The sequence below is a fragment of the Streptomyces sp. MNU89 genome, from assembly GCF_020982505.1.
Classification (GTDB): domain Bacteria; phylum Actinomycetota; class Actinomycetes; order Streptomycetales; family Streptomycetaceae; genus Streptomyces; species Streptomyces xinghaiensis.
In genome coordinates this window covers 1,946,119-2,868,864 of the sequence record NZ_JAJKLL010000001.1, presented here as the reverse complement: position 1 = coordinate 2,868,864, position 922,746 = coordinate 1,946,119, and the positions used below count along the sequence as shown (strand labels likewise).

Annotated in this window: 740 protein-coding genes, 10 tRNA genes, 3 rRNA genes, 41 pseudogenes and 3 riboswitches (1 of these 797 only partly in view); of the genes and pseudogenes, 488 read left to right on the top strand and 306 right to left on the bottom strand. The window is 72.5% G+C overall.

Features of this window, described 5'->3' with window-relative positions:
- Positions 1–42 precede the first annotated feature (42 nt).
- The 5 genes from E4N63_RS12235 to E4N63_RS12215 form a co-directional block, all read right to left on the bottom strand.
- On the bottom strand, positions 43–816 hold the full coding sequence (locus E4N63_RS12235; RefSeq protein WP_230240640.1) for a succinate dehydrogenase iron-sulfur subunit: 774 nt from the start codon (positions 814–816) through the stop codon (positions 43–45).
- Positions 816–2,570 (bottom strand): succinate dehydrogenase flavoprotein subunit, encoded by a 1,755-nt coding sequence (sdhA, locus tag E4N63_RS12230; protein WP_019710418.1) that lies wholly within the window; start codon positions 2,568–2,570, stop codon positions 816–818. The genes E4N63_RS12235 and sdhA overlap by 1 nt, the downstream gene beginning before the upstream one ends.
- 19 nt (positions 2,571–2,589) lie before the next feature.
- Entirely contained in the window at positions 2,590–3,066 is a 477-nt protein-coding gene (locus E4N63_RS12225) for a succinate dehydrogenase hydrophobic membrane anchor subunit (protein WP_125624869.1), read from the bottom strand.
- Between the two features lie 5 nt (positions 3,067–3,071).
- Positions 3,072–3,452, bottom strand: a complete 381-nt coding sequence (gene sdhC, locus E4N63_RS12220; RefSeq protein WP_043465513.1) for a succinate dehydrogenase, cytochrome b556 subunit — start codon at positions 3,450–3,452, stop codon at positions 3,072–3,074.
- A gap of 199 nt (positions 3,453–3,651) precedes the next feature.
- Positions 3,652–4,365 carry a 2-oxo-4-hydroxy-4-carboxy-5-ureidoimidazoline decarboxylase gene (locus E4N63_RS12215; RefSeq protein WP_230240639.1) on the bottom strand — a complete coding sequence of 238 codons (714 nt, stop codon included), beginning with the start codon at positions 4,363–4,365 and terminating at the stop codon, positions 3,652–3,654.
- Positions 4,366–4,606: 241 nt separating this feature from the next.
- Between E4N63_RS12215 and E4N63_RS12210 the strand changes: the two genes are divergently transcribed.
- Positions 4,607–6,241: a glycoside hydrolase family 20 protein gene (locus tag E4N63_RS12210; RefSeq protein WP_230242453.1), complete on the top strand. Its 1,635-nt coding sequence runs from the start codon at positions 4,607–4,609 to the stop codon at positions 6,239–6,241.
- A 160-nt stretch (positions 6,242–6,401) separates the two neighbouring features.
- On the opposite strand, the gene E4N63_RS12205 is transcribed toward E4N63_RS12210, so the two are convergent.
- The gene (locus tag E4N63_RS12205; RefSeq protein WP_230240638.1) at positions 6,402–7,061 is read right to left on the bottom strand and encodes an HhH-GPD-type base excision DNA repair protein; all 660 of its coding nucleotides are present in this window, start codon (positions 7,059–7,061) and stop codon (positions 6,402–6,404) included.
- Positions 7,062–7,488: 427 nt separating this feature from the next.
- On the opposite strand from E4N63_RS12205, the gene E4N63_RS12200 reads away from it, so the two are divergent.
- The 4 genes from E4N63_RS12200 (at position 7,489) to E4N63_RS12185 (ending at position 11,252) form a co-directional block, all read left to right on the top strand.
- Positions 7,489–8,004 carry a hypothetical protein gene (locus tag E4N63_RS12200; protein ID WP_125624873.1) on the top strand — a complete coding sequence of 172 codons (516 nt, stop codon included), beginning with the start codon at positions 7,489–7,491 and terminating at the stop codon, positions 8,002–8,004.
- Between the two features lie 95 nt (positions 8,005–8,099).
- Entirely contained in the window at positions 8,100–8,738 is a 639-nt protein-coding gene (locus tag E4N63_RS12195) for an RNA polymerase sigma factor (RefSeq protein ID WP_125624875.1), read from the top strand.
- Entirely contained in the window at positions 8,735–10,072 is a 1,338-nt protein-coding gene (locus E4N63_RS12190) for a hypothetical protein (protein ID WP_230240637.1), read from the top strand. Before E4N63_RS12195 ends, E4N63_RS12190 begins: the two co-directional genes overlap by 4 nt.
- 484 nt (positions 10,073–10,556) lie before the next feature.
- Positions 10,557–11,252, top strand: coding sequence for an RNA polymerase sigma factor (locus E4N63_RS12185; protein ID WP_230240636.1), 696 nt, complete (start codon positions 10,557–10,559; stop codon positions 11,250–11,252).
- Between the two features lie 1,168 nt (positions 11,253–12,420).
- Here the strand turns inward: E4N63_RS12185 and E4N63_RS12180 are convergent.
- Positions 12,421–12,660 (bottom strand): hypothetical protein, encoded by a 240-nt coding sequence (locus tag E4N63_RS12180; protein ID WP_230240635.1) that lies wholly within the window; start codon positions 12,658–12,660, stop codon positions 12,421–12,423.
- Between the two features lie 968 nt (positions 12,661–13,628).
- Here E4N63_RS12180 and E4N63_RS12175 point away from each other — a divergent pair.
- The gene (locus E4N63_RS12175; protein ID WP_125626904.1) at positions 13,629–15,227 is read left to right on the top strand and encodes a methylmalonyl-CoA mutase; all 1,599 of its coding nucleotides are present in this window, start codon (positions 13,629–13,631) and stop codon (positions 15,225–15,227) included.
- Positions 15,228–15,446: 219 nt separating this feature from the next.
- Positions 15,447–16,202 carry a leucine efflux protein LeuE gene (leuE, locus tag E4N63_RS12170; RefSeq protein WP_230240634.1) on the top strand — a complete coding sequence of 252 codons (756 nt, stop codon included), beginning with the start codon at positions 15,447–15,449 and terminating at the stop codon, positions 16,200–16,202.
- Positions 16,203–16,283: 81 nt separating this feature from the next.
- Here the strand turns inward: leuE and E4N63_RS12165 are convergent, their stop codons facing one another.
- Complete coding sequence (locus E4N63_RS12165; RefSeq protein ID WP_125626902.1) at positions 16,284–16,988, bottom strand: FadR/GntR family transcriptional regulator; 705 nt, start codon at positions 16,986–16,988, stop codon at positions 16,284–16,286.
- A 370-nt stretch (positions 16,989–17,358) separates the two neighbouring features.
- On the opposite strand from E4N63_RS12165, the gene E4N63_RS12160 reads away from it, so the two are divergent.
- Both E4N63_RS12160 and E4N63_RS12155 read left to right on the top strand, forming a co-directional pair.
- A complete protein-coding gene (locus E4N63_RS12160) occupies positions 17,359–19,368 on the top strand; it encodes a gluconate:H+ symporter (RefSeq protein WP_230240633.1) in 2,010 nt (669 codons plus the stop codon).
- Positions 19,369–19,553: 185 nt separating this feature from the next.
- Positions 19,554–20,237 carry a GNAT family N-acetyltransferase gene (locus tag E4N63_RS12155; protein WP_230240632.1) on the top strand — a complete coding sequence of 228 codons (684 nt, stop codon included), beginning with the start codon at positions 19,554–19,556 and terminating at the stop codon, positions 20,235–20,237.
- 235 nt (positions 20,238–20,472) lie between these two features.
- On the opposite strand, the gene map is transcribed toward E4N63_RS12155, so the two are convergent.
- Positions 20,473–21,240 carry a type I methionyl aminopeptidase gene (gene map, locus E4N63_RS12150; RefSeq protein WP_230242452.1) on the bottom strand — a complete coding sequence of 256 codons (768 nt, stop codon included), beginning with the start codon at positions 21,238–21,240 and terminating at the stop codon, positions 20,473–20,475.
- 128 nt (positions 21,241–21,368) lie between these two features.
- Here map and E4N63_RS12145 point away from each other — a divergent pair, with 128 nt between their 5' ends.
- The 3 genes from E4N63_RS12145 to E4N63_RS12135 all read left to right on the top strand — a co-directional run bounded on the left by E4N63_RS12145 (position 21,369) and on the right by E4N63_RS12135 (position 24,331).
- Positions 21,369–21,647, top strand: a complete 279-nt coding sequence (locus tag E4N63_RS12145) for a helix-turn-helix domain-containing protein (RefSeq protein WP_125625768.1) — start codon at positions 21,369–21,371, stop codon at positions 21,645–21,647.
- A gap of 101 nt (positions 21,648–21,748) precedes the next feature.
- Positions 21,749–21,997, top strand: a complete 249-nt coding sequence (locus tag E4N63_RS12140; RefSeq protein WP_308188682.1) for a glutaredoxin domain-containing protein — start codon at positions 21,749–21,751, stop codon at positions 21,995–21,997.
- Positions 21,998–22,957: 960 nt separating this feature from the next.
- The gene (locus E4N63_RS12135; RefSeq protein WP_230240631.1) at positions 22,958–24,331 is read left to right on the top strand and encodes an HNH endonuclease signature motif containing protein; all 1,374 of its coding nucleotides are present in this window, start codon (positions 22,958–22,960) and stop codon (positions 24,329–24,331) included.
- Positions 24,332–25,624: 1,293 nt separating this feature from the next.
- Here the strand turns inward: E4N63_RS12135 and E4N63_RS12130 are convergent.
- From E4N63_RS12130 to E4N63_RS12120, 3 genes are read right to left on the bottom strand one after another with little or no spacing between them, the layout of a single operon-like run.
- Positions 25,625–26,887, bottom strand: coding sequence for an acyltransferase family protein (locus tag E4N63_RS12130; RefSeq protein WP_374112746.1), 1,263 nt, complete (start codon positions 26,885–26,887; stop codon positions 25,625–25,627).
- A 10-nt stretch (positions 26,888–26,897) separates the two neighbouring features.
- Positions 26,898–28,430, bottom strand: a complete 1,533-nt coding sequence (locus tag E4N63_RS12125; RefSeq protein ID WP_230240630.1) for an alpha-2,8-polysialyltransferase family protein — start codon at positions 28,428–28,430, stop codon at positions 26,898–26,900.
- Positions 28,430–29,413: a glycosyltransferase family 2 protein gene (locus tag E4N63_RS12120; protein WP_230240629.1), complete on the bottom strand. Its 984-nt coding sequence runs from the start codon at positions 29,411–29,413 to the stop codon at positions 28,430–28,432. Before E4N63_RS12120 ends, E4N63_RS12125 begins: the two co-directional genes overlap by 1 nt.
- Positions 29,414–29,600: 187 nt before the next feature.
- Between E4N63_RS12120 and E4N63_RS12115 the strand changes: the two genes are divergently transcribed.
- The 12 genes from E4N63_RS12115 (at position 29,601) to E4N63_RS12060 (ending at position 44,501) form a co-directional block, all read left to right on the top strand.
- The gene (locus E4N63_RS12115) at positions 29,601–30,992 is read left to right on the top strand and encodes a DUF6716 putative glycosyltransferase (RefSeq protein WP_125626427.1); all 1,392 of its coding nucleotides are present in this window, start codon (positions 29,601–29,603) and stop codon (positions 30,990–30,992) included.
- 146 nt (positions 30,993–31,138) lie between these two features.
- Positions 31,139–32,446: an acylneuraminate cytidylyltransferase gene (locus tag E4N63_RS12110; protein WP_125626426.1), complete on the top strand. Its 1,308-nt coding sequence runs from the start codon at positions 31,139–31,141 to the stop codon at positions 32,444–32,446.
- Between the two features lie 274 nt (positions 32,447–32,720).
- Positions 32,721–33,647 carry an N-acetylneuraminate synthase family protein gene (locus E4N63_RS12105; protein ID WP_125624485.1) on the top strand — a complete coding sequence of 309 codons (927 nt, stop codon included), beginning with the start codon at positions 32,721–32,723 and terminating at the stop codon, positions 33,645–33,647.
- Positions 33,648–33,873: 226 nt separating this feature from the next.
- Positions 33,874–34,896, top strand: coding sequence for a hypothetical protein (locus E4N63_RS12100; protein ID WP_185831242.1), 1,023 nt, complete (start codon positions 33,874–33,876; stop codon positions 34,894–34,896).
- 362 nt (positions 34,897–35,258) lie between these two features.
- Complete coding sequence (locus E4N63_RS12095) at positions 35,259–36,491, top strand: amidohydrolase (protein ID WP_125624498.1); 1,233 nt, start codon at positions 35,259–35,261, stop codon at positions 36,489–36,491.
- Positions 36,492–36,673: 182 nt separating this feature from the next.
- Entirely contained in the window at positions 36,674–37,708 is a 1,035-nt protein-coding gene (locus tag E4N63_RS12090; RefSeq protein WP_230240628.1) for a BMP family protein, read from the top strand.
- 87 nt (positions 37,709–37,795) lie between these two features.
- Complete coding sequence (locus tag E4N63_RS12085) at positions 37,796–39,523, top strand: ABC transporter ATP-binding protein (protein WP_125624487.1); 1,728 nt, start codon at positions 37,796–37,798, stop codon at positions 39,521–39,523.
- Complete coding sequence (locus tag E4N63_RS12080; RefSeq protein ID WP_230240627.1) at positions 39,520–40,698, top strand: ABC transporter permease; 1,179 nt, start codon at positions 39,520–39,522, stop codon at positions 40,696–40,698. Before E4N63_RS12085 ends, E4N63_RS12080 begins: the two co-directional genes overlap by 4 nt.
- Complete coding sequence (locus E4N63_RS12075) at positions 40,695–41,996, top strand: ABC transporter permease (RefSeq protein ID WP_125624489.1); 1,302 nt, start codon at positions 40,695–40,697, stop codon at positions 41,994–41,996. Before E4N63_RS12080 ends, E4N63_RS12075 begins: the two co-directional genes overlap by 4 nt.
- On the top strand, positions 41,997–42,485 hold the full coding sequence (locus E4N63_RS12070) for a cytidine deaminase (RefSeq protein WP_228429919.1): 489 nt from the start codon (positions 41,997–41,999) through the stop codon (positions 42,483–42,485). It abuts the gene before it with no gap.
- Between the two features lie 8 nt (positions 42,486–42,493).
- The gene (locus E4N63_RS12065; protein WP_125624500.1) at positions 42,494–43,780 is read left to right on the top strand and encodes a thymidine phosphorylase; all 1,287 of its coding nucleotides are present in this window, start codon (positions 42,494–42,496) and stop codon (positions 43,778–43,780) included.
- A 130-nt stretch (positions 43,781–43,910) separates the two neighbouring features.
- Complete coding sequence (locus E4N63_RS12060; protein ID WP_125624490.1) at positions 43,911–44,501, top strand: Uma2 family endonuclease; 591 nt, start codon at positions 43,911–43,913, stop codon at positions 44,499–44,501.
- Positions 44,502–44,585: 84 nt separating this feature from the next.
- Here the strand turns inward: E4N63_RS12060 and E4N63_RS12055 are convergent, their stop codons facing one another.
- Positions 44,586–45,950 (bottom strand): MFS transporter, encoded by a 1,365-nt coding sequence (locus E4N63_RS12055; protein ID WP_230240626.1) that lies wholly within the window; start codon positions 45,948–45,950, stop codon positions 44,586–44,588.
- A gap of 120 nt (positions 45,951–46,070) precedes the next feature.
- Between E4N63_RS12055 and E4N63_RS12050 the strand changes: the two genes are divergently transcribed.
- Entirely contained in the window at positions 46,071–47,033 is a 963-nt protein-coding gene (locus tag E4N63_RS12050; protein WP_125624492.1) for a LysR family transcriptional regulator, read from the top strand.
- 127 nt (positions 47,034–47,160) lie between these two features.
- Here E4N63_RS12050 and E4N63_RS12045 read toward each other — a convergent pair.
- A pseudogene (locus E4N63_RS12045) lies at positions 47,161–47,919 on the bottom strand (prolyl oligopeptidase family serine peptidase); the annotation flags it as partial.
- Between the two features lie 145 nt (positions 47,920–48,064).
- Here E4N63_RS12045 and E4N63_RS12040 point away from each other — a divergent pair.
- Positions 48,065–49,219: an adenosine deaminase gene (locus E4N63_RS12040; RefSeq protein WP_019710386.1), complete on the top strand. Its 1,155-nt coding sequence runs from the start codon at positions 48,065–48,067 to the stop codon at positions 49,217–49,219.
- Positions 49,220–49,440: 221 nt separating this feature from the next.
- The gene (locus E4N63_RS12035; RefSeq protein ID WP_125624494.1) at positions 49,441–50,163 is read left to right on the top strand and encodes a hypothetical protein; all 723 of its coding nucleotides are present in this window, start codon (positions 49,441–49,443) and stop codon (positions 50,161–50,163) included.
- 226 nt (positions 50,164–50,389) lie between these two features.
- On the opposite strand, the gene E4N63_RS12030 is transcribed toward E4N63_RS12035, so the two are convergent.
- The 5 genes from E4N63_RS12030 to afsQ1 form a co-directional block, all read right to left on the bottom strand.
- On the bottom strand, positions 50,390–50,593 hold the full coding sequence (locus tag E4N63_RS12030; RefSeq protein WP_230240625.1) for a PspC domain-containing protein: 204 nt from the start codon (positions 50,591–50,593) through the stop codon (positions 50,390–50,392).
- On the bottom strand, positions 50,590–51,255 hold the full coding sequence (locus E4N63_RS12025) for a VanZ family protein (protein ID WP_125624496.1): 666 nt from the start codon (positions 51,253–51,255) through the stop codon (positions 50,590–50,592). Before E4N63_RS12025 ends, E4N63_RS12030 begins: the two co-directional genes overlap by 4 nt.
- Positions 51,256–51,480: 225 nt before the next feature.
- Positions 51,481–52,140: a hypothetical protein gene (locus tag E4N63_RS12020; protein ID WP_230240624.1), complete on the bottom strand. Its 660-nt coding sequence runs from the start codon at positions 52,138–52,140 to the stop codon at positions 51,481–51,483.
- Positions 52,137–53,759, bottom strand: a complete 1,623-nt coding sequence (locus E4N63_RS12015; RefSeq protein ID WP_374112868.1) for an ATP-binding protein — start codon at positions 53,757–53,759, stop codon at positions 52,137–52,139. The genes E4N63_RS12020 and E4N63_RS12015 overlap by 4 nt, the downstream gene beginning before the upstream one ends.
- Positions 53,657–54,334: a two-component system response regulator AfsQ1 gene (gene afsQ1 / locus E4N63_RS12010; protein WP_176743657.1), complete on the bottom strand. Its 678-nt coding sequence runs from the start codon at positions 54,332–54,334 to the stop codon at positions 53,657–53,659. The genes E4N63_RS12015 and afsQ1 overlap by 103 nt, the downstream gene beginning before the upstream one ends.
- 209 nt (positions 54,335–54,543) lie before the next feature.
- Here afsQ1 and E4N63_RS12005 point away from each other — a divergent pair, with 209 nt between their 5' ends.
- Complete coding sequence (locus tag E4N63_RS12005) at positions 54,544–55,329, top strand: SigE family RNA polymerase sigma factor (RefSeq protein ID WP_230240622.1); 786 nt, start codon at positions 54,544–54,546, stop codon at positions 55,327–55,329.
- 207 nt (positions 55,330–55,536) lie between these two features.
- Here the strand turns inward: E4N63_RS12005 and E4N63_RS12000 are convergent, their stop codons facing one another.
- From E4N63_RS12000 to deoC, 4 genes are all read right to left on the bottom strand, one after another.
- Entirely contained in the window at positions 55,537–56,265 is a 729-nt protein-coding gene (locus tag E4N63_RS12000) for an ATP-binding protein (protein WP_230240621.1), read from the bottom strand.
- A gap of 296 nt (positions 56,266–56,561) precedes the next feature.
- On the bottom strand, positions 56,562–57,467 hold the full coding sequence (locus tag E4N63_RS11995) for an aldehyde dehydrogenase family protein (RefSeq protein WP_125625770.1): 906 nt from the start codon (positions 57,465–57,467) through the stop codon (positions 56,562–56,564).
- Positions 57,460–58,977, bottom strand: coding sequence for an aldehyde dehydrogenase family protein (locus E4N63_RS11990; protein WP_230240620.1), 1,518 nt, complete (start codon positions 58,975–58,977; stop codon positions 57,460–57,462). The genes E4N63_RS11995 and E4N63_RS11990 overlap by 8 nt, the downstream gene beginning before the upstream one ends.
- Before the next feature lie 5 nt (positions 58,978–58,982).
- Entirely contained in the window at positions 58,983–59,993 is a 1,011-nt protein-coding gene (gene deoC, locus E4N63_RS11985; protein WP_185831324.1) for a deoxyribose-phosphate aldolase, read from the bottom strand.
- Positions 59,994–60,116: 123 nt separating this feature from the next.
- On the opposite strand from deoC, the gene E4N63_RS11980 reads away from it, so the two are divergent.
- The gene (locus E4N63_RS11980) at positions 60,117–60,788 is read left to right on the top strand and encodes a PH domain-containing protein (protein ID WP_230240619.1); all 672 of its coding nucleotides are present in this window, start codon (positions 60,117–60,119) and stop codon (positions 60,786–60,788) included.
- A 125-nt stretch (positions 60,789–60,913) separates the two neighbouring features.
- On the opposite strand, the gene E4N63_RS11975 is transcribed toward E4N63_RS11980, so the two are convergent.
- From E4N63_RS11975 to E4N63_RS11965, 3 genes are all read right to left on the bottom strand, one after another.
- The gene (locus E4N63_RS11975) at positions 60,914–62,620 is read right to left on the bottom strand and encodes a phospho-sugar mutase (RefSeq protein WP_125625776.1); all 1,707 of its coding nucleotides are present in this window, start codon (positions 62,618–62,620) and stop codon (positions 60,914–60,916) included.
- A 480-nt stretch (positions 62,621–63,100) separates the two neighbouring features.
- Positions 63,101–63,919, bottom strand: a complete 819-nt coding sequence (locus tag E4N63_RS11970; RefSeq protein WP_125625773.1) for a purine-nucleoside phosphorylase — start codon at positions 63,917–63,919, stop codon at positions 63,101–63,103.
- 181 nt (positions 63,920–64,100) lie between these two features.
- The gene (locus tag E4N63_RS11965) at positions 64,101–64,538 is read right to left on the bottom strand and encodes a gamma-glutamylcyclotransferase (protein WP_039822657.1); all 438 of its coding nucleotides are present in this window, start codon (positions 64,536–64,538) and stop codon (positions 64,101–64,103) included.
- A 111-nt stretch (positions 64,539–64,649) separates the two neighbouring features.
- Here E4N63_RS11965 and E4N63_RS11960 point away from each other — a divergent pair, with 111 nt between their 5' ends.
- Positions 64,650–66,098: an NAD(P)H-quinone dehydrogenase gene (locus E4N63_RS11960; RefSeq protein WP_228429928.1), complete on the top strand. Its 1,449-nt coding sequence runs from the start codon at positions 64,650–64,652 to the stop codon at positions 66,096–66,098.
- Positions 66,099–66,329: 231 nt separating this feature from the next.
- Positions 66,330–67,286, top strand: a complete 957-nt coding sequence (locus E4N63_RS11955; RefSeq protein WP_230240618.1) for a DeoR/GlpR family DNA-binding transcription regulator — start codon at positions 66,330–66,332, stop codon at positions 67,284–67,286.
- A 93-nt stretch (positions 67,287–67,379) separates the two neighbouring features.
- Here the strand turns inward: E4N63_RS11955 and E4N63_RS11950 are convergent, their stop codons facing one another.
- Complete coding sequence (locus E4N63_RS11950) at positions 67,380–67,967, bottom strand: TetR/AcrR family transcriptional regulator (protein WP_230240617.1); 588 nt, start codon at positions 67,965–67,967, stop codon at positions 67,380–67,382.
- A gap of 249 nt (positions 67,968–68,216) precedes the next feature.
- Positions 68,217–69,980 carry a biotin carboxylase N-terminal domain-containing protein gene (locus E4N63_RS11945; protein ID WP_125623591.1) on the bottom strand — a complete coding sequence of 588 codons (1,764 nt, stop codon included), beginning with the start codon at positions 69,978–69,980 and terminating at the stop codon, positions 68,217–68,219.
- 385 nt (positions 69,981–70,365) lie between these two features.
- On the opposite strand from E4N63_RS11945, the gene E4N63_RS11940 reads away from it, so the two are divergent.
- Positions 70,366–70,878: a hypothetical protein gene (locus E4N63_RS11940; RefSeq protein WP_185831179.1), complete on the top strand. Its 513-nt coding sequence runs from the start codon at positions 70,366–70,368 to the stop codon at positions 70,876–70,878.
- 112 nt (positions 70,879–70,990) lie between these two features.
- Here E4N63_RS11940 and E4N63_RS11935 read toward each other — a convergent pair whose 3' ends face one another.
- The 4 genes from E4N63_RS11935 to E4N63_RS11925 form a co-directional block, all read right to left on the bottom strand.
- The gene (locus E4N63_RS11935) at positions 70,991–71,632 is read right to left on the bottom strand and encodes a nucleoside triphosphate pyrophosphatase (protein ID WP_125623592.1); all 642 of its coding nucleotides are present in this window, start codon (positions 71,630–71,632) and stop codon (positions 70,991–70,993) included.
- 89 nt (positions 71,633–71,721) lie between these two features.
- Positions 71,722–71,856 carry a morphogenic membrane protein MmpB gene (mmpB, locus tag E4N63_RS30575; RefSeq protein WP_267134219.1) on the bottom strand — a complete coding sequence of 45 codons (135 nt, stop codon included), beginning with the start codon at positions 71,854–71,856 and terminating at the stop codon, positions 71,722–71,724.
- A gap of 107 nt (positions 71,857–71,963) precedes the next feature.
- On the bottom strand, positions 71,964–72,170 hold the full coding sequence (locus E4N63_RS11930; protein WP_043465570.1) for an acyl-CoA carboxylase subunit epsilon: 207 nt from the start codon (positions 72,168–72,170) through the stop codon (positions 71,964–71,966).
- Between the two features lie 94 nt (positions 72,171–72,264).
- The gene (locus E4N63_RS11925) at positions 72,265–73,854 is read right to left on the bottom strand and encodes an acyl-CoA carboxylase subunit beta (protein WP_230240616.1); all 1,590 of its coding nucleotides are present in this window, start codon (positions 73,852–73,854) and stop codon (positions 72,265–72,267) included.
- Between the two features lie 272 nt (positions 73,855–74,126).
- Here E4N63_RS11925 and E4N63_RS11920 point away from each other — a divergent pair, with 272 nt between their 5' ends.
- Positions 74,127–75,008 carry a biotin--[acetyl-CoA-carboxylase] ligase gene (locus E4N63_RS11920; RefSeq protein WP_125623594.1) on the top strand — a complete coding sequence of 294 codons (882 nt, stop codon included), beginning with the start codon at positions 74,127–74,129 and terminating at the stop codon, positions 75,006–75,008.
- A gap of 437 nt (positions 75,009–75,445) precedes the next feature.
- Positions 75,446–76,528, top strand: coding sequence for an adenylate/guanylate cyclase domain-containing protein (locus E4N63_RS11915; RefSeq protein ID WP_228430244.1), 1,083 nt, complete (start codon positions 75,446–75,448; stop codon positions 76,526–76,528).
- Between the two features lie 309 nt (positions 76,529–76,837).
- On the opposite strand, the gene E4N63_RS11910 is transcribed toward E4N63_RS11915, so the two are convergent.
- Both E4N63_RS11910 and E4N63_RS11905 read right to left on the bottom strand, forming a co-directional pair.
- Positions 76,838–77,941 carry a sensor domain-containing diguanylate cyclase gene (locus tag E4N63_RS11910; RefSeq protein ID WP_125623617.1) on the bottom strand — a complete coding sequence of 368 codons (1,104 nt, stop codon included), beginning with the start codon at positions 77,939–77,941 and terminating at the stop codon, positions 76,838–76,840.
- Between the two features lie 313 nt (positions 77,942–78,254).
- Positions 78,255–79,064 carry an enoyl-CoA hydratase/isomerase family protein gene (locus E4N63_RS11905; protein ID WP_230240615.1) on the bottom strand — a complete coding sequence of 270 codons (810 nt, stop codon included), beginning with the start codon at positions 79,062–79,064 and terminating at the stop codon, positions 78,255–78,257.
- Between the two features lie 154 nt (positions 79,065–79,218).
- Here E4N63_RS11905 and hutH point away from each other — a divergent pair, with 154 nt between their 5' ends.
- A complete protein-coding gene (gene hutH / locus E4N63_RS11900; protein WP_230242446.1) occupies positions 79,219–80,775 on the top strand; it encodes a histidine ammonia-lyase in 1,557 nt (518 codons plus the stop codon).
- 267 nt (positions 80,776–81,042) lie between these two features.
- Here hutH and E4N63_RS11895 read toward each other — a convergent pair whose 3' ends face one another.
- Complete coding sequence (locus E4N63_RS11895; protein WP_185831180.1) at positions 81,043–81,384, bottom strand: hypothetical protein; 342 nt, start codon at positions 81,382–81,384, stop codon at positions 81,043–81,045.
- A gap of 467 nt (positions 81,385–81,851) precedes the next feature.
- Between E4N63_RS11895 and E4N63_RS11890 the strand changes: the two genes are divergently transcribed.
- The 3 genes from E4N63_RS11890 to E4N63_RS11880 all read left to right on the top strand — a co-directional run bounded on the left by E4N63_RS11890 (position 81,852) and on the right by E4N63_RS11880 (position 85,686).
- Complete coding sequence (locus E4N63_RS11890; protein WP_125623597.1) at positions 81,852–83,132, top strand: Ig-like domain-containing protein; 1,281 nt, start codon at positions 81,852–81,854, stop codon at positions 83,130–83,132.
- 199 nt (positions 83,133–83,331) lie between these two features.
- Complete coding sequence (locus E4N63_RS11885) at positions 83,332–84,792, top strand: ABC transporter permease (protein WP_230240614.1); 1,461 nt, start codon at positions 83,332–83,334, stop codon at positions 84,790–84,792.
- Between the two features lie 204 nt (positions 84,793–84,996).
- Positions 84,997–85,686, top strand: a complete 690-nt coding sequence (locus E4N63_RS11880; protein ID WP_125623599.1) for an ABC transporter ATP-binding protein — start codon at positions 84,997–84,999, stop codon at positions 85,684–85,686.
- A 153-nt stretch (positions 85,687–85,839) separates the two neighbouring features.
- Here the strand turns inward: E4N63_RS11880 and E4N63_RS11875 are convergent, their stop codons facing one another.
- Together E4N63_RS11875 and E4N63_RS11870 are read right to left on the bottom strand one after the other, a co-directional pair.
- Positions 85,840–86,232 carry a hypothetical protein gene (locus E4N63_RS11875; RefSeq protein ID WP_125623600.1) on the bottom strand — a complete coding sequence of 131 codons (393 nt, stop codon included), beginning with the start codon at positions 86,230–86,232 and terminating at the stop codon, positions 85,840–85,842.
- A 149-nt stretch (positions 86,233–86,381) separates the two neighbouring features.
- Positions 86,382–87,284 (bottom strand): hypothetical protein, encoded by a 903-nt coding sequence (locus E4N63_RS11870; RefSeq protein WP_230240613.1) that lies wholly within the window; start codon positions 87,282–87,284, stop codon positions 86,382–86,384.
- Between the two features lie 298 nt (positions 87,285–87,582).
- On the opposite strand from E4N63_RS11870, the gene E4N63_RS11865 reads away from it, so the two are divergent.
- Together E4N63_RS11865 and E4N63_RS11860 are read left to right on the top strand one after the other, a co-directional pair.
- Complete coding sequence (locus tag E4N63_RS11865) at positions 87,583–88,080, top strand: nuclear transport factor 2 family protein (RefSeq protein ID WP_374112867.1); 498 nt, start codon at positions 87,583–87,585, stop codon at positions 88,078–88,080.
- 89 nt (positions 88,081–88,169) lie between these two features.
- Entirely contained in the window at positions 88,170–88,508 is a 339-nt protein-coding gene (locus E4N63_RS11860) for a DUF1330 domain-containing protein (RefSeq protein WP_125623602.1), read from the top strand.
- Between the two features lie 610 nt (positions 88,509–89,118).
- Here the strand turns inward: E4N63_RS11860 and E4N63_RS11855 are convergent.
- Entirely contained in the window at positions 89,119–89,358 is a 240-nt protein-coding gene (locus tag E4N63_RS11855; protein ID WP_230240611.1) for a hypothetical protein, read from the bottom strand.
- A gap of 799 nt (positions 89,359–90,157) precedes the next feature.
- Here E4N63_RS11855 and E4N63_RS11850 point away from each other — a divergent pair.
- The 4 genes and pseudogenes from E4N63_RS11850 (at position 90,158) to E4N63_RS11835 (ending at position 92,513) form a co-directional block, all read left to right on the top strand.
- The gene (locus E4N63_RS11850) at positions 90,158–90,622 is read left to right on the top strand and encodes a hypothetical protein (RefSeq protein WP_268271335.1); all 465 of its coding nucleotides are present in this window, start codon (positions 90,158–90,160) and stop codon (positions 90,620–90,622) included.
- Positions 90,619–91,396: pseudogene (locus E4N63_RS11845) on the top strand (transcriptional regulator). The gene E4N63_RS11850 and the pseudogene E4N63_RS11845 overlap by 4 nt, the downstream one beginning before the upstream one ends.
- A gap of 37 nt (positions 91,397–91,433) precedes the next feature.
- Entirely contained in the window at positions 91,434–91,871 is a 438-nt protein-coding gene (locus E4N63_RS11840; protein WP_105165663.1) for a roadblock/LC7 domain-containing protein, read from the top strand.
- Positions 91,872–92,138: 267 nt separating this feature from the next.
- Positions 92,139–92,513, top strand: a complete 375-nt coding sequence (locus E4N63_RS11835; RefSeq protein WP_125623606.1) for a hypothetical protein — start codon at positions 92,139–92,141, stop codon at positions 92,511–92,513.
- A 331-nt stretch (positions 92,514–92,844) separates the two neighbouring features.
- Here the strand turns inward: E4N63_RS11835 and E4N63_RS11830 are convergent, their stop codons facing one another.
- On the bottom strand, positions 92,845–93,132 hold the full coding sequence (locus tag E4N63_RS11830; RefSeq protein WP_043465383.1) for a hypothetical protein: 288 nt from the start codon (positions 93,130–93,132) through the stop codon (positions 92,845–92,847).
- 393 nt (positions 93,133–93,525) lie between these two features.
- Here E4N63_RS11830 and E4N63_RS11825 point away from each other — a divergent pair, with 393 nt between their 5' ends.
- From E4N63_RS11825 to E4N63_RS11815, 3 genes are all read left to right on the top strand, one after another.
- Positions 93,526–94,191: a lytic polysaccharide monooxygenase gene (locus E4N63_RS11825; protein WP_230240609.1), complete on the top strand. Its 666-nt coding sequence runs from the start codon at positions 93,526–93,528 to the stop codon at positions 94,189–94,191.
- A gap of 199 nt (positions 94,192–94,390) precedes the next feature.
- Complete coding sequence (locus tag E4N63_RS11820; protein ID WP_125623609.1) at positions 94,391–95,005, top strand: dihydrofolate reductase family protein; 615 nt, start codon at positions 94,391–94,393, stop codon at positions 95,003–95,005.
- 466 nt (positions 95,006–95,471) lie between these two features.
- A complete protein-coding gene (locus E4N63_RS11815) occupies positions 95,472–96,917 on the top strand; it encodes a recombinase family protein (RefSeq protein WP_230240608.1) in 1,446 nt (481 codons plus the stop codon).
- Positions 96,918–97,054: 137 nt separating this feature from the next.
- On the opposite strand, the gene E4N63_RS11810 is transcribed toward E4N63_RS11815, so the two are convergent.
- From E4N63_RS11810 to E4N63_RS11795, 4 genes are all read right to left on the bottom strand, one after another.
- Positions 97,055–98,434 carry a replication initiator gene (locus tag E4N63_RS11810; RefSeq protein ID WP_230240607.1) on the bottom strand — a complete coding sequence of 460 codons (1,380 nt, stop codon included), beginning with the start codon at positions 98,432–98,434 and terminating at the stop codon, positions 97,055–97,057.
- A gap of 319 nt (positions 98,435–98,753) precedes the next feature.
- Complete coding sequence (locus E4N63_RS11805) at positions 98,754–98,945, bottom strand: hypothetical protein (RefSeq protein ID WP_230242721.1); 192 nt, start codon at positions 98,943–98,945, stop codon at positions 98,754–98,756.
- Positions 98,942–100,246, bottom strand: coding sequence for an FtsK/SpoIIIE domain-containing protein (locus E4N63_RS11800; RefSeq protein ID WP_230240606.1), 1,305 nt, complete (start codon positions 100,244–100,246; stop codon positions 98,942–98,944). The genes E4N63_RS11805 and E4N63_RS11800 overlap by 4 nt, the downstream gene beginning before the upstream one ends.
- The gene (locus tag E4N63_RS11795) at positions 100,246–100,587 is read right to left on the bottom strand and encodes a hypothetical protein (RefSeq protein WP_230240605.1); all 342 of its coding nucleotides are present in this window, start codon (positions 100,585–100,587) and stop codon (positions 100,246–100,248) included. Before E4N63_RS11795 ends, E4N63_RS11800 begins: the two co-directional genes overlap by 1 nt.
- 169 nt (positions 100,588–100,756) lie before the next feature.
- Here E4N63_RS11795 and E4N63_RS11790 point away from each other — a divergent pair, with 169 nt between their 5' ends.
- The 4 genes from E4N63_RS11790 (at position 100,757) to E4N63_RS11775 (ending at position 105,049) form a co-directional block, all read left to right on the top strand.
- On the top strand, positions 100,757–101,530 hold the full coding sequence (locus E4N63_RS11790) for a GntR family transcriptional regulator (RefSeq protein WP_230240604.1): 774 nt from the start codon (positions 100,757–100,759) through the stop codon (positions 101,528–101,530).
- A 430-nt stretch (positions 101,531–101,960) separates the two neighbouring features.
- Positions 101,961–103,322 carry a hypothetical protein gene (locus E4N63_RS11785; protein WP_230240603.1) on the top strand — a complete coding sequence of 454 codons (1,362 nt, stop codon included), beginning with the start codon at positions 101,961–101,963 and terminating at the stop codon, positions 103,320–103,322.
- Positions 103,319–104,197 carry a DNA adenine methylase gene (locus tag E4N63_RS11780; protein ID WP_230240602.1) on the top strand — a complete coding sequence of 293 codons (879 nt, stop codon included), beginning with the start codon at positions 103,319–103,321 and terminating at the stop codon, positions 104,195–104,197. The genes E4N63_RS11785 and E4N63_RS11780 overlap by 4 nt, the downstream gene beginning before the upstream one ends.
- Before the next feature lie 9 nt (positions 104,198–104,206).
- Positions 104,207–105,049, top strand: a complete 843-nt coding sequence (locus E4N63_RS11775; protein ID WP_230240601.1) for a hypothetical protein — start codon at positions 104,207–104,209, stop codon at positions 105,047–105,049.
- Positions 105,050–105,701: 652 nt separating this feature from the next.
- Here E4N63_RS11775 and E4N63_RS11770 read toward each other — a convergent pair.
- The 3 genes from E4N63_RS11770 to E4N63_RS11760 all read right to left on the bottom strand — a co-directional run bounded on the left by E4N63_RS11770 (position 105,702) and on the right by E4N63_RS11760 (position 106,719).
- Positions 105,702–105,980: a hypothetical protein gene (locus E4N63_RS11770; RefSeq protein WP_230240600.1), complete on the bottom strand. Its 279-nt coding sequence runs from the start codon at positions 105,978–105,980 to the stop codon at positions 105,702–105,704.
- 272 nt (positions 105,981–106,252) lie between these two features.
- The gene (locus E4N63_RS11765) at positions 106,253–106,498 is read right to left on the bottom strand and encodes a hypothetical protein (RefSeq protein WP_230240599.1); all 246 of its coding nucleotides are present in this window, start codon (positions 106,496–106,498) and stop codon (positions 106,253–106,255) included.
- Positions 106,495–106,719, bottom strand: a complete 225-nt coding sequence (locus tag E4N63_RS11760; protein WP_230240598.1) for a hypothetical protein — start codon at positions 106,717–106,719, stop codon at positions 106,495–106,497. The genes E4N63_RS11765 and E4N63_RS11760 overlap by 4 nt, the downstream gene beginning before the upstream one ends.
- Before the next feature lie 118 nt (positions 106,720–106,837).
- Between E4N63_RS11760 and E4N63_RS11755 the strand changes: the two genes are divergently transcribed.
- Together E4N63_RS11755 and E4N63_RS11750 are read left to right on the top strand one after the other, a co-directional pair.
- On the top strand, positions 106,838–107,581 hold the full coding sequence (locus tag E4N63_RS11755) for a helix-turn-helix domain-containing protein (RefSeq protein ID WP_230240597.1): 744 nt from the start codon (positions 106,838–106,840) through the stop codon (positions 107,579–107,581).
- A gap of 3 nt (positions 107,582–107,584) precedes the next feature.
- Positions 107,585–108,055, top strand: coding sequence for an NUDIX domain-containing protein (locus tag E4N63_RS11750; RefSeq protein WP_230242444.1), 471 nt, complete (start codon positions 107,585–107,587; stop codon positions 108,053–108,055).
- A 35-nt stretch (positions 108,056–108,090) separates the two neighbouring features.
- Here the strand turns inward: E4N63_RS11750 and E4N63_RS11745 are convergent, their stop codons facing one another.
- The 3 genes from E4N63_RS11745 to E4N63_RS11735 form a co-directional block, all read right to left on the bottom strand.
- On the bottom strand, positions 108,091–108,504 hold the full coding sequence (locus tag E4N63_RS11745; RefSeq protein ID WP_230240596.1) for a hypothetical protein: 414 nt from the start codon (positions 108,502–108,504) through the stop codon (positions 108,091–108,093).
- 118 nt (positions 108,505–108,622) lie between these two features.
- Positions 108,623–109,321 (bottom strand): peptide-methionine (S)-S-oxide reductase MsrA, encoded by a 699-nt coding sequence (msrA, locus tag E4N63_RS11740; RefSeq protein WP_230240595.1) that lies wholly within the window; start codon positions 109,319–109,321, stop codon positions 108,623–108,625.
- 309 nt (positions 109,322–109,630) lie between these two features.
- Entirely contained in the window at positions 109,631–110,737 is a 1,107-nt protein-coding gene (locus tag E4N63_RS11735; protein WP_230242443.1) for a hypothetical protein, read from the bottom strand.
- A gap of 162 nt (positions 110,738–110,899) precedes the next feature.
- Here E4N63_RS11735 and E4N63_RS11730 point away from each other — a divergent pair, with 162 nt between their 5' ends.
- Positions 110,900–112,063, top strand: coding sequence for a cystathionine gamma-synthase (locus E4N63_RS11730; RefSeq protein WP_230240594.1), 1,164 nt, complete (start codon positions 110,900–110,902; stop codon positions 112,061–112,063).
- A gap of 73 nt (positions 112,064–112,136) precedes the next feature.
- Here the strand turns inward: E4N63_RS11730 and E4N63_RS11725 are convergent, their stop codons facing one another.
- The 3 genes from E4N63_RS11725 to E4N63_RS11715 all read right to left on the bottom strand — a co-directional run bounded on the left by E4N63_RS11725 (position 112,137) and on the right by E4N63_RS11715 (position 113,707).
- A complete protein-coding gene (locus E4N63_RS11725; RefSeq protein ID WP_230240593.1) occupies positions 112,137–112,403 on the bottom strand; it encodes a hypothetical protein in 267 nt (88 codons plus the stop codon).
- Complete coding sequence (locus tag E4N63_RS11720; protein WP_230240592.1) at positions 112,400–113,041, bottom strand: sigma factor-like helix-turn-helix DNA-binding protein; 642 nt, start codon at positions 113,039–113,041, stop codon at positions 112,400–112,402. Before E4N63_RS11720 ends, E4N63_RS11725 begins: the two co-directional genes overlap by 4 nt.
- A 144-nt stretch (positions 113,042–113,185) precedes the next feature.
- A complete protein-coding gene (locus E4N63_RS11715; RefSeq protein ID WP_125623613.1) occupies positions 113,186–113,707 on the bottom strand; it encodes a MarR family winged helix-turn-helix transcriptional regulator in 522 nt (173 codons plus the stop codon).
- Positions 113,708–113,860: 153 nt separating this feature from the next.
- On the opposite strand from E4N63_RS11715, the gene ilvA reads away from it, so the two are divergent.
- From ilvA to E4N63_RS11700, 3 genes are all read left to right on the top strand, one after another.
- Positions 113,861–115,111: a threonine ammonia-lyase gene (ilvA, locus tag E4N63_RS11710; RefSeq protein ID WP_228429937.1), complete on the top strand. Its 1,251-nt coding sequence runs from the start codon at positions 113,861–113,863 to the stop codon at positions 115,109–115,111.
- A 303-nt stretch (positions 115,112–115,414) separates the two neighbouring features.
- On the top strand, positions 115,415–116,398 hold the full coding sequence (locus E4N63_RS11705) for an ATP-binding cassette domain-containing protein (protein WP_125626441.1): 984 nt from the start codon (positions 115,415–115,417) through the stop codon (positions 116,396–116,398).
- Complete coding sequence (locus tag E4N63_RS11700) at positions 116,395–117,255, top strand: ABC transporter permease (RefSeq protein WP_227958305.1); 861 nt, start codon at positions 116,395–116,397, stop codon at positions 117,253–117,255. Before E4N63_RS11705 ends, E4N63_RS11700 begins: the two co-directional genes overlap by 4 nt.
- Before the next feature lie 84 nt (positions 117,256–117,339).
- On the opposite strand, the gene greA is transcribed toward E4N63_RS11700, so the two are convergent.
- The gene (gene greA, locus E4N63_RS11695) at positions 117,340–117,840 is read right to left on the bottom strand and encodes a transcription elongation factor GreA (RefSeq protein ID WP_019710334.1); all 501 of its coding nucleotides are present in this window, start codon (positions 117,838–117,840) and stop codon (positions 117,340–117,342) included.
- Positions 117,841–117,983: 143 nt separating this feature from the next.
- Positions 117,984–118,394 (bottom strand): DUF4307 domain-containing protein, encoded by a 411-nt coding sequence (locus tag E4N63_RS11690; RefSeq protein ID WP_230240591.1) that lies wholly within the window; start codon positions 118,392–118,394, stop codon positions 117,984–117,986.
- Positions 118,395–118,510: 116 nt separating this feature from the next.
- On the opposite strand from E4N63_RS11690, the gene mca reads away from it, so the two are divergent.
- The 3 genes from mca to E4N63_RS11675 all read left to right on the top strand — a co-directional run bounded on the left by mca (position 118,511) and on the right by E4N63_RS11675 (position 122,192).
- A complete protein-coding gene (gene mca / locus E4N63_RS11685) occupies positions 118,511–119,383 on the top strand; it encodes a mycothiol conjugate amidase Mca (protein WP_043465358.1) in 873 nt (290 codons plus the stop codon).
- A gap of 4 nt (positions 119,384–119,387) precedes the next feature.
- The gene (locus tag E4N63_RS11680) at positions 119,388–119,732 is read left to right on the top strand and encodes a hypothetical protein (protein WP_125626437.1); all 345 of its coding nucleotides are present in this window, start codon (positions 119,388–119,390) and stop codon (positions 119,730–119,732) included.
- A gap of 348 nt (positions 119,733–120,080) precedes the next feature.
- Positions 120,081–122,192: a thioredoxin domain-containing protein gene (locus E4N63_RS11675; RefSeq protein WP_230240590.1), complete on the top strand. Its 2,112-nt coding sequence runs from the start codon at positions 120,081–120,083 to the stop codon at positions 122,190–122,192.
- A gap of 298 nt (positions 122,193–122,490) precedes the next feature.
- Here the strand turns inward: E4N63_RS11675 and E4N63_RS11670 are convergent, their stop codons facing one another.
- Positions 122,491–123,213, bottom strand: coding sequence for a hemolysin III family protein (locus E4N63_RS11670; protein ID WP_125626258.1), 723 nt, complete (start codon positions 123,211–123,213; stop codon positions 122,491–122,493).
- A gap of 328 nt (positions 123,214–123,541) precedes the next feature.
- On the opposite strand from E4N63_RS11670, the gene E4N63_RS11665 reads away from it, so the two are divergent.
- Positions 123,542–125,347 carry a phosphoenolpyruvate carboxykinase (GTP) gene (locus tag E4N63_RS11665; RefSeq protein ID WP_125626259.1) on the top strand — a complete coding sequence of 602 codons (1,806 nt, stop codon included), beginning with the start codon at positions 123,542–123,544 and terminating at the stop codon, positions 125,345–125,347.
- 148 nt (positions 125,348–125,495) lie between these two features.
- Here the strand turns inward: E4N63_RS11665 and E4N63_RS11660 are convergent, their stop codons facing one another.
- From E4N63_RS11660 to E4N63_RS11640, 5 genes are all read right to left on the bottom strand, one after another.
- Positions 125,496–125,933, bottom strand: a complete 438-nt coding sequence (locus tag E4N63_RS11660) for a hypothetical protein (RefSeq protein ID WP_230240589.1) — start codon at positions 125,931–125,933, stop codon at positions 125,496–125,498.
- A 156-nt stretch (positions 125,934–126,089) separates the two neighbouring features.
- Positions 126,090–127,301, bottom strand: coding sequence for a pyridoxal phosphate-dependent aminotransferase (locus E4N63_RS11655; RefSeq protein WP_125626256.1), 1,212 nt, complete (start codon positions 127,299–127,301; stop codon positions 126,090–126,092).
- 454 nt (positions 127,302–127,755) lie between these two features.
- Positions 127,756–129,051: an alanine racemase gene (locus tag E4N63_RS11650; RefSeq protein WP_230240588.1), complete on the bottom strand. Its 1,296-nt coding sequence runs from the start codon at positions 129,049–129,051 to the stop codon at positions 127,756–127,758.
- 171 nt (positions 129,052–129,222) lie between these two features.
- Entirely contained in the window at positions 129,223–130,575 is a 1,353-nt protein-coding gene (locus E4N63_RS11645; RefSeq protein WP_125626254.1) for a M14 family metallopeptidase, read from the bottom strand.
- A gap of 159 nt (positions 130,576–130,734) precedes the next feature.
- Positions 130,735–132,000, bottom strand: a complete 1,266-nt coding sequence (locus E4N63_RS11640; RefSeq protein ID WP_230240587.1) for an APC family permease — start codon at positions 131,998–132,000, stop codon at positions 130,735–130,737.
- A gap of 279 nt (positions 132,001–132,279) precedes the next feature.
- On the opposite strand from E4N63_RS11640, the gene E4N63_RS11635 reads away from it, so the two are divergent.
- The 16 genes and pseudogenes from E4N63_RS11635 to E4N63_RS11560 all read left to right on the top strand — a co-directional run bounded on the left by E4N63_RS11635 (position 132,280) and on the right by E4N63_RS11560 (position 147,363).
- Positions 132,280–133,695 (top strand): Nramp family divalent metal transporter, encoded by a 1,416-nt coding sequence (locus E4N63_RS11635; protein ID WP_230240586.1) that lies wholly within the window; start codon positions 132,280–132,282, stop codon positions 133,693–133,695.
- A 219-nt stretch (positions 133,696–133,914) separates the two neighbouring features.
- A complete protein-coding gene (locus E4N63_RS11630) occupies positions 133,915–134,763 on the top strand; it encodes a hypothetical protein (RefSeq protein WP_125627041.1) in 849 nt (282 codons plus the stop codon).
- A gap of 86 nt (positions 134,764–134,849) precedes the next feature.
- Positions 134,850–135,560, top strand: a complete 711-nt coding sequence (cpaB, locus tag E4N63_RS11625) for a Flp pilus assembly protein CpaB (protein WP_230240585.1) — start codon at positions 134,850–134,852, stop codon at positions 135,558–135,560.
- Positions 135,561–135,567: 7 nt separating this feature from the next.
- Positions 135,568–136,812, top strand: a complete 1,245-nt coding sequence (locus E4N63_RS11620; protein WP_230240584.1) for an AAA family ATPase — start codon at positions 135,568–135,570, stop codon at positions 136,810–136,812.
- A 70-nt stretch (positions 136,813–136,882) separates the two neighbouring features.
- A complete protein-coding gene (locus tag E4N63_RS11615; RefSeq protein ID WP_230240583.1) occupies positions 136,883–137,218 on the top strand; it encodes a TadE/TadG family type IV pilus assembly protein in 336 nt (111 codons plus the stop codon).
- Positions 137,215–137,664 (top strand): TadE/TadG family type IV pilus assembly protein, encoded by a 450-nt coding sequence (locus tag E4N63_RS11610; RefSeq protein WP_230240582.1) that lies wholly within the window; start codon positions 137,215–137,217, stop codon positions 137,662–137,664. Before E4N63_RS11615 ends, E4N63_RS11610 begins: the two co-directional genes overlap by 4 nt.
- A 96-nt stretch (positions 137,665–137,760) precedes the next feature.
- Positions 137,761–139,098 carry a CpaF family protein gene (locus E4N63_RS11605; protein WP_125626414.1) on the top strand — a complete coding sequence of 446 codons (1,338 nt, stop codon included), beginning with the start codon at positions 137,761–137,763 and terminating at the stop codon, positions 139,096–139,098.
- Positions 139,099–139,103: 5 nt separating this feature from the next.
- Positions 139,104–140,054, top strand: a complete 951-nt coding sequence (locus tag E4N63_RS11600) for a type II secretion system F family protein (RefSeq protein ID WP_125626413.1) — start codon at positions 139,104–139,106, stop codon at positions 140,052–140,054.
- A gap of 73 nt (positions 140,055–140,127) precedes the next feature.
- Positions 140,128–141,015 (top strand): DUF5936 domain-containing protein, encoded by an 888-nt coding sequence (locus E4N63_RS11595; RefSeq protein ID WP_125626412.1) that lies wholly within the window; start codon positions 140,128–140,130, stop codon positions 141,013–141,015.
- Positions 141,016–141,085: 70 nt separating this feature from the next.
- Positions 141,086–142,737: pseudogene (locus E4N63_RS11590) on the top strand (sensor histidine kinase); the annotation flags it as partial.
- Between the two features lie 151 nt (positions 142,738–142,888).
- Positions 142,889–143,896, top strand: coding sequence for a response regulator transcription factor (locus tag E4N63_RS11585; protein WP_230240581.1), 1,008 nt, complete (start codon positions 142,889–142,891; stop codon positions 143,894–143,896).
- A 212-nt stretch (positions 143,897–144,108) separates the two neighbouring features.
- Positions 144,109–144,363: a hypothetical protein gene (locus tag E4N63_RS11580; protein ID WP_125626410.1), complete on the top strand. Its 255-nt coding sequence runs from the start codon at positions 144,109–144,111 to the stop codon at positions 144,361–144,363.
- The gene (locus E4N63_RS11575) at positions 144,360–144,959 is read left to right on the top strand and encodes a pilus assembly protein TadG-related protein (protein ID WP_125626409.1); all 600 of its coding nucleotides are present in this window, start codon (positions 144,360–144,362) and stop codon (positions 144,957–144,959) included. The genes E4N63_RS11580 and E4N63_RS11575 overlap by 4 nt, the downstream gene beginning before the upstream one ends.
- A gap of 32 nt (positions 144,960–144,991) precedes the next feature.
- Positions 144,992–145,588 carry a hypothetical protein gene (locus E4N63_RS11570; RefSeq protein ID WP_228429949.1) on the top strand — a complete coding sequence of 199 codons (597 nt, stop codon included), beginning with the start codon at positions 144,992–144,994 and terminating at the stop codon, positions 145,586–145,588.
- A gap of 7 nt (positions 145,589–145,595) precedes the next feature.
- Positions 145,596–146,267, top strand: coding sequence for an OmpA family protein (locus tag E4N63_RS11565; RefSeq protein WP_374112742.1), 672 nt, complete (start codon positions 145,596–145,598; stop codon positions 146,265–146,267).
- A gap of 241 nt (positions 146,268–146,508) precedes the next feature.
- A complete protein-coding gene (locus tag E4N63_RS11560; protein ID WP_230240580.1) occupies positions 146,509–147,363 on the top strand; it encodes an SDR family oxidoreductase in 855 nt (284 codons plus the stop codon).
- A gap of 110 nt (positions 147,364–147,473) precedes the next feature.
- Here E4N63_RS11560 and E4N63_RS31480 read toward each other — a convergent pair whose 3' ends face one another.
- The gene (locus E4N63_RS31480) at positions 147,474–147,938 is read right to left on the bottom strand and encodes a DUF192 domain-containing protein (RefSeq protein ID WP_374112741.1); all 465 of its coding nucleotides are present in this window, start codon (positions 147,936–147,938) and stop codon (positions 147,474–147,476) included.
- 323 nt (positions 147,939–148,261) lie between these two features.
- Between E4N63_RS31480 and E4N63_RS11550 the strand changes: the two are divergent.
- Positions 148,262–149,124, top strand: a pseudogene (locus tag E4N63_RS11550) (prepilin peptidase).
- A gap of 438 nt (positions 149,125–149,562) precedes the next feature.
- Positions 149,563–150,339 carry a hypothetical protein gene (locus E4N63_RS11545; protein ID WP_125623972.1) on the top strand — a complete coding sequence of 259 codons (777 nt, stop codon included), beginning with the start codon at positions 149,563–149,565 and terminating at the stop codon, positions 150,337–150,339.
- Positions 150,340–150,466: 127 nt separating this feature from the next.
- On the opposite strand, the gene mgrA is transcribed toward E4N63_RS11545, so the two are convergent.
- The gene (gene mgrA, locus E4N63_RS11540; protein ID WP_228429955.1) at positions 150,467–151,513 is read right to left on the bottom strand and encodes an L-glyceraldehyde 3-phosphate reductase; all 1,047 of its coding nucleotides are present in this window, start codon (positions 151,511–151,513) and stop codon (positions 150,467–150,469) included.
- Positions 151,514–151,686: 173 nt separating this feature from the next.
- On the opposite strand from mgrA, the gene E4N63_RS11535 reads away from it, so the two are divergent.
- The 4 genes from E4N63_RS11535 to E4N63_RS11520 all read left to right on the top strand — a co-directional run bounded on the left by E4N63_RS11535 (position 151,687) and on the right by E4N63_RS11520 (position 157,243).
- Entirely contained in the window at positions 151,687–152,442 is a 756-nt protein-coding gene (locus tag E4N63_RS11535; protein WP_228429957.1) for an isoprenyl transferase, read from the top strand.
- Between the two features lie 717 nt (positions 152,443–153,159).
- Positions 153,160–154,497 (top strand): PhoH family protein, encoded by a 1,338-nt coding sequence (locus E4N63_RS11530; RefSeq protein ID WP_125623970.1) that lies wholly within the window; start codon positions 153,160–153,162, stop codon positions 154,495–154,497.
- Between the two features lie 468 nt (positions 154,498–154,965).
- Positions 154,966–155,673 (top strand): transglycosylase SLT domain-containing protein, encoded by a 708-nt coding sequence (locus E4N63_RS11525; RefSeq protein WP_125623969.1) that lies wholly within the window; start codon positions 154,966–154,968, stop codon positions 155,671–155,673.
- Between the two features lie 133 nt (positions 155,674–155,806).
- Positions 155,807–157,243: an AI-2E family transporter gene (locus tag E4N63_RS11520; protein ID WP_230240579.1), complete on the top strand. Its 1,437-nt coding sequence runs from the start codon at positions 155,807–155,809 to the stop codon at positions 157,241–157,243.
- 131 nt (positions 157,244–157,374) lie between these two features.
- Here the strand turns inward: E4N63_RS11520 and E4N63_RS11515 are convergent, their stop codons facing one another.
- Both E4N63_RS11515 and E4N63_RS11510 read right to left on the bottom strand, forming a co-directional pair.
- Positions 157,375–157,911, bottom strand: coding sequence for an alkyl hydroperoxide reductase (locus E4N63_RS11515; RefSeq protein WP_019710289.1), 537 nt, complete (start codon positions 157,909–157,911; stop codon positions 157,375–157,377).
- 6 nt (positions 157,912–157,917) lie between these two features.
- Complete coding sequence (locus E4N63_RS11510; protein WP_019710288.1) at positions 157,918–158,472, bottom strand: peroxiredoxin; 555 nt, start codon at positions 158,470–158,472, stop codon at positions 157,918–157,920.
- A gap of 150 nt (positions 158,473–158,622) precedes the next feature.
- Between E4N63_RS11510 and E4N63_RS11505 the strand changes: the two genes are divergently transcribed.
- A complete protein-coding gene (locus tag E4N63_RS11505; RefSeq protein WP_230240578.1) occupies positions 158,623–159,609 on the top strand; it encodes a hydrogen peroxide-inducible genes activator in 987 nt (328 codons plus the stop codon).
- 177 nt (positions 159,610–159,786) lie between these two features.
- On the opposite strand, the gene E4N63_RS11500 is transcribed toward E4N63_RS11505, so the two are convergent.
- The 4 genes from E4N63_RS11500 to E4N63_RS11485 all read right to left on the bottom strand — a co-directional run bounded on the left by E4N63_RS11500 (position 159,787) and on the right by E4N63_RS11485 (position 164,184).
- On the bottom strand, positions 159,787–162,210 hold the full coding sequence (locus E4N63_RS11500; protein WP_230240577.1) for an FtsX-like permease family protein: 2,424 nt from the start codon (positions 162,208–162,210) through the stop codon (positions 159,787–159,789).
- The gene (locus E4N63_RS11495) at positions 162,207–162,941 is read right to left on the bottom strand and encodes an ABC transporter ATP-binding protein (RefSeq protein ID WP_230240576.1); all 735 of its coding nucleotides are present in this window, start codon (positions 162,939–162,941) and stop codon (positions 162,207–162,209) included. The genes E4N63_RS11500 and E4N63_RS11495 overlap by 4 nt, the downstream gene beginning before the upstream one ends.
- Positions 162,938–163,462: a PadR family transcriptional regulator gene (locus E4N63_RS11490; RefSeq protein ID WP_125623965.1), complete on the bottom strand. Its 525-nt coding sequence runs from the start codon at positions 163,460–163,462 to the stop codon at positions 162,938–162,940. Before E4N63_RS11490 ends, E4N63_RS11495 begins: the two co-directional genes overlap by 4 nt.
- Positions 163,463–163,584: 122 nt before the next feature.
- On the bottom strand, positions 163,585–164,184 hold the full coding sequence (locus E4N63_RS11485; protein WP_125623964.1) for a Uma2 family endonuclease: 600 nt from the start codon (positions 164,182–164,184) through the stop codon (positions 163,585–163,587).
- 170 nt (positions 164,185–164,354) lie between these two features.
- Here E4N63_RS11485 and E4N63_RS11480 point away from each other — a divergent pair, with 170 nt between their 5' ends.
- The gene (locus tag E4N63_RS11480) at positions 164,355–164,555 is read left to right on the top strand and encodes a hypothetical protein (protein WP_030544906.1); all 201 of its coding nucleotides are present in this window, start codon (positions 164,355–164,357) and stop codon (positions 164,553–164,555) included.
- A gap of 33 nt (positions 164,556–164,588) precedes the next feature.
- Here E4N63_RS11480 and E4N63_RS11475 read toward each other — a convergent pair whose 3' ends face one another.
- Together E4N63_RS11475 and E4N63_RS11470 are read right to left on the bottom strand one after the other, a co-directional pair.
- Positions 164,589–164,804, bottom strand: a complete 216-nt coding sequence (locus E4N63_RS11475) for a DUF397 domain-containing protein (RefSeq protein WP_125623963.1) — start codon at positions 164,802–164,804, stop codon at positions 164,589–164,591.
- On the bottom strand, positions 164,801–164,971 hold the full coding sequence (locus tag E4N63_RS11470) for a Scr1 family TA system antitoxin-like transcriptional regulator (RefSeq protein ID WP_185831203.1): 171 nt from the start codon (positions 164,969–164,971) through the stop codon (positions 164,801–164,803). The genes E4N63_RS11475 and E4N63_RS11470 overlap by 4 nt, the downstream gene beginning before the upstream one ends.
- Before the next feature lie 118 nt (positions 164,972–165,089).
- Between E4N63_RS11470 and E4N63_RS11465 the strand changes: the two genes are divergently transcribed.
- The 3 genes from E4N63_RS11465 to E4N63_RS11455 all read left to right on the top strand — a co-directional run bounded on the left by E4N63_RS11465 (position 165,090) and on the right by E4N63_RS11455 (position 167,699).
- Complete coding sequence (locus tag E4N63_RS11465; RefSeq protein ID WP_230242718.1) at positions 165,090–165,506, top strand: hypothetical protein; 417 nt, start codon at positions 165,090–165,092, stop codon at positions 165,504–165,506.
- Positions 165,507–165,618: 112 nt separating this feature from the next.
- Positions 165,619–166,878 carry an AAA family ATPase gene (locus E4N63_RS11460; RefSeq protein ID WP_230240575.1) on the top strand — a complete coding sequence of 420 codons (1,260 nt, stop codon included), beginning with the start codon at positions 165,619–165,621 and terminating at the stop codon, positions 166,876–166,878.
- Positions 166,875–167,699 carry an HNH endonuclease gene (locus tag E4N63_RS11455; protein ID WP_230240574.1) on the top strand — a complete coding sequence of 275 codons (825 nt, stop codon included), beginning with the start codon at positions 166,875–166,877 and terminating at the stop codon, positions 167,697–167,699. The genes E4N63_RS11460 and E4N63_RS11455 overlap by 4 nt, the downstream gene beginning before the upstream one ends.
- Positions 167,700–167,712: 13 nt before the next feature.
- On the opposite strand, the gene E4N63_RS11450 is transcribed toward E4N63_RS11455, so the two are convergent.
- Together E4N63_RS11450 and E4N63_RS11445 are read right to left on the bottom strand one after the other, a co-directional pair.
- A complete protein-coding gene (locus tag E4N63_RS11450; protein ID WP_125623960.1) occupies positions 167,713–167,937 on the bottom strand; it encodes a hypothetical protein in 225 nt (74 codons plus the stop codon).
- A 251-nt stretch (positions 167,938–168,188) separates the two neighbouring features.
- Positions 168,189–169,091 carry an SPFH domain-containing protein gene (locus E4N63_RS11445; protein ID WP_230242441.1) on the bottom strand — a complete coding sequence of 301 codons (903 nt, stop codon included), beginning with the start codon at positions 169,089–169,091 and terminating at the stop codon, positions 168,189–168,191.
- 335 nt (positions 169,092–169,426) lie between these two features.
- Here E4N63_RS11445 and E4N63_RS11440 point away from each other — a divergent pair, with 335 nt between their 5' ends.
- A complete protein-coding gene (locus tag E4N63_RS11440; RefSeq protein WP_125623958.1) occupies positions 169,427–171,661 on the top strand; it encodes a transglycosylase domain-containing protein in 2,235 nt (744 codons plus the stop codon).
- Positions 171,662–171,759: 98 nt separating this feature from the next.
- Positions 171,760–172,347 carry an SRPBCC family protein gene (locus E4N63_RS11435; RefSeq protein WP_308188681.1) on the top strand — a complete coding sequence of 196 codons (588 nt, stop codon included), beginning with the start codon at positions 171,760–171,762 and terminating at the stop codon, positions 172,345–172,347.
- Here the strand turns inward: E4N63_RS11435 and E4N63_RS11430 are convergent.
- From E4N63_RS11430 to E4N63_RS11415, 4 genes are all read right to left on the bottom strand, one after another.
- Positions 172,344–174,863 (bottom strand): SpoIIE family protein phosphatase, encoded by a 2,520-nt coding sequence (locus E4N63_RS11430; protein WP_230240573.1) that lies wholly within the window; start codon positions 174,861–174,863, stop codon positions 172,344–172,346. The genes E4N63_RS11435 and E4N63_RS11430 overlap by 4 nt on opposite strands.
- Positions 174,864–174,909: 46 nt before the next feature.
- Positions 174,910–175,617 carry a bifunctional 2-polyprenyl-6-hydroxyphenol methylase/3-demethylubiquinol 3-O-methyltransferase UbiG gene (locus E4N63_RS11425; protein WP_230240572.1) on the bottom strand — a complete coding sequence of 236 codons (708 nt, stop codon included), beginning with the start codon at positions 175,615–175,617 and terminating at the stop codon, positions 174,910–174,912.
- Positions 175,618–175,840: 223 nt separating this feature from the next.
- Positions 175,841–177,199: an aspartate ammonia-lyase gene (locus E4N63_RS11420; protein WP_230242440.1), complete on the bottom strand. Its 1,359-nt coding sequence runs from the start codon at positions 177,197–177,199 to the stop codon at positions 175,841–175,843.
- A 313-nt stretch (positions 177,200–177,512) separates the two neighbouring features.
- On the bottom strand, positions 177,513–179,186 hold the full coding sequence (locus tag E4N63_RS11415; RefSeq protein WP_125623953.1) for a fumarate hydratase: 1,674 nt from the start codon (positions 179,184–179,186) through the stop codon (positions 177,513–177,515).
- A 515-nt stretch (positions 179,187–179,701) separates the two neighbouring features.
- Between E4N63_RS11415 and E4N63_RS11410 the strand changes: the two genes are divergently transcribed.
- Both E4N63_RS11410 and E4N63_RS11405 read left to right on the top strand, forming a co-directional pair.
- Positions 179,702–180,409, top strand: a complete 708-nt coding sequence (locus tag E4N63_RS11410; protein ID WP_374112866.1) for a DUF1707 domain-containing protein — start codon at positions 179,702–179,704, stop codon at positions 180,407–180,409.
- A 156-nt stretch (positions 180,410–180,565) separates the two neighbouring features.
- Entirely contained in the window at positions 180,566–180,940 is a 375-nt protein-coding gene (locus E4N63_RS11405) for a WhiB family transcriptional regulator (protein ID WP_043473664.1), read from the top strand.
- A gap of 123 nt (positions 180,941–181,063) precedes the next feature.
- Here E4N63_RS11405 and glpX read toward each other — a convergent pair whose 3' ends face one another.
- On the bottom strand, positions 181,064–182,098 hold the full coding sequence (gene glpX / locus E4N63_RS11400; protein ID WP_125622096.1) for a class II fructose-bisphosphatase: 1,035 nt from the start codon (positions 182,096–182,098) through the stop codon (positions 181,064–181,066).
- A 206-nt stretch (positions 182,099–182,304) separates the two neighbouring features.
- On the opposite strand from glpX, the gene E4N63_RS11395 reads away from it, so the two are divergent.
- Positions 182,305–182,829, top strand: a complete 525-nt coding sequence (locus E4N63_RS11395) for a DUF4245 domain-containing protein (protein WP_230240571.1) — start codon at positions 182,305–182,307, stop codon at positions 182,827–182,829.
- 72 nt (positions 182,830–182,901) lie between these two features.
- On the opposite strand, the gene E4N63_RS11390 is transcribed toward E4N63_RS11395, so the two are convergent.
- The 3 genes from E4N63_RS11390 to xseA form a co-directional block, all read right to left on the bottom strand.
- On the bottom strand, positions 182,902–183,498 hold the full coding sequence (locus E4N63_RS11390) for a malonic semialdehyde reductase (RefSeq protein ID WP_230240570.1): 597 nt from the start codon (positions 183,496–183,498) through the stop codon (positions 182,902–182,904).
- Positions 183,499–183,685: 187 nt separating this feature from the next.
- On the bottom strand, positions 183,686–183,958 hold the full coding sequence (locus E4N63_RS11385; RefSeq protein ID WP_230240569.1) for an exodeoxyribonuclease VII small subunit: 273 nt from the start codon (positions 183,956–183,958) through the stop codon (positions 183,686–183,688).
- Between the two features lie 110 nt (positions 183,959–184,068).
- A complete protein-coding gene (gene xseA, locus E4N63_RS11380; RefSeq protein ID WP_125622102.1) occupies positions 184,069–185,361 on the bottom strand; it encodes an exodeoxyribonuclease VII large subunit in 1,293 nt (430 codons plus the stop codon).
- 95 nt (positions 185,362–185,456) lie between these two features.
- Here xseA and E4N63_RS11375 point away from each other — a divergent pair, with 95 nt between their 5' ends.
- Together E4N63_RS11375 and ppgK are read left to right on the top strand one after the other, a co-directional pair.
- Positions 185,457–186,518 carry a 4-hydroxy-3-methylbut-2-enyl diphosphate reductase gene (locus E4N63_RS11375; RefSeq protein WP_125622104.1) on the top strand — a complete coding sequence of 354 codons (1,062 nt, stop codon included), beginning with the start codon at positions 185,457–185,459 and terminating at the stop codon, positions 186,516–186,518.
- 151 nt (positions 186,519–186,669) lie between these two features.
- On the top strand, positions 186,670–187,473 hold the full coding sequence (gene ppgK / locus E4N63_RS11370) for a polyphosphate--glucose phosphotransferase (RefSeq protein ID WP_230240568.1): 804 nt from the start codon (positions 186,670–186,672) through the stop codon (positions 187,471–187,473).
- Between the two features lie 137 nt (positions 187,474–187,610).
- On the opposite strand, the gene E4N63_RS11365 is transcribed toward ppgK, so the two are convergent.
- Positions 187,611–188,387 (bottom strand): DUF6542 domain-containing protein, encoded by a 777-nt coding sequence (locus E4N63_RS11365; protein WP_230240567.1) that lies wholly within the window; start codon positions 188,385–188,387, stop codon positions 187,611–187,613.
- A 188-nt stretch (positions 188,388–188,575) separates the two neighbouring features.
- Between E4N63_RS11365 and ychF the strand changes: the two genes are divergently transcribed.
- The gene (gene ychF, locus E4N63_RS11360) at positions 188,576–189,664 is read left to right on the top strand and encodes a redox-regulated ATPase YchF (protein WP_230240566.1); all 1,089 of its coding nucleotides are present in this window, start codon (positions 188,576–188,578) and stop codon (positions 189,662–189,664) included.
- A 193-nt stretch (positions 189,665–189,857) separates the two neighbouring features.
- On the opposite strand, the pseudogene E4N63_RS11355 reads toward ychF, so the two are convergent.
- The 3 genes and pseudogenes from E4N63_RS11355 to E4N63_RS11345 all read right to left on the bottom strand — a co-directional run.
- Positions 189,858–190,126 (bottom strand): annotated as a pseudogene (locus E4N63_RS11355) (type II toxin-antitoxin system RelE/ParE family toxin).
- A complete protein-coding gene (locus tag E4N63_RS11350) occupies positions 190,119–190,382 on the bottom strand; it encodes a type II toxin-antitoxin system Phd/YefM family antitoxin (protein WP_125622110.1) in 264 nt (87 codons plus the stop codon). The pseudogene E4N63_RS11355 and the gene E4N63_RS11350 overlap by 8 nt, the downstream one beginning before the upstream one ends.
- A 416-nt stretch (positions 190,383–190,798) precedes the next feature.
- Positions 190,799–190,981, bottom strand: a pseudogene (locus E4N63_RS11345) (DUF397 domain-containing protein); the annotation flags it as partial.
- 380 nt (positions 190,982–191,361) lie between these two features.
- On the opposite strand from E4N63_RS11345, the gene E4N63_RS11340 reads away from it, so the two are divergent.
- The 15 genes and pseudogenes from E4N63_RS11340 to E4N63_RS11270 all read left to right on the top strand — a co-directional run bounded on the left by E4N63_RS11340 (position 191,362) and on the right by E4N63_RS11270 (position 206,343).
- Complete coding sequence (locus E4N63_RS11340) at positions 191,362–192,408, top strand: lytic transglycosylase domain-containing protein (protein WP_230240565.1); 1,047 nt, start codon at positions 191,362–191,364, stop codon at positions 192,406–192,408.
- Positions 192,409–192,549: 141 nt separating this feature from the next.
- Positions 192,550–193,785 (top strand): RNA polymerase sigma factor, encoded by a 1,236-nt coding sequence (locus E4N63_RS11335; protein ID WP_230240564.1) that lies wholly within the window; start codon positions 192,550–192,552, stop codon positions 193,783–193,785.
- An 86-nt stretch (positions 193,786–193,871) separates the two neighbouring features.
- The gene (locus E4N63_RS11330) at positions 193,872–194,855 is read left to right on the top strand and encodes an ABC transporter ATP-binding protein (RefSeq protein ID WP_308188680.1); all 984 of its coding nucleotides are present in this window, start codon (positions 193,872–193,874) and stop codon (positions 194,853–194,855) included.
- Positions 194,856–194,862: 7 nt separating this feature from the next.
- A complete protein-coding gene (locus E4N63_RS11325; protein ID WP_125622120.1) occupies positions 194,863–195,633 on the top strand; it encodes an ABC transporter permease in 771 nt (256 codons plus the stop codon).
- Positions 195,634–195,689: 56 nt separating this feature from the next.
- Positions 195,690–196,454 carry an ABC transporter permease gene (locus tag E4N63_RS11320; protein WP_125622222.1) on the top strand — a complete coding sequence of 255 codons (765 nt, stop codon included), beginning with the start codon at positions 195,690–195,692 and terminating at the stop codon, positions 196,452–196,454.
- A gap of 7 nt (positions 196,455–196,461) precedes the next feature.
- Positions 196,462–197,738, top strand: a pseudogene (locus E4N63_RS11315) (MCE family protein).
- Positions 197,735–198,772 carry an MCE family protein gene (locus tag E4N63_RS11310; protein ID WP_230240563.1) on the top strand — a complete coding sequence of 346 codons (1,038 nt, stop codon included), beginning with the start codon at positions 197,735–197,737 and terminating at the stop codon, positions 198,770–198,772. The pseudogene E4N63_RS11315 and the gene E4N63_RS11310 overlap by 4 nt, the downstream one beginning before the upstream one ends.
- Complete coding sequence (locus E4N63_RS11305) at positions 198,769–199,752, top strand: MCE family protein (protein ID WP_230240562.1); 984 nt, start codon at positions 198,769–198,771, stop codon at positions 199,750–199,752. The genes E4N63_RS11310 and E4N63_RS11305 overlap by 4 nt, the downstream gene beginning before the upstream one ends.
- Entirely contained in the window at positions 199,749–200,891 is a 1,143-nt protein-coding gene (locus E4N63_RS11300; RefSeq protein WP_125622128.1) for an MCE family protein, read from the top strand. The genes E4N63_RS11305 and E4N63_RS11300 overlap by 4 nt, the downstream gene beginning before the upstream one ends.
- On the top strand, positions 200,888–202,201 hold the full coding sequence (locus E4N63_RS11295; protein WP_230240561.1) for an MCE family protein: 1,314 nt from the start codon (positions 200,888–200,890) through the stop codon (positions 202,199–202,201). The genes E4N63_RS11300 and E4N63_RS11295 overlap by 4 nt, the downstream gene beginning before the upstream one ends.
- Entirely contained in the window at positions 202,198–203,463 is a 1,266-nt protein-coding gene (locus tag E4N63_RS11290) for an MCE family protein (RefSeq protein WP_230240560.1), read from the top strand. Before E4N63_RS11295 ends, E4N63_RS11290 begins: the two co-directional genes overlap by 4 nt.
- Positions 203,460–203,975 (top strand): hypothetical protein, encoded by a 516-nt coding sequence (locus E4N63_RS11285; protein ID WP_228429966.1) that lies wholly within the window; start codon positions 203,460–203,462, stop codon positions 203,973–203,975. The genes E4N63_RS11290 and E4N63_RS11285 overlap by 4 nt, the downstream gene beginning before the upstream one ends.
- 47 nt (positions 203,976–204,022) lie before the next feature.
- A complete protein-coding gene (locus E4N63_RS11280; RefSeq protein WP_230240559.1) occupies positions 204,023–204,730 on the top strand; it encodes a hypothetical protein in 708 nt (235 codons plus the stop codon).
- Between the two features lie 347 nt (positions 204,731–205,077).
- On the top strand, positions 205,078–206,016 hold the full coding sequence (locus E4N63_RS11275; protein ID WP_230240558.1) for a serine protease: 939 nt from the start codon (positions 205,078–205,080) through the stop codon (positions 206,014–206,016).
- A 96-nt stretch (positions 206,017–206,112) separates the two neighbouring features.
- A complete protein-coding gene (locus tag E4N63_RS11270) occupies positions 206,113–206,343 on the top strand; it encodes a hypothetical protein (protein WP_125622136.1) in 231 nt (76 codons plus the stop codon).
- Positions 206,344–206,384: 41 nt separating this feature from the next.
- Here E4N63_RS11270 and E4N63_RS11265 read toward each other — a convergent pair whose 3' ends face one another.
- From E4N63_RS11265 to E4N63_RS11220, 10 genes are all read right to left on the bottom strand, one after another.
- Positions 206,385–207,764, bottom strand: coding sequence for an aspartate aminotransferase family protein (locus tag E4N63_RS11265; RefSeq protein WP_125622138.1), 1,380 nt, complete (start codon positions 207,762–207,764; stop codon positions 206,385–206,387).
- On the bottom strand, positions 207,749–208,228 hold the full coding sequence (locus tag E4N63_RS11260) for an Lrp/AsnC family transcriptional regulator (RefSeq protein ID WP_230240557.1): 480 nt from the start codon (positions 208,226–208,228) through the stop codon (positions 207,749–207,751). Before E4N63_RS11260 ends, E4N63_RS11265 begins: the two co-directional genes overlap by 16 nt.
- A 183-nt stretch (positions 208,229–208,411) precedes the next feature.
- On the bottom strand, positions 208,412–209,839 hold the full coding sequence (locus E4N63_RS11255) for an FAD-binding oxidoreductase (protein WP_230240556.1): 1,428 nt from the start codon (positions 209,837–209,839) through the stop codon (positions 208,412–208,414).
- On the bottom strand, positions 209,836–210,657 hold the full coding sequence (locus E4N63_RS11250) for an ABC transporter permease (protein ID WP_125622142.1): 822 nt from the start codon (positions 210,655–210,657) through the stop codon (positions 209,836–209,838). Before E4N63_RS11250 ends, E4N63_RS11255 begins: the two co-directional genes overlap by 4 nt.
- A complete protein-coding gene (locus E4N63_RS11245) occupies positions 210,657–211,595 on the bottom strand; it encodes an ABC transporter permease (RefSeq protein ID WP_230240555.1) in 939 nt (312 codons plus the stop codon). The genes E4N63_RS11250 and E4N63_RS11245 overlap by 1 nt, the downstream gene beginning before the upstream one ends.
- Positions 211,592–212,728: an ABC transporter ATP-binding protein gene (locus E4N63_RS11240; RefSeq protein WP_230240554.1), complete on the bottom strand. Its 1,137-nt coding sequence runs from the start codon at positions 212,726–212,728 to the stop codon at positions 211,592–211,594. Before E4N63_RS11240 ends, E4N63_RS11245 begins: the two co-directional genes overlap by 4 nt.
- A 21-nt stretch (positions 212,729–212,749) precedes the next feature.
- Positions 212,750–213,970 (bottom strand): spermidine/putrescine ABC transporter substrate-binding protein, encoded by a 1,221-nt coding sequence (locus E4N63_RS11235; RefSeq protein WP_185831080.1) that lies wholly within the window; start codon positions 213,968–213,970, stop codon positions 212,750–212,752.
- A gap of 67 nt (positions 213,971–214,037) precedes the next feature.
- Entirely contained in the window at positions 214,038–215,594 is a 1,557-nt protein-coding gene (locus E4N63_RS11230) for a gamma-aminobutyraldehyde dehydrogenase (RefSeq protein WP_230240553.1), read from the bottom strand.
- Between the two features lie 167 nt (positions 215,595–215,761).
- Complete coding sequence (locus tag E4N63_RS11225; protein WP_230240552.1) at positions 215,762–217,111, bottom strand: aspartate aminotransferase family protein; 1,350 nt, start codon at positions 217,109–217,111, stop codon at positions 215,762–215,764.
- A gap of 26 nt (positions 217,112–217,137) precedes the next feature.
- Positions 217,138–218,640: a CoA-acylating methylmalonate-semialdehyde dehydrogenase gene (locus E4N63_RS11220; RefSeq protein WP_125622152.1), complete on the bottom strand. Its 1,503-nt coding sequence runs from the start codon at positions 218,638–218,640 to the stop codon at positions 217,138–217,140.
- A gap of 118 nt (positions 218,641–218,758) precedes the next feature.
- On the opposite strand from E4N63_RS11220, the gene E4N63_RS11215 reads away from it, so the two are divergent.
- From E4N63_RS11215 to E4N63_RS11205, 3 genes are all read left to right on the top strand, one after another.
- Entirely contained in the window at positions 218,759–220,342 is a 1,584-nt protein-coding gene (locus tag E4N63_RS11215) for a PucR family transcriptional regulator (protein ID WP_230240551.1), read from the top strand.
- Positions 220,343–220,466: 124 nt separating this feature from the next.
- On the top strand, positions 220,467–220,868 hold the full coding sequence (locus tag E4N63_RS11210) for a BlaI/MecI/CopY family transcriptional regulator (protein WP_230240550.1): 402 nt from the start codon (positions 220,467–220,469) through the stop codon (positions 220,866–220,868).
- On the top strand, positions 220,868–221,797 hold the full coding sequence (locus E4N63_RS11205) for a M56 family metallopeptidase (protein WP_230240549.1): 930 nt from the start codon (positions 220,868–220,870) through the stop codon (positions 221,795–221,797). The genes E4N63_RS11210 and E4N63_RS11205 overlap by 1 nt, the downstream gene beginning before the upstream one ends.
- A 37-nt stretch (positions 221,798–221,834) precedes the next feature.
- On the opposite strand, the gene E4N63_RS11200 is transcribed toward E4N63_RS11205, so the two are convergent.
- The 3 genes from E4N63_RS11200 to E4N63_RS11190 form a co-directional block, all read right to left on the bottom strand.
- Positions 221,835–222,290: a tellurite resistance TerB family protein gene (locus E4N63_RS11200; RefSeq protein ID WP_019710236.1), complete on the bottom strand. Its 456-nt coding sequence runs from the start codon at positions 222,288–222,290 to the stop codon at positions 221,835–221,837.
- 150 nt (positions 222,291–222,440) lie between these two features.
- The gene (locus tag E4N63_RS11195; protein WP_230240548.1) at positions 222,441–223,457 is read right to left on the bottom strand and encodes a sporulation protein; all 1,017 of its coding nucleotides are present in this window, start codon (positions 223,455–223,457) and stop codon (positions 222,441–222,443) included.
- A 64-nt stretch (positions 223,458–223,521) separates the two neighbouring features.
- The gene (locus E4N63_RS11190) at positions 223,522–223,743 is read right to left on the bottom strand and encodes a hypothetical protein (protein ID WP_019710234.1); all 222 of its coding nucleotides are present in this window, start codon (positions 223,741–223,743) and stop codon (positions 223,522–223,524) included.
- Between the two features lie 316 nt (positions 223,744–224,059).
- On the opposite strand from E4N63_RS11190, the gene E4N63_RS11185 reads away from it, so the two are divergent.
- The 7 genes and pseudogenes from E4N63_RS11185 (at position 224,060) to E4N63_RS11155 (ending at position 231,706) form a co-directional block, all read left to right on the top strand.
- Positions 224,060–224,323: a twin-arginine translocase TatA/TatE family subunit gene (locus E4N63_RS11185; protein WP_230240547.1), complete on the top strand. Its 264-nt coding sequence runs from the start codon at positions 224,060–224,062 to the stop codon at positions 224,321–224,323.
- Positions 224,324–224,633: 310 nt separating this feature from the next.
- Positions 224,634–226,184, top strand: coding sequence for a S8 family peptidase (locus E4N63_RS11180; protein WP_230240546.1), 1,551 nt, complete (start codon positions 224,634–224,636; stop codon positions 226,182–226,184).
- 298 nt (positions 226,185–226,482) lie between these two features.
- Positions 226,483–227,235, top strand: coding sequence for a GntR family transcriptional regulator (locus tag E4N63_RS11175; RefSeq protein WP_125622168.1), 753 nt, complete (start codon positions 226,483–226,485; stop codon positions 227,233–227,235).
- 294 nt (positions 227,236–227,529) lie between these two features.
- A complete protein-coding gene (locus E4N63_RS11170) occupies positions 227,530–227,706 on the top strand; it encodes an SPOR domain-containing protein (protein ID WP_125622170.1) in 177 nt (58 codons plus the stop codon).
- A 150-nt stretch (positions 227,707–227,856) separates the two neighbouring features.
- Positions 227,857–228,270 (top strand): annotated as a pseudogene (locus tag E4N63_RS11165) ((deoxy)nucleoside triphosphate pyrophosphohydrolase); the annotation flags it as partial.
- Between the two features lie 225 nt (positions 228,271–228,495).
- Positions 228,496–228,924 (top strand): ATP-binding protein, encoded by a 429-nt coding sequence (locus E4N63_RS11160; RefSeq protein ID WP_230242437.1) that lies wholly within the window; start codon positions 228,496–228,498, stop codon positions 228,922–228,924.
- Positions 228,925–229,063: 139 nt separating this feature from the next.
- The gene (locus tag E4N63_RS11155; protein ID WP_228429975.1) at positions 229,064–231,706 is read left to right on the top strand and encodes a SpoIIE family protein phosphatase; all 2,643 of its coding nucleotides are present in this window, start codon (positions 229,064–229,066) and stop codon (positions 231,704–231,706) included.
- Positions 231,707–231,736: 30 nt separating this feature from the next.
- Here E4N63_RS11155 and E4N63_RS11150 read toward each other — a convergent pair whose 3' ends face one another.
- The 4 genes from E4N63_RS11150 to E4N63_RS11135 all read right to left on the bottom strand — a co-directional run bounded on the left by E4N63_RS11150 (position 231,737) and on the right by E4N63_RS11135 (position 235,924).
- Complete coding sequence (locus tag E4N63_RS11150; RefSeq protein ID WP_230240545.1) at positions 231,737–232,504, bottom strand: succinate dehydrogenase/fumarate reductase iron-sulfur subunit; 768 nt, start codon at positions 232,502–232,504, stop codon at positions 231,737–231,739.
- Entirely contained in the window at positions 232,501–234,468 is a 1,968-nt protein-coding gene (locus tag E4N63_RS11145; RefSeq protein WP_230240544.1) for a fumarate reductase/succinate dehydrogenase flavoprotein subunit, read from the bottom strand. The genes E4N63_RS11150 and E4N63_RS11145 overlap by 4 nt, the downstream gene beginning before the upstream one ends.
- An 82-nt stretch (positions 234,469–234,550) precedes the next feature.
- Positions 234,551–235,423, bottom strand: coding sequence for a hypothetical protein (locus E4N63_RS11140; RefSeq protein ID WP_265584830.1), 873 nt, complete (start codon positions 235,421–235,423; stop codon positions 234,551–234,553).
- Between the two features lie 210 nt (positions 235,424–235,633).
- Positions 235,634–235,924 carry a hypothetical protein gene (locus tag E4N63_RS11135; protein WP_125622180.1) on the bottom strand — a complete coding sequence of 97 codons (291 nt, stop codon included), beginning with the start codon at positions 235,922–235,924 and terminating at the stop codon, positions 235,634–235,636.
- A 453-nt stretch (positions 235,925–236,377) separates the two neighbouring features.
- Between E4N63_RS11135 and E4N63_RS11130 the strand changes: the two genes are divergently transcribed.
- From E4N63_RS11130 to E4N63_RS11100, 8 genes are all read left to right on the top strand, one after another.
- Entirely contained in the window at positions 236,378–238,129 is a 1,752-nt protein-coding gene (locus tag E4N63_RS11130) for an ABC transporter substrate-binding protein (RefSeq protein ID WP_308188679.1), read from the top strand.
- Complete coding sequence (locus tag E4N63_RS31040; RefSeq protein WP_308188678.1) at positions 238,090–238,380, top strand: hypothetical protein; 291 nt, start codon at positions 238,090–238,092, stop codon at positions 238,378–238,380. The genes E4N63_RS11130 and E4N63_RS31040 overlap by 40 nt, the downstream gene beginning before the upstream one ends.
- A gap of 156 nt (positions 238,381–238,536) precedes the next feature.
- Entirely contained in the window at positions 238,537–240,408 is a 1,872-nt protein-coding gene (typA, locus tag E4N63_RS11125; RefSeq protein ID WP_125622184.1) for a translational GTPase TypA, read from the top strand.
- Between the two features lie 541 nt (positions 240,409–240,949).
- Entirely contained in the window at positions 240,950–242,566 is a 1,617-nt protein-coding gene (locus E4N63_RS11120; RefSeq protein ID WP_125622186.1) for an ABC transporter substrate-binding protein, read from the top strand.
- A gap of 135 nt (positions 242,567–242,701) precedes the next feature.
- Positions 242,702–243,631, top strand: coding sequence for an ABC transporter permease (locus tag E4N63_RS11115; protein WP_043465856.1), 930 nt, complete (start codon positions 242,702–242,704; stop codon positions 243,629–243,631).
- A complete protein-coding gene (locus tag E4N63_RS11110) occupies positions 243,624–244,589 on the top strand; it encodes an ABC transporter permease (RefSeq protein WP_125622188.1) in 966 nt (321 codons plus the stop codon). Before E4N63_RS11115 ends, E4N63_RS11110 begins: the two co-directional genes overlap by 8 nt.
- A gap of 11 nt (positions 244,590–244,600) precedes the next feature.
- On the top strand, positions 244,601–245,656 hold the full coding sequence (locus tag E4N63_RS11105; protein ID WP_125622190.1) for an ABC transporter ATP-binding protein: 1,056 nt from the start codon (positions 244,601–244,603) through the stop codon (positions 245,654–245,656).
- On the top strand, positions 245,649–246,845 hold the full coding sequence (locus E4N63_RS11100; protein WP_125622192.1) for an ABC transporter ATP-binding protein: 1,197 nt from the start codon (positions 245,649–245,651) through the stop codon (positions 246,843–246,845). The genes E4N63_RS11105 and E4N63_RS11100 overlap by 8 nt, the downstream gene beginning before the upstream one ends.
- 154 nt (positions 246,846–246,999) lie before the next feature.
- Here E4N63_RS11100 and E4N63_RS11095 read toward each other — a convergent pair whose 3' ends face one another.
- Positions 247,000–247,371 (bottom strand): hypothetical protein, encoded by a 372-nt coding sequence (locus E4N63_RS11095; RefSeq protein WP_230240543.1) that lies wholly within the window; start codon positions 247,369–247,371, stop codon positions 247,000–247,002.
- The gene (locus tag E4N63_RS11090) at positions 247,368–247,631 is read right to left on the bottom strand and encodes a hypothetical protein (RefSeq protein WP_125622195.1); all 264 of its coding nucleotides are present in this window, start codon (positions 247,629–247,631) and stop codon (positions 247,368–247,370) included. Before E4N63_RS11090 ends, E4N63_RS11095 begins: the two co-directional genes overlap by 4 nt.
- 180 nt (positions 247,632–247,811) lie before the next feature.
- Between E4N63_RS11090 and E4N63_RS11085 the strand changes: the two genes are divergently transcribed.
- The 5 genes from E4N63_RS11085 (at position 247,812) to E4N63_RS11065 (ending at position 253,720) form a co-directional block, all read left to right on the top strand.
- Positions 247,812–249,446: an ABC transporter substrate-binding protein gene (locus tag E4N63_RS11085; protein ID WP_125622197.1), complete on the top strand. Its 1,635-nt coding sequence runs from the start codon at positions 247,812–247,814 to the stop codon at positions 249,444–249,446.
- Positions 249,447–249,569: 123 nt separating this feature from the next.
- Complete coding sequence (locus tag E4N63_RS11080) at positions 249,570–250,493, top strand: ABC transporter permease (RefSeq protein ID WP_125622199.1); 924 nt, start codon at positions 249,570–249,572, stop codon at positions 250,491–250,493.
- The gene (locus tag E4N63_RS11075) at positions 250,486–251,463 is read left to right on the top strand and encodes an ABC transporter permease (protein WP_230240542.1); all 978 of its coding nucleotides are present in this window, start codon (positions 250,486–250,488) and stop codon (positions 251,461–251,463) included. Before E4N63_RS11080 ends, E4N63_RS11075 begins: the two co-directional genes overlap by 8 nt.
- 12 nt (positions 251,464–251,475) lie before the next feature.
- Entirely contained in the window at positions 251,476–252,561 is a 1,086-nt protein-coding gene (locus E4N63_RS11070) for an ABC transporter ATP-binding protein (RefSeq protein ID WP_230240541.1), read from the top strand.
- Positions 252,545–253,720 carry an ABC transporter ATP-binding protein gene (locus E4N63_RS11065; RefSeq protein WP_125622204.1) on the top strand — a complete coding sequence of 392 codons (1,176 nt, stop codon included), beginning with the start codon at positions 252,545–252,547 and terminating at the stop codon, positions 253,718–253,720. Before E4N63_RS11070 ends, E4N63_RS11065 begins: the two co-directional genes overlap by 17 nt.
- 48 nt (positions 253,721–253,768) lie before the next feature.
- Here E4N63_RS11065 and E4N63_RS11060 read toward each other — a convergent pair whose 3' ends face one another.
- The 6 genes from E4N63_RS11060 to E4N63_RS11035 form a co-directional block, all read right to left on the bottom strand.
- Positions 253,769–254,944 (bottom strand): ABC transporter ATP-binding protein, encoded by a 1,176-nt coding sequence (locus tag E4N63_RS11060; protein ID WP_230240540.1) that lies wholly within the window; start codon positions 254,942–254,944, stop codon positions 253,769–253,771.
- Positions 254,941–256,083 (bottom strand): ABC transporter ATP-binding protein, encoded by a 1,143-nt coding sequence (locus E4N63_RS11055; protein ID WP_125622207.1) that lies wholly within the window; start codon positions 256,081–256,083, stop codon positions 254,941–254,943. Before E4N63_RS11055 ends, E4N63_RS11060 begins: the two co-directional genes overlap by 4 nt.
- Before the next feature lie 9 nt (positions 256,084–256,092).
- Positions 256,093–257,070 (bottom strand): ABC transporter permease, encoded by a 978-nt coding sequence (locus E4N63_RS11050; RefSeq protein WP_230240539.1) that lies wholly within the window; start codon positions 257,068–257,070, stop codon positions 256,093–256,095.
- A gap of 196 nt (positions 257,071–257,266) precedes the next feature.
- Positions 257,267–259,063 (bottom strand): ABC transporter substrate-binding protein, encoded by a 1,797-nt coding sequence (locus E4N63_RS11045; protein WP_125622211.1) that lies wholly within the window; start codon positions 259,061–259,063, stop codon positions 257,267–257,269.
- Between the two features lie 72 nt (positions 259,064–259,135).
- Positions 259,136–260,146, bottom strand: a complete 1,011-nt coding sequence (locus E4N63_RS11040) for an ABC transporter permease (RefSeq protein ID WP_125622212.1) — start codon at positions 260,144–260,146, stop codon at positions 259,136–259,138.
- Positions 260,147–260,495: 349 nt separating this feature from the next.
- Positions 260,496–262,619, bottom strand: coding sequence for a prolyl oligopeptidase family serine peptidase (locus E4N63_RS11035; RefSeq protein ID WP_125622214.1), 2,124 nt, complete (start codon positions 262,617–262,619; stop codon positions 260,496–260,498).
- 288 nt (positions 262,620–262,907) lie between these two features.
- On the opposite strand from E4N63_RS11035, the gene E4N63_RS11030 reads away from it, so the two are divergent.
- The 4 genes from E4N63_RS11030 (at position 262,908) to E4N63_RS11015 (ending at position 266,700) form a co-directional block, all read left to right on the top strand.
- Positions 262,908–263,102: a hypothetical protein gene (locus E4N63_RS11030; RefSeq protein WP_019710204.1), complete on the top strand. Its 195-nt coding sequence runs from the start codon at positions 262,908–262,910 to the stop codon at positions 263,100–263,102.
- Positions 263,103–263,138: 36 nt separating this feature from the next.
- On the top strand, positions 263,139–264,104 hold the full coding sequence (gene mshB, locus E4N63_RS11025) for an N-acetyl-1-D-myo-inositol-2-amino-2-deoxy-alpha-D-glucopyranoside deacetylase (protein ID WP_230240538.1): 966 nt from the start codon (positions 263,139–263,141) through the stop codon (positions 264,102–264,104).
- Positions 264,101–264,469: a DUF6113 family protein gene (locus tag E4N63_RS11020; protein ID WP_125622218.1), complete on the top strand. Its 369-nt coding sequence runs from the start codon at positions 264,101–264,103 to the stop codon at positions 264,467–264,469. Before mshB ends, E4N63_RS11020 begins: the two co-directional genes overlap by 4 nt.
- Positions 264,470–265,848: 1,379 nt before the next feature.
- Complete coding sequence (locus E4N63_RS11015) at positions 265,849–266,700, top strand: hypothetical protein (RefSeq protein WP_230240537.1); 852 nt, start codon at positions 265,849–265,851, stop codon at positions 266,698–266,700.
- Positions 266,701–266,791: 91 nt separating this feature from the next.
- Here E4N63_RS11015 and E4N63_RS11010 read toward each other — a convergent pair whose 3' ends face one another.
- Together E4N63_RS11010 and E4N63_RS11005 are read right to left on the bottom strand one after the other, a co-directional pair.
- Positions 266,792–267,685, bottom strand: a complete 894-nt coding sequence (locus E4N63_RS11010) for a transglutaminase-like domain-containing protein (RefSeq protein WP_230240536.1) — start codon at positions 267,683–267,685, stop codon at positions 266,792–266,794.
- Between the two features lie 16 nt (positions 267,686–267,701).
- Positions 267,702–268,784, bottom strand: coding sequence for a GNAT family N-acetyltransferase (locus E4N63_RS11005; RefSeq protein ID WP_230240535.1), 1,083 nt, complete (start codon positions 268,782–268,784; stop codon positions 267,702–267,704).
- Positions 268,785–268,923: 139 nt separating this feature from the next.
- Between E4N63_RS11005 and fdxA the strand changes: the two genes are divergently transcribed.
- Together fdxA and dapC are read left to right on the top strand one after the other, a co-directional pair.
- Entirely contained in the window at positions 268,924–269,244 is a 321-nt protein-coding gene (gene fdxA, locus E4N63_RS11000) for a ferredoxin (RefSeq protein ID WP_019710198.1), read from the top strand.
- A 139-nt stretch (positions 269,245–269,383) separates the two neighbouring features.
- Complete coding sequence (gene dapC / locus E4N63_RS10995) at positions 269,384–270,481, top strand: succinyldiaminopimelate transaminase (protein ID WP_230240534.1); 1,098 nt, start codon at positions 269,384–269,386, stop codon at positions 270,479–270,481.
- Between the two features lie 234 nt (positions 270,482–270,715).
- Here dapC and E4N63_RS31035 read toward each other — a convergent pair whose 3' ends face one another.
- Both E4N63_RS31035 and E4N63_RS10985 read right to left on the bottom strand, forming a co-directional pair.
- A complete protein-coding gene (locus E4N63_RS31035; RefSeq protein ID WP_308188677.1) occupies positions 270,716–271,273 on the bottom strand; it encodes an ATP-binding protein in 558 nt (185 codons plus the stop codon).
- A gap of 318 nt (positions 271,274–271,591) precedes the next feature.
- The gene (locus tag E4N63_RS10985; protein ID WP_230240533.1) at positions 271,592–272,530 is read right to left on the bottom strand and encodes a hypothetical protein; all 939 of its coding nucleotides are present in this window, start codon (positions 272,528–272,530) and stop codon (positions 271,592–271,594) included.
- A gap of 105 nt (positions 272,531–272,635) precedes the next feature.
- Here E4N63_RS10985 and dapE point away from each other — a divergent pair, with 105 nt between their 5' ends.
- Positions 272,636–273,715 carry a succinyl-diaminopimelate desuccinylase gene (dapE, locus tag E4N63_RS10980; RefSeq protein ID WP_125625494.1) on the top strand — a complete coding sequence of 360 codons (1,080 nt, stop codon included), beginning with the start codon at positions 272,636–272,638 and terminating at the stop codon, positions 273,713–273,715.
- 97 nt (positions 273,716–273,812) lie between these two features.
- Positions 273,813–274,577 (top strand): TIGR00730 family Rossman fold protein, encoded by a 765-nt coding sequence (locus E4N63_RS10975; RefSeq protein ID WP_230240532.1) that lies wholly within the window; start codon positions 273,813–273,815, stop codon positions 274,575–274,577.
- A 91-nt stretch (positions 274,578–274,668) separates the two neighbouring features.
- Here E4N63_RS10975 and folP read toward each other — a convergent pair whose 3' ends face one another.
- Complete coding sequence (gene folP / locus E4N63_RS10970; RefSeq protein ID WP_230242436.1) at positions 274,669–275,529, bottom strand: dihydropteroate synthase; 861 nt, start codon at positions 275,527–275,529, stop codon at positions 274,669–274,671.
- A gap of 416 nt (positions 275,530–275,945) precedes the next feature.
- Between folP and E4N63_RS10965 the strand changes: the two genes are divergently transcribed.
- Together E4N63_RS10965 and E4N63_RS10960 are read left to right on the top strand one after the other, a co-directional pair.
- Positions 275,946–276,470 (top strand): DivIVA domain-containing protein, encoded by a 525-nt coding sequence (locus E4N63_RS10965; RefSeq protein WP_230240531.1) that lies wholly within the window; start codon positions 275,946–275,948, stop codon positions 276,468–276,470.
- The gene (locus E4N63_RS10960) at positions 276,467–277,078 is read left to right on the top strand and encodes a DNA-3-methyladenine glycosylase I (RefSeq protein ID WP_308188676.1); all 612 of its coding nucleotides are present in this window, start codon (positions 276,467–276,469) and stop codon (positions 277,076–277,078) included. Before E4N63_RS10965 ends, E4N63_RS10960 begins: the two co-directional genes overlap by 4 nt.
- 93 nt (positions 277,079–277,171) lie before the next feature.
- Here the strand turns inward: E4N63_RS10960 and E4N63_RS10955 are convergent, their stop codons facing one another.
- Complete coding sequence (locus E4N63_RS10955) at positions 277,172–277,972, bottom strand: enoyl-CoA hydratase-related protein (protein ID WP_125625497.1); 801 nt, start codon at positions 277,970–277,972, stop codon at positions 277,172–277,174.
- A 323-nt stretch (positions 277,973–278,295) separates the two neighbouring features.
- Between E4N63_RS10955 and E4N63_RS10950 the strand changes: the two genes are divergently transcribed.
- Positions 278,296–278,463 carry a DUF3117 domain-containing protein gene (locus tag E4N63_RS10950; RefSeq protein WP_003966491.1) on the top strand — a complete coding sequence of 56 codons (168 nt, stop codon included), beginning with the start codon at positions 278,296–278,298 and terminating at the stop codon, positions 278,461–278,463.
- Positions 278,464–278,584: 121 nt separating this feature from the next.
- On the opposite strand, the gene E4N63_RS10945 is transcribed toward E4N63_RS10950, so the two are convergent.
- On the bottom strand, positions 278,585–279,253 hold the full coding sequence (locus E4N63_RS10945) for an O-methyltransferase (protein WP_230240530.1): 669 nt from the start codon (positions 279,251–279,253) through the stop codon (positions 278,585–278,587).
- A 140-nt stretch (positions 279,254–279,393) separates the two neighbouring features.
- Here E4N63_RS10945 and sigE point away from each other — a divergent pair, with 140 nt between their 5' ends.
- From sigE to E4N63_RS10920, 5 genes are all read left to right on the top strand, one after another.
- Entirely contained in the window at positions 279,394–280,188 is a 795-nt protein-coding gene (sigE, locus tag E4N63_RS10940; protein ID WP_125625498.1) for an RNA polymerase sigma factor SigE, read from the top strand.
- Positions 280,185–281,021 carry an anti-sigma factor gene (locus E4N63_RS10935; RefSeq protein ID WP_230240529.1) on the top strand — a complete coding sequence of 279 codons (837 nt, stop codon included), beginning with the start codon at positions 280,185–280,187 and terminating at the stop codon, positions 281,019–281,021. Before sigE ends, E4N63_RS10935 begins: the two co-directional genes overlap by 4 nt.
- A gap of 1,191 nt (positions 281,022–282,212) precedes the next feature.
- Positions 282,213–283,274, top strand: a complete 1,062-nt coding sequence (locus E4N63_RS31475; protein ID WP_374112738.1) for a S1C family serine protease — start codon at positions 282,213–282,215, stop codon at positions 283,272–283,274.
- Between the two features lie 214 nt (positions 283,275–283,488).
- Positions 283,489–283,974, top strand: a complete 486-nt coding sequence (locus E4N63_RS10925) for a sec-independent translocase (protein ID WP_125626093.1) — start codon at positions 283,489–283,491, stop codon at positions 283,972–283,974.
- A 117-nt stretch (positions 283,975–284,091) separates the two neighbouring features.
- On the top strand, positions 284,092–284,778 hold the full coding sequence (locus tag E4N63_RS10920; RefSeq protein ID WP_230240528.1) for a hypothetical protein: 687 nt from the start codon (positions 284,092–284,094) through the stop codon (positions 284,776–284,778).
- A gap of 112 nt (positions 284,779–284,890) precedes the next feature.
- Here E4N63_RS10920 and E4N63_RS10915 read toward each other — a convergent pair whose 3' ends face one another.
- From E4N63_RS10915 to E4N63_RS10905, 3 genes are all read right to left on the bottom strand, one after another.
- Positions 284,891–286,051: an Mrp/NBP35 family ATP-binding protein gene (locus E4N63_RS10915; RefSeq protein ID WP_125626091.1), complete on the bottom strand. Its 1,161-nt coding sequence runs from the start codon at positions 286,049–286,051 to the stop codon at positions 284,891–284,893.
- 161 nt (positions 286,052–286,212) lie between these two features.
- Positions 286,213–286,716: a DUF1003 domain-containing protein gene (locus E4N63_RS10910; protein WP_019710184.1), complete on the bottom strand. Its 504-nt coding sequence runs from the start codon at positions 286,714–286,716 to the stop codon at positions 286,213–286,215.
- The gene (locus E4N63_RS10905) at positions 286,713–287,999 is read right to left on the bottom strand and encodes a magnesium transporter MgtE N-terminal domain-containing protein (RefSeq protein ID WP_125626090.1); all 1,287 of its coding nucleotides are present in this window, start codon (positions 287,997–287,999) and stop codon (positions 286,713–286,715) included. Before E4N63_RS10905 ends, E4N63_RS10910 begins: the two co-directional genes overlap by 4 nt.
- A gap of 169 nt (positions 288,000–288,168) precedes the next feature.
- Here E4N63_RS10905 and E4N63_RS10900 point away from each other — a divergent pair, with 169 nt between their 5' ends.
- Entirely contained in the window at positions 288,169–288,936 is a 768-nt protein-coding gene (locus E4N63_RS10900) for a hypothetical protein (protein ID WP_125626089.1), read from the top strand.
- Between the two features lie 63 nt (positions 288,937–288,999).
- Here E4N63_RS10900 and E4N63_RS10895 read toward each other — a convergent pair whose 3' ends face one another.
- Together E4N63_RS10895 and E4N63_RS10890 are read right to left on the bottom strand one after the other, a co-directional pair.
- Positions 289,000–289,551: a hypothetical protein gene (locus tag E4N63_RS10895; RefSeq protein ID WP_125626088.1), complete on the bottom strand. Its 552-nt coding sequence runs from the start codon at positions 289,549–289,551 to the stop codon at positions 289,000–289,002.
- A gap of 31 nt (positions 289,552–289,582) precedes the next feature.
- Positions 289,583–290,719: a magnesium and cobalt transport protein CorA gene (locus tag E4N63_RS10890; protein WP_125626087.1), complete on the bottom strand. Its 1,137-nt coding sequence runs from the start codon at positions 290,717–290,719 to the stop codon at positions 289,583–289,585.
- A 548-nt stretch (positions 290,720–291,267) separates the two neighbouring features.
- Between E4N63_RS10890 and E4N63_RS10885 the strand changes: the two genes are divergently transcribed.
- The 4 genes from E4N63_RS10885 to E4N63_RS10870 all read left to right on the top strand — a co-directional run bounded on the left by E4N63_RS10885 (position 291,268) and on the right by E4N63_RS10870 (position 294,392).
- Positions 291,268–291,855, top strand: a complete 588-nt coding sequence (locus E4N63_RS10885; protein WP_125626086.1) for a suppressor of fused domain protein — start codon at positions 291,268–291,270, stop codon at positions 291,853–291,855.
- A 133-nt stretch (positions 291,856–291,988) separates the two neighbouring features.
- A complete protein-coding gene (locus tag E4N63_RS10880) occupies positions 291,989–292,627 on the top strand; it encodes a DUF6758 family protein (protein WP_125626085.1) in 639 nt (212 codons plus the stop codon).
- Positions 292,628–292,811: 184 nt separating this feature from the next.
- Complete coding sequence (locus E4N63_RS10875; protein ID WP_125626514.1) at positions 292,812–293,672, top strand: PHP domain-containing protein; 861 nt, start codon at positions 292,812–292,814, stop codon at positions 293,670–293,672.
- Positions 293,673–293,786: 114 nt separating this feature from the next.
- Positions 293,787–294,392 (top strand): MarC family protein, encoded by a 606-nt coding sequence (locus tag E4N63_RS10870; protein ID WP_043470097.1) that lies wholly within the window; start codon positions 293,787–293,789, stop codon positions 294,390–294,392.
- Between the two features lie 115 nt (positions 294,393–294,507).
- On the opposite strand, the gene E4N63_RS10865 is transcribed toward E4N63_RS10870, so the two are convergent.
- Positions 294,508–294,660, bottom strand: coding sequence for a hypothetical protein (locus E4N63_RS10865; RefSeq protein ID WP_019710175.1), 153 nt, complete (start codon positions 294,658–294,660; stop codon positions 294,508–294,510).
- A gap of 342 nt (positions 294,661–295,002) precedes the next feature.
- On the opposite strand from E4N63_RS10865, the gene E4N63_RS10860 reads away from it, so the two are divergent.
- Positions 295,003–295,989 (top strand): NYN domain-containing protein, encoded by a 987-nt coding sequence (locus E4N63_RS10860; protein WP_125626515.1) that lies wholly within the window; start codon positions 295,003–295,005, stop codon positions 295,987–295,989.
- A gap of 21 nt (positions 295,990–296,010) precedes the next feature.
- Here the strand turns inward: E4N63_RS10860 and E4N63_RS10855 are convergent, their stop codons facing one another.
- The gene (locus tag E4N63_RS10855; RefSeq protein WP_230240527.1) at positions 296,011–296,964 is read right to left on the bottom strand and encodes an alpha/beta fold hydrolase; all 954 of its coding nucleotides are present in this window, start codon (positions 296,962–296,964) and stop codon (positions 296,011–296,013) included.
- A 122-nt stretch (positions 296,965–297,086) separates the two neighbouring features.
- Positions 297,087–298,706 carry a DEAD/DEAH box helicase gene (locus tag E4N63_RS10850; RefSeq protein WP_228429980.1) on the bottom strand — a complete coding sequence of 540 codons (1,620 nt, stop codon included), beginning with the start codon at positions 298,704–298,706 and terminating at the stop codon, positions 297,087–297,089.
- 528 nt (positions 298,707–299,234) lie between these two features.
- On the opposite strand from E4N63_RS10850, the gene E4N63_RS10845 reads away from it, so the two are divergent.
- On the top strand, positions 299,235–299,993 hold the full coding sequence (locus E4N63_RS10845; protein ID WP_125626518.1) for a ferritin-like fold-containing protein: 759 nt from the start codon (positions 299,235–299,237) through the stop codon (positions 299,991–299,993).
- A 56-nt stretch (positions 299,994–300,049) separates the two neighbouring features.
- Here the strand turns inward: E4N63_RS10845 and E4N63_RS10840 are convergent, their stop codons facing one another.
- From E4N63_RS10840 to E4N63_RS10825, 4 genes are all read right to left on the bottom strand, one after another.
- Positions 300,050–300,316 carry a hypothetical protein gene (locus E4N63_RS10840; RefSeq protein ID WP_019710172.1) on the bottom strand — a complete coding sequence of 89 codons (267 nt, stop codon included), beginning with the start codon at positions 300,314–300,316 and terminating at the stop codon, positions 300,050–300,052.
- Positions 300,317–300,526: 210 nt separating this feature from the next.
- Positions 300,527–300,754: a DUF3107 domain-containing protein gene (locus tag E4N63_RS10835; RefSeq protein WP_019710171.1), complete on the bottom strand. Its 228-nt coding sequence runs from the start codon at positions 300,752–300,754 to the stop codon at positions 300,527–300,529.
- Positions 300,755–300,908: 154 nt separating this feature from the next.
- Positions 300,909–301,550, bottom strand: a complete 642-nt coding sequence (locus E4N63_RS10830) for a TetR/AcrR family transcriptional regulator (RefSeq protein ID WP_125627101.1) — start codon at positions 301,548–301,550, stop codon at positions 300,909–300,911.
- Positions 301,551–301,749: 199 nt separating this feature from the next.
- On the bottom strand, positions 301,750–301,974 hold the full coding sequence (locus tag E4N63_RS10825) for a hypothetical protein (protein ID WP_125626975.1): 225 nt from the start codon (positions 301,972–301,974) through the stop codon (positions 301,750–301,752).
- Between the two features lie 155 nt (positions 301,975–302,129).
- On the opposite strand from E4N63_RS10825, the gene E4N63_RS10820 reads away from it, so the two are divergent.
- From E4N63_RS10820 to moeZ, 5 genes are all read left to right on the top strand, one after another.
- Positions 302,130–303,101, top strand: coding sequence for an alpha/beta fold hydrolase (locus E4N63_RS10820; protein ID WP_125626974.1), 972 nt, complete (start codon positions 302,130–302,132; stop codon positions 303,099–303,101).
- A 245-nt stretch (positions 303,102–303,346) separates the two neighbouring features.
- Positions 303,347–304,657 carry a DUF3152 domain-containing protein gene (locus E4N63_RS10815; RefSeq protein ID WP_230240526.1) on the top strand — a complete coding sequence of 437 codons (1,311 nt, stop codon included), beginning with the start codon at positions 303,347–303,349 and terminating at the stop codon, positions 304,655–304,657.
- A gap of 873 nt (positions 304,658–305,530) precedes the next feature.
- Positions 305,531–306,478 carry an NAD(P)-dependent oxidoreductase gene (locus E4N63_RS10810; protein WP_230240525.1) on the top strand — a complete coding sequence of 316 codons (948 nt, stop codon included), beginning with the start codon at positions 305,531–305,533 and terminating at the stop codon, positions 306,476–306,478.
- The gene (locus E4N63_RS10805) at positions 306,466–307,227 is read left to right on the top strand and encodes a spherulation-specific family 4 protein (RefSeq protein WP_230240524.1); all 762 of its coding nucleotides are present in this window, start codon (positions 306,466–306,468) and stop codon (positions 307,225–307,227) included. Before E4N63_RS10810 ends, E4N63_RS10805 begins: the two co-directional genes overlap by 13 nt.
- Positions 307,228–307,289: 62 nt before the next feature.
- On the top strand, positions 307,290–308,468 hold the full coding sequence (gene moeZ, locus E4N63_RS10800) for an adenylyltransferase/sulfurtransferase MoeZ (protein WP_043470069.1): 1,179 nt from the start codon (positions 307,290–307,292) through the stop codon (positions 308,466–308,468).
- Positions 308,469–308,597: 129 nt separating this feature from the next.
- Here the strand turns inward: moeZ and E4N63_RS10795 are convergent, their stop codons facing one another.
- The 5 genes from E4N63_RS10795 to E4N63_RS10775 all read right to left on the bottom strand — a co-directional run bounded on the left by E4N63_RS10795 (position 308,598) and on the right by E4N63_RS10775 (position 316,631).
- Positions 308,598–310,205 carry an alpha/beta hydrolase gene (locus E4N63_RS10795; protein WP_230240523.1) on the bottom strand — a complete coding sequence of 536 codons (1,608 nt, stop codon included), beginning with the start codon at positions 310,203–310,205 and terminating at the stop codon, positions 308,598–308,600.
- A gap of 87 nt (positions 310,206–310,292) precedes the next feature.
- A complete protein-coding gene (locus E4N63_RS10790; RefSeq protein WP_230240522.1) occupies positions 310,293–312,296 on the bottom strand; it encodes an ABC transporter permease in 2,004 nt (667 codons plus the stop codon).
- A 158-nt stretch (positions 312,297–312,454) separates the two neighbouring features.
- Complete coding sequence (gene modA, locus E4N63_RS10785; protein ID WP_125623943.1) at positions 312,455–313,261, bottom strand: molybdate ABC transporter substrate-binding protein; 807 nt, start codon at positions 313,259–313,261, stop codon at positions 312,455–312,457.
- A 17-nt stretch (positions 313,262–313,278) separates the two neighbouring features.
- Positions 313,279–313,680 carry a molybdopterin-binding protein gene (locus E4N63_RS10780; RefSeq protein WP_019710160.1) on the bottom strand — a complete coding sequence of 134 codons (402 nt, stop codon included), beginning with the start codon at positions 313,678–313,680 and terminating at the stop codon, positions 313,279–313,281.
- 164 nt (positions 313,681–313,844) lie between these two features.
- Positions 313,845–316,631 (bottom strand): lysylphosphatidylglycerol synthase transmembrane domain-containing protein, encoded by a 2,787-nt coding sequence (locus E4N63_RS10775; protein ID WP_230240521.1) that lies wholly within the window; start codon positions 316,629–316,631, stop codon positions 313,845–313,847.
- Between the two features lie 156 nt (positions 316,632–316,787).
- Between E4N63_RS10775 and E4N63_RS10770 the strand changes: the two genes are divergently transcribed.
- The 4 genes and pseudogenes from E4N63_RS10770 to nudC all read left to right on the top strand — a co-directional run bounded on the left by E4N63_RS10770 (position 316,788) and on the right by nudC (position 326,874).
- Positions 316,788–317,252, top strand: a complete 465-nt coding sequence (locus E4N63_RS10770) for an MGMT family protein (protein WP_125623945.1) — start codon at positions 316,788–316,790, stop codon at positions 317,250–317,252.
- 210 nt (positions 317,253–317,462) lie between these two features.
- The gene (locus E4N63_RS10765; protein WP_230240520.1) at positions 317,463–320,936 is read left to right on the top strand and encodes an ATP-dependent DNA helicase; all 3,474 of its coding nucleotides are present in this window, start codon (positions 317,463–317,465) and stop codon (positions 320,934–320,936) included.
- Positions 320,937–321,124: 188 nt separating this feature from the next.
- Positions 321,125–325,404 (top strand): annotated as a pseudogene (locus tag E4N63_RS10760) (UvrD-helicase domain-containing protein).
- A gap of 585 nt (positions 325,405–325,989) precedes the next feature.
- The gene (nudC, locus tag E4N63_RS10755; protein WP_230242434.1) at positions 325,990–326,874 is read left to right on the top strand and encodes an NAD(+) diphosphatase; all 885 of its coding nucleotides are present in this window, start codon (positions 325,990–325,992) and stop codon (positions 326,872–326,874) included.
- Positions 326,875–326,967: 93 nt separating this feature from the next.
- Here nudC and E4N63_RS10750 read toward each other — a convergent pair whose 3' ends face one another.
- Positions 326,968–327,219 carry a mycoredoxin gene (locus E4N63_RS10750; RefSeq protein ID WP_019710156.1) on the bottom strand — a complete coding sequence of 84 codons (252 nt, stop codon included), beginning with the start codon at positions 327,217–327,219 and terminating at the stop codon, positions 326,968–326,970.
- A 432-nt stretch (positions 327,220–327,651) separates the two neighbouring features.
- Between E4N63_RS10750 and E4N63_RS10745 the strand changes: the two genes are divergently transcribed.
- The 4 genes from E4N63_RS10745 to E4N63_RS10730 all read left to right on the top strand — a co-directional run bounded on the left by E4N63_RS10745 (position 327,652) and on the right by E4N63_RS10730 (position 331,121).
- Positions 327,652–329,811, top strand: coding sequence for an ATP-dependent DNA helicase UvrD2 (locus tag E4N63_RS10745; RefSeq protein ID WP_185831201.1), 2,160 nt, complete (start codon positions 327,652–327,654; stop codon positions 329,809–329,811).
- 163 nt (positions 329,812–329,974) lie between these two features.
- Complete coding sequence (locus tag E4N63_RS10740) at positions 329,975–330,298, top strand: hypothetical protein (protein WP_019710153.1); 324 nt, start codon at positions 329,975–329,977, stop codon at positions 330,296–330,298.
- A gap of 209 nt (positions 330,299–330,507) precedes the next feature.
- Positions 330,508–330,798 carry a WhiB family transcriptional regulator gene (locus E4N63_RS10735; protein ID WP_019710152.1) on the top strand — a complete coding sequence of 97 codons (291 nt, stop codon included), beginning with the start codon at positions 330,508–330,510 and terminating at the stop codon, positions 330,796–330,798.
- Positions 330,795–331,121 carry a hypothetical protein gene (locus E4N63_RS10730; RefSeq protein ID WP_019710151.1) on the top strand — a complete coding sequence of 109 codons (327 nt, stop codon included), beginning with the start codon at positions 330,795–330,797 and terminating at the stop codon, positions 331,119–331,121. Before E4N63_RS10735 ends, E4N63_RS10730 begins: the two co-directional genes overlap by 4 nt.
- A gap of 336 nt (positions 331,122–331,457) precedes the next feature.
- On the opposite strand, the pseudogene E4N63_RS10725 reads toward E4N63_RS10730, so the two are convergent.
- Both E4N63_RS10725 and E4N63_RS10720 read right to left on the bottom strand, forming a co-directional pair.
- A pseudogene (locus E4N63_RS10725) lies at positions 331,458–332,828 on the bottom strand (ABC1 kinase family protein); the annotation flags it as partial.
- The gene (locus E4N63_RS10720; RefSeq protein WP_230240519.1) at positions 332,821–334,059 is read right to left on the bottom strand and encodes a ThiF family adenylyltransferase; all 1,239 of its coding nucleotides are present in this window, start codon (positions 334,057–334,059) and stop codon (positions 332,821–332,823) included. The pseudogene E4N63_RS10725 and the gene E4N63_RS10720, both read right to left, overlap by 8 nt.
- A 194-nt stretch (positions 334,060–334,253) precedes the next feature.
- Between E4N63_RS10720 and E4N63_RS10715 the strand changes: the two genes are divergently transcribed.
- The 4 genes from E4N63_RS10715 to E4N63_RS10700 all read left to right on the top strand — a co-directional run bounded on the left by E4N63_RS10715 (position 334,254) and on the right by E4N63_RS10700 (position 338,185).
- Entirely contained in the window at positions 334,254–334,859 is a 606-nt protein-coding gene (locus E4N63_RS10715; RefSeq protein ID WP_230240518.1) for a M48 family metallopeptidase, read from the top strand.
- A gap of 125 nt (positions 334,860–334,984) precedes the next feature.
- On the top strand, positions 334,985–336,712 hold the full coding sequence (locus E4N63_RS10710; protein ID WP_230240517.1) for a TerD family protein: 1,728 nt from the start codon (positions 334,985–334,987) through the stop codon (positions 336,710–336,712).
- Positions 336,713–336,723: 11 nt separating this feature from the next.
- Positions 336,724–337,407 carry an AIM24 family protein gene (locus tag E4N63_RS10705; RefSeq protein ID WP_230240516.1) on the top strand — a complete coding sequence of 228 codons (684 nt, stop codon included), beginning with the start codon at positions 336,724–336,726 and terminating at the stop codon, positions 337,405–337,407.
- Positions 337,408–337,423: 16 nt separating this feature from the next.
- Complete coding sequence (locus E4N63_RS10700; RefSeq protein ID WP_125623266.1) at positions 337,424–338,185, top strand: AIM24 family protein; 762 nt, start codon at positions 337,424–337,426, stop codon at positions 338,183–338,185.
- Positions 338,186–338,287: 102 nt separating this feature from the next.
- Here E4N63_RS10700 and E4N63_RS10695 read toward each other — a convergent pair whose 3' ends face one another.
- Positions 338,288–338,866, bottom strand: a complete 579-nt coding sequence (locus E4N63_RS10695; RefSeq protein WP_125623265.1) for an NUDIX hydrolase — start codon at positions 338,864–338,866, stop codon at positions 338,288–338,290.
- Positions 338,863–340,341, bottom strand: coding sequence for a zinc-dependent metalloprotease (locus tag E4N63_RS10690; protein WP_125623264.1), 1,479 nt, complete (start codon positions 340,339–340,341; stop codon positions 338,863–338,865). Before E4N63_RS10690 ends, E4N63_RS10695 begins: the two co-directional genes overlap by 4 nt.
- Positions 340,342–340,537: 196 nt before the next feature.
- Between E4N63_RS10690 and E4N63_RS10685 the strand changes: the two genes are divergently transcribed.
- From E4N63_RS10685 to E4N63_RS10670, 4 genes are all read left to right on the top strand, one after another.
- Positions 340,538–341,647 (top strand): SDR family oxidoreductase, encoded by a 1,110-nt coding sequence (locus tag E4N63_RS10685; protein WP_125623263.1) that lies wholly within the window; start codon positions 340,538–340,540, stop codon positions 341,645–341,647.
- A gap of 58 nt (positions 341,648–341,705) precedes the next feature.
- The gene (locus E4N63_RS10680; protein WP_125623262.1) at positions 341,706–342,173 is read left to right on the top strand and encodes a molybdenum cofactor biosynthesis protein MoaE; all 468 of its coding nucleotides are present in this window, start codon (positions 341,706–341,708) and stop codon (positions 342,171–342,173) included.
- A 241-nt stretch (positions 342,174–342,414) separates the two neighbouring features.
- Complete coding sequence (locus E4N63_RS10675) at positions 342,415–342,624, top strand: hypothetical protein (protein WP_185831158.1); 210 nt, start codon at positions 342,415–342,417, stop codon at positions 342,622–342,624.
- A 141-nt stretch (positions 342,625–342,765) separates the two neighbouring features.
- On the top strand, positions 342,766–343,854 hold the full coding sequence (locus E4N63_RS10670; RefSeq protein ID WP_125623260.1) for a PDZ domain-containing protein: 1,089 nt from the start codon (positions 342,766–342,768) through the stop codon (positions 343,852–343,854).
- A 195-nt stretch (positions 343,855–344,049) separates the two neighbouring features.
- On the opposite strand, the gene E4N63_RS10665 is transcribed toward E4N63_RS10670, so the two are convergent.
- Positions 344,050–344,640, bottom strand: a complete 591-nt coding sequence (locus E4N63_RS10665) for a PPA1309 family protein (protein ID WP_125623259.1) — start codon at positions 344,638–344,640, stop codon at positions 344,050–344,052.
- Positions 344,641–344,822: 182 nt separating this feature from the next.
- On the opposite strand from E4N63_RS10665, the gene E4N63_RS10660 reads away from it, so the two are divergent.
- The 4 genes from E4N63_RS10660 to E4N63_RS10645 all read left to right on the top strand — a co-directional run bounded on the left by E4N63_RS10660 (position 344,823) and on the right by E4N63_RS10645 (position 350,145).
- On the top strand, positions 344,823–347,699 hold the full coding sequence (locus E4N63_RS10660) for a UPF0182 family protein (protein WP_228429987.1): 2,877 nt from the start codon (positions 344,823–344,825) through the stop codon (positions 347,697–347,699).
- Positions 347,700–347,741: 42 nt separating this feature from the next.
- Positions 347,742–347,815, top strand: a tRNA-Met gene (locus E4N63_RS10655).
- Positions 347,816–347,981: 166 nt separating this feature from the next.
- Positions 347,982–349,949, top strand: coding sequence for a tetratricopeptide repeat protein (locus E4N63_RS10650; RefSeq protein ID WP_125623258.1), 1,968 nt, complete (start codon positions 347,982–347,984; stop codon positions 349,947–349,949).
- 122 nt (positions 349,950–350,071) lie between these two features.
- A tRNA-Met gene (locus E4N63_RS10645) sits at positions 350,072–350,145 on the top strand.
- Positions 350,146–350,323: 178 nt separating this feature from the next.
- On the opposite strand, the gene E4N63_RS10640 is transcribed toward E4N63_RS10645, so the two are convergent.
- Positions 350,324–350,743, bottom strand: coding sequence for a Fur family transcriptional regulator (locus E4N63_RS10640; RefSeq protein ID WP_039822397.1), 420 nt, complete (start codon positions 350,741–350,743; stop codon positions 350,324–350,326).
- A 180-nt stretch (positions 350,744–350,923) separates the two neighbouring features.
- Here E4N63_RS10640 and E4N63_RS10635 point away from each other — a divergent pair, with 180 nt between their 5' ends.
- Entirely contained in the window at positions 350,924–352,390 is a 1,467-nt protein-coding gene (locus tag E4N63_RS10635) for a catalase (protein WP_125623257.1), read from the top strand.
- A 146-nt stretch (positions 352,391–352,536) separates the two neighbouring features.
- Here the strand turns inward: E4N63_RS10635 and E4N63_RS10630 are convergent, their stop codons facing one another.
- The gene (locus tag E4N63_RS10630; RefSeq protein ID WP_043459413.1) at positions 352,537–352,938 is read right to left on the bottom strand and encodes a cyclic nucleotide-binding/CBS domain-containing protein; all 402 of its coding nucleotides are present in this window, start codon (positions 352,936–352,938) and stop codon (positions 352,537–352,539) included.
- A 204-nt stretch (positions 352,939–353,142) separates the two neighbouring features.
- The gene (hisN, locus tag E4N63_RS10625) at positions 353,143–353,940 is read right to left on the bottom strand and encodes a histidinol-phosphatase (protein ID WP_019706343.1); all 798 of its coding nucleotides are present in this window, start codon (positions 353,938–353,940) and stop codon (positions 353,143–353,145) included.
- 165 nt (positions 353,941–354,105) lie between these two features.
- On the opposite strand from hisN, the gene E4N63_RS10620 reads away from it, so the two are divergent.
- Positions 354,106–354,723: a TetR/AcrR family transcriptional regulator gene (locus E4N63_RS10620; RefSeq protein WP_230240515.1), complete on the top strand. Its 618-nt coding sequence runs from the start codon at positions 354,106–354,108 to the stop codon at positions 354,721–354,723.
- 173 nt (positions 354,724–354,896) lie between these two features.
- On the opposite strand, the gene rsgA is transcribed toward E4N63_RS10620, so the two are convergent.
- The 3 genes from rsgA to E4N63_RS10605 all read right to left on the bottom strand — a co-directional run bounded on the left by rsgA (position 354,897) and on the right by E4N63_RS10605 (position 358,271).
- On the bottom strand, positions 354,897–355,925 hold the full coding sequence (rsgA, locus tag E4N63_RS10615; protein ID WP_230240514.1) for a ribosome small subunit-dependent GTPase A: 1,029 nt from the start codon (positions 355,923–355,925) through the stop codon (positions 354,897–354,899).
- Positions 355,926–355,938: 13 nt separating this feature from the next.
- Positions 355,939–357,297, bottom strand: coding sequence for a 3-phosphoshikimate 1-carboxyvinyltransferase (aroA, locus tag E4N63_RS10610; RefSeq protein ID WP_230240513.1), 1,359 nt, complete (start codon positions 357,295–357,297; stop codon positions 355,939–355,941).
- Positions 357,298–357,512: 215 nt separating this feature from the next.
- Positions 357,513–358,271 (bottom strand): M50 family metallopeptidase, encoded by a 759-nt coding sequence (locus E4N63_RS10605; RefSeq protein WP_230242433.1) that lies wholly within the window; start codon positions 358,269–358,271, stop codon positions 357,513–357,515.
- Positions 358,272–358,332: 61 nt separating this feature from the next.
- Between E4N63_RS10605 and E4N63_RS10600 the strand changes: the two genes are divergently transcribed.
- The 9 genes from E4N63_RS10600 (at position 358,333) to E4N63_RS10560 (ending at position 367,285) form a co-directional block, all read left to right on the top strand.
- Complete coding sequence (locus E4N63_RS10600) at positions 358,333–359,151, top strand: SOS response-associated peptidase (protein ID WP_125623254.1); 819 nt, start codon at positions 358,333–358,335, stop codon at positions 359,149–359,151.
- A gap of 33 nt (positions 359,152–359,184) precedes the next feature.
- Positions 359,185–359,904, top strand: a complete 720-nt coding sequence (locus E4N63_RS10595) for an alpha/beta family hydrolase (RefSeq protein ID WP_230240512.1) — start codon at positions 359,185–359,187, stop codon at positions 359,902–359,904.
- A gap of 311 nt (positions 359,905–360,215) precedes the next feature.
- A complete protein-coding gene (locus E4N63_RS10590) occupies positions 360,216–360,899 on the top strand; it encodes a sigma-70 family RNA polymerase sigma factor (RefSeq protein WP_019710128.1) in 684 nt (227 codons plus the stop codon).
- The gene (gene rsrA / locus E4N63_RS10585) at positions 360,896–361,279 is read left to right on the top strand and encodes a mycothiol system anti-sigma-R factor (RefSeq protein WP_125623252.1); all 384 of its coding nucleotides are present in this window, start codon (positions 360,896–360,898) and stop codon (positions 361,277–361,279) included. Before E4N63_RS10590 ends, rsrA begins: the two co-directional genes overlap by 4 nt.
- A 150-nt stretch (positions 361,280–361,429) precedes the next feature.
- Positions 361,430–362,911, top strand: coding sequence for an HD-GYP domain-containing protein (locus E4N63_RS10580; protein ID WP_230240511.1), 1,482 nt, complete (start codon positions 361,430–361,432; stop codon positions 362,909–362,911).
- On the top strand, positions 362,908–364,239 hold the full coding sequence (locus E4N63_RS10575) for an HD domain-containing protein (RefSeq protein ID WP_230240510.1): 1,332 nt from the start codon (positions 362,908–362,910) through the stop codon (positions 364,237–364,239). The genes E4N63_RS10580 and E4N63_RS10575 overlap by 4 nt, the downstream gene beginning before the upstream one ends.
- A 346-nt stretch (positions 364,240–364,585) precedes the next feature.
- Entirely contained in the window at positions 364,586–365,575 is a 990-nt protein-coding gene (locus E4N63_RS10570) for a hypothetical protein (protein WP_125623250.1), read from the top strand.
- 73 nt (positions 365,576–365,648) lie between these two features.
- Complete coding sequence (gene def / locus E4N63_RS10565; RefSeq protein ID WP_125623249.1) at positions 365,649–366,329, top strand: peptide deformylase; 681 nt, start codon at positions 365,649–365,651, stop codon at positions 366,327–366,329.
- 218 nt (positions 366,330–366,547) lie between these two features.
- A complete protein-coding gene (locus E4N63_RS10560) occupies positions 366,548–367,285 on the top strand; it encodes a D-Ala-D-Ala carboxypeptidase family metallohydrolase (RefSeq protein WP_125623248.1) in 738 nt (245 codons plus the stop codon).
- A gap of 192 nt (positions 367,286–367,477) precedes the next feature.
- On the opposite strand, the gene E4N63_RS10555 is transcribed toward E4N63_RS10560, so the two are convergent.
- From E4N63_RS10555 to E4N63_RS10525, 7 genes are all read right to left on the bottom strand, one after another.
- Positions 367,478–369,664, bottom strand: coding sequence for a M48 family metalloprotease (locus E4N63_RS10555; RefSeq protein WP_230240509.1), 2,187 nt, complete (start codon positions 369,662–369,664; stop codon positions 367,478–367,480).
- Positions 369,665–369,765: 101 nt separating this feature from the next.
- On the bottom strand, positions 369,766–370,230 hold the full coding sequence (locus E4N63_RS10550) for a hypothetical protein (protein WP_230240508.1): 465 nt from the start codon (positions 370,228–370,230) through the stop codon (positions 369,766–369,768).
- 682 nt (positions 370,231–370,912) lie between these two features.
- The gene (locus tag E4N63_RS10545) at positions 370,913–371,869 is read right to left on the bottom strand and encodes a ribonucleotide-diphosphate reductase subunit beta (protein WP_230242432.1); all 957 of its coding nucleotides are present in this window, start codon (positions 371,867–371,869) and stop codon (positions 370,913–370,915) included.
- Positions 371,870–371,985: 116 nt separating this feature from the next.
- The gene (locus E4N63_RS10540) at positions 371,986–374,475 is read right to left on the bottom strand and encodes a ribonucleoside-diphosphate reductase subunit alpha (RefSeq protein ID WP_230240507.1); all 2,490 of its coding nucleotides are present in this window, start codon (positions 374,473–374,475) and stop codon (positions 371,986–371,988) included.
- 144 nt (positions 374,476–374,619) lie between these two features.
- Positions 374,620–374,752: riboswitch (cobalamin riboswitch) on the bottom strand.
- 282 nt (positions 374,753–375,034) lie between these two features.
- Entirely contained in the window at positions 375,035–375,235 is a 201-nt protein-coding gene (locus tag E4N63_RS10535) for a YbdD/YjiX family protein (protein ID WP_230240506.1), read from the bottom strand.
- Entirely contained in the window at positions 375,232–377,439 is a 2,208-nt protein-coding gene (locus E4N63_RS10530; RefSeq protein ID WP_308188675.1) for a carbon starvation CstA family protein, read from the bottom strand. Before E4N63_RS10530 ends, E4N63_RS10535 begins: the two co-directional genes overlap by 4 nt.
- Before the next feature lie 230 nt (positions 377,440–377,669).
- Positions 377,670–378,440 (bottom strand): GntR family transcriptional regulator, encoded by a 771-nt coding sequence (locus E4N63_RS10525; protein WP_125623267.1) that lies wholly within the window; start codon positions 378,438–378,440, stop codon positions 377,670–377,672.
- A gap of 320 nt (positions 378,441–378,760) precedes the next feature.
- On the opposite strand from E4N63_RS10525, the gene E4N63_RS10520 reads away from it, so the two are divergent.
- Both E4N63_RS10520 and E4N63_RS10515 read left to right on the top strand, forming a co-directional pair.
- Positions 378,761–379,831, top strand: a complete 1,071-nt coding sequence (locus E4N63_RS10520; RefSeq protein WP_125623245.1) for an SIS domain-containing protein — start codon at positions 378,761–378,763, stop codon at positions 379,829–379,831.
- Positions 379,832–380,191: 360 nt separating this feature from the next.
- Positions 380,192–381,715 carry a PAS domain-containing sensor histidine kinase gene (locus E4N63_RS10515; RefSeq protein ID WP_125622969.1) on the top strand — a complete coding sequence of 508 codons (1,524 nt, stop codon included), beginning with the start codon at positions 380,192–380,194 and terminating at the stop codon, positions 381,713–381,715.
- A 205-nt stretch (positions 381,716–381,920) separates the two neighbouring features.
- On the opposite strand, the gene E4N63_RS10510 is transcribed toward E4N63_RS10515, so the two are convergent.
- Both E4N63_RS10510 and E4N63_RS10505 read right to left on the bottom strand, forming a co-directional pair.
- Positions 381,921–382,178 carry a WhiB family transcriptional regulator gene (locus tag E4N63_RS10510; RefSeq protein ID WP_003983230.1) on the bottom strand — a complete coding sequence of 86 codons (258 nt, stop codon included), beginning with the start codon at positions 382,176–382,178 and terminating at the stop codon, positions 381,921–381,923.
- Positions 382,179–382,498: 320 nt separating this feature from the next.
- Positions 382,499–383,467, bottom strand: a complete 969-nt coding sequence (locus tag E4N63_RS10505) for a diacylglycerol kinase family protein (protein ID WP_125622966.1) — start codon at positions 383,465–383,467, stop codon at positions 382,499–382,501.
- A gap of 90 nt (positions 383,468–383,557) precedes the next feature.
- On the opposite strand from E4N63_RS10505, the gene E4N63_RS10500 reads away from it, so the two are divergent.
- Positions 383,558–383,998 (top strand): hypothetical protein, encoded by a 441-nt coding sequence (locus tag E4N63_RS10500; protein ID WP_125622965.1) that lies wholly within the window; start codon positions 383,558–383,560, stop codon positions 383,996–383,998.
- Positions 383,999–384,091: 93 nt separating this feature from the next.
- On the opposite strand, the gene E4N63_RS10495 is transcribed toward E4N63_RS10500, so the two are convergent.
- The 6 genes from E4N63_RS10495 to E4N63_RS10470 all read right to left on the bottom strand — a co-directional run bounded on the left by E4N63_RS10495 (position 384,092) and on the right by E4N63_RS10470 (position 388,699).
- A complete protein-coding gene (locus tag E4N63_RS10495; protein ID WP_267134227.1) occupies positions 384,092–384,955 on the bottom strand; it encodes an RNA polymerase sigma factor SigF in 864 nt (287 codons plus the stop codon).
- 98 nt (positions 384,956–385,053) lie between these two features.
- Positions 385,054–385,467, bottom strand: a complete 414-nt coding sequence (locus E4N63_RS10490; RefSeq protein ID WP_019710113.1) for an anti-sigma regulatory factor — start codon at positions 385,465–385,467, stop codon at positions 385,054–385,056.
- A 310-nt stretch (positions 385,468–385,777) separates the two neighbouring features.
- The gene (locus E4N63_RS10485; protein WP_230240505.1) at positions 385,778–386,719 is read right to left on the bottom strand and encodes a 1-aminocyclopropane-1-carboxylate deaminase/D-cysteine desulfhydrase; all 942 of its coding nucleotides are present in this window, start codon (positions 386,717–386,719) and stop codon (positions 385,778–385,780) included.
- Between the two features lie 156 nt (positions 386,720–386,875).
- The gene (locus E4N63_RS10480) at positions 386,876–387,109 is read right to left on the bottom strand and encodes a hypothetical protein (RefSeq protein WP_019710111.1); all 234 of its coding nucleotides are present in this window, start codon (positions 387,107–387,109) and stop codon (positions 386,876–386,878) included.
- 157 nt (positions 387,110–387,266) lie between these two features.
- The gene (locus E4N63_RS10475; protein ID WP_125622963.1) at positions 387,267–388,205 is read right to left on the bottom strand and encodes a beta-ketoacyl-ACP synthase III; all 939 of its coding nucleotides are present in this window, start codon (positions 388,203–388,205) and stop codon (positions 387,267–387,269) included.
- Between the two features lie 155 nt (positions 388,206–388,360).
- Positions 388,361–388,699 (bottom strand): STAS domain-containing protein, encoded by a 339-nt coding sequence (locus tag E4N63_RS10470; RefSeq protein WP_125622962.1) that lies wholly within the window; start codon positions 388,697–388,699, stop codon positions 388,361–388,363.
- 400 nt (positions 388,700–389,099) lie between these two features.
- Here E4N63_RS10470 and E4N63_RS10465 point away from each other — a divergent pair, with 400 nt between their 5' ends.
- Positions 389,100–389,738, top strand: coding sequence for an N-acetyltransferase (locus E4N63_RS10465; RefSeq protein WP_039822369.1), 639 nt, complete (start codon positions 389,100–389,102; stop codon positions 389,736–389,738).
- Between the two features lie 121 nt (positions 389,739–389,859).
- Here E4N63_RS10465 and sodN read toward each other — a convergent pair whose 3' ends face one another.
- Entirely contained in the window at positions 389,860–390,255 is a 396-nt protein-coding gene (gene sodN / locus E4N63_RS10460; RefSeq protein WP_030545080.1) for a superoxide dismutase, Ni, read from the bottom strand.
- Between the two features lie 141 nt (positions 390,256–390,396).
- Here sodN and sodX point away from each other — a divergent pair, with 141 nt between their 5' ends.
- Complete coding sequence (sodX, locus tag E4N63_RS10455) at positions 390,397–390,915, top strand: nickel-type superoxide dismutase maturation protease (protein WP_268270993.1); 519 nt, start codon at positions 390,397–390,399, stop codon at positions 390,913–390,915.
- On the opposite strand, the gene E4N63_RS10450 is transcribed toward sodX, so the two are convergent.
- The 4 genes from E4N63_RS10450 to E4N63_RS10435 all read right to left on the bottom strand — a co-directional run bounded on the left by E4N63_RS10450 (position 390,798) and on the right by E4N63_RS10435 (position 394,448).
- A complete protein-coding gene (locus tag E4N63_RS10450) occupies positions 390,798–391,448 on the bottom strand; it encodes a CGNR zinc finger domain-containing protein (RefSeq protein WP_230240504.1) in 651 nt (216 codons plus the stop codon). The two genes, sodX and E4N63_RS10450, sit on opposite strands and share 118 nt — an antisense overlap.
- A 227-nt stretch (positions 391,449–391,675) precedes the next feature.
- Positions 391,676–392,455, bottom strand: coding sequence for an amino acid ABC transporter ATP-binding protein (locus E4N63_RS10445; protein ID WP_019710105.1), 780 nt, complete (start codon positions 392,453–392,455; stop codon positions 391,676–391,678).
- The gene (locus tag E4N63_RS10440) at positions 392,452–393,450 is read right to left on the bottom strand and encodes an amino acid ABC transporter permease (protein WP_374112734.1); all 999 of its coding nucleotides are present in this window, start codon (positions 393,448–393,450) and stop codon (positions 392,452–392,454) included. Before E4N63_RS10440 ends, E4N63_RS10445 begins: the two co-directional genes overlap by 4 nt.
- Before the next feature lie 41 nt (positions 393,451–393,491).
- Entirely contained in the window at positions 393,492–394,448 is a 957-nt protein-coding gene (locus E4N63_RS10435) for an ABC transporter substrate-binding protein (RefSeq protein WP_125622959.1), read from the bottom strand.
- A 523-nt stretch (positions 394,449–394,971) separates the two neighbouring features.
- On the opposite strand from E4N63_RS10435, the gene E4N63_RS10430 reads away from it, so the two are divergent.
- Both E4N63_RS10430 and E4N63_RS10425 read left to right on the top strand, forming a co-directional pair.
- Positions 394,972–396,177, top strand: a complete 1,206-nt coding sequence (locus E4N63_RS10430) for an NADP-dependent malic enzyme (RefSeq protein WP_125622958.1) — start codon at positions 394,972–394,974, stop codon at positions 396,175–396,177.
- Between the two features lie 388 nt (positions 396,178–396,565).
- Positions 396,566–397,528 (top strand): zinc-binding dehydrogenase, encoded by a 963-nt coding sequence (locus tag E4N63_RS10425; protein WP_230240503.1) that lies wholly within the window; start codon positions 396,566–396,568, stop codon positions 397,526–397,528.
- Positions 397,529–397,660: 132 nt separating this feature from the next.
- Here the strand turns inward: E4N63_RS10425 and E4N63_RS10420 are convergent, their stop codons facing one another.
- The 7 genes from E4N63_RS10420 to E4N63_RS10390 form a co-directional block, all read right to left on the bottom strand.
- A complete protein-coding gene (locus E4N63_RS10420; RefSeq protein WP_230240502.1) occupies positions 397,661–398,749 on the bottom strand; it encodes a PadR family transcriptional regulator in 1,089 nt (362 codons plus the stop codon).
- A gap of 1 nt (position 398,750) precedes the next feature.
- A complete protein-coding gene (locus E4N63_RS10415; RefSeq protein ID WP_230240501.1) occupies positions 398,751–399,749 on the bottom strand; it encodes a DUF4097 family beta strand repeat-containing protein in 999 nt (332 codons plus the stop codon).
- A 167-nt stretch (positions 399,750–399,916) separates the two neighbouring features.
- Positions 399,917–400,096, bottom strand: coding sequence for a DUF6104 family protein (locus tag E4N63_RS10410; protein WP_019710098.1), 180 nt, complete (start codon positions 400,094–400,096; stop codon positions 399,917–399,919).
- Positions 400,097–400,301: 205 nt separating this feature from the next.
- Positions 400,302–404,111 (bottom strand): multifunctional oxoglutarate decarboxylase/oxoglutarate dehydrogenase thiamine pyrophosphate-binding subunit/dihydrolipoyllysine-residue succinyltransferase subunit, encoded by a 3,810-nt coding sequence (locus E4N63_RS10405; protein ID WP_230240500.1) that lies wholly within the window; start codon positions 404,109–404,111, stop codon positions 400,302–400,304.
- A 296-nt stretch (positions 404,112–404,407) separates the two neighbouring features.
- Complete coding sequence (locus E4N63_RS10400) at positions 404,408–405,529, bottom strand: ATP-binding protein (RefSeq protein WP_228430254.1); 1,122 nt, start codon at positions 405,527–405,529, stop codon at positions 404,408–404,410.
- Positions 405,529–406,278 carry a response regulator transcription factor gene (locus tag E4N63_RS10395; protein ID WP_043459499.1) on the bottom strand — a complete coding sequence of 250 codons (750 nt, stop codon included), beginning with the start codon at positions 406,276–406,278 and terminating at the stop codon, positions 405,529–405,531. The genes E4N63_RS10400 and E4N63_RS10395 overlap by 1 nt, the downstream gene beginning before the upstream one ends.
- Before the next feature lie 92 nt (positions 406,279–406,370).
- Positions 406,371–407,066 (bottom strand): spermidine synthase, encoded by a 696-nt coding sequence (locus E4N63_RS10390; protein ID WP_125622952.1) that lies wholly within the window; start codon positions 407,064–407,066, stop codon positions 406,371–406,373.
- 390 nt (positions 407,067–407,456) lie between these two features.
- Between E4N63_RS10390 and E4N63_RS10385 the strand changes: the two genes are divergently transcribed.
- The 6 genes and pseudogenes from E4N63_RS10385 (at position 407,457) to E4N63_RS10360 (ending at position 414,969) form a co-directional block, all read left to right on the top strand.
- The gene (locus E4N63_RS10385) at positions 407,457–407,930 is read left to right on the top strand and encodes an ATP-binding protein (RefSeq protein WP_125622951.1); all 474 of its coding nucleotides are present in this window, start codon (positions 407,457–407,459) and stop codon (positions 407,928–407,930) included.
- Positions 407,931–407,999: 69 nt separating this feature from the next.
- The gene (locus E4N63_RS10380) at positions 408,000–408,425 is read left to right on the top strand and encodes a helix-turn-helix transcriptional regulator (RefSeq protein ID WP_043459504.1); all 426 of its coding nucleotides are present in this window, start codon (positions 408,000–408,002) and stop codon (positions 408,423–408,425) included.
- A 77-nt stretch (positions 408,426–408,502) separates the two neighbouring features.
- Positions 408,503–408,842 (top strand): annotated as a pseudogene (locus E4N63_RS10375) (VOC family protein).
- Positions 408,843–408,891: 49 nt separating this feature from the next.
- Positions 408,892–411,294 (top strand): excinuclease ABC subunit UvrA, encoded by a 2,403-nt coding sequence (locus tag E4N63_RS10370; RefSeq protein WP_230240499.1) that lies wholly within the window; start codon positions 408,892–408,894, stop codon positions 411,292–411,294.
- A gap of 245 nt (positions 411,295–411,539) precedes the next feature.
- Complete coding sequence (gene lon / locus E4N63_RS10365; RefSeq protein ID WP_230240498.1) at positions 411,540–414,002, top strand: endopeptidase La; 2,463 nt, start codon at positions 411,540–411,542, stop codon at positions 414,000–414,002.
- Positions 414,003–414,447: 445 nt separating this feature from the next.
- Positions 414,448–414,969: a MarR family winged helix-turn-helix transcriptional regulator gene (locus tag E4N63_RS10360; RefSeq protein WP_125622947.1), complete on the top strand. Its 522-nt coding sequence runs from the start codon at positions 414,448–414,450 to the stop codon at positions 414,967–414,969.
- Positions 414,970–415,060: 91 nt separating this feature from the next.
- Here the strand turns inward: E4N63_RS10360 and E4N63_RS10355 are convergent, their stop codons facing one another.
- Complete coding sequence (locus E4N63_RS10355) at positions 415,061–416,026, bottom strand: hypothetical protein (RefSeq protein ID WP_230240497.1); 966 nt, start codon at positions 416,024–416,026, stop codon at positions 415,061–415,063.
- A 425-nt stretch (positions 416,027–416,451) separates the two neighbouring features.
- Between E4N63_RS10355 and E4N63_RS10350 the strand changes: the two genes are divergently transcribed.
- The 6 genes from E4N63_RS10350 to E4N63_RS10325 all read left to right on the top strand — a co-directional run bounded on the left by E4N63_RS10350 (position 416,452) and on the right by E4N63_RS10325 (position 422,827).
- A complete protein-coding gene (locus tag E4N63_RS10350) occupies positions 416,452–418,938 on the top strand; it encodes a nitrate- and nitrite sensing domain-containing protein (protein WP_230240496.1) in 2,487 nt (828 codons plus the stop codon).
- 645 nt (positions 418,939–419,583) lie between these two features.
- Entirely contained in the window at positions 419,584–419,781 is a 198-nt protein-coding gene (locus E4N63_RS10345; RefSeq protein ID WP_230240495.1) for a hypothetical protein, read from the top strand.
- On the top strand, positions 419,778–420,338 hold the full coding sequence (locus E4N63_RS10340) for a roadblock/LC7 domain-containing protein (RefSeq protein ID WP_230240494.1): 561 nt from the start codon (positions 419,778–419,780) through the stop codon (positions 420,336–420,338). Before E4N63_RS10345 ends, E4N63_RS10340 begins: the two co-directional genes overlap by 4 nt.
- Positions 420,335–420,751, top strand: a complete 417-nt coding sequence (locus tag E4N63_RS10335) for a DUF742 domain-containing protein (RefSeq protein WP_125622944.1) — start codon at positions 420,335–420,337, stop codon at positions 420,749–420,751. Before E4N63_RS10340 ends, E4N63_RS10335 begins: the two co-directional genes overlap by 4 nt.
- Positions 420,752–420,755: 4 nt before the next feature.
- The gene (locus E4N63_RS10330; protein ID WP_125622943.1) at positions 420,756–421,382 is read left to right on the top strand and encodes an ATP/GTP-binding protein; all 627 of its coding nucleotides are present in this window, start codon (positions 420,756–420,758) and stop codon (positions 421,380–421,382) included.
- A 206-nt stretch (positions 421,383–421,588) separates the two neighbouring features.
- Positions 421,589–422,827 carry a styrene monooxygenase/indole monooxygenase family protein gene (locus E4N63_RS10325; protein ID WP_230240493.1) on the top strand — a complete coding sequence of 413 codons (1,239 nt, stop codon included), beginning with the start codon at positions 421,589–421,591 and terminating at the stop codon, positions 422,825–422,827.
- A gap of 154 nt (positions 422,828–422,981) precedes the next feature.
- Here E4N63_RS10325 and E4N63_RS10320 read toward each other — a convergent pair whose 3' ends face one another.
- The 3 genes and pseudogenes from E4N63_RS10320 to E4N63_RS10310 form a co-directional block, all read right to left on the bottom strand.
- Entirely contained in the window at positions 422,982–423,257 is a 276-nt protein-coding gene (locus E4N63_RS10320) for a hypothetical protein (protein ID WP_230240492.1), read from the bottom strand.
- 140 nt (positions 423,258–423,397) lie between these two features.
- Positions 423,398–424,156 (bottom strand): annotated as a pseudogene (locus E4N63_RS10315) (TetR/AcrR family transcriptional regulator); the annotation flags it as partial.
- Positions 424,157–424,290: 134 nt separating this feature from the next.
- Entirely contained in the window at positions 424,291–425,220 is a 930-nt protein-coding gene (locus tag E4N63_RS10310; protein WP_230240491.1) for a diiron oxygenase, read from the bottom strand.
- Between the two features lie 186 nt (positions 425,221–425,406).
- Between E4N63_RS10310 and E4N63_RS10305 the strand changes: the two genes are divergently transcribed.
- Together E4N63_RS10305 and E4N63_RS10300 are read left to right on the top strand one after the other, a co-directional pair.
- Entirely contained in the window at positions 425,407–426,519 is a 1,113-nt protein-coding gene (locus tag E4N63_RS10305) for a ferritin-like domain-containing protein (RefSeq protein ID WP_230242428.1), read from the top strand.
- A gap of 173 nt (positions 426,520–426,692) precedes the next feature.
- Positions 426,693–427,619 (top strand): ADP-ribosylglycohydrolase family protein, encoded by a 927-nt coding sequence (locus tag E4N63_RS10300; RefSeq protein ID WP_230240490.1) that lies wholly within the window; start codon positions 426,693–426,695, stop codon positions 427,617–427,619.
- A gap of 114 nt (positions 427,620–427,733) precedes the next feature.
- On the opposite strand, the gene E4N63_RS10295 is transcribed toward E4N63_RS10300, so the two are convergent.
- The 4 genes and pseudogenes from E4N63_RS10295 to E4N63_RS10280 form a co-directional block, all read right to left on the bottom strand.
- The gene (locus E4N63_RS10295; RefSeq protein WP_125622937.1) at positions 427,734–428,285 is read right to left on the bottom strand and encodes a DUF3291 domain-containing protein; all 552 of its coding nucleotides are present in this window, start codon (positions 428,283–428,285) and stop codon (positions 427,734–427,736) included.
- 250 nt (positions 428,286–428,535) lie between these two features.
- Positions 428,536–429,993 (bottom strand): penicillin-binding protein 2, encoded by a 1,458-nt coding sequence (locus tag E4N63_RS10290; protein WP_230240489.1) that lies wholly within the window; start codon positions 429,991–429,993, stop codon positions 428,536–428,538.
- Positions 429,990–431,467: pseudogene (locus E4N63_RS10285) on the bottom strand (FtsW/RodA/SpoVE family cell cycle protein). The gene E4N63_RS10290 and the pseudogene E4N63_RS10285 overlap by 4 nt, the downstream one beginning before the upstream one ends.
- Before the next feature lie 235 nt (positions 431,468–431,702).
- The gene (locus E4N63_RS10280; protein WP_125627120.1) at positions 431,703–432,062 is read right to left on the bottom strand and encodes an SH3 domain-containing protein; all 360 of its coding nucleotides are present in this window, start codon (positions 432,060–432,062) and stop codon (positions 431,703–431,705) included.
- A 701-nt stretch (positions 432,063–432,763) separates the two neighbouring features.
- Between E4N63_RS10280 and E4N63_RS10275 the strand changes: the two genes are divergently transcribed.
- From E4N63_RS10275 to E4N63_RS10255, 5 genes and pseudogenes are all read left to right on the top strand, one after another.
- On the top strand, positions 432,764–434,137 hold the full coding sequence (locus E4N63_RS10275; protein WP_374112733.1) for an endo-1,4-beta-xylanase: 1,374 nt from the start codon (positions 432,764–432,766) through the stop codon (positions 434,135–434,137).
- A 565-nt stretch (positions 434,138–434,702) separates the two neighbouring features.
- Positions 434,703–435,740, top strand: a pseudogene (locus E4N63_RS10270) (endo-1,4-beta-xylanase); the annotation flags it as partial.
- A 264-nt stretch (positions 435,741–436,004) separates the two neighbouring features.
- On the top strand, positions 436,005–437,033 hold the full coding sequence (locus E4N63_RS10265; RefSeq protein ID WP_230240488.1) for a DUF5954 family protein: 1,029 nt from the start codon (positions 436,005–436,007) through the stop codon (positions 437,031–437,033).
- 481 nt (positions 437,034–437,514) lie between these two features.
- On the top strand, positions 437,515–438,174 hold the full coding sequence (locus tag E4N63_RS10260) for a hypothetical protein (RefSeq protein ID WP_230240487.1): 660 nt from the start codon (positions 437,515–437,517) through the stop codon (positions 438,172–438,174).
- An 87-nt stretch (positions 438,175–438,261) separates the two neighbouring features.
- Positions 438,262–440,448 carry a type I restriction-modification system subunit M/S gene (locus E4N63_RS10255; RefSeq protein ID WP_230240486.1) on the top strand — a complete coding sequence of 729 codons (2,187 nt, stop codon included), beginning with the start codon at positions 438,262–438,264 and terminating at the stop codon, positions 440,446–440,448.
- A 254-nt stretch (positions 440,449–440,702) separates the two neighbouring features.
- Here the strand turns inward: E4N63_RS10255 and E4N63_RS10250 are convergent.
- A pseudogene (locus E4N63_RS10250) lies at positions 440,703–440,966 on the bottom strand (DUF5753 domain-containing protein); the annotation flags it as partial.
- Positions 440,967–441,316: 350 nt separating this feature from the next.
- On the opposite strand from E4N63_RS10250, the gene E4N63_RS10245 reads away from it, so the two are divergent.
- Together E4N63_RS10245 and E4N63_RS10240 are read left to right on the top strand one after the other, a co-directional pair.
- Entirely contained in the window at positions 441,317–442,033 is a 717-nt protein-coding gene (locus E4N63_RS10245) for a spermidine synthase (RefSeq protein ID WP_230240485.1), read from the top strand.
- A 249-nt stretch (positions 442,034–442,282) separates the two neighbouring features.
- Positions 442,283–444,465, top strand: a pseudogene (locus E4N63_RS10240) (TerD family protein).
- A gap of 133 nt (positions 444,466–444,598) precedes the next feature.
- On the opposite strand, the gene E4N63_RS10235 reads toward E4N63_RS10240, so the two are convergent.
- A complete protein-coding gene (locus E4N63_RS10235; protein WP_230240484.1) occupies positions 444,599–445,066 on the bottom strand; it encodes a hypothetical protein in 468 nt (155 codons plus the stop codon).
- 206 nt (positions 445,067–445,272) lie between these two features.
- Entirely contained in the window at positions 445,273–446,085 is an 813-nt protein-coding gene (gene gntA, locus E4N63_RS10230) for a guanitoxin biosynthesis heme-dependent pre-guanitoxin N-hydroxylase GntA (protein ID WP_230240483.1), read from the bottom strand.
- 503 nt (positions 446,086–446,588) lie between these two features.
- Between gntA and E4N63_RS10225 the strand changes: the two genes are divergently transcribed.
- The 7 genes and pseudogenes from E4N63_RS10225 to E4N63_RS10195 all read left to right on the top strand — a co-directional run.
- Entirely contained in the window at positions 446,589–447,590 is a 1,002-nt protein-coding gene (locus E4N63_RS10225) for a DMT family transporter (RefSeq protein ID WP_125624431.1), read from the top strand.
- Between the two features lie 66 nt (positions 447,591–447,656).
- The gene (locus E4N63_RS10220) at positions 447,657–448,631 is read left to right on the top strand and encodes an oxaloacetate decarboxylase (protein WP_230240482.1); all 975 of its coding nucleotides are present in this window, start codon (positions 447,657–447,659) and stop codon (positions 448,629–448,631) included.
- 29 nt (positions 448,632–448,660) lie between these two features.
- A pseudogene (locus E4N63_RS10215) lies at positions 448,661–449,050 on the top strand (LysR family transcriptional regulator); the annotation flags it as partial.
- Positions 449,051–449,294: 244 nt separating this feature from the next.
- Positions 449,295–450,122: an NmrA family NAD(P)-binding protein gene (locus tag E4N63_RS10210; RefSeq protein ID WP_230242426.1), complete on the top strand. Its 828-nt coding sequence runs from the start codon at positions 449,295–449,297 to the stop codon at positions 450,120–450,122.
- A 98-nt stretch (positions 450,123–450,220) separates the two neighbouring features.
- Positions 450,221–451,213 (top strand): AraC family transcriptional regulator, encoded by a 993-nt coding sequence (locus tag E4N63_RS10205; RefSeq protein ID WP_230240481.1) that lies wholly within the window; start codon positions 450,221–450,223, stop codon positions 451,211–451,213.
- A 480-nt stretch (positions 451,214–451,693) separates the two neighbouring features.
- Positions 451,694–453,010 (top strand): L-seryl-tRNA(Sec) selenium transferase, encoded by a 1,317-nt coding sequence (gene selA, locus E4N63_RS10200; RefSeq protein WP_230242425.1) that lies wholly within the window; start codon positions 451,694–451,696, stop codon positions 453,008–453,010.
- Positions 453,011–453,019: 9 nt separating this feature from the next.
- Positions 453,020–454,750, top strand: a pseudogene (locus E4N63_RS10195) (GTP-binding protein); the annotation flags it as partial.
- Between the two features lie 89 nt (positions 454,751–454,839).
- Here E4N63_RS10195 and E4N63_RS10190 read toward each other — a convergent pair.
- Positions 454,840–454,932: transfer RNA gene (locus E4N63_RS10190), tRNA-Sec, on the bottom strand.
- A gap of 127 nt (positions 454,933–455,059) precedes the next feature.
- Here E4N63_RS10190 and selD point away from each other — a divergent pair.
- Positions 455,060–456,085, top strand: a complete 1,026-nt coding sequence (selD, locus tag E4N63_RS10185) for a selenide, water dikinase SelD (protein ID WP_230240480.1) — start codon at positions 455,060–455,062, stop codon at positions 456,083–456,085.
- A 72-nt stretch (positions 456,086–456,157) separates the two neighbouring features.
- On the opposite strand, the gene fdh is transcribed toward selD, so the two are convergent.
- Together fdh and E4N63_RS10175 are read right to left on the bottom strand one after the other, a co-directional pair.
- The gene (fdh, locus tag E4N63_RS10180; RefSeq protein WP_230240479.1) at positions 456,158–459,430 is read right to left on the bottom strand and encodes a formate dehydrogenase; all 3,273 of its coding nucleotides are present in this window, start codon (positions 459,428–459,430) and stop codon (positions 456,158–456,160) included.
- A gap of 219 nt (positions 459,431–459,649) precedes the next feature.
- Positions 459,650–460,726 (bottom strand): AI-2E family transporter, encoded by a 1,077-nt coding sequence (locus E4N63_RS10175; protein ID WP_230240478.1) that lies wholly within the window; start codon positions 460,724–460,726, stop codon positions 459,650–459,652.
- Positions 460,727–461,160: 434 nt separating this feature from the next.
- On the opposite strand from E4N63_RS10175, the pseudogene E4N63_RS10170 reads away from it, so the two are divergent.
- Positions 461,161–462,350 (top strand): annotated as a pseudogene (locus E4N63_RS10170) (enolase C-terminal domain-like protein).
- A 340-nt stretch (positions 462,351–462,690) separates the two neighbouring features.
- Here the strand turns inward: E4N63_RS10170 and E4N63_RS10165 are convergent.
- Positions 462,691–463,122 carry a PRC-barrel domain-containing protein gene (locus E4N63_RS10165; protein WP_125624441.1) on the bottom strand — a complete coding sequence of 144 codons (432 nt, stop codon included), beginning with the start codon at positions 463,120–463,122 and terminating at the stop codon, positions 462,691–462,693.
- Positions 463,123–463,347: 225 nt separating this feature from the next.
- On the opposite strand from E4N63_RS10165, the gene E4N63_RS10160 reads away from it, so the two are divergent.
- A complete protein-coding gene (locus tag E4N63_RS10160) occupies positions 463,348–463,785 on the top strand; it encodes a hypothetical protein (protein ID WP_230240477.1) in 438 nt (145 codons plus the stop codon).
- A 15-nt stretch (positions 463,786–463,800) separates the two neighbouring features.
- On the opposite strand, the gene E4N63_RS10155 is transcribed toward E4N63_RS10160, so the two are convergent.
- Complete coding sequence (locus E4N63_RS10155) at positions 463,801–464,877, bottom strand: AI-2E family transporter (RefSeq protein ID WP_230240476.1); 1,077 nt, start codon at positions 464,875–464,877, stop codon at positions 463,801–463,803.
- Between the two features lie 341 nt (positions 464,878–465,218).
- On the opposite strand from E4N63_RS10155, the gene E4N63_RS10150 reads away from it, so the two are divergent.
- The 7 genes and pseudogenes from E4N63_RS10150 (at position 465,219) to E4N63_RS10125 (ending at position 473,250) form a co-directional block, all read left to right on the top strand.
- Positions 465,219–465,617, top strand: a complete 399-nt coding sequence (locus E4N63_RS10150) for a DUF6507 family protein (RefSeq protein WP_125624444.1) — start codon at positions 465,219–465,221, stop codon at positions 465,615–465,617.
- Positions 465,614–468,313: a hypothetical protein gene (locus tag E4N63_RS10145; protein ID WP_230240475.1), complete on the top strand. Its 2,700-nt coding sequence runs from the start codon at positions 465,614–465,616 to the stop codon at positions 468,311–468,313. Before E4N63_RS10150 ends, E4N63_RS10145 begins: the two co-directional genes overlap by 4 nt.
- A complete protein-coding gene (locus E4N63_RS10140; RefSeq protein ID WP_125624446.1) occupies positions 468,310–469,173 on the top strand; it encodes an immunity 49 family protein in 864 nt (287 codons plus the stop codon). Before E4N63_RS10145 ends, E4N63_RS10140 begins: the two co-directional genes overlap by 4 nt.
- Positions 469,085–470,520 (top strand): annotated as a pseudogene (locus E4N63_RS10135) (DUF6177 family protein); the annotation flags it as partial. The gene E4N63_RS10140 and the pseudogene E4N63_RS10135, both read left to right, overlap by 89 nt.
- Before the next feature lie 115 nt (positions 470,521–470,635).
- Positions 470,636–470,773 (top strand): annotated as a pseudogene (locus E4N63_RS30565) (DUF6177 family protein); the annotation flags it as partial.
- Between the two features lie 273 nt (positions 470,774–471,046).
- Complete coding sequence (locus tag E4N63_RS10130; protein ID WP_230240473.1) at positions 471,047–472,903, top strand: DUF262 domain-containing protein; 1,857 nt, start codon at positions 471,047–471,049, stop codon at positions 472,901–472,903.
- Positions 472,900–473,250 carry a hypothetical protein gene (locus E4N63_RS10125; protein WP_230240472.1) on the top strand — a complete coding sequence of 117 codons (351 nt, stop codon included), beginning with the start codon at positions 472,900–472,902 and terminating at the stop codon, positions 473,248–473,250. Before E4N63_RS10130 ends, E4N63_RS10125 begins: the two co-directional genes overlap by 4 nt.
- 194 nt (positions 473,251–473,444) lie before the next feature.
- Here E4N63_RS10125 and E4N63_RS10120 read toward each other — a convergent pair whose 3' ends face one another.
- Both E4N63_RS10120 and E4N63_RS10115 read right to left on the bottom strand, forming a co-directional pair.
- The gene (locus tag E4N63_RS10120; protein ID WP_125626932.1) at positions 473,445–473,636 is read right to left on the bottom strand and encodes a hypothetical protein; all 192 of its coding nucleotides are present in this window, start codon (positions 473,634–473,636) and stop codon (positions 473,445–473,447) included.
- A gap of 11 nt (positions 473,637–473,647) precedes the next feature.
- Positions 473,648–474,499, bottom strand: a complete 852-nt coding sequence (locus tag E4N63_RS10115; RefSeq protein ID WP_230242424.1) for a helix-turn-helix transcriptional regulator — start codon at positions 474,497–474,499, stop codon at positions 473,648–473,650.
- A 340-nt stretch (positions 474,500–474,839) separates the two neighbouring features.
- Here E4N63_RS10115 and E4N63_RS31470 point away from each other — a divergent pair, with 340 nt between their 5' ends.
- Positions 474,840–475,163, top strand: coding sequence for an ATP-binding protein (locus E4N63_RS31470; protein WP_125624643.1), 324 nt, complete (start codon positions 474,840–474,842; stop codon positions 475,161–475,163).
- A 133-nt stretch (positions 475,164–475,296) separates the two neighbouring features.
- Here E4N63_RS31470 and E4N63_RS10105 read toward each other — a convergent pair whose 3' ends face one another.
- On the bottom strand, positions 475,297–475,524 hold the full coding sequence (locus tag E4N63_RS10105; RefSeq protein WP_230240470.1) for a hypothetical protein: 228 nt from the start codon (positions 475,522–475,524) through the stop codon (positions 475,297–475,299).
- A 199-nt stretch (positions 475,525–475,723) separates the two neighbouring features.
- Between E4N63_RS10105 and E4N63_RS10100 the strand changes: the two genes are divergently transcribed.
- Positions 475,724–475,864, top strand: coding sequence for a hypothetical protein (locus E4N63_RS10100; RefSeq protein WP_230240469.1), 141 nt, complete (start codon positions 475,724–475,726; stop codon positions 475,862–475,864).
- A 52-nt stretch (positions 475,865–475,916) separates the two neighbouring features.
- Here the strand turns inward: E4N63_RS10100 and E4N63_RS10095 are convergent, their stop codons facing one another.
- The 5 genes from E4N63_RS10095 to queC all read right to left on the bottom strand — a co-directional run bounded on the left by E4N63_RS10095 (position 475,917) and on the right by queC (position 479,305).
- Positions 475,917–476,432 (bottom strand): VUT family protein, encoded by a 516-nt coding sequence (locus E4N63_RS10095; RefSeq protein ID WP_230240468.1) that lies wholly within the window; start codon positions 476,430–476,432, stop codon positions 475,917–475,919.
- A gap of 405 nt (positions 476,433–476,837) precedes the next feature.
- Complete coding sequence (locus tag E4N63_RS10090; RefSeq protein WP_230240467.1) at positions 476,838–477,611, bottom strand: GTP cyclohydrolase I FolE2; 774 nt, start codon at positions 477,609–477,611, stop codon at positions 476,838–476,840.
- 4 nt (positions 477,612–477,615) lie between these two features.
- Positions 477,616–477,972 carry a 6-carboxytetrahydropterin synthase QueD gene (queD, locus tag E4N63_RS10085; protein WP_230240466.1) on the bottom strand — a complete coding sequence of 119 codons (357 nt, stop codon included), beginning with the start codon at positions 477,970–477,972 and terminating at the stop codon, positions 477,616–477,618.
- Positions 477,972–478,607, bottom strand: a complete 636-nt coding sequence (queE, locus tag E4N63_RS10080; RefSeq protein ID WP_230240465.1) for a 7-carboxy-7-deazaguanine synthase — start codon at positions 478,605–478,607, stop codon at positions 477,972–477,974. The genes queD and queE overlap by 1 nt, the downstream gene beginning before the upstream one ends.
- Before the next feature lie 2 nt (positions 478,608–478,609).
- Complete coding sequence (queC, locus tag E4N63_RS10075; RefSeq protein ID WP_230240464.1) at positions 478,610–479,305, bottom strand: 7-cyano-7-deazaguanine synthase QueC; 696 nt, start codon at positions 479,303–479,305, stop codon at positions 478,610–478,612.
- Positions 479,306–479,760: 455 nt separating this feature from the next.
- Here queC and E4N63_RS10070 point away from each other — a divergent pair, with 455 nt between their 5' ends.
- From E4N63_RS10070 to E4N63_RS10010, 13 genes are all read left to right on the top strand, one after another.
- Positions 479,761–480,324 (top strand): hypothetical protein, encoded by a 564-nt coding sequence (locus tag E4N63_RS10070; RefSeq protein WP_230240463.1) that lies wholly within the window; start codon positions 479,761–479,763, stop codon positions 480,322–480,324.
- Positions 480,321–481,454, top strand: a complete 1,134-nt coding sequence (gene dbpB, locus E4N63_RS10065; protein ID WP_230240462.1) for a DGQHR domain-containing protein DpdB — start codon at positions 480,321–480,323, stop codon at positions 481,452–481,454. The genes E4N63_RS10070 and dbpB (E4N63_RS10065) overlap by 4 nt, the downstream gene beginning before the upstream one ends.
- Entirely contained in the window at positions 481,451–482,671 is a 1,221-nt protein-coding gene (gene dpdA, locus E4N63_RS10060; RefSeq protein WP_230240461.1) for a tRNA-guanine transglycosylase DpdA, read from the top strand. The genes dbpB (E4N63_RS10065) and dpdA overlap by 4 nt, the downstream gene beginning before the upstream one ends.
- Positions 482,672–482,707: 36 nt before the next feature.
- Positions 482,708–483,811, top strand: coding sequence for a DGQHR domain-containing protein DpdB (gene dbpB, locus E4N63_RS10055; RefSeq protein WP_230240460.1), 1,104 nt, complete (start codon positions 482,708–482,710; stop codon positions 483,809–483,811).
- 779 nt (positions 483,812–484,590) lie between these two features.
- Positions 484,591–487,899, top strand: coding sequence for a protein DpdE (gene dpdE, locus E4N63_RS10050; RefSeq protein ID WP_268270992.1), 3,309 nt, complete (start codon positions 484,591–484,593; stop codon positions 487,897–487,899).
- On the top strand, positions 487,892–490,486 hold the full coding sequence (gene dpdF, locus E4N63_RS10045) for a protein DpdF (RefSeq protein WP_230240458.1): 2,595 nt from the start codon (positions 487,892–487,894) through the stop codon (positions 490,484–490,486). Before dpdE ends, dpdF begins: the two co-directional genes overlap by 8 nt.
- 38 nt (positions 490,487–490,524) lie before the next feature.
- Complete coding sequence (dpdG, locus tag E4N63_RS10040) at positions 490,525–491,376, top strand: protein DpdG (RefSeq protein WP_230240457.1); 852 nt, start codon at positions 490,525–490,527, stop codon at positions 491,374–491,376.
- Positions 491,369–494,389 carry a protein DpdH gene (gene dpdH, locus E4N63_RS10035; protein ID WP_230240456.1) on the top strand — a complete coding sequence of 1,007 codons (3,021 nt, stop codon included), beginning with the start codon at positions 491,369–491,371 and terminating at the stop codon, positions 494,387–494,389. Before dpdG ends, dpdH begins: the two co-directional genes overlap by 8 nt.
- Entirely contained in the window at positions 494,386–495,072 is a 687-nt protein-coding gene (locus tag E4N63_RS10030; RefSeq protein ID WP_230240455.1) for a hypothetical protein, read from the top strand. The genes dpdH and E4N63_RS10030 overlap by 4 nt, the downstream gene beginning before the upstream one ends.
- Positions 495,069–499,577 (top strand): protein DpdJ, encoded by a 4,509-nt coding sequence (dpdJ, locus tag E4N63_RS10025; RefSeq protein ID WP_230240454.1) that lies wholly within the window; start codon positions 495,069–495,071, stop codon positions 499,575–499,577. Before E4N63_RS10030 ends, dpdJ begins: the two co-directional genes overlap by 4 nt.
- On the top strand, positions 499,538–500,095 hold the full coding sequence (gene dpdK / locus E4N63_RS10020; RefSeq protein ID WP_308188673.1) for a phospholipase D-like domain-containing protein DpdK: 558 nt from the start codon (positions 499,538–499,540) through the stop codon (positions 500,093–500,095). Before dpdJ ends, dpdK begins: the two co-directional genes overlap by 40 nt.
- Positions 500,092–502,176, top strand: coding sequence for a protein DpdD (gene dpdD, locus E4N63_RS10015; protein WP_230240452.1), 2,085 nt, complete (start codon positions 500,092–500,094; stop codon positions 502,174–502,176). Before dpdK ends, dpdD begins: the two co-directional genes overlap by 4 nt.
- Positions 502,177–502,411: 235 nt before the next feature.
- On the top strand, positions 502,412–502,621 hold the full coding sequence (locus E4N63_RS10010) for a hypothetical protein (RefSeq protein WP_374112731.1): 210 nt from the start codon (positions 502,412–502,414) through the stop codon (positions 502,619–502,621).
- A gap of 509 nt (positions 502,622–503,130) precedes the next feature.
- Here the strand turns inward: E4N63_RS10010 and E4N63_RS10005 are convergent.
- Positions 503,131–503,202 (bottom strand) — tRNA-Arg (locus E4N63_RS10005).
- A gap of 533 nt (positions 503,203–503,735) precedes the next feature.
- On the opposite strand from E4N63_RS10005, the gene E4N63_RS10000 reads away from it, so the two are divergent.
- From E4N63_RS10000 to E4N63_RS09885, 24 genes and pseudogenes are all read left to right on the top strand, one after another.
- The gene (locus E4N63_RS10000; protein ID WP_230242421.1) at positions 503,736–504,242 is read left to right on the top strand and encodes a PleD family two-component system response regulator; all 507 of its coding nucleotides are present in this window, start codon (positions 503,736–503,738) and stop codon (positions 504,240–504,242) included.
- A 127-nt stretch (positions 504,243–504,369) separates the two neighbouring features.
- Positions 504,370–505,531 (top strand): annotated as a pseudogene (gene nrtL / locus E4N63_RS09995) (ArgS-related anticodon-binding protein NrtL).
- A 468-nt stretch (positions 505,532–505,999) separates the two neighbouring features.
- The gene (lysA, locus tag E4N63_RS09990; RefSeq protein ID WP_125625958.1) at positions 506,000–507,391 is read left to right on the top strand and encodes a diaminopimelate decarboxylase; all 1,392 of its coding nucleotides are present in this window, start codon (positions 506,000–506,002) and stop codon (positions 507,389–507,391) included.
- Between the two features lie 477 nt (positions 507,392–507,868).
- Positions 507,869–509,161, top strand: coding sequence for a homoserine dehydrogenase (locus tag E4N63_RS09985; protein ID WP_230240451.1), 1,293 nt, complete (start codon positions 507,869–507,871; stop codon positions 509,159–509,161).
- Between the two features lie 10 nt (positions 509,162–509,171).
- Entirely contained in the window at positions 509,172–510,263 is a 1,092-nt protein-coding gene (gene thrC, locus E4N63_RS09980) for a threonine synthase (RefSeq protein ID WP_125625959.1), read from the top strand.
- 553 nt (positions 510,264–510,816) lie between these two features.
- Entirely contained in the window at positions 510,817–511,773 is a 957-nt protein-coding gene (thrB, locus tag E4N63_RS09975; RefSeq protein WP_125625960.1) for a homoserine kinase, read from the top strand.
- Positions 511,774–512,126: 353 nt separating this feature from the next.
- Complete coding sequence (gene rho, locus E4N63_RS09970; RefSeq protein ID WP_230240450.1) at positions 512,127–514,208, top strand: transcription termination factor Rho; 2,082 nt, start codon at positions 512,127–512,129, stop codon at positions 514,206–514,208.
- A gap of 184 nt (positions 514,209–514,392) precedes the next feature.
- Positions 514,393–515,505 carry an LCP family protein gene (locus E4N63_RS09965; protein ID WP_230240449.1) on the top strand — a complete coding sequence of 371 codons (1,113 nt, stop codon included), beginning with the start codon at positions 514,393–514,395 and terminating at the stop codon, positions 515,503–515,505.
- A gap of 211 nt (positions 515,506–515,716) precedes the next feature.
- On the top strand, positions 515,717–515,941 hold the full coding sequence (gene rpmE, locus E4N63_RS09960; RefSeq protein ID WP_019710018.1) for a 50S ribosomal protein L31: 225 nt from the start codon (positions 515,717–515,719) through the stop codon (positions 515,939–515,941).
- A gap of 149 nt (positions 515,942–516,090) precedes the next feature.
- On the top strand, positions 516,091–517,170 hold the full coding sequence (gene prfA, locus E4N63_RS09955) for a peptide chain release factor 1 (RefSeq protein WP_230240448.1): 1,080 nt from the start codon (positions 516,091–516,093) through the stop codon (positions 517,168–517,170).
- A 139-nt stretch (positions 517,171–517,309) separates the two neighbouring features.
- Positions 517,310–518,149, top strand: a complete 840-nt coding sequence (gene prmC, locus E4N63_RS09950; protein WP_078648934.1) for a peptide chain release factor N(5)-glutamine methyltransferase — start codon at positions 517,310–517,312, stop codon at positions 518,147–518,149.
- A gap of 103 nt (positions 518,150–518,252) precedes the next feature.
- Positions 518,253–518,900 carry an L-threonylcarbamoyladenylate synthase gene (locus tag E4N63_RS09945; protein WP_019710015.1) on the top strand — a complete coding sequence of 216 codons (648 nt, stop codon included), beginning with the start codon at positions 518,253–518,255 and terminating at the stop codon, positions 518,898–518,900.
- A gap of 119 nt (positions 518,901–519,019) precedes the next feature.
- A complete protein-coding gene (locus E4N63_RS09940; protein ID WP_095757982.1) occupies positions 519,020–519,610 on the top strand; it encodes a protein-tyrosine-phosphatase in 591 nt (196 codons plus the stop codon).
- Positions 519,611–519,999: 389 nt separating this feature from the next.
- Positions 520,000–521,352: an MraY family glycosyltransferase gene (locus E4N63_RS09935; protein ID WP_230240447.1), complete on the top strand. Its 1,353-nt coding sequence runs from the start codon at positions 520,000–520,002 to the stop codon at positions 521,350–521,352.
- A 326-nt stretch (positions 521,353–521,678) separates the two neighbouring features.
- Positions 521,679–522,116 carry a hypothetical protein gene (locus E4N63_RS09930; protein WP_230240446.1) on the top strand — a complete coding sequence of 146 codons (438 nt, stop codon included), beginning with the start codon at positions 521,679–521,681 and terminating at the stop codon, positions 522,114–522,116.
- Between the two features lie 264 nt (positions 522,117–522,380).
- Positions 522,381–523,202, top strand: a complete 822-nt coding sequence (atpB, locus tag E4N63_RS09925) for a F0F1 ATP synthase subunit A (RefSeq protein ID WP_230240445.1) — start codon at positions 522,381–522,383, stop codon at positions 523,200–523,202.
- Positions 523,203–523,277: 75 nt separating this feature from the next.
- Entirely contained in the window at positions 523,278–523,514 is a 237-nt protein-coding gene (locus tag E4N63_RS09920) for an ATP synthase subunit C (RefSeq protein ID WP_019710010.1), read from the top strand.
- A 41-nt stretch (positions 523,515–523,555) separates the two neighbouring features.
- Entirely contained in the window at positions 523,556–524,113 is a 558-nt protein-coding gene (locus E4N63_RS09915) for a F0F1 ATP synthase subunit B (RefSeq protein ID WP_230240444.1), read from the top strand.
- Positions 524,110–524,925: a F0F1 ATP synthase subunit delta gene (locus E4N63_RS09910; protein ID WP_227958025.1), complete on the top strand. Its 816-nt coding sequence runs from the start codon at positions 524,110–524,112 to the stop codon at positions 524,923–524,925. Before E4N63_RS09915 ends, E4N63_RS09910 begins: the two co-directional genes overlap by 4 nt.
- 120 nt (positions 524,926–525,045) lie before the next feature.
- On the top strand, positions 525,046–526,617 hold the full coding sequence (gene atpA, locus E4N63_RS09905) for a F0F1 ATP synthase subunit alpha (protein WP_125625517.1): 1,572 nt from the start codon (positions 525,046–525,048) through the stop codon (positions 526,615–526,617).
- Between the two features lie 2 nt (positions 526,618–526,619).
- Entirely contained in the window at positions 526,620–527,537 is a 918-nt protein-coding gene (locus E4N63_RS09900) for a F0F1 ATP synthase subunit gamma (protein WP_230240443.1), read from the top strand.
- Between the two features lie 5 nt (positions 527,538–527,542).
- A complete protein-coding gene (atpD, locus tag E4N63_RS09895; protein WP_125625519.1) occupies positions 527,543–528,997 on the top strand; it encodes a F0F1 ATP synthase subunit beta in 1,455 nt (484 codons plus the stop codon).
- A 132-nt stretch (positions 528,998–529,129) separates the two neighbouring features.
- The gene (locus E4N63_RS09890; RefSeq protein WP_019710004.1) at positions 529,130–529,507 is read left to right on the top strand and encodes a F0F1 ATP synthase subunit epsilon; all 378 of its coding nucleotides are present in this window, start codon (positions 529,130–529,132) and stop codon (positions 529,505–529,507) included.
- A 125-nt stretch (positions 529,508–529,632) separates the two neighbouring features.
- Positions 529,633–530,082, top strand: a complete 450-nt coding sequence (locus tag E4N63_RS09885; RefSeq protein ID WP_125625520.1) for a DUF2550 domain-containing protein — start codon at positions 529,633–529,635, stop codon at positions 530,080–530,082.
- A gap of 131 nt (positions 530,083–530,213) precedes the next feature.
- Here the strand turns inward: E4N63_RS09885 and E4N63_RS09880 are convergent, their stop codons facing one another.
- The 4 genes from E4N63_RS09880 to E4N63_RS31030 all read right to left on the bottom strand — a co-directional run bounded on the left by E4N63_RS09880 (position 530,214) and on the right by E4N63_RS31030 (position 534,470).
- Positions 530,214–531,638 carry a glycoside hydrolase family 18 protein gene (locus E4N63_RS09880; protein WP_230240442.1) on the bottom strand — a complete coding sequence of 475 codons (1,425 nt, stop codon included), beginning with the start codon at positions 531,636–531,638 and terminating at the stop codon, positions 530,214–530,216.
- A gap of 80 nt (positions 531,639–531,718) precedes the next feature.
- The gene (locus E4N63_RS09875) at positions 531,719–532,396 is read right to left on the bottom strand and encodes a response regulator transcription factor (RefSeq protein WP_125627068.1); all 678 of its coding nucleotides are present in this window, start codon (positions 532,394–532,396) and stop codon (positions 531,719–531,721) included.
- Positions 532,393–533,634: a sensor histidine kinase gene (locus tag E4N63_RS09870; protein WP_230240441.1), complete on the bottom strand. Its 1,242-nt coding sequence runs from the start codon at positions 533,632–533,634 to the stop codon at positions 532,393–532,395. Before E4N63_RS09870 ends, E4N63_RS09875 begins: the two co-directional genes overlap by 4 nt.
- A gap of 83 nt (positions 533,635–533,717) precedes the next feature.
- On the bottom strand, positions 533,718–534,470 hold the full coding sequence (locus E4N63_RS31030) for a response regulator transcription factor (RefSeq protein WP_230240440.1): 753 nt from the start codon (positions 534,468–534,470) through the stop codon (positions 533,718–533,720).
- Between the two features lie 274 nt (positions 534,471–534,744).
- On the opposite strand from E4N63_RS31030, the gene E4N63_RS09860 reads away from it, so the two are divergent.
- Positions 534,745–535,359 carry a 4'-phosphopantetheinyl transferase superfamily protein gene (locus E4N63_RS09860; protein ID WP_125621967.1) on the top strand — a complete coding sequence of 205 codons (615 nt, stop codon included), beginning with the start codon at positions 534,745–534,747 and terminating at the stop codon, positions 535,357–535,359.
- Here E4N63_RS09860 and E4N63_RS09855 read toward each other — a convergent pair.
- Positions 535,349–536,722 (bottom strand): helix-turn-helix domain-containing protein, encoded by a 1,374-nt coding sequence (locus tag E4N63_RS09855; protein ID WP_228430259.1) that lies wholly within the window; start codon positions 536,720–536,722, stop codon positions 535,349–535,351. The genes E4N63_RS09860 and E4N63_RS09855 overlap by 11 nt on opposite strands.
- A gap of 35 nt (positions 536,723–536,757) precedes the next feature.
- Here E4N63_RS09855 and E4N63_RS09850 point away from each other — a divergent pair, with 35 nt between their 5' ends.
- The 4 genes from E4N63_RS09850 to E4N63_RS09835 all read left to right on the top strand — a co-directional run bounded on the left by E4N63_RS09850 (position 536,758) and on the right by E4N63_RS09835 (position 542,081).
- Positions 536,758–537,984, top strand: a complete 1,227-nt coding sequence (locus tag E4N63_RS09850) for an MFS transporter (protein WP_230240438.1) — start codon at positions 536,758–536,760, stop codon at positions 537,982–537,984.
- 116 nt (positions 537,985–538,100) lie between these two features.
- The gene (locus E4N63_RS09845; RefSeq protein WP_125621973.1) at positions 538,101–539,342 is read left to right on the top strand and encodes an aldehyde dehydrogenase family protein; all 1,242 of its coding nucleotides are present in this window, start codon (positions 538,101–538,103) and stop codon (positions 539,340–539,342) included.
- On the top strand, positions 539,339–541,057 hold the full coding sequence (locus E4N63_RS31025; protein ID WP_230240437.1) for a thiamine pyrophosphate-binding protein: 1,719 nt from the start codon (positions 539,339–539,341) through the stop codon (positions 541,055–541,057). Before E4N63_RS09845 ends, E4N63_RS31025 begins: the two co-directional genes overlap by 4 nt.
- A 121-nt stretch (positions 541,058–541,178) precedes the next feature.
- A complete protein-coding gene (locus E4N63_RS09835) occupies positions 541,179–542,081 on the top strand; it encodes an ACP S-malonyltransferase (RefSeq protein WP_230240436.1) in 903 nt (300 codons plus the stop codon).
- 408 nt (positions 542,082–542,489) lie between these two features.
- Here E4N63_RS09835 and E4N63_RS09830 read toward each other — a convergent pair whose 3' ends face one another.
- The gene (locus E4N63_RS09830; protein ID WP_227958015.1) at positions 542,490–542,732 is read right to left on the bottom strand and encodes an acyl carrier protein; all 243 of its coding nucleotides are present in this window, start codon (positions 542,730–542,732) and stop codon (positions 542,490–542,492) included.
- 119 nt (positions 542,733–542,851) lie between these two features.
- The gene (locus tag E4N63_RS09825) at positions 542,852–543,829 is read right to left on the bottom strand and encodes a ribonucleotide-diphosphate reductase subunit beta (RefSeq protein ID WP_125626308.1); all 978 of its coding nucleotides are present in this window, start codon (positions 543,827–543,829) and stop codon (positions 542,852–542,854) included.
- Positions 543,830–544,007: 178 nt separating this feature from the next.
- Here E4N63_RS09825 and fabF point away from each other — a divergent pair, with 178 nt between their 5' ends.
- The 7 genes from fabF to fabI all read left to right on the top strand — a co-directional run bounded on the left by fabF (position 544,008) and on the right by fabI (position 550,491).
- On the top strand, positions 544,008–545,366 hold the full coding sequence (gene fabF / locus E4N63_RS09820) for a beta-ketoacyl-ACP synthase II (RefSeq protein WP_230240435.1): 1,359 nt from the start codon (positions 544,008–544,010) through the stop codon (positions 545,364–545,366).
- Positions 545,363–546,172 (top strand): GNAT family N-acetyltransferase, encoded by an 810-nt coding sequence (locus E4N63_RS09815; protein ID WP_230240434.1) that lies wholly within the window; start codon positions 545,363–545,365, stop codon positions 546,170–546,172. The genes fabF and E4N63_RS09815 overlap by 4 nt, the downstream gene beginning before the upstream one ends.
- A complete protein-coding gene (lanKC, locus tag E4N63_RS09810) occupies positions 546,169–548,838 on the top strand; it encodes a class III lanthionine synthetase LanKC (RefSeq protein ID WP_125626310.1) in 2,670 nt (889 codons plus the stop codon). Before E4N63_RS09815 ends, lanKC begins: the two co-directional genes overlap by 4 nt.
- Positions 548,839–548,885: 47 nt before the next feature.
- The gene (locus tag E4N63_RS31465) at positions 548,886–548,972 is read left to right on the top strand and encodes a class III lanthipeptide (protein WP_227962682.1); all 87 of its coding nucleotides are present in this window, start codon (positions 548,886–548,888) and stop codon (positions 548,970–548,972) included.
- Between the two features lie 129 nt (positions 548,973–549,101).
- Complete coding sequence (locus E4N63_RS31460) at positions 549,102–549,188, top strand: class III lanthipeptide (protein WP_192883666.1); 87 nt, start codon at positions 549,102–549,104, stop codon at positions 549,186–549,188.
- 110 nt (positions 549,189–549,298) lie between these two features.
- Positions 549,299–549,403, top strand: coding sequence for a class III lanthipeptide (locus E4N63_RS09805; protein WP_192883569.1), 105 nt, complete (start codon positions 549,299–549,301; stop codon positions 549,401–549,403).
- A 317-nt stretch (positions 549,404–549,720) separates the two neighbouring features.
- Positions 549,721–550,491: an enoyl-ACP reductase FabI gene (gene fabI, locus E4N63_RS09800; RefSeq protein WP_125626311.1), complete on the top strand. Its 771-nt coding sequence runs from the start codon at positions 549,721–549,723 to the stop codon at positions 550,489–550,491.
- A 67-nt stretch (positions 550,492–550,558) separates the two neighbouring features.
- Here fabI and fabG read toward each other — a convergent pair whose 3' ends face one another.
- Positions 550,559–551,266 carry a 3-oxoacyl-ACP reductase FabG gene (gene fabG, locus E4N63_RS09795; RefSeq protein ID WP_125626312.1) on the bottom strand — a complete coding sequence of 236 codons (708 nt, stop codon included), beginning with the start codon at positions 551,264–551,266 and terminating at the stop codon, positions 550,559–550,561.
- 86 nt (positions 551,267–551,352) lie between these two features.
- On the opposite strand from fabG, the gene E4N63_RS09790 reads away from it, so the two are divergent.
- A complete protein-coding gene (locus E4N63_RS09790) occupies positions 551,353–551,679 on the top strand; it encodes an AMP-binding protein (RefSeq protein ID WP_230240433.1) in 327 nt (108 codons plus the stop codon).
- Complete coding sequence (locus E4N63_RS09785) at positions 551,625–552,800, top strand: class I adenylate-forming enzyme family protein (RefSeq protein WP_230240432.1); 1,176 nt, start codon at positions 551,625–551,627, stop codon at positions 552,798–552,800. The genes E4N63_RS09790 and E4N63_RS09785 overlap by 55 nt, the downstream gene beginning before the upstream one ends.
- Before the next feature lie 52 nt (positions 552,801–552,852).
- On the opposite strand, the gene E4N63_RS31020 is transcribed toward E4N63_RS09785, so the two are convergent.
- The 4 genes from E4N63_RS31020 to E4N63_RS09765 form a co-directional block, all read right to left on the bottom strand.
- Positions 552,853–554,496 carry a beta-ketoacyl synthase N-terminal-like domain-containing protein gene (locus tag E4N63_RS31020; RefSeq protein WP_230240431.1) on the bottom strand — a complete coding sequence of 548 codons (1,644 nt, stop codon included), beginning with the start codon at positions 554,494–554,496 and terminating at the stop codon, positions 552,853–552,855.
- 179 nt (positions 554,497–554,675) lie between these two features.
- Complete coding sequence (locus tag E4N63_RS09775; RefSeq protein ID WP_230240430.1) at positions 554,676–555,425, bottom strand: response regulator transcription factor; 750 nt, start codon at positions 555,423–555,425, stop codon at positions 554,676–554,678.
- 92 nt (positions 555,426–555,517) lie between these two features.
- Positions 555,518–555,721: a DUF5708 family protein gene (locus E4N63_RS09770; RefSeq protein WP_039818877.1), complete on the bottom strand. Its 204-nt coding sequence runs from the start codon at positions 555,719–555,721 to the stop codon at positions 555,518–555,520.
- 279 nt (positions 555,722–556,000) lie between these two features.
- On the bottom strand, positions 556,001–556,573 hold the full coding sequence (locus tag E4N63_RS09765; RefSeq protein ID WP_230240429.1) for a cob(I)yrinic acid a,c-diamide adenosyltransferase: 573 nt from the start codon (positions 556,571–556,573) through the stop codon (positions 556,001–556,003).
- Positions 556,574–556,824: 251 nt separating this feature from the next.
- Here E4N63_RS09765 and E4N63_RS09760 point away from each other — a divergent pair, with 251 nt between their 5' ends.
- From E4N63_RS09760 to E4N63_RS09750, 3 genes are all read left to right on the top strand, one after another.
- Positions 556,825–557,004: a hypothetical protein gene (locus E4N63_RS09760; RefSeq protein WP_230240428.1), complete on the top strand. Its 180-nt coding sequence runs from the start codon at positions 556,825–556,827 to the stop codon at positions 557,002–557,004.
- Positions 557,005–557,195: 191 nt separating this feature from the next.
- The gene (locus E4N63_RS09755) at positions 557,196–557,519 is read left to right on the top strand and encodes an STAS domain-containing protein (RefSeq protein ID WP_019709988.1); all 324 of its coding nucleotides are present in this window, start codon (positions 557,196–557,198) and stop codon (positions 557,517–557,519) included.
- A gap of 722 nt (positions 557,520–558,241) precedes the next feature.
- Positions 558,242–560,614, top strand: coding sequence for an ATP-binding protein (locus E4N63_RS09750; RefSeq protein ID WP_308188672.1), 2,373 nt, complete (start codon positions 558,242–558,244; stop codon positions 560,612–560,614).
- 168 nt (positions 560,615–560,782) lie between these two features.
- Here E4N63_RS09750 and nucS read toward each other — a convergent pair whose 3' ends face one another.
- Positions 560,783–561,445: an endonuclease NucS gene (gene nucS, locus E4N63_RS09745; RefSeq protein ID WP_043459648.1), complete on the bottom strand. Its 663-nt coding sequence runs from the start codon at positions 561,443–561,445 to the stop codon at positions 560,783–560,785.
- Between the two features lie 205 nt (positions 561,446–561,650).
- On the opposite strand from nucS, the gene E4N63_RS09740 reads away from it, so the two are divergent.
- Entirely contained in the window at positions 561,651–562,043 is a 393-nt protein-coding gene (locus tag E4N63_RS09740) for an SCO5389 family protein (protein WP_125625891.1), read from the top strand.
- 89 nt (positions 562,044–562,132) lie between these two features.
- Here E4N63_RS09740 and E4N63_RS09735 read toward each other — a convergent pair whose 3' ends face one another.
- Positions 562,133–563,161 carry an LLM class flavin-dependent oxidoreductase gene (locus tag E4N63_RS09735; protein ID WP_230240427.1) on the bottom strand — a complete coding sequence of 343 codons (1,029 nt, stop codon included), beginning with the start codon at positions 563,159–563,161 and terminating at the stop codon, positions 562,133–562,135.
- 244 nt (positions 563,162–563,405) lie between these two features.
- Here E4N63_RS09735 and E4N63_RS09730 point away from each other — a divergent pair, with 244 nt between their 5' ends.
- A complete protein-coding gene (locus E4N63_RS09730; RefSeq protein WP_125625889.1) occupies positions 563,406–563,753 on the top strand; it encodes an ATP/GTP-binding protein in 348 nt (115 codons plus the stop codon).
- Positions 563,754–563,780: 27 nt separating this feature from the next.
- Here the strand turns inward: E4N63_RS09730 and E4N63_RS09725 are convergent, their stop codons facing one another.
- From E4N63_RS09725 to mce, 5 genes are all read right to left on the bottom strand, one after another.
- Entirely contained in the window at positions 563,781–564,581 is an 801-nt protein-coding gene (locus E4N63_RS09725; protein WP_267134314.1) for an ABC transporter permease subunit, read from the bottom strand.
- 488 nt (positions 564,582–565,069) lie between these two features.
- The gene (locus E4N63_RS09720; RefSeq protein WP_230240426.1) at positions 565,070–566,311 is read right to left on the bottom strand and encodes an ABC transporter ATP-binding protein; all 1,242 of its coding nucleotides are present in this window, start codon (positions 566,309–566,311) and stop codon (positions 565,070–565,072) included.
- A 314-nt stretch (positions 566,312–566,625) separates the two neighbouring features.
- Positions 566,626–567,555, bottom strand: coding sequence for a cellulose-binding protein (locus E4N63_RS09715; RefSeq protein ID WP_125625674.1), 930 nt, complete (start codon positions 567,553–567,555; stop codon positions 566,626–566,628).
- A 124-nt stretch (positions 567,556–567,679) separates the two neighbouring features.
- The gene (gene scy, locus E4N63_RS09710; protein WP_308188779.1) at positions 567,680–571,297 is read right to left on the bottom strand and encodes a polarized growth protein Scy; all 3,618 of its coding nucleotides are present in this window, start codon (positions 571,295–571,297) and stop codon (positions 567,680–567,682) included.
- A gap of 274 nt (positions 571,298–571,571) precedes the next feature.
- Positions 571,572–572,024, bottom strand: a complete 453-nt coding sequence (gene mce, locus E4N63_RS09705; RefSeq protein ID WP_230240425.1) for a methylmalonyl-CoA epimerase — start codon at positions 572,022–572,024, stop codon at positions 571,572–571,574.
- Positions 572,025–572,222: 198 nt separating this feature from the next.
- Between mce and E4N63_RS09700 the strand changes: the two genes are divergently transcribed.
- Both E4N63_RS09700 and meaB read left to right on the top strand, forming a co-directional pair.
- Positions 572,223–573,398: an acetyl-CoA C-acetyltransferase gene (locus E4N63_RS09700; protein ID WP_043459663.1), complete on the top strand. Its 1,176-nt coding sequence runs from the start codon at positions 572,223–572,225 to the stop codon at positions 573,396–573,398.
- A 62-nt stretch (positions 573,399–573,460) separates the two neighbouring features.
- Positions 573,461–574,417, top strand: coding sequence for a methylmalonyl Co-A mutase-associated GTPase MeaB (gene meaB, locus E4N63_RS09695; protein ID WP_019706344.1), 957 nt, complete (start codon positions 573,461–573,463; stop codon positions 574,415–574,417).
- 322 nt (positions 574,418–574,739) lie between these two features.
- Here the strand turns inward: meaB and E4N63_RS09690 are convergent, their stop codons facing one another.
- The gene (locus E4N63_RS09690; RefSeq protein ID WP_230240424.1) at positions 574,740–575,567 is read right to left on the bottom strand and encodes a PepSY domain-containing protein; all 828 of its coding nucleotides are present in this window, start codon (positions 575,565–575,567) and stop codon (positions 574,740–574,742) included.
- Positions 575,568–575,673: 106 nt separating this feature from the next.
- Here E4N63_RS09690 and E4N63_RS09685 point away from each other — a divergent pair, with 106 nt between their 5' ends.
- Entirely contained in the window at positions 575,674–576,333 is a 660-nt protein-coding gene (locus E4N63_RS09685) for a response regulator transcription factor (RefSeq protein WP_125625677.1), read from the top strand.
- The gene (locus E4N63_RS09680) at positions 576,333–577,793 is read left to right on the top strand and encodes a cell wall metabolism sensor histidine kinase WalK (RefSeq protein WP_125625678.1); all 1,461 of its coding nucleotides are present in this window, start codon (positions 576,333–576,335) and stop codon (positions 577,791–577,793) included. The genes E4N63_RS09685 and E4N63_RS09680 overlap by 1 nt, the downstream gene beginning before the upstream one ends.
- 10 nt (positions 577,794–577,803) lie before the next feature.
- Here E4N63_RS09680 and E4N63_RS09675 read toward each other — a convergent pair whose 3' ends face one another.
- The 4 genes from E4N63_RS09675 to E4N63_RS09660 form a co-directional block, all read right to left on the bottom strand.
- A complete protein-coding gene (locus E4N63_RS09675; protein WP_043459671.1) occupies positions 577,804–578,277 on the bottom strand; it encodes a MarR family winged helix-turn-helix transcriptional regulator in 474 nt (157 codons plus the stop codon).
- Positions 578,278–578,411: 134 nt separating this feature from the next.
- Positions 578,412–579,197: an AIM24 family protein gene (locus tag E4N63_RS09670; RefSeq protein WP_125625679.1), complete on the bottom strand. Its 786-nt coding sequence runs from the start codon at positions 579,195–579,197 to the stop codon at positions 578,412–578,414.
- Positions 579,194–579,844 (bottom strand): AIM24 family protein, encoded by a 651-nt coding sequence (locus tag E4N63_RS09665; protein WP_125625680.1) that lies wholly within the window; start codon positions 579,842–579,844, stop codon positions 579,194–579,196. The genes E4N63_RS09670 and E4N63_RS09665 overlap by 4 nt, the downstream gene beginning before the upstream one ends.
- The gene (locus E4N63_RS09660; protein WP_125625681.1) at positions 579,844–580,482 is read right to left on the bottom strand and encodes an AIM24 family protein; all 639 of its coding nucleotides are present in this window, start codon (positions 580,480–580,482) and stop codon (positions 579,844–579,846) included. Before E4N63_RS09660 ends, E4N63_RS09665 begins: the two co-directional genes overlap by 1 nt.
- A 254-nt stretch (positions 580,483–580,736) precedes the next feature.
- On the opposite strand from E4N63_RS09660, the gene E4N63_RS09655 reads away from it, so the two are divergent.
- Positions 580,737–581,081 carry a DUF3817 domain-containing protein gene (locus E4N63_RS09655; RefSeq protein ID WP_125625946.1) on the top strand — a complete coding sequence of 115 codons (345 nt, stop codon included), beginning with the start codon at positions 580,737–580,739 and terminating at the stop codon, positions 581,079–581,081.
- A 46-nt stretch (positions 581,082–581,127) separates the two neighbouring features.
- On the opposite strand, the pseudogene E4N63_RS09650 reads toward E4N63_RS09655, so the two are convergent.
- Positions 581,128–582,179 (bottom strand): annotated as a pseudogene (locus E4N63_RS09650) (helix-turn-helix domain-containing protein).
- A 164-nt stretch (positions 582,180–582,343) separates the two neighbouring features.
- On the opposite strand from E4N63_RS09650, the gene E4N63_RS09645 reads away from it, so the two are divergent.
- From E4N63_RS09645 to E4N63_RS09615, 7 genes are all read left to right on the top strand, one after another.
- Positions 582,344–582,853 (top strand): MarR family winged helix-turn-helix transcriptional regulator, encoded by a 510-nt coding sequence (locus tag E4N63_RS09645; protein WP_043459688.1) that lies wholly within the window; start codon positions 582,344–582,346, stop codon positions 582,851–582,853.
- A 78-nt stretch (positions 582,854–582,931) separates the two neighbouring features.
- Complete coding sequence (locus E4N63_RS09640) at positions 582,932–583,264, top strand: DUF3817 domain-containing protein (RefSeq protein ID WP_043459691.1); 333 nt, start codon at positions 582,932–582,934, stop codon at positions 583,262–583,264.
- Between the two features lie 85 nt (positions 583,265–583,349).
- Positions 583,350–585,050, top strand: coding sequence for a methylmalonyl-CoA mutase (locus E4N63_RS09635; protein WP_125625944.1), 1,701 nt, complete (start codon positions 583,350–583,352; stop codon positions 585,048–585,050).
- Positions 585,051–585,258: 208 nt separating this feature from the next.
- Positions 585,259–586,230 (top strand): tetratricopeptide repeat protein, encoded by a 972-nt coding sequence (locus tag E4N63_RS09630; protein WP_230240423.1) that lies wholly within the window; start codon positions 585,259–585,261, stop codon positions 586,228–586,230.
- A 756-nt stretch (positions 586,231–586,986) separates the two neighbouring features.
- The gene (locus tag E4N63_RS09625) at positions 586,987–587,622 is read left to right on the top strand and encodes a DUF6230 family protein (RefSeq protein ID WP_043459700.1); all 636 of its coding nucleotides are present in this window, start codon (positions 586,987–586,989) and stop codon (positions 587,620–587,622) included.
- Between the two features lie 88 nt (positions 587,623–587,710).
- A complete protein-coding gene (locus E4N63_RS09620; protein WP_019709967.1) occupies positions 587,711–588,232 on the top strand; it encodes a DUF6114 domain-containing protein in 522 nt (173 codons plus the stop codon).
- Positions 588,233–588,305: 73 nt separating this feature from the next.
- Positions 588,306–589,544, top strand: a complete 1,239-nt coding sequence (locus E4N63_RS09615; RefSeq protein ID WP_230240422.1) for a hydrogenase expression protein HypF — start codon at positions 588,306–588,308, stop codon at positions 589,542–589,544.
- Between the two features lie 152 nt (positions 589,545–589,696).
- Here E4N63_RS09615 and pyk read toward each other — a convergent pair whose 3' ends face one another.
- From pyk to pta, 3 genes and pseudogenes are all read right to left on the bottom strand, one after another.
- On the bottom strand, positions 589,697–591,121 hold the full coding sequence (pyk, locus tag E4N63_RS09610) for a pyruvate kinase (protein WP_125625940.1): 1,425 nt from the start codon (positions 591,119–591,121) through the stop codon (positions 589,697–589,699).
- 108 nt (positions 591,122–591,229) lie between these two features.
- Positions 591,230–592,414, bottom strand: a complete 1,185-nt coding sequence (locus E4N63_RS09605; RefSeq protein ID WP_308188778.1) for an acetate kinase — start codon at positions 592,412–592,414, stop codon at positions 591,230–591,232.
- Between the two features lie 346 nt (positions 592,415–592,760).
- Positions 592,761–594,851, bottom strand: a pseudogene (gene pta, locus E4N63_RS09600) (phosphate acetyltransferase); the annotation flags it as partial.
- Between the two features lie 332 nt (positions 594,852–595,183).
- Between pta and E4N63_RS09595 the strand changes: the two are divergent.
- Positions 595,184–596,209, top strand: a complete 1,026-nt coding sequence (locus E4N63_RS09595) for an ATP-dependent 6-phosphofructokinase (protein WP_230240420.1) — start codon at positions 595,184–595,186, stop codon at positions 596,207–596,209.
- Between the two features lie 204 nt (positions 596,210–596,413).
- Positions 596,414–597,133, top strand: a complete 720-nt coding sequence (locus E4N63_RS09590; protein WP_228430040.1) for a DUF4142 domain-containing protein — start codon at positions 596,414–596,416, stop codon at positions 597,131–597,133.
- A gap of 152 nt (positions 597,134–597,285) precedes the next feature.
- Here E4N63_RS09590 and E4N63_RS09585 read toward each other — a convergent pair whose 3' ends face one another.
- Together E4N63_RS09585 and E4N63_RS09580 are read right to left on the bottom strand one after the other, a co-directional pair.
- The gene (locus E4N63_RS09585; protein ID WP_125624510.1) at positions 597,286–597,975 is read right to left on the bottom strand and encodes a response regulator; all 690 of its coding nucleotides are present in this window, start codon (positions 597,973–597,975) and stop codon (positions 597,286–597,288) included.
- Positions 597,972–599,648: a sensor histidine kinase gene (locus tag E4N63_RS09580; protein ID WP_230240419.1), complete on the bottom strand. Its 1,677-nt coding sequence runs from the start codon at positions 599,646–599,648 to the stop codon at positions 597,972–597,974. Before E4N63_RS09580 ends, E4N63_RS09585 begins: the two co-directional genes overlap by 4 nt.
- Positions 599,649–599,921: 273 nt before the next feature.
- On the opposite strand from E4N63_RS09580, the gene E4N63_RS09575 reads away from it, so the two are divergent.
- Complete coding sequence (locus E4N63_RS09575) at positions 599,922–601,349, top strand: cation:dicarboxylate symporter family transporter (protein ID WP_230240418.1); 1,428 nt, start codon at positions 599,922–599,924, stop codon at positions 601,347–601,349.
- Between the two features lie 241 nt (positions 601,350–601,590).
- Here the strand turns inward: E4N63_RS09575 and glgB are convergent, their stop codons facing one another.
- The 6 genes and pseudogenes from glgB to tnpA all read right to left on the bottom strand — a co-directional run bounded on the left by glgB (position 601,591) and on the right by tnpA (position 612,125).
- A complete protein-coding gene (glgB, locus tag E4N63_RS09570) occupies positions 601,591–604,056 on the bottom strand; it encodes a 1,4-alpha-glucan branching enzyme (RefSeq protein ID WP_230240417.1) in 2,466 nt (821 codons plus the stop codon).
- Entirely contained in the window at positions 604,053–605,729 is a 1,677-nt protein-coding gene (locus E4N63_RS09565; RefSeq protein ID WP_228430043.1) for a maltokinase, read from the bottom strand. The genes glgB and E4N63_RS09565 overlap by 4 nt, the downstream gene beginning before the upstream one ends.
- A 242-nt stretch (positions 605,730–605,971) precedes the next feature.
- Positions 605,972–607,774, bottom strand: coding sequence for a maltose alpha-D-glucosyltransferase (treS, locus tag E4N63_RS09560; protein ID WP_228430045.1), 1,803 nt, complete (start codon positions 607,772–607,774; stop codon positions 605,972–605,974).
- The gene (locus E4N63_RS09555) at positions 607,771–609,768 is read right to left on the bottom strand and encodes an alpha-1,4-glucan--maltose-1-phosphate maltosyltransferase (RefSeq protein WP_230240416.1); all 1,998 of its coding nucleotides are present in this window, start codon (positions 609,766–609,768) and stop codon (positions 607,771–607,773) included. Before E4N63_RS09555 ends, treS begins: the two co-directional genes overlap by 4 nt.
- A 439-nt stretch (positions 609,769–610,207) precedes the next feature.
- Positions 610,208–611,479, bottom strand: coding sequence for a S8 family peptidase (locus tag E4N63_RS09550; RefSeq protein WP_230240415.1), 1,272 nt, complete (start codon positions 611,477–611,479; stop codon positions 610,208–610,210).
- 203 nt (positions 611,480–611,682) lie between these two features.
- Positions 611,683–612,125: pseudogene (gene tnpA / locus E4N63_RS09545) on the bottom strand (IS200/IS605 family transposase).
- Between the two features lie 27 nt (positions 612,126–612,152).
- On the opposite strand from tnpA, the gene E4N63_RS09540 reads away from it, so the two are divergent.
- On the top strand, positions 612,153–613,424 hold the full coding sequence (locus E4N63_RS09540) for a transposase (RefSeq protein ID WP_230240414.1): 1,272 nt from the start codon (positions 612,153–612,155) through the stop codon (positions 613,422–613,424).
- On the opposite strand, the gene E4N63_RS09535 is transcribed toward E4N63_RS09540, so the two are convergent.
- Positions 613,411–615,306 (bottom strand): rhamnogalacturonan lyase, encoded by a 1,896-nt coding sequence (locus tag E4N63_RS09535; protein ID WP_308188671.1) that lies wholly within the window; start codon positions 615,304–615,306, stop codon positions 613,411–613,413. The two genes, E4N63_RS09540 and E4N63_RS09535, sit on opposite strands and share 14 nt — an antisense overlap.
- A 158-nt stretch (positions 615,307–615,464) precedes the next feature.
- Here E4N63_RS09535 and glgP point away from each other — a divergent pair, with 158 nt between their 5' ends.
- Positions 615,465–618,062 carry an alpha-glucan family phosphorylase gene (gene glgP, locus E4N63_RS09530; protein ID WP_230240413.1) on the top strand — a complete coding sequence of 866 codons (2,598 nt, stop codon included), beginning with the start codon at positions 615,465–615,467 and terminating at the stop codon, positions 618,060–618,062.
- Positions 618,063–618,371: 309 nt separating this feature from the next.
- Here glgP and E4N63_RS09525 read toward each other — a convergent pair.
- From E4N63_RS09525 to glgX, 4 genes and pseudogenes are all read right to left on the bottom strand, one after another.
- A pseudogene (locus E4N63_RS09525) lies at positions 618,372–620,305 on the bottom strand (M4 family metallopeptidase).
- 528 nt (positions 620,306–620,833) lie between these two features.
- A pseudogene (locus tag E4N63_RS09520) lies at positions 620,834–622,638 on the bottom strand (ABC transporter ATP-binding protein); the annotation flags it as partial.
- Between the two features lie 166 nt (positions 622,639–622,804).
- Positions 622,805–624,765 (bottom strand): annotated as a pseudogene (locus E4N63_RS09515) (ABC transporter ATP-binding protein).
- Between the two features lie 291 nt (positions 624,766–625,056).
- Positions 625,057–627,369: a glycogen debranching protein GlgX gene (glgX, locus tag E4N63_RS09510; protein WP_374112865.1), complete on the bottom strand. Its 2,313-nt coding sequence runs from the start codon at positions 627,367–627,369 to the stop codon at positions 625,057–625,059.
- 395 nt (positions 627,370–627,764) lie between these two features.
- Here glgX and E4N63_RS09505 point away from each other — a divergent pair, with 395 nt between their 5' ends.
- The 3 genes from E4N63_RS09505 (at position 627,765) to E4N63_RS09495 (ending at position 630,537) form a co-directional block, all read left to right on the top strand.
- Positions 627,765–628,961: an Ig-like domain-containing protein gene (locus E4N63_RS09505; protein ID WP_228430053.1), complete on the top strand. Its 1,197-nt coding sequence runs from the start codon at positions 627,765–627,767 to the stop codon at positions 628,959–628,961.
- 126 nt (positions 628,962–629,087) lie between these two features.
- A complete protein-coding gene (locus E4N63_RS09500; RefSeq protein ID WP_039822203.1) occupies positions 629,088–629,855 on the top strand; it encodes an enoyl-CoA hydratase/isomerase family protein in 768 nt (255 codons plus the stop codon).
- Between the two features lie 172 nt (positions 629,856–630,027).
- Positions 630,028–630,537, top strand: coding sequence for an ATP-binding protein (locus E4N63_RS09495; RefSeq protein WP_125626544.1), 510 nt, complete (start codon positions 630,028–630,030; stop codon positions 630,535–630,537).
- A gap of 458 nt (positions 630,538–630,995) precedes the next feature.
- On the opposite strand, the gene E4N63_RS09490 is transcribed toward E4N63_RS09495, so the two are convergent.
- Positions 630,996–631,307 (bottom strand): hypothetical protein, encoded by a 312-nt coding sequence (locus E4N63_RS09490; protein ID WP_019709942.1) that lies wholly within the window; start codon positions 631,305–631,307, stop codon positions 630,996–630,998.
- 437 nt (positions 631,308–631,744) lie between these two features.
- Between E4N63_RS09490 and E4N63_RS09485 the strand changes: the two genes are divergently transcribed.
- Both E4N63_RS09485 and E4N63_RS09480 read left to right on the top strand, forming a co-directional pair.
- Positions 631,745–631,948: a cold-shock protein gene (locus E4N63_RS09485; RefSeq protein ID WP_006604579.1), complete on the top strand. Its 204-nt coding sequence runs from the start codon at positions 631,745–631,747 to the stop codon at positions 631,946–631,948.
- A gap of 490 nt (positions 631,949–632,438) precedes the next feature.
- Positions 632,439–633,980, top strand: a complete 1,542-nt coding sequence (locus tag E4N63_RS09480; protein ID WP_230240411.1) for a DEAD/DEAH box helicase — start codon at positions 632,439–632,441, stop codon at positions 633,978–633,980.
- A 302-nt stretch (positions 633,981–634,282) separates the two neighbouring features.
- Here E4N63_RS09480 and E4N63_RS09475 read toward each other — a convergent pair whose 3' ends face one another.
- Positions 634,283–634,645: a hypothetical protein gene (locus E4N63_RS09475; protein ID WP_230240410.1), complete on the bottom strand. Its 363-nt coding sequence runs from the start codon at positions 634,643–634,645 to the stop codon at positions 634,283–634,285.
- Between the two features lie 661 nt (positions 634,646–635,306).
- On the opposite strand from E4N63_RS09475, the gene E4N63_RS09470 reads away from it, so the two are divergent.
- Positions 635,307–635,924: a LysE family translocator gene (locus E4N63_RS09470; protein ID WP_125624321.1), complete on the top strand. Its 618-nt coding sequence runs from the start codon at positions 635,307–635,309 to the stop codon at positions 635,922–635,924.
- Between the two features lie 25 nt (positions 635,925–635,949).
- Here E4N63_RS09470 and E4N63_RS09465 read toward each other — a convergent pair whose 3' ends face one another.
- From E4N63_RS09465 to gcvT, 5 genes are all read right to left on the bottom strand, one after another.
- On the bottom strand, positions 635,950–637,608 hold the full coding sequence (locus tag E4N63_RS09465; RefSeq protein ID WP_230240409.1) for an MFS transporter: 1,659 nt from the start codon (positions 637,606–637,608) through the stop codon (positions 635,950–635,952).
- Between the two features lie 205 nt (positions 637,609–637,813).
- Positions 637,814–639,196 carry an L-serine ammonia-lyase gene (locus E4N63_RS09460; protein ID WP_125624323.1) on the bottom strand — a complete coding sequence of 461 codons (1,383 nt, stop codon included), beginning with the start codon at positions 639,194–639,196 and terminating at the stop codon, positions 637,814–637,816.
- 233 nt (positions 639,197–639,429) lie between these two features.
- Entirely contained in the window at positions 639,430–640,692 is a 1,263-nt protein-coding gene (gene glyA, locus E4N63_RS09455) for a serine hydroxymethyltransferase (protein ID WP_125624324.1), read from the bottom strand.
- A gap of 32 nt (positions 640,693–640,724) precedes the next feature.
- Complete coding sequence (gene gcvH, locus E4N63_RS09450; RefSeq protein ID WP_019709932.1) at positions 640,725–641,108, bottom strand: glycine cleavage system protein GcvH; 384 nt, start codon at positions 641,106–641,108, stop codon at positions 640,725–640,727.
- An 89-nt stretch (positions 641,109–641,197) separates the two neighbouring features.
- Positions 641,198–642,328, bottom strand: coding sequence for a glycine cleavage system aminomethyltransferase GcvT (gene gcvT / locus E4N63_RS09445; RefSeq protein WP_230240408.1), 1,131 nt, complete (start codon positions 642,326–642,328; stop codon positions 641,198–641,200).
- A gap of 168 nt (positions 642,329–642,496) precedes the next feature.
- A riboswitch (glycine riboswitch) is annotated at positions 642,497–642,599 on the bottom strand.
- 224 nt (positions 642,600–642,823) lie between these two features.
- On the opposite strand from gcvT, the gene E4N63_RS09440 reads away from it, so the two are divergent.
- The 11 genes from E4N63_RS09440 to E4N63_RS09390 all read left to right on the top strand — a co-directional run bounded on the left by E4N63_RS09440 (position 642,824) and on the right by E4N63_RS09390 (position 654,978).
- Complete coding sequence (locus E4N63_RS09440) at positions 642,824–643,552, top strand: ATP-binding protein (protein WP_125624326.1); 729 nt, start codon at positions 642,824–642,826, stop codon at positions 643,550–643,552.
- 334 nt (positions 643,553–643,886) lie between these two features.
- Complete coding sequence (locus tag E4N63_RS09435; RefSeq protein WP_228430261.1) at positions 643,887–644,648, top strand: enhanced serine sensitivity protein SseB; 762 nt, start codon at positions 643,887–643,889, stop codon at positions 644,646–644,648.
- Between the two features lie 177 nt (positions 644,649–644,825).
- The gene (locus tag E4N63_RS09430) at positions 644,826–645,647 is read left to right on the top strand and encodes an enhanced serine sensitivity protein SseB C-terminal domain-containing protein (protein ID WP_019709929.1); all 822 of its coding nucleotides are present in this window, start codon (positions 644,826–644,828) and stop codon (positions 645,645–645,647) included.
- Between the two features lie 227 nt (positions 645,648–645,874).
- Positions 645,875–647,542, top strand: coding sequence for an ABC transporter substrate-binding protein (locus E4N63_RS09425; protein WP_125624327.1), 1,668 nt, complete (start codon positions 645,875–645,877; stop codon positions 647,540–647,542).
- Between the two features lie 92 nt (positions 647,543–647,634).
- Positions 647,635–648,639 (top strand): ABC transporter permease, encoded by a 1,005-nt coding sequence (locus E4N63_RS09420; protein ID WP_019709927.1) that lies wholly within the window; start codon positions 647,635–647,637, stop codon positions 648,637–648,639.
- A complete protein-coding gene (locus tag E4N63_RS09415) occupies positions 648,639–649,592 on the top strand; it encodes an ABC transporter permease (RefSeq protein ID WP_125624328.1) in 954 nt (317 codons plus the stop codon). Before E4N63_RS09420 ends, E4N63_RS09415 begins: the two co-directional genes overlap by 1 nt.
- A gap of 4 nt (positions 649,593–649,596) precedes the next feature.
- On the top strand, positions 649,597–650,763 hold the full coding sequence (locus E4N63_RS09410) for an ABC transporter ATP-binding protein (protein WP_230240407.1): 1,167 nt from the start codon (positions 649,597–649,599) through the stop codon (positions 650,761–650,763).
- Positions 650,760–651,854, top strand: coding sequence for an ABC transporter ATP-binding protein (locus E4N63_RS09405; protein WP_125624330.1), 1,095 nt, complete (start codon positions 650,760–650,762; stop codon positions 651,852–651,854). Before E4N63_RS09410 ends, E4N63_RS09405 begins: the two co-directional genes overlap by 4 nt.
- Before the next feature lie 115 nt (positions 651,855–651,969).
- Positions 651,970–652,629, top strand: a complete 660-nt coding sequence (locus E4N63_RS09400) for a trimeric intracellular cation channel family protein (RefSeq protein WP_019709923.1) — start codon at positions 651,970–651,972, stop codon at positions 652,627–652,629.
- A gap of 189 nt (positions 652,630–652,818) precedes the next feature.
- Positions 652,819–653,664, top strand: coding sequence for a thioesterase family protein (locus E4N63_RS09395; protein ID WP_125624331.1), 846 nt, complete (start codon positions 652,819–652,821; stop codon positions 653,662–653,664).
- 144 nt (positions 653,665–653,808) lie between these two features.
- Positions 653,809–654,978: a cysteine desulfurase family protein gene (locus E4N63_RS09390; protein ID WP_125624332.1), complete on the top strand. Its 1,170-nt coding sequence runs from the start codon at positions 653,809–653,811 to the stop codon at positions 654,976–654,978.
- 169 nt (positions 654,979–655,147) lie between these two features.
- Here E4N63_RS09390 and E4N63_RS09385 read toward each other — a convergent pair whose 3' ends face one another.
- A complete protein-coding gene (locus tag E4N63_RS09385) occupies positions 655,148–656,050 on the bottom strand; it encodes an alpha/beta fold hydrolase (RefSeq protein ID WP_230240406.1) in 903 nt (300 codons plus the stop codon).
- A 108-nt stretch (positions 656,051–656,158) separates the two neighbouring features.
- Between E4N63_RS09385 and E4N63_RS09380 the strand changes: the two genes are divergently transcribed.
- Both E4N63_RS09380 and E4N63_RS09375 read left to right on the top strand, forming a co-directional pair.
- Entirely contained in the window at positions 656,159–656,665 is a 507-nt protein-coding gene (locus tag E4N63_RS09380; RefSeq protein WP_125624334.1) for a CGNR zinc finger domain-containing protein, read from the top strand.
- 371 nt (positions 656,666–657,036) lie between these two features.
- Positions 657,037–659,331, top strand: a complete 2,295-nt coding sequence (locus E4N63_RS09375) for an excinuclease ABC subunit UvrA (RefSeq protein ID WP_230240405.1) — start codon at positions 657,037–657,039, stop codon at positions 659,329–659,331.
- A 168-nt stretch (positions 659,332–659,499) separates the two neighbouring features.
- Here the strand turns inward: E4N63_RS09375 and E4N63_RS09370 are convergent.
- Both E4N63_RS09370 and E4N63_RS09365 read right to left on the bottom strand, forming a co-directional pair.
- A pseudogene (locus E4N63_RS09370) lies at positions 659,500–661,039 on the bottom strand (cryptochrome/photolyase family protein).
- A 220-nt stretch (positions 661,040–661,259) separates the two neighbouring features.
- Complete coding sequence (locus tag E4N63_RS09365; RefSeq protein ID WP_230240404.1) at positions 661,260–662,024, bottom strand: N-acetylmuramoyl-L-alanine amidase; 765 nt, start codon at positions 662,022–662,024, stop codon at positions 661,260–661,262.
- A gap of 298 nt (positions 662,025–662,322) precedes the next feature.
- Between E4N63_RS09365 and mnmA the strand changes: the two genes are divergently transcribed.
- Both mnmA and E4N63_RS09355 read left to right on the top strand, forming a co-directional pair.
- A complete protein-coding gene (gene mnmA / locus E4N63_RS09360) occupies positions 662,323–663,495 on the top strand; it encodes a tRNA 2-thiouridine(34) synthase MnmA (protein WP_230240403.1) in 1,173 nt (390 codons plus the stop codon).
- A gap of 15 nt (positions 663,496–663,510) precedes the next feature.
- Positions 663,511–663,747, top strand: coding sequence for a hypothetical protein (locus tag E4N63_RS09355; protein WP_230240402.1), 237 nt, complete (start codon positions 663,511–663,513; stop codon positions 663,745–663,747).
- Between the two features lie 71 nt (positions 663,748–663,818).
- Here the strand turns inward: E4N63_RS09355 and E4N63_RS09350 are convergent, their stop codons facing one another.
- The 3 genes from E4N63_RS09350 to E4N63_RS09340 all read right to left on the bottom strand — a co-directional run bounded on the left by E4N63_RS09350 (position 663,819) and on the right by E4N63_RS09340 (position 665,190).
- On the bottom strand, positions 663,819–664,028 hold the full coding sequence (locus E4N63_RS09350; RefSeq protein WP_230240401.1) for a DUF397 domain-containing protein: 210 nt from the start codon (positions 664,026–664,028) through the stop codon (positions 663,819–663,821).
- Positions 664,029–664,120: 92 nt separating this feature from the next.
- Positions 664,121–664,321 carry a DUF397 domain-containing protein gene (locus tag E4N63_RS09345; RefSeq protein ID WP_230240400.1) on the bottom strand — a complete coding sequence of 67 codons (201 nt, stop codon included), beginning with the start codon at positions 664,319–664,321 and terminating at the stop codon, positions 664,121–664,123.
- Between the two features lie 17 nt (positions 664,322–664,338).
- On the bottom strand, positions 664,339–665,190 hold the full coding sequence (locus E4N63_RS09340; protein WP_230240399.1) for a helix-turn-helix transcriptional regulator: 852 nt from the start codon (positions 665,188–665,190) through the stop codon (positions 664,339–664,341).
- A 409-nt stretch (positions 665,191–665,599) separates the two neighbouring features.
- On the opposite strand from E4N63_RS09340, the gene E4N63_RS09335 reads away from it, so the two are divergent.
- The 5 genes from E4N63_RS09335 (at position 665,600) to E4N63_RS09315 (ending at position 673,338) form a co-directional block, all read left to right on the top strand.
- A complete protein-coding gene (locus E4N63_RS09335) occupies positions 665,600–666,061 on the top strand; it encodes an ATP-binding protein (RefSeq protein ID WP_227957938.1) in 462 nt (153 codons plus the stop codon).
- Positions 666,062–666,107: 46 nt separating this feature from the next.
- On the top strand, positions 666,108–669,665 hold the full coding sequence (locus E4N63_RS09330; RefSeq protein ID WP_230240398.1) for a polymorphic toxin-type HINT domain-containing protein: 3,558 nt from the start codon (positions 666,108–666,110) through the stop codon (positions 669,663–669,665).
- A gap of 167 nt (positions 669,666–669,832) precedes the next feature.
- A complete protein-coding gene (locus tag E4N63_RS09325; RefSeq protein ID WP_230240397.1) occupies positions 669,833–670,264 on the top strand; it encodes a hypothetical protein in 432 nt (143 codons plus the stop codon).
- Between the two features lie 801 nt (positions 670,265–671,065).
- Entirely contained in the window at positions 671,066–671,323 is a 258-nt protein-coding gene (locus E4N63_RS09320; protein WP_230240396.1) for a hypothetical protein, read from the top strand.
- Between the two features lie 1,712 nt (positions 671,324–673,035).
- The gene (locus E4N63_RS09315; RefSeq protein ID WP_230240395.1) at positions 673,036–673,338 is read left to right on the top strand and encodes a hypothetical protein; all 303 of its coding nucleotides are present in this window, start codon (positions 673,036–673,038) and stop codon (positions 673,336–673,338) included.
- A 25-nt stretch (positions 673,339–673,363) separates the two neighbouring features.
- On the opposite strand, the gene E4N63_RS09310 is transcribed toward E4N63_RS09315, so the two are convergent.
- Positions 673,364–673,726, bottom strand: a complete 363-nt coding sequence (locus E4N63_RS09310) for a DUF427 domain-containing protein (protein ID WP_230240394.1) — start codon at positions 673,724–673,726, stop codon at positions 673,364–673,366.
- A gap of 195 nt (positions 673,727–673,921) precedes the next feature.
- Between E4N63_RS09310 and E4N63_RS09305 the strand changes: the two genes are divergently transcribed.
- The 12 genes and pseudogenes from E4N63_RS09305 (at position 673,922) to E4N63_RS30540 (ending at position 690,953) form a co-directional block, all read left to right on the top strand.
- On the top strand, positions 673,922–674,611 hold the full coding sequence (locus E4N63_RS09305) for an SDR family oxidoreductase (protein WP_230240393.1): 690 nt from the start codon (positions 673,922–673,924) through the stop codon (positions 674,609–674,611).
- Positions 674,612–674,787: 176 nt separating this feature from the next.
- On the top strand, positions 674,788–675,801 hold the full coding sequence (locus E4N63_RS09300; protein WP_308188669.1) for a methionine synthase: 1,014 nt from the start codon (positions 674,788–674,790) through the stop codon (positions 675,799–675,801).
- Positions 675,802–675,956: 155 nt separating this feature from the next.
- Positions 675,957–678,164 (top strand): NAD-dependent DNA ligase LigA, encoded by a 2,208-nt coding sequence (gene ligA / locus E4N63_RS09295; RefSeq protein ID WP_374112727.1) that lies wholly within the window; start codon positions 675,957–675,959, stop codon positions 678,162–678,164.
- 255 nt (positions 678,165–678,419) lie between these two features.
- Positions 678,420–680,462 (top strand): annotated as a pseudogene (locus E4N63_RS09290) (putative bifunctional diguanylate cyclase/phosphodiesterase); the annotation flags it as partial.
- Between the two features lie 503 nt (positions 680,463–680,965).
- Positions 680,966–681,262 carry an Asp-tRNA(Asn)/Glu-tRNA(Gln) amidotransferase subunit GatC gene (gene gatC, locus E4N63_RS09285; RefSeq protein ID WP_019709903.1) on the top strand — a complete coding sequence of 99 codons (297 nt, stop codon included), beginning with the start codon at positions 680,966–680,968 and terminating at the stop codon, positions 681,260–681,262.
- 2 nt (positions 681,263–681,264) lie between these two features.
- Positions 681,265–682,758: an Asp-tRNA(Asn)/Glu-tRNA(Gln) amidotransferase subunit GatA gene (gene gatA / locus E4N63_RS09280; RefSeq protein ID WP_230240391.1), complete on the top strand. Its 1,494-nt coding sequence runs from the start codon at positions 681,265–681,267 to the stop codon at positions 682,756–682,758.
- Positions 682,755–682,994 carry a hypothetical protein gene (locus tag E4N63_RS09275; RefSeq protein WP_125626507.1) on the top strand — a complete coding sequence of 80 codons (240 nt, stop codon included), beginning with the start codon at positions 682,755–682,757 and terminating at the stop codon, positions 682,992–682,994. Before gatA ends, E4N63_RS09275 begins: the two co-directional genes overlap by 4 nt.
- 13 nt (positions 682,995–683,007) lie before the next feature.
- Positions 683,008–684,516, top strand: coding sequence for an Asp-tRNA(Asn)/Glu-tRNA(Gln) amidotransferase subunit GatB (gatB, locus tag E4N63_RS09270; RefSeq protein ID WP_230240390.1), 1,509 nt, complete (start codon positions 683,008–683,010; stop codon positions 684,514–684,516).
- A 359-nt stretch (positions 684,517–684,875) separates the two neighbouring features.
- Entirely contained in the window at positions 684,876–687,338 is a 2,463-nt protein-coding gene (locus tag E4N63_RS09265; protein WP_125626505.1) for an MMPL family transporter, read from the top strand.
- Between the two features lie 151 nt (positions 687,339–687,489).
- Positions 687,490–687,717 carry a hypothetical protein gene (locus E4N63_RS09260; protein ID WP_125626504.1) on the top strand — a complete coding sequence of 76 codons (228 nt, stop codon included), beginning with the start codon at positions 687,490–687,492 and terminating at the stop codon, positions 687,715–687,717.
- A gap of 31 nt (positions 687,718–687,748) precedes the next feature.
- A pseudogene (locus E4N63_RS31455) lies at positions 687,749–688,039 on the top strand (ATP-binding protein); the annotation flags it as partial.
- A gap of 109 nt (positions 688,040–688,148) precedes the next feature.
- Positions 688,149–690,953: a LuxR C-terminal-related transcriptional regulator gene (locus tag E4N63_RS30540; RefSeq protein WP_374112726.1), complete on the top strand. Its 2,805-nt coding sequence runs from the start codon at positions 688,149–688,151 to the stop codon at positions 690,951–690,953.
- Between the two features lie 106 nt (positions 690,954–691,059).
- Here the strand turns inward: E4N63_RS30540 and E4N63_RS09245 are convergent, their stop codons facing one another.
- The 3 genes from E4N63_RS09245 to E4N63_RS09235 form a co-directional block, all read right to left on the bottom strand.
- Positions 691,060–691,233 (bottom strand): DUF6191 domain-containing protein, encoded by a 174-nt coding sequence (locus E4N63_RS09245; RefSeq protein WP_019706272.1) that lies wholly within the window; start codon positions 691,231–691,233, stop codon positions 691,060–691,062.
- Positions 691,234–691,470: 237 nt separating this feature from the next.
- Entirely contained in the window at positions 691,471–692,610 is a 1,140-nt protein-coding gene (locus E4N63_RS09240; protein ID WP_230240389.1) for a sorbosone dehydrogenase family protein, read from the bottom strand.
- 193 nt (positions 692,611–692,803) lie between these two features.
- Positions 692,804–693,913: an aldo/keto reductase gene (locus E4N63_RS09235; protein WP_230242413.1), complete on the bottom strand. Its 1,110-nt coding sequence runs from the start codon at positions 693,911–693,913 to the stop codon at positions 692,804–692,806.
- 142 nt (positions 693,914–694,055) lie between these two features.
- On the opposite strand from E4N63_RS09235, the gene E4N63_RS09230 reads away from it, so the two are divergent.
- The 6 genes from E4N63_RS09230 (at position 694,056) to serA (ending at position 703,991) form a co-directional block, all read left to right on the top strand.
- Complete coding sequence (locus E4N63_RS09230) at positions 694,056–694,991, top strand: 2-hydroxyacid dehydrogenase (RefSeq protein WP_230240388.1); 936 nt, start codon at positions 694,056–694,058, stop codon at positions 694,989–694,991.
- 329 nt (positions 694,992–695,320) lie between these two features.
- The gene (locus tag E4N63_RS09225; protein WP_374112864.1) at positions 695,321–698,311 is read left to right on the top strand and encodes an EAL domain-containing protein; all 2,991 of its coding nucleotides are present in this window, start codon (positions 695,321–695,323) and stop codon (positions 698,309–698,311) included.
- 196 nt (positions 698,312–698,507) lie between these two features.
- Positions 698,508–700,376: an acetolactate synthase large subunit gene (locus tag E4N63_RS09220; protein WP_125625201.1), complete on the top strand. Its 1,869-nt coding sequence runs from the start codon at positions 698,508–698,510 to the stop codon at positions 700,374–700,376.
- 43 nt (positions 700,377–700,419) lie between these two features.
- Positions 700,420–700,944 (top strand): acetolactate synthase small subunit, encoded by a 525-nt coding sequence (gene ilvN, locus E4N63_RS09215; protein ID WP_019709893.1) that lies wholly within the window; start codon positions 700,420–700,422, stop codon positions 700,942–700,944.
- Between the two features lie 98 nt (positions 700,945–701,042).
- On the top strand, positions 701,043–702,041 hold the full coding sequence (ilvC, locus tag E4N63_RS09210) for a ketol-acid reductoisomerase (protein ID WP_019709892.1): 999 nt from the start codon (positions 701,043–701,045) through the stop codon (positions 702,039–702,041).
- A gap of 357 nt (positions 702,042–702,398) precedes the next feature.
- A complete protein-coding gene (serA, locus tag E4N63_RS09205; protein WP_125625199.1) occupies positions 702,399–703,991 on the top strand; it encodes a phosphoglycerate dehydrogenase in 1,593 nt (530 codons plus the stop codon).
- A 136-nt stretch (positions 703,992–704,127) separates the two neighbouring features.
- Here serA and E4N63_RS09200 read toward each other — a convergent pair whose 3' ends face one another.
- A complete protein-coding gene (locus E4N63_RS09200) occupies positions 704,128–705,369 on the bottom strand; it encodes a CdaR family transcriptional regulator (RefSeq protein ID WP_125625197.1) in 1,242 nt (413 codons plus the stop codon).
- Positions 705,370–705,542: 173 nt separating this feature from the next.
- Here E4N63_RS09200 and E4N63_RS09195 point away from each other — a divergent pair, with 173 nt between their 5' ends.
- The 7 genes from E4N63_RS09195 to cimA all read left to right on the top strand — a co-directional run bounded on the left by E4N63_RS09195 (position 705,543) and on the right by cimA (position 717,252).
- Positions 705,543–706,469 (top strand): proline dehydrogenase family protein, encoded by a 927-nt coding sequence (locus E4N63_RS09195; protein ID WP_125625633.1) that lies wholly within the window; start codon positions 705,543–705,545, stop codon positions 706,467–706,469.
- A gap of 96 nt (positions 706,470–706,565) precedes the next feature.
- Entirely contained in the window at positions 706,566–708,197 is a 1,632-nt protein-coding gene (gene pruA / locus E4N63_RS09190; RefSeq protein ID WP_230240387.1) for an L-glutamate gamma-semialdehyde dehydrogenase, read from the top strand.
- 363 nt (positions 708,198–708,560) lie between these two features.
- A complete protein-coding gene (locus tag E4N63_RS09185) occupies positions 708,561–712,181 on the top strand; it encodes a phosphodiester glycosidase family protein (protein WP_230240386.1) in 3,621 nt (1,206 codons plus the stop codon).
- A 318-nt stretch (positions 712,182–712,499) separates the two neighbouring features.
- On the top strand, positions 712,500–712,640 hold the full coding sequence (locus tag E4N63_RS09180; protein WP_019709886.1) for a hypothetical protein: 141 nt from the start codon (positions 712,500–712,502) through the stop codon (positions 712,638–712,640).
- A gap of 110 nt (positions 712,641–712,750) precedes the next feature.
- A complete protein-coding gene (locus tag E4N63_RS09175) occupies positions 712,751–713,794 on the top strand; it encodes a 3-isopropylmalate dehydrogenase (RefSeq protein ID WP_230240385.1) in 1,044 nt (347 codons plus the stop codon).
- 341 nt (positions 713,795–714,135) lie between these two features.
- Positions 714,136–715,236, top strand: a complete 1,101-nt coding sequence (locus tag E4N63_RS09170) for a branched-chain amino acid aminotransferase (RefSeq protein WP_125625630.1) — start codon at positions 714,136–714,138, stop codon at positions 715,234–715,236.
- A gap of 396 nt (positions 715,237–715,632) precedes the next feature.
- Complete coding sequence (gene cimA / locus E4N63_RS09165; protein ID WP_043473535.1) at positions 715,633–717,252, top strand: citramalate synthase; 1,620 nt, start codon at positions 715,633–715,635, stop codon at positions 717,250–717,252.
- 100 nt (positions 717,253–717,352) lie between these two features.
- Here cimA and E4N63_RS09160 read toward each other — a convergent pair whose 3' ends face one another.
- Entirely contained in the window at positions 717,353–718,000 is a 648-nt protein-coding gene (locus E4N63_RS09160) for a YceI family protein (protein WP_230240384.1), read from the bottom strand.
- Positions 718,001–718,271: 271 nt separating this feature from the next.
- Here E4N63_RS09160 and E4N63_RS09155 point away from each other — a divergent pair, with 271 nt between their 5' ends.
- Together E4N63_RS09155 and E4N63_RS09150 are read left to right on the top strand one after the other, a co-directional pair.
- Positions 718,272–719,855, top strand: a complete 1,584-nt coding sequence (locus E4N63_RS09155; RefSeq protein WP_125625629.1) for an acyl-CoA carboxylase subunit beta — start codon at positions 718,272–718,274, stop codon at positions 719,853–719,855.
- 11 nt (positions 719,856–719,866) lie between these two features.
- Positions 719,867–720,079 (top strand): acyl-CoA carboxylase epsilon subunit, encoded by a 213-nt coding sequence (locus E4N63_RS09150; RefSeq protein ID WP_230240383.1) that lies wholly within the window; start codon positions 719,867–719,869, stop codon positions 720,077–720,079.
- A 237-nt stretch (positions 720,080–720,316) separates the two neighbouring features.
- Here E4N63_RS09150 and E4N63_RS09145 read toward each other — a convergent pair whose 3' ends face one another.
- The 8 genes from E4N63_RS09145 to E4N63_RS09110 all read right to left on the bottom strand — a co-directional run bounded on the left by E4N63_RS09145 (position 720,317) and on the right by E4N63_RS09110 (position 730,555).
- Positions 720,317–720,895: an ATP/GTP-binding protein gene (locus tag E4N63_RS09145; RefSeq protein WP_078650299.1), complete on the bottom strand. Its 579-nt coding sequence runs from the start codon at positions 720,893–720,895 to the stop codon at positions 720,317–720,319.
- Entirely contained in the window at positions 720,876–721,427 is a 552-nt protein-coding gene (locus E4N63_RS09140) for a DUF742 domain-containing protein (protein WP_230240382.1), read from the bottom strand. The genes E4N63_RS09145 and E4N63_RS09140 overlap by 20 nt, the downstream gene beginning before the upstream one ends.
- 104 nt (positions 721,428–721,531) lie before the next feature.
- On the bottom strand, positions 721,532–721,945 hold the full coding sequence (locus E4N63_RS09135; protein ID WP_019709877.1) for a roadblock/LC7 domain-containing protein: 414 nt from the start codon (positions 721,943–721,945) through the stop codon (positions 721,532–721,534).
- 10 nt (positions 721,946–721,955) lie between these two features.
- On the bottom strand, positions 721,956–725,090 hold the full coding sequence (locus E4N63_RS09130) for a nitrate- and nitrite sensing domain-containing protein (RefSeq protein WP_125626956.1): 3,135 nt from the start codon (positions 725,088–725,090) through the stop codon (positions 721,956–721,958).
- A 349-nt stretch (positions 725,091–725,439) separates the two neighbouring features.
- The gene (locus E4N63_RS09125) at positions 725,440–726,018 is read right to left on the bottom strand and encodes an ATP/GTP-binding protein (protein ID WP_063831840.1); all 579 of its coding nucleotides are present in this window, start codon (positions 726,016–726,018) and stop codon (positions 725,440–725,442) included.
- Positions 725,999–726,409, bottom strand: a complete 411-nt coding sequence (locus E4N63_RS09120) for a DUF742 domain-containing protein (protein WP_019706270.1) — start codon at positions 726,407–726,409, stop codon at positions 725,999–726,001. Before E4N63_RS09120 ends, E4N63_RS09125 begins: the two co-directional genes overlap by 20 nt.
- A gap of 109 nt (positions 726,410–726,518) precedes the next feature.
- Entirely contained in the window at positions 726,519–726,932 is a 414-nt protein-coding gene (locus E4N63_RS09115) for a roadblock/LC7 domain-containing protein (protein ID WP_019709877.1), read from the bottom strand.
- 5 nt (positions 726,933–726,937) lie between these two features.
- Positions 726,938–730,555 carry a nitrate- and nitrite sensing domain-containing protein gene (locus E4N63_RS09110; RefSeq protein WP_374112725.1) on the bottom strand — a complete coding sequence of 1,206 codons (3,618 nt, stop codon included), beginning with the start codon at positions 730,553–730,555 and terminating at the stop codon, positions 726,938–726,940.
- A gap of 571 nt (positions 730,556–731,126) precedes the next feature.
- Between E4N63_RS09110 and E4N63_RS09105 the strand changes: the two genes are divergently transcribed.
- The 8 genes from E4N63_RS09105 to E4N63_RS09070 all read left to right on the top strand — a co-directional run bounded on the left by E4N63_RS09105 (position 731,127) and on the right by E4N63_RS09070 (position 734,521).
- Positions 731,127–731,315: a hypothetical protein gene (locus tag E4N63_RS09105; RefSeq protein WP_125624757.1), complete on the top strand. Its 189-nt coding sequence runs from the start codon at positions 731,127–731,129 to the stop codon at positions 731,313–731,315.
- A gap of 123 nt (positions 731,316–731,438) precedes the next feature.
- Positions 731,439–732,221, top strand: coding sequence for a fumarylacetoacetate hydrolase family protein (locus tag E4N63_RS09100; protein WP_125624758.1), 783 nt, complete (start codon positions 731,439–731,441; stop codon positions 732,219–732,221).
- Entirely contained in the window at positions 732,214–733,707 is a 1,494-nt protein-coding gene (gltX, locus tag E4N63_RS09095; RefSeq protein ID WP_125624759.1) for a glutamate--tRNA ligase, read from the top strand. The genes E4N63_RS09100 and gltX overlap by 8 nt, the downstream gene beginning before the upstream one ends.
- A gap of 244 nt (positions 733,708–733,951) precedes the next feature.
- A tRNA-Gln gene (locus E4N63_RS09090) sits at positions 733,952–734,023 on the top strand.
- A 68-nt stretch (positions 734,024–734,091) separates the two neighbouring features.
- Positions 734,092–734,164, top strand: a tRNA-Glu gene (locus E4N63_RS09085).
- A 63-nt stretch (positions 734,165–734,227) separates the two neighbouring features.
- A tRNA-Glu gene (locus tag E4N63_RS09080) sits at positions 734,228–734,300 on the top strand.
- Positions 734,301–734,313: 13 nt separating this feature from the next.
- Positions 734,314–734,385 (top strand) — tRNA-Gln (locus tag E4N63_RS09075).
- 63 nt (positions 734,386–734,448) lie between these two features.
- Positions 734,449–734,521 (top strand) — tRNA-Glu (locus E4N63_RS09070).
- Between the two features lie 159 nt (positions 734,522–734,680).
- Here E4N63_RS09070 and ndgR read toward each other — a convergent pair.
- Complete coding sequence (ndgR, locus tag E4N63_RS09065; protein WP_019709872.1) at positions 734,681–735,409, bottom strand: IclR family transcriptional regulator NdgR; 729 nt, start codon at positions 735,407–735,409, stop codon at positions 734,681–734,683.
- Between the two features lie 231 nt (positions 735,410–735,640).
- Here ndgR and leuC point away from each other — a divergent pair, with 231 nt between their 5' ends.
- From leuC to E4N63_RS09045, 4 genes are all read left to right on the top strand, one after another.
- Entirely contained in the window at positions 735,641–737,065 is a 1,425-nt protein-coding gene (leuC, locus tag E4N63_RS09060) for a 3-isopropylmalate dehydratase large subunit (RefSeq protein ID WP_125624760.1), read from the top strand.
- A 6-nt stretch (positions 737,066–737,071) separates the two neighbouring features.
- Complete coding sequence (gene leuD, locus E4N63_RS09055; RefSeq protein ID WP_125624761.1) at positions 737,072–737,680, top strand: 3-isopropylmalate dehydratase small subunit; 609 nt, start codon at positions 737,072–737,074, stop codon at positions 737,678–737,680.
- Between the two features lie 159 nt (positions 737,681–737,839).
- Entirely contained in the window at positions 737,840–738,073 is a 234-nt protein-coding gene (locus tag E4N63_RS09050; RefSeq protein ID WP_043469900.1) for a hypothetical protein, read from the top strand.
- 126 nt (positions 738,074–738,199) lie between these two features.
- Positions 738,200–738,847, top strand: coding sequence for an HU family DNA-binding protein (locus tag E4N63_RS09045; RefSeq protein ID WP_125624762.1), 648 nt, complete (start codon positions 738,200–738,202; stop codon positions 738,845–738,847).
- A 137-nt stretch (positions 738,848–738,984) separates the two neighbouring features.
- Here E4N63_RS09045 and E4N63_RS09040 read toward each other — a convergent pair whose 3' ends face one another.
- Positions 738,985–739,227, bottom strand: a complete 243-nt coding sequence (locus E4N63_RS09040; protein ID WP_043469894.1) for a hypothetical protein — start codon at positions 739,225–739,227, stop codon at positions 738,985–738,987.
- A gap of 25 nt (positions 739,228–739,252) precedes the next feature.
- On the bottom strand, positions 739,253–739,888 hold the full coding sequence (gene cofC, locus E4N63_RS09035; protein ID WP_125624764.1) for a 2-phospho-L-lactate guanylyltransferase: 636 nt from the start codon (positions 739,886–739,888) through the stop codon (positions 739,253–739,255).
- 171 nt (positions 739,889–740,059) lie between these two features.
- On the opposite strand from cofC, the gene E4N63_RS09030 reads away from it, so the two are divergent.
- From E4N63_RS09030 to E4N63_RS09020, 3 genes are all read left to right on the top strand, one after another.
- Positions 740,060–740,824, top strand: coding sequence for a 1-acyl-sn-glycerol-3-phosphate acyltransferase (locus E4N63_RS09030; protein ID WP_230240381.1), 765 nt, complete (start codon positions 740,060–740,062; stop codon positions 740,822–740,824).
- The gene (locus E4N63_RS09025) at positions 740,821–741,822 is read left to right on the top strand and encodes an NAD(P)H-dependent glycerol-3-phosphate dehydrogenase (RefSeq protein ID WP_125624766.1); all 1,002 of its coding nucleotides are present in this window, start codon (positions 740,821–740,823) and stop codon (positions 741,820–741,822) included. Before E4N63_RS09030 ends, E4N63_RS09025 begins: the two co-directional genes overlap by 4 nt.
- A gap of 149 nt (positions 741,823–741,971) precedes the next feature.
- Complete coding sequence (locus tag E4N63_RS09020; RefSeq protein WP_230240380.1) at positions 741,972–743,171, top strand: D-alanine--D-alanine ligase family protein; 1,200 nt, start codon at positions 741,972–741,974, stop codon at positions 743,169–743,171.
- A gap of 203 nt (positions 743,172–743,374) precedes the next feature.
- On the opposite strand, the gene E4N63_RS09015 is transcribed toward E4N63_RS09020, so the two are convergent.
- Both E4N63_RS09015 and E4N63_RS09010 read right to left on the bottom strand, forming a co-directional pair.
- Entirely contained in the window at positions 743,375–743,887 is a 513-nt protein-coding gene (locus E4N63_RS09015) for a DUF3515 domain-containing protein (protein WP_125624768.1), read from the bottom strand.
- A gap of 18 nt (positions 743,888–743,905) precedes the next feature.
- Positions 743,906–744,139, bottom strand: a complete 234-nt coding sequence (locus E4N63_RS09010; protein WP_019709861.1) for an Lrp/AsnC family transcriptional regulator — start codon at positions 744,137–744,139, stop codon at positions 743,906–743,908.
- 217 nt (positions 744,140–744,356) lie between these two features.
- Here E4N63_RS09010 and E4N63_RS09005 point away from each other — a divergent pair, with 217 nt between their 5' ends.
- Positions 744,357–745,325 (top strand): thiamine-phosphate kinase, encoded by a 969-nt coding sequence (locus E4N63_RS09005; RefSeq protein ID WP_019709860.1) that lies wholly within the window; start codon positions 744,357–744,359, stop codon positions 745,323–745,325.
- Positions 745,326–745,342: 17 nt separating this feature from the next.
- Positions 745,343–746,155: a bifunctional hydroxymethylpyrimidine kinase/phosphomethylpyrimidine kinase gene (gene thiD / locus E4N63_RS09000; protein WP_125624769.1), complete on the top strand. Its 813-nt coding sequence runs from the start codon at positions 745,343–745,345 to the stop codon at positions 746,153–746,155.
- A 158-nt stretch (positions 746,156–746,313) separates the two neighbouring features.
- Here thiD and rpmB read toward each other — a convergent pair whose 3' ends face one another.
- Positions 746,314–746,499 (bottom strand): 50S ribosomal protein L28, encoded by a 186-nt coding sequence (gene rpmB / locus E4N63_RS08995; protein ID WP_009714771.1) that lies wholly within the window; start codon positions 746,497–746,499, stop codon positions 746,314–746,316.
- Between the two features lie 263 nt (positions 746,500–746,762).
- On the opposite strand from rpmB, the pseudogene E4N63_RS08990 reads away from it, so the two are divergent.
- The 10 genes and pseudogenes from E4N63_RS08990 (at position 746,763) to mutM (ending at position 756,881) form a co-directional block, all read left to right on the top strand.
- Positions 746,763–748,548: pseudogene (locus tag E4N63_RS08990) on the top strand (DAK2 domain-containing protein).
- An 83-nt stretch (positions 748,549–748,631) separates the two neighbouring features.
- Positions 748,632–750,843, top strand: a pseudogene (recG, locus tag E4N63_RS08985) (ATP-dependent DNA helicase RecG).
- 150 nt (positions 750,844–750,993) lie between these two features.
- Positions 750,994–751,533, top strand: coding sequence for a hypothetical protein (locus tag E4N63_RS08980; RefSeq protein ID WP_125626643.1), 540 nt, complete (start codon positions 750,994–750,996; stop codon positions 751,531–751,533).
- Positions 751,428–752,228, top strand: coding sequence for a 16S rRNA (guanine(966)-N(2))-methyltransferase RsmD (gene rsmD / locus E4N63_RS08975; RefSeq protein WP_308188777.1), 801 nt, complete (start codon positions 751,428–751,430; stop codon positions 752,226–752,228). The genes E4N63_RS08980 and rsmD overlap by 106 nt, the downstream gene beginning before the upstream one ends.
- Entirely contained in the window at positions 752,225–752,734 is a 510-nt protein-coding gene (gene coaD, locus E4N63_RS08970) for a pantetheine-phosphate adenylyltransferase (RefSeq protein WP_039822114.1), read from the top strand. The genes rsmD and coaD overlap by 4 nt, the downstream gene beginning before the upstream one ends.
- Positions 752,735–752,830: 96 nt before the next feature.
- Positions 752,831–753,904: an ATP synthase F0 subunit B gene (locus E4N63_RS08965; RefSeq protein ID WP_125626645.1), complete on the top strand. Its 1,074-nt coding sequence runs from the start codon at positions 752,831–752,833 to the stop codon at positions 753,902–753,904.
- 148 nt (positions 753,905–754,052) lie between these two features.
- Complete coding sequence (locus E4N63_RS08960; protein ID WP_039822113.1) at positions 754,053–754,682, top strand: DUF177 domain-containing protein; 630 nt, start codon at positions 754,053–754,055, stop codon at positions 754,680–754,682.
- A 2-nt stretch (positions 754,683–754,684) separates the two neighbouring features.
- Complete coding sequence (gene rpmF / locus E4N63_RS08955) at positions 754,685–754,858, top strand: 50S ribosomal protein L32 (protein ID WP_039822111.1); 174 nt, start codon at positions 754,685–754,687, stop codon at positions 754,856–754,858.
- A gap of 19 nt (positions 754,859–754,877) precedes the next feature.
- Complete coding sequence (gene rnc, locus E4N63_RS08950) at positions 754,878–755,768, top strand: ribonuclease III (protein WP_043469872.1); 891 nt, start codon at positions 754,878–754,880, stop codon at positions 755,766–755,768.
- A gap of 201 nt (positions 755,769–755,969) precedes the next feature.
- Positions 755,970–756,881 (top strand): bifunctional DNA-formamidopyrimidine glycosylase/DNA-(apurinic or apyrimidinic site) lyase, encoded by a 912-nt coding sequence (gene mutM, locus E4N63_RS08945; RefSeq protein ID WP_125622898.1) that lies wholly within the window; start codon positions 755,970–755,972, stop codon positions 756,879–756,881.
- Here mutM and E4N63_RS08940 read toward each other — a convergent pair.
- A complete protein-coding gene (locus E4N63_RS08940; protein ID WP_230240378.1) occupies positions 756,878–757,234 on the bottom strand; it encodes a CAP domain-containing protein in 357 nt (118 codons plus the stop codon). The two genes, mutM and E4N63_RS08940, sit on opposite strands and share 4 nt — an antisense overlap.
- A gap of 651 nt (positions 757,235–757,885) precedes the next feature.
- Between E4N63_RS08940 and E4N63_RS08935 the strand changes: the two genes are divergently transcribed.
- From E4N63_RS08935 to ftsY, 5 genes are all read left to right on the top strand, one after another.
- Positions 757,886–758,167, top strand: a complete 282-nt coding sequence (locus E4N63_RS08935) for an acylphosphatase (RefSeq protein ID WP_043469863.1) — start codon at positions 757,886–757,888, stop codon at positions 758,165–758,167.
- Positions 758,168–758,533: 366 nt separating this feature from the next.
- The gene (locus tag E4N63_RS08930; RefSeq protein WP_019709848.1) at positions 758,534–758,740 is read left to right on the top strand and encodes a hypothetical protein; all 207 of its coding nucleotides are present in this window, start codon (positions 758,534–758,536) and stop codon (positions 758,738–758,740) included.
- 214 nt (positions 758,741–758,954) lie between these two features.
- A complete protein-coding gene (smc, locus tag E4N63_RS08925) occupies positions 758,955–762,530 on the top strand; it encodes a chromosome segregation protein SMC (RefSeq protein WP_230240377.1) in 3,576 nt (1,191 codons plus the stop codon).
- A 227-nt stretch (positions 762,531–762,757) separates the two neighbouring features.
- The gene (locus E4N63_RS08920; protein ID WP_230240376.1) at positions 762,758–764,176 is read left to right on the top strand and encodes a sugar porter family MFS transporter; all 1,419 of its coding nucleotides are present in this window, start codon (positions 762,758–762,760) and stop codon (positions 764,174–764,176) included.
- 141 nt (positions 764,177–764,317) lie between these two features.
- Positions 764,318–765,526: a signal recognition particle-docking protein FtsY gene (ftsY, locus tag E4N63_RS08915; protein ID WP_125622894.1), complete on the top strand. Its 1,209-nt coding sequence runs from the start codon at positions 764,318–764,320 to the stop codon at positions 765,524–765,526.
- Between the two features lie 165 nt (positions 765,527–765,691).
- Here the strand turns inward: ftsY and E4N63_RS08910 are convergent, their stop codons facing one another.
- Complete coding sequence (locus E4N63_RS08910) at positions 765,692–766,366, bottom strand: bifunctional DNA primase/polymerase (protein ID WP_230240375.1); 675 nt, start codon at positions 766,364–766,366, stop codon at positions 765,692–765,694.
- Between the two features lie 580 nt (positions 766,367–766,946).
- Here E4N63_RS08910 and E4N63_RS08905 point away from each other — a divergent pair.
- From E4N63_RS08905 to ffh, 5 genes and pseudogenes are all read left to right on the top strand, one after another.
- Positions 766,947–768,434, top strand: coding sequence for a hypothetical protein (locus tag E4N63_RS08905; RefSeq protein WP_125622892.1), 1,488 nt, complete (start codon positions 766,947–766,949; stop codon positions 768,432–768,434).
- Positions 768,435–768,687: 253 nt separating this feature from the next.
- Positions 768,688–769,974 (top strand): ammonium transporter, encoded by a 1,287-nt coding sequence (locus E4N63_RS08900; RefSeq protein ID WP_230240374.1) that lies wholly within the window; start codon positions 768,688–768,690, stop codon positions 769,972–769,974.
- Complete coding sequence (locus E4N63_RS08895; RefSeq protein ID WP_043469845.1) at positions 769,971–770,309, top strand: P-II family nitrogen regulator; 339 nt, start codon at positions 769,971–769,973, stop codon at positions 770,307–770,309. The genes E4N63_RS08900 and E4N63_RS08895 overlap by 4 nt, the downstream gene beginning before the upstream one ends.
- Before the next feature lie 101 nt (positions 770,310–770,410).
- Positions 770,411–772,988, top strand: a pseudogene (locus E4N63_RS08890) ([protein-PII] uridylyltransferase).
- An 83-nt stretch (positions 772,989–773,071) separates the two neighbouring features.
- Positions 773,072–774,622, top strand: coding sequence for a signal recognition particle protein (gene ffh, locus E4N63_RS08885; protein WP_125622890.1), 1,551 nt, complete (start codon positions 773,072–773,074; stop codon positions 774,620–774,622).
- 50 nt (positions 774,623–774,672) lie between these two features.
- Here ffh and E4N63_RS08880 read toward each other — a convergent pair whose 3' ends face one another.
- A complete protein-coding gene (locus E4N63_RS08880) occupies positions 774,673–775,533 on the bottom strand; it encodes an SAM-dependent methyltransferase (RefSeq protein WP_043469840.1) in 861 nt (286 codons plus the stop codon).
- Between the two features lie 701 nt (positions 775,534–776,234).
- Between E4N63_RS08880 and E4N63_RS08875 the strand changes: the two are divergent.
- The 17 genes and pseudogenes from E4N63_RS08875 to E4N63_RS08795 all read left to right on the top strand — a co-directional run.
- Positions 776,235–776,822: pseudogene (locus E4N63_RS08875) on the top strand (hypothetical protein); the annotation flags it as partial.
- A gap of 240 nt (positions 776,823–777,062) precedes the next feature.
- Positions 777,063–777,512 (top strand): 30S ribosomal protein S16, encoded by a 450-nt coding sequence (gene rpsP, locus E4N63_RS08870; RefSeq protein ID WP_043469837.1) that lies wholly within the window; start codon positions 777,063–777,065, stop codon positions 777,510–777,512.
- A 2-nt stretch (positions 777,513–777,514) separates the two neighbouring features.
- The gene (locus E4N63_RS08865; RefSeq protein ID WP_030544502.1) at positions 777,515–777,754 is read left to right on the top strand and encodes an RNA-binding protein; all 240 of its coding nucleotides are present in this window, start codon (positions 777,515–777,517) and stop codon (positions 777,752–777,754) included.
- 194 nt (positions 777,755–777,948) lie between these two features.
- Entirely contained in the window at positions 777,949–778,524 is a 576-nt protein-coding gene (rimM, locus tag E4N63_RS08860; RefSeq protein WP_125622888.1) for a ribosome maturation factor RimM, read from the top strand.
- Positions 778,521–779,336, top strand: a complete 816-nt coding sequence (gene trmD, locus E4N63_RS08855) for a tRNA (guanosine(37)-N1)-methyltransferase TrmD (RefSeq protein WP_230240373.1) — start codon at positions 778,521–778,523, stop codon at positions 779,334–779,336. The genes rimM and trmD overlap by 4 nt, the downstream gene beginning before the upstream one ends.
- A 148-nt stretch (positions 779,337–779,484) precedes the next feature.
- Entirely contained in the window at positions 779,485–779,829 is a 345-nt protein-coding gene (gene rplS, locus E4N63_RS08850) for a 50S ribosomal protein L19 (RefSeq protein WP_019709833.1), read from the top strand.
- A 48-nt stretch (positions 779,830–779,877) separates the two neighbouring features.
- A complete protein-coding gene (lepB, locus tag E4N63_RS08845; RefSeq protein ID WP_125622886.1) occupies positions 779,878–780,675 on the top strand; it encodes a signal peptidase I in 798 nt (265 codons plus the stop codon).
- On the top strand, positions 780,668–781,768 hold the full coding sequence (gene lepB, locus E4N63_RS08840) for a signal peptidase I (RefSeq protein WP_125622885.1): 1,101 nt from the start codon (positions 780,668–780,670) through the stop codon (positions 781,766–781,768). Before lepB (E4N63_RS08845) ends, lepB (E4N63_RS08840) begins: the two co-directional genes overlap by 8 nt.
- Positions 781,683–782,636: a signal peptidase I gene (gene lepB, locus E4N63_RS08835; protein ID WP_125622899.1), complete on the top strand. Its 954-nt coding sequence runs from the start codon at positions 781,683–781,685 to the stop codon at positions 782,634–782,636. The genes lepB (E4N63_RS08840) and lepB (E4N63_RS08835) overlap by 86 nt, the downstream gene beginning before the upstream one ends.
- A 58-nt stretch (positions 782,637–782,694) precedes the next feature.
- Positions 782,695–783,432, top strand: a complete 738-nt coding sequence (gene lepB / locus E4N63_RS08830; RefSeq protein ID WP_125622884.1) for a signal peptidase I — start codon at positions 782,695–782,697, stop codon at positions 783,430–783,432.
- Positions 783,425–783,913 carry an NUDIX hydrolase gene (locus E4N63_RS08825; RefSeq protein ID WP_019709828.1) on the top strand — a complete coding sequence of 163 codons (489 nt, stop codon included), beginning with the start codon at positions 783,425–783,427 and terminating at the stop codon, positions 783,911–783,913. The genes lepB (E4N63_RS08830) and E4N63_RS08825 overlap by 8 nt, the downstream gene beginning before the upstream one ends.
- A 39-nt stretch (positions 783,914–783,952) precedes the next feature.
- Positions 783,953–784,276: a DUF2469 domain-containing protein gene (locus E4N63_RS08820; RefSeq protein WP_019709827.1), complete on the top strand. Its 324-nt coding sequence runs from the start codon at positions 783,953–783,955 to the stop codon at positions 784,274–784,276.
- Between the two features lie 247 nt (positions 784,277–784,523).
- A complete protein-coding gene (locus E4N63_RS08815) occupies positions 784,524–784,892 on the top strand; it encodes a YraN family protein (protein ID WP_019709826.1) in 369 nt (122 codons plus the stop codon).
- Positions 784,892–786,512, top strand: a pseudogene (locus E4N63_RS08810) (YifB family Mg chelatase-like AAA ATPase). Before E4N63_RS08815 ends, E4N63_RS08810 begins: the two are co-directional and overlap by 1 nt.
- A complete protein-coding gene (gene dprA / locus E4N63_RS08805) occupies positions 786,509–787,663 on the top strand; it encodes a DNA-processing protein DprA (RefSeq protein WP_125622882.1) in 1,155 nt (384 codons plus the stop codon). The pseudogene E4N63_RS08810 and the gene dprA overlap by 4 nt, the downstream one beginning before the upstream one ends.
- Positions 787,664–787,914: 251 nt before the next feature.
- A complete protein-coding gene (gene whiG, locus E4N63_RS08800) occupies positions 787,915–788,751 on the top strand; it encodes an RNA polymerase sigma factor WhiG (RefSeq protein ID WP_125622881.1) in 837 nt (278 codons plus the stop codon).
- A gap of 112 nt (positions 788,752–788,863) precedes the next feature.
- Positions 788,864–789,406, top strand: coding sequence for a TetR/AcrR family transcriptional regulator (locus E4N63_RS08795; RefSeq protein ID WP_095757970.1), 543 nt, complete (start codon positions 788,864–788,866; stop codon positions 789,404–789,406).
- A gap of 101 nt (positions 789,407–789,507) precedes the next feature.
- Here the strand turns inward: E4N63_RS08795 and E4N63_RS08790 are convergent, their stop codons facing one another.
- The gene (locus E4N63_RS08790) at positions 789,508–790,281 is read right to left on the bottom strand and encodes a M23 family metallopeptidase (RefSeq protein ID WP_228430089.1); all 774 of its coding nucleotides are present in this window, start codon (positions 790,279–790,281) and stop codon (positions 789,508–789,510) included.
- Between the two features lie 432 nt (positions 790,282–790,713).
- Between E4N63_RS08790 and rpsB the strand changes: the two genes are divergently transcribed.
- The 9 genes from rpsB to E4N63_RS08745 all read left to right on the top strand — a co-directional run bounded on the left by rpsB (position 790,714) and on the right by E4N63_RS08745 (position 800,648).
- A complete protein-coding gene (gene rpsB / locus E4N63_RS08785; protein ID WP_125622879.1) occupies positions 790,714–791,655 on the top strand; it encodes a 30S ribosomal protein S2 in 942 nt (313 codons plus the stop codon).
- A 95-nt stretch (positions 791,656–791,750) separates the two neighbouring features.
- The gene (gene tsf / locus E4N63_RS08780) at positions 791,751–792,587 is read left to right on the top strand and encodes a translation elongation factor Ts (RefSeq protein ID WP_125622878.1); all 837 of its coding nucleotides are present in this window, start codon (positions 791,751–791,753) and stop codon (positions 792,585–792,587) included.
- A gap of 165 nt (positions 792,588–792,752) precedes the next feature.
- Positions 792,753–793,520: a UMP kinase gene (gene pyrH, locus E4N63_RS08775; protein WP_019709819.1), complete on the top strand. Its 768-nt coding sequence runs from the start codon at positions 792,753–792,755 to the stop codon at positions 793,518–793,520.
- Between the two features lie 115 nt (positions 793,521–793,635).
- Positions 793,636–794,193 carry a ribosome recycling factor gene (gene frr, locus E4N63_RS08770; protein WP_019709818.1) on the top strand — a complete coding sequence of 186 codons (558 nt, stop codon included), beginning with the start codon at positions 793,636–793,638 and terminating at the stop codon, positions 794,191–794,193.
- Positions 794,193–795,272 (top strand): phosphatidate cytidylyltransferase, encoded by a 1,080-nt coding sequence (locus E4N63_RS08765; protein ID WP_230240372.1) that lies wholly within the window; start codon positions 794,193–794,195, stop codon positions 795,270–795,272. Before frr ends, E4N63_RS08765 begins: the two co-directional genes overlap by 1 nt.
- A gap of 144 nt (positions 795,273–795,416) precedes the next feature.
- Positions 795,417–796,523 carry a 23S rRNA (adenine(2503)-C(2))-methyltransferase RlmN gene (rlmN, locus tag E4N63_RS08760; RefSeq protein WP_125622876.1) on the top strand — a complete coding sequence of 369 codons (1,107 nt, stop codon included), beginning with the start codon at positions 795,417–795,419 and terminating at the stop codon, positions 796,521–796,523.
- Positions 796,524–796,541: 18 nt separating this feature from the next.
- A riboswitch (TPP riboswitch) is annotated at positions 796,542–796,646 on the top strand.
- Between the two features lie 40 nt (positions 796,647–796,686).
- Positions 796,687–797,781, top strand: a complete 1,095-nt coding sequence (locus tag E4N63_RS08755) for a thiamine ABC transporter substrate binding subunit (RefSeq protein ID WP_230240371.1) — start codon at positions 796,687–796,689, stop codon at positions 797,779–797,781.
- A gap of 137 nt (positions 797,782–797,918) precedes the next feature.
- A complete protein-coding gene (locus E4N63_RS08750; protein WP_125622875.1) occupies positions 797,919–799,532 on the top strand; it encodes an iron ABC transporter permease in 1,614 nt (537 codons plus the stop codon).
- Between the two features lie 108 nt (positions 799,533–799,640).
- On the top strand, positions 799,641–800,648 hold the full coding sequence (locus E4N63_RS08745; RefSeq protein ID WP_308188668.1) for an ABC transporter ATP-binding protein: 1,008 nt from the start codon (positions 799,641–799,643) through the stop codon (positions 800,646–800,648).
- Between the two features lie 11 nt (positions 800,649–800,659).
- On the opposite strand, the gene E4N63_RS08740 is transcribed toward E4N63_RS08745, so the two are convergent.
- The gene (locus E4N63_RS08740; protein ID WP_125622873.1) at positions 800,660–801,877 is read right to left on the bottom strand and encodes a hypothetical protein; all 1,218 of its coding nucleotides are present in this window, start codon (positions 801,875–801,877) and stop codon (positions 800,660–800,662) included.
- Positions 801,859–802,626, bottom strand: coding sequence for an ABC transporter ATP-binding protein (locus E4N63_RS08735; RefSeq protein ID WP_230240370.1), 768 nt, complete (start codon positions 802,624–802,626; stop codon positions 801,859–801,861). The genes E4N63_RS08740 and E4N63_RS08735 overlap by 19 nt, the downstream gene beginning before the upstream one ends.
- A gap of 303 nt (positions 802,627–802,929) precedes the next feature.
- On the opposite strand from E4N63_RS08735, the gene E4N63_RS08730 reads away from it, so the two are divergent.
- Together E4N63_RS08730 and E4N63_RS08725 are read left to right on the top strand one after the other, a co-directional pair.
- Positions 802,930–804,369 (top strand): gamma-aminobutyraldehyde dehydrogenase, encoded by a 1,440-nt coding sequence (locus E4N63_RS08730; protein WP_125622871.1) that lies wholly within the window; start codon positions 802,930–802,932, stop codon positions 804,367–804,369.
- Positions 804,370–804,567: 198 nt separating this feature from the next.
- Complete coding sequence (locus E4N63_RS08725; protein WP_230240369.1) at positions 804,568–805,335, top strand: cyclopropane-fatty-acyl-phospholipid synthase family protein; 768 nt, start codon at positions 804,568–804,570, stop codon at positions 805,333–805,335.
- Positions 805,336–805,695: 360 nt separating this feature from the next.
- On the opposite strand, the gene E4N63_RS08720 is transcribed toward E4N63_RS08725, so the two are convergent.
- Positions 805,696–806,721 carry an adenosine deaminase gene (locus E4N63_RS08720; protein WP_125622869.1) on the bottom strand — a complete coding sequence of 342 codons (1,026 nt, stop codon included), beginning with the start codon at positions 806,719–806,721 and terminating at the stop codon, positions 805,696–805,698.
- A gap of 305 nt (positions 806,722–807,026) precedes the next feature.
- On the opposite strand from E4N63_RS08720, the gene E4N63_RS08715 reads away from it, so the two are divergent.
- Positions 807,027–807,488 (top strand): hypothetical protein, encoded by a 462-nt coding sequence (locus E4N63_RS08715; protein WP_125622868.1) that lies wholly within the window; start codon positions 807,027–807,029, stop codon positions 807,486–807,488.
- Here the strand turns inward: E4N63_RS08715 and E4N63_RS08710 are convergent.
- Together E4N63_RS08710 and gabT are read right to left on the bottom strand one after the other, a co-directional pair.
- Positions 807,415–808,158 (bottom strand): phosphatase PAP2 family protein, encoded by a 744-nt coding sequence (locus E4N63_RS08710; protein WP_230240368.1) that lies wholly within the window; start codon positions 808,156–808,158, stop codon positions 807,415–807,417. The two genes, E4N63_RS08715 and E4N63_RS08710, sit on opposite strands and share 74 nt — an antisense overlap.
- A gap of 421 nt (positions 808,159–808,579) precedes the next feature.
- On the bottom strand, positions 808,580–809,929 hold the full coding sequence (gabT, locus tag E4N63_RS08705) for a 4-aminobutyrate--2-oxoglutarate transaminase (RefSeq protein ID WP_230240367.1): 1,350 nt from the start codon (positions 809,927–809,929) through the stop codon (positions 808,580–808,582).
- Positions 809,930–811,201: 1,272 nt separating this feature from the next.
- Here gabT and E4N63_RS08700 point away from each other — a divergent pair.
- The 3 genes from E4N63_RS08700 (at position 811,202) to E4N63_RS08690 (ending at position 816,166) form a co-directional block, all read left to right on the top strand.
- Positions 811,202–812,683, top strand: coding sequence for an ATP-binding protein (locus tag E4N63_RS08700; protein ID WP_374112721.1), 1,482 nt, complete (start codon positions 811,202–811,204; stop codon positions 812,681–812,683).
- A 105-nt stretch (positions 812,684–812,788) separates the two neighbouring features.
- The gene (locus E4N63_RS08695; RefSeq protein WP_125624313.1) at positions 812,789–814,435 is read left to right on the top strand and encodes a PucR family transcriptional regulator; all 1,647 of its coding nucleotides are present in this window, start codon (positions 812,789–812,791) and stop codon (positions 814,433–814,435) included.
- A gap of 285 nt (positions 814,436–814,720) precedes the next feature.
- Positions 814,721–816,166 (top strand): aldehyde dehydrogenase family protein, encoded by a 1,446-nt coding sequence (locus E4N63_RS08690; protein WP_230240366.1) that lies wholly within the window; start codon positions 814,721–814,723, stop codon positions 816,164–816,166.
- 151 nt (positions 816,167–816,317) lie between these two features.
- Here E4N63_RS08690 and E4N63_RS08685 read toward each other — a convergent pair whose 3' ends face one another.
- Positions 816,318–819,293 (bottom strand): glycoside hydrolase family 3 C-terminal domain-containing protein, encoded by a 2,976-nt coding sequence (locus E4N63_RS08685; RefSeq protein WP_230240365.1) that lies wholly within the window; start codon positions 819,291–819,293, stop codon positions 816,318–816,320.
- A gap of 330 nt (positions 819,294–819,623) precedes the next feature.
- Between E4N63_RS08685 and E4N63_RS08680 the strand changes: the two genes are divergently transcribed.
- The 5 genes and pseudogenes from E4N63_RS08680 (at position 819,624) to E4N63_RS31445 (ending at position 826,277) form a co-directional block, all read left to right on the top strand.
- Positions 819,624–821,318: an extracellular solute-binding protein gene (locus E4N63_RS08680; RefSeq protein WP_125624311.1), complete on the top strand. Its 1,695-nt coding sequence runs from the start codon at positions 819,624–819,626 to the stop codon at positions 821,316–821,318.
- A complete protein-coding gene (locus tag E4N63_RS08675; RefSeq protein WP_308188667.1) occupies positions 821,315–822,328 on the top strand; it encodes an ABC transporter permease subunit in 1,014 nt (337 codons plus the stop codon). The genes E4N63_RS08680 and E4N63_RS08675 overlap by 4 nt, the downstream gene beginning before the upstream one ends.
- Positions 822,325–823,293, top strand: a complete 969-nt coding sequence (locus E4N63_RS08670) for a carbohydrate ABC transporter permease (RefSeq protein WP_374112720.1) — start codon at positions 822,325–822,327, stop codon at positions 823,291–823,293. The genes E4N63_RS08675 and E4N63_RS08670 overlap by 4 nt, the downstream gene beginning before the upstream one ends.
- A 69-nt stretch (positions 823,294–823,362) precedes the next feature.
- A pseudogene (locus E4N63_RS31450) lies at positions 823,363–824,534 on the top strand (beta-galactosidase); the annotation flags it as partial.
- A complete protein-coding gene (locus E4N63_RS31445; protein ID WP_374112863.1) occupies positions 824,523–826,277 on the top strand; it encodes a beta-galactosidase trimerization domain-containing protein in 1,755 nt (584 codons plus the stop codon). The pseudogene E4N63_RS31450 and the gene E4N63_RS31445, both read left to right, overlap by 12 nt.
- A gap of 101 nt (positions 826,278–826,378) precedes the next feature.
- On the opposite strand, the gene E4N63_RS08655 is transcribed toward E4N63_RS31445, so the two are convergent.
- The gene (locus tag E4N63_RS08655; RefSeq protein WP_230240364.1) at positions 826,379–827,593 is read right to left on the bottom strand and encodes a CdaR family transcriptional regulator; all 1,215 of its coding nucleotides are present in this window, start codon (positions 827,591–827,593) and stop codon (positions 826,379–826,381) included.
- Between the two features lie 151 nt (positions 827,594–827,744).
- On the opposite strand from E4N63_RS08655, the gene E4N63_RS08650 reads away from it, so the two are divergent.
- On the top strand, positions 827,745–829,232 hold the full coding sequence (locus E4N63_RS08650; RefSeq protein WP_230240363.1) for a long-chain fatty acid--CoA ligase: 1,488 nt from the start codon (positions 827,745–827,747) through the stop codon (positions 829,230–829,232).
- 163 nt (positions 829,233–829,395) lie between these two features.
- Here the strand turns inward: E4N63_RS08650 and E4N63_RS08645 are convergent, their stop codons facing one another.
- The gene (locus E4N63_RS08645; RefSeq protein WP_230240362.1) at positions 829,396–831,444 is read right to left on the bottom strand and encodes a TIM-barrel domain-containing protein; all 2,049 of its coding nucleotides are present in this window, start codon (positions 831,442–831,444) and stop codon (positions 829,396–829,398) included.
- A 329-nt stretch (positions 831,445–831,773) separates the two neighbouring features.
- A pseudogene (locus E4N63_RS08640) lies at positions 831,774–832,781 on the bottom strand (LacI family DNA-binding transcriptional regulator); the annotation flags it as partial.
- Positions 832,782–833,193: 412 nt separating this feature from the next.
- Here E4N63_RS08640 and E4N63_RS08635 point away from each other — a divergent pair.
- Positions 833,194–835,131, top strand: a complete 1,938-nt coding sequence (locus E4N63_RS08635) for an acyl-CoA dehydrogenase family protein (protein ID WP_230240361.1) — start codon at positions 833,194–833,196, stop codon at positions 835,129–835,131.
- Positions 835,132–835,153: 22 nt separating this feature from the next.
- On the opposite strand, the gene E4N63_RS08630 is transcribed toward E4N63_RS08635, so the two are convergent.
- Genes E4N63_RS08630 through E4N63_RS08615 form a run of 4 tightly spaced genes read right to left on the bottom strand, consistent with a single transcriptional unit; the run spans position 835,154 to position 839,025 of the window.
- Complete coding sequence (locus E4N63_RS08630) at positions 835,154–835,786, bottom strand: ATP/GTP-binding protein (RefSeq protein WP_125624231.1); 633 nt, start codon at positions 835,784–835,786, stop codon at positions 835,154–835,156.
- Positions 835,767–836,147 (bottom strand): DUF742 domain-containing protein, encoded by a 381-nt coding sequence (locus E4N63_RS08625; protein WP_374112719.1) that lies wholly within the window; start codon positions 836,145–836,147, stop codon positions 835,767–835,769. Before E4N63_RS08625 ends, E4N63_RS08630 begins: the two co-directional genes overlap by 20 nt.
- Entirely contained in the window at positions 836,144–836,578 is a 435-nt protein-coding gene (locus E4N63_RS08620; RefSeq protein WP_125624229.1) for a roadblock/LC7 domain-containing protein, read from the bottom strand. Before E4N63_RS08620 ends, E4N63_RS08625 begins: the two co-directional genes overlap by 4 nt.
- A complete protein-coding gene (locus tag E4N63_RS08615; RefSeq protein ID WP_230240360.1) occupies positions 836,575–839,025 on the bottom strand; it encodes a nitrate- and nitrite sensing domain-containing protein in 2,451 nt (816 codons plus the stop codon). The genes E4N63_RS08620 and E4N63_RS08615 overlap by 4 nt, the downstream gene beginning before the upstream one ends.
- Before the next feature lie 420 nt (positions 839,026–839,445).
- On the opposite strand from E4N63_RS08615, the gene dxr reads away from it, so the two are divergent.
- The 6 genes from dxr to E4N63_RS08585 all read left to right on the top strand — a co-directional run bounded on the left by dxr (position 839,446) and on the right by E4N63_RS08585 (position 846,912).
- The gene (gene dxr, locus E4N63_RS08610) at positions 839,446–840,699 is read left to right on the top strand and encodes a 1-deoxy-D-xylulose-5-phosphate reductoisomerase (RefSeq protein ID WP_230240359.1); all 1,254 of its coding nucleotides are present in this window, start codon (positions 839,446–839,448) and stop codon (positions 840,697–840,699) included.
- On the top strand, positions 840,696–841,997 hold the full coding sequence (locus E4N63_RS08605) for an RIP metalloprotease (RefSeq protein ID WP_125624226.1): 1,302 nt from the start codon (positions 840,696–840,698) through the stop codon (positions 841,995–841,997). The genes dxr and E4N63_RS08605 overlap by 4 nt, the downstream gene beginning before the upstream one ends.
- A 172-nt stretch (positions 841,998–842,169) precedes the next feature.
- Positions 842,170–843,327 carry a flavodoxin-dependent (E)-4-hydroxy-3-methylbut-2-enyl-diphosphate synthase gene (gene ispG / locus E4N63_RS08600; RefSeq protein WP_095756787.1) on the top strand — a complete coding sequence of 386 codons (1,158 nt, stop codon included), beginning with the start codon at positions 842,170–842,172 and terminating at the stop codon, positions 843,325–843,327.
- Positions 843,328–843,740: 413 nt separating this feature from the next.
- A complete protein-coding gene (locus E4N63_RS08595) occupies positions 843,741–844,586 on the top strand; it encodes a GNAT family N-acetyltransferase (RefSeq protein WP_125624225.1) in 846 nt (281 codons plus the stop codon).
- Positions 844,587–844,600: 14 nt separating this feature from the next.
- Complete coding sequence (locus E4N63_RS08590; RefSeq protein WP_125624224.1) at positions 844,601–845,134, top strand: GNAT family N-acetyltransferase; 534 nt, start codon at positions 844,601–844,603, stop codon at positions 845,132–845,134.
- 83 nt (positions 845,135–845,217) lie between these two features.
- Positions 845,218–846,912, top strand: a complete 1,695-nt coding sequence (locus E4N63_RS08585; protein WP_125624223.1) for a proline--tRNA ligase — start codon at positions 845,218–845,220, stop codon at positions 846,910–846,912.
- Between the two features lie 78 nt (positions 846,913–846,990).
- Here E4N63_RS08585 and E4N63_RS08580 read toward each other — a convergent pair whose 3' ends face one another.
- Together E4N63_RS08580 and E4N63_RS08575 are read right to left on the bottom strand one after the other, a co-directional pair.
- Positions 846,991–847,929 (bottom strand): aminoglycoside phosphotransferase family protein, encoded by a 939-nt coding sequence (locus E4N63_RS08580; protein ID WP_230240358.1) that lies wholly within the window; start codon positions 847,927–847,929, stop codon positions 846,991–846,993.
- A gap of 82 nt (positions 847,930–848,011) precedes the next feature.
- The gene (locus E4N63_RS08575; protein ID WP_374112862.1) at positions 848,012–848,569 is read right to left on the bottom strand and encodes a ferritin-like domain-containing protein; all 558 of its coding nucleotides are present in this window, start codon (positions 848,567–848,569) and stop codon (positions 848,012–848,014) included.
- A gap of 963 nt (positions 848,570–849,532) precedes the next feature.
- On the opposite strand from E4N63_RS08575, the gene rimP reads away from it, so the two are divergent.
- The 8 genes and pseudogenes from rimP (at position 849,533) to E4N63_RS08530 (ending at position 858,278) form a co-directional block, all read left to right on the top strand.
- On the top strand, positions 849,533–850,060 hold the full coding sequence (gene rimP / locus E4N63_RS08565) for a ribosome maturation factor RimP (protein WP_230240357.1): 528 nt from the start codon (positions 849,533–849,535) through the stop codon (positions 850,058–850,060).
- A 2-nt stretch (positions 850,061–850,062) separates the two neighbouring features.
- On the top strand, positions 850,063–851,058 hold the full coding sequence (gene nusA, locus E4N63_RS08560) for a transcription termination factor NusA (RefSeq protein WP_125624220.1): 996 nt from the start codon (positions 850,063–850,065) through the stop codon (positions 851,056–851,058).
- Positions 851,059–851,212: 154 nt separating this feature from the next.
- Positions 851,213–851,509, top strand: coding sequence for a YlxR family protein (locus tag E4N63_RS08555; RefSeq protein WP_125624219.1), 297 nt, complete (start codon positions 851,213–851,215; stop codon positions 851,507–851,509).
- Positions 851,510–851,670: 161 nt separating this feature from the next.
- Positions 851,671–854,713, top strand: a pseudogene (gene infB, locus E4N63_RS08550) (translation initiation factor IF-2).
- 154 nt (positions 854,714–854,867) lie between these two features.
- On the top strand, positions 854,868–855,164 hold the full coding sequence (locus E4N63_RS08545; RefSeq protein ID WP_125624217.1) for a DUF503 domain-containing protein: 297 nt from the start codon (positions 854,868–854,870) through the stop codon (positions 855,162–855,164).
- Positions 855,165–855,242: 78 nt separating this feature from the next.
- Positions 855,243–855,749, top strand: a complete 507-nt coding sequence (gene rbfA / locus E4N63_RS08540) for a 30S ribosome-binding factor RbfA (RefSeq protein WP_095756782.1) — start codon at positions 855,243–855,245, stop codon at positions 855,747–855,749.
- Positions 855,746–856,744 (top strand): tRNA pseudouridine(55) synthase TruB, encoded by a 999-nt coding sequence (gene truB / locus E4N63_RS08535; protein ID WP_125624216.1) that lies wholly within the window; start codon positions 855,746–855,748, stop codon positions 856,742–856,744. The genes rbfA and truB overlap by 4 nt, the downstream gene beginning before the upstream one ends.
- Before the next feature lie 541 nt (positions 856,745–857,285).
- Complete coding sequence (locus E4N63_RS08530) at positions 857,286–858,278, top strand: bifunctional riboflavin kinase/FAD synthetase (protein ID WP_230240356.1); 993 nt, start codon at positions 857,286–857,288, stop codon at positions 858,276–858,278.
- Positions 858,279–858,570: 292 nt separating this feature from the next.
- On the opposite strand, the gene E4N63_RS30535 is transcribed toward E4N63_RS08530, so the two are convergent.
- The 3 genes and pseudogenes from E4N63_RS30535 to E4N63_RS31015 form a co-directional block, all read right to left on the bottom strand.
- Entirely contained in the window at positions 858,571–859,776 is a 1,206-nt protein-coding gene (locus E4N63_RS30535) for a MinD/ParA family protein (protein ID WP_374112717.1), read from the bottom strand.
- A 699-nt stretch (positions 859,777–860,475) separates the two neighbouring features.
- Positions 860,476–860,877, bottom strand: a complete 402-nt coding sequence (locus E4N63_RS30530) for a hypothetical protein (protein WP_268271660.1) — start codon at positions 860,875–860,877, stop codon at positions 860,476–860,478.
- A 320-nt stretch (positions 860,878–861,197) separates the two neighbouring features.
- A pseudogene (locus E4N63_RS31015) lies at positions 861,198–861,278 on the bottom strand (SCO5717 family growth-regulating ATPase); the annotation flags it as partial.
- Positions 861,279–862,400: 1,122 nt separating this feature from the next.
- On the opposite strand from E4N63_RS31015, the gene E4N63_RS08520 reads away from it, so the two are divergent.
- Complete coding sequence (locus tag E4N63_RS08520; protein WP_230240355.1) at positions 862,401–862,808, top strand: PQQ-like beta-propeller repeat protein; 408 nt, start codon at positions 862,401–862,403, stop codon at positions 862,806–862,808.
- Positions 862,809–863,072: 264 nt separating this feature from the next.
- Positions 863,073–864,659: a PQQ-binding-like beta-propeller repeat protein gene (locus E4N63_RS08515; RefSeq protein ID WP_230240354.1), complete on the top strand. Its 1,587-nt coding sequence runs from the start codon at positions 863,073–863,075 to the stop codon at positions 864,657–864,659.
- A 139-nt stretch (positions 864,660–864,798) separates the two neighbouring features.
- On the opposite strand, the gene E4N63_RS08510 is transcribed toward E4N63_RS08515, so the two are convergent.
- Positions 864,799–865,518: a hypothetical protein gene (locus E4N63_RS08510; RefSeq protein ID WP_125623805.1), complete on the bottom strand. Its 720-nt coding sequence runs from the start codon at positions 865,516–865,518 to the stop codon at positions 864,799–864,801.
- Positions 865,518–866,843, bottom strand: coding sequence for a type VII secretion protein EccE (gene eccE, locus E4N63_RS08505; RefSeq protein WP_230240353.1), 1,326 nt, complete (start codon positions 866,841–866,843; stop codon positions 865,518–865,520). Before eccE ends, E4N63_RS08510 begins: the two co-directional genes overlap by 1 nt.
- A gap of 174 nt (positions 866,844–867,017) precedes the next feature.
- Here eccE and eccB point away from each other — a divergent pair, with 174 nt between their 5' ends.
- The 3 genes from eccB to E4N63_RS08490 all read left to right on the top strand — a co-directional run bounded on the left by eccB (position 867,018) and on the right by E4N63_RS08490 (position 870,538).
- Positions 867,018–868,547 (top strand): type VII secretion protein EccB, encoded by a 1,530-nt coding sequence (gene eccB / locus E4N63_RS08500; RefSeq protein WP_230240352.1) that lies wholly within the window; start codon positions 867,018–867,020, stop codon positions 868,545–868,547.
- A gap of 14 nt (positions 868,548–868,561) precedes the next feature.
- The gene (gene mycP / locus E4N63_RS08495) at positions 868,562–869,833 is read left to right on the top strand and encodes a type VII secretion-associated serine protease mycosin (protein WP_125623803.1); all 1,272 of its coding nucleotides are present in this window, start codon (positions 868,562–868,564) and stop codon (positions 869,831–869,833) included.
- A 270-nt stretch (positions 869,834–870,103) separates the two neighbouring features.
- On the top strand, positions 870,104–870,538 hold the full coding sequence (locus tag E4N63_RS08490) for a hypothetical protein (protein ID WP_125623802.1): 435 nt from the start codon (positions 870,104–870,106) through the stop codon (positions 870,536–870,538).
- Positions 870,539–872,227: 1,689 nt separating this feature from the next.
- On the opposite strand, the gene E4N63_RS08485 is transcribed toward E4N63_RS08490, so the two are convergent.
- Positions 872,228–872,395, bottom strand: a complete 168-nt coding sequence (locus tag E4N63_RS08485; protein WP_230240351.1) for a hypothetical protein — start codon at positions 872,393–872,395, stop codon at positions 872,228–872,230.
- A gap of 89 nt (positions 872,396–872,484) precedes the next feature.
- Between E4N63_RS08485 and E4N63_RS08480 the strand changes: the two genes are divergently transcribed.
- From E4N63_RS08480 to E4N63_RS08470, 3 genes are all read left to right on the top strand, one after another.
- Positions 872,485–873,699, top strand: a complete 1,215-nt coding sequence (locus E4N63_RS08480; RefSeq protein ID WP_308188666.1) for a S8 family serine peptidase — start codon at positions 872,485–872,487, stop codon at positions 873,697–873,699.
- 99 nt (positions 873,700–873,798) lie between these two features.
- A complete protein-coding gene (locus tag E4N63_RS08475) occupies positions 873,799–874,161 on the top strand; it encodes a WXG100 family type VII secretion target (RefSeq protein ID WP_019709771.1) in 363 nt (120 codons plus the stop codon).
- Between the two features lie 64 nt (positions 874,162–874,225).
- Positions 874,226–874,525, top strand: coding sequence for a WXG100 family type VII secretion target (locus E4N63_RS08470; protein WP_125623799.1), 300 nt, complete (start codon positions 874,226–874,228; stop codon positions 874,523–874,525).
- A 138-nt stretch (positions 874,526–874,663) separates the two neighbouring features.
- Here the strand turns inward: E4N63_RS08470 and E4N63_RS08465 are convergent, their stop codons facing one another.
- From E4N63_RS08465 to eccCa, 6 genes are all read right to left on the bottom strand, one after another.
- Complete coding sequence (locus E4N63_RS08465; protein ID WP_230240349.1) at positions 874,664–875,242, bottom strand: hypothetical protein; 579 nt, start codon at positions 875,240–875,242, stop codon at positions 874,664–874,666.
- Positions 875,243–875,324: 82 nt separating this feature from the next.
- On the bottom strand, positions 875,325–875,891 hold the full coding sequence (locus tag E4N63_RS08460) for a hypothetical protein (protein ID WP_230240348.1): 567 nt from the start codon (positions 875,889–875,891) through the stop codon (positions 875,325–875,327).
- Positions 875,892–875,934: 43 nt separating this feature from the next.
- On the bottom strand, positions 875,935–878,193 hold the full coding sequence (locus tag E4N63_RS08455) for a DUF6571 family protein (protein ID WP_230240347.1): 2,259 nt from the start codon (positions 878,191–878,193) through the stop codon (positions 875,935–875,937).
- A 12-nt stretch (positions 878,194–878,205) separates the two neighbouring features.
- Complete coding sequence (locus E4N63_RS08450) at positions 878,206–878,697, bottom strand: hypothetical protein (protein WP_230240346.1); 492 nt, start codon at positions 878,695–878,697, stop codon at positions 878,206–878,208.
- A gap of 83 nt (positions 878,698–878,780) precedes the next feature.
- Positions 878,781–879,362, bottom strand: a complete 582-nt coding sequence (locus tag E4N63_RS08445) for a hypothetical protein (protein ID WP_125623795.1) — start codon at positions 879,360–879,362, stop codon at positions 878,781–878,783.
- On the bottom strand, positions 879,362–883,333 hold the full coding sequence (gene eccCa, locus E4N63_RS08440) for a type VII secretion protein EccCa (RefSeq protein ID WP_230240345.1): 3,972 nt from the start codon (positions 883,331–883,333) through the stop codon (positions 879,362–879,364). Before eccCa ends, E4N63_RS08445 begins: the two co-directional genes overlap by 1 nt.
- A 247-nt stretch (positions 883,334–883,580) precedes the next feature.
- Between eccCa and eccD the strand changes: the two genes are divergently transcribed.
- The 6 genes from eccD (at position 883,581) to E4N63_RS08410 (ending at position 890,846) form a co-directional block, all read left to right on the top strand.
- The gene (eccD, locus tag E4N63_RS08435; RefSeq protein ID WP_230240344.1) at positions 883,581–885,080 is read left to right on the top strand and encodes a type VII secretion integral membrane protein EccD; all 1,500 of its coding nucleotides are present in this window, start codon (positions 883,581–883,583) and stop codon (positions 885,078–885,080) included.
- 165 nt (positions 885,081–885,245) lie between these two features.
- Complete coding sequence (rpsO, locus tag E4N63_RS08430) at positions 885,246–885,533, top strand: 30S ribosomal protein S15 (protein WP_019709763.1); 288 nt, start codon at positions 885,246–885,248, stop codon at positions 885,531–885,533.
- A gap of 353 nt (positions 885,534–885,886) precedes the next feature.
- Positions 885,887–888,127, top strand: coding sequence for a polyribonucleotide nucleotidyltransferase (locus E4N63_RS08425; RefSeq protein ID WP_125623792.1), 2,241 nt, complete (start codon positions 885,887–885,889; stop codon positions 888,125–888,127).
- A 5-nt stretch (positions 888,128–888,132) separates the two neighbouring features.
- Positions 888,133–889,518, top strand: a complete 1,386-nt coding sequence (locus E4N63_RS08420) for a pitrilysin family protein (RefSeq protein WP_125623807.1) — start codon at positions 888,133–888,135, stop codon at positions 889,516–889,518.
- Between the two features lie 114 nt (positions 889,519–889,632).
- Positions 889,633–890,388, top strand: a complete 756-nt coding sequence (dapB, locus tag E4N63_RS08415; protein ID WP_125623791.1) for a 4-hydroxy-tetrahydrodipicolinate reductase — start codon at positions 889,633–889,635, stop codon at positions 890,386–890,388.
- Positions 890,389–890,393: 5 nt separating this feature from the next.
- Positions 890,394–890,846: a tetratricopeptide repeat protein gene (locus tag E4N63_RS08410; RefSeq protein WP_125623790.1), complete on the top strand. Its 453-nt coding sequence runs from the start codon at positions 890,394–890,396 to the stop codon at positions 890,844–890,846.
- Positions 890,847–890,975: 129 nt separating this feature from the next.
- On the opposite strand, the gene E4N63_RS08405 is transcribed toward E4N63_RS08410, so the two are convergent.
- Entirely contained in the window at positions 890,976–891,524 is a 549-nt protein-coding gene (locus E4N63_RS08405) for a hypothetical protein (RefSeq protein WP_125623789.1), read from the bottom strand.
- A gap of 185 nt (positions 891,525–891,709) precedes the next feature.
- Here E4N63_RS08405 and thyX point away from each other — a divergent pair, with 185 nt between their 5' ends.
- From thyX to E4N63_RS08365, 8 genes are all read left to right on the top strand, one after another.
- On the top strand, positions 891,710–892,450 hold the full coding sequence (gene thyX / locus E4N63_RS08400) for an FAD-dependent thymidylate synthase (RefSeq protein ID WP_125623788.1): 741 nt from the start codon (positions 891,710–891,712) through the stop codon (positions 892,448–892,450).
- 176 nt (positions 892,451–892,626) lie between these two features.
- The gene (gene dapA / locus E4N63_RS08395) at positions 892,627–893,526 is read left to right on the top strand and encodes a 4-hydroxy-tetrahydrodipicolinate synthase (RefSeq protein WP_125623787.1); all 900 of its coding nucleotides are present in this window, start codon (positions 892,627–892,629) and stop codon (positions 893,524–893,526) included.
- 165 nt (positions 893,527–893,691) lie between these two features.
- On the top strand, positions 893,692–895,377 hold the full coding sequence (locus tag E4N63_RS08390; RefSeq protein ID WP_125623786.1) for a ribonuclease J: 1,686 nt from the start codon (positions 893,692–893,694) through the stop codon (positions 895,375–895,377).
- A 522-nt stretch (positions 895,378–895,899) separates the two neighbouring features.
- Positions 895,900–897,426: ribosomal RNA gene (locus E4N63_RS08385) — 16S ribosomal RNA — on the top strand.
- A gap of 320 nt (positions 897,427–897,746) precedes the next feature.
- Positions 897,747–900,872, top strand: a 23S ribosomal RNA gene (locus tag E4N63_RS08380).
- A 75-nt stretch (positions 900,873–900,947) separates the two neighbouring features.
- Positions 900,948–901,064, top strand: a 5S ribosomal RNA gene (gene rrf, locus E4N63_RS08375).
- The 16S, 23S and 5S rRNA genes sit together here, the layout of an rRNA operon.
- 58 nt (positions 901,065–901,122) lie before the next feature.
- Positions 901,123–901,911: a DegT/DnrJ/EryC1/StrS family aminotransferase gene (locus tag E4N63_RS08370; RefSeq protein WP_267134355.1), complete on the top strand. Its 789-nt coding sequence runs from the start codon at positions 901,123–901,125 to the stop codon at positions 901,909–901,911.
- Between the two features lie 16 nt (positions 901,912–901,927).
- Positions 901,928–902,000, top strand: a tRNA-Thr gene (locus E4N63_RS08365).
- A gap of 50 nt (positions 902,001–902,050) precedes the next feature.
- Here the strand turns inward: E4N63_RS08365 and E4N63_RS08360 are convergent.
- Positions 902,051–904,683: pseudogene (locus E4N63_RS08360) on the bottom strand (SpoIIE family protein phosphatase).
- 426 nt (positions 904,684–905,109) lie between these two features.
- Here E4N63_RS08360 and E4N63_RS08355 point away from each other — a divergent pair.
- The 10 genes from E4N63_RS08355 (at position 905,110) to E4N63_RS08310 (ending at position 919,906) form a co-directional block, all read left to right on the top strand.
- The gene (locus tag E4N63_RS08355; RefSeq protein ID WP_230240343.1) at positions 905,110–910,635 is read left to right on the top strand and encodes a HAMP domain-containing protein; all 5,526 of its coding nucleotides are present in this window, start codon (positions 905,110–905,112) and stop codon (positions 910,633–910,635) included.
- A gap of 237 nt (positions 910,636–910,872) precedes the next feature.
- The gene (locus tag E4N63_RS08350) at positions 910,873–911,547 is read left to right on the top strand and encodes a two-component system response regulator (protein WP_019709751.1); all 675 of its coding nucleotides are present in this window, start codon (positions 910,873–910,875) and stop codon (positions 911,545–911,547) included.
- A 103-nt stretch (positions 911,548–911,650) separates the two neighbouring features.
- Positions 911,651–914,404, top strand: a complete 2,754-nt coding sequence (locus tag E4N63_RS08345; RefSeq protein WP_230240342.1) for a DNA translocase FtsK — start codon at positions 911,651–911,653, stop codon at positions 914,402–914,404.
- Positions 914,405–914,596: 192 nt separating this feature from the next.
- Positions 914,597–915,391 (top strand): helix-turn-helix domain-containing protein, encoded by a 795-nt coding sequence (locus E4N63_RS08340; RefSeq protein WP_125623540.1) that lies wholly within the window; start codon positions 914,597–914,599, stop codon positions 915,389–915,391.
- A gap of 100 nt (positions 915,392–915,491) precedes the next feature.
- Positions 915,492–917,015 carry a 30S ribosomal protein S12 methylthiotransferase RimO gene (gene rimO, locus E4N63_RS08335; protein WP_125623539.1) on the top strand — a complete coding sequence of 508 codons (1,524 nt, stop codon included), beginning with the start codon at positions 915,492–915,494 and terminating at the stop codon, positions 917,013–917,015.
- A complete protein-coding gene (pgsA, locus tag E4N63_RS08330) occupies positions 917,012–917,710 on the top strand; it encodes a CDP-diacylglycerol--glycerol-3-phosphate 3-phosphatidyltransferase (protein ID WP_230240341.1) in 699 nt (232 codons plus the stop codon). Before rimO ends, pgsA begins: the two co-directional genes overlap by 4 nt.
- A gap of 32 nt (positions 917,711–917,742) precedes the next feature.
- A complete protein-coding gene (locus E4N63_RS08325; RefSeq protein ID WP_230242406.1) occupies positions 917,743–918,222 on the top strand; it encodes a CinA family protein in 480 nt (159 codons plus the stop codon).
- Between the two features lie 109 nt (positions 918,223–918,331).
- Complete coding sequence (locus tag E4N63_RS08320) at positions 918,332–918,712, top strand: helix-turn-helix domain-containing protein (RefSeq protein WP_019709745.1); 381 nt, start codon at positions 918,332–918,334, stop codon at positions 918,710–918,712.
- Positions 918,713–918,912: 200 nt separating this feature from the next.
- Positions 918,913–919,401: a Dps family protein gene (locus E4N63_RS08315; RefSeq protein ID WP_019709744.1), complete on the top strand. Its 489-nt coding sequence runs from the start codon at positions 918,913–918,915 to the stop codon at positions 919,399–919,401.
- A gap of 79 nt (positions 919,402–919,480) precedes the next feature.
- Complete coding sequence (locus E4N63_RS08310; protein ID WP_374112714.1) at positions 919,481–919,906, top strand: hypothetical protein; 426 nt, start codon at positions 919,481–919,483, stop codon at positions 919,904–919,906.
- Here the strand turns inward: E4N63_RS08310 and E4N63_RS08305 are convergent.
- Together E4N63_RS08305 and E4N63_RS08300 are read right to left on the bottom strand one after the other, a co-directional pair.
- On the bottom strand, positions 919,867–920,661 hold the full coding sequence (locus E4N63_RS08305) for an Fpg/Nei family DNA glycosylase (RefSeq protein ID WP_125623536.1): 795 nt from the start codon (positions 920,659–920,661) through the stop codon (positions 919,867–919,869). The genes E4N63_RS08310 and E4N63_RS08305 overlap by 40 nt on opposite strands.
- Positions 920,662–920,725: 64 nt before the next feature.
- A protein-coding gene (locus E4N63_RS08300) for a DEAD/DEAH box helicase (RefSeq protein WP_230240340.1) crosses the window boundary here: on the bottom strand, positions 920,726–922,746 show its 3' end. It continues 2,716 nt past the right edge of the window; the window shows 2,021 of its 4,737 coding nt (coding positions 2,717–4,737); its start codon lies off the right edge, out of view — the gene reads right to left on this strand; the stop codon is at positions 920,726–920,728.

Sequence of the window (922,746 nt, the reverse complement as noted above, 5' to 3'; positions counted from 1 at the left end):
CGTTCACCACGGGGCCGCCCGGAAACGGGCGGCCCGGCCGGCTCAGAAGCGGCGCGTGATCAGTGCCCGCTTGACCTCCTGGATGGCCTTGGTGATCTCGATGCCGCGCGGGCACGCCTCGGTGCAGTTGAAGGTGGTGCGGCAGCGCCAGACGCCCTCCTTGGAGTTGAGGATCTCCAGCCGCTGCTCACCGCCCTCGTCGCGCGAGTCGAAGATGAAGCGGTGCGCGCCCACGATCGCCTGCGGGCCGAAGTACTGCCCGTCGTTCCAGAACACCGGGCAGGACGACGTGCACGCGGCGCACAGGATGCACTTGGTGGTGTCGTCGAACCGCTCGCGGTCCTCGGCGCTCTGCAGCCGCTCGCGCGTCGGCTCGTTCCCCTCGGTGACGAGGAACGGCATGATGTCGCGGTACGCCTGGAAGAAGGGCTCCATGTCGACCACGAGGTCCTTGAGGACCGCCAGGCCCTTGATGGGCTCGACCGTGATCGGCTTCTCCGGGTTCATGTCCTTGATCAGCGTCTTGCACGCCAGCCGGTTGCGGCCGTTGATGCGCATCGCGTCCGAGCCGCAGATGCCGTGCGCGCAGGAGCGCCGGAAGGTCAGCGTCCCGTCGAGCTCCCACTTGATCTTGTGGAGGGCGTCGAGCACCCGCTCCTTCGGGTCGATCTCGAACCGGAAGTCCTCCCAGCTCGCGTCGGCCGACACCTCCGGGTTGAACCGGCGGATCCGGAAGGTGACCGTGATCAGGTCCGCGGCCGTGGCGGAAGCCGGCGTGTCCTGGGGCTCGTGCTTGTCGAGCGTTGCGGTGCTCATCAGTACTTACGCTCCATCGGCTGGTAGCGGGTCGTCACGACCGGCTTGTAGTCGAGCCGGATCGACTCGGTGCCGTCCTCGCCCACCTCGCGGTACGCCATGGTGTGCCGCATGAAGTTGACGTCGTCGCGGTTGGGGAAGTCCTCGCGGTAGTGACCGCCGCGGGACTCCTTGCGGGCCAGCGCGGACACGGCCGTCACCTCGGCCAGATCGAGCAGGTTGCCCAGCTCCAGGGCCTCCAGCAGGTCGGTGTTGAACCGCTTGCCCTTGTCCTGCACGGACACGTTGAGGTAGCGCTCGCGCAGCGCGCCGATCTCCTCGACCGCCGTCTTCAGCGTCTGCTCGGTGCGGAACACCATGACGTTGGTGTCCATGGTCTCCTGCAGCGCCTTGCGGATCTCGGTGACCCGCTCGGTGCCGGTGGCGCTCCGCATCCGCTCCACCTGGCCCACGACCTGGGCGGCCGGGTCCTCCGGCAGCTCGACGTAGTCGTGCTCCGCGGCGTACTCGGCGGCGGCGATGCCGGCCCGGCGCCCGAAGACGTTGATGTCGAGCAGCGAGTTGGTGCCCAGCCGGTTGGCGCCGTGCACGGAGACGCAGGCGACCTCGCCGGCCGCGTACAGACCCGGCACGACGGTGGTGTTGTCCGCCAGCACCTCGCCCTGGACGTTGGTCGGGATGCCGCCCATCGCGTAGTGCGCGGTCGGCTGGATCGGGATCGGGTCCGTGTAGGGCTCGATCCCGAGGTACGTCCGCGCGAACTCGGTGATGTCGGGCAGCTTGGCGTCCAGCTGCTCCGGCGGCAGGTGCGTCAGGTCCAGGTAGACGTGGTCGCCCTCGGGGCCGCAGCCGCGTCCCTCGCGGATCTCGGTGTAGATCGAACGGGAGACGACGTCGCGCGAGGCGAGGTCCTTCATGACGGGCGCGTACTTCTCCATGAAGCGCTCGCCGTCCTTGTTGCGGAGGATGCCGCCCTCGCCGCGCGCGCCCTCGGTGAGCAGGATGCCCATCCGCCAGATGCCCGTCGGGTGGAACTGGAAGAACTCCATGTCCTCCAGCGGCAGACCGCGGCGGAACGCGGCGGCCTGGCCGTCACCGGTCAGGGTGTGGGCGTTGGAGGTCACCTTGAAGAACTTGCCGGTGCCGCCGGAGGCGAAGATCACGGCCTTCGCCCGGAAGACGTGGATCTCGCCGGTGGCCAGCTCGTACGCGACGACGCCCGCGGTGCGCTTGACCCCGTCCGTCTCGTTGAGGAGGAGGTCCAGGACGTAGAACTCGTTGTAGAACTCCACGCCCTCCTTGACGCAGTTCTGGTACAGCGTCTGGAGGATCATGTGGCCGGTGCGGTCCGCGGCGTAGCAGGACCGGCGGACCGGCGCCTCGCCGTGGTTGCGGCTGTGGCCGCCGAAGCGGCGCTGGTCGATGGTGCCGCCCGGCGTGCGGTTGAACGGCAGGCCCATCTTCTCCAGGTCGAGGACGGCGTCGATGGCCTCCTTCGCCAGGATCTCGGCGGCGTCCTGGTCGACCAGGTAGTCACCGCCCTTGATCGTGTCGAAGGTGTGCCACTCCCAGTTGTCCTCCTCGACGTTCGCGAGGGCGGCGGCCATGCCGCCCTGGGCGGCGCCGGTGTGGGAGCGCGTCGGGTACAGCTTCGTCAGGACCGCGGTCCGGCTGCGCTTGGTCGACTCGATGGCCGCGCGCATGCCCGCGCCACCGGCGCCGACGATGACGGTGTCGTACTTGTGGATCTTCATGGTCTCGTCAGCCCCGGCTCTAGCGGATGTTCGGGTCGAAGGTGAAGATCACCAGCGTGCCCAGCAGAACGGTGAACACCGTGGCGGTCCACAGCAGCATCTTCAGCCAGAAGCGCGTGGTGTCCCGCTCGGCGTAGTCGTTGATGATCGTCCGCAGGCCGTTGGCGCCGTGCAGCATGGCGAGCCACAGCATGGTCAGATCCCAGATCTGCCAGAACGGCGAAGCCCAGCGGCCGGCGACGAAGGCGAAGTTGATCTTCTGCACACCGCCGTCCAGCACCAGCTGGAGCACGAGGTGGCCGACGACGAGGACGGTCAGCACGATGCCGGACAGCCGCATGAACAGCCAGCCGTGCATCTCGAAGTTGGTCCGGGACGCCCGCGGGGTCTTCTTGGTGCGGGCCCGCGGCGGCTCGATGACCGGAGCGGGGTTCTCGGGGCTGTAGCCGGCACTGCTGCCGGTCAGTTCGACGGACGAGCTCTCAGTGGTTGCCATGGTGCTCAGCTCCCGAAGACTTCGCTCGCGGCGTGGCCGAGGACGGGGTACAGGGCCCCGGCCATCAGCACGATCCAGATGGCCATGACCGTCCAGAGCAGCTGCCTCTGGTACTTGGTGCCCTTGGACCAGAAGTCCACCGCGACGACCCGCAGGCCGTTCAGCGCGTGGAAGAGGATGGCGGCGACGAGGCCGTACTCCATCAGGGCGACGAGGGGAGTCTTGTAGGTCGCGACCACGTCGTCGTACGCCTCGGGGGAGACGCGGACGAGGGACGTGTCGAGCACATGGACGAACAGGAAGAAGAAGATGAGGACACCGGTGACTCGATGAGCCACCCAGCTCCACATGCCTTCCCGGCCGCGGTAAAGCGTTCCAGCCGGCACGGACTTACCCTCCGGAAGCGGGACTGGGGCCTGCCGGCTCGGATGTCGGTATGGCCCGGCCGGGTACGGTCCACCGGCCCCGGCCATCGTAGCCACGCCGGAGCTGATCACTCCCACGGGGGGCCTCAGGTGTGATCAAACAGGCACGTACGGGCTACCGGAAGCCAGGAACCCGGCCGGAGACCCCGGGGCGAGCCGTTCAGGCCATGAGCCGGGCGAGCCTGCCGCGGCCCAGCCGGCGCATCTCCTCCGCCACCACGACCCGCTCCTGCTCCGGCTCGTGGCCGAGCCGGGTGCGGAGGCCGGCCAGCACATGGTCCAGCGACTCCGCCGGGTCCACGCCGTCCAGGCAGATCACGAAGGCGTGGCCGAAGCGGCTCTCGTACGCGGCGTGGGCGGCGCGCAGCGCGGTGTGCGCCGCCAGGACGCCCGGCCGCCGGGCCGGGACGGCGTCCGGCTGCCCGCTGCCGCAGCAGGAGTCGCGCGGGCCCGCCAGGGCGGGCTGCCGCTCCTCGCCCGAGCGGGCGCGCGGCAGCGGGAGCCCCGGCAGCCCGGGCGCGGACTCCCGGGCCAGGGCCTCGGCGAGGTCGGCGGGGGAGAGGTCGTAGCTCGCCTCGTCGGCGGCCGCCAGCAGCGCGCCGACATCCGGGTACGGCCGGTGGCCGGTGAGCCTGCGGGCCCAGCGGCGGCTGCCGCAGCAGGCGAGCAGCGCGTGTTCCGCGGCGTCGGGTGGCTGGGCGTTGAAGTGGTCGAGGCCGGAGACGGTGGACTCCTCTGGGAGCCCCCTGGCAGGGCCGGGGGAGGTGAGGTGAGGTGAGGTGCGAGAGATGACGCGGTGCGCGCACCCGCGCGGTGGGCCCGGGCGGCACGATGGGGCGAGGGGGTAACCGTAGCGGGCGGTGATGGCCGCCATGCCACAGATGCGCGAATTTCACCCACCGGGGGAGGTTTTTTGACGTGGCGTTGATGACGGCTCCGCGCCGCCGGTCCCACCGACCGCGGCCACCCGGTCCGACCTGGGCTTTTGTCGGGCCGACCGGTCGGTCCGACGGGAGAGGCGCCCGCCCGGTCCGGGCCGCCCGCGCGTGTGACGGACGGGAAAGCCCGTGCGGGGCCTTACCTTCGCGGGTGAACGAGGAGGTTTTCCCTTGCCCATGCTCTCCGCGCCGAAGGCGACCCGGCGGCCGCTCCCCGCGCCGGGAATCCGCCGGCGGCTGCCCGCCTGGACCGCCGTGACGGTCGCGGCGGTCCTGCTGGCCGGATGTTCGGACGGACCGGCCGACGGAACCGGTACCGACGAGAGGTCACCGGCGGCCACCGCCACCCGCTCCTATCCGCCGTCGTCCCCGCCCGTGACCATCCCCGCCGTACGGAAGTTCGAGAGCGGCCGGGGGCCCGGCTGGCGGCCCGGCTCCGGCAGCCGTGTCGTCGCCGACCCGGACGGTCCGCTGGCCGACGAGGCCCGGACGGTCGCCGCGGAGCTGGACCTGCCCCGTCACGACGGCCCGGCCCGGCGCGGCGACCTCGAACTGGCCATCACCCGGGAGCAGAAAGGCGGGGCCGAGGCGTACCGGCTCACCACCCGCGACGGCCGCGTCCGGATCACCGGCTCCACCGACGCGGGCGTCTTCTACGGCACCCGCACCGTTCTGCAGGTCCTGCGCACCGAGGGCACCGTCCCCGAGGGCACCGTCGACGACCGCCCCGACCGCGCCCAGCGCGGACTGATGCTCGACATCGCGCGCAAGCACTTCACCCCGGAGTGGATCGAGGCCCGCATCCGGGAGATCGCCGACCTCAAGTTCAACCAGCTCGGTCTGCACTTCTCCGACGACCAGGGCTTCCGCATCGAGAGCGACTCGCACCCCGAGATCGTCTCCGAGCAGCACCTCACCAAAAAGCAGCTGCGGCGGATCCTCGACCTCGCGAAGCGGCTGCACGTCACCGTCATCCCCGAGATCGACTCGCCCGGCCACCTCGGCGCCGTCCTCCGCGCGCATCCGGACCTGCAACTCCGCAACGCGCAGGGCGTACCGGTCCGGGGCGCCATCGACATCACCAAGCCGCGGTCGGCCGAGCTCGTCGACGACCTGCTGCGCGAGTACTCCGGCGTCTTCCCCGGCCGGTACTTCCACCTCGGCGCCGACGAGTACCGCGCGCTGATGGCCGAGAACCCCGAGGCCGCCTACCCGGGCCTCGCCGCGCAGGCCCGCCGCGACTACGGCTCGGCCGGGCGCGTCCAGGACCTGGCGACGGCCTGGCTCAACAACCGCGCCGAGACGGTGCGGAAGGCGGGCAAGCGGCCCAAGGCGTGGAACGACGGCTTCTTCAGCGGCGGATCCGTACGGCCCGACGAGGACATCGAGGTCGAGTACTGGACCGGCAAGGAGATCGGCGCCCGGCCGCCGGCGGAGTACCTCCGCGAGGGCCGCAAGCTGGTCAACCTCAACGACGAGTATCTGTACTACGTGCTCGGCGAGCCCAACCAGTTCACCTATCCCACCGGTGAGCGGATCTACAAGAGCTGGACCCCCGCCGTGCTGCGCGGCACCGAGCCGGTGCCGGCCGCGCTGTCCGGCCCGGACCGGGTGCTCGGCGGCCGGCTCGCCGTCTGGTGCGATCTGGCCGGCGCCCAGACGGAGGCCCAGGTGGCCACCGGGATCCGGATGCCGCTGCGGGCGGTCGCGCAGAAGCTGTGGGACCCGCGGAAGCCGTCGGCGAGCTGGACGGAGTTCCGTAAGCTCGCCGACCGCCTGGAGGCGGAGCGGGAGGAGAGGCCGGGCGGCTGACGGGGCCGGGTCGCAGCGGCCGGGCGGCGGACGCGGTCCGGGGGCCTGCCGGGCTGAGATGGGCGCGGCCCGGGCGGCGGACGGGGTCCGGGCGCCCGCCGAGCCGAGGTGAGTGCGGGCCGGGCGCCCGCCGGAACGGGTTGCCCGGGCCGGCGCGGCCTCAGGGCTGCCGGGGGCGCCTGACCGTCCGGTCCGGCGTGCCGGGCCCGGTGCCGCCGGTGCCGGCGGCCTTCGCCGACTTGGCGGCCTTCGCGGCGCGCTTGGTCTCCTGTTTGAAGGCCCGGACCTCGGCCAGTGACCCGGGTCCGGTGACGTCCGCGGCCGACCGGCGGGCGCCCTCCTCGCCGTACGGGCCCGCCGCCTCCCGCCAGCCCTCCGGCCGCACCCCGTACCGCTTGCCGAGCAGCGCGACGAAGATCTGGGACTTCTGCCTGCCGTACCCGGGCAGCTCCTCCAGCCGCCGGAGCAGCTCGGCCCCGCTCCCGGCTCCGCGCCACACCGCCGCCGCGTCCCCGTCGTAGTGCTCGACCAGATGGCGGCACAGCTCCTGCACGCGCTTGGCCATCGAACCGGGGTAGCGGTGCACCGCCGGCTTCTCCGAGAGCAGCGCCGCGAAGGACTCCGGGTCGCGGGCGGCGATCTCGTGCGCGTCCAGGTCGTCGCCCCCCATGCGCCGCGCGATCGTGTACGGGCCGGTGAACGCCCACTCCATCGGGACCTGCTGGTCGAGCAGCGTGCCGACCAGCACGGCCAGCGGGCTGCGGGCGAGCAGGGCGTCGGCCTCCGGCTGCTGGGCGATGCGCAGGGTGATGTCGTCCATCCGGTCATCGTCCGGCCGCGGGCCGCCGGCCGCCCGCCGACACGCCCGCCCGGCGGCCCGAGCGGCACGGGACCGGGGGCGGTCCGGGCTCCCCGGGCGCGGCGGAGTGGGAACGCCGGTCCGCCCCCTCCCCTGTGAGGGGCGGACCGGCGTGCGCGGTGCCGGAGAGTGAGCCCCGGTTCCGCAAACCGTCACGGCGTCCGCACGCCCCGCCGGGCGGAACCCCGCCCGGCTGCCCGGTGGCCGCGGCCGGCGCCGCCGCCGGCGGCGCCGTGCGGCATCACACCCGAATCACCGGCGCCGTCCTACCCGTTCAGCGCTGCGTGTCCGCGGAACGTCACAGCGTCCGCACCCGGGGGCCGGTGTGACGTTTGCCACTCCGTTTGCGCTGGTGCCGGTGGACGGGCCGCCACGGAGGGAGATCACGATGGGTTTCTGGGGTTACTTAGTCGTCGGCAGGAGCGACCGCGAACTGGCGGAGTGCTCCACGCTCGCGCCCGGCCGGGAACGGCTGGAACTGGCCGAAACCTTCGCCGACGGCTGGCAGTTGTGGCAGCACCCGAGCGAGCCGGGGCTGGGCGACCTCGACGACGTGGCCGGCGCCCTGGCGAGGGAGACCGGCGCTCCGACCCTGCTGGCGTACGTCATGGACGGCGACTGCGCCGTTCTGGAGGGCGCCGGTCCGGTCCGCGGCTCCTGGACGGCCTGCCTGGGACGGACCGCGCTGGCCCGGCACGTCGGCGAGAACGAGATCGTGCTGGACGACGTCTTCCCCTCCCCGGCGGGCGCCGCCGCCCGTGCCGCGGGGTGGGCCGCGGCGGCCGGGCGTACGGTGGACTCCCGGCGCCTGGCCGATGTCCTCAGCGCGGAACCGGACCCGGATGTCGAGAAGCTCTTCCACGAAGTCCTGGAAAAGCTCGGCATCCAGGCCGCCGGGGCGTGAGGATGTCACCTCCGGGTGAATCAGCAGTCCGGCCCGCGTGACCAGAGGGCGGGCCAGTGCCCGGATGCGTGACAGCGGCGGACGAAGAGGACAGCGTGGGCAAGCGTGGGGAGCGCCGACGTACGCAGCAGGGTGACGACGGAGGGCTCGGGGAAGCCGTCGAACGCGCCCAGAACGGCGATGAGGAGGCATTCACCCTGCTCTACCGGCTGGTTCAGCCGAGGCTGCTCGGCTATGTACGGGGCCTGGTCGGCGACGACGCCGAGGACGTGACCGCCGAGGCGTGGCTGGAGATCGCCCGGGACCTCGGCCGGTTCCGCGGCAACGGCGACGGTTTCCGGGGCTGGACGGCGACCATCGCCCGGCACCGCGCCCTGGACCATCTGCGCCGGCAGCGCAGCCGTCCGCGCACCGCCCTGCTGGAGCAGGACGTGCTGGAGCTGCCGGGCCGTCAGGACACCGAACGGGAGGCGCTGGAGACCCTGTCGACCGAGGAGGCCCTGGCGATGGTCGCCGAACTGCCGCGGGACCAGGCCGAGGCGGTGCTGCTCCGGGTGGTCGTCGGCCTCGACGGCCCGGCGACCGCCCGTGTGCTGGGCAAACGCAGCGGCGCGGTCCGCACCGCCTCGTACCGGGGGCTCAAGAGACTGGCCGGGCAACTCGCGGACCGGGCGTCGGCGGGGGGCCGGTCCGTGACGACTCCCGCCTCCCGGACGCTTGGGGAAGTGGAATGAGCGGGCACCGACACCCCGACGGGAGCAGCGTGAACCGGAAGAAGGCGGAGCGTTTGCTGAACCGTGAGCCCTCGGGTGTCGCGGGAGGCGCCGCCGGCTCCGACCTCGACCGGCTGCTGGCGGCGGCGGCCCGTCCCGCCGCGGGCGATCCGGAACGCGCCCGGATCCACGAGGAAGCCGCCCTGGCGGCCTTCCGCGCCGCCCGCGTCCCGGGGACAGCCGGTACGGAGCCGCGCCCGCAGGACGACTGGCGGCCGGGGCGGCAGCGCGGACTGGCCGGCCTGTGGGCGCGGCACCGCCCGGCGAAGGCGGTGGTCGGCGGCGTCGTGGCCGGGCTCATGCTCGGCGGCGTGGCGGTGGCCGCCGGCACCGGAGTCCTCCCGGTGCCGTTCGTCTCCGGGGACGAGCCCGGCGGCTCCCGGCCCGGAGGAGACGGTACGGAGAGCCCGGGGCAGCCGGGACCGGGCGGGCCGGACGGCTCCCGACCCGACGGCCGGGACCGCCACGACGACGGCGCCGCGGAGAAGGACGCAAAGGCCCTGCGGAAGCTGTGCCGGACATACGACAAGGCGAAGGGCGGCGGCAGCGGCAAGGGCACCGGTGAACAGCTGAGCCCGGAGGCCCGGGAACGGCTCGCCGCGGCGGCGGGCGGCGAGAACCGGGTGGGCGACTACTGCGACTGGCTCACCGGCCCCGGTGCCACCGGCGGTGCGGAGAACGGAACGGCCGGTGACAGCGCCGGGAACGGCAACGCGAACAGCGGCGGCAACAACGCCAACAGTGGCGGCACCGGCAATGCCAACAGTGGCGGCACCGGACACGCCAACAGCGGGGGGAACAACGCGAACAGCGGCGGCAACAACGCGAACAGTGGTGGCAACGATGCCAACAGCGGCGGCACCGGCAATGCCAACAGCGGCGGCAGCGAGAACGCGGGAAGCAACGCCAACAGTGGCGGCAGCGCCAACGACACCACGAGCGGCACCTCCCGCGGCAACGCGGTCGGGGGCTCCAACGGCAACGCGAACAGCGGCGGGAACGGCAACGGGAACGGAGGCGGGAACGCCAACGGAGGCGCGAACGCGAACGGAGGCGCGAACGCCAACGGAGGCGCGAACGCCCGCGAGCGCGGCAATGCCGGTGGTGCCCAAGGGGCCGGCGGTGACGGGGACCTCCTCCGGGCCGGCAACGCCGACAGGTCCGGTACCGCCGCCGAAGCCCGCGAGAGAAGGGCCGGCCGGCGGACGGGCCCTCCCCGCCGCCGCCGGGACCGGGGCGGCCCGGGAGAGCCCGGGGACGGCGGCGCCCCCGCACGCGGTGGCGGTGATGCGTGAGCGGCAGGCCCGCAGCCACCGCCCGTCGCGGGACGAGGCGCGGGACGCGACCCGGCAGGGACCGCGGCACCCCGGAAAGCGGCACCGCGGAAAAGCGGCATCCCGGAAAAGAGGACGACCGGGGTCGCCACCCCCCACAGGAGAGACCCCGGCCGTCGTTCTGGAGGACCCGTCGGGGTCCGTACTCCCTTCAGCGCCGGCCGAGCGATTTGTGTCACAGTGCCGTCCGGCCCGGCCCGCCCGGCCCACCGCCGGGCCGGCCGCCCGCGGCCCGTGGCGTGATCCCGTCCATGGAACCCGGCCGTGGACTGGAACGCGCAACTACCCGTAGCGTTCGTGGGAGTGGCACTCGCCGGGGCACTTCCGCGACATGACCTGCGGCCCGGAGAGGCCGTACCGCCACCGGAACGTCCGGCGGGTTCACGGAGCCGTGTCTCCGGGACCTGATGTCGGAAGTCCGGAAATAGTCAGGCAGGATGAAAGCGTGCTGGGGGACGACGCGGAGCTGACCGCCGCAGTGCACGCGGCACAGGACGGAAGCGAGACCGCCTTCCGTGCTGTCTACCGCGCCGTGCACCCGCGGTTGCTGGGCTATGTCCGGACACTGGTCGGCGAGCCCGACTCGGAGGACGTGACATCCGAGGCCTGGCTGCAGATAGCCCGGGACCTGGGCCGGTTCAGCGGCGACGCGGACCGCTTCCGGGGCTGGGCCGCGCGCATCGCGCGCAACCGGGCGCTCGACCACATCCGGATGCGCGGCCGGCGCCCCGCCGTCAGCGGCGACGAGACCGAACTGGCGGACCGAGCGGCCGACGCCGACACCGCCTCCGAGGCACTGGAAGCCCTCGGCACCGGCCGCACGCTCCGGCTCATCGCCCAGCTCCCGCAGGACCAGGCCGAGGCCGTGGTGCTGCGGGTCGTCGTGGGGCTGGACGCGAAAAGCGCGGCCCATGTGCTGGGCAAGCGCGCCGGCGCGGTGCGCACGGCCGCCCACCGGGGCCTGCGGCGGCTCGCCGAACTCCTCGACGAGACGGCGGCCGCCGACGGCGTCCCGGCCGTCGGCGAGCGTCCCGCACACCAGGGCGGACTGGACGGCGTGCCTCCGCAGCGCGGCCCGAGAAGTGATACGGCGGCGGCCGGTGTGACGGAAACGTATGTGCGGACGCAGAAGGACATGTGATGGCCGACAACCGCTACAGCTGGCTCGACGAGGACGCCGCGGAGCGGTTGCTGCGCGGCGAGCCCCTCGACGTGCCGGGCGCCGGAGCCGGTGACGGCCCGGCGCGGGAGCGGGCCCGAAGACTCTCGGCCGCCCTCCAGTGCGTGGCGGACCCGGCCCGGCTGCCGGCCGGCACGGATGACGAAGGCGCGTTCCTCTCGGAGGCCGTCGTCCTGGCCGCCTTCCGCGAAACGGCCCCCGGCGCGCAGGCGCACGGCGCGGGACCCGGCACCCGGGGCCGCTCCCTGTTCCGTCTGCCCCGCACCACCGCCGGGGGCGGCCGTCGGACGTCCCTGGGGCGGCCGCTGCGCGCGGGCATCGCCGCGGCGCTGGCGGGCTGCGCCCTGGGAGGGGTCGCGGTCGCCGCCGGCACGGGGGTGCTCCCGACACCGTTCAACCACTCCGTCGAGCCGGGGCCGACCGGCAGCGCTCCCGGCACCGGCAGCGACCCCTCCACCCCCGGGCACGGTGCGGGCGGTACGGACGGCGAGTCGCCGGGCGACGGCCACGAACCCAACGAGCACGGCGAGAAGAGCCCCGGCACCGGGGGCCACGGCGGCACGAAGGGCCTGGGCGGCGAACAACAGGACCGGCCCGGCGACGGCGAGGACGGCACGCTGGACGGTATACCCGGTCACCCCGGCTTCGGCGACGAGAGAACCCGCGGGGCCGCGATCGTGCTCTGCCGGAAGTACACGGCGGACACACTCGACGGGAAGACCCGCGAACGGCTCGAAGCCGCCGCGGGCGGACCCGCGGCGGCGGGCGACTACTGCGCGCGGCTGCTGAACACCACGGACGACAACGATGCCGGGGGCTCCCGCGAGGGCTCCGGCTCGGACACGCGCTCCGGCAAGGGGACGGATCCCGGGGGCTCGGGCGCGGTGCCGGGCTCCGGCTCCCCGGCCGACCCGTACACCGGTGCCGGCCCCGGCACCGGAAACCCGTCGAGCCCCGGCAGCGGCCACGACGGCGGAGAGAGGGCCGGTGACCGCGGGGACACCGCGGACCGGCCCCGGACCCTGCGTGACAGGTCCCGCGCCGGACGCGAGGACCGTCCGGCTCGCGATGACCGCTCCGGCCGTGATGGCCGCAGCCGTGGGGGCCACCGGGACAGCCGGTCGAGCGGTCAGGGGAACAAGCAGGCGAACAGCCCGGCCGGCGGTACGGCGAGCAGCCAGTCGAACGGGCAGGGCAGCACGCGGGGAATCACGCAGTCGAACAGCCAGGAGAGCGGCCAGGGGAACGGCCGGGCGAACAGCCGCTCTGCGAACGGCCGTTCGGGCGGGTCGGCGACGGAGCGGGACGCCGCCCCGGCCGGCTCCGCGTCGCACGCTTCACCGTCCGGCAGGCCGGAAGGCGCCCCCACGGCAGCGGCTTCCCCGACGCCGGCTAGACACCGGACGCGGATCGGCACCGGGCGCGGCCCCGCCCCCGGTCCCCGGAGGCCCGCCGCCCCGCCGCCTCTGGCTCCGTCCCCTTCACCGTCACCCCGGCTTCCGCCGGTCCCCTGCGCCGGCCGTCCGCGGCCTCGGCCCGGCAGACCTCGCCCGTCATCGGGCCGCTGCCGGGCGGACCTGGCCGGACGGCGCCCCGACTACCGCAGGGCGACAGGGCGGCAGGGCGACAGGGCGGCGACGCGGGCGGGGACGCGGGCGGGGACGCGACGGCGTGCGGGCGACCGACTGCGCCGCGGCGAGTACGGGGCCGAGGCGACGGGCCGTGGAGAGGTTGTCCCAGGAGACCGTGGAGACCGGTGGTCCCGGGAGCCCGCGGAGAAGAGAGGGGCCGGGGAGAAGAGAGGGCGCGGGCAGGGCCGGGGGAACGTGCCCCGCCCGCGCCATGCACGGAGCCTCAGGTACGGGGGGAACCCGGGCTCACGTGCCGCCGATGACCAGTCGGCTCACTTCTAACTGCGCCCCCCGGTCGAAAAACGTCACACCTGACGCCGAAAAAATGTGCCCATCCCGCTGGGTCCACGGATCGCGGCACGACAACCCGGCCCGAAGCAGTACGAACGCACCGGCTCGGACGGGTACGAAGGCGCGCCGGGCCACCGCGGGACGGCAGGCAAGCGAGGGCCCCGTGGCTGCCGTCGGTCCGGTCTTGCCCGGTGGTGGCCGGAACCCTCCCGCGGTGGTCCGGCCCGTCCGTGGCCCTTCGCTCCGCCTGCGTCGCCGCACGGATGAGCCCATGCTGGTCTCTGTGAGCAAGGTCCCAGCGTGCGGGCCTCCACGGCACGTGCGCCGCGCCGCTACAGTCCGTGGCGGACCCAACCGACTACCGGTGAGTACCGGGCGGCGGCACCCCACCCGCTCTACAGGAGGCAAGGCGAACATGGCGCGCGAGTCCGGCAAGAAGCGAATGACCGAGTCCGGGCTGCCCATCGAGCCGGTCTACGGGCCGGACTCGCTCAAGGACTGGGACGCGGACGAGCGGCTCGGCGAGCCCGGCTCGTACCCCTTCACCCGCGGTGTCTACCCCACGATGTACACCGGGCGCCCCTGGACGATGCGCCAGTACGCGGGCTTCGGCACCGCCGTCGAGTCCAACGCCCGTTACAAGCAGCTGATCGCCAACGGCACCATGGGCCTGTCGGTCGCCTTCGACCTGCCGACCCAGATGGGCCACGACAGCGACGCCCCCATCGCGAGCGGTGAGGTCGGCAAGGTCGGTGTCGCCATCGACTCGATCGAGGACATGCGGATCCTGTTCGGCGGCATCCCGCTGGACAAGGTGTCCACGTCCATGACGATCAACGCCCCCGGCGCGCTGCTGCTCCTGCTCTACCAGCTCGTCGGCGAGGAGCAGGGCGTCCCGGCGGACAAGCTCACGGGCACCATCCAGAACGACGTGCTCAAGGAGTACATCGCCCGCGGCACCTACATCTTCCCGCCCAAGCCCTCCCTGCGGCTGATCGCGGACATCTTCAAGTACTGCAGGGCCGAGATCCCGAAGTGGAACACCATCTCGATCTCCGGCTACCACATGGCCGAGGCCGGTGCCTCGCCCGCGCAGGAGATCGCGTTCACCCTGGCCGACGGCATCGAGTACGTCCGCACGGCCGTGGCGGCCGGTATGGACGTGGACGACTTCGCGCCCCGGCTGTCGTTCTTCTTCGTCGCCCGGACGACCATCCTGGAGGAGGTCGCCAAGTTCCGCGCCGCGCGCCGGATCTGGGCGCGGGTGATGAAGGAGGAGTTCGGCGCCAAGAACCCCAAGTCGCTGATGCTGCGCTTCCACACCCAGACCGCCGGGGTACAGCTCACCGCGCAGCAGCCCGAGGTGAACCTGGTCCGCGTCGCCGTGCAGGGCCTGGGCGCCGTCCTCGGCGGCACCCAGTCGCTGCACACCAACTCCTTCGACGAGGCCATCGCCCTGCCGACCGACAAGTCGGCGCGGCTGGCGCTCCGCACCCAGCAGGTTCTGGCCTACGAGACGGATGTGACGTACACCGTCGACCCGTTCGCCGGCAGCTACGTGGTGGAGTCGATGACCGACGAGGTCGAGGCCGCGGCCCTGGAGCTGATGCGGAAGGTCGAGGACATGGGCGGCGCGGTCAACGCCATCGAGCGCGGCTTCCAGAAGAGCGAGATCGAGCGCAGCGCGTACCGCATCGCGCAGGAGACGGACAGCGGCGAACGGGTCGTCGTCGGCGTCAACCGCTTCCAGCTCGACGAGGAGGAGCCGTACGAGCCGCTCCGTGTGGACCCGGCCATCGAGGCGCAGCAGGCCGAGCGGCTCGCCAAGCTCCGGGCGGAGCGCGACCAGGACGCGGTGGACGCGGCGCTGGCCGAGATGCGGGCCGCGGCCGAGGGCACCGACAACGTCCTCTACCCGATGAAGAAGGCGCTGGCGGCAAAGGCCACGGTCGGCGAGGTCTGCAACACGCTGCGGGAGGTCTGGGGGGCGTACGTCCCCACGGACGCGTTCTGATCCCGCTGCGACACGAATCGACACGACATGACGCGGCCGGGGCCGTCCCGCCGGGCGAGGGGGACGGTCCCGGCCGGGTCATGTCCCGGTTGCGTGACTGCCCGGCTCCGGGGTCGGGGCGGGGCCGGGGCCCGGGCGTTCGGCGGGCCGCCCTGCGGTGGCATCCGGCACCCGGGATCCGCCTGACGCGCAACCGTCTTTGTGTGCGAAACTCCGCTCATGCTGGGAGTCACCGATCTTCCGACGTATCTGGTCGGACTTGCCCTGATCATCCTGCTGCCGGGGCCCAACAGCCTGTACGTGCTATCGGTCGCCGCACGCCGCGGGGTGCGGCGCGGTTATGCGGCGGCGGGCGGGGTCTTCTGCGGGGACGCGGTGCTCATGCTGCTGTCCGCCGCCGGTGTCGCCTCGCTGCTCCAGGCCAACGCCCTGCTCTACAGCATCGTGAAGTACGCGGGCGCCGGCTATCTGACGTGGCTGGCGGTCGGCATGCTGCGCGCCGCCGCCGGGATGTGGCGGAAGCGGCAGCGACGGGAAGGGGATGCTCCGGGGAGCACGGCGGGCGCCTCGACCGGCACCGCGACCGGTGCTGCCGGTATCGCCACCGCAGGCACCGGCACTGGCACTGGCACTGGCGACGGCACTGTGACCGGCACCGCCGCCCCGGCCGAGCGGCCCTTCCGCCGGGCGCTGGTGATCAGTCTCCTCAACCCGAAGGCGATCCTGTTCTTCGTCTCCTTCTTCGTGCAGTTCGTGGACCCGGGCTATGCCCATCCCGCGCTGTCGTTCCTGCTGCTCGGCACCTTCTGCACCCTCTTCAGCTTCCTGTACCTCACCACCCTGATCCTGGGCGGCAGCCGGATCGCCGAGCGGTTCCGCAGCCGCAGCCGGCTCTCCGCCGGTGTCACCTCGGCCGCGGGCGCGCTCTTCCTGGGCTTCGCGGTGAAGCTGTCCCTCAGCAGCGCCGCGGGCTGACGCGGCCCCGGGTTCGGGCCCGAGGCCGGGATCGGACTCGGGATCGGACTCGGACTCGGACTCGGACTCGGGCGGCGTGAACTACGGCGCCAGCACGTCCAGTTCGGCCATGGCGCCGACCGTGATCTCCCGGGTCAGCCGTTCCGCGCGTTCCTCGTCCCGGGCCCGTACCGCCTCCGCGACCTGGACGTGCAGGGTGACGGCGGCCGGGTCGGGGTCGCTGAACATCACCCGGTGCTGGGTGCGGCCGGTCAGCACCTCGGCCACGACGTCGCCCAGCTTGGCGAACATCTCATTGCCCGAGGCCCGCAGCACGACGCGGTGGAACGCCACGTCGTGCACCAGATAGGACTCCAGCTGCCCGCCGCGCGAGGTCGCCACCATGCCCAGCGCGTGCCCGGTGAGCTCCGCGCACTGCTCGGCCGTCGCCAGCCGGGCGGCCAGTCCGGCGGCGACGGGTTCGACCGCCGAGCGCAGCACGGTCAGCGAACGGAGCTGCCGCGGCCGGTCGGTGCCCGCCAGCCGCCAGCGGATCACCTGGGGATCGAAGACGTTCCACTCCTCTGTGGGCCGCACGGTGACCCCCACCCGGCGCCGGGACTCCACCAGCCGCATCGACTCCAGTACGCGCACCGCCTCCCGGACGACGGTCCGCGAAACGTCGAAGCGCTGTTCGAGCTGGTCCGTGCGCAGCACCGTGCCCGGCGGGTACTCACCCGACGCGATCGCGGGGCCGAGCGTCGCCAGCAGCTTCGCGTGCAGTCCCCGCTCCTTGCCGCTGGTCATGCGTCTGCGTCTCCCCGTGTCCGGATCACTCCACCGAGTGGAAGCAAGCCTACGGCTCGGTTGGCGCTCTCAAGTTAAGTATGTCTTTTAGATGACGAACTCTTGAATACGTCATACATATGAGCTTGAGTGTGCTGCGGCGCCGGACGGCGGAAGCGGTCCGCGGACCTCTCCCCGGCACCGGACCGCGGCTGCCCGGCAGTACTGCGGCACCGTGCCGCCGGGCAGGGATGGCGGACAGGCGCGATCCGGTGACGGCCGGCGGCGCCGGCCGCAGCGCCGGGACGGCCGGCGAGACGGCCGGTACCGGTGTCCGTCACCGATCGTCACCGACCGCCACCGACCAACCGGCAGAGACAGCGAGGTAGTGATGCCCACCCCCCACGTCGTGGTCGTCATGGGTGTGTCCGGCACGGGCAAGACGACCGTCGGCCGGCTCCTGGCGGACGAGCTCGGCGTCCCGTACGCCGAGGCGGACGACTTCCACCCCCCGGCCAACATCGAGAAGATGAGCGCCGGCATCCCGCTCGACGACCGGGACCGCGAACCCTGGCTCGACGCCATCGGGACCTGGGCGCACGGCCGTACCGGCAAGGGCGGGGTCGTCAGCTGCTCCGCCCTCAAACGGGCCTACCGCGACCGGCTGCGCGCCGCCGCGCCCGGACTCTTCTTCCTCCATCTCGCGGGCGACCGCGACCTGATCGCGCAGCGGCTCGAACAGCGCCGGGGCCACTTCATGCCCGGGGCCCTGCTGGACTCCCAGTTCGCCACGCTCGAACCGCTGCGGGAGGACGAGCAGGGCGTCACGGTGTCCGTCACCGCGGAGCCGGAGGAGATCACCGCCCGCGCGGCCGCGGCCCTCCGCGCCCTGCCCGCACCACCCGTTCCCCCGCCCTCCCCACAGAGACACCGGAGAATCCAATGGAGCGTTCTCATGGAAGCGATTGACCCGGCCTACGGCACGGCCACCCTGCTGCTCATAGCGGCGGGAGCCGTCGCCCTGCTGCTGTTCCTGATCATGAAGGTGAAGCTGCACGCCTTCGTGGCGCTCGTCCTGGTGAGCGTTCTGACGGCCCTGGTCGTCGGTTTCCCGCTCGTAGACATCCCCGCCGCCATGATGTTCGGCTTCTCCAGCACGCTGGGTTCGGTGGCCCTGCTCGTCGCCTTCGGCGTGATGCTGGGACGGCTGATGGAGGTCACCGGCGGAGCACAGGTGCTCGCCGACACCCTGATCGGCCGGTTCGGGGAGAAACGGGCCCCGCTCGCCCTCGGCGTCGCCGCCCTGCTGTTCGGGTTCCCGATCTTCTTCGACGCCGGTCTGGTCGTCTTCCTGCCGATCATCCTCACCGTGGCCCGGCGCTTCGGCGGCTCCCTGCTGCTGTACGCGCTCCCCGCCGCGGGTGCCTTCGCGGCCATGCACGCGATCGTCCCGCCGCACCCGGGCCCCGTCGCCGCGGCCGAGGCGCTCGGCGGCAGCGTCGGCGTCATCCTGCTCGTCGGCATCCCGGTCGCCGTGGCGTCCTGGTACGTGGGTGTCCTGCTGGTCTCCCGCTATCTCGGGGCGCGCATCGACGTCTCCGTGCCCGTCGCGCTGTTCGGTGAGGTCAACGACGGGCGCGGGCAGGGAGCGGGCGACGGCGAGAAGGAGACCGGAGACGGCACCGGCTCCGATGCGGCGGCGCGGATGGACCGGAAGCCGCCGTCCTTCCGCACCGTCCTGCTGCTTCTGCTGGTGCCGCTCGTCCTGATCTCCTTCGACACCGTCCTCGACACCCTCACCGTGACCGGAGTTCTGGAGGAGGGCGAGAGCTGGGCCGCGTTCCTCAGCCTCCTCGGGCACACCCCGGTGGCCCTGCTGATCACCGTGCTCGTCGCGATCGCCGTCCTCGGCCGGCCTCGGGCCCGGATGACAGAGGTCACCAAGATCCTCGACGACGCCCTGGGGCCGATCTGCTCCATCATCCTGATCACCGGAGCCGGCGGCATGTTCGGTGGCGTCCTGCGGCTCAGCGGCATAGGTGACGCGCTGAGCGGCTCCCTCGCCGATCTCGGTATCTCGCTGATCGTCCAGGCGTTCGTCATCGCCACCCTGCTGCGCGTGGCGCAGGGCTCGGCGACGGTCGCCCTGACCACCACCGCCGGTCTCATCGCCGGCGCGGTCGCCGAAGCCGATCTCGGGGACTTCCGGACCGCGCTCATAGTCATCGCCATCGCGGCGGGGGCGACGGTGCTGTCGCATGTGAACGACTCCGGCTTCTGGCTGGTCAGCCGCTTCTTCGGGATGGACGAGAAGACGACGCTGAAGACCTGGACGGTGATGGAGACCACGCTCGGCCTCTCGGCCTTCGTGATCGCGCTGGGCTTCTGGATGGTCGTCTGACGGGAGTTCCCGTCAGTCAGTCCTGTCTGTCCGGCCCGGCGAGCCTGGCCCCGCCGGTCCCGGCGAGCCCGGTGGCTCGGCCGGGGCCGGCGGGCTCCGGCGCCCGGCCCAGTCCCCGGCCCGGCCCTGCCCGGCCCGGCCGTAATGCCTTCGACGGGCCCGTGTGCGTCCGGCAGGATTCCGTCATGGAAACGCGCGACTCGCACTACTGGCCGCTCTACGGACTGCGCATCACCACCCCGCGCCTTGAACTGCGCGTCCCGGACATCGCGTTGCTGGACGCGCTGGCCGCCGTAGCGGCGGACGGGGTGCACGACCCGGCGGAGATGCCGTTCTCCTTCCCGTGGACGGACGGAACCCCCGAGGAGCGCGGCCGCTCCACCTTCCAGCACGTGCTGCGCACCGTGGCGGAGTGGAGCCCCGACAAGTGGACGCTGAGTCTCGCGGTGCTCTGTGACGGCCGAGTCGTCGGCCGGCAGGACATGGTGACCAGCGACTTCGCCGTGACGCGCGAGGGCGAGACCGGCTCCTGGCTCGGTATGGCCCACCAGGGCAAGGGCATCGGCACCGAGATGCGTGCCGCTGTGCTGCACCTGGCTTTCGAGGGGCTGGGTGCCCGAGCCATGACCACGGGAGCCATGACGGACAACCCGCGGTCGATCGCCGTCTCCCGGAAGTGCGGCTACCGCCCGGACGGCGAGACGGTGCTGGCGGTACGGGGGGAGGCCCGGACCCTGCGCCGAATGCGTCTGGACCGCGCCGGCTGGGAGGCCCGCCGCACCGTTCCGGTGGAGGTCCACGGCCTGGAACCGTGCCGTGAACTCCTCGGCCTGCCCCGGGAGTCCGCCCCCTTCAGCGGGACGGGATGAAGGGCCGCGGCCCGCGCCGCCGAAGCGGTCGTGAAGGTCGGGGACCGCGCCGCCCTGCGTAGCGCCTCCTCCCCGGCACAGCTCCTGTGCGGACCCGACCTTCGGCCGACCCGGGAGGAGAGCAGCCCCGCGGCCGAACAGGCCACCGGGGCGCCCGACGGTATGGCGCGCGGCGCGCGGCGCCGTGGTGTGCCGAGGGGGTGCGCGGAAGGCCGAGGGCGGAGCCGGGTCGGCGTCAGGGCACGGTCAGGACGCGGGGGCCGTCCTCCGTGATCGCGACGGTGTGCTCGACATGGGCCGCCCGGCTGCCGTCCGTGGTGGACAGCGTCCAGCCGTCCGGTTCGGTCCGGTAGTCGTCGCCCCCGCCCGCCATGAACATCGGCTCCAGGGCCAGCACCAGGCCGTGGCGCAGCGGGAAACCCCGTCCGGGACGGCCGCGGTTGGGGACGTGCGGGTCCTCGTGCATGCGCCGGCCGATGCCGTGTCCGCCGAAGTCCCGGGGCATACCGCAGCGGGCCGCCAGCGCGACGGACTGGATGGCGTGCGAGATGTCGCCGATCCGCTGGCCGGGGACCGCGGCGGCGATCCCCGCGGCGAGCGCTTCCTCGGCGGCCCGGATCAGCTCCAGATCGGCCGGCCGGGGCGCGCCGACGGTGAAGCTGATGGCGGCATCCCCCGTCCAGCCGTCCAGCTCCGCGCCGCAGTCGACACTCACCAGATCACCGTCCCGGAGCCGGTCATCGGTTGGGATTCCGTGGACGACGGCGTCGTTGACGGAGGTGCAGATCACCGCCGGAAACGGGGTGGGCGCGAAGGACGGCCGGTAGCCGAGGAAGGGTGAGCGGGCCCCGGCTTCGGACAGCACGGCGCGGGCCGCCTCGTCGAGTTCGCGCAGTGACACCCCCACGCCCGCCGCTTCCCGGGCGGCGGCGAGCGCGTGGGCCACGACGCGCCCGGCCTCCCGCATCGCTTCCAGCGCCGTATCGGTCTTGATCTCCACCATGTCCTGCGACACTCCGTCTCCACGCCGTCGGCACCGGTCGTACGGCCGAGCGCACCCGTAAGGGTGTGCGCGGCATGGCACGACACGGCGCCGTCGTCCAATTCTTATACCGGTATTAGTATCACGGCATGGTGAGAACTCCTCTGAGTCCGTGGGAATGGCAGCGCGGTGAACGGTTCGGCGCGTTGCTGCGCCGGGCCCGTGGCGACCGCAGCATGGTGGAGGTCGCCGCGGCGGCCGGAGTCTCGGCGGAGACGCTGCGCAAGATCGAGACCGGCCGGGCCCCGACGCCCGCCTTCTTCACGGTGGCGGCACTGGCCGGAGTGCTGGGACTGTCCCTTGACGAGTTGGCCGCGTCCTGCGCGGAGGACGCGGGCAGTGAGCAGGAACGGGCGTTGTCCGCATGAGGCGGCAGGGTGAAAGTGAGGGTGAGGGCGTGGATCAGGGAGCGGGCGAGGGAGTGGGCGAGGGTGTGGATCAGGGAGTGGGCGAGAGAGCGGGCTAGGGCGTGGTCGTCTACTGGCGGCCGGGCTGCCCGTACTGCATGAAGCTGCGCTTGCGCCTGCGCTTCGCGCGGCTCCGGTACACCGAGGTGAACATCTGGCGGGACGAGGAAGCCGCGGCCTTCGTCCGCTCGGTGGCGAACGGGAACGAAACCGTGCCAACGGTGACCGTGGCAGGCCATCCACTGATCAACCCGTCGAAGCGGCAGTTGATGCAGACCGTCGAGACGTACGCCCCGCACTTGCTGGCGTAGACGGGCCCGACCGGCGGGCTCGCGGCTGACGCGCCCGCCGGTGCGAGGTGGGCGCGCGGTTGGCGCGAGGTCGGTCCGAGGCCGGTGCGCGGTTGGCACACGGCCGGTCGGTGGATCGGCGGGTCGGCGGGTCGGCGGCGGGTCCGTCGGTTCGTGGCGCGGGCCGGGAACGGCCGGGCCTTCGACGCGGTTGGGGGCGGTCGGCGGTCGGCGGTCGGCGGTCGGCGGTCGGCGGGTCGGCGGGTCGGACGAGTGGCGGGTCGGCGAGTGGCGGGTCGCGGGCGCGGCCGAGGGTGAGCTGCGGCCCGGTGGCGGGCTGGGGTTACGGCGCCGGGTGGGCGGCGCGGTGGTGGTGGCGGGTGCGTCGCGGGCGGCGGGTGTCGTTTTGGTGGGTGTTACGGCATCCGTGCTGGGGTGGGCCGGTGGTCGGTCGTCTATCCGGTGCCGTGCGCGCCCGGGGTCGTTGGGAAAAGCGGTGGCGTGGCTGGTGCCGGTGGGTGGTTGAGGGGGCACACGCGTGCCTGAGCTTCTCGGCTTTCCCGTTCGTCGTGGCGGGCTGTCGGTGGTGGCGGTGGTGTCCGGCTGTCGTGGCTGCTGCGGGGTGTCGGCTGCCGCTGGGGTCGGGGTCTGGGCGGTGGCTCTTCCGGGTGGGCAAGCTATGGCCGGGGGCGGTCGCTCACGGTGATGACACCCGGCTGAGGAGGCGCCGCCCGGGCGCGCGTGCCCTGTCCCTCGGCTCTGCCGCTGCCGTGGCGGGCCCTCGGTCGTGGTGGCGGTCGTGGGTGGCGTTGCTGGTGTTTGGTGTGGGCCATGGGTGGAGTTCCCGGGTCCGCTTTCGATCACTCGTTCGGGTGGTTCCATGCTCTGGACCTGGATTCATCACCGTCCGTGACGGAAAATGGGGGGTATGAACTCGCTTCGTGAGGGCGGGAGTTCACGCGTGTGATCCGGACGGGGGACATGATGCAGGCCACGCTGCTCGACCACGACGACACGGCCGCGACCGGGGACACCGTCGGGGTGCCGGAACAGCCGGTGACGGCGGATGAGTGGGCCGCGCATCTGGCGTCGGCCACCCCGGGGCCGCAGACGGCGGCGATGCTCGGTCTGCTGGAGCGCGAGCAGCTCTCCACCACTGGGCGGATCGATGCCCTGAAGGCCTGGGAGCGGCATGTGGCGTGGATCCAGGCCCAGCAGGTTGGTCTGCTGGCCGATATCGAGGCCGATGCGCTGGACGCGACGCCGAATGAGATCGGCTGGGTGGACTATGACTGGAACTTCGCCTGTGAGGATGTGGCCTGTGCGTTGAAGCTGTCGGGGAACACGGCCGCGGACCGCCTGGCGGTCGCCACGGCCCTGGAGGGGCGCTTCCCCACCACCGTCAGCCTGTTGGAGCGCGGGGAGATCTGCTATCTGCAGGCGAAGGCGGTGGCCGAGGTGACTGGCACCCTCGACCCCGAGGCCGCCGCGAGGGTGGAGGCGATGGTCGCGCCCAAGATGCCCACCCAGTCCGTCGGCCAGACCCGGCGCGCGCTGAACCGTGCGGTGCTGAAGGCTGATCCGCAGGGGGCCGAGCGGCGGCATCGCCGGCGGCGGGAGGACCGGACGATCTGGCACCGGGCCGCCGAGGACGGTATGGCCACCTGGACCGCGTTCCTCCCCGCCCCGCAGGCCGCGCAGCTGGACGCGGCCGTCGACGCGCATGCTGCCACGTTCACCGAGGACGGGCGCACCCTGAATCAGAAGCGGGTGGATGCCCTGTATGACCTGGTCGTCAACCGCCCCACCGGGACGGACACCCCCGCCGGAGGCACAACCCCGGGCGGCCGCTCGGCGGCGATGGTGCAGGTGACGGTCTCCCTCGACACGTTGATCGGGGTGGATGAGGAGCCCGGACAGCTCAAGGGCTACGGCCCGGTCAGCGCCACCGCGGCGCGGGAGGTGGCTTTCGCTCCGGGCACGATCTGGCGCCGTCTGATCACCCACCCGAAGACCGGCCTGCTGGTCAAGACCGACCCGACCACCTACCACCCCACCGCCGAAACCGAACGCCACGTCATCGCCCGCGATATGACCTGCACCTTCCCCTCCTGCCAGATGCCCGCCCACCGCTGCGACCTCGACCACATCCAGCCCTTCGACCACGAGAATCCAACGGCGGGCGGGGCGACGGAGCCGGGCAATCTGATGCCGCTGTGCCGACGCCACCACCTGTTGAAACACCGCACCCGCTGGCAGGCCGAACGCAACCCGGACACCGGCGAAGTCACTTGGACCGCGCCGACGGGCCACACCTACACCAACCCACCCCACACCCCCACCCACATCACGTAGCCCCCGCCCCCGGCAGCTACCGGCGCCAGCCCCTCCGCCGCCACGCGGAGGGGCCCACACTCCTGCCCTAAACCCGAACCCACCCCGGGTAACCATCGGGCGGGCAATACCTAACAGCGGCCACACGCACACCTCGGCGTCCATGCGCACCGGCGACGGCAGGCACCTCGGCATCCACGGGTACGAGTTGCTCCCAGCCCTCACCGACCGGCTACCGGCTACCGGCAAGGGGAGAGAACCGAGCCCGCCACGCCGTCACCCGCCACGACCGTCACCACCGACAGCCCGCCACGACGAACGGGAAAGCCGAAGAACTCAGGCGCGCGTGTGCCCCCTCAACCACCCACCGGCACCAGCCACGCCATCGCTTTTCAAGACGACCCCGGGCGCGCACGGCACCGGATAGACGACCGACCACCGGCCCACCCCCAGCACGGATGCCGTAACCCCCACCAGAACAACACCCGCCGGCCCGCGACGCACCGGTCACTACCATCGCGCCGCCCACCCGGCGCCGTAAGCCCAACCTGCACGGCACCGGACAGCCCGCGACGCATCCGACGCCACCGCACTGTCCCCTTCCGACGCCACCGCACTGTCCCCGTCCGGCGCCCCGACCGTGACCGGTCTCCGGATCGTTAGCCGGATCGGTCCCTGAGAGGGGTGGCCTTGCCGGGCAATCTCCGTGACCTTGCCTCCAGCCCGTGACCGGCACCCGGCAGGGCCCGGCAGGACTCGGTCCCTGACCGGCAGTTGCTGACCGGCAGTCGACACCGGGCAACCGGCGAATCGCCTGTGCGGCCGCTCGCTCTCCCGGATCCCCGGTGCCGCCCCGCACCGGGACTGCCGCCCCGCACCGGGACTGCCGGCCGTGCCGCCCCTGCCCCCGCGTCGGCCATAAACGCGACCAAGTGAGAACGGCAAACCCAAGGTCTGTTGGCCCGTCAGCCACCACCGACGCCGCCGACAGCCACGGCTGGGCCGATTGACCCCCATCGAGTTCGAGACCACCATGAACCCCGCCACGACCCTCGCGGCATAAACCCCACTGTCACCAAACCGTGCAGCAGACCCCATCGCTCGTCGCCCGTCGGCCTTCGCCCGTCGGCCTTCGCCCCTCGGTTGATGGCCCCAGTGCCCCAGTGCCTCACGGCCCGTTCGTCCTGTAGGCCCATCGCCCTCGCGATGGCAGGTGCCCCGCGCGGCTGCTCTCCGGCTCGCAGCCGTCCGGACCGTCTCGCGTCTCCCGTCGCCGCCCCTGGCCTGTGGCTTCCTGCGGCCGTACCGGTGCCCCTACCCGTGGCGCGTGTCCGCCAGCATCCGCCGCATCCACGGCGTCAACGGCCGTTCCACCCAGCGGTGCAGCAGCCACGCCAGCATCAGCATCCCGGTGAGCGTTCCGGCGAACGTCACGGCTGACGGCACCCCCCACGTCCGGTGCAGCAACTGGACCGTGACCCAGCCCAGGTGTTCGTGCACCAGATAGAACGGATAGGTCAGCGCGCCCGCGACGGTGAGCCATCTCCAGTTCGCCCAGCGGAGGTGTCCCAGCGCGACGAGACCGACCGCCACGAAGCCGGCCGTGACGATCAGGATGACGACCAGCGACGACCGGTACGAGAAGGCCGGCACGTCCGCGGGGTGCCAGAGGTTGTCCACGGCGTACTTCTGGCCGATCAGCCAGCTGATGCCCACGACACCCCAGGCGACCGCGTCGTGCCGGTCCCGGTACAGCAGGAACAGCCCGATGCCGCCGATGAAGAAGGCGGAGTGCTCCGGCATCAGGACGACGGCCGGCAGCGGTTCCCCGCTCGCCTCGGCCATCGCCGCCGCCAGCGTCCAGGCGGCGCAGAACACCAGGACGCGCCCTCTCGTCGCGCCGGGCACCACCACGAACAGCGCGAAGAGGACGTAGAACCGCAGCTCCACCCAGAGAGTCCAGTCCACGCCCAGGACCCGTTCGGCACCCACCGACTCCTGCAGCATCGTCATGTTGACCAGTGCGTCACTGGGCGGGACGGCGTCGTACGCCACCCATGGCAGCGCGAAGACCAGGGTGACGAGCACGACCGCCACCCAGTAGGCCGGGTAGAGCCGGGCGACGCGGGAGGCGAAGAAGGAGCGCAGCGGGCGCCCCCAGCCGCTCATGCAGATCACGAAGCCGCTGATGACGAAGAAGATCTGCACGCCCAGACTGCCGTACGCGAAGCCCTGTGAGGCGGTGGGGAACTGGTCGGCGGGTGAGGTGCCCCAGGCCCTGCCGATGTCGCCGTCCCGTCCGCCGTAGTGGTAGCAGGCGACCATCAGGGCGGCGACGAGCCGCAGTCCGTCCAGGGCGCGCAGCCGGGGCTGCGGCCGTCCGCGCGCGCCGGCCCCGCTGCCCTCCAGCCCCGCGCCGGGCAGCGCGGCCTCACGGGAGGAGGCGTCCGGGGTGCCCGGCCGGGCCGACGTGCTCGGGGCGTCGGATCTGCCCGGTGCACTCGGCGCCGCCGCCGCGGATGATGCCGCGGTCAGCGGCGGCGCCGCCCGCACAGTGTCGCTGCCGGCGCCCGTCACGGGAACCCCGTCATCGGGCTCCGCCCCGCTTGCTGGCGATCCGGCGCTGCACCGTTCGCGCTCGCCGGACGGCTCGCCGGACCGCCGGGTTGCGCGGCAGGAAGGCGAGCTGTGACGGGACCGCGCCGGGCAGTCCGAGCGAGGTCAGGCGGCGGCGCTTGAAGTAGCGCCAGGTGTAACCGTCCAGGTGGTCGCGGAGATAGCGTTCCGCCGCCGGCCTCAGCCCGGGATGGAGCTGTGCCTGCATGGCGTAGCCGACGGCCGTCACCAGATCGGTCAGTTGTTCACCCGAGCGCAGCAGCGCGGGCGTGGTGGCACCGCGGAGTACGGCGCTGTCGGCATCCAGGTCGGGCAGCAGGGCGTCGACGATGGTGACGGGCACCCGGTTGCTGTTCTGGTACGGGCTGAGCCGCTCCAGCAGCAGTTCCGTCCCCGTACGGGCGACCGGCAGCCGGTAGAAGGCGGCGGCCGTCAGCAGCGCGGTGGAGAAGCAGCCGACGACGAGCGCGGGCCGCATGCGCTCGTAGAGCACCTCGGCGAGCACCGGGGTGTCCAGGACGGTGAGTTCGAGGCCGAGTTCACCGGCTTCCTTCTCCAGCATCCGCGACCAGCGCGCGGGCGCGGTGGGGTGCGGTTTGAAGACGACGTGGTGGTGGCCGAGCGCGGCCACCCCCCGCAGCATCCGCACATGGAGCCGTTCCTCTTCCTCGGCGGTGAGGATGCCGAGCGCGGAGAGGTACTGCCCCAGCAGCAGGGCCGGCGCGTCGGCCGCCCCGGCCCTCCCGCCGGAAGCGTTACCGGAGGAGGCCGCACCGGTGGAGGCGCGGGAGGCGCTTACGCCCAGTACGTCGTCGTCCACGGCGGCGGTCACCTCGGCGAGTACGGAGGTGAAGGCCGCGGTGGGGATGATCCGCTGTTCGACGCCGAACTCGGTGAGCAGCAGCGGTCGCAGGCCCGGCACCAGGTCCAGGTGGAGCAGCCGGCGGATGCGGGTGCCGACGAGCGCGTCGATCTTGTTGCGGGTGGGTCCGTAGCTCATCAGCCCGTCGGCGTACACGTCGACGGCGGCGTCGGGGAACAGTTGTGCCAGCGCCAGCGCGGGGTTCACCTGGATCGACTCGACCACGACCTCCACGTCGTCGTCGCCCAGCTCCCACAGCAGCCGCAGCTGCCGCTCCCACAGCGGTACGTCGTCGGGGCGCGGGGCCCAGCCACTGGGGTGGTAGGGGCTGATGGTGTCGTTCCAGGACAGCACCCGGTCGAAGCGGGACCGCAGGGGGCGGAAGCCGGGCATGGTGTCGAGCGGGGGCGCGGTCTCCGGTGTGGCGGCGTTGTTGCTGACGAGCAGCAGCCGGCGGCCGCTCGGCCGGAAGCAGCCCGCGTCGAGCGCGGCGGCGAGTGTCGCGGCGCCGTAGAGGGTGGAGGCGACGAAGATCTGCGTGCGGCCGCGGCCGGCTCCCGGTCCGGGACCGGCGTCGGCGCCACCCGGGGTCTCGACGCGGTTGGTGTCGCGCTCGGTGTCGCGGTCGGCTGGGCCGGGCATCAGGCCGCCACCTCCGGGCTGGAGAGGGCGGCCCGCCGGCGCAGCCGCCGGAGCCGCGAGCCGCGCCGCAGGTCCATCGAGTCGAGGGCGTCCTTGAGGACGTCCTGCGGCATGCGCCGCAGGGCTGCGGCGCTCATCGAGCGCAACTTACGTGCCACGGCCGGTTCAAACCTCTCCATGTTGCCGAGATGGTGGGCGATGATCGCGCAGTACGTCCGTACCGCCTTGGGGAGCAGCCGGTCGGCGTCCGGGTCCCGTGAGGTCTCCTCGACGACCTGGTCCAGCGCACGAATGAAGTCGAGCTGCCGTACGTCCCCGATCTGGGTCAGGGACGAGGCGACGCCGCGCCGGTAGAAGACGCCGTGCAGGCCGACGACCGCGAAGGACTCCGCCTCCCGGTGCAGCCGCCAGATCCACGGCCGGTCCTCGGCGGTGCGCAGACCGTCCAGGAAGCGCAGTACGCCGTTGTCCGCGAGCCGCCGGTGGTAGATGCCCGCCCACGCGTAGGCGTAGTCCACGGAGGTGGAGCGCTCCGGGGGCAGGATCGCGTCGCGCGGGTTCATGACGACCTGGCGCGGACCGTGCGGTACCCGGCGGAGCGAGCGGCTCCGGCCGGTGTTCTCCACGTGGTCGGTGCGGACGAAGTCGCAGCCGAGGTCCTCGATGGCGGCGACGAGTTCGCCGTAGTGGCCGGGGGCGAGCCAGTCGTCGCCGTCGAGAAAGGTCAGGTACTCGCCGCGGGCCGCGTCGATGCCGGTGTTGCGTGCGGTCGCGAGCCCGCTGTTCTTCTCGTGCCGGAGCACCACGGCGCCCGGGAGTTCACGCTCGGCGCGGGCCAGGATTTCCGGTGTTCCATCCGTCGAGCAGTCGTCGACGAGGATGAATTCGAAATCCTGCCGTGCGTTGGCGTGCAGACTTCTGAGCGCGTCGGGTGCGAACGTCTGGACGTTGTAAAAGGGCACGATGACGGAGAGCTTGACCACTCGGGCGACGTTAGGCGGAGGCCGGTCATTCGTCTTGTCCAGGAGTGGGAATTCTGGTGAACGAAGCATGGCGGAACGGTTAACTCGACTTATGCGCAGGCCAATTCGCCTTCCGGCGACTTCTTGTTAACCCTTTGTTGAGATGGCGTTGGGCCGGGAAACGAAAAGGCTTCCTAGCGTTTTCGATGTGCCAGCCAGTACCAGTCATCGTCCGCGGGTCGCCGTACTCGCCGATTCCGATACGCGATGGAAATGGGGCGCGCTCACCGCGCACCGCATCGCGCCGGAACACCGGCTCGACGGTTTTCTCCTGCGCGGACGAGCCACGCCGACCGCCCGTCAGCTCGACGAGGTGGGAGTCCGCGCGGACTCCCTCCGCGAGGTGACCACCGCCGGGTTCCTCCGCGCGGTCACCCGTGAGCCGTACGACGTGGTCGTCCTGGCGTGCGTCGGCGGCGCCGTCCAGGCGATGCTGCACGGTCTGGCCCGTGCCACGGCCGGCGGTGCGGCGGACGGTGGTGGGACGGACGGCTGTGCGGCGGACGGCGGCGCCACGGGGGAGCCGCCCCGCAGGCGCCCCGTCGTGGTCACCGGCTATGTGGGTGTCGTCTACGAGAAGCTGGCCGACGGCCTGCTGCTGCGCCACGGCGCCGATGTGGTCCTCGCCAACTCCCGGCACGACGCGGAACGTTTCCGCGCCGTCTACGCCGGTGTGCGCGCCGGTACGCGGAGCGTCGTCGAGGCGGCCCTCCCGTTCCTCGGCGGCGAGCCCTACCGGGAGCCGGCCGCGGGGGAGCGTCCCCACACCGTGTGCTTCGCCGTCCAGCCCTCCGTACCGGACAACCGCGCGGGCCGCGACTACCTGCTGCGCCGGGCCGCCGGGCACGCGCGGCTGCACCCGGACCGCGAGGTGCTGATCAAGCTGCGCAGCAAGCCCGGCGAGCACACCACGCACATCGAGGAACTGCCGTACCAGAAGCTGGTGGCCAGGCTGCCGGGCGGCCTGCCCGCCAACTGCCGCCTGGTCTACGGGCACATGGGCGAGGTGCTGGACCGCACGGACCTGCTGGTCACGGTCAGCTCCACCGCCGCCCTGGAGTCCCTGCACCGGGGGATCCCGACGGCCGTCCTCACCGATCTCGGCATCCGCGAGGCGCTCGGCAACCACCACTTCCTGGGCTCCGGCTGCCTGGCCTCCTGGGACGAACTCGACGCCGGGCACCGGCCGGAGCCGGACCGCTCCTGGCTCGCGCGGCAGGGGGTGGCCGCCGACGGCCACTACGAACACGCCTTCGACGCCGCCCGTGAGCGGATCGCCGAGCTGCTGGCCGGGCCCGCCCTGCCGCCCATCGCGCCGTACTACACCACTTTCACCGCACCCGGATACCTGCCCGGCATCCTCGCGCGCTACGGCCTGGACGTCCGCGGCGAGCCGACCGGCTCCGGCGCCGGCGAGGACACGGCCGCCCGCGGGGTCCGGCACGTCGTCCGGGGTGCCGTACGGGATGCGGCGCGCGGCGCCTACCGCCACGGAGTGCAGCGCGTGGCGCCTGTCATCCGACGGCTGGGGGAGCTGTGAGCGGCCGCCGGGACGCGGCCGCCGGCCCGACCCCGTCCACGCCGTCCGAGCCCGCACCCCCACCCGTATCCGCTCCCGGGGAACGGCGGCAGCCGCCGCACCGGAGCGGGCAGACCGGGGCCCCAGGGCCCTCCGAAGGAGCCACCATGCCGCAGGCCGGAACAGAGGCCGCGGGCCGGTCCGCGAGCCGCCCCGGGAAGGACCAGCGGTCCGTACTGGCCGTCATCCCCGCACGGGGCGGGTCGAAGGGCGTGCCCGCCAAGAACCTCGCACCGGTCGGGGGCGTGCCGCTGGTCGTGCGCGCCGTCCGGGAGTGCCTGGCGAGCCGGCTCGTCACGGACGTCGTCGTCTCCACCGACGACGACGCCATCGCCGCGGCGGCACTCGGCGCCGGGGCCGAGGTGGTGCGCCGCCCGGCCGGCATAGCGGGGGACACCGCCACCAGCGAGGCCGCCGTGCTGCACGCCATGGACGCCCACGAGGCCCGGCACGGTGGCAGCACGGACGTCGTCCTGCTGGTGCAGTGCACCAGCCCGTTCCTGCTCCGCTCGGACATCGACGGGGTGGCCGCGGCGGTGGCCGAGGACGGCGCCGACAGCGCGCTGACCGTCGCGCCGTTCCACGGCTTCGTCTGGCGCGAGACGGGAAGTGCCGCGAGCGATGGGGGAGTTGACGGCGCCGGCGGCACGGCCGGTGTCGACGGCGTGGGCGTCAACCACGACAAGGCGTACCGCCCGCGCCGCCAGGACCGCCCCCAGGACTTCCTGGAGACCGGTGCCGCGTACGCCATGGACGCCGCGGGCTTCCGCGAGGCGGGCCACCGCTTCTTCGGCCGTACCGTGCCCGTGCGCACCGACCCGGCCCGGGTCCTGGAGATCGACGACCCGCACGACCTGGCCCGCGCCCGCGCTCTCGCGCCGCTGCTGGACGCCCCCTCGGGCTCCGGCGGGGACGCGGCGACCCGGCCCCGGGCGCTCCCCACCCGCGACGACGTCGACGCGGTGGTACTCGACTTCGACGGCACCCAGACCGACGACAGGGTGTACGTCGACTCCGACGGACGGGAGATGGTCGCCGTGCACCGCGGCGACGGCCTCGGCATCGCAGCGCTCCGCCGCGCCGGCGGACTGAAGGTGCTGATCCTGTCCACGGAGCAGAACCCGGTCGTCGCCGCCCGGGCCCGCAAGCTCCGGGTTCCCGTGCTCCACGGCATCGACCGGAAGGACCTCGCGCTCAAGCAGTGGTGCGAGGAGGAGGGCATCGCGCCCGAACGCGTGCTCTACGTCGGCAACGACGTGAACGACCTGCCCTGCTTCGGCCTCGTCGGCTGGCCCGTGGCCGTCGCCGACGCCCACGACATCGTCCGCGGCGCCGCCCGCGCGGTGACGACCACCCGCGGCGGCGACGGCGCGATCCGCGAGATCGCCGGATGGGTCCTCGGCCCCTCGCTCTGACCGCACACGACACCGGCTCCCGACGCCCGCCCCCGACCACCGCCCGCACCGACCGCCCCGGAGCCCCGCACCGGCCACCCGCTCCACCCCGCCCCACCCGCACAGCCCCACCACCCGAACCGACCCGACAGCACGTCCCCGCAGACCCGATCCGACCCGGTCCGACCGGCCCGGACGGTCGCCCGCCCGGGGCCCGCACCCCGGAACTCCCAACGTTCCGGAGCACCCCGAAACGCCGCGAACCCCGCGAACCCCGAAAAAGAGGATCTTCCTGATGAGCACCACGTCCCGTCTTCGCACCCTCGGTGACCGTCTCGCCGGACCGGGCCAGCCCGTGTACATCACCGGCGAGATCGGCATCAACCACAACGGTGACCTGGACAACGCCTTCGCGCTGATCGACGCCGCCGCCGACGCCGGCTGCGACGCCGTCAAGTTCCAGAAGCGGACCCCCGAGGTCTGCACCCCGCGCGACCAGTGGGAGATCGAGCGCGACACCCCCTGGGGCCGCATGACGTACATCGACTACCGGCACCGCGTCGAGTTCGACGAGGACGGCTACCGGCAGATCGACGAGCACTGCAAGAAGCGCGGCATCGCCTGGTTCGCCTCCCCGTGGGACGAGGAGTCCGTCGCCTTCCTGGAGAAGTTCGACGTCCCCTGCTACAAGGTGGCCTCCGCCTCGCTGACCGACGACGACCTGCTGCGCGCCATGCGTGCCACCGGCCGCACCGTCATCCTCTCGACGGGCATGTCCACCCCGAAGCAGATCCGGCACGCGGTGGAGGTGCTCGGCAGCGACAACATCCTGCTCTGCCACGCCACCAGCACCTACCCGGCGAAGGCCGAGGAGCTCAACCTGCGCGTGATCAACACGCTGCAGGCCGAGTACCCGAACGTGCCGATCGGCTACTCCGGCCACGAGACCGGTCTGCAGACCACCCTCGCCGCCGTCGCCCTCGGCGCCGCCTTCGTCGAGCGCCACATCACCCTCGACCGCGCCATGTGGGGCTCCGACCAGGCCGCTTCCGTCGAGCCGCAGGGCCTGCAGCGCCTGGTCCGCGACATCCGCGTCGTGGAGGAGGCGCTCGGTGACGGCGTCAAGAAGGTCTACGAGAGCGAGCTCGGCCCCATGAAGAAGCTGCGCCGGGTCGCCGGGGTCGTCGCCGAGGGCGCCGACCGCGAGCCCGCGACGGTCTGAGACCGGGAGGTCAGCCGCGGTGAGCAGATCCCGTACGGACGGGGGGACGGACGGGGCGGCGGACGGCGTGACGGGCGGCGGCAGCGGCGCCCGTGACGGCCGGCCGGACCCGGCGGCGGAGCGCCCCCGCGCGCTCCGCCGCCGGGCCGCCCGGCGCGCCGCCACGGAGCCGGACGGGCCCGGCAGCGGGGACACGCTCGCCTTCGTCGAAAGCCCCGTCCAGCTCCTGAACGTCCTGGAGTGGCTGCACGCGTACCTCGGCCGGGGCGCCGGGGGGCCGGCCGGGGTCACCGTCGTGGTGCTGTCCAACAACGACCCCATGACCCGCGGTCAGCTGCGGCGGATGGCCGAACTCGCCCGCGAGGAAGGGGTGGGCGTGCGCTGGGAGGACGCGCGCGGCGGCGCGTCGGCCCCCCTGCGCACCGTGGGGTCGCTCTCCGGCGCTCTCCGGCGCGCACGCCGGGTCGTCATCGGCGATCCGTTCTCGCGCTATGTGCAACTGCTGCTGACGCTCACCGGCGCGCCGGAGATCGTCGTCGTGGACGACGGCACGGCCACCATGGAGTTCGTCGCCCAACTGGCCCGCGGGGAACGCCTGGTGCGCTGGCACCGCAGCGGCAGGGGCGGCATCGGGGGGATGCGCGACGCCGTGTACGCGCCCGTCTCGGCCGCCGCCCGCCGGCGGCTCACCCCGCGCGCCGGGCGGTCCGTCGAGGTGTTCAGCTCGATGCCCGTCGAGGTGCCGGACGGCATCACCCTCGGCACCAACGACTTCGCCTGGACGCGCCACCGCTTCGGGCCGCCCGCGCTCACCCGGGGCGCCGACCTGGTCGGCACGAACCTCGCCGAGACCGGTGTGGTCGACACGGAGCACTACATCCGCGCCGTCACCGCCCTGGCCCGCGAGCACGGCGCCACCCGGTACTTCGCCCACCGCAGGGAGAGCACGGAGAAACTCCACCGGCTGGCGGACGAGGCGGGGCTGGAGATCGTCCGGCCCGAGCTGCCGCTGGAGCTGATCGCGCGCCGGGGCCCCATCGGGCGCAGCGTCGTCAGCTTTCCCTCCACGGTGCTGCACACGCTGCCGCTCGCGCTCGCGGGCACGGGGGTGCGGGTGTCGGCCTGTGACATCGACCCCGGGTGGCTGACGGAAAGCGCCTCGCCCCGGGCGGAGGGGTTTCTCGCGGTGGTCACGGGGACGGCCCGCGATGTGCACCGGCTGAGCTCGGCTCCGTCAGGGGGGCAGTGAGCTGGGGCGGCGGGAACGGTGCCCGGTCACCCGGCCGGCTCCCCTCCGGCCACCGGCTCACCCGTGCGGTCTCACATGCCGGGCAGCGGCCGCAGACGGCTATCAAAGCTGGCTACCCCCCAGATGCTGCGGTTATGCGGCGCGGACCCGTTTTTTCTTCCCCTGACGGGTTGAACTTTTACTGATCGACAGGCGACGGCAGGTCCAACGGCCGTACCCTGCACAGGGTGAACCATGTGATGTCCCCCGAGCCCGACGCCGAGCTGTCCGCGGACGACACCGCGGAACCCCACGCTCGGGGATCCGCAACGGCACCCACCGCGGCGGCCGTGTCCGCCCGGATCGCCGCCGCCGGCCCCCGGATGCCCGGCACGCTGCCCGACGCCCTCTTCGCCGAGCTCGTCGCGTTCCGCCGGGATCTCCACATGCACCCGGAGCTGGGCAACCAGGAGTTCCGCACCACGGCCGCGGTCAAGGCGAGGCTGGAGCACGCGGGCCTCGCCCCGAGGGTGCTCCCGGCCGGCACCGGGCTCGTCTGCGACATCGGCTCCGCACCGGCCCCGGGCGGAGACGCCACAGCCACAGCCACGGGCACGGACCCGGCCCCGCGCACGGACCGTCCCGTCCTGGCGCTGCGCGCGGACCTCGACGCGCTGCCGATCCCGGACACCAAGACGGTCTCGTACCGTTCGACGATCCCGCACCGGGCCCACGCCTGCGGCCACGACGTGCACACCACGGTCGTCCTCGGCGCCGGGCTGGTCCTCGCCGCGCTGGCCCGCGAGGGCCGGCTGCCGCACCCGGTGCGGCTGATCTTCCAGCCCGCCGAGGAGGTGCTGCCCGGCGGCGCACCCGACGCCATCGAGGCGGGTGTCCTGGACGGGGTCGGCCGCATCCTGGCCGTGCACTGCGACCCCCGGGTGGACGCGGGCCGGATCGGCCTGCGCACCGGTCCGATCACCTCGGCCTGCGACCGGCTGGAGGTCTCCCTCGACGGCCCGGGCGGGCACACGGCACGTCCGCATCTCACCACCGATCTGGTGACGGCCGCCGCGAAGGTGGCCACCGAGGTGCCCGCTCTCCTCGCCCGCCGGGTCGACACCCGCTCCGGGCTCGTCGTGACCTGGGGCCGGCTGGAGACGGGGCACGCCTGCAACGTCATCCCGCAGCACGCCGAGCTGTCCGGCACGGTCCGCTGCCTGGACCTGCCGGCCTGGCGGGCGGCGCCCGACCTGGTGCACGCCGCGATCGACGAGATCGCCACCCTCGGCGGGGCCAAGTCGGAGATCAACTACGTCCGCGGGGTGCCGCCGGTGGTCAACGAGCACGGCGCCACCGAACTGCTGGCCGACGCGATGACCGCGCGCCGCGGGGCGGACGCCGTCGAGGACACCGAGCAGAGCCTGGGCGGCGAGGACTTCTCCTGGTATCTGGAGCGGGTCCCGGGCGCCATGGCCCGGCTGGGCGTGCGGCGGCCCGGGGACACCTCGCGCCGCGATCTGCACTGCGGCGACTTCGACGTCGACGAGAGCGCGATCCGGATCGGCGTCGAGCTGTTCACCGCCGCTGCGCTGCTGGACGGGCACCGTCCGTAAGAACGCAACACGCCGTCCACATACTGGTCGACACCACTTCGCGTCGATCCGATAACGGCTGCGGAAGAGGCGATTTCCCGGCATCTACGCGCGTTACGATGCGAAAAAGCCAGCGCCGTTGCCAGGCGCTCGTCCTACACAGCGCCGCCCAACGGCAGCGCTCGTCCTAAGGGGAAGTCCTCGTGCGCCGGGTAACCAAGATCGCTGCCGCGGGTATGGCCTCCGCGGCTCTCATGTTCACCACCGCCGCCTGCGGTGAGTCCTCGACGGAGTCGGGCGGCAAGGAGAAGGGCGTCGGCCTCGCCTTCGACGTGGGCGGCCGTGACGACCACTCGTTCAACGAGTCGGCGGCCCGCGGTGTCGACAAGGCCAAGGACGAGCTGGGCGTCGACGCCAAGCTGATGACGGCCAAGAACAACGAGACCGAGGCCGACCGCGAGCAGCGGCTGTCCTCCCTCGCGGAGGCCGGCTACAACCCGGTCATAGGCGTCGGCTTCAACTACGGCAAGTCGATCGAGAAGGTCGCCAAGCAGTTCCCGGACACCACCTTCGGCGTCGTCGACTCCGTGTCCGAGGGCAAGAACGTCGACAGCATGGTCTTCTCCGAGCACGAGGGCTCCTACCTCGCCGGAGTGGCGGCCGCGCTCAAGTCCAAGACCGGCAAGGTCGGCTTCATCGGCGGCGTGAACAACGCGCTCATCCAGAAGTTCGAGGCCGGCTTCGTCCAGGGCGCGCAGGACACCAAGAAGGACATCGAGGTCTTCCCGGAGTACCTCTACCCGAACAACGACAAGGGCTTCAACGACCCGGCCGCCGCCAAGGCGAAGGCCAAGGGCATGCTCGACCGCGGCATCGACGTGATCTACACCGCGGCCGGCCAGTCCGGCGCCGGCTCGATCGAGGCCATCGCGGGCAAGGAGGGCACCTGGGCGATCGGCGTCGACTCCGACCAGTACCAGCAGCCGGGTCTGGCGAAGTACAAGGACTCGATCCTGACCTCCGTGGTCAAGAACGTCGACGTGGCGGTCTTCGACCTCATCAAGAGCGTCGAGGACGGCAAGCCGCTGACCGGCGTCAACGCCTACACCCTGAAGGAGGACGGCGTCAGCCTCGCCACCTCCGGCGGCTTCATCGACGACATCCAGCCGAAGATCGACGCCGCCAAGGAGAAGATCGTCAGCGGCGAGGTCAAGGTCGACGAGCAGCCGAAGCGCTGACACCGGCTTCCGTCGCGGGACCCCCGGGCCCGGGGAAGGTCCGACCTTCTCCGGGCCCGTGTACGGACGGGATGCTACGCGCGTAGCATGGTGGGGCGGGGTAGCTTCGCTACTGTCCCCCCGAACGCTTGTGTCCCTCCCCCCTCGCCCGGCCGGTCCCGGCCGGCGCCCCCGTCCCGCTCCCTTCTCCGAGGAGAGTGCGCCATCAAAGCGTCCAGCAGCAGTTCACGGGCGGACAGCGCCCCCGCGGTCGAACTGCACGGCATCACCAAGCGATTCCCCGGCGTCGTCGCCAACCACGACGTCGACATCACCGTCCGCCGCGGCACCGTCCACGCGCTCGTCGGCGAGAACGGCGCCGGCAAGTCCACCCTGATGAAGATCCTCTACGGCATGCAGAAGCCGGACGAGGGGACCATCTCCGTCGACGGCGAGCAGGTGTCCTTCCACAGCCCCGGCGACGCCATCGCCCGCGGCATCGGCATGGTGCACCAGCACTTCATGCTGGCCGACAACCTCACGGTCCTGGAGAACGTCGTCCTCGGCGCCGAGAGGCTGCACGGCATCGCCGGCCGGGCCCGCGCCCGGATCATGGAGATCTCCGACGCGTATGGCCTGGGCGCCCGCCCGGACGTCCTCGTCGAGGACCTCGGGGTCGCCGACCGCCAGCGCGTGGAGATCCTCAAGGTCCTCTACCGCGGCGCCCGCACGCTCATCCTCGACGAGCCGACGGCCGTCCTCGTGCCGCAGGAGGTCGACGCGCTGTTCGACAACCTCCGCGAGCTCAAGGCCGAGGGCCTGACCGTCATCTTCATCTCCCACAAGCTGGGCGAGGTGCTGTCCGTCGCCGACGACATCACCGTCATCCGGCGCGGCACCACCGTCGCCTCGGTCAAGCCGGCGGACGTGACGCGGAAGCAGCTCGCCGAACTGATGGTCGGCAGTGAACTCCCCTCGCCGGAGACGCGCGAGTCCACGGTCACCGACGTGCCGATGCTGACGGTCGACTCCCTCAGCCTGTCGGCCACCGACCCCGACGGCGTGGTGCGGGCCGTGCTCGACGACGTCTCCTTCGCCATCCACCGGGGCGAGGTCCTGGGCATCGCCGGAGTGGAGGGCAACGGCCAGGCCGAACTGGTCCAGGCGATCATGGGCATGCGGATACCCGACGGCGGCAGCGTCGTGCTGGACGGTGAGGACGTCACCCACGCCCCCACCCGCAAGCGCCGCGAGGGCGGCATCGGCTACATCCCCGAGGACCGCCAGCGGCACGGCCTGCTGCTGGAGGCCCCGCTCTGGGAGAACCGCATCCTCGGGCACGTGACCGAACGCCCCAACAGCAAGGGCGGCCTGCTCGACATCAAGGCCGCCCGTGCCGACACCCAGCGGATCGTCCGGGAGTACGACGTCCGCACGCCCGGCATCGACGTCACCGCGGCCAGCCTCTCCGGCGGCAACCAGCAGAAGCTGATCGTCGGCCGCGAGATGAGCCACGACCCCAAGCTGCTGATCGCCGCGCACCCCACCCGGGGCGTGGACGTCGGCGCCCAGGCGCAGATCTGGGACGCGATCCGGGCCGCGCGCCGCGAGGGCCTGGCCGTGCTGCTGGTCTCGGCCGACCTCGACGAGCTGATCGGCCTCTCCGACACCCTGCGGGTGATGTTCCGCGGCCGCCTGGTCGCCGACGCCGACCCCGCGACCATCACCCCCGAGGAGTTGGGCTCGGCCATGACCGGCGCCGCCAGCGGCACCCTGCAGCCGTCCGCCGACCGCGACGGCGAACCGCACGAGACCCGTGGGGAGGACGAGGCATGAGCACCACCACCCCCGCCCCGCAGGGGACCGGAGGGGCCGAAGCCCCGGCGGTCCGGTCCCGGGCCGCCATCGACTGGCACCGGGTGGGCCTCGGCGTCGCCGCCCCGCTGCTCGCCATCGTCGCGGCCCTGGCCATCACCTCACTGATCTTCCTGACGACCGGTGACAACCCGTTCCGGGCCTTCTCGATCATGGTCGAGTACGGCTCCAAGAGCGACAGCCAGATCGTCATCGTCAACAAGGCGATCCCGTACTTCCTGTCCGCGCTGGCCGTCGCCATCGGCTTCCGGATGAACCTCTTCAACATCGGTGTGGACGGCCAGTACCGCATCGCCGCCTTCTTCGCCGCCGTCGTCGGCGGGGCGCTGGCGCTGCCGGGCATCGTCCAGATCCCGGTGATCATGATCGTCGCGATGATGGTCGGCGCCCTCTGGTCCGGTATCGCCGGCCTGCTGAAGACCACCCGCGGCGTCAGCGAGGTCATCAGCACCATCATGCTGAACGCCATCGCCGGCGCGATCATCGGCTACTTCCTCCAGGACGGCCGGCTCGCGGTCCGCGACGGCAACATCATCCACACCGAACCGATCCCCGAGTCCGCGCACTTCTTCGAGATCCCGACCGGGCAGGCCCCGGTCAACGGCTTCATCGTCGTCGCGGTGATCGTCGGAATTCTGTACTGGTTCCTGCTGAACCGCACCCGGTTCGGCTTCGACCTGCGCACCGTGGGACGCTCCGAATCGGCCGCGCAGGCCGGCGGCGTCAGCGTCGGCCGCATGGTCGTCACCAGCATGCTCCTCTCCGGCCTCGTGGCCGGCCTGGTCGGCATGCCGACCCTGTTGGGCGAGTCGTACAACTTCGGCACCGACTTCCCCAACGGCATCGGTTTCACCGGCATCGCCATCGCCCTGCTCGGCCGGAACCACCCGGTGGGCATCGCGCTCGGCGCGCTGCTCTGGGGGTTCCTGGAGCGCACCGGCGGCCGGCTCGAATTCGAGGGCTACGCCCAGGAGATCGTCGGCGTGATGCAGGGCGTGATCGTCCTCTGCGTCGTCATCGCCTATGAAGTCGTCCGCCGCTACGGCCTGCGGACCCAGCAGCGCAAGGTCGGCGAACGCCTCGCCGCCGAGGCCCGGGACAACGGGAAGTCCGAGAAGGCGGAGGTGTCCGCGTGAGCACGAACCTCACAGCCGCGGTCGCGAAGGGACTGGGCGGCAGAAACGGCAAGCAGGACGGCAAGCGGGAGCGCCGCAGGCTGTCGTATCCGGTGGTCCTGCTGATCATCGCCGGTGTGCTGCTGCTCCTCTCCGTCCTGCGTGCCTGGACCGGCGCGGGCGACCTCACCTCCTCAGGCCAGTACGGGGGCGCGCTGATCGCCGCCGTGCCGATCGGCCTCGCCGGACTCGGCGGCCTCTGGGCCGAGCGCGCGGGCGTCATCAACATCGGCCTCGAGGGCATGATGATGCTCGGCACCTTCTGCGCCGGCTGGGCCGGGTACCAGTACGGGCCGTGGGCCGCCGCGCTGGCGGGTGTCATCGGCGGTCTCCTCGGCGGACTGATCCACGCCATCGCCACCGTCTCCTTCGGCGTGGACCACATCATCTCCGGTGTGGCGATCAACATCCTGGCGCTGGGCGTCACCCAGTACCTCGCCAAGCTGCTGTTCGGCGCGGAGGGCTCCGCGGCGGCCGCCGCGGGCGGCAACGACAAGCAGTCGCCGCCGATGGACGACATGTCGACGTTCTCCGTCCCGCTGCTCTCCGACGGGCTGGGCACGCTGGAGAAGAAGGACTGGTTCCTGCTCTCCGACGCCGCGGGCATCCTCCGCGGCCTGACCACGAACGTCTCCTGGCTGACGCTGGTCGCCGCGGGTCTCTTCGTCGGCACCTTCTTCGTCCTGTGGCGCTCCTCCTTCGGTCTGCGGCTGCGCTCCTGCGGTGAGAACCCGACCGCCGCCGAGTCGCTCGGCGTCAACGTCTACACGTACAAGTACGCGGCGCTGCTGGTCTCCGGCGGGCTCGCGGGCCTGGGCGGGGCGTTCATGGCCATCGGCGTGCACTTCTACTCCGACGGCCAGACCGGCGGGCGCGGCTACATCGGCCTCGCCACGATGATCTTCGGCAACTGGCGGCCGGGCGGTGTCGCGATGGGCGCGGGCCTCTTCGGCTTCATGGACAGCCTCCAGCTGCGCGGCGGCGGCGACACCGTCCACGCGCTGCTGCTGCTGGCCGTGGTGCTGCTGGTCGCCGTCACCCTGTGGAAGCTGCGGGCCACCAGCCGCCGCACCGCCGCGATCAGCGCGGTCTTCGCAGTGCTGCTCGTGCTCTGGTACGCCTTCACCGAGACGGTGCCGCGTGAGTTCGTCGAAGCCACCCCGTACGTCGCCACGCTGCTGGTGCTCGCACTGGCGGCCCAGCGGCTGCGGCCCCCCAAGGCCATCGGCCGTACCTACCAGAAGGGCCAGGGCAAGTAAGTGACCGCTGTCCCCGTCCGGGAAACCGACTGGGAAGCCCTGCGGGGCGCGGCCCGGGACGTCATGTCCCGGGCCTACGCCCCCTACTCCGGCTTCCCCGTGGGTGCCGCCGCCCTCGCGGCCGACGGCCGCACCGTGACCGGCTGCAATGTGGAGAACGCCGCCTACGGGGTGGCGCTCTGCGCCGAGTGCGGCCTGATCTCGGACCTCGTCGCGGGCGGCGGCGGCCGGCTCACCGCCTTCACCTGCTGCGGCCGGGACGGCGAACGGCTGATGCCCTGCGGCCGCTGCCGCCAGCTGCTGTGGGAGCACGGCGGCCCGGACCTGCTCGTGGACACCCCGTCCGGCATCCGCCCGATGAGCGAGGTGCTGCCCGACGCCTTCGGCGCGGACGACCTCGGCCGCCACGGCCGCCCCGTCGGTCCGGGCGGCTCCGGCGGTCCCGGCCGCCCGGGAAACGGCGATCACCAGGAAGAAGAAGCGAACTGATGGAACCCATGGACGCCGTCTCCGTCATCCGGACCAAGCGTGACAAGGGCCGGCTGACCGACGCCCAGATCGACTGGGTCATCGACGCCTACACCCGCGGGGAGGTCGCGGACGAGCAGATGTCCGCGCTCGCCATGGCGATCCTGCTCAACGGCATGGATCGCGCGGAGACCGCCCGCTGGACCGCCGCCATGATCGCCTCCGGTGAGCGGATGGACTTCTCCGCGCTGTCCAGCCCCACCGCGGACAAGCACTCCACCGGCGGCGTGGGCGACAAGATCACCCTGCCGCTGGCGCCGCTGGTCGCCGCCTGCGGCGCCGCCGTGCCGCAGCTCTCCGGCCGCGGCCTCGGCCACACCGGCGGCACCCTCGACAAGCTGGAGTCGGTACCCGGCTGGCGGGCGTCGCTGTCCAACGCCGAGATGATGGCCGTGCTGCGGGACGCCGGCGCCGTCATCTGCGCGGCGGGCGACGGACTCGCCCCGGCCGACAAGAAGCTGTACGCCCTGCGCGACGTCACCGGCACCGTCGAGGCGATACCGCTGATCGCCGCCTCGATCATGTCCAAGAAGATCGCCGAGGGCACGGGCTCCCTGGTGCTGGACGTGAAGGTGGGCTCCGGCGCCTTCATGAAGAACCTCGCCGACGCCCGCGAACTGGCCGCCACCATGGTCGGCCTCGGCACCGACCACGGCGTGCGGACCACCGCCCTGCTCACCGGCATGGCCACCCCGCTCGGCCTCACCGCGGGCAACGCCCTCGAGGTCCGGGAATCGGTGGAGGTGCTGGCGGGCGGCGGCCCGGCGGACGTGGTCGAGCTGACCCTGGCGCTGGCCCGCGAGATGCTCGACGCGGCCGGCCTGCCGGACGCCGACCCGGCGAAGGCGCTGGCCGACGGCTCCGCCATGGACCACTGGCGCCGCATGATCACCGCCCAGGGCGGCGACCCGGACGCGCCGCTGCCGGTCTCCCGCGAGCAGCACGTCGTGACCGCCCCCGCCTCGGGCGTGCTCACCGTCCTCGACGCCTACGCGGTCGGCGTGGCCGCCTGGCGTCTCGGCGCGGGCCGGGCCCGCAAGGAGGACCCGGTGCAGGCCGCCGCGGGCATCGAGATGCACGCCAAGCCGGGTGCGGAGGTCACCGCGGGGCAGCCGCTGCTGACCCTGCACACCGACACCCCGGAGCGCTTCGGCTACGCCCTGGAGGCCCTCGACGGCGCCGCGGAGATCGCGCCCCCCGGCACGCCGTACGAGCCGTCGCCGATCGTGCTGGAGCGCATCGCCCCGGACGCCTGAGGCGGCCCCAAGACCGCCCGTACAGGGGCTGGGCCCCACCCCGCCCCGTACGGGTGAAAGGGACCGGTGGACCCGCACCGGTCCCTTTCGGCATGCTGGGACCGGTGACGCACCGAATGAGGAGACCGCCGTGAGCGCACTCACCGTCGACCACCAGTCCGGCAACGGCTACGAGTGGGACGACCTCGTCCGCTTCTGGAAGGAGACGGACGCCCCCGAGGGCTGCAGGGTGGAGATCATCGAGGGGATCATCACCGTGTCACCGCCGCCTGCCAACGACCACAACAACATCGCTGACGACATCCAGCGCCTGCTGTACACCGTGATTCCCCGGGAGTGGGGGATCTACCAAACCCAGGGTGTCTCCGTACCGGGCCGCAAAGGGCTCTTCATCCCGGATCTCGCGGTGATCCCAAAGGAGGCGCTCGACGCACCCGGCTACGAGATTCCGGCCGGGCATGCCCGGTTGATCGTGGAGATCACCTCGGAGAGCAACGCACGCACCGACCGGCTCAGCAAGCCGAGAGCCTATGCCTCGGCCGGCGTTCCGCTGTATCTGCTCGTGGACGCCTGGGCGCCGGGTGGGCCGACCGTGACCCTCTACGGGGAGCCGGTCGGTGATGTGTACCGGCTCCTCCAGGCGGGCAAGTTCGGTGACGGCATCCATGTGCCGGCGCCCTTCGATCTCGTGATCGACACGGGCGTGTTCCCGGTCGCCTGAGACCGTCAACCGACCCGAGCTGTGTGCCGGGGCCTTTCTCCTCTCTGCGCGGGGAGAAAGAGCCCCGGACACCTCCTTATGAGGTCAGGACCGCGCGTACACCGCCGGATGCGCCGCCCGGCAGCGCCGCTCCGCCAGGGCCCTGCGAGTGGCGTACACCGTGATGCCCGCCGCCGCGACCACCGCCACCAGCCCGAGAGCCACCGTGCCCGGCCAGCCCGCCGCGTGGTACGCCAGGGCGCCCACCGCGCCGCCCGCGCTGGAGCCCACGTAGTACGCCGCCTGGTACAGCGCCGACGCCTGCGCCCGGCCCGTGCGCGCCGACCGGCTGACGGAGGACGAGGCCACCGCGTGGCCCGCGAAGAAGCCCGCCGTGACGAGCACCAGCCCGGCGAGGACCGCCGCGATCGCGTCGGCCAGGCTGACCAGGAGCCCCGCCGCCGTCGTCACCACCGCCGCGTAGAGCGCGCCGCGCCGCCCCAGCCGGGCGACGAGCCGGCCCGCGGTGGCGGACGCCGCCGTCCCCACCAGGTAGATGAGGAAGACCGAACCGGCGATGCCCTGGGGCAGTCCGAACGGCTCGTCGGCCAGCCGGTAGCCGATCACCGTGTAGACCGCGCCGAAGACGGTCATGAAGAGCGCGCCGATCGCGTACAGCCGGCGCAGCAGCGGATCCGAGAGGTGCCCGCCGACGGTCCGCAGCAGGGCCCGCGGGCCGGCCTTGACCGGGGTGAAGTGCGCGGCCCGGGGCACCAGCAGCCGGAAGACGGCCGTGCAGACCACCGCGAGCAGGGCGATCGCGCCCAGGGCCGCCCGCCAGCCCCACAGCTGGGCGACCCAGCCGGTCACGATCCGGCCGGACATGCCGCCGATGCTGTTGCCCGCCACGAACAGCCCGACCGCCCCGACCAGCGCCTTCGCCCGCACCTCCTCGGCCAGGAAGGCCATCGCGGAGGCGGGCACCCCGGCGAGCGCCACACCCTGGACCGTGCGCAGCGCCACGAGCGTGCCGAGGTCCGGGGCGAAGGGGACCGCCAGCGCGATGAGCGCGGCCGCCGTCAGCGAGCCGGTCATCAGAGCCCGCCGCCCGAAGCGCTCGGAGAGCGCGCTCAGCGGCAGCACCGCCAGCGCCAGTCCGAGGGTGGCGCCGGAGACGGTCCAGCTCGCCGCGTCGGGCGTGACCCGCAGATCGGCCGAGATCGCGGGGAGCAGCGCCTGGGTGGAGTAGAGCAGGGCGAAGGTCGCGACACCGGCGGCGAAGAGGGCGAGGCTGAGCCGCCGGTAACCGGGGCCGCCGGGGTGGAGACCGGTGGCGTCGGCACCGGAGTCGGCACCGGCACCGGCACCGGCGGCGGCGCGGGGCGCGGAAGGGCCGGGAGCGGAGGGGGACGTCGGGTCGGCGGCGCCCGCGCGGATCACGGCGGACGCCCCGGTATCGGCGGGAGACATACCGGAACCGTAGGCACGCGCGGTTTAATGCGTCCAATGCACGGATTCCGGGAAAACGATGCACTGCTGCATGAGGAGAGCTGAGAGGCGCGCGTGTCACCGAACAGGAACGAAAAAGACATGCCGGTGACCACCGGAGGCAGCCCCGCGCCGGACACCGCGGCCGCCGGGCTGGAGGCCGGCTCCTGGCCGGCGCTGCTCGCCCCGCGCCTGGCGCAGTTCGCGGGCGTCGCCCGGTACGAGCACGTCACGCGGGCGGCGGAGGAGCTGGCCGTACCGCAGTCCACCCTGAGCCGGGCCATGGTCCGGCTGGAACAGGACCTCGGGGTCGCGCTCTTCGCCCGGCACGGCCGGACCGTGTCGCTCACCCCCGCGGGCCGGACCTTCCTCCGTTCCGTCGAACGGGCCCTCGCCGAGGTCGGGCGTGCCGCCGAGTCCGTGCGGGCCGACGCCGATCCGGCCGCGGGCAAGGTCGCCTTCGGCTTCCTTCACACACTCGGCCCGGAGACCGTGCCGGGGCTGATCCGGGCCTTCCGCGCCGACCACCCCCGGGTCCGCTTCCAGCTCGTCCAGAACTACGGGGAGGCGATGCTCGAACGGCTCCGCACGGGCGAGCTCGACCTGTGCCTCACGGCGCCGGTCCCGGACGCCCCGGACCTGGTGGCCCGGAGGCTGGACGAGCAGCGGCTGCGGCTGGTCGTCCCGGACCACCACCGGCTGGCCGGGCGCAAGCGCGTGCGGCTCGCGGAGGCGGCCGAGGAGGTCTTCGTCACGCTCGAACCCGGGTACGGGCTGCGCCTCATCACCGACGCGCTGTGCGCGGAGGCGGGCTTCAAACCGCGGGTGGCGTTCGAGGGGGAGGAGGCGGAGACCCTGCGGGGGCTGGTGGCCGCCGGCCTCGGTGTGGCGCTGCTGCCGCCACCGGCGGTACCGCGACCGGGGGTGGCCGAACTGACGGTCACGGCGCCGCGCGCGGTACGGGAGATCGGCGTGGCCTGGCTGGACGGCCATCCGGACACACCCCCGGTGGCGGCCTTCAAGCGCTTCCTCCTCTCCCGCCGCGGCCGTCTGCTGCCCCGCTGAGCCGGGGGCAGGGGCAGGGGCACGGGCGGGGCGGGGACGGCTCGCGCGGATGGCCCGCCCCGGGCGGAGGGCCCCACCCGGCCGGAGCGGCTTCACCCCGCCGGAGGCGCCCCGTCCGGGCCCCGGGCACCGCAGCCCCGAATCCCGCCGCGAGCGGCATCCGCAGCCCCAGCGGCGGCGGGGCCGCCAGCGCGTCCTCCAGCGGGCGGGAGAACCCGCGCTCGAAGAGCGACCCCAGCACGAAGTCCGCGGCCAGCGCCCGGACTTCGGCGCGGTGCTGCTGGAGCCGGTGCCCGTCCGAGTGGACCTCGAAGCGGCAGACGTCGCGGTTGGCCTTCTTCACGCGCTGCGCGTAGCGGTAGGACTGCTCGGGGTCGGTCCGCTCGTCGTTCGTGCCGTGCACCAGCAGCACCCGGCGTCCCGCCAGCTGCTTCACGGGGTCGGGGTCGGGCGCGTCCTTGCCCTCGGCCGGCAGCCACGGGGCCAGCGCCAGGACGCAGCCGACCCCCGGCCGGCCGGCGGCGAGCAGTGCGGCCCGGGCGCCCATGCCCGTCCCGGCCAGGCAGACGGGTATGTCGCCGTAGCGCCGCACGACCTCGTCGACGGCCCACGCGGCGTCCTCCGCCGGATGGGCCGCGGAACCGTTCCAGCCCCGGCAGCGGTAGCGGACGGAGTGGACGACCAGCCCGTCGTCGTGCCCGGCGCGGGCGAGGTGGCGGGCGAGCGGCAGCACGGCCGCCGCCGTCAGCGGGGACTGCCGTTCCGTGCCCGCCGGCGGGCCGTCCGCCAGCAGCACGACGGCTCCGCTCACCGCCGTTCTCCGCCCGGTCGCCCCCACCGCCCGTCCCAACCGGGCACCCCGTGCCGGCACTGCTTGCTGAGCCATGACAGAACCTTGGCAGAAGACGGGGTGTACTCCACCGCACGAAGAGGTCACCGTTCTGCATCCATCACCGCGCCCACCGGCTGCTTCCCGGCGGGCCGCGGCGGGACGGCAGCGGATCTACGCGCGTAGGAGTTAGAGTACGGAGATGACGGAGACGACGAACCAGACCCGAGGCAGGACCCCCGGCGCGGACCAGATCCGCCGCGCCCCGAAGGTGCTGCTCCACGACCACCTCGACGGAGGCCTCCGCCCCGCCACCGTCGTCGAACTCGCCCGCGAACAGGGGTACGAGGGCCTGCCGGAGACCGAGCCCGCCGCGCTCGGCCGATGGTTCCGCGAGGCCGCGGACTCCGGCTCGCTGGAGCGCTACCTGGAGACCTTCGCCCACACCTGCGCTGTCATGCAGACCCGGGAGGCGCTGTTCCGCGTGGCCGCGGAGTGCGCCGAGGACCTCGCCGCCGACGGCGTCGTCTACGCCGAGGTCCGGTACGCGCCCGAGCAGCACCTGACCGGCGGGCTCGGCCTGGAGGAGGTCGTCGAGGCCGTCAACGAGGGCTTCCGGGAGGGAGAGCGCCGGGCCCGGGAGAACGGGCACCGTATCCGCGTCGGCGCCCTGCTGACCGCCATGCGGCACGCCGCCCGCTCGCTGGAGATCGCCGAACTCGCCAACCGCTACCGCGACCTGGGCGTCGTCGGCTTCGACATCGCGGGCGCCGAGGCCGGCTTCCCGCCCACCCGCCACCTCGACGCCTTCGAGTACCTCAAGCGGGAGAACAACCACTTCACCATCCACGCGGGCGAGGCGTTCGGCCTGCCGTCCATCTGGCAGGCACTCCAGTGGTGCGGTGCCGACCGGCTCGGCCACGGCGTCCGCATCATCGACGACATCCAGGTCGCCGGGGACGGCACGGCGAAGCTCGGGCGGCTCGCGGCCTACGTCCGTGACAAGCGCGTCCCGCTGGAGCTGTGCCCGACCTCCAACCTCCAGACGGGCGCCGCGGAGTCGTACCGCGAACACCCCATCGGCGTGCTGCGGGAGCTGGGTTTCCGCGCCACGGTCAACACCGACAACCGGCTTATGAGCGGGACGAGCATGAGCACCGAGTTCGAGCGGCTGGTGGAGGCGTTCGGCTACACCCTCGACGACATGCAGTGGTTCACGGTGAACGCCATGAAGTCCGCCTTCATCCCGTTCGACGAACGGCTCGCCATGATCAATGACGTGATCAAGCCCGGCTACGCCGAGCTGAAGTCCGAATGGCTCTTCCGCGAGACGGGCGGCGGCGCCGCGCAGGGCTGAGGGGGCGCGCGGGCCGCACGGCCGGGACGGGACGGCTCGCGGCGGCCCGCCCCGCCGGGCGGAGGACATGCGGGGGCCGCGGGGGCGACGCGCCCGGCCGTTGATTGCGGTCATCCCTGCGGGTGGCTACCTTGCGCATGCATTCGGTAGCGGAGCGTACACACAGGTTTCCGTGTGTACGCCGATTCGCTCCACCTCCCCCCAGCAGAGGATGTATGTCGATGAAGCAGGTAACCTCCCGGATCTTCCGGGCCGCCGTGCTCGGTGTCGGCTTCGCCGTCGCCGGTGCCGGCGTCGCCGTGGCCACGCCGGTCGACTCCATGGCGCCCACCACCCGCCAGGCCCCGCAGCAGAGCACCGGCCTGATGGCGGACGAGACCACCGGAGCCGAGCGCACCGCGAGCGGCCGTGACCAGAGCCGGGCCGGCAGCGGCCAGGAGTGCGGCGGATGCCACCACGACAAGGGCAAGCACCACAAGGGCAAGCACCACAAGGGGAAGCATCACAAGGGGAAGCACCACAAGGGGCACAAGGGCCACCACAAGGGGAAGCACCACCACGGCCACAAGGGTGAGCACCACCAGGGCAAGCACCACCACGGCCACAAGGGCGAGCACCACAACGCCCGTCACCACGACCAGCACCAGGGCGGCCACCACGGCTCCCCCTACGCGGACCAGGGTCGTGACCAGCGGGCCGCCGAGAGCCGTGACACCGCGCACCGCGCCGGTCACAGCGACTCGGGCTCGGCTCCCCGGATGAACGCGCCCATGAGCCCGGCCCAGGGTCAGGCCGCGCCCATGAGCCCGGCCCAGGGTCAGGCCGCGCCGGCCCGTTCCGCTCAGGGTCAGGCCGGCTCGCCCCGCACCCTGCCCGCGCAGGACAGCCGGACCCAGGGCATGGGCGGCATGCTGGGCCGGCTGTTCGGAGGCCTGTCGCTCTGACCCCGCCGGGCCGCCCGCCCGGAACCGGGCGGTCGCGGGGCAGCAGGGCGGCGGAACGGCCGCAGAACGGCGAGGAGGGGGCGCGCACCCGGTTCACGGGTACGCGCCCCCTCCTCTCGTGTGTGCCGGGGGCCGGTGCCGGTGCCGTGCCGGACGGGCCGTGTACCGCGAGCCCTTTCCGGTGCGCCCGGCGGGGCGTGCGGCCGGAACCGGCCCGCCGGGTGGGTCACCAGGTCTGCTGCGCGGGGCTCTTCTCGGACGGCAGAAGTGCCCACAGCGCCAGGTAGAGCAGGAACTGCGGGCCGGGCAGCAGGCACGAGGCCAGGAAGATCACCCGCATGGTGGTCGGGGTGGTGCCGAAGCGCCGCGCCAGCGCTGCACACACCCCACCGATCATGCGGTCGTCGCGGGGGCGGACAAGGGCGCTCATGGGGACTCCTTCGTGAGCCGTCGAGTGTGTTGTGCGATGTCTCGACCGTATGCCCATGAAGGGGATGAAACATCCGTCCAGGGGACCGCACCGACCCGGGGAATCCTCAGGGGCGGCCCCTGAGGCGGCTCCTCCGCGGGGAGACCGCCGGGGCGTCCCGGGGAGGCGGGCACGGCCGGCGACGCCCGGCCGGCCCGCTCGCACAGCCGCCGCAGCCACCCCCGGAGCGCCGGTACCAGGGCCAGATGGGCCAGGGCGATGCCCAGCGTGTGCAGGACCAGGGAGTCCACGTCCAGCGTGCGGCCCGAGAGATTGGTCTGGAGCAGCGCCAGACCGAGCGACACCATGACGCCGGTGAAGACGGTGCGGGTGAGCGAGGACAGCAGCGGCACCTCCAGCCGTCCGGCCGCCCAGGGCAGCAGGACGCCCAGCGGTGCCAGCAGCAGCAGGGCGCCGCCGAGGTGCTGGACGGCGGGCCAGAGCCCGAGCGCCAGTTCGGCGCGGACCGTGGCCAGCGGCTGCAGATGGGCGGCGGTCACCCAGGGCAGCGCCGGCGGGCGCAGCGCGGTCCATGCCACGTACAGCAGGTGGGCGAACAGGAGGACGAGTCCCGTCGCGCGGAAGCGGAAGGCGGCACGGGCGCCGCAGCCATGGCGCTGCACGCCGGGGAGGACGCGGCGCCGGGTCCGCGCGGTTCCGGCGGCCGGACGGGGCCGTTCTGTTGCCCCGGTCACACCGCGTCACGCCGCCCGGCGCGGAGGTCCGGCCCCGCGCCGGCCCGCGGCCGCCGGTCCCGGTGCTGCTTCCGGTCCGCGTCCGGTGCGCGTCCGGCCCTTCCGACTGCCGCTCCGGCCGCCGGTGCCGGCGCCGGTCCGGCCGGCCCTCGGTCAGTCCAGCGGTACGCCCGTCGTCTGCGCGGCCTCCGGCCGGGCGCGCAGCTCCTCCGTGCACGGGTAGCGCTTCAGCGGATCGCCGTCCGGTCCGCCGAGGACGACGGACTCGTCGCCCGCGACGGCCGCGGAGCCCGCGAAGGTGCAGACGAGCTGGGCGAGCGCGTACGCCGGGAGCTCCTCCGGGATGCGGCTGAGCCGGAGCGCGTTGCCGGGGTCTCCCTCGCGGGGGGCCGCGACCTCCAGCCCGTCGGGCACCTCGCTGGAGAACCCGCCCTCGTCCTCGGCCCGGGAGGGCGGGGTCTGGAGCTCCGCGAGCAGGTCCCGCGCCCTGCGCAGCCGGTCCTCGTCCGTCCGGCCGTCCGTGTACCGCACGGCGCGCTGCACCCGCATGATCTGGGCGCTGCACACCAGATAGACGTCGGCCGGGGCCTCCTTGCCGGAGTCCGGTACGGGCGTGGGGTCGCCGGAGACCTGACAGGACACCCGGGACGGGGCGGGGCCCGCGTCCACCGGCACGGAGGTGCCGCGGATGCCGCAGCCCGCGCCGCCCGCGAGGGCGAGGGCGGCCAGGGCGGCGGCCGGCAGGCCGCGGCGCAGGCGGCGGGGACCGGCGGCCGGTGCGGGTGCCGGTGTCGGGGTGGCGGCGGGTATCACGCGGTGTCCTGTCCCTGCTCGTCCGTTCCGGGGCCGGCGGCGTCGGCGTCCATCGGCAGGCGCAGCCGGAACACGGCGCCGCCGTCGGGGTGGTTGGCGACGGCGATGTCGCCGCCGTGGATGTGCGCGTTCTCCAGGGCGATGGAGAGGCCCAGTCCGCTGCCCTCGCTGCGCGGCCGGGACGCGCTCGCCTTGTAGAAGCGGTCGAAGACATGCGGCAGGACGTCCTCGGGGATGCCCGGCCCGTGGTCCCGCACCTCCACGGTCAGCCAGGAGTCCTCGGGCCGGACGGTGACCCGTACCGGCGACCCGCCGTGCTTGAGCGCGTTGCCGATGAGGTTGGCCAGGATGACGTCGAGCCGGCGCGGGTCGAGGCGGGCCACGATGCCGCGTTCGGCGTCGAGTTCGACCGCGTCGAGCCAGGCCCGGGCGTCGATGCAGGCGGTGACCATGTCGGCCACGTCCACGTCGTCGAGCACCAGCCGGGCCGTGCCCGCGTCGAAGCGGGTGACCTCCATCAGGCTCTCCACGAGGTCGCCGAGGCGCCGGGTCTCGTCCACCACCAGCCGCACCGCGGGGGCGATCATCGGGTCGAGGTTGTCGGTCTCGTCCTCCAGCACCTCTGTGACGGCGGTGATGGCGGTCAGCGGGGTGCGCAGTTCGTGCGACATGTCGGCGACGAAGCGGCGGCTCGCGGCCTCCCGCGCGCTCAGCTCCTCGACCCGTTGCTCCAGGGAGGCGGCGGCCCCGTTGAAGGTCCGGGAGAGATCGGCCAGTTCGTCCGTGCCGGAGACCTGCAGCCGGGTGTCGAGCTTGCCCTCGCCGAGCTGCCGCGCCGCGTCCCCCAGCCGCTGCACGGGCCGCAGCACGGTGCTGGCCGCGGCCTGGGCGAGCAGCGCCGAGCCGATCAGCGCCAGCGCCGTGGCGATGCCCAGCGACCAGGCCAGCGAGTTGAGGTCGTCCCGCTCGGTGGTGAGCGACTTCAGCATGTAGCCGGTGGGCCCGCCGCCGATCACCTTCGCCCCGCCGACCAGATACGGGTCGCCGTCGAGGGTGATCCGCTGCCAGTACAGGTGGTAGGGCAGCCCGTCGCCCACATCGGCCGGGCGCTCCTCGTTGACCGCCGTCCGCAGCGGCTCCGGTACCGCCTTCAGCGTGAAACCGCCCGCCCGGGAGACCGCGGCGCAGGGCTTGTCGTCCCGGTCCCGGTCGACGAGGACGACCTCGTACCGCTGGGTGCTGTCGGCCATGCGCTCGGCGGCGTCCCGCAGCTGGTCGCACTGCGGGCGCATGGGCAGCGAGCCGGTGTTGTCGGCGAGCGACTGGCGGAAGTCGTTGAGGGCGGCGTTCTGGGTGCGGGTGAGCACGGCGTCCCGGTTGAGCCAGTACGCGATGCCGGAGGCGGACACGGCGGCGGTCAGCGCGACCAGCGCGAAGACGAACACGAGACGCAGCCGCAGGCTCGTCAGCCGGAACAGGCCGGAAGCCCAGCCGCGCACCCGCCCGGAGGGCTCGGTCACTGCGGGCTGTCCAGCCGGTAGCCCACGCCCCGCACGGTACGGATCAGGGTCGGCGAGGACGGCACGTCCTCCACCTTGGCGCGCAGCCGCTGCACACAGGCGTCCACCAGGCGTGAGTCGCCCAGGTAGTCGTGCTCCCACACCAGCCGCAGCAGCTGCTGCCGGGAGAGCGCCTGGCCGGGCCGGCGGCTCAGCTCCAGCAGCAGTCTCAGCTCGGTCGGGGTGAGCTGCAGATCCTCGCCGTTCTTGGTGACCGTCATCGCCGAGCGGTCGATGACCAGGCTGCCGAAGGTCGCCGCGTCGTTGTTCTCCCGCTCCCCGCGCCGCAGCACGGCACGGATCCGGGCGTCGAGGACCCGGGGCTGGATGGGCTTGACGACGTAGTCGTCCGCCCCGGACTCCAGCCCCACCACCACGTCGATGTCATCACTGCGCGCGGTCAGCAGGATGATCGGGAGCTGGTCGGTGCGGCGGATGCGGCGGCAGACCTCGAAGCCGTCGATCCCCGGCAGCATCACGTCCAGCACAATCAGATCCGGCCGCTGCTCGCGCAGCAGTTTCAGGCCGTCCTCGCCCGTCGCCGCGGCCACCACACGGTGACCCTGGCGCGACAGGGAGAGTTCGAGGGCCGTACGGATGGCGTCATCGTCCTCGATCAGCAACAGATATGGCACGTTGGTCATTCTGTCCCACGGAGGGCCGATAGTTCGAGGGGCGAAGGATCCGGGCTTTGGTTACTGCCCCGGGAGCTCCTGTGACACGGCTGTGACAGGCGACGGACAGGGCGATGAAACTGGGCCTGCAATCTGGTGTGCACCGGGCGGGGGAGAACGGCCCGGACAGCCAACGGACGTCAGCAGGCTCCACCGACGGGGGGCGCGGGATGAACACACTGCACGCCGGATCCACCAGCGCAGTTGTCACGCGCCTGCACGCCGCCGGCCGGGCCTTCGGACGCGACCGGGCGGAGTCCGGGGTGGAGAAGTCCGGTGCCGTGAGCGGGCGGGGGTGCGCTCGCGGCACCGGGCGTCAGAGCCGGCAGCAGACGTATCTGCCGGTGGTCGACGCGGTGACGGCCGGCAAGGGGGGCGGCTCCTCCTGCGGGAGCGCCGCGTACGGGGAGGTCCGGGGGGAACGCAACACCCTGCCGGAGGCGGAGTTCACCGCCTACGTCCGGGAGCGCCGCGCCTCCCTGTACGCGACGGCCTACCACCTGACCGGTGACCGGTACGAGGCGGAGGACCTGCTGCAGAGCGCGCTGTTCTCCACCTACCGCGCCTGGGAGCGGATCAGCGACAAGGCCGCCGTCGGCGGGTATCTGCGGCGCACCATGACCAATCTGCACATCAGCGCCTGGCGCCGGCGCAAGCTGAACGAGTACCCGACCGAGGAACTGCCGGAGACGGCGGGCGACCACGACGCGATGCGCGGCACCGAGCTGCGCGCCGTGCTGTGGCAGGCGCTGGCCCGGCTGCCCGAGCTGCAGCGCACCATGCTGGTGCTGCGCTACTACGAGGGCCGCACCGATCCGGAGATCGCGGACATCCTCGACATCAGCGTCGGCACGGTCAAGAGCAGCATCTGGCGCTCGCTGCGCCGGCTGCGCGACGACGAGGCGCTCAGCTTCGGCCGGGACCGGGAGGAGTCCTTCGGCGAACTGGTCGCCTGAGACCCGGGGCGGCGGGGAGCCGCCCGGGGACGGGGAGCGGGGCACGGGGATACGGGGAACAACGGGGGCCTGCCCCTCGGGGACGGGCAGGGCAACGGGGTCACCGCTCGGGGAGTGGTGGAAGAGGCGGGACCGAGCGGCCGGGGGGTCTGTTCGGTCCCGCTTCGTCATGTCCGGGGGAGGACCGGGCCGTTATCGGCCCCGCCCTCACCTCCCGGGGCTCGCCGGGCTCGCGGAACGGGCCGGGGCCGGGCGCGGGGCGGGAACGGCCGCGGTCGTGGCCACGGTCGTGGTAGCGGCGGCGGAGGCCCGCCCGGCCGCCGGACGGTGGCGGGCCGCGGCCGTCCCGATCCGGGCGAGCGCCTCGTCCCGGCCGCAGGGATGGGCGCCGAGCGCCGACTGGCGGGCCACGATGCCGCGTTCGGACCGCATCAGCCGCCAGCCGCGCCGCAGCAGGACGGTGGCGGACTTGCGGCCCTCCCGCAGATCGCGCAGCAGCCGCCGCCGGAAGGTGGTGGACGGGCGGCCGCGCAGGCACAGGGCGTCCGCCAGCAGCCCTTCCGCGCGGCAGCGTTCGATGATGTCGGCGGCGAAGATGCCCTCCGCCACGAACAGGGGCGCGTCACCGAGGCCGAGCGTGACCTCGCCGGTCCGCGAGCTCGTCGCGATGTCGTACACCGGGACGGCCGCCCGGCCCGTGCGGCACAGCGCCCCCACCGCGGCCACCGCCCCGTCCGCGTCCCAGGAGAGCGGGGAGTCCCAGTCCGTGCCGCTGCCGTCCGGGAGCCGGGGCAGGGCGGGGTCGCCGGTCTCGCGGTAGAAGTCGTCGAGATTCAGGACGGGCAGGCCGGTGCGGGCGGCGAGGGAGGACTTGCCGGAACCGGAGGGCCCAGTCAGGAGGACGACACGGGCGCGGGGGTGCGGTTGGCGGTTCACGGAACGCCATTCTCGCGCATGGCACGGCGTACGCGGCAGGGGGACGGGGCCGCGGACTTTCCGTCGCCCGGGGGTCACCTGACGTGTCCGGAAGCCCGGAAGCGGAACGGTGGCGGGGAGTGCCCGCGCGGTACGGCGGCCGGCTCGGGGAGGACGCCCGCGCGGTACGGCGGCCCTCGCGCGGCGGGCCCCGGCCGAACCGGGACAGCGGTTCGGCCGGGGCCCGCCGGGATGCGCGGGGGCACCCGGGTGCCGGGGCACGGGGACCCGGGGCCCCGGGCCCGGGGCCGCCCGGGTCAGATGCCCATCGGGTGCCAGACCGTCTTCGTCTCCAGGAAGGCCAGCAGCCGCTCCGTGCCCGGGTCGGCGGCCCAGTCCATCCCGGCCGGCGGGCGGAGCACCCGCTTGAGGTTGTCGGCCGCGGCCGTCTCCAGCTCCTTCGCCAGGGCGGCGTCCGCCCCGGCCAGGTCGATCGCGTTGACGTCCTGGTGGGCGGCGAGGGGCGCGGCGATCTCCGCGGTGCGGCCGGAGAGGATGTTGACGACCCCGCCCGGCAGATCGGAGGTGGCCAGCACCTCGCCCAGCGAGAGCGCCGGGAGCGGAGCCCTCTCGGACGCCACGACCACGGCCGTGTTGCCGGTGACGATCACCGGGGCGATCACCGACACCAGTCCGAGGAAGGACGAGGTGTCCGGCGCGAGCACCGCCACGACCCCGGTCGGCCCCGGGGTGGAGAGGTTGAAGTACGGGCCCGCCACCGGGTTGGCCGCGCCGGCGATCTGGGCGACCTTGTCGGACCAGCCCGCGTACCAGACCCAGCGGTCGACCGCCGCGTCCACCCGTGCCGCCGCCTTCGCCTTCGACAGGCCCTCCGCGGCGGCCACTTCGGCGGTGAACTGCTCGCGCCGGCCCTCCAGCATCTCGGCGACGCGGTAGAGGATCTGGCCCCGGTTGTAGGCCGTGGCGCCGGACCAGCCGGGGAACGCCTTGCGGGCGGCGACGACCGCGTCCCGCGCGTCCTTGCGGGAGGACAGCGGCGCGTTCGCCAGCCAGTTGCCCTTGCTGTCGGCCACCTCGTACACCCGTCCGCTCTCGGAGCGGGGGAACTTCCCCCCGACGAACAGCTTGTAGGTCTTGAGGACGCTCAGCCGCGCGGCGGCGCCCCTGCCGGTGTTCCCGGAAACGTCGGTCGCATCAGACATCGAGATAGGCCTCCAGGCCGTGACGTCCGCCCTCGCGGCCGTAGCCGGACTCCTTGTAGCCGCCGAACGGCGAGGCGGGGTCGAACTTGTTGAACGTGTTGGCCCAGACGACGCCTGCGCGGAGCTTCTCGGCCGTCCACAGGATGCGCGAGCCCTTCTCCGTCCAGATGCCGGCGGAGAGCCCGTACGGCGTGTTGTTGGCCTTCTCCACGGCCTCCGCGGGGGTGCGGAAGGTCAGCACCGACAGCACCGGGCCGAAGATCTCCTCGCGGGCGATGCGGTGCGCCTGGGTGACGCCGGTGAAGAGGGTCGGCGCGAACCAGTAGCCGGAGGGGGGCAGTTCGCAGGACGGGGACCAGCGCTCGGCGCCCTCCCGCTCGCCCGCGTCGGCCAGCTCCCGGATGCGGGCCAGCTGCTCGGGGGAGTTGATGGCGCCGACGTCGGTGTTCTTGTCCAGCGGGTCGCCGACCCGCAGGGTGGCCATCCGCCGCTTGAGGGCGTCCAGCACCTCCTCCGCCACCGACTCCTGCACCAGCAGCCGGGAACCCGCGCAGCAGACATGGCCCTGGTTGAAGAAGATGCCGTTCACGATGCCCTCGACGGCCTGGTCGACGGGCGCGTCGTCGTAGACGATGTTGGCGGCCTTGCCGCCCAGCTCCAGGGTGAGCTTCTTGTCCGTCCCGGCGACCGTGCGGGCGATGGCCTTGCCGACCCCGGTGGAGCCGGTGAAGGCCACCTTGCGGATGTCCGGGTGGGCCACCAGAGCGGCACCGGCCGCGCCGTCGCCCGTGACGATGTTGACGACGCCCCGCGGCAGTCCGGCCTGCCGGCAGATGTCCGCGAAGAACAGCGCGGACAGCGGGGTGGTCTCGGCGGGCTTGAGGACGACCGTGTTGCCGGTGGCCAGCGCCGGGGCGATCTTCCACGCCAGCATCAGCAGCGGGAAGTTCCACGGGATGACCTGCCCGGCCACGCCCAGCGGCTTCGGGTCGGCGCCGTAGCCGGCGTACGCCAGCTTGTCGGCCCAGCCCGCGTAGTAGAAGAAGTGCGCGGCGGCCAGCGGCAGGTCGGTGTCGCGCGACTCGCGGATCGGCTTGCCGTTGTCGAGGGACTCCAGCACGGCCAGTTCGCGCGAGCGCTCCTGGATGATCCGGGCGATCCGGAACAGGTACTTGGCCCGCTCCGCGCCGGGCAGCGCCGACCAGGGCCCGAAGGCCCGGTGGGCGGCGGCCACCGCCGCGTCCACGTCCTCCGGGCCGCCCAGGGCGACCTCGGAGAGCACCTCCTCGGTGGCGGGCGAGACGGTCGTGAAGACCTTGCCGCCGGCCGCCTCGCGGAACTCGCCGTCGATGAAGTGGCCGTACGACGGCGCGATGGCGACGACCGAGCGCGACTCGGGCGCCGGCGCGTAGGCGAACGCGCTCCGGGGCGCCTGCTGTGCCGGCTGCTTGTCCACGGGCTGGGTGTCCTCGGGGTGCTGGGGGGTGTCCTGGGTCTGGGGATCCGTCATGGGGCTCAGTCCACCGTCACGTAGTCGGGACCGGAGTAGCGCCCGGTGCTCAGCTTCTGGCGCTGCATCAGCAGATCGTTGAGAAGGCTTGAGGCGCCGAAGCGGAACCAGTCCGCGGTCAGCCACTCCTCGCCGAGCGTCTCGTTGACCATCACCAGGTACTTGACGGCGTCCTTGGTGGTCCGGATGCCGCCCGCGGGCTTCACCCCGACCTGCACCCCGACGGCCGCGCGGAAGTCGCGCACGGCCTCCAGCATGAGCAGGGTGACGGGCGGGGTGGCGTTGACGGCGACCTTGCCGGTGGACGTCTTGATGAAGTCGGCGCCCGCGAGCATCGCGAGCCAGGAGGCCCGGCGCACGTTGTCGTAGGTCTGCAGCTCGCCCGTCTCGAAGATCACCTTGAGGTGGGCGGTGGTGCCGTCGTCACGCCGGCAGACCTCCTTGACCCGCCGGATCTCCTCGAACACCTGGAGGTAGCGGCCGGAGAGGAAGGCGCCGCGGTCGATCACCATGTCGATCTCGTCCGCGCCGGCCGCCACCGCGTCCCGGGTGTCGGCCAGCTTGACGGGCAGCGCGGCCCGGCCGGAGGGGAAGGCGGTGGCGACGGAGGCCACGTTGATCTCCGGGGCCCCGGCGTCGCGCAGCGCCGCCTTGGCGGTGGCCGCCATGTCCGGGTAGACGCAGATCGCCGCGACCCTCGGGACCGTGCGGTCCAGCGGGTCGGGATGCGCCCCCTTGGCGCACAGCGCCCGGACCTTGCCCGGGGTGTCCGCACCCTCCAGGGTCGTCAGGTCAATCATGGAGATGGCCAGGTCGATGGCGTACGCCTTCGCCGTGGTCTTGATCGAGCGGGTGCCGAGGGCCGCCGCGCGGGCCTGCAGGCCGACGGCGTCGACACCCGGCAGGCCGTGCAGGAAACGGCGCAGCGCGGCGTCGGAGGCGGTGACGTCCGCCATCGACGTCAGACGCTCCGGGGCCTCGCTGCCGTACGCGGGTACTGCGGGCTTGGGAAGCATGGTCACCAGGTGAGCATATCTACGCGCGTAGCAGCCTGTCACCCCCGGGGAGGGTGGTTCCCGCCACGGGCCGCCGCGGCGGGACGGGGCAGGACGGGGCGTGGCGGTGCCGGACCGGGACGTGTGCCCCGCCCGGCCCGTCGGGCACAATCGCCCCATGACGAGCCCGGACACCCCTCCTCCCCGCAGCCCGAGACCGGCCCGGGGTACGCCGACCGCGTCTACCGCTCCGGCTCCGCGCTGGCCGGTGGCGTGCTGCTGCTCGGACTCGCCGGCTGGCTCGGCATCGACGCGATGATCCGCGGCGAGGGACGCACCCCCTGGTTCGCGCTGGCCGGGCTGCTGCTCGCGGTGCCGCTCGTCGTCGCCTTCACCTTCCGGCCCGCCGTGTTCGCCGGTGAGGACCGGATGCGGGTGCGGAACCCGTTCCGCACCATCACACTGCCCTGGGGCGCGGTCGAGGGCGTGCGCGCGGGCTACTCCAGTGAAGTCTTCGCCGAGGGGCGGACGTTCCAGCTGTGGGCGATCCCGGTGTCGCTGCGGGCGCGGAAGAAGACCGCCCGGCGCAGCGCCCGGAGCGCCGCCGCCGACGACATCCGCGGAGCCTCGCCCGTCGGGGCGGGGCCGGACCGGGCCCCCGCCGACGAGGCCGTGGCCGAACTCGCGGAGCTGGCCGAGCGGTACGCGCGCCGGGAGACGGCGCAGGGGACGGCCGAGGTGCGCTGGGCCTACGAAGTGCTGGCCCCGGCGGCGGCGGGTGCCGTGCTGCTGGCGGTCGTCGCGCTGCTGGGCTGACGTCCCCAGCCGCGGGCCGCCGCCGTCCGGTCCGCTGCCCGGCCCGTCCCTGCCCGGGGTGCTGCCGGGAGCCCGCGGCGTACCGGCGTCCCCCGGCGGGGCCGGGGCCGGCCCCGCCCGGGGACTCACAGCCCGGCGGCCGCGGAGAGGTCCACCTTGAGGGCGGCCAGGACCGCCCCGGCGGTGATCCGGGCATCGGCCAGCGCGTCCGGGGCGTCCACCGGCACGACGGCTTCCAGGTAGCACTTGAGCTTGGGCTCCGTGCCGCTCGGCCGGACCACCACCCGCGCCGCCTCGACCCGGCAGCGTCCGGCGGATGTGGAGCCGCCGGCGAGCGTGTAGCGCAGCCCGTCCGTGGGCGGCAGCTGCTCGCTGCCCCCGGTCAGGTCCTCGGCCCGGGTGACGGGGAGCCCGGCGAGCGTGGCGGGCGGCTGCCGCCGCAGCCGTCCCATGGCGTCGGAGATCAGTGACAGGTCGGTGACGCGGACCGACAACTGGTCGGTGGCGTGCAGGCCGTACTCCAGGGCGATGTCGTCCAGGAGTTCGGTGAGGTCGCGGCCGGTCGCCTTCAGCTCGGCGGCCAGTTCGGCGATGAGCAGGGCGGCGGTGATGCCGTCCTTGTCGCGGACGCCCTCCGGGTCGACGCAGTAGCCGAGCGCCTCCTCGTAGGCGTAGCGCAGCCCGTCGACGCGGGCGAGCCACTTGAAGCCGGTCAGCGTCTCCTCGTACGGCTGTTCGGCCGCCGCGGCGATCCGGGAGAGCAGCGAGGAGGAGACGATCGTGGTGGCGAAGGAGCCGGACGCCCGCTTGTGCACCAGGTGCTCGGCCAGCAGCGCGCCGACCTCGTCGCCGCGCAGCATCCGCCAGCCGGTCGCGGTGCCGGGTGCGGGGACGGCCACGGCGCAGCGGTCCGCGTCCGGGTCGTTGGCGATGATCAGGTCCGGTGAAGCGGCGCGGGCGGTGGCGAAGGCCAGGTCCATGGCTCCCGGCTCCTCCGGGTTGGGGAAGGCCACGGTCGGGAACGCCGGGTCGGGATCGCCCTGTTCGGCCACGACGACGGGGGCGGGGAAGCCGGCCCGGTCGAAGGCGGCGAGCAGGGTGTCGCGGCCGACGCCGTGCAGGGGGGTGTAGACGGTGCGGACGTCCCGCGGGGAGCCGCCGGTGAGCACCGCGTCGGTACGGGCCAGATAGGCGTCGACGATCTCGTCCCCGAGCGTCTCCCAGCCGGTCTCCGCGCGGGTCACGTCCGCCAGGCTCCGCACCGCCGCGATCTCGGCCGCGATCTCCGCGTCCGCCGGGGGAACGATCTGCGCACCGCCGCCGGTCCCGCCGAGATACACCTTGTAGCCGTTGTCGCGCGGCGGATTGTGGCTCGCCGTGACGGTGACGCCGGCGACCGCCCCCAGGTGCCGTACGGCGAAGGCCAGGACGGGTGTGGGCAGCGGACGGGGCAGCAGCGCGGCGCGCAGCCCGGCGCCGGTCATGACCGCGGCGGTGTCACGCGCGAAGTCCGCGCTCTTGTAGCGGGCGTCGTAGCCGATGACGACGAGGCCCGGCCCGCCGTCCGAGGACGCGGCCTGTTTGCGGAGGTATGCGGCGAGACCGGCAGCGGCACGGATCACCACCGCGCGGTTCATCCGCAGCGGGCCCGGGCCGAGCTCGCCCCGGAGACCGGCGGTGCCGAACTGCAGCATGCCGCCGAAACGGTCGGCGAGGGCCGCGGTGTCCTCCGCCTCGATGAGCGCGCTCAGCTCCTCGCGGGTCTCGGGGTCGGGATCCTCGGCCAGCCAGGCGCGGGCCTGCCGGATCAGCTCCGCTGTGTCGCTTGCCACTGCCACGTGACGCTCCTGCTGTGTCGTGGGCGGACGGCCCGCCGGGACGCGGGCCGCTCGCCCGGGGCTGCGGCCGCCGCCTCGCGCCCGTTCGGCGCGGCGGGGGCCGGTGTACGGATCTGCGGTGTACGGGTCTGGTCGGTGCGGGTCGTCGGACGGGGGGACGGTGCGCCGGCGGGCCTGCGACCGGTGCTCCACCGGAACCGGGAACCGGAGCCGGGGGACCGGCGGGCGCGGGACCCGGGGGACCGGCGCCGCGCACGTCCCCGCGATCCCGTGGACTCCGGGGACCGGCGCACGGCGGCCCCCGGGAACCGCACCCGCCGGAACCAGTACCCGGCTTGATCGTCCTCTACCGGCCCTCGGGGCGGTGGAAGGTACCCGGCGCGCGAGCCGGCCGGTCCCGGTTCCGCCGGCCGGGCGGCCGTGACGCCCGGTCGCGGCCCGTCCGCTCCGTCGCCCGCCCGTGCGCCGGACCGCTCAGAGGCGGCCGAGGACCTGGGCGAGCAGGCTGCCCATGCGGGTGGCCGAATCGCGGCCGGCCTGGAGCACTTCCTCGTGGTTGAGCGGCTCGCCGGTCATGCCCGCGGCCAGGTTCGTCACCAGGGAGATGCCCAGCACCTCGGCGCCCGCCTCGCGGGCCGCTATGGCCTCCAGGGCGGTCGACATGCCCACGAGGTCGGCGCCCAGGGTGCGGATCATGTTGATCTCGGCCGGGGTCTCGTAGTGCGGGCCGGGGAACTGCGCGTACACGCCCTCTTCGAGGGAGCTGTCGATCTCCCGGCACAGGGTGCGGAGGCGGGCCGAGTACAGATCGGTGAGGTCGACGAAGTTGGCGCCCACGATCGGCGACACCGCGGTGAGGTTGATGTGATCGCTGATGAGGACCGGCTGGCCCGGGCGCATACCGGAGCGGAGGCCGCCGCAGCCGTTGGTCAGGACGACGGTCTTGCAGCCGGCCGCCACGGCGGTGCGGACCCCGTGCGTGACGGCGGCGACGCCGTGGCCCTCGTAGTAGTGCGTGCGGCCGAGGAAGACCAGCGCGCGCTTCTCCCCGATCCGGTACGAGCGGATCTTGCCCGCGTGGCCCTCGACGGCGGGCGGCGCGAAGCCGGGCAGCTCGGTGACCGGCAGTTCGCTCTCCGGCGTACCCAGTGCGTCCGCGGCGGGGACCCAGCCGGATCCCATCACGAGGGCCACGTCATGGCTCTCGGCACCGGTGAGCTCGCGCAGGCGGGCGGCGGCGGCGGTGGCGTCGGGTGCGCCGGGGAGGTGCGGGGAAGTCTCAGAAGCGTTCACGCGGAGAGGGTAACCCGGTTTGGCCTACGCGCGTAGACGTAAGAGCGCGACCCGACGGAACCCGGCCACCCGGCAGGGCGCCGGCGAGGGCCCGGAGAGGCCCCCGGACGGCCGTTCTCCACGGGTTCGAAGGTGTTCGTCCGCCGGGTGATCCGGTCGGCGCGGCCGTTGCCGGACGCGGTCAGCAGGGCCGCTTCCGCAGCTCCATCACATAGTCGTGCGGTGCCCCCGCCGACTCCGCCGCGTCCGCGATCTCCCCGAGGTAGCGCGCGGAGGGCAGCCCGCCCTCGTAGCCGTTGAGGACGTACAGCCAGGCCGCGTCCTCGCCGTCGAGGGTGTGCACCCGCACCCGCATCCGGCGGTATATGTCGAGACCGACGCCCTCCCAGCGGTCCATGGAGTCCTCGTCCATCGGGGCGATGTCGTAGAGCGCGACGAAGGTCTGCGCGCGCGGCGCCTCGACGATCGTGGCCAGGGCGCCTTCCCAGCCCATCTGCTCCCCGCCGAACGTCAGCCGCCAGCCCGAGAGCCAGCCCGTACCGCGCAGCGGTGAGTGCGGGGCGCGGCGGGACATCAGCCGCGCGTCGAGGTTGCCGGCGTACGCGGCGTAGAGCGACATGAGCACGAGGGTACGGGAGGCAGGGCGCGGGTTCGCGGCTTCACCCCTCCGCGGCCCGCCCCGACGCCCCGCCCGGACCCCGCCGGGAGGTCCGGGGCCGCGTGGGTGACAATGGGGTACGTGACTCGGATCGTGATCATTGGTGGCGGACCAGGCGGCTACGAGGCGGCCCTGGTGGCCGCGCAACTGGGCGCGGAAGTGACCGTCGTCGACACCGACGGTCTCGGCGGTGCGTCGGTGCTGACCGACTGCGTGCCGTCGAAGACGCTGATCGCGACCGCCGAGGTGATGACGACCTTCGACTCCTCCTACGAGGAGCTGGGCATCATCGTCGCCGACGACACCCCGCACGTGGAGCAGTCCGCCCGCGTCGTGGGGGTGGACCTCGGCAAGGTCAACCGCCGGGTGAAGCGCCTCGCGCTCGCCCAGTCGCACGACATCACCGCGTCCGTCACCCGCGCCGGCGGCCGGGTGCTGCGCGGCCGGGGCCGGCTGGAGGCGACGCGGGCCGCGGACGGCTCCCGCGAGGTGACCGTGCGGTTCGCCGACGGCAGCCAGGAGACCCTGGCAGCGGACGCCGTGCTGGTGGCCACCGGCGCGCACCCGCGCGAGATCCCCGACGCCCTGCCCGACGGCGAGCGCATCCTCAACTGGACCCAGGTGTACGACCTGGAGGAACTGCCCGAAGAGCTGATCGTCGTCGGCTCGGGCGTGACCGGCGCCGAGTTCGCCGGCGCGTACCAGGCGCTGGGCTCGCGGGTCACCCTGGTCTCCAGCCGGGACCGGGTGCTGCCGGGCGAGGACCCGGACGCCGCGGCGGTCCTGGAGGACGTCTTCCGGCGGCGCGGCATGAACGTTCTGAGCCGCTCCCGCGCGGCCGCGGTGAAGCGCACGGACGACGGGGTCGAGGTGCGGCTGTCCGACGGCCGGACGATCACCGGCTCGCACTGCCTGATGGCGGTCGGCGCGGTCCCCAACACCAGTGGCATCGGCCTGGAGGAGGCCGGGGTCGCGCTCAAGGACTCCGGGCACATCCGCACCGACCGGGTGTCCCGCACCAGCGCCCCGGGCGTGTACGCCGCCGGCGACTGCACGGGTGTCTTCGCGCTGGCGTCGGTGGCGGCGATGCAGGGCCGGATCGCGATGTACCACATCCTCGGTGACGCGGTCGCGCCGCTGGACCTCAAGACCGTCTCGGCGAACATCTTCACCGACCCCGAGATCGCCACGGTCGGGTACTCGCAGGCCGACATCGACAGCGGCCGCATCGAGGCCCGCTCCGTCAAGCTGCCGCTGCTGCGCAATCCGCGGGCCAAGATGCAGGGCATCCGGGACGGCTTCGTGAAGCTGTTCTGCCGCCCGGGCACGGGGATCGTCGTGGGGGGTGTGGTGGTCGCCCCGCGCGCCAGCGAGCTGATCCACCCGATAGCGCTCGCGGTCGACAACAACCTCACCGTGGAACAGGTCGCCAACACCTTCACGGTCTACCCGTCGCTGTCGGGCTCGATCGCCGAGGTGGCCCGGCAGCTGTACACCCGGAAGAGCGTGGGCGAGGTCTAGCCGGACGGGCGAACGGCAGGACGGGCGGGACGGGACGGGAGCCGGGGCCCGGACGGGAGCCGGGCCCGGTGCGGGCAGGCGTCCGACGTCCGGCCGCGATCGCGTATAGCAGGTGCGGGACCCGCCTGCGGGCAACTTCTGCTATTCGGTGAAAACTGCTGAAAGCAGTCGGTCGATGGCGTTACTGTCAGTTTCGTGTTCGCTGCAGAACGTCGCCAACTGATCCTAGAAATGGTGCGTGCGAACGGAGCGGTGTCGCTCCGGGAGCTCGCCCGCGTCGTCCAGACCTCCGAAGTGACCGTACGGCGGGATGTGCGGGCACTGGAGGCAGAAGGACTGCTCGACCGCCGCCATGGTGGTGCGGTCCTGCCCGGGGGCTTCAGCCGGGAGTCCGGCTTCCCGCAGAAGTCCCATCTCGCCAGCGCCGAGAAGACCGCCATCGCCGATCTGGCGGCGAGCCTCGTCACCGAGGGGGAGGCGATCGTCGTCGGCGCGGGCACCACCACCCAGGAGCTGGCCCGCCGGCTCGCCCGCGTCCCCGGTCTGACCGTCGTCACCAACTCCCTGCTCGTCGCCCAGGCCCTCGCCCATGCCAACCGGGTCGAGGTCGTCATGACGGGCGGCACCCTGCGCGGCTCGAACTACGCCCTGGTCGGCAGCGGTGCCGAGCTGTCCCTGCAGGGGCTGCGCGTCTCCCGCGCCTTCCTGTCCGGCAGCGGGCTGACCGCCGAGCGCGGGCTCTCGACCTCCAACATGCTCTCGGCGAGCGTGGACCGGGCGCTGGTCCAGGCCGCCGGCGAGGTCGTGGTCCTCGCCGACCACACCAAGCTGGGCACCGACACCATGTTCCAGACGGTGCCCACCGAGGTGATCACCCGGCTGGTCACGGACGAACCGCCCGCCCCCGACGACCGGGCCGCCACCGAACTCCAGGCCCTGGCCGACCAGGGCGTGCAGATCGCGGTGGCCGGACCGGGAGGCGGCGGTACGGACAGCGGCGGCCCGGCCGGCCGAAGACCGCGCCGGACGGCCCCGCCGCCCGCCGTCGCCAAGACGGACGACCTGCCGCTCCCCGGGCAGCGCCGGGCCCATCCGGGGGGCGGGCCCCCGCCCCAGTTGCGCAGCGCCGCCTCCCTGGCCGAACAGCCCCCGGGCAACGGCCGGGTGGCGGACCTGCGCCGCCGCTGAGCGGCGGGCACCGACGCCGTACGGTGCCCGCCGCCCGGGGCGCCGGGTTCCCCTCCGGTGCGGGCCGTGCTTCTCCGGTGCGGGCCGTGCTGCTCAGGCGGCCGGCCGGAGGCCGTGGAGGGTGAGGGTGAGGAGCCGGTCCGCCAGCCCGGCGTCGTCCGGGCTCTCCTCGGCGGCGATCGCGATGGCGTTGGTCAGCTGCAGCAGGTCACCGATCCCCACCTCGGGCCGCACGCTCCCGGCCCGCTGCGCCCGGGCCAGCAGGGCGCCGCCCGCGGTCCGTACCGGCACGCTGCAGGAGGAGAGTTCGCAACTGCCGTCCGGGGAGGCGGTCATCAGGGTGCGGGAGAGGCCGCGGTAGGTGACGGCGTGGCCGATGAGGGCCCGCAGCCAGGCGAGGAGCGCGGCGCACGGCTCCGCCGCGTCCAGCAGCTCCCGCCCGCGGGTCACCAGGGCGTCGGCCTCGCTCTGGAAGACGGCGCTGATCAGCGCGCGGCGGCTGGGGAAGTGCCGGTAGAGGGTGCCGACGCCGACGCCCGCGCGGCGCGCCACGTCCTCCAGCGAGGTGTCGGTGCCGTGCTCGGTGAAGGCGGACCGGGCCACGGTCAGCAGCCGCTCGTGGTTCCGCCGCGCGTCCGCGCGCATGGGACGCGCCGCCGTCCGCTCCGTCTCCGTCGCCATCGCCGCCGGTCCTCCCCTCACTCTGCCGACCGTGTGCGTCCCAGGATGCCACCGCCGGACGGGTGGGCGACCGCCGAATGCCCGGGCCGGTGGTCATGCCCGTGCTTGCCGGGCCGGGATTGCGGGCCGTGGTTCCCGGGCCGTGACTCCGGCCGTGGTGACGGCTCCCCCGGCGGCGGCCCGGGAAATGCCGCAGCCCCGGCCGTCGGGCCGGGGCTGCCGCGTGGTGGGTCCCCCGCGCGGGCGGGCTCAGTCCTTGATCTCGCAGATGACGGCGCCGGAGGAGAGCGCCGCGCCGACCTCGGCGGCGAGGCCCTTGACGGTGCCGGAGCGGTGCGCGTTGAGCGGCTGCTCCATCTTCATGGCCTCCAGGACGACGACCAGATCGCCCTCGTTGACCTGCTGGCCCTCTTCCACGGCGACCTTGACGACGGTGCCCTGCATGGGCGAGGCGAGGGTGTCGCCCGAGGCGGCCGCGCCGGCCTTCTTCGCGGTCTTCCGCTTGGGCTTCTTCTGCCCGGCGGCCGGGGCGGACGCCACACCCAGCGAGGCCGGGAGGGAGACCTCCAGCCGCTTGCCGCCGACCTCGACCACGACCGTCTCGCGGGTCTCGGCCTCGGCGTCCTCGGAGCCGGGGGCCGCGAACGGCGGGATCTCGTTGGCGAACTCGGTCTCGATCCACCGGGTGTGGACGGTGAACGGCTCGCCGGAGCCGTCGAGTTCGGGGGCGAAGGCCCGGTCCTCGACCACCGCGCGGTGGAAGGGGATCGCGGTGGCCATGCCCTCGACCTTGAACTCGGCCAGCGCGCGGGCGGCCCGCTGCAGGGCCTGCTGACGGGTGGCGCCGCTGACGATCAGCTTGGCGAGCAGGGAGTCCCACGCCGGGCCGATGACGGAGCCGGACTCGACACCGGCGTCCAGCCGCACGCCCGGGCCGGACGGCGGGGCGAAGACGGTGACGGTGCCGGGGGCGGGGAGGAAGTTGCGCCCCGGGTCCTCGCCGTTGATCCGGAACTCGAAGGAGTGGCCGCGCACGGCCGGGTCCCCGTAGCCGAGCTCCTCTCCGTCGGCGATCCGGAACATCTCGCGGACCAGGTCGATGCCGGTGACCTCCTCGGTGACCGGGTGCTCCACCTGGAGGCGGGTGTTGACCTCCAGGAAGGAGATCGTGCCGTCGACGCCGACGAGGAACTCGACGGTGCCGGCGCCGACGTAGCCGGCCTCCTTGAGGATGGCCTTGGAGGCGCGGTACAGCTCGGCGTTCTGCTCCTCGGAGAGGAAGGGCGCGGGGGCCTCCTCGACGAGCTTCTGGTGGCGGCGCTGGAGCGAGCAGTCGCGGGTGGAGACGACCACCACGTTGCCGTGGGTGTCGGCGAGGCACTGGGTCTCGACGTGCCGCGGCTTGTCCAGGTAGCGCTCGACGAAGCACTCGCCGCGGCCGAAGGCGGCGACCGCCTCGCGCACCGCGGAGTCGTACAGCTCGGGCACCTCTTCGAGGGTGCGGGCAACCTTCAGGCCGCGGCCGCCGCCGCCGAAGGCGGCCTTGATGGCGATCGGCAGGCCGTGCTGCTCGGCGAAGGCCACGACCTCGTCCGCGCCGGAGACCGGGTCGGGGGTGCCGGCGACCAGGGGCGCGCCGGCCCGCTGGGCGATGTGCCGGGCCGCGACCTTGTCGCCGAGGTCGCGGATGGCCTGCGGCGGCGGACCGATCCAGATCAGGCCCGCGTCGATGACCGCCTGGGCGAACTCGGCGTTCTCCGAGAGGAAGCCGTACCCGGGGTGGATGGCGTCCGCGCCGGACTCGGCGGCGGCCCCGAGGACTTTGGACATGTCCAGATAGCTGGCTGCCGGGGTGTCACCACCCAGCGCGTAGGCCTCGTCGGCCGCGCGGACGTGCAGAGCGTCCCGGTCCGGATCGGCGTAGACGGCTACGCTCGCGATCCCGGCGTCCCGGCAGGCGCGGGCAACGCGGACAGCGATTTCGCCACGGTTGGCGATGAGCACCTTGCGCACGATGGCTCCCTCCTTGAAACAAGGCGAGTTTAGGGACTGCCGACACGCCATGCCGAGGCGCCTCAGGGGGTGACCTTCCCCACACGCACGGTCAGGCCACCGGTGTCCAACTGCCGAAAGTCCTTGTCGTGCAAGGATAAGCGCGCCTCACCGGGGCCGTGGTCGAGCGCCGGTGTGGGCAAGGTCTCTGTCGGGGCCCCAGGTGGGCGGGTGGATTTTTTTGTGGGGTCCCTACGAAGCCCGGCCGGAAACTTTGCCGGGTGGTCGCTTCCTCGCCGCAGCCTTCGCAGACCCCTTGTCCTACGGCATTACCCGTTAGTAGCGTGCCGCACGTCGTCTGATACTCGTGGTAACAGACCGAGCGGTGGGAAGAGGGGTGGGTCCGGTGGCTCGCAGACCGGTGGCGCTCGTGGCGGCGGTGGTGCTGATGGCCGAGGCGCTGGGCATCGTCTGGCTGCACTGGTTCCTGGGGAAGGTCGTGGACGGCCAGCGCATGTCGCTCGCCGGCCTGGACCCGGACCACATGTCGGCCGGAACCCTGGCGCTGGGCATCGGCTTCGGGCTCTACCTGTTCGCCTGCGGGGCGGTGCTGCTGTACAGCGCGTTGCGCGACCGGGCGCCGAACCGCTTCTTCCGCGTTCTGCTGATCGCCTGCGCGGTGGTGCACGCGCTGCTGGGGGCCCTGACGGTCGGTCTGGTGGGCTGGGGCGCGTTCGCGTTCATGATGCTGGTGTTCGGCCTCGTCGTGCTCTCGCTGATCGCTTACGGGGAGCCGGGCCGCGGCAGGGCCGCCCGGCGCGGCGCCGCAGGTCGCGGCGGAGCCGGCGGAACGGGACCCGGCGGGACGGTCCCCGGGCCCCAGCCGCCGGTCGTCCCGGGCACCCCCGGAGCGGCCTGAGCGGGCCCGCCGCGCGGCGGGTGCCCCGGCTCCCGTCCGGCTCCCGTCCGGCTCCCGTCCGGTGCCCGGGGCGGGCGCCCGGGCCCCCGCGGGTCCGGTCCGGTGAGCGGCCTCAGACCGCCGGCGCGACGTCCTCGCGCACCCACAGGTCGGTGATCCGCAGGTCCAGATCGGCGAGGAGCGCGCGCAGGGTCGGCAGGGACAGCCCGATGACGTTGCCCGGGTCGCCGTCGATCCCGTCGATGAACGGCGCCGACCGCCCGTCGAGCGTGAACGCGCCCGCCACATGGAGGGGTTCACCGCTGGCGACGTAGGCGGCGATCTCCTCGTCCGACGGCTCGCCGAACCGTACGGTCGTGGACGCCGTCGCCGACACCTGCCGTCCGCTCACCGTGTCGATGACGCAGTGCCCGGTGCGCAGCACGCCCGAGCGGCCCCGCATGGACTTCCAGCGGGCCGTCGCGTCCTCCGCGCCGTCCGGCTTGCCGAGCGCCCGCCCGTCCAGGTCCAGAACCGAGTCGCAGCCCACGACCAGCGCCCCCGCGGCCTCCGCCCGGCCGGCCACCGCGGCGGCCTTGGCCTCCGCCAGCAGCCGCGCGAGTTCGCCCGGGGTCTCCGCGGTCAGCGCGTCCTCGTCCACCCCGCTCACGATGACCTCGGGCGCGAGCCCGGCCTGCCGGAGCAGGGCGAGGCGGGCCGGGGAGCGGGAGGCGAGAACGAGCGTGCGGGGTACGGCGGATGCGTTGTTCGGCATGCGGGCCAGCGTATAGAAGCGGCCGCGGGGGCGGCGGGGACTCCGGGCGGCGGAAGGCGGCCGGGGCGCGCGGGCCGCCGGGAAGGGCGTCAGCCCTGGAAGCCCAGGATGAGCAGCAGGACCATGATCACCGCGACCGCGAGCACCCCTCCGGCACGCCGCAGCATCTCCTCGGTGTCGCGGAGGTCCCGGGGCGGTTCGTCGGAGGGGTCGGACCACAGCATGCGTCCGATGATCCGCCGGAAACGGCGGTGCCGCCTGAGTACGGATACTCAGGCGGCACCGCTCCGTTCGCGGGGCCGGGAACGGGCCGGAGCGGGCCGGACGCGCCTCAGCGCGGCCAGTACGAGCTGCGCCAGGCCGTGGGGCCGGGGTGCGGCAGCCTGCGGCCCGGCACGTTCCGCGCCGGGTCGGCCCATTCGTCCAGCTGCTCGGGCGCCGCGGTGGCGGACGAGGCCGCCGAGGCGCGTGCCTGGACCACCGCCAGTGCGGCGGCCAGCTCCTCCGGGGTCGGATTGCCCCGTACCACCTTGAACATCGCCGGCCTTCCTTCCTCGGCTTCCGCCGTGTCCGCTTTCACCCCGTACGTACCCGCTGTACCGCTGCTCCTCACCGCCCGCCGGGCGGGCCTGCTACAGCGGGATGTTGCCGTGCTTCTTCGGCGGCAGGGACTCGCGCTTGGAGCGCAGGGTGCGCAGGCCCCGGGTGATGTGACGGCGGGTCTCGGACGGCATGACCACCGCGTCCACATAGCCCCGCTCGGCCGCGACGTACGGGTTGAGCAGCGTGTCCTCGTACTCGGCGATGAGCTGCTGCCGCAGCTCCTCCTGCGCCTCGGGCGTCTCGGCCGCGGCGAGCGTCCTGCGGTGCAGGATGTTCACCGCGCCCTGCGCGCCCATCACCGCGACCTGGGCGGTGGGCCAGGCGAGGTTGAGGTCGGCGCCGAGGTGCTTGGAGCCCATCACGTCGTACGCGCCGCCGAACGCCTTGCGGGTGATGACCGTGATCAGCGGGACGGTCGCCTCCGCGTAGGCGTAGATCAGCTTGGCGCCGCGCCGGATGATGCCGCCGTACTCCTGCTCGACGCCGGGGAGGAAGCCGGGGACGTCGACGAAGGTCAGCACCGGCACGTTGAAGGCGTCGCAGGTGCGCACGAAGCGCGCGGCCTTCTCGGAGGCGTCGATGTCGAGGCAGCCGGCGAACTGCATCGGCTGGTTGCCGACGATGCCGACGGGGTGGCCCTCGACCCGGCCGAAGCCGGTGATGATGTTCGGCGCGAAGAGCGCCTGGGTCTCCAGGAACTCGCCGTCGTCCAGGACGTGTTCGACGATGGAGCGCATGTCGTACGGCTGGTTGGCCGAGTCCGGGATGATCGCGTCCAGCTCGCGGTCCTCGTCGGAGGTCTCCAGGTCGGCCTCCTCGGGGAAGGCCGGGGGCTCGCTGAGGTTGTTCGACGGGAGGTAGGAGAGGAGCGCCTTGACGTATTCGATGGCGTCCTTCTCGTCGCCCGCCATGTGGTGCGCGACCCCGGAGGTGGCGTTGTGGGTGCGGGCGCCGCCCAGCTCGTCGAAGCCGACGTCCTCGCCGGTGACGGTCTTGATGACGTCCGGGCCGGTGATGAACATGTGCGAGGTCTGGTCGACCATCACCGTGAAGTCGGTGATGGCGGGCGAGTACACCGCGCCGCCCGCGCAGGGGCCGACGACCAGGGAGATCTGCGGGATCACCCCGGAGGCGTGGGTGTTGCGGCGGAAGATCTCGCCGTAGAGACCGAGGGCGCTGACGCCCTCCTGGATGCGGGCGCCGCCGGAGTCGTTGATCCCGATGACCGGGCAGCCGTTCTTCAGCGCGAAGTCCATCACCTTGACGATCTTCTGGCCGAAGACCTCGCCGAGGGCGCCGCCGAAGACCGTGAAGTCCTGGGAGAAGACGGCGACGGGGCGGCCGTCGATGGTGCCGTAGCCGGTCACCACGCCGTCACCGTACGGGCGGTTCTTCTCCAGGCCGAAGTTGGTGGAGCGGTGCCGGGCGAACTCGTCCAGCTCCACGAAGGAACCCTCGTCGAGCAGCAGATCGATCCGCTCCCGAGCCGTCAGCTTGCCCTTCGCGTGCTGTTTCTCGACGGCGCGCTGCGAGCCGGCGTGCGTGGCCTCGCCGATGCGCCGCTGCAGGTCCGCGATCTTTCCCGCGGTGGTGTGAAGGTCGATTTCCGGCTCGGACATCGGGATGCGGCTCCTGCTCGTCCTGGTGGGGGCTACCTGGTTACCGCCTCGTAGCGTATCGGCGGCACTGTGTCCTGCGAGTGCGGCGTTGGCCACATCTCCGCAGGCCGGGTACCCCGCGCGGAGGGGCGCGTGCGGTGAGCGCGCGCTCCTTGTGCGCGGGGGACGCGGCCGGGCGGCGCGATGTGGGCGATCGCACAGGGGCGCGCCGGAGCGGGCGGGGGCGTACGCTCCGGCACGCCGGCCGCCCGTTCCCTGCCTACGCTGGCCCCATGACTGCCACACCGTCCGGCGGATCCGCGCCGGAACCGCCCGGCCGCTGGTCCGATCTGGAGCGGCCGCCGCTGAACGCCACCGGGCTGCGCCGCGCCCTCGTCCGCCCCGGCGGGCTGTGGACCTCGCTGGACGTCGTCGAGGTCACCGGCTCCACCAACACCGATCTGGCGGAACGGGCGGCGGCCGGAACCGTCCCCGAGGGGGCGGTGCTCGTCTCCGAGGAGCAGTCGGCGGGCCGCGGCCGGCTCGACCGCCACTGGGTGGCGCCGGCCCGCTCCGGGATCTTCGCCTCCGTCCTGCTGCGGCCGGGACCCGCCGTCCCCGTCACCCGCTGGGGCTGGCTGCCGCTGCTCGCCGGGGTGGCCACCGCGACCGCCGTGTCCCGCACCGCGGGCACGGACACCGCGCTGAAGTGGCCCAACGACCTGCTGGTGACGGTGGACGGGGAGGAGCGCAAGGCGGGGGGCGTCCTCTCCGAGCGCGTCGGCGACGGGGACGTCGTCCTCGGCATCGGCCTCAACGTGTCGCTGGGCGCGGACGAACTCCCCGTGCCGGGCGCGGGCTCGCTCGCCCTGGCCGGAGCGGTCTCCACGGACCGCGACCCGATCCTGCGGGCCGTCCTCCGCTCACTCGAACAGTGGTACGGCGACTGGCGCGCGGCCGAAGGCGACCCGGCGCGCAGCGGAGTCCTGGAGGCGTACGCCGCCGGCTGCGCCACCCTCGGCCGGACGGTCCGGGCCGTGCTGCCGGGCGACCGGGAGATCAGCGGCGAGGCGGTCGCCCTGGACGGGGACGGGCGGCTGGTGCTGCGGACCGAAGGGGGCGGCCGGGAGGCCGTCGGCGCGGGCGACATCGTCCACCTGCGGCCCCGCGGGTGAGAGAGCGGCCGGAGAGAGTGAGCCAGCACACACCTGACGTATCGTTGAGGCGGCCGGGGACAGCGTCCCGGGCCCGTCCGGGTGGCGGACCCGGACGGCACGGCGAGATGTGATCGGAAGGGCTGTGCGCACGGATCGGACAGGGGGCGGGCAGTGATCGTCGACGACGCGGGCGCCGGCGAGGGCTCGGAAGGACCGGATGCCGGCGGTGCCCCCGGCGACGGCGCGGGCACGGCCGGCGGCGAGCGGGCCGGGGAGGGCGCCGAGGGCTCCGAGGGCTCGGAGGAGGGCCCGGACGGCCGCTCGGAGGAGGGCCCGGACGAGGGCCCGCCTCCCGGCGCGGAGCGGCCGGACACGGGCGGCCCGCCCCGGTGCCCCCCGGCGCCGGAGCCCCGTACACGGCGAACGCCTTCGCGGGCTCGCACGACTCCGACGAGGTGGAGGAGACCGAGGACAATCCCCTCGCGATCCGCCTGGAGCAGCTGATCCTGGGCGCCGAACGCCAGTACACCCCCTTCCAGGCGGCCCGCAGCGCCGGGGTGTCGATGGAGCTGGCCTCCCGCTTCTGGCGCGCCATGGGCTTCGCCGACATCGGCCAGGCCCGGGCGCTGACGGAGGCCGACGTGCTGGCGCTGCGGCGGCTGGCGGGCCTCGTCGAGGCGGGACTGCTGAGCGAGCCGATGGCCGTCCAGGTCGCCCGGTCCACCGGCCAGACCACGGCCCGGCTCGCCGACTGGCAGATCGAGGGCTTCCTGGAGGGCCTCACCGAGCCCCCCGAGGAGGGGATGACCCGCACCGAGGTCGCGTACCCGCTGGTCCAGCTGCTGCTGCCGGAGCTCCAGGAGTTCCTGGTCTATGTGTGGCGGCGGCAGCTCGCGGCGGCCGCCGGGCGCGTCATCCAGACCCAGGACGACGAGGAGATGGTCGACCGGCGGCTGGCCGTCGGTTTCGCGGACCTCGTCGGCTTCACCCGGCTCACCCGGCGGCTGGAGGAGGAGGAGCTCGGCGAGCTCGTCGAGGCGTTCGAGACGACCGCGGCGGATCTGGTCGCGGCCCGCGGCGGCCGGCTCATCAAGACCCTCGGCGACGAGGTGCTGTACGCGGCGGACGACGCGGGCACGGCCGCCGAGATCGGCCTGCGGATGATCGAGACACTGGCCAACGACGAGACCATGCCGGAGCTGCGGGTCGGCATCGCCTTCGGCACCGTCACCACGCGCATGGGCGACGTCTTCGGCACGACGGTGAACCTCGCGAGCCGCCTCACCTCGATAGCGCCGAAGGACTCGGTCCTGGTGGACGAGGCGTTCGCGGCGGAGCTGATGCGGTCCGGGGACGCGCCGGAGTCGGAGGCCGAGGCGGCCGCGGCGGAGAAGGAGGGCGCGGAGCCGCCGCACCCGTACCGCTTCGCGCTCCAGCCGATGTGGCAGCGCCCGGTCCGCGGCCTGGGGGTCGTCGAACCCTGGCTCCTCACCCGCCGTCCGGAGCGACGGCCGGTGTCCCCGCCGGCAGAGCCGTAACGGGGCCCGACCGCGCGGTGTGGCGGCCCGCGGCCGCGACGGAGTACCGGGCGGGAGCTTGCCGAGGACGGGCGCTCGCGCGGGGCGGGGGCGTTCGGCCGCACTCGGCCCGGCGGGAGGCCGTCACCCGGCGCCGGGACCGGGCCGGCCGGCGACACCGCGGGGGACGGAGACGGGCGCGATCCGGGGAGGCCCGTACCCGGGGAAGCCGTACCTGCGCCTGCGCCTGTGCCTGGGGGACGCCTGTATCCGGGGAGCCCGCCTCTCCGGGAAGCCTGCTCCGGGAACAGCAGGACCCGCGCCGGAGGCTCAGCGGCCGCGGAACCGCCGCCGCTCCGGTCCGGGGGCGGGAGCCGTCGGTGAGGCGTCGGCCATCCGCACGACCGGATCGTCGGGCCCCCCGTCCCCCGCCACGACCGGCCCGTCGGCGCGGGCCGCCTTCGCCCGGTACTGTGCCGCGTCCGCCAGCCGGAACAGCCGCCGCGCGGACGGCACGGGACCGATCGGCTGCCCCGTCGAGGCCACCCCGCAGGCGACGCCCTCGCCGAGATCCAGTTTGGCCGCGCGGTGGCACAGCTCGGTCGCTGCCCGCACCACCTCCTCGGTGGGCGGGCCGACGGTGACGAGACAGAACTCGTCACCGCCCAGCCGCGCCGCCAGCGCCCCGGGGAGCATGGCCCCGCAGACCGACAGCACGGAGCCGAAACGCTCCAGCAGCCGGTCGCCGACCGCGTGCCCCAGGGTGTCGTTGACCTGCTTGAGCCCGTTGATGTCGCAGACCACGAGGCTCACCACGGTCCCTTCCGCCCGGTGCCGCTCCAGCGCCTCCTCCAGCCGGACGTCCACGGCCCGGCGGTTGGCCAGGCCGGTCAGCGGGTCGGTGAAGGCGAGCCGGCGGGCCTCCGCGAGCCGCTCGGTCTGGGCGATCCCGGAGGCGGCCACCGCGGCGAGGACCGTGGCGAACCGGGCGTCCTCCCGGTCGAAGACGGGGACGCCGGCGGGCCGCGCCACATAGAGCTCGCCCCAGGCGCGGCCGTGGAGCACGATCGGCGCGACCACACAGCAGCCCCGCCCGCGCCGCCGGAGGGCGGCGACGCGCTGGTGGCAGTACGAGCCGGGCCCGCGGTCGCGGGGCGGGCCGTCGGCGGTCTCCACCCAGGCGTCGGGCTCGCCGCCGCCCGCCCACCGCTCGTGCAGGAATTCGGCGATCTCGGGGAAGTCGCGGACGGGATACGACTCGTTCTCCGGGAACTCCTCCTCGCCCGGAGCGAGTTCGCCGACGTTGACCAGGACCCGGAGCCGCCCGAGGTCCCGTTCCCAGGCGGAGATCGCGGCGAAGCAGCCGCCGAGGGCGCTCCGGGCGCCGAGCGCGGCGGCGCGTGCCGTCTCGCGGGGGGTCTGGGCGGCGGCCATCGCCTGGGCCAGCGCCACCACGGCGGCCAGCCGCGCATCGCCCCCGCCGTCACCAGCCACCCGGCACCTCGTGTTCCGTCACTGTGGGCCCATCCTTCACCCCAGACTAGGAACATTTCCCGGTGAGCGCCCTCCTGGGGAGGGCTTCTTCTCCGGTCCGAAACCCGGCCGACGCCGCTCCGCCGCCGACGGCCCCGCGGCCGCCGGACGGGCCGCGACGGAGGGGCGCCGGGTTCGCCGGTACGGGGGCCGGCGAACCCCGCCTCCGCCGCGTGCCCGCAGCCGGTTCCCGCGCCCCTTCAGCCGTCCCGGTTCACTCCCCGGGCCAGTCCGGCGCCCGCTTCTCGTTGAAGGCCGCGACGCCCTCCGCGCGGTCCCCGGAGAAGGCCACCGCCCGCCAGGCGCCGTCCTCCACCTCCAGGCCGGCGCGCAGGTCCAGCCCGTGTCCCAGCCGGAGGGCGCGCTTCGCCGCGCGCAGGCCGACCGGGGAGTTGGCGGCGATGCGGGTGGCGAGGGCGAGGGCCTCCTCGCGGTCCCGGCCCTCGTCCGCGAGCTGGTCGACCAGGCCCAGGGAGAGCGCCTCGGCGGCGGCCACCCGGCGCCCGGTGAAGATCAGCTCGGCGGCCCGCGCGGCACCGACCCGGCGGGGCAGCAGCTGGGTGCCGCCGCCGCCCGGGATCACGCCGACGGACACCTCCGGGAGCCCGACCACGGCCGTGGGATCGGCGACGATCAGATCGCAGGAGAGGGCGATCTCGAAGCCGCCGCCGAGGGCGAACCCGTGCACGGCGGCGACCGTGGGCATCGGCAGTTCGAGGACACCGGTGTAGGCGGCCCGGTTGACCGGCCTCTGGCGCAGCAGTTCGGCGTCCGTGAAGGAGTTGCGCTCCTTGAGGTCGGCGCCGACACAGAAGGCGCGCTCGTGGCTGGAGGTCAGCACCACGACCCGCGCCGAGGGGTCGGCGGTGAGGGCGTCGCAGGCCTCGGTGAGGCGGCGGGCCAGCTCGGTGGAGACGGCGTTCATGGCCCGGGGGCGGTCCAGGACGAGCTCCGCCACATGGGTGCCGTGCCGCCGGACGGCGATCCACTCGCCGTACCGCACCTCGTCCGCCGCGCCGCCCATCGCCGCCTCCTGTCCTCAGTCGTGCATCGTGTTAACGATCGTTCATCCGATCATGTCAGGCGCGGGGCGGCCGGGCCAGGGGCGGTGCCGGACGGCTGTGCGGCCCGCGTCGTGACAGAACATGATTCAGAACTTAGGGTGCCTGAATATGAATATGCACACCGTGGTGCTGGGATCGTCCGGCGTGAGCGCGGACGACGTGATCGCCGTGGCCCGCGGCGGGGCCCGGATCGAGCTGTCCGCCGGAGCCCTCGACGCGCTCGCCGCCTCCCGGCGGGTCGTCGACGCGCTCGCCGCCCGCCCGGAGCCCGTGTACGGCGTCTCCACCGGCTTCGGCGCCCTCGCCGTCCGCCACATCGGCCCCGAGCTGCGCGGCCGCCTCCAGCGGAACATCGTCCGCTCGCACGCCGCGGGCATGGGCGCCCACGTGGAGCGCGAGGTCGTCCGCGCCCTGATGTTCCTCCGGCTCAAGACCCTCGCGTCGGGACATACGGGGGTGCGGCCGCTCGTCGCCGAGACGATGGCCGCCCTGCTCAACGCCGGCATCACCCCGGTCGTCCACGAGTACGGATCCCTCGGCTGTTCCGGCGACCTGGCGCCGCTCTCCCACTGCGCCCTGACCCTCATGGGCGAAGGCGAGGCGGAGGGGCCCGACGGTGCCGTGCGCCCGGCCGCCGAACTGCTCGCCGAGCACGGCATCGCCCCACTCGACCTGCGCGAGAAGGAGGGCCTGGCCCTCCTCAACGGCACCGACGGGATGCTCGGCATGCTCGTCATGGCCAACGCCGACCTCGCCCGCCTCCTCACCTCCGCCGACATCACCGCCGCCCTCTCCCTGGAGGCGCTGCTCGGCACCGACCGGGTCCTCGCCCCCGAACTGCACGCCGTCCGGCCCCACCCGGGCCAGGCCGCCAGCGCGGACAACATGCTGCGGATGCTCGCCGGCTCCGGGCTCACCGGCCACCACCAGACCGGCTACGACGGCCTTCAGGCCGCCCCTCGCGTCCAGGACGCCTACTCGGTGCGCTGCGCGCCGCAGGTGGCCGGTGCGGGCCGTGACACCCTCGCGCACGCCCGCCTCGTCGCCGACCGGGAACTCGCCGCCGCCGTGGACAACCCCGTCGTGCTGTCCGACGGGCGGGTCGAGTCCAACGGCAACTTCCACGGCGCGCCCGTCGCGTACGTCCTGGACTTCCTGGCCGTGGCCGCCGCCGACCTGGCGTCCATCGCCGAGCGCCGCACGGACCGGCTGCTCGACAAGAACCGCTCCTACGGGCTGCCGGCCTTCCTCGCCGGTGACCCGGGAGTCGATTCCGGGCTGATGATCGCCCAGTACACGCAGGCGGCGCTGGTCGGTGAGCTGAAGCGGCTGGCGGTCCCGGCCTCGGTCGACTCGATCCCGTCCTCCGCGATGCAGGAGGACCACGTCTCGATGGGCTGGTCCGCCGCGCGCAAACTGCGCACGGCCCTCGGCAACGTGAACCGGGTCATCGCCGTGGAACTGGTGGCCGCCACCCGCGCCCTCGAACTGCGCGAAGGTCTCGCCCCGGCCCCCGCCACCCGCGCCGTCCTGGAGGCGGTGCGCGCGGCGGGCGTCGCGGGCCCGGGCGGCGACCGCTTCCTCGCCCCCGACCTGGCCGCGGCGGACGCCTTCGTGGCCTCCGGGGCCCTGGTCGCGGCGGCGGAGACGGTCACCGGACCGCTGGCCTGACAGCCCGGTCGCCTCCGGACGCGAGGACGCGAAGAGACGAAGAGGCGAAGGGGCGAGAAGTCGAGACGGAGAGGCAGCGACGGCGGGACGCGAAGAGCCCGCCCGGGGAGCCCTCGATCCCGGGCGGGCAGAGCGCGTGCGGAGAAGTCCGTTGACGGCTCCGGCGGAGCCGGTGCGGCAGCCGGAAGAGCGTTCGTGCGGGCGTCCGTTCAGCGCGGAACGCGACGGGGACGTCCGGCCGGGACCGGTGTCCCGTGCTCGGACGACTCAGATGAGGGTGCGCGAGCGGCGTCCGGCGGAGGAGACCAGCGCGGCGCCGAGGCCCAGGAAGAGGGTGCCGCCCAGCAGGTACGGGGTGGTGTCGACGCTGCCGGTGTCGGCCAGCGCGAGTTCCTCGGCGTCCGTGACCGTCTCTCCCGCGGCGGGGCCGGAGCCCGCGGCGGGATCCGCCTCCTCGGCCGGCGACTGGCCCTGCATGCGATCCCCGACCTGTTCCGCGGCCGGAGCTCTGCCCTCTTCGACGGTCGCGTTCGCGGACGGCACGAACCACAGGGCGAGCAGCATGGCCCCCGCGGCGGAGGCGGTCAGCAGTGGTCGGCGTGCGGACACGTCATGGACCCCTTGCGGTGCAGGTTGGTTGAACGGCCGGGTCCGATAGTAGTGAAGGTCACGGGTCATGGGAAAGTCCGGAGGGCGAGCGGTACTCTCGCCAGTGTCCCGCCTGCCGCGGATCGTCCGGTCCTGGTGTATTTCGCGGCAGTTGGGGATGTCCGGCCGCCGCGGGGGCCGGGGGCTCGGGGCCGGGAACTGCGGAAGCAAGCCGTCCGGTCAGGGATGGAAACCCGCGGACGCGGGCAGGCGCCCCACACGGCAGGCGTCTGAAGACACGAAGGGGTGAGGAGCGGCGCGGGACAACCGGTCACTCTTCGGAGGGCCGTGTCCGGATCGGGTACGCACGTGGCGTGCGCCACACTTCCGAGACCCGTGGAACGGGTCGACGGGTCCGGGTGTTCTTACTGAGCACTGGCCGGAAGACTCGCTTGCGGCTTCCGGCCCGCGACCCGGGGACAGTAGCAATGGAGAAGCGTGTGATGACGACAGGTAAGCGGCGGAAAGCGGTCGTCGCCGCCGCCGCGCTGCTCAGCGGCGTGCTGACGCTCACCGCCTGCGGGGGTGGCGGCAGCGCTGACTCCGACGGCAAGGGCGGGGACAGCGGTGACAGCGGAAAGCAGTCGCAGGTCGACCGGGCGGCTGCCAAGGACGCCTCGGACGCACGAATAAGGATCAGCCCCAAGAACGGCACCGACAACGCGGGCATCAACAACGACGTCCGGGTCACCGTCACCAAGGGCAAGCTCTCCGATGTGTCGATGACGGCTGTCGCCTCCGGCGCGGAGATCCCCGGGAGCCTGTCCGGCGACGGCAAGAGCTGGAAGCCGGACGGCTCGCTGGAGCGTTCGACCAAGTACAAGATCACCGCCACCGCGGAGGACTCGGAGGGCCGCAAGGCCACCGAGCACTCCACCTTCACCACCGTCTCGCCGGACAACAGCTTCCTGGGTTACTACACCCCCGAGGCCGACTCCACCGTGGGTGTCGGGATGCCCGTGTCGATCAACTTCGACAAGAGCATCCAGAACAAGAAGGCCGTGCAGTCGGCGATCGAGGTCAACACCACCAGCGGCCAGGAGGTCGTCGGACACTGGTTCGGCACCCAGCGGCTCGACTTCCGGCCCAAGGAGTACTGGAAAGCCGGCTCCACGGTCACCGTCAAGCTCGGCCTCGACGGTGTCGAGGGATCGCCGGGCGTGAAGGGCGTCCAGGACAAGTCGTTCAGCTTCAAGATCGGCCGCAGCCAGGTCTCCACCGTCGACGTCAAGAGCAAGACGATGTCGGTGGTGCGGGACGGCAAGGAGATCAAGAACTTCAAGATCTCCGCGGGCAGCTCCGAGAACCCGACCTACAACGGTCAGATGGTGATCTCCGAGAAGTTCAAGGAGACCCGGATGAACGGTGCCACCGTCGGGTTCACGGACGACGACGGCAAGGGCGAGTACGACATCAAGGACGTGCCGCACGCCATGCGGCTCTCCACCTCCGGCACCTTCATCCACGGCAACTACTGGGGCGCCGACTCCATCTTCGGCCAGGCCAACACCAGCCACGGCTGCGTCGGTCTGAACGACGTCAAGGGCGCGGACGACCCCGGCCAGGACGGCGCCTGGTTCTACAACCAGTCGCTCATCGGCGATGTCGTGACCGTGAAGAACTCCCCCGACAAGGAGATCGCCCCGGACAACGGCCTCAACGGCTGGAACATGGACTGGAACGAGTGGGTCGCCGGTAGCGCGATCTGACCCGCACCGGAGCGATCCGGGCTTGCACACGCCGCGCGCGGCGTGACGCACCACCGCCGGGCGGTGGCCGACAGGACCGTCGGCCACCGCCCGGTGTCCGTCCGCCACCCTCCACCGCGTCGCCGGCCGGTGCCGTTTCTCACCCCGCTCTCATCGGGGCCTCAGCCGTCCCTCACCGCGGCTGCCTACCGTCGCCCGCATGTTCTTCACCTACCTCCGGCGCGAGCTGCGCCGCCGCAGAAAAGCGGCGCTCGTCGTCGCCTCCGGCCTCGCCCTGGGCATCGCCCTCGTCATCGTCGTCACCTCCGTCTCCGCGGGGATGAAACAGGCCCAGGCCCGGGTCCTGGAGTCCCTGTACGGACTCGGCACCGACATGACCGTCACCAAGGCGCAGGAGCAGCCCGAGGAGGGCGAGGCCCCGCAGCGCCCCCGCTTCCGCTTCGACGCCGGCGAGGAGGGCGAGGAGCAGAGCGACGACCGGCTGATGGTGCAGGGCTTCGAGACGCTCGACGCGAGCACCGTGGGAAAGGTGGCCGGGCAGGAGGGCGTCGCCGACGCGGTCGGCGGCCTCAGCCTGGTGAACCTGAAGATCAGCGGTAGCTTCGAGCGCGGCGAGATCGGCGCGGCGCCCGGCCCCGGCGCCGGAGACGGCGGCGACAGCGGCCGGGGCGGCGGTGAGATCCGCGGCGGGGGCGCCGACTTCGGTATCGAGTCCTTCACCGTCTACGGCACGGACGTCACCGAGCCCGCTCTCGGACCGCTGACCTCCTCCGCCCTCACCGAGGGCCGGACCTTCGAGAGCGGTGAGACCGACGCCGAGGTCGCCGTCGTCGACAACGCCTACGCCCAGCGGGAGGACCTCGCGGTCGGCGACGAGATCTCCGTCAAGGGCACGGAGTTCGAGATCGTCGGCATCGCGACCGCCGACAGCGGCTCCGCCGCCGCCGATGTTTACATCCCGCTCGAGCGGGCCCAGACCCTGTCCGACTCCAAGGACGAGATCACCACGGTCTATGTGCGGGCCGAGGACTCGCAGGCCATCGGCGCGGTCAAGTCCGCCATCCAGAAGAACGTGACCGGGACGACCGTCACCACCTCCGAGGACCTGGCCGCCACCGTCTCCGGCTCCCTCAGCACCGCCGCCGACCTCGCGTCGAGCGTCGGGAAGTGGCTGTCCGTCGTCGTCCTCGCCGCCGCCTTCCTGGTGGCCGGGCTGCTGACCTCCTCGGCCGTCAGCCGCCGGGTACGGGAGTTCGGCACCCTCAAGGCGCTGGGCTGGAAGAGCGGACGGGTGACCCGGCAGGTCGTCGGCGAGGCCGTGGTCAACGGACTGCTCGGCGGGGCCCTCGGCATCGCCCTCGGCCTCGGCGGCGCCTACCTCATCACCGCGCTCAGCCCCGGCCTCACCGCCGAACTCGCGCGCGGGGCCGGGCTGTCCGGCGGCGGCCGGATGGGCGCGGGGCCCGGCGGCGGACCGGGCGGCGGTGGCGGCGCGGCCGCGGCACAGAGCATCGACATCGCGCTGACCGCACCCGTCGCCCTCGGCACCATCGGCCTCGCGGTCGGCCTCGCGGTCGCCGGCGGACTCGTCGCCGGAGCCTTCGGCGGCTGGCGCGCCGCCCGGCTGCGCCCGGCCGACGCCCTCAGCCGCGTCGCCTGACCGGCGGCTCCCGGCCCTCCCGGCCCCTTCCGACCCGTCCTCTCCCGACCCGTCTTGTCCAGGCCCGGTCCTCCGCGCGGCCCCGGTCTCGTCCCCGAACGGCACGGCTCCGACGGCCCGGCTCGTACAGCCGTACGCGGAGGCCACGCCTTCCCCCCGGCCCGCGCGGCACCGCGCGGTCCCCGCCATCCACCCAGGAGCGACATGTACCAGCTGACAGGCGTCACCAAGCGCTACACCCGGGGCAAGGAGACCATCGACGCCCTCGCCGGTGTCGATCTCACCATCGACGACGGCGACCGGCTCGTCATCCAGGGCCCCACCGGCGGCGGCAAGTCCACCCTGCTCCAGATGCTCGGCGGCCTCGACCGCCCGACCACGGGCAGCGTCGAACTCGACGGCGTGGATCTCGCCCGGCTGAGCGAGGCCCGGCTCACCGCCGTACGGGCCGAGAAGATCGGCTTCGTCTTCCAGAGCTTCAACCTGATCCCCACGCTCACCGCGCAGGAGAACGTCGAGACCGCCCTCGTCCCGCTGCGGGTGAAAGCGGCGGAGCGGCGGCAGCGGGCGGCCGAGGCCCTCGGCTCCGTCGGGCTGGGGGAGCGGCTCGGCCATCTGCCGGGCGAACTGTCGGGCGGCCAGCAGCAGCGGGTGGCGATCGCGCGTGCTCTGGTGAAGCGGCCCGGGGTGCTGCTCGCCGACGAGCCGACCGGCAACCTCGACGAGGGGACCCGGGACGACATCGTCGACCTGCTGGAAGGGCTCTGGAAGGAGCACTCCCTGACCTTCGTGATGGTCACCCACGACAGCGCCGTCGCCCGGCGTGCTCCCCGTCTCGCCACCATCGAGGCGGGGAGGCTGACGGTCGCGGAGCAGGCCGTCCCGGCTTCCTGAGTCCCGGCCGGGCTCTCCGTACGACGGTGGCGAGCGCCTGCGAACGGCACCGGCACCCGGGCCACCGGACCGCGGCCGGCGCGGCGGGGCGGCGGCGCGGGTGGCGCGGGTGGCACGGGTGGCGGAGAGGAGGAGGGGTGGGAGAGGCAGGTCTCAGCGGACTCTGCCGTAGAGCCGGTAGTTCACCGCGATCATCATCCCGAGGCCGACGAAGAACCCGATGGCCGAGGCCTTCAGTACGGCGGCCCCGCTCAGTCCGACCAGGAAGCCGATGGCACTCCCCGCCAGAGCCCCGTAGGCCGCTGACCGCACCTCGCGGATCATCTTCGTGCGCACGCCGTGGATGGCCAGCCACAGCGCCAGCAGCGCGACGCCCGCCAGGATGCCGAGCAGCCAGGCTCCCCCGAGGGAGGCACCGCCCTCCTGGTCGAGGAAGCCGGCGTAGAAGCCGAAGACGACGCTGGTCACGACGGGTGTCCGCCAGATGTTCCGCCCGCGGGGCCGGGCGTGTGCCGCTGTGCCGCGGCGCTCCGCCTGGGTCTGCATGGCGCGGCTCCTCTCTCCCGCTGCCCCCGCTCTTTCCAGAGCACACCCGGCCGGCCGGTACGTCAATTCGATCAGCCCCCGCCGGGCACCCGGGCGGGGGCTGATCGCGGGCGGTGAGGACCCGCCGCCTGCCGTACAGCACCGTGCCGTCACGGCACGGTGCTGTACGTGTACTGCGGCAGACCGCTCTGCCGGTCCACCCCGGCGAGCATGTCGTCGGGCACGGTGGACGGGACCTCCCAGCCGCCCGGGTGGACGGAGTGGCCGTAGGAGTCGTAGAAGTCGTAGGCGTCGTCGAGGTCGGTGCTGCTGCGGCGGTGCCGTCCGGACCGAGCCTCCCCGCCCGGGCCGCTGCCCGCCCAGGGCGGTGAGAGCCGTCCCTCGGCCGACAACTGCTGGGCCCGGGAGATCAGCCGGGCCAGATCGAGGCCGAACTCGGCGGCCAGGACCTGGAGATCGACCCCGGTCTGCCAGCTGCCGACGAGCAGCGCGTCCATGGCGCCGGACCAGCGCGGTTCGCGGAGCTGCTGCTGGGGCTGTGCCTGCGGCTGGGGTTGCTGCGGGGCAGGCGGTGGCTGGTGCTGGTGCTGGGTCTGCTGCGGGACCGGTGTCTGGTGTTGCTGGTAGTGCTGGTAGTAGGTGTGCTGCTGGTGCTGGGTCTGCTGGTACTGCGTGGGGGGCTGGGCGGGGGCGTAGTGCTGGTACGCCATCGGGTCCGCGTACGCATCGTGCGCCGTCCCCGGTACCCCGGCCGCCCCAGCGGCTCCCGGCATTCCGGCCGTTCCCATGGGCTGTGCGGTGACGGCCTCCGGTGCCGTCAGCGCCTCCGCCTGTCCGTCCTCCGGCGCCACCGCCGCGGCGGCCAGCAACTGGTCCGCCACCCCGCGGGCGTCCTCCTTGCCCACCGTCCGCCGCGCGACGCGCACTTCGCGTTCGTTCAGCCCCAGCACGCCGGCCACCGCGCCGTCGCTGCCGACCGTGACCGCGAACGCCGCCAGCAGGCGCGACCTGTGCACCTGGGCCTCGTCCAGAGTCGCCTGCGCCGAGCGCACCTGATCGTCACTCCGACAGAACGCTTCTGCCAACACCGTGTTCCGTTCCCACCACTGCCGCGGCTCCATGACGCGACAACGCCCCTACGGATGATCGGGTAACCCTCCGGACGCCTCTCGTTGGGCCAAGTGGGTGGTATGTCGCATGGACGTTTCTTCTTTCCGCTCCTCCGTTCGCTTCTCCGCCGGCGTCCGCGCATGACCCGGGAGGTAATCGACCCCGCCGGAACCCGGCGGCAGGATCGTGCACGGGAGGACGGAATCCCGCACGACCAGCGAAAGGCCCGCCATGACCGGCATGTTGAACCCCTCCGGCGAGTCCGGGAGCAGCACGGTGGCCAGGGGCTCCGACCCCGTCGGCCGCTCCGGGGAGGAGACCGGGGAGGCGGCCACCCGGCAGAGCGTGCGGGAGTTCCTGCGGCGCGTGACGGAGGGCGATCCGGACCGCATCGCGGCCCTCTACGCCGACGAAGTCGACTGGATGGTCGCCGAGAACCCGGCGGTCCCGTGGATCAAACCGCGCCCGACCCGTGCCGATGTCGCCGGGCACTGGGCCGATCTGGCCGCGCACACCGTGAGCGGGGAGGGGTGGGCGACGGTCGGCGCGATCGTCGTCGACGGCGCCGAGGCCGTGGTAACGGGGGAACTCGGCGGGACGGTCGCCGCCACCGGCAAGACCTTCAGGAGCCCCTTCGCCCTCCGTCTGACCGTTGAAAACGGTCTGATCACCCGGCATCACGTCTACGAGGACAGCCTGGCCGTGGCGGCCGCCTGCACCCCGGACGCCGCGGCCTGAGCCGCCGTCACCACCGGCGCGGCTCCGCCCCGCGCCCGCCCATGCCGGTCCGTGCCGGCCATCCGCGACAGCCGTTTCGAGGAGAGACCATGCCCGCCTACGCCATCGGCCACTTCACCAGCGTCCGTCCGCACCCCGACGTCATCGACTACGTGGAGCGGATCCAGGCCACACTCGACCCGTACTCCGGCCGGTTCCTCGTCCACGGAGGGCCGGTCGAGGCACTGGAAGGCGAGTGCGGGGCGGAGCTGGTCGTCATCGAGTTCCCGGGGGCGGACGAAGCCCGGGCCTGGTACAACTCGCCCGGCTACCAGGAGATCCTGCCGCTGCGCACCCGGCACGTCGACGGCGACGCCTTCCTGATCGAGGGGGTCGGGCCGGACTACGACCCCGCCCGGAAGGGCGAGGTGCTGCGCCGTTCGCTCTGAGCGGGTCCGGCCGAGCGGGCTCTTCCGCCCGCGCCGGAGTGGACGGGGTGTCCGTCGGATCCTGTGACGTCTGGGGGATCAGGGGCCGTTGAGCTGGGTGTTGCTGAGTGTTGCCGGGTGATGTTCCCGCCGGGCCGTGCCGTGGGGGGACCGCGGGCGCCCGGCGGCGCTTACCACGGGCCCGCGACGCGGGGATGCCCCCCGTGTAACAACTGGCCGAGGAGTCTGGCATTCCGGGGTGGCCGCCCCTACGGTGGGAGCGCTCCCACTCTTGCCCCTCGGGAGAGTCCACGGCCCGAGGGCGGAATTCCGGCCCGGCCGGCGAGAAGACGCGGAGGCGCCACGGTCCCCCACAGGCCGTGGCGCCTCCGTCCCTTTCCGGGCGGCGGCCCGCCGCGCCGCGTCTCCGTACGCCGGTCACCGTGCGGCCACGGGCGCGGAGCGGGGCGTGAGGAGAGCTACTCCTCCAGGGGCGGCCGAGGGTGCACTCCGGAGGGCGGACCGGGCGGACCGGCGGAGGCGCCGGAACGGCTGCCTCCAGGGAGAAGCCGGTGGGCGTAGCCGTCCCCGGCTGTCCGTGCCGCGTCCGCGTCGTACCCGTACGGAGTGATCAGCGCGGCGGGGTCCCGCCCTCGGGTCCGTCCGCCGGTATCGCGCCGGAGGGCAGGGGGCGGCCGTCACACAGCGCGCTGAAGACCTCGTCCGTGAGGGCGTCCGGTCCGTGCTCGGCGAGGAACGCCTGGGCGCGGCCGAGCGGAGAGTCCGCAGGGGCGGGCTCCTCGGAAAGCTCCACGCCGAGGATCATCGCGCCGAAGAGGGCTCCGATGTGCTGCGGGTCCTGTGAGTCCATGCCGGGAGCGTAGATCCGGGCACTGACACCGATGCCGATGCCGATGTCGATGCCCGGGTTCCGGTGGCCGCGCGGTGGCGTACGGAGGCCGGGGCCGGGTGCGTGCGCGGCGTTGCCCCGGGCCCGTGGCGGGCTCTCTCAGGAGTCCCGCCTCCCGTCGCCCTTCGGGGTCGCGAACAGGAGGTAGAGGGCAATGCAGAAGCCGATCCCCAGGACGATCATCGACGTACCGCTCACGCTGCACCGCTTCCTTCGGCCGGATCTCGTGGACAAGGGCTAACACAGTCACGGGCTCCGGCTCCACTTTCTTCGCTTTCCGTATACCCGCTGTTCGCGGCCGTCCACGGTGCGCGACGCCCTGCGGGGCCTGCGGGCGCGGAGGGGTGGCGGTGCGGTGGCATGGCGGGCCGGGGGCGCGGAGGGCCCCGTACAGCGCCTTGGAGCAGGGTGGTCCCGCGGTCCACGGCCCCTCGGCTCCCGGCCCGTCCGGCCACTGCCCGCCGACTGCCTCGCCCCGCCGTCTGTCACCTGCCGGATTCCTCCGCCGGGCCGACCGACTCCCGTCCGACCTGGGGAGATGCCGGCGCGGCAGGCGCCGCCCCCGCGCATCGCGAGCGGACGCGCAGCGAGGGCGCCGTCACCCTATGCGACCGCTTGGATATGCCGCAGGAGAATGCCCGAATTCCCGTGCGAGTGGGGCACGTTGCGTAACCTTCTGGTCACTGGAGCGGGGTGACGCCCGCCTCAGCACGCTTGGGATGGGGAGGGCACCGGCGTGTCCGGAATCGATGAGTGCCTGATGGAAGCCATGGTGCTGCCCGGCGCGCGGGGTGCCGCCGTGATCGAGTGGACGAGCGGGCTCGCCCTGGGCACGGCGGGGGACGCCCCCAACGGCGACCACGAGGTCACCGCGGCCGAGATGGCCGAGATCGCCCGGCTGGCCGCCGAGCACACCGCGTTCGGCTCGGCCGAGGAGAACGGGGCCGGCGGCGCCCGGGCGGGGGCCGGACCGGAGCGCAGGGGCGACGGAGAGCAGCCGGGCCTCGCGGAGCCCTCGGCCCGGGTGCCCGGCGGAAGGGACGCTGATGTCCCCGTGGAGGACGTTCTGCTCACCACCCGTACCGGCTACCACCTGCTGCGCTTCGTCGAGAACACCCTGGACAGCAGCGTCTTCGTCTACCTGTGGCTCGGCCGGGACGACGGAAACCTGGCCCTGGCCCGGCTGCGGCTGCGCGATCTGGTCGAACGGCTGGCCCTGATATGAGGACGGGAACGGCGGTACGGCCGGCGCTCTCCCCGCTCCTGGTCCGCATGGCCGCGCGGCGGGCCACCGGGGCGCTGTTCGGGGACTCCGGCACGCTCTACCTGGTCGACGGGCGGATCGTGCACGCGGAGAGCCCTGCGGCCCCCGGCCTGGACATCCTGCTGGCCGCCGGCGGGAGACTGCCCGCCGAGGGCTGGCGGGAGGCGATCGCGCAGGCCGGTGCCCGCCGGGAGGTCGGCCGCTTCCTGGTGGAGAGCGGGCGGCTGGCCGGCGGCGAACTGGAGATCTGCCATCTCGGCGCGCTGTTCGACGCGGCCTACTTCGCGCTGGCCCCGGGCCGCGGCCCGGTCCGCTTCCGCCACGGCGCCGCGCACTGGCTCGGCCCTGTACGGCCGGTGCGCGTCGAGGCCGTCGAACGGGAGACCCGCCGGCGCAGGGCGCTGCTGGAGGCGGTGTGGCCGCATCCGCAGGTCGACACCGCCCCCGTGGTGCGGCGCGCCCCGATACGGGCGCCGGCGGTCACCCGCAGGCAGCGGGCCCTACTGGACCTCGCGGACGGGGTGCGCACCGCCGCGGAGATCGCCCGGCTGCTGGGACGCCCGGCCTTCCACGCCCTGCTGGACATACGGAGGCTCGCGGCGGCGGGGCACGTCGAGACGCCCCGCCCGGGGAAGCACCGCCCCGCCCGCCCTGCCCGCTTGGGTCGCGGACATCTCCGACGACCCGGACGTCGAACTGCTGCGCCGGCTCCGTGCCGCACTGGAGGCCATGTGAATTCCCCGTCCACCCATGAGGCCCCCTCAGCGGTGTCATGAGGCGAGCACTCCGACAGCGCGCCGAGAGGAGGCAGCTGATGAAAACGGAACCCGAAATCCTGGAGGAACTGGGCCGGTTGCGAGCCCGCGTGCCCGGGGTGACCGGGGCCCTGGCGGCCAGCGCCGACGGGCTCGTCCTGGCCCAGGACGGCGCGGGGGAGGGCGCCGAGGGAGTCGCCGCACTGACCGCGGCCGCCCTCGGGGTGGCCCTGCGGCTGACGGACGCCACCGGCCGCGGGAGCTTCCGCGAACTGCTGGCCCGGGGCGACCGGGGCTATGTCGCGACCTACGCGGCCGGAACGGCGACCGTCGTCACCGTCCTGGCCGGGCCGCGCACCAACGTGGGCCGGCTCCATCTGGAGGCGCGGCGGTCCGGGGCGCGCATCGGGGAGATGGTCGACGGCGCACTCGAACGGCCGGAGCAGGGCGGCTGAGCAGCGGGCCCGGGCGGGCCGCCCGCTCTGCCTGCCCGGCTCTGCCTGCCCGGTCACGGGTGGCCGGAGTACGGGCCCGCGGGAGAGCCCGTACGAGCGCCGTCCCGCTACGGAGCGTGCCTCGTCCGCCGGTGTGCCGGTGCACGGAGGCCGGGGCGTACAGACGTGGTGGCGTACGGGGCTGCGCGTCCACCCGGGTCTTTCCGCCCCGGCGGAAAGACCCCCACAGAACAGAACACCCAACAGGGAAAGGAAGAAGGAACGGATATGAGCAACACGGAAACCGCCCTCAAGGAAACGATGACGTCGATCGAGGGCGCCGTCGGCGTCGCGCTCGTCGACTTCAACAGCGGCATGGCGCTCGGAACCCTCGGCGGCGGCAAGGACCTCGATCTGGGCGTGGCCGCGGCGGGCAACACCGACGTGGTGCGGGCCAAGGTGCGCACCATGGAGCACCTGGGGCTGAAGGACGAGATCGAGGACATCCTCATCACGCTGGGCACCCAGTACCACCTGATCCGGCTGATGAAGGGCCGCGGCAAGAGCGGTCTCTTCCTCTATCTGGCCCTGGACCGCGGCCGCGCCAACCTGGCGATGGCCCGCCACCAGCTCAGGCAGATCGAGGCGGGCCTGGAGGTCTGACGGGCCGCCGGGTCCGCGGTTTCTCGGGGTCCGCACGAGGTCCGGGGAGTACGGCGCGCCCCGGCCGGGGCGCGGATGTGCCGCCGGAGACCCGCTCGCGCGGAGGGCCGGAAGGGCCGCCTTCCGGCTCCCCGCGGCGGGGCGGGGTCCCGGCTCGAACGCGTGGTCACCGGCGCGCCGGCGGCTGATCCTCCGGGCTCGTGTTCGTCCGGGTCGGGGAGCGCCGAAGGGATGACGGGATCACGCGGCCGCGACAACACCGGCGGCGTCGTGATGACAGAACCGCCCCGGTCTCCGCGTCCCGGGCACCCGGCCCGGCCCCGGGGTGTTCCTAGCGCCAGCCGGTGGCGGGCCCGGGACGGACGGGGGCGATGCGGAAGGGCCCCGCCGCCCCGGCCGCGTAGAAGACCGTGGTGCCGTCCGTGCAGGTCACCCAGACCGGTCGCTGCCATTGCAGGCATTTCTCCAGCCGGGGCCGGAGGACGAGATCGACCATGGTTTCGTCGGCCGAAACGGGTTCGAGAACGGTGGGCTCGTGTTCCAGGTGGGGGGCGGAGTGGATGGAATACACCGGAAGCCATGTGCCATTCACCAGAATCTCGGCGCGCACCTGAGTCATCTCACCAGCATGGCCCACCCACCGGGCCGCCGCTCCCCAGCGGCGGCACTCTGTGACCGAGGGGACGCACGTGGCGCGTGGTATCGGCCCGCGGCTGGGACCCGCGGTGTCGACCACGGGGGCGTGACACGGGTCGCCGTCGCCGGATCGGCATCGAGCGGGGGCGGTGCTTCCGAGGCGGGGCCGCGGTCTCCCCTGGTCTCCGCGACCGTCAGCGACGCGGGTGCCGGGACGGGTGTGCGTACCGGGTGAGGACGAGGGTGGGCTTCGGGGGCCTCCGCCGCTCATCGCCGCGTCCGTCCCGTCCGTGTGAAGCGTTTCGGGTTTCACCCGGACGGGTAGTGTGGGAGCGCTCCCAACTTCGAAGCCCACGCCGGAAGGCGGAGATTGCCAGTGCATTGGCATGAACGCGCAAAACTGTCTTGGCCGCTTCGCGTCCTCACCCTCCTGTCCGCGGCGCTGCTCTGCCTGATCCCCTGGTCGGGCACCGCCGTCGCCCACGGCTCGGTCACCGACCCGGCGTCCCGCAACTACGGCTGCTGGGAACGCTGGGGCAGCGACTTCCAGAACCCGGCCATGGCCCAGCAGGACCCCATGTGCTGGCAGGCGTGGCAGGACGACACCAACGCGATGTGGAACTGGAACGGGCTGTACCGGGAGAACGTGGGCGGCAACCACCGGGCAGCCATCCCGGACGGGCAGCTGTGCAGCGCCGGCCTGACCGGGGACGGCCGCTACGCCTCGATGGACACACCCGGGCCGTGGAAGACCACGGACGTCGGAGCCGCCTTCACGGTGACGCTGACGGACCAGGCCCACCACGGCGCGGACTACATCCAGGTCTACGTCACCAAGCAGGGCTTCGACCCGGCCACGCAGCGGCTGGGCTGGGGCGATCTCGAACTGGTGGCGGAAACGGGCAGGATCGCCCCCAGCGGGACCATGCCGGTCGACATCCGCACCTCGGGCCGCAGCGGCCACCACGTCGTCTACACGATCTGGCAGGCCTCGCACGCCGACCAGTCGTACTACATCTGCAGTGACGTCAACTTCCGCTGACCGGTCCGCCGAACCAGGGGCCCCACCGGACGCACGCACCGTCCGGCGGGGCCCCGCCCGTTCCCGCAGGTTTCCGCCGGTTCCCGCCCGCCTCCGGCAGGCGGGGACGGTCGCGTGTCGCGAGGATGTCGAATATGCCGGTTCCCGATCGACGCAGGGGTGAAGGCATGACGTTCCACGACTCCAGGAGCACACCATCGTGACCGTAACCGCGGATCTGGCCGTCTCCCTCGACGGCTTCATGGCCGGCACCGACGTCACCCCCGACAACCCGGGCGGCGACGGCGGCGAGCCGCTGTTCGAGTGGATCCACAACCTGGCGAGCTGGCGGGAGCGCCAGGGCATGACCGGCGGGGAGGAGAACCGCGACTCCAAGCTGATGCGCGAGTGGTTCGAGGCCACCGGGGCCGTGGTCATGGGCCGGACGATGTACGACACGGGCGAGGAGTTCTGGGGCGGCAACCCGCCGTTCCGCGCCCCGGTCTTCGTGCTCACCCACCGCCCCCGCCCGGCCCTGGCCAAGGAGGGCGGCACCACCTTCACCTTCGTCACGGACGGCATCCACAGCGCCCTCGACCGGGCGAGGGCCGCCGCCGGGGACAGGAACGTCGACATCGCGGGCGGCGCGAGCACGGTACGGCAGTACCTCCGGGAAGGGCTCATCGACGAGCTGCACCTGCATGTGGTGCCCGTGCTCCTGGGAGACGGCCTGCGGCTCTTCGAAGGACTGGGCACCGAGCGGCGGGACCTGGAGCCCCTCGGGGTGGTCCACACGCCCCTCGCCACCCACCTGAAGTACCGCTTCGTGCGGTGATCCGGCGCGGCTGACCAGACCGGTGGACGAGGACGGCTCGTGAGGCGGGCGGGCAGGCGGACGAACGGCCGGCTCCGGCTGCGGGCAGAGGCAGGGGGCCCACCTGCTTCCCGGCGTCCTGTGGTGTGACACGCCCCAGCCCCGGCGGTCGGATCTGCGGTGCGCCGGGTGATCACGAGGCCGGACTTCCCGGGCGGCGCCGTGTTGTCAGCGGCCCCGCATACGGTGCGTGGTACCGGCCGGACGGAGATCGTGAGGGACTCGCGGCCATGGGGGGTGGGTGTGGAAGGTCCCCGGCAGCCGGCCCGGGACTGGAACGGGATCCGTGACCCCACCCCCCACCTCCGTCATGACGCGATCGCCGCCGGCCGCCGGCTGATCATCCGCCGGCTGATCACCCGTCGGCCGGCGCCACCCCGATCGGGCAGGAGACACCGGTGCCTACGAGCGTGTAGCTATGTATCCCATGACCATACGAGCCGCGATCTACTGCCGCATCAGCCAGGACCGGGGCGGGGCCGGGTTGGGCATCGCCCGCCAGGAGGAGGACTGCCGCAAGCTGTGTGAGCGCAAGGGCTGGGAGGTCGTCGAGGTCTACACCGACAACGACGTCAGCGCGTACTCGGGGGCACCCCGGCCGGCCTGGCAAGAGATGATCAGAGACGTCCGGGACGGACAGGTGAACGCCGTTGTCTGCTGGCATGTGGACCGGCTCACCCGGTCACCGCGCGAGCTGGAAGACGTAATCGACCTCGCGGATCGGCACGGCCTGGAACTGGGCACCGTCAGCGGCGAGATCGACCTCGCCACACCGACCGGCCGCATGATCGCCCGCATGCTCGGTGCCGCCGCCCGCCACGAGGCGGAGCACAAGGCCGAGCGGCAGCGCAGGCAGCGCCGCCAGGCGGCCGAGGCCGGGAAGATAGCCGGTGGTGGGAAACGCCCCTTCGGCTACGAGGACGACCGCATAACCGTCCGGGAGAGCGAAGCCGAGATCATCAGGGAGGGCGCCCGCCGAGTGCTGGCCAGTGAGAGCCTGGCGAGCATCTGCCGTGACTGGCAGAAGCGGGGCATCACCACGACGGCGGGCATCCCGTGGAAGCCCAGCGCACTGCGCCGCATGCTGGCATCCGCGCGGATCAGTGGCCGACGCGAGCACACCCCGCGCAGTTCGTGGGAGACGACCCGCCCCCTGCTCGGTGTGATCGTGGCCGACGCTCTGTGGCCCGGGATCATCAGCCACGAGGAATCCGACCGACTGCGTGCGCTGCTGTCCGACCCCGAGCGGCGGCGCCGGGTCGAGGGCAGCACCAGGAGAAGCTATCTGCTGTCCGGCATCCTGCGGTGCGCGAAGCCCCGGGAGGACGGCACACCGTGCGGATTCGGCATGGTGGGCAGGCCCCGCTCCGGCGTCCCGCGCTACGTCTGCCCCAACACACCCGGCACCGACGCCTGCGCCGGGACCGCGACGAACGCCGAGAGGACCGACGCCCACGTACGCGACGTGATCCTGACCGCCCTCGACTCGCCCGCCGTTCGGGAACGCCTCCAGCGGCCCGACGAGGAGGGCAGCGGACTGTACGAGGAGATCCGGACCGATGAGGAGGAGCTTGAAGAACTCGCCCGCGACTTCGGCAACCGGAAGATCAGCCGCAAGGAATGGATGATCGCCCGCCAGTCAGTCGAAGAACGCTTGGAGCGCAACCGCGCGAAGCTGTCGAAGACGTCGAAGGCGACTGTCCTTCTCGACTTCGTAGGCACCTATGAGGACATGCGGGAGCGCTGGGAGAAGCTGAACGACTCCCAGCGCCGCGCCATCGTCACCTCTGTCGTGCGGAGCATAGATGTGGGCCCCGCCAACCCGCGCAAGCGCTGGGACCCGGACCGTTTCATCTTCGACTGGATCGCGTAGAGCGGCGGCACGAGGTGCGGGTCTCCGGACCGACCAGCGCGAAGACCCGCACCACGCGCTCTATCACCGCAGGGTCCTCGATGACGGGCGGGAGACCCTGCCTACGGCGGGACGCGGACACCCGCCTTCTCAGCTCCTCAGGCGCCAAGAGCACCCCCGGAGCCGGACCGCAGCGCTTCCCGGGCAACCTCCCGATTGGTTGCCAGATCTTCGGCAATGCCCGCGGCGATGAGCGCGGCGCCGGGCGAGTGGCCGGAGCCGACGTAGCGCCAGTGGGCATCAGAGGTCGTGTCGGCACCGGAGAGCGACGATGAGCCCTGCACGGCTTGCTCATGCTGGGCACGCTCAGCACGCAGAGCCGCGTAAGTGGTCGAGTAGGCGCGCGATTTGGTCAGGATGTGGCCCCGGTAGCCGAGGGTGTGAGTCCAAGCGCGCAGCCTCAGCGGCTCCAGTTCGGGCAGGCCGCCCAGGCGCCAGCACGTACCCATCAGGGCGCGCACGTGCGCGGACACCGGGGCGGTGCGTACTTCCTCGGCGGAGGTCACCCGGTGGTCGAGGCCGGCCGCGGTCTCGGCTGCACCCTTGCTGACGTACTTCGCCACGTAAGCCGCCACCGCTTCGTCAGACAGCCCATCAGGACCGTAGGACGCACGCAGCGGCCGGACGTCGAGCTGGTCGCCCCACCGCAGGGTGCACTCACCGAGCGCGGCACTGTGCACGGTGGTCAGGCGGACCGCCGCCGCAGCGCTGCGTACGGCATCGGCCAGGGTGTCGGCGTCCGCCCAGAGCGGAGGAGGGCTGGCAGGGTCGCCCGCGCCGTCGAGGCGCACCACGGCGTGAACGTGGACGGCCGCGCGTTTCTGGTACTCGGCCACCTTCGCGTAGGAGACGCGCACCGCCCGGCGGAGACCCGATCGCGTGCGGCCGGTACGGGCGGCCAAGTGGTGGTACAGGTTGTCGGTGAACGCCTTCCACAGCCGTCCCGCGTAGGCGTGCCACAGCACGTGACCGCAGTAGTCGTAGCAACCGGGGCAGAGCGGTTGCCCGATGAGCGGGTCCCCCTCTTCGTGCACGGTCAGGCAGCGAATCAGGCGTCCGTGTTCGCAAGCTCTGCCGCTCCGCCGAGGACGGCACCGCGAGTTCCCGGCGGCGCGGTGCACCGGCCCGAAGCTGGGAGCTGTCAGCGTGAGGAAGACCCGCGGCCGGTCGCGTACGTCAGCGGGTACGTTCTTGCCGCCGACCAGCCCGGCGCGGACCAGGTGGAAGGTATCCCCGGCGTGCAGCCGGGAGCACGGGGCGCAGACAGTGGCCCGGCGGTTGCGGCACCGGACCAGCAGCCGTTCCCCGGGCTCGTCGGCGGTGGTGTAGTGGTGCAGAAGCTCGCCGGTCAGCGCGTCGTAGGTGGTGGTGGAGCCCGCCAGATGCACCGGGTGGGCACAGCCGGCCGTGGCGGTGATCTGCTCCAGCCGGCGGGGGAACAGCGGGTCGGACGCGAGGTGGATGACGTCGCGTTCCACGTCGGAGAGATGGCGCAGGCGCGCCGCGCGGTCGAGAGCGGCGCGCCTGTCGGCCGAGGTCCGATGCTCGGCGGTGATGGTGGGGACCTCCCGGGGTGGGCCGCCGCAGCGGCACGGATGGATGAGGATGGGTGGCTTGGGTCCATGGCGATCACTCCAAAGCGGGTGGGTTGCGAGGCGCGTAGGTCAGCGGATGTTTCCGGCGCCCCGGCAGATGCGGCAGCGGCGTCGGCGGCCGGTGCAGGTCTTCCGTGATCCCTCGCCCTTGCAGATGGGGCAGCGCACGCGGCGCATGGGCATCAGTGGCTCTCTCCTTGTCTCAGGTGTGGAGGAAGCCGCCGGACAGCCAGTCCACGACGGCTTGGACGGTCCACCGGACCGGGGTCAGGGCCAGGTAGAAGCCGAACAAGGCGACGACGGTCGCTTCCCAGGCGCGGATGTCGCGTGAGCGGACCAGGAGCACGGTGACGAGCCCGAAGACCACCACCAGCGGCATCGTCGTACTCGTCACTGCTCCTCGCCCCCGTCCAGTGCGGCCGCTGCGAGCGGCAGGTGCGGAGCCATGTCGGCGTGCTCGGACGCGATGCGCTGAGCGTCCTCCGGAGTGGTCAGGCAGGACCGGCCGCGGACCCAGCCGTCGGCATCGTCCGTGGTGACCGCGACGCCCTTCTGACCGGTGCCGATGCTCTGCGCGACGACCACCGCGTCCTTGTGGAGATCCCCGAGGGTCATCTCCGCTGTGGTGGGATCGTTGACCCGATGGCAGACCCGGCCGCTGAGCTGAGCACGGAGCGCGGTCACACCGGGCCCGAGATCGGAACCGACCCGCTGCCCGGCGATCACCAGGTGCACACCGAGGGCCGCGCCGAGTTGGGCAAGGCGCAGCAGGTAGCTGGAACACTGCTCGGCCTCTGCCCGGTCCTCCTTGGAACCGTTGGTCAGGTACAGCTCTGCCAACTCGTCCACGATCACGACCACGGGTACGGGCCGTTGCTTCTCCGGCAGTTCCCAGATGGACCGGGCGCCGACGCGGCGGCACGTCCTCATACGTTCCTGCATGTCGGTGACGAGTGCGGTCAACACGGCCACGGCCTCACGGCGACAAGTCGTCAGCGCCGACAGCCGGCCCGCGAACAACCCCAGTTCCATGCCGCCCTTGCAGTCGATCCCGACCAAGGCGACCGGCTGCGGCGCGAGTTGCGAGACGAGCCGTGCCAGGAGCGTGGACTTGCCCGACTGCGTGGCCCCGACGATCAGCCAGTGCGGTACGCGACGGAAGTCCATCACCCACGCACCCCCCGTCTCCAGCACGCCGACCACGGCCGACAGCAGCGGTGGAGAGCCGGTGTCCTCCGGGAGTTGCGGATCGTCGAGCGGATCGACTGCCGTTGCGGTGATCAGTACGGCGCCCCGCCGAGGGGAGGTGACCCGCACACCGTGCACACCCCAGGTGTGCGCCAGCGCGTCGGCAGCTTCAAGGAACGGAGCCGGAGTCTGCCCGGGGCGGAGCCGCACCAGCAGTGACAGGCCGTTCGGCAGAGCCCGCGGGAAGGAGATGCGCGGAGGCGTCGAACGCAGGGCCGTACCCTTCACCGCCACGCCACCCAGAACACGCCGGGGCGGCTTGTAGGAGACGGACAGGTCGTTGAGCTGGGCGACCTTGCGCCAGGTCAGCACCACACGTGCGGCGGTGCGGGGGTAGCCGGTCACGTACCAGTGCCAATCAGGCCGCCGCTGGCGCAGCCACTCACCACCGCCCAGCAGCCAGGCCAGGAGTACCAGCCCGACGACGAGCGGGATCACGTGTTCCATCAGGCACCACCGCCCTTGCTCGCGGCAGGCATGACGGGGGTGATAGCAGCGGCACGGAAACTGATCCCGTGCCGGTCGCCCATGGCCCACGAGAAGGCCTCCAGTCCGGTGATACGGACTTCCGCGCCCTCGATGACGCCCTTGGGCTCCCCGGTGACGGCGACTTCGATCACCGACACCCGCCGCTTGTCCTGGCGGACCATGACCGCCACGGTGTAGATCGTGTTGCCTTCTCGGTCTTTCTTGACCTCCTGCTTCTCGTAATCGGCGATCTTCGGTTCCGGTGCCACGGCGCACCGCAGTACGCCGAGGCGGGATGTGTCCACAGGGATGGACTGCATCAGTGGTTGGCCTCCTTGGCCGATCGAGACGCCAGTCGTAGTGCTGACGTCACTCGTCATGACGAGTGACGACTATGCATGCCTTGACGGTTGAGCGCAACCACTTATGCTGACGAGTGACATCGTGCCGGGTACGCGGGCCCGCGCCCCAGACGACAGCGAGGCACCCATGGGAGAGATCCAGCGCCCCGGAGCGCTCTACAAGCAGGTGGCCGCCGCCATCCGTGACGCCATCGCATCCGGGGAGTTCCCGCCAGGTGCGCCGCTGCCCTCAGAGGCCCAGCTCATCGCCCGCTACAGGGTTTCCCGGCCCACCGTGCGGAACGCCATCGCCGCCCTACGCACCGAAGGTCTGATCGAGGTGATTCACGGCAAGGGCAGCTTCGTTCGCGGCGCCCAGGCCCCGGTCCTCACCGTCGCACGCACGATCAGCCGCGATGACGCAGGCAACTTCACCACCGGCCAGGACGCATGGAAGCCGGCCGAGGAGCCCACCGTGTACCGCACGAAAACGACGGTCACCACGGGCGCACTCCTGGCCCTGGGGGAAGGTGAAGCACTCTTCGGCGTAGATCGCCTCCTCACCGACCCCACCACGGGAACCCGCGCCCTGCACCGGACCTTGATCCCGTTCGCCACGGCGGAGGGAACCGCCCTGGCCGAGCATCCGGACGCCGAACCTGCGGAGATCTACACGCTGCTCGCCGAGGCCGGGCATGACCTGTCCTGGGCAGAGACCACCCGCGCCCGCATGCCACTGCCCGACGAACGCGCCACGCTCCAACTGGCAGATGCCGTCCCGGTCATCCACACCACTCGCACCACCCTGGGCCGCGACGACCGCCCGCTGATCGTCGAAGAACTCACGGCCAGCGGCGACCGAGCCCAACTCACCTACCGCATCACCGCGGACGGCCCGAAGCGGGTCCAGCCCACAGCCTGATCCGCCACCCTGTCGAAACCCGTCTTCACTTACTCAAGGCGGCTCGCTCCGCTCACCGCGCGCGGCCCGGCCCCCGGCCGGGCCTGCGCTCCTGTCTCCGCCCCGCTCCAGCCCGGCCAGCGCCCGTCCCGCGCGCTCAGCACTCAGCCGCTTGCCGTAGAAGGGGTACATCGTGGCTGGGGGCTTCGCGGCTTTACCCACCTCCCCGGTCCGGGTCCCGCGTCGGGCAAGACCAGGGGGCCACTCGGTCACATTGCGGGCAGGGGTGAAGCCTGCCCGAGTTGCCGACCAGCGTACGGCCCCCTGATCGTGCCCAACCCCAGACCGGGCAGGCCACCGGCCAAACCCGCTCCGCCTCGGTGAGGTCAGCAGGGCCCAACTTTGCTAGATCGCTACCACAGTCAGCGACCCAAATGAGAACATCGTCACCATGGAGCAGAAGGACTTCGCGGTCACGGACCTCACCCTCGACAGGCAGAACCCGCGGCACGACATGCCTACACCAACGACGCGCGAGGCCATCTCAGCCCTTCTCGCGGAAGATCCCGAAAAATGGGTGAACTTGACTCAAGACATCGCCTCCGAGGGATTGAACCCGACCGAGCTGACCATCGTCGTGGAAGAAGAAGGCGACATGGTGGTAATTGAAGGAAATCGTAGGGTGTCAGCGCTCAAGGCGTTATTGGATGCGAGCCTCGTTGAGGATCAAAGGATCCGGCAGCAGGTAGCGATTATCGCCCGTCGGCACCGGAATGCAATTCCTCGCACAGTGCGCTGTGTCGTTTCACCCAGTCGAGAAGCAGCACGCCATTGGATCGTACTACGGCATACCGGAGAGAATAATGGCGTAGGTGTTCTCAGATGGAACCATGAACAAATAACGCGGTACGCAAAAAAGAAGAATCCCTCTGAAAAGGCTCTGCGTTTCATTCGCCAGGTGACTATCTGGTACGGAAGCGACCGGGAGCTTCTTGAGAACGTCGAAAAGGTTCGATCCACTCGTCTTACTACGCTAGCCCGAGTACTTAGCGACCCCAAGGTTCGACACTCATTGGGAATTGAATTTACCGAGGACGGTATTCTCGCCGATTACGAGCCGGAAGCCATGCATGGCTCGGTTCGCAAAATCTTCTCGGATCTAGCATCCCATCTTTCAGTTTCACTAATTAAGAGTAAAGAACTGCGGCGTGAATACCTGGGGGCTATCAAAGAGCATCTGCCTCAAAACTCCGATCGTCTCGCACAGCCCCGCCTAATTGCGGGCGCTGACGCTGCACCACCCCCCGCCCTTCAGCATCCTCCCGTCCCAGCCATTTCTACGGGATCGCCGCAGCAAAGGCCTTCCGCTACTGGGCGTCCAAATCAAGACAAACGCGTCTTCCAGGGTGTTGTATTGCGGAACGTTAGCTCGCGAACCGCAAAGGTCCTCAACGAAGCGAAGAAAGTCGTAATTGCAGAATCTCCCAACGTGGCAGCGATTATGATTCGCGCAGTGATTGACATCACTGTCACGGAGGCGGCCGAGAAGCAGGGGTGGAGAAGAAGACAAGACAAGTTGCGCGACCGAATTCGTGTAGCACTACTTCAGATTGACCCCGACAGCAGCGATCGCGCTCTGGATGAGGCTCGCCGAATGTCCCAGAATGATGGAGCTCTCTCCGTTAAGAACCTCCACGCTTTCATGCATCAGTGGGACGTCGAGCCCATGATCGTCGACGTCACTAGACTGAGCGCGGTTTACACACCGATGCTCATGAAGCTAGATGCTTTCATGGGGGAGAATCGCAAATGATGAGATACATCAGCCCTCTGCGTTATCCAGGCGGGAAGGCTCGTCTGTCGGGCTACATTAATCGACTCATCTGCGCCCAGGATCCCAAACCCAAACACTATGCGGAGCCATTCTGCGGCGGAGCCGGCGCCGCATTAAAGCTTCTCGTAGACGGGGCCGTAGAGCGCATCCACTTGAATGATGCAGACCCTGGAGTCGCTGCCTTCTGGCGCTGCGTGTTTGGCATGAGCAGTGAGCTAGCTTCAATAATTCGCAGCGCCGATGTGACTATTGATGCCTGGAGAAGGGCATCCGCCATATATTCAAGCCCTATAGGGAAAGACGACCTTGAGCTCGGATTTGCAACGTTCTTCCTAAATAGATGTAATCGCTCCGGCATCTTGCGTGCACGCCCGATTGGCGGTTTCGAACAAACCGGGAAATGGAAGATGGATGCCCGCTTTAATCGTGAGGCTCTAGCGGAGCGCATAGAATTCCTGGGAAACTACAGTAACAGGGTTTCCTTGTCGCAGCAGGACGGTAGAGAGCACATCCGCAGTCTCTCTGGTTTAGGGCAGGACGTTATCGCCTACGTAGACCCGCCCTATCTAGTGCAGGGTGATCGCTTGTATATGGACTCGCTAAGTTCATCAGATCATACCGAGCTATCCGCGGTCCTTAGTGAGACTCCAATCAAGTGGCTTCTTACTTACGACGCCGAAGCCCGGATTACGGAAGATCTCTACTCGAAACATCGTTGTATGCAGTTCGAAATTGCCCACAGCGCCCAAGTTCGCCATTTGGGAATAGAGTACGCCGTCTTCAGCGACTCTCTCACTGTACCGGAATTTGATGGAGTTATCGGCACAGGTGATTATTTGTGGCTAAGCAACTAAGGGGGCGGCGTGAGCTTTGTTCGTTTTCCTGAGTATCGTGCATATGAACAAGATAGAATCCGCGCCAGTGACGCAATCATGGCATTGTTGGCTGGCTCGCGACTTGCCGAGAATACCCTTCAACTAACCGCAGGCAGTGCACGTCTATTGCCGGAAATTTTTCCTGCTGTGCCTCATATCAAACGCATGAATCTTTCAACCGCGAGTGCGCAGTCCCTACTGGCCGAGGCGGAGACACACCTTAGCGCTATGGCAGTGCCATATGCGCTCGCAATCCACGAAGACTTCGTGCAAACTTGCTTCGGTCTTCTAATAAGAGCAGGACAGATGACTCAAGCGGAAGCTGACGGCACAAAAGCTTACTCCATGCACAGAACTTTTGAAAGAAAAGTTGGGCAGAGGCTCCCTCAAGATCCAATGCAGCAATTCCATCTGATTCGCCAGATGAGAAACGCAGTCATCCATGCTGGAGGAATTCCCGAGCCGCGCCTGATAGCGGCGGCTGCAAACCTCAGCCAAAGCGCCCTAAGCCAGTGGATCAAGCTGACCGGGGAGCATCCACAGGCTCGCATTTCTCCGCGGGTACCTGTGACCTTCTCACACGGCGAGTTGATTCTCGCGCTCGCCGTCACAAAGCGCATATCGCAGGAAATGAACTGCCTACTTAGGGACCGGCTCAGGCGCGCAACGTGGGCGGATATATCCCTTGAAGACTTCACATCTCAACACGCCGCGCTGAAACATATATCCCAGAGGAAGAGAAAACTTCCGGGGTTTCTTCGCACTTACTACCGCTCGCTCAATCTGACCCAGAGTGAATTGAACTCCGCAATGCAGAGAGCTGGTTGGTGAAGAATAAAAAGAGGACGCTCTACCGGTTAAGCTACAAGCCGGGACTCGAACCCGGACCTTCCTCTTCTGTGGATACCAACGGTCACGAACCGTAATGGGCTTCTTCAGCCTCGCATCCTGTAGTGGAGTTCAGCTTATCAGGCTGTTGAGAGCGGTTGACCCACGAACAGGCAGCTGTGACGCACACCACGCTGTCTATCTGGCGGCATGTGCGAGCCCGAGCTCTCGCCGGGGCGAGCTGTGGGCGGACGGACCTGTTTGCTGGGCCAGGATGTCAGCAGGACCGGCCCCGCCGTCCGTCTCAGTTTCTGTCTCATTGAGCGCCGTTCATGGTGGTTCAGACGACACGAAAGCTCGTAGCTTCTCCCACGGTCGACCGCCTATAAAGGCAGGTGAACGGGACCGTCCGCAGCCCAGGCCTCCAACACAGTTGGAAAACGTGTGGGCCGGGCAGCTCTCTCCCTGGCTGAAGCCGTCGTGCCCGATGCGTGCCTGATTGGGGAGCGAACTGCGGCCAACCACGGTCAGCAACGAGTGGTGTCGCGGTCATTGGACGGATCGTTCTAGCTGGTCAGGCGTCGTTTTGCTACCCAGGCGCCCGGTGATTCCCAAGCTCGGGTCCCAGGCCGTACGACTTGCTTGCCGCGGGCTGTCAGCCTGTCTGGCGCCAACTCGGTGTTCCCCTGCGCGCAACGGCTGCAATCGCGCGTGCTGCCTCTACGGGAATCGCCAGTCGGACGATGCCCGAGCCGTCAGGTGCCGCGTCCGCCCGAGACTCGAACCCGGATGTGTCAACGCCCGCCTCCGCCATGGCGGCGATCAGTTCTGCCGCAGCATCCGTGGCACTGCGCCAGCCGGCCACGTAGTCCACACTTCGCACCCAAACCCAGCCGTCCGGGTCCAGACCTTCACCGCTGAAGTCTGGGTCCATCGGATCATGCTGCACAGAACTTCCCTCCCAGGAGCTGTCGTTGAGCACCTGGGCCGCCCGCCCGCCGGTCACGGGCATGACAGCGGCCCCAGTACCATCGGCACCGGGGTCCGCGAGGGCTCCGGACCGGACCACCCCGGATGCTGTCCAGGCGAGGGGTGGTCCGGTCTCACATGTCTTGGGTCAGCCGTTGCCAGGAGTGCTGATCACGGCGAGCGGCACCACGGCCGCTGTCCAGAAGGCGACGATCAGGACGCTGAGTATTCGCTGTCTCACCGGCACTCACCGTCCGTCGGCGTCATGCGCCAGAAACGGGTCACGGTCTCGCGATAGCCGCGGTGTGCCGGGTTGCCGCTCGTGTGGGCAAAGGCCCAGTCGCGGACGGTCTCGAAGCCATCCGCAGGGCTGGACTCCGCGTGGCACGTCGTGCACTCCAGCTCGTGCACCATCTCGGGTGCTTCCCGGGCCGTCTCCCGCGCCATCGTCCACCTGATGCGGCGGAAGATTGAGCGGGTCACAGCCTGCCCCCACTGTTGGCGTTGCGCTCAGCCACCCGAGCAGCCAGGAGTTCCGAGGTATCGATCGGGCGCAAGTCCTCCGGTCGCGCGTCCCATTCGATGCCGCCGCTTGGCGGCCGTAGTTGCACCCGCGACCCCAAGTGATCCATTACCCGCCCGACGCGGCCGCTCTTGACATCCAGCGTCAGCGTGCCCACTTCCGGGGCTCCCTTGTCGCTCATGCAGGGAGGATCACGCCGGTGACCAGGACGTGGAAACCTCCTCCAAAACCCATTTGGGGACGTCCCAGAAGCGGTAGAACGTCCCTAGCAACGTCCTGAGTTCTGGGGAGAGACTGCGATGCCGAACGAGAGGCTTCGAGCCGCGATGGCAGCCGGAGGGTGGACCTACGCCACCCTCGCAGCGAAGGCCGAGGTGGATCCCAAGTCCGTTGAGCGATGGGTGAATCTGGGACGCACACCTCGGCGGGCAACGGCCCTGCTGGCGGCGGAGACGTTAGGAGAAGACGTGCACGCTCTTTGGCCGGCGCTCCGGCAGGCCCGTGCTGCCCGTGCTGTCAGTCCTGAGTTGGTCGCTCTGTACGACCAGCGAGCCGACGTCCCGGTGTCTGCGTTCACCGACATGTTCGCCCAGGCCCGCGAGAACATCGACGTCCTCGTCTATGCAGCGATCTTCCTGCACGAGGCGTACCCCCGGCTCAACGACTTGCTCCGTGAGCGTGCTGCCGAAGGATGCTCCGTGCGGATCGCACTGGGGGATCCCGAGAGTGACAACGTGCGGCAGCGTGGCGCGGAGGAACGGTTCGGCCACGGCATCGAGTCCCGATGTGAGTTGGCTCTGATGCACTACCGGCCGTTGATCGGGGTGCCGGGTATCGAGATCCGAACCCACGAGACGACGCTCTACAACTCCGTCTACCGGGCAGACGATCAGCTCTTGGCCAATGCGCATGTGTGGGGAGTGAACGCCTACGGAGCACCTGTCTGGCATCTGCGCCGCAATGGTGACGGCGGGATCTTCGACACCTACGCCCAGAGCTTCGACGCGGTATGGAAGACGGCGAAGCCCGTACAGGAGGACTGACCTCTGTCGCGTACCGAGTACTACGACGACCCAGACGCACCCGAGCCCAACAGCCTTGTCGTTGCCGCTTCGGCCGTGGTGACCGACGACCAAGGGCGCATCCTGCTCCAGCGTCGCCGCGACAACGATCTGTGGGCACTTCCGGGCGGCGGCATGGAGATGGCCGACTCCCTACCGGGCGCGGCCATCCGGGAGGTGAAGGAGGAGACCGGCCTTGACGTGGAGATCACGGGGCTGGTGGGCACCTACACCGATCCCCGCCACGTGATCGCATACACGGACGGGGAGGTGCGGAGGCAGTTCAACGTGTGCTTCACCGCGCGCATCGTTGGCGGGGAGCTGGCCATCTCGGATGAGTCCACGGAGCTTCGGTTCATCAGCCCGGACGCGATCGACGCCCTCCCGATGCACCACACACAGCGGCTCCGTGTTCGGCACTTCCTGGAGCACCGGGAGAGGCCGCACCTGGGGTGATCCTCGGGACAGCGTCTCGGGGCGGTCAACGCTCGCTAGTCGGCGAGTCCAGGGATGAACGCAGCGAGGCCGGAGGCAAAGCTGCCGAGTCCGGCCAGTGTGACGACGGTGGCCTTGCCGTCGGAAAACAACCCTGAGCAGAATGCGCGCACTTGGCGTCGAACGACGAGCATCTTCAGCTTCTGCCAACGGTGTTGCCGAATGTGGCAGCCCAAGAGGAGACCAGACGCGTTGTTGCGGCAGCCGTCTGTACGTCCTCGTACCTCAGCTTGGCATGTCACCGGTGCCTGGAAGAAGCACCAGAGCAGGACCCCGGAGGAGAGCAGAACAATCACCACCGGTCCGGCCGCCTTGTTGATCCAGGCAGCGATCAACAAGGCGCCGGCCAGGGCTCCCCACCACTGGCCCAGTCCACCGAGCTTCCTGCTTCTTACCCCCGAAGTCGCCATGCGACGGATCGTAGTGAGCGCAGGGGCACAGAGTGTTATGAACTGAGACTTCGACCGAAAATCAGGCTCAGCGCGGCTGGTGGACGCGGACGGTCGGCCGCGGGCTCAGGTGCGGCGATCACTCCTCCGTAGGCGCGATCCCCGTCGGGCAGGAGCGGCCCCAGTTGGTTTCCGAAGGGTCACTTAGCTTGACGCCCGTGCCGCCGATCCCGCAGTACCCGTTCGGGTTCTTGTCGAGGTACTGCTGGTGGTAGGGCTCCGCCGGGTAGAAGGGGCGGGTGTCGGCCGGGAGGATCTCCGTGGTGATCGTGCCGTAGCCGCGGGCGGTCAGGACGGCCTGGTACGCGTCGCGCGAGGACTCCGCGGCCGCCTGCTGGGCGGGGGAGTGGGTGTAGATCGCCGAGCGGTACTGGGTGCCGACGTCATTGCCCTGGCGGAAGCCCTGGGTGGGGTCGTGGGACTCCCAGAAGAGCTTGAGCAGGGCCTCGTAGGAGACGGCCTCCGGGTCGTGGACGACGCGGACCGCCTCGGTGTGGCCGGTCAGGCCGCTGCACACCTCTTCGTACGCGGGGTTGCGCGTGTAGCCGCCCTGGTAGCCGGCGAGGGTCGTCCAGACGCCGGGGGTCTGCCAGAACTTGCGTTCGGCGCCCCAGAAGCAGCCGAGGCCGAAGTCCGCGATCTCCAGACCCTCCGGGTACGGGCCGAGCAGGGGGTTGCCAAGCACCGTGTGGCGGTCGGGGACCGTGTACCCCGGCTCCGGGCGGCCTTCGAGGGCCTGCTCGGGGGTGGGCAGTTGCGGTGTGCGGTTCCAGAACATGGTCGGGCGCTCCTCGGCTGTGGTGTCCGCTCCGGAGAACGTACGGGGCGGGCCGGGGATTCCGCATCCGGAGGAACTCCGGGACCTCCCGCCGCCGGTGCCCGTGCGGAGAGAGCGCGGCGGATCCCGGCTTCTTCGCGGCTTTCCGGCCGGGCCCCGGCACGGCTGGGGCGGGGCGGGTCCATGGACGTGTTCCCCCCGGGATCATCCGGGGGGAACGGATTTTCGCCTCCCGGCAGGCGGCATCACAGGGCTGCGCCGCTCCTCGCCTTCCCGGGGTGGACCGGGACGCCCTGGGCCCGGCCCCGCTCAGTGCGGCATCGTCGCCGGGGTGCCGCCCGAGGACTCCCAGCCCGCGACGGCCATGGCGCGGTGGGCCGCGTACTCCGCCGCCGGGTTCGCGCCGTACGACCACGGGACCGCGCCCACGTGGCCGTCCACATGCGCCAGCTGTTCCATCGCGTCCGCCCAGCGCTCCGCGCGGACCAGGAACCACACCAGCAGATGCCGGACGTGCGGCATCACCGGGTGGTCGGCGGGCGCCCCGCGGACGGCGTAGAGGGCGCCCTCGACCGCCTTGGTGACGACATCGCTGTGGTAGAGGCTTCTGACGGTGTTGACCTCGGGAAGATGTTCGAAGACCGCGAACAGCGGCAGCGCGGGCAGCAGGCTCCGTTCGGGGGCCGCGGCCGCCGCGCGGTGGGCGAAGGCGTCCGCGAGCTCCTTCGAGCCGTGCCACTTCTCGCACCAGTAGTGCAGCGCGGCCAGATGTGCGCCCATGTGGTGCGGGGCACGCGCGGTGACGGTGCTCCACAGCTCCTCGAAGTCGGCCTGCCGGTAGCCGAGACCGCGGGCGACCGCCAGTTCGACGATGTACGGGGTGGGGTCGCCTGGCGCCAGCAGTGCGGCGTCGGCGCACACGGAGCGCGCCTCCTCCAGGATGATCCGGTGCTCGTCCGAGCCGGCGCCGGAGACGGCCGCCGTCTGCCGGGCCTGGTGCACCAGGAACTCGGCGTGCACCACGGCGGCCCCGGCGTCCTTCGGGGCCTCGACCCGCCAGCTCCGCAGCCAGCGGCCGCCCTCTCCCGGCCGTTCCGCCAGTTCGTGGGAGGCCGCACCGGCCAGGCTCTGCACGCGCTGCCAGCGCAGTTCGTGGTCCGCGGTGGCGGCGAGCAGCCGCTGGGCGTGGCGCCAGTCCTGGGTGCGCGCCAGTTCGTCCAGCGCCCCGGTCAGTTCCTCGTCGGGGCCCGGCAGCCGTACGTCGAGCTGGTCCACCGGGGCGAAGCCGTAGCGCTGAGGGTCGGTGGCGGCGCTGAAGCCCCCCACGGCCTGCGCACCGGCGCGCATGCGCCGCAGGAAGACGACCAGGACAGCGCCGATCATGGTCAGGGCGAGAAGCAGGAAGAGCATGTCCATGGAGGTCCTGTCGGTGTCCTGTGCGGTCACGGTGGCGGATCGGGCGGCCCGCGCGGTCCGGGCGGCGGGGCACGCTCCCAGTGTCGCGCCCCCACTCTCTCTACTCGCGGGCGGTGCGCTCAAGTTCCGGGCGCGGCCTCCCCGGGTACTACTCTCGAGCCCATGAGCGACCAGCACCAGCAGCACGGAGCCACGAGCTTCGAGACCCTTGCCATCCACGCGGGACAGGAGGCCGACGCGGCCACCGGTGCCGTGGTACCGCCGATCTACCAGGTCTCCACGTACAAGCAGGACGGCGTGGGCGGGCTGCGCGGCGGCTACGAGTACAGCCGTTCGGCCAATCCGACGCGCACCGCGCTGGAGGAGAACCTCGCGGCGCTGGAGGGGGGCCGCCGGGGGCTGGCCTTCGCCTCCGGTCTGGCCGCCGAGGACTGCCTGCTCCGTACGCTGCTCGGGCCCGGGGACCACGTGGTCATCCCGAACGACGCCTACGGCGGCACCTTCCGGCTGTTCGCCAAGGTGGTCGAGCGCTGGGGTGTCGAATGGTCCGTCGCCGACTCCTCCGACCCGGCGGCCGTGCGGGCGGCGCTCACCCCCCGGACCAAGGTGGTCTGGGTGGAGACCCCGTCCAACCCGCTGCTCGGTATCACGGACATCGCCGCCGTCGCCGAGGTCGCGCGCGGCGCCGGCGCCCGGCTGGTCGTCGACAACACGTTCGCCAGCCCGTATCTGCAGCAGCCGCTGGCCCTGGGCGCGGACGTCGTCGTCCACTCGACGACCAAGTACATGGGCGGGCACTCGGACGTCGTCGGCGGCGCCCTGGTGGTGAACGACGACGCGCTGGGTGAGGAACTGGCGTTCCACCAGAACGCGATGGGGGCCATCGCCGGACCGTTCGACGCCTGGCTGGTGCTGCGCGGGATCAAGACCCTCGCCGTCCGCATGGACCGGCACACCGCGAACGCCGAGCGCGTCGCCGAGATGCTGACCGCGCACCCCAAGGTGACGCGGGTGCTCTACCCGGGCCTGCCGGACCACCCCGGCCACGAGACCGCCGCCAAGCAGATGCGGGGCTTCGGCGGCATGGTGTCGTTCCGGGTGGCGGGCGGCGAGCAGGCGGCCGTGGACGTCTGCGACCGGGCGCGGCTCTTCACCCTCGGCGAGTCGCTGGGCGGAGTCGAATCGCTGATCGAGCACCCGGGCCGGATGACGCATGCCTCGGCGGCGGGCTCCGCGCTGGAGGTGCCGTCCGATCTCGTACGGCTGTCCGTCGGTATCGAGGCGGCGGACGACCTGCTGGCGGACCTGGCGCAGGCCCTGGGCTGAGCCCTCCGACGCCCGCGCGTCGGTTCATGCGCCGGGCGTGCGCCCCGGCGCACGCGCCGGGGCGTCCGCCGGGTCAGAGGCCCCCGACCGGCGGGGTGGTGCTCTCGGGCGGCGACCAGGGCTGGGTGGCGAACGCCCAGAGCAGGAGGGCGCCGACCGCCGCGCCCGCGAGAACGAGCAGCAGCACGCGCAGCATCCGGCGGCGGGTCACAGCGCGCTTCCCGCGGGCCGCGGCCCGCGCGCCCAGATCCGGGGGGACCGGCGGATGCGGGCCGTCGAGCATCCGACGGACCATCTCCTCCTTGTGGTCCGGTATGCCGGAGAGGTCGGGGAGGCTCATGGCCCGCTCTCCCAGCTCTCCCAGCTTTCCCCGGACGCGGACGGGCGGTGGCGCGCGGAGCGTCCGCCCGGGCCGCCGGTCCGGCGCCGCGCGCCCGCGTCACCGGTCGCGTCACCGGTCCCGGCGCGGGGAGCCGCCCGGCCCGGCGCGCCGCCGTCCACGGGTTCGTCCGCGGCCCGTTCCCTCCTCTCCGGCCCGCCTCCCCGGGCCGTGCGTGACGACGAGCGCAGCAGGGAGACCGAGCGCAGGCAGATCGCGCGCACCCGGTCGGCGGGCAGGCCCAGTTGCGCCGCGGTCTGTTCCTCGGGCACCCCCTCGTGCAGACGCAGGACGACGATCAGCCGCTCCTGCGCGGTCAGTCCGTGGAGGACCCCGCCGTGCGGGCGGCGCCGGCGCCAGGCGGTGTTCGCGTAGCGGGCGGCGAGCTCCTGGCGGGCGAGGTCGTACGGGTCGTCGCCGCGCAGCCGGTCCCACCCGGCGTAGGTGCGGGCCAGGGCGGCGGTCAGCAGCCGCTCGGCGGCGGCCCGGTCGCCGGTGAGGAGCGTCGCGGTGTGCAGCAGCCGGCCGGCCGCGCCCGCGACGAACGCGTCGAACTCCCGGGCCCGGCGGCGGTCCTGCTCCAGCCACCGCTCTCGCACAGCGCCTCCCGCCCTCCATGGGACGGCAGCCGGGGTGGCCGGTCAAGAGGCTGGAAGGAGGGTGCCCGCGCGGCAGGGGCCCGGGAGGGTCCCGGACGGGGCGCCCGCCCGGGCGGGGCGGGCCGCGGCGGGGTGCCGCGTGGGTCAGGAGGACGGAACCTCGGGCACATCCTGCGGGGACGCGGGCGCGACCGTGTGGTGGCGGGCGGACAGCGCGGTGTTGAAGCGGGTGAGCAGTCCGCAGAAGAGTGTGCGCTCCTCCTCCGTCCAGTCCTCGGTGAGCAGCTCCATCAGCTGCCGGCGGGAGGAGCGCACCTCGTCGAGCCGGGCCTGGCCGCGCGGGGAGAGTTCGAGGACGACGGCACGGCCGTCCTCGGGGTGCGAGGCCCGTTTGACCAGGCCGGTGTCCACGAGCGGCGCGACCTGTCGCGTGACGGTCGAGGAGTCGATGCCCATGCCGGCGGCGAGGGCCTTGACCCCCATGGGGCCCTCCCGGTCGAGCCGGTTGAGCAGGAGGTACGCGGCGCGGTCCATCGAGTTCCGCACCTGTCCTACGCCGCCGAGCCGGGTCTGCTCCGCGCGCCGGGCGAAAACCGCGACCTGGTGCTGGAGGTCGTCGAGAAGGCCGCGGTCGGGGGGAGTCGTCACATCCGGAGTGGGGGGCATGGCCTGGGCTCACTTCGTGAAGGGGCGATGGGATGGCCACAGGTTACGCGGCCGGGCCGGATGCCGTACGGGCGCCGGGCGAACCGGCGGTACGGGGCCCGCGGGGCGATCCGTGGGACGCGGGGGACCCGGGGGCCCTGCGAGACTGGCGGCATGGCTGCAACCAATGGCTGCGAAGCGGACCACAAGTCCGCCGTCCCGTCCGTGCTCACCGTGGAGGATGTGCGCGCCGCGCACAAGATGCTGTCCGGGGTCGCCCGGGTGACGGCGATGGAGGGCAGCCGGCATCTGTCCCGGCTGGTGGGCGCGCCCGTCCATCTGAAGTGCGAGAACCTCCAGCGCACCGGTTCCTTCAAGCTGCGCGGCGCCTATGTGCGGATCGCGGGGCTGACGACGGAGGAGCGCGCGGCCGGCGTCGTCGCGGCGAGCGCGGGGAACCACGCCCAGGGCGTCGCGCTGGCGGCCTCCCTGCTGGGGGTGCGGTCGACCGTCTTCATGCCCGTCGGCGCCCCGCTGCCGAAGGTGGCGGCGACCCGCGAGTACGGGGCGGAGGTGCGGACGCACGGGCAGGTCGTCGACGAGACGCTGCGGGCCGCCCAGGAGTACGCGCGGGAGACGGGCGCGGTGTTCATCCACCCCTTCGACCACCGGGACATCGTCGCCGGGCAGGGCACGGTGGGGCTGGAGATCCTGGAGCAGTGCCCCGAGGTCGGCACCATCGTGGTGGGGATGGGCGGCGGCGGGCTGGCGGCGGGGATCGCGCTGGCGGTCAAGGCGCTGCAGCCGCGGGTGAAGGTGGTCGGGGTCCAGGCGGCCGGCGCGGCGGCCTATCCGCCCTCGCTGGCCGCGGGGCACCCGGTGGCTCTGGGGTCGCCGTCCACGATGGCGGACGGCATCAAGGTGGGGCGGCCGGGCGACGTGCCGTTCAAAATCGTTGGCGAACTGGTGGACGAAGTCCGTACCGTCACCGAGGACGCGCTCTCCCGGGCGCTGCTGCTGTGCCTGGAGCGGGCGAAGCTCGTGGTGGAACCGGCCGGTGCGAGCCCGGTCGCTGCGCTGCTGTCGGAGCCGGAGTCCTTCGAGGGCCCGGTCGTGGCGGTGCTTTCCGGGGGGAACGTGGATCCGCTGCTGCTGCAGCACGTCCTGCGGCACGGCATGGCGGCGGCGGGCCGGTATCTCTCGCTGCGGCTGCGGCTCACGGACCGTCCGGGTTCGCTCGCGACGCTTCTCGGGGTGTTGTCAGAGGCGGACGCTAACGTCCTCGACGTGAGCCATGCCCGGACCGATCCGCGGCTCGGGCTCTCGGAGGCGGAGGTGGAGCTGCGGCTGGAGACCCAGGGGCCGGAGCACTGCGCCGAGGTACGGGAGGCGATCCGGGAGGCCGGTTACACGGTCCTGCCGTGAGGGGGCGGGCGGTGCGCCGCCCGTGACGCGGCCGGGGAGGCGGCCGTGAGGAGAACGGGAGACGCGTGAGGGGGACGGGGAGACGAGGAGAACGGGGAGACGGTCGTGATCCGGCCGGGGGCCGGACGGGGGACCTACGCATCCGACTGACGCGATATATCGTGAGTGCGTTAAGGTGGCGTCCCCGCGCCGCCCTGCTCACTCTCCCCCCGGCGCCGGGCCGCGGAGGCTGTCCGCTGCCCGGCGGAGTCAGACAGAGCAAACAATTCACCTGAAAAAGTCAATAACACCAGGAGACTTTCCATGCCAGGCGCCATTTACGCCGAGGGTCTGGTGAAGACCTTCGGCGCTGTGCGGGCACTGGACGGCGTTGACCTCGACGTCCCCGAAGGCACGGTGCTCGGGCTGCTCGGCCCGAACGGTGCCGGGAAGACCACCGCGGTACGGGTCCTCACGACCCTGCTGCGGCCCGACAGCGGTTCCGCGGTCGTGGCGGGCATCGACGTGCTGAAGCACCCCAACGAAGTCCGCCGCTCCATCGGCCTGTCCGGCCAGTTCGCCGCCGTCGACGAATATCTCACCGGCCGCGAGAACCTCCAGATGGTCGGGCAGCTCTACCAGATGAGCGCGCGCGACGCGAAGACCCGCGCCGTCGAGCTGCTCGAACGCTTCAACCTCAGCGACGCGGCCGACCGGCCCGCCAAGACCTACTCCGGCGGTATGCGGCGCCGTCTCGACCTCGCCGCCGCCCTCGTCGTCAGCCCGCCCGTGATGTTCATGGACGAGCCGACCACCGGACTCGACCCCCGCAACCGGCAGCAGCTCTGGTCGATCATCCAGGAGCTCGTCGCCGGCGGCACCACCCTGCTGCTCACCACGCAGTATCTGGAGGAGGCCGACCAGCTCGCCCACGACATCTGCGTGATCGACCACGGCAAGGTCATCGCCCGCGGCACCTCCGACCAGCTCAAGGCCCGCACGGGCGGCGAGCGCGTCGAGGTCGTCGTGCACGAGCGGGATCAGGTGGCCACGGCCACCGAGGTGCTGAGCGGCTTCGGCAAGGGCGAGCTCAGCGTCGACGACCACACCCGCAGGATCACCGTCCCGGTCACCGGCGGCGCCAAGCTCCTGGCCGAGGTCATCCGCGAACTCGACGGCCGCGGCGTCGAGATCGACGACATCGGTCTGCGCCGCCCCACCCTCGACGACGTCTTCATCTCCCTCACCGGCCATGCGGCCGAAAGCCGCGCCGAGGAGAACGCCCAGCCCGAGGAGGCCGCCACATGAGCGCCGTGACCAAGACGGCGGCCGCCACGGCCGCCCCGCGCCCGCGCGGCGGGGTCGTCCAGTCCGCGAAGGACTCCCTGGTCGTCGCCAAGCGCAATCTCATCCGCATGATGCGGATCCCGGAGATGGTCATCTTCGGGCTGATCCAGCCCATCATGTTCGTGGTGCTGTTCAGCTATGTGTTCGGCGGCTCCATCAGTGTGGGCGGCAGCCTCAGCCCGGAGCTGTACCGGGAATTCCTCATGGCGGGCATCTTCGCCCAGACGGTCACCTTCGCCACCGCGGGGGCCGGCGCCGGTATCGCCGACGACATGCACAAGGGTCTCATCGACCGCTTCCGGTCGCTGCCCATGGCGCGGGGCGCGGTGCTCACCGGCCGCACCCTCGCCGACCTGGTGCAGACGACACTCACGGTCATAGTGCTGGCGGTCGTCGCCCTGATCGTCGGCTGGCGGATCCACGAGGGCGTGCTCAAGATGCTGGCGGGCTTCGCCCTGCTGCTGTTGCTGGGCTACGCCTTCTCCTGGATCGGCGCGCTGATCGGGCTCTCCGTCCGGACCCCGGAGGCGGCCACCTCGGGCGGCCTGATCTGGCTCTTCCCGCTGACGTTCATCTCGAACGCCTTCGTGCCCTCCGACAACATGCCGACCTTCCTCCGGCACATCGCCGAGTGGAACCCGTTCAGCGCGACGGTGCAGGCGTGCCGGGAGCTGTTCGGCAACCTTCCGGCCGGTTATCCGGTGGCGGATGCCTGGCCCATGCAGAACCCGGTGCTGGCGTCCGTCCTCTGGTCGGTGCTGATCATCGCGGTCTTCCGCACGCTCGCCGTGCGGAAGTACCGCTCCGCGGCCGCCTGAACGGTCCCGCATGGCGGAACCCCCGGTTGTTTCCACCGGGGGTTCCGCCATGCGTGGGGTCGGCCGCGGCGGCCGGGGGCGGGCTCAGCCCTTGTAGGGCTTGGCCTCCAGGATCTTCACCGAGGCCATCTTGCCGTTGGGCAGCTCGTACTGCGCCTCGTCGCCGACGCGCTTGCCGTTCACTCCCTGGCCCAGCGGGGACTGCGGGGAGAACGTCTCCACGCTCGACGCGCTGGCGTACTCACGGGAGGCCAGCAGGAAGGTGGTCGTGTCGTCCGGGTCGCCGTCGAAGGCGATCGTGACGACCATGCCCGGCTCCACCACACCGTCGTCCGGCGGCGTCTCGCCGACCTTGGCGTGCTGCAGCAGCTGGGTGAGCTGGCGAATGCGAAGCTCCTGCTTTCCCTGCTCCTCCTTGGCCGCGTGGTAACCGCCGTTCTCCCGCAGGTCACCCTCTTCCCGAGCCGCCTCGATCTTCTTGGCGATCTCGGTGCGTGCGGGACCCGACAGGTACTCCAGCTCGGCCTTGAGCTGGTTGTACGCCTCCTGGGTGAGCCAGGTGACGTTGTCGCTGGTCTGGGTCACAGGTGCTCCTCGTCCGTGCTGGGAATACAAAGCAACGCCCTACCCGTAGGGTTTGCGCCTTCACGGGTGGGCGAAACCACGAGCCTAACAATTCCGGCGGAAAAGGGAAGGGAGAAAAACCGGTACGTCCGGGTGTGCGCAGCTCAGGCGCCGGGCGCGGGCCGGCATCCGAGGAGTTCCACGGCCGTGGCGCGCTCCGTGGTGCGGACGGTCACGACCTTGTCGATCCGGTCCTCGCGCTCGTCGAAGCGGACGTCCTTCCAACCCACCTCGGCCCCCGACTCGGAGAGCGAGCGGAGGGTGCACAGGCCGGGCGTGGCGGCGTCCTTGCGGACCTCGAGATGCGCCTGCACGGAGTCGTCCGAGACCACCTGGAACTTGATCAGTTCGCCGGTCACGTCCTGGCCGGACACGTAGGAGTAGCCGAACCAGCCCAGAAGCGCCAGCAGCCCGGCGCCCAGCACCGCTCCGGTGACCTTGAGCACCCGGTCGGTGCGCTCGTCGGCCGAGCGGCCGTACCGGCCCTCGGGGAGGGTGGTGCGCGTGGCGGTCATCGTGGTTCCTCCGGGGCCCGGGAACGGTGGAATGAATAGGCTCCCGCTTCGGTCACTATAGAAGGCGCCGTCTCCGAGCGGCGGAGGGGGCCGAGACCACTGACCGAGGATGAGTCTTGACCGAGCAACTGCGTTTGATGGCGGTGCACGCCCACCCCGACGACGAGTCGAGCAAGGGCGCGGCGACCATGGCGAAGTACGTAGCCGAGGGGGTGGACGTGCTGGTCGCGACCTGCACGGGCGGGGAGCGGGGCTCCATCCTCAACCCCAAGCTGCAGGGCGATCCCTATATCGAGGAGCACATCCACGAGGTCCGGGCCAAGGAGATGGACGAGGCCCGCCAGATCCTCGGCGTGAAACAGGCCTGGCTGGGCTACGTGGACTCGGGGCTGCCCGAGGGCGACCCGCTGCCGCCGCTGCCCGAGGGCTGCTTCGCGCTGCAGGACGTGGACGAGGCGGCGGGGACGCTGGTGAAGCTCATCCGCGAGTTCCGCCCGCATGTGATCACCACGTACGACGAGAACGGCGGCTATCCGCACCCCGACCACATCATGACCCACAAGATCTCGATGGTGGCCTTCGACGCCGCGGGGGACGCCGAGCGCTACCCGGAGGCCGGGGAGCCCTGGAAGCCGCTGAAGCTCTACTACAACCAGGGCTTCAACAAGCCCCGCACCCTCGCGCTGCACGAAGCGCTGCTGGACCGCGGCATGGAATCCCCCTACGGCGAGTGGCTCAAGCGCTGGGAGGAGTTCGCCCGCAAGGACCGGACCCTGACCACCTATGTGCCCTGCGGCGAGTTCTTCCCCGTCCGGGACAAGGCGCTGATCGCGCACGCCACCCAGATCGATCCGGACGGCGGGTGGTTCCGGGTGCCGATGGAGATCCAGCAGGAGGTCTGGCCGACCGAGGAGTACGAGCTCGTGAAGTCGCACGTGGAGACTTCCCTCCCCGAGGACGACCTCTTCGCGGGCATCCGGGAGAATTGACCCCATGACGATCGACAGCACCCTCCCCTTGGCCTCCGCCTGGGGCAACCAGGCCATGACGCAGCTCGTCCCGCTCGCGAAGGAGCTGGACAAGAACAAGGTGACGCCCGGTGTCCTCGGCTTCATCGTCTTCGCTCTTCTCGGCGGGGCCGTCTGGCTGCTGATGAAGAACATGAGCAAGCAGTTCACCAAGATCGATTTCCAGGAGCGGACCGCCGGTGAGGGGGAGACCGTCCCGGCCGCCCGCAAGGCGGCCGGCTCCGGCACGGCTTCCGGCACGGCTTCCGGGACGGGCGGGACCACCGGCACCGGCGGCGCCGACCGCCCCGCCTCCTCCACCGGGGACTGACACCGGGCCCGTCGCGGTCCGCGCCGGACCCCCGCATCCTTCCGGGCGACTGGAGGAGGGGACGGGGGCCCGGCGCGCACCGCGCCGCCCCGCGCCGGCCGCCGGCGGCCCGGTGGCAGGGACCCGCCGGGGCCCGGCCGCACGGCCACCGACCCGCCCCGCACGCCGTGGTGCGCGCCCGGCCCCGCTCCGTACGTCCGCATCGCTCCGCTCCCTTCGCTCCGGCCGCTGCCGCCGCCGTCGCCGACGCGGATCACTCTCCCCCGTCCGCGGACATTCCGGCAGACCTGTGGACAACGGCCTGTGGATAACCCGGGTGCACCGGCACGCATGGGACAGGATGGGGGCATGCCCAACCGACTGGCCCAAGAGACGTCCCCCTATCTGCTCCAGCACGCCGACAACCCCGTCGACTGGTGGCCCTGGTCGGAGGAAGCCTTCGCGGAAGCACGCCGGCGCGAGGTGCCCGTGCTGCTCAGCGTCGGGTACTCGAGCTGCCACTGGTGCCATGTGATGGCCCGCGAGTCCTTCGAGGACGGGGAGGCCGCCGCCTATCTCAACGCCCACTTCGTGCCCGTCAAGGTGGACCGCGAGGAGCGGCCGGACGTGGACGCGGTCTACATGGAGGCCGTCCAGGCGGCGACGGGCCAGGGCGGCTGGCCGATGACCGTCTTCCTCACGCCGGACGCCGAGCCGTTCTACTTCGGCACCTACTTCCCGCCCGAGGCCCGCTACGGCATCCCCTCCTTCCGCCAGGTGCTGGAAGGGGTGCACGCCGCCTGGAGCGACCGCCGGGAGGAGGTCGGCGAGGTGGCCGGGCGGATCGTCGGCGAACTCTCCTCGCGCTCGCTCGCGCTCGGCGGCGGGGAGGACGCCCGCCCGCCCGGCGAGGAGGAGCTGCACGCCGCGCTGCTGGCCCTGACCCGTGACTACGACGCGGCCCGCGGCGGGTTCGGCGGCGCCCCCAAGTTTCCGCCGTCGATGGTGCTGGAGTTCCTGCTGCGGCACCACGCCCGCACCGGCTCCGAGGGCGCCCTCCAGATGGCCTCCGACACCTGCGAGGCCATGGCGCGCGGCGGGCTGTACGACCAGCTCGGCGGGGGCTTCGCCCGTTACTCCGTCGACCGGCGCTGGGTGGTGCCCCACTTCGAAAAAATGCTGTACGACAACGCGCTGCTGCTCCGCGTCTACGCGCATCTGTGGCGGGCCACCGGCTCCGGCCTGGCCCGGCGCGTGGCGCTGGAGACCGCCGACTTCCTGCTGCGCGAAATGCGCACGCCCGAGGGCGGGTTCGCCTCCGCGCTGGACGCCGACAGCGAGGTACCGGACGGCCGGGGCGGTCCGGCCGGCGCGGAGGGCGCGGGTGCCGGGGGAGGCGCCGGCGGCCACGCCCGGCACGCCGAGGGCGCCTACTACGTCTGGACGCCCGCCCAGCTCCGGGAGGTCCTCGGCGAGGAGGACGCCCGGCTGGCGGCCGGATACTTCGGGGTCACCGAGGAGGGCACCTTCGAGGAGGGCGCCTCGGTGCTCCAGCTTCCCGGAGAAGGGCTCGCCGATGGAGACCGCATCGCCTCCATCCGCGAGCGCCTGGCCGAGGCGCGCGCCAAGAGGCCCCGGCCGGGGCGGGACGACAAGGTGGTCGCCGCCTGGAACGGACTCGCCATCGCGGCCCTGGCCGAGACCGGCGCCTACTTCGACCGCCCCGACCTCGTCGAGGCGGCGACCGCCGCGGCCGATCTGCTGGTACGGGTCCACATGGACGGCACCGGCCGGCTCGCCCGGACCTCCCGCGACGGCACCGCCGGGGCCAACGCGGGGGTCCTGGAGGACTACGCGGATGTCGCCGAAGGCTTCCTCGCCCTCTCGGCCGTCACCGGTGAGGGCGTCTGGGTGACGTTCGCCGGGCTGCTCCTGGACACCGTGCTGCAGCACTTCCGGGGCGAGGACGGCGCGCTCTACGACACCGCCGACGACGGCGAGCGGCTGATCCGCCGCCCGCAGGACCCGACCGACGAGGCCACGCCCTCCGGCTGGTCCGCCGCGGCCGGCGCGCTCCTGTCGTATGCCGCGTACACCGGCAGCGCCGAGCACCGCAGCGCGGCGGAGGGGGCGCTCGGTGTGGTGCGGGCGCTGGCTCCTCGCGTTCCCCGGCACACCGGCTGGGGGCTGGCCGTCGCGGAGGCGGCGCTGGACGGACCGCGCGAGGTGGCCGTCATCGGCCCGCGGGACGATCCGGCGACGGCCGCTCTGCACCGTACGGCGCTGCTGGGCACCGCGCCCGGCGCGGTCGTGGCGCTCGGGGAGCCCGGCGCGGAGCATCCGCCGCTGCTGCGGGACCGCCCGTTGCGGGACGGCCGGCCGGCGGCGTACGTCTGCCGCCACTTCACCTGCGACGCGCCGGTGACCGAGCCGGAGGCTCTCGCCGGCCGGCTCGGCGGGTCCCACGATGCCGGGGGGTGACCCGGCGGGGGAACGGGTGGTGCCGCACGGCCGGGGCACCCGGGCCGTGCGGCTGCCCGGGCGACGCCGGGCGTACGGGCAACGCCGACGCCCCGGCCGCGTGACAGGGCCGGGGCGCCGGGGCGGCTCGGGGGCGGCGGTGCGGTCCGCTACGGCCCGGCGGCGAGGTCCGCCACGGGGCCGCGGTGCGGCCGGCGGGCGGTCGGCAGCGGGGCGAGGGGGCCCGGGGGCATCAGCGAGCCGTCGCCCCGGTTGCCGCACCGCGCCCCGCGGTGGCCCTGCGGGGCGTCCGACGTCGTCAGATCGCCACCAGCGAGATGCCGATGTAGTGCGCGATGAAGGCCGCCAGGGTGAGCGAGTGGAACACCTCGTGGAAGCCGAAGAACCGCGGTGACGGGTTGGGGCGCTGGAGTGCGTAGATGACACCGCCGGCGCTGTAGAGCAGCCCGCCGGTGATCACGAGCAGCAGCACCGCGATCCCGCCCTCGCGCAGGAAGTCGGGCAGGAAGAAGACGGCCGCCCACCCCATCGCGATGTAGCAGGGGGTGTAGAGCCACCGCGGGGCGCCCACCCAGAAGACGCGGAAGGCGATGCCGATCAGCGCGGCGGCCCAGATCGCCCACAGCAGCGTCTCCCGGGTGCCGTCGGGGAGCAGCAGGATCGTGAGCGGGGTGTAGGTGCCCGCGATGATCAGGAAGATGTTCGCGTGGTCGAGTCTGCGCAGGACGGCGTTCGCGCGCGGCCCCCAGTTGCCGCGGTGGTAGAGCGCGCTCACGCCGAAGAGCAGGCAGGCGGTGAGGGTGAAGACGGCGCAGGCGATCCGGCCGGGGTCGGTGTCGGCCAGCGCGGTCAGGAAGACGCCGGAGATCAGGACCGCCGGGAACATGCCCGCGTGGAGCCAGCCCCGCAGCCGCGGCTTGACGGGTTTGGAATTGGCCTGCGGGAGCACACCGGAGGTCTCGGAGGGCGCGTTGTCGTCGTGTTGCACGGCCTCGCGTGAGGCGCCGGATGGGGCAGTCATGGGTCAATGCTAGCTACGGGACCGTAACTTGCGGGGGTCCGAGTGGCCCGAATAAGGCGGGTGCGAGTGGCGATGCTCACGTGGGCTGCCCTCTGGACAGATGAGCCGCACAGGCGGATGATCAAATGAGTGCGGTCGGCACCGGATGAGCGCACAGGACGCATCCGGGTCGCAGCCCCCACGGGGCAACTAATGACATATGCGGGTATCAGGGACAGTGATGCCCGTATGACCCTCGCTATCTGACGCCGGAGCGGCGCGGTTCCGGCGGAACGGAGTGATCGTGGCGCTCAGCGCTGTGTCTCCCGGGGGCGACCCCCAGACCCCCGTGGCCACCAACCCACCCACCAACCACCAGGAACTGGTCTCCTGGGTCGGCGAGATCGCCGCCATCACCCAGCCGGACCGGATCGTGTGGTGTGACGGCTCCGAGGCCGAGTACGAACGCCTCTGCGAAGAGCTGGTCGCCAGGGGGACCTTCACCAGGCTCGACCCGATCAAGCGGCCGAACTCGTACCACGCCGCCTCCGACCCGAGCGATGTGGCGCGTGTCGAGGACCGCACCTTCATCTGCTCCGAGAAGGAGGAGGACGCCGGCCCGACGAACCACTGGAAGGACCCCGCCGAGATGCGGGAGATCTTCACCGGTGAGGACGGGGTCTTCCGCGGCTCCATGCGCGGCCGGACGATGTACGTCGTGCCCTTCTGCATGGGCCCGCTCGGCTCGCCGCTGTCCGCGATCGGCGTCGAGATCACCGACTCCGCGTATGTCGCGGTCTCCATGCGGACCATGACCCGGATGGGGCAGCCCGTCCTCGACGAGCTCGGCTCCGACGGCTTCTTCGTGAAGGCCGTGCACAGCCTGGGCGCCCCGCTGGCCGAGGGCGAGGCCGACGTGCCGTGGCCCTGCAACACGACCAAGTACATCTCGCACTTCCCGGAGTCCCGCGAGATCTGGTCCTACGGCTCCGGCTACGGCGGCAACGCCCTGCTCGGCAAGAAGTGCTACGCCCTGCGCATCGCCTCCGTCATGGCGCGCGACGAGGGCTGGCTCGCCGAGCACATGCTGATCCTCAAACTCACCCCGCCGCGCGGTGAGTCCAAGTACGTCGCCGCCGCCTTCCCCTCGGCCTGCGGCAAGACCAATCTCGCCATGCTGGAGCCCACGATCCCCGGCTGGACCGTGGAGACCATCGGCGACGACATCGCCTGGATGCGCTTCGGCGAGGACGGCCGGCTCTACGCGATCAACCCGGAGGCGGGCTTCTTCGGCGTCGCCCCCGGCACCGGCGAGCACACCAACGCCAACGCCATGAAGACCCTCTGGGGCAACGCCGTCTTCACCAACGTGGCGCTCACCGACGACGGTGACGTCTGGTGGGAGGGCATGACCGAGGAGCCCCCGGCGCACCTGACGGACTGGAAGGGCAACGACTGGACCCCGGAGTCGGGGACCCCGGCGGCGCACCCCAACGCCCGCTTCACCGTCCCGGCCGGCCAGTGCCCGATCATCGCGCCCGAGTGGGAGGACCCGAAGGGCGTGCCGATCTCGGCCATCCTCTTCGGCGGCCGCCGCGCCTCGGCCGTGCCGCTGGTGACGGAGTCCTTCGACTGGCAGCACGGCGTCTTCCTCGGTGCGAACGTCGCCTCCGAGAAGACCGCCGCCGCCGAGGGCAAGGTCGGCGAGCTGCGCCGCGACCCGTTCGCCATGCTGCCGTTCTGCGGCTACAACATGGGCGACTACATGGCCCACTGGGTGAAGATCGGCCGGCGGGCGGACGCGGAGAAGCTGCCGAAGATCTACTACGTCAACTGGTTCCGCAAGGACGCCGACGGCCGCTTCGTGTGGCCCGGCTTCGGCGAGAACAGCCGCGTGCTCAAGTGGATCGTCGAGCGCCTGGAGGGTGTAGCCGAGGGCGTCGAGACGCCGATCGGCGTCCTGCCGGCCAAGGGTTCCCTCGACACCGAGGGGCTCGACCTGGCCGAGGAGGACCTCGACTTCCTGCTCAGCGTGGACCTCGACACCTGGCGGGACGAGGCCTCCCTGGTCCCGGAGCACCTGAGCACCTTCGGCGACCACACGCCCAAGGAGATGTGGGACGAGTACCGCGCTCTCGTCCGCCGTCTCGGCTGACGGCACCGGTTTCCGTACCGCGTGGTACGGGGACGGCCCCGACCGGACGCACCGATGGCCGGGTGCGGCTTCGTGCCGCACCCGGCCATCGGGTTTCGGTGGTTGCGCCGGGGCCGCGGGCGCTGATGCGGGGCGCGGCCCCGGCGCGTCAGTGGGCCGCCCCCGAGAGGGCGGAACCGGCGCCGTCCAGGGCGGCGGCATGCGCGTCCATGCGCTCGGCGGAGAGGATCGCGGCACCGGTGTCCGCGCGCGACGCGGCCACGACCAGGGCGCGCCCGGCGAGCGTGTGCGCGCGGCGGTGCAGCGACGCGACCTGGTCGGCGTCCGGCCGCTCCTGTGCGGGAGCGGCGGCGGAGCGGGCCGGCCGGGAACCGTCGCGGAGCCGGGTGACGCGTTCGGTGAGCCGCTGCGCGGCCCGGTCCAGGGACGGATCCGGGGCGAGGGCCCGCAGCTCGTCGGTCACGGTCAGCAGCGCGGCCAGATGCCCGGCGAGCTGGATGTCCAGCTCCTCCTGGCGCGGCCGGCGGGGCAGCGGCGTCGGCTCTCCCATGGCGTGGACCGACTTGGAGCGGATCGGTTCGTACATGGATGGCCTCCTCATGTGAGGGGACCATCCTAGCTTGGATTCTGTCTAAAGTTGACTCTGTTCGCATCCGGAATCCCGGCGGGCCCGGTTCCGCCCCGTGCCGGCGCCTCCGGCACCCGTGCCGACCCCCCGGTGCGGGTGCCGGTGCCGGCGGGCTCAGAACTGGCTGTAGCCGTCCAGGAACTCCCCGATCCGGGTGATCGCGTCCGCCAGATCTTCCTTGTACGGGAGGGTGACCAGCCGGAAGTGGTCCGGCTCGGGCCAGTTGAAGCCCGTACCCTGCACGATCATGATCTTCTCGGCGCGGAGCAGGTCCAGCACCATCTGCCGGTCGTCCTTGATCTTGTAGACCTTGGGATCCAGCCGCGGGAAGGCGTACAGCGCGCCCTTCGGCTTGACGCAGCTCACGCCCGGGATCCGCGTCAGCGCCTCGTACGCCGTGTCGCGCTGCTCCAGCAGCCGGCCGCCCGGCAGCACCAACTCGTTGATCGACTGCCGGCCGCCGAGGGCGACCGCCACCGCGTGCTGCGCCGGGACATTGGCGCACAGCCGCATATTGGCGAGGATCGTCAGCCCCTCCATGTAGCTGGAGGCGTGCTCCTTCGGCCCGCAGACCGCCAGCCAGCCGCTGCGGTAGCCCGCCACCCGGTACGCCTTGGACAGGCCGTTGAAGGTGAGGACGAGCAGGTCCGGGGCGAGAGCGGCGGTGGGGGTGTGGGAGGCGCCGTCGTAGAGGATCTTGTCGTAGATCTCGTCGGAGCAGACGATCAGATGGTGGCGGCGGGCGATCTCGGCGATGCCGCGCACCAGTTCGTCGTCGTAGACCGCGCCGGTGGGGTTGTTCGGGTTGATGACGACGATCGCCTTGGTGCGGTCGGTCACCTTGCGTTCGATGTCGGCGAGGTCCGGCATCCAGTCGGACTGCTCGTCGCAGCGGTAGTGCACGGCCGTACCGCCGGAGAGCGAGACGGCGGCCGTCCACAGCGGGTAGTCGGGGGAGGGGACCAGCACCTCGTCGCCGTCGTCGAGCAGCGCCTGCATCGACATCTGGATCAGCTCGGAGGCGCCGTTGCCGAGGTAGACGTCCTCGACGTCCAGCTCGATGCCCTTGGTCTGGTAGTGCTGCATCACCGCGCGCCGGGCCGTGAGCAGGCCCTTGGCGTCGCCGTAGCCGTGCGCGTCGCCCAGCGTCCGGAGCATGTCCTCCAGGATCTCGGGCGGGCACTCGAAGCCGAACGGCGCCGGGTTGCCGGTGTTGAGCTTGAGGATGCGGTGACCCGCCGCCTCCAGCCGCATGGCCTCCTCGAGAACCGGACCCCGGATCTCGTAGCAGACATTGGCGAGCTTCGTTGACTGGATCACCTGCATGTTCGCCACCATACGGCCGCCCGGGTGGAGCCGCTCGGTGTTTTCCGCCACGCGGGGGGCGCCCCGCCGGGGGACCCTGTGAGCTGCGCGTCGCCCGGCGGGCGCGGACCGGGGGGAGCTGCCGGACGGCCCGTTCGGCAGCCGTCTTCGATGCGGAAGCGACCGCTGTCCGGCGCATGCGGAACACCGGCCGGAAGAGTCCGCGCGGCTTCGAAAGTGGAAGCGGAAGCCGGCGGCCGGGCGGGCCGGGGCAGGCGGACGGGAGACGGGGCCGGGCGGGCGCGGAGCGGTGGAGCCGCCGGCGGGGAGGTCGATGTGAGCTCCGCCACGCCCGATCGCGCGGGTGTTCGCCCCGCGCCGGGGCGGGTGTTCGCACACCTGTCCGTGCCGCACCGGACCTCACGGGGACGGCCGTCAGCCTCCGGCCGGAGCCCGCGGACGCGGAACGGCGCCGTCAGAAGAAGGTGCGGACGAAGTCCGTGACGGTGCCGTCCGCCGTCACCACCGGGATCAGCTGCCACTTGTCGAAGACCGTGCAGGGATGCGACAGCCCCAGCCCCACCCAGTCGCCGACCTCCAGGACCCGGCCCTCCTCCGCGACGTCCAGCCAGGCGTGCTGGTCGGACAGGGCGGTCACCGTGAGGCCGGTGGCGGGCCGCTCCGCACCGTCCCGCGCGGACCGCACGAGCTGCGGTTCCGGCAGGTGCAGGTCGCAGGGGGCGTCCCGCTTGCCCGCGTTGAGGAACGCCTGGCCCGGCTCGGGGCGGGAGAGGACCTGCGCCCACAGCCGGAAGGCGGGCCGCAGAGCGCCCTCCTCCGGGATCCGGTTGAACGGGGTGAGGCGGCGGTAGTGACCGTCGTCGTGCGAGACGTACGCGCCGGAGCGCAGCAGCCGGAGCACCGGCCGGGACAGGGCCGGGATCTCGCCGAAGACCTGCGCGACCGCGTCGAACCAGGCGCTGCCGCCCGCGCTGACGACGATCTCCTCGGTGTCCGCGAAGTGGCCGGCCGCGTCGAGCGCGCCGGCGAGGGCGACCAGCCGGCGCAGCCAGGCCGTGACCCGCTCGGGGTCCGCGCCGGGCACCTCGCCCTCGTACCCGGCGACGCCGGTCAGGCGGAGGGTGCGGGCGGCGGTGACGGCCGCGGCGACCGCCGCGCAGTCGTCGTCCGTGCGCGCCCCCGTACGCGCTCCCTGTCCGGCACCCAGTTCGATCACCACCTCGACGGGCCGGGTGGCACCGCAGGCGCTCAGGGCGGTGTCCATCAGTTCGACTCCGCGCACGGAGTCGGCGTATACGACGCAGCGGAACTCCGGGTCGGCGTCGAGCTCCCCGGCGAGCCAGCGGAGGGCGGCCGGGTCGACGAGCTGGTTGGCGAGGAAGATCCGGCGGACGCCGAACGCGCGGTAGACGCGGGCCTGGTGCGGGACGGCGGCGGTGATGCCCCAGGCGCCGTGCTCCAGCTGGCGTTCGAAGAGGGCCGGGGCCATGGAGGTCTTGCCGTGCGGGGCGAGGGCCAGCCCGTGCCGGGCGGCGTAGCGGCCCATCAGGGCCAGATTGTGCTCCAGCGCCTCGGCGGAGAGGGCCAGGACCGGCGTGGTGAAGCCGCCGCCGAACAAGGACCGGCGTTGAGCGGCCAGTTCGCGGACGGTCAGGCCGGCGGCGTCCGGCGGCAGTCCCTTGAAACGGTGGTCGACCCGTTCCTCGGCCAGGCGGGCGGCGGCATGGTCGGTGGGGTGCTCGGCGGTCATCGGGCCTCCGCGGGCTGCGGTGCGGGTGGGACTCCCGGAATCCTCCCGCATCCGCGGGCGGCGGTGTGCGGACCGGTGACGGATTCCGGTGCCCGGCCGCGAGCCGGAGGGCCCCGGCACGGCGGACGCGCCCCCGGGCCCTCCCCCCGGGGGCGCGTCGTCGTCACCGGCTCAGCCGGAGGCGCAGTACTGGGTCTCCTTGCCGATGGAGCGGTACATGCAGTCCGCGTTCTCGATCAGCTGGAGCACCGCGTCCCGGTTCCGGCTGGTCTCCCGCTCGATCACCTCGTCGGGCGGGTAGAAGCCGCCGCCGGAGGCCGAGGACGGATACATCTCGTAGGTGTACGAGAAGATCCTCTGGTCGCCCCACATCCAGTCGTTGACGCTGCCGTCGGTGATGTAGAGATCGCTCGACTGCTGCGGGGTGTAGCCGTTGCTCGCGGCCATCTTCCGGCCGATGGCCGCGAAGGCGTCGCGGTCGTCCCGGGTCATGCCGCCCGCGGTGTCGGAGTAGGTGTAGCCGTACGGCCAGAGCACCAGCTCGCTGTAGGTGTGGAAGTCGATGCCGGCCTTGATCTGCTGCTTGCCGCCGACGACCCGGCTCCGGACGAAGTCGGTGACGGTCTTCGCCTCGGGGGTGGACTCGGCCGAGGGGCCCCGGTAGGTCTCCGAGGAGGTGCTGCCGGAGGAGCCGCCGCAGCAGCCCCACTGGTAGGGCCAGTTGCGGTTGATGTCGGTGCCGACGGCCGAGGAGCCGGCGTTGGGCTGCCGGTTCTTGCGCCACGAGCGGTAGGAGCCGGTGGCGATGTCGTACTCGCCGCCGTCCGGGTTGAGGTCCGGCAGGATCCAGATCTCCCGGTCGTTCACCGCCTTGGTGATGCGCGCGTCGGTGCCGTAGTCCTCGCCCAGTTCGCGCAGGAGGTAGAGCGCCATCTCGACGGTGAGGTGCTCGCGGGCGTGCTGGTGGTGGGTGAAGAGGACCTCGGGCTCGTCCTCGTCCGTCCTCACGTTGTCGCTGATCTTGACGGCGACGATGTCGCGGCCCTCGTGGGACTTGCCGATCACCCGCTTGCTCATGATGTCCGGGTGGGCGGCGACACGGGAGTTGATCTCCGCCGCGGCCTCGGCGTAGTTGTGGTACTTCGCGTCGGCCGGCGGGAAGTCCGCCGCGCGCAGGCTCTGTTCGCCCGCCCGCCGGGACGGGGGAGCGGGCAGCGGCTCCAGCGTGTAGCCGAGGGCGCGGAGCTCGCGAGCCTGCCGGGAGTCCGCGGAGACGACGACGGAGTGGTCGCGCACCTCGTCGACGGAGGCGCCGGTGGCGAGCAGGCGGGTGCGCTGGGCCGCGGTGGCGGGGCCCGCGACCTCGTACTGACGGGGGGTCTCTTCGGCGGACGCGACGCTGGTGAGCGCGTCCGCACGGTCGGTGGGGGGAGTCGTGCCGGCCTGGGTCAGGGGAACGGCCAGCGCGAGCGTCAGAAGAGCGGCGAGGGCGGTGACCCGTTGGCCGCGTGATGGCAGTCGCATGCTGCGTCATGCTGGGGCCTTGGCATGGGCGGGTCAATGGTGCCGCGCCGACCGGAAGAGGCCATGCCGGTTCCGGCCGGGCGGTCTCGCCCGGACGGCCGGACGATCTCGCACAGACGGCCGAGAGTTCGGCGGCAGCGGGCCCGCGTTCCGCGGCTCTCAGTCCGCGCGCCGTGCGCCCCGCCGCACGCCGTACAGCACCGCGCCCGTCGCCAGCACGGCGGCGCCCGTGACCACCGACGGCAGCGGTAGCGTGACGGCGAGCAGCACACAGCCCGCCAGCCCGATGACCGGGACGGCGCGCGGCGGCCGTCCCTCCTCCCGGCTCAGCGTCCGGGCGGAGGCGTTGGCGATCGCGTAGTAGACGAGCACCCCGAACGAGGAGAAGCCGATCGCCCCGCGCAGATCCGCCGTCGCCGCCAGCACGGCGACCACCGCGCCGACCGCCAGTTCGGCCCGGTGCGGCACCCGGAACCGCGGGTGGACGGCGGCCAGGACCGACGGCAGATGCCCGTCCCGGGCCATGGCCAGCGTCGTCCGGGAGACACCGAGCACCAGCGCGAGCAGCGAACCCAGCGCCGCGACGGCCGCGCCGGCGCGCACCACCGGCGCCAGTTCCGGCACGCCCGCCGCCCGCACGGCCTCGGCGAGCGGCGCGCCGGCGTCCGCCAGCCCGCCGGGGCCGAGCACCGCGAGCGCCGCGACGGCCACGGCCGCGTACACGGCGAGCGTGATGCCGAGCGCCAGCGGGATCGCACGCGGGATGGTGCGCGCCGGATCGCGCACCTCCTCGCCGAGCGTGGCGATCCGCGCGTATCCGGCGAAGGCGAAGAACAGCAGCCCCGCCGCGCCCAGCACCCCGGCCGGCGAGGCGTCGCCGCCGAGCGCCAGCCGCGCTCCGTCGGCCTCCGGCGAGGTCAGCCCGGCCGTCACCACGGCCGCCAGCACGGCGAGCACCACCGCGACGATCGCCCGGGTCAGCCAGGCCGACTTCTGGACTCCCCGGTAGTTCACGGCCGTCAGCGCCACCACGGCCGCCACCGCCACCTCCCGGTCGTGCCCCGGCCACGCGTACGCCCCCACGGTCAGAGCCATGGCCGCGCAGGACGCCGTCTTGCCCGCCACGAACCCCCAGCCGGCCAGATGGCCCCAGAACGGGCCGAGCCGCTCCCGCCCGTAGACATAGGTGCCGCCCGACTCCGGGTAGCGGGCCGCGAGCCGCGCGGAGGACGTGGCGTTGCAGTACGCGACGACCGCCGCGACCGCCAGCGCCGGCAGCAGCCCCGAGCCGGCCGTCGCGGCGGCGGGCGCGAGCGCGGCGAAGATGCCCGCGCCCACCATGGCGCCCAGACCGATCACGACGGCGTCGAAGAGCCCGAGCCGCCGCCGCAGGGCCGGGGCCTCGCCGGGAGAGGTGGTGTTCATGGCCGGGACCCTAGCGGGCACGGGTTACGGCCCGCCGACGGGCGGGAGGCGCACCGGCGGGGGGGCCACCGCGGGAGCGAGCGGGCGGGCGGGGAGCGGGGCCGGCGCGGGAGTGGAGCGGACGCCCGCGGGGAATGGCACTTCTTGTGCGCCCGCGCCCCCCGGCCGGTCTCCCGTGCCGGCCGGCAGCGGCGCACGGCAACGACAGCGGCGGCGGCAGTGCAGCGGCGACGGCAACGGCAGTGACGGCAGCGGCGGTACGGACGCGGAGGCGGGCCAGTGACACGTACGGACGAGGCGGGGGAGAGCGCCGGGCCCGTCACCGGACGGCCGCGCAGGTCGAGTTGGCGGTACATCGGCCCCGGCATCGTCGTCGCCGCGACGGGCGTCGGCGCCGGTGACCTCGTCGCCACCCTGATCGCGGGCAGCCGGTTCGGCTACACCCTGCTGTGGGCCGCCGTCATCGGATGCGTCGTCAAGATCTCCCTCGCCGAGGCCGCCGGGCGCTGGCATCTGGCCACCGGGCAGACCCTGTTCGAGGGCTGGCGCAGCCTCGGCTCGTGGACCACCGTCTACTTCGCCGGCTACGTCGTCATCTGGGGCTTCGTCTACGGCGCGACCGCCATGTCCTCCAGCGCCCTGCCGCTCGCCGCGCTCTTCCCGGACTTCCTCGGTCTCAAGACCTGGGCGGTGATCACCGGTCTGATCGGCCTGGTGTTCGTCTGGTTCAACCACTACGCCGTCTTCGAGAAGACCATGACCGTGCTCGTCGGCGTGATGTTCGTGGTGGTCGTGTATGTGGCGCTGCGGGTCGGCCCGGACGTCCCCGCGGCCGTCGCCGGGCTGGTGCCCGCGCTGCCGGACGGCTCGCTGCTGTACACCCTCGGCCTGATCGGCGGCGTCGGCGGCACCATCACCATGGCCGCGTACGGGTACTGGGTCAACGCCAAGGGCTGGACCGGCCCCGGCTGGATGAAGGTGATGCGGCTCGACAACCGCGTCGCCTATGTGACGACCGGCGTCTTCGTGATCGCGATGCTGATCACCGGCGCGGAGCTGCTGCACTCCGCCAACATCGCGCTGGCGAGCGGCGACAAGGGCCTGCTCGCCCTGGGCGAGGTGCTGGAGGCACGCTTCGGCGCCACCACCGCCAAGCTCTTCCTGATCGGCTTCTTCGCCGCCTCCTTCTCCTCGCTCATCGGCGTCTGGCACGGCGTCAGCCTGCTGTTCACCGACTTCGTGGAGCGCATCCGCCGCGACCGCGCTGCCGACCGCGCGGCCGCCCGTGCCGCGGCGCCCGCGCCCGTCCCCGAGCCCGCCGCACCGGCGGACGACACGGCCGCCGCGGGCACGGCCGCCGGCACGGGCGTCACCGGGAAGCCCGACCCCGCCGTCACCGGACTCGCCACCGGAGCGGCGGAGAAGTCGCTGCCCTTCCGGGCCTATCTGCTCTGGCTGACCTTCCCGCCCATCAGCCTGCTCTTCCTCGACCGGCCGTTCGGGCTCGTGATCGTCTACGGCGTCCTGGGCGCCTTCTTCATGCCGTTCCTCGCCCTGACGCTGCTGTGGCTGCTCAACTCCGGCCGCACCCCGCGCGAGTGGCGCAACGGCGCGCTCAGCAACGTCATGCTGGCCGCCGCGGGGCTGCTCTTCGTCGTGCTCTGCGTCCAGCAGGTCCGGGAACTCCCCTGGTGAGCGGGGGGCGGGGGAGGGGCCCGACGGTTCGTCCACAGAAGAGACGGAAGACGCCCCGGTGTCAGTTGAAGATCGAATTCCCCGATACCGGCGAACTGTTCTCCAATGCAGACGACACGGATAAAGTGCTGTGACAGTAGCGAAGCAGTTGCGCTGCGCAGTGTTGGTTGGTCCACGGCGTCCGCAGCCCGGCCGCCGGAGTGAACGGGGAAACCTGACGTGCACACCGCGATAGCAGTCACCGCCCCCGACCTCGTTCTCCCGGCCCTCGACCGGCAGACGCCGCCCGCCACCGTCCTCGCGCCGGAGATGCCGCTGGAGGACGCGCTCGCCCGGACCTACGGACTGATCGAGAGCCACGGCTATCTGATCGTCCTCTACCCGGCCTCGGTGCCCGGTGCCGTCCACCGCCGGCTGCACGGCGTGCGCTCCATCCTGGAGAGCGACCGGATAGCCCTGCTCCGCCTGGAGTTACCCCCGCTGGCCGTGGCCGTCCTCGCCCACCAGCTGCGCCGTCTCTCGCTCTGCGACTTCAGCCCCGGCATCCTCGGCTCGGCCGCGCGGCTGCTCACCCACTACGTCCACGCCGGCGCGCTGCTCTCCTCCGTCTCCCGTCTCGACCATGTGCCCGTGGGCCTCCGGGAGCACGCCAAGTCCTGGGTTCCCGGCAGCCAGTTCGCCGTCCTCGCGAGCCCGGAGCCGCGGCTCACCCGCGTCACCCCGGGTGGCACGGTCCCCGGCGGCCCCCAGTACGGCACCGAACTGGTGGTCGCCCGCGGCCAGTCCCCGTCCGACTGGGTGTTCAGCACCCTCGTTCCCGCCTGGCGCGTGCACAGCGTGCGGGAGGCCACCCTGCCCGCCGACTCCGCCCGCTGGTGGGGCAGCGGCCGGCTCGTCGAGTTCGCCGCGGCCATCCCCGATCTGTCGATCCTCTACCAGCTCGTCGCCTCGGTCCGCACCACCGAGTGCCGCTGGTGCGGTCTCGAACTGATCGGCGACCGCTGTGCGTTCTGCTGCTCCCCGGTGGCCGCCGGGAGCGCGGCCCTCACCTCCGGCGCCGCCACCTAGCCGGCCGCCCGGAGCCACCCGCCCCGTGCCCGCCCGCTCCAGCCCCCGTCCGCCCCGGACACGTCCCCGAACGAGGTTCTACGCCGATGAACTCACGTCAGCGCCGCGGAGTGATCCTGCTCCTGCTCTCCGTCCTCTGCGCGGCCGGTGCCTTCGTCGGAGTCCTGATGGTGATCGGCGACGTACGGTCCAAGGTCGGCCCGGAGACCACGGCCTACGAGGTCAAGTCCGACATACAGCCCTACGAGGAACTGTCCGCGGCCAAGTTCGACGAGATCACCATGCCGGAGCGCTGGCTTCCGGAGACCGCGGTCACCGATCTCCGCGACCTCACCGGCAAGATCGCGCTCACCCCGCTCCGCAAGGGCTCGCTGCTCCAGCGCGACATGATCGTCGAACGCCCGGCGCTGGAGGAGGGCGAACAGGAGATCGCCATCATGATCGACGCCGCCACCGGGGTGGCCGGCAAGATCCGCCCCGGCGCCCGGGTCAACATCTACGCCACCTTCGACGGCCGGGACGGGGACGCCGAGCCGCAGTCCAAGGTGATCGTCGAGGGTGCCGAGGTCATCGACGTCGGCGAACTCACCCCCTTCGACCGCGACGACGACGCCAGGCGGCGCGGGCAGACCACCGAGGCGGTGCCGATCACCTTCGCCCTCGGCACTCTCGACGCCCAGCGGGTCGCCTACGCCGAGTCCTTCGCCTCCCACGTCCGGCTCGCCCTCGTCGCGCCCGGCGGCACCGAGTCCATCCGCCCGCGCGACCGCACGTACACCCTCGACGGGGACAAGTGAGGCACGGATGACCACGAGAATCCTCCCCGCGGCGGGCGACCCCGAGGCCGCCCGCTCCCTCACCACCCTGCTCAGCCAGCTCCCCGACGCCGAACCGGCACCGCCCGTCCCCGACTCCACCACCCTCCTCGACACCCTCGCGCGGCTCGCGGGGGAATCGGTCGGGGAACTCCCCGAGGTCGTCGTCGTCCACGAACGGATCGGGCCGGTGCCCGCCCTCGACCTCGTCCGGGAGACCGTGCTCCGCTTCCCGGCGGTCGGGGTGGTGCTCGTCTCGGCCGACGCCGGGCCGCAGCTCTTCCAGGCCGCCATGGACGCGGGCGCCCGGGGGCTCGTCGCGCTGCCGCTGAACTACGAGGAGCTGTCCGCCCGGGTGCAGGGCGCCGCCCAGTGGGCCGCCGGGGTCCGGCGCCATCTGGGGGCCGGTCCGGAGACGCCCGGCGGGCCCGGCGGCACCGTCGTCAGCGTCACCGGCGCCAAGGGCGGTGTCGGGACGACCGTCACGGCCGTGCAGCTGGCGCTGGCGGCCCGCGCCTCCGGGCGGAGCACCGCGCTGGTCGACATGGACCTCCAGTCCGGCGACATCGCCTCCTACCTCGATGTGCAGTTCCGGCGCTCGGTGGTGGACCTGGCGCAGATCAACGACATCTCGCCGCGCGTCCTCCAGGACGCGGTCTGCGACCACGCGACCGGTCTGGGGCTGCTGCTCGCCCCGGCGGACGGCGAGCGGGGCGAGGAGGTCACCGACCGGGCGGCCCGGCAGATCGTCAGCTCGCTGCGGACCCGCTACGAGGTCGTCGTCATCGACTGCGGCACCCAGATGAACGGGGCCAACGCGGCCGCCGTCGAGATGTCCGACACCGCGCTGATGGTCACCACCCCGGACGTGGTCGCGGTCCGCGCCGCCAAACGCCTGGTACGGCTCTGGGACCGGCTCCAGATCCGCAAGGCCGAGGAGACCCTGACGCTCGTCAACCGGCATACGCGCGCCACCGAGATCCAGCCGCCGCTGGTCGAACGGATCACCGGCACACGGGTCGCCCGGACCGCCGTGCCGGCCGGCTTCAAGGAACTCCAGCCGGCCGTGGACGCCGGGCGCCTCCAGGACCTCGACCACCGGTCCTCCGTCAAGCAGGCGCTGTGGGCCCTCGCCGCCGAACTCGGCCTGGCGGGCGATCCCGCGGGGACGGGGACGCCCGGCCGGGGCGCGCGGGGCGGGCGGTCGAGAAGTACGGCGACCGGGGCGCGCTGAGCCTGCGGCGCCGGCGGGGCGGGCCGAAGGGCGGCCGGGCGGCCGGGGCGGCGACAGCGGGCAGGTCGCGGTGGAGTTCCTCGGCATGGTGCCGCTGCTGGCCGTGGTGCTGATCCTGTGCTGGCAGTGCGCGCTGCTCGGCTACACCTACTCGCTCGCCGGCCACGCGGCCGACCAGGGGGCGCGCACCGCCACCGCCGCCCAGAGCGCGGGGGCGTGCGAGACGGCCGCGGTGGAGGACCTGCCGGGGGCGTGGCGGAGCGGCGCGTCCGTGAGCTGTGTGCGCGAGGACGGGCTGTGGAAGGCCGATGTCGGGCTGGAGGTGCCGGTGCTCTTCCCGGGCGCGGTGGCCTTCCCGGTCACCGTGAACGGCAGCGCCGGCGCGGCGGAGGAGGGCAGGCCATGACGATGGCGATGGACGGTGCGGCGGCGACGGACAGCGCCGCGGAGAACGGCGCGGCGGCGGACGCGGTCGCGGGGCGGGCCCGGACCGTCCGCGGCGCAGCACGCGAACGCGGCCAGGTGGCCGTGGAGTTCATCGGCTTCGTCCCCGTCCTGCTGCTGGTGGCGTTCGCCGCGATCCAGCTCGGCGTGGTCGCCCACACGGTCTCCCAGGCCGGCACGGCCGCCCGGGCCGCCGCCCGCACCGCCTCCTACGAGGAGGCCGACGCCGACCCGGCGGCGGCCGGACGGGCCGCGGTCAGCAGCTGGCTCGCCGACGGCACCAGCATCGGCATCGGCGGCGGCGACGAGGAGGCCATCGCCACCGCCACCGTCACCATCCCCTCGCTCATCCCCGGGGTGGGCGACTTCGGCACCGTCACCAAGAGGGCCACCATGCCCCGCGACTGACCGCCCGCACGGCGCCCCGGAGCGCCCCAACGGCCGCGGCACCGCACGGACCGGCACCGCACGGACCAGCACGGCACGGACGACGAGGAGCACACCATGAGCCTGAGGGCGCGCGTCACCTCACCCGAGGACAACGGCGGCACCCGCGAGGACGGGCACCTCGTCGCCGTCTACCGCGCCAAGCTGCTGGAGGAGATCGACCTCGCCGAGATGTCCGCGCTGGCCGCCGCCGAGCGCCGGGCCCGCCTCGAACGCGTCCTCGGGCACATCATCAGCCGGGAAGGCCCGGTCCTCTCCACCTCCGAACGGGCCCAGCTCATCCGGCGCGTGGTGGACGAGGCCCTCGGCCTCGGCGTGCTCGAACCGCTGCTCGAAGACCCGTCCGTCACCGAGATCATGGTCAACGGCCCCGACCAGGTCTACGTCGAACGCGCCGGCCGGGTCGAACGGGTGCCGGTGCGCTTCGCCTCGCACGAGCAGCTGATGCAGACCATCGAACGCATCGTCTCCACCGTCAACCGCCGCGTGGACGAGGCCAATCCGATGGTCGACGCCCGCCTCCCCTCCGGCGAGCGCGTCAACGTCATCATCCCGCCGCTCTCCCTCAGCGGCGCCACCCTCACCATCCGCCGCTTCCCGCGCGCCTACCGGCTCCAGGAGCTGATCGACCTCGGCACCCTCGACGAGCGGATGATGATGCTCCTCTCCGGTCTGGTCCGGGCCAAGTTCAACGTGATCGTCTCCGGCGCCACCGGCTCCGGGAAGACCACCCTCCTCAACGCCCTCTCCGGCCTCATCCCGGAGGGCGAACGCATCATCACCGTCGAGGACGCGGCCGAACTCCAGCTCCAGCAGTCCCACGTCATCCGGCTGGAGACCCGCCCGCCCAACGTCGAGGGCAAGGGCCGGATCACCATCCGCGACCTGGTGCGCAACTCCCTCCGCATGCGCCCGGACCGGATCATCGTCGGCGAGGTCCGCGGCGGCGAGACCCTCGACATGCTCCAGGCCATGTCCACCGGCCACGACGGCTCCCTGGCCACCGTGCACGCCAACAGCGCCGAGGACGCCCTGATGCGGCTGCAGACCCTGGCCTCCATGTCCGAGGTGAAGATCCCCTACGAGGCGCTCCGGGACCAGATCAACAGCGCGGTCGACTGCATCGTCCAGCTCTCCCGGCACGCCGACGGCAGCCGCAAGGTCGGCGAGATCGTCCTGCTCTCCTCGCACGGCCGGGAGACGTACCGGATCGCCACCGTCGCACGCTTCGAGCCCCGGCCCGTGGGCGCCGACCGGGTGGTGCGCGGCACCTTCGGCCACTTCCCGCTGCCCCGCCGCGTCGCGGACCGGCTCCATCTGGCGGGCGAGCCGGTGCCGCCCGGCTACGGGATCGCCGCCTCCGAGGACCAGCTCACGATCCGGGAGGCGAGCTGACCGCCATGAACCTGGAGGCCAATCTTCCGCTGCTGACGCTCGGCGCCGCCCTGCTGTGCTGCGTGCTGGGCGTCGCCGGTGTGCACGCCTACGCGGCCGGCCGGGCGCAGCGCCGTGACCTCATCGACCGGCTCACCTCGCCGGGCAAGCCGCCCGCGGTCGGCGGCCGGGAGCGCCGCTTCGGCACCGTCGACCGGAAGCTGCGGCGGACCCGCTTCGGCAACCGGCTGGAACGGCGGCTGGCGGCCACCGGGCTGGACGTCACCCCGGGTGAGTTCTTCGTCTGCGTGGCCGGGGGGATCGCCGCCCTCTGGCTGATCGCGGCTTCCCTGCTCGCCGCCTTCTTCGGCCCTGTGGCGGGCCTCATCGGCCTCTGGGCCGCCCGCGCCTTCCTCAGCTGGCAGAGCGCCCGGCGGAACGAGAAGTTCATCAACCAACTGCCGGAACTCGCCCGGGTCCTGGCCAACGCCACCCAGGCCGGACTGGCCCTCCGCACCGCACTCGCCATGGCCGCCGAGGAACTGGAGGCACCGGCCGGGGAGGAACTCGCGCGGGTCGCCGACAAGCTGGGCGTCGGACACTCGATCGACGACGCGCTCGGGGAACTGGCCGAACGGCTGCCCTCCCGGGAGCTCTCCGTCCTCGTCACCACCCTGATCCTCTCCAACCGGGCCGGCGGCACCGTCGTCGCTTCGCTGCGCAATCTCACCAAGACCCTGGAGGAACGGAAGGAGACCCGGCGCGAGGTCCGCACCCAGCTCTCCCAGATCACCGTCACCGCCTACGCCGTCCCGGCCTTCGGCCTCGGTGCGCTGCTGCTGCTGGACCGCGTGATGCCGGGGGCGCTGGAACGGATGACCGACTCCTTCTACGGGCAGGCCGCGGTGATCGTCAGCCTGGGCCTGTACGCGCTGGGGTTCGTGCTGATCCGCCGCATGTCCAAGATCGACGTCTGAGGACCGTGACGACCATGACGGAGACCCCGGCCGCGGCCCCCGCCCCGGAACCGCGAGAGGAGGACGACCACCGATGACCGCTCTGCTGCTCGCCTCCGTCGCCGCCCTGAGCGCCGCCGGCATCGGCTACGGCATCGCGCTCTACCGCCGCGAGGCCGAGCTGCCCGGCGACCTCAAGGTGGCCCTGGAGGTGGGCGCCACCCGCACCACCGCCGTCGGCTCCGCCGTCGACCGGCTCGGCATGCGCTACGCGCCCCTGGTGCTGCGCATGATGGGGCCCCGGCGCGCCGACGCGGTGCGCCGCCGGATCGACCGGGCCGGCAACCCCGGCGGCCTCACCCTCGACCGCTACGCCGCGCGCCGCGCCGTCTACGGCTTCCTCGGCTTCGCCGGGGCGCTGGCGATGCTGCTGCGCGGACAGTTCGTCATCGCGGCGCTGCTCGTCCTCTTCGGCCTCTTCTGGGTCGAGGTCGGCATCTGGGCCGCGGTCCAGCAGCGCAAGGCCGACATCGAACGGACGCTCCCCGACTTCCTCGACGTCCTCGCCGTCGTCGTCAGCGCCGGACTCGGCTTCCGGCAGGCGCTCGAACGGGTCTCCGAGAAATACCGGGGCCCCTGGTCGGACGAACTGCGGATCGCTCTGCGCCGGATGGACATGGGCGTCAGCAGGCGCGAGGCGTTCGACGAACTGCGCCGCCGCAACGACAGCGACCAGGTCGCCATGTTCGTCACCGCGCTGCAGCAGGGCGAGGAACTGGGGGCGCCCATCGTCGACACACTCATCCAGATCGCCGACGACATGCGCCGAACCGACGCCCAGAACGCCCGCCGCCGCGCCGCCCGGGCCGTCCCCAAGGCCACGCTCGCCGTCACCACGTTCATGCTCCCGGGGACGCTCATCCTGCTGGTGGCGGGCTTCGTCTTCGGCTCGGGGGTCGACTTCGGCGCCATCACGGGCTGACCGGCGGGGGAGAGAAGGACACGGAAAGAAGGACACGGAGAGAAGGACGGGGGAGGAGGAGGTGAAAGCGATGGGACGGGAACGGACCGCGACGGGGACGCGCGCGGCGGGACCCCTGCCGGCGGCCGGCACGGCACCGGCGGAGCCCGGTACGGCGGCGGCGCCCCGTACGGCGGGACCGGCCGGCACGGGCGGTGCACCCGGTACGGCGAGGCGCGCGCCGGAGGTCGCGGGGCCACCGGGCCCTGAGGGAGCCGTCCGGCCGTCACTCTCCGGGAACCCCGGGCCGGCGACCCGGTCCGCGCCGCCGGGCACGGGCGCGGGCACCGGCGCGGCCGCCGGGCGGCCCGCGGAGCCCGTACCGGGGGAGGACGGGCGCGCGACGACGGCCCATGTCCCCGTGGCCGACGACGAACAGGGTCTCCGCCTCCAGCTCAACGCCCTCCAGGCACTGGCCCGTCATGTGTTCGGTTTCCGCCTCGCCATGATCGCTCTCGGCACCCCCTTCGCCCTCCACCGCACCGCACCCGGTCCCGCGACCTGGCTCATCGGCTCGGCCGTCGTGTGCACCTTCATGGGCTCGTACGTTCTCTTCCGCGACTGGGAGCGCTTCGGCCCGCTGCTGCTCCGGCACCCCGCGCTGCTGGGCATCGATCTGCTGTTCGGCGCACTGCTGCTCCTGACCGCGACCCCCGAGTCCACCCTCGGCTACGTCACCGTCTGCACCCCGCTGCTGGCCGGGCTCTGCTACGGCTGGCGCGGCGCCGGTGTCTTCGCCGGACTCCAGATCCTCGTCCTCGCGGCCGCGTACGGCGCCAACCCCTATCTGGGCGGCGGACTGGCCTCACGCCTGGTCCTCCCCGGTTTCTGCGTCATCGCCGGTGCCGCCGGAGTGGTCCTGCGGAACCTGCTGCTCCGCTTCGGTGCGGCGGGCCGTGCCCTCGCCGAGACCCGAGCCCGGCTGGCCGCCGCGGAGGCCGTCTGCGGCGAACGGGCCCGCCTGGCACGGGAGATGCACGACTCGGTCGCCAAGACCCTGCATGGCCTGGCCCTGGCTGCGGAGGGCCTGGCCGCCTCGGTGGACCGTACGGACCCGGGGACGGTGCGGGAGCGCGCGGAACTGGTGGCCCACGCCGCCCGGTGCGCTGCCGCCGAGTCCCGCGAACTCCTGTCCGATCTGCGCCGCGCCCCGGACGGCGCGGACCCGGGCCGGAACCCGGGGGAGTCCGGGGACATCCCTCTCGGCCGGGAACTGGCCGCCCGTACGGCCGACTGGTCCCGGAGCACCGGTATACCGGCCGACGTCCGGGTGGCGGACGGAGCCCCGCTGCCCGCCCTGCCGCCCGCCGTGGCCCGGGAGTTGCTGACGATCACCGCCGAGGCCCTGGAGAACGCGGGGCGCCACGCGCACGCCGAACGGGTCACGGTGGAGGCAGGCATCACGGAGAGCCCCGCCCCGGAGAACCCGGGGCCCGGCGGCGGACGAACCGTCCGCACCCTCCACCTCGGGGTCCTCGACGACGGCCGGGGCCTGTGTCCCGGTACCGACCTGGAAACCCTCTGCCGCGACGGCCACTTCGGGCTGCTGGGCATGGCCGAGCGGGCGGCCGGTATCGGCGCGCGGCTCCGTATCGGCAGCGGACCCCGGGGACCGGCACGGAAGTCCGGCTCGAACTCCCGCTGGAAGCGGTGCCGATATCGCAGACCGCACCGCCACCTCCCGCCCCCGGCCGCGCCGCCGGGCCCGTCCCCGTCCCCGTCCCCGTCCAGGAGCGTCCCGCCGCCGAGCCGGGCCCGCTGCTGGACGGCGTCCCCGAACAGCCGCCGGGCCGAGGAGGCCCGGTATCCCCGCATACCGAGAGGAGGCCCGGCCATGCCGGAAGATCACCCGGCCGCGAACTCGCCGGTCCCTGACCGCCCCGCAGCACTGCTGAGGGTCGTCGTCGCCGACGACAACCCGGTGGTACGGGCCGGACTGGCCGCCCTGCTCGACGGCCGGGACGACATCCGGGTCGTCGCCCAGGCGGCGGACGGCGACCAGGCCCTGCGCGCGGCCCGCGAACACCGCCCGGACGTGGTGCTGCTGGACGTGCGGATGCCGGGGGCCGACGGCATCGACGCGCTGCCGCATCTCGTGCCGGTCGCGCCGGTGCTGATGCTCACCTACAGCCGGGAGAGCGAAACCGTCCGCGAGTGCCTGCGGCTGGGCGCGGGCGGCTATCTCGTGCACGGTGAGTTCACCGCCGACGGACTGGTCGCCGCCGTACGGGACATCCGCGCCGGCCACTCCCCGATGACCACGACCGCCGTGAACGCCCTGGTGGCCCATCTGCGCCGGGAACGCCCCCGGCCGCCGGGAAGCCGCCCCGACCCGGCACCCGGCAGCCGGTCCGGGCGGAGCCGGCGCACGGCGGCCGGACGCCTCCGCGCGCAGGGCCGGGCGGCGGCCTCCCGGAACCGCATGGACCCCTCCATCGGCAAACACAAAACCGATGCTTCTGCACACTTGAATCCGTCCTCATTCCGCCCATACTCCCTGCAAGGCCGAGGCGGAGCCTGGACGGAACCGGCCGAACGTCAACAACCCTCTTCGCAAGCGCAACTATTTATGGGACAGTCGTTGGTCGGGCGACCCCAACGGCGGGGACCGCGGGACGAGTTCGGACTGAGCCACCGGGAGGCGGAAGTGATGGACCTGATCGCTTCGGGCCTCAGCAACCGCGACATCGCGGCCACCTGTTTCATCAGCGAGAAGACCGTCAAGAACCACATCAACCGGATCTTCGCGAAACTCTCCTCGACCAGCCGCTCCGAAGCCATACTGACCTGGCTCGGCGTAGGACGACGGGAACGGGGACCGGCCGGGGGCGGCCATGGCTGAACGGGGGACACGGACGATGCCCATTCCGCACCGGGACCCCCGGCACCCGCGCACGCGGTTACGGCCTCTTCCCGCCGCGGGATCGAACCCCGCGCTCTGGGCCCGCATGTGGGCCCACGGGCCCTCGCCCGACCCGGGCACGGCGCCGTACGGTCCGGCGGAGACCTATGCGTCGGTCGAGGCGCGACCGGCCAGCACGGGAGGACAGTCCCATGTCGAACAAGACCTTGGCGAAGGCCGCGGCCGACACCAGGATCCGCGTGCACGGCTGGCGGAACACCGCGATCGAATCCCTCACCGCCCGAACGGCGAGGACGGGAAGCGCGGACCGGGGGCAGACGGCACTCGAATACCTGGGCATCATCCTGGTGGTCGTACTGATCATCGGAGCCATCGCGGGCTCGGGGATCGGCAGTGCGATTCTCAGCAGGATCATGGAAGCGATTTCCAGCATCAACTCCGGTTGAGTCGCCACCGTCTGCGGGGCGATGCAGGGCAGGCCTTCCCCATCTACATCACGGTGGTGGCGGGCCTGCTCTTTCTTGCTTTCGCCTACTTCGCGGTCGGCCAGGCCGCCGCCATACGCAATGGCGCCCAGACGGCGGCGGACGCAGCCGCGCTGGCCGCGGCCCAAGACGTCCGCGATCAGATGTACGACGGTTTCCTGGATGCCGTCGAGGCGGAGGACGCGTGGGAGGACTGGCTCGGTGGCAGCGGCCTCACGGGCGTGGACGAGGGTGCCGCCTGCGCCCAAGCGGCCGACTTCGCGGCCAGGAACAGCTCCAGCGTCAACCCGTGTCAGTGCTCCGAGGAAGAGTGCACGGTAGCGGTCCGCACCGACTCCTCCATCGGGAAGACCATCGTGCCCGGTACGGAGGGGACGCGCGGAGAAGCGGACGCGACAGCGGCCGTTGAGCCGCGCTGCCGCGTCGAAACCGGCGACACGGACTCCATCGAGTTCTCCTGCGACGGCAAGGACTGGATCATTGATCCGGCTGATCTGGATGATTCGGACGTGCTGCCGGAAGCAGCGGATCTGTTTTCCGTCTATCTGACCGAATGAGCACGGACCACACCAGTAAAGGAACGCACTTCATGAGCATTCGGCACACAGCGAAGGCCCGAAGAGGAGCCGCCGCAGTAGCGCTCGCGGCGGGCTTTGCCCTCGCCGTGGCCGGTTGCGGCGGTGGCGATGGGGGACAGCCCGAAGGGAATCCTTCCGAGCGATCGGCCTCTGCGGACAAGCCGACGTCCGAGGCGGAAGGAGAAGGGTCCGAGGACTCCAAGACGACCGAGCCCATCGCCGAACTGGGGGGTGAGAACGGGATGCAGTTGTTCATTCACTCCGTGAACCGGGATACCGGCGGGTTCGTCACGGTGAATGGAGCCGTGAAGAACACGGGCAAGAAGGGGTACTTCGACACGCCTGCATGGCGTGGCAACGAGAAGGAACTCGTATCCAACGGGTACTCGCTGGGCGGTGCCGCTCTCGTCGACCAGAAGGGTAAGAAGCGCTACTACGTGCTCCGGGACACCGAAGGGCGCTGCCTCTGCACGACAGGCATCACCAAGGTCGAACCAGGTGAGGAAATCCCCGTTTTCATGCAGTTCCCCGCCCCGCCCGAAGGCACCACCGAGGTGGAGTTCTCCCTGCCCACGTTCGACTCCGCCACCGTAGAGATCACCGAGTGAGTCCGCCATGACCTCGACTCGTCCTCACCCCAAGCCCCTGCCCCGCACCCTGATGGCCCCCACCGCCGTCGTCATGGCCCTCGCCCTCTCCGCCCTCGGCGTGCACACGGCCGGCGGTGCCCGCGCCGACGAGGGGCCCGGAGCGCCCGGCGGTCCCGGTTCGGCGATCACTCCGTCCCCGCCCGTCGAGATCGACGCCGACGACCCGGATCTCAAGATGGTGGCCGGGGCCCAGCTCGCCGACGCCAAAGTGCTCGACATCAAGTCCGTGGTGGAAGACCTCGGTGGCGAGGAGCGCCGCGAGGACACCAACGCCGACGTCACCTTCGCCCTTCAGGCCGAGGTGCTCTTCGGCAGGGACAGCGCCAAACTCGACGGCAAGGCGAACGCGCGGATCGCCACCATCGCGGAGGAGATCAAGAAGCAGGACGCCAAGCGGGTCCAGGTCTTCGGCTTCACGGACAATCTCGGCTCCTCGGCCCATGGCGACGTCCTGTCCAAGAAGCGCGCCAACGCCGTCCACAAGCAGCTCGCCAAGGATCTCGACTCCGGCGTCGCCTTCGACATCCGCGGCTACGGCGAGCAGTTCCCGATCGCGGACAACTCCACCGAAGAAGGCCGCAAGAAGAACCGCCGCGTCGAGGTCTCCTTCCCCCGCACCGACAGCAGCACCGATTGACCGTCTTCCCAGGGCCTGCCACCACCCCGCATTGAGCCGGCGGACATCTCGGCGTCCTGCCCCCTCCGCGACAGGCGCCGCTCCGGTCCGTTCAAGCACGACCGACTTCCCCCACTTCTCGCGCGCGCCCTCGCACGCCACGGGCGCCGGGTGCGCCGCGGTCTGGGCGCTCCCCGCGCGTGCGGGCATCATGCCGGGGAGGGGGCGGCGCCCTGCCGTCCCGCGGAGGAGGCGCGTGGTGGTGGAGCAATCCGTACTCGTGACCGGTGGCACCGGCACGCTCGGCCGGGCCGTCGTCCAGCGGCTCCTGGACGCCGCGCCCGCCGGCGCGCGGCTCCCCGACGGCCGTCCCGCGGTACGCGTGCTGAGCAGACGGTCCCGTTCCGCAGCCGACGACCGGCCGTACGACTGGGCCACCGGCGATCTGCGCAGCGGCGAGGGCATCGACGCGGCGGTCACCGGGGCGGACGTCGTCATCCACTGCGCCACGACGCTCGGACGCGGGGACGTCGAGGCCACCCGGCGGCTGACGGACGCGGTGGCCCGGCAGCCGGACGGCAGCCCGCATCTCGTCCACGTCTCCATCGTGGGCATCGACCGGATTCCGCTCGGCTACTACCGGGCCAAGCTGGAGGCCGAACGGATCATCGAGTCCTCGCAGGTGCCGTGGACGATCCTGCGCGCCACGCAGTTCCACGACCTGATGGCCCGCATCGCCTCCGCGCAGCGCCGGCTGCCCGTGCTGGCGGCCCTCGCCGGGGTGCGTTTCCAGCCCGTCGACGTGACGGAAGTGGCCGGGCACCTTGTCGAACTGGCGGACGGCTTCCCGGCCGGCCGGGTCCCCGACCTGGGCGGGCCGGAGGCACGTGCGCACACGGACCTCACCCGCGCCTGGCTGCGGGCCACCGGCCGGCGGCGGGCCGTGCTGCCACTGCCACTGCCCGGGAAGGCGGGGCGGGAACTGCGCGCGGGAGCCAATCTGGTGGTGGCCGGAGAGGACGGAAACACCCTCGGCCGGATCACCTTCGAGGATTTCCTGGCGGGCCGGAGGCCCACCGGACGGGAACCGGAGCGGGGGCAGTCCGGCGGAGAGTGAGCCGGCGAGGGTTGGACGGGAAGAGGGGAAGAGGGGCAGACCCTCCCGGACGCGGTCCTCACGTCGCCCGCCCGCCCGCCGGCCGCACCGGCACCCCGCCCCTGTCCTCGTCAGCCGATGCGAACCCGTCCGCCCCGGACCAGCCCCCACTCCCGCATCGCACCCGCCTCCGCCTCCAGGACATGGCGGGCACGGAAGCGGGGCAGGCCCAGCCGCCCCGGGCGCATGGTGCGGACGGCGAGTACCCGGAAGTCCCGGCTCAGATAGGCGACGTCGATCGGGAAGCGCATCCGGAACGTGTGCACGCTGTTCGCCGGGGTCAGCAGGATCGCCCCGTCGATGCCGTCCCGGCCCAGCAGACCTCGAGTACGGGCCCGCAGGGAGGCGGCGACCTCCAGGGGGACGGCCCGGCCGGCCGGCCGCGGTCCGGTGTCCGTACCGGCACGGCCCCCGGCAGCGGTACAGGCGACCGCGGTGCCGTGGCCCGCGGTGCCGGCGTCATCGGAGCCGGCGTCATCTGCGGTGGCCGGCGGGGTGACGGTCAGGACGGTGGTGCCGTCGCGCAGGTGTTCCATGCCACTGTCTCCTCGCCGGTCGCCGGTCGCCGGTTGCTCGTTGCTGGACGTACAGAGGTGCGACGGTCGGCAGTCCGGCCCGCTCCTCCCTGCCCTCAAGCCCTTCGGCGAGCCCTCAACCGCCCTGTGCGCCTCCCGGGCGTCCGGCCCGGCGACGCTTCTCGCGTTCTACCAGAGCCCGGATACCGAAGACCCGGAGGAGGCCGGTCCGTCCGGTCCCGCCGGTCCGTCCGGTCCCGCCCGTCCGGCCCGAAGCCCGCAGTCCGCTCCGTGTGGGCCCACGGGCCCATGACCCGCCCCACCGCGGTCCGTACAGTCGGGACGTGTCCCTGCCGCTGACCGTTCTCGCCGCCCTGTACGGCGCCGCCGCCGGACTGCTGGTCCCCCGTGCGGCCTACCGGCTGGCCGTTGAAGCCGGGGACCCCTGGCGGGCCGGCTGCCCCGGCGGGCATCCGCTGACCGGTCCGGCGCGGGGCTGGGCGGGCCTCGGCCGCTGCACGCTCTGCGCGGCCGGTGACCGGAGCGGTGCGGTGCCGCCCGCCGGGGCGCTGTCGGCGCCCGCGCCCCCGGGCGCACCCTCCCCACCGGTACGTCCCCGGAGCCGGGCCCGGACGGGGCCCCGGCCCGGCCCGGTCCATGGTTCGGCCCGCGTTCCGCCGGCGCGGCCCTGCTCTCCGCGCTCGCGTGCGGCGGGCTCGCCGTGGCCACCGGGGCGCGGCCCGAACTGGCCGTGTGGCTGCTGCTGGTGCCGTTCGCGCTCGTCCTCGGCTATGTCGACGCGGCCGTGCACCGCTTGCCGGACGTGCTCACCCTGACGCTGCCCGCCGCCACCGCCGCCCTGCTGGGCGGGGCCACGCTGCTGCCCGGGTCCGGCGGCTCCTGGACCGGTGCGCTGCTGGGCGGCGCGGCGCTCGGCGGCGCGTATCTGGTGTTGTTCCTGATCCACCCGGCCGGCATGGGCTTCGGTGACGTCAAGCTGGCGCTGACCGCGGGGGTCGCCCTCGGGTGGTACGGCTGGGGCGTGCTGTTCGCCGGCGCGTTCGCCGGATTCCTGTTCGGGGCGGTATACGGAGCGGCTCTGGTGGTGCTGCGACGCGCCGGGCGGAAAACGGCTCTTCCCTTCGGCCCCTTCATGATGTGGGGCACTTTTCTGGGGCTGCTGCTGGGCGGTCTGGCCCGGTCCTGACCGGCGCGAACGGCCATGACGCGGGGTTCGCTCCCCTTTGCCGGGTATCGGCGCTCCCGTCCGCCGATGCGCCGAGCGCCCCTTCGGTGCGCGGATCACCCCGTTCCACGGGCTATGGTGGAAACCCCCCCTCGGGCCGGTCCGTATCCCCCCACGGACCGGCCCGCTTCTCTTTTTCCCGCACGGCGCCCGCCCCCGCTTCGTAGAATTCCCCCGTCGACGACCGTGCGCGGCAGCGCCGTGGACGAGACGGGGGAAGTGTGTCGAACGGGGGATGGGGGCCGCCGCCCGCGCCCGGGCAGGGCAATCCGTACGGACCGCAGCAGGGACATCCCTGGGGGCCGCCGCCCTCCGGTGCCCCGATGCCGGGCGCGGGCCCGTACGCTCCGCCGCCGGGCCACCCGTACGCCCCGGCCCCGGGCCCGCCCCGGTGTGCCCGTGGTGCCGCCTCCGCCGTTACCGCTCCCGCCGCCCCGGGCGCGCTTCCGGCTGTCCCTGGGGGCGCTGCGCACGGGGCGTGCCTGGGCGGACGCGCTCTTCAACCGGCCGGGCCCCGGCCGCGTCGAGGACCCCACCGTGCGCCAGGCCCAGCTGTGGCGCACCGCGGCGGGTGCCGTCTCGACGGTCGTCCTGGTCCACGCCTACGGGACCGACGGCGGCTGGAGCGAGCTGCTCGACGACGGCGTGTTCCGGCTCGTGACGGCGCCTCTGCTGCTCGTCCTGCTCGGGCCGCTGGTGGTCACCCTGTTCATCCGGCAGGCCCCGCCGCGCTACCGGCCGGTGCTGCGCTCCCGGCTGTGGCTGCCGGCGAAGACCGTCGGCTGGTTCTTCGGCTCCTACCTGGTCTGCGTCTCCGCCCTCGTCGGGATCTTCTGGGTGACGGAGCAGGTGGCGTCGCCCTGGAACATCCTCGCCGGACTGGCGGGGCTCGCGGCCCTTGCCTGGATGCTGCCGTTCCTGGTCTTCGCGCTGCTGAACACGGCCCGCTACGCCTTCAACGCCGCGACCGTGCACGCCTATCTGCCGGCCGTCCTGACGATCTCCCTGGTGTGGGCGCTGGCGGGCATCAGCGTCCTCGCCGACGGCATGCCGCACAACGGGCCGCTCCAGGCCCAGCTCGCGGCCCTGCTCGGAGGCCCGGTCACCGTCAGCGTCATCTCGGTGTGGGAGCTGCACCGGCTGCGCACCCGTTTCGGGGTGCGGCTGCGCACCTGAGTCCGCGGCGGGGGGTGCGAGAGCATGTCACCGTGCCCGGCGGACGGGCCCGGGCGATCCGGAGCGAGTGGCGAGCCGCGCGCCCGCGCCCCACCCCGCGCCCCGTCCAGCCCCGCCCACCAGTCCCTCAGCTCCGCAGCGCCCAGATGTTGACCCCCGGTGTGGTCACGGCGAAGGTGTCGATCTCCGCCAGCTCCTCCCCGGTGAGCTCCGGCCCGTCCAGCGCCGCCACATTGGCCTCCAGCTGCCGCACGCTCGACGCCCCGATCAGCGCGGACGTCATCCGCTCGTCCCGCAGCACCCAGGTCAGGGCGAGCTGGGCCAGCGACTGGCCGCGCCGCCGCGCGATGGCGTCCAGCCCGCGCAGCCGCCGCACGACGTCGTCCGTGAGCAGGCCCGGGTCGAGGGACTTGCCCTGGGCGGCGCGCGAGCCCTCCGGGATGCCGTCGAGGTACTTGTCGGTGAGCATCCCCTGTGCGAGCGGTGCGAAGGAGATGCAGCCCATGCCCTCAGCCTCCAGGGTGTCCAGCAGTCCGTCGTCTTCCGTCCAGCGATTGATCATGGAGTAGGACGGCTGGTGGATCAGTGCCGGGACGCCCATGGAGCGCAGCAGCCGCGCGGCCTCCCGCGTCTGCTCCGCGGTGTACGAGGAGACACCGGCGTACAGCGCCTTGCCCTGCCGTACGGCGGTGGCGAGGGCGCCCATCGTCTCCTCCAGCGGGGTGGAGGCGTCGAAGCGGTGCGAGTAGAAGATGTCGACGTAGTCGACACCCATCCGGCGCAGCGAGGCGTCCAGCGAGGAGAGCAGGTACTTCCGCGAGCCCCACTCGCCGTACGGGCCGGGGTGCATGAAGTAGCCGGCCTTGGTGGAGAGCACCAGTTCGTCGCGGTACGGACGGAAGTCCCGGGCGAGGAGCCTGCCGAAGTTGATCTCGGCCGCGCCGGCCGGCGGACCGTAGTTGTTGGCCAGGTCGAAGTGGGTGATCCCGAGGTCGAAGGCTCGGCGCAGGATCGCCTGCTGGGAGGCGAGGCTCCGGTCGTCGCCGAAGTTGTGCCAGAGTCCGAGGGAGATCGCGGGGAGCTTGAGCCCGCTGCGGCCGGTCCGGCGGTAGGACATGGAGTCGTAGCGTCCGTCGGCGGCGCGGTGCGGGGAACCGGGGAGGGAGTGCGTCACGTCCTCCTCCCTATCACGGCTGTCGCAGGACACGGTTGGCCCGCTCGGCCGTGGGCACAGTAATGTGCTGGTTTCGGTGCTGGCACTGCTCGGAGGGGCTGAAGAAGGCGATGCTGCGTAATGCCGGGGGGCAGAGCGAGACCGAGCGGCGGCGCCGCGGACCCTACGCGGCAGTGCGTGAACTCGTGTACGGGCTCTACGCGCGCAGGGTCGAACGGCGGCTCGACACCGCCCGGGGTCCCAAGCACATCGGCGTGATCCTGGACGGCAACCGGCGCTGGGCCCGCGCCTCCGGCGGCACCGCCGAGCAGGGGCACCGCGCCGGCGCCGGGAAGATCCGGGAACTGCTGGGCTGGTGCACCGAGACGGACGTCGAGGTGGTCACGCTCTGGCTGCTCTCCACGGACAACTTCGACCGCCCGGAGAAGGAGCTCGTCCCGCTGCTCGGCATCATCGAGGACGCGGTGCGCGACCTCGCCGCCGACGGCCGCTGGCGGGTGCACCACGTGGGCACGATGGACCTGCTGCCGCACCGCACGCAGACCGTGATCAAGGAGGCCGAGGAGGCCACCGCCCACATCGAGGGGATACTCGTCAACGTCGCCGTCGGCTACGGAGGCCGTCAGGAGATCACCGACGCCGTGCGCTCCCTCCTCACCGCGGAGGCCGAGCGGGGCACGTCCCTCCCGGAGCTGGCGGAGAAGCTCGACATCGAGCACATCTCCCAGCACCTCTACACCCGCGGTCAGCCCGACCCCGACCTGGTGATCCGCACCAGCGGCGAGCAGCGGCTCTCCGGCTTCATGCTCTGGCAGAGCGCCCACTCGGAGTACTACTTCTGCGAGGTCTTCTGGCCCGCGTTCCGCAAGGTGGACTTCCTGCGCGCGCTGCGCGACTACGCGGCGCGTCACCGGCGGTACGGCGGCTGACGCCCCGCCGCTTCCCGGCCGACAGGCGGAGGGCGGCACCGGTGCCCGCGCACCGGTGCCGCCCTCTGTGCCGCCGGTCGGAACACCCGCTGCCGCAGCGGCCGTTCACCGCCGCGCCGCGCCGGCCGCCCCGGGCTCCCCGTCGCCCACGGGTCCTCCCTCTCCCCGGGCTCGCCCAGCCGGCTGCCCAGCCAGGCCGGCAGGAAGCCGGCCGGGATGCTGAACGCCCCCGGGGAGCGCAGCGGGAACAGCCACCAGTCGGAGTGGGGGAGGAGCGTGTCGGGGGCGCCCGACACGGCCGGGGAGAAGAGGAGCAGCAGCACCGTCACGGCCGTCCCGCCGTAGACCGCCCAGCGCAGCCCCGCGACGGTGCACCGCTTCCAGATCAGGGCGCAGCACCAACTCTCCCGGTGCGCGGAGGAGGTGTTCGCTCCGGCGACACGCGCATCGGGGCATGGCGTCGCTCCTTCGAGGGAATATCACCACCAGATCGACGCCCGGTCCACGGGTGTCGAACGCAGCGGGCGGCTCGGAGGCCGTCCGCCCGGGAGGCCCTTTGCACACGGACGACCGCGCGGAACGACCGGCTCCGGCCGGGCCTTCCGTGGACGGGAGCCGCGGAGGGCCGGTCTCCGGCCCGTGCAGCGCGGCCGGCACCGGCCCAGTCCCCCGCGACGCCGTCGCACCCCGACCTCATCCGAGGGGGTTCGTCCACCCGTGGTGACCAGCACGAAGCGCCGCCCGAACGACCGGCGCACCTATGTCATCGACACCAGCGTCCTGCTGGCCGATCCGTCCGCCATGAGCCGTTTCGAGGAGCACGAAGTCGTGCTCCCCGTGGTCGTGGTGTCGGAGCTCGAAGCCAAGCGGCACCATCCGGAGCTCGGTTACTTCGCCCGGCAGGCCCTGCGCCTGCTGGACGAGTACCGGATCCGCCACGGCCGTCTGGACGCGCCCATCCCGATCGGAGAGCTGGGCGGAACCCTGCGGGTCGAGTTGAACCACTCCGACCCCTCCGTACTGCCGCCGTCCTTCCTCGGCCCGGGCGGCGGACTCGCGTCCAACGACACCCGCATCCTGGCGGTGGCCAGGAACCTGCAGGCCGAGGGGTACGACGTCACGGTCGTCTCCAAGGACCTGCCGCTGCGGATCAAGGCGTCCTCGGTCGGCCTGCTGGCGGAGGAGTACCGCGCCGAACTCGCCATCACCGACTCCGGCTGGACCGGCATGGCGGAGCTGGCCGTGGCCCCGGAGGAGGTGGACGAACTCTTCGCCGCCGAGAGCGCGTATGTGGCCGAAGCGGAGAAACTGCCCGTCCACACCGGCCTGGTGCTCCAGTCCGAGCGCGGCAAGGCGCTCGGCCGGGTCACCGCGGACGGACGGGTCCGGCTGGTCCGCGGCGACCGGGAGGCCTTCGGCATCCACGGCCGCAGCGCCGAGCAGCGCATCGCGCTCGACATCCTGCTGGACCAGGAGGTCGGCATCGTCTCGATGGGCGGCCGGGCCGGTACGGGCAAGTCGGCGCTGGCACTGTGCGCGGGTCTGGAGGCCGTCCTGGAGCGCCGGCAGCACCGCAAGGTGATGGTCTTCCGGCCGCTGTACGCGGTGGGCGGGCAGGAGTTGGGCTATCTGCCCGGCACCGAGGCCGAGAAGATGGGGCCCTGGGCGCAGGCCGTCTTCGACACCCTCTCCGCGGTGACCTCCGCCGATGTGATCGAGGAGGTGGTGGAGCGGGGCATGCTGGAGGTGCTGCCGCTGACGCACATCCGCGGACGCTCGCTGCACGACGCCTTCGTGATCGTCGACGAGGCGCAGTCGCTGGAGCGCAACGTCCTGCTGACCGTGCTGTCCAGGATCGGCGCCAACTCCCGGGTGGTGCTGACCCATGACGTGGCCCAGCGGGACAATCTGCGGGTGGGCCGGTACGACGGCGTGGTCGCCGTCGTCGAGAAGCTGAAGGGGCACCCGCTCTTCGCCCATATCACCCTCAACCGGTCCGAACGATCGCCGATTGCCGCCCTGGTGACCGAAATGCTCGAAGAGACGCACATCTGAGAGCAGTTCAGGGCGCTTGCGCCCTATGCGTCACGACGCCGCGCGAAGAGCCAAGGAGCTTAGCGCCGCGGCGTCGTGGCGCACCTCCTTTTCCGATAAAAAGAGAGCGCAAACACGATGTGAGCTTTCCCACGCAACGGGGAATTGCCTCAACGCGTCGCCGTCCGGCAGGGTGTGGGTTCTGTCAGGCCCCGCGTACGGCACCACGAGCACCATCCCCCGGGAACGCCTTCGGGCCGGGACCGGGAAGCGGAGCACACCGCCCCGGTGCGCACCGCCAGAACTGAAGAGCGCCGCCGTACGCCGCCCGAGCACCACGCGGAACTCCCCCCGGGGAGGACGCACCGGGTCCGCGCCTCCCGTGACCAGCCGGCTCCCGCACCCGGGGACCGGACAATGGAGGCCAGTGCCAGGGGCACGATTGCGCCCGCGAGGTCACCTAAGCGGGCGATGCTGGAAGGAAACCGTGTGAGCCGGATTTCGGTCCGGGGATTCGCCGTGGCGTCCGCCACCGCGGTCACCACCGTCGGCGCCGTCGTCGGTGTGGCTTCGGGCGGCACTCAGACTTCGACCGAACCGGTCGAGGCCACCGCTGCCGACGCGACGCTCCTCGCAGACATACCCGCCGGGAATCACGCCCAGGCGCAGACCGCTTCCCTGACCCAGCAGGCGGACGCCCAGTCCCTCGCTGCCGAGACGGAGGCGCAGAAGTCCGCTGAGGAAGCCGCACGCAAGCAGGCGGCGAAGGACGCGGCGGCCAAGAAGGCCGAAGCGGAGAAGGCGGCCGCGGAGAAGCTCGCCAAGCAGCGCGAGGAGGCCGAGAACAAGGCCGCCCGTTCCGAAGCCCGCGCCGACGCGTCCGACTTCGGGGTCAAGAGCTCGTACACCGTCGCCGAGGTCCAGGCCATGGCGCGGCAGATGGTCCCGGGCGACCAGTTCCAGTGCTTCAGCAACATCGTGGACCACGAGAGCAGCTGGAACTACCGGGCCACCAACCCCTCCTCGGGCGCCTACGGTCTCGTCCAGGCCCTGCCGGCCGGCAAGATGGCCTCCGCCGGAGCCGACTGGCAGACCAACCCGGCCACCCAGATCAAGTGGGGCCTCGGCTACATGAACGACCGCTACGGCAGCCCGTGCGGCGCCTGGGAGTTCTGGCAGGCCAACAACTGGTACTAGAGGGATTCTTCACGGGCGGGTACCCCGTCCACCTCGCGCGTGCGGCCCCCGGCCCCCGTCACTACGGGCCGGGGGCCGCACGCGTGTAACGTCATTCCGACTGCCTCGGGGGACTGGGGGAAGTGGGAGTGATATGTCGAAACTGTCTGACTGGCTCGGGGACGCGGGTTCCGGGCTGACGAAGATCGCCGCCCGGATGAAGGAAAGCCGGGCCCGCGCCGAGGAACGCGCCGCCGAGGCCGGGGAGGAGGAGGCCGCCGCGCACGGCGCTCCCGCCCTCGAGGCAGCCGGAACGACGGGGGGCGAGCGGGGCGGGAACCCCGTGGGGCAGAGCCTGCTGGTGCCGCCCCCGCCCCCGTACGCGCCCGCCGTCGCCGCACACCGCGTGCCGGCGGCCGCCGTGCCCTGGAGCATGCGGGTGGCGGCCGAGGTCGGCTGGCGGCTGCTGGTGCTGGCCGGGACGCTCTGGGTGCTGATGCGGGTCATCAGCACCGTGCGGCTGGTGGTGCTCTCCTTCGTCGTGGCCCTGCTGATCACCGCGCTGCTCCAGCCGACGGTCGCCCGGCTCCGCAAACGGGGCCTGCCACGCGGTCTCGCCACGGCCGTCACCTTCATCACCGGCTTCGTCGTCATGGGCCTGGTGGGCTGGTTCGTGGTCTGGCAGGTCATGGAGAACATCGACAATCTCTCCGGACAACTCCAGGACGGTATCCAGGAGTTGAAGGAGTGGCTGCTCAACAGTCCCTTCCATGTGACCGAAGCCCAGATCAACGACATCGCCGAGAACCTCAGCGACGCGGTCGGCACCAACACCGAGGCCATCACCTCCGCCGGCCTGGAGGGCGTCACCGTCGTCATCGAGGTGATCTCCGGGCTGCTGCTCGCCATGTTCTCCACCCTCTTCCTGCTCTACGACGGCCGCAGGATCTGGGAGTGGCTGCTGAAGCTGGTACCGGCTCCGGCGCGCGACGGGGTGGCGGGTGCCGGACCGCGCGCCTGGCTGACCCTCACCGCGTATGTGCGGGGCACGGTGCTGGTGGCCATGATCGACGCCATCTTCATCGGTCTCGGGATCTACTTCCTCGATGTGCCGATGGCGGTGCCGCTGGCCGTCATCATCTTCCTCAGCGCGTTCGTCCCCTTGGTGGGCGCGGTGGTCTCCGGCGCGCTCGCGGTGGTCATCGCCATCGTCACCAACGGGGTGTTCACCGCCTTCATGGTGCTGCTGGTGGTGCTGGCGGTGCAGCAGCTGGAGGGCCATGTGCTGCAGCCGTTCATCCTGGGCCGCGCGGTCCGGGTGCATCCGCTGGCCGTGGTGCTCGCCGTCACGGCGGGCTCGCTGATCGCGGGCATCGGCGGGGCGGTGGTGGCGGTGCCGCTGGTGGCCGTCACGAACACGGTCGTCGGCTATCTCTACCGGCACGCCGAACGGCGGGCCGCCACCCAGGCGTCGCTGGGCGGCGGCGTCGCCGGGGTGCCGGTGGGCACGATGCCGGCGCGGGCTCCCGGGGCCGGGGGGACGCCTCCGGAGGACGAGGGGCCCCGGACGCCCGACCGGCCCGCCGAATAGCCGGACGTTGCGAACAGCCCGTCCGAGTCCGGGCGTTCGAGCCCTCGCTGCCGCGGACGCACGCGCGAAGGGCGCCCCACCGGGGAACGGCGGGGCGCCCTTCGTCCTTTCCGCGCGTCGCGCGGGCCGGATCAGAGTCCGGCCAGGACCTCTTCGGCGTCCAGGGTCGCGGCGACGGCCTGGATGACCGAGGCGATCTTGAACGCCTCCTGGACCGTCTCCCGGTCCACGCCGCCCTTGCGCACGACCTGCTCGTGCGAGTCGAGGCAGGCGCCGCAGCCGTTGATCGCGGAGACGGCGAGCGACCAGAGCTCGAAGTCGGTCTTCTCCACGCCCGGGTTGCCGATGACGTTCATCCGCAGGCCCGCGCGCATCGTGCCGTACTCCGGGTCCGACAGCAGGTGCCGGGTGCGGTAGTAGACGTTGTTCATCGCCATGACGGCTGCGGCCGCCTTGGCGGCGGTGTACGCCTCGGGCTTGAGGTACGACCGGGCCTCCGGCTCCAGCTCGCGGAGCACGATCGGGGAGCGCGAGGCGATCGCGCAGGCGAGCACGGTGCCCCAGAGCTGCTGCTGCGGGAGGTCGGAGTTACCGATGACCGAGCCGAGGTTCAGCTTCAGGTCCTTGGCGTAGTCCGGCAGGGCGGACTTCAGCGCGTCCAGTGCCATGTCGGATCACTCGCCCGAGAGGAGCTTGACCGGGTCCAGGGTCTCGTCGCCCTGCTTCCAGTTGCACGGGCAGAGCTCGTCGGTCTGCAGGGCGTCGAGCACCCGCAGGACCTCCTTGGGGTTACGGCCGACGGAGCCGGCGGTCACCATGGTGAACTGGATCTCGTTGTTGGGGTCCACGATGAAGACGGCGCGCTGGGCGTAGCCGTCCTCGCCCTCGACGCCGCAGTCGCGCATCAGCTCGTGCTTGGCGTCGGCGAGCATCGGGAAGGGCAGGTCACGCAGGTCGGCGTGGTCCTTGCGCCAGGCGTGGTGCACGAACTCCGAGTCGCCGGAGACGCCCAGGATCTGCGTGTCGCGGTCGGCGAACTCGTCGTTCAGCTTGCCGAACGCGGCGATCTCGGTGGGACAGACGAAGGTGAAGTCCTTCGGCCAGAAGAAGACGACGCGCCACTTGCCCTCGTAGGTCTTGTGGTTGATCTGCGCGAAGGCCTTGTCCGCGTCGAGGTCGACACAGGCTGTCAGGTCGTAGGTGGGGAACTGGTCACCGACGGTGAGCACGCGATCTCCTTGCGAAGGTGGAAAGCGCCTTTTGGGTGCTTTCCTGTGGGTTGGACGTGCCTCACCTTTTCATAGCCGCTATTGATCAAAGAAATCGACACGCGGCGGCATATTGATAGGATCCACCTATTGACAGGAGGAGGGTGATCGGTGCACGCGGTAGGAGGGCTGGGGCGCAACGGCGCACGTCAGCCAACTCTCGCGCAGCTGCGGGCCTTTGCCGCCGTGGCCGAGCATCTGCACTTCCGCGACGCGGCCGCTGACATCGGAATGAGCCAACCCGCGCTCTCCGGCGCCGTGTCCGCGCTGGAGGAGGTGCTCGGAGTGCGGCTTCTGGAGCGTACGACACGCAAGGTGCTGCTGACACCCGCCGGGGCCCGGCTGGCCGCCCGGGCCCGTACGGTCCTGGAGTCCGTCGGGGAGTTCCTGGAGGAGGCCGAGGCCGCGCGGGCCCCGTTCACCGGCACGCTGCGCCTCGGCGTGATCCCCACGGTGGCGCCCTACCTGCTGCCCACGGTGCTGAGGCTGGTCCGCGACCGCTACCCGGACCTGGACCTCCAGGTCCACGAGGAGCAGACCGCCTCCCTGCTGCACGGCCTCGGCCGGGGCCGGCTGGACCTGCTGCTGCTCGCGGTACCCCTCGGCGCCACCGGGGTGACCGAACTCCCGCTGTTCGACGAGGACTTCGTGCTCGCCACCCCGAGCGGGCACCGGCTCGCCGGCCGCTCCGGCATCCCCCGGCAGGCGCTGCGCGACCTCGACCTCCTGCTGCTCGACGAGGGCCACTGCCTGCGCGACCAGGCGCTGGACATCTGCCGGGAGGCGGGCCGCCGGGACGGCGCGCGGGCCACCACCAGCGCGGCCGGGCTCTCCACCCTGGTCCAGCTCGTCGCCGGCGGACTCGGTGTCACCCTGCTGCCGCGCACGGCGCTGTGCGTGGAGACCGGGCGCTCCACGCGGCTGGCGGCCGGCTCCTTCGCGGACCCGGCCCCGTCCCGCCGGATCGCGCTCGCCCTGCGCACCGGGGCGGCCCGGCAGGAGGAGTTCGAGGCGTTCGCGGACGCGCTGCGCGAGGCACTGACGGAACTGCCGGTACGGGTCCTGCCGGCGCAGGCGCCCCCGCCGGGCCGGGCGTAACCGCACTTGCGGGCTTCAGGGGCGGGGACCGGCGGGCCCCGGACCGGCGGGCCCCGCGAGGGCCTTCGGCCCGGCCGCTACCGCGACGGAACGCGGCACCGTCCGGCACACCGTCCCCCCTGCGGACGGCATACCGGACGGCGCCGGGTCCCCACACCGGTGTGCGGGGGTGGGGTCCTACTCCGTGCGGAGCCCGTCCGGCCGCATCATCCGCCACAGCGGCGGCAGGCTCAGCAGGGTCACCAGGAGCACCAGCCCCGCGCCGACGCCCGTCATCAGCCCCAGGCTCGCCCAGTCCACGGACACCGGGGTGTTGACCATCTTCAGCAGAACGGCCCCCAGCCCGACCCCGCCGACGGCGGCGAGCGCCAGCCCGAGGGCCACCGGCACCGCCGTCTGCCACAGCACCGACCAGGCGAGCGTTCGGCGCCGGGTGCCGAAGGCCACGAGAACGGAGAGCAGCCGACGGCGCTCCCGGAGCTGCTCCAGGGTGGAGACGATCATGCTCGCGCCGATGAGCAGCAGCGTGGCAGTCGCCCCGATGAACAGCGCGCGGCTGATGGCGGTGAACCGTTCGCCCTGCACCGTGCTGCGCAGGGTGTACACCTCGCCCAGCGGGGCCACCTCGACCATGGTGTTGCGGACGTGCTCGGCCGCGTCCGGAACGCGTGGGTCCAGCCGCAGATCGGCCATGACCAGCGGCTCCTGCAGCTTGTTCACGTCCAGGGCGGACGGGGTGGCGAAGACGCCCGACTGCCGCCCGCCGAGCGGGTCCACGCGGTAGCCGGCCTTCCCGGCCGTCTCGGGCACCGTCCACAGCAGCGGGTCGTCGGTCGGTTCACCGTTCTCGTCCGTGCGGAGGTCGAGCGTGGTGCCGGGCCGGGCGAACTGCTCGAACTCGTCGCCGGTCGGGGTGACGAACGTGTCGCCGTCCTCACAGCGCCCGTCGATCGCGACCAGCTCGCGGAGCGTGGCGCAGTCGGCGACGGTGATCTGGGTGTACCGCGGCGACTCCCGGACCTCGGCCTTGGGCTCGGTGACATGGCTCTGGGAGTAGCTGATCACTCCGGTGACGCCTTCAGTGGCGCGGAACCGCTCGGTCAGCTCCCGGGTCAGGCCGCCCTCCCCGGCGCTGACGGAGACCCGCATCTGGGCCCGGCTGAGGTCGTGGCCCGTCTCCTTCGTGTTCTGCGCCTCGGCGCTGGCGAACAACATCTGGATCGCGATGGCACCGGCCACGGCCACGGTGATCCCGCTGACGGCGCGGGCCGCGGTGCCGCTACTGAGCTGGAGCCTGCGGACCGCGAGCTGCCAGGGGACGGGCCCGCCGGACATCCGGTGCACCACCGACTCGACCAGCCACGGCAGCAGCCCGGCCACACCGGTGAGCACGAGCACCGTGCCCGCGGCGACCTGGTACGTCTCCCAGTCACCGCTCCCCGGGCCGTCCTCGGTCCAGCCGCCCACCATCGGCAGCAGCAGGGCGAGGCCCAGGCCGGGCAGCAGCAGCCGCCACCACAGCCTGCGGCGGCGCGGGACGGCGCTGCGCACCACACCGAGTGGTTCGATGACGACCCCGCGCAGCACCAGCAGGGTGACGACCACCGCGGACGCCGGCACGGCCAGCACGATGAGGGCGGCCAGCAGTGGCGACGGGCGGAGGTCGGAGGCGAAGGTGCTGACGTCGAACAGCACCACCGACTCGATCGAGGTCCGCACCAGCAGGAACAGCACGGCCCCGACGGCGAGCCCCAGCAACGCGCCCGCCATGGCCTCACCGGCGGCGATCCGCCGGACCATCCGGCCGTCCGCGCCGACCAGCCGCAGAGCGGCCAGCCGCCGGTCGCGCCGCTCGCCGCCGAAGCGCACCGCCGTCCCGATGAAGGTCATCACGGGGAGCAGCAGCACCACGCAGATGATGATGACCAGCAGCAGCAGCTCGGCGGGCAGGGGCTCGCTCTCCGCCTCGTAGCCGAAGGAGTCCAGGCGGTACGTGTGACCGGTGGCGAAGTCCTCCTCGGTGGCGCCCGCGTAGTAGATCAGGTCGCTCGGACCGAGCAGTCCCTCCCGGCCGACGGTGGCGGTGATCCGGTGGTCCAGGCGTTCCCGCAGCAGCTCCCCATCGGGGGAGTCCAGCAGCTTCCGGAGTGCCGGGGAGACCGCCATCTCGCCCGGGCCGGGGAGTTCGGAGAGGCCGGGCGGGACCGGCGGCTCGTCCCCGTCGGCCCGCACCAGCAGGCCGTTGATGCCCTCGCCGCGGTACTCGGTGTTGGCCTGGCCGACCTCGATGGTGCCTGGCCCGGGCGTCACCTCCTCGCCGAAGTTGGAGGCGGAACGTTCGGCGCCGCGCGCGTCCCGGCTGGACATGATCTCCGGAACGGAGGCCGCGGCGAGGAGCAGGGCGGCACCGAGGCCGACGCCGACGGCGGTGAGCACCGCGCGGATCCAGCCCTCGCGTCCGCCCGTGAACGCGAACCGGACGCCCATGAGGAGGTCGGCGGCCCAGCGGGCCGGGGCGGAGCGGGAGTCGGTGCCGGGCGGCGGAGGGGCGGCGGTGTCCGGCTTCGCGCGTATCCCGGTGCCGGTTTCGGTGCTGGTCATACCGCACCCGCCATGTCCCGGGCGACGCCGTCCCGTACGACGACCTCGCGGTCGGAGTAGGCCGCCACTCGCGCCTCGTGGGTGACGAGGACGACGGCGGCGTTGGTGGAGCGGGCCGCCTCGGTGAGGAGCTGCATGACGCGCTCGCCGTTGAGGGAGTCCAGGGCGCCGGTCGGCTCGTCGGCGAAGAGCACGCGTGGCCCGCTCACCAGCGCGCGGGCCACGGCCACCCGCTGCCCCTGGCCGCCGGAGACCTCGCCGGGCCGCTTGTCCCGGACGTCGCTCACCTCCAGCCGCTCCATCCAGGCGGCGGCGCGGGACTCGGCCTCCTTGCGTCCCGTGCCGTGCAGGCGGAGCGGCAGGGCGACGTTCTCGACACAGGTCAGCTCCGGCACCAGCTGCCCGAACTGGAACACGAACCCGAACTCGCCGCGCCGCAGCGCGCTCCGCTCGGCGTCCGGCATGGCCGACATGTTCCGGCCCCGGTAGAGGACCTGGCCGGAGTCCGGCGTGATGATCCCGGCGAGGCAGTGGAGCAGCGTCGACTTGCCGGAGCCGGAGGGGCCCATGACGGCGACGATCTCGCCCGGCCGGATGGCGAAGGAGGCACCGTCGAGGGCGGGGGTGGTGCCGTAGGTCTTGTGCAGATCCTCCGCGGCCAGCAGGGCGCCGGCCTGATGGGGCGCGTTCGGCGCATCCGGTGCGGGCGTGCGGGCGGTTTCGGGGTTCATGCGCGGACCTCCGAGGCGAGCGCGTCGAGCCGGGCGGCGGTCAGTTCCAGCCAGCGCAGATCGGCTTCGAGATGGAAGAGGGCGTGGTCGCAGATGAGCTGGTCGGCGAGGTCGCCGCTCGTCTTGCGCCGGGTCAGCTCGCGCATCAGCCGCAGATGCTCCGACCGCTGCCGGTCGAGGAGTTCGGTGGCGTCGCGGTGGGTCAGCAGCGCGAGGACGACCTTGGTGTAGAGGGTCGACTGGAGATACGGCTCCGGCTTCTCGGGCGAGGCGAGCCACTTCCCGACGTCCGTGATCCCGGCGTCGGTGATGGCGTACCGCTTCCGCTCGGGCCCACCGCCGGGCTCGATGCCGTCGACCTCCACGAGGCCGTTCTTCAGCAGGCGGGACATGGTCGAGTAGACCTGGCCGTAGTGCAGCGGCCGGTCGTGGCCGAAGCGTTCGTCGAAGGCGCGCTTGAGGTCGTAGCCGTGGCGCGGCCCGGACTCCAGCAGCCCGAGCAGAGTGTGACCAATGGACATGCGGAGCACTGTACACCAGGTGTATACACGGGGTGTATACATAGGTCGCAGAAGGGATCGCCGCAGGTGGGGCTGGATCTGAACGCGGCGAGTGGCGCCGATGCCGCCGCGGCGAGCTCTGCTCAGGCGGGGTCCAGGACGGTTGCGACGTCAAGCGTCACCCGGGCGCCGAGGCAGGCTTCCGGCAGGGTGACGGACTCGCCCGGAGGGTAAACGGCGTGGACGCGATACTCGCCGGCCGTCGGCTCTGTGAGCACGCGAAGGCGGTTGTTCCTTCGGTCGACGATGACGTAGGCAGGGATGCCGGCGGCGGCGTAGGCGCTGACCTTCTTCTTCAGGTCGTTGCCGTAGTTGGAGGACGTTACTTCGACGACCAGCCGGAACACGGCGGGGTCGTAGCAATTGTTCTTCACGAGGTGATCGCGATAGTCGGCGTCGACCACGGCGAGATCGGGGATCGCGAAGTCGGATGGTCCGTCCGGCATCCAGACACCGAACGCCTGGATCACCCTCGTCTCCTTGCCGTGAACGCCCGCGCTCAGCAGCGGTGCCATGACTTCGGTCAACGAGTCCCCATGCGGGCCGTCGGCAGGCGGCGTCACGGTGATTTCTCCCCCGATGATCTCGACGCGGTAGCCGGGGAGCTTCCGGGAAAGCTCCTCAGCTGCCTCAAGCAGTGTCGGCTCGTCGTCGCAGGGATGCTCGACTGCTGCGGCGGACATGGCGTTCCTCCTGACGGCCGGATGTCGAGAACATCATCGTAAGCCGGGGATGCCGCTCCGGTATGGACCGCGGCTTCTCACCCGAGGTGTGATCAGCGGTCCGGCTCGGCGCTGGCCGAATGCGCCGGACCGGGAGATGCTGTGCTCCGGTCGGAAGGGGAGGGCCCACCATGGCGAAGGTGACGGTAACGCTCGACGCGGATCTCGTGATCGAGGTGATGCTGCTGTCGGGCACGAAGAACCCGCAGGACGCGGTGGAGCTGATCGTCCGGGACTATCTCGCCCGGGGCCGCCGCACCGAGGCCCGCACCGGCGGCGTGGAGGACCCGAACCGGGTCCGAGAAGCGGAGCCGCCCCGGCAGGAGGGCTGAGGGGAACGGCTGGCGGGTTGACCGGCCGCTGCGTCAGGCGAGGCGGCCGGTCTTCACACCGCTGACGAAGGTGGCCCAGGTGGCGGCCGGGAAGGCGAGGGCGGGACCGTGCGGGTTCTTGCTGTCACGGACTGGGACGGTGTCCGCGACGCCGTCGGCGACTTCGAGGCACTCACCGCCGTTGCCGCTGCTGTGGCTGCTCTTGCGCCACGTCAGGCTGGAGAGGTCCCGTGGAACGGTCGTCGTCATGGGCTCAGTTCCTTCATGGCAGCGGTGATCAGCTCTACGGACGCGCTGGGCGACAGGGCGACGGCCCTGAGCAAATCATAGGAGCGCACGGCCGCGTTGACGTCCCCCGGATCGGCCAGAAGTTGTCCGCGGGAGAAGCCGTCCTCGTGTACGACCCGGGCCGTCAACCATCAGCCCTGGTCACGCTAGCCGCGCACCGCGACGATGGGAGCACGGAACGTCACGGCTCACTCGAAGGAAGTGCGGCCGGCGAAGCAACGCACAGACGGGCGACAGCACATGGGAATGACGGGCGCGGAAAGCCAGGGGCGCCGAGGCGGGCACGGACCGGTCCCGAAGTGGCGTCCGGACCCCTGGGAGGAGGCGGAGGACGCGGCGCAAGCGCTCGCCGAAGCCCTCGACGCGGCCGGGCTGACGCTGCCTTCGCTCGGGGTGGACCAGTGGCCGGTTATCACCGGCCGCCCGCTCGTCGAACTGGGCCGGGCCCGCCCGGACGTGGTGACGGAACTGGCCGAACTGGTCACCAGGGGGACTCGCTCGGCGGTCCCCGGGCGACCGGCCGAGCGGGCGGATCCCCCCAGCCATCCCGGCGGCAGTGAATCCGGCGAAGCCGAGCACGGCGGGCCGGTCCTGCTCGGCCCCGACGATCTCCTGACCGTCGAAGAGAACGACATGGACGCCGGCCGTGCGGCGGAGGGCTGACCGCATGACCGGGACGCCACCGCGCGAACATGCTCCCGAACGCTCCCCCGTGGACGCGGACTTCGCCCGCCCAGGGCCTAACCTGGTCCGGTCGGTGAGGCGGGAGGCCGCGATGTACGTGTCCAGGCTGCGAGTTGACGGTGTCCGCGGGTTCCACGGCCAACGCCGGGTCGACCTGGACTTGGCGCGCCCGGACGGAAGCCACGCGGGCTGGACCGTGCTCGCGGGCCGCAACGGCTCCGGCAAGACCACACTGCTGCGCGCCCTGGCGATGGCGTTTCTCAACGAGAAGCACGGGTCCTTGACAGGCGGTCCGGAGGCTTGGTCCGCGTCATCGCGGAGTGACCCCCTGATCGCGGTGGACATGGTGGCCGAGGGCTTCCACACGACCTGTCGGATCGGGGCCGGGCAGTCGACGGGCGAACCCGCTCTGAGCTGGTCCTATGAGGTGCACACTCCGATCACACCGTCCTCGGTCCCACATGACTTCTGTGCCGGCTACGGACCGCACCGGCGTCTCACGGGCGGCACGGTCGAAGTGCCCGCATCCGCTGTGTCCGCCCTGCGCGTGGCCACTCTCTTCCAGGAGGGCGCAGCGCTGGGGGAGAGCGTCGCCTGGCTGATCCAGCAGCACCTCAGACGGCTCGAAGGCCGTTCGGGGGCGCAGGAGTTGATCGATGCGGTCTTCGCCCTGCTCGGAGACGGTCTGCTGCCCGACGACTACCGCGTCGTGCGGGTGGACTCCGAAGGGCTGTGGGTACGCCGGGGCGGCCGGGAGTTCCCGCTCCGCGAGATGAGCGACGGATACCGCACGGTCACCGCTGTCGTGGTGGACCTGCTGCGGCACCTTCAACTCTGCTACGGCGAACTGCCGCTGGACACCTCCGGCGATGTCCCGGCCGTCCCGCTCCCGGGGGTCGTCCTCATCGACGAAGTGGACGCGCATCTCCATGTCAGCTGGCAGAAGCGGATCGGCGGCTGGCTCACGGCGCACTTCCCCCGGATCCAGTTCATCGTCACCACCCACAGCCCGTACATCTGCCAGGCGGCCGACCCCGGCGGGCTCATCCGGCTGGCCGGCCCGGACGAGCAGGAGCCGCCGCACACAGTGGACCAGGACCTCTACCGGAGGGTCGTGTACGGCAGCGGTGACGACGCGGTGCTCTCCGATCTGTTCGGGCTGGACAGCCCTTACTCGGACCGGGCCGAGGAACTGCGCCGCAGAGTCGGCGACTTGGAAGGGCTGGTCCTCTCAGGGGAGGCGACGCCCGAACAGGTTGAGGAGTACCGGCAACTCAGCGAGATCCTGACCAGCTCGGCCGCTGCTCGCGTGGACGAGGTGTCGGCCCGGCTCGCGAGGCGTTGCGGATGATCCCGCTCAGGCGGCCGCCCCTGGACGGTGAGTTACGCGACCGCTTGTCGCGCCGTGCCGCCGCGCTGAGGGAACGGGCGGCCGGAGCCGCCGAGGCGCGGCAGGAGTGGCGCCGGGCCCGTGCCGTGCGCAGCTCGCTGCTGGAACTGCTGGAAAACGCCGCTCCCGGGATCATCCGGTGCATGTACTGCGGTGACAGCGAGGGGACGGCCATTGACCACTTCGAACCGCTCGTCCGTGCCCCGCTGCGTGCCTTCGACTGGCTCAACCATCTCCTCGCCTGCTCGCACTGCAACAGCAATGAGAAACGCGACCGTTACCCGTGCGGACCCGACGGTTCCTGCCTGCTGGTCGACCCCTGCCGCGAGGATCCGGCCGATCATCTCCGGCTGATCCTGCCGACCGGCGAGTACCGCCCGCACACGGAGAAGGGCGCTGAGACGATCCGCACGTTCGGGCTGGACCGGGAGGTGCTGAAGCGGGGCAGGGCCCATGCCTACGTCCGCTGCAAGTCCATGCTCCGCGACTACGACGGACTGTGCCGGAGCGGCGGGAAGTCCGAGGCGGGTGACGTGGCCCGGGCGCTGGGGGTGCATCCGTTCGCTGACGTCCTCTACGCGATGGTCAGGGTCATGCACGAGCCCGGGGCACCCCTCGTCATGGGGGCGCAGGTGGTCGCGGCACTCCACAGTCTCGTGGGCGGCGCCGCCTTCCCGTACCGCGTCACCATCCCGGCGGCCCGGCCAGGCGGCGTCACCACGGCCGGGAGAGCTGCGGCACCACCGGCCGGTTTCGCAGAAGCTGAGGGAGATGCCGGCTGAAGCGCTCCTCCCGTCAGCCCGGTTCGGCGTCCGGGATCTGTTCCGGGCCGCTGCCCTCCTGGCCCGACTTCGGTGGCCGGCCACGTTTCGGGATCGGGCGGACCGTTTTCGGGAGGCGGCCCGCGTCGGAGAGAGCGCGGCGGAGGAGGAATTCGATCTGGGCGTTGGTGGAGCGGAGTTCGGCCGCGGCCCAGGCGGCGAGGGCGTCGTGGACGGCCGGGTCGAGCCGCAGCAGCACCTGTTTGCGCTGCTGCCGCGGCCGTCGCTGAGCGGGTGCCGCAGCCGCCGCGGGGGCGGCCTCGGAGGCAGGGCTCGATCGCCCTGTGCGGGCTGACCCGGAGGCGGTGTCCGGCTCCGGCTCCGGGTCCGGATCGGCGTCCGGCCCCGGGCCGGTGGCCGCCCGGGGACGTGGCGGGTTCGGCGGGGCCGGGCCCGGGAGGGGCTGCGGATCGGGTTCGGCCCGGTCGGCGGTCTCGTCCCGGTCCGGGGTCACTGGTACAGGCCGCCCGTGTTGAGGACCGGCTGCGGGGAGCGGTCACCGCAGAGGACCACCATCAGATTGCTGACCATGGCAGCCTTGCGCTCCTCGTCCAGCTCGACGATGCCCTGTTCCGTGATCCGGGAGAGCGCCGCCTCGACCATGCCGACCGCGCCGTCCACGATCTGCCGCCGCGCGGCCACGACCGCGCCCGCCTGCTGCCGCTGGAGCATCGCCGAGGCGATCTCCGGGGCGTACGCGAGGTGCGTGAAGCGGGACTCGATGATGCGGACGCCCGCGGCCTGGACCCGGGCGGAGAGTTCAACCGCCAGCTTCTCGGTGATCTCCTCGGCGTTTCCCCGGAGCGAGAGCGCCTCCTCGTCGTAGGCGTCGTACGGGTACTCGATGGCGATGTGCCGGACGGCGGCCTCGGTCTGGGTGGAGACGAACTCCAGGAAGTCGTCCACCTCGAAGACCGCCTGAGCGGTGTCCTCGACCTTCCAGACGACGACCGCGGCCAGCTCGACCGGGTTGCCGTAGGCGTCGTTGACCTTGAGGACGGCCGTCTCGTGGTTGCGGACCCGGGTGGAGACCTTCTGCCGGGTGGTGAGCGGGTTGACCCAGCGCAGGCCGTCGGTGCGGATGGTGCCGGTGTAGCGGCCGAAGAGCTGGACGACGCGGGCCTCGCCGGGGGCGACCATGTTGAGCCCCGCCATGGCGAAGATCGAGCCGAGGAAGACCAGCACTCCGAGGATGATCAGGCCGACCGCCGCCCCGGTCGAGCCGTCGCTCCCGGCGCCCGCGCCGAGGACGACCAGTCCCGCGCCCGCGAGCAGCCCGATCAGGCCGAGCAGCAGGGCCAGGCCGCCGCCGATGCTGTTGGCGGCGAACTCCCTGACCCGCGGCTTCGGCATCTCCGGCAGGTCGCCGTCGGCGGCCGGCCCGTTCGCCGCTGCCGCCGCGGCCGCACGGTCGGGAGTGGTGGTGGGTGGAGTCTTCGGCATGGCGGGTCCCCGTCTCTGCGGTCGGTGCCCGATCGGCGCTCGATCGGCGCTCGATCGGCGCTCGATCGGTGCGATGTTCTAGCAAATTGATAGCACTTTTCTTGACGCAGTGCGAGGCCCGGTGGTTGCACTCCCGGCGGGTGCTGATTCTCACGGCCCCGGAGCCGAGAACTCCGGGGCCTCCCGTGCGTATAGGGTGTTAGCTTTTGTCGTTTCCCGGGGCATGAGGACTGGAGCTCGGATCTATGGGACGCGCGGACTACCGACGGGCCCAGCAGCAGTGGGCCCGTGAAGAACGGGGCGGGTTCTTCCGCCGGCTCTTCTCGCTGAAGAAGGTGCTGGGCACCTTCGTGCTGCTCGGAGCGCTCGCGGTGGGCTCCTTCTTCGTGCTCTACCTGCTCGTGGACGTACCCGACGGCGGCAACCCGGAGGCGACGGCCCAGAGCAACGCCTTCACCTTCAGCGACGGGGCGCTCATCGCCCGCGAGGGCGACTTCAACCGCGAGCTGGTGCCGATCAGCCGGATCCCCAAGGACACCCAGTACGCGTTCGTGGCCGCCGAGAACAAGAGCTTCTACCAGGACCCCGGCGTCGACGTGAAGGGCCTCACCCGTGCCCTCGTCTCCACCGCGATGGGGCGGAAGCAGGGCGGCTCGACGATCACCCAGCAGTATGTGAAGAACTACTTCCTCAGCCAGGAGCAGACGGTCACCCGCAAGGCCAAGGAACTGATCATCGCGCTCAAGGTCGACCAGCAGCAGTCCAAGGACGAGATACTGGCCGGCTACATGAACACCAGCTACTTCGGGCGCGGCGCCTACGGCATCCAGGCCGCGGCCAAGGCGTACTACGACACCGACGTCGACGACCTCACCGTCGAGCAGAGCGCCTACCTCGCCGCGCTGCTCCAGGCGCCCAGCCAGTACGACCTGGCCGTCGCAAGCCCGAAGGCCCGCCAGCTGGTCACCGACCGCTGGCACTTCGTCCTCGACAACATGGTCGAGATGAAGTGGCTCAGCCCCGTCGAGCGCCGGGAAATGGCCTTCCCCGAGCCAGGGAAGCCCGAGCCCAACCCGGGGCTGGAGGGCCAGGCCGGCTACTTCGTCGAGGCGGCGAAGGCCGAGCTGATCGCCGCGGGCGTGGACGAGCAGGAGCTCGCCGCCCGGGGCTGGACCATCGAACTCAACATCGACAAGAAGAAGCAGCGCGACCTGGAGAAGGCCGTCAAGGCGGCGCTGCTGGACGATCTCGACCCGGAGCAGCGGGAGACCGACGCGCAGGCCCAGCCGGGTGCCGTGTCGGTGGACCCGGAGACGGGGGCGGTGGTCGCGATGTACGGCGGCCGGAGCTACGTCGAGCACTTCATCAACAACGCCACCCGCCAGGACTACCAGCCGGCCTCCACCTTCAAGCCGGTCGTCCTCGCCACGGCCTTCGAGACGGCCGCCGACACCCAGGAGGGGCAGCCGATCACGCCGAACACGGTGTACGACGGCACCAGCGAGCGCCCCGTCGAGGGCAGCGACACCCCCTTCGCCCCGCCGAACCAGGGCGATGTGGACTACGGCCCGATCACGGTCCAGCAGGCCATGAACAACTCGGTCAACTCCGTGTTCGCGCAGATGGCGGTGGACGCCGGGCTGGAGCGGACCAAGCAGACCGGCATCGAGCTCGGTATGAAGGGCGACGCGAGCGGCTTCGACGTCAAGCCCGCCATGTCCCTCGGCGTCATGGGCGCCAGCCCGCTGGACATGGCCGCCGTCTACGCGACCCTCGCCAACCACGGTGAGCAGGTCAAACCCCGGCTGGTGAAATCCGCCAAGCGCGGCGACCGCGTGGTCGAACTGCCCGACGCGATCGGCGAGCAGATGATCGAACGGCAGACCGCGGACACCGTCACCTCCGTGCTGCGGGGCGTCGTCAACGACGGCACGGCCAAGGGCATCCGCTCCAACACGCTCAACTTCGCGGGCAAGACCGGCACCTCCGACGACAACAAGTCGGCCTGGTTCGCCGGTTACACCCCCGACCTGGTCACCACCGTCGGCCTCTTCGGCGAGGGCGAGGGCGGCAAGCAGGTCTCCCTCCAGGGGACGGGGGGCGGCGGACGCGTCAACGGCGGCGGCTACCCGGCCCAGATCTGGGCCGAGTACAACCGGCTCGCCCTGAGCGGCAAGCCCGCGGCCCAGTTCGACCTGGACGTCATGGAGGCGCCCGAGCCGAGCATCTCGCCCAGCCCTTCGGCGAGCGAGAGCGAGGCCCCGGAGTCGCCGGAACCGCCGGAGACCACGGTGCCGGGTCTGCCGGAGACCTCCGCCCCGCCGCCGGCCGGCACCCTTCCGCCGCCCGTCACCACCACTCCGCCGCCGGACACCGCACCCCCCTCCGCCTCCACCCTGCCCGTCCCGGGCGGCGGAACGCCGGACGGCGGCGCCCGCACCGCCGCCGGGACGGACACCGGCCCGGGGGACGGCACCTAGCCGGGGGACGGCACCTGGAAGGACCGTGACGATCCCGGCCGTTGAGGGGCGTCCCGGAGGGGGCGCCCCTTCCGCCCGGTCTCTTCACCGTGGAGTGGATGGGGCCCGTCATCGTGTCGATCGACGTCCCGCAACCGCCCGAGCAGGTCTGCGGCTTCCTCGATGTCATGGCGCACCACGAGCGCTTCACGGATCACCGTCCGACCGGCTGGCGCTACAGCGGCCCCGAGCGCGGCACCGGATCGCGCGCCACGGTCACCGCCCGGCTGGGCGGCACCAGGACCGACGTCACCATCGAGGTCGTCGAGGCCGAACCGCCGCGGCGCATCGTCGAACGGAACGTCAGCGCGGCCGGCCGGCGCCTGTCCCACGGCACCTACACCATCGAACCGCTGCCGGCCGGCGGGAGCCGCGTCTCGTTCACCTACGGCTGGGTGCGTGCCCCGCTCGCCGACCGTCTGGCGGCGCCCGTCGTCCGGGCCACGACGCGGCGCGCCAATCGCACGGTCATGCGGCGCCTGGCCGCCGAACTGGCCCGTCACGGGCCGCTGCCTGATCCTGACGCCCCCGCACGCCCGGAGGAGCCGGCTCCTCCGGGCGCGCGTTCCCGGTCCGGGCGGGCGGGAGCCCCGGCCCCGTTCCCGCCGGCGACGGCAGCGGACGGAACGGGGCCGCGTCCCCGCTAGCCGCCGTTCGTGAAGGGCAGTTCGAACCAGACGACCTTGCCCGTGCTCAGCCGGGTCGCCCCCCACCGCCGCGCCACCTTGTTGACCAGGTACAGCCCGCGTCCGCCCTCGTCCGACGGCCGTGCCTGCCGCAGCCTCGGCAGCTGCGGCACGTCGTCGCCGACCTCGCAGCGCAGCACGTCGGTACGGAGCAGCCGCAGCGTGATGGGGCGTTCGGCGTACCGGACGGCGTTCGTCACGATCTCGCTGACGAGGAGCTCCACCGAATCCGACAGCTCCTCCAGGCCCCACCGGGCCAGCGCCCGCCGGGCCAGCCGGCGCGCCTTGCTGGGCGCCCGCTCCTGCGGATCGAGGAACCAGTACGCCACGTCGCTCGGCGGTATGCCGTCGAACCGGGCCGCGAGCAGGGCGATGTCGTCGTCCCGGTCGCCCGGGCCGAGCATGTCCAGCACCTCGTCGCAGAGCGGCTCCAGCGGCGGCGGGTGGTCCGGGCCGGTCAGCCGCGCCGTCGCCACCAGCTTCTCGCGCAGCTGCTCGATGCCCGTCCACACGTCGCGCAGCCGGGACTCGACCAGGCCGTCGGTGTAGAGCAGCAGCGTCGCCCCGGCGGGCGCGTCCAGCTCCACCGCCTCGAAGTCCACCCCGCCCACGCCGATCGGCGCGCCCGGCGGGACGCGCAGCACCTCCGCCCGGCCGCCGAGATGGAGCAGCACCGGCGGCGGATGGCCCGCGTTGGCGACGACGATCCGGTGCGCCACCGGGTCGTACACCGCGTAGATGCAGGTCGCCATCCGGTCGCTGCCCAGCCGCTGGGCCTGCTCGTCGAGGTGGTGCAGCACCTCCTGCGGCGGCAGGTCGAGCTGGGCCAGCGTCTGCGCCGTCGTGCGGAGCTGTCCCATGATCGCGGCCGAGGTCATGGAGTGGCCCATGACGTCACCGACGACCAGGGCGACGCGGCTGCCGGGCAGCGGGATCGCGTCGTACCAGTCGCCGCCGACCCGGGCCGTCTCCGCCGCCGGGAGGTAGCGGCTGGCGAGCCGGACGCCGGTGGGCTGGGGGAGCGAGTCCGGGAGCATGGAGCGCTGCAGGGCGTCGGCGATGTACGCCTCGCGCCCGTACAGCACGGCCTTGTCCACGCCGAGCGCCGTGTGGGTCGCCAGCTGGGCGGCGACCAGCAGATCGTCGGCCTCGAACGCGGGCCGGTCGGTGAGGCGCAGGAACACAGCCGCGCCGATCACCCGGCGGCGCCCGCGCAGCGGCGCCAGCACGGCGCGCCGGCCCGGCGGGACGGGATAGTCGGGCCCGAGCAGCTCCGGGACGGCGTCCAGGGCCGCCTCGGAGTCACCGAACACCGGGCGCACGCCCCGCAGCACCTCCGCCAGCGGCCCGCCCGGCGCCACCTCCGCGAGCTTGACGGCGGGCAGCAGCCCGGGGCCGGCCGCGGATCCCGGCGGACGCGCCGGGTCCGGCTCCGCCGCGCCCTCGGGGCGTCCCTCGCGCTCCTCGCGTCCGGTGCGCTCCGTGTGCTCCGTTCGGTCCGTGTGCCCGCCGGCGGCCGTCCCCCGCTCCGTGCCGGAGGCCGTCATGCCGCCGGTGGAGCCGCCGCGCCCGGGCGGCAGCCGGTCGCTGCGGCGCAGCCGCAGCACGAACGGGTCCACGGGCCGCTCGTCGCCGACCGGCAGCGGGTCGCGCAGATAGACGAGGATGACGTCGGCGAAGGTCGGCACGGTGGCCCGGCAGAGGCCGAGCACGATCTCGTCGAGGTCGATGCCGCGCGCGATCCGGCGGGTGGCGGCGCCGATGAACCGCAGCCGGTCGCCGTCCCGCTGGTGCCGGGCGGCCATCTCGGCCGCGGTCAGCACCACGCCGCCGTCACCGCCCGGACCGCCCGCCGCGTCCGCTCGTTCATGGGTCTCCGTCCGCTGGGCCGGCGGCTGCGGCGCGGTCTCGGGACCCGCGCCCGCCGGACGGCGGGACCGGCCGCCGGGCCGGTTGCGCCGGGCCGCGGCCGCGGCAGCCGCCGCCGCGGCCTCACGGTCGGCGGCGGTGGAGTCCTGCGGCAGGTCGCCCTTGCGGGTCGCCGCCATGCCGACGGCCACGGTGGCCCCGCGCGGCCGCCCGCCGCGGGCCTTCGCCGCGGCGTCCCGGCCCTCCTCGTGGCCGGTACGGGCCGCCGCGGTGCCGCGCGCACGGCCCCCCTGCCGGGCCATCGCCGTCCGAGGGTCCTCCGGCTGCTCACCGCCGGACCGCCGCGGTGCCGGGCGCGCACCGCGGCCTTTGTCGTCGGGGTCCGCCTCGGCCGGGGGCGGCTCCGGGTCGCCGTCCGTCCCGTCGCCGCGCGGGCGGGGCCGGGAACGCCGCGCGGCGGCGGAAGCGCCGTCGCGGTCGCCCGTGCGGCGGGCCGCCGGGCGGGGCCGGCCCGCGGGTTCCTGGCCCGGGGCAGCGGCGTTGGCCGGGGCGTGCCCGGGCTGGGTGGCGGCCTGTCGGCCGTCGTTGGAGGTCGGGTACTCCGTCACGCGTGGGGTTCCATCCGTCCGGGGCTGGCGTCGGGCGCGCCAGTGGTCAGGCGCTCCGTCGGCACTGCAGGAAGAGTTGGATCTCGGGAGGTACTTCGGTGCTGGCCGGCGCGTACGCGTACGAGTCCTCCCCGGCGATCTCGAAACCCGCTCCGCGCACGACCTGCCGCAACTCGTCCCGTAGATAACCCGATACCCGGATCGGGCTGCCCAGGAACGGAATCACCGCGTCGTCCACATCGGCTTCGACCATCGACAGCACCAGCGGACCGCCGGGCCGCAGCAGGCCGTGCAGCATCCGCAGGGCGTGCGGGATCTCGGCGCGCGGCAGCATCAGCAGGGAGAAGAAGGCGGCGGCGCCGTCGAAGACACCGAGATGACCCGGGCGTCCCGGCCCGAGATCGGCCAGATCGAGCTGGTGGAACTCGGCCTCGGGCACGTTCTCCCGGGAGAGCGCGACCATGGTGGCCGACAGGTCGACGCCCACCACCCGGTGCCCGGCCTCCGCGAGCTGGGCGGCCGTCGGCACGCCGGTGCCGCAGCCGACGTCCAGCACCCGGGAGCCCGGCGGCAGCTCCCCGGCCAGCCAGGCGCCGGCGGCGACCTGGCCCTCCCGGTGCGGGAAGGCCTCGGTGTAGCGGGCGGCGATGGCGTCGAACGCCTCCGCCTGCCCGGAGCGGTCGATGACGGTCCGGTCGTATCCCTCGTAGCCGTCGGCAGCCGCCGGTGCGCCCTGCCGGCCGTCTCCGCTCATGGTCGTCCCCTCCGGTGGCTCGTGTGACTGACGGTCACTTTCCGTCCGGATGGGCGGAGTTGTGGCCGCGAATCGCCAGGAGGCGATCCTACGTTTCCTGCATGGGGGGTGCTACAAGAGGATCACGCCCCATCACACCAGCGCCCGGCCCGGCCGTCCACCGGCGAGCGGCGACATCCCGCGCGGTACGCCGCCCCGGCGGGCTCCGGCGGGCCGCCGCGCATCATGGCCGCGTCATCCGCAGCACGTCGAGTGCTTCGTCCAATTGTTCCACCGTCAGCAGCCCGCGCTCCACGTATCCGGAGTCCAGGACCACCTCGCGGATGGTGCGCCGCTCGGCCAGGGAACGCTTGGCGACCTTGGCCGCCTCCTCGTAGCCGAGGTACCGGTTGAGCGGGGTGACGACGGAGGGGGAGGACTCCGCGTACTCGCGGGCCCGCTCGGTGTTGGCGGTGATGCCCCGCACGGTACGGTCCGCGAGCAGGCGGGCGGCCGACGAGAGCAGCCGGACGGACTCCAGCAGATTCTTGCCGATCACCGGCAGCATGACGTTGAGCTCGAAGTTGCCGGACGCGCCCGCCACGGCGACCGTGGTGTCGTTGCCGGTGACCTGCGCGGCCACCATCAGCACCGCCTCCGGGACCACGGGGTTGACCTTCCCCGGCATGATCGACGAACCGGGCTGCAGATCCGGCAGGTTGATCTCGGCCAGCCCGGTGCGCGGACCGGAGGCCATCCAGCGCAGATCGTTGCAGATCTTGGTGAGGCCGACGGCGATGGTGCGGAGCTGCCCGGAGGTCTCCACCAGGGCGTCCCGGGCGCCCTGCGCCTCGAAGTGGTCCCGGGCCTCGGTCAGCGGCAGCCCCGTGGTCCGGGCCAGCTCGGCGATCACCGCGGCGGGGAAGCCGGGCGGGGTGTTGATGCCGGTGCCCACGGCCGTGCCGCCCAGTGGCAGTTCGGCCAGCCGCGGCAGGGCGGACTCCAGCCGCTCGACGCCGTAGCGGACCTGGGCCGCGTAGCCGCCGAACTCCTGGCCGAGCGTGACCGGCGTGGCGTCCATCAGATGGGTCCGGCCGGACTTCACCACCTCGGCGAACTCGGCCGACTTCTCCTCCAGCGCCGCCGCGAGATGCCCGAGGGCCGGAATGAGGTCGGCGGTCACGGCCGCGGTCGCGGCGATGTGGATCGAGGAGGGGAAGACGTCGTTGGAGGACTGGCCGGCGTTGACGTGGTCGTTGGGGTGGACGGGGGCGCCCCCCAGCCGCTCGCTCGCCAGGGTGGCCAGCACCTCGTTGATGTTCATGTTCGAGGAGGTGCCCGAGCCGGTCTGGAAGACGTCCACCGGGAAGTGCTCGTCCCAGCGGCCCTCGGCCACCTCCTGGGCCGCCTCCGCGATCGCGGCGGCCGTCTTCGGGTCGAGCACGCCCAGCTCGGCGTTGACCTTGGCCGCGGCCCCCTTGATCCGGGCCAGCGCCGCGATGTGTGCCCGCTCCAGCCGCTGCCCGGAGACGGGGAAGTTCTCCACCGCGCGTTGCGTCTGGGCCCGCCACTTGGCGTGCGCGGGGACCCGCACCTCGCCCATCGAGTCGTGCTCGGTGCGGTGTCCGCCCCCGTCGGAGCGGCCCCCGCCGCCTGTTCCGCCGCGCGCCGCGTCCTGTGCATCGGCCATACCGCGTGCCTCCCTCGGTCGTCCTCGTGTACTCAGCGCCTGCCCGGCTCCCGGTGTCACCAACGGGCCGCACCCCGCCAGTTAATCCGCGGAGGGGCCCGGTGAGGGGAAGGCGGCCGTTCCGCGCGCCGGGGCGGACTCCCAGCGGCGGGTGGCGGTACGGGACGGCGGCACGACGGAGCGGCGGTACGGGAGGGGGCCGGGCGGCGCCGGAGCGCGGGAGGTGTTACGCCCCGCGCACCGGGATGCTCGTCACGAACGGCTGCTCCGGTGCCGGATCGGTGAAGAAGTCGTTGCCCTTGTCGTCCACGACGATGAACGCGGGGAAGTCCTCCACCTCGATCTTCCAGACCGCCTCCATGCCCAGCTCCTCGTACTCCAGGACCTCGACCTTCTTGATGCAGTCCTGGGCGAGCCGGGCCGCCGGGCCGCCGATGGAGCCGAGGTAGAAACCGCCGTGCGCGGCGCAGGCGTCGGTGACCTGCCGCGAGCGGTTGCCCTTGGCGAGCATCACCTTGGAGCCGCCCGCCGCCTGGAACTGCTCGACGTAGGCGTCCATCCGGCCGGCGGTGGTCGGGCCGAAGGAGCCGGAGGCGTAGCCCTCGGGGGTCTTGGCCGGGCCGGCGTAGTAGACCGGGTGGTCCTTGAGGTACTGCGGCATCTCCTCGCCCGCGTCCAGCCGCTCCTTGATCTTGGCGTGCGCGATGTCGCGGGCGACGACGAGCGTGCCGGTGAGCGACAGCCGGGTCTTGACCGGGTGCCTGGTGAGCTCGGCCAGGATCTCGTCCATCGGGCGGCGGAGGTCGATCCGCACCGCCTCCAGGTCGGGGCCCGCGCCCTCGGTGAGCTGCTCCTCGGTGGTGTCGGGGAGGAAGCGCGCCGGGTCCGTCTCCAGCTGCTCCAGGAAGACGCCCTCGGCGGTGATCTTCGCGACGGCCTGGCGGTCGGCGGAGCAGGAGACGGCGATGGCGACCGGGCAGGAGGCGCCGTGCCGCGGGAGGCGCACCACGCGCACGTCGTGGCAGAAGTACTTGCCGCCGAACTGGGCGCCGATGCCGATCCTCTGCGTCAGCTCGAAGACCTTCTCCTCCAGCTCCTTGTCGCGGAAGCCGTGCCCGGTGGGGGAGCCTGAAGCGGGCAGCTCGTCGAGGTAGTGCGCGGAGGCGTACTTGGCGGTCTTCAGCGCGTACTCGGCGGAGGTGCCGCCGACGACGATCGCCAGGTGGTACGGCGGGCAGGCCGCGGTGCCCAGCGAACGGATCTTCTCCTCCAGGAACCTCATCATGCTCTTCTCGTTGAGCACGGCCTTCGTCTCCTGGTAGAGGAAGGACTTGTTCGCGGAGCCGCCGCCCTTGGCCATGAAGAGGAACTTGTAGGCGCCGCCGTCGGTCGCGTACAGCTCGATCTGTGCCGGGAGGTTGGAGCCGGTGTTCTTCTCCTCCCACATGGTCAGCGGGGCCATCTGCGAGTAGCGCAGGTTGAGCTGGGTGTACGCGTCGTAGATGCCGCGGGAGAGCGCCTCCTCGTCCCGCCCGGAGGTGAGGACGTTCTGCCCGCGCTTGCCCATGACGATGGCGGTGCCGGTGTCCTGGCACATCGGCAGCACGCCGGCCGCGGCGATGTTGGCGTTCTTCAGCAGGTCCAGCGCGACGAAGCGGTCGTTGGGGGACGCCTCGGGGTCGTCCAGGATGCGGCGCAGCTGGGCGAGGTGGGCGGGGCGGAGGTAGTGCGAGATGTCGTGCATGGCCTCGGCGGCCAGCTTGCGCAGCGCCTCCGGCTCGACCTTGAGGAACGTACGGCCGTCCGCCTCGACGGTGCTCACGCCCTCGGAGGTCACCAGGCGGTACGGCGTGGTGTCCTCACCCAGGGGGAGGAGGTCGGTGTACGCGAACTCGGGCATGGTCGGGGTTCCTCGTCTCGGCGGGCCGGCTGGGGGCCCGTCCAGCCTAAGACGCCGCGCGGACACCGGGCCTGTGAGGTAGGGCTCACCCCGGGGCGGCGGGGCGGCGGGCCGGTGGGGCGGCGGGCTGAGGGGCCGGCGGAGAGGGCGGGCGGAAGGGGCGGACAGGATGGGCGGCCACGGTCCCGCGGGAGGCGGTCCGCCGGGCATCCGCCCCGGGCGTCCGTCCCCGGGCACTAGTCGCGATCTATCGCGTCTGGGTAGGCTGACGGACGTGGATGCCGCATCAGCACGGGGCCCGCCCCGACGCGCCCGAACCGCCCGTGGCCCCGGCCGCGCCGGAGCCGCCCGCCGCGCCCGGGCCACCGCCGGCGCCGGCCCCTCCCGAGCCGCCCGCCGCACCGGACCCTCCGGCGCCGCCCCGGGCGCGGGACGGCGAGGCCGGCCGTCGCGCGGCCGGTCACGGCTCGCTGCGGCCCGGGTGGCGGGAGATGCGCGAGCCGGAGCCCGCCCCTCTGGACCTCCGGAAGAACGGGCCGGTCCCGGCGGCCCCGGACACCGCGCTCGCGGCCGACGCCCCGGCACCGTCCCCCGCCGGGATGCGCGCCTCCGACCGGGAACGGGACCGGATCGCGGACATCCTGCGCGAGGCGCTGGCCGAGGGCCGGCTGACCGCCGAGGAGCACTCCGAGCGAATCGACCTGGCCTACCGGGCCCGGACTGTCGGCGAACTGGAGCCGCTGGTCGGTGACTTGCCGGCGCAGAGCGGCCCGGACCGGGGCCCGGACCGCCCCGCGCCGCGCCCCGGTGGAGCGCCGCCCTCGGCGACCGGCGCGGCCTCGGAGAATCTCATCGCGGTCTTCGGCGGCTCCACCCGCAAGGGCCGCTGGCGGGTCGGTCCGCGTACCACGGCCTTCGCCCTGTTCGGCGGGGTCGAGATCGATCTGACCGAGGCCGTCTTCCGGCAGCAGGAGATCGTCGTCAATGCCGTGGCGATCTTCGGCGGGGTGGAGATCCGGGTGCCGGAGAACGTGACGCTGCGCTGTACGGGCACCGGGATCTTCGGCGGCTTCGACGTCAGGAACCGCGAGGCCGACGACCCCGACGCGCCGATCGTGGTCGTCACCGGCTTCGCCGTCTTCGGCGGGGTCGACGCCCGCCCGAAGCGCGGCAAGCTGCTCAGGGATCTTCGCGATCGCATGCGGCGGGAACTGGGCGGCTGAGTCCGCCCGGATCGGTCCGCCACGGTGTGAATAGGCGCGCGTACAGCGGGTAGGGAGAGTCGAGTCGTCTCTCGTGCGGCATGGGGGTGCAAACGGTCGTGCGAAGGGAGACGGGCAAGGGTGACCCTTTCGCGTAGCTGTCGTCAGGAGTGGACCGTGCTGCATTCGCCGCATCAGCCCCCGCAGGCCGCCGTCGTGCCATCCCAGCGTGTGACCGCGCGGGACCAGGACGGCCCCTGGCATTCGGAGGCGGTGTGCCGCCGGGACGAGGCAGGACTGTTCTTCGCGCCGTCCAAGGAACCGACGGCCGCGAGGCTGTCGCGCGAGGAGGCCGCGAAGAGAGTCTGCGCGCGCTGCCCGGTGCTGGTCGAGTGCCGGGAGCACGCTCTGCTGCAGCCGGAGCCCTACGGCGTGTGGGGCGGCCTCACCGCCGCCGAGCGCCGGGTCGTGCTCGCCCGCCGCCGGCGGCGCGACGCGGAGCTGCAGAAGGCCGCGCGACCGGCGATACCGCACATCGCCGCGGCCGGCTGAAGGCCGGCCGGGTACGGCCCCGGCAGTAGGGGCCGGTGGAGAGGAGGAGCGCCCCCCGCACGGGGCGCTCCTCCTCTCCTGCCTGTCCTCCGCCGGCCGCCCCGGTGGACGGGGGCGGCTCCGTCAGCGGGCCCGGTCGAAGTCCACCGCGCTGTAGGCGCGCAGCTTCTTCAGCCGGTGCGTGGAGTCGATCTGCCGGATGGTGCCCGACTTCGAACGCATCACCAGGGACTGGGTGGTGGCCGTCTCCGCGCGGTACCGCACGCCGCGCAGCAGCTCGCCGTCCGTGATGCCGGTGGCGACGAAGAACACGTTCTCGCCGCTGACCAGGTCGGAGGTGTGGAGCACCCGGTCCAGGTCGTGGCCCGCGTCGAGGGCGCGCTGCCGCTCCTCGTCGTCCTTCGGCCACAGCTTGCCCTGAATGGTGCCGCCGAGGCACTTGATGGCGCAGGCCGCGATGATGCCCTCCGGCGTGCCGCCGATGCCCATCAGCAGATCGACGCCGGTGCCCTCGCGGACGGCCATGATCGCGCCGGCCACGTCGCCGTCCGAGATGAACCTGATGCGGGCGCCGGTCTCCCGGATCTCCTGGACGATCCCGTCGTGCCGCGGCCGGTCCAGCACGACGACGGTGACGTCCTCGGGCTCGCTCCTCTTGGCCTTGGCGACCCGGCGGATGTTGACCGCGGGCGGGGCGGTGATGTCCACGTAGTCGGCGGCCTCGGGGCCGGTGACCAGCTTGTCCATGTAGAAGACGGCGGACGGGTCGAACATCGTGCCGCGGTCGGCCACGGCCAGCACGGACACGGCGTTGCTCATGCCCTTGGCGGTGAGCGTCGTGCCGTCGACGGGGTCCACGGCGACGTCGCACTCCGCGCCGGTCCCGTCGCCGACGCGCTCGCCGTTGAACAGCATCGGCGCCTCGTCCTTCTCGCCTTCGCCGATCACGACCACGCCGTTCATGGAGACCGTGTGCACCAGGGTGCGCATGGCCTTGACGGCGGCACCGTCCGCGCCGTTCTTGTCGCCGCGGCCGACCCACCGCCCCGCGGCCATCGCGGCGGCCTCGGTGACCCGGACCAGCTCCAGAGCGAGGTTGCGGTCGGGGTGCTCGGGCTGGACATCGAGAGCGGGCGGTAGATGGTTGTTTTCGGTCATCGGAGCGCACCTTTCTGTACGGCGACGGCCGGATGCTGAGGGTAATGAGACTTTATCCGCTCATTGGCAATCTGAGCAGAGCGCCCCACGTTTGAGCACATCCCCCCGGCCCCGGCCGGTGCCCACGGGGTGCGGTTCCCGGAAGCCGCCGGTCCACACCCGGGGGCGGGGGCGGACCACCACGGCGCATGAGGGACCATGGACGGGTGGCAAGTGGACGTGGCAGGCAGACGGTGCGGGACATGGTGCTGTCGATGACGGTGATCGTGCTCTTCGCTGCCGTCATCTACGTATTCATCCCGCACGACGACTCAAAGGACCCGCTCCAGCGGGTGGACTACTCGGTGGAACTGAAGTCGGCCCGCCGCGCGGCTCCGTATCCGCTCGCGGCCCCGCAGGGGCTGCCGGAGACGTGGAAGGCCACCTCGGTGACGTACCGGGGCGACGGCCGGCACGGCGCCGCCTGGCATCTGGGCTTCCTCGACCCCGACCGGGAGTACGTGGCGGTGGAGCAGAGCGACGGCAAGCCGGAGACGTTCGTGACGAGCGTGAGCCGTGGCGCGGAGCGCACCGACCGGACCCAGCGGATCAACGGCGAGGAGTGGGTGCGCTACGAGGGCGAGAAGTACGACGCCCTGGTGCGCGAGGAGGACGACCACACGACCGTCGTCCTCGGCACCGCCTCGTACGAGCGCCTCACGACGATGGCCGCCGCGCTCCAGACCTCCTGAAGCCGGGGGTTCGGGAGGTCCGGAGCGGGCGGCCGGTGGCCGTGGCCGGGGCGCGCTGCCGGTGCGGCCCGGTCAGACGGTGGTGACGACCTCGTCGTAGGACAGCCGCGGCAGGCGCTCGGGGAACCAGGCGTTCTCGGCGGGCCGGCCGATGTTGACCACGGTCAGCACGGCGTGGTCGCCCCCGGGGAAGAAGTCCTTGTTGATGCCGTCGGCGTCGTAGCCCGTCATCGGGCCGGCGGCCAGGCCGGCGGCGCGGACGCCGAGGATGAAGTAACCCGCCTGGAGCGTGGCGTTGAAGGAACCGACCCGCTCGCGCACCGGGCGCTCCGCGAAGAACGTGTCCTTGAGGTCCGGCGCGAAGGGCATCAGCCGCGGCAGCTCCTCGTGGAACTCGTGGTCCACGGCGAGGATCGCGGTCAGCGGCGCGGCGGCGGTCTTCGCCCGGTTGCCCTCCATCAGGTGCCCCACCAGGCGCTGCCGCGCCTCGGGGGAGCGGACCAGCACCACGCGCAAGGGCTGCTGGTTGAAGGCGGTCGGCGCGTACTTGACCAGGTCGTAGATGGCCTGGACCTGCTCCTCGGTCACCGGCTCGTCGGTGAAGGCGTTGGCGGTACGGGCCTCCCGGAACAGCAGGTCCTGGGCGGCGGCATCGAGGGCGAGAGTCATGAGGAACACCTTGTTCACGGGGGGTGTGCGGGGGAGACCCGCACGCTGACAAGATGTATTAACCTTCAACTAAATCTTCTTATGCCCGCCCCTGATGTGACTCCCGTCACGTCGGGTCGCGCGGGTGCGGTACCCGCAGGACGACGACGGTTGTCGGAGGGCCCCGGGGTGCGGCCCGGACCGTCTCTCAGTCCCCGGAGCCGCGGGGAGAGCCGCCGGAGGGCCCGGAGCCCTCCTCCGAGGACTCGGCCAGGGCAGCGTCCAGCCGCGCCCGGGCGCCGTCCAGCCAGCGGCGGCAGATCTTCGAGAGCTCCTCGCCGCGCTCCCACAGGGCGAGCGACTCCTCCAGCGTCGTGCCGCCCGCCTCCAACCGGCGTACGACATCGATCAGTTCGTCCCGCGCCTGCTCATAGCCCAGCGCGTCACTCGGCGCGGCCGCCCCGGCCCCGGTCTCTGTCATGCGGTCAGCCTACGGTCCGGCACCGACAGCGGGCCCCGCGGCGGCCGGTTCCCGGAGCGGCGGCTCCGGCACCGCCCGGCCGGGCGGCCTGCACTCCGGGCCGGCGCCCTTCACTCCGGGCCGGCCCCGTCCGCCGTTCCGCCCCTGCCCGGCCCGGTGGCCGCCGCCCCGGTGCCGTCCGGGTCCGCGCCGCTGCCGCCGGCCGCCACCACCGTCAGCTCGCCCTCCGCCACCCGGGCCCGCAGCCGCTCGCCCTCCGGCACCTCCCGCGCCGCCCGCACGACCGAACCGTCGGGCCGCTGCAGCACCGCGTAACCCCGCTCCAGCGTGGCGGCGGGCGAGAGCGCGACGACCCGCGCCCGGGTGTGGGCCAGCTCGGAGTCCGCCCGGTCCAGCAGATGCCCCAGGGTGCGGCGGCCGCGGTCGCACAGCGCCGTGATCTGCTCCTCCCGCTCCTCGACCATCCGGTGCGGCCGCTCCATGCAGGGCCGGGCGCGGGCCGCCGCCAGACCGCGCTCCTCGCGGTCCAGCAGGCCGCTCACCGCGCGCAGCGCCCGCTCGCGCAACTGCTGGATGCGGTGGAGCTCCTCGCCGACGTCCGGCACCACCTGCTTGGCCGCGTCGGTCGGGGTGGACGCGCGCAGATCGGCGACCAGGTCCAGCAAAGGTGTGTCCGGCTCGTGCCCGATCGCCGAGACGACCGGGGTGCGGCACGCCGCCACCGTCCGCACCAGCTGCTCGTCCGAGAAGGGCAGCAGATCCTCGACGCTGCCGCCGCCCCGGGCCACGATGATCACGTCCACCCCGGGATGGGCGTCCAGCTCCCGCACCGCCTCGACCACCCGGGTGACGGCGTGCACCCCCTGCACGGGGACATTGCGCACCTCGAAGCGGACGGCGGGCCAGCGCAGCCGGGCGTTCTCCAGGACGTCACGCTCCGCCGCCGAGGCCCGCCCGCACACCAGCCCTATGAGCTGCGGCAGGAACGGCAGCGGATGCTTGCGCTCGGCCGCGAACAGCCCTTCGGCGGCCAGCGACTTCTTGAGCTGCTCCAGCCGGGCCAGCAGCTCACCGACCCCGACCGGTCTGATCTCGGCCGCGCGCAGCGAGAGCTGGCCGCGCGGCGCGTACCACTCGGGCTTGGCCTGCACCACGACCCGGGCGCCCTCGGACACCACGTCCGCGACCCGGTCGAAGACCGAGCGGAAGCACGTGACGCTCAAGGAGATGTCGTACGACGGGTCGCGCAGGGTCAGGAAGACCACGCCCGCCCCGGGGCGCCGCGACAGCTGGGTGATCTGCCCCTCCACCCAGACGGCGCCGAGCCGGTCGATCCAGCCGCCGATGAGCCGCGACACCTCGCCGACGGGGATCGGCGTCTCGGCCGAGGTGTTGAGTGCCATGGGAGGAGGCTAGCCGGGCGCACCGACAGCGCGCCCCGCCGGACCGGCGCGGGCGCCCCGCCGCCCGGAGCCCGCCCGGCCTTTACGATGGCCCCATGACTGCTACGCCCAGCCCGTCGCCCGACGCCGCCCCGAGCGGGGACACCCCGGACGGCGGTGCCCGCAAGCGCGTCCTGCTCGCCGCACCCCGCGGATACTGCGCGGGCGTGGACCGCGCCGTGATCGCCGTCGAGAAGGCTCTGGAGCAGTACGGCGCGCCGGTCTACGTGCGCAAGGAGATCGTCCACAACAAGTTCGTCGTCCGGACACTGGAGAAGAAGGGCGCCGTCTTCGTCGAGGAGACGGAGGACGTCCCCGAGGGCTCCATCGTGATCTTCTCGGCGCACGGCGTGGCCCCCGTCGTCCACGAGGAGGCCTCGGCCCGCAAGCTGGCGACCATCGACGCCACCTGTCCGCTGGTCACCAAGGTGCACAAGGAGGCCGTCCGGTTCGCCAAGGACGACTACGACATCCTCCTCATCGGCCACGAGGGCCACGAGGAGGTCATCGGCACCAGCGGCGAGGCCCCCGACCACATCACCCTGGTCGACGGCCCGGGCGACGTGAAGAACGTCGAGGTGCGCGACCCGTCGAAGGTTGTCTGGCTCTCCCAGACCACGCTCTCCGTCGACGAGACCATGGAGACGGTCGACGCCCTCAAGGACCGCTTCCCCCAGCTCATCAGCCCGCCCAGCGACGACATCTGCTACGCCACGCAGAACCGGCAGATCGCGGTCAAGCAGGTGGCGGCCGACTCCGACCTGGTGCTGGTGGTCGGCTCCAAGAACTCCTCCAACTCGGTGCGCCTGGTCGAGGTCGCCCTCGGCGCGGGTGCCCGCGCCGGTCACCTGGTGGACAACGCCGGGGAGATCGACGAGGCGTGGCTGGCCGGGGTGGACACGGTCGGCATCAGCTCCGGTGCCTCCGTGCCGGACGTGCTCGTCGAGGAGGTTCTCGACTGGCTCGCCGAGCGCGGCTACGCCGATGTCGAGATCGTCCAGCCGATGCAGGAGAGCATCACCTTCTCCCTGCCGAAGGAGCTCCGCCGGGATCTGCGCGCGGAGGCCGCCGCCCTGTCCGGCGGACCCGCCGCCGGCGCGCCGGACGCCCGCGCCTGAGGCCCCGCCCGGACTCCGCCCGGCTCGTACCCCGTGGTGCCGGCAGGCTCCCCGCCCCGGTCCGCCGCCCCGCGCGGCGGGCCGGGGCGGTTCCGTGCTCCCGGACGCAGCGGCGGGCGAGCACGCCGCGCCAGGGCCTAAGTTGGTGACCATGGTGGCTACATCCGGGGCGCAGGCCCCCCAGACAACCGCAGGACAGGCCGGACGGGTCCTCGGAGTGGACATCGGCGGCTCCGGTATCAAGGGCGCCCCGGTCGACCTGGAGCGCGGAGACCTCGCGGAGGAGCGGCACAAGGTGCTGACCCCGCAGCCGGCGACGCCCGAGGCGGTCGTCGAGTGCGTGGCGGAGGTCGCCGGGCACTTCGGCTGGACCGGCCCGGTCGGCGTGACCTTCCCCGGTGTCGTCACCGGGGGCATCACGCGCACGGCCGCGAACGTCGACCCCGGCTGGATCGGCCGCGACACCCGGAGCCTGCTCGCGGACCGGCTGGCCCTGCCGGTGACCGTGCTCAACGACGCGGACGCGGCCGGGGTCGCCGAGATGGCCTTCGGCGCGGGCCGCGGCCGGAACGGCACGGTAATCATGCTGACCCTCGGCACCGGTATCGGCAGCGCCGTCTTCACCGGCGGGCAGCTCGTCCCCAACACCGAGCTGGGTCACCTGGAGCTCGACGGCCACGACGCGGAGACCCGGGCCGCCAGCCGCGCCAAGGAGGACGAGGACCTGAGCTGGGCCGACTGGGCGCGGCGGCTGGAGCGCTATCTCACGCATGTCGAGATGCTGTTCTCCCCGGACCTCTTCATCATCGGCGGCGGGGTGAGCCGCAAGGCCGTGAAGTACCTGCCCCTGATCGAGGGCGTACGGGCCGAGATGGTGCCGGCGGAGCTGCGGAACAACGCGGGCATCGTCGGCGCGGCGATGAGCGCGGCCCGGAGCCGGACGGAACAGGGCTGACCGGGTTGACCGTGGCCGGGAGCCGGACGGAACGGGGCCGAGCGAGGGCCGCCGGAGCCGGGCGGAACAGTGAGCGAGGGCCGGAACCGGGGCGGAACAGCTGAGCCGGGGCCGGGGCCGGGCGGCGCCCGCGGCCGTTACGGTGCCGTCGCGGTGCCGGGGGTGCCGGGTGCAGTGGCCGCGGGAGCCTCGGCGGTGGCCGGTGCGGTGGCGGACCGGGACGGGCCCGCCGGGCCGCGGTCGTCGGCCGCCGCGCGCTGGGCGGCCCGTGAGGCCAGCAGCACCACTTTCCGCGCCGACACGGTCAGCACGGCCAGCAGCGTCCCCGCGTACAGCCAGAGGGCGTCGAGGGCCAGGGCGGTGACCAGGTCCACCAGCCGGTCGGCCACTGCCGCGCCCTCGCTGACCGGCACCAGGCCGACGAAGAAGGCGATCGGCAGGGCGACCGGCGCTGCGGTCAGTTCGGTGGGACGCACCCACAGGGCGCAGACGGCGGAGGCCACGAGAAAGGCGATCCCGTACGCGGACGGGGAGTGGTCGCCCGGCAGCAGCCGGTCCAGGGTGCCGGCGGCGAGCATCAGCAGCAGCGCCAGCAGGCCGCAGCCGAGACCGGTGAGCTTGGGCCCGGGCATCCGGCGCAGCCACCGCAGCTTCTGGAGGGCGGCGAGCACGGACGGGACGGAGCGTGGCCGGCCGGACCGGTACACGGCCGCGGACTCGTCGTCGGCACCGGCGGGGGCGGCGCCGGTCCGCCCGGGGCCGTGGCCACCGGCTGCGGCGGAACCGCCGGGCCCGCTCGGGGCGTTGGCGAGTGACTCCCGGGGGTCCACGGGCGGGGCCCCGCGCGTGGGGCGGGGCAGCGGTGCGGGCCGGTGCGGTGTGCGCTCGTTACTGCGCGTACGGGGTTGCTCCACGCGACCAACGTAGGTCGGGGGAGGGGCGGAATGTGGCGCGGGACACGCGGCCACCACCGTCTCGGTCGTATTTTCAGCCGATCATCCGCCCGGACGGAGCCGGCTGGGCCGCCCCGTAGACTTGGAGGCCCGGTCCCGCTCCGGGATCCGCAGTCCGCACCCTCACCCTCGCTCCGGGAAGTCGCCACGTGTCGCTCACGATCGGAATCGTCGGCCTGCCGAATGTCGGCAAGTCGACCCTGTTCAACGCCCTGACCAAGAACGACGTCCTGGCGGCCAACTACCCGTTCGCCACCATCGAGCCGAACGTCGGCGTCGTGGGCGTCCCCGACCCGCGCCTGGACACGCTGGCCGAGATCTTCGGCTCCCAGCGGAAGCTCCCGGCCACCGTCGACTTCGTCGACATCGCGGGTATCGTGCGCGGCGCCTCCGAGGGCGAGGGCCTGGGCAACAAGTTCCTGGCGAACATCCGCGAGTCCGACGCGATCTGCCAGGTCATCCGCGCCTTCGAGGACGAGAACGTCGTCCACGTCGACGGCAAGGTCTCCCCGAAGAGCGACATCGAGACGATCAACACCGAGCTGATCCTGGCGGACCTGCAGTCGATCGAGAAGGCCCTGCCGCGGCTGGTCAAGGAGTCCCGTCTCCAGAAGGAGAAGGCCCTGGTCGCCGCGGCCGCGGAGGCCGCGCAGAAGATCCTGGAGGAGGGGCGGACCCTCTTCGCCGCCGGGATCACCAAGGACTCCGAGCAGGGCCGGCTCCTCCACGAGCTGCACCTGCTCACCGTCAAGCCGTTCCTCTACGTCTTCAACGTCGACGAGGACGAGCTGGTGGACGACGCCTTCAAGGCGGAGCAGCAGGCGCTGGTCGCCCCGGCCGAGGCGATCTTCCTCAACGCGAAGATCGAGTCCGAGCTGATCGAACTGGAGGACGACGAGGCGCTGGAGCTCCTCCAGTCCATGGGCCAGGAGGAGCCCGGCCTCGCCACCCTCGCCCGCGTCGGCTTCGACACGCTGGGCCTGCAGACCTACCTCACGGCGGGCCCGAAGGAGGCCCGCGCCTGGACCATCAGGAAGGGCGCCACGGCCCCCGAGGCGGCCGGTGTCATCCACACCGACTTCCAGAAGGGCTTCATCAAGGCCGAGGTCATCTCCTACGCGGACCTGGTGGAGTGCGGCTCCGTCCAGGAGGCCCGCGCCAAGGGCAAGGCCCGCATGGAGGGCAAGGACTACGTCATGCAGGACGGCGACGTGGTGGAGTTCCGCTTCAACGTGTAGTTGTCTCCCCGGATCGCCCCCTGGTCTGCATGTGCGCAGGTCGGGGGGCGGTTCGCTGCTCGGATTCGTTCGTTGCGGCGGAACGTTCGGGATCTGGGACCGGGAGATGGGGCGCAGCGTCTTTGCAGGTCAGGGCACTGCTGGGTGGTAGTTGAATCTGGGCGGGTTTTCCGGCTGCTGGGTCCTGGCTGGATCACGATCGCGACTCGTAGACCGTGGAGCGGTGGCCGACATGAAGACCCATACAACGAGTTCGCCGTTGTCGACGGTGTAGATGACGCGGTAGTCGCCGACCCGGAGGCGGCGGCGGTCGGGTTGGGACACGAGCGCCGTGGTGCTGAATCCGAGCGGGTCACTCTCCAGTTCCGTCAGCTTGGCCAGGATGCGTAGCGCCATGTCGCGGGGGACTTTCCGAAGCTCGGCCTGTGCCTCGGGTCGGAAGACGGTGCGGTACTCACTCACCGCGCGCCAGGGTTTCCTTCATGACGTCCTCGATGGGGACGCCGGGCGAGCGGTTTGCCATCCGCTCGTCGATGATGCGATTGATCTCGCGCTCTTCCCACTGTTGGTACTTGCGCAGAACATCGATCGAGACGACGGCGGCGACTTCCTTTCCTCGTCGCGTGATCACGGTGGGCTGGTCATCGCGATCGGCCCGTTCGACGACCTCCGCAAGGTGTGCGCGGACGTCACGGATGGACATGGGCATCTGCGTCATGACTCATGAGTACCGGATGTTCCATGTGTACACAACGGGATGGGCTCCGGGGAGCGGCGAAGCTCTGCTCCGGCTCAACCTTCACGGAATGTCCTCGGAGGTTTCGTGCCCGCGGCGGAAGTAGTCCCCGGGCTCTTCGGCAGCAGGACCGTCGAGCGGGCTGCCGGTCCGGCCGGTTCGCCGAGCGACTCCGGTGCCCGGCGTGCGGGTTAGCGCACAGTGATGCTCACGGATCGCGGCCGGTCTTGACGGCGCCCTCGTGTGCCGCGATGCGTTGTTCCGGCTGCTGGATCCCGGCTGGATCGCCGGAAACCGGCATGACGGTGGGAGGATGCGGGGCTTGCGGAGAGGGCCGGCACGGGCCGTCCGCCTCTCGGAGGCCCAGCGGGCGGACGGCACACCAGCCCTTCACTGCCCGAGGCGAACCCCACGAACGACGCCCAGCCCTCGCGGCCGACCGTGAAGGCGGGGATGGTGACGTCCTTCGAGTCGCGTACGTGGACGGCCTGTTCGATGATCGCGACACCTACGCAGTCGTCACCCCGGGTGCCGCTGTAGCTGGGCCTGAACCGGATGAGTTCCGTAGTGCCGCTGCTCATCGCTCTCCTCGGAGTCGCTCCGGACGAGTGCGCCGAACGTCCGTCAGGCTGTCCGAGGGGCACGGCTCCCGCCCCCAGCCCCGGCCGGATCCGGCCGTACGCCCGCGCCTCCGCCCGCGTCCGTCCCCGGCTCCGGGGAAGCTCCGCAGAACCTTACGGAGCGTGCCGGAGTCGTCGAATGCCCGCCATCTCCCCGCCGCTCCGGCCGCCGCGGCCGTGCCGGAGGGGCTCAACGCCCCGGACCGCGCCTGGCCGGCGGTGCCGAATCCACCGACTTCCGCGACGGACCGGCCGCCCCTCCCCGTAGAGACAGGTGACAGTGTCCGCGCACATGCGGCGCGGCAGCGGGACGGGGAGGGATCCGACGTATGGCTGGACGGATGCGCAGAGGTGTGAGCGGGACGGCGGTCGCGGCGGTGGCCATGGTGGCGCTGACGGGCTCGCAGGCGACGGGCACGGCGACAGGGACCGCCGCCTCCGGGAGCGGCAAGGCATCGCCCCGGCAGGAGACCTCGGGCGATACGCACTATGACCGCGAGCTGCCCCCGCTGGTGGCGCGCTACTCGCCCGGTTCGCCCGCACGGCCGTCCCCGGGCGCCGGTCCCGTGGTCGCGGCCGGCCACGCGGCGATACCCGGCGCGGTCCTCAGTGCGTACCGGAAGGCGGAGGCCTCGCTCGCGCGGAGCGCCCCGGTATGCGAACTGCGCTGGCAGTTGCTCGCCGCGATCGGCCAGGTCGAGTCCGGCCAGGCGCGGGGCGGGCGGGTGGACGCGGCCGGTACGACGTACACCCCCATCATCGGTCCGCAGTTGAACGGCCGCGGCTTCGCCGAGATCCGGGACACCGACGGCGGCGCGTACGACGGCGACAGCTCCTACGACCACGCCGTCGGCCCGATGCAGTTCATCCCCTCGACCTGGGCCGTGTGGGGCGCCGACGGCAACGGCGACGGCGCCGCGGACCCCCACAACGTCCACGACGCGGCGCTCTCGGCGGGCCGTTACCTGTGTGCGGGCGGGCGTGACCTCTCGCGGGCGCGGGACCTCGGCCTCGCGATCCTCTCCTACAACCGTTCCCAGGAGTACCTGCGTACCGTTCTGGCCTGGTACGGCTACTTCAGTGACGGTCACCGGGTGGTGCCGGGCCCGAGCGGCGAGGGCTCCGGCTCCGGTTCCGGTCCCGGTTCCCGTGCGCAGCCGGGCTCGTCCGGCGCTGCGAAGCCCGAGCGGGGCGGCCCGGGGCCGCGGGCCGGGGCGGCGTCCTCGGGGCCGGGGTCCCCGCCGCCGTCGCATTCGCCGGAGCCGTCCCCGGAGCCCGCGCCGGCGCCGGAGTCCGCGCCGGAACCCGCCCCGACGGACCCGCCGGTCGTCCGGGTGAGCCCGCCCTTTGGCCACCACCCCCGGCACCGGCACCGGGCTGCCGGGTGACGAGGTGCTTCCGGACGTGCGGGACGGGGGGCGCTGACCGGCGACGATGAGAACTTCCTCCCGCACCACCCCTCCACAACTCCGGATACCGGGCGGTAACCTCCCGGCCATCAGGGGTGAGCGCGAGCGAGGAGGGGCTTCATGGCGACGGACAGGCATCCTGCTGACCCGGCGCCACCGGGTGACGAAGCGGCCCGTCTGCGGTGGCAGCGGATGTGGGGCCACCGCGAGCACCTGCTCAAGGTGGCCCGCCGCAGGTCCATGAGCGCCGAGGACGCCGAGGACGCCGTACAGGAGGCGATGCTGCGCGGCGCGCAGAACGCGCACCTCGACGACGCGCGGATGGGCGCCTGGCTGACGACGGTGACCATGCGCCTGTGCGTCGACCGGTACCGGCAGGTCCACCGGGAGGCCCAGGTCTCCGGCACCCGGACGCTCACGGCCCCCGGCCCCGTCCCCGTCGAGGAAGCCGTCTGTGACCGGGCGGAGGCCAAGTGGCTGGCGTACCGGAGCGAGGAACTGCCCGCCCGCCAGGCGGAGGCGATCCGGCTGAAGTCGCAGGACCTGGACGTCGGGCAGATCGCCCGGGAGATGGATCTCAGTTACGAGGCGGTCGAGTCACTGCTGGCCAGGGCCCGGCGTACGCTGCGCAAGTCGCTGGCCGGCACGCTGGCGTTCGGCCTGTGGCTGATCGGGCGCCACCGCGACGGCGGGCAGGCCCCCGCCCTGGTCGCTGCCTCCGCGGCGGCGACGCTGGCCGTGGTGGGCCTGGCCGGTCCTTTCCCGTACGAGCCGGATACGCCGCGGCCCCCGAGGCCCGCCATGTCGGAGCCGGGTGAGGCGGCGGTGGGCGTGTCGCCCCGCGTCCTGCCGGCGGACGCCTCCCCGCCCGCTCCGTCCCGGCTCGGAACTGCGCCCCCCGAACAGGGAGAAGAAGACGCCGACGCCACCCGCCGGCCTCCGGCTCCCGGCGGTGCTGCCCGAGGTGCCGGAAGTTCCGGAGGTGCCCGAGGTGCCCGAGGTTCCGGAGGTTCCGGAGGTGCCGGCGCCGGAGGTCGAGCTGCCGGACGTCTCCCCGACGCTGCCGACCGGGGCGGCTCACACCGTGCCGGTGCCGGCGCTCCCGTCCGCACCCGCTCCCACGGTGTCCGTGCCTCCGCTCCCGTCCGCCGTGCCCGCCCCGTAGGGGCCGTCCCGGCATCTGCCCTCCGCGCCGGCCCTGTCAGGCCCCGTGAGCCCCGTCAGGCCCGGCGGCGCCCGGCGACGGCCGCGGCCCGCCGGCCTCCCGCCGGGGCGCCGGCCACGGAACCCCGCGACCGCACCCCCGCACACCGGCGCCCGCGGCACGCCGCCGGACCCCTGGTCTCCACCCCGTAAAAAATCTTGCCCTTCTCCGCGACGGACCCGCCGCCCTTCGCCGTAGAGCAGATGTCGGAGCTGCTCCCCGCTGAAGGGTGAACCGGATGGGTGTCGAGATCTGTGTGGAAGGGTTGACGAAATCCTTCGGCCACCAGGTCATCTGGCAGGACGTATCGCTGACGCTGCCCGCCGGCGAGGTATCCGTCATGCTCGGCCCCTCGGGCACGGGAAAGTCGGTGTTCCTCAAGACTCTCGTGGGTCTGCTCAAGCCGGAGCGGGGATCGATCACGATCGCCGGGCAGGACATCACGAAGCTCCGCGAGCGCGACCTCTACGAGGTGCGCAAGCTCTTCGGCGTGCTGTTCCAGGACGGCGCCCTGTTCGGGTCGATGAGCCTGTACGACAACATCGCCTTCCCGCTGCGCGAGCACACCCGCAATCCGGAGAGCGAGGTCAGGCGGATCGTCCTCGAAAAGATGGACATGGTCGGTCTGATCGGTGCCGAGGACAAGCTGCCCGGCGAGATATCCGGCGGTATGCGCAAGCGGGCGGGGCTGGCGCGGGCGCTGGTGCTCGACCCGGAGATCATCCTGTTCGACGAGCCGGACTCGGGGCTCGACCCGGTGCGGGTCGCCTATCTCAACCAGCTGATCGTCGACCTGAACGCACAGATCGACGCGACCTTCCTGATCGTCACTCACGACATCGCCTCGGCCCGCCTGGTCCCCGACAACATAGGGCTGCTCTTCCGGCGCGAGCTGGTGATGTTCGGCCCTCGCCAGGAACTGCTCACCAGTGACGAGCCGGTTGTCCGGCAGTTCCTCCACGGCCGTATGCAGGGGCCGATCGGCATGGCGGAGGAGAAGGACGCCGCCCAGGTCGAGCAGGAGCTCGCCGAGCTCGGCACCGGCGCGAGCCCAGGTGACGGGGAAGCGTCCGCGGCGCCCATGACCCCCGCCTGCTCCCCAGCCCGGGAGTCACCCGCCCGCCCCGCTGGCAGGCGATCGCCGAGCGCGAGACGGAGCTCCACCAGCCGCAGCCGAAGCAGGGGCCGAAGCAGGAGCCGGAGCCGAAGCGGAAGGAGGTGACGGACGCATGAGTTTCTCCCCCACCGGAGTGCTGAGACACTCCGGCAGCCTCTTCGCCATGGCGCTGGACGTCCTCAGGACCCTCCCCCGGCGCCCCTTCCAGCTGCGGGAGTTCATCCAGCAGGCCTGGTTCATCGCCAGCGTCACCATCCTGCCCACCGCCCTCGTGTCCATCCCGTTCGGCGCCGTCATCGCACTCCAGATCGGCAGCCTGACCCGGCAGCTCGGCGCACAGTCGTTCTCCGGCGCGGCCTCGGTGCTCGCCGTACTCCGAGAGGCGTCCCCCATCGTGACGGCGCTGCTCATCGCGGGCGCCGGCGGCACCGCGATCTGCGCGGACCTCGGGGCTCGCAAGATCCGCGAGGAGATCGACGCCATGCAGGTGCTCGGTATCGACCCGATCCACCGGCTGGTCGTGCCCCGGGTGCTGGCCACGATGCTCGTGGCGGTCCTGCTCAACGGCCTGGTCTCCGTCGTCGGCGTGGCCGGTGGCTACTTCTTCAACGTCGTCATGCAGAACGGCACCCCCGGCGCGTACCTGGCCTCCTTCACCACCCTCGCCCAGCTGTCCGACCTGTGGGCGGCCGAACTGAAGGCGCTGGTCTTCGGCGCGATCGCGGCGATCGTCGCCTCGTACAAGGGCCTCAACGCCAAGGGGGGACCCAAGGGCGTCGGTGACGCCGTGAACCAGTCCGTGGTCATCACCTTCATGTTGCTGTTCGTGACGAACTTCGTGATGACCGCCGTGTACTTCCAACTCGTCCCGCAGAGGGGTTAGTCGTGCCACGACTTCTCGACCGCCCGCTGCGCTCCCTGCAGGAGCTGGGCACGCAGATGGTCTTCTACGGGCGTTCCCTCGCCTGGACCGGCCGCACCCTGCGCCGCTACAAGAAGGAGGTGCTGCGGCTGCTGGCCGAGGTGAGCTTCGGCCGCGGTGCGCTGGCGGTCGTCGGCGGCACGGTCGGCGTCATCGCGTTCCTCTCCTTCTTCACCGGCACCGAGGTCGGACTCCAGGGGTACGCCGCCCTCAACCAGCTCGGCACGTCCAACTTCGTGGCGTTCCTCTCCGCGTACTTCAACACCCGCGAGATCGCCCCCCTCGTCGCCGGCCTCGCGCTGTCCGCGACGGTCGGCGCCGGGTTCACCGCCCAGCTCGGCGCGATGCGCATCAGCGAGGAGACGGACGCGCTGGAAGTCATGGGCGTACCGTCGCTGCCGTTCCTCGTCACCACCCGTATGATCGCCGGCTTCGTGGCGGTGATCCCGCTGTACGTCGTCGGCCTGCTGTCCTCGTACTACGCCGCGCGCACCATCACCACCGGCTACTACGGGCAGTCCACCGGGACGTACGACCACTACTTCCAGCAGTACCTGCCACCGGTCGACGTGCTGTGGTCCTTCGGCAAGGTGATTGTCTTCGCCGTCGTGATCATCCTGGTGCACTGCTACTACGGCTATTACGCGAGCGGCGGCCCGGCCGGTGTCGGAGTCGCGGTCGGACGCGGCGTACGGACGTCGATCGTGGCCATCAACATCCTCGACTTCTTCCTCAGCCTGGCCATCTGGGGTGCCAGCACGACCGTACGGATAGCGGGGTAGGCGGCCCATGCGCATACGCACACCGAAGAACCCGGCCACCCTCGCCCGGCCCACTCGACTCCGCCTGTACGGGGTCGTGTTCATCGTGTTCATCGCCCTGCTGCTGTCCCTGACGGTCGCCGTCTACCAGCAGGTCTTCACCTCCGTCGTACGCATCACCCTGGAGGCGGACACCCTCGGCAACCAGATGGAGCCGCGCGCCGACGTCAAGCTGCGCGGCCTGCTGGTCGGCGAGGTCCGCGAGGTGCGGGCCGACGGCGAGAAGGCGACCCTCGGCATCGCGCTGAAACCGGAACACGTCCCGCTCATCCCGGCCGATGTCCATGCCCGGCTGCTGCCCAAGACCCTGTTCGGCGAGAAGTACGTCGACCTGGTCGAGCCGGCGAAGCCCTCGGCGCGGCACATCCGCGCCGGTGACGTCATCACCCAGGACCGGACCACCGTGGGCATCGAACTCCAGCAGCTGATGAACGACCTGCTGCCGCTGCTGCGCACCCTCCAGCCCGCCAAGCTGAACGCCACCCTGTCCGCCTTCTCCACCGCCCTCGAAGGACGCGGCGACAAGATCGGCGACAACCTCGTCCGCCTGGAGGACTACCTGCGCCGGCTCAACCCGCACATGCCGTCCCTCCAGAAGGACATCTCCCGGCTCGCCGACGCGGTCGAGGTGTACGGCGAGGCCGCCCCCGACCTGCTGCGGACCCTGCGCAACACCCTCACCACCAGCCGCACCCTCGTCGAGCGGGAGGACCGGCTCGCGTCGGTCCTCACCTGGACCGCCACCGCCGCGGACACCACCGAAGGCCTACTCGACGAGAACTCCGCCCGGCTCATCACCCTGGGCCGCGTCTCCCGTCCCACGCTGGCCCTGTTCGCCCGCTACTCGCCGGAGTACCCGTGCCTGCTGGCCGGGCTGGTGCGGCAGAAAGAGGAGTCCGAACGGGCGTTCAGCGGCGGAAAGATGCGCATCACCCTCGAATTCGTCCCCCAGCGTCCCCCCTACCGACCCGGCGAGGAACCGCGCTATGCCGACCGCTCCGGCCCCGACTGCAGAGGTCTGCCCCACCCCGCGTCCCCGGACCACCGACCAAGCTCGACGACGGCACGTCGGCGTCACGGAGCCCGGGCGGTGCTGCGCCCTCCGTGTCCGGCACACCGGCCGAACAGAACGCCGTCGCCTCGCTCGTGGCTCCGGCCATGGGTGTGCCCGCCGACGAGGTCCCGGCGGTCGCGACGCTGCTCTTCGGCCCGATGGCGCGGGGAACGGCGGTGAGCGTCGCATGAGCCGTACGAACGCCAGAACGACAGCTCCTCAGCTGATCAAGCTCGGCATCTTCGCGGTGGTGACGGTGGCGGCGACCGCCGTGCTGGCGGCCACCATCGTCAACATCTCCTTTACCCCGAAGGAGACGTACACCGCCGTGTTCAGCGATGTCACGAGCCTGGAGGAGGGCGACGACATCCGGGTCGCGGGCGTGCGCGTCGGTGAGGTCGACAGCATCGAGATCAAGGACCGCACGCTGGCCGAGGTCGCCTTCACCGTCTCCCGCGACCGGCCGCTGCTCACCAGCACCCGCGCCGCCATCCGCTACCGGAGCCTGATCGGGCAGCGGTACATCGCGCTGACGGAAGGCACGGGTGACGCCACGCGGCTGCGGCCGGGCGGGCGGATCCCGCTGGAGCACACCGAGCCGGCGCTCGATCTCAACGCGCTGCTGAACGGGTTCAAGCCGCTGTTCGCCGCGCTGAGCCCCAAGGACGTCAACCAGCTCGCCACCGAGATCGTCATGACCCTCCAGGGCGAGGGCGGTACGGTCCGCAGTCTGCTCGCCCACACCGCATCGCTCACCACGACGCTGGCCGAACGCGACAAGGTGATCGGTTCCGTGATCGACAACCTCAACACCGTGCTCAAGACGGTGAACAAGCGCAGCAGCCGCTTCTCCGACCTGATCTCGCAACTGCAGCGGCTGATCTCGGGGCTGTCGGCCGACCGGAAGCCCATCGGGAAGTCGCTGACGGGCATCAACGCCCTCGCGGAAGCCACCTCGGGGCTCCTCGAGGACGCCCGCCCGCCGCTGAAGACCGACATCGCCGAACTCGGCGAACTCGGCGGAACGCTGAACGACCACGAGAAGACCGTGGAGGGCGTCCTGAAGAGGCTGCCGGACAAGCTCAACAAGCTGACCGGCACCGCCTCCTACGGCTCATGGTTCAACTTCTATCTCTGTGACTTCGACGGCCGGATCGTGCTGCCGAAGACCTCCGAAGCCATCACTCCGGAACTCCATGTCGCGCGAGCGAGGTGTGGTCGTTGATTCCCTTCCGTGAACGCAGTCCGGCGGTGATCGGCGCCGTCGGCCTCACCACGATCGCGCTGCTCATCGCCGCCGCGTTCAACGTCCAGAATCTTCCGCTGATCGGCAGCGGCGAGAAGTACAGCGCGGCGTTCTCCGAGGCCGGCGGACTCAAGCCGGGAGACGAGGTACGGATCGCCGGTGTGAAGGTCGGCAAGGTCGACGACGTGGGACTGGACGGCGGCCACGTCAAGGTCACCTTCCGGGTGAAGGGAGACCCGGAGTTCGGGTCGCGGACCGGTGCGGCCATCCGCGTCAAGACCATCCTCGGCGCCAAGTACCTGGCGCTGGAACCGAAGGGGCCGGGGCTGCTCGAGCCGGGCAGCGAGATCCCGCTGAGCCGTACGGTCCCGGCGTACGACGTGGTGGAGGCCTTCAGCGACCTCACCACCACGACCGAGGAGGTCGACAAGGAGCAACTGGCCACTGCCCTGGACACGCTGTCCGCCACCTTCGAGGACGCCCCCGACGAGGTGAAGGCGTCCATCGCGGGCCTGTCGAAGATCTCCCGGACCGTGTCCTCCCGCGACCGGGCTCTGCGCGAACTCCTCGACCACGCCAACGGCGTCACCGGTGTTCTCGCCAAGAGGAAGGGCGAGTTCAGCAAGCTGGTCAAGGACGGCGACAAGCTGTTCAAGGAGATCAACGCGCGGCGCAAGGCCATCCACGCACTGCTCAAGAGCTCCGTCGCCCTCGGCATCCAGCTGTCCGGCCTGGTCGACGACAACCGGGAGGCGATCGGGCCCGCGCTCACCCGCCTGAACACCGTGGTGAGGATGCTGGAACGCAACCAGGCCGCACTCGACCGCAGCGTGCGGCTGCTGGCGCCCTTCACCCGGGTCTTCACCAACACCCTCGGGAACGGCCGCTGGTTCGACAGCTACATCCAGAACATGGTCGCCCCGGCACCGGTGGAACCACGGACAGGAGGGTCACGATGACGGCCGGCCGCATCAGAGCCGTACGCCGGATCGCGCTCGCCACGGTCCTCGTGGTCTGCGCCGTCCTCGCCTTCGTCCGCCTGTCCCCGACGCAGGTGGTCCGGGTGACGGCGTACTTCCCGCGTACGGTCGGCATCTACCCGGGGTCCGACGTGCGCGTGCTCGGCGTCCGGATCGGTGAGGTCAAGAAGATCACGCCGCAGGGCGGCCGGGTGCGCGTCGAGCTGGAGTACGCCGACGAGTACAAGGTCCCGGCGGACGCCCGGGCGGCGATCATCAACTCCTCGGTGGTCAGCGACCGTTATCTCCAGCTGCTCCCCGTCTACCGCTCCGGCCCGGCGATGAGGGACAACGACGTGATCCCCGAGCAGCGGACGGCTGTGCCGGTGGAGCTCGACCGCGTCTTCGACAGCCTGCGCACGACGGGAGAGGCGCTCGGCCCCAGGGGGGCCAACAAGGACGGTTCGCTGTCCCGGCTCCTGGCCGTCAGCGCGGACAACCTCCAGGGGCAGGGCGGGAAGCTGCACCGGACGGTCGAGGACCTCTCGCAGGCCGTCACCACGCTGTCGGACGGCCGGAAGGACCTCTTCGGGACGGTGGAGAACCTCCAGGGGTTCACGGCCGTGCTGGCGGCGGACGACGCGAGCGTCAAGTCGTTCAACAACAGCCTGGCCAAGGTGGCCGGCCAGCTGGCCGGGGAGCGCAAGGACCTCGCCGCGGCGATCAAGCATCTGGCGGCCGCGCTCGCCGATGTGACGGATTTCGTCAGGGACAACAAGAAGGCGCTGACCGCGAACGTGAAAGGGCTCAGCAAGGTGACCAGCGTGCTGGTCACGCAGCGCGCGGCCCTGGAAGAGCTGCTCGAGGTGGCACCGGCCGGTCTGTCCAACCTCCAGAACGCCTACAACCCCGAATCCGGCACGCTCGACACCCGTAACAACGCCGAACAACTCCACCAGGACCCGGCTTCCCTGCTCTGCTCCCTGCTGAAGACGGCCGGGGAGACGGCCGACTGCCGTGACCTGAGGAAACTGTTCGACTCCCTGCCCGAGCTTCCGGAGGCGGACCCGGTCACCGGCGCGGTGCCGACGGGCCCGACCGACAGGACACTCGGCGGAATCCTGGAGGAGGGCGCATGAGAGCTCCACGGAAAGCGGCCCTGTGGACCGCCGCCGGTTCCCTGCTCCTCACCGGCTGCGAATTCAACGGGCTGTACGACGTCCCCCTGCCGGGCGGCGCCGCCGCTGACGGCGGCAGTTACCGCGTCACGGCCGAGTTCCAGGACGTCCTCGACCTGGTCCCGCAGTCCACGGTCAAGGTCAACAACGTCACCGTCGGTGCCGTCGAGAAGGTGGAACTGGACGGCTGGCACGCCCGGGTGCGGCTGCGCGTCGACGACTCGGTCCGGCTCCCCGGCAACGCGGTCGCCGGGCTGCGGCAGACCAGCATGCTCGGTGAGAAGTACGTCGCCCTGTCGGCACCGACGGACACCGAGCCGGTGGGCAGGCTCACCGACGGCGCGGAGATCCCGCTGTCCCGCAGCGGCCGCAACCCGGAGATCGAGGAGGTGCTGTCGGCCCTGTCGGCTCTGCTCAACGGCGGCGGGGTCGCCCAGCTCAAGACCATCACGGTGGAGCTCAACAAGGCCCTCGACGGCCGCGAGGACCGGGTCACGTCCCTGCTCACGGAGCTGGACACCTTTGTCGGCGGGCTCGACGAGCAGAAGAAGGAGATCGTCCGCGCGCTGGAGGGCATCGACAAGCTCTCCAAGACCCTCGCCGAGGAGAAGAAGACGATCGGCCGGGCCGTCACCACCCTGCCGCCCGCGCTGAAGGTGCTGGCCGACCAGCGGTCCAAGCTGACCAGGATGCTCACCGCCCTGTCGAAGCTGGGCGAGACGGGCACCAAGGTGATCAATGCGTCCCGGGACGACACGATCGCCAATCTCCGCCGGCTCCAGCCGATCCTCCGGCAGCTGAACAAGGCGGGCGCCGATCTCCCGAACTCCCTGGAACTCCTGACGACGTATCCGTTCCCGCGCAATGCGGTGGACGCGATCAAGGGCGACTACGTCAATCTCAAGGTCACCGCCGATCTCGACCTGGAGAGCGTCTACGGGAACCTCGCCGACGACCCGGAGAAGCCGGGCGATCGGGCAGAGCCGGGGGAGCCCGCGCTTCCCGGTCTGCCCGGCCCGGAGGTGCCCGGCGTGCCCGGACTCCCCGAGACACCCCGGCTGCCGGACCCACCCTCGGCTCCGCCGGTACCCCCGGTCCCGTCCGACCCCGCGGATCCACCGGGGGCGGGCGACGGCGACCTGGGGTGCCTGCCGCTGTGCACCGGCACCCCGGCTTCGTACAGCGGGAGTTCACCCGGTTCCGGGAGCGGCTTCCCGCGCGGTGCCGACATGGCCCTCGCGGAGCTGCTGATGAAGGGGATGATGCCGTGATCACCCGCATGGTCAGACTCCAGCTGCTCGCCTTCGCGATCATCACCGCACTCGGTGTGTCGTACGTCGGCGCCCAGTACACCGGCCTGGCCGACAGCGTCCTGGACCGCGGCTACACCGTACGGGCCGAGTTCGCCGCTTCCGGGGGCATCTACTCCGGCGCGGAGGTCACCTACCGCGGGGTGCCCGTGGGCCGCGTCGGCGACCTGCGGCTGACCGCCGCCGGCGGCGTATCGGTGGCGCTGAACCTGGAGGACTCCCCGGGCATCCCGGCGGACAGCCTGGCCGTGGTGGCGAACCGCTCGGCCGTCGGCGAGCAGTACGTGGACCTTCAGCCGCGCTCCGGCGACGGGCCCCGCCTGCGGGACGGCAGCACCATCCCGCGCCGGAACACCCGGGTGCCCGTTCCCACCACCGAGCTGATCCTCAGCCTGGACCGGCTGGTCACCTCGGTGGGCAAGAAGGACCTGCGGACCACGGTCGACGAACTGGGCAAGGCGTTCGCCGGGACCGGCCCGCATCTGAGCCGGCTGGTGGACTCGGGCAACGCCCTGATCGAGTCGGCGTCGGGCTCGCTCCCCGAGACGATCGCGCTGATCGAGGACTCGCGGAAGGTTCTGAAGACGCAGGCCGACCAAGGCTCGGCGATCAAGTCCTTCTCCCGCGACCTGGCGGCGCTCACCGCCCGGTTGAAGGCGAGTGACGGGGACATCCGGGCCCTGATGGACAGCGGCACCACGGCCTCCCGCCAAGTGGACGCGCTGCTGAAGGACAACCGGACCCACCTCCCGGTCCTGCTCGGCAACCTGATCAGCGGCGGTCAGGTCACCCTGGCCCGCCTGCCGGGCGTCGAGCAGATGCTGGTCACCTTCCCCGTGGTGGTATCGGGCAGCTACACGGTCCTCCCCGGCGACGGCACCACCCACTTCGGCATGGTCACCAACGCCGACGATCCCCCGCCCTGCCGCGAGGGCTACGACACCCGGCGCCGCGACCCCGCCGACACCACGGACCGCCCGGCCAACACCGGGGCCCGGTGCACGGCCCCGCGCGGCGGCGACACCTCGGTCCGGGGAGCCCAGAACGCCCCCGGCGCGAGCGGCACTTCCGGCCGGGCGTCACACGTCACGGCATACGACCCGGAGACCGGCGCCGCGAACGGCCCGGACGGAAGGCCCGTACAGATCGGCTCCACGGGCGGAGCACAGAGCCTCTTCGGAAAGGACTCCTGGCAATGGCTGCTGGTGGGACCCATGGCATGACCCGTGTATTCCTGACCCGCGCGATACGGCCCCTGCGCCACCCGCGCGCCGTGGTGCCGCTGGCGGTTGCGGCCGCCGTACTGACGGCCTCGTCCGGCTGGCTGGGTTTCCAGGTGTACGAGCGGCACACGACGGAGCGGCGGCACCAGGACATCCTGGCCGCCGCCCGCCAGTCGGCGCTCAATTTCACCTCGCTCGACTACCGGCACTACGACCGGGACAGCGGGAACGTACTGAAAGGCGCCACCGGCGACTTCGAAAAGCAGTTCTCGGCCCAGACCGAGAAACTGACGAAGATCGTGGCCGAGAACAAGTCGGTTTCCGAAGGAAGAATCCTCGAAGCGGGCATCGCGCGTGCGGACGAACGCACCGCCCGTGTCCTGGTGGTGGCCGACAGCAAGGTCACCAACGTCGCCGCTCCGCAGGGCACGTCCCGCAACTACCGCCTCCAGCTGGACCTGGTCCTCAAGGACGGACGGTGGCTGACGTCGAACGTCGAATTCGTCGGCTGACGCACCCTGCAGCACCTGGCTCCGCACCACCCATGAGGAGAGACACCGTGGCGAACCAGACCCTCCGAGGCCGCGGCGGCACCGGCGCCCCCCGGCAGCGCGCCGTGGCGGCGGCCGCCCGCGCCGCGGCCAAACGAGCCGAAAGGACGCGAGGCACCACCGGGCCCACCGGGTCCGGCGGGCCCACGGAGCCCACGGAGCCCACCGGGCCCGCCGAGGAGCCGTCCCCCCGGCCGGCCGCCGAGCCAGCCCGCCGCCGCGGCCTGCTGACTCCGGCACTCGCCGTCCTCACCCTCCTGGGCTTGGCCGCGACCGCCACCCTCGGTCTGCAGCACCGGGAGGCCGGGCGCACGGCCGAGGCCCGCACGGCCGCCCTCGCAGCGGCACGCAAGGCAGCCCCGGTCATCCTGTCGTACGACTACCGCCACCTGGACCGCGACTTCCGCGCGGCCCGGTCCCACCTCACCGCCCCGTTTCTCGGCCAGTACAGCAAGACCACCACATCCGTGGTCGCGCCGACCGCCAAGAAGTACCGCGGGGTGGTCAAGGCCACGGTCGCCAGTCCGCCGGGCGGCGACGCCCCGGCGGCCTCGGTGGTGTCGGCCACCCCGGACAAGGCCGTGGTGCTGCTCTTCATGAACCAGGCCACCACCAGTACCCAGATCTCGGGCCCGCGCCTCGACCTCAACCGCGTCCGGATGACTCTCGTGCGGACGCCGCGGGGCTGGAAGGTCGGAGCGGTGGACGCGTTGTAGAAGGCTGTGGAAAGAGGCCGGCCGGTGCGGCGCCGCGCGGAAGGTCCGGCCCCGGATCGTGGGGACTCGCGCGCCGGTCTCATGAGCCGGCCCGGTCGACCGCGAGGCCCACGGCCGCGGGCGGGCGGCCCGTTCCGCCGGCCCTGCTGACGGAAGTCCGGTCCGGAGGCGCCGTCGGTGCCGAGCACCTTCTGGCGCGATAGGCGTCATTGACGGCATCGTGACGGACTCCTAGTTTCATCTACCAAAGCGTCAATTTCGCACTTTCAAGGAAGTGGGAGCCAGTGATTCGGCTTAGACGCACATTTCTCGCTTTATCCGCAGCGGCAGTTGTCCTCCTGGCCGGCGTGGAGACCGCCTCGGCGCAGTCTCCGGCCTCCGCGCAGCCGTCGTCAGATCCGGGAGCGACCGTCACCGCGACGGCCGGGCTGGACACCGGTGCGCGGATCAACTCCGCCGACACCGCTGAAGAACTGGAGAGTTACTGGACCCCGGAGCGTATGCGCAACGCGATACCGGTATCCGTCGAAGGCACCGCCCAGCGTACGGGCGGCCTGGCCGGAGACACCTCCGAGGGGCCGGCGGGCTCCACCCCGCCCGCACCGCCGCGGAAGGACATGGTCCGGCCGACCATCACCGAGACGGCTGTCGCCGGCAAGGTCTTCTTCACCAAGCCCAGCGACGGCAAGGACTACGTCTGCTCCGCGAGCGCCCTCAACAGCTCGTCCAAGCAGATGGCGATCACCGCGGGCCACTGTGTGCACGAGGGCAACGGCGGTGACTGGATGCAGAACTGGGTCTATGTGCCCCGCTACCGGGACGGCGCCCGGCCGTTCGGAACCTTCGCGGCCAAGCAGTACCGGGCGTTCAACGGCTGGATCAACGACGGCAGCTTCGACTGGGACGTGGCCATGGTGACCACCTGGCCGCTGAACAGCCAGAAGCTCGTCAACGTCACCGGCGGCAACGGTCTGAGCTATAACTACTCGCGCGAGCAGGCCGTGACGGTGAACGGTTATCCCGGGGACCGGGACAACGGGCAGCGCCAGTGGTATTGCCAGGGAACGACCCAGCGGGTCGGCGTGCTCGACGGCAGGATCCAGCTCCGCTGCGACTTCGGCGGCGGCTCGAGCGGCGGCCCCTGGATGCGGCAGTTCAACGAAAGCAGTGGCCTTGGCTACACCAACGGGGTCACCAGCACGGTCAACAGCGAAGGCTGGAACCGGAGTTCCTACTTCGGGGACAGCGTCAAGCAGATGTTCGACGACCAGGGCGGCGCGACGTAGCCGCACTCCAGGACCCGGTGCCCGCTCGACCGCTGCGGCTAGACTGGTCGAGCGGGCTCCCCGCAGCGCTTCCGAGCCTCGCAGGAGGTCATTGACGTGAAAGGCTCCGCACCGCGCAAGCTTCTCCTCCTCGCGGGGGTGGCCGCCGCGATCGCCGGCGCGATCGCCCTGCGCCCGGAGGCCGCGGAGACCCCGGGCCCGTCCCCCGCCCCGGACGGCGGGACGTCGGTCTCCGAGGTCCAGGAGGACCCGTCCGCCGTCCAGGAGTACTGGACGCCCGAACGGATGGAGAACGCCGAGCCGGCTCCGATGGAGGAAGACGACTGAGCCGTCGCTGCCGCTCCCGCTCACCGCCGCCCGGCCGCGGGTCAGAGCTTCGTCCACGCCTCCGTCAGGACGGAGCGGAGGATCTGCTCGATCTCGTCGAAGGTGCGCTGGTCGGAGATGAGCGGCGGGGCGAGCTGGACGACCGGGTCGCCGCGGTCGTCGGCGCGGCAGTACAGGCCGTTCTCGAACAGCGCGGGGGAGAGGAAGCCGTACAGAACGCGTTCCGTCTCCTCGTCGGTGAACGTCTCCTTGGTGGCCTTGTCCTTGACCAGTTCGATGCCGTAGAAGAAGCCGTTGCCGCGCACGTCGCCGACGATGGGCAGGTCGTGCAGCCGCTGCAGGGTGGTGAGGAAGGCGTTCTCCTGGTCGAGCACGTGCTGGTTGAGGCCCTCGCGCTCGAAGATGTCGAGGTTGGCCAGGGCCACGGCGGCGGAGACGGGGTGGCCGCCGAAGGTGTAGCCGTGCAGGAAGGTGCTGTCGCCCCGGTAGAAGGGCTCGGCGAGGCGGTCGGAGATGATCGCGGCGCCGATCGGGGAGTATCCGGAGGTCATGCCCTTGGCGCAGGTGATGATGTCCGGCACGTAGTCGAACTTGTCGCAGGCGAACATCGTGCCGAGGCGGCCGAAGGCGCAGATGACCTCGTCCGAGACGAGGAGCACGTCGTGGCGGTCGCAGATCTCGCGCACGCGCCGGAAGTAGCCGGGCGGCGGCGGGAAGCAGCCGCCGGCGTTCTGCACCGGCTCGAGGAACACCGCGGCGACGGTCTCCGGCCCTTCGAAGAGGATCTCCTGCTCGATCTGGTCGGCGGCCCAGCGGCCGAATGCCTCCGGGTCGTCGCCGTGGACCGGCGCGCGGTAGAAGTTGGTGTTGGGCACCTTGTGCGCGCCGGGCACCAGCGGCTCGAACGGGGCCTTCAGCGCCGGGAGTCCGGTGATGGACAGGGCGCCCTGCGGGGTGCCGTGGTAGGCCACGGCGCGGGATATCACCTTGTACTTGGTGTGGTTGCCGGTGAGCTTGTGGTACTGCTTCGCCAGCTTCCAGGCGGTCTCCACGGCCTCGCCGCCGCCGGTGGTGAAGAAGACCTTGTTGAGGTCCCCCGGTGCGTAGCCGGCCAGCCGCTCCGCCAGTTCGACGGCCCTGGGGTGGGCGTAGGACCAGATGGGGAAGAAGGCGAGCTCCCGGGCCTGCTTCTGCGCGGCCTCGGCGAGTTCGGCGCGGCCGTGCCCGGCCTGGACGACGAACAGCCCGGAGAGGCCGTCGAGGTAGCGCTTGCCCTGGTCGTCGAAGACGTGGGTGCCCTCACCGCGCACGATGGTGGGGACGGGGGCGTTCTCGTACGACGACATCCGGGTGAAGTGCATCCACAGGTGGTCGTACGCGGTACGGGACAGGTCCTTGCTCACGGTTATCGGGTTCCCCAGGTATAGGTCTGCTTCCGCAGCTTGAGGTAGACGAAGCTCTCGGTGGAGCGGACGCCGGGCAGCGTCCGGATCCGCTTGTTGATGACTTCGTGCAGGTGGGCGTCGTCCTCGCAGACGACCTCCACGATGAGGTCGAAGGAGCCCGCCGTGATGACGGCGTAGGCGACCTCCTCCATCTCGGCGAGGGCGTCGGCCACCGGTTCGAGGTCGCCCTCGACGTTGATGCCCAGCATCGCCTGCCGCAGCAGGCCGACGGTGAGCGGATCGGTGACGGCGACGACCTGCATGGCGCCCTGGTCGAGCAGCTTCTGGACCCGCTGCCGCACCGCCGCCTCGGACAGGCCCACGGCCTTGCCGATGGCGGCGTACGGGCGGCGCCCGTCCTCCTGGAGCTGTTCGACGATGGCGAGGGAGACGGCGTCGATCAGCGGGCCGCCGTTCGCTTTCTTGTCATCACGGGCCATGGCCTCACTCTTCCCGAGGGACCTCCGTAATGCAACCCTCTTGCGACGTAATCGGTTTTCGAAATGCCATTTCGCAACTGATTCCGGAGGTATTGCGAGGTGAATCAGTCGAAAACGTGGATCCGGGCGCCCGTGGGCGGACGGTGTGGACAGTGTGGACGCCGCCGGCCGTCGGGGACGCCGTCAGCTGTCGAAGCCCAGCCCCAGGCGGTCCAGCGCCCGCAGCCACAGATTGCGGTGCCCTCCGCGGGCGTCGGCCCGGGCCAGTGACCACTGGGTGAGGCCGATGCCCGCCCAGCGCACCGGCTCGGGCGGGAAGGGCAACGGCTTCGTCCGGACCATCTCCAGCGCGGTGCGCTCGCTCTCCACCCCGTCCAGCAGGTCCAGCATCACCTCCGCGCCGAAGCGTGTGGCCCCGACGCCGAGACCCGTGTAGCCGGCCGCGTAGGCGACACGGCCGCCGTGCGCCGTGCCGAAGAACGGCGCGAAGCGGGAGCAGGTGTCGATGACGCCGCCCCAGCGGTGGGTGAAGCGCACCCCCTCCAGCTGGGGGAAGCAGGCGAAGAAGTGCCGGGCGAGCGTGGCGAAGGTCTCCGGGCGCTGGTCGTGGTCCGGATGGATACGGCTGCCGAAGTGGTAGAGCACGTCGTAACCGCCCCACAGGATGCGGTTGTCGGCGGTGCGGCGGAAGTAGTGGAAGTGGTTCGCGCTGTCGCTGAGCCCCTGCCGCCCGCGCCAGCCGATCGCGGCGAGCTGCGCGGCGTTGAGCGGCTCGGTCATCAGCGCGTAGTCGTAGACGGGGACGACGTACGGGCGCACCCGCCGCACCAGGGACGGGAAGGCGTTCGTGCCGAGCGCGACCCGCCGCGCCCGCACCCGCCCGTAGGGGGTGCGCACGGCCATGCGCCCGCCGTCGCCCGCGAGCGCCTCGGCGGGGGTGTGCTCGTAGACGCGGACGCCTGCGTCGAGGCAGGCCCGGCGCAGTCCCCAGGCGAGGCGGGCGGGGTTGAGCAGGGCCACGCCGTCGCGGTCCCACAAGCCCGCCAGGAACGTGGGGGAGTCCACCTCGGCGCGTACGGCCTCCCGGTCCAGGAAGGTCATCCCGCCCAGGCCCAGCCGCTCGGCCTCGGCGGCCGTCTCGCGCAGTTCGGCGATCTGGTGGGGCTCGGTGGCGACGTCGATCTCGCCGGTGCGTTCGAAGTCGCAGTCGAGCGCGTACCGTTGCACGGCCTGCTCGATGGCGTCGAGGTTGGCCCGGCCCAGCTTCTCCAGGACGGCGATCTCACCCGGCCAGCGGGCCACGCCGTTGGCCAGGCCGTGGGTGAGGGAGGCCGCGCAGAAGCCGCCGTTGCGTCCGGAGGCGGCCCAGCCGGTCTCCCGGGCCTCGATGACGACGACGTCCCGGTCCGGGTCCCGCTCCTTGGCCAGCAGCGCGGTCCACAGTCCGCTGTAGCCGGCGCCGATGACGAGCAGATCGCAGCTCTCCTCGCCGACCAGGGCCGGGGCGGCGGCGGGCCGGCGTGCGGGGTCGTCCAGCCAGAAGGGCACGGGCCGGGCGCCCGCCAGGGCGTGCAGGGCGGCGTCCGCCGCCGGGGTGTCGCGGCTGGTCATGCGGTGCTCCTTCCCCGGCGGCGCGCGGTGAGCTGTCCGGCCAGCACGATGCCGACGGCGATCAGGAACATGGCCGTCCCGATCACATTGACCTGCACGGGCACCCCGCGCTGGGCGGCGCCCCACACGAACATGGGGAAGGTGACGGTCGAGGGGCCCGCGTTGAACTGGGTGACGACGAAGTCGTCGAAGGACAGCGCGAAGCTGAGCAGGGCGCCCGCCGCGATGCCGGGGGCGGCCAGCGGCAGCGTGACCCGCAGGAAGGTCTGGAGCGGCCCGGCGTAGAGGTCCCGGGCGGCCTCCTCCAGCCGCGGGTCCATGCTCGCCACCCGCGCCTTGACCGCGACGACGACGAAGCTCAGGCAGAACATGATGTGCGCGATGAGGATCGTGGTGAAGCCGAAGCCGACGCGCATGTTGAGGAACAGCGTGCCGAGCGAGGCGGCCATCACCACCTCGGGCATGGCCATGGGCAGGAAGATCAGCCCGTTCGCCGTGCCCCTGCCGCGGAAGCGGTGGCGGGCCAGGGCGAAGGCGGCCAGGGTGCCGAAGGCCGTCGCGCCGAGCGTGGCGAGGACGGCGATCTGCAGGCTCAGCGTGAGCGAGCCGCACATGTCGGCCACCCCGCAGGGGTTGGTCCAGGCCTCGGTGGAGAAGGTGCGCCACTCGTAGTTGAAGCGCCCCGCCGGGTTGTTGAACGAGAACAGCATCACCACCGCGTTCGGCAGCAGCAGATAGAGCAGGCCGGCGAGGCCGGCGAGGACGACGGCGTTGCGGCGCAGCCAGCGCACGGGCGTCCATGAGGTCACGGCGGTCATCAGACCAGCTCCTCCGTTCCGGCCTTGCGCATATAGACGGTGACCATGATCAGGATGAGGGCCATGAGCAGGAACGACATGGCGGCGGCGGTCGGGTAGTCCAGCACCTTGAGGAACTGCTGCTGGATCGCGTTGCCCACCATCTGCTCCGAGGGGGAGCCCAGGAGCTGGGCGTTGATGTAGTCCCCGGAAGCCGGGATGAAGGTGAGCAGGGTGCCGGCGACGACCCCCGGCAGCGAGAGCGGGAAGGTGACCCGGCGGAAGGTGGTGGCGGGGCCGGCGTAGAGGTCGCGGGCCGCCTCGTGCAGGGACGGGCTGATCCGCTCCAGAGAGGCGTAGAGCGGCAGGATCATGAACGGCAGGAAGTTGTACGTCAGACCGCAGACGACCGCCAGCGGCGTGGCGAGCACCCGTTCACCGCTCGTCAGACCGAGCCAGGCCGTGACGTCCAGGACGTGCAGCGCCTCCAGGGCGCCGACCACCGGGCCGCCGTCGGACAGGATCGTCTTCCAGGCGAGGGTGCGGATGAGGAAGCTGGTGAAGAACGGCGCGATCACCATCACCAGCAGCACGTTCCGCCAGCGCCCGGCGCGGAAGGCCAGGGTGTACGCGAGCGGGTAGCCGATGACCAGGCAGAGCGAGGTGGCCGTGGCCGCGTAGCCGAAGGAGCGCAGGAAGTGGACGCCGTACTCCCGCAGCGCCTCACCGTAGGTGGCGAAGTGCCAGGTGACGCGGTAGCCCTCCTCCAGTGAGCCGGTCTGCACCGAGGTGGACGCCTGGTAGACGAGCGGCGCGACGAAGAAGACCGCCAGCCACAGGCCGGCCGGGAGCAGCAGCCAGTACGGGGTGAGGCGGCTGCGCGGCGCGCGGACGGCCGCCGGGGCCGGACCGCCGGACTCGCCGGTCGCCGGCGGCGGGGCGGTGGCCAGGGCCGTCATATCGCCTCCTCGCCGGTGCCGGCGGCGATCTCCCGGCCGGGGTCGCGGCCCGGTTCCAGCCCGAAGGTGTGCGCGGGGTTCCAGTGCAGGACGACCTCGGCGCCGGCGACGAGCCGCGGGTCGCGTTCCACGTTCTGCTGGTAGACGGCGAACCCGGGGCAGGCGGGGGTCTCCACCAGGTACTGCACGGAGACACCGAGATAACTGGCCTCCGTGATGCGGCCGGTGAGCCGGTTGCGGCCGGCGGGCACCCCGCCGGCGTCGTCCGCCGGGGTGAGGGAGATCTTCTCCGGACGCACCCCGACCAGCACCCCGTCCCCGGCACCGGTCCCCTCCGGCATCCGCGCTGAGGGCAGCCGCAGCGGGCTGCCGGCGGCCTTGACCTCGGCCTCCCCGCCGCCGGCGGCCGTCACCTCGGCCTCGACGAGGTTGGAGGTGCCGAGGAAGTTGGCGACGAAGGCGGTGCGCGGGTGCTCGTACAGCTCGGCCGGAGCGCCGAGCTGCTCCACGCGCCCGGCGCGCATCACGGCCACGGTGTCGGCCATCGCCATGGCCTCCTCCTGGTCGTGCGTCACGTGCACGAAGGTGATGCCGACCTCGGTCTGGATGCGCTTGAGCTCCAGCTGCATCTGCCGGCGCAGCTTGAGGTCGAGGGCGCCCAGCGGTTCGTCGAGCAGCAGGACCTGCGGCTTGTTGACGAGGGCGCGGGCCAGCGCGACGCGCTGCTGCTGTCCCCCGGAGAGCTGGTGCGGCCGGCGGCGGGCCAGGTGGCCGAGCTCGACGAGCTCCAGCATCTCCGCGACCTGGTTCTTCACCTGCTTCATCCCGCGGCGGCGCAGTCCGAAGGCCACGTTGTCGTGGACGTCGAGGTGGGGGAAGAGCGCGTAGTTCTGGAAGACGGTGTTGACGGGGCGGCGATGCGGCGGCAGCGCGGTGATGTCGGTGCCGTCGAGCAGGATGTGCCCGGTGGAGGGCTCCTCCAGCCCGGCGATCATACGGAGGGTGGTGGTCTTGCCGCAGCCGGAGGCGCCGAGGAGGGCGAAGAAGGAGCCCTCGGGGATGGTGAGGTTCAGCGGGTGGACGGCGGTGAAGTCGCCGAACGTCTTGCTGACCCCGGTGAGCTGGATCGTCATGCGTGCGTGTCTCCGGTGGGTTCAGGCGCCGATGAGCTTGGCGAACTTGGTCTCGTAGCGCTCCTCTTCCTTGGCGCTGAGCGGCCGGAAGTTGTGGCCCTTCGCGATCATTTCCTCGTCGGGGAAGATCAGCTTGTTCTCCGCCAGCTCCTCGTCGATCTTCCGCATCTCCTGCTGGGCGCCGGTGACGGGGCAGATGTAGTTGACCCAGGCGGCCAGCTCGGCGGCGACCTTCGGCCGGTAGTAGTAGTCGATGAAGGCCTCGGCGTTGGCGCGGTGCTGCGCCCCGGCGGGCACCAGCAGGTCGTCGGTGCCGAACAGGTAGCCGGTCTCCGGCAGATGGAAGCGCACATCCGGGTTGTCGAAACCGAGCTGCACGATGTCGCCGGCCCAGGCCACGCAGGCGGCGATGTCGCCCTTGTTGAGCCCGTCCATGTAGTCGTTGCCGGTGAAGCGGCGTATCTGGCCCCGGTCGACTGCCTTCTGGACGAGGTCGACGGCGGCGTCGAAGTCGTCGTCGGTGAAGGACGAGGAGTCCGCTCCCATGCCGAGCATGACCAGGCCCATGGTGTCCTGCATCTCGGTGAGCAGGGAGACGCGGCCCTTGAGCTTCGGGTCGGTCAGCAGCTGCTCGACGCTGGTGACCTTCCGCCCGCCGGTGGCCTTCCGGTTGTAGGCGATGACGGCCGCGGTTCCGGCCCACGGGTAGCTGTACTGCCGGCCGGGGTCGTGGGGGGCGGCGCGGAAGCGGCCCTCCAGGTTCGTCACGGCGTTCGGCAGGTTGGCCTGGTCCAGGCGCTGCGCCCAACCCGCGCGGATCATGCGTCCGGCCATCCAGTCGGTCAGGCACACCAGGTCCCGGCCGGTCTTCTGGCCTGCGGCGAGCTGCGGTTTGATCTTGCTGTAGAACTCGTTGTTGTCGTTGATGTCCTCGATGTACTTGACCTTGATGCCGCTCTCGCGCTGGAACTCGCGCAGCGTGGGCCGCACGTTCTCGTCGTCGTCGTCGACGTCGATGTACAGCGGCCAGTTGGAGAAGGCCAGCACCTTCTCCTGCTGCGAGCGGTCCTCGCCGCGCTTCTCCTTGCCGGAGGCGCCGTTGTTCGCGGGCGGGATGCCGCAGGCGGCCAGGGCCGCGCCGCCGGCGGCCAGTCCACCGGCGCGCAGCAGCCGCCGCCGGCTCATGGCGGCCCGGCCGTTCGTGAGGCTGCGCTGCCATGCCTTGCGCACCGGCTCGGGCATGCCGTCGTAGGGGTTCACGGGGGCCTCCGGGTGATCGTCGGGAAACGGGAGAAGGGGGAGGGGGCTTTCAGAGGGCGAGGACGGTGCGGTGCCAGTCCTTGCGGGCCACTCCGGTGGTGTCGGACATGACGTGCTTGACCTGGGTGTACTCCTCGAAGGAGTAGGCCGACATGTCCTTGCCGTAGCCGGAGGCGCGGTAGCCGCCGTGCGGCATCTCGCTGATGATGGGGATGTGGTCGTTGACCCACACACAGCCCGCCCGCAGCTCCCGCGCGCCGCGCCCGGTGCGGTAGACGTCCCGGCTCCAGACGGAGGCGGCCAGGCCGTAGGGGGTGTCGTTGGCCAGCGCGAGGCCCTCGTCGTCCGAGTCGAAGGGCAGCACGGTGAGGACGGGGCCGAAGACCTCGCTCTGCACGATCTCGCTGTGCTGGGCCGCGCCGGTGACGAGCGTGGGCAGGTAGTAGGCGCCGGCGGCGAGGTCGCCGCCCGGGGCGCGGCCGCCGGTGGTGACACGGGCCCCGTCGGCGCGGGCCCGGTTGACGAATCCGGCGACGCGGTCGCGGTGCGCGTGCGAGACCAGCGGCCCGAGGTCGGTCGCCGGGTCCGACGGGTCCCCGAGGACCACCATGCCCATCAGGTCGGCCACGCCGGCGGTGAACGCCTCGTACAGCGGCCGCTGGACGTAGGCCCGGGTGGCGGCGGTGCAGTCCTGGCCGGAGTTGATGAGGGCCGCGGCCACCGCGCCGTGCACGGCCGCCTCCAGGTCGGCGTCGTCGAACACCACGAACGGCGCCTTGCCGCCGAGTTCCAGGTGGAGCCGCTTGACGCCCTCGGTGGCGAGCCGGGCCACGCGCCTGCCGACGGCCGTGGAGCCGGTGAAGGACACCATGGCGACACCGGGGTGGCCCACCAGGTGCTCCCCGGCCCCGGGACCGGCTCCGCTGACGATGTTGATCACCCCGTCGGGCAGGCCCGCCTCGTGCGCGGCCTCGGCGAACATCACCGAGGTGAGCGGGGTGAGCTCGGAGGGCTTGAGTACGACCGTGTTGCCCGCCGCGACGGCCGGGAGGATCTTCCACGCGGCCATCTGGAGCGGATAGTTCCAGGGGGCGACGGACCCGATGACGCCGAGCGGCTCCCGGCGGACGTACGAGGTGTGGTCGCCGCTGTACTCGGCGGCGGCCATGCCGTCGAGGCGGCGGGCGGCGCCCGCGAAGAACGCGACGTTGTCGATCGAGCCCGGTACGTCGAACTCCCGGCAGAGCCGCACGGGCTTGCCGCACTGCAGCGACTCCGCCCGCACCAGCTCCTCCGCCCGGCCGTCGAGCACCGTCCGCAGCCGGTGGAGGGCCTCGGAGCGCTCGGCCGGGGTGGCGCCGGACCACTCGGGCAGGGCCCGTCCGGCGGCGCCCACGGCCGCGTCGACGTCCTCGGGGCCGGCCAGTTCGTACTCCAGCAGCTGCTCGCCGGTGGCGGGGTCGGTGACCGCCTGCCGGTGCCCGGAGGTGCCGGCGGCGCGGCGGCCCGCGATGTACTGGGCGCCCTCCGCGAAGGGGGCGATCACGTCGGACGGCGGCCGGTCGGACGGCTGCTGAGACGGCTGCTGAGAAGGCTGGTCGGCCATGGGGCATCTCTCCCGCTGTTGCGCTGAACGCTGCGGCTGGACCGGGGATGAGCGCCGATCCTGGCAGTCGGAATGGGTTTCAACAAGGGATTCCGTTCCAGAATTTTCCTGCGGCAACGAAATCGTGATTCCTGGGTAACGCGTCCCCACCGTGCGGGTGCGCTGCGTCACACGGCGTCCGTGAGGACCTCCGCGAGACCGTCGACGATCTCGTCCAGCACCGCACGGTCGCAGATCAGCGGCGGCGCGATCTGCAGCACGCTGTCGCCCCGGTCGTCGGGCCGGGCGATGATCCCCGCCTCGCGCAGCCGCCGGGGCAGCACGCCGCGCAGCAGCCGGTCCCGCTCCGCGGTGTCGAAGCGGGTGTTCGCCTCGTCCTTGACCAGTTCCAGGGCCCAGAAGAAGCCCGCGCCGCGCACGTCGCCGACGATCGGCAGGGACCGCAGCCCGGCCAGCCGGCTCTCCAGGTACGGGCTCAGCGCGCGCACGTTCTCCAGCACGCCGTCCCGCTCGAAGATCTCGATGTTGCGCAGCGCGACGGCCGCCGACAGCGGATGCCCGCCGAAGGTGACACCGTGCCGCAAGGGCTGCCCGGTGCCGGTGAGCGCGGCCGCGACCCGCTCCGCCACGACGACGGCGCCCATCGGCGCGTACGCGGACGTGAGCCCCTTGGCCAGGCTCACGAGGTCCGGTGTGACGCCCTCCCGCGCGATGCCGAACCACTCGCCGAGCCGCCCGCAGCCGGTGATGACCTCGTCCGCCATGAGCAGCGCCCCGTACCGGTCGGCCAGTGCGCGCAGCCCCCGCCAGTAGCCGGGCGGCGGGGTGAAGCAGCCGCCCGCGTTCTGCACCGGCTCGGCGATGATCAGCGCCACCTCGTCGGGACCCGCGGCGGTGATCGCCTCCTCCACCTCGGCCAGCAGGCGGGCGCAGAAGGCCGCCGGGTCGCCGCCGTCGGGCGCCCGGAACGCGTTGGTGGCGGACACGTGCGTGACGTCCACGGGCGCCCGCCCGAACGGCTCCTTGAACCTCGGCAGCCCGGTGAACGACAGCGCGCCCAGGGTGACCCCGTGGTAGGCGGTCTCCCGGGCTATGGCCTTCGTGCGCCGCGGCTCCCCGTTCGCCAGGTGGTACTCGCGTGCGATCTTCCACGCCGCCTCCACGGCCTCCGAGCCGCCGGAGGTGAAGAACACCCGGGTCATGCCCTCGGGTGCCAGCGCGGTGAGGCGCTCGGCCAGCTCGATCGCGGGCGGGTGCGCGGTGCCCCAGGTGGTGTTGAACGCCAGCCGGGTGAGCTGCGCGGTCGCGGCCTCGGCCATCTCGGCGCCGTAGGAGTAGCCCAGCTGGGAGCAGAACAGGCTGGACAGGGCGTCGATGTAGCGCTTGCCGCGGGTGTCGAAGACATACGGCCCCTCACCGCGTTCGAGGACGAGCAGATCGTCGATGCGCTGCGCCGAGAAGTGCAGCATCAGGTGGTGCGCCGCGGCGTCCTGCAGCGCGTCGTGCCGGGTGTTCACGTCGTCTCCGGGTCTCTCGGTGCGGCTCAGTCGTTCTGCGGGAAGCCGAGGTCGATGCCGCGGTGCCGCGGATCGGGCCAGCGGGTGGTCACGGTCTTGGTCCGGGTGAAGAAGTGCACGCCGTCGGGGCCGTAGGCGTGCGTGTCGCCGAACAGCGAGTCCTTCCAGCCGCCGAAGGAGTACGACGACACCGGCACCGGGATGGGCACGTTGATCCCGACCATCCCGGCCTCGGCCTCCTCCTCGAAGCGGCGGGCGGCGCCGCCGTCGTTCGTGAAGATCGCGGCGCCGTTGCCGTAGGGGCTGCCGTTGACCAGGGCCAGCGCCGCGTCGTACGAGTCCGCGCGCAGCACGGACAGGACCGGGCCGAAGATCTCGTCGGTGTAGACGGACATGTCCGGGGTGACGCGGTCGAAGAGGGTCGGGCCGAGCCAGAAGCCGCCCGCGTCCCCGTCGACGGGATGGGTCCGGCCGTCGGCCACCAGTTCCGCGCCGGCGGCCGTGCCCGCCTCCACATAGCCGGCCACCCGGTCCCGGTGCGCCGCGGTGACCAGCGGCCCCATGTCGCAGCCGCGCCGGCCGTCGCCGACCCGCAGACCGGCGATGCGCTCGGCGATCCGGGCCACCAGCGCGTCGGCGACAGGTTCCACGGCCACCAGCGCGCTGACGGCCATGCACCGCTCGCCCGCCGAGCCGAAACCGGCGTTGACGGCGGCGTCCGCGGCGAGGTCCAGATCGGCGTCCGGCAGGACCACCATGTGGTTCTTCGCCCCGCCCAGCGCCTGCACCCGCTTGCCGTGGGCGCTCGCCGTCTCGTACACGTACCGGGCGACCGGTGTGGATCCGACGAAGGACACCGAGGCCACGTCCTCGTGGGTCAGCAGCCGGTCCACGGCCTCCTTGTCGCCCTGCACCACGGTGAAGACACCGTCCGGCAGGCCCGCCTCGCTCCACAGCCGGGCCAGGAGCAGCGAGGCGGACGGGTCCTTCTCGCTCGGCTTGAGGACGACGCTGTTGCCGCAGGCGATCGCCACCGGAACGAACCAGAGCGGGACCATCGCCGGGAAGTTGAACGGCGAGATGACCGCCGTCACGCCGAGGGGCTGCCGCACCGCGTGCACGTCCACCCCGGTCGAGACGCCCGCGGTGTGCCCGCCCCTGAGCAGGTGCGGGATGCCGCAGGCGAACTCCACGACCTCCAGGCCCCGCTGCACCTCACCCGCCGCGTCGTCGAGCACCTTGCCGTGCTCGGCGGTGATGGCCGCGGCCACCTCCCCGGCCCGCTCGGCCAGCAGCCGGCGGAACGCGAAGAGGACCGCTGTCCGCCGGGACAGCGACGTGCGGCGCCATGCGGCGAAGGCGCCGCGGGCGGACGCGACGGCCTCGTCCACGGTGGCCACGCCGGCCAGGTCCACCCGCGCGGTCACGGAGCCGGTCGCCGGATCGAACACCTCCCCGGTGCGTTCCGGCGTGCCGGTCCACGGCCTGCCGTCGATCCAGTGGGTGATGCGCTGCTGTGTGTCGGTCATGCGGCACATTGCACCGGCCGCACGCGCCGGGGCGTAGCTGCACACCGTCGGATGTGGCACGATCTGCCGACACTCTGTAAGGCGGCCCCGGGCCGCGGGACCGGGAGGAGGCGAGGAGGTGTTCCCGACCGTCGCCGACGTCCTGGCCATGCCCGAACTGCGCCAGGGCGACCCGGAGGTGGTGGCCGCCGCGGAGGCGGTGACCCGCCGGGTGCGGTGGGTGCACTGCGTGGAGCTCCCGGAGGTCGCGCCCCTGCTGCGCGGCAGCGAACTCGTCCTGGCCACCGGCATCGCCCTGCCCGCCGACGCCGCCGGGCTCGACCGCTACGTCCGCGAACTCAGCCGCGCCGGGGCCGCCGGCCTGGTCGTGGAACTCGGCCGGCGCTGGACGGCCGAGCTGCCCGGCTCGCTCGTCTCCGCCTGCGAACGGGAGAAACTGCCGCTGGCCGTCCTCCACCGGGAGGTGCGCTTCGTCAGCGTCACCCAGGCCGTCGGCGAGCAGGTCGTGGACGCCCAGGTGCTGGAGCTGCGCGCCGCCGGGCAGATCCACGACGCCTTCACCGCCCTCAGCATGGCCGAGGCCGGACCGGCCGACATCCTCGCCGAGGCGGCGCGCCTCGCCGGGTGCCCCGTGGTGCTCGAGTCCTTCCACCACCAGATCCTCGGCTACCACACCGGCGGCCGGCCCGCCTCCGACCTGCTGCACGACTGGGAGGACCGCTCCCGCCGCATCCGGATCGGCGAGCGCACCGGCTACGATCACCGCGCCGGCTGGCTGGTGACCGTGGTCGGCTCCCGCGGCGACGACTGGGGCCGGCTCGTGCTCGTCACCCCGCAGCCGCCCCCGCACCGCCACCTCGTCCTCGTCGAACGCGCCGCCGCGGCCCTCGCGCTGCACCGGCTGCACGCACGACACCGGGACGGCGTCGAACGCCAGGCGCACCACGCCCTGCTCACCGCGCTCCGCGACCGCCCGGTGGACGATGAACTGATCGGCCGCTGCGCCGAGGCGGGCGTACCGCTGACCGGCCGCGCGCTGCTGGGCCTCGCCGCCCGGCCCGTCGTCCAGCGCCGCCGCCGGACATACGTCGCCGCCGACGCCCTGACCGCGCTGGCGGACTCCCTCGTGGTGACGCTGCGCCAGCGCGGGGTGCCGGCCCTGGTCGCCGTCGAGTCCGACGACGTCGTCGCCCTCCTCGCCCCGCCCGCGGGCGCGGACACCGATGCCCTCCTCGCCGCGGTCGCCGCCGGCACCGGGTCACCCGCGGAGACCGTCCTGGCCGTGGGGGAGACGGTGCGACCCCGGACGCCGGCGCTCCCTGGCCGAGGCCCGGCACGTGGCCGCGTCGCTGCGCCCCGACGGCCCGGCCCGCCCCACCACCGCCTGGCGGACGTGCATCTGAGAGGACTGCTCCACCTGCTGTCCGGCGACGACCGGGTCACCCGCTTCGTCCAGCGGGAGATCGGGGCGCTGCTCGACCACGACGCCGGACACGGCACCGCCCTGTACGAGGTGCTGCGCGCGGTGCTGGCGACGGGCGACAAGACGGCGGCCGCCGCCGCGCTGCACATCTCCCGGCCGGTGCTCTACGACCGCATCGCGCGCGTCGAGCGCATCCTCGGACGGGACCTGTCCGACCCCGCGACGCGCACGTCCCTGCACGTGGCCGTGCTGGCCCACGGGACGCCGCCGGGCCGGTGACCCGGGGGCGCGCTCGGGCCGCCGGCGGACGCACCGGCGTACGCGCCGCGGCCCCGCGCCGCGCCGCGCCGGTACGATGGGCCGTTGATCTCGGCCGGACGGCACGGCCGCGGAGGGAGGGGCCATGGCGCAACCGGACAGCGGCGGTTCACGGCCGCGGCGGCGGGGCCAGGGCGAGCTGGAGGCCCAGGTGCTGTCCGTACTGCGCGAGGCACCCGGACCCGCGACCGCCGGCTGGGTGCTGGACCGGCTCGGCGGGGGGCTGGCCTACACCACCGTGATCACCATCCTCACCCGGCTGCACGCCAAGGAGGCCGTCACCCGGGAGCGGTCCGGCCGCTCCTTCACCTGGCGGGCGTCCTCCGACGGGGCGGGGCTCGCGGCGCTGCGCATGCGCCGGGTCCTGGACGGCGAGACGGACCGGGAAGCGGTGCTGGCGAGCTTCGTCACCGCGCTGCCGCCCGACGACGAGCGGCTGCTGCGGGAACTCCTGGACCGGGAAGCCGGCGCACCGGACGGCCGGTGATGGGCGTCTTCGTCTTCCTGCCCCTGGTGCTGCCGCTGACGGCCTGGCCCATCGCCCGGCTGGCCGAGCAGCACCTCCATCCCCGCGCGGCCACCCTGCTGCTGACCGGCGCCGCCGCCGTCCTGGCGGTGTGCAGCACGCTCTGCCTGGCTCTGCTCATGGTCGTCGGCACCGCCCAACTGCCGGGCAATCCCTTGCCGGACGGCTGGTCCGATCCGGAGGTGCGGGAGGCCGTCCCCTATGACGAGGTCCTGGGGGTCGCGGCCATTCCCGTGCTCAACGCCGTGGCCGGGGGCTGCGCACTGACACTCTGGCGCCACCGCCGGACGCGGCTCCGCGTCCGGCGGGCCCTGGACGGGCTGCCCGGCTCCCAGGTGGCCGTCCTGCCCGACGAGACGCCGTACGCCCACGCGCTGCCCGGCGGGCGGGGCCGCATCGTGGTGTCCGCGGGCATGCTGGCCGCGCTGCAGCCCCGGGAGCGCCGGGCGCTCTTCGCCCACGAGCGGGTCCATCTGACGGCGCGGCACCACCGTTATCTGCTGCTGGTCCAGCTGGCGGCCCGGGCGAACCCCTTTCTGCGGCCCCTGCGGACCGCGGTCCTCTACGGGGCCGAGCGCTGGGCCGACGAGGAGGCGGCGCGCACCGTCGGGGACCGGCGCCTGGTGGCCCGCGCCATCGGGAAGGCCGCGCTGGTCTCCGCTCCGGCGCCCGCGCCGGCCTTCCCCGGCTTCGCCTCGCCGGGGCCCGTGCCCCGCAGGGTCCGGGCGCTGCTGGCCCCGGCCCCGCCGGCCCGCGTCTGGCCGCCCGCGCGCACGGCCGCCGGGCTGGCCGCCTGGGCCGCGGCCATGGGCACCGCGGCCTCCGCCTTCTCCTCGGCGAACGCGGCCGTGGCGCTGTTCCTCGTCCTGCAGGCGGCGACCCCGCTGTGAGCCGGGGGTGTGGCCGGGGGTGCGGCCCGGGCCCGGCTCAGAGGTCGAACTCGTGGGGCGGCAGGTCGAGGGTGTAGCAGGCCTCGCGGACGACGGCCTGCTCGGTCTTGTCGAAGTCGCCGTCGGCGCCGCCGATGACGATGCCGATCTGGACGACGGCGCGGGCCTCGGCGGGCTTCTTCTTCGCCTTGGCGATCTCCTGGAGGACGCCGACCTTGCCGAAGTCGAAGTCGGCGGTGAGCTTGTCGAGGTTGGCGTCGAAGCGGCGCTGGAGGTCCTCGGCGGGGAAGTTCCGCAGGACGTCGTTGCTCGTGATGAGCTGGGCGACACGCCGGCGCTCGGCCGGGTCGATCGTCCCGTCGGCCGCCGCGACCAGAGCGCACATCGCCATGCTCGCGTCGCGGAACGCGCCGCTCTTCAGGTCGTTCTTCTTCGCCTCCAGTTGCGTCTGCATCGTCTGGGCGGATTCCTTGATGCGGTCCCACAGAGCCATGAAAGGTCCTTGCCTGGTCGGGGGGTGGTCCGGGCCGGGCGGACGCGGCCGCCCGGACACCGGACATCTCTACATTTCTGTAGAAGCTACAGGGTCACGGGGTGCCGGGAAGAGCAACTCCCCGGCGCGGAGCGGCGGACGGCGGGCCCGTCAGCCCTCCTCGTCCTCCTCCTCGCCCTCGAAGGCGTCACCGATCTCGTCGACGACCTCGGCGGCCACCAGGCCGCCGGCGACCCCGACGGCCAGGCCGGCCGCGCCGGCCGCGATGGCGGTGCCCATGCCGGGGCCGGAACCGTGGCCGCCGTGGTGGTGGCCGTCCTTGTGCGCGTCCCCGCCTCCGTACGGGCCGCCGTGGCCGTACGTCTGGCCGTACGGCGCGGGGGCCCCGTACGCGGCCCGGTGCTCGACGAGTTGCCGGATCCAGGAGTCGACCTCGGCCTGCCAGTCGCGCGCCGCGGCCTCGTCGTGCCCGACGGTGTGGCGGCTCAGGGCGTCGTGGCCGCCGGAGAAGAGCCCGCCGCGCTTGTCGGCCTCCAGCACGACCTCCACCCCGGCGGGACCGGCGAGGAAGGTCACCTCGATCTCGTTCACCGCGTGCGCGTACTGCGGGGCGGGGGAGAGCTCGATCTCCTGGTAGAACGGCAGTTGCTGCCCCGTGCCGTGGATGCGGCCCAGCTCCAGGTCGGCGGAGGTGAATCCGAAACCGAGCCCGCCGAGGGCTTCCAGCACGGCCTCCTGGACCGGCAGCGGACGGACCGTCAGCGCGTCGAGGTCGCCCTTGTCCTTCGCCCCCGCCACCGCCAGTTCGGTACGCACCCCCAGGACCACGCCCAGCGGCTGACCGTGGAGCTCGGTGACGGGGGTCTCCCAGGGCAGCGTCACGGCGAACGGGACGGCACGTTCCTCGCCCTCCGCGAGCCGGAAGCCGCCGCCCACCGTGAAGCGCTCGAAGGGGACGGTGCCCTCCCGCTCGCCCTCCTCGTGCTCCGCCTCGACCCGGGCGACCAGCTCCAGCGTGATCTGCTCGATCTCGAAGTCCGCGCTCCCGCCCCGCAGCAGGACCTGTCCGCGCAGGACCCCGCCGGGCGGCACGGCGTCGTCCTCCAGAACCGTGTCCACGGTCGGTCCGCCGACACCGAGCGTTCCGAGCAGTCGTTTGAACACCATGGCGGCGTTCACTCCTTCTTGTCCGTTCCTGTGTTCCCTGCCGGGGCCGCCGCGCGGCCTCCGGTCACTTGGCCGATGCGTCCAGGGCCACCAGGGCCTGGGCCCACCGGGCGTACTTCAGCGATCCCAGATCGGCGACCGTCTTCACGCCGAAGGCCTCCCGCAGCAGCTCGCCGTCGCGGTCCGACACGCCCTTGAGGGCCGAGACCGGTGCGGCCAGGACTTCGGGGAGGCTCTTGTCCGCCCACGCCTTGTCCAGCACCTTGTCCAGGTCGATCGAAGCCACCGTGTCCTCCTGAAGTTCATCCGTCGGTCCGGGCGCAGACGCTTGCCGCACCGCCGCCCGGGGCATGCTCCGGCCGGCGGCTGACGGGCCGTCTGTTCATGTTCTACATGCGTGTAGAAGAATAGGCCGCCCGGCGTCGTGCCGTCCGCGGAGCGGGGGTCTCGGCGGGGGAACGTCCGAAAGACGTGGTCTCCCGGACCCGTCCGGCGCGGAGGGCCCCGGACTCCAGCGCATGCGGGGGCCCGGCGGGCCCCCGGCCGGGGGGCGACTTTCGGACAGACGGGGCAATCATCGGTGCGCGGAAGGGAATACACAGATGTTCGGGATCAGCGAAATCGCCCTCATCCTCATCGTCGTCGTCGTGCTGCTCGGGGCCAAGAAGCTGCCCGAGCTGGCGCGTTCGATGGGGAAGTCGGCCCGCATCCTCAAGAGCGAGGCCAGGGCGATGAAGACGGGTGACGGAACCGGCCCCGGCGGTGGCGCCTCGGAGCCGCCGGCACCGCGCACCATCCGGGCCGCACCGGGGGACGTCATCTCCCGTACGGACGGCGGCCCGGGGAGCGGGACCACGCGGACGTGAGCGGGGCGGTGGCGGAGCCGGCCGGGCGGTGAACTCCCGCCGAAACGCGGGTGACCGGTGGGGTGGGCGCACTCTTGTGCGAGGGACGGAGGTCGGCCACTCTTGCGTCGGCGAGCGGCCGTGCATGTCCGCCGGCGCCGCCGCGCCCGCGTATCGGCGCCCCGGCCGCCGGTTCCGGGCGGCACCCCACCCGCGCACCTTTCCGAGAAGGAACCCCCATGGCAGTGATGCGCAACCCCGGCAGCCCCAACAGCCCCGGCGCTTATGGCGTTCCCCGCGCCCCCGGCTCCGCGCCCTCCCGAGCCGCCCATTGGTTCGTCCGGCCCTCGCGGCCGGCGCGGCCCTCGTCCTCGGCGCGGTCTGGGCCCTGCCCGCCGCGGCCGCACCGCCCGCGGAGGGCGAGATCCTCGGCGCAGGCGGCGCCGGAGCGGTCGAGGACAGCTACATCGTCGTGCTCGACGAGGACGCCCCCGCGGCGGACTCCCGGCAGGGCCGCGCGCTGGCGAAGCGGTACGGCGGCGAGATAGCCGAGACCTACGACGCCGCGCTCAACGGCTTCGCGCTCGACCTGCCGGAGCGCCAGGCCCGGCGGCTGGCCGCCCATCCCGACGTCGCCTCGGTCCACCGCAACCGGACGGTCACCACGGCGGCGACCCAGCCCTCCCCGCCGTCCTGGGGCCTGGACCGGCTCGACCAGCGCGAACTCCCCCTCGACTCCAGCTACACCTACCCCGACTCCGCCGGTGAGGGCGTCACCGCCTACGTCATCGACACCGGAGTCCGCATCAGCCACCAGGACTTCGGCGGCCGTGCCTCGTACGGCTACGACGCCGTCGACGGGGACACCTCCGCCGACGACGGCGTCGGCCACGGCACCCATGTCGCCGCCACCATCGCCGGCACCGAGCACGGGGTGGCCAAGAAGGCCGAGATCGTCGCCGTCCGCGTGCTGGACGACAACGGCTCCGGCACCGAGGCGGGCGTCATCGCCGGTATCGACTGGGTGACGAAGAACGCCGTCAAGCCGGCCGTCGCCAACCTGAGCCTGGGCGGCAGCGCCAGCGACGCCCTGGACGCGGCGGTCCGGGGCTCCATCGCCTCCGGCGTGACCTATGTCGTGGCGGCCGGCAACTCCGGTGCGGACGCCTCCACTTCGTCCCCGGCGCGGGTGGCCGAGGCCGTGACGGTCGGCGCCGTCACGAAGGCCGGGGCGCGCTCCGGCTTCTCCAACTACGGCGAGAGCGTGGACCTCTTCGCCCCCGGCTCCTCCATCACCTCCGCCACGAACGCCGGTGACACGGCGACCGACACCGCGTCCGGCACCTCGATGGCCGCCCCGCATGCGGCGGGCGCCGCCGCGCTCCTGCTCGGCGACCGGCCCTCGGCCGCTCCGTCGGAGGTCTCCGGCACCCTCGTCTCGTCGGCGGTGCCCGGCACCGTCGGCAACCCGGGCGACGGATCGCCGGACCGGCTGCTGCACATCGGCGGGCAGGCGGGCGGCGGCGGCCAGGGGCCGGCCGTCGCGCGGTTCGAGAACACCGCCGACCTCCTCATCGCCGGCACGGCGGTCACCGAGTCCGCCATCGCCGTCTCCGGTGTCGGGGACAGCGCCCCGGCCGATCTGGGGGTCGACGTCGACATCCGGTTCGCGTGGAGCGAGAGTCTCCGGATCGAGCTGGTGGCCCCCGGCGGCTCCGTCCACGTGCTGAAGGAGGCCGGCCCCGAGGGGATGGCGGAGAGCACCGCCCACTACACGGTCGACGCCTCCGGTGAGACGGCGGACGGTGTGTGGAAGCTCCGTGTCCACGACCCGGCCTCCGCGACCCCCGGCTTCCTCAACTCCTGGGCCCTGCGGTTCTGATCCCGGGCGGGCCCCGCCCCACACCGGGTCGCGGCCCCGGCTCGTCCCCTCCCGTCCCGTTCGCACACCGCGGGGCGGGACGGGGCGTGCCCACCCGGCGCACCGGGCCCACCCCTGAGCCCCGGAGGACGCAGCACACCCGGCGCACGCGGCGCACGCACGCCGCTTCCCCGGCCGGGCCCGTTCATGCCTGCTCCCACCCAGCATCAGCCCTTCGGGCGAATCTTTGGCCTTTGCTTGCGATGGCAACTCTCGGTTGCCAAGCTGTCGCAGAATGTCAACTCGTTGGGAGGGGCACGTGTCCTTCGGTGAGCAGCCCGCGTATCTCAGGGTCGCCGGCGACCTGCGGCAGAAAATCGTCGACGGTGCCCTGGCGCCGCACACCAGACTCCCCTCCCAGGCCCGCATCCGCGCGGAGTACGGCGTCTCCGACACCGTGGCGCTGGAGGCCCGCAAGGTGCTGATGGCCGAGGGGCTGGTGGAGGGACGTTCGGGCTCGGGCACGTATGTACGGGAGCGCGTGGAGCCGCGCCGCATCGCGCGGACCGGGTACCGCTCGGCGGACGACCGTAGCCCCTTCCGGCAGGAGCAGGCCGACGAGCGGATGCGGGGCACGTGGGAGTCGCGCAGCGAGCAGGAGGCCGCGTCCCCCGAGGTCGCCCGGCGGCTCGGTGCCGAGCCGGGCGACCGGGTCATGTGCACGCGCTATCTCTACCGCACCGAAGGGGAGCCGATGATGATCGTCAGCTCCTGGGAGCCGCTGGCGGTCACCGGCCGCACGCCTGTGATGCTGCCCGAGGAGGGGCCACTGGCCGGGCGCGGGGTGGTGGACCGGATGGCGGCGATCGACGTGGTCGTGGACAACGTCCAGGAGGAGGTCGGGGCCCGCCCGGGGCTCGCGGAGGAGACGGTGGTGCTGGGCGGGGTGCCCGGCCGGGTGGTCATCGTCGTCTCCCGGACATTCTTCGCCTCGGGCCGGGCGGTGGAGACGGCCGACGTGGTGATCCCGGCGGACCGCTACCGCCTCTCGTACCACCTCCCCGTCAGATGAGCACCGGGAGCCGCCCCGCCGCCCGTTTCCGCGCCCGGGGCGTCCCGGCCCGTCCCCCGCCAGGGGTCTCCGTCCCCGCCGCGGAGCCCGGAGCCGTGCTCCGGGGCCCGCCCGGCGGTGACGTCGGCACGCATTCGCCTGCTCGAACGGGTGGCCGGATGCGTGCCTCTTCGTGCAAACTCGTATCCGCTCCGTAAGGGCCCGGCGTAGGCTCGGGCATATGCAGACTGCTGTTTCCTCACAGAACGGAACCCTGTGCGCGGGCTCGCGCGCCCCGGCGCGGGAGGGGCGGCGATGAGTGACAGCGGCGCGGTCCTCCCCTGGCTCGTCATACGCGAGGACGGCAACGGCAACCGCTACCGCGTCGGCAGTTACGCGACGCGCGGGGAGGCGGAGAAGGCCGCGGCCCGGCTCCACCGGTCCGGGGGTGAACAGCTGTACGTGGTCGAGCGCGTGGCCCGCGGCTCGTAGAGTCCGTCCCATGACGGAGGACCTCGTATGACCCGGGACCGGGAAGCGCGGGAGACGCGGGCAGCGGGCCCGGAAGCCCCGCACACCCCGGAAGCCCGGGAAGCGCCGCACACCCCCGGAGCCCCGCACACCCCGGAAGGGGCGGAAGCGCGTGTTGTCGTCGGCGGCGCCGTCCTGCGCGACGGCAGGCTGCTCGCGGCCCGGCGCAGCGCGCCGCCCGCGCTCGCCGGCCGGTGGGAGCTGCCCGGCGGCAAGGTGGAGCCGGGCGAGACGGCCCCCGAGGCCCTGGTGCGTGAACTCCGCGAGGAACTGGGCGTGGAGGTGGTCCCCGTCGCCCGTGTCCCCGGTGCCTGGCCCCTCTCGCCGCCCCATGTCCTCCAGGTCTGGACGGCGCGGCTGGTCTCCGGTGAGCCGGAGCCGCTGCAGGACCACGACGCCGTGCGCTGGCTGACGCCCGAGCGGGCCGGCGAGGTGAACTGGCTGGACCAGGACCGCCCCGCCGTCGCCGAGGTCGTACGGCGGCTGGCGGCGGAGGCCGGCGGAGCGTGCGCCGGAGCGGGGTGACGCGGGGACGGGGCATGGGGCGGGCGCGCTGCGCCGTTCGTGCCACAGGTGCTGCGGCAATGCGATATTCACACCGTGATATCGGGTAAGCGATGCTTCGACCGGATAAGTCCGGCCGCAGTGTGCCAGTAACCCCGCTCGGGCCGTGACGCCCGGCCTGCCGTCACCGGTTGGGAAGTGGTCGGTGTGAGTGACACCACAGGGTCCCCCGAGCCGGCGGTCCCGTTGTCCTTCCGGCCCGCCGGGGCGGTGGCTCCCGGCACCCCTCCCCTGAACGGGCAAGTGGCCGAATGGAGCTTCTCCGCCGGACCCGGCGCGCTGCGCGACGCCCGTGCGCTGACCCGGGCCACGCTGCGGGAGTGGCGGCTGAACGCTGTGAGCGATATCACCGTACTGCTGGTCAGTGAGTTGGTGACCAACTCGCTCCGCTACGCGAGCGGCCCGATCGGAGTCCGTATGGAACGCACCCCGAACCGTACTCTTGTGGTCGAAGTGTCCGACCCGCTGCCCGATCCGCCTCTGACGCGCGTCGCCGCCCCGGAGGACGAGGGGGGCCGCGGTCTGCAACTCGTGGCCGGTGTCTCCCACCGCTGGGGTGCCCGCCGGGGCAGTTCGGGGAAGACGGTGTGGTTCGAGCTGGTCCTCTCCGGTTAGGAGAGAGAAAGGACCTGATCACGTCCGATTCAACAGTTGAAACCGTGCTGTGATCGTGAAGGCCGTGTTCCGGATGGTGTTGGTGCTGGATACTCGGCCCATGCCGGTCCGGGCAAGGTGAGCTGGAGGGGACGGGCGCGTGAGCGATATACCAGCGGGGCCGGGATCGGCCGGCGAGGGAACCGGTGTGCCCGTGTGGCAGGGGCACCCGCCCGGCTCGATCTACGACTACATCGGGGTGGCCTCCTTCTCGCTGGGGCCGGACGGCAGGATCGCCCAGTGGAGCGACCGGGCCGCGGAACAGCTCGGCATCCCCGCCCGCGACGCTCTCGGCAAGGACCCGGTCGAAGCCTTCCTCCGGCCCGATCTGCGGGACCGGGGGCGCCGCACGATGGCGGACGTCATGGACGGCCGCGAGTGGGTCGGCCTGGTCCCCTTCCGGGCCGCCGACGGCTCCGGGGCGCACGGCCTCGCCGAGGTCTATGTGATGCCGGCCGACACCGAGAAGGGCGAACGCGGCGCCGTCTGCATCGTCGTGGACGTCCGCGCCCTCCGCGGCATCGAGACCGACCTTGCCGTTTCGGAGGCGGTTTTCGGCCAATCTCCGATGGGCTTCATGCTCTTCGGCACGGACCTCCGCATCATGCGGGTGAACGAGCGCTTCGCCACCGTCTTCGGCGGCACCCCCGAGTCCCACCGCGGCTGCGTCCCCGCCGACTATCTGCCGCCCGGCGAGGCCGACCGGCTGGAGAACGCGGTCCGCAAGGTGCTGGAGACCGGCAGCCCCGTCACCGACCTCCAACTCCTCGGCTCCGTACGGGGCGACGAGGAGCAGCACCGCTGGACCGTCAACCTCTACCGGCTGCACAACGCGGGCGGCCGCCCCATCGGCGTGGCCGGCCTCGGCACCGACGTCACCCGGCGGCGGAACGCCGAACGCGAGGCCGCCAGCGCCCGGCGCAACCTCGCCCTGCTCAACGCCGCCGGCGCCCGGATCGGCAACTCCCTCGACCTGGAGACCACGGCCCGGGAACTGCTCGCGGTGGCCGTGCCGCAGTTCTGCGACATCGCCTCCGTCGACCTCTTCCAGGGACTCCTCAGCCGGGACGAGGCCCCCTTCTCCGCGCGGGTCGGCCGCGAGCCGGTGCCCGGGCTGGCCGACGGCAGCGCCGAGATGCGCCGGGTCGCCTTCGCCAGCGCCGTCTCCGGCGCCCCGCTGCCGATATCCGAGCCCGACGACGGAGAGGAACGGCGGAGCGCGAGCTCCCCGGTGAAGGTGGGGGCCGTGCACCGGTACCCCTTCGACTCCTCGCTCGCCGACGCCCTGCGCACCGGCCGCCCCCACGTCGTCCCCGGCTGGGGCAGCGACGACCGGCCCGACCTGGCCGCGATCGTGCAGTCCACCCTGGCCGTGCCGATGATCGCCCACGACACGGTGGTCGGCCTCGTCCGCTTCTCCCGGGTGAAGGGCAGCGAGCCGTTCGGCGAGCGCGATCTGGGCCTGGCCGCCGAGCTGGCCTCCCGCGCCGCCGTCTGCATCGACAATGCCCGCCTCTACCGCCGCGAGCACGAGCGGGCGCTGATCCTCCAGCGCAGCCTGCTGCCGCCCGGCGACCCGGAGGCGGCGGGCCTCGACATCGCCTGCCGCTACCTGCCCGGCACCACCGCCACCGAGGTCGGCGGCGACTGGTTCGACGTCATCGAACTGCCCGGCCACCGCACGGCACTGGTCGTCGGCGACGTCATGGGCCGCGGCCTGCGCGCCGCCGTCGCCATGGGCGAACTGCGCACCGCCGTCCGCACCCTGGCCATGCTCGACCTGGAGCCCGCCGAGGTGCTCTCCCACCTGGACGAGATCGCCCGCGGCCTGGCCGCGCCCGCCGGCACCCACGTCGCCCACGGCACGCAGAGCGGATCGCGCTCCGCGGCCCGGAGCGGCCGCGAGGCCGACGACCTCTCCGAGGTCTACCTCGCCACCTGCGTCTACGCGGTCTACGACCCCGTCACCCGGCGCTGCACCTTCGCCAACGCCGGTCATCTGCCGCCCGTCCTGGTGGAGCCCGGCGAATCGGCTCTCATGATGGAGGTCCCCACCGGGATGCCGCTCGGCGTCGGCGGGGAGCCCTTCGAGGAGGTCGAGGTCGAACTCCCCGACGGGGCGCTGCTGGCCCTCTACACCGACGGCCTCGTCGAGTCCCGCGAGCACCCGCTGGAGGAAGGGCTGCAGGCGTTCCGCGCCGCCCTGGACAACCAGGGCCGGCCGCTGGAGGACGTGGCCGACCATGTGCTCAACACCCTGCACACCCAGCACGGCGAGGACGACACCGCCCTGCTCATGGCGAGGGTCCAGGGCCTGCCGACGGAGTCCGTCGGCGACTGGACGCTGCTGCGCGAGCCGCAGTCGGTCTCCCGGGCACGGGAACTGGCCCGGGACCAGGTGGTGGCCTGGGGTCTGGAGGAGCTCGTCGACACGACCGAGCTGCTGGTCAGCGAGCTGGTCACCAACGCCCTGCGGTACGGCGAGGGGGAGATCCGGCTCCGTCTGCTGCTGGACCGCACCCTGGTCTGCGAGGTGTGGGACAGCGGCCTCGTCCAGCCCCGGCGGCGGCGCGCGCGCGACACCGACGAGGGCGGCCGGGGGCTGCAGCTCGTCGGACTGCTCAGCAGCGGCTGGGGCAGCCGGCGCACCCCGCGCGGCAAGACCGTCTGGTTCGAACTCGCCCTGCCGGACGGGGAGTCACCGGGCACGGACCCGGTCGAGGCGCTGCTCAGCCTCTACTGACGCCGGGCCGCCGGCTCCCGCCGCGGGGATTCAGGCCCCGCGGCGGCGGATCTTCGAGCCCAGCCAGACCAGCGGGTCGTACTTGCGGTCGGCCACCCGCTCCTTCATCGGGATCAGCGCGTTGTCGGTGATTTTGATGTTCTCCGGGCAGACCTCCGTGCAGCACTTGGTGATGTTGCAGTAGCCGAGGCCGTGCTCCTCCTGCGCCGTGGACCTGCGGTCGAGACCGGTCTCCGCGGCGGCGTCCAGCGGATGCATGTCCAGCTCGGCGACGCGCATCAGGAAGCGCGGCCCGGAGAAGGCCGTCTTGTTCTCCTCGTGGTCGCGCACCACATGGCAGACGTCCTGGCAGAGGAAGCACTCGATGCACTTGCGGAACTCCTGCGAGCGGTTCACGTCCTCCTGCCGCATCCGGTACTCGCCGGGCGCCACCCCGGGCGGCGGCACAAAGGCGGGCACCTCGCGGGCCTTGGCGTAGTTGAACGACACATCGGTGACCAGGTCCCGCAGCACGGGGAAGGCGCGCAGCGGGGTGATGGTGACGGGCACGGTGAGGTCGAGGACCGACATCCGGGTCATACAGAGCAGCCGCGGCCGGCCGTTGATCTCGGCGCTGCACGAACCGCACTTGCCCGCCTTGCAGTTCCAGCGGACCGCGAGGTCCGGGGCCTGGGTGGCCTGAAGGCGGTGGATGGCGTCGAGGACGACCTCGCCCTCGTTGACCTCGACGTCGAAGTCCGCCAGGCCGCCGCCCTCGGCGTCGCCCCGCCAGACCCTGAAGTGAACGGTGTGGGTCACAGGGAAAGCTCCTCATCGGCCAGGTACTTGCCCAGTTCGTCCTTCTCGAAGAGGGCGAGCAGATCACTGCGGACGGGCGGGGCGGTGAAACGGGTGAGCGCGATCCGGCCGCGGGAGGCGGGGGCGGCGGGTGCCGTACCGTCCTCCTCCGCCGCCAGGGAGCAGAGCAGGTTGATCCGCCGCCAGGCGCGGTCCATGCCCGGGTGGTCCTCGCGGGTGTGGCCGCCGCGGCTCTCCTCCCGCTCCAGCGCGGCCCGGGCCACGCACTCGCTGACCAGCAGCATGTTCCGCAGATCCAGGGCGAGATGCCAGCCGGGGTTGAACTGCCGGTGCCCCTCCACGCCCGCGCGGCGGGCGCGTTCCCGCAACCCGCCGAGGCGCTCCAGGGCCTCGGCCATCTCGCCGCCGCGGCGGATGATGCCGACGAGATCGTTCATGGTCTGCTGCAGCTCCTGGTGGAGCGTGTACGGGTTCTCGACCCCGCCGCCACCACCGCCGGCCGTGTCCGCCGCGCCGTCCTCCGCCGCGCCGAACGGGCGGAGGGCCTCGGCGACGGCCGCCTCCACGGCGTCCTCGCGCACGGCCGGCGGCTCACCGGCCGCCGCGAGAGCGTGCTCCGCTGCGTGCAGCCCGGCGCGGCGGCCGAACACCAGCAGATCGGAGAGGGAGTTGCCGCCCAGCCGGTTGGAGCCGTGCATGCCGCCGGCGACCTCGCCCGCCGCGTACAGCCCGGTCACCCCGCGGGCCTGCGCGGTGTCCGGCTCCACCCAGACACCGCCCATCACGTAGTGGCAGGTGGGGCCGACCTCCATCGGCTCGGCCGTGATGTCGACATCCGCCAGCTCCTTGAACTGGTGGTACATCGACGGCAGCCGGCGGCGGATCGTCTCGGCGGGGATGCGGGTGGAGACGTCGAGGAAGACCCCGCCGTGCGGGGAGCCGCGGCCGGCCTTGACCTCGGCGTTGATGGCGCGGGCCACCTCGTCGCGGGGGAGCAGCTCGGGCGGGCGGCGGTTGTGGTCCGGATCCTCGTACCAGCGGTCGCCCTCCGCCTCCGACTGCGCGTACTTCTCCTTGAAGACGTCGGGCACGTAGTCGAACATGAACCGCCGGCCCTCGCTGTTGCGCAGCACGCCGCCGTCACCGCGGACGGACTCGGTGACGAGGATGCCCTTCACGGACGGCGGCCAGACCATGCCGGTGGGATGGAACTGGACGAACTCCATGTTGGTCAGCCGGGCGCCCGCGAGAAGGGCGAGCGCGTGCCCGTCGCCGGTGTACTCCCAGGAGTTGGAGGTCACCTTGAACGACTTGCCGATGCCGCCGGTCGCCAGCACCACGGCGGGCGCCCGGAGGACGAGGAACCGGCCGGACTCGCGCTCGTAGCCGAACACCCCGGAGACCTTGCCGCCGTCCCCCCCGCCGTCCTTGAGGACGCGGGTGACGGTGCACTCCTGGAAGACCTTCAGCCGGGCCTCGTAGTCGCCGTGCTCCCGGAAGTCCTCCTGCTGCAGCGAGACGATCTTCTGCTGGAGAGTGCGGATCAGCTCCAGGCCCGTGCGGTCGCCGACGTGCGCGAGGCGCGGGTACTCGTGGCCGCCGAAGTTGCGCTGCGAGATGCGGCCGTCGGCGGTGCGGTCGAAGAGGGCGCCCCAGGTCTCCAGCTCCCACACCCGGTCCGGCGCCTCGCGGGCGTGCAGCTCGGCCATCCGCCAGTCGTTGAGGAACTTGCCGCCCCGCATGGTGTCGCGGAAGTGGACCTGCCAGTTGTCGCCCTCGTTGACGTTGCCCATGCTGGCCGCGATGCCGCCCTCGGCCATCACCGTGTGGGCCTTGCCGAACAGGGACTTGCAGATGACCGCGGTGCGCGCGCCCCGCTCGCGGGCCTCGATGGCGGCGCGCAGCCCGGCGCCGCCGGCGCCGACCACGACCACGTCCCAGGCCTGCTGTTCCGGTTGGGTCATCGTTGTCCTATCCCTCTGCGAACGCTCGTCACTCTTGTCACTCCCGGAATGTCTGGCACCCCCTGGACGCCCGGCTCTCCGCTCAGAACAGCCTCGGGTCGTCGAACACGCCGGTGGCCAGCAGATAGACGTAGAGATCGGCGAGGGCGACGCTGATCAGCGAGGCCCAGGCCAATTCCATGTGGCGGGCGTTGAGCCGGCTCACCCATCCCCAGAGGCGGTAGCGCACCGGGTGGCGCGAGAAGTGCTTGAGCCGGCCGCCGATGATGTGCCGGCAGGAGTGGCAGGAGACGGTGTAGAGCCAGATCAGGGCGATGTTGACCAGCATGATCACGGTGCCGAGGCCCATGTGGCCCCAGGCGTAGTCCTCGTCGCGGAAGGCGAGCACCGTGTCGTAGGTCAGGATCAGGGCCACCGGCAGCGCCGCGTAGAAGAAGTAGCGGTGGATGTTCTGCAGGATCAGCGGGAAGCGGGTCTCGCCGCGGTAGGCGGTGTGCGGCTCGGCGACCGCGCAGGCCGGGGGCGAGGCCCAGAAGCCCCGGTAGTAGGCCTTGCGGTAGTAGTAGCAGGTCAGCCGGAAGCCGAGCGGGAAGACCAGGATGATCAGCGCCGGGGAGAGGCCCCACCAGTCCCCGAAGAGCGGCCAGTTGGGGCCCGCCTTCATCGGCTCGCAGTTCTCCGCCAGGCAGGGCGAGTAGAACGGCGAGACGTACGGGGCGGCGTAGTAGTCGGCGTTGGCGAAGGCCCGCCAGGTGGAGTAGACGACGAAGGCGAGCAGCCCGGCCGCGGTGGCGGCGGGCGACAGCCACCACCGGTCGGTACGGAGATGGGCGGCGCCGATGGCGGCGCGTGCCGGGGAGTTCACGCCCCGGCGCACGCCGCCGGGGGCTGTGCCGCCGGGGCCGGTGCCGCCGCCGGGCTCGCCGGCGGTCGTGGAGTCGGTGCCAGTGGCCAAGAGGGGCTCCGGTTCAGGACGGATGGGGCGGCGGGTCCGCGTGCTCCGCGGGGCCCGCGGGTTCCTTGTGTTCCTCGGGTTTCTCGGGTTCTTCGGGCGGTCCGGTGATTCCGGGCGGCCGGGGTTTACGCGGCGGCGGACCGGGAGGGCCGGGGACACCGCGACGGTGACGGGAGCCGGGGTCGCCGGCCCGGGCGGCCGGGCCCCGCGTCAGGGCGCCTGCCCGTGCCGGGCCCCGAGCCCTTCGTCCTCGGCGTCGGCCCACAGCGCCGTGTTGTACGGAGCGTCCGGGATCACGATCACGTCCTGCCGGGGCTCCGCCGGCAGTGCGTCCGGCGCGGCCTCTCTGAGCAGCGCGAGACTCTCGCGCAGGTGCTCGGTGTCCGAGCGCACCCGGCGGATGTCGGGACCTCCGCCGACCTGGCGTTCCAGGCGGCCGACGGTGCGGCCCAGCTCGTCGAGACAGCGCTGCGCGGCTCGAAGATCGTCGTGCAGAGACATAACTCGCCCTCACCTCCGCGGTGTTGCGGTGTGCGACACCCGGAGAGTGTCGCGCGTCACACGCGCGCTTGTGAAGACGGCGGCAGCGAATAGCACTCCGTTCACCCGTGACGCAGGCCGTCCCCGAATCCCCGTCCGTCCGCCCGGCGCGTGTGCGGAAGGGGGTGGCGACGGGAAGCCGCGGCACCGCCCGAGACAGCTACGGGCAGAACCAGGGGCCTCTCGCCACGGAGGAAGGGGTGGCCGTGGGAGAGCGGCCCCCGCGCGCAGCGCGGGTATACGGCGCCGCACCCGGACAAGAACCGGAACCCCGCCGGAGGCGAACCGGCGCCGGCAGGTGAGCACCACTCGCACGGGTGACATCCCCGGCCCCCCGGCCGTATCCACCGTGCCCGGGGCCCGGGCCGCCCCTTCAGTGGTGGGGAGAAACGCGTGCGAGCCGGGAGGTCCACCATGTCCAGTACCGGAGCAGCCGACCCGAGCGCCGGTGTGGCCGGCCGCCGGCCCCCGGCACCGCCCGACCGGGCCCCGGCACCGCCCGACCGGTCCCCGGCACCGCCTGCCCGGGCGCGGGTGCGCGCACCCGCGCCCACCGCGCTGCTGCTGACCGCCGCCCTCCTGGCCGGCCTCACCGCCTGCGGGGGCGACGACGACAGGGCCGCCGCCTCCACCGCCCCGCCGGACATCGCCGCCACCCCACGCGACCAGGTCCGCGAGGGCGGCACCGTCCGGTGGGCCGTCGACTCCGCGCCCGCCACGCTCAACGCCTTCCAGGCCGACTCCGACGCCACCACCGACCGCATCGCCGCGGCCGTGCTTCCCGCGCTCTTCACCCTCGACCGCGCGGGCCGCCCGCAGCGCAACCCGGACTATCTCCGCTCGGCGGAGGTCGTCCAGCACGAGCCCGCGCAGGTGGTCGTCTACCGGCTGAACCCGAAGGCGGTCTGGAGCGACGGCCGCCCCCTGGGCGTGGCGGACTTCCGGGCCCAGTGGCAGGCCCTCAACGGGCGCGACCGCGCCTTCTGGACGGCGCGCAACGCCGGCTACGACCGCGTCGCCCGGGTCGAGCCGGGCCGGGACGCCCACGAGATCCGGGTGACCTTCGGCACCCCGTACGCCGACTGGCGCTCCCTCTTCACCCCGCTCTACCCCAGATCGGCGACGGGCGGGGCCGACGCCTTCAACGACGTCACGCGCCGGACCCTCAAGGCCACCGCGGGCCCGTTCACCCTCCGCGCCCGTGACGCCCGGAAGCGCACCGTCACGCTGGTGCGCGATCCCCGGTGGTGGGGCGACCGGGCCAGGCTCGACCGGCTCGTCCTGACCGCCGTGCCCCGCGAGCGCCGGGTGGCGGCGCTGGCCGGCGGGAAGCTCGACATCGCCGGGATCGGCCGGCCGGAGGTGGAGGACATCCGCACCTCCGTGGAGCGCCGCGACGCGAGCGCGGCCGCGCTGCGCCGGATCGACGTCCGCCGTTCCCTGGCCCCCGCCCATACGCAGCTCGCGCTGAACGGCGCCGAGGGCCCGCTGGCCGACGAGCGCGTGCGCCGCGCCGTGGCCCGTGCCATCGACCGCTCCGCGCTCGCCGAGTCGGTGCTGAAACCGCTGGAACTCCCGGCCGTTCCGCCCGGCAGCCATCTGCGCCTGGCAGGCCAGCCCGGGTACGAGGACAACAGCTCGGCCCTCGGCGGGCAGGACCCCGCGGCGGCCCAGGCGATGCTCGCGGACGCCGGCTGGCGGACGATCACGGCGGAGGCCGGGAACAAGGACGCCGGGAACAAGGACGAGGGGAAGCGGGACAACGGCCCCGGCGGCGACGGCACCGACGACGGGACCGGGGAGAGAGCGGCGGAGAAGGGCAGGACAGCGGGGAGCGGGCGGGTGAGAAGGCCGGGGAGCGGGCCCTGCCGGGCAACGCCCATGTGCTCCACAAGGACGGCGTCCCGCTCACGCTGGAGTTCGTCCTGCCGAAGGAGCGGGGCACCGGGCAGCTCCGCGCCGTCGCGGAACGGATCACGCAGATGCTCACCGCCGTCGGGATCCGCGCGGAGATCGAGGAGGTGGCGGGGGAGAAGTTCTTCCGGGAGCACGTCGCCTCCGGGGACTTCGACCTCGCCCTCTACTCCTGGCCGGCGACGGCCTTCCCGGCGACCGACGCCCGCCCGGTGTTCGCCAAGCCGCGGCCGGCGCCGGACGGCTCGCTGACCGTCGAGCAGAACTACACCGGGGTCGGCACCGACCGCATCGACCAGCTCTTCGAGCAGGCGGCCGCGGAGCTGGACGAGTCGGTCGCCCGGGAGCTGATGAGCCGGGCCGACGCCCGGATCTGGGCCGCGGCCGCCGCCATCCCGCTCTACCAGCGGCCCGAGCTGGTGGCCGTACGGCCCGGGGTGGTCAACGCCGGCGCCTTCGGCTTCGCGACCCCGCGGTACCAGGACGTGGGTTTCCGCCGCTGAGCCGTTCCTCCGCCCCGGGCCCCGCCGGGCGGCCGATGAGCTCCGGGTGCGCGGAGGCCCGTACGATGGAGTAAGGCCGAGGCATGTTCCAGCCCGGCGGGCGCGCGTGCCACACCGTACGCGCCGCCATCCACGATTCCGGGAGTGCCCCGCAGTATGCCCACGCGCCACGACATCCGTAACGTAGCCATCGTCGCCCACGTCGACCACGGCAAGACGACCCTCGTCGACGCCATGCTCAAGCAGGCCGGCGCCTTCGCCGCGCACGCCGCCGAGAACCTCGACGAGCGCATGATGGACTCGAACGACCTCGAGCGCGAGAAGGGCATCACCATTCTCGCCAAGAACACCGCGGTCAAGTACCACCCGTCCACCGGTGGCGGGCCCGTCACCATCAACATCATCGACACCCCCGGCCACGCGGACTTCGGCGGCGAGGTGGAGCGCGGTCTGTCGATGGTCGACGCCGTGGTGCTGCTGGTGGACGCCTCCGAGGGCCCGCTGCCGCAGACCCGCTTCGTGCTGCGCAAGGCGCTGCAGGCCAAGCTGCCGGTGATCCTCTGCATCAACAAGACGGACCGCCCGGACGCCCGGATCGCCGAGGTCGTCGACGAGACGTACGACCTCTTCCTCGATCTCGACGCGACCGAGGAGCAGATCGAGTTCCCGATCGTCTACGCCTGCGCCCGTGACGGCATCGCCTCGCTGACCAAGCCGGAGGACGGCACCGTCCCGGCCGACAGCAAGAACCTGGAGCCGTTCTTCACCACGCTCCTCGGCACCGTCCCGGCCCCGGAGTACGACGACAGCGCCCCGCTCCAGGCCCATGTCACCAACCTGGACGCCGACAACTTCCTCGGCCGGATCGCGCTGCTCCGCGTCGAGCAGGGCGAGCTGAAGAAGGGCCAGACCGTCGCGTGGATCAAGCGCGACGGCTCCGTCTCGAACGTCCGCATCACCGAGCTGATGATGACGGAGGCGCTGACCCGCAAGCCGGCCGAGAAGGCGGGCCCGGGCGACATCTGCGCGGTCGCGGGCATCCCGGATATCATGATCGGCGAGACGCTGGCCGACCCGGAGAACCCGATCGCCCTGCCGCTGATCACGGTGGACGAGCCGGCCATCTCGATGACGATCGGCACCAACACCTCCCCGCTGGTCGGCAAGGGCGGCAAGGGACACAAGGTCACCGCCCGGCTGGTCAAGGACCGGCTGGAGCGCGAGCTGATCGGTAACGTCAGCCTCCGGGTGCTGCCCACCGAGCGCCCCGACGCCTGGGAGGTGCAGGGCCGCGGCGAGCTGGCGCTGGCCATCCTCGTCGAGACGATGCGCCGGGAGGGCTTCGAGCTCACCGTCGGCAAGCCCGAGGTGGTCACCAAGGAGATCGACGGCAAGCTCCACGAGCCGATCGAGCGGATGACCATCGACTCCCCCGAGGAGCACCTGGGCGCCATCACGCAGCTCATGGCCGCGCGCAAGGGCCGGATGGAGACGATGACCAATCATGGGTCCGGCTGGATCCGGATGGAGTGGATCGTCCCCAGCCGCGGCCTGATCGGGTTCCGGACGGAGTTCCTGACCCAGACCCGCGGCACGGGCATCGCGCACTCGATCTTCGAGGGCCACGAGCCGTGGTTCGGCGAGCTGCGCACCCGGAACAACGGCTCCCTGGTCGCCGACCGGTCCGGAGTCGTGACCGCCTTCGCGATGACGAACCTCCAGGAGCGCGGTGTGCTCTTCGTCTCCCCGGGCACCGAGGTCTACGAGGGCATGATCGTCGGCGAGAACTCCCGTGCGGACGACATGGACGTCAACATCACCAAGGAGAAGAAGCTCACCAACATGCGCTCCTCCACGGCCGATGTGACGGAGTCCCTGGTCCCGCCGCGGCTGCTCTCGCTGGAGCAGTCCCTGGAATTCTGCCGCGACGACGAGTGCATCGAGGTGACCCCGGAGACGGTGCGCATCCGCAAGGTCGTCCTGGACCAGAAGGAGCGCGCCCGCGCGGCCTCCCGCGCCAAGCGCTGAGGTCTCCGCGGCCGTCCCGCCGCGGTCCTTCCGGCCCTTCCGGGGGCGTCCTGCGGGGCGCCCCCGGCGGCGTTCCCCGGGGGCTCGGCCGGATGTCGTGTTCCCGCCGGTTTCCGGTGCGCTACGCGCGGGTAACTGTCGCCCGGCGGGCCCGCCGGAAAGACGCCCGGAGCAGGGCTTTCACCGGGTCTTGATGATCTCCGTTGTCAATCTGATTTCGGTCGGACGACGTTCGACTATCGGTCCCTGTCATCCGGAACGTGAGTTAACAGTCCGTTTCGTGCCTGTCTGTATGGGCTTAGTTTGCCCGGATTTCGGCCATCCGGCCTGGTTGATGTGACCAAACCGAGATCCCTGACGTGTGGTTTCAAGGGTCCCGGGTGACCGATAGTGGGGTCCATCGAGCTCGGGTCAATGGGTCACGCGCTGTGGGGAGCGCGCCGACTCACGAGCACAGGTGCCGGCTGCGGCTGTCAGGGGTGTCAGCCCGCGACCGGCGCCCTTCCATGTACTGACGATGGACTCCTGAGGAGGCACACCCATGCGCGGTGCCAGAAGTGCCAAGTTCGCTGCGGGTGCGATAGCCGTAACGATGGCCGTGACGGCGTGCGGCGGCGACAGCGGGGACGACGGCAAGAAGTCGAGCTCCGGCAAGCCCGAGGGCTACGTCTCGATCGAGGTCGGCGAGCCGCAGAACGCGCCGATCCCCTCGGACACCAACGAGAGCAACGGCAGCTACATCGTCAAGGCGCTCTTCACCCAGCTCCTCGAGCACGACAACGAGGGCAAGCCGGTCTACCTGAACGCCGAGTCCATCGAGACCGAGGACTCGAAGACCTGGACGGTCAAGCTGAAGGACGGCTGGACCTTCCACAACGGCGAGAAGGTCACCGCCCAGTCCTACGTGGACACCTGGAACTTCGCCGCCCACATCAAGAACAACCAGAAGAACAGCTTCTGGTTCTCGGACATCAAGGGCTACGACGAGGTGCACCCGGAGAAGGGTGACGCCAAGGCCGACACGATGTCCGGCCTGAAGGTCGTCGACGACCTCACCTTCACCATCGAGCTCTCCGAGGCCGTCCCGTACTTCGAGTACAAGATGGGCTACACGACCTGGGCCCCGCTGCCCAAGTCGGCCATCGAGGACCCGAAGGCGTTCGCCAAGAAGCCGGTGGGCAACGGCCCCTACAAGTTCGAGAAGTGGAACCACAACAAGCTCTTCCAGGTCGCCGCCTATGACAAGTACAAGGGCGACGACAAGGCGATGAACAAGGGCATCCAGTTCAAGAACTACTCGACGCCCGAGGCCGCGTACCAGGAGCTCATCTCCGGCAACGTGGACATGGTCCGCCAGATCGCCTCCAAGGACCTGCCGAAGTACAAGAGCGACCTGGGCGACCGGGCGATCGAGGAGCCCTTCGCCGGCGTCCAGAGCATCGTCCCGGCCTTCTACAGCAAGCCGTTCAAGGACGTCGACCCGAAGGTCATCCAGGGTCTGTCCATGGCGATCGACCGCGAGACCATCGCGAAGACCGTCATGAACGGCACCCGCGACGCGGCCACCAGCTTCACCCCGCCGCAGGTCATGGGCAACCAGGACCTCGACTCGCCGGCCTTCAAGTTCGACCCGAAGCGGGCCAAGGAACTGGTCGAGGAAGGCGGCGGCATCCCGGGCAACAAGGTCTGGATCCAGTACAACGCCGACGGCGGCCACAAGGAGTGGATCACCGCGGTCTGCGAGAACATCCGCCAGAACACCGGTGTGGAGTGCATCCCGGACTCCAAGCCGGACTTCCAGACCGACCTGGACCTGCGTGACGCCAACAAGGTCAAGGGCATGTACCGCGGTGGCTGGGTGGCCGACTACCCGCTGAACGTCAACTTCATGCGGGAGCTCTACCACACCAAGGCCGAGGCCAACAGCGGTCGCTTCTCCAACAAGGAGATCGACGAGCTGATGGAGAAGGGCGACAACGCCAAGACCCTGGAAGCCTCGATCGAGCTCTACCAGGAGGCCGAGCGCAAGATGGCCGAGCAGATGCCCGCCATCCCGGTCTTCAACTACAAGATCAACGCCGGCTACGGCAAGGACGTCGAGAACGTCACGACCGACTGGCACGGCGACATCGTGGTGAACGAAGTCACCGTCAAGTAGTCCGCGCGCGGCTCGTTCCGCATCAGGCCGTCCCCCGCCGGCGCCGCGATCCGGCACCGGCGGGGAAGGCACCCCGGGGGCCGTTCCCGTAGTGGAACGGCCCCTTGGGGCCGTCCGTATCTCAATGGAGGCAACATGGGGCGCTACGTCGTGCGGCGACTGCTCCAGGCGATTCCGGTTTTCCTCGGGGCAACCCTGCTGATCTTCCTCATGATGTACAGCCTGCCCGGCGACCCCGTGCGGGCCCTCTGGGGCGACCAGTCCGTGGACCCGGCCCAGATCGCGGCGCTGAAGAAGGACCTCGGGCTCGACCTGCCGCTCTGGCAGCAGTACCTGAACTACCTCTTCGGCCTGTTCCAGGGCGACTTCGGTACGCAGATCGCGAGCCAGCGGCCGGTCGCGGACGTCATCGCCGAGGCCCTGCCGGTCACCATCCGGCTGACCCTGTTCGCCTTCACCTTCACCGTCCTCGCCGGCATCTCGCTCGGCATCGTGGCCGGGCTCTGGGCGGACCGGCTGCTGGACCGCGGGATGCTCTTCTTCACCCTGCTGCTGATCTCCGTCCCGTCCTTCGTCCTGGGCTACACCGCCCAGTTCTGGCTGGCCTTCAAGTTCCAGCTGCTGACGCCGACGGTGCAGGACTCGGAGGCCTTCGGCGACCTGCTGATGCCGGCCATCGTGCTCGGCTCGCTCTCCCTGGCCTATGTGGTCCGGCTGACGCGCACCTCCGTCGTGGAGAACCTGCGCTCCGACTACATCCGCACCGCGATCGCCAAGGGCCTGCCGCGCCGCAGGGTCATCGGGGTGCACCTGATGCGCAACTCCCTGATCCCGGTGGTCACCTTCCTCGGTACCGACCTGGGCGCGCTGCTCGGCGGAGCGGTCATCACGGAGGGCATCTTCAACGTTCAGGGCGTCGGTAACCTGGTCTACGAGGCGCTCAACCGGCGCGAGGGGTCCACGGTGGTCGGCATCGTCACCCTCCTGGTCATCCTCTACCTCGCCATCAGCCTCATCGTCGACCTTCTCTACGCTGTCCTGGACCCGAGGATCCGCTATGTCTGACGTGACCCAAGCCACCATCCCCGCTCCGGCCACCCCCTCGGACGTGGACAAGAGTGCCGCCACCCCGGGCACCGGCGACGGCGGTCCGGTCGGCAAGCCGCGGAGCCTGTGGTCCGACGCCTGGCACGATCTGCGGCGCAACCCGCTCTTCGTGGCGTCCGCCGTCCTCATCACGCTGCTGCTGACGATGAGCGTCTTTCCGGGGCTGTTCACCAGCGCCTCACCACGCCGCGGCGACCTGGCGAACCACTTCCTGCAGGCGCCGCAGCTGACGCACTTCTTCTCCCCCGAGTGGCTCGGCTACGACGCCCAGGGCCGCTCCATCTACGCGCGGGTCATCCACGGCGCCCGCGCCTCCGTGACCGTCGGTGTCGCGGTGACCCTGCTGGTCACCTTCTTCGGCGGGCTGATCGGCATGCTGGCCGGCTACTTCGGCGGCTGGATCGACAGCATCCTCTCCCGGATCCTCGACACCTTCGCCGGCATCCCCTTCCTGCTCGGCGCCATGGTCGTCCTCAACGTCTTCGACGTCCGCACCGTCTGGATCGTCGCGCTGGCCCTGGCCTTCCTCGGCTGGACCCAGATCGCCCGTGTCACGCGCGGCTCGGTGATCACCACCAAGCAGTCGGACTACGTCCAGGCCGCCAAGGCGCTCGGCGCGGGCACCGGCCGGATCCTCACCCGGCACGTGCTGCCCAACGCGATCGCCCCGGTGATCGTGGTCGCCACCATCGCCCTCGGCGGCTACATCGCCGCCGAGGCGAGCCTGTCCTTCCTGGGCATCGGCATCTCGCCGCCCACCGTCTCGTGGGGCATGGACGTGTCCGACGGCAAGGACCAGCTGCGCAACGCGCCGCACGTCCTGCTCATCCCCGCGGTGATGGTGTCGGTCACGGTGCTGGCGTTCATCATGCTCGGCGATGCGGTCCGCAACGCCCTCGACCCCAAGCTGCGCTGAGGGAGGCGTACGTGACCACCATCGAGAAGACCTCAGCCGCGGCCAAGCCCTCGGGCGGGGCCGACGGCGCCCCGCTGCTCGAAGTCCGCGATCTGCACGTGGAGTTCCACACCCGCGACGGCGTGGCCAAGGCCGTCAACGGCGTCAACTACTCCGTGGCCGCCGGTGAGACCCTCGCCGTGCTCGGCGAGTCCGGCTCCGGCAAGTCGGTGACCGCGCAGGCGGTCATGGGCATCCTGGACATGCCGCCCGGCCGCATCCCCAAGGGCGAGATCCTCTTCCGCGGCCAGGACATGCTCAAGATGTCCAACGAGGAGCGCCGGAAGATCCGCGGCGCCAAGATGGCGATGATCTTCCAGGACGCGCTGTCCTCGCTCAACCCGGTCTTCACCGTCGGCTTCCAACTGGGCGAGATGTACCGCGTCCACCAGGGCCTGTCCCGGAAGGCCGCCAAGGCCAAGGCCGTGGAGCTGATGGACCGGGTGAAGATCCCCGCCGCCCGGCAGCGGGTGAACGACTATCCGCACCAGTTCTCCGGCGGTATGCGGCAGCGCATCATGATCGCGATGGCGCTGGCCCTGGAGCCGGACCTGATCATCGCGGACGAGCCCACCACCGCCCTGGACGTCACCGTCCAGGCCCAGGTGATGGACCTGCTCGCCGAACTCCAGCGCGAGTTCCACATGGGCCTGATCCTGATCACCCACGACCTGGGCGTGGTCGCGGACGTCGCCGACAAGATCGCCGTGATGTACGCGGGACGGATCGTGGAGACCGCTCCCGTGCACGAGCTCTACAAGCGGCCCGCGCACCCGTACACGCGCGGCCTGCTCGACTCCATCCCGCGGCTGGACCAGAAGGGCCAGGAGCTCTACGCGATCAAGGGCCTGCCGCCCAACCTGACCCGCATCCCGCCGGGCTGCGCCTTCAACCCGCGCTGCCCCAAGGCGCAGGACGTCTGCCGCGCCGACATCCCGCCGCTGTACCAGGTCACCGAGCGGGACGGTACGGAACTCGACGGCCGCGTCAGCGCTTGCCACTTCTGGGAGGAGACGATCCATGGCTGAGATCAGCAAGAAGGACGAGGCCGGGAACGTCTCCGAGGTCGCGAGGAACGACGCGAAGACGGAGGCCGCGGCCCGGGCCGAGAAGACCGCGGCCGACATCGACGCGGCCCGGGCGGCCGACGAGGCGGCGGAGGCCGTGGCGGCCATCGAGGCGCCGGCCGAGCGCGGCGAGCCGATCCTGCGGGTGCGCAACCTGGTCAAGCACTTCCCGCTGACCCAGGGCATCCTCTTCAAGCGGAAGATCGGCGCGGTCAAGGCCGTCGACGGCATCTCCTTCGATCTGCACCAGGGCGAGACCCTGGGCATCGTGGGCGAGTCCGGCTGCGGCAAGTCCACCGTGGCCAAGCTGCTGATGACGCTGGAGCACGCCACCGCCGGCGAGGTCTTCTACAAGGGCCAGGACATCACCAAGCTGTCCGGGCGGGCGCTGAAGGCCGTCCGCCGCAACATCCAGATGGTGTTCCAGGACCCGTACACCTCGCTCAACCCCCGCATGACGGTGGGCGACATCATCGGTGAGCCCTTCGAGATCCACCCCGAGGTGGCCCCCAAGGGCGACCGCCGGCGCAAGGTGCAGGACCTGCTGGACGTCGTCGGGCTCAACCCCGAGTACATCAACCGCTATCCGCACCAGTTCTCCGGCGGCCAGCGGCAGCGCATCGGCATCGCCCGCGGCCTCGCCCTCAACCCGGAGATCATCATCTGCGACGAGCCCGTCTCGGCCCTGGACGTCTCCGTCCAGGCGCAGGTGATCAACCTGATGGAGAAGCTTCAGGACGAGTTCAACCTCTCCTACATCTTCATCGCGCACGACCTCTCCATCGTCCGCCACATCTCCGACCGGGTCGGGGTCATGTACCTCGGCAAGATGGCCGAGATCGGCACCGACGAGGAGATCTACGACCACCCGACGCACCCCTACACCCAGGCGCTGCTCTCCGCCGTCCCCGTCCCGGACCCGGAGCTGCGCGAGGGCCGCGAGCGGATCCTGCTCACCGGCGACGTCCCGTCCCCGGCGAACCCGCCGTCCGGCTGCCGCTTCCGCACCCGCTGCTGGAAGGCCCAGGACAAGTGCGCCGAGGAGGAGCCGCTGCTGGCGGTCCCGGAGCACTTCCGGGGCTCCGACAGCCCGGTGGCCCACGAGTCGGCCTGCCACTTCGCGGAGGAGAAGGACGTCGTCCACGCGTAGCGCCCGCCCCGCCCGCCCCGCGCCCGACGCGGGCCGGGTGGACTCGGCCCCGGCCCCCGGTTCACGACCGGAGCCGGGGCCGTTCGCGTATCGCCAGGAGCGTCGCGGAAGGGGCGGCCACTCATTCGGGTGGTCCTCTGCCGTGGTCCCCACCTCACGGCTTGCCGATGTCCACCACCCACACGCCGGTTCCGTCGTACGCCTCCGGGGTGCCGCTCAGCACCTGGCCGCCCGCCGGGTCGGAGACGGCGGCGTAGACGGCGTGGGCGTGGCGCCAGTCCAGCCCGGCGCCGGCGGCCTGTTCCGCGGCGGCGGTCGCGGCGAAGTCGAGGGGGAGGAACTCCAGGCCCGGAAGGGCTCCCAGATGGGCGGCGGCGCCCGGGAGTTCGAGACTGGCCGCGACCAGGCACAGGGCGGGCACCTGGGCCCGCTGGGCGGGGTCACCGGCCTCCACGATCGCCAGGCCGGAGAGGAAGCGGTGCCCGCGGCAGAGCGCGAGCACCGCCGTGTGGTCGAGGATGATCACCTGCGGCTCCCGAGGCGGCCGGCCGCGATGTCGGCACGCCACTGCTGGGCCCGGCGCACGTCGTCCTCGGTGAGGTCCGGGCAGAGGTTCGCACGGATGTAGGCCAGGCCCCGCGCGGTGCGCTCGGTGCGCTCCGCCTCGGTGGGCATCTCCGTGGCCATCCGCTCCACCAGGCTGCGCACACTGGTGCCGCGCTCCTCGGCCAGTATGCGCAGGCGGTCGCGGACGTCATCGGTGATCTTGATGGTGGTGTCAGCCATACGGCGAGAATACCGTTGAATACCGGCCGGGTGCACCCAGAGGGCCCCCGGACGCCCGCTCCCGCGGACGGGTGACTCCCCGGCCCCCGCCCGCGCGGATGGCTCAGGCCGGGGTGCGGGTGCGGGCGAAGCGGGCTCGGATGGGATCGGGCGTCCGTTCCCCGACCGAGGAGGCACCTCATGCGCCGATCCGTGCACGCCAGATGGGCCGCCTGCGCGATCGCCGTCGCACTGGCGGCGACCGCCTGCGGTGGGGACGACGACGGCGGCGGGAGCGGGGGAGGGGACGGGAACGGCGTCCTCAGCTCCTCCTGGGGCGACCCGCAGAACCCGCTGGAGCCGGCGAACACGAACGAGGTCCAGGGCGGCAAGGTCCTCGACATGATCTTCCGGGGGCTCAAGCGGTACGACCCGGAGACCGGCGAGGCCAAGGACATGCTCGCCGAGAGCATCACCACCGACGACTCGCAGAATTTCACCGTCAAGATCAAGGACGGCTGGACGTTCAGCAACGGTGAGAAGGTCACGGCCAAGTCGTTCGTGGACGCCTGGAACTACGGCGCCGACGTCCGCAACGCGCAGAAGAACGCCTACTTCTTCGAGTACATCGAGGGATACGACGCGGTCCACCCGGAGGAGGGCGATCCGACGGCCGAGACGCTCTCCGGGCTGAAAGTCGAGGACGACCGGACCTTCACCGTCGAGCTCAGCCAGAAGTTCTCCACCTGGCCCGACACCCTCGGCTACAACGCCTTCGCCCCGCTGCCCCGGGCCTTCTTCGACGACCACGACGCCTGGGTGAGGAAGCCCGTCGGCAACGGCCCCTACCAGGTCGAGTCGTACACCAAGGGCTCCGCGATGAAGCTGCGGAAGTGGGACGACTACCCCGGCCCGGACAAGGCGCAGAACGGCGGCGTCGACCTCAAGGTCTACACCGACAACAACGCCGCCTACACCGACCTCCTCGCCGGCAACCTCGACCTCGCCGACGACATCCCCGCCGCCCAGCTGAAGAACGTCGAGAACGACCTCGGCGACCGCTACATCAACCAGCCGGCCGGGATCATCCAGACCCTCGCCTTCCCCTTCTACGAGGAGGCGTGGGGGGAAGGGAAGGAGCAGCTGCGCAAGGGCATCTCCCGGGCCATCAACCGCGAGCAGATCACCGAGCAGATCTTCAGCAACACCCGCACCCCCGCAAGCGACTGGACCTCGCCCGTCCTCGGTGAGGAAGGCGGTTACGAGAAGGGCCTGTGCGGCCAGGCATGCGAGTACGACCCGGACGAGGCGAAGAAGATGATCGAGGACGCCGGCGGCCTCCCCGGCGGGAAGATCACCCTCACCTCCAATGTCGACACCGGCTCCCACCGCGAGTGGCTCGACGCCGTCTGCAACAGCATCAACAACGCCCTCGGCCGGGACAGCGCCTGCACCGTCAACCCGGTCGGCACCTTCGCGGACTACCGCAACCAGATCGGCGACCAGCGCATGAAGGGCCCCTTCCGGGCCGGCTGGCAGATGGACTACCCGCTGATCCAGAACTTCCTCCAGCCGCTCTACTACACCAACGCCTCGTCCAACGACGGGAAGTGGAGCAACGAGAAGTTCGACCGGCTCGTCGACGAGGCCAACGCCCAGAGCGACACCCAGAAGGCCGTCAAGACCTTCCAGGACGCCGAGAGGGTGCTCGTCGAGGAGATGCCCGCCATCCCGCTCTGGTACCAGAACGGCAGCGCCGGCTACTCCGACCGGCTCTCGGACGTGAAGCTCAACCCCTTCAGCGTCCCCGTCTACGACCAGATCACGGTCGCCTGACGGTCCCGTACCGCCCGGGCCGGCCCCGCACCCCCGGACCCGTGGACGGAACGGTGCCGGGGCCCCCGCCGGGCCCCGGCACCGGCGTCCGCGGCGGCGAACCACGACCCCCGGAGCACTCCCATGGGACGCTATGTGATCCGGCGGCTGCTCCAGATGATCCCCGTGTTCATCGGCAGCACCTTCCTGATCTTCGTCATGGTGTACGCGCTCGGCGACCCCGTCGCGGCGCTCTTCGGCGACCGCGCGCCCGACCCCGCCACCGCCGCCCGCATCCGTGCGGAGCTCTACCTCGACCAGCCGCTGTGGAAGCAGTACCTGCACTACATGGGCCAGATCTTCCGCGGCGACTTCGGCACGGCCTTCAACGGCCAGCCGGTGCTGGAACTGATGTCCACCGCTTTCCCGGTGACCCTGCGGCTGACGCTGGTGGCGGTGGTCATCGAGGTGATCATCGGCATCGTCCTCGGGGTGGTCAGCGGGCTGCGGCGCGGCCGGGCCGTGGACACCGGCCTGCTCTTCCTCACCCTGATCGTCATCTCGGTCCCCACGTTCGTCACCGGCTATCTGCTCCAATTCCTCTTCGGCGTGAAATGGGGGCTCGTCCGGCCGTCCGTCTCCACCGACGCGACCTTCGAGGAACTGCTGCTGCCCGGTGTGGTGCTCGCGCTGGTCTCCCTGGCCTACGTCACCCGGCTCACCCGCACCTCGATCGCGGAGAACGTCCGCGGCGACTACGTCCGCACCGCGATCGCCAAGGGCCTGCCGCGCCGCCGCGTCATCGTCCGGCACCTGCTGCGCAACTCGCTGATCCCGGTGGTCACCTTCATCGGCACGGACATCGGCGCCCTCATGGGCGGGGCCATCGTCACCGAGCGGATCTTCAACATCCACGGCGTCGGCTTCCAGCTCTACCAGGGCATCCTGCGCAACAACTCCCCCACGGTCGTCGGCTTCGTGACGATCCTGGTCATCGTCTTCCTGCTGGCGAACCTCATCGTCGACCTGCTGTACGCCGTACTCGACCCGAGGATCCGCTATGCCTGACGGCAACGACCCGAAGCAGGCCGTCGCCCCCACCGGAGCCGGGGGCTCCGCCGACCTGGCCATGGGCGAGGCCGAGACGCTGGAGCGCCCTCCCGGGCGCGGACCCGACGGCGGCGACACCGGCAAGCCGCGCAGTCTGTGGTCCGACGCCTGGCGGGAGCTGCGCCGCAACCCCGTCTTCATCGTCTCCGCGCTGCTGATCCTCTTCCTGGTGGTGATCTCGCTCTGGCCGCAGCTGATCGTCTCCACCAACCCGCTCTCCTGCGACCTGGGCAAGTCCCAGCAGGGCCGCGAGCCCGGCCATCCGTTCGGCTACGACACCCAGGGCTGCGACGTCTACGCCCGCACCGTGTACGGTGCCCGCGCCTCCGTCACCGTCGGCGTCTGCGCCACCCTCGGTGTGGCGCTGCTCGGCGGGCTCATCGGCGGGCTGGCCGGCTTCTTCGGCGGCTGGGCGGACGCGCTGCTCTCCCGGGCCGCCGACATCTTCTTCGGCATCCCGGTGATCCTCGGCGGGCTGGTCTTCCTCTCCGTGGTCACCAGTACGACGGTGTGGCCGGTGGTCGGCTTCATCGTGCTGCTGGGCTGGCCGCAGATCGCCCGTATCGCCCGCGGCGCGGTGATCACGGCCAAGGAGAACGACTACGTCCAGGCCGCCCGGGCGCTCGGCGCGAGCAACCGCCGGATGCTGCTGCGCCATGTCGCGCCCAACGCCGTCGCCCCGGTGATCGTGGTGGCCACCATCGCGCTCGGCACCTACATCGCGCTGGAGGCCACGCTGTCGTTCCTCGGGGTCGGGCTGCGCCCGCCGACCGTCTCCTGGGGCATCGACATCTCCAACGCCGCCTCCCAGATCCGCAACGCCCCGCACATGCTGCTCTGGCCGGCCGGCGCCCTGAGCATCACGGTGCTGGCGTTCATCATGCTCGGCGACGCGGTGCGCGACGCCCTCGACCCCAAGCTGCGCTGAGGAGCCGCCATCATGCCCGCCACCGCGACCGCGACCGCAGACGGAGAACAGCCCGCCCGGGGACGGAGCGGCGCGCCGGAGGGGGAGGGCCCGCTGCTGGACGTCCGCGACCTGCGGGTGGAGTTCCGCACCCGGGACGGCGTCGTCAAGGCCGTCAACGGGGTGACCTACGACGTGGACGCGGGGGAGACGCTCGCCGTGCTGGGCGAGTCCGGCTCCGGCAAGTCCGTGACCGCGCAGGCGGTCATGGGCATTCTGGACTCCCCGCCGGGGCGGATCACCGGCGGGGAGATTCTCTTCCGGGGCCGCGACCTGCTGCGGACGGGCCGCGAGGAGCGCCGCGCGATCCGGGGCGCGCAGATGGCCATGATCTTCCAGGACGCGCTGTCCTCGCTCAACCCGGTGCTCTCGGTGGGCTACCAGCTCGGTGAGATGTTCCAGGTGCACCGGGGCGACTCGCGGAAGACGGCCCGGGCCAAGGCCGTCGAGCTGATGGACCGGGTGCGCATCCCGGCGGCGAAGCAGCGGGTGAACGACTATCCGCACCAGTTCTCCGGCGGTATGCGGCAGCGCATCATGATCGCGATGGCGCTGGCCCTGGAGCCGGACCTGATCATCGCGGACGAGCCGACGACGGCGCTGGACGTCACCGTGCAGGCCCAGGTGATGGACCTGCTCGCGGAGCTCCAGCGCGAGTACCGGATGGGCCTGATCCTGATCACCCACGATCTGGGCGTGGTCGCGGACGTCGCCGACAAGATCGCGGTGATGTACGCGGGACGGATCGTGGAGACCGCTCCCGTGCACGAGCTCTACAAGCGGCCCGCGCACCCGTACACCCAGGGCCTGCTCGACTCCATCCCCCGGCTCGACCGCAAGGGGCGGCGGCTCTACGCGGTCCGGGGCCTGCCGCCCAACCTCACGCGGATCCCGCCCGGCTGCGAGTTCCATCCGCGCTGCCCCCGGGCGCAGCACGTCTGCGTCACCGACCGGCCACCCCTCTACACCGTCGCGGAGAACGACGGCACCCCGCTGCCCGGCCGCGCCAGCGCCTGCCACTTCTGGAAGGACGAACTCAACGATGCACCAGCACATTGAGGTGGAGCCGCCGCGCGAGCCGGAGCCGGAGCAGTCGCCCCGGCCACCGCGGCCCGAGCCGATCCTCGAAGTGCGCGATCTGCAGAAGCTGTACCCGCTGACCCGCGGCATCGTCTTCCGCCGGCAGACCGGCGCGGTCCGGGCCGTGGACACCGTTTCGTTCGACCTCGCGCGCGGCGAGACCCTGGGCATCGTGGGCGAGTCCGGCTGCGGCAAGTCGACGGTGGCCAAGCTGCTGGTCCATCTGGAGCGGCCGACCTCTGGCACCATCCGCTACAAGGGCGAGGACGTCACCAAGCTGTCCGGGCGGGCGCTGAAGGCGGTGCGGCGGAACATCCAGATGGTGTTCCAGGACCCGTACACCTCGCTCAACCCGCGGATGACGGTGGGCGACATCATCGGTGAGCCCTTCGACATCCATCCCGAGGTGGCCCCCAAGCGGGACCGGCGGCGCCGGGTGCAGGATCTGCTGGACGTTGTGGGGCTCAACCCGGAGTACATCAACCGCTATCCGCACCAGTTCTCCGGCGGTCAGCGGCAGCGCATCGGCATCGCCCGCGGCCTCGCCCTCAACCCGGAGATCATCGTGGCCGACGAGCCGGTCTCGGCGCTGGACGTCTCCGTCCAGGCGCAGGTGATCAACCTGATGGAGAAGCTGCAGGACGAGTTCGACCTCTCCTACATCTTCATCGCGCACGACCTGTCGGTGGTGCGGCACATCTCCGACCGGGTCGGGGTGATGTACCTCGGCCGGTTCGCCGAGACCGGCACCGACGAGGAGATCTACGAGCACCCCACCCACCCCTACACCCAGGCGCTGCTCTCCGCCGTTCCCGTCCCGGACCCGGCGGCACGCGAGCAGCGCGAGCGGATCCTGCTCTACGGGGACGTGCCCTCCCCGGCCGACCCCCCGTCCGGCTGCCGGTTCCGCACCCGCTGCTGGAAGGCCCGGGAGAAGTGTGCCCGGGAGGTGCCGGCGCTGGCCGTGCCGGAGGAGTTCCGCGGCCGGTCCGGGCCGGCCGCCCACCCCTCGGCCTGCCACTTCGCGGAGACCCTGCCGCTGGCCCGGCCGGCGCCGCAGCACGTACGGCAGGGCGGGCCCAGCGACCCGTACGGCTCGGGGCAGACCCCGGAACCGGGCGGCCGGCGCGACGGGTGACGGGGCGGAGCGCGAAAAGGGCGGAGGGGCGGACGGCGGAGCGGCCGGTCAGCCCGGTTTCCCGGTCCCGGGCCCCCGCTCCTCGATCGCGGCCAGCGCCGGGTCCAGGACGACATCCTCGGTGCGGGCCGAGGTGGACGGCTCCTCCGGGAAGTGGCAGGCCGTCAGATGCCCCTCGCGGTTGCCGTCGATCCGGGCCAGCGGCGGCACCTCCGCCGCGCACTTCTCCCGCGCCTTCCAGCAGCGGGTGCGGAACCGGCAGCCCGACGGCGGATCGACCGGGGAGGGCACGTCGCCCGCGAGCCGGATGCGCTCGCGGCGTTCCTCCCCGCCGGCGCCGTGCCCGGCCTCCCCGGCGCCGTACGTCCCGATCTCCGGCACCGCCGACAGCAGCGCGTGCGTGTACGGGTGCCGGGGTCTGCGGTAGATCGACTCGCGGTCGCCGGTCTCCACGATCCTCCCCAGGTACATCACGGCGACCCGCTGCGAGAAGTGCCGCACCACGGCCAGGTCGTGGGCGATGAAGAGGAACGCGATGCCCAGCTCCCGCCGGAGGTCCTGGAGCAGATTGACGACCTGCGCCTGGATGGAGACGTCCAGCGCCGAGACCGGCTCGTCGGCCACGATCAGCTTGGGCTCCAGACCGAGGGCGCGGGCCACCCCGATGCGCTGCCGCTGCCCCCCGGAGAACTCGTGCGGGAAGCGGTTGTAGTGCTCGGGGTTGAGGCCGACGGTCTCCAGCAGCTCCCGCACCCGCCGCTCCCGGCCGCCGGGCGGATCGATGCCGTTGATCTCCATCGGGCCGCCGACGATGGTGCCGACGGTCTGCCGGGGGTTGAGCGAGGAGTACGGGTCCTGGAAGATCATCTGGATCTCGGAGCGGACCGGGGCCAGCTGCCGGCGGTTCGCGTGGGTGATGTCCCGGCCGCGGTAGACGATCCGGCCCGCCGTCGGCTCCAGCAGCCGGGTGAGCAGCCGGCCGGTGGTGGACTTGCCGCAGCCGGACTCCCCGACGAGGCCGAAGCTCTCGCCCGCCCGGACGGTCAGATCGATCCCGTCCACGGCCCGCACGGCTCCGACCTGCCGCCGGAACGGAAAGCCGCCCAGGACGGGGAAGTGCTTGACCAGGCCCTCGGCGGTGAGCAGCGGCTCCCCGGCCGCCGGTCCGCCTTCCGCGGGCTCCCCTGTGGCACGCACCGCGTGCGGTGTGCGGTCGTCCTTCATCGGCCGGTCGCCCCCCGGTCCTGTCCGGGCACCCCGGGTGCCCCGGTCTCCGTGTCCCGCTCCTCCCGGGGCGGCAGGCCCCCGGCCGCCCACAGTTCCCGCTTCCGCTCCGGCGTCAGGTGGCAGGCGGCGCCCCGCCCTTCGGGCAGGTCGGGCCGCTCGCGGACACAGCGTTCCGGCCCGCCCCGCACCTCGGGCGGGAAGGCGCAGCGCGGATGGAACGGGCAGCCGGAGGGCGGTGCCAGCAGGCTCGGCGGGGTGCCCGGGATCGGGTGCAGGGCCGCGTCGGGGTCGGAGCGGAGGCTCGGCATCGAGCGGAGCAGGCCCCAGGTGTACGGGTGCTGCGGCGCGCCCAGCACCTCCCGGACCGGGCCGCGCTCCACGGCCCGTCCCGCGTACATGACCAGGATGTCGTCGGCGGTGTTGGCGACGACGCCCAGGTCGTGGGTGATGAGGATGATCGCGGAGCCGAACTCCTGCTGGAGCTCCCCGAGCAGGTCCAGGATCTGGGCCTGCACGGTGACGTCGAGCGCGGTGGTCGGTTCGTCCGCGATCAGCAGGTCCGGGTCGCAGACCAGCGCCATGGCGATCATGGCCCGCTGCCGCATCCCGCCGGAGAACTGGTGCGGGTAGTCGTCCGCCCGCAGCCGGGGACGGGGGATGCCGACCTTCTCCAGCATCTCCACCGCCCGCTCCCGGGCCTCCCGCTTCGAGGCCCCGGTGTGCTTGCGGTAGGGCTCGGCGATCTGCCGGCCGATGGTGTAGTACGGCGAGAGCGCGGTGAGCGGATCCTGGAAGATCATCGCCATCTTGTTGCCGCGCAGCTTCTCCAGCGTCCGCTCGGGCGCCCCGCTCAGCTCCCGCCCGTCGAGCAGGATCTCCCCGGTGATGGTGGTGGTGCGCGGGTCGTGCAGCCCCAGGACGGCGAGGTTGGTGACGGACTTGCCCGAGCCGGACTCGCCGACGATGCCGAGGGTCCTGCCCCGTTCCAGGGCGAAGGAGAGCCCGTCCACGGCCCGGACGGTGCCGTCCTCGGTGGAGAAGCGCACATGGAGGTCGCGTACGGAGAGGAAGGGCCCGGAACCGGTGTCCGGGCCGGCGGGGGCGGGCCCGGCCGCTTCCTTGCTGACGGTGGTCACAGGGGTCTCCTAGGACAGGCGCACGCGTGGGTCGATGAGCGCGTAGGCGGCGTCCACGACGATGTTGAACAGGATGATCGCCGTCGCGGCGAACAGCATCACCCCCATGAGCATGGGGAGGTTGGTGTTGACGACGGACTCCACGGCGAGCCGGCCGAGGCCGGGCAGGGTGAAGGTGAACTCGGTGATCATCGCGCCGCCGAAGAGGGAGCCCATGTCGACGCCGAAGATGGTGATGATCGGGATGAGCGAGCCGCGCCAGGCGTAGCGGAAGAAGACCGTGCGCCGGGTCATGCCCTTGGCGCGGGCGGTTCTGACGTGGTCCTCCTGCAACTGCTCGATCATCGTGGAGCGCGCCATGCGGGTGTAGTTGGCGGTGAAGATGATCGACAGCACGCACCAGGGCAGGATCAGCCCGGCGAACCAGCCGGCCGGGTCGTCCGTGAGGTTCACGTACTCGGGCTGGGAGAGCCAGCCGAGCTGGTAGACGAAGAGCGCGATCGCCAGCGGCCCGACGAAGTAGATCTGCATCGAACTCAGCACCAGCGAACCGGAGCTGACGATCTTGTCGACGAGCGTGCCGCGCCGGGCGGCGGCCAGCATCCCGGTGCTCAGGCCGACGGTCAGGAAGACCGCGGCGCCGCCGAGGGCCAGCGAGACGGTGGTCGGGAAGCGGTCGAGGACGGTGTCCCAGACGGGTGTGTTGTCGACGAAGGAGTAGCCCAGGCAGGGCGCTGGGCAGGGGCCCACCGCGTAGTCGCGGCCGGCGAAGATCCCCACCATGTATTCCCAGTACTGCACCGGCACCGGCTTGTCGATGCCCATGTTGCGGCGGATCACCTCCAGCGCGTCCGGGGTGCAGTTCTTGCCGCAGGCGAGCAGGGCCGGGTCGCGCGGGATGCTGTAGAAGAGGAAGAAGGTCAGGGCGCTGATGATCAGCAGGATGACGACGGCGCCGAGCGACCGGCGGACCAGGAATCTCAGCATGCGTGGACAGCTTTCGCGGATGGCCGGTCCGCGCGGGGACGCGCGGGACGCGGACGGCCGGGACGGGGAAGGCCGGGACGGGGACGGCGGACGGCCGGCCGGGTGACGCGGCCGCGGTGCGGCGGAGGTCCCGGTGCGCGGGGGCGCGGGTCCACCGGCCGGCGGCCGGGCCGCGCCTCCCGCGCACCGGGGGCCGTCACTGCTTCAGATAGAGCTTGTTCGGGTCGAGGCCGCTGAGGTCGTTGTTGTAGACCGCGCCGCCGATCTTCGAACCGCTGATCTGCATCTGCTTGTAGTAGTACGCGGGCACCACCGGGGTGACCTCCTCGACGATGTACTTGCCGAGGCCGAACCACTCCTCGGCGGCCTTCTCCGGGTCGGCGATGGCCGAGATCCGGTCGATCTCCGCGTTGATCTTCTTGTCGTTCACGTGCGCGTAGTTGGCCGAGCCGTCGGCGATCTTCCGGCCGTCGAACAGCGGCGGGATCACCGTCGACGAACTCACCCAGTCGTGGCCCCAGTTGTTGCGGTACAGGTCATAGCCGTTGTCGACCTTGCCGACCCGGTCGTAGTAGGTGTCGGTCGGCAGCTCCTTGCGCTGCACGTCGAAGCCCGCCTCGCGCAGGGCGTCCGTGACGGCGACCGCCTCCTGCTGGCTCTCGTTGTCGTTGCGGAAGGCGTAGACCAGCTTCATGTTCTCCTTGCCGGCTTCCTTCAGCAGCTCCCGCGCCTTCGCCGGGTCGCCGTTCGGCTTCGCCAGCTTGCCGAAGGGGTCGTAGCCCTTCTCGTAGCCGGGCAGCAGGGGGCTGATGACGCCGCCCGCGAGCTCGCCGCCCGCCGAGCCGCCGTACGGGGCCAGGATCGCCCGGAGCGGCAGGGCGTGGGCGATGGCCTGCCGGACCCGGTGGTCCTTGATCCGGTCCATGTTGATGGCGTACATGGCGACATAGGACTGGTAGCCGGAGATGGTGCGTTTCTTGGCCTCCTCGTCGCGCAGCACCTGCGGGATGGTGCTCGCGTCCACCGAGTTGCTGAAGCTGGTGGCCCGCTGGTTCTCCCCGGTGTCGGAGAGGATGCGCTTGCTGGAGTCCTCGTACTGGTGGTTGAAGGTGATCTCGAACTTCTCCGGGTACTGGTGCCGCGCGGCGTCCGTGTCCGGGTCCCACTCGGCGTTGCGCACCAGCGTCATGGACTTGCCGGGCTTGAACGACTGGATCTTGTACGGGCCGGTGGCCAGTGGGTCCTTGTCGTACTTCTCCTTGGTGTCCTTCTCCGCGGACACCACCCCGTAGCCGGGCATCCCCAGCGCGTAGGGCAGGTCGTTCTGCGGCTTCTCGAAGCGGAAGACGACCGTCTTGTCGTCGGGGGTCTCCAGGATCGAGTCCGGCAGGTGGTCGCCCTTGTACGGGCCGCCCGGCAGCAGGTCCCGGTACTCCGGGTCGTCCGCCATCCAGGACTGCACGAAGGTCGGGCCCTCGGTGACGAAGTCGGCGAACAGCCGCTCGAAGCTGTGCCGGACGTCCTGGGAGGTGATCGGCGAGCCGTCCTCGAAGCGGATGCCGTCCTTGAGGGTGTACGTCCAGGTCTTCCCGTCGTCCGAGCGGGTGCCGCTGTCGGTGGCGAGATCGCCGACGACCGAGTAGTCGCCCTTGTTGTCCATCTTGACGGTGGTCAGCCGGCGGTGGATGAGCGCCGCGAGCTTGCCCTCGTCGGAGACGTAGATCTGCGCCGGGTCCAGATGCGCGAAGCTGTCCCGCGCGAGCACCCGTATCGTGCCGCCCGGCTCGGCGCCCGCGATCGGTTCCGCCGGCCCGGTCGACGCCGTGGCGTCGGCGAACGGCACGGGCGCCTGCGCCGTGGCGCCCTTGTCCTTGCCGTTCCCGTCGTCCCCGCCGCCGCCTCCGCCGCCCTCGCTGCAGCCGGAGAGCAGTAACGCCCCCGCCGCCAGCGCCACCACGGCGGCGCGCCCTCCGCGTGCCCGAATCCTGCTCATGGCCTGTCGCACCTGCCCGTCCTTGAGTGGTGGCCTGTGGTTCGCCGCCCGGTGTGCGCCGCCGGGCCCGGATCAGTGCCGGGTCTTGGGGTCGAACGCGTCCCGGACGGAGTCCCCGAGCAGGTTGAAGGCGACGATGAAGATCACCATCGCGCCGCCCGGGAAGAACATGTAGGTGAAGTCGTTCTCGAAGACCTGGGCGCCGGTGGCGAACATCCGGCCCCAGTCCGGAGTGGGTTCGATGAATCCGACCCCGAGAAAGGAGAGCCCGGCGGCAGCGGTCACGAAATTCGGCAGCATCAGCGTGCTCTGCACCAGAATCGGGGTGACCACATTGGGGAGCAGTTCCCGGCGGATGATCCGCCACGGGGAGGCGCCGCTCACCCGGGCCGCCTCCACGAACTCCCGCTCCCGCAGCGACAGCACCGTGCCGCGCAGGATTCTCGCCAGGCTCATCCAGCCCAGGAACCAGAGCACCAGCACCATCGCGACCGCCCGGACCCAGGTCGGCGTCTCATCGGTGTCGGCCACGAACAGGGCGACCACGATCGGCATGAAGGCGACGAAGAACAGCTGGTTGGGAAAGGCCATCAGCAGGTCGATGGAGCGGCCGATGAGGAAGTCGGTGCGGCCGCCCAGATAACCCGCCGCCACCCCGAGCACGATCGCGGTCAGCGTGGCCAGGACCGTCACCGCGACCGCGACCAGCAGCGAGGTGCGGATGCCGTAGAGGAGCTGGGTGAAGACGTCGCGGCCCAGAATCGGCTCGATACCGAACCAGAATTCCCCGGAGATGCCGCCGTTCGGCGCGATCGGATAGCCGAACTCGTTGAGCAGCCCGTCCCGCTGCTGTCCGTAACGGGTGTACGGGTCCTTGCCGTACAGATGGGAGATCACCGGCGCGAGCAGGCCCACGGCGAAGAAGAAGAGCACCACACCGGCCGAGATCGTCCCGGCGCGGTCGCGGCGGAAGCGCCGCCACATCAGCCGGCCCGGCGAACGGCCGCCCGGCACGTCCGCCGTCCGGGCTTCGGGCCCCGGCGGCCCGCCACCGGCCGCCGCGGCCTTCGATAAGCTCGTCATCGCGCTGGGGCCCCCGTGGTCACGTCTCCGCCGAACTGGTCTGTACCGCTTTCCTGACGTGAGCGCGACTTTGCAGCGGAGCCCCGGTCCAGTCAAGAGGGCGCCCGGACCGAAAAGACGCCGCCCCGGCATCTTGGGAGAAGGTTTCGGATATCGAGGTCGCCGTGTGCTTGACGCCGGACCGCGGCGCCGGACATTCCCGCCGGAATCGCCGTCGAGCGCGTTAACACCCGGGCAACTTGATGGAAGCAAGCCCGATATCCACAGGCGGCAGGCTGAACGGCGTACGGCCGTGCGGGTGCCGTAGAACCGGCCGGGGCGGTCCGTGGACCGCCCCGGCCGGCCGCGGTCAGACCAGGCCCAGCGAGCGGCGGAGGAAGCCCGCCTGGAGCAGCAGCAGATTCTCCGCGACCTGCTCCTGCGGGGTCATGTGCGTCACCCCGGAGAGCGGCAGCACCTCGTGCGGGCGCCCGGCCGCCAGCAGCGCCGAGGACAGCCGCAGCGTGTGGGCCGCCACCACGTTGTCGTCCGCGAGCCCGTGGATCACCATCAGCGGCCGGTGCTGGCCGGCCGCCCCGGAGAGCCCGCCCTCCTCGGTGACCAGCGAGTTGGCGTCGTACACCGCCGGCCGCTCGGCGGGATGGCCGAGATAGCGCTCGGTGTAGTGGGTGTCGTAGAGCCGCCAGTCGGTCACGGGCGCCCCGGCGACGCCCGCGTGGAAGACGTCCGGACGGCGCAGCACCGCGAGCGCCGCCAGATACCCCCCGTACGACCAGCCGCGGACGGCCACCCGCCCCAGATCCAGCGGGAAGCTCTTCGCCAGCCCGTGCAGCGCCTCCACCTGGTCGTCGAGGGTGACCCCGGCGACGTCGTGCGCGATCGCCTTCTCCCAGGCCGGGGAGCGGCCCGGGGTGCCGCGGCCGTCGGCGACGACCACGGCGAAGCCCTGGTCGGCGAACCACTGCGAGGTCAGATAGGCGTTGTGGGCAGCGACGACGCGCTGGCCGTGCGGACCGCCGTACGGGTCCATCAGCACCGGCAGCGGACCGTCCCCCTCCCGGTAGCCGGTGGGCAGCAGCACGGCGCACGGGACGCGGCGCTCCCCGGCCTCCGCCAGCCGCACATGGGCGGTCAGCACCGGCTGCTCCGCCAGCGACATGACCGTCCCGGCGGGCCTGTCGTCCCGGTACAGCCGCACCGCCGCGCCGCTGTGGTCGAGCGTGGCCGAGGCCAGCACGGTCACCGCGCCGGAGCGGACCGCCGAGTGCACCCCGGGGCCCTCCGAGATCCGCTCCACCCCCAGCTCGCTGACCCGGTGCACATGGATCTCACCCGTACCCGGCGCCGCCGCCTCCGGCCCGGCGGAGGCCGTCACCAGCACGTCCTCCGCGCCGACGTCGAGCACCGCCCGGACGTGCAGCTGCGGCCCGGTCAGCGGGCGGTCGCCCACCATCAGCACCCGAGCCCCGCCCTCGTCCGCGATCCGCACCAGCCGGCCGTCCGGCGTCCACACCGGGACCCCGGGGAAGAGGTCGAGCCAGACCGGGTCCTCGTCCGCGTGCAGCAGCCGGGTGGCGCCGGTCTCCGGATCGGCCGCCAGATACAGCTGGGAGCGCTGGTCGCGGGCCTGGACCAGCAGCAGCGGCGGCCCGGCCGCGGACCAGTGCACGCGCGCCAGATACGGATAGCGCTCCCGGTCCCACTCCACCGGCACCCGCGAGCCGTCGAGACCGGTGAAGGCGAGCGTCACCTCCGCGTTCTCCGTGCCGGCGGCCGGATACGCCACCTCGGCCGGCTCGCGGCCGGGATGCGCCGGGTCGGCGATCCACCAGCGGCGCACCGGTGTCTCGTCCACCCGCGCCACCAGCAGCCGGTCGCTCTCCGGCGACCACCAGAAGCCCCGGGAGCGGTCCATCTCCTCCGCGGCGACGAACTCCGCCAGCCCGTGGGTGATCCGCTCGTGCTCCGGCTCGGCCAGCGCCCGGGCGTCCGAGCCGTCCGCGGCGGCGACGTACAGGGCGCCGCCGGCGACCCAGGCGATGTGGCGGCCGTCCGGCGACGGGCGGGGATCGACCACTGGGCCCGGCACCGGGAGCTCCCGCGCGGTCCCGGCCCGCAGCTCGGCCGCGAACAGCCGCCCGGAGAGCGCGAAGGCGGCCAGCTCGACGGCCGCGTCGACCGCGTAGCCGACGACCCCCGCCGAGCCCTCCCGGCTCCGCTCCCGGCGCGCCCGCTCCTCCGGGGACAGCCGCTCCGTGCCGCCGCCGAGCAGCGCCGCGGGATCGGCGGCGATCCGTTCCGTCCCCTCGCCGAGATCGTGCACCCACAGCAGGTTCGCCCGGTCGGTGCCGGAGCGGGACCGCAGGAAGACGAGGCGGGTGCCGTCGGGCGACACGGTGAAGGAGCGCGGCGCGCCCAGGCTGAAGCGCTGGGTTCTGGCATGCTGCCGCGGAAACGAGAGCTGTCCGTCCATGCGGCGACCCTACGTGCCGGGCCCCGCCGGGCCGAGTCCCCGCACCGCTCCCGGGCCGTCCCGCACCGCTGCCGCACCGCCTCTGACCGGCCGTCGGCCGTGCTCCGGCGTACGCCCGGTGGAGCTGAAGGGGCGCCCGGTCCGTGCGCCCCTTCTCTGCTGCGATGCACCCGCTCGTGCGCAGGAACGGATCGTTATGATCTGTGGCGCATCATGGGTAACCACACTGTGGCGCCCGTGCGTTACCCCTCGTCGCCCCGACCGCACATACCTTGGAGGTGAACCGCCGTGGCACTCTCGATTTCGGTGGTGGTGCTGCTGGCGATCATCGTCTTCCTGCTGGTCCGGAAATCCGGGCTGAAGGCCGGACATGCGGTGGTCTGCATGCTGTTGGGCTTCTACCTGGCCAGTTCCTCGGTGGCCCCGACCATCAGTGAGCTGACCAACAACGTCGCCGGGATGATCGGGGGGCTGAAGTTCTGACGGCCCGGCGCCGTTTTCGCTCGTACGCTGTAGCGCATGACTGACCTGCCCTCTCCAGGCCGTGGCCGGGCGCTGCCCGCCCGCCGTCTGCTGCTGGTGCACGCGCACCCGGACGACGAGACGATCAACAACGGCGCGACCATGGCCAAGTACGCCTCCGAAGGGGTGCACGTCACGCTGGTGACCTGCACCCTGGGCGAGGAGGGCGAGGTCATCCCGCCCGAGCTGGCGGGCCTCGCCGCCGACCGCGACGACGCGCTCGGTCCGCACCGGGCGGGGGAGCTCGCGGCCGCGATGGCCGAACTGGGCGTCACCGACCACCGGTTCCTCGGCGGGCGGGGCCGCTACCGCGACTCCGGCATGATGGGCCTCCCGCAGAACCACCGCCCGCGGGCCTTCTGGCGGGCCGACACCGACGAGGCCGCCGCGCATCTCGTCGAGGTGATGCGCGAGATCCGCCCCCAGGTCCTGGTCACCTACGACCCCGACGGCGGCTACGGGCATCCGGACCACATCCAGGCGCACCGCGTCGCCATGCGGGCCGCCGCGCTCGCCTCCGAGCGGGCCTACCGCCGCGACCTCGGCGAGCCGCACACCGTCCGGAAGATCTACTGGAACTGCCTGCCGCGGCCGGTGGCGGAGGAGCGGCTGGCGGCGCTGCGGGCCGCCCCCTCCCTGCCCTTCCCGGGCGTCGCCGGAGTGGCGGACCTTCCCGGGGTGGTGGAGGAGGAACAGATCACGACGGCCGTGGACGGCGGCGAGTGGGCCGGGCGGAAGGCGGCGGCCCTGCGGGCGCACGCCACGCAGATCGCCGTCGCGGAGGGCGTGGAGGGCGTGGAGGGCGGGGCCTGCTTCGCCCTGTCGAACAATCTTGCGCAGCCGCTGCTGGCCACCGAGTACTACCGCCTGGTCCAGGGCCCGGCGGCGGACGGACCGCCGGCGGGCAATCCGCCCGAGACCGATCTGTTCGCGGGCATTCCGGACGCCGGGGAGAGCCGGTGAGCGCCGGGCGCCTCGCCGCGTACGCCGCTCTCGCGGTGCTCGGGGTCCTGACCGGCGCGGCGGGCGCCCTCGTCCAAGGCGCCTGGTTCCCGGCCGGGTTGCTGCTGGCCCTGCTGGCCGTCGGAGCCCTCTGCTACGGCGGGCTGCGGGCCACCGGCACCCGGATCGGTCCGGGCGCGGCGGCCGGCGGCTGGCTGCTCGCCGTGATGGCGCTGACCACCTCCCGGCCGGAGGGCGACTTCCTGTTCGGGTCGGGCGTGGGCTCGTATCTCTATCTGCTGGGCGGGATGTTGACCGCTGTGATCTGCACCACTGTGCCCTCGCTTCCCCCACCGGCCCCCGGAGCCAAGCCACTTGGCGTCTGACGCGCCGACGGGCGGGGGGTGCGGGCCCCCCGCCCGGGGCGCCGATGCGGCGGTCGCGGTATGAGCGCGGGCATCGGCCAGTATGGTGGTAGCGCCGCCGAGCTCCCCTGCCCTACGGCAGGGAGAACCCCCGCCCGCGGCCTCAGGCACGGGGGGAGCCCAGTGCGAGTACTACGGGCGGCGGAGCCAACCGGGAGAACCAGCTTTGAGCCGTGAATCTGACACCACGTCCTCCGGGCCCCAGGGGCACGGCGGGGCCGCGTCGTACCCCTCGGGTACCCCGCCCTACGGCACGCGCCGGTATCCGTCCCTGCACCCCCCGCAGGACGCGCCGGACGCACCCGAGGCCGCCGACGCCGGCCGGCCCTCCGAACCGGAGGAGCAGCCGAAGACCGAGACCACGCTGACGACCCGGATCAGAATCAACATCCCCGGGTCCCGGCCGATCCCCCCGGTCGTCATGCGCACGCCCGTCGAGGACCGGTCGTCCGCCACCGAGCCCGGCGTGCCCAGACCGGCCGGGCCCGCCGAGGAGCGGCAGCCCTCCGCTTCCGTCTCCGCGGCGGGCGGCGGCCGGGAGGGGACGGGGAAGAACCCGTCGGCGCCCGGCGGGCAGGGCGGCGGGGAGCGGGCCAGTGACTGGTTCGCGCCCCGCAAGACCCGACCCCCACCTCGGGCACCCCGATTCCGGGCGGCCCGGCGGCGGGCGGCCCCGGCGGTGCCGGCGCGGGCAGCGGTGGTGCGGCGCACGGTGGCGGTCCCGCGGCGCCCGGCGGCCGGCCCGCGGGAGGCCCGCCTCCCGGCCGGGACGCCGATCCCACGTCCACCCGGCCTACGGCACCCGTGTCGGCCCCGTCCCGGAGCGGGCCCCAACGGGCCGACCGGCGGACCCGCCGAGGGCGACATGCCGCTGCTGCCGCCCGCCTTCCGGCAGCAGGCCGCCCCGGCGGACCGGCGGGCGGTCCCGGCGGACCGGCCGGCGGGGACGGAGCCCGCGTTCCGCACCGCCGTCCCCGCGTACGGCGGCTTCCCGCCCGCCGCTCCCGGGCCGATGCAGGACCCGGACGCGCCCGCGCCGGCGCCGTTCGGCGCGGACCACGGCTTCGCGGCGGACCCGCCTTCGGCGGACCGGAGGAGCGGGTCTCCAGCGACACCCTGGTCAGCGGCATCCAGGCGGTGCCGCCGGCCGGTGAGTCCCCGTTCCCGACCCTGCCCGCCGACGACGCCGGTGCCCCGCGCCCGCCGGCGCCGCCCGGCCCGCCTCCCCGGCCCCGGCCGCGCGGAAGAAGGGCCGGTCCAAGCTCGTCCTGGCCGGTGCCGCGGTCGTCGCCGCGCTCGGCGTCGCGTACGCCGCCGGGCTGCTGCTCGACCACGCCGAGGTGCCGAAGGGCACCACCGTCGCCGGGGTCGACATCGGCGGCATCTCCCGGCAGGAGGCCGTCAACCGGCTCGACCAGGGGCTCGGCCGGCGTGTCGACGCCCCGATGACCGTCCGCGTGGCCGGGGAGCAGCACGAACTCAAGCCCTCCGTGGTCGGGCTGGACGTCGATGTCGACGCCAGCGTCCGGCAGGCCGCCGGGCGCGACTACAACCCGGTCTCCGTGATCGGTTCGCTCTTCGGCGGTTCCCGCGAGGCGGAGGCCGAGATCGTCACGGACCGGGAGAAGCTGCGCGCCGCGCTGGAGTCACTGGCCGGGGAGAGCGGCGCGGAGCAGGACGGCATGATCCGTTTCGAGGCGGGCAAGGCCGTGCCCGTCCCGGGCAAGCCGCACCGTGCCGTGGACGTCAACAAGTCCGTCACCGCGCTCTCCGACGCCTACCGGGCCCGCACGGAGACGGGGGCGAGCGCGGCCGTCGAACTGCCCAGCACCGTACGGCAGCCGGCGGTGGACCAGGCGGAGATCGACAAGGCGATGAAGGAGTTCGCCGAGCCCGCGATGTCCGGGCTGGTCACCGTGCGGACGGACCCGGCGCGCACCATCTCCTTCAGCCCGGAGAACTCGCTGCCGAAGTTCCTCTCCATGAAGGCCGTCAACGGCAAACTGGTGGACACCTACGACCTGAAGGTGCTCAAGAGCCTGTACGGCGGGGTGTTCGACGGCGTGCTCATCGAGCGCGGCAACGGCTCCAAGACCCCGGTGAGCCCGCAGGACGTGGCCGGGGCGCTCCGCGAGGCGCTGCGCTCCACCGACCCGGCCGGGCGCACCGTCACCATCGACACCACCCCGTAGCGGGGAGGCGTTCCCTCCGGCCCGGTGCGCGGCGCGCACCGGGCCGGACCGGTGTTTCCGTCCCGCAGGGCGTACGGGCCGCCCGGGTGCGTCAGTTGAGCATCGCGCGGGCCGCCCGGGCCTGCCGCCGCACATCCCGCGCCTCCTCCGGGTCCACCGCCTCGGCCACCTCCGCGTAGGTCTCCAGCTCGGCCGCGCCGGTCAGGAAGTCGCCGCGCCCGACCAGCAGTTGCCCGTGCTCACGGCGCAGCCGCGCCGGGTGGTGGGGCAGCAGCAGGGAGAGCTCGACCGCCCACAGCCGGACATCGACGCGCTCGGGCCGGGCGGCGGCCCAGGCGCGGATGTTGCCGAGAACGCGCCGGACGATGTCCAGCGGCGCGGCCGGGGTGAGCATCGCGGGGGTGAGCGGCTCACCGGTCACGGCGGCCAGCAGCAGTTCGGTGTCGCTCTCGGTCAGCGGCCGGCCGCCCTCCGAGGGGTCGGCCAGCACCCGGCCGCGGGCGTCCGTCCCCGCCGGGTCGCCGAAGCCGACGACGAAATGGCCGGGCAGGGCCACCCCGTACACGGGCGCGCCGGCCCGCCGGGCCACCTCGATCCAGACGACGGACAGCAGGATCGGCAGTCCGCGCCGCCGCCGCAGCACCTCCGGCAGGAGGGAGGACTCCAGGGCGGCGAAATCGTCCCGGGAGCCGCGGAATCCGTACCGTTCGCCGAGGAGCGCGCCGACCGCCCGTGCCCAGCCCGCGGCGCCGCCGCCGGGCGCGTACGGCAGCTCCCCGGCGAGCCGGTCCAGCTCGATCTGGGCCGCGTCGATGCCCTTCTCGCCCAGCGACGGATCGGCCTCGGCGGCGATCAGCAGGCAGAGCAGGGCGAGATCGGGCCGCTCCGCCCGCGCCTCGGCGGCGAACCGGCGCCGGACCGCCGTCCGGTCACCGGCGTCGTCGTCCGCGCCGCGGGGGTCGTGTGCGTCCGGCCTGTCCGGCATGGGGAAGCCCTATCGCTCAGTGGCCGCCGTCATCCGGCGCGCGCCAGTGGTGGTACGTGTGGTGGACGGTGAAGCCGAGCCGGTCGTAGAACGCGCGAGCGGGCCCGTTGTCCGTCTCGACCTGGAGATACGCGGCCGAGGCGCCCTCCTCCAGGGCCCGCGCGGCGAGGGCGGCCATCACGGCGGACGCCAGGCCCCGCCGCCGGTGCTCCGGTGCCACTTCCACCGCCGAGAAGCCCGCCCAGCGGCCGTCCACCACGCACCGTCCGATGGCCGCGGGGGCACCGCCGGCGTCCTCTCCGTCCGCGGCCCCGTCCGCCGGCTTGTCCGCCGGTACCGCGGCGAACCGGACGGACGGCCCGCCGCACAGCACCCGCCGCACCTCCGGGGTGTCACCGGCGAACCGCTGGTAGCGCCGCAGCCAGGCGGTGCCGGGGGTACGGGTCAGCCGCACGGGGGGTGCGGCGCTCCCGGCCCCCGCGGTCGCCGGGACGCCGTGCACGGGCCCCGCCTCCGCGACCGGGGCCAGCGCCGCCGTCCGCACCTCCGCGGAGACCTCCCGGATCCAGCCGCGGGCGTCGAGGGCGGCGGCCAGCTCCTCCTGGGTGTCCCCGGCGCCGGTGGTCACCTGGATGTACGCGGGCAGGCTCCGTGCGGCGTACCAGCGGACCACCCGGCGCAGCGCCTCGTCCACCGGGAGCCCCGGATCGCCCAGCGGCAGCACGGAGTTGGCGCGCCGGGTGAAGCCGCCCGAGGCCCGCAGGGTCCAGCCGCCCAGCGTCTCGCTCTCGGCGGGCGGCCAGGCGCGGGCCGCGACCCGGCTCAGCTCGGCCGCGGAGGCGGCCGGGCCCCGGCGCCGGGCGGGCGCCGCGGGCACCACCTTCCCGGCGGCCAGCGCGGATTCCGGGATGCGGACGATCTCGCCGTTCCGGCGTGTGAGACACAGCACACCCCCGTCCCAGGATGTGAGCACGCCGACCGCGTCGGTGAACCGCCCGCCCGGTGCTCCGGGCTCGCTCCACCGCCGCACCGATACCCTTTTGCCCACGTCAGCGGCGGTGATCCGGACCGTGAGGCGTCCGCCGGTGGTGAAATCCACAGCTGTGCCCGCCCCTCCTGTTCGACTGGTGCCCCGGAACGGAGATACTAGTTGCGGGCATCGACGACGCCGCGCTCCCGCGCGCCATGCGGCGGAGACGACAACCGCTCCGCCCGCCCTACCGAGGAGGAACGACAGCGTGACCTACGTCATCGCGCAGCCTTGTGTCGACGTCAAGGACAAGGCGTGCATCGAGGAGTGCCCCGTCGACTGCATTTACGAGGGCTCCCGGTCCTTGTACATCCACCCCGACGAGTGCGTCGACTGCGGCGCCTGCGAGCCGGTCTGCCCGGTCGAGGCCATCTTCTACGAGGACGACACCCCGGAGGAGTGGAAGGACTACTACAAGGCGAACGTCGAGTTCTTCGACGAGCTCGGTTCGCCCGGCGGTGCCTCCAAGCTCGGCCTGATCGAGCGCGACCACCCGCTCATCGCCGCGCTTCCGCCGCAGAACCAGTAGCCGCGGACCCCGCGGCGGCGTCCCGGTCCCGTACGGCACCCCGGCCGTGCGGGACCGCGGTCTTCGCGCCCGCCGCGCCGCCCCGGGATGCCCGCCGGAGCCGTCCGGCCGCCCCGAACGCCCGAGAGAAGTGAGCACCGTGCCCGGAGTCTCCGACCGGCTTCCCGTCTTTCCCTGGGACCGCCTCGAACCGTACCGAGCGTCCGCCGCCGCGCACCCCGGAGGTCTGGTGGACCTGTCGGTCGGCACCCCGGTGGACCCCGTCCCCGAGGTGATCCGCGAGGCGCTCACCGCCGCGGCGGACAGCCCCGGCTATCCGACCGTGTGGGGGACCCCGGAGCTCCGCGACGCCCTGGCGGGCTGGGCCGGACGGCGGCTCGGGGCGCGGGGCGTGGAGCACACCAACGTCCTGCCCGTCGTCGGCTCCAAGGAACTGGTGGCCTGGCTGCCCACCCAGCTGGGCCTGGGCCCGGGCGACCGGGTCGCCTTCCCCCGGCTGGCCTATCCGACGTACGAGGCCGGGGCGCGGCTCGCGCGCGCCGAACCCGTCGTCTACGACGAGCCGACGGAGGTGGCGCCGGAGGGCCTGCGGATCCTGTGGCTCAACTCCCCCTCGAACCCCACTGGCCGGGTCCTCTCCAAGGAGGAACTGCGCACCGCCGTGGCGTGGGCGCGGGAACACGGCGTGCTGGTCGTCAGCGACGAGTGCTACCTGGAACTGGGCTGGGAGGCCGACCCCGTCTCCGTGCTCCACCCGGACGTGTGCGGCGGCAGCTTCGACGGCGTCGTCGCGGTGCACTCGCTCTCCAAGCGCTCCAACCTCGCCGGATACCGGGCGGCGTTCATCGCCGGGGACGCGGCCGTGCTGGGCGAGCTGCTGAAAATCCGCAAGCACGGCGGGATGATGGTGCCCGCACCGGTCCAGGCGGCGACGGTCGCGGCCCTCGCGGACGACGAGCACGTGGCGGAGCAGCGCGCCCGGTACCGGGCGCGGCGCACGGCCCTGCGCGGTGCGCTGGAGGTGGCCGGCTTCCGGATCGAGCACAGCGAGGCGAGCCTCTACCTCTGGTCGACCCGGGACGAGCCCTGCTGGGACACCGTGGCCGATCTCGCCAAGCGGGGCATCCTGGTGGCCCCGGGCGACTTCTACGGCCCGGCCGGCGAACGCTTCGTCCGGGTCGCGCTGACGGCGAGCGACGAGCGCGTCGCGGCCGCGGTGGAGCGCCTGCGCGGCTGACCGCGGGGCCGGACCGCGGACGGGCCCGGACTGCCGACGGGTGCGACGGGCGAGACGGGCGCGACGGAGCACGGTGGAGCGCGGCGCGGGACGAACGAAAGGGGAGCGCCGGAGCACCGGAGAACAGCGGAACGCCCGGCCGGGGCATCCCCGGCCGGGCGTTGCCGTCCGTACCGCTCACGGCCCGTGGACCGTACGGGTTCCGGCCGCCCGCGGCGGGGCGGCCCTCCCCGGTCAGACGCCGAGCTGCAGCGGGCCGTTCGCCGTCAGATCACCGGCCGCCTCGTTGACCTCGGAGAGGTTGTTGTAGGCCACGTTCGGGGCGGCCGGCGTCCTGATCTCCTCGGTCGCCGGGAGGCTCCCGGGTACGCCGGGCACGCCCGAGGAGTCGGTGAGACCACCGGCGAACTCCCGCACCCGCAGGCCTCCGGGGCGCACTCCGGCGGTGTCCTCGGTGAGCGTGCCGGCGGTGTCCCCGCTGCCGGTGACGGTCTGCCCGGCGACCGGGGCTGCGGTGCCGACGGCGGAGTCGAGCAGCCCCTCGGCGGCCGGGAGGGCGGCGTTCCCCACGGTGCTGTCACGCGTCGTGACGGCACCGGCCGTGGTCTGCCGGGCGGTGGTGTCGAGGATTTCCCCGAGGGCCGCGCCGTCGAGGTTGCTGACCCCGCCGAGACCGGCGGACTCCGGCAGCTGCGCGGCCTGCACCGGGCCGGCCGCGCCGACGAGGGGAGCCGCGCCCGCTGCGACCAGCAGCGCGGCTCGGGCGATCCGACGCGTGAGGGGGAGGGACATGGTGCTCCTTCGGCGGGGAAAAGCTGATGATTTCAGGGGAGTTGTGTCCGTTCGGCGGACACAGTGACTACCGCGTGAGGAGCGGGAAGGTTGCGGCGGACCGGGGTAAAGGATTGGCAATGCGCCGCGCCCCGGGGCCGGCCGCGAAGGGGCGCGGAGGGGGCGCGGAGCGCCGTACGGGACCGGTGCGCGGGAGCGCCGGTCCCCGGGCCTCGCAGGTCGGACGGGGGCCCGGGGCTCCGTCCGCGCCCGGCCGGGACGCTCCCCCGGGTGCCGGCCCGGCGGCGGGCGGCTCCCCCGGGCGGGCGACCCTCCGTACTACTGAACGGTGGTGATGACCACGGCCGCCGCGGCCCGCTTGCGGGCCGCCGCCGAGGAGCCGGCCGCCTCCGGGCGCCAGCCGTTGCCGGAACTGGAGGCGCTCCACACCCGGCCCGCGTACGAGACCTGGGCGATCCGCAGCTCCCGGGCGTGCGCCACCGCCCAGTGGGCCAGCTCCCAGCCGCGCCGCTCCGGGCCGCCGGAGGCCGTCTCCGGCACCGGAACGCTCACCACCGGACCGGGCGAACCGCTCTTCCCGGCCCCGCCCAACCGTCCGGCGCCGCCCGCCAGCACGTCGCGGCCGAACTCGCGCCGCAGCTTCTCCCGCACCCGGACCGGGTCGCCCGGCTGCTCCTGTGCCCCCGGAGCGCAGCTCAGCGACGCCTCCGCGCGGCCGGTCAGCGCCGAGGTGAGCAGCGCGGCGTTCGGCTCGTGCTTGGCGTACGCCTGCGGGAACCCGCTGCGCTGCACCTGCTGGGCGGCCACGGTCAGCGGCAGCCGGGAGTAGCCGGGGACCTTCACCAGATGGTCGTAGAACGCCCCGGCCGAGTACACCGGGTCCATGATCTGCTCCGGCGTGCCCCAGCCCTGGGTGGGCCGCTGCTGGAAGAGGCCGAGCGAATCCCGGTCGCCGTAGCGGATGTTGCGCAGCCCGGACTCCTGCATCGCGGTGGCGAGCGCGATGGTCACCGCGCGCTCCGGGAGCCGGCGGGCCGATCCGACGGCCGCGATGGTGGCGGCGTTCACCGCCTGCTGGGGTTCGAGTTCGTACGGTTCGCCGTCCTGCCCCGGGGCTCTGACGGCACAGCGAGGCGAACCCGGTCCGGAGGTCTGGAAGTGCACCGCCAGATACCCGGCCAGGGCCAGCAGGACGGTGCACGCCACCAGCGCGCGCAGAAGGCGCCGGCGGCGGACGGAAACGGTTCGGCTGGACACGCCGCACACGGTACCGGGCGGCCGTGAAGGCCGCGGCCCGTGCCCGGAAGGACGGCCCCCGGGCGGCCGGGGGGCGGCCCCCGCCGACGGGTTAGGGTCGCCGCCATGGACCCACACGTGCTCGATCTGTCCCTGGACGCCGCCGCCCTCACCGCCGCCCTCGTGGACATCCCGTCCGTCAGCGGCCGGGAGAAGCCGCTGGCCGACGCGGTCGAGACGGCGCTGCGCGCCCTGCCGCACCTCACCGTGGACCGGCACGGCAACAACGTCGTCGCCCGGACGCGGCTGGGGCGCCCGGAGCGGGTGGTGCTTGCCGGCCACCTCGACACCGTGCCCATCGCGGACAACGTGCCCTCCCGGCTGGACGAGGAGGGCTACCTCTGGGGCTGCGGGACCTGCGACATGAAGTCCGGGCTCGCCGTGCAGCTGCGCATCGCCGCGACGGTGCCGGAGCCCAACCGCGATCTGACCTTCGTCTTCTACGACAACGAAGAGGTCGCCGCCGAGCTCAACGGCCTCGGCCATGTCGCCGCGGCCCATCCGGACTGGCTGGAGGGGGACTTCGCCGTCCTCCTGGAGCCCTCGGACGGGCAGGTCGAGGGCGGCTGCCAGGGCACGCTCCGGGTCCTTCTGCGCACCACGGGGGAGCGGGCGCACTCGGCCCGCGCCTGGATGGGCTCCAACGCGATCCACGCGGCCTCGCCGATCCTGAGCCGGCTGGCCTCGTACGAACCGCGCCGGGTGGTCATCGACGGGCTGGAGTACCGCGAGGGGCTGAACGCCGTGGGCATCGAGGGCGGGGTGGCCACCAACGTCATCCCGGACGACTGCACGGTCACCGTCAACTTCCGCTACGCGCCGGACCGCACCGAGCAGGAGGCGGAGCAGCACGTCCGGGAGGTCTTCGCGGACTGCGGGGTGGCCGAGTTCGTCATCGACGACCACACCGGCGGCGCCCTGCCCGGCCTCTCCCACCCCGCCGCGGCGGCCTTCATGGCGGCGGTCGGCGGCCGGGCGCAGCCCAAGTTCGGCTGGACCGACGTCTCCCGCTTCAACGCGCTGGGCGTTCCGGCCGTCAACTACGGTCCGGGCGCACCGCTGCTGGCGCACAAGCGGGACGAACGCGTGCTCACCTCGCTGATCAACCACTGCGAGGAGCGGTTGTCCGCCTGGCTGACGGCCTGAGGTGCCTTGCCGTCAACCTGCCGGGGCATACGCTGATCCGCGAAGATCCTCCCGTCGCCGGACGACACGGGAGGCGGTGTCTCGGAAGGAGCGGCCCGTGACCAGTGCCGAGGGAGAAGCCCGGGAAGGAGTCGGCCGGGAGCAGCACCTGGGGCCGGTGACGCGGCGGCGCGGCCAGGTCCAGCCGACCACCACCGACCAGCGGCTGCTGGACTCGCCGCCGGGGCCCGTGGAGTGGGTGCACCAGGACCCGTGGCGGGTGATGCGCATCCAGTCCGAGTTCGTCGAGGGCTTCGGTACGCTCGCCGAACTCGGCCCGGCCATCAGCGTCTTCGGCTCGGCCCGCACGCCCGTCGGCTCGGAGGACTACGAGAACGGGGTCAGGATCGGCCGGGCCCTGGCCGAGGCCGGCTTCGCGGTGATCACCGGCGGTGGGCCCGGCGCGATGGAGGCCGCGAACAAGGGCGCGTACGAGGTGAACGGGGTCTCGGTCGGCCTCGGCATCGAACTCCCCTTTGAGCAGGGGATGAACAACTACGTCGACATCGGGGTGAACTTCCGCTACTTCTTCGTCCGCAAGACGATGTTCGTGAAGTACGCGCGGGGGTTCGTGGTGCTGCCCGGCGGACTGGGCACGCTGGACGAGCTGTTCGAGGCGCTCACGCTCGTGCAGACGCGCAAGGTCACCCGCTTCCCGATCGTCCTGTTCGGGACGTCGTACTGGAAGGGCCTGGTGGACTGGGTGGAGAACACCCTGATCGGCACGGGCAAGGCGGCGCAGCACGATCTGGACCTCTTCCACCTGACGGACGACGTGGACGAGGCCGTCAGCCTGGTGAGCAAGGAGACCGGGCAGGCCTGAGGGGTGTCCCGCAAGCCCCGGCCGGCTTCCCGCCGTCCGGGCCGCCCGTCCCGGCGCGGCACGGGTGTCCCGGCGCGGCGGGGGCGTCCGCTCAGGCCAGTCCGCGGCGGGCCACGGCCGGGGGCCGGTGGCCCGCGATGGACGCGACCATGTCGAGCACCTGCCGGGTCTCGGCCACCTCGTGCACCCGGTAGACGCGGGCTCCCAGCCACGCCGAGACCGCGGTCGCCGCGAGCGTGCCCGTCAGCCGCTGCCTGACCGGCCGGTCGAGGGTCTCCCCGACGAAGTCCTTGTTCGACAGGGAGACCAGCACCGGCCAGCCCGTGGCCGTCATCTCGCCGAGCCGGCGGGTGGCCTCCAGGGAGTGCCGGGTGTTCTTCCCGAAGTCGTGGCCCGGGTCGATGAGGATGCCGTCGCGGCGCACCCCCAGCTCGACCGCCCGTTCGGCCAGGCCCAGGGTGACCCGGAGGATGTCGGCCATCACGTCCTCGTACGCCACCCGGTGCGGGCGGGTGCGCGGCTCGGCGCCGCCCGCGTGGGTGCAGACCAGGCCGGCGCCGTACCGGGCGGCGACCGCGGCGAGCTGCGGATCGACCCCGCCCCAGGCGTCGTTGAGCAGATCGGCGCCCGCCTCGCAGACCGCCTCGGCGACCTCGTGGCGCCAGGTGTCGACGCTGATCACCACCTCCGGATGGCGCCGCCGCACCTCGGCCACGAAGCCGACGGTGCGCCGCGCCTCCTCCTCGGCCGTGACCTCCTCGCCGGGGCCGGCCTTGACACCGCCTATGTCCACGATGGCGGCACCCTCGGCGATCGCCTGCTCGACGCGGGCCAGCGCGGGCTCGTCCCGGAAGGTGGAGCCCTGGTCGTAGAAGGAGTCCGGGGTGCGGTTGACGATGGCCATGACCACCGGCTCGTGCTCGCCGAACTCGCGCTTCCCCAGCCGCAGCACCACTCGTGACCTCCTCCGGCCGCCCGTCGGGCGGTGGGACCGCTCTCCGGCCCCGGGACAGTTCTCCGACCGGCCCGTCCGGCTCTCCGCACGGACCCGGTGACCGACTCCGGGGTCGGTCCGGCCCTTCCGCGGCGCCCGGCACCGCACCTCGCCGCGTCGCCGGGCACGCCCGCGTACGGTCCGGTACGCCGGCGGCCCCCCGCCTCGCGGGGCTTCCCCACGGCCCGAAGGGTGTGGGAGGTGCCCCCGGCACCGGGCGCCGCGGCCCGGTCCGACGCGGAGCGCCAGACAGACCCTAGCCCCTCCGGACGGCCCGCCGGAGCGTGCCCGGCACCCGGCCGGTTGCCCGGCGTCCGGCGGAGCGTGGCACCATCGTCCCCTCAGACCCTGCCGACGCATCCGGGGAGACGGTCGTGTTCTGGTTCTTGCTCATCGCGCTGGTCGTGGTGGTCGCGGCGGTCACCCTCGCCGTGGTCGGCGGCGACGACGGCGCGGCGCTGCCGGACGCCGAGCCGGACCGGCTCGCCGATCCGCTGCCCCTCTCGCGCCCCGTCAGCCGCGCCGACGTCGAGACGGTGCGCTTCCCGGTGGTCGTGCGCGGCTACCGCATGACCGACGTCGACGACGTGCTCGACCGGCTCGCCGCCGAACTGGCCGAGCGGGACGCCCGGATCGCCGAGCTGGAGACCGCGCTGACGGGGGCCCGGGCGGCAGCGTTCGGCGCCCCGGACCTCTTCCGCGAGGGGACCGGCGAGGAGGAGCCGGCGAACGGCCGCGCGGCCGACGGCGGCGTGATGGGCGGGGACGACGCGTCCACCGGTGCCACGGCCCCCGGCGGCGAAGCCGGCGGTGACGGCGGCGGAGCCCCGGACACCGCCGCCCCGGACACCGCGGCCCCCGGCACCCGCCCGGCGGGCGGCGGCGGGCGGACCGCGTGACCGGCCCGGCCACCGAACCCGTACCGGCGGGCGCGCCGCTCCCCGGCCCGGACGGCCTGCTCCGCTGCCCCTGGGGCCTCTCCGCGGAGGAGTACGTGGCGTACCACGACACCGAGTGGGGCCGCCCGGTCCACGGCGACGACGCCCTCTTCGAACGGCTGTGCCTGGAGGCGTTCCAGTCCGGGCTGTCCTGGCTGACGATCCTCCGCCGCCGCGAGGGCTTCCGCGCGGCCTTCAAGGACTTCTCGATCCCCGACGTGGCCGCGTTCACCGCGGAGGACGTGGAGCGGCTGCTCGGCGACGCCCGGATCATCCGCAACCGCGCCAAGATCGAGGCGACGGTGGCCAACGCCCGGGTCGCCGACCGGTGGGAGAAGGGCGAGCTGGACGCGCTGGTCTGGTCGTACGCGCCCGCCGCCCGCCCGGCCCCGCGCACGCTCGCGGACGTCCCCGCCGTCACGGCCGAGTCGGCGGCGCTGGCGAAGGCGCTCAAGAAGCGCGGCTTCCGCTTCGTCGGGCCCACCACCGCCTACGCCCTGATGCAGGCCTGCGGGCTCGTCAACGACCACCTCGCCGAGTGCTGCGCGCGGGCGGGCGGCCGGGCCTGAGGGCGGGGCCCGGCCCCTCCCGGCCGGCCCTCCGCGCGGCCCGGGCCCGGTTCCGGCGTACCGGCCCCGGGGTGCCCGCTTCCGTGTGCCGGCTCACCGGCCCGTGAAGCGCGGCTTCTCCTTCCGTACGAAGGCCTCGACCGCGATCGCGTGGTCCTCGGAGGCCCCGGCCCGGGTCTGGAGCTCGTCCTCCTTGGCCAGCGTCTCGACGAGGGTGTGCGTGGTCCCGTAGGCCATCGATTCCTTGAGCGCCGCGTAGGCGAGGGTCGGCCCGCCGGCCAGCTTCCGGGCGACGGCCTCCGCCTCGGCGGCGAGCTCGTCCGCCGGGACCACCCGGTTGACCATGCCCAGGTCCAGCGCCTCGTGGGCGTCCACGGTGCGCGGGAAGAGCAGCAGATCGGCGGCCCGGCCGTGGCCGATCAGCCGGGGGAGGGTCCAGGAGACCCCCGAGTCGGCGGTGAGGGCCACCCCGGCGAAGGACGTGGTGAAGGCGGCGGTGGCGGCGGCGATCCGGTAGTCGGCGGCGAATGCGAAGCCCGCGCCCGCCCCGGCGGCGACGCCGTTGACCGCGGCGACCACGGGCTTGGGCATCCCGGCGATGGCTTCGGTGATCGGGTTGTAGTGCCTGCGCACGGTGTCCATCGAGTTGCCCCCGCCGGACTCCCGCGCCGCGGCCAGCGTGCCGATGTGCTCCTTGAGGTCCTGGCCGACGCAGAAGGCCCGGCCCCGGCCCGTGAGCAGCACGGCCCGTACGGCGGAGTCCGCCGCGGCCTGCTGGAGGGCCTCCCGCAGGGCCTCCTTGATCTCGGTGTTCAGGGAGTTCATGGCGTCGGGACGATTCAGGGTGATCGTCGCGAGTCCGTCGGTCACCTCGTGGAGCACGGTGTCGGCCATCGCCGGCTACCTCCGTCAGGGCTGGTGGGAATGGTGGTGGGCGGTCGGATCACAGCATGACGGAGACGGGCGGCGGCGGACATGTGACCTGCGTCAAGGCGGTGGATCAGCCGGGGAGGCCGGGCGGCGGCGGAGTATGGCAGCCGCATGGGCCAATTGTCAGTATTTGCGGAAGCCCGTTGTGCAAGCGATGCAGACCGATGTTGGTCATCGGGTCCCGCGATGCGGGATAATGGCCTGGAAGCAATCTGTTCGATGCCGGTGACGCTGCCTTTCAGGGGCCGTCGGCTGACTGTGAGCTGGTTTCAGGAAGGGGAACGAGCATGGCGGCCATGAAGCCGCGGACGGGCGACGGCCCGCTCGAGGTGACCAAGGAGGGGCGGGGCATCGTCATGCGCGTTCCGCTCGAAGGCGGCGGTCGGCTCGTCGTCGAACTCACACCCGACGAGGCCGATGCGCTGGGCGACGCTCTGAAGAAGGTCGTCGGCTGAGGCCGGGTCACCACACTCGTCCCGCCGCCCCGGCGGGAGCCGCGTACTCCGGTACCGGCTCCTGTCCGGGGCGGTGGCGTGTCCGGGGTGGGGGCCGGGCCGGACGGAACGCGCGCCGGGCCTACGGGCCGCGCTTGACCGCGCAGAGCAGGCCGTCGCCGACCGGGAGCAGCGAGGAGAGCAGCACCGTGCTCTCCCGCACGGTGCGCAGCAGTTCGCGCAGCCGCTGCACCTCCAGCGGCTGGGCCGAGGCGTCCATGGTGCGGCCGTGGGCGAAGACGCCCTCGAAGACCACCAGACCGCCGGGGCGCAGCAGGCGCAACGATTCATCGAGGTAGTCGAGGCACTCGGCGCGGTCGCCGTCGCAGAAGACGAGGTCGTAACCGCCGTCGGCCAGCCGGGGCAGCACGTCCAGCGCGTGGCCGGGGATGAAGCGGGCGCGGTTGGCGGCGAAGCCGGCCGCGCGGAAGGCCTGGCGCGCGAACTGCTGGCACTCGGGGTCGGTGTCCACGGTCGTGAGCACACCGTCCGGCCGCATGCCGTGCAGAAGATGGATCCCGGAGACGCCGGTGCCGGTGCCGATCTCCGCCACGGCCTTGGCGTCCACCGTGGCGGCGAGCAGGCGCAGGGCGGCACCGGTGCTGGCCGACACCGAGCGGAGCCCCGCCTCGCGGGCCCGGTCCCGGGCCCAGAGCAGGGTCTCGTCCTCGGCGACGAACGCATCGGCGAACGCCCAGCTCGTCTGCCGGTTGCCGGTAATGGCCCTCTCCTGTCCCCGTAGTCGACGCAACGGTGACTGTATCCGCTGCCCTCGGGAACCCGCTGATGGGACCGGACGTTAGCCCAGCGGGGAGAAGGAAAGGGGTCGGGAGAGCGGTGACCGAAAAGCGGGTCAAGGATGCTTATCCGGAGCTAACGGGCGAGCTGGCTATGGTAGGTGCTCCACTGGACACCACCAGAGCCACCAGGGGAGGTGCGGCTGCAGCCGGTGACCGGGGGGTGCTCCGCCGCCTCCGCAGGTACTCCGGTGAGCCGAAATCCGTGACCGACACCGCTGACCGTCCGCGTCCCGCCGACTCCACCGCCACCGCGACCTTCTCCACGACGGCGTCGTTCGGTGAGGGGGAGTCCCCCGCGTGGACCCCTCCCACCTGGGAGGAGATCGTCAGCACCCACAGCGCGCGGGTCTACCGCCTGGCCTACCGCCTGACGGGAAACCAGCACGACGCCGAGGACCTCACCCAGGAGGTCTTCGTCCGCGTCTTCCGCTCGCTGTCCACCTACACCCCCGGCACCTTCGAGGGCTGGCTGCACCGGATCACCACCAATCTCTTCCTGGACATGGTCCGCCGCCGGCAGCGCATCCGCTTCGACGCCCTCGGGGACGACGCCGCCGAGCGGCTCCCCAGCCGCGAGCCCTCCCCGCAGCAGCACTTCCACGACGCCCACTTCGACGCCGACGTGCAGCAGGCGCTGGACACCCTCGCCCCCGAGTTCCGCGCCGCCGTCGTGCTGTGCGACATCGAGGGGCTGTCCTACGAGGAGATCGCCGCCACCCTCGGCGTGAAGCTCGGCACCGTGCGCAGCCGCATCCACCGCGGCCGTTCCCATCTGCGCAAGGCGCTCCAGCACCGGTCGCCCGCGGCCCGTGCCGAGCAGCAGCGCGCCTTCGCCACCGCGCTCCCGGGACAGGGAGGACTCGGAGGAGAGGTCGGGACGGCGTGACCGGATCGGGCGGCGCGAGCCCCGCCGAGCAGCATCTGGGCGACCGTCTCGCCGCGCTGGTGGACGGGGAGCTCGGCCACGACATGCGCGAGCGGGTGCTCGCCCATCTCGCCACCTGCTGCAAGTGCCGGGCCGAGGCCGACGCCCAGCGGCGGCTGAAGAACGTCTTCGCCGAGGCGGCCCCCCCGCCGCCGTCGGCGGGGCTGCTCGCCCGTCTGCAGAGCCTGCCCGCGGGAGACGGATCACCGGAGAGCCCGGACGGCCCGTTCGGCGGCCCGGTGTCCTCCCCCGCCGAGCGCGGCCCGCGGTCCGGCCGTTCCGCACCGCCCGACTGGTTCACCGGCGGTGGGGCCGAGGCCGCCGTGGCCGTGTCCGGTGGGGCCCGGCGGAGCGGCTTCCGCGTCCACGAGTTCGCCCGCCGCCCCGCGCCCTCCGTCTCCGCCCTGGCGCCGGGTGTGCGCCAGGGGCATCAGCAGCGCAGCCGCCGTTTCGCCTTCGCCGCCGCGGGAGCGGTGTCGCTGGCCGCCTTCGCGCTCGGCGGTGCCCTGCCGCTGGAAGCGGCGGTGGACGGCCCGAGAGGCCGGGCCGACACCGCGGGCACGGCGGACCGGCCCGGCACCGCGGGGGCCGGCGACGTGGTCGCCGCCTCGGTCGCCGCGGGGGACGGTTCCGGCCGCTCCGGCGGCGCCACCAGCGTGGACCTTCCGCAGTCCGCCGCGCCGGCCGGTCCGGGGACGCCCACCCCGACCACCCACCCGGAACAGGCGCTGAGCCGCCCGCTCCGCTGCTCCCCGCCGACGCCGCGCTCTCGCCGCTCATACGCCACCTCATGAACGCCCGGCTGAGCGACGGGCTCCCGGGCGCCCCGCTCGGCGGTCCGGCGCTCTCCCCTCCCCGACGACGCTCACCGGGCCCTCCGCCCCGACGCGGACCCCCGAACCGGGGAATCGGGTGGCGCCGCTCGCGGGCGGCGCCACGGCCACCGCCTTCCTGCCGCCCGCCGCCCGCTGAGCCGTCCGTTCCGGACCGGCCGGAACCGGACCCCTGCGGAGCGGCGAGTGAACCTGGTTGAATCGCACGGTGGACCGCGGGCGGCTCGCGCCGCGGACGGACTGTGGGGAGAACATGAACCAGGGCAAGGCCACCGGCCCGAAGCCGCAGTGGTGGAGCCAGGGCGGCACCGCCCCGACCCGGCACCGGCCCCGCGCCGCCCCCGCCCCGAGCCGCCCCCGCCGCCCCGCCCGCCGCGACCGGCCCGGGCACTCCGGCCGATCCCGTCCCCCTTCCGGCCCTCCGGCTCCCGGGGCGCCCGTGGACGGACTCCCTGTGCCACCGCCCGTGCCACCGCCCGCGCCGGTCCCGTCCGCCCCGGATGCGGAACGGCCCGCCGGGGAGCCGCGGCATCCGTCCGATCCCTGCGGCACCCCGCCCTACGGCACCCCGGCCCCTGGGCCCCGCGCCGCCGGTCCAGCGTCCCGCGGTGACTCCGGCCCGGGGCACCGCCCTGCCGGCGGAGGCGGCGGTCCCTCCGCCGGCGGCCGGGACGGGCGCGGAGGACGCGGCCGCCGGCCGCTCCCCGCGGCCGTACCGCCGCCCGCGGCGGACGCCGCCGTGCCGCCGCAGGGCCCGCCCGTACCGGCCCCGGCTCCCCGGCGGCGGAGGGCTCCGCCCCGCCGCCGGGACCGCACCCGCGGCCTCTTCCGCCGCCCCGCGCCCGCTGTTGACGCGGCATCGGAGGGCACGGCCCCGTCGTCCCCGGCAACCGGCGATGCCTCACCGGGGCCGCGCCCGCTCCCGTTCCCGCCGGACCGGCTGCCGGGCCGCCGGCCGCACCGGTCCCGCCCGCGGTGCCGTCGGCAGCGGGAACCGGCGGACACTGGGAGCGGTACGACCCCTGGCGCGCTCCCGGCTCCCCGGTCACCGGGACGGCTTTCCCCTCCCCGGACGGGCCGGGGCCCGCCGCGCGCCGCCGCCGGAGCCCATCCCGGGGCGCCCTGCTGGCCGGCGCGCTGCTGCTCACGCTGGTGGCTGGAGGCATCGGCGGCGGCGTCGGCGCGTACGTCGAACGCAACGGCGGCGTGGTCGACGTCGCGCTGCCGCAGGCGCCCGCCGAGGACCGCCCCCGCGACCCCCGCAGCATCGCGGGCATCGCCGAGGCCGCGCTGCCCGGTGTGGTGACCTTCCACGTCAAGGGCGGCGGCAAGGAGGGGACGGGCACCGGCTTCGTCCTCGACCGGCGGGGCCACATCCTGACCAACAACCATGTCGTGGAGGCGGCGGCGTCGGGCGGCGACATCTCCGTGACGTTCAGCGGCGGCACGACGGCCGAGGCGGAGATCGTCGGCCGCGACAGCGGCTACGACCTCGCGGTGGTCAGGGTCTCCGGCGTCCGCGGGCTGCGTCCGCTGCGGCTCGGCAACTCCGACTCGGTCCGCGTCGGCGACCCGGTCGTCGCGATCGGCGCCCCGTACGACCTCGCGGGCACCGTCACCTCCGGCATCATCAGCGCCAAGGAGCGCCCGATCACGGCGGGGGGCGGGGACGACGGGGGGAGCGACGTCAGCTATGTGGACGCCATCCAGACGGACGCGCCCATCAACCCCGGGAACTCCGGCGGCCCGCTGATGGACGGGGAGGGCCGCGTCATCGGGATCAACAGCGCGATCCGGGCCGCCGACGACGAGACGGGTCTCGGCGCCAGCCAGGGCGGCAGCATCGGCCTCGGCTTCGCCATTCCGGTCAACCAGGGCAAGCGGGTCGCCGAGGAGCTGATCAACACCGGCCGGGCCACCCACCCTGTGATAGGGGTCACTCTCGACATGCGCTTCGCGGGCGACGGCGCCCGGGTCGGCGTGGACGACGGCGACCGTCCGGCGGTCACCCCCGACGGCCCGGGCGACAGGGCGGGCATCCGGGCCGGTGACGTCATCACCGCGGTGAACGGCGCCCGGGTGCACAACGGCGAGGAGCTCATCGTGAAGATCCGCGCGCACCGCCCCGGCGACCGGCTGGAGCTCACCCTGGAGCGGGACGGCCGGGAGCGCACGCTGCGGCTGACCCTGGGGTCGGCGAGCGACGACGAATGACGGCCGGGCCGCGGCCGCTCCGCACGGCGCGGCCGCCCCTGCCGGAAACCGCCCCCCGGGGGACCCCCGGGCTTCACCGTGCCGTTCCCCCGGCAGTACCGTCCACCCCGCACCGCCGGGTACCGTGGACAGGCCCCGACCTCGTTCCCCCACCGTCCACGGCGGCGGAGACCCACCCGACAAGCGGGCCGTGGACGTCCCAAGGAGCTGCACGGTGTTCAACGACATAGGCGCACTGGAGCTCGTGGCGCTCGTGATCCTCGCGGTGCTCGTCTTCGGCCCGGAGAAGCTGCCCAAGGTGATCCAGGACACCTCGCGCTTCATCCGGAAGATCCGGGACTTCTCGGAGAACGCCAAGGCGGACATCCGCTCGGAACTGGGCCCCGAGTTCAAGGACTTCGAATTCGACGACCTGAACCCGAAGAACTTCGTCCGCAAGCAGCTCCTGGACAACGACGAGCTCGGGATCAAGGAGATCCGCAGCAGCCTCGACCTCCGCAAGGAGATGAACGAGGTGGCGGACGCCGTCAACGGCCGGGACGGTGACGCGTCCGGCGGCGGCTCCGCGAGTGGTTCCCGCCTCTCCCTGGAGAAGTCCCCGGGTGGTACGGGGAGCGCGGGCGGCGGCTCCGACCTGCTGCGGAAGCGGGACGGGCTGGAGCCGGGCGAGCGTCCGCCCTTCGATGCGGATGCCACCTGAACCAGCCATATGTCCGAACGAAACGACTGGTGTGGTTATCCTCCCTGTGTCCGGGGTCAGCCCGCCCGCTCGGCGGTTCGCCCTTCGGCAACGGGGCAATGAGGAAGGACCACGCAGATGGAGACGACGAGCCGGGCAGGGGCGCAGGGAGCGCTGGAGGAGGCCGAGGGCTCCGGGGCGGCGGTCGGGGACAGGGTCCGGAGGGCTCTGGAATCCCGCCCGGCGGACGGGTATCTGCGGGCCGATTTCCCGTGGTACGGCCTGGACGAGGCGTTCACCGGTCCCCGCTGGCTGACCGGCGTGGGGACCGCCGCCGACGGCACGGTCGAGCACGGCTCCACCGGGCACGGTGAGGTCCCCTCGTACCGGGCGGAGACGGAAGAGCGGGACCAGCGCTTCGTGATCGTCGTCACGGTGGCCGACCGGCCCGTGCGCAGCAGCGCCGACGGCACCGGCACCCTGGAGGCCACCTCGGTCTCCTCGGCCGCCTGGCTCGCCGGCTCGGGGCTGCTGTCCCGCACCTGGCCCAACCAGATGGAGCGCTCGCTCCGCGAGGACTGGCTGGAGCAGCAGACGGCGATCGCCTGGGAGCTCGCCGACGACCTGGACGGCCCGGCCTGGTCGGTGCTGTCGCTGCCGGTCGACGGGGTGCCCACGCCCTTCCGCCACCGCGAGTCCGAGTACGGCTGGGTGCTGGCCGGCGAGGCGCCGGGCGGCGTGCTGCTCGGCGCGTACGGACGCGGCATGAGCCCCTACGGACTGGGCTTCTCGGCGATCAAGGACATCGCCGGGTACGCCGGCTGAGCGGAGAACGGCCGCGGGCCCCGTTCCGCCGCCCCCTGGAACCCAAGGACAAGGGGCGGCGGAACGGGGCCCGCGGCGCGGAAGCTCCCGGACGGCCGGGAGTCCGCGGGGCTCAGAACTTGTTGCGCGGGGTGATCCCCAGCGCCATCCCCGACAGCCCGCGCTTGCGGCCGCCGAGCTTGCCCGCGATCGAGCGCAGCGCGCTGCCGGCCGGGGACTCCGGGTCGGTGAGCACGATGGGACGGCCCTCGTCGCCGCCCTCGCGCAGCCGGACGTCGATCGGGATGGTGCCGAGCACCGGCACGTTCGCACCGGTGGTCCGGGTCAGCCCCTCGGCGACCCGCTCACCGCCGCCGCTGCCGAAGACGTCCACCAGCTCGTCGCAGTGCGGGCAGGGCATCCCCGACATGTTCTCGACCACACCGACGATCTTCTGATGGGTCTGCACGGCGATGGAGCCGGCCCGCTCGGCGACCTCGGCCGCCGCCTGCTGGGGTGTGGTGACCACCAGGATCTCCGCGCCGGGGACGAGCTGCGCCACGGAGATGGCGATGTCGCCCGTGCCCGGCGGCAGGTCGAGCAGCAGCACGTCGAGGTCGCCCCAGAAGACGTCCGCGAGGAACTGCTGGAGCGCCCGGTGCAGCATCGGCCCGCGCCACACCACGGGGGCGTTGCCGGGGGTGAACATGCCGATGGAGATGACCTTCACGCCATGCGCCGAGGGCGGCATGATCATGTCCTCGACCTGGGTCGGACGGGCCTCCGTACCCAGCATGCGGGGCACCGAGTGGCCGTAGATGTCGGCGTCGACGACCCCGACCTTCAGGCCGTCGGCGGCCATCGCCGCGGCGAGGTTGACCGTCACCGAGGACTTGCCGACACCGCCCTTGCCGGAGGCCACCGCGTAGACGCGGGTGAGCGAGCCGGGCTTGGCGAAGGGCACCTCGCGCTCGGCCTTGCCGTCGCGGAGCGCGGCGGCCAGCTCCTTGCGCTGCTCGTCGCTCATCACGTCCAGCTCGACGCTCACGGAGGTGACGCCCTCGACGGCGGAGACCGCCTCGGTGACCTCACGGGTGATCGTGTCGCGCAGCGGGCAGCCGGACACCGTCAGGTACACGCCGACCGCGACGGAGCCACCGGCGGCGATGTCCACCGACTTGACCATCCCGAGTTCGGTGATGGGGCGGTGGATCTCCGGGTCGTTGACCGTCGCGAGGGCGGCGCGCACCGCCTCCTCGGAGGGCGTGGAGACGGGGGGAGTGTCGGTAGCCATACCGTCGATGGTACGGCGCCCGCGCGGCTGTGCGGACGGCCGGTCCGGGAGGTGCGTCACAGTTCCCGGAGCCGGGGCGCGGACGGGCGCGGACGGACCGGGCGGCGGGCCGCGCGGCGGTCCGCGCCCGGACGGGCGCGGGGCGGGGACCGGCCCCGCCGTCAGCGCTCCGCGGAGCGCTCGCCGGCCGCCGTGCGGCCCTCCAGCTCCTTGAGCAGGTCCTGGAACTCGGAGCGGATCCAGTCCCGGGTGGCGACCTCGCCCAGGCCCATCCGCAGGGCGGCGATCTCCCGGGTCAGGTACTCGGTGTCCGCGATGCTGCGCTCGTTCTGCTTGCGGTCCTGTTCGAGGTTGACCCGGTCCCGGTCGTCCTGCCGGTTCTGCGCGAGCAGGATCAGCGGCGCGGCGTAGGACGCCTGCAGGGAGAGCATCAGCGTCAGGAAGATGAACGGGTACTCGTCGAAGCGCAGCGCGGCCGGGCCGAAGGTGTTCCACAGCAGCCACAGCACGATGACGACCGTCATCCAGACGATGAACCGCCCGGTGCCGAGGAACCGCGCGATCTTCTCGGAGACGCGGCCGAAGGCCTCCGGGTCGTACTCGGGCATCAGGCTGCGGCGGGGGGCCCGCGGCTGGTCGAGGCGGGTGCGTTCGGTCGTGCTCATCGGCTGCCTCCGGACAGGTTCTCGATGCCGGCCGGCCCGTGGAACTCCGTCTCCCGCCAGTCCTCCGGGAGCAGGTGGTCGAGGACGTCGTCGACGGTCACCGCGCCCAGCAGCGAACCGCTCTCGTCGACGACGGCGGCCGCGACCAGGTTGTAGGTGGCGAGATAGCTGGTGACCTCGGTCAGCGGGGTCTCTGGGCGCAGCGGCTGCAGGTCCTTGTCGACGATGGAGCCGACGAGGGTGAACGGCGGGTCGCGCAGCAGCCGCTGGAAGTGCACGGTGCCGAGGAACTTGCCGGTGGGGGTCTCGTCCGGCGGCCGGGTGACGTACACCTGGGCGGCCAGCGCGGGGGAGAGGTCGCTGTTGCGGACCCGGGCCAGCGCGTGGGCGACGGTCGCGTCCGGGCGCAGCACGATCGGGTCGGTGGTCATCAGCCCGCCGGCCGTGCGCTCCTCGTACGACATCAGCCGCAGGACGCCGGCGGCCTCCTGCGGCTGCATCAGCGCGAGAAGCCGGTCCTTGTGGCGTTCGGGCAGCTCGGAGAGCAGGTCGGCGGCGTCGTCCGGGTCCATCGCCTCCAGGACGTCCGCGGCGCGCTCCTCCTTGAGCTTGCCCATGATCTCCACCCGGTCGTCCTCCGGGAGCTCCTCCAGGATGTCGGCGAGCCGGTCGTCGTCGAGGGCCGAGGCGACCTCCACACGGCGCTTGGCGGAGAGATGGTGCAGCACATTGGCCAGGTCGGCCGGGCGCAGCTGTTCGAAGGTGGCGAGCAGGTTGGCGGCGCCCTGGCCGTGCTCCTCCAGGGAGAAGCCGGTGACGGCCGACCAGTCGACGGTCAGCGCCTCCCCGCGCCGCCGCAGGGCGCCGCCCTTGCCGCGCCGGACGAACACCTTGTCGATCTCCCAGTCGCGGCGCGCCGGGAGCTGGATGATCCCCACGTCGAGCACCGTCACCTCCTCACCGCTCTCCACCAGGCGCACACGCCGGTCGAGCAGTTCGCCGAGCACCAGGGTCTCGGTCGCCCGCTGCTCGAAGCGGCGCATGTTCACCACACCGGTGGTGATCACCTGCCCCGACTCGACGCCGGTCACCCGGGTCATGGGGACGAAGATGCGCCGCCGGCTGACCACTTCGACGACCAGACCGACCAGTCTCGGCGGCCTGTTCCCCAGCCGCAGCATCGCCACGAGGTCCCGGACCCGCCCCACCTGGTCGCCATTGGGATCGAACACCGGGACACCCGCGAGGTGCGAGACGAACACCCGGGGGGTGCCTGACGCCATGGCGCGGGTCTCCTTTGCCGGGAAAAACGGGCTGATGACTGGGTTCAGGCTAACGTGCCCCGGTCCCGCCCGCCGTGGCGCCGGCGGCGGCCCGCGGGCCCGCCGGGGGGCCTGGACAGCACCGGTACGCTGCCGTCGAGTTCCCCCGCACTCAGGAGGCACAACCGACGTGACCGCACATCTCCGGACCACGGCCGCCGCCCCCCGCACACGCTACGCGGCGTCTGTGGCCGCGGTGTTGCTGGGCCTCACCGCGGCCCTCACGGGATGCTCCGCGGAGGAGGAGGATCCGGACGCGGGAACGAACGGGGTCGGCAAGCTCTCCGCCAAGAAGATCGAGGGCAGGGCCATCAAGGCGGCGGACGCGGCCGACGCCGTCCGGCTGTCCGGCAACGTCGTGAGCAAGGGCCGGACGTACGAGCTCGACATGCGGCTCAGGGAGGACGGCGGCAGCGGCCGGGTCACCACCGGCTCCAGCACCTTCGAACTGCTGCGTGTCGAGAAGGACCTTTATCTCAAGGCCGACGCGGCGTTCTGGAAGAGCCAGCAGGAGAAGCCGAGCAAGGCCGACGCCGAGGCGGCCGGGAAACTCGACGACAAGTACGTCAAGGTGCCCCCGGCCGACCCCGCGTACCAGCAGTTCACCGGGTTCACCGACATGAGCGTGCTGCTCGACGGGCTGCTCGTCCTGCACGGCGACCGGTCCAAGGGGGAGCGCACGGAGATCGGCGGCGTCCGCGCGATACGGGTGGCGGCCGGTGGCGGCACCGGCGGCACCATCGACGTCTCCCTGGAGGGCACGCCCTATCCGCTGCGCTTCCAGCGGGCCGGGGACGCGGGAGTTCTCCGGCTCACCGACTGGAACAAGGACTTCGGGCTCAAGGCCCCGGAGAAGAACGACATCGTCGACTACGGGCAGGAGATCACCACGGAGTGACGGGCGCGGCCGCCGCGCCGCCGGCCCGTGCTTCCCGCTCCCCTCGGCCCGTCCCGCTCCGCGTCAGCGGCGCCCGCGCCCCCGCAGAAGCAGCTTCGGCAGCGCGCCCGGCGCCGCCCGCCGGGTGGTGGCGGGCGTGGCCGGCGGGGCCGCGGCCAGCGAACCGTCCGGCAGCGGCGCCGGGCCGCCGGCCGGGGTCAGCCGCAGCACCCGGCACTCGCGCGCCCACCGCTCGGTGATGGTCTCGGAGTCGGGCGCGTTGAGCCGCTTGCCCTTCAGCTCGGCGACGGCCGCGGCCCACTCCCCGGAACCGGGCGGGAGTTCGGTGACGGCGGCCTCGAAGGAGACCAGCCGTCCGCCCTTGTCCTTGCTCCGCAGGGTCACCGTCGCGGTGGCGCGGGCGCCGTCCGCCCGGCCGAGCCCGGTGAGCGGCTGCTCGCCGGGTCCGTCGCCGACCACGCACACGGCGCCCTCGTGCCAGACGTGCCACAGGGCGCGGTCCGGGCCCTCGGAGCCCCGTACCCAGACCAGTGCGGACTTCTTCGCGGCCTCCTCGACGATCGCGCGTTCCAGCGGCGTCGCCGGCGCCCCCGTCTGCCCCTGCGTGCTTGTCATGCCCGCCAGCCTACGCAGCCGCGGCGGGCGGTCACAGCCAGCCGTTGCGCTTGAAGAGCCGGTACATGGTGAGACAGATCCCGGCGATCGCCGCCATCACCACGGGATAGCCGTACTTCCAGTCGGTCTCCGGCATGTAGGAGAAGTTCATGCCGTAGACCCCGCAGATCATGGTGGGGACGGCGATGATGGCCGCCCAGGCCGTGATCTTGCGCATGTCCTCGTTCTGCGCGACGGTCGCCTGCGCCAGGTTGGCCTGGAGGATCGAGTTGAGCAGGTCGTCGAAGGAGACCACCTGCTCGTTGACCCGGGCGAGGTGGTCGGCGACGTCCCGGAAGTAGGTCTGGATCTCCGGGTCGACCATCCGCATCGGCCGCTCGCTGAGCAGTTGCATCGGCCGCAGCAGCGGTGACACCGCCCGCTTGAACTCCAGGACCTCGCGCTTGAGCTGGTAGATGCGCCCGGCGTCGCCGCCGCGGGTTCCGCCGCGGGTCCCGCCGCCGGCCGGCGCCGAGCTGAAGACATCGATCTCGACCTCGTCGATGTCGTCCTGCACGGCGTCGGCGACCGCGATGTACCCGTCGACGGTCTGGTCGGCGATGGCGTGCAGCACCACGGACGGCCCTTTGACCAGCAGTTCCGGGTCGTCCTCCAGCCGGTGGCGGAGGCCCCGCAGGGATCCGTGGCCGCCGTGCCGGACGGTGATGACGAAGTCCCGGCCGGTGAAGCACATGACCTCGCCGGTCTCCACGACCTCGCTGGTGGCGGTGAGTTCGGCGTGCTTCACGTAGTGGATGGTCTTGAAGACGGTGAAGAGGGTGTCGTCGTAGCGCTCCAGCTTCGGCCGCTGGTGGGCGTGGACGGCGTCCTCGACGGCCAGCGGGTGCAGCTCGAACTCCCGGGCGATACCGGCGAATTCGGCTTCCGTCGGCTCGTGCAGGCCGATCCAGACGAAGCCCCCCTCGGAACGCACCCGCTCCACGGCGGCGGCGGGGGAGAGGCGGTCGCGGCTGCGGCGGCCGTCCTGGTAGACGGCGCAGTCCACCACGGCGCTCGGGGCGTCGGGGCAGCCGGGCGGGACGGCCGTGCCCGGGTAGGGGTGTCCCTTGCGCAGGGAGGGGCGGAACGACGGGCGCACCGCCGCTCGCAAGTCGCGGATCATGGACATGGCAAGCTCCTTCGCGGGCCGGCCACCGGGCGGACGGGCAGCACTGCCGGGAATGGGGGCGTACGGCGGCGTACGGCCGAACGTCCGCAAAGCCGGCGGTGCGGCGGGTCGCGCGGCGAGCGGCGGGTATCGCTGCGGACACGGAACGGGATGGAGACGGAATGCTCTTCCGCCGTGCGCTGCGGAACTCCGCGGTGACGGTCTCCGGGTGCCCTCGGGTGGTGGGGAGAAATCCTGGGACCGGACGATTACCGCGCTGCGCGGTGGGGTACGTCAGGGCTCAGATCGCGAGGAACAGCCGCGGTGCGGAAGAGCTGCCGGTACTGCACGGTCGACTCGGATCCATGTGCAGCCCCACCTCCTCCGGTCGGTCCCCCGTGGGGGAAGCGCCGATCGCGGCGCGTGCCGCGAGACTGACATCCGGCCGCGTTCGGACGGTGCTCTCGCACGCACGTCCTGGCCGACGGCTCAGACTAGCAGTCATATGTGATGCCGGGACGCCTCCGTGCGGGCGGCCCACCCTTCTCCCTCGCGTCTATGCTCGCCCCATGTCTCACGTTTCGCAGCTGGTGGAAGCCCGGCTGAGCTCCGCACTCGGCGAGCCCGAGGCCCGCGCGGCCGTCACCTTCCTGGGCGCGGACCGCGTCGAGGTGCTCCGCTTCCGCGACGGGGGCCTCGTGAGATACGCCACCCTCGGGATGTCCGCCCACCCCATGACCGACCCGACGGCCGTGACCGCCGACCCGGTGCGCGGCCCCCGCGCCGAACTCGTCCTCTCCGTCCGTCCGGGGTACGCGGACACCGACCAGGTGTTCAGGCCGCTGGCCGTGCTCGCCGCCTCTCCGCAGGTGGAGGGCGTGGTGATCGCCCCCGGCGCCTCGCTCGACCTCGGCGAGCCGCTCTGGCCCGGGGCGCCCTTCGGCTCCGTCCTGGTGGCCGAGCCGGGCGGTCTGGTGGAGGACCTGGAGCTGGACGAGCCCATGGACCCCGTCCGCTTCCTCCCCCTGCTGCCGATGACGGCCAACGAGGCGGCGTGGAAGCGGGTGCACGGCGCCGCGGCGCTGGAGGAGCGCTGGCTGGCCCACGGCACGGACCTGCGCGATCCGCTGCGCGCGGGCGTCGCCCTGGCGGACTGACACCGGCCGCCGGCGGGCCGTGCCGGCTACGTCCGCGGGATGTCATATGCGTCCGGCGTTTGTCGGACTTTTGCGCCCCCGGACGAGTGATCGTCCTTGACGCAACGGGTGCCGGAGAGGACCGTTGGTCCTTATGAGGGGTGAACCGAGTTGCCCGAAGTGCGGTGGGAGGGTCCGGCCGCCCGGACTCTTCGCGGACACCTGGCAGTGCGATGTGCACGGCACGGTTCATCCTCTGCAGCCGGTCGTCCCGCCCAGCGTCGAAGCCCTCACGGTCGTGGTGAAGCGGGCCCGGGTCCCGGTGTGGATGCCCTGGCCGCTGCCGGTCGGCTGGCTGTTCACCGGCATCGCGTGCGCGGGTGACGACCGCAGCGGCGGCCGCGCCACCGCCGTCGCCTGCTCCGGCCCCGGCCCGCTGGGCGGCATGGGCGAACTGCTGCTCGTCGCCGAGGAACTGGGCGTCGGGCTGGGCGCCCGCTACGCGGGAATCGACGGCCCGGACCCCGGCCCCCACCTGCGCGTGGACGACCCGCCGGACGTGAAGCTGCACGCGGCCGGCCGGCCCACCCCCCTCTGGCCCGTCCGGGAGGTCCCGCCGGACCGCGCCGTCTTCGCCGGTGAGGCGCTCGGCATGTGGCTCTGGGCCATCGTCTGGCCCGAGCAGACCGGGCTGCTGATGTACGACGAGCTGGTCCTCACCGATCTGCGGGACGCGGGCGCCGAGATCGACCTGCTGCCCTGCGGCGCGCTCTCCCCGCGCCTGCTCACCTGATCCCGCGCCTCGTCCGGTCCCGCCCCGCCCCGGCGGCCCCGCGGAGCCCCGTCCGGTTCCGCCGTGACGTGTGGCCCGGTGGGCCCGTACGGGCAGGGTCGGACGGCCCCGGGGCCGGAGTGCGGGCCGCCGGTAGAGTGGGGCGTCGTCCCTCACCGTCCCGTACCGTCCCTGGAGCCGTGCCGTGCGCATCGACCTGCACACCCACTCCACGGCCTCGGACGGTACCGACACCCCCGCCGAGCTGGTGCGGAACGCCGCCGCGGCCGGACTGGACGTGGTCGCGCTGACCGACCACGACACGGTCCGCGGCCACGCCGAAGCCGCTGCCGCGCTCCCGGAGGGGCTCACGCTGGTCACCGGCGCCGAGCTGTCCTGCCGTACGTCCGGCGGGACCGGGCTCCATCTGCTGGCCTACCTGTTCGACCCGGACGAGCCGGAGCTGGAGCGGGAACGGGAGCTGGTCCGGGACGACCGGGTGCCGCGCGCCCGGGCCATGGTTGCCAAACTGCGCGATCTGGGGGTCCCGGTCACCTGGGAACAGGTGGCGCGGATCGCCGGTGACGGCTCCGTCGGGCGCCCGCACATCGCCACGGCCCTGGTCGAACTGGGGGTCGTCGGCAGTGTGTCGGACGCCTTCACCCCCGACTGGCTCGCGGACGGCGGACGGGCGTACGCCGAGAAGCACGAACTCGACCCGTTCGCGGCCGTCCGGCTGGTCCGGGCCGCGGGAGGGGTCACCGTCCTCGCCCACCCGCTGGCGGCACGGCGCGGCGGCGCGCATGTCGGCGAGGACGAGATCGCGGAACTGGCCGGGGCCGGTCTCGACGGCATCGAGGTGGACCACATGGACCACGACACCACCGCCCGCGCCCGGCTGCGTGCGCTGGCCGGGGACCTCGGGCTGCTCACCACCGGATCGAGCGACTACCACGGCAGCCGCAAGAACTGCCGGCTCGGCGAGTACACCACCGACCCGGAGATCTACGGCGAGATCGTGCGCCGGGCCACCGGCGCGTTCCCCGTGCCCGGCACCGGCGGCTGAGCCCCGGCCGCTCCCGGCCCGTCCTCCCGGGCCCGTTCGCCCCCGCCCTCATCCGGGCCGCGGCCGGCCGTCCGCCGTCCGTCTCCTCCACCCCTCTTCCCACAAGGCGCCCCCGTGTTCGACGTCGCTCTCTTCGGTTCGGTCTTCGTCACCCTTTTCGTGATCATGGACCCGCCCGGTATCACCCCGATCTTCCTCGCCCTGACCTCCGGCCGGCCCACCAAGGTGCAGCGCCGGATGGCCCTCCAGGCGGTGTTCGTCGCCTTCGGCGTCATCGCGGTCTTCGGGGTCTTCGGGCAGCAGATCCTCGACTACCTGCATGTCTCCGTCCCGGCGCTGATGGTCGCGGGCGGGCTTCTGCTGCTGCTCATCGCCCTCGACCTGCTGACCGGCAAGACGGACGAGCCCACGCAGACCAAGGACGTCAATGTCGCGCTCGTCCCGCTGGGGATGCCGCTGCTGGCCGGGCCCGGCGCGATCGTCACCGTCATCCTGGCGGTGCGGGAGGCGGACGGCCTGGGCGGTCAGCTCGCGGTGTGGGCGGCCATCCTGGTGATGCATGTGGTGCTGTGGCTGGTCATGCGCTACTCGCTGCTGGTCATCCGGCTGATCAAGGACGGCGGTGTGGTGCTGGTGACCAGGCTTTCCGGGATGCTGCTGTCGGCCATCGCGGTGCAGCAGATCGCCAACGGGATCATCCAGTTCGTCGAGCAGGCCTGACGCCGCGCCGGGTCGCTCCGGGCATGACCGCGCCCCCGTGCGCCGCGGCGTACGGGGGCGTGATCAGGCGGCCGGTCCGGCCGGACGCGGACGCGGGCCGGCCCGGCGGCGCGGGTTACGAGGCCGGGGTCTCGGCCGGGCGGATGTAGAGGCGGCGGCCGGTCGCGGCCGCCTGCTGCACGATCCGGTTGACGGAGGCGGCGTCCACGACGCTGCAGTCGACGGCCGAGCCGTCGATGTCGTCGAGGTGCATGATCTGGAAGCGCAAGCGCTTCTCCCTTCGTCTGATCCTCCTGCGGAGAACTGCTGGTGCGGGGACGCGGAACGCGATCCCGCGGTGTCACGGCGGTCGTCCGGCCGTGGCGGAAGAGTGGTCGGCGGGGTGGGTCCGTCCCCGCCTCTCCCCGGTGCCAACGGCGTGCACCGTACAAACATTCCCTACGCTAACGAAATCTTTTCCCGGCCTAACCAATGCCCCGGCCGGCATCGGGCGGCACCCCGGCTCCTGGCGGCACCGCGGGCCCGGACGGAGTCGCGGGAGCCGCCCCGGGCCCGCCCCGGCCGCAGGCCGGTTGTGTCCTCCGGAGGGCCGCCCGGACAATGGAGCCCTATGGACGACGCCGCAGAGACCTCCCCGATCCCGCTCCCGCGGCCGCCCGCGGGCGCGGACCCCGCACCGGAGCCGTACCCGGGCCCCGGGCTCGGCGAGGTCGCGGCCGGTATCCGGCGGACCAACGAACTCCTGCAGCGGGTGCTCGCCGAGGTCGCCACCACCCCTTCCACGCACGCCGTCTTCGCCGACGCCGGATACGTCTACGCGGCGGCCGGGCGGCTCGTCACGGGCGTGGAGGACCGGCGGGCCTTCGACCTCGACGCCGAGGGCCTGATCGAGGCGTTCATCGACAAGGCCCGCACGATCTTCCCGGACAGCCGGCTGCTCCGCGTCTACTGGTACGACGGCGCCCGCCGCCGGATCCACACCCCCGAGCAGCAGCGGATCGCCGAACTCCCCGACGTCAAGGTCCGGCTCGGCAACCTCAACGCCAACAACCAGCAGAAGGGCGTCGACTCCCTGATCCGCGGCGATCTGGAGTCCCTCGCCCGGCACCGCGCCATCAGCGACGCCGTGCTGATCGGCGGGGACGAGGACCTCGTCTCCGCCGTGGAGGCCGCCCAGGGCTACGGCGCCCGCGTCCACCTCTGGGGCATCGAGGCGGTGGCCGGCCGCAACCAGGCCGGTCCGCTGCTCTGGGAGGTGGACAGCCAGCGCGTCTTCGACCTGGAGTTCTGCAAGCCCTATGTCACCGGCCGGGGCGCCGCGGAGCCGGCCGGCGACCACGTGCTCTGCGAGGGACACCCGCCCGGCCGGGAGGACGTACGGTTCGTGGGAGCCCGGATCGCCGCCCGCTGGCTGGCCGAGCGCGGCCGGGACGCCCTCGCCGAGATGCTGCCCGGCTATCCGTATCTCCCGCCCCAGGCGGACCAGGAACTGCTCAACGAGGCCGAGGAACTGCTCCAGCACTCCCTGCGCGGCCACGCCGGTCTGCGCCGGATCCTGCGCGACGGCTTCTGGGACCATCTGCGTCCGCAGTACTGACGGCCTCCGGGCGGACGGAGCTCAGTCCCCGGCCCCGTCTCCGGCCGCCGCCCAGAACCGCGCCAGCGCCCGTGCCGTCTCCCGCGGGCGCTCGGCGTTCGGCGAGTGCTCCGCGCCCTCGATGACGGTGCGCCGCGCGCCCAGCCGTACCGCCATCTCCTCCATCAGCGCCACCGGCCAGGCGTGGTCGACCGTGCCCGACAGCACGTGGATCGGCAGCCGCACGGTGGCCAGCTCCGCCACCCGGTCCGGCTCGGCGATCAACTGCCGCCCGGTGGCGATCAGTTGCTCCGGCACCGTGGCCATCCAGCGGCGGTGCAGAAACGCCGCCGTGGCGTCGGGGACCTCCGGGGCGTCCGCGATGTCGGCCACCTCCGGGGTGCCCGCCGCTCCGTTCCCGACCCCGGCGGCCGCCCGGGCGTCGGACTCCCGCATGGCCTGCCAGACCGACTCCATGTCCATCACCCGCAGGGCGTCGACCAGCTGCTTGGTCCGGGCCTGCTGCGCCGGCGCGATCGCCGCCGGGCCGGAGCTCATCAGCGTCAGGGAGGTGAAGGGCGCCGGATCCAGCAGCACGGCGGCCCGGCCGATCAGCCCGCCGAACGAGTGCCCCAGCAGATGCAGGGGACCGGCCGGTGCGGACCCGGGCGTCTCCGCCCGCACCGCCACGGTCTGGGCGAGTATGTCCCGGGCCAGCTCGGCCTGCGCGTAGGCGGACTCCTCGCGCGGGCCCCCGCTCTCGTGCTGCCCCCGCCCGTCCACCGCGACCACCCGGAAACCGGCCAGCGCCAGCGGCTCCAGCAGCGCGATGAAGTCCTCCTTGCTCCCCGTGTAGCCGGGAATCAGAAGGGCGGTGCCCCGGGGCGCCGTGCCCGCGGGCGGTACGGCCTCGTGCACGGCGAAGTCGCCGCGCGCGGTGGGAAGACGGCGGGCCCGGGCGCACGCGGGCAGGGTGAGGAACGGCGGCCTGCTCATGGGCCCGAGGCTATCGGTCCGCGCCGGCGACGAAGGAACGGCCGCCGGCCCCGGGCAGAGCCGGACGGCCCGGCTCCCCGCCGAGCGGAGGACCGGGCCGTGGGGCCGTGCGGTGGTGCGGGTCAGCTCTCCGGGGGAGCCTCGGCGGAGGCGGACGAACCGGCGCGGGTACGACGGCGGCGGCGGGCCGGCTTGGCCTCGCCTCCGCCCGGGCCCTCGCCGTGACCCTGCGACGATTCCCGCTGCCCCTCCGGGGCCGGCGCCGTGGCCTCCGGCTTGGCCGCGGCGCCCGAACGGGTGCGACGGCGGCGGCGCGGGGTCCGCGGCGCGGTGGCGTCGGCGCCGTCCGGAACGGAACCGGAGGCTCCGCCCGGGGCCGCGCCCTCGGCCGTGGCGACGGCCTGCTCCGCGGCGCCGGTCTCGCCGGCCAGCGACTCGCCGGCCCGGGTGCGACGGCGGGCGCGCGGAGTGCGGGTGCGCCGCGGGCGCTCCTCCTCCTTGGCCGCCGGTGCCCCGCCGCGTCCGCCGGTGCCGCGGCGGCCGCGGCCACCGGTCTCACCGAGGTCCTCGATCTCCTCGGCGCCGAGACCGGCACGGGTCCGCTCGGCCCGCGGCAGGACGCCGGTGGTGCCCTCGGGGATGTTCAGCTGCTCGTACAGGTGCTCGGAGGTGGAGTAGGTCTCCTCCGGGTCGTCGAACGGCAGGTCCAGCGCCTTGTTGATCAGCTTCCAGCGCGGGATGTCGTCCCAGTCGACGAGGGTGACGGCGATGCCCGACTTGCCCGCGCGGCCGGTGCGGCCGATGCGGTGCAGGTAGGTCTTCTCGTCCTCCGGCGACTGGTAGTTGATGACGTGGGTGACGTTCTCGACGTCGATACCGCGCGCGGCGACGTCGGTGCAGACCAGCACATCGACCTTGCCGTTGCGGAAGGCGCGCAGCGCCTGCTCGCGCGCTCCCTGGCCGAGGTCTCCGTGGACGGCGCCGGAGGCGAAGCCCCGCCGGGCGAGCTGATCGGCGATGTCGGCGGCCGTCCGCTTCGTGCGGCAGAAGATCATCGTGAGCCCGCGGCCCTCGGCCTGGAGGATGCGGGAGACCATCTCCGGCTTGTCCATGGAGTGCGCGCGGTAGACGAACTGCTCGGTGTTGGCCACCGTCTGGCCCGCGTCGTCCGGGGTGGTCGCGCTGATGTGCGTGGGCTGCGACATGTAGCGCCGGGCGAGGGAGATGACCTGGCCCGGCATGGTGGCCGAGAACAGCATGGTCTGCCGCTTGGCCGGCAGCAGCTGGATGATCCGCTCCACGTCCGGCAGGAAGCCCAGGTCGAGCATCTCGTCGGCCTCGTCGAGGACGAGCACGCGGACGGCGGAGAGGTCCAGCTTCCGCTGGCCCGCCAGGTCGAGCAGCCGGCCCGGGGTGCCGACGACGACGTCGACGCCCTTCTTGAGCGCCTCGACCTGCGGCTCGTACGCGCGGCCGCCGTAGATGGCGACGACGCGCACGTTGCGGACCTTGCCCGCGGTGAGCAGGTCGTTGGTGACCTGCTGGCACAGCTCGCGGGTGGGGACGACCACGAGCGCCTGCGGGGCGTCGGTCAGCTGTCCGGCCTCGGCACGGCCGGCCTCGACGTCGGCGGGGACGGTCACGCGCTCCAGGATCGGCAGGCCGAAGCCGAGCGTCTTGCCGGTGCCGGTCTTGGCCTGGCCGATGACGTCGGATCCGGAGAGCGCGACGGGGAGGGTCATCTCCTGGATCGGGAAGGGGGACGTGATGCCGACGGCCTCAAGGGCCTCGGCGGTCTCGGGAAGGATCCCGATGTCTCGGAACGTAGTCAGGGTCTTGCCTCTTCTGTGAGACGCGACACGAGGCGGCGGAGGGGGTCAGTACCGCGCCGGTTCATCGGCCGGTCACCAGGACCTGCCGGACAGTGCGGGACCACTGCCTCCGCATCACGCGCTCGCGTCACGAGCGGTTCCCTCATGTGCGGTCCGTACGGTGGTACGCACCGCGGGAGGGCGGTCGGGGTTGGAAGCCGATCGGCCAACCGACCGGGCATCCGCTGGGGTGCTGAGGGATGTGCCTCAGGTGACTCCACATGCGACGGACTCCTGGGGGAGGACTCCACTTGCTCCACATGCGACGGACCCGCCGGTATTCGGCGGGCGCAATACCACTGTACCCCGGAATCGCGCATTTGTATTGGGTCCTTCTCGCTCCCGGGCCGTACGGAAGGGGTCGGCCGGCCCCTTCCGGGCCGCCACGGGCGGACTATTGTGCGCTGCATGGAGACGCCCGACGAGACCCCCGACGCAACCACCGACCCTGCCGAGCAGCACACCGGGATCGCCGCCCAGAACTGGGCCGAGGCATCCGCCGACCCGCAGTACCGGGCGGCCGTGGTGGATCTGCTGGGCGCCCTGGCGTACGGCGAGCTCGCCGCCTTCGAGCGGCTGGCCGAGGACGCCAAGATGGCGCCGACCCTGGAGGACAAGGCGGAGCTGGCGAAGATGGCCTCCGCCGAGTTCCACCACTTCGAGCGGCTGCGGGACCGGCTGAGCGCGATCGACGCGGAGCCGAAGACGGCCATGGAGCCCTTCGCCGCGGCCCTGGACGGCTTCCACCGCCAGACCGCCCCCTCGGACTGGCTGGAGGGCCTGGTCAAGGCGTACGTCGGCGACTCCATCGCCAGTGACTTCTACCGGGAGGTGGCCGCCCGGCTGGACTCCGACACCCGGGATCTGATGCTGCAGGTCCTCGACGACACCGGGCACGCGAGTTTCGCGGTGGAGCGGGTGCGGGCCGCCATCGAGGCCGAGCCGCGGGTCGGCGGGCGGCTGGCGCTCTGGGCGCGGCGGCTGATGGGCGAGGCGCTCAGCCAGGCGCAGCGGGTGGTCGCGGAGCGGGACGCCCTCTCCACGATGCTGGTCGGCGGTCTCGCGGACGGCTTCGACCTGGCCGAGGTGGGGCGGATGTTCTCCCGGATCACGGAGGCGCACACCAAGCGGATGGCGGCGCTGGGTCTCGCGGCCTGAGGGCGCGCGGGTGCGGGGCCGGAAGGCCGGGGCGGGCGGGCAGTCGGGCGGGACCGTCAGGCCGCGGCCGACCGGCGCATCCGCCCCGGCCTGCGGACCAGCAGCGACAGCAGCGCGGCGGCGACCACGAGCGCCCCGGTCAGGCTCGCGAGGGCGTGGTCCGGCCCCACCACCGTGCGCGTGATGAGGCAGCCGAAGAGGGCGGCGACGGGGCCGGTGGCGTACACCAGCGGCGAGGCCGGGAGCCGGCCGGACAGCCACCGCACCCCGGCGGAGGCGACGGCGAGGCCGATCAGAACCGATCCCAGGGCTTCCCACAGCATCGCAGCGTCCCTCCCGTTTCCGTGGCCGGCGGACGGCGCGGCGCCGGCCCCTGCTGCGTCGTACCCCGCGCCTCCGGACGGTAATCCTCCGGGGCCGGTGGGTGGTTCCGGTGGTTCCGGCCGGGCCCCGGTACGCGGACGCGCGGCGGCCCGGTGGTCCGCGGACCACCGGGCCGCCGCGCGTGCGGTGTGCTGCGGGTCTGTCCCGGTCTACAGGGCGCCGAAGCCGACCTTGCGGACCGCCTGCTCGCCGATCTCCACATAGGCGAGCTTCTCGGACGGCACCAGAACCTTGCGGCCGTGCTCGTCGACCAGGGTCAGCAGCTGTGCCTTGCCGGCGAGCGCGTCCGCCACCGCACGCTCGACCTCGTCGGCAGTCTGCGCGCTCTCGAGAACGATCTCCCGAGGCGTGTGCTGCACACCGATCTTGACCTCCACGGCTATGTCCCTCCGACGTTTTCGGTTTCCCCGGCGAACGGGCCCGGGGAAGGGTGCGCGGCCTGCCGCGCCGTACGCAGGCAAGATTAGCCCCGTCCGGGACCCGTACCCGTGTACGGCCGCACGCTTGCGGCGAACACGGGACGGCGCCGGATCAGTCCTGCTGGTTCGAGCCGTGCAGCGGGAAGCCGGCGATACCGCGCCAGGAGAGCGAGGAGATCAGCTTGGCCGCGGCGTCGCGCGGCACCTGCTGGCCCGAGCCGAGCCAGTAGCGGGCGGTGATCTGGGCCATGCCGCACATGCCGACGGCGAGCAGCATCGCTTCCTCGGACGGCAGGTCGGTGTCCTCGGCGATCACTTCGCTGACGGCCTTGGCGCTCTCCAGGCTGACGCGCTCGACGCGCTCGGCGACGGCCGGCTCGTTGGTGAGGTCCGACTCGAAGACCAGCCGGAAGGCGCCGCCCTTGTTCTCGACGTACGCGAAGTAGGCGTCGATGGTGGCCTCGACGCGCAGCTTGTTGTCGGAGGTGGAGGCCAGAGCCGTGCGGACGGAGTCCAGGAGGGCGTCGCAGTGCTGGTCCAGCAGGGCGAGGTAGAGATCGAGCTTGCCGGGGAAGTGCTGGTAGAGCACCGGCTTGCTGACCCCCGCGCGCTCGGCGATGTCGTCCATCGCCGCGGCGTGGTACCCCTGGGCCACGAAGACCTCCTGGGCGGCCCCCAGGAGCTGGTTGCGACGGGCTCGGCGTGGCAGGCGCGTGCCCCGCGGGCGCGCCTCGGTCTGCTCGATGGCTGTCACGCCGCCTCCCAAGAATCGTTCCGTGCACGGTGAGCACCGCGCCGCCATCGTACTTTCGGGTAACCCGGCTGTGCGCGGTGCCGACCGACAATTTCACCGACCGGACAGGGCATTGCGGTGATAAGGGGCGAATCGCCCCGGTGGCCGGCCGGCTCCCGGCTCCGGCGCCCCCGTTCCCTGGGTGCGGCTACCGGGTGGCTCAGCGGTAGTCCTCCTCGTCGATCTCCACCACCCGGGCCTGCTCCACGGCGTCGGCCGGGTTGGCGGCGTCGGGGACGTGGTCGGGCAGCGGGGAGTCCTCCTGCTCCAGGAGTTCGGCGCGCTGTTCGGCGGCGTCCGCCTCGGGGGTCTCGATGTCGGGCTCCTCCTCGCCGGGGCCGGTCTCGTCCTCGAAGGTGTCCGGTTCTGTGGGATCTGCTGACATGCGTGTTTCCCTTTCCAGGCCGAGCGCTCTTACACCGAACCCGAGCTCCCCGTACCGAGCCTAGGAGCAGCGGCGGTCCCCCGCTATGCGGACCCGGCGCGGTCTGTGACGGCGGACACACGGGAGGGGGTGTGATCGTCTCGTAACATTGCGGCATGTCGTCGACCGAACTGCCGTGGGCCCGCGCCGCGGCCGAGGTGACCGGGGCGCACGGGGCCGCGGTCGTCCCCGGTGAGGAACTGCGGACCGTCGCCCTGCCCGGGCTGACCCTCGCCGTCCGTACCCGGCCGCCCGCGCGCGAAGGGCTGCCGCCCGCGCTGTACGTCCACGGGCTCGGCGGCTCCTCCGCCAACTGGTCCGCCCTGATGCGGGAGTTGACGGGGCATCTGGACGCGGAGGCGGTGGACCTCCCGGGCTTCGGCTTCTCCCCGCCGCCCGATGACGGCAACTACTCGATATCCGGGCACGCCCGCGCCGTCATACGGCTGCTGGACTCCTCCCGCCGCGGCCCCGTCCATCTGTTCGGGAATTCCCTCGGGGGAGCCGTCGTCACCCGCGTCGCGGCGGTCCGTCCCGACCTGGTGCGCACCCTCACCCTGGTCTCGCCCGCGCTGCCCGAGCGGCGCCCCCAGCTCTCCGCCGTCCCGACCGGACTGCTCGCGGTGCCCGGCGCGGCCGCCCTGTTCAGCCGCGTGACCAGGGACTGGACGGCCGAGCGGCGCACCCGCGAAGTGCTCACGCTCTGCTACGGAGACCCGGCGCGCGTGGACGCCGACGGATTCCGCGCCGCCGTCGCGGAGTACGAGCGGCGTCTCGGACTGCCGTATTTCTGGGACGTGATGACACGCTCGGCCCGGGGTGTGGTGGACGCGTACACCCTCGGCGGGCAACACTCTCTGTGGCGGCAGGCCGAGCGGGTGCTCGCACCGACCCTGCTCGTCTACGGCGGTCGCGACCGGCTCGTATCCTTCCGGATGGCCCGCCGGGCGTCCTCGGCCTTCCGCGACTCCCGGCTTCTCGCTCTGCCGGAGGCCGGACACGTAGCAATGATGGAATACCCGGAGGCGGTGGCGCGGGCCTTCCGCGAACTGCTGCACGAGACGACCGCTGATGCGGGCAGGAGCTGAAGCGACGCGTGGGACGTCATAGCCGTCGGAGCCGCACCGAGCCGGCCGGGGACACCGGATCCCCCGGATTGGACGCGCCGGCCGCCACCGGAACACCCGCCGCTCCCGGCGCGGGCCGGCGCGGGCCGGCCGCGGCGACGGCTCCCGGCGCACCGTACGAGCGCCCCCGGGCGCCCAGGGCCCCGCGGCCGCAGGACGGCCCGTACGGCACGCCTCCCCAGGGCACTCCGGCGCGGGGCACCCCGGTGTACGGCACCCCGCCCCGGGGCACGCCCGCGTACGGGACGCCCCCGCACGGGACATCCGCCCACGGCACCCCGGCGTCCGGCACCCCGCCGCACGGCATTCCCGCCCACGGGACACCGCCGCACGGCACGCCCCGGGTCCGCGGCGGGCACCCCCAGCAGTACGAGGCCGGCGGCGGCTGGGGCGCCGCGACCGCGCGCCCGGCGCCGTACGCCACGGGTGTCGCCCCGCCACTGCAGCCGGCGTCCGGGACCGTGCCGAGGCCCCGGCAGGACTTCGTCGAGGCGTTCGACGACGGGGTGTTCCCGGCCCGTACCCCGCGCCGCCCGCCCGGCCGCGGCCCGGTGGTCCGGACGGCGGCCGCGGCCGGGGACCCGAGCCCTCGGCGGCGGGCGGCGAACCGCCGGAGGACGGCGACGGGGCGGCCCGGGGGCACGGGCGGCGGTGACGACCCCGACCGCCAGGCCCGCCACTCCGGGACCGGTGAGACCGCGGAGAAGGGCGGCAGGGGCCGCGCCTTCACCGGGGTCGCGGCGGCCGCCGTGACGACCGTGCTGGCGATCGTCGTGGCGGGACAGGTCGCCGACGGCGGCCCGAACACCGATGCCGCCCCGGTGCTCGGCGGCGGACAGCGTGACGACGGCGCGGGGCTCTCCCGCTCCGACGACCGCAAGGCGGTGGAACAGCCCGGTGGCGTGGTCCGGAAGCCGCAACGGCTGTCGTACGCGGACCGGATGGCGCGCAAGGACACCCTCGACCCGCAGCTCGCCGGCCCCGGCGCCTTCCGGACCGTCGGCAGTCCGGCGGAGGGCACCGGCAAGGGGCAGGTGGTGCGCTACCGCGTCGACGTCGAGAAGGACCTTCCGCTGGACGGCGACCTCTTCGCCGAGGCCGTCCACCGCACCCTCAACGACGAGCGGAGCTGGTCCCGGGGCGGGGCCCGCACCTTCGACCGGGTGACCGGCGCCGACGCGGACTTCGTGATCACGCTGGCCAGCCCCGGGACGACCGGGGTCTGGTGCGCCAAGTCCGGACTCGACACCACCGTGGACAACGTTTCCTGCGACTCGGCGTCCACCCCGCGGGTGCTGATCAACGCCTACCGCTGGGCGCGGGGGTCGAAGACCTTCGGCGACGACATCGCCGGGTACCGCCAGATGCTGATCAACCACGAGGTGGGCCACCGGCTCGGCCTGAACCACCGGTCCTGCACCGCGCAGGGCGCGTTGGCGCCGGTGATGATGCAGCAGACCAAATCGCTCTCCTCGGCCGGCATCACCTGCCGGCCGAACGCCTGGCCGTTCCCGTAGCCTCCGGGCCGCCCGGGCCCGGGGCGCCGCTTCACCGTCGCCCGTGGCCCGTCCGCCTGTCACGCCGCCACTGCCCCGCCACCGCCCCGCCTCCTGCCGGGCGGTGGCGGGGCGGCTGCCGGTGCGCCGTGGCGTGCGCCGGTGCCACGCCCCTGCCTGCCGCTCCCGGGCGCGCGGCCTGCCGCTCCCGGGCGCGCGGCCTGCTGCTCCCGGACGTGCGGCGGGCCGAGTGAGGCCCGGTGACAGCCGCCCGGCGCCGGGGCGGATGATCACGCAACGCCTCCGAGCCTGAAAAGTCACGAGCATTCACCCCTTTTGGTGGTGCTGCGGACAACCGTCCGTCGGGCCGCCCGGCGGCCTCGTACGGTCGTGCCGCTGTCCGCCGGACGGCCTGTGCGGAGACAGGTGGTGCACTCGTGCGTGTTGACGTATTCACGGAACGTGTGGGTCCGTATGCGACCCGTGAGACAGAGGTGTCCCGGGGCGCCCCGGGTTCGCGGGGCGCGGGCTGTGCCGCGGCACCCCCCGCCGGCCTCCGCGGCAGGGCCTCCCGGGCGGAGGCGGAACGTTCCGCTCCGCCGCCGCCGTCCCCGCCGCCGGGCCCCGCCCGCCCACCGGGTGCGCTGATCCCCGGCAGACCGTCACGGCCGGAGAACACCACCGGCTCCCTCCCGTCCACCCGCCGCGACCCCCGCCGCGGCGCACCCGGCGGCCCCATCCCGGCCGCCCCGCCGGTTCCCGCACGGAACCGGGCTCCGCCCTTCCCGAATCGCAAGGAGAACGAGACATGACGTCACGCGACTTCCGTACCGGCGCCCCGGGTCCGTCCCGCCGCACCGGCGACCTCGCCGGCCGGAAGCGGGAGGGCGGGCGATGAGGGTGCTGCTGATCGGTGCCAACGGCTTCATCGGACGGCATGTCGCCGAACGGCTGCTCGCGGACCCCGCCGCGCAGCTCACCGCGCTCGGCCGGGGCGACGACGCCGATGTCCGCTTCGACCTGGCCGGCGGCAGCCCCGGCGCGCTGGCCCGCTTCCTGGACGCGGTGCACCCCGGTGTGGTCGTCAACTGCGCGGGAACCACCCGCGGCGGTGCCCGGGAGCTGACCCGGCACAACACCGTCGCCGTGGCGACGATCTGCGAGGCACTGCGCCGCAGCCGCTGTGGCGCCCGGCTGGTGCAGGTGGGCTGCGCCTCGGAGTACGGGCCCGCGCAGTCCGGCTCCTCCACGGCCGAGGACGCGGTGCCGCGCCCCGGCGGGCCGTACGGGGTGAGCAAGCTGGCGGCGACCGAACTGGTCCTCGGCTCGGACCTGGACGCCGTGGTGCTGCGGGTGTTCTCGCCGGCCGGGCCCGGCACGCCGGCGGGCTCGCCGCTCGGCCGGCTGGCCGAGGCCATGCGGCGCGCCCTCCAGTCGGGCGACACCGAACTCAGGGTCGGCGGCCTCGGCGTGCAGCGCGACTTCGTGGACGTACGGGACGTGGCGCGCGCCGTGCACGCGGCCTCCCTGTCGGCCGCCCAGGGCGTCGTCAACATCGGGACCGGACGGGCCGTACGTCTGCGGGACGTGGCCGGAGTGCTCGCGCGGGTGGCCGGATTCGGCGGGGCTGTCCGCGAGCTGGACATCGCGTCTCAGCGCGGGCCCGGCGGAGGCGGGACGGGGGAGCAGCCGCCGCCGCCCCCGCATCCGTACCCCGACGGCTGCGGCGCCTGGCAGCAGGCGGACGTGCGCACCGCCCGCGACCGCCTCGGCTGGCGGCCCCGGATCGGTCTGGAGGAGTCGCTGGCCGACATCTGGATGGAGGCGGCATGTCGTCTCTGACCCGGAGCGGCCCCCGCCGGGAGGTGAGAGAGGCAGCGGCCGCCCGGCCGGGCGTCGGCGTGCCCGGCTGCGCGCATCCGCTGCTCGCCCCCGCGGAGTGGGCGGCTCTCACCCGTCCGCACACCCCGCTGGACTGGGCGGTCCTCGACGTCGCGCGCGGGCCGGGCGCGCTGCCCGACCCGCGCTGCCTGGAGGCGGCCGGACGGCTGCGGAACGGCGGGGTGCGGGTCCTCGGCCTGCTGGACCTGGGCCACGGCACCCGGCCGTTCGGCGAGATCGTCCGGGACGCGCGGCGTTTCACCGAGTGGTACCGGACGGACGGCTTCTATCTGCGCCGCTGCCCGGGCCTGTACGCCGCCCTCGACGGGGTCCGCCGCCTCGCGGACGCCCTGCTGGCGCTGCGGCAGGACGCGCATCTGGTGCTGGAGCACGGGCTGCACCCGGACCCCGGCTTCGCGGAGATCCCGGGCTGCCAGCTGGTGACCTTCGCCGGGCCGTGGGCGGAGTACCGCTGGTCACAGGCGCCGGAGTGGACGGCGGAGTACCCTCCGGAGCGGTTCTGCCACCTGGTCCACTGCCTGCCGCGCGGCCATCTGGAACAGGCGCTGCGGACCGCCCGTTGGCTGGGGGCCGGGACCGTCTACTTCACGGACCGGACCGACCGCGGCGACGGCGGGTGCCCCTGGGAAACGCTGCCCGGGTACTGGGACGAATTCGTCTCGCGGATCGGAACGCGTGTCTCGGAATGAGAAGGGGCGTGGCAGTGTTACGGAGAGAACCAACTGTCCTCTTAACGACCAACGGAGTCCCCGTGTCGCTGCCACCCCTGGTCGAGCCGGCCGCCGAGCTCACCGTCGACGAGGTCCGCAGGTACTCCCGCCACCTGATCATCCCGGACGTCGGGATGGACGGGCAGAAGCGGCTCAAGAACGCCAAGGTGCTGGCCGTCGGGGCCGGAGGGCTGGGCTCGCCGACCCTGATGTACCTCGCCGCCGCGGGCGTGGGAACCCTCGGCATCGTCGAGTTCGACGAGGTGGACGAGTCCAACCTGCAGCGCCAGGTCATCCACAGCCAGGCCGACATCGGCCGGCCCAAGGCGGAGTCCGCCCGGGACACCATCCTGGGCATCAACCCCTACGTCGATGTCCGGATCCACGCGGAGCGGCTGGACAGCTCCAATGTGATGGAGATCTTCGCCGAGTACGACCTGATCGTGGACGGCACGGACAACTTCGCCACCCGCTATCTGGTGAACGACGCCTGCGTGCTGCTGAACAAGCCGTACGTCTGGGGTTCGATCTACCGCTTCGACGGCCAGGCCTCGGTCTTCTGGAGCGAGCACGGGCCGTGCTACCGCTGCCTCTACCCGGAGCCCCCGCCGCCGGGCATGGTCCCGTCCTGCGCCGAGGGCGGCGTGCTCGGCGTGCTCTGCGCGTCGATCGGGTCGATCCAGACCACCGAGGCGATCAAGCTGCTGGCCGGCATCGGCGAGCCGCTGCTCGGCCGGCTGATGATCTACGACGCCCTGGAGATGACGTACCGGCAGGTCAAGGTCCGCAAGGACCCGAACTGCGCGGTCTGCGGCGAGAACCCGACCGTCACCGAGCTCATCGACTACGAGGCCTTCTGCGGTGTCGTCTCCGAGGAGGCCCAGGAGGCGGCGGCGGGCTCCACGATCACTCCGGCGCAGCTCAAGGAGTGGATCGACAGCGATGAGAAGATCGACATCATCGACGTCCGGGAGCCCAACGAGTACGAGATCGTCTCGATCCCCGGCGCGCGGCTGATCCCCAAGAACGAGTTCCTGATGGGCACCGCTCTTCAGGACCTGCCCCAGGACCGGAAGATCGTCTTGCACTGCAAGACGGGTGTCCGCTCCGCGGAAGTCCTCGCGGTCCTGAAGAACGCGGGCTTCTCGGACGCCGTTCACGTCGGCGGCGGCGTGATCGGCTGGGTCCACCAGATAGAGCCGGACAAGCCGGTCTACTGACCGGCGGTGCCGGCGGTCCGGCCGGCACGGGTCCGCGGAAGGCCCCTCGCGCACCGAGCGATGCGCGAGGGGCCTTCCCGCGTGTCCGGGGGCGCCGTCCGGGCCCCGGGCCCGTCCGGCGCGCGGGGCTCAGGAGCAGGTCGTGCCGTCCTCGGGGACCTCGCCGTCGAGGAAGTAGGCGTCGACGGTCTCCTTCATACAGGCGTTCCCCGAGCTGTACGCGCCGTGGCCCTCGCCCTCGTACGTCAGATGGATGCCCACGCCCTCGCCGAGCCCGTCGGCCATGATCTTCGCGCCCTCGTAGGGCGTCGCCGGGTCGCCGGTGGTGCCGACCACCAGGATCGGATCGGCGCCCTCCGCGCTCACCTCCGGGCGGCCCGCGTCCTCCCGCACCGGCCAGCCGGCGCACCAGCCGGCCAGGTCCCAGGCCAGGAACTCCCCGAAGACCGGGGAGAGTTCGCGGAACTCCGGCAGGAGTTCCCGGGCCTCGCCGAGACTCATCCGGTCGGCGGAGTCGGCGCAGGATATGGCCCGCTGGGAGTGGCTCTGGCTGCTGTACCGGCCGTTCTCGTCCCGGTCGTTGTAGGCGTCGGCCAGGGTGAGCAGCCGGCTGCCGGTGCCCGCTTCGAACGCTTCCCGCAGGGCGCCGGTCAGCTGTTCCCACAACTGCTCGGTGTAGAGGGCGCGGACGATGCCGGTGCGGGCCAGGGACTCGGTCAGCTCGCGTCCGCCGGAGGCCGGGAGCGGATCGCGGTCCAGCCGGCGCAGCAGTCCGGCGATCTTCTCGGCACCGGCCGCCGGATCGCTGCCGGCCGGGCAGGCCGCGCCCTGTGCGGCGCAGTCGGCGAGGTAGTTGTCCAGCGCCCGCTGGAAGCCGGTGGTCTGGTTGCGCGCGTGCCGCACGTCGTCCGCGGAGGGGTCGCTCACCGCGTCGAGCACCAGCCGCCCCACCCGCCGCGGGAAGAGGTGGGCGTAGACGGCGCCGAGCCGGGTTCCGTAGGAGAAGCCGAGGTAGTGGAGCTTGTCGTCACCGAGGACCGCGCGGAGCAGGTCCAGGTCGCGGGCCGCGCTCTCGGTGCCGACGTGGGGCAGCACCGTGCCGGACCGGCGCTCGCAGCCGGCCGCGAAGTCCTTGGCGTCGGCCAGGAACGCCTTCTCCTCCGCCGCGTCGTCCGGCGTGTGGTCGAGCCGGGACGCCGCGGCCTCCATCGCCTCGCTGTCCCGGCAGACCACCCCGGAACTCCCGGCGACGCCGCGCGGGTCGAAGCCCACCAGGTCGTACCGGGAGTTCAGGTCGTCGAAGACGGTGCCCCAGCCGGGGAGGCTGGCCACCCCGGAGTTGCCGGGGCCGCCGAAGTTGAGCAGGAGTGAGCCGATCCGCTCCCCGCGGTCGGTGGCCCGGGCGCGGATCAGGGCGATGCCGAGGGTGTCGCCGTCCGGGTCGGCGTAGTCCAGCGGTGCCTCGACCGTGGCGCACTGCCAGCGGGCCCCGGGGGCCCGGGCCGAGGAGCCGAGCTCCGCGGCCGGTGCCTCGCACTCCTTCCAGCGCGGCTTCTGGCCGGTCAACGCGGCGGGCAGGGAGGGCGGTTCCCCGCCGTCCGTGCCGGGGGAGGCGGACACGGCGGCCTTCCCGGGCGCGCTCTCCTTCCCCTTCTCCTTGTCCCCGCACGCGGCCGTGGTGGCGGCCAGCAGCAGCGCGACGGCGGCCAGCGCCCCGGCCCGGACGGTTCTGGACATGTGGGCTCCACTTCGCCTGGCAACCGTCGGCTCGGGGGCGCTCGACGTGAGAGGAACGACGACGCAACATCGTAGGCCCTGGGTCTGTCAGAGGGTGACGAAAGTGACTTCTGTGGCCTTGACCCCGACCCAGACCGGGGAGCCCTCGCCGAGTGCCAGATCGGCCGCCGCCTGCGGGGTGATCTCGGCGACGACGTCCGGTTCCGCGTCGATCAGCACCCGCAGCCGCCCGCCCTGCGCGCCGATCTCCCGTACCGTGCCCCGCCAGACGTTGCGCGGACTGCCGGACGGCCGCCGGGTGTGGAGGGACACGGCCTCGGGACCCACCACGGCCAGCGCCCGGCTGCCCGCCGGCGGCAGCGGGTCGGCGGCCACCAGGCGTCCGCCGCCGTCGAGGTGCAGGACAGCGGCCGCACCGGCGCCGTCCGCCGCCGCGGTGGTGCCCGGCCACGCGTTCCGGCCGAGCATCCGCGCCACCCACGGGGACCGCGGATGGCGGGAGACCTCCGCCGGCGCCGCGTACTGCACGGCCCGGCCCTCCTCCAGGACGAGCACCCGTCCGGCGAGCGAGACCGCCTCGACCGGATCGTGCGTGACGATCAGGCAGACGCCGGGGAAGCCGGCCAGATGGGTGCGCAGGGTGTGGCGCACCGCGGCCCGGGTGGTCTGGTCGAGCGCGGCGAGCGGCTCGTCCAGGAGCAGCAGCCGGGGGCGCGCTGCCAGGGCCCGGGCGAGGGCGACGCGCTGCGCCTGGCCGCCGGAGAGTTCCCCGGGCCGCCGGTGCGCCAGCCCGCCCACAGCGAGCCGGTCGAGCCACCGCTGGGCCTCCCGGCGTGCGACCGCCCGGCTCACGCCCTGGGCGCGCGCGCCGTAGGCGGTGTTGGCGAGGGCCGAGAGATGCGGGAAGAGGGCGCCGTCCTGCGGTACCCAGGCGACGCCGCGGCGGTGCGGGGGGAGTGCGGAGACATCGCGGTCGCCGAGGAACAGCTGTTCGGCCCGGGCGCGGGGGGTGAGCCCGAGGAGGGCGCGCAGCAGGGTCGTCTTGCCCGCCCCGTTGGGACCGACGACGGCGACGGTCGTTCCGGCGGGCACGCCGAGGGAGACCCGGGTGGAGCCGGTGACCTCCGCGGTGAGGGGGAGTCCGCCGTCCGGCGCGGCGGGCGGGGACGGGCCCGGGCCCGGGTTCGGGTTTGGGTTCGGGTCCGGGTCCGGGGCGCTCCGCGTACCGCCGTCCGTGCCCGCCTCCGCGCCGCCGTCCGCGGGGGCACGCGTGCCGCCGTCCGCCGCGCCGGGCGGAGGCGCGGAGTGGTCCGCTCCGGCCGGGGCGGAGACCGCCGGACGCCGGCCGGTCAGCCAGCGGCCGCGCAGCGCGATCAGCACGGCCGTCGCGATGGCGAGCAGCAGAAGGGAGACCGCCGTCGCGCCCTCGGGGTCGTCCTGGAGCAGGAGGTAGACCTGGAGGGGCAGGGTCTGGGTCGTCCCGGGGAGGTTCCCCGCGAAGGTGATCGTCGCCCCGAACTCGCCGAGCGCCCGCGCCCAGCACAGCGCCGCCCCCGCGAGCAGGCCCGGCGCGACCATCGGCACGGTCACGGTGGCGAACACCCGCAGCGGCGGGGCGCCCAGGGACGCGGCCGTCTCCTCGTAGCGCGGATGGAGGCCGGACAGCGCCCCCTCCAGGCTGATCACAAGGAATGGGAGGGAGACGAAGGCCGCCGCCACGACGGCCCCGGCGGTCGAGAAGGGCAGGCTGAGCCCGGTCCACGCCTCCAGCCGGCCGCCGAGCAGGCCCTGGCGTCCGTAGCCCTGGAGCAGGGCGACACCGGCGACCGTGGGCGGCAGGACCATCGGCAGCATCACCAGGACGCGCACCAGGCTCCGGCCGGGGAAGCGGACGCGCGCCAGCAGCCAGGCCAGCGGCACCCCCAGGACGAGGGACAGCAGCAGGGCCCAGCCGGAGACGGCGAGGGAGAGCGTCAGCGCCTCCAGGACGGCGGGCCGGGTCAGCCGCTCCGGCAGTCCGGTCCAGGGTGTCCCGGCGAGCACACCGGCCAGCGGGACGAGGAGGAAGGCGACGGCGAGGGCGGCCGGCACCGCGAGGGCGAGCGGCGGGCGCCCTCCGGGCCGCCGGAGACGGTTCCGCGCTCCGGGCCGGGCGCGCCGGGCGGTGGTGCCGCCGGAGCTCCCGCCGTGCTGTCCCGGGCATTCCCCGGGGGTTGTCCCGGGGACCGCCCCGGGGGTTCCGGTGCGGCTCACGGCCGGGTGAACCCGGCGTCGCGCAGCAGGCGCTGGGCCGGCTGCGAGCGGAGCCAGCGGACGAACTCGGCGGCCGCGGCGGGGTGGCGGGAGCCGCTGAGCGCGGCGGCGGGATAGGACACCGCGGCGTTCCGGCCCTCGGGCAGGTCCACGGCCGAGACCGCGTCCCCGGCACTCATGACGTCGGTGCGGTAGACGAGGCCGGCGTCGGCCTCCCCGAGCCGGACCTTGCTCAGGACCGCTCGGGTGCTCGGTTCCTGGGAGACGGGGGTGACGGTGACGTCCGCCCCGTCCAGGACCCGCTCGCTGTAGCGGCCGACCGGGACCTCGGGGGCGGCCAGGACGACCTTGAGGCCGTCCCGCCCCAGATCGCGGAGGTCCCGGACGTTCTCGGGGTTCCCCGGGGCCACGGCGATGACCAGTTCGTTGCCGGCGATCACGGCCGGGGTCTCCGTGTCGTCCGCCACCGCGTCCATGGTGGTGGTGTCGGCGGTGACGACCACGTCGGCGGGCAGCCCCTGCCGCACCTGGGACACCAGTTCCTGCGAACCGGCGAAGGAGAGGCGCACGGAGGTTCCCTGGTGGGTCCGCTCGTAGCGGGTGGCGAGCCGGGCGGACACATCGGTGAGCGAGGAGGCGGCCAGGACCGTCAGCTCCGTCGTACCGCCGTCCGCCTCCGTGCCGCCGGAGCCGGAGCCCGGGGCGCAGGCGGTGGCGGAGGCGAACACCACAGCGGCCGCGAGGGCGGCCGGCGAGGCCCGCGCCACGGCCACCGCGCGGGGTGCGAAGCTGCTGTGGTCCATGGCTGCTGCTCCGCGGCTCAGACGAGATCGATGTGGACGTTGGTGGACTTCACCCGGGCCACCGCCTCCATCCCGACGGCCAGCCCCAGTTCCTCCACCGCCTCCCGGGTCAGCAGGGACACCAGGCGGTGCGGACCGGCCTGCACCTCCACCTGCGCGGCGACATCGCCGGTCTTCACCGAGGTGATGATCCCGGGGAAGGCGTTGCGGGCGGTGGTGTACGGCTCCTCCTCGCCGTCGCCCGGGTGGCCCTCGGCGGCCAGGGCGACGGAGAAGGCGGCCAGATCCGGGCCCTCGATCAGCCGCTTGCCGGCGCCGTCCCGGCGGGTGGGGAGCCGGCCGGAGTCCGCCCAGCGGCGGACGGTGTCGGGACTGACGCCGAGCAGCCGGGCCGCCCGTCCGATGGTGTAGGACCGCATGTGCGGCACTGTACGGATGTTTTCCTCGCACATGCAAGGAAGAGGTCGGGCGAAGTGCGGCAACTGCGGCACCGCGAACAGGACGCGGCCGTACGGGGCGGGCCCCGGCGGGCGAGGAGAACCACGCCCCGGGAGACTGCGGGCCGCCGCGGGCCGGTGGCCCGTTAGATGGCGGCCTTGCGGGTGAGCTGCGTGAAGGCGAACCACCCCGGCAGCACCGGCAGCCAGAACGTCATCAGCCGGAAGAGCAGCACCGCGGGGGTGGCGATCTCCTTCGGCAGGCCGGCCGCGATGAGGCCCAGCGTGAGCGCCGCCTCCACCGCGCCGACGCCGCCGGGGGTCGGGGCCGCCGAGCCGAGCGCGTTGCCGGCGAGGAAGACGACGGCGATGCTCGCGTAGCTCAGCTCGCCGCCGAACGCCCGGATCGAGGCATCCAGGCACATGACGAACGCGAGCTGCATCAGCAGCGTGCCGCCGATCCCGGTGAGCAGCTTCTGCGGACGCTGCATGATGTCGAGCATCCGCGGCACCACCCCGGCGAAGAGCGACCGCACCCGGGTGGAGACGAACTTCCGCAGCACGGGCACCGCCGTGACGATCAGCGTCAGCACCGCCGCCGTCAGCAGTCCGGCGATCACCGTGCGGGAGGGCGAGAGCGACGGAGTGCGCTCCGTGCCGGTGAGATAGCCGAAGGTGGCCAGCAGCAGGATGTGCAGGCCGAGGCCGACGAGCTGCGAGGCGCCGACGCTCGCCACCGCGAGCCCCGGGCGCACCCCCGCCCGCTGCAGGAAGCGGGTGTTGAGCGCCACCCCGCCGACGGCGGCCGGGGCGACCAGCTTCACGAAGGAGCCGGCGACCTGGGCCATCACCGTCCGGATGAAGGGCACCTTCTCCGAGACGAAGCCGAGGAGGTTCAGGGTGGCGCCGAGGTAGCTGAGCGCCGCGAAGAGGAGGGCCGCCGCCACCCAGCCCCAGCGGGCCTCGGCGACGACGTCCCGGAAGCTCACATGGGTGAGCTGGGAGAGCAGGAAGTACGCGGCGAAGGCGCCCGCGATGAAGGTGACGAGGGTGCGCGGCCGGATCCGTTCCAGCCGGGCCGGCTCGACCGGGGCCTGCGGGCGGATCAGCAGGACCTGCCGCCGGATCTGGGCCAGCAGGTCCTCCTCGCGGGCCTCCTCGATCGCCTCGTCCACGGCCCGCTTCTCGGCGCGTACGGCCTTGCGGTCCGGCAGCAGCGAGGACGGGCCGTGGGCGGCGGCGTGCCGGGCCCGGGACGCCTCCACTGCCGCCTCCCGCTCCCGCTGCGCCCGGTCCTTGGCGCGTCTGCGGAGTTCGGCGCGGGTGGCGCGGCTGAGGGCGATCGGCTGGAGCAGCGGCAGGCTGTCGGCGACGGCGTCCGGGCCGAGGACGGCGACCGCGGCGCTCACCGACCGCTCGGCACCCACCCGCAGCCCGAGCGTGGTCAGCAGCTGGGCCACGTCCATGCGGAGCACCAGGTCGCTCGCGGCGATCTCGCCGCCGCGCAGGTCGGTGAGGACCACCCCGCCCGAGCGGTCCACCAGGATCGCGTCGCCGACGAGTCTGCGGTGGGCGATCCGCCGTGACTGGAGTGCGCGCACCTGGTGCCAGGCGCCGTGGAGCAGATCGTCGGTGATCTCGTCCTCGGGCAGGGAGTCCAGGCTGCGGCCGCCGGTGTGCTCGTAGACGAGCATCACGGCGTCCGGGCCGAGCTCCGAGGTGGCGATCAGCCGGGGCGCGTTGGCGCCGGCCGCGATGGCGGCGTAGGCGAGCAGCGCCTCCTGCTCCAGTGCCTGGCGGAGCGACTGGAGGCTGCGGCGCTGGGTGATGCCGCGCAGGGCCATCCGGCGCCAGACCCGGTAGAAGAAGCCCTGCGCCTGCTGTTCGCGGTCGACGACGGTGACGTCGAGGGGCGGGCCGTCCTCCAGGGTGACGAGGTAGCTGCGGCCGCGGTCCTGCCGCTCCGCCTCCTGGTCGTCCTCGGTGCGCAGGGCGCGGACGGGGGTGAAGCCGACGCGGCGCAGACCGGCCAGCAGCGTCTGCCCGGTCGGCCGTACGTTCGGCGAACCGACGGCGTAGAGCGTGCCGTAGGCGACGGTCCAGCCCAGCAGCACGGTGACGACGATCGAGAACGGGGTCGAGAAGCCGCCGACGAGCACCGCCAGCGAGTCGAGCAGCAGGACGAACCAGAGGACCACCCGCCAGCGGGGCCGCCGGGCCATCCCGACCGCCGTCATATAGGCGATGACGGGCGCCAGATAGCCGTGCACCGGGTCGGTCACATCACCGTTGGGTGCCTGCTGGGTGAGCGCGTCGCGGATGGAGCCGGGGGCCGACTCGGCCACCCACAGGTCGGTGAGGAGCGCGAGGCCGTGGGCCAGGACGGCCGCCAGCACGCCGTCGGCGATGCGCAGCCCGTCGCGCTTGGCGAGCCGTTCGATGGCGAAGGCCACCGGCACGATCAGCACGGCGACGCTGGAGGCCAGACCGGCGAAGTTGATCAGGAGGGTGGGCGCCTGGCCGGTGCCCTTGCCGATGTCCTTCTCCAGACCCTCGGTCGTCCCGTGCGCGAAGGCGGCGACGGCCAGGACCACGGCGATGCCGAGCACGCCGACCAGCAGCCGTACGAGGTCGGGCGGGCGGTGCACGCGGGCGGGCAGCAGCGGCTCGTCCCCGGAGACGGGGTCGGTGTGCTCCTCGGCGCGCCGCCCCGCGGGGGTGGCGCCGGAGTCGGCGCGCTCGCGGCCGGCCGCTGTGTCACCGGAGGAGCCGTCGGAGGAGGGGTCACCGGAGGAGCCGTCGGCCGGGAAGGCGCCGTCGGCGGCGGTGTGACCGGCGGGGACGTCCGGGCGCGGCGGCGCGGCGGAGCTGCCGGCCCCCTCGGGGCCGCGGCCGTTCCGCTGCTCTGCCGTCTCTTCTTGGTCTCGTATCACCAGTCACCGCCCGAAAGATGGTGTCACGGTTGCGCCCGATCGAGGGGCAGGAGGGCGCATTTCGGAGGCGTGGGAAATCCCACGCACGCCCCTCGGCGCGCCGCCCGGGACCCGGCCGGCGGCCGCACCGGGACGGTGTCGGCGCCGTGGTGCAGGATGGGCCGGATGAGTGGAGAGAGCACCCCGGACGGACCGGGGGACCTGCCCGAGTACGCGGAGCGGGTGCTGGCGACGGCCGAACTGATCCCGCCCGGCCGCGTGATGACGTACGGCGACGTGGCCGAGTGGCTCGGCGAGTCCGGTCCCCGGCAGGTGGGCCGCGTCATGGCGCTCTACGGCGGCGCCGTCCCGTGGTGGCGCGTGGTGCGCGCCGACGGAGCGCTGCTGCCCGGGCACGAGAGACGGGCCCTCGCCCACTACCGCGCCGAGGGCACCCCCCTGCGGCAGCCCCGGGGCGGCTCCGGCCGGACCCCGAGAATCGACCTGGCGGCCGCCCGCTGGGACGGCGGTACCGGCGCGGCCGCGGGGGACGGCGCCGCGCCGCGCGGTGCGGGGGGCGGCGCGGAGCGCGGTGCCGGGGCGAGGAGTCACATCGGACAGCATCCGTCATCCAGCCCGTGAAACGCCCGCGGGTCTTCCCCGTGAAGCGCCCGCGCGTTCTCCCCGGGCCCCGGACGGACCGGTGTGCCGCACGGCGCCCCGTGCTTCCATGAGCGGGGCGCCCCCGCCGCCGCGGACGGGCGGCACCCGCGCACCACCGTCACACCCGGCCGTCACCGGGCACCCCCCGGCACACGGCGACCAGCACACCCACCAGGACCGGCGACCCACGTGAGCACCTCCCTCCCGTCCCTCTCCCCGCACCCGCGGGTACGGCAGCAGCCGGCGGGTCCGTACCGGCTCGTGCGGACCCCGCCCGGGCCGGTGGCCCCTCCTGTCCTGGACGCGGACCAGCGCGCCGTGGTTGAGCACGGCGGGGGACCGCTGCTCGTGCTCGCCGGGCCCGGCACCGGCAAGACCACCACCCTCGTGGAGACCGTCGCCGAGCGGGTGCGCCGCGGCACCGACCCGGCGCGCATCCTCGTCCTCACCTTCAGCCGCAAGGCCGCCGTCGAACTGCGCGACCGGATGGCCGCCCGGCTCGGCGGCGGCGGACCGCAGGCCACCACCTTCCACTCGTACTGTTACGCGCTGGTGCGGGCGCACCAGGACGCCGATCTCTTCGCCGATCCCCTGCGGCTGCTGTCCGGACCCGAGCAGGACGTCGTCGTCCGCGAGCTCCTCGCCGGGCAGACCGAGCTGGAGCGCGGGGGGCGCGGCGCGGTGCGCTGGCCGGACGACCTCCGCGCCTGCCTGACCACCCGCGGCTTCGCCGACGAGGTCCGCGCCGTCCTGGCGCGCAGCCGGGAACTCGGCCTGGGCCCCGGTGCGCTGGGCGCCTTCGCGGCCCGGACCGGACGGCCCGACTGGAGCGCCGCGGCCTCCTTCCTCGCGGAGTACCTCGACGTCCTCGACGCGCAGGGCGTGCTCGACTACGCCGAACTGGTGCACCGGGCCGTGCTGCTCGCCGAACGCCCCGAGGTCGCCGCCGAGATCGCCGGACGCTACGACGTGGTGCTGGTCGACGAGTACCAGGACACCGACGCGGCGCAGGTCCGGCTGTTGCACGCGCTGGCGGGCCGGGGCCGCTCCCTGGTCGCCTTCGGCGACCCTGACCAGTCCATCTACGCCTTCCGCGGCGCCGACGTGAACGGCATCCTCGGCTTCCCGCACGCCTTCCCGCGGGCCGACGGCCGGCCCGCGCCGGTGCGCGTGCTGCGCACCTCCCGGCGGTCCGGTGCCGCCCTGCTCGCGGCGAGCCGCCTCGTCACCCGCCGGATGCCGCTGCCCCGGCTGCCCGCCGACGTCGTCCGCGCCCACCGGGAGCTCGCACCGGTACGGGACGGCGGCCGGGCCGAGGTCTTCACCTATCCGACGGCGGGCGCCGAGCTGGACAACATCGCCGACATCCTGCGCCGCGCACACCTGGAGGACGGCGTGCGGTGGAGCGACATGGCCGTCCTGGTGCGCGCCGGAGGGCGCTCCATTCCGGGCGTGCGCCGGGCGCTCACCTCGGCAGGCGTCCCGGTGGAGGTCGACGGCGACGATCTGCCGCTGCGCCACGAGCCGGCGGTGGCACCGCTGCTGACGGCGCTGCGCGCGGCGGCCACGGCCGCGCTCCCCGGCCGGCGGGACCTCGCGGACCGCGGGCCGGCCGACGGCGTCGCGGCCGGGGCGGAGGACGGAGCCGGGGCGGAGGACGGAGCGGGAGCCCGGACGGAAGCCGGGCAGGCCCCGGCGGAGCCGGAGGCCGGGGCCCGGGCCGGGGCCGGCCCGGAACCGGAGCCGGGATTCCAGCCCGAGCCGTGGGCCGCCCGGCTCGACACCGAGACCGCCCTCACCCTGCTCACCTCCCCGCTGGGCGGCATGGACAGCACGGACCTCCGGCGGCTCGGCCGGGCCCTGCGCGAGGAGGAGCGGGCGGCGGGCAACCCGCTGCCGCGCCCGTCCGACGTCCTGCTCGCCGAGGCCCTCGCCGAACCGGAGCGGCTCGTCGCGCACGACCCGGCGTACGCGCGGGGCGCGCAGCGGCTCGGCACGCTGCTGCGCAAGGCGCGCGAACTGCTGGCCGGCGGCGGCACCGCCGAACAGGCGCTCTGGGAGCTGTGGGACGGCACCCCCTGGCCGTCGCGGCTGGAGCGGGCCGCCCTGCGCGGCGGCGCGGCCGGGCGCAACGCGGACCGCGATCTGGACGCCGTCTGCGCGCTGTTCGAGACCGCCGCGCGCGCCGAGGAGCGCATCGGCGGCCGGGGCGCCCTCAACTTCCTGGAGGAGCTGGACGCCCAGGACATCGCCGCCGACACGCTCTCCGGCCGCACCGTCCGGCCCGACGCCGTCCGGCTGATGACGGCGCACCGGGCCAAGGGCCTGGAGTGGCACCTGGTGATCGTCGCCGGGGTGCAGGAGGGGCTCTGGCCCGATCTGCGCCGCCGCGGCTCCCTGCTGGAGGCCGACCGGATCGGCCGGGACGGCATCGCCGAACCGCTCACCCCCGGCGCCCTGCTCGCGGAGGAGCGGCGGCTGTTCTACGTCGCCGCGACACGGGCCCGCGAGCGGCTCGTCGTCACCGCCGTCAAGGCGCCCGCGGACGACGGCGACCAGCCCTCCCGCTTCCTCACCGAACTCGGCACGGACCCGGTCGACGTCACCCAGCGCCCGCGGCGCCCGCTGTCCGTGGCCGCGCTCGTCGCCGAGCTGCGGGCCACCACCGTCGATCCCGCCGCCTCACCGGCTCTGCGCGAGGCGGCGGCCGAGCGGCTGGCCCGGCTGGCCGCGCTGCGGGACGAGGACGGCCGCCCGCTCGTGCCCACCGCGGACCCCACCCGCTGGTGGGGCCTGTACGAGCCGACGCACAACCGGGTCCCGCTGCGCGACCGGGACCAGCCCGTCGCCCTCTCCGGCAGCGCGCTCGACCAACTGGTGAACACCTGTTCTCTCCAGTGGTTCCTGGGGCGGGAGGTCAGGGCGGACAAGCCGTCGACCGCCGCGCAGGGCTTCGGCAACGTCGTCCATGTGCTCGCCGACGAGGTGGCCTCCGGCCGCACCCCCGCCGATCTGGACGTCCTCATGGAGCGGCTGGACTCCGTCTGGGACTCCCTCGCCTTCGACGCCCCCTGGAAGTCCCGCCAGGAGAAGGAGAACGCGCGTGCGGCGCTGGAGCGCTTCCTCAGCTGGCACGTCCTGGACCGGGGCGCCCGCACCCCGGTCGCGGGCGAACACGACTTCGACGTGACGCTGGAGGCGGGCGACCACGCCGTCCGCATCCGGGGCAGCATGGACCGGGTCGAGGCGGACGCCGAGGGACGCGCCTACGTCGTCGACTTCAAGACCGGCAAGTCCAAGCCGGCCGGCCCGGAGGTCGCCCGCCATCCGCAGCTGGCCGTCTATCAGCTCGCGGTGCGCGAGGGTGCGCTGGACGAGGTCTTCGGGGGGCGCACCCCCGAGGCGGGCGGCGCCGAGCTCGTCCATCTGCGGCTGGGGGCGCCCAAGAAGGAGGGGGGTGACGCCCTGCCCGCCGTCCAGGCGCAGGAGCCGCCGGTGACGGAGGCCGGCGAACCGGCGGAGTGGGTGAGCGGGCTGCTCGCCGACGCGGCCGGCCGGGTCCTGGACGAGCGCTTCACCCCCAGCACCGGGCAGCACTGCGGGCACTGCGCCTTCCAGAACTCCTGCTCCGCCCGGCCCGAGGGCCGGCACGTCGTGGACTGAGGCCGGTACCGCGGAAACGGCGGCCGGGGCCCGCCCGCGACGGCTAGGCTGCGGGAGCCGGCGCGGGCCGTCTCCGGAGTCCCGGCCCCGGCCCTTCCGCCCTCCGCCCCTCGGGCACCAGGGCTCCGGGCCCGCCGCGGACGCCGCCGCGGCCACGGCTGTCGGCGGGCACCGCTAGCCTCACTCGGGTGGCAGCACGCATCACCGACCCCGAGCAGCTCAAGGAGCTCCTCGGCATCCCCTTCACCCCGGAGCAGACGGCCTGCATCACGGCGCCGCCCGCCCCGCAGGTGATCGTGGCCGGAGCCGGCTCGGGGAAGACCACGGTGATGGCCGCACGCGTCGTCTGGCTGGTCGGCACCGGACAGGTCGCGCCGGAACGGGTGCTGGGCCTGACCTTCACCAACAAGGCGGCCGGAGAACTCACCGAGCGGGTCCGCAAGGCCCTCGCGGCCGCCGGGATCACCGACCCGGACCCCGGCCCCGGTCCCGGAGCGCTGCCGCGGCCGCGCGGCGAGGGGCGGGAGCGCGCCCGGGCCGGTGGCGAGCCCGGCCCCTCCGGAGCCCCGTCCGGCGACGAGCCGTCCGGTGAACCGCAGATCTCCACCTACCACGCGTTCGCCGGGCAGCTCCTCAAGGAGCACGGTCTGCGCATCGGGCTCGAACCCACCGCCCGGCTGCTCGCCGACGCCACCCGCTTCCAGCTCGCCGCGCGCGTGCTCCGCACCGCCCCGGCCCGTACCCGGCCCTCACCAAGTCCCTCCCCGCCCTGGTCGAGGATCTGCTCGCGCTGGACGCGGAACTCGCCGAGCACCTCGTGGAGCCGGAACGGCTGCGCGCGCACGACACCGCGCTGCTGCGCGAGCTGGACGGTGCCCGGCTGAGCAACGCCGAGCTGCGGAAGGTCCCCGAAGCCGCCCGCGCCCGGCTGGAACTCCTCGAACTCGTGAGCGCCTACCGCGAGGAGAAGCGCCACCGCGACCTGCTGGACTTCGGCGACCAGATCGCGTTCTCCGCGACCCTCGCCCGCACCCGCCCCGAGGTCGGCCGCATCCTCCGCGAGCAGTTCGAGGTCGTTCTCCTGGACGAGTACCAGGACACCTCCGTGGCCCAGCGCATCCTGCTCTCCGGGCTGTTCGGCGGCGGCACCGGCCACGCCGTCACCGCGGTCGGCGATCCCTGCCAGGCCATCTACGGCTGGCGCGGCGCGTCCGTCGCCAACCTCGACGACTTCCCCCGGCACTTCCCGGACGCGTCCGGCCGCCCCGCCCGCCGCCAGGCGCTCAGCGAGAACCGCCGCAGCGGCGGCCGCCTCCTCGACCTCGCCAACCGGCTCGCCGCCCCCCTGCGCGAGATGCACGAGGGCGTCGAGGCGCTGCGCCCCGCGCCCGGAGCCGAGCGGGACGGCAGCGTGCGCTGCGCGCTGCTCCCGACCCACGCCGAGGAACTGGCCTGGCTGGCCGACTCCCTCGCCCACCTGGTCCGCACCGGCACCCCGCCGGGCGAGATCGCCGTGCTCTGCCGCACGGCCGGCGACTTCGCCCGCATTCAGGGCGCGCTCGTCGAACGGGACGTCCCGGTGGAGGTCGTCGGCCTCTCCGGGCTGCTGCACCTGCCCGAGGTCGCCGACCTGGTCGCCGTCTGCGAGGTGCTGCAGGACCCGACGGCCAACGCCGCGCTGGTCCGGCTGCTGACCGGACCGCGCTGGCGGATCGGCCCGCGCGACCTGGCACTGCTCGGCCGCCGCGCCCGTCTCCTCGTCCGCTCCCGGCCGGACGGCGACGCCGGTGACGACCCGGACCGGCGGCTGGCCGAGGCCGTCGAGGGCACCGACCCCGCCGAGACGGTCTCGCTCGCCGACGCCCTCGACACCTTCCTCGTCCCGGACGGGGCGGGACGCTCCGGCCCGTCCGGCCGACCCGAACGCTCCGACGACGGGCTGCCGTTCTCCGCCGCGGCCCGGGTCCGGTTCGCCCGGTTCGCGGCCGAGCTGCGCGAGCTGCGGCGCTCGCTCGCCGATCCGCTGATGGACGTCCTCCACCGGGTGCTCGCCACCACCGGCCTGGAGGTCGAGCTCTCCGCCTCGCCGCACGCGCTCGCCGCCCGCCGCCGCGAGACGCTCGGCAACTTCCTGGACGTCGCCGCCTCCTTCGCCGCGCTCGACGGAGAGGCCGGCCTGCTGGCCTTCCTCGGCTTCCTGCGCACCGCCGTGCAGCACGAGAAGGGACTCGACAACGCCCTGCCCGGCGGGGACAACACGGTCAAGGTCCTCACCGCGCACAAGTCCAAGGGGCTGGAGTGGGACGTCGTCGCCGTACCTGGCCTGGTCGCCAAGCAGTTCCCCAGCGCACAGCCGCGCGACTCCTGGACCTCCCGGGCCAAGGTCGTGCCGCACGCCCTGCGCGGTGACGCCGACACCCTGCCGGATGTCACCGCGTGGACGGGGGAGGGGATCAACGCCTTCCGGGCCGCGATGAAGGAACACCAGGCGACCGAGGAACTGCGGCTCGGCTATGTGACGTTCACCCGCCCGCGGTCGCTGCTGCTCGCCTCGGGCCACTGGTGGGGGCCGTCGCAGAAGCGGCCCCGCGGCCCCTCCGCGTTCCTCGAAGAGCTGCGGGGGCACTGCGAGGCGGGGCACGGGGAGATCGACGCCTGGGCCGAGCCGCCCGCGGAGGGCGAGGAGAACCCGGCCCTGCGGGAGGCCGCCGAGGAGCAGCCCTGGCCGCTGCCGCTCGACCCGGCGGCGCTGGCGCTGCGCCGGAGGGCGGCGGAGCGCGTCATGGCCCACCTGGACCGGATCGCCCCGGGAGAGCGCGGGCTGCCGGGGGCGGCGGACGCCGGTCCTGCCGGATTCGGCGCGCCCGGCACCGAGGCCCTGCCGCATCCGGCGGACGCCGTCGGGGTGGAGCGGTACGCGGAGCCGGGGAACGCGGCGGGGACCGGCGGCGAAGCGACCGGTGCGGAGGTGCCGGATGCCGCTGCGCCGGGTGCGGAGGTCCCCCCGGACCTGCTCTGGGGACCGGAGCTCTGGGACACGGAGCCGCCCCAGGATCCGGACTGGCCGCCCCCGCCGGAGGACGAGGACGGGAACGATCCGTTCATCCCCGGCAGCGGTGCACCCGCACGGCCCGCGCCACCGGACCGGCCGGAGCACGGGACGGTGGACGGCGCGGTGGACGGCGGGGTGGCGGAGCCCGAATCCGCCGCGTCCGGTCACGGGGCCGGGCGGGCCGGCGCCGCCACCGAGCACACGGACGGGCGGCGCCCCGGTGGCGTGCCCGAACACGCGGCGGCCGGGGACGGGCCGGGCCCGTCGTCGCGGATCCCGGGGCGGGACGGGGACCCCGCCCCGCCCCACGCCGACGGCGCCGCCGACAGTGCTGCCCGCGACGGAGCCCTCGGCGTTGCCGAGGCCCACGGCGCCGTACCCGACCCCGCGCGGGAGCGCGACGGAGCCGGGGAGCACCCGCGTGAGCCGGACACCACGGAGCCCGGCTCCGACCCTCCGCACCGCGGCGGCCCCGGTGCCGTCCCGGCCCAGACCCGCGCTCCAGGCGGACGTGAGCACACCGCGGAGACGGACCCGGACGCGGAGCCCGCCGCCGGCCCGCTCGTCCCCGAGGAGGCCCGCACCGTGGCGTCGTGGGACCGGGATCTGGAAGCGCTCGCGGGCGAGCTGCGCCGCGCCCGCGAGGCCGTGCGCGAGGTGCCCGTTCCCCGCACGCTGAGCACCTCCCAGCTGCTGCGTCTCGCCGCGGACCCGGGCGGCTTCGCGCGCGAGCTGGCCCGGCCGATGCCGCGCCCGCCGCAGCCCGCCGCCCGCCGGGGCACCCGTTTCCACGCCTGGGTCGAGTCGCGGTTCGAGGAACTGCCGCTGCCCCTGCTCGGGCCGGAGGAGCTCCCCGGCGGCTTCGACGACGAGGGCGCGGCGGGGCAGGAGATCGCGGACGAGCGCGATCTGGCGGCGCTGAAGGAGGCGTTCGGCCGCACTCCCTACGCGCGCCGCACGCCGTTCCGCGTCGAGGCACCGGTCCAGATCACGCTCGCGGGCCGGGTCATCCGGGGCCGCATCGACGCGGTGTACCGGGAGCGCGGCCCGGACGGAGACGTGTTCGAGATCGTGGACTGGAAGACCGGCCGCTCCCACTCCGCCGACCCGCTCCAGCTCGCCGTCTACCGGCTCGCCTGGGCCGAGCAGACGGGGGTTCCGCTGTCGTCGGTCACGGCGGCGTTCCTGTACGTCCGCAGCGGCGAGGTGGTCCGGCCCCGGAACATGCCGGACCGGAGGGCCCTGGAGGACATCCTCCTGGGCCGGAGCGGCAGTGACGGCAACGGCAACGGCGAAGGAGACGGAGACGGCGACGGCCACGACCCCGGCAGGGGCGACCGCGGCGGCGCGGGTGAGGACCGTGCGGACAGCGGTGGGGGCGCCGGGACAGCCGACGGCGGCGACGCCGGGCCCTGACCGCCGGATCCTGACCGCCGGATCCTGACCGCCGGCGGCGGCCGTCCGTCCCCGCCCGCCTCCCTCCGCGAGCAGACCGCCGCGCGGCCCGCCCGGAGTCCGCCGCCGCCCGGCCGGATAGGCTCGGAACCATGAGCGTCACCCCGGACAGCGCCGTCCGTGCCCCCGGTCCGTGCACCGTCCGGGCACCGCGCGGCCATGTCCGGCGGCCGCGACGGGGCGCCGCGCACCCGCTCCCGGGCGGCAGCCGCCCGCCCCGCCCGGCGCCCGCGCCGTGCCGCGCCGGCGGACCCGTCCCGCCTGCCGGGCCGGGGCCGCGTCCGGCCGGTCCCCGGCCCGTCACCGCGCGGCACACGCCGGCGTCCGCCCGTGCGGCAGAGGGAGAACACCGGCTCCCGGCGGCGGAGCGGCCGGCCGCCCACGGCTCCGGTGGCCGGTCCGTGCCCGCACCCGGCTCCCCGCCGCCGGCTCACACCCGTCCGCACCCGTCCGCACCGTCATCCCCGGGGAGCAGGAAGAAGCAGCCGTGATCATCTCGACCGACCGCCCCGACGCCCCGGACATCCCCTCACGGCCCCGGGCGGCATCGACCGGGCCGCGCACCACCGCTTCGACGAAGCGTGGCTCGCCGCGGCGTGGAGCCATCCGACGACGCGGGTCTTCGTCGTCTCCGGGGGGCAGGCGCTGATCGACGACACCCCCGACGGGCGCACCGAGCTGGTGATGACTCCCGCGTTCGAGGCCCCGGTCACCGAGACCCACCGTTACTTCCTCGGCACGGACGAGGAGGGCGTGCGCTACTTCGCGCTGCAGAAGGACGCCCTGCCGGGCCGGATGGACCAGTCCGCCCGCCCGGCCGGCCTGCGGGAGGCGGGGGTGCTGCTCTCCGCGCGCGACGCGGCCCTGATGGCCCACGCCGTCGCCCTGGAGAACTGGCAGCGGCTGCACCGCTTCTGCTCCCGGTGCGGGGAGCGCACCGTCATAGCGGCCGCGGGCCATGTGCGCCGCTGCCCGGCCTGCGGCGCGGAGCACTATCCGCGCACCGACCCGGCCGTGATCATGCTGGTGACCGATGACCGGGACCGCGCGCTGCTCGGCCGTCAGGTGCACTGGCCCGCCGGGCGGTTCTCCACCCTGGCCGGCTTCGTCGAGCCGGGGGAGTCGATCGAGCAGGCCGTGGTCCGGGAGGTGGCGGAGGAGGCCGGGGTCGCGGTCGGCGAGGTCCGCTACGTGGCGAGCCAGCCCTGGCCGTTCCCGTCGAGCCTGATGCTCGGCTTCCTGGCCCGCGCCACGTCGCCGCACATCACGGTGGACGGCGAGGAGCTCCACGAGGCGCGCTGGTTCTCCCGGGAGGAGCTGGGGGCGGCCTTCGAGTCCGGCGAGGTGCTGCCGCCGACGGGCATTTCCATCGCCGCCCGGCTGATCGAAATCTGGTACGGCAAGCCGCTGCCCGCGGGCTTTCCGCGCTGAGGCGGGTGCCGCGGGCAGCGGACGGTACGGAGGCGGCGGGAGCGGGCGCCGGGCCGGGCCGGGGCACGCGCGCCCCGCACTCCCGCAGCGCCGTCAGACGCCGAGCTTGGCCTTCACCTGGGCCAGCGAGGGGTTGGGCAGCGCGGAGCCGTCCGGGAACAGCACGGTCGGCACCAGCTGGTTGCCGTTGTTCACCTTCTCCACGAACTGCGCCGACTCCGGGTCCTTCTCGATGTTGACCTCGGTGTACGCGATGCCCTCGCGCTCCATCTGGCTCTTCAGCCGGCGGCAGTAGCCGCACCAGGTGGTGCTGTACATCGTCACAGTGCCCGTCGTGCCGGTCATGGATTACGGCTCCTTCGCTGTCGCCTGGTTACGGGGAGGCAACGTGCCGACGTGCGCGACCATTCCCGGGCCGCGTCCCGTCCGTCCGTGATCCGCCCCTCACCGGACGCCTCCTCCGCCCGTGCGCCCGGGCCCGCTCCCGGCTCCGTGCACCACCTCCGCGAACCACCCCCGCGAACAGCGCCCCGTGAGGGCCGTTGGCCCGTGCAGCGTAAAGCTGTGGCGTCCGGACCGGACCCCAGCCCGCCGGGGCAGCGACCGGGGCGCGACCGGTGCATCGGCCGGGGGACCGGTACGACCGGAGGGGCCCGGCTGTGGACAACCCCCCGGCCGCTCCGGGGAACCTGGCAGCATGGCGGGGTGACACCAGCGACACCAGCCACTCCCTCCCCGCTCTTCCCGGGCCCCGCGGCGCCGTCGGAGTACCCGGCCGTGCCCGAGGGCGCCGACGCCGTGCTCGCCGGGCTGGACCCGGAGCAGCGCGAGGTCGCCACCGCCCTCCACGGGCCGGTGTGCGTGCTGGCCGGCGCCGGTACGGGCAAGACCCGCGCCATCACCCACCGCATCGCCTACGGGGTGCGCGCGGGCATCCTCCAGCCGGGCTCCGTGCTCGCGGTGACGTTCACCAACCGGGCCGCCGGTGAGATGCGGGGCCGCCTCCGGCAGCTCGGTGCCACCGGGGTCCAGGCCCGCACCTTCCACTCCGCCGCGCTCCGCCAGCTCCAGTACTTCTGGCCCAAGGCGGTCGGCGGCCCGCTGCCGCGGCTGGTGGAGCGCAAGGTCCAGGTGGTCGCCGAGGCGGCCGCGCGCTGCCGTATCCGCCTGGACCGGGGCGAACTCCGGGATGTCACCGGCGAGATCGAGTGGGCCAAGGTCACCCAGACGGTCCCCGAGGACTACCCGGCGGCCGTCGCCCGCGCCCGCCGCCAGCCGCCCCGGGACCCGGCGGAGACCGCCCGCGTCTACGAGACCTATGAACTCCTCAAGCGGGACCGCGGCGTCATCGACTTCGAGGACGTCCTGCTGCTCACGGTCGGGGTGCTGCAGGACCGGCAGGACATCGCCGACGAGGTCCGCCGCCAGTACCAGCACTTCGTGGTCGACGAGTACCAGGACGTCAGCCCGCTCCAGCAGCGGCTGCTGGACCTGTGGCTGGGCGAGCGGGACAGCCTCTGTGTCGTCGGCGACGCCAGTCAGACGATCTACTCCTTCACCGGGGCCACCCCGGACCACCTGCTGGACTTCCGCGCCCGTCACCCCCGCGCCACCGTCGTCAAACTCGTCCGGGACTACCGCTCCACCCCGCAGGTCGTCCATCTCGCCAACGGTCTGCTCGGGCAGGCCCGCGGCCGTGCCGCGGAACACCGGCTGGAGCTGGTCTCGCAGCGCGGCGCGGGCCCCGAGCCGGCGTTCGCGGAGTACCCGGACGAGCCGGCCGAGGCCGAGGGCACCGCCCGGCGGATCCGGGAGCTGATCGACTCCGGGGTTCGCGCCGGCGAGATCGCCGTGCTGTACCGCATCAACGCCCAGTCGGAGAGCTATGAGCAGGCCCTCGCCGACCAGGGCGTCCCCTACCAGCTCCGCGGCGCGGAACGGTTCTTCGAGCGGCCGGAGGTGCGGGAGGCCGGACTGCTGCTGCGCGGCGCCGCCCGCGCCGGAGGCTCCTCCGACCCCTCGCTCACGGAGACGGACATACCGTCGCAGGTGCGGGCCGTGCTCTCCACCCGGGGATGGAGCCCCGAACCGCCGGCCGGCTCGGGGGCGGTCCGCGACCGCTGGGAGTCGCTGGCCGCGCTCGTGCGTCTCGCCGAGGACTTCGCCCGGGCGCGGCCGCAGGCGGCGCTCGCCGACTTCGTGGCCGAGCTGGGCGAGCGGGCCAACGCCCAGCACGCGCCCACGGTGGAGGGCGTCACCCTGGCCTCGCTGCACGCCGCCAAGGGACTGGAGTGGGACGCGGTCTTCCTGGTCGGCCTGACCGAGGGCATGATGCCGATCACCTACGCCACGACCGACGCGCAGATCGAGGAGGAACGCCGGCTGCTCTACGTCGGCGTCACCCGGGCCCGGGTCCACCTCGCCCTCTCCTGGGCCCTGTCCCGGACTCCGGGCGGCCGCACCGGCCGGCGGCCGAGCCGCTTCCTGGACGGGCTGCGGCCCGGCTCCGCCGCACCGGCCGGCGCGGCGGCCCGCGGCCCGGCCGCCGGGGGCGGGGTGGAACGGGGCGGGGCGACGCGACGCCGCAAGCGCGGTCCGGTGCGGTGCCGGGTCTGCGGCCGCACCCTCACCGACGCGGGCGAGATGAAACTGATGCGCTGCGAGGACTGCCCCTCCGAGCTCGACGAGGGCCTCCACCAGCGGCTGCTGGAGTGGCGGGCGGAGCGGGCCCGCGAGCTGGGCCAGCCGGCCTTCTGCGTCTTCACCGACAAGACCCTGCTGGCCATCGCCGAGGCCATGCCCGGGGACGCCGCCGAGCTGGCGGTGATCTCCGGTGTGGGACGGCGGAAACTGGACCGGTACGGGGCGGACGTCCTGGCCCTCTGCGCGGGTGAGGAGCCGCCCACCGGGATGCCGGACGGGCGGTCCGGCGGCTGATGCGAACTCGTCGCGAAAATAGTTTGCGCATGCCGCCGGATTCCCCATAGGTTCTCTTTCGCGGGCATGACAGGGCCTTTTTCGGGCCCACTGTTCCGTGCTGTACTTGTACGAGTGACTGGTTCCCACCAGTCCCCGAGACGCCGAGAGGAGGCGAGCCCCAATGATCAGCATCACCAAACTGGCCGGTCGTGACGTGCCCGTCTCCTGCCTGTCCGGCGTCTCCGTGCTCCGTGGATCCGCCGTGCCCGGCGCCCTCGAAGCACGCCTGGCCGAGCGCTGCCTTCTGGCGAGCGCTCAGCGACCGACCAAGGCACCGGCGGCAGTAGTGGCGGCAGAGGCATCGGCCTATGCCCTCGCGGCCAAGGGTGCCGACCTCCGGCAGATGTGGACCGATGGCGGCTTTGCCAACGGTGCGGCGTCTGCGGCCGAGCACCACACGATTCGGGGCCTCCGCGGCCACGAACCCTGGAGAGATCCAGCCTGATCGCCACGATCAGGTCGGCACCTTCCAGGGCCGCGGAACCCGAACCGGGATCCGCGGCCCTTTTCGTTGCCCCGACCGGCATCGACGACCACCTCCGGCTCACCAGGCCGGCCGAACACAAGGAAGAAACCGACTGTGCCCAGCCCAGCGCCCGCCCCGTCCCGCACGCAGCAGCCCCCTCCTCTCCACCTGGTCCTCCGGAGGTCCTCTTGTCCCAGCCCACCCGGCTCACGGTGCTCGACGACGAGATCGAGCGTCTCGGCGAGCTCGTTCCCTGCCGCAGCTACGACCCCGAGGTGTTCTTCGCCGAGTCGCCCGCCGATGTCGAGTACGCCAAGTCCCTCTGCCAGACCTGCCCGCTGCGCGAGGCCTGCCTCGCGGGGGCCAAGGACCGGCGCGAGCCGTGGGGCGTCTGGGGCGGCGAGCTGTTCGTCCAGGGTGTGGTCGTGCCGCGGAAGCGGCCCCGTGGCCGCCCGCGCAAGAACCCGGTCGTCGCATGAACGCCCCGGGAACCATCGACCGCCCTCTCACGCACGACCCGAAGAAGCAGGTCCCGACGATGAAGCCGTCCGCCCACGAGCCGTCAGCCGCCCGTACCACCGCCAGAACGGCGTCCGACGCGACCGACTCGCGTCAGAACAGGAACCGTGAAATGCAACTCATCCCAGAAGCCCTGGCTCGTGCTCATATGCACGAGCGCATCCAGGAGGCCGAGTCCGAACGCAGGGCCGTGCGTCTGGCCCGGGCCCGCCGGATGCAGCGCCGGGCCGAGCGCGCCTCGCTCCGCGCCCGGCGCGCGCTGGCCATGGCCGTCATGCAGTAGTAGTCACTCCCCGGCCGTCATGAGACGGCCGCCGCGCGACGCGCACCCCAGCCGAAGGGCCGTTCCCGTCCGGGAGCGGCCCTTCGGCCGTGGCACCGGCCCGTTGTCCGGACCGGCCGGAGGGTTGCACCGGGGCAGACCGGGCCGGAGAGCGCACTGTCCCCGGCTGTGGGCGGTCGCCGGCGTCTCAGCGGCCGGCCGCCTTCTCGAACGGCTCGTCGGCCGGCTCCTCCACCGCTCGATCCGCCGGTCCGTCCGCGGGGCCGCGCTCCGAGGGGTCCAACGCGCCGGCATGACTCTCACCGGGCCCCGGTTCCCCGTCCTCGGCCATGTCCCCGCCCCGCCCCCGCCCTCATCGGCCCCGTCCCCGTCCGGGAGAAAACCGGGGAGCCAGTCACGCAGCTCCTCCCGCAGCCGGACGGTCGCCCCCAGCTGGCACAGCACACCGATGGTGCTCAGGGTGACGCGGTGGATCAGCAGATAGGCGGGCGGCAGATTGAGCTGGCGGCCCAGCTGGTGCGCGGGCGACCGCGGGTCGGCGATCCGCGCCGCCTGGGTCCGCAGCCAGCCGCGGGTGAAGGTGAACTCCTCGGCCCGGGCCGGTTCGATGATCGGGATCAGATAGTCCAGGACGGCGTCCGGGTCCAGCTCCACGGACTCCCTGACGAAACCCGCCTCGCAGAGCATCGCGTACACCCCCTCCGCGTCGCCCTCCAGGGCTCCGCGCAGCGCGGCGCCGATCAGCGGCGGCAGCCCGTCCGGCAACCGGTCGACCGTGCCGAAGTCGAGGACGCCCAGCCGCCACTGCTCCGGCCCTCCGCCCTCCGCCTTTCCCGGCAGCAGCCGGAAGTTCCCCGGGTGGGGGTCGGCGTGCAGCAACCCCGTGCGGGCGGTACCGGAGAAGAGGAAACGGGCCAGCAGCTGTCCGGCCCGGTCCCGCTGCTCCGGGGTGCCGTCGGCTATCACCTCCGACAGCGGCACACCGTCCATCCACTCGGTGACGAGCACCTCGGAGCCCTGGTGGACGACGTCCGGGATCACCACATCCGGGTCGTCGGCGAACTCGGCGGCGTGATCGCGCTGCGCCTGGGCCTCCAGGGCGTAGTCCAGCTCCTCCGAGACCCGGTCGCGCAGCTCGGTGATGAGCGGCTTGATGTCCATTCCGGGAATGAGAGGGCCCAGCAGCCGGGCGAACCGGCCGAGCTGGGTGAGATCCGAGAGCAGCGCCTCACCCGCGCCCGGGTACTGCACCTTGACGGCCACCTCCCGGCCGTCGTGCCAGACGGCGCGGTGCACCTGGCCGATCGAGGCCGCGGCCGCCGGCTTGTCCTCGAACTCCTCGAAGAGATCACGCCAGTCGGACCCGAGCCGTTTCTCCAGCGCGGCGTGCACGCTCTGGGACGGCATCGGAGGCGCGGCTTCCTGGAGCTTGGTGAGGGCGGCGCGGTAGGGGCCGGCGATCTCCTCCGGGAGGGCGGACTCGAAGACGGAGAGGGCCTGCCCGACCTTCATGGCCCCGCCCTTGAGCTGGCCCAGGGTCGAGAAGAGCTGCTCGGCCGTCCGCTGCTGCAGCTCACTGGCGATCATCTCGGCCGGCCGTCCGCCGATCCGTTTTCCGAGCCCGAGGGCGGTGCGTCCGGCGAAGCCCAGTGGCAGCGCCGCCAGTTTGGCGGTCCGGGTGACCGCCTTGCGGGGAAGGTCAGACATGCGCTCCTCCAACTTCACTGCGCTTCACCGGAGGGCAGCCGCCCTCCGCGTCGGTGCCCGGACCGGCCCGTTCCGGCCGTTCCGGTGGTCCGGCACCATCTGGTGAGTATGGACGCTCGACCGCTTCATACGCACCGCACCCGCAGGCCCGGTGCGGTGTGATGGAACACGGATCCCACGCCAGATCGGGCAGCGCGAGCTCCAGCCGCGCCCCGGCGCACACCGGCGGCCGGCCGTCCAGAAAGGCCAGCGCGTGGGCCGCCGCCAGCCCCGCGACCACGGTGGCGAGGGCCGTGTCACAGGCCGGTTCGGCCGGGTTCCGGGCCGACCGCCACTGGGCGAGCAGCCGGGACCAGGCGGGATCCCGCTCGGAGCGGTGCAACTGCAGACAGCCCGCGCAGGCCGACTCGCCGGGCAGCACCAGCGGGCCGACCACGCCCGTGCCCTCCAGTACACCGGCATAGAGATGAGGGATGCCGGAGGCGAGCAGCGCCTCGGCCGGCACGGGATCAGGGGCGTAGGCGCCGAGACCGTCGCGCGGGGCCAGCACCGTCAGAGCGAGCCCCGCCCCGGGCGGCGGGCCTCCGCCGCCGGGCCGTCCCCGCCGGGCCCGGCCCCGCGCGGTCGCGGCGGCGCGGACGGCCTTGCGGGCGGCGGTGTCCCGGCGCTCGCCGGCCGCTTCCGGCGGCAGCCCGCCGGGGCCGGTCTCCCAGGGCGCGACCCGGCCGCCGTCCACCACGTCGACCTGTCCCACCCCCGCAGCCGAGAGCGCCGTCGCGACGGCAGCGCCGACCCGCCCGGCACCCCGCACCTGGACCCGTGCCGCTCCGCGCGCCGCCAGCCGGCGCCTGCCGCCGCCCGGTTCCGGATCGACCACCGACAGGGAACCCAGGTCGGCCCGCAGCCGGTCCGGGACCCCGGCCCGTTCCCGGCACTCCGGCGGAGGGAGGCCCTCCGCCGCCGGGCCGTCGCGCGCCGTCGGATCGTCCAGCAGACCCGCCGCCGCCAGACGCCTCAGCAGCTCACCGGGCCGGTCCCCGGACAGGCCCAGGGCCGCCGCCTCCGCCCGCAGCAGCGGAAGCCCCCGGGTGCCGTCCAGCAGGGAGAGGAAACTGCCGGTCGCCGTGTCGACCGGGCCCAGCAGCACGGCGTGTGCGGGCGTCACCCCGAACTGCACCGTCTGCCGGTCCCGCCAGCCGCGCCGCAGCACGGGCTTGATGATCGGATGCATGGCCGCCCCCTCGGTTTCTCCCGCTCGGTTCCTCTTCGACGGGTGCCAGCATGGCCGGGCGGGCGGACTCCCCGCCGAAAGTTGTCCACAGGGCCTGTGGATGGTCATCTCATCGGTCTCCACTTGTGGGGGAGTCGCGCACGAAGCGAAGACGGGCGGGACTTCCCGTGCCCGCAGCGGGTAACGTCGGCAGGGTGCCCTCCGATCCACTGAGCCGCGCCGGAGAGAACCCCCTCAGCACGCCGGGCCGGCTCGGCCAGCCGCCCCGCCGTTCCCGGACCAGCGCGGTCGAGGTGCGCAGAAGCGCCCGCCGGCGCCGTACGGTCTCCGCCTACCGCGAGGGCGACCGCACGGTCGTCCTCATCCCGGCCCGGATGTCGCAGGCGGAGGAGGAACGCTGGGTGACGGTGATGCTGGACCGGCTCGCCGCCCAGGAGAGCCGGCGCATGCTGGGCGACAGCGAACTCGCCGAGCGGGCCGGGCGCCTGTCCGCGCAGTACCTCGACGGCAGGGCGCGCCCCCGGACCGTCCGCTGGGTCACCAACCAGAACACCCGCTGGGGTTCGTGCACCCCCGCGGAGGGCAGCATCCGCCTCTCACACCGGCTGCAGGGCATGCCCGGTTATGTGACGGACTACGTCCTCCTCCACGAACTCGCGCATCTGCTCGTCCCGGGCCACGGGGCCGATTTCTGGCGGCTGCTGGAGTCCTACCCCCGGACGGAGCGCGCCCGCGGCTACCTGGAGGGTGTGGTCGCGGCCGGACGGCTGCCGCATCTCACCGGCGACACCGACGCCTGACCGCGCCGGTTCCGGTACGAGCCCGGGGCGAAAGCTTTTCCGCTCCGAGATCGCCGGGGGCCGTGACCAGCGGCTAGCCTGGCGCGCAAGCACGTACAGCTCGGGATGGGGGACGGTCGTTACGCATGGCCAGGGAATTCCAGCGCGGCCACAAGGCCAGGATCAGTGACCTGACAGCGGGGACGGATCTGTACGTCGGTGTGCAGATATCCGGTCCCGGGCTGTCCTTCGACATCAGTTGCTTCGGTCTCGACGCGGACGAACGGCTGTCCGACGACCGGTACTTCGTCTTCTTCAACCAGCCAAAGTCGCCCGAGGAGTCGATCCAGCTTCTCGGCGCGCAGGCGGGGGACACCGAGTCCTTCCGCGTCACCCTCGACCGCGTCCCGGACAGCATCCACCGGCTGTCGTTCACCGCGACGATCGACGGCGCGGGCCAGATGTCCCAGGTCGGCCCCGGCTACCTCCGGATCGTCGCGGGCGGCGAGGAAGTGGCGCGCTACGCCTTCGACGGCTCGGAGTTCAGCACCGAACGGGCGGTGATGCTCGGCGACTTCTACCGGAAGGACGTCTGGCGGTTCGCCGCCGTGGGACAGGGGTTCGACGGCGGGCTGGACGCGCTGCTGAAGAACTTCGGCGGCGAGGTGCTGGAGGAGGAGACCCCGGAGCCGCAGCAGTCCGCGCCGCAGCAGGACGGGGCGGCGCCCGGGTTCGCCCCGCCGGCGGCCGCGCCCGCCGCGCCGCCCGCGTTCGGCGTCCCGGCGGGGCCGCCCCCGTCGGCACCGCAGCACGCGGCACCGCAGGCGCCCGCTCACCAGGCACCGCCCGCGCCGCAGCCCGTTCCCCAGGCACCGCCCGCTCCCGCGCCGCAGGCCACGCCCCCGCAGTTCACGCCTCCGCAGGGCTCCCCGCCGGCGCCCCCGCCCGCAGCCCGCCGCCCCGCCGCCCCACGCCGGGGCACCGACCTCGCCGCGCCCCTGGCGCCTCCCGGCCCGGTGCAGCCGCCCGGTCCTCCGCAGCCACCGGCGGCGCCCGCCGCGCCCTACGGCCCGCCGCCCGGCTCACAGGCCCCGTTCCCCGGCGCCCAGCCGCCCGGCGCACCCGCCCCGTACGGCCATCCGTCGCCGCTGCCCGGCCGGATCCCCGGGCAGCCCGGCCCGTACGGCCTGCCGCAGGGCGCGGGCGCCGCCCCCGCCGGCCTGGGAAGCGTCCTGGAGAAGTACCGCGAGGTGCCCACCGGGCAGCGGTGGACCCTGCAGAGCCGGCAGCTCGTCCGGGTCGACCTCGGCGCCGACGACCGGCCGGTGCTGGCCCGCCAGGGCAGCATGGTGCTCTACCAGGGCAAGGTCGACTTCGGCTACAAGGGAGCGGGCTTCGCCGGCCGGGTCGTCGGCAACGCCACCGGCCAGGAGATGCAGCTGATGCGCTGCACCGGCCGCGGCCAGGTCTTCCTCGCCGAGGACGCCGCCGAGATCCACCCGATCGAGCTGCAGGGCGACGCGATCTGCGTCTCGGCCGAGAACGTCCTCGCCTTCGACGAGTCCCTCCAGTACGAGGTGCGGCGGATCGAGGGCCACGGCATCCCCGGCGGAGCGCTCTTCACCATGCTCTTCCAGGGCACCGGCACCGTCGTGGTGAAGACGCGGGGAACCCCGGTGGTCCTCCCCGTCACCCCGACGACCTTCGCCGACAGCAACGCCGTCGTCGCCTGGTCCGCCGCCTCGCAGGTGATCATCTCCAGCCAGGTGCGGCTGCGCCGCAACGCCTATCCCGGCCACAGCGGGGAGACCGTGAATCTCCAGTTCCGCGGCGCGCCCGGCAATTTCATCGTCGTCCAGCCGTACGAGGTCTGAGGGAGCCCGTGATGGACCAGCACATGATCTCGGGCTATGCCCCGGCCCCGGTGGCCGCCCGGATGGAGAACCACGGCCCGAGCATGCTCCGGGTCGCCATGCAGAGCGGCCAGGACCTCTTCGCCCGCACCGGCTCGATGGTCGCCTACGAGGGATTCGTCCAGTACGAGCCCAACCCGCCGGCCGTGCGCCAGATGGCCTCGCAGTGGCTCACCGGCGAGGGAGCGCCGCTGATGAAGTGCAGCGGTGACGGCCTGCTCTATCTCGCCGACTACGGCGCCGACGTGGTCTGCGTCAACCTCGCCGACGAATCACTGTCGGTCAACGGCACCAATCTCCTCGCCTTCGACGCCCACCTCCAGTGGGGCGTCCAGCGGGTCAAGGGGATGGCCAAGTTCGCCGGCCAGGGCCTCTTCAATGTGGCCGTCTCCGGCACCGGCTGGGTGGCCCTGACCTCGCGCGGCACCCCGATCGTCGTCGACTGCGGCCGCGGCGAGGACGAGACCTATGTGGACCCGGACGCCCTGGTGGCCTGGTCCAGTGGTCTGAAGATGAAGGGGAAGCGCAGCTTCAAGGCGTCCTCGATGATCGGCCGCGGCAGCGGCGAGGCGTACCAACTCGGCTTCTCCGGGCAGGGCTTCGTCGTCGTCCAGCCGAGCGAGGACAGCACCGACCGGCTCCGGGCCCGGGGCTGAGGGGGGACGGGAAGAGATGCAGAGTCCGCTGTTCGGCCACACCGAGAACCAGACCCAGGAGCGCTACGCCCTGCAGAACCCGCAGATGCTGCGGGTCGCGCTCGGCGGCCACGACGACATCCTCGCCCGCAAGGGCAGCATGGTCGCCTACCAGGGCCTGGTCGAGTTCGACGGCGAGTACCAGACGCCGGGCCGGCGCCGGTCCCGCGCCCACACCGGTGAGGGCCTGGACCTGATGCGCTGCTCCGGCCAGGGCACCGTCTATCTGGCCAACCTCGCGCAGTACGTGCACCTCCTGGACGTGGACCAGGAAGGGCTCACCGTCGACAGCGCGTACGTCCTCGCGCTGGACTCCGCGCTGCACTGGGAGACCATCGCCGTCGACAGCCAGTTCGGCATCTCCGGCTCCGGCGCCTACAACCTGCAGATCTCCGGGCGGGGCAAGGTCGCGCTGATGACCTCGGGCAAGCCGCTGATGCTGCAGGTGACGCCCGACAAATACGTCAACGCGGACGCCGACGCGGTGGTCGCCTGGTCGACGTCGCTGCGGGTGCAGATGCAGGCGCAGACCCACTCCTCCGGGGTCTTCCGGCGGCGCGGCAACACCGGCGAGGGCTGGGAGCTCAGCTTCCTCGGCCAGGGGTACGCCCTCGTCCAGCCGAGCGAGCTGCTGCCCCCGCAGAACGCCGTCACCGGCCAGGGGGTCCGCGCCCAGTACGGCATGGGGCCGCAGGGCGCGCAGGGTCAGAACCAGGGGAACATCTGGACGAACCGCTGACGCTCCGGCACGGGACGCCGGTCCGCGGCCGACAGGGCCCGGACCGGCGTCCGCCGTCGCGGCCGGCGCAAGCCATCACGCCGGCCCGGCCGTGCGGCCCCCTCACAGCAGCGCGCGGGTGCCCTCCGCAAGCCGGACCACGGACGCGTCCGCCACGCGCGGCACCTCGTCCCAGCCGTACCAGCGCAGCTCCAGGGACTCCTCGCTGACCGCCTCCACCGATCCGGCCGGGGCGAGGGCCGCGTACTGCACGTCCAGATGCCAGGCGCAGGGGGTGCGGTGCCGGTCGAGCCGGACCGGTCCGCCGGGGAGCAGTTCCAGCCCGGGGATGCCGGACTCCTCGGTGGCCTCCCGCAGCGCGGCGCCCGCCAGCGTGGTGTCCTCCGGCTCGCAGTGGCCGCCGGTCTGCAGCCACATCTCCAGCTTCCGGTGCAGGGTCAGCAGCACCCGCCCGGTCCCCGGATCCACCACCAGCGCGCTGGCCGTGATGTGCCCCTCGCGGCAGTTCTTCCACATGCCGTCCGGGTGGGCGCCCAGATGGCCGAGGTAGTCCCGCCGCAGCTCCTCCTGGCCGGGACCGTCCGGGGGCGGCGAGCCCGGGGCCGGAGGCGCGGTCCGGGCCGGCGGGAGCCGCGGGCTCCAGTTCTCCAGGACGCGGGTCGCGTCCGTGTGCAGGCTCACTTCCCGTCTTCGTCCTCCCGGCCGGAGCCGTCCCGGCCACCGGAGCCGCGGGACTCTCCGCCGTCCCCGCCCCCTTCCCCGTTGCCGCCGCCGTTCCCGGTGTCCTTGCCGGAGCCGTCGGCCGCCTCCCCGAGCATCTTGTCCAGCTCGGAGAAGTCCACCTGCTCGCGGTGGACGAAGCCGTCCGGGTCGTCCAGGTCCTCCGCGGTGGGCAGCATGTCCGGGTGCTCCCAGAGCGCGTCCCGGCCGTCGGCTCCGCGGGCGTCGGTGAGCGAGGCCCACAGCCGGGAGGCGTCCCGCAGCCGGCGCGGCCGCAGCTCCAGCCCGATGAGTGTGGCGAAGGTCTGTTCGGCCGGCCCGCCGGTGGCCCGGCGGCGCCGCAGCATCTCGCGGAGCGCGCCCGACGACGGCAGATGCGGCGAGGCCGCCGCGTGCACCACCGCGTCCACCCAGCCCTCGACCAGGGCGAGGGCCGTCTCCAGCCGCGCCAGCGCCGACTTCTGCTCGGGGGTGTCCTCGGGCTGGAACATGCCCTGCTGCAGGGCGTCCTGCAGCTGCTCCGGGCGCGAGGGGTCGAGCTGGCCGACGACGTCCTCCAGCTTGGCCGTGTCCACCTTGATGCCGCGCGCGTAGCCCTCGACGGCGCCGAACAGATGCGAGCGCAGCCACGGCACATGGGCGAAGAGCCGCTGGTGGGCGGCTTCCCGCAGGGCCAGGTAGAGCCGTACCTCGTCCAGCGGCACACCGAGGTCCTCGCCGAAGGCGGCGATGTTCACCGGCAGCAGCGCGGCCTTCTGCGGCGGCCCGAGCGGCAGTCCGATGTCGGTCGAACCGACCACCTCGCCCGCGAGCGTGCCCACGGCCTGGCCGATCTGGGTGCCGAACATGGCACCGCCCATCGACCGCATCATCCCGAGCAGCGGGCCCGCCATCGCCTGCATCTCCTCGGGCAGGACGTCGCCCATGGCGCCCGCGACGCGCTCGGCGACCGGGTCCACCAGTTCCTTCCACGCCGGCAGCGTCGCCTCGACCCACTCGGCACGGCTCCAGGCCACCGCCGAGCTCGATCCGGAGGGCAGCGAGGTGACCCCGTCCAGCCAGAGGTCCGCGAGCCGCACGGCCTCCTCGACGGACGACCGCTCGCCGGGAGTGACGCTCGGGTCCCCGGCGCCCTCGGCGGCCCCCCGGGCCACGGTCTGCCGCGCGATGTCCTTGGCCATGTCCCAGTTCACCGGGCCGCCCTCGTAGGAGAGCATCTGGCCGAGCTGCTGGAAGGCGGCGCCCAGATCGTTCGGGTTCAGGGAACCGAACATCGCCGCGAGCGGGTTGTCACCGCCCGGGCCTCCGGGCCCCGTGCCGAACCCGAAGGGATTCGCCGGGCCCCGGCCACCGCCCTCGCCGCCCTGCTTCCTGCCGTCGTCGCCGTCCTCCGGCTCCTCCGGCGGAAGGCCGAATCCGAATGGGTTGTCACTCACGGGCTTCCTCGGCTCGTAGGGCCGCCGGCTCCGGCCGGCGGCGACTGTCCGGCGTCACCACCCAGCGTAGACACGTCGGCCGCGTTCTAGGCTCGGGTGCTCCGCCGCCCCACCGCCTGCGGCAGGATGGACGCCACCTGGTCCGTACGCTCAGGCGCACGTACGCATGTACGCAGACAACCGCTGGAGACGCCCGGTGAGTTCCCCAGACCCTCAAGTTCGCGCAACGCGAAACCCCCCGCCGGCGACCGTGCGGCGGCCCGTCGTCGCGGTCACCGGCGCCGCGACCGGAGCCGGGGAGCTGCTGACCCGGCGGCTCGCGGCCTCCGAAGAAGTCAAGCAGGTCATCGCCATCGACGAGCGGCGCGGCGAGGTGCCGGAGGCCGAGTGGCACCTGCTCGACGTGCGTGATCCGCTCATCGCCGGCAAGCTCCGCGGGGTGGACGTGGTGGTGCACCTCGCCCTCGACCTCGATCTGGAGTCCGACGCGGCCGCCCGCACCGCGTACAACGTGCGCGGCACCCAGACCGTCCTCACCGCGGCCGCGGCCGCGGGTGTGCACCGCGTCGTGCTGTGCACCTCGGCGATGGTCTACGGCGCCCTGCCCGACAACGACGTACCGCTCGCGGAGGACGCCGAACTGCGCGCCACCGCGGACGCCACGGGCGTCGGCGACCTGCTCGAGATCGAACGGCTGGGCCGCCGGGCACCCCGCGCCCACCCCGGTCTCAACGTCACGGTGGCCCGCCCCACCGTGCTGGTCGGCGGCACGGACACGGCCCTGACCCGCTATTTCGAGTCACCGCGGCTGCTGGTCGTCGCGGGCTCCCGCCCGACCTGGCAGTTCTGCCACATGGACGACCTCGTGAGCGCGCTGGAGTGCGCGGCGCTGGAGAAGGTCGAGGGCGAGTTCGTGGTCGGCTGCGACGGCTGGCTGGAGCAGGAGGAGATCGAGGAGCTCTCCGGGATCCGGCGGATGGAACTGCCGTCCGCCGTCGCGCTCGGCGCCGCCTCCCGGCTGCACCGGCTGGGCCTCACCCCGTCCCCGGCCGGCGATCTGGCGTACACGATGCACCCCTGGGTCGTCAGCGGCAGCAGGCTGCACGACGCCGGGTGGCGGCCGCGGTACACGAACGAGGAGGTCCTGGCCGAACTGCTGGACGAGGTGGCGGGCCGGCACACGGTCGCCGGCCGCCGGCTGGGCCGCAAGGACGCGACCACGCTGGGCGCCGCGGGCGCCACCGTCGCGCTGGTCGGCACGGCCGCGCTGGTGCGCCGGGCGCGCAAGGCACGCCGCCGCATCTGAGCGCCGGCCGCCGCGGCGCGCGGGAGCCTGTTCCGCGATCCCCGTGCGGTGCGGCACGATGGGCGCCATGGCACGTACGTACGAGCACCCCGGCGAGCAGGCCCATCCCGACCCCATCCGCCTGCTGGCGGTCCGCGACAGCCCGCTCTCGCTCGACGAGGTGTTCGGTGCCGTGCCGGACGACGCCGCGGGCGGCACCGCGCTCTTCGTCGGCACGGTGCGGGACCACGACGAGGGCGCCGGTGTGGCCGCCCTGGGCTACACCGCGCACCCCACGGCCGAGGCCGAGCTGCGGCGGGTGGCGGAGAAGGTGGCCGCCGAGTTCCCGGTGCGGGCGCTGGCCGCCGTCCACCGGGTGGGCGATCTGGTGGTGGGGGATCTGGCCGTGGTGGTCGCGGTCTCCTGTCCGCACCGCGCCGAGGCGTTCGACGCCTGCCGCCGCCTCATCGACGACCTCAAGCACGAGGTCCCCATCTGGAAGCACCAGCGGTTCACGGACGGTACCGAGGAGTGGGTGGGGGCGTAGAAGGACGGCGCGCGGGAGACGGCGCGCGAGCCCTCGCGGCCGGGACGCGACCCGGAGACGGGCGGCCGGACGGTGTACGGTCCGTCACGCCGGGTATCACCCGGAACAGTCACCGCGCTGCCGCACCGGTTGCGTAACCGCCCCCCTGCCGTGAGCGTTGACAGTGCGGATGGCTAATCTGCTCATCTGTTGTTGACTGCGCTGATGAACGCGCGCTGGTGCAGGGAGTCGGGAGGCCGGCATGGCGGCTGTCGCCTGGTTGCTGATTCCGGTGGTCGCGGCGGTGGCCGCGGGGGTGTGGGCCCGCTGGGCCGCCCGCAAGCGCAAGACGGGGGACGTCGCCGAGCTCGCGGGCTACGCGAGGTTCCGGGAGGCGATGGAGCGCCCCGGCTCCGCCCCCCGGCCGGCAGCCCCGGACCGGGGCCCCGCCTCCGGCTCCGACGCCGCCTGAGACCGGTCGCCCTCCCTCTCGGGCGCCGGCCCCTCCGGGCCGCCGCGAGCCCTCGCGGGCTGTCCGTGAGCCCTTCCGGGGCGGTCCCCGGACGGCCCGCCCGGCGAGTGGACCGGTGACCTGGTCCCGTACTGTCGTTCCATGCCACGCCGCACTGCGACGATGCTCGCCTCCACCCTGATGCTGATCGCGCTGCTGTGCGCCGGGGTGCTGATCCCGGTGCCGTACTCCGAGATGTCTCCCGGTCCGACCGTGAACACCCTGGAGAAGCACGGTGGCGAGGAGGTGCTCCGGGTGACCGGCCGGAAGACCTATCCGGCGAGCGGCCATCTCAACATGACGACGGTCAGGGTCACCGGCGCCGACTACCGGATGAACCTCGCCGAGGCGGTCTACGGCTGGCTGTCCCGGGACGCCGTCGTACCGCACAGCACCCTCTACCCGGAAGGGCAGACGGCGGAGCAGGCGGACGAGGAGAACGCCGAGGAGTTCAGCCAGTCGCAGGAGAGCGCCAAGGTGGCGGCCCTCAAGGAACTGGGCATATCCGTGACCTCGCGGGTGGTCGTGGCCTCCGTCGTCAAGGACGGCGCTGCCGAGGGCAGGCTGCACGCCGGTGACGTGATCAGGGCCGTGGACGGGAAGGCGGTGCGCAAGCCCGCCGACGTGGCGGACTTCGTCACGGAGCACGAGCCGGGCGAGCGGGTCGAGTTCACCGTCGTACCGGCCAAGAAGGCCGAGGCGGCCGAGAAGGCGGGCAAGGCGGAGCCGAAGGCCACCGAGACGGTCACCGTCACCGCCGGGAAGGCGCCCGAGGACGGCCGTGCGCTCGTCGGCATCCAGGCCGGGACGGACCACACCTTCCCGTTCGACATCGACATCAAGCTCGCGGACGTCGGCGGCCCCAGCGCCGGGCTGATGTTCTCGCTCGGCATCGTCGACAAGCTGACGCCCGGGTCGCTGACCGGCGGGAAGTTCGTCGCCGGCACCGGGACGATCGACGACGCCGGCAAGGTCGGCCCCATCGGCGGCATCCAGATGAAGACGATCGGCGCCCGGGAGCAGGGTGCCGAGTTCTTCCTGACCCCGGAGGACAACTGCCCGGCCGCCCTCGTCGGCAAGCCGGACGGGCTGACCCTCGTCAAGGTCCGCACGCTGCGGGACGCCGTGGACTCGCTGGAGAAGATCGCCGAGGGCGGGACGGCCGGCCTGCCCGGCTGCTCGGCGAAGTGACCCGGCCGGCGCATGCCGGTCCGTACGCGCCCCCGGGCGCCGCCCGGCCCGCCGGGGGCGAGGAACCCGCCGGGGAGCGGGAATTCGCCCGGAGGCGGAATCCGCCCGGAGGCGAGGAGGGGGCCGGGAGACGAGGGGCACGGCCGGGACGCCTGCCCGGAGCCGGGCGGGACCGCGGCCCCGGCGCGGCCCGCGCTACTCGGCGAAGGTCGCGGACAGCGCCTCGGCCAGCCCCGGCACGAGGCCGGCTCCGGTGAGCACCTCCGTGGGGGAGTCCTTCTCGCGCAGCCGCAGCGCCGACTCACGGCTGCCGTCCCGCAGCACCGCCACCGTCATCCGGACCTCCTGCCGGTCCGGGTGGTCGGCGACCCACCGCGTCAGCTGTTCGCCGTCCAGCCCCTCCGGGACGGACTCCTCGGCGGTCGGCGGCAGCATGAGCCGCTCCACGGTCATGGCGCAGCCGCTCACGGCGTCGGGCCAGGCGATGGTCCCCAGGAACTCGTCCAGCGGCGTTCCGGCCGGCAGTTCGTCCTGTTCGACGGGGGTCAGGGTGCCGGAGCCGTCACCGCTCTCCAGCCCGAGCTGGGCGGCCAGTTCGGGCTCCTCGGACAGCAGCCGCTCGGTGTCGACGAGGGCGAAGAGACGGGCGGGCTGGTCCCAGCCGAGCGCGGCGGCGTACTCGTCGATCTCGAGCACGGCACGGGTGAGCGGTCCGGCGGCGATCGGGTCCGGGCCCGCGGCGGGCTCGGGGTTGTCGGGGCCGTTCGGTACGGAGGAGGCAGACATGGTCCGTATCTTGCCTTCTTCGTGGCCGGAATCGGGAACTGGGTAAAGCTTGAGTAAGTTGCATGAGTGGGCCCTAGTATCTCTGGGCTCGTTCACACGACCCATATGACTGCGATTTCTTCGAGGGGCGCACCTTGGCTTTCCAGATGCCGGACCGCGGCGGAGGCCCGACCGGGCCACGGATGAGAGCCGGCGGACCGTCCCGGCGGTCCAGGACCCTGCTGCTGACCATGGCCGCGCTCGCCCTGCTGGCCATGATGTTCGTCATGTTCGCCGGGTTCTGGACGGACTGGCTCTGGTACCGCTCGGTCGACTACTCCTCCGTCTTCAGGACGACCCTGTGGACCAAGATCGGGCTGTTCGCCGTCTTCGGACTGGTGATGGCGGCCGCCGTGGGCGTCAACATCTGGCTGGCGCACCGCATGCGGCCGCCGCTGAGCGCGATGTCGCTGGAGCAGCAGAGCCTGGACCGCTACCGGATGGGCATCGCGCCCTACAAGAAGTGGGCGCTCCTCGGGGTGACGGCCCTGGTGGGCCTGATCGCCGGCGCCTCGGCCGCCGGCCAGTGGCGCACCTGGCTGATGTGGATCAACGGGGTCCCGTTCGGCACCGAGGACCCGCAGTTCGGCAAGGACGTCTCGTTCTACGCCTTCGACCTGCCCTGGTACCGCTTCCTGCTGGCCTTCGGTTTCGCGACGGTCGTGCTGTCGCTGATCGCCGCCGCGCTGACGCACTACCTCTACGGCGGCCTGCGGCTCACCAGCCCGGGGGCCCGCGCCACCGGTGCGGTCACCGGGCATCTGTCGGTGCTCGTCGGCCTCTTCGTCGCGCTGAAGGCGGTCGCCTACTGGCTGGACCGGTACAGCCTGGCGGTGAAGTCCAGTGACTTCAAGGCGACCGGCAACTGGACGGGTCTGCGCTACGTCGATGCCAACGCCTACCTGCCGGCCAAGACGATCCTGTTCTTCATCGCCGCCATCTGCGCGGTGCTGTTCTTCGCCACGCTCTGGCGGCGCACCTGGCAGCTGCCGGTCCTCGGCTTCGGCCTGATGGTGCTGTCGGCCATCCTGATCGGCGGCCTCTACCCGGCCATCGTCCAGAAGTTCCAGGTCGAGCCGAACGAGCAGGCCAAGGAAGCCCCGTACATCAAGAAGAACATCGACGCCACGCGCGACGCGTACGGCATCGACGACGCCAAGGTGAGCGACTACGAGGGCAAGGTCTCCGTCGACGAGGCCGAGAGCGCGAAGCTGCGCGCGGAGGCCGAGAACACGGCCAGCCTGCGGCTCCTCGACCCGAACGTCGTCTCGCCCACCTTCCAGCAGCTCCAGCAGGTCCGCGGCTACTACGGCTTCCCGGACACCCTGGACGTCGACCGCTACAAGGACGGCGACGGCAGGGAGCAGGACACCGTCATCGGCCTGCGCGAGCTGAACATCAACGGCATCCCCGAGCGCAACTGGATCAACGACCACTTCAAGTACACCCACGGCTACGGCGCGGTGGCCGCCAAGGGCACCTCGACCACCCGCGGTGGCGCGCCGGACTTCATCGAGTCCAACCTGCCCTCCAAGGGCGAGTTCGGCGAGTACCAGCAGCGGGTGTACTACGGCGAGAAGACGGAGCAGTACTCCATCGTCGGCGGTCCGCAGAAGGAGCTGGACTACTCCGACGACAGCGGCGAGAAGCTGTACAGCTACACCGGCGACAGCGGGGTCGACCTCTCCGGCCCGGTGAACCGCGCCGCCTACGCGGCCGCGTTCAGTGAGCCGCAGATCCTGTACTCGGGGGCCATCGGCGAGGGCTCGCGGATCCTCTACAACCGCACGCCCAAGGACCGCGTCGAGGCGGTGGCGCCCTGGCTGACCATCGACGGTGACGCCTACCCGGCCGTCGTGGACGGCCGCATCAAGTGGATCGTCGACGCCTACACCACGTCGAACGGCTATCCGTACGCCTCCCGCACCACGCTGGGCGACACCACGGCCGACTCGCTGACCACCGGCCAGCGCGAGGTGGTCGCCCAGGAGAACCGGGTCAACTACATCCGCAACTCGGTGAAGGCCACCGTCGACGCCTACGACGGCTCGGTCGAGCTCTACCAGTGGGACACCGAGGACCCGGTGCTCAAGACGTGGATGAAGGCCTTCCCGGACACGGTCGAGAAGAAGAGCGCCATCGGCACCGAGCTGATGGAGCATCTGCGCTACCCGCAGGACCTGTTCAAGGTCCAGCGCGAGCTGCTGACCCGCTACCACGTCACCAACTCCGCGCAGTTCTACAGCGGCAGTGAGGTCTGGCAGGTCCCGGACGACCCGACGAACAAGTCGGGCAACTCCGTGCCGCCGTACTACCTCAGCATGCGGATGCCGGACCAGAAGGAGCAGACCTTCTCGCTGACGACGACCTTCACCCCGAACCGGCGCGACAACCTCGGAGCCTTCATGGCCGTGGACGCCGACGCCACCAGTGACGGGTACGGGAAGATCAGAATCCTGAAACTGCCGTCCAACACCACTGTGTCCGGACCGCAGCAGGTGCAGAGCAAGTTCAACTCCGAGACGGCCATCGCCAACGAGATCAACATCCTCCAGCGGGGTGACTCGGAGATCGAGTACGGCAACCTGCTGACCGTCCCCCTGGACGGTGGCCTGCTCTATGTGGAGCCGGTCTACGTCCGCGGTGCCGGCACCAACTACCCCCTGCTGCGGAAGGTTCTGGTCTCGTACGGCGACGAGACCGCCTTCGAGGACACGCTCGGCGAGGCGCTGGACGTCGTCTTCGGCGAGAAGGAGCCCGGCGCCGGCGAGACCGAACCCCCGCCGGGTGAGGGCGAGGAGGGCGACACGGGCGACGAGGGCGAGCGCGACCGGCCCAGTGACGACCCGACCGTGCGCCAGGCCCTGGAGGACGCCCAGGAGGCCATCGAGGCGGGCGAGAAGGCGCTCGCGGAGCAGGACTGGACCGCCTACGGCAAGGCCCAGGACGATCTCAGGGACGCTCTGAAGCGGGCCGCGGAAGCCGAGAAGGCGGCCAGGGAGCCCGAACAGGGCGGCTGAGCAGGGCACACCCCGCGCCGTGGTACGGTTGTCACACAACGGCGCGGGGTGGAGCAGCTCGGTAGCTCGCTGGGCTCATAACCCAGAGGTCGCAGGTTCAAATCCTGTCCCCGCTACTCATATGAAGGACCCGGAGTCAACGACTCCGGGTCCTTCACTTGTCCGGGGGGACTGTGCGCCCCGGCGTTTGAGCCCTCGTCATGTCGGGAAGTCGACAAAACGCCGAAGTGACTTCACTGGCTGCGGTATACCAGGTGTACGCAGGTTTCAGGTGGTGCGACGATGGCCCTTATGGGGGACAAGGCAAATCTGTTGGAATCAGGTCGATTTGTGGCTCCACCGGATACCGGAAGGTATGCGGTCGCGCCGGCCGGCGCTGCGGCCTGCCCGGACGCCGCCACCACCCCCGCTCCGGAGACGACCGGCACCACCACCACCGCTCCGGAGTCCGCCGCCGAGGCGGAGAAGGAGGCCCGGCACCGCCGCGCCGCCGAAGCCGGTGACCCCGAGTCCGCGGGTGTCCTCGGGGCGCTGCTGCTCCGCCGCGGCGACCTGGACGGGGCGGAACCGCACCTTCGCGCCGCCACCGCCACCGGAGACCGCGCCGCCGCCAACAACCTGGGCGTCCTGCTGCACCAGCGCGGCTACGTCGACGAGGCCGCCGGCTGGTGGCGGATCGCCGCCGTCGCCGGATCCGCCGCCGCCGCGCACTCCCTCGGCCGCTACTGCCGCGAGCGCGGCGACGAGACCGGCGCCGAGTACTGGCTGCGCCAGTCCGCCGAATCCGGGCACGCCCTGGGTGCGTACGCCCTCGGGGACCTGCTGGAGCACCGCAGCGACGTGGGCGCGGAGCGCTGGTTCCGCGTCGCCGCCGAGCAGGGGCACCGGGAGGCCGCGTACCGGCTCGCCCGGATTCTCGACCTGAGCGACCCGGCCCGGCGCGACCGCACCGCCGGCGCCCGCGAGCTCGGCCCCGGCCCGGCCCCGCCGCGCCCCCTGCCGGGCGACGGCGCGGAGCGGGGTGCCTCCGCCGAGGCGGAGCAGTGGTACCGCCAGGCAGCCGCGCGCGGCCACCGGCGTGCCGCCCTGTACCTCGGCACGCTCCTGGAGGAGCGCGGCGAGACCAAGGAGGCCGGCCGCTGGTATCTCAGCGCGGCCAAGGACGGCGAGGCCCGCGCCGCCTGCGCGCTGGGCTTCCTGCTGCGCGACGCGGGCGACCCGGACAGCGCCGCGGTCTGGTGGCGCCGTGCCGCCCAGGACGGGGACGGCAACGCCGCCAACGCCCTGGGCGCGCTGCACGCCGACCGCGGCGAGCCGCAGACCGCGGAGCGCTGGTACCGCGCCGCCCTGGACGCGGGCGACATCAACGGCGCCTTCAACCTCGGGCTGCTCTGCGCCGAGCAGGGCCGCACCGACCAGGCCGAGCAGTGGTACCGCCGCGCGGCCTACGCGGGGCACCGCGAGGCGGCCAACGCCCTGGCCGTCCTGCTGCTTCAGCAGGGCGACGCCGCGGGCGCGGGCCCGTGGTTCTCCAAGGCCGCCGAGGCGGGCAGCGTCGACGCCGCCTTCAACCTCGGCATCCTGCACACCGGGCGGGGCGAGGAGGCCGAGGCACGACGCTGGTACGAGCGCGCCGCGGCGGCCGGGCACACCGAGGCGGCGCTCCAGGTCGCCATCGCCCTGCTGCGGGACGGCGACGAGCGGGAGGCCGAGCGCCATCTGCGCTGCGCCGCGGGCGGCGGCAGCGCGGAGGCGGCCTTCCGCCTCGGCGCGCTGCTGGACCGCAAGGCGCGCGGCCGCTCCGGCGAGCAGGAACCGGAGGCAGGCACGGCCGGTCCGCAGGACGGTCCCGTCGCGGAGAGCGAGGAGTGGTACGAGCGCGCGGCCGAGCAGGGCCACCGCAGGGCGCAGGTGCGGTGCGGGACGCTCGCCGCGGCGCGCGGCGACGTGGTGCGGGCCGCCCGCTGGTACCGCCGGGCCGCCGACGCGGGCAGCCGCAACGGCGCCTTCAACCTCGGCCTGCTCTACGCCCGCGAGGGCAGCGAGCCGGAGGCCGCGCTCTGGTGGACCCGGGCGGCGGAGGCGGGCCACGGGCGGGCGGCGCTGCGGCTGGCCCTGCTGGCGGCCCGGCGCGGCGATCTGGTCGACGCCCAGCAGTGGTGCTCGGAAGCGGTGAAACTGGGCCCGCCGGAGGTGGCGGAGCGCGCGGCGAGACTCCGGGACGCCCTCCGGCAGGAGCTGTCGGCGTAGCGTCCCGGAGCCGTCCTCACCCCGCGGAGCAGGCCGGGCCGCCTGGCCTTTTCCCGCTGTTCCGGGGCCCGTGTCCCGGATTTGCGCTGGTTGTCGCCGACGGGCTAGAGTGGAGACAACGACGCGGGGTGGAGCAGCTCGGTAGCTCGCTGGGCTCATAACCCAGAGGTCGCAGGTTCAAATCCTGTCCCCGCTACTCAGTACGAAGGCCCGGATCTCCAAAATCCGGGCCTTCGTCATGTCCGGAGCCGGGTCGCGCCGCCCGGCGGCCCGCAGCGCCTCGGCGGCTGCCGGGCGCCGGCGCTCCGGTCACCCCCGCGGACCGGTCGCGGCGGAGGGGCCCCGGCTCCCGTGTGCCGGCGGCCCCGTCCCGCTCAGGCGGAGGAGGCGCAGGACGGGCAGAGGCCGTGGTACGTCACGTCGACCGCCGAGATCGTGAAGCCGAAGCGCTCGCTCTCGGGCAGGTCGGCGAGCGGGGTGCCGGTGGGGTGGACGTCCCGCACCGTGCCGCACTGGCCGCACACCAGATGCTGGTGCGGGCGGTGGGCGTTGGGGTCGTACCGCATGGCCCGGCGGTCGGTGGAGACCTCGATCACTTCACCGAGGGAGACCAGCTCACCGAGGGTGTTGTACACCGTCGCGCGCGAGATCTCGGGCAGTCGCGCGGCGGCCCGCGCGTGCACCTCGTCGGCGGTCAGGTGGACATGGTCGCCGTCGAGAACCTCGGCGATGACCCGCCGCTGGGCGGTCATCCGCCAGCCGCGGCCACGGAGGCGGTCCAGTAGGTCACTCATGTCCATCACCTAACGAAATCTGGGGGTCCAGCTTAACAAGCGTGTACCCCGGGCTCCGAACGCGTACGGTCTTCGGGTTCTTCTTGACTTGGACAGTGTCCAATGTAGGATCGGTTTCGCTGTAAACCAAGCTGTGGAGCAACAGAACTGCAGATACTGCAGACAACGCGGGAGGCGTAAGTGACGGTGCAGGGCGAGGCGACAGGGCCGCTGACGACAGAATCCGGGGCTCCGGTCGCGGACAACCAGAACAGTGAGACGGCCGGCGTCGGCGGTCCCGTACTGGTGCAGGACCAGCTGCTGCTGGAGAAGCTCGCGCACTTCAACCGCGAGCGGATCCCGGAGCGGGTCGTGCACGCCCGGGGCGCGGGCGCCTACGGCACCTTCACGGTGACCGCGGACGTGACGAAGTACACCAGGGCGAAGTTCCTCTCCCAGGTGGGCAAGGAGACCGAGGTCTTCCTCCGCTTCTCCACGGTCGCCGGCAACCTCGGCGCCGCCGACGCGGTGCGGGACCCCCGGGGCTTCGCGCTGAAGTTCTACACCGAGGACGGCAACTACGACCTGGTGGGCAACAACACCCCGGTCTTCTTCATCCGGGACGCCATCAAGTTCCCCGACTTCATCCACACCCAGAAGCGCGACCCGTACACCGGTTCGCAGGAGGCGGACAACGTCTTCGACTTCTGGGGGCTCTCCCCGGAGTCGACGCACCAGGTCACCTGGCTCTTCGGCGACCGCGGCATCCCCGCCTCGTACCGCCACATGGACGGCTTCGGCTCGCACACCTTCCAGTGGAACAACGAGGCCGGCGAGGTCTTCTGGGTCAAGTACCACTTCAAGACCGACCAGGGCATCAAGTGCCTGACCCAGGAAGAGGCCAACAAGCTCGCGGGTGAGGACCCGGACAGCCACCAGCGCGACCTGCGCGAGTCCATCGAGCGCGGCGACTACCCGAGCTGGACCGTCGGCGTCCAGATCATGCCCGCGTCCGAGGCGGCGACTTACCGCTTCAACCCGTTCGACCTGACCAAGGTGTGGCCGCACGCGGACTACCCGGTCATCGAGATCGGCAAGCTGGAGCTCAACCGCAACCCGCAGAACATCTTCGCCGAGGTCGAGCAGTCGATCTTCTCCCCGGCGCACTTCGTGCCCGGCATCGGCCCGTCCCCGGACAAGATGCTGCAGGGCCGGCTCTTCGGCTACGGCGACGCCCACCGCTACCGCGTCGGCATCAACGCCGACCAGCTGCCGGTGAACCGCCCGCACGCCACCGAGGCCCGCACCCACGGCCGGGACGGCTTCCTCTACGACGGCCGGCACAACGGCGCCAAGAACTACGAGCCGAACAGCTTCGGCGGTCCGGCGCAGACCGACCGTCCGCTGTGGCAGCCGATTCCCGTCAGCGGTGAGACGGGCGAGGCGGACACCCCCCGGCACGCGGAGGACAACGACTTCGTGCAGGCGGGCAACCTCTACCGGCTCATGAGCGAGGACGAGAAGGAGCGCCTGGTCGGCAACCTCGCGGGCGCCATGAGCGGCGTCACCCGGGACGACATCCTGGAGCGGGCGATCAACAACTTCCGCCAGGCGGATGAGGACTTCGGCAAGCGTCTGGAGGCCGCGGTCCAGGCCCTGCGCGGCTGACCCGGCGCCTGCCGCAAGGACGGAGAGAGCCGGTCCCCTCCGGGGGGCCGGCTCTCTCCGCCGTTCCGGGCGCGGGTTCCTCCGCCGCCCGGACCCCGGCCGTCTTCGCCGGCGGTCCGGGCGGCCCCGCCCCGGCACGGTGGTGCTCAACCCGCCAGAGCGGCCGGCTCCCGGCGCGCCGGCGACCAGCAGCGGATGATGTCCCGGACCGAGACCACCCCCACCGTTTCCTGGTCGTCGAGCACGATCAGATGGCGGAAGCCGCCGTGCGTCATCGCCGCCGCGGCCTCCTCCAGCGTCCAGCCGGGGGCGGCGAAGACGACGTCGGTCGTCGTATGGGCCTGTGCGGTCTCGTGGTCCGGGTCCTGGCCGGCGCCCAGGGAGTCGATGATGTCGCGTTCGGTGAGGATGCCGATGCCACTGGTGTCGGGGTCGTGGACGATGGCGGCGCCGACGCGGCGGTCCGACATCAGACGGGCTGCCTGACGCAGCGTGTGGGCGGGGCCGATGGTGAGGACCACGGTGCTCATGGCGTCACGGACGAGCATGGAGCGGAGCCACCTCCTTCGCGGCTCCCCGGCCGGCCCTCGCGGAACGGCCCGGCGGGAGACGCACAAATGCACAAGCGGGGGAATTCTCATGTTCACATGCGGTCGGCGGGCCGGGCAAGAGGGCGTACGGCGGCGCTCGGGAGCCGCCCGGCGCACCGGTGGCGGGCGCGGCGGGCGGCTGACACGGCGGGCCGGCCTGTGCTAACGCGGATTCAGATAGCCCAGCAGTTCGCTGTGGAGGAGCCCGTTGGACGCCGCGGCGTTGCCGCCGCCGGGCCCGCGCACCCCGTCCAGACCGGTGAACTCCCCGCCGGCCTCGCGCACGATGACCGCGTTGGCCGCCATGTCCCAGAGCGACAGCTCCGGTTCGGCGCACATGTCCACCGAGCCCTCGGCGACCATCATGTACGGCCAGAAGTCGCCGTAGCCGCGCGTCCGCCAGCAGTCGCGGGTCAGATCCAGGAAGCCGTTCAGCCGGCCCTGCTCCTCCCAGCCGGTCAGCGAGGAGTAGGCGAAGGACGCGTCCGAGATCTTCGAGACCTGCGAGACGCGCATCCTGGTCGCGGACGACAGGCTCCGCCCGGTGTACGCGCCCGAGCCCTGCACCGCCCACCAGCGGCGGCCGAGCGCGGGCGCCGAGACCAGCCCCACGACCGGCTGGTGGCCGGACTCGCCGGGCGCCATGAGCGCGATCAGCGTGGCCCAGACCGGCACCCCGCGGACGTAGTTCTTGGTGCCGTCGATCGGGTCGATCACCCAGCGCCGGGGCCCGGACCCCTCGCTGCCGTACTCCTCGCCGAGTACCGCGTCCCGGGGCCGGGCGCGGCGCAGCGAGGTGCGGATCAGCTCCTCGGCGGCCTTGTCCGCCTCGCTCACGGGTGTCATGTCCGGCTTGGTGTCGACCTTGAGGTCGAGGGCCTTGAACCGGCCCATGGTCTGGGCGTCGGCGGCGTCCGCCAGGACATGGGCGAGTCGGAGATCGTCGTGATAGTCGGGCATGTGTGAACAGTATCGACGCAGCTCGCGGCGGGCCACACGGCCGAGTCCGTACGGGAGCGGACGGGGCCCGGACGGGGGCACTCTTGACAGTCCCTGTCGGCGCGTCAATTCTGACCCCACAGCAGCCGTGTGAGACCAGGACGGGGACGCGCCCGGGAGGCGACGATGCCCACAGCACGCGAATCCTTGCTGGACGCCGCGCTCGCGGCACTCTCCGGGCGCCCCTGGCCCGGTGTGCGGATGGTCGACGTGGCGGTGGCCGCCCGGGTGTCCCGGCAGACCCTGTACAACGAGTTCGGCAGCAAGGACGGCCTGGCCCGGGCGCTGGTGCGGCGCGAGGTCGACCGCTATCTCGCGGGCGTCCGGCACGCGCTGGCCGGTCCGCCGCCGGGCGAACCCGGTGAGCGGCTGGCGGCGGTGGCGGACTGGACGGCGCGGACGGCCCGTCACAATCCGCTGGTCCGCGCGGCTCTCACCGGCTGCTGGGGGGAACGGCTGCCCCGCCCGCCCCGTGCGTCCGCCGGGCCGAACCCCGGGCCGTACGTCCCCGCGCAGCGGCGCGCGGACGGCCCGCTGCCCTCGCCGTCCGAACTGGTGGCGCAGATCAGGGATCTGGCGGCGGCGGCGCTGGCGCCGTGCCGGCCGCCGGAGGAGGTCCAGCGGATGGCCGGGGTCTGCGAGATCGCCGTGCGGCTGGCGCTGTCCTGTGTGGTGGCCCCGGTCGGCGAGCAGGAGACCGGCCGGCTGGTCCGGCGGGCCCTGCGCGCGGGCGGCGGTCTCTGAGGCGGACGTCTCCGGGGCGGACGTCTCCGGGGCGGCCGGACCCGCCCCGCGGCCCGCGTGATCCCGCCCGGGCGCCAGGGCAGTTCCCCGGGCGGCCCGGGGGAGTTCCCCGGGCGGCCCGGGGGAGTTCCCCGTACGGGCCGCTCACGGCGGAACCCGGGCGGAGGCGCCGCTCAGTCCTCCTCGCGCCGCTCCCGTGCCGCGAGCAGCCGCCGCAGCGAGTAGAGCCGCTGCGGATCGGCGTGGCCGTCGGCGACCCACTGGTCCAGCGCACAGTCCGGTTCGTCGTGGCTGCACGCCCGGGGGCAGCGCTCCGTGCCCGGGACGAGGTCGGGGAAGGCCAGGACGAACTGGGAGGGGTTCACGTGGTGGAGCCCGAAGGAGCGCACGCCCGGGGTGTCGATCACCCAGCCGCCGCGCCGGCCGTCGGGCGCCCCGGGGGTGTCCGGCAGCGGCAGGGCGAGCGCCGAGGTGGTGGTGTGCCGGCCGCGGCCGGTGACCGCGTTGACCACTCCGGTGGCCCGTGCCCGGTCCGGCACCAGGGCGTTGACCAGCGTCGTCTTGCCGACCCCGGAGTGCCCCACGAAGACGGTGATGCGCCCGGCCAGCCGCTCCCGCACCCGGTCGGCGGCGGCACCCCCGGCCAGCTCCGCGCGGCTGGTCACCACATAGGGCACACCCAGCGGCTCGTAGGTCTCCAGCAGCGGCGCCGCGGGCGCCAGATCCGCCTTGGTGAGAACGAGCAGCGGGTCCAGGCCGGCGTCGAACGCGGCGACGAGGCAGCGGTCGATCAGCCGCGGCCGCGGCTCCGGGTCGGCGAGGGCGGTGACGATGGCGAGCTGGTCGGCGTTGGCGACGATCACCCGCTCGTAGGGATCGTCGTCGTCGGCCGTGCGGCGCAGCACCGAGGAGCGCTTCTCCACCCGGACGATCCGCGCCAGGGTGTCCTTGGCGCCGGACAGGTCTCCGACGATGCCGACCCGGTCGCCGACCACGACGCTCTTGCGGCCCAGTTCGCGGGCCTTCATCGCGGTGACGCTGCGGTCGTCGACGAGGCAGGTGATCCGGCCGCGGTCGACGGTCAGCACCATGCCCTCGGCGGCGTCCTCGTGCTTGGGGCGGATGCTGGTGCGGGGCCGGCTGCCCTTGCCGGGCCGGATCCGGACGTCGTCCTCGTCGGGGTGCTTGCCGTAGCGACGCATCGCGGGACGTCCCTCAGCCCTTCCTGGCGGGGGCCGCGGCCCGGGCCGGGCTCAGCATCTCCGTCCACAGCCGCGGGAAGTCCGGCAGTGTCTTGGCGGTCGTGGCCACGTTCTCGACCTCGACGCCTTCGACCCGCAGGCCGATGACGGCAGCGGCGGTCGCCAGCCGGTGGTCGTCGTAGGTGTGGAAGATCCCGCCGTGCAGCGGGCGGGGCCGGATGCGCAGGCCGTCCTCGGTCTCGCTGACGTCGCCGCCCAGCTCGTTGATCTCCTTGGTGAGCGCCGCGAGCCGGTCGGTCTCGTGCAGCCGCAGATGGGCCACGCCGCGCAGAACCGACTCGGAGTCGGCCAGTGCGGCGACGGCGGCGATGCCGGGGGTCAGCTCGCCCACGTCACCGAGGTCCACGTCGATGCCGTGGATGCGGCCGGTGCCGGTGAACGTCAGGCCCTCGGAGGTGAGTTCGCAGGCGCCACCCATCTCGGTGAAGATCCGGCGCAGCGCGTCACCCGGCTGAGTGGTGTGCTCCGGCCAATCGGGGATGGTGACCCGGCCGCCGGTGACGAGCGCCGCGGCCAGGAACGGCTGGGCGTTCGACAGATCCGGTTCGACGACGAGGTCGCGGCCGAGCAGCGCGCTGTGCGCGACCCGCCAGACGCCGGGTTCGCCGCCCGCCTCCGGGGTGTCCACGGCGGCGCCGGCGGCGCGCAGCATGTCCACGGTCATCCGGATGTGCGGCATGGAGGGCAGGGCGCGGCCCACGTGCCGCAGTTCGATCCCCTGGTTGAAGCGCGGAGCCGACAGCAGCAGCGCGCTGACGAACTGCGAGGAGGAGGAGGCGTCGATCTCGACCCTGCCGCCGTCCAGCGCGCCGCCGCCGTGCACCGTCATCGGCAGGGAGCCGCGGCCCTCGTCGTCGATGCGGGCGCCGAGGGCGCGCAGGCCGTCGATGACGCCGTGCAGCGGGCGCTCGTGGGACCGGGGGTCGCCGTCGAAGCGGATCGGGCCGTCGGCCAGGGCGGCCACCGGCGGCAGGAAGCGCATCACCGTGCCGGCGTTGCCGACGTCCACCGCGGCCGGGCCGTGCAGGCCGGCGGGGATGATCCGCCAGGCCTCGCCGCCGGTGTCGTCACCGGAGTTGGAGGAGACGGTCTCCTCGATGCCGGTGCCCATGGCCCGCAGGGCCTCGGCCATGAGGAGGGTGTCGCGGGAGCGCAGCGGGCGGCGCAGCCAGCCCGGCTCGGAGGCGAGGGCGGCCAGCACCAGGCCGCGGTTCGTGACCGACTTCGAGCCCGGCACCGTGACGGTCGCGTCGACGGGGCCGGACGCGATCGGGGCGGGCCAGAGGGCGGTGTGCTCGGGGGTACCGGTCATAAGCCTCACCTTAATGGCTCGCGGCATGCCGGAAACTTCAACAAAACTGCCGCAACGCGCTCGAAAGGTGTCAGGGGATCATGGTTCGTCCAGCCGTTCCCCGGCCGTCCGGCGCGAGTCCCCCGCCGGTTCGCCGTGGTCTCCGGCCCGGGCCCCGTCCGGCTCCCGCGCCGCGTCCCCGTGGGGTCCGGGCCGGTGGCCGGTCGGCCCCGCGGTCACAGTCCCAGCAGCCAGCGCCCGCCGCCGGTCAGCGAGCAGAGGGTGACGGTGTGGAAGAGGAACAGCCACACCGCCGCCGGCGCGTGCGTCAGCCGCGCGAGCTGGTCCGCGTCGGAGTCGGGTGCCCCGCCCGCCGCCGTACCGCCGGAGCCGAACGGCAGCCCCCGCCTGCCGTAGCGGCGCCGCTTGGCCTGGAGTTCGAAGACCGGCCGTACCCCGCCGAGCAGCAGGAACCACACGACGCCGTAGGCGAAGACCGCCTGGACGTCCGGACCGGTCAGCCAGGAGACGCAGAAGAAGAGGGCACCGGTGACCAGGACGGTCAGCACGCCGTAGGCGTTGCGGATCATCACCAGCATCACGGCGAGCAGCCCCGTCGCGCCCCAGAGCAGCGCGGTGATGTGCCCCGCCGCCAGCAGCCAGGCGCCGCCGAGCCCCAGCAGGGAGGGCGCGGTGTAGCCCGCGGCGGCGGTGAGGATCATGCCGGCGCCGGTGGGCTTCCCCCGGGAGACCGTCAGCCCGGAGGTGTCCGAGTGGAGCCGGATGCCGTCGAGCCGGCGGCCCGTGAGCAGCGCGACCAGCCCGTGGCCGCCCTCGTGGGCGATGGTCACGGCGTTCCGCGCGACCTGCCAGACCGGCCGCCACAGCACGGCCGCCAGCGCGACGGCCGCCGTCGCGAGCACCAGCCAGGAGGCCGGGTCGGGCTGGGAGCCGGTGACGCGATCCCACAGATCGCCGGGGCTGGATATGTCCATCGGGCAGAGGTCCCTCGGTGTGCTTGCGGTGATGTCGGTGCGTCGTGGCAGTCTGGCACTCATGTGCGGCCGATACGCAGCAAGCCGGAACCCGGCGGAACTCGTGGACACCTTCGGGGTGGCGAAGTGGGACCCGTCGGAGACCCTCGCGCCCGACTACAACATCGCCCCGACCAAGACCGTCTACGCGGTCCTGGAGCGCCCGGACAAGGAGACGGAGGCCCCCGGCCCCGTCCGGCAGCTGCGGACGCTGCGCTGGGGGCTCGTTCCGTCCTGGGCGAAGAGCCCGGAGGGCGCCGCGAGGATGATCAACGCGCGGGCGGAGACGGTCCACGAGAAGCCCGCCTACCGCCGTGCCTTCACCTCCCGGCGCTGCCTGGTCCCGGCCGACGGCTACTACGAGTGGACGACCGGGGCCGCCGAGCGGGAGCTGGAGGAGAAGGGCCGCAAGAAGCGGCCGCGCAAGCAGCCGTACTTCGTGACCCCCGTGGACGGCTCCGTGATGGCGATGGCCGGACTGTACGAGTTCTGGCGGGACCGCACGCTGCCCGACGACCACCCCCGGGCATGGTGGGTGACGTGCACGGTGCTCACCACGGAGGCCGAGACCACCCCGCTCCCGGGGACCCGCGGCGGGAGCGGACCCCGGGCGCTGGCGGACATCCACCCCCGGATGCCGCTCGCGCTGCCCGCCGACCGCTGGGACGCCTGGCTGGACCCGCGCACCACCGACCCGGACCGGCTGCGCGAACTGCTCGCCCCGCCCCCGCCCGGCACCGTCCGGGCCTTCCCGGTGCCGACCGAGGTCAGCAACGTCCGCAACAACGGCCCGGAGCTGCTGAAGGAGCTCGACGCGCCCGAGGAGGAGACCCTCTTCTGACGCGGGAGCGGGCCGGCCGGGGAGGATGGCGGCATGGCAGCAGACACCCCGGCCGGAACCCCGGCCACGGCATCCGGCGGACAGCGGGCCGGCACCACCCGGACCACCGGCACCACGACCGTCCCCACCCCCGCCGGTGACGCCCGCGTCACCTGGCACCCGGCTCCACACCCCCGGCTGGTCCTCGCACTCGGGCACGGCGCCGGCGGCGGCATCGAGGCGCGCGACCTGCGGGCCCTGGCCGCCGCACTGCCCGCCCACGGCATCACCGTGGCGCTGGTCGAACAGCCCTGGCGGGTGGCCGGCAAGAAGCTCGCCCCCGCCCCGAAGACCCTCGACGCCGCCTGGACCGCGCTGCGGCCCGCGCTGGCCGCACCCGGCCGGCCGGTCGTCGCGGGCGGACGCAGCGCGGGGGCGCGCGTCGCCTGCCGTACGGCGCGGACGCTCGGGGCCCACGCCGTACTGGCGCTGGCCTTCCCGCTGCACCCGCCCGGTCGGCCGGAGAAGTCCCGCGCGGAGGAGCTGACCGCGGCCGGGGTGCCGCTGCTCGTCGTCCAGGGGACCAGGGACCCGTTCGGCCGCCCGGAGGAGTTCCCGCCCGGGACGGAGATCGCCGCGGTGCCCGGCGGCGACCACGGCTTCGCGGTGCCGAAGAAGGCAGAGGTCTCCCAGGAACGGGCCCTCGACATCCTCACGGAGGCCGTCGCCGGCTGGCTCGACCGGCTGCCGGAGGGGCCGCCTGCGGCGCCGTAGCGGCGCGGGGGAGGCCCGCCGCGCCGCCCGGGGTGACCGCCGCGCCGCCGGGAGGACGGACCGGGAATGCGGCGCGGGAGCCCCGTGTTCTGGAGGAGGTCCGCACATACCGGCCGCCCGCCGGTCACCGCCTCAGCGAGGGAGTCCTCTCCATGGGTTCGACGCAGTGCCCCGCGCGCCCGCAGACCGGCACAGCCACGTGGTCGCGCATCACGCTGCCCGCACCCTCCGGAGCCGCGGCAGGAGGGCATCGTCGTCTATCCTCCGATTCGAGCGGGTCCGCATCCGGATCCGCCACGTCGCTGGAGGAGGTGGGTCCGGTCACCGGGACCGACGCAGGGGCCGAAGACGGCCGCGCCGAGGACAGTCGTACGGCCGAGACGGCGGAGGAGCGCAACGCCCGCTTCGAACGGGACGCCCTTCAGTTCCTCGACCAGATGTACTCCGCCGCGCTGCGCATGACCCGCAACCCGGCGGACGCCGAGGATCTCGTGCAGGAGACCTACGCCAAGGCGTACGGCTCCTTCCACCAGTTCCGCGAGGGCACCAACCTCAAGGCGTGGCTGTACCGCATTCTGACCAACACCTTCATCAACTCGTACCGGAAGAAGCAGCGCGAACCCCAGCGCAGCGCCGCCGAGGAGATCGAGGACTGGCAGCTCGCCCGCGCCGAGTCGCACATGTCCACCGGTCTGCGCTCCGCCGAGTCGCAGGCGCTCGACCGGCTGCCCGACTCGGACGTGAAGTCGGCCCTCCAGGCCATCCCCGAGGAGTTCCGCATCGCGGTCTATCTCGCGGATGTCGAGGGGTTTGCGTACAAGGAGATCGCGGACATCATGGGGACACCCATAGGAACCGTGATGTCGCGGCTCCACCGCGGCCGCCGCCAGCTGCGCGGCCTGCTGGAGGACTACGCCCGTGAGCGCGGGCTCGTCCCCGCCGGTGCAGGTGCTGCGCCGGGCGAGTCGCACGATTCGAAAGGCTCGGGCTCATGAGCTGCGGCAACCCGCACGAGATCGACTGCTCGGAGATTCTCGACCACCTGTACGAGTTTCTCGACCAGGAAATGCCGGCCGGGGACCGCGCCAAGTTCGAGACGCACATCGACGAGTGCTCGCCGTGCCTGGAGAAGTACGGCCTGGAGCAGGCCGTGAAGAAGCTCGTCAAGCGCTGTTGCGGCCATGACGACGTGCCCGCAGACCTCCGCTCGAAGGTCATGGGCCGGATCGAACTGGTCCGCTCCGGCCAGGCCGTCCCGGAGAAGCCGGTGATGGAACGCCGGGCCGCCGAGCGCGATCCCGGGTCCTGCGGCACCGCCGAGGCCCCCCGGGAGACGGACTCCTCCGCGGCCGCCGCCCGCGCCGATTCGGCCTGACGGACTCCGATTCACCCGAAGGGACGAATCGGGGTCTCCCGGGCCCCTTCGATCCGCCGAACCCCCCGCCTCCCGGCGTCCGCCGTCCTATCCTCACCGGTCTGACGCGCCCACGGAGCCGTGGGCGCGGGACCGGCGGGAGGACGCTCCATGCGAGTGGTGCCACGGGGGGCGCGCGCGTATCTGTTCTGCGTCACGCTCGCCGCCGCGGTGTCCGCCGCCCCCGCGCTGCTCCCCGGGGCCCGCACCCCCTGGGCGGCCGTGGCCCTGCTCGCCGCTCTGTACACCCTCTGCGGCGGGCTCGCCCGGCTTCCCTTTCCCGGCTTCCCGCCGTTCCCCGGCGTCACCGGGCGAGCGGCCGCGCCGGGCGGTGGCGGTGTGCGGACGGGCCGTCCGTCCGCCGCGGGGAGCTTCGCGCCGGTCCTGCTCGCCGGAGCGTTTCTGCTGCCGCCCGCCGCCGCGGCCCTCGTCCCCGTACCCGGCGCGCTCGCCGGCCGGGTGGAGCGGCGGCCGGTGGGGCTCCGCCGCCTCTGGAACGCCGTACGGCTCTCCCTCGCCACCTGCGCCGCGGCCCACGTCCACGCGCGGGCCGCCGACGCGGCCGGCGGGCCCCTCGGCGCCGGTGACTTCCCCGGCGCCCTGCTCCCCGCGGCCGCCGGCGCCGGCGCCTACTGCCTGGTGCTCGCCCTGCTGGACTGGGGCATCCTCGTCACGGCCGAGGGGCTGCCGGCCCGCGACGCCTCCCGGGGCCTGCCGCGCACCCTGCCGCCCCATCTTCTGCACGGCCCGGCCGGGCTGCTCGCCGCGGCCCTGTGGCACAGCCCGTACGGCCCCGCCACGGCGGCGGCCGCGCTGCTGCCGATGTCCCTCTCCGGCTGGGTGCTCGCCCGGTACCACCACGAGCACGCCGCCCACCAGGCCACCATCCGCGCCCTCGTCCAGGCCGTCGGCATCAAGGACCACTACACCCGCGGCCACAGCGAGCGGGTCGGCCGCGCCTCCGTCCTGATCGCGCGCGAACTCGGCCTGGCCGGTGACCGGCTGGAGGCCCTGCGCTTCGCCGGCGTGCTGCACGACATCGGCAAGATCGGCGTCCCCACCCGGCTGCTGCGCAAGGACGGGCCGCTGACGCCCGAGGAGCGCCGCCTCATCCAGCTCCACCCCGAGTACGGGGACGAGATGGTGCGGGGCATCGCCTTCCTGGAGGAGGCGCGCGCCGCCATCCTCCACCACCACGAGCGGCTGGACGGGCGCGGCTATCCGTACGGGCTGAGCGGCGACAGGATCCCCGAATCGGCGCGGGTCGTCGCGGTCGCCGACGCCTTCGACGCCATGACCTCCACCCGCTCCTACCGGCGGGCCCGGCCGGTCGGCGAGGCCGTCGCGGAGCTCCGCCGCTGCGCCGGGTCCCAGTTCGATCCGCGCATGGTGCGGGCGCTCTGCCGGGCGCTGGAACGGCACGGCTGGCATCCGGCGGCCGCGGCGTACACCGAGGCGCGGCCGGGGCGCGGAGGGGTCCTGCCCCCGTCGCGCACGGCCGCATCCGGCGGCCGGACGGGAGCGCGGGAGGCGCCGGGAGCGGGGGAGCGGCGGGGACCGGGCCGCGGCCCGCACGGAGGTGTCGCCCGGTGAGCCCCGGCGGAGCGGCCGCGGAGCCCCGGGCGGCGCGCCCGGGGGCCGGGGCCGTTCTCCTTCTGGCGGCGGCCGCGCTGCTGGCGGCCGGGGCGCTCGGCCGGACGCTCGCCCAGGGCGTCACGGGCCCGCGCACCGCGCTCGCCTTCGGCGCGCTGATCGCCGTCGGCGAGCTCCTCCGCTGCGGACCGGACCGGCGCGGCCCCGCGCCGCTGGCCGCCGCCGGCGCGGTGGGATACGCGTTCCTGGGCCCGGCCGTCGGGGACCCCGGCCGCCCGGACGGCCCCGGGGTCCTCCAGACCGTCGCGGTCGTCCTCGTGGCCGGGCTGGCCGGCCCGGCCGGTGCGGTGCTGTCCGCCCGTTCCGGCGACGGTGGCCGGGACGGGCGGACCGCCGAGGACACCCGGACCGCCGTGGACGCCCGGCACGCCCGGGACCGGCTGGGCCGCCGGGTGCTGACCGCCGGGTTCGCCGCCTGCTGCGTCCAGCCGCTGTCCCACCCGGAGGCACTGCCCGTCTGGACCGGCGGCGGTCCGGGCCGGGCGCTGTACCTGCTGCTCGCCGCGGTCCTCACCGCGCAGTGCGACACCGCGCTCCGTGCCGTGTTCGCCCGCTCCCGGCGCGAAAGCCCGTCCGGGACGCGGTTCCGTGACGAGCCGCGGGCGCGGGCGGGCCCCGCGGCGGTGGTCTGCGGCACCGGCGCCCTGCTGGCCCCGGCCGTGGACGTCGCCGGCCTGTGGGCGCTGCCCGCCTTCTGCCTGCCGCTGCTGCCGGCCCTGTACGCCCACCGCCGCTACGAGGAGGTCCGGGCCACCTGCCGCCAGACCATCGCCTCCCTCGCCCGTGCCACCGAGATCGCCGGCTGCGTCCCCGTGGGCCACGCCCGCCGGGTCGCCGCGCTCAGCCGGGACGTCGGACGCGAACTGGGGCTCTCCGGGCCCGAGCTGGACGTCGTCGAGTACGCCGCGCTGCTGCACGACGTCGGCCGGCTCTCCCTCCCGGACCCCGCGCCCGGCGGGGCGGGGGAGCTCCCGGCCGAGGACCGCCGCCGGATCGCCCGGCTCGGCGGCGCGGTCGTCCGGCAGACCGGGGTGCCCTCCGAGGTGGCCGTGGTCGTCGAGCGGCAGGCGGACCCGTGCCCGGAGCAGCCGCTGCCCACCCGCATCATCCGGGCCGTCGACGCCTACGACGATCTGACGGACGGCGCCGGCCGTCCCGCCGGCGCCGAGGCGCTGGACCGGCTCCGGCGGGACGACGGGGAGGAGTACGAACCCCGGGTCGTCGACGCGCTCGCCAGGGTGCTCTCCCGCGGCGGTGCCGGGCCCTGACGGCCGGAGGACCGGGCCCCGGCGGACCGGGGCGGCGGAATGCCGGAGCGGCGCGGGTGGCGGAGAGCCCCGGGCGGCAGGGCGGAGAGCGGGGAGCGGGCGGGAACGGGGCCGTGGCGCGGGCGCCCCGGCGGACATGGTTGGATGCGGCCCAGAGGGATTCGGAGGCCGTCCGCGCGGCAAAGAGCTGTGGTGGGCGCCGATATCCGGGCTGAGGCGACGGCCGAAGTGTGGCAGGTTGTCCTCAGGGAGGAAGACGCGTCCCCGGTGCTTCGCGCACCGCATCCGGCCCCGGGCCGGCTGGAGCAGGGCAGAAGGACACGGAGCGAACCGGCAGGCGGGAATCGTGAAGATCTTCGGCAAGGTACGGAACCGGCCCTCCGCCTCCTGGCGGCAGGCGACCGACCGCGCTTTCACGCTGATCGGCGACGGCCGGTACGAGGACGCGGGAGCGCTGCTGACGCGCGCCGCGGACATGGAGCCCTGGCTCTCCGAGTCCTGGTTCAACCTGGCCCTGCTGCACAAGTTCCGGCACGACTGGGAGCAGGCGCGCACGGCCGGCCTGCGCGCGGTCGCCCTGCTGGACCGGGACACCGGCGCCCCGGACTGGTGGAACGTCGGCATCGCCGCCACCGCCCTGCAGGACTGGCCGCTGGCCCGCCGCGCCTGGCAGGCGTACGGGCTCCGCGTCCGCGGCGACCAGGGCGCGGACGCCCCCGTCGGCGAGCCGGTGGGCATGGAGCTGGGCAGCGCCGCCGTACGGCTGTCGCCGGAGGGCGAGGCCGAGGTCGTGTGGGGCCGCCGGCTGGACCCCGCGCGGATCGAGGTGCTGAGCATCCCGCTGCCGTCCTCCGGGCGCCGCTGGGGCGAGGTCGTCCTGCACGACGGCGTCCCGCGCGGTGAGCGGCTGACCGCGGCCGGGCCCTCGTACCCCGTCTTCGACGAGATCGAGCTGTGGGCGCCGTCCCCGGTGCCGACCTGGGTGGTGCTGCTGGAGGCGGCGGCCGAGGCCGACCGGGACGCCCTGGAGCGGCTGGCCGCGGACGCCGGGTTCGCCGCCGAGGACTGGTCCTCCTCGGTGCGGCTGCTCTGCCGCACCTGTTCCGAGAGCCGGATGCCGAGCGCCGAGGGCGACGGGGAGCACCTGGACCCGCACGACCACAGCGTCCCGGGCCACCCGGGCCCGCTGGGCCACCGCACCGCGGGTGACCGCTGGGTCGCGGAGCGCGAGTGCGGCATAGCCGCGCCTCCCGGGCTGGTCCGCGGCCTCCTCGACGGCTGGGTCGCCGACAGCCCGGACACCCGCGCCTGGCGGGATCTCGAAGAGGTCTGCTGAACGGCCCTCCCCGGTGCCCGTACCCTGTACGGGCAGCACCACGAGGGTTCTTCAGGGAAGGCGTACGGCGGACATGGCCCAGCAGGACAGCGCACGGCAGGCGGCGGAGGGGACACCGGCCGCGGAGGCTCCGGAGCCCGCGGAGTCCGGGGAGGACCTGGAGTTCTCCGACGACACGGCCGACGCCGAGGAGCGCGAGCGGGCGCACCGCGAGCGGGGCACGGCCCGCCCGATCACCGTGGTGGGCAATCCGGTGCTGCACCGCCGGTGCCAGGACGTCACCGAGTTCGACGACAAGCTCGCGCAGCTGATCGACGACATGTTCGCCAGCCAGCGCGCGGCGGAGGGCGTCGGCCTGGCGGCCAATCAGATCGGCGTGGACCTGCGGGTGTTCGTCTACGACTGCCCGGACGACGACGGCGTGCGCCACGTCGGCGCCATCTGCAACCCGGTCATCGAGGAACTGCCGGCCGAGCGCCGGGTGCTGGACGAGTCCAACGAGGGCTGCCTGTCCGTCCCGACCGCCTACGCCCCGCTGGCGCGCCCGGACTACGCGGTCTGCCGCGGCCAGGACGCCCAGGGCAAGCCGATCGTGGTCCGCGGCACCGGCTATTTCGCGCGCTGCCTCCAGCACGAGACCGATCACCTCGACGGCTATCTCTACATCGACCGGCTGTCGAAGCGGGACCGCAAGGACGCCCTGCGGCAGATGGCCGAGGGCACACCGCGCTACGAGACGGTGCCGAACGACTGACCACGGCGGTGCGGCGGCCGGCCGCCGTCTCCCCGGTCCCTTCCCCGCCGGTGACTCCCGGGAAAGCCCCGGGAGTTGACCCGGAGCCCGCGTTTACGGAGGCGGCGGAGTCGTTTACGACGATTCCGCCGCTTTCTGTTCGACTTCCGTACGGTTGACGCGCGTCGACCGTACCGTCAGTCTCTTCCGTACCGAATCCCCACTCGTTGGAGGCACTTGTGATCAGACGTGTCGCACGGCTCGTGGTCGCCTTTGTCATGCTCATGACCGGTCTGACCGCCGGGGCGCTCGCCACCGCCGGGACCGCGCAGGCCGACAGCTGTTACACCTGGTCCCGCACCCTCTCCCAGGGCGCCTCGGGCGCCGACGTCAGCCAGCTGCAGATCCGCGTCGCCGGCTACCCCGGCACCGGCGGGGTCCTGGCCATCGACGGCTCGTACGGACCGGCGACCGCGGCCGCGGTCAAGCGCTTCCAGGCCGCGTACGGGCTGGCCGCGGACGGTGTCGCCGGCCCCGCGACGTTCAGCAAGATCTACGCGCTGCAGGACAACGACTGCACACCGGCCCACTTCTCGTACAGCGAGCTCAACCAGTGCAACAGCAGCTGGGCCGGCGGCGCGGTCAGCGCCGCCACCGCCAAGTCCAACGCACTGCGCACCATGTGGAAGCTGGAGGCGATGCGGCACGCACTCGGCGACCAGCCGATCCGGGTGACCAGCGGCTTCCGCTCCACCGCCTGCAACAACGCCGCCGGCGGCTCCGCCAGCAGCCGCCATCTCTACGGTGACGCGGCCGACCTGGGTGTCTCCCCGCACTCCCTGTGCACCCTGGCCAAGGCCGCCCGCAACCACGGCTTCCGCGAGATCCTCGGCCCGGGCTACCAGGGGCACGACGACCACACCCACGTCGCCCACCGGTCGAACCGGTTCTGGTCCGCGTCGAGGTGCGGCATCTGACGCGATCCTCCCCGCCCCGGCGGGACCGGCGCCGGGCCGCTCCGTCCGCTCCCCGCGGACGGAGCGGCCCGTGCCGGGGCCGGGCGCAGCGGCGTTGCTCCCGGCCGGGCCGAACGGAGGGTCCGGGCGGCGCCGGCGCGGGTCACCGGGCACCTGCTGCCGGTGAACTCCCACGCCGGGCACCGCGGTGGTTCAACCGTCGTCCAGCGCGTTCAGATAGGCGAAGGCCAGTTCCGGGGACCGTTGCACAATGGCGGTGAGCGACGCGGCGATCACCAGGGACAGGGCCGGGGCCACCCGGAGCGCGACGGTGCGCCGCACCGGTCCGCGGCGGGCGCTCAGTGACGCCAGCGGCAGCCCCACGGTGAGCAGGATCAGGGCGAGCAGGGACAGCGGCCTGACCGACAGCGCATACAGAGCGCCCCAGGGCTGCGACCAGGCGGCGAGATGCCGGACCCACACGGCAAGGGACACCAGGAGGCAGGCCGGCGGTGCCGCGGCGATGGCTGTGGCCAGCCCGGCGGAGCCGGTCAGCAGGACGAGCGTCACGAGGCAGGCCACACCTGCCGAGGTGACCACCCAGAGGTCGAGCAGATTGTCGGCCGGGCCGGAGCCTCCGGCCCGCTCCGCCGCCGGAAGGGCCCAGCGCGCGGCCATCGCGCCGACCGCGGCCCCGCAGACCGCCGGGACGACCGCGACGGGGAGGAAGGCGCCGCCCAGGCCGCAGCCCGGCGCCGTCGACGCGTCCCCGGGAGCCGTGCGGACGCTCCAGCGCCAGGCCAGGAACGCCAGGACGGCCAGCGCGGCGGCGATCTCGGTCTCGCGGCCGGTGAACATCGCGGCAGCGTTGTACCCGTTCCACCAGACCGTCCAGCCGCCGCCCGCCGGTGAGTCGCCGAAGATGTGAAAGTGCAGAGCGGTGTCCAGCCCCGCCCAGAACGCCCCGGTGAACAGGGCCAGGTTGACCGCTGCGGCCACCAGCGGATCCCAGCGCGTCCGCCGGCCCGCCGGGCGCCCGCCGGCCCAGAGCCCCGCCAGGACGATGCTGCACCCCGCCGCACCGGCGACGGCGACCGGCACGGTCACCAGGGTGCTCCACAGGCCGAACGGTCCCGTCGTCCGGATGAGTCCGGTGGCCCACAGCTGCGCCAGCAGCCCGAGCAGAAGCCCGGCCGGCAGGGCGAGGAGCAGCCGGCGGGTTCCCGGCGGCCGGTCGGCAGCCCGGCCGGCCAGGACCCCCGTCCACAGAGGTACCCCCCAGGCCGCGGCCAGGGCGAGCCCGGCCGGCACCGCGGCCGTGTGCAGCTGGTCTCCCCACGGGAGCAGGCGATGGGGCCCCTGCGGCAACGCGGCGGCCAGCGCGGGGAGGAACATGCCCACCAGCAGGCCGACCGCCGCCGTTCCCGTGACCGAACTGCGCAGGACGAGGTCGGGGCGGCGTACGGCGGCCAGTCTCCGTGCGGGGGACGGGTGCAGGGCGAAGGGACGGCGCCACCACCGTACGGAGGAGTCCGCCCGGTAGGTGAGCAGGGCCTGCAGTGCCCCGGGCGACCGGCCGTGGACGGACCGGAGATCCGCCTCGTACTCGCGGCGTCGCAGCAGGGCGGCCGCGACCACAGCGGCCGTGCCCAGGAGCAGCACGGCCCGCAGCCCGTAGTCGAGGTAGAAGGGGCTGGAGAACATCTCCCACACCAGCCCGGGCAGGAGGCCCGGCAAGGAGGAGAGCAACGGTGCGCCGCCGGCGGACAGCAGTGCGCTCACAAGGTCTTGGAGCAGCGGGACCGCCAGCACGGCGAGCACCGCCCAGAGGACGCCGCGCGTCAGCCAGGCCAGGGTGATGTCTCCGGCGGCGACGTGCGCTGTCTCGTGCCGTATGAGGGCCAAGCGTTGCTCGGGCGGCAGACCCGCGGCCCCCGGCGGCAGGACGATCCGGGCCCGGCCGTGGTGGGCGTAGGCGAACGCCTCCCGCAACCGCAGCCCGCCGCGCAGGACTTCCGGTGCCCGCCGGAGCCCCAACTCACGCGCGGCCTCAGCGGCCGGGTCGCTCCAGCCGGGCGGCGCGGGGACGAGCGGGCCGGCTCGGCGGGCGAGCAGCAGGGGCAGCAGCCGCATCAGGAACAGACCGAGCGCGAGCGTCACCGCGGCGCCCGCCATCACGAAGACGTCCATCTCCTGCTGCACGTCGGCCGTGCATTCCTGCAGGTGCGCGAGCGCAGCCGCGGAACGCCGGGGGTCGGGCTGCGGCCCTGCCGGGGCCTCCCGTTCGTACACGGCCGAGCACTGCTCCAAGGCCCGCGCGGGGGCGCTGCCCCGGAGGCCGACGAAGAGCACCCGGCCCGCGTATCCGCCGGCCAGCAGCAGGACGAGCAGCAGGAGCACGTACCGTCCCCGGCCGGGGGAGGGGTGGTTAGTGGAGTCCCACCGGGCTTCCGGAGACCCTCCCGGCTCCGCTTCCCGGCCGGGCGCCTCCGCCGGGGCGCTCACCCGGGGTTCCCGGCCGTGCCGGCACCGCTGTCGTCCGCGTCGCTCTCTCCTCCGCCGCCGCCACTGTCGCGGCCGCCGCTTCGCGGGGTGTCCCCGGGGCCGCTGTCGCCGTGGGCGCCCAACGCCTCCAGGACGGCGTTCACATACCGTTCGGCCGTGAGCTGGGGGACCCCCAGGTCCGCCGCCCCGGCTTCGAGCAGCGCCCGGACCTCGCGCCACTCCTCGGCACCGAGTCCTTGCCCACCGTCCTCCGGCCCGGAGCCCCGGGCCCCGGGCTCGGAGTCCGTCCGGCCCTCCGCGGTGCCGCGGCCGCGACGGCGCAGCAGCGGCATCAGCCGCTGCCGGGTGACGCGGCTCAGCCCGTTGACGGTTTGCTCTGCCACCTTGGCCGCCACGGCCGAGACCAGCAGCGATACCAGCCAGAGCACTTGGGGTGACCCCAGAGCCAGGTCCACTCCCATGCCCACCGGGGGGCGCAGGTGGCCGCCCCGGGCGGCCTTCCTCGGGTTCTTCCTGTACGCGGTGAGGATGTCGCCGAAGAACTCCCGCTCTCCCGGACAGGCCCGGCTCGACGCCTCCCGGCCGATAGCCGCGACGGCGGCCCATTCCTGCGGGCTGTGCTCGGGTTGCGGTAAGCGGGACCGTCTCCCGCCCGGTCTCCACCACGCGCCGACACCGCCACGTCGCGGCCATCGCATTCCCCGTGCTCCTCTCCGCCCCGGATCCCTGCTCCGCCCCCGCCGCGCCGGCCTGCGCGGCCGGGCACCGTACGGAGCAGCCGCTCCCCGGAACGGCGACCGGCAGAAGCGCCGGGGGAGCAGGGACGGCGAGCATAGAACCGCAGGTCGCCCCTACCGGCCGGTTCGCACAGCAGAAGGCCGGGACTGACTGGATGTTGTCGAACGTGACCGGTTGCGCCGGGGTTCGGAGGGCCTGCTCTCCCTCATGTGGTCGGAAGACTGCCGGCGCGGCCCCCGGGGCGGCTGTCCGTGTCCGTCCGCCTCAAGGCATCCCCTTCCACCGGCGGAGCTCCCGTGGTGAGGACGTCCCGGGGGAACAGACCTCTTCCACGGCAGCTCCGCCGTTCTGCCTGCCCGCGGGCCGTGACCGACAGGCCCCGCACGCGGCGGAAGGGTCCCGGGCCTAGAAGTCGTCGTCGAAGGAGACGGACCCCTCCACCGCGACCTGGTAGGCCGACGGCCGGCGTTCGAAGAAGTTGGTCAGCTCCTGCACCCCCTGCAGCTCCATGAAGGAGAACGGGTTCCGCGTCCCGTAGCGGACCGGCAGCCCGAGCCGGAGCAGCCGCTGGTCGGCGACGCACCGCAGATAATCGCGCATCGAATCGGTGTTCATGCCCGGCAGCCCCTCCCCGCAGAGATCACGGGCGAACTGCAGTTCCGCCTCGACCGCCTCCTCCAGCATCGCCGTGACCCGGCCGGCCAGTTCCTCGTCGAAGAGGTCCGGTTCCTCCTCGCGGACGGTGTCCACGACCGAGAAGGCGAAGTCCATGTGCAGGGACTCGTCGCGGAACACCCAGTTGGTGCCGGTCGCCAGCCCGTGCAGCAGCCCGCGGGAGCGGAACCAGTAGACGTAGGCGAAGGCCCCGTAGAAGAACAGCCCTTCGATGCAGGCCGCGAAGCAGATCAGGTTGAGCAGGAAGCGCCGCCGGTCGTCCCTGCTCTCCAGCCGGTCCAGCTTCTCCACCGAGTCCATCCACCGGAAGCAGAACTCGGCCTTCTCGCGAATCGAGGGGATGTTCTCGACGGCGGCGAAGGCGGCGGCGCGGTCGTCGTGGTTGGGGAGGTAGGTGTCCAGCAGCGTCAGATAGAACTGGACGTGCACCGCCTCCTCGAACAGCTGACGGGAGAGGTAGAGCCGCGCCTCGGGGGAGTTGATGTGCCGGTAGAGCGTGAGTACGAGATTGTTGGCGACGATCGAGTCCCCGGTGGCGAAGAAGGCGACGAGCCGCCCGATGAGATGACGCTCGCCGGGGGAGAGCCGGGCGAGGTCCGCCACGTCGGAGTGGAGATCGACCTCCTCCACGGTCCAGGTGTTCCTGATCGCGTCGCGGTAGCGCTCGTAGAAGCCCGGATAGCGCATCGGGCGCAGGGTCAGCTCGAACCCCGGGTCGAGCAGGTTCCGGGCGGCCGGTGCCGCTCCGGTGCCGGACGCGGCCGCGGCTGCCGCGGTCGTGGTGGTCGGTGTCGCTTCGGTGGTCACTGGCAGGCCTCGCAGGACTCGGGGTTCTCCAGGGAGCAGGCGGCCGCGTCCCCGCCGGCCGTCCGCTCCGCCGGAGCGGGAGCGGAAACGCCGACGGAGTCGGGACGGTGCGCCGGGACGGGGGCGGGTACGGGGTCAGGCGGCGCGGCCGCCGCATCGGCGGAACCGGCGGCCCGCGCGATCCGGGTGGCCGGGCGCGACCGCAGGTAGTAGGTGGTCTTGAGGCCCTTCCTCCACGCGTAGGCGTACATCGAGCTGAGCTTGCCGATGGTCGGCGAGGCCATGAAGAGGTTGAGCGACTGGCTCTGGTCCAGATACGGCGTGCGGGCCGCGGCCATGTCGATCAGCGCCCGCTGCGGCAGTTCCCAGGCGGTGCGGTAGCGGTCCCGCAGCCCGGCCGGGAGCCAGTCCAGCGCCTGGACGGAGCCGTTGCCGTCGCGCAGCGCCTCGCGGGTCCGCGCGTCCCAGCGGCCGAGCTCCTTGAGCTCCTCCACCAGATAGGTGTTGACCTGCAGGAACTCACCCGAGAGGGTCTCGCGCTTGAAGAGGTTCGACACCTGAGGCTCGACGCACTCGTACACCCCGGCGATGGAGGCGATCGTCGCGGTCGGGGCGATGGCGAGCAGCAGGGAGTTGCGCAGCCCCGTGGTGGCGATCCGGGCCCGCAGCGCCTCCCACCGCTCCGGCCACCGGGGCCGGACGCCGTAGTGGTCGGGGTGGAGCACGCCGCGCGAGGCGCGGGTGGAGGACCAGGCCGGGTGCGGACCGTGCCGTCCGGCGAGATCGCAGGAGGTCTCGTAGGCCGCGAGCATGATCCGCTCGGAGATCTCGGTGGAGAGCCGGGCCGCCGCGGGGGAGTCGAACGGCAGCCGCAGCCGGAAGAAGACGTCCTGCAGCCCCATCACCCCGAGTCCGACCGGGCGCCAGCGCCGGTTGGAGGCGGCGGCCTGCGGGGTGGGGTAGAAGTTGATGTCCACGACCCGGTCGAGGAAGGCCACGGCGGTGCGGACGGTGGCGTCCAGCCGCTCCCAGTCCATCGCCTCCGCCACCGCGGCCTCACCGGTACCGGCGTCCGCCGCGACATGGGCCGCGAGGTTGACCGACCCGAGATTGCAGACGGCGGTCTCCCCGTCGTCCGTGACCTCCAGGATCTCGGTGCAGAGATTCGAGGAGTGGACGACCTTGCCGGGCTCGGCGGTCTGGTTCGCGGTCCGGTTGGCGGCGTCCTTGAACGTCATCCAGCCGTTGCCGGTCTGCGCGAGCGTGCGCATCATCCGGGCGTACAACTGCCGTGCGGGCAGCCGCCGGACGGCGAGCCCGGCCTCCTCGGCCCGGCGGTAGGCCGCGTCGAACTCGGCGCCCCACAGGTCCGGCAGCGCGGGCACGTCGGAGGGGGAGAAGAGCGACCACTCGGCGTCGGCCTCCACCCGGCGCATGAACTCGTCCGGGATCCAGTTGGCCAGATTGAGATTGTGCGTGCGGCGGGCCTCCTCGCCGGTGTTGTCCCGCAGCTCCAGGAACTCCTCGATGTCGGCGTGCCAGGGCTCCAGGTAGACGCAGGCCGCTCCCTTCCGCCGGCCGCCCTGGTTGACGGCGGCGACGGAGGAGTCGAGCGTGCGCAGGAAGGGGACGATCCCGCCGGAGTGGCCGTTGGTGCCGCGGATCAGGGCGCCCCGGGAGCGGATCCGGCTGAACGGCAGGCCGATGCCGCCCGCGTGCTTGGAGAGCCGGGCGACCTGGTGGTAGCGCTCGTAGAGGGAGTCCAGCTCGTCGAGCGGGGAGTCCAGCAGATAGCAGGAGGACATCTGCGGGTGCCGGGTGCCGGAGTTGAAGAGGGTGGGGGAGCTGGGGAGGTAGTCCAGGCGGCTCATCAGCCGGTGGAGCGAGGCGACCTCGTCCACGGCCGCGGGCGAGTCGTCCGCGGCCAGCCCGCAGGCAACCCGGAGCAGGAAGTACTGCGGGGTCTCGATGACCTGCCGGCTCACCGGATGGCGCAGCAGGTAGCGGCTGTGCAGGGTCCGCAGCCCGAAGTAGCCGAAGCGGTCGTCGGCGCCGTCGGCGAGCGACATCTCCACCAGGGTGTTCAGCCGCGCCGCGTGCTCGCGTACGAAGGCGGCGGTGCGGTCGGCGATCAGGCCTTCCCGGTGGCCGGCCGCGATCGAGTCCGGGAAGGAGACCGCGCCCTGGCCGGCCGCCTCGTCCGCGATGGCACGGCTGAGGAGCCGGGCCGCCAGTCGCGAGTACACCGGGTCCTCGGAGATCAGCCCGGCCGCGGCCTCCGTCGCGAGCTCGCGCAACGCGGCCTCGTCCGCGCCGGGTTCGCGGCCGCGCAGCACGGCGGCGGCCACCCGGCCCGGGTCGGCGGCGGGCAGATCGGCCGTCAGCCCGGTGAGGAGGCGCAGCAGCGCGGTACCGGGGGCGTCCCGGCCGGCGGTCGCTGTGCCGCCGCTGTCGGCTGATGCGGGATCGGCGGGCGCGATGGTCACGGAGAACTCTCCCTCGCTCGGCAGGGCCGCGGTGACGGAGCGCGGGGCGCGTGCGGTCCCCGTGCGCCCGGAGGGGGCAGGAGACAGCGCGACGTCCACCGGCCCAATCCCCGGAGCCCGGACGGAATCGACGCCGGCTCGGTCGAGCCGGACGTGGCCGACGGCAGGCGCTCGGACTCGAAGGCAGGCGAAAGCCGCCTTCACACCGTTGCGGGACAGTTCAGGATTCGCACCGGATTCCCCTGGCGCGTCAGCGAGCATGAGCATACATCTTGTGTCGCTTTCCGCGAGCGGCACTAGATGTTGTGTATCCCGGCGCACGGGGGCGCTTTGCAGGGGAACACGTCCGAGGCCGCCCCCGGAGCGCGCGGTGAGCGGGAACCGGGCCGCCGGGAAGGGCGGGTGTTCCCATTCGGGATCCCGGAAAAGTCCTCCGCGCACCGGAGCGGCGTGCGGCCGGCAGCCCGGGGCGCACCCCGGCGCGCCCGGGCACGCCGATGGCCCCGGCGCGGGGCCGGGGCCATCGGGCGGTTCGGGCGGTTCGGCCGGAGCGGGGGCGTCAGCAGCAGCGGAAGCCCTCGCGGGGGTCGGCCTCACGGCCGTCCACGCGCTGCTTCTCGAACTCGCGGCGGCTCAACACCTTTGCGTCCGGATCACACTTCCGTGCGTGGGCGACGTACCGGTCGTAGGTGGCCTCCCCGGTCGCCTCCCGCCAGAGGAAGCGGATCCTGGCGGCCTTCTCCCTCAGCGCGGGGCTCACGAGGAACTCCCCGTGCCGGTGCTCTCCTTGCCGTCCGCGCCGGCACCGGCCGCGACGAGTTCGGCCTTCTCCTCCTTGGTGAGCCACAGGGCGGCCGGGGCCACGAGCTTCGACTCCACGTAGGGCACCTCCTCCAGTTTGGCCTGCGCGGGATTGCGGATCGCCTTGACGCATACCCGCCCGGCGTCGACGAGCACCACGACGACCAGCAGGAGGAAGAGGACGGAGAGGACGCCGTCCACCGTCGCGTTGGTGACGACGGTGTGCATGTCGCCCATGTCCTTGGCGGGCGGCAGCACCTTGCCGTCCTCGATGGCCTCCTGGTATATGGAGCGCTGTGTGAAGAAGCCGATCTTCGGGTCACCCGAGAAGATCTTCTGCCAGCTCGCCGTGAAGGTCACCACGACGTCCCAGGCCAGCGGGATACCGGTGACCCAGGCCCACTTGAGCCGTCCGGACTTGATGAGCAGCGTGGTGGCGACGGCCAGCGCGACGGCCGCCAGCAGCTGGTTGGCGATACCGAACAGCGGGAAGAGCTGGTAGATGCCGCCCAGCGGGTCGTGGACGCCGACCCAGAGGAAGTAGCCCCAGAGGCCGACGACGACCGCGCTCGCGATCCAGGCACCCGGCTTCCAGCTGACGTCCCGGAAGGGCTTGTAGACGTTGCCGAGCATGTCCTGGAGCATGAACCGGCCGACGCGGGTACCGGCGTCCACCGTGGTGAGGATGAACAGCGCCTCGAACATGATGGCGAAGTGGTACCAGAAGGCCTTCATCCCGGCGCCGCCGAAGACCGAGGAGAAGATCTCCGCCATACCGACGGCCAGTGTCGGGGCGCCGCCGGTCCGCGACAGCAGGGAGTCCTCCTCCACCGCCGCGGCGGCCGCGGCCAGATCACCGGGGGAGATGGTGTAGCCGAGGTTCGCGACCGCCTCGGAGGCGGACTGCACCGAGTCGCCGATCAGGCCGGCCGGTGAGTTCATCGCGAAGTAGAGGCCGGGGTCGATGATGGACGCGGCCACCAGGGCCATGATCGCCACGAAGGACTCCATCAGCATGGAGCCGTAGCCGATCATGCGGACCTGGGTCTCCTTCTGGATCATCTTCGGGGTGGTGCCCGAGGAGACCAGGGCGTGGAAGCCGGAGAGCGCGCCGCAGGCGATGGTGATGAAGACGAACGGGAAGAGCGAGCCGGCGAAGACCGGTCCGGCGCCCGAGCTCGCGAACTCGGTGACCGCGGGCATCTTCAGGGTCGGCAGGGCGAACGCCACCCCGAGGGCCAGCAGGACGATCGTGCCGATCTTCATGAAGGTGGACAGGTAGTCACGCGGGGCCAGCAGCATCCACACCGGCAGGACCGAGGCGAAGAAGCCGTAGACCACGAGCCAGATCACCAGGGTGCCGGGCTGCAGGGTGAAGGTCTCCGCCCACGAGGACTCGGCGACCCAGCTGCCGGAGATGATCGCGAGCAGCAGCAGCGCCACACCGATGACCGACACCTCGGTCACCCGGCCCGGGCGCAGCACCCGCAGGTAGAAGCCCATGAAGAAGGCGATCGGGATCGTCATCGCGATGGAGAAGGTGCCCCACGGCGAGTGCGCCAGGGCGTTGACGACGACGAGCGCCAGCACCGCCAGCAGGATGATCATGATGGCGAAGATGGCGATCAGAGCCGCGGCGCCGCCGAACGGGCCGATCTCCTCCCGGGCCATCTGCCCCAGCGACTTGCCGTCCCGGCGCATGGAGAAGAACAGCGTCACCATGTCCTGGACCGCGCCGGCGAAGATCACGCCGACGATGATCCATATGGTGCCGGGGAGGTAGCCCATCTGCGCGGCCAGCACGGGGCCCACCAGCGGGCCGGCTCCGGCGATGGCGGCGAAGTGGTGGCCGAGCAGCACGCGCCGGTCGGTGGGGTGGAAGTCGACACCGTTGTCGAGCCGCTCCGCCGGGGTGGCCCGTGTCTTGTCGGCCTTCAGGACGCGGTTGGCGATGAACCGGGAGTAGAAGCGGTAGGCGATGGCATAGGAACCGAGAGCGGCGGCGACCATCCAGGCGGCCGACACCTCCTCACCGCGCGAGAGGGCGAGGACGGCCCAGCCTGCCGCGCCGACGAGGGCCACAGCGGCCCAGACCGCGATCGATCCGGGGGTCATCCCGCGTTTCGCGGTGGTGGGCGGGGCTGCGGATGCTGACTCTGGCATGGGAGCGTCTCCGTTTTTTCCGGGAAGGATCTCCTGCGTAACGCGCAGGGAAATCTAGGGCAGCGCGCGGCCGATGGTCACTACGCCTGCATACCGGTACGGACACGTTGTGGAAACCATAGTCCGGCAGGCGGAATGGCTCGTGACTCTCCGCCCCGCCGTCCCGACCCGGCGACAGCCGGTGCCGGCCGGGCCCGCGAAGCCCCCGGAACCCGCGGCCCCCGGCTGTCTCAGCTCTTGGGGCGCTGGAGACGGGCGACGAACTTGTAACGGTCGCCCCGGTACACCGAGCGGACCCACTCCACCGGCGCCCCCTTCGCGTCGAAGGAGTGCCGGGAGAGCATCAGCATCGGCAGCCCGACGTCCGTCCCCAGCAGGCCGGCCTCCCGCGGGCTGGCGAGCGAGGTCTCGATCGTCTCCTCGGCCTCGGCCGGGCGCACTCCGTAGACCTCGGCCAGCGCGGTGTAGAGGGAGGTGTACTTCACCAGGCTGCGGCGGAGCGCGGGGAAGCGCTTGGCCGACAGATGCGTGGTCTCGATGGCCATCGGCTCACCGTTGGCCAGCCGGAGCCGTTCGATCCGCAGCACCCGGTCCCCGGTGGCGATGTCGAGCAGCCCGGCGAGCCGGTCGTCGGCGGTGACGTAGCCGATGTCGAGCAGCTGCGAGGCCGGCTCCAGCCCCTGGGCCCGCATGTCCTCGGTGTAGGAGGTGAGTTGGAGGGCCTGGGAGACCTTGGGCTTGGCGACGAAGGTGCCCTTGCCCTGGATGCGCTCCAGCCGGCCCTCCACGACGAGTTCCTGGAGCGCCTGGCGCACCGTGGTGCGCGAGGTGTCGAACTCGGTGGCGAGCGTGCGCTCCGGGGGGACCGGGCTGCCCGGGGGCAGGGTCTCGGTCATCTCCAGCAAGTGGCGCTTGAGCCGGTAGTACTTGGGCACCCGCGCGGGACGCCCGGTGCCCGCCGTGCCGCCCGGGCCGTTCTCGGCGCCCCCGTCGGTCTCCATCGTCAGCCTTCCCGACTCCTGGCCTGCTGCCGTCACCGGCTCCTCCGTACGTAGGGCTCACATCGTGGCACGGTCCGGCGTTCACGGTGCGCTGCCCCTGTGCGGCCGGAAGGTGCCGGGCCCCGTCACCGGGGACCGACAGCCCTCCTTATACACCTCCGGGATCTCCGCGGCGTTCCGGTCCGGACGGCGGGACACGGGCGTATTGGTCTAAACCAAATGAGGGTACCCTGATCGCGTCCGGCCCCGCGCCGGAGCGGCCGCCGCGGAGCACCGCGGCCGGCACTCCGGTGGCCCCAGAGCTACGGGAGGCACCCCGCATGTCCGCCAAGCAGCCGATCCGGTACCCCGAGCAGCCGGGCCGCATCATGGCCGGTGAGATCGCCGAACAGCCCGCCGTCCTGGCCCGGATCCTCGGCGAGGGCGCGGACGCGATCCGCGAGACCGCCCGCCGGGTCGCCGCCCGCCGGCCGCGCTTCGCGCTGCTGACCGCCCGCGGCACCTCCGACAACGCCGCCCTCTACGCCAAGTACCTGCTGGAGATCCGCCGGGGCATGCCCTGCGGTCTCACCTCGATGTCCACGACCACCGCCTACGGGGCCCGCCCGGACCTCACGGACGTCCTGGTCATCGCCGTCAGTCAGTCCGGCGGCTCACCCGATCTGGTGGCCTCCACGGAAGCCGCCCGCGCGGGCGGCGCGGTCACCGTGGCGGTGACCAACAACCCCTCCTCCCCCCTCGCGGCGGTGGCGGAGTTCCACATCGACATCCTCGCGGGGGCCGAGAAGGCCCTGCCGGCGACGAAGACCTACACCGCCGAACTGCTGGCGCTCTACCTCTTCACCGAGGGCCTGGCCGGCGGGGACGGCGCGGCGGCCGCGGTGCTGCCGGAGCTGGCCCGGCAGATCCTGGACCGTGCGGCCGAGGTGCGGACGCTGGCCGGCCGCTACCGCTTCGCGGAGCGCATGGTGCTCACCTCCCGCGGTTACGGCTATCCGACCGCCAAGGAGGCCGCCCTCAAGCTCATGGAGACCAGCTACATCCCCGCGCTCTCCTACTCCGGCGCGGATCTGCTGCACGGGCCGCTCGCCATGGTCGACAACGTCTCGCCGGTGATCGCCATCGTGCCGGAGGGCCGGGGCGGCGAGGCGCTGCGGCCGGTGCTGGACCGGCTCCGGGACCGGGGCGCCGACCTCGTCGTCATCGGCGGCAGCGAGCAGGTGAAGGCGGCCTCCGCGGGCTTCGCCCTGCCGACCGCCGGCGTCGCCGAGGAGGTGCAGCCGGTGCTGGAAATCCTGCCGCTGCAGATGCTCGCCCGCGAGGTGACGATCGCCCGGGGCCAGGACCCGGACGCTCCGCGCGCCCTGGCGAAGGTGACCGAGACCCGCTGACGAAGCCCGGGGGCGGGGCCGGGGAAGGCCCGGGGACGAGCGGACCGTGCGGCCCGCCCAAGGAAAGACCCGCGGGCCGCGGCGCCGGGACAGGACCCTCAACCTGTCCGGCACCGCAGCCCGGAGCTGTACCGGCCGGTGGTTTCCCGGGGTGTGCGGTCCCCCGGGGCCGTTTCCGGCCGACCGGAGACCCGGACGCGGTCAGGGCAGAGAGCGCCCCGGGTCTCGTATCCGCCCTCCTGTGCGGGGAGGGCAGAGGCTCTGTTCGATTGTCTCCCCACCATCTTGGACCGGACCTCCGCCACTGTCCAAGCCCGCAGGTCCGGAGCCCGTCCGGGTAGGCTCGCGGGTGTGCCGTCCATGAACGACCTCGTCCGCCAGCACACCGCGCTCGGTGACTCCGACCTGGAGTGGCTCCACCTTCTGGTGTCGGAGTGGCAGCTGCTCTCCGACCTCTCCTTCGCCGACCTGGTGCTGTGGGTGCCCACCCGGGACGGGACCCGCTATGTGTCCGTCGCCCAGATGAGGCCCAACACCGGGCCCACGTCCTATCAGAACGACATGGTCGGCCATCTGGTTCCCCGCGGCCGCCGCCCGATGCTGGACGCCGCCCTGGACGAGGGCCGCATCGTGCGGGAGGGCGACCCCGAGTGGCGCGAGGAGGTCCCCGTCCGGGTCGAGTCCATCCCCGTGCGCCGGGAGGGCCGGGTCCTCGGGGTGATCGCGCGCAACACCAATCTGCTGACCGTCCGCACGCCCAGCCGGCTGGAGCTCACCTACCTCCAGAGCGCCTCCGACCTCGCCCAGATGATCGCCGCGGGCGCCTTCCCCTTCCAGGACCAGCAGGGCGACATGGACGTCTCGCCCCGCGCCGGCGACGGGCTGATCCGGCTCGACGCCGACGGCATCGTCCAGTACGCCAGCCCCAACGCCCTCTCGGCCTACCACCGGCTGGGTCTCGCCGCCGACCTGGTCGGCCTCCACCTGGGCCGGGCCACCGCCGAACTCGCGCCCGCGCGCGGCCCGGTCGACGAGGCGGTGGCCAAACTGGCGAGCGGCTGGGCGCCACGGGACTTCGAGGTGGAGAGCGACCAGGGCGTCATCCAGCTGCGCTCCATCCCGCTGAAGCCCAAGGGCACCCGGATCGGTTCCCTGGTGCTGCTGCGCGACGTCACCGAACTGCGCCGCCGGGAGAGGGAGTTGCTCACCAAGGACGCCACCATCCGGGAGATCCACCACCGGGTGAAGAACAATCTTCAGACGGTCGCGGCGCTGCTGCGGCTCCAGGCCCGCCGTATGGACTCCGACCAGGGCCGGGAGGCGCTCGGGGAGGCCGTCCGCCGGGTCGGCTCGATCGCCATCGTCCACGAGACCCTCTCGCAGAACCTCGACGAGCGGGTGGAGTTCGACGAGATCGCCGACCGGGTGCTGGCGATGGTGGCCGAGATCTCCCCGGGGCGGGTCGTCTGCCGCCGCACCGGCCGGTTCGGGATACTCGACGCGGACGTCGCCACCCCGCTGTCGATGGTGCTGACCGAGGTGGTGCAGAACGCCCTGGAGCACGGCTTTCCGCCGGGGGCCCCGGGCCGGCGGGGGAAGCAGCAGGGCACGGTCGAGGTGTCCGCGGTGCGGGGCGGCGGCCGGGCCGACCCGCGGCTGCTGGTCACCGTCCAGGACGACGGCGCCGGTCTCCCGGCGGACTTCGACCCGCACCGCACCGGCAATCTGGGCCTGCAGATCGTCCGGACGCTGGTGGAGGGCGAGTTGGGCGGCACCTTCGACATGCGGCCGGCCCCGGAGGGCGGCACCCGGGTCCTGCTGGACATCCCGGTACGGGCCGAGGGCGCCGAGCGGAGGGTCCTTCCGCAGCCGGGGCGGCTCTGAACGGTCCGGCGCGGCCCGGCCGGGCGCACCCACCGGCCCCGTACCGTGCCGGGGCACAGCACTGAGCCCCGGCCGGGACCCGGCCGGGGCTCAAAGCTTTATGTGCAACGGGTACTGCGCGCTGCGACTCGGGGGGCGGGTGGTGCGTAACCGCTGGGATGACGTGGTGTCATCGGGAACACGCTCCGCCCGGGTGCAGGGGGCTTCAGGCGCTGGCGTTGCGCGCCCGGTTGCGAGCGGCGCGGCGCTTCATTGCGCGGCGCTCGTCCTCGCTGAGGCCACCCCACACACCGGAGTCCTGACCGGACTCCAGCGCCCACTGCAGGCACTGCTCCATGACGGGGCAGCGACGGCAGACGGCCTTGGCTTCCTCGATCTGCAGCAGCGCAGGACCGGTGTTGCCGATGGGGAAGAAGAGCTCGGGGTCTTCCTCGCGGCAAACGGCGCGGTGACGCCAGTCCATGGCTGCTCCATCTCCTTGTGATACTTGCTGATTGCTTGTGAATGTGAACGCTTTCACGAATCCCCCCGCGACAGAAGGGGCCGACGACCAGTTCCCTGGTGCGGTCCCAGCGGGATTGAGGAGGGGGGTTCGGGCTCTCAAGGGGGCCATGTGCGAGGCCGTCCCGATCGCCAGGAAGAGACTCGCAAACCTGGGCTGCGGATACAACCCCTTCCGGAAAGTTTTTTTTGATTCCTTGGTGTCGCCTCGGTCACAGCCTCACTTCCAGGGGGTGGAAGATGGCCTAAACGTTCGAGTGAAAGGACTTTCTGCGGTTCCGCTCACACAATCACACGCAGTGCACGCCGTACGCCTGTGAACGTCACGCTGGAACGCAGTCCCAGGTGGTCACCGTCCATCTGAAACGGCAGTTTCGCCTGCGAATGCAAGGTGAAGTCCGTCAGGTCGTGCAGTGACAGAGCGTGCTTGCCGTGCGGGCCCCTCCCGGGCGAGGACGTGAGCAGCTGGGTCCCGTACCGCGCCACCGCGGCGGCGGACAGACTGCTCAGTCCGAGCACGTCCAGCGCGGTGTCGAACGTCGCCCCGGGGGCGGCGTAGACCGGACGATTGCCCAGGTAGGTCCAGGGGGCGGTGTTGCAGACCACCGACAGCACCAACTCCCGTACGGGCGTGTGCCCCGGGCGGTCGAGCGTAATCGTGCCGCGGCCCCGGTGCGGGTCGCTGAAGAACTGGCGGAGCACCTGGCGCACATACAGAGCGTGTGTTGAACGCCGGCCTCGCTCGCGCTGCTGTTCGACTCGGCCGACGACTCCGGCGTCGAATCCGAACCCCGCGGTGAAAGTGAACCAGCGCGCCGGAACCGCCTCGTCCACCGTTCCGGGAGTTCCCGAGGCGAGACCCAGGCCGACCGTCCGTTCGTTTCCGTCACGCAATGCGTCCAGCAAAGCACCGGTCGCTTCCACCGCGTCATTGGGAAGTCCCAGAGCGCGGGCGAACACATTCGTGGAACCGCCCGGGACCACCGCGAGCCGGGGCAGGGAATCCGGGTCCGGGCCGCGGTGCAGCAGACCGTTCACGACCTCGTTGACGGTGCCGTCGCCGCCGAGCGCGACGACCAGTTCGACCTCACCGCTCTCGGCCGCCCGCCGGGCCAGGTCGCGGGCGTGCCCCCGGTACTCCGTCGTCGCCACCTCCAGTTTGAGGTCGCTCGCCAGGGCGTGGATCAGGACGTCCCGCGTGCGGGCGCTGGTGGTGGTGGCTGCCGGATTGACCACGAGGAGGGCGCGCATGCCGTGCACATTACCTACCTGCGGGTATACGGCACAGTCCGGACGGTGCCCCGCACCGGACGGGAAGAGGACGGCGGATACGCTGCTGAGGTGAGCAGTGAGCAGCGACCGTCCACCGGTGCATCATCTCCCGCCGCCCCCCGCCCGGCCCGGCTCTCCGCCGCCGCGGCCCTCTGTGCCGCCGAGGGCGTGGTGCTCGCCGGGTTCGGGGCGTATCTGCTCGTGATGGGGCTGCTCGGCGACCCGTCGAGCCCTCAGCAGGCGGAGATGGGCGGGCTGACCCTGCTGGCGCTGGCCGCGCTGCCGCTCGTCGCGGCCCGCGGACTGCTGCTGCGGCGGCGCTGGAGCCGCGGACCGGCGGTGATCACCCAGCTCATGGCCGTGCCGGTCGCCTGGACGCTGGTGGGCACCGGCGGCGCGATGATCGCCGCGGGGGCGGCGCTGGCCGCGGTGGCCGTCACCGTACTGGTGCTGCTGGTCAATCCGACGGCCACCGAGGCGCTGGGCGTGGGTCCCCGCAGCGAGCCCTGACGGGCCCGGGGCGGCGCCTATCGTGAGGGGCCGCCGCCCGCGGGTGGCGGCACACCGCGCCCCCCGTACGGAGCCGGGGGCGGCCCGCGGCGGTCACTCCTCGACGAGGAGCTTGTCCCGCAGCTGCGCCAGGGTGCGGGCCAGCAGCCGGGAGACGTGCATCTGCGAGATGCCGACCTCCTGCGCGATCTGAGACTGCGTCATATTGCCGAAGAAGCGCAGCAGCAGGATCTTCTTCTCCCGCGGCGGCAGCTCCTCCAGCAGGGGCTTGAGCGACTCGCGGTACTCCACGCCCTCCAGGGCGTCGTCCTCGGCGCCCAGGGTGTCGGCGACGGCCGGCGACTCCTCGTCCGTGTCCGGGACGTCCAGCGACAGGGTGCTGTAGGCGTTGGCGGACTCCAGGCCCTCCAGCACCTCCTCCTCCGAGATGCCGAGCTGGACGGCGAGTTCGTGGACGGTGGGGGAGCGGCCGTGCCGCTGGGACAGCTCGGCGGTGGCCGTGGTCAGCGACAGCCGGAGCTCCTGGAGCCGGCGCGGGACCCGCACCGCCCAGCCCTTGTCGCGGAAGTGCCGCTTGATCTCCCCGACCACCGTCGGGGTGGCGTAGGTGGAGAACTCCACGCCCCGGTCGGGGTCGAAGCGGTCCACCGATTTGATCAGGCCGATGGTGGCGACCTGGGTCAGATCGTCCAGCGGCTCGCCGCGGTTGCGGAACCGCCGGGCCAGGTGCTCCACCAGCGGCAGATGCATCCGCACCAGATGGTCGCGGAGTTCGGCGCGCTGCGGCGAGCCCTCGGGGAGACCGCGCAGCTCGATGAAGAGCGCGCGGGCACCGCTGCGGTCGTGCGGATCCGGCTGCTCCCCGCGGGCGTAGTCGTGCTCGCGCCCCGGGTGCCCGCCCTGGCCCTGCTCGCGCCGGGGCTGCTCCTGCCGCTGCTCCTGCTGATGCTGGTCCATGTGGTCCGCCCGCTCTGCCTGTTGCTCGGGGATGGCCGCCCTGGGCACCGCCCCCGCCGAGCGCCTCTCGTCCTGCACCGGCCCGCCCGTCCCCTCCGTCACGGCTGACCGGGACCCGCGCCGCGCTTCTTGTGCAGTCCGATGCTCACCGTGCGGTCCTCGGCGACCGTGGAGTCCACCTCACCGGCGAGCGCGGAGAGCACCGTCCAGGCGAAGGTGTCGCGCTCGGGGGCGCGGCCGTCGGTCGTCGGGGCCGAGACGGTCACCCGCAGCGAATCCCCGACCAGGCGGAAGACGCAGCTGAGCACGGAACCCGGCACCGCCTGCTGCAGCAGGATCGCGCAGGCCTCGTCGACCGCGATGCGCAGATCCTCGATCTCGTCGAGGGTGAAGTCCAATCGGGCCGCGAGGCCCGCCGTGGCCGTCCGCAGCACGGAAAGATAGGCACCCGCGGCGGGCAGCCGGACTTCCACGAAGTCCTGGTTCCCGGGCTCACCTGCGATGTGGGACACCCTCACCTCCAAGGTGACAAGCTCTTCGAGCTGATCGAGCGCCGGACCGCGCGCTTCACGCGAGGGCGGAACCGGCGCAGCACATGGTTCGTCTGCGACGCTATCGTGATCTGTGGGCCGGTGTCGCCTGCTCGGGGGGCGCAGGGCACACGGGGCCGCCCTCCAACGGCCGGTCGGAGCCCGCGGTCCGGTGAACGTCACTCATTGTAAACACGTCTCTACGGACAGTGGCTAGGGGTGCGGCGGTCCCAATTCCCGTCATCCGGCCCGGGATTCAACCCGCGGGGCCGGGGGCGGCCGTCGCCACTGGTCAGCCGGGTCCGGTGAGAACGGCCGCGATCACCGTGCCCCGGGGGAACGCGCCCTCTTCGGTCAGCGACAACAGTCCGTAGAACATTTTGGCGACGTACAGTGACTCCAGGATAACCCCGTGCCGGGCGGAGAAGTCCTCCGCGAACGCCCGCAGTCGGGGCGGGACCTTCGCGTAGCCGCCGCAGTGGAAACGGTGCTCCACCCGCCAGTCGCCCCGGCGGGCGCCGAACGCCTCGCGCTGCAGGCGCTCGACCTCGTCGTCCAGGAAACCGCCCTTCAGCACCGCGAAACCCAGGGCCCGTTGACCGGGCGCCAGCCCCGCCGCCAGCCCGGCGAGGGTGCCGCCGGTGCCGCAGGGGACCGCCACCACATCGGCCCGGCCCCGCAGTTCGCGGCCCAGGTCCGTGCAGCCGTGCACGGCGAGGGCGTTGCTGCCGCCCTCCGGTACGAGATGGAAGGGGCCGAACCGCTCCCGCAGCTCCGCGACGAACTCCGGTGCGGTCTTGCGCCGGTAGGCGGCCCGGTCGAGGAAGACCAGCCGCATCCCGTCGGCGGCGCAGCGTTCCAGGGACGGGTTGAGCGGGCGGTCCGCCAGCTCGTCGCCCCGTACGACACCGATGGTGGCCAGGCCCAGCAGCCGGCCGGCCGCGGCGGTGGCCCGGAGATGGTGGGAGTAGGCGCCGCCGAAGGTGAGGAGGGCGGTGTGGCCGCGCTCGGCGGCGGCGCGCAGATTCGGGGCGAGCTTGCGCCACTTGTTGCCGGGCAGCTCGGGGTGGATGAGGTCGTCCCGCTTGAGCAGCAGCCGCACGCCGTGGCGCGCGAAGCGCTCGTCCCCGGCCGGGCGCAGCGGTGACGGCAGCCGGGGCCGCAGGGCACCGGGGCCGGAAGTGCGGCCGGGCGGGGTGCCGGGAGCGGCGGGGAGGGACGGACACCGGACCATTGTCGCCCGGCGCCGGCGTGGGACGCGCGGGCGGGGCCGGCGGCCGCGGACCACGGCGCCCGGGCCGGACGGAGCGCCCGTGGCCGGGACGGAGCCGCCCGGTCCGGACGGCGGCACCGCCGGGGCGCGCCGCGGCCCGGGGCGGGCGCCGCGGGCTCAGCCCCGCAGGACCCCGTCGCCGTGGGTCGCGATGTGCTGCTCCAGCGCCGCCATCGCCTGCCGGGTGGCCTCCGGGGAGCCGGAGCGGCGCTGCTCGGCGTAGTACGCCGCGCCGAGCTTCTTCAGCAGATCGGCACCGGCGCGCTGGGTCTGCACCTCGTCGAGCTTCTGCTTGCCCTGCGTGAGCCCGCGCTGCGCCTGCTCCTTGGCGCGGTCCAGAAACCCTGCCATGTGCTGCCTCCTGCGATCGGTGCGGCGGGGGCGGCCGGGCCGGTGCGCCACCCCTCGTCCCCTCAACGCGGGGGCCGGGCCGGACGTTCCCCGTGTCGCCCGGACGGAGGAGCACCGCTCCGCCCGGTCCGGCCCGTGGCGGCGGAGCCGCCGGGTCCTACGGGCAGTGGATGACCTGGCCCGCGTACGACAGATTGCCGCCGAAGCCGAACAGCAGGACGGGAGCGCCCTGTTCGATCTCTCCGCGCTCCACCAGCTTCGACAGTGCCAGCGGGATGCTGGCGGCCGAGGTGTTGCCGGAGTCCACCACGTCCCGCGCGATCACGGCGTTGACCGCTCCGAGTTTACGGGCGAGCGGCTCGATGATCCGCAGGTTCGCCTGGTGCGGCACCACCGCCGCCAGGTCCTCGGGCCGCACCCCGGCGCGGTCGCACACCCGGCGCGCGATCGGCGGCAACTGGGTCGTGGCCCAGCGGTAGACGGTCTGCCCCTCCTGCGCGAAGCGGCTCGGGGTGCCCTCGATGCGCACGGCACCGCCCATCTCCGGCACCGAGCCCCACACGACCGGCCCGATGCCCGGCTCCGCCGCCGCGGTCACCACCGCGGCGCCGGCGCCGTCCCCGGTGAGCACGCAGGTGGTGCGGTCCGTCCAGTCGGTCACGTCGGTGAACTTCTCGGCGCCGATCACCAGTGCCGCGCTGGCCGCGCCGGCCCGTATGGCGTGGTCCGCGGTGGCCAGGGCGTGGGTGAAGCCCGCGCAGACCACGTTGAGGTCCATGGTGGCGGGGGAGGGGAGGCCGAGCCGGGCGGCGACGCGGGCGGCCGTGTTGGGGCTGCGGTCGACGGCCGTGCAGGTGGCGACGAGGACCAGGTCCACGTCGGCGGCGGCGAGACCGGAGCTTGCCAGCGCCTTGGCGGCCGCTGCGGCGGCCATCTGGTCCACGGTCTCGTCGGGACGCGCCACATGGCGCGTGCGGATGCCGACCCGGCTGCGGATCCACGCGTCGTCCGTGTCGACCATGGCCGCCAGATCGTCGTTGGTCAGCACGGCGGCGGGCTGGTGGTGGCCGAGAGCCAGGACGCGTGAACCCGTCAAGGGGTCCCCCTTCGTATCCGGCGGCACCGGTCGGACGACGGTGCCGGGTGCGGTGGGCACCGCCCCACCATCCTGGGCGCCCGGACCCCCGTGACCGGGTACGCGTTCGGCCAAGGATCCGGGCACAGAACTGGCGCGACCCGCCAGCGGGGCGCTCAGGTGCGGGCACCGTGGCGGCGCAGCGCCTCGGCCAGCGTGGGGACGGGGCGGAAGCGGTGGTCGAGGCCGGTGATGCCCAGGATGCGCAGGAGGCCCGGCCGGTCGCAGACCAGGGCGAGGCGTCCGCCCTGGGCGTGGACGCGGCGGTGGACACGGCACAGCAGGCTCAGCCCGGAGGCGTCGAGGAACGTGACCGGGCTGAGGTCGATGACGAGCCGGGGCTCGGCCGTGGCGGTGGCCCGGTCGAGGTGCGGGGCGGCGTCGAGGGCCGCGGCGATGTCCATCTCGCCGCGGAGCTCGACGACCGTGCAGCCGCCCGTCCGGTAGGTGGCCATGTGCCGACTGGGCTTCGGGGTCAGCTGAACTCTCCTGTTCGGGCCACGCGCCGGACCCTTCCGCCCGGTCCTCCGCGCGTGGCTGTGCGAATCCCCGGAACGGCCGGCGCCGCGCCCCCGGTCCGGCGGACCGGCCCGCCCCGGTCGTACGGCACCGGCGGGCGGACGGGCCGCGGACGGCCCAGGGGAAGGGGTGACGTACCGTCACCGTAGCGGTACAGCACGGGAGGACGGGAGCGCAGAAACGGTCTTCGGCCGGGAAATTACATCCGTGTAGGTGATTTTCCCTACTTGGCATTGACGAAGGCCCGAAGGTCTGACCGTGTCGCCCGAGGCGCCCTGGAGGGCGGGTGCCGGACGTCCTACCGTGAAACCCACGAGACCCTGGAGGCAGCAGAAGATGTCATTGATCCCCACCGCCGCACCGACCCCGGGCATACGGCGCGCCGGAGCGGACGACCGCACCTGGGTCGCCTCCCTCCTGGGCGAGGCGTTCATGGAGGACCCGGTCAGCAGCTGGGTCTTCCCGGAGGCGGAGCAGCGCCGCGCGCTCCACCCGGCCTTCTTCGGCGTCTTCCTCGACGCCGCCCTGGAGGAGGGCTCGGTGGAGGTCACCGACGACGGCTCGGCGGCCGCCCTCTGGCTGTCCGTCCCGGCCGTGGCCGAGGCGGACGTCCCGGCCGCGATCGCGGAGGACGAGAAGGCCGCCGCCCTCATGCGCGCGGTGAGCGACCCCGCCAACGAGCGGACGGAGGCGGTCGGCCGGCTGACCGCCCGGGTGCACCCCCGGCACCGGGAGCACCGGTATCTGATGCTCATCGGGGTCGACCCCGGCCGGCAGGGACAGGGGATCGGCAGCGCGCTCCTGGGGCCCGCGCTGCGGCACTGCGACAGCGCGGGACTGCCCGCCTACCTGGAGGCCAGCAGCGCCCGCAGCCGCTCGCTGTACGAGCGCGAGGGCTTCGTGTTCACCGGCCGGACCGTCGACCTGCCGGACGGCCCCCCGATGTGGCCCATGTGGCGCGAGCCGCGCGGCTGAGAGCGGGGGAGGAAGCCCGCACCCGGTCCATCGCGGCCGCCGGGGTCGGCGGCCGGTGGACCGGGTGCGGGCGGGAGGACCGGCGGCCGGGCGAACCGCGGGCCGGAACCCTGACCGGTGGTCAGGCCTTCTTGGTCTCCCAGAAGATCTTGTCGATCTCGGCGATGAGGTCGAGCAGCTTCTGTCCGGTCGCCGGGTCCGTCGAGGCCTTGGCGGCGCTCGCAGCCTTGAGGGCGTCGTTCACCAGCTGGTGGAGCTGCGGGTACTTCTCGAAGTGCGGCGGCTTGAAGTAGTCGCTCCACAGCACGGAGATGTGGTGCTTGGCGAGCTCCGCGCGCTCCTCCTTGATGACGGTGGCGCGGGTGCGGTAGTGGGGGTCGTCGTTGGCCTGGTACTTCTCCTGGATGGCCTTGACGGACTCGGCCTCGACGCGGGCCTGGGCCGGGTCGTACACGCCGCAGGGCAGGTCGCAGTGGGCGCTGACCTTGACCGTCGGGGCGAACAGGCGGGAGAGCATGTAGCTGTCCTTCCTCGTGATCGTCTTCTCAGGTGGGACATTACTCCGTGAAGGCTGTCATGTGGCGAGTGCCCCAGCGGGCTTGGGACAAAAGTCCCAGTGAGGTCGGTACTCGTGGAGGAACGGACCGGGAGGTGCCGGATGCCTGATGCCGGTCGGCGGCGGGGATACGAACACGGGCGCGAGCCTGCGCCGGGGCCCGGACCCGAACCGGTGGACCCCGGGGGGCGCGGGCCGCTGCTGCCGTACGGGCTGGCCGAGGTCGTCGGCCCGTCGATGCTGCCGGCCCTGCGGCCGGGCGACCGGCTGGTCGTCCGGTACGGGGCGCCGGTGCGGCCGGGGGACGTGGTGGTGCTGCGCCATCCGATGCAGCAGGACCTGCTGATCGTGAAGCGGGCGGCGGAGCGGCGTGAGGGCGGCTGGTGGATGCTCGGCGACAATCCGGCCGCCGAGAGCGACAGCCGCGAGTTCGGAGTGGTCCCCGCCGAACTGGTCCTGGCGCGGGCCCGGCTGCGGCTGCGTCCGCCGCGCATGGTGCGGGCTCAGCGGTCGCCGACGGTGCTGCTGTCGTGGATGGTCTCGGCCGTGCGGCCGGTGCCGTCCTCGCGGCGGTCGGCCGGGCCGGTGCGTGCGCTCTCCAGGCGTTTGCGGGCCCGGTAGGCGGCCACGTTCGCGCGGGTCGCGCAGCGGTCCGAGCAGTACCGCCGGGAGCGGTTGGTCGAGGTGTCCAGATAGGCGTTGCGGCAGGGCGCGGCCCCGCAGATGCCCAGCCGGTCCGCGCCGTGTTCGGTGAGGTGGAAGGCCAGGCCCATGGAGGCCGTGGCGGCGTAGTCGGCGGTGGCGTTGGCCGCGTGGTCGGCGATGTGCAGATGCCAGTCGGGGCGGCCGTCCGCGTCGCGCAGGGCGTGTCCGGAGATCTGCGGGCTGACCGGGAACTCCAGCAGCAGGGCGTTCAGGAGTCCCACCGCCAGGGCCTCATCGCCGGCGTCCGCCGCCTCGAAGACGGCGCGGAACCGGGACCGTACCGACCGGAGCCGGGTGACGTCCGCCTCGTTCGCCCGGCGCGCCGTCTGCCGGCCGGGGCCGAACAGGGCGCGCACCGCCTCGACGGAGGTGAGCCCGTCCCTGCCGCGGCCCGGTTCCTCGGTGTTGACCAGGCGCACCGCGAAGTCCGAGTAGGAGGCCAGTTCCACGGGGTTCCTTCACGGGTCGGGGTCGGGGTGCGCGGCCGGGCGGTCCGCGGTACCGGAAGTATCACGGACCGCGCGCTCCGGCGGTTCCGGCGCGTCCCCGGCCCGCGCGGGTCTCCGGCACGGGCGCGGGCGCGGTCCGGGACGCCGGCCGCGGAGACGCGGAGGCGGTACGGACCGCTGGTCCGTACCGCCTCCGTCCGCTGTCCGCACTCCCGGGGAGCCCTTGCTCAGAGCACCTTGGAGAGGAAGGACTTGGTGCGCTCGTGCTGCGGGTTGGTCAGGACGTCGCGCGGATTGCCCGACTCGACCACCACACCGTCGTCCATGAAGACGATCGAGTCACCGACCTCGCGGGCGAAGCCCATCTCATGGGTGACGACGACCATCGTCATGCCCTCCTCGGCCAGTCCCCGCATGACGTCGAGGACCTCGCCGACCAGCTCCGGGTCGAGCGCCGAGGTCGGCTCGTCGAAGAGCATCAGCTTCGGCTCCATGGCGAGCGCCCGGGCGATCGCCACCCGCTGCTGCTGGCCGCCGGAGAGCTGCGAGGGGTAGTTGCCGGTCTTGTCGCCCAGCCCGACCCGGTCGAGGAGCTTGCGCGCCCGTTCGCGGGCGACCGCCTTGGACTCCCGCTTGACCTGGACGGGCGCCTCCATGACGTTCTCCAGCGCCGTCATGTGCGGGAAGAGGTTGAAGCGCTGGAAGACCATGCCGATGTCGCGGCGCTGGGCGGCGACCTCGCGCTCCTTCAGCTCGTAGAGCTTGTCGCCCTTCTGGCGGTAGCCGACCAGCCGCCCGTCGACGTAGAGCCGGCCCGCGTTGATCTGCTCCAGGTGGTTGATGCAGCGCAGGAAGGTGGACTTGCCGGAGCCGGACGGGCCGACCAGGCAGAAGACCTCGCGCGGCGCCACCTCCAGGTCGATGCCCTTGAGCACATGGGTGTGCCCGAAGGACTTGTGCACCTGCTCGGCCTTGACCATCGGGTGCTTGCTCACGGCGGTGCTCATACGGTGGTACCCCCCACCCGGCTCGGAGTGCGGAAGGAGCCCAGGTTCTTCCTGATCTTCTGCAGCGGCGTGGGCGGCAGGGTGCGGGTCGACCCGCGCTGGAAGTACCGCTCCAGGTAGTACTGGCCGATGCTGAAGACCGTGGTCAGGGCCAGGTACCAGAGGGTGGCGACGATCAGCAGCTCCATCACCGCGAGGTTGCGGGAGTAGATCGTGCTGGCCGCCTTGAGCACCTCCGGGTACTGGATGGCGAACGCCAGCGACGAGGTCTTGAGCATGTTGATGAACTCGTTGCCGGTCGGCGGGATGATCACCCGCATCGCCTGCGGCAGCACGATCCGCCGCATGGTGCGGGGGCCGGTCATGCCGAGGGCGTGGGCCGCCTCGGTCTGGCCCTCGTCCACCGACTGGATGCCCGCGCGGCTGATCTCGGCCATGTAGGCGGCCTCGTTCAGGCCCAGGCCCAGCAGGGCGGCGAGGAACGGCGTCATGACGTCGTTCATCTCGTCGCGGTAGAAGCCGAGGTCCAGCAGCGGGAAGACCAGCGCGAGGTTGTACCAGAGCAGGAGCTGGACGAGGACGGGGGTGCCGCGGAAGAACCAGATGTAGCCCCAGGCGACGGAGGACATCACGGGGTTCTTCGACAGGCGCATCACCGCGAGGAGCGTGCCGAGCACGACACCCAGGAGCATCGCGAGGACAGTGATCTTCAGGGTGTTCCAGGCGCCCGTGAGGATGGTCCCGTAGGTGAGGTAGTCGGGGACCGTGGGCCAGTGGATCTCGGCGTTCGCGAACGCGAGACCCAGCAGAACGAGCAGGCCCAGCACGATCGCGGCGCTGATCCAGCGGCCGTAGTGGCGTACCGGGATGGCCTTGACGGCCTCGGGCGGGACCGGGGAACCGGCGGTGGCCGGTCCGCCGGGGCCGGACCCGGCGGTGTCGTCCTTGGATATCGACACCGCCCGGCCCGGCACCTTGTCATGGGGTTCTGACACGGAGAGTTACCTTTGCTGGGGAGCTGTGCGGTTCCGGCGGCTCACTTGCCGCCGTTGACGGTCGCCTCTTCCACCGCGCCGTTGGTGACTTCCCACTTCTCCAGGACCTTCTCGTACTCGCCGTTCTCGATGACGGCGTCGACGGCGGCCTTGATCGCGTCGCGCAGCTCGGTGTTCTTCTTGCTCACGGCGATGCCGTACGGAGCGGCGTCGATCTGCTCGCCGACGACCTCGAAGTCCTTGCCGCCGCCGGAGGTCTTGGCGTTGTACGCGGCCACCGGGAAGTCGTTGATGTCCGCGACGGCGCGGCCCTGCTTGACCTGCAGCAGCGCCTCGGTGTCCTTCTCGAAGGCGAGCACCTTGATCGGCTTGTCGCACTTCTCGCTCTGCGCCTTGGCGAGGTCCTCGTTGGCGGTGCCGCGCTGGAGGGCCACGGTCTCGCCGCAGAGGTCGTCCAGGGACTTGATGTCCTCCGGGTTGCCCTTCTTGACGAGGATGGAGGAGCCGGCCCGGAAGTAGTCGACGAAGTCGGCGCCGTCGCCGACCTTCTTGTCGCCGTCCTTGCCCTCCTGCCGCTCCTTGGTGTCCGTCATCGCCGACATGATGATGTCGTGGCGGCCCGAGTTGAGACCGGTGATCAGGCCGTCGAAGGTGCCGTTGGCGAACTCGAACTCGACGCCGAGCTGCTTGCCGAGCGCCTCGGCGAGGTCCGGGTCGATCCCCGCGACCTGGTCCTTGTCGTCGTAGAACTCGACCGGCGCGTAGGCGATGTCCGAGCCGACCTTGATGACACCCTTGTCCTGGATCTCCTTGGGGAGCTGGTCGAAGAGCGGGGCCTCGGATCCCTTTGTCTTCTTGTCGCCCGTGTCGCCGCCGTCCGCACCGTCGGTCTGGTCGCCGCAGGCGGTGAGCAGCAGGGCGCCCGCAACCGCTATCGCGCCGACGGCGGCTGTCCGTGACCTGCGGGCGGCCGTGCGGCGGGTGGGGAAAGCGGTCATGGTGGGATCCTCCTGCGAGTGAGGGATGAAACTGCGGCCGGACGCACTCCTGCGAGCGGCGCGACCCTGGCTGATTAGGGCATCTTGCCATCCGGACGGAACAGGACAGCCGGTGGTCGTGTCAAAATCGGATAACGGGCAATCCCCTTTGCGTACGGAACGAACACGGCCGAACACGCCACCGCCGTACGCCCCGAACGAGACCGGCATCACGGTTTCGCTCCCCGGCCGGTAAAAGTGCTGGTGAACGGCTTGATTTGGGCTTGACGACGCATCGTGCCGAGCCCAGATGCAAGGGAAGTCACTCGTATGAGCAACCGCTCGTCCGGTAGAAAAGACCCTTACACCCCTCACCCGGGGCTCAGGGCGCGTGTGCGGCGCGCCCGGCGTCCGTAACTCCCCCCCGCGCGGCTCCGGCCGCGGGGACGGCCAACCGCCGTCCGGGACCGCGGACGCGGTGCCCGCTCGCGCCTCAACCCGGCGCGGCAACCCTCAACACTTTCAGATTTAAGGGGTCAGAACAGTGGCAGCGGAGATCGTGAATCCTCGCAGCGACAGCGAAACGGACGGTGAAGAGCCCTTCGATCCGGCCTTCGCCCTGCACCGCGGCGGCAAGATGGCCGTCCGGGCGACGGTGCCCGTGCGCGACCGGGACGATCTGTCCCTCGCCTATACGCCCGGCGTCGCCAAGGTGTGCAGCGCCATCGCCGAGCAGCCGGAGCTGGTGTACGACTACACCTGGAAGTCGCAGGTCGTGGCGGTCGTCACCGACGGCAGCGCGGTGCTCGGGCTCGGCGACATCGGCCCGGAGGCCTCGCTGCCCGTGATGGAGGGCAAGGCCATCCTGTTCAAGCAGTTCGGCGGCGTGGACGCGGTGCCCATCGCCCTGGACTGCCGCGACGTGGACGAGATCGTCGACACCGTCGTCCGGCTGGCCCCCTCCTTCGGCGGGATCAACCTGGAGGACATCTCCGCACCCCGCTGCTTCGAGGTGGAGCGCAGGCTCCAGGAGCGCCTGGACATCCCCGTCTTCCACGACGACCAGCACGGCACGGCCATCGTCACCCTCGCCGCCCTGCGCAACGCCGCGAAGCTCACGGGCCGGTCCCTCGGTCAGCTGCGGGCGGTCATCTCCGGCGCCGGCGCCGCGGGCGTCGCCATCGCGAAGATCCTCATCGAGGCGGGGATCGGCGATGTGACGGTCTGCGACCGCAAGGGCATCGTCTCGGCGGACCGGGACGACCTGACCGACGTCAAGCGGGACGTGGCCGGCTTCACCAACAAGGCGGGGCTGACCGGTTCGCTGGAGTCCGCGCTCGACGGCGCGGACGTCTTCATCGGGGTCTCCGGCGGCACCGTGGCAGAGGCGGCGGTCTCCAAGATGGCCGCGAACGCCATGATCTTCGCCATGGCCAACCCGGACCCGGAGATCCACCCGGACGTCGCGCACAAGTACGCGGCCGTGGTGGCCACCGGGCGCTCCGACTACCCGAACCAGATCAACAACGTCCTGGCCTTCCCCGGGATCTTCTCCGGCGCCCTCCAGGTGCGGGCCACGCGGATCACCGAGGGCATGAAGCTCGCGGCGGCCGAGGCGCTCGCCGCGGTCGTCGCGGACGAGCTCAGCGCCGACTGCGTGATCCCCTCGCCGTTCGACGAGCGGGTCGCCCCCGCCGTGACGGCGGCGGTGGCCGCGGCGGCCCGGGCCGAGGGCGTCGCCCGGCGCTGAGCCCCGTCCGGGCCCGACCGGCTCTCCCGGCCGCTGCCCGGTCCGCCGGGACGGGCCGTGCCGTGCCCGGACCTCTGTGCCGTGGTGCCGCCTCGGGGGTGGTGCCACGGCGCCGGTGTGTCCGCGGACGTCTCCCGCAGGGGCCGGTCACCCGCGGGGCCGGTCACCCGTGCTGCGCGGACGCGAATACCGCCCTTCCGCCCACCCTTGACTGCCCGTTCGTCCCCTCGGGCAAGGGTTGCGGGGACAACGGGGGCGTAGGGCCCGGGAGCCGGGGCCCGCGGCGCGGGCGGCCGGGAAGCTCCGGGGCCGCCGGTTGGGGGCACGCGGCGCGCGTCACACCCGTGCGTGGTTCCGTGGGCTCGTCCCGGCGATCTAGGGTCGGATCATGTTCGCCGCCTACGCAGCTCGTATCGACCGTGACCAGCCGCTCAACGGACTGGAAGTGGGTGAGCGCCCCGCGCCCACGGCCCGTTCCGGCTGGACGACCGTCAACGTCAAGGCCGCCTCGCTCAACCACCACGACCTGTGGTCCCTGCGCGGTGTCGGTCTCGGTGAGGAAGCGCTCCCCATGATCCTCGGCTGTGACGCGGCCGGGATCGACGAGGACGGCAACGAGGTGGTGATCCACTCCGTCATCGGCCAGAGCGGCCACGGGGTGGGCCCCAAGGAGCCGCGCTCCATCCTCACCGAGCGCTACCAGGGCACCTTCGCCGAGCAGGTCACCGTCCCCGCCTGGAACGTGCTGCCCAAGCCGAAGGAGCTCAGCTTCGAGGAGGCGGCCTGTCTGCCGACCGCCTGGCTGACCGCGTACCGGATGCTCTTCACCAACGCCGGTGTCCGGCCCGGGGACGCGGTCCTCGTCCAGGGTGCCGGCGGCGGTGTGGCCACGGCCGCGATCGTCCTCGGCCGGGCGGCCGGGCTGCGGGTGTACGCCACCAGCCGTGACGAGGCCAAGCGGCGGCGGGCGGTGGAGCTGGGCGCCTACGAGGTGTACGAGCCCGGCGCGCGGCTGCCGGAGCGGGTGGACGCGGTGATGGAGACGGTGGGCGCCGCCACCTGGTCGCACTCCGTCAAGTCCCTGAAGCCGGGCGGCACTCTGGTGATCTCCGGCGCGACCAGCGGGCCGAACCCGAAGAGCGCCGAGCTGAACCGGATCTTCTTCCTGGAGCTCAAGGTCGTCGGCTCCACGATGGGCAGCAAGGACGAGCTGGAGGACCTGCTCAGCTTCTGCGCCGGCGCGGGCGTGCGGCCCGTGATCGACTCCGTGCTGCCGCTGGACCGGGCGCGGGAGGGCTTCGAGAAGATGGCGGGCGGCGACCTCTTCGGCAAGATCGTGCTCACGGTGTGACGCGCCGGTCCGGGTCCTCCGGGGCCCCGGACCGGCCGGCCCGGTCCGGTCTTTCCGGGCGCGTACGGCGGCGGCCCCCTCCGGGAGTCCGGAGGGGGCCGCCGCCGTGTCGTCCGTCCGGCCTCGCGCCGGTCAGGGGCGGTCCGGGTCGCGCAGAACGACTCCGATGCGGGCGGCCGCGGTGGAGAGGTGGCGGCGGGCCTCCCGGAGCTGTTCCTCCGTCACGCCGTGGTCGCGGGCCGCGTCGCGGATGTCGTCGCGGAAGCGGTCCAGCAGCCGTTCCAGGTCGCGTACGGGGTCCCCGGAGGGCTCCGGGGCCTCCCGCGCCCACTCGGGCTCCGGCGGGGCGGTGCCGGGCGCGGTTTCGGTACGGGCGCCGGTCTCCGTGTCCGTGCCGGTCTCCGGGGCCATACCGGTGTCCGTGCCCGTGTCCGTGCTCGTCTCCGGGCCCGTGCCGGCGCCCGTCCGGCCTCCGGGGCCGCCCGAGAAGCGGTTGACCTCGCGGGTGATCTCCGCGAAGCCCTCCCGCACCGCGCGCTGCCAGTCGCCGGTGCGGATGTGCTCCTGCGTCTGGTCCTGGAGGCGGCGGGCGAGCCGCTGGATCTCCTCCACGACGGCGTCCTGGGCGTCCCGGGCCTGCCCGCCGGTCCGCCGGGCCCTCCGCTCGGCGCGGCGGCTCTCCTGCGCGGCGCGGTGCGCCTGCCGTTCCTTGGCGCGGCGGGTTTCCTCCTGGGCCCGCCGCCGGGCGCCCCCGTCGCCGGGGCCGCCGGGCTCCGCGGGGCCGCTGCCGTACTCGCCGCGGTGCGCCCGGGCGGTGCCGGAGGTGCGGGCCGTGCGGGCCCGCTCGGCCGCCGCGCGCATCTCGCGGCGCAGCTCGCTGGCGGAGCCCCGGACGTCCTCGCGGATCTCGGCGGCCAGGACCGCCACGGACTCCCGGATCTCGCGCTCCAGATCCGCCAACTCGGCCTGGCGCGCGATGAGTTCGTCCCGTCCGGCCTCGGTGAGGGTGTAGACCTTGCGGCCGCCCTCGGTGGCGTGGCTGACCAGGCCCTCGCTCTCCAGTTTGGCGAGGCGCGGGTAGACGGTGCCGGCGGACGGCGCGTAGAGGCCCTGGAAGCGCTCCTCCAGGAGCCGGATCACCTCGTAGCCGTGGCGCGGTGCCTCGTCCAGCAGCTTGAGCAGGTAGAGGCGGAGCCGGCCGTGGGCGAAGACGGGGGGCATGTCAGAGCACCTTCTTGTCGTCCGCGGTGTGCGCGGAGTCCGCGGAGTCCGTGGTGTCCGCCGCGTCCGGACCGGGCGCGTCCTCCGAGGCGCCGGCCGCGTTTCCCGGCCCGCCGCGCTGGTCCGTTCCCGGGCCGCGCCGGGGCGGCCGGATCCGGGCCGGGACCGGGTCCTCCTCGGCCCCCGGAGGGCGGCGGAGCAGCGCTATGGCGCCGGTGACACTGGTGACCCTCAGCCTGCCGCCGCCGTCGCCGAGCCGGCCGGTGATCTTCTTGGCGCCCCAGTGGCCGTCGATGTCGAGATCGTCGAAGGCGCAGGAAACGGCTCCGCCGGCGGTGTGCGCCTCGACCGTGGTGTCGGCGCGCTGCGGGAGCCGGACGGCGACCTCGCCGGAGACGGTGTTCAGCCGGACGTCCGCCTCCCAGCCGGCGGTGGCGAGGTCGATGACCATGTTGCCGCTGACCGTGTCGGCGCGTACGGAGCGGCCGGAGCCCTCGATGACGGTGAGGTCGCCGGAGACCGAGTTGAAGCGCAGATCGCCGGTGACGGCCTGCGCCTCGACCCGGCCGGAGACGGTCTCGGCGCGGACCGGGCCGCTCAGCCCGGCGAGGGTGCTGTCCCCGGAGACGCCCCGGAGATCCGTACCGCCGGAGACCCCGGAGACGACGGTGCCCGCGCCGACCGTGCCGACCTTGACCCGGCTGCCGGCCGGGACGGTCACCGAGACGGTGACCTCGCGGTCCCGGCCCTTGCGGTCGAGCCACTGGAGGAAGCCCTGCCAGGGCAGGTCGTCGTAGGCGATGGTCAGGGTGGAGTCCTCGTGGACGACGGTGAGCGGTGGTCCGTGCAGCTCGTCGATGTGGAGCCGGGCCGGGCCGCAGCCGTCCGTTCCGACGATGTTGACGTTGCCGCCCACCACGCGGACGTGGACGGCGGTGACGGGTGCGTCGAGGACGAACTTGCGCGCCTCGGTGACGGACCACTGGGACCGGGCTGGCATGGGCCTGACCTGACCTTCCTCCGGGCGGACGGCAGCACGCAACATATCGCGTCTGCCGAAAGACACGATATATCGCGGATGGGGGAAGTCAACAGGCGAGGCCGGCCGGTGTGGCACGGCACGGCACGGAGCGAGTGCGGGGTGAGCCGGCCGGGTCTCCGTCTCGGCTACTCGTCGTCCTCGTCGTCGAGGCGGGCCAGCCAGGTGGCCAGGCGGTCCACCGGCACCTCGAAGTCCGGGTTGAGGTCGACGAACTCCCGGAGCCGCTCGGCCACCCAGGACAGCGGGACCTCCTCCTCGCCGCGCCGGTTCTCCAGCTCCTCGATACCGCGGTCGGTGAAATACAACGTGCGCTCCGCCAGGACGATCGGTGGGATGGGGCGGGGCCAGGATATTCCGGCCCGGAGGAGGGCCCTCCGCGGCCCCGGAAAGCCCGGGCGGGCGCCGGGTGGGGCCCCGGCAGAACGGGCCGGGCCCCCACCGCGGGGGTGGGGGCCCGGCCCGTCGCCGTGCTGCCGTGTCCGGCGGGAAGGTGCCGGATCAGGTGCCGGATCAGGCGTCGAACACCTCGTTGACGAGCTGCTGCTGCTCCGCCTGATGGCGCTTGGCCGAGCCGACCGCCGGGGAGGAGGAGTGCGGCCGGGAGATCCGGCGCAGCCGCTCGGCGGGCGGGAGGCCCGCGCCGACCGAGAGGTCCAGGTGGTCGATCAGGTTGAGGGCGATGAAGGGCCACGCGCCCTGGTTCGCCGGCTCCTCCTGCGCCCAGATGTACTTCTCGGTGTTGGTGTAGCGGGAGATCTCCGCCTGGAGCTCCTTGCCGGGCAGCGGGTAGAGCCGCTCCAGCCGGACCAGGGCGGTGTCGTGGGCACCGCGCTTCTCCCGCTCGGCGAGCAGGTCGTAGTAGACCTTGCCGGAGCAGAAGACGACCTTGCGGACGGCCGCCGCGTCCACCGTGTCGTCGCCGATCACCGGGCGGAAGCCGCCGGTGGTGAACTCCTCGGCCTTCGACGCCGCCGCCTTCAGCCGGAGCATCGACTTCGGGGTGAAGACGATCAGCGGCTTGTGGTGCGGGTTGTGCACCTGCCAGCGCAGCAGGTGGAAGTAGTTCGACGGCAGGGTGGGCATGGCGACCGTCATGCTGTTCTGCGCACAGAGCTGGAGGAAGCGCTCGATCCGGGCCGAGGAGTGGTCCGGGCCCTGGCCCTCGTAACCGTGCGGCAGCAGCAGGGTGACGCCGGAGGTCTGGCCCCACTTCTGCTCGGCGGAGGAGATGAACTCGTCCACGACGGTCTGCGCGCCGTTGACGAAGTCGCCGAACTGCGCCTCCCACATCACCAGGGCGTCCGGGCGGGCCAGCGAGTAACCGTACTCGAAGCCCATCGCCGCGTACTCGCTGAGCAGCGAGTCGTAGACGTTGTAGCGGGCCTGGTCCTCCGACAGGTACAGCAGCGGGGTGTAGTCGTCGCCGGTCTCCCGGTCGACGAGGACCGCGTGCCGCTGGCCGAAGGTGCCGCGGCGGGAGTCCTGGCCCGCGAGGCGGACCGGGGTGCCCTCCATCAGCAGCGAGCCGATGGCGAGGGTCTCGCCCATGCCCCAGTCGATCGTGCCGTCCTCGACCTGCGCCGCGCGGCGCTGGAGCTGCGGCATCAGCCGCGGGTGGACGGTGATCCGGTCGGGGACGTTGGTCTGCGACTCGGCGATGCGCTTGACGACCTCGTAGGAGATCGCGGTGTCGACCTTCACCGGGAACTCGGCCTGCGGCTCCGGGACCTCGGGGGCCATCGGCGCCGCGGTGGCGTCGCGGACCTCGGTGAAGACCTTCTCCAGCTGACCCTGGTAGTCCTGGAGCGCCTGCTCGGCCTCCTCGACGGTGATGTCGCCCCGGCCGATCAGCGACTCGGTGTAGAGCTTGCGCACCGAGCGCTTCTTGTCGATCAGGTCGTACATCAGCGGCTGGGTGAAGCCCGGGTTGTCGGACTCGTTGTGGCCCCGGCGCCGGTAGCAGATGAGGTCGATCACGACGTCCTTGTTGAACGCCTGGCGGAACTCGAAGGCGAGCCGCGCGACGCGGACCACGGCCTCCGGGTCGTCACCGTTCACGTGGAAGATCGGCGCCTCGATCATGCGGGCCACGTCGGTGGCGTACATGGAGGAGCGGGCCGACTCCGGCGCGGCGGTGAAGCCGACCTGGTTGTTGATGACGATGTGCAGGGTGCCGCCGGTGCGGTAGCCCCGCAGCTGGGACATGTTGAGCGTCTCCGCCACGACACCCTGGCCGGCGAAGGCCGCGTCGCCGTGGAGCTGGACGGGGAGGACGGTGAAGTCCGTGCCGCCCTTGCCGATGATGTCCTGCTTGGCGCGGGCGATGCCCTCGACGATCGGGTCGACGGCCTCCAGGTGCGAGGGGTTGGCGGCGAGCGAGACCTTGATCTGCTCACCGTCCAGGCCGGTGAAGGTGCCCTCGGCGCCCAGGTGGTACTTCACGTCGCCGGAGCCGTGCATCGACTTCGGGTCGAGGTTGCCCTCGAACTCCCGGAAGATCTGCGCGTAGGACTTGCCGACGATGTTGGCCAGGACGTTCAGCCGGCCGCGGTGGGCCATGCCGATGACGACCTCGTCCAGCCGCGACTCGGCGGCCGAGTCGAGCACCGCGTCCAGCAGCGGGATGACGGACTCGCCGCCCTCCAGCGAGAAGCGCTTCTGGCCGACGTACTTGGTCTGCAGGAACGTCTCGAACGCCTCGGCGGCGTTGAGCCGGCGCAGGATGCGCAGCTGCTCCTCGCGCTCCGGGTGGTCGTGGCCGCGCTCCACGCGGTCCTGGATCCACTTGCGCTCCTTGGGATCCTGGATGTGCATGAACTCGATGCCGGTGGTGCGGCAGTACGAGTCCCGGAGCACGCCGAGGATGTCGCGGAGCTTCATCATCGAGCGGCCCGCGAAGCCGCCGACGGCGAACTCGCGCTCCAGGTCCCACAGGGTGAGGCCGTGCTCGATGATGTCGAGGTCGGGGTGCTTGCGCTGCATGTACTCCAGCGGGTCGGTGTCGGCCATGACGTGGCCGCGGACCCGGTAGGCGTGGATCAGGTCGAAGACCCGGGCCGCCTTGGTGACGTCGTCGTCGTGCGAGACGTCGATGTCGCGGAGCCAGCGGACCGGCTCGTAGGGGATGCGCAGCGACTTGAAGACCTCGTCGTAGAAGTCGTTCTCGCCGAGCAGCAGCTGGTTCATGATCCGCAGGAACTCGCCGGAGGCGGCCCCCTGGATCACGCGGTGGTCATAGGTGCTCGTGAGCGTCATGACCTTGGAGATGCCGAGCTTGTTGAGCGTGTCCTGGGAGGTGCCCTGGAACTCCGCCGGGTAATCCATGGCGCCGACACCGAGGATCAGGCCCTGACCGGGCATCAGCCGCGGCACGGAGTGCACGGTGCCGATGCCGCCGGGGTTGGTGAGGGAGGCGGTGACGCCGGTGAAGTCCTCCATCGTCAGCTTGTTGGCGCGGGCGCGGCGGACGATGTCCTCGTACGCCTGCCAGAACTCGAAGAAGCTGAGCGTCTCGGCCTTCTTGATCGCCGCGACGACGAGCTGGCGGTCGCCGTTCGGCTTCACCAGGTCGATGGCCAGGCCCAGGTTGACGTGGTCGGGCTTGACCAGCGTCGGCTTGCCGTCCCGCTCGGTGAACGAGTAGTTCATCGAGGGCATGGCCTTGAGCGCCTGCACCATGGCGTAGCCGATGAGGTGCGTGAAGGAGACCTTCCCGCCCCGGGCCCGCTTCAGGTGGTTGTTGATGACGATGCGGTTGTCGAACAGCAGCTTCACCGGGACCGCGCGGACGGAGGTGGCCGTCGGCAGTTCCAGCGAGGCGTTCATGTTCTTCGCCACGGCGGCCGACGGGCCGCGCAGCGTGACGTACTCCGGCCCCTCGGCGGGCGCCGCGGGTTCGGCCGCGGCCTTGGCCGGTGCCTTCTTCGCGGGCGCCTCGGCGGGCTTGGCCGCCGGCTCGGCCGGGGCCTTCGCCGCGGGGGCGGGTGCCGGCTTCTGCTCGGCGGGCTTGGCGGCCGGCTTCGGCCGCGCCGCGGGCGCGGCGGCCCGGGCCGGTGCGGCCGGTGGCGCGGATGCTGCCTCGCCGTTCGCTGCCGGGGTGGGCTTGGCCGGGGCGGCCGCTGCCGACCCGGTGTCGGCTCCCGGCTTGTAGTCGGCGAAGAAGTCCCACCAGGCTCGGTCGACCGAGTTCGGGTCCTGGAGGTACTGCTGGTAGATCTCGTCGACGAGCCACTCGTTGGGACCGAAGGCGGCTGCGGGGTTGTTACCCCGTCCGTCCCGGTCGGTCGAGACGCTCGAAGTGTTGGGGGACTGTGGCGACACGGCGGCTACCGCCCTCTTCCGCTTCCTAAGGTGGTGGACAGCGGAAATAAAGGCTACGCCTCTTACCGCGTCCGGTGCAGGCCGGGCTGGTCAGTCGTCGCGCAAGTCACACTGACCGACTGGTTTCGGGGCAGCGCGCGGCGGGAAAATCCCCAGGTTTCGCGTCGGTGCGGGATCCCGGGGATCGCCGCCGGGCGGCGGCGGCCTCCCGCTGCCGCGACCTCCGGCCGCGCGCCGCGGGCCGGGATGCCGTGGGCATCCCATCCGAACGGGCGCTTCCGCTTCCGAACCCTACGTCAACCCTGCCCTTGACGGCTGCCCGGGAGAGTGACCTTTATGCGGCAGCCGCGGGGTGACTCGGCCACGCCGATCGAGCCGCCGTGGAGATCCACCGCCCAGCGGGCGATGGCCAGCCCGAGCCCCGTGCCGCCGTCGCTGCCGGGGCCGTGCGGGGTCGAGACGCGGCCGCGGTTGAAACGCTCGAAGATCCGGGCCCGCTCCGGCTCCGGAATGCCCGGCCCCTCGTCCAGCACCTCCAGCACCACGCTCCCCGGCTCCTCGCCGTGGCGCGCGCGCAGCGTCACCCGGCCCTGCGGAGGGCTGTGCTTGATCGCGTTGTCGACGAGGTTGGCCACCACCTGGTGCAGCCGCTCGGCGTCCGCGTACCCGGTCAGCTCCGGCGGTGAGACGTCCAGATGGAGATGGACGTCCGCCCGGCCCGGCAGGCCCGTGGTGGCGGCCCGGCCGCGCGCCGCGTTGGCGATGCCGGCCTCCTTGATGATCCCGGAGAGATACGGCCAGACCTCGAAGCGCCGGGCGTGCAGCGGGACCACGCCGTTGTCGATGCGCGAGAGGTCGAGCAGCGTCTCCACCAGCCGGCCGAGCCGCTCGGTCTGCCCGAGGGCCATCCGCATGGTCTCCGGATCGGCCTCCGAGACCCCGTCGACGACGTTCTCCAGCACCGCCCGCAGCCCCGCGATGGGGGTGCGCAGCTCGTGCGAGACATTGGCCACCAGCTCCTTGCGGTGCCGGTCCACGGCCTCCAGATCGGCCGCCATGTGGTTGAACGTCCGCGCCAGCTCGCCCAGTTCGTCGCGACGGTGCTCGCGGACCCGGCGGCTGTAGTCGCCGTTGGCCATGGCGCGGGCGACGGTCTTCATCTCGTCCAGCGGGGCGGTCAGCCCGTGCGCCACGAACTGGGTGATCAGCATGGTGGCGATGATCGAGAAGATCGTGACGATGCGCAGCTCGGTGGCCGTGTTGAGGGCCATCACCACCAGCAGCGTGGTGATCGTCACCGAGCTGATGACCAGCGCGCCGAGCGCCGCCTTCACCGAACGGTACGGGTCCAGCGGGCGCAGGCTCTCCCAGAAGCGCGCCCACAGGCCGGGCTTCGCCGGCCCGGACGGGCGGCTGATCACGGTGCGGGGGCGGCCGGGGTCTCGAGCGCGTAGCCGACGCCGTGGACCGTGCGGATCCGCTCGGCGCCGATCTTCCGGCGCAGCGCCTTGATGTGGCTGTCCACGGTGCGGGTGCCGGAGGCGTCCGCCCAGTCCCAGACCTCGGCCAGCAGCTGCTCCCGGGAGAGCACGGCGCGGGGGGTGGCGGCCAGGCAGACGAGCAGGTCGAACTCGGTCGGGGTGAGGTGGACGTCCTCGCCGTGCACCCGCACCCGCCGCTGCGCGTTGTCGATCTCCAGCTCGCCGAGGCGGAGGATGCCGCTGCGCGGGGTGTGCGCGGCGAGCGAAGCCCGCTCCACGCGGCGCAGCAGGACGTGCACCCGGGCCGCCAGTTCGCGCATCGAGAAGGGTTTGGTCATGTAGTCGTCGGCGCCGACGCCGAGGCCCACGAGCATGTCGGTCTCGTCGTCGCGCGCGGTCAGCATCAGCACCGGGACCGGGCGCTGTGCCTGGACCCGGCGGCAGACCTCCAGCCCGTCGAAGCCCGGCAGCATGACGTCGAGGACGAGCAGGTCGGGCTGCCACGTCTGCGCGGTCTCCACGGCGGAGGGCCCGTCGTGCGCGGTCTGTACCTGGAAGCCCTCGGCGCGCAGCCGCACGGAGATCGCGTCCAGGATGGTCGTGTCGTCCTCGACGACGAGGACCCGGCGCTGGTTGCCGGTGGTGGCGCCCGCGGTGCCGCCCACGCCGTTCTGTATCTGGTCCATTTCGGTCTGCCCCTGCTGTCCCCGTGCCTGGTGCCCCGTGTCTGCCGCGGCGCGTGCTGGCTAGCAGCGTAAAGGCAGGGCGAGGGGCGCGGCTACGCAGGACCGACGGCGAGGTGCACGGCGTCCGGTACGCCCCGGGCAACCGGGATCTCTTCCGTCCGTACCCTGAGGAACCCGGCATTCCGCAAGGCTTGTTCGAAAGCGGCGGATGGCCGGGCGGACCAGACGGCGAGCACGCCGCCCGGGGTCAGCCGGGCCCGGCAGGCGGCCAGACCGTCCGGGGTGTAGAGGCTGTCGTTGCCCTCGGTGACGGTCCAGTCGGGCCCGTTGTCGATGTCCAGGCAGAGCGCGTCGAAGGTCTCCCCGCGCGGCGCGGTTCTCAGGTGGCGGACGAGATCGGCGTGGACGATCTCCGTCCGGGGGTCGGCCAGTGCCGGGCCGGACACCGCGGCCAGGGGCCCGGAGTGGTGCCAGCCGATCACCACCTCCTCCCGCTCCACGACCGCGATCCGCCCCCACCGCGGCTCGGCGGCGGCCCGGGCCAGCGAGAAACCGACACCGAGACCGCCGATCAGCACGGAGGGGCGCGGCCGGTCCGCGGGGAGCGCCGCCAGGGCCGCGTCGACGAGCAGCCGCTCGGAGCGGCCGTCGGAGGTGTCCATGAGGAAGCAGCCGTTGGCGATGATCTCGTACCGCCCGCCGCGCCGCCGCAGCACCACCTCGCCGTACGGACCGCTCCGCCGCTCGACGACCACGGGCTCCCCGTCCGGACCGTCGTCCCCCTGCACCGCGACCGTGCCCGGCCCCGGGGGCGGGGATGCGGCCGGCGGCGTTGACGACGGGGACGGCGACGACGGGGCGGTGCGGGTGCATGGGCGGACCGGGTCCTTCTCGGAGCGCCCCGGTTCGGGGAGCCGGGACGGCGGGCGGGCGGCGGGCGGCGCTTCCCGCTCGGCGCGCGGGGCGGACCGACGGGAGGCGCCGCCCAGGGTAGTGATCAGCCCGGCCGGCCCGCCGGCATTTCCCCGCCGGCCGCGACCGCGCGCAGCAGTTCGGCGTCGCTCGGGTCGGCCCCCACGGGGCGGAACGGTCTCACACTCCTCTATCGCGCCCGCGTTCACTCCCGGTTCACGGGCAGGCGAAGGTTCCCCGGCGAGCAATACGGACAGGAGATATCCATGAGTGCCAAAACCGTCGCCCCCCTCGCTCATGTCCACCGCGTTCCGCATGAGCCTCCCGAGGACTGGGAGTACTCCCTGCAGTTGCCGCACGATCCCAGGGGCCCGCGCATAGCGCGCTCCACCGTCCGTACGGTGCTCGCCGAACACGGGCTGGGCGACCTCGCGGACCGGGCCGAGCTGCTCACCTCCGAGCTGGCCACCAACGCCTTCCGCTACTCCGACGGCCAGACCGCCGTCCGGCTCAAGTGGCGCGAGGGGACGCTGCGCGTCAGCGTCTGGGACACCTCGCCGAGCCGTCCGGCGCCCGTCATCGCCGGGCCGCAGAGCGAGAGCGGCCGCGGTCTGCTGCTGCTCTCCCTGATCGCGGACGACTGGGGCATCCTCGACCTGGAGAAGGGGCACCCGGCGGTCGGCGGCAAGGTCGTCTGGTTCACCCTGTGCCGCCCGATGCTCAGAACGGGCACCCTGTAGGAGCCCGCCGCCCGCCGCCCGCCGCCCGCCGCCCGCCGCCCGCCGCCCGCTCCGTGGGAGGGTGGTCCCGTGACGTTGGAGGATCTCGTCCGGCTGCGCCGGGCCCGTGACCGGATGGACCGCGACTACGCGAAGCCGCTCGACGTGCCGGCGCTGGCGCGCACCGCGCTCATGTCGCCCGGCCACTTCTCCCGCAGCTTCCGGGCCGCCTTCGGGGAGACCCCGTACAGCTATCTGATGACGCGCCGGATCGAGCGGGCCAAGGCGCTGCTGCGCCGGGGCGACCTGTCCGTGACGGAGGTCTGCTTCGCGGTCGGCTGCACCTCGCTGGGATCGTTCAGCTCGCGGTTCACCGAGCTGGTCGGCGAGAGCCCGAGCGCCTACCGGGCCCGCCCCCATGACGAGGGCGCCGCCATCCCGGCCTGCATCGCCAAAATCCACACGCGACCGGTCAGGAATGGAGAAGCGAAAGGCGCCGCACCGCCCGTAGCGTGACGGGCATGGACATCAAGCTTTCACAGTGCTTCATCGCCGTCGACGATCACGACAAGGCGCTCGCCTTCTACCGGGACGTGCTCGGCCTGGAGGTGCGGAACGACGTCAGCTTCGAGGGCATGCGCTGGGTGAGCGTCGGCGCGCCGTCCCAGCCGGATGTGAACATCGTTCTCGAACCGGCCCTGGCGCATCCGAACGCCTCCCGACCAGCAGATCATGGCGGAACTGCTGGCGAAGGGCCTGCTGCGCGGGGTCATCTTCAGCACCGACGACTGCGACGCCACCTTCGAACGCATCCGCGCCGCGGGCGGCGAGGTGCTCCAGGAGCCGATCGAACAGCCGTACGGGGTCCGCGACTGCGCCTTCCGCGACCCCTCCGGCAACATGCTGCGCTTCAACCAGCTCCGCAAGCCGTGAGCTCCGTTCCCGTGATCCTGCACCGGCGCCCGGACGAGAGGGAGAGACGATGAGCACGGCCGGGAGGACGGACCCGCGGCCGCCGGCGCACGCCGCCGACAGCCACGACGTGATCCGGGTCCACGGTGCCCGCGAGAACAACCTCAAGGACGTCGGCATCGAGATCCCCAAGCGCCGGCTGACGGTGTTCACCGGTGTCTCCGGCTCGGGCAAGAGCTCGCTGGTGTTCGGCACGATCGCCGCGGAGTCGCAGCGGCTGATCAACGAGACCTACAGCGCCTTCGTGCAGGGCTTCATGCCGAACCTGGCGCGTCCCGAGGTCGACGTGCTCGACGGGCTGACGACGGCGATCATCGTCGACCAGCAGCGCCTGGGCGCGGATCCCCGCTCCACGGTCGGCACCGTCACGGACGCCGGCGCGATGCTCCGCATCCTCTTCAGCCGGCTCGGGGAGCCGCACATCGGCCCGCCCGGCGCGTATGCCTTCAACGTCCCCTCGGTCCGGGCGAGCGGCGCGATCACCGTGGAGCGGGGCAACAAGAAGGCGGTGAAGGCGACCTTCACCCGCACCGGCGGCATGTGCCCGCGCTGCGAGGGCCGGGGCACGGTCACCGACATCGACCTGACCCAGCTCTACGACGACTCCAAGTCGATCTCCGAGGGCGCGTTCACCATCCCCGGCTGGAAGTCGGACAGCTGGTGGACGGTGCGGCTCTACGCCGAGTCGGGCTTTCTCGACCCGGACAAGCCGATCCGCGACTACACCGAGAAGGAGATGCGCGACTTCCTCCACCACGAGCCGGTCAAGGTGAAGGTCGAGGGCGTCAACCTCACCTACGAGGGGCTGATCCCGAAGATCCGGAAGTCGTTCCTGGCCAAGGACCGGGAGGCGATGCAGCCGCACATCAGGGCGTTCGTGGACCGGGCGGTCACCTTCACCGCCTGCCCCGAGTGCGGCGGCACCCGGCTCAGCGAGGCGGCCCGGTCCTCGCGGATCGGCGGGGTGAACATCGCCGACGCGTGCGCGATGCAGATCAGCGATCTGGCCGAGTGGGTCCGCGGCCTCCGCGAGCGGTCGGTGGCGCCGCTGCTCACCGCGCTGGGGCGGACGCTCGACTCGTTCACGGAGATCGGCCTCGGCTATCTCTCGCTCGACCGGTCGTCCGGCACGCTGTCGGGCGGCGAGGCGCAGCGCGTCAAGATGGTCCGCCATCTCGGATCCTCGCTGACCGACGTCACCTATGTCTTCGACGAGCCCACCATCGGCATGCACCCCCACGACATCCAGCGGATGAACGACCTGCTGCTGCGGCTGCGGGACAAGGGCAACACGGTGCTCGTCGTGGAGCACAAGCCGGAGACGATCGCGATCGCCGACCATGTCGTCGACCTCGGCCCCGGCGCCGGCACGGCGGGCGGCACCGTCTGCTACGAGGGCAGCGTCGAGGGACTGCGGGCCGGCGGCACGCTGACCGGGCGGCACCTGGACGACCGGGCCTCCCTGAAGCCGTCCGTGCGGACCCCGGCGGGAGCGCTGGAGGTGCGCGGCGCCGACGCGAACAACCTGCGGAACGTGGACGTCGACATCCCGCTCGGTCTGCTCTGCGTCGTCACCGGCGTCGCCGGATCGGGCAAGAGTTCGCTCGTGCACGGGTCCCTGGTGGCCGGTCCGGCGGGCGCCGCCCACGGCGTGGTCTCGGTGGACCAGACGCCGATCCGCGGTTCGCGGCGGAGCAACCCGGCGACGTACACGGGGCTGCTCGACCCGGTCCGCAAGGCGTTCGCCAAGGCCAACGGTGTGAAACCGGCGCTGTTCAGCCCCAACTCCGAGGGGGCCTGCCCGAACTGCAACGGCGCCGGCGTCATCTACACCGACCTGGCGATGATGGCGGGCGTCGCCACCGTCTGCGAGGAGTGCGAGGGGAAGCGGTTCCAGGCCCCGGTGCTGGAGTACCGCCTCGGCGGCCGCGACATCAGCGAGGTGCTCGCCATGTCGGTGACCGAGGCCGGGGAGTTCTTCGCCTCGGGGGACGCGCGCACGCCGGCCGCGCAGCGCGTCCTCGGCCGGCTGGGCGACGTGGGGCTCGGCTACCTCACCCTCGGCCAGCCGCTCACCACACTCTCCGGCGGCGAGCGGCAACGGCTCAAACTGGCGAGCCACATGGGCGAGAAGGGTGGCGTCTACGTCCTTGACGAGCCCACCACCGGCCTCCATCTCGCCGATGTCGAGCACCTGCTCGGCCTGCTCGACCGGCTCGTCGACTCCGGCAAGTCGGTCATCGTCATCGAGCACCACCAGGCGGTCATGGCGCACGCGGACTGGATCATCGACCTCGGCCCGGGCGCCGGTCACGACGGCGGACGCATCGTCTTCGAGGGCACCCCCGCCGACCTCGTCGCCGCCCGGTCCACCCTCACCGGCGAGCACCTCGCGGCCTACGTCGGCGCCTGACCGGGATCTCGCGGCCCTGCGGGGCCCTCGCGTGACGGCTGCGGGGGCCCCGTCCGCCGGGCCGCGTGCGCGCGACGGGTGAGGGCGGTGCGGGGGACGCGCCGAGCGGCCCGCGGCGCACCGTCGCCGTCCGAGTGAGCCGCCCCCAGGGGCTGTTCGCTGCGAGCGAACACGAGCCGGGGAACACCCGGGGCAGCAGAGACATTGAGTCCTTACAGCTCAACTTGCCTGCTGAAGGGGAGATCATGGCTTCGACGTCTACGTCACTCACCCTGCCGGTGCTGCCTCTCGACGACGAGGTGGTCCTGCCCGGCATGGTGGTGCCGCTGGACCTGTCCGACGCGGAGGTCCGGGCCGCGGTGGAAGCCGCGCAGGCCGCCGCGGGAAGCGGCGGGGGGAACGGGGGAAACGGGGAGAGCGGCGGCAAGCCGCAGGTGCTGCTGGTGCCGCGGATCGACGGCACCTACGCCGCCGTCGGCACGCTCGGCACCGTCGAACAGGTGGGCCGGCTCTCCGGCGGTGACCCCGGCGCGCTCATCCGCGGTGTGAGCCGGGTGCGGATCGGCGCCGGCACCACCGGCCCGGGAGCCGCGCTCTGGGTCGAGGGCCGCCCGGCCGACGAACCCGGGCCCGACCCGGTGCCCGGTGCCGTCACCGAGCTGATGAAGGAGTACAAGGCCCTCGCCGCCAGCTGGCTCCGCAAGCGCGGCGCCTGGCAGGTCGTGGACCGCGTCCAGCAGATCGACGACGCCGGACAGCTCGCCGACAACTCCGGCTACTCCCCGTTCCTCACCGCCGAGCAGCGCGTCGAACTGCTGGAGACCACCGACCCGGTGGCCCGGCTCAAGCTCGCCGTGAAGTGGCTGAGCGAACATCTGGCCGAGCAGGATGTCGCCGAGTCCATCGCCAAGGACGTCCAGGAGGGCGTCGACAAGCAGCAGCGGGAGTTCCTCCTCCGCCGCCAGCTGGAGGCCGTCCGCAAGGAGCTCCGCGAGCTCAACGGCGAGCCGGAGGACGAGTCCGGCGACTACCGCGCCCGGGTCGAGGCCGCCGACCTCCCGGAGAAGGTGCGCGAGGCGGCGCTCAAGGAGGTCGACAAGCTCGAACGCGCCTCCGACCAGAGCCCGGAGGGAAGCTGGATCCGGACCTGGCTCGACACCGTCCTGGAGATGCCCTGGAACGAGCACACCGAGGACGCCTACGACATCCCCGGCGCCAAGGCCGTCCTCGACGCCGACCACGCCGGCCTGGCGGACGTCAAGGAGCGCATCACCGAGTACCTCGCGGTGCGCAAGCGCCGTGCCGAGCGCGGCCTCGGGATGGTCGGCGGGCGCCGCGGCGGCGCCGTCCTGGCGCTGGTCGGCCCTCCCGGCGTCGGAAAGACCTCGCTGGGCGAGTCCGTCGCCCGCGCGATGGGGCGGAAGTTCGTCCGGGTGGCGCTCGGCGGGGTCCGCGACGAGGCGGAGATCCGCGGCCACCGGCGCACCTACGTCGGCGCGCTGCCCGGGCGCATCGTGCGGGCGGTCAAGGAAGCCGGCTCCATGAACCCCGTCGTCCTCCTCGACGAGATCGACAAGGTCGGCTCCGACTTCCGCGGCGACCCGGCCGCGGCCCTGCTGGAAGTCCTCGACCCGGCGCAGAACCACACCTTCCGCGACCACTACCTGGAGGTCGAACTCGACCTCTCCGACGTGGTCTTCCTCGCCACCGCCAACGTTCTGGAGGCCATTCCCGAGGCGCTGCTCGACCGGATGGAACTCGTCCGGCTCGACGGCTACACCGAGGACGAGAAGGTCACCATCGCCCGCGACCACCTGCTCGCCCGGCAGCTCGAACGGGCCGGCCTGACCGAGGGTGAGGTCGTCCTGGAGGAGGGGGCGCTGCGCAAGCTGGCCGGCGAGTACACCCGCGAGGCCGGGGTGCGGAATCTGGAGCGCGCCGTCGCCCGGCTGCTCCGCAAGGCCGCCGCGCAACACGAACTCGGCGAGCTGGAACTCCCCGTCACCATCGGCCCGGACGACCTGCGCCGGTACCTCGGCCGGCCGCACCACGTCCCGGAGTCCGCGCAGGACCCGGAGGAGCGGCGCACCGCCGTGCCCGGGGTGGCGACCGGACTGGCCGTCACGGGCGCGGGCGGCGACGTTCTCTACGTCGAGGCCTCGCTCGCCGACCGGGAGACCGGGGCCACCGGGCTCCAGATCACCGGCCAGCTCGGTGACGTGATGAAGGAGTCCGCGCAGATCGCGCTCTCCTTCCTGCGCAGCCGGGGTGCCGAACTGGAGCTGCCCGTGGGCGACTTCAACGACCGCGGCGTGCACCTGCACGTCCCGGCCGGCGCCGTGCCGAAGGACGGGCCCAGCGCCGGTGTCACCATGACGACGGCGCTCGCCTCCCTGCTGTCCGGACGCCGGGTGCGCCCCGATGTGGCGATGACCGGCGAGGTGTCGCTGACGGGGCGGGTGCTGCCGGTCGGCGGCGTCAAGCAGAAGCTGCTCGCCGCGCACCGGGCGGGGATCACCACGGTCGTCATTCCCAAGCGGAACGAGGCCGATCTGGACGACGTTCCCGCCGAGGTGCTGGAGAAGCTGGAGGTGCACCCGGTCTCCGACGTCCGGCAGGTGCTGCGGCTGGCCCTGGAGCCGGCCGGCACGGAGCGGGCCGGGGACGGGCCGACGGGAAGCGAGCCGGAACTGCCGCTGGCCGTCTGACCGGCGGGTCGCGGGTCGCGGGCCGCGGGTACGGGTTGCGGGCCGGCGGTCCGCGAGATCGGGGATGGACGGGGCGTCCGCTCCCGGCTCCGCCCGTCACCGTCCGCCCCCGTGCCGCACGCACAACAGCGCGTACGGCACGGGGGCGGACGCGTGTCCGGGGGCGCTCGGGTGCGGAAAGGGGCGCGCGATCTCGTGGCGGCACCACCGTGTGCGGGCCGCGACGCAGAGGCGGGGTCTGCGGAAGGGCGCGGACCGGGCCCGGGGAAAAGGCACCCGGCGGTTTCGCCGGTCCGCGCGGGAAGAGAGGCCGGGAAGCGGGCCGGTTGCTGTCCCCGGGCCGGTCCTGCGAAATACTGGCGGGGCACCGCGGCGGCCACGCGACCGCCGAAAGCGAATTCCGCCCCGGAAACGACGGGAGCGGAAAGCCGGGAGGACCCAGACCATGCGCCGGACCGAAGCCGGAGACGTCCCCCGAACCGGAAGGGCCGGGGAACCCACGGAGCCGGACACCACCCCCGACGCGCCCGGGGACAGCGCTTTTCTGGCCCTGGAAAGGGAGTTGTCCGTCTTCCTGCGCCGGGCCCGCGCCTCCTCCGGCGAGGTGGCCCGCGAGGTCCACCCCGATCTGGAGCCCGCCGCGTACGGGCTGCTGGTGCGGCTGGCGGAGGCGGGGGAGCAGCGGGCCACCGCCCTCGCCGCGTACTTCGGTGTCGGCAAGGCCACCATGAGCCGCCAGCTCCGCGCCCTGGAGGAGCTCGGCATCGTCTCCCGCCGGCCGGACCCGGCCGATGGACGCGCCTCGCTGGTGGCCCTGACCGAGGAGGGCGCCGGCCGCTTCTCCGCGGTGCGCCGCGCCCGCCGCGAGCGCTACGCCCGCAAGCTGCGGAGCTGGGACCGGGCGGAGATCGCCGAACTCGCCCGCCTGCTGCACCGGTTGAACGGGCTGAGCGGCGCGGAGGACTGAGCCGGCGGCCGGACGGCCCGGTTCCGGGGCGGCCGGGCCCGGAGGGGCACGGATCCGGCGGGCCGGACATTCTTCCGCGTCCGCCGTCTCCTCAAACCTCCGGGAAGGGCAGGCCGGTCGAGGGCACCGGCCGAGGGCCCGCCCCGGGAAGACTGCCCGGATCGCCCGCGCCCGTGCACCCCGGCGCACGCGCCGGCGCCCGCGTCCCGCCCTGGAACTCCGCGTAGACGGCCGTCGCGTCGTCGTGCCGCTTGCCGCGCGGGAAGGCGCCGCCCCGCGGGTCCGCCGCCTCCGCCGTCCGTACCCGCCGCACCAGGCCGCCCGTCCCCTCCTCGCGGAGCAGCGCGGGGCAGTCGGCCCAGGTGCCCTCACGGAAGACCTCGACCCAGCGCCCCGCGCCGTCCGTCAGGGCGGTCAGCGAGCGCACGTCCGCGCGCGGTACGGCGCCGGTCACGGCCCGGGAGGCGACCGACGGGTCGGCGGCGGCCGTGAAGAAACCGCCCTCCGCGTTGCGCAGGGCCTCCACCGCGCGGACGTACTCGGCGGCCCGCGCGGCGCGTTCGGCGGAGCCGGGCGGCAGGGCCCGTACGGCGGCCCGCAGCTCCGGCACATGGGGCGGCAGCCGGGACAGCCGGTCGTCCCGCTCCGCCGTGACCCGGCCGTCCCGCCGCTCGACGAGCAGGACGGAGTCGGAGAGCACGAGATGTTCCACGTCCCGCTCGTCCCAGCGGGCGGCCACGACCGTCGCCTGCGGGGTTTTAACGTGAGAAAGGTCACAGGCTGTTCGGTGGGCATCGGCGGTGCGTTCGATTGCCTCCGCGAGGCACGTCCGCAAGGTCATATCCCGTCGCGAAACGGACAGTTCGAGCAGTGCCCCGCCGAGCCGCGCGGTGAACCACGGCACTCCGTGTACGCATCCGCCGCCGTCCTCGGGAGGTGTGACGCCGTCCAGCAGGACCAGGGAACCGCCCGCACCGGACGCCGGCAGGGCCACCGAGACGTAGTCCTCGTTGGGGATGCGGGGATCACCCGGCTCCGTGGTGAGGTCGATGCGCATGCGGTCAGTCTGCCGGACCGTGCCACCGGCCCCGGCGGCCGGCGTGACCTGCGGTGACGGCCGGCGCGGCCGGCGGGAAACGGCCGAGGTGCCGGAATTCCCCCGTATTCACCGGCCGGTGGAATGTGCGGGCGCGCATCTTGCCAGCACCGGCTGGCGATTTCCAACCGGCGCTCCCCGCGGCGGCGCCGGAGTCCCGCGCCGGGGTTGTTCGCCAACTCCGGATTGATGTTCACTCGTTCGGGTGGCCAGGCGGGTGATGGGCGGCCCCATTCACACCGGCGGTGGAATCGTCGAATTCCGTTGCCGGTACGGGGAGAACGCCCGTCGGCGCTCCGCGCTCCAGGGGCACGAGGAATGCGAGCGGATCGCCGGCGCCTCGGCCCTGCGGAGACGAGACAAGATTGCGAGCACCGGTGCGAAGAATGCGGCCTCGGGGCAAGGAACGTGAGTCGGTACAGACCGCGGGGTCGGCGTCCGCACCGCCCGGGAAGCGCGCCACCAAGGTCCGCAACCGGCTCGTGGTCTCGGTGGCCGTGGTCGCCGCGGCCGTCGCCGGTGCCGGCGCCCCCGCCGTCATCGCCGCCTCCTCCGACCTCAACGACTCCCAGCGCCTGGTCACGCTCTCCGAGCTGAACGCGCAGGCCGTCGTGCTGGCCCACTCGCTGGCCGACGAGCGCGACACCATGACGCGCTTCGTCGCCGCGGGCCGCGCCGCCGGCTCCGGCAGCGCCACCGGGATCTCGGAGAAGCGGCGCGCGAGCGTCGACCGCCGGCTGGAGGAGATCCGGGAGAACGCCCCGGGTGCCCTGGACCGCCGGCTCGCGGAGCTCCCGGACATCCGGCAGTCGGCGCTCACCGGCTCCGGCCCGGCCTCCGAGACCTTCGCCCGCTACACCCAGCTGGTGCAGGCGCTGCACGGTGTCTCCGCCGACCTCGCCCGGCGCATCCCGCCGCGCGCCGCCGACGGCCCCGCCGACGCGCTGTCCGGGCTGGGCCGTGCCGTGGAGCAGGCCGCCGCCACCCGCACCCTGCTGCTCGGCGCCCTGGCCGCGGGCGGCGAGGGCGAGCTGACCGCCACCGCGCAGCGCACCCGCGTCCAGGAGCTCGCGGCGGTCGCCGACTTCCGGCAGACCGCCCCGGCCGCCGCCAAGGACAGTTACGACGGCACCGTCAACGGCGACGAGGCGGACCGGGCCGAGCGCTACCTCAAGGTCCTCACCGACCAGCCGCAGCTCTCCCCGGCCGAACTGGCCCTGAACCAGAAGCGCGTGGACGCCGCCCTGTCCGGCCGGATCGACCTGATGCGCGCCGCCGAGTCGGCTCTCACCACCGAGGAGTCCGCCCGGCTCGCCGCCCTCCGCGACGACGACGTGCGCTCCCTGGAGCTGGCCGTCGGGCTGCTCGCCCTCTGCGTGCTGGTCGCCGTCGGCTCCGGCATGTCCGCGGCCCGCTCCATGACCCGGCCGCTGGCCGTGCTGCGGCTCGGCGCCCGGCGCGTCGCCGCCGACCCGGTCGGCGAGGAGCCGGTCAAGTTCACCGGCCGCAACGACGAGTACGCCGAGGCCGTGGGCGCCGTCAACGAGCTCCGCGCCAAGGCGGAGGGCTTCCACCGGGAGCTGGAGAAGCTCCGCGCCGAGCGCGGCGGCCTGATCCGCGAGCGGCAGAAGCTCGCCGACAGGCGCGACGAGCTGGCCCGGCAGAAGAGCGATCTCGCCGAGCGGCTCACCGGCCTCCAGGACCGCGTGCACAGCAGCTTCGTCAACCTGTCGCTGCGCACCCTGGGCCTCGTCGAACGCCAGCTCGGCCTCATCGAGGGGCTGGAGGAGCGGGCGAACGAGCCCGAGCACCTCGACGCCCTCTACAAGCTCGACCACCTCGCCACCCGGATGCGCCGGCACAGCGAGAACCTGCTGGTCCTCTCCGGCGCCGAGCACACCACCACGCACAGCGCCTCCGTGCCCCTGCTCGACGTGCTGCGCGCCTCGGTCAGCGAGATCGAGCGCTACGAGCGGGTCCGCATCCTGTCGCTCCCCCCGCACGCCCGGGTCGCCGGGTTCGCCGCCGACGCGCTCAGCCACCTCGTCGCCGAACTGCTGGAGAACGCGGCGGCGTTCTCCCCGCCGGAGGACGACGTCGAGCTCTCCGGCTGGCAGCTGGAGAACGGCGAGGTGATGCTCTCCGTCGAGGACCGGGGCATCGGCATGACCGAGGAGCGGCTGGCCGAGGTCAACGCCCGGCTCGCCGACCCCGACGGCGAGGCCGCCGGCGCCGACGAGGACGCCCTCGGGCTCGGCCTGTACGTGGTCGCGCGGCTCGCGGCGCGCCACGGCATCCGCGTCGAACTGCGCGACCGGGCGCAGGGCGGGGTGACGGCCGTCGTCGTGCTGCCGACCTCCGTCCTGCCGACCCGGCCCGAGCCGTCCCACGTCCAGTCCGCTGGGACCGGGGCCACCGGCGTCTCGCTGCCCGGCTCGGTGGCCGAGGCCAACTCGAACGCCCTGCCGCACCGCCGCGGCGGCTCCCTGCCCCGGCGCGGGGACGCGGCGGAGACCGGAGCCGGAGCGGCCGCCGTGGACACCGGTACGGCCGGTGGAGCGGCGGACGGAACGGCGGATGCCGCCGGCGCTGCCGCCGGAACGAGCACGCACCCCGACGCCGCGGAACCCGCCGGGAGCTCGTCGGCGGACGTCCCCGCCGGCGCCGCCGAGTCCGCCGGGCCGGCCCCGGCCGCTCCCGCCGGGACCCCCGCCGCGTCAAATGCCGCGCAGGGTGGGTCCGTTGAGGCCCCGGACTCCGACGCGACCCCGCTCGCGGGCCTCGCCGCCGACGGAGCCGGAGCCCCGGACCCGGCCCCCGCTCCGGAGCCGGCCGCCACCGGCACCGGAGGCGGGCCGCGCCCCGGCCGGTGAGCCGGCCACGGGCCGTGCCCTGCGGAGGAGTCCGGCGCGGAGCCCGCCCCCGGTTCCGTACCGGCGGACGCGGACACCCCCGGCGCCGGAACCCCGGACGACCTCGGCGCGCACGCCGGACTGGCCCGGAGCGCGGAGCACGACCCCCTGGTCGCGGCCGCCGAGGAAGCCCTGCGGGCGGCGGAGGCGGAAGCCGGAAGCCCCGAGGGCAGCCTTGCGGGAACCTCCCACGGCACCTTCACGGAAACCCCCGGGACGACGGCGGAAGCCCCCGGCGGGACGGCCGCCCCGGAGCCCACCGCCAGGCCCGCCACCGACGCCGGTGAGTCCCCAGCCGCCGACGACGACCCGTACGGCATCCGGCGCACCGGGTCCGGTGAGGAGCAGCACGCGCGGGCCTCGGACGACGCCGCGTTCGCCGGGATCGACGAGCCGACCCAGTCCTTCCGGCTGGCCCCGCCGCTGCCCCGTCCGGACACCGGACCGGCCGAGGCCCCCCACACCCCGGACGGCACGCACACCACCGGGACCGGAACCGGCCCGACCGGGCAGGACACGGCGGACCCGGCCCCCGGCACCGGGAGCCCGGCCGCCCCCGCCAAGCGGCTGACGGACAAGGGCCTCCCCAAGCGGACACCCAAGACCGTGGCGGCGCAGACCGGCCCGGTGCGGGCGCGGGCGAGAGGCGTGGACGCGGAGGCACTGCGCCGCAAGCTCGGCGGCTTCCAGCAGGGGTCACAGCACGGTCGGCGCGACGCCGACGCGGAGATCGCCGAGAAGACCGGTGAGCACCGGACGGGGGCACCGGACGACGGTGGCACAGTCGAGGAGGCACGCGGTTGAACGCGTACACGAAGGCCGGCTCGGAGCCGCACGGTTCGCAGGGCCTCAGCAGTGAGGCCCGCAATCTGCACTGGCTGCTGACGAACCTGGTCGAGGAGGTGCCCGGCGTCCACTCGGTGGCCGTGGTCTCCTCCGACGGCCTGCTGCTCCTCAGCTCCGACCCGGGCATGGGCGTGCGGCCGGCAGACGCCGGCGGGAACGGCGCCGGCAACGGGAACGGGGGCGGCACGGCGGCCGCCGCCGACGACGACGGCAGCGGCCCCAAGGGCTCCAGCGCCGACCTCGCCACCATCGTCTCCGGTGTCGGGGCGCTGACCCACGGCGCCTCCAAGCTCATGGACGCCGGCCCGGTGAAGCAGACGATGATCGCGATGGACGAGGGCAGCGTCTTCGTCATGTCGATCAGCGACGGCTCGCTGCTCGGGGCGCACGCGACCCCCGACTGCGACATGAGCGTGGTGGCGTACCACATGGCCCTCTTCGTCGGCCGGGCCGGACACGTCCTCACCCCCGAACTCCGCAACGAACTGCGCCAGTCCCTGGAGAGCCGCACGTGACGTCCCCCCGACTCCCGGTCCGCACCGCGGACCGCAGCCAGCAACGCAAACCCGCCCGGGTACGCCCGTACTCGCTGACCGGCGGCCGGACCCGCTTCGGGCACGTCCTGCTCGTGGAGACCTTCGTCGCCGCCATCGAGGCACCGGAGGACCGCCCGGAGCTGACGGCCGGCAACTGGGCCGACCGCGTGATGCCCGAGATGCGGGCCATCGTCGAGCTCTGCCGGAAGATGCGCTCCGTCGCGGAGATCTCAGCGCTTCTCCGCATCCCGCTCGGAGTGGTCCGCGTGCTGCTCAGCGACTTGGCCGACCAGGGAAAGATCCGCGTGTACGGGAACGGCGCCGGCACCGAGACCGGCCGCCCCGACCGCGCACTGCTCGAAAGGGTCCTGAGTGGACTTCGCAGGCTCTGACACCATGACCCCCGCGGGACCGACGACCACGGCGCCGCCCGTCGCGGACGAGAACGTCCAGAGCTGGCAGACCGACCGCAGCCGCGCCCCCCTCTCCACCAAGATCGTGGTGGCGGGCGGTTTCGGCGTCGGCAAGACCACCTTCGTCGGCTCGGTCTCCGAGATCACCCCCCTCACCACCGAGGCGGTGATGACGCAGGCCAGCGAGGACGTCGACGACATCGCGGCGACCCCGGACAAGACCACGACGACCGTCGCCATGGATTTCGGCCGGATCACCCTCGACGCCGAGCTGGTCCTCTACCTCTTCGGCACCCCCGGCCAGAAACGTTTCTGGTTCATGTGGGACGACCTGGTGCGCGGCGCGATCGGCGCGGTCGTCATGGCCGACACCCGGCGGCTGGAGGACTGCTTCCCGGCCCTCGACTACTTCGAGAGCTGCGGGCTGCCGTACGTCGTGGCCGTCAACCACTTCGAGGGCACTGAGTCCTACGCGGTGGAGGACGTGCGCGAGGCGCTGTCCGTGCCGGACCACGTCCCGGTCGAGATCATGGACGCGCGCGAGCGGACGACCGTGATCCGGTCCCTGCTCGCCCTCGTGGCCCACGCCCTTGACGTGACCCCCGAGTGACATAGCCTCACCTCCGAGCCCGGAACGGGCAGTTGTGCTGCTCAGAGCCCCGGTGGCCGCAGACACCGCGATGCTCCGGCACCCGGATGACGCGGTACCCCGGGCCTCCGGCGCCCCGGTCCGAGCATCCCGCCGGGTGTCCCGGCGCCCCTGCCGTTCCGCGGTTCCGCCCGTGTTCCTCACCGTGTGAAAGAGAGCCCACCGCCATGCGGAAGATCCTCGTCGTCGGAGCCGGCCAGTCCGGTCTCCAACTCGCCCTCGGCCTGCAGCAGCACGGCTACGAGGTCACCTTGATGTCGAACCGCACGGCGGACGAGATCCGCTCCGGCCGGGTCATGTCCACCCAGTGCATGTTCCACACCGCCCTGCAGCACGAGCGGGACCTCGGGATCAACTTCTGGGAGAGCCAGGCCCCGCGCATCGAGGGACTCGGCGTCTCCGTCGCCGGCCCCGACGGCAGCCGCCCCGTCGACTGGGTGGGCAAGCTGGAGGGCTACGCCCAGTCCGTCGACCAGCGGGTGAAGATGGCCGGCTGGATGGAGACCTTCGCGCAGCGCGGCGGGCAACTCGTCATCCACGGCGCCGCCGTCTCCGACCTCGACTACTTCTCCCGCTCCTACGACCTGGTGCTCGTCTCGGCCGGCAAGGGCGAACTCGTCTCCATGTTCGGCCGGGACGCCTCCCGCTCCCCGTACGACAAGCCGCAGCGCGCCCTGGCCGTGGCCTACGTGCACGGGCTCGGCCCGCGCCCCGAGCACCCGGACTACGACGCCGTCCGCTGCAACCTCGTGCCGGGCGTCGGCGAGATGTTCGTCATGCCGACCTACACCCTCTCCGGCCGGGCCGACATCCTCTTCTGGGAGGGCATCCCCGGCGGCCCGCTGGACGTCTTCGACTCCATCAAGGACCCGGGCGAGCACCTGGCCACCACCCTGGACCTGATGAAGCGGTTCCTGCCCTGGGAGTACGACCGCGCGGGCAAGGTGGAGCTGACCGACGCGGGCGGCACCCTCGCCGGCCGCTACGCCCCGACCGTGCGCAACCCCGTCGGCCGGCTGCCGTCGGGCGGGCTGGTACTGGGCGTCGCGGACGTCGTCGTCGCCAACGACCCGCTGACCGGCCAGGGCTCCAACTCGGCGTCCAAGTGCGCCGCCTCGTATCTGGCGAGCATCCTGGAGCGGGGCGACCAGCCGTTCGACGCCGAGTGGATGCAGTCCACTTTCGACCGCTACTGGGAGACCGCCCGGCACGTCGTCAAGTGGACGAACGCGATGCTGGCCCCGCCGCCGGAGCACGTCCTCAACCTGATCGGCGCGGGCGGGCAGTTCCAGCCGGTCGCCGACCGCTTCGCCAACGCCTTCGACAACCCGGCCGACCTGGAGAACTTCTTCTACGAGCCGGCGAAGACGGAGGGCTACCTCGCCGAGGCCGCGGGCGCGCGGTAGGCCGGCGGGCCCGGGTCGGTCGCCCCCGGCCCGGGCCGGTGCTCGGCCCCGCCGGCCGGCGATCGGACCGCACGCGACCGGTGGCGGGAGGCCGGGTGGCCGGTCCGTGGTCCCCTTCGGTACCCGGTCGGCCGCCGAGGTCCGTGCCGCCGGTTCAGGCGCCGGGGGTCCGCCGGGTCCAGGGCCAGTTCGGGCCCGTGGCGCGCCGGCCCTCCGGGTCGTAGACGTACTTCCAGCCCAGCGGCAGCCCGAGCCGCTTGCTGTGGCCGCGGATCTCGCGCCGGTAGACGTGCACCACGGGCGCGCCGCCGTCCGGTTCCGGTACCGGGACCTCGTAGACCTTCGGCGGCTTTCCGGTCGCCCCCGTCAGCACCGGCAGGACCCGGCCGTCCAGCGGCCCGCCCACGAAGAGGGTGTCCTCGCTCCTCACGAGGCGCCCTCCCCCGGGCCGCGCGGAGCCGCAGCGGACGCGCCGCCCTCCGGCGGAGCCCCGTTGGCCTCGGCAGACCAGGAAGCACCGGAAGTCCCGGGAGCCCCGGCATTCCCGGATTCACCGGCACCCGCGGCGTCCAGCAGATGCCCCGCTTCCGCGACCAGCGGCACCAGCCGCCGGAGGAGAGCGCCCACGGGCCCGTCCGCCCGCTCCGCCGCCAGCGCCTCCCTGAGCACGCCCGCCGTCTGCGGGTCGTGCGCCGCGGTGGCGGTGAGGAGGGCGAGGAAGTGGTCGAGCAGCCAGTCGCGCAGTTCGGCGGCGGGCGGCTGCTTCTCCTCGTCCAGCCAGATCAGCGAGGCGGCCTCGACCGCCGCGATCCAGGTGCGGACGGCGGTGCGCAGCCGCAGCCCGGTCCGGGAGACGCCGAGATGGACGAGGATCTGCTCGGCGGCGGCCCGCCGCACCTCGTCCACGATGGCCGAGGTGCGCGAGGTCTCGGCGACGCTGCCGCCCTGGAGCAGCGCGCTGAAGCCGGCGTCGTACTCGTCGACGAAGGCGAGATAGCGGTCGAGGGCGCGCCCCAGCCGCTGGGTCATCGGACCGGTCTGGGGTTCGGCGAAGCACCGTTCCATCCGGTCGGCGGCGCTGCGCAGCGCGGCCTCGTACAACTGCGGCTTGCCGCCCGGGAAGTAGCGGTAGACCAGCGGGCGCGACACCTCGGCGGCGTGGGCCACGTCGTCCAGCGAGACCTCTTCCGGCGCCCGGTCGGCGAAGAGCGCGAGCGCCGCGTCCAGCAACTGGCGGCGCCGCTGCTCGACGGTGAGCCGCCGGTACGCGGCGCCGGGGCCGGACCGGCGGCCGGACGTTGCTCTCGGGGCGGTGCCGCTGCCGTTCATGCCCGCAGGGTAACCGGCCCGGCGGGGCGGCGGCCCGGTCCGGGTGTCGTCCGGGCCTTGCCGGGACCTGCCCGTTGTCCGCGCGGCCCCGCCCCTCCGCCCTCCCGCCCCTCCGCCCGGCCGGGGCGGCGGTCTCAGGCCAGCAGCCCCGAGCTCTTCCACATCCGGCGTCCCGCCCCGCGCAGCACGCCGATGTCGTCCAGGAAGTCCGTCAGCTTCTTCGCCCCGGTCTGCATGACCTCGCGCCGGTGCCCGCTGGCCGCGACCTGGGCGACCGCCTCCCGCTTGTCGAGGCCCACGTTCGTGTAGACCTCGGGGTTGATGAATGCCTTGGAGAAGACGCGGGCGAACTCCCCCGAGGTCAGCCGGGTGAACTCACGGCTCCAGCGCGGCGCGCCGACCATCTGGTGGCGCAGCTCCTCCCGGGCGTACCGCACGTGCCGGGCCTCCTCCACCACGTGGATGCGTGTGACGCCGCGCACCAGCGGCTGGATGCGCTCGTCCGGGAAGGTCAGCCGCTGCATCCAGTCGAGGATCTCCTCGCCGAGCAGGGTGGCGGTGAAGGACCCCGGCGTGGTGGAGACCGTCTTGAACAGCCGGCCGAGGTTCTGGTGGACCCGCGACACCGGGTACACGGGGGTGTCGTTCCGCTGGATCAGCCGGGCGAACATCTTGGAGTGCCGGCACTCGTCCTCGATCTCGGTGAGGGCGTAGCGCACGTGCGAGCTGGTCGGCGACTTGTCGTAGATGTGCCGGCAGAGCAGCTGCATGAGGATGATCTCGAACCAGATGCCGAGCGAGGCCAGGGCCGAGGCCTCGTGCTTGGAGAGCTCGATGCGCTGCTCCTCCGACATGGTCTTCCAGAGCGGGGTGTCGTAGAGGGAGACCAGCTCCGGCGGCCAGAACCAGAGGCCCTCCTCGAAGGGGGCGTCCCAGTCCAGTTCGGCGTCCGGGTCGAAGGAGTGCCTGGCGGAGGAGTCGAGCAGGCGCAGGGCGACTTTTTCCCGGTCCTTGAGCAGGCCGAGAGCATCCCGCTGCGCCGCTGCCCCGGTTGTGATCGTCATGCTGTCGGCCACCTCGCTTGTGGGTTACCCGCGGTACCCCTTTATGAGACTGCGTGTCAGCAAGAACGTCAATCCCCTGGCGAAGACTTGTTGAAGCCCGGTTGACCCCGCCGCGGAGGCCGTGTGAGCCTGCCAACCATCCCGCTCTCCACGGGAGTCCGCGAGGCCGAGGCCGAGGAGGCGTCGATGACGACGCACGATCTCTACGCGAAAGACCCGGGAACCCCCGACTGGCAGGTGCCGGCCTCCGGCGCCGCCCGCTTCAGCTGGGACTACGACGACGGGCGCGACCGGTTGCTCGCCCTGTACCAGAAGGGCAAGGACAAGCAGTGGGACTCGGTCCGCCGCATCGACTGGGACCTGGAGGTGGACCCCCGCGACCCGCTCGGCACCCCCGACGAGGCCCTCGCCCTCCACGGCACCCGGCACTGGAGCCGGATGACCGAGCGCGACAAGGGCGAGCTGCGGCGGCACTACAGTTCCTGGCAGTTCAGCCAGTTCCTCCACGGCGAGCAGGGCGCCATGATCTGCGCCGCCCGCATCGTGGAGTCCGTCCCCGACCTGGACGCCAAGTTCTACTCCGCGACCCAGACCATGGACGAGGCCCGGCACGCCGAGATCTACGGCCGCTTCCTCCACGAGAAGATCGGGATGCTCTACCCGATCAACGACAACCTCCAGGCCCTGCTGGGCGACACCCTGCGCGACTCCCGCTGGGACATGCCCTACCTCGGGATGCAGGTTCTGATCGAGGGCCTGGCCCTGGCCGCGTTCGGCATGATCCGCGACACCACCGACAAGCCGCTCCCGAAGCAGATCCTCGCCTACGTCATGCAGGACGAGGCCCGGCACGTGGCCTTCGGGCGGATGGCGCTGCGCGACTACTACCGGCAGCTCACCGACGCCGAACTCCGCGAACGCGAGGAGTTCGTCATCGAGGGCTGCTACCTCATGCGCGACCGGCTGCGCGGGACCGAGGTGCTGGAGAACTTCGGCATCCCGGCGGCGGAGGCGGCCGAGTACACCGAGCAGTCGGAGTTCCTGCACCTCTTCCGGAAGCTGCTGTTCAGCCGGATCGTGCCGTGCGTCAAGGACATCGGCCTGTGGGGCGAACGCCTCCAGCGCGCCTACCTCGACCTGGGCGTCTTCGAGCTCGGCGACTCCAACCTCGATCTGCTGATGGCCCAGGACGAGGAACTGGCCGAGCAACTGGACGCCGAACGCTTCGCGGCCGAGGAGGCCGCCCGCACGGCGGAGGTCACCGAGGCGATCGCCGAGGGGGCGGCGGCCGAGAGGTAACGGGGCCGGCGCCCGGGGTGCGTGCCCGCGGCCTGCGGCCGGGCGGACCGTCCCGCGCGGTGCCCACAGTGCGGTGCCTGCCTACGGCGCGGCGCGTACGGCGGCGCCTATGGCGGTGCGGCTGTGCGTGCACACCACATGCCACGGCGCCGCGCGGCTGACAGCATGGACCCATGACAGCGATCCGTCCCGGCAGCCGCGCCGCCGCCCACGACAGCCTCCGCGCCCTGGCCCTCGGCGACGCCTTCGGCGAACGCTGGTTCCCGCTCGCCGCCGAGCGGGGAAGCGTCGGCGAGGCCATCAGGGAGCGGCGGACACCCGAAGCGCCCCTCTGGCACTGGACGGACGACACCGCCATGGCCCTGGCGCTCTTCGCCGTCCTCGACCGCCACGGCGAGGTGCGGCAGGAGGAACTGGCCCGGGAGTTCGGCGAACGCTTCCTCGCCGAGCCCGCCCGCGGCTACGGCAGCGGCATGCACGAACTGCTGCCGCTGCTCGCCCGGCGGCCGGACCGGTGGCGCGAGGACGCGGACGCCCTCTTCGGCGGTCAGGGGAGCCTCGGCAACGGCGCCGCCATGCGCGTCGCACCCCTCGGCGCCTGGTTCGCGGGCGACCCGGAGCGGGCCGCCGCGCAGGCCACGCTGTCGGCGCAGGTCACCCACGCGCACCCGGAGGGCATCGCGGGCGCGGTGGCCGTCGCCGTCGCGGCCGCCCTCGCCGCCGACCGGACGGAGGAACCCCCCGCCCCCGCCGAGCTGTTGGCCGGGGTGGCGGATCACACCCCCGAGGGCGCGGTACGCGACGGCGTGCTGCTGGCGGCCGGACTGCCCCCGGGCACCGAACCGGCAGCGGCGGCGGCCGCCCTGGGCAGCGGCTACCGCATCCGCGCCGACGACACCGTGCCGTACGCCCTGTGGTGCGCGGCCGGGCACCTGGACGACCTCACCGAGGCGCTGTGGACCACCGCGGCGGGCCTGGGCGACATCGATACGACCTGCGCCATCGCGGGCGGTGTCGTCGGCGGCCGGACGGGCATCGCCGATGTTCCGGACGTCTGGCTGGAGCGCGCGGAACCCCTGCCCACGCCCTTCGCGGCCTGACCCCCGCTCCCGGGGCCGGCATCCGGCAAGGGCCCGTCGCCCGCAGGAGCGGGACCGACCGGACCGGGGCCCGCCGGACCGGGACCCGCGAGCCGGCCGACTGCCGCCCGGGAGTCAGCCGACGGTGCAGACGTCACCGGCGTTCGCCTCGCGGGCGCGCGTCAGCTCGGCCGCCGTGGCCTCCGCGGTACCCGGCACGGGGCTCGCGGGCCCGGGCGGGAAGGCGCTCCGCAGCCCGAACGCGTACGGCGTGGGCCCGTGCCGGCGCAGATGCGTCAGCCGCTCCTCGGCCTCGGCGACGGACGGCCGGTGCCCGGCGGGGACCCACCACAGGGCGGTCACCGCCTCCGCCGGCCGCTCGAACCACTCGCGGCGGCGGCGCATCAGGTCGCGGTGGAGGCCGTCGTACATGAAGCGGGTGAGGGAGTCGAGATCGCGCCACACGGTCAGGTTCACGATCAGCCAGTCGTCCCCGAGGACCGGCACGTCGGTGGCGTTGCCGCTGTCGCTCTGGAGCCGCCAGCGGAAGCCCTCCGAGGCGTCCGCGGTGGCGTTGACGGGGTCGAGCCCGTCCGCGAAGTCCTTCAACTGCGGTGAATCGAGCGGGGCGAGGAGCCGGGCGATATTGATCTGGGCAAGCTCGAACGGTGCGGCTGCGTCAGTCATGGCCGCACGCTAGCGCCCACCGTCCGGCCGCGCACTGGATTACCACCGGCCGCCGCCCCGGCGCCTGGTCCGCCTCCGGGAGTGCGGCCGGCCGCACACCGTGCTGAGCGTCGCCCCGGGTATCTGGCCGGCCTTCGCGCGGGCCGTCAAGGCCGGCGAGTACGACCACGCCGGCCGGCACCGAGGGTGACGCCCCCCCGGAACCCCGGCCCCGGAACCCGGAGAGACGGCAGCCCGCAGTGCGGAGTCCTCAGAGCCCCAGTGCCGCCCGCATCACCTGGCGGGCGATCGGGGCCGCGTTGCCGCCGCCGCTGATGTCGGCGCGGTCGGCCGCCGCGTCCTCGACGACCACCGCGACCGCGACACCGGGCTCGTCGGCCCCGTCCTTCTGCGCCCAGGAGATGAACCAGGCATACGGGATGCCCTCGTTGCCCACACCGTGCTGCGCGGTGCCGGTCTTGCCGCCGACCTCCGCGCCGGGGAGCGCCGCGTTGGTGCCCGTGCCGTTCTCGACCACGTCGCGCATCAGTTCGCGCAGCACCTCCGCCGTGCCGGAGTCCATTGTCCGCTCGTAGGTGCGGGGGCGGGTGACGGCCACCGTGTCGCCCTCGGAATCGGTGATCCTGTCGACCAGATACGGCTTGCGCAGCCTGCCGTCGTTGGCGACGGCCGAGGCGACCATCGCCATCTGGAGCGGTGTGGCGGCGGTGTTGTACTGGCCGATCGACGACAGGGCGAGCTGGGCGTCGTTCATGTCGGTGTCGAAGACGGATTCGGCAACCCGGGAGGGCACCCGCAGACCGTCGTCGTTGAAGCCGAACTTCTCGGCCGTGTCCACCATGCCGTCGAGCCCGACCTCCACACCGAGTTTGGCGAAGACGGTGTTGCAGGAGACCTCCATGGCGTGGCGCAGGTCGGCGTCCTCGCACCCCCGCGCCTCGTTCGTCAGATCCGTCCGGGTGCCGGGGAGGGTGTACGGCGCGGGGGTGTCCGTCGGCTCGTCCACATCGGTCACCACACCCTGCTCCAGGGCGGCCGCCGCCGTCACCACCTTGAAGACGGAGCCGGGCGGATAGGTCTGGCGGAGCGCCCGGTTGAGCATCGGCTGGTTCTCTGCGCCGGTCAGCCGCTGCCAGGCGTCGACGGCGGCGTCTCCGTTCCCGGAGATCTGTTCGGGGTCGTAGCTCGGGCTGCTGACGAGGGCGAGGATCTTGCCGGTGTCCGGTTCCAGGGCGACCACCGCGCCGCGCGCGCCGCCCAGGCCGTCGGCGGCGGCGCGCTGGACGGCCGGGTCGATGGTGGTGTGGACGTCGCCGGCCGGTTCGCGCTCGCGGGTCAGTGCGTGCCAGAGCGGGAAGACGGAGAGCCGCGGGTCGGCGCCGGAGAGGATGTCGTCCTCGGCGTCCTCCAGGAGCGTGGTGCCGTAGATCTGCGAGGCGTAGCCGGTGACCGGCGCGTACAGCGGTCCGTTGACGTATGTGCGTTCGTAGCGCAGCCGCTCGCCGGTGTCGCGGGAGCCGGTGACGGGCTCGCCGTCGACGAGGATGTCGCCGCGCGGGGCGCTGTAACGGGCGATGTTCTTGCGGCGGTTGGCCTGGTTGTCCTCGTACTCCTCGGCGTCGATCACCTGGATGCGGGAGGCGTTGAGCAGCAGGGCCACCAGGAGGAGCAGGAAGAAGGCGGACAGATGGCGGATCTGGCGGATCACGGCCTCGCCTCCCCGGGGGCGTCGAAGGCGCCGGGGCCGCCGGGATCGCCCGGGCCGACGGGTCCTCCGGGTTCGCCGGGGCCCTCCGGGGCGGCCGGCGCCGGGGCGGGCCGGCGGGCCGTGTCGCTCATCCGGATCAGCAGGGCCACGATGATCCAGTTGGTGACGACGGAGGAACCGCCCTGTGCGAGGAACGGCATCGCCATCCCGGTGAGCGGGATCAGCCCCATCACCCCGCCCGCGATGACGAAGACCTGGAGCGCGACGATCGAGGCCAGGCCGACGGCCAGCAGCCGGCCGAAGGGGTTGCGCTGGGCGAGGCCCGCCCGCAGCCCTCGTTCCACCAGCAGGGTGTACAGCAGGAAGATCGCGAAGAGCCCGGTCAGCCCCAGTTCCTCGCCCGCCGTGGCCAGGATGAAGTCCGATTTCGCGGCGAAGCCGATGAGGACGGAGTCCCCCTGGCCGAGTCCGGTGCCGAGGACGCCGCCGGAGGCGAAGGCGAAGTAGGTCTGCGCCAGTTGGCTCGCGCCCTCGCCCGCGTCGATGGAGGCGAAGGGGTGCAGCCAGTCCTGGACCCGGCTGTGGACGTGGGGTTCCAGGGAACCGACGGTGACGGCGCCCGCGGCGGCCAGCAGCAGCCCGACCGCGATCCAGCCGGTGCGGCCGGTGGCCACGTACAGCAGCACCACGAAGAGGCCGAAGAAGAGCAGCGAGGTGCCGAGGTCGCGTTCCAGGACGAGGACGCCGACACTGGCCAGCCAGATGGTGAGGATCGGGCCGAGCACCCGCCCGGTGGGGAACTGGAACTTCCAGATCCGGCGGCCGGTGTACGCCAGGGCGTGCCGGTTGACCGCCAGATAGGAGGCGAAGAAGACGGCGAGCAGGATCTTGGCGAACTCGCCGGGCTGGAACGAGAGACCGGCCACCCGGATCCAGATCTTGGCGCCGTTGATCGCGGGGAAGAAGATCGGGACGATCAGCAGGACCAGCGCGGCGGCGACGCTCAGATAGGCGTAGCGCTGCAGCACCCGGTGGTCGCGGAGGAACAGGACGACGGCGATGAAGAACCCGACACCGAGCGCGGACCAGATGAGCTGGGTGGGGGCGGCCTCGTCGGCGGGGTGGCGAGGTCGAGCCGGTAGATCACCACCAGGCCCAGACCGTTGAGCAGGACGGCGATGGGCAGCAGCAGGGGATCGGCGTACGGGGCGCGCAGGCGTACGGCGACGTGGGCGAGGAGGGCGAGGAGCCCGAGGCCCGCTCCGTAGCCCGCGGCGCCGGCCGGCACGGTGCCGTCGGTGGCCAGGCCGACCTCGACGTAGCCGTAGACGGAGATCAGGACGGCCCCGGTGAGCAGGACCAGCTCCGTACCGCGGCGCCGGGGGAGCCGCACCGGGGGCGGGAGCGCTTCCGGGAGGCCGTCCGGGTGCGAGCCCGGACGGTCCGAGGGGGGACCCGCTGTCGATGCGGCCATGACAGAGAACGTAACAAACTCGCCGGTGTTATGTCTGTTATGCCATCAGATGTACTGAGGGAGAAGGGGGTTGGCGTCGCACGCCGTCCTACCCGCCCCTCCGTCCCGGTACACACGGCCGTGCGCTGCGCACCCCGGCGTGCGCCGCCGTGCGCAGCGCCACGCCCCCCGCGCGCGAGGCGCGCGGGGGGTGCGACGTCATCCGGGCGGCCGGTCCGTCAGCACCGGCGCGCGGTCAGCACCAGCGCGGGGCCGGGCCGATGTTCTTGATGTAGCGGGCCGACGCGAACGCGTAGTGGCCGTCCTTCAGCACGTACCAGCGGTTGTTGCCGTTGATGTTCTGGCCGTGGACCTTGCACTTGATCTTCACGATGGCGCCGTACGGCTTGGAGCCGACGACGTGGCCGCCCTTGTTGGGCGCGCTGCGGAGCAGCAGGCCGGAGTGGGCGATGACCTTGCCCTTGTAGAAGTGGTGGTGGTGACCACCGCCGGTCGGAGCGGCGGTGGCCGCGGCGGCGGGGCCGGCGGCGGCGAGGGTGGCGATGGCGCCGGTGGCGACGCCGACCGCGATCTTGCGGAACTTGGACTGCAGCATCTGCGATGCCTCCTGTGGAGGGGAGGGCCCTGTCCCAGAGGGAGCGGGGCGTTGGTATTTCCGGGGACCGGCTGGTTTCACGGGCAGCGTTGACCGTGATCAACCGGCATGAATGACGCTAAATCGGACACTCTGGGCTCGCAACCGGTCACGTTCCGGCGTGCGCGCGAAGGGGCGCGTCGGCGGGGTGGGGGCCCGCGGTGGGCTCGTGCAGGGGTCGCCCCGGTGCGGGCGTGGAGAGGGTCGGGGCAGGTTTCCGGAAGCTCTCCTCGGTGTCCGTCGGGGGTGAGGGGGTGTCGATCAAGGGATGCGCAGGTCGGAACCGGGAGAGTCTGGCGAGCGCTCCGGCGGATCGTTGAGTCCATCCGGATGCGGCACTCCGGTTATCGGAAAGCTCTGGAAATTCTGTTGAACGGTGTGCATTTCCGGACCGGCGCCCGCCTCCCGTCGGGACATTGACGCAGGTAGATCCCGGGCAAGCCGCCGTGACGGAGGTGTTTCGCCGTTGAAAAACTTCCGGAAACAAGCGTTGACGCTGCGTTGTGACGGGCGCCATACTCCGGATCGATCGAACTACCGCACGCACGGAACCGCCGTTCACCTCCCCCCACTGTCCGGCGTCCCGGCTCGCGGGCCGATCGCACCCACCATGCCCGGACGGTTCCTCCACCTCCGTCCGGTCCCCGGCAGAAGGGGCAGTAATGATCAGGAAATCGTTAGCCGGACGAAGAAGCCCACGGCGGTACGTCCGCCAGGTGTTCGTCTACGGTGTGGCCGCCGTCCTGGCCTCGACCGGTGTCGTCGCGATGTCCGGCACGGCTCACGCCGCCGACACCCTGGGCGCCGCGGCGGCCGAGAAGGGCCGGTACTTCGGTACCGCCGTGGCCGCCAACCGCCTCGGTGAGGCGGACTATGTGGCCACGCTGAACCGGGAGTTCAACAGCGTCACCGCCGAGAACGAGATGAAGTGGGACGCGCTGGAGCCGTCCCAGAACAACTTCAACTTCGCCAACGCCGACCGCATCGTCAACCACGCCCAGCAGCAGGGCATGGACATCCGCGGTCACACGCTGGTGTGGCACTCCCAGCTCCCCGGCTGGGTGAGCAACCTCGGCAGTGCCGACCAGGTGCGCAGCGCCATGCGGAACCACATCAACCGGGTGATGGGCCAGTACAAGGGCGAAATCCACTCCTGGGACGTGGTGAACGAGGCGTTCGAGGACGGCGGCAGCGGTGCCCGGCGCAACTCGGTGTTCCAGCAGCGGCTGGGCAACGGCTACATCGAAGAGGCCTTCCGCATGGCCCGCGAAGCCGATCCCAACGCCAAGCTCTGCTACAACGACTACAACACCGACGGCCAGAACGCGAAGAGCAATGCCGTCTACAACTTGGTGCGCCAGATGAAGCAGAACGGCGCCCCGATCGACTGCGTGGGCTTCCAGTCCCACTTCAACCAGCAGTCGCCGGTGCCCAGCGACTACCAGGCGAACCTGCAGCGCTTCGCCGACCTCGGCGTCGATGTGCAGATCACCGAGCTGGACATCCAGAACGCCCCGAGCGACAGCTACAGCCGCGTGACGCAGGCCTGCCTGGCCGTCGCGCGCTGCACCGGCATCACGGTCTGGGGTGTCACCGACAAGTACTCGTGGCGCAGTGAGCAGAACCCGCTGCTCTTCGACGGCAACTACAACAAGAAGCCCGCGTACAACGCCGTTCTGTCGGCCCTCGGCGGCAGCAGCGACGGCGGTGGTGACGACGGTGGCGGTAACACCGGGGCCACTTGCACCGCGACGTACTCCGAGACCATGCGCTGGGGCGACCGCTTCAACGGCCAGGTGACGGTCACCGCCAACGGTGGCGCGATCAGCGACTGGACGGTCACCGTCAACCTGACCTCGCCGCAGAGCGTCTCCACCACCTGGAACGGCACGCCCAGTTGGAACGGCACGGTGATGACGATGAGACCGAACGGCAACGGCACGCTGTCGTCCGGCTCGTCGACGAGTTTCGGGTTTACGGTGATGGCCAACGGCAACTGGTCGCAACCACGGATCGGCGGCTGTACGGCCCGTTGACCGACTCGCACCGACGGCCCGGCCGGCCGGTCACCTGACAGTCCGGCCGGCCCGCCGCGCTGCGGGGCCGCCGTCGCTTCCCCCGTCCAGGCGGGCCCTCGCAAGGGGCAGCTCCGCCCGGCTCTCCGGAAACTCCCCGGAGAGCCGGGCGGAGCTTTCTGCTGTCGGGGCCGGGGAACCGCCGGGTGAAGACCGCGCGCGGCGTGCACCACCCGGCAGGCGGGCGCAACCGGCCCGCCGAGTGATGCCGTTTAACGGAAGTCTCCGATAATTTTCTGCCTCCTCGAAGATCCAAAACTGACGACCCGTCGAACGCGGCCGCATAACTCCAGTTCAGAGAGGGTTATTCAAGTTACCGACGTGTTTCACGGCCGAAAAACTTCCGGAAAGAAGCGTTGACGCCCCCTCACCGATCCGGCCATACTCCGGAGCGATCGCCGCCCGCGGCACCGACACCCCACCGTCGGCCGCGGCGGTACGTGGGGGCACGGCATCACACCGTTCACACCCACCAAGTCCGGACGGGTCCCCCACCTCCGTCCGGTCCCCGGAAGAAGGGGCAGCAATGATCAGCATGACGTCAGCCCGGCGGCAGCGCCGCAAACCCGGCACCCGGAAGACGCTCGTCCTCGGCCTGGCCGCCGTCCTGGCCTCGACCGGCGTCGTCGGCCTGTCCGGCACCGCTCACGCCGCCGACACCCTGGGCGCCGCGGCGGCCGAGAAGGGCCGGTACTTCGGTGCCGCGGTCGCCGCCAACCACCTCGGTGAGTCCCAGTACGTGCAGACGCTGAACCGGGAGTTCAACAGCGTCACCGCCGAGAACGAGATGAAGTGGGACGCGCTTGAGCCGTCCCAGAACAACTTCAACTTCGGCAATGCCGACCGGATCTTCAACCATGCCCGGCAGCAGGGCATGGCGGTCCGCGGTCACACGCTGGTGTGGCACTCCCAGCTCCCCGGCTGGGTGAGCAACCTCGGCAGTGCCGACCAGCTGCGCAGCGCCATGCGGAACCACATCAACCAGGTGATGGGCCACTACAAGGGTCAGATCCATTCCTGGGACGTGGTGAACGAGGCGTTCGAGGACGGCGGCAGCGGCGCCCGCCGCAATTCGGTGTTCCAGCAGCGGCTGGGCAACGGCTACATCGAAGAGGCCTTCCGCATGGCCCGCGAAGCCGATCCCAACGCCAAGCTCTGCTACAACGACTACAACACCGACAACTGGAGCCACGCCAAGACGCAGGCCGTGTACAACATGGTCAAGGACTTCAAGTCCCGCGGCGTGCCGATCGACTGCGTGGGCTTCCAGGCCCACTTCAACAGCGGCAACCCGGTGCCGAACAACTACCACACCACCCTGCAGAACTTCGCGGACCTGGGTGTGGACGTGCAGATCACCGAGCTGGACATCGCCGGCTCCGGCAGTTCCCAGGCCGAGCAGTTCGGCGGCGTGACCCAGGCCTGCCTGGCCGTCTCCCGCTGCACCGGCATCACCGTGTGGGGCATCCCCGACCACTACTCCTGGCGCTCCAACGACACCCCGCTGCTGTTCGACCGCAACTACAACAAGAAGCAGGCGTACACCGCGGTGCTCAACGCACTGAACGCCGGCTGACCGGCAGCCGGACCACGGACCGGGCGGACCCGGCCGTCCGGACCGGCGAGCGCATGACGCGACGGCGCGGCGATCCCCACGGTCGCCGCGCCGTCCGCGTACCGGCGGCGCCGGAACGGGCCACGCCGATGACGGTGCGCAACGGGCCGCCCGCGCCGCCGATTAGGACAGGCATCCGACAGAATCCAGCAGTACGGGGGATAGCCGCCCGATCCGGCACCCGGCCCCCGGCGCCGCGTCCATGCTGGGCCCGTGACTCAGTATGACGAGCAGAACCCCGCCTACCGAACCGTCCGCGTGACCGCACTGGAGAGCCCTGTCGCGGCCATGGCGGACCTGGAGGCGTGGGAGGCCCGAGAGACGTACCCGGAGATCCGCTCGGCCGGCGCACCGGTGTTCGGGACCGCGCGGGAACGCGAGGAGGGCGGCTGGGAACTCCGCCCGTACTTCTGCGACACGGCACCCCAGGGGTCCCGGGACGGCCTCGGAGCGCACTTCCGGCTGACGGCCCGGGACGCGGAGGAGGCCGGTGACGAGGCAGCGCGCGACGCGTGCCTGCGGGCCGCGGAACGCCTGGACTGGGAACCCCTCGACGACATGACCGTGCTCGGCGACCGGTACCGCGTCGTCCGGGCGGAGCGGTTCATCCGCATGGGCCCGGACGGCCCCGAGCCGCCCCGGCCCTCCGACCCGGACCCGGCCGCACCGGGCGAGTCCGGCAAGATCCAGGACCCGTCCGTCGGCTTCGTGATCGACACGACCACCGCCACCGGGATGTCCGAGGGCATCCTCAAGACCGAACTGCTGGGCATGGTCCGCGCGGCCGGCACCGTGCCGCCGGACGTCCGTGCCGACTCCCTGCGCGCCGCGCGGACACACCCCGGCGGCGTGCTCCTCCCCCCGACCTTCATGATCGCCGAGGACTCCGACGGCCACTGGCGTCCCGAATCGGACGGCACGTCGACCACCCCGCAGGCGGCCCGCGACGGACTGGCCACCCACTGGCGAGGCCCGTTCTTCCCGCAACTGCGGAAGCTGACCCCGGAGTTGCGCGCCGAGTACGCCGCCGCGGCCGACCGCATCTCCTCCGAACGCCTGAACGAGGTGACGGTAGCGGGCGTGCGCTACCGGGTGGCCCGGGTCGAACGCCTGGTCCGCGTCGGCCCCGACGGCCCCGAGAGCCCACGCCCCTCCGACCCGGACCCGGAGCCACCGATCAAGGTCCACGTCCGGCAACTCAAGGAACAGGGCCTGTGGGAGGAGGACGACGAGGAGGACTGACCCGGCCTCTCCCGACACGGCCACCGGCCCTGGCCCGCCCCGAAAGTACCGGAGCCTGCGCGGACAGACCCCGGCCCCGGCTTTGCCCGGCCCCGGCATCGGGGCCGGGCGGACCCTTGCCACCCGGTCCGGCGGGGACCGGCGTGACCGGACCGGGCCGGGGAGAACGGGACCTCGGGTGAGTACGCCGACCGCTCCCGTGATGTTTGCCCCTTCCACGCTTGGTCGAGGGGGTAACGAAAACTCGCGCACTGCACTGCGGTTGCGTGTCGATGTGTGGTCCGCTACGGTCATCCTGACGCTGCGGACCGTGGGAAAAGGCGAAACCCCTGGCGGTGGATGACTGCCAGGGGTCCGGAAGGCCGTGCCCCGGGTGGCGTGCTGAGCAGAGGCGGGCCCGGGGCTTTCACGACCACGGTATCACCGCCACCAGTTCTTGCAACGGCCTGCGTAGGCGGAGCCGTGTCCAGAGGGGGAGTCCGTGATCGAGAGGCTGCCGGAGTGGCTGGTCCGTGCCCTGTCCCGGCCGCGCCTGAGCAGGTATGTCATGGCCGCGCAGGGCGAGTCACTGACTGCTGTCCGTCTGTACTGGTGGAACGTTGAGGTTTGCGGCGCTTTGTATGGTCCGCTGCACTGTCTGGAGCTGGCCCTGCGCAACGCTCTCCACGATCAGCTGAGTCGGAAGTATGGCCGATCGGATTGGTGGGAAGCGGCTCCTCTGGACTGGCAGACCAAGCGCCTTGTCATGGAGGCCAGACGGAAGTGTGAGCGCCGAAGGACGGCCCCCACGCCCGACAGCATGGTGGCGGAGCTGTCGTTCGGCTTCTGGGTCTCCCTGCTGAGCCGTAGCTACGACCGAGGCCTGTGGGTGCCCACCCTGCACAAGGCCTTTCCCTACCTGGACCTGCCGCGTAAGAGGCTCTACGACGGCTTGTCCTCGCTGGTCCTCCTGCGCAACCGGATCATGCACCACGAACCCGTGCACCATCGTGATCTTTCTGCGGACCACGCCAAGATCTATCGCATGCTCGGCCACATCAGCCCCGAGCTGGCGATTGAGGCCAAGACGATGGACCGCTTCCCCGAGGTTCTCGCAGGCCGTCGTGCCTCTCTCGGCGGCACCCGGCCCGTGCGCTTCTGACCGGAGGATGATCTTGTGACGGACCTCGGGCGACTCGTAGTGACCCGTGCCGACATCGCGCGCCTCGCGGGTGTCCAACGTCCTGCTGTGGCCAACTGGGAGCGGCGGCATCAGGATTTTCCTGCACCGGTGCCGTCATCCGGCCATTCGGGCACCGACGTCTTCCGGGCAGACGAAGTAGCCGCTTGGCTGGGCCGGCGGACAGTACCGGCGAACGTACGGCGGGAAGGGGAACTGGCGGGTACGACCTTCGGTGATCGGTTCCGGGCAGGGCTGGACCGTGGCAACTTCAGCGCGCAGGACTTTGTTCACAGATTGCTGGCCGAGGCGGATCGATTCCGTGGGCAGTTGGCTCCAGCTGAGAACATGCTGTTGCTGCTCGGGCTGGTCCACACATGGGGAACCAGCCCCGCGGCCCGTGTTTCGGCAACCTCTCTGCGTACCGTTCTGCGCACCGTGCTCGACCGTGATGTCGCAGGCCACGAACAGGTCGCCACTCTTATCGAGGTCTTCAGCCAACAGGGCCCGGGGACACGAGCCGAGTGCGCGGCTGTATTCGACTTGCTGGTGGACCGCTACCGGAGTGAGTACGGACGGCGTGAAGGAGGAGAGCTTTTCACGCCGAAGTCTGTGGCGCGCACCATGGCACGCATGCTGTCCGTCGCCGTCCCCCGGCCACGCCGTGTTCACGATCCCTTCTGCCGTGCCGGGGAAGTGCTCACGGCGATTCTTGCCGAGCTGCCCGAATCCGGGATCCGGCCATGCGTAACGGGTACGACTCCGAGCAGTGACGCTCTGCATCTCGCCACGATGAATCTCACCCTCCATGGCGCGGAAGACGCAGTCTTCCACCTGGGAATGGAGATCGAGGGGCCAGGGCCACGTGATGGATCTGGATCCCCTTGGCCGAGCGGCATCGACTGGATCGTGACCAACCCGCCCTTTGCACAACGGCTGTCCGCCTCCGAGGAGCAGCGGACCTGGCGCTATGGCCCGCCGGGCTCGCGGGGTGACTTCGCATGGCTGCAGCACGTGATGGACCAGTTGGCTCCGGGCGGGCGGGCCGCAGTGGTGATGCCGGAGGGCGCCGGATTCATCGGCGGCCGCCCAGGGCGGATCCGTGGCGCGATGATCGAGGATGGAGCGGTCGAATGCGTCGTGGCACTGCCCCCGCAGCTGTTCGCCGTCACGGCGATCCCCGTCAACATCTGGATCCTGACACGACCGGTGGGCCGGTGCGAGGAAGTCTTGTTCATCGACGGCTCAGCGCTGGGCAGCATGACCGGCCCGGCCTTGCGTGAGCTGTCCGAAGGGGACATTGCCGCAGTGGTCGATGCCTACGCGGCATGGCACCACGGAATGGAGCGAACCGAATCCACACCGTCCGGTGCCGGTGCCGGTGCCGGTGCCGTCGCCAGTCGTGCCCTCAAACTTGATGAGCTGCGGGATCGGACTTACATGCTCACGCCCCGCTCCCTGACGGCTCCAGAACTCCCGCTGATGAATCCCCAAGTCACCGAGCAGGTCATGGCTCGTCGAATGGAACGGCTGGAGTCCGCCGCAGCGCGGCTGCAAGAGCTGAGCGGCAACCTGGAACGGTCCGGGAACCCATGGCGCGAAACATGGTCTCGGGCTGCGCCCAGTGGGACAGGGGAGAGCATCCCATCCGGATGGCGTCAAGAGCGGCTCGGCACACTGGCGGAGATCACGGTCGGCCCGGGCGGGCGAAGGCGGGATAAGGCAGACGACACCGGTCGCGGGATTCCCGTGGTTCGTCCTGCGGCCGTGCGCGGACATCGGATTCTGCATGAAGGCGTGACCTGGGTTCCGGAGGACGAAGCAAAGAGTCTGACGCGCTATCGACTCAAGCCCGGAGACGTGGTGATGACGCGAACCGGCACCCTGGGCCGCTGCGCCCTGGTCACGGAAGCCGAGGAAGGGTGGATTTTCGGCACTCACCTGGTGCGGATCCGTCCCTCCGAACTCTCGTACGCCGACTACCTCCTCGGCTTCCTGGAACGTCCCGAAGCCCAGAGTTGGATCAGCCGGCGGGCCAGAGGAACCGCTGTGCAGTCGGTCTCCTCGAAGGATCTGTACGATCTGCCCGTCCTGCTGCCTCCCCGGGCAGAGCAACAGAAGATCGGGCGTGTACTGAACATCCTGGATCAGCAGCGCCAAACGCACACCGAACTCATTGCGGCGCTCGATGCCTACCGTGCGGAACTGGCGGATCTGCTCATGTCCGGCCGCGTTTTGCTTCCAACAGAGGAATGACCACGGTGTTACTACGCAGGGCCTCGCCCCATGCGCTGGACGGCATCGGAGGGGGCTCCAGAGAAGGCGCGCCCTTCTGACGCGTGAATGAACCCTGGTCAGAGTGGTGTGGGCAGGGCTGGAGGCCCGGTGGGCCGCCGGGTGTCCGGGCTGCGTCGGTCCAGCGCTGGTCTCCCTCGGGCTGAGGGTGCCGAGTAGCCGAGTTGGCCGGCAACGCGGTTGAGGCCAAGCCGAGATCATCACATCCGTCCCGGCAGCGTGATCAGGTGTTCCAGTTGCGCGCGCATCACCTCCGCACCGCCGACCTGCTGACGAAGGGCTCCTTCGGCGAGCATCGCCCAGAACTCCAGCGGTCCTTCCCCGGTGAGCCGTTTTCGCCTGGCGAGCCGGACTTGAATGAACTGGTCGATCTCCTCGGGGGTTTGCCAGGCACGTGAGGCCACCGTGACTGCTCTGCCGTACTCCGCGGTCTGCAGGAGTCCGGGCACCAACTGCACCTGGTAGGTCCGAATGCTGTCGCAGCGGGAGGGGGACCCCCGAGGTCCGGGAGCCGACCGAGGACGACCCAGGAGGGCGCGGCTTGCTGCTTGTGGACACCCTCTGCCACCGCTGGGGAGTCCGGGAGCGCGAAGCGGGGATCGGCAAGACGGTCTGGGCCGAGCTCAAGGGACGAGGGTCCCCGCGAATTCTGATGACTCCGGCCGGGGGCCGTCGGCTGCGGCGGGCCGGGGAAATCGGGGAGGATCACGTCCACCCGCCGCCGTTTCCGCCCGGAGCCCGGAGCCCGGAGCCCGGAGCCCGGAGCCGGACCGGAACCGGCACACCGCCTGCGGCCCCCTCGGGGCCCGGACCCAGGAGAGCGATCCCCTTGAGCGCGAAATTCCAGGAACTCGACTGGCGCCCCACCCCCATGGGGGAGATCAGCCTGCGGCGGCGCCGCCATCTCCCCACGGACACCGACGTGTACGAGGTGAAGCTCGGCGACGAGTGGCTGATGTCCAGCATGTTCACGGCGGGGGAGATCGCCCTCGCGGACCTCGGCCTGGCGGAGTGCGGGGGCGGCGAACTGGACGTCGTCGTCGGCGGGCTCGGGCTCGGCTACACCGCCGACGCGGCGCTGAACGACGAGCGCGTCCGGTCGCTGCTCGTGGTGGAGGCGCTGGGCGAAGTCGTCGAGTGGCACCGGCGGGGGCTGGTACCGCTGGGTGCGCGTCTGACGGCGGACCCCCGCTGCCGTCTGGTCCAGGGCGACTTCTTCGCCGAGGCGGCCGGTTCCGATGGCTTCGACCCCGAGGCGCCCGGCCGCCGGTTCCACGCCGTCCTCCTGGACATCGACCACTCGCCGGAGCACGTGCTGCACCCCGGCCACGCCGGCTTCTACCGGCCCGAAGGGCTGCGCGCCCTGGCGGGCCACCTTCACCCCGAGGGGATCTTCGCCCTGTGGTCGAACGACCCGCCGAGCGAGGAGTTCAACTCGGCGCTCGCGCAGGTGTTCCCGGAGACCGAGGCGCGGATCGTCACCTTCGACAACCCTCTCCAGGGCAACACGGCCTCCTGCACGATCTACATCGCCCGGGCCCGGTGAAGCCGGCCCGCACGCGGAGCGGTGGCACTCCGGCCGACCCGGCCGGTGGGGGCTGCGTCCAGTACACCGTCAGACGCCAACTGTGAACACCCTGCGAAAGGATGTGCACTCAATCAACGCATTAACCCTCGGCATGCACTCACCGGCCACTAGAGTTCCCGCACACAGCGGGTGTGGCACACATCACGCTTCATGGCGGCCGTGCGGACCGGGGAGGGTCCGGCCGGCCCGGGCACTTGGGGGCGGGACATGCTGGAGATGGTCAAGGGAGCCAACGTGGGACTGGCGGCTCTGAGCGAGGACACCGGCGCCGTGGTCCTGAGTCTTTCCTGGTGCAGTACGGACGGTGACGGGGACGCTGACGTCTCCGTTCTCCTCCTCGACGCCAACGGCAAGGTACGCGGCGACGCGGACTTCCTCTTCTACAACAACCCGGTGGCGGCGGACGGCAGCGTGCAACTGCTCGGCAAGACCCCGACCGCCAACGGCAGCGAGGACCGGATCAGCCTCGACCTCTCCGTGATGCCGCCGGAGGTGGAACGCGTCGTCCTGGCGGCCAGCCGCTACGGCGGCGCCCGCTTCGGCGACCTGGACGACCTGCGGATGACGCTCGCCGACCGGACGGGGGAGACCGTCCTCGGCTTTTCCATCGGTGACGCGAGCGTGGAGAGCGCCTTCCTCTTCGGCGAGCTGTACCGCCGTGCCGGGGAGTGGAAGTTCCGGGCCGTCGGGCAGGGCTACGAGACCGGGCTGGCGGGCCTGGCGACGGACTTCGGCATCGACGTGGACGAGGCCCCGGAGGAGGAGCCCGATGCTCCAGGGGCGGCGGAGGAGACGGGGGAACCCGTACCGGGCACGGCGGCGGTGCCACCCGCCGAGGGGCGGCCCCGGCGCCCGCCCCGCCCCGCCCGCTGCGACGGCACCCGCGCCCGTGCCGGGAACGGCGGTGCCCCTGCGTCCGTCCACCACGGTCCCCTCTCAGCGGCCGTCCCCGAAGCCGAAGCCGAAGCCGAAGCCGCAGCCGAAGCCCCGGCCCCGGCCCCGACGCCGGCAGGGGCCCCGCCCCGGCCGCCCGCCGCCCCCGTACCGCCAAGAAGAAGGTGACGATCCCCCGGACGGCCAAGAAGTCCCTCGCCGAGAACGACACCTGGCGGCAGGCCCGGCTCTTCCCCGCCCCGGCACTCAAGAGCGACCGGGAGCGGGAAACCAGGGCGACCTCCGTTCTGCTCTCGGTGATGGCCCAGGTACCGGAGTTCGGGCGCCGGCTCACCGCCGCGTTCGGGGCGCCGGCCGGCCGGACGGAGACCTTCGCCGAGGTCTCCCTGCCGCACGGGGACACGCCCAGGCGCCCGGACGGCATCATCCGCGTGGAACGTGCGGGCAAGCTGTGGACCGCCCTGGTGGAGACCAAGACCAACGGCAATCCGCTCAAGCCGGCGCAGGTGCAGGACTACATGGACATCGCCGCCCGGCGCGGCTACGAGGCCGTCATCACGCTCTCGAACGACGTGGCCCTGGAAGGACGGCCGCTGGTCGACGTCAAGATCGACAAGCGCCGCAAGCACAAGGTCGCGCTGTGGCATCTCTCCTGGGCGGAGGTCGCGCACCAGGCGCAGATGCTGATCCGCCACGAGGGCGTCGGCAACGCCGCCCACGCCTGGCTCCTCCAGGAACTTCTGCACTACCTCCAGCACGACAACTCCGGGTGCCACGGCTTCCAGAACATGGGCCCGGCCTGGGTACCGGTGCGCAAGGGCATCGACGAGGAGACGCTCTGCGAGGGCGACCAGCGGGCCGTCGAGGTGGTGGAGAGCTGGGAACGGCTCGTCCGGCAGGTCTGCCTGCGGCTCGGCGGTGAACTGGGGCAGAAGGTGCTGCCCGTGCAGCGCGCCAGGCGCGGCTCCGATCCCGACGCCCGCCGGGCGGCGCTCGCCGACAGCTTCTGCCGGGACGGCCGGCTGAGCGCGGAACTCCGTGTCGACGGGGCACAGGGCGTCCTGGGCATCGTGGCCGACCTGCGCACCGGCAAACTGCGCACCTCCGTCGAGATGCCCGCGCCGGACCAGGGCTACCCGCTGACCTGGGCCAAGCGCCTGATCCGTCAACTCGCCGAAGCGCCCGCCGACACCCACATCGAGACGCTGGTCGACGGCCGGGGTGCCGGGCCGCGCGGCACCCTGGAGCGCCTGCGTCCGGAGCCGGCCGACATCCTGCCGAAGGACGGATCCGCGATCACTGGCTTCCGGCTGTCCCTCTTCAAGGGCATGGGCAGCACGCGCGGCAGCGCCGAGTCCGGCTTCATCCGCAGCGTCGACGACGCGGTGGACCGCTTCTACGCCGGTGTCGTCGCCCACCTCGACACCGCCCGCCCGGGGCGCCGCTCGCAGTCCGCCGCGGGGGCCGGGGCCGTGGCGCGGGCCGCCGCCGGGTGACCGCCTTCCGGTGGTGCGGCGGGGAGTCCCGGGGCGGTCCGGGGCTCCGTGCTCTCCGTGCCCCTGCGCTCACCGGGCGCGGGGGCCGGAGGCCGGCGGCGGGGGGCCGTGCCGCCGGAACCGGGGTGTTCCCTCACCGGACGTCCGAGGACGCCAGGGTGATGAAGGCCTCCAACGCGTCCTTGGCCCGGCCGCCTTGGGCGCTCAGCTCCGCCTTGGAGCCGGCGCGGGGGATCTCGGAGGTCAGCTCGTAGGCGTGGCGGGCCGCGTCCACCACCGCGGCCGCGCTGGCTATGAGCTGGACCCGGAACAGCCCGTGCAGGGCCGTGCCGCGCAGCCGGTGGGCCTCCAGGCGGGCCTCGAAGTGGGCCGGGCCGTCGGGGTCCTCGTCCCTGCGGTGCCACCGGTCGTACTGCCCGCGCCGGAAGTCGGCCACGGCCCCGGCGAAGTCGCTGTAGACCTGCATGCGTTCGGCCCGTAACTGCTGCGCGGCGGCGAAGTCCTGGGCGCGGCGGTCGGCGGTGCGCTGGAAGACGTGCGTCACGGCGGAACCGAGCAGGGTTCCGACGACAGCGATCAGAGTCGAAAGAGTGGCGTCCACGCGGAGCAGGACACCACAGACTCACCCGCCGCAGAGCCGGTTTCAGCCGGGTGCGGGGCTTCCCGCACCTGCCGTGCCGTGCCCGGAGCCCACGGAGCCTGCCGCACACGAGCCCCCGCCGCACCGGAGGGCGCACAACCGGAACCCGCCGAACCCGGGCCCCGGCCGTCGTGGCGTCCGCCGTTCCGTACCAGGGGCGGGGCGGCTCAGACCATGGCCGCGGAGGCCGCCGGCGAGTCGGCGTGGGCCGCCTGGTGCGGGACGCGGGGGACCGCCGGGCCGTGCTCCACGGGCGCGGTGCCCGGCCCCCGGAAGTGTCCGGTCTCCGCCCCGGTGTCCGCCGCGGCACCGGCCCCGTTCGCCACGCCGCTCCGGGCCCGGAAGGGGCACTGCCAGTCGGCGGGCTTCCGGCTGCCGGAGTAGCGCCGGGCCTCGGACAGCTGCTCGTACTCCTGGAGATTGGGGTTGATGTCGCCCTGCAGCTTGATGTCCTGCTTGCGTATCTTGTCGGCCAGCCGGTCCCACATCCCCGCGGCCTTGATCCGCCGGAACTGGACATGGGAGTTGAAGGCCAGCATCGGGAAGGGCGGGCGCCGGCCGAGCCGGACGTGGTTCGGGTGCAGTCCGATCACGAAGAAGGGGTGCCCGGCGACGCTGAACGCGAACTCCCCGGACTGGGCGTCGGAGGAGTAGCCGTCGGCCCAGCGGTGGGTCTCCGCGTCGTACTCGTGGAGCGCCTGGAGCTGCTGCCAGAGGTGCTGTTCGAACCCGGCCTCGTCCAGGCCGCGGGGGTCCTCGAAGGTGGCGATGAAGCTCGTGAAGGAGCGGCTGTCCCAGTCGGCGGACCCGACGAACTCCGCGAGGTCGAGGGCCAGCAGCCGGGCGGACTCGCTGCCGCCGAACCGCTCGTAGTGACGGTGTGTGATGCCGCCCTGACGCCAGGCGGACCGCCCGGCCAGACAGGAGAACCTGTCACCCAGCAGGAACTTCTCAACCTCTGCACGCGCAGAAGCGTTCACGGCTCGCCCTCCTTCCGCCACATCCCACGCGGAGGGCGATCAATTCCGGCATTCATGTCCTGGGCGTCCGCCCGGCACCCTTATGAAAAGCTGCACGATCCCGCAGGTCAAGAGCCTGCTGAGGCGGAGAGAAACGGGTCTCACCCCCGCGGCTGGCGGAGGCGCCACGGCCATTGTGACGGCGCGAAGCCGATCAGCGAAATCCGCCGGTGGGAACCCCTGTCCGGAGGGCGTCCGGAGGTGTGATCCGCGGGACCGGATCTCGCTCGGCGTGATCGCCGGGGCACGGCCCGCGGACACGGAGAGTGAAGCGGCGGGTCTCTCGGGCGCGGCGCCGGGCCGTGAGGCGCCGTCCGGCCGGGGCGATCGGCGGGCTGCCGTGGAGGGGCGGGGAATCCGGGGGAACGCCCGGTGAGCCGGAACCCGAGGGTCCGTTGAACGGTGCGGGAAGGCCGGAAAAAATGCCTCGCGCAGGTGTCAGAGGGGCCCGGTACCGTGCGCCCATGGACCACGCGACCGGCGGTACCCGTATCGATCGACGTGCCCTCGCCGCAGTAGTCGTCACCGTGGTGCTGTGGGCGTCGGCGTTCGTCTCCATCCGCGTGTCGGCCGAGCATTACGCTCCCGGCGCGCTCGCACTGGGGCGGCTTCTGATCGCTTCGCTGGCACTGGGCTGTGTCTTCCTGCTCAAGCGGGGCACGCTGCCCGACCGCAGAGCCTGGCCGGGGATCGCGGGGGCCGGCGTGATGTGGTTCGGCGTCTACATGGTCGCGCTGAACTGGGGCGAGCAGCTGGTGGACGCCGGGACGGCCGCCATGCTGGTCAACATCGGACCCGTGCTGATAGCCCTGCTCAGCGGCCGGCTCCTCAAGGAGGGCTTCCCGCCGCTGCTGCTGGCCGGGATGGCCGTATCGTTCGCGGGGGCCGCGGTGGTCGGGCTGTCGATGTCCGGTGACGGCTCGTCCTCCCTGGCGGGTGTGGTGCTCTGCCTGGTCGCCGCCGTCACGTACGCCGCCGGGGTGGTCGCGCAGAAGCCGGCGCTGCGCTACGCGAGCCCGATGCAGGTGACCACCTTCGGGTGCTTCGTCGGCGCCCTGGCCTGCCTGCCGTTCGGCGGCCAACTCCTCGCGGACCTGCCCGAGGCCCCGCTGCCGGCGACGCTCAACCTGGTCTACCTCGGCCTCTTCCCCACCGCTCTCGCCTTCAGCACCTGGGCCTACGCCCTGGCCCGTACGACGGCGGGGAAGCTCGGCGCCACCACCTACGCCGTCCCCGCGGTCGTCGTCCTGATCTCCTGGATCACGCTGGAGGAGGTGCCCGGCTGGCTCACCCTGCTGGGCGGCGCCGTCTGCCTGGCCGGTGTGGCCGTCTCCCGGCTCCCGTCCCGGCGGGCCACGGCACCGCCGGCCCCGGAGCAGCCGCCCGGGCCGGTCGCCGGGCCCGCCGCGGCGAAGGAGGCCCGGGGCGCGGCTCCCGGTACGGACGAGCAGGTCGGGGTGGGCTGAGGGGCGGTGAGGTGGTGAGGTGAACCGAGCCGTGCCCCCCGTCCGCGTACCGCAGGAGAGTCCCGCATGAGCCGCCGATCCGCTGACGACCAGTACCGCAAAGCCACCGAGTTCCGCGCCCTGCACACCGGCCCGCAGCCCTTCGTCGTTCCGAACCCGTGGGACGCGGGCACCGCGCGCCTGCTCACCGGTATGGGCTTCGCGGCCCTCGCCACCACGGGCGCGGGCTTCGCCTACACCCTCGGCCGGCCGGACGGCGCGAACCGCGTCGGCCGGGACGAGGTCCTGGCCAACGCCCGCTCCATCGCCGCCGCGACCCCGCTGCCGGTCACCGCCGACCTGGAGAGCGGCTTCGGCCGGACACCCGGGGAGGTCGCCGAGACCATCCGGCTGGCCGCGGCCGCCGGCCTGGTGGGCGGCTCCGTCGAGGACTCGACGGGGCGGGCGGACGACCCGGTCCGTCCGGTCGGGGAGGCGGCGGAACGCGTGGCCGCCGCCGTCTCCGCCGCCCGCGAACTGGACTTCCCCTTCACCGTGACGGCACGGGCGGAGAACTTCTTCCAGGGCCGGCCCGACCTCGACGACACGATCCGCCGCCTGCGGGCGTACGAGGAGGCAGGCGCCGACGTCCTGTACGCCCCGGCCCTCCCGGACGCCGACGCGGTGCGGGCGGTGTGCTCCGCCGTCGGCAAGCCCGTCAACGTCCTGATGGGCGGGGCGCTGCGGCTGTCCGTCACCGAGCTCGGGGAGCTCGGCGTGCGGCGGATCAGCGTCGGATCGTCCATGGCCCGGGCGGCGCTGGGAGCGCTGGTCCGGGCCGCGGGGGAGATCCGGGAGCACGGCACCTTCACCTTCGGCGCGGACGCCCTCTCCTACCCCGAACTCAACGCGCTGCTCGGCCCGGCCGGGGAACCGGAACAGCAGCCCCGACGGGTCCCCGGGCAGCCCCTGCTCCCGGCCCGGCCCCTCTCCCCGGAGGAGGCCGAGAACGTGCGGCGCCACCGCGACGGCGAACGCGCTGTCCCGCGACGATCGCGGTGAGGGAGAGCCCGAACCGGACGACCTGGCCCGCGCTCCTGGAACGGGAACTCGGCGCGAGACTCTTCGAGCGCACCAGCCGCCGGGTGCGGCTGACACCGGCCGGCGCCGCGTTCCTGCCCGCCGCCCGCCAGTGTCTGGACGCCGCCGGGCGCGTGGCCGCCGAGGTCGCCGCGGCGGTGGGAGAGGTCCGCGGACGGCTCGCCGTCGGCCTGATCCCCACCGTCGCCGCCGTCGATGTCCCGGGCGGCCTGCGCGAGTTCCGCCGCCAATACCCGCACGTCCGTATCAGCCTGCGGGTGGGCGCGAGCGAGGACCTCGTCGAGCAGGTCGGACAAGGAGCCGTCGACGTGGCGTTCCTCTGGCTGCCGGTCACCGAGCGGCCGCGGGGCGTGGCAGCCCGCGAACTCACCCGCGACCGACGCTCCGGCCCGCGTGGAATACGTCATCTGGAGCCGCGCCGGCCGCTCACCCGCGGCGACCGCCTTCCTCGCCCTCCTGGGCATCACGGCCGCGGACGGTGCGGCGGTCGACGGGGCGCCGGGTAAAACCCGGGCAGCCCAGGGACAGGGACGACCGAGGCGACCGAGGCGACCGAGACGATCGCGTATGCAGACGAGCTTGAGCGCCATGTACCGTCCGCGCCGCGGAAACTTCAATGGCGTCATGACCACACACACGCACAACACCGCACCCATCCTCCTCATCGGCGGCACCGGCAAGACCGGACGGCGCGTCGCCGAGCGCCTGCGGGCCCTCGGACGGCCCCTGCGGACCGGATCCCGCAGCACCGGGATCCCCTTCGTCTGGGAGGACGAGAGCACGTGGGAGGCCGCGCTGGACGGGGTCTCCGCCGCCTATGTGACGTACTACCCGGACCTGGCCTTTCCCGGGGCGACCGAAGCCGTCGGGCGGTTGGCGGCCTTCGCCGTGGCGCGGGGCGTCCGCCGCCTGGTGCTGCTGGCCGGCCGGGGCGAGGAGGGAGCCGTCGCCGGCGAGGACGCCCTCAAGGCGTCCGGCTGCGACTGGACCGTCGTCCGGGCCGGCTGGTTCAACCAGAACTTCAGCGAGAGCTTCTTCCTCGACCCGGTCCGCTCGGGCGAGCTGGTGCTGCCCGCCGGAGACGCCGTCGAACCGTTCGTGGACGCCGGCGACATCGCCGACGTGGTCGTCGCCGCCCTCACCGACGACCGCCACATCGGCAGGACCTACGAACTGTCCGGTCCCCGGCCGCTGAGCTTCCACGACGTGGCCCGCGAACTGTCGGCGGCCACCGGCCGGACGGTCACCTATGTCCCGGTCGGTGCCGACGACTACCGCGCGGCGCTGCGGGAGGCGGGCGAACCGGAGCAATTCGCGGACCTGTTCACCCTCATCACCGACGGACGCAACGCCGCCCCGGTGCACGGTGTCCGGGAGGTGCTGGGGCGGGAGCCCAAGGACTTCACGGACTACGCCAAGGAGGCCGCGGCCACCGGCGTGTGGGACGCGTAGGCCGCCGGGGAACGCTCGGCCGCCGGGAATGCGCAGACCGCCCGCGCCGGTGGGAGACGATGTCCGCGACAGCACAGGCACAGGGAGGGGTGAGGGGCGTGGACATGCTCAGCGGCCTGCTGGAGAGCCCCCAGGCACGCGGCGCCTTCCTTCTGAAGTCGGTGTTCAACCCCCCGTGGGGACTGCGCATCGAGGACCGCGCGCCCCTGTCGCTCGCCACCATGCTGCACGGCTCGGCGTGGGTGCTCCGCGAGGACGCCGCCCCGGTGCGGCTGGAGGCCGGGGACGTGGCGGTACTGCGCGGCCCCGAGCCGTACACGCTCGTCGACGACCCGGCGACACGGCCGGACATCACCGTCGGCCCGGACCAGCGCTGCAACACCACCGACGGGGAGGACGTCACCGAGACGATGGCCCTGGGGGTGCGCACCTGGGGCGAGCCCCACCGCACGGGATCGACGGTGATGCTCAGCGGCACCTACCAGGCACCCGGCGAGGTCGGGCGCAGGCTGCTCGCCGGACTGCCGGCGCTGCTGGTGCGGCCCGCCTCGGCGGCGCGGTCCCCGCTCATCGGCATGCTGGCCGCCGAGCTGGAGCAGGAGGACGTCGGCCAGGAGGTGGTCCTCGACCGGCTCCTGGACCTGCTGCTCATCAGCGTCCTGCGCTCCTGGCTCACGGAGCCGGGCAGCGGCGCGCCGCTCTGGCTCCGGGCCGGGAGCGACCCGGTGGTGGGGCGGGCCCTGCGGCAACTGCACGAACGGCCGGGGCAGGCATGGACGGTGGCGTCGCTCGCTTCCGCGGCCGGGGTCTCCCGGGCGGTCCTGGCCCGCCGCTTCACCGAACTCGTCGGCGAACCGCCCATGTCGTATCTGACCGGCTGGCGGCTGACGCTCGCCGCGGACCTGCTCCGGGACCCCGACCTCTCCCTCGCCGGCATCGCCCGGCGGGTGGGCTACTCGAGCCCGTTCGCCCTGAGCACCGCCTTCAAACGGGAACGCGGCGTCAGCCCGCAGGAGTACCGCAACGGCAACCGGCCGGGCACCGTCGTATCCGCCGCTGCCACGGCACGGACGGTGGTCCTCGGACACTGACCCCCGGCCGGGACTGCCGCGCGGGAGAGGACCGGGGCGATTCGCGGTCCCCGCCGCGGCTGGTCCGCCGGGTGCCGGACGCCAACCGGGGGCCGTGAACCCGGAAGGTGTACCGCCGAGTTCTCTTCGTTCGGACTCCCGGCGTTCCTCCCGCTCCGCCGTGCCGGCCCGCCACCCCGCGACCGTACGGCGGCTTATCACGCCGTCCTCCGGGTAGCCGACCGGTTCGGTGGGAACACCGGGCCACCGCGCCGCCACCGCGGGCTGCTGCCCCGCTGGGGAGGGCCACGGCGTGTCCCGCGGCCGGCCGGGGGCACTGGGAGACGATGAGCGTTCCCAGGGCGGGGACGAAGGGGACGAGCAGGGCCGGAGGAGAGGAACCACGTGGACCAGCGCGTCACATCCGCGCGGAGGAGGACGCGGGCGCCGGAAGGCGCACCCGGGACCACCCGGGCCGCCCCGGCCGGCCGGGAGGACGACGTGCCGCGCGGGGCCGCGCCCGACGCGCGGCGGCGGATTCCCCGCACCGACGCGGTTCTGCGCGATCCCCGCCTGGTGGAGGCGGCCGGCCGGCTCGGGACGGCGCCGGTCAAAGCGGCGGTCCACCGGGCGCAGGAGCGGGCGCGCGACGGAGCGGTACCGCCGGACGGGGTGGCCGATACGGCGGTCGCCCTGCTCCCGCGCGCGGCGAGCGGCCTGCGGCCGGTGATCAACGCCACCGGGGTCGTGCTGCACACCAATCTCGGGCGGGCGTCGCTGTCGCCGGCGGCCCGGCGGGCGGTGCAGGAGGCCGCCGGGCCCACGGACGTGGAGCTGGATCTGGAGACCGGGGTACGGGCCCGCCGGGGCCGCACCGCCCTGGCGGCCCTGCTGGCCAGGATGCCCTCGGCCGCGGCCGCGCACGTCGTCAACAACGGTGCCGCCGCGCTGGCCCTGGTGGCCGCAGCCCTCGCCGCCGGACGGGACATCGTGATCAGCCGGGGGGAGATGGTGGAGATCGGGGACGGCTTCCGCCTGCCGGACCTCCTGGTCTCCACCGGGGCCCGGCTGCGCGAGGTGGGGACCACCAACCGCACCACCGCCGCCGACTACGCGGCCGCCGTCGGCCCGGAGACGGCGTTCGTCCTGAAGGTGCACCCGTCCAACTTCCGCATCACCGGCTTCACCCGGGTCCCGGACACCGCCGAGATCGCGGGACTGGGGGTCCCGGTCGTCGTCGACATCGGCTCGGGGCTGCTCGCCCCCCATCCGCTGCTGCCCGAAGAGCCGGACGCCGCGACGGAGTTGCGCGCGGGCGCGTCACTCGTCACCGCGAGCGGCGACAAGCTGCTGGGCGGGCCGCAGTGCGGGCTGCTCCTCGGCCGGGAGGAACTCGTCCGCACCGTCTCCCGGCACCCGCTCGCCCGCGCCCTGCGGGTGGACAAGCTGACCCTGGCCGCTCTGGAGGCGACGCTGACCGGGCCCGGCACGCCGACGGATATGGCGCTGACCGCCGATCCGGCGGGTCTGCTGCGCCGCGCCGAGCGGCTGGCCGCCGTGCTGAGCGCCGAGGGCGTGGACGTACGGGCCGTCGAGAGCACCGGGACGGTCGGCGGCGGCGGAGCCCCCGGTGTGACGCTGCCCGGCGCCGCGCTCTCCCTGCCCGAGCGGTACGCCGCCGCCCTGCGCACCGGGGCGGTTCCCGTCGTCGGGCGCCTGGAGGCGGGGCGGTGTCTGCTCGACCTGCGGGCGGTGCCCGTGGAGGACGACGAGCGGCTGGCCGGGGCCGTCCGGTCGGTCGCGGCGGCGGAGAGGTGAGGTGGGGACATGCGGGTCCTGGCCACCGCGGGGCATGTCGACCACGGCAAGTCCGCCCTGGTGCGGGCGCTGACCGGAATGGAACCCGACCGTTTCGAGGAGGAGCGGCGCCGGGGGCTGACCCTGGATCTCGGATTCGTGTGGACCCGGCTGGATCCGGACGGCTCCGGGGGCCCGGACGGCTCCGGGGGCTCCGGAGGGGAGACCATCGCCTTCGTGGACGTGCCGGGTCACGAGCGGTTCGTCGCCACCATGCTGGCCGGCGTCGGCCCCGTGCCCGCCGTGCTGTTCGTGGTGGCCGCCGACCAGGGCTGGCAGCCGCAGTCCCAGGAGCACCTGGAGATCCTGGACGCGCTCGGGGTGCGGCATGCCGTGCTCGCCGTGACGCGCAGTGACCTGGCCGATCCCGAGCCCGTGCGCGCGGACGCCGCCGAGCGCCTGGCGGCCACCTCCCTCGGCGCCGTGCCGTCCGTCGCGGTGAGCGCGGTCACCGGCGGCGGCCTGGACGGACTCCGCGCCGAACTGGCCCGCCTGGCCGCCGTGCTGCCCGACCCGCCCGCCGGCGCGGACGTACGGCTGTGGCTGGACCGCGCCTTCACCGTGCGGGGGCACGGCACGGTCGTCACCGGCACGCTGGCCGCGGGAACCCTGCGCGTCGGCGACCGGCTGGTGACGGGTGAGGGCTCCGCCCCGGTCCGGGTGCGCGGGCTGCAGTGCCTGGGCGAGGACCGCTCCTCGGCCGGTGGCGTGGCCCGTGTGGCGGTGAACGTGCACGGCGCGCCCAAGGGCCTGCTCGGCCGCGGCCGGGTGCTGCTGACACCGGACCGCTGGCTGCCCGCCACGGCGGCCGATGTGCGGATCACCGGAACGCCGGCCGGGGAGCTGCCGCGGACGGTCACCCTGCACATCGGCACCGCCGCGGTCCCGGTGACCGTCCGGCCGCTCGGTACGGACACCGCGCGGCTCACCCCGGCCCGGGCCCTGCCCCTGCGCGTCGGTGACCGGGCCGTGCTCCGCGACCCGGGCGGGCGGCGCGCGCCCTGCGGCGTGACGGTCCTGGACGTGCGGCCTCCGCAGCTGAGACGGCGCGGGGCCGCCCAGGCCCGGGCGGCGGAGCTGGCGGGCATGAGCGGCCGCCCGGACGCCGTGGCGGAACTGCGGCGGCGCGGGCTCGTCCGCCGTTCCGAACTGGAGGCCATGGGGGTGCCCGCCACCGTCCCGCCCGTCGCCGGGGACTGGCTGGCCGAACCGGCTCACTGGGCCGCCCTGAGGGACCGTCTGGCGGCCGAGACGGAACGGTACGCGGCACGGCACCCCCTCGATCCCGGCCTGCCCACCGAGGCGGCCCGGCGCCTGCTCGGCCTGCCCGACCGGGCCCTCGTCGACGCGCTGGCCGCGACCCCGGGCCGTCCGCGGCTGCGGAGCGCGCAGGGGCGGCTGTACGGGCCCGCGAGCGAGAAGCCCGCCCTGCCGCCGGCCGTCCGGGCGGCCGTCGATGCCGTGCGCCGGGAGCTGGAGGTGTCACCGTTCCAGGCCCCGGAAGCAAACCGGCTGGCCGAACTGGGGCTGGACCGCAAGGCGGTGGCCGCCGCGGTCTCGGCGGGTGCGCTGCTGAGGGTCGGCGACGGCATCCTGCTGCTGCCCGGCGCGGACGCCCGGGCCGCCGCGGTCCTGCGCGAACTGCCGCAGCCGTTCACCCTGAGCGAGGCGCGCAAGGCCCTCGGCACGACACGCCGCGTGGCCGTGCCGCTGCTGGAGTACCTGGATGCCCGTGGCCACACCGAACGGGTGGACGACCGGTGCCGACGCTGCCGGACCGGTGCGGGGAGCGGAGGCGGACGGGAATCGAACCCGCCTGCCCGAGATCCTCGGACACCTCGGTTTTGAAGACCGGGAGGGCCACCAGGCACCCACACGCCTCCACCGCCCGTACAGGCTACCGGAGCACCCGCGGGACCGGTCCCCGCAACCCCGCCGCCCGGCAGCCCACTTCGACCGCCCACCGGACCCGGGACCCACCGGACCCGACACCCCACCAGAAGGACCAGCATGACCACCGCGAGCGACACCCCCGTACGGCTCACGCAGCTCGCCCACGGAGGAGGCTGCGCCTGCAAGATCCCGCCCGGCGAACTGGAGGACGTCCTCGGCGGCCTGGCCGTCCCGGCGCCGGCCGCGGCCGGCACCCCGCTCCTCGTCGGGCTGGCCACCGGCGATGACGCGGCCGTCGTGTCCCTGCCCGCGCCGGACGGGGCCCCGGCCCAGGCCGTGGTCTCCACCGCCGACTTCTTCACCCCCGTCGTCGACGACCCCTACGACTGGGGCCGCATCGCCGCGGCCAACGCCCTGTCCGACGTCTACGCGATGGGCGGCCGGCCCCTCGTCGCCGTCAACCTCCTGGCCTGGCCGCGCGACGTGCTCCCGTTCGACCTCGCGCGCGAGGTGCTCCGCGGCGGCCTGGACATCGCCACCGAGGCGGGTTGCCATGTGGGCGGCGGACACAGCGTGGACGACCCGGAACCCAAGTACGGCATGGCCGTCACCGGCCTGGCGGACCCGGAACGGCTGCTGCGCAACGACGCCGGCCGGCCCGGCCTGCCGCTGTCGCTCACCAAACCGCTCGGGCTGGGCGTCCTCAACAACCGGCACAAGGCCACCGGTGAGCGGTTCGAGCAGGCGGTGGCCGCGATGACGGCCCTCAACCGGGACGCCTCGGCCGCGGCCCTGGCGGCCGGGGCCGTCTGCGCCACCGACGTCACCGGCTTCGGGCTCCTCGGCCACCTGCACAAACTGGCACGGGCCTCGGGCGTCACCGCCGTGATCGACACCGCCGCCGTCCCCTACCTCGACGGGGCGCGTGAGGCCGTACGGGACGGCTACGTCAGCGGCGGCAGCCGGCGCAATCTGGAGTGGGTCGCGCCGTTCACCGACTTCGGGACCACCGGCACCGCCACCCGGCTGCTGCTGGCCGATGCCCAGACCTCGGGCGGGCTGCTGGTGGCGGGCGAGGTGCCCGGCGCGCCGGTCGTGGGCGAACTGGTGCCCAGGGGCGCGCACTCCGTCGTACTGAGGTGATCCGTGTTGTGCTGAGGTGATCCGTCGCGCCGCGGTGGGCCGCCGCGCCGAGGTGATCCGCGCGGCGGCCCCTCACAGTCCGGTGCCGGTGTGCTCGTCGATGCCGGCCCGGGCCCGGTACTCCCGTACCAGTTCCGGGGCGGCCGGTCCCCGGGGGCGGCGTCCCGCCCGGATGTCCACGGCGAACGCCTTGGCCTCCTGGATGTGGGTGTTGGGGTCGAGCGACATGTGGAGCAGCTCGTTGGCCGCGTCTCCCGTGGAGAGGCCGTTCGGGCCCCAGTGGTAGGGCAGGCCGACCTGGTGCAGCCGCCGCCCCTGCACGGTCAGCGGAGCCATCCGGTCGGTGACGAGGACCCGCGCCTCGATCACGCCGCGCGCGCTGACGATCGTCGCCCACCCGGTGTGTTCCAAACCGTGTTCCGCGGCGAGTTCGGGCGACACCTCGCAGAAGAACTCCGGTTGCAGCTCCGCCAGGTACGGCAGATGGCGGGACATGCCACCCGCGGTGTGGTGCTCGGTGAGCCGGTAGGTGGTCGCGACGCAGGGGAACACCTCCGAGCCGGGCTCCGTACCGCTGGGCTGGTAGCGGTTGTCGGGGTGCGGCTGCAGCAAATGCCGTACGGGGTTGCGCTGATGCCGCGGGTGGAGCAGGTTCGGGAACGGCGAGTCCTGCGGCTCGTAGTGCGTGGGCAGCGGGCCGTCGGTGAGGCCGGACGGCACATACAGCCACGCCTTGCCGTCGGCCTGCATGATGAAGGCGTCGGTGCCGGAGAGGGCCTCCGGGCCGGTCGCGCCGGACGGCGGCTCGTGGTCGGGCGCCTTGTCCGGCTTGAAGTCCGGGACGTCGTGGCCGGTCCACTTGCCCTGCTCCTCGTCCCACCACACCAGCGTCTTGCGCTCGCTCCACGGCCTGCCCTCCGGGTCGGCCGACGCGCGGTTGTAGAGGATGCGGCGGTTGGCGGGCCACGCCCAGCCCCATTCACCCGCGACCCAGTTCTGCTCCCCGCCCGGTTTGCGGCGGGCCGCCTGGTTGACGCCGTCGGCGTACACCCCGCAGTAGATCCAGCAGCCGCAGGCGGTGGAGCCGTCGTCCTTGAGCTGTTCGTAGGAGGTCAGCGGACCGCCCTCGGCGTCGTGGCCGTTGATCTCGGCGAGCACGGCCTCCGCCTCGGGCTCCGCGAGCCGCCCCTTGGTGGGGTAGTCCCAGGTCAGGTCCAGCAGCGGCCGGTCCATCGGGTCGGTGGAGGCGGCGAGCTTCTGCCGGATGAGGCGCCCGAGATGGTAGGTGAACCACAGGTCGCTGCGGGCCTCGCCCGGCGGTTCGACGGCCTGGTCGTGCCACTGCAGCAGGCGCTGGGTGTTGGTGAAGGTGCCGTCCTTCTCGATGTGCGCGGCGGCCGGCAGGAAGAACACCTCGGTGCCGATGTCCTCGGTGCGCAGCTCCCCCGTCTCGATCTCGGGGCCGTCCTTCCACCAGGTCGCCGACTCGATGAGGGAGAAGTCCCGGACGACGAGCCAGTCCAGCTCGGCCATGCCCAGACGCTGCATCTTGGCGTTGGCGGAGCCCACGGCCGGGTTCTCGCCCATCAGGAAGTAGCCCTTGCAGACCCCTTTCAGCTGGGCCATGACCGTCTCGTAGGTGGAGTGCGAACCCGTCAGCCGCGGCAGGTAGTCGAAGCAGAAGTCGTTGTCCTCGGTGGCCGCCTCGCCCCAGTACGCCTTGAGCAGACTGACCAGGTAGGAGCGCATGTTGCCCCAGTAGCCCTTGCGTGCCGTGTCGGACTGCACGAAGGTGTCCAGGTTCTGCTGCTCGTGGGCGTGGGGCATCGGGATGTAGCCGGGCAGCAGGTTGAACAGGGTGGGGATGTCCGTCGACCCCTGGATGGAGGCGTGCCCGCGCAGGGCGAGGATGCCGCCGCCCGGCCGGCCGATGTTGCCGAGCAGGCTCTGCAGGACGGCGGCCGCGCGGATGTACTGCACGCCCACCGTGTGCTGGGTCCAGCCGACCGCGTAGGCGAAGGCGGTGGTCCGCTCGCGTCCGGAGTTCTCCGTCACCAGGTCGCACACCTGGCGGAAGACGTCCTGCGGCACGCCGCAGATCTGCTCGACCATCTCGGGGGTGTAGCGGGCGTAGTGCCGCTTGAGCACCTGGAAGACGCAGCGCGGATCGGTCAGCGTCTCGTCCCGTTCGGGTTCGCCCGCGCCGATGTTCGCGCCGCCGGACCCGTGGGCCTCGCCGCGGGCCGCGCTGGTCACCGAACTGTCGCCACTGCCGCCCTGGACGCGCTTCTCGTACATCAGGTCACGCTTGCCCGAGGCGGCCTGGACCGTCATCCCCTCGTACTGCCAGCTCTCGTTCTCGTAGGTGCGGCTTTCGGGGTCGAGGCCGGAGAAGGCCCCGTCCAGGTCCTCGGTGTCACGGAAGTCCTCCCGCAGGATCACCGGCCCGTTGGTGTAGGCCACGACGTAGTCGCGGAAGTAGCTCTCCGTCCGCAGCACGTGGTTGATGATCCCGCCGAGGAAGGCGATGTCCGAGCCCGCGCGCAGCGGCACGTGCACGTCCGCCAGCGCGCTGGTGCGGGTGAACCGCGGATCGACGTGGATCACCTTCGCACCGCGGGCCTTGGCCTCCATCACCCACTGGAACCCGACCGGATGGCACTCGGCCATGTTCGAGCCCTGGATGACGATGCAGTCCGAGTTCTGCAGGTCCTGCTGGAAGGTGGTCGCGCCGCCGCGGCCGAACGAAGTCCCCAGACTGGGGACGGTGGAGGAGTGTCAAACACGCGCCTGGTTCTCGATCTGCACGGCCCCCAGGGCGGTGAACAGCTTCTTGATCAGATAGTTCTCTTCGTTGTCGAGTGTGGCTCCGCCGAGGCTGGCGATGCCCAGCGTGCGACGGGTGCGGGCCTTGCCGTCCTCCCACTGCCACCCGGCCCGGCGCGCCTCGATCACCCGGTCGGCGATCATGTCCATCGCCGTTTCCAGGTCCAGACGCTCCCACTCGGTTCCGTGCGGGCGCCGGTGGAGGACCTGGTGCTCGCGGGCGCCGCCGGTGGTCAGCTGCAGGCTGGCCGCGCCCTTGGGACACAGCCGGCCGCGCGAGATGGGGGAGTCGGGGTCACCCTCGATCTGGGTGACGCGATCGTCCTCGACGTAGACGTTCTGGCCGCAGCCCACGGCACAGTACGGGCAGATCGACTTCACCACCCGGTCGGCCGAGGCGACCCGGGAGGTGAGACGCGCGCTGGTCCCGCTCTTGACGGCGGCCCCGCGGCCCAGGGGATCCGTCCCCTTGAGCTGCCGGTACACCGGCCAGGAGTCGATCCAGGTGCGCACACCCATGATGTCTGCCCCTTCCGTGGTCCGGCTGCTGCGCTTCCAGTGCCCGGTTCCCGCCCGTTCACACCGGTGGATCGGAATGTCTTCCGTCCGGCCCACCGGCGGGCGGAAGGACGCCGCCGGACGCCGCCGTATCCCGTACCCCGCCGCCGGTGCGGAGCCCGCCCCGCACCGCCGCTGCCCGGACTCCCCGCGAGGCGGACCGTGCGCCGGGCACCGGCCCTACGTGTTCGCGGACGGCCCGGCGGAGGGCTCCGCCCGCCGGGCCGGGGGCGGCGCGTACCGCTCGCGCAGCTCGCGGGCGACTCCGAACCCGGCCGCGGTGGCCGGTACCGCGAGGAGCACGCCGACGATCCCGGCCACGGCTCCGCCCGCGGTGAGGACCACCAGGACCACCGCGGGGTGGATCCGCACGGTCCGGCTCTGGACCATCGGCTGGAGGATGTTGCCCTCCAGCAGCTGCACCACGAGCACCACCCCCAGCGTCCACAGCGCGATGGCGAGCCCCCGGTCGGCGAGCGCGACCAGCACGGCGGCGGTACCGGAGACGAAGGCGCCGATGAAGGGAACGTAGGCGCCGATGAAGACGATCGCCCCGAGCCCGGGGGCCGCGGGCACCCCCAGGATCAGCAGGCCCGCGGTAATGAAGGACGCGTCGATGAGCGCCACCACGGTGGTGCCCCGCATGAAGCCCTCGACGCCTTCGAAGGCCCGCCGGGCCATCGCCTCGACGATGTCGGCGCTGCCGCGGGGGACGAGCGAGCGCAGACTGCCGGCGGCCCGGTCGGAGTCGCGCAGGAAGAAGAAGACCAGCAGCAGCGCGAGCACCGCCATGCCGAGGACCTGGAAGGCCCAGCTGACCCCGGTGGCGACGCTGGAGGCGGCCGTTCCGCCGAATCTGCCGAGCGTGTCCACGGCTTCACCGCCGAGTTCTTCGAGCGAGGTGCCGGACGCGCCGAACCGGTCGGCCAGATCCCGCACGGCCTTGCGCAGCGAGGCGACGATCTGGTTCCAGGTGTCGACCAGCGCGATCGTGACGGCGTACACGGTGCCGCCGACGGCGCCGAGGACGGCGGCGCAGGTGAGCCCCGCGGCGATGGAGCGTTTCACCCCCGCCTTCACCAGCCGGCGGAACAGGGGAAGGAGCAGCGCCGTGCCGAGCAGGGCGAGCAGCGCGGGAATGAGGGCCGCCCGGAACATCACGCACAGCCGGATCCCGATGTAGACGACCCCCGAGACCACCAGGATGACGGCGCACCAGGCGGCAAGCCGGCGAACGGGTTCGGGGAGCGGCAGCACGCGCCCAGCGTACGTTCGCGGCCGCGGGCCCGCCCGTGGACGGCCCGCCCGCCGGGGCGTTCCCGTGCGGGGGCGGCGGAGTGCTGGTACCGGCACCCCGGTGGGCACGGGAGTGGCCCCGTCCACAAGACACGGGGGCGGCGCGGGGGAGCAGCCGTTTACCCGCCCCTCCGCCGGGTCACCCACGGGAGACGGCGAGATGCCGCGGGCGGGTCCGGGGGGAGCCGAAGCAGAGACACACCGAGGGAGTGCGTGATGACACGGGTGGCCGACGGCCCCTCCACGAGCGGCGGAAGCCTGCCGTATGCGGCGCGGCCGGCGGGAAGCGCGAGGCCCGCCGCCGCCCCCGCGACCGCGCCGGCCCCGCCGCACACCCGGCCCGGGCCGGGCGGCAGGACCGCCGGCGCCGTCGAGCGCCTGCCGGGGCGGCCCTCATGACGGGCCCCGCGGGCCCCGCGGGCCCCGCGGCCGCCGCAGCCGCCGGGGGAGCCGGCCTGGAGGACAGCCGCATCGACGCGGTCGAGGTGCACGCCTTCGAGGTGCCCACCGACGGCCCCGGCGGGAAGGAGCAGGACGGCACGCTGGAGTGGGACTCCACCACCATGATCCTGGTCCGGGTGCACGCCGCCGGCCGGACCGGCCTCGGCTACACCTACGGTGACGTGTCCGTCGCCTCCTTCGTGACCTCGAAGCTCGCCCCGGTGCTGCGGGGCGAGAGCGTCACCTCGCCACCCGCGCTCTGGCAGCGCATGGGCGCGCGGATCCGCAACGCCGGCCGCCCCGGCGTCGGAGCCATGGCGGTCTCCGCCGTGGACGTGGCGCTGTGGGACCTCAAGGCGCGGCTGCTGGGACTGCCGCTGATCCATCTGCTGCCCGCGCACCACGACCGGGTCCCGGTGTACGGCAGCGGAGGCTTCACCAACTACCCGCTCGACCGGCTCACCGGGCAGCTCGCCGGATGGGTCGAGCAGGGCATCCCCCGGGTGAAGCTCAAGACCTCCCGCGAGCCCGAACGCGACCCGGAGCGGCTGGCGGCCGTACGCCGGGCCGTCGGCGACGGAACGGAGCTCCTCACCGACGCCAACGGAGCGCTCACCGGCAAGGAGGCCCTGTACTGGGCGCACCGGTTCCACGACGAGTGGGACGTGCGGTGGCTGGAGGAGCCCGTCAGCTCGGCCGACTTCGCGGGGCTGCGCCTGCTGCGCGACCGGGGCCCCGCCCGCCTGGAGATCGCGGCGGGCGAATACGCTTCACCACACGCGACTTCGTCAACCTCCTGGAGCCCCCGGCCGTGGACTGCCTGCAAGCCGACGTGACCCGCTGCGGCGGCATCACCGGCGTGCTGGAGATCGGCGGCCTGTCGGCGGCCCGGCACATCGACCTGTCCGCCCACTGCGCCCCGGCGCTCTCCGCCCACGCCTTCTGCGCCGTGCGCCGGCTGCGGCACCTGGAGTACTTCCACGATCACGTGCGCGTGGAGCGCCTGCTGTTCGACGGCACCCCGGAGCCCGACGGCGGCACCGTGCGGCCCGACCCCGGCCGCCCGGGGCTGGGCCTGGACGTCACATGGTCCGACGCCGAGCCCTACCGGGTGTACGGCACACGACCGGACCGACGGGCCTGACCGGCTCGGCCCGGCGTTGACGAGGAGAGCGGAAACCCGGATCACCGGGGCAGCACGCCGCAGGAGACGCGAGATCCCGGCCAACTCGGCCCGGGGCAACTCCCGGGCGCCTCGGCTGACCGGGGCGCCGGGGACCGATACCCGCGCCTCCCCACGGCCCCTCTGCCAGGGGTGCCGCCTCACCAGCCCTCGCTGCCGGCGACCCCGCCGGCCACTCCACCCCAGCCGGCACCACGCGCCGCCGCCCGCCGCACCACCGGCCGATCACCGTGCGCGGTACGGACGGGCGGTGGCCACGCGCGGAGCGGGTGCCGCGCGGACCGCCCCCGGACCGTGCCGGTCACCACAGTTGCCCGGGCTGACGGGGAAACGGCGGGTACGCGTAGCCGGGTCCCCAGAACGGGCGGTAACCGTAGTGCCGGTAGAGATCGTCATAGAACGCGTCGCGGTCCACGAGCTCCGGGTCGTACTCGGGTGCGCCGGCCACCTGCTCGCGGGTCCGGTCGATGCGCACCCGGTCCTCCGAGACGTCGGCGACGGCATCGACCGGTACATAACTCTCCTTCTCGCCGATGCCGAGGAAACCTCCGTGTTCCAGGAGAAGGAAGCGGACTTTGTGCTCCTCTTCGTCGACGAGCAGGTCGCCGACCTTGCCGAGTTCGTTGCCCGAGCGGTCGGTGACCTTCCGGCCCCGGATGTCTTCGCCGGGTGCGCTGATCGTCTGGTCGGAGTCCGAGATCCTCGTCAGTACGGGGACGTCGCCGGATTCCATGGGGGCCTCCTCACACATCACAGGGGTGCCTGCGTACCCGGACCGGGCGGCCCGGGCGCCTTCTGCCCCGGGTTCCCCCCTCCGCCGGGCCCCATCCCCCCCGTTTCCTGACTGGTCCTCATGTATCGGAAGCCTTAAGGCGGGTGCAGTAACGCAGGAGCCGGGTACCCCGCCCGGAACAGTCCGTACACGTCCGCACACGAGTCCCAGGAAGGGGAGAGCGGCATGTCCCGAACGAGGAAAGGGCCGGGGCGCCGGGCCCGATCGGCAGGGGTGGTCGCCGCCGCGGTTCTGGCGTTGACGGCCGGGTGCGCCGAGGAGGACGCGCCCCCGGACGCCGCCTCCGCGGCCGAGGAGGTGAAGGAGGAACTCCGCGAGATCCGCGACGGGATCGTGGCCACCGGCGACGTGGACGTACGCGGGACCGAAATCGACGACGAGGGGCGCGCGGTCGCGGAACTCGCCGTAGCGAACAGCGGTGACGAGACCGACTCGTACGCGATCCAGGTCAACTTCCATGACGGGAACGGCGATCTGGCCGACGTCGTCCTGGTGACCGTGTCGTCCGTGGCACCGGGCGACACGGTGCGGGCAACGGCGCGGAGTCATCTCGACCTGCCCGAGCGCACCACCGCCGAGGCGGTCATGGCCGTGCGCCACTGAGCAGCACCGGTCTGCTCAGTCCGCCGACGGCTCGGTGGCGGGCCCCGCGGGGGGCGGGCCCTCAGGCGACGCGTACCGTGCGCGCAGCTCGCGGCCCACTCCGAACGCCGCCGCGGTGACCGGCACAGCGAGCAGCACGCCGACGATCCCGGCCACGGACGCGCCCGCGGTGAGCGCCACCAGGACCACCGCGGGGTGGATCCGCACGGTCCGGCTCTGGACCACCGGCTGGAAGATGTTCCCCTCCAGCATCTGGACCACGAGCACCACCCCCAGCGCCCACAGCGCGATGGCGAGTCCCCGGTCGGCGAGCGCGACCAGCACGGCCACGGTGCCGGAGACGAAGGCGCCGAGATAGGGGACGTAGGCGCCGATGAAGACGAGCGCGCCGAGTCCGAGAGCCCCCGGCACGCGCAGGACCAGCAGGCCCGCCGTGATGCAGACGGCGTCGATGAGCGCCACCACGGTGGTGCCGCGCATGAACCCCTCGACACCCTCGAAGGCCCGCCGGGCCATCGCCTCGATGACGTCGGCGTTGCCGCGCGGGACGAGCGAGCGCAGGGTGCCGGCGGCCCGGTCGGAGTCGCGCAGGAAGAAGAAGACCAGCAGCAGCGCGAGGACGGCCATGCCGAGCGCCTGGACGGCCCAGCTGACCCCGCTGACGACGCCGGAGGCGGCCGTTCCCCCGAACCTGCCCAGCATGTCCACGGCGTTGCCGGCGAGATCCTCCAGCGAGGTGCCGGACGCACCGAACTGATCGGCCAGATCCCGCACCGCCCTGCGCAGCGAGGCGACGATCTGATCCCAGGTGTCGACCAGCGCGATCGTGACGACGTACACGGCACCGCCGACCGCACCGAGAACGGCGGCGCACGTGAGCCCCGCGGCCACGGACCGGTGGACCCTCATCCGCACGAGCCACCGGTGCAGGGGAAGAAGCAGCGCGGTGCCGAGCAGAGCGAGCAGCACGGGAATGACGGCCGGCCGGAGCACCACGCTCAACCGGATCCCGATGTAGACGACGCCGGAGACCAGCAGGACAACGAGGCACCAGGCGGCAAGACGGCGGACGGGCTCGGGGAGCAACTGCACACGCCCAGCGTACGCACCGGCCGCACGCTCCAACCGAACGGCCCGGACGGGCTGCGCCACGTCAGCCGGAAGCCGCCCACGGACGGACGCTGCCCGGGCGGCGGAGGGCCTGTCAGGTCCCGCTGCCGCGCGTTCGGTGCAGTGCGGTATGGGCTGAATCACGCCACCACGAACCCAACTGTGTTGATCCCGCTTCGACTTGTGCGACAGGATGTTCGACGTACGGTGATCATGTGTGACGCACGGGAGTGCCGAGGCAGACCTCCGGTGCAGGACCGGCGACGCCCGGTGACTCGTGCCGTGCGGGGACGGCAGGCGCACGCATCCGGCGGGGGATGGGTATGAGCGGGTGGGACATTTCGACGTCCGGTGTGCAGTTCGTGACCTCGCTGGTCGAGGACGCGATGGACGACGTGGCCAAGGACGTCAAGGCGTACGCGAGTGATGTGGAGAGTGCGGCCGCCTCGGCCGGCACCATCAGCGGCCCGTACTGCGGGGCGGCTCCGACCGGGGCGATCGGTGCGGCTCTGGCGCTCTTCGTGGAGGGGACCGCGGAGGAGGTGCTCTTCCTCGGGGCGCGGGCGGCGAAGTCGGTGAACGGGGCCCGTGAGGCCGCCGCGTGCTACGTGCTGGCGGATCTCGACATGGCCGCCGACGCCCAGCGCAAGGCGCTGGCCGCCCCGAAGATCGACCCGCCCGGACAGGACCAGGGCGGCGGCCGGGAAGGGCGGCAGAAGTGATCGAGCCGTCGGGCATACCGCAGTTCACCGGCGACTTCGAACAACTCGACAAGGACGTCTCCCGGCTGCGCGGTGACGCCATCGGGATCCGCGACGGCGGCTCGGACGTGCACTCCCGCTTCCAGATGCTGGGGGCCTTCTACACCGCGCCGGAGGCCGACGCGCTGTTCTCCACCACGCAGCCGGTGATGGACAAGGCCGACGGCTTCGCCGTGAAGCTGGAGACGGTCGCCGACGCCCTGGACACCTTCTCCGTCGAGGCCCGCCCGCTCGCCAAGCGCCTGGAGGGGCTGAAGGCGGACGCGTTCACGTTTGTGGAGAGCGTGGAGGGCGACGACGAGTGGACGTACGACGAGGACAAGATCCGGCGCCACCAAGAGCTCATGGACGGTGTGGCGGCCGCGGAGAGCGCGTTCCGTGAGGCCGAGCGCCGGGCCGCCACCAAGATCTCGGCGCTGGTCGGCGGCCCGAAGTTCGTGAAGGACGACGGCAGCCATACGTCGAACAAGAAGACCGTGATGTACGGCTACGACGCCGAGGTCCTCAAGCATGCGGAGAAAACCCCGTGGGGCAGCCCGGTGAGTGAGTCCCACCACGCGTGGGAGGTCGGCTACTGGACCAAGAGCTTCTTCTGGGACGGCCTGGTCGTCGACAACATCTGGGGCGGACTCAAGGGCCTGGGCACCCTGTTCGGCACCGAGGGCCTGGACGCGGCCGGGGATGCCTGGAGCCACCTCGGGGACGTCGTCAGCGGTATCGGCCAGTACACCATCGCGCCGTTCGACGCGCTCATGGACTGGGCGATCGGACCGGATGAGGAGAGCGAGACCGAGGTCCGGCAGAAGCAGGCCGCCAAGGACTTCGCCAAGGGCCTGGTCGCCTGGGACATGTGGGGCGAGAATCCCGCCCGCGCCGCGTCGACGGTCGTCTTCAACGGCCTGACGATCGGCGCCGGATCGCTGGCCGCGAGGGGCGCGGCCGACGCCGGTGCCGCCGCCAAGGTCGCGGGCGCCGCCGGAAAGGTGGGCGTGTACCTCGACCCGGTCTCGGCGGTCCTGACACTGGGCGGCAAGGCGGCCGGCGGCCTGCCGAAGCTCTCCGAGGTGACGACGGGAGTCCGCGCGGGCGTCGAGGCCACGGCGGACGCGCACCGCGTGAACAGCGTCATGGAACTCCCCAACGGTGCCAAACTCATCATCGAGGACGGCCGGTTCATCCCCGTCGACAGGCACGGCAACGTCCACACCCAGCCGCCGCACCGGGAACTGGCCGCCGACGCGCAGCGGGCCGCGCCGGAGCAGACACCGGCCCGGGACCGGGAACTCACCGCCGTCGGCGCGACCTCACGCACCCCGGACGGCGCCGCCCACACGGGGCCGAACCTCCCACCGCGGGCCGGCCACGAGCCACCGTCCGGCACGGGCACGGGCACCGGCGGCGGGGACGGGACCGCGCCCCGGGGCAGCACCGGGGCGGCACCCGGCGGAGCCGGAGCCGCACACGCTGCCGGTCCCGAGACGTCCGCGCGGAGTACGGGAACGGGTGGCAGCGGGCAGGCCGGCAACGGACACGGCGGCGCCGGACAGGGCGGCAACGGTGGTGGCGTCCCCGGCTCCGGCGGTCATGGGGCAGGCGGCGCAGACGATCTCGGCCGGGCCGCCGACGACACGGCCGGCGGCCACACGGCCGGCCACGACACCACCGGCGACGGAACGGCCGGCGACGGAACAGCCGGCGCGACCGGGCCGGACGGCGGCGTGCCCGGCCGGTCCCCGGAAGGACAGCGCCCCGCTTACATGCGCGATGGAGCCAACCCGTACGGGCCTCGCGGATCGCTCACGCTGCAGCAGATCGAGGAGATCCAGGTCTACCGCGCCAACCACGAGCCGGGATACCGCGAGCACTACTACAGGAAAGACGGCACGCGGAAAAGCCTGGAGGTCTACGACGAGAGCGGCTTCACCCCGCCTCAGCTCACCCGGCTGTCGGACCATGCCCCGTGGATCCGGGCCAAGGACGTTCCGGCGCCGCCGAAGCCGCACTTCCTCGACGAGGACTACATCAGCGTGGGGGCGGACACCGTCACCAGCAAGGCACGGCTCAGGATTCTGGACGAGGCCGCGCAGAATCGCCATTTCGCCGTGCGGTGGGACAACATCGTCGCGGACTGGAAAGCCGAGACCGGCAGGGCCCACGACGCCCAGGGAACCCCCGACTCGGCCGCGCAGTGGGGAGAGGCCAAGGGGACGTACAAGGAGTCCCACACCGCGATGGGGGACGCGGCCGAGGAATTCGGCGAGTCCGCGGCCCGGCACCACTACGTCGCCGAGCGCTACCCGGACTTCACGGAACAGCCGCTCCTCGGCCCGAAGAACGGCAACGACCAGTTCGACCAGGTCTGGAAGCACGAGGACGGCCGCATCGTCGTCATCGAGGCCAAGAGCAGCCCCGGGACCGAACTCGGCAGGCGCACGCTGCCAGGCGGTCGGCAAGTATCGCAAGGCAGCAGGGAGTATTTCCTCGACATTATGGAGGCCATGAAGAGGCGTGGTGAATTCGAGCTTGTGGAGTCCATGGAAATGGCGCTCGAGCAAGGCAAGCTGGAATACACCGTCGTCAAGGGTGAGAAAAACGCGGGGACTTACACTGGCTACCAGTACCGGCGGTTCGACATCAGCAAGGGGACTCTTCCGTGACCGTACACATCGCCCGGCATGAACTGCCGGCAGGACCAGAGGCCGAGCGGTTCGCGGAGCGGGCGAACGAGCACTTGCTCAGGGGTATTGACCGCCTTGAAGAGTCGACGGCGGTGATCGACTCGCTGTTCGGCACGGCGGTAATGACGTTGCGTGCTCGCTGTGTCATCGATCCGCGGGCGGCGGCGGTGGAGACGTGGGAGGCCGCGGTCAACGCGATGCAGCTCGGCTCGGCGCTTTTCGCCGTGACGGGGGTGAGCGAGGGGAGGGTCGAGTGCCGTATCAACCGGAAGATGCGCAGCCTCCCGGCCACCGGTCCGATGTCGACGGCCGATGCAGGGACCTGGCTGACAGCGTTCTGGCTGGCGGTGATCTGCCGTGAGCGGCAGCGCATGACGCAGTTGTGCGAGGTCCCCCTGGAGCGCCTGCGCTCGCCGGAGGGGCAGTACGACGAGTACATCTACCACTGGGTGGACACCCTGCAGACGTACTGGCTGCGGCGGCCGGGGCTGGTGGAGAAGCTCACCGCCACGTTCGAAGCGTCGGATCCCTCCGTGGCGCGGATCGCGCCGAAGGATCTGCTGCAGGGCCTTCTCTATCCGCCGATCAACCTCTTCTACCACTTCGTGCGCCGGGACGAGGCAGGCTTCAGCCCCGCCCTGGTGGAGGCCCTGAAACTGCACCAGGCGTACTGGACCCTGACCGAGGAGCGGGTCACGGACATCGACGGCAGCATCGCCCTCGGGCCCCTCGCCATCGCCTCCCTCGCCTATGACGGGGAACTGCCCATCGAGGTGGAATCGGAGTACCTGCCCAAGCACCTGCTGCAGCACAGCTGGCTGGGCGAGTTCCCCACGTGACGACGCACCAGCCCAACGCGCCCACGGCACCCCGGGGCGAGGCCGCCGCAGGCACTGCGGCCGCCGGGAGGGAGGCCGGGCCGACGACGGTCATGCCGGCTGCGGCCTCCCGCAGGATCGCCCGGACCGCCGCCACCCCTGTCAAAGCCGAGGACACCGCGCGCCCGTGACCAAGGACGTCATCGCCCTCACACCCAAGATGCCGGACCTGCGCACCCTGCTGGCAGGCCTCCACGCCGGCGGCCCCGACCTCGGGGTGAACACCCTGGCCGACGGGGCCGTCATCCAGCTCTGCGCCGCCGACGGCCGTCCCCTGGCCTCCGTCGAAGCACCGCTTCTCGTCCAGGTCCCCGGCGAGACGGACCGCCTCCTCGGAGCCGGAACCGGAACCAGGGCCGGAACCGGCACGGGCCCCGACATCCCGGACGGCCCGGTGTGGTGGACGGAGGCCCGTGCCTCCACGGCCGTCGCCGAGGGCGGCCGGCTGGCGGGTTCCTTCGCCGGCCGCCTCGCCCACGTCCTCGACGGCGCGGTGTGGCCCCCGGAGGCGGCCTCCACCGAGGTCGTCCCGCTCAGCTCCGACATCACCGCGATCCCCGTACCACCCGCCTCCGTCCCGGCGGTCGACGTCCTCACCACGCGGGCGGCCGTGGTCATCCAGGACCGTCCCGTGGTCGCCATGACCAGCTGGCTCTCCGACGCCCTCCGCAGCGCGACGGCCGACGACCGCGCCCTGCAGATCGTCACCCAGCCCACCACACGCCTCACCCTGCCCACCCGCACCGCCCTGCACGGCCACCCCAACCGATGGGTCGTCCAGGACCGGGACAACGGCTACTACGACGGCCTCTCCGGCGCCCGGCTCCACTGGCACGGCGGCATCTTCACCCCCGTCACCGACGCCGACGGCAACACCTCCCTCGCCGAGGCCTTCACCGCCCCCGCCGACACCGGCGAACGCCAGCTCGTCCTCTCCCTGCACACCCGCCGCCCCGCCGACGAGAACCTCGTCCTCGGCACCGCCCTGGAAACCGCCTGGCAGCACCTCACCGGCGCCGCCCCCGCCGGCTGGAGCACCGCCGAACCCGTCAACCTCCCCTGGTCCACCCGCCGCCTGACCGACTTCGCCCGCCGCCGGCGCCCCACCCCACCTGGCTGATCGCCATCGGCCACCCCGAGCGCCCGGCCCTGGCCACCCTGCGCGTCACCCGCACCCCCGGCGGAATCGAGGAGGCCGTCACCCTCACCCTCGGCTACGCCAAGGACGAGACTCCGCCGCTGGACGCCATCGAATCCCTGGCCGAAACACTGGTCACCGAACACGGCCTGACCACCCTGCTCACCTCACTCCGCACGGCCCGCCGGGACCTGTCCGTCCCCCGCACTTCGAACCCCCGCCCGTCCCCGTCTCCTTCACCCTCGGTCCCCACGAGACCAAGCACATGGAGGACACCCGCGCTCTCCACCCACCCCTCGCCCTCACCCCGCCCACCTCGGCCCCGCAGCCCGCCCCGGCCTCCATTACCACCTCGGCGACGGAACCGACCCCCGTACCTGGAGCATGCTCCAGCACCTCACCCAGCGCCTGAAACTGGCCTGACCCACCCCGCGTTACGGATCCGCCGGCGGCGCCCGGGGGTCCGTCCGCCGCCCGCCAGGTCCTGCACAGCAGGCAGGACACCTCCCCGGATATCACCGAAATGACCAAGGAAGAGTCCGCAGCGCAGAAGCTCGGGCAGTGTGGGCGACATAAGTGATAGACCGGTGGGCCGACGGGGGCGGGACGGGAGCCGAGCGGAGCCGAACGCTCCCCGTCCGCCGGGGTCCGGCGACCGAGCACCGACGAACGTGTTGTGCAGTACCAGGAGGACATGTGGCGACCGAGACGTTCAGCATCGACAAGCGGCCCCTGCGGGATCTGCTGCGGCAGGTCGAGGCGGGGAAGATCCAGTTGCCCGAGTTCCAGCGCGGCTGGGTCTGGCCCTGGCCCAACATCGCGAGTCTGCTGGCCTCGGTGTCCCTCAACTACCCGATCGGGACGGTGATGCTGCTCCAGGGCGGCGGGGACGTCCGGTTCAAGTACCGGCCGATCGAAGGGGCGGTCCCGGACGGGCAGGTGCAGCCGGAGTCGCTGGTCCTCGACGGGCAGCAGCGGCTCACCTCGTTGTTCCAGTCGCTCGCGATGGACAGTCCGGTGGAGACCCAGGACGAGCGCAAACGCCGGGTGAGCGGCTGGTTCTACGTCGACATGGCCAAGGCACTCGACGAGAACGAGGACCGCGAGGACGCGATCCGCTTCATCCCGCCCTCACGCAAGGTGGTGAACTTCCGGGGCGAGGTCCTGGAGGACTACTCCACACGGGAGTTGGAGTACCGGCACCGCGTCTTCCCGCTGCGGTGCCTCTTCGACAACTCCTGGGGCGACGGCTTCGCCCGCCACTGGGGTTTCGCACCGGACGCGATGGAGCTCTGGTACGGCTTCCGGGACGGCTTCGTCCGGTCGTTCGACCTCTACCACTTCCCGGTCATCGAACTCGGCAAGGACACCCCGCGCCAGGCCGTGTGCCAGGTCTTCGAGAAGGTCAACACGGGCGGAGTCACGCTCACCGTCTTCGAGTTGCTGACGGCGACGTACGCGGCCGACGAGTTCGATCTGCGGCATCACTGGCTTGAGTGCCGTTCCGCCTGGGACGCGCCCGAGTACGCCATCCTGCGGGATGTCTCCAACACCGACTTCCTCCAGGCGGTCACTCTCCTCGCCACCGCCGAGCGGCGGCGCCGGGAGGAAAGGGCCGGTACGGACGAGGAGCGCCTGCCGCGCATCGGCTGCAAGCGCAAGGACATGCTCGCGCTGAGCCTCGAGGACTACCGGGGCTACGCGCCCGACGTCGTCGCCGGCTTCAAGGCCGCCGCCAGATTCCTGCGCCGGCAGTTCGTCTTCGACACGCGCTTCCTCCCGTACGGCACGCAGCTCATCCCGCTGGCCGCGATCTTCGCCCTCGCCGGCACGGACGCGGAGACCGCGGGCGCGCAGGAGAAACTGGCCCGCTGGTACTGGTGCGGAGTGTTCGGCGAGCTGTACGGCGGCACGACGGAGACCCGGTTCAACCTCGACCTGCCCGACGTCGTCGACTGGATCCACGGCTCGACGCAGGAACCCCGCACGGTCACCCAGGCACAGTTCGCGGCGAGCCGCCTGCTGACCCTGCGGACCCGGCAGAGCGCCGCGTACAAGGGCATCTACGCGCTCCTGCTCAAGGCGGGCGCGGCGGACTGGCGGACGGGGGAGAAGGCGGAGGTCAGCGTCTACTTCGACGAGGCGATGGACATCCATCACATCTTTCCGCAGGCCTGGTGCCAGAAGAACGGTCACGAGCGCTCCGTCTACAACTCCGTCGTCAACAAGACACCGCTGACGGCACGCACCAACCGGATCATCGGCGGCCACGCACCGTCCGAGTACCTCCAGCGGCTCGCCAAGGCGGCCGAGACCAGCCCGGAGGGCGTCGAGCAACGCGTCAGGACACACCTCGCGAACCCCGGGCTGATGCGGGCCGACGCCTTCGACGCCTTCTTCGAGGAACGGCGGAAGGTCCTCCAGGACCACATCGCGGCGGCGATGGGCAAGCCGGTGGTGGACGACCACATCCCGGGCCAGCGGCCGGAGGCGGCGATCCGGGCGGCGGAGAACGAGCTGGACGCGGGCGCCTCAGCCCCTGTGAAGCCGTGACCGTGACACCCGGCACGACCGTACTCGCGGTCCTCGACGCAGCGGTGGCCGCTCTCAAGTCCCCGCTGCGCGAGGACGACCGGGCGCAGGGCTGGACCGATGAACTCCGACGAGAAGTACAGGAGGAGATCTCGATCCACCGCTCAGTGCTGCGCCGCCACGGTCTGGGCATGGCGCGGCACTTGCGTCCCCGCCTCGACGAGTGGATGGAACACGAGGGCGTACGGCCGGGACGCCTCCGGAACCTGGTGGGCGACGTACAGCGATCGCTCGCGGAGGCCCGGACCGCGGCAGCAGAAACGCCCACCACCCTGGGCGTCCGTCTCCGACCGCCGGCCCACGAATAGCCCGCAGCCCCCGACAGACGCCCGCTCCGGGCAGCACACACCCGCACATACGCGAAGACCCCGGCCTCAGCGCATCTTGCTGGTGACGGCGTCTTTGGGCACCTCATGCCGGGCGCCCCGGCAGGGGACCCGACCCCCGCTACATGGGAAGCCGTGCCCGGTGCTGCCGCCCGGCGGCGACGCGCGCGGCAGTCCTACAGCAGATGGTCGGCCTTGCCGGCCTTGATGTCGGTGATGAGGGTGCGCAGGGCTTCGAGGGAGTCGGTGAGGTAGCGCTCCTCCTGGCCGTTGACGGCTATGTAGCCGTTCCCGTCGGCATCGGTGCCGAGGCGGAAGCAGGAACTGCCTTCGCCGCAGAGCGGCGCTTCCCAGGTGATGTCAGCCATCTATCTTCTCCTCATAGCTGTTGGGTGATCTGGCGGATGAAGTCCCGGGACTGCTCCGGGGAGAGTGCCAGTTCTTCCAACAGGTCGAGCTGCGCCCGGTATTTCGTGAGCTGGCCGTCGGCATACAGGAAGACAGGCCCATGAGAGTTGTCCACCTGCACGGTATCGAGCTGCCGCACAGGGCCCTCGGTGTAGACAACCGTGTGCCCTGCCCCGGGGAAGGCACCGTGGCTGAAGGGAAGGACGAGCAGCGTGACGTTATCCCACTCGGAGACCTCCAGCAGGTACTCCAACTGTGCCTGGGCAACGTCCCGTCCGCCGAACTGCATGCGAAGCGCCGCCTCATGGATCACGGCCACGTACGGGACAGGATTGTCGCCGGTGATGACCTTCTGGCGCTCGGAACGGTGCGCGAGCCGGAGAGCGACCTCATGCTCGGGAAGCTGTGGGATGACGGCGCGGAAGACGGCCATGGCGTGCACCGATGTCTGGAGCAGCCCCGGGACGTGCACGGTGTTCGCGCCTCGTAGACGTACCGCGTTGGCCTCGGTTTCGGAGATGTCCAGCAAGCCTTGAGGCAAGCTGCCCCGGTAGCGTTCCCACCAGCCTGTTTCGCTCGGCTCCGCCATCTCGGCCAAGGCGTCGATGTACTTCTCGTCCGTGCAGTCACAGTTGCAGGCCAGCGTGCGCAACCGTTCGGTGCTGATTCCACGCAGCCCGGACTCCATGTTGGAGATCCTGCTTCGGTCGACGCCGAGGAGCCCCGCGGCGTACTCCGCGGACATGCCGGCTGTGGTGCGCATCCTGCGCAATTCACTTCCCAGACGCTTCTGGCGTTGGGTGGGGCTCGTCCTTGGTGGCATGTCGTTCCCTCCGTGCCGCACGTGCATCGTCCTGACTATGGGCACAAGTTCACCGCATCGAGGCCATTGTTACGAACCGTATGGCAAATGTGGCCCCCACTGTTCTACCGTCAGTATCGCGCACGCTACACACCGCAATGCCGGAAGCGCACCGCGCGAGCATGCCCGCCTGCCCTGGGGCGGGTGTGCCTGCGACCAGGGCGGTAGGCCACCGGCAACCCCAAACCCGTTACAGCGCACTGGAGTTCGCCATGCCCGAGATCCCCTCGTACCCGCCCACTGGCGCTTCCCCGCCCACCCCACCTCCGTACGGCATGCCCGGCACGCCGTCGCCGCATCGCTGCCGCAGGCCCTTCGGCCTCACCTCGGCGACGACCTCGGCCTGTTGACCTCCGAGCTGGTCACCAACGCCATCCGCCACGGCGCCTGCCGGGAGGAAGAGGAACTGATCGAGCTCGTCCTGTGGCCGGCCGACGGGCACTACTGGCTCGCCGTCTCCGACCCGGGCACAGGCAAGCCGACACTGACCCACCCGGACGCGAACTCCGAGAGCGGCCGGGGCCTCCTCCTCGTCGACACCCTCGCCACGGCCTGGACCGTCCGCCCCCGCCCAACGCGCGGAACGTCCGTAATCGCGGGGCTCTCTTTCCGCCGGGGCGGTTGACCCAGCGGAACGGTCGGCAGGGGAGCCGGGAGGCCGGGCGGGCCAGGCAGCCCAGCGCTTCACTGAGCGCTTCCGACAGGAGCGCCCTCCCGGGTGCGATCGCCACCGTGTGCTGGACCATCAGGTCAGCCCATCACAAGCGGCGCCCCATCTTCGCCGCCTGCCGCTCATACCCCTTGGTCGCCCACCATTCCCCCAGGAGGCTGCGGACCAAGGAAGCCAACATGTCCAGTCGACCAGGCTCGGGCGCAGGTGAAGTGAGGACATCTACGAAGGACGTGTCGCCCCACGGCAGCGCGACTTCCCATCGTTCTTCCGGATGATTCGGCTGCTCGATGCCAAGCCGGTACGTCATCGTCACGCTGCGGTCGCGGTGGTGATCGATCTGCAGGCCACGGACGTTGAATCTCGTGCTTTCTTGGGTGAACGAGCAGGCGAGTTCTCGTTCCGCTGGGGTCCGCTCCAGTATGAGCCTCTCCTTTCGCTTTATCCTGGCGCGCGATTGAAGGGCGTTCCGGGTCGGCGTCCGTCTCCGCCGCCGACCCGAACAACTATGTCCGTTGCGCGCGGCATGGAGCGCGGTCTGCCAACTGGGCAGCGGGCAGAACAGCCGCGAGGCGGTGACCGCGGAGCACGGTGGCTTCCTCGTCACCCACCTGACCCTCCAGCACCTCGGTGCCACGAGTTCCCGGCTCACCTGAAGCCCCACTGCTGCTCCGTCCCCTGCGCCCGTGGGCACCCGCGTAGGGACGCTCAGGCTATAACGCGGTAACGGCGGCGCAGTAGCGCCAGGACTATGACGGCCGCGAGGGTCACCCATGTTTTGCCGAGGATTTGTCCAGGCAGGTAATTGAGGGAACCGAAGGCAAGGTAGAGGAAGAGGAGGCTGTCGGCGAGAAGGCCGACGGCGTTCGACGCGAGTATCGCAATGAGTAGTCCTCGCTGGCGCAGGGGCTCGTAGACGGCGAAGTCCATGGTTTCAGCGATGGCGAAGGCGACCGCTGAGGCAGTGGCGAGGCTGGGATCAGCGAGGAGGTATGAGAGGACGGTGCCGATTGCTATGGCGGCGAGGATGGCGCCACGGCCGGTCGCCTCACGCGCAAGGTCGCGCAGGACGAGCGCCAGGCCGACGACGTAGACGCCGGCGGGCGCGACGTAACCGAGGCCGGTGGGTATCGCGCCGAAGTGGGTGACGGCCAAGTTGGCGGCCGGGATGGTGGCGATGTAGGCGATGAGCGTGGCGATACCGGCAGGAGCGGGGGCCTTCACGATCTACTTTCTGTTTCGACGGTGGGGTGCTGCGCTCGGCTCCAGCGGCCGACGGGCGGTGAGGCGAACGTGCAGACAGTACTGCGCACGACGCGGAGCTCCTCATGGCGTCGGTTCGCGCTGCGGTGCGAGGGAAGCGCATGCCAAAGGTGGCAGGCCCCGGGGGGAGGGCAGGCTATGCCGCGCTCAGGGACTCGGGCAGGTTCTCTGAATGGTGAGCGCGCCAGTCAGCGTCGCGAGCGCCAGCCCGCTACATATGATGGTGTGGTGTGTGCACAGCCGCCAGTGGACGCTTCCGCCGGCTCGGGCGAAGCCATACTTTGCCGCGGGCAGGGGCCGTAGGCACGGTGTAGGTCAGGCTGGCGATGGCGTCCGCTCTTCCAACTTCCGGTCCTGTTCGGGGGTTCAGTTGGTGTAAGTCAGGCTGGCGATGGCGTCGTGGCTGTGAATACTCTCCAGGTTCTTCGCCCGGATTGCGTGGCTCAGCCCTTTTTTGCGGCATACAAGGCTTACATCACGGATGATGTCTTCGACGAAGACGGGATGTTCGTAGGCCTGCATGGTGACGACCCGTTCGTCGGGCCGCTTGACGAGGGGGAAGACAGGAGCGGAGCCGGCGCTGCGCAGCAGGTCGACGACTTCGTGGACAGCCAGCGGGTAGGGCGCGTCCGTGGTCCCGCTGATAGTGAGGGTGATCTCGCTGCGCTGGTTGTGAGCCCCGTAGTCGGAGATGGCCTTGGAGCACGGGCATAGACTGGTGACGTCGGCGGTCACCGTGGTGGTGATGGTGCAACCGTCGGCGGCAATGCTGCCGGTGATGGTGACGTCGTGGGTCTGCCATGACTGCCGCTGACTGGCGGGCGCGGTCACGGTCGTGGCGAGGGGTAGGGCCAGCGTCAGGGTCAGACGAGGGGCATCGAGCAGGGTGAGCCCCCGTTTGAGAACGATGGGCAACTCCTGCGGGGCGAGGGTGGCCACTTCCTCGTGCACCAGGGCGATCATGCGGCTCATGTGGGTGCCGCGCCGGTTGGCCTGCAGACCAACGGTGACGCTGATGTCGGCGATGCCGTGCTGGCGCGTGTGGCCGTCATCGAACGTGACGGGGTAGCGCAGGCCGCTGATCCCTACTTCGTCGATGGCGATGCCGCGGTAATCGGGCTCGTTTTGGATGTCGTGCATGCCGCTACTCGCCTCGGTAGGTGCAACCAGAGGTGCAGGTCTCGCGCACGGTGATCGCTGACAGGATGGGGAGTTCCACGATCATCCGGTCCCAGATCCAGCGGGCCAGGTTCTCGCTGGTGGGATTTTCCAATCCTTCGATGTCGTTCAGGTAGTAATGGTCTAGTTGTGTATCGATGGGCTTGAATGCGCGCTTGACGTCGCCGAAGTCCATTACCCAGCCTGCTTCCGCATCCACTGGCGCTTCTACGTGCACGGTGATCTTGTAGGAGTGGCCGTGGAGGCGAGCGCACTTGTGTCCTTCTGGGACACGCGGCAGGCGGTGGGCTGCTTCGAAGGTGAACTCGCGAAAGATTTCCATTACTGAAGTCCCAGATACTTGTGCGTCTGGAGAGAAAGAGTCCAGCGCGGGTTCTTCATGCAGTACTCGACGACGGCGCGGGTGTGGGCCTCGCGATTAGCGTCATCCAGTGGTTGCAATCTGAAGTGGCGGAAGTTGAGGTCTTCGAACTGGGCGGGGTCGCCGCCGGCCTGGGGATAGACCAGTTTGAGTTCGTCGCCGTGAGTGAGGACCAGGGTGGAGCCGACCTTGGGGCTCACGCAAAGCCAGTCGATACCCCGGGGTGCCGGGCGGGTGCCGTTGGTTTCCACTGCGACTTCGAAGCCGCGGTCGTGGAGCGCCTGGATGGCGTTCTCGTCCAACTGCAGTAGAGGTTCTCCTCCGGTGCACACCACGAACCGGTGTGCGCGATCGGCAGTGGGCCAGGCGGCCTCCACGGCGGTGGCCAGGTCGTCAGCTGTGGTGAAGCGGCCGCCGCCTTCGCCGTCGGTGCCGACAAAGTCGGTGTCGCAGAACTGGCAGATGGCGCGGGCGCGGTCGCGTTCCCGTCCGGTCCACAGGTTGCAGCGCGAGAAGCGGCAGAAGACTGCAGGGCGTCCTGCGTGACTGCCTTCCCCTTGGAGGGTGTAGAAGATTTCCTTGATCAGGTAGGTCATGCTCAGGCGCTCTGGTACTGGACTGGGTCCTTCACGCCGGCCTCGGCGAAGCCTTTCAGGCGCAGCAGGCAAGTCTCGCACTTGCCGCAAGCCTGTCCCTGTTCGTCGGGGTCGTAGCAGGAGGAGGTCAGGGAGTAGTCCACGCCCAGGCGCAGGCCCTCGCGGACGATGTCGGCCTTGGACAGTGCGATCAGGGGGGAGTGCAGTGTGATCTTGGAAGTGTCTTCGACGCCGGCTCGGGTTGCCAGGTTGGCCATCGCGGCAAAGGCCTCCATGTACTCGGGGCGGCAGTCGGGGTAGCCGCTGTAGTCCACGGCCGTGACCCCGGTGAAGATGTCGCTGGCGCCGACGGTCTCGGCGAAGGCCAGCGCGAACGACAGGAAGATGGTGTTGCGGGCCGGCACGTATGTGATCGGTACCCCGGACTGGGGCGTGTCCTGGAGGGACTCGTGCTTGGGTACCTCAATGTCGGCGGTCAGGGCAGAGCCGCCAAAGACCCGCAGATCGATGTCGGCGATGACGTGCCGGGCCACCCCCTGCGCCTGGGCGACCCGCTGGGCTGCCTCCAGTTCGATGGAGTGGCGCTGACCGTAGCGGAAGCTGAGCGCGTAGGGAGTGAATCCCTGGTCCTTGGCGATGGCCAGCACCGTGGTCGAGTCCAGGCCGCCGCTCAGCAGCACGATCGCGGGACGGTCCATGCTGTCACCCCTTATCTGATGTCCAGTTGCCTCACTTGAGGCAGATGAAGCCTACCCCGGTAACTACCGGCTACAGTAACCACGACAGCAGACGAGTTAAGGAATCCAGAGGTCGATCCGCAGTGAACGAGTTGCCCATCGTGGTCACGTGCACGGACCGGAAGGCCTCACCCCCCATGGCCGCCCTGCGGGCCCGCGATCTGCCCGCCGCGGACCTGCCCGAGAGGGCCGCGGAGTGGGAACGCCGCCTGCGGATCGCCTCCGAGGGGCGGGTGGAGTTGGCGCATCTCTACCAAGGGGACCAGTGGAGGCGTGCTCAAGCCCTGGCTGCTGTTGCAACCCACGCTGGCTTCGCCCCCCGACTGTATGTGGCCTCGGCGGGACTGGGTCTGCGATCAGTCTCCAGTCTCGCCCCGTCCTACGCGGCCACTTTCATGTCTCGACACGCAGATTCCGTGGCTTCCTCCACCTCCCAGGCGGTCGACTGGTGGGGTCATCTACAGCGCATGGACGGAAGTCGCAACTTGTCCAAGATTGCAGCTTCTGCTGGGCGAATTCTTGTGGTGCTGTCCGAGACGTACGCCCAAGCCATGCATCGCGACCTGCTCGCCCTGGCGGCCAGCGGAGCGGACGCAGTGCTCATCGGGGGCGCTTGCGACCTGGACGGCGTGCTGCGCATTCCAGCCAACGCCGCCCTGCGCAACGCCCTGGGCGGCACTCTCACCAGCCTCAACGCCCGCATGGCGGCAGCCTGGCTGCAGCACTGCACACCCGGCCGCCTCACTACCCCTGCCGCCACAGAGCGTTGGACGACCTGGGTTGGGCAGGCGGCCCGCCCGGAACGCTACGCCCGCACGCCGATGTCGGACGCTGCGGTGATCGACTTCATCAAAGACATGAAAAGCCGATACCCAGACTCGTCCCGCACGCGCCTACTACGCCTACTGAGAGACAAGGGGATGGCCTGCGAACAAAGGCGCTTCGCAGGACTGTACTCGTCAACGATTGGCCAACGATGACCTCCAATGTGCTTAAGCGTCGGGCTCTGCGGATCGAGCAGCACCCCACGATCCCGCTGTATGTGTTCACCTTGGCGGCAGAAGAGGTCCACCAGGTCGCCGACGTTGCCCGAATCTCCCGAGACGAAGCGGGCAAACTGATCGGCTACCAACGTCCCGAGAAGAAACAGCACGTGAAGCAGATCCTCGAGTACCTGGATGGCGAGGAGGTCCTGTTTCCCAACGGGCTGATCATGGCGCTGCCTTCGAGTGTGCGGTTCAAGTCCAGCCCGGGCCCGGGGAGCAGTGACGGCCTGTGCACCTCGGGCACGCTGGAAATCTCCCTGCCCGATGCCCCCGACGCCCCTCGGCCCGCCTGGATCGTCGACGGCCAACAGCGCAGCCTCGCCCTGGCCCGCACCCGTAACTCCCGCCTGGCCGTGACCATCGCCGGCTTCGTCGCCGAAGACCTGGAGACCCAGCGCGACCAGTTCCTGCGCGTGAACACGGTATCCCCGCTGCCCACCAACCTCGTCACCGAACTCCTCCCGGAAGTCGGCACCCTGCTGCCGACCAAGCTCTCCGCCCGCAAGCTCCCCGCCGTGCTGGTCGAGGCCCTCAATCACGACAAGGACTCACCCTTCCGAGGCCTCGTGCGTCGCCCGTCCACCACGGCCGAGCAGAAGACGGATGCCGTCGTCACCGACAACAGCCTCACCACGGCCATCCAGGAATCCCTCAACTCCCCGTCAGGCGCCTTCTTTCCCTACAAAAATCTGTCCAATGGCACGGTCGACACGGCCACCATCCGCCAGATCCTCGTCGTCTACTGGACCGCCGTGCGCGACACCTTCCCTGACGCGTGGGGGCTGCCGGCGACCAGGAGTCGGCTGATGCACGGCGTCGGCATCCGCTCCATGGGACGCTTGATGGACCGCGTCATGATGGCCATCGACCCCGCCTCACCCCATGCCGTGGAGTTGGCGCGGGCCGAACTCGCCCTGATCGCCCCGCATTGCCGCTGGACCCAGGGGCGCTGGCCCGACCTGAACACCCCCTGGAACGAACTCCAGAACAACCCCCGCCACATCAGCACCCTGTCGAACTACCTCCTCCGTATCTATGTGCAGGAAAAGGCAAAGGCCGCGTGAAATTCTATTTCCCTGACAGCCAGGATCTGGTGAGCCCCACATACGACTTCGTCAACGATGAGTACTCGCCCTACCGAGTCCGTCAGCGTGATGACGTCTACGCCCACCAGGCCGTGACACCGATCCCCTACGACGGGATGCTTGTCAGCAAGGCGATTGTCGACGGATCCATGAAGGGCGCAGGGAAATACTCTGCACCGCAGCGCGAGCGCTTCTACCGCCTGGGCGTGAGGAAGTTCTTCCGCCTCCCTGATGAATGCTCCACAATTGGAGACTGCGGCGCCTTCAATTACATCGATGAGGAGCATCCACCCTACGAAGTCGACGAAGTCCTTGACTTCTACGGCCGATGCGGATTCGACGCCGGCATCAGCATCGACCACATCATCTTCGGCTACATTCCTCAAGAATCCGGCACGGAACCAGAAGCGGCGTGGGTGGAACGCCAGCAGATCTCTCTGGAACTCGCCGAGAAATTTCTCGCCACGGCAAAAAAGCACGGCGCCTGCTTCGAACTCGTTGGCGCCGCCCAGGGATGGGGGCCCGACAGTTACGCCCACTCCGTCGCGCAACTGCAGAAAATGGGATATCGCCGTATCGCCCTCGGCGGCATGGTACCCCTCAAGTCCCACGAGATTCTGGCCTGCCTGCGAGCCATCGACGAAGTACGCCATCACGACACCGAACTGCACCTTCTCGGCATCAATCGCGTCGACAGCATGGAGCAGTTCGCCCGCCACGGCGTGACCAGCTTCGACAGCACCTCCGCCTTCCGTCAGGCCTTCATGGACGACCGTAACAACTACCACACCGCCACCGGCGCCTACACCGCCATCAGGGTCCCCCAAGTCGACGCTAACCCCGCACTCAAACGCCTCATCCTGTCCGGAAGCGTCTCCCAGGCTCAGGCCATCACCGCAGAACGTGCCTGCCTGCGCGCACTGCGGGGTTTCGACCGCGGAGAGGACTCGCTCGAAGAAGTACTGGGCGCTCTCGCCGCCTACGAGTCGCTCGTCCTCGACCCGAAGAAGAAGAGCTATCTCGCATATTACGAGCGCACTCTCAGCGACGCGCCCTGGCGCACCTGTCCCTGCGCCCTGTGCAAGAAACACGGCATCGAGATCGCAATATTCCGGGGAACCGAGCGGAACAAGCGCCGAGGATTCCATAATCTGACCGTGCTCGAGGCCAAAATGCGCTCCCTCACCTTCGGGTGAACCCCCACTTTTTCTTTTGACATGTCTGGAGATGCAATGGCCGACCGATACGAACTCAGGCTCCCGGCGCTCGAGATCCGTCAGGGTGACAGAAAGATCTACTGCTTCGCCATCGACGGCAAGAAACTTCACAGCTTCGCCGCGGTCTCCCGTGTGCGCCGCGACGGCGACAGCAACCTCCAGGGCTACCAGCGCCCCGAGGTCCTCAGCCACATCCGCGGCATCCGCCGCTACCTCGAGTCCGACAACGCCATGCTCCCCAACGCCCTGGTCCTGGCCTTCGACGAAAGCGTCAGATTCGAGAGCGGGGCGCGGCGGGCTGCCGGTGTCGACTACTCCGTCCCCGGCGAGCTGGTGATCCCTGTCGACGAGTCCCTTACCGACGAGGACAAGCCCGCCCTGATTGTCGACGGCCAGCAACGCAGCGCCGCCATCCGCGACGCCGACTTGGTTGAATTCCCCGTCGCTGCCGTCGGGTTCATCGCCGACAACCACGACGACCAGCGCTCCCAGTTCATCCTGGTCAACTCCACCAAGCCGCTACCCAAGGGCCTCATCCACGAGCTCTTGCCCGAGACCAGCGGCCACCTCCCGCCCACCTACGCCCGGAAGCGCCTGCCCGCGCAGTTGATGACCCGCCTCAACACCGACGGCCAGGGCCCCTTCTACGGCCGCATCGCCAGCCCCACCTCACCCAACGGCAACATCAAAGACACTGCCATTCTCCGCATGCTGGAGCACAGCCTCTTTGAGGGCGCTCTCTACCAGTACCGCAACCCCGAAGACGGCTCCGGTGACGTCGACCGCATGCTGCTGCACCTGCGCTCCTTCTGGACCATCGTCAAGGAAACCTTCAGCGACGCCTGGAAACTCCCGCCCCGCCAGTCCCGGCTCACCCACGGCGCCGGCATCCAGGCCATGGGCTTCGTTATGGACAGCCTCACCGACGGTATGCCTGCCGAAGACGTAGACTGCGACGCGGTTCGCAACGCCGTCCTGGGCCTGCTGCCGATCACCGCCTGGACCTCCGGCATGTGGCGCTTCGCCGACGGCGAGCAGCGTCGCTGGAACGGCCTGCAGAACACTCCCAACGACGTCCGCCTGCTCACCGACCTGCTGGTTCGCACCGTACGCAGCTGATCAACCGCAATTGCGTTCGCCGTGCCCTGTCGGGCACGGCGAACCGACTGCACTGCATCTCCTGCCCGCTGTCCTCCGCAGCGGTGGGCTGCTGTATGCCCGGGTGCCGAACAGGGCGAACGCCGCGTGGTCGAGGAGTTGGAGGTTGTGGCGCACGCATCCAGGGGCAGTGTCCCCCGCGGCAAGTACCGAGACGAGGGCGCGCCAGAGTAGGTCGAAGAGACCGTGGGTGTTCCTTTGCGCCGGTAGGACTGTCGCGGTTCTTATCCCAGGCACGCCCCGGCGGACCGTGCGTGTCTGCGCGTTCTTCAGCGCAACTGGACCCGGTGACGGCAGACATCCCCGCCGAAGGGGTTGGTCTGGGCGCCACCCCCACCCACCGCCTCTTGTCCACCTGCAACGCAGCGGTGCGGACAGTAGCCTTCTCGCCCGGCTTCAGCGGCACCCCAGCTTTACCGCACGGCTCTCGCGCTCGTTGCCTCGAAGTCCGAGCACTCGCTCACGTGTGCCGCATTGACCGGACCAACTGCATGCACTATGAAAGTTGAAGATCATTGTGATCGCGAACTCACCCACAGTGCCCTGAGGGGGCCGGCTTGGGAACGGTGGGCAGGTGCAAGTCGCCTGGTGGGAAGGTGGGAGGGCGGGGCGAACCTGCAGCGGTGATCAGGAACTTCGTCCCTGACGCTCGCCGCGGAGCGGTACTCAACCCCGCAATTGTCGGTGGTGCGGTTTAGGCTTCAATCGGCTGGATGTGAACGCCTTGTAAAGGAAGTGTAATGTCAAGGCTGAGGGTGGGGGATTTTGTCCGCTTTGCCGGTTCTCCGGGGGTGGGGCGAGTCGCGGCAGTTGTGGGGGAGAGTGTCCAGGTTGATTTCTTTGAGTCGATAGCGGAGCCCGTTGCCCACACCGAGCGCATCGCTGCGCGTATGTGCACGCAGGTGTCTTTGCCGGAGGAGACCCGGGTTTACCGGCGTGATCCCAGCACCGGCGTGTGGATCGTGGGGCGGGTGCGGGGGAGTGACCCAGGTGTGTTCTACGTGCAGTTCCCCAACCATCCGGACGTGCACCTGCCGGTTCGAGCAGCGGAGTTGCACGTGCGCTGGGACCGGCCTGTAAAGAATCCGGTCGCGACCCTGGGAGCCGGCGGGAACGAGTCTGGTTACTTCCACGATGCCCGCCTGCCCATGCTGCACAGTCTCATTGCTCAGCGGGGGGCCAGTGGAAGCATTCCGGCCCTGCTGTCTTCTGCGGTGGAAATCTACCCCCACCAGGTGCAGGCCGCTTTGACCGTCCTGTCCGACCCGGTGCAGCGCTACTTGTTGACCGACGAGGTCGGACTGGGAAAAACTATCCAGGTCGGCTACGTCATTCGTCAGACCTTGATCGACAATCCTCACGCGCGTGTTGTCGTGATGGCACCAGCGCCCTTGGTGAGGCAGTGGCGTAGCGAAATGCTCGAGAAGTTCTTCATCGATGACTTCCCTGAGGCGCGCGTCACCTTCACCGCCCATGACACGCCGCACAAGTGGGCGAGCTATCGCGACGCCGACCTGCTTGTCGTCGATGAGGCGCATCTCCTCGTCCGCTATATCACGGAGCCGACGCAATCGCCCTACCGTGAACTGTGCGGCATCGCCCACACCGCCACACGCCTGCTGCTGCTGTCGGCCACCCCAGTGAACTCTCACTACGTCACTCATCTGGGTCTGCTGCATCTGTTGGATGAAAACCTGTACCGCTGGGATGACCGTGCCTCCTTCGAGGAGCGCTACCGGCGGCGTAAGGACCTCGCCGACGGCGTGTTCCAGTTGGACGCCTATTTCCCCACGCTGCTGCCGATGACCATCGACAGTCTGCGGGGACTCCTGCCGATCGACGAGCGTTTTGAGGCGTTGGCCACCGACGTGCTGGCTCTCCTCACTGACGATGCGGAACTGGCCGACGAGGATCGGGCCCCTGAATTGGTCCTGAGGGTCGAGGCTTTGAGGGCTCACCTCAGCGAGACCTATCGTTTGCACCGACGGGTCATCCGCCACCGCCGCGCCTCCGTGCTGCGCGATGACGAAGAGATGGAGCTTGTGCCTTATGAAGTGAGAGGACGCACACGTCCGCGCCTGCTCGCGGTGGATTTCGGCGAGCACCACCTCGGTCAGGCGCTGCTGCTGGAGTGGCGCACGCTCATCGCCGACCACTTGCTGGACACCGCGGCCGACGACACTCAGCACACGGCCTACGCCATGGCGCTGGCGGTGCTTGCCTCTCGCGCCGGCGGCCTGATGGAAGATCTGCTGTGTGCGCTGCGTTGGCGCACACAGCAGGATCGGGAAGCCGCCGACCGAGCCGGACTGACCGAGCAGGAACGACTCCTGCTCGCGGCACCGACAACCCTTTCCCGCGAAAGCGAGCTGGGGGAGACCTACACCAAGCAGTACGCTGACTTGCCTCTCACCGCTGCACCCACCGTCCTGGCGAAGGCATTGCTGTCGGTAGTGCGTCCCGGAACCAGGGCGGTGATCTTCTGCGGCCCGGGAACCTTGGCCGCCCAGGTAGCAGCGGCGCTCAGCGCCCAGGCCCCCGATGCCGTGGTGGGTCTGCACACCACAGCCACCAGCGCGGACGCCTGCGAGCAGGCCGTGCAGACCTGGCGTACTCAGCAGAACGCCGCCCTGCGCCAGGTGCTCGTTGCTGACGCCTCGGCTGAGGACGGGTTGAATTTGCAAGTTGCAGACGTGGTGGTACACGTGAGGCTGCCGTGGTCCCCTAACCGCCTGGAACAGCGAATCGGACGGGTGGATCGCTACCGGGGGGTGGAATCGCTGCGGCAGAACCGACCGGCGCAGCAGTTCCGCATCGGCGACTGTGAAGGAAACGAGGCGTTCTGCGGGGCTTGGGCCGGACTACTCCACGACGGATACGACCTGTTCACCGCGTCCGTATCGACCCTGCAGGACACCATCGCTGAAGGGCTGAGCCGCGTGTGGCGCCAGGCCATCGACGACGGTCCCGTGGGGCTGACGACCCTGGCACCCAGCGTGCGCGAGGAATTGCGCCAGGCCAAGCGGGACATCGACACCATGGACATGCTGGAGTCCATACACGAGACGTCTGAACAGGCCCGTCAGACGACGAGCGCGCTCGATCGTCTGGAGCAGGACTGGCGCCGCTTGCGCGAGAGCCTGATGCACTACGCCGATGAAAGCAGTGGCGGGCTGCGCTTTCGGCATGACACACGCACCGTCGCCGACCACCAGCGTGACCGGTTCGACGTTGCGTCCTCGCGTCCACTGATCGACCCACGGCGCTACAAGGCAGCCGCCGAACGCATTCATCCCCACATGGCCCAAGGTGTCTTCAACCGCTCCACCGCTCTGCGTGCGCCCGGAACTCGGCTCTTCCGCTCGGGTAATCCGTTTGTGGACATGCTCGCCGACATCGTCTTCGCCGACGAACGCGGTCAGGCGACGGCCTTCCGGCGCTTTGACCCGACCTGCCGCGCAGGAGATGAAGCCTACTTCGGGCTCGAGTACCTCGTGGAAGCCGATATCAGTGCCGCTCTGCGGCGAGTCGCCGATGTGCCCGAGGCCGGGCGAGCCCTGCGACGCCAGGCTGACCGCCTGCTTCCCCCTTTTACCCGCAAGGTGTGGGTGCCAGCCGGGCATCGTATCGCTCTGACCGATCCCAAGGCCTGCGCCTGGCTGGACGCTCCCTACGGCAGGCGAGGAGATCAGAACTACAACGTCAAGAACCACGGCGAACTGATCGCCGTGTTCGGAGGTTCGCAGGAATACCGGCAGGCAGCAGAAGCAGCCGAGGGGGTGGCCCGTGCCCACCTCGTCCAGGCAACCGACCTGATGAGCAAGTGCGCTAAGGCGCAAGAGCAGTCACGACAGCAACTCGCGATCGCGACCGCGCAGGCGCAGGCACGCAGTGCAGCCGGCCACCTGCTGGGCGACACTGAAAGCTACCTGCTGGACGTGACCGTGGGTCGGGATCTGACGGAGGCACTCAGCCGCCCTTCGATACGCGTGGTCGCCGCCACCTGCATCGTGCGCGGGGGCTACCGAACGGTGAAGCAGGATGGGTGATCTGTGGGCGCACGCCCAGGAACTGTTTACGGCCTGGCCCCAAGTGCCGACGACGACAGCCACCGGCACCCTGCGGCGACTGGGAGACGCCTTGGCCAGCCGGGCCGCGCGTCGCGCAGACGCGGTCGGCTGGCGCGACATCGCAGCCCTCACCCGGCAGGTACTGCTGGAGGCCGCCGTCCGGGGAAACAACGCTGGACTGGAGGTACCCCTGGATCCCGCGTTGCCCAGCCGCGAACAGTGGGAACAGATGGCGTGCCGGACATTGCCGACCACACGGGGAATGCGGGTCTTCGCCCTGCCATGGCACCCGCGGGAGTTCACGTCCGAAGCACAAGAAAGCGCACGGGAGGACCTGAAGCAGGTCTACCTCGGGGTGGACTCACCGCATCGGCGACACCTCGAACCCCGGCCGGCCGACCCCTATTGGACAGAAGCCCTCGGCTACCAGGAGTACGTCTCCGTCGGGCAGCAACAAGCCGCGCGAGACGTTGCCCTGGCTCCTGCCGGCAGCACGACGATCGTCTGCCTGCCCACCGGACACGGCAAGACCGCGGTGGCCCAGGCTTCGGCCCTGTTGGCCGGCGCTCGCGGAGGAGTGTCCGTCGTGGTCGTCCCCACCGTCATTCTTGCCCTGGACATGGAAGCTAGAACGCAAGCCACCCTTGAACGGCAGGGTAGACGGAGCCCGACCGGCCGTTACGCCTACACCGGCGGCATGCCGGAAGAGGTCAAGCGGCAGATATGCGACGACGTCCGCACCGGTCGCCAACGCTTGCTGTTCGCATCCCCCGAAGCGGTGGTGACGGCGCTGAAGAAACCCCTGGAGGACGCAGCCGAAGCCGGACTGCTGCAGTACTTCGTCATTGACGAGGCGCACCTGGTCGAGCAGTGGGGCACCGGCTTTCGGCCCGAATTCCAGACGATGGCCAGCCACCGGCGTACCTGGCTGCGTAAGGCCCCCCAGGAGCAGGCGCCGGTGACTGTGGCGATGAGTGCCACTCTCACTCTCCAGCAGGTCAGCCTTCTGGAGCAGTTGTTCGCTGAGGAAGGGCAGGCTCAGGTGGTGTGGGCCTCCCAACTGCGGCACGAGCCCAGCTACTACGTCGACACCTGCCCCGACGAGCAGAGCCGGAACCAAGCTGTCATCGAGGCAGTCGCCATGCTGCCTCGGCCCCTAGCGCTTTACACTACTCGAGTCAAGGACGCCGCCGACTGGGCTGAACGGCTTCGCCAGGCCGGCTTCCGCCGCGTCACCCAGGTCACCGGAAAGTCCACCGACGACCAGCGGCGGCAGGCTCTCGAAGGCTGGGCGGGTTCGACCCCGGCCGGGCCTGAGCCCACGCGTTTCGACGTGGTCGTTGGGACCTCGGCCTTCGGTCTGGGAGTTGACCTTGCCGACGTGCGTACCGTGGTCCACGCCTGTCTCCCGGAAACCACGGACCGCTACTACCAGGAGGTTGGCCGCGCCGGGCGTGACGGACATCCCTGCATCGCCTACATGGCCACCGCTCCCAGGGACGAGGCACTGGCCGAAAGCTTCAACCGCAGCCCGCAATTGACGGCCGAGCGTGCCTGGGCCCGGTGGCGGGCCATGTGGGTGGGGCGCACTCCCACCGACAGCGGCGCCCACCGGCTCAGCCTCGAAGCCCTGCCTGCCGACATGCCCGAAGGTTTTGGCCGGCACCGTAGCTGGAATGAACGCATCCTCAACTTCATGGTCAGAGCCGGCCTCATCAAGGTGACCATCCCCGAACCGCCACAGCGTGGCGAGAGGGAAACCGACGCGGCTTGGCAAGAACGCCTCGACGCGTTCTACACGTCCCTAGGGAAACAGTTCGACGTCTTCCTCGCGGATGGGCAGACCAACGACCGCGCCTACTTCCTGCAGCGTTTCAATGAGGTCCGCCAGTTGATCATCAACGACCAACGTGACGCCGCCGGCCGACTGCGAAGGATCCTGCGCAGCGACCGCTGCTGGGGCGAGGCACTGGCCGACCACTACCGCGTGCCTTACCGCGGAGGCGTTCTGACCACGGGAGTCACCTGCCGCGGGTGCCCGCCCTGCCGTAAACAGGGCCCGCCGCGGATCGCCCCGGAGGGCTACTACCGGCTCGCGGTCGAGCCCTGGCCTGCCGTGCCGTCGTGGCCGAGCCGACGCGGGGACCCCCTGGAGCGGTTCCGCCGTGACTTGCCGTGCCTTTCCATCTACTGGGAAACCGAGCAGGAGTTCAACGACCTGATGCCCGAACTGCTTGAGCGGCTGGCCGTGCGGGGGATGTCGGTGGTTGGCGGTCCGGGGCTTGCCCGCCTCGCCACTCGACGGCTACAACGCGACGTGCGCCCCCACCCCCTCATCCTGGACAGGGACGAGGACCTCCTGGGCCGCTACACCAACCCGATGGTCTGGCTGCTCGACTCTTCCGCCTCCCACATGGGAGACGATTTGGCGATGCGGTTCGATTCCCAGGATGTAACGTACCTGCTGCACCCACGGTCTTTGGCGCACCCGGATCGCCCCGGCACCCCACTTGTTGCAATCCACCGCGCCCACTTGTGGGTGCGCACTGCCTTGGAGTCGTTCTAGTGGCCCTGTTGCTTGCGGAATCTTCGATACCACCTTTTATGTGGGCCGTCGTTCGTCTTCTTGCCGCAGAGCGAAAGCCGCTGCCGACGGATCGTGCGCGGGCTCTTCTGGCTCCTCCCTCCCTGACCGAGGGCAAGGAGAACAAGACCTTCGACCGAGCCCTGCGCAGCCTGCGCGAGTTGCAGATGGTCACCGTTGACGAAGACCGGCTCTCGCTCGCCGGACACGCCAGCGACCTCGACGGCACGGACTTCTCCTCTTTCAGTTGTGCCCTGCGCCAGGCTGTCCTGGCTGGTGAACTCAATGCCGGACTGGCCGACGATGCAGGGCAGACCGGTTCGCGCGACCTCACCCGCATTCTCGTGTGGTTTCTTTCCCGGGATCCTCTCGATGAGCCGGCCACCTGGGAGCTCGCCCAACGCGAGCAGTCCATCGACCTCAATCCTGAAGCGGGGACTGCGTCGCGAAACGACACGCGCTGGAACCGTTTCGTGCACTGGGCGCCGGCCCTGGGCCTGGCCGCTGCCCCCTTGCTGTCCAGCAGCGGAAAGGGCCCCCTGCTGCCGGACTGCACAGCGGCCGTCAAGCAGTCGGTGCAAAGGCTGTGGGCCGTCGGGGAACGAGTCAACGCCGTCGATGCTGCCCGAACCCTGCGCAGTGCCCTGCCGATCCTGCCGGGTGGGGACTACGCCAACGCCCTGAGCATCCGCGACCCGGGCGCTCAGTCAGCAGGGCCGGCCTTGTCCTACGCTCTGCTGCGAGGCGAAGACGAGGGCTGGCTCATCCTGCAGCAGGACGCCGACGCACAGCGCGTCTTGACCCTTCATGACCCCGACCGCCCGTCGCACTACGTGTCCGACATCGTCATCTCGGAGGACCAGCATGGCTGACTTCCGCGGCTTCCTGTGCTGGACGCCCGAAACCGCGGCCGCGACGATCAATACCGAGGCGGTCAGTCCCTCTCGTGCGGTCTTCCTCGCCACGCATGCGCCGTTGCGCATTCGCCGGGCCGGCCTGGACGGGCGTGCCATCGTCTCCGACGGTCCTCTCATTGACGAGAAGACCGTGCTGAAGGACTTTCTGTCGCTGCAGTCCGACACCGGCGCGCTCCTGTTGCCGGTCGTCGGTGACTCCGGGACCGGAAAGTCGCACCTGGTGCGTTGGGTGCGAGAGAACCTGCCCGCCTCGGACAAGTACAAGATCATCTATCTGGAGAAGGCCAAGACCAGCCTGCGCGCTGTGATCGACGCCCTCCTCGCTGACGCGGACAGTGGCGCGCTTGCTCAGTTGCGCGCCGACATCCACCGGTTCACCGACGGCGTGGACGCGGCCACTCTGAGCAGGCGCCTGGTGAACGCCCTCAGCGAGGCCCTGGCCGCCACGACGGCCCGTGACGTACCTCAGCACGCCCGTCCGCTTTCCGGTCCCCGCGGCTTGACGGTCGTCCTGCAAGACCCCCACGTGAGCGCCTTCATGCTCGGACAGGGAAAATTCATTCCCCGACTGGCGGAACAACTGCTGCAGGACCGCGCAGACGGTGAGCCCGATCGCCCGATGGCATTCACCATGGAAGACCTCCCCACCGACCTGCTGGATCTCCACCGCGCCGCCCAAGTCACGATCAAGCTGATCAGTGCGATCTCCGGCAGCACACAACTGCAGCAGGCCGCTGTCGACCTGCTGAACCAGCATCTGGAAGCAGCTGTCAAACGTGTGGCGAGCCTGGGAGCCGGCCGCCTGCAGGACGCCATGCTGCAGGTGCGGCGCGAGTACGCCCGCAAGGACAAAGAGATCATCCTGCTCATCGAGGACTTCGCGCTGATCCAAGGCGTGCAGAGAGACCTCCTCGATGCGGTCATAGAGGCGGCCAACCGCTACGGCAGCACCACTCTGGCCCCGATCCGCACCCTCATGGCGGTTACCACGGGCTATTTCAGCGACCTCCCGGAGACCGCACTCACCCGTGTGCGGGCCACCGCCGGCTACGTCTACAACCTCAACGTCCCCTTCACCAGGGACGACCGGGGCGAATCCGAGATCACCTCTTTCGTCGGACGTTATCTCAACGCCGCCCGGGTCGGGCGGGACGCCCTGGAGAACGCGGGCGAGCGGCAGGTGCCGAATCCCTGTGAGACGTGCTCCCTGGTCTCCCGATGCCATGAGCAATTCGGGGCCACCTCCGAGGGCTTCGGTCTGTATCCGTTTAACTCCTCGGCCCTGGTCCGGACTATCCACGCGACGGCTCCGCGCAACGACCCCTATGCGTTCGTCCCGCGCACCGTGCTCGGCAGCGTGATCCGTCCTGTCCTGGTCGAGCATGCCGGCGCACTCAAAGACGGCACCTTCCCTGACGCCCGTTTCCGCACGCAGTTCCCCACTGCAGACATCGACGAGCCGCTCTCCACCGGCGTACAGGAAGTCGTAGAGACAGAGGACCCTCTCGACGCCGCCCGCCGGAAGATCGTCTTGGAGTTCTGGGGCGGAGCCCCCGACCAGGCCGGCGCGCTGCCGTCCGCAGTCCTAGAAGCCTTTGCCCTGGAAGCCCGTACCTTCTCCGGGGCCAGCGTAATACCTCGGCAGCCGGAGCCGGCCAAGCAGAGGACTAAAACGGAACCTTTTACCACGGACAAACTCCTTCCGTCTTTGCAGGCCAAGGTCAATGCGGTGGACGGCTGGCTCACGCGAGAACAGGTACTGCAGCAGGCCGTGGCCAGCGAGTTGCGCACCGTCATCGCCACCGCCGTCGCGCAGCGCTATCGCTGGGTCAATCCTTTGATGCGGGAACAGTCACAGACGACGATCCGCGCAGCCTGGCCTTCCAATGCTCGTGTCGTCTCGATCGAAGGCGCAACGGAGAACGTGCAGGGCGCGGACACAGCGCCGATCCGGTTCAAGCGAACCGCACGCAATAGCCGTTACCTGCGCAGCGTGCTGCTGCTGAAGAACGGGAAGCCCGCCCAGCGGGCCGAACATGTACGCCGGCTGAGCACAGAATCCGACCGCTACACAGCGTCGCTGACCACCGCCTTGCAGAAGAACCTGCAGATCACCGATGACGACTTGGTCCTCGGACTGCGCGCATCCCTGATCGGCGCCGCTTTGGCCGGGCTGGCGTGGCCCGGCATGGACGAGGCCGAACTGCTTGCCGCCGTATTCGCCGACGGGCGCTCCTGGGCGCGCGGGGACGCCGCATCGCGCGATGAGGCGTGGAACCGGACCCTGGAGGGCCACCTTCGGCACAGGACCCCCCTCGTCGAGCGGCTCCGCGACGCCTTGGGCGTGGCCCAAGGCGACGGGAAGCCCCGGCTAATCGACGCCGCGAGGGCGCTGCCACTGCTGCGCCGAGCGACAGCACAGTGGGACTGGCAGGTGACAGGATCGGACGTACCGGAGTGGGTGAAGAAGGCCGTCAAGTCCTTCGCCAACTGGACGGACCTGGTGAATGCGCAGAATGCGTCACTGCGTCGGCAGTTGGATGACACTCGACGGCACCATCCGCGAGGCACGACCGGGGCGCAGGTCCTGGCCGCCGTGCGCGATGCGCTCCTTGCGGCCGAGGACGCCAGTATCCCGATGCCCCTGGCCACGCGGGCGGGTATCACCGACCTTCTGTCGCGGGCGCAGGACGTCGACTGGAAGATCCTGAACCAACTTGAGGACGATCTCCTGCGGGCGGAGGAAACGGGGGCTTCCGACGCGGCGCGCGTCACGGCGGCCGTGCGTGATCGAGGGGTCGCCCCCCAGGTGGTTCGTGCCCTGCTGCAGGCCAGCGATGCATGGCTGACCACCGCTTTGGAGCATGCGGCATCCCGCACCAACTCCCATGGCGATGAGGCGGCCAAGGGTGTCCAGGAACTTTTGGCCGAGTGGCGGTCGCTGAGCGCACAGGAGGAGGACCGATGAGCGCGCCCCTGTCCGTGCTGCAAAAGGCCGAGCGCCTGCAGGCGGAGGCACGCCGACTCAACGAGGGGGAGAAGGGAGAGGAGGAAGCCCGGCGCATCAGCGAACGCATCAGCGTCCTGCACAACCAGTTGATGGCCCTGCAGCGACGCCTCCGCATCGCCCGCTCCTTGATGGCCCAGCCGACTGCCGGCGACATCGACCTCTCCGGGCTCGACACGGGTCTAGCAGCGTTCACCCGCCAGTGCCAGGGCGGACTCCCTCCCAACGCGGCCTTCACCAGGGCCTCGACAGCGGTGCAAAAGGTCATTGATCGCATAGCCCATGACAGCCAGGAAGTATGGCGGCAATGGACGCAAGCCCAACTGGCGGCCTTGCAGACGGCGCGAGAGGCCATGCTCTCCCTACAGGACCAGGCACGGGCCAAAGCACTGCACCAGGACCTCATCAAAACTGCTCGCGCCGACGTCGACGCAGCCGTGATCACCCTGTTCGCCAACGCACACGCCGAACTGTCTGAACTGCTCGACAGCGCGCCACCGCCGCCGGAAGGACTGCAGAAGCTCCTGGACCGACTGGCCTCCGGCGCCGCCCTGCTGCTCAGCGACATCACGGACGAGGAGATCGCGCTGCTGCGTCGTGTCCATCTCGATGCCGACCTGGAAGTCCGCAGGAGGCGCACGTGATCACACCGTCCCGTGCCCGTTTCTACAACCACGTTCTCAACGTGCTCGAGGACCTCGAATTGCCCCTTGTGTCCTGGGGCATCACCGATGGTGCCCTGACCGAGAGCGAAGTCCTTGAGGCCATCGATCTCTGCCTGCCCGACGCCCCGCGGGAGGCGGCAGGCATATCGAGCGAAGACCTGCTGTATGAATTTCGCGATCGCGCCTGGCTGTTCAAGGTGCCGGACACCTCGCCCCCGCAATATCGCACGCGAATGGTCGAAACCGTCCGTCTGGCAGCACAGTTGCGGCAACTCTTCCCCTGGCAGGCCCGAGATGAGGCGGCGCAGTGGTGGCAGAGCGGTAAGCGACTCGTGGCCGACTACCGCCTGCACACCGCGCCGCGCCGTTACCCCCAGCGCAATATCTCCGCCGCGACCGCGTTGAAGGAGTTCACCACCCTGGCTGGCTGGGGCCGCCTTCAGCACCTCGTGGCCCAGGCCCACATTGGTCCTCGTAACCTGGCCCGCTTTCAGGTCGACGCCACCGCGGCGGTGACCAGTGCGCTGCAACGTCCGCGCACCAGCGGTGTCATCGTGGGGGCTGGTACCGGTAGCGGCAAGACGCTGTCTTTCTACCTGCCGGCTTTCGCCGCCATGGCGGAGCGTGCTCGACCGAATAGTTTCCGTCTGCACACGCTGGCGCTGTATCCGCGCAAGGAATTGCTGCGCGATCAGTTGCGGGAGGCGCTGAGCACTGCCCGCTCGCTGGAGCCCACCCTGCAGGGCTCCGGGCGCCGACCGTTTCGACTAGGGGCTCTCTACGGAGACACGCCCTACCACCATGAGGACGACCGGCTCAAGCCTGGGGCAAGCGGCCGCACTGCCTGGAAGCGGACTCGAGACGGTGCCATCTGCCCCTACTTGACCTGTCCCGCGTGTGAGCGTGGTGAACTCCTCTGGCGTGATCTTGACCGTCGAGGCAATAGGGAGCGACTGGTCTGCCTTGCCTGCCGGGCCAGCATTCCGGAGGGCAGCCTTGCCCTGACCCGTCAATCCCAGCAAGACGTGCCCCCTGACCTGCTTTTCACCACGACCGAAATGCTCAACCTGAACAGTGCCGGAGGCGGGCTAAGCCGACTGCTGGGCTGGCAGGGAGGCGCGGTTCCGTCTCTGGTTCTGCTTGATGAGGTCCACACCTATTCCGGGATTCACGGAGCCCAGACTGCTTTGCTGCTGCGTCGCTGGCAGCAGGCCGTCCGCAAGCCGGTGGCTTTCGTCGGTCTGAGCGCCACCCTGCGTGACGCCCGTACGTTCTTCGCCCGCCTGGTGGGGCTGCGCGACGGCCACGTCGAGTACATCCAACCCGCCGACGACAGCATGGATGAGGAGGGGCGCGAGTACGCGCTTGCGTTGCGCGGCGATCCGATCGCCGGCAGCAGTCTGCTGTCGACCTCCATCCAAACCGCCATGCTCTTTGGACGCATGCTCGACCCGGAAGAAGACGCCGCACTATACGGGGCCACCGGGTTCTTGTTCACCGACGACCTGGATGTCACCAACCGCTTCTACGACGACTTGCGGGACGCTGAAGGAGGGCAGAACCGCTACGGACAACGCCGGAAACCAGCCCTGGCCGCGTTGCGCGCTTCAGCCCGCGCCCATCACCAACCCCGTTACCGCGACGGCCAATCGTGGGACTTGATGGAAAAGATCGGCCATGTCCTCGCTCCGGGGGCTGGCAACCATGCCCTGCGGATAGCGCGCACATCCTCCCAGGACGTGGGTGTCGATCTACAGGCCAATCTGACGGTGGCGACCGCATCGCTCGAGGTCGGTTTCAATGACCCGCGCGTTGGGTTGGTACTCCAACACAAAGCTCCCCACGACGCGGCGGCCTTCATCCAGCGACGCGGCCGGGCCGGTCGGCAGCGAGCCATGCGCCCCGTGACGGTGATCACTCTGTCCGACTACGGCCGGGACCGGTTGGCCTACCAGGCCTACGAGATGCTGTTCCAGCCAGAAGTGCCAGCACGCCATCTTCCGGTCAACAACCGCTTTGTTATCAAGATCCAAGGAGCGCAGTCACTGCTCGACTGGGCAGGGAGCAAACTGCGCTCCCGCCATCCGTGGGCCGATCCTAGGAGACTGCTGACCGCACCGCGGGGGACGAGTCACAGCCAGGACGAAGCTGCCCGTCTGAGCTTGGCGCAGGTCTTGGAGAGCCTCTTGACCACTACTGCTCTCCGGGACGAGTTGGCACGTCATCTCAAAGTGGCCTTGCAGTTGAGCGCCGACGAAGCGCAAGCCTTGCTCTGGGAGGAGCCGCGCTCTTTGTTGCTCAGCGTGGTTCCCACCGCGGTACGCCGCCTCAAGAACAACTGGCAGACCCTCCAGGAGAAGGATTTCGGCGCCGAGCCCGGTGCCATGTTGCCGGAGTTTGTGACACGGACGCTGTTCGATCCGCTCAACGTGCCCGAGGTCGGGCTGATCCTTCCGTTCGCTTCGCGCACTACTGGCCGCAGCGGCGACAGTGACAGCACCGACGAACTGCTGCCGATCGCCAGGGCCCTGAGGGAAGCCGTACCCGGCAGGGTCAGCCGCCGCTATGGCTACCAGCGCGACGACCACCGCACCTGGCTGCCCATACCTCCAACCGGCCAGGACACCCTGGAACTGGACGACAGCCTTGTACCGGGCCCGACGCTCGAAGGCCGCTGGTTCCCCCTGGGGCAGGACCCGGCAGGTCTGGTCGTACTGCGCCCGCATCGTCTGCAACTCAGCGAGCCTCCCAAGGAGGTCGCCGACCGGTCACAGGGATTTCCTCTGTGGGGCTCACAGATCGTGGTCGATGCTGGCGCTCAACCCCTGCCAGGTGACGTTCCCCGCCCCTCGTCGTGGGAACACCGCATTACCTCTGTCGGCTTCGCCCTGCACGCTGCGGGCAATCCGATCGAGGTGCGCCGCATGACTGCCGGCTCGCGCTTTGAGGTGAGCTACGACGCAGGCACCACGGACTCCCGTACCGTGCGCTATACCCACAACGGAAAACCGGGGGCGCTCGGCTTCCGACTGAACGTGGACGCAGCCTCCTTTACCATCGCCCCACTGGACACCACGCATCCCGAGGTGGCGCGCTACCTCACGTCGCCCCCGTGGCGCACCCTGGCCTATTTCCAGGCGGTGGCGGACGATCCTGCGCTGGGTAAGGTGACCAACCAGTTCCAGCGCGGCTGGCTGGCGCTGGTGTATCTGACGTCGTTTTCTCTGCGAGGCCTGGGCGACGACGCTCCCGACCCGTCGTCGATCCGCTCAAGTCTGGCCGACGGCAGTTGGCGCAACGACCTGGCGGAAATACTCAGTGTGCTCTACCGCGACGAGCCCACAGGCCAGCCCGTCCACAGCAACGAACGGCTCATTGCCACGCTCACCGAACTCAGCGACTTGCCGGCTGTCATCGACGCCCTGGACCGGGCCGGACAATTGCTGGTGGCTTCGGATGTTGCCATTCGCAGCGCCGACCTCGCACGGCGCGCCTACACAGACACCGTGGCCGCGGCCATTCTCGCCGCAGCGCTCCGCGCCTGTCCGGACGCCCAGGACGGTGACTTGATCGTGGACGTGGTCTCCGCAGCCAAGGAGGGGGATCCGGCCGTGGTGTGGCTGAGCGAAACCTCCATCGGCGGCCTAGGTGTAATCGAACAACTGTCCCGCTATTATGCTGAGGATCCGCGGCGTTTTTGGCGTCTGGTCGAGACGGCTCTGACCCCCAACGACTATGAGTACGTCGACACAACCGTGACCCGACTCCTGCGCCACGTGACGGCCGAACCGACCGGAGCCGCAGCACGGGCCATGGCAGTTCTGCGGGCCCACACCTCCGCCGCCCACTCCAGCCAAGCGCTCACCGAACTCCGCGAGGCTTGGAGCAGGCTCGACGGTCCGCCGCGGCACAGCGCGGTGGCAGCGTTGTCCGCCCGACTGCTCCGCCCTGGCAGCAGTCCTACCACCGACGCCAGCGTACTGGCTTTGATCGAGGGGTGGCAGGACCTGGAGTGTCGCTTGGGCGTGGAAGTCGACGCCCGCGTCATTGCCTATGCCGTTGGCTCTGGGCGCCTGCCCACTGGCCCCGGGCCGCGCCTGTCGGCCGACCAGGCCTTCAGCCTGCTGTGGCCGCGTGGCCGCGATGCCCGCACCCACCACCTCCAGCATTATCAGCCCTACCTCGACCATCCACCTGTCTTGGACCGCCTCCTGGCCGCCGCCGCGCACGATGAGCAACTGCCACGCATCGACGTCACCGAAGAGGGCTGGGAGCAGCGCTATCAAACGGCGATAGCCCAGCATGCCGCCGTGGAGTTGACAGCCGACACAAACGCTGCGACGGCTCTGTCCGACGCCATCGCCCGGGTGCCAGCTTTGACGGTGGACTGGGACGTCCTGCGTCTGTACGGAGAGATGCAAGGAGTGAGCCGCGACGGCCAGCAGTGGCGCGTGCGGGTGGACATCCGGGAGGCGACACAGTGAGTCGACTCGAGCGCCCCATACGCACAGGAGGACACACCGGCGTGCGCGCCGACGCAATCCTGGCGACGGCACTGATCGGGGAACTTGTATGCCCCGGGCCCGTGATGTGGCTTGTCTCGCCGTGGATCAGTGACGTCAAAATCTTGGACAACAGCCAGGGAACGTACGACGACCTGTTCGACGACAATCCTCCCAGCGCCTGTTCTCTGTCCGACCTGCTCGCCCGGATCGTGGCGGCCGGCGCCTCCCTGACGGTGGTCACCCGTCCGGACCCACACAATGCACAATTCCTCGGGCGTCTGCGCCGCTTGACCTCGCAGCATGCCGTGCGCATGGTGCAGAACCCCGCCGTGCACGAAAAGACTATTTGCGGGAGGGACTGGCTGCTCACCGGGTCCATGAACTTCACGGTGCGCGGCCTGATGGAGAACGACGAGGCGGTGAGCTACAAGGTGGGAGGAAGCGACGCGGCCCAGGCACGCCTGGAACTCGCCCAGCGATGGAAGGAGCAGCAGTGATCGCCGCGCGCCAGGCTTCCGCCGTTTGGACGACTGAGCACCTGGAAACCTTTTTGCAGTGCTTCTTCGGTCCTGGCAACGACGCGTGGCCAGATATGGATCCCGACGCTCTGAAAGGCGCACGGGTCCGGCCCTTTGTCGACCTGCTCCGCAGCGGCAGCGACATCCCTGTCGTACTACCGCGCTACCAGCAGGCCCAGGACCGCTTTGCGATCTACGTCATCACCCGCGACGAGGCACACGCAGCCCTCATTGGCAACGTCATCACCGCCTTCGCCGGGCCGACCCATCTCATTGGTGCCGGCGCACACCCCAGCACACTGGATCCCAACGACCCAGTCGAAGCAGCGGTGCAGGAGTTCGCCGGAGCAGGGACAACCTTCCGACTGGAAACACACCCGCACCGCCGCTACCGCCAGAGACTGACCGACGTGGCCTTGCTCATGCAGCACACCTTGGCTCGTCGTCCCCCGCGACTGTGGCGGGCAACGAAACCCACGGGGCGGCTGCTGGCCGAGTTCGACGCAGCCCTGGCGGCCGGTGGCCAAGCCGCCTCCCGAGCCGCCCTGGACCAGTTGGCCGGACAAGGAGGCATCACCGCCGCCAACCTCGCCCACCTGCACATCAAAAGACTCTCCCGGCTCGGCCTCGATCAAGAACTACTCGATTACCCAGGCCTCAGTGATGTCTTGAGGCAAGATCCCCCCAGGCCAGTGAAAGCGGCGGTGCTCGCTGCTGCTTTCACCTGCGGCCTGCAAGAACCGCTAGACCGCAGCGACTTGTCAGCTGCGCAACACGCGCTACGCGACCGGGGCCTCCTCGCCCTCGCTCCCTTCGAAGAGGGCGCGGAGTCCTACTCCATAGAGGCGCTCATGGTCCTCCTGCTGGCCGCAGTGACCCGGGAAGATCCTCTGAGCACTCGGAACATACTCACCACCATCGAGCACTCCGCATCTGACGACGCCCTACCACCCGTTCTTAGACAAGCCGCGGCGCTCCTCGCCGATCCGCAAAGCACTCCACAGCAGGAGGCACCCACCCACCAGACTGGTACTGCAGTCAACATCGCGGAGGCGCCAACGTCTGCGCCTTTCTCGCAAGCCGTCGAGTCGGTCACGCCGGAGCACGTCCCCGACTCTTGGCCGGAGTTGATTCACGCGATCGCCGACGGCTTCACCGGCCTGAACGACATCTTGGAGCAGGAGGTCTGGACAGCCTGGCCCTCACCAGCCCTGGACGACCGAGAAATCGCCGCTCAGTTGGAGGGACTGCACGACGAGGGCCAGGCAAGAATCTGGCGTTGCGTGGGTGCCTTCATCGAAAGCGTCGGCTACGACCAGCCCGCACCGCTCAGCGCCCGCGCTCTGATCACCTGTGCGCTGGCCTACGACTGGCTCGGTCCGGGCGACCTGTTGGCCGTGCAGGCGCTGACCGAGATCGTGCTGCGATCCGGGCCCTCCGTCGCCGTCTACGGGCAAGTGCTGGGGGAACTCGCCGACACGTGCGAACGCTGGGTCGCCCCCGAGCGGGCCGCAATCGCGCTGGACTTCGTCGACAGACTGGTCATGGAGGCACACCCCGATCCCCGTGCTCGTGAATCTCTCGCCTTGGCTTTGCTGCTGCCGCTCAGCGTGCACCAACGGCGCTTGGATCCCGCCGATCTCGCCATGGCACGGCGCCTATCTGCGGAACTCGGCACCGAACTGAATTGGCAGGACCAGCCTGGCGAGGGACAGGCACAGGAGACCGCAACCGACCTGCGGGAGGCGACTGGTCGCAACCTGCTGCTGTACTCCCTTGACCAGCGGGTCTTGGACCGTGTTGGCGAGGCGCTGCATCAACTCGCCCCAGGAGTCAACACTGTCCTCGCTCACGACAGTGTGGGTAGTCCGCAACTACGGCAAAAGGCCCGCCAGGCGGATGTAGTCGTATTGGCCACCCGCTGCGCTAAGCACGCCGCGACGGGCTTCATCACCCAGCACGCCAAAACAGCCGTCATCGACTACGCCGACGGCAGCGGCTCGGCCTCCCTGCTACGCGCCGCGGTACACGGCCTGCTCAGAAGTGTGCAAGGCAGCTGAGACGCCCGGGGCCCCGTGCATCACCGAACAATCCACCGCTTGGATTCGGTGGGAATCACCTGCGACGCCTGCAGTTCGGTGTCGGCAGCACCGCTCCTATGCTCTGACTCGAAGGCTGAGGCAAAGAGCAGTGCTCGGCGGATGCCCGCGGGCGCGGCAGGCACTGCGCAGCGCGGCGTGGAGCGCGAGGAAGGGAGAGGCCCGGATCGTTCCCATCCCCCCGCCGCTGGTCCGGATGCTCCGTGATCACGTGGCCGTGTTCGGCACGGCTGAGGACGGCAGGATCTTCGCCAGCGAGCGCGGCAACCTCGTGGCGTCCTCTTCGTACTACCGGGTGTGGCGCCAGGCGCGGGACCTCGCCTTCGTGCCCCGGCAGGTCTCCATCGACGGCCAGGAGCAGGAGATGAACGACCGGATCATGTGTGGTCTGGGGGAGGAGGAGTGACGTAGGGCCGGTTCTGCACGTCGACGCCGGGCTGTCCGCGCGTGTGGCTGTCGCCGAAGATGTGTGCGTGACCAATCGCATCAGCACGCTGATCTCAGTCTTCGGAGTCCTCGTCGCCGCGATGCTTCTCAGCGGCGCCATATATGAGTACCCGGGAGGGGCGTCCGTGCTGTGGGTGGCAGGCGGGCCCTCATGTTCCTGACGTCCGTCTACACGCTCGCGCGTGACCTCCGTACCGCCAGGAAGTCGACGGAGAGGTAACACGGCGGAGGCGCCCAATGATCCGAGAGCCCTGGAGAGATCCAGGGCTCTCGGCCTGTCTGGGAGGCCAGTTCATGAGCTGTCGGAACCGGGTTCTGACATGGGCGGAAGCCATCCCAGGCTACTACGCCAGTACAACGTGATCACTGTCATCGGGCTGCTTTCGGCGGCATCCGGCTGCACATACGCGAAGACCCCGCACTCAGCGTCTTGGCTGGTGGCGGGGTCTTTAGGCACTTCCTGGGAAGTGCCCCCGGCAGGATTCGAACCTGCGCACACGGCTCCGGAGGCCGTTGCTCTATCCCCTGAGCTACGGGGGCGTGTCGATCGCGTTCGCGGCGACGGGTAGAACCCTACCAGCTCCAGCGGGGTGCCCATGAACGGCATTTCGCGGGGTGGGGAAGGCGGGGAGGGTTGCCGACCCTCCCGTCCCGCCTCCGCGAGCTCCCGTCCGACCGGGGGCGGGTTGCCGTGTGCGCCCGGGGATGACAGTCGGCGGTCGGCATCGGCTCGGTGGTCCGGGAGTCCGGTCACGCGGTTCGCGGGAGACCTGGCCGGGTCCTGTTTCCGTTGGATCGGGGCGTGCCTTTCGGGGGTGGGGGCCCTGCCGGTGGCGGCTGCCGGCTCGGGGTCGGCTCTCCGGTGGGCGGCGTCACCGTGGGTGTCGGGTAGCTCATTTTTGTCAGGTTTTCGCCGTTTCAGTCCCATATGCCTCCGGACTGCTCAGCTTCCCTCCGGTGAGGGCCAACCCCGTCACGCGTCCTCCCGCGCCCCCGGACCAAGTCCCTCCGGGCTCCCCTAGCGCATCCGTCGCGCTTGCCGCATCCAGTCGGCCGAAGGTCCCTCGCAGGTGGTGGAAGTGGGGAAAAGCCGGACGCGGGCGGAGCTCGCGACCTACTCTCGAGTTGTGCCTGGCTCGTTCGCCCGGGTCCTTGTGGTCGACGACAACAAGGTGATCCGGCAGCTGATCAGGGTCAACCTCGAACTTGAAGGGTTCGAGGTCGTGACCGCGGCCGATGGTGCCGAGTGTCTGGACGTCATTCACGACGTGCGTCCGGATGTCGTCACCCTGGATGTAGTGATGCCCCGCCTCGACGGATTACGTACGGCCACCCGGCTGTACGAGGACCCGCGGACCCGGCATCTGCCCGTTGCGATCATCAGTGCCTGCACTCAGCAGGAGGTCGACGACGGACAGGCCGCCGGGGTCGACGCGTTTCTCGCCAAGCCCTTCGAACCGGCCGATCTCGTCCGGCTCGTCCGGCGGCTGGCGTGCGGAGGGAAGCGGTCCCCCGGGGAGCCGCCAGCCGGTGAGCTCTCCGGCGGGGACAGCGCGACCTCCGCCCGTCCGGCGGGCTGACGGGCGGGCGCGGCGCTGCACGGTGCTGCGAATCACAGCAGCTGCGCCCCGCCCGTTCCCGCCCGCCTCCCCGTCCGGCCTGTGAAACGGTTCGCGGAACCACCCGCACCTCCCCTACGCTGGATGCGTGACCCCCACCCAGCTCTCCCAGACCGTGCTGCGCACCGTGCGCCATGCCGTCGCGGACGGCGAGCTGCGCGTGTCCGTGCCCGAGCGGGTGGTGGTCAAGCCGGCCTCCCGGCCCGGTCACGGCGACTACGCGACCGGGGTCGCCCTCCAGCTCGCCCGCCCTGCCGGGCTCCCGGCCCTCGGTGTGGCCGGCATCCTCCGGTCCCGCCTCGCTGCCGCGCCCGGCATCGAGCTCGTCGAGGTCTCCGGGCCCGGTTTCCTCAACATCACCCTGGCCGACGGCTCCGGCGCCGCCCTCGTGCGTGACGTCCTCCGCTGCGGCACTGCCTACGGGCACAGCGATGCCCTGGCCGGTGAGCCCATCGAACTGGCCTTCCCCGGCGAGACCCGCGCCGCCGTCACCGCCGACGCTCTCCGCCGCCTCCTCCGCTCCCAGGGCGCCCTCGTCACCACCCGCTGCACCGGCCCGGCCGATCCCGACTGGACCGCCCTCGGGGTGATCTCGGACACCGTCAGCACCCGCGGACCCGGTGACCCCCGTCACGCAACCCCGGCGCCCCGCGGCTGCCCCGATCCGCCTTCCCGTGCGTCCCGTGCCCGTCGGTGCCTCCGCTGCCGAGCTGCTCCGCACCCTCGGGGCGGATGCCACCCGCTGGGGCCTTCTCCGGCCCGCCGCCCACGACTGCCCCCGTCTCACCGGGGATGAGCACGACCCCCTGCTCATGCAGCGTGAGTCGAACCCCCTCTTCCGGGTCCGTTACGCCCACGCGCGCGCGCGAGCCCTCGTACGGAACGCCGCCGATCTGGGGATCGAACCCGCCCCCGGTGACCTGGGCATTCCGGGGGACTCCGGTGAGCCCCGCGTCCCCGGCGCTCCGGCCGGCCCGTCCCCCGCGCGCGACCTGCTCGCCGCCCTCCGCGAGTACCCTGCCGTCCTGGACGCCGCCGCGCGCCACCGCGCCCCCGACCGCATAGCGCGCCACCTCGAACAGCTCGCGGACGCCTTCTTCCGCTTCCACGACGCCTGCCCCGTCCTCCCGCGCGGCGACGAGAAACCCGGGGCCGCCCACCGGGCCCGTACCGCCCTCGCCGAGGCGGCCGGGACGGTGCTCGCAGGCGGCCTGCTCCTGCTCGGCATCGACGCGCCCACGCACCTCTGACGGACGCCGGGACACCCCCGGACCGCCCGGCGGACGCGGACGGCGGGCGGGATGCGGCGGGCGAACGCGGACCCGGCGGATGGGGGCGCGGACGTGGTCCCGGGCCACCCGGGGCCGGCACCACGGACGCGTACGGCCGTCCCCCGGGCGGCCGGTGCCCGGCCGGCCTCCCGTGGCCCGGCCGGCGCGGGCAACCGTCCGCGCCTCCGCCGCCGCCCGACACGGCGACGACCGGGACGGCCGACGCTGACGACGGCCGCCCCGGCCCCGGGCCTCAGTCCGGGCCCGGCACCGGCACCCGACCCCAGACCTGAACAACACAGACCGACCCACGCATCGACACCCGGACCACCAAACCCGGACCACCACACCCGGACCGCCACACCCAGACCACCCGCACCACCCGCACCCGGACCACCCAGACGCACCACCACCCCAGCGCCACCTCCGAGGAGAGCCCAGAGCGCCATGAGCCGTTCCGCACACCCTGCCGGGCCCCGGCACGCCGATGTCCTGCCCGAGGGTCACTACACCGCCCCGCCCGCCGACCTCAACGCCCTCGACCCGCGCGTCTGGTCGCGCACGGTCACCCGCGACGCCGACGGTGTCGCCACTCTCGGCGGCATCCCCGTCACCCGTCTCGCCGAGGAGTTCGGCACTCCCGCCTACTTCCTCGACGAGGACGACTTCCGCGCCCGCTGCCGCGCCTGGCACGACGCCTTCGGCGGCGAGGCCGACGTCTTCTACGCCGGCAAGGCGTTCCTCTCCCGCGCCGTCGTCGGGTGGCTGCACGAGGAGGGCCTCAACCTCGATGTCTGCTCCAGCGGCGAGCTGACCACCGCCCTCGCAGCCGGCATGCCCGCCGAGCGCATCGCGATGCACGGCAACAACAAGACCTCCGACGAGATCGAGCGCGCCGTCACCGCGGGCGTCGGCCGCATCGTCCTCGACTCCTTCCAGGAGATCGTCCGGGTCGCGCACATCGCCGAGCGCCTCGGCCGCCGCCAGCGGGTGCAGATCCGCGTCACCGTCGGTGTCGAGGCCCACACGCACGAGTTCATCGCCACCGCGCACGAGGACCAGAAGTTCGGCATCGCCCTCGCCGACGGCCAGGCCGCCGAGGCCGTGCGCCGCGTCCTCAAGCTCGACAGCCTCGAACTGGCCGGGATCCACTCCCACATCGGTTCGCAGATCTTCGACATGGCGGGCTTCGAGGTCTCCGCCCGCCGCGTCGTCCAGCTCCTCGCCGAGGTGCGGGACGAGCACGGCGTCGAGCTGCCCGAGATCGACCTCGGCGGCGGCCTCGGCATCGCCTACACCTCCGAGGACGACCCCCGCGAACCGCACGAGATCGCCAGGTCGCTGAGCGACATCGTGACCCGCGAGTGCGCCGCCGCCGGCCTGGCCGTCCCCCGGATCTCCGTGGAGCCCGGCCGCGCCATCGTCGGCCCGACGACCTTCACCCTCTACGAGGTCGGCACCCTCAAGGAACTCCCCGGCCTGCGCACCTACGTCAGCGTGGACGGCGGCATGTCCGACAACATCCGCACCGCCCTCTACGACGCCGAGTACTCCGTCGCCCTGGCCTCCCGGGTCTCCACCGCCGGGCCCATGCTCTCCCGGGTCGTCGGCAAGCACTGCGAGTCCGGCGACATCGTCGTGAAGGACGCCTTCCTCCCCGCCGACCTGGCGCCCGGCGACCTGCTCGCCGTGCCCGCCACCGGCGCCTACTGCCGCTCCATGGCGAGCAACTACAACCACGCGCTGCGCCCGCCCGTGGTCGCGGTCAAGGACGGCAAGGCCCGCGTCATCATGCGGCGCGAGACGGAGGAGGACCTGCTCCGGCTGGACGTGGGCTGACGGCACGCGGGGCGGCGGGCTTCGGGCACAACCCGGGCCCAGGCGCGGGGTGACGGGGCGCGGGCGCCCCGGACACCGGGTGACATCCGCCACCCCGCGCCACCGCGCCCTTCCGCCGGCCCGCCCCGTGCGGTAGTCCTGCGTCGTACCGGCTCCACCCGCGCGAAGCCGGTACGGGAGCACGGACGGGCGCGCGTCCACCACGGCGGCACCTCGGTACGGCCGCGCCGCCCGAGAACGCCGCCCGCGCCGCACGCCTGCGGCAGCGCAGGCCATGGACCCCGCGGCCCCGGGGGCCCACCCCCGGCTTCCGGCAGTCTCGGAATCCGGACAAACCCCGGAGCGACCCACCCGGTGAGTGAGACTGGTGGGGAGCCAAGACAATCGGGACCCGGTGACGGTCCCGGGAGCGCCCCGGACAGACTTCCGGGAAGCCCCCGGCACGGTTCCGGGAGATGCGCGGAGAGACGAGGTCGGATGATGCGTACGCGTCCGCTGAAGGTGGCGCTGCTGGGCTGTGGAGTGGTCGGCTCCGAGGTGGCACGCATCATGACGACGCACGCGGACGATCTCACGGCGCGCATCGGGGCCCCCGTCGAGCTGGCCGGCATCGCCGTGCGCCGCCCGGACCGGGTCCGCGAGGGCGTGCCCGCCGAGCTGGTCACCACCGACGCCACCGCCCTCGTCAAACGCGGCGACATCGACGTCGTGGTCGAAGTCATCGGCGGCATCGAGCCCGCCCGCACGCTGATCACCACGGCCTTCGAGCAGGGCGCGAGCGTCGTCTCCGCCAACAAGGCGCTGCTCGCCGAGGACGGCGCCGCCCTGCACGCCGTCGCCCAGCGGCACGGCGCCGACCTCTACTACGAGGCAGCCGTCGCCGGCGCCATCCCCCTGGTCCGCCCGCTCCGCGAGTCCCTCGTCGGCGACAAGGTCAACCGCGTGCTGGGCATCGTCAACGGCACCACCAACTTCATCCTCGACCGGATGGAGACCGGCGGCACCGGCTACTCCGAGGCGCTCGACGAGGCGACGGCCCTCGGATACGCCGAGGCCGATCCCACCGCCGACGTCGAGGGCTTCGACGCCGCCGCGAAGGCCGCGATCCTCGCCGGCATCGCCTTCCACACCCGGGTCCGCCTGGACGACGTGCACCGCGAGGGCATCACGGAGGTCACCGCCGCCGACATCGCCTCCGCCCGCCGCATGGGCCGCACGGTCAAGCTGCTGGCGATCTGCGAACGCGCCGAGGACGGCCGTTCGGTCACCGCCCGCGTCCACCCGGCGATGATCCCGCTGAGCCATCCGCTCGCCTCCGTCCGCGAGGCGTACAACGCGGTCTTCGTCGAGGCGGAGGCCGCCGGCCAGCTGATGTTCTACGGGCCCGGGGCCGGCGGCGCGCCCACCGCCTCCGCGGTCCTCGGCGACCTCGTCGCGGTCTGCCGCAACAAGCTCAACGGTGCGACCGGCCCCGGTGAATCCGCGTACTCGCGGCTCTCGGTGAGCCCGATGGGCGAGGTGGTCACGCGCTACCACATCAGCCTCGATGTCGCCGACAAGCCGGGCGTCCTGGCCGCGGTCGCCGCGGAGTTCAACGAGCACGGGGTGTCCATCGAGACCGTCCACCAGCAGGTCAAGGACGGTGAGGCGTCCCTCGTGGTGGTCACCCACCGGGCGAGCGACGCGGCTCTCTCGGCGACGGTCGGCGCCCTGCGGGCGCTGGACACCGTGCGCGGTGTCGCCGGGATCATGCGGGTCGAAGGGGAGTAAGGAAGAAACCATGGCCGCACACAGCACAGGTCCCCGCCGGGGCGCCACCCACCAGTGGCGGGGGGTGATCGAGGAGTACCGCGACCGGCTGCCCGTGACCGCGGACACCCAGGTCGTCACCCTCCGCGAGGGCGGCACGCCGCTCGTCCCCGCGCAGGTGCTCTCCGAGCGCACGGGCTGCGAGGTCCACCTCAAGGTCGAGGGCGCCAACCCCACCGGTTCCTTCAAGGACCGCGGGATGACGATGGCCATCACCCGGGCCAAGGAGGAGGGCGCGCAGGCCGTCATCTGCGCCTCCACCGGCAACACCTCCGCCTCGGCCGCCGCGTACGCGGTGCGGGCCGGGATGGTCTGCGCGGTGCTGGTGCCGCAGGGCAAGATCGCGCTGGGCAAGATGGGCCAGGCCCTGGTGCACGGCGCGAAGATCCTCCAGGTGGACGGGAACTTCGACGACTGCCTGACGCTGGCCCGCGGCCTCTCCGACAAGTACCCGGTGTCGCTGGTCAATTCGGTCAACCCGGTCCGGATCGAGGGCCAGAAGACCGCGGCCTTCGAGATCGCCGACATGCTGGGCGACGCCCCCGACATCCACGTCCTCCCGGTCGGCAACGCGGGCAACATCACCGCCTACTGGCGCGGTTACAGCGAGTACGCCGCCGACGGCATGGCGGACCGGCGCCCGAGGATGTGGGGGTTCCAGGCCTCCGGTTCCGCGCCGATCGTGCGCGGCGAGCCGGTCAAGGACCCGCACACCATCGCGACGGCCATCCGCATCGGCAACCCGGCCTCCTGGGAGTTCGCCGAGCGGGCCCGGGACGAGTCGGGCGGCCTCATCGACGAGGTGACGGACCGTCAGATCCTGGCCGCCTACCGGCTGCTGGCCTCCCAGGAGGGCGTGTTCGTCGAACCCGCCTCGGCCGCGAGCGTCGCCGGCCTGCTGAAGGCCGCCGAGCAGGGCAAGGTCGACCCCGGCCAGCGCATCGTCTGCACCGTCACCGGCAACGGCCTCAAGGACCCGGACTGGGCCGTGGCCGGCGCCCCGCAGCCGGTGACCGTCCCCGTGGACGCCGACGTGGCCGCCGAGCGGCTCGGCCTGGCCTGACCCGCCGGAGCCGCCCCCCGGCGCGGACGTGCGCGAACCGCCCGCGCCGGGGGCCGGCAGTATCCGCGCCGGAACCGCGCCGGAACCGCGCCACCGGAACCGCGCCACCGGACCCGCGCCACCGGTCCGGAACCGGCGCCTACGGGCCGGGGTGCGGCCCCTGCGCCCCCCGGGCCGTGCCCAAGCCCCCGCAGACGGTGACAGGAGCCCCGGACCGGGCGGAAACGCCTGGTCCGGCCCGCTCCGCCCGCAACCGCCGCAGACCGTATCCGGAAGCACGGAACGGGGACGACACGCATCGTGCGCCTCCTGTGCGCCCTATGTCGCGACAGAACCTTCCTTCGATAGGCTGGAGGACGAACCCCGCCCGTCCCCCGCATGCCGGATGCATATGCATGGCTCCGGCAGGGCACGCAGAGTACTGGCAGAGCCAGCGCTGCCGGGCCGCCACCGGCCACGGGCGGAGTCCCTGGCAGAAGCATCCGCAAGCCGACCCCGGCGGGGTCCCACCGAGGGAATCCCGCTGCCCCAGAACAAGGAGAGTCATCGAGCGATGGCCGGTCCCGCCTTCCGAGCCGCCGCCGTCCGGGTGCGCACCCCCGCGACCAGCGCCAATCTCGGCCCCGGCTTCGATGCCTTCGGCCTCGGCCTGGGGCTCTACGACGACGTCGTGGTCCGCGTCGCCGAGTCGGGGCTGCACATCGACATCGCCGGCGAGGGCGCGGAAACGCTCCCGCGGGACGAGAGCCACCTCCTCATCCGCTCCCTGCGCACCGCCTTCGACCTGCTCGGCGGGCAGCCGCGCGGCCTCGAAGTGGTCTGCGCCAACCGCATCCCGCACGGCCGCGGCCTGGGCTCCTCCTCCGCCGCCATCTGCGCCGGCATCACCGCCGCCCGCGCCGTGACGATAGGCGGGGCCGAGAAACTCGACGACACCGCGCTGCTGGAGCTGGCCACCGAGATCGAGGGCCACCCCGACAACGTCGCCGCCTGCCTGCTCGGCGGCTTCACCCTCGCCTGGACCGACGGCGGATCCGCCCGCGCCATCCGGATGGACCCGGCGCCGAGTGTCGTCCCCGTGGTCTTCGTCCCCTCCACCCCCGTGCTCACCGAGACCGCCCGCGGCCTGCTGCCGCGCATGGTGCCGCACGTCGACGCCGCCGCCAACGCCGGCCGGGCCGCCCTGCTCGTCGAGGCCCTCACCCGGCGTCCCGAACTGCTGCTCGCCGCCACCGAGGACCGGCTCCACCAGGAGTACCGGGCCCCGGCCATGCCGGAGAGCGCGGCCCTGGTCGCCCGGCTCCGCCAGGACGGCGTCCCCGCCGTCATCTCCGGCGCCGGCCCGACGGTGCTGGCCCTCGCCGAGGAGAGCACGGCCGACAAGGTCGCGCAGCTCGCCGGGGAGGGATGGGCGGCCAACAGGCTGTCCCTGGACGGCTCGGGTACCTGTGTCCTGCCGCTGACGGGGCAGGGCGGAATCCCCGGGGGCGCCCCGCGGACCACCGGGTGACATCCGACGATTGCCGGTCTTCGAGAGGGGGAATGTTTGTTGGGTCCGGTAGTGTTAACCTCAAGTCAGCACCTGGCACCTGAGCGGTGCGGTGCTTTGTGTCCCCCTCGGGGACACCATTCTTCCGGGAGCCTCCTCAACTGCCTGTGCAGCCTGCCTGAGCAGATGTGAGCACGCTCCGGAATCGGCGTGGCGGACATCCGGACAGTCTCCCCGCCGGGCCAATCCATGATTCTCCGCCTATGGGCGGGACCACCGCACCGGCCGGTCCGGGACACCCGGGACCGCAGCCGGACAGCACAACCGGTCGCCGAGCCAGACAGGCCGACGCCCGCTCCAGGGAAGGACCCTTCGTGAGCGACACCACCGATCTGATGGGCGTGACTGCCGACGAGAACGTCGGCGCAGCCTCCGCGCCCGCCACGGACGCTCCTGCCGCGCCTGCCACCGGTGCTGCCACTGGTGCTCCGAGGCGACGCCGCTCCGGCACCGGCCTCGAGGGCATGGTCCTGGCCGAGCTGCAGCAGGTTGCCTCCGCGCTCGGCATCAAGGGCACCGCGCGGATGCGCAAGAGCCAACTCATCGAGGTCATCAAGGAGAAGCAGGCGGGCGGCACCGCCCCCGCCAAGGACTCCGCGGACCAGGCCGCGCCCTCGTCCGACACCGCCGCCACCAAGCCGCGCCGCCGCGCCACCTCCAAGGCCCGTACGGGCGAGGAGGGCGCCGGAGCCGAGGCCGCGGACCGCGCCGAGGGCAAGACAGGCCCCGAGCAGCAGATCGACATCCCCGGCCAGCCGGCCAGTGACGAGCCGCCGCAGGGCGGCGAGCGCCGCCGGCGCCGTGCGACCGCGCAGGCCGGCAGCCCCGAGGAGACCGCCGCCGACACCTCCGCCGGAGCCCAGGAAAGCGACCGGAGCCGCGCCGAGACCCGCACCGCCCCGCAGGGCGGGGAGCGGCAGGACGGCGCCGGCGCCGAGAGCCGCGGCGGCAAGGGCGGCGACCGCGACCGCCAGGGCGGTGACCGCCAGGGCGGCCAGAAGGGCGACCGCCGTGACCGCGGCGACAACCGCGGCGAGCGGGGCGACCGCGGCAACAACCGCCGCAACAAGAACGACGACGGCGGCGGCCAGGGCGGCAACCGCCAGCGCGACCAGCGCGGCGGCCAGCAGCAGCGCGACGACGACGGCGACGACTTCGAGGGCGGCCGCCGCGGCCGCCGCGGGCGCTACCGCGACCGCCGGGGCCGCCGCGGGCGCGAGGAGTTCGGCGGCGAGCCGCAGGTCTCCGAGGACGATGTCCTGATCCCCGTCGCGGGCATCCTCGACATCCTCGACAACTACGCGTTCATCCGGACCTCCGGCTACCTGCCGGGCCCGAACGACGTCTACGTCTCCCTCGCCCAGGTCCGCAAGAACGGCCTGCGCAAGGGCGACCACGTCACCGGCGCGGTCCGCCAGCCCCGCGAGGGCGAGCGGCGCGAGAAGTTCAACGCCCTGGTGCGGCTGGACTCGGTGAACGGCATGGCGCCCGAGACCGGCCGCGGCCGCCCGGAGTTCGGCAAGCTCACCCCGCTCTACCCGCAGGACCGGCTCCGTCTGGAGACCGAGCCGAACCTGATGACGACCCGGATCATCGATCTGGTCGCGCCGATCGGCAAGGGCCAGCGCGGTCTGATCGTGGCCCCGCCGAAGACCGGCAAGACCATGATCATGCAGGCGATCGCCAACGCGATCACCCGCAACAACCCCGAGTGCCACCTGATGGTCGTCCTCGTCGACGAGCGTCCGGAAGAGGTCACCGACATGCAGCGGTCGGTGAAGGGCGAGGTCATCTCCTCGACCTTCGACCGCCCCGCCGAGGACCACACCACCGTCGCCGAGCTGGCCATCGAGCGGGCCAAGCGCCTGGTCGAGCTGGGTCACGACGTGGTCGTCCTGCTGGACTCGATCACCCGCCTCGGCCGCGCGTACAACCTCGCGGCCCCGGCCTCCGGCCGGATCCTCTCCGGTGGTGTCGACTCCACCGCGCTGTACCCGCCGAAGCGCTTCTTCGGCGCCGCGCGGAACATCGAGGACGGCGGCTCGCTGACCATCCTGGCCACCGCGCTGGTCGACACCGGTTCGCGGATGGACGAGGTGATCTTCGAGGAGTTCAAGGGAACCGGCAACCTGGAGCTCAAGCTCGACCGCAGGCTCTCCGACAAGCGGATCTTCCCCTCGGTGGACGTCGACGCGTCCGGTACCCGCAAGGAGGAGATCCTGCTCGGCAGCGACGAGCTCGCGATCACCTGGAAGCTCCGCCGGGTGCTGCACGCCCTGGACTCCCAGCAGGCCATCGAGCTGCTCCTGGACAAGCTCAAGGAGACCAAGAGCAACGCGGAGTTCCTGCTCCAGATCCAGAAGACCACCCCGGCACCGGGCAACGGCAACGACTGACCCGGCCGCCGCGGGAGACCACGGCAGCCGGAAGGGGGCTCCACCGCCACGGCGGGGGAGCCCCCTCGCCGCGTACCGGGGGGCGGCCGGGCACCGGAAGAGGGGCCCGGCCGCGCCGGGGGAGCGGCGCCGGGTCTGAGGGCTCCAAAAGGGGGTAACCGGACAGCGACGACGTGGGGAGCACATGGCGGACGAAGCGACGAACGGGGAGAGCGGGTCACCCGGCACCGGCGACCGGGGTGCCGCCCGCCGCCGAGCGCTGAGGATCACCGCCTGGGTGCTCTCCGCGGTCGTGCTGCTGGGCGGTGCCGGCCTCGGCTACGTCTGGACGAAGCTCGACGGCAACCTCCGCGACATCGACATCGACGCCGCCCTCGGCACCGACCGGCCCGAGGACCTCGACAACGGCTCGACGGACATCCTGGTGCTCGGCTCCGACTCCCGCAAAGGCGCCAACAAGAAGTACGGCAGCGCCGGCCAGAGCGGCTCCCGCTCCGACACGGCGATGATCGTCCACATCCACGAGGGCCGCCGCAAGGCCACCGTCGTCAGCATCCCCCGGGACACCCTGGTGCGGCGCCCCGCCTGCGACCGCAAGGACGGCGAGGGGACGCACCCGCCCGCCCGGCGCGCCATGTTCAACGAGTCGTACAAGATCGGCGGGCCGGTCTGCGCCGTCAAGACCGCCGAGGCCGTCTCCGGCATCCGGATGGACCACTATCTGGAGATCGACTTCACCGGCTTCAAGAAGGTCGTCGACGAACTCGGCGGCGTGGAGCTCACCACCGAGGAGCGGATCAAGGACAAGAAGAGCCGGCTCGACCTGCCCCCCGGCACCCACGTTCTCGACGGCGAGCAGGCCCTCGGCCTGGTCCGCACCCGGCACGCCATCGGCAACGGCAGCGACCTCGGCCGGATACACCTCCAGCAGGCCTTCCTCAAGGCCCTGCTCGACCAGGTGGGGGAGATCGGCCTCTTCAGCGACCCGGGCAAGCTCTACGGCGTCGCCGACACCGCCACCCAGGCCCTCACCACCGACTCCGGGCTGGCCGGGGTGAAGAAACTGCTGGACTTCTCCCGGAGCATGCGGGAGATCGGCTCCGAGGACCTGGACATGATCACCCTGCCCGTGGAGTACGACCCGGAGGACGGCAACCGCGTGGTGCCGCTGAAGGACAAGACCCGTACCGTCTGGGACGCCCTCCGCCGGGACCGGCCCGTCCCGGACTCCGCGACCGAGGGCTCCGCCGGAGACCAGGCCCGCGAGGACTCCGACGAGGTCCTCGGCGGCTCCTGAGGGCCCGGGGCCCGGCGGAGCCGCCCCGGGCGGCCCCGGGCCGCCGCCCGGGGAATAGAACGGCCCCGCCCCCGGTTTTGGGAGATGCGCCCGGTCCTGGCAGACTGGTGCGTCGGCCCCGGTTCACGTACGGGCGGTTACCCCACCTCGTCCGCCATCGGGCAGGCGGGGCCCGGACGACCCGGTGCCCTCCCGAACCTAGGAGCATCCCTTGAAGCGCGACATCCACCCCGAGTACGTCGAGACCCAGGTGAGCTGCACCTGCGGAGCCTCGTTCACCACGCGCAGCACCGTCACCGAGGGCGCCATCCGCGCCGACGTGTGCTCCGAGTGCCACCCGTTCTACACGGGCAAGCAGAAGATCCTCGACACGGGTGGCCGCGTGGCCCGCTTCGAGGCCCGCTTCGGCAAGAACGCCGGGTCCGCCAAGAAGTAGCGACCCCACGGCGCCGGTCTCCGGCCGCCCCTCCAGCCAGGGGCGGCCGGACCGGCGCTTTGTCGTCCACCGGGCCCTCCCGGCCATCCGCACCCACCCCCACGGGCAGCCCCGCCCGTCCCACCCCACTTCCGAGGAAACGAATCCCGATGTTCGAGGCGGTCGAAGAACTGATCGGCGAGCATGCCGATCTCGAGAAGCGGCTCGCCGACCCCACGGTCCACGCCGACCAGCGCGAGGCGACCCGGCTCAACAAGCGCTACGCCGAGCTGACGCCGGTCATCACCGCGTACCGCTCCTGGAAGAGCACCGGCGACGACATCGAGGCGGCGCGCGAACTCGCGTTGGACGACCCCGACTTCGCGGACGAGGTCAAGGAGCTGGAGATCCGGCGCGAGGAGCTCACCGAGCGGCTGCGGCTGCTGCTCGTCCCGCGCGACCCCAGCGACGACAAGGACGTGATCCTGGAGGTCAAGGCGGGGGAGGGCGGCGAGGAGTCGGCCCTGTTCGCCGGCGACCTGCTGCGGATGTACCTGCGCTACGCCGAGCGCGCCGGCTGGAAGACCGAGATCCTGGAGGCCAACGAGTCCGACCTCGGCGGCTACAAGGACGTCCAGGTCGCCGTGAAGACCAAGGGCGGGAACGGTGCCACCGAGCCCGGCCAGGGCGTCTGGGCGCGGCTGAAGTACGAGGGCGGGGTGCACCGCGTGCAGCGCGTCCCGGCCACCGAGTCGCAGGGCCGCATCCACACCTCCGCCGCCGGCGTGCTCGTCACGCCCGAGGCCGAGGAGGTCGAGGTCGAGATCGGCCCCAACGACCTGCGGATCGACGTCTACCGCTCCTCGGGCCCCGGCGGCCAGTCCGTCAACACCACCGACTCCGCGGTGCGCATCACCCACCTGCCCACCGGCATCGTCGTCTCCTGCCAGAACGAGAAGAGCCAGCTCCAGAACAAGGAGCAGGCGCTGCGCATCCTCCGCTCCCGGCTGCTGGCCGCCGCGCAGGAGGAGGCGGAGCGGGAGGCGTCGGACGCCCGGCGCAGCCAGGTCCGCACCGTCGACCGCTCCGAGCGCATCCGCACCTACAACTACCCGGAGAACCGCATCTCCGACCACCGCGTCGGCTTCAAGGCGTACAACCTGGACCAGGTGCTCGACGGAGACCTGGACCCGGTCATCCAGGCCTGTGTGGACGCCGACTCGGCGGCCAAGCTGGCCGCCGCCCAGTAGACCCGGTCGTCCGCCCACCCCGGGGACGAACCGAAGCCCGCACCGCCGGACCGGCTGGAGGAACAGCGTGCCGCCCTCTTCCGGGGGACGACCCCCGTACCCGCCCGCTGCCGGCGGGCGCCCCGCGCGCCCCCGGTCGCTGCTGCTCGCCGAGGTGGCCCAGGCCACCCAGCGGCTGGCCGACGCCGGCGTGCCCTCACCGCGCTTCGACGCCGAGGAACTCGCCGCCTTCGTGCACAGCGTCAAGCGGAGCGAGCTGCACACCGTCGCCGACGCCGACTTCGACGCCCGCTACTGGGAGGCCGTAGCCCGCCGCGAGGCCCGCGAGCCGCTGCAGCACATCACCGGCCGCGCCTTCTTCCGCTACCTGGAACTCCAGGTCGGGCCGGGGGTGTTCGTGCCCCGCCCGGAGACCGAGTCGGTCGTCGGCTGGGCCATAGACGCCGTCCGCGCCATGGACGTGGCCGAACCCCTGATCGTGGACCTCTGCTCCGGCTCCGGCGCCATCGCGCTGGCCCTCGCGCAGGAGGTGCCGCGCTCCCGGGTGCACGCCGTGGAGCTGGACGAGGGCGCGCTGCGCTGGGCCCGCAGGAATGTCGAGGGTTCCAGGGTGACCCTGCACCAAGGGAACGCCTTCGACGCCCTCCCCGAGCTCGACGGCCAGGTGGACCTCGTCGTCTCCAACCCGCCGTACATCCCGCTCACCGAGTGGGAGTACGTGGCCCCCGAGGCGCGCGACCACGATCCCGAACTGGCGCTCTTCTCCGGTGAGGACGGCCTCGACACCATCCGCGGCATCGAGCGCACCGCGCACCGGCTGCTCCGCCCCGGCGGCGTCGTCGTCGTCGAGCACGCCGACACCCAGGGCGGCCAGGTGCCGTGGATCTTCACCGAGGAGCGGGGCTGGGCCGACGCGGCCGACCACCCCGACCTCAACAACCGTCCCCGGTTCGCCACGGCCCGCCGGGCCATGCCATGACCGACACGGCGACCGCTTCGCGCGGAAGCGGCGGCGACACCGGCCGCACCCGTCACACTGACCCCAGCGAGCAGACAGCGCTCCGGCCGAGGGAGGCCCGTTAATGGCACGGCGATACGACTGCACCGACGCGACCGACCGCAAGACCGGGCTGCGCGAAGCCGCGTCCGCCGTCCGCCGCGGCGAACTCGTCGTCCTCCCCACCGACACCGTCTACGGGATCGGCGCGGACGCGTTCAGCGCCGAGGCCGTCGGCGACCTCCTGGAGGCCAAGGGCCGCGGCCGCAACATGCCCTCACCCGTGCTCGTCGGCTCGCCGAACACCCTGCACGGCCTGGTCACCGACTTCTCGGAGCTCGCCTGGGAGCTCGTCGACGCCTTCTGGCCCGGCGCGCTCACCCTCGTCGCCCGGCACCAGCCCTCGCTCCAGTGGAACCTGGGCGACACCCGCGGCACCGTCGCCGTCCGCATGCCGCTGCACCCGGTCGCCATCGAGCTGCTGACCGAGGTCGGCCCGATGGCCGTCTCCAGCGCCAACCTCACCGGCCACCCCTCGCCGCAGACCTGCGACGCCGCGGAGGAGATGCTCGGCGACTCCGTCTCCGTCTACCTCGACGGCGGGCCGACCCCCGCCGCCGTGGCCTCCTCCATCGTGGACGTCACCGGCAAGGTGCCGGTGCTGCTGCGCGAGGGAGCGCTCTCCGCGGACCAGCTCCGCGAGGTGGTACCCGACCTCGAGGTGGCGAATTGACGGCGCCCCAGAGGCGTGGCATAGCGGACGGCCTCCCGGGCCGCGCGGGCGGTTTCCCGGGACCACGGCCGGGCGTCTTCTCCGTACCCGACGGAGGCGGGGAGCCCGGCGTATTCCGCATCCTCCACGTCAGCACCGGCAACGTCTGCCGCTCGCCCATCACCGAGCGGCTGACCCGCCATGCCCTCGCCCACCGGCTCGGCGGCCCCTGCGGCATCATCGTGGAGAGCGCCGGCACCTGGGGGCACGAGGGCGCTCCCATGGAGGCGCACGCGGCGACCGTCCTCACCGACCTCGGCGCGGACCCCGGCGGCTTCACCGGCCGGGAACTCCTCGACGAGCACGTCATCCGCGCCGACCTCGTCCTCACCGCGACCCGCGACCACCGGGCCCAGGTGATCTCCATGGGGCACTCGGCGGGCCTGCGCACCTTCACGCTCAAGGAGTTCACCCGGCTGGTACGGGCCATAGACCCGGCGACGCTGCCCGACCCCGAGCCCGACGGCGCCGTCGTCGACCGCGCCCGCGCCCTGGTGCGCGCCGCCGCGGCGCTGCGGGGCTGGCTGCTGGCGCCCAGCGCCGAGGCCGACGAGGTGCACGACCCCTACGGTGCGCCGATCACCTTCTTCCGCTCCATCGGCGAGGAGATCCAGCAGGCCCTCGACCCGATGCTCACCGCGCTCACGGGCGTCCCCGCCCCCCGGCCGTAACCGGCCGCCGCTCCCCGGCCCGGCGACGGGCACCTTCTCCCTCCGCAGAACAGCACCCCACCGGTCGGCCCGCGGGTGACGCGCGTAGACCGCCCGCCGTGGACATCCGGGAATCCCCGGGCCATTTCCGGGCAGGCGGATGGATCGGGGAACCATCCGCGGCGCGCGTACGTCCTTACGGGAACGGCGGTTCCCGGCCGGCGCTCCCGGACCGTGGCCGCCGAGGCCCCCGGTACGCCCGGCGCGGTGGCCGCCCCGGTGAACCCTTGTGAAGAGGCCGTGAGAAACACCGCAGTACGGGGCTCCTGCCGGAGGCTCGTGCACGCGACCGGTGTGGGGCGGCATAGGCTGTGGGGCCTAGATGGCCGGCGAGACCCCTGGGGCAGTTCGTGCGTGAATACCTGCTGACGCTCTGCGTCACCGCCGCGGTCACCTACCTGCTGACCGGGCCGGTGCGGAAGTTCGCGATCGCGGCCGGCGCGATGCCGGAGATCCGCGAGCGGGACGTCCACCGCGAGCCGACGCCCCGGCTGGGCGGGATCGCCATGTTCGGCGGTCTCTGCGCGGGACTGCTGGTGGCCTCGCAGATGTCGAACATCGGCGAGATGTTCGAACTCTCCAGTGAGCCGCGGGCGCTTCTGGCCGGCGCCGCCCTGATCTGGCTGCTGGGCGTGCTCGACGACAAGTGGGGCGTGGACGCGCTGATCAAGCTGGGCGGCCAGATGATCGCCGCGGGCGTGATGGTCTGGCAGGGCCTCACGATCCTGTGGATCCCGGTGCCGGGCGTCGGCTCGGTGGCCCTCACGCCCATGCAGGGCACGCTGCTGACCGTGGCGCTCGTCGTCATCACCATCAACGCGGTGAACTTCGTGGACGGCCTCGACGGGCTGGCCTCGGGCATGGTCTGCATCGCCGCCGCCGCGTTCTTCATGTACGCGTACCGCATGTGGTACGGCTACGGCGTCGAGGCCGCGGCCCCCGCGACGCTCTTCGCCGTCATTCTCATGGGCATGGCACTGGGCTTCCTGCCGCACAACATGCACCCCGCCCGGATCTTCATGGGCGACTCGGGATCGATGCTGATCGGCCTGGTGCTGGCGGCGGGCGCCATCTCCATCACCGGCCAGGTGGACCCCGATCTGCTCCAGGCGGCCACCGGCTCCGAGAAGGAGGCCGTGAAGTCGACGGTGCCCGTCTACATCCCCGTCGTGCTGCTGCCGCTGAGCATCATCGCGGTGCCGGTCGCCGACCTGGTACTGGCCGTCGTCCGGCGCACCTGGAACGGACAGTCGCCGTTCGCGGCCGACCGCGGCCATCTGCACCACCGGCTGCTGGAGATCGGCCACTCGCACAGCCGGGCCGTGCTGATCATGTACTTCTGGTCGGCGCTGATCGGCTTCTCCGCCGTCGCCTACTCGGTCAACTCCGCCAGTGTGTGGGTGGTGCTGGCGCTGGCCATGTTCAGCGCCGTCGGCCTCTTCATCCTGCTGCTGCCCCGTTTCACCCCGCGGGTGCCGCGCTGGGCGCAGGCCGTCGTGCCGCCCCGCTACCGCAGGGAGGGGCGCCCGGCCGAGTCGGCGGAGGAGGCGGACGAGGCGGGGCAGTCGTCGGCCTCCCCGGCGGCCGGTGAGACGGGCGCGGAGCGGTCCGGTACGGTGGCGCAGGCCAACGGCGCGACAGCCGTCGGCGCCCGCGGTGGCCACCGCGTCCCGCAGCGCAGCAAGGCCGGCAGCCGGGGCTGAACCGGGCGCTCCGCGGGACTTCGGCGGGCCTTCCGCCTACGGCCGGCACCGGACGGTGCGGACTTTGCCGGATCGTGAGATTTTCCCCAGCAGGGATCTCGTTCGGGTGCACCCCGATGACCTGCGGATTAGCCCGTCCGTGTGACAGTCGGCACACCAAGTGAGTAAAGACCTCATCAAATAGTTTGTGATACCGTTCACGAAGACCCGGAAGCAGGGTCGGTGACCGCAGCGCGACGGGCCACCGGCCGGGAGGTGGCACCTCGACCGGGCCTTACGCTCGTCCTCGACGACCTCTCGACCCCCACTCCACGGAGCCGCCCTCCATGCAGTCGAACGACGCCCGAATGCTCCTGCACACGGCGGGGCCCACCGCCGCCGTCGGTGTGATCGCCGTCGCCGCGGCCGCGGCGCTCGCCGGTGGTAAAGGTGCCCTCGGCGCGGTCTTCGGCACCGCGGTGGTGATCCTCTTCATGGGGATCGGCATCGTCGTGCTCCAGCACACGGGGCGCAAATACCCGCAGCTGTTCCAGGCCATGGGCCTGATGCTCTTCACCACCCAGCTGCTGCTGCTCTTCGTCTTCGTGGCCGCCTTCAAGAACACCACGCTCTTCGACCACAAGGCCTTCGCGGCCTCACTGGTGGCGGCCACCCTCGTCTGGGTCGCGGCGCAGGCCCGCGCGCACATGAAGGCGAAGATCCTGTATGTCGATCCCGAGCAGGCCGGGCGGAGCGAGTCCGGCCCCCGGGGGTCGGCCGCATGACGACCGGGGGCGCGTCAAGAACCCGTAAGCGGGCCTGCTATCGTCCGGTTCCAACTGCGGCACAGCGCGAGCGGTCGGCCGGGCTCCCGGATTCCACGGGACGGAACCGGCGGTCCCCGCGGCTGACGCCCCGTCGGCCACACGGCTCCGCGCCGGCCGGCCGCCCCCAAACCCGTAACACCAGTCCAGTGCCGAACCGCGGCTCCGTGCCGCGCCGACACAACGAGGTTGCCGTACCTATGCGCCACGCTGAAGGAGCTCGCGGTGAGTGCTGACCCGACAACGGTGCTCGCGTTCGAGACCGATTGCCACATCTTCTCCGGGTGCGGCTTCCCGGCCCCCAGCCTGTGGTCTTTCATCTTCGACCCGATCGTCGGCGACAGGCACTCCGACTTCTACTTCAACAAGCCGATGCTGCTGGCGCTGCTGAGCACCATCGTGGTCGTCGGCTTCTTCTGGATGGCCTTCGCCAAGCCGAAGGTCGTGCCCGGCAAGCTCCAGATGGTCGGCGAAGCCGGCCTGGACTTCGTCCGCAACGGCATCGTCTACCAGACGATGGGCAAGAGGGACGGCGAGAAGTACGTCCCGCTCATGGTCTCGCTGTTCTTCTTCGTATGGATCATGAACCTCTGGTCCATCATCCCGCTGGCCCAGTTCCCGGTGACCTCGATCATCGCGTACCCGGCCGTCCTGGCGGGCATCGTCTACATCCTCTGGATCTCGCTGACCTTCAAGAAGCACGGCTTCGTCGGCTTCTTCAAGAACGTCACCGGCTACGACAAGTCGCTGGGCGCCGTGCTGCCGCTGGCCATGACCATCGAGTTCTTCTCGAACCTGCTGGTCCGCCCGTTCACCCACGCGGTCCGGCTCTTCGCGAACATGTTCGCCGGTCACACCCTGCTGGTGCTCTTCACCATCGCCAGCTGGTACCTGCTGAACGGGATCGGCATCGCCTACGCCGGTGTCTCGTTCCTCATGGTCCTCGTGATGACCGTCTTCGAGCTCTTCATCCAGGCCGTTCAGGCGTACGTCTTCGTCCTGCTGGCGTGCGTCTACGTCCAGGGCGCGCTCGCCGAGCACCACTGAGCAGCCCAGCCTCCCCGCCCATAGATGTCCGGTGGCCAACCCCCACCGGCTTGTGAAAGAGAAGGAAGAAACAGCATGTCCGCTGTGGAGAACCTCGCCGCCGTCTCCGGCTCCCTCGGCTCCATCGGCTACGGCCTCGCGGCCATCGGCCCCGGCGTCGGCGTCGGCATCATCTTCGGTAACGGCACCCAGGCGCTCGCCCGCCAGCCCGAGGCGGCCGGTCTCATCCGTGCCAACCAGATCCTCGGCTTCGCGTTCTGTGAGGCGCTGGCCCTGATCGGCCTCGTCATGCCGTTCGTGTTCGGTACCTGATCTGAGCTCACCGACACCACTTTTCGACGAAAGGCACTGATGTGAACGTTCTGGTTCACCTGGCGGCGGAGGAGCCTCAGAGTCCTCTGATCCCGCCGATCCCAGAGCTCGTCATCGGCCTGATCGCGTTCGCCATCGTCTTCGGCGTCCTCGCCAAGAAGCTCCTCCCGACCATCAACAAGGTTCTGGAAGAGCGCCGCGAGGCCATCGAAGGCGGCATCGAGAAGGCCGAGGCGGCCCAGACCGAGGCGCAGGACGTGCTGGAGCAGTACAAGGCCCAGCTCGCCGAAGCCCGGCACGAGGCGGCGCGGCTGCGCCAGGAGGCCCAGGAGCAGGGCGCCGCGCTCATCGCCGAGATGCGCGCGGAGGGCCAGCGGCAGCGCGAGGAGATCATCGCCGCCGGTCACGCCCAGATCGAGGCCGACCGCAAGCAGGCCGCGCAGGCGCTGCGCCAGGACGTGGGCACGCTCGCCACGACCCTGGCCGGCAAGCTCGTCGGCGAGTCCCTCGAGGACCACGCCCGGCAGAGCCGCGTCATCGACCGCTTCCTGGACGAGCTGGAGAGCAAGGCGGCGACGAAGGCCGAGGCCGGCCGATGAACGGAGCGAGCCGCGAGGCACTGGCTGCCGCACGCGAGCGTCTCGACGCGCTCACGGACAACACGTCCGTGGACGCGGCGAAGCTCGCCGAGGAGCTGGCCGCCGTCACGGGCCTGCTCGACCGCGAGGTGTCGCTGCGTCGGGTCCTCACCGACCCGGCGCAGGCCGGCGAGGCCAAGGCCGAACTGGCCGGGCGCCTGCTGGCGGGCCAGGTCGGCGGCGAGACCGCCGACCTCGTCACCGGCATGGTCCGCTCCCGCTGGTCGCGCTCGCGCGACCTGGTGGACGCGATCGAGGAGCTGGCGAGCACCGCCGAGCTCATCGCCGCGCAGCGGTCCGGCGCGCTGGACGACGTGGAGGACGAGCTGTTCCGGTTCGGCCGGATCGTCGCCTCCAGCCCCGAGCTGCGTGCCGCGCTCGCCGAGCGCGGCACCGAGGCCCCGGCCAAGGCCGAGCTGCTCCGCCGCCTGCTGGGAGGCCGGGCCAACCCGGTCACCGAGCGGCTGGTGACGCGACTCGTGACCCGGCCGCGGGGACGTAGCCTGGACGGTGGGCTGGACGCGCTGTCCAAGCTGGCCGCGGACCGCCGCGACCGCCTGGTCGCGGTCGTCACCTCGGCGGTGCCGCTCAGCGACGAGCAGAAGCGGCGCCTCGGCGACGGTCTGGCCCGGCTGTACGGCCGGCAGATGCATCTCAACCTCGACGTGGACCCCGGGGTCCTCGGCGGGATTCAGGTGCGGATCGGCGACGAGGTCATCAACGGCACCATCGCCGACCGCCTCGACGAGGTGTCCCGGCGGATGGCCGGCTGAGCCGCCCCACCAACTCAACAAGCATGACAGCGGCCCGGGTTGGGCCGTGCAGAGTCCTCTGGGGGCACAACCCCAGACCCCCAAAGACTTCGGGCCCAACAAGGAGAGCAGGGAACCCAGATGGCGGAGCTCACGATCCGGCCGGAGGAGATCCGGGACGCGCTGGAGAACTTTGTCCAGGCGTACAAGCCGGACGCGGCCTCGCGCGAGGAGGTCGGTACGGTAAGCGTTGCCGGCGACGGCATCGCGAAGGTCGAGGGTCTGCCCTCGGCCATGGCGAACGAGCTGCTCAGGTTCGAGGACGGCACCCTCGGTCTCGCCCTCAACCTGGAAGAGCGCGAGATCGGCGCGATCGTGCTCGGCGAGTTCAGCGGCATCGAGGAGGGCCAGCCGGTGCAGCGCACCGGTGAGGTGCTCTCCGTCGCGGTCGGCGAGGGCTACCTCGGCCGCGTCGTCGACCCGCTGGGCAACCCGATCGACGGCCTCGGCGAGATCGCGACCGAGGGCCGCCGCGCCCTCGAGCTGCAGGCCCCCGGCGTCATGGCGCGCAAGTCGGTGCACGAGCCGATGGAGACCGGCCTCAAGGCCGTCGACGCGATGACCCCGATCGGCCGCGGCCAGCGTCAGCTGATCATCGGCGACCGCCAGACCGGCAAGACCGCGCTGGCCGTCGACACGATCATCAACCAGCGCGACAACTGGCGCTCGGGCGACCCGGACAAGCAGGTCCGCTGCATCTACGTCGCCGTCGGCCAGAAGGGCTCCACCATCGCGTCCGTGCGCGGCGCGCTGGAGGAGGCCGGTGCCCTGGAGTACACGACGATCGTCGCGGCCCCGGCGTCCGACCCGGCCGGCTTCAAGTACCTCGCCCCGTACACCGGCTCGGCCATCGGGCAGCACTGGATGTACCAGGGCAAGCACGTCCTGATCGTCTTCGACGACCTGTCGAAGCAGGCCGACGCCTACCGCGCCGTCTCCCTGCTGCTGCGCCGCCCGCCGGGCCGTGAGGCCTACCCGGGTGACGTCTTCTACCTGCACTCCCGGCTGCTGGAGCGCTGCGCCAAGCTCTCCGACGAGCTGGGCAAGGGCTCGATGACGGGTCTCCCGATCGTCGAGACCAAGGCGAACGACGTCTCGGCGTTCATCCCGACCAACGTCATCTCCATCACCGACGGCCAGTGCTTCCTGGAGTCCGACCTCTTCAACGCGGGCCAGCGGCCGGCGCTGAACGTCGGTATCTCGGTCTCCCGTGTCGGTGGCTCCGCCCAGCACAAGGCCATGCGGCAGGTCTCCGGACGGCTCCGCGTGGACCTCGCCCAGTACCGTGAGCTGGAGGCGTTCGCCGCCTTCGGTTCCGACCTGGACGCGGCCTCCAAGGCCTCGCTGGAGCGCGGCAAGCGCATGGTCGAACTGCTGAAGCAGGGCCAGTACGCGCCGTTCTCCACGGAGAACCAGGTCGTCTCCATCTGGGCCGGCACCACCGGCAAGATGGACGACGTGCCCGTCGAGGACATCCGCCGCTTCGAGAGCGAGCTGCTGGACTACCTCCACCGCGAGCACAAGGGCCTGATGACGAGCATTCGCGAGGGCGGCAAGATGTCGGACGACACCCTGCAGGCGCTCGCCGACGCCATCACCTCCTTCAAGCGGCAGTTCGAGACCTCGGACGGCAAGCTGCTGGGTGAGGGCTGAGCATGGGTGCCCAGATCCGGGTCTACAAGCGCCGTATCAAGTCGGTCACCGCGACGAAGAAGATCACCAAGGCGATGGAGATGATCGCGGCCTCGCGCATCATCAAGGCCCAGCGCCAGGTGGAGGCCTCTTCGCCGTACGCGCGGGAGCTCACCCGCGCGGTGGCGGCGGTGGCCACCGGCTCGAACACCCAGCACCCGCTGACCACCGAGACGGAGCGGCCCGTCCGGGCCGCGGTCCTGCTCGTCACGAGCGACCGCGGACTGGCCGGCGGCTACTCCTCCAACGCCATCAAGGCGGCGGAGACGCTCCGGGAGAAGCTCGTCGCGGAGGGCAAGGAGGTCGTCCAGTACGTCGTCGGCCGTAAGGGCGTGGCCTACTACACGTTCCGGGAGCGGAAGCTCGCGGACTCGTGGACCGGCTTCACCGACAGCCCGTCGTACGCGGACGCCAAGGCCGTCGCGGCCCCGCTGATCGAGGCGGCCGTCCAGGACACCGCCGAGGGCGGTGTGGACGAACTGCACATCGTCTTCACGGAGTTCGTGTCGATGATGACGCAGTCGCCGGTCGAGAAGCGGCTGCTGCCGCTCAGCCTCGCCGAGGCGGGCGCGACGGAGCAGGGGACGAAGGCGGAGATCCTTCCGCTGTTCGACTTCGAGCCGTCCGCCGAGGACGTCCTCGACGCCCTGCTGCCCCGGTACGTCGAGAGCCGCATCTTCAACGCCCTGCTGCAGTCGGCCGCCTCCGAGCACGCCGCCCGCCGCCGCGCGATGAAGTCCGCCACCGACAACGCCGAAGAGCTCATCAAGTCGCTCACGCGGCTTGCCAACGCGGCCCGCCAGGCCGACATCACCCAGGAAATCAGCGAGATCGTCGGTGGCGCTGGCGCCCTGGCCGACGCGAACGCGGGGAGTGACTGACAACTATGACCACCACTGTTGAGCCGACCGCTCCGGTCGGCGTGGCCGCCGGCCGCGTCGCACGGGTCATCGGCCCGGTCGTCGACGTGGAGTTCCCCGTCGACGCGATGCCGGAGATCTACAACGCCCTGACCGTCCAGGTCGCGGACCCGGCCCAGGACGGCGCCCTCAAGACGCTGACCCTGGAAGTCGCCCAGCACCTGGGTGAAGGCGTTGTCCGGGCCATCTCCATGCAGCCCACCGACGGCCTCGTCCGCCGGGCCCCCGTGACCGACACCGGCAAGGGCATCACCGTCCCGGTCGGCGACGTCACCAAGGGCCGGGTGTTCAACACCCTCGGCGAGATCCTGAACGAGCCGGAGGCCGAGTCCGAGGTCACCGAGCGCTGGCCGATCCACCGCCAGGCCCCCGCCTTCGACCAGCTCGAGTCCAAGACCGAGATGTTCGAGACCGGCCTGAAGGTCGTCGACCTGCTGACCCCGTACGTCAAGGGCGGCAAGATCGGTCTGTTCGGCGGCGCCGGCGTCGGCAAGACCGTGCTCATCCAGGAAATGATCATGCGTGTGGCCAAGCTGCACGAGGGCGTTTCCGTGTTCGCCGGTGTCGGCGAGCGCACCCGTGAGGGCAACGACCTGATCGAGGAGATGGCCGAGTCCGGCGTTCTCCCGCAGACCGCCCTCGTCTTCGGCCAGATGGACGAGCCCCCGGGCACCCGTCTCCGGGTCGCGCTGGCCGGTCTGACCATGGCGGAGTACTTCCGCGATGTGCAGAAGCAGGACGTGCTGTTCTTCATCGACAACATCTTCCGCTTCACCCAGGCCGGTTCCGAGGTCTCCACGCTGCTCGGCCGGATGCCCTCCGCGGTGGGCTACCAGCCGAACCTCGCGGACGAGATGGGCCTCCTCCAGGAGCGCATCACCTCGACCCGCGGTCACTCGATCACCTCGATGCAGGCGATCTACGTGCCCGCGGACGACCTGACCGACCCGGCCCCGGCGACGACCTTCGCGCACCTCGACGCGACGACGGTCCTCTCCCGGCCGATCTCGGAGAAGGGCATCTACCCGGCGGTGGACCCGCTGGACTCGACGTCCCGCATCCTGGACCCGCGCTACATCTCGCAGGAGCACTACGACTGCGCCTCCCGCGTCAAGGGGATCCTGCAGAAGTACAAGGACCTCCAGGACATCATCGCCATTCTCGGTATCGACGAGCTCGGCGAGGAGGACAAGCTGGTCGTCCACCGCGCCCGCCGTATCGAGCGCTTCCTGTCGCAGAACACCCACGCGGCGAAGCAGTTCACCGGTCTCGACGGATCGGACGTTCCGCTGGACGAGTCGATCGCCGCGTTCAACGCGATCGCCGACGGCGAGTACGACCACTTCCCCGAGCAGGCGTTCTTCATGTGCGGTGGCCTGGACGACCTGAAGGCCAAGGCCAAGGAGCTGGGCGTCTCCTGACCCCCGTCCGGTGTCCGGGGGCGGGCCCGTCCCGCCCCCGGATCCACGCCCGTTATTCTGTGAAGCCCGGACATTCCTATCCCCAGACCTTCTGGACACCTGTCACGGCAGGTGGAGACCCGAGGAGCCACGTTGGCTGCTGAGCTGCACGTCGAGCTGGTCGCCGCGGACCGCAGTGTCTGGTCCGGCGAGGCCACCCTGGTCGTCGCACGCACCACATCGGGTGACATCGGCGTCATGCCCGGCCACCAGCCGCTGCTCGGTGTGCTGGAGACCGGCCCGGTGACCATCCGTACGACCGACGGCGGTACGGTGCTCGCCGCCGTCCACGGCGGTTTCATCTCCTTCGCCGACAACAAGCTGTCGCTGCTCGCGGAGATCGCCGAGCTGGCCGAGGAGATCGACACCGCCCGTGCCGAGCGGGCCCTGGAACGAGCCAAGTCGGAATCCGACGCCGCCGCCGAGCGGCGCGCGGAGATCCGGCTGGTCGCGGCCGCGAGCAAGCGCTGAGACGGTCACGACACGCACGATGAGCACAGCCGCGGACCACTCCGGGAACCTCCGGGGCAGTCCGCGGCTGTTGCGGTACATGACGTCATACTGGTCGGGTACGTGAGGCGAGGAGGTCGGTGAAGATGGTCCTCGCTCTTGTGCTGAGCGGCGCGGTCGTCGCGCTGGTGCTGTTGGGGCTCTTCGTCTTCGGTCTGCGGCGGAGACTCCTCCAGCGCTCCGGCGGCACGTTCGACTGCAGCCTGCGCTGGGACGTACCCGAGGGGGAGCCCGAGCCCAGCGGCAAGGGCTGGATCTACGGTGTCGCCCGCTACAGCGGCGACCGGATCGAATGGTTCCGGGTGTTCTCCTACGCGCCCCGGCCCCGCCGGGTCCTGGAGCGCTCCGCGATCGAGGTGGTGGCGCGCCGCACCCCGCAGGGCGAAGAGGAGTTGGCCCTGCTCTCCGACGCCGTCGTCCTCGGCTGCGCGCACCGCGACACCCGCCTGGAACTGGCGATGAGCGAGGACGCCCTGACCGGCTTCCTCGCCTGGCTCGAAGCCGCCCCGCCCGGGCAGAGAGTGAACGTGGCCTAGAAGAGCCGGGGCCCCGCCGGACGCGGTCCGGTGGGGCCCCGCTCCGTTGCACGGGAGAACCGGGGAGGCGGCGGGCGGCACCATCTCCCCGGTCGCCGGGTGCGGGGCGGTTACGGCCCCGCGTCCGCCTTCTACCGCAGGCCGCGGTCGATCGCGGCGATCAGTTCGCCGTCGGCGGTGTCACCGCTGGTCTCCCAGAAGAACGCCCCGCCGAGCCCTCGCTCCTTGGCGTAGGCCATCTTCCCGGCGATGGTGTCCGGGGTGTCGTAGCTCCACCACTTGTCGCCGCAGTGGGCGTAGGCGGTGCCCGCGACCGTGCCGGTGACCGGGCACGCCGTCTTCAGCACCTTGTAGTCCTCGATGCCGGACTCGTAGGTGGCCGGCGCCGGGCCGGTCGCGGCGCCACCCGGCTCGCTCTGCGTGACGCCCGTCCAGCCGCGGCCGTAGAAGCCGATGCCGAGCAGCAGTTTTCCGGCGGGGACGCCCTTTTCCGTGAGTTTCCGGACGGCCGCGTCGGCGTTGAAGCCCGCCGCGGGGATGCCCGGGTAGGCGGTGAGCGGGGAGTGCGGGGCGGTCGGGCCGTCGGCGTCCCAGGCGCCGAAGAAGTCGTACGTCATCACGTTGTACCAGTCGGTGTACTGAGCGGCGGTGCCGTAGTCGGTGGCGTCGAGCTTGCCGCCCTCCGAGGCGTCGGCGGTGATGGCGGCGGTGACCAGGTCGTTCCCGAACGCGCCGCGCATGGCCCGCATCATCGTCGCGAAGGCCTGCGGGCCGCTGGTGTCGCACCGCAGCCCGCAGGCGTTGGGGTACTCCCAGTCCAGGTCGATGCCGTCGAAGACGTCCGCCCAGCGCGGGTCCTCGACGAGGTCGCGGCAGGAGCGGGCGAAGCCCTCGGGGTCGGCGGCCGCCTCGGTGAAGCCGCCGGACCAGGTCCAGCCGCCGAACGACCAGAGCACCTTGAGGTGCGGGTACCGCTCCTTGAGCTTGCGGAGCTGGTTGAAGTTGCCGCGCAGCGGCTGGTCCCAGGTGTCGGCGCGGCCGTCGACGCTCTGCTCGGCGGTGTACGCCCGGTCGTGGTCGGCGTAGGCGTCGCCGATGGCGCATCTGCCGCCGGTGACGTTGCCGAAGGCGTAGTTGATGTGGGTCAGTTTCGCGGCGGTGCCGGAGGTGACCAGGTCCTTGAGGTGGTGGTTCCGGCCGTAGCCCGCCCAGTTGGTGAAGTAGCCCAGCTTGACGGGGGCCGCGGCGGCGGGGCCGCCTCCGGGGCCGGTTCCGGGGCGGCCTGGGCGGCGGGGGCGAGGGCGGTGAGGGAGAGCAGGAGGGTGATGAGGACCGCGGCGGCCCGGCGGGGTGCGCGGGGGCGGCGGGTGGGGGGGGAGGTTCCTGAGCGCAAGGCTGCTCCTCAGTCGATCCGTAGGGGTGGAACCTGCGGCCGCCCGACGGCACGCCCCTCCGCCCGCGCGGGGCGGGAGGGTGTGGCCTTCGCATTGCTGAGGAGGGTAGAAAGGTCTGTACCTCTGGTCAAGAGGTCTGGACCATTTGGGTGTTGGACCCACGCCGGCCGTCCCGCCGCCGTCCCGCCGCCGTCCTGCCGCCGTTCCGGCGCCGCGCGGTCCGCCCGCCGGCCCCGGGAGCGTCACGGCCCCCGGACGTCCAACTCCCGTGCCAGTACGGCCGCCTGGACGCGGCTGCGCAGTTCCAGCTTGCCCAGCAGCCTGCTCACATGGGTCTTCACCGTGGCCTCCGCCATCCGCAGCCGGCGGGCGATGTCGGCGTTGGAGAGACCCTCACCCAGGCAGCCCAGCACCTCCCGTTCGCGCGGCGTCAGGGTCCGCAGCACCGCGGGGTCCTCCGCGCCGGTGCGGCCCCCGCGGCCCGGGCAGGCGAACTCGGCGATCAGCCGGCGGGTCACGGCGGGGGCGATCAGCCCGTCGCCGCGGGCCACCGTCCGTACCGCCGCCACCAGTTCCGCCGCCTCGCTGTCCTTGAGCAGGAAGCCGGCCGCGCCCGCCCGCAGGGCGCCGAAGACGTACTCGTCCAGATCGAAGGTGGTCAGGACGAGGACGTCCGCCAGCCCTTCCGCGGTGATCGTCCTGGTCGCCGAGACCCCGTCGAGCCTCGGCATCTGGACGTCCATGAGCACCACGTCCGGGCGGAGTTCCCGGGCCAGCCGCACGGCCTCCTCGCCGTCCGCGGCCTCACCGGCCACCTCGATGCCGGGGGAGGAGCGGAGGATGAGCACCAGCCCTCCCCGGACGGCGGACTGGTCCTCGGCCACCAGCACCCGGACGGGCTGCCCGGCTGACTCCGTCATGACGGTCCCTTCACGTCGGCGGGCAGTTCCGCCCGCACCTGCCATGTCTGTGCTCGGGCGGGGACCGGCCCGGTGCGTGGCCCGCGGCCCGCGGGCCCGGTGACCGGTCCGGCCTGGAACGCGCCGCCCAGCAGGGCCACCCGTTCCTCCATGCCCACCAGGCCCGCCCCGGCGCCGGGCGCGCGTGGCCGGCCGCCGGTCTCGCAGGGGCTGCGGACCTCCACCGTCAGCGGCCCGCCGTCCTCGTGCGCCAGCCGTACGGTCACGGTGCCGGGCGAGGCGTGCTTGAGCGTGTTCGTCAGCGACTCCTGGACGATCCGGTACGCCGCCATCTCGACCGGGGCCGGCAGCCGCAGGCCGGGCGTGCGGGTGTCCTCCAGGACGAACTCCAGGCCGCTGCCCGCCCCGTTGGCCCGGGTCTGGTCCAGCAGCGCGTCGAGGCTGTCGAGGCGGGGGGCGGCGAGCAGATCCGCCTCCCCGCCCTCGCCCTCGCCGGCGCGCAGCAGGCCGATCAGCCCGCGCATCTCCGCCAGGCCCTGCACACTGTTCTCCCGTATGACCCGGAGGGCCTCCTGGGCGGCCTTCTGGTCGCCCAGGGAGAGCGCGGCGGTGGAGTGGATGGCGATCGCGGAGAGGTGGTTGGCCACCAGGTCGTGCAACTCCCGTGCCATCCTGCCCCGTTCGGCGGCCACCGCCTCCCGGCGGTCCATCTCGGAGAGCAGCGCCGTCTGTTCGGCGCGCAGCCGCTCCTCCCGGGCGGCCTCCCGGTGTTCGCGGATGGTGAGGCCGCTCCAGGCGGGGGCGATGGTGACGAGGGCGCAGACCACGCCGACGAGCAGCGACTCCGGCTCCGGGTGGGCGGCCAGGGCCCAGACCGTGACGCCCACCGTGGCCACCGTGCTCAGCGAGAGCACATGGCGGGCCATGCCGGGGCGCCCGTACAGCACACTGGCGTAGACGACGTCGGTGAACATCAGGACCGTGGCCAGCAGGGAGCCGATCACCTGGTCCGCGACGAGGGCGCCGACCCCGATCAGCAGGGCCCACGGCTGGCCGATGCGGCGCAGCAGCACGGCGACGCACATCACGGCCAGCGGGGCGAGCGGCAGGGTGCCGAGGTCGGCGCTGCGCGGGACCGTGGTGTAGATCTCGAAGTACCACAGGACCAGACCGCCGAGAAGACCACCTGCGGCAATCAGGCCATCGTCGCGGGGCGGAAGGGGGACGGCGGACGGCATGGGCCCATCACAGCACGGGAGTCGGGGCGGGGCGTCGGCTCCCGGACGTACATCCAAGGATGTAGCGGTCCGGCGGGGCCGCTTCAGGGCGGTGACGGCAGCCGCGGGGCGGCGAGAGGCACGGCCGGTTCCGGGGGCCGCAGGGTGCGGGCGCGGCCGGGGCGGGCTCCCGCCGTCGGTCCAGCCGCCCGGTGGGCGAGGACGGCGGCGCTCGTCCTGTTGCTGACGCCGAGTTTCCGCAGGGTGGCGCTGACGTGCTCCTTGACAGTGGCCGGCGCGATGCCGAGCCGCGCGGAGATGGCCGGGTTGGTGAGCCCGGCCGCCAGCAGGCAGAGCACCTCGCGCTGACGGAGCGTCAGCCGGGTGAGCGCCCGGTGGTCGGCCGCGGGCCCGGGGTACCGGCGGGTGGCCGGGCGGCCGGCCGGGCGGGTGTCCGGGTCAGGGGTCCCGACGCGGGCCGCGGGGGCGGGAAAGACGCGTCCCCCGGAGGCCAGGATGCGTAAGCACGAGAGCAGGACGGGCCGGTCGGCGCCCTGGTCCAGCACGCCCGCGGCCCCCGCGGCGAGACAGCCGGCGATGTACTCGGTGCCGGGGGCGGAGGTCAGGACCGCCACCGGCGGCGCCGCCGGCCGGGAGCGCAGGGACCGGACGGCGGTGAGCGGGGCCGGGCGGTCCGGCGCGGCGGCCAGCAGCACCAGATCGGCCCGCGCCGGGCCGGGGTCCGCGGCCTCCCGGTGCGGCCGGTCCGCCCCGACGACCGTGATGCCCGGGGCGGCCAGGGCCGTGTGCAGGGCGGACCGCTCACGGCCCGTGCCGAGGAGTGCCACGCGGATCACGGTCCCCCTTCCGGACCCCGCCGAGTGGGGGGTGTCGAATCCTTCTGAGGGATGAGATTAGCGAGCGGACTCCGCTGTCAGGATTGGCTTGAGTTTTACCTGATCCCGATGCGCCCTCACATGACCGGTGGGGGTGGTGGGATTCCGTGGGAACGCCCGGGTACCCGTTCCCGGGCGCTCCGTACTCCGTGCCATCTAGGGGGATGCGATGCATGGAACAGACGCGGGTCCGGTTCCGGTGGTTGACCGCCACCGTCCGTTCGCGGAACGCGAGTTGCACGTCTTTTCGGTGCGGCTGGACCGCCGTGCCGCCGGGGCGAGGGGCCGGTGGGCCGCACTGCGGGCCTTTCTCGGCCAGTTGATGGATCTGCCGGAGCGCGAGGTACCGCTGCGGCGCGATGTCTACGGGCGGCCGGAGCTGGAGGGCTCGTCGGTGGACATCGCGGTGTGCCCGGACGAGCGGCGGCAGTTCGTCGCGCTGGCCGGTGGTTCGGCCGTGGCGGTGAGCGGGCACGGTGTGCCGAGCCTCCTGGATGAGGAAGCGTTTCTGCCGTTCAGCCGCTCCGAGCGGCTGTTCGTGGACGAGGCCCCGGAGGAGGAACGCTCCCGCCGGCTGGCCCAGTTGTGGACGCGCAAGGAGGCATCCCTGCGGCTCTCGGGGCACGGACGGCTCGCCCTGGCGGGCGAGGTGGACGCACTGATCCAGCACCGGGAGGGCCGGGTGCTGCTGCCGCCGGCTTCCGGCGGCGGCGAGTCGGCGGATCCGCCCGTCGCCTATGTCTACGACGTGCCGGCCGAACCCGGGCTGGCGGCCTCCGTGGCGACCTCCTCCGAGATGCGGCGGGTGTTCGTGTGGCAGGTGGGCGACAGACCGCCGGTCATGGCATGACGAGCGCGTGCGGGTCGAAGCCCGTGCGGCCGGGCGGGACGGGCTCGCTGAGCTCCCGCCAGACCTCCACCGCGAAGCGGTAGGCGCCGGTCCGCTCGTACCGGGCGGCGGCGTCGCGGTAGCGGGCGTCGGCCTCCCCGGCGGCGCCGGCGGCCCGGTGCGCCCTGGCGAGAGCCACGGTGCACCGGGCCTCGTCCAGCGGTGCCGTTCCGTCGAGGCCGGCCTCCGCCTCGCGCGCCTGGTCCAGGGCCGCGCCGGTGTCGCCGCGGTGGAGGCTCAGCGCGACGGAGGCGGCGGCGAGCTGGGTCCGCCGGCCGTCGGAGCCGAGCAGGGACGTGGTCCGCCGGGCCTGCTCCAGCAGGCTCTCCGCGGCCTCCGCCTCCCCGGCGGAGAGGCGCATCAGCGCCCCGGCCACGGACAGCCGGGCGCTGAGCTGCAGATCGGTGCCGGGGGTGGCCAGTTCCACGGCCCGGTCCAGGAGTTTGAGCGCCTGCGGGGTGTCCCCGGCCGCGTACCGGGCACCGGCGCAGGCCCACAGGGCGACGGCCTTCACCCGGCCGTCCGGGAGGGCGGACACGGCGTCGCGCAGCTCCTCGGCGATCCCCGCGGCCCGCTGCCAGTCGCCGCTCTCGGCGCAGGCCGACAGCAGGGCGACCCGGGCGCGGACGGTCTCGGCGGGGTCGGCGCCGAGGGACTCCGCGGAGCGGACGGCCTCCTCGGCGACGCGCACGCTCTCGGAGAGCTTCCCCGCGAGCCGCAGTGCCTGGGCGAACTCCACGGAGACCCGGGTGAGCAGCAGCGGGGAGGCCTCGGTGAGCGGATCGTCCAGCAGCCTGCGGAGGGTCTCCTCGCGCTCCCGCTGCCGACCGAGGTGGCCGAGGGTGGTGGCCAGGTCCCAGCGAGCCTCCCACAGCACCTCGTCCGCCTCGGAGTCGCCGGCGCGTTCGATGACCTCGCGGAGCTGGTCGTGCGCCGCCTCCCAGTCGCCGGAGAGCTGCGAGGAGCGGGCGGCGACGAGCCGTCCGACGAGGCCCAGCCGGTGGGTGCGCCGCTCCTCGCGGGGCTGGGGGGCGACGAGCTGCTGGAGCGGGACGCCCAGGCGCTCGGCGATGACCCGGGCCAGTTTGACGCTGGGGGCGCGGCGGCCGCTCTCGACGAGGGAGATGTAGCTGGGTGACATGTTGTCACCGGCGAGGTCCGTCTGTGACAGGCCCTGCGCACGGCGGATCTCCCGCACCTGCCTCCCGAATTCCGGTTGCTCGACCGTCAAGGTAATCGCTCGCCAAAGGTTGTGTGGACGCTGGGGATGTAACGAACTATGACAGGGGAGTGTACCGGCCCCGTCCGGACCTGGTCTTTTCATCACAGTCATAGCCAGTCATGCTAAAGTCACGGCTTGTGTCCCACGGAGACGGCGCGCCGCGACGACGGGCGGGGTTGACCGCCCTGCTGACCGCGGTGGCGATCGCCTCCGTGGGCGAGGCCATGATGATCGTGGCGGTCCCGTGGTTCGTCCTGCAGACCACCGGGAGCGTCGCGCGGACCGGAATCGTCGTCGCCGTGGCCTCGGTCGGCGCCGGTGCGGCCGGATTCGCGGCGGGTCCGCTCATCGACCGGTGGGGATTCAAGCCCACCACCGTCGTGTCCTATCTCTTCGGCGGTACGGCCGCCGCCGGGATACCGCTGCTGCACGCGCTCGGGCGGCTCGACTTCGCCACGCTGGTGGCGCTGGTGCTGTTCGCGAGCCTGCTGGACATCCCCGGCGTGACGGCCGTGACCGGGCTGGTGCCCGCGCTGGCCGGCGCGGCGCGGATGCCGCTGGAGCGGGCCAACGGGCTGCTCACGGCGGTGCGCCAGGTGAGCCAGCTCTGCGGGCCGGCCCTCGGCGGTCTCGGGGTGGCGCTGCTGGGCACGGCGAGCGTGCTGCTGATCAACGCCGGGGTGTGCGCCCTCGCCGCGCTGGTCGTCACCGCCGGGGTGGCCGCCCCCGCACGCTCCGCGGCCCCCGCGCCGGAGCGGCCGGCCGGCGGGTACACGGCCGAACTCCGCGCCGGACTGCGGACGTTGCGGCAGCACCGGCTGCTGCGCACCCTGACGGCCTCCTCCACCGCCTTCAACGGCCTGGACAGCGGGCTCGCCGGGGTCGTCCTCGTCACCTACGCCTACCAGCACCTGGGCAGCGCCGGCAGTCTCGGCGTGCTGCTGACCGCCTTCGGGATCGGGACGGCCGCCGGGTCGCTGACCTTCGCGGTGGTGGGGCACCGCCTGGGCCGGCGCAGGACGTTCCTGGCCGCGGGGTTCGCGGCCGGCCTGCTCATCGCCGGGCTGGCCGCGCTGCCCCCGCTTCCGCTCGGCGCCGCCCTGCTGGCCGTGCTGGGCGCGGTCGCGGCTCCCGTCGCGCCGCTGCGCACCGGCGCGCTGCAACGCGGGATACCGGAGGGGCAGTACGGGCGGGTGGTGGCCGCGATCGACACCGTGGCGCTGTCCGCGGTGCCGCTGGGGGCGACCGCGGCCGTCGCGCTGGTGGGCGGCGTCGGGTTGTCGCATACCGTCCTGGTGATCTCCGGCGCCTATCTGTTAGTGGTGGCGGGATGCTGGGCGGCGCCGGGCCTGCGGGAGATGTGAGACGGCACGGGCGCGGGGCCCCGGCCTCGCGGCGGTCGATGACTTCTATTGACAGATTATGACTCTCCATTGACACTCGTGGTGACCAGCTTTGGCTCGTACCGTGAGGGGGACAGATGACCTCGGCTCCCGTCCAGCCCGCCGGCGACACCTTGACCTGGAGTGTCCCGTACGGCGGGCGTGCGGACGCCCTGCGCAGGGTCCGGGACTTCCTGGCGCGGGAGCCCGGCGGCGTACTGGACCTGCTCTGCGAGATCTCCACCCACCGGGCCGCCGGATACGAGCTGGAGGCCGCCGTCGCCACCCTCGACGGCGCCCTGGCGGAGGTGGAGCGCTACCGGCCCGGCCACGTCCGGAGCGTGGCGGTCTTCATGCCGTCCAATGTGCTCCTCTACTCGTACGTGCTCTACCTCCTGGTGCCCTCGCTCTACTCCGGCAGCGTCGTCTTCCGGCCGTCGAGCCAGGTGCGCGACCAGGTCGTCCGGCTGCACCGGATGCTGGCCGAGCACCACCGGCTGCCCGTCGAACTCGTCACCGCCAGCCAGCGCGCCTTCGTCCGCGACCACGCCCGCCCGGCGAGCGTGGTGGTCTTCACCGGCGCCTACCGCAACGCCGAGCGGATCCGCGAACAGCTCTCCACCGGCCGGCTGTTCCTGCACCTCGGCGCCGGGGTCAACCCCTTCGTCGTGGCCCCCGGCGCGGACGTCGAACGGGCCGCCGCCGACGCCGTCGAGGTCCGGATGCTCAACGCCGGGCAGGACTGCCTCGGCCCGGACCTCTTCTGCGTCCACGAGGAACTGCTCCCCGGCTTCCTCGACGAGCTGATCACCCGGCTCAAGGGGCTGCGCTACGGGCCGTACGACGACCCGGCCACCGACTACGGCCCGATCTTCTACGAAGGGGCCCTGGAGGAGGCCGCGCTCTTCCTCGCCCGCAACCGCAAGGACATCGTGCACGGCGGCGTCGTGGACTTCCGCAGCCGCCGCTTCGACCCGGTGGTGGTGCACGGCGAGGCCGTGACCCCGCGGACCCACGTCCCCGAGTTCTTCGCCCCCGTCTTCAACGTGGCCGGCTACCGCGAGGAGTCCGCGCTCGCCGCCACCCTCACCACCGGCAGTTTCACCGAACGGGCCCTCGGCGCCAGCGTCTACGGCACCGCGCCCGCCCTGGTGGAGGCGCTGCGCCGGCGCACCACGGTGACCGTCGACACCACCCTCCTCTCCATCGACGACGGCAACGCGCCCTTCGGCGGCTACGGCCGGCAGGCCAACTACATCAGCGACGGAGAGAACGTCCACGCCGAGCCGGTGCTCATCTCCAAGGCCGTCGCCGACCACCTTCCGGCGGACGCCCGGTGAGCGCCGCCCCGTATTCCCACCCCACCGCGTGGCACGCCGTCGCCGACTTCCTCGAACACCTCGGCGCCGGCGTGGTGTTCGGACTGCCGGGCGACGACATGGACCTGCTCGGCGCCCTGGAGGACCGCCCGGCCGCCGCCGTGCTCTGCCGCGACCAGCGCAACGCCCTCTACATGGCCACCGGTTACGCCCTCGCCTCCGGCCGCCCCGGGGTGTGCGCCGTGGGCAAGGGCCCGGCCGTCACCCACGCGATCACCGGGCTGCTGGAGGCCCGCTCCGCCGCCGCCCCGCTGATCCTCATCGCCGGGGGCACCGGCCTGGACCGGCTCGGTACCGGCGCCTTCCAGGAACTCGACCAGCTCACCGCCGTCCGCCCGTTCACCAAGTGGGCCGTCCGCGTGGACCGGGCCGACCGGCTGCCCGCCGCGCTGGAGAAGGCCGCGGCGGTCGCCGTCAACGGCACCCCCGGTCCCGTCTACGTCGAGATCCCCGAGCAGATCGCCGGGGACCCGGTGGAGCGGTACGCGCCGTGGCGCCCGGCCGGACCGCAGCGGCTCGCCCCGGACGGCGGCACGCTCCGCGCCGCCGCCGAGCGCATCGCCGCCGCGGAGCGCCCGCTGTTCCTGGTCGGCGGCGGGGCCCGGAACCGCGATGCGGGCCGCGCCATCGAACGGCTGGCCGAACTGGCGGGCGCGGGCCTCTTCACCACCGCCTCCGGGCGCGGTGTCGTCTCGGAGGACCATCCGCTGTTCTGCGGGCTGTCCGGCCTCTACACGACCGGGCCCGCCGCCGCGCTGTGGCGCGAGACGGATCTCGTGATCGCTCTCGGCAGCAGGCTGGAGGAGACCGCCACCTTCGGCTGGCCGGAGGCCCGGGACCTGCCGGTGATCCAGGTCGTGGCCGGTGAGGAGGACGTGGTCACCGGCCGCCCCGGGCTCCATGTGCTGGGCGATGTGCTCCGCGCGGTCCAGGGCTGGGCCGGGCTGCTCGCCTTCCGGCCGTCCGGCGCGGACTGGACCGCACGGGTCGAGCGGGCCCGCGCCGACCAGGCCCGCGAAGCCGCCCGGCTGGCCGCCGCGGCGGAGCGGACCGCCGCGGCCGCCGGAGCTCCGTCGGTCGCCGGGGTGCTGGACGCGCTCCGCGCGACCGTGCCGGAGGACTGCGTGCTGGTGCAGGAGAACGGCCTGCAGGACATGTGGTCGTACCACCATCCGCACTGGTCCTGCGGCGCGCGCGGCGGTTCGGTGGTGCCCAGCGAGCAGACCCCCCTGGGCTTCGGCGCCGCCGCCGCCCTCGGCGTGCGCCTCGCGCTGCCGGAGCGGCCGGTGGTGGCCGTCACGGGCGACGGGGCCTTCAACATCTTCCGCCCCGAACTGCCCACCCTGGCCGACACCGGGGCACCCGTCCTCTACGTCGTTCTGGACAACGGGGGCTACGGCTGGCTCCAGACCAATCTCGACCGGGTGTCCGGCGGCTCGTCCCGCTTCGCCTTCACCCGGGACCGCCCCACCGGCACCGGGGAACTCGCCGCGGCCCACGGCATCGGCTACGCGCGGGCCGACCGGCCCGGGGAGCTCGCCGGCGCCCTGCGGAAGGCGTGGGAGCACTGCGCCTCCGGCCGCCCGGCGGTCCTGGAGGTGCGGGTCCTGCTCACCGACGTACCGCCCGGGATGGACGAGGGGCCCGCGGGCGACTTCCCCGCCCGGGACGCCTGACCCGGCGTACGGGACCGGGGTGCCGCGCGGCGGCGGACCGTCCCGCCCGCCGGCGGCCCGACGCCCGGACGGCGGCCCGTGGTGCAACGGCCGCCCCGACCCACGAGAAGAGAGATGACGCATGTCCGTGGTGCTGTTCTTCCCCGGGCTCACCCCGACCCGGTACGACGCCATCGAACGCTTCGTGACCACCCAGGAGCACGCGAAACGGCGCTTCGCCGAGGCCGACGAGGTCCTCGGCTACCCGCTGCTCGACGCCTACCGCGACGCCTCCATCTACGAGTGGGAGGTCTTCGAGTGCGGCTTCATGGCCCTCGCGCTGGCCCTCGCCGACTGGGCGGAGGAACGGTACGGCGCCACTCCGGAGCTGTGCGGCGGCCAGAGCTACGGCGAGGTGATGGCGGCCGTCTGGGCCGGCACCCTCAGCTATCCGGACGCGCTGCGCCTGATGTCCCGCAGCGTGGTGGTGGAGCAGGACTACTTCAGTTCCCTCGACGAGCCCCTGGGCTGCCACTTCTTCTACCGGCTGCCGATCGAGACGGTCGAGCGGCTGGTGGAGGAGTTCCGCGCCGGGGGCGACTGGATCGAACTGTCGGTCGCCTTCGACGCCTCGGTGCACGCGGTGTCGGCCTCCCTGCGGACCCTGGAGCGGTTCGAGCAGCGGGTGCGGGAGGAAGGCGGCTTCCCCTTCTACACGGTGAACCGGGCCGAGCACTGCTCCGCCGTCGCCGGCCTGCGGGAACGGCTGGACCGGGAGGTCTACCGCACCGTGGAGTGGCGTACCGCCCGCATCCCCGTCATCTCCGACGTCGACGGGCGGACGCTTCGGGAGGGCGAGGAGATCCGGCGCGACCTGCTCGACGGCTGGACCACGCCCGTGCACTGGAGCACGGTGCTGCGCGGCATCCGCTCGGCGGGCGGCCGGGAGGTGTGGATCCCGGGGCCCCGGAACATGTACGCCCGGATCACCGCACGGGAGTTCCCGACCAAGGTGATCACCCCGAGGACCGCGCTCGGCGCCTGACGAGGGAGCGCGGGGCCGGGGGCCCGGGGTGCCGGAAGGCTCCCGGGCCCCCGCCGGCGTTCGCGGGTACGGGTACGGGGCCTGCGCCGGGAGCCCGGCCGTCGCCGCCGGCGGAGCCGGAGAGAGCGGGCCGGGCCGTCGTATCCCGCCCGAAGAGAGCCGTACTTCCCGCCGCCGTCGCGGCCGGGGCGGGGGACGACGGAGCCGGCCGGCCCGCGGAAGCGCGGTGCCGGCCGGCGGATGTCCGCGCCCGCCGGTGCGCCGGCCGGTCCGGAACCGACCCGGGGACCGGGGAAGCGCCGGAGAGACCCGGGGCGGGCGGCGGAGTGGCGGGGCGGAGAACGGGGGCGGTGGGGTCACGATCCGGCGTCCGGACCGGCGACCCCACCTCTCGGAGGAGCTGCCGTCTCAGGCGAGCTGCTTCTCGACGCGGCCCACCACATCGGAGACCAGGCGCAGTTCGCGCAGCTCCTCCTCGGGCAGCTTGACGCCGAACCGCTCCTCGGTGGCCACGATGATCTCCACCATGGCGAGGGAGTCGACGTCCAGTTCCTCCACGAAGGACTTCTCCTCGGAGACCTCCGAGGGCTCGACGTCGGCGACCTCGTTCAGGATCTCGGCGAGACCGGCGACGATTTCTTCACGCGTCATGGGATGACCTTTCTTCGGTGAGTTCGGCCGTTGCGGGCCTCGGCGGATCGACGGATCGGGGGACCAGGAGCCGGCCGGGGAGGGGCAGGGGACAGGGGCGGGAAAGCGCGAACCGGGGATCAGGCGCGCGCGGCGGCGTCAGCGGCCTCGGCGGCCTCGTCCGCGGCCGGTTCCCGGAAGGAGATCGTGACCAGGTGGTCGGCGAACTCCCGCTCCAGGCCGATGAGATGGATCTGGCGGCGCAGGCTGTGGACGCTGAGATCCGTCATGGTCGGATCGCCGGTGTGCTCCTCCGGGCGGTCGCCGTGGTCGATGCCGAGGGCGATCGGCGCGGACAGCTCCAGCATTTCGCGGATGTCGTCGCCATAGCCCTCCTTCACCCCCTGGCGGAGCGCGTGGAGCCCGAAGCTGACATGCCGTGACTCGTCCCGGCACATGGCGGTGAAGCCGGCCTTGACCCCGGGGAGTGCCTTCGTCCCGTGCAGCTGGTTGAGGATGGCGCGCTGCCCGACGAGGGCGAGCACCCCCTCGGTGATGAGGTGGAAGAGGGTCACGGCGCGCAGCCAGCGGCGGTAGTCCGAGGGGTGCTGCTGGAGCTCCCGTACGACGTCGGCCTCGATGGTGCTCAGCTCGCGGTGCGAGGGCGTGACCATGTTCCACGCCTGGACGAGCATCCGCTTGGGGTCGGGGTCCAGACCGAGCAGCTCCTCGCCGAAGCGCAGCATCAGCTGGGTGTGGCGGGTCTCGTCGGCGATCTGGGTGCCGAGGTAGAGGTGGTCCACCTCCTCGGGGGCGCCGGTGAGGATGGGCCCGAGGAGATCCAGCCCGGTGTACTCGCCCGTGATGAAGGTGGCGATCTGGTCGGTGAGCGCCTGCCGGGCGGCCGGGGAGATCTCCTTCTCGAAGGCCTCCCGGTCCTGCTCCAGCCCGATGGCCCGGGCCGACCACTGCTGCTTCTCCCAGCGTTCGTAGAGCGCCTGGGGCTTGGGGCGTTCGGCGGTGACGAGATCCGCGTGCCGCAGCACCTGGTCGACAGGGAGGTCCGGCATCTCGGCGAGTGATGCCTCGTCGAGCAGCAGTGTGCTCCAGCGGGTCATCTCGGACTCCTTGACTCGATGGTGAATCGCATGCGCATGACTGGCGGTGCGGTCATCAGTGAACAGGAACCGTCTCGCTTCGTCAATGATGAGTCACATTTATTGACAGTGGCGTGATGGGCGTGTCAATGTTCAGCCGTGCCGGGCAGCCGGCGGCCGATCGAGGAAGGGGACAGGCGTGACCGTGACACCGCTCCGACGCGAGGCGCCGAAACGGCGCGTCGTCGTGACGGGCACCGGGGTCGTCTCCCCGATCGGCCTGACGACCGGCGAGTTCTGGGAGTCCCTCACCGCCGGACGCAGTGGCATCCGGGTCATCACCCGGTACGACGCGGACGAACTGCCGACCCGCTTCGCCGGGGAGATCACCGGCTTCGACCCCCGCGCCCACATGCCCAACAGGGTCGCCCGGCGCCTCGACCGGTTCGCCCAGTTCGCCCTGGCCGCCGCCCAGGAGGCCATGGCGGAGGCGAAGCTGGAGATCGACGAGGAGCTCGCGCCCCGGACGGCCGTCCTCGTCGGCAGCGGGTACGGAGCCGGGCACTTCACCCGGACCGCGGTCCTGGAGCTGCGCGACCGCGGCCGCCGCAGGATGAACGCCTACTTCGCCTCGGCCGGCTCCTCGGACAGCGCCGCGGTCGAGGTCGCCAACCGGTTCGGCGCCCGCGGACCGTCCGGCGCCGTGGTCGCGGCCTGCGCGACCGGCGCCGTCTGCATCGGCGACGCCATGCGGCTGATCCGGGACGGCTACGCGGACGTGGTGCTGGCCGGCGGTTCCGACGACGCCGTCAACCCTCTCGACCTGGCGGTCTCCGCCAACGTCGGGGCGCTGTCCCGGCGCGGCGACCACCCGGAGCTGGCCAGCCGGCCCTTCGACAAGGCCCGCGACGGCTTCGTGATGGGCGCCGGCGCCGGAATCGTCGTCCTGGAGTCCGCCGAGCACGCGGAACGGCGCGGGGCGGCCGTCCTGGCCGAACTCGCCGGCTACGGAGCCACCACGGACGCGTACCACTCCACCCACCCGCACCCCGAAGGGCTCGCCGTCAAGCGGGCGATGGCGGACGCCCTGGACGACGCGGGGGTGGCGCCCGGCGAGGTGGACTACATCTGCGCCCACGGCACCAGCACCCCGCTCAACGACCGCATCGAGAGCGAGGCGATCCGCGGGGTCTTCGGCGACCACGCCCCCCGCATCCCGATCAGCTCGGTCAAATCCATGACCGGGCACATGATCGGGGCCGCCGGGGCGGTCGAGCTGATCGCCTCGCTGCTGGCCGTCCGCACCGGGATCCTCCCGCCCACCGTCAACTGCGACGACCCGCTGGACCCGGAACTCGACTACGTGCCGCACACCGCGCGGAGACAGCCGACGCGCGTGGCGGTGAGCAACTCCTTCGGATTCGGCGGGCACAACGCGGTCCTCGTGGTCCGCGCCCACCCGGAGGACGGACGGGACGGACGGGACGGACAGCCCGCACAGACCACACCGGACGAACGGACCGCGCAGGCCGCGCGGGCCGCGGGAGGGAAGCGATGAAGGGCAGGCGCGTCACCCTGGTCAGGCCCACCGAGGCCGACTACGAACTGATCGCCGAATGGCTCGGCCCGGCCTCCCCGACCGCTGTGCTGACCGCGGACACCGGCGAGTTCGTGACCCCCGAGGACCTCAAGCGCTACAACGACTCCGGCGAGATACGGCAGTTCGCGGTCCGCACGCTCGACGGCACGACCGTCGGCACCGTCAACTACCGCCGCCAGGGCCCGGTCGGCAGCTACGTCATCGGCGGCGCGATCGGCGATCCGTCGATGTGGCAGCGCGGGCTCGGCGCCGAGGCGTTCGACCTGCTGATCGACCACCTCTTCCACGCCCGCAACGCGCACCGGATGCAGTTCACCACCGCCCTCTACAACAAGTCCGTGCTGCGCATGGTCACCCGGGCCGGCTTCGTCCTGGAGGGCATCCTGCGCGAGTACCACTACCTCGACGGGCGCTACCACCACGCCGCCGTCTGGTCGCTGCTGCGCCACGAGTACTACGACTCCCTGGCGGAGCAGGCCCGCCGGACCCCCGGCTTCACCGGCCCCGACGCGATCCCCGAGTCCGCGAAGGCCGAGGCGCTCGCCGTGCTCTGCGACCACCTCCGCCGGCCGGAGGCCGAGACCTCCATCAAGATCCTGCTGGAGGACGCCGACGCGGAGGCCGCGTCCCGGGCGGCCGCCCGGACGGCCGGCGCCGCCGCGGCCGCGGCCGCGCTCACCGGTGCCGTCTCCGACGCGGTCTCCCACGCCGTCACGGCCCCCGGTGCCGCCGCGCCCGCCGTCAACGGGGAGGCCGCGCGATGACCACCACGCGCCCCCAGCCCGAGGCGTACTGCCAGGCCGACCCGGTCTTCTACGACACCGGCAGCCGCCACACCGCGCACGACACCTCCGTCTTCCCGCTGACGGAAGCCCCCGCCCCGGCGGGCTGGCGGCGCGGGGAGCGGGACGTCTGGGTGGTCCACACCCCCGAGGGCCACCGGATGCCCGCCCAGGGCTGGAAGATCCACATCTCCGGGCGCCCCGACAACGCCCGGCGGATCATCGAGACGGCCTGGGACTACTGCACCGGCCGCGGCGTCCCGTTCAAGTTCCTGCGCAGCCGCGACGTCGTCACCGCCCACAGCGTCAAGTACGCGCCGCGCTCCGCCAGCGGCAAGCTCGTCACCCTCTACCCCGCCGGCGAGGAAGAGCTCCGGCACGCGCTGGAGGAGCTGTCCGAGCGGCTGGCCGGGGTGTCCGGGCCGTACATCCTCACCGATCTGCGCTGGGGCGACGGGCCGCTGCACGTGCGGTACGGGGCCTTCGTCAGCCGCTACTGCACCGGCCCGGACGGCGCTCCGGTGCCCGCGGTCGAACGGCCCGACGGGGTCCTGGTCCCCGACGACCGGCGGCCGGTGTTCACCGTGCCGGAGTGGGTCGAGCCGCCCGCGTTCCTCGCCCCGCACCTGGAGGCGCGGCGGACGGCCGGCGCGGGGGACGACTTCCCGTACACCGTCGAGCGCGCCCTGCACTTCTCCAACGGCGGCGGCGTCTACCTCGCCCGGCACCGGGACGGCCGGCGGACCGTGCTGAAGGAGGCCCGCCCGCACGCCGGTCTCGACGGCCGGGGCCGCGACGCCGTACGGCGGCTGGAACGCGAACGCGCCGCCCTGGAACACCTGGCCGGCATCCCCGGCATCCCGGAGCTCTACGGCCACCACCGGGTCTGGGAGCACCACTTCCTCGCCGTGGAGCACTTACCCGGCGACACCCTGCACGGCTGGCTCGCCCGGCACTACCCGCTGACCAAGGCCGCCCCGGACGCCGCCGCTCTGCGGGCCCACGTGGAGCGGGCACGGGCCGTCGCCGACCGGATCGAGGCGCTCGTCACCGCCGTCCACGAACGCGGCATGGTCTTCGGGGACCTGCACCCCGGCAACATCCTGGTCGACGAGAGCGACGACGGACTCCGGGTGTCCCTGGTCGACTTCGAACTGACCGTCCCCGCCGCCGAGGCGCGGCGGCTCGGGCTGGCCAACCCCGGCTTCTCCGGCTCCGGCCTCACCGGCTACGCCCTCGACCGCCACGCACTCGCCGCACTGCGGCTCTGGCTGCTCTTCCCGCTCACCGCGCTCTCCGAGCTGGACCCCGCCCGCGCCGCCCGCTACGCCGACGCGGCCGAGCGCGCCTTCCCCCTCGCGCCCGGCGAACTCGACGCGGTACGGCGCGAACTCGCCCCGGCGGCGGACGCCCTGGCCCGGGTGCCGGACGCGCTGCGCGAACCCTCGCCGGTGCGGCTGGACGCGGACGCGCCCGACTGGCCCGCCGTACGCAAGTCGATGGCCGAGGCGATCCTGCTCAGCGCCACCCCCGAGCGCCGGGACCGGCTCTTCCCCGGCGACGTACGCCAGTTCCACACCAACGGCCTCAACGTCGCCTACGGAGCGGCGGGCGTCCTCTGGGCCCTGCACACCACCGGCGCCGGCCGCTGGTCCGAGTACGAGGAGTGGCTCGCGGCGGCCGCCCGCCGGGACGAGGCCCTCGGCCCCGGCTTCTACGACGGCGCGCACGGCATCGCCCACGTCCTCGACACCCTCGGCCGGACCGAGGACGCCCTGCGGCTGCTCGACCGGAGCCGCGAGGCGCCGGGTGCCGTCCGCGAGGTGAGCCTCTACCGGGGCCTGGCGGGCATCGGCCTCAACCTGCTCCACTTCGCCGCCCGCACGGGGACGGCCGTCCACCGCGAGGAGGCGCTGGCCGTGGCCGGCCGGCTCGCGGAGGCCGTCGACGCCGGCACCGCCCCCGGCATCGCCGCCGGACCGGGCCGGGGGAGCCGGGCGGGGCTGCTGCACGGCTGGTCCGGGCCCGCCCTCTTCTTCCTCCGCCTCCACCAGGACACCGGTGACGCGGCATGGCTCGGCCTCGCGGTGCGGGCCGTGCACCGGGACCTCGCCCTCTGCCGCGCCTCCGAGGACGGCTCCCTCCAGGTGGACGGCGGTTTCCGCCTGCTGCCGTACCTCGACGTGGGCAGCGCGGGCATCGCCCTGGTCGCGGCCGAGATCCTTCGGCACCGCGCCGACACGCGACTGGAGGAGACCCTGCCGGCCCTCGTCCGGGCGGCGGAGCCGGAGTTCACCATCGAGCCGCACCTCTTCAGCGGCCGGGCCGGGCTCCTCGCCACCCTCGCGGCGCTCCGCGCCCGGCAGGCGGGCGGCGGCAGCGGCGGCATCGGCGGCGGCACCGACGCGATCGGCCGCGCCGTGGAGCGCCATCTGGCCCGCCTCCACTGGCACGCCCTGTCCTACCGCGGGCAGATCGCCTTCCCCGGTGAGCAGTTGCGCCGGCTGTCGATGGACCTGGCCACCGGGAACGCCGGTGTCCTGCTCGCTCTCGGCGCGGCCCTGGACGGCCGTCCGGACTTCCTGCCCTTCCTGGCGGGACCGGCGGCAGCCCGTGCACCGCGCCCCACAGACCCCGGACGGCCCTGAGCCGTCCGGTGCCCTTGCCCCCCAGACCGTGGAGAGGAGGAATCACCATGTCGATCGTTCTCGACCTGCAGGGCCTTGAGGTCCCCGCCGAGGAGGCTGCCGTTCCGGGCAGCACCATCAGCAACAACTGCTGAACCGGCAGCGGTTCCGGCCGCCGCCCGCCCCGCCCGGTGACGGGCCGATGCCCCTGATCCGCCGGGTCCCCGGGCCACCGCCGGTGTCCCCGTGTCCGCGCGCGAGTTTTCCGGAGAGGAGGAATCACCATGTCGATCGTTCTCGACCTGCAGGGCCTTGAGGTCCCCGCCGAGGAGGCTGCCCTTCCGGGCAGCACCATCAGCAACAACTGCTGAGGCTCCTGAGGCCCGGCCGGCGCCGGGGTTCCGGTGCCGGGGCGATGCCCCGGCCCACCGCACCCCGGAGCCGGCCGGTGCCCGTGCCGCGTCCGTGCCGTATCCGTGTCATGTTCCGAGGAGGAACCGTGTCGATCGTTCTCGACCTGCAGGCCCTCGAGGTCCCCGCCGAAGAGGCCGCGCTGCCCAGCAGCACCATCAGCAACAGCTGCTGAACCACCGGCGTCCGCCGGCCGCGGGGACGGGGACGCACCGGTCCCGGACCGGTGTCCCCGGCCCGCCACGGCTCCGGTCACCGGGTGCCCACACCCCCCGGTGACCGGAGGGCGCGCCGCGGCGCGCCCCCGCCCCCGCGGCCGCAGGGCCCGCGGCGGCCGCCCCTTCCCGGGGGCGGTGCCGCCCCGGCCGGTACGCCGACTCCGCCGGGTGCGGACCCGCTCCTCCGGGTCCGCACCCGGCGGCTCTTCCGGCACACGGAACACCCGGCCGGCGCCGCCGGCCCCCACACCGAGACAGGGAGGAAGGAGCCGGGATGAGCGGTCTGCTCCACGGCAAGAACCTGGTCGTCACCGGGGTCATCACCGAGAGTTCCATCGCCTGGGCCGTCGCCCGGCTGGCGCAGGAGCAGGGGGCCAGGATCGTCCTGACCGCCTACGGCCGGCCCACCCTCGTCGCCCGGCTCGCCCGGCGGCTGCCGGACCCGCCGCCGGTGGTGGAGCTCGACGTCACCGACGAGGGCCAACTGGCCACGCTCGCTGAGCGGTTGAGCGACAGTCTGGACCGTGTCGACGGCATCCTGCACTCCGTCGCCCACGCGCCCGCGAGCTGCCTGGACGGCGGCTTCCTGGACGCTCCGTGGCCCGATGTGGCCTCGGCCGTCCACACCTCCGCCTACTCCCTCAAGGCGCTGACCGTCGCCTGCCGTCCGCTGCTGGCCCCCGGCTCGTCCGTCGTCGGCCTGGACTTCGACGCCTCGCGCGTCTGGCCCGGCTACGACTGGATGGGCGTGGCCAAGGCCGGACTGGAGTCCTGCGCCCGCTACCTCGCCCGCGACCTGGGCCCGGAGGGGGTGCGGGTGAACCTGGTCGCCGCGGGCCCGCTGAACACCCTGGCGGCGCGCGGCATCGGCGGCGACGGCGAGGGCTTCGCGAAGGAGTGGGGCCGGCGGGCTCCCCTGGGCTGGGACGCGGGAGATCCGGAGCCGGTGGCACGGGCCTGCCTCGCGCTGCTGTCCGACTGGTTCCCGGCGACCACCGGGGAGATCGTCCATGTGGACGGCGGTACGCACATGCTGGGCGTCTGACCGTCCGGCCTCCGATCGCCCGGTCTCCGGCCGTCCGTCCCGTCCGGCCGGTGCCCCGACCCGGCGCTCAGCCGCCCATCCCCATTCCGCCGTCCACGGGGATCACCGCCCCGGTGACGTAGCCCGCCGACTCGTCCGCCAGCCAGGTCACGGCCGATGCCACATCGGCCGGGGTGCCGATGCGCGGCACGGGGTTGCGGGCGACGATCTCCTCCCGGTGGTGCTCCCGCAGACCGCGGGTCATGTCGGTGTCGACGAAGCCGGGGGCCACGGTGTTGACGGTGATGCCGCGGCGCCCCGTCTCGCGGGCGAGCGAGCGCGCGAGACCGACCAGACCGGCCTTCGAGGCCGCGTAGTTGGCCTGGCCCGCGTTGCCGGAGAGACCCACCTCCGAACCGATGAAGACGATCCGGCCCCAGCGGGCCCGCAGCATCGCCGGCACGGCGCGGCGCGCGCAGCGGTAGGCGCCGACCAGATTGGTGTCGATGACGCGGCCGAAGCGCTCCTCGGTCATCAGCGCGAACGGGGTGTCCCAGGTGATGCCCGCGTTCGCCACCAGGATCCCGACCGGTCCGAGGTCGCGCTCGACGGCGGTGAACGCCTCCTCCACCTCCTCGGGGGAGGTGACGTCGCAGCGCACCCCGTACAGCTTCTCCGGGGCCCCGCCCCGGTGGGTGACCGCGACCCGGTGGCCCGCCGCGGCCAGCGACTCCGCGACGGCCAGGCCGATGCCCCGGTTGCCGCCGGTGACGAGAGCGGTACGCGGCTGAGTCATGGCAATCCCCCGGACATCGGCAACATGTGACTCTAGTATAACTGGCATTGACTCAGCTTGACTCGTGGAGACCCGTGGAGGATCACATGCCCGGAACGGAAGCCCCGGGGCCCCGCCTCGCCGGCGCGGAGGGCGTACTGGAGGGACCGGCGCTCGGCCGGCGGATACTCGCCGCGGCGCGGGCGCTGCGCGAGCACGGCGTCCGCACCGGCGACCGGGTGCTGATCCAGGGCGACAACTCCACCGGCTACGTGGTGGCGCTGCTCGCCCTGACCCACCTCGGCGCCTGCGTCGTGCCGGTGGACCACGGGCAGTCCGCGGCCGGCACCCGCGCCGCCGCCGAACAGGCCCGCGCCCGGTGGCTCCTCTGCCGCACGCCGCCCGCCGCCCCGCCCCCGGCACCCGCGTCCTGAGCTACCCGGGGCTCGGCGAGGACCTGGCGCCCCTGCCCGGACGGCCGGACCCCGCCGGCTGGTTCGCCCGACCCGACGCGGTCGTGCTGTGGTCCTCGGGCACCACCGGCAGACCCAAGGGCATCGTCAAGTCCGGCGCGGCCGTGCGCGACAACACCGAACGCACCATCGCCGGCATGGGCTACCGCTCCGGCGACGTCCTCGCCCCGCTGCTGCCCTTCTCCCACCAGTACGGGCTCTCGGTGATCCTGCTGTGGTGGCTCTCCGGCAGCACCCTCGTCGTCACCCCGTACCAGCGGCTGGACCGGGCCGTCGCCCTGGCCGCCGCGCACGGGGTGACCGCCGTGGACGCGGCCCCGTCCACGTACCACGCCCTGCTCGGCCTGGTGCGCCGCCGCCCGGCGGTCCGCCCCGGCCTGGACGGCGTACGGATCTGGGGAGTCGGCGGCGCCCCGCTGGACAAGCCGCTCGCCGAGGCGTTCCGCGCGGCCCTCGGGCGGCCGCTCCTCGACGGCTACGGTCTCTCCGAGCTCGGCAACGTCGCCCTGGCCACCCCGGGCCGCCCGGTGGGCTGCGGCCGTCCGCTGCCCGGCGTCCGGGTACGCGTCAGAGCGCCCGGCGGCCGGCTCGCGGCCCCCGGCGAGCCGGGCGAGATCGAGGTGCTCTCGCCCGGTCTGATGGCCGGATACCTCACCGGCGAGGGGGAGCTGACCCCGGTGGACCGGGAGGCGTGGTACCGCACCGGCGACCTCGGCCGCCTCGACGAGGACGGCAATCTGCATGTCACGGGCCGCCACCACGCGGTCCACCGGCTCGGCCACACCCTCTTCCCGGAGAGCCTGGAGCGGAAGGCCGAGAGCTGCGGCCGGCAGGTCAAGGTGGTCGCGGTCCGCGACCCCCGGCGCGGGCACGCCCTGCACTTCTTCGTCGCCGACCCGGAGGCGGGAGCCTCGCTGGACTGGCGCCGGCGGATGGCCCCGCACCTGGCCGAGTTCGAACAGCCCAACGCCGTCCACGTGGTGGACCGGTTCCCGGTGAACCCCAACGGCAAGGTGGACACCGCGGCCCTGCGCGAACTGATCGGCACGGGCGACCGGCACGCACTGACCGGCGCCGGCTGAGCGGCGCGGACCGCCCGGCGCCGGCCCCGGCGGCCCGCGCCGGGGCCGGGCGTCAGGAACGGCGCAGCACCAGGGAGGCGTTGTTGCCGCCGAAGCCGAAGCTGTTGACGACCGCCGCCGCCATCCCCGGCACCGGCAGCGCGCTCCGCGGCAGCACCACCCGGCGCGTCTCCTCCGGTGCGGACAGGCCCGGGGTCGGCGGCACCACCCCGGTGCGCAGCGCCATCGCGGCGGCGGCCACCGCGGGCACCCCCGAGATGTGCAGCAGATGCCCCACCGCGCCCTTGTGCGAGCTGACCGGCAGGGATGCCGTGCCCGTCCGGCCGCTGACCTCCTCGATCGCCCGCAGCTCCGCCGCGTCGCCCTGCGGGGTGCCGGTGGCGTGCGCGTGCACGTAGTCGGCGTGCTCCACCCCGGCGTCGTCCAGCGCGTCGCGCAGGCAGCCGGCGACCACGTCCGCGTCCGAGGCGACGGCCTTGCCCGCCGAGACCCGGCACGCGGCCCCGGCCACCACCGTGTCCGGGGCCAGGCCCCGGGCGCGGGCCGTGCTGCCGTGCTCCAGGACGATGGCGCCGCCCCCCTCGCCCAGGGAGATCCCCGCGCGCCCGGTGTCGAACGGCCGTGCCGCCGTCCGGTCGATGGCCCGGACGACGGCCATGCTGGCGTATTCGTAGCGGTTGAGCGCCGTCCCGCCCGCCACCACGACGGTGGTGGCCGCCCCCGAGCGCAGCGCGTCCCGGCCCAGGCTGATCGCGAAGACCGTCGAGGCGCAGGCCTGGGTGATGTGCACGGAGTGCCCGCCCTCCAGCACCCCGGCCGGCACCGGGCCCATGAACTCGTCCTGCTCCTCGCGGAGTCCGCCGTCCCCGCGCAGCGGCGACTGCCCGACCAGGACCACCAGGGAGCGGTCGGGCAGCGCGCCCAGGCCCGCGGCCCGCAGGGCGTCCTCGGCGGCGGCCAGCGTGTACGCCTGCTTGCGCGCCGGGCCACCGGCCGGGAAGCCGGAGATCTCCCCGACGGCCTCGCCCCGGTAGCAGTCCGCCGCGAAGCGCCGCGCGGGGGCCAGGGCCGAGCGGCCCTCGACGAGCCCGCGCCAGTAGGCGCCGGTGCCGCGGCCGAACGCCGTGAGCAGTCCGATGCCGCTGATGACGATGTCGTCACGCATGGGCCCACTGCCTTTCGGTCGAGGACAGAGCGGTGAGCAGCGCGGAGGGGGTGGCGACGGTGTCCGGGGCAGGGCGGGCGGGGAGCCGGCGCCCCAGACGGCGGCGACCGCGAGCGAGCCCGGGGCCAGCGGGTCGTCACCGGTCAGCACGGCCGGCTCGCAGATCACGGCCGCCGGGTGGTCGGCCGTGGCGGCCAGCCGCAGCACGGACTGCGCCGGCACACCGGCCAGCAGATAGCAGTTGCCCCGGTGCCCGGCGGCGGTCAGATACGGCCGTACCAGCTCCGAGGTCTCCGGCCGCACGGAGTCCGAGGGGCGGAGCCGCCGTTCCCGGTCGTGACAGCGCTCGACGAGCCGGCGGGCCGCGAAGACGCTGTAGTCGTCGCAGAGCACATACAGCGGAGCGGTGGAGCGCAGCGGCTCCGGGAGTAAGGAGAAGGCCGCCTCCAGTACGGCCGACACCGCCTCACCGGCGGTCCGCCGCAGCCCGGGCACCCCGGCGAGCAGGGGTTCCCCCGTCGCCCTCGACACGGTGGCCAGTACTTCCGGGTCGGTGGAAGCCAGCGCTATCCGTGCCGGTATGTCTCCCGTTCGATGTATCCGGGCCGCCATCAAGTCCCCCTTGCTCGCCCAAGATAGTCATACTGTTTCACGTCATCTTGGGTGCAGAGTCATGTTGTGTCAAAGGTTCCGTCCGGCTCTGCGGGGAATCACCGCGAGCCGGCCTCCCGGGCGGCCCGGGGCGCGGGGCGGGGAGAAGCCGTGAGCGCACGCGGGGTTCGTGCGCTCACGGCGTCCTGGGGGGCCGGGACGAGGCCCAGCCGGTGGGCGGCGACCGCGGCGGTCACCCGGTTGCGCGCGCCGAGCTTCCGCCGCAGCGCGCTCACATGGTCCTTGACCGTGCCGGTGCCCAGGTCGAGACAGGCGGCGATCTCCGCGTTGGACAGCCCGGTGGCCACCAGCGCCAGCACCTCGCGCTCACGGCACGTCAGCCGCCCGGCCGCCGCCGGCATGTCCGGCGCCGCGCCGGTACCGGCGGCGCCCACACCGAGGTACTCGTCGATGACGGCGCCGCGGACGGCCGGGGCCAGCACGGTGCCGCCCGCCGCCACCACGCGCACCGCGTCGACGAGGGTGGCCGGGGCGATGTCCCGGAACAGCAGGCCCGCCGCGCCCTCCCGCAGCGCGTGGACCATCCGTTCGCCCGTGTCGGCCGGTGTGAGCAGGGCGACCGCGGGCGGAGCGGGCAGGGCGCGCACGCCCCGCAGCACGGCCGTCCCGTCGCCCACGGGCCCGCCGGCACCCAGCAGCAGGACATCGGGCGCGGTCTCCGCCACGATGTCGACCGCTCCGCGGCCGTCGTCCTCGCCCACCACCCGTATACCGTCGGTGGACTGCAGGATCTGCCGCAGCGCCGTTCTGACCAGCGCCTCGCCGTCGACCACCACGACGCGTATCACGTTCCGCCCTTCGTGACGTCCGGCCCGCCCGCGGACCGGGACCGGGCCGGACCCGGCCATCCTCGGATGCCGCGGCCCGGCCGCGGCAGGGCTCAGGTGTCCTTGACCGTGCGGGACCCGGTGACGGACTGGTACAGGCCGACGATGAGCAGCGCCCCGCCCACGAACATCAGCACCACTCCGACCTTGGTGAGGGTGAACACCGGGATCTCCACGTCCCCGGTGAACAGCCAGAGGGCCAGACCCACCACGAACGTGATGGCGCCCTCGATCAGGTTCTTCATGGATGAAGCCATCGTTGACCGCTCTCCTCCGGTTTGACTGTCTGTGACATCCGGCGTCTGTCTCCAGACTAGGAGCGGTGAAGGCGCAGGTCGTCCGCCCGCCGGAGGAGTCCGGCTACATCCTTCGATGCACGGGACGGCGGCAACGGGCCTGCGCCACGGGCCGGTTCGGGCCGGTTCGCAGGCCGCGGCCCGGGGAGAGCCCGGACCGGCCGGGGCGGGAGTGCGGGGACGGGCGCGGGACGGTGCGGAGACGGGCCGGCGGGGCGCCGGGGCGCCGGCCCGGCTCCCTCAGCGCTCGCCGCCCGGCACCCACAGCACGTCCCCGACCTCCTTGTTGGCCACCCGGGCCAGGATGAACAGCAGGTCGGAGAGGCGGTTGAGGTAGGTCGCCGTCAGCGCGTTCATGATCTCACCGTGCACCTCCAGCGCCGCCCACGTCGAGCGCTCGGCCCGCCGTACCACCGTGGTCGCCTGGTGGAGCAGCGCGGCACCGGGCGTACCGCCGGGCAGGATGAAGCTGCGGAGCTTCTCCAACTGCTCCAGGAAGCGGTCGCAGTCCGCCTCCAGCTTGTCGATGTAGCTCTGCTCCACCCGCAGCGGCGGGTACTGGGGGTTCTCGGCCACCGGGGTCGCGAGGTCCGCGCCCACGTCGAAGAGGTCGTTCTGGACGCGGACCAGGACCTTGACGGCCTCCTCCGGCAGCGAGCCCAGGGCGATGGCCGTGCCGATCACGGCATTGGCCTCGTTGGCGTCGGCGTACGCGGTGATCCGCAGATCGGTCTTCGCGGTGCGGCTCATGTCGCCCAGCGCGGTGGTGCCGTCGTCGCCGGTACGGGTGTAGATACGGGTGAGGTTGACCATGGCCCGAGCCTAAGGCCGCCCCGGACGGCTCGCCGTGCCGGGCGGCCCGCGCCGTCCGCCCGGCGGCGGTCGTCGAGCGCCCCGGAGCGCGGTGCGCGCGGTGGTGTGAGGTCCGTCATGTGAGACGTGATGCGCGTCTCTTGGCCTTTCGACCGGCCCCCGGCGGCCGCTAGGGTCCCGAGTGGGAGATGTCGCGGCTCCCGCCGGCGACCGTGCCGGCACGGACCGGCACAGCGTGAGGAGGCGGGACAGTGGCAGAGCATCCCGCCGTCACCGCGGCCGCGGCACCCGCCGCCGGCGCCGGGCGCCCGGCGTCACACCGGCACACGGGCATGGGCGAGGACCGGCGCGGGAAGCCGGCGCGGGAGTTCCGTAACACCGCCGTCACCGCCGTCACCGCCGGCGACGCGCCGCGGGACCGGCGCCGGTGACCCCGGCGCGGAAATGCCTGCGGGCTATTACACCTTCCGCGGCGGAAGCGCACCTCCGGATCACCCACCCGGGTGAAATCCGTATCGGTTCGCTTACAGATGGCAACTATGCTGCCTGAGAGGTAGTCAGTTCTGTAGACCTTGACCGGGCCGTTCCGACCAGGCCACCGCAGCACTTTCCGGGAGCGCATATGCATATCAGGGGCGACCATGCCGAGCTGGTCGTCGGCGGCCGCCTCGACGTGCGCAGCGCGGCGGACGCCCGCGCGGCCCTGCATACGGCGGTGGACTCCGGCCACGGCGACCTGATGCTGGACCTCAGCGAACTCGACTCCTGGGACGCCACCGGACTCGGCGTGATCATGGGAGTCCACCGGCGGGCCGGCCGCGCCGGCCGGCGGCTCGTGCTCCGCGGTGTGCCGCCGCAGCTGCAGCGGGTCCTCGTCGCCACCCGTCTGCACCGCATCCTCGCCATCGAGGGCGGCCTCGCCGCCGAGGCCCTGCCCCGGGTCTGAGCGCCCGCCCGCCGGAGGAACGCGGTTCCCCGGCCGCCTCCGCCCCGGCACGGCGGCACCTTCTTCCCACTCCTCGGCGCCCCTCCGCGCCGGATTCCCGCTCCGCAATCCGCGCGCCCGGCGGTGCCGTGAGCGGTCCCGTGCGCACTGCCGTGACCAGTGCGACTGCCGCTTTACCTCACAAACACATGACGTTCGCGTTCGCAGGCCCTCCCGCTGTTTCCCGGAGCCCGTACGACCGTCTAAAGTGCGGGACGCGCGGCATCCCACACTCCGCGACGCCCCCCGGACCACGCGACGGCTGGGGGCACCCTCCGGCCCCCGCCGGGGGAGTGACCGGCCGGGAGAGCATCGGCACGCGACGTACCTGGGGGCTTCACCATGGACCCGAACCACCGTGGGCCGGAAGAGCACGGCCACCACCACGACGACCGTCCGGGCGCACGGCACGACGCCGAGGGCACGCCCGGCCCTCCGGAGTTCCACCGGCGCGAGGCCGCGCTGCCCGTCCCGGCCAAGGCCGCCCGTTCCGAGCTCGTCGCCGGTGCCCCCACCTCCGCGCCCGTCCGCACCACCACGCTGACCGCCGGCGAGTACCTGCTGACGGTCAATCCGCTCGACGGCAGCGAGGTCGAGGTCTGCCCGCCGGCGCAGCGGCCCGCCGCCCCGCCCGCCGCACCCCGGCGGAGCGCGCCCGCCGCGGCCGTGCCACTCCGCCGCCGGTGCCCGCCGACCCGGCCGTGCCCGCCGTCTCCGCCACTCCGCTGCTGGAGCGCGCCGAGGAGCGGATACGGCTCCGCGGCCTCCTCGCCCGCGGCCGGTCCGTCCGCGTCACCGGCCCCTCCGGCTCCGGCCGCACCGTCCTGCTGGACGCCGTGGCCGAGGAGTGCACCGACCTCGCGCCGGACGGGGTCGTCCGGCTCTCCGGCCACGGCCGCACCGCCTCGGACCTGCTGTACGACCTCTTCGACGCGGTGTACGACGCCCCCGGCCACCGGCCCGCCCGCGAGGACCTGCTCGCCCACGTCCGCCGCATCGGCGCCGTCATCGTCCTCGACGACCTCGGATGCGGCGGCGCCGCGCTCGGCGAACTGCTCGACGCCACCCCCGAGTGCGCCTTCCTCTTCTCCGCCACTCCCGACGTGGCCGCCCCGCCCGCCGACGCGCACGTGGAGGAGGTGCTCCTCCCCGGCCTCAGCCGCGGCGCCTGCACCGAACTGCTCCGGCACGTCGTGGACCGCCCGCTGGAGGAGGACGAGGAGGCCTGGGCCGGAGACCTGTGGTTCGAGTCCGAGGGCCTGCCGCTCCGCTTCGTCCAGGCCGGAGCCCTGCTCAGGCAGCGGGACGCCCTGCGCGCCGACCCGGACGCCTTCGGCGGCGCCGGCCCGGAGGACGGGCCGCGCACCGAGGACGCCGAGGACCGTCCGGCCGCCGTGGACACCGTCAGCGGCCCGGAGGGCACCGAGGCCGCGGCGGCGGCCGTACCGCTGCCGACCCTCGCCGAGGCCGCCGCGCCCGCCGCCCTGCTGGCCTCCCGGCTGAGCGAATCCGCCCGCGAGACGCTGCGGCTGGCCCTCGCCCTCGGCGGCGACTGCCCCCATCACGCCCACCTCCCGGCGCTCGCCGGCGACAGCCACGCCGACGCCGCGCTCGGCGAACTCCTCGCCTGCGGCCTCGTCACCCCGGTCGCCGGGCACTACCGCCTCGCGTCGGGCGTCGCCACCCAGCTGGAGGCCGCCGGTTACGGGGAGGGCACCGCGGACCGAGCGCACCTCGCCGGCCGGCACTACGCCTGGTGGGCGGGTCACCCGTCCGTCGTCCCCGAGCGGGCCGCCGCCGAGTCCGAGGCCATGCTCGCGGCGATGGCCGTCCTCGTCTCCGGCGAGGAGCCCGGCCACCCGAGCACCGCCGTCCTGCTGGCCCGCACGGCCGCACCCGTGCTGGCCGCCGCGCTGAACTGGAGCGCCTGGGAGCGCGCCCTGCGGCACGGACAGGAGGCCGCCAGGATCTCCGGGGAGGTCGCCGAAGAGGCGTACTTCCACCACGAGTTGGGCGTACTCGCGCTCTGCACCGGCAAGCTCGACCGGGCCCGCGCCGAGCTGGAGGCGTCCATCGCGCTCCGCGGCGTCCTCGCGGACCGGCGCGGTGCCGTCTCGGGCCGCCGGGCGCTCGCCCTCGTCGAGGACAAGGCGGGCGGCTTCGACCACGCGGCGGGCGGCGCGGTGCCGGGCGACGAGATCCCCGCCGCGCACGCCGAGGAGTCCGCCACCCCGCCCGGTGCCGTCACCAGCGCCTTCGGCGCACTCACCGCCGGCCGGGCATCGGACACCGGTGCCACGGCCGTGACGCCGGCGCTGGTGGCCGGCGGCGCGGGTGCCGCACCGGGTGCCCGGCCCGGCACCGCCAAGGGCTCCGGCCGGGGACCCGGCCGCCCCCTCACCCTGCTCAAGGGCGCCCGGCGCAACATCGCCGCCGTGAGCGCCGGGGCCCTGCTCACCGCGGTCCTGGGCACCGTGGTGACCCTCGGCGCCACCTCCGGGGGCGAGGACGGGCCGCCCGACCGGGTCATCTCCGAGCAGTCCGCCAACGAGGACGACGGCGGTGGCGGCCTCCCCGCCGAGGAGCCGACGGAGGACTCCACCCGGGGCCCGGAGCCCGTGGAGAGCGGCCGGGCCGGAACGGAGGCACCGGCGTCGGAGAGCCCGGACCCCAGTGCTTCGGGGGAAGGCGGCCCCTCGGAGAGCGATGGCCCCAGCGCGTCCGGGACGACGGGTCCGGGCGGCTCCTCCGGCGGTTCCGGGGGATCGGGAAGCTCGGGCGGATCGACGGGCGGCTCGGGGAACTCGACCCCCACCAAGAAGCCGTCCCCGACGGAACCTACGGGGGGACCGACCTCCGAGGACCCGCCGGACGACCCGACGGAGGAGCCGACCAGCCCCTCGCCCACCGCGAGCGGCGGCACCACCAACACGGCGAGCGAGCCCGCGCCCGTCTCCCCGGTCGGCGGCGGCACGGCGTCGGCCTCGACGTCCGGGCCGGCGCCGGCCTCGGCCGGCAGGGCGACCGGCGAAGGCGAGGAGATCCCGGTCATCTGAGCCGTGCCGGGCCGGGGGCGGCCGGACTGCCCGGGCCGGCCGGGCCGGAGGTCCGAGCGGGTTCCCGGTGGGGCTGCCCCGCGGAGCGGGGGCGCCGGAGCGGGCACCCCCTTCATGTCCCCGCGGAGCCGGGGGTGTCCCTGTGTGCCGCGCGGAGCGCGGTCGGGCTCAGAAGAGCCTGAGCTTGTCGTCCTCGATGCCGCGCAGGGCGTCGTAGTCGAGCACGGTGCAGCCGATGCCGCGGTCGGTGGCGAGCACCCGGGCCTGCGGCTTGATCTCCTGGGCCGCGAAGACGCCCCGTACCGGCGCCAGATGGGGATCGCGGTTGAGGAGTTCGAGGTACCGGGTGAGCTGCTCGACCCCGTCTATCTCACCACGCCGCTTGATCTCCACCGCGACGGTCCCGCCGTCGGCGTCCCGGCAGAGGATGTCCACCGGTCCGATGGCAGTGGGGTATTCACGCCGAATCAGCGCATAGCCTTCGCCCAGTGTCTCGATCCTGTCGGCGAGGAGTTCCTGGAGGTGTGCTTCCACGCCATCCTTGATCAGCCCCGGGTCAACTCCCAGTTCGTGGGAGGAGTCGTGGAGGATTTCCTCCATGGTGATGATGAGCTTCTCGCCCGCCTTGTTCACCACCGTCCACACGGCGTCGTCACCCTCCTTGAGGGTGCACGGCGGAGACATCCAGTTGAGGGGTTTGTAGGCCCGGTCGTCGGCGTGGACGGACACACTGCCGTCGGCCTTGACCAGGATCAGCCGGGGCGCGGAGGGCAGATGGGCGGTGAGCCGGCCCGCGTAGTCGACGGAGCAGCGAGCGATGACGAGACGCATGGCCCGCACGCTACTCGACCGTCCCGCCTCCACGCGATTCGCCCTGGATGGGCCCCTTCGGCGGCTGGCTGGTTGTCACCATTCTCCTGGTGCGGCCGGAGGGAGCGGCATACCGTGGATGCGGGAAGTCGTCGTCCGGGCACGCTCCGTCGCGGCTCCCCTTCGCCGTCCGAGGACCCCTGCGGGGGTGCGAGAGGAGAACCCCATGTCGCTGGACGTCTCACCGGCCCTGCTCGAACAGGCCGAGCGAGGCGAGGTCGATGAAGCGGAGTTCGTCGACTGCGTCCGGACCTCCCTGCCGTACGCATGGGAGATGATCAGCTCTCTGGTGGCCCAGCTCAAGGTCGACGGCGGGGAGTTCGCCGACAACCAGGTGCCGCCGCCAGACGAACAGGCGCGTGGCCAGTTGCTCCGAGCGCTGGCGAGCGACGCGATACGCGGGGCTCTGCAGCGGCACTTCGGGGTCCGGCTGGCGTTCCAGAACTGCCACCGGGTGGCCGTCTTCCCGACGGCCGGTGCCTCCGACGAGAGGCTCGCGCGCTTCACCTCCGTACGGGGCCAGATCCTGAACCAGTCGCCCCAGATGCGCGACTGCTGAGAGCTCCCGGCGCCGCCCCGCACCCGGAACGTTTCCGGTCGCGGGGCGGCGCCGTGCCGTGCCGTGGTGCGGTGGGCGGACGCCGCGGCTCAGGTGAGCAGGGGGAGCACCTCGGCGCCCAGCCGCCGGACGTTCTCCTCGGTCGCCGTGAGATCTCCCGACCCCTCCACCAGCAGGGCGAACCGGCTGATGCCGGTGCGCTCGGCGGTGGCCGCGAGCCGGTCGGCGCAGAGCCGCGGCGGGCCCACCGGGTGGAGCGCGCAGAGGAGTTCGGTGTACGCGCGCGGATCGCGCATCCGGCGCTCCCGGCCGTCCACCGTGACATGGGCCTCCAGACCCTGGCGCAGCCAGCCGGGCATCGCCTTGAGCAGCGCCTCGGCGGCATGGTCGCGGGAGTCGCCGATCTGCGCCACACCGGCCGAGACATGACCGGCCGCCGCGATCTCCTCCGGGTGCCGGCCCGCCTCCCGGGCGCAGTCGCGCCAGAAGGCGACCATGCCGGCCTTCTCCTCGTCCCCGCAGTGCATGCCCAGGAGCATCGGCAGACCGCGCTCGGCGGCGAGCCGCACACTCGCCCGCGAGGTGCAGGCCACGACCACCGGCGGGCCCTCGGCCGGCTCCAGCAGTTCCCTCGGGCGCGGCACCACCGGCACCTCCCGGAAGCCGAACCGCTCGCCGTCGGCCGCCACCCGGGGTTCGCGCAGCCAGCGCAGCAGCAGGTCCAGCGATTCGGGGAAGCCCCGTTCGTAGGCCGCGAGGCCCGCGTTGAACACCTCCAGGTCCACCCAGGGGCCGCCGCGGCCGACGCCGAGGGTGAACCGCCCGCCCGAGACGACGTGGAGCAGCGCCGTCTGCTCGCCGAGCGCCACCGGGTGCGTGGTCGGCAGCACGCTGACCGCGGTGCCGACCCCGATCCGTCGGGTGCGGCCGAGCAGCAGCGCGGCGAGCGTCACCGCGGACGGGCACACCCCGTACGGCACGAAGTGGTGCTCGGCGAGCCAGACCGCGTCCAGCCCCGCCCGCTCCGCCTCCTCCGCGGTGCACACGGCGCGGCGCAGCGCCTCGTCCGCTCCCTGGCCGGGGAACTGCGCGGCCAGTACGAAAACTCCTACCTGCATCGCCTTCTGCCTCCTCGCGGACGGCGTGCTGCCTCCCCTACCGGCAACAACGCCCGACACGTGCCAAGGGCACGGTCTCCCGTGAAGTTCTGCTGATTATCAGGGTTATTGGGGATTCCGAGGATTTCGGGCGATCGGAGGCGGTGATGCGGTTTTCTGCGGATCCGGTACCGGGGCGGGCCCGGCGCGTAGGCTGGGGGGCGGCAGACCGTCCACCCTTCGGATACCCCGCGAGGTGCAGCCCGTGTCCCCCCGTCGTAACCGCCCCCGGGGCGGCGGCAGCAAGCCCACACCGTACGGCGGCGGCCGCCGCGAGGGGGACGAAGAGGAGACCCCGTTCGGCGCCTGGGGCAGAACGGAGAGCTGGCGCGGCGAGGAATGGGTGGTGCGGCCGGTCGGCGGCTCCACCGCGGCCAAGCGGTACCGCTGCCCCGGCTGCGACCAGGAGATCCCGCAGGGGCAGCCGCACGTGGTGGCCTGGGCACAGCTGGGGCCGGTCGACGACCGGCGGCACTGGCACCGGGCGTGCTGGAACGCCCGGGACCGCCGCACCACGCGGGTGCAGCGGTCCCGTAACGCGCCCCGGTACTGATCCCCGGCGGGGGCTACCGGGCCGGCCTCAGACGTCCCGCTTCTCCAGCGCGGCGTAGGCGCCGGCGAGCGCGACCGCCGTGACGACGGCCAGCAGCAGGAGCTGGCTCAGCCCGTCACCGCTGTCGTTGACCCGGTGCAGTGAGGCCAGTGAGTTGATGGCGTTGTACTCCAGGATCTTCTCCGCCGCGGGCCGCATGCTCTCCGAGAAGAGGAGGAACGCCGGAAGGATCGCCGGGAGCAGGACCACGCCCAGCATCGCCGTGATGGCCCCCGCCGAGTGCCGCAGCAGGGTGCCGACGGCGAGGGCGAGCAGACCCAGCAGCGAGACGTAGAGCCCGGCGAGGACCGTCGCCCCGGCCCACTGCCCGCCGTCCGCCGAGGCCACTCCCGGCCCGCTGTGCATCCCCGCGCCCATCAGCGCGGTGAGCGTGCAGACCGCCGTGGTGACCGTCCACGAGACCGCCAGGAAGACCAGCACCTTGGCGGTCAGCACCCGGGAACGCCGGGGTGCGGCGGTGAGGGTGGTGCGGATCAGGCCGGTGCCGTACTCCGAGGTGATCACCAGCACGCCGAGCGTGACGACGCAGATCTGGCCGAGAATCAGCCCGAACAGGCCGTTGGCGATGGGTGCTTGGGTCCCGTAGTCGCTGTCGTCGGTGAAGACGTTGATCACGAAGCCGATCCCGAGCACGAGGAACGCCAGGACGGCCAGCGTCCAGACCGTGGAGCGGACCGAGCGGATCTTGGTCCACTCCGCGGCGATGGCGTGCCCGAGATGGGCGTCGCGCACCGGGATCGGCGAGGCGTACCCGCCCTGAGCGGCCAGCGGGCCGGGGCCGCCGGGCTGCTGTTGCCCCTGCTGCGGGTGGGCGCCGTACGGCTGGTGCGGTTGCGCGTGCGCCTGGTGCTGGTTCCGGTGCTGAATCTGCTGCGGCGGTACGGGGGCGGGGGCCTGCCCGTACGGTCCCGGCGCGGCGGAGGGCGGACGGCCGGTGCCTGCCCGGGGACTGCTGCGCCTGTGCCTGCCCCGGTGCCGGTGTCTCCGGGTCCGGCCGGTGGCTGCGGGGGTCCTCTCCCCGGTTCGGCGACGGCTGGTCCCCGGCCCGCCTCTCCGGGGCGAGTCGCACGGTGTTCCGCGGTCCGGGTGCGGGCTGCGCGGCCGCCGGCTGTGCGGTCCCGGACCCGGCGGGCGGCTGCCCGGCGGAGGGCTGCGCGGCCGGGGGCCGCTGCTCCGGTGAGCTGCTCGCCGGCGGCGTGGGCGGCGGGTCCTGCGGCGGGGTGGCCGGGCTTCCGGGCTGCGGCTGGGAGGGGTCGTCATCGGGCTTCCTCGGTGTCACGCTTCATCGGGTCGGGGCCGGGGGCGGCGCCGTCCGGCGCGGCGGACGCCGGCGGCACGGCGGCGGGAACCGGCTGCGGCGCGGCGTACGGGTTCGGCTGCGGTGGTCCCGGGAACGGCCCGGGTGCGGCCGTCCCGGGGGGCGGGAAGCCGCCGGGCGGCGGCGCCTGGCCCGGCGCCTGACCCGGGTGGCCCTCGTGAGCCTGCGGTGCGTAACCGGGCTGCGGCGCGTAACCGCCCTGCGGGGCGTACCCCGGACCCGCCGGGCCCGGTACGGCCGCCCGCAGGCCGGCCCGCGGGTCGAGGGTCGAGCGGTAGTCGACCGCCCCCTGCGTCATCTGCATATACGCCTCTTCCAGCGAGGCCTGGTGCGGCGAGAGCTCCCAGAGGCGGACGTCCGCCTCGTGCGCCAGGTCGCTGATCCGCGGCAGCGGCACGCCCGACACCCGCAGCGCGCCGTCCTGTTCGGGCAGGACGTGGCCGCCCGCCCCGCTCAGCACGGCGGTCAGCTTCTCCCGCTGCTCCGGGGCGTCCGCCGGGGTCCGCACCCGGGCGAACCCGGCCGAGTGGTGCGCGATGAAGTCCCGGACGCTCATGTCGGCGAGCAGCTGCCCGCGGCCGATCACGATCAAGTGGTCGGCGGTCAGCGCCATCTCACTCATCAGATGGCTGGAGACGAAGACCGTCCGGCCCTCCGCCGCGAGGCCCTTCATCAGATTCCGCACCCAGAGGATGCCCTCCGGGTCCAGGCCGTTGACCGGCTCGTCGAAGAGCAGCACCTGCGGGTCGCCGAGCAGGGCCGCGGCGATGCCGAGCCGCTGTCCCATGCCGAGGGAGAAGCCCTTCGACCGCCGCCGGGCCACGTCCTGCAGGCCCACCACGCCCAGCACCTCGTCGACCCGGCGGGCCGGGATGCCGGACAGCTGGGCGAGGGAGAGCAAATGGTTCCGGGCGCTGCGCCCGCCGTGCACGGCCTTCGCGTCCAGCAGCGCACCCACCTGGCGCGGGGCGTTGGGCAGTCTGCGGAACGGATGCCCGCCGATCGTCACCCGCCCGGCCGTGGGCGCGTCCAGGCCCAGGATCATGCGCATCGTCGTCGACTTCCCGGAGCCGTTGGGCCCCAGGAAACCGGTCACGGCGCCCGGCCGTACCTGGAACGACAAGTTGTACACGGCCGTTTTGGCGCCGTAGCGCTTGGTCAGGCCGACTGCCTCGATCATGCTCCGCCCCTCGCCGGATGGGTCGGGGGCCGCGCGGGTCCGGTGGTCCGTTGCGCAGTCCGAGTGGTGTGGTGCCCCCTGAGGTCCCACGAGACTACCGGCGAACGGGCCGGGCACCACCGCGGAGCGTGCTCCGACCCCGCAACGGGCCGCGGGGCGGGGCGCGTTGACCCGGCCCGGGGGTACGGACCGGGCCCGCACCGCCCGGACACCACCGTGCCCCCGACACCCGGGGGCGGGGGCGGGGCACGGCATGGGCTCGGGGGCGGGACGGGACGGACGGCCCGTCCGGCCGCGTACGGGCCGGGGTGGTGTCAGCCGCGCTGCTGGGCCGGGACGCCGGCGGTCTCGTCGTCCGGGTTACCGGCCGCGGCGACGGCCGCGCCGGTGAGCGTGGCCAGCATCTCGCGGACGTTGGTCAGCTGGGCGTTGATGCTGTCGCGGCGGTTGGTGAGCGCCGCCAGCTCGCGCTCGGACTCGCTGCGGATCCGGTCGGCCTTGGCGTTGGCGTCGGCCACGATGTCCTCGGCCTGGCGCTGCGCGGTCTCCACCGTCTGGCGGGCGCGGCGCTCGGCGTCGGTGCGCAGCTTCTCCGCCTCCAGACGGAGCTGCTCGGCCCGGTGCTCGATCTCCGCGAGCCGCTTCTCGGCCTTGGCCTGGCGGGAGGCGAGGTCGCGCTCGGACTGCTCGCGGCGCTTGGCGAGGTTCGTCTCGAAGTCCGCGGCGGCCTGGGCGGCCTTGGCCCGGGTCTCCTCGAAGAGGGCGTCGGCCTCCTCGCGCTTCGCCTGGGCGTCCTTCTGCGCGTCGGCGCGGAGCGTGGACGCCTCGCCCTTCGCGCGCTCGACGATCCGGGAGCCCTCGTCCTCGGCCTTCTGCTTGCGGTCGTTGGCGTAGCTCTCGGCGTCGTTGCGGACCTGCTGCGCGGCCGACTCGGCCAGCTCGCGGTGCTGGTCGGCGGCGCGGCGGGCCTCGTCCCGCAGGTCCTTGGCCTCCTCCTCGGCGAGGCGGAGGATCTTCTCGACCCGGGCGCCGAGACCGGCGTACGAGGGCTCGGAGTCGTTTACCTGGGCCTGGGCGTTCTGCGTCTCGAGGTGCAGTTCCTCGATCCGCTTCTCCAGGGCGGAGATGCGCGACAGTGCGCTGTCGCGGTCGGCGACGAGCTTGGTGATGCGGTCGTCCACCTGGCCGCGGTCGTATCCACGCCGCACGAGCTCGAAGCCGAAGGGGGAGGAAGTGTCGCTCATGGGGTTCCTGTCGAAAGAGACTGAAAGAGACCGGTGAGGTGATAGACCGAATCCTAGGCGCCTGTACGGCGTGTCATCGAGTCATTGACGGTTTGATGTGGAGAATGACCCCTCTTTTGAGTGGCTAGCTGTCGGAACCCTTGCCACCCGAACGAGCGGCCCCCGCTGCCGCGGCCGTTTTGACCCCGTTCGCGCCCCCGGCCGCACCGGGCGTCTCGAAGGATTCCAGGGCCTCCAGAACGTCCTGGACCCGTGAGATCTCGGCATTGATGTCCTCGCGCCGGCGGACCAGCACATCCAGCTCGCGCTGTCCCTCGTCGACCGTCCGCTTCGCCTCGGCCGCCGCCTCCGCGCGCATCGCCTCGGCCTCGCGTTCGACCTCCGCCTTCTTCTGTGCCGCCTCCTTGAGGAGCGCCTCGGCCTTCTTCACCGCCGCGATGCGGACCTTGCTGGCCTCGCTGCTGGCCTCCGAGAGCAGTTTCTCCGCCTTCTTCTCGGCCTCCGCGACCTGTTCGGACGCCGCCGTGACCAGCTTGTCGACCCGCTCGCCGGCCGACTTCACCGCCTCCGCGGCCTCCCGGCGCGCCCGCTCGTGCAGCTCCTCCATCTCGGCCTCGACCCGGGTCCGCAGCTCCTCGGCCCGCTCCCGGATCGCGGTGGCGTCCCGGCGGGCCTCGCTCAGCATGGTGTCGGAGTCGGTACGGGCCCGCTCCACCACGCCGTTGCCCTCGTTCGTCGCCTCGCCGACGATCCGTTCGGCCTCCCGGCGGGCGGCGCCCACCATGGTGTCCGCCTGCTCCTCGGCCGCCGTCGCCGCGCGCAGCGCCTCCTCGCGGGCCCTTTCCACCAGCTGGTCCGCCTGCTCGGCCGCGTCCGACCGGCGCTGGGCCGCGGCCTTCCGCGCCTCGTCCAGCACCCGGTCCGCCTCCGTCTGCGTCTCGCGGCGCAGCCGCTCGGCCGCCGCCTCCGCGTCCGCCTTGGTGCGGGCCGCCTCGGCGCGGGTGCGTGCCGCGTGCTGCTGGGCCGAGGTGACGGCCTCGGCGGCCTCCCGGCGCAGCCGGTCCGCCTCCTCGGTGGCCTCCGCCAGCAGCCGGTCCGCCTGCACGGCGGCGTCCGAGCGCCGCTTGTTGGCCTCCTCGCGGGAGGTGGCACGGAGCCGCTCGGCCTCCTCGATCGCCTCCGAGACCGTGCGGTCGGCCATGGACTTGGCGGCGTCCGTCTCGTCGCGCGCCTCCTGCCGGAGCCGGGTGGCGTCCTCCGAGGCCCGCTCCCGCTCGGCGTAGGCGTCCGCGCGGACCCGGTCCGCCTCGCCCTGCGCCTCCTCGCGGGTGCGCTGAGCCGCGTGCTCGGCGGCCGACCGGAGCCCGGCGATCTCCTGCTCGGCCTGCTCGTGCAGCCCGGCCACCGAGTCCCGTACCTGCTGGGCGGTCTGCTCGGCGGCGCCGACCAGCTCGGCGGCCCGCCGCTCGGCCTCCTCCAGCAGCCGCGCGGCCTCCGACTGCGCCTCCCCCACCCGCTTGCGGGCGGAGGCCAGCAGCTCCTCGGACTGCTCCCGGGCCCGGCGGCGCTCCTGGTCCGCCTCCTCGCGGGCGTCCCCCAGCAGCGTCTCCGCCTCCCGGCGGCGGCGGGCGGCCTCCTCCTGGGCGGCGTTCAGCGCCTCGGCGGCCTCGGCGCCCGTGCGCTCGGCGGCGGCCGCCGCCTCCGCGCGGATGCGGTCGGCCGTCTCCTGAGCCTGCGCCCGCAGCTCCTCGGCCTCCGCCATGGCGTCCGTCCGCAGCCGCACGGCCACCGACTCACCCTCGGCGCGCGCCGAGGAGGCGTCCGCCGCGGCCTCCGCGCGCAGCCGCTCGGCGTCCTCCTCCGCCTGCTGCTGGAGGGTGCGCAGCCGCTCGGCGGCCTCGGTGCGCAGCCGGTCGGTCTCCTCGACGGCCTCCCGGCGCAGCCGCTCGGCCTCCGTACGGGCCTCGCGCAGCGCCTCCTCGGCCGTGGTGACCCGCTCCTCGGCCTCGGTGTGCAGCCGGGTCAGTTCCTCGGCGGCCTCGGCCCGGCGGTCGCGGGCGGCCTGCTCGGCCTCCTCGCGGAGCTGGGTGGCCTCCTCGACGGCCTGGTCGGCCGTCTTCCGGGCCTGGGCGAGAGCCTCCTTGCGCAGCTCCTCCGCCTCGCCCCGGGCACGCTCCAGGGCGTCCTCGGCCTGCCGGCGCAGCGTGGTGGCGCGCTCGATGGCCTCGGTGCGGACGCGCTCGCTCTCGGAGCCGGCGTTGTTGCGCAGCTCCTCGGCGTCGGCCTTGGCCTTGGCCAGCAGTTCCTCGGCCTGCTTCGCGGCCTCCTCGATCTGCTGGACGGCCTCGCGGCGGGCCTCGCCCCGCAGCCGCTCGGCCTCCGCGACGGCGTCGGCCCGCAGCTGCTCGGCCTCGCCGCGCAACCGCCGTGCCTCCTCCTGGAGTTCGACGGTCTTGGCGCGGTACTCCTTGGTGTCGTCCTTGGCGGCGCCCTTGACCTGCTCGGCGGCGTCGGCGGCCTCGCTGCTCAGCCGGGAGGCCTCGGCCTCGGCCTCGCGGCGGATGCGCTCGGCCTCCTCGGCCGCGGCGCGGGTCGTGGCCTTGGCGTCCTCCTCCGCCTTGGTCAGCAGCTCCTCGGCGCTGCGGGCCGCCTTCGCCAGCTGGGCGGCGGAGTCCTCGGCGACCTTGGACCGGGCGGCCTCCTCGGCCTCCGCGCGCATCCGGTCGGCCTCGGCCCGGGCGTCGGCCCGCAGCTGCTCGGCCTCCGCCTTGATCGTCTCGGCTTCCTTGGTGGCCTCGTTGACGAGCCGGGCGATCTCCGCCTTGGCGGTGCGCATCCGCTGCTCGTTGGCGGACTCGGCACTGCTGAGCTTCTTGCCCGCCTCGGCCTCCGCCTGCTCGCGCAGCCGGTCGGCCTCGGCGCGCGCCGTGCGCAGCGCCTCCTCGGCCTCCTTCATGCGCTGTTCGGCGGCCCGGGTCAGCTCCGAGGCCTGGCGGCGCGCCTGCTCGGACTCGCCGACCGTGGAGGTGCGGAGCTGCTCGGCGTGGTCGGTGGCCTCCTGCGCCTGGTTGGAGGCGGCGGTCAGCAGGCGCTCGGCGTCGGTGCGGGCCCGGCGCAGGATCTGCTCGGCCTCGGAGCGGGCCGACTCGGCCTGGCTGCCCAGCCGCTCCCGGGCCTGCTCGGTGAGGCGGTGCGCCTCGGCGCGGGCGGCGGCGAGGGACTGCTCGGCCTCGGCGCGGGACTCGTCCAGCAGCCGGCGGGCCTGGGCCTCGGTCCGGGCGCGGAGCTGCTCGGCCCAGGCGACGTTCTCGTTGACGTGCGCCTCGACGGTCTGGCGCCGCTCGGCCAGCTCCTCGTCGAGCCGGCGGCGGCGTTCGACCGCCTCCGTGTGCAGCTCGGCCTCCAGCCGGGCCTGCCGCTCGGCGACCTCCTGCAGGAGCCGCTGGGTCTGGGCGCGGGCCTCGCGCAGCTCGCGCTCGGCGTCGGTGCGGAGCTGGTCGGCCTGGATCTGGGCGTTGCGGAGCAACTGCTCGGCCTGGTAGCCGAGATCGCCGTGGTCGTAGGCGGGCCGGGACATGATGGTGCGGCGCGCCTCGTGCAGCTTGGCGCGCAACACCTCGACCTGGTAGCCGAGGTCGTCGGCGTGCTGGACGGCCTTCTCCCGCTCGGTCTTCAGCCGCTCCATCTCGGCTTCGAACTTCGAGAGGTGGTCGTCAGCCTCGTAGCGGTCGTAGCCCCGCACTGCGCGGTCCATCCGTCCCCTGGTCGCGTCGACACCGGCGCTGCCCTGCCCGTTCCAGGCGCCGGCCCGTTCTTCGATCGGCAACAGCCCTTCCGTAGGAAGGTACGTTCCGAAACAAGGATGCCTTCAATCGGAGAAGGGTTCCCTGAACCGAACGCCGCCTTCCGGGGAATGGTGTCAGATCATCGGCGGGGAAGGGGGCACAGCCGTGGAACCTGCGCCGGCCTCACAACCCCGGCCGAACGGCCACTCTACCGGCCGGGGCGATATGAGGTCAGTGGCTGTGGGGGTCCTCGCCTCCCTCCGTCCCCTTGGCGGTGACGAGTTCGGTCAGCACGCCGCCGCAGTCCTTGGGGTGGAGGAAGGTGATCCGCGAGCCCATGGAGCCGGTGCGGGGCTCGTCGTAGAGCACGCGGACGCCCTTGTCCCGGATCGCGGCGGCGTCACCGTCCACGTCGGCCGTGCCGAAAGCGATGTGGTGCACGCCCTCACCGTTCTTGGCCAGCCATTTCGCGACGGTGGAGTCCTCGCGGGTGGGCTCCAGGAGCTGCAGGTAGGAGGCGCCGCCGTCCGAGGTCTCGTTGATCTTCAGCATGGCCTCGCGCACCCCCTGTTCCTCGTTGACCTCCGAGTGGAAGACCTCGAAGCCGTAGGTGGCGCGGTAGAACTCCACGGTCCTGTCGAGGTCGAAGCAGGCGATTCCGATGTGGTCGATACGCGTCAGCATGAGACCAGTGCACCCCTCTCACATGCGACTACGCAACGTGCGCGCGATCACACCCGCCGACCGGTGACCCGGGGCCGTACCGCTCAGTACATTGACGGAAACCCTCGTTAACCCTTCCGGGGCCCTGCCGCATCCCCCGGAGGGCTTGATCCCGTCCGAAGGGACCGCACCATGACTGCCACGACCGGTACCACTTCTGTGATCGTCGCAGGGGCCCGCACGCCCATGGGGCGTCTGCTCGGTTCCCTGCGCAGCTTCACCGGCGCCGACCTCGGCGGGGTGGCCATCAAGGCCGCCCTGGACCGGGCCGGCATCGGCGGCGACCAGGTGCAGTACGTGATCATGGGGCAGGTGCTCCAGGCGGGCGCCGGCCAGATCCCCGCCCGGCAGGCGGCCGTGAAGGCCGGTATCCCGATGAACGTCCCCGCGCTGACCGTCAACAAGGTCTGCCTCTCCGGCCTGGACGCCATCGCCCTGGCCGACCAGCTCATCCGCGCCGGTGAGTTCGACGTGATCGTGGCCGGCGGCCAGGAGTCCATGACCAACGCCCCGCACCTGCTGCCGAAGTCCCGCGAGGGCTACAAGTACGGCGCGGTGCAGGTCCTCGACTCGATGGCGCTCGACGGGCTGACCGACTCCTTCGAGAACGTCGCCATGGGCGAGTCCACCGAGAAGCACAACACCCGGCTGGGCATCGGCCGCGCCGAGCAGGACGAGATCGCGGCCGCCTCCCACCAGCGCGCCGCGGCCGCGCAGAAGAACGGCCTCTTCGAGGCGGAGATCACCCCGGTCGAGATCCCGCAGCGCAAGGGCGACCCGGTGATCTTCTCCCAGGACGAGGGCATCCGCGCCGAGACCACCGCCGAGTCGCTGGGCAAGCTGCGGCCCGCCTTCGCCAAGGACGGCACCATCACCGCCGGCAGCGCCTCGCAGATCTCCGACGGCGCCGCCGCCGTGGTCGTCATGAGCAAGGCGAAGGCCGAGGAGCTGGGCCTGGAGTGGATCGCCGAGATCGGCGCCCACGGCAACGTCGCCGGTCCGGACAACTCCCTGCAGTCCCAGCCCGCCAACGCGATCAAGCACGCGCTGGACAAGGACGGCCTGACGGTCGACGATCTGGACCTGATCGAGATCAACGAGGCGTTCGCCGCGGTCGCCGTGCAGTCCATGAAGGACCTCGGGGTGACCTCGGAGAAGGTCAACGTCAACGGCGGCGCCATCGCCCTCGGCCACCCGATCGGCATGTCCGGCGCCCGCGTCGTGCTCCACCTGGCGCTGGAGCTCAAGCGGCGCGGCGGCGGCACCGGCGCGGCGGCGCTGTGCGGCGGCGGCGGCCAGGGCGACGCCCTGATCGTCCGCGTCCCGGGCAAGTGACCCGCGGCCCCCGCCGCGCCCGGCGGGGCCCGAAGAGATCCACAGAGACGGAGCAGTGACCGATGGCCGACGTCCCCACCCTGGTCGAGCAGGCGCGGCAGGGCCGCCCGCGTGCCGTGGCCCGGCTGATCTCACTGGTGGAGGGGGCGTCGCCGCAGCTCCGTGAGGTCATGGCCGCCCTCGCGCCGCTGACCGGCAACGCGTACGTGGTCGGGCTGACGGGCTCGCCCGGGGTGGGCAAGTCCACGTCCACCTCGGCGCTGGTCAGCGCGTACCGCAGGGCCGGGAAGCGGGTCGGGGTCCTCGCGGTCGACCCCTCCTCCCCGTTCTCCGGCGGCGCGCTGCTGGGCGACCGGGTGCGGATGGGCGACCACGCCTCCGACCCCGGCGTCTACATCCGCTCGATGGCCACCCGCGGCCATCTCGGCGGGCTGGCCTGGGCCGCCCCGCAGGCGATCCGGGTGCTCGACGCGGCCGGCTGCGACGTGGTCCTGGTGGAGACCGTCGGCGTCGGCCAGTCCGAGGTCGAGATCGCCTCACAGGCCGACACGAGCGTGGTGCTGCTGGCCCCCGGCATGGGGGACGGCATCCAGGCGGCCAAGGCCGGGATCCTGGAGATCGGCGACGTGTACGTGGTGAACAAGGCCGACCGGGACGGGGCCGACGCCACCGCCCGGGAGCTCAACCACATGCTCGGCCTGGGCGAGGCGCGGTCGCCGGGGGACTGGCGTCCCCCGATCGTCAAGACGGTCGCGGCCCGGGGCGAGGGCGTCGACGAGGTCGTCGAGGCGCTGGAGAAGCACCGGGCCTGGATGGAGGAGCGCGGCGCGCTCACCGAGCGGCGCCGGGCCCGCGCGGCCCACGAGGTGGAGACGATCGCGGTGACCGCGCTGCGGGAGCGGATCGGCGACCTCCGCGGCGACCGGCGGCTCGGCGCGCTGGCCGAACGGATCGTGGACGGCACGCTCGACCCCTACACGGCCGCGGACGAGCTGGTCGCCGGGGTCACCGAGAGCTGACGAACCCCGGCCCGGGGCAGGGCCCGGCCCGGAGCGGGGCCGGCGGCCGGTGCCACCGGACGGCCGCCGCGCTCGGGGCGCGGGGCGACAGAGCACGACGAACGGCGGCGCCGGTCCGTGCGGGACCGGCGCCGCCGTTGTCGTGGGGTGGCCGACGTTGCACGGTGACGGGCCGGGCCGGGCCGGGCCGGCCGGGCCCGGCTCGGCCGGGGTGTGGCGGGGGCCGGTCTCAGGGCCCGTCGGCCCGGGCGGGGCGGATGCCGTGCCGCAGCCGTGTGCCGGGACCGGGTGCTGTGTCCGGTGACCCGGGTCGCGGACTGGTTCAGCCGTCGGAGCGGCTGTCGTCCCGGTCGTCGTCCTTCCGGTCGTCGTGCTTGTCGTCCTCCCGGCCGTCCCCGTCGTCGTCCCGGTCGTCCCGGCCGTCGCGGTCCTCGTCCTTCCCGCTGTCCCGGTCGTCCCCGCCGCGGGCCTCCCGGCCGTCCCGGTCGTCGCCGGAGTCCTGGGCGGCCGCCCCGGCGCCGGTGGCCTTCCCGGTTCCGGCGTCCACCCGTACCTCGCGCTCCGTGCCGTCCTTCGCGAGGATCTCGACCTCCCACGCGCCGTCGCGGCCGGTGTCCCCGTCGTCGTCCCGACCCTCGAACTCGACCGAGGTCACCGTGCCGGGCGTCTGCTTCACCGCGGCACCGGCGGCACCGCCGAGGTCCGTGGCGGCCCGCCGGAGGGACTCCCGCTCGCCGCGGTCACCGCCGTCCTCGTCCCCGTCCTCGTCGTCCTCGGCGACGCCCGTCACCTTGCCGCTGCCCGCGTCCACCCGGACCTCGTACCAGGTGCCCTTCCGGCCCAGCACCTCGATCTCCCAGACCGGCCGGTCGTCCTCGTCGTCCAGTTCGGCCGAGGCGGCGGTGCCGGCGCGGGCCTCCAGCGCCGCGCGGACGGCTTCGGCCACGGTGGTCCGCGCGGTCCCGGCCCGTTCCCGGTCGTCGCCGCCGGACCGTCCGGAGTCCTCCGAGCCCTCGCCGGCCGCCGCGCCCGGCCGTGACGGCGCGTCCCCGGCCGCCCCGCCGTCCCCGGCGGCTGCCACGGCCGCGGCCGCTCCGCCGCCGGCCAGGACGGTGGCGGCGACGGCCGCGATGACGATGTTCCGCTTCATGCGTTGCCTCCCGTGTCGGTGTGGTGCCCACCGTGCCGGGACGATGCTGAAGCCCCGCTGAAGCCACCTGAAATCTTCTTCAGGCGGGGTGCGCGAGACTGGACTCGTGCGCCTGCTGATCGTGGAGGACGAGAAACGGCTGGCTCTGTCGCTGGCCAAAGGGCTCACGGCGGAGGGCTTCGCCGTGGACGTCGTCCACGACGGCCTGGAGGGGCTCCACCGGGCGCTGGAGGGAGTCCACGACCTCGTGGTGCTCGACATCATGCTGCCCGGGATGAACGGCTACCGCGTGTGCGCCGCGCTGCGCGCCGCCGGTGCCGAGGTCCCGATCCTGATGCTGACCGCCAAGGACGGCGAGTACGACGAGGCGGAGGGCCTCGACACGGGCGCCGACGACTATCTGACCAAGCCGTTCTCCTACGTCGTGCTCGTGGCCCGGGTCCGGGCGCTGCTGCGGCGGCGCGGGCGCACCGCGTCCCCGGTGCTGACCGCGGGGCCGCTGACCGTGGACACCGCGGCCCGCCGGGTGCGGCGCGGGGACGAGGAGATCACCCTCACCGCGAAGGAGTTCGCCGTGCTGGAGCAGCTCGCGGTGCGGGCGGGCGAGGTCGTGTCCAAGAGCGAGATCCTGGAGCACGTCTGGGACTTCGCCTACGAGGGCGACCCCAACATCGTCGAGGTGTACATCAGCACTCTGCGGCGCAAACTCGGCTCCTCCCGCATCGCCACCGTGCGCGGGGCCGGCTACCGGCTGGTGGACCGGTGATGAGGAGCGTACGGGCGAAGGCCGCGCTGGGCGCCACGCTCGTCGTCGCCGTCGCCCTGGTCGCCGCGGGGGCAGCCGTGCTGTGGGTGCTGCGGGACAACCTGCTCGGCCGGGCCGATCTGGAGGCGCGGCTGGCGGCCCGGGAGATCGCCTCCCAGGTGGCCGCGGGACGGGCGTACGGGAGCCTGGAGCTGCCGGACCGCGGGCAGCCGGTGCAGGTGGTGGACGAGGACGGGCGGCTGCGCGCCGCGAGCGAGGGGCTGGAGGCGGTGACCGGCACCGGCAGCGCCCGCGTCACCCCCGAACCCGGGCCGTCCCCGACGGGTGACGATGACGACGACCGCGACGACGACCACGGCGGTCGCGGCGACGATGACGACGACCCCGGAAGCGGCGAGGTGTCGGAGAGCGCCGGGACCCGTTCCGGCACCGCCACCGTGGACGGCGAAACGGCCGCCTACCGCTTCGCCTCGGTGGAGGCCACCACCCCGCGGGGCGAGACCCTGACCGTCCACGCGGGCGCCCCGCTCGCCACCGAGCAGGAGGCGGTGGGCACGGTCCGCACGGCGATGCTGGCGGGGCTGCCGCCGCTGCTCGCCGTGGTGGCGGCCGCGACCTGGCAGACCACCCGGCGCGCCCTGCGCCCCGTGGAGGGCATCCGCCGCGAGATGGGCGCGATCACGGCCTCGGCCGATCTCTCCCGCCGGGTGCCGGTGGCCCGCTCCGGTGACGAGGTCGAACGGCTGGCGCGGACCACCAACGAGACCCTGACGGCCCTGGAGTCCTCCGTGGAGCGGCAGCGGAAGTTCGTCGCCGACGCCTCGCACGAACTGCGGAGCCCGATCGCCAGCTTGCGCACCCAGCTGGAGGTGGGGGAGGCGCACCCGGAGCTGCTGGACGTCCCGGGCGCCGTCGCCGACACCGTACGGCTGCAGGCACTGGCCGCGGATCTGCTGCTGCTGGCCCGGCTGGACGCGGGGGAGCGCCCGCCGGACCGGGTGGTGGACCTCGGGACGCTGGTGCGGGAGGAGGTCGCGCAGCGCCGGGACCGCCTTCCGGTGCGGGTGGCGGTGGAGTCGGAGTGCGAGGTCACCGGGTCGCGCGGCCGGCTGGCGCAGGTGCTGGGCAATCTGCTGGACAACGCGCGGCGTCATGCGCGCCGCGAGGTGGGCGTCTCGCTGCGGCGCGACGGTGCCTGGGCGGTGCTGGAGGTGTCGGACGACGGGCCCGGGGTCCCCCCGGACCAGCGCGAGCGGATCTTCGAACGGTTCGTCCGTCTCGACGACGCGCGGAGCCGCGACGACGGCGGGGCCGGACTGGGCCTCGCCATCGCGCGGGACATCGCGCTGCGCCACGGCGGCACGCTGGTGGTGGCCGACGGCGCGGTGTTCCGGCTGCGGCTGCCGCTCGCCGGGGTCTCCGTGAGCGGCAGCGGCCCGGACGCCGGGTCCGGGCGGTGACCGGCGGCGGTCAGCCGGCGCGCTGCTCGCGGAGGTGCTCCGCGACCGGGGTGAGCGTCTCGCGCAGGGCCGTCAGCTCCGCGGGGGGCATCAGGTCGATGAAGTGCCGCCGTACGGACGCGACGTGGTGCGGTGCGACCTCCCGCATGACCTGCGCTCCGTGGTCGGTCAGAACGGCGTAGAGCCCTCGGCGGTCGGACTCGCAGTTCTCCCGCCGGACCAGGCCCGCGTTCTCCATGCGGGTGATCTGGTGGGAGAGCCTGCTCTTCGACTGGAGGGTGGCGCCGGCGAGATCACTCATTCGCATCCGCGATTCCTCGGACTCGGAGAGGTTCACCAGGATCTCGTAGTCGTTGATGGTCAGGCCGAACGGCTGCAGATCCTTCTCCAGTTGGTGCATCAGCAGTTTGCTGACGTCCAGGTGGGTGCGCCAGGCACGCTGTTCCTCATCGCTGAGCCAGCGGGTGGCCGTCTCGGTCTCCATATGAATATTCTACCTATTAAAGTTGAAATACGGACCAATGGCGGACTGCTTGCTTCGCACCGCCCCCGGTGTTCCCTCGTGCAACTGCTCGGTGCGGGCACGCGTTCGAAACGTTACACTCCGGAGACCCGCGTTTACAGTCCGAAGCGGCGCTGGAGTCCTCCCAGGCCGCCCGGCAGCTGGGGAAGTTGGGGAGCCGGGGAGCCGGAACCCGGGCCGCCGGAGGGGCCGCCGCCGGGGACGCCCGGTTCCCCCGGGACGGCGCCGGTGGCGAGCTCGTCCATCAGCTGCTCGGTGGACTGCAGCAGCACCTGCCCGGCCCCGGTGAACTCGAACTGGTGCTCCTCACCGGAGGCCCCGCCGAGCCCGGTCAGGGCGCGTACGCCGCCCAGCACCCCGCGCAGATAGCCGTGGTCGTAGTGGTGGCAGGGGGAGGGGCAGTCCGCCCAGCCGACGAGCGCCTGCGGATCGACCCGGATGGGCGGCTCCACGAAGACCACCGGGCCGTTCGACGCGGCCACGAACTTCCCCGTCCCGATCAGGGTGAGAAAGCCCGGGATGATCGACTGCTTCAGCGACAGCCCCGGCTCGAAGGCCAGCAGATTGCCCGACCGGACGGTGAGGTTGCCGTCCTCCAGGTCGTAGGAGTTGACGTCGAAGGCCCGGTCGGCGAGGAGCATCCTGCCCCGGCCCTCGGCCACCACCCAGTCCGCCGCGTGCAGCGGGGAGTGGAAGCTGCCGGCGACCAGCCGGTCGAGGCGGCCGTGGCCGACACCGTCGAAGGCGATCTCGCCGTAGTAGGCGATCATCTTGCCCTTCTGCAGGAACCACTGGCCGTTCAGGTCCACACAGAAGGTGTAGTCGTTGACGTTGTCGTCGGCCGGCAGGGTCTGCGGGTCGAAGACGGCCGGACCGGTCACAGCTTCTCCTCCGATGCCTGGACGAACACCGCGCCGGTGCCCGAGAGTTCGAGCTGGAAGGCCTCTCCCGAGCCGCGGCCGACCATGTCCCGCCAGCCCAGCGCCGTGGAGAGCTTGTTGCGCAGGTTCCCGTGGTGGGCGACGTACGCCTGCGGGTCGACGTGCACCGGACGGTCCGGGGAGACCGGCAGCTCGATGACGCCGCCGTGCGCCATCACCGCCACCGAACCGTGCCCGCTCAGGGTGGTGGTGAAGAGCCCCTGGCCGGTGACCTGGCCCCGCACCATGCCCATCACCCCGCCCTGCGAGCCCAGGAAGACCGGCTTCTGCTGCAGCGTTCCGTCGAAGGCCAGCAGCCGGTCCGCCTCCACGTGGAGGGTGTCACCGGCGAGCTCGATCACCTGGATGTGGTGGCCGCCGTGCCCGAACATCACCGTGCCGTCGCCCTCGACCGTCATCAGCGGCGCCGCCTCGCCCGCCACCCGGCGGCCGATCATCGACATCACCCCGCCCTGGCCGCCCGCCATGCTGGGGGTGAAGCTGACCTGCCCCCGGTAGGCGAGCATCGCGCCGCGCTGGCTGAACAGCCGCTGCCCGGGCGTGATGCGCGCCTCGACCATCTTCGAGTTGATCTCCCGGAACGGCATCAGAGCTGCCCCCCGACCGTGTTGCGCTCGCTGGGCTGCACATAGACCAGCCCCTCGCCCTCGAAGCGGATCTGGAACGACTCCCCGGAGCCCTCGCCCAGCACGGTGCGGAAGTTCACACCGGACTGGAACTCCTGCCGCAGCTTGCCGGTGTGGGCGACGTACGCCCCCGGGTCCACCCGCAGCGGATACGCCGGCGACACCCGCAGCACCACCGCCGGCCCGTCGGACATGATCGCCGCCTGGCCCGTGCCCTCGACCACCGTCGTGAACAGGCCGTTGCCCTGGGCCGCCCCGCGCAGCCCGGTGAAGGTCGTGCCGGTGCGGAGCCCGGCGTCGGCCGCGAGCAGATTGCTCGCCTCCACATGGAGCGTGTCGCCGTGCAGCGGGACGAGGGTGATCTCGGTGGCCCGGTCGGCGAACCAGCAGGTCCCCTGCCCCCGCACCTCCATCAGCTCCATCTGCTCACCGGTGAGCCGGCGGGTGACCATGCCGCGCAGGCCCTCGCCGCCTCCGCTCAGCTTCTTGAAGTCCATACGGCCGTCGTAGGCCACCATCGCGCCGTTCTTCGCCTTGACGGCCTCTCCGGCCAGGTCGACGGCGAGTACTTTGCTGCCTTGCAGTCGGAATTGCGCCACAGCCCCGACCGTATCCGCCCCGGGGGAGTACCGACAGGGGATCTCCCGTACGAGGACCGGCCCGCGGGCCGTAGGGAATGTCACACCGGCCCACCCGGGCGGCCGTCGGCCCGGCTCGGCTGTCAGAATGGACCCCCTTGTGCGGGCGTTCACAAGCCGCTCGCCGCATGGCGCCCCCGGACCAGGCCCGCACCCCGGGGCCCGGTCCCACCCCGATCCCAGCCCCCGTTCCGCCCGGAAAGAGGTTCCCGCCCGTGGACATCAAGACTGCATCCGCCGTCCGCCGACTCCGCCTGGTCTCCGCCGTGGAGGCGGTCTCCTACCTGCTGCTGCTGGTCTGCTCGGTGCTCAAGCGCACCACCGACTTCAACGCGGTGCCGGTGATGGGCGCGATCCACGGTGTGCTGGTCATCCTTTTCCTGCTCTTCCTGGCCGACGCCTGGAACCGCACCAAGTGGCCGGTGAAGCAGCCGCTGGTCTACTTCGTGCTCTCGCTGATCCCGGTCGGCGGCTTCTGGGCCGAGCGGATGCTGCGCCGCGAGGAGGAGGACGGGGTCATCGCCGCCCGGGCCCGCGGCGAGGGCGTCGTCAACGCCTGAGGCGGTTCCGCCGGTCGCGGAGGCCGGATCCGTCCTCCATGGGTTGTCAGCCCGCGGCCAGCGCGATCCCGAGCGGCGTGCGCTCGTACAGCACCTGGTGGCCGTAGCGGTGCGAGGTCAGCAGGCCCGCGTCGCGCAGCGCCGAGAGGTGCGCCGAGACGGAGGAGGGCGCCAGGCCCAGCCGGCGGGCGAGTCCCGTGGTGCTCGCCGGCTCCTCCAGCGCGGTGAGGACGGCCGCGCGGCCCCGGCCGAGCAGCCGGGAGAGCACCTCCGGCGGCTGTTCGGCGGAGGCGGATTCCCACAGCCCGCCGAGGCCGCGGGCCGGGTAGACCAGGGCCCGGTCCCACGGCACCCCGGCGCCGGCGGCCGGGCCCGGCCGGCAGAAGACGCTGGGGACGAGCAGGAGGCCCGTCCCGTCCGCGCCGTGCGTTCCCTCGGCGCCGTCCGTGCCGCCCGTCCGGTCTGTCCCCTCCGCGCCGTCCGCGCCGTCCGTCCCGTGCTCAGGAGATTCGGCGTGCGCGACCGTCAGCGTGCCGTCGCTCCAGGACACGTCCGGGTGGAGTTCGGCGAAGAGTCCCTCCGGCCCACCGCCGGACAGCCGCCGCGCGTGGAAGGCGGCGTCGGCCTCCAGCAGGGCGTGCAGCGGCGGCCAGTCCGGCTCGATCAGCGCCCGCCAGGCCAGCTCCAGCAGGTCCGCCAGTTCCTTGACGGCCCGGCCGGGGTCCTCCAGCATCCGCCGTCCGCGCAGGCTGACGGCCGCGCCCGGGGTCGCGTCCAGCGCGCGTTCCAGCTCCACCCGGGCCACGGCCGGGTCCGTCGCCCGGACCCGGGCCAGTTCGTCCTCGATCCGGGTGTACGGGTCGGCGGGGCGCGGGGCGAGGAAGCGGGGCCGCAGCCGTGGGCCGGGGTCAGCAGCGACAGCGGCGCCAGATTGAGCCCGGAGGCCGCCACCTGGATTCTGCGCAGCCAGGGAAGCCGGGCGCCGGGCGGGCCGGGGCGGTCCAGGGCGCGCACGGCGCTCCGCGTCTCCCACAGCGGGGAGACCGCGAACCGGCAGTGCGGCGCGTCGTCGGGCCCGCATCGCAGATGGAAGGGCATAGGGTCCGCCTTCTCCGCCAGGTTTTCGTTCCTGTCCGAAAGCATGTCGGGGATGATCTACCCCGAGGGCGGGGGCACATGCCCGGCCGGTCTTCCCGCACACCGGGTTGACCGGTATGCGGGACGGGGCTGACCACCATATGACCGGCCGGTAAGGTCGAGGCGTGCCGAAGCCGCTCAGCCTGTCGTTCGACCCGATCGCCCGAGCCGACGAACTCTGGAAGCAGCGATGGGGATCCGTACCGTCCATGGTCGCCATCACCTCGATCATGCGAGCCCAGCAGATCCTGCTCGGGCAGGTGGACGCCGTCGTCAAGCCGTACGGCCTCACCTTCGCCCGGTACGAGGCCCTGGTGCTGCTCACCTTCAGCAAGGCCGGCGAACTCCCCATGTCCAAGATCGGTGAGCGGCTGATGGTCCACCCCACCTCCGTCACCAACACCGTCGACCGGCTGGTCCGCTCCGGTCTGGTGGCCAAGCGGCCGAACCCCAACGACGGCCGCGGCACCCTCGCGACCATCACCGACAAGGGGCGCGAGGTCGTCGAGGCCGCCACCCGCGATCTGATGGCGATGGACTTCGGGCTGGGCGTGTACGACGCCGAGGAGTGCGCCGAGATCTTCGCGCTGCTCCGCCCGCTGCGCGTCGCGGCCGGCGACTTCGAGGAGGAGTGAGCGCGGGCCGCCGGCCCGGGTCCGGGCGGAGCCGGGGCAGCGGCGGGCTCGCCGCGGGCTCCGGTTAGGCTCGACGGCATGAAGAAGAGCGTGCTGACCCGGTACCGGGTCATGGCCTACGTCACCGCCGTCATGCTGCTGGTCCTCAGCACCTGCATGGTGTTCAAGTACGGCTTCGGCCGCGGCGAGGACCTCACCTTCGTGGTGTCCCAGACGCACGGCCTGCTGTACATCATCTATCTGATCTTCGCCTTCGACCTGGGCTCCAAGGCCAAGTGGAGCTTCGGCAAGCTGCTCTGGGTGCTGCTCTCCGGCACCATCCCGCTCGCCGCCTTCTTCGTCGAGCGCAGGATCACCCGTGAGGTGGAACCGCTCGTCACGGACGGCACACCGGTGGCCGCCGAGGTCTAGAGCGGCCGGGCGCCGCGGGGGCGGCGGTCCCGCTTCCCGCGGCCTGCCGTCGACAGATAGTAGGACGTCCAAGTAAATTGGGGGCATGGACTCCGACGCTCTCGAAGAAGGCCGCCGCCGCTGGCAGGCCCGGTACGACGCGGCCCGTAAGCGGGACGCAGACTTCACCACGCTCTCGGGCGATCCGGTCGACCCCGTGTACGGCCCGCCCCCGGGCAGCACCGTGCCCGGGTTCGAGCGGATCGGCTGGCCCGGGGAGTACCCCTTCACCCGCGGTCTCCACCCGACCGGCTACCGCGGCCGCACCTGGACCATCCGCCAGTTCGCCGGCTTCGGCAACGCCCGGCAGACCAACGAGCGCTACAAGATGATCCTGGAGGCCGGCGGCGGCGGCCTCTCGGTGGCCTTCGACATGCCGACCCTGATGGGCCGCGACTCCGACGAGCCCAAGTCGCTCGGCGAGGTCGGCCACTGCGGCGTCGCCATCGACTCCGCCGCCGACATGGAGGTCCTCTTCCAGGACATCCCGCTCGGCGACGTCACCACCTCCATGACGATCAGCGGCCCCGCCGTCCCCGTCTTCTGCATGTACCTCGTCGCCGCCGAGCGGCAGGGCGTCGACCCCGGCGTCCTCAACGGCACGCTGCAGACCGACATCTTCAAGGAGTACATCGCGCAGAAGGAGTGGCTCTTCCAGCCCGAGCCGCATCTGCGTCTCATCGGCGACCTGATGGAGCACTGCGCGCGGAACATCCCCGCGTACAAGCCCCTCTCCGTCTCCGGCTACCACATCCGCGAGGCCGGCTCCACGGCGGCGCAGGAGCTCGCCTACACCCTCGCCGACGGCTTCGGCTACGTCGAACTGGGCCTCTCCCGCGGTCTGGACGTGGACGACTTCGCACCCGGCCTGTCCTTCTTCTTCGACGCGCACCTCGACTTCTTCGAGGAGATCGCCAAGTTCCGCGCCGCGCGCCGCATCTGGGCCCGCTGGATGCGCGACGTCTACGGGGCGAAGACGGAGAAGGCGCAGTGGCTGCGCTTCCACACCCAGACCGCCGGGGTCTCGCTCACCGCCCAGCAGCCGTACAACAACGTCGTGCGGACCGCGGTCGAGGCGCTCGCCGCCGTCCTCGGCGGCACCAACTCCCTGCACACCAACGCCCTCGACGAGACCCTGGCGCTCCCCTCGGAGCAGGCCGCCGAGATCGCGCTCCGCACCCAGCAGGTGCTGATGGAGGAGACCGGTGTCGCCAACGTCGCCGACCCGCTCGGCGGTTCCTGGTACGTCGAGGCGCTGACCGACCGGATCGAGGCCGACGCCGAAAAGATCTTCGAACAGATCAAGGAGCGCGGCCGGCGGGCGGTGCCCAACGGCGAGCACCCGATCGGGCCGGTCACCTCCGGCATCCTGCGCGGCATCGAGGACGGCTGGTTCACCGGCGAGATCGCCGAGGCCGCCTTCGCGTACCAGCGGGCGCTGGAGAAGGGCGACAAGAAGGTCGTCGGCGTCAACTGCCACACCGGCTCCGTCACCGGCGACCTGGAGATCCTGCGGGTCAGCCACGAGGTCGAGCGGGAACAGGTCCGGGCGCTCGCGGAGCGCAAGGCGGCCCGTGACGACGGCGCGGTCCGGGCCGCCCTGGACGCCATGCTCGCGGCGGCCCGGGACGGCGGCAACATGATCGAGCCCATGCTGGAGGCGGTACGGGCCGAGGCCACGCTCGGCGAGATCTGCGGCGTGCTGCGCGAGGAGTGGGGCGTCTACACGGAGCCGGCCGGCTTCTGACCGCCCGGCCCGCCGGAGTCGCGGCCGGACGGCGGCGCGGTGGATCCCTTGCGGGGCCGGGCCCGGGTGACGGGCCCGGCCCTCCGGCCGTTCGTCCCCGCCGGTCCGCCGAGCCCGCCGGGGCTCCGGCGGCCGTACGGGCGGCCGGATCCGCGCGCGGTCTCACGGCGCTTTTCCGATCGGCGCCCGGAGAGGGGAGGATGTACCCATGCAGCCACGGAACATGTCCATGAGTGGAGTGGTCGACCTCGCCGCCGTGAAGGCCGCCGGGGAGGCCAGGCAGAAGGCGGAGCAGGCGCGCGCCGAGGCGGCCCGCGAGGGCCGGACGGCTGCCGCGCCTCCGGCCGCCGTGATCGATGTCAATGAGGCGGATTTCGAGCGGGAGGTGCTCCAGCGGTCGGCCCAGGTGCCGGTCGTCATCGACTTCTGGGCCGAGTGGTGCGAGCCCTGCAAGCAGCTCAGCCCGGTGCTGGAGCGGCTGGCGGCGGAGTACGGCGGCCGCTTCGTCCTGGCCAAGGTCGACGTCGAGGCCAACCAGATGCTCTTCCAGCAGTTCGGAGTCCAGGGCATTCCCGCCGTCTTCGCCGTCGTCGGGGGGCAGGCGCTGCCGCTGTTCCAGGGGGCGGCCCCCGAGGCGCAGATCCGGCAGGTGCTGGACCAGCTGATCCAGGTGGCCGAGGAGCGCTTCGGCATCGTCGGCGAACCCCTCGGGGCGGGCGAGGAGGGCGCGGCCGAGCAGCCCGCTCCCGAGCCGCCCGCGGGTCCGTACGACGCGGCGCTCGCGGCGGCGCACGAGGCGCTGGACACGGGCGACCTGGGCGGCGCGGTCCAGGCCTACCGGAACGTCCTCAGCGACGACCCGGCCAACCCGGAGGCCAAGCTCGGCCTGGCCCAGGCGGAGCTGCTCCAGCGGGTGCAGGGCGCGGACCCGCAGGCCGTGCGGAAGGCCGCGGCCGACAACCCGGCGGACGTGGACGCCCAGATCGCCGCAGCCGATCTCGACCTGGTCGGCGGGCACGTCGAGGACGCCTTCGGGCGGCTGGTCGAAATGGTCCGGCGCGCCGCCGGTGACGAGCGGGAGCGGGCGAGACTGCGTCTGCTGGAGCTCTTCGAGGTCATCGGTGCGGACGACCCCCGGGTGACCAAGGCCCGGACCGCGCTGGCGCGCGTGCTGTTCTAGGCACGGGTCCGGGCACGGCCCGGAAGGACGGGCGCCGGATCGCGTCCGCGCAGGTGGGAAGGGTGACAACGCGGGGCCGGACGGCGGCCGCCGGTGGGGAGACCCCCGCGGGTGGCCGCCGTCCGGCCCCGCTGTGCCGCCCGCCCCCGTGCCGGTGCCCGGCCGGTACGGCACCCTCCGGAGCCGCCGGTGGCCGGGCTCGCGTTGCCGGATGTCCGGATCTCCACACCTCGGAGACCGTACTTTGCCAAAACTTGGTGATTGCCCCCGCTGTTACTGCTAGTAAGAGAGGGGCGTTCCTTCGTCCGGTTCTGTCCGGTCATTCCGGAAGTGCCGTGACGAAACGCGACGACCGACAGTGCCGGATCCGGGCGGTCCGGACCGCCGCCCGTCATCTGCTCATTACTCGCAAGTAATGAACCCCTTGTGTGACAGACGGATATGCACCACGATCGGCCACGCTCGGTCTCGTCCCGCAGTACCGCATCCAGCCGGTGCCACGGAACGGGTCCCCACCGGGCAGGCCGGCGTGGGTGATGCCGGCCTTGGACAGGGGGGTACCCGCCGCGGAGCGGGTCCTGTCCAGGAGGTTGCGCGAGAGCGTGGCCAGTGGTTGTCGCTCGGGGGTGATCGCCGGGTTTCGGACACGTTTCCGTCTCCGAGACGGCGCTCTCCTTTCCGAGGACGTAGCACTTCTCCCATCCCAGGCCAGGGGCTCCCCCGGCCGGAGATGTACGTCCGAGAAGGAGGAAAGTCATGGAGTCCCAGGTGCGTGGCGGGACCAGATGGAAGCGGTTCGCCGTGGTGATGGTGCCCAGCGTGGCGGCCACCGCCGCGGTGGGTATCGCGATGGCGCAGGGCGCGCTGGCGGCGTCCTTCAGCGTTTCCGGGCAGTCTTTCAAGGTGACGGCCGACCACCTCGAAGGTGAAGGCTTCGTCCAGTACGGCGCGATCGCGCAGGGCAAGACCCTGGAGGGCAAGGACACCGCCCACCCGGTCGCGGTCTCCGCGTTCAAGCACGCCGAGATCACCAACATGTGCCAGTCGGTGGTCACGCCGGGCATCCCCGGTCTCGGCTCGGTGTCGCTGCAGCTGAAGGCGGGCGGCAACGGCACCGCCGTCGCCGCCGACAACCTCTACATCGATGTCGCCGACCTGAACGCCGACGCGACGTTCAAGAACATCAACATCGGTGTCGCCGCCGGGTCCAGCACCAAGGGCCCCGGCATGAAGGGCGGCAAGGAGCAGGCGAACCCGTTCGGATTCGCCCAGGAGGCCGACAAGGCCGTCCTGAAGAACGTGAAGCAGACGGCCTGGGCGACCAGCGCCGGAACCTTCAAGCTGAGCGGCCTCTCGATGAAGCTGCACAGGGGCGTCAAGGAGTGCTACTAAGCACTCGCCCGGGCGGGCGGGGGCTTTACCCCCCGCCCGCCCACTTCCTCACTTTTTGAGCAATGCCCGTACCAGGGAGCTGTTTTCCATGAGCGCCGAGTCACCGGGTCCGAGCGGCCGATTCCACTACTGGAGGCTTCGTTTCCGCGTCTGGCGTGGCAACCGGCCCTTCTGGGCGGGCCTGCTGACACTGCTGGGCGGACTGCCGATCGCGTACTTCCCGTACGCGAATCTCACCGTCGGACAGCTGACGATCCGTATGGCGACCACGGCGGGCGCGGGCTCGCTGGTCATCGGGGTTCTCCTGGTCGTCCTGGGCCTGACGATGTGGTACCAGTCCGTCGCCAAGACCTTCGCCGGCGTCGCGGCGATCATGCTCGCACTGGTCTCGCTGGTGGTCTCCAACATCGGAGGCTTCCTGCTGGGCTTCCTGCCCGCCCTCATCGGCGGTGCCCTGGCCATCGCCTGGGCGCCCGGCAAGAAGCCCGAGGAGGAACCCGCACCCCGGAGGGTGCCGGAGAGCGAGGACGGTGCCTCCGCGCCGGAACCGGCCGCGGCCGGCGTCTGGGCGGACGAAGAATCCGAGAAGGGGAGGCACCGTGCGGGCTGACGAGGCTCGGCTCGACGGCGAGAGCCGCCGTCGCGCAGCGGAGGGGCCGCGCCACGCGGCCCCGAGAAAGTCGATGCTCACCCGTTTGCACATGCCCGCCGGCCGGGCGATAGCCCTGGCGGCCATGCCGACCGCCGTGCTCGTGGGCATGGGACTCAGCACCCCGCTGGCCCAGGCCGACCCGCAGCCCAAGTTCAAGCCGGGCAAGTGCGTGTCCCAGCCCGACGAGCCGGACGAGGACGCCAAGGCCGCCGAGGACGGGAAGACGGACGACCGGGCCGCGGGTGAGAAGGACGGCGCCGCCGGGCCGGAAGCGCCCGAGCCGGCCCCCGAGCCGTCGTCCGGCAGCGCGCCGGAGCCGGAGCCCGCCCCGAGTGCGGAGGACGGCGGATCCGCGGAGTCCTCCGAGGCGTCCGGACCCCCGGCCGAGGAGACGCCGGAGCCGGAGCCGTCCCCGTCGGAGTCCGAGACGAGGAACCCGCTCGACCCGCTGGGCATCGGTGAGAAGATCAACGACTTCTTCACCGGCGGCGGCGACAAGGAGGAGACCGCGGAGCCCTCGGCCACCGCCTCTCCGAGCGCCAGCCCTTCGGCGGAGCCCTCCGCGGACGCGGAGGAGCCCGCGGACTCGGCGCGCGAGAGCGCCGGCCAGGCCGTGGACGAGGTCGCGGACGCCGCCGGATCGGCCGCCGGGACGGCGGAGGAGAAGGCCGGGGAGGCTGCGGAGAAGGCCGGGGAGGCCAAGGAGGCCGCGGAGAAGGCGGCCGGGGATGCCAAGGACGCGGCCACCCCGTCCCCCTCGCCGACAGCCGAGGACGGCCTGCAGCCGTTCCCCTGCCCCGAGTACGACGCCCAGGCCCTGGCCGACGCGGAGGTCGACCCGACCCCGGCCCTGCTGCCCGACGAGCCGTGGATCCTGGAGAGCAGCAAGCTCTCGCTGCACGGCCTCGACTACCAGGGCATCGTCAAGGTCAGGACCTGGAGCGGCAAGGTCAAGGAAGTCCTGAAGTTCACCGCCACCAGCGTGGACATCCGGGACCTCCACCAGATGGTCCAGGCCCCCGGCGGCAGCACCACCCATGTGAAGGCCGCGGAGGGCAGCAACTCCACGATCCGGGGCGGCACGGTGACCATGTACACGGAGGAGCTCAAGGGCAACCTCCTGGGCATCATCCCGATCACCTTCAGCCCCAAGAGCCCGCCGCCGCTGAACCTCCCCGAGGTCTTCTTCACCGGTGTGAAGGTCACCCAGGCCGGCCAGTTCGGCGGAGACCTGACGGTCCCCGGCATGAAGATGTACGACGGAGGCTGAGACGGAACGCCACACCGCACCCCGGGCACGGTTACCCCGCTCCCGGAGCCGCGAGACGACAGGTGGGCCGCCCCCGACGGGGCGGCCCACGCTGCGTGGTGCGGGGGGACGGGTGCGGCGCGGAGCCGGTGCCCGGCCCGGGTAACCGGGTCTCAGCCCTGGGCGCCCAGGTGGTGGACCCGGACCATGTTGGTGGTGCCGGGCACGCCGGGCGGGGAGCCCGCCGTGATGATCATGGTGTCGCCCTCGTTGTAGCGGTGCAGCTTGAGCAGTTCCGCGTCGACGAGGTCCACCATCGCGTCGGTGTTGTCGACGTGCGGGACGACGTAGGTCTCGACGCCCCAGCTCAGCGCGAGCTGGCAGCGGGTCGCCGGGTCGGTGGTGAAGGCGAGGATCGGCTGGCTCGCCCGGTAGCGGGACAGCCGGCGGGCGGTGTCACCGGACTTGGTGAACGCCACCAGCGACTTGGCGCCCAGGAAGTCGGCGATCTCGCAGGCCGCGCGGGCCACCGAACCGCCCTGGGTGCGCGGCTTCTTGCCGGGCACCAGCGGCTGGAGGCCGCGGTTGAGCCACTCCTGCTCGGCCTCCTCGACGATGCGGGACATCGTCTTGACCGTCTCGATCGGGTACTTGCCGACCGAGGACTCGGCCGACAGCATCACCGCGTCCGCGCCGTCCAGGATCGCGTTGGCCACGTCGGAGGCCTCGGCGCGGGTCGGCCGCGAGGAGTTGATCATCGACTCCATCATCTGCGTGGCGACGATCACCGGCTTGGCGTTGCGGCGGCACATCTCCACCAGCCGCTTCTGCACCATCGGGACCTTCTCCAGCGGATACTCGACGGCCAGGTCGCCACGGGCGACCATCACGCCGTCGAAGGCCATCACGACCTCCTCCATGTTGGCGACGGCCTGCGGCTTCTCCACCTTGGCGATGACGGGGACCCGGCGGCCGACCTCGTCCATCACCCGGTGCACGTCGCGGACGTCCGACGCGTCCCGGACGAAGGACAGCGCCACCATGTCGCAGCCGAGCCGGAGCGCGAACCTCAGGTCCTCGACGTCCTTCTCCGACAGCGCCGGCACGTTCACCGCCACGCCCGGCAGGTTGATGCCCTTGTGGTCGGAGATGACCCCGCCCTCGATGACGATGGTCCGGACGCGCGGCCCCTCCACCTCCGTCACCTGCAGCGCCACCGCGCCGTCGTTGATGAGGATGGACTCGCCCTTGGAGACGTCCGCCGGCAGGCCCTTGTAGGTGGTGCCGCAGATGGACTTGTCGCCCGCGACGTCCTCGGTGGTGATGGTGAACTCGTCCCCGCGGACCAGCTCGACCGGGCCCTCGGTGAAGGTCTCCAGCCGGATCTTCGGCCCCTGGAGGTCGGCGAGCACACCGACCGCCCGGCCGGTCTCCTCCGACGCCTTCCGGACGCGGTGATACCGCTCCTCGTGCTCCGGGTGGCTCCCGTGGCTCATGTTGAAGCGGGCCACGTTCATACCGGCCTCGATCAGCGACTTCAGCTGCTCGTAGGAGTCGACGGCTGGGCCCAGGGTGCAGACGATTTTGGAACGGCGCATGGGGGCCATCCTATCGGGTTTGTTTCGGAGCGGAATATTCCTGTCCTGATCCTGTGCTGACGCTGCCCGGCCGCCGTCCGGAACTCCGGTGAGCGGGTGCGGCCGTGTTCAGTCGCGTACCGCACCGACCAGCGCGTATGCCTGTGTCGCGATCTCCAGTTCCTCGTCGGTGGGGATCACGGCCACGGCGGTCCTGCTGCCGCCGGCCGAGATCAGCCGTGCGGACGACCCGCGCAGCGCGTTGCGCACCGGGTCGAGTGCGATGCCCAGAGCCTCCAGCCCGCGCATGGCCGCCTCCCGTACGGCAGCCGAATTCTCCCCGACGCCCGCCGTGAACGCGATGATGTCCACCCGGCCCAGGACGGCGGTGTACGCGCCCACGTACTTCCGCAGCCGGTGGACGTAGATCTCGAACGCCAGCCCGGCCGCCCGGTCCCCCTCGGCCATCCGGCGGCCGATCTCCCGCATGTCGTTGTCCCCGCACAGGCCGAGCAGACCGCTCCGCTTGTTGAGCAGGGTGTCGATCTCGTCCGTGGACATCCCCGCCACCCGGGACAGATGGAAGATCACGGCCGGGTCCAGATCGCCCGAGCGGGTGCCCATCACGAGCCCCTCCAGCGGAGTCAGGCCCATCGACGTCTCCACGCACACCCCGCCCGCGACGGCGGACGCGCTGGCGCCGTTGCCCAGGTGCAGCACGATGGCGTTGACCTCGGCGGGCTCCCGGCCCAGCAGCGCGGCGGCGGCCCGCGAGACATAGGCGTGCGAGGTGCCGTGGAAGCCGTAGCGGCGCACCCCGTGGGCGTCGGCGGTGGCGGTGTCGATCGCGTAGCGGGCCGCGTGCTCGGGCATCGTCGAGTGGAACGCGGTGTCGAAGACGGCGACCTGCGGCAGGTCCGGGCGCAGCTCCCGGGCCACCTTGATGCCCTGGACGTTCGCCGGGTTGTGGAGCGGGGCGAGCGGGATCAGCTCCTCGATCCCCGCCACCACCTCGTCGGTGATCCGCGTCGGCTCGGTGAACCGGGTGCCGCCGTGCACCACGCGGTGGCCGACGGCGGCGAGATCGGGGGAGTCCAGACCCAGCCCGCGCTCGTCCAGTTCGGCCGCCGCCTGCCGCAGGGCGGCCGCGTGGTCGGCGACGGGGCCTTCACCGATCCGCTCCACCAGCCCGGAGGCGAGCCGCACGGCACCCGTGCCGTCCGGGCCCGTCCCGGCTGTGCCCCTGCCGTCCGCTCCGGTCCGGCCGGCCATGTCCAGGAGCTGGTACTTGACCGACGAGGAGCCGGAGTTGATGACGAGGACGCGGGTGGCCGCCGGACGGTCCGCCGCGGTTGCGGTGCTGCGGGCCGGACCCGCGGAATCGGTGCTCACTCGGGGCGCGCCTTCTGCGTCCGGGGGTCCGGGGTGTGTGGGGCCGGGGCTCCTGGGGCCGGGTTTCCCGGGGATTCTCGTTCCGGTGGGCGCTCTCCGCCTGGTGCGTGATCTCCTCCGATCCGGCGTCCGCGCCGCCAGGAGCCGGAGCCGTGCCCGTGCCCGTTCCCAGGGCCCGCGGCGACCGCCGCGGCTCCAGGGCCGGCTGCGCCGCGTCCGCTGCTGCCGGGGGCGCGGGCTGTGCGGCCGGTGTCGGCTGCGCGTCCCCCGCCGCCTGCCCGGCCGGGACGCTCCGCTCCTGGGCCTGGATGGCCGTGATCGCCACCGTGGTGATGATGTCCGGCACCAGGGCGCCGCGCGACAGGTCGTTCACCGGCTTGCGCAGCCCTTGCAGGACGGGGCCGACCGCGACGGCGCCCGCGGACCGCTGGACCGCCTTGTAGGTGTTGTTGCCGGTGTTGAGGTCGGGGAAGACCAGCACCGTGGCCCGCCCGGCGACCTCCGACCCGGGCAGCTTCGCGGCGGCCACGGTGGCGTCCACGGCGGCGTCGTACTGGATCGGCCCCTCGACCATCAGGTCCGGCCGCCGCCGCCGCACCAGTTCGGTGGCCTTGCGCACCTTGTCGACGTCGGCGCCGTGGCCCGAGGTGCCGGTGGAGTACGAGAGCATCGCGATCCGCGGCTCCACGCCGAACTTGGCGGCCGTACCGGCCGACTGGATGGCGATGTCGGCGAGCTGCTCGGCGTCCGGGTCCGGGTTGACCGCGCAGTCGCCGTAGACGAGCACCCGGTCCGCCAGGCACATGAAGAACACCGAGCTGACGATGTGCGCGCCCGGAGCGGTCTTGATGATCTCGAAGCCGGGGCGCAGCGTCGCGGCGGTGGAGTGCGCGGCACCGGAGACCATGCCGTCGGCCAGCCCCTCCTGGACCATCAGGGTGCCGAAGTACGAGACGTCGGCGACCACGTCGTACGCCAGCTCGTAGTCGGCGCCCTTGTGCGCCCGGAGCTTGGCGTACAGCTCGGCGAAACGCTCCCGCAGCGGCGAGGTGCGGGGGTCGATGAGCTGGGCGTCCGCCAGGTCCACGGTGAGTTCGGAGGCGCGCCGGCGGATCGTCTCCGGGTCGCCGAGCAGCGTCAGGTCGCAGATGTCGCGGCGGAGCAGGACGTCCGCCGCGCGCAGTACCCGCTCCTCGGTGCCCTCGGGGAGGACGACGCGGCGGCGGTGCGCCCGGGCACGTTCGATCAGCTCGTGCTCGAACATCATCGGCGTGACGCGGCTGGAGCGGGCCAGCGAGATCCGGGAGGTCAGGTCGGCGGTGTCGACGTGCCGGTCGAAGAGGCCGAGTGCGGTCTCCGTCTTCCGCGGCGACCAGGCGTTCAACTTGCCTTCCAGCGCGAAGAGTTCGCCCGCCGTGGGGAAGCTCTTGCCCGGTACGGAGACCACGGGCGTGCCCGGTGCGAGCCGTTCGGCGAGCGCCATGATGTCCGGCCCCGGCCGCTCGTCGAGGGTGAGCAGCACCCCGGCGATGGGCGGTGAGCCGGCCGCGTGGGCGGCGAGCGCACCGATGATCAGGTCCGCCCGGTCCCCGGGGGTGACCACGAGGGCGCCCTCGGTGAGCGCGGCGAGGAAGGTCGGCATCATGGCGCCGCCGAAGACGAAGTCCCGGGCGTCCCGGGCGAGTCCGGCCGCGTCGCCGAGCAGCACCTCCGCGCCCAGGGACTGCACGATCTGCTGCACGGTGGGCGCGGAGAGCGAGCTGTCCTCCGGCAGGACGTAGCAGGGGACGGGCAGCTTGGCGGCCAGCCCGGCCGCGATCTCCCGCTGCTCGGCGGGGTTCACCCGGTTGGCGATCATGGCGACGACGTCGCAGCCGAGGGAGTCGAAGGCGGCGTACGCGTTGTGCACCTCCGCCCGTACGGACTCGGCCGGCTGCTTCTGCCCGCCGACGACGGCGATCAGCGCGGCGCCGAACTCGTTGGCGAGCCGGGCGTTGAGGTTGAGCTCCGCGGGGACGCCCGTCTCGGCGTAGTCGGTGCCCAGGACGAGGACGAACTCGTAGTCCCGCGCCATGGCGTGGAACTGGTCCACCAGATGGGACACCAGTTCGTCGGTGCCGCGCTCCGCCTGGAGGGCGGCCGCCGCCTCGTAGCCCATGCCGTAGACCGACCCGGAGTCCTGCAGCAGCCGGTAGCGGGCGCGGAGCAGTTCGAAGAGCCGGTCCGGTCCGTCGTGCACCAGCGGGCGGAAGACGCCCACCCGGTCCACGTGGCGGGTCAGGAGCTCCATCACCCCCAGCTCGACGACCTGGCGGCCGTCGCCCCGGTCGATCCCGGTGACGTACACGCTGCGCGTCACGCGTGCTCTCCGTTCCTCGCTCGTCCCGGCCGGTCCCGCCGGGTTCACGCCTCGTTCTCGCTCGCGGCTGCCCGTCCCGCTGGTGCCCCATGCTTCCGGGCCGCCGCCCCCGTGCGTACGAAGACCGGCACGGGGAAGCCTCACCGGCCCGCGGGGTGGCTAACCCCCGCGTGGCGAGCGCTCGTCTTGACACTATCCGTACCGATCGGTAAGGCGCTCGTCCGGACGGCTGGAAGCGTCACCGGTCCGCCGGGCGTGGAACAATCGGATTGACACATCCGTATCTCCCCCCACTTCCGGACCGGAAATCCCACCACAGGAGACACAGCACCATGCGTATCGGAGTCCTCACCGCAGGCGGCGACTGCCCCGGACTGAACGCTGTGATCCGGTCCGTGGTGCACCGCGCCGTGGTCGGCCACGGCGACGAGGTCGTCGGTTTTGAAGACGGGTTCAAGGGACTGCTCGAACGGCGCTACCGGAAGCTGGACCTGGACGCGGTCAGCGGCATCCTCTCCCGCGGCGGCACCATCCTCGGCTCCGCCCGGCTGGAGCGCGGCCGGCTCGACGAGGCCTGCGACCACGCCGAGGAACTCTGCGGTGAACTGGGCCTGGACGCGCTCCTCCCGATCGGCGGCGAGGGCACGCTCACCGCGGCCCGGATGCTCTCCGACGCGGGGATGCCGGTCGTGGGCGTGCCGAAGACCATCGACAACGACATCTCGGCCACCGACCGCACCTTCGGCTTCGACACCGCCGTCGGCGTCGCCACCGAGGCACTGGACCGGCTGAAGACCACCGCCGAGTCGCACCAGCGCATCATGGTCGTCGAGGTGATGGGCCGGCACGCGGGCTGGATCGCCCTGGAGTCGGGCATGGCGGGCGGTGCCCACGGCATCTGCCTGCCCGAACGGCCGTTCCAGCTCGACAAGCTCTGCGAGATGATCGAGGAACGCTTCTCCCGCGGGAAGAAGTTCGCCGTCGTCTGCGTCGCCGAGGGCGCGCACCCGGCCGAGGGCTCCATGCCGTACGAGAAGGGCCAGATCGACCAGTACGGGCACGAGCGCTTCACCGGGATCGGCAACCGCCTCGCCGCCGAACTGGAACGCCGGATCGGCAAGGAGGCCCGCCCCGTCATCCTCGGCCACGTCCAGCGCGGCGGCACCCCGACCGCGTTCGACCGCGTCCTCGCCACCCGCTTCGGCTGGCACGCCGTGGAGGCCGCGCACCGGCGGGAGTTCGGCATGATGACCGCGCTGCGCGGCAACGACATCCACCTGGTGTCGCTGGCCGAGGCCGTGTCGGAGCTGAAGACGGTACCGGAGCACCGGATGCGCGAGGCGGAGTCCGTCTACTAGGACGGGCTTCTGATCACCGGCTGTCCGGCTGTCCGGCTGTCGGGCTGTCGGGGCCGCAGGGGCGGGGCCGTGCGTTCCCCCCAGGGTGCCCTTCCGGGCCCGGCCGCCGCCCGGAGAAGGGCAATCCGATTGCCCCGCCGGGACGGTGAACACCCCGCCGCCCCTCCGTATGGGATGGAACACCCGTCCCCAGGAGGAGGCACCGTGCGCAGCAACCGCCGGGCCGAGAAGCCCAGAGTGTCGATGCGCACGGCGGCCATCGCCCTAGCGATCGTCGCCGTACTGGCACTCATACCCGTACTGATCAACCTGCAGACCACCAGCAGCCAGGCCAACGAGGAGGCGAGCCCGATCGCGGGAGCACCCCAAGCGGGGGCCGACGCCGCCGTCGGCGCCGACGGGCAGGCGCAGGGACAGGCGCAGAACGGGGCCGCCGCGGGTGACATCGGGACCGTCACCGAGGTGGACAAGAAGTTCCTGTCATCCGTGCGCCAGGCCGGGCTGTGGGAGATCCCCGCCGGGCGGCTGGCCCAGACCAACGCCTCCAGCGAGGCGGTCAAGCGCGCCGGGCTCCACCTCATCGACGGCCATTCCAAGCTGGACCAGCTCGTCCGCGAGGACGCCAAGCTCCTCGGGGTGCAGATCCCCGACCAGGCCACGGCCGAGCAGCAGGAGTGGGTCCGGCAGATGAAGGCCGCCAAGGGCGCCGAGTTCGACAAGCTCTTCGCCAATCTTCTGCGTGCCTCGCACGGCAAGATCTTCGCCGTCATCGGCGAGGTCCGCGGCTCGACGCAGAACGATCTGATCCGCCGTCACGCGCGGCAGGCCAACCAGACCGTGCTGGATCACCTGGAGGTCCTGGAGGACACCGGCCTGGTGGACGCCGAGACCTTCGCCGAGGTCGAGGCCGCCGTGACGAAGTAGCGCGCCACCCGTGCCACGGGCCCCCGCTCCGGGCGGTACGACGCCGGCAACGGCCGGCCGTACCGCCCGGCGGCGTTGGCGGGGCCGGGCGGGCCGCTCCCGTGCGGGCGGCTGCCGGGAGACCGGGCGGGCGGCCGGGAACGGCCCGGCCGTCACGCAGGGCTCAGCCACCGGTAGTACAGCTCCGGCCGCCCCACCTGCCCGTACTGCGGCCGCCGTTCGGCCCGTCCGGTGTCCACCAGGTGCTCCAGGTAGCGGCGGGCCGTGATCCGGGAGATTCCCACCGCCTCACCGGCCGCCTGCGCCGTGATCCCGCTCCGGTCCGCGCCGCGCAGCGCCCGGGTCACCGACTCCAGGGTGGGGCCGCTGAGCCCCTTCGGCAGCGCCGGGGGCGACGGTGCGCGCAGGGCGGACAGCGCGCGGTCCACCTCCTCCTGCCCGCTCGCCTCCCCCGCCGCCGCACGGAACTCGGCGTAGCGCACGAGCCGTTCGCGGAGCGTCGCGAAGGCGAAGGGCTTCAGCACATGCTGGACGACGCCGAGCGACACCCCCTCCCGCACCACCGCCAGATCGCGCGCGGAGGTCACCGCGATCACGTCCGCCGTCCGGCCCGCGGCACGCAGGGAGCGCAGCAGCCCCAGCCCGTGGCCGTCCGGCAGATAGAGATCGAGCAGCAGCAGATCCACCGGGTCCCGCTCCAGGTGACGCCGCGCCGCCGACCCGGAGTGCACCGTGCCGGCCACCTCGAACCCGGGCACCCGCTCGACGTAGAGCGCGTGCGCGTCCGCGGCCACCGGATCGTCCTCGACCACCAGCACCCGGATCGGCGCCCGCCCGCTCACCGGGCCGTCCCCGCCACGGCCGCCAGCGGCAGCCGTACGGTGAACTCCGCGCCGCCGTCGCCGCCACCGGCCGTGCCGCCGCCCCGGCCGTCCGCCGGCGCCGCCTCGATCGTCCCGCCGTTGCGGCGCACCGCCTGCCGGACGAGCGCCAGACCGATTCCGCGCCCCGTGCCGCCCTCCGCGCCGATGCGCCGTGCCGCCTTCGTCGTCCAGCCGCGTTCGAACATGCCGTCCAGGGCCTCCGGGGTGATGCCGGGACCGGTGTCCCGCACCCGCAGCAGCAGTTCGCCGTCCGCGGCCCGCGCGGTCACCGTCACCCGCGGGCGCCGCTCCCGGCCCTCCGTGCCGGAGCTCTCCCCGCCGGCCGCCTCCACCGCGTTGTCGATCAGATTGCCGAGGATCGTCACCAGATCGCGCGGCGGCAGCTCCGGCGGCAGCACGCCGTCGTCGATCCGGCTCTCCGGGGCCAGGGTCAGCTCCACGCCCCGCTCGCTCGCCTGCGCCGCCTTGCCGAGCAGCAGGGCCGCCAGCACCGGCTCGCCCACGGCCGCCACCACCCGGTCCGTCAGCGCCTGCGCCAGCTCCAGCTCCTCCGTCGCGAACCGCACGGCCTCGTCCGCTCGGCCCAGTTCGATCAGCGACACCACCGCGTGCAGCCGGTTCGCCGCCTCGTGCGCCTGTGACCGCAGCGCCTCCGCGAAGCCGCGCACCGAATCCAGCTCCCCGGAGAGCGCCTGGAGCTCCGTGTGGTCCCGCAGGGTGACGACCGTGCCGCGCCGCTCACCGCCCGAGACCGGCGAGGTGTTGACCACCACGATCCGCTGGGCCGTGGGATGGACCTCGTCCACCCGGGGCTCCGAGGCCAGCAGCGCGCCGGTCAGCGACGGGGGCAGCCCGAGCTCGGTGACGCGGCGGCCCACGGCGTCCGGGCCCAGCCCCAGCAGTTCCCGCCCCCCGTCGTTGACCAGCGCGATCCGCCGCTGCCCGTCCAGCATCAGCAGCCCCTCGCGGACCGCGTGCAGCGCCGCCTGGTGGTAGTCGTGCATCCGGCTCAGCTCCGCGGCGTTCATCCCGTGCGTATGGCGGCGCAGCCGGGCGTTGACGACGTAGGTGCCGAGGCCGCCGAGCACCAGCGCCCCCAGCGCCACCCCCGCCGGCACGGCCATCTGCCGGCGGACCTCGGCGCTGATCCGCTCCACCGTGATCCCGGCGCTCACCAGGCCCACCACCCGGCCGCCGTCCCGTATCGGCGTCACCACCCGCACCGACGGGCCGAGGGTGCCGGTGTACGTCTCGGAGAAGGTGCGTCCCGCGAGTGCGGGGCCGGTGTGGCCCAGGAACTCCTCGCCGATCCGCTCCGGGTCCGGATGCGTCCAGCGGATGCCGTCCGGGTCCATGATCGTGACGAAGGCGACCCCGGTGTCGCGGCGGACGGTCTCCGCGTACGGCTGCAGCACCGCCGTCGGGTCCTCGCCGCGGATCGCCTCCGGGACGGACGGTGACGCGGCGATCGCCCGCGCCGCCGTCATCGCCCGCAGCCGTGCCGTCTCCTCGGTCTGCCGCAGGTCCGTGACGTAGGTGAACACCGCGTATCCCGCCACCACGACGGCGACCAGCACGACCTGCATGGCGAAGAGCTGGCCGGCCAGGCTCCGGGGACGGGGAACACGCATGCGCCCAGTCTGCCCGGTGTGTCCCGGGGACCGGCAGGGGTGTGGGGCCCCCTCCGTTCCGTCCCGGCCCCCGCGCGCTCCGTAGCGGACCGGCGCCGTCCGCGAACTCAATGAACACAACCGTGACCCGGGTCACCCACTGGTGGATAGTCGCCGGGACGCCGAGCCGGAGCGCGGGACGGGTGGGACGGCACCGGAAGCGGCGCGAACGACCGGGAATCACGACGCAGGAGGACTACCGTGGCCGAACAAGCCCCACCTGAGAGCCGCCGGGTGCGAAGGGACAGAACCCACTATCTGTACCTCGCCGTCATCGCCGCCGTGCTGGCCGGCATCCTCCTCGGCTTCGCGGCGCCGGGAGTGGCCGCCGAGCTGAAGCCGCTCGGCACCGGCTTCGTCGGACTGATCAAGATGATGATCTCCCCGATCATCTTCTGCACGATCGTGCTCGGCGTCGGATCGGTGCGCAAGGCCGCGAAGGTCGGCGCCGTCGGCGGTCTCGCCCTCGCCTACTTCATGATCATGTCGACCGTGGCGCTCGCCATCGGCCTGGTCGTCGGCAACATGCTCCCCGGCGTCACCCTGGACCTGACCGAGTCCGCGCGCAGCGCCGGCGAGGCCCAGGCCGCCGGCGCCAGTGAGTCCACCACCGACTTCCTGCTCGGCATCATCCCCACCACCATGGTCTCGGCCTTCACCGAGGGCGAGGTGCTGCAGACCCTGCTCATCGCGCTCCTCGTCGGCTTCGCCCTGCAGGCCATGGGCACCGCCGGGGAGCCGCTGCTCCGCGGCATCGGCCACCTCCAGCGGCTGGTCTTCCGGGTACTGGCGATGATCATGTGGGTGGCGCCGGTCGGGGCCTTCGGCGCCATCGCGGCGGTGGTCGGCGAGACGGGTGTCGGCGCGCTCAAGTCCCTCGCCGTTGTCATGATCGGCTTCTACACCACCTGCGCGGTCTTCGTCTTCGTCGTCCTCGGCGCGCTCCTGAGGATCGTCGCGGGCATCAACATCCTCACCCTGCTCCGGTACCTCGGCCGCGAGTTCCTGCTGATCGTCTCGACCTCCTCCTCGGAGTCCGCCCTGCCGCGTCTCATCGCCAAGATGGAACACCTGGGCGTCAGCAAGCCGGTCGTCGGCATCACCGTGCCGACCGGCTACTCCTTCAACCTCGACGGCACGGCGATCTACCTCACGATGGCCTCGCTCTTCGTCGCCCAGGCGATGGGCGACCCGCTCTCCCTCGGCCAGCAGATCTCCCTGCTCGTCTTCATGATCATCGCTTCCAAGGGGGCGGCCGGCGTGACCGGTGCCGGCCTGGCCACCCTGGCGGGCGGCCTCCAGTCCCACCGCCCGGAACTGGTCGACGGCGTCGGCCTCATCGTCGGCATCGACCGCTTCATGAGCGAGGCCCGCGCCCTGACCAACTTCGCGGGCAACGCCGTGGCGACGGTCCTGGTCGGCACCTGGACGAAGGAGATCGACCGGGACCGGGCCGGCAAGGTCCTCGCCGGACACCTCCCGTTCGACGAGCAGACGTTCGTCGACGACCACGACCACGACCACGGCCACGACTCCGGCCCCGCGGCCGGCCCCGGCCGGGACCCCGGCCACCGAACGGACGACGCCCGCAGTGCTCCGGAATCCTCCTCCCACCCGGGACCTGACCACCCCGGCGGGACGAAGGAGCCGGTGGGCGTCTGACGGGCCGGCGCCCGGGTCCACCGCGACCGGCCCGCGGACCCTCCCACGGACCCGGGCGCACCCGCCCCAAGACCATCTCCCCGACGCCCCTCCGGCTGTTTCCCCTGGCTGCCGGAGGGGCGTCACCCCGTGCGGCCCGCGGGCCGGACCGCGTCCGGCCGCACGGCCGAGGCCCGCACGGGCGAACCCCTACGAGCCCTCGTGGCACCGGACCGCACCCCGCCGGTTCCGGCCCCTCCGGTCAGACCGGCCGCAGCCAGACCGTCGCCAGCGGCGGCAGCGTGGCCTGGATGCTGACGCGCCGGCCGTGCCAGGGCGAAGCCTCCGGCTTGAGGGGGTCCGGGTTGCCGACGCCGCTGCCGCCGTAACGGGCCTCGTCGGTGTTGAGGACCTCCTGCCAGCCGGTGGGCTCGCTCGGCACCCCGAGCCGGTAGTCCCGGCGCACCACCGGGGAGAAGTTGCTGACGCACAGCAGCGGCGACCCGTCCTCGGCCAGCCGGAGGAAGGCGAAGACGTTGTCCTCCGCCGCGTCGCCCTCGATCCAGCTGAAGCCGGACGGATCGGTGTCCCGCTCCCAGAGCGCCGGCTCGGCGGTGTAGACGTGGTTGAGATCGCGGACCAGGTCGCGGACGCCCCGGTGGTCACCGGCCGCCGCGTAGGTGTCGTCCATCAGCCACCACTCCGGCCCGTGCGCCTCCGACCACTCCGCGCCCTGAGCGAACTCCTGTCCCATGAAGAGCAGTTGCTTGCCCGGGTGGGCCCACATGAAGCCCAGGTACGCGCGGTGGCCGGCGCGCCGCTGCCACCAGTCGCCGGGCATCTTGTTCACCAGGGGGCCCTTGCCGTGCACCACCTCGTCGTGGGAGATGGGCAGCACATAGTTCTCGCTGTACGCGTACACCATCGAGAAGGTCATCTCGTGGTGGTGGTACTTGCGGTGCACGGGCTCGCGCGCCATGTAGCCCAGCGAGTCGTGCATCCAGCCCATGTTCCACTTCAGGCCGAAACCCAGACCGCCCAGGCCGTTCGGGCCGGTGACGTGCGTGGGCCGGGTGACGCCGTCCCAGGCCGTGGACTCCTCCGCGATGGTGACGACGCCGGGGCAGCGCCGGTAGACGGTCGCGTTCATCTCCTGCAGGAACGCCACGGCGTCGAGGTTCTCCCGGCCCCCGTACTGGTTGGGCACCCACTCGCCGCCCTCCCGCGAGTAGTCCAGGTAGAGCATGGACGCCACCGCGTCGACCCGCAGGCCGTCGATGTGGAACTCCTCGCACCAGTACACGGCGTTGGCGACCAGGAAGTTGCGGACCTCCGTGCGCCCGTAGTCGAAGGTCAGCGTGCCCCAGTCGGGGTGCTCGGCGCGCCGCGGGTCGGCGGGCTCGTAGAGCGGTGTGCCGTCGAACCGGGCGAGCGCCCACGCGTCCTTGGGGAAGTGCGCGGGCACCCAGTCGACGATGACCCCGATGCCCTCCCGGTGCAGGGCGTCCACCAGATACCGGAAGTCGTCCGGGGTGCCCAGCCGGGCGGTCGGCGCGTAGTACGAGGTGACCTGGTAGCCCCAGGAGCCGCCGAAGGGGTGCTCGGCGACCGGCATCAGCTCGACGTGCGTGAACCCCAGCTCCTTGACGTATGCGGGCAGTTGCTCGGCGAGCTGCCGGTAGCCCAGCCCGGGCCGCCAGGACGCCGGATGCACCTCGTAGACCGAGAACGGCGCCTGGTGGACGCGGCGCCCGGCGCGGCGGCGCATCCACTCCTCGTCCCCCCACCGGTAGGCGGAGGAGGTGACGATCGAGGCGGTGGCGGGCGGGCACTCGGTGCGCCGGGCCATCGGGTCGGCGCGCAGGCTGTGCGCGCCGTCGGGCCCGGCGATGTCGAACTTGTAGAGGGCGCCCTCGCCGACCCCGGGCACGAACAGCTCCCAGACGCCGCTGCCGCCGAGCGAGCGCATCGGGTAGCAGGTGCCGTTCCAGCAGGTGAAGTCGCCGGTGACGCGCACACCGCGGGCATTGGGCGCCCAGACGGTGAACCGGGTGCCGGCGACGCCGCCGTGGGTCATCGGCTCCGCGCCGAGCGCCTCCCACAGCCGTTCGTGGCGCCCCTCGTGGATCAGATGCAGGTCGAACTCGCCGAGGGCGGGCAGGAAGCGGTACGGGTCGTGCTGCTCCAGCACCTCGGGGGCGTCGGGGTCGCCGTAGGAGACCAGCAGCCGGTAGTCCTCCGGAACCGCGTCGAGCGGCAGGACACCCGCGAAGAGGCCGTCGCCCTCGGAGTGCAGGCCGGTGCCGGGGCCGGCCGCCGGACCGCTGCCGGCCACGACCGTCACGGCGTGGGCGTACGGGCGCAGCACGCGGAGGAGGACACCGCCCTCCGGCAGGGGACGGGCCCCCAGCAGGGCGTGCGGGTCGTGGTGGGTGCCGTCGAGAAGACGCTGCCGGTCGGCGGGGTCGAGCGGCGCGGGACGGACGGCGCGGGGGGAGGAGGCGGACGGCCGTCCCGTCCCGCCCTCGGTGGCACCGGGGCCCAGCGGTGCCCCGGCCTGCCGTGGTGCGGCCGGCGTCCGGGGCGCGGCGGCTCGCCGTGGCGCGGTGCCGGACGCCTTGGCGCGGCTGCGGCCCGGCCGGGCGGCCGGTTCGGCGGCCGTGGTCCCGGGCTGCTGCTCGGTGGAGTCGTCGGCGGGGCCGGACGGGGACGGCGGACGAGCGGTCACGACTGAGTCCTCCTCGGAGGAGTGGGGAACGGGCGTTCGTACGCGGGAACCCGGGCCGGAGGCGGCGCGTCCTCCCGCTGCCCGGCGAGGCGGCGGATCGCCGCCATCGGCACCGGGAGCCAGTCGGGGCGGTGTCGCGCCTCGTACAGCACCTCGTAGACGGCCTTGTCCGTCTCGTAGGCGCGCAGGAGTTCGGGTTCGTCGCGCGGATCGGTTCCGGCGGCCTCCGCGTAGCCGCCGCAGTAGGCAGCGCGGCTCTGCCGGGACCACTGCCGGGACCAGCCGGGGGTGCCGCCGGACGCGGGCTGGTGGGTGCGGGCCGCGTAGTCGAAGGAGCGGAGCATGCCGGCGATGTCCCGGGCCACGGGCTGCAGCCGGCGGCGTTCGGAGATCGGCCGGGCCGGCTCACCCTCGAAGTCGATGAGGGACCAGCGTCCGTCGTGCGCGCTGCGGAGGGCCTGGCCGAGGTGGAGGTCGCCGTGTATCCGCTGGGCGTGCCAGGTGCGGCCGCGGTTGCCGAGGGCGGCGAGCTCGTCGTAGGCGGCGCGCAGCGGTTCGCGGTACGGGCGCAGCGCGGGGACGGCGGACGCGGCGGCCTCCAGCCGTTCGGTCATGCCGCCCGCGATGTGCTCGATCTGCGGCCGGCGCAGGACGGCGGTCGGCAGGGCCTCGGCGAGGGCGGTGTGCACCTCGGCGGTGGCGCGGCCGAGGGCGTGCGCGGCGCCGGTGAAGTCGGCGTGTACGGAGAGGGAGTTGAGGGCGAGCTGCCAGCCGTCGGCGGAGCCGGGCAGGAAGGGCTGGAGGATGCCGAGGGTGAGCGGCCCGCCGGCCGGGTCGTCGGCGGGGACGGAGGCGAGCCCGGCGCCGGCGGCGGCCTCCACCCCGGGGTCGGCCTCGAACCAGGCGGTGGGGTGCGGGACGCGTTCGCAGCCGGCCCGGGCGAGGGCCAGCGGGAGTTCGAGGTCGGGGTTGACGCCGGTGCCGATGCGGCGGAAGACCTTGAGGATGTACGCGTCGCCGTAGACCACCGAGGAGTTGGACTGCTCCGCGGTGATCAGCCGGGGGGTGAGCCCGGAGGCGATGGCGGTGCCGGGGGCGCGGGTGAAGCGGAGCGCGCCGAGCCGGCCGGGGACGCGCAGCCGCTCCAGGAGCAGCCCGGCCAGGCGCGGGTCGGCCAGGGCCTCGTAGACGGTGTGGCCGTGGAGCGGGCCCTCGGCGGGGCGGCCGATCAGGGTGTGCGCGAGGTGCGGGGGGAGGGTGGAGCGGATGCCGATGAGGAGCTGGTAGCAGTCGGCGGTGCCGGGGTGCTGCTGGGCGCGGACGAGGAGATGGAGCAGTCCGGGGGCGGCCCCGCCCGCGGTGCACGGCAGGATCTCGGTGGCGGAGACGAGGGAGAAGCCCGTGATGGGGTTGCCCTTGCCGGCGAACCAGCGCTGCCGGGGCAGCCATGAGCGGAGCAGGGGGACGAGCGAGGGGAGCAGCGAGCGGGTGGTGGTGCGTTCCCTGCCCCGGCCGGGCGGCCCGGCGGGGGTTCCGGGCGTCGCCGCGGCGTCCCCTGCCGGCGCGGGAGGCCGGTCCGGTGAGTCCGCCGCACGGTCCGCCGGTGAGTCCGGGGCGGTGACGGTGGTGCAGGGCGTGCTGTACGGGTTGGCGCGGATCGAGCCCTCCGACATGGCGTCGCGTCCTTTCCCCGGGCACACCGTAGATGCGCAGAGTGTCCCGGATTGCGGCAATTGCTGTCCGGCGGTGCGGGACGTGTCGGGTGAGGGTCGTCCGATCAGGTAAGGCGATTGGCCTATGCGCTGTGCGGACTGGGGTGCGTAGAGGAGAGCCTGCCCGGGGCGGGGCGGTGAAAACCGGTGAATCCGGTCGTAACCGCCCCGCCGCGGGGCTGTAACGGCGGTGACCGGCGCCGTCAGCCGCCGTTGAGCGGGCGCGGGACCTCGCCGGTGCGCGGCGCGCCCGCGACGTCACCGCCGCCCGGTGCGTCCGCGGCCACCGGGGCCGCGGACCGGCGGAGCCGGAACCAGTAGAAGCCGTGGCCGGCGAGCGTGAGCAGATAGGGGAGTTCGCCGATGGCGGGGAAGCGCACCCCGCCGATCAGCTCCACGGGATGGCGCCCCGCGAACGCCCGCAGGTCCAGCTCGGTGGGCTGGGCGAAGCGGGAGAAGTTGTTGACGCACAGCACCAGGTCGTCGTCCTCCTGGCCCGGCCCCGGGGTCTCCCGGAGGAAGGCGAGCACCGCCGGGTTGCTGGACGGCAGTTCGCTGTACGAGCCGAGTCCGAAGGCCGGGTTCTGCTTGCGGATCTCGATCATCCGGCGGGTCCAGTGGAGCAGCGAGGAGGGGCTGCTCATGGCCGCCTCGACGTTGGTCACCTGGTAGCCGTAGACCGGGTCCATGATGGTCGGCAGGAAGAGCCGGCCCGGGTCGCAGGAGGAGAAGCCGGCGTTGCGGTCGGGGGTCCACTGCATCGGGGTGCGGACCGCGTCCCGGTCGCCGAGCCAGATGTTGTCGCCCATGCCGATCTCGTCACCGTAGTAGAGGATCGGCGAGCCGGGGAGGGAGAGCAGCAGGGCGGTGAACAACTCGATCTGGTTGCGGTCGTTGTCGAGCAGCGGGGCCAGCCGGCGGCGGATGCCGATGTTGGCGCGCATCCGCGGGTCCTTGGCGTACTCGGAGTACATGTAGTCGCGCTCTTCGTCCGTGACCATTTCGAGGGTCAGCTCGTCGTGATTGCGGAGGAAGACGCCCCACTGGCAACCGGAGGGGATGGCCGGGGTCTTGGCCAGGATTTCCGAGACCGGGTAGCGCGACTCGCGGCGCACCGCCATGAAGATGCGCGGCATGACCGGGAAGTGGAACGCCATGTGGCACTCGTCGCCGCCCTTCTCGAAGTCGCCGAAGTAGTCGACGACGTCCTCGGGCCACTGGTTGGCCTCGGCGAGCAGCACGGTGTCGGGGTAGTGGGCGTCGATCTCGGCGCGGACCCGCTTGAGAAGGTCGTGGGTCCGCGGCAGGTTCTCGCAGTTGGTGCCCTCCTCGGCGTAGAGGTAGGGCACGGCGTCCAGCCGGAAGCCGTCGATGCCGAGGTCCAGCCAGAAGCGCAGGGCGGAGATGATCTCCTCCTGGACGGCCGGGTTCTCGAAGTTGAGGTCCGGCTGGTGGGAGAAGAAGCGGTGCCAGTAGTACTGCTGGCGCACCGGGTCGAAGGTCCAGTTGGAGGCTTCGGTGTCGACGAAGATGATCCGGGCGTCCTGGTACTGCTTGTCGTCGTCGGCCCAGACGTAGTAGTCGCCGTAGGGGCCGTCCGGGTTGCGGCGCGACTCCTGGAACCACTCGTGCTGGTCGCTCGTGTGGTTCATGACGAAGTCGATGATGACCCGCATGCCGCGCTGGTGGGCGGCGTCGACGAACTCGACGAAGTCGGCGAGGTCCCCGAAATCGGGGAGCACCGCGAGATAGTCGGAGACGTCGTAACCACCGTCCCGCAGCGGTGACTTGAAGAACGGCGGCAGCCAGAGGCAGTCCACGCCGAGCCACTGCAGATAGTCGAGTTTGGCCGTGAGGCCCTTGAGGTCGCCGATGCCGTCGCCGTTGCTGTCCTGGAAGGAGCGGACCAGCACCTCGTAGAAGACGGCGCGCTTGAACCAGTCGGGATCGCGGTCCTGCGCCGGTGTGTCCTCGAAGGTGTCCTGGACGGGCTCGTTGACGATCATGATGTGGGTGACCCTCCGATCGGTGAGGACGGTCGCAGGGTGAACACGTGCGCCGGCCGGATCCCCGGTTCCAGACGCACGTAGTTGTCCCTGCCCCAGTGGTAGGTCTCGCCGGTGAGCTCGTCGCGCACCGGGACGGACTCGTGCCAGTCGAGGCCGAGTTCCGGCATGTGCAACGAGACCGTCGCCTCCTGGGTGTGGTGCGGGTCGAGGTTCACGACCGTGAGTACGACATCGGGGCTGTCGCCGTGAGTACGTTTCGAGTAGGCGATCACCGCGTCGTTGTCCGCGTGGTGGAAGTGCAGGTCCCGGAGTTGCTGGAGAGCCGGGTGACGGCGGCGGATCCGGTTGAGCCGGGTGATCAGCGGGGCGATGGTCCGTCCCTCCCGCTCGGCCGCCTCCCAGTCGCGGGGCCGCAGTTCGTACTTCTCCGAGTGCAGGTACTCCTCGCTGCCGGGGCGCGCCGGGGTGTTCTCGCAGAGCTCGTAGCCGGAGTAGATCCCCCAGGTCGGGGAGAGGGTGGCGGCGAGTACGGCCCGCGCCTCGAAGGCGGGCCGGCCGCCCTCCTGGAGGTGACCGGGGAGGATGTCGGGCGTGTTGGCGAAGAAGTTGGGCCGCATGTAGGCGGCCGCGTCGCCGGAGAGCTCGGTGAGGTAGGCGGTCAGTTCCTCCTTGGTCTCGCGCCAGGTGAAGTAGGTGTACGACTGCTGGAAGCCGATGGCCGCCAGGGTGTGCATCATCGCCGGACGGGTGAACGCCTCGGCGAGGAAGATGACGTCCGGGTCGCGGCGGTTGATGTCGGCGATGACCCGCTCCCAGAAGAGCACGGGCTTGGTGTGCGGGTTGTCCACCCGAAAGATCCGCACCCCGTGGTCCATCCACAGCCGCAGGATGCGCAGGGTCTCGCGGACGATGCCGGTCATGTCGGCGTCGAACGCCACCGGGTAGATGTCCTGGTACTTCTTGGGCGGGTTCTCGGCGAAGGCGATGGAGCCGTCGGCCCGGTGGTGGAACCAGGACGGATGCTCGCGCACCCAGGGGTGGTCCGGCGAGCACTGCAGGGCGAAGTCGAGCGCCACCTCCATGCGCAGCGCCCGGGCCCGGGCCACGAAGTGGTCGAAGTCCTCGAAGGTGCCGAGATCCGGGTGAAGTGCGTCGTGGCCGCCCTCCGCGGAGCCGATCGCCCAGGGGGAGCCCACATCGTGCGGGCCGGCCGTGAGGGTGTTGTCCGGGCCCTTGCGGTACGAGGTGCCGATCGGGTGGACGGGCGGCAGGTAGACGACGTCGAAACCCATCGCGGCGATGGCGGGCAGCCGCTCGGCGGCGGTCCGGAGGGTGCCGCCGGCGGGCGGTTCACCGGGGGCGGTGACGGCGCCCTCGGAGCGCGGGAAGAACTCGTACCAGGAGCCGTAGAGCGCACGGCGGCGCTCCACGAGCAGCGGCACCTGGCGGGACCGGGTGAGCAGTTCGCGCAGCGGATGGCGGGCGAGGGCCGCGGAGACGTCCTCGGCGAGGGCCGCGGCGAGCCGGTCGGCGGGGGAGAGGTCCCGGTCGCGCAGCGCGTCCGCGGCGCGCAGGACGGCTTCCCGGCCGGCCCGCTTGGGGACGTCGACGGCGGCTCTCTCGTGGAGGGCGGCGCCCTCGGCGAGGACGAGTTCGGTGTCGATGCCGGCCGGGATCTTGATTTCGGCGTGGCGGCGCCAGGTGGTGACCGGGTCGCCCCACGCCTCGACGGTGAAGCTCCACGGGCCCTCGGAGCCCGGGGTGACCCGGGCGCCCCAGCGGTCGGTGCCGGGCGCGAGTTCGCGCATCGGGGTCCAGGGGCCGGGACGGCCGGAGGGGTCCAGCAGGACCACATTGGCGGCGACCGCGTCGTGGCCCTCCCGGAAGACCGTCGCGGTGACCTCGAAGCTCTCGCCGGCCACCGCCTTGGCCGGCCGCCGCCCGCAGTCGACCAGCGGGCGGATGTCGAGCACGGGGATGCGTCCGATCATGGGATCACCTGGGGGCGTAGCGGTTCGAGCCACTCTGCGGGCTTTTGTTCTTTCTATATGCTCCATGGACGACTGGCCGGTTGCGGGCATGGGCGCTCCTGTCCGCGTTCACTCAAGTGGGTGACTGTGCGAGCCGGTGGGCGGCGCCGGGTGGTGCGGGGAGCGTGGCGCCGTCTATCGGTGGAGTCTGCCCCCGCCCGGCGCCGGACATGACGGTGATGGCCTCCTATCGGGGCCCGAAAGGTAAAAACTGGACCGGCCCGTGACGGTGGCGGTGTGCCGGGGTCACGGGCCGGTCCGGTGCTGGTGCGGGTGTGCCCCGTGGGGCCGGTGATGCGGTCGGGAGGGCTCTGCCGGTGCAGCACGGCTGAGGAGGAAGAGCCGGCCCGTACCGCGGCTCCCCCGGCGGTGCGCCGGGTGGAGCGTGGCGGACGGTGTGTCAGTCGCCGACCTGGAGCAGACGGTTCGGCGAGCCGAGGCCCGCGCCGCTGATCCTGCCCTGGGCCGCGCCGTCCGTCAGCGCCTTCTCGACCGCCGCGGGGGCGTCGGCCGGGTGGTCGTCCAGGTGGAGCGCGGCCGCGCCCGCGGCGTGCGGAGCCGCCATCGAGGTGCCGGAGATGGTGTTCGTGGCGCTGCCGGAGGTGTGCCAGGCCGAGGTGATGTCCACGCCGGGGGCGAACACGTCCACGCCCGGACCCCAGTTGGAGAAGCTCGCGCGGGCGTCGGTCCTGTCGGTCGCGCCGACGGTGATGGCCTCCGAGACCCGGGCCGGGGAGAAGAGCAGCGCCGGCAGGCCGTTGTTGCCGGCCGCCACGGTGAACGTCACCCCGGAGGCGATGGCGCCCCGGACGGCGTCGTCCAGCTGCGCGTTGAGAATGCCGCCGAGGCTCATGTTGGCCACGGCCGGCTTCTCCGCGTTCTTCGCGACCCAGTCGATGCCCGCGATCACCTGGGCGATGGTGCCGGAGCCCTCGTCGTCCAGGACCCTGACCCCGATGACGTCGGCTTGCTTGGCGACCCCGTGCGAGGTGCCGGCGATGGTGCCCGCGACATGGGTGCCGTGCCCGTGGCCGTCCTGGGCGTCGGCGTCGCCGTCGACGAAGTCCCAGCCGCTGCTCGCCCGGCCGCCGAAGTCCTGGTGGCCGGTGCTGACACCGGTGTCGATGACATACGCCGTCACGCCCGAACCGCCGTCGGCGGGCGGCGTGTAGGAGTCGTCCAGCGGGAGATCGCTCTGGTCGATGCGGTCCAGGCCCCAGGAGGGCGGGTTCGGCTGGGCCGCGGCGATCCGCACCCTGGCGTCCTGCGACACCGAGGCGACGGCGGGATCGGCCGCGAGGCGCTTCGCCTGTGCCTCGGAGAGCCGCACGGAGTAGCCGTTGAGAGCGCTGCCGTAGGTGTGGCGGATCGTCGCGCCGTACTTCCGGGCCAGCTCCCGGCCGGCCTCGGACCGCGCGGTGAGGCCCCGGCCGGACTTGAGGCTGACGATGTAACTGCCGCTCACGGCGTCCGGCGCGCCGGCACCGAGGATGCGGCCCGTCGGTGCCGCCGCGTCGGCGGCGTGGGCGGAGAACGCGAGGGGGGACAGCAGGAAGGTGACGGCGGCGATCGCGGTCGTGACACGGCGTCCTCTGACGGGGCGCCGCGTGTGGGGGGTGGGAACGTCGGTCTGTGAACCGTCGGCTGACGGTCGATCAGATATATGCGCCATGAAGATGAACCTCTCCTGTGGTGACCTGCAGCTTCTCGTGCGACAGGGCTCCGGGCAAGAGGTTCGCGGGGGCGGAATCGATCACTCCGCCCCCGCTCGGCGCCTCCCGTGACGGGTCCGTACCGGTTTACCGGGTTTCTTGCAGAAAGCCCCGGCGGTCACGCCGGGGATGAATGCATCTCAAGGCTGCTCTGACGTGTACTTCAGAGCGGGCGTTTCTGCTGCTCGATGTACTGGCGGACGATCGCAGGCGGTGTTCCGCCGCAGGACGCGGCGAAGCAGGAGGGCGACCACAGGCCTCCATGCATGATGGCGTGCTTGATCCGGCCGGTGAACTCTCCCCCAGCCTTCGGCCGGGAAGTGCCCCCCCAGCCGGATCCGGCGGGCAGAGACGCCCTTGAGGCTGTTGACCAGCTTGGAGGCGGACGGCCTTCGGCGGGTAGTACAGATGGACGTGGTCGCGTTCGCCGTTGAACTTCTTCAGCTCAGCTTCGAAGTCCTCGCAGACCTTGCGCGTGATCTCTTCGCGGCGCGTCGGCATCGCGTCGTTGAACACCCCGCGCCGGTACTGCGTCACGAAGACCAAGAGCACGTGCATCGCCGAAATGGCATGCCTGCCACGTTTGCAGTCGTTCTGCCCATCCATGGGACGAATCGTCGTAAGATCTCGGTTGTGCAGCTCCGCTACAACTACCGGGCCTACCCGGACGCCGCACAGCGCCGTGCGCTGGCCCGTGCGTTCGGGTGCGCCCGCGTGGTGTGGAACGACTGCCTGCGCGACCGGAAACAAGCGCACGCGGCGGGGCTGCCGTACGTGACGTCGGCGGAACTGTCCCGGCTTCGCATCACCCAGGCCAAGCGCACCGGCGAGCGCGCCTGGCTCGCCGACGTGTCGGCGGTCGTCCTGCAGCAGTCTCTGCGGGACCTCGACACCGCCTACAAGAACTTCTTCGATTCGATCAAGGGCAAGCGGCAGGGCCGCAAGGTGGGGCCGCCCCGGTACAAGTCGAAGAAGGACACCCGGCAGTCGATCCGCCTGAACACCAACGCCTTCTGTCTGAAGGACGACGGCACGGTGTACGTGGCCAAGGTCGGCGACCTCAAGGTCGTATGGTCCCGCCGGCTTCCGGCCGCACCCACGTCCCTGACCATCACCCAGGACCGTTGCGGCCGGTACTTCCTCAGCTTCGTCGTGGACACCGAGCCGGACATCCTCCCCGAGACGGAAGCAGAGTCCGGTATCGACCTCGGCCTGTCCGCCTTCGCCGTCCTGTCCGACGGCCGGAAAATCGACAGTCCCCGCTTCCTGCGCCGGGCGGAGAAAAAACTCAAGCGTCTTCAGCGGGAGCTGTCCCGCAAGGCCAGGGGATCGAAGAACCGGGCCAGGGCCCGCATCAAGGCCGCACGCCAGCACGCCAGGGTGGCCGACCGACGCCGGGACTGGCACCACAAGGCATCCACACAGATCATTCGCGACAACCAAGCGGTGTACGTGGAAGACCTCGCGGTGTCCGGCCTCGGGCGCACCCGGCTCGCCAAGTCCGTGCACGACGCGGGATGGACCGCGTTCGTCGGCATGCTGGAGTACAAAGCGGCCAAGCACGGCCGCACCTTCGCCAGGGTGGACCGTGCTTTTCCGTCCTCCCAGGTCTGCTCGGCCTGCGGATTCCGCGACGGCCCCAAGCCCCTGCACGTCCGGCAGTGGACGTGCAGGGCCTGTGACACCGTGCACGACCGCGACCACAACGCAGCCCGCAACGTCCTCTTCGAAGGACGCCGCCTCGTCGCCGCCGGACGGGCGGAGACACCAAACGCCTGTGGAGCGCCGGTAAGACGGGCACCCGTGCCCGCACAGCGCGGTGAAGCAGGAAGCCCCCGGAAGGGTCGGACGACCCAGGCCGGAATCCCTGGACTACAGACCAGGGAGCACGTCAAGGCGTGGTGACCTCCGGCCGGGGCGGCACCGCCATCCCGTCACCGATGAAGAACCCCGGGTGCGGCGGCTGGTTGTAGGCGGTGTTCTGCCAGGCGAGCGCGGTGCGGTACTGCGCGTCGTGCAGCAGGGTGGTGATCCGGCGGTCCGTCCGGTGCGGGGTGGAGTACACCCGCAGCGCCCGGTTGTCCGAGGTGCGCCAGACGACCTCTTCGCGCCAGTCGCCGAGGATGTCGCCGGAGAGCACCGGGGTCGCCTTGGTGCCGTTGTTCGAGGCGACGCCCGAACCGGTCAGCAGCCGGGTCTCCCCGCCGGTGCCGTACTTGTCGATCCGCGTACCGTCGAGCAGTTCCCGGACGGGGTCGCCGTCCCACCAGGAGAGGAAGTTGGCGCCGGACGGCTTGCGGCCGAGCGGGGAGCCCGACGCGGAGAGGAGCGCGCTGTCGGCGGAGGACCAGGACTCGGCCCCCGGGCTGCCGGCCCAGATGTCGCCGGAGACGCCGCGGCCGTTGTCGCCGGCGGGCGCCGTCTGCCACAGGACCTGGCCGGTCCGCGCGTCGGCCATCCAGGAGCCGGGCTTGGAGGAGTCCTCGGAGACCTTGTAGTACTCCAGGCCCGGACGGGACGGCACCAGATCGCCGAGGTGGGCCGCGTCGCCGTGGCCGAGCCGCGTGGTCCACAGCCCGGCGCCGTCGTCGTCCACGGTCATCGCGCCGTAGACGATCTCGTCCCGGCCGTCCCGGTCGACGTCGCCGACGGTCAGCGCGTGGTTGCCCTGCCCGTCGTAGCCCCGGCCGGCGTTGGTGGAGCTGTTGGTGTCGAAGGTCCAGCGGCGGGTGAGGGCGCCGTTCCGGAAGTCCCAGGCGGCGATCACCGTGCGGGTGTAGTAGCCGCGCGCCATCACCAGACTGGGCCGGGTGCCGTCGAGGTACGCGGTCCCGGCGAGGAAGCGGTCGACGCGGTTGCCGTAGGTGTCGCCCCAGGAGCCGACGTTCCCGCGCGCGGGCACGTAGTCGGCGGTGTCCAGCGCGGCGCCGGTCCGGCCGTCGAACACGGTCAGGTACTCCGGGCCGGCGAGGACGTAGCCGGAGGAGTTGCGGTGGTCGGCGGACGAACTGCCGATCACCGCCCCGGTGCCGTCCCGGCTGCCGTCCGCGGTCTTCATGGCGACCTCGGCCCGGCCGTCGCCGTCGTAGTCGTACACCTGGAACTGGGTGTAGTGCGCGCCGGAGCGGATGTTGCGGCCCAGGTCGATCCGCCAGAGCCGGGTACCGTCGGGCCTGATGCCGTCGATGATCGTGTTGCCGGTGTGGCCGGACTGGGAGTTGTCCTTGGCGTTGGTGGGCTGCCACTTCAGGACGAAGTCCAGGGCGCCGTCGCCGTCGAGATCGCCCACGGAGGCGTCATTGGCCTCGTAGGTGTACGACACGCCGTCGGGCGTGGTGCCTCCGGACGGCGGGGAGAGCGGGATGTCGCGGTAGCCGGCGCGGAACTGGACCGCGTGTCCGGAGGCCGGCTGCTCCACGCCGCCGGTCACCGCGCGGACCGTGTAGTCGGCCGAGGCCGGCGCGCCCTCGTGGAGGAAGTTGGTGGAGTCCGTGACGGGTGAGGAGTTCACCTTGGTGTCCCCGCGGTAGACGTTGAACGCCACGTCGTCCGGGTCGGTGGCCAGCCAGCGCCAGCTCACCAGGTTGCCCGAACCGGTGTACACGCTTACCACGCCGCGGTCCAGATTCTCCATCTGACGGGCTGCCGCGGCGGGCGCCGGGGCCGCCTCGGCGGCCAGGCCGGACGTCGCCAGAACCGCCGCGAGACCCGCGCCGGCCAGCGCGGATAACCGGCGGTACGGGGCCGGGCGGCGGGGTCCCGGCGGGTGGGGGTGTGCGGGTCGCATCGGACCTCCTTGTGGGGGAAAGGGCTTTCTATCATCCTCGGATCGGCGTGCGGCAACAGAGGGCGTGCGGTCACCGTTTTCACCACCGGCCGGTGAGTTCTGGACGGAACGTGTGAATGTGCGCGAAGGGAACCGGTGGTCGCCGCTACGGTCGACCTGTGAAGGCCATTCGTCGATTCAGCGTGCGTCCCGTCCTTCCGGAACCCCTACGACCGCTCAGCGAACTGGCGCGGAACCTGCGCTGGTCCTGGCATCCCGAGACCCGTGAGCTGTTCCGGGCCGTCGATCCCGAGGCCTGGCCGGCCGCGGGCGGCGACCCCGTACGGCTGCTCGGCGGCGTGTCCGCCGCGCGGCTGGAGAGCCTGGCTTCCGACGGCGCCTTTCTGCGGCGCCTCACCACCGCGGCCGACGGGCTGCGGGAGTACCTCACCGGCCCCCGCTGGTACCAGACCGCCGCGGGTGCGGCGGCCGGTGACGGGCTGCCCTCGGCCGTCGCCTACTTCTCGCCCGAGTTCGGCATCACCGGCGCCCTGCCCCAGTACTCCGGCGGGCTCGGCATCCTCGCCGGGGACCACCTCAAGACCGCGAGCGACCTGGGCGTACCGCTCATCGGGGTGGGACTGCTCTACCGGCACGGCTACTTCCGGCAGTCGCTCTCCCGCGACGGCTGGCAGCAGGAGCAGTACCCGCTGCTCGACCCGGACGAGCTGCCGCTGGGCCTGCTCCGCGAACCCGGCGGCCGGCCGTGCCGGGTGACCCTCGCCCTGCCCGGCGGCCGTACGCTGCACGCCGTCGTCCGGGAGGCCCGGGTCGGCCGGGTGCCGCTGCTGCTGCTCGACTCTGACACCGAGGAGAACGAGCCCCGCGAGCGCCAGGTGACCGACCGTCTCTACGGCGGCGGCAGCGAGCACCGGCTGCTGCAGGAGATGCTGCTCGGCATCGGCGGGGTCCGCGCCGTCCGCGCCTACTGCCGCATCACCGGACACCCCGGGCCCGAGGTCTTCCACACCAACGAGGGCCACGCCGGCTTCCTCGGCCTCGAGCGCGTACGCGAGCTGGGCGAGGAGGAACACGGCGGACTCGACTTCGACGCCGCCCTGGAGGCCGTGCGCGCCGGGACGGTCTTCACCACCCACACACCCGTGCCGGCCGGGATCGACCGCTTCGACCGGGAGCTCGTCGCCCGCCACTTCGGCGACGACGGCGAACTGCCCGGCGTGGACGCCGCACGCGTCCTGGAACTCGGCAGGGAGACCTATCCGGGCGGCGAGCCGGGCGTCTTCAACATGGCCGTGATGGGCCTGCGGCTCGCGCAGCGCGCCAACGGCGTCTCGCGGCTGCACGGCGGCGTCAGCCGGGAGATGTTCGCCGGCCTGTGGCCCGGCTTCGACGCCGGCGAGGTGCCCATCACCTCCGTCACCAACGGCGTCCACGGCCCCACCTGGACCGCGCCCGAGGTGCTCCGGGCCGGCGCCGGGAACGGCGGGGCGCAGACCCTGCCCGGCGACGCCCTCTGGGCGCTGCGGCGCACGCTCCGCGCACGGCTGGTGGCGGAGGTACGGGAACGGCTGTACGCCTCCTGGCGGCAGCGCGGCGCGGCGGCGGCCGAACTCGGCTGGATCGACGGGGTGCTGGACCCGGACGTCCTCACCATCGGCTTCGCCCGCCGCGTGCCCTCGTACAAGCGGCTCACCCTCATGCTCCGCGACCGGGAGCGGCTGACGGAGCTGCTGCTCCACCCCGAGCGGCCGGTGCAGATCGTCGTCGCCGGCAAGGCGCACCCCGCGGACGACAGCGGCAAGCGGCTGGTGCAGGAGCTGGTCCGGTTCGCGGACGACCCGCGGGTGCGGCACCGGATCGTCTTCCTGCCCGACTACGGCATGGCGATGGCGCAGCAGCTCTACCCGGGCTGCGACGTCTGGCTGAACAACCCGCTCCGGCCGCTGGAGGCCTGCGGCACCTCCGGGATGAAGGCCGCCCTCAACGGCTGCCTCAACCTGTCGGTGCTGGACGGCTGGTGGGACGAGTGGTTCGAGCCGGACTTCGGCTGGGCCATCCCGACCGCCGACGACCCGGCCACCGGCGAGGACCGGCGCGACGACCTGGAGGCGCACGCCCTCTACGAGCTGCTGGAGCAGCGGGTCACCCCGCTCTTCTACGACCGGGGCCCGGACGGGCTGCCGGACCGCTGGATCGGGATGGTCCGGCGCACCCTGGCCGATCTCGGGCCGAAGGTGCTGGCCGGCCGCATGGTCGAGGAGTACGTCCGGGAGCTCTACACCCCGGCGGCCCGCGCGCACCGGCGGCTCGGCCCGGACGCCGCGCGCGAGCTGGCGGCCTGGAAGGCGACGGTGCGGGCGGCCTGGCCGCGGGTCTCCGTCGGCCGGGTGGAGGCGGCCACGGGCGGCGGGAACGGCGGCAGCGCGGAGCTGGGCTCGGTGCTGTCGCTGCGGGTGCGGGTGGCACTGGACCGGCTCGTCCCGGAGGACGTGGAGGTACAGGCCGTCGCCGGGCGCGTGGACGGCGAGGACCGGATCACCGCGGGCCGGACCGTACCGCTCAAACCGGCCGGTGCCGCGGACGCCGAGGGGCGGTGGCCGTACGAGGGCGAGCTCACCCTGGAGCGGACCGGGCCCTTCGGGTTCACCGTGCGGGTGCTGCCCTCGCACCGGCTGCTGGCGAGCGGTGCGGAACTCGGGCTGATGGCCGTACCGGCGGAGGCCACGGGCGAGGAGGCGGGTGTGCTGCTGCGGTGACATCCTCGCCGCCCTGAAGGACGGCGACTCCCGCCCACCGCGCCGTTGACGGCTGTGGTGTCGAGTGGGTTCCTGCTTCGCCGCGCGGTGCCGGGACGAGTCCCGGTCCTACCTGCGCTCCAGCGGGCCGGCGGGGGCGCGGGCAGGTCCCCGGTCACCGCGGAACACACAGGTGCCGGTGCGGTGCCGGGACACCGCACCGGCACACCGGTGCTCCGCCGTACGGAACGGACGGAAGGGACGGAAGGGTCCGTCAGGAAGCGGCCGCGCGCCGCCGGACACGCTGCTCGCGTTCCTGCCGGCCCGGCGTCAGAAGGTCAGCTTCCAGCTGTCGATGTAGCCGGTGTCCCGGGCGTAGCTGTCCCGGACGCTGAGCTTCCAGGTGCCGTTGGCGCTCTCCGAGGAGGCGTTCACGGTGTAGGTCTCGCTGACGTCGTCGGCGGAGTCCCAGGAGTCGGCTCCCTTCAGCCGGTAGGACGTGCCGTCCGGTGCGATCAGATCGATGACGAGGTCGCCGCGGTAGGTGTGGACGATCTCCACGCCGACCCGGAGGTTCGACGGGGCGTTGCCGCTCCGGCCGCTGATGGTGAGGGGCGAGGTGATGGCCGAGCCGGCGTCCGGGATGGCGACGTCGTCCGTGGTCTCGTAGGTCTCGCCGGTGCCGCCGCCCCCGTCTCCGGGGCGGGTGCCGACGTTGACGCCGGCCCAGGCGTGGCCCACCGCTTCGTACGCCGCGCTGTCGGCGCCGAAGAGGTCGGCGGCGGCCTGCAGGGTGGCGGTGCGGGCGCGGGCGTAGTTGGTGCTGGAGGTCATGTACTCCGTCAGTGCCTTGAACCAGATCTTCTCGGCGTTGGCAATGCCGATGCCGGTGACCGGGAGGCCGTCCGAGGTGGGGCTGTCGTACTGGACGCCGTTGATCTCCTTGGCTCCGCTGCCCTCGGAGAGCAGGTAGAAGAAGTGGTTGGCCGGTCCGGAGGAGTAGTGGACGTCGACGTTGCCGATGCCCGAGTACCAGTAGTCCTTCGAACTGCCGTCCCGGGAGGGCTTGTCCATGTAGCGCAGGGGCGTGCCGTTGCCCCGGATGTCGATCTTCTCGCCGACGAGGTAGTCGGCCGGGTCCTGGGCGTTGCCGGCGTGGAATTCGACGGCGGCGGCGAAGATGTCGGAGGTCGCCTCGTTGAGGCCGCCGGACTCACCGCTGTAGGTGAGGTTGGCGGTGGCGGAGGTGACGCCGTGGGTCATCTCGTGTGCGGCGACGTCGAGTGAGGTGAGCGGCTTGGCGTTGCCGTCGCCGTCGCCGTAGGTCATGCAGAAGCAGGAGTCCTGCCAGAAGGCGTTGACGTAGGCGTTGCCGTAGTGGACGCGGGTGCGGGCACCCACGCCGTCGCCCTTGATACCGCTGCGGCCGTGGACTTCCTTGTAGTAGTCCCAGGTCACCGCGGCGCCGTAGTGGGCGTCGACGGCGGCGGTCTGGCGGTTGCCCGGTGTGCCGTCGCCCCAGACGTCGTCGGCGTCGGTGAAGAGGGATCCCGAGCCGCTGGTGCCGTTGTTCATGTCGTAGGTCTTGTGGTCGCCGCGCCCGGTGTCGGTCAGCGTGTACGAGGGGGCGGTGCCGATGGTGACCCGTCCGGCGTACTGGCTGTTGCCGGTGCCCTGGTGGACGCCCTGCCAGCTGTGGAGTTCCTTGCCGGTGGTGGCGTCGGTGATGACGTGGAGTTCGTTGGGGGTGCCGTCCTTCTGGAGTCCGCCGGTGACGGTTTCCCAGGCGAGGACGGGGTTGCCGTCGGCGGCCCAGATGACTTTGCGGGGGGCCTTGGCGGCTTCGGCCTTGGCTCCGGCTTCGTCCTTGGCGGTGGTGAGGGCGCTCTTCTTGGCGGTGGTGGCGGAGACCTCGGCGCGGGTGGTGGGGACCTTGATGGTCGCCTTGGTCGCCTTGGTGACGCCTTCGTGCTTGCCGCTCCCGGTCTCGTGGACGACGAGGTCGCCGCCGAGGACGGGCAGTCCCGCGTAGGTGCGTTCGTAGCGGGTGTGGGTGGTGCCGTCCCGGTCCTGGACGACATCCCGGACGCGCAGCTTCTCCTTGGCGCCGAGCTTCAGCGTGCCGGCGGTCTCCGGCGCGGCGGCTTCGGCGTCCTGGAGCAGCTCCGCCCGCTCGGCGGGGGAGAGGGAGACGGGCAGGGCGTCCTTGTCGGGACGGGGCGGCGCGGCGGAGGCGGGGACGCCTGGACGCCGACGGCGAGCATCGCGGCCGTGGTGATCAGGGCGCAGGCCGCGGATCTGCGGCGTGCGGCACGGGGGTGGGTCTCACACGGTCTCCTTCGGCTGCGGCCGTCACTGGGTGGGTGTACGGCCGGGAGATCCGGCGGGCTGGGTGGGCGGCCGGTGGAGCACGGCGGTGCGCGGCAGTGCGCACTGCCGAGATGGTGTGTGGGGGGCGGGCCGATCGGCCGGTCACAGCGTCTCAGCCGGTGGGGTCAAATGTCAGGGGCGCGTCAACAACTTGGCCGGAATCTGTCCGGTGAGCGAAGAAACCACTGCCGGATACCGGACAGTCGGGTGGGTGGCGAGCAGGACTGGGCGGTAATCGGACAGGACCGCGCCGGAAACATCAGAGAGAGGCGGCAAACAAACGAGAAACCGGCGAGAAACCGACAGGGAACGGACAGGCGCGGTGCGGCCGGGGGGACGGCCGACGGGACCGCGAATGGGCCGCCGGCCGGGGCCGGCGACCGTGGCCGGAGAGCCCCGGCCGACGCGCCGGCGGCCCGGTCTCAGGCGAGGCTTTCCAGCCACGCCCGGTGGAGCTCCGCGAACCGCCCCTCCCCGCCGATGAGTCCTTCCGGGGTGCCGTCCTCCACGATCCGGCCGCCCGCCATGACGAGCACCCGGTCCGCGATCTCCACCGTCGACAGCCGGTGCGCGATCACCACCGCCGTGCGGCCCCGGAGCACCGTGTCCATGGCCCGCTGGACGGCGCGCTCCCCGGGGATGTCGAGCGAGGACGTCGCCTCGTCCAGGATCAGCACCGCCGGATCGGCCAGCAGTGCGCGGGCGAAGGCCACCAACTGCCGCTGGCCCGCCGAGATCCGGCCGCCGCGCTTGCGGACGTCCGTGTCGTAGCCCTCCGGCAGCGCGGCGATGAAGTCGTGGGCGCCGATGGCCCGGGCGGCCCGCTCCACCTCGGCGCGGCTCGCGTCGGGGCGGCCGAGGGCGATGTTCTCGGCCACGGTGCCGGAGAACAGGAACGCCTCCTGGGTCACCATCACCACACCGCGCCGCAGCTCCGTCCCGCCGAGATCCCGCAGATCGACACCGTCGAGCAGGACGCGCCCGGCGGTCGGGTCGTAGAAGCGGGCGAGCAGCTTGGCGAGCGTGGACTTGCCCGCGCCGGTGGCGCCGACCACGGCCGTCGTACTGCCCGCCGCCAGGGTGAGACCGAAGCGCGGCAGCACCTCGCCGCCGGTGCGGTACGCGAAGGACACCCCGTCGAAGACGACCTCCCGGCCGGGCCGGCCCTCCGGACGCGCGGGCAGCGGCCGGGGCTCGGCCGGCTCCGGGACGGTGGGGCGCTGGGCCAGCAGACCGGCGATCTTGTCCAGCGAAGCGGCCGCCGACTGGTAGGAGTTGAGGAACATCCCGAGCCGGTCGATCGGGTCGTAGAGCCGCCGCAGATAGAGCACGGCGGCGGCGAGCACGCCGAGCGCCAGACCGCCCGACGCCACCCGGTGGGCGCCCCAGAGGACGATCGCGGCCACCACCGTGTTGGCGACCAGCCGGGAGGAGACCACATAGCGGGCCATCTCCAGGATCGCGTCGCCGTTGACCCGCTCGTGCCGGCGGTTGAGCTCGCGGAACTCCCGGTCGTTGGCCGTCTCGCGGCGGAAGGCCTGCACCGGGCGGATCCCGTTCATCGTCTCCGCGAACTTCACGATCACCCGGGCGATCGCCGTCGAGCGCTTGGCGTACACCACCTCCGAACGGCGCCGGAAACGGCGGATCAGCAGATACAGCGGACCGAAGGAGAGCACCGCGGCGGCGCCCAGGCCCAGGTCCAGATAGAGCAGCAGCGCGGAGATGTAGACCACCGAGAGGGCGACGCTCAGCAGCTCCTCCAGCCCCTCGTTCAGCAGCTCGCGCAGCGACTCCACATCCGTGGTGGCCCGGGAGATGAGGCGGCCGGAGGTGTAGCGCTCGTGGAAGTCCAGGCTCAGCGCCTGCGCGTGCCGGAAGATCCGGCCGCGGAGGTCGAGCAGTACGTCCTGGCTGATCCGGGCGGCGAGCAGGACGTAGGCGTACTGGAAGCCGCCGGAGACCAGGGAGCAGAGCAGGTAGGCCACCGCCACGGCCGTCAGCGGGCCGTAGTCGTCGGAGCGGAGCGCGGGGACGGCGCGGTCGATGGCGACCGCGACGAGCAGCGGCCCCGCCTGGACCGCCGCTTCCTTGAGCAGCAGCAGGACGGCCGCGACGGCCACCCGGCCGCGGCTGGGACGCAGCAGCGAACGGAGCAGGGACCGGGCGGCGCCCCGGGGGCGGGCAGGGCGTCGCGGTCGAAGGAGTCGGGGCCTCGGGGCGTCCGGCGTGCCGGCCGGGCCGGGCTCCGCCGGTCCCGCGGAGCCCGGAGGCGGAGTGGCCTCCGCGCCGGTGGCGGGGCGCCGGCGGGCGGGGCCGGGGAGCGGCGGTCGCGGACCGGCCGTCGCCGGACCGTTCGGGATCGTCGGCGGTGCGTTCGGAGGCCGGGGCGGTCATCGGGAGGTACCTCCATCCGCCCCGGCGGGGCTGCGGCGGGTCGGGGAAGCGGTGCCGGGCGGGCCGCCGGCCGGAGTGCCGTCGCCGGAGGCGGGGTCCTGCGGGTCGCCGGACATCAGCGTGCGGTACTCCGGGTCGCGGCGCAGCAGTTCCTGGTGGGTGCCGACGGCGGTGATCCGCCCGCCGGACAGCAGGGCGACCCGGTCGGCGAGCAGCACGGTCGACGGGCGGTGGGCGACGACCAGGGCCGTGGTGCCGGAGAGGATGCGCCGCAGCGCCGCCTCGACCAGGGCCTCGGTGTGCACGTCGAGGGCGGAGAGCGGATCGTCCAGCACGAGGAAGCGCGGTGTGCCGACCACGGCCCGGGCCAGCGCGAGCCGCTGCCGCTGACCGCCGGAGAGGCTCAGGCCCTGCTCGCCGACCTGGGTGCGGACCCCGTGCGGCAGGGCGTGCGCGAACTCCGCCTGCGCGACCTCCAGGGCGCGGTTCAGCTCCTCCTCCCCGGCGCCGTCCGCACCCATCAGGACGTTCTCGCCGACGGTCGCGGAGAAGAGGGTCGGGTCCTCGAAGGCGACGGCGATCAGCTCCCGGAGCCGGGTCCTCGGCAGCCGGGTGATGTCGGTACCGTCCAGGGTGATCCGGCCGCCGGTCACCTCGTAGAGCCGGGGGACGAGGGCGGTGAGCGTCGTCTTGCCGCTGCCGGTCGCCCCGACTAGGGCCATCGTCTCGCCGGGGCGGATGTGCAGATCGACGCCGCGGAGGGTGGCGGGGTGCCGGCCGGGGCCTCGGGGTAGCGGAACTCGACGCCCTCGAACCGCAGTCCGCCTTCGGGGGCTCCGGAGAGGGACGGGGACGGGCGCTGCCCGGGACCGGCCGGGCGCGGTGTCCCCGGGCGGCCGGCTCTCCTCCGCGACGGGTCCGGGGAGGGGCGGGGTGCGGGTGCGGGATCCGGTCCGGCGCGGCCGGCCGCGTTCGCGGTTCCGTCCGCCGCGGCGGTGTCCCGGGGAAGCGGGGTGTCCACCACCTCGAAGTGGCGTTCGGTGGCCGTCGCCGAGTCCTGGCTCATCGCCAGCAGAAAGCCGATGGACTCCACCGGCCAGCGCAGCGCCAGGGCCGTCGACAGGAAGGCCACCAGCGTGCCCGCCGACAGCGTGCCCTCCGACACCTGCAGGGTGCCCAGCACCAGGGCCGTCCCGAGCGCCAGTTCGGGCAGCGTCATGATGACGGCGAGCAGCCCGGCGAGCAGCCGCGCCTTGTACAGCTCGGTGCCGCGCAGCTTGTGGCTCAGCTCGCGGAAGGCGCGGGCCTGGCTGCGGTGCCGTCCGAAGCCCTTGACGACACGGATGCCGAGAACGCCCTCCTCGACGACCGTCGTCAGATCACCCACCTGGTCGCGGGCGGTACGGGCGGCGAGGGAGTACCGGGCCTCGAAGAGCGAGCACAGCACCACCAGCGGCAGGACGGGCCCGAGCAGCACCAGCCCGAGCGTCCACTCCTGGCTCAGCAGGATCGCGCAGCCGACCAGGATGGTCACCGAGTTGACCAGCAGGAAGGTCAGCGGGAAGGCCAGGAACATGCGGAGCAGCTGCAGGTCCGTGGTGGCGCGGGACAGCAGCTGGCCCGACGGCCAGCGGTCGTGGATGGCGACCGGCAGGCGCTGGAGGCGGCCGTAGAGGTTCGCGCGCATGGCGGCCTCGACCCCGGCGAGCGGCCGGGCCACCAGCCAGCGCCGCAGGCCGAACAGCCCGGCCTCGGTGATGCCCAGGAGGAGCAGCAGCCCGCCGCCGAGCCAGACTCCGCCCGGGTCCCGGGCGGCGACCGGCCCGTCCACCATCCACTTGAGGACGAGCGGGATGAGCAGACCCAGGCAGGAGGCGGTGACGGCGACCCCGGCGGCCGTGAACAGCCGCGCCCGAACCGGGCGGACGTACGGCCACAGCCGCAGCAGGGTGCGCACGGTGGACTTCCGCGGGGCCGGCGGCTTCCCGGCGCTCACCGCGGGCCCCGGACGGCTGTCCGGAGTCCGCGGTTCCGTCCGGACGGCCGGGGCCGCGGTGGCGGCGGTGGATGCGGCGGAATCGGTGGGAGGAGGCATCACGGGCGAGCCTACGGGGGGTCACTGACAGGTCTCATCCGGTTTTCGGTCATGGCCAAAGCTGTCCGGGAGCCGCGAGGGACGCCGGGGCTGCCGCTGCCGGCGGAACGGCCGTTGCCGACGGGACCTGCGGAGCGCGGCCGTGCCGCCCCGTCAGGCCCCGGGCCCGTGCAGCACCCGGAACAGCTGGACGGAGCGCGGGGGCAGCGTCAGCCCGGAACCCGCCGGGTGGTGGGTCCCCGGAGGCCCGGACTGGTCCTCGCGGGAGGTGTCCACCAGCAGCTCGTACCGCTCCGCCCAGGGCGGGCCGGGCAGGATGAAGGGCAGCGGCTCGTGGTGGGCGTGGAGGACGGCCAGGAAGCTGTCGTCCGTCACCGGGCCGCCGCGCTCGTCCCGGCCGGGGATGTCGCGGCCGGAGAGGTACATCCCGAGGGTGGCGGCGGGGGCGTGCCAGTCGGCCTCGGCCATCTCGCGGCCCTCCGGGGTGAACCACGCGAGGTCGCGCAGCCCGTCCGGCGCCTGCGGGCGCCCGGAGAAGAAGGCCCGGCGGCGCAGCACGGGGTGGGTCCGGCGCAGTGCCGTCAACCGGGCGGTGAGGGCGCGCAGTTCGCGCCACTCGGGGAGACCGGGGAGCGACCAGTCCACCCAGCCGGTCTCGTTGTCCTGGCAGTAGGCGTTGTTGTTGCCGCCCTGGGTGCGGCCCATCTCGTCGCCCGCGACCAGCATCGGCACCCCGGTGGAGAGCAGCAGCGTGGTCATCAGGTTGCGCAGTTGCCGGCGGCGGAGCGCGGTGACGGTGGGGTCGCCGGTCTCCCCCTCGGCGCCGCAGTTCCAGGAGCGGTTGTCGTCGGTGCCGTCGCGGTTGTCCTCGCCGTTGGCCTCGTTGTGCTTCCGTTCGTAGCTGACGAGGTCGCGCAGGGTGAAGCCGTCGTGCGCGGTGACGAAGTTGACGGAGGCGTACGGGCGCCGGCCGCCCCAGGCGTAGAGGTCGCTGGAGCCGGAGAGGCGGTAGCCGAGGTCGCGGAGGGCGGGCAGCGCGCCGCGCCAGTAGTCGCGCACGGTGTCGCGGTAGCGGTCGTTCCACTCCGTCCACAGCGGCGGGAACGCGCCGACCTGGTAGCCGCCCGCGCCGACGTCCCAGGGCTCGGCGATGAGCTTGACGCGGCGCAGCACCGGGTCCTGGGCGATGACGGCGAGGAAGGGCGAGAGCATGTCGACGTCGTGCATGGAGCGGGCGAGGGCGGCGGCGAGGTCGAAGCGGAAGCCGTCGACGCCCATCTCGGTCACCCAGTAGCGCAGGGAGTCGGTGATCAGCCGGAGCACATGGGGCTGGACGACGTGGAGGGTGTTGCCGCAGCCGGTGTAGTCGGCGTAGCGGCGCGGGTCGTGCTGGAGGCGGTAGTAGCCGCGGTTGTCGATGCCGCGCAGGGAGAGGGTCGGGCCGAGCTCGCCCCCCTCCGCGGTGTGGTTGTAGACGACGTCGAGGATCACCTCGATGCCGGCGGCGTGCAGGGCCCGGACCATCCGCCGGAACTCGCCGACCTGCTCGCCGCGGGTGCCGGAGGCGGCGTACGCGGCGTGCGGGGCGAAGTAGCCGATGGAGTTGTAGCCCCAGTGGTTGCGCAGGCCGCGGCGGAGGAGATGGTCCTCGTGGGCGAACTGGTGGACGGGCAACAGCTCGACGGCCGTCACCCCGAGCCCGGTCAGATGCCCGACGGCCGCCGGGTGGGCGAGCCCGGCGTAGGTGCCGCGCAGGTGTTCGGGCACGTCGGGATGGCGCATGGTGAAGCCGCGCACGTGCAGTTCGTAGATCACCGAGTCCGCCCAGGGGGTCTTGGGGCGCCGGTCGTCGGCCCACTCGTCGCCGGGCGACTCGTCGGCGACCACCACGCCCTTGGGGACGTACGGGGCGGAGTCGCGGCCGTCGCGGACGGTGTCGGCCGCGTGCTGCTCCGGCCAGTCGCGCACATGTCCGTACACGGCGGCCGGCATCCGGCCGTCGCCGCTGCTGCCCCCGTCGCTGCCGCTGCCCCCGTCGCTGCCGCTGCCGCTGCCGTTGCCGCCGCCGCCGTCCGGCGCGGCACCGCGCGGAGGGCCGAAGTCCCCGTCCACCGCGCGGGCGTAGGGGTCGAGCAGCAGCTTGGCCGGATTCCAGCGGGCCCCCGTCCACGGGTCCCAGCGGCCGTGCACCCGGAAGCCGTACCGCTGCCCCGGCCGCACCCCAGGGAGGAAGCCGTGCCAGATCTCATGGGTCAGCTCGGTCAGCGGATGCCGGACCTCCCGCCCGTCGTCGTCGAACAGGCAGACGTCCACGGCCTCCGCTCCGCCCGCCCAGAGGGCGAAGTTGGTGCCCGGCACACCCCCCGGCCCGGTGTGGAAGCGCGCACCCAGCGGCGCCGGGCTCCCCGGCCACACCGGCGGTGCCGGTGCGGAGGACCGCGCGCCGGGGCGCCGGTGCCCGTTCACGGCGGGCGGCGGCGCGGAGCCCTCCGCCCGCTCCGGCTGGAGCCCCTCCTGCTCCTCGGCTGCGCTCGACACGTCCTGGCCTCCGGCGGCTCGCGGCATGCCTCCCGCCGCGGCGTGCGCGGCCGGGAGGGCCCTGGCGGGACACGGCGTGAACGGGTGCGCGCGGCGCCCCCTCCGCGCCCCGGGCGCCGTGGCCCCTCCGTGCATGTCTGCCCGCTCGGCGCGCGGCCCTCACGTAACCCCGCCATCTCGGCTTTTGGGACGGATCCGTGACACGGCGGGGCGGTCCACCGTGACCTCCCCTGTGGTTTGCTCATCGGCATGCGCGCTGTTCGTCGCGCGCGGGGGATGCGGTCCGGTCCATGGGGTGGACGGCCGCGTGAGGGGAGACAACAGTGAAGACGCGGCGGATATCGGGGGTTCTGGCGGCCGGCCTGCTGGTCCTGGCGGTCGGTGCGTGCGGTGAGGACAAGAAGGCGGACAGCGGGCAGGACGGCAAGGCCGGCTCGGTGGACACCAAGCCCTCCCGGGCCGTAGTGAAGATCACGCCCAAGGACGGCACCGACGACGTGGTGACCAACGGCGTGCTCAAGGTGACGGCGGACAAGGGGAAGCTGACCTCCGTCACGGTCAAGGACGACAAGGGGAACAAGGTCCCCGGCAAGGTGAGCGGGAACGGCACCGTCTGGAAGCCGACCGGCCACCTGGGCTCCGCCACCGAGTACAGCGTCGACGCGGTGGCCGAGGACTCCGAGGGCCGGGAGGCAGCCGAGCACGCGAGCTTCACGACCTTCGTGCCGGAGAACACCTTCATCGGCTACTTCACACCGGAGAACGGCTCCACGGTCGGCGTCGGGATGCCGGTGTCGATCCGCTTCAACCGCGGCATCACCGACCCTGCCGCCGTGGAGCGGGCCATCGAGGTCGAGGCCAGCCCGTCGGTGCCCGTCGAGGGCCACTGGTTCGGCAACGACCGGCTGGACTTCCGGCCGGAGAAGTACTGGGCCAAGGGCACGAAGGTGACGCTCAAGCTCAACCTGGACGGTGTCGAGGGCCGCCCCGGGGTCTACGGCGAGCAGTCCAAGACCGTGAAGTTCACCGTCGGCCGCAGCCAGGTCAGCGTCGTCGACGTCAAGACCAAGAAGATGACGGTCGAGCGGGACGGCAAGGTGATCAAGACCCTGCCGATCACGGCCGGCGCCCCCGCCACGCCCACGTACAACGGGCAGATGGTGATCAGCGAGAAGCACAAGATGACGCGGATGGACGGCGCCACGGTCGGCTTCGGCGGCGAGTACGACATCGAGGACGTCTCGCACGCCATGCGGCTCTCCACCTCGGGCACCTTCATCCACGGCAACTACTGGGCCGGGCAGTCCACGTTCGGCTCCGCCAACGTCAGCCACGGCTGCGTCGGCCTCTTCGACGCCCGGGGCGGCGGCGTGAAGTCCACACCCGCGGCCTGGTTCTTCGACAACTCGCTCCTCGGCGACGTCGTGATCGTGAAGAACTCGAAGGACAAGCAGATCCAGCCGGACAACGGCCTCAACGGCTGGAACATGGACTGGGACGAGTGGAAGGCCCCGCAGTAGCCGGCGCGTGCGGCAGGCGGTGAACGGCGGAGGGCCCGGTGCGGGCACGGTCACACGACGGCATCCGTGCCGGCTGTGACCAAGCGCACCGGGCCCTCCCCCGTGAACGGCCGCTAACCTGCGGGCATGACTGTGAACCTTGAGGTCGCCGAGGGCGTCGCCACCGTCCGCCTGGACCGCCCGCCGATGAACGCCCTGGACATCGCCACCCAGGACCGGCTGCGAGAGCTGGCCGGGGAGCTCACCGACCGCGACGACGTACGGGCCGTCGTGATCTGGGGCGGCGAGAAGGTGTTCGCGGCCGGCGCGGACATCAAGGAGATGCGGGTCATGGACCACGCGGCCATGGTCAAGCGCTCCAAGGCGCTCCAGGACTCCTTCACCGCGATCGCCCGCATCCCCAAGCCCGTCGTCGCCGCCGTCACCGGGTACGCCCTGGGCGGCGGCTGCGAACTGGCGCTCTGCGCCGACATCCGGATCGCCGCCGACAACGCCAAGCTCGGCCAGCCCGAGATCCTGCTCGGCCTCATCCCGGGCGCGGGCGGCACCCAGCGGCTCGCCCGGCTCGTCGGCCCGTCCCGGGCCAAGGACCTCATCTTCACCGGCCGCCAGGTGAGGGCCGACGAGGCCCTCGCCATCGGCCTGGTCGACAAGGTCGTCCCGGCCGCCGAGGTCTACGAGGCCGCGCACGCCTGGGCCGCGAAGCTCGCCAAGGGCCCGGCCATTGCGCTGCGCGCCGCCAAGGAGTCCGTGGACGCCGGCCTGGAGACGGACCTGGACACCGGCCTGGCCATCGAACGCAACTGGTTCGCCGGGCTGTTCGCCACCGAGGACCGCGAGACCGGCATGCGCAGCTTTGTGGAGGAGGGCCCGGGCAAGGCGAAGTTCGCCTGACCCCGCGACGCCGGCCGGCGGGTCCGGCGAGGTGCCGTACGACGGTTTCGGTACGCCGGAGCCGCGCCCGGTCACCCGGTTCGCGTAGACGGGCCGGGAGCCCGGGGGGCGACGCGGTGCAATCCGCCGCTACCAGTCCGTAACCGCGCTCCGTTACCCAATCATGTGGGTCATGGCGGGCCTGGAGAACGGGGAGCAGCCGCGGCATGCGGGCACGGCCGCCGCGGCACGCCGGGCGCCGTCCTCCGGCTCCGGGGAGGAGCGGGCGCTGGGAGCGCTCGGGACGCTGGGTGATCCGACGGTGGACGAGGTGGTCCTCCCCTCCCGCCCCGAGTCGGCCGGGGCGGCCCGCCGGCTGGCCCACTCCGTCGTGGTGTGGCAGTGGGGCCTCTCCCCGCAGCTCGCGGAGGACGTCGTGCTGCTCGTCTCGGAGCTGGTCGGCAACGCCGTACGGCACACCGGCGCCCGGACGTTCGGACTGCGGATGCACTGCCGCCGGGGCCGGCTCAGGGTCGAACTCCGCGATCCCTCCCGGGGGTTGCCGTGCCTGATGCCCGTACGGGAGATGGACGTCAGCGGGCGGGGGCTGTTCCTGGTGGACACCCTCTCCGACCGCTGGGGGGTGGACCTGCGACCGCTGGGCAAGACGACCTGGTTCGAGATGCGGACCGCCGAGCGCTGACGGACGGGCGGGGGCGGACGGCGGGAGGGCCGCCGGTGCCGGTGACGGTGCCGGTGACGCGGAGAGGCCCCGTGTCCGTCCCGCGGTCGACGGGGCGGGCACGGGGCCTGTCCGGATGCGCTGTGCCGGGATGTGAGCCGCCGTGGAGCCAAGGGGGGTGTGTCCCCACGGCACTTCGGTGCGATGGCCCGGGTCAAGGGATCGCTGTCCCGACTATGGCAGACGGGGTGACCGGCGTCCAAAGAGACAAACGCGGCGGAGCGGAGTGAAGTCCGCAGGACGGTCCGGGAGTCGGGGTGAACTGTGCCACTGGCGGTACGGGACGGGCCCCGCGGGGGCCGGAAGGAGCCCCGGGCCCCTGCGTCCCGGGGGTCCGGCCGCGGCGGAACGGTCGGCGGCGGGCCCGGAGGGCGGGGCCGGAGGGCGGGGCCGGGGTGGCCGGGGACCGGGGGCGCGGTTCAGCGGCGGCCGCGGTGCTGTGTGCCGGCGCGACGGCGGCGGTCGTTGCACAGCAGGCACTTGCCGTAGCCGGGCGGGAGGGGGTCCTCCGGGTCGCCGTACAGCGGGTCCACGGCGCCGCGCGGGTGCTGGGCGCACCCGGTGGCGCCGTGCTCCGAGATGAGGGAGGTGGCGGAGGACAGGGCCCGGCGCAGCGCGTCGACGAGCTCCTCCGCCTGCTGGGCGGAGGGTGCCGACGGGTCCAGGCCGAAGGCGATGTCCTGTGCGGTGCTGAGCGCGGTACGGAGCTCGCGCAGGTCTGCGTAACCCATGCCGTGACCCTAAGCGCTCCGACCGACAACGGACCCCGGACGGTGGTCCGGGCCCGCACGCCGGTCCCTCGTGGCCGCTTCCCGCCCGGGCCGGGGCAGGGCGGGGCCGTCCCGCGGGGCCGGTTCCCGTTCCGGACGCCACCCCACCGGGGAAGGAAATCTCCCACCGCGCCTGAAGAATTTTCGGCATTGCGGGCGGGGATTTATTCGGGACGGTGTGACGGCCGTTGCTCCGGGCTTCACAGCCGCCGTATCCGTGCTACTGTCGATCTCAGTTGCAGTTGTGGTTCCCAGAGACTTCAAGTGCCCCCGCCGGCTCCGGCCCGGGAGCACTTTTGTATTTCCGGAGTGGTTTTCCGGACGGGGCAATCATTGCGGCGACGCGGAGGTTCACGCAGTGTGGGCCTCCGGGCACTGCCCCGAATGGAGAAAAAATTATGGCTACTGGCACCGTGAAGTGGTTCAACTCGGAAAAGGGCTTCGGCTTCATTGAGCAGGACGGCGGCGGCGCCGACGTCTTCGCCCACTACTCGAACATCGCCGCCCAGGGCTTCCGTGAGCTTCAGGAAGGCCAGAAGGTGAGCTTCGACGTCACGCAGGGCCAGAAGGGCCCGCAGGCGGAGAACATCGTTCCCGCCTGACGCTGACACCGGCGCTTCACAGCGACGAGCTGCGGCCCGCACCCCCGGGTGCGGGCCGCAGCTCGTTCCGGTGTGCGGGGCCCGGTGTCCGCACCGGCCGCCGTGTCCGTCCGCACACCGCCGCCCGCCTGCGGGCGCGCGCCGGCGACGTCCGTACGGCGCGGCGGCCCTGCCCGCCCGGGGCGGTCCGCGCCGGACGAATTCGCGCGGAGGTGCGAAAATTTTCCGCCGCCGCACGGTGGACCGGATGTTGCCCCGCACGTCGCACCGTACGGCGTTCCCTGCGCCGCACCCCCGTTCTTCACCCTCCGGCCACCCGGGCGTCATTTTCCGGATGCTGCCGGTTGATTCGGCGTGCCGGCCGGAAATATTCCCCGGCACGGCCGTTATTCCGTATTCCGTTTTTCAACGGCTCGTTCTTGCGATTCCTTGTGCGGCTCACCGCCACTGCCGGGATTTCCTCGATACGTGCCCCGTCGAGGAGGTTCCCATGAACCGCACAGCTCGCACACAGGACCGCTACTCCCGCCCGCGCACCGGCGGCGGCTCCGCCCCGTACGGCGCCGGACGCTCCGCCGGGCAGGGTCCGCGCCGTTCGGGCGGCGGCCGTCCGGGTGGTTCCGGTGGCTACGGCCGCCGGCCCGCCGGCCCGCAGGGTGAGTTCGCCCTGCCGGTCACCGTCACCCCCGCGCTCCCGCCCGTCGAGGACTTCGCCGCTCTCGGCCTCCCGGACGGGGTGCTGAAGACGCTCACCGGCCTCGGGATGATCGAGCCGTTCCCGATCCAGGCCGCGACCCTGCCGAACGCCCTGGCCGGACGCGACGTCCTGGGCCGCGGGCGCACCGGCTCCGGCAAGACCCTCGCCTTCGGCCTGGCCCTGCTGACGCGGACCGCCGCCGTGGGCCGCCGAGCCGAGCCGAGGCAGCCGCTGGCGCTCGTCCTCGTCCCCACCCGGGAACTCGCCCAGCAGGTGACCGACGCCCTCACCCCCTACGCCCGGGCGCTCTCGCTGCGGCTCACCACCGTGGTCGGCGGCATGTCGATCGGGCGGCAGGCGTCCGCGCTGCGCGGTGGCACCGAGGTGGTCGTCGCGACTCCGGGGCGGCTCAAGGACCTCATCGACCGCGGCGAGTGCCGGCTGGACCAGGTCGGCATCACCGTGCTGGACGAGGCCGACCAGATGGCCGACATGGGCTTCATGCCGCAGGTCACCGCGCTGCTCGACCAGGTACGCCCCGGGGGCCAGCGGATGCTCTTCTCGGCCACCCTCGACCGCAACGTCGACCTGCTGGTGCGCCGCTACCTGAACGACCCGGTGGTGCACTCGGTCGATCCCTCCCAGGGCGCGGTCACCACCATGGAGCACCACCTGCTGCACGTCCACGGCGCCGACAAGTACGCCACGACGACGGAGATCGCGGCCCGTGACGGCCGGGTGATCATGTTCCTGGACACCAAGCACGCCGTGGACAAGCTCACCGACCACCTGCTGAAGAGCGGGGTCAGGGCGGCCGCGCTGCACGGCGGCAAGTCGCAGCCGCAGCGCACCCGGACCCTCGGCCGGTTCAAGACCGGGCACGTGACCGTGCTGGTCGCCACCAACGTCGCGGCGCGCGGCATCCATGTCGACAATCTCGACCTGGTCGTCAACGTGGACCCGCCGACCGACCACAAGGACTACCTGCACCGCGGCGGACGCACCGCGCGGGCCGGCGAGTCCGGCAGCGTCGTCACCCTCGTCCTGCCGAACCAGCGCCGGGAGATGACCCGCCTGATGACCCTGGCCGGTGTCACCCCGCGGACCACCCAGGTGCGCTCGGGTGATGCCGAGCTCACCCGGATCACCGGCGCGCAGGCACCCTCGGGCATCCCCGTGGTCATCACCACGCCGGCGTCGGAGCGCCAGGAGCGCGGCGCCTCCTCGGGCCGCGGACGGCGCGTCGGGCCGTCCCGGTCGCGCCGGAGCTCCTCCGCCCAGCAGACGGGCGGCGGTGCGGCCCGTCAGCGTCCGGCACGCCGCAGCGCGGCCTGACACCCGGCACCGCACGGCGTTCCGTGTGACGCCCGGAGGCACCGGCGCCCTTGCGGCGGCCCGGTGCCCTCCGGGCACACGGTGAGCCCCGGCAGCGAAGGATGCTGCCGGGGCTTTCGCCTGTGCGGATACGGGGGTTCACCGAGTGCCGGGCGCGGCCGTCGTGCCGCCGGGCACGGAGGGCGTGCGGACGCCGCCGGGGCGCGGGGTCCGGGGCCGCCGGGCGCTGTCCGCAGGGGCGGACGCGCCGGGCGGGTGCACCGGCCCGGCCCGGCCCTGCCCGGTGGGGCGGGGTGCGCCCGCTACTCGAAGTAGCTGAAGTCCCCGACCGTCCAGGCGTTCACGTCCTCGATGGCGATGCGGTACATACCGCCTGTCTCGGGGATGCCCACACTGCCCTGGAGGATCCGGGCGACGTGGAGATGCAGGTGGGTGGGCGGCTCGCTGCGCTTGCGGTCGCTGTCCGCGGTGAAGACGGCCGAGAACGGCGAGAGCCGTTCCGAGCCTCCCAGCACCTCGGCCACGCGCTGGCGCCACACGGCCTCGGGGGCGAGGCGTCCGGTGATGACGGCCCCGGGGACAACGACGGTGAGTGACATCTGATTGCTCTGCTCGGACTCCACGGTGGTGGCGATGTCAACCAGCAGATCATCGGGCTTCGACATAGGCGTTGACTCTACAGCGCGGGGGTGGAGCACGGCCCGATGCGGGGGTCCGGGACGCGAGCCGGTGCGGGCGGGCGGGACCGCGCGGGTGCTGCTGTCTTTTTCCCGTTGTCTTCTTCGCGGTCCTGCAAGAGGGCCGCCGGCCTCCGGGCCCGGCATGACTGTTGCCCCCTGTCGACGGGATGACCTGGGGGTGTCACCGGGCCCGAGGGGTGCCGTCGGAGACGTTCGCGCTCCAGCCAGTCCAGGGCGGCCCGCGAATCCCCGTGGAACTCCTCGGTGACCGGCTCGCCCCGTCCGTAGGTCCGAGGCAGCGACCGGTGATGCGGGTCCAGCACGCTCTCGGCCGCGGTCGCCGAGGCGGCTCTCCAGGGCGTCGTGGACCAGGCAGGTTCGGACGGCAGTAACTGGCCGACCTGTACAACACCGGTCCGGTTCCCGGGCCCCGGTCCGGTACCCGGCCGCCCCCGGGAGGGCCGGCCGCGCGTGCGCGGCGGGGGCCCGGGATCGTCCGGAACCCGCTCTCCCGGTTGCGCGGTGGCTGCCCGTCCGGGGGCCGGCGGCCGGTAGCCTGCGCAGCGCCGGGCCGGCCGGGGCGTGGAACCCCGCGAGGAACCACCGTGGTCCGTCGCGGCCCTCCAGAGAGACGAGGCGCGTACCGATGAGTCCCGAATTCCTGATCACATCGTTCGTCATCGTGGTGTCACCCGGCACGGGGGCGCTCTACACGATCGCCACCGGGCTGTACCGGGGCTTCCGGCAGAGCGTGGTGGCCGCCTTCGGCTGCACGCTCGGGATCGTGCCCCATCTGGCGGCCGCGGTCGCCGGGCTGGCCGCGATCCTGCACACCAGCGCGGTCGTCTTCCAGACCTTCAAATACCTGGGGGTGGCCTACCTCCTCTACATGGCCTGGAGGACCCTGCGCGAACGGGGCACGCTCACCCCGGCCGAGCCGGGGGAGGAGGGGCGGTCGGCGCTCCGCACCACGGGCACGGCCGTGCTCATCAACGTCCTCAACCCCAAACTGTCCATTTTCTTCCTGGCGTTCCTGCCGCAGTTCGTCCCGGCCGACGCGGCGAACACCCTTCCGCACATGCTGGAACTGAGCGCGGTGTTCATGGTGATGACGTTCGTGGTGTTCGTCCTGTACGGGCTCTTCGCCGCGGCCGTCCGGGACCATGTGATCACCCGTCCGAAGGTGCTCACCTGGATGCGCCGCACCTTCGCCGTCGCCTTCGTCGGCATCGGGGCCCAACTGGCCTTCAGCGGCAACAGGTGAACACGGTCCCCGCCCCTGGCCGGGCTCAGTCCCCGGAGGGGCGGGACGGGCTTTCCGGGGAGGGACGGCGGAGCGCCAGGACGAGAAGCCTGCCGCCCTGCCAGAGGACGTCCGCGATCAGGATGAACGTCCACAGCCTTCCCGCGCCGTAGAGCAGGCCGGTGACGGACGAGTCCTGTTCTCTGCCGCCGCTGAGCAGCAGTTCGCCGAAGTCCCCGGTGAGCAGGTCCTTCATCCAGGACAGGCCGGCGACGAGCAGGACGAGCTGGGCCACCGCGAACAGCGCGGCGTGCAGGCCGAGTTCGCGCCGGATCTGCCGGGGCGTCTTCTGCTTCCGCAGGGGTGTCCGCTTCGTCGCCGCCGTCCTCGTGTCCGTCTCCGCCCGGCTCTCCGCTCCGGACGCACCGTCCGCCGCGGCGGACGCCTGCGGCTTCTCCGGCCGTCCCGGAGCCTCCGGTGCCGGGGCAGGGACGTCGGCGACCCCGAGCCTCCGCACGGCACGGGGGACGACCACCGCCCCGGCCAGCAGAGGCACCGCCGCGACGAGGCAGGCCGCCGTCCAGTCGGCACTGTCGTAGAGCACACCCGCAGCGAGCGACCCGGTCAGGGCCCCCAGCAGGCGCGCCGATTCGTACCCCCCCATCCCGCGTCCGGCCTGCTCGCCCGACGCCTCGGCGATCACCGCCTGCCCGATGGGGATGACGGCCGCCCAGGCCAGCCCGCTGAGGATCCACAGCCCTGCGATCACGAACGGGTTCGGTGCCCACGCCAGGCCCACGGCGAACCCGGCACTGGAGAGCGAGGCGGCCATCAGCACCCGGGAGCGTCCGAAGCGCACCACATAGGTGTGCAGGCGTTCCGCCGCGAGGCTCATGACGATGGCGCCGGGCAGGAACACGTAGGCGATCTCGCCGATCTCCAGGTCGAACCCGCGCTGCAGGTGCAGGAGCAGCAGCAGGGAGACGGCGGACTCGGCCGTCATCGTCAGCACCACGGCGAGCAGCATGGGCCGCAGCCTGCGCCCCACGGCGCCGAGACCCGCCGCCGCCGTTCCCTCTGCCGCCCCTTTGTCCGTGTCGGTGCGCGGGCGCCCGGGCCGGCTGGGGGAGGCCAGCAGCAGCACCGCGGCGGCGGCGCAGGCCGCGGCGCAGGCGAGGAAGACGCCGGCGTAGTCGATGAGGCCGATCAGCGTCAGACCGGCGATGAAGGCCACCCAGGCGCCGGTCTCCTGGGAGGACAGCAGCCGGGGGAAGACCGCGGAGTCCTCCGCGAGCCGTTCACTGATGATCGCCCGGACGCTCACCCACAGCAGCGCGCCTCCCACGCCGCCGACGGCGGCGGCGGTGTAGGCGACGGGGGCGCTCTGCGCGAGGGCGTAGCCGGCCGCCGAGACACCGTAGAGCGCGGCTCCCGCCGCGGCCACGTACCGGCGTTCGAACGTGTCGGCCAGCACACCGGAGACCGGCCGGAAGACCATCGACAAGACCATCTCGACGGCCAGCAGCACGCCGACCTCGGTGGCGCTCAGCCCGATGGCCGCTCCCGCCCACAACGGCAGGACGAAATCGATGAGTTCGTTCGGGCCATTGGTCAGCATGGCCGCGAGCAGCGTGTTCCCCTCGCGCCGCTGCCGTCGGCGCGCGTCCGCTTCCGCCCCCGCGGTCGCCGGAACGTGTTCGGTCATGCCCATCCCCCGTCAAACCGTCGTTCGAGCAGCTTCGAACGCTATGACGGGCTGGGTGGTGATGGCAAAGGGGTACGTCGCTGGGGGCGTTGGCGCGCTCCGCCGCCCGGAACCAGCGCCGGAACGAGCCAGCTGGGAGCGCGGCTCGGCGTTCCCCCGGTGGCGGCGGGCCGGGGTCCGGTGCGCGCCGGTCGGGGCCGATTCCTCAGCACTCGATGACGTTCACCGCGAGCCCGCCGCGGGCCGTCTCCTTGTACTTGACCTTCATGTCGGCGCCCGTGTCCTTCATCGTCTTGATGACCTTGTCCAGGGAGACGTGGTGGCGGCCGTCGCCCCGCAGGGCCATGCGCGCGGCCGTCACCGCCTTCACCGCCGCCATGCCGTTCCGCTCGATGCAGGGGATCTGGACCAGGCCGCCGACCGGGTCGCAGGTCAGGCCCAGGTTGTGCTCCATGCCGATCTCGGCGGCGTTCTCGACCTGCTCCGGGCTGCCGCCCAGCACCTCGGCGAGGCCGCCCGCCGCCATCGAGCAGGCCGAGCCGACCTCGCCCTGGCAGCCGACCTCCGCGCCGGAGATCGAGGCGTTCTCCTTGAAGAGCATGCCGATGGCCCCGGCGGCCAGCAGGAAGCGGACGACACCCTCGTCGCCGGCGCCCGGCACGAACTCCGTGTAGTAGTGGAGGACGGCCGGGATGATGCCCGCCGCGCCGTTGGTCGGGGCGGTGACGACGCGGCCGCCCGCGGCGTTCTCCTCGTTGACCGCCATCGCGTAGAGGGTGATCCACTCCATGGCGCGGGCCGGCGCGTCGCCCTCGGCGCGGAGCTGGCGGGCCGAGTTGGCGGCGCGGCGGCGGACCTTGAGGCCGCCGGGGAGAATGCCCTCCCGGGACAGGCCGCGCTCCACGCAGGCGCGCATGACCCGCCAGATCTCCAGCAGGCCCGCGCGGATCTCCTCCTCCGTCCGCCACGCCTTCTCGTTCTCCAGCATGAGGGCGGCGATGGACAGACCGGTTTCGCGCGAGAGGCGCAGCAGTTCGTCGCCGGTGCGGAAGGGGTACTTCAGCACGGTGTCGTCCGGCTTGATCCGGTCCTCGCCGACCGCGTCCTCGTCCACGACGAAGCCGCCGCCGACCGAGTAGTACGTCTTCTCCAGGACGGGGGCTCCTCCGGCGTCTGCCGCCGTGAGGGTCATGCCGTTGGCGTGGTACGGCAGCGAGCGGCGCCGGTGCAGGACGAGCTGGGAGGGCTCGTCGAAGGGGATCTCGTGGGCGTCGCCGGCCTCGGCGGCCAGGAGCCGCAGCCGTCCCGTGGAGCGGATGCGGGCGATCTCGCCGTCGGCCCGCTCCACGTCCACGGTGCGCGGCGAGTGGCCCTCCAGGCCGAGCAGGACGGCCTTGGGGGTGCCATGGCCGTGGCCGGTGGCGCCGAGGGAACCGAACAGTTCGGCGCGGACCGAGGTGGTCCGGTCCAGCAGGCCCTCCCGCTGCAGCCGCCGGACGAACATGCGTGCGGCCCGCATCGGGCCCACGGTGTGGGAACTGGACGGCCCGATGCCGATCGAGAAGAGATCGAAGACGGAGATGGCCACGGTGGGACTCCCGGATCATCCCCGCGGTGGCGGGGAAACGGGCCGCCCGGCGGTCCACGGGGTAGGGGGCCGGACGGCGGTGCGGGCGAGGTGGGGCAAGAGGCCGCAAGCGGCTGCAAGAGCCTGCAAGAGGCAATATACGGGGCGGAAACCGGGCATGTGGGGCCGTTCGTTTCCGCCCCGTACCACTGCCGGCCGGTGCGGCGGGTTGTGCGGAGCGGCCGGGGAGCGGGCTACTTCAGCCCGGGGTACAGCGGGTGCTTCGCCGTCAGGGCGGAGACCCGGCCGCGCAGCGCCTCCGCGTCGTAGCTCGGCTTGAGCGCCTCGGCGATGATGTCCGCGACCTCGCGGAAGTCGTCCTCGCCGAAGCCGCGGGTGGCGAGCGCCGGGGTGCCGATCCGTAGGCCCGAGGTGACCATCGGGGGGCGCGGGTCGTTCGGGACGGCGTTGCGGTTGACCGTGATGCCGACCTCGTGGAGGCGGTCCTCGGCCTGCTGCCCGTCCAGCTCGGAGTTGCGCAGGTCCACCAGGACGAGGTGGACGTCCGTGCCGCCGGAGAGGACGGAGACGCCGGCCGCGGTGACGTCCTCGGCCAGCAGCCGCTCCGCCAGGATGCGCGAGCCGGCCAGGGTGCGGCGCTGGCGGTCCTTGAAGTCCTCGCTCGCCGCGACCTTGAAGGCCACGGCCTTGGCCGCGATGACGTGCATCAGCGGGCCGCCCTGCTGGCCGGGGAAGACGGCCGAGTTGATCTTCTTGGCCAGTTCGGCCGTGGAGAGGATCACGCCGCCGCGCGGGCCGCCCAGCGTCTTGTGGGTGGTGGTGGTGACGATGTGGGCGTGCGGCACCGGGGAGGGGTGCAGGCCCGCGGCCACCAGGCCGGCGAAGTGCGCCATGTCCACCATCAGGTAGGCGCCGACCTCGTCCGCGATCCGCCGGAAGGCCGCGAAGTCCAGCCGGCGCGGGTAGGCGGACCAGCCCGCGATGATCAGCTTGGGCCGCTCCTCCTTGGCGAGCCGCTCGACCTCGTCCATGTCGACCCGGCCGGTCTCGGCGTCGACGTGGTAGGCGGCCACCTTGTAGAGCTTGCCGGAGAAGTTGATCTTCATGCCGTGGGTGAGGTGCCCGCCGTGCGCCAGGTTCAGGCCCAGGATGGTGTCGCCCGGGCTGAGGACGGCGGCCATCGCGGCGGCGTTCGCCTGGGCGCCGGAGTGCGGCTGGACGTTGGCGGCCTCGGCCCCGAACAGCTCCTTGATCCGGGCGATGGCCAGCCGCTCGACGACGTCGACGTGCTCGCAGCCGCCGTAGTAGCGGCGGCCCGGGTAGCCCTCGGCGTACTTGTTGGTCAGGACCGACCCCTGGGCCTCCAGCACCGAGACGGGCGCGAAGTTCTCCGAGGCGATCATTTCCAGGGTGGACTGCTGGCGGTCGAGTTCGGCGTCGACGGCGGCGGCGACGTCCGGGTCGACTTCGTGCAGGGAGTCGTTGAGAAGCGACATCAGGTCTTCCCGATCGGTGGCAGGGAGGGGCTTCAGTTGCCGGTGAAGGCCGCGTACTCGTCCGCGGAGAGCAGCTCGGGCTCGCCCGCGCTCTCGTCGGTCCTCACCTTGAACAGCCAGCCGCCCTCGTACGGGGCGGAGTTCACCAGCGCGGGATCGTCCACGACGTCCTGGTTGACCTCGGTGATCTCGCCGGAGACCGGCGCGTACAGGTCGCTGACCGACTTGGTCGACTCCAGCTCACCGCAGGGTTCGCCCGCGGTGACCGTGTCGCCGACCTCCGGGAGCTGGACGTAGACGACGTCACCGAGCGCGTCGGCCGCGTGGGAGGTGATGCCCACGGTGGACACGCCCTCCTCGGCGGCGGACAGCCACTCGTGCTCCTTGCTGTAGCGCAGCTGCTGGGGGTTGCTCATGACCTGATTCTCCTGGATTCGGTGACGTGCTCGTGTACGGGTCTTGACACGTGGGACGGACGAGGGGGAAACGCCGGGGAAGGGGAGATTCAGCGCTGCCGCTTGTAGAACGGCAGGGCCACGACCTCGTACGGCTCGTGGCGGCCGCGGATGTCCACGGCCACCCCCGGGGTCCCCGGGCCGGCGTAGGCGGGGTCCACGTACGCCATGGCGAGCGGCTTGCCGAGGGTCGGCGACGGGGCACCGGACGTGACCTCGCCGATGACCTCGCCGCCGTCCGCGGCCACCACCGCGTACCCGGCGCGCGGCACCCGCCGCCCCTCGGCCACCAGGCCGACGAGCTTCCGCGGCGGGGCCTCCGCGGCGCGGGCCGCGGCGGCCTCCAGCGCCTCGCGGCCGACGAAGCGGCCGCCGTTCGTGGTCTTGTCGAACTTGACCACCCGGCCGAGTCCGGCGTCGAACGGGGTGAGCTCGGTGCTCAGCTCGTGCCCGTAGAGCGGCATCCCGGCCTCCAGGCGCAGCGTGTCCCGGCAGGACAGGCCGCAGGGGACCAGGCCCGCCTCCTTCCCCGCCGCGGTGAGCGCCCGCCACAGCGGCTCGGCGTCGTCCGGGGCGGTGAAGAGCTCGAAGCCGTCCTCGCCCGTGTAGCCGGTCCGGGCGATCAGGGCGGGGACGCCGGCGACGGTGCCGGGCAGCCCGGCGTAGTACTTGAGCCCGTCCAGGTCCGCGTCGGTGAGCGAGCCGAGGATACCGGGGGACTCGGGGCCCTGGACCGCGATCAGCGCGTAGTTCTCGCGGTCGTCGGCCACGGCCGCGTCGAAGCCGGCGGCGCGCTCCGTCAGCGCGTCCAGCACCACCTGGGCGTTGGAGGCGTTGGCGACGACCATGTACCGCTCCCCGGCGAGGCGGTAGACGATCAGGTCGTCGAGGATGCCGCCGCCCGGCTCGCAGATCATGGTGTAGCGGGCCCGGCCCACCGCGAGCGCGGAGAGGTTGCCCACCAGGGCGTGGTCGAGCAGTTCGCCCGCCTGCGGGCCGGTCACGGTGATCTCGCCCATGTGGGAGAGGTCGAAGAGGCCGGCCCGGGTGCGGACGGCGGTGTGCTCGTCCCGCTCGCTGCCGTAGCGCAGCGGCATGTCCCAGCCGGCGAAGTCGGTCATCAAGGCACCGAGCGAGCGGTGCAGCGCGTCAAGCGGGGTGCGGCGGGGGGCATCGGTCATGGCGGTGGCTCCCTGACGAAGGTGGCGGAACTCTGCGCGGCATCGGCAACACAGTCTCCCCATCTGTCATGGAACCTGAGAGCTTCGCCACAACCGTACGTACCCGGGATCGTGGCTTGCACCTTGGGTGGGGACGCCCCGGAGGGACGGCCCGCTTTCCAGATTTGCCTCGTCCGCGCGGTACGGGGCCTGAGAGATTCAAGGGAGGACTTGCTCCTTCGGCGCCCCGGCGGCACGGCGGCCGGACCGGGGACTCTCCCGCGCGGATTCGAACGGCGGTATGCAGTTGGCGCGGTCATCATCGCACGGGAAGCGGAATACAGACCCGGAGGGAACCGGAGAACCGCCCCGGAGGGTCCGTCTCATCAGCACATCGCGGAACCGCGCATCGGGTATCGACGTTGTAACGCGGCACCGTTCTTGCCAGGCTGGCCGGGCAGTCCGGGGGTGACCGCACAGAGGGGGGACGATCAGGTGCAGGTTCGGGTCCAGGGGATGTACGCGATCACGCCGGAGACCGCGGCCGGGCCGGAGACCGCGGCGGGACGGAGCACCGCGGCGGAAGCGGAGCCCTCCGCCGGACCGGAGACCGCGGCGGAGTGGACGGCGTCCGCCTGCCCGGCCGCCGCCGGAGCGGACGCGGCCGAGACGGACCTGCGCGGACGCAGGCCGTCCGCGCTGCGCTACCCGGCCGGCGACGTCCTCGTCGTCTCCGGGCTCCCCGGCAGCGGCAAGAGCACCCTGATCAAGCGGGCCACCGCCGACCGCGACGCCCGCGGCGGCGCCGTCCACCGCATCGACTCCCAGGACGCCCGGGACCGCTGGCAGCGCCGGCTGCCCGCCGCCCTGCCCTACGCCCTCTACCGCCCCCTGGTGCGCGCCGCGCACTACGCCGGGCTGCGCCGGGCGCTGCGCTCGGGCGCGAGCGTCGTCGTCCACGACTGCGGAACCCTGACCTGGGTGCGCCGCTGGCTGGCGCGCGACGCCCGCCGACGGGGCCGCGGTCTGCACCTGGCGCTGCTGGACGTCTCCCCGGAGACGGCCCTCGCCGGGCAGTTCGCGCGGGGCCGGGGCGTCTCCGGCTACGCCTTCGCCCGCCACCGCCGGGCGGTGGCCCGGCTGGTCGCCGACGCGGAGGCCGGCCGGGCCCCGGAGGGCTGCGTCTCCGTGGTGCTGCTCGACCGGGCGTCGGCGAGCGCGCTGCACACCATCGGCTTCGGCTGACCGCCCCGGTGTCCCGGCCGCCGCACGGCCCGGACGGCCCGGACGGCGGAGGGGAATCCCGGAATCGCCGTGAATCCGCGCTGTCGGGCCCCTGGCCGTACCCCGGTGGGCTGGCGCTAGGGTTCTGCTACCCGGATTCCCGGATCCTGACGACCCCGGCCGCCGCGGGCGGTGGCCGCGGCGTCCGCGCGGGCCGGACGGCGCAGACGTGCCGGGCTCCGGGCGACAGGCCCCGCGGCGCCCGGGCGACGCGGACGAGACGTGGTTGGACGGCATGAGCATCGACGGCATGAGCATCCCGGAGCAGCACGAGCGCACCCCGGCCCCGGCGGGGATGCCCGGCGTGTCCGGAGGTCTGCCCGGCGGGTTCCCCCGCAACGAACTGGAAGAGGTGCTCGCCGCCTCCCTCGGGGTCCCCGGGGCGGGCGCCCGGCTGATCGAGGTGCTCGGCCGCAGCCGGATCTGGGTGCCGCTGCCGAACGGCGGCGGGCCCTCCAGCCCGGACCTGGACCTGCCCACCCTGGACGTGGCCGGCATCGCCTGCGTCCCCGTCTACAGCTCGGAGGAGGAGTTCCTCCGGGGTGCGGGCTCGCACATGCCCTGCACCGTCGCGCCCGCGCGGGAGTTCGCCCGCGGGCTGCCGCCGCAGATGGGCATCGCCGTCAACCCGGGCGGCACCTCCGTCGGCGTACCGCTGCCGCCGCCCGCCGTGGCCGAGCTGTGCCGCACCGGCCGCGGCGAGACCGGGCCCGGCGTCCCGTCCGGCGGGCGGGTGCGGCTCTTCGAGCCCGACTGGCAGGACGAACCGGTCGACTTCCTGGCCGCCGCCGCCGGGGAGTTCACCACAACGGGGGTCGTGCTCACCGCCCGCCGCACTCTCGCGAGTGTCGAGGGCGACCCGCCGGCGCTCTTCGTCGGCGTCGAACTCTCCCGCTGCGAACCGGAGGACCGGGCCCGGGTGCACGACGCGCTCGGCCGGGCGCTCGGCGCGGTGCCGGTGCCCTGGCCCGTGCAGATGGTCCTGCTGGACATCGCGCACGACCCGGTCGCGGACTGGATGCGCGCACGGATCCGGCCCTTCCACACCGCCGGGTGACGCGGCTCGAACACGGGCGCGGCGGGCACCGCGAACGGCCGGTGGGCGACACCCGGACGGCGGACAGGGCGGCGGGCGCCGCCGCATCCGGTCCGTAAGCTGGTTGGATGACCCGGCGGGGCGCGAAGGACGCGCACCGCGGCGGTGCCGAGAGGCAAGACGAAGGGGCGGAACCAGGTGAGCGCGGGCGGGGACAGGGAGCAGATCGAGCAGCTGCTGCCACAGGTGACGCCCGGCCGGTACGACGCCTATGAGGCGCTGCTGCGGGCCCTCGCCGACGGGCAGGTGTGGATGCTGCTGTGGCACGGCCATCCGGGCGCGCCCGACGCGCAGTACGGGAACATGGAGGTCGACGGCTACGGCTACGCCCCCTGTGTGACCTCTGCCCAGGAGCTGGCCGCCAGCGGCTGGAACCGGGCGCACGAGGTGGTCGGCGGCCGGGAGATCGCCGCCTCCCTCTTCCCCGACCGCTGGGGCCTGTGGCTGAACCCGCACGCGCCCGGCGGCGGAGTCGGCATCCCCTGGGCCGATCTGCGCCGGGTCGCCTCCGGCCTGGACCGGCTGCCCGCCGGGCCGCTGCGGATCACCGAACCGGCCGTGGAGATCCCGCAGTTCTACGCCCTGCTGACGCAGAACGCCCACCACACGCCCGCCGTACGGGCGCTGCGCCGCGCCTGGGTGCAGCCCTCGGTCGGCGTGCCGTATCTGGCCATCGGCCTGGAGCTGTACGACAACGGGCCGCAGGCCGTGGAGTCCGTGCGCCGGATGATGGGGCAGTCCGTCGGCGTGGTGCCCGAGGGGCTGCCGGTGTCGACCGTCGCCCTGTCCGACGAGTACGACCCGGTGGCGCTGTGGATGCGCGCCAACTCCCGGCCGTTCTTCGACCGTGAGGGCTATGCCGCCGGCCCCGGGGCCGGGGCGGTCCCCGGCGCCGGTCCCGCCCCCGGCTACGGCTATCCGCCGCCGCACGGCATGCTGCCGGGCGCCGCGCCGCGCTGAAACCGCCTCAACGGCCCCGCGCCGTACGGCGCATGCCTGTGCGATAGCACTCCAGACCAGCCGGGGCGCACCGCGTCAACCGGGCCTGAACAGGGCATATCCGGTATATGCGCTGTCCGGGTCTCAGGTATGTATCACCGCTATGCGGACTGTTCACCGCCGCCGGAGTCGTCTGTAGTGTGCGAGCGGTCAGCGCCTCTCAATACCGTTCATCCCTGGGGTAGAGCATGCGAATAAGAAAATCCAGAGCCGCTCGGGCGGTTGTGGTCACCTTGGCGATGGGGCTGGCCGTGACCAGCTGCGCCAGTGACCGGGACGAGGGCGGCAAGGGAGAGGCGGGCGACACCTTCATCTTCGGTGCCGCGGGCGACCCCTCCTCCCTCGACCCCGCCCTGGCCAGCGACGGCGAGACCTTCCGCGTCACCCGCCAGGCCTTCGAGGCCCTCATCGAGCACGAGCCGGGCGGCAGCGAGCTCGTCGGCGGCCTGGCCGAGTCCTGGGAGGGCAGCGAGGACGGCACCGAGTGGACGTTCAAGCTCCGCAAGGGCGTGGAATTCCACGACGGCGAGAAGCTGACCGCCGAGGCCGTCTGCAAGAACTACGACCACTGGTTCAACTGGTCGGGCACGTACCAGAACAGCGCGGTCTCCTACTACTGGCAGACCATCATGGGCGGCTTCAAGAAGAACGAGGACAAGGAGACGCCCGAGCCGAACTACGTCTCCTGCACCGCCGAGGACGAGCTGACCCCGGTCATCAAGGTCAAGGAGGCCACCGCCAACCTCCCCGGCGGCTTCTCCCTCCAGGCGCTCGCCATCCACTCCCCGAAGGCGATCGACGCCTACGAGAAGGAGGAGGCGAAGGGCGAGGGTGACGCGATCACCTACCCCAAGTACAGCCAGGAGGCCGGCACGGTCGCCGGCACCGGCCCGTTCAAGATCTCGAAGTGGAACAAGGGCAACAAGGAGATCACCCTTGAGCGCTTCGACGACTACTGGGGCAAGAAGGCCGGTGTCGAGAAGCTGGTGTTCCGCACCCTCGACACCGAGGAGGGCCGCCGCCAGGCGCTGCAGGCCGGTGACATCCACGGCTACGACCTGGTCGCGCCCGCCGATGTGAAGACCCTGGAGAAGGACGGCTTCCAGGTCCCGACCCGCGACGTCTTCAACATCTTCTACCTGGGCTTCAACCAGGAGAACAACAAGCTGCTGAAGAAGAAGGAAGTCCGTGAGGCGATCGCGCACGCGATCGACCGGGACAACATCGTCGAGACGCAGCTTCCCGAAGGCGGCGTCAAGGCCAGCCAGTTCATGCCCGACACGGTCGCCGGCTACTCGGGCGACGTGAAGGTCTACGAGCAGGACGTCAAGAAGTCCAAGCAGCTCCTCGCCGACGCCGGCGAGAAGAACCCGACCCTGGACTTCTGCTACCCGACCGAGGTCACCCGCCCGTACATGCCGGCCCCGGCCGACATGTTCGAGCTGATGAAGACCGACCTGGAGAAGGTCGGCATCAAGGTCAAGCCGCGCGCCATGAAGTGGAACCCGGACTACCTGGACTCCACCCAGAACGGCAAGTGCAGCCTGTACCTCATGGGCTGGACCGGTGACTTCAACGACGGCTACAACTTCATCGGCACCTGGTTCGGTGGCTACGACAAGCAGTGGGGCTTCAAGAACGACAAGGTCTTCGACGCCATGAAGGCCGCCTCCTCCGAGCCCGACGCCGAGAAGCGGACCGAGCTGTACAAGAAGGCCAATGAGGTCATCATGGACTTCCTGCCCGGCCTGCCGATCTCCTCGTCCCCGCCGTCCATCGCCTTCGCGAAGGACGTCAACCCGCCGAAGGTCTCCCCGCTGACGCAGGAGAACTTCGCCGAGGTCTCCTTCAAGTAACACAACCGAGCAGGTCCAGGTCCGCCCGGCCACGCACACAGGTGGCCGGGCGGACGTGGTTGCGATCCATGACCAGAAAGGGGTAGCGCGGGGTGTTGCGTCTCGTAGTACGCAGACTGCTGCAGCTCATACCCACACTGCTAGGCCTGTCCGTCCTTCTCTTCCTCTGGCTGAACAAGCTGCCCGGAGGACCGGCGGCGGCCCTGCTCGGGGAACGGGCCACCGAAGCGGACAAGGCCCGGATCGAGCGCGCCCTCGGGCTCGACCAGCCGGTATGGGTGCAGTACGGCCGCTTCCTCAAGCGGCTGGGAGAGCTGGATCTGGGCACCTCCACCCAGACCGGCCAGCCCGTGTGGGAGGAGTTCGCCCGGCGGTTCCCCGCCACGGTGGAACTCGGCATCTTCGCGATGCTCATCGCCGTCGCGGTCGGCATCCCCCTCGGCTACTTCGCGGCCAAGCGCCGCGGCAGCTGGCTCGACGTGTCCGCGGTGTCCGGGTCGCTCCTCGGCATCTGCATCCCGGTCTTCTTCCTGGCCTTCATCCTGCGGGCCGTCTTCGCCGTGAACCTCGGCTGGTTCCCCAGCTACGGCCGGCAGTCCACCGGGCTCAACGCCACCGAGGTGACCGGCTTCTACGTCCTGGACGGCATACTCACCGGGGAGTTCGACGCCGCCTGGGACGCCCTGACGCACCTGGTGCTGCCCGCCCTGGCCCTCGCGTCCATCCCGCTGGCCATCATCGTCCGGATGACCCGGGCCAGCGTGCTGGAGGTGCTCGGCGAGGACTACGTCCGCACCGCCGAGTCCAAGGGCCTCCAGCAGCACGTGATCCGCGGCCGGCACGTCCTGCGCAACGCGCTGCTGCCGGTGGTCACCGCCGTCGGCCTGCTCACCGGCAGCCTGCTGTCGGGAGCGGTGCTCACCGAGTCCGTCTTCGCCTTCGGCGGCATCGGCTCCTTCCTGCGGACCGCCATCGACGGCCGCGACTACCCGGTGCTCGTCGGCTTCATCCTCTTCATCGCGCTGACCTACGTGATCCTCAACCTCCTGGTCGACCTGGCCTACAACCTCATTGACCCGAGAGTGCGGGTGCACTGATGAGCACCAAGACCGACAAGATCGACCGGCTCGCGGAGCTCACCGCACAGACCGAGACCGCCACCGGGCACAGCCTCTGGTACGAGGCCTTCCGCCGGCTGCGCTCCAGCAAGATGGCGATCATCGGGGCCGCCATCATCGCCCTCTTCATCCTGATCGCCCTGATCGGCCCGTGGATCGCCCCGTACTCGCCGACCGCGCAGCTGTGGCGCGGCGAGGTCATACCGGCCCGCTCCGTCTTCGTCGGACCGCGCGCCGAGAACTGGTTCGGCCTGGACCACCTCGCCCGCGACGAGTTCTCCCGGATGCTGGTCGGCGCCCGGCAGACCCTGCTCGTCGGCGTGGTGGCCACCCTCCTCGGCTTCACCATCGGCTGCCTGATCGGCATCGCCTCCGGGGCCGCGTCCACGCTCGGCGGGCGCGCCGGGCGCCGGATCGACTCCGTCATCATGCGCTTCATCGACATGCTGCTGGCGCTGCCCTCGCTGCTGCTGGCGGTCTCCGTCGCGGCCGTCCTCGGGCAGAGCCTCACCACCGTGATGATCGCGGTCGGTGTGGTGCAGATCCCCATCTTCGCCCGGCTGCTGCGCGGATCGATGCTGGCCCAGGGCGGCTCCGACTACGTCCTCGCCTCCCGGGCGCTGGGCGTGCGCAAGCGCCGTATCGTGCTCGGCCACATCGTGCCCAACTCGCTGAGCCCGGTGATCGTGCAGGCCACGCTGAGCCTGGCCACCGCCATCATCGAGGCCGCCGCCCTGTCGTACCTGGGGCTGGGCAACCCGGACGCGGCCGTCCCGGAGTGGGGCGTCATGCTGGCCCAGGCGCAGGGCTTCTTCGACTCGGCGCCGATGCTCGCGGTCTACCCCTCGGTGGGCATCATCATCACGGCCCTCGGCTTCACCCTCCTCGGCGAGGCCATGCGCGAAGCCCTCGACCCGAAACTGCGGAGCTGATGACATGTCGTTGCTTTCCGTGGACGAACTGACCGTCACCTTCACCGCACGCGGACGCCGCGACGTGCGGGCCGTGTCGGGTGTGTCCTTCTCCGTCGGCGAGGGCGAGGTCGTGGGCCTCGTCGGCGAGTCCGGCTGCGGCAAGAGCGTCACCTCGCTCGCCCTGATGGGGCTGCTGCCGGGGCGCGGCGTGAAGGTCGGGGGGCGGGCCGAGTTCGACGGCACCGATCTCTTCGGGCTGAGCGACGCCAAGATGCGCGAGATGCGCGGCTCGCAGCTCGCGATGATCTTCCAGGACCCGCTCTCCTCGCTGAACCCCGTGGTCCCCATCGGCATCCAGGTCACCGAGATCCTGACCCGGCACCGGGGGCTCAAGGGGCGGGCCGCGCGGAAGGAGGCCGCCTCGCTGCTCGACCGGGTCGGCATCCCCGACCCGTACCGGCGGCTCAAGGAGTACCCGCACCAGCTCTCCGGCGGGATGCGGCAGCGGGCGCTCATCGCCATGGCCGTGGCCTGCGCGCCCCGGCTGCTGATCGCCGACGAGCCGACCACCGCCCTGGACGTCACCATCCAGGCGCAGATCCTGGAACTGCTCAAGGAACTGGTGGACGAGGAGGGCACCGCCCTGCTGATGATCACCCATGACCTCGGGGTGGTCGCCGGGCTCTGCGACGAGGTCAACGTCCTGTACGCGGGCAAGGTCGTGGAGTCGGCGGGACGGCGCGAGCTGTTCGCCGCACCCACCCACCCGTACGCCAACGGGCTCCTGGGCTCCATACCCCGGCTCGACGCCCCGCGCGGCGAGCCGCTGAACCCCATCCGGGGCTCCATCAACGACAACATCGCCTGGGCGGACGGCTGCGCCTTCGCGCCGCGCTGCGACCACTACACCCTGGAATGCCTCCAGGGCACCCCGGAGCTGACCGAACCGCGCACGCCGGGGCACCGGGTGCGGTGTGTCAACCCGGTGCTGGATGCGGCCGGTTCGGGTGACGTGGCCGTGATCGAGGCCCCGCACATCCTGCCGGACGAGGTGGTGGCGGAGGACGGTGACACCGCCGGGCCGGCGCCGGGAACCGAGTCCGGCGCGGAGTCCGGCGCCGCCGGGGACGAGAAGAACGCCACCGCCGCCGGGGCAGCCGCGACCGAGAAGACGGAGGCCACCTCATGAGCCTGCTGAAACTGGACGGGGTGAAGGTCCACTTCCCCCTGAAGAAGGGCATCGTCTTCGACCGCACGGTGGGCCACGTCTACGCGGTCGACGGCGTCTCGCTCTCCGTCGAGGCGGGCCAGACCTACGGCCTGGTGGGCGAGTCCGGCTGCGGCAAGACGACCCTGGGCCGGGCCGTCCTGCGGCTGGTGGACATCACCGACGGCAACGTCGTCCTCGACGGCACCGACCTGGCGCACCTCCCCGAGGAGGAGATGCGCAAGTTCCGCCGCCGGGTGCAGATGGTTTTCCAGGACCCGCTGGGCAGCCTCGACCCGCGGCAGAACATCGAGTCGATCCTCTCCGAGGGCATGGCCGCGCACGGCATCGGCGCCGACCGCGAGGAGCGCCGCGCCCGCATCCGGGAGATCCTGGCCAAGGTCGGCCTGCCGTCCAACGCGCTCTCCCGCTATCCGCACGAGTTCTCCGGCGGCCAGCGGCAGCGCATCGGCATCGCGCGGGCGCTGGTGCTGGAACCCGACGTGATCATCTGCGACGAGCCGGTCTCCGCGCTGGACGTCTCCATCCAGGCCCAGGTGATCAACCTGCTGGAGGAGCTGCAGCGGTCGATGGGGCTGACCTATCTGGTCATCGCCCACGACCTCGCCGTGGTCCGGCACATCTCCGACGTCATCGGGGTGATGTACCTCGGCTCGCTGGTGGAGGAGGCGCCCAGCGACGGGCTGTACGCCGAACCGCTCCACCCGTACACCAAGGCCCTGATGTCGGCGGTGCCGATCCCCGACCCCGTGGTCGAGGACAGCCGCGAGCGCATCCTGCTCACCGGCGACCTGCCGTCGCCCGCCACCCCGCCCGCCGGCTGCCGGTTCCACACCCGGTGCCCGTGGAAGCAGGAGACGCGCTGCGACACCGAGCGCCCGGAGCTGCGGGACCTGGGCGGCGGCCACAAGGTGGCGTGCCACTACGCCGCCGAGATCGCGGCCGGCACCGTCCGGATGAACAGCGCGGCCACGGTCGTCGAACCCGGGACGGTGACCGCCGGGAACGCCGAGGAGTCCGAGGAGACCGAGAAGGCCGCCGAGAGCGTCTGACGCCCCCGGCAGCGCCCGGACACAGCGCGGCGCGGGCGGCCCGGAACCCCGGACCGCCCGCGCCGCCGCACGTCACACCGGGGATGGCCGCGGCGGCACAGGGCAGAATCGCCGGGTGCTCACCGATCTGTTCACCCCCTCCGTGCTGCAGGCGCTGGACATCGCCGGGATCTTCGTCTTCGCGATCTCCGGCGCGCTGCTCGCCGTGCGCAAGAACTTCGACGTCTTCGGCATCGCGGTGCTCGCCATGGCCACGGCGACGGGCGGCGGGCTGATCCGTGACCTGATCATCGGCGCCGTGCCGCCCGCGGCCTTCACCGACCTCGGCTATCTGGTCACGCCGCTGCTCGCCACCGTGCTCGTGGTCTTCCTCCATCCGCAGGTGGAGCGGATCAACCGGGCGGTGGCCGTCTTCGACGCGGCGGGGCTCGGGCTGTTCTGCGTCGTCGGCACCACCAAGGCGTACGAATACGGGCTGGGGCTGCCGTTCGCGGCCGTGCTGGGCGTGGTGACGGCCGCGGGCGGCGGCGTCGTCCGGGACGTCCTGGCCAACGAGGTGCCCTCGCTGCTCCGCTGGGACCGGGAGATCTACGCCGTCCCGGCCATCGTGGGGGCGTCGCTGGCCGCGCTGCTCATCCACTTCGGGGCGCTCAACCCGGTCTCCAGCGCGCTCTCCGCGCTCGCCGCCTTCCTGCTGAGGCTCTGCGCGATCCGGTTCGGCTGGCGGGCGCCCCGGGCCTGGCACCGCAGGTCGTCGGCGGCGGAGGAGGCGTAGGGCCCGGGGCCTGCCCGGCCCGTGCCCTGGGATCCGGGCGCCGGCGCCGCACCTCGCGCACTGCACCGGGCACGTCCGCACATGCCCGGCGCGCGGCCGGGCAGGCCCCGGCGGCGTCCGTCGGCTCACCGCTGTCATGGACAACTACTGTCTACCGGTCAGTAACTTTTTCGGTGTACCGTACAGCCCATGGCACAGGCAACCATCGGGAACAGCGAGTTCGACCGGGACACGGCGGTGACGCCGCGCGAGCCCGGCGTGCATGACGCGGAGCTGTCGTCCGCCTGGACGATCATTCACGCCGTCAATGGCGGATACCTCCTCGCCATGGCGGGCCGCGCCCTCGGTGAGGTCCTGCCGCACTCCGACCCCTTCACCGTCACCGCCCACTACCTCACCGCCTCCCGCCCCGGCCCGGCACGGATCCGCACCGAGGTGGTGCGCACCGGCCGCACCCTCTCCACCGGCCAGGCGTCCCTCACACAACTCGACGAGAACGGCGCCGAGGTGGAGCGGCTGCGCGTGGTCGCCGGCTACGGGGACCTGGGGGCCCTCCCCGACGACGTCCGCACCACCGCCAAGCCGCCCGCCATGCCGCCCTTCGAGGAGTGCCTCGGCGCCCGGCACGCGGACGACGAGGTCAGCGCCCTGCTCGGCGCCACCGAGATCGCCGGCCGGCTCGACGTCCGGCTGGACCCGGCGACCGCCGGCTGGGCGCGCGGCAAGCCCTCCGGCAACGGCGAGATGCGGGCCTGGTTCCGGCTCGCCGACGGTCGCGACGCCGACCCGCTCTCCCTGCTGCTGGCCGTCGACGCCCTGCCGCCCACCGCCTTCGAGATGGGTATCTCCGGCTGGGTCCCCACCGTCGAACTCACCGCCCACATCCGCAGCCGCCCGGCGCCGGGCCCGCTGCGCGTCGCCATCACCACCCGTAATCTCGCGGGCGGCTTCCTGGAGGAGGACGCCGAGGTCTGGGACAGCCGGGACCGCCTCGTCGCCCAGTCCCGCCAGCTCGCCAGGGCGCAGCTCGGCTGACGGCCGGGAACGCCCGCCGGGAAGCACGTGCCGGGTGAGCCCGCCGGAGAACCGCCCGCCGGGCACCGCCGGCTGACCGGAGCGCGCGGTACGGGCCGGGGGCGGCCTTCCGCCCGTACCGTCCCTCGTAGAATCGTGCGCACCATGGCCTACCTCGATCACGCCGCCACGACGCCCATGCTTCCCGAGGCGGTGGCGGCGATGACCGCCCAGTTCGCCGTCACCGGCAACGCCTCCTCCCTCCACGCGGCCGGGCGGCGGGCCCGGCGCACCGTCGAGGAGTCCCGCGAGTCGCTCGCGGCCGCCCTCGGGGCGCGGCCCAGCGAGGTGGTGTTCACCTCCGGGGGTACGGAATCGGACAATCTCGCGGTGAAGGGCCTCTACTGGGCCCGGCGGGACGCCGCACCGCAGCGCACCCGGGTCCTTGCCAGTCCCGTCGAACACCACGCCGTGCTGGACGCCGTCGACTGGCTCGCCGAGCACGAGGGCGCCCGCGTGGAGTACCTGCCGGTGGACTCCGTCGGGCGCGTGCACCCCGAGGCCCTGCGCGAGGCGGTCGAACGGAACCCGGACGACGTCGCGCTGGTGACCGTGATGTGGGCCAACAACGAGATCGGCACGGTCATGCCGGTCGCCGGACTGGCCGCCGTCGCCGCCGAGTACGGCATCCCCGTGCACTCCGACGCCGTGCAGGCGTTCGGCCAGGTCGAGCTCGACTTCGCCGCCTCCGGGCTGAGCGCCCTCACCGTCTCCGGCCACAAGATCGGCGGCCCCTACGGCATCGGGGCGCTGCTGCTCCGCCGCGATCTGGCGCCCGTGCCGCTGCTGCACGGCGGTGGCCAGGAACGCCAGGTGCGCTCCGGCACCCTCGACGTCCCGGCGGTGGCCGCTTTCGCCGCGGCCGGCCGCCATGCCGCCGAACACCGCGCCGAGTTCGCACGGGTGATCGGCGCGCTGCGCGACGCGCTGGTGGAGGCCGTGCGCGAGGCGGTGCCGGACGCCATCCTCGGCGGCGACCCCGACCCGGCCGGGCGGCTCCCCGCCAACGCGCACTTCTCCTTCCCCGGCTGCGAGGGCGACTCGCTCCTGCTCCTGCTCGACGCCCAGGGCATCGAGTGCTCGACCGGCTCCGCCTGCACGGCCGGGGTCGCCCAGCCGAGCCATGTCGTCCTGGCCACCGGCGCGAGCCCCGAGCAGGCGCGCGGCACGCTGCGCTTCTCGCTGGGGCACACCTCGACGGCGGCCGACGTGGAGGCCGTCGCCAAGGCCATCGGCCCGGCGGTGGAACGGGCACGGCGCGCGGGGCTGAGCTAGCGCGGGCTCTGCCTGATGCGGGCGACGGCCGGGCGGCCCGCCGGCCGGGGCGGTGACGGCACGGACGGCTGAGCGCGGGGCCGGTGTGCCCGGCCTCGCGGCCGGCCGGTCGCCGCACCGTCGGGCGGAGCCGCGTGTCCCGGCCGGACCCCGGTTCCGAACAGCCAGTTCACCCGTCCTGGGACTCTTCGCGGACTTCATGCCGTGACGCGGCGACGGTCAGGAACCCGCGGATATACCCGGCCACGGTGTCCAGGTGGCTTTCGAGCAGGAAGTGCCCGCCTCCGGGGACCAGATGGATCTCCGCGTCCGGCAGGTCCCGGGCGAAGGCGCGCGCTCCGTCCGGGCCGAAGATCTCGTCGCCCGCGCCCCAGACCGCGAGGAGCGGAACCCGGCGTTCCCGGAAGTAGGCGTGCACCCGGGGGTAGAGGGGCCGGTTGCCGGCGTAGTCGCGGAACAGGGCGAGTTGCACGAGATCGTTGCCCGGCCGGCTGACCTCGCGGTGGTCGGCGGCCCAGGTGTCGGGGTCGACCAGCTCGGGCCGGTCCACTCCGTGCAGGTACTGCCAGCGGATGGCGTCGGGCGAGAGGGCGGTACGGACGGCGGGTTCGGTCCGGGGGCCCGGATTCTCGCCGTACGCCCAGAGGGGCGCCCAGAAATCCGGTACGAAGCCGTCCTCGTAGGCGTTGCCGCTCTGTGTGATCACCGCGGTGATCGCGTCCGGGGTGCGCAGGGCGAGCCGCCAGCCGATGGGTGCGCCGTAGTCCTGGACGTACACGGCATAGCGGGTGACGCCGAGCCGGGCCAGCAGGGCTTCGGTGATGTCGGTCAGGGAGTCGAAGGTGTAGGTGAAGGCGTCCGCGGGCGGGGCATCGGAGTTGCCGAAGCCGAGGTGGTCGGGGGCGATGACGTGGAACCGGTCGGCCAGTGCCGGGATGAGATGGCGGAACATGCGGGAGCTGGTGGGGAATCCGTGCAGGAGGACGAGTGTGGGGGCCTCGCGGGCTCCTGCCTCGCGGTAGAAGACGCGATGTCCCCGCACTGTCGCGTACTGATGGCGGATCTCAACCATGCCTAACCCCTTAGATGTCGTGTGGTGGTTACCGCTCGGCGTTCAGTAGACCTCGCGTGAGGTAACCTGTCAAACAGCTTGAGGGAGTTAGTTGGGAAGGTGATGCCCGTGCTGGACGACCAGGCCCTGCTGGAGGCTCTGAACAGCACGCCTGTGGCGGATGGCCGACGCCGGGACCTGTGGCGTGACGACCGCGAGCTGGACAGGTGGGCGCGGGAGCGCGGGGGCCTCGGCGGTGACGAGGAGCGCCGGTGGCTGCGCACCGCCCGGGACGCGCTCCAGGCGGTCGAGTCGGGCGCGTCGGCGGAGCCCCGTCTGGGCCGGGTCCTCGCAGGCGTCCGCAAGGTCCCGCGGGCCGGCGCGTCGGGCGTCGAGTGGCACCTGGAGGTGCCGCCGGAGCGCAGGCTCGCCGTGGAGCTCGTGCTCGCGTGGGCGGACGTCAAGGAGCGCATGCCCGGCCGTCTGCGGCCGTGCGGGAACCCTGAATGCCGCCTCTTCCTCCTGGACCGCAGTCGTGCCAACACCGCACGGTGGTGCTCGATGAAGACCTGCGGGAACCGGCTCAAGGCCCGCCGGCACCAGGCCCGGGTACGGGAGGCCCCGCGAGCCGAGTAGTGTGCTCCGGCGGGCCGGCGCCCGCGCGAGGGCCGGACGCCCGCGCGAGGGCCGGGCCCCCCACGAGGGCCGGGCGCCCGCACGGGGGCCGGACTCCCGCCCGGGGCCCGCCCGTTGGCCTCTTCGTTCTCCGCCCGGGTTCGTGCGTGCCCCGTTCCGGTTCTCCCCGGGGCGCGGGAGTACGGGATCGCCCCGGAACGGACCCCTCCGCCGCACCCCTCCGCGTACGCTGTACGGAGTTTCCCGTCCCCCGGGCACCCGGCCGGTGCCGGGCACGGTCCCGCGCCCGCGCACCGGTGTCCGCGGCCGGCCCGCGGAGGACGGGCACCGTCCCGATGCAACGCTCCCGATCCACAGCAAGGGAAAGCCGGATGCACTCCGATCCCACCAGTCCCACGCCGCCGCACGCCGCCGACAGCCACGACACCATCCAGGTCCGCGGGGCCCGGGAGAACAACCTCAAGAACGTCTCCCTGGACCTCCCCAAACGCCGCCTCACCGTGTTCACCGGAGTCTCCGGCTCGGGGAAGTCCTCCCTCGTCTTCGGCACCATCGCCGCGGAGTCGCAGCGGCTGATCAACGAGACGTACTCGGCCTTCGTCCAGGGGTTCATGCCGAGCGTGGGCCGCCCCGACGTCGACGGCCTGCACCACCTCAGCGCCGCCATCGTCGTCGACCAGGAGCGGATGGGCGCCAACTCCCGTTCCACGGTGGGCACCGCGACCGATGCCCACGCGATGCTCCGGATCGTCTTCAGCCGCCTCGGCACCCCGCACATCGGCACCTCGACCGCCTTCAGCTTCAACAGCGCCGAGGGCATGTGCCCCGCCTGCGAGGGGCTCGGCCAGGTCACGGAGATCGACGTCGACGAGATCCTGGACCGCGACCGCTCCCTCGACGAGGGGGCGATCACCGCTCCCGGGTTCTCCGTGGGCTCGTGGTACCAGCAGGTCATGGCGGGCTCCGGCCTCTACGACCCCGCCAAGCCGTTGCGGGACTTCACCCCGCGGGAGTGGGACGACCTGCTGTACAAGCCCACCACCAAGATCAAGGTGGGGAACAGCAACGTCACCTACGAGGGGCTGGTGACGCGGATCCGGCGGACCCTCCTCGCCAAGGACCGGGACTCGATGCAGTCCCACGTCCGGGCCTTCGTGGACCGCGCCGTGGTCTTCGCCGACTGCCGCGACTGCGGCGGCGCCCGGCTCAACGCCGCCGCGCTGTCCTCGAAGATCGGCGGCCGCACCATCGCCGACTGCTCGGCCATGCAGATCACCGACCTGGCCGACTTCATACGGACCATCGAGGACGAGTCCGTCGCCCCGCTCCTGGCGGGCCTGCGTCAGTTGCTGGACTCACTGGTGGAGACCGGCCTGGGATATCTCAGCCTGGACCGCACCTCCGCCAGCCTCTCCGGCGGCGAGGCCCAGCGGGTGAAGATGGTCCGGCACCTCGGCTCCAGCCTCACCGACGTCACCTACGTCTTCGACGAACCCACCATCGGCCTGCACCCGCACGACATCCAGCGCATGAACAACCTGCTGCTGCGGCTGCGCGACAAGGGCAACACGGTGCTCGTCGTGGAGCACAAGCCCGAGGTGATCGCGATCGCCGACCACGTCGTCGACCTCGGGCCGCGGGCCGGAACGGCCGGCGGAGAGATCTGCTACAGCGGCGACGTGGCCGGGCTGCGCGCCTCGTCCACGCTCACCGGACGGTATCTGGAGCACCGGGTCCGGCTGCGGGAGACCGTGCGCGCCCCGCGCGGGCACCTGTCGGTCAAGGACGCCGACCGGCACAACCTGAAGAACGTCAGCGTGGACATCCCGCTGGGCGTGCTGACGGTCGTCACCGGTGTCGCCGGATCGGGCAAGAGTTCGCTGATCCACGGATCGCTGCCGGGGCGGGAGGGTGTCGTCGTCGCGGACCAGTCGCCGATCCGCGGCTCGCGCCGCAGCAACCCGGCCACGTACACCGGGCTGCTGAACCCGATCCGCACCGCCTTCGCCAAGGCCAACGGGGTCCGGGCGGCGCTGTTCAGCGCCAACTCCGAGGGCGCCTGCCCGGGCTGCAACGGCATCGGGCTGGTCTACACCGACCTCGCGATGATGGCCGGGGTGGCCTCCGTCTGCGAGAAGTGCGAGGGCAAGCGGTTCACCCCCGAGGTGCTCTCCTACACCCTGCGCGGCAAGAACATCAGCGAGGTCCTGGAGATGCCGGTGGGCGAGGCCCGCGCGTTCTTCCCCACCGGCCAGGCCGGCACCGTCCTCGGCCGGCTCGTCGACGTCGGCCTGGACTACGTGCGTCTCGGCCAGCCGCTGAACACCCTCTCCGGAGGCGAGCGGCAGCGGCTGAAACTCGCCGTCCACATGTCCGGGAAGGGCACGACCTACGTCCTGGACGAGCCGACGACCGGACTGCACCTGGCCGACGTGGACCAGCTGCTGGCCCTGCTCGACCGGCTGGTGGACGACGGCAACACGGTCGTCGTCATCGAACACCACCAGGCCGTGATGGCCCACGCCGACTGGCTGATCGACCTGGGCCCGGGCGCCGGCCACGACGGCGGCCGGATCGTCTTCGAGGGCACCCCGGCCGAACTCGTCGAGAAGGGGGACACGTTGACCGCCCGGCACCTGCGGTCGTACGTCGGGGCGGCCGGATAGGGACACCGGCGCGGCCGCTGGTGCGGGGCCGGGGCCGGGCCGGGTGGGCGGTTCCGGCCCCCGTCCGCCCCGGCCCCCGTCCGCCCCGGCCCCCGTCCGCCCCGGCCCCCGTCCGCCCGGGCCCCGGCCCTGCCGGGTCTCGGACCGGCCCGGTCTCCGGCCCTCGTGCTACGGGGCCGCGTCCCCGCGTGATTCCTCCTGCCGTACGACCTCGGGCAGATCCGTGAGACGGTCCAGCCCGTGCAGCGAGCGGGCGACCCGCTGGTTGCCCTCCAGCAGCGGCCGGTGCCGCTCCAGGAAGTACCAGTAACCGGCCGTGACAGGGCAGGCCCGCTCACCCGTCCGCCGGTCGGGCCGGTAGGCGCAGCCCCCGCAGAGGTCGCTCATCCGGTTGATGTACGCACCGCCGCACAGATAGGGCTTGGTGGTGATGCGCCCGCCGTCGGCGTACTGGGACATGCCGATGACGTTCGGCAGCATCACCCAGTCGTAGCCGTCGGCGAAGCTGCGGTGGAACCAGTCGGTGACCGCCAGGGGATCCCATCCGCGCTGCAGGGCCCAGTTGCCCAGGATCATCAGCCGGGGGATGTGGTGGGTCCAGGCGCGGTCCCGCACTTCGGTGAGGGCGGTGGCCAGGCAGCGGGCGGTGACGGCACCGGCGTCGAGTTCCGCGAACCAGCCCGGCAGCGGCCGGTGGTGGTCCAGGGCGTTGCTGTGCCGGTAGCCGTCGCCGAGTCCCCAGTACAGATGCCACATGTACTCGCGCCAGCCGGCGATCTGGCGGACGAAGCCCTCGGCGGAGTTGAGCGGGACCTTCCCGGCGCGGTACGCGTCCTCGGCGGCCGCCGCGCACTCGGCCGGGTCGAGCAGGCCGAGGTTGAGCGCGGGGGAGAGCAGGCTGTGGCTCATGGCCCAGTCGTCCGACAGGACGGCGTCCTCCCAGGGACCGAAGCTTCCGAGCCGCTTATCCGTGAAGCGCCGCAGGGCGCGCAGGGCCTCGGCGCGGGTGGCGGGGAAGAGGCGCGGGCCGTCGCGGCCGGTGAAGGAGACCTCGCCGTCGGCCTCCCAGCGGTCGAGGTCGCGGCGGACCTCCTCGTCGATGGCGTCCTCGCGGGGAGGTAGGGGCGGGGACGGGCAGGGAGTCCCGGCGGGGCGGGGGTTCCCGGTTCTCGGAGTCGAGGTTCCAGCGGCCCCCGGCGGGCTCGTCTCCGTCCATCAGCAGCCGGAGCTCGCGCCGCACCCGGCGGTAGAAGTCCTCCATCCGGACCCGGTCCGGAGCCGGACCCTCCGGGCCGGCGCCCGTCCAGTCGGCGAACTGCCCGGCGGAGACCAGGAAGCCGCGCGGAGGGAGGACGGTGACCTGCTCCAGGGAGCGGACGAACCCCAGGGCGGCGTGCGAGGTCGGGTGGTGCACGGTCACGGGCGCGCCGCCGGTGGCCCGGGCCAGGCCCTCGCGGTAGGTCCCGGCCCGGATGTAGCGCACGCGGTCGCCGAGTTCGGCGGCGCGGTGGCGCATGGCGGAGAGGACGAGATGCGCCTTGGCCCGGTGGAAACGGCGGCGGCGGAAGACGGACCGGCTCTCGATCATGACGATCTCCCCGCCGGGGCCGGGGGCGGAGCCGGGTCCGGCCCCGGGGAGGAAGTGCGGGCCGAGCTGGTCCCCGAAGAGCCAGTGGTAACCGGGTTCATCCCGTGATTCGGTACTCACCGCCTCATAGTGGTCGATTCCGGAAGTTGGTCAAGGAGGCTGCCGTGGCACGGCGTCCGTGGCGGGGACGGCGCCGGAAAGGGGCGCGGCACCTCTCCCGGCCGAGCCGGCACGCGGCGCCGCGGGGAGGCCGCACGCGTTGTCCGCGGGCCCGCTGTCCCTGCTGCGGCCCGCGCGGCGGCCTCCGCCGGGCAAGGCTCTCCCCCCGCCCGCGTGTCCGTTACGCCCCGTCCTCGCGCTCCTCCGCGCGGGTGGCGGGGACGGCGCTGACGAAGCGCATGTAGCGGTCCCAGTCCCAGTGCGGCCCGGGATCGGTGTGGTCGGTGCCGGGCACCTCGACGTGGCCGATGATGTGCTCCCGGTCCCTCGGTAGCCCGTACCGGTCGCATATCCCGGCGGTCAGCTCCGCCGAGGCGCGGTAGGTGGCGTCGGTGATCGAACCGGGGCGCTCGACGAACCCCTCGTGCTCGATGCCGATGCTGCGCTCGTTGTAGGAGCGGTTGCCCGCGTGGTAGGCCACGTCCAGCTCGCGCACCATCTGCGCCACGTGCCCGTCCTCCGTGCGCACCACGTAGTGCGCGGCGGCACGGTGGCCGGGGTCCTGGAAGACCTTCAGGCCCACCGCGTAGTCGCCCTGGATGACGTGGATCACCACCCGGTCGATGGTGTAGTCGTACGGCCGGTCGGCCATCCGCCAGTTCGCGGACGAGGCGGGTATCCACTCGGCGCCCGGGTGGTCGACCGCGCCCTCCTTGCGGGGCCGGTTGACGCCGGGGACGCGGTACCACCAGTTCGAGCCGTCCACGGCCAGATAGCCGGCCGCGCCGAGACCCACCGTCGCACCGCCGATGAGCAGGGCGCGCCGGCTGACGCCCCGGCGTCGCTCCGCCGTGCGCTCCTCCCGGCGGGGCTCCGGCACCCGCTGCTCCTGCCGGGGCTCCCGCTGCTGCGGCGGATCGGACCGGCGCGACTGCTGTGCTTCCATCCGCGACCTCTGTGTGCTCGCTGGGTACCCCTCGGTGGCATGGACCGCGCCAGGGGTCTCGGGGTTGTTCCGGGGCCTGCTTCTCCGTGCGCTGGGTTGTTCTGTGCTCAACGGGTGGCCGGTGCCCCCTGTTCCGGCGGGGTGGTTTCCGGCCCTCTCCGTCCGTTTCCGGCCGGTCCCCGGCGGACGGCGGCGGACAGCCGTGGAACGAGCCCGGACCCGTGCCCCCGTACTGCACCGGGGCCGGCCCCGTATCGCGTTGGGGCCGGGCGCCCCGGGCCCGTACGCTGGTAGCGCTATGAACGATTTTCCCGGTGCACCCACCACTCCCCGCGACGGCACCCGGCTGCGGGTCCTCGCCGCCATGTCCGGCGGTGTCGACTCCGCCGTCGCCGCCGCCCGTGCCGCCGAGGCGGGCCACGACGTCACCGGCGTCCACCTCGCCCTGTCGGCCAACCCGAAGTCCTTCCGCACGGGGGCCAGGGGCTGCTGCACCATCGAGGACAGCCACGACGCGCGCCGGGCCGCCGACGTCATCGGCATCCCGTTCTACGTGTGGGACCTCGCCGAGCGCTTCCGTGAGGATGTGGTCGACGACTTCGTCGCCGAGTACGCCGCCGGGCGCACCCCGAACCCCTGCCTGCGCTGCAACGAGAAGATCAAGTTCGCGGCGCTGCTGGACAAGGCCCTCGCTCTCGGCTTCGACGCCGTCTGCACCGGCCACTACGCCACCGTCGTCACCCGCGAGGACGGCGGCCGGGAGCTGCACCGCGCCTCCGACGAGGCCAAGGACCAGAGCTACGTCCTCGGCGTCCTCGACGAGCGCCAGCTCGCCCACGCCATGTTCCCGCTGGGTGACACCCTCACCACCAAGGGCGAGATCCGGGCCGAGGCCGAGCGCCGCGGCCTGGCCGTCGCGAAGAAGCCCGACAGCCACGACATCTGCTTCATCGCCGACGGCGACACCCGGGGCTTCCTGGCCAAGCACCTGGGCACCGCCGAGGGCGACATCGTCGACGAGGACGGCAACCGGCTCGGCGGCCACCAGGGCGCCTACGGCTACACCATCGGCCAGCGCAAAGGCCTGCGCCTGGGCGTCCCCGCCCCGGACGGCAAGCCGCGCTACGTCCTGGACATCTCGCCGGTCAACAACACGGTGACGGTCGGCCCGCAGGAGGCGCTCGACGTCACCGCGCTGACGGCGATCCGGCCGCGCTGGTGCGGCGAGCCCCCGGCGGGCCCGGGCACGTACACCGCCCAGCTCCGCGCCCACGGCGGGGAGACCCCGGTGACGGCGGAGCCGGCCGAGGACGCCGAGGGGTCCCCGGAGCTCCGGGTGACGTTCACCGAGCCGGTCCGCGGCGTGGCCCCCGGCCAGGCGATCGTCCTCTACGACGGCACGCGCGTCGTCGGCTCGGCGACCATCGCCACGACGGAGCGCCGCCGCGAGCCGGCGGCCGCGCGGGGTTGAGAAGGAGTCCTGCCGGTGACGCCCTCCGCCCTTCCGTGGACCCGTCATCTGTCGGCCGACGAGGTACGGCAGTTCGTGCAGGAGCTGACCCGGGCCGCGGACGATGCCGCGGATCCGGACGTCCAAGCCGACCTCCACCGGGTCGTCGTCGAGTGGCGGGCGACCGCGCGCATCCTCGCCGACCCCGAGCTGACGGCTCAGCTCACTCGCCCGCTGCCCGACGAGGACCACGGAGAAGCGACCGCTCCGTAACGCCGAAGTGAGGCGACGCCGACGCCGACCGGTGCGATTTGGTTCGTGCAGCTGTGCTGCGTGTGCGGTGATCAGGCGGGGGAGTCGGGCCGGTTGTCCACCTTCCCGGTCCGCACTCCTGTGATGAAAGCCGTGAGCGCTGCGCGGCTCACTTCGATGGTCCGGGCCGGGTGAACGCTGTCCCGGACGGCCATGCGGGCCCGGTCGCAGATCGCTATCTCCACACAGTTGTTGCCGCCCCCGCCGCAGAATGACGAGCGCTTCCAGTCGAGTGCGTCCACCGTCAGTCCTCTCGGAACGTGTGTGCCGGAGAGCAGATGAGTTCCCGGGAACGGCCGGGAGATAACCGGAGAGGTCCAGTAGGAACGACAGTTCAGCCGCGAGGGCTGCCCAACGAGCCCGTCCGCAGGCCGGTGATCAGCGCGTCGAGGGCCGCACGGCTCGTCCTGATGGACCGCGTGGGCTGGACGCTGTCCCGTATGGCCACAGCCTCGTCGTCACAGGCGGCCACCTCAACGCAAGCGTTGCCGGAAGCCTCGGAGAAGGATGACTTGGTCCATATCAGCTCGGACAATTGGGTGCCTTTCCCTTTCACAGATCTCCGACGATGTTGTGAATGAGGTCTCTCGACCGCTTCGGATTCAACGCGACGCCTTCGGCCAAGTCCAGTCGGCGGCGGAAGTTGGCCAATTGCGTCGGGGAGTCAAAGAAGACGGCGCCGATCGGTGAGTCCACTTCCACCGTGTCCAGGTGGGTGTTCGCCGCGGATGCGTACAGAACGGTGTCACCGGCCATGGGGAAACCCTCGGCCGCGAAGGGGATTACGAGGAGGCGGACGTTTGGCCGCTCGCTCTCCTCCAAGAGGTGCCGCAGTTGGACGATGGCGACGTGGCGCCCGCCTGTACGCATGCGCAGAGCTGCCTCGTGGACCAGCCCGACGTAAGGCATGGCCGGCGCCCGCTCGATCACGGAGTGCCGGGCCATGCGCTGGGACACGCGCAACTCGACCTCAATGCGAGGCAAGGCGGGGACGAAGAGGTCGAAAAGGGCACGGGCATGGTCCTCGGTCTGGAACAGCCCTGGGATGTGCGCGGTCTGCAGGGTCCGCAATGCCGTGGCGTGGTGCTCCAGTTCCGCCACGTCAAGAAAGTCGGGTGGGATCTTGCCCCGGTACTCGTCCCACCAGCCTCTCGCGCGGCCACCGGTCATGGCGGCCAGCGCATCGACGAGTTCGGGATCGCCGCATTCGTAAATGCTCGCCAGCCGGCGCAGCCGCTCTTCGCTGATGCCGAACCGGCCTGACTCGATGTTGGAAATCATGGTGCGGTCGACGCCGAGGCGTTCCGCTGCCGTTGGCGCCGACATGCCCGCGCCATCGCGCAGCCGGCGGAGTTCGGCGCCGAAACGCCGCTGTCGGATCGTCGGATGGTGTCGCGGTGCCATGAGCCAACTCCTCGCTTCGCGCGCACAGTTTGCCCAGGTTGCACAGGCCCGGTCCACCAAGGCCGAAGAGTTAACCCGTTTTAGTGACTTGGGTAGCACCCGTTTTAGTCAGGGCTAGCGTGTGAGCCAAGCCACTCGACTCCGCCCGCGCTCCTGCTCAGCTGAGGCGCGCGCTGTTGCCTTCAGACCACGCTGAGCAGCGAGTCGCCACGGGGCAGCGAGAGCCGAGCCCAGGCTGCGGGGCCACGGGCGGCGGCCAAGCCACCCATGACCGCGCCGTATCAAGGCGCTGACACTGCGCCATGCCGACGCACCAGGAGGTGCCCGCGTCATGATTCACAAACCCCAATTCCCTTCCGCTGCAGACTTCCTACAGGTGCCGAAGGAGCCACCTCCGGCTCCGCATCCCGTGCCCACTCCGTTCGGCGGCCCATGGGAGTACGCCCTCCGCTTCCCCGGGGACCCGCGCGGCCCCGGTGTCGCACGGGCGACGCTGCGGGCCGTGCTGACCGCGCACCACCTCGGTGAACTCGCCGACCGCGCCGAGCTGCTGACCTCCGAGCTGACGACCAACGCCGTCCGCTACTCGAAGGGCCCCGCCGCCGTGCTGCTGCGGTGGGCGGCGCCGATCCTCCGGGTCAGCGTCTCCGATCCGTGTCCGGAGTTCCCCGCGCCCCGGGTGCCCGTCGGGCCGGTGGCGGCGGACGCCGAGCGGGGGAGAGGGCTGCTGATCCTCGATCTGCTCGCCGACGCCTGGGGCGACTGCTGCGCCGAGGAGCCGGCCCTGGGCTCCGTCGGCAAGAGCATCTGGTTCGAGCTGATCCTCGGCGCCGGACCGCCGTCCCCGGAGGCCCCCGCGCTCGCGGCCTGACGCACGTTCCCCCGGCTGCAGGGATTGCCGTACGGGTTCAGCCGCCGTGACCGAACCCGTACGGCCCGATGAACTAAAAAACGGAGCCTGTCGCACCGCCAAGGTGTGGAAGCCCACCGAGTACGGCGACTACCCCGGCGGCAGCGCATCGCTGGTCTTCACCTACACCACACCCACCGCAACCAGCAGCAGCGGAGTGCCGGACGCGGTCAGCGGCCCGTCCCGCGTCACCTCCAAGACCCTGCAGTCGGGCACGGCCTATCTGGTCTCCCACGCCTACGCCGACGGTTTCGGGCGCGCCCGCGAGACGCAGACGGCGGCCCCCGGGGGCACCGGCCGCAACGTCGTCTCCACCCGCTACGACTCCTCCGGCAACGTCACCGGAACCTCCGCGGCCTTCTACAACTCCGGCACGGCGGGCTCCGGCATGGTGCTCCCGGCCGTGGCCGACCTGCCCTCGTACGGCGATGTGGTCCCCGACTGGGCGGGCCGCGCCACCGAGTCGAAGATCATGGTCAACGGCGTCAACCAGAGCGCGGGCCGGACACTGACCGCCTACCACGGCGACTACACCCGGGTCACCCCGCCGGCCGGCGGCGCCACCGACACCCACACCGACGTCTACGGCCAGACGGCCAAGGTGGTGGAGCACCACAACGGCGACACCTACACCACCGCCTACGGCTACACCGACCGGGGACAACTGGCGACGATCACCGACACGCTGGGCAACGTCACCACCTACACCTACAACTGGCACGGCGAGCGCACGGCCACCGACGACCCCGACGCCGGCTCCTCGACCACGGTGTACGACGCGGGCGGCAATGTGCGGACGGCCACCAACGCCGCCGGTGTCACGCTCACCCACACCTACGACGCGCTGAACCGCCTGGTCGAGACCCGCGAGGGCACGACCCTGATCACTTCCCACACCTACGACACCGCGACGAAGGGCAAGGGGCTGCCCGCCACCTCCACCTCCTACGCGGGAGGCGCCTACACCAGCGCCGTCACCGCGTACGACGCCCGGGGCCGCGCGCTTCAGAAGCAGCTCACCGTCCCCGCCGCGGCCGGAGAACTGGCCGGCACGTACACCGTCGGCCTGCACTACGACGCGGCCGGCCACGTCACGGCGACCGACTACCCGGCGATCGGCGGCCTGCCCGCGGAGACCGTCACCGCCCAGTACACCGACCAGGGCCTGGTCTCCACCCTGAGCAGCCCGCTGGCCACCTACGTCGCCGGCACCGACTACGACAACCTGGCACGGCTCACCGGCCGCACCTACGGCACCGAGGCCACCACCGGCACCACCGCCTCACGCGCCTACACCTACGACGACACCAACGGCACGAGCGCCCTGCGGACCGTCCAGGCCAGCACGAGCACCGGCGGACTGGTGCAGGACGACACCCTCGACCGCAACGACGCCGGCGTCCCCACCGCGGTGACCGACGGAGTGGCGGCCCAGCGGGAGTGCTTCCGCTACGACCCCCTCAACCGCCTCACCGCCGCCTGGACGACCGCCGCCGCCACCCAGTGCGCGGCCACCGGAACCCCCAACGCCGACTTCGCGGCTGGGCCCGACCCGTACCGGACGGAGTACGCCTACGACCCGATCGGCAACCTCCAGTCGGTCACCGACACCACCGCGTCCGGTTCGACCACCGAGGACTACCGCTACCCGGGGTACAACGGGGACGAGTCCGCCTACACCCCCGGCGCCGACCAGCCGCACGCGGTCGTCCAGGCGGGCGCCGACACCTACGCGTACAACGCGGCCGGGCAGCTCACCACGCGCACCACCGACGGCCTGACCTCCACCTTCGAGTGGAACGGGCAGAACCGGGTCCGGGCCGTCACCCAGCAGCACGCCACGGGCGACGAGGAGACTTCCTACGTCTACGACGCCGGCGGCAACCCGCTGATGCGCACCTCCGCCGAGGAGAGTGTGCTGTACCTCGACGGACACGAGATCCGCTCGACACCGGGAACCACCGGCACCCGGGCCACCCGCTACTACGTGTCCGGGCAGAACACCGTGGCGATGCGCGCGGCGAGTCCCACCGAGAGCGACGGCGTCCTCACCTGGCTGATGGGCGACGGCCAGGCCTCCACCCAGCTGATGATCCTCGCCGCCACCGGCACGGTCAGCCGCCGCCGCTACACCCCCTTCGGCGCCCAGCGCGGCACCACCGCCCTGCCGGGCGAAACCGACCGCGGATTCCTCGGCCGGCCCGAGGACGACACCACCGGCCTGTCCATCCTCGGCGCCCGCATGTACGACCCGGCCCTCGGCCGCTTCCTCAGCACCGACGAACTCGTCGCCCCGTACGACCCGCAGAACCTCGGCGCCTACATCTATTCCCGCAATAACCCCATCGCGTTCAGCGACCCCACCGGTCTGTGGTGCGACGGGTGCAACGGCGGCAACGGCTGGCCGGCTCCCGACGGATACACCGAGGAGGAGCCCTACACCCCCGAGACGATCCCCAATGCACCGACGGGCGGCGGTGGAAACGGCGGTGGCGGTGGTGGTGGAAGCGGGGGACCGCGTTTCATCGAGAGCGATGGCCTCGATTCCTCACGGTGCACCTATACGGGGAACGTCTGCAACAGTGGCTTCTGGGATATCCAATACACCGATTACCGGGGCAATTGGAGCGAACTGTGGCAGATGGGTAAGGAGCTCGTCCTGCCCGACATCGAGGCATGGGAAGCATGCCTGGCGGACCACCAACTGTCCGGCTGCGGCTGGGCCGCCCTGGATCTCCCCTGGTTCAAGGCGGTCAAGGGTGGAAAGGTCATCCTGAAAGGCGCCAAGAAGGCGGGCAACTGCCCCGTCCGCGGCCACAGTTTCCTTCCCGACACTCAAGTCCTTCTCTCCGACGGTACGCGCAAGGACATCGAAGACGTCGAGATCGGCGACGAGGTCGTGGTCACCGATCCGGAAACCGGCGAGACCACGACTCGGGTCGTGGTCGTCACCATCGTCACAGCGGACGACAAGAACTTCGTCGACGTGACGGTGACCACCGACGACGGCCCCGCCTCCCTCATCTCCACGGTGAACCACCCCTTCTGGTCGGAATCCGAGGCGCGGTGGATCGACGCGGGTGATCTGAAGGCCGGCACCACCCTCCGGACCCCCGACGGCGACAGCGCAACCGTCACCGCCACCCGCCACTTCACACAGCGCCAGCGCACCCACGACCTCACCATCGACGACATCCACACGTACTATGTGCTGGCGGGCGATACTCCCGTCCTCGTGCATAACTCCGGAGGCTGCCCTGATCTGGATGCGCTTTCGCAGAGTGGAATGCGTCCAGCAAAGGGGAAGACGACTCATGCAGGGCGTGAATACCAGAAGCATATGAACCGCGGAGATCTTCCTGTGGTTCCCGGCAAGGAGTTGAAGACTGCCGGGCAGGATTTGTTGGACGACGTTCTGACCAATCCGCAAACCACTAGGTCCGCTGTCAATTCTGGAAACTTCGCGGGCGGAACGCGGTATATCATGCCGGACCCTGCTGGTGGGCGCGGGATCGGTGCGACCTTCGACGCAAATGGACAGTTCCAATACTTCGGGCGGTACTAGGCATGTTGGTAATCGAGCCGTGGGATGCAAAGGCGCGCGGCGACGCTGGTCTCGCTGACCTTCGGGGTGCGATCGCGGGGGCGTCTGTGAGTGCGGTCCGCTACGTGGTGCCGCAAGGGGAAACCTGGCCCGAAGGGCACAGGGAGGATCGTGCTCATGAAGTCGACATGGCCGTTGAGCTGGTAATGAGTACCGGGGCTGGACTATCCCTGTCCTGGGCGATGGATGGTCTCAACGAGGGGATGGCGATCGAGTTTAGGAATCCTGGAGAGTCGGACGCCGACTTGCCAGGGGACACTGTCGACGTGAGCAACCATGTCGATTGGGAGAGGTTCCTTGGGGCGGATATTGTGGAAATCAGCCCTGCCTGGCACATTCCCAACGAAGGTTGCCCTGAAATACCCTGGGCGTATCGCCTCGGGTTCTCCAATAAGTCAAGCCTGGTTATTGCGCTAGGTGCGGCTGAGGGGGAGGGGTTCACGTATATGCCCGATGAGCTGATCGTGTTCTTCGACGAGAGTCTCGCAGCTTCCTATAGAATCCCGGCGAGTGATACTTCTTCACTCGGAAAGGTTGAACCGAGCCAGAGGATTCGGTAAGCGCCTGGTGCGGTACGGCTAATATCCGAGCCTCTCCATTTCTTGGGAGAATAGATCAAACAGGCCCCGCCGGAGTGATCTCCGGCGGGGCCTGGCGTCTTGCGACGGCAACGCTGACGGCAACGCCAGCGGACGATGCCTCAAGGCGACCCGCTGACGCGGGTCGCGCGCGGCACGGCCGCCCACCCGGCCCGCTCTCGGCTCCGCCACCGCGGGCCGGCCAGCGACCAGGCCGCGCAGAAACAGCGCAGCGTTGTGCCGGAAGCGCGGAGGAAGCCGGACGCGCCAGCACGGCGAGCGCCAGGCCGACGGCGAGACGACGGCGGGGAGTTGGCCGGGACGTGGGGCCGGTCGGCTCCGTGCGCTTTTACCCACCTCCCCGGGCCGGGGCCCGCGTCGGGCAAGGCCGGGGGGCCACTTGTTCAAATTCCGGGCAGGCTAACGACCTGCCCGAGTTGCCGGGCCAGCGTACGGCCCCCTGACCATGCCCGACCCCAACCCGGGCAGGACACCGGCCAAAGCCCACTCCACCGCCCTCAGGCGCGCAGCCGTCTGACGGCAACGCCGACGGCAACAGGCGTGAGCGCCTCGCTCACGATGTGGACGAATCGATCAGAATGAGGGTCGCGCAGCACAGGAATACGTCTAGGGAGACATTGGAATCCCTTCGGCGCGACCCCTGGAGCGAAGTCCGCGCGGCTGTGGACGACCGACTAGGCGGCGCCGGAGAATGCAGTCGTGATCGTTAAAAGTCTCGCTGCACGGGACGTGATCCCGGTTACGGGAGGTCGCAGTTGCAACGTGAGTGATGCAGTCTTCACTGCCGGTTCGACAACAGGCGGAGTAATATTCTCTGTCGTCCTGTTCGTTCTATTTACGGTCTGTGGATGGATAACCGTAATGAATTATGCAGGCGTCGCCTATCGTCTCTTTGATCACTTCTCGCGAGTCGTGTTCGTGGGGCCTGCCACCCCAGGTACCTTGCGGCTGGTGGGCGCGGGCATTGCCATGATTGGAACAGTAGGTTTGGCGGTGGAACTCGTTGAACTCTTCAGGTGATTACTTGATCAAGCGGTCGCTGGACAACTACGCCGCCGCTGGCCTCGACCACCTCGTGCGTGTCATGAAACGCAAGCTGAGAAGATCCAGTGGCGGTCCCATCTGATCGACGGCTGCCTCGCCGAGACCGGTCTGATCGCCGAGCCGCCCGCCATCGGGAGTTCAACCTCGGTATCTGGGCATCCCGGTTGAGTCGCGGAAAATGAAGGACCACTCTATGGTCGGTATGTGGATAACCGCGAGCTTCTTCTTCGTTGCCAGCTGGGTTCTTTTGCTGAATTATCAGCAGAGTGCGGACCGGCTTCATGGCTTCTTCGCTCGTCTAATCCCGTGGAGTGGTACGGCACCCGCCACCCCGAGAACGCTTCGGGCGGTGGCCGCGGGTTGGATTATCTTGGGAACACTTTTGGTTCTGCCAGATTTTTTGGGATTGTCCTAGAGGTCCAGCGCGCCGGTGTGGGGGCGTAGTGGTGACAAGGTGTAACCAGGTGGCGTTCTTCACTGGCTGGAGAGCCGGAGCCGCTGGTGGGAGATTGAATTGGGAGTCGGAGGCGACGTGTCGTGATTGGCCTATCCGGCGGGCCGTCCTACACGTACATTCGGAAGGTTGAAGTGGTGCGATCATTGTGGCAATCCGGGGACAGTGATTGGGCGAAGGAAGGGCTCTCCCTGGTGGGGGGAGTTTCCCTATTCTTTGGGATCGGAGGGGCTCTTCGTCGTTCTTGGCATTCGATACCTTGTGAATGAGAAGAAAACGGGGCGAGTGTGGTGAATGAAAAGCGAGTCATGTTAGAGTTCTCTCCCCGTGGTGAACGTGAGACTGGGCTGCTGATGCGATTCCTGGGCCTGGGTTTCATCGTCTTCGGAATGATTTTCATGGCAGGTGGGATTCTGGTGGCGCCCTGAATCGCCAGCGCTTTTTACGGGCTTCGCGGAATGGCTCGAGGCGCCAAACGTGGCCCTGGTGTTGGTCTCGGATCCTGGTTCGCTGCCATAGTCGCAGACACCGTGGCCGAGATAACGGACTTCAATAACTATGCGAGAGGGTTTCCTCGTGCCGGACCGTGACGGGTATCTTGCCATCCGTTCCCGTAGTGCGGTGACCTTCAATTTTGGTGCCAGGCTCCCTGATCAGGTTTTCAGAGAGGGCGCGCGAGACTCGTTGTTCTGTGAATTCGACGTGGTTCTCGCTCCGGAAATATGGCCAGCGCTCTGCATGATGACACCGCCGGGCATCCCAAGCCCTCGGGGACATAGAAATCACTACAGTCCGGCTCAAGAACTAGCAGTTCGATATGGTCATCTCCGTGCCACCGGGCCATCGAAGCCGATCGCAGCCCAGTACTCTTTCTCACTGGCCTCGACCGACAGAGGGCCTGCGGGCGCTCCGGTCCAGCGGTCGGAGCCTTGCTGCCGAGGCCGAGTGAGAAGCAGTTCAGGCAGTTTTTGGAAAGCATGGTGATTGTTAGGCTCCCGCGTATGGGGGACCTTGCACAGACCGGCGGAGCTGCGCATCTCTGGCTCAGCCGTCCGTTCGGTGTGGTCATAGCGCTTTTCGCGCTGCTCCTCACGTGGCTCAGTGCCGGCACGGCCGTTGTGGTGTCGGACCCGTGGGCGCTTCGGGCAAGGCCGGCATCGAGTACTGCGGGGGTGCGGGCACGCGGAGTGATCCCTACCTCTGCAGGGGCCCCATAACTGCGGACGATGGCCGTGTGCTCGGCACCTACTCCAACAGACGAGATGACGACCTGCGCGTGGGCGACACACTCGCTGTCCGGGACTCGCCGAGCGGCTGGGTCCGCGAGAACAGTTGGACCAGAGGGTTCTCCGTGCTGATGGCTTCCGTGGGCATGGCCCTGCTCGGTCTGGGCATCACCATGGCGGGACCACGTTCTGGTCCATCCCGTGGCGGCACCGCCGAGCCGCAGATCCGTATGACCATGCCGCTGAGGATCCTCGGGGGGCTTGGCGTCATTGGGGCCGTCGCCGGGTTCGTCCTGCTGGCGGGAGCGTGATCACCAACTCTGGAGAGCGCCGGGCTCAACGGGGCTGAGCAGGGGCCCCGGTGACCGGGTCACTGGTGACGACCTCGGTCTCGTAGAAGCAGAAGTGGTCCCTGATCTGCGCCACTTCGGTTTTGGGGTCCGGGTAGGCCCACACCAGGTCCGGGGCTTCTGGGCGGGACCAGTACACGGCGTCGCCCTTGAACGGGCAGTGGGTGCTGGTGTCCGACGGGGTGAGGAGGTCCGTCCGGACGTCCTCCGGCGGGAGGTAGTAGCGGACCGGGCAGCCGGTCTCGCGGAGCAGCAACGGGCGGCGGCTCTCGGCCAGCACCTGCCCGGCGTGCGTGACGCGGACGTGTGCCGTGCCCTGTTCGATCGTGATGCGGTGTCCTGCGGTCACGGGGACTCCTTCGTGTGGGGCTGCGGGCAACGGGCTATGGGGCTACGAGGCGGGAGCAGGCGGGCCGCGGTCCCGCCCGGCTCTCGTCTTCCGACAGCAAGCCGGCCGCGTTCCTTCTTCCCCGCAGGTCCGGCGGCCCGGCGACCCGGCGGCCGGAGAGCGGCCGTGCGTCGCCCGTGCGGCAAGCTGGGGCCCATGACTGCACATCTGATCACAGGGGCCGGATCGGGCATCGGGGCCGCCGTGGCGCGGCGGCTGGACGAGCGCGGGGACGAGCTGTGGCTGCTGGCGCGGGACGCCGGGCGGGCCCGGGAGCTGGAACGGGCGTTCCCCGGGGCGCGGATGCTCGTCGGTGACCTCGCGGCCCCGGAGAAGCTGTCCTGGGCGCTCAGCCACCAGGAGGTGCCGGAGCGACTGGACTCGCTCGTCCACTCCGCCGGTGTGGTGGAGCTCGGCACCGTCGGCGAGCTGACCCCCAAGGCGTGGAACCGGCAGCTCGCCGTCAACCTCGTCGCGCCGGCCGAGCTGACCCGGCTGCTGCTGCCGCAGCTCCGGCTGTCCCGCGGCCATGTCGTCTTCGTCAACTCCGGTTCCGGGCTGCGCGCCAACCCGGACTGGTCCGCTTACGCCGCGAGCAAGCACGGGCTGAAGGCGCTCGCGGACTCCCTGCGCGCCGAGGAACACGGCAGCGGCGTACGCGTCACCTCCGTCTACCCGGGCCGCACCGCCACGCCCATGCAGGCGAAGGTCCACCAGCACGAGGGCAAGACGTACGAGGAGGGGCGCTGGATCGCGGCGGAGTCGGTCGCCACCACCGTCGTCACGGCGCTCACCCTGCCCCGGGACGCGGAGATCACCGACCTGTCGGTGCGCCCCGGCCACTGAGCGCCGGACGCCGTGCCGTGCGGGGCTGTCCGCTCCGGGCCCCGCACCGGGCCGTCCGTCCGCACGGCCCCGCCCCGGTGACGCAGTCGCCGCCGGGCCCGAACCGGTGCCCACGCGCCCCGCTGCCCGCCCCGGGCTCCCCGTCGCGCGAGGGGTCGTCTCGTACGCTTCACCGCGTGAGCGAGAAGAGCAGGTTCATCTGGGGTACGGCGGCCGCGACCGGGGTCGGGTCCATGCCGGGCGGGGACGCGCGCGAGGCGGCGAAGACGGTCACCGGATCGCTGGAGGCGTTCCCGCATCTGCCGGAGCTGCCGGCCCGCGGTCCGGGCGCCGACATGCTGGGCCGCACCATCGGGCTGCTGGCCGAGCTGTACGCGCACGTCGAGCCCAGCGGCTGGCGGCTGAGCGACCGCCCGGGCCGCGACACCCGGCGCGCCCGCTCCTGGATGGGGGAGGACCTCGACGCGCTGGAGGAGTTCACCCAGGGGTTCGAGGGCCCGCTGAAGGTGCAGGCCGTCGGCCCGTGGACGCTAGCGACGGGGCTGGAACTGCGCGGCGGCGAGGCGGTGCTGAGCGACGCCGGGGCCTGCTGCGACCTGGCCGCCTCGCTCGCCGAAGGACTGCGCGGCCATCTCGCCGAGGTGCGGCGGCGGGTGCCCGGCGCCGAGGTGGTGCTCCAGCTGGACGAGCCGTCGCTGACCCGGGTGCTGAGCGGGCGGGTGCGGTCGGCCAGCGGCTACCGCACCTACAACGCCGTGGACCGGGCCGTCGTCGAGGGGGCGCTCCGCGAGGTGTTCGCGGCGGCCGGTGGCGCGCCGGTGATCGTGCACTCCTGTGCGCCCGAGGTGCCCTTCGCGCTGCTGCGGCGGGCGGGGGCCACGGGCATCTCGTTCGATTTCTCGCTGCTCACCGAGCGTGACGAGGAGTCGATCGGGGAAGCAGTGGAGGGAGGGACGGCGCTCTTCGCCGGAGTCGTGCCGGGCACCGACACCGCGTTGTCAGACCCTGCCCTTAGTGTCATGGGTGTCAGAACGCTGTGGCGCAGGCTGGGGCTGTCGCCGGGGAGTCTCGCCACATCCGTGGCGGTCACCCCGTCGTGCGGTCTCGCCGGTGCCTCACCGGCCTACGCGCGCTCGGCGCTGGCGCACTGCGCCCGGGCGGCGAGGTCGCTCGCGGACAACCCAGAGTGACGGCCGCGGCGCGGTGCGGGGGACGGTCGAGCGGTACGGGGAAGGACGGCGCGACGGCCCGGGCGGCACCACGGCACGGCGCATGACGGCACGGCGGGAAGAGGCGGCGACCGCACAGGGCGGGCGGCGTACGGCGGCGACGGGAGGACGGCACGGTGGCCGGTGAAGAGCAGGCGGTGCAGGCGGTCGCGGAGACGGGATCGACGGTGCCCCCGGAGGCCCGGGAGCGGCACCAGCGGCTGGCGGAGGAGGTCGAGGAGCACCGCTTCCGCTACTACGTGAAGGACGCCCCGGTCGTCAGCGACGCCGAGTTCGACCGGCTGCTGCGCTCCCTGGAGGCGCTGGAGGAGGAACACCCGGAGCTGCGCACCCCCGAGTCGCCCACCCAGAAGGTGTCCGGGGCGTACGAGACGGAGTTCACCGAAGTCGAGCACCGCGAGCGGATGCTCAGCCTGGACAACGCCTTCGACGACGAGGAGCTGGAGTCCTGGGGCGACCGCATCGCGCGCGAGCTGGACGGCACGGACTATCACTTCCTCTGCGAGCTCAAGATCGACGGCCTCGCCGTCAACCTCACGTACGAGCACGGCCGGCTCACCCGGGCCGCCACCCGCGGCGACGGCCGCACCGGCGAGGACATCACGCCCAACGTCCGCACCATCGCGGACGTCCCCGAGCGGCTGAGCGGGGAGAACATCCCGGAGCTGGTGGAGATCCGCGGGGAGGTCTTCTTCCCGATGGAGCGGTTCACCGAGCTCAACGCCCGGCTGGTGGAGGCCGGCAAGCCGCCGTTCGCCAACCCCCGGAACGCCGCCGCCGGCTCGCTCCGGCAGAAGGACCCCAAGATCACCGCCAGCCGCCCGCTCCACATGGTGGTGCACGGCATCGGCGCCCGCGAGGGCTTCTCCATCGACCGGCTGTCGCAGGCGTACGACCTGCTGAGCGCCTGGGGCCTGCCCACCACCCCGCACGCGAAGGTGGTGGACTCCCTCGCCGGGGTCCGCGAGTTCATCGCGTACTACGGCGAGAACCGCCACTCCGTGGAGCACGAGATCGACGGCGTCGTCGTCAAGGTCGACGAGGTGCCCCTGCAGGGCCGGCTGGGCTCCACCTCGCGCGCGCCGCGCTGGGCCATCGCCTGGAAGTACGCGCCCGAGGAGGTGAACACCAAGCTGGTGGACATCCGGGTGGGCGTCGGCCGCACGGGGCGGGTCACGCCGTACGCCGTGGTCGAGCCGGTCACCGTCGCCGGCTCGGAGGTCGAGTTCGCCACCCTCCACAACCAGGAGGTGGTCAAGGCCAAGGGCGTCCTCATCGGGGACACGGTCGTGCTGCGCAAGGCCGGGGACGTCATCCCGGAGATCCTCGGCCCGGTGACGGACCTGCGGGACGGCAGCGAGCGGGAGTTCGTGATGCCCGCCGAGTGCCCCGACTGCGGCACGCCGCTGCGCCCCATGAAGGAGGGCGACATCGACCTCCGCTGCCCCAACGCCCGCGCCTGCCCCGCGCAGCTCCGCGAGCGCGTGTTCTACCTGGCGGGCCGCAAGGCGCTGGACATCGAGAACTTCGGCTATGTGGTGGCCACCGCGCTCACCCAGCCGCTGGAGCCGGCCGAGCCGCCGCTGCGCGACGAGGGCGACCTCTTCGACCTGACGGTGGAGCAGCTGCTGCCGATCAAGTCGCACGTCCTCGACCCGGACACCGGGCTGCCGAAGAGGGACCCGAAGACCGGCGAGCCCAAGGTCGTCACCTTCTTCGCCAACCAGAAGGGTGAGCCGAAGAAGAACACCCTCGCCATGCTGGAGAACATCGCCGCGGCCAAGGAACGCCCGCTGGCCCGGATCATCACGGGCCTGTCCATCCGCCATGTGGGCCCCGTCGCGGCCGAGGCGCTGGCCCGCGAGTTCCGCTCGCTGGACCGGATCGCCGAGGCGGACGAGGAGGAGCTGGCGGCCGTCGAGGGCGTCGGGCCGACCATAGCCGCCTCGCTCAAGCAGTGGTTCGCCGAGGACTGGCACCGCGAGATCGTGGAGAAGTGGCGGGCCGCCGGGGTGCGGATGGCGGAGGAATCCGGCCGGGACGAGGGCCCCCGTCCGCTGGAGGGACTCACCGTCGTCGTCACGGGCACGCTCTCCTCGCACACAAGAGATGGCGCGAAAGAGGCGTTGCAGATCCGCGGGGCGAAGGTCACCGGTTCCGTTTCCAAGAAGACGGCCTTCGTCGTGGTAGGTGACAACCCCGGCTCCAAGCACGACAAGGCGGTCCAGCTCAAGGTCCCCGTGCTGGATGAGGAGGGGTTCGCCGTTCTGCTCGAACAAGGTCCCGACGCGGCCCGTGAAGTCGCACAGACATCCGCCGAGTAGCCGTCACATGACACCCGTTCGGCGCATACCAGACGCTTCGGTGTGCCTGGTCCGCATTCGGGCAACCGCTGCGGATCGCTGCCCGTCCGGGCGCCGGGCAGCCTACTGTTGAGGGTGTGCGCCCGCCGTGCGGGGCCGTGTGGTGGGAACTCGTGGGCGACGGTACCGCGACCGGTGTCACCGGGCGTCCGGCTCACGATCCACCCCGGACCGGCCCGGACGGGGGCGGGCACCGCCGGCTGTGAGAGGACGGGAATGAAACCGACCGACAGCGCTGACTCGGCGTCAGGGGGACGCCGGGCCACCGCGCCCGCGCTGCTGCCGACGGCCACGGTCGCCGTGGCCGCGTGCGCGCTGGCCGCCGGCGTCTGCCGGGTGCTGCTGGGCGGGAGGGCGCTGTTCCCCTCCGGCGCCGCCGGCTGGTCCCTCGCGGTCCTGACCGGCGTCATCGTGGGCCATCTCGTGGCGCTCGGCCGCGACCGCTGGTGGGGCGGCACCGGTTCCGGCGCCGCCCTCACGCTCGCCGTGCTGCTGCTCTACGGCTGGGTACCGGCCGTCCTGGTGAGCCTCGCCGTGGTCGTCCTGGTCAGCGCCGCCCGGCACCAGCGCTGGAGACAGGGGCTGCTCCACGGCTCCGTCGACATCCTCGGCATCGGAGCCGCCGCCCTGGTGCTCGCCGCTTTCGGTGTCTCCCCCTCGGTGGAACGGCCCTGGGAGCCCTCCGAGTGGGGCGTCCTCGTCCTGCCCGAACTCGTGCTGGCCGCCCTGAGCTACCTCCTGGTGACCCGCGTCCTCCTCTGGTACTGCCTGGCCCCCCGCACCCACGGCCTGCCCAGCGCCGCCCGGACGGCCCTCGTCCGGCAGGCGCTCGTCGGCGTCGCCCTGCTCGGCATCGCCCCGCTGATCTGCGTGGTCGCCGTCGAGATGCCCGTCCTCCTCCCGCTCTTCTCCGTTCCGCTGATCGCCCTCGACTCCACCCTGTGGATCGCACGCGCCCGCGCCGAGGAGCAACTGCGCGACCCGCTCACCGGCCTGCCCAACCGCCAGTGGCTGCTGGAGCGCACCTGGTCCGCGCTGGACGACGCCGAGCGCGTCGGCGCCCGCGCCGCGCTGGTCCTGATCGACCTCGACCGCTTCCGCTCCGTCAACGACACCCTCGGCCACCTCGCGGGCGACCGGCTGCTGCTGCAGATCGCCGAGCGGCTCAAGCTCGCCCTGCCGCCCGGCGCCGAGGCCGCCCGCCTCGGCGGCGACGAGTTCGCCGTCCTGCTGCCCGTCGCCGACTCGACGACCAGCGCCCAGCGCACGGCCCGCCAGCTCGTCGGCGAACTCGGCTCGCCGCTCGACCTCGACGGGCTGACCCTCGTCCTGGAGGCCAGCGCCGGCGTCGCCGTCTTCCCCGACCACGCCCTGGACGCCGAGGACCTGCTGCGCCGCGCCGACGTGGCGATGTACCAGGCCAAGCGGGACCGCAGCGGCTGCGAGGTCTACGAGGCAAAACGTGACGGCAACACCCCCGACCGGCTGGGACTCCTCGGCGATCTGCGCCGCGCCCTGGACGCGGGCGACGTCGAACTGCACTACCAGCCGAAGGTGGGCTTCGACGGCCGGGTGCGGGGGCTGGAGGCGCTGGTGCGCTGGGTGCACCCGGAGCGCGGCCGGGTCAGCCCCGACGAGTTCATCGCCATCGCCGAGTCCTCCGGCCTGATGCCCCATCTGACCGAGTACGTCCTGGAGACCGCCCTCCGCCAGGTCGCCGCCTGGCGCCGGAAGGGCCTCATGGTGCCGGTCGCCGTGAACGTCTCGCCGCGCGACGTGCACACCCCCGGCTTCGCCGGCTCGGTCGCCGCCCGGCTCGCCCGGCACGGCGTCCCCCCGTCCGCGCTCCAGCTGGAGATCACCGAGCACGTCCTGCTGGAGGACCCGCAACGTGCCGCGGACACCCTGGCCGGGCTCACCGGGCACGGCGTCAAGATGTCCCTCGACGACTTCGGCACCGGCTACTCCTCGCTGGTGCACCTGCGCCGGCTGCCGGTCAGCGAGCTCAAGATCGACCGGTCCTTCGTGGCCCGGCTCGCCGTCGACAACGAGGACGCCGAGATCGTCCGCTGCACCGTCGACCTCGCCCACTCCCTCGGACTGCTCGTCGTCGCCGAGGGCGTGGAGGACGACGAGACCTGGGAACGGCTGCGGGACCTCGGCTGCGACGCCGTGCAGGGCTGGCTGGTCGCCGCCGCGATGCCGCCGGACGAGACCACGGCCTGGCTGCGGCTGCGGGGCGAGAGCGGCTGGCAGCGCGGCGAGCCGACCGTCCGCTCCGAGCCGGTCCGCCCGGAGTTGCCGGTGCGGTCCGAGTCCTCCCTCCGCGCGGAGCCTCCCGCCCGCAGGGAACCGGCCCGCCCGAGCCGCCGCGCCACGACCCGGCCCGCCCCGAACCGGCGCGCCCCGAGCCGCACCGTACGGAACCGGCCCGCCCGGAGTCCCTCCGCCCCGAGTTGGCCGCGGCCCCGCTCCCGCGCCCACCCCGGAACGGACGGAGTGCCCCGCCCCGCGCAGGGCCTCGGCCGCCCGGCAACGAGGAGCGCGCCGCCGGAGGGCGCCGACCGCCCCTCGGAACAACGGGTCACCTGACACACCGGCCACCGGGCCACCGGCGGCACCGGTCACCCGCCCGGAGCGCCCTGCCGCACCCGGCCCGCGGGCACCGTCCGGCGGCCCGCGCCAAGGGGTTTCGCCCCGGACCCGCCGACCGCCATAGGATTGGGCGGATAACCCACACACCAAACCCTGAGGATCGCTGAATGCCTGGCATCACGCGCGAGGAGGTCGCCCACCTCGCCCGGCTGTCACGTCTTGAGCTGAAGGACGAAGAGCTCGACCACTTCGCCGGACAGCTCGACGTGATCATCGGCGCGGTCGCCCGCGTTTCCGATGTTGCCGACGAGGATGTACCGCCGACCTCGCACCCCCTGCCGCTGACGAACGTCATGCGCGCCGACGAGGTCCGCCCGTCACTCACCCCCGAGCAGGCGCTCTCCGGAGCCCCCGCGCAGGAGCAGCAGCGTTTCAAGGTGCCGCAGATCCTGGGGGAGGACTGACCATGACCGACCCGACCAGGCTGACCGCGGCACAGACCGCGGCCGCCATCGCCTCCGGCACCCTCACCGCCGTCGAGGTGGCCGAGGCCCATCTGGCCCGGATCGAGGCCGTCGACGAGAAGGTGAACGCCTTCCTCCACGTCGACCGCGAGGGCGCGCTGGCCCGGGCCCGCGCCGTCGACGAGAAGCGCGAGCGCGGCGAGGCGCTCGGCCCGCTCGCCGGCGTCCCGCTGGCCCTCAAGGACATCTTCACCACCGAGGGCGTCCCCACCACCGTCGGCTCCAGGATCCTGGAGGGCTGGCTGCCGCCGTACGACGCGACGCTGGTGAAGCGCCTCAGGGACGCGGACATCGTCGTCCTCGGCAAGGCCAACATGGACGAGTTCGCGATGGGCTCCTCCACCGAGAACAGCGCCTACGGCCCCACCGGTAACCCCTGGGACCTCACCCGGATCCCCGGCGGCTCCGGCGGCGGCTCCGCGGCCGCGCTCGCCGCGTACGAGGCCCCGCTGGCCATCGGCACGGACACCGGCGGCTCCATCCGCCAGCCCGCCGCCATGACCGGCACCGTCGGCGTCAAGCCGACCTACGGCGCCGTCTCCCGCTACGGCATGGTGGCCTTCTCCTCCTCCCTCGACCAGGGCGGCCCCTGCGCCCGCACGGTCCTGGACGCGGCCCTGCTGCACGAGGCGATCGCCGGGCACGACCCGCTGGACTCGACGTCCATCGACCGGCCGGTCCCGCCCGTGGTCGAGGCCGCCCGCAGCGCCGATGTGAAGGGCCTGCGGGTCGGCGTCGTCAAGGAGTTCGCCGGCGAGGGCTACCAGGCCGGCGTGATGCAGCGCTTCACGGAGTCCGTGGAACTGCTGCGCGAACTGGGCGCCGAGATCACCGAGATCTCCTGCCCCTCCTTCGACAAGGCGCTCGCCGCGTACTACCTGATCGCCCCCTCGGAGTGCTCGTCCAACCTGGCCCGCTTCGACGCCATGCGCTACGGCCTGCGCGTCGGCGACGACGGCACCCGCTCCGCCGAGGAGGTCACCGCCCTCACCCGTGAGGCGGGCTTCGGCGCCGAGGTCAAGCGCCGCATCATGCTCGGCACCTACGCGCTCAGCTCCGGCTACTACGACGCGTACTACGGCTCCGCGCAGAAGGTCCGCACCCTCATCACGCGGGACTTCGAGAAGGCGTTCGAGCAGGTCGACGTGCTGGTGTCGCCGACCTCCCCGACCACCGCCTTCCCGATCGGCGAGCGGGCGGACGACCCGATGGCCATGTACCTCGCCGACCTGTGCACCATCCCGACGAACCTGGCCGGCAACGCCGCCATGTCCCTGCCCTGCGGCCTGGCGCCGGAGGACGGGCTCCCGGTGGGCCTGCAGATCATCGCGCCCGCCATGGCCGACGACCGGCTCTACCGGGTCGGCGCCGCGGTCGAGGCCGCGCTCACCGCCCGCTGGGGGCACCCGCTGCTGGAGGAGGCACCCGCACTATGAGCAGTTTCTCCAAGGCCAAGGGCTTCAAGAAGTCCCGGGCCGGTACCTATCTGTCCATCGGCACCACACTCTTCGGCGCCGTGAGCGTGCTGAAGCAGGTGAAGACCGCCCGGAGCGAGAACGACACGCTGATGCTCGCCGACGCGGTGGTCTCCGCCGCCGCCATCGTCACCGGTGTGGCCGTCCTCGTCCGCGAGCTGCGCCGCCTCGGCGACGACGACGTCCTGCTGGGCTGAGAGGGAAGAGTCCGTGACCGTCACTGAACTGGTGTCGTACGAGGACGCTCTCGCGTCCTACGACCCCGTCATGGGCCTGGAGGTCCATGTCGAGCTCGGCACCGCCACCAAGATGTTCTGCGGGTGCTCCACCGCCCTGGGCGCCGAGCCCAACGCGCAGACCTGCCCGACCTGCCTCGGCCTGCCCGGCTCGCTGCCGGTCGTCAACGCGACCGGCGTCGAGTCGGCCATCCGGATCGGCCTCGCGCTCAACTGCGAGATCGCCCCCTGGTGCCGTTTCGCGCGGAAGAACTACTTCTATCCGGACATGCCGAAGAACTTCCAGACCTCCCAGTACGACGAGCCGATCGCCTTCAACGGCCATCTGGACGTCGAACTGGAGGACGGGGAGGTCTTCCGGGTGGAGATCGAGCGCGCCCACATGGAGGAGGACACCGGCAAGTCCCTCCACGTCGGCGGCGCGACCGGCCGCATCCACGGCGCCGTCCACTCCCTCCTGGACTACAACCGGGCCGGCATCCCGCTGATCGAGATCGTCACCAAGCCGATCGAGGGCGCCGGCGAGCGGGCCCCCGAGGTCGCCAAGGCGTACGTCGCCGAGCTGCGCGAGCTCATCCGGGCCCTCGGCGTCTCCGAGGCCCGGATGGAGATGGGCCAGATGCGCTGCGACGTCAACCTGTCGCTGCGCCCGCACGGCACGAAGACCTTCGGCACCCGCTCCGAGACGAAGAACGTCAACTCGCTGCGCAGCGTCGAGCGGGCCGCCCGGTTCGAGATCCAGCGGCACGCCGCGGTGCTCTCCGCCGGCGGCACGATCGTCCAGGAGACCCGCCACTTCCACGAGGACGACGGCTCCACGACCCCCGGCCGGGTCAAGGAGGAGGCGGAGGACTACCGCTACTTCCCCGAGCCCGACCTGGTGCCGATCGCCCCGGCGAAGGAGTGGATCGAGGAGCTGCGGGCCGTCCTGCCCGAGCTGCCGCGGCTGCGGCGGCAGCGGCTCAAGGCCGAGTGGGGCCTGAACGACCACGAGATGCGGTCGGTGCTCAACGCCGGCGCGATCGGGCCGATCCTCGCCACGATCGAGGCGGGCGCCCCGGCCGACCAGGCCCGCAAGTGGTGGATGGGCGAGCTGGCGCGCCGGGCCAACGAGGACGGCGTCGAGCTGACGGCCCTGCCGATCACCCCGGAGCAGGTCGCCCGGGTCTCGGCGCTCGTCGCGGAGGGCTCGCTCAACGACAAGCTGGCCCGCCAGGTCATCGAGGGTGTGCTGGCCGGTGAGGGCGACCCGGACGCGGTCGTCGAGAAGCGCGGCCTGAAGGTCGTCTCGGACGAGGGCGCGCTCGGCGCGGCGGTCGACGAGGCCATCGCGGGCAACGCGGCCATCGCCGACAAGATCCGCGGCGGAAAGGTCGCGGCGGCGGGCGCGCTGGTCGGCGCGGTCATGAAGGCCACCCGGGGCCAGGCGGACGCGGCGCGGGTCCGCGAGCTGATCCTGGAACGGCTGGCTCCGCAGGACTGACGGGACGCCCGGCCCCGGCCAGGTCCCGCCCGGCGGCGTCCGGTGAGGGGCGGTTCTCCCGAGAGGAGGGCCGCCCCTCCGTCGTGCGCCCCCCGTGGTGCGCCCTCGTCGTGTGCCCCTTCGCCGTGCCGCCTTCCCAGCGCGCCGCCGGCCCGCGGCGTCCGGTCCCGGCCGCCCCGCCGGTCGGCGTATTCCCTGGTCGGAGCTGTGTGACCCGGTTCACCGCACCCCTGTGAGTTCCCGCACAGAGGCCCTGTTGATCTCCCTCTCCTGTGAGAGTGGAAAACGCCCATCCAGTGCTCTTTGGGGTGTTATCCGCTCCGATCGGCGCTGTCCCCGCACCCAGGGAGTTCCTCCACATGGCCGCTCTGGCCCGCTGGTGCATCCGGCGCCGTTTCGTCGTCATCCTGCTCTGGCTGCTCGCCCTCGGAGGGACGGCCGTCGCCTCCACCCTGGCCGGCTCCGCCTTCTCGGACGACTACGAGATCCCCGGCACCGAATCCGGACGGGCCGCGGCCCTGATGGAGAAGAACTTCCCCGGGCAGGGCGGTGACCGCGCCACCGTGGTCTGGCACACCGACCGCGGGACCGTACGGGCCGAAGCGGTCGAGGAGCGGATGACCGAGACCCTCGACGAGATCGCCGGCCTCCCCGGCGTCACCTCCGTCAGCGGCCCCTACGGCCCCGCCGACACCGGCCGCATCAGCCCCGACGGCCGGACCGCCTACGCCACCGTCGGTTTCGACGCCGCCTCCGGCGAGACCGGAGCGGCTCAGGCCGAGCGGCTCGTGGCCACCGCCGAGGCCGCCGAGGCCGCCGAGTCCCCCGGGCCCGCCGAGGCCGCCGGATCCGGTGGAGCCTCCGGGGACTCCGGGGCCGTGGAGGAGAGCGGACTGCGGGTCGAGACCGGCGGCTCCGCCATCGCCAAGCCCGGCGAGACCGGGGGCCACACCGCCGAGTTCGTCGGACTGGCCGTGGCCGCCGTCGTCCTCCTCCTGGCCTTCGGCTCGCTCGCCGCGATGGCCCTGCCCCTGGCGACCGCCCTGGTCAGCGTGGGCACCGGCTATCTCGGCATCGGCCTCCTCGGACATCTGATGCCGGTCGCCGACTTCGCCCCCATGCTCGGGCTGCTCGTCGGCCTCGGCGTGGGCATCGACTACGCGCTGTTCATCGTCACCCGGCACCGCCGCGGCCTGCGCCGGGGTCTGTCCGTCACCGAGGCCGCGACCCGGGCGGTGGCCACCTCCGGGCGTGCCGTCGTCTTCGCGGGCGGCACGGTCTTCATCGCGCTGCTCGGCATGCTCGTCCTGCGGCTGGAGTTCCTCAACGGTGTCGCGGTCGCCGCCTCGCTGACCGTCCTGCTCGCCGTGGCCGCCTCCGTCACCCTGCTGCCGGCCCTGCTGAAGCTGATCGGCCACCGGGCGCTGGGCCGCCGCGAGCGGCGCCGGCTCGCCGAGCACGGCCCCGAGCCCGAGCAGGCCACCGGGTTCGCCGTCCGCTGGTCGGCGTTCGTGGAGCGGCATCCGCGGATCCTCGGCGCCGTGGCGGTCGCCGTCATGGCGGTCCTCGCGCTACCCGCCCTCGGCCTCCACCTCGGAACCTCCGACCAGGGCAACCACCCGGCCGGCTCCACCACCCGGCAGGCGTACGACCTGCTCGCCGACGGCTTCGGTCCCGGCACCAACGGCCCGCTGACCCTGGTCTCGGAGATCGGCGGCCCCGCCGACCGGGCCGCCTTCGACCGGCTCCCCGGCGAGCTGCGGGCCACCGACGGCGTCGCCGCCGTCACCGGCGCGACCACCGACCGCGACGGCGGCACGGGCGTCATCACCGTCGTCCCCGAGACCTCCCCGCAGGACACCGCCACCTCCGAGCTCGTCGAGCGGCTCCGCGGCGACGTGCTGCCCGAGGCCCAGGACGGCACCGGCCTGCGTACCCACGTCGGCGGCCCCACCGCCGGCTACGACGACTTCGCCTCCGTCATCACGGCCAAGCTGCCGCTCTTCATCGGCACCGTCATCGCCTCCGGCAGCCTGCTGCTGCTCCTCGCCTTCCGCAGCGTCGGCATACCGCTGAAGGCCGCGCTGATGAACGTCATGGCCGTCACCTCGTCCCTGGGGATCGTCACCGCGGTCTTCCAGTGGGGCTGGGGGAGCGAGCTGCTGGGTCTCGGCGCCGGGGGGCCGATCGAGCCCTTCCTGCCGGTGATCATGGTGTCGGTGCTCTTCGGGCTCTCCATGGACTACCAGGTCTTCCTGGTCAGCCGGATGTACGAGGAGTGGCGCCGGACCGGGGACAACCGCCGCTCGGTCCGGGTCGGGCTCGCCGAGACGAGCCGGGTGATCAACTCCGCCGCCGTCATCATGATCGCCGTCTTCGGGTCCTTCGTCCTCACCGGCGACCGGATCATCGCGATGTTCGGCATCGGGCTCGCCGCGGCCGTCGCCCTCGACGCCTTCATCCTGCGCACCCTGCTGGTGCCGGCGCTGATGCACCTGCTCGGCGGCGTCAACTGGTGGCTGCCGCGGTGGCTGGACCGGCTGCTGCCCCGGATCAGCATCGAGGCACCGGACGACGAGGAGCACGCGGAGGACGGGGCGCACGAGCCGGAGGGGCCGGAAGGGCCGGAGGGCCCGGGCGGTCCGGGCGAGGACGGGCCCCGGCAGCCCGACGAGCCGCGGGGCCCCGGCACACCGGAGACCCCGCCGGTGCCGGAACCGGGCATCCCCGGCCCGCGGCACCCCGCCGACACGGCCGTTCCCGTACCGGCCGGGAGGACCTCCGTGGTCGCCGGGCCCGCCGCACCCGGCACGATGCCCTAGGCGGAGACGACGGCCGCATCCGCCGGGGCCGCGGGACCACGCGGCCTAAGGCTCCCGTCCCGGCAAAGATCGGGCAGCGTCCCGATGCGGGGGGCTCCCCGGAGAACGAGGGTGGAGGCACACCACCGAACCCTCGAACGGGGAGCCACACATGTTCGACTACGAACTCCACCGGATCCAGCAGGCGGAACTGCTCCGGGAGGCCGCCGAGCGCCGGCTCGTCCGGCAGGTCCTCAGCGCCCGCCGCTCCGCCCGCCGGGCCGCGCGCCGCTCCGGCCGTCCCGGCGGCGACCGGGACGCCCCCTCCCCGGGCGGCGGGCGTCCGGCCGCGTCCGGCACCCGGCGGCCGGGCGGATCCGCCCTCGCCCACCGCGCCTGACCGGCGCCCCGGCGGGAAAAGCGGTGCCCCGATGTCGGACCCCGGTGCGATGCTGTACGGCGTGGAAGTCACCGCCATCAGCCCCGTGTTCGTCGGCCGCGCCGGCGAGCTGGCCACGCTCACCGGCGCACTCTCCCGCGCCGCCGCCGGAGAACCGCAGACCCTCCTCGTCGGCGGTGAGGCCGGAGTGGGCAAGACGCGGTTGCTGGAGGAGTTCCTCGCCCTCGCCCGGCGGGAGGGAGCCGTCACCGCCGTGGGGGGCTGTCTCGAACTGGGCGCGGACGGACTGCCGTTCGCGCCCTTCGCCACGGCTCTGCGCGCCCTCCACCGGCAGCTCGGCGCCGATCTCGAACGGGCCGCCGCCGCCGCGAGCCCGACCTCGCGCGGCTGCTCCCCGACATGGCGCCGCCCGAACCCCCGCCCGCCCCGGTGTGCACGGCGGCAGCCCGCACACGAACGGCGCCCACGCCGCCGCCGGGTACGGCATCGGAGCCCGGGAGAGCCACGACCAGGAGGGCCGGGCCCGGCTGTTCGAAGTCACCGCCCAGCTTCTGGAGCGGCTCGCGGTCGACCGCACCCTGGTCGTCGTCATCGAGGACCTGCACTGGGCCGACCGCTCCACCCGCGAACTGCTCGGCTATCTCTTCCGCTCCCTGCAGAGCTCCCGGCTCGTCCTGCTCGCCAGCTACCGCGCCGACGACATCCACCGCCGCCATCCGCTGCGCCCCTTCATCGCCGAGCAGGACCGGCTGCGCACCGTCCGCCGCATCGAACTCCCCCGGCTCAGCCGCGAGGAGGTGCGCCGCCAGCTCACCGGCATCCGCGGCAGCGAACCGGACCGCCGCCTCGCCGACGAGATCTTCGAGCGCTCCGAGGGCAACCCGTTCTTCGTCGAGGAGCTGGCCACCAGCGACTACGCCTCCTGCGGCCTCAGCGACTCCCTGCGCGACCTGCTGCTGGTCCGGGTCGAGGCGCTGCCCGAGCCCGCCCAGCGCATCGTCCGCACCGCGGCCCGCAACACCACCGTCGAGTACGCCCTGCTCGCCGCCGTGACGGGCGCGGACGACGACGAACTCATCGAGGCCCTGCGCGTCGCCGTGGGGGCCAACGTCCTGGTCCCCACGGACGAGGGCGACGGTTACCGCTTCCGGCACGCCCTGCTGCGCGAGGCGATCCTCGACGATCTGCTGCCCGGAGAACGCTCCCGCCTCAGCCGCCGGTACGCCGAGGCGCTGGAGGCCGATCCCTCGCTGGTGCGCGCCGAGGAGCGGGCCGCCCGGCTCGCCGGCTACTGGTACCGGGCGCACGAACCGGCCAAGGCCCTGCCCGCGGTGCTCGCCGCGGCCGGCGAGGCCCGCCGCCGGCACGCGTACGCCGAGAAGCTGAAGCTGCTGGAACGGGCCATGGAGCTGTGGGACGAGGTCCCGGCCGAGCAGCGGGAACAGCTGCCGGAGCTGGGGTACCCCGAGTCCTACCCCTCCTGCGGCTGCGAACCGGAGCGGCCCGGCTGCCACCCGCACTTCCTCGACCTGCTCGCCGAGGCCGTGGTGGCCGCTCGGTGGGACGAATCCCTGGAACGCGCCCTGACTCTCGCGAAGAAGGCGCTGAAGCTGGTCGACGAGCGGCAGGACCCGGTCCGGGCCGCCTGGTTCTGGATGCAGCGCTCCAAGCTGATGACGGGCATGGGCCGCGGGGACGGCTGGGCCGAGATCGCCCGGGCCCAGGAGCTGGTCCGCGGCCTGCCGCCGTCCGCCGTGCACGCCGACGTCCTGGCGCTCGCCGCCACCTGGCACAGCATGCACGTCTCCGACACCGACACCCTGCCGCTGGCCGAGCGCGCCGTGGAACTGGCCGGGCTGGTGGGCGCCGAGGAGGTGCGGCTCTCCGGCCGGGTGACGCTCGCCTGGCTGCGGGCCGGTGCCGGCGAGGAGGAACGGGGCATCGCCGAGATGTACGCCGTCCGCGAGGAGGTGGACCGGCGCCCCTTCCCCCGGGTACTGGGGCGGGTGCACGGCAATCTCGTCGACCTGCTGCACAAGGCGGGGCGTTCGGCGGAGGCCGTCGAGGCGGCCCGGCAGGGCATCGCCGTACTGCACCGGCACGGCCTGCACAACGCCGCCGCCTTCACGGCGGGCAACCTCGCCGAGGCGCTGCTCGCCCTGGGCGAGTGGGACGAGGCCGCCGCCGTGCTCGACGAGTACCGCGGCCGGGTCCACAGCTCCCGTTCGCTCGCCTCGATCGCGCTGCACGATGCCGGTCTCGCCCTGGACCGGGGCGCGTACGACCGGGTGCCCGGACTCATCGCCGCCTGCCGCTCCCACCTCGGCCGGAACGACATGGAGCCGCAGTACGAACTGCCGCTCGCCGAGGCCGAGATACGCCGGGCGGCGGCCGCCGGGCGGTTCGGCGAGGCCCGCGCCGCGCTCGACTGCGCGCTCAACCTGCTGCCCCTGCTCGGCCAGGAGCCGTACGTCTGGCAGCTCCTGGTGGCCGGTGCCGCGATGGCCGCCGACAGCCGCGGGCTGCCCGGCACCGACGAGGCGGCCGACCGGGAGCTGGTCGAGCGGCTGCGGCTCGCCGCCCGGGGCGTCGCACACCGCTCACCGCTCTGGGCCGCCTGGTCCCGGAGGTTCGACGCCGAACTGGCCCGTGCCCGGGGCCGGCACGCCCCCGTCCTGTGGGAGGAGGCGGTACGGGCCTTCGAGCCGTACGGCTATCCGTATGTCTCCGCCTGTCTGGGGTTCCGCTGGGCCGAGGCGCTCCTCGGCGCCACCGGTCCCCACGAGGGCCCCGGCCGGCAGATGCGCGAGGAGCGCCGCGAGGAGGCCCGGAGGACGGCCGCCGGTCTGCTGGCGCGGGCGCACGCCACCGCGCTGCGGCTCGGCGCCCGCCCGCTCCGCGAGGACGTCGCCGTACTCGCCCGCCGGGCCCGGCTCACGCTGCCCGACGCCGGACCGGAGGCCCCGGCGGAAGCCGCCGTCCCCGCCCCCCGGGAAGCGTGCGACCCGGCCACCGAGCTGGGGCTGACCCCACGGGAGCGGGACGTCCTGCGGCTGGTGACGGCGGGGCACAGCAACCGCGCGATAGCCGGCGAGCTGTTCATCTCCCCGAAGACCGTCAGCGTCCATGTCTCGAACATCCTGGCCAAGCTCGGGGTGTCCGGGCGCGGGGAGGCGGCGGCCTTCGCCCACCGGATGCGGATGTTCGCGGAGCCCGATCCGGAACACGCGCGCTGAGGGCCGGAGTAGGTGAACCGCAGCCCGCGGGCCGGTGGACGCGGCGGGCCCGGCGGATGGGCGGGGACGAGGCAGGTCCGGCCGGGCCTGCCGAACCGGCCGCGGCTCAGGCCGTACCGCTCCGGGGCGGCCGGATCAGCACGCGGCCGGAGGCCAGGTCCACCGGCCCCCGGCCCGGATCGGAGTCGCCGGCGTCCTGGACGACCAGTTCGAGGCGGTTGCGCTCCTCCTCGGTGTGCGCCCGGCCGGGCGTGAACAGCTCTTCGAGGGCGTTGAACATCAGCGCCTCCCCATCGTCGGTCCCGCTCGAAGTGTCCCGCCCGGGAGCCCGCCGCGCGGTGACCGACCCGGCCCCGCCGCGCGCCACCCGTGATCTACCGCCCGTACGGCCCTCGCATGCGCGTCCGGGCGGGCGCCCGGGGAACCGCCGGGAGTCCCGGGGCCCGGGAACGGCCGGGGAGGGCCCGGCAGTACGCGGCCCGGTGGCCACGGGGGCCCAGGGTACTGCCGGGGACCGTCAGGAGACCTCGAGCCGGAGGATCCGGTCGTCGTTCTCCCCGGGGGAGCCCCGGCCGTCGGTCTCGCTGGTCACCAGCCACAGATCACCGTCGTCCGTGGCGACGACCGTCCGCAGCCGGCCGTACTCACCGGTCAGGAACTCCTGCGGCTCGGCCACCGGGCGGGTGCCGTTCAGCGGAATCCGCCAGAGTCGCTCGCCCCGGAGGCCCGCCATCCAGACCGAGCCCTTGGCCACGGCGATACCGCTCGGCGAGGCCTCCTCGGGCCTCCACTGCTCGACGGGCTGGGTGAAGCGCTCCCCGCCCCCCTTGCCCTCCACCTCGGGCCAGCCGTAGTTCTTCCCCGCCTCGATCAGATTGAGCTCGTCCCAGGTGTTCTGGCCGAACTCCGAGGCCCAGAGCCGCTTCTCCGCGTCCCACGCCAGCCCCTGCACATTGCGGTGGCCCCAGGAGTAGACGGCCGAGCCGGACTCCGGATTGCCGGGCGCCGGTTCCCCGTCCGGGGTCATCCGCAGGATCTTGCCGCCGGGCGAGTCCTTGTCCTGGGAGAGGCCCTCCTCGCCGCTCTCCCCGGTGCCCGCCCAGAGCATCCCGTCCGGGCCGAAGGCGATCCGGCCGCCGTTGTGGACCACCCCCTTGGGGATGCCCTTGAAGACCGTGTCCGGAGCGCCGAGCTGGCGGCCCTCCGGCTTGTCCGGGGAGTAGAGCATCCGCACGATCCGGTTGTCCGAGGCGGTGGTGAGATACGCGTACACCATCTCTTCGTCCTTCGGCACGGCGATACCGAGCAGTCCGCCCTCGCCCGCCGCGGCCACCCCCGGAACCGTGCCGATCTCGGTCTTCTCCCCGCTGTCCGCGGCGATCCGGAAGATCTTGCCGGCGTCGCGGGAGGACGCCAGCAGGTCGCCGCCGGGCAGCGGGGCCAGCCCCCACGGGGTGTCCAGGTCCTCCGCCACGGTCTCCACCACCTTCACGGACCCCTCCGCAGGAGGCGGGGAGGCGGACGCGGAGGGATCGGCGGACCCGTCACCCGAAGAGGCGGGGGGCGGGCCCGTACGGTCGCCGGAGCCGCCGTCCTCGGAGGAGCAGCCGGTGGTGAACACCAGCGCGGCCGCGGCCAGCGCGGCGGATACGGTCACAGCGGGACGTCGGCGCACAGCTTGCGGTCCTCTCCGTTCGGGTCCGGTACGGCGGGGCGGGTCCACCGCACACCTGCTCAACCGCCCCGCGCCCCTCAGGTTCCCCGCCGGAGCGGACCGTAACGCCGGGCCGCCGCCCGTACGGCCGCCGCCCGTACCGGAACCGGGCGACCGCCGGAGCCGCCCCGCCCGTTCAGTCCTCCCAGGACCCCCGCGCGGCCGGCAGCTCCGCGATCTCCGCCAGGTCCCGTTCCGTGAGCGCCAGTTCGGCGGCGGACGCGTTCTCCAGCGCCCAGCGCTCCTTCTTGGTGCCCGGCAGCGCCACCACATGGCGGCCCCGGGTCAGCGTCCAGGCCAGCGCCACCTGGGCCGGGGTGGCCCCGTGCCGGGCCGCCACCCGGCGCAGTCCCGCCACGATCGGCTGGTTGGCGGCCATCATCTCCGCCGTGAACCGCGGGTGCCGGGCCCGTACGTCGTCCGGCTCGAAGCCCTCACCGGGCGTCAGGGTGCCGGTGAGGTAACCGTTCCCCAGCGGCATCGCCGCGAAGAAACCGATGCCCCGCGCCTCGCACCAGGGCACCAGTGAGGGGAGCGCCTCCCGCGACCACACCGAGAGTTCGGCCTCCACGGCGCTCACCGGGAACACCTGCTGCACCCGCTCCAGCTGCCGCAGCGTCGTGTCGTGCATCCCGGGCACCTCCGCGGTCCCCTGGGCCCCGGTCCCGGGCCCGGCGGTCCCCGGGACGGCCGGCGCCCCGTGGACGCCGGTGCCGCCGCGCTTCCGGCGGCGGGCCCGCTGCCCGCGCCACTCCGGCCGGCGCGGGGCCCGCGCCCCCACGGCGCACAGCCCCAGCGCCCGGACCTTCCCGGCGGAGACCAGCTCGGCCATCGCGCCCCAGGTCTCCTCCACCGGAACCTCCGGATCCGCTCGGTGCAGCTGGTAGAGGTCGATCACCTCGGTCTGCAGCCGCCGCAGCGAGGCGTCGCACGCCCGCTTCACGTACGAGGGGCGTCCGTTGGCGACGATGTGCTGCTCGCCCACCAGCAGCCCGCACTTGGTGGACACGAAGGCGTCCGCGCGCCGCTCCTTCAGCACCCGCCCCACCAGCAGCTCATTGGTGAACGGCCCGTACATGTCGGCGGTGTCGAGGAGCGTGCAGCCGCGGTCGAGGGCGGCGTGCACGGCGCGCAGCGAACTCTCCCCGTTCTGCTGGGAGGTGGTGTAACCCCAGCTCATCGGCATGCACCCGAGCCCCACGGACCCCACCGAGAGCGCCCCCGCGCCGATCGTCCTGCGCTCCACCTGGTTCCGCACCCCTCCTGGGCCCCGCCAGGCCCACCCCCGACCGGGAGGGGCCGTGGTCCGTGTGCCGTGGCCAGGGGCCGACCGCCCCCGCAGCACAGTAACCTCTGGCGCCCGGGCGCCGTCGCCTAGGCTCCTGGCCATGACTTCCGACGTCTGGCTGCCCGTACCGCCCGCCGAGATCGACGGACTTCCCGGGGACTTCACCTATCTCCACTGGGAGGGCGAAGCCGCCTTCCCCGGTGACCCGGCCCGCTGCGTCTTCTACGGCGTCCCGTACATGAAGAGCGCGGAGACCTGCGTCCGGCCGCTGAAGGAGATGACCTCCCTCCGGGTCGTCCAGACGCTGACCGCGGGCACCGACCACGTCCTGCCGGCCCTGCCCGGACTGCCGCCCGGCACCCTGCTGTGCAACGCCCGCGGGGTGCACGAGGCGAGTACGGCCGAACTGGCGCTCACGCTCACCCTGGCCTCGCTGCGCGGCATCCCCTCCTTCGTCCGGGCCCAGGACGCGGGGGAGTGGCGGACCGGATTCCGCCCGGCGCTCGCCGACAAGCAGGTGCTGATCGTCGGTTACGGGTCCATCGGCAGCGCCGTCGAGGACCGGCTCACGCCCTTCGAGTGTGCGCGGGTGACACGCGTCGCGCGCTCCGCCCGCACCACCACGCGCGGTCCCGTGCATCCGATGGAGAGACTGCCCGAACTGCTCCCCGAGGCCGATGTGGTGATCCTGGTCACCCCCCTCACCGACGAGACCCGCGGTCTGGCGGACGCGGGATTCCTGGCCCGGATGAAGGACGGTGCGCTGATCGTGAACGTCGGCCGGGGCCCCGTCGTCGACACCGCCGCCCTGCTGGCCGAAACCTCCTCCGGACGGCTGTCCGCCGCCCTGGACGTCACCGACCCCGAACCGCTGCCCGCAGGTCATCCGCTGTGGCACGCCCCCGGAGTGCTCATCACCCCGCACGTCGGCGGGCCGACCTCCGCCTTCCTGCCCCGTGCCGAGCGGCTGCTGCGGGCCCAGCTGGAGAGGTTCGCCGCGGCCGAGCCGCTGGAGAACGTGGTGGCCGAGGCGTGAGGGCCGCGCCGGCCGGCGCGGGCCGGGGGAGGCGCGTACGAACACGATGTGCTTCCGTTCGAGCGCGGAGTGTACTTGACAGCATTCAAGTTGTCACGCTGTGTAGGTAACCTATGTCGCTGCGTGACGGGACTGGTGTATCGTCCCGTCCGGGGACCGTGCCGCGGACCGAACCACGGCACGGCGAAGGACCGTGACTCAAGGGGGGCGACGGCGATGCGCGGCCGATGGAAGAGCGAGACGGCGGGGACCGGATGCCGGCGGCGACCGGTTCCGCAGGCCCCCGTGCGCAGACCGAAACGGCGGACCGCACCGCCGCGGGCGGTCCGGTGAGCGCCCAGGGGGCGGTGGTCCCGCGGCGCGCGGCCACCGGCTTCCGGCGAAGCCTCCTCCCCCAACTCCTGCTGGCCGCCGCCTGCGCGGGCTACACCGCGGGCGCGGCCCTCGGCTGGGGCTCCCGGACCGTCGCCCTGATCATGGGGGACTTCGGGCTCAGCGCCGCGGCCCTCGCCGCCGCCGTGTCCTGCTTCGCCTACGCCCGCGTCCGCCCCTGCCAGCGCCCGGCCTGGCTGCTGTTCGCGCTCTCCTCCTCGATGGCCGCCGCCGGGAACTTCGTCTGGGGCTGGTACGAGGTGGTGCTGCGCAAGCCGGTGCCCGAGCCGTCCGCCGCGGACTTCTGCTTCCTGCTCTTCGCGCCGCCCGCCATCATCGGCCTGCTGGTCCTGGCCAAACGGCCGGTGACCCGCGCCCGCTGGGTCTGCCTGGGCCTGGACGCCTGGCTCATCGGCGGTTCGCTGCTCACCCTCTCCTGGAGCCTCGCGCTGGCGCACACCGCGGACGGGCGGGGCGAGGGCGTGGCGCAGACCGCGCTCTCCCTCGCCTACCCGCTGCTCGACATCGCGCTGGTGAGCATGGTGCTGGTGCTGCACTTCCGGCGGTCCTCCGCGAACCGCAGCGCGATCAACACCGCCATCGCCGCCCTCGCGCTGACCGTGCTGTGCGACGCGCTCTTCACCTCCCCGCTCTTCCGCGAGGAGTACCGCTCCGGGCAGCTGCTGGACGCCGGCTGGTTCGCCGGCTCCCTGCTGCTCGCGTACGCCCCCTGGGTCGGCCGGTGGGACGGGGCCGAGGAGGAGCGCGAGCGCCGGACCCACGCGGCCGTACGGGACGGGTCCGTCCCGTACCCGGGCGGGCTGCCCATCGCCGGTTCGCTGGCCGCCCTGACGCCGTATCTCGCCGCCGCCGTGTGCACCCTGGGCATCCTGCACACCGTGATCGACGGCGGCCGGGTCGACCGGGTCGTGATCTTCACGGCCTGCACGGTGGTCCTGGCCCTCGTGGTGCGGCAGGGCATCATGCTGATGGACAACATCACCCTCACCCAGGAACTGGCTTACCAGGAGAGCCACTTCCGCTCCCTGGTGCAGGGCTCCAGTGATGTCATCATGATCGCCACCCCGAGCGGCACCCTGCGCTACGTCAGCCCGGCCGCCGCCGGCGTCTACGGCATCGAGCCGGAGGAGCTGGTCGGCTCCCGGCTGTCCTCGCTGATCCACCCGGAGGACGCCGACGGCGTCATGCGGGAGGTGGGCCGGCTGCTCTCGGCGCCCCCGGAGAGCGAGCCCACCACCCGGATCGAGTGCCGCTTCCGCGCCGGCGGTCCGCGGGCCGCCGGCGGCCCCTGGCTCAACGTCGAGTCCACCGTCAACCGGCACGAGGACGGTCTGATCTTCAACAGCCGTGATGTGACCGAACGGGTCCGCCTCCAGGCGCAGTTGCGGCACAGCGCCGAGCACGACCCGCTCACCGACCTCCCCAACCGTGCCCTCTTCACCGAACGGGTCCGCCGGGCGCTCGGCGGCCGCCGGAGCACGGACCCCGGCACCGCCGTCCTCTTCATCGACCTCGACGGCTTCAAGGCCGTCAACGACACCATCGGCCACCAGGCCGGCGACGAGCTGCTCATCCACGCCGCCCGCCGGCTCCGGGAGTCCGTGCGCGCCGGCGACACGGCGGCCCGGCTCGGCGGCGACGAGTTCGCCGCCCTGATCCTCGGCGACGGCTGCCGGGACCGCGCCGACTGCGAGTTCCGCATCCACGAGATCGCCGACCGGCTCCGCGTCGCCCTCTCCGAGCCCTACCGGGTCGCGGGTACCGAGGTGCGGGTCGCCGCCAGCATCGGCGTCGCCTTCGCCGATCCCGGCATCACGCCCGGCGCGCTGATGCGCAACGCCGACCTCGCGATGTACCGGGCCAAGGCCGCGGGCAAGGACCGGGTCGAGCTGTACGCCCCGGAGATGCAGGCCGAGGTGGTCCGCCGGGCCGAACTCGCCGGCCGGCTGCGCGCCGCGCTCGACGACGGCGAGTTCGCCCTCCTCCACCAGCCCGTGGTGGAGCTGGGCGGCGGCCGGCTCACCGCCCTCGCCGCCCAGGCCCGCTGGCGCTCCGCCCAGGGCATCCTCTTCACCCCCGCGGAGTTCCTGCGGGTCTCGGAGGCGGGCGCCGGCAAGGGTGGCGACCGCGGTGCCGAACTGGGGCGCTGGATGCTGGAGCACGCGGTGGAGCAGGCCGCCGCACGGCACCGCGCCGGGTACGCCGTCCCGGTCTGCGTCCGGCTGTCCGCCCGCCGGCTCATGGACCGCACCATGCCCCTCGGCACCGTCGAGGCCCTGCTCAACCGGCACGGCCTGCCCTCGGGCGGGCTGGTCCTGGAGCTCTCCGGCAGCGACCCCAAGATCCCGCTGGACGAGCTGGAGCGCCGCCTCACGGGACTCCGCCGGCTCGGCGTGCGCGTCGCCCTCGACGCCTTCGGCGGCGGCTACGCGGCCATCGACGCCCTCCGCAGGCTGCCGGTGGACATCCTCCGGCTCGACCGCGGGCTGGTCGAGAGCGTGGTGGAGTCCGCCCGTGTCCACAAGATCACCACCGGGCTGCTGCGGATCGCCGCGGACCTCGGGGTGGAGACCGTGGCGGACGGGGTGGACCGGCCCGACCAGGTGGTGGCGCTCCGCTCCATGGGCTGCACCCACGGCCAGGGCATGGCCTTCTCCGGCCCGCTCGACGAGTACCGGCTGCGCCGGGCCCTCAGCCGCGGCGGCTATCCCGTGCCGCACGCGGGCGGGGTGCGGGAGGCCGTCCTGGCCGGCAGCGCACCGCCGCTGCTGGTCCCCGACGCCCGCGAGACGCTGCCCCGGCACGCCCTGGGCGGTGAGACCTGGGAGGCGGCCCGGGACACGGTGTCCGGTGCGGTGCTGCCCGGACCGGCACTGCCCGGTCCGGCACTGCGCTCGAATAGTGAGACGTCGGTCCCACCCACTTGACACCCCTACCGGGCCGGGGAGAAAGTCGGAGCCATGCGCACCCGAATTTTCGTACTTGGACAGCGCGTCGGCTGAAGCAGGCCCTTACACGCCCTGCTGAACACACCGGCGCGCTCCCCTCGCTTGCCTCACGGCACGGGGGGTTTTTTGTTGCACCGGTGACCACAAACCCACACAGAACCATCTCTGAAAGAGAATGCCGATGACCGAGCAGGCATCCGGGGCCCCGCACCCGCAGCCGCGGGCCCGTAGCGGCGGACACACGTCCGCCACCGTCGAGAAGGACGTCACGGGCGCGCAGTCCCTCATCCGCTCTCTCGAGGAAGTCGGCGCCGACACCGTCTTCGGCATTCCGGGCGGTGCGATCCTCCCCGCCTACGACCCGCTGATGGATTCGTCCAAGGTCCGTCATGTGCTGGTCCGCCACGAGCAGGGCGCCGGTCACGCGGCCACCGGCTATGCGCAGGCCACCGGCAAGGTGGGCGTCTGCATGGCGACCTCCGGTCCGGGGGCCACGAACCTGGTCACGCCGATCGCCGACGCCCACATGGACTCCGTCCCGATGGTCGCGATCACCGGCCAGGTCGCCTCCCGGGCGATCGGTACGGACGCCTTCCAGGAGGCGGACATCTGCGGCATCACCATGCCGATCACCAAGCACAACTTCCTGGTCACCGACGCCGCCGAGATCCCCCGCACGATCGCCGAGGCGTTCCACATCGCGGCCAGCGGCCGGCCCGGCCCGGTCCTGGTCGACATCGCCAAGGACGCGCTGCAGGCGAAGACCACCTTCACCTGGCCCCCGGCGGTCGACCTGCCCGGCTACCGACCCGTCACGAAGCCGCACGCCAAGCAGATCCGGGAGGCGGCCAAGCTCATCACCCAGGCCCGGCGCCCGGTGCTGTACGTCGGCGGCGGCGTGATGAAGGCGCGGGCCACGGCCGAGCTGCGGGTGCTCGCCGAGCTCACCGGCGCCCCGGTCACCACCACCCTGATGGCGCTCGGCTCGTTCCCCGACAGCCACCCGCTCCACGTCGGCATGCCGGGCATGCACGGCTCGGTCACCGCCGTCACCGCGCTGCAGAAGGCCGACCTGATCGTCGCCCTCGGCGCCCGCTTCGACGACCGCGTCACCGGCAAGCTGGACTCCTTCGCCCCCTTCGCCAAGGTCGTGCACGCGGACATCGACCCGGCCGAGATCGGCAAGAACCGGACGGCCGACGTCCCGATCGTCGGCGACGCCCGCGAGGTCATCGCCGACCTGGTCGTCGCGGTCCAGGCCGAGCACGACGAGGGCCGCAAGGGCGACTACCGCGACTGGTGGGACAGCCTCAACCGCTGGCGCGAGACCTACCCGCTCGGCTACGACCTGCCGGAGGACGGCACCCTCTCCCCGCAGCAGGTCATCCAGCGCATCGGCGAACTCGCCCCCGACAACACGGTCTACGCGGCGGGCGTCGGCCAGCACCAGATGTGGGCCTCCCACTTCATCAAGTACGAGAAGCCGGCCACCTGGCTCAACTCCGGCGGTGCCGGGACCATGGGCTACGCCGTCCCCGCCGCCATGGGCGCCAAGGCGGGCCGGCCCGAGGCCACCGTGTGGGCGATCGACGGCGACGGCTGCTTCCAGATGACCAATCAGGAACTGGCCACCTGCGCGCTGAACAACATCCCGATCAAGGTCGCGATCATCAACAACGGGGCCCTGGGCATGGTCCGCCAGTGGCAGACCCTCTTCTACAACCAGCGCTACTCCAACACCGTGCTGCACTCCGGCCCCGTTGCGGCCGGCGAGACCCCGGCCGCCTCCCAGGGCACCCGGGTCCCCGACTTCGTGAAGCTCTCCGAGGCCATGGGCTGCGTCGGACTGCGCTGCGAGGACCCGGAGCAGCTGGACGCGGTCATCGAGAAGGCCAACTCCATCAACGACCGCCCCGTGGTCGTGGACTTCATCGTCCACGAGGACGCGATGGTCTGGCCCATGGTCGCGGCCGGCACCTCGAACGACGAGGTCATGGCGGCGCGCGGCGTCCGCCCCGACTTCGGCGACAACGAAGACGACTGAGCCCCGGACGCGAGACGCGAGAGAAGAAGAGAGACCCAGTCCCATGACCAAGCACACGCTCTCCGTCCTGGTGGAGAACACCCCCGGCATCCTGGCCCGGATCGCCGCGCTGTTCTCCCGCCGCGGGTTCAACATCGACTCGCTGGCCGTCGGCGTCACCGAGCACCCCGACATCTCCCGCATCACCATCGTGGTGAACGTCGAGTCGCTGCCGCTGGAGCAGGTCACCAAGCAGCTCAACAAGCTCGTCAACGTGCTGAAGATCGTTGAACTGGAGCCCGGTTCCGCCGTTCAGCGGGAACTCGTTCTGGTGAAGGTCCGCGCCGACAACGAGACTCGCTCCCAGATCATCGAGATCGTCCAGCTCTTCCGCGCCAAGACCGTCGACGTCTCCCCGGAAGCCGTCACCATCGAGGCCACCGGCGGCAGCGACAAGCTGGAGGCCATGCTCAAGATGCTGGAGCCCTACGGCATCAAGGAACTGGTCCAGTCCGGCACCATCGCCATCGGCCGCGGCGCCCGCTCCATCACCGACCGGTCGCTGCGCGCGCTCGACCGATCCGCATAGCGAGACCCCCCGACCATCCGCCGCCCACCGGCATACGGTGGGGCGCACACTGCGGTTTCCCCGTGAGGGAACGCGAGACGATCAAGGAGATACCCGAAGTGGCCGAGCTGTTCTACGACGACGACGCCGACCTCTCCATCATCCAGGGACGCAAGGTCGCGGTCCTGGGGTACGGCAGCCAGGGCCACGCCCACGCGCTGTCGCTGCGCGACTCGGGCGTCGACGTCCGCGTCGGCCTGCCCGAGGGCTCCAAGTCCCGCGCCAAGGCCGAGGAGCAGGGGCTGCGCGTGGTGACCCCCGCGGAGGCCGCCGCCGAGGCCGACGTCATCATGATCCTGGTCCCGGACCCGATCCAGTCCAAGGTCTACGAGGAGTCCGTCAAGGAGAACCTCAAGGACGGCGACGCCCTGTTCTTCGGGCACGGCTTCAACATCCGCTTCGGCTTCATCAAGCCCCCGGCCGGAGTCGACGTCTGCATGGTCGCCCCGAAGGGTCCGGGCCACCTCGTCCGCCGCCAGTACGAGGAGGGCCGCGGCGTGCCGTGCATCGCGGCCGTCGAGCAGGACGCCACCGGCAACGCCTTCGCGCTCGCCCTGTCCTACGCCAAGGGCATCGGCGGCACCCGCGCCGGCGTCATCAAGACCACCTTCACCGAGGAGACCGAGACCGACCTCTTCGGCGAGCAGGCGGTCCTCTGCGGCGGTGCCTCCGCGCTCGTCAAGGCGGGCTTCGAGACCCTGGTCGAGGCCGGCTACCAGCCGGAGATCGCCTACTTCGAGTGCCTGCACGAGCTGAAGCTCATCGTGGACCTCATGTACGAGGGCGGCCTGGAGAAGATGCGCTGGTCGGTCTCCGAGACCGCCGAGTGGGGCGACTACGTCACCGGCCCGCGCATCATCAACGACAACACCAAGGCCGAGATGAAGAAGGTCCTGGCCGAGATCCAGGACGGCACCTTCGCCAAGACCTGGATGGACGAGTACCACTCCGGTCTCCCGAAGTACAACGAGTACAAGAAGGCCGACGCCGGCCACAAGCTGGAGACCACCGGCAAGGAGCTCCGCAAGCTGATGAGCTGGGTCGACGACAAGGCGTGACGCCGCCCTGGCGCGGTGCGCCGGCGGGTGCGGGCCCGAGCCGCGGCCCCGCCCGCCGGAGGCACCGGTTCCGGGCGGGGCCCGGGGCCGCGGCTCCCCTCCGGAACCCGTCCGGCCCCCCGGGGGACCGGTCCTCCGGACGGGAGCCGTCAAACGCGCCACAAGACCGTTCCGGAGAAGGCAGACTCCTTCCCGGGATCTTTCGTGGAGGCGCGGGGCGCGTCCCCGTACGCGGATACACTGCAGGAACAAGCGCGTCAGGCTCACAGCGTCGTGCGTCTTCCACGCGGCTGCCCTTCACCGCCTTCGGCCGTCGGGACGGCCGTCCGTCAAGGACTAGTGAGGACTGAGGACCACGTGAGCCCGAAACCTGTCGTACTGATCGCTGAGGAGCTGTCGCCGGCCACGGTCGACGCACTCGGACCCGATTTCGAGATCCGGCACTGCAACGGCGCCGACCGCGGCGAGCTGCTCTCCGCCATCGCCGATGTGGACGCCATCCTCGTCCGCAGCGCCACCAAGGTGGACGCCGAGGCCATCGCCGCCGCGCGGAAGCTGAAGGTCGTCGCCCGCGCCGGGGTGGGCCTGGACAACGTCGACGTCTCGGCCGCCACCAAGGCCGGCGTCATGGTCGTCAACGCCCCCACGTCCAACATCGTCACCGCCGCCGAGCTCGCCTGCGGTCTGATCGTCGCCACCGCGCGCAACATCCCGCAGGCCAACACCGCCCTCAAGAACGGCGAGTGGAAGCGGAGCAAGTACACCGGCGTCGAGCTCTCCGAGAAGACCCTCGGCGTGGTCGGCCTCGGCCGGATCGGCGTGCTGGTCGCCCAGCGGATGTCGGCCTTCGGGATGAAGATCGTCGCGTACGACCCCTACGTCCAGCCGGCCCGCGCCGCGCAGATGGGCGTCAAGCTGCTCACGCTGGACGAGCTGCTGGAGGTCTCGGACTTCATCACCGTCCACCTGCCGAAGACCCCCGAGACCCTCGGGCTCATCGGCGACGAGGCGCTGCACAAGGTCAAGCCCGAGGTCCGGATCGTCAACGCCGCCCGCGGCGGCATCGTCGACGAGACCGCGCTGGCCAGCGCCCTCAAGGAGGGCCGGGTCGCGGCCGCCGGCCTGGACGTCTTTGCCAAGGAGCCCTGCACGGACTCCCCGCTCTTCGAGTTCGACAACGTCGTGGCCACCCCGCACCTGGGCGCCTCCACCGGCGAGGCCCAGGAGAAGGCGGGCATCTCGGTGGCCCGTTCGGTGCGGCTGGCCCTCGCGGGCGAGTTGGTCCCGGACGCGGTCAACGTCCAGGGCGGTGTGATCGCCGAGGACGTCCGCCCGGGTCTGCCGCTGGCCGAGCGGCTGGGCCGGATCTTCACCGCCCTGGCGGGCGAGGTGGCCGTCCGGCTCGACGTCGAGGTGTACGGCGAGATCACTCAGCACGATGTGAAGGTGCTGGAACTCTCCGCCGTCAAGGGCGTCTTCGAGGACGTCGTCGACGAGACGGTCTCCTACGTCAACGCACCGCTGTTCGCGCAGGAGCGCGGTGTCGAGGTCCGGCTCACCACCGGCTCGGAGTCCCCGGACCACCGCAATGTGGTGACGGTGCGCGGCACCCTCACCGACGGCGAGGAGATCTCGGTCTCCGGCACCCTGGCGGGCCCCAAGCACGTCCAGAAGATCGTCGCGGTCGGGGAGCACGACGTCGAGGTGGCGCTCGCCGACCACATGGTGTTCCTGCGGTACGCCGACCGCCCCGGTGTCGTCGGCACCCTCGGCCGCATCCTGGGCGAGGCCGGTCTGAACATCGCCGGTATGCAGGTCTCGCGGGCCGTCCAGGGCGGTGAGGCGCTCGCCGTCCTCACCGTGGACGACGACATCCCGCAGTCCGTGCTGACCGAGATCGCCGAGGAGATCGGCGCCACCTCGGCCCGCGCGGTCAACCTCGCGGACTGACCCGGCCGGTTCCGCCCCGGGGCTGTGACAGGGCCCGGCTCCCCGATGACAGGGCAGCCGGGCCCTGCGCCGTATCCCGGGCCGGTGCCCGGGGACGGAGAGGGGGACGCCTCCGGAGCCGGCCCGTCACGGGTGCTCACAGCCGGGCGCGTTTGAGGGCCATGTGGAGCAGCAGCCGGTCCTCGCCCTCGCCGAGGTCGAGGCCGGTGAGCCCGGCCACCCGCGACAGCCGGTAGTAGAGCGTCTGCCGGTGGATCGCCAGGGCCGCCGCCGCACGGCCCGCCTGCCCGGCGCAGTCGAGGAACACCTCGGCGGTCCGGGCGAGTTCGGCGTGTTCGGGACGGAGCAGCCCGGCGACGGCCGGATCGGGCCCGGCGGCCGGGGGCAGCTCCGTCAGCATCCGGTACGGGCCGATGTCCTCCCAGCGCGCGACCGGGCCCAGCCGGGGTTCCGCCCGGGCCGCGCGGGTCGCGGCCAGCGCCTCCCGCCAGGCACGGGGCAGTTCCGCCAGGCCGTGCCGCGGCGCGCCGGTCCCCGCGGCCGCGCCGGCCGCCCGGGGCGAGCGGAGCAGCCGGTCCGCCGCCGCGCGGGCCGGGTCCGCCGGGTCCGCGGGGCGCGGCCGGACGAGCACGGCCAGCCCCTGGTCCGGTACGGCGCAGACGGCCAGCGCGCCCGGCAGCGCGGACAGCCCCGGCACCGGGCCGCCGTCCTCCCCGTCCGGCACGTCCAGCGCCCAGGGCGCGACCGCGGCCAGCGCCAGCGGACCGTCCGCCGCGCCGCCCAGCCGGGCCCGCAGCTCCGTCCGCGCCGCCTCCCGGGTGACGGCCGGTCCGGTGAGCAGGTCCCGCAGCAGCTCGCCGAGTTCCGCCCCGGCCCGGGCCTCGGCGGCGAGCAGGTCCCCGATCCGGGCGGCGGTCTCCATCGCCCGGTCGATCCGGGGGTCCGGCGGGCCGCCGCCGGCGCCGGTCTCCAGATCCGCCAGATGGCCGTCGTCCAGCAGCCAGACGTAGCCGTACACCACGCCCCGGTGGCGTACCGGGAGGCAGATCCGGCCGATCAGCACCCCGGCCGAGGGGTCCGGGGGGATCCGGACCGGACCCGTCGCCCGGCCGATGCCGAACGCCTCGAACCAGGCCCGTACGGCGGGGGTGGACCGGCGGTGCAGGATCGAGCGGGTGCGCACCGGGTCCAGCGCCGGGCCACCCGTTCCGGGGCCCGCTCCGCCGCCTTCCCCGCCCGTTCCGCCGTCCGTGCCCTCGTCCGTGCCGTCGTCGTGGGCGCCGAAGGCGATCAGGCGGAAGTCCCGGTCCTCCAGGGTCGCGGGGGCCGCCAGCACCGCCGAGATCTCGTCCACGAGCTGCTGGTAGTCGCCGCGCATGCCACCGTCCTTCCCGGTTCCGGCTTTCATTCTCATACATCTGTCTGAGATCGCGGCCACGGCGGCGTGACAGCTGTCGATGGCGGGCAGCCGGAGGATTCCTTACGTTTCACGGAGGTTCTCCCCGCCCGCCGGAACCCCGCCGGCGGCCGTCCCGCCCCTGGAGGTGCCCCGTGCTGGGACCCGTGCTCCTCGCCGCCGCGCGCAGTGCCGGCGTCCGCCGTCTCGTCTCCTCCACACCCGTCACCCGCCCCGTCGTCGACCGCTACATCGCGGGGGAGCGGCTGGACGACGCGGTGACGGCCGTCCGGGCCCTTACCGGGCGCGGCCTGGAGGTGACCCTCGACCATCTGGGCGAGGACATCACCGACCCGGCAGAGGCACTCCGCAACCGGGACGCCTATCTGGCGCTCTGCGAGGCCCTGGCCGCCCTGGGCCTGGGGGAGCGGGCCGAGATGTCCGTGAAGCTGTCCGCCTTCGGCCAGGCGCTGCCCGGTGGCCACGACCTGGCCCTGGCGAACATCACCCCGGTGGCCGAGGCGGCGGCCGCGGCCGGGACGACCGTCACCCTCGACATGGAGGACCACACCACCACGGACTCCACCCTGGCGATCCTCCGCGAGCTGCGCCACCGCTTCCCGCGGACCGGCGCCGTGCTGCAGTCGTACCTCTTCCGTACCGAGGACGACTGCCGCGCGCTGGCCGGCGAGGGCTCCCGGGTGCGACTGGTGAAGGGCGCCTACAAGGAGCCGGCGAGCGTGGCACACCAGCGGCGGCGCGAGGTGGACCGGGCGTTCGTCCGCTGTCTGGGCATCCTCATGACCGGGCAGGGATATCCCATGATCGGCTCGCACGACCCGCGCATGGTCGCCATCGGCCAGGAGATGGCCCGCCGGGCAGGCCGCAAGCCCGGTGAGTACGAGTTCCAGATGCTGTACGGCATCCGGGAGGCGGAGCAGGCGCGGCTGGCGGCCGAGGGACACCGGATGCGCGTCTACGTCCCGTACGGCACCGACTGGTACGGCTATTTCATGCGCCGGCTGGCCGAACGCCCGGCGAACGTGGCCTTCTTCCTGCGCTCCCTGGCCACCCGCGGCTGACAGCCCGCCGGCTCCGGCGAGCGGACCCCCGCAACCTCCGTATCCCGTATCCCGCACTCCCCGCACATCCCAGCAACGAAGGAGACAACGGCCATCATGGACGCTGTGACCCAGGTCCCCGCGCCGGTCAACGAGCCGGTGCACACCTACGCACCCGGCAGCCCCGAGCGCGCGCGGCTGGAGGCGAAACTCAAAGAACTGGCGGACAACCCGGTCGAGCTGCCCATGACCATCGGCGGTGTCCGGCGGATGGGCGGCGGCGCACGCTTCGACGTGGTCCAGCCGCACGACCACGCGGCGCGGCTCGGCACCGCCGCCCAGGCCACCGTCCAGGACGCGCGCGACGCGGTGGACGCGGCCCTCGCCGCCGCGCCCGCCTGGCGCGCCCTCTCCTTCGACGACCGGGCCGCCGTCTTCCTCCGGGCCGCCGAGCTGCTGGCCGGCCCGTGGCGCGAGACCATCGCCGCCTCGACGATGCTGGGCCAGTCCAAGACCGTCCAGCAGGCGGAGATCGACGCCCCCTGCGAGCTGATCGACTTCTGGCGTTTCAACGTGCACTACGCCCGCCGGATCCTGGCCGAACAGCCGGTGGCCAACTCGCCCGGGGTGTGGAACCGGACCGACCACCGGCCGCTGGAGGGCTTCGTCTACGCGATCACGCCCTTCAACTTCACCGCCATCGCGGGCAACCTCCCCACCGCCCCCGCGATCATGGGCAATGTGGTGGTGTGGAAGCCGTCCCCGACGCAGACCCACGCCGCCGTGCTGCTGATGCGGCTGCTGGAGGAGGCCGGACTGCCGCCGGGCGTCATCAACCTCGTCACCGGTGACGGCCTGGCCGTCTCCGAGGTGGCCCTGGCCCACCCCGAGCTGGCGGGCATCCACTTCACCGGCTCCACCAAGACCTTCCAGTACCTGTGGAAGACGGTCGGCGAGAACATCGGGATGTACAAGACCTACCCGCGGCTGGTCGGCGAGACCGGCGGCAAGGACTTCATCGTCGCCCACCCCTCCGCCGACCCGGCGGTGCTCAGGACCGCGATGATCCGCGGCGCCTTCGAATACCAGGGCCAGAAGTGCTCGGCCGCCTCCCGCGCCTATGTGCCGCGCTCCCTCTGGGAGAACGGGCTGCGCGAGGAGCTCACGGCCGAGGTCGACGCCCTGCCCATGGGGCACCCCGCGGACCTGTCGAACTTCCTCTCCGCCGTCATCGACGAGCGCGCCTTCGCCAAGAACAAGGCGGCCATCGAGCGGGCGAAGGCGGACCCGGCCATAGAGGTCGTGGCCGGCGGCACGTACGACGACAGCGTGGGGTACTTCGTCCGCCCGACCGTCCTGGTCTCCACCGACCCCTCGCACGAGATCTTCCGTGAGGAGTACTTCGGCCCGATCCTCGGCGTCTTCGTCTACGAGGACGGGGAGTACGAGGCGATGCTGGAGCAGATGGAGTCGGCCGCCCCGTACGGCCTGACCGGCGCCGTCATCGCACAGGACCGGGCGGCGGCGGCCGACGCCTGCGAGAAGCTGCGGTTCGCGGCGGGCAACTTCTACATCAACGACAAGCCGACCGGCGCCGTCGTCGGCCAGCAGCCCTTCGGCGGTGGGCGGGCGTCCGGAACCAACGACAAGGCCGGCTCGCAGCAGAACCTGATGCGCTGGACCTCGACCCGCTCCATCAAGGAGACCCTGGTGCCGTCGGTGGACCACCGGTACCCGCACATGGGCTGAGCGCCGGACAGCGGGCCGGGAGGCCCCCGCACATCCTCCACCCGGGATGTGCGGGGCCTCCGCCGTTGGGCGTGGTGCGGTCCGGGCCGGGGCCACCGGTGGACAGTTCCGCCGGGCTCGAACTCCGGTACGGCGGAACGGAGTTGCCCGGCTCGACCGGCCCGGCCGGCCCGCTCGCCACGCTCCGTCCGGCCCCGCGCCGGCGGTGGCCGTCAACCCGTTGTTCCCCGGTCCGCCCGATACGGCGTCTGGCGGACCGGCGGCCTCCGGCGGCAGCCTGGGAGCGGCACCATCCCGTGCGACCGTACGACCGCACGTCCGTGGCACCGCATCCGGGAACGACCGTCCAGGGCAGGGGGTTCCATGCCGTTCGCCGTATTCCGTACCGGAGGACACCACCGCGGACACCACCGCGGACACCGGCGCAGACGCCGGCCGGGCGAGCGGCACGGTGCCGCCGCCGTCCTCGTCACCGCCGCCGCGCTGGTCCTCGGCGCCGTACCGCCGGCCACCGCCACCGAGTCCGCCACCGCCTCGGCTTCCGACACCGATTCCCGGCCCGCCTCCCGGGCGGACGCCTTACGGCCCGTCGCGCCGCCGCCCGCCCACGCTCCGTCCGGTGACGCGCCGTCCGGCGGCGGCTCCGCGACCCCGGACGGGCCGGACGCGGGGGCGGTCGAGACCGCCCGCAACACCCGGCCCGTCGCCCCCGGCGTCGTCCTCACCTCCTTCGACCGGCTGCGGCCCGGGCCGTGGCTGCGCGCCGACGCCCTCACCGTGGACCTCGGCGGTGGCGCCCGCGTGGACCACCTCTCCTCCGGGACGGTGACGGGACGCGCCACCGTCCCGGAGATGGCCGCCGCGCACGACCCGGGCCCGGGCCGCCGCACCGTCGCCGCCGTCAACGCGGACTTCTTCGACCTCGGCACCGGAGCGCCGCTCGGGCCCGGCATCCGGGACGGCCGGCTCGTCGGCATGCCGTCCGGGGAGGCGCGGACGGCGGCCGGCATCGGCCCGGACGACGCGGGCCGCATCCTCGCCCTCTACTTCGACGGCACGGTCACCCTGCCGTCCGGCACCCACACCCTGCACGCCTACAACGCCGCCCGGGTCCCCGACGGCGGCATCGGGCTGTACACCCCGCAGTGGGGCGACGCCGACCGGGCGCACACCGTGGACGGGGCCGGGCGCACCGCCGAGGTCACCGTCGCGGACGGCCGGGTCCGCGAGACCGCCGTACGACCCGGCCGGGGCCCGGTCCCGGAGGGCACCACCGTTCTCGTCGGCCGGGACGCCGGAGCGGACCTCCTCGCCGCTCTGCGGCCGGGCGACCCCGTGACCACCGAGTACCGGCCGCGGACCGACGGCGGCCCCGTGCCGCGCACCGCCGTCGGCGGCCGCGGAGTGCTCGTGGCCGACGGGGAGCCCCAGGACTGGGAGGGCCGTCCCAACAACGAGCCCGCCCCGCGCACGGCCGTCGGCTTCTCCCGGGACGGCACCACCATGCACCTGCTGACCGTGGACGGCCGGCAGGCCGACAGCGGCGGCGCCACCCTCACCGAACTCGGCCTGCTGATGCGCGAACTGGGCGCGCACAACGCCCTCAACCTGGACGGCGGCGGCTCCTCCACCCTGGTCGCGCGGGAAGCGGGCGGCACGGGCCCGCGGGTGGAGAACAGCCCGGCGGACGGCAGGGCGCGCCCCGTCTCCAACGGCCTCGCGGTCACCGCACCGGCGGGCAGCGGGCGGCTCACCGGCTTCCGGGTGGAGACGGTGACCGCGCCGGAGACCGCGCCGACCACCGGCCCGGTCCTCGGCGGCCGGCCCGACCGGGTCTTCCCCGGACTCACCCGCGCCCTCCGCGCCACCGGCCACGACGAGACGTACGGGCCCGCGGCCGGCCGCCCGCGGTGGCGCGTCCGCTCCGGCAGTGCGGGCCGGATCGGTGATGACGGCGTGTTCACCGCCCGGCGCGGTGGTACCGCCGAGGTGGAGGCCCGGCTCGGGGCGGCCCGGGGCACCGCGCGGCTGACCGTGATCGACGCCCTCGACCGGATCGTCCCCACCACCCCCCGGGTGGGCCTGGCGGACGCCTCGGCCACCGGAACCTTCGGCATCACGGGGCTGGACGCCCACGGCACCGAGGCCCCCGTCGAACCGGCCGACGTCCGTCTGGAGTACGACCGTTCCCGGTTCTCCGTCACCCCCGACGGCCGCGGCTCCTTCACCGTCGCCGCCCGCACGGAGGGCGGATCCGGCCTGATCGAGGCGACGGTGCGGGGCCGCACGGCCGTCGTCGGCGTCACCGTCGGCCTGGAGGAGCGGGGGATCGCCGGCTTCGACGACGCCGGCGACTGGACGTTCTCGCAAGCCCGGGCCGACGGCTCGGTCGCCGCCGTCCCCGGCGGACGCGAGGGCACCGGCCTGCGCATGAGCTACGACTTCACCCTCTCCACGGCCACCCGCGCCGCCTACGCCAACCCGCCCGCCCGGATCCCCGTCGCCGGGCAGCCGCAGTCCTTCCGGCTCTGGATCAAGGGAGACGGCAACGGTGCCTGGCCCTCGCTCCACCTCGTCGACGCCCAGGACACGAGCCTGGTGCTCCGCGGACCGTTCGTCACCTGGACCGGCTGGCGGGAAGTGGAGTTCGAGGTGCCGCCCGGCACCGTCCACTCGCTGCGCGTGCGCCGCTTCTACCTCGCCGAGACGGACCCGCTGAAGCAGTACACCGGGGAGATCGTCATCGACGGCCTGACGGCCCGGGTGCCCCCGGACATCGACCTGCCCGCGGCGGAGCCGGTACCCGATCCCCTCATCGCCGGCGCGGCGGAGACCGGAGGCCGCGACTGGCGGTTCGCCGTGCTCTCCGACGCCCAGTTCACCGCGCGGGAACCGGACGGCCCGCTGGTCCGGCAGACCCGGCGCACCCTCCGCGAGATCAGGGCGTCCCGCCCCGAACTGCTCCTCGTCAACGGGGACTTGGTGGACGAGGGCTCGGCCGCGGACCTGGCCCTCGCCCGCCGGGTCCTGAAGGAGGAGCTCGGCGACGCGGTGCCCTGGGTGTACGTGCCCGGCAACCACGAGGTGATGGGCGGCTCGATCGAGCTGTTCGAGAAGGAGTTCGGCCCCGGTCACCGGGTCTTCGACCACCGGGGCACCCGGTTCATCACCCTCGACACCTCCCGGCTGACTGTCCGCGGCGGCGGGCTCGCGCAGATCCGGGCGGTCCGCGCCGAGCTGGAGCGGGCGGCCGCCGACCCGGGCACCGGCTCCGTGATCGTCGTCCAGCACGTACCGCCGCGCGACCCCACCCCGCAGCGCGCCTCGGAGCTCACCGACCGCAAGGAGGCGGCCCTGCTGGAGAGCTGGCTGGCGGACTTCCGCCGCACCAGCGGCAAGGGGGCCGCCGTCATCGGCGCCCACGTGGGCGTCTTCCACGCCTCACGGGTCGGCGGGGTCCCGTATCTCGTCAACGGCAACGCCGGGAAGGCGCCGGCCGCGCCACCCGGCCGGGGCGGGTTCACCGGCTGGTCCACGGTCGGGGTCGACCGGATCACCGAGGCCGAGCGGGCCCGGGCACGGCAGCGGCCCTGGGAGGGCGGCCCGGACTGGATCTCCGTCCGCACCCGCCCGCACGTCGACGGGTTGCGGATGGACGGCCCCGGCGCGCTGCCCGCCGGGGAGACAGCCCGCGTCACCGCCGCGGTGACGCAGGGGGAGGGAAGCGCGGCGCGGCAGGTCCCGGTGGGCTTCCCGGTGAGCGCGGACTGGACGGGCTCCCCGAATCTGCGCATCGGCTCCCCGGAGGGTGCCCGGCCGTGGCACGCCGCCGCGTACGACCCGGTGACCGGGACTCTCACGGCACTGCGCCCGGCCACCGTGGTCCTGGCGGTGACGGTGAACGGTGTCACCGAGCGGAGGGACGTGCGGATCGTCGCCCCGCCGCCTGCGCTGCCCCCGGCCGGCACCACCGGGAAGGGCTGAACCCGGCCCCGGAACGGGCGGGGAAGGACGGCTGAGGGCCGCCGGCCGAAGGGAGCCGGCGGTCCTCCGTCCGTCGCGGTACGGAATCCGCCGTCTCAGATAGTAGGAAGTCCGAGTAATTGTGGAGACAGCGCGGCCCGGCTGTCCTAGCGTTGTAGGAAGCCGAGCTTGTCGCTGATCCAGCGGCCGGCGGACGCGGGCCGTGCCTCGCAGGCGATCCCTGCCGCACGTTGTCGCCCCCGCCCTCTCCGGTGATCCCCGCGCTCCCCGCACCCCTTCGTGCCTTCCGTTCCCCCTTCCGCATTGGAGACGTGCCCCATGAACGCGACCGCAGCCCGGACCCGCCGCCGCACCGCTTCCCGTACCGCCGACAGCACCGCGCGGCAGGAAGCCGCCGCCGCCCTGCAGCGCGCCCTCGACCGCCGGGACAACGGCGGCGCCACCGGCCACGACCACTGACACGGACGACCGTTGACGGGCACGGTCCGCCCCCGGTGGCCGAGGCTCCCCCGTGACCGCATCGTGGACGCCTCATGTCAGCAGCTGGGACGGGGAGTAGGGTGCCCGGCATGTCTCGCAGCATCGATCTCGCAGTGATCCCCGGTGACGGCATCGGCGGGGAGGTCGTGGCACAGGGCCTGAAGGTCCTGACCGCGGTGCTCCCCCAGGATGTGAAGCTGGAGTCCCGTAGTTACGACCTGGGCGCCAAGCGCTGGCACGCCACCGGCGAGACCCTGCCGGACGGCGAGCTGGAGTCGCTCCGCGGCCACGACGCCATCCTGCTCGGCGCCATCGGCGACCCGTCCGTGCCCTCCGGCGTGCTGGAGCGGGGCCTGCTGCTGAAGCTGCGCTTCGCCTTCGAGCACTACATCAACCTCCGCCCCTCGAAGCTCTTCCCGAACACGGCCACGCCGCTGGCGGGCCGCCCGGACATCGACTTCGTCGTGGTCCGCGAGGGCACCGAGGGCCCGTACACCGGCAACGGCGGCAGCCTGCGCACCGGCACGACCGCCGAGGTGGCCACCGAGGTCAGCCTGAACACCGCCTACGGGGTGGAGCGGGTCGTCCGCGACGCCTACGAGCGGGCCGCCGCCCGGCCGCGGAAGAAGCTCACCCTGGTCCACAAGAACAATGTGCTGGTCCACGCCGGCCATCTGTGGAAGCGGATCTTCGACGCGGTCGGGACCGAGTACCCCCAGGTCACCACCGACTATCTGCACGTCGACGCGGCGACCATCTTCTTCGTCACCCAGCCCGAGCGGTTCGACGTGATCGTCACCGACAACCTCTTCGGCGACATCCTCACCGACCTCGCGGCGGCCGTCACCGGCGGCATCGGCCTGGCGGCGTCCGGCAACATCAACCCGACCGGCGCTTTCCCGTCGATGTTCGAGCCCGTCCACGGCTCGGCCCCCGACATCGCAGGCCAGGGCAAGGCCGACCCCACGGCCACGATCCTCTCCGTCGCCCTGCTCCTGGACCACCTGGGATACGGCGCCGAGGCGGCCCGGATCGAGGCGGCCGTGGCCGAGGACCTCGCGGCCCGCAGCCCCGAGAAGCCCCGCACCACCGACGAAATCGGCGACGCCCTCGCCGGCCGGGTCTCCGACTGACCTCTCCGCCCGGGAGCTCTCAACTCCGCGCGCCGCGGCCCCCGTTCCCCGCCGGGACGGGGGCCGCGGCGCGCGTGGCCGCCCCCGGGGGGTCTCCCGGCGGTGTCCGCCGGACGGCCTGTGACGTGCCCGCGGCCGCACGGACCCTGACAAGCCCGGTGCGGGAGTGCGACCATCGACCCAGGTCCGTGCCGCCGCCGGCCCCGGACGACCGGTTTCCTCTCCCCGGCCCCATTGGCGATAATCGGGTGAAGCGGCCGCTTCGCGAGATACTCGGACGTCCTGCAAACGCCGGTGGCGAGTGCGCGGTCCGCCACGACTCACGGTGAAGGACAGCAGACATGACGACGCCCACGATCGAGCTCAAGCCCTCCGCGCACCCGCTGCCCGCCGCGGAGCGGGAAGCGATCCTGGCCGCCCCCGGTTTCGGCCGCCACTTCACCGACAACATGGTGACGGTCAAGTGGACGGAGGGCCGCGGCTGGCACGACGCCGAACTCGTCCCCTACGCGCCGCTGTCCGTCGACCCGGCCAACATGACGCTGCACTACGCGCAGACCATCTTCGAGGGGCTCAAGGCCTACCGCCGGCCCGACGGCTCCGTCGCCACCTTCCGCCCCGAGGCCAACGCCGAGCGGTTCCGCTCCTCCGCCCGCCGCCTCGCGATGCCGGAGCTGCCCACCGAGCTCTTCCTCGCCGCCGTCGACGCCCTCATCACCCAGGACAAGGCGTGGGTCCCCGGCACCGGCGAGCAGTCCCTCTACATCCGGCCGTTCATGTTCGCCACCGAGGTCGGCCTCGGGGTCCGCCCCGCGAACGAGTACCTCTTCCTCGTCATCGCCTCGCCGGCCGGTGCCTACTTCCCCGGCGGCGTGAAGCCCGTCTCCGTCTGGCTCTCCGAGGAGTACGTCCGGGCGGCCCCCGGCGGCACCGGCGCCGCCAAGGCCGGCGGCAACTACGCCGCCTCCCTCGTCGCCCAGGCCCAGGCCGCCGAGCAGGGCTGCGACCAGGTGGTCTGGCTCGACGCCATCGAGCGCCGCTGGATCGAGGAGATGGGCGGCATGAACCTGTACTTCGTCCACGGCGGCCCGGACGGCAAGCGGCGCATCACCACCCCGGAGCTCTCCGGCTCCCTCCTCCCCGGCATCACCCGCGCCTCCCTCCTGCAGATCGCCGCCGACCTCGGCCACGAGGTCGTGGAGGAGCGCATCTCCGTGGAGGACTGGCGCAACGGCAACGCCGACGGCTCGCTGACCGAGGTCTTCGCCTGCGGCACCGCCGCCGTGATCACCCCCGTCGGCTCGGTGAAGTCCGCCCGCGGCAACTGGACCGTGGGCGACGGCGAACCCGGCGAGGTCACTCTCCAGCTCCGCAAGGCTCTCCTCGACATCCAGACCGGCGCCGCCCCCGACCCGCACGGCTGGATGCACCACGTCTGCTGACCCCCGCACGCCCGCCGGTGGCACGCCCGCCGGTGGCACGGATGCCGTGCCACCGGCGGTTTCCGGACAACTGACCGCATCCTGAGACAGGTGGGAACGCGGAGGCGCGGGTGTGCCAGACTGCCCCCGTGCTCTCGTTCGCCACGATTATTGGCAGCAGGCGCGCCGGTCCGCAGTGACCGCTGAACCGCAGCAGAACCGCGGCAGCGGACATCGTGTCCCAGGACCCGCGCGCAGACCTCTCGCACCCGCGAGAGGTTTTTTCGTTTTCCGGCCCACCCCATGCCGGTGAACGGAGCGCGGGGATCAGTGGAGGACGGTGGAACCGGTTCCCCCGTGTCCCCGGCAGGGGGGATCCCAGGTAGACCGAGATCCCGACAGGAGTTCGGAAGAGTCATGACGGACGCAAGCGGCCCCGCTCAGGGGGACGACAGTTTCCACGTCTTCGACACCACGCTGCGCGATGGGGCGCAGCGCGAGGGCATCAATCTCACCGTCGCCGACAAGCTGAAGATCGCGCGGCATCTGGACGACTTCGGTGTGGGGTTCATCGAGGGCGGCTGGCCCGGCGCCAACCCGCGGGACACGGAGTTCTTCCAGCGCGCCCGCGCCGAGATCGACTTCCGGCACGCGCGGCTCGTCGCGTTCGGTGCCACCCGCAAGGCGGGGGTACGGGCGGAGGACGACCCGCAGGTCCAGGCCCTGCTGGACTCCGGCGCCCCGGTGGTCACGCTGGTCGCCAAGTCCCACGACCGCCACGTCGAGCTGGCCCTGCGCACCAGCCTCGACGAGAACCTGGCGATGATCCGGGACACCGTGGCCCATCTGCGGGCCGAGGGCCGGCGGGTCTTCCTCGACTGCGAGCACTTCTTCGACGGCTACCGCGCCAACCCGGGCTACGCCAAGCAGGTCGTCCGCACGGCGTACGAGGCCGGGGCCGATGTGGTCGTCCTCTGCGACACCAACGGCGGGATGCTGCCCGCGCAGATCCAGGCCGTGGTGGCCACCGTCCTGGCCGACACCGGCGCGCGGCTGGGCATCCACGCCCAGGACGACACCGGCTGCGCGGTGGCCAACACGCTGGCGGCCGTGGACGCGGGCGCCACCCACGTCCAGTGCACCGCCAACGGCTACGGCGAGCGGGTCGGCAACGCCAACCTCTTCCCGGTCACGGCCGCCCTGGAGCTCAAGTACGGGCGCCGGGTGCTGCCGCCCGGGGCGCTGGCCGAGATGACCCGGATCTCGCACGCGATCGCGGAGGTCGTCAACCTCACGCCCTCCACCCACCAGCCCTATGTGGGGGTCTCCGCCTTCGCGCACAAGGCCGGGCTGCACGCCTCGGCGATCAAGGTGGACCCGGACCTCTACCAGCACATCGACCCGGAACTCGTCGGCAACACCATGCGGATGCTGGTGTCCGACATGGCCGGCCGCGCCTCCATCGAGCTCAAGGGCAAGGAGCTCGGCATCGACCTCGGCGGCGACCGGGACCTGATCGCCCGGGTGGTCGACCGCGTCAAGGAGCGCGAGCTCGCGGGCTACACCTACGAGGCGGCCGACGCCTCCTTCGAGCTGCTCCTCCGGGCCGAGGTCGACGGCCGGGCCCGCCGCCACTTCCGCACCGAGTCCTGGCGGGCCATCGTCGAGGACCGGCCGGACGGCACGCACGCCAACGAGGCCACCGTCAAGCTGTGGGCCAAGGGGGAGCGGATCGTCGCGACGGCCGAGGGCAACGGCCCGGTCAACGCCCTGGACCGGGCGCTCCGGGTCGGTCTGGAGCGGATCTACCCGCAGCTGGCCGGGATGGAGCTCGTCGACTACAAGGTGCGGATCCTGGAGGGCCGGCACGGCACCGGGTCCACCACCCGCGTGCTGGTCACGACCGAGGACGGCGAGGGGGAGTGGTCGACCGTGGGCGTCGCCGACAACGTCATCGCGGCCTCCTGGCAGGCCCTGGAGGACGCGTACACCTACGGTCTGCTGCGGGCGGGCGTGGAGCCCGCCGAGGAGCTGTAGCGCCGCGGCCCCGTGCCCGCGCCCCGGCCGGAGGGAATCCGGCCGGGGCGGGTGCGGGGACGAACGGGGCCGCGGCTCCCGGGGGTGGCGGGTGCCGGGATCAGGCGGCCGGCGCGGACTTGACCGCCGAGATGTCGAAGGTCAGCTTCACCTTGTCGCCGACCAGGACACCACCGGTCTCCAGGGCCGCGTTCCAGGTCAGGCCCCAGTCGGAGCGCAGGATCTGCGTGCTGCCCTCGAAGCCGACGCGCTCGTTGCCGTAGACGTCCGTGGCGGCGCCGTTGAACTCCAGGTCGATGGAGAGCGGCCGGGTGACGTCCTTGATGGTGAGGTCCCCGGTGACGCGGTAGACGTCCTCGCCCAGCGGCTCCACGGCGGTGCTGCGGAACGTCATCAGGGGGTACGTCTCGGCGTCGAAGAAGTCCGCGCCGACGAGGTGCTGGTCGCGGTCCTTGATGCCGGTGTCCACACTGGCGATCCGCACGTCGACCGAGGCGGTGGAGCGGGCGGGGTCGGAGCCGTCGAGGTGGAGCCGGCCCTCGTGGTCACCGAAGGAGCCGCGCACATTGGTCACCATGGCGTGCCGCACGGTGAAGGCGATGTCGCTGTGGGCCGGGTCGATGGTGTAGTCGCCGGTCAGGGCGGCCAGGCCGGGGGCCGCGGCGGTGGCGGTCGTGGTGGCCGCCTCCGGGGCGGTGGTCGTGGTGGGTCCGGTGCTGCGGGCGCTCTTGCGGGTGAACAGAGCCATGGCGCCTCCTCGGCTGGATCAAAGTTTGTTCAGCATTCAACAAGTTCGACTGTAGGGGATGATTGTTCAAAGTTCAAGCAAGCCTCGCCGGGTGGTCCATGGCAGGCCGTCCGCGGCGTCTGTTTGTGGGAACCCCACACCTCTGAGGCGCGGCAGTAGTCGGAGGCCGGCGCGACAAGGGCGGTTCTGTCCAAGCCGGCCAGGAATCGGCGGTGGAGACTGTGCGGAATCTACGCACGGTTTCCGGGGTCGGGTTTCGTAGGGTCGGTACATGACCCTTCTGGACGAGACGCCACCCGAGGCGAGCGATGCCCGTGGGCGGGTGGCGGAACTGCGCGCCATCCGCGAGCAGGTCCGGCGCGGCCCGAGCGACCGGGCCACCGAGGCGCAGAAGGCCAAGGGCAAGCTGACCGCCCGCGAGCGGATCGACCTCCTCCTGGACGAGGACTCCTTCAACGAGGTGGAGCCGCTGCGCCGGCACCGGGCCACCGGCTTCGGCCTGGAGGCCAAGCGCCCGTACACCGACGGCGTCATCACCGGCTGGGGCACCGTGGAGGGCCGGACGGTTTTCGTCTACGCCCACGACTTCCGCATCTTCGGCGGCGCGCTGGGCGAGGCCCACGCCACCAAGATCCACAAGATCATGGACATGGCCATCGCCGCCGGAGCGCCGCTGGTCTCCCTCAACGACGGCGCCGGCGCCCGCATCCAGGAGGGCGTCAGCGCCCTCGCCGGCTACGGCGGCATCTTCCAGCGGAACACCCGGGCCTCCGGCGTGATCCCGCAGATCTCGGTGATGCTCGGCCCCTGCGCCGGCGGCGCGGCCTACAGCCCCGCTCTCACCGACTTCGTCTTCATGGTCCGCGAGACCTCGCAGATGTTCATCACCGGCCCCGACGTCGTGCGTGCGGTGACCGGCGAGGAGATCAGCCAGAACGGCCTGGGCGGCGCCGATGTGCACGCCGAGACCTCCGGGGTGTGCCACTTCGCGTACGACGACGAGGAGACCTGTCTCCACGAGGTCCGCTACCTGCTGTCGCTGCTGCCGCAGAACAACCGGGAGAACCCGCCCGCGGCGCCCTCCGACGACCCGGCCGGCCGGCGTGGCGAGGCCCTGCTCGACCTGGTGCCGGCCGACGGCAACCGCCCGTACGACATGCGCAAGGTCATCGAGGAGCTCGTCGACGACGGCGAGCTGCTGGAGGTCCACGAGCGCTGGGCCACCAACGTCATCGTCGCGCTGGCCCGCCTCGACGGCCAGGTCGTCGGCGTTATCGCCAACCAGCCCCAGTCCCTCGCGGGTGTGCTGGACATCGAGGCCAGCGAGAAGGCCGCGCGCTTCGTCCAGATGTGCGACGCCTTCAACATCCCCCTGGTCACCCTGCTGGACGTCCCCGGCTTCCTCCCGGGCGTCGCCCAGGAGCACGGCGGCATCATCCGGCACGGCGCCAAGCTGCTCTACGCGTACTGCAATGCCACCGTTCCGCGGATCTCGGTGATCCTGCGGAAGGCGTACGGCGGCGCGTACATCGTGATGGACAGCCAGTCCATCGGAGCCGACCTCACCTACGCCTGGCCCACCAACGAGATCGCCGTCATGGGCGCCGAGGGCGCCGCGAACGTCGTCTTCCGCAAGCAGATCGCCGACGCCGAGGACCCCGAGGCCATGCGCGCCGCGATGGTCAAGGAGTACAAGGCCGAGCTGATGCACCCCTACTACGCCGCCGAGCGCGGCCTGGTCGACGACGTCATCGACCCGGCCGAGACCCGCGAGGTGCTGATCCGGTCCCTGGCCATGCTGCGGACCAAGCACGCCGACCTGCCCTCCCGCAAGCACGGCAACCCGCCGCAGTAACGGAGACCCAGATGAACGCCGACAACTTCCTGCGCGTCGAGAAGGGCCAGGCCGGCCCCGAGGAGCTGGCCGCCCTCACCGCCGTCCTGCTCGCCCGGGCCACCGCGCCGGGCCACCCCGGCCCGCGCCGCCACACCCCGGCCCGTCCGTACCGCACCGCACCCCGCTGGCACCGCCCGGAGCGCGGCCCCGGCTTCCGGGCCCCGCACAGCTGGCAGGGCTGAGGCGGCCGGAGCACCGCGCCGACGCCGGCGGCCGCCACCGAGCGTGCCCACGGCCCCTGCGGCACCCACGGCGGGCCCGGACCGGGACAACCCCGGTCCGGGCCCGCCGTGCGTTCTCCCCCTGTCTCCGGCCCGCCGTACGGCCGTCCGCGGGCCTCACCGGACGCGAGAGGTCCCCGCACCCCTTCCCGGGGTACGGGGACCTCTCGTCGCGTACGGGGAGCCGCCGCCGGGCGGTCAGCGCAGGCGTGCCATGAGGGCGTGTTCGACGAGGGTGATGAGGGCGCTCTTGGCGTCGGCGCGGTGGCGTGCGTCGGTGGTGATGATGGGGGCGTCGGGGCCGATCTGGAGGGCTTCGCGGACTTCTTCGGGGGTGTAGGGCTGGTGTCCGTCGAAGCCGTTGAGGGCGATGACGAAGGGGAGGCCGCTGTTCTCGAAGTAGTCGACGGCGGGGAAGCAGTCGGCGAGGCGGCGGGTGTCGACGAGGACGACGGCGCCGATGGCGCCGCGGACGAGGTCGTCCCACATGAACCAGAAGCGGTCCTGTCCGGGGGTGCCGAACAGGTACAGGATCAGGTCCTGGTCCAGGGTGATGCGGCCGAAGTCCATCGCCACGGTCGTCGTGGTCTTGTCCGGCGCGTGCGTCAGGTCGTCGATCCCCGCGGAGGCAGAGGTCATCACGGCCTCGGTGCGCAGGGGATTGATCTCCGAGACCGCGCCGACGAACGTGGTCTTGCCCACGCCGAAGCCGCCCGCCACCACAATCTTCGCGGAAGTGGTGGAGCGTGCCGCGCCGCTAGAGCTTCCGAAGTCCACTGAGCACCCTTTCGAGCAGTGTCACGTCTGGCTGGCCGCCGGCGGACTCGTCGCCGCCGGGCTGATGGATGGCGACAAGCCCGGCCTCGGCCAAGTCGGCGACGAGGATTCGGGCGACGCCGAGAGGAATGGTGAGGAGCGCGGAGACCTCGGCAACCGACTTGATCTCCCGGCACAGATGGCAGATCCGCTGGTGCTCCGGCAGTTGGCCCTGCAGCTGGCCCGGAGCCGCCGTGGTGTGCACCAGCGCCTCGATGGCGAGCTGGTAGCGCGGACGGGTCCGGCCACCGGTCATGGCGTACGGCCGCACCAGGGGGTTCCTGCTGCCGGCCGCGGGGGAGCCGTGCCGGCGCTGCTGCGACTGCTGATGCTGGGGTTGCTGCTGGGGCGGAGGCTGCTCGTACGGGGAGCGCTGCGGAGGCGGCTCCTGGTGGTGACCGGGAGCGGAGGGGTAGTCGTACCGCTGGCCGGGCTCGCCCTGTGGCTGGGGTTGATATCCGCCATAGGGGTACCCGCTCGGGGGCGTTGCCACGTCTTCCTCCTCCAACTGCCTCTGCTCTGCCGGTCCCCGTTGCTGCGACGGTTCCGCGTCACCGCACCTTATGGCGCGGTGACGTGAAACGCACGGTGTCTCTGTCAGTTGAGAAGACTTCCCTGGAGTTCGGCTCGGAGGTCCGGGGTGAGGACGGTTCCGGCGCGGTCGACCAGGAGGGCCATCTCGTAGCCCACGAGGCCGATGTCGCACTCGGGGTGGGCGAGGACGGCCAGGGAGGAACCGTCGGAGACGGACATGATGAAGAGGAACCCCCGTTCCATCTCCACCACGGTCTGGTTGACGGCGCCGCCCTCGAAGATGCGGGAGGCGCCGGCCGTCAGCGACGTCAGGCCGGAGGCGACGGCCGCCAGCTGGTCGGCGCGGTCGCGCGGGAACCCTTCGGACATCGCGAGGAGGAGTCCGTCGGCGGATACCACCACGGTGTGGGACACCCCGGGGGTGTTGTCCACGAAGTTGGTGATCAACCAGTTCAGGTTCTGCGCCGCCTGGCTCATCGGGCTCACACTAACGCTCCTGATCGTAGGTGCTGCTGCCGCCGGGGCCGAAGCCCTGGTGGCCTGTGTCCGTTCCCGCGTTACGTCCCCGCTGGACGCCGCGGCGCAGGTTGCTCAACCTGCCGCGGACGTCCTCCGGGGCGCGGGAGACCGAGGGGCCGCCCTGCGGGGTCTGTTCTGCGGTGCCCTCGACCAGGTTGGCCTTGGGTACCCGACGGGGGAGACCGGAGGGGGTCACCCCGCCTGCCTTGGGCTCCCGGAGACGCTCGGCCCGGTGCCAGCGGTCGTCGTTCGCCGAGCGCCAGTCCGGGTCGTCCGTCGGAGAGGTCTCCTGCGGCTTCTGCTCCCGTTCCTCGGACGGCTGCCAGGCCTTGTCCCGGCGGGGGAGACCCGCGCCGGTCAGGGACTGGGCGCCGCTCGGGGAGGGGCCCGGACGTTCGAAGCCTACGCTTTCCGGCCGGTCAGCGGGAGCGTCGGAGGGTTCCGATTCCGGTCCGTGATCCGGCTCGTACCGGTCATCCCGGCCGAAGGGCTCGGACCACCGGTCCTGCGCGGGTTGCGCGGGCTGTGCGGGCTGAGCACCGAAGGGCGAGTACGACTGCTGGTCAGCAGGGGCGGCTTCGCCGTAGGCCGCATCAGGATAGCCGTTCTGCTGGTAACCCGCGTCCTGGTAACCGGAGTTCTGGTAGTCCTGCCCGGCGTAGTCCTGTTCCGGATAGGCGGCCCGGGGATATTCCGCTTCGTAGCCCTGGGGCTCCTGCGGGACCTCCTGGAGGTACCCCTGCGGCTCCCTCTCGTCCCGGTACACCGGCTGCGGCTCGGCCGACTGGGCCTCCAGCTGGGCCCGGCGCTCCTCCCGCAGCCGGGAGCGGCCCACGGAGTCCAGTTCCCGGGCGTCGTCGGGTGCCCGCTCGTAGCGGGACTCGTCGAAGCCGAGTTCGGCCGCCGTCCGGGCCGGGATCTGGTGCTCCTGGACGCCGCCGTAGCCCTGCGGCTGCTCCGGGACGATCCGGGAGACCGTGAAGTCGTCCTCGGAGGGCTGTTCGCCGCCACCGCCATGGGTGATGTTCTCGGGCAGCATGACCAGCGAGGTGGTGCCGGCCTGCTCGCCGGAGGGGCGGAGCTGGACGCGGATGCCGTGCCGGTCCGCGAGGCGGCCGACCACGAAGAGGCCCATGCGCCGGGCGACCGCCACGTCCACGGTGGGCGGGTTGGCCAGCTTGTGGTTGATGTCCGCGAAGTCCTCGGCGGTCAGGCCGATGCCCTTGTCGTGGATCTCGACCATGATGCGGCCGTCGGGCAGCCGGGTCGCGGTGACCCGAACCTTGGTCTGCGGGGAGGAGAACGAGGTGGCGTTCTCCAGCAGCTCGGCGAGGAGGTGCACGAGGTCGGAGACCGCGGTGCCGTGGATCTCCGTCTCCGGGACGCCGCTCAGCTCGATGCGCTCGTACTGCTCCACCTCGGAGGCGGCGGCACGGAGCACGTCGACCAGCGGGACCGGCTGGTTCCAGCGGCGGCCGGGCTCCTCGCCCGCGAGGACCAGGAGGTTCTCACCGTTGCGGCGCATGCGCGTCGCGAGGTGGTCCATCTTGAACAGGTTCTCCAGCTGGTCCGGGTCCGCCTCGTTGTTCTCGAGGTCGGTGATCAGGGTGAGCTGGCGTTCGATGAGTCCCTGGTTGCGGCGGGAGAGGTTGGTGAAGATCGCGTTGACGTTGCCCCGGAGGAGCGCCTGCTCGGAGGCGAGCCGGACCGCCTCGCGGTGGACCTGGTCGAAGGCGCGGGCCACCTCGCCGATCTCGTCGCGGCTGGTGATCGGGATGGGCTCGACGCGGGTGTCGACCCGGCCCGGGTCGGTCCGCGAGAGCTGGTCGACGAGGCCCGGCAGGCGCTGCTCGGCCACGTCGAAGGCGGCGTTGCGCAGGCGCTGCATGGAGCGGCTCATCGAGCGGGCGGTCATACCGGCCAGGATGAAGGCGGCCAGCAGGGCGAGGACCACCAGGACACCGGTGATGATGGCTTCGCGCTGGGCGTCGCTGGAGATGTTCCGGGTCTCGGCCACCGCGTCGTCGACGAGCTTCTTCTCCACCGAGCGGTAGGCGTCGAACTTGCCGGTCGCGGTGGCGAACCAGGTCTCCGGGGTGATGCCGGCTTCCTTCAGCTCGTCGCCGTTCCGGTTGGTGGCGATCGAGGTGACCATCTTGTCGAAGGAGGGCGGGGGGATGAAGACGGTCCCGGCGGCGTCCGCCTGCCGCTTGGCCTCCTCGACCTTCTCCTTGCCCTTCTCCTGGGCGTTCCGCAGCGCGCTCTCCAGGCGCTGCTGGTCCTGCGGCGTGCCGCCGCCCACGTACTCGCCGAGGGCGATGTTCTCCAGGTAGGCGTACGAGCTGAAGGCGGTGAGCTGGGCGCCGCGGCTGGCCGCGTCGGGACCCGGCTTCACCAGCAGGTGCATACCGATGGAGCGTTCCAGCGAGAGCGCGGCCTTGGTCAGCGAGATCGCGTAGACCGTGCGGCCGTAGCTGGTGACGTTGCCCGTGCCGAGGCCGAGTTCGTTGGCGAACTCCATCAGGACGTGCTGGACCCGGACGTAGTTCTCCTCGGTCTGCACCCCCGGGAGCTTGCTGGTGTAGGCGTTCTCGCGGAGGCTCTCGAGCTGGGGCTCGACCTCGCGGTAGGCGTCCAGCCGGCGGTTGAGGCCCGGCCTGTCGGGCATGTCCTGGACGGCGGCCTCGAAGTCCTGGCGGGCCGCGTCACTCGCGGCGCGGGCCTCGGTGACGACCTTGCTGTCCCGGTCGCCCGCGAGCAGCGGGGCGGCGGTGACGTCGCGCTCGTCCAGCAGCAGGTGACCGTAGGTGGCGGCGGCCCGGACGAGACGCGCGGTGCGCTCGGCCTCGTTCGCCTCCTGCAGCGTGTTGATCGAGCCGTTGACCTGGAAGAGACCCAGGACCAGGCCGACCAGGACGGGGATCAGCAGAATCGCGTTCAGCTTGGCGGGCACCCGCCAGTTCTGCACGGAGAACCGGCTGCCGCGCGGCGGCGGGGGCGGCTCGTGCCCCTCCGCGGACGGTGGCGCCGCTGTGCGCGACGGCGGGGTGAAGTTGCCGCGCGACGCCTCGTGCGACGCGGGGCCGGACTTGCTTCGCCTCACTCGACCAACAACCTCTCGGCGCCGGCACGTCACGATGTGCCGTCTGTCCTGGACAAGCTCCTGTGCAGGAGTTTCAGGGAATTGCAGCACGTCAGGCGTGCGCATTCCAAACACCGGGAAGCGGCTCCACGAGGTCTGGGAACGGGTGGATGAAAGCGACATCCGACGCAAAAGCCTTCATAGCCTGCCCGAATTATGAGCGCTGTGAAGTTGTTCGAACGCACCGGGTTTACCGGCCGGGGTAATTGTCTGTGGAATCGTTATGAACACGGAGGCGGGCCGTGTCAAACGACACAGCCCGCCTCATGGCCAACTTTCCGGTCCATCCCGGCAGTTGGCCCGGAGGACGCTACTTCAGGCGTGCCATGAGGGCGTGTTCGACGAGGGTGATGAGGGCGCTCTTGGCGTCGGCGCGGTGGCGTGCGTCGGTGGTGATGATGGGGGCGTCGGGGCCGATCTGGAGGGCTTCGCGGACTTCTTCGGGGGTGTAGGGCTGGTGTCCGTCGAAGCCGTTGAGGGCGATGACGAAGGGGAGGCCGCTGTTCTCGAAGTAGTCGACGGCGGGGAAGCAGTCGGCGAGGCGGCGGGTGTCGACGAGGACGACGGCGCCGATGGCGCCGCGGACGAGGTCGTCCCACATGAACCAGAAGCGGTCCTGTCCGGGGGTGCCGAACAGGTACAGGATCAGGTCCTGGTCCAGCGTGATGCGGCCGAAGTCCATCGCCACCGTGGTGGTGGTCTTGTCCTGGACGTGGCTGAGGTCGTCGATCCCCGCGGAGGCAGAGGTCATCACGGCCTCGGTGCGCAGCGGATTGATCTCCGACACCGCGCCGACGAACGTGGTCTTGCCCACGCCGAAGCCACCGGCCACCACAATCTTCGCCGACGTGGTGGCGCGTGGCGCGGCGTTAGAGCTTCCGAAGTCCACTGAGCACCCTTTCGAGCAGTGTCACATCCGGCGTACCGCCGGCCTCGCCGCTGCCGCCCGGCTGGTGGATGGCCACCATGCCGGCCTCGGCCAGGTCGGCGACCAGAATGCGGGCCACCCCCAGGGGTATCGCCAGCAGCGCGGAGATCTCGGCCACCGACTTGACCTCACGGCACAGGTGGCAGATCCGGGCGTGCTCGGGGAGCAGCGTCCCCAGCTGGGAGGGGTCGGCCGTGGTGCTGACCAGCGCCTCGATGGCGAGCTGGTAGCGCGGACGGGTCCGGCCACCGGTCATGGCGTACGGCCGCACCAGTGGCTGGTCGCCGTCGTCCCCGTACGGCGCTTGGTGTGCGGCGCCGTACGGGCCGGGCGAGGCGGGCGGCGGGGTCATGGTTCCTCCGGGCTGGACAACGGTTGTCGTCTGGCGGGGACCGATGGGGAGGCCGGTGGTGCGAGGGGGATCGGCCCGACGGTCGGTTGGTCGTACCTAGGTCGTTCGATCAGTTGAGAAGACTTCCCTGGAGTTCGGCTCGGAGGTCCGGGGTGAGGACGGTTCCGGCGCGGTCGACCAGGAGGGCCATCTCGTAGCCCACGAGGCCGATGTCGCACTCGGGGTGGGCGAGGACGGCCAGGGAGGAACCGTCGGAGACGGACATGATGAAGAGGAACCCCCGTTCCATCTCCACCACGGTCTGGTTGACGGCGCCGCCCTCGAAGATGCGGGAGGCGCCGGCCGTCAGCGACGTCAGGCCGGAGGCGACGGCCGCCAGCTGGTCGGCGCGGTCGCGCGGGAACCCTTCGGACATCGCGAGGAGGAGTCCGTCGGCGGATACCACCACGGTGTGGGACACCCCGGGGGTGTTGTCCACGAAGTTGGTGATCAACCAGTTCAGGTTCTGCGCCGCCTGGCTCATCGGGCTCAACTAACGCTCCTGATGGTAAGTGGGACCAATGCCGTGCTCGCCGGGGCCCGGGTTGTGCCCGGCCTGGCGGCCCTGCTGGATACCCCGGCGGAGATTGGTGAGACGCCCGCGCACATCGGCGGGCGCCCGGGAAACCTGCGGGCCGGGCTGGACGGTCTCCGGCTGCTGTGCCGTGCCCGCCACGAGGTTCGCCCGGGGGACCCGGCGCGGCAGTCCGGAGGTGGTGAGGCCGCCGGCGGCGGGCTGGCGTACACGCTCGGCCTGCCGGCCCAGCTCGTCGTTGGGGGACGAACGCCAAGCCGTGCCGTTGGTGCCGTTGGTGCCGTTGCTCTCGGCACGGGCCGGCTCCCGCCGCTGTGGGGGCGGCGGGGGAGCGGACGCCGGAGCGGGCTGCTCCGGGCGGGTCTGCGGCTCCGGACGGGGCTGCGGCTCCGGGCGGGGCTGCGGCTCCTGGCCGTTCTGCCCCGGCTGGCCGCCGCGGATGCCGCGGAACCAGTCGGACTCCAGCGCCTCGAACAGCGGCGTACGGCCGTCACCGGGCCCGGTGGCCGGGGCAGCGCCTCCGGCTCGGAGCGCCGCTGCTGCGGCGCCCGCCGCCCGGTGGCTGCTGCTGCGCCGCGGGCCGCGGAGCGTTGGGGCCGACGCGCGGGAACTGGCCGGTGTCGCCCTGGTCCCGGTCGTCCCGGACGGGGGGCCGGCCCTGGCCGTGGGGTGCCGGGAACTGGCCCGTGTCGTCCTGCCACTGTTGCGGCGCCTGGGGCCGCTGCTGCGGCGCGCCGGGGCGGGCCGGTGAAGTCGGGGCGCGGGAACTGCGCCGTCGACTCCGCGTCCTCGTGGCCGCGCGGCGCCTCGGGCCGGGAACCGGGCCAGTCGTCACCGCCGGCTGCCCTGCGGGCTCCCCAGCTCGTACCGGACGGCTCGGCCGGCCGCGGCCCGTCCTGAGGGCGGGACGGCCCGCCCGGCAGCTCGCCGGCGGGACCGCGCGGCGGGATCTGGGCCCGCGGACCCTGCCCGGCGGGGGCGGGACCGCGGCCCGGTGCCTGCCGCGGCGCACCGGTGGGCGGTGCCACGGGAGGCTGGGCGGCGCCGGGGCCCGAACCCTGCTGCGGGAGCGAGGAGCGGCGGGGCCAGTCGTCCGGAGCGGCCTGGCGCGCGGGCGCGCCGGAGCCGGGAGCCGGGGCACCGAAGACGTTCGTTCCGGGGCCGCCGGGACCACCCGGTCCGCCGCGGCCCTGGCCCTGCGAGGGGTCGCCGTAGGCCGGGCCGCCGCCCTGCTGCGGGCGCTGCGGCGGACCGCTGTCCGGACGTCCGCCGGGGCCGCCGGCCGGAGCGCCGTCGCGGCCCGGCAGGGCCGGGCGGCCGCCGCCGGAAACCTGGCCGCGGGGCGCCATGCCGGCGAGCCGGTTGCCCTGCGGCCCGCTCGGGCCGGCGCCGGGGCCCTGCGAGGCGGGGCCGGCGTTCGGCTTGCCGCCGGGGGCCTTGCGGCCGCTCTGGGCCACGTCGACCGGCAGCATGACAAGGGCGGTGGTGCCGCCCGAGTCGGAGGGCCGGAGCTGGATGCGGATGCCGTGCCGCTGGGAGAGGCGGCCGACCACGAAGAGGCCCATCCGGCGGGAGACGGAGACGTCCACGGTCGGCGGGCTGGCCAGCCGCTCGTTGATGTCCGCGAGGTCCTCGGGGGAGAGGCCGATACCGGTGTCGTGGATCTCGACCAGCACCCGGCCGTCGGGCAGCGCGTGACCGGTGACCTTGACCTTGGTCTGCGGGGAGGAGAACGAGGTGGCGTTCTCCAGCAGCTCGGCGAGGAGGTGCACGAGGTCGTTGACGACCCGGCCGGCGACCTCGGTCGAGGGCACGGAGCTCAGTTCGATGCGCTCGTACTGCTCCACCTCGGAGGCCGCGGCGCGGAGCACGTCGACCAGCGGGACGGGGCGGGTCCACCGGCGGCCCGGCTCCTCGCCCGCGAGGACGAGGAGGTTCTCGCCGTTACGGCGCATACGGGTCGCGAGGTGGTCCAGCTTGAAGAGCGAGGACAGCTGGTCGGGGTCGGCCTCGCGGCTCTCCAGCTCGGAGATGAGTGAGAGCTGGCGCTGGATGAGGCCCTGGCTGCGGCGCGAGAGGTTGGTAAACATCGCGTTGACGTTGCCCCGCAGCAGCGCCTGCTCGGCGGCGAGGCGGACCGCCTCGCGGTGCACGTCGTCGAAGGCCGCGGCCACCCGGCCGATCTCGTCCTTGCTGTGCACACCGACGGAGGTGACGGAGGTGTCCACGTCCTGCGGGTCGGCCTCGGAGAGCTGCTTGACCAGCTCGGGCAGCCGCTTCTCCGAGACCTCCTGGGCGGTGTCCTGCAGCCGGCGGAGCGAGCGGACCATGGAGCGGGCCACGACGAACGCGCCGACCAGCGAGACGCCGAGGACCAGCAGGATGACCAGACCGTTGATCAGGGCGTCCCGCTGGGCCTCCGACCGCAGCTGGCGCGCCTTGTCCTCCATCTCGGAGAGCAGGGTCGCCTCGATCTTGGACATCTCTTCGATCTTGGCGGTGTCCTGGTCGTACCAGTCCTTGTACGACCGCGTCTCGTTCGCGATCGGGCTGTCCGGCTTGAGCATCCGGGCCGCGTACTTGTCCGCCAGGATGATGTTGGCGCTGCCGCCGTCCTCCAGGGCCTGGAGGAGTTCCTCGGTGGTCTGCTTGCCGTCGTAGATCTGGCTGAACTGGGCGAGGGTCGATTCCTCGCTCAGCAGCGCGCTCTCGCCGTAGAGCCGGTCGCTCGCGACGAGCTTCGGCTTGGGCTCGTTGGCGAGGGCCGCGGTGATCATCGCGCGCTGGATGGACGCGTACTCCTTGGCGGAGGAGAACGCGGCCAGCGCGCGGGTGGCGCGGATCATCTCGGTGTTGCTGGTCGCCTGCGCCATGTCCTGGGAGAGGGAGAGCAGCGAGGTGATCAGCTGGTTGTACTGGTAGACGGTCAGCGCGATGTACTCGTTGTCCGCGTACGCGTTGGAGCGGATCTGCTTGATCTGCTCCAGCTGCTTGAGGATGTTGACGAGCGAGGAGTTGACGCCCACGAGGGCGTCGTCCTCCGAGGACTCGATCTCCTGGGTGGCCTCGCGGAACGCCTGCTTGGCCCGGTCGGTCTGCTGCCGGGGGTAGACGACGTCGTCGTTCTTCTCGTCACCGGCCGCCAGCGGGCCGGCCGAGTGGTCGCGCTCCTCCTGGAGGGCGGACGCCAGCTCGGTGGCCTGCTTGGTCATCTCGGTCAGCAGCTGCATGTTCTCCAGCTGCTCGAGATCGTCCATGGAGGTGTCGATCCGCAGCGCGCCCAGGGTGGTCGCCGCGATGACCGGCAGGGCCAGCAGGGAGACCAGACGGGTGCTGATGCGCCAGTTGCGCAGCGCGAGTCGTGTGCCGGCGCTGGGCGGATGGGAGACGTCCGGCGTGCCGGAACCGTCACCCCCGCCCTGCGCCTGTGTCGGGGCGGCCCGGTCGGAACCCTGGTCGCCGGTCGTGGCTCCGGGGCCCTGGGCGCGCTCGGGCGAGAGGCCGCGGTCGGCCCCGCCATGCAGCTCCGGGTCCGCCGCAGCGCTGCTATCCCTCTTGAAACGTCCCTGCACTAGCGTCGCAACCTCTGGACCAGGCGTTCCCCCGTGTGAGCGGTGGAACGGTGTCGAGTCGTGGGAACCGGAGCCCCCATGGTGGTCGTGAGTGACCGGCGCGTCTCCCCCCGGTTCTGGTTCGTAACTGGTGAGACACCGCCGCGCGGCGCTTCTCTGCGCCAGTGGTGCGCGCCGGCTGGATGGTGCGGCGGTCCGTGAGATTCCAGCACAGAGAGGGATCTCCAACAAGGGCGGAGAACGGCTCTGTCGGACGGGTGACGCTATGTGCGGACCGGGTCACCCCACGTGGAAAGCAATGCCATGGTTAACGGACAATTGCTGGTGAACCGTCTGAGAACGATCGCTGTCCCGGTGGCCCCGATGAGGCGCGGAATGCGGCCTTCCATCCACCGATGTCCCACTTCGTCGCCCCAGAGGAGTGGTCCGTTATGGTGCTTATGTTCCAGTGTAAGTGAGGAAAATCACACAGCCCTCTCGGCTTTGTTCCACCGGCAGCGGGGAACCGCGCGTCTAGCCTGCCTGTTGACAACCAGGCCCGGAACGACAAGTACGAGGGACAGAGCGACCGGTGAAGACGACCATGATGTTCCGCAACATAGCGAATCCGCGACGCACCACGCTGGCGCACCTCGAGGACGCCGACGAACTGCGTCCCGTCGTCGGCGAGCCGCGGCCGGAGCCGGAGAGCGCCTCCGAGCTCCCCGCCCGGACCGCCAACCCGCGCCGCACCGTCCTCGTGGACGCCCCGAACGACTGACGTCCGCGGCGCGGACGCGCGTGACCCGCTCCCTCCGGTGAGCCCGGCCCCGCCGGGCGGGCGTTAGCCTGAGGCGTCAGTCTCCGGCCAGTGAGTCCAGTGAGTGAGGGGCAGCGGCTTCCCGTGCGCATCGCCAGATTCTCCATCGACGGAAACGTCGCCTTCGGCGTCGTGGAGGGGGAGCCGTCCGATCCGGACGGCCCCGTCCTCGACATCATCAAGGGTCATCCCTTCGCCGAGTTCGAGCGGTCGGGGAAGAAGGTGCCGCTGGCCCAGGTGCGGCTGCTGCCCCCGGTGCTTCCCAGCAAGGTCGTGGCGATCGGCCGCAACTACGCCGAGCACGCCGCCGAAATGGGCGGTGGGGTCCCCGAGGTGCCCGTCGCCTTCTTCAAGCCCTCCACCGCCGTGACCGGTCCCGGCGACCCGATCCCGTACCCCTCCTTCTCCCAGGAGGTGCACCACGAGGCCGAACTGGCCGTGGTCATCGGGCGGATGTGCCGGGAGGTCCCCCGGGAGCGGGTCCAGGACGTCATCCTCGGCTACACCTGCGCCAACGACGTCACCGCGCGTGACGTCCAGCGCGCCGAGAGCCAGTGGGCGCGCGCCAAGGGATTCGACGGCTCCTGCCCCCTCGGCCCCTGGGTGGAGACCGAGCTCGACCCCGCCGACCTGGGCATCATGTGCACCGTCAACGGCGAGCAGCGCCAGCTGGGCCGCACGGGTGACATGGTCCGGTCCGTCGCGGACCTCATCACGCACATCACCGAGGCGATGACCCTGCTCCCGGGCGACGTCGTGCTCACCGGCACCCCGGCCGGGGTCGGCCCCCTCAGCGTCGGCGACGAGGTCGCCGTCACCATCGAAGGCATCGGCACTCTCACCAATAAGGTGATCAAGCGTGGCTAGCGCACCCCTCCCGTACCCCGTACGCGTCCGTTTCTGCCCCTCGCCGACCGGCAACCCGCACGTCGGCCTGGTCCGCACCGCCCTCTTCAACTGGGCCTTCGCCCGGCACCACGGCGGCACCCTGGTCTTCCGCATCGAGGACACCGACGCCGCCCGCGACTCCGAGGAGTCCTACGAGCAGCTGCTGGACGCGATGCGCTGGCTCGGCCTCGACTGGGACGAGGGCCCCGGGACCGGCGGCCCGCACGCCCCGTACCGGCAGTCGGAGCGGATGGACATCTACGCCGACGTCGCACGCCGGCTGGAGGAGGCCGGCTACGCCTACAAGTGCTACTGCTCCACCGAGGAGCTCGACGCCCGCCGCAACGAGGCCCGCGCCGCCGGCCGGCCCTCCGGGTACGACGGCAAGTGCCGCGCCCTCACCCAGGAGGAGATCGCCGCCTACCGGGCCGAGGAGCGCACCCCCGTCGTCCGCTTCCGGATGCCGGACGAGCCGATCACCTTCACCGACCTGGTCCGCGGCGAGCTGACCTTCACCCCGGAGAACGTCCCGGACTTCGGCATCGTCCGGGCCAACGGCGCCCCGCTCTACACGCTCGTCAACCCCGTCGACGACGCGCTGATGGAGATCACCCACGTGCTGCGCGGTGAGGACCTCCTCTCCTCCACCCCGCGGCAGATCGCCCTGTACCGGGCGCTGGCCGAGATCGGCGTCGGCAACGGCACCGTCCCGCAGTTCGGCCACCTGCCGTACGTGATGGGCGAGGGCAACAAGAAGCTGTCCAAGCGCGACCCGCAGTCCTCGCTCAATCTCTACCGCGAGCGCGGGTTCCTCCCGGAGGGCCTGCTCAACTACCTGTCGCTGCTGGGCTGGTCGCTCGCCGAGGACCGGGACGTCTTCTCCATGGACGAGATGGTCGCCGCCTTCGACATCGCGGACGTCAACGCCAACCCGGCCCGCTTCGACCTCAAGAAGTGCGAGGCGATCAACGCCGCGCATCTGCGCGCGCTCCCCGCCGACGAGTTCGCGAACCGGCTGCTGCCCTTCCTCTTCCCGGAGGAGGAGCCCACCGCCGAGCAGCTGGAGCTGCTGGCCCGGGCCGCGCCGCTCACCCAGGAGCGGATGGTCGTCCTCGGCGAGGTCACCGGGATGCTCGGCTTCCTCTTCGTGGCCCCGGACGAGTTCCGGGTGGACGAGGCCGACGCGGCAAAGGTGCTCACCCCGGAGGCGCGGCCGGTGCTGGAGGCGAGCGTCGAGGTGCTGCGCGACCTCAGGCAGTTCACGCCCGGGCCGATCCAGGCGGCGCTCCGCACGGCCCTGGTCGACGGCCTCGGCATCAAGCCGAAGCACGCCTTCACCCCGCTGCGGGTGGCCGTCACGGGCCGCCGGGTGTCGCCGCCGCTCTTCGAGTCCATGGAGCTCCTGGGGCACGACGAGACGATGCGCCGGCTGACCGCCGCGCTGGAGCGGGTCAGCGTTTCCTGAGGCGCCCGCCCGGAGGCCCGGGAGCCCGCCCGTACGGCCCGCGCCGCGCGGGCGGGCTACCGGCGTCCGCGCGGCGCCCGGGGCCGCGGCGGTGCCGGCCCAGCGGCGGTGGGCGCGGCGGGAGATACCCGTTTTGGAGCGCTGTCCACGATCGGGTAATGTTCTTCCTGCGCCGCCCGCCCGGACCGATGGACCGGAGAGGCAGCGCAACAGAACAGAACCCCGGCCAGGGGTTGCGTTTTGGTGGGCTATGGTGTAATTGGCAGCACGAGTGATTCTGGTTCACTTAGTCTAGGTTCGAGTCCTGGTAGCCCAGCAAGAGATCCCCGTAGAACTCTCTTGTGTGTGACGTTCGCAGGTTTTCGCCTGCGTGTGCAGTGACTAGCCCCCGTTGTGTAGCGGCCTAGCACGCCGCCCTCTCAAGGCGGTAGCGCCGGTTCGAATCCGGTCGGGGGTACAGATCCTTGCAGCCGGTGCCGTCGGGTAGCTCCCGGCGGGGCCGCGCCCCGGGATCGCTGGGGCCCCCGTTGTGTAGCGGCCTAGCACGCCGCCCTCTCAAGGCGGTAGCGCCGGTTCGAATCCGGTCGGGGGTACTGGTCTATACCATGGGCTATGGTGTAATTGGCAGCACGAGTGATTCTGGTTCATTTAGTCTAGGTTCGAGTCCTGGTAGCCCAGCGCGTCACGCGCATGTGTCTCCCGTCTCGGCGGCTGCCTCGGCGATGGACGCAGCGTCCGCAGGCCCCCGTTGTGTAGCGGCCTAGCACGCCGCCCTCTCAAGGCGGTAGCGCCGGTTCGAATCCGGTCGGGGGTACGCACGGCAGAAGGCCCTCCGCTTCGGCGGGGGGCCTTTTCGTATGGCTCGCTCGTAATGCCGCTCGCCGGTTCCTCCGGAGGGCGCGGCGGGCCCGGGGCGCCGCCGGTACGGCCGTCACCGCCGTACCGGCTCCGAACCCGCGAGGCGGCGAGGGGTTCAGCCGCCGTTGCGGCGCAGGGCCTCGGTGAGCCGGCCCGCGGCGTCGATGACCGCCTGGGCGTGCATCCGCCCCGGGTGGCGGGTCAGCCGCTCGATCGGTCCGGAGACCGAGACGGCGGCCACGACCCGGTTCGACGGTCCGCGCACCGGCGCGGAGACGGACGCCACCCCCGGCTCCCGCTCGCCGATGGACTGGGCCCAGCCCCGGCGCCGTACCCCGGAGAGGGCGGTGGCCGTGAACCGGGCGCCCTGCAGGCCGCGGTGCAGCCGCTCCGGCTCCTCCCAGGCCATGAGGATCTGTGCCGCCGAACCGGCCTTCATCGGCAGGGTGGAGCCGACCGGCACGGTGTCCCGCAGTCCGGACAGCCGTTCCGCCGCGGCCACGCAGATGCGCATGTCCCCCTGGCGCCGGTAGAGCTGCGCGCTCTCCCCGGTGACGTCCCGCAGGTGCGTGAGAACCGGGCCGGCCGTCGCCAGCAGCCGGTCCTCGCCCGCCGCGGCGGCCAGTTCGGCCAGCCGCGGGCCGAGGATGAACCGGCCCTGCATGTCCCTCGCCACTATCCGGTGATGCTCCAGAGCCACCGCCAGCCGGTGGGCCGTGGGGCGGGCGAGACCGGTCGCGGCGACCAGCCCGGCGAGGGTGGCCGGACCGGACTCCAGAGCGCTCAGAACCAGAGCTGCCTTGTCGAGAACGCCGACCCCGCTGGAGCCGCTAGAGTTGTCCATGCGTCGATATTCGCGTCTCAGAGTATGAAACGCAAGTTCATATTTCCCCGGAAGCCGCCAATCTGTAAGAGCGGCCCGTGGTGGAACGGCGGTTGGACATCCGGCGGACACCCGGCTCCGGGCAGGACCAGCGCCCGGCGGCACCGGTACGCGCACCCGCCCCGCGGATCACCGGGGGACGGAACGACAAGCCGAGATGGGCCGGCAGAGCCGCCGGCCGGAGGGAAAGCGATGGGACGGACACTCGCGGAGAAGGTCTGGGACGACCACGTCGTCCGGCGCGCGGAAGGCGAGCCCGACCTTCTCTTCATCGATCTGCACCTGCTGCACGAGGTCACCAGCCCGCAGGCGTTCGACGGGCTGCGCAAGAACGGCCGTCAGGTGCGGCGCCTGGACCTCACCATCGCGACCGAGGACCACAACACCCCCACCCTCGACATCGACAAGCCGATCGCGGACCCGGTCTCCCGGGTCCAGCTGGAGACGCTGCGCAAGAACTGCGCGGACTTCGGGGTACGGCTGCACCCGCTGGGCGACGTCGAACAGGGTGTCGTCCACGTGGTGGGACCGCAGCTGGGACTCACCCAGCCCGGCATGACGGTCGTCTGCGGTGACAGCCACACCTCCACCCACGGCGCCTTCGGCGCGCTGGCCTTCGGCATCGGTACCAGCCAGGTCGAGCACGTCCTGGCCACCCAGACCCTGCCGCTGGCCCCGTTCAAGACCATGGCGATCACCGTCGAGGGCGAACTGCCCGCGGACGTCACGGCCAAGGACCTGATCCTGGCGGTCATCACGAGGATCGGCACCGGCGGCGGCCAGGGCTACGTCATCGAGTACCGCGGCGAGGCCATCGAGAAGCTCTCGATGGAGGCCCGGATGACGATCTGCAACATGTCGATCGAGGCCGGCGCCCGCGCGGGCATGATCGCACCGGACGACACCACGTTCGCCTACCTCCAGGGCCGCCCCCACGCCCCGCAGGGGGAGGACTGGGACGCGGCCGTCGCCTACTGGAAGACGCTGCGCACGGACGAGGACGCGGTCTTCGACCACGAGGTCGTCATCGACGCCTCCGCCCTCGCGCCGTTCGTCACCTGGGGCACCAACCCCGGCCAGGGCGCACCGCTGTCGGCCTCCGTGCCGGACCCCTCCTCCTTCGCGGACGCCAGTGAGCGGCACGCCGCGCAGAAGGCCCTGGAGTACATGGGCCTGACCGCCGGGCAGCCGCTGCGCGAGGTGGGCGTGGACACCGTCTTCGTCGGCTCGTGCACCAACGGCCGGATCGAGGACCTGCGCGCGGCCGCCGCGATCCTCGAGGGGCGCAAGGTCGCCGACGGGGTGCGGATGCTGGTCGTCCCCGGATCGGTGCGGGTGGCCCTGCAGGCGGTCGAGGAGGGCCTGGACCGGGTGTTCACCGCGGCCGGCGCCGAATGGCGCCACGCGGGCTGCTCGATGTGCCTGGGGATGAACCCCGACCAGCTCCAGCCCGGTGAGCGGGCGGCGTCCACCTCCAACCGCAACTTCGAGGGGCGGCAGGGCAAGGGCGGGCGGACCCACCTGGTCTCCCCGCAGGTCGCCGCGGCCACCGCGGTCCTGGGGCATCTGGCCTCCCCGGCCGACCTGTCCGACATCCCGGCTCTCGTGGAGGCCTGAGACATCATGGAAGCGTTCACCACCCACACCGGCCGGGCCGTACCGCTGCGGCGCAGCAACGTCGACACCGACCAGATCATCCCGGCGCACTGGCTGAAGAAGGTCACCCGCGACGGTTTCGAGGACGGGCTCTTCGAGGCCTGGCGCAAGGACCCGCAGTTCGTCCTCAACCAGGCGGAGTACCAGGGCGCGAGCGTGCTGGTGGCCGGCCCCGACTTCGGCACCGGCTCCTCCCGCGAGCACGCGGTCTGGGCGCTGCAGAACTACGGCTTCAGGGCCGTGGTCTCCTCCCGCTTCGCCGACATCTTCCGCGGCAACTCGCTGAAGAACGGGCTGCTGACGGTGGTCCTGCCGCAGGAGACCGTCGACACCCTGTGGGAGCTGACCGAGGCCGACCCCCGTACCCCGGTCACCGTCGACCTCGTCGCCCGCGAAGTCCGCGCCCCGCGCCCGGACGGCACCGTCCTCACCGCCGCGTTCGAGCTCGACGAGAACGCCCGCTGGCGGCTCCTGGAGGGGCTGGACGACATCAGCCTCACCCTGAAGAACGAGGCCGACATCGCCGCCTACGAGACATCCCGCCCCGCCTTCAAGCCCTCCACCACGGTGGTCTGACAGGCCTGTTCGCACCTGTCCCCGGTACGGCCCGTGAGCCGTACGGACCACCGCGCCCCCCGCCCGCAGGCGGGGGGCGCGGCCGTGTGCGAGGCTCTTTTCCGAAATGGGTTGACGCCCGGTGGGGCGACAACTCGCCGCAGATGGCACAATCTGTGCATGGAACGCGACCCTCAACTCCCACTTCACGAGCTCGTCGCGGGCCGCCTCAAGGAAGCGCACGCGCGAGTGCGTTCCCTGCAAGTCACCGAGGATGAGCGGATGGCGCTCTCCCGGAAGCTGCTTGCCATCACGGCCGCCGCCAAACACGATCTCCCCCGCGCGGCACGGCGTCTGGAGCGCTTCATGCAGGACCTCGACGACAGCCGATTACGGCGTGGCACACGTACGTAACGGTCGAGATCCATTGCGGCACAAGGGTGATTAGACCGTTTCGTCTTTGATTTGCGGTATATATCTGCCTAACGTGCGAAATCGCCCGAACTGATTCGTTCAGGCAATGTCTCCGAAGGGGAAGACGTGAACAAGGCGCAGCTCGTAGAAGCGATCGCGGACAAGCTCGGTGGTCGGCAGAACGCCGCCGACGCCGTTGACGCGGTGCTGGACGCGATCGTCCGCGCGGTGGTCGCCGGAGACCGGGTCTCGGTCACCGGATTCGGCTCGTTCGAGAAGGTCGACCGTCCGGCCCGGTACGCCCGCAACCCGCAGACCGGAGAGCGGGTGCGGGTCAAGAAGACCTCCGTGCCCCGCTTCCGCGCCGGCCAGGGTTTCAAGGACCTGGTGAGCGGGAGCAAGAAGCTTCCCAAGGGAGGCGAGGTGGCGGTGAAGAAGGCGCCCAAGGGCAGCCTCACGGGCGGGGTTTCGGCCCGCGCCACCACCAAGGCCGCGGCGAAGAAGGCCGCCGCGAAGAAGGGGGCGGCGAAGAAGACCACCGCCACCGCGCGCAAGACCGCCGCGAAGAAGGCGGCACCGGCGAAGAAGGCGACCGCCGCCAAGAAGTCCACGGCCAAGACCACCGCGGCCAAGAAGGCGCCCTCGAAGAAGTCGGCCACCGCCAAGACCTCCAAGACGGCACCGGCCAAGAAGACCACCGCCAAGAAGGCGCCGGCCCGCAAGGCCACCGCGCGCAACACCGCCGCGAAGAAGACGGCCGGCCGCAGGAAGTAGGCGGGCCGCACGGCAGCCGTCACACCCCCACGCTGGGCCGGGCTCCTCGGGGAGCCCGGCCCGCGGCACGTCCGGGGCCTGCCGGAACAGCCGGCGGCAGCAAGGGCCGGGGGCGAAGAGCAGCGGGGAAGGGCCGGTCAGAACGTCTGCAGGGTCACCAGGGAGATCCGCCGCGCTCCCCCGGCGCCGCCCGGCCGCGCCGGTCCGCCCTCCGCGGGCCCGTCCTCCGCCAGTTCGATCCGCACCCGCTGGCCCGGCCTCAGCAGCCGCAGCCCGCCGGCGTCGAAGGCCGCCGCGTCGAATTCCACGGGCGTGCCGTCGTCGAGCAGTACGCTCCCGCAGCGGGTTCCGGCGTCATAGGTGTAAGCGGTGGCCTGCATAACGGCAGCGTAGCCGCCGGCGGCTCTACTCGGCGATCCGCGGGCGGCCGGTGAGAGCGGCCGTACGGATTCCGACGCCGAGCCGGAGGGCGGCCCGCAGATCCTCTCCGGTGTCCACGTCGCGCCGCACCGAATCAACCCCGGCCACGGTGATTTCCACGGCCCCGGACCGGCGGTGCCGATTCCGGGAAGGGCCGCCGAAAGCCGGGGCGAGTTCCACCCCGGGGGAGGCGGAGAGGAAAGTCGTTCCCGTTCCCATGGCGTCCGCCAGAAAGGCCCGGGGAAATGCCGCGGCGGCCGACAGCACCCGCGCCAGTTCCGCGGGGCGCAGGGCGGGGAGATCGGCGTTGAGCACCGCCACCGGGGCGTCCGGCCGCCGGACCCGTACGGCCCGCGCACCGTGGGCCAGCGCGGGGTTCAGGCCCGCGCCCGGAGGGTCCGGCAGCACCCGCGCGCCCAGCCGGGCCAGTTCCGCCCCGGCCAGCCGATCGTCCGTGACGACCACCACATCCCGGACCCCCGGAGCGGCCGCCGCGGCTGTCACCGTGTCCTGCGCGAAGGCCAGCGCGAGCCCCGGGCGCAGTTCCTCGCCCGCCGCGTCCGCCAGCCGGCTCTTGGCCACGGCCAGCGGCTTCAGCGGTATCACCAGCGACCAGTCCACGCCCGAGCCATCTCCCTCGTCCGCCCCGCCGTTCCCCCCGTATTCTCACCCGCCGCCGGAACCGGTGGCCGGGCCCGGGGATACCGTGTGCTCGACAGAGCGGGACCCTGGGGCGACACTTGTGCGGCTGCCCACCCGCAGCCCGACAGGTCCCACGAGGAGGGTGTCCGAGTGTCCCGCCGCAGAATCGGCTTCTGGTACCGCTTGGCCGCGGCCATCGCGAAACCGCCGCTGCTCCTCTTCTTCAAGCGGGACTGGAGCGGAATGGAGAACCTTCCGGCGGACGGCGGATATATCACCGCGATCAACCATAATTCCGCCCTGGACCCGCTTTCGTACGCGCACTTCCAGTACAACACCGGACGGGTGCCGCGATTCCTCGCCAAGGCGCCGCTTTTCCGGGTGCCGTTCGTCGGCATGATCCTGCGCGGCACCGGCCAGATCCCCGTCTACCGCGAATCGACCGACGCCGCCAACGCCTTCCGCGCCGCCGTCGACGCGGTCAACCGGGGCGAGTGCGTGGCCTTCTACCCGGAGGGCACCCTCACCCGCGACCCGGACCACTGGCCGATGCAGGGCAAGACCGGCGCCGCCCGGGTCGCGCTGCTCACCAAGGCGCCGGTGATCCCGGTGGCACAGTGGGGCGCCAACGAGGCCGTGCCGCCGTACGCCGGCACGAAGAAGATCCGGCTCTTCCCCCGCAAGACGCTCCGGGTCCAGGCCGGTCCGCCGGTGGACCTCTCCGAGTTCTACGGCCAGGATCCGACCGCCGAGGTCCTGCGCGCCGCCACCGAGACCATCATGGTCTCGATCACCGCGCTCCTCGCCGAGATGCGGGGCGAACCCGCGCCGGAACAGCTCTACGATCACAGCAGGGCCCGCGCCGGGCAGCGCGGGAGGCGGCAGGAACGGCAAGGACAGGGGGATGGCGCGTGACGCGCTGCGCGGTCTACGGAACGGGATCATGGGGGACCGCTTTCGCCATGGTGCTCGGCGACGCCGGCTGCGAGGTGACCCTCTGGGGCCGCCGCGCGGAGGTCGTCGACGCCGTCAACTCCGGCCGGACCAACCCCGGCTATCTGCCCGGCGTCGAACTGCCGCCGACCGTGCGGGCCACGACCGACCCCGCCGAGGCCGCCCGCGGTGCCGAGTTCACGGTGCTCGCCGTCCCCTCGCAGAGCCTGCGCGGCAATCTGGCCCGGTGGGCGCCGCTGCTGCCGTCCGAGACCGTGCTCGTCAGCCTGATGAAGGGCGTGGAACTGGGCACGGCCAAGCGGATGAGCGAGGTCATCGAGGAGGTCGCCGGTGTTCCGGCCGAGCGCGTCGCCGTCCTCACCGGACCCAACCTCGCCCTGGAGATCGCCGCCCGGCAGCCCGCCGCCTCGGTGGTCGCCTGCTCCGACGAGTCCGTCGCCCGGCGGCTCCAGGCCGCCTGCCACACCCCGTACTTCCGCCCGTACACCAACACCGACGTCGTCGGCTGCGAGCTGGGCGGCGCCGTGAAGAACGTCATCGCGCTGGCCGTGGGCATCGCGGACGGCATGGGGCTGGGCGACAACACCAAGGCCTCACTGATGACCCGCGGCCTGGCCGAGACCAGCCGGCTCGGGGCCGCGATGGGCGCGGACGCGCACACCTTCGCCGGGCTCGCCGGCATGGGCGATCTCATCGCCACCTGCTCCTCGCCGCTCTCCCGCAACCACACCTTCGGCACCAACCTGGGCCGCGGCATGACGCTGGAGCAGACCATCGCGGCCACCAAGCAGACCGCCGAGGGCGTCAAGTCCTGCGAGTCCGTGCTCGATCTGGCCCGGCGGCACCGTGTCGACATGCCGCTGACCGAGACCGTGGTGGAGATCGTCCACGACGGCAAGCCGCCGATGGTGGCCCTCAAGGACCTGATGGCGCGCAGCGCCAAGGCCGAACGCCGCTGACGGTCTCTCAGCCCGGCCGGCCCCGCGCGCTCCGGCACCGCGCCCCGCCGTACCGCCTCCGTCCGGGCCTACGCCGCGGAACCCGTCCACGCCGATGCGGCACCGGTGGCTGCCGCGGTGCGGGGTGCGCAGGGTAGTCTCAAGCCGATATGAGCAGCGAGTCATCCACCCAGAACCCCGCGCCCGCCTCCGCCCCTGCCGCGGCCCGTGCCACCGGCCGGAAGCCGCGCGTCGCCGTCGTGTTCGGCGGCCGCAGCTCCGAGCACGCCATCTCGGTGGTCACCGCGGGTGCCGTGATGCGCGCCATCGACCGGAGCCAGTACGAGGTGCTGCCGATCGGCATCACCACGGACGGCCGCTGGGCACTCACCGCGGACGACCCCGAGCGGATGGCGATCAGCGGCCGCGCCCTGCCGAGCGTCGATGAGCTGGCCGAGTCCGGCGAGGGCGGTGTGCTGCTCCCGGTCGACCCGGCCGGACGCGAGGTCGTCTACACCGAGCCCGGGCAGGTGCCCAAGTCGCTCGGCGAGGTGGATGTCGTCTTCCCCGTGCTGCACGGCCCCTACGGCGAGGACGGCACCCTGCAGGGGCTGCTGGAGCTGTCCGGGGTGCCCTATGTCGGCGCCGGGGTGCTCGCGTCCGCCGTCGGCATGGACAAGGAGTACATGAAGCGCGTCTTCACCTCCTTCGGCCTGCCGGTCGGCCCCTACACGGTGATCCGGCCGCGCGAGTGGGAGCAGGGCACCGGCGCCGAGCGCGGCGCGGCCGCCCGCAAGAAGATCGTCGACTTCGCCGCCGAACACGGCTGGCCGGTCTTCATCAAGCCCGCCCGGGCGGGCTCCTCGATGGGCATCAGCCGGGTGAGCGGTCCGGAGGAGCTGGACGAGGCGGTGGCCGAGGCCCGCCGGCACGACCCCAAGATCCTGGTCGAGTCGCTGCTCCGCGGCCGGGAGATCGAGTGCGGTGTGCTGGAGTTCGAGGACGGCCCGCGCGCCAGCGTGCCCGCCGAGATCCCGCCCGTCACCTCGCACGACTTCTACGATTTCGAGGCCAAGTACATCGACTCGGCGGCCGGCGTGGTCCCCGCCCCGCTCACCCCCGAGGAGACCGCCCGGGTACGGGAGCTGGCCGTGGAGGCCTTCGACGCCGCGGCCTGCGAGGGGCTCGTCCGCGCCGACTTCTTCCTGCAGGAGAACGGCGAGTTCGTGATCAACGAGATCAACACCATGCCGGGTTTCACCCCCATCTCCATGTACCCGCGGATGTGGCAGGAGAGCGGCGTGAGCTATCCCGAGCTGGTGGACCGCCTGATCCAGGCCGCCCTGCGGCGGCCGACCGGGCTGCGCTGAGCCGCGCGCCGCGGCGGAGCGCCAGTGCTGTGACCGGGCAGGTTCACCGGCTCACGACGCCCGGAACCACCCCGAGCCGTACGGGCAGGGGGCACGCACGCCGGGCTCCTCGGGCGGGAGGCACCCCCACGCGCCGCGGTGTCGCAGGTGTCGCACCGCACCGGACACCGCGGGCTTCCCGCCGGACCTCCCCGGTCACAGCGCTAGAGCGCGTCCGGAATGGTTCCCTCGACGGCGTCGGCGAGGTCCGTCAGCGGATTGACCTCGGGCCGGTACTCCCGGGGGACGGTCACCTCGACGTACGCCTTGCGCAGGGTGGTGGTGAAGCGGTATCCGTTCTCCTGCTGCTCGGGAAGCCAGAGCACGCCGTTCACCTCTATCCCCTCGGCCGTGGGGTTGTAATGCGCGGTCCCCGGTGTGAGGACCTCGGGGCGGGGCACCCCGCAGCGCAGCTGCACGGCGGGGTCGCCCCAGTCGGCGGCGAACTCGGAGGGGGGCTCGGTTCCGCTCCGCCCCAGTCCGTCCACCTTCGCCGGCAGTTCCCGGTACAGCGCCCGGCAGAGCTTCGCGGTCTCGGGCGAGGGGGTGGGGACCGGACGGCCGCTGTCGCCGGAGGAACAGCCCGCCGCGGCCAGGGATATGACGGCGGGCAGCCAGAGAAAACGGCGGAAGAGGGTGTTCACCCGGTCGAGACTACCCAGCCGGGCCGGGCGCATGCCGGGCGCCCCGGTGTCTCAGAAGTGGACGACGGGGCAGGTCAGGGTGCGGGTGATGCCGTCGATCTGCTGCACTTTGGCCACCACGAGGCGCCCCAGCTCGTCGACGGTGTCGGACTGGGCGCGCACGATCACGTCGTACGGACCGGTGACGTCCTCGGCCTGGATGACCCCGGGAAGCTTGGAGACCAGTTCGGCGACCGACGAGGCCTTGCCGACCTCGGTCTGGATCAGGATGTACGCCTGTACCACGGAACCTCCAGGGCGGCTACGAGGATCATGTGGGAAGAAGGGACGCCACGGTACCGCGCCGCCGGGCGGCGCGGGGAGACCCCGCACGGCCTGTGGCGCCCCCCGCCGCCCGGCGGGACACAGCAACGACCGACACTGCCGACGCCGCGGTCGGCACGGGAGACCGAGTACCGGGCCGGGGCCGTCGCGCCCGCCGGGCGGAGATAGGGGCACAGGGATGAAGGGCACCGTGGGGGAGTTGGGCGAGTTCGGCCTCATCAGGGAGCTGACCTCGCGGCTCACCACCACCCCGGCCGTGCGGCTGGGGCCCGGCGACGACGCGGCGGTCGTCGCGGCACCGGACCGGCGGGTCGTCGCCAGCACGGACATCCTGCTGGAGGGGCGGCACTTCCGCCGCGACTGGTCCACCGCCTACGACGTCGGCCGCAAGGCCGCGGCGCAGAACATGGCGGACATCGCGGCCATGGGCGCGGTCCCCACGGCGCTGCTGCTCGGCCTCGTCGTCCCCGCGGAACTGCCGGCGACCTGGCCGGCCGAGCTGATGGACGGGCTGCGCGACGAGTGCCAGGTGGCGGGGGCCGCCGTGGTCGGCGGTGATGTGGTGCGCGGAGAGACGATCACGGTCTCCATCACCGCCCTCGGCGATCTCCGCAACGCCGAGCCGGTGCTGCGGTCCGGTGCCCGGCCCGGCGATGTCGTGGCCGTCACCGGCTGGCTGGGCTGGTCCGCCGCCGGGCACGCCGTACTCTCCCGCGGCTTCCGCTCACCGCGCGCCTTCGTCGAGGCGCACCGGCGGCCCGAACCCCCGTACCACGCCGGTCCCGCGGCGGCGGCGCTCGGCGCCACGGCCATGACCGATGTCAGCGACGGCCTGATCGCCGACCTCGGGCACATCGCGGAGGCCAGCGGGGTCCGGATCGACGTGCGCTCCGGCGCGGTGGACATCCCCTCGCAGATGTCCGACATCGGGCAGGCCGTGGGCGTCGACCCGCTGCACTGGGTGCTGAGCGGCGGGGAGGACCACGCCATCGCGGCGGTCTTCCCGCCGGAGACGAAACTGCCCGCCCGCTGGCGGGTGATCGGCGAGGTCCTGGGCCGCTCGGCGCTGCCTCAGGTCACCGTGGACGGGGCGCCGTGGGAGAAAGCGGGCTGGGACCACTTCGGGGAGGACGCGGACGCCGGGTAGATTCCCTGACCGTGGACATATCACCGCGGCCGCTTCCGGCCCCGCAGACGCCCCCGCTCGTGCTCACCGTCGCCGGCTCCGACTCCGGTGGCGGCGCGGGCGTCCAGGCCGATCTCAAGACGATGCTGGCTCTCGGCACCCACGGTATGAGCGTGGTCACGGCCGTCACGGCGCAGAACTCGCGCGGTGTGCAGGGAGCCTGGGAACTGCCCGTGGAGGCGGTACGGGCGCAGTTCCGCAGCGTGGTGGACGACATCGGCGTGCACGCCGTCAAGACCGGGATGCTCTCCTCGGCCGGACTCGTGGAGGCGGTGGCGGAACTCCTCGGCGGTATCGGGGCGCCCGTGGTCGTGGACCCGGTCGGGGTCTCCAAGCACGGCGACCCGCTGCTGGCCGCGTCGGCGCTGGAATCCGTACGGACCCGGCTGCTGCCCGCCGCGACCGTCGCCACCCCGAACCTGCCCGAGGTCGAACAGCTCACCGGAGTCCGCGTGGAGCGCGAGGACGATCTGCGCCGGGCCGCGGACGCGGTGCTCGCCCTCGGCCCGCGCTGGGCGCTGATCAAGGGCGGTCATCTGGCGGGCGAGGCGGTGGACCTGCTCACCGACGGCCGCGAGGAGCACCGGCTGCGCGCCGCACGGCACGACAACCGGCACACCCACGGCACGGGATGCACCCTTGCCGCCGCCATCGCGGCGGAGCTGGCGAAGGGGGCGGAGGTCCCGGCCGCGGTCACGGCGGCCAAGAAGTACGTCACCGGGGCGATCGCCGCGGGCTTCCCCCTGGGGTCGGGGATCGGCCCCGTGGACCACGGCTGGCGGTTCCGCTGAACCGGGCGCGGTCCGGGCCGGTGGCCGCCGGGGGGCACGGCCGGCCGGGAAGCCCCGCCCGGCGCCGGTGTACCGGCCCCGGACATGCGGAAAGCCGGTCCGCCCGGAAGGCGGACCGGCTTCGGCAACCGGCCAAGGGCTGCGCTACGACGGAAACGTCAGCGCGAGACCTTGCCGGCCTTGATGCACGAGGTGCAGACGTTGAGCCGCTTCGGCGTCCGACCGACCACAGCGCGCACCGTCTGGATGTTGGGGTTCCAACGACGGCGAGTGCGGCGGTGCGAGTGCGAAATGTTGTTGCCGAAGCCCGGCCCCTTGCCGCAGACGTCGCAGTTGGCAGCCACGGGTCACTCCAAAGACTTCAGATGCACGTACGGTGAATCCCCGGCCTGCCGGGGATCGAATTCGATGACCGGTGCCGCCGGGGGAGAATGTCCCGACTCGGGTCGGGCAACCGGAGCAGCATACAACGACCGCTCCCGTACAAGAAAACTACCATGGGCGCCCGGCCCCCCTCCCGGGCGGAGCCCGTCCCGCGGCTACGCTGCCGACGGCTCCCCGCCCCGGTCTGAGGAGGACATCGGTGCCCGACACCCTCGACGCCGCCATGGTGCGCACCTGGTGCGGACTGGCCCTGGAGGCGCTGGGGAAGGCCCGCGAGAGCATCGACGCGATCAACGTCTATCCGGTCGCCGACGGGGACACCGGCACCAATCTGTACTTCACCGTCGAGTCCGCGGCCCAGGCCGTCGAGGCGGTCTTCGCCGCCCACGCGGAGATGGCCGCCGTCCCGGCCGCACCCGGCGGCGGAGGGAAGCCGGCGGGGCGGCGCGGGGCCGGGGCTGCCGGCGCTGCCGGACGCGCTGCGCGCCATGACACACGGCGCGCTGATCGGCGCCCGCGGCAACTCCGGCACCATCCTGTCGCAGATGCTGCGCGGACTGGCCGAGGTGCTGGCCGTGCCCCGGGAGGCGGCCGCGGAAGCCGCCCCGGAGCCGGGCGGCCGGGCCGGCGGCGAGCGGCTGCGCCGGGCGCTGCGGCGGGCCGGCGATGCCGCGTACCGTGCCGTGGCCCACCCGGTCGAGGGGACGATGCTGACCGTGGCCGCGGCCGCGGCGGACGCCGCCGAGCGCGCCGGGGGAGGAGCCGCCGAGGTGGTGCGGGCGGCGTACGAAGGGGCACGCGCTGCCCTGGAGGAGACCCCGGAGCAGCTGGACGTGCTGGGCCGCGCCGGTGTGGTCGACGCGGGCGGCTGTGGGCTGGTGACCGTCCTCGGCGCCCTGATGGAGGCCGTCACGGGGGAGAGCCCCCGCCCGGTGGGAGGCGGCCGGGACCGGCCCGGCCGCGCTCCGGGCCCGTCGGCCGGACAGCCGGCGGCGGCCGCCGACTCCGATGCCACTGGTGTCACTGGGGCGACTGGGTCCACCGATGCCGCCGCTGTCGGCGCCGATGCCGCCGCGGAGCCCGCCGTCTGCACCGGTGAGGGGCCGGCCTACGAGGTCATGTACCTCCTGGAGGCGGGCGACGAGGCCGTGGAGACCCTGCGGGCACGGCTGGACCCGCTCGGCGACTCCCTGGTTGTGGTCGGCGGCGACGGGCTGTGGAACGTCCATGTGCACGTCGACGACGCCGGAGCCGCCGTCGAGGCCGGGATCGAGGCCGGTCGCCCGTACCGGATCCGCGTCACCCACTTCGAGCCGGAGACCCAGCGTGCCGGGCAGCCGCCGCGCGCCCAGCGGGCGGTCGTCATGGTGGTCCCGGGCGACGGGCTGGCGGAGCTGTGCCGCGAGGCGGGCGCGACGGTGGTCACCGTGCGCCCCGGGGAGCCGCCCGCCGCCGGTGAACTCGTGGAGGCCATCCGCCGGGCGCACGCCCGCGAGGTCGTGCTGCTGCCCAATGACACCGCCCTGCGGCACACGGCGGCCGCGGCCGCCGAGCAGGCGCGGGCGGAGGGCATACGGGTCGCCGTCGTTCCGACCCGCTCGCCGGTCCAGGGCATCGCGGCCCTGGCCGTGCACGAACCGGAGCGCCGCTTCGACGAGGACGTCGTCGCCATGACCTCCGCGGCCGGCGCCACCCGCCACGCAGAACTCGCGGTGGCCGAACACCGCTCCTGGACCATGGCCGGTGTCTGCCAGGCCGGTGACGTGCTCGGACTCATCGACGGGGATGTCGCCGTGATCGGGCAGGACCTCGCCACGACGGCCGAGGCCGTCCTGGAGCGGATGCTGGCCGCGGGGGGCGAGATGGTCACCCTGGTGCTCGGCGCGGAGGCACCCGACGCGCTGGCGGACCACCTGGAGGACCGGGTCCGGCAGGGGCACCTGGCCGTCGACACCGTCGTCCACCGGGGCGGCCAGCCCTCCGTACCCCTGATCATCGGCGTCGAGTAGACGCGCCCCGCCGGGCGGCGGCCGGACGCTCCCGGGCGGAAGACGGCTGCGGCTGGCCCTCTCTGTCGCACCCATGGTGTGCAATGGACGGCGTGCCCGCCCTGGACGAACCCCTGAAGAAGACAGTCGGCGGCAACACCGCGAAGGTGTTGGCCGAGCAGCTGAACCTGCACACCGTCGGCGATCTGCTGCACCACTACCCGCGCCGGTACGCCGAGCGCGGAGAGCTCACCCGCCTCGCCGACCTCCCGCTCGACGAACACGTGACCGTCGTCGCCGAGGTCGCCGACGCCCGGCTGCTGACGTTCAACAAGGGCAAGGGCGTGCGTCTGGAGGTCACCCTCACCGACGGCAGCGGGCGGCTCCAGCTGGTGTTCTTCGGGCGGCCCGCCCGGCACCACCAGCGGGAACTGGTGCCCGGCCGGCGCGGCATGTTCTCCGGCAAGGTCGGCGTCTTCAACCGCACCCGGCAGCTGGCCCATCCGGCATACCAGCTGCTGGACCGCGACAGCGACCTGCGGGACGCCGAGGCGTGGGCCAACGAGCTGATCCCCCTCTACCCGGCCTGCGCCAAGATGGAGTCCTGGAAGATCTCCCAGTCCGTCGGCACCCTGCTCGACTCCCTGGAGGCCACCGGCTGGGAACGCATCGTCGACCCGCTGCCGGAGAGCCTGCGCCGGGAGCGCGGTCTCGCGCCGCTCCCCGAGGCCTTCCGCCGGGTGCACCGGCCCGCCACCAAGGCCGACATCGACCGCGCCCGGGAACGCCTCAAGTGGGACGAGGCGTTCGTGCTGCAGACCGCCCTGGCCCGCCGCCGGCACGCGGAGTCCCAGCTGCCCGCCGTCCCCGGGTCCCCGCCCCGACGGCCTCCTGGCCGCCTTCGACGCCCGGCTGCCTTTCACCCTCACCGAGGGCCAGCGGCAGGTCTCCGCCGAGATCTTCGCCGATCTGGCCGCCGAGCACCCCATGCACCGGCTGCTCCAGGGCGAGGTGGGATCCGGCAAGACCCTGGTCGCGCTCCGCGCCATGCTGGCCGTCGTCGACACCGGCGGCCAGGCCGCGCTGCTCGCGCCGACCGAGGTGCTGGCCCAGCAGCACCACCGTTCCGTCACCGAGCTGATGGGCGAGCTGGCGGAGGGAGGGATGCTCGGGGGCGCCGAACACGGCACCAAGGTCGTCCTGCTCACCGGCTCCATGGGCGCGGCCGCCCGCCGCGCCGCGCTGCTGGACCTGGCCACCGGCGAGGCGGGCATCGTCATCGGCACCCACGCCCTGATCGAGGACAAGGTGCGGTTCCACGATCTGGGGCTCGTCGTGGTGGACGAACAGCACCGCTTCGGCGTCGAACAGCGTGACGCCCTGCGCTCCAAGGGCAAGCAGCCCCCGCACCTGCTCGTCATGACGGCCACGCCCATCCCGCGCACCGTCGCCATGACCGTCTTCGGCGACCTGGAGACCTCGGTCCTCGACCAGCTCCCCGCGGGCCGGTCCCCGATCGCCAGCCATGTCGTCCCCGCCGGGGAGAAACCGCACTTCCTCGCCCGAGCCTGGGAACGCCTGCGCGAGGAGGCGGAGGCGGGCCACCAGGCATACGTGGTCTGCCCCCGCATCGGGGACGAGGAGGACGCCCCCGCCCCCGCGCGGCGCAAGGCAGCCCCGGCCGAGGAGGACGCGGAGCGCCGCCCGCCGCTCGCCGTCCTGGACGTCGCCGAACAGCTCGGGCGCGGGCCCCTCGCCGGGCTGCGGGTGGAGGTCCTGCACGGCCGGATGCAGCCCGAGGCCAAGGACGACGTGATGCGCCGCTTCTCCGCGGGCGAGGTGGACGTCCTGGTGGCCACCACGGTGGTCGAGGTCGGTGTGAACGTCCCCAACGCCACGGTGATGGTGATCATGGACGCGGACCGGTTCGGGGTCTCCCAACTGCACCAGCTCCGCGGCCGGGTGGGCCGCGGCAGCGCCCCCGGCCTCTGCCTGCTGGTCACCGAGATGCCCGAGGCCGCCCCCGCCCGGGCCCGGCTGGGCGCGGTCGCCGCCACCCTGGACGGCTTCGAGCTCTCCCGGATCGACCTGGAACAGCGCCGGGAGGGCGACGTGCTCGGCCAGGCCCAGTCCGGCGTGCGGTCCAGCCTGCGGATGCTGGCCGTCATCGAGGACGAGGACGTCATCGCGCAGGCCCGGGAGGAGGCGTCCGCGCTCGTCGCCGCCGACCCGGAGCTGGAGCGGCACCCGGAACTCAGGACCGCCCTCGACGCCCTGCTGGACGCCGAGCGCGAGCAGTTCCTGGACAAGGGCTGAACGGGATCCGGAGGAGGCCCGGGGAAGGGCCGCGGCACCGGTCAACGCCCGCCGCCGCGGGCCCCGTTGTCAGTGCCCGATGGGAGAATGTACCCAGTCCGGACCGATCCCGACGGGGATCGGCGGATTGGATCCCTGGGGGCTGATTTCATGGCATTCCGGCATCTCAACGAACTCCCGCTCGGTGACAAAATCTTCCGCATCGAGCTCGCCAGCGACGACGACTCCACCGTCACCCTCACCCTCACCGGCTGGCAGGAGGACGCCCCGGAGACGCTCCTCGCCTCCGGCGCGCTGACCCTGCCGCTCACCGACGTCCCCGCGCTGCGCATCGCGCTCAACCGGGCGCTGCGCGCCCTCGCGCTCGTCGCCGACGTGGCCGAGCCCATCCCCGACCGCGACGTCCTGCGCGAACTGTTCCCCGGCCACGGCGCCCCCTGGGTGCCCCAGCACGAGGAGGACCTCACCCAGCGCTTCCACGCCGGCGAGACCATCGCCCGGATAGCCGCCCGCTTCGGCCGCACACCCGACTCGGTGCGGACCAAGCTCCGTGAGCTGGGCCACGACCCCCGCCGCCCCGACCACTGCCCGCCCGACGGCTGCCTGTCCTGGTCCCGGTACGCCTCCCCGGCCCTGGTCGGAGCCGGTGCGCCCGCCGCGCCGGAGGCGGAGGAGGCGCCACGGGGCTGACGCCCTATCGTGGGACGAAACCAGCGCGCCGGGGCGGCGGCCGGCAGTGGCCGCCGCCCCGGCCCACCGCGAAGGGCCCCACGATGACCCGCGTGATCGCCGGAGCAGCCGGCGGCCGCCGCCTGGCCGTGCCGCCGGGCACCGGCACCCGCCCCACCTCCGACCGGGCGCGCGAAGGGCTCTTCTCCACCTGGCAGTCCCTGCTGGGCGATCTCGACGGCCTCCGCGTGCTCGACCTCTACGGCGGCTCCGGCGCCGTCGGCCTGGAAGCGCTCTCCCGCGGCGCCGCCCATGTCCTGCTGGTGGAGTCCGACCAGCGGGCCGCGCGCACGATCCGGGAGAACGCCCGCGCGGTCGGCATGCCGGGGGCCGAGGTCCGCGCCGCCCGGGCCGAGCAGATCGCGGCCGGGCCCCCGCCGGAGCAGCCGTACGACGTGCTCTTCCTGGACCCGCCCTACGCCGTCACCGACGACGATCTCCGGGAGATCCTGCTCACACTCCGCGCCCGGGGGTGGCTGGGCGAAGAAGCCCTGGTCACTGTGGAACGCAGCACCCGAGGCGGGCAGTTCGACTGGCCGGAGGGGTTCGAGGCGGTGCGGGCACGCCGCTACGGGGAGGGCACCCTTTGGTACGGTCGCGCCGCCCCGACCCGCACGGACGTACCCACGGACGCGCCGTCGGCGAGCGAGTCATGACCGGACCGGAGAGTGAGGGACCTGTGTTGCGCCGTGCCGTCTGTCCGGGGTCCTTCGACCCCGTCACCAACGGGCATCTCGACATCATCGGCCGGGCGTCCAAGCTGTACGACGTCGTGCACGTCGCCGTGATGATCAACAAGTCCAAGCAGGGCATCTTCGCCATCGACGAGCGGCTGGACCTGCTCCGCCGGACCACCGCCGAGTACGGCAACGTCGAGGTCGAGTCCTTCCACGGCCTGCTGGTGGACTTCTGCAAGCAGCGCGACATCCCCGCGATCGTCAAGGGCCTGCGCGCGGTGAGCGACTTCGACTACGAACTCCAGATGGCCCAGATGAACCACGGCCTCTCCGGGGTCGAGACCCTCTTCGTCCCCACCAACCCCACCTACAGCTTCCTCTCCTCCAGCCTGGTCAAGGAGGTCGCGGCCTGGGGCGGCGACGTCTCGCACCTGGTGCCGCCGATCGTGCTGACGGCCCTCACCGAGCGGCTCGGCCGGCGCTGACGGGCGGGCGGCCTGCGCCGCTGTCGGCGGACGGCCGGATGGACGTACAGTCGTCCCGTCCGCGAACCGTCCCGGTCCAGAGAGTTGCGAGCATTCATGGACGTGCAGAAGAAGCTCGACGAGGTCGTCGACACCGTCAGAGGCGCCCGGTCCATGCCCATGTCGGCGTCCTGTGTGGTCAACCGCACCGAACTGCTCGCCCTGCTGGAGGAGATCCGCGAGGCGCTCCCCGGTTCCCTGGCCCAGGCGCAGGAGGTGCTGGGCGGCCGGGAGCAGGTGGTCGAGGAGGCCCGGCGCGAGGCCGAGCGCGTCATCGAGTCCGCGCACGCCGAACGTGCTTCGCTGATCTCCGGCACCGAGATCGCCCGGCAGGCGCGGAGCGAGGCCGACCGCATCCTCGGCGAGGCCCGCCGCGAGGCCGAGGAGATCCGGGCCGAGGCCGACGACTACGTGGACAGCAAGCTCGCCAACTTCGAGGTCGTGCTGACCAAGACCCTCGGTTCCGTCGACCGCGGCCGCGAGAAGCTCCTCGGCCGCGGCCCGGGCCTCGACGAGCAGGGCTACGCCGACGAGGAGGCCCCGGAGCGCAGCGCCGACCCGGCCACCCTGCGGGACCGGGCGGACGCCTATGTCGACGCCAAGTTCGGTGCCTTCGAGGCCGTCCTCGCCAAGACCCTCGAAGCGGTCGGCCGGGGGCGGCAGAAGCTCCAGGGCCGGCAGGCGATCGACGACCTGGGCGCGCACATGGCCGCCCAGGACGGTGTCGACCACCAGCGGACCAGCGACGCCGACTACCTGGCGGGCCTCGCCGCCCCGCAGGCGGACGGGCAGCCCGCCGTCCCCGCGCAGGAGCCCGCGGCCCCGGAGCAGAGCGGCTACTACGCCCCCGCCGCCGGCTACCAGCAGGACCCGTACGGCTACCAGGGCGGTTACCAGCCGGAGCAGCCGCAGCAGCCCGCCCCGGGCGACGCCTACGGCTATCCGCAGCAGGACCCCTACGCCCAGCAGACCTACGGCCACCAGCAGGGCTACGGCGGTCCGGAGACCTACGGGCAGCAGTATCAGCAGGGCCGTCCCCAGCAGGACCCCACCGCGCTGGACGAGACCAGCCTCTTCGACACCAGCATGATCGACCTCGACCAGCTGCGCCAGTACGAGCAGGGCCGCTGACCCACCGCCCCCCGGCCCGTCCGGAGCCGATTGGGTCTGCGGCGAGCCGTCCAGTATCCTGACTGTTCGGTCGCGTACGTCCGCGATCCCGGCTGCCCGCACACCCGCGGCGGGCCGCCCGTACCGCCACCGTGGAAAGCAGGAAGCCCTGAACGCCCGCCCCGACCACCGCAACCCGCTCGTGTTCGACACACATGAGCTGGGCCGCCGTCCCGGTGCGATGCAGCGGCTCTCCCGCTCCGTCGACGCACCCGCGGACCTCGGCATCGAGGTGATCGGGGTGCCCGCCGGGGCGACGGTGGAGCTCGATCTCCGTCTGGAGTCGGTCATGGAGGGGGTACTGGTCACCGGTACCGCCCGTGCACCACTCTCGGGGGAGTGCGTAAGGTGTCTGGAGCCGGTCGAGCGCGAGCTCGAAACGGACTTCCAGGAAATGTTCTCCTACCCCGACGCCGACAGCCGGACCCGCCACGAGGCGGAGCCGGAGGACGACGCCGAGGAGGAGACGTTCTTCGTCGAGGACGGTCTGATCGACCTCGAACCCGTGCTGCGGGACGCGGTGGTGCTCGCACTGCCGCTGCAGCCGGTGTGCCGGGAGGACTGCCCCGGTCTGTGCCCCCAGTGCGGAGCACGGCTCGAGGACGACCCGGACCACCACCACGACGCCGTCGACATCCGTTGGGCGGCACTGCAGGGACTCGCCGACACCGTCAAGGGCGGCGGGAAGGACAACGTGAGCGGCGCCGAAGCGGGCGCCGACGAGAAGCAGGAGAAGTAGCCGTGGCTGTTCCGAAGCGGAAGATGTCGCGCAGCAACACGCGCCACCGCCGGTCGCAGTGGAAGGCTGCGGTCCCCACCCTGGTGTCGTGCGAGCGCTGCCATGAGCCCAAGCTGCAGCACATCGCGTGCCCCAGCTGCGGGACCTACAACCGTCGTCAGGTCCTCGACGTCTGATCGGCGGGTGAGAGGCTCTATGTCGGACGCCGGCGCATCCCCCCGCAAACGCGGGGGCGAATCGGCTCAGGCGGACACGGCCTCGTCGCACACGCTGCTGGAAGGGCGGCTCGGCTACCGGCTCGAGTCCGCCCTTCTGGTGCGTGCGCTGACGCACCGCTCGTTCGCGTACGAGAACGGCGGGCTGCCCACCAACGAGCGGCTGGAGTTCCTCGGGGACTCCGTGCTCGGACTGGTGGTCACCGACACGCTGTACCGCATCCACCCGGACCTGCCGGAGGGCCAGCTGGCCAAGCTCCGGGCCGCGGTGGTCAACTCGCGCGCCCTGGCGGAGGTCAGCCGCGGCCTCGACCTGGGCTCCTTCATCCGGCTCGGCCGGGGCGAGGAGGGCACCGGGGGGCGCGACAAGGCATCCATCCTCGCCGACACCCTGGAAGCGGTGATCGGCGCGGTCTATCTCGACCAGGGCCTGGAAGCGGCCGCGGAGCTGGTGCACCGGCTCTTCGACCCGCTGATCGAGAAGTCCTCGAACCTGGGCGCCGGCCTGGACTGGAAGACCAGCCTCCAGGAACTGACGGCGACCGAGGGCCTGGGCGTCCCGGAGTATCTGGTCAGCGAGACCGGACCGGACCACGAGAAGACCTTCACGGCTGCTGCCCGCGTCGGTGGTGTCGCGTACGGCACCGGCACCGGCCGCAGCAAGAAGGAAGCGGAGCAGCAGGCGGCCGAGGCCGCCTGGCGCGCCATCAGCGAGGCCGCGGAAGCGGCCGAGACCGCGGCCGCGGCTACGGCGTCCGAGGTCGCCGGCGCCCGTGCCGCCGCCGGAGCGGACGGCGGAGCCGTCACGGCCGACGGCGACGGCACACCGGCGGACGGCACCGCGGAGGATGCCGAGCGCGCCACCCGCTGAACATCCCGCACCCTCGCGGCGCCGTCGCGGGGAGCGGACGGTACGGGCCCACCGGCAGGCGCCGGTGGGCCCGCGCCGTACCCGCCCGTCCCGCCGCCGTGCCATCCGCAGCCCCTGTTCCCCGATCCCGACCCCCATCCCCACCCCAGGAACCAGACCGCCCGGCCCGGGTCCCGGCCGGTGCCCGGAGGAGGAGAAGCCGTGCCCGAGCTGCCCGAGGTCGAGGTGGTCCGGCGGGGCCTGGAACGCTGGGTGAGCGGCCGCACCGTCGCCGGTGCCGAGGTGCGCCACCCCCGGGCGGTCCGCCGCCACACCCCCGGGCCCGAGGACTTCGCGGCCCGGCTCCGGGGTGCCCGGTTCGGGCCGGCGTACCGCCGCGGCAAGTACCTCTGGCTGCCGCTGGGCACCGTGCCCGAGCGGGACCCGGACGCCCCCTCGGCCGGCACCTCGCTGCTGGGCCATCTCGGCATGAGCGGCCAGCTGCTGGTCCAGCCCGCGGACGCCCCGGACGAGACACACCTGCGGGTCCGGATCCGCTTCGCCGACGATCTCGGCACCGAACTGCGCTTCGTCGACCAGCGCACCTTCGGCGGCCTCTCCCTGCACCCGTGGGTGCCCGGCGATCCGGAGGGACTGCCGGACGCCATCGCGCACATCGCCCGCGATCCGCTCGACCCGGTCTTCGACGAGGCGGCCTTCCACGCCGCGCTCCGCCGCCGCCGGACGACCGTCAAACGGGCCCTGCTCGACCAGACCCTGATCAGCGGGGTCGGCAACATCTACGCCGACGAGGCGCTGTGGCGAGCGCGGCTGCACTACGACCGCCCCACGGAGACCCTCACCCGCTACCGGAGCACCGAACTGCTCGGCCATGTACGGGACGTCATGCACGCGGCGCTCGCGGCCGGCGGCACCAGCTTCGACAGCCTCTACGTCAATGTGAACGGCGAGTCGGGCTACTTCGACCGCTCCCTGGACGCCTACGGCCGCGAGGACGAGCCGTGCCGCCGCTGCGGCACCCCCATGCGCCGCCGCCCCTGGATGAACCGGTCCAGCTACTACTGCCCGCGCTGCCAGCGCCCGCCGGCCCGGCGCCGTGCCGGAAGTCCCTAGTAGCCGAAGTCCTGGGTCCACCAGGGGCCGCCGTCCCCGAAGTGCGCGCCGACCCCCAGGGTGCGGTAGTCGCAGTTGAGGATGTTGGCCCGGTGGCGGGGGGTGTCCAGCCAGGCCTCCATCACCGCCTCCGCGGTCGTCTGCCCGCGGGCGATGTTCTCGCCGCCCAGCCCTTCGATGCCCAGCCTGCCGGCGCGGTCCCAGGGGGTGGTGCCGTCCGGGTCGGTGTGCGCGAAGAAGTCCCGCTCGGCCATGTCCCGGCTGAACGCCCGGGCCAGATCGGCCAGTACGGGATCCGCGGTGACGGGGGAGCAGCCGGCCTCCCGCCGCTCCCGGTTCACCAGGACGAGCACCCTCGCCTCGGCGGCCCGTTCCGGCCCGGCCCCCGGAGCGCCGGTCCGCAGGCTCTCCGCCTCGGCCGGCGCGCCGCGGGACGACCTGCGGGACGGGGCGGTCCCGTTCCCGGGAGAGGCGGTGGGGTCCCCGGCCGTCCGCCGGGGATGGGGCGGACGACGGCTCACCGGCGCCTGGGGAGGCCCCGTCGCGGGGGCCGCGTGGGCCCGGCACCCGGTCCGGCGGCGGCCCCGCCCGGTGCGGCCGCGTCCGTGGTGGCCGCCTCCCGCGGTTCGGGGGCCGCCGGAGACCCGGTCCACACGGGAGCCGCGGGTTCCTGCGCGCCGCCGAAGACATAGCCGCCCCCGCCCGGCAGCAGACCGGAGGTCACCGTGACCACGCCGACCGCGACGGCCGTCGACACTCCCAGCAGCCCCGTCCGGACCGGCGCCCGGTTCCGCCGCCCCGGCCGCTCCGCCGGCTGTGGCTCGCGGCCGGATCCGGACTCCGGGGCCGCGGGCTCGCTGCGTCGCTGGCGGCCCATGACCCACCCCTCCGCTGTACGCGTCACCGATCTCACCCGTACGAGTGAGTTTTGTTGACCGGGGACTGTACGCCATGGCACGGGGACGGATGTGCCCTCCCTGTGTCCGCCGGGATAGCGTTCCTCCATGGAGCAGGACGTCCGCCTCACCGCCTGGGTACGCGGCCGTGTCCAGGGTGTGGGGTTCCGCTGGTTCACCCGGGCCAGGGCCCTGGAGATCGGCCGCCTCACCGGTTTCGCCTCGAATCTCGGCGACGGTCGGGTGCAGATCGTGGCCGAGGGGCCCAGAGATCATTGCGAGCGTCTGCTCGACTGGCTGCGCACCGGTGACACGCCCGGCCGGGTCGATGGTGTCACCGAGATATGGGACACATTCCGGGGCGGTTACCGGGACTTCGATATCCGCTGAGCCGCCGGCCCGTGATACGGCGGCCGCCGGCGGAATGGTCCGGAGATCACCGTGAGAGAACGGCGATGACCTGGTGGTTGCCAAGAACGCGCCACCGTGCAAGGCTGCGGCCATAAGGATGATCTCCGCCCCCCGCGGGCCTTCCGGAGAGAGCAGCGCCGCATGTCAGAGCGGCGCGCCCCCGGGACGCCCGGCGATACGGGGTGTGATCGTGTTGACCGTCAAACCATTTGGTGAGACGCTGGAATCCCCGCGCACCCCACCTGTTCAGCACCGGGAATGACGGTGGTGGCAGGCACCGCGGGTGCGACTAGCTCACGACCCACACCGCATCGGTCGGTCACTCAGTGTGGAGGACCATCCATCATGGCAAAGGCGCTTCTCGGTTACGTCGGCGGTTCCGACCCGCGACTCATCGCCGAGATGCGACGGCTTCAGCAGCGCGTACAGGACCTGGAATCCGAGATCGTACGGATGCAGGCCGAGAACGACGCGCTGTCGGCCGCCGCTCATCACGGTGACTCGCTGCTCGAAAGCTTCGATGTATCCAAGGCGGAGCCGGCACTCACCTGAGGCCGGGCTTCCGGCCGGTCCGGCGGCCGGGTACCGCTGAGAATCTGCAAGGGACGCTTCGGCGTCCCTTCTTCTTTTCCGTCCGGTCTCTTTCTCCTCCACCCTGGTGTGCCCGGCGCACTCCCGTGTGAAACCGAAAGGAACGCGGCGGAACGGGGAAGTGAGGCGCACGGGACGGGTGACGGACGCGTGCCGGAAGGTAGAGTCCAGCGGCGTGCACCTCAAGAGTCTGACCCTGCGCGGGTTCAAATCCTTCGCGTCGGCCACGACACTCCGTTTCGAGCCGGGCATCACCTGTGTGGTGGGCCCGAACGGCTCCGGGAAGTCCAATGTCGTGGACGCCCTGTCCTGGGTGATGGGAGAACAGGGCGCGAAATCGCTGCGCGGCGGAAAGATGGAGGACGTGATCTTCGCCGGCACCACCGGCCGCCCGCCGCTGGGCCGGGCCGAGGTGTCGCTGACGATCGACAATGCCGACGGCGCCCTGCCCATTGACTACGCCGAAGTGACGATCACGCGGATCATGTTCCGCAACGGCGGCAGCGAATACCAGATCAACGGGGACACCTGCCGGCTGCTCGACATCCAGGAATTGCTGTCCGACTCCGGTATCGGCCGCGAAATGCATGTCATCGTCGGCCAGGGGCAGTTGGACTCCGTTCTGCATGCCGATCCCATGGGGCGCCGGGCCTTCATCGAGGAGGCGGCCGGAGTTCTCAAGCACCGCAAGCGCAAGGAGAAGGCGCTGCGGAAACTGGACGCGATGCAGGCCAACCTCGCGCGGGTCCAGGACCTCACCGACGAACTGCGGCGGCAGCTCAAGCCCCTCGGCCGGCAGGCGGCCGTGGCCCGGCGGGCCGCCGTCATCCAGGCCGACCTGCGGGACACACGGCTCCGCCTGCTCGCCGACGACCTGGTCACCCTGCGCGAGGCGCTCCGGGCCGAGGTCGCGGACGAGGCGGCCCTCAAGCAGCGCAAGGACGCGGCCGAGGCCGAACTGCGCGCGGCGCAGCGGCGCGAGGCCGAACTGGAGGACCAGGTACGGCGCCTGGCCCCCAGGCTGCAGCGGGCCCAGCAGAACTGGTACGAGCTGTCGCAGCTCGCCGAGCGGGTGCGCGGCACCGTCAGCCTGGCCGACGCCCGGGTCAAGAGCGCCACCACCGTCCCCGCGGAGGAGCGGCGCGGCCGGGACCCGGAGGACATGGAGCGGGAGGCGGCCCGGATCCGCGAGCAGGAGGCGGAGCTGGAGGCCGCGCTGGAGGCCGCGGAGCGGGCGCTGGAGGACACCGTCGCCCACCGGGCCGATCTGGAGCGCGAACTGGCGCGCGAGGAGCGGCGGCTGAAGGACGCCGCCCGCGCCATCGCCGACCGGCGCGAGGGCCTGGCACGGCTGCACGGGCAGGTGAACGCGGCGCGGAGCCGGGCGGCGTCCGCCCAGGCGGAGATCGGGCGGCTGGCCGAGTCCCGGGACGACGCCCTGCGCCGCGCCACCGCCGCGCAGGAGGAGTACGAACAGCTCCGGGCGGAGGTGGAGGGGCTCGACGCGGACGATGCCGAGCTGGCCGGCCGCCACGAGGCCGCCAAACGCGAACTGGCAGCCGCCGAGGCCGCGCTGAACGGCGCCCGGGAGGCCGTCACCGCCGCCGAGCGCAAACGGGCCGCGACGGCCGCCCGGCACGACGCCCTCGCCACCGGACTGCGCCGCAAGGACGGCACCGGGGCCCTGCTCGCCGCGGGTGAGCGGCTGGCGGGCCTCCTCGGCCCGGCCGCCGAACTCCTCACCGTCGAGTCCGGCTACGAGGTGCCGGTGGCCGCGGCGCTGGGGGCCGCGGCCGACGCCGTGGCCGTCGACGGCCCCTCGACGGCGGCGGACGCGCTGCGGCTGCTCCGTAAGACGGACGCCGGCCGCGCGGCCCTGCTGCCGGCCGGCGGCGCGGCCGAGCCGGACCCTCCGGCGGACGGGACGCTCCCCGGCGGGCACCGCCACGCCGCCGGCCTCGTGAGCGGTCCGCCGGGGCTGCTGCCCGCCGTGCGCCGGCTGCTGCGCGGGGTCGTGGTGGTCGGGACGCTGGAGGACGCGGAGGACCTGGTCGCCGCGGAGCCGGAGCTGACGGCGGTCACCGCCGAGGGCGATCTGCTCGGCACCCACCTCGCCCAGGGGGGTTCCGCCGGTGCGCCGAGCCTGCTGGAGGTGCAGGCGTCCGTCGACGAGGCGGCGGCCGAACTGGCCGAGCTGGCCGTACGGTGCGAGGAGCTCGCGGGGGAGCAGCGGCGGGCGGGGGAGCGGCGTACCGCGTGCGCCGCCCTCGTCGAGGAATTGGCGGCCCGGCGGAGCGCGGCCGACCGGGAGAAGTCCACCGTCGCCCAGTCACTGGGCCGGCTGGCGGGCCAGGCCCGGGCCGCGGCGGGCGAGGCGGAGCGGGCCTCCGCGGCGGTCGAACGCGCCGAGGAGGCGTTGCGGCGCGCCACCGAGGAGGCCGAGGAGCTCACCGAACGGCTGCTGACCGCCGAGGAGGCGGCGCTGGCCGACGGGGCCGAGGAGGAGCCCGACACCTCGGCCCGGGACCGGCTGGCCGCCGACGGCGCCAATGCCCGGCAGACGGAGATGGAGGCCCGGCTCCAGGTCCGTACCCATGAGGAGCGCGTCAAGGGGCTCGCAGGGCGGGCGGACGCGCTGGACCGCGGCGCGCGCGCCGAGCGGGAGGCCCGGGCGCGGGCGGAGCGGCTGCGGGCCCGGCTGCGGCACGAGGCGGAGGTCGCCGCCGCGGTCGCGGACGGAGCCCGGCAGTTGCTGGCGCACATCGAGGTGTCGCTGGTATGGGCCGGGGAGGAGCGGGCCGCGGCCGAGCGGGCCAAGGCCGGCCGGGAGGCGGATCTGGCCGCGGAGCGCCACCGGGGCCGGGACCTCAAGAGCGAGCTGGACAAGCTGACCGACTCGGTACACCGGGGCGAGGTGCTGGGCGCCGAGAAGCGGCTGCGGATCGAGCAGTTGGAGACCCGGTCGCTGGAGGAGCTCGGCGTCGAACCGGAGGTGCTGATCGCGGAGTACGGGCCGGACCAGCTCGTGCCGCCGTCGCCGCCCGCGGAGGGCGAGACGCTTCCGGAGGACCCGGAGGACCCGCGCAACCGGCCGGTGCCCTATGTGCGGGCGGCCCAGGAGAAGAGGCTGAGGGCGGCCGAGCGGGCGTACCAGCAGCTGGGCAAGGTGAACCCGCTCGCCCTGGAGGAGTTCGCGGCACTGGAGGAGCGGCACAAGTTCCTGACCGAGCAGCTCGACGACCTGAAGAAGACCCGGGCCGACCTTCTTCAAGTCGTGAAGGAGGTGGACGAGCGGGTCGAGCAGGTCTTCACCGAGGCGTTCCGGGACACCGCGCGCGAGTTCGAGGGCGTCTTCTCCCGGCTCTTCCCCGGCGGCGAGGGCCGGCTGCTGCTCACCGACCCGGAGAACATGCTGTCGACCGGTGTGGACGTCGAGGCCCGGCCGCCCGGCAAGAAGGTGAAGCGGCTCTCTCTGCTGTCGGGAGGTGAACGCTCGCTGACCGCGGTGGCGATGCTGGTCTCCATCTTCAAGGCCCGGCCCAGCCCGTTCTACGTGATGGACGAGGTGGAGGCCGCGCTCGACGACACCAATCTGCAGCGGCTGATCCGGATCATGGAGGAGCTCCAGGAGAGCTCCCAGCTGATCGTGATCACCCACCAGAAGCGGACGATGGAGGTCGCCGACGCCCTCTACGGCGTCTCCATGCAGGGCGACGGGGTGTCCAAGGTCATCAGCCAGCGGCTGCGCTGACGCCGTCCGGTCCGCGCCGGGGCGGCGGCCCTCCGGGTGTGCGGACGGGTGTGCATGAGTTCGGGGGTCTCGGGGAAGCCGCTGAACGGCACTGCATTTGACTTCGGGAATTGAACACATAGTCTCGGCTGAGTTCATCTTGCCTTCAAGTGGTGTTCCCTTGGCGGTGTCACACCACCGGAGGCCCGACCCCCACGCCCGGGACGCCGCCGGGCTCAGGAGAGAACGTGTCCACCACGCAGCTTGCGGAGGGGCGCAGAGCCCACCCGGAACACATCGGCCATGTCATCTTCATCACGGCCTCCGCCGCGATGGGTGGTTTCCTCTTCGGCTACGACAGCTCCGTCATCAACGGCACGGTCGTGGCGATCCGCGACCGCTTCGGTGTCGGCTCGGAACTCCTCGCCCAGGTGATCGCCGCCGCGCTGATCGGCTGTGCCCTCGGCGCCGCGGCCGCCGGCCGGATCGCGGACCGCGTCGGCCGGATCCGGGTGATGCAGATAGCCGCCCTGCTCTTCACGGCCAGCGCGATCGGCTCGGCCCTGCCCTTCACGATCTGGGACCTCGCCTTCTGGCGGGTGCTCGGAGGTGTGGCCATCGGTATGGCCTCGGTCATCGGCCCGGCCTATATCGCCGAGGTCGCCCCGCCCGCGTACCGGGGCCGGCTGGGCTCCTTCCAGCAGGCAGCGATCGTCATCGGCATCGCCGCCTCGCAGCTGGTCAACTTCGGCATCCTCACCTTCGCCGACGGCGAGCAGCGCGGCGCCCTCGCCGGCCTGGAGGCCTGGCAGTGGATGCTCGGTGCCGAGGTCGTGCCGGCCGCCCTCTACGGCCTGCTGGCCTTCGCGATCCCGGAGTCCCCCCGCTTCCTCATCTCCGTGGGCAGGACGGAGCGGGCCAGAAAGGTGCTGCGGGAGGTGGAGGGCGAGAACGCCGACCTGGACCAGCGGATCTCCGAGATCAACGAGGCGATGCGCACCGACCGCAAGTCCACCTTCCGGGACCTGCTGGGCGGCCGCTTCAAGCTGCTGCCGATCGTCTGGGTCGGTATCGGGCTGTCGCTCTTCCAGCAGCTCGTCGGCATCAACGTGATCTTCTACTACTCGGCCTCGCTCTGGCAGTCCGTCGGCATCGACCCGACCAGCTCCTTCCTCTACTCGTTCACCACATCGATCATCAACATCATCGGCACCGTGATCGCGATGATCTTCGTCGACCGCTTCGGCCGCAAGCCTCTGCTGCTCGTCGGATCCACCGGCATGGCGCTCTCCCTGGGCCTCGCCGCGTGGGCGTTCTCGTACAAGACCGGGACCGGCGCGGACATCTCCATGCCGGACACGCAGGGCACGGTGGCGCTCGTCGCCGCCCACTCCTTCGTGCTCTTCTTCGCCCTGTCCTGGGGTGTGGTGGTCTGGGTGCTGCTCGGTGAGATGTTCCCCAACCGGATCCGGGCCGCTGCCCTCGGTATCGCGGCCTCGGCCCAGTGGGTCGCCAACTGGCTGATCACGGTGAGCTTCCCGAGCCTGTCGGACTGGAACCTCTCCGGCGCGTACGTGCTCTACACCGCCTTCGCCGTGCTCTCCATCCCGTTCGTGCTCAAGTGGGTGCCCGAGACCAAGGGCAAGTCCCTGGAGGAGATGGGCTGACCGGCTCCCTGACGGCGGCCCCCGGTCCGGCTCGGAGCACGAGCCGGACCGGGGGCCGCCGGTGCGCCGGGAGACGGTACGGCCGACGCGCGGCGACCGGCGGGGACGGGACGCGGGACGGTGGCCGATACTGAGGGAGTTATGGAATTCGTCATCCTTGCTGTAGTCATCGCCCTGGTCGCGATCGGCGCGATCACCGGTCTGGTGGTGACCAGCCGCCGGAAGAAGCGGCTGCCTCCCCCGCCGCCGAGCGCGCCGACCATCACGGCCCCACCCGCCGAACCGCATGTCGGTGAGGAGGCCGGGCCTCCCGCCGCCGAAGAACGCCGCACCATCGAAGAGGTCGGACTTCCGGGCGCCGGTGCCACCGTCGCCGAGGCCCCGGCGCCCGCTCCGGTGCCGGAGGCCCCGCCCGTCGAGGTGCCGGCCCCGACCGCCGGCCGGCTCGTCCGGCTGCGCGCCCGGCTCTCCCGCTCGCAGAACTCCCTGGGCAAGGGCCTGCTCACCCTGCTCTCCCGGGAGCATCTCGACGAGGACACCTGGGAGGAGATCGAGGACACCCTGCTCACCGCGGACGTCGGCGTCGCCCCCACCCAGGAGCTCGTGGAGCGGCTCCGGGAGCGGGTGAAGGTCCTCGGCACCCGCACTCCGGAGGAACTGCGCACCCTGCTGCGCGAGGAACTGCTCACCCTGATCGGCACGGAGGCCGACCGGTCCGTGAAGACCGACGGCGGCCTGGAGACCCCGGCCGTCGTGATGGTCGTCGGCGTCAACGGCACGGGCAAGACCACCACCACCGGCAAGCTCGCGCGGGTCCTGGTCGCGGACGGGCGCAGTGTGGTGCTCGGCGCGGCCGACACCTTCCGGGCCGCCGCCGCCGACCAGCTGCAGACCTGGGGCGAGCGGGTCGGCGCCAGGACCGTCCGCGGCCCCGAGAGCGGCGACCCCGCGTCGGTCGCCTTCGACGCGGTCAAGGAGGGCATCGCCGAGGGCGCGGACGTGGTCCTCATCGACACCGCCGGCCGGCTGCACACCAAGGCCGGTCTCATGGACGAGCTGGGCAAGGTCAAGCGGGTCGTGGAGAAGCACGGACCGCTGGACGAGGTGCTGCTGGTCCTCGACGCCACGACGGGCCAGAACGGCCTGGTGCAGGCCCGGGTCTTCTCCGAGGTCGTGGACATCACGGGGATCGTGCTGACCAAGCTCGACGGCACGGCCAAGGGCGGCATCGTCGTCGCCGTCCAGCGCGAACTGGGCGTCCCGGTGAAGCTGGTGGGCCTCGGGGAGGGCGCCGACGACCTGGCGCCCTTCGAGCCGGAGGCCTTCGTCGACGCGCTCATCGGGGACTGAGCGGGACGGGACGGACCGCCGGGCAACGGGCCGCCGCCCGGCCGGGGACACGGCGTGACCGCCGCCCCCCGGCCGTACGGCGGCCCGGTCCCGTTCCCCGAGGGGCGGGACCCGCACCCCCGTCCGGGGCCGTACGGCCGCGGACGCGGCCTCGCCCGGCGGTTCTCAGCGGGCGGCCGAGCGGTGGCAGACGTAGGCGAGGGTGCCCAGCAGCAGGCGTGCGTGCGGCGGGCGGACCGCCGGGCCGAGCTCCGGCGGTCTCAGCCAGCGGACCGGGCCGAGCCCCGCGAGGTCGGAGGGCGGCGCGGTGATGTGGCTGCCGGGGGGCAGGCAGCGCAGATCCAGCCGGGCGCCGTCCCAGCCCATGCGGTAGAGCAGATCGGGCAGTTCGGCGGAGGCGCCGGGCGCGACGAGGAAGTGGGCCCGGCCCTGCGGCGTGACCGCGACGGGGCCGAGCGGCAGCCCCATCCGCTCCATCCGGACCAGCGCCTGCCGACCGGCCGTCGCGCCGACCTCGATGACGTCGAACGAGCGGCCCACCGGCAGCAGTACGGCGGCACCGGGCAGCTCGGCCCAGGCGGCGGCCACCTCGCGGAGCGTCGAGCCGGCCGGCACCGTCCGGGCGTGGCGGAGGGGGTGCGCCCCGGGAGCCGCGCAGTGCGGTGCGCCGCAGGAGCAGCGGGCGCCGCGCTCGCCGGAGAGGGCCGTGGCGCGGGCTCCGGGGACCACGTCCCATCCGTGGAGTCCGGTGTACTCGGCCACCACCGTGCACTCCGACGCGCGGCCGCGGCGCCGCGTGCCCGGCCGCAGGTCCCGGATGCCGCCGATCGTGAAGCCCATGCCCTCTCCAACGGGTCGCTCGAATCAGTGGTTACGCGCGGAGGAGACGTCCCGCGCCGTCTGTCGCTGCGGTCGGCGCCGTATACGGCTCGGTGGTGTGCGGCGAGTGGTGGCCGGTCCGGTGCGCGCCCCCGTCGGCAACCGTCCTCCCAGTCGAATTGCCGGTGTCAAGTGAATCGCGAAGGGAGCGGCATATGTTCATCCGAAGGGGTGGCGAATGGTGGCGTTTCCCGGTGTCAGCTCGTCACACAGGTGATCGTAGGATTACTTTCGGTGCGCACGGTCTTCCGGGGGTGGTGCCGGACCGGTGGGGCGCAGGTGGTCCGTATGGTCGGTTTTCGTCACTTTTCGTCGGTTCGGGCGGCCTTCTGTCCGCTCCGCCGGCGTCGGGCGGATCGGGAGCCGTCCGAAGCTGCCCGATGCCGTCTGAATCCGCCGGCGCCGGGGTATGCCGGTGACAGGCCGACCGCCCGGTCGGCCGACCGGCACTCCGGGCCGCCGACAGTACGTCCGGGCGGGGCGAGGGCCGGCTTCCCGGGACCGGCGCTCGCACGGAAGCGGCAGAACGGGGGCATGGCAGTTGGACACCGGTGGCAGCGGCACGCAGACCGGCAAGCACCCCAATGAGCCCCTGGGGTCGTGGTTCCTGCGCAGCGGCTGGTCCAAGGGCGAACTCGCCCGCCAGGTGAACCGCCGGGCCCGGCAGCTGGGCGCCCACCACATCAGCACCGACACCTCCCGCGTGCGCCGCTGGCTGGACGGGGAGCAGCCGCGCGAGCCCATCCCGCGGATCCTCTCCGAGCTGTTCTCCGAACGCTTCGGCTGTGTGGTGTCCACCGAGGACCTCGGGCTGCGCACCGCGCACCCCTCCCCGTCGGACTCGGTGGTGGACCTGCCCTGGAGCGGGCCCCGCACGACCGCCCTGCTCGGTGAGTTCTCCCGCAGCGATCTCATGCTGGCCCGGCGGGGCTTCCTCGGCAGCTCCCTGACGCTGGCCGCGGGCCCCTCCCTCGTCGAGCCGCTCCAGCGCTGGCTGGTGCCGGCCCCGGGCGGGCGGCCGGAGGAGACGGCTGTGCCCGCGCGGGACCCCTCCGGACGGGCCGTGCCCCGGCTGTCCGGTCCGGAACTGGACCTGCTGGAGACCGCGACCAGGATGTTCCGGCAGTGGGACGCGCAGTGCGGCGGAGGGCTGCGCCGCAAGGCGGTCGTCGGCCAGCTGCACGAGGTCACCGACCTGCTGCACGAGCCGCATCCGGCGCAGGTCGCCCGCAGGCTGTTCGGTGTCGCGGCCGAACTCGCCGAACTTGCGGGGTGGATGAGCTACGACATCGGGCTCCAGCCCACCGCCCAGAAGTACTTCGTGCTGGCGCTGCACGCCGCCAAGGAGGCGGGGGACAAGCCCCTCGGTTCGTACATCCTCTCCAACATGAGCCGGCAGATGATCCATCTCGGCCGGCCGGACGACGCCCTGGAGCTGGTCCACCTCGCCCAGTACGGCAGCCGGGACTGCTCCACCGCCCGGACCCAGGCCATGCTGTATGCGATGGAGGCCCGCGCCTACGCCAACATGGGAGCCCCCGGCAAGTGCAAACGCGCCGTGCGGATGGCCGAGGAGACCTTCGCGGAGGCGGCCCCGGGCGACGGCGATCCGGACTGGATCCGCTTCTTCTCCGAGGCCGAGCTGAACGGCGAGAACGCCCATTCGTACCGCGATCTCGCGTACGCGGCGGGCCGCAGCCCGGCCTACGCCTCACTGGCCGAGCCCCTGATGGAGCGGGCCGTGGAACTCTTCCGGCAGGACGCGGAGCACCAGCGTTCCTACGCGCTCAATCTGATCGGTATGGCCACCGTTCATCTGCTGAAAAAGGAACCGGAACGATCAGTGGTGCTCGCGGAGCAGGCTCTCGGAGTCGCCCGGCAGGTGCGGTCCGAGCGTGTGAACACCAGGCTGCGGAAGACCGTGGACCACGCCGCCCGTGAATTCGGCTCGGTGGCGGAAGTCCTCCGTGTCACCGATCGGCTGGCCCGCGAACTGTCCGGTTCCGCCGAGGCCCCACAGGCGGTCTGAAGCCCTCCGGCGGGCCCGCCCGGCCGCGCCGGACCGCCGGGTTCCGGCCATCCCCGGGACCCGGGCGGAGCCTGCCCCGAACCGTCCGCCGGCGTTCCGGAGTTCATCCGCGCGTAACACGCGCACGGCCTTCGTCACGGCGCCGAAACACCGTACGGCATCGGAGGAAACGGCGCTGCGCCAATCTCTAGGCGAAAACCGGCCCACCCCAAGTTCCATCCCGCACGGGCCGTCGCTTTCTAGGAGATCGACATTGAATGGCGCAGATACCGCATTCGTATTGATCAGTGCCGCGCTCGTGATGCTGATGACACCGGGCCTGGCTTTCTTCTACGGGGGCATGGTGCGGGTCAAGAGCGCCCTCAACATGCTCATGATGTCCTTCGTCTCACTGGGGATCGTCAGCGTCCTCTGGGTCCTGTACGGCTACTCGCTCACCTTCGGTGACGACATCGGCAGCGGCCTGCTGGGCAACCTCGACCACGTCGGCCTCGCCGGCATCGACCCCGAGACGCTCACCGGAGGCAAGGAAGGCATCCCAGTCTTCGCCTTCGCCCTCTTCCAGCTGATGTTCGCCGTACTGACGCCCGCCCTGATGAGCGGCGCGCTCGCGGACCGGGTGAAGTTCAGCGCCTGGTCGCTCTTCATCGCCCTCTGGGTGAGCGTGGTCTACTTCCCGGTCGCGCACTGGGTGTGGCAGGCCGACGGCTGGCTGTTCCAGCTGGAGGTCATCGACTTCGCCGGCGGCACGGCCGTCCACATCAACGCGGGTATCGGCGCCCTGGCCGCCGTCCTGGTCGTCGGCAAGCGCATCGGGTTCAAGAAGGAACCGATGCGGCCGCACAACCTGCCGCTGGTGATGCTGGGCGCGGCCCTGCTGTGGTTCGGCTGGTTCGGCTTCAACGCCGGCTCGGCCCTGGCCGCCAACGGCACCGCGGCCACCATGGCCCTCAACACCCAGGTCGCCACCGGCGCGGCGATGCTCGGCTGGCTGGTCTACGAGCGGATCCGGCACGGCGCCTTCACCACCCTCGGCGCCGCCTCCGGCGCGGTCGCCGGCCTGGTCGCCATCACGCCCTCCGGTGCGCACGTCAACGCCCTCGGCGCCATCCTCATCGGTGTCGTGGCCGGTGCCGTCTGCTCCTGGGCCGTCAGCCTCAAGTACAAGCTGGGCTACGACGACTCCCTCGACGTCGTCGGCGTCCACCTGGTCGGCGGCGTCATCGGCACCCTGCTGGTCGGCGTCCTCGCCATCGACGGCGTGGGCGGCATGAGCCAGCTCGGCAAGCAGGCCATCGGAGCCTTCTCGGTCATGGCCTTCTCCTTCGTCGTCTCCTGGCTGCTGGCGAAGATCGTCGACATGACGATCGGCTTCCGGGCCAGCGAGGACGACGAGACCTCCGGGCTCGACCAGGTGTTCCACGCCGAGACGGGCTACGACTTCAGCACCGTGGGGGGCACGCCCACCGGCCGTAGTACGGTGCCGGACCTCACGGAGACGGGTGCTGCGGCGCCGCGGAACAAGAAGGTGGACGCATGAAGCTCATCACGGCGGTCGTGAAGCCGCACCGGCTGGACGAGATCAAGGAGGCCCTCCAGGCCTTCGGCGTCCAGGGCCTGACGGTCACCGAGGCCAGCGGCTACGGCCGGCAGCGCGGCCACACCGAGGTGTACCGCGGCGCCGAGTACACCGTCGACCTCGTGCCCAAGGTCCGGATCGAGGTGCTGGTCGAGGACGGCGACGCCGAACAGCTGATCGACGTCATCGTCAAGGCCTCCCGGACCGGCAAGATCGGCGACGGCAAGGTGTGGTGCGTCCCCGTCGACACAGCGGTCCGGGTACGGACCGGGGAGCGCGGCCCGGACGCGCTCTAGGCCAGGCCCCGGGCGGGTCCGCGAGACGGACGCGGACCCGCCCGGCACCCGGCACCGCACGACCGGCCCGCACAGGGGCCCGAACAGCAAAAGGGGAACCGGTGACGGACGGCGTGGACATCACAGCGGACGCGGCCGGCCCGCCGCCCGGCGGCTACGCGGCGGCGCGCACCCGGCTGCTCCGGCAGGAGACCCCGTCCGGGCCCGGCCGCCGCGCGGCCCTGGCCCGCCTCACCGACGACTGGCTGGCCGCGCTCTTCACCGCGAGCGCCGCCGACGCCGTCACCCGGAACGGCACACCGGCGGACCCGCCCCCGGAGAGCCCGCGCACCACGCCCCGCGCCCCGGCGCGGAGCCGCCCTGGTGGCCGTCGGAGGCTACGGACGGGGCGAACTCTCCCCGCGAAGCGACCTCGACCTGCTGCTGCTGCACGACGAGACGGCCGACCCCAAGGCCGTGGCGGCCCTCGCCGACGGCATCTGGTATCCGGTCTGGGACCTCGGGCTCGCCCTCGACCACTCCGTGCGCACCACCGCCCAGGCCCGCACCACCGCCCGCGAGGACCTCAAGGTCCAGCTCGGGCTGCTGGACGCCCGGCACATCGCCGGAGACCCGTCGCTCACCACGGCGCTGCGCACGGCCGTCCTCGCCGACTGGCGCAACCAGGCGCCGAAGCGCCTGCCCGAACTGCGCGCCCTGGGCGACGAACGCACCCGGCGCCACGGCGAACTCCAGTTCCTCCTGGAGCCCGACCTCAAGGAAGCGCACGGCGGCCTCCGCGACCTGACCGCCCTGCGCGCCGTCGCCGCCTCCTGGCTGGCCGACGCCCCGCGCGAGGGACTGGCCGAGGCCCGGACCCGGCTCCTCGACACCCGCGACACCCTCCACCTGGCCACCGGCCGCGCCACCGACCGGCTCGCCCTCCAGGAACAGGACCAGGTCGCCGCCGACCTGGGACTGGCGGACGCCGACGCCTTGCTCCGCCGGGTCTACGAGGCCGCGCGCACCGTGGCCTACGCCGACGAGGTGACCTGGCGGGAGGTCGGCCGCGTCCTGCGCGCCCGATCGGCCCGCGGCGGACTGCGCGGGCTGCTCACCGGCGGACGCCTGGGCCGGGGCCGCACCCCTGGCGTGTCCGGCGACACGGCCGAACGCACCCCGCTCGCCGAGGGCGTCGTCGAACAGGACGGCGAGGCCGTGCTCGCCCGCGCCGCCCGGCCTCAGCAGGACCCGGTCCTGCCGCTGCGCGCGGCCGCCGCCGCGGCCCAGGCCGGGCTCCCGCTCTCGCCGCACGCCGTACGGCGCCTGGCCACCGCGGCCCGCCCGCTGCCCGTGCCCTGGCCCGCCGAGGCCCGCGAGCAGTTCGTCACCCTCCTCGGCGCCGGCCCGCCCGTCGTGGGGGTGTGGGAGGCCCTGGAGGCCGAGGGCCTGATCACCCGGCTGCTGCCCGACTGGGAGCGGGTCCGCTGCCGGCCGCAGCGCAACGCGGTGCACCGCTGGACCGTCGACCGGCACTGCGTCGAGACCGCCGTGCGGGCCGGTGCGCTCAGCCGCCGGGTCGGCCGCCCCGACCTGCTGCTCGTGGCGGCCCTGCTGCACGACATCGGCAAGGGCTGGCCGGGCGACCACTCCACCACCGGCGAGGTCATCGCCCGCGACGTGGCCGCCAGGATCGGCTTCGGCCCGGCGGACACCCGGACCGTCGCCGCGCTCGTCCGCCACCATCTGCTGCTCGTCGAGACGGCGACCCGCCGTGATCTGGACGATCCGGCCACCGTCCAGAAGGTCGCGGACGCGGTCGGCAGCCCGGAGACGCTCGGCCTGCTGCACGCCCTCACCGAGGCCGACGCCCTCGCCACCGGCCCGGCCGCCTGGAGCGCGTGGCGCGCGTCCCTCGTCACCGACCTCGTCCGCCGGGTGGCCGCCGTCCTCGCGGGCGAGCCGCCCCGGCACCCGGACGACAGCGGCCCGTCCACGGGGACGGAGCCCGGGCAGCGGCGGCTCGCCGCGCAGGCGCTGAGCACCGGCGGCCCGGTGCTCAGCCTGAGCCCCGGCACGCCGGAGGGAGCCCCGGTCGGCGGCGAGCCGGAACCCGTCGGCGTCGAACTGCACATCGCCGTACCCGAGCGCGCCGGTCTGCTGCCCGCGGCGGCGGGCGTACTCGCCCTGCACCGGCTGGCGGTGCGCTCCGCCGACCTGCGGCTCCTGGAGCCCGCGGCCGGGCGGGCCGGCGAGGAAGAGGAAGCGGACGGCCCCGTCCTGCTGCTGAGCTGGCGGGTGGCCGCCGAGTACGGTTCCCTGCCGGACGCGGCCCGGCTCCGCGCCGATCTGCTGCGCGCCCTGGACGGATCGCTCGACATCGCCGCCCGGCTCGCCGAGCGCGAGGCCGCGTACCCGCGCCGCCACGGAGTGCGGCCCCCGCCGCCCCGGGTGACGGTGGCCCCGGCGGCCTCCCGGCACGCGACGGTCCTGGAGGTGCGGGCACAGGACGCCCCGGGCCTGCTGCACCGCATCGGCCGGGCCCTGGAGGAGGCGGGGGTGCGGCTGCGCAGCGCGCACATCAGCACCCTCGGCGCCAACGCGGTCGACGCCTTCTATCTCACCGGCTCCGACGGCGCGCCGCTGCCCGGGGGCCGGGCCGCGGAGGTGGCCCGCGCCGTACAGAGCGCCCTGGGCTGACCGCGGGGGAGACCGCACCGGGAACGGGCGGATACCCTGGGGGTCAGTTGCCCGCCCCACCGATCCGAGGATTCGCGACCGCCGTGTTCGACACTCTTTCCGACCGCCTCGCAGCGACGTTCAAGAACCTCCGGGGCAAGGGCCGCCTGTCCGAGGCGGACATCGATGCCACCGCCCGCGAGATCCGCATCGCGCTGCTGGAGGCGGATGTCGCGCTGCCCGTGGTGCGGGCCTTCATCAAGCAGGTCAAGGAGCGGGCGCTGGGCGCGGAGGTCTCGCAGGCCCTCAACCCCGCCCAGCAGGTCATCAAGATCGTCAACGAGGAGCTCGTCGGCATCCTCGGCGGCGAGACCCGCCGGCTGCGCTTCGCCAAGACCCCGCCCACCGTGATCATGCTCGCCGGTCTGCAGGGCGCGGGCAAGACGACGCTCGCGGGCAAGCTCGGCCGCTGGCTGAAGGGGCAGGGCCACACCCCGCTGCTGGTCGCCTGCGACCTCCAGCGCCCGAACGCCGTCAACCAGCTCTCCGTCGTGGCCGAGCGCGCGGAGGTCGCCGTCTACGCGCCGGAGCCGGGCAACGGCGTCGGCGACCCGGTGAAGGTGGCCCGGGACTCGATCGAGTTCGCCAAGGCCAAGCTGCACGACGTGGTCATCGTCGACACCGCCGGCCGCCTCGGCATCGACGAGGAGCTGATGCGGCAGGCCGCGGACATCCGCGACGCCGTCTCCCCGGACGAGATCCTCTTCGTCGTCGACGCGATGATCGGCCAGGACGCGGTGAACACCGCCGAGGCGTTCCGCGACGGTGTGGGCTTCGACGGCGTGGTGCTCTCCAAGCTCGACGGCGACGCGCGCGGCGGTGCGGCCCTGTCCATCGCCCACGTCACCGGCCGGCAGATCATGTTCGCCTCCAACGGCGAGAAGCTGGACGACTTCGACGCGTTCCACCCGGACCGCATGGCGTCCCGCATTCTCGGCATGGGCGACATGCTCAGCCTGATCGAGAAGGCCGAACAGACCTTCAGCCAGGCCGAGGCCGAGAAGATGGCCGGGAAACTGGCCAAGGGGCCCAAGGAGTTCACGCTCGACGACTTCCTGGCCCAGATGGAGCAGGTACGGAAGATGGGCTCCATCTCCAAACTGCTCGGCATGCTGCCCGGCATGGGGGAGATGCGGGAACAGATCAACAACCTGGACGAGCGGGACGTCGACCGCACCGCCGCGATCATCAAGTCGATGACGCCGGGCGAGCGCCAGGACCCGACGATCATCAACGGCTCCCGCCGTGCCCGGATCGCCAAGGGCTCCGGTGTCGAGGTCAGCGCCGTGAAGAACCTCGTGGAGCGGTTCTTCGAGGCCCGCAAGATGATGTCCCGGATGGCCCAGGGCGGCGGTATGCCGGGGATGCCCGGGGTGCCGGGCATGGGCGGCGGCCCCGGCCGGAAGAAGAAGCAGCAGAAGCAGGCCAAGGGGAAGCGCCGCAGCGGCAACCCGATGAAGCGGAAGGCCGAGGAGCAGGCCGCCGCCGCGCGCCGCGAGCAGCAGGCCGCCAACCCGCTGGGCCTGCCGCAGGGCGGGCAGGAGCAGCAGCAGGACTTCGAACTGCCGGACGAGTTCAAGAAGTTCATGGGCTGACCTGCGCCGTCCTGCGCTGACCGGGCGGCCGGCGCCCCGGACCGCCGGGCTCAGACCCGTGCGACGAGATAACGGAAGACGTTCGGCATCCAGATCGTGCCGTCCGGCCGGCGGTGCTGGTGCAGCGCCTCGGTGAGCTCCTTCTCGACCTGGTCGGGGTCCGTGGCCGCCACCGCCTCGTCGAACAGGCCGGTGGAGAGCAGTCCGCGCACGGCGCTGTCCAGATCGGCGTAACCGAACGGGCAGGAGACGCGCCCCGAACCGTCCGGCCGCAGCCCGGCCCGGTGCGCCGACTCCTCCAGGGCGTCGCGCCCGTACGAACGCCGCCTGCCGGGTGCGTCCCCGTAACCGGGCCCGAGCGCCGGCGGCCGGCCGGCCAGCCGGGTCGCCACCCGCAGCACCGAGGAGGTCGCGCACCGCTCGGGCGGCCCCCAGCCCGTGAGCACCACCGGGCTGCCGCGCTCGGCCAGCGCGGTCGCCGCGTCCAGGGCCGGGCCCAGGTCCTCGTCGGCGCAGGACTGCGGGTCGAAGACGGTCACCAGGGTGAACGGCCGCCCGTCCTCCGCGATGGCCTCCGGCCCGCCCTCGTACAGGCGCGGCGCGGCGCCCGGCGGGTGCTCCGCGGGGTCCGGCAGCAGCCGCTTCCGGGCCAGCGCGAGCCGGTACGGGTCCGGGTCCGTGCCCGTCACGACGGCGCCGCGGGCGGCCGCCATCAGCAGCGCCAGCCCCGAACCGCAGCGCAGGCCGAGCACCCGGTCCCCGGCTCCCGTCTCCAGCCGTTGGTGGACCGCTTCGTAGAGCGGCACCAGCATCCGTTCCTGGATCTCAGCCCAGTCCCGCGCGCGGACGCGCGCACCCTCGGGCGCGCGCGTCGGGGAGAGGTGGTGCCGCTGTACGAGCGTGGGTGTCATCGAAGCGCCCCAATCCGCCGAGAGCTCGGTCCTGTGGTTGCCCGCCCCTGGTCGAGCCGCGCCCCGTCCCCTCGCCGGGGGCCCGCTGCGCTGCGGGCCCGCGGGGATGCGCGGCGATGCCTTGGCTCCCTCGGCGCACGCCGCTGCCGGCCGTTCGCGGCGTGCCCGGGGACCACCGATTCCCTTCTCAGAGTGCCACCGCCGTACGGAGTCCGCCATGGCACGGACGGCGGCTTCCGTCCCGGACGCGGCTTTTCCGCCGTCGCCCGGGAGGGGCGCGTCCGATCAGGGACGGGACCGGGGATCCGGGCCCGGGCCGGTCGCCCGGAGGGGGCCGGTGCCGTCGCGGGGAGCGGGCCCGGTACGCTCGCGGACGCCGCCGCGTTCCGTGGAAACACGCCGGAATCCCGCCGATCAGGCCGGGAACGGGACGGGTGCCGGGGCCGGGGAGCGCCGGGTGGACCCGGGCGTCGTGGCGGTGACGCGGGAGCGCCGCTGCCCGGGGGCGCTTGGACCGGAGCGCGCGCCGGGGTTACGCGCGGGTAGGTACGTACCGGCTTGTTGTGAGCCGTACGGGTTCTCCGCAGATCGGCTTCCCCGCCCCCGTCGCCCCGCAACAGCGCTGTACTGACTGGTACGTGCAAATTATTTGGGATGCCCGGTATCGGAACACCAGGGCACTCCGGCTCGTTATTCACGACGTGAGCACGACACCACCTGTTCTCGCCGCGGAACTGGCGCAGGCGTGGGCCGACATTCAACGGCACCACCCCGAGCTGCCGGATCTCGCCGCGCCCGAATCCCTGATCGGAGAGTCCTCGTCCGCCTGCGGCGCGGAGCTCTCCTTCGAACGACTGCTCCACGAAGCAGTCCACGGCATCGCCGCCGCCCGCGGTATCCGCGACACCTCGCGGGCCGGCCGCTACCACAACCGCAGATTCCTGGCGGTGGCCGAGGAGCTCGGGCTCGACCACTCCGAGGAGCCGCATCCCAGCAGCGGCTTCTCGCTGGTCGTCCTCAGCCCCGAGGCGAAACGGCGGTACCGGCCCACCATCGAGCGGCTGAACCGCGCGCTGAAGGCGCACTCCGCCGCGACCGCCGGTGACGCCGGCCGCAGCTTCCGCGGCCCCGCGGCCCGGCACGGCTCGTCCGGCGGCGGAGTCCGGGTCAAGGCCGTGTGCGACTGCGGGCGCAACGTCCGGGTCGTCCCGTCCGTGCTGGCCCAGGCCCCGATCGTCTGCGGCGGCTGCGGCAAGCCGTTCAGAATCCCCGAGGCCGCCGCCGCGCTGACGCCGCCGCACCGCCCCGCGTCCCCCCCCGCCGCCACCGGCCCCGGGGTGCGTGCGGTGCCCCCGGGGGCGTGCGGCGGCGCCCCCGCGATATGGCAGAATGGGCCGTTGAGTACTCGGCAGCCGGACCGGACCCCTCTCTCCCTCGGCTGACGCGTCCATCGAGCACCCGGAACCCCGCAACCCCACGCGGGGCGCCGTGCTGCTCAAACACGTCATAGAGCAGGAGACACCACTCCCGTGGCAGTCAAGATCAAGCTGAAGCGCCTGGGCAAGATCCGGTCGCCTCACTACCGCATCATCGTCGCCGACTCCCGTACCCGCCGTGACGGCCGGGCCATCGAGGAGATCGGTCTGTACCACCCGGTGCAGAACCCGTCCCGCATCGAGGTCGACTCCGAGCGCGTCCAGTACTGGCTGAGCGTCGGCGCGCAGCCGACCGAGCCGGTCGCGGCCATCCTCCGGGTCACCGGTGACTGGCAGAAGTTCAAGGGCCTCCCGGCCCCCGAGCCGATGCAGGTCCCCGAGCCCAAGGCCGACAAGCGCGCGCTCTTCGAGGCCGCCGCCAAGGACGCCGGTGACGAGCCCAAGGGTGAGGCGATCACCCCGAAGGCCAAGAAGTCCGAGAAGAAGGCGGACGAGGCTGCCGCTCCGGCGGACGCCAAGTCGGCCGAGTCCACCGAGGCCTGATGATGCTCGAGGAGGCCCTCGAGCACCTCGTGAAGGGGATCGTCGACAACCCCGACGACGTTCAGGTCGCCTCGCGCAACCTGCGCCGGGGCCGGGTGCTGGAGGTCCGGGTCCACCCCGAGGACCTCGGCAAGGTGATCGGCCGCAACGGCCGTACCGCCCGCGCCCTGCGGACCGTCGTGGGCGCCCTCGGCGGCCGCGGTATCCGCGTCGACCTCGTCGACGTGGACCAGGTTCGCTGACACGCACAGCACCGGCGCGGGCCGGGGCGGGCCCCGGCCCGCCCCGGCCCGCGCCCGTCCGCGGACCAGAAACAGGACGACGGGGAGCGCGCCGCACGGACGGCGGCCCGGACCCCGCGGCCATCCACCGGGAATGACGGCGGCGCGAGCGGCCACCGCGACAGGCGGCGGCCCCGCCGCAAAAGAGAGGCGCAGTGCAGCTGGTAGTCGCGCGGATCGGCCGCGCCCACGGCATCAAGGGCGAGGTCACCGTCGAGGTGCGGACGGACGAACCGGAACTCCGGCTCGCACCCGGCGCCGTCCTGGACACGGAGCCGGCCTCCGCCGGACCGCTCACCATCGAGACCGGCCGGGTGCACAGCGGCCGGCTGCTGCTCCGCTTCGCGGGCGTACGGGACCGCAGCGGTGCCGAGGCGCTCCGCAACACCCTGCTGATCGCCGAGGTCGACCCGGAGGAGGTCCCGGAGGACCCCGACGAGTACTACGACCACCAGCTGATGGACCTCGACGTGGTCACCACCGACGGCACCGCGGTCGGCCGGATCACCGAGATCTCCCATCTCCCGTACCAGGACCTCCTGGTGGTGGAGCGGCCCGACGGCAGCGAGGTCCTCATCCCCTTCGTCTCCGAGATCGTCCCGGAGGTGGACCTCGGGGAGCAGCGCGCGGTGATCGACCCGCCGCCCGGCCTGCTCGACGAGGCCGGCGCCGAGATCGCGGGCAGCCGGGACACCGGGCCGGGGGCCGCCGACGGCAAGGCCGGCGCATGAGGCTCGACGTCGTCACCATCTTCCCGGAGTACCTGGAACCGCTGAACCTCTCCCTGGTCGGCAAGGCACGGGCCCGCGGGCAGCTCGACGTGCGGGTGCACGACCTGCGGGAGTGGACCCACGACCGGCACAACACCGTGGACGACACCCCGTACGGCGGCGGTCCCGGCATGGTCATGAAGCCGGAGCCGTGGGGCGAGGCGCTCGACGCCGTCATCGCCTCGGGTGACGGGGAGGAGCGGCCGGTCGTCGTCGTCCCCACCCCGGGCGGCGAGCCGTTCACCCAGGAGATGGCCGTCCGGCTCGCCGAGCGCCCCTGGCTCGTCTTCACCCCGGCGCGTTACGAGGGCATCGACCGGAGGGTCGTCGAGGAGTACGCGCGGGAGTACGAGCTGCTGGAGGTCTCCATCGGCGACTACGTCCTGGCCGGCGGCGAGGCCCCGGTGCTGGTGATGACCGAGGCGATCGCCCGGCTCCTCCCCGGTGTGCTCGGCAACGCCGAATCCCACCGCGACGACTCCTTCGCGCCCGGCGGGATGGCCGGGCTGCTGGAAGGCCCCGTCTACACCAAGCCGCCCGTCTGGCGCGGCCGCTCCATCCCCGAGGTGCTGGTCAGCGGCCACCACGGCCGGATCGCCCGCTGGCGGCGCGACGAAGCCCTGCGCCGCACCGCCCGCAACCGGCCCGATCTGATCGCCGGCCGCGACCCCGCCGCGTTCGACCGGTACGACCGCCGGATCCTCGCCGAACTCGGCTGGGAGGTGACGGCGGAGGGCCGATTTGGGCGGGTGCCCACCGCCGTGGAAGAATGAGCCGCTGTTGTGCGTCCGGCGCGCGCCCCTGCCACAGGGGGAACGACGCCCGCCCGCCGCACTCGCCGCCGGTTCCGGCGGAACCCCGCATCTCGCACCCTTACGTACCGCTGATGACCTGTGGCATCGGCGAGGAAAGCAGACGGTCATGAACCTTCTCGACAGTGTCGACTCCGCATCGCTGCGCAGCGACGTCCCCGCGTTCCGCCCCGGCGACACCGTGAACGTCCACGTCCGCGTCATCGAGGGCAACCGCTCCCGTGTCCAGCAGTTCAAGGGCGTCGTCATCCGCCGTCAGGGCTCCGGCGTGCGCGAGACCTTCACGGTCCGCAAGGTCAGCTTCAGCGTCGGCGTGGAGCGCACCTTCCCGGTGCACACCCCGATCGTCGAGAAGATCGAGGTCGTGACCCGCGGTGACGTCCGCCGCGCCAAGCTGTACTACCTGCGCGAGCTCCGCGGCAAGGCCGCGAAGATCAAGGAGAAGCGCAGCTGAACCATCGCCGGAGGTCCATCCCGCCCGGCCGGTTAGGCTTTTGGGGCGATGGACACCGACGAACAGCTTTCCGAGCGCGACCGCTCTCCCGCACCCCCTGAGGGGCGGCAGACGCGGTCGCGCTCGGTGCGTTCCGGCCGCGGGGGCCGGCCGCGGTTCCCCGGCCGCGGCCCGTGGCGGCGCGCCGGGGTGCTGGTGGCCCTCTCCGTCGCCGGGGTCTCGCTGCTCAGCGCCTGTGTGGTGCAGCCCTTTCTCATCCCCAGCGGCTCGATGGAGCCCACTCTCCGGACCGGCGACCGGGTGCTCGTGAACAAGCTCGCCTACGGATTCGGCAACGAACCGGGCCGCGGAGACGTAGTGGTGTTCGACGGCACCGGTTCGTTCGTCCACGACGGGCGCTCCGGTGGCGTGCTGACCGGACTGCTGCGCGAGGCGGCAGCCGCCGTGGGACTCGCGGAGCCGGACGGGACCGACTACGTCAAGCGCGTGGTGGGGATCGGCGGTGACCGGGTCACCTGCTGTGACGAGCGGGGGAGGATCAAGGTGAACGGCGTGGCCCTCGACGAGGACTATCTGCTTCCGGGCGACAGCCCGTCCCAGGTGCCCTTCGACATCGTCGTGCCGTTGGGCAGACTCTGGGTCATGGGTGACCACCGCAGCGACTCCCGCGACTCCCGCGACCATCTCGGTGAGCCCGGTGGCGGCACGGTGCCCGTCGGCCGGGTGATCGGCAGGGCCGACTGGATCGGATGGCCGGCCCGGCACTGGACGTCCCTCACCGTGCCGGAGGATTTCGCACGCGTGCCCGATGGGCCGGCCGCCGGGCGGGGAGGCCGCCATGGGTAACCGCGGAAAGCCGCGGGGCGGCCCCGACCGTGACATGCGCCTGCCGACGGGGTCGCGTCCCACCGGCGGGCGGCTGACCGGCGGGCGGGCCGAACGGCGCCGTGCCGCGCAGCGCATCAAGCGCCGGCGCCGCCGTTCGGCGATCCGGGAGGTGCCGATCCTCATCACCGTGGCCGTCCTGATCGCGCTGGGGCTCAAGACCTTCCTCGTGCAGGCGTTCGTGATCCCGTCGGGCTCGATGGAGCAGACCATCCAGATCGGCGACCGGGTCCTGGTGGACAAGCTGACGCCGTGGTTCGGCTCGAAGCCGCAGCGGGGCGACGTCGTGGTGTTCAAGGACCCGGGCGGCTGGCTGGAGGGTGAGCAGATCAGCACCGAGGAGGACCCGGTGGGGATCAAGCAGGGGAAGCAGCTGCTGACCTTCATCGGCCTGCTGCCCTCGGACGACGAGCAGGACCTGATCAAGCGCGTCGTCGCGGTCGGCGGGGACACGGTGCGGTGCTGTGACCCGGACGGCCGGGTCACCGTCAACGACACGGCGATCAACGAACCGTACCTCCACCCCGGCAACTCACCCTCCGAGCAGCGGTTCGAGGTGGCGGTCCCGCCGGGCCGGCTCTTCGTCATGGGGGACCACCGGTCGAACTCGGCGGACTCCCGCTTCCATCTCCAGGAGACCGCGAACGGCACGGTCCCGGAGGACCTGGTGGTCGGCCGGGCCCTGTGGATCGCCTGGCCGTTCGACCACTGGAGCCGGCTGGAGGAGCAGGAGACCTACGCCTCGGTGCCCGACCGGAGTGGCGCGGCGACACCCGCGGCCGCCCTGGTTCCGCGGAGTGACAGGCCAGGGGCCCATACTGGGGGTCCCGGGCCCGAGCCGGCCCGGGAACGGCAAGCGATGATCCATCTCCCGATCCCTGCGGAACTCCCGCTCGTTATGGGAGTGGTGGGCCTGCGCCGTGCGCGGGCCAAGCGGCAGTGCGGAGTGAGGAGTGGATGTGGGGGATGTGGCCGTCGGCGCACGAACCGGTCAGGACGAACCCGAGGAGCGCCCGGAGGACGGGGAGCGTTACGGAGACGCGGACGGCGGTGAGGAAGGCGCTGTGAAGGGGAAGAAGCAGCGGTCCTTCTGGAAGGAGTTGCCGATCCTCATCGGAATCGCGCTGCTCCTGGCCCTTCTCATCAAGACCTTTCTGCTCCAGGCCTTCTCGATCCCCTCCGACTCGATGCAGAACACGCTCCAGCGCGGGGACCGGGTGCTGGTGGACAAGCTGACCCCCTGGTTCGGCTCCGAACCGGAGCGGGGTGAGGTCGTCGTCTTCCACGACCCCGGCCGCTGGCTCGGGGAGATGCCCGAGACCGAGTCCGGTCCGGTCGCCTCCGCGGTGCGCAATGTCCTCAGCGCCGTCGGGCTGATGCCGTCCGCGGAGGACAAGGACCTGATCAAGCGGGTCATCGGGGTGGGCGGTGACACCGTCGAGTGCAAGAAGACCGGTCCCGTCGAGGTCAACGGCAAGGCGCTCGACGAGACGTATCTCCACCCCGGGGACACGCCCTGCGGGGACAAGGAGTTCGGCCCGATCAAGATTCCGGAGGACCGGATCTGGGTGATGGGCGACCACCGTCAGAACTCCCTCGACTCCCGCTACCACCAGGACCTCCCCGGGAACGGCACCGTTCCGGTCGACGAGGTGGTGGGACGCGCGGTGGTCGTGGCCTGGCCGCTCGACCGCTGGTCGACCCTCCCCGTCCCGGACACCTTCGACCAGAGGGGACTGAACGCCGTGGCCGCCGGGGCGGCCCCCGCGGCCCTCGGGTTCGCCGGTGCGGTGCCGCTGGTGCTGTGGCGCCGCCGGCGGCTGCTCGCGCGGGACGCGGGCGGGGCCGCCGGGACGTCGCCCGTGGCGGTGTCCGGGGCGGCGCCCGTGACGGTGACGGAAAAGCCGGAGCGGGACGGCTGACCGCGTCCCGTACCGCCGGGTAGGGTGCCGTCCCGGAGCACCGAGGCGGGGAGCGGGAATGACGACAGCGGGACGGACGGCCGGCGGCCGTCGCACAGCGGGCGGAATCCTGTCCGGACTGGCGGTGGCCGTCGGCTGTGTGCTGTTCCTGGGCGGATTCGTCTGGGCGGCACTGCTCTACCAGCCCTACACCGTCCCGACGGACTCCATGGAGCCGACCGTCAACGCGGGTGACCGCGTACTGGCGCAGCGGATCGACGGCGGGGAGGTCCGCCGCGGCGACGTGGTGGTCTTCACCGACTCGGCCTGGGGCGACCTCCCCATGATCAAGCGAGTGGTGGGCGTCGGCGGGGACAAGGTCGTCTGCTGCGACGCGGACGGCCGGCTGACCGTGAACGGCGAACCGCTCGAGGAACCGTATCTGCGGAGCACCGGGCCCGCCTCTCCGATGGAGTTCACCGCGGAGGTGCCCCGCGGGAGCGTGTTCCTCCTGGGCGACCGGCGGAACACCTCCCTGGACTCGCGAGAGCATCTGACCGACGGCGACCAGGGCGCGGTGCCCGCGAGCGCGGTGAGCGCCCGGGTGGACGCCGCGGTGTGGCCGGCCGGCTCCTTCGGCATGGTTTCCCGTCCCGCGCCCTTCGCGGAGCTTTCCGGCGGGGTGTCCGAGCCCGGTCCGCTGCGGCCGCTCTCCGTGGCTGCCGCCGCGGGCGTGGTGCTGATCCTCGCGGGGGCCGTGCACGGGCCGCTGGCCCGCCGGGCCGAGCGGCGGCGCACGGCGGGGACCGGTGGCTGAGGAGTGGCGGAAGGTCGCGCGCGTCGTCCTGCTCGACCCCGCCGACCGGATCCTGCTGCTGCACGGACACGAACCCGCCGATCCCCGGCGTTCCTGGTGGTTCACCCCCGGCGGCGGGGTCGAGCCCGGGGAGAGCCGGGAGGAGGCGGCCCGGCGTGAACTGGCCGAGGAGACGGGGATCACGGAGGTGGAGCTGGGGCCCGTGCTCTGGCGGCGCGCCTGCTCCTTCCCGTTCGACGGGCGCCGCTGGAACCAGGACGAGTGGTACTACCTGGGCAGGACCGGGCAGACCGGCACCGACGACACCGGCCGCACCGAGCTGGAACGGCGCAGTATCACCGGCCTCCGGTGGTGGACCTCCGGGGAACTGTCCACGCTGCGTGAGACGGTGTATCCGACCAAGCTCGCGGAGCTGCTGCGCACGCTGCTCGCCGAGGGTCCTCCGAGTGCGCCCGTGGTCCTGGAGGCGGAACGGGCCTGACGCACAATAGGGGGACGCCCGGCTGAAGGGGACCATGTCATGAGCGCCGAAGACCTCGAAAAGTACGAGACCGAGATGGAGCTGAAGCTCTACCGGGAGTACCGCGACGTCGTCGGCCTGTTCAAGTACGTGATCGAGACCGAGCGGCGTTTCTATCTGACGAACGCCTACGAGATGCAGGTGCACTCGGTGCAGGGGGAGGTCTTCTTCGAGATCTCCATGGCGGATGCCTGGGTGTGGGACATGTACCGGCCCGCCCGGTTCGTGAAGCAGGTCCGGGTGCTGACCTTCAAGGACGTGAACATCGAGGAGCTCAACAAGAGCGACCTCGAACTGCCGGACGAGTCCGGCTTCAACCGGTGAGGGCGGGCCGGTGGCGGCGGGCCCCGGGGCTTGGCGCGGTGTCGCGGGGATGCGGCGCCGTGGGCTCCGGTGCCGCGGGGGCGGGGCCGGAGGCCGGGTTCGGGTGTGTGGTGGCGGCCCGCTGAGGCCCTCGGCTCACCCGTACGAGTGAGCGAGTTTTCCACAACCGGCGAGTAGTCCACCGTTCCAGACCAAGATCCACTTCATGCCCCCGCTTCCGGGACAGTCGGTCCCGGAGGTGGTGCCGATGAACGCGCGAGGAGCGCTCGGCCGCTACGGAGAAGACCTGGCGGCCCGACGGCTGGCCGATGCCGGCATGACGGTGCTGGAGCGCAACTGGCGCTGCCGCGAGGGCGAGATCGACATCGTCGCCCGGGACGGCGACGCCCTGGTGATCTGCGAGGTCAAGACCCGACGGGCCGGTGGCCGCGAGCACCCCATGGCGGGCGTACCGGTCCGCAAGGCGGCGCGGCTGCGCCGGCTCGCGGCGCGATGGCTGCTGGAGCGCTGGCCGGCGCCACAGCCGCCGCCCGGAGGCGTCCGGATCGACCTGGTGGGGGTCCTGCTGCCGGGGCGCGGTGCGCCCGTGGTCGAGCATGCGCGGGGGGTGGCCTGATGGGGTTCGCGCGCACCTGCTCGGTGGCGCTGGCCGGGATCGAGGGCGTGGTGGTCGAGGTGCAGGCGGATCTCGAACCCGGGATCGCCGCCTTCACCCTCGTCGGGCTGCCGGACAAGAGCCTGGTGGAGAGCCGGGACCGGGTCCGGGCCGCGGTGGTCAACTCCGGCGCCGAGTGGCCGCAGAAGAAGCTCACGGTCGGGCTCAGCCCGGCCTCCGTCCCCAAGAGCGGCAGCGGCTTCGACCTGGCCGTGGCCTGCGCCGTCCTGGGCGCGGCGGAGCGGATCGATCCGCGGCGGATCGCGGATCTGATGATGATCGGCGAGCTCGGTCTCGACGGGCGGGTGCGCCCGGTCCGGGGTGTGCTTCCGGCCGTGCTGGCCGCGGCGGAGGCCGGTTACGAGCAGGTGGTGGTCCCGGAGCAGACGGCGGCCGAGGCGGCCCTGGTGCCGGGGGTCGCCGTCCTCGGAGTGCGCAGCCTGCGGCAGCTGATCGCCGTGCTGGCCGGTGAAGCCGTTCCCGAGGAGGAGCCCCGGGAGGCCGGGCGTCCGGACCCGATGCTCGCCGGGCTCGCCCTCCCGGGCTCGGGTGCGGCCGCCGGGCTGGCCTCCCGGCCGGCGGACGGCGGCGGCCCGCTGCCGGATCTCGCCGACGTCGCCGGCCAGCGGGCCGCCCGGACGGCGCTGGAGGTGGCCGCCGCCGGCGGGCACCACCTCTACCTGAAAGGTCCTCCGGGAGCAGGCAAGACGATGCTGGCCGAGCGGCTTCCCGCGCTGCTTCCGCCGCTGACCCGGCGGGAGTCCCTGGAGGTGACGGCCGTGCACTCGGTGGCGGGCGTCCTCCCGCCCGGCAAGCCGCTGATCGACACACCCCCCTACTGCGCGCCGCACCACTCCGCGACCATGCCGTCGCTGGTCGGCGGCGGGAACGGCCTGCCGAGGCCCGGGGCCGTGACCCTCGCTCACCGCGGCGTTCTCTTCCTCGACGAGGCCGCCGAGTTCGGCGGCCGGGTGCTGGACGCCCTGCGGCAGCCACTGGAGTCCGGGCACGTCGTGGTGGCCCGCAGCGCGGGCGTCGTACGGCTGCCGGCCCGCTTCCTGCTCGTCCTGGCCGCCAACCCGTGCCCCTGTGGCAGGCACTCGCTGTCCGGGGCGGGCTGCGAGTGCCCACCCGCCGTCGTCCGGCGGTACCAGGCGAGGCTTTCCGGCCCGCTGATGGACCGGGTGGATCTTCGGGTCGGCGTCGAGCCGGTGGGGAGGCGGGCCCTTCTGGAGGGCGGCGGGCGGCGAGCCCACCGCGGTGGTGGCCGGGCGGGTGCTCCAGGCCCGGGAACGGGCCTCGGCCCGGCTGGCCGAGAGCCCGTGGCGGCTCAACGGCGAGGTGCCGGGGCACGAGCTGCGCACCCGGTGGCGGCCGGAGCCCGGCGCGCTGCGAGAGGCGGAACGGGACATGGAGCGGGGGCTGCTCACCGCGCGCGGTCTGGACCGGGTGCTCCGGGTGGCGTGGACGGTCGCCGATCTCGCGGGCAACGACCGGCCCGCGGCCGCCGACGTGGCCCTGGCTCTCCAGCTGCGCACCGGCGTCAGCCGGGGAGCGGTACCGGTCGGGGAGCCGGTATGACGGACGCCGCGGAGCAGGAGCGCCGGGCGCGGGCGGCCCTCACCCGGATCGTGGAACCGGGCGACGAACTGGCCGGGCGGTGGCTCCGGGAGCGGGGACCGGTCGCTCTGCTGCGGCTTTTCCTCGGGCGGGGCAGGGCGCCGTCCGAGGTCAGCGAGGAGCGGATGGCCGGCTACCGGGCCCGGGCGGCCGGGGCCGATCCGGTGGCGGCGCTCCGCGCCGCGGAGGCCGCCGGTATCCGGTTCGTCTGCCCGGGAGACCAGGAGTGGCCCGGACAGCTGGACGATCTGGGCGATGCCCGCCCCCTCGGTCTCTGGGTGCGCGGAAGACCGTCCCTGCGGCTCTGGGCGCTGCGGTCGGTGGCCGTCGTCGGGGCCCGGGCGTGCACGGACTACGGCGCGCACGCGGCCACCGCCCTCGGCGCCGGTCTCGCGGAGCGGGGCTGGGTGGTGGTCTCCGGCGCGGCCTACGGGATCGACGGCGCGGCGCACCGCGGGGCGCTCGCCGCGGGCGGTGCCACCGTCGCGGTCCTCGCCTGCGGAGTGGACCGTGCCTACCCGCGCGGCCACACCGAGCTGCTGCGGCGCATCGCCGACCAGGGCCTGCTGGTGGCGGAACTCCCGCCGGGCGGGCACCCGACACGAAGCCGCTTCCTGCAGCGCAACCGGGTCATCGCCGCGCTCACCCGCGGCACGGTGGTCGTGGAGGCGGAGTACCGCAGCGGATCGCTCGTCACCGCCCGCCGGGCCCAGCGGCTGGGCCGGCTGTCCGCCGGCGTGCCCGGCCCCGTGACCTCCGGTCTGTCCGCGGGAGTCCACGAACTCCTGCGCGGGGAGGCCACCCTGGTCACGGACGCGGACGAGGTGATCGAGCTCGTCGGCGGCATCGGGGAGCTGGCCCCCGGCCGGAACGGCCCGGTGGTCGCCCGGGATCTGCTGGCACCGCTCACGGCCCGGGTGCTCGACGCCCTGCCGGCCCGGCGCGAGGCGGACACGCGGGAGATCGCGCGGGAAGCGGGCACGGACGGCGACGAGGCGAGAGCACGGCTGTACGAATTGCTCTCGTTGGGATTCGTCGAACGGCGCGGCGACCGATGGCGCCTGGCCCGCCCGGCCGGCGGTCCTGCGCTCCGTCCGGAAGACGGCCTCTGACCTGCTGCGACCGGGTGACGGGCGGCGGTCCGCCGCCGGGCCCGTCTTCACACCGGAGCACCACGCCCATCGCACGCGTCCCACGCGCCACTCGACGGGCGTAACTCCGCGGTGCGGTCAGCGGAACGTATCTGCGCATGAGATACCCGCAATCCTTCGCACGCTGCTACGGGACAGTCACGCTACGCTTACGGGAGTCCTGGCTCCGACCGACGATTTCACCCTGACGGCAGAACGGCTCAAGGCGACGAATGCCCCAGCACACCTCCGGGTCTGACCGCGCGGCAGTGCCACCCGCCGCCCGCGGCAGCGTGCGCCCCGCCGCCCCCTCGTCGCTCGACGAGCTCTGGCGGTCGTACAAGGACACGGCTGACAGCCGGCTGCGGGAACAGCTGATCCTGCACTACTCGCCCCTGGTGAAGTACGTGGCCGGGCGGGTGAGCGTGGGCCTGCCGCCCAACGTCGACCAGGCCGACTTCGTGTCTTCCGGCGTCTTCGGGCTCATCGACGCCATCGAGAAGTTCGACCCCGGGCGGTCCATCAAGTTCGAGACCTACGCGATCACCCGTATCCGCGGAGCGATGATCGACGAACTGCGCGCGCTGGACTGGATTCCCCGCTCGGTGCGGCAGAAGGCCCGAGCCGTCGAACGGGCCTATGCCACGCTGGAGGCCGCCCTGCGGCGTACCCCCACCGAGGCCGAGGTCGCCGAGGAGATGGGGATCTCCCCGGAAGAACTGCATCAGGTCTTCAGCCAGCTCTCCCTGGCCAATGTGGTGGCCCTGGAGGAGTTGCTGCACACCGGCGGCGAGGGCGGCGACCGGCTCAGCCTGATGGACAAGCTGGAGGACACCGCGGCGGACGACCCCGAGGAGGTCGCCGAGGACCGCGAGCTGCGGAGGCTGCTGGCCCGGGCCATCAACACCCTCCCGGAGCGGGAGAAGACCGTGGTCACCCTCTACTACTACGAGGGGCTGACCCTCGCCGAGATCGGCCAGGTCCTCGGCGTCACGGAGAGCCGGGTGAGCCAGATCCACACCAAGTCCGTTCTCCAACTGCGGGCCAAACTGGCCGACGTCGGGCGCTGACCCCCGCTCGCGGAGGGCACTGTTGCCCGGGCGCTCGCCGTCGGCGGGCGCTCGTCCGTAGAGTGGACGGGTGCCAAGGATTCGAGCGGCCTCCGTGGCCGAGCACCGGACCATGCAGCGCGGCGCCCTGCTCGACGCCGCCCGATCCCTGTTGTCCGAGGGCGGAACGGAGGCACTGACCTTCCCCGCCCTCGCCGAGCGCACCGGACTGGCGCGCTCCTCCGTCTATGAGTACTTCCGTTCCAGGGCAGCCGTCGTCGAGGAGCTGTGCGCTGTCGACTTCCCGGTGTGGGCCGCGGAGGTCGAGGCGGCCATGGCCGTGGCCGGCACGCCCGAGGAGAAGATCGAGGCGTATGTGCGGCGGCAGCTGGCCCTGGCCGGGGACCGGCGCCACCGGGCGGTGGTGGCCATCTCCGCCGGTGAACTGGACGCCGGGGCGCGGGAGAAGATCCGTGCCGCGCACGGAGGCCTGATCGCGCTCGTCGTCGAGACCCTCGGCCACCTCGGACACCGGCAGCCACGGCTCGCGGCCATGCTTCTGCAGGGAGTCGTGGACGCGGCCGTCCGCCGGACCGAACTCGGGGCGGCGGAGAGCCCGGAGGAGATCACCGAGGCGGCGGTGGCCATGGCGCTGCGGGGCGTGCGGGGCGGCTGACTCCGCTTCCCACCGCACCGAACTCCACCGCACCGCCCCCCGCAGCGCCGCAACACCCGTCCCGGCTCCCGGCCGTCGGCAGGCCACCGCCCGCCCGGTGTTCAGGCATCGGGCTCGGGTACGCCGAAGACCGGCAGCAGGCGGGACGGGGCGCCGCGCAGTATCCAGCCCGGCAGCAGCGACAGCGGATCCAGATACTCCTCTCCGCGCAGCAGGCCCCAGTGGAGGCAGGCGGTCCGGCAGTGGAACGGCCCCCGGTCCAGCACCCCGACAGGCTGTCCGGCCGTCACCCGGTCCCCCTTCTCCACCTCGGCCGTCACCGGCTGGTAGGTGATACGGAGCGGAGGCTCGCCCGTACCGTCCAGTTCCACCGACACCACGCCGCGGCCCGCGACGACACCCGCGAACGAGACGCGGCCCGGCGCCGCGGCGCGTACCGTCCGGCCTGCCCGGGAGGCCAGGTCCACCCCGCGGTGACCGGCCGCGTACCGCGAGGGCGGCGGTTGCCAGGCCCGCAGGACCCTCGGCCGCCGGCCGGCGCCGTCCGTTCCGCCGACCGGCCAGGCACGGGGGCCGCGGGTGAGGTCCCGGGCCGTCCGCGGTCCGGCTCGCCGGCCCGTTCCGCCGTCGTCCGGGCGGGGCCGGGCGTCCGGGCGGCCCGTGGCGGGCCCGCCCGCTTCCCCGCCCGCTTCCCTGGCCGCCTCCGCGGCGGCGAGGGACGGCGATGCGGAGGCGGCGCCCGTGCCGGGCCCGGGACCGGGCGGCCGGGACACGAGCAGCCATACCGCGAGCAGCGCGCAGGCCGCCGCCGGCCCGCAGCGCGCCCGGCGGCCGGGGGCCGCCGCCGTGCGCCATTCCGTGCTCCGGGCGGCCACCCGGAAGCGTTCTCCTTCTCGGTACCGCCGCCCGGTCCGTGCCCGGTGCGGCCCGCGCCCCGCCGCTTCGTTCCTCCGCATGGGGCGACGGTCCCGCATCCGCCGGCCACCGCGCGGATCTTGGACGCAACCTGTGGATTACCGGCCGGTTGTGGACAACTCGGTGCCGGATCCCGGGACCCGCGTTCCGCCTCCGGACCGGTCCTGTCCGTGTCGTCCGGGGGTGTGGCCGTCCCGTACACTTCTGGTGGCGATCCGGGTGACCGGATCGACTTCGCACGCCCCGCCACCGTCGCGTCAGACCTCTCAGGCAGCGCGGTGGCCGCGTCCCTCGGTCCTCGGAAGAGCCTTTTCCGCGGCACGGCGCGCCGGGGCGTCAGGCACGGCGGCCGCCCGGCCGCGGTGGAACCGAGAATGTCAAGGAGTACGGCCATGGCCGTCGTCACGATGCGGGAGCTGCTGGAGAGCGGCGTCCACTTCGGGCACCAGACCCGTCGCTGGAACCCGAAGATGAAGCGTTTCATCTTCACCGAGCGCAACGGCATCTACATCATCGACCTGCTCCAGTCGCTGTCGTACATCGACCGCGCCTACGAGTTCGTCAAGGAGACCGTCGCGCACGGCGGTTCCATCATGTTCGTCGGTACCAAGAAGCAGGCGCAGGAAGCCATCGCGGAGCAGGCGACCCGCGTCGGCATGCCGTATGTCAACCAGCGCTGGCTGGGCGGCATGCTGACCAACTTCTCGACCGTCTACAAGCGTCTGCAGCGCCTCAAGGAGCTCGAGCAGATCGACTTCGAGGACGTGGCCGCCTCCGGCCTCACCAAGAAGGAACTGCTCGTCCTCTCCCGCGAGAAGGCGAAGCTGGAGAAGACCCTCGGCGGTATCCGCGAGATGCAGAAGGTGCCCAGCGCCGTCTGGATCGTGGACACCAAGAAGGAGCACATCGCCGTCGGCGAGGCGCGCAAGCTCAACATCCCGGTGGTCGCGATCCTCGACACCAACTGCGACCCGGACGAGGTCGACTACAAGATCCCGGGCAACGACGACGCGATCCGCTCCGTCACCCTGCTCACCCGTGTGATCGCCGACGCCGCCGCCGAGGGCCTCATCGCCCGCTCCGGCGCGGCCACCGGCGACCAGAAGCCGGGCGAGAAGGCCGGCGAGCCGCTGGCCGAGTGGGAGCGCGACCTCCTCGAGGGCGGCGACAAGAAGGCTGCCGAGCAGCCGGCCGCCGCCGAGGCCGAGAAGCCGGCCGAGGCCCCCGCCGCCGAGAAGCCGGCCGAGGCCCCCGTGGCCGAGGCCGCCGTGGCCGAGGCGCCGGCTGCCGAGGCACCCGCCGAGGCCCCGGCCGCGGACGCCGAGAAGGCCTGACCCCAGCGTCACGGCTGACGACGGCGGGGGCCCGGTGCCCCCGCCGTCCACCCGTAGATCCGATCGATCGACTTTCGAGAAGAGATTGACAGACCATGGCGAACTTCACCGCCGCTGACGTCAAGAAGCTCCGTGAGCTCACCGGCGCCGGCATGATGGACTGCAAGAAGGCGCTGGACGAGGCGGAGGGCAACGTCGACAAGGCCGTCGAGATCCTGCGCGTCAAGGGCCAGAAGGGCGTGGCCAAGCGTGAGGGCCGCAGCGCCGAGAACGGCGCCGTCGTCTCCCTCATCGCGGACGACAACAAGTCCGGCGTCCTGCTGGAGCTGAAGTGCGAGACCGACTTCGTCGCCAAGGGTGACAAGTTCCTCGCCGCCGCCAACGCGCTGGCCGCTCATGTCGCCAAGACCTCCCCGGCCGATCTGGAGGCCCTGCTGGCCTCGGAGATCGAGTCGGGCAAGACCGTCCAGGCGTATGTGGACGAGGCCAACGCCACTCTCGGCGAGAAGATCGTCCTGGACCGGTTCGCGCAGTTCGAGGGCGGCTACGTCGCCACGTACATGCACCGCACCAGCCCGGACCTCCCGCCGCAGGTCGGCGTGCTCGTCGAGCTCGAGCAGGAGAACGCCGAGGTAGCCAAGGACATCGCGCAGCACATCGCCGCGTTCGGTCCGAAGTACCTCTCCCGCGACCAGATCCCGGCCGAAGCGGTCGAGAACGAGCGTCGCGTCGCCGAGGCCACGGCGCGCGAGGAGGGCAAGCCCGAGGGCGCCCTGCCGAAGATCGTCGAGGGCCGGGTGAACGGCTTCTTCAAGGAGAACTGCCTCCTCGACCAGGCGTTCGCCAAGGACAACAAGAAGACCGTCCAGAAGGTTCTGGACGAGGCCGGTGTCACGCTGAAGCGCTTCGCCCGCATCCGCGTCGGCGCCTGAGTCCGGTCAGCGACAGCGGAAAGCGCCCGCCGCCGCTAAGGTCGGGGGCAGCTGGCCGACGGCGTGCCGGACGGCCGCAGAGGTGACGAGGAGGCCATTGCCGCAGAGGGATCAGCAGACCCCGTACGGCAGTGGCCTTCTTCGTCTGTGCACGAGGAGATCTCCATGAATCAGGACGCCGACAAGGCCGGTAAACCCGATCACGGTCCCCAGCGGGGCCGGTTTCTGCTGAAGCTGTCCGGCGAGGCCTTCGCCGGCGGGGGCGGCCTCGGCGTCGACCCGGACGTCGTGCACAAGATGGCCCGGGAGATCGCCGCCGTCGTCCGTGACGGCGCCGAGATCGCCATCGTCATCGGCGGCGGCAACTTCTTCCGGGGCGCCGAACTCCAGCAGCGCGGCATGGACCGGGCCCGCTCCGACTACATGGGCATGCTGGGCACGGTCATGAACTGCCTCGCGCTCCAGGACTTCCTGGAGAAGGAGGGAATAGACTCCCGCGTCCAGACCGCCATCACGATGGGCCAGGTCGCGGAGCCGTACATCCCGCTCCGGGCGGTGCGGCACCTGGAGAAGGGACGCGTCGTCATCTTCGGCGCCGGCATGGGGATGCCGTACTTCTCCACCGACACCACCGCTGCCCAGCGCGCGCTGGAAATCGACGCGCAGGCCCTGCTGATGGGCAAGAACGGCGTCGACGGGGTGTACGACTCGGACCCGCGGAAGAACCCCGACGCGGTGAAGTTCGACGCCCTCGAGTACAGCGAGGTCATCACCCGCGGCCTCAAGGTCGCCGACGCCACCGCCATCACCCTGTGCATGGACAACAAGCTGCCGATTCTCGTCTTCGAACTTCTCGCCGAAGGCAATATCGCGCGTGCGGTGAAGGGTGAGAAGATCGGCACGCTGGTGAGCGACCAAGCGACCAGGGCCTGACCCGGGAGGGCCGGCCCGATACGGGGATGGACAACAGCCTGCCGGTCGGACACCGTGCAGGAGTAGACGCGCGCAGGGGCGAGGCTCTGCTTACTGATAACACCAGGAGCAAGTGGTGATCGAAGAGACCCTCCTCGAAGCCGAGGAGAAGATGGAGAAGGCCGTCGTGGTCGCCAAGGAGGACTTCGCCGCGATCCGCACCGGCCGTGCGCACCCGGCGATGTTCAACAAGATCGTGGCGGACTACTACGGGGCGATGACGCCGATCAACCAGCTGGCGTCGTTCTCGGTCCCGGAGCCGCGGATGGCCGTGGTGACCCCGTTCGACAAGAGCGCGCTGCGCAACATCGAGCAGGCGATCCGCGACTCCGACCTCGGGGTCAACCCGAGCAACGACGGCAGCATCATCCGCGTGGTGTTCCCCGAGCTGACGCAGGAGCGCCGCAAGGAGTACATCAAGGTCGCCAAGCACAAGGCCGAGGACGCGAAGATCTCGATCCGCAGCGTCCGGCGCAAGGCCAAGGAGACCATCGACAAGTTCATCAAGGACGGTGAGGTCGGCGAGGACGAGGGCCGCCGCGCCGAGAAGGAGCTCGACGACACCACCGCGAAGTACGTGGCACAGGTGGACGAGCTGCTCAAGCACAAGGAAGCCGAGCTGCTCGAGGTCTGATGAACGACTCTTCCCGGGGCGCCCCGCCGCACGCCGGTTACGGGGGACCGCCCGGTCAGGGGCCCGTGCGGCCTCCCGCGGCGGGTCCCCCGCACGGGGCAGGCGATGCGGCGCAGACTCGGCCCATGCCCATCGTGCCCCCCGCAGGCGGCGACCAGGACGACCGCGACGGACACGACCGGGGGGCCGCTCGCCCGAGCGGCCCCCCGGTCCACGCGAACCGCCCGGCCGGAGCCCATCCGTCTCCCGCGACGCCGCCCCGCAAGCGCGCGGGCCGCGATTTGCGGGCCGCGATCGGCGTGGGGGTCGGCCTCGGCGCGGTGATCCTCGCCTCGCTGTTCTTCGTCAAGGACGTCTTCGTCGGGGTGATCGCGGCCGCGGTCGTGGTCGGTCTCTGGGAGCTGACCTCCCGGCTGCGCGAGCAGAAGGGCATCAGCGCGCCACTGGTGCCGCTGGCCCTCGGCGGCGTCGCCATGGTCGTCGCGGGATACCTGCGGGGCCCGGAGGGCGCCTGGGTCGCCATGGCGCTCACCGCGCTCGCCGTCCTGGCCTGGCGGATGACGGACGCCCCGGAGAACTACCTCCGTGACGTCACGGCCGCTCTCTTCGCCGCCTTCTACGTGCCGTTCCTCGCCACCTTCGTGGCGCTGATGCTGGCCGCCGACGACGGCGCCTGGTGGGTGATGGTCTTCCTGGTGCTCACCGTGGTCAGCGACACCGGCGCCTACGCCGTCGGCTGGCGCTTCGGCACGCACAAGCTCGCGCCGCGCATCAGCCCCGGCAAGACGCGCGAGGGACTGCTCGGGGCGGTCGGCTTCTCCATGGTGGCCGGCGCGCTGTGCCTGGAGTTCCTGATCGACGGGGGCAGTTGGTGGGAGGGCCTGCTGCTCGGCCTGGCGGTCGCGGGCAGCGCCACCCTGGGCGACCTCGGCGAGTCCATGATCAAGCGGGACCTCGGGATCAAGGACATGGGCACGCTGCTCCCCGGCCACGGCGGGATCATGGACCGTCTGGACTCGCTGCTGCCCACCGCTCCGGTGGCGTGGCTGCTGCTGGTGGTCTTCACCGGCTCGGGCTGAGTTTTCCCGCGCACGCGAGACCCCTGCCGCAGCGCTTCGGCAGGGGCCTTGGCGCCTCTCCGGCGGCGGACCGCGGCCGGGTGACGGGAGCCTCGTCCGCGGGGCGCCGGGGGACCGTCCGGCGTCTGCGACACTGGAGGAATCATGCCTAAGCCCGGAGAACTCACCTTTGCCGTGCCGCGCGGGGCCAAGAAGCCGCCGCGGCATCTTGCCGACCTCACCCCCGCCGAGCGCCGCGACGCCGTGGCGGCCATCGGCGAGAAGCCGTTCCGGGCCGGCCAGGTCTCGCGTCACTACTTCGCCCGGTACGCCGACGACCCGGCGGCCTGGACGGACATCCCGGCGGCGGCCCGTGAGAAGCTCGCGGCCGAACTGCTGCCCGAACTCATGACCGTCGTGCGGCACATCAGCTGCGACGACGACACCACCCGCAAGACGCTGTGGCGGCTCTTCGACGGCACGCTCGTCGAGTCGGTCCTGATGCGCTACCCGGACCGGGTCACCATGTGCGTCTCCTCGCAGGCCGGCTGCGGGATGAACTGCCCCTTCTGCGCCACCGGCCAGGCCGGTCTCGACCGCAATCTGTCGACCGCCGAGATCGTGCACCAGATCGTGGACGGCATGCGGGCGCTGCGGGACGGCGAGATCCCCGGCGGGCCGGCCCGGCTGTCGAACATCGTCTTCATGGGGATGGGCGAGCCGCTCGCCAACTACAACCGCGTCGTCGGCGCCATCCGGCGGCTCACCGACCCCGAGCCGGACGGCCTCGGGCTCTCGCAGCGCGGCATCACCGTCTCCACCGTCGGTCTCGTCCCGGCGATGCTGCGCTTCGCCGACGAGGGCTTCAGCTGCCGGCTCGCGGTCTCGCTGCACGCCCCGGACGACGAGCTCCGCGACACCCTCGTGCCGGTCAACACCCGGTGGAAGGTGCGCGAAGTGCTCGACGCCGCCTGGGAGTACGCCGAGAAGTCCGGCCGCCGGGTCTCCATCGAGTACGCGCTGATCCGCGACATCAACGACCAGGCCTGGCGCGGCGATCTGCTCGGCCGGCTGCTCAAGGGCCGCCGCGTGCACGTCAATCTCATCCCGCTCAACCCGACGCCCGGCTCGAAGTGGACCGCCTCGCGGCCCGAGGACGAGAAGGCGTTCGTGGCCGCGCTGGAGGCGCACCGGGTGCCGGTGACCGTCCGGGACACCCGGGGCCAGGAGATCGACGGCGCATGCGGTCAGCTGGCCGCAGCGGAGCGCTGATATCGTCGTTTCGAACGTCTATTCCGACAGGGGAGCGCACAGCGCTGAGAGTGCGGCAGCAGCCGCAGACCCTCGAACCTGAACCGGGTCATACCGGCGTAGGGAGTTCGGTCACCACTCGACAAGCTGTCGTGCCCTGCCCGCTTCAGGGGAGGCACCACTCATGACCACGCACCTCCGCGGACGGTCCGCCGCCGCGCTGCTCGTCACCGCGCTGGGCATCACCTCGCTCGCCGCGTGCGGCGACTCCGGTGATCCGGCCGGGAAGGACGGTGGCGAGACCGCGGCCGTCACCCTGGTCACCCATGACTCGTTCGCCGTCTCCGACGACGTGCTGAAGGAGTTCACCGAGCAGACCGGCCGCAAGGTCGAGATCCTGCGCGGCGGCGACGCCGGCACGACCGTCAACCAGGCCGTGCTGTCCAAGGGCAACCCGCAGGGCGACGTCCTCTTCGGCGTCGACAACACCCTGCTCCCGCGCGCCCTCGACCACGGGATCTTCACGCCGTACGAGGCCAGGGGCCTGGAGAAGGTACCGGAGGAACTCCGGCTCGACCGGGGGAAGCACCGGGTCACGCCCGTCGACTACGGCGACATCTGTGTCAACTACGACCGCGGCTGGTTCGAGAAGAAGCGGCTCGCGCCGCCGGAGACCTTCGCCGACCTGGTCGAGCCCGCGTACAAGGACCTGCTGGTCACCGAGAACGCCGCCACCTCCTCGCCGGGGCTGGGCTTCCTCCTCGCCACCGCGGCCGAGTACGGCGACGACGGCTGGCAGGACTACTGGAAGAAGCTCAAGGCCAACGGTGTCGAGGTGGTCGACGGCTGGGAGCAGGCCTACAACGACCGCTTCTCCGGCTCCGGCGGCGGCAAGGGCAAGGGCGACAAGCCCCTCGTCGTGTCCTATGCCTCCAGCCCGCCCGCCGAGGTGCTGGGGCAGGACCCGCTGCCCGAGGAGGGGCCGACGGGGGTGGCAAAAGGCACCTGCTTCCGGCAGACCGAGTTCGCCGGGCTGCTGGACGGCGCCGAGAACCCCGAGGGCGGCAAGGAACTGCTGGACTTCCTGCTGAGCGAGACCTTCCAGGAGGACGTGCCGCTGCAGATGTTCGTCCACCCCGCCCGCACGGACGTCAAGCTGCCGGAGGTCTTCACCCGGTACGGGGAGACGATCGAGAAGCCCGCCTCCCTGGCCCCGGAGAAGATCGCCGAGAACCGTGAGCGGTGGGTCAAGGCATGGTCCCAGCTCGTTCCGAGGTGACCGCCGGGGCGGAGCCGGCCCCGGTTCCGCCCTCGTCGCCGTCCGCACCGCCTCCGCCCGTTCCGCCGTCACCGGCGGGGCGGCGGCCGGGCGGGCTGCCGGGCCGCGGCTCCGGCACCGCGGTCCGGCTCGCGCTGATGGCCGTTCCGGCGGCCTTCTTCGCCCTGTTCTTCGTCCACCCGGTGGCCGCGATCGTGGCCCGGGGGCTGCGCGACGGGGGGCGGTGGCGGTTCGGCCGGGCCGGCGCGGTGCTGACGGACCCGCTCGTCCTGGACGTGCTCTGGTTCACCGCGTGGCAGGCGGCGGCGTCCACGGCGCTGACCGTGGCCGTCGCGCTGCCGGGCGCCTATGTCTTCGCCCGCCTCGACTTCCCCGGCAAGCGGCTGCTGCGGGCGCTGGTGGTGGTGCCGTTCGTCCTGCCCACCGTCGTGGCCGGCTCGGCCTTCCTGGCGCTGCTGGGACGCGGCGGACTGCTGGACGAACTGTGGGGCGTCCGGCTGGACACCACGGTGTGGGCGATTCTGCTCGCCCATGTGTTCTTCAACTACGCGGTCGTGGTGCGGACGGTCGGCGGCCTGTGGGCGCAGCTCGACCCGCGCCAGGAGGAGGCCGCGCGGATGCTCGGCGCGAGCCGCCTCACCGCCTGGCGCCGGATCACCCTGCCGGCGCTGGCGCCCGCCGTCGCCGCCGCGGCGCTGATGGTCTTTCTCTTCACCTTCACCTCCTTCGGGGTGGTCCAGATCCTCGGCGGTCCGCGGTACTCGACGCTGGAGGTCGAGATCTACCGGCAGACCGCACAATTGCTCGACCTGCCGACGGCGGCCGTGCTGACGCTGCTGCAGTTCTGTGCCGTCGGCGGCCTGCTCCTGCTGCACGCCCGGACGGTGCGGCGGCGCGAGAGCGCGCTGCGGCTGGTCGATCCCGCGCACACCTCCCGCCGTCCGCGCGGCGCCGGCCAGTGGGCCCTGCTGGGCTCCACGGTGACGGTCATCGCGCTGCTGCTCCTGCTGCCGCTGGGGGTGCTCGTCGAGCGCTCGCTGGACGCACCGGACGGCTACGGCTTCGCCTTCTACCGGGCGCTGGGGTCCGAGGAGGGCGGGACGTTCACCGTGGCGCCGCTGGAGGCGGTGGGCAACTCCCTGGCGTTCGCGGCCGTGGCCACCCTGATCGCCCTGGTGGTCGGCGGTCTGGCCGCGGCGGCCCTGACCCGGCGGGCCGGGAGACTCGTACGGGGTTTCGACGCGCTGCTGATGCTGCCGCTGGGCACCTCCGCCGTGACGGTCGGCTTCGGCTTCCTCATCGCGCTCGACGAGCCACCCCTGGACCTGCGGTCCGCCTGGATCCTGGTGCCGCTGGCGCAGGCCCTGGTCGGCGTGCCGTTCGTCGTCCGCACCATGCTGCCCGTCCTGCGCGCGGTCGATCCGCGGCTGCGCGAGGCGGCCGCCGTGCTGGGCGCCTCCCCGCTGCGCGCCTGGCGCGAGGTGGACCTGCCGCTGGTGCGGCGGGCGCTGCTCGTCGCCGCGGGCTTCGCCTTCGCCGTCTCGCTCGGGGAGTTCGGTGCCACCGTCTTCATCGCCCGTGCCGACACTCTCACCCTTCCGGTCGCCGTGGCCCGGCTGCTGGGCCGGGCCGGCGCACTGCCGTACGGGCAGGCGATGGCGCTCAGCACGATCCTGATGCTGGTCTGCGCGGTGTCCCTGCTGCTTCTCGAACGCGTCCGCACCGACCGCTCCGGCTCCGGGGAGTTCTGACATGCCCTCCGACACCACTCCGGGCACGGCCCCCGTCACCGCCCCCGGCTCTCCTCCCGGCACCGGGGAGGCCCCGCCGCCCGGCCCGCCCTGCTGCGGCTGGACGGGGTGACCGTCCGCTTCGGCGACCGCGCGGTGCTCGACGCGGTGGACCTGGAGGTCCCCGAGCAGCGGACGGTGTGCGTGCTCGGGCCGAGCGGCAGCGGCAAGTCCACCCTGCTGCGCGTGGTGGCCGGTCTGCAGCGGCCGGACGCCGGCCGGGTGACCCTCGCCGGGCGCGACCAGGCGGGGGTGCCCGCGCACCGGCGCGGCGTCGGACTGATGTTCCAGGACCACCAGCTCTTCCCGCAGCGGGACGTCGGCGGCAATGTTGCCTTCGGCCTGCGCATGCGCAAGGTGCCGCGCGCCGAGACCGAACGCCGCGTCGCCGGTCTCCTCGACCTCGTCGGGCTGCCCGACGCCGGGCGGCGCGCGGTGTCCTCGCTGTCCGGCGGCGAGCAGCAGCGGGTGGCACTGGCGCGCGCCCTGGCCCCGGAACCGCAGCTCCTGATGCTGGACGAACCGCTGGGCCAGCTCGACCGGACACTCCGCGAGCGGCTGGTCGTCGAACTCCGCGAGCTGTTCCGGCGGCTGGGGACGACCGTGCTGGCGGTCACCCACGACCAGAGCGAGGCCTTCGCCCTCGCCGACCGGGTGGTCGTGATGCGGGAGGGCCGTGTCGCCCAGACCGGCACGCCCCTGGAGGTCTGGCGTCGGCCCGCCTCGGAGTTCGTCGCCCGCTTCCTCGGCTTCGACAACGTGATCGAAGGGCTGGTGCGCGACGGGGCCGCCGACACCCCCTGGGGCCGGCTGCCGGTGGAGCCGGGCTCCGCCCGGGGCACGCGCCGGCTGCTCGTCCGCCCCACCGGGGTCCGGCTGGTGCCGGCCGCCGACGGCCTGCGCTGCACCGTCGCGGCCCGTACTTTCCGCGGCGACCAGGTCTCCCTGCTGCTCCGCCCCGGGACGGGACCGCTCCTGGAGGCGTCCTGCCCCCTGCGCGACGCCCCGGAGACCGGTACGGAGGTGGGCGCGGCGTTCACCGCCGAGGACGTAGTGGTGCTGGCCGCGGGGGAGTAGCCCCGCGGCCGTCAGGAGAGCAGCGGCAGGGTGGCCAGCGTGGCGACGGCCCAGCTCACCGGGGCCACCACGGCGGCCATCACGACGGCACGGAGGACGGCCGCGCGGCGCAGCAGGGCGGCCGGGGCGCCGGCGTGCCGCAGCGCCTCGGTGGTGCCGGCCCGCTCGGCCCGCGACTCCACGGCCGTGATGACCACGGTCAGCGTCACGCACGCCACCACCAGCGCGGCTCCGAGAGCGAGAAGCGGTCCGAACGAGGCCACGGCGGCCGGACCGGGGCCGCCGTACAGCCGGTCCGCCGCGAGGACGCCGGTGGCCACCGCGCACAGCACACCGAGCGGGCGGCCGGTCCGTCCCGCCTCCGCCTGCAGGAACCGGCCCGCCAGCAGCCGCAGCGCGCCGGGCCGGCCCGCGGCCAGCAGCCGCCCGGCCAGATGCGTCAGCCCGGGGAGCGCCGTCACCAGGCCGACCGCGACCAGGGCCCACCCGGCGACCGCGCCCGGCGGGATGCCGTCCGGGCGACCCGGCAGCGGGGGCCCGCCGCCCGGTGGGCCCCCGCTGCCGGGGCCGGCGTACGACGCCAGCGCCAGCCCGGCCGTCAGCAGGGCGATGCCCCAGGGCAGTTCGCGCAGCGCGGTGCCCGGCGTGTACGGATCCCGTCCCGCGGACCACGGCACGGCCTGATCGTGGCCGGTGGACCGGTGCCGGTGCTCCGCGGACGCCGGGCGGGGGCGCAGCGCGAGCGCGGTTGCGGCACCCGCCGCCGCCGGCACCACGGTCAGCAGGGTGAGAACGGCCGGGAACGGGAGCGGCACCCCGGCGCCCAGCGCCTGCTCCGCGCCGGGAACGGCGGGGATGCCGAGGTCTCCGCGGAGCAGCAGGAACACCAGTGCGGCCGCAACACCGCCGAGGAGGCAGGAGAGGACGGTGGAGGCGGCGGCCAGCAGCGCCAGGCGGGCGGGCCCGCATCCGGCCGCGTACAGGTTCTGCCGGGGCCCGGCGCCGTGATCGGCGCGCGCGGCGGCCACGGCCAGTTGCACGGACGCCGCGAGCGGCAGCGCGCACCACAGCAGCCGGACGGCGGAGGAGCCGGCCCCCGCCGGGAGTGCGGCCGCCTGGCCCAGGCTGCTGAGCAGCAGAAAGCCCGTACCGGCGGAGGCCGCCGCGACCGCCAGCCGGCGCGCCTGGACGGCCGGGCGGGCGCCGCGGGCTAGACGGAGAGCGAGCACGTCGTTCTTCCCTCGGTGTCGTCGTTGCCGCCGGACGGGCCGTCCCCGGCGCCGCTGTCGCGGTCGGCGGGTGCGTCGGCGGGCCGGCCGTCGAGCAGCGCGAACCGGCGGTCCGCGTGGGCGGCGACCCCGGGGTCGTGGGTGGCCAGGACGACCGTGATCTCGTGCGAGCGGGCCGCCGTGGTGAGGATGCGCAGCACCGAGGCGCTGTCCGCGCTGTGCAGCCGGGCCGTCGGGTCGTCGGCGAAAAGCACCGACGGCTGGGCGGTCAGGGCGCGGGCGACGGCCACCCGCTGCCGCTGTGCCTGCGTCAGGGACGCCGGACGGCCGCGGGCGCAGTCGCCGGCGTCGAGCCGTTCCAGCCAGCCGAGGGCCGCCGTCCGGGCGGCGCGCGGGGCCGTGCCGCGCAGCAGCAGCGGCAGCGCGGCGTTCTCCCAGCCGGTGAGCTCCGGTACGAGCCGCGGCTCGGTGCCGATCCAGCCGAAGCTCTCGCGGCGCAGCCGCTCCCGCGCGGCCGCGCCGAGGGGGTGCACGGGGGAGCTGCGGAACCACACCTGGCCGCTGTCCGGCACGAGACGCCCGGAGAGGCACTCCAGCAGGGTCGTCTTGCCGCTGCCGCGGGGCCCGGTGACGGCGATGACCTCGCCCTCCCGGACCCCGAGGGAGACCCCGGCGAGCACGGGTGTGCCGCTGGTCGCGTAGTGCAGGGCGTGTGCCCGGAGAACGTCGTTGTCCGGCGGGGCCACCATGGCGAGCACCTCGGCTTGTGTGAGCGGTGCGGCCTCCGTCCCGGCGTGAGGGCGGGAGACCGGTCGGTGCCTGGAACGGTAAGGAGTCGAGGGCCGCGGCACCTCACCGGGGGTGGGATATGCGCCCGTTTTTCGTCCGATCGGATGGACGGCCGCGCGGATGGTCCCGCGACCGGCACCGTACCGGGACGTACGCGGAGGCAGGTCCCGGACCGCGGAGGGGGCGGCCCCCTGCTGCGATGTCCGCCGCAGCGTTTAGGGTGGGTGTCTCACCCATTGGACACCGACAGGGAGGGGTGGCACGTGACCACCGAACTGCGTCGTCTGCGCAACTACATCGGCGGGGAGTTCCGGGACGCCGCCGACGGCCGGACCACCGACGTGGTCAACCCGGCCACCGGCGAGGTGTACGCCACCGCTCCGCTGTCCGGCGCCGCCGACGTCGACGCCGCCATGGCCGCCGCCGAGGCCGCCTTCCCGGCCTGGCGGGACCTCGTCCCCGCGGACCGGCAGAAGGCCCTGCTCAAGATCGCCGACGCGATGGAGGAGCGCGCCGAGGAGCTGATCGAGGCCGAGTGCCGGGACACCGGCAAGCCGCTCGGGCTCACCCGTTCCGAGGAGATCCCGCCGATGATCGACCAGGTCCGCTTCTTCGCGGGCGCGGCGCGGATGCTGGAGGGGCGTTCGGGCGGCGAGTACATGGAGGGGCTGACCTCCTTCGTCCGCCGGGAGCCGGTCGGGGTCTGCGCGCAGGTCGCGCCGTGGAACTACCCGATGATGATGGCGGTCTGGAAGTTCGCCCCGGCGCTCGCCGCGGGCAACACGGTCGTCCTCAAGCCCTCCGACACCACCCCGGCGTCGACGGTGCTGCTCGCCGAGATCCTCGGCTCCGTCCTCCCGAAGGGCGTCTTCAACGTCGTCTGCGGCGACCGCGACACCGGCCGGCTGATGGTCGAGCACCCGGTGCCCGCGATGGCGTCCATCACCGGCTCGGTCCGGGCCGGCACGGAGGTCGCCGCCAGCGCCGCCAAGGACGTCAAGCGGGTCCACCTGGAGCTGGGCGGCAAGGCCCCCGTCGTCGTCTTCGAGGACGCCGACCTGGCCAAGGCCGTCGAGGGCATCACCGAGGCGGGCTTCTTCAACGCCGGCCAGGACTGCACCGCCGCGACCCGCGTCCTCGTCCACGAGTCCGTGCACGACGAGTTCGTCGCCGCCCTCGCCAAGGCCGCCGCGGACACGAAGACCGGGCAGCCGGACGACGAGGACATCCTCTACGGCGCGCTCAACAACGCCGACCAGCTCGCTAAGGTGAGCGGCTTCATCGAGCGCCTCCCCGCGCACGCCAAGGTCGAGACCGGCGGCCGCCGGGTCGGCGAGCGGGGCTACTTCTACGCCCCGACCGTCGTCTCCGGCCTCCGGCAGGACGACGAGATCGTCCAGAACGAGGTCTTCGGCCCGGTCATCACCGTCCAGCCCTTCACGGACGAGCAGCAGGCGCTGGAGTACGCGAACGGCGTCGAGTACGCCCTCGCCTCCTCGGTCTGGACGAAGGACCACGGCCGTGCCATGCGGATGTCCAAGGCCCTGGACTTCGGCTGCGTGTGGATCAACACCCACATCCCGCTGGTCGCCGAGATGCCGCACGGCGGCTTCAAGAAGTCCGGCTACGGCAAGGACCTGTCGGCCTACGGCTTCGACGACTACACCCGGATCAAGCACGTCATGACGTCGCTGGACAGCTGAGGCGCGGCACGCCGGCGACGCCACCGGACGCCCCCGGGCCGCCCCCGGGCCACCACCGTGGCCCGGGGGTGCTCGGGCGTCCGGGGCGCGCCGGGTATCCGTCGACGGGTTCGCCGAGGGGGAACCGTCTCCGGGCGCAGGGGCGGGCCCGCCGATAATCGGTTCCGTCCCGGCGCCGCCGTCCGTAGGGTCCGGCGCATGCCCGATACCGCTCCGCCGCCCCGGCTGCCCCGCCTCACCTTCCACGGCCCGCTCTCCGAGGCGCGCGCCGCGCGGCTCGTCGAGCGACTCGGCCGGCACCGCCCCGCGACCGTCCTCGACATCGGCTGTGGCTGGGGCGAGTTGATGCTGCGCGTGCTCGGCGCCGTGCCCGGAGCCACTGGGACCGGCCTCGACATCAACGCGGAGGATCTGGCCCGGGGCCGGGAGAACGCCCGTACCCGGGGACTGGCCGGCCGGGTGGAGTTCCTCGCGGAGTCCGCGGCCGGGACCGACCGCGGGCCGGCCGATCTCGTGCTGTGCACCGGCGCCGGCCACGCCCTCAGCGGGGACGTGGAGCCGTCCGGGGCCACGGCCGCCGCCCTCCGCGCGCTGCGCCGGCTGGTCGCTCCCGGCGGGCGCGTGCTCTTCGGGGAGGGCTACTGGGAGCGCCCGCCCACCGACGGCGAGCTGGCCGCCATGTGGCCCGGCGCCTCCGCCGACGACCACCACGACCTGGCGGGGGTGGTCGGGGCCGCGCTCGGTGCCGGGTTCCGTCCCGAGTGGATCGAGACGGCGAACGCCGACGAATGGGAGGAGTTCGAGTCCGGCTACCGGGCCGGCACGGAGACCTGGCTCGCCGCGCACCCGGACCATCCGCTCGCCGCCGGGACGCGCGAGCGCGTCGACCGGCAGCGCACCTCCTGGCTGACCGGTTACCGCGGTGTCCTCGGCATGGCCTACCTCACCCTGGTGCCCGCCGGCTGACGGCGTGCCGCCCCGGCCCGGGCGCCTCCCGGCGGGGGGCGTCAGACGCGCCCGCAGGAGTACAGGACCAGGAACAGCACGGCCGTGCCGACCAGGCTGATGAGCAGCGAGCCGAGGCATCCGCTCCGGTTCGAGAAGAAGACGAACATGCCTGATCCCATCCCATCCTGTGCGCCGCCGTGGTGCACTCCGGCCCGCCGGCGGCCGGCCCGCCCGTGCGCCTCGGCGAGTACCCGTCGCCGACGGCCGCAGTCCTGAGCGGTCCCCGGGGCGCCCGCGGGACTGGGAAAAGCGGGGAAACGGGTGGCGGCGGGCGGCCCGGCGCGCGGCCGGAGCCCGGCGCGCGGGCCGTCGGCGGCGCTACCGGCGCAGCCACTCCGCCGTGTAGGCGTCGATCTCCGCGGCCAGCTTCGCCTTCCCCGCCGGGTCGAGGAAGGACGCCTCGACCGCGTTCTTGGCGAGGCCGGCGAGGCCCGTCTCGTCGAGGTCGAGCAGGCGGGCCGCGACGCCGTACTCGGTGTTGAGGTCGGTGCCGAACATGGGCGGGTCGTCACTGTTGATGGTGACCAGGACTCCCGCCGCCACCATGTCCTTCACGGGGTGCTGGTCGAGGTCGGTGACCGCGCGGGTGGCGATGTTGGAGGTCGGGCAGACCTCCAGGGGGATGCGGTGTTCGGCCAGGTGTTCCAGCAGCCGGGGGTCCTGCGTCGCGCTCGTGCCGTGGCCGATGCGCTCGGCGCGCAGGTCGTTCAGCGCGTCCCAGATGGTCTGCGGGCCCGTGGTCTCGCCCGCGTGCGGGACGCTGCGCAGCCCGGCCGCGATGGCCCGGTCGAAGTACGGCTTGAACTGGGGCCGGGGCACGCCGATCTCCGGCCCGCCGAGCCCGAACGACACCAGCCCCTCGCACTGCTGCTCGACCGCGATCCGGGTGGTCTCCTCGGCCGATTCCAGGCCCGCCTCGCCGGGGATGTCGAAGCACCAGCGCAGCACCACGCCCAGCTCGGCCTCTGCCGCCTTGCGGGCGTCCTCTATGGCGTCGACGAACTCGGCGTCGGGGATGCCCCGGCGGGTCGAGCTGAACGGGGTGACGGTCAGTTCGGCGTACCGGATGTTCTGCCGGGACATGTCGCGGGCGACCTCGTAGGTCAGCAGCCGGACGTCCTGGGCGTCGCGGATGAGGTCCACGACCGAGAGGTAGACCTCGATGAAGTGGGCGAAGTCGCGGAAGACGAAGTAGTCGGCCAGCGCCTCGGGGTCGGTGGGCACCGGGGAGTCGGAGTGCCGGGAGGCCAGGGCGGACACGATGCGCGGCGAGGCGGAGCCGACGTGGTGGACGTGCAGCTCGGCCTTGGGCAGTCCCGCGATGAAGGGCTGCAGATCGGTCATCGGTCCTCCTGGGTACGGCCGGGCGGCGGGCGCTCCGGGGTGGCCGGAGCAGCATCATCGTAGGCGCGGGCGGGGACAGCACCGCCCGGCGGCCCTGTCGCCCGCCCGCGGCCCGCGGACCGTGCGGGCACGCGACTCGTCCGGTCCGGCCCGGAAGGCGGCCTTCCGGAGTCTGTGCCGGATTCTTTGCGGCAATCCGCCCCTCTTTGCGGTGGTTCCGCGCACCGGCAGGTGTGACGATTGGCGGCTCCCGCTCTCTCCTCAACCGTCACGTCATCACATGGGGACACGAGGAGGCGCTCTGCATGCGCGACACCGGGGCGGACGACGGCGCGGTCGAGTGGCTGGTCTCCGCGGCCCCCGACCCGGCGGCGTGCCGCCTGGAGTGGGAGCGGAACCCGCTCGGAGTGGTGCTGCTGCCCGCGGGAGGCCGCTGGGACGTCCTGATCCTTCCGGGGCAGCTGGGTTTCCCGGCGCTGGAGGTGCTCCGCCGCCGTATCGACCGGCCCGGCCCGGTGCTGGCCGACTTCGGCGACGAGCGGACGGGCTTCTTCGTCCCGTCGGGCACCGCCGAGCGCTGGGTCGGCACGGGGATGCGCGCCGCGGGCCGGGGCACCTGGGTCGTCGTGCCCTATCCGGGGGTGGCGACGGGCGGTGTGCGCTGGGTCGTGCCGCCCGACGGGGCCGGAACGCTCAACGACCCGGTGCTGCTGGAGCTGGCGCTGCACGAGGCCGCCGCCGGACTGGCCCGCGGGGGCGGCCGGTGAGCGCGCCGGCGAGGGCCCACAGCAGCGGGACGGACAGCAGCCAGCTGCCCAGGACGTCCAGCGGCCAGTGGTATCCGCGTACCACCAGCCCCGCGCCGACGGCCAGGTTCAGCAGCAGCGCGCCGGCCGTCAGGGCGCGGCGGGCCGCCGTCCGGCGGAGATATGGCAGGAGCAGCAGGGTCGCGGCGCCGTAGGCCACGGCGGCCGTCGCCGTGTGGCCGGAGGGGTAGAAGCCCTCGCCCGCAGTGAGCGGCAGTCCGTCCGGGCCCGGCCGGGCCGTCCACGCCTTGAGCGGGACGACGAGCGCCGGAACGGCGGCCAGCGCGGCCGCCGCCGCGAGCGGTGGCAGCCACGGGCGCCGCGCGCCGGGCGCGTACGCCTCTCCCTGCGCCTCCCCGTCCGCCCCTCCGCACGCCCTCGCGGACGTCCCCGCGCGCTTCCGCCGCTCCGCCCGGGCCCGGCGCCGGCCGAGGGGGACGACGGCGACGGCGGCCAGGGCGAGTACGGTGGCGGCGACCGGCAGATGGCCGAGGTCCGCCGCGAACTCCGCGGCGGTGTCCCCGGGGCCCTCGCCGCCCGGCCGGGCCAGGATCGCGCCGGCGCGCTCGTCCAGTGCCCGCAGCGGGCCGCCGGCCGCCACCTGCCAGGTGACCGCGGCGAAGAGCAGCACGGGCAGAAGGAGGGGGAGCAGGGCGCGGGGCGCCGCGAGCGCCGGAAGGTGCCGGAACGGCAGAGGCGGCCGCCCGGAACAGGGGTTGTTCCGGAGCGGCCGCGACGACCGGTGTGCCGCGCGCCCCGGGGGGTTTGGGGCGGGCGGCCGTCCGACCGGTGGAGAATCCCGGAGCCCGAAGCTCCGGTGTGCGCGAGGGCACGGCCGGTCCGGTGCTGGGGAGGCGCCGACCCGGCGCCGTCCGCGAAGATCCGCGGACGGGGTGTTTCTCTCATCTGCGGACGACCGTACGGCACCGGAAGGCGGCCGGACAGCCGGATCACCCGTCCGCCATGGGCTCCGCACACATTCTTCACGGAAGCGGACTGTAGCCGCAGGTAACACCCCTGGTGGACCCCGGGTCCGGTGCCGCGGCGCCGTCTCAGAGGCCGGCGAGCGCCCCTTCGAGGATGTCCAGGCCCTCGTTCAGCAGCTCCTCGCCGATCACCAGCGGCGGCAGGAAGCGCATGACGTTGCCGTAGGTGCCGGTGGTCAGCACCAGCAGGCCCTCGCTGTGGCAGGCCTTGGCGAGCGCGGCGGTCGTGTCCGGGGCCGGCTCCTTGGAGCCGGGGCGCACCAGTTCGATGGCGAGCATCGCGCCGCGCCCCCGCACGTCGCCGATCACCTCGTACTTCTCCCGCAGTTCGAGGAGGCGCGGCTTCATGACCTGCTCGATGCGCCGCGCCTTGGCGTTGAGGTCCAGCTCGCGCATGGTCTCGATCGCGCCGAGCGCCGCCGCGCAGGCGACCGGGTTGCCGCCGTAGGTGCCGCCGAGGCCGCCGCTGTGCGCCGCGTCCATGATCTCGGCGCGGCCGGTGACGGCCGACAGCGGCAGGCCGCCCGCGATGCCCTTGGCGGTGGTGATCAGGTCCGGCACGATGCCCTCGTCCTCGCAGGCGAACCACTGGCCGGTGCGGCAGAAGCCGGACTGGATCTCGTCCGCGACGAACACGATGCCGTTGGCCTTCGCGAACTCGGCGATCCGCGGCAGGAAGCCCTTCGCCGGCTCGATGAAACCGCCCTCGCCGAGCAGCGGCTCGATGACGATCGCGGCGACGTTCTCCGCCCCGATCTGCTTGCTGATCATGTCGATGGCCTGGGCCGACGCCTCCTCGGCACAGCGCTCGGGACCGGTGAGCCAGCGGTACGGGTAGGCCACCGGCACCCGGTACACCTCGGGCGCGAACGGGCCGAAGGAGTGCTTGTACGGCATGTTCTTGGCGGTCAGCGCCATCGTGAGGTTGGTGCGGCCGTGGTAGCCGTGGTCGAAGACGACGACGGCCTGGCGCCGGGTGTACGCGCGGGCGATCTTCACCGCGTTCTCCACCGCCTCCGCGCCGGAGTTGAAGAGCGCCGACTTCTTGGCGTGGTCACCGGGCGTCAGTTCGGCCAGCTTCTCGCAGACCTCCACATAGCCCTCGTACGGCGTCACCATGAAGCAGGAGTGGGTGAACGCGGCGAGCTGGGCGGAGGCCCGGCGCACCACGGCCTCGGCGCTGTTGCCGACCGAGGTCACCGCGATGCCGGAGCCGAAGTCGATCAGCGAGTTGCCGTCCACGTCCTCGACGACGCCGCCGCCGGCACGGGTGGTGAAGACGGGCAGCACGGAGCCGACGCCCGCGGCGACGGCGGCGCTCCGGCGGGTCTGGAGCTCCTGGGACTTGGGGCCGGGGATGGCGGTGACGACGCGGCGCTCCTGCGGGAGCGAGGGGCCTCCGGTGGTCGCGGTCATGGTGATCTCCTCTGGTCCGTGGCGGCGCGGTGCGGGGCGCCGCGCCCCTGCGTGCGGCCGGCGGGGGACGCCCTCCGCGGGGGTGCGGCAAGTCCGGCGGAATGCCCGGATCGGGCATGTACTCCGCAGGCTAGGGGCGGGCGGTGGTCCGGGGCATGCTCCGATCGGTAGCGCTGCGCGTGTCCCGTTGTCCGCGGCGGCACCTTCGCGGCGGGACGACGCCGCGGGACGGGTCCGGAGCCGCCGCGGGACGGGGAGGCGCCGCGGGACGGAGCCGCCGCGGGCGGGGCGGCACGGGCGGGGAGGCGCCGCCGCGGGCAGGCGGGGCGTGCCCGGGGCCGGGGCGCGGTGTGGGGCACTAGATTGAACGGGTAGGAACAGCAGGCCGGTTGGCGGGGCAGGGGCGAGAGGCGGCAGATGGACACCGAAGGCGCACACGACGGCCGTCGGGGCACCGGGCACCCGGGAGCGGTACCGCCTCCCGCCGGACCGCCCGCACCGCCGCCCCCGCAGCCGCCGTCCGGTTTCCCGGCCCCGTTCCGTCCCCGCGCCCGGTGGAGGGTTCCGGCGCCGGGGCCCCGTCCGCCCCGGGCCCGTATCCCGGGAGCCCGGCCGTGCCGCCCGCACCCGCGGGGATGCCGGCGGCCGCGCCGGGCGGCGGACCGAACGGCGGCCACACCGGCCACGCCGCCACACCGCCCACGCCGGTCATGGTGCCGAGGGCGGCGCCGGCGCGGCACCGAGCGGTCCGGCCGCGCCCTTCCTCGACTGGGTACGCGCCCCCGCCCGGAGGCCCGCCCGGCATCTGGCGCCACGGCCACCGGCCCCGGCCGCCGGAGGAGCCCGAGCGGATCCCGGGCCGTTCCCTGCTCAGCGGCGCCCTGATCTCGTTCCTCTGCGGCTGGCTCATCTGGTCGCTGTGCTGGAACGGCTATCTCGGCGACTACTGGCTCTGGCCGCTGCTGCTGTTCACCCCCGACTCCTGGCGCGAGGCGGGCGGCAACCACTTGGCGTACGTCTGGGCCGCGTACCTCTACTACGGCCTGTTCGCCGCCGGGCTCGTCGTGGTCTTCGGGCGGCTCGGCCGCTGGCCGGAGCTGTACCGCCGCTGGGCCGCCCCTCTGCTGCGCCGGCTGTGGGACGACGGCGACCGGCAGGCCCGCCGCCCCGCCGGAGGCCGACCCCGCCGAGTGGCCCGAACTCCGCTCCGGCGGCGCCCCGGACGCCGCCGACCGGCTGGCCGCCGAGGCCCGCGCCGGCCGGCTCACCGACGTGGACTACGCCCGCATCCGCCGCGCCTGGACCGGTGTGCGCGGCCGGCCGGAGCGGCTGCCCGCCTTCACCGACACCGTGCTGCGGCACGGCGCCGCCGCCTGCCTCCACCCGTCCGGCGCCCGCGATCTGCCGGTCCGCACCGCCCGCCACGACCTGGCCGCCGGGCAGGTCCGCCTCGGCACCGCCGCCGACGACCGGCGGAACCCCTACCGGCACCGCGGGGCGGGCTTCGCGCTGGCGCCGGAGCTGCTCGCCACCTCGCTGCTGGCCGTCGGCCCGCCCGGCGCCGGGAAGACGGGCCGGCTGGTGCGGCCCGTGCTGGAGTCGCTCTGCCTCCAGGCGCTGACCGGCCGGACCGCCGTCGTCGCCGTCGGCGCCTCGGGCGCCCAGCTCGCCCCCGACGGCTTCTTCGACGTGGTCATCCGCATCGGGCGCCCCGACTCGGCCCACGACCTCGACCTCTACGGCGGCACCACCGACCCGGACGAGGCCGCCGGCATCCTCGCCGAGGCCCTCATCGGCGACCTCGCCGCCGCCCACCCCGGCGGCGGCGCCCGCCGGGCCCCCACGGCGCTGGCCCAACTGCTCGGTCCCTTCCGGGCCGCCCACGGCCGCTTCCCCTCCGTACCCGAACTCCGCGAACTGCTGGACGGATCGGCGACCGCCCTCGGCGCGCTCCGCACCGTCCTGCGGGACACCGGTCAGCTCGCACAGGCCCGTGAACTCGACGCGCGCGAACGGCAGTCCGGGCGCGCCGACGACGCCTGCGCCCTGCTCGCCGACCGGCTGGCGCTGCTCGACCGGCCCGCCTTCGCGAACTTCTTCGCCACCGCCGAGGGGAGCCGCCCCTTCTCGCTGCGCGCCCTCGACCACCCGCTGCGGGTCCGCATCGACCTCCCCGAACGCGGCCACGCCGAAGCCTCCCGCATCCTGGCGCGGCTGGTGCTCGCCCAGTTCACCGAGTGCGCCGTGGGCCGCGCCGACCGGTCGCTCTTCGCCTGCCTGGTCCTCCACGACGCCTCCGACACCATCACCGCCGAGGCGCTCCGCGGCATCCAGCGGCTGCGCTCCGCCAACGCCGGGGCCCTGCTCACCCTGCGTACCCTCGACGACGTGCCCGAGGCGCTGCGCAGCACCCTGCTGGGCACCGTCGGCTGCCGGATGGCCTTCGCCGGGGTGACCACCTGGGACGGCGCGCGCTTCGCCGAGGTGTGGGGCAAGGAGTGGGTGGAGGCGCGGGACGTCACCAACCGGCAGATCATCACCGACGAACCGCTCACCCGGGTCGTGCACTTCATCCGGCGGCTGGTCACCGGACGGGCCGTCACCAGCGAGTCGGTGACCGTCCGGCAGGTGGAGCGGGAGCGCTGGTCGGCCTCGGAGCTGGCGCACTCCCTGCCGCCGGAGCACGCGGTGGTCTCGCTGACCACGGCACGCGGCGAGCACGCCCCGCCGCTCCTGGTGGATCTGCGGAGCTGACCGGCGGGCTGCACGGCACCGCTCCAATGAGGCAGAATCGACCCATGCCGTTCATACGGGACGGCCTATTCGGTTCCGCGTCATCCCGCCTCCCGTGAAGGACCCATGCCCCCGACGCTCGCCTCCCTCGTGGCCCACCCCGCGCTCAAGCTCGCCGTCCGCGCGGGGGAGGACCGGCTGGAGACGCCCGTCCGCTGGGCCCACGCCAGCGAACTGGCCGACCCGGTGCCGTATCTCGACGGCGGCGAACTGCTGCTCGTCACCGCGCTCAAGCTGGATGCCGAGAACGGGGAGGAGATGCGGGCCTATGTCCGCCGGCTCGCCGGAGCGGGGGTCGTCGGGCTCGGCTTCGCCGTCGGCGTCAACTACGAGGACATCCCCGAGGCGCTGGTGTCGGCCGCGGCCGAGGAGGGGATGCCGCTGCTGGAGGTGCCGCGCCGGACGCCGTTCATCGCGATCAGCAAGGCCGTCTCGGCGGCCATCGCGGCCGAGCAGTACCAGGCCGTCACCGCCGGCTTCGCCGCCCAGCGCGAGCTGACGCGCGCGGCGCTCGGCCCGGAGGGCCCGGAGGCGCTGCTGGCCCGGCTCGCCGCGCACATCGGCGGCTGGGCCGCCCTCTACGACATGTCCGGGGCGGTGGTCGCCGCGGCGCCCGAGTGGGCCGCGCGGCGCGCCGCCCGGCTGACGACCGACGTCGAACGGTTGCGCGAGCGTCCCGCTCCGGCCAGTGCCGTGACCGGCGGTACCGGCGAGGACGACGACGGAGCCGACCGGATCGAACTGCAGTCCCTGGGCAGCGGCCGGCGCGCCCAGGGCGTCCTGGCCGTCGGCACCGGCGCCCCGCTGGGCACCGCCGAGCGCTACGCCGTCAACTCGGCCGTCGCCCTGCTGACCCTCACCGCCGAACGCTCGCGCACCCTGGCCGCGGCCGAACAGCGGCTCGGTTCCGCCCTGTTGCGGATGCTGCTGGCGGGTGAGCCGGACCACGCCCGGACGGTCGCCGGCACGCTCTACGGCGCGCTGCTCGACGCCCCCTTCCGGGTGCTCGTCGCGGAACGCGCCGGCCCGCAGACCCCGGACGCCGCGCCCGCCGCCGGCGACGGAGGCCCGGCCCCGGACCCGCTCGGCCGGCTCGCCGACACCCTGGAGGCCGCCGCGGCCCGGGGCGGGGAGCACCTCCTCGTCGTGCCCGACGGGGACCGGCTGGTGGTGCTCGCCGCGGACGGCGGCGCCGCGGTCGCCGCCTGCGAGCGGCTGGCCGAGGAGTACGAGAGCGCGGGGCGCCGCTCCCCCCGGCGCCGGGGCGGGCGGAGCACGGCGCCGGTGGCCGCGTTCGCCGTCGGCCTCTCCGCCCCGACCGGGCCGATCGCCGCCGTGTCCGCCTACCGGCAGGCGGAGCAGGCGCTGTCGGTGGCCCGCCGCCGGGGCCGGGTGCTCGTCGAGCACGAGGAGGTCGCGGCCGGGTCGGTGCTGCCGCTGCTCGCGGACGACGCCGTACGGGCGTTCGCCGACGGCATCCTCCGCCCGCTCCGGGAACACGACGCCACCGGCCGCGGCGACCTGGTCTCCTCGCTCCGCGCCTGGCTCTCCCGGCACGGCCAGTGGGACGCGGCCGCCGCCGACCTGGGCGTGCACCGGCACACCCTGCGCTACCGGATGCGCCGGGTGGAGGAGATCCTCGGCCGCTCCCTGGACGACCCGGACGCCCGGATGGAGCTCTGGCTCGCCCTGAAGGCGACCAGCGCGGAGTGAGGGGCGGGCGGCCGGGCCCGTGGGCAGGGCGGGCAGCGCTGCCGGGCGGCGGGAGCCGCCGGTGCTCCGCCGGCCGGAGTGCGGGGCGGCACGCCGAAGCGTCCTAGCCGGACCGGCGCACCGCTCCACCGCGGACAAACGCCATTCGGCGCCGCCGCCCCTAACGTGGTGCCCAGCACCCCGCATCCGCACCCCGCACCAGCACACCGCGGGCATCGCGCACGAGCACCCCGCACCAGCACCCACCGCACCATCCCCACCACCTCGGAAGGGCCGGGATCCGCTGTGACCCACACCCACGCGTTCTGGCTGGCCGGCCGACAGGCGACCGGCGACGACACACTCGATGTCACCTCCCCCTGGGACGGCAGGCTCGTCGGCACGGTGAGCGTCCCGACCGAGGCCCAGGTCGAGGAGGCCGTGGCCGCGGCGCACGCCGTACGGGCCGAGTTCGCCGCCACACCGGCGCACGTGCGGGCCGCGGCCCTGGAGCACGTCCAGCGGCGGCTGGCCGAACGGGCCGAGGAGATCGCCGGGCTGATCTCCGCCGAGAACGGCAAGCCGCTCAAGTGGGCGCGCGGCGAGGTCGGCCGCGCCGTCTCCGTCTTCCGGTTCGCCACCGAGGAGGCCCGCCGCTTCAACGGCGGCGAGGCGCAGCGTCTGGACACCGACGCGGGCGGCGCCGGGCGGCTCGCGCTCACCCGCCGCTTCCCGCGCGGCGCGGTGCTGGGCATCGCGCCGTTCAACTTCCCGCTGAACCTGTGCGCGCACAAGGTCGCCCCGGCCCTCGCCGTGGGAGCCCCGATCATCCTCAAGCCGGCCCCGGCCACCCCGCTCTCCGGGCTGCTGCTGGGCGAACTCCTGGCCGAGACGGACCTGCCCGCCGGTTCCTGGAGCGTCCTGCCGGTGCCCAACGACCGGATGCCCGCCCTGGTGCGCGACGAGCGGCTGCCGGTCATCTCCTTCACCGGGTCCGGCCCGGTCGGCTGGTCGATCCTCGACTCCGCGCCCCGCAAGCACACCACGCTGGAACTCGGCGGGAACGGCGCGGCCATCGTCCTGGCCGACTGGTCCTCGGACGCCGACCTCGACTGGGCCGCGACCCGGATCGCGACCTTCTCCAACTACCAGGGCGGCCAGTCCTGCATCTCGGTGCAGCGGGTCATCGCCGACGCCTCGGTGTACGACCGGCTGGTGCCCCGGATCGTCGCGGCCGTCAAGGAGCAGGTGACCGGCGACCCGTCGAACCCGGCCACCGATGTCGGCCCGCTGGTCAGCGAGGACGCGACCAAGCGCGTCGAGTCCTGGGTCGGGGAGGCGGTGGACGCGGGCGCCACGCTGCTCACCGGCGGCGAGCGGGACGGCGCCACGTACGCGCCGACCGTCCTCACCGATGTGCCGTCCGATGTCCAGGTCTCCTGCGAGGAGGTCTTCGGGCCGGTGCTGACCGTCACCCGCGCCGAGGACGAGGCGGCGGCCTTCGCGGCGGCCAACGACTCCCAGTACGGGCTCCAGGCAGGGGTGTTCACGCACGACGTGCGCACCGCCTTCCGCGCGCACCGGGAGCTGGAGGTCGGTGGCGTGATCATCGGCGATGTGCCGTCCTACCGGGCCGACCAGATGCCCTACGGCGGCACCAAGCAGTCCGGCGTGGGCCGGGAGGGTGTGCGCTTCGCGATGGACGACTACACCTACGAGCGCGTGATGGTGCTGACCGGCCTGGATCTCTAGAAGCCCGCAAGTCGGCGGGCCCGCAAGCCGCGGGCGCCGAACGGCCGGGGCGCGCAGCCCACACGACACGCCCCGGCCGCTCTTGTGCGGCCCTCGGGACCGGCCCGGCTTCCGGTGTCTCACCCGCCCGGGAGACACCGCAGGCGCCGGGTCAGTGCCCTCCGGCCGCCCGGGACGGCTCCCTCGATGCGTCCCGGAGTCCGAAGTCGAGCCGCGCGAGGCGGACCGCTCCGCGCAGCGTGATCCACAGGTCCCGCACACCGCGCGGGGCGCCGCCCAGCGTAAGTTCCACGGCCCGGTACGCATAGGGGCCGTCGGTGCACGGGACAACGGCTTCGCCGAGCGGCGTGCCGTCGGCCAGGGCGAGTGCGATGCGCGCCTCGCCCGGTTCCGCGCGGGCCGCCAGCAGGACGGCGGTGTCCGGGGCGGCCGGGCCGAAGTCGCAGGCGCGGAAGAGCAGCCGGGCCGCGGCGCCCGGGTCCGCCGGGGCCACCGCGTCGCCGCGGGTCTTCGTCCGGTCCACCAGGACGGCGTTCCCGGAGGCGTCGTAGTGGGAGGCCTCCAGGCCGGATTCCCGCACCGGGCGCGGGGCGGGCGGCGGTCCGCCGACGGTGACGGGCGCCGTCAGCCGGATGTCGGCGGCGGAGGCGCCGGCCTGGAGTTCGTAGCGGCCCGGGTCGGTGGTCCAGCGGCCGTGCGCCACGTCCCAGTGGCCCAGTGCCGCCACCGGCACGGTGAAGGTGAACCGTCCGGTCTCCCCGGCGGCGAGCCGGCGGCGTTCGTGGGCCATCAGCTGCCGGTGGGGTCGGGGCACGCGCGGAGCGACGGCGCGGGCGTAGAGCTGCACGACCTCGTCGGCGTCCCGGTCCCCGGTGTTGGTGACGGTGAAGGCGGCGGTGAGGGTGTCGCCGTCGCGGGTCACGGTCAGGCCGTCGTAGGAGAAGCGGCTGTAGGAGAGGCCGTGGCCGAAGGGGTAGAGGGGCGTGCCGTCGAAGTAGAGGTAGGTGGCGCGGGCGCCGATGATGTCGTAGTCGAACAGCCCGGGCAGACCGTCGTCGCCGGCGTACCAGGTCTGCGGCAGCCGCCCGGCCGGTGAGACGTCCCCGAACAGCACGCGCGCGAGCGCGGTCCCGGCCGCCTGTCCGCCGTGCGCCGTCCACAGCAGGGCGGGCAGCTCGGCGTCGGCCTCCGGGACGGCGTACGGGTAGCTGCTGACGAGGGCCAGCACGGTGCGCGGGTTGGCGGCGCGGGCGGCGCGCCACAGCCGTTCCTGCGCCGGGGGGAGTACGAGGGTGGTGCGGTCCTCGGTCTCCCGGCCGTTGATGTGCGGGTCGTTCCCGGCCGCCACGATCACGGTGCCGGCCGCGGCGGCGGCGCGGGCTGCCGCGTCCTCGCCCCGCTCGGTCACCTCGACGGTGAACACCTCGGCCGATTCCGGTCCTTCGTCCTCGCCCGTGGTGCGCAGCCCGTCCGGGGCGAGGCGGCAGAGGCGGCCGGAGCCGAGGTGCCGGAGCAGATGGCCGTCCCCGTGGGTTTCGAGGGCGAACGTCTCCTGGACCACCCAGCCGCCCGGCTCCTCGGCGGAGGCCCGGACGAAACCGTCCGCGGCGGCGCTCAGGTAGTGGCCGTCCGGGGCGCGCAGGGTGAGCACACCACCGCCCCAGTCGGTGAGCGCCAGTTCGGTGGGGTGCTCGCCGCGGGTCACGGGCGGGAGGTCCGTACGGCCCTCCGTGTGCGCGGGGTTCAGGGAGCCGGATCCGGGCGCCGCTTCCGGCGCACCGGCCCCGGCCGGGCCGGCGGGGACGTGCAGCCAGCCGCCCGAGGCGCAGCGCAGGCGCACCCGGTCGGAGCCGTCCGCGTGGACGACCCGTTCCGGGCCGAGCCGTTCGGCCAGGGCGCCGCGGAGGGTGCTCCGGCGGATCAGGTCACCGCTGTACCAGTCGCGTTTGCAGGCGTCGGCCATCGGTCCGATCACGGCGACCGTGCCGGCGCCGCCCGCCGCGTCCGCCCCCACGCCTACGTCCTCGCCCGCGTCCCCGTGCGCGGAGAGCGGCAGCAGCCCGTCGTTCTTCAGCAGCACGACCGCCTGTTCCGCCGCTTCGCGCGCCAGCTCTCGGTGGGCCGGGGTGTCGACGTGCTCCGGGCCGAGACCGGCGTAGGGGTCGTCCTCCGGGTCGAACTCGCCCAGTTCACGGCGCATCGCCAGCAGCCGCCGTACGGCCGTGTCGATGTGGTGTTCGCCGATCAGGCCGCGCTCCAGGGCACCGCGCACCCGGGCGGTGGTCGGCGCGGGGTCCTGGTCGTGGTCGGTGAAGCTGTCCACGCCGGCCAGGAGCGCGGCGGCGGCCGCCTCCTCGTGGGTGGCGTGGTAGCCCTGCGAGCCGGCGATGTTGGAGGGCGCTCCCGCGTCGGAGCAGACGACCAGCTCCCGGTCCGTCCAGGTGCGCAGCTCCTCCTCCAGATACGGCGAGAGGTGGTTGGGCCGCCCGTTGACCAGGCTGTACGCGGGCATGACACCGGCGACCGCGCCCGCCTCGACCGGCCCGCGGAAGGCCGGGAGGTCGTACTCGTGGAGCACCCGGGGCGGTACGGAGGCCGAGGTGGTGTCGCGGCCGGTCTCGTTGTTGTGCGCCAGCCAGTGCTTGAGGACGGGGGCGGTGCGCCAGTACCGGGGATGGCCGCCGCGGAGCCCGCGGGTGTAGGCGCCGGCGAGCGCGGCGGTCAGCGCGGGGTCCTCGGAGTAGCCCTCCTCGTTGCGGCCCCAGCGGGGGTCGCGGAGCGGGTTGACCACGGGTGCCCAGACGTTGAGCCCGACGCGGGGGTCCCGGGCGCGCATCCCCCGGATCTCGGTGGCCACGGCCTCGCCGATCCGCCGCAGCAGGTCCGGGTTCCAGCTGGCGCCGAGCCCCACGGCCTGCGGGAAGACGGTGGCCGGGCCCATCCAGGCGACCCCGTGCAGGGCCTCCTGGCCGGTGCGGAAGGCGGCGATCCGCAGGCGCTCCACGGCGGGCGCGAACTGGTGGAGCATCGCGATCCGCTCGTCGAGGGTGAGCTGGGCGAGCAGGTCGTCCACGCGCTGTCTGCGCGGCAGCCGGGCATCGCGGCGGGACGGCGGAGCGGTGGACACGGACGGTCTCCTCGCGGCCGGTGTGCCCCGAAGACGTCCGAGGCGGCGGAGTGCGGAGCGGGGGCGCACCACAGGCGGAGCGGGTCTGCGGCGTACGGCATTCGAAGCGCTTCGATGCTGCGCTGCGGGATCGGCCGTGTCAAGACGTAAAACACCGGCGCTCTGCGCTTCTTGGAGCCGACGAGCCGTCAACTCTCGCAAGCGCGGGCATTTTTGCGACGGCTCTTGCGTGACCACACCCCCGCACCTAACCTCGGCGCCATCGAAGCGCTTCGACCACTCGGCCAAGGGACTGGTCGTGCGGCGGTTACGCCACGAAGGGTTGACGCAATGCCGAACTTCCAGGGCCCGGACCACGCTTCCGGCCGCTCCAGCCCGCACAGCAGACGGACGTTCCTCGCCGGAGCTGCCGCCGTCACCGCGGCCGTCGCCGGCGGCGCGCCCCTGCTCAGCGGCTGCTCCTCGGGCGAGAGCACCAACCGGGGCGGTACGACCAGCGGCAAGGACCTCAAGAAACTGCTGCCCGCCCATGTGGCCTCCCGGGCGAGCGACCCGGACATCCCCAGCCGCAACGGCTCCAGCCCCGGCTTCACCCGGGCCCCCGAGCCCGAGGACCTCGCGGTCTCCGTCCGCGGCAAGCCGGGCAGCGGCGGCACCTACACCGCCTTCACCCCGCTCTGGGGCACCCCGCCGCCGAAGGACGCCGCGTATTACCGGGCCGTCAACAAGGCGCTCGGCGCCGAGATCCGCTGGCAGACCCAGGACGGCAACACCTACGGCGAGAAGCTGAGCGCCGTCCTCGCCTCCGACGGCATCGCCGACATCGTCTGCATACCGCAGTGGGAGATGCAGGGCCGCATCCACGGCGCGATCAGCGCCAAGTTCGCCGACCTGGGCCCGTATCTCTCCGGCGACAAGGTGAAGAAGTACCCCAACCTGGCGGCCATCCCCACCGCCGCCTGGCAGATGTCCGTCTTCGGCGGGAAGCTGCGCGGCCTGCCGATGCCCGCGCGCCCGCTCGGCGGCGTCGTCCCCTTCTACCGGCAGGACCTCTTCGAGAAGGAGGGTTACGAGGTCCCGGACAGCCCGGACGCGTTCCTCGCCCTCGCCAAGGAGATCACCCGCCCCGCGAGCAAGCGGTGGGCCTGCGAGGACATGTGGTGGTCCGCCCAGATCATCTTCGGCTGCCCGCCCGAGAAGCCGTACTACTGGACCGAGCGGGACGGCAAGCTGGTCCACAAGGTCGAGACGGACGCCTATCTCGAAGCCCTGGAGTGGACCCGCAAGCTCTACGCCGCCGGGGTCGTCCACCCGGACGCCGTCGCCGGCAAGGCCAACGACGCGGCCGCCCGCTTCACCTCCGGGCAGTCGCTGATGATGAACGACGGCGACGCCAAGTGGTACGGCCTCACCTTCGAACAGGCCTCGGCCAACCCGGACTTCCGCATCCAGGGCATGGACTTCTTCGGCCCCGGCGGCGGCGACCCCGTCCTCTACCAGGGCGCCCCCGCCAGCCTCTGGTCCTTCCTCAACAAGAAGCTGCCGAAGGAGCGGATCGAGGAGTGCCTCGCCCTCGCCGACTTCATCGCCGCGCCCTACGGCACCCGCGAGCAGCGGCTCGTCGACTACGGCACCGAGGGCGAGCACTACACGCTGAAGGACGGTGTTCCGGTGAAGACGGAGAAGGGTGTCAAGGAGGTCATGGACACCTACCGCTTCATCGTCTCCGCCGAGGCCTCCGTCGCCTACCCCGACCATCCGCGGGTGGTGAAGGACTACTGCAGCTGGATGCAGCGGATGGGCGCCCATATGCGCAAGCCGCTCTTCTACGGCATGCAGATCCAGGAGCCCACCCGGTACGCCTCCCTCTACACGCCGTTCGAGGACCTCGCCAAGGACGTGGTCCGCGGCCGCAAGTCGATGCGCGACGTACAGCGGGCCGTCACCGACTGGCGGAAGGGCGGGGGCGACAAGCTGCGCGACTGGTACGCGGAGCTGCTGGAGAAGAACGGCAGCGGAGTGTGAGCAGCGCCGTGCGCCCCCGGGCCACGGGGGCGCCTCCCGACACCACCGCCCCGGACGGCGACGGCGGCGGCCCCTCGGGCGCGCCCCGGCCCGCGCCCGCCTCCCGCCGCTGGTACCGGCTGCGCCGCGACCGTTCCCTGCTGCTGATGGCCCTCCCGGCGGTCGGCCTGCTGGTGCTGTTCGTCTATGTGCCGCTGATCTGGACCACGGTCGCCTTCAAGGACTACGACCCGTATCTCTCCGGGCTGTGGGACAGCCCGTGGACCGGCTGGGAGAACTTCTCCCTGCTGCTGTCCGACAGCCGCTTCTGGGACGCCGGCGTCAACACGCTCGCCATCACCTTCCTCCAGCTCACCCTGTTCTTCCCGGTCCCCATCGCGCTGGCGCTGCTCCTCAACAGCCTCATGAGCGAGCGCGTCCGGGCCGTCGTGCAGAGCGTGCTCTACCTCCCGCACTTCTTCTCCTGGGTGCTGGTCATCACCGTCTTCCAGCAGATGCTCGGCGGCGCCGGGCTGATCTCCCAGCTGCTGCGCGCCCGCGGCTACGAGGGCTTCGATCTGATGACCGACCCGGGCGTCTTCAAGTTCCTGGTCACCGCGCAGCTGGTGTGGAAGGACGCGGGCTGGGGCGTCATCGTCTTCCTCGCCGCGCTGTCCGCCGTCAACCAGGACCTGTACGAGGCCGCGGCCGCCGACGGCGCCGGGCGGTGGCGCCGCATGTGGCACGTCACGCTGCCCGCGCTGCGGCCCGTCATCGCGCTGCTGCTGGTGCTGCGCGTCGGCGACGCCCTGACCGTCGGCTTCGAACAGATCCTGCTCCAGCGGGACGCGGTCGGACCGGGCGCCTCGGAGGTGTTCGACACCTATGTGTGGTGGGTCGGCATCGCCAACGGCGACTACGGCGTCGCCGCGGCGGGCGGCCTGGTCAAGGGCGTCTTCAGCCTGGTCCTGGTCCTGCTGGCCAACAAGGTCGCCCATCTGCTGGGCGAACAGGGGGTGTACCGGAAGTGAGCGCCACGGCACCGCTGCGGACGGCCACCGCACCACCGGACCCGCCGTCCGCCCCGACGGCTCCGGAGCCGGACCGGCGCGGCGGACGGCCCGTGTGGGAGGAGGAGCCCGGGCCGGTCGGGCAGGGCCTGAAGGGCGTCACCCTCGTCACCGTCTGCGCGGCGATCCTCGGCCCGCTCTGGGTGGTCGTCGTCACCAGCCTCTCCGACCAGAAGACCATCACCGAGGCCGGCGGGCTGGTGATCGTCCCGAAGACGATCACCTTCCGGGCCTACCAGGAGCTGCTGAGCGGCGGGACGGTCACCCGCGCCACGGTCATCAGCCTGCTGGTCACCCTGGTGGGCACCGCCATCAGCATGGCCGTGTCCATCCTCTGCGCCTACGGGCTCTCCCGGCCCGGATCCCTGCTGCACCGGCCGATCCTGATGACCCTGCTGGTCACCATGTTCTTCAGCGCCGGCCTCATCCCCACGTATCTGCTGGTCACCGGCATCGGCCTGCAGGACAGCTACTGGGCGATGATCCTGCCCAGCGCCGTCTCGGTCTTCAACATCCTCGTCCTGCGGGCCTTCTTCATGAACACCGCGCCGGAGCTCATCGACAGCGCCCGGATCGACGGCGCGGGGGAGTGGCGCATCCTGCTGCGCATCGTGATGCCGCTGTCCAAGGCCGTCATCGCCGTCATCTCGCTCTTCTACGCGGTCGGCTACTGGAGCCAGTGGTTCAACGCGATGATCTACCTCAACGACGCCGGGAAATGGCCGCTCCAGATGATCCTGCGGCAGCTCGTCATCAAGCAGGAGGCGCCGCAGGGAATGTCCCAGATGATCGCCACCCAGCAGGTCCCGGGGCTGGCCGTGCAGATGGCGGTCATGGTCCTGGCGCTGATCCCGGTGGTGGCCGTCTACCCCTTCGTGCAGAAGCACTTCACCAAGGGGATGCTCACGGGCGCCATCAAGGGCTGACCCGGCTCCGGTCCCCCCTCGCCGGGGCCGGGTCCCCGCCCGCGCTGCCTCGTGCCACCGCACGGCCGTATGACCCGGCCGTACGAGCCGCTCCACTGTCCTCCGCACGGAAGGTCTCAGGCCATGCCGCACTCCGCAGAACCCGGGATGCCCGGCCGCCTCCGCCTCGCGGACGCGGTCCGCGGCCGCGTCCTCTACGGCGGCGACTACAACCCCGAGCAGTGGCCCGAGGAGACCTGGCCCGAGGACATCCGGCTGATGCGGGAGGCCGGGGTCACCCTCGTCACCGTCGGCGTCTTCTCCTGGGCGCGCATCGAACCCGCCCCGGGCGCACGGGACTTCGGCTGGCTCGACACCGTCCTCGGCCTGCTCGGCGACGCCGGCATCGGCGTCTGCCTGGCCACGCCCACCGCCTCGCCCCCGCCCTGGCTGGGCGCCCGCCACCCGGGACCCTGCCGCGCGACCCCGCGGGCGCGGTCGTCTGGTACGGCTCGCGCAACCACTTCTGCGCCTCCTCCAGCGTCTACCGCGAGCGCGCCGCCGCCCTCACCGAGGACCTCGCCGCCCGCTACGCCGGCCATCCGGCGCTGCGGCTGTGGCACGTCGGCAACGAGTACGCCACCCCCTGCTGGTGCGACGCCACCGCCCGCCACTTCCGCCGCTGGCTGCGCCGGCGCCACGGCACCCTCGACGCGCTCAACGAAGCCTGGGGCACGGCCTTCTGGAGCCAGGCCTACGGGAGCTGGGACGAGCTGATCCCGCCGCGCCGCGCCCAGTACCTCGTCAACCCCGCGCACGCGCTCGACTTCCGCCGCTTCACCAGCGACGCGCTGCTGGAGTGCTTCACCGCCGAACGCGACATCCTGCGCGGACACGACCCGCACACCCCCGTCACCACCAACTTCATGCCGTTCTTCGCGGGCGTGGACGGCTGGGCCTGGGCCGCCGAGGAGGACGTCGTCTCCGCCGACATCTACCCCGACCCCGCCGACCCGCACGGCGGAGCGGAGAACGCCCTCGTCCAGGACCTCACCCGCTCCCAGGCCGGCGGCCCCTGGGTGCTGATGGAGCAGGCCGCGGGCGCCGTGAACTGGCGGCCCGTCAACCGGCCGAAGCCGCGCGGGCTGATGCGTCTGTGGTCCCTGCAGGCCGTGGCGCGCGGGGCCGACGCCGTGTGCTTCTTCCAGTGGCGGCAGTCCCGGCAGGGCAGCGAGAAGTTCCACTCCGCGATGCTGCCGCACGCGGGCGAGCACAGCCGGACCTTTCGGCAGGTGCGCGAACTCGGCGCCGAACTGACCTCCCTGGGCGGCGAGGTGGCGGGCCGGCCGGTGCCGGCCGGGGCGGCGCTCCTGCACGACTGGGACGCCTGGTGGTCGGCCCGGGGCGAGGGGCGCCCCTCCGCCCTCGTCACCCACGACGGCCTGCTGCGCGCCTGGCACCGGGCGCTGTGGGAGGCGGGGATCACCACCGACTTCGCCCGCCCCACCGCGGACCTCGGCCGCTACGGCCTCGTCGCCGTCCCCCACCTCCACCTGCTCACCGACGAGTCACTGCGGAACCTCACCGATTATGTGCGCGGCGGCGGCACTCTTGTCTGCGGCTTCTTCACCGGCGTCACCGACGGCGACGACCGGGTCCGCCCCGGCGGTGTCGATGCCCGGCTGCGCGAGCTGCTGGGGATCACCACCGTGCACGAGTGGTGGCCGCTGGCGGAGGGCGAGACGGTCACGGTGACCACCACCACGTCATCCACCACCACACCCGCCGCGAGCGGCCTGCCGGGCACCTTCACCGGCACCCTCTGGTCCGAGGACCTCGAACTCGCCGGAGCGGAGCCCGTCGCCGTCCTCAAGGGTGGCGAGCTGGACGGCGGCCCGGCCGTCACCCGCCACCGCCACGGCGCCGGCACCGCCTGGTACGTCTCCGTCCTCCCCGAACCCCCGGCCCTGCGCGCCCTGCTGGCGCACGCCGCCGACGCGGCCGGGCTGCGGCCCGAGCTCCCGGGACTGCCCGCCGGCGTGGAGGCGGTACGCCGCGGTGACCTGCTCTTCCTCCTCAACCACAGCGGCGCCCCGGCCGTGGTCCCGCTCCCCGCCCCGGCCACCGACGTGCTGACCGGGCGGGACCACGGCACCGCCGTCCGCCTCGACCGCCACGGAGCCGCCGCGCTGCGCACCGGGGCACGGCGGAACGGAGCACCGCACGCACCGCACGCACCACACGCTCCCGAATCCCCACCCCGTAGAAGGAGACATCCCGTGCGACCCACTTCCCCCCGCATCCCCCGCAGGACGCTGCTCCGCACCGTCCTCCCCGCAGCGGCCGCGCTGGCCGGCCTGACCACCCTGGCCTCCGCGCCCGCCCACGCCGCCGTCTGGTCCTCCTCCGAGCAGTGGGGCACCTGGTCCAACGGCGGCTACACGCTCTACAACAACATCTGGGGCTCCGGTACCGGCCCGCAGACCATCTGGGCCAACTCGTACAGCGACTGGGGCGTCTGGGCGAACCACCCGAACACCGGCGGCATCAAGTCCTACCCCAACGCCAAGAAGGTCGTGAACAAGCCGATCAGCCAGATCGCCACGCTGACCAGCCACTACAACGTCACGGTCCCGAACTCCGGTGCCTACAACACGAGTTATGACATCTGGGACACCGACTACGACCACGAGATCATGCTCTGGGTCAACCGGACGGGCCCGGTCGGCCCCCTCGGCTCCCACCAGGGCGACGTCTCGCTGGGCGGCCACAGCTGGTCGGTGTACCGGGGCGACAACGGCCACAACGCCGTCTACACGTTCATCCGCTCCTCCAACTCGACCGCCGGCACGGTGAACATCAAGCCGATCCTCGACTGGCTGAAGAACACCAAGGGCTGGATCGGCGACGAGACCATCGGCGACGTCCAGTTCGGCTACGAGATCACGTCCTCGGCCGGCGGACTGGACTTCCGCACCAACAGCTTCGGCGTCTCGTCGAGCTGAGCGACGGCCCGGCGGCGCGCCCCGTCACCCCGCGGCGGGGCGCGCCGTCTCCCCGTTCCACCGTGGGCAGCGGTGCGAGCCGTTCCGCCGCCGCGCTGCCGTCACCGGGCTCGGACCGTGGCTCCCACGCGGGATAAGCGCCCCGTTTCGGAGTTGCGGACCGCCAGGAGCGCCGCGCCGATGTGCGCCGCCGCTCGCGGGTCGGAGAGGGAGCGGCCCGTCAGCTCCTCGATGCGGCGCAGCCGGTAGCGGACGGTGTTGGGGTGGACGAAGAGCCGCCCGGCCGCGCCCTTGGCGGAGCCGGAGGTGGCGAACCAGTGCTCCAGGGTCTCCAGGAGGCGGGCACGCTCCGCGGCCGGGAGGTCGAGCAGGGGCCGCAGCACCACCTCCACCAGGTGGGCCGCCTCCGCCGGTGCGGCGGCGACGACCATGGCCAGCGGGTCGTCGTCGAACCGCGCGACACCGGGGCCGGTGTGCCGCAGGCCGGCCAGGGCCAGCCGCGCGAAGCGCAGGGCCTGTGGCGCGTCCCGCAGCGAGTCGAAGCAGGGGCTCACGCCCACGCGGGCGCCCCGGGCGCGGTTCAGGACGCTCAGGAAGACGCCTTCCGCGGTCGGTGCGGGCAGGGCGACCAGCCCGATCTGCTGGTCGGGCAGCAGCCGCCAGGTCGACGGGAGCCGGGCCTGACGCAGCGAGCTCTCGATGCCCGTCAGCGGTTCCTCGCCGGGCGCTTCGGCCACCGCCGCGGCGACCGCGTAGGGCCCGCGCTCGGGCAGGCCGAGTTCGCGGGCGGCGTCCCGCAGGGTGGTGCGGTCGGCGATGACGCCGGTGAACAGCGCCTCCGCCAGTGCCGAGCGCCGGGCCTGCCGCTGCGAGGTCAGCTCGGTGGTGGCCTCCCGGTGGGCCGCCGCGACCGTCTGGGCGTACAGGCCGAACAGCGCCCAGATCTCCGCCGACCGCGACACCAGCTCGGCGTCCGGGACATCGGGGCGGGTCCGTGCCTCCGCGAGGATCTCCGACCACAGGAACTCGAAGCCGATCCGGTACGCGTGCAGGGTGTCCGCCAGCGGCATGCCCTGTTCGGCGCGGATCCGGCCGGTCTCACGGGACGGGCTCGGATCCGGGTCCGGGGCGTCCGTACCCCGGAGGTGGTTCAGGACCAGGTCGACGTTGGCCGTGCACGATGCGCGCAGCGAGTCGAAGGGGGTCAGCGACTCGTCCTTGTAGGCGTCGATCTGCGAGCGGATGCGCAGCGCCATCTGCTCACCGAGCTCCGGAACCCGTGCCTGAAGCACGGCCGCCACGTCCGACAGGTCCATTTTCGCAGCTTAACGCCGTGGTCTTGTTCCCGGGAACAATCCCGTCCGCGAGACACTGTCCCGCCGACCATAGGACCCGCCCGTGTGCGGCAGCACGATGACCTCCACGTGAACAGTGGATTTCCGACGATGACATGCGTGGAGGCAGGCCATGGCCAACCTGGCACAGTTCCTGGTGGAGACGGCGCAGCGGCAGCCGGAGCGGCCCGCCCTGCGCCTGGGCGAGCAGGTCACCGGCTACGCGGAGCTGGACGAGCGCAGCGCCCGCGCCGCCGCGCTGCTGCGCGCCGAGGGCGTACGGCCGGGGGACCGGGTCGCCCTGATGCTGCCCAACGTTCCGGAGTTCGTCGTCCTGTACTACGGCGCGCTGCGCGCCGGGGCGGTCGTCGTCCCCTTGAACCCGCTGCTGAAGACGCGCGAGACCGAGTTCCATCTGAACGACTCCGGAGCGGTGCTGCTGTGTGAATGGCACCGGGCAGCGGGCGAGGGCGCGCGGGGCGCGGCCGCCGCCGGGGTCCGGCACCTGGCCGTCGAACCCGCGGACTTCGCCGGCCGGCTGGCCGGTCACGAGCCGGCGCCCGGGGTGGCGGAGACGGACGACGCCGACGTGGCCGTGCTGCTGTACACCTCCGGCACCACCGGCCGCCCCAAGGGCGCCTCCCTCACCCACGGCGGACTGCGGCACAACACCCGGGTCAACAAGGACTCCGTGCAGCGGATGACCCCGGACGACGTGGTGGTCGGCTGTCTGCCGCTGTTCCACATCTTCGGGCAGATCTGCACCATGAGCGTGGCCGTCCTCAGCGGCGCCTCGCTCACCCTGATCCCCCGCTTCGACCCGCAGGCCGTCCTGGACGCCATCGTCCGCGACCGCGCCACGGTCTTCGAGGGCGTCCCGACCATGTACGCGGCGCTGCTCCAGCACCCCTCGGACGCGGACGTCTCCACGCTGCGGATGTGCATCTCGGGAGGGGCCTCGCTGCCGGTGGAGGTTCTGCACGGCTTCGAGCGGCGCTTCGGCTGCGCGGTGCTGGAGGGCTTCGGCATGTCCGAGACCAGCCCGGTCGTCACCTTCAACCACCCCGACCGGCCCCGCAAGGCGGGCTCCATCGGCACCCCGATCCAGGACGTGGAGGTACGGCTCCTGGACGACAGGGGCCGGGACGTGGCGCTCGGCGAGGTCGGCGAGATGGCCGTCCGCGGACCCAACGTGATGAAGGGGTACTGGAACCTCCCGGAGGAGACGGCGGCCGCCGTCCCCGACGGCTGGCTGCGCACCGGAGACCTGGCCCGGCAGGACGAGGACGGCTACTTCTACGTCGTCGACCGCAAGAAGGACATGATCATCCGCGGCGGCTACAACGTCTACCCGCGCGAGATCGAGGAGGTGCTCCACGAGCACCCCGCCGTCGCGCTGGCCGCCGTGGTGCCCGTGGCGCACGCCCGCCTCGGCGAGGAGGTCGGGGCCGCGGTGGTGCTGCGCCCGGGCGCGACGGCCACGCCGGACGAACTGCGGGAGTTCGTCAGGGACCGGGTGGCCGCGTACAAGTACCCGCGCGAGGTGTGGATCACGGACGCACTGCCGACCGGCCCCAGCGGCAAGATCCTCAAGAGGGAGATCACCGCACCGGCGGGGTGAGCCGCGCCGGGCGGGCCGGAGCGGGAGCACGCCTTCCGTCGCGCCCGCCTTACCGCGGGCCCGGGCCTCACGCTCGCGCCTCGGCCGCGGACGCGGTCCTCGATCACCGGGATGACCGTCCGACCGCGGCCGAGACGCGGTGCGTGCCGCGCTGCCGTTCAGCTCAGCCGCCCGTCACCGTCTCCCGGGTCAGTTCCGCGCCCTCCCGGAGGAAGAGCGGGATGCGCTCCAGCGGGGCGGGCACGGTCACCGGGGCGCCCCCGGTGTACTCCTCACCCGTCCAGACGTCCGTCCAGCGCGCACCCGCGGGCAGGTGGACCGTCCGTTCGACCGCCCCCGCCGTCAGCACCGGCGCCACCAGCAGGTCCGGCCCGAACAGATAGGCGTCCCCCACCGACCAGGCGGCCGGGTCCTCGGGGAACTCCAGGAAGAGCGGCCGCATGGGCGGCAGGCCCTCCTCATGGGCGGTGCGCATCTGGGCGAGGACGTACGGCCGGATCCGCTCCCGCAGCCGCAGATACGAGGCGAGCACCTCCGCGGCCTCGGGGCCGTACGACCAGAGCTCGTTGGGGCCGCCCGTCATGCCGGGGCCGAGCGGCATGCCCGGGGCGCGGAAGCCGTGCAGCCGCATCAGCGGGGACAGGGCGCCGAACTGGAACCAGCGGACGAGCACTTCGCGGTAGTCCGGGTCCTCCGGGTCGCCGCCGTGGAAGCCGCCGATGTCGGTGTTCCACCAGGGGATGCCGGAGAGCGCCACCTGCAGGCCCGCCGTGACCTGGCGGCGCAGCGTGGCGAAGTCCGTGCCGATGTCGCCCGACCACAGGGCCGCGCCGTACGCCTGGCTGCCGGCCCAGGCCGAGCGGTTGAGGGTGATGCCCTCCGGCTCGCCCTCGGCCAGCAGCCCCTCGTGGAAGCCGCGGGCGTTCTCCCGCGGGTAGAGGTTGCCGACCTCCGCGCCCGGCCCGGCGTGGTAGCGCAGGCCCGCGGCGAAGTGGGGCTTGAGCTCGGGTTCGCAGGCGTCCAGCCAGAAGGCGCGGATGCCGTACGGGCGCAGGTAGTTCTCCCGTATCCGGTCCCAGACGAAGGCGCGGGCGTCCGGGTGGGTGGCGTCGTAGAAGGAGACCTGGACCGGCTCGGCGACCCCCTTGTCCGGCCAGTCGGCGTGGACGGGCGGACCGTACTCCGTGCCGATGAAGTAGCCGCGCTGCTCCATCGTGTTGTGGTTCTCGCTCAGCGGGGAGACCGAGGGCCAGACCGACACCACCGGTTCGATCCCCAGGTCGCGCAGTTCCCGCACCATCGCCGCCGGATCGGGCCACTCGGCCGGGTCGAACTTCCAGTCGCCCAGGTGCGTCCAGTGGAAGAAGTCGCAGACGATGGCGGCCAGCGGCAGCCCGCGCCGCTTGTACGCGCGGGCGACCTCCAGCAGTTCCTCCTGGGTGCGGTAGCGCAGCTTGCACTGCCAGAAGCCGGCCGCCCACTCAGGCAGCATCGGCGTCCGGCCCGTCACCGCCGTGTAGTGGCGCTGGGCGGCGGCCGGGTCGCCGGCGGTGATCCAGTAGTCGATCTGGCGGGCGCTGTCGGCGACCCAGCGGGTGCCGTTCGCGGCGAGTTCCACCCGGCCGACGGCGGGGTTGTTCCAGAGCAGGGTGTAGCCGCGGTCGGAGGTGAGCAGCGGGATGGTGACCTCGGCGTTGCGCTGCACCAGGTCGATGACGGCGCCCTTCTGGTCGAGGAGGCCGTGCTGGTGCTGCCCGAGTCCGTACAGCCGTTCGCCGTCGTAGGCGCGGAAGCGCTGTTCGAGGCGGTGGTAGCCGTTGCCGGTGGCGGTGTAGAGGCGCGGCCCCGGCCACCAGAAGTGCGCCCGCTCCTCGGCCAGCAGTTCCTCACCGGTGTCGGTGCGGAGGAAGCGGACCATGCCCTCGGCGGTGACCTCGGCGGTCAGCGCGCCGTTGACGAGCAGTCCGCGGTCGTCGCCGGGCTTGACGGACGACGCGGGCGCCTCCGGCGGGGCCTCCCGCAGCGCGCCCGGGAGGTCCGCGAGGACCGGGCCGCCGAGCCGGGCGCGGACCCGGATCGCGTCCGGGCCCCAGGGTTCGAGCCGTACGGTCTCCTGCCGGCCCGACCACTCCAGGGCGCCGCCGCTCTCGCGGAAGGTGCCGGCCGTGGGGGAGGACTGGGCGAGCGAGACTGACTGCGGTGACGGGTTCATCTGCACTCCTCTGGGATGACGGCGGCCGGTGGGACGTCGTACGGGGCCGGGCGCGGGCGGCACGGAGGCCCGCGGACCCGCGGACAGGCGCGCGGGCCCGGCGGCCGTGCGGCGGGCGGGAGACGCGGTCGGGGACGGGGCCCTTCCGCGGGCCGGGAGCGGGCGGAGGCGGTCGGGAGCGGTCGGACGGTGCGGCGGCCGGTGCGGCCGGCGCGGACGGACCGTGCCCGCGGGCGGCTGCGGGCACGGTGGTGCGGGACGGCGGGCGCGGGCGGCGGGGACGGCGGAGACGGTCGGGAGCGGGACGGGGCGGTGGCGCGGTGGTCAGCCCGGGCGGGAGGCGGTCCGGAGCTGGCGCGCACGGTGAGTTCGGGGGGCAGCAGGGTGGACCGGGGACGGCCGCGTCCCTCCAGCTTCTCCATGACGAGCTCCACGGCCCGGCGCCCCATCTCCTGGGCGGGGATGGCGACCGAGGTGAGCCGCACGGACGCCTGCAGGGCGACCTGCTCCGGGCAGACGGCCACCACCGAGACGTCCTCCGGCACCGCCCGCCCCTGCTCCCGCAACAGGCTGAGCAGCGGGTCGATCGCGTGCTCGTTCTGCACCACGAGGCCGGTGGTGTTCGGGCGTTCACCGAAGATCCGGGCGAGGGTGCCGGCCAGCGAGGCGTAACCGCCCTCGCAGGGGCGGTGCAGGGTGCGCAGCCCCAGCTCGCGGGCGCGGCGGCGGAGCCCTTCCACCGTCCGCTCGGCGAAGCCGGTGTGCCGCTCGTAGACGGCCGCGGCCTCGCCGATCACGGCGATCTCCCGGTGCCCGAGCTCCGCCAGATGCTCGGCGCAGAGCGCGCCGGTCGCGGCGAAGTCCAGGTCCACGCAGGTCAGTCCGGTGGTGTCGGCGGGCAGCCCGATGAGCACCGCGGGCCGGCCGGCCTCGCGCACCAACGGCAGGCGGGCGTCGAGCAGTTCGACGTCCATCAGGATCATGGCGTCCGCCAGGCCGCTGCCCGCCACCCGGCGTACGGCGGCCGGGCCCTCCTCGCCGGTCAGCAGCAGGACGTCGTAGCCGTGGGCGCGGGCGGTGGTGGCGACCGCGAGGGCGATCTCCATCATCACGGGGACGTACATATCGGTCCGCAGCGGCATCATCAGGGCGATGACGTTCGAACGGCTGCTCGCCAGCGCGCGGGCGCCCGCGTTGGGGTGGTAGCCGAGCTCCTCGATGCTGCGTTCGACCCGGTCGCGGGTGGTGGCGGAGATCGAGCGCTTGCCGCTGAGGACGTAACTCACCGTGCTGGCGGAGACCCCGGCGTGCCGGGCGACCTCGGCGAGTGTGACCATGCAGTCCCCCAGCGGCGCGACGGTGACGGGCGGCCGGCCCCGAGCGGGTGAAGCGCTTCGACTATGCGGTCGGCCCCGCCCCCCGGCCGATGCCGTGGAACGACAGTAGACCGGTGCCCGGAAGCTGTCCAGAGGAGTGTCGAAGCGCTTCAACGGAGCGCGGGCCCGGCGTGCGCTCCCTGCCGTCCTGCTCCCGTCCCCTCCTGCCCCTCCTGCCCCTCCCGCCCCCTGGCGTCCCCACCCGCCCGCCGTCCGTGGTGCCGCCCGCCGCCGTCCGGCCCATCGGCGCGGTCCGCGCCCGGTACGCGCCGCCCCGGCCGGGTACACCGTCATCAGCCACACCGCCCGGCCGGAGCCCCGCCGTCCCCGCCCCGGCCGGCCCCGCACCCCTACTCGCGGCGAGGTGAGCCCCATGTCCGCACCGTCCGCCCGTCCCTCCGTCTCCGAACGCGAAGCGCGCGAGGTGGCCGAGGCCGCCCGCGAACAGGAGTGGCGCAGTCCGAGCTTTGCCAAGGAGCTCTTCCTCGGCCGGTTCCGGCTGGACCTGGTCCACCCGAGCCCCGCCGCCGACGCCGGAGACGAACGGCGCGGGGAGGCGTTCCTCGCCCGGCTCCGCGCGTTCCTCACCACCCGGGTCGACAACGCCCTGATCGAACGCGAGGCGCGCATCCCCGACGACGTCATCCGCGGCCTCAAGGAGCTCGGCGCGCTCGGCATGAAGATCGACACCCGGTACGGAGGTCTCGGGCTCAGCCACGTGTACTACCACCGGGCCCTCGCCCTCACCGGCTCCGCCAGCCCCGCCATCGCCGCCCTGCTCTCCGCGCACCAGTCGATCGGCGTGCCCCAGCCGCTGAAGATCTTCGGCACCCCGGAGCAGAAGGACGCCTTCCTGCCGCGCTGCGCCCGCACCGACCTCTCCGCCTTCCTCCTCACCGAACCCGACGTCGGCTCCGACCCGGCCCGCCTGGCGACCACCGCCGTGCCCGACGGCGACGGCTACCTCCTCGACGGGGTGAAGCTCTGGACCACCAACGGCGTCGTCGCCGATCTGCTCGTCGTCATGGCGCGCGTGCCGGCCGGGGACGGCCACCGGGGCGGCATCACCGCCTTCGTCGTGGAGGCCGGCTCCGAGGGCATCACCGTCGAACACCGGAACGCCTTCATGGGGCTCCGCGGCCTGGAGAACGGCGTCACCCGCTTCCACCGGGTCCGCGTCCCCGCGGCCCACCGCATCGGCGCGGAGGGCTCCGGCCTGCGCATCGCCCTCACCACCCTCAACACCGGCCGGCTCTCCCTCCCCGCCATCTGCGCCGGCGCCGGGAAATGGAGCCTGAAGATCGCCCGCGAGTGGTCGGCCGTCCGCGAGCAGTGGGGCCGGCCGGTCGGGCGGCACGAGGCCGTCGGAGCCAAGATCTCCTTCATCGCCGCCACCGCCTTCGCCCTGGAGGCGATGGTCGAACTCGCCGGGCGGATGGCCGACGAGGGCCGCACGGACATCCGGATCGAGGCCGCGCTCGCCAAGCTCTACGGGAGCGAGATGGCCTGGCGCATCGCCGACGAACTCGTCCAGATCCGCGGCGGCCGCGGTTACGAGACCGCCGCCTCCCTCGCCGCCCGCGGCGAACGCGCCGTCCCTGCCGAGCAGATGCTGCGCGATCTGCGCATCAACCGGATCTTCGAGGGCTCGACGGAGATCATGCATCTGCTGATCGCCCGCGAGGCCGTGGACGCGCATCTGTCGGTGGCCGGCGACCTCATCGACCCGGACGTCCCCCTGTCCGGCAAGGCCCGCGCCGGTGCCCGGGCCGGCGGCTTCTACGCCCGCTGGCTGCCCGGACTTCTCACCGGCCCGGGCCAACTGCCCCGCTCCTACCAGGAGTTCCACCCGGCGGGACACCCGGATCTCGCCCGCCACCTGCGCTGGGCCGAACGCTCCTCCCGCCGGCTCGCCCGTGCCACCTTCTACGCCATGTCCCGGTGGCAGGGGCGGCTGGAGAGCCGGCAGTGTTTCCTCGGCCGGATCGTGGACATCGGCGCGGAGCTGTTCGCCGTGAGCGCGGCCTGCGCCCGGGCGGAGCAGCTGCGCCGCGAGGACGGCCACGGCCGGGAGGCGTACCAACTGGCCGACGCCTTCTGCCGGCAGGCACGCGTCCGCACCGAGGAACTCTTCCGCCTGCTGTGGACCAACACCGACGACCCGGACCGCAAGGTCACCGCGGGCGTCCTGGGCGGGGTGTACACCTGGCTGGAGGAGGGCGTCCTCGATCCCAGCGGTGACGGGCCCTGGATCGCCGGCGCGGATCCGGGCCCCTCGCGCGGGGAGAACGTGCACCGCACCATCCGCTGAGCACCCGTTCCCCGCCGGGGCGTCAGCCCACGCCGGCGCCCCGGCCCGCCGGAGCACCGTCCGGCGCGGCCAGCGACATCAGCAGATCGACCAGGGCGAGCATCAGGTCCCGTCCCACCTCCGGCCGCCGCACGTCGCCCAGCAGCAGCGGGACCGCCGGGTCCAGGTCGAGGGCGTGCCGGACCTCCTCCTCCGTCCGGTCGCAGTGCCCGTGGAAGCAGTTGACGCCCACCACGAACGGGACGCCCCGGTTCTCGAAGAAGTCGATCGAGGCGAAGCTCACCTCCAGCCGCCGGGTGTCGACCAGGACGATCGCCCCGAGCGCGCCGTTGACGAGGTCGTTCCACATGAACCAGAAGCGCTCCTGGCCCGGCGTGCCGAACAGATAGACCACCAGTTCGGCGCTGATGGTGATCCGGCCGAAGTCCAGCGCCACCGTGGTGGTGTTCTTGTCCGCCAGCCCCTCGATGACGTCGACCCCGGCGCTGGCCTGCGTCAGGTACTCCTCGGTCCGGACCGGGGCCACCTCGCTGACCGCTCCGACCAGTGTCGTCTTGCCCACCCCGAAGCCGCCGGCGACGAGGAACTTGACGGCCGCCGGAGCCGGCCGGTCACGCCCCGGTCCGGCTCCGTGGTCAGAGTTGTTCGAGCCCATCCCTCACCGCCTGCAGAAGAGTCGTGTTCAGTCCGGCTTGCGCGGCCGGCATCGGCGGCCGCGCCGTCACCCTGTCCTGCGCGATCAGATCCCCGATGAGGATCTTGGTCACGGAGACCGGCAGATCGAGCGCCGCCGCGATCTCCGCCACCGCGGCCGGCACCCGGCACTGCTCCAGAATGGCGCGGTGCTCGGGCTCCAGGCCGCGTGCGGGGGGCTGGTCCGGGTCCCTGGTGACGACCATGGTGATCAGCGTGAGGTCGTCCCGCTCCGGAACCGTGCGGCCGCGGGTGATCGTGTACGGCCGGACCAGGGACCCGTCGGCGTCGTCCGGTTCCAGCCCGTCCGTCCAGTGTCTCAACCAGACCTACCTCCGTCACCGGAGGAGGAGTCGCCGCGGGGCTCGGTGCCGAGTTTCCTGCCGACCTGCTGGACCAGGGTGTACATCGCGACCGACATGACCTCGGCGTCGACCTCCTGGGAGGCCACCACCGCGAGATGGGTGCCCTTGCCCGCGGAGATGATGAAGAGCCACAGGTCCGCCAGCTCCACGATGATCTGGCGCACCGCCCCGCCGTTGAAGAGTTCGTCGATGCCCCGGGCCAGGCTCTGCTGGCCGGTGGCCACGGCGGCCAGCCGTTCGGCGTCCGTCCGTTCGATGGTCCCGGACTGGCTGACGACCATGCCGTCGTCGGACAGGATGACGGCGTGCAGGGTCCCCGCCACTTGTTCCACCAGACCGTCGAGCAGCCAGTCGAGATCCCGGTCGGTTGCCGTGGTGCGCTGTGTCATTCTCGGTCTTCCCTTGCTGTTCCGCCGGGTTGGGGCGTGCTGACGTCGGCCGGGGGGATGTCCTGCTCGGAGCCCGGCCCGCGGGTGATGCGGGACTGGCGCTGGAACGCGCCCACCGTCGCGCCGGAGCGCTCGGGTGCCGGATGCGCGTGGGGGGACGCGTCCTCGTCGGTGCCGGGCCGCCGCGGCGGATTCCGGAGTTCGGGGGTGAGGCTGGCCTGGCGGACCCGGCGGGGCAGCGGCCTCGTGCCGCCGTCGGCCCCGTTCACGGCGGCACCGTCCGCGCCGGTCCGGCCGTCCGGTGTGCGGCTCCCGCCGTCCGGTGTGCCGGTCCCGCCGCCGGCGACGGCCGCCGCGGCCTGTCCGCGGGAGCGGCGCGGCAGGTCCGCGGACGGCCCGGCCGGCGCGGCGGGCGCCCCGGCGGGCTCCCCGCGCTCCGCGGTCCCGCGGGCCGCGGGCAGGGGCTTCCCGGCCGCGGCCGCGGTGGCCCTGCCGCCGTCCGGGTCCGCGTCGGAGCGCGGGCCCGCGCCCGTGTTCCCGCTTCCGCCTGCGCCCGCGTCCGCGCCGGCGTCCGGTTCCGGCGCGTCGGCGACCAGTTCGGCCGGGATCATGACGATCACCCGGGTGCCGCCGAACACGGACGGCCGGAACTCCAGCGTCAGCGCGAGCCCGGCCGCCAGCCGTGCCACCACGTAGAGGCCCAGCCGGGCGTCGTCGGCCCGGGACATCATGTCCATCCGCGGCGGCTCGGCCATCATCGCGTTGAGCCGGTCGTACTCCTCCGGCTCCATGCCGAGCCCGCGGTCCTCGATCTCCACGACCAGGCCCCGGCCCACCAGGCCGGCCCGTGCCTCCACGGGGTTCGGCGGCTTGGAGAAGGCGGTGGCGTTCTCCATCAGCTCGGCCAGGATGTGCGCCACCGGACCGACCGCGCGTTCGGACAGCCACGGCCTGCCCTGTACCTCGATCTGGATGCGGCGGTAGTCCTGCACCTCGCCCAGCGCGGACCGCAGCACGTCCAGCACCGGGACGGGCCTGCGCCAGCGCCGCTGCGGCTGGCCGCCGCCGAGGATGACGAGGTTCTCCTCGTAGCGGCGCAGCCGGGCCGCCAGGTGGTCGAGGTCGAACAGCCCTTCCAGCACCTCCGGGTCCTCGTGGCGGCGCTCCATCTCGTCGAGCTTCTTCAGCTGGAGGCCGATGAGCAGCTGGGTGCGGCGGGCGATGCGCTGGAGCAGCCGTTCGAAGCCGCGGTGCTGCTCGGTCTCCCGTACGGCGGTCTCGACGGCGCTGCGGCGGGCGAGGTTGAGGGCCTGGCCGAGCCGGCCCAGCTCGTCGTCGCCGTGCGGGACCTCCCGGACCTCCGCGTCGACGTCGATGTCCTCGCCGCGCTGGAGCCGCTCCACGACGGCCGGCAGCTCCGTCTCCAGCCGGGCCGCCTCGTCGCGCAGCGCGAGGATCCGCTGCCGCAGGGAGCCGGTGAGCCACAGGGTGAGCGCGATGACGACGACGACCGCGCCCAGCCCGATGGCGCTGGCGGCCACCATGCGCACCATCAGGTCCCGCACCGAATCGGCGTTGGCCCGGTTGAAGTCGGCGGCCAGCCTGCCGGTCAGCTCGTGGAGCCGGGGCTGCAACTCCTCCATGGCCTCCCGCCACCGGCCGGCCTCGCGGGGCAGGTCCCCGGGCTCGGTGAGGGGAACCTGCAGCAGGGTCTGCTCCACCACGGTCTTGGTGTGCCAGGCGTCCATGAGGGTCGTGTCGTGGTGGAACGCGGCCTCGGCCTCGGGCAGCCGCGACGCGATGCGGTCCTCGAAGAGGTACTGCTGGGCGCCGATCCACTCGACGAGGTCGGAGCGCTCCGTCTTGTCGAGGTGGCCCGCGGCCCAGCCGCGGGTGAGCACCGCGTCCTCGCGGGCGAGCGTCTCGTTGGCCCACATGAGGTCGGTCAGCGGCTGAGCCCTGACGCTGACCGCGCCGTTGTCGGTGTTGCCCAGGGCGTCGGTGAACTTCAGAGCACTGTCGATCATCAGGGTGAAGGACCCGAAGACCACGGGCTGGGTGCTGATCCGGTCGTCCACGTCCTCCCGGACCTCCGGGAGCACCCGGAGCTCATCCCGGGCCCGGGCCAGGGCGTCGCGGAGCTCCCCGTGCAGGCCGGTGGTGCCGCTGCCGGTTCCGGAGCGGAAGGCCCGCACCGCCTTGTCGGTCCGCTCGCGCTGTTGCCTCAGGGCGGTGGGGGAGGTCTCGGGATCGGCCAGGATCTCGGCGGTCAGCCGCCGTTCCTCCCGGAGCGCGGTGGCCAGGTCCCCGGTCAGGGTGATGCCGCGTTCGGCCAGGGCGGCGTGACGGGCCTGCAGCCGCCAGTCCAGGGCGAGTTGAGCGGTGCTGACCCCCCAGAGGGCGGCCAGCGCCAGGCTGGGTATGAGGGCCAGCACGAGGAGAACCATGCGCAGTGACCCCGGACGGCGTACGCGGTCCGCCCCCCGCCCCGGTCCCTCAGGCGTACGCGTGCGCAGTGCCATGTCACCCCAGCCAGAAATCACAACAGGTATCGCCGCAGGTGGGGGGCGGCGCGTGGTGGAGCCGATGCTAGTTGTGACCGCAAGGGGAAGGAATACGGCTGCACGAACCGTGTGCAGAAAGATCCGTTCCGTGGCCCCGGTCGCGGCCGCACCACGAAACCGCAGGCCGGAGAACGGAGTTGCGGACCCGCCCCGGAGGCGGCCCCGGATCCGGACCCGGCCGCTCCGGGCGGGTCCGGGGGAACCCGCCGGGGGCACCGGAGGCAGGACGCCGCCGTCCCGCCGCCCGCGCGTTCGGCGGGTGCGCCGTCCGGCGCACGGAGCCGGTGCGGTGACAATGGGGGGATGACGGACTCCCTCGCCCACCCGCACCTGACCTTCCCGGCGGCCACCGCCGCCACCGGAGGCCCGCGGGACATCGTGATCCTCGGTTCCACCGGCTCGATCGGCACACAGGCCATCGACGTGGTGCAGCGCAACCCCGGACGTTTCCGGGTGACCGGCCTCTCGGCCGCCGGCGGACGGGCCGAGCTCCTCGCGGAGCAGGCCCGCCTGCTGGACGTCGGCACCGTGGCCGTCGCCCGGAAGGACGCCGTGCCGGCCGTGCGCGAGGCGCTGTCCGCCGCCTACGGCTCAGCGCGGCAGCCGGAGATCCTGGCCGGGCCCGACGCCGCGGCCGATCTGGCGGCGAGCGACTGCCACACGGTGCTCAACGGCATCACGGGGTCCATCGGCCTGGCCCCGACCCTCGCGGCCCTGGAGGCCGGCCGGGTGCTGGCGCTGGCCAACAAGGAGTCCCTGATCGTGGGCGGCCCGCTGGTCAGGGCGGTGGCCAAGCCCGGCCAGATCGTGCCGGTGGACTCCGAGCACTCCGCGCTCTTCCAGGCCCTGGCGGCCGGCAGCCGCTCCGAGGTGCGCAAGCTGGTCGTCACCGCCTCCGGCGGTCCGTTCCGCGGCCGGACGAAGCCGGAGCTGGCCGAGGTCACCCCCAAGCAGGCGCTGGCCCACCCCACCTGGAACATGGGCCCGGTGGTCACGATCAACTCCGCGACCCTCGTCAACAAGGGTCTGGAAGTCATCGAGGCGCATCTTCTCTACGACATTCCGTTCGAACGGATTGAGGTTGTCGTCCACCCGCAGTCGTATGTGCACTCGATGGTGGAATTCACAGACGGCTCAACGCTGCTCCAGGCCAGCCCCCCGGACATGCGGATGCCGATCGCCCTGGGGCTGGGCTGGCCGGAACGGGTCCCCGACGCCGCTCCCGGCTGCGACTGGACCAAGGCGTCGAGCTGGGAGTTCTTCCCGCTGGACAACGACGCCTTCCCCTCCGTGGGGCTGGCGCGGCACGTCGGCGGTCTCGGCGGCACGGCCCCGGCCGTGTTCAACGCCGCCAACGAGGAATGCGTGGACGCGTTCCTCGACGGCCGCCTCCCCTTCAATGGCATCGTGGAGACCGTCGCCGAGGTGGTGGCCGAACACGGAACCCCCGGCCGGGGAACCTCTCTCACCTTGGCCGACGTCCTGGAAGCGGAGAAGTGGGCGCGCGCCCGCGCCCGTGAGATGGCGGCGACGTCAGCATCGGAGGCCCGCGCATGACGACCCTGATGACGGTTCTCGGCATAGTCGTCTTCGTGATCGGGCTGCTGTTCTCGATCGCGTGGCACGAGCTGGGGCACCTGTCGACGGCCAAGCTGTTCGGTGTGCGTGTGCCGCAGTACATGGTCGGCTTCGGCCCGACCCTCTTCTCCCGCAGGAAGGGGGAGACGGAGTACGGGGTCAAGGCCATTCCGTTCGGCGGCTACATCCGCATGATCGGCATGTTCCCGCCCGGCGAGGACGGCAGGGTCACCACCCGCTCCACCTCGCCGTTCCGCACCATGATCGAGGACGCCCGGGAGGCCGCCTTCGAGGAGCTGCAGCCCGGTGACGAGAAGCGGCTCTTCTACACGCGCGCGCCGTGGAAGCGCGTGATCGTGATGTTCGCCGGCCCCTTCATGAACCTCGTGCTGGCCGTGGTGGTCTTCATGGGCGTGCTGATGGGCTTCGGCATCAACACCCAGACCACCACCGTCTCCACCGTCTCCGACTGCGTGATCTCGCAGAACGAGAACCGCGACACCTGCCGCAAGGGCGACCCGGCCTCGCCGGCCAAGGCGGCCGGGCTCCAGCCGGCCGACAGGATCGTCGCCTTCGACGGCGAGCGGATCGAGGAGTGGTCCGTCCTCCAGGAGCGCATCCGGGAGACCACCGGACCCGCCACCATCACCGTCGAGCGCGCCGGCGAGCTGAAGACCCTTGAGGCCGACCTGGTGGAGAACCGGCTGGTCAAGTACGACGACGACGGCCGCGTCATCCAGGACGAGTACGTCACCGCGGGCTTCCTCGGCTTCAGCCCCGCCACCGGGGTGGTCCAGCAGACCTTCGGCCAGTCGGTCGAGCGCATGGGCGACATGCTCACCAATGGTGTGGAGGCCCTGATCGCCCTGCCCTCGAAGATCCCCGCGCTCTGGGACGCCACCTTCGGCGACGCCGAGCGCGAGCCGGACTCCCCGATGGGCGTCGTCGGCGCCGCCCGCGTCGGCGGCGAGGTGTTCAACCTGGACATCCCGCCACAGCAGCAGGTCGCGACCATGCTCTTCCTCGTCGCGGGCTTCAACCTGTCGCTCTTCCTCTTCAACATGCTGCCGCTGCTGCCGCTCGACGGCGGCCACATCGCGGGAGCGCTGTGGGAGTCGGTGCGGCGGCACACGGCCCGGCTCTTCCGGCGCCCGGACCCGGGCCCCTTCGACGTCGCCAAGCTGATGCCGGTCGCCTATGTGGTCGCCGGGATCTTCATCTGCTTCACCCTGCTGGTCCTCATGGCCGACCTGGTCAACCCCGTCCGGATCTCCTGACGGGCCGCCCCGCGCGGGCCCGCGGACGGCCGGGGGCATCCCCTCCCGGCCGTCCCCCGTCCGCGCGCCGCGCGGGAGGCCGCGGCGGCCGCATCCCCGCGCGTGCCGTAATCTCGGACCCGGAGCCCGCCTGTCTCCCGGGCCAGAAGCCATACGTTGGGGTTGCACGCAGATGACTGCGATTTCGCTGGGAATGCCGTCCGTTCCGATCAAACTGGCGGACCGCCGGGTGAGCCGGCAGATCCACGTCGGCTCGGTGCCGGTCGGCGGTGACGCGCCGGTGTCGGTTCAGTCGATGACGACGACCGTGACGGCGGACATCGGCGCCACCCTGCAGCAGATCGCCGAGCTGACGGCGTCCGGCTGCCAGATCGTCCGGGTCGCCTGCCCCTCGCAGGACGACGCCGAGGCGCTGCCCGTCATCGCCAGGAAGTCGCAGATCCCGGTGATCGCCGACATCCACTTCCAGCCCAAGTACGTCTTCGCGGCGATCGACGCGGGCTGCGCGGCGGTCCGGGTGAACCCGGGCAACATCCGCCAGTTCGACGACAAGGTCAAGGAGATCGCCAAGGCGGCCTCCGACGCGGGCACGCCGATCCGCATCGGCGTGAACGCCGGCTCGCTGGACAAGCGGCTGCTGGCCAAGTACGGCAAGGCCACCCCGGAGGCGCTGGTCGAGTCGGCGCTCTGGGAGTGCTCCCTCTTCGAGGAACACGGCTTCCGCGACATCAAGATCTCGGTCAAGCACAACGACCCGGTCGTCATGATCAACGCCTACCGTCAGCTCGCGGCCCGGTGCGACTACCCGCTGCACCTGGGTGTCACCGAGGCCGGCCCCGCCTTCCAGGGCACCATCAAGTCCGCGGTCGCCTTCGGCGCGCTGCTGAGCGAGGGCATCGGCGACACCATCCGGGTCTCGCTCTCCGCGCCGCCGGTCGAGGAGATCAAGGTCGGCAACCAGATCCTGGAGTCGCTTGGACTGCGGCAGCGCGGGCTGGAGATCGTCTCCTGCCCCTCCTGCGGCCGGGCCCAGGTGGACGTCTACAAGCTGGCGGAGGAGGTCACCGCCGGTCTGGAGGGCATGGAGGTCCCGCTCCGCGTCGCCGTGATGGGCTGCGTGGTGAACGGCCCGGGCGAGGCCCGGGAGGCGGACCTCGGCGTGGCGTCCGGCAACGGCAAGGGCCAGATCTTCGTCAAGGGCGAGGTCATCAAGACGGTGCCCGAATCGAAGATCGTGGAGACCCTGATCGACGAGGCCATGAAGATCGCCGAGCAGATGGAGAAGGACGGCATCGCCTCCGGCGAACCCGTCGTCACCGCCGCCGGCTGACCCTTCCGCGGAACACCCGCAAGCACCCGGAACGGCCGCAGCGCCCGTACACCGGACATCCGCCCGTGCCCCCGCCGGACCCCCGGCGGGGGCACCGGCCGTCGCGGATTCCGGTTTTCCCGGGCGGCCGGAGTTTGGAAGCCGGTGCCGCGGCCCAGACGGAGGACAGGACCCGGGAAGGTCCCCCGGTCCGGACCGGCGCGGCCGCACCGGTCCGACCCGGCACCCCGCGGCCGCCGTCCGCCCGTTCACCGGGCACACCGGGTGGCCCGGGAACGGGGGAGGTACAGTGCGGCTGGGGGCCAGGGCCCGTCCCGAGGACGGGACAGACGGACCCCGGGGCGTGACGCCCACCCCGACGCACCAGGGGTCGCCCCGGAACGACGCAGCAGCAGACGGTGAGGCCCCGACACGTGTTGACCCAGACGACCACCAGGGTCCTCGGCCCCGGTGATCTCGACGCCACCCTCGCGGTGCTCGACCGCGACCCGGTCACCAACGCCTTCGTCGCCGCCCGGGTCCAGGCCGCCGGCCTCGACCCCTGGCGGCTCGGCGGCGAGATGTGGGGCTGGTACGCCGACGGCCGCCTGGAATCCCTCGCCTACGCCGGCGCCAACCTCGTCCTCGTGGAGGCCGGTCCCGAGGCCGTCCGCGCCTTCGCCGAACGCGCCCGCCGCGCCGGCCGCCGCTGCTCCTCGATCGTCGGCCCCGCCGAGGCCACCGCCCTGCTCTGGTCGCTGCTGGAGCCGAGCTGGGGCCCCGCCCGGGAGGTCCGCCCCTGCCAGCCCCTGATGGTCGCCTCCGCGGTGCCCCCGGACATCGCCCCCGACCCCTACGTCCGGCGCGTCCGGAAGGACGAGATGGACATCGTCATGCCCGCCTGCGTGGCGATGTTCACCGAGGAGGTCGGCGTCTCCCCGCTCGCCGGGGACGGCGGGCTGCTCTACCAGGCCCGGGTCGCCGAACTGGTCTCCGCCGGCCGGTCCTTCGCGCGCATCGAGGGCGGCCGGGTGGTCTTCAAGGCCGAGATCGGCGCGGCCACCGACCGGGCCTGCCAGATCCAGGGCGTCTGGGTGGCCCCGGAGTTCCGCGGCCGCCGGCTCTCCGAGACCGGTATGGCCGCCGTGCTGCGCTACGCCCTCGCCGACGTCGCGCCGCTCGCCAGCCTCTACGTCAACGACTTCAACACCGCGGCCCGCGCGGCCTACCGGCGCGTCGGCTTCCGGGAGACCGGCGCGTTCATGAGCGTGCTCTTTTGAGTAGTCTCGCCGCCATGGATGACGTCGTGGTCGGCCCGCTCGACCTGATCGCGCGGGTGGACGACGCGCTGGCCGTGCAAGCCCTCGCCTTCGGGCTCACCGACGAGGAGGTCGGCGTACGGCGGCACATCGTCCTGCGCCACATGACCAGCCGCGGCGCCCGCGCGCTGGGCGCCACCGCCCCGGACGGCCGCCTCGTCGGCTTCGCCTACGGGATGCCCAACGACCGCGGCCACTGGTGGTCCACGGTCGTCGAACCGTATCTGCGCCGCGAGGGCCGGGAGGCCTGGCTCGACGACGCCTTCGTCGTCACCGAACTGCACGTCCTCCCCGGCCACCAGAAGCGCGGCATCGGCCGCCGGCTGATCACCGTCCTCACCGACGCCGCCACCGAGCCGCGGAGCCTCCTCTCGGCGATCGACGCCGACAGCCCCGCCCGCGGCCTCTACCGGTCGCTGGGCTACCGGGACCTCGCCCGCCCCGTCTACTTCCCGAGCGCCCCCAGCCCGTACGCGGTGATGGGCGCCCCGCTGCCGCTGCACCGCTAGCGGCGGACGGCCGCCGTCCTCGGCGGGCCCCGCTTTTCGGTAGCCTCCAGGGCAATCACTTATTCCACGCAGGAGAGAACCTCATGGTCCAGCGCATGTCCCGGATGATGCTCAAGACGCTGCGCGACGACCCGGCCGATGCCGAGACCCTCAGCCACAAGCTGCTGGTCCGCGCCGGGTACGTCCGCCGTGCGTCCGCCGGAATCTGGACCTGGCTGCCGCTGGGCAAGAAGGTCCTGGAGAACGTCTCGCGGGTCGTCCGCGAGGAGATGGACGCCATCGGCGCCCAGGAGGTGCTGCTCCCCGCCCTGCTGCCCAAGGAGCCGTACGAGACCAGCGGCCGCTGGGAGGAGTACGGGGACCTGCTGTTCCGGCTGAAGGACCGCAAGGGCGCCGAGTACCTCCTCGGCCCCACCCACGAGGAGATCTTCACCCTCACGGTCAAGGACCAGTGCACGTCCTACAAGGACCTGCCGGTCGTGCTCTACCAGATCCAGACCAAGTACCGGGACGAGGCGCGCCCCCGCTCCGGCGTGCTGCGCGGCCGCGAGTTCCTGATGAAGGACTCGTACTCCTTCGACACCGACGACGAGGGCCTGGCCGAGGCATACCGGCTGCACCGCGAGGCGTACACCCGGATCTTCGAGCGCATCGGCCTGGACTACCGCATCGTCTCCGCCGTCTCCGGCGCCATGGGCGGCTCGGCCTCGGAGGAGTTCCTCGCCCCGGCCGCCGCCGGCGAGGACACCTTCGTCGACTGCCCGGCCTGCGACTACGCGGCCAACACCGAGGCCGTCACCACCGTGGTGCCCCCGGTGGAGCCCGCGGACCACCCGGCCGTCGAGGAACTGGACACCCCCGACACCCCCACCATCGAGACCCTCGCCGAGTTCCTGGGCGTGCCCGCCTCCGCCACCCTCAAGAATCTGCTCGTCAAGGTGGACGGCAAGATCACGGCCGTCGGTGTCCCCGGCGACCGCGAGGTGGACCTCGGCAAGCTCGGCGAGCACCTGGCCCCGGCCGTCGTGGAGCTGGTGACGGCCGAGGACTTCACCGACCGCCCCGACCTGGTCCGCGGCTACGTCGGCCCGCAGGGCATGGCCGGCAGCGCCTTCCGCTACATCGCGGACCCCCGCGTGGCCGCGAACACCAGCTGGATCACCGGCGCCAACAAGGAGGGCAGGCACGCCCGCAACGTCGTCTGCGGCCGCGACTTCGAGGTGGACGAGTACCTCGACGTGGTCGTCGTCGAGCCCGGCGACCCCTGCCCGAAGTGCGGCACCGGCCTGCAGATCGACCGCGCCATCGAGATCGGCCACATCTTCCAGCTCGGCCGCAAGTACGCCGACGCCTTCCAGCTCGACGTCCTCGGCCGCGAGGGCAAGCCGGTCCGGGTCACCATGGGCTCCTACGGCATCGGCGTTTCCCGCGCCGTGGCCGCTCTCGCCGAGCAGACCGCCGACGACAAGGGCCTGTGCTGGCCCGCCGAGATCGCCCCGGCCGACGTCCACATCGTCGCCGCCGGCAAGGCCAAGCAGACCGAACTGGCCCTGGAGGTCGCCGAGAAGCTGCACTCCGCCGGGGTGCGGGTGCTCGTGGACGACCGGGCGGGCGTCTCCCCGGGCGTGAAGTTCACCGACGCCGAGCTGATCGGCGTTCCGGTGATCCTGGTCGCGGGCCGCCGGGCCGGCGAGGGCGTGGTCGAGCTCAAGGACCGCCGCACCGGCGAGCGCGAGGAACTGACGGTCGACGAGGCCCTGGCCCGCCTCAGCGGCTGACCGCACCCCACGCGGCAGCGCACTCGCCGCAGCGCACACCGCCGCGCCCCGGAGCCCGCGCTCCGGGGCGCGGCCCGGTCAGAGCCAGCCGGCGAACTCCAGGAGGAGAGCGCCCCGCCGGTGGCCGCGGGCCAGGGCCGGCAGGCCGTCCGCCACCGCGCGGAAGACCGTCCAGCCGCGCAGCCGGTCCCGGTCGACCTCCAGGGAGTCCGCCAGCCTGCCCAGCCTTCGGCGGGCGGCGGCCGCCCCGCCCGGAGCGGCCACCAGGTCCTCCAGCCGGTCCCGGACGGGCAGGGCCAGATCGTAGGCGCGCTCGCCCACCAGCGGATCGGGGCCGACCGCCAGCCACGGGGCGCGTTCGCCCGCCAGGACCTTGCCCTCCCGGAACCGGCCGTGCAGCAGCAGCCGCTCCGGTTCGGTGGCCGTCAGCTCCGCGCGGGCCGCCAGCGCCTGTTCGGCGAGCGGCCGGACCTCGGCCGCCGAGGGCTCGTCCGCCGCCGTGCGCAGCAGCTCCGCCGCCCGCGCGGTGCGGTCCGCCACCGAGGGATACGGATACCCGCCGCCCGGCTCCGTCCACAGCCGCCGTACCGTGCCCGCCGCCTCCAGCAGGGCCTTGGCCTCGGGGAGCGAGCTGAGCGACACCTCGCCGTGCAGCCGCTCCAGGAGCAGGGCACCGGCCGCGTCGTCCGCCTCCAGCAGCCGTACGGCGCCGAAGCCGTCCCAGTGCGCCAGCGCCGCGCGCTGCGCCGCGGCGTCCGTGCCGGGGGCCACCAGCTTCAGGGCGGCCCTGCCGCCGTCCGCGCGCCGCACCAGCACCAGCAGGCTGCTGCGGCCGCCGGGCTCCTGCACCCGCTCGGGGGTCAGCTCCCGGCGCCGCAGGGCGTCCCGGGCCAGCCCCGGCAGGTCCTCCAGCCACTTCCGGCCGGTGCCCTCGGCGTCCGTCTCCTCCAGTGCCCGTGTCAGACGCGGCGGCGGTCCGAGCGGAGTGCCCTCCTCGGGCCGTGCTGCGGAAGCCATGCCCGGTCCGTCCCCTTCCGTCGCCGTCACCATCGCCGTCGCCTCACCGCGTACCGCGCCGCCGGCCGCACGGGCGCGGCGGTCAGAGCTCGCTCGCGTCACCGCTCGCCGGTCCGTCGCCCGTCGCGCCGCCCGTGGGCCCGGCCGGCGCCGAGCGCTCGGCGAGACCAGGGAAGGCTACGCTGCCGCCCCGCCACCGCACCGCCCGGACCGCCGCCTCCCGCAGCGCACCCGCCGCCTCCCGGCGCAGCCCGCCCTCGGAGGCCCGGACGAGATCGGCGTAGACGGCCGCCACCCGGTCCTCCAACTCGGCGGCCAGCCGCACCGCCGCGGCCGCGTCCGGCACCGGGAAGGGCAGCGCGTAGGCGGCGGCGGACGCCTCCGGCTCACCGCCCAGGTCGCGGACCGTGCGGTGCAGCGCGTCGCGGCGCGCGCGGTGGGCGTCGTGCCCCTCGCGTGCTTCCTCGCGCCGCTCCTCGCCGATCCGGCCGCCGACGACCCCGTAGCCGTAGACGGCGGCGTGCTCCGCGCGCAGGGCGTGCTGCGCGGCGCCGAGGACGCCCTCGGGCGGGGCATCGCCGTCGCGGGTGCGGTCCGTGCGGTGGTCATGCGGCTCTGCCTTCCGGGAGGGGCCCGGCAGCTCGCGGACCGGGGGCGGACGGGCGGGACGTCTGCCGCGGGCCGCCCGGGAGCGCGGCCCGTGCCGGGCCCGGCCGCAGCCGGGCCCCGTGGCGCACCCGCGTCATCAGGCGGCCTCGTTCAGCAGATAGGCGTGGGCCGCGCCGGACGCGGCGACCGAGGCGAGCAGCCGGGCCAGCTCCGGCTCCGCGCGGGAGAGGGCCGCGGTCCGGGCGTCGGCGGTGCGGCGCTCCGCCCCGGCCAGTGCCCTGAGGGCCTCGGCGGGCTTCCCCGGTACCTCCGGCGCCCGGGGCGCGTCCGGGTCCGGCGGGGCGTCCGGGGACCGGGCCGGGGACGGCGCGGGCGGCGGTACGCCGGGGCCCTCCGGGACCGGGGCGCCGGACCGGGGTGACGCCGAGGGGAGGCGGAGCGGTCCCCGGCCTCGAAGGCCGTGGCGTGCAGCGCGGTCTCCGCCCGCAGGGGGGCGAGGACTTCCGCCAGCTCCGGGTGGGTGGCGGCGGTGGCGTCGTACCGCAGCAGCAGGTCCCGGGACTCCCGCGCGGACCGTTCGCGCAGCCGCCGGTCCGCCGCGTCGGGCTTGCCGCCCTCCCCTGCCGTGCCGCCCCCGGAGCACGCGGACAGCAGGAGGGCACCGGGCCCGGCGGCGAGGGCCCCGGCGAACAGACTCCTTCTGCGGGGCCCGGACAGGGCTCGCGACGGCGTGGTGGGCGGCACGGTCACATCCTGGGGTCGTGCGGGGAGCCGCGGTCGAGCTGGGGAGGGGCCGGGCGGAACGGGCGGGCGCACGCGTCCTTGATCGGCCGTCTTGAGCGTACCCGCGTTCGGCTTCCGAATTGCCGACCGGTCGGGCGCGGCACCACCGCGGCCCTCCGGGAGGCGGACACGACACCCTCCGCGACCGGATACTCTGTGGTCCGACACGCGATCTCCAGACAACAGCACACGCGGCCGAGGAGTCACCCGGATGAGCACCACCCAGAGCGAGAGGCTGCGCGGACTGCTCGAACCGCTGGTCGCCGCGCGAGACCTGGACCTGGAAGAGATCGAGGTGACCCCCGTCGGCCGGATGCGGGTCCTCCGGATCGTCGTGGACTCCGACACGGGCGTGCTGCTGGACACCTGCGCGGAACTGAGCCGCGCGGTCTCCGAGAAACTCGACGAGACCGACGCCATGGGGCAGGCGGCCTACCGCCTCGAGGTCACCTCTCCCGGTGCCGACCGCCCGCTGACCGAACTGCGCCACTACCGCCGTGCCACGGGCCGGCTGATCAAGGCCAGGCTCGCCGACGGGAGCGAGTTCACCGCCCGGATCCTCTCCGCCGACGAGGACGGACTCGATCTGGAAGTGCCCGGGGTGAAGGGGCGCAAGCCCACCACCCGGCGGCTCGCCTTCGGTGAGATCGACAGGGCACGCGTGGAGATCGAGTTCAATCGCAAGGCCGACGGGCGCGTCACCGCGGCCGGTGCGGACGAGAACCAGGAGGAGGCGTAGCCGTGGACATCGACATGAGTGCCCTGCGGGGTCTGGTGCGGGAGAAGGAGATCTCCTTCGACCTGCTGGTCGAGGCGATCGAGTCGGCTCTCCTCATCGCCTACCACCGCACCGAGGGAAGCCGCCGCCGCGCACGCGTCGAACTCGACCGCGAGAACGGGCATGTGACGGTCTGGGCGAAGGAGGACCCGGAGGACGTCGACGAGGGCACCGAGCCGCAGGAGTTCGACGACACCCCCTCGGGCTTCGGCCGGATCGCGGCGACCACCGCCAAGCAGGTCATCCTGCAGCGGCTCCGGGACGCCGAGGAGGAGATCACCTTCGGCGAGTACGCGGGCCGTGAGGGCGATGTCGTCGCGGGCGTCGTGCAGCAGGGCAAGGACCCGAAGAACGTCCTGGTCGACATCGGCCGGCTGGAGGCGATCCTGCCGGTGCAGGAGCAGGTCCCGGGGGAGGACTACTCCCACGGCGCCCGGCTCCGCAGCTATGTCGTCCGGGTGGCCAAGGGGGTGCGCGGCCCGTCCGTGACGCTCTCGCGGACCCACCCCAACCTGGTGAAGAAGCTCTTCGCCATGGAGGTGCCGGAGATCGCGGACGGCTCGGTGGAGATCGCCGCCATCGCCCGCGAGGCCGGCCACCGCACCAAGATCGCCGTCCGGTCCACCCGCTCCGGGCTGAACGCCAAGGGCGCCTGCATCGGCCCGATGGGCGGCCGCGTCCGCGCCGTGATGGCGGAACTGCAGGGCGAGAAGATCGACATCGTGGACTGGTCGGACGACCCGGCGGAGCTGGTGGCGCACGCGCTGTCGCCGGCCCGGGTCAGCAAGGTCGAGGTCGTGGACATGGCGGCGCGGTCCGCCCGCGTCACCGTCCCCGACTACCAGCTCTCCCTGGCCATCGGCAAGGAGGGCCAGAACGCCCGCCTCGCCGCGCGGCTCACGGGCTGGCGGATCGACATCCGACCCGACACCGAGCAGCAGGACGGCCGGGAGGACTGAGCGGGCCGCGGGCGTACGGGGCCGGCGCCGGGCTGCCGGCGGCCGGCCACGGGGCGTGGCCACAGCCACGGCCCGCGGTGCTCGGCCGGGGGAACAGCGGACCACTGCGCAGTCCTTACCCTGGAAGGGGTGACGCCGACGCGGGGAGGTAGACTTGAGGACGTCTGGCCGGACGCATGCCCAGGCGTGCCCCGAGCGCACTTGCGTGGGCTGCCGTCGGCGTGCGGCCAAAGGCGATCTGCTGCGTATCGCGGTGGTCGGGGGCGAGTGCGTGCCCGATCCACGCGGTACGCTGCCCGGTCGGGGTGCGTATCTGCACCCCACCCAGGCCTGTCTCGACCCGGCGGTCCGCCGCCGGGCCTTTCCCCGGGCCTTCCGGGACCCGGGACCGCTCGGCACCGATGCGGTGCGGGCGTTCCTCGAACGGCGGGCCGCACAGGCGCGACCGTAAGAGACAGGCACAACCGTAAGAGAACGGCACGGGAAACCGTGCGGTCAGGTACCTCGCGAGTCGGAAGTAGGTCGAGATTGCGATGAGCACTCGATGAGTACGCGATGAGTACGCCCATGAAGTAGCGACGGTCCGGCGGAACCCGGACCAGAAGGAGCGAAGTGGCAAAGGTCCGGGTATACGAACTCGCCAAGGAGTTCGGAGTCGAGAGCAAGGTCGTCATGGCCAAGCTCCAAGAACTTGGCGAATTCGTCCGTTCGGCGTCCTCCACGATCGAGGCGCCCGTTGTACGCAAACTGACCGACGCTTTCCAGCAGGGCAACGGCTCCGGCCGTGCCGCGGGCAAGCCCGCGGCGCCCCGCAAGGCGGCGCCCTCCAAGCCGTCCGCGCCCACCCCGCGCGCGGCGGCCCGTCCGGCTGCCCCGCAGCCGGGTCCAGGCGGCTCCCGCCCCGGGTCCGCGGCCTCCGGCCGCTCCCGGCCCGAAGCCGCCCGCGGCGCCCGCCCCGGGCCCGCGTCCCGCGCCGCCCCCAAGGCCCCGGCGCCGAAGCCCGCCCGGCGGCCCCCGCGGCTCCGGAGTTCACCGCGCCCCGTCGGCGCCCGCACCCAAGCCCGCGTCCGCTCCCGGCCCGCGTCCGGCCCGTCCGGCCGCTCCCGGCCAGGGCCGCGACCAGGGTCAGGGCGGCCGTGACCAGGCGCCGCGTCCCGGTGCCCGTCCCGGTGGCGGCCAGGCCGGCCGTCCCGGCGGCCGCAGCGGCCCGCGTCCGGGCAACAACCCCTTCACCTCCGGCGGCAGCACGGGCATGGCCCGTCCGGCCCCGCGTCCCGGTGGCGCCCCGCGTCCCGGCGGTCAGGCTCCCGGCGGCGCCCCGCGTCCGCAGGGTGCCGGCGGCGGTCCCCGTCCGCAGGCTCCGGGCGGTGCCCGTCCCTCGCCGGGCGGCATGCCCCGTCCGCAGGGCGGCCAGGCCGGTGCGGGCGGTCCCCGTCCCGGCGGCGGCGCGCGCCCGAACCCCGGCATGATGCCGCAGCGTCCGGCCGCGGGCCCCCGCCCGGGTCCGGGCGGACGCGGTCCGGGCGGCCCCGGTGGCGGCGGCCGTCCCGGCGGTGCCGGTCGTCCCGGCGGCGGTGGCGGCGGCTTCGCCGGCCGTCCCGGCGGTGGCGGCGGCGGTCGTCCCGGTGGCGGTGGCGGCGGTTTCGCCGGCCGTCCCGGTGGTCCCGGCGGCTTCGGCGGCCGTCCCGGCTTCGGTGGCCGTCCGGGTGGTCCCGGCGGCCGTGGCGGAACGCAGGGCGCCTTCGGCCGTCCCGGCGGCCCGGCGCGGCGCGGCCGCAAGTCGAAGCGGCAGAGGCGCCAGGAGTACGAGGCCATGCAGGCCCCGTCGGTCGGCGGCGTGATGCTTCCGCGCGGCAACGGACAGACCGTCCGCCTGTCGCGTGGTGCCTCCCTCACCGACTTCGCGGAGAAGATCAACGCCAACCCGGCGTCGCTCGTCGCCGTGATGCTCAACCTCGGCGAGATGGTCACCGCCACGCAGTCGGTCTCGGACGAGACGCTGCAGCTGCTCGGTGACGAGATGAACTACACCGTCGAGATCGTCAGCCCGGAGGAGGAGGACCGCGAGCTTCTCGAGTCCTTCGACATCGAGTTCGGCGAGAACGAGGGCGGCGAGGAGATGCTCGTCGCGCGTCCGCCGGTGGTGACCGTCATGGGTCACGTCGACCACGGCAAGACCCGCCTGCTCGACGCGATCCGCAAGACGAACGTCATCGCGGGCGAGGCCGGCGGCATCACCCAGCACATCGGTGCCTACCAGGCCTCCACCGAGGTCAACGGTGAAGAGCGCAAGATCACCTTCATCGACACCCCGGGTCACGAGGCGTTCACCGCCATGCGTGCCCGCGGTGCCAAGTCCACCGACATCGCGATCCTCGTGGTCGCGGCGAACGACGGCGTGATGCCGCAGACGGTCGAGGCGCTGAACCACGCCAAGGCCGCCGAGGTGCCGATCGTGGTCGCGGTCAACAAGATCGACGTCGAGGGCGCGGACCCGGCGAAGGTGCGCGGTCAGCTGACCGAGTACGGCCTCGTGGCCGAGGAGTACGGCGGCGACACCATGTTCGTCGACATCTCCGCCAAGCAGGGCCTGCACATCGAGGACCTGCTGGAGGCCGTCGTCCTCACCGCGGACGCCGCGCTCGACCTGCGCGCCAACGCGGAGCAGTCGGCGCAGGGCATCGCGATCGAGGCGCACCTCGACCGCGGCCGCGGCGCCGTGGCCACCGTGCTCGTCCAGCGCGGCACCCTGCGGGTCGGCGACACGATGGTGGTCGGCGACGCCTACGGCCGTGTCCGGGCGATGCACGACGACACGGGCAAGACGATCGAGGAAGCGGGTCCGTCGACCCCCGTCCTGGTCCTGGGTCTCACCAACGTCCCGGGCGCCGGCGACAACTTCCTCGTCGTCGACGAGGACCGCACGGCCCGCCAGATCGCCGAGAAGCGCGCGGCGCGCGAGCGCAACGCGGCCTTCGCCAAGCGCACCCGCCGGGTGTCCCTCGAGGACCTCGACAAGGTGCTCAAGGCCGGCGAGGTGCAGCAGCTCAACCTCATCATCAAGGGCGACGCGTCCGGTTCGGTGGAGGCTCTCGAGTCCTCGCTGCTCCAGCTCGACGTCGGCGAAGAGGTCGACCTGCGCATCCTGCACCGCGGTGTGGGTGCGGTCACCGAGACCGACATCGACCTGGCGACCGGCTCCGACGCCATCGTCATCGGCTTCAACGTGCGCGCCGAGGGGCGTGCCACGCAGATGGCCGAGCGCGAGGGCGTGGACGTCCGGTACTACTCGGTGATCTACCAGGTCATCGAGGAGATCGAGGCGGCCCTGAAGGGCATGCTGAAGCCCGAGTACGAAGAGGTCGAGCTCGGTACGGCGGAGATCCGCGAGGTCTTCCGCTCCTCCAAGCTCGGCAACATCGCGGGTGTCCTGGTCCGCTCCGGCGAGGTGCGCCGCAACACCAAGGCGCGTCTCATCCGGGACGGCAAGGTCATCGCGGAGAACCTCACCATCGCGGGCCTCCGCCGCTTCAAGGACGATGTCACCGAGATCCGTGAGGGCTTCGAGGGCGGTATCAACCTCGGCAGCTACAACGACATCAAGGTCGACGACGTCATCGCGACGTACGAGATGCGGGAGAAGCCGCGCGGCTGATCCCCACGGCAGAACCGGGGCCGGTCGGCGGAGGGAAATCTCCGTCGATCGGCCCCGGCCGTTGCGTGTACGGTTCTTCTGTCCCCCGCCGCCCCGCCGGCGGCCGGGGCGGTGACCACACCCGAGGCCCCGCAGGTGGCGTGACCTGTACTCCATGTATGTAGGGACGCTGTCCTTCGATCTGCTCCTGGGCGATGTGCGGTCGCTCAAGGAGAAACGCTCCGTCGTCCGCCCGATCGTCGCCGAGCTGCAGCGCAAGTACGCCGTCAGCGCCGCGGAGACCGGCGACCAGGATCTGCACCGCCGGGCCAGGATCGGTTTGGCGGCCGTCTCCGGGGACACGGGGCACCTCACGGACGTACTGGACCGGTGCGAGCGCCTCGTCGCCGCCCGGCCGGAGGTGGAGCTGCTGTCGGTACGGCGGCGGTTCCACGGCGAGGACGACGACTGAGCGCGTCGTGACGCGCCGACGGGGGCGGCGACGCAGCCGCCGAAGCAAGATGCCGGAAGACAAGAAGGAGACGGACCGATGGCCGACAACGCGCGGGCCCGCAAGCTGGCCGATCGCATCCAGGTCGTGGTCGCGGAGACCCTGGACCGCCGCATCAAGGATCCGCGACTGGGGTTCGTCACGATCACGGACGCCCGGGTCACCGGCGACCTGCGGGAGGCCACGGTCTTCTACACGGTCTACGGCGACGACGAGGAGCGCGCGGCCTCCGCCGCGGCACTGGAGAGCGCCAAGGGCGTGCTCCGCTCCGAGGTGGGCCGGCAGACCGGTGTGCGCCACACGCCGAGCCTGACCTTCGTGCCGGACGCCCTGCCGGACAACGCCCGCACCATCGACGACCTGCTCGCCCGGGCCCGCGCCCAGGACGAGCAGGTGCGGGAGACCGCCACGGGTGCCGACTACGCGGGCGGGCCCGACCCGTACCGCAAGCCGGATGAGGGGTTCGAGGACGACGACCTCGGCGAGGAGGAGCCCGGCGGCGCGGCCGGGCGCGAGAACGGCGGCGAGGGCGCTCCGCGGGCATGACGGACAAGGACACCGGGGGGCGTGCCGCGCGGCGCGCCCCCCGTATCGCGGCAGCCGACGGCCTGGTCGTCGTGGACAAGCCGGCCGGGCACACCTCGCACGACGTCGTGGCCCGGCTGCGCGGCATGGCCCGTACCCGCCGGGTCGGGCACGCCGGAACGCTCGACCCGATGGCCACCGGCGTGCTGCTCATCGGCATCGGCCGGGCCACCCGGCTGCTCGGTCACCTCGCGCTGACCGACAAGGAGTACACCGCCACCGTCCGGCTCGGCCAGACGACCGTGACGGACGACGCGGAGGGCGAGGTCACCGCCTCGGCGGGCACCACCGGCCTGCCGCCCGGCGCCACGGAGGCGGCGGGGGAGGGCCGGGTGGCCCTCGAAGCCGCCGTCGCCCGCCTGACCGGCGAGATCCTGCAGGTGCCGTCCAAGGTCAGCGCGATCAAGGTGGACGGCAAGCGCTCCTACAAGCGGGCGCGCGAGGGCGAGGAGTTCGAACTGGCGGCCCGCCCCGTCAGCGTGCCGGTCTTCACCGTGCGGACCGTCCGGGCGGCCGTCGCGGACGACGGCACGGCCGTGCTGGACGCGGACGTCACCGTGGTCTGCTCCTCCGGCACCTATGTGCGCGCCCTCGCCCGCGACCTCGGCGCGGCCCTGGGCACCGGCGGCCATCTCACGGCTCTGCGGCGCACCCGCGTCGGGCCGTACGGGCTGGACGCCGCGCACACCCTGGAGGAGCTCCAGACGGCGGTGGACGCGGCCGGAGAAGCGGTCAACGGCCTGCCGGTGATGCCGCTCGCCGAGGCCGCGGCGGCGGCCTTCCCGCGCTGGGACGTGGACGAGAAGCAGGCCCGGCTGCTGTCGAACGGCGTGCGCCTGGACGCCCCCGGCCTCGCCGAGGGACGCCCGACGGCCGTCTTCGGCCCGGACGGGCGCTTCCTGGCCCTGGTGGAGGGCGCACGGGGCAAGGCGAAGAGCCTGGCCGTCTTCGCCTGACGCGGACGGCCGGCCCGGGCGGTGACGCCCGCGGGACGGTGGCGCGGGGGGTGACGCTCGCGGGGACGCGGCACGGACGGCAGCGGTCGCGGACGGTGACGGCTGCGGAGGTGCCGCTGCGGACGGTGCCCCGGACGGTGGCGCGGTTCGGGGCGCTCGCGGTGGCGCACGGCGCCGTGCACGCCGCCCCGGCTCGCGGCTCGGAAGACCGGGGACGGCCCACCGTGGAGCGGGCGGCGCGATGGCTGCGCGCCCGCCCGATCCACGGTCCCCCTCCCGGCTGATCTCTGTCCACGGCACCCGGCCCGCTCACCCGCGCGGGGAGGCACTTGGAGTGAACCGGGGGAGTGCGAGGGGGCGCGTTCACCGGGCGGCCGGCCCGGGCGCCCGGAACCGGCCCGCCCCCGCTCCCGGTGCCGATGGCGGGCACGGTCACCCGGCATGGCAGTCTTGGACCCGCGGATACCGACAGGTACCGCGGACGCCGTTCACACGACGGCACACACCACGGGTTCACACATTCGGGCGAGGAGCGGTCACAGTGCAGCGCTGGCGTGGTCTGGAGGAGATCCCCGAGGACTGGGGGCGCAGCGTCGTCACCATCGGCTCCTACGACGGCGTGCACCGGGGGCACCAGCTGATCATCGGGCGGGCGGTGGAGCGCGCCCGCGAGCTGGGCGTCCCGGCGGTCGTCGTCACCTTCGACCCGCACCCCAGCGAGGTCGTCCGGCCGGGCAGCCACCCGCCGCTGCTGGCACCGCACCACCGGCGCGCCGAACTCATGGCCGGGCTGGGCGTGGACGCCGTGCTGGTGCTCTCCTTCACCAAGGAGTTCTCCCAGCTCTCGCCCGCCGACTTCGTGGTGAAGGTCCTCGTGGACCGGCTGCACGCCAAGGCGGTCGTGGAGGGGCCCAACTTCCGCTTCGGCCACCGCGCCGCCGGTGACGTGGCCCTCCTCACCGAGCTCGGCGGGGACTACGACTTCGAGGTCGAGGTCGTCGATCTGTACGTCAGCGGCGAGGCGGGCGGCGGCGAGCCGTTCTCCTCCACCCTCACCCGGCGGCTCATCGCCGAGGGCGACGTGGCCGGTGCCGCCGAGATCCTCGGCCGCCCGCACCGGGTGGAGGGCGTGGTCGTCCGGGGTGCGCAGCGCGGCCGCGAACTGGGCTATCCCACCGCGAACGTGGAGACGCTGCCGCACACCGCCGTCCCGGCCGACGGTGTCTACGCGGGCTGGCTGGAGGCGGACGGGGAGTCGATGCCCGCGGCGATCTCGGTCGGCACCAATCCGCAGTTCGGCGGCACCGAGCGGACCGTCGAGGCCTACGCCATCGACCGGATCGGGCTGGATCTGTACGGCCTGCACGTGGCGGTGGAGTTCCTCGCCCGGCTCCGGGGTCAGCGGCGGTTCGAGACGATCGAGGCGCTGAAGGAGGGCATCGCGGAGGACGTCGAACGCTCCCGGGCCCTGCTCGCCGGGGAGCGGGACGGCGCGGACGACGGCGCGGAGGGCCCCGTCGCCGGCCGTTCCTGAGGAGCCGCCGGTCTCCGGGCGCGGAAGGCCGCGGCGCGGAGGCGCCCGTGACGCCCGGGTGCCGCCCGGGCCGGCGCGCGGAGCGGCCGGACAGCCCGGCGGGGAACCGCGAAGCGCGGATCCGGATTCCGTCGCTCCGGGCCGGATACGGTCACCCGCCGGTACGGACAACGGATGAAGGCCCCGGACGCCCGGGGCCTTCATCCGTTGTCGCGGACCTCGTATCCCGCCGGGCTCACCGGGCCGCGGCCCGGCCGGCCCCGGGGTCCGGGGCCGGCGGCACCGCGCCGGTTCACTGCTGGGGCGGATGGCCCGGCTGCCCCGGCGGCACGGGCTGCTGGGGCGGCCAGCCGTAACCGCCCTGCGGCTGCTGCGGCCAGGCCGGCGGCTGCGGCGGGGCCTGGCCGGGCTGCTGTCCCGGCTGCGGCGGAGGGGGCTGCGCCCCCGGCTGCCCCGGCGGAGGAGGCGGCGGTGCCCCGCCCGGCTGGGGGTACGGCTGCCCGGGCTGCTGCCCGTACGGGGCCTGCTGGTACTGGCCGGGGAGCGGCGGGGCGGTCTGCGGCGGCGGGCCGCCGTTCGGTGTCCACAGGCCCTGCTCCTGCTGGGCGCGGACGAAGTCCTCGGCGACGAGCGCGGAGAGGTTGAAGTACGCCTCGCGGGTCTTCGGCCGCATCATGTCGAGGTCCACCTCGGCGCCGGCGGCCAGGTGTTCGTCGAAGGGGACCACCACGACGCCCCGGCAGCGGGTCCGGAAGTGCGCCACGATGTCGTCCACCTTGATCATCTTTCCGGTCTCGCGCACGCCCGAGATGACGGTGAGGCTGCGCTGCACCAACTCGGCGTAACCGTGCGCGGAGAGCCAGTCCAGGGTGGTGCTGGCGCTGCTCGCCCCGTCGACGGAGGGGGTGGAGATGATGATGAGCTGGTCGGCGAGGTCGAGCACCCCGCGCATGGCGCTGTAGAGCAGGCCGGTGCCCGAGTCGGTGAGGATGATCGGGTACTGCTTGCCCAGGACGTCCAGGGCGCTGCGGTAGTCCTCGTCGTTGAAGGTCGTCGAGACGGCGGGGTCCACGTCGTTGGCGATGATCTCCAGGCCGGAGGGCGCCTGCGAGGTGAACCGGCGGATGTCCATGTAGCTGTGGAGGTGCGGGATCGCCTGCACCAGGTCCCGGATGGTGGCGCCGGTCTCCCGGCGGACGCGGCGGCCGAGGGTGCCCGCGTCCGGGTTGGCGTCGATGGCCAGGATCTTGTCCTGGCGCTCGGTGGCGAGCGTCGCGCCGAGGGCGGTGGTGGTCGTGGTCTTGCCGACGCCGCCCTTGAGGCTGATCACCGCGATGCGGTAGCAGGAGAGGACGGGTGTCCGGATCAGGTCCAGCTTCCGCTGCCGCTCCGCCTCCTCCTTCTTGCCGCCGAGACGGAACCGCGAACCGGCGCCCGGGGCCTTGCTCTTGGGCTTCGGCTTGTTGTTGCGCAGCAGCCGGTCGGAGGAGAGCTCCACGGCGGCCGTGTAGCCGAGCGGTGCGCCGTGGGCGGCCTGCCGGCGGTCCTCGGGGCTGACGGTCGGCCAGCCGCCGGTGCGGGGTCCACCGGGGCCTGCGGGGGCGGGGCGGCGTAGCCCTGCTGCTGCGGCTGGGCGGCGGGCGGGGGCGCGTCCGCCTGAGGGTACGGCTGCGGGCCCGGCGGCTGCTGCGGCTCTCCCGGCCGGGCCGGTGCGGGCTGCTGCGGTGCGGTGCCGGGCGCGGGGGCGCCGGGCTGCGGGTAGCCGTAGCCGGGCTGGGCGCCCTGGGCGGCCGCCGGGTCGTACTGCTGCGGCGGCTGGGGCTGGTGGGCCGGCGGCTGCGGCCCGGCCGCCTCCCCGCGCCGGGCGCGGCCGGGGCTCCCGACTGCGGGTAGCCGTAACCGGCCTGCGGGTGCTGGGACGCCGCGGGCCCGTGCGGTGGCCACGGGGCGGCCGGCTGCGGCGGTACGGGGCGGCCCGGCCGGGGCTGCTGCGGATAGCCGTAACCGGGGCCGGAGCGGGCGGCGGGCCCGGGGGCGTGTCGGCGGCCTGGAAGGACGGCGGCAGCGGTGGCAGCCCGCCCTGCGGCGTACCCGGTCCCGCAGGGGCCGGGGACCTGCGGGGGACGAGCGGAGCACCCGGGGCGGGCTGCGCGGGCCGGTCGGCGGGCGGGCCCCGGCGGGAGCGGTGCCGGAGGACTCACCGTCCGGGCGGCTCCGGCGCCGTCCGGATCCGGGCCGTCCGGGTGCGCGTCGCCGCCGGAGGCTCCGTCCTCGGCCGGGCGCGGCCCGCCGGACGCATCAGTGGCGGGGCGCCTTCGTCCGCGCGGCCGGTCGCGTCACCGCCCTCCGCGTCCTCTCCGCCGCCGGTTGCTCCCTCCGCCGGCTGCCCGGCGGAGCGGCCGGCGATCTCCTGGCGCAGCGCGGCCGCCGAGAAGCGCATGGTGGCGCCGCCGGGCGGCGGACGTTCGTCCCCGCCCTCGCCGTTCTCGTCCGCGGCACCGGGGGAGGACGCGTCCGGCGCGGCGGCGGCCGGGCCCTCGCCCTCCGGGCCGTTCGCGAGGGACGCGGGATCCGGCGCGGGGCCGGGGTGCCGGGGCATCGGGGCACGGACGGTGCCGCGGCGGGCGGCGGATACGGGGCCTGCTGCGGTACGGAGGCGTGCGGAGGCGCCGCCGGCGGCGGGGCCGGGTCGGCGGCGCCGGGCCCGGCGGGGACGGCGGGCCCGTCCGCGGGTTCGAATCCGCCGTGCGCCGGCAGCCCCGGCACACCGGCGGCCGGGGTTCCCGCCGGGGCGGGCGCGGCGGTGCCCGGCGGCGGCCCGGCGGCCTCCGGCGCGTCGTCCCCGGCCGCGGGGGCACCGGGTGTGTTCTGCGTGTACCAGGCCGGCGGGGTGTAGTCGATGGTGAACTCGCCCGTCTGCTCGTGCTCGTGCTCCGCGTCGGACGGGTCCTCGCCGGGTGTGGTTCCGCCCGCGCGGATCTCGTCCCGATCGCTGCTCACAATGCCTCCTGGTGTGGTGTTGCACCCTCATGGGCCGTACCGCGGCGGCCTTTCAGCGGCCTCCGCACCGGCGCGCCCCGTGATGACGCGGCGGCCGCGCCCGCAGATTGTGCCGCCGACTCCCGGCCAAGCCTAATCACCGGGACCCTGTGTCCGGCAGGCCCGTCCGGCGCGGACCGGTGGCCCGTGTCTTCGTGATGCCCGGCGGACGGGCCGTGCGTCACCCGCCGTGCCCCGCGGCGGTCCGCCCAACTCCCGGGCACAATCCGGCCGGAGCCGTACCGGGGACTCGGCGCGTACCCCGCGGCCCGCCGGACGTCCCGGCTCCCTGACCGCCCGGGACCCCGTCGCGCGGGGACGGCCCCGCTCGCTACACCAAAGGGTGACTCCCTCGCCCGGACCCCACGGTGCCGTGCCCCGCCGTCCCGTCCTCCGCGACGCCGTTCCCGGCGGCCTCCCGGGCGGGCCCGCCGGAACTCGCCCCACCCGCACGATGCGTGCGGAGTACCCAACGGCATAGTAGAGGGCCGAGGCGACAGAGCACGGTCCAACGGGCCGCGCACACGGGGGAGATGCGGGTCCCATGGGTCGCGATGCGACGAGCGCGGAGCCGGTGCCTCCGGCGTGCCCGGACCGGCCGCCTCCCCTCGCCGCCGCTCGCCGGCCGCCGCCGGGGCGGGCCGGCCACGCCGCGGCGCCCCCGGCGCCCCCGGGCCGACGGTCCCGGCGCTCACCGGTGCCTCCCCGGAGCCCGGCGAGGACACGCCCGCGCCCCGGAACCACGGCCCGGCCGGGCACCGTCGTCACCGGCACGGCCGCGGTCCGCCGGGGAGCCGGGACCGCAGCCGCCGCCGGGCACTCTCGGCGCACCACGACCCCGACGATCCCTGACGACCTGTGATGACCCCTGACGACCTCTGAGCCGGGAAGCCCGAACACCGCATGAACCAGCCACCTCCTCCGCCCGGCGGACCGTCCGGCCCGGCCGTTCCCGGACCGTGGACACCGCCGCCCCGGTGCAGCGGACGGGGCCTCCGGGAGCCTTCGGCCCGCCCCGCCCCGCCCCCGGCGCCGCCCGCGCCCGCCGCGCCGGTCCCGCCGCACGGGCAGACGCCGGCGGTGGTGGCGGACGACACCCTCTACCTCCCCACCAAGCCCGCGGAGACCGACAGCGACGCGGGAACCGAGTTCAACAGGCTCGCTGCCTTCGACCTGGCGACAGGGGACGTCAAGTGGTCGGCGGCGGCCGGGGACAAGCGGACGGTGATCCCCGTCGACGTCGACGGCGGCAACGTCATCGGCTACGCGGAACCCACCGGGGAGAGCGGCGGCCGGCTGCTGCGCTTCGACGCGGACTCCGGCAAGGCGTCGCTGTACCAGCAGCACCCCGACAGCGACAGCGAGAACGAGCGCGACGCCTACTACCCCCGGCATCCGCCGCTCGACGTGTACCTGGACCGGGGACAGTTCTTCATCGTCTGCGAATCCCTGACGGGCTCCGAGGAGTTCCTGATCGTCGCCTACGAATAGCCGCCGCCCGCCGGGACGGTGAAGCCCGCCCCGGCACGGCATACGCTCATCCCGCCCCGCCCACCGGGCGGGTGCCGCCGGCCCGTCGGACCGTCCGCCCGCTCGCCGGACGGGCGGCCCGGGCCCGTCCACCGACCCGTATCCACCGACGCACCGCACCACCAACGAGGGAACCCACCATGTCGCAGCCGCCTCCGCCGCCGAACCGACCCCCGAACCAGCCGCCCGGCCAGCCCCGGGCCCCCGCCGAACCAGCCGCCGCCCATGCCCCGGTACCGCAGGGCGCGCCCGCCGGGCCGTGGAACCCCCGCAGCCCGGGCAGCGGCCCGGCCTTCCCTACGGGCAGCCCAACCCGTACGCGCAGCAGCCGGTGTACGGCGCGTACCCGCCGCCCATCATGCCCCGCCCCCGCCCGGCGGTCCGGGCAGGAAGCGTACGGCCGTCATCATCGGCAGTGTCCTCGCGGTCCTGCTCGCCGTCGGCGGAACGGTCTTCGCCGTCTCCGGCGGTGACGACGACGGCGGCAAGCCCTCCGCCGGCGCCGGCAAGAAGGGCAGTGGCAAGGACGGCGACAGCGCCGTGACCGACGGCGGCGGCGACGGCGACGAGGAAGCGGGCTCCCGCCCGGGCGACGACGGCCTCACCGGCTCCGGCGGCGAGGGCGAGGGTAAGGTGCTGTGGCAGAAGCCGGCGCCCGACGTGCCCAAGTCCGGCGTGGACACCCCCGGGTTCTGGCTGGCCGACGGCTCGGCCGTGAAGGCCGCGCTGGAATCCGTCACCGCCTATGACGCCGGGAAGGGCAAGGAGAAGTGGTCCGTCGAACTCGGCGGCACCGTCTGCGCGTCCTCCGTCAACGCCACGTCCGACGGCAGGGTCGCCGTCGCCTACGAGGGCGAGAAGAAGGACAGGTGCAGCCACCTGGCGCTGATCGACCTGAAGAAGGGCAAGAAGCTCTGGGACAAGGCCCTGCCCGAGGGCGGCGGATTCGGCGGCTTCATCGGCACCACGGTGGCGGTCGGCGGCGACACCGTCGGCTCCTCCTGGTTCGGCGGATCGGCTCTGTTCCGGCTGGACGACGGCAAGGAACTGACGGACACGGCACGGGTCAGCGGGTGCACCCCCAACGGCTTCGCGGGCGGCGGGACGTTCCTGCTGCGGTCGTACTCCTGCACCGAGGGCGGCCGGCTCCAGAAGCTCTCCTCCGGCGGCAAGGCCGAGTGGACGTACCAGGCCCCCAAGGGTTTCAACGTCAGCAGCATCTTCTCCGCCGACCCCGTCGTCGTCTCCCTCTCCGACAAGGACAACAAGTCCGGCGGCATCCTGGCGATCGGCGGCGACGGCAAGGTCCGCTCGCAGATCGACCTCGGCAAGGAGACCTACCGCCCGGCCTGCGGCCTGCGGATCATGTCGCAGAAGCTGGACGGCTGCCAGGGCGTCGCGGCGAGCGACGACATGTTCTACCTGCCGACCGAGGACAAGAAGCAGAGCGGTGACGGCTTCGGCCGCTACAACGAGATCCACGCCTTCGACCTGGACACCGGCCAGCGGAAGTGGAAGTCCGCCGCGGGGAACGACCTGACGATGATGCCGCTGCGCACCGACGGCGGGAACCTCATCGCCTACCAGCGGCCCACCTATGAGAAGAGCGGCCGGATCGTCAGCATCGGCGCCAAGGGCGGCAAGCCGAAGACACTGATGCAGAACCCGGCGGCCGCCCGCGACGCGGAGAACGGCTTCTACTCCCCGTTCCCGGTGTACGAGGACGGCCGCTTCTACCTCGCCTCGGACCGGGTGACGGGCACCTCAAGCGGCTCCCCGGAGAAGCTGCTCCTGGTCATCGGGAAGGGCTGACAGCGCCGGACGGCCTCACCGGACACCGGGCCCGGCGCGCGGGCCGCGCCGGGCCCGGGACCGCGCCCGGCCCGCGATGACGGACGTCCCGTACCCCGCGCCCCGCCCCGTGACCCGGGGCGGGGCGCGGGGCGGCAGGTCACTCCATCCGGCGGGCCATGCCCAGCAGGCCCGTCTCGGCGTCCGTGCCGCTGGTCATCACCCAGTGGCGCTCACTCCCCGAACACCACAGCGTCACACCGTCCGCGAGGGTCGGCAGGGCGTCGCTCTCGGCCCTCGACAACCCCAGGATCCGGCCGATCTGCCCGGCCTCCTGCGGAGACACCCGCTGCACGCCCACCAGGGTGGCGCTGCGCAGCAACCGGGGCCCCACCGGGCTCAGATAGGGGAGCAGGGTCAGGACCGACTGCCAGGGGGACGAGACCACGCGGCCCCGCGGGGGCTTCATGCCGCAGTCCCGCACCACCAGGACCGGACTCCCCACCGTGGCACCCATGGGCGGCACATGGCCCACCTCGTGCAGGGTGATGCACTCCAGACCGGCACCCGCCGCGTGGACGAGGCGGGTCCACTCCTGCGGACGCCCGGTCTCCACCGCCACGCGCGCGCCGGTACCCGCCGCCCGCAGGGCCAGGACCTGGGCCGTCCAGAGACCGCCGATCAGCAGGACGTCGTAGGGCACCGACCGGTGGAATCCCACCAGTTGCGGGTGGCCCTCGGCGTCGTCCCCGATCACCACACCGTCGTCCCCCACCGGCAGGGAGAGCAGGTCCAGATCGCCCGCGTCCATCGTGTGACCGCCCCCGCGGGGGCCGAGGAAGCCGCGCGGCATCCGCGCCGCCGGTCCCGTGCGGGCCATCAGCGGGCACCTCCCAGCGGCAGGGTGGCGAGCACACCGGGAAGCTGTTCCCGGTCCAGCCGCACCAGTCCGATGCCCGCTCCCCGCGCGGCCTGCTCGACGGCGCGCCGCACGCCCACCAGTTCGGTGTCGGAGCCCCCGGTGACCCTGATGTGGCCGGAGACGTCCACCGACCCCCGGTGCGGGCCCGGCCGCACCGAGAGGCTGAACGTGGTGGCGTACGCCGGTGTGGCGGTGACCAGCGACACCAGCCGGTGCAGCGGCATCGCGGCGGGGCCCAGCTCGGGCCAGCGCCCCACGGCGTAGGTGGTGTGCCAGCGGTCGTCGCACCGCCAGACGCGTGACGTCTCGACGGTGCGCCGCTGCGGCGCGCTGTCCGGGAGCCCGGCGCGCGCCGACAGCCGCGGGCTGGCACACGCCGCGGTCGCCACCGCGGAGTTGAGCTCCTCCTGGTTCAGGACGACGGCCTGGAACCCGGCCCCGGTGATCCTGCTCGCCACATGGTCCGCCGCCCGCGCGAGGCAGCGCTGCGCCCCCGCCGGCCCGCCGCCGCGCGCCTCGACGGCCTCCCGGCAGAGCTCCGGGTCCAGCTTCACCGCGACCCAGGTCATCCTGAGCGCGGGTGCGCCCGTCCGCGCCTGCAGCGGGGCGTACGAGAGCCGCGCGACCGCCTGCTGCGGCAGATGCGGGGCGGGCGCCGACCGCACCTGCTGCACCAGTTGCACCGACTCCAGCACGATGTCGTCCATCCGGAGAGCACGCCCGAGCAGTGACAGCGGCAGCGCGCGGGCGCCGGCGGCGGGCCGCAGCGAGGACCCGCCCGCCTCGACCCGCACCACCGCGGCCAGGAAGGTGCCGTCGCCGAGCATCCCGACGGTACGGCGGTTCCGGTCGATGTGCGGGAACGGGCGGAAACCCGGGACGCTCTCCGCGACGGGAGCCAGCGACGGGTCGGTCTCCGGCGCGGACGGCCCGGCCGTCCGCCCGCGTCCGCGCAGGGCCAGAACCGTCGCGATCCAGTCCGGCATCGCGTGGCCGCGGCGGCGGATCACGGCCGGCAGCAACAGCAGGCAGGCGACGGCCATGGCGGGTACCGGCCAGACGCCGCCGAGCGCGAACCCGGCCGCCGCCACGGCGAGCGCCGCCTCCACCAGCACCAGCTGGCGCAGCGGGAAGGATCCGGTGCGGCCGGTGCGCGACAGCGGGCGGAGGCTCGTCGTCCGGGGCCGTGGCGCGGTGAACGCCCCGGAGCCGTCCGGCTGCCGGGAGCCGGACGGCTCCGGACCGGTGGCCGGACCGGTTCGCGCGCGCGTCGCCGCCCCCATCGCCGTGTTGCCCCCTCGTGTTCAATTCACCCACGCCCCGGAGGCGTTGAACGGCCGTCACCCTACCTGAGCAACGGGCCCCGGGCACCGGCAGGCATAGTAGGGGCGGCACGGCGGCAGGGCTCCCCCACCGGTGGCGGACCTGCCCGTCCAGCGGGGAGAGGCAACGGACACATGGCATCACGGCGGGACGAACTCAACGCCTACACGTTCGCCAGGCGGAGACTGGTCGCGCAGTTCCTCCAGCCGAACGCGACCGGCTCGGAGGAGGGGGCACCGCGCCCGCTGCGCGCGGTGGTACCGGGTGCCGTCGTCGGCGTGGTCGTTCTCGCGGTCTTCGGCGCCTGGGGCATGTTCAAACCGGTCGCCCCCAAGGGCTGGGACGTGCCCGAGGAACACGTGATCATCGCCAGCAAGTCCACCACCCGCTACGTGGTGCTGCGGACGGGCAAGAAGAAGCCGCAGCTCCACCCGGTGCTCAACATGGCGTCGGCCAAGCTGCTGCTCGCCCCCGACAAGGACAAGGTCATCACCGTCGACGAGGCGACGCTCGACAGCGGGAAGATCCCGCACGGAGCCACCCTCGGCATCCCCTACGCCCCCGACCGGCTCCCGGAAGCCGAGGAGGCCGGCAAGGCCATGCGCTGGGTCGTCTGCGAGCGCCCCGGCCAGGGCGGCCGCGCCATCCAGAAGGCGGCCTTCGTCCTCGCCGAGCGCGAAAAGGCGAAGACCGAGGGGACGAACCGGCTGCGCGGCGGTGAACTGCTCTACGTGGAGGGCCCCGACAAGACCCGCTACGTCGTCGACGCCGCCGGCACCGCCTACCCCCTGGCGGAGGACAAGGTGCTGCTCCGCCTGCTCGTCGGGCACAACCACAAGCCCCAGCGCGTCTCCGAGACCTGGCTGAAGACCCTTCACCGCGGTGACACCGTCGACTTCCCGACCGTGCCCGGCCCGGTGGGCGAGCCCGCCGGCGTTCCGGGCGAACTGGAGCCGGAGGCCGACAAGGTCGGCATGGTTCTCACCGCCACCGACGGCACACGCAAGCAGCGTTACGTCGTCCTGCAGGGCAGGGTTGCCCCCGTGTCCGACTTCACGGCCAAACTCCTGCTCAGCAGCCCGCAGCTGGTCGGGCTCAGCCCGGACGGGCGGGCGAAGCCCGTCAGCGCCGCCGCCTTCGAGCCCTCGGAGCCGTTCGGAGAGGACAACCGGTGGCCCGAGTACGCGCCGCGGGCCGTCAACGAGGCCGGCACCGCGGAGGGCAGCCGCAACACCGTGTGCAACGTCCTCCGCGAGGTGGACGCCGACGACGGCTCCACCACGCTCAGCACCTGGGCCGGGACCGGCTTCCCCGCCCCGCTGCCGACCGGCTCCAGCAGCGCCTACGTCACCCCCGGATCCGGCCAGCTCTTCCGCCAGTTCAAGGGGGCCGAAACCGGCACCGGCTTCCTCTTCCTCGTCACCGACACCGGGCTCCGCTACGCCATGCAGTCCAACGGCGACAGCGCCGCGGAGGACTCCGGCATCGGATCCTCCGGCTCGGAGCGGGAGAAGCAGCAACGGATGCAGGAAGCGCAGCAGGCGCAGAACCGGCTCGGCTACAAGGACGTCGATCCGCTGCCGGTCCCGGCGGCCTGGTCCACGTTCCTGCCGACCGGTCCGCGGCTGTCCACCGGCGCCGCGCGCCAGCCGCAGGGTTCGTGAGGGCCGGCGGACACATGACCCTCATCCACCGTCTGTCCCTCGCGCACCGCCGCCCGCTCACCGCCGCGGCCGCGATCGCGCTCACGTTCACCCTCGCCGGTCTGTCCGCGACACCCGCTGCGGCCGACACACCGGGCCAGTGCACCTTCCCCGGAAAGCCGTACGAGGGCCGCCCCTGGGCGCTCCAGCGGGTCCTGCTCGACGAGCTGTGGAAGCAGTCGACGGGCGAAGGGGTCCGGGTCGCCGTGATCGACACCGGCGTCGACGCCCGCCACCCCCAGCTCCGGGACGCCGTGGACGCCGGAAGCGGCAGGAACCTCCTGCCGAAGGACCTCGAGGACGAGAACGGCAACAAGCTCGAACGGGGCAAGGAGAACGGCACCACCGACACGGTCGGCCACGGCACCAAGGTCGCAGGGATCATCGCCGCCCGCCCGGCGAAGGGCACCGGCTTCGTCGGCCTGGCGCCCGACGCGACGATCATCCCCATCCAGCAGAACGACGCCGAGGGACACGGCACCGCCGCCACCCTGGCCGCGGCCATCGCCCACGCGGTGGCGGAGAAGGCCGACGTGATCAACATCTCCCAGGACACGGCCGACGCCGTGGAGCCGGACCCCGCGCTCAAGCAGGCCATCGACGCGGCGCTGGCCCGGGACGTCGTGGTCGTGGCGTCGGCGGGCAACGACGGCCTCGGCGGCGACGACAAGAAGACGTACCCCGCCTCCTACCCGGGCGTCCTGGCCGTCGCCTCGTCCGACCGCAACAACGAACGGGCCCCGTTCTCCCAGTCGGGCGACTTCGTCGGCATAGCGGCCCCCGGCGTCGACATGATCTCCACCGTCCCCGGCGGCGGCCACTGCGCCGACAACGGCACCAGCTTCTCCGCCCCCTACGTCGCCGCGATCGCAGCGCTCGTCAAGGGCAAGCACCCGGACTGGGAGCAGGAGGAGATCATCGCCCAGCTCCAGCAGACGGCCGAGCGCTCCGTCGCCGGCCGCGACCGGCTGGTGGGCTGGGGCGTCGTCGACCCGGTACGCGCCCTCACCGAGGACGACGCACCGGTCCGGGAGCCACGCGCCCGCGAGGGCCTGACGAGGGCCGAGGCGCCCACACCGGCCGAACTGCACCTGGGCGAGACCCCGGAGGAGCGCAACGTGCGGCTGGCGACCTATGTCCTCGTGGGCGGCGGCGTGCTGGTCGCGTCGATCAGCGGCGGCGCGGTGGCCCTGCGGGACTGGCGGCGGCGGGCGGGAAACCGGGCCGCGTCCGGGGCGGAGGACTGACGGCACCCTGCGGGCGACCCGCGGCCGTGACGTACCGTCAATCTGTTCGCACGGGCGGGGTCTAGGGTTGTTCCCGCGCGAGACACCGGAGGAGTACCGGGACCGAAAGAGACTTGGGACTGTCACACCCAGTGGCTACGGTTGGCTGACCGCAGTCGGCTGAAGGCCGGACACCACTGAAGGCCGGACACCACGGCCCGTTGTGACGGCTGCAGTGAAAACGGGGAGGATGAGCACTCGTGCTCGGAGCGGTGAACGGCGGGGGCAGCGGTGGCGACTGACCTCGAGCTGGGCGTGGATGCCCTCAAGAAATTCCGGTCCCGGGTCGACGGCTTGCTGACGGAGCTGGAGAGCGGGGACGGGGGCAGCTCCAAGGTGGCGCTGGAGCGGGTCACCCGCGCCTCCTTCAGCGGCACGAGCCTGCCGTTCGCCGAGGCGGACGGCTTCTACCTGCAGTACAACCGCGTCCACAAGGCGCTGGTCGAGCTCTCCAAGTCTCTCGGCGACCAGATCGAGATGCTGAGCATCGCGGTCCATGCCGCGGACATCGGCTTCGACAACGTTGAGGACGACATGCGGCGCCGGTTCCACGACATCAGGGTGCGCCTGGAGGCGGCGGCGAAGGCGGAAGCGGAGCGGGACGAGGCGGCACCTCCGGAGCAGCCCCGTCAGGACATCACGCGCGGTACCACGGGGTTGGGGTGATCGCTGATGAGCGCTGAAGACGAGAAGCCCGAGCTGACCCCCGAGGAGCAGCAGAAGGCGGACGCGGCAGAGATCAGGACCGAGTTCGGCGCCGCCGACATGATGGAGCGGATGCCGGACTTCTTCCGGGGAGCCTTCGGCCTCGGCCCCGGCAAGAGTGTCTTCGGCAGGACGGACTTCGAAGGCGCGCGGCTCAATCCGATGCTCGACCTTCTGGAGAGTGCGAATCCCTCCGACTTGGAGGACGCCGGAAGATCCCTCTTGAACGCCACGAAAGCGCTCAACGATGCGGCGGACGATCTCAACAAGTTCGTCACCAAGACCGAGTGGAAGGGCGAAGCGGCCACCGAGTTCCAGCGGTACGGACAGGAACTGGTCAAGTACGCCTGGGAACTGGGTACCTTCGCCAACGCGGTCGGCACCCAGATGAAGGTGGCGAGCACGGGCCTTTCCTCCGTGCGCAGCGCCCGCCCGCCGCGCGACGGCCGGATCGTGCAGAAGAAGCCCGAGGACTTCTCCGCCCCGGAGCGCACGCAGGACAACCCGGAGTACCAGAAGGCCCTCCAGGTGGAGAAGGACCGTCAAGAGGCCATCAACCAGATGAACCGCCTGGCGTCCTTCTACGCGGTCTCGGAGGAGAGACTGGCCTCCCAGGAGCCCCCGAAGCCACCGGGCGCGCTGAACGCGCCGGTGCCGGCGCCGTCGCTCGGACAGTCCGAAGTCGGCTCAGGCCCGGCTTCCGCGAACGCAGGGACTTCGGACCCCTCCCAGCCGCGAGCGGGCATCCGGGAGCCGGAAGCCACCGGGGCGGCAGGCCCGTCTAGCGCGGGGATCGGTCTCGACGGACGGCCTCCGGTCCCGAGCCCCTCGATGGAGATCGACAGCGTCCAGACACCTCCGGTGCCCACCGCACCCGGAGGTCCCGCGCCGACGGCTCCTGCCCCCGGCACGGCCGGTGACCACCAAGCGCCCTCCATGGGGCCGAACTTCGGCACTCCCGCACGCAACCCCGGCCCATCCCGCACGGTGAGTACACCGGGGTCTCCACGGTCCGGAGGTCCTGCGGGACCTCGTACGACCGGGCGGCCCGGACCCGTCGGAGGACCGCCCTCCACGCCGCCCGGACGTGCGGCCGGAACGCCTGGGCGGCCCGGTATGCCCGGCGCCCCCACCACGGGCCAGGCCGCGGGGCGCCCTGGCCCCATGGGCCGCCCGGGACCGATGGGGACTCCGGCGAATACCACGGGACGTACGCCCGCGACCAGTGCCCGGGGCCAGGCTCCGTGGGGCGGGCGGCCGGGCATGCCCGGGCAGACTTCGGCCGGACGTCCCGGAGGCACCACACAGGACCGGACGTCCGCGGCCGGGCGCCCGGGACCGACAGGCCGGTCCCCGGCAGGAGGCCCCGGCTCCCCGGCTGGTCCTCGTGTCGGCCGGGGAACCGGCATTGTGGGAGGTACGCCTCAGTCCGGTCCTGTCGGCCCCGCCAGGGCGCGCGCCCCACGGGGAACAGTCGTTGGCGGAGCGGCGGACACCACAAGGCGTGCTTCCGGTGCGCGGCCCCACCAGCAGGGAGTGATCGGGGCGAACCCGCCGAGAGGAGTCTCTCCGGCCGCCGGTCGCGGCGCTCCCTCGTCACGCGGTGTCGTCGGCGGCACGGGGGTGGGCGGCACCGGATCCCGGGCGGGCTCACAGGGCACAGCTGCCGGCGAGCGTTCCGGTCAGCGGCCCGCCGGGCAGGGCCCGTCCGGGAACGAGGACCGGCAGCGCCCCGAGCCGGAACGCCCGGATCACCTGACCGAGGACGAGTGGATGGCGCGGCGGCGTGGTGCCGTGCCACCGGTGATCGAATAACACTGGAAGGTTCGGAAGTCAGGATGACCGCAGCAATGTCGCAGGCCCGGAGGCCCGGGCTCCGACGTCCCCTCCGGCGGATCCTCTCCACCGTGACCGGGGTGGGGCTCCTCGGGACCGCCATCATCGGCACGGCTCCTTCGGCTGCAGCCGCCGATGTGCAGTCGAAGCAGTGGTACCTGAAGGCCATGCACGCCGACGAGATCTGGAAGACGGCTACTGGGAAAGGCATCAAGGTCGCTGTCATTGACACCGGAGTCAACCCCTCCACAGCATCGCTCAAGGGACAAGTGGAGAAGGGCCGCGACCTGACCGGCGCGGAGGGGGAGGCCACTGATGACTACGAGGGCCATGGCACCACCATGGCCGAGTTGATCGCCGGCAGAGGGCGAGGAGGGCTGCGCGGTCTTGCGCCGGACGCCAAGATCATTCCTTTCCGCGTCGTTGAAATCGAATTCGAGAAGAGGAAGGGGACCAGCAAAGTCAATGGCTGGAGCGTCCGGGATGCCATTAGGGCAGCGGCGGAGAGTGATGCGGACATCATCAATCTGTCGTTCGGACTTGACGTCCCCGTCCTGGAGGACGAAGAAGCGGTTGAGTACGCGCTGAAGAAGGGGAAACTCTTTTTCGCCGCAGCCGGCAACAACGCCAAGAAGGGGAACAAGCCGAACTACCCGGCCAGTTACCCGGCAGCTGTCAGCGTCGCCGCCATGGGTCCGGACGGTGAAGTGGCCGATTACTCTCAGCACGGGGAGTTTGTGGATCTCGCCGCTCCGGGAGACTCCATTCCGTCCTGGTGCGACACCACCTTCACGCGTTACTGCGACGGCGACGGCGGAACCAGCGCCGCCAGCGCCCTGGCCTCCGCCTCCGCCGCCCTGATCTGGTCCGCCCATCCGGACTGGACGGCCAACCAGGTTCTCCGCGTCATGCTGGAGTCGGCAGGGCGTGGAGACGACTGGGAGAAGGGCACCGTCAGCAACTATCTCGGTCATGGGGTCGTCCGCCCCGGTGCCCATATCAACCGCGGTATCGGCAAGCCCGGTGACCCGGACATCAACCCCCTGACGAACAAGAAGACCGGCCCCGGCGCTGTGGAGGAGCAGAAGCAGTCGCCGCCGCCCGAGCACTCCGCATCACCGTCGCCGAAGGCCTCTGAGGGCAAGCCCGGAGCCGAGGCCGCCGTGGTGGGCTCCGACGAGAAGGCGGGCGGCGGGAACGCGGGCCTCATCCTCGGCGGAGTGGCCGCAGCGGCCGCGCTGGCCGGCGGCGCCCTCTTCGTACACCGCCGACGGCGCGGCGCGTGACTCCGGGCCGCGCCGGCACCCGAAACAACTGACCCTCCGCGCGCTGCCCGGAAGAGGCGGCCGCGTCCCACCGGGAACCCAACAGAGGAAGAAGGACATATGACGGTCCAGAAGGTCGGCGATCAGGATCTCAAGCTCTTCCAGGATGAGATCACCACGCAGTTCGAAAGCATCAAGGGCGAGGTGAAGAAGCTCCAGGGGACCATCGACGGACTCGAGGGCCGCTGGAAGGGCGTCGGCGCCGGCGCCTTCGACCTCAAGCAGAACGAGATCAACCAGGCCATGGTCCGCATCTCGCGCCTGCTGCTCAACTTCCAGGAAGCGATCCAGGTCACCCGCACCACCGCGGGCAACACCGAGGACGAGGTCCAGGCGGCCCTCCGCGGGGTCGACGTGACCGCCGGCTTCTCCGGCGACGCCGCGGCGGAGAAGCAAGCCGTCTCGAACATCGCCAAGTACTGAGAAGGGCCGCGCACTTGCGCGCCCCTTCCCCGCCCCACCGACACCCACGCCACCAGGAGCATCCATGGCCAACAACAACGGCGACATCATGCTCGTCACGTACTCCTCGCTCGACGAAGCAGCCAAGAGCATCGACATCAGTGCGCGGCGGCTGGACGAGTCCCTGGAAGCCCTCCAGAAGAAGATCCGGGCCGTCTCGAACACCTTCGAGGGCGAGGCCAAGACCGCGGCCGACGGGGCCCACGCGAAGTGGGACAAGGAGACGCGGGTCATCCAGCAGGCCCTGAAGAGCATCGCCAAGGCCGTCCGCGAGGCGGGCCCGACCTACCAGGCCGGCGACAAGAAGGCCGCCAGCCACTTCTAAGCACCGGCCCGGCGGCAGAGCGGCCGCACAGCAGAAGAACGGCGGGATGGACGCGCACGGGAGGCGCCCACCCCGCCGTTCTTGTGTTCTGCCGCCCACCGTCTGCCCCGACAAGGACAGGAAACCCGAACCGCCTGGTCAGCTCGACAGCTCGGACGGAAGGTCGCACCCTGCCTTCTCATGGGAGTAACGGGCCGCACCGACGGCGAGATCGGCCAGACCCTTGCGAACTCCGGAGTCGTCCTCTCGGGCGGCCTGCTTCCGGTCGACGACGAGACTGAGGCTGTACGAGCCCCCTGGAACAGTCCCAGGCTCGGTGCAGGGCACCAGAACAGCGGCTCCGCCGGCCGAGGTCACGCCCTTCGATCCCGCCGCGAAACTCTCGCCCTCATCCGAGCCGCTGGCGCCAAGGGCCTCGGCCTCCCAGCCCTCCGGCGTGCTTCCCGGGGGGCCGACAAGGATCATCTCGGTTCTGACGCTGAGCAGAACACCGTCATCTCCCGAGACGAAGCAGTCGGCGGTGTAATCGGAATCCCCCTGGGCAACGCTTCCGCCGCCCACGGTGTCATCAAATGAGTAATCGGGAGATTCGGGGAGAAGCCGCTCCAACGCACGCGCGGTCTCCGCCGGGTCACCGAGCGACGCACAGACGCTCTCCACGCCGATGTCGCCGCGCTTCTCGAACGGCGGGACCTCGAGGAGCGCAGCGCCCCCCAAGGCGACTGCCAGCAGTGCCGCAAGGAGGACGACCGCTTCCCCGGTGCGAGTGGACGACCTTGCGGATCCCGGGCAAGCACGGTCAGTTGTTTCGTACGCACTTGTCCGAGAATGCCACTTCCTGTGCGTATGCCTCGGCGAGTTTTTTCATTGCATCCTCGTTAGGATTGCCGGACTCCGGGATTTGCAGAACTATGAAGAGTTCACTCTTGCTGCGTTGTGGCTCACGGCATGACACCTTCCAGGCCGCTCCTCTGGAGGAATAGACGTGTCTGCCGTCCTCCGAGACGTGGTCTGGCTCCACATGAGCATGCGCCGACGCGACCTTCTGAGGTGTTGCCCTACTCGCCTCGTCCCACCATTCCTGGCTGGCTACCATTGCCGACTCGCCATCCACACGGACAGTGCAGCGTTCGGTGCCGTCAACTGGGGTGGAAGGCACGACACTGATGGTTGAACCTGGAGGCAGGAAAGGAGACAGGAGCTCTGACCCGAGGGACACACCGCAGAGAGAGGCTGGAGTTTTGTAGGCGCGCTCAGCCTCGCCGGAACAACCGGTGAGCCCGAGGGCGAGGGTGGCCGTTACCAATGTGGCAATCCACCAGCTCCGTTCGTTCAGCCGACTGTTCGTCAGGGGATGCTGTTCCACGTTGCGCCTGCCTTGGGAGTGATGTACGTACAACAAAGGCCAATCAAATGTCAGTTGTGAGATCCGGGCACATGGCCTTGGCGTTGGTGCCTGCTGCGAGGAAGCCGTCGCGGGAGCCCACACGCGCCCAGGCGTGCGCGTCAGGCAGATCCAGGCCGTGTGCCTTGACGGCGTCCGCCACCGCCTTTTGGGAATATGCCGTGTTGCGGTCGATACCATTTTCCCAGTGTCTGCCCATCTCTTGACCGGCACTGCTTTTTGCGTCGCCCTCTGCGTCCTTGAAGACCAGTTCAAGGACTGCACCGCTCACCGTGCTTGCCGCGCCACCCGCTACGGCGCCGGCTACAGGGGAAGCGACGAAAGTCGTACCAATGCCAATTCCGATGCCGATGCCACCCGAGATGGCGCCCTTTGCCTGTGTCATGGCGTGCGCGTAGTCATTGTCGGACTGATCGGCTGGGCCGGCCACGGCCTCTTGGCGTCCGATGGCGAGGGCTCCTGAGATCTCTCCTGAAGCATGCGCGATCTCTTCCACGGTGAACTGCCGGCTCGAAACGTAGCGGTCGTCCTCCGGAAGGTCAGGATTGAGATGGTAGTCCAGTAGATTTCCCATATAGCTTTTCACGCCTGTTTCAACCGCGGCGTAGGCCTCGGGATCCTGGCCCAGTGTCACCAGGAAGCGCGTAACATGCCTGTGGGTCAAATCTGCCGCCGAGCCGGTCACCGGGAACAGTCGATCGGTCTCTTTGGATGGGTCATCAGTCATCGCTCGATTAATGTCCGGCAGATACTCGGACGCAATCTGCCCCAGGCTGTCGGACATGTATCCGTGCTTGGTCAGACGCTCTGGGTCTTGAGAGACAGACTTGACGATTTCGCCCATGAGCTTGGCCTGGGCGTCGTTGTGCGCCGGTGTGTCGATCGTGGGCATCTCGCCTGCGGGGTGGCCCGTGGTCGCGGCCTCCAAAGCCATGGCCAAGTTGTTGCGCCCGGAGATACTCTCTTCACCTTTGTTGTCCCGCTCCGGCGGCCAGTCACGTTCCTGGAAGAGATACTCGAAATTTGAGAGTTCGTCCTTCACCTCCTTTCCTTCCTTGTTTTCTGTCATGAAGTCGTGGTCCTCGTCCTTCGTCACGAACGTGCCATTGAAGAAGTCGGTGGCCGCGCCGGGACTGTTCGCCAGGGCCTTCATGAAGCCGGTCATGGGGTCGGAACCGGAGTCGGTACCGGTGCGGTTGAGGTACGGGTCCATCCCCATGTGGGCCCAACCGGTTGGCGTGTGACGACCGTTGCCACTCATCTTCTTCTCGGTCTTGATGAGCTCTGTTCCGTAGTCCGTCAGGAACCGGTCGTCGTAGTTCCCCCAGCGCATGAGATTGCTCATGACCTGGAAGCCCAGCGTATAGCCGTTCTTGCTCACGGGCTGGCTGCCGAGGTCCGTCATCTCGCGCTTCCACGTGGCCATCTCGACGGTGTCCGCCTGGGTCGCCGTGGCGAGGGTCAGGCCGAGATGCTTCTGCAGGTCGTCCAGTTGGTCGTGCCGCTCCTGGCCGACTTCCCGGCCCCGGTGCGGGTCATTGATCCCGGCCCAGAACTCCAGGGTCCCCTTGGCGCCGAGCGTCGAGGCGAAATGTTCGGCGAAGATCTCGTCGCCCGAGTGCTTGGTGAGGCCGGCGACGAGGGCGTCGAACTCCGCGGTGCTCCGGTCCTCGGGACTCTTCTTGGCCAGTGCGGCCAGTTGCTCGGCCGTCTTGACGGCTACGGCGGCCGCGTCGCGGTCCTTGTACTCGGCCCCGGAGAATCCGTAATCGGTGAGATCGACCAGGGCCTTGAGAGCGGTGGCCGCGGAGGTGTCGATCTCGGTTGCCTTGTCGAGGATGCGCTGGAGGTCGTCCCGCAGGGCGTCGACAGCCGTCTGGCCGCCCGCCGCCTTGTTCTCGGGGTCTTCCACCGTGAAACCGCTGCCCTTTGCTTGGACGAGGAGGTGGTTGTCCCGGCCCCGGGCGATCGCGTTCAGCAGTTCGCTCTGCTGGTGCTTCAGTTCGTTACGGGTGTCCCGGATGATGTCCCGGATCGACGTCGCCTGCGTGTGCGCGTCCTCGAACTCGCCGGCGGTCTTGCCGATGAACTCCCGTGAGACGGTGGCGTTGTAACCGGACCAGTCGGCCTTGTTGGCCTTGCCGCGCAGTCCCTCACGCGCGTCCTTCTCCAGCGTCACGAGTTTGCCGACGACGCCGTTCCAGGACTTCACTGCGCTGTCCAGCTTGCTGAAGTTGGCCGAATGAAGGGCCTCGAAATCCACGAGCCGTTCCCCCTAGTCCTTCTCGTCCTGCTCGCCGTACACCTTGTTGTGCTCACCGGGGGGTGCGTACGACTCGTCGAAGCCCTGGTCGAGGGTGTGGATGCTGCTCACGTGCCGCTGGATCCGGGTGTCGTCCTCGGTGTGCACCTTGTTGGAGAACTCCATGTGGTTCGAAATGAGGGCACACGCGTCCATGAGGGAGCCGAGCTGCTTGTCCCAGCGTGTGGAGACGTGTTTCAGCGCTGCGCCGAGCGCGAAACCCTGCCGGTCGAGATCGGGCCCTGCGGGGTCGGCGTCCTGAGGGCGGGCTTCGTCCCACAGCCGCTTGTAGAGCTGGAACGCCTCATCGCCGATCTGAGCGAGATCCGTCTGGCCCGCTTTCAGGTCGCCGGGAGCCGTACCGGTGTTCGGCCGGTCCTCATCCGGCAACCGGTTCAACTGCATCTGCGCCGACTGCCGTTGGGCCGCCGAGGCCTTCAACTGCTCCCACTCGTCCCACGCCATCCGCGGGTGCTCCTTCCCCCGTGTTTCTTACTGACGGACCGCCAGACCAGCGCGGCCGAGAACTGGTTCAACCTACGGACGGCCTACTCGTCCTCGCAAGGACTGTCCACAACGTCGGTCTGCACGCGATAGGTGAGATTGTCGATGGCGTGATCCATTTCGGACTGGCCCGGATCCGGCGTCGCCCTGACCGTCAGGCATATGCCGTCGATCTCGTAGCGCTCCACGTCCTCGCCGTCCCCTTCGGCGTCGGTCGCGGAGACGAGATGCGCGACCGGGTCGTCGCCGGGGCCCTTGAGCCGGGGGTCGATGAAGAAGCCCCAGGACCCCTCGCCCACCGGCATCTTGTACTGTCCGCCGTCCTTGCCGGTCTCCAGGTTCAGCGCCGCGTTCTCGACTCGTTCGAGGACCTCCGCGTGGTCCGGACCGGTCTTGAAGACCCCCGCCAGACGCAGCAGTTCCACGCACTGCCACACCAGGACCAGCCCCAGAACTCCCAGCAGCACCCGGCGCCACATGAACGACGCCGCCGACGGCTCGTGGGCCTCGGGGTGCTCGAAGTGCCGGGCCCGGAAGCGCCACCACAGCTTCCGCGGGTCGACGAAGAGGGCGAAGGCGAGGAACGCCACCGCGAAGGCACCGGTGAAGACGGCGGCGCCGATCATCAGCACACCTCCGTCGGCAGCAGACCCGTCTGCACCAGGGGATTGCCGCGCTGGCGTGAGACGAAGAAGCCCCGGCCCGGCGGCATCGGGCGCATCCGGACGCCGCCGAGCACGTCTCCCTCCTGCGGGTCACCGGAGAGCAGCACGCCCTGCGCGCCGAGTTCCATCATCCGCTGCATGAAGGACTCGTAGGCGGCCCGGCTCGCGCCGGCCGAGCTGCGGGCGATGATGAAGCGCACCCCCACGTCCCGTGCGAAGGGCAGCATCTCCGTGAGCTGCGCGAGGGGGTTGCCGCTGGACGTGGAGACCAGGTCGTAGTCGTCGACGATCACGTACACCGAGGGGCCGCTCCACCAGCTGCGGTCGCGGAGCTGCCGGGCGGTGACGTCGGCCGGCGGGGTGCGGCGCTTCATCAGGTCGGCCAGCGCCTCCACATGGTGGTCCATGTTGTTGGACATCGGCACGTAGTCGGCCAGGTGCGTGGCCGGGGTGACGTCCAGCAGCGCGCGGCGGTTGTCGACGACGAGGAGCTTGCAGGAGTCGCCGTCGTAGCGCTCGGTGAGCTGCTTGATGAGCAGCCGCAGCAGGTTGGACTTGCCGGACTCGCTCTCGCCGAAAACCAGGAAGAACGGGTCGCGTTCGAAGTCGACGAAGACCGGTTCCAGGTTGTTCTCGTCGATGGCGAAGGCGACCCCGCGCTGCGGGTGCGCCGAGCCCGCCGGGAGGTTCTCCGCCGGCAGGTCGCGGGGGAGCAGCCTGACCTCGGGGGCTCCCGGGGCGGTCCAGTGGCGGCCGACCTCCTGGGTCATCGCGGCCGTGGCCTCGGAGAGGTCGCTGTCGGAGTTGATGGAGTCGATCCGCGGCACCGCGGCCATGAAATGCAGTTTCTCGGGGGTGAGACCGCGGCCCGGGACGCCGGTGGGCACGTTGGCGGCCGCCTTGCGGTCCAGCTCGGAGTCCATCGTGTCACCCAGCCGCAGTTCAAGCCGGTTCATCAGATGGTCCTTGAGGTGGGCGCGGACCTCCATCGAGCGCGAGGCGGTGAGGACGAGGTGGACACCGTAGCCGAGCCCGCGGGCCGCGATGTCGAGGACTCCGTGCTCCAGGCCCTCGTAGTCGCTGCGGAAGTTGCCCCAGCCGTCGATGACCAGGAACACGTCGCCCCACGGCTGGTCCTCCGGGGAGATGTCGCCGCGGGCCCGCAGGCGGCGGTACGTGGCGATGGAGTCGATGCCCGCGCCGCGGAAGTACTCCTCGCGCCGCGCCAGGATCCCGTACACCTCGGCGACCGTCCGCCGCACCCGCTCGGGATCCAGACGTGAGGCGACCCCGCCCACATGGGGCAGGCCGGCGATCGAGGACAGGCCGCCGCCGCCGAAGTCGAGTGCGTAGAACTGCACCTCCTGCGGCGTGTGGGTCAGCGCGAAGCCCGCGATGAGCGTGCGCAGCAGCGTCGACTTGCCCGACTGCGGGCCACCGATGATCTGCATGTGGCCGGCGGCGCCGGAGAAGTCCCGGTAGAGCGTGTCGCGGCGCTGCTCGTACGGCTTGTCGACCACGCCGACGGGGACGACGAGCCTGCCGCCCTCGTACCCGGGCCGGGTCAGCCCGCGGCCCGGGACGCCCGCGAGCCCCGGCAGGAGCTCGTCCAGCGGCGGCGGGTTGTCCAGCGGCGGCAGCCACACCTGGTGGGCCTCCGCGCCGCGCCCCTCCAGCCGGCGGACGATCACGTCGAGCACGGTGTCGGCCAGCGCGTCGTCCTCCGGGCGGCGCTGGTCGGGTACCCGGGGCCGGGCGGCGGGTTCGGCGTAGCGGACGGGCACCGGGGCGGCGGTGAACGCGACCGGCCTGCGGTCCACGCGAAGGGATCCTCCGGGCGCGGCGGCCCGGTGCGAGGGGGCGCGGTGGACACCGGAGACGTAGGCCGCCTTGAACCGCACCATCTCGTCCGTCCCGAACTTGAGGTAGCCGGAACCGGGGACGTTGGGCAGCTGGTAGGCGTCCGGCACGCCGAGCGCGGCGCGCGATTCGGCCGCGGAGAAGGTGCGCAGGCCGATCCGGTACGACAGGTAGGTCTCCAGACCGCGCAGCCGGCCCTCCTCCAGCCGCTGCGAGGCGAGCAGCAGATGGACGCCCAGGGAGCGGCCGATCCGGCCGATCTGCACGAACATCTCGATGAAGTCCGGCATGGCGCTGAGGAGTTCGCTGAACTCGTCGATGACGAGCACCAGCGAGGGGATGGGCTGCAGCGGGGCCCCGGCGGCGCGCGCCTTCTCGTAGTCGTGGATGTTGGCGTAGTTGCCGGCGTCGCGCAGCATCTCCTGCCGGCGGTTGAGCTCGCCGCGGATGGAGTCGCCCATCCGGTCGACGAGCGTCAGGTCGTCCGCGAGGTTCGTGATCACGGCGGCGACGTGCGGCATGCGGGACATCCCGGCGAAGGTGGCGCCGCCCTTGAAGTCCGCGAGGACAAAGTTGAGGGTCTCCGAGGAGTGCGTGACGGCCAGGCCCAGGACCAGCGTGCGCAGCAGCTCCGACTTGCCGGAGCCGGTGGCGCCGACGCACAGGCCGTGCGGGCCCATGCCCTCCTGCGCCGCCTCCTTGAGGTCCAGCATCACGGGTGCGCCGTCCTCGCCGACGCCGATCGGCACCCGGAGCCGCTCGGACTGCGACCGCGTCCGCCAGGTCCGGGCGACGTCGACGGAGGCGGCGTCGCCCAGGTTCAGCAGATCGGTGAATTCCAGGTTGGCGAGCAGGGGTTCCGCGTCGTCCCCGCCCGTGGCGACGCGGAGCGGGGCGAGCTGGCGGGCGAGGGCCTCCGCCGCCTCCGGGCTCATCGCGTCGGGCTCCCCGTCGTACACCTGGCCGTGCCCCGACTCGAGCCGGAGGGAGTCCGGGTGCACCACGACGGACAGGCCGCCGCGCGGGCCGCCGGTCTCCCCGGGCACGACCTCGATCAGCGTCACGCCCTGCAGGCCCTCGGCCGCGGCGAAGGGCGACACCGGCGGTACCGACCGGCCGTCGAGGACGACGACGATGTGGGGCCGGTCCAGCAGGGGGTGCGCGGCACCCTGGAAGCGGGGCCTGCCCTCCAGCCGCGGGGCCAGCAGGTCGTGCAGTTCGTGCGCGTCGGTGGTGATGAGCCGCCGGCTCCCCGCGCCGTCCCCGGGCCCCGGTGCCTGGACGTGCGGGAGCCACTTCGTCCACTCCCAGTGCCGCGCCTCCTCGGGGCCGGCGGCGACGGCGATCACGAGATCCTCGGGCGAGTGGAGCGAGGCGAGGGAGGCCACCATCGCGCGCGTCGCGGACCGCGCGGACTCCGGCTCGCCGCTGACGGTCAGCTGGTAGAAGGCGCGCAGGGAGACGGCGATCGGGAGACCGTCGAGCGTGGAGTGCGTCGCCAGGAACCGCCGCATCGCGTCCGCGGTGAGTGGCTCCAGGTCGTCCACGGGCGCCGTCTCCGGGCGGACGAGGGGGGTGGCGAGCTGCTGGCTGCCCAGGCCGACGCGCACCTGCCCGAAGTCCTCGTCGCTGATCCGGCGTTCCCACACCCGGCCGCCCTCGGCGACCAGCGCCCACAACTGCTCCGGCGAGGGGTGCAGGTAGAACTGCCCGGCACGCTGGAGCCGCGCCGTCCGGAGCACCGCGCGCCGGGTCTGCGTCAGGTACTTGAGGTAGTCGCGCCGCAGGTCCGCCAGCTGCCCCTGGGTGCCGCGCCGGTAGCGGACCAGCATCGCGATCGCCATGGCGACCGTCGACGCGATCATCACCATGCCCATGATCCGCATGATCGGATTGGGCGTCATGAAGAAGAACACCACCGAGCCGCCCATGCCCAGCATGGGCAGCAACTGCATGAGGGCGCCCTCCTGCTGGCCTCTCGGCAGTTCGGGGGGCGGCTGCAGCCGCAGTTCCTCGTCGGGCACCTCGGGGGGCAGGGCCCGTGGCGGGCGCTTGACGACGATCTGGCTCACTGCTCACCAATTCCCTTGCCGGACGGACACATCGCGTTCGGCACCCCCGCGGTGACGGGACCCTCCGCGCGGAGCGATCCTACTGGCGCACAGAGTGACGGACGGGCGGTAGGGTGGCGCGGCGTCCCGCTGCCCGGCCACGAACCGCCCGTGACGGCCAGGCCGTTCGGGACGCGCCGCCACGGCCCGCGCTCCGCGGCCGCGGAGCGCGGCCACCAGCAAGGACGAGGGGAAGCAGCAGGTGAGTATGACGGCCCCAGCCGCGGCCACCGGAGCCGGGCACCCGCCCTCCGCGACCCCGCCCGGCGGCGGAACCGGCTTCTGCCGGGTCACGGTCGTCGCGCCGGACGGCCGCGTCGACGTCGCACTGCCGGACGACATCCCCGTCGCCGACCTCTGCCCCGAGATCCTCCGCCTCTCCGGGCAGAGCGCCGAGGCGGGGGCCCCGGTGGGATACCACCTGGTGCGCCGCAACGGGACCGTGCTGGACGGCGCGCGGTCCCTCGCCGCGCAGCGCATCCTCGACGGCGAACTGCTCGCCCTGCGTCCCTTCGCCGAGTCCCTGCCCCCGGCGGTCTTCGACGACGTGTCGGACGCCGTCGCCTCCGCCGTCGCCCGGGACCGCACGCTGTGGACGGACGACCTGATGCGGGGCGCCGGCCTCTTCGGCGGCTCGGTGCTGCTGGTGCTGCTCGCCTTCGTGCTGTGGACGGCCGGCCCGCGCCACGACACCCACGGCCTCCCCGGCATCCTCGCCGCCGTCGCCGGCGTCCTGCTCCTCGCCTTCGCGGGCGTCCGCGCACGGGTGTACGACGACCGGGGCTCGGCGGTGGCGCTGGGCGTCGGCGCCCTGGCGAACGCCGCGGTGGCCGGTGCGGGCCTGCTGCCCCCGGCCGCGGGCCAGGGCGTCGGCAAGCTGCAGTTCCTCCTCGCCTGCGCCGCCGTTCTCGTCCTCGCGGTGATCCTGACGGCGGTCGCCCCCAGCGGCGACAGCCCGTTCGTCGCCTTCGTCCTCGCCTCCGCCACCGGACTGCTGGTGACCTTCACCGCGATCGCGGCCGGTATGACGGCGAGCGAGACCGCCGCCGTCTGCGCCCCGCTCTCCGTGGGCGCGCTCGCCTTCCTTCCCGGGCTCTCCACGCGCTTCGCCCGGCTCCCCATCGGCTTCGAGCCGCCGCGCACCACCCGGGGCGACTACGGGGCGGACCCGGACCCCCAGGGGCCGGTGGACGCCGAGCGCGTCGCCGCCCGGGCGCGACGCGGCCACGAGCTGCTGGTCGGCCTGGTCGGCGGCTGCGCCCTGGTGGCCGTGGGCTCGGCCGCCGTGCTCGGCTTCTCGGGCCAGGTCTGGGGCCAGCTGCTCGCGCTGGCGACGGGCGCCGCCATGCTGATGCGCGCCCACCTCTTCCGCTACACCTCGCAGGTCGGCTGCGCCCTCGCCGCCGGCCTCGGGGCGCTGGTGCTGCTCGGGCTCGGGCTCGCGCTCAATCCGCCCGCGGCGCTGGTCCGGGACGCCCTGCGGGGCGACGGCGCGGCGCTGGACCTCCGCACGGTCTGGCTCGCCGCCGCGATCGCCGCGGTCGCCGCGGTGGTCGTCGCCCTGGGGCTGATCGTGCCCCGGAAGGGCGTGGCCCCGTTCTGGGGCCGGTTCCTGGAGATCGCCGAGGCCTTCGTCCTGCTGACCCTGATCCCGCTCTGTCTCGCGGTCTTCGACGTCTACCACTCCCTCCGGGCGCTGACCTCCTGAGCGGTGCTGGTACGCTGTGTGACGGCCGTTTGTGTACGCACCCCCGGAGCCCGCGGGCTCTGGGCGCAGCGCTCATCGGACCCCCGCCTCCGAGTCACGGAAGCCCCCCTGAGACCAAGACCAGGGGCACTCGTGGGCGCATCGAACACCACAGAGGAGTACCGCGTGTCGCTCGACGCCGCTACGAAGAAGCAGATCATGGCCGAGTTCGCGACCAAGGAGGGTGACACCGGTTCCCCCGAGGTCCAGGTCGCGATGCTCACCCGCCGCATCTCGGACCTCACCGAGCACCTCAAGACCCACAAGCACGACCACCACTCCCGCCGTGGTCTGCTGCTCCTGGTCGGCCAGCGCCGCCGGCTGCTGCAGTACCTGGCGAAGAAGGACATCCAGCGCTTCCGCGCGCTCGTGGAGCGCCTGGGCATCCGCCGCGGCGCGGCGGGCGCGAAGTAAGACGCCGTGAAGGGAGCGGCTCCCACGCTGGGGGCCGCTCCCTTCGCCGTATGCGCCGTCCGTGCGCCTGTGCGCCGCGCAGCGCCGGACACCGGCCGGACCGCTCCGTCGTGTGACGGAAGCGGAAGCTTTGTAGTCTGGTCGGAACAAGAGAACAACGTATGAGGGGGAGCACCATCCCACCGCAGCACCGCGCCACAGGCGCCGGTCCTCGGTAGTGGCCGTCGGAGGCAGCCGTCTCCGGAGGCTTCGATCGAAGACCGGCCCGGCCCGCGGGGCGAACGGCAGGGACGCTCCGCCGCCATCGTCCCCCGCCACACGGGCAGGGGGACGCAGACGAGGAGATTTTCCTGGTGGAGAACGAGACCCACTACGCCGAGGCCGTCATCGACAACGGTTCCTTCGGCACCCGCACCATCCGTTTCGAGACGGGCCGTCTGGCCCGTCAGGCCGCCGGCTCCGCCGTGGCCTACCTGGACGACGACACCATGGTGCTGTCGGCCACCACCGCGTCCAAGAACCCCAAGGAACAGCTCGACTTCTTCCCGCTGACGGTCGACGTCGAGGAGCGGATGTACGCCGCCGGGCGCATCCCCGGCTCGTTCTTCCGCCGGGAGGGCCGCCCCTCCGAGGACGCCATCCTCACCTGCCGCCTGATCGACCGGCCGCTGCGCCCCTCCTTCAAGAAGGGCCTGCGCAACGAGATCCAGATCGTCGAGACGATCATGGCGCTCAACCCCGACCACCTCTACGACGTGGTCGCGATCAACGCCGCCTCCTGCTCCACGCAGCTCGCGGGCCTGCCCTTCTCCGGCCCGATCGGCGGCACCCGCGTCGCCCTGATCAACGGCCAGTGGGTGGCCTTCCCCACCCACTCCGAGCTGGAGGACGCCGTCTTCGACATGGTCGTCGCGGGCCGTGTCCTGGAGGACGGCGACGTCGCGATCATGATGGTCGAGGCCGAGGCCACCACCAAGACCGTAGAGCTGGTCAAGGGCGGCGCCGAGGCGCCCACCGAGGAGGTCGTCGCCGCCGGTCTGGAGGCCGCGAAGCCCTTCATCAAGGCGCTCTGCAAGGCGCAGGCCGACCTCGCCGCGAAGGCCGCCAAGCCGGTCGGCGAGTTCCCGCTCTACCTGGAGTTCCAGGACGACGTCCTGGAGGCGCTGACCCACGCGGTCCGCGACGAGCTCGCCCAGGCGCTCACCATCCCCGGCAAGCAGGCCCGCGAGGCCGAGCTGGACCGGGTCAAGGCGCTGGCCGCCGAGAAGCTGCTGCCGCAGTTCGAGGGGCGCGAGAAGGAGATCTCGGGCGCCTACCGTGCGCTGACCAAGTCCCTGGTGCGCGAGCGCGTCATCAAGGACAAGGTCCGCATCGACGGCCGCGGTGTCACGGACATCCGCACCCTCGCCGCCGAGGTCGAGGCGATTCCGCGGGTGCACGGCTCGGCGCTGTTCGAGCGCGGTGAGACCCAGATCCTGGGCGTCACCACCCTCAACATGCTCCGCATGGAGCAGATGCTGGACACGCTCGCGCCCGAGACGCGCAAGCGCTACATGCACAACTACAACTTCCCGCCGTTCTCCGTCGGGGAGACGGGCCGCGTCGGTTCGCCGAAGCGCCGCGAGATCGGCCACGGCGCGCTCGCCGAGCGGGCGATCCTCCCGGTCCTCCCGAGCCGCGAGGAGTTCCCGTACGCCATCCGGCAGGTCTCCGAGGCGCTGGGCTCCAACGGCTCGACGTCCATGGGCTCGGTCTGCGCCTCCACCATGTCACTGATGAACGCCGGTGTGCCGCTCAAGGCGCCGGTCGCGGGCATCGCGATGGGCCTGATCTCCCAGGAGGTCGACGGCGAGACGCACTACGTCACCCTCACCGACATCCTCGGTGCGGAGGACGCCTACGGCGACATGGACTTCAAGGTCGCCGGCACCCGGCAGTTCATCACCGCCCTCCAGCTCGACACCAAGCTGGACGGCATCCCGGCCTCCGTGCTGGCCGCGGCGCTCAAGCAGGCCCGCGACGCCCGTCTGCACATCCTGGACGTGATGAACGAGGCCATCGACGTCCCGGACGAGATGTCCCCGAACGCCCCGCGGATCATCACCGTCAAGATCCCGGTGGACAAGATCGGTGAGGTCATCGGCCCCAAGGGCAAGATGATCAACCAGATCCAGGAGGACACCGGCGCCGACATCACCATCGAGGACGACGGCACCATCTACATCGGTGCCGCCGTCGGCTCCGCCGCCGAGGCCGCCCGCGCGGTCATCAACGGCATCGCCAACCCGACGATGCCGGAGGTCGGCGAGCGCTACCTGGGCACGGTCGTCAAGACCACCACCTTCGGTGCCTTCGTCTCGCTGATGCCGGGCAAGGACGGCCTGCTGCACATCTCGCAGATCCGCAAGCTCGCCGGCGGCAAGCGCGTGGAGAACGTCGAGGACGTGCTCAAGGTCGGCGCGAAGGTCCAGGTCGAGATCGCCGAGATCGACCAGCGCGGCAAGCTCTCGCTGATCCCCGTCATGGACGAGGAGGGCGGCGAGGCCGCCCAGCCCGAGGCCCAGCCGCAGACGAAGGACGAAGCCGCCAAGTGACCACCCTGCCCCCTGCGGGCGGATCACACCGCCCGACGGCCCGCACCTCCTCGGAGGGGCGGGCCGTCGGCCGTACCGAAACGCTCCTCCCGGGCGACAACGGCACCGGCACGGTCCGCCGCACCACCCTCCCCGGCGGCCTGCGGGTCGTCACCGAAACCCTCCCGACGGTCCGCTCGGTCACCTTCGGCATCTGGGCGCGCGTCGGCTCCCGCGACGAGACCCCGGCCCTGGGCGGCGCCACGCACTACCTGGAACACCTGCTCTTCAAGGGCACCGGGCGGCGCAGCGCGCTGGACATCTCCGCCGCGCTGGACGCCGTGGGCGGCGAGATGAACGCCTTCACGACCAAGGAGTACACGTGCTACTACGCACGGGTGCTGGACCGTGACGTCCCGCTGGCCGTCGACGTCCTCTGCGACATGCTCACGGGTTCGGTCATCGACGCGGCCGAGGTCGAGGCCGAGCGCGGGGTGATCCTCGAAGAGATCGCCATGACGGAGGACGACCCGGACGACTGCGTCCACGACCTCTTCACCCGCACCATGCTCGGCGACAGCCCGCTCGGCCGCCCGGTCCTGGGCACCGTCGAGACGGTCGAGGGGCTCACCCGCGACCGCGTCGCCCGCTTCTACAAGAAGCACTACGACCCGACGCACCTGGTCGTCACCGCCGCGGGCAACGTCGACCACGACCGCATCACCGGACTGGTCCACGCCGCCTTCGAACAGGCCGGCGCGCTGTCCCGTACGGACGCGGAGCCGGTCGGCCCGCGCTCCGGCAGCCGCGCCGTCCGCGCCGCCGGACGGGTCGATCTGCTCAGCCGGAGCACCGAGCAGGCGCACGTGGTGCTGGGCATGCCCGGCCTGCCCCGCACCGACGAACGCCGCTGGGCGCTCGGCGTCCTCAACACCGCGCTCGGCGGCGGCATGAGCTCCCGGCTCTTCCAGGAGATCCGGGAGAAGCGCGGGCTGGCCTACTCCGTCTACTCCTTCACCACGGGCTTCGCCGACTGCGGGCTCTTCGGCGTCTACGCCGGCTGCCGTCCCGGCCAGGTCCACGACGTCCTCAAGCTCTGCCGCGACGAGCTGGAACAGGCCGCCCGGCACGGGCTGACCGACGAGGAGATCCGGCGGGCCACGGGACAGCTGTCCGGCTCCACGGTCCTCGGCCTGGAGGACACCGGCGCGCTGATGCACCGCATCGGCAAGGGCGAGCTCGTCTGGGGCGACCAGTTGTCGGTCGACGACATGCTCGCCCGGATCGCGGCCGTCACCCCGGACGAGGTCCGCGAGGTGGCGCGTGATCTGCTGGGACAGCGGCCCTCGCTGTCGGTCATCGGGCCGCTCAAGGACCGGCAGGCCGACCGTCTCCACGAGGTGGTGGCCTGACGGCCCACCCGGCCGCGGCGGCACACTGGAGGCCGGCGCGTCAGCTCACCGGCCGCCGCCGGCCCACGGCGGGCCGGCCGGCCGGTCCACGGAAGAAGTGAGGAACAACCCGCCATGAGCAGCAAGCTCCGAGTGGCAGTCCTGGGCGCCCAGGGGCGCATCGGGTCCGAGGCCGTCCGCGCGGTGGAGTCCGCCGAGGACATGGAGCTCGTCGCCGCGCTCGACCGCGACGACGAGCCGGCCGCGCTGACCGCGGCGAAGGCCCAGGTCACGGTCGATCTCACCCATCCCGACGCGGTGATGGGCAATCTGGACTTCCTGATCCGCAACGGCATCCACGCCGTGGTCGGCACCACCGGCTGGACCGACGAGCGCCTGGAGACCGTACGCGGACTGCTCGCCGAGTCCCCAGGAACCGGTGTGCTCATCGCGCCCAACTTCTCCATCGGCGCCGTGCTGACGATGGAGTTCGCGCGGAAGGCGGCCCGCTGGTTCGAGTCCTCCGAGGTCGTCGAACTGCACCACCCGAACAAGGCGGACGCCCCCTCCGGCACGGCGACCCGCACCGCCCAGCTCATCGCCGGGGCCCGGCGCGAGGCCGGCCGCGGCCCCCAGCCCGACGCCACCACCACGGCGCTCGACGGGGCGCGCGGCGCCGACGTGGACGGGGTACCGGTGCACTCGGTGCGGCTGCGCGGGCTGCTCGCGCACCAGGAGGTGCTGTTCGGCGACACCGGCGAGACGCTCACCATCCGGCACGACTCCCTGCACCACAGCTGCTTCATGCCGGGCATCCTGCTCGGCGTGCGGCGCGTGGGCTCGACGCCCGGCCTCACCTTCGGCCTGGAACACTTCATGGACCTGGACTGACGGCCGTGCGCGACAAGATCACCTACAGCGTTCTCGCGGCGGTCCTCTGCGTCTACTTCGTGCTGGCCGGCGGCCGGGGCCTGGCGCTGATCGGGCAGGGCACGGTGGTGACCGTCACCTTCGGCTTCTCCGTGCTGGTGATACCGCTGATCGGCGTGTGGTTCCTGTGGCAGACCACGCGTTTCGCCCGCGACGCGGACCGGCTCGCCGCCGAGCTGGAGGCGGAGGGCGGCCTGCCCGTCGACGAGCTGGTCCGGACCCCGAGCGGCCGGATCGACCGCGACTCGGCCGACGCCGTCTTCGCCCGCCGCAAGGCCGAGGCGGAGGCGGCACCGGGGGACTGGCGGGTCTGGTTCCGGCTCGCCGTCGCCTACCGCGACGCGCGGGACACGCCCCGCGCCCGCAAGGCCATGCAGCGGGCCATCGCCCTGCACGACGGCCGTCCCGTCCGCGCCTGAACCCCGCTGTACTTTCGGCCCGTGGGCCCGCTGCCGCGCGGTGGCGGGCACCGCGTACCCGGGCACCGGCCCTTCGGGGGGCGTACCGGCGCGCGGTGGAGCCGGGGATGCCGGTGGGCGGCGCCGCTCTCAGCGGCCGTAGTGCGCGGCCCAGCCCTCCACCGCGTCCGCCGCCCGGTCGAAGGCCCCGGGGCGGCCCAGGAAGTCGGCGTTGTGGTCGGTGAGCAGCGGCCGCAGCGGCTCCTTGCCGTCGGGCGACGCGACCAGCGCCTGGCCCTGCACAGTGCGCGGCAGCCCGAGCCACTTCACCGGCTGCTGGACGGTCCGTACCCGGGACAGTCGCTGCCAGGGCACGGTGCGGGTGGTGAGCAGGGAGACCTGCCGCAGTCCCTGCGCGCTGACCCACGCGCCCATGCGCAGCACCCGCAGCGCCAGCGCGATCACGGCGGCGGCCGAGACCGCCGCCGTGATCGTTCCGGACAGCGCGCCCGCCAGGGCGACGATCACCGCCGCGACGAGCATGTACGAGGCCAGCAGCAGCAGAAGCGCGGCCGCCCCGACCCGCCAGGGGCCGGGGCGGTACGGGCGGCGCCAGCGGTTCTCGTCGTGGTGCGGCAGGGCGATGTCGTCCGCGGCCTCGTCGAATGCGCGGTCGGCCGTCAGGAAGGTCAGGGGCACGACTGGTCCTCACTCGTATGCACGCTCGAACAGGCTGTGCCCGGTGAGATTATCGACCCGCACCCGGTCCCGACCACCTCAGGGCGCCGGCCCCGGGCGGCGGCCGTTCCCGGCGGCCCCGCGGACGCCCCCGCACCGGCCCGTAAGCTGGGCGCCGCCCAGAGACACCAGGGAAGGACCCGACCGTGACCGACGCCTCAGCCGAGAGCGCCAAGCCGAGCTTCCGCAGCGATGTGACCGTCGAGCTCGTGAAGCACAGCGCGTCCGACACCGACGTGCTGTGGGCCGCCCGTGTCTCGACCGCCGGCGAGCAGTCCCTCGATGAGCTCCGGAAGGACCCGGAGCGCTCCAAGGGGCTGATCAACTACCTGATGCGCGACCGTCACGGCAGCCCCTTCGAGCACAACTCGATGACCTTCTTCATCAGCGCGCCGATCTTCGTCTTCCGCGAGTTCCACCGGCACCGGGCGGGCTGGTCGTACAACGAGGAGTCCGGCCGCTACCGCGAGCTCCAGCCGGTGTTCTACGTCCCGGGCGGGGACCGCAGGCTGGTCCAGGAGGGCCGGCCCGGCCAGTACCGGTTCGTGGAGGGCTCGCCGGAACAGCGCGCCCTGACCGGCCGGGTGATGGAGGAGAGCTACCGCCAGGCCTACGAGGCCTACCAGGAGATGCTGGCCGCGGGCGTCGCCCGCGAGGTGGCCCGGGCGGTGCTCCCCGTCGGCCTCTTCTCCTCCATGTACGCCACGTGCAACGCGCGCTCCCTGATGCACTTCCTGGGGCTGCGCACCCGGCACGAGCAGGCGGCGGTCCCCTCCTTCCCGCAGCGCGAGATCGAGATGGTGGGGGAGCGGATGGAGACGGAGTGGGCGCGGCTCATGCCGCTCACCCACGCCGCCTTCAACGCCAACGGGCGTGTCGCACCCTAGGTCCGGGATGTCCGGATACGCCGTGCGAGGCGCCCGTATTGCGGCGTTTTACGAGGTTCCTCTAGGGTGAAAACCGGATCCGGCACTGCCTGAACCCCCGAGCAGGCAGTGCCGGGTTCCACTTCCCGGCTCCCCGAGGGAGCGCCTCGCGGTGCGCTACGAGTAGCGTGGGACCCATGGCTCCGACCTCCACTCCTCAGACCCCGTTCGGGCGGGTCCTGACCGCCATGGTCACTCCGTTCACCGCGGACGGCATCCTCGACCTCGACGGCGCCCAGCGCCTCGCCGCCCACCTGGTGGACGCCGGCAACGACGGCATCGTCGTCAACGGCACCACCGGTGAGTCCCCGACCACCAACGACGGCGAAAAAGCCGATATCGTCCGCGCCGTGGTCGAGGCCGTCGGCGACCGGGCCCATGTCGTCGCCGGAGCCAGCACCAACGACACCCGGCACAGCGTCGAGCTGGCGCGTGCCGCCGAGGCGGCCGGGGCGCACGGCCTGCTGGCCGTCACCCCGTACTACAGCAAGCCGCCGCAGGAAGGCCTCTTCCGGCACTTCTCGGCCATCGCCGACGCGACCGGCCTCCCCGTCATGCTCTACGACATCCCCGGGCGCAGCGGTGTCCCGATCAACACCGAGACGATCGTCCGGCTGGCCGAGCACCCGCGTATCGTCGCCAACAAGGACGCCAAGGGCGACCTCGGCCGCGCCAGCTGGGCCCTCGCCCGCAGCGGCCTCGCCTGGTACTCCGGCGACGACATGCTCAACCTGCCGCTGCTCTCGGTCGGCGCCGTGGGCTTCGTCTCCGTCGTCGGCCACATCGTCACCCCCGAGCTGCGCGCCCTGCTGGAAGCGCACCTGTCCGGCGACGTCCAGAAGGCGACCGAGATCCACCAGAAGCTGCTGCCCGTCTTCACCGGCATGTTCCGCACCCAGGGCGTGATCACGACCAAGGCCGTGCTCGGCCGGCTGGGACTCCCCGGCGGCCCGCTCCGGCTGCCGCTCGTCGAGCTCTCCGAGGAGGAGACCGAGCAGCTCAGGCGCGATCTGGCGGCCGGCGGGGTACAGCTCTGAACAACGGCACGACCGCACCACCGCATCACCGCACAACTTCACAACGACATCTAACGCACGTGCACGCATGTCACGCGCGCCACGCCCTCTCCGCCATGCCCTGCCGCTCGTTGCACGCGGCGGGGCATGGCGGGGGAGACGGTCGCGCGTGGTGAGGAGAGTCTTTTGAGTCATCCGCATCCCGAGCTCGGCCCGCCGCCGGAACTCCCCCAGGGCGGCCTCCGCGTCACCCCGCTCGGCGGTCTCGGCGAGATCGGCCGCAACATGACCGTCTTCGAGTACGGCGGACGCCTGCTGATCGTCGACTGCGGGGTGCTCTTCCCCGAGGAGGAGCAGCCCGGAGTTGACCTGATCCTGCCGGACTTCACGTCCATCCGGGACCGTCTCGACGACATCGACGGCATCGTGCTCACGCACGGCCACGAGGACCACATCGGCGGCGTCCCCTACCTGCTCCGCGAGAAGCAGGACATCCCCGTGATCGGCTCCAAGCTGACCCTCGCGCTGATCGAGGCGAAGCTCCAGGAGCACCGCATCCGCCCCTACACCCTCGAGGTCAGCGAGGGCCACCGCGAGCGCATCGGCCCGTTCGACTGCGAGTTCGTCGCGGTCAACCACTCGATCCCCGACGCCCTCGCCGTCGCCATCCGCACCCCGGCCGGCCTGGTCGTCCACACCGGCGACTTCAAGATGGACCAGCTCCCGCTGGACCGCCGCCTCACCGACCTGCCCGCGTTCGCACGGCTCGGCGAGGAGGGCATCGACCTGCTGCTCGCCGACTCGACGAACTCGGAGGTCCCCGGCTTCGTACCGCCGGAGCGCGACATCTCCGGGGTGCTGCGCCAGGTCTTCGCCGGCGCGCGGAAGCGGATCATCGTGGCGAGCTTCGCCAGCCATGTCCACCGCATCCAGCAGATCCTCGACGCCGCCCACGAGTACGGCCGCAGAGTGGCCTTCGTCGGCCGCTCCATGGTCCGCAACATGGGCATCGCCCGCGATCTCGGCTATCTGCGGGTGCCGCCCGGCCTGGTCGTGGACGTCAAGACGCTCGACGACCTCCCGGAGCACGAGGTCGTCCTCGTCTGCACCGGGTCCCAGGGCGAGCCGATGGCGGCCCTCTCCCGGATGGCCAACCGGGACCACCAGATCCGCATCGTCCAGGGTGACACGGTGATCCTGGCCTCCTCGCTCATCCCGGGCAACGAGAACGCGGTCTACCGGGTGATCAACGGCCTGACCCGCTGGGGCGCGAACGTCATCCACAAGGGCAACGCCAAGGTCCACGTCTCCGGCCACGCCTCGGCGGGAGAGCTGCTGTACTTCTACAACATCTGCAAACCCCGCAACCTGATGCCGGTGCACGGCGAGTGGCGTCATCTGCGGGCCAACGCGGAACTGGGCGCGCTGACGGGCGTGCCGCAGAACCGCATCGTCATCGCCGAGGACGGCGTCGTGGTCGACCTGGTCGACGGCATCGCCAAGATCGCCGGCAAGGTCCAGGCCGGATACGTGTACGTCGACGGCCTCTCGGTCGGCGATGTGAAGGAGCCGGCCCTCAAGGACCGCCGCATCCTGGGCGAGGAAGGCATCATCTCGGTCTTCGTGGTCGTCGACAGCACCACCGGCAAGATCGTTGGCGGGCCGCATCTGCAGGCCCGCGGCTCGGGCATCGAGGACTCGGCGCTCTCCGCGGTCGTCCCGAAGATCGAGGAGGCGCTGGCGCGCTCGGCCTCGGACGGCATCTCCGAGGCACACCAGCTCCAGCAGCTGATCCGCCGCGCGGTGGGCAAGTGGGTCTCCGACAACTACCGCCGGCGCCCGATGATCCTGCCGGTCGTCGTGGACGTCTGACGGCCCGTCGACGCCCGGACGGCCGCGCACGGAGCCGATTTGCCTCCGGACGCGGCCGTCCAGTACTTTGGCATCTCCCCCGAACGAGGACACCGGGACGCTCTGCGTCCGGATGGAACTCGGACCGGGTGGAAATCCGGCCCGGAGAAATCTGATAACGTCGGGTCAGCCGAAAGGCAAGGCCATTCCAACGGCCACTGGATACGGAATTCGGACCGGGAAATCGGTTCGGAAAGCGTCTGGTAAGGTTGGAAACACCGAAGGGAAGCGCCCGGAGGGCCCGGAGACGGGACCGAAGGAAGCGTCCGTTCCTTGAGAACTCAACAGCGTGCCAAAAGTCAACGCCAGATATGTTGATACCCCGTCCGGGCGGCAACTCTTTGTTTGCTGCCGGGATGAGGTTCCTTTGAAAAAGCCCTTCCGTGCCACCGTTTCGGTGGCGGTCGGGAGGCAATCTTACAGCGAGGACGCTGTGCGCGGCCTGGATTATTCCTCCGGGCTGCGCCGCTCTTGCGTGAAGCATTCACGGAGAGTTTGATCCTGGCTCAGGACGAACGCTGGCGGCGTGCTTAACACATGCAAGTCGAACGATGAACCTCTTCGGAGGGGATTAGTGGCGAACGGGTGAGTAACACGTGGGCAATCTGCCCTGCACTCTGGGACAAGCCCTGGAAACGGGGTCTAATACCGGATACGACCATCTCGGGCATCCGATGGTGGTGGAAAGCTCCGGCGGTGCAGGATGAGCCCGCGGCCTATCAGCTTGTTGGTGGGGTGATGGCCTACCAAGGCGACGACGGGTAGCCGGCCTGAGAGGGCGACCGGCCACACTGGGACTGAGACACGGCCCAGACTCCTACGGGAGGCAGCAGTGGGGAATATTGCACAATGGGCGGAAGCCTGATGCAGCGACGCCGCGTGAGGGATGACGGCCTTCGGGTTGTAAACCTCTTTCAGCAGGGAAGAAGCGCAAGTGACGGTACCTGCAGAAGAAGCACCGGCTAACTACGTGCCAGCAGCCGCGGTAATACGTAGGGTGCGAGCGTTGTCCGGAATTATTGGGCGTAAAGAGCTCGTAGGCGGCTTGTCACGTCGGATGTGAAAGCCCGGGGCTTAACCCCGGGGTCTGCATTCGATACGGGCAGGCTAGAGTTCGGTAGGGGAGATCGGAATTCCTGGTGTAGCGGTGAAATGCGCAGATATCAGGAGGAACACCGGTGGCGAAGGCGGATCTCTGGGCCGATACTGACGCTGAGGAGCGAAAGCGTGGGGAGCGAACAGGATTAGATACCCTGGTAGTCCACGCCGTAAACGTTGGGAACTAGGTGTGGGCGACATTCCACGTCGTCCGTGCCGCAGCTAACGCATTAAGTTCCCCGCCTGGGGAGTACGGCCGCAAGGCTAAAACTCAAAGGAATTGACGGGGGCCCGCACAAGCGGCGGAGCATGTGGCTTAATTCGACGCAACGCGAAGAACCTTACCAAGGCTTGACATACACCGGAAAGCCGTAGAGATACGGCCCCCCTTGTGGTCGGTGTACAGGTGGTGCATGGCTGTCGTCAGCTCGTGTCGTGAGATGTTGGGTTAAGTCCCGCAACGAGCGCAACCCTTGTTCTGTGTTGCCAGCATGCCTTTCGGGGTGATGGGGACTCACAGGAGACTGCCGGGGTCAACTCGGAGGAAGGTGGGGACGACGTCAAGTCATCATGCCCCTTATGTCTTGGGCTGCACACGTGCTACAATGGCCGGTACAATGAGCTGCGATACCGCGAGGTGGAGCGAATCTCAAAAAGCCGGTCTCAGTTCGGATTGGGGTCTGCAACTCGACCCCATGAAGTCGGAGTCGCTAGTAATCGCAGATCAGCATTGCTGCGGTGAATACGTTCCCGGGCCTTGTACACACCGCCCGTCACGTCACGAAAGTCGGTAACACCCGAAGCCGGTGGCCCAACCCGTAAGGGAGGGAATCGTCGAAGGTGGGACTGGCGATTGGGACGAAGTCGTAACAAGGTAGCCGTACCGGAAGGTGCGGCTGGATCACCTCCTTTCTAAGGAGCACTTCTCGGCCGGCAGGGGGTAACTCCTGGTGGTCCAGAGGCCAGAACACCGGCGAGTGTCCGGTGCTGGTTGCTCATGGGTGGAACGTTGACTATTCGGCGCATCACGGTTGCTGCTGCTAGTACTGCTCTTCGGAGTGTGGAACGCGGTGGGGGTCGGGGTGTGCCGGGCGCGCTGTTGGGTGTCTGAGGGTACGGGCTGTGAAGCTTGTGTCCTTTGGTGCCGGTCCCGGTGTACTCATTCCGTGTGGGGTGGGGTGGCGGGTGGCTGGTCGTTGTTTGAGAACTGCACAGTGGACGCGAGCATCTGTGGCCAAGTTTTTAAGGGCGCACGGTGGATGCCTTGGTACCAGGAACCGATGAAGGACGTGGGAGGCCGCGATAGGCCCCGGGGAGCTGTCAACCGAGCTTTGATCCGGGGGTGTCCGAATGGGGAAACCCGGCAGTCGTCATGGGCTGTCACCCATACCTGAACACATAGGGTATGTGGAGGGAACGCGGGGAAGTGAAACATCTCAGTACCCGCAGGAAGAGAAAACAACCGTGATTCCGGGAGTAGTGGCGAGCGAAACCGGATGAGGCCAAACCGTAGGCGTGTGATACCCGGCAGGGGTTGCGCTTACGGGGTTGTGGGATCGTACTTCGATGGTCTGCCGGGCCATCGGGCGAGTCAGAAATTGTTGGTGTAGGCGAAGGGCATGCGAAAGGCCCGGCGTAGAGGGTAAGACCCCCGTAGCCGAAATGTCAGCAACTTGCTTGTGCGACACCCAAGTAGCACGGGGCCCGAGAAATCCCGTGTGAATCTGGCGGGACCACCCGCTAAGCCTAAATATTCCCTGGTGACCGATAGCGGATAGTACCGTGAGGGAATGGTGAAAAGTACCGCGGGAGCGGAGTGAAATAGTACCTGAAACCGTGTGCCTACAAGCCGTGGGAGCGTCGCGCATCGGACTTGTCCGGTGCGTCGTGACTGCGTGCCTTTTGAAGAATGAGCCTGCGAGTTTGCGGTGTGTTGCGAGGTTAACCCGTGTGGGGAAGCCGTAGCGAAAGCGAGTCCGAATAGGGCGATTCAGTAGCGCGCTCAAGACCCGAAGCGGAGTGATCTAGCCATGGGCAGGTTGAAGCGCGGGTAAGACCGTGTGGAGGACCGAACCCACCAGGGTTGAAAACCTGGGGGATGACCTGTGGTTAGGGGTGAAAGGCCAATCAAACTCCGTGATAGCTGGTTCTCCCCGAAATGCATTTAGGTGCAGCGTCGTGTGTTTCTTGCCGGAGGTAGAGCACTGGATAGGCGATGGGCCCTACCGGGTTACTGACCTTAGCCAAACTCCGAATGCCGGTAAGTGAGAGCGCGGCAGTGAGACTGTGGGGGATAAGCTCCATGGTCGAGAGGGAAACAGCCCAGAGCATCGACTAAGGCCCCTAAGCGTACGCTAAGTGGGAAAGGATGTGGAGTCGCAGAGACAACCAGGAGGTTGGCTTAGAAGCAGCCATCCTTGAAAGAGTGCGTAATAGCTCACTGGTCAAGTGATTCCGCGCCGACAATGTAGCGGGGCTCAAGCGTACCGCCGAAGTCGTGTCATTCCAGCATGAGGTCCAACGACCGTTGGGATGGGTAGGGGAGCGTCGTGTGCCGGGTGAAGCCGCGCCGGAAGGCAGTGGTGGACGGTTCACGAGTGAGAATGCAGGCATGAGTAGCGATACACACGTGGGAAACGTGTGCGCCGATTGACTAAGGGTTCCTGGGTCAAGCTGATCTGCCCAGGGTAAGTCGGGACCTAAGGCGAGGCCGACAGGCGTAGTCGATGGACAACCGGTTGATATTCCGGTACCCGCTTTGAAGCGCCAGCGCTGAACCTTCTGATGCTAAGTCCGTGAAGCCGCCGGCTGAGTCTTCGGACGAGGTCGGAGTGGTGGAGCCGACGATCCAAGGGGGTAGTAGGTGAGTGATGGGGTGACGCAGGAAGGTAGTCCAGCCCGGGCGGTGGTTGTCCCGGGGGTAAGGGTGTAGCCCGGAGGGTAGGTAAATCCGTCCTCCGTGTAAGGGTGAGACCTGATGCCGAGCCGATTGTGGTGAAGTGGATGATCCTATGCTGTCGAGAAAAGCCTCTAGCGAGTTTCATGGCGGCCCGTACCCTAAACCGACTCAGGTGGTCAGGTAGAGAATACCGAGGCGTTCGGGTGAACTATGGTTAAGGAACTCGGCAAAATGCCCCCGTAACTTCGGGAGAAGGGGGGCCATTGCTGGTGATCGCCCTTGCGGTGTGAGCTGGTGGTGGCCGCAGAGACCAGCGAGAAGCGACTGTTTACTAAAAACACAGGTCCGTGCGAAGCCGTAAGGCGATGTATACGGACTGACGCCTGCCCGGTGCTGGAACGTTAAGGGGACCGGTTAGTGCGCTTTCGGGTGTGCGAAGCTGAGAACTTAAGCGCCAGTAAACGGCGGTGGTAACTATAACCATCCTAAGGTAGCGAAATTCCTTGTCGGGTAAGTTCCGACCTGCACGAATGGCGTAACGACTTCTCGACTGTCTCAACCATAGGCCCGGTGAAATTGCACTACGAGTAAAGATGCTCGTTTCGCGCAGCAGGACGGAAAGACCCCGGGACCTTTACTACAGCTTGATATTGGTGTTCGGTTCGGCTTGTGTAGGATAGGTGGGAGACTGTGAAGCCCGGACGCTAGTTCGGGTGGAGTCGTCGTTGAAATACCACTCTGGTCGTGCTGGATGTCTAACCTGGGTCCGTGATCCGGATCAGGGACAGTGTCTGGTGGGTAGTTTAACTGGGGCGGTTGCCTCCTAAAGGGTAACGGAGGCGCCCAAAGGTTCCCTCAGCCTGGTTGGTAATCAGGTGTTGAGTGTAAGTGCACAAGGGAGCTTGACTGTGAGACCGACGGGTCGAGCAGGGACGAAAGTCGGGACTAGTGATCCGGCGGTGGCTTGTGGAAGCGCCGTCGCTCAACGGATAAAAGGTACCCCGGGGATAACAGGCTGATCTTCCCCAAGAGTCCATATCGACGGGATGGTTTGGCACCTCGATGTCGGCTCGTCGCATCCTGGGGCTGGAGTCGGTCCCAAGGGTTGGGCTGTTCGCCCATTAAAGCGGTACGCGAGCTGGGTTTAGAACGTCGTGAGACAGTTCGGTCCCTATCCGCTGTGCGCGTAGGAGTCTTGAGAAGGGCTGTCCCTAGTACGAGAGGACCGGGACGGACGAACCTCTGGTGTGCCAGTTGTCCTGCCAAGGGCATGGCTGGTTGGCTACGTTCGGGAGGGATAACCGCTGAAAGCATCTAAGCGGGAAGCCTGCTTCGAGATGAGGACTCCCACCCCCTTGAGGGGTTAAGGCCCCAGTAGACGACTGGGTTGATAGGCCAGATATGGAAGCACCGCAAGGTGTGGAGTTGACTGGTACTAATAGGCCGAGGGCTTGTCCTCAGATGCTCGCGTCCACTGTGTTGGTTCTGAAACAACGAACTGTGTTGCCGTCCGGTTCGTGCAGTTTCATAGTGTTTCGGTGGTTATAGCGTGAGGGAAACGCCCGGTTACATTCCGAACCCGGAAGCTAAGCCTTTCAGCGCCGATGGTACTGCAGGGGGGACCCTGTGGGAGAGTAGGACGCCGCCGAACAATTCTTGAGATAGAAAGCCCTGTGGGGGACTCCGGTTCCCCACAGGGCTTTCTCGCGTTGTTCTACGGGCCACTCGGAGTTCATGTTGGCCCCGGATCATCTGCAGCTATGGGACGTGCAGCGGAGAGACTTGAGCGGGCTCTGACGGATTCGGGTGTGGGCGCCGGCGACGAGGTCGTCATGCCGTCGTTCGCGGCTCAGGAGGTGGCGCACGCCGTCCGGGCGGCCGGCGCCACACCGGTGTTCGCCGATATCGACGCCGACTCCTTCTGTCTGTCGGCGGAGGGCGCGGCCGGTGCGGTGACTCCGCGTACCGCCGCGATCGTGCCGGTCCATCAGTTCGGACACCGCGCGGATCTGGCCGGGCTCGGTGAAACGGCCCGCCGCCATGGGCTGTTGCTCCTCGACCACGAGGAGGACGAGAGTCCCGCGGCGGAGATCCTGCACCGCCAGGCGCATGCCGCCTATCTCAGCGCCCGGCTCAGAGGGGTTCGTACTCCGCGCGTCGCCGCGGGCGCCGGACACACCTACCAGCAGTACGTGGTGCGTGTGCCGGGGAACGGCCGGCCCGACCGGGACGCGTTCGCGATGGTGCTGCGGAGCAAGGGCATAGCCTGCCGGGTGCCCGTGCAGACGCCCGTCCACCGGACGCCCGACTTCCGGCGGGACCTCTGGCTGCCGGAGACGGAGCGCGCCGCGGACGAGTGCCTGGCGCTGCCCTCCGGGTCATCGCTCTCTCGCCGGGAGCTGCAGCGGGTGGTGTCCGCGTGCAACGCTCTCGGAGGGCTGCTGCGTCCCGCCTCGCGGCCGGGGAGTGGTCGGGACCGCTCCAGGGCTCGGGTATGATCTATCCCGTTGCCGCGCCCCAATAGCTCAGTCGGCAGAGCGTCTCCATGGTAAGGAGAAGGTCTACGGTTCGATTCCGTATTGGGGCTCAGAACGGGAAGCCCCCGCCGTGAGGCGGGGGCTTCCGGCATGTCCGGGCTCAGGCCCGCTCGGTGGGCGGCTCCGGTACCCGCATGGCCAGGATCGCCATGTCGTCCGAGGCGGGCTCGGCGGCGAAGCGCTCCACGGCGCGGAGCACGCGGGCGGCGACGGCGCCGGCCGTCAGCCCCGTACATGTCCGCAGAACGTCGGCCAGGCCCTCGTCGCCGAGCATCCGGGTGCCCTCGCGGCGCTCGGTGACCCCGTCGGTGACGCACAGCAGGACGTCGCCGGGGGCCAGGGTGACCTCCTCCTCGTAGAGTTCGAGGTCCTCCATGACGCCGAGCAGCGGCTGGGGCTCCGCGGCGGGCTCCACGCTGCCGTCCTGGCGCAGGCGCAGCGGCTGCGGATGCCCCGCGCAGACGACCTTGAGCAGGGCGCTGCCGTCCGGCTGCGGCCACAACTCGCCGTAGAGGAGGGTGAGGAAGCGGCTGCGGGCGCCCTCGTCCAGGATGGCGTCGTTGAGGCGCTCCAGGACGGCGGGGCCGCCGAAGCCCTCGCGGGCGAGGAGCCGCAGGGCGTGCCGGGCGAGGCCGGTGACGGCGGCGGCTTCGGGGCCGGTGCCGCAGACGTCGCCGATGGCGAAGCCGTAGGCGCCGTCCCGGATCGGGAAGAGGTCGTAGAAGTCGCCGCCGACCTCGTTGCCCTCGCCCGCCGCGCGGTAGATCACCTCGACCTCGACGCCGGGCACGTCGGGCAGCTCGGGCGGGAGCAGGCTGCGCTGGAGGGACTGGCTGATGGCGGTGCGCTCGGAGTAGAGGCGGGCGTTGTCCAGGGCCAGAGCGGCCCGGCGGGACAGGTCCTCGGCGAGCTCCAGGATTTCCTGGCGGAAGTGCTCGTCGGAGGGCTTGCCGAGGGTGAGCATTCCGATGACGCGGTTACGGGCCACCAGCGGCAGGACGACCGTTTCGCCGCCGACGGCGGATGCCGTGGCGAGGGACGGCCCGGGGCCGTGAGCCGCTCCGGAGTCGTCGCCCAGGCCCAGGTTCCGCAGCGAGCTGCGCAGGGCCGCCGAGTGGGCCGCGTCGCTGGGGGCGGTCCAGACGCGGGCGCCGGGGGTCGGTACCGGGTCGGGTGGCGGGACCTTGCCGAGCAGCGTCTTGAGGCCGTCGATCCGGTCCTCGTCCTCGTGCAGCACATAGGAGAGTTCGGGCTCGGTGGACTGGTCGGCGACGGTGTAGACGGCGCACCAGGCGGCGAGGGTCGGGACCGTCATCTGGGCCATCAGTGCCAGGGTCTGGTCCCGGTCGAGGGTGCCGGCGAGCAGGTCGGAGGCTTCCACGAGGAAGGACAGGGAGCCGCGGCGGAGCCGCTCCAGCTCGGTGAGGCGGGCGCGTTCCACGGCGAGGGCGATGCGGTCGGCCGCGAACTGGAGGCGCAGCGCCTCCTCGTTGCTGTAGCGGCCGGGGGCCTCGGCGGCCACGCCCAGGGAGCCGGTGAGCCGCCCCTCGACCTTGAGGGGGACGGTGACGACGGAGCGCATGCCGGTGCCGGCGAGGAGCGGGACGGCGCCGGGGACGACGGTGAGGTCTTCGTGGACGGCCGGCATCCGGGCGGACCCGTAGCGTCCGGTTCCCGCCTCGACGGGGACCCGGGCGAAGCGCTGGCGGGCCGAGGGGAGGCCGGTGGAGGCGCGGACCTCCAGCTCGGTCTCGTCGTCCGTGGCGAGCAGCAGGTAGGCGGCGTCGCCGTCGAGCATGTCGCGGGCGCGTTCCACGGTGCGCTGCAGGAGGCCGTCGAGGTCGTCGGGGGCGGGGGAGCCGATGAAGACCTCGAAGGGGTCCGCGGCCGAGCCCTGGCGGTCCCCGGAGGGTGGTGCCGTCCGGGGAGGCGGGGGCGCGGAGCGTCGTCTGCAGCACGGCGCGTTCGTGGTCCCGTACGAGGAGGCACACAGTGGAGGGGGCGCCGTCGGCGTCCCGGACCCGCAGATGGGAGGCGTAGACGGGGACGACCCGCCCGTCCGCGGCGCGGATGCCGTAGGAGCCCTCCCAGCGGGAGAGCTGGAGGGCTTCGGCGATGCCGGTACCGGTGCCGGGGGTGTGCGGCCAGGCCGCGAAGTCGGTGAGGGGTCTGCCGAGGACCTTCTCGGTCTCGTGGCCGAAGAGGGCCTCGGCGTCCTCGTTCCAGGAGCTGACCGCGGAGTCGCGGTCGATCTGGACGACGGCGACCCGGACCCGGGCGTCGGCGACGGGGAGGGCGTCGGTGGGCAGGGCGGGGCCGACCGGGTGCCCGCGGGCGCTCGGGGAGGGAGAGCTCGAACCAGACCTGTTTGTGGGTCGGGCTGTACTCCACGCCCCAGCTTGCGGCGATCGCTCCGCAGAGCATGAGCCCGCGGCCGCCTTCGCGGTCGGGGCTGGCGGCCTGGGCCGCGTTGTGCTGCAGGGGGACGTCGCGCTCGGGGTAGCGGTCGGCGACCTCGACGCGGACCCCGTCGTCGGTGCGCAGGCAGAGGACGTCGGCGGCGGTGCCGGCGTGGACCACGGCGTTGGTGACGAGCTCACTGGTGAGGACGACCGCGTCGTCGACGATGTCGGAGTAGCCCCAGCCCTGCAGGGTGTCGCGGACGAAGGCGCGGGCGCTGGCGACCGAGCGCCCGACCGGCTCGAAGGTGGCCGTAGCCCGCGCGGTGATCACTGGTCTCCTCGGGAAGGTCTCGGTGCCGGGGAGCGCATCCCGGGCAGGGCGGGGGCTTGGGGAGCTCGGGGCCACCGGGGCCGTCGGGCAGGCGGCCGGTGCCGCGGTCCGTTTCGTCCTGCCGGACCAGGCTCTCGCCCCGCTCCTTCATCCCACTCCCTCTGGCCGGGCGGCTCGCGGCCGTGCCCCGCCGGCCTCTTGAGCCACATGCTTCACCGCCGGTGCTTTGGCCGGAGGTGGACAGCCGCATGCAAGGTTACTTACCTTCGCCGTCCGCGAGGATGCCGGTCGCGGGTGATTCCCCCCGGAGAGTGCCGTCGGACGGTGTGCGATGCTGCCGAACTGTTATGGCCTGGCCGGAACGGGGTGAAACACTGGGCGCATTCAAGAGTCCGGGGAGAACGGTCAACCCTGCAGGAGGACACGGTGGAGTCGGGCGCAGCGGCGCGAAGCACCAAGACGCGCGCAAAGAGCGGGCGCTCTCGTGGCGGCGGGACGACCGAGGTGGATACGGCGGCGCTCAACCGGCTGCTCACCGCGTTGTCTGCGATGCGGGACGGCAACTTCCGGAAGCGGCTGACCGTCTCCGGCGACGGCACGATGGCGGAGATCGCGGCCGTCTTCAACGAGGTGGCGGACCGCAATCAGCAGCTGACCGGGGAGATCTCCCGGGTCCGCCGGGTCGTCGGCCGGGAGGGCAAGCTGACCGAGCGGCTGGAGACGGGCCCCTGCGAGGGCTCGTGGGCGGCGGCGATCGACGCGACGAACGCGCTGGTGGACGATCTCGTGCGCCCCGTGTCGGAGGTCGGCCGGGTGCTGTCGGCGGTGTCCGAGGGCGATCTCGAGCAGCGCATGGACCTGCGGTCGCAGAACCCGGACGGAGCGGCGCATCCGCTGCGCGGTGAGTTCCTGAAGGTCGGGCGCACGGTCAACGGGCTCGTCGACCAGCTCTCGGCGTTCACCGACGAGGTCACGCGGGTGGCCAGCGAGGTGGGGACCGAGGGCAAGCTGGGCGGCCAGGCCAAGGTCCGGGGGATGTCGGGTTCGTGGAAGGACCTGACGGATTCCGTGAACACGATGGCGTACCGGCTCACGGCGCAGGTGCGGGACATCGCGCTGGTCACGACGGCGGTGGCCAAGGGGGATCTGTCCCGCAAGGTCACGGTGCACGTGGCCGGCGAGATGCTGGAGCTCAAGAACACCGTCAACACGATGGTCGACCAGCTCTCCTCGTTCTCCTCCGAGGTGACGCGCGTGGCGCGGGAGGTGGGTACCGAGGGCGAGCTGGGGGGCCAGGCGCAGGTGCCCGGGGTGGCGGGCGTCTGGAAGGACCTGACGGACTCCGTCAACCTCATGGCGGGCAATCTGACGGCGCAGGTGCGCGGGATCGCCCAGGTGACGACGGCGGTGGCGAACGGCGACCTGTCGCAGAAGGTGACGGTGAGCGCACGCGGCGAGGTGGCGCAGCTCGCCGAGACCATCAACACCATGACCGAGACCCTGCGGACGTTCGCGGGCGAGGTGACGCGCGTGGCGCGGGAGGTCGGCGCCGAGGGCGAGCTGGGCGGTCAGGCGCAGGTGCCGGGTGCTGCGGGCACGTGGAAGGATCTGACCGATTCGGTGAACACGGCGTTCCGGAACCTGACCGGTCAGGTGCGGGACATCGCGCAGGTGACGACGGCGGTGGCCAACGGTGATCTGTCGCAGAAGGTCACGGTGGACGTCTCCGGGGAGATGCTGGAGCTGAAGAACACCGTCAACACGATGGTGGACCAGCTCTCGTCCTTCGGCGCCGAGGTGACGCGGGTGGCCCGGGAGATCGGTGTCGAGGGTGAGCTGGGCGGTCAGGCCCAGGTGCCGGGGGCTGCGGGCACGTGGAAGGATCTGACCGATTCGGTGAACACGGCGTTCCGGAACCTGACCGGTCAGGTGCGGAACATCGCCCAGGTGACGACGGCGGTGGCCAACGGTGATCTGTCGCAGAAGGTCACGGTGGACGTCTCCGGCGAGATGCTCAAGCTGAAGAACACCGTCAACACGATGGTCGACCAGCTCTCGTCCTTCGCCGACCAGGTCACGCGGATGGCCCGGGACGTGGGCACGGAGGGCCGGCTGGGCGGCCAGGCCCGGGTGGACGGGGTGTCCGGCACCTGGAAGGACCTGACGGACTCCGTCAACTTCATGGCGGGCAACCTGACCTCTCAGGTGCGCCAGATCGCGCAGGTGACGACGGCCGTCGCCCGGGGTGATCTCTCGCAGAAGATCGAGGTCGACGCCCGCGGCGAGATCCTCGAACTGAAGAACACGATCAACACGATGGTGGACCAGTTGTCCGCGTTCGCCGACCAGGTGACGCGGGTGGCGCGGGAGGTCGGCACGGAGGGCCGGCTCGGGGGCCAGGCACAGGTGCCCGGCGTGGCCGGTGTCTGGCGAGACCTGACCGATTCCGTCAACGGCATGGCCGGCAATCTGACCGCTCAGGTCCGCAATATCGCGCAGGTCGCCACGGCGGTCGCCCGCGGTGATCTCTCGCAGAAGATCGACGTGGACGCCCGCGGGGAGATCCTGGAGCTGAAGAACACCCTCAACACGATGGTGGACCAGCTCTCCTCCTTCGCGGAGCAGGTGACGCGGGTGGCCCGCGAGGTCGGCACCGAGGGCATCCTCGGCGGCCAGGCGGAGGTGCAGGGCGTCTCCGGCACCTGGAAGGACCTCACGCAGTCCGTCAACTTCATGGCCAACAACCTGACGACCCAGGTGCGGAACATCGCGCAGGTGACGACGGCGGTGGCCAACGGCGATCTGTCGCAGAAGGTGACGGTCGACGCGAAGGGCGAGATCCTCGCGCTGGTCACCACCGTCAACACCATGGTGGACACCCTGTCGTCGTTCGCGGAGCAGGTGACGCGGGTCGCGCGTGAGGTGGGCACCGAGGGGCAGCTGGGCGGCCAGGCCCGGGTCCGCGACGTGTCGGGCATCTGGAAGGACCTGACGGACAACGTCAATCTGATGGCGAACAACCTCACCATCCAGGTGCGGAACATCGCCCAGGTGTCGTCCGCGGTCGCCAACGGCGATCTCACCAAGAAGGTGACGGTCGAGGCGCGCGGCGAGGTCGCGCAGCTCGCCGACACCGTCAACACGATGGTGACCACCCTCTCGTCCTTCGCCGACGAGGTGACGCGCGTGGCGCGCGAGGTGGGCACGGAGGGCATCCTCGGCGGGCAGGCCCGGGTGCCCGGCGTCTCCGGTACCTGGAAGGACCTCACCGAGTCGGTGAACTCGATGGCGTCCAACCTGACCGGTCAGGTGCGCAACATCGCGATGGTGACCACCGCGGTCGCCAAGGGCGATCTGACCAAGAAGATCGACGTGGACGCGCGCGGCGAGATCCTGGAGCTGAAAACGACCATCAACACGATGGTGGACCAGCTCTCCTCGTTCGCGGACCAGGTCACCCGGGTGGCGCGCGAGGTGGGCACCGAGGGGCAGCTGGGCGGCCAGGCCCGGGTCCGCGACGTGGACGGCACCTGGCGCGACCTCACCGAGTCGGTGAACGAGATGGCCGGAAACCTCACCCGGCAGGTGCGGGCCATCGCCGCGGTCGCCGCGGCGGTGACCCGGGGCGACCTCAACCTCAAGATCGACGTGGACGCCGCGGGCGAGATCCTGGAACTCCAGGACAACATCAACACGATGATCGCGACCCTGCGCGAGACCACGCTCGCCAACAAGGAGCAGGACTGGCTCAAGGGCAACCTCGCCCGGATCTCCGGTCTGATGCAGGGCCGCCGCGACCTCGCCGACGTGGCCCGGCTGATCATGAGCGAGCTGACCCCGGTGGTCTCCGCGCAGCACGGGGCGTTCTTCCTCGCGGCACCGGCCGATTCGGAGAGCACCGAGGTCGCCGCCATAGACGACGCGGGCTCGTACGAGCTGCGCATGATCGGTTCGTACGGGTACTCGATGGGGGCGATGCCCACCACCTTCCGGCCGGGCGAGTCCCTCATCGGTACGGCGGCGGAGGAGAGGCGCACGATCCTGGTCGAGAACGCGCCGCCCGGTTACCTCAAGATCTCCTCGGGGCTGGGGGAGGCTCCGCCCGCCCATGTGATCGTCCTGCCGGTGCTCTTCGAGGGCCAGGTCCTCGGCGTGATCGAGCTGGCCTCCTTCCAGCCCTTCACGCAGATCCAGAAGGACTTCCTCAACCAGATCGCCGAGATGATCGCCACCAGCGTCAACACCATCAGCGTCAACACCAAGACGGAGGTGCTGCTCAAGCAGTCGCAGGAGCTGACGGAGCAACTCCAGGACCGCTCCGAGGAGTTGGAGAACCGGCAGAAGGCCCTCCAGGCGTCCAACGCCGAACTGGAGGAGAAGGCCGAGCTGCTGGCGCGGCAGAACCGCGACATCGAGGTGAAGAACACCGAGATCGAGGAGGCGCGGCAGGTGCTGGAGGAGCGGGCCGAACAGCTCGCCGTCTCCATGCGCTACAAGTCGGAGTTCCTGGCCAACATGTCGCACGAGCTGCGGACCCCGCTGAACTCGCTGCTCATCCTGGCCAAGCTGCTCGCCGACAACGCCGACGGCAATCTCTCCCCGAAGCAGGTCGAGTTCGCCGAGACGATCCACGGCGCCGGTTCCGATCTGCTCCAGCTGATCAACGACATCCTCGACCTGTCGAAGGTCGAGGCGGGCAAGATGGACATCAGCCCGTCCCGGATCGCCCTGGTCCAGCTCGTCGACTACGTCGAGGCGACCTTCCGCCCGCTCACCGCCGAGAAGGGCCTGGACTTCTCCGTACGGGTCTCCCCGGAGCTGCCCGGCACGCTGCACACCGACGAGCAGCGGCTGCTGCAGGTGCTGCGGAACCTGCTGTCGAACGCGGTGAAGTTCACCGACGGAGGCGCGGTGGAACTGGTCATCCGCCCCGCCGGAGACGATGTGCCGGACGCCATCCGCGAGCAGCTCCTGGAGCACGGCTCGCTGCAGGAGATGGACGCCCCGATGATCGCCTTCTCGGTCACCGACACCGGTATCGGCATCGCGGCCAGCAAGATGAGGGTGATCTTCGAGGCGTTCAAGCAGGCCGACGGCACCACCAGCCGCAAGTACGGCGGCACGGGCCTCGGTCTCTCCATCAGCCGGGAAATCGCCCGGCTGCTGGGCGGAGAGATCCACGCCGCCAGCGAACCGGGCCGCGGCTCGACCTTCACGCTCTACCTGCCGCTCAACCCCGGCGCCCTCCCGCCGCAGGGCTACCCGCAGCTCGCGCCCGTGCCCGCCGACCGCGGCCGGGGCCGGCGCGGTGCCGACGGGCTGCCCGACGGGACGGCCGGTGTGACGGACGTCGCGGAGATCGGTGAGGGCACGCCGGTCGAGCGCCCCGTGCCCCGCCGCGCCGCCGCAGGGCGGGCCCTGGGACGCCGCCGCGCCGCGGAGTCCCGGGCCGAACTCCCGCCGGCGCCACCGGCGGAGGAGGTCTCGGCGGAGCCGCAGCCGGCACCCCCGGAGTCATGGCTCGGGAACGGCCAGGACCTGGTGGCTCCCCGCCCGGGAGGCGGCGGTTTCCACGGGGAGAAGGTGCTGATCGTCGACGACGACATCCGCAATGTCTTCGCGCTGACGAGCGTGCTGGAACAGCACGGCCTCTCCGTGCTCTACGCCGAGAACGGGCGCGAGGGCATCGAGGTCCTGGAGCAGCACGACGACGTGGTGCTGGTGCTGATGGACATCATGATGCCCGAGATGGACGGGTACGCCACGACGGCCGCGATCCGCAGGATGCCCCAGTTCGCGGGGCTTCCCATCATCGCGCTCACCGCGAAGGCGATGAAGGGGGACCGGGAGAAGAGCATCGACGCCGGGGCCTCGGACTATGTGACCAAGCCGGTCGACACCGATCACCTGCTGACCGTGATGGAACAGTGGATGCGTCCGCGTGCCGACTGACCGTCCCCGACGAGGTGTGGGAGCGCCGTATCCGGGGAACCTTCTGGTCTTCCGTGACGTTTCCGCTGTGTGCACAGTGACATCGCGGTGACAGGGTGTGGCGACAGGCGGGGTGCGGTTACGATGACCGGCACAAGGACGGGCGGCGCAAGGGAGTCGTCCCCTGGGGCGGCCTCCGGTGCTTCCCCGCGCTCATCGAGCAGGGGAGGCCCCGCGCCGGGGCGAGGAGGACGGGCCATGGTGCAGAAGGCCAAGATCCTCCTGGTCGATGACCGGCCGGAGAATCTGCTGGCGCTGGAGGCCATTCTCTCCGCGCTCGATCAGACACTGGTACGGGCATCGTCAGGGGAGGAAGCGCTCAAGGCGCTGCTGACGGACGACTTCGCGGTCATCCTGCTGGACGTCCAGATGCCGGGCATGGACGGTTTCGAGACCGCGGCGCACATCAAGCGGCGGGAGCGGACCCGCGACATCCCGATCATTTTTCTGACGGCCATCAATCACGGCCCCCACCACACCTTCCGCGGCTACGCGGCGGGCGCGGTGGACTACATCTCCAAGCCCTTCGACCCGTGGGTCCTGCGGGCGAAGGTGTCGGTGTTCGTCGAGCTCTACATGAAGAACTGCCAACTGCGCGAGCAGGCCGCCCTGTTGAGGGCGCAGCTGGAGGGGAGCCGTCCCGAGCCCGGCGTGTCCGGGGAACCGGCCGGGCTGCTCGCCGAGCTCTCGGCGCGGCTGGCCGCGGTGGAGGAGCAGGCGGAGGCCCTGTCGAAGCAGCTCGACGACTCGGCGGACGCGGCCGCCGTGGCCACGGCGGCCCATCTGGAACGCAAACTCACCGGTCTGCGGCGGGCGCTGGACGCCCTGGAGCCGGGCACCGGCGGTACCGGGACGGTTCCACCGCAGGGCTGAGCCGGCTTGACGCCCCGTCACCGCCGGGCCGGGGAACGCGACACGAACGGGTCAACCGGTGGCCACGCGTGTACCGTCCGCCCGGCACCGGTAACCTCGCCCCATGGCCTCACGTACGTCCGGCAAGGGTTCCCAGGGCACAGGGGGTACCTCTCAGGCACGCGGTGGCCGTGCCGCGGGCGCCGCCAGGAAGGCCCCCGCGAAGAAGGCACCGGCGAAGCGAGCCCCCGCCAAGAAGGCGGCGGCCAAGCCCGCGCCGTCCCCGACCGGAGGCGTCTACCGCCTGGTGCGGGCGCTGTGGCTCGGACTCGCCCACACGGTCGGCGCGCTGTTCCGCTCCCTCGGGCGCGGCGCCAGGAACCTCGACCCGGCACACCGCAAGGACGGGCTGGCGCTGCTGCTGCTGGGCCTCGCACTCGTCGTGGCGGCCGGCACCTGGTCCAGTCTCGAAGGCCCGGTCGGCGACCTGGTCGAGCTGTTGGTCACCGGAGCCTTCGGGCGGCTGGATCTGCTGGCGCCGCTGCTGCTGGGCACCGTCGCCGTACGGCTCATCCGCCACCCGGAGAAGCCGGAGGCCAACGGCCGCATCGTGATCGGCCTCTCCGCCCTCGTCGTCGGTGTGCTGGGGCAGGTCCACATGGCGTGCGGCTCTCCCGGGCGCGGCGAGGGGGCCGAGGCCATCCAGGACGCCGGCGGGCTGATCGGCTGGGCCGCCTCCAAGCCGCTGGTCTTCACGGTCGGCGAGGTGCTCGCCGTACCGCTGCTGGTGCTGGTCACGGTCTTCGGGCTGCTGGTCGTCACGGCCACCCCCGTCAACGCCATCCCGCAGCGGCTGCGGCTGCTCGGCGTGCGGCTGGGCATCCTGGAGGCCGCCGCGGCCGGAGGCGTGGCCACGGCGCCCGACGACGTGGCGTACGAGCAGGAGTGGCGCAGGACGCTCGACCGCAAGCCGCGCCGCGGCTCCTCCCGGGCGGGCGCGGCGGCCGCCGATCCGGACAGTGCCGAGGAGGAGGCGCTCTCGCGGCGCCGGAAGTCCCGCCGCTCCCGCGGAGCGGAGCCCGCCGGACGGTCGTCGCAGGCCGTTGACGCGGCGGCCGCCGGGGCAGCCTCGGTGGACGGTGCGGTGCTGCACGGAGTGCAGCCCTCGCCGGTGGTCGCCGGGCTGAGCCACGGCGTCTCGGCCGACCGCACGGCCGAGGTGCCGGGAGCCCGGGAGGCGGAGGAGACCGCCGCGGTGTCCGCCGCCCCCGCGGCCGGGCGGGCGCGGAAGGGGGCGGCCGCCGGGCAGGACGGGCCCGACGCCGTACCGGACCTGACACGCAGGGCCCCCGAGGCCGCCGAACCGCTGCCCGCGCGCGCCGAGCAGCTCCAGCTCTCCGGGGACATCACCTACGCGCTGCCCTCCCTCGACCTGCTGGAGCGCGGCGGGCCGGGCAAGACGCGGAGCGCCGCGAACGACGCCGTGGTGGCCTCGCTGACGACCGTTTTCACGGAGTTCAAGGTGGATGCCGCCGTCACCGGCTTCACCCGCGGACCGACGGTCACCCGTTACGAGGTCGAACTCGGCCCGGCGGTCAAGGTTGAGCGGATCACCGCGCTCGCCAAGAACATCGCCTATGCCGTGGCGAGCCCCGACGTCCGGATCATCAGCCCCATCCCCGGCAAGTCCGCGGTCGGCATCGAGATCCCGAACACGGACCGGGAGATGGTCAACATCGGCGACGTCCTGCGGCTCGCCGACGCCGCGGGCGACGAGCACCCCATGCTGGTGGCGCTGGGCAAGGACGTCGAGGGCGGCTATGTGATGGCCAACCTCACGAAGATGCCGCACATCCTGGTGGCCGGCGCCACCGGCTCCGGCAAGTCCTCCTGCATCAACTGCCTGATCACGTCGATCATGGTCCGGGCCACGCCGGAGGACGTGCGGATGGTGCTGGTCGACCCCAAGCGCGTGGAGCTGACCGCGTACGAGGGCATCCCGCACCTGATCACGCCGATCATCACCAACCCCAAGCGGGCCGCCGAGGCCCTCCAGTGGGTCGTCCGGGAGATGGACCTGCGCTACGACGATCTGGCGGCGTACGGCTACCGCCACATCGACGACTTCAACGCCGCGGTGCGCAGCGGCAAGGCGAAGGCTCCCGAGGACAGCGAGCGCGAGCTCCAGCCGTATCCGTACCTGCTGGTGATCGTGGACGAGCTGGCGGACCTGATGATGGTCGCGCCGCGCGACGTCGAGGACGCGATCGTGCGGATCACCCAGCTCGCGCGGGCCGCCGGAATCCACCTGGTGCTGGCCACCCAGCGGCCCAGTGTGGACGTCGTCACCGGTCTGATCAAGGCCAACGTCCCGTCGCGGCTGGCCTTCGCCACGTCATCCCTCGCCGACAGCCGGGTCATCCTGGACCAGCCCGGGGCGGACAAGCTGATCGGCAAGGGCGACGGGCTGTTCCTGCCGATGGGCGCGGGGAAGCCGACCCGGATGCAGGGCGCCTTCGTCACCGAGGAGGAGATCCGGGCCGTCGTCGGGCACTGCAAGCAGCAGATGGCGCCGGTCTTCCGGGACGACGTCACGGTCGGCACCTCGAAGAAGAAGGAGATCGACGAGGAGATCGGCGACGATCTCGATCTGCTGTGCCAGGCGGCGGAGCTGGTGGTCTCCACCCAGTTCGGCTCCACCTCGATGCTCCAGCGCAAGCTGCGGGTGGGCTTCGCGAAGGCGGGCCGGCTGATGGACCTCATGGAGTCCCGCGGTGTGGTGGGACCCAGTGAGGGTTCCAAAGCACGGGATGTCCTGGTGAAGGCGGATGAATTGGACGGAGTGCTGGCCACGATTCGTGGGGAGAATCCTTCGTAAGGGTGGCGCGGGGCAACCGTTTCGCCTGGTGCGGCGTCACATGGGATGAGACGACAGGGGTATGTGTGGATCATCGGAGGGGCCCGCCCGTCCGATGGCGTACAAACCCGGCCCTCCCGGTTGCCCGGCCCTCTCGTACCCCCCGTAGACTGAACTTCCAGCAGGTGGCTACACGCTCGAAAGGCCTCCCCCGTGTCCTTGGGTAACTCCCCCGCAGACGACCGGCCTTCCGTCGGGCGCGCGCTCCAGCAGGCCCGCATCGACGCCGGACTGACCGTCGACCAGGTCAGTACGGTCACGCGCGTGCGCAACCCGATCATCCATGCGATCGAGCAGGACGACTTCTCCCGCTGCGGCGGCGACGTCTACGCGCGCGGCCACATCCGCGCCCTGGCCCGCGCCGTCGGGGTGGACGCCGCCGTCCTCGTCGAGCAGTACGACGCCGAGCACGGCGGGCGGCCCCAGCCGACCCCGGCCGCTCCGCTCTTCGAAGCGGAACGCATCCGCCCCGAGCCCGCCCGGCCCAACTGGACGGCCGCCATGGTCGCCGCCATCGTCGCCGTCGTCGGCTTCGTGGGATTCACCCTCTTCAGCGGTGACGACGAGAACGGCGGTACGCCCGTCGCCGGCAACACCCCCGAGTCCTCGCCCGCGAAGCCCGGGGGCGGCAAGCCCGCCGACCCGAAACCGGAACCCACCGACAGCGCCATCGCCGCCGCGCCCGCGGACAAAGTGACCGTCAAGCTGACCGCCGCGGAAGGCTCCAGCTGGATCCTGGCGAAGAACCACAACGGCAAGGTGCTGCACCAGGGTGTGATCAAGGAAGGTGCCTCCAAGACCTTCACCGACAAGGAGCGGATCGACCTGATCCTCGGCAACGCCGGTGCCGTGCAGCTCTACGTCAACGGCAAGGAGGTCAAGGACGAGTTCGCGCCCGGGGAGGTCCAGCGCCTCACGTACACCAAGGGCGACCCGCAGGCCGGCTGAACCCCGGCAGCGGCGCGGCGGCCGGCGGTCCGCGGGGAGCGGCCGCCGGGGGGCGGGGACCTGCGGCAGGGCTGTCCGCGGGACAAAGTAGGCTGGGCACATGCCCGAACGCCGTACCGTCGCACTTGTCACCCTAGGCTGCGCTCGCAACGAGGTGGACTCGGAGGAGCTCGCAGGCCGTCTGGCGGCGGACGGCTGGGAGCTCGTCGCGGAGGCCGCCGACGCGGATGTCGCCGTGGTCAACACCTGCGGCTTCGTCGAGGCCGCCAAGAAGGACTCCGTGGACGCCCTGCTGGAGGCCAACGACCTCAAGGCGGAGGCCCCCGGGGGCGGTGCCCGCACGCAGGCCGTCGTCGCCGTGGGCTGCATGGCCGAGCGGTACGGCAAGGAGCTCGCCGCGGCGCTGCCCGAGGCCGACGGCGTCCTCGGCTTCGACGACTACGCCGACATCTCCGACCGCCTGCAGACCATCCTCGCCGGCGGCGTCCACGCCTCGCACACCCCACGGGACCGCCGGAAGCTGCTGCCCATCAGCCCCGCCGAGCGGCAGAGCGCCGAGGTGGCGCTGCCCGGCCACGGAGCGGCCCCGGCACCCGCGGCGGAGGATCTGCCCGCGGGGGTCGCGCCCGCCTCCGGGCCGCGCGCACCGCTCCGCCGCCGCCTGGACGACAGCCCCGTCGCGTCCGTCAAGCTGGCCTCCGGCTGCGACCGGCGCTGCTCGTTCTGCGCCATCCCCGCCTTTCGCGGCTCCTTCATCTCCCGCCGTCCCGCGGATGTGCTGGGGGAGACCCGCTGGCTCGCCGGACAGGGGGTCAAGGAGGTCATGCTGGTCTCCGAGAACAACACCTCCTACGGCAAGGACCTGGGCGACATCCGGCTGCTGGAGACGCTGCTGCCGGAGCTCGCGGAGGTCGACGGCATCGAGCGGATCCGGGTCAGCTATCTGCAGCCCGCCGAGATGCGTCCCGGCCTGATCGACGTCCTCACCTCCACTCCGAAGGTGGCCCCCTACTTCGACCTGTCCTTCCAGCACTCGGCGCCCGGCGTGCTGCGCGCGATGCGCCGCTTCGGGGACACCGACCGCTTCCTGGAACTGCTCGGCACGATCCGCTCCCGGGCCCCGCAGGCCGGCGCGCGGTCCAACTTCATCGTCGGCTTCCCCGGCGAGACCGAGGCGGACCTCGCCGAGCTGGAGCGCTTCCTCACCGAGGCCCGGCTGGACGCCATCGGCGTCTTCGGGTACTCCGACGAGGAGGGGACCGAGGCGGTGACCTACCCGGGCAAGCTGGACGAGGACACCATCGGCGAACGCCTGGCGCACATCTCCCGGCTCGCGGAGGAGCTGACGGCGCAGCGCGCCGAGGAGCGGCTCGGCGAGACGGTGCACGTCCTCGTCGAGTCCGTGGACGGCGAGGAGGGGGCGGTCGGCCGCGCCGCGCACCAGGCGCCGGAGACCGACGGCCAGATCCTCCTCACGGACTCCCGCGGGCTCGCGCCCGGACGTATGGTCGAAGCGAAGGTGGTGGCGACCGAGGGCGTGGACCTCGTCGCCGAGCCGTCCCCCGCTCTCGGCGGGGAGACGCCGTCCGGCGGGGCACGCTGTACCGAGGAGGCGGGCACATGACCGGAGTACCCGCCTCCGCGGCGGGCGGTCAGGGGCGGGCCCAGGCCCGGACCGGAGTGGCGGCGGGCGCGACGGCGGTGGCCGTGCGCCAGGCCGGGCTCTGGAACATCGCCAACGTCCTGACCATGGTGCGGCTGCTCCTCGTCCCCGGTTTCGTCCTCCTCCTGCTGCACAACGGCGGCTACGACCCGGTCTGGCGCTCCTTCGCCTGGGCGGCGTTCGCCGTCGCCATGATCACCGACCTCTTCGACGGCCAGCTGGCCCGGCGGTACAACCTCGTCACCGATTTCGGCAAGATCGCCGACCCGATAGCCGACAAGGCGATCATGGGTGCGGCGCTGATCTGCCTGTCCGCCCTCTCGGACCTTCCCTGGTGGGTGACCGGTCTGATCCTCTTCCGCGAGCTCGGCATCACGGTCCTGCGGTTCTGGGTGATCCGGCACGGCGTCATCCCGGCCAGCCGGGGCGGCAAGCTGAAGACCCTGGCCCAGGGCACCGCGGTGGGGATGTACGTCCTCGTGCTCACCGGGCCGCTCGCCACGCTCCGCTTCTGGATGATGGCGGTGGCCGTGCTGCTCACCGTCGTGACCGGGCTCGACTACGTGCGGCAGGCCGTCGTCCTGCGCCGCGCCGGGCTGGCGCGGGAGCGCAAGGACGCCGCCGCACGGGCGGCGGCCGGGGGCGCGGGCCGGTGAACGCCACCGCTGCCGCCGACGTACTGGAATCGATGGCAGCGCGCGGGGAGACGCTGGCCGTGGCGGAGTCGCTCACGGGCGGCCTCGTGGCAGCCGAGCTGACCGGAGTACCGGGGGCCTCACGGGTCCTCAGGGGGGCGGTGACCGCTTATGCGACCGAGCTCAAGCACACCGTGCTGGGCGTGGACGGGGCTCTGCTGGCCGAGCGCGGCGCGGTGGACCCGGAGGTCGCCCGGCAGATGGCCGGGGGCGTACGGCGGCTGCTGGGCGCCGACTGGGGGATCGCGACCACCGGCGTCGCCGGGCCCGATCCGCAGGACGGGCAGCCGGTCGGCACGGTGTACGTCGCGGTGGCCGGCCCCGGCGGGAGCGTCCGGGCCCGGCTGCTGCGAGCGGCCGGGGACCGCTCGGGGATCCGCCGGGAGAGCGTCCGGGGAGTCCTCGGGATGTTGCGGGAAGAACTGGCCGGAAATGCGCGGGCACAGAATAGGGAACACCGCGGGGGGAATTGATGTTTGCAGCCCTGAGTGAACACGTCATCGCTCCCCGCACGGCTGCCGTCCGAGGCGGTACGGTGGGGCGAGAAGGATCCGGATCCGAGGTCCGAGGAGGGAGCCACCGATGATTCTGCTCCGTCGCCTGCTGGGTGACGTGCTGCGTCGGCAGCGCCAGCGCCAGGGCCGAACCCTGCGCGAGGTCTCCTCGTCGGCGCGGGTCTCCCTCGGCTATCTCTCAGAGGTCGAGCGGGGGCAGAAGGAGGCTTCCTCCGAACTGCTCTCCGCCATCTGCGATGCGCTGGACGTGCGAATGTCGCAGGTCATGCGTGAGGTGAGCGACGAACTGTCGCTGGCCGAGCTGGCGCAGTCGGCGGCGGACGAGACCGTGCCGGCGCCGATGCGGCCGATGCTCAATTCGGTTTCGGTGACGTCCGTGACGGGCGTTCCGGAGGAGCGCGTAACGATCAAGGCGCCGACGGAGGCCGTCGACGTCGTCGCTGCCTGACGACGCAGCCGGCCCCCTTTCCGCAAGCCCCGTACGGTCCGCCGTCCGGGGCTTGCGGCGTTTCCGGCGGTGCCCGTGACTCCATGTGCCCCGGATGTGACTCGCGTCACTTGACAGCGGCGGGCTTCCCGCACATGCCTCCGGCCCGGGGGGTATGCGATGGTGGAGAAGGGTTGATCGGACGAAGCAGGAGGAATCACATGTCTGTCGTCAAGAGCCCGCTGGCCGACGAGGGTGACCGCCGCGTGGTCGCGGATGCTCTCCAGGGCGCTCTGGTGGATCTGGTCGATCTCTCGCTGGTGGCCAAGCAGGTGCACTGGAACGTGGTGGGTCCCCGGTTCCGCTCCGTACACCTCCAGCTCGACGAGGTCGTGGACACCGCTCGGGAGCACGCGGACATCATGGCCGAGCGGGCCGCCGCCCTGGGCATCTCCCCGGACGGCCGGGCCGAGACCGTGGCCAAGACCAGCGGTCTCGACACCGTTAAGGAGACCTGGATCAGGGACACCGACGCGGTCCAGACGCTCGTGGAGGCGCTCGGCTCCGTCATCACGCGGATGCGGGAGCGGGTCGAGGCCACGGACAAGCCGGACCCCGTCACCCAGGACATGATCATCGCGGTGACCGGCGAGCTGGAGAAGCACCGCTGGATGTTCCAGGCCGAGGACGCGGAGGGCCTGGGAGCCTGACCGGCTTCCGGTTGCCCGCTCCGCCGCCGGACGGCGGGGCGGTGCCGTCCGTACCCGTCGGCCGGAGGAGGCGGTCACCGTGCTGCGAGAGCCCTGGATAGGCGCGCCGGGTGCGATACCCGGCGCCGTACGTGCCCGGCCGGGCGCGATACCCGGCGCGATATCCGGCGCGGTGCGCGCCCTCCCCGCCGCCGTGCGCTGGACGCTGGCCCTGGCGGTGGCCGGAGTGTGGTGGTGGGCGGTGCTCCGCCTGGCGCTCTCGCCGGCCCGCGCCGGAGCCGTCGAGGCGGCGGTCGCGGCGGGCGGCTGGGGCCTCGGGCTGCTGCCGGTCCACTGCGCCCCGCCGGGAGCGGGAGCGGCGGAGGACGGCGGCCGCCGCGCCGCGCGGGTCGGGGCCGTCGCGGGAGGCGGGAACGCCGCTCGGGGGAGACGCGGGGGTGAACGGGCACCGCGGACGCGGGACGGTCACGGATACGGACCGGGCTGGCAGCGCGGGCACCAGTAGGTGTCCCGTTCCCTTTCCGGCTCGCCCTGGCCGGCGATACGGACTGGGGTGCCGCAGCGCAGGCAGGGCCTGCCCGCTCGTCCGTACACCCACAGCTGCCGGTCCCGGCGCGGATCCGCCGTGGTGACACGGGAGACACGGGCCTTGTTGAGGTCCAGGAGCTTCGCGGCGAGCGCGATCAGACGGGCGGGCGACGGGACCTCCCCGATCGGCAGCCAGGGGGAGAGGCGGAGCATGAAGCACAGCTCCGACTTGTAGACATTGCCGAGACCGGCGAGATTGCGCTGGTCGAGCAGGGCCTCGCCGAGCGGCCGGGCCGGGTCGGCGAGCAGCCTCCGGCGGGCCTCCTCCGGATCCCAGCCGGGGCCGAGCGGGTCCGGGCCGAGATGGCCCACCACGGTGTCCTCGTCGCTGGTGCGGAGCAGGTCCAGGACCGGCAGCCGGTAGCCGACGGCCGTCCGGGCCGCCGTGCCGAGGATCGCGCGGATCTCGTGCTCCGGACCGCCGCGCGGCCGCTCCCCGGCGGCGAAGACCCGCCAGGCTCCGTCCATCCGCAGATGGGAGTGGAGCGTCAGGCCGCCTTCGAACCGGCTCAGCAGATGCTTTCCGCGCGGCACGACCTCCAGCACACGGCGGCCGGAGAGATCGGTGGTGGCGAGCTTCGGCACCCGGAGGTCGCAGCGGACGAGCCTGTCACCGGCCAGGGCCTCGTGCAGGCGCCGGGCCGTCCGCCAGACGGTGTCTCCTTCGGGCATACCGCCATGATGCCCCGGGCCGGCGGGGCTCGGCGCACCCGTCCGGGGAGCCGGACCGCCGCCCTCAGCGGGGTCGGAGCCGCAGACCGCGCGGGGAGGCGTGGAAGCCCGCCGTCTCCAGGACCCGGCCGACGGGTGAGCCGAGAGCCGGGACGCCGTTGGCCCGCTCCACGGTGACGGTGCCCAGCGCGCCCCGCCCGGCCGCTTCCGCCAGGGTCTCCGCCGCCAGATGGAGCCGGGCGTCGCCCTCCTCACCACCGGCCCCCTCGCCGGACCAGGCGAGCAGCGTCTTGCCCCCGCGCTCCACATAGAGCACCAGCCGCCCGTCGACCAGCACCACCAGGGCTCCGGCCTTCCGGCCCGGACGGTGGCCGGCGCCGTCGGGCGGTTCGGGCCAGGGCAGGGCGGCACCGTAGGCGTTGGCCGGGTCGGCGGCCGCCAGCAGAACGGCCCTGCCCCGGCTGCCCGGGATGTCCCCGCGGTCCGCGGGGGCGCCCGGGAAGGCCGGGCTCTCCGCGGCGTCCCGTTCCCGTGCCGTGGCGATGGCACGGAGCCGGTCCACCGCGCCGTCCATGGCGAACTGCGCGGCCCCCAGCCCTTCGACCACATAGCCGCGCCGCGCCTTGCCGGTGTCCTCGAAGGCGGCCAGCACGCGGTAGGCCGCGGAGAAGCCACCCTCGACGCCCTCGGCGGCGACCGCACCACGGGTGACCACGCCGTGCCGGTCCAGCAGCGTCTGCGCGAGGGCGTGGGCCCGGTGGGTGGGGTCGTGCTCCGGCTCCGGCAGCAGCGACCACCGGCCGGCGACGGTCGGCGGGCCGCCCGGCGAGGCCGGCCGGCCGGTGCGGCCGGGGAAGGCGCCGTACCGGCCGCGGGGGACCGGGCGTCGGGCGCGGTGGGCGGTGGCGCCTGCGGTGCGGCCGGAACCGAGCAGCGAGCGCAGCGGCGCGAGGGTGTCGTTGGTGAGCCGGCCGGACCAGGCGAGATCCCAGACGGCGTCGGCCAGTTGGGCGTCCGTCGCGTCGGAGTGGCCGGCCGACCGCACCCGGTCGGCGAGCTGGCGGAAGAAGAGTCCGTACCCCCCGGACAGGGCCTGGAGGACGGCCTCGTGGAGCGGGCCCCCGTCGAACGGCAGCGGGGCGGGGAGGAGGAGCGGCGCCACGTCGGCGAGGTACAGCGACAGCCAGCCGTCCTTGCCGGGCAGGGCCCCGGCGCCCGCCCAGACGATCTCCCCGGCGGCCGTCAGTTCGTCGAGCATCCCCGGGGCGTAGCCGGCGACCCGGGAGGGCAGGACGAGCTTCTCCAGCGCGGAGGCGGGGACGGGCGCGCCCTGCAACTGCTCAACGGCGCGCACCAGTCCGTCGATACCGCGCAGCCCGCGGGTGCCCACCTGCTGCCACTGGGGCAGGAAGGAGCCGAGCGCGGACGGCGGCACCGGCTCCAGTTCCCGGCGCAGCGCGGCCAGGGAACGGCGGCGCAGCCGCCGCAGCACCCCGCTGTCGCACCACTCCTGTCCGGCGCCCGCCGGGTGGAACTCGCCCTGGACGACGCGGCCGTCGGCGGCGAGCCGCCGCAGGGCGCCCTCGGTGACGGCGGGGCCGAGACCGAAGCGCTCCGCGGCCGCGGCGGAGGTGAACGGACCGTGGGTCCGGGCGTAACGGGCGAGGAGGTCGCCGAGCGGGTCCTTCACCGGTTCCGTGAAGGCCTCCGGCACACCGACGGGCAGGGCCGTGCCCAGGGCGTCGCGGAGCCGTCCCGCGTCCTCCACCGCAGCCCAGTGCTCCGTCCCGGCGATCCGTACCCGGATGGCGCGCCGGGCGTCGGCCAGCTCCTCCGCCCAGCCGGGCTCGGCGCCGCGCTCGGCCAGTTCGGCGCCGGTGACCGGGCCGAGGAGGCGGAGCAGATCGGCGACGCTCTCCGGGTCCTTGGCACGGCGGTCCTCCGTCAGCCACTGCAGCTCGCGCTCCAGGCTCTCCAGCACCTCGGCGTCGAGGAGTTCGCGCAGCTCGGCCTGGCCCAGCAGTTCGGCCAGCAGCCGGGAGTCGAGGGAGAGCGCGGCGGCCCGGCGCTCGGCGAGCGGGGAGT

Bases quoted from the DNA above. Each gene is read 5' to 3' on its own strand.
- E4N63_RS12235 (WP_230240640.1), bottom strand. From the start codon at position 816: ATGAGCACCGCAACGCTCGACAAGCACGAGCCCCAGGACACGCCGGCT.
- sdhA (WP_019710418.1), bottom strand. From the start codon at position 2,570: ATGAAGATCCACAAGTACGACACCGTCATCGTCGGCGCCGGTGGCGCG.
- E4N63_RS12225 (WP_125624869.1), bottom strand. From the start codon at position 3,066: ATGGCAACCACTGAGAGCTCGTCCGTCGAACTGACCGGCAGCAGTGCC.
- E4N63_RS12215 (WP_230240639.1), bottom strand. From the start codon at position 4,365: ATGGCGGCCATCACCGCCCGCTACGGTTACCCCCTCGCCCCATCGTGC.
- E4N63_RS12210 (WP_230242453.1), top strand. From the start codon at position 4,607: ATGCTCTCCGCGCCGAAGGCGACCCGGCGGCCGCTCCCCGCGCCGGGA.
- E4N63_RS12205 (WP_230240638.1), bottom strand. From the start codon at position 7,061: ATGGACGACATCACCCTGCGCATCGCCCAGCAGCCGGAGGCCGACGCC.
- E4N63_RS12200 (WP_125624873.1), top strand. From the start codon at position 7,489: ATGGGTTTCTGGGGTTACTTAGTCGTCGGCAGGAGCGACCGCGAACTG.
- E4N63_RS12190 (WP_230240637.1), top strand. From the start codon at position 8,735: ATGAGCGGGCACCGACACCCCGACGGGAGCAGCGTGAACCGGAAGAAG.
- E4N63_RS12175 (WP_125626904.1), top strand. From the start codon at position 13,629: ATGGCGCGCGAGTCCGGCAAGAAGCGAATGACCGAGTCCGGGCTGCCC.
- leuE (WP_230240634.1), top strand. From the start codon at position 15,447: ATGCTGGGAGTCACCGATCTTCCGACGTATCTGGTCGGACTTGCCCTG.
- E4N63_RS12165 (WP_125626902.1), bottom strand. From the start codon at position 16,988: ATGACCAGCGGCAAGGAGCGGGGACTGCACGCGAAGCTGCTGGCGACG.
- E4N63_RS12160 (WP_230240633.1), top strand. From the start codon at position 17,359: ATGCCCACCCCCCACGTCGTGGTCGTCATGGGTGTGTCCGGCACGGGC.
- E4N63_RS12155 (WP_230240632.1), top strand. From the start codon at position 19,554: ATGGAAACGCGCGACTCGCACTACTGGCCGCTCTACGGACTGCGCATC.
- map (WP_230242452.1), bottom strand. From the start codon at position 21,240: ATGGTGGAGATCAAGACCGATACGGCGCTGGAAGCGATGCGGGAGGCC.
- E4N63_RS12145 (WP_125625768.1), top strand. From the start codon at position 21,369: ATGGTGAGAACTCCTCTGAGTCCGTGGGAATGGCAGCGCGGTGAACGG.
- E4N63_RS12135 (WP_230240631.1), top strand. From the start codon at position 22,958: ATGATGCAGGCCACGCTGCTCGACCACGACGACACGGCCGCGACCGGG.
- E4N63_RS12125 (WP_230240630.1), bottom strand. From the start codon at position 28,430: ATGCCCGGCCCAGCCGACCGCGACACCGAGCGCGACACCAACCGCGTC.
- E4N63_RS12110 (WP_125626426.1), top strand. From the start codon at position 31,139: ATGCCGCAGGCCGGAACAGAGGCCGCGGGCCGGTCCGCGAGCCGCCCC.
- E4N63_RS12105 (WP_125624485.1), top strand. From the start codon at position 32,721: ATGAGCACCACGTCCCGTCTTCGCACCCTCGGTGACCGTCTCGCCGGA.
- E4N63_RS12095 (WP_125624498.1), top strand. From the start codon at position 35,259: ATGCCCGGCACGCTGCCCGACGCCCTCTTCGCCGAGCTCGTCGCGTTC.
- E4N63_RS12085 (WP_125624487.1), top strand. From the start codon at position 37,796: ATGGTGGGGCGGGGTAGCTTCGCTACTGTCCCCCCGAACGCTTGTGTC.
- E4N63_RS12080 (WP_230240627.1), top strand. From the start codon at position 39,520: ATGAGCACCACCACCCCCGCCCCGCAGGGGACCGGAGGGGCCGAAGCC.
- E4N63_RS12065 (WP_125624500.1), top strand. From the start codon at position 42,494: ATGGACGCCGTCTCCGTCATCCGGACCAAGCGTGACAAGGGCCGGCTG.
- E4N63_RS12055 (WP_230240626.1), bottom strand. From the start codon at position 45,950: ATGTCTCCCGCCGATACCGGGGCGTCCGCCGTGATCCGCGCGGGCGCC.
- E4N63_RS12050 (WP_125624492.1), top strand. From the start codon at position 46,071: ATGCCGGTGACCACCGGAGGCAGCCCCGCGCCGGACACCGCGGCCGCC.
- E4N63_RS12040 (WP_019710386.1), top strand. From the start codon at position 48,065: ATGACGGAGACGACGAACCAGACCCGAGGCAGGACCCCCGGCGCGGAC.
- E4N63_RS12035 (WP_125624494.1), top strand. From the start codon at position 49,441: ATGAAGCAGGTAACCTCCCGGATCTTCCGGGCCGCCGTGCTCGGTGTC.
- E4N63_RS12030 (WP_230240625.1), bottom strand. From the start codon at position 50,593: ATGAGCGCCCTTGTCCGCCCCCGCGACGACCGCATGATCGGTGGGGTG.
- E4N63_RS12005 (WP_230240622.1), top strand. From the start codon at position 54,544: ATGAACACACTGCACGCCGGATCCACCAGCGCAGTTGTCACGCGCCTG.
- E4N63_RS11995 (WP_125625770.1), bottom strand. From the start codon at position 57,467: ATGTCTGATGCGACCGACGTTTCCGGGAACACCGGCAGGGGCGCCGCC.
- E4N63_RS11990 (WP_230240620.1), bottom strand. From the start codon at position 58,977: ATGACGGATCCCCAGACCCAGGACACCCCCCAGCACCCCGAGGACACC.
- deoC (WP_185831324.1), bottom strand. From the start codon at position 59,993: ATGCTTCCCAAGCCCGCAGTACCCGCGTACGGCAGCGAGGCCCCGGAG.
- E4N63_RS11965 (WP_039822657.1), bottom strand. From the start codon at position 64,538: ATGTCGCTCTACGCCGCGTACGCCGGCAACCTCGACGCGCGGCTGATG.
- E4N63_RS11960 (WP_228429928.1), top strand. From the start codon at position 64,650: ATGGGGTACGTGACTCGGATCGTGATCATTGGTGGCGGACCAGGCGGC.
- E4N63_RS11955 (WP_230240618.1), top strand. From the start codon at position 66,330: ATGGTGCGTGCGAACGGAGCGGTGTCGCTCCGGGAGCTCGCCCGCGTC.
- E4N63_RS11950 (WP_230240617.1), bottom strand. From the start codon at position 67,967: ATGGCGACGGAGACGGAGCGGACGGCGGCGCGTCCCATGCGCGCGGAC.
- E4N63_RS11935 (WP_125623592.1), bottom strand. From the start codon at position 71,632: ATGCCGAACAACGCATCCGCCGTACCCCGCACGCTCGTTCTCGCCTCC.
- mmpB (WP_267134219.1), bottom strand. From the start codon at position 71,856: ATGCTGTGGTCCGACCCCTCCGACGAACCGCCCCGGGACCTCCGCGAC.
- E4N63_RS11930 (WP_043465570.1), bottom strand. From the start codon at position 72,170: ATGTTCAAGGTGGTACGGGGCAATCCGACCCCGGAGGAGCTGGCCGCC.
- E4N63_RS11925 (WP_230240616.1), bottom strand. From the start codon at position 73,854: ATGTCCGAGCCGGAAATCGACCTTCACACCACCGCGGGAAAGATCGCG.
- E4N63_RS11920 (WP_125623594.1), top strand. From the start codon at position 74,127: ATGACTGCCACACCGTCCGGCGGATCCGCGCCGGAACCGCCCGGCCGC.
- E4N63_RS11910 (WP_125623617.1), bottom strand. From the start codon at position 77,941: ATGGCCGCCGCCCAGACCCCCCGCGAGACGGCACGCGCCGCCGCGCTC.
- E4N63_RS11905 (WP_230240615.1), bottom strand. From the start codon at position 79,064: ATGGGCGGCGCGGCGGACGAGGTGCGGTACGGCGAGTGGATCGCCGTC.
- hutH (WP_230242446.1), top strand. From the start codon at position 79,219: ATGCACACCGTGGTGCTGGGATCGTCCGGCGTGAGCGCGGACGACGTG.
- E4N63_RS11890 (WP_125623597.1), top strand. From the start codon at position 81,852: ATGGAGAAGCGTGTGATGACGACAGGTAAGCGGCGGAAAGCGGTCGTC.
- E4N63_RS11885 (WP_230240614.1), top strand. From the start codon at position 83,332: ATGTTCTTCACCTACCTCCGGCGCGAGCTGCGCCGCCGCAGAAAAGCG.
- E4N63_RS11880 (WP_125623599.1), top strand. From the start codon at position 84,997: ATGTACCAGCTGACAGGCGTCACCAAGCGCTACACCCGGGGCAAGGAG.
- E4N63_RS11875 (WP_125623600.1), bottom strand. From the start codon at position 86,232: ATGCAGACCCAGGCGGAGCGCCGCGGCACAGCGGCACACGCCCGGCCC.
- E4N63_RS11865 (WP_374112867.1), top strand. From the start codon at position 87,583: ATGTTGAACCCCTCCGGCGAGTCCGGGAGCAGCACGGTGGCCAGGGGC.
- E4N63_RS11860 (WP_125623602.1), top strand. From the start codon at position 88,170: ATGCCCGCCTACGCCATCGGCCACTTCACCAGCGTCCGTCCGCACCCC.
- E4N63_RS11855 (WP_230240611.1), bottom strand. From the start codon at position 89,358: ATGGACTCACAGGACCCGCAGCACATCGGAGCCCTCTTCGGCGCGATG.
- E4N63_RS11850 (WP_268271335.1), top strand. From the start codon at position 90,158: ATGGAAGCCATGGTGCTGCCCGGCGCGCGGGGTGCCGCCGTGATCGAG.
- E4N63_RS11840 (WP_105165663.1), top strand. From the start codon at position 91,434: ATGAGGCGAGCACTCCGACAGCGCGCCGAGAGGAGGCAGCTGATGAAA.
- E4N63_RS11835 (WP_125623606.1), top strand. From the start codon at position 92,139: ATGAGCAACACGGAAACCGCCCTCAAGGAAACGATGACGTCGATCGAG.
- E4N63_RS11830 (WP_043465383.1), bottom strand. From the start codon at position 93,132: ATGACTCAGGTGCGCGCCGAGATTCTGGTGAATGGCACATGGCTTCCG.
- E4N63_RS11815 (WP_230240608.1), top strand. From the start codon at position 95,472: ATGACCATACGAGCCGCGATCTACTGCCGCATCAGCCAGGACCGGGGC.
- E4N63_RS11800 (WP_230240606.1), bottom strand. From the start codon at position 100,246: ATGGAACACGTGATCCCGCTCGTCGTCGGGCTGGTACTCCTGGCCTGG.
- E4N63_RS11795 (WP_230240605.1), bottom strand. From the start codon at position 100,587: ATGCAGTCCATCCCTGTGGACACATCCCGCCTCGGCGTACTGCGGTGC.
- E4N63_RS11790 (WP_230240604.1), top strand. From the start codon at position 100,757: ATGGGAGAGATCCAGCGCCCCGGAGCGCTCTACAAGCAGGTGGCCGCC.
- E4N63_RS11785 (WP_230240603.1), top strand. From the start codon at position 101,961: ATGGAGCAGAAGGACTTCGCGGTCACGGACCTCACCCTCGACAGGCAG.
- E4N63_RS11780 (WP_230240602.1), top strand. From the start codon at position 103,319: ATGATGAGATACATCAGCCCTCTGCGTTATCCAGGCGGGAAGGCTCGT.
- E4N63_RS11770 (WP_230240600.1), bottom strand. From the start codon at position 105,980: ATGGACCCAGACTTCAGCGGTGAAGGTCTGGACCCGGACGGCTGGGTT.
- E4N63_RS11760 (WP_230240598.1), bottom strand. From the start codon at position 106,719: ATGAGCGACAAGGGAGCCCCGGAAGTGGGCACGCTGACGCTGGATGTC.
- E4N63_RS11755 (WP_230240597.1), top strand. From the start codon at position 106,838: ATGCCGAACGAGAGGCTTCGAGCCGCGATGGCAGCCGGAGGGTGGACC.
- E4N63_RS11745 (WP_230240596.1), bottom strand. From the start codon at position 108,504: ATGGCGACTTCGGGGGTAAGAAGCAGGAAGCTCGGTGGACTGGGCCAG.
- msrA (WP_230240595.1), bottom strand. From the start codon at position 109,321: ATGTTCTGGAACCGCACACCGCAACTGCCCACCCCCGAGCAGGCCCTC.
- E4N63_RS11735 (WP_230242443.1), bottom strand. From the start codon at position 110,737: ATGGACATGCTCTTCCTGCTTCTCGCCCTGACCATGATCGGCGCTGTC.
- E4N63_RS11730 (WP_230240594.1), top strand. From the start codon at position 110,900: ATGAGCGACCAGCACCAGCAGCACGGAGCCACGAGCTTCGAGACCCTT.
- E4N63_RS11725 (WP_230240593.1), bottom strand. From the start codon at position 112,403: ATGAGCCTCCCCGACCTCTCCGGCATACCGGACCACAAGGAGGAGATG.
- E4N63_RS11715 (WP_125623613.1), bottom strand. From the start codon at position 113,707: ATGCCCCCCACTCCGGATGTGACGACTCCCCCCGACCGCGGCCTTCTC.
- ilvA (WP_228429937.1), top strand. From the start codon at position 113,861: ATGGCTGCAACCAATGGCTGCGAAGCGGACCACAAGTCCGCCGTCCCG.
- E4N63_RS11705 (WP_125626441.1), top strand. From the start codon at position 115,415: ATGCCAGGCGCCATTTACGCCGAGGGTCTGGTGAAGACCTTCGGCGCT.
- E4N63_RS11700 (WP_227958305.1), top strand. From the start codon at position 116,395: ATGAGCGCCGTGACCAAGACGGCGGCCGCCACGGCCGCCCCGCGCCCG.
- E4N63_RS11690 (WP_230240591.1), bottom strand. From the start codon at position 118,394: ATGACCGCCACGCGCACCACCCTCCCCGAGGGCCGGTACGGCCGCTCG.
- E4N63_RS11680 (WP_125626437.1), top strand. From the start codon at position 119,388: ATGACGATCGACAGCACCCTCCCCTTGGCCTCCGCCTGGGGCAACCAG.
- E4N63_RS11675 (WP_230240590.1), top strand. From the start codon at position 120,081: ATGCCCAACCGACTGGCCCAAGAGACGTCCCCCTATCTGCTCCAGCAC.
- E4N63_RS11670 (WP_125626258.1), bottom strand. From the start codon at position 123,213: ATGACTGCCCCATCCGGCGCCTCACGCGAGGCCGTGCAACACGACGAC.
- E4N63_RS11660 (WP_230240589.1), bottom strand. From the start codon at position 125,933: ATGTACGAACCGATCCGCTCCAAGTCGGTCCACGCCATGGGAGAGCCG.
- E4N63_RS11655 (WP_125626256.1), bottom strand. From the start codon at position 127,301: ATGCAGGTGATCCAGTCAACGAAGCTCGCCAATGTCTGCTACGAGATC.
- E4N63_RS11650 (WP_230240588.1), bottom strand. From the start codon at position 129,051: ATGACCGCCGAGCACCCCACCGACCATGCCGCCGCCCGCCTGGCCGAG.
- E4N63_RS11645 (WP_125626254.1), bottom strand. From the start codon at position 130,575: ATGCGACTGCCATCACGCGGCCAACGGGTCACCGCCCTCGCCGCTCTT.
- E4N63_RS11640 (WP_230240587.1), bottom strand. From the start codon at position 132,000: ATGAACACCACCTCTCCCGGCGAGGCCCCGGCCCTGCGGCGGCGGCTC.
- cpaB (WP_230240585.1), top strand. From the start codon at position 134,850: ATGAACTCACGTCAGCGCCGCGGAGTGATCCTGCTCCTGCTCTCCGTC.
- E4N63_RS11620 (WP_230240584.1), top strand. From the start codon at position 135,568: ATGACCACGAGAATCCTCCCCGCGGCGGGCGACCCCGAGGCCGCCCGC.
- E4N63_RS11610 (WP_230240582.1), top strand. From the start codon at position 137,215: ATGACGATGGCGATGGACGGTGCGGCGGCGACGGACAGCGCCGCGGAG.
- E4N63_RS11605 (WP_125626414.1), top strand. From the start codon at position 137,761: ATGAGCCTGAGGGCGCGCGTCACCTCACCCGAGGACAACGGCGGCACC.
- E4N63_RS11600 (WP_125626413.1), top strand. From the start codon at position 139,104: ATGAACCTGGAGGCCAATCTTCCGCTGCTGACGCTCGGCGCCGCCCTG.
- E4N63_RS11595 (WP_125626412.1), top strand. From the start codon at position 140,128: ATGACCGCTCTGCTGCTCGCCTCCGTCGCCGCCCTGAGCGCCGCCGGC.
- E4N63_RS11585 (WP_230240581.1), top strand. From the start codon at position 142,889: ATGCCGGAAGATCACCCGGCCGCGAACTCGCCGGTCCCTGACCGCCCC.
- E4N63_RS11580 (WP_125626410.1), top strand. From the start codon at position 144,109: ATGTCGAACAAGACCTTGGCGAAGGCCGCGGCCGACACCAGGATCCGC.
- E4N63_RS11570 (WP_228429949.1), top strand. From the start codon at position 144,992: ATGAGCATTCGGCACACAGCGAAGGCCCGAAGAGGAGCCGCCGCAGTA.
- E4N63_RS11565 (WP_374112742.1), top strand. From the start codon at position 145,596: ATGACCTCGACTCGTCCTCACCCCAAGCCCCTGCCCCGCACCCTGATG.
- E4N63_RS31480 (WP_374112741.1), bottom strand. From the start codon at position 147,938: ATGGAACACCTGCGCGACGGCACCACCGTCCTGACCGTCACCCCGCCG.
- E4N63_RS11520 (WP_230240579.1), top strand. From the start codon at position 155,807: ATGTCGAAACTGTCTGACTGGCTCGGGGACGCGGGTTCCGGGCTGACG.
- E4N63_RS11515 (WP_019710289.1), bottom strand. From the start codon at position 157,911: ATGGCACTGGACGCGCTGAAGTCCGCCCTGCCGGACTACGCCAAGGAC.
- E4N63_RS11500 (WP_230240577.1), bottom strand. From the start codon at position 162,210: ATGACCAGCACCGAAACCGGCACCGGGATACGCGCGAAGCCGGACACC.
- E4N63_RS11495 (WP_230240576.1), bottom strand. From the start codon at position 162,941: ATGAACCCCGAAACCGCCCGCACGCCCGCACCGGATGCGCCGAACGCG.
- E4N63_RS11490 (WP_125623965.1), bottom strand. From the start codon at position 163,462: ATGTCCATTGGTCACACTCTGCTCGGGCTGCTGGAGTCCGGGCCGCGC.
- E4N63_RS11485 (WP_125623964.1), bottom strand. From the start codon at position 164,184: ATGTCCGCCGCAGCAGTCGAGCATCCCTGCGACGACGAGCCGACACTG.
- E4N63_RS11480 (WP_030544906.1), top strand. From the start codon at position 164,355: ATGGCGAAGGTGACGGTAACGCTCGACGCGGATCTCGTGATCGAGGTG.
- E4N63_RS11475 (WP_125623963.1), bottom strand. From the start codon at position 164,804: ATGACGACGACCGTTCCACGGGACCTCTCCAGCCTGACGTGGCGCAAG.
- E4N63_RS11465 (WP_230242718.1), top strand. From the start codon at position 165,090: ATGACGGGCGCGGAAAGCCAGGGGCGCCGAGGCGGGCACGGACCGGTC.
- E4N63_RS11460 (WP_230240575.1), top strand. From the start codon at position 165,619: ATGTACGTGTCCAGGCTGCGAGTTGACGGTGTCCGCGGGTTCCACGGC.
- E4N63_RS11455 (WP_230240574.1), top strand. From the start codon at position 166,875: ATGATCCCGCTCAGGCGGCCGCCCCTGGACGGTGAGTTACGCGACCGC.
- E4N63_RS11445 (WP_230242441.1), bottom strand. From the start codon at position 169,091: ATGCCGAAGCCGCGGGTCAGGGAGTTCGCCGCCAACAGCATCGGCGGC.
- E4N63_RS11440 (WP_125623958.1), top strand. From the start codon at position 169,427: ATGGGACGCGCGGACTACCGACGGGCCCAGCAGCAGTGGGCCCGTGAA.
- E4N63_RS11435 (WP_308188681.1), top strand. From the start codon at position 171,760: ATGGGGCCCGTCATCGTGTCGATCGACGTCCCGCAACCGCCCGAGCAG.
- E4N63_RS11425 (WP_230240572.1), bottom strand. From the start codon at position 175,617: ATGAGCGGAGACGGCCGGCAGGGCGCACCGGCGGCTGCCGACGGCTAC.
- E4N63_RS11420 (WP_230242440.1), bottom strand. From the start codon at position 177,199: ATGGGCGAGGTGCGGGTCCCCGCGCACGCCAAGTGGCGGGCCCAGACG.
- E4N63_RS11415 (WP_125623953.1), bottom strand. From the start codon at position 179,186: ATGCCCGAGTTCGCGTACACCGACCTCCTCCCCCTGGGTGAGGACACC.
- glpX (WP_125622096.1), bottom strand. From the start codon at position 182,098: ATGACCGAAAACAACCATCTACCGCCCGCTCTCGATGTCCAGCCCGAG.
- E4N63_RS11390 (WP_230240570.1), bottom strand. From the start codon at position 183,498: ATGACTCTCGCCCTCGATGCCGCCGCCCAGGACCTGCTGTTCCGGGAG.
- E4N63_RS11385 (WP_230240569.1), bottom strand. From the start codon at position 183,958: ATGACAGAGACCGGGGCCGGGGCGGCCGCGCCGAGTGACGCGCTGGGC.
- xseA (WP_125622102.1), bottom strand. From the start codon at position 185,361: ATGGCACTCAACACCTCGGCCGAGACGCCGATCCCCGTCGGCGAGGTG.
- E4N63_RS11375 (WP_125622104.1), top strand. From the start codon at position 185,457: ATGACTGCTACGCCCAGCCCGTCGCCCGACGCCGCCCCGAGCGGGGAC.
- ppgK (WP_230240568.1), top strand. From the start codon at position 186,670: ATGGTGGCTACATCCGGGGCGCAGGCCCCCCAGACAACCGCAGGACAG.
- E4N63_RS11350 (WP_125622110.1), bottom strand. From the start codon at position 190,382: ATGACGCAGATGCCCATGTCCATCCGTGACGTCCGCGCACACCTTGCG.
- E4N63_RS11340 (WP_230240565.1), top strand. From the start codon at position 191,362: ATGCGCAGAGGTGTGAGCGGGACGGCGGTCGCGGCGGTGGCCATGGTG.
- E4N63_RS11335 (WP_230240564.1), top strand. From the start codon at position 192,550: ATGGCGACGGACAGGCATCCTGCTGACCCGGCGCCACCGGGTGACGAA.
- E4N63_RS11330 (WP_308188680.1), top strand. From the start codon at position 193,872: ATGGGTGTCGAGATCTGTGTGGAAGGGTTGACGAAATCCTTCGGCCAC.
- E4N63_RS11325 (WP_125622120.1), top strand. From the start codon at position 194,863: ATGAGTTTCTCCCCCACCGGAGTGCTGAGACACTCCGGCAGCCTCTTC.
- E4N63_RS11320 (WP_125622222.1), top strand. From the start codon at position 195,690: ATGGTCTTCTACGGGCGTTCCCTCGCCTGGACCGGCCGCACCCTGCGC.
- E4N63_RS11310 (WP_230240563.1), top strand. From the start codon at position 197,735: ATGAGCCGTACGAACGCCAGAACGACAGCTCCTCAGCTGATCAAGCTC.
- E4N63_RS11300 (WP_125622128.1), top strand. From the start codon at position 199,749: ATGACGGCCGGCCGCATCAGAGCCGTACGCCGGATCGCGCTCGCCACG.
- E4N63_RS11295 (WP_230240561.1), top strand. From the start codon at position 200,888: ATGAGAGCTCCACGGAAAGCGGCCCTGTGGACCGCCGCCGGTTCCCTG.
- E4N63_RS11285 (WP_228429966.1), top strand. From the start codon at position 203,460: ATGACCCGTGTATTCCTGACCCGCGCGATACGGCCCCTGCGCCACCCG.
- E4N63_RS11260 (WP_230240557.1), bottom strand. From the start codon at position 208,228: ATGGCCCGTGATGACAAGAAAGCGAACGGCGGCCCGCTGATCGACGCC.
- E4N63_RS11255 (WP_230240556.1), bottom strand. From the start codon at position 209,839: ATGACCAGCCGCGACACCCCGGCGGCGGACGCCGCCCTGCACGCCCTG.
- E4N63_RS11250 (WP_125622142.1), bottom strand. From the start codon at position 210,657: ATGACCGCCGTGACCTCATGGACGCCCGTGCGCTGGCTGCGCCGCAAC.
- E4N63_RS11245 (WP_230240555.1), bottom strand. From the start codon at position 211,595: ATGACGGCCCTGGCCACCGCCCCGCCGCCGGCGACCGGCGAGTCCGGC.
- E4N63_RS11240 (WP_230240554.1), bottom strand. From the start codon at position 212,728: ATGACGATCCAGCTCACCGGGGTCAGCAAGACGTTCGGCGACTTCACC.
- E4N63_RS11235 (WP_185831080.1), bottom strand. From the start codon at position 213,970: ATGCCCGAGCCGGTGCGCAAGGCATGGCAGCGCAGCCTCACGAACGGC.
- E4N63_RS11230 (WP_230240553.1), bottom strand. From the start codon at position 215,594: ATGGCCGACCAGCCTTCTCAGCAGCCGTCTCAGCAGCCGTCCGACCGG.
- E4N63_RS11220 (WP_125622152.1), bottom strand. From the start codon at position 218,640: ATGACCGACACACAGCAGCGCATCACCCACTGGATCGACGGCAGGCCG.
- E4N63_RS11210 (WP_230240550.1), top strand. From the start codon at position 220,467: ATGGCGCAACCGGACAGCGGCGGTTCACGGCCGCGGCGGCGGGGCCAG.
- E4N63_RS11205 (WP_230240549.1), top strand. From the start codon at position 220,868: ATGGGCGTCTTCGTCTTCCTGCCCCTGGTGCTGCCGCTGACGGCCTGG.
- E4N63_RS11200 (WP_019710236.1), bottom strand. From the start codon at position 222,290: ATGGCTCTGTGGGACCGCATCAAGGAATCCGCCCAGACGATGCAGACG.
- E4N63_RS11195 (WP_230240548.1), bottom strand. From the start codon at position 223,457: ATGGTGTTCAAACGACTGCTCGGAACGCTCGGTGTCGGCGGACCGACC.
- E4N63_RS11185 (WP_230240547.1), top strand. From the start codon at position 224,060: ATGTTCGGGATCAGCGAAATCGCCCTCATCCTCATCGTCGTCGTCGTG.
- E4N63_RS11170 (WP_125622170.1), top strand. From the start codon at position 227,530: ATGAGTGACAGCGGCGCGGTCCTCCCCTGGCTCGTCATACGCGAGGAC.
- E4N63_RS11145 (WP_230240544.1), bottom strand. From the start codon at position 234,468: ATGACCCAACCGGAACAGCAGGCCTGGGACGTGGTCGTGGTCGGCGCC.
- E4N63_RS11135 (WP_125622180.1), bottom strand. From the start codon at position 235,924: ATGTCTCTGCACGACGATCTTCGAGCCGCGCAGCGCTGTCTCGACGAG.
- E4N63_RS11130 (WP_308188679.1), top strand. From the start codon at position 236,378: ATGTCCAGTACCGGAGCAGCCGACCCGAGCGCCGGTGTGGCCGGCCGC.
- typA (WP_125622184.1), top strand. From the start codon at position 238,537: ATGCCCACGCGCCACGACATCCGTAACGTAGCCATCGTCGCCCACGTC.
- E4N63_RS11120 (WP_125622186.1), top strand. From the start codon at position 240,950: ATGCGCGGTGCCAGAAGTGCCAAGTTCGCTGCGGGTGCGATAGCCGTA.
- E4N63_RS11115 (WP_043465856.1), top strand. From the start codon at position 242,702: ATGGGGCGCTACGTCGTGCGGCGACTGCTCCAGGCGATTCCGGTTTTC.
- E4N63_RS11110 (WP_125622188.1), top strand. From the start codon at position 243,624: ATGTCTGACGTGACCCAAGCCACCATCCCCGCTCCGGCCACCCCCTCG.
- E4N63_RS11100 (WP_125622192.1), top strand. From the start codon at position 245,649: ATGGCTGAGATCAGCAAGAAGGACGAGGCCGGGAACGTCTCCGAGGTC.
- E4N63_RS11090 (WP_125622195.1), bottom strand. From the start codon at position 247,631: ATGGCTGACACCACCATCAAGATCACCGATGACGTCCGCGACCGCCTG.
- E4N63_RS11085 (WP_125622197.1), top strand. From the start codon at position 247,812: ATGCGCCGATCCGTGCACGCCAGATGGGCCGCCTGCGCGATCGCCGTC.
- E4N63_RS11080 (WP_125622199.1), top strand. From the start codon at position 249,570: ATGGGACGCTATGTGATCCGGCGGCTGCTCCAGATGATCCCCGTGTTC.
- E4N63_RS11075 (WP_230240542.1), top strand. From the start codon at position 250,486: ATGCCTGACGGCAACGACCCGAAGCAGGCCGTCGCCCCCACCGGAGCC.
- E4N63_RS11070 (WP_230240541.1), top strand. From the start codon at position 251,476: ATGCCCGCCACCGCGACCGCGACCGCAGACGGAGAACAGCCCGCCCGG.
- E4N63_RS11065 (WP_125622204.1), top strand. From the start codon at position 252,545: ATGCACCAGCACATTGAGGTGGAGCCGCCGCGCGAGCCGGAGCCGGAG.
- E4N63_RS11060 (WP_230240540.1), bottom strand. From the start codon at position 254,944: ATGAAGGACGACCGCACACCGCACGCGGTGCGTGCCACAGGGGAGCCC.
- E4N63_RS11050 (WP_230240539.1), bottom strand. From the start codon at position 257,070: ATGCTGAGATTCCTGGTCCGCCGGTCGCTCGGCGCCGTCGTCATCCTG.
- E4N63_RS11045 (WP_125622211.1), bottom strand. From the start codon at position 259,063: ATGAGCAGGATTCGGGCACGCGGAGGGCGCGCCGCCGTGGTGGCGCTG.
- E4N63_RS11040 (WP_125622212.1), bottom strand. From the start codon at position 260,146: ATGACGAGCTTATCGAAGGCCGCGGCGGCCGGTGGCGGGCCGCCGGGG.
- E4N63_RS11035 (WP_125622214.1), bottom strand. From the start codon at position 262,619: ATGGACGGACAGCTCTCGTTTCCGCGGCAGCATGCCAGAACCCAGCGC.
- mshB (WP_230240538.1), top strand. From the start codon at position 263,139: ATGACTGACCTGCCCTCTCCAGGCCGTGGCCGGGCGCTGCCCGCCCGC.
- E4N63_RS11010 (WP_230240536.1), bottom strand. From the start codon at position 267,685: ATGCCGGACAGGCCGGACGCACACGACCCCCGCGGCGCGGACGACGAC.
- E4N63_RS31035 (WP_308188677.1), bottom strand. From the start codon at position 271,273: ATGTCCCTCCCCCTCACGCGTCGGATCGCCCGAGCCGCGCTGCTGGTC.
- dapE (WP_125625494.1), top strand. From the start codon at position 272,636: ATGGACCCACACGTGCTCGATCTGTCCCTGGACGCCGCCGCCCTCACC.
- E4N63_RS10955 (WP_125625497.1), bottom strand. From the start codon at position 277,972: ATGGCCGACACCGTGCTCCACGAGGTGACCGACGGACTCGCGACGATC.
- E4N63_RS10950 (WP_003966491.1), top strand. From the start codon at position 278,296: ATGGCGGCCATGAAGCCGCGGACGGGCGACGGCCCGCTCGAGGTGACC.
- sigE (WP_125625498.1), top strand. From the start codon at position 279,394: ATGGTAGGTGCTCCACTGGACACCACCAGAGCCACCAGGGGAGGTGCG.
- E4N63_RS10920 (WP_230240528.1), top strand. From the start codon at position 284,092: ATGGAGACGACGAGCCGGGCAGGGGCGCAGGGAGCGCTGGAGGAGGCC.
- E4N63_RS10915 (WP_125626091.1), bottom strand. From the start codon at position 286,051: ATGGCTACCGACACTCCCCCCGTCTCCACGCCCTCCGAGGAGGCGGTG.
- E4N63_RS10910 (WP_019710184.1), bottom strand. From the start codon at position 286,716: ATGAGCACGACCGAACGCACCCGCCTCGACCAGCCGCGGGCCCCCCGC.
- E4N63_RS10905 (WP_125626090.1), bottom strand. From the start codon at position 287,999: ATGGCGTCAGGCACCCCCCGGGTGTTCGTCTCGCACCTCGCGGGTGTC.
- E4N63_RS10895 (WP_125626088.1), bottom strand. From the start codon at position 289,551: ATGACAAGCACGCAGGGGCAGACGGGGGCGCCGGCGACGCCGCTGGAA.
- E4N63_RS10890 (WP_125626087.1), bottom strand. From the start codon at position 290,719: ATGTCCATGATCCGCGACTTGCGAGCGGCGGTGCGCCCGTCGTTCCGC.
- E4N63_RS10885 (WP_125626086.1), top strand. From the start codon at position 291,268: ATGTCTCACGTTTCGCAGCTGGTGGAAGCCCGGCTGAGCTCCGCACTC.
- E4N63_RS10880 (WP_125626085.1), top strand. From the start codon at position 291,989: ATGAGGGGTGAACCGAGTTGCCCGAAGTGCGGTGGGAGGGTCCGGCCG.
- E4N63_RS10860 (WP_125626515.1), top strand. From the start codon at position 295,003: ATGGACGACGCCGCAGAGACCTCCCCGATCCCGCTCCCGCGGCCGCCC.
- E4N63_RS10855 (WP_230240527.1), bottom strand. From the start codon at position 296,964: ATGAGCAGGCCGCCGTTCCTCACCCTGCCCGCGTGCGCCCGGGCCCGC.
- E4N63_RS10850 (WP_228429980.1), bottom strand. From the start codon at position 298,706: ATGACCCTCCCCGTCGCGCTCTCCGGATCCGACGTCATCGGCCAGGCC.
- E4N63_RS10840 (WP_019710172.1), bottom strand. From the start codon at position 300,316: ATGCTGTGGGAAGCCCTGGGATCGGTTCTGATCGGCCTCGCCGTCGCC.
- E4N63_RS10825 (WP_125626975.1), bottom strand. From the start codon at position 301,974: ATGTCAGCAGATCCCACAGAACCGGACACCTTCGAGGACGAGACCGGC.
- E4N63_RS10820 (WP_125626974.1), top strand. From the start codon at position 302,130: ATGTCGTCGACCGAACTGCCGTGGGCCCGCGCCGCGGCCGAGGTGACC.
- E4N63_RS10810 (WP_230240525.1), top strand. From the start codon at position 305,531: ATGAGGGTGCTGCTGATCGGTGCCAACGGCTTCATCGGACGGCATGTC.
- E4N63_RS10805 (WP_230240524.1), top strand. From the start codon at position 306,466: ATGTCGTCTCTGACCCGGAGCGGCCCCCGCCGGGAGGTGAGAGAGGCA.
- E4N63_RS10795 (WP_230240523.1), bottom strand. From the start codon at position 310,205: ATGTCCAGAACCGTCCGGGCCGGGGCGCTGGCCGCCGTCGCGCTGCTG.
- modA (WP_125623943.1), bottom strand. From the start codon at position 313,261: ATGGACCACAGCAGCTTCGCACCCCGCGCGGTGGCCGTGGCGCGGGCC.
- E4N63_RS10780 (WP_019710160.1), bottom strand. From the start codon at position 313,680: ATGCGGTCCTACACCATCGGACGGGCGGCCCGGCTGCTCGGCGTCAGT.
- E4N63_RS10770 (WP_125623945.1), top strand. From the start codon at position 316,788: ATGGGCCGGATGAGTGGAGAGAGCACCCCGGACGGACCGGGGGACCTG.
- E4N63_RS10750 (WP_019710156.1), bottom strand. From the start codon at position 327,219: ATGACCGGCACGACGGGCACTGTGACGATGTACAGCACCACCTGGTGC.
- E4N63_RS10740 (WP_019710153.1), top strand. From the start codon at position 329,975: ATGATCAGCATCACCAAACTGGCCGGTCGTGACGTGCCCGTCTCCTGC.
- E4N63_RS10730 (WP_019710151.1), top strand. From the start codon at position 330,795: ATGAACGCCCCGGGAACCATCGACCGCCCTCTCACGCACGACCCGAAG.
- E4N63_RS10720 (WP_230240519.1), bottom strand. From the start codon at position 334,059: ATGCATCCGATCATCAAGCCCGTGCTGCGGCGCGGCTGGCGGGACCGG.
- E4N63_RS10710 (WP_230240517.1), top strand. From the start codon at position 334,985: ATGGCCAGGGAATTCCAGCGCGGCCACAAGGCCAGGATCAGTGACCTG.
- E4N63_RS10705 (WP_230240516.1), top strand. From the start codon at position 336,724: ATGGACCAGCACATGATCTCGGGCTATGCCCCGGCCCCGGTGGCCGCC.
- E4N63_RS10700 (WP_125623266.1), top strand. From the start codon at position 337,424: ATGCAGAGTCCGCTGTTCGGCCACACCGAGAACCAGACCCAGGAGCGC.
- E4N63_RS10680 (WP_125623262.1), top strand. From the start codon at position 341,706: ATGGGCGCCATGGCACGTACGTACGAGCACCCCGGCGAGCAGGCCCAT.
- E4N63_RS10675 (WP_185831158.1), top strand. From the start codon at position 342,415: ATGGCGGCTGTCGCCTGGTTGCTGATTCCGGTGGTCGCGGCGGTGGCC.
- E4N63_RS10670 (WP_125623260.1), top strand. From the start codon at position 342,766: ATGCCACGCCGCACTGCGACGATGCTCGCCTCCACCCTGATGCTGATC.
- E4N63_RS10665 (WP_125623259.1), bottom strand. From the start codon at position 344,640: ATGTCTGCCTCCTCCGTACCGAACGGCCCCGACAACCCCGAGCCCGCC.
- E4N63_RS10660 (WP_228429987.1), top strand. From the start codon at position 344,823: ATGAGAGCCGGCGGACCGTCCCGGCGGTCCAGGACCCTGCTGCTGACC.
- E4N63_RS10650 (WP_125623258.1), top strand. From the start codon at position 347,982: ATGGCCCTTATGGGGGACAAGGCAAATCTGTTGGAATCAGGTCGATTT.
- E4N63_RS10640 (WP_039822397.1), bottom strand. From the start codon at position 350,743: ATGAGTGACCTACTGGACCGCCTCCGTGGCCGCGGCTGGCGGATGACC.
- E4N63_RS10630 (WP_043459413.1), bottom strand. From the start codon at position 352,938: ATGCTCGTCCGTGACGCCATGAGCACCGTGGTCCTCACCATCGGCCCC.
- hisN (WP_019706343.1), bottom strand. From the start codon at position 353,940: ATGCCCGACTATCACGACGATCTCCGACTCGCCCATGTCCTGGCGGAC.
- E4N63_RS10620 (WP_230240515.1), top strand. From the start codon at position 354,106: ATGCCCACAGCACGCGAATCCTTGCTGGACGCCGCGCTCGCGGCACTC.
- rsgA (WP_230240514.1), bottom strand. From the start codon at position 355,925: ATGCGTCGCTACGGCAAGCACCCCGACGAGGACGACGTCCGGATCCGG.
- aroA (WP_230240513.1), bottom strand. From the start codon at position 357,297: ATGACCGGTACCCCCGAGCACACCGCCCTCTGGCCCGCCCCGATCGCG.
- E4N63_RS10605 (WP_230242433.1), bottom strand. From the start codon at position 358,271: ATGGACATATCCAGCCCCGGCGATCTGTGGGATCGCGTCACCGGCTCC.
- E4N63_RS10600 (WP_125623254.1), top strand. From the start codon at position 358,333: ATGTGCGGCCGATACGCAGCAAGCCGGAACCCGGCGGAACTCGTGGAC.
- E4N63_RS10595 (WP_230240512.1), top strand. From the start codon at position 359,185: ATGGCAGCAGACACCCCGGCCGGAACCCCGGCCACGGCATCCGGCGGA.
- rsrA (WP_125623252.1), top strand. From the start codon at position 360,896: ATGAGCTGCGGCAACCCGCACGAGATCGACTGCTCGGAGATTCTCGAC.
- E4N63_RS10580 (WP_230240511.1), top strand. From the start codon at position 361,430: ATGCGAGTGGTGCCACGGGGGGCGCGCGCGTATCTGTTCTGCGTCACG.
- def (WP_125623249.1), top strand. From the start codon at position 365,649: ATGGCCCAGCAGGACAGCGCACGGCAGGCGGCGGAGGGGACACCGGCC.
- E4N63_RS10550 (WP_230240508.1), bottom strand. From the start codon at position 370,230: ATGGGAGTGGACCTGGCTCTGGGGTCACCCCAAGTGCTCTGGCTGGTA.
- E4N63_RS10545 (WP_230242432.1), bottom strand. From the start codon at position 371,869: ATGCGCTATCCGGGCTTCTACGAGCGCTACCGCGACGCGATCAGGAAC.
- E4N63_RS10530 (WP_308188675.1), bottom strand. From the start codon at position 377,439: ATGCCAGAGTCAGCATCCGCAGCCCCGCCCACCACCGCGAAACGCGGG.
- E4N63_RS10525 (WP_125623267.1), bottom strand. From the start codon at position 378,440: ATGGAGACCGACGGGGGCGCCGAGAACGGCCCGGGCGGCACGGCGGGC.
- E4N63_RS10520 (WP_125623245.1), top strand. From the start codon at position 378,761: ATGTCCGCCAAGCAGCCGATCCGGTACCCCGAGCAGCCGGGCCGCATC.
- E4N63_RS10515 (WP_125622969.1), top strand. From the start codon at position 380,192: ATGAACGACCTCGTCCGCCAGCACACCGCGCTCGGTGACTCCGACCTG.
- E4N63_RS10510 (WP_003983230.1), bottom strand. From the start codon at position 382,178: ATGGACTGGCGTCACCGCGCCGTTTGCCGCGAGGAAGACCCCGAGCTC.
- E4N63_RS10505 (WP_125622966.1), bottom strand. From the start codon at position 383,467: ATGCGCGCCCTCCTCGTGGTCAATCCGGCAGCCACCACCACCAGCGCC.
- E4N63_RS10495 (WP_267134227.1), bottom strand. From the start codon at position 384,955: ATGGACCAGCATCAGCAGGAGCAGCGGCAGGAGCAGCCCCGGCGCGAG.
- E4N63_RS10485 (WP_230240505.1), bottom strand. From the start codon at position 386,719: ATGGTCCGGTGTCCGTCCCTCCCCGCCGCTCCCGGCACCCCGCCCGGC.
- E4N63_RS10480 (WP_019710111.1), bottom strand. From the start codon at position 387,109: ATGGCAGGGTTTCTGGACCGCGCCAAGGAGCAGGCGCAGCGCGGGCTC.
- E4N63_RS10470 (WP_125622962.1), bottom strand. From the start codon at position 388,699: ATGGCCACCTACCGGACGGGCGGCTGCACGGTCGTCGAGCTCCGCGGC.
- E4N63_RS10465 (WP_039822369.1), top strand. From the start codon at position 389,100: ATGTCATTGATCCCCACCGCCGCACCGACCCCGGGCATACGGCGCGCC.
- sodN (WP_030545080.1), bottom strand. From the start codon at position 390,255: ATGCTCTCCCGCCTGTTCGCCCCGACGGTCAAGGTCAGCGCCCACTGC.
- sodX (WP_268270993.1), top strand. From the start codon at position 390,397: ATGCCTGATGCCGGTCGGCGGCGGGGATACGAACACGGGCGCGAGCCT.
- E4N63_RS10445 (WP_019710105.1), bottom strand. From the start codon at position 392,455: ATGAGCACCGCCGTGAGCAAGCACCCGATGGTCAAGGCCGAGCAGGTG.
- E4N63_RS10435 (WP_125622959.1), bottom strand. From the start codon at position 394,448: ATGACCGCTTTCCCCACCCGCCGCACGGCCGCCCGCAGGTCACGGACA.
- E4N63_RS10425 (WP_230240503.1), top strand. From the start codon at position 396,566: ATGTTCGCCGCCTACGCAGCTCGTATCGACCGTGACCAGCCGCTCAAC.
- E4N63_RS10420 (WP_230240502.1), bottom strand. From the start codon at position 398,749: ATGCCCCCCGTCTTCGCCCACGGCCGGCTCCGCCTCTACCTGCTCAAG.
- E4N63_RS10415 (WP_230240501.1), bottom strand. From the start codon at position 399,749: ATGCCAGCCCGGTCCCAGTGGTCCGTCACCGAGGCGCGCAAGTTCGTC.
- E4N63_RS10395 (WP_043459499.1), bottom strand. From the start codon at position 406,278: ATGGACCAGATACAGAACGGCGTGGGCGGCACCGCGGGCGCCACCACC.
- E4N63_RS10385 (WP_125622951.1), top strand. From the start codon at position 407,457: ATGAGTGCCAAAACCGTCGCCCCCCTCGCTCATGTCCACCGCGTTCCG.
- E4N63_RS10370 (WP_230240499.1), top strand. From the start codon at position 408,892: ATGAGCACGGCCGGGAGGACGGACCCGCGGCCGCCGGCGCACGCCGCC.
- lon (WP_230240498.1), top strand. From the start codon at position 411,540: ATGGCTTCGACGTCTACGTCACTCACCCTGCCGGTGCTGCCTCTCGAC.
- E4N63_RS10360 (WP_125622947.1), top strand. From the start codon at position 414,448: ATGCGCCGGACCGAAGCCGGAGACGTCCCCCGAACCGGAAGGGCCGGG.
- E4N63_RS10355 (WP_230240497.1), bottom strand. From the start codon at position 416,026: ATGCGCATCGACCTCACCACGGAGCCGGGTGATCCCCGCATCCCCAAC.
- E4N63_RS10350 (WP_230240496.1), top strand. From the start codon at position 416,452: ATGCGGCCTCGGGGCAAGGAACGTGAGTCGGTACAGACCGCGGGGTCG.
- E4N63_RS10330 (WP_125622943.1), top strand. From the start codon at position 420,756: ATGACCCCCGCGGGACCGACGACCACGGCGCCGCCCGTCGCGGACGAG.
- E4N63_RS10325 (WP_230240493.1), top strand. From the start codon at position 421,589: ATGCGGAAGATCCTCGTCGTCGGAGCCGGCCAGTCCGGTCTCCAACTC.
- E4N63_RS10310 (WP_230240491.1), bottom strand. From the start codon at position 425,220: ATGACGATCACAACCGGGGCAGCGGCGCAGCGGGATGCTCTCGGCCTG.
- E4N63_RS10305 (WP_230242428.1), top strand. From the start codon at position 425,407: ATGACGACGCACGATCTCTACGCGAAAGACCCGGGAACCCCCGACTGG.
- E4N63_RS10300 (WP_230240490.1), top strand. From the start codon at position 426,693: ATGACAGCGATCCGTCCCGGCAGCCGCGCCGCCGCCCACGACAGCCTC.
- E4N63_RS10295 (WP_125622937.1), bottom strand. From the start codon at position 428,285: ATGACTGACGCAGCCGCACCGTTCGAGCTTGCCCAGATCAATATCGCC.
- E4N63_RS10280 (WP_125627120.1), bottom strand. From the start codon at position 432,062: ATGCTGCAGTCCAAGTTCCGCAAGATCGCGGTCGGCGTCGCCACCGGC.
- E4N63_RS10275 (WP_374112733.1), top strand. From the start codon at position 432,764: ATGATCAGGAAATCGTTAGCCGGACGAAGAAGCCCACGGCGGTACGTC.
- E4N63_RS10225 (WP_125624431.1), top strand. From the start codon at position 446,589: ATGGACCACGCGACCGGCGGTACCCGTATCGATCGACGTGCCCTCGCC.
- E4N63_RS10220 (WP_230240482.1), top strand. From the start codon at position 447,657: ATGAGCCGCCGATCCGCTGACGACCAGTACCGCAAAGCCACCGAGTTC.
- E4N63_RS10210 (WP_230242426.1), top strand. From the start codon at position 449,295: ATGACCACACACACGCACAACACCGCACCCATCCTCCTCATCGGCGGC.
- selD (WP_230240480.1), top strand. From the start codon at position 455,060: ATGACCACCGCGAGCGACACCCCCGTACGGCTCACGCAGCTCGCCCAC.
- E4N63_RS10165 (WP_125624441.1), bottom strand. From the start codon at position 463,122: ATGGAATCCGGCGACGTCCCCGTACTGACGAGGATCTCGGACTCCGAC.
- E4N63_RS10160 (WP_230240477.1), top strand. From the start codon at position 463,348: ATGTCCCGAACGAGGAAAGGGCCGGGGCGCCGGGCCCGATCGGCAGGG.
- E4N63_RS10150 (WP_125624444.1), top strand. From the start codon at position 465,219: ATGAGCGGGTGGGACATTTCGACGTCCGGTGTGCAGTTCGTGACCTCG.
- E4N63_RS10120 (WP_125626932.1), bottom strand. From the start codon at position 473,636: ATGGCTGACATCACCTGGGAAGCGCCGCTCTGCGGCGAAGGCAGTTCC.
- E4N63_RS10115 (WP_230242424.1), bottom strand. From the start codon at position 474,499: ATGCCACCAAGGACGAGCCCCACCCAACGCCAGAAGCGTCTGGGAAGT.
- E4N63_RS10090 (WP_230240467.1), bottom strand. From the start codon at position 477,611: ATGCACGACATCCAAAACGAGCCCGATTACCGCGGCATCGCCATCGAC.
- queD (WP_230240466.1), bottom strand. From the start codon at position 477,972: ATGGAAATCTTTCGCGAGTTCACCTTCGAAGCAGCCCACCGCCTGCCG.
- queE (WP_230240465.1), bottom strand. From the start codon at position 478,607: ATGACCTACCTGATCAAGGAAATCTTCTACACCCTCCAAGGGGAAGGC.
- queC (WP_230240464.1), bottom strand. From the start codon at position 479,305: ATGGACCGTCCCGCGATCGTGCTGCTGAGCGGCGGCCTGGACTCGACC.
- dbpB (WP_230240462.1), top strand. From the start codon at position 480,321: ATGACCTCCAATGTGCTTAAGCGTCGGGCTCTGCGGATCGAGCAGCAC.
- dbpB (WP_230240460.1), top strand. From the start codon at position 482,708: ATGGCCGACCGATACGAACTCAGGCTCCCGGCGCTCGAGATCCGTCAG.
- dpdE (WP_268270992.1), top strand. From the start codon at position 484,591: ATGTCAAGGCTGAGGGTGGGGGATTTTGTCCGCTTTGCCGGTTCTCCG.
- dpdF (WP_230240458.1), top strand. From the start codon at position 487,892: ATGGGTGATCTGTGGGCGCACGCCCAGGAACTGTTTACGGCCTGGCCC.
- dpdG (WP_230240457.1), top strand. From the start codon at position 490,525: ATGTGGGCCGTCGTTCGTCTTCTTGCCGCAGAGCGAAAGCCGCTGCCG.
- dpdH (WP_230240456.1), top strand. From the start codon at position 491,369: ATGGCTGACTTCCGCGGCTTCCTGTGCTGGACGCCCGAAACCGCGGCC.
- E4N63_RS10030 (WP_230240455.1), top strand. From the start codon at position 494,386: ATGAGCGCGCCCCTGTCCGTGCTGCAAAAGGCCGAGCGCCTGCAGGCG.
- E4N63_RS10010 (WP_374112731.1), top strand. From the start codon at position 502,412: ATGCTCCGTGATCACGTGGCCGTGTTCGGCACGGCTGAGGACGGCAGG.
- lysA (WP_125625958.1), top strand. From the start codon at position 506,000: ATGAGCCGTTCCGCACACCCTGCCGGGCCCCGGCACGCCGATGTCCTG.
- E4N63_RS09985 (WP_230240451.1), top strand. From the start codon at position 507,869: ATGATGCGTACGCGTCCGCTGAAGGTGGCGCTGCTGGGCTGTGGAGTG.
- thrC (WP_125625959.1), top strand. From the start codon at position 509,172: ATGGCCGCACACAGCACAGGTCCCCGCCGGGGCGCCACCCACCAGTGG.
- thrB (WP_125625960.1), top strand. From the start codon at position 510,817: ATGGCCGGTCCCGCCTTCCGAGCCGCCGCCGTCCGGGTGCGCACCCCC.
- E4N63_RS09965 (WP_230240449.1), top strand. From the start codon at position 514,393: ATGGCGGACGAAGCGACGAACGGGGAGAGCGGGTCACCCGGCACCGGC.
- prfA (WP_230240448.1), top strand. From the start codon at position 516,091: ATGTTCGAGGCGGTCGAAGAACTGATCGGCGAGCATGCCGATCTCGAG.
- E4N63_RS09945 (WP_019710015.1), top strand. From the start codon at position 518,253: ATGGCACGGCGATACGACTGCACCGACGCGACCGACCGCAAGACCGGG.
- E4N63_RS09930 (WP_230240446.1), top strand. From the start codon at position 521,679: ATGCAGTCGAACGACGCCCGAATGCTCCTGCACACGGCGGGGCCCACC.
- E4N63_RS09920 (WP_019710010.1), top strand. From the start codon at position 523,278: ATGTCCGCTGTGGAGAACCTCGCCGCCGTCTCCGGCTCCCTCGGCTCC.
- E4N63_RS09910 (WP_227958025.1), top strand. From the start codon at position 524,110: ATGAACGGAGCGAGCCGCGAGGCACTGGCTGCCGCACGCGAGCGTCTC.
- atpA (WP_125625517.1), top strand. From the start codon at position 525,046: ATGGCGGAGCTCACGATCCGGCCGGAGGAGATCCGGGACGCGCTGGAG.
- E4N63_RS09900 (WP_230240443.1), top strand. From the start codon at position 526,620: ATGGGTGCCCAGATCCGGGTCTACAAGCGCCGTATCAAGTCGGTCACC.
- atpD (WP_125625519.1), top strand. From the start codon at position 527,543: ATGACCACCACTGTTGAGCCGACCGCTCCGGTCGGCGTGGCCGCCGGC.
- E4N63_RS09885 (WP_125625520.1), top strand. From the start codon at position 529,633: ATGGTCCTCGCTCTTGTGCTGAGCGGCGCGGTCGTCGCGCTGGTGCTG.
- E4N63_RS09875 (WP_125627068.1), bottom strand. From the start codon at position 532,396: ATGACGGAGTCAGCCGGGCAGCCCGTCCGGGTGCTGGTGGCCGAGGAC.
- E4N63_RS09870 (WP_230240441.1), bottom strand. From the start codon at position 533,634: ATGCCGTCCGCCGTCCCCCTTCCGCCCCGCGACGATGGCCTGATTGCC.
- E4N63_RS09855 (WP_228430259.1), bottom strand. From the start codon at position 536,722: ATGAAAAGACCAGGTCCGGACGGGGCCGGTACACTCCCCTGTCATAGT.
- E4N63_RS09845 (WP_125621973.1), top strand. From the start codon at position 538,101: ATGACCTCGGCTCCCGTCCAGCCCGCCGGCGACACCTTGACCTGGAGT.
- E4N63_RS09835 (WP_230240436.1), top strand. From the start codon at position 541,179: ATGTCCGTGGTGCTGTTCTTCCCCGGGCTCACCCCGACCCGGTACGAC.
- E4N63_RS09830 (WP_227958015.1), bottom strand. From the start codon at position 542,732: ATGACGCGTGAAGAAATCGTCGCCGGTCTCGCCGAGATCCTGAACGAG.
- E4N63_RS09825 (WP_125626308.1), bottom strand. From the start codon at position 543,829: ATGACCCGCTGGAGCACACTGCTGCTCGACGAGGCATCACTCGCCGAG.
- E4N63_RS09815 (WP_230240434.1), top strand. From the start codon at position 545,363: ATGAAGGGCAGGCGCGTCACCCTGGTCAGGCCCACCGAGGCCGACTAC.
- lanKC (WP_125626310.1), top strand. From the start codon at position 546,169: ATGACCACCACGCGCCCCCAGCCCGAGGCGTACTGCCAGGCCGACCCG.
- E4N63_RS31465 (WP_227962682.1), top strand. From the start codon at position 548,886: ATGTCGATCGTTCTCGACCTGCAGGGCCTTGAGGTCCCCGCCGAGGAG.
- E4N63_RS31460 (WP_192883666.1), top strand. From the start codon at position 549,102: ATGTCGATCGTTCTCGACCTGCAGGGCCTTGAGGTCCCCGCCGAGGAG.
- E4N63_RS09805 (WP_192883569.1), top strand. From the start codon at position 549,299: ATGTTCCGAGGAGGAACCGTGTCGATCGTTCTCGACCTGCAGGCCCTC.
- fabI (WP_125626311.1), top strand. From the start codon at position 549,721: ATGAGCGGTCTGCTCCACGGCAAGAACCTGGTCGTCACCGGGGTCATC.
- fabG (WP_125626312.1), bottom strand. From the start codon at position 551,266: ATGACTCAGCCGCGTACCGCTCTCGTCACCGGCGGCAACCGGGGCATC.
- E4N63_RS09790 (WP_230240433.1), top strand. From the start codon at position 551,353: ATGCCCGGAACGGAAGCCCCGGGGCCCCGCCTCGCCGGCGCGGAGGGC.
- E4N63_RS09770 (WP_039818877.1), bottom strand. From the start codon at position 555,721: ATGGCTTCATCCATGAAGAACCTGATCGAGGGCGCCATCACGTTCGTG.
- E4N63_RS09765 (WP_230240429.1), bottom strand. From the start codon at position 556,573: ATGGTCAACCTCACCCGTATCTACACCCGTACCGGCGACGACGGCACC.
- E4N63_RS09755 (WP_019709988.1), top strand. From the start codon at position 557,196: ATGCATATCAGGGGCGACCATGCCGAGCTGGTCGTCGGCGGCCGCCTC.
- nucS (WP_043459648.1), bottom strand. From the start codon at position 561,445: ATGCGTCTCGTCATCGCTCGCTGCTCCGTCGACTACGCGGGCCGGCTC.
- E4N63_RS09740 (WP_125625891.1), top strand. From the start codon at position 561,651: ATGTCGCTGGACGTCTCACCGGCCCTGCTCGAACAGGCCGAGCGAGGC.
- E4N63_RS09735 (WP_230240427.1), bottom strand. From the start codon at position 563,161: ATGCAGGTAGGAGTTTTCGTACTGGCCGCGCAGTTCCCCGGCCAGGGA.
- E4N63_RS09720 (WP_230240426.1), bottom strand. From the start codon at position 566,311: ATGATCGAGGCAGTCGGCCTGACCAAGCGCTACGGCGCCAAAACGGCC.
- E4N63_RS09715 (WP_125625674.1), bottom strand. From the start codon at position 567,555: ATGAGCGACACTTCCTCCCCCTTCGGCTTCGAGCTCGTGCGGCGTGGA.
- mce (WP_230240425.1), bottom strand. From the start codon at position 572,024: ATGCTGACGCGTATCGACCACATCGGAATCGCCTGCTTCGACCTCGAC.
- meaB (WP_019706344.1), top strand. From the start codon at position 573,461: ATGGCCGACGTCCCCACCCTGGTCGAGCAGGCGCGGCAGGGCCGCCCG.
- E4N63_RS09690 (WP_230240424.1), bottom strand. From the start codon at position 575,567: ATGAAGCGGAACATCGTCATCGCGGCCGTCGCCGCCACCGTCCTGGCC.
- E4N63_RS09680 (WP_125625678.1), top strand. From the start codon at position 576,333: ATGAGGAGCGTACGGGCGAAGGCCGCGCTGGGCGCCACGCTCGTCGTC.
- E4N63_RS09675 (WP_043459671.1), bottom strand. From the start codon at position 578,277: ATGGAGACCGAGACGGCCACCCGCTGGCTCAGCGATGAGGAACAGCGT.
- E4N63_RS09665 (WP_125625680.1), bottom strand. From the start codon at position 579,844: ATGCCGTTCCGGGAGATCAACTCGAAGATGGTCGAGGCGCGCATCACG.
- E4N63_RS09640 (WP_043459691.1), top strand. From the start codon at position 582,932: ATGAAGAAGAGCGTGCTGACCCGGTACCGGGTCATGGCCTACGTCACC.
- E4N63_RS09635 (WP_125625944.1), top strand. From the start codon at position 583,350: ATGGACTCCGACGCTCTCGAAGAAGGCCGCCGCCGCTGGCAGGCCCGG.
- E4N63_RS09630 (WP_230240423.1), top strand. From the start codon at position 585,259: ATGCAGCCACGGAACATGTCCATGAGTGGAGTGGTCGACCTCGCCGCC.
- E4N63_RS09625 (WP_043459700.1), top strand. From the start codon at position 586,987: ATGGAGTCCCAGGTGCGTGGCGGGACCAGATGGAAGCGGTTCGCCGTG.
- E4N63_RS09620 (WP_019709967.1), top strand. From the start codon at position 587,711: ATGAGCGCCGAGTCACCGGGTCCGAGCGGCCGATTCCACTACTGGAGG.
- E4N63_RS09615 (WP_230240422.1), top strand. From the start codon at position 588,306: ATGCTCACCCGTTTGCACATGCCCGCCGGCCGGGCGATAGCCCTGGCG.
- pyk (WP_125625940.1), bottom strand. From the start codon at position 591,121: ATGCGCCGTTCCAAAATCGTCTGCACCCTGGGCCCAGCCGTCGACTCC.
- E4N63_RS09595 (WP_230240420.1), top strand. From the start codon at position 595,184: ATGCGTATCGGAGTCCTCACCGCAGGCGGCGACTGCCCCGGACTGAAC.
- E4N63_RS09580 (WP_230240419.1), bottom strand. From the start codon at position 599,648: ATGCGTGTTCCCCGTCCCCGGAGCCTGGCCGGCCAGCTCTTCGCCATG.
- E4N63_RS09565 (WP_228430043.1), bottom strand. From the start codon at position 605,729: ATGTCGGAGGGCTCGATCCGCGCCAACCCGTACAGCACGCCCTGCACC.
- treS (WP_228430045.1), bottom strand. From the start codon at position 607,774: ATGATCGTCAACGAGCCCGTCCAGGACACCTTCGAGGACACACCGGCG.
- E4N63_RS09555 (WP_230240416.1), bottom strand. From the start codon at position 609,768: ATGATCGGACGCATCCCCGTGCTCGACATCCGCCCGCTGGTCGACTGC.
- E4N63_RS09550 (WP_230240415.1), bottom strand. From the start codon at position 611,479: ATGGCGCATATATCTGATCGACCGTCAGCCGACGGTTCACAGACCGAC.
- E4N63_RS09535 (WP_308188671.1), bottom strand. From the start codon at position 615,306: ATGCGACCCGCACACCCCCACCCGCCGGGACCCCGCCGCCCGGCCCCG.
- E4N63_RS09500 (WP_039822203.1), top strand. From the start codon at position 629,088: ATGACTGTGAACCTTGAGGTCGCCGAGGGCGTCGCCACCGTCCGCCTG.
- E4N63_RS09495 (WP_125626544.1), top strand. From the start codon at position 630,028: ATGGCGGGCCTGGAGAACGGGGAGCAGCCGCGGCATGCGGGCACGGCC.
- E4N63_RS09490 (WP_019709942.1), bottom strand. From the start codon at position 631,307: ATGGGTTACGCAGACCTGCGCGAGCTCCGTACCGCGCTCAGCACCGCA.
- E4N63_RS09485 (WP_006604579.1), top strand. From the start codon at position 631,745: ATGGCTACTGGCACCGTGAAGTGGTTCAACTCGGAAAAGGGCTTCGGC.
- E4N63_RS09480 (WP_230240411.1), top strand. From the start codon at position 632,439: ATGAACCGCACAGCTCGCACACAGGACCGCTACTCCCGCCCGCGCACC.
- E4N63_RS09475 (WP_230240410.1), bottom strand. From the start codon at position 634,645: ATGTCGAAGCCCGATGATCTGCTGGTTGACATCGCCACCACCGTGGAG.
- E4N63_RS09470 (WP_125624321.1), top strand. From the start codon at position 635,307: ATGAGTCCCGAATTCCTGATCACATCGTTCGTCATCGTGGTGTCACCC.
- E4N63_RS09465 (WP_230240409.1), bottom strand. From the start codon at position 637,608: ATGACCGAACACGTTCCGGCGACCGCGGGGGCGGAAGCGGACGCGCGC.
- glyA (WP_125624324.1), bottom strand. From the start codon at position 640,692: ATGTCGCTTCTCAACGACTCCCTGCACGAAGTCGACCCGGACGTCGCC.
- gcvH (WP_019709932.1), bottom strand. From the start codon at position 641,108: ATGAGCAACCCCCAGCAGCTGCGCTACAGCAAGGAGCACGAGTGGCTG.
- gcvT (WP_230240408.1), bottom strand. From the start codon at position 642,328: ATGACCGATGCCCCCCGCCGCACCCCGCTTGACGCGCTGCACCGCTCG.
- E4N63_RS09440 (WP_125624326.1), top strand. From the start codon at position 642,824: ATGTACGCGATCACGCCGGAGACCGCGGCCGGGCCGGAGACCGCGGCG.
- E4N63_RS09435 (WP_228430261.1), top strand. From the start codon at position 643,887: ATGCCCGGCGTGTCCGGAGGTCTGCCCGGCGGGTTCCCCCGCAACGAA.
- E4N63_RS09425 (WP_125624327.1), top strand. From the start codon at position 645,875: ATGCGAATAAGAAAATCCAGAGCCGCTCGGGCGGTTGTGGTCACCTTG.
- E4N63_RS09415 (WP_125624328.1), top strand. From the start codon at position 648,639: ATGAGCACCAAGACCGACAAGATCGACCGGCTCGCGGAGCTCACCGCA.
- E4N63_RS09410 (WP_230240407.1), top strand. From the start codon at position 649,597: ATGTCGTTGCTTTCCGTGGACGAACTGACCGTCACCTTCACCGCACGC.
- E4N63_RS09405 (WP_125624330.1), top strand. From the start codon at position 650,760: ATGAGCCTGCTGAAACTGGACGGGGTGAAGGTCCACTTCCCCCTGAAG.
- E4N63_RS09395 (WP_125624331.1), top strand. From the start codon at position 652,819: ATGGCACAGGCAACCATCGGGAACAGCGAGTTCGACCGGGACACGGCG.
- E4N63_RS09390 (WP_125624332.1), top strand. From the start codon at position 653,809: ATGGCCTACCTCGATCACGCCGCCACGACGCCCATGCTTCCCGAGGCG.
- E4N63_RS09385 (WP_230240406.1), bottom strand. From the start codon at position 656,050: ATGGTTGAGATCCGCCATCAGTACGCGACAGTGCGGGGACATCGCGTC.
- E4N63_RS09375 (WP_230240405.1), top strand. From the start codon at position 657,037: ATGCACTCCGATCCCACCAGTCCCACGCCGCCGCACGCCGCCGACAGC.
- E4N63_RS09365 (WP_230240404.1), bottom strand. From the start codon at position 662,024: ATGGAAGCACAGCAGTCGCGCCGGTCCGATCCGCCGCAGCAGCGGGAG.
- mnmA (WP_230240403.1), top strand. From the start codon at position 662,323: ATGAACGATTTTCCCGGTGCACCCACCACTCCCCGCGACGGCACCCGG.
- E4N63_RS09340 (WP_230240399.1), bottom strand. From the start codon at position 665,190: ATGGCACCGCGACACCATCCGACGATCCGACAGCGGCGTTTCGGCGCC.
- E4N63_RS09325 (WP_230240397.1), top strand. From the start codon at position 669,833: ATGGCCGTTGAGCTGGTAATGAGTACCGGGGCTGGACTATCCCTGTCC.
- E4N63_RS09305 (WP_230240393.1), top strand. From the start codon at position 673,922: ATGACTGCACATCTGATCACAGGGGCCGGATCGGGCATCGGGGCCGCC.
- gatC (WP_019709903.1), top strand. From the start codon at position 680,966: ATGCCTGGCATCACGCGCGAGGAGGTCGCCCACCTCGCCCGGCTGTCA.
- gatA (WP_230240391.1), top strand. From the start codon at position 681,265: ATGACCGACCCGACCAGGCTGACCGCGGCACAGACCGCGGCCGCCATC.
- E4N63_RS09275 (WP_125626507.1), top strand. From the start codon at position 682,755: ATGAGCAGTTTCTCCAAGGCCAAGGGCTTCAAGAAGTCCCGGGCCGGT.
- E4N63_RS09265 (WP_125626505.1), top strand. From the start codon at position 684,876: ATGGCCGCTCTGGCCCGCTGGTGCATCCGGCGCCGTTTCGTCGTCATC.
- E4N63_RS09260 (WP_125626504.1), top strand. From the start codon at position 687,490: ATGTTCGACTACGAACTCCACCGGATCCAGCAGGCGGAACTGCTCCGG.
- E4N63_RS09245 (WP_019706272.1), bottom strand. From the start codon at position 691,233: ATGTTCAACGCCCTCGAAGAGCTGTTCACGCCCGGCCGGGCGCACACC.
- E4N63_RS09230 (WP_230240388.1), top strand. From the start codon at position 694,056: ATGACTTCCGACGTCTGGCTGCCCGTACCGCCCGCCGAGATCGACGGA.
- E4N63_RS09220 (WP_125625201.1), top strand. From the start codon at position 698,508: ATGCCGATGACCGAGCAGGCATCCGGGGCCCCGCACCCGCAGCCGCGG.
- ilvN (WP_019709893.1), top strand. From the start codon at position 700,420: ATGACCAAGCACACGCTCTCCGTCCTGGTGGAGAACACCCCCGGCATC.
- E4N63_RS09200 (WP_125625197.1), bottom strand. From the start codon at position 705,369: ATGCGCGGCGACTACCAGCAGCTCGTGGACGAGATCTCGGCGGTGCTG.
- pruA (WP_230240387.1), top strand. From the start codon at position 706,566: ATGGACGCTGTGACCCAGGTCCCCGCGCCGGTCAACGAGCCGGTGCAC.
- E4N63_RS09185 (WP_230240386.1), top strand. From the start codon at position 708,561: ATGCCGTTCGCCGTATTCCGTACCGGAGGACACCACCGCGGACACCAC.
- E4N63_RS09180 (WP_019709886.1), top strand. From the start codon at position 712,500: ATGAACGCGACCGCAGCCCGGACCCGCCGCCGCACCGCTTCCCGTACC.
- E4N63_RS09175 (WP_230240385.1), top strand. From the start codon at position 712,751: ATGTCTCGCAGCATCGATCTCGCAGTGATCCCCGGTGACGGCATCGGC.
- E4N63_RS09170 (WP_125625630.1), top strand. From the start codon at position 714,136: ATGACGACGCCCACGATCGAGCTCAAGCCCTCCGCGCACCCGCTGCCC.
- cimA (WP_043473535.1), top strand. From the start codon at position 715,633: ATGACGGACGCAAGCGGCCCCGCTCAGGGGGACGACAGTTTCCACGTC.
- E4N63_RS09160 (WP_230240384.1), bottom strand. From the start codon at position 718,000: ATGGCTCTGTTCACCCGCAAGAGCGCCCGCAGCACCGGACCCACCACG.
- E4N63_RS09155 (WP_125625629.1), top strand. From the start codon at position 718,272: ATGACCCTTCTGGACGAGACGCCACCCGAGGCGAGCGATGCCCGTGGG.
- E4N63_RS09150 (WP_230240383.1), top strand. From the start codon at position 719,867: ATGAACGCCGACAACTTCCTGCGCGTCGAGAAGGGCCAGGCCGGCCCC.
- E4N63_RS09135 (WP_019709877.1), bottom strand. From the start codon at position 721,945: ATGAGCCAGGCGGCGCAGAACCTGAACTGGTTGATCACCAACTTCGTG.
- E4N63_RS09120 (WP_019706270.1), bottom strand. From the start codon at position 726,409: ATGACCCCGCCGCCCGCCTCGCCCGGCCCGTACGGCGCCGCACACCAA.
- E4N63_RS09115 (WP_019709877.1), bottom strand. From the start codon at position 726,932: ATGAGCCAGGCGGCGCAGAACCTGAACTGGTTGATCACCAACTTCGTG.
- ndgR (WP_019709872.1), bottom strand. From the start codon at position 735,409: ATGGACAACTCTAGCGGCTCCAGCGGGGTCGGCGTTCTCGACAAGGCA.
- leuC (WP_125624760.1), top strand. From the start codon at position 735,641: ATGGGACGGACACTCGCGGAGAAGGTCTGGGACGACCACGTCGTCCGG.
- leuD (WP_125624761.1), top strand. From the start codon at position 737,072: ATGGAAGCGTTCACCACCCACACCGGCCGGGCCGTACCGCTGCGGCGC.
- E4N63_RS09050 (WP_043469900.1), top strand. From the start codon at position 737,840: ATGGAACGCGACCCTCAACTCCCACTTCACGAGCTCGTCGCGGGCCGC.
- E4N63_RS09040 (WP_043469894.1), bottom strand. From the start codon at position 739,227: ATGCAGGCCACCGCTTACACCTATGACGCCGGAACCCGCTGCGGGAGC.
- E4N63_RS09020 (WP_230240380.1), top strand. From the start codon at position 741,972: ATGAGCAGCGAGTCATCCACCCAGAACCCCGCGCCCGCCTCCGCCCCT.
- E4N63_RS09015 (WP_125624768.1), bottom strand. From the start codon at position 743,887: ATGCGCCCGGCCCGGCTGGGTAGTCTCGACCGGGTGAACACCCTCTTC.
- E4N63_RS09005 (WP_019709860.1), top strand. From the start codon at position 744,357: ATGAAGGGCACCGTGGGGGAGTTGGGCGAGTTCGGCCTCATCAGGGAG.
- E4N63_RS08980 (WP_125626643.1), top strand. From the start codon at position 750,994: ATGGCATTCCGGCATCTCAACGAACTCCCGCTCGGTGACAAAATCTTC.
- coaD (WP_039822114.1), top strand. From the start codon at position 752,225: ATGACCGGACCGGAGAGTGAGGGACCTGTGTTGCGCCGTGCCGTCTGT.
- E4N63_RS08965 (WP_125626645.1), top strand. From the start codon at position 752,831: ATGGACGTGCAGAAGAAGCTCGACGAGGTCGTCGACACCGTCAGAGGC.
- rnc (WP_043469872.1), top strand. From the start codon at position 754,878: ATGTCGGACGCCGGCGCATCCCCCCGCAAACGCGGGGGCGAATCGGCT.
- E4N63_RS08935 (WP_043469863.1), top strand. From the start codon at position 757,886: ATGGAGCAGGACGTCCGCCTCACCGCCTGGGTACGCGGCCGTGTCCAG.
- E4N63_RS08930 (WP_019709848.1), top strand. From the start codon at position 758,534: ATGGCAAAGGCGCTTCTCGGTTACGTCGGCGGTTCCGACCCGCGACTC.
- ftsY (WP_125622894.1), top strand. From the start codon at position 764,318: ATGGAATTCGTCATCCTTGCTGTAGTCATCGCCCTGGTCGCGATCGGC.
- E4N63_RS08910 (WP_230240375.1), bottom strand. From the start codon at position 766,366: ATGGGCTTCACGATCGGCGGCATCCGGGACCTGCGGCCGGGCACGCGG.
- E4N63_RS08895 (WP_043469845.1), top strand. From the start codon at position 769,971: ATGAAGCTCATCACGGCGGTCGTGAAGCCGCACCGGCTGGACGAGATC.
- E4N63_RS08880 (WP_043469840.1), bottom strand. From the start codon at position 775,533: ATGACACCCACGCTCGTACAGCGGCACCACCTCTCCCCGACGCGCGCG.
- E4N63_RS08865 (WP_030544502.1), top strand. From the start codon at position 777,515: ATGCTCGAGGAGGCCCTCGAGCACCTCGTGAAGGGGATCGTCGACAAC.
- trmD (WP_230240373.1), top strand. From the start codon at position 778,521: ATGAGGCTCGACGTCGTCACCATCTTCCCGGAGTACCTGGAACCGCTG.
- rplS (WP_019709833.1), top strand. From the start codon at position 779,485: ATGAACCTTCTCGACAGTGTCGACTCCGCATCGCTGCGCAGCGACGTC.
- lepB (WP_125622886.1), top strand. From the start codon at position 779,878: ATGGACACCGACGAACAGCTTTCCGAGCGCGACCGCTCTCCCGCACCC.
- lepB (WP_125622885.1), top strand. From the start codon at position 780,668: ATGGGTAACCGCGGAAAGCCGCGGGGCGGCCCCGACCGTGACATGCGC.
- lepB (WP_125622884.1), top strand. From the start codon at position 782,695: ATGACGACAGCGGGACGGACGGCCGGCGGCCGTCGCACAGCGGGCGGA.
- E4N63_RS08820 (WP_019709827.1), top strand. From the start codon at position 783,953: ATGAGCGCCGAAGACCTCGAAAAGTACGAGACCGAGATGGAGCTGAAG.
- E4N63_RS08815 (WP_019709826.1), top strand. From the start codon at position 784,524: ATGAACGCGCGAGGAGCGCTCGGCCGCTACGGAGAAGACCTGGCGGCC.
- dprA (WP_125622882.1), top strand. From the start codon at position 786,509: ATGACGGACGCCGCGGAGCAGGAGCGCCGGGCGCGGGCGGCCCTCACC.
- whiG (WP_125622881.1), top strand. From the start codon at position 787,915: ATGCCCCAGCACACCTCCGGGTCTGACCGCGCGGCAGTGCCACCCGCC.
- E4N63_RS08795 (WP_095757970.1), top strand. From the start codon at position 788,864: ATGCAGCGCGGCGCCCTGCTCGACGCCGCCCGATCCCTGTTGTCCGAG.
- rpsB (WP_125622879.1), top strand. From the start codon at position 790,714: ATGGCCGTCGTCACGATGCGGGAGCTGCTGGAGAGCGGCGTCCACTTC.
- tsf (WP_125622878.1), top strand. From the start codon at position 791,751: ATGGCGAACTTCACCGCCGCTGACGTCAAGAAGCTCCGTGAGCTCACC.
- pyrH (WP_019709819.1), top strand. From the start codon at position 792,753: ATGAATCAGGACGCCGACAAGGCCGGTAAACCCGATCACGGTCCCCAG.
- E4N63_RS08765 (WP_230240372.1), top strand. From the start codon at position 794,193: ATGAACGACTCTTCCCGGGGCGCCCCGCCGCACGCCGGTTACGGGGGA.
- rlmN (WP_125622876.1), top strand. From the start codon at position 795,417: ATGCCTAAGCCCGGAGAACTCACCTTTGCCGTGCCGCGCGGGGCCAAG.
- E4N63_RS08755 (WP_230240371.1), top strand. From the start codon at position 796,687: ATGACCACGCACCTCCGCGGACGGTCCGCCGCCGCGCTGCTCGTCACC.
- E4N63_RS08750 (WP_125622875.1), top strand. From the start codon at position 797,919: ATGGCCGTTCCGGCGGCCTTCTTCGCCCTGTTCTTCGTCCACCCGGTG.
- E4N63_RS08735 (WP_230240370.1), bottom strand. From the start codon at position 802,626: ATGGTGGCCCCGCCGGACAACGACGTTCTCCGGGCACACGCCCTGCAC.
- E4N63_RS08725 (WP_230240369.1), top strand. From the start codon at position 804,568: ATGCCCGATACCGCTCCGCCGCCCCGGCTGCCCCGCCTCACCTTCCAC.
- E4N63_RS08720 (WP_125622869.1), bottom strand. From the start codon at position 806,721: ATGACCGATCTGCAGCCCTTCATCGCGGGACTGCCCAAGGCCGAGCTG.
- E4N63_RS08715 (WP_125622868.1), top strand. From the start codon at position 807,027: ATGCGCGACACCGGGGCGGACGACGGCGCGGTCGAGTGGCTGGTCTCC.
- gabT (WP_230240367.1), bottom strand. From the start codon at position 809,929: ATGACCGCGACCACCGGAGGCCCCTCGCTCCCGCAGGAGCGCCGCGTC.
- E4N63_RS08695 (WP_125624313.1), top strand. From the start codon at position 812,789: ATGCCCCCGACGCTCGCCTCCCTCGTGGCCCACCCCGCGCTCAAGCTC.
- E4N63_RS08680 (WP_125624311.1), top strand. From the start codon at position 819,624: ATGCCGAACTTCCAGGGCCCGGACCACGCTTCCGGCCGCTCCAGCCCG.
- E4N63_RS31445 (WP_374112863.1), top strand. From the start codon at position 824,523: ATGCTGCCGCACGCGGGCGAGCACAGCCGGACCTTTCGGCAGGTGCGC.
- E4N63_RS08655 (WP_230240364.1), bottom strand. From the start codon at position 827,593: ATGGACCTGTCGGACGTGGCGGCCGTGCTTCAGGCACGGGTTCCGGAG.
- E4N63_RS08650 (WP_230240363.1), top strand. From the start codon at position 827,745: ATGGCCAACCTGGCACAGTTCCTGGTGGAGACGGCGCAGCGGCAGCCG.
- E4N63_RS08645 (WP_230240362.1), bottom strand. From the start codon at position 831,444: ATGAACCCGTCACCGCAGTCAGTCTCGCTCGCCCAGTCCTCCCCCACG.
- E4N63_RS08635 (WP_230240361.1), top strand. From the start codon at position 833,194: ATGTCCGCACCGTCCGCCCGTCCCTCCGTCTCCGAACGCGAAGCGCGC.
- E4N63_RS08630 (WP_125624231.1), bottom strand. From the start codon at position 835,786: ATGGGCTCGAACAACTCTGACCACGGAGCCGGACCGGGGCGTGACCGG.
- E4N63_RS08620 (WP_125624229.1), bottom strand. From the start codon at position 836,578: ATGACACAGCGCACCACGGCAACCGACCGGGATCTCGACTGGCTGCTC.
- E4N63_RS08615 (WP_230240360.1), bottom strand. From the start codon at position 839,025: ATGGTTCTCCTCGTGCTGGCCCTCATACCCAGCCTGGCGCTGGCCGCC.
- dxr (WP_230240359.1), top strand. From the start codon at position 839,446: ATGACGGACTCCCTCGCCCACCCGCACCTGACCTTCCCGGCGGCCACC.
- E4N63_RS08605 (WP_125624226.1), top strand. From the start codon at position 840,696: ATGACGACCCTGATGACGGTTCTCGGCATAGTCGTCTTCGTGATCGGG.
- ispG (WP_095756787.1), top strand. From the start codon at position 842,170: ATGACTGCGATTTCGCTGGGAATGCCGTCCGTTCCGATCAAACTGGCG.
- E4N63_RS08590 (WP_125624224.1), top strand. From the start codon at position 844,601: ATGGATGACGTCGTGGTCGGCCCGCTCGACCTGATCGCGCGGGTGGAC.
- E4N63_RS08585 (WP_125624223.1), top strand. From the start codon at position 845,218: ATGGTCCAGCGCATGTCCCGGATGATGCTCAAGACGCTGCGCGACGAC.
- E4N63_RS08580 (WP_230240358.1), bottom strand. From the start codon at position 847,929: ATGGCTTCCGCAGCACGGCCCGAGGAGGGCACTCCGCTCGGACCGCCG.
- rimP (WP_230240357.1), top strand. From the start codon at position 849,533: ATGAGCACCACCCAGAGCGAGAGGCTGCGCGGACTGCTCGAACCGCTG.
- E4N63_RS08545 (WP_125624217.1), top strand. From the start codon at position 854,868: ATGTATGTAGGGACGCTGTCCTTCGATCTGCTCCTGGGCGATGTGCGG.
- rbfA (WP_095756782.1), top strand. From the start codon at position 855,243: ATGGCCGACAACGCGCGGGCCCGCAAGCTGGCCGATCGCATCCAGGTC.
- truB (WP_125624216.1), top strand. From the start codon at position 855,746: ATGACGGACAAGGACACCGGGGGGCGTGCCGCGCGGCGCGCCCCCCGT.
- E4N63_RS30530 (WP_268271660.1), bottom strand. From the start codon at position 860,877: ATGCCCCGGCACCCCGGCCCCGCGCCGGATCCCGCGTCCCTCGCGAAC.
- E4N63_RS08515 (WP_230240354.1), top strand. From the start codon at position 863,073: ATGCCCCGGTACCGCAGGGCGCGCCCGCCGGGCCGTGGAACCCCCGCA.
- E4N63_RS08510 (WP_125623805.1), bottom strand. From the start codon at position 865,518: ATGGCCCGCACGGGACCGGCGGCGCGGATGCCGCGCGGCTTCCTCGGC.
- eccE (WP_230240353.1), bottom strand. From the start codon at position 866,843: ATGGGGGCGGCGACGCGCGCGCGAACCGGTCCGGCCACCGGTCCGGAG.
- eccB (WP_230240352.1), top strand. From the start codon at position 867,018: ATGGCATCACGGCGGGACGAACTCAACGCCTACACGTTCGCCAGGCGG.
- mycP (WP_125623803.1), top strand. From the start codon at position 868,562: ATGACCCTCATCCACCGTCTGTCCCTCGCGCACCGCCGCCCGCTCACC.
- E4N63_RS08475 (WP_019709771.1), top strand. From the start codon at position 873,799: ATGACGGTCCAGAAGGTCGGCGATCAGGATCTCAAGCTCTTCCAGGAT.
- E4N63_RS08470 (WP_125623799.1), top strand. From the start codon at position 874,226: ATGGCCAACAACAACGGCGACATCATGCTCGTCACGTACTCCTCGCTC.
- E4N63_RS08450 (WP_230240346.1), bottom strand. From the start codon at position 878,697: ATGGCGTGGGACGAGTGGGAGCAGTTGAAGGCCTCGGCGGCCCAACGG.
- E4N63_RS08445 (WP_125623795.1), bottom strand. From the start codon at position 879,362: ATGATCGGCGCCGCCGTCTTCACCGGTGCCTTCGCGGTGGCGTTCCTC.
- eccD (WP_230240344.1), top strand. From the start codon at position 883,581: ATGACGGCCCCAGCCGCGGCCACCGGAGCCGGGCACCCGCCCTCCGCG.
- dapB (WP_125623791.1), top strand. From the start codon at position 889,633: ATGAGCAGCAAGCTCCGAGTGGCAGTCCTGGGCGCCCAGGGGCGCATC.
- dapA (WP_125623787.1), top strand. From the start codon at position 892,627: ATGGCTCCGACCTCCACTCCTCAGACCCCGTTCGGGCGGGTCCTGACC.
- E4N63_RS08350 (WP_019709751.1), top strand. From the start codon at position 910,873: ATGGTGCAGAAGGCCAAGATCCTCCTGGTCGATGACCGGCCGGAGAAT.
- E4N63_RS08345 (WP_230240342.1), top strand. From the start codon at position 911,651: ATGGCCTCACGTACGTCCGGCAAGGGTTCCCAGGGCACAGGGGGTACC.
- rimO (WP_125623539.1), top strand. From the start codon at position 915,492: ATGCCCGAACGCCGTACCGTCGCACTTGTCACCCTAGGCTGCGCTCGC.
- pgsA (WP_230240341.1), top strand. From the start codon at position 917,012: ATGACCGGAGTACCCGCCTCCGCGGCGGGCGGTCAGGGGCGGGCCCAG.
- E4N63_RS08325 (WP_230242406.1), top strand. From the start codon at position 917,743: ATGGCAGCGCGCGGGGAGACGCTGGCCGTGGCGGAGTCGCTCACGGGC.
- E4N63_RS08320 (WP_019709745.1), top strand. From the start codon at position 918,332: ATGATTCTGCTCCGTCGCCTGCTGGGTGACGTGCTGCGTCGGCAGCGC.
- E4N63_RS08315 (WP_019709744.1), top strand. From the start codon at position 918,913: ATGTCTGTCGTCAAGAGCCCGCTGGCCGACGAGGGTGACCGCCGCGTG.
- E4N63_RS08305 (WP_125623536.1), bottom strand. From the start codon at position 920,661: ATGCCCGAAGGAGACACCGTCTGGCGGACGGCCCGGCGCCTGCACGAG.